At 37.2% G+C, this 922,746-nt stretch carries 799 protein-coding genes, 8 tRNA genes, 3 rRNA genes, 2 other RNA genes, 15 pseudogenes and 2 riboswitches (2 of these 829 only partly in view); of the genes and pseudogenes, 416 read left to right on the forward strand and 411 right to left on the reverse strand.

Annotated elements, in window-relative coordinates; genetic code table 11:
- The 9 genes from IPH66_04440 to IPH66_04480 all read right to left on the reverse strand — a co-directional run.
- Positions 1–1,838, reverse strand: partial view of a carbonic anhydrase gene (locus IPH66_04440; protein ID MBK7128601.1) — the 5' portion only. It extends 430 nt beyond the left edge of the window; 1,838 of the gene's 2,268 nt are visible here — the first part of the coding sequence; its start codon is at positions 1,836–1,838; its stop codon lies beyond the left edge, outside the window.
- Positions 1,839–2,008: 170 nt separating this feature from the next.
- Positions 2,009–2,344, reverse strand: coding sequence for a hypothetical protein (locus IPH66_04445; protein MBK7128602.1), 336 nt, complete (start codon positions 2,342–2,344; stop codon positions 2,009–2,011).
- A gap of 129 nt (positions 2,345–2,473) precedes the next feature.
- Positions 2,474–3,031 carry a hypothetical protein gene (locus tag IPH66_04450; GenBank protein MBK7128603.1) on the reverse strand — a complete coding sequence of 186 codons (558 nt, stop codon included), beginning with the start codon at positions 3,029–3,031 and terminating at the stop codon, positions 2,474–2,476.
- Entirely contained in the window at positions 3,031–3,834 is an 804-nt protein-coding gene (locus tag IPH66_04455) for a T9SS type A sorting domain-containing protein (protein MBK7128604.1), read from the reverse strand. Before IPH66_04455 ends, IPH66_04450 begins: the two co-directional genes overlap by 1 nt.
- A 124-nt stretch (positions 3,835–3,958) precedes the next feature.
- Positions 3,959–4,603, reverse strand: coding sequence for a hypothetical protein (locus IPH66_04460; GenBank protein ID MBK7128605.1), 645 nt, complete (start codon positions 4,601–4,603; stop codon positions 3,959–3,961).
- A gap of 207 nt (positions 4,604–4,810) precedes the next feature.
- Entirely contained in the window at positions 4,811–6,346 is a 1,536-nt protein-coding gene (locus IPH66_04465) for a flotillin family protein (protein MBK7128606.1), read from the reverse strand.
- A 15-nt stretch (positions 6,347–6,361) separates the two neighbouring features.
- Positions 6,362–6,928 carry an NfeD family protein gene (locus tag IPH66_04470; GenBank protein ID MBK7128607.1) on the reverse strand — a complete coding sequence of 189 codons (567 nt, stop codon included), beginning with the start codon at positions 6,926–6,928 and terminating at the stop codon, positions 6,362–6,364.
- 56 nt (positions 6,929–6,984) lie between these two features.
- The gene (locus IPH66_04475; GenBank protein MBK7128608.1) at positions 6,985–8,109 is read right to left on the reverse strand and encodes a porin; all 1,125 of its coding nucleotides are present in this window, start codon (positions 8,107–8,109) and stop codon (positions 6,985–6,987) included.
- Positions 8,110–8,217: 108 nt separating this feature from the next.
- On the reverse strand, positions 8,218–9,444 hold the full coding sequence (locus IPH66_04480) for a SpoIIE family protein phosphatase (GenBank protein MBK7128609.1): 1,227 nt from the start codon (positions 9,442–9,444) through the stop codon (positions 8,218–8,220).
- Positions 9,445–9,635: 191 nt separating this feature from the next.
- Between IPH66_04480 and IPH66_04485 the strand changes: the two genes are divergently transcribed.
- Positions 9,636–10,055 carry a winged helix-turn-helix domain-containing protein gene (locus tag IPH66_04485; protein MBK7128610.1) on the forward strand — a complete coding sequence of 140 codons (420 nt, stop codon included), beginning with the start codon at positions 9,636–9,638 and terminating at the stop codon, positions 10,053–10,055.
- An 8-nt stretch (positions 10,056–10,063) separates the two neighbouring features.
- Entirely contained in the window at positions 10,064–10,591 is a 528-nt protein-coding gene (locus IPH66_04490) for an IS630 family transposase (GenBank protein ID MBK7128611.1), read from the forward strand.
- Positions 10,592–10,873: 282 nt separating this feature from the next.
- Here IPH66_04490 and IPH66_04495 read toward each other — a convergent pair whose 3' ends face one another.
- The 5 genes from IPH66_04495 to IPH66_04515 form a co-directional block, all read right to left on the reverse strand.
- Complete coding sequence (locus tag IPH66_04495; GenBank protein MBK7128612.1) at positions 10,874–11,596, reverse strand: hypothetical protein; 723 nt, start codon at positions 11,594–11,596, stop codon at positions 10,874–10,876.
- Positions 11,597–11,739: 143 nt separating this feature from the next.
- Positions 11,740–13,869: a methylmalonyl-CoA mutase gene (scpA, locus tag IPH66_04500; GenBank protein MBK7128613.1), complete on the reverse strand. Its 2,130-nt coding sequence runs from the start codon at positions 13,867–13,869 to the stop codon at positions 11,740–11,742.
- A complete protein-coding gene (locus IPH66_04505) occupies positions 13,866–15,209 on the reverse strand; it encodes a hypothetical protein (GenBank protein ID MBK7128614.1) in 1,344 nt (447 codons plus the stop codon). The genes scpA and IPH66_04505 overlap by 4 nt, the downstream gene beginning before the upstream one ends.
- 178 nt (positions 15,210–15,387) lie before the next feature.
- Positions 15,388–15,879 carry a 6,7-dimethyl-8-ribityllumazine synthase gene (locus IPH66_04510; protein ID MBK7128615.1) on the reverse strand — a complete coding sequence of 164 codons (492 nt, stop codon included), beginning with the start codon at positions 15,877–15,879 and terminating at the stop codon, positions 15,388–15,390.
- A complete protein-coding gene (locus IPH66_04515) occupies positions 15,879–16,550 on the reverse strand; it encodes a tetratricopeptide repeat protein (protein MBK7128616.1) in 672 nt (223 codons plus the stop codon). The genes IPH66_04510 and IPH66_04515 overlap by 1 nt, the downstream gene beginning before the upstream one ends.
- A 56-nt stretch (positions 16,551–16,606) precedes the next feature.
- Between IPH66_04515 and IPH66_04520 the strand changes: the two genes are divergently transcribed.
- The 4 genes from IPH66_04520 to bioA are packed head-to-tail and all read left to right on the forward strand — an operon-like array spanning position 16,607 to position 20,577.
- A complete protein-coding gene (locus tag IPH66_04520; GenBank protein MBK7128617.1) occupies positions 16,607–18,007 on the forward strand; it encodes a DUF2029 domain-containing protein in 1,401 nt (466 codons plus the stop codon).
- Positions 18,000–18,527 (forward strand): hypothetical protein, encoded by a 528-nt coding sequence (locus tag IPH66_04525; protein ID MBK7128618.1) that lies wholly within the window; start codon positions 18,000–18,002, stop codon positions 18,525–18,527. The genes IPH66_04520 and IPH66_04525 overlap by 8 nt, the downstream gene beginning before the upstream one ends.
- Before the next feature lie 50 nt (positions 18,528–18,577).
- Positions 18,578–19,294, forward strand: a complete 717-nt coding sequence (bshB1, locus tag IPH66_04530) for a bacillithiol biosynthesis deacetylase BshB1 (protein MBK7128619.1) — start codon at positions 18,578–18,580, stop codon at positions 19,292–19,294.
- Entirely contained in the window at positions 19,294–20,577 is a 1,284-nt protein-coding gene (bioA, locus tag IPH66_04535) for an adenosylmethionine--8-amino-7-oxononanoate transaminase (protein ID MBK7128620.1), read from the forward strand. Before bshB1 ends, bioA begins: the two co-directional genes overlap by 1 nt.
- A 17-nt stretch (positions 20,578–20,594) precedes the next feature.
- Here the strand turns inward: bioA and IPH66_04540 are convergent, their stop codons facing one another.
- Positions 20,595–21,488 carry a sulfite exporter TauE/SafE family protein gene (locus IPH66_04540; protein ID MBK7128621.1) on the reverse strand — a complete coding sequence of 298 codons (894 nt, stop codon included), beginning with the start codon at positions 21,486–21,488 and terminating at the stop codon, positions 20,595–20,597.
- Positions 21,489–21,626: 138 nt separating this feature from the next.
- Entirely contained in the window at positions 21,627–22,388 is a 762-nt protein-coding gene (locus IPH66_04545; GenBank protein ID MBK7128622.1) for a hypothetical protein, read from the reverse strand.
- A 98-nt stretch (positions 22,389–22,486) separates the two neighbouring features.
- On the opposite strand from IPH66_04545, the gene IPH66_04550 reads away from it, so the two are divergent.
- Positions 22,487–22,915: a hypothetical protein gene (locus tag IPH66_04550; GenBank protein MBK7128623.1), complete on the forward strand. Its 429-nt coding sequence runs from the start codon at positions 22,487–22,489 to the stop codon at positions 22,913–22,915.
- A gap of 1 nt (position 22,916) precedes the next feature.
- On the opposite strand, the gene gap is transcribed toward IPH66_04550, so the two are convergent.
- The 3 genes from gap to IPH66_04565 all read right to left on the reverse strand — a co-directional run bounded on the left by gap (position 22,917) and on the right by IPH66_04565 (position 26,507).
- Complete coding sequence (gap, locus tag IPH66_04555; GenBank protein ID MBK7128624.1) at positions 22,917–23,918, reverse strand: type I glyceraldehyde-3-phosphate dehydrogenase; 1,002 nt, start codon at positions 23,916–23,918, stop codon at positions 22,917–22,919.
- 104 nt (positions 23,919–24,022) lie between these two features.
- Entirely contained in the window at positions 24,023–24,823 is an 801-nt protein-coding gene (gene fdhD / locus IPH66_04560) for a formate dehydrogenase accessory sulfurtransferase FdhD (GenBank protein ID MBK7128625.1), read from the reverse strand.
- Positions 24,824–24,827: 4 nt separating this feature from the next.
- A complete protein-coding gene (locus tag IPH66_04565; GenBank protein ID MBK7128626.1) occupies positions 24,828–26,507 on the reverse strand; it encodes a formate--tetrahydrofolate ligase in 1,680 nt (559 codons plus the stop codon).
- A gap of 260 nt (positions 26,508–26,767) precedes the next feature.
- On the opposite strand from IPH66_04565, the gene IPH66_04570 reads away from it, so the two are divergent.
- On the forward strand, positions 26,768–27,184 hold the full coding sequence (locus IPH66_04570; protein MBK7128627.1) for a hypothetical protein: 417 nt from the start codon (positions 26,768–26,770) through the stop codon (positions 27,182–27,184).
- Here the strand turns inward: IPH66_04570 and IPH66_04575 are convergent.
- From IPH66_04575 to IPH66_04600, 6 genes are all read right to left on the reverse strand, one after another.
- Positions 27,181–27,660: a hypothetical protein gene (locus IPH66_04575; GenBank protein MBK7128628.1), complete on the reverse strand. Its 480-nt coding sequence runs from the start codon at positions 27,658–27,660 to the stop codon at positions 27,181–27,183. The two genes, IPH66_04570 and IPH66_04575, sit on opposite strands and share 4 nt — an antisense overlap.
- 3 nt (positions 27,661–27,663) lie before the next feature.
- A complete protein-coding gene (locus tag IPH66_04580; GenBank protein MBK7128629.1) occupies positions 27,664–29,250 on the reverse strand; it encodes a spore maturation protein in 1,587 nt (528 codons plus the stop codon).
- A 72-nt stretch (positions 29,251–29,322) separates the two neighbouring features.
- On the reverse strand, positions 29,323–29,901 hold the full coding sequence (locus IPH66_04585; protein MBK7128630.1) for a hypothetical protein: 579 nt from the start codon (positions 29,899–29,901) through the stop codon (positions 29,323–29,325).
- Positions 29,902–29,906: 5 nt separating this feature from the next.
- Positions 29,907–30,521, reverse strand: coding sequence for a threonylcarbamoyl-AMP synthase (locus IPH66_04590; protein ID MBK7128631.1), 615 nt, complete (start codon positions 30,519–30,521; stop codon positions 29,907–29,909).
- A 360-nt stretch (positions 30,522–30,881) separates the two neighbouring features.
- Positions 30,882–31,067: a hypothetical protein gene (locus IPH66_04595; protein ID MBK7128632.1), complete on the reverse strand. Its 186-nt coding sequence runs from the start codon at positions 31,065–31,067 to the stop codon at positions 30,882–30,884.
- Positions 31,067–33,682 (reverse strand): S8 family serine peptidase, encoded by a 2,616-nt coding sequence (locus IPH66_04600; GenBank protein ID MBK7128633.1) that lies wholly within the window; start codon positions 33,680–33,682, stop codon positions 31,067–31,069. Before IPH66_04600 ends, IPH66_04595 begins: the two co-directional genes overlap by 1 nt.
- A gap of 142 nt (positions 33,683–33,824) precedes the next feature.
- On the opposite strand from IPH66_04600, the gene IPH66_04605 reads away from it, so the two are divergent.
- Positions 33,825–34,304 carry a hypothetical protein gene (locus IPH66_04605; GenBank protein MBK7128634.1) on the forward strand — a complete coding sequence of 160 codons (480 nt, stop codon included), beginning with the start codon at positions 33,825–33,827 and terminating at the stop codon, positions 34,302–34,304.
- On the opposite strand, the gene IPH66_04610 is transcribed toward IPH66_04605, so the two are convergent.
- From IPH66_04610 to IPH66_04620, 3 genes are all read right to left on the reverse strand, one after another.
- Positions 34,305–35,921: a hypothetical protein gene (locus IPH66_04610; protein ID MBK7128635.1), complete on the reverse strand. Its 1,617-nt coding sequence runs from the start codon at positions 35,919–35,921 to the stop codon at positions 34,305–34,307.
- A 115-nt stretch (positions 35,922–36,036) separates the two neighbouring features.
- Complete coding sequence (locus IPH66_04615) at positions 36,037–37,233, reverse strand: pyridoxal phosphate-dependent aminotransferase (protein ID MBK7128636.1); 1,197 nt, start codon at positions 37,231–37,233, stop codon at positions 36,037–36,039.
- 71 nt (positions 37,234–37,304) lie between these two features.
- Positions 37,305–39,254, reverse strand: coding sequence for a hypothetical protein (locus tag IPH66_04620; GenBank protein ID MBK7128637.1), 1,950 nt, complete (start codon positions 39,252–39,254; stop codon positions 37,305–37,307).
- 126 nt (positions 39,255–39,380) lie between these two features.
- On the opposite strand from IPH66_04620, the gene IPH66_04625 reads away from it, so the two are divergent.
- Both IPH66_04625 and IPH66_04630 read left to right on the forward strand, forming a co-directional pair.
- Positions 39,381–40,328 carry a hypothetical protein gene (locus IPH66_04625; protein MBK7128638.1) on the forward strand — a complete coding sequence of 316 codons (948 nt, stop codon included), beginning with the start codon at positions 39,381–39,383 and terminating at the stop codon, positions 40,326–40,328.
- Positions 40,329–40,360: 32 nt separating this feature from the next.
- Positions 40,361–42,178 (forward strand): ABC transporter ATP-binding protein, encoded by a 1,818-nt coding sequence (locus tag IPH66_04630; GenBank protein ID MBK7128639.1) that lies wholly within the window; start codon positions 40,361–40,363, stop codon positions 42,176–42,178.
- On the opposite strand, the gene IPH66_04635 is transcribed toward IPH66_04630, so the two are convergent.
- On the reverse strand, positions 42,171–43,061 hold the full coding sequence (locus IPH66_04635; protein MBK7128640.1) for a DMT family transporter: 891 nt from the start codon (positions 43,059–43,061) through the stop codon (positions 42,171–42,173). The genes IPH66_04630 and IPH66_04635 overlap by 8 nt on opposite strands.
- 131 nt (positions 43,062–43,192) lie before the next feature.
- On the opposite strand from IPH66_04635, the gene IPH66_04640 reads away from it, so the two are divergent.
- Together IPH66_04640 and IPH66_04645 are read left to right on the forward strand one after the other, a co-directional pair.
- The gene (locus tag IPH66_04640; protein ID MBK7128641.1) at positions 43,193–44,086 is read left to right on the forward strand and encodes a class I SAM-dependent methyltransferase; all 894 of its coding nucleotides are present in this window, start codon (positions 43,193–43,195) and stop codon (positions 44,084–44,086) included.
- Positions 44,087–44,097: 11 nt separating this feature from the next.
- The gene (locus IPH66_04645; GenBank protein MBK7128642.1) at positions 44,098–44,940 is read left to right on the forward strand and encodes an RluA family pseudouridine synthase; all 843 of its coding nucleotides are present in this window, start codon (positions 44,098–44,100) and stop codon (positions 44,938–44,940) included.
- Here IPH66_04645 and IPH66_04650 read toward each other — a convergent pair whose 3' ends face one another.
- On the reverse strand, positions 44,941–45,357 hold the full coding sequence (locus IPH66_04650; protein ID MBK7128643.1) for an aminoacyl-tRNA hydrolase: 417 nt from the start codon (positions 45,355–45,357) through the stop codon (positions 44,941–44,943). It abuts the gene before it with no gap.
- Positions 45,354–46,541 carry a hypothetical protein gene (locus IPH66_04655; GenBank protein MBK7128644.1) on the reverse strand — a complete coding sequence of 396 codons (1,188 nt, stop codon included), beginning with the start codon at positions 46,539–46,541 and terminating at the stop codon, positions 45,354–45,356. Before IPH66_04655 ends, IPH66_04650 begins: the two co-directional genes overlap by 4 nt.
- Before the next feature lie 75 nt (positions 46,542–46,616).
- Between IPH66_04655 and IPH66_04660 the strand changes: the two genes are divergently transcribed.
- Positions 46,617–48,911 (forward strand): patatin-like phospholipase family protein, encoded by a 2,295-nt coding sequence (locus tag IPH66_04660; GenBank protein ID MBK7128645.1) that lies wholly within the window; start codon positions 46,617–46,619, stop codon positions 48,909–48,911.
- Between the two features lie 42 nt (positions 48,912–48,953).
- The gene (locus IPH66_04665; GenBank protein ID MBK7128646.1) at positions 48,954–49,784 is read left to right on the forward strand and encodes a formate/nitrite transporter family protein; all 831 of its coding nucleotides are present in this window, start codon (positions 48,954–48,956) and stop codon (positions 49,782–49,784) included.
- Positions 49,785–49,832: 48 nt separating this feature from the next.
- Here the strand turns inward: IPH66_04665 and IPH66_04670 are convergent, their stop codons facing one another.
- The 4 genes from IPH66_04670 to IPH66_04685 are packed head-to-tail and all read right to left on the reverse strand — an operon-like array spanning position 49,833 to position 55,126.
- Positions 49,833–52,097, reverse strand: coding sequence for a M1 family metallopeptidase (locus tag IPH66_04670; GenBank protein MBK7128647.1), 2,265 nt, complete (start codon positions 52,095–52,097; stop codon positions 49,833–49,835).
- Positions 52,098–52,131: 34 nt separating this feature from the next.
- Complete coding sequence (locus IPH66_04675) at positions 52,132–52,659, reverse strand: hypothetical protein (protein ID MBK7128648.1); 528 nt, start codon at positions 52,657–52,659, stop codon at positions 52,132–52,134.
- Positions 52,656–54,605, reverse strand: coding sequence for a DUF1573 domain-containing protein (locus tag IPH66_04680; GenBank protein MBK7128649.1), 1,950 nt, complete (start codon positions 54,603–54,605; stop codon positions 52,656–52,658). Before IPH66_04680 ends, IPH66_04675 begins: the two co-directional genes overlap by 4 nt.
- 50 nt (positions 54,606–54,655) lie before the next feature.
- Entirely contained in the window at positions 54,656–55,126 is a 471-nt protein-coding gene (locus IPH66_04685; protein MBK7128650.1) for a hypothetical protein, read from the reverse strand.
- A gap of 229 nt (positions 55,127–55,355) precedes the next feature.
- Between IPH66_04685 and IPH66_04690 the strand changes: the two genes are divergently transcribed.
- The gene (locus tag IPH66_04690; GenBank protein MBK7128651.1) at positions 55,356–56,417 is read left to right on the forward strand and encodes a VOC family protein; all 1,062 of its coding nucleotides are present in this window, start codon (positions 55,356–55,358) and stop codon (positions 56,415–56,417) included.
- 27 nt (positions 56,418–56,444) lie between these two features.
- On the opposite strand, the gene IPH66_04695 is transcribed toward IPH66_04690, so the two are convergent.
- The 9 genes from IPH66_04695 to IPH66_04735 all read right to left on the reverse strand — a co-directional run bounded on the left by IPH66_04695 (position 56,445) and on the right by IPH66_04735 (position 72,186).
- Positions 56,445–58,091, reverse strand: a complete 1,647-nt coding sequence (locus IPH66_04695; protein MBK7128652.1) for a two pore domain potassium channel family protein — start codon at positions 58,089–58,091, stop codon at positions 56,445–56,447.
- 10 nt (positions 58,092–58,101) lie between these two features.
- On the reverse strand, positions 58,102–59,172 hold the full coding sequence (gene aroC, locus IPH66_04700; protein MBK7128653.1) for a chorismate synthase: 1,071 nt from the start codon (positions 59,170–59,172) through the stop codon (positions 58,102–58,104).
- Complete coding sequence (locus IPH66_04705; GenBank protein ID MBK7128654.1) at positions 59,172–60,587, reverse strand: phosphoglucomutase/phosphomannomutase family protein; 1,416 nt, start codon at positions 60,585–60,587, stop codon at positions 59,172–59,174. Before IPH66_04705 ends, aroC begins: the two co-directional genes overlap by 1 nt.
- Before the next feature lie 129 nt (positions 60,588–60,716).
- A complete protein-coding gene (locus tag IPH66_04710; GenBank protein MBK7128655.1) occupies positions 60,717–66,977 on the reverse strand; it encodes a gliding motility-associated C-terminal domain-containing protein in 6,261 nt (2,086 codons plus the stop codon).
- 259 nt (positions 66,978–67,236) lie between these two features.
- Complete coding sequence (locus IPH66_04715; GenBank protein ID MBK7128656.1) at positions 67,237–68,259, reverse strand: threonine aldolase; 1,023 nt, start codon at positions 68,257–68,259, stop codon at positions 67,237–67,239.
- A 42-nt stretch (positions 68,260–68,301) separates the two neighbouring features.
- A complete protein-coding gene (locus IPH66_04720) occupies positions 68,302–68,943 on the reverse strand; it encodes an O-methyltransferase (protein MBK7128657.1) in 642 nt (213 codons plus the stop codon).
- 63 nt (positions 68,944–69,006) lie between these two features.
- Positions 69,007–69,345 carry a heavy-metal-associated domain-containing protein gene (locus IPH66_04725; protein ID MBK7128658.1) on the reverse strand — a complete coding sequence of 113 codons (339 nt, stop codon included), beginning with the start codon at positions 69,343–69,345 and terminating at the stop codon, positions 69,007–69,009.
- A gap of 83 nt (positions 69,346–69,428) precedes the next feature.
- The gene (locus tag IPH66_04730; GenBank protein ID MBK7128659.1) at positions 69,429–71,633 is read right to left on the reverse strand and encodes a TonB-dependent receptor; all 2,205 of its coding nucleotides are present in this window, start codon (positions 71,631–71,633) and stop codon (positions 69,429–69,431) included.
- An 85-nt stretch (positions 71,634–71,718) separates the two neighbouring features.
- Positions 71,719–72,186, reverse strand: a complete 468-nt coding sequence (locus IPH66_04735; protein ID MBK7128660.1) for a hypothetical protein — start codon at positions 72,184–72,186, stop codon at positions 71,719–71,721.
- Between the two features lie 270 nt (positions 72,187–72,456).
- Between IPH66_04735 and IPH66_04740 the strand changes: the two genes are divergently transcribed.
- Positions 72,457–73,248, forward strand: coding sequence for an alpha/beta fold hydrolase (locus tag IPH66_04740; GenBank protein MBK7128661.1), 792 nt, complete (start codon positions 72,457–72,459; stop codon positions 73,246–73,248).
- A 4-nt stretch (positions 73,249–73,252) separates the two neighbouring features.
- On the opposite strand, the gene IPH66_04745 is transcribed toward IPH66_04740, so the two are convergent.
- Positions 73,253–73,567, reverse strand: a complete 315-nt coding sequence (locus IPH66_04745) for a hypothetical protein (protein ID MBK7128662.1) — start codon at positions 73,565–73,567, stop codon at positions 73,253–73,255.
- A 242-nt stretch (positions 73,568–73,809) separates the two neighbouring features.
- Between IPH66_04745 and IPH66_04750 the strand changes: the two genes are divergently transcribed.
- Positions 73,810–74,112 (forward strand): antibiotic biosynthesis monooxygenase, encoded by a 303-nt coding sequence (locus IPH66_04750; protein MBK7128663.1) that lies wholly within the window; start codon positions 73,810–73,812, stop codon positions 74,110–74,112.
- Between the two features lie 137 nt (positions 74,113–74,249).
- Positions 74,250–74,960, forward strand: coding sequence for a hypothetical protein (locus IPH66_04755; GenBank protein MBK7128664.1), 711 nt, complete (start codon positions 74,250–74,252; stop codon positions 74,958–74,960).
- Between the two features lie 96 nt (positions 74,961–75,056).
- On the opposite strand, the gene IPH66_04760 is transcribed toward IPH66_04755, so the two are convergent.
- The 3 genes from IPH66_04760 to IPH66_04770 form a co-directional block, all read right to left on the reverse strand.
- Positions 75,057–75,575, reverse strand: coding sequence for a hypothetical protein (locus IPH66_04760; protein ID MBK7128665.1), 519 nt, complete (start codon positions 75,573–75,575; stop codon positions 75,057–75,059).
- 104 nt (positions 75,576–75,679) lie between these two features.
- The gene (locus IPH66_04765; protein MBK7128666.1) at positions 75,680–77,719 is read right to left on the reverse strand and encodes a S9 family peptidase; all 2,040 of its coding nucleotides are present in this window, start codon (positions 77,717–77,719) and stop codon (positions 75,680–75,682) included.
- Positions 77,720–77,726: 7 nt separating this feature from the next.
- Positions 77,727–79,313, reverse strand: a complete 1,587-nt coding sequence (locus IPH66_04770) for a L,D-transpeptidase family protein (GenBank protein ID MBK7128667.1) — start codon at positions 79,311–79,313, stop codon at positions 77,727–77,729.
- A 72-nt stretch (positions 79,314–79,385) separates the two neighbouring features.
- Between IPH66_04770 and IPH66_04775 the strand changes: the two genes are divergently transcribed.
- From IPH66_04775 to IPH66_04785, 3 genes are read left to right on the forward strand one after another with little or no spacing between them, the layout of a single operon-like run.
- On the forward strand, positions 79,386–79,997 hold the full coding sequence (locus tag IPH66_04775) for a rhomboid family intramembrane serine protease (protein MBK7128668.1): 612 nt from the start codon (positions 79,386–79,388) through the stop codon (positions 79,995–79,997).
- Positions 79,994–80,845, forward strand: coding sequence for an aminotransferase class IV (locus tag IPH66_04780; protein MBK7128669.1), 852 nt, complete (start codon positions 79,994–79,996; stop codon positions 80,843–80,845). Before IPH66_04775 ends, IPH66_04780 begins: the two co-directional genes overlap by 4 nt.
- Positions 80,836–82,050, forward strand: a complete 1,215-nt coding sequence (locus IPH66_04785; GenBank protein MBK7128670.1) for a tetratricopeptide repeat protein — start codon at positions 80,836–80,838, stop codon at positions 82,048–82,050. The genes IPH66_04780 and IPH66_04785 overlap by 10 nt, the downstream gene beginning before the upstream one ends.
- 17 nt (positions 82,051–82,067) lie before the next feature.
- Here IPH66_04785 and yidD read toward each other — a convergent pair whose 3' ends face one another.
- Positions 82,068–82,352, reverse strand: a complete 285-nt coding sequence (gene yidD, locus IPH66_04790; protein ID MBK7128671.1) for a membrane protein insertion efficiency factor YidD — start codon at positions 82,350–82,352, stop codon at positions 82,068–82,070.
- The gene (locus tag IPH66_04795) at positions 82,349–82,726 is read right to left on the reverse strand and encodes a hypothetical protein (GenBank protein ID MBK7128672.1); all 378 of its coding nucleotides are present in this window, start codon (positions 82,724–82,726) and stop codon (positions 82,349–82,351) included. The genes yidD and IPH66_04795 overlap by 4 nt, the downstream gene beginning before the upstream one ends.
- A 380-nt stretch (positions 82,727–83,106) precedes the next feature.
- Here IPH66_04795 and IPH66_04800 point away from each other — a divergent pair, with 380 nt between their 5' ends.
- Together IPH66_04800 and IPH66_04805 are read left to right on the forward strand one after the other, a co-directional pair.
- A complete protein-coding gene (locus IPH66_04800) occupies positions 83,107–84,033 on the forward strand; it encodes a DUF58 domain-containing protein (protein ID MBK7128673.1) in 927 nt (308 codons plus the stop codon).
- Positions 84,034–84,204: 171 nt separating this feature from the next.
- A tRNA-Asp gene (locus tag IPH66_04805) sits at positions 84,205–84,278 on the forward strand.
- A gap of 130 nt (positions 84,279–84,408) precedes the next feature.
- On the opposite strand, the pseudogene IPH66_04810 reads toward IPH66_04805, so the two are convergent.
- The 9 genes and pseudogenes from IPH66_04810 to IPH66_04850 form a co-directional block, all read right to left on the reverse strand.
- A pseudogene (locus IPH66_04810) lies at positions 84,409–84,528 on the reverse strand (transposase).
- 47 nt (positions 84,529–84,575) lie between these two features.
- The gene (locus IPH66_04815) at positions 84,576–86,363 is read right to left on the reverse strand and encodes a DUF262 domain-containing protein (protein ID MBK7128674.1); all 1,788 of its coding nucleotides are present in this window, start codon (positions 86,361–86,363) and stop codon (positions 84,576–84,578) included.
- A 9-nt stretch (positions 86,364–86,372) separates the two neighbouring features.
- Positions 86,373–86,648, reverse strand: a complete 276-nt coding sequence (locus tag IPH66_04820; GenBank protein MBK7128675.1) for an SHOCT domain-containing protein — start codon at positions 86,646–86,648, stop codon at positions 86,373–86,375.
- A gap of 22 nt (positions 86,649–86,670) precedes the next feature.
- A complete protein-coding gene (locus tag IPH66_04825; protein ID MBK7128676.1) occupies positions 86,671–90,333 on the reverse strand; it encodes an HsdR family type I site-specific deoxyribonuclease in 3,663 nt (1,220 codons plus the stop codon).
- Positions 90,330–91,601 (reverse strand): restriction endonuclease subunit S, encoded by a 1,272-nt coding sequence (locus tag IPH66_04830; protein ID MBK7128677.1) that lies wholly within the window; start codon positions 91,599–91,601, stop codon positions 90,330–90,332. Before IPH66_04830 ends, IPH66_04825 begins: the two co-directional genes overlap by 4 nt.
- Positions 91,601–93,385, reverse strand: coding sequence for a hypothetical protein (locus IPH66_04835; protein ID MBK7128678.1), 1,785 nt, complete (start codon positions 93,383–93,385; stop codon positions 91,601–91,603). The genes IPH66_04830 and IPH66_04835 overlap by 1 nt, the downstream gene beginning before the upstream one ends.
- A gap of 357 nt (positions 93,386–93,742) precedes the next feature.
- Positions 93,743–95,389 (reverse strand): putative DNA binding domain-containing protein, encoded by a 1,647-nt coding sequence (locus IPH66_04840; GenBank protein ID MBK7128679.1) that lies wholly within the window; start codon positions 95,387–95,389, stop codon positions 93,743–93,745.
- Positions 95,390–95,888: 499 nt separating this feature from the next.
- Positions 95,889–97,262, reverse strand: a pseudogene (locus tag IPH66_04845) (SAM-dependent DNA methyltransferase).
- Between the two features lie 160 nt (positions 97,263–97,422).
- A complete protein-coding gene (locus IPH66_04850) occupies positions 97,423–98,841 on the reverse strand; it encodes an amidohydrolase family protein (protein MBK7128680.1) in 1,419 nt (472 codons plus the stop codon).
- A gap of 155 nt (positions 98,842–98,996) precedes the next feature.
- Between IPH66_04850 and IPH66_04855 the strand changes: the two genes are divergently transcribed.
- Positions 98,997–100,304: a DEAD/DEAH box helicase gene (locus tag IPH66_04855; GenBank protein MBK7128681.1), complete on the forward strand. Its 1,308-nt coding sequence runs from the start codon at positions 98,997–98,999 to the stop codon at positions 100,302–100,304.
- 15 nt (positions 100,305–100,319) lie between these two features.
- Here IPH66_04855 and accC read toward each other — a convergent pair whose 3' ends face one another.
- Entirely contained in the window at positions 100,320–101,786 is a 1,467-nt protein-coding gene (gene accC, locus IPH66_04860; protein MBK7128682.1) for an acetyl-CoA carboxylase biotin carboxylase subunit, read from the reverse strand.
- Positions 101,787–101,831: 45 nt separating this feature from the next.
- Positions 101,832–106,265 carry a translocation/assembly module TamB domain-containing protein gene (locus IPH66_04865; protein ID MBK7128683.1) on the reverse strand — a complete coding sequence of 1,478 codons (4,434 nt, stop codon included), beginning with the start codon at positions 106,263–106,265 and terminating at the stop codon, positions 101,832–101,834.
- 112 nt (positions 106,266–106,377) lie between these two features.
- Here IPH66_04865 and tsaD point away from each other — a divergent pair, with 112 nt between their 5' ends.
- Positions 106,378–107,385 (forward strand): tRNA (adenosine(37)-N6)-threonylcarbamoyltransferase complex transferase subunit TsaD, encoded by a 1,008-nt coding sequence (tsaD, locus tag IPH66_04870; GenBank protein ID MBK7128684.1) that lies wholly within the window; start codon positions 106,378–106,380, stop codon positions 107,383–107,385.
- 9 nt (positions 107,386–107,394) lie between these two features.
- Here the strand turns inward: tsaD and IPH66_04875 are convergent, their stop codons facing one another.
- From IPH66_04875 to IPH66_04915, 9 genes are all read right to left on the reverse strand, one after another.
- The gene (locus tag IPH66_04875) at positions 107,395–107,859 is read right to left on the reverse strand and encodes a hemerythrin domain-containing protein (protein MBK7128685.1); all 465 of its coding nucleotides are present in this window, start codon (positions 107,857–107,859) and stop codon (positions 107,395–107,397) included.
- On the reverse strand, positions 107,856–108,578 hold the full coding sequence (gene ric, locus IPH66_04880) for an iron-sulfur cluster repair di-iron protein (GenBank protein MBK7128686.1): 723 nt from the start codon (positions 108,576–108,578) through the stop codon (positions 107,856–107,858). Before ric ends, IPH66_04875 begins: the two co-directional genes overlap by 4 nt.
- Positions 108,579–108,602: 24 nt before the next feature.
- Positions 108,603–109,040, reverse strand: a complete 438-nt coding sequence (locus tag IPH66_04885; GenBank protein MBK7128687.1) for an Rrf2 family transcriptional regulator — start codon at positions 109,038–109,040, stop codon at positions 108,603–108,605.
- A 117-nt stretch (positions 109,041–109,157) separates the two neighbouring features.
- Positions 109,158–109,625: a hypothetical protein gene (locus IPH66_04890; GenBank protein ID MBK7128688.1), complete on the reverse strand. Its 468-nt coding sequence runs from the start codon at positions 109,623–109,625 to the stop codon at positions 109,158–109,160.
- Between the two features lie 2 nt (positions 109,626–109,627).
- A complete protein-coding gene (locus IPH66_04895; protein MBK7128689.1) occupies positions 109,628–110,140 on the reverse strand; it encodes a GNAT family N-acetyltransferase in 513 nt (170 codons plus the stop codon).
- A gap of 98 nt (positions 110,141–110,238) precedes the next feature.
- On the reverse strand, positions 110,239–111,468 hold the full coding sequence (locus IPH66_04900) for an aminotransferase class I/II-fold pyridoxal phosphate-dependent enzyme (GenBank protein ID MBK7128690.1): 1,230 nt from the start codon (positions 111,466–111,468) through the stop codon (positions 110,239–110,241).
- A gap of 107 nt (positions 111,469–111,575) precedes the next feature.
- Complete coding sequence (locus IPH66_04905) at positions 111,576–112,148, reverse strand: FKBP-type peptidyl-prolyl cis-trans isomerase (GenBank protein ID MBK7128691.1); 573 nt, start codon at positions 112,146–112,148, stop codon at positions 111,576–111,578.
- 56 nt (positions 112,149–112,204) lie between these two features.
- Positions 112,205–113,266, reverse strand: a complete 1,062-nt coding sequence (locus tag IPH66_04910) for a response regulator (protein MBK7128692.1) — start codon at positions 113,264–113,266, stop codon at positions 112,205–112,207.
- Positions 113,259–114,809 (reverse strand): PAS domain S-box protein, encoded by a 1,551-nt coding sequence (locus tag IPH66_04915; GenBank protein ID MBK7128693.1) that lies wholly within the window; start codon positions 114,807–114,809, stop codon positions 113,259–113,261. The genes IPH66_04910 and IPH66_04915 overlap by 8 nt, the downstream gene beginning before the upstream one ends.
- Before the next feature lie 196 nt (positions 114,810–115,005).
- Between IPH66_04915 and IPH66_04920 the strand changes: the two genes are divergently transcribed.
- Positions 115,006–115,839, forward strand: a complete 834-nt coding sequence (locus IPH66_04920) for a universal stress protein (protein MBK7128694.1) — start codon at positions 115,006–115,008, stop codon at positions 115,837–115,839.
- Positions 115,840–115,841: 2 nt separating this feature from the next.
- On the opposite strand, the gene IPH66_04925 is transcribed toward IPH66_04920, so the two are convergent.
- The 3 genes from IPH66_04925 to IPH66_04935 are packed head-to-tail and all read right to left on the reverse strand — an operon-like array spanning position 115,842 to position 118,060.
- The gene (locus IPH66_04925) at positions 115,842–116,741 is read right to left on the reverse strand and encodes a TraB/GumN family protein (GenBank protein MBK7128695.1); all 900 of its coding nucleotides are present in this window, start codon (positions 116,739–116,741) and stop codon (positions 115,842–115,844) included.
- A 29-nt stretch (positions 116,742–116,770) separates the two neighbouring features.
- Positions 116,771–117,481 (reverse strand): class I SAM-dependent methyltransferase, encoded by a 711-nt coding sequence (locus tag IPH66_04930; GenBank protein MBK7128696.1) that lies wholly within the window; start codon positions 117,479–117,481, stop codon positions 116,771–116,773.
- Positions 117,482–118,060 carry a hypothetical protein gene (locus IPH66_04935; GenBank protein ID MBK7128697.1) on the reverse strand — a complete coding sequence of 193 codons (579 nt, stop codon included), beginning with the start codon at positions 118,058–118,060 and terminating at the stop codon, positions 117,482–117,484. It abuts the gene before it with no gap.
- Between the two features lie 155 nt (positions 118,061–118,215).
- Between IPH66_04935 and IPH66_04940 the strand changes: the two genes are divergently transcribed.
- The 7 genes from IPH66_04940 to IPH66_04970 all read left to right on the forward strand — a co-directional run bounded on the left by IPH66_04940 (position 118,216) and on the right by IPH66_04970 (position 128,911).
- A complete protein-coding gene (locus IPH66_04940; protein ID MBK7128698.1) occupies positions 118,216–118,554 on the forward strand; it encodes a MerR family transcriptional regulator in 339 nt (112 codons plus the stop codon).
- Between the two features lie 41 nt (positions 118,555–118,595).
- Positions 118,596–119,402 carry a hypothetical protein gene (locus tag IPH66_04945; protein MBK7128699.1) on the forward strand — a complete coding sequence of 269 codons (807 nt, stop codon included), beginning with the start codon at positions 118,596–118,598 and terminating at the stop codon, positions 119,400–119,402.
- Between the two features lie 16 nt (positions 119,403–119,418).
- A complete protein-coding gene (locus IPH66_04950) occupies positions 119,419–120,222 on the forward strand; it encodes a hypothetical protein (GenBank protein MBK7128700.1) in 804 nt (267 codons plus the stop codon).
- Between the two features lie 97 nt (positions 120,223–120,319).
- The gene (gene guaA / locus IPH66_04955) at positions 120,320–121,852 is read left to right on the forward strand and encodes a glutamine-hydrolyzing GMP synthase (protein ID MBK7128701.1); all 1,533 of its coding nucleotides are present in this window, start codon (positions 120,320–120,322) and stop codon (positions 121,850–121,852) included.
- Positions 121,853–121,854: 2 nt separating this feature from the next.
- A complete protein-coding gene (locus tag IPH66_04960) occupies positions 121,855–123,693 on the forward strand; it encodes a LysM peptidoglycan-binding domain-containing protein (GenBank protein MBK7128702.1) in 1,839 nt (612 codons plus the stop codon).
- A gap of 575 nt (positions 123,694–124,268) precedes the next feature.
- Entirely contained in the window at positions 124,269–128,228 is a 3,960-nt protein-coding gene (locus IPH66_04965) for a PKD domain-containing protein (GenBank protein MBK7128703.1), read from the forward strand.
- An 80-nt stretch (positions 128,229–128,308) separates the two neighbouring features.
- Entirely contained in the window at positions 128,309–128,911 is a 603-nt protein-coding gene (locus tag IPH66_04970) for a hypothetical protein (GenBank protein MBK7128704.1), read from the forward strand.
- A gap of 39 nt (positions 128,912–128,950) precedes the next feature.
- On the opposite strand, the gene IPH66_04975 is transcribed toward IPH66_04970, so the two are convergent.
- A complete protein-coding gene (locus IPH66_04975; protein MBK7128705.1) occupies positions 128,951–130,027 on the reverse strand; it encodes a CoA transferase in 1,077 nt (358 codons plus the stop codon).
- A 290-nt stretch (positions 130,028–130,317) separates the two neighbouring features.
- Between IPH66_04975 and IPH66_04980 the strand changes: the two genes are divergently transcribed.
- Positions 130,318–131,772, forward strand: a complete 1,455-nt coding sequence (locus tag IPH66_04980) for a TonB-dependent receptor (protein ID MBK7128706.1) — start codon at positions 130,318–130,320, stop codon at positions 131,770–131,772.
- A 6-nt stretch (positions 131,773–131,778) separates the two neighbouring features.
- Here the strand turns inward: IPH66_04980 and IPH66_04985 are convergent, their stop codons facing one another.
- Together IPH66_04985 and IPH66_04990 are read right to left on the reverse strand one after the other, a co-directional pair.
- On the reverse strand, positions 131,779–132,381 hold the full coding sequence (locus tag IPH66_04985) for a hypothetical protein (GenBank protein MBK7128707.1): 603 nt from the start codon (positions 132,379–132,381) through the stop codon (positions 131,779–131,781).
- A 9-nt stretch (positions 132,382–132,390) separates the two neighbouring features.
- On the reverse strand, positions 132,391–132,867 hold the full coding sequence (locus tag IPH66_04990) for a C40 family peptidase (protein ID MBK7128708.1): 477 nt from the start codon (positions 132,865–132,867) through the stop codon (positions 132,391–132,393).
- 52 nt (positions 132,868–132,919) lie between these two features.
- On the opposite strand from IPH66_04990, the gene IPH66_04995 reads away from it, so the two are divergent.
- The 12 genes from IPH66_04995 to IPH66_05050 all read left to right on the forward strand — a co-directional run bounded on the left by IPH66_04995 (position 132,920) and on the right by IPH66_05050 (position 145,192).
- A complete protein-coding gene (locus IPH66_04995; GenBank protein MBK7128709.1) occupies positions 132,920–133,933 on the forward strand; it encodes a WYL domain-containing protein in 1,014 nt (337 codons plus the stop codon).
- 68 nt (positions 133,934–134,001) lie between these two features.
- Entirely contained in the window at positions 134,002–136,464 is a 2,463-nt protein-coding gene (locus IPH66_05000; GenBank protein MBK7128710.1) for a T9SS type A sorting domain-containing protein, read from the forward strand.
- A gap of 122 nt (positions 136,465–136,586) precedes the next feature.
- Positions 136,587–136,679, forward strand: an RNA gene (gene ffs, locus IPH66_05005) — signal recognition particle sRNA small type.
- Between the two features lie 54 nt (positions 136,680–136,733).
- Positions 136,734–137,390 (forward strand): fructose-6-phosphate aldolase, encoded by a 657-nt coding sequence (fsa, locus tag IPH66_05010; protein MBK7128711.1) that lies wholly within the window; start codon positions 136,734–136,736, stop codon positions 137,388–137,390.
- A gap of 374 nt (positions 137,391–137,764) precedes the next feature.
- Positions 137,765–139,201, forward strand: a complete 1,437-nt coding sequence (locus tag IPH66_05015) for a chorismate-binding protein (protein ID MBK7128712.1) — start codon at positions 137,765–137,767, stop codon at positions 139,199–139,201.
- A complete protein-coding gene (locus IPH66_05020; protein MBK7128713.1) occupies positions 139,182–139,748 on the forward strand; it encodes an aminodeoxychorismate/anthranilate synthase component II in 567 nt (188 codons plus the stop codon). The genes IPH66_05015 and IPH66_05020 overlap by 20 nt, the downstream gene beginning before the upstream one ends.
- A gap of 69 nt (positions 139,749–139,817) precedes the next feature.
- A complete protein-coding gene (gene trpD / locus IPH66_05025) occupies positions 139,818–140,816 on the forward strand; it encodes an anthranilate phosphoribosyltransferase (protein ID MBK7128714.1) in 999 nt (332 codons plus the stop codon).
- On the forward strand, positions 140,813–141,610 hold the full coding sequence (gene trpC / locus IPH66_05030; protein ID MBK7128715.1) for an indole-3-glycerol phosphate synthase TrpC: 798 nt from the start codon (positions 140,813–140,815) through the stop codon (positions 141,608–141,610). The genes trpD and trpC overlap by 4 nt, the downstream gene beginning before the upstream one ends.
- The gene (locus tag IPH66_05035) at positions 141,607–142,230 is read left to right on the forward strand and encodes a phosphoribosylanthranilate isomerase (GenBank protein MBK7128716.1); all 624 of its coding nucleotides are present in this window, start codon (positions 141,607–141,609) and stop codon (positions 142,228–142,230) included. The genes trpC and IPH66_05035 overlap by 4 nt, the downstream gene beginning before the upstream one ends.
- 4 nt (positions 142,231–142,234) lie before the next feature.
- Positions 142,235–143,431: a tryptophan synthase subunit beta gene (gene trpB / locus IPH66_05040; GenBank protein ID MBK7128717.1), complete on the forward strand. Its 1,197-nt coding sequence runs from the start codon at positions 142,235–142,237 to the stop codon at positions 143,429–143,431.
- Positions 143,415–144,188, forward strand: coding sequence for a tryptophan synthase subunit alpha (locus IPH66_05045; GenBank protein MBK7128718.1), 774 nt, complete (start codon positions 143,415–143,417; stop codon positions 144,186–144,188). Before trpB ends, IPH66_05045 begins: the two co-directional genes overlap by 17 nt.
- Positions 144,185–145,192, forward strand: a complete 1,008-nt coding sequence (locus IPH66_05050; protein MBK7128719.1) for a bifunctional 3-deoxy-7-phosphoheptulonate synthase/chorismate mutase — start codon at positions 144,185–144,187, stop codon at positions 145,190–145,192. Before IPH66_05045 ends, IPH66_05050 begins: the two co-directional genes overlap by 4 nt.
- A gap of 296 nt (positions 145,193–145,488) precedes the next feature.
- Here IPH66_05050 and IPH66_05055 read toward each other — a convergent pair whose 3' ends face one another.
- The 5 genes from IPH66_05055 to IPH66_05075 all read right to left on the reverse strand — a co-directional run bounded on the left by IPH66_05055 (position 145,489) and on the right by IPH66_05075 (position 153,112).
- Complete coding sequence (locus tag IPH66_05055) at positions 145,489–146,577, reverse strand: glycoside hydrolase family 3 protein (protein MBK7128720.1); 1,089 nt, start codon at positions 146,575–146,577, stop codon at positions 145,489–145,491.
- An 84-nt stretch (positions 146,578–146,661) separates the two neighbouring features.
- On the reverse strand, positions 146,662–148,752 hold the full coding sequence (locus tag IPH66_05060) for a PD40 domain-containing protein (GenBank protein MBK7128721.1): 2,091 nt from the start codon (positions 148,750–148,752) through the stop codon (positions 146,662–146,664).
- Positions 148,753–148,754: 2 nt separating this feature from the next.
- Positions 148,755–149,789 (reverse strand): tetratricopeptide repeat protein, encoded by a 1,035-nt coding sequence (locus tag IPH66_05065; GenBank protein ID MBK7128722.1) that lies wholly within the window; start codon positions 149,787–149,789, stop codon positions 148,755–148,757.
- A 105-nt stretch (positions 149,790–149,894) separates the two neighbouring features.
- On the reverse strand, positions 149,895–151,964 hold the full coding sequence (locus tag IPH66_05070; protein MBK7128723.1) for an OmpA family protein: 2,070 nt from the start codon (positions 151,962–151,964) through the stop codon (positions 149,895–149,897).
- Positions 151,965–152,011: 47 nt separating this feature from the next.
- Positions 152,012–153,112: a tetratricopeptide repeat protein gene (locus IPH66_05075; GenBank protein MBK7128724.1), complete on the reverse strand. Its 1,101-nt coding sequence runs from the start codon at positions 153,110–153,112 to the stop codon at positions 152,012–152,014.
- A 247-nt stretch (positions 153,113–153,359) separates the two neighbouring features.
- On the opposite strand from IPH66_05075, the gene IPH66_05080 reads away from it, so the two are divergent.
- The 3 genes from IPH66_05080 to IPH66_05090 are packed head-to-tail and all read left to right on the forward strand — an operon-like array spanning position 153,360 to position 158,345.
- On the forward strand, positions 153,360–156,608 hold the full coding sequence (locus tag IPH66_05080) for a caspase family protein (GenBank protein MBK7128725.1): 3,249 nt from the start codon (positions 153,360–153,362) through the stop codon (positions 156,606–156,608).
- The gene (locus IPH66_05085) at positions 156,608–157,027 is read left to right on the forward strand and encodes a hypothetical protein (GenBank protein MBK7128726.1); all 420 of its coding nucleotides are present in this window, start codon (positions 156,608–156,610) and stop codon (positions 157,025–157,027) included. Before IPH66_05080 ends, IPH66_05085 begins: the two co-directional genes overlap by 1 nt.
- 22 nt (positions 157,028–157,049) lie before the next feature.
- Positions 157,050–158,345, forward strand: coding sequence for a DUF2130 domain-containing protein (locus IPH66_05090; protein ID MBK7128727.1), 1,296 nt, complete (start codon positions 157,050–157,052; stop codon positions 158,343–158,345).
- Positions 158,346–158,548: 203 nt separating this feature from the next.
- Here IPH66_05090 and IPH66_05095 read toward each other — a convergent pair whose 3' ends face one another.
- From IPH66_05095 to IPH66_05105, 3 genes are all read right to left on the reverse strand, one after another.
- Positions 158,549–159,046 (reverse strand): IS630 family transposase, encoded by a 498-nt coding sequence (locus tag IPH66_05095; protein MBK7128728.1) that lies wholly within the window; start codon positions 159,044–159,046, stop codon positions 158,549–158,551.
- A complete protein-coding gene (locus IPH66_05100; protein ID MBK7128729.1) occupies positions 158,995–159,501 on the reverse strand; it encodes a helix-turn-helix domain-containing protein in 507 nt (168 codons plus the stop codon). Before IPH66_05100 ends, IPH66_05095 begins: the two co-directional genes overlap by 52 nt.
- Before the next feature lie 188 nt (positions 159,502–159,689).
- The gene (locus IPH66_05105) at positions 159,690–160,490 is read right to left on the reverse strand and encodes a hypothetical protein (protein MBK7128730.1); all 801 of its coding nucleotides are present in this window, start codon (positions 160,488–160,490) and stop codon (positions 159,690–159,692) included.
- 101 nt (positions 160,491–160,591) lie between these two features.
- Between IPH66_05105 and IPH66_05110 the strand changes: the two genes are divergently transcribed.
- Together IPH66_05110 and nadC are read left to right on the forward strand one after the other, a co-directional pair.
- Entirely contained in the window at positions 160,592–161,761 is a 1,170-nt protein-coding gene (locus IPH66_05110; protein MBK7128731.1) for a sigma-54-dependent Fis family transcriptional regulator, read from the forward strand.
- Between the two features lie 5 nt (positions 161,762–161,766).
- Positions 161,767–162,642: a carboxylating nicotinate-nucleotide diphosphorylase gene (nadC, locus tag IPH66_05115; protein ID MBK7128732.1), complete on the forward strand. Its 876-nt coding sequence runs from the start codon at positions 161,767–161,769 to the stop codon at positions 162,640–162,642.
- Positions 162,643–162,694: 52 nt separating this feature from the next.
- On the opposite strand, the gene lon is transcribed toward nadC, so the two are convergent.
- The 3 genes from lon to IPH66_05130 form a co-directional block, all read right to left on the reverse strand.
- Positions 162,695–165,142, reverse strand: coding sequence for an endopeptidase La (gene lon, locus IPH66_05120; GenBank protein ID MBK7128733.1), 2,448 nt, complete (start codon positions 165,140–165,142; stop codon positions 162,695–162,697).
- A 99-nt stretch (positions 165,143–165,241) separates the two neighbouring features.
- Positions 165,242–166,378, reverse strand: a complete 1,137-nt coding sequence (locus IPH66_05125; GenBank protein ID MBK7128734.1) for a GlmU family protein — start codon at positions 166,376–166,378, stop codon at positions 165,242–165,244.
- A 168-nt stretch (positions 166,379–166,546) separates the two neighbouring features.
- Entirely contained in the window at positions 166,547–166,807 is a 261-nt protein-coding gene (locus IPH66_05130; GenBank protein MBK7128735.1) for a type B 50S ribosomal protein L31, read from the reverse strand.
- 151 nt (positions 166,808–166,958) lie between these two features.
- Here IPH66_05130 and IPH66_05135 point away from each other — a divergent pair, with 151 nt between their 5' ends.
- Positions 166,959–168,338, forward strand: a complete 1,380-nt coding sequence (locus IPH66_05135; GenBank protein ID MBK7128736.1) for a hypothetical protein — start codon at positions 166,959–166,961, stop codon at positions 168,336–168,338.
- A 423-nt stretch (positions 168,339–168,761) separates the two neighbouring features.
- Positions 168,762–172,361 (forward strand): gliding motility-associated C-terminal domain-containing protein, encoded by a 3,600-nt coding sequence (locus IPH66_05140; GenBank protein ID MBK7128737.1) that lies wholly within the window; start codon positions 168,762–168,764, stop codon positions 172,359–172,361.
- Between the two features lie 291 nt (positions 172,362–172,652).
- Here IPH66_05140 and IPH66_05145 read toward each other — a convergent pair whose 3' ends face one another.
- Complete coding sequence (locus IPH66_05145; GenBank protein MBK7128738.1) at positions 172,653–172,949, reverse strand: PKD domain-containing protein; 297 nt, start codon at positions 172,947–172,949, stop codon at positions 172,653–172,655.
- A gap of 87 nt (positions 172,950–173,036) precedes the next feature.
- Entirely contained in the window at positions 173,037–173,663 is a 627-nt protein-coding gene (locus IPH66_05150) for a YdcF family protein (protein ID MBK7128739.1), read from the reverse strand.
- A 240-nt stretch (positions 173,664–173,903) separates the two neighbouring features.
- Here IPH66_05150 and IPH66_05155 point away from each other — a divergent pair, with 240 nt between their 5' ends.
- The 9 genes from IPH66_05155 (at position 173,904) to ruvX (ending at position 182,194) form a co-directional block, all read left to right on the forward strand.
- Positions 173,904–174,533 carry a sigma-70 family RNA polymerase sigma factor gene (locus IPH66_05155; GenBank protein MBK7128740.1) on the forward strand — a complete coding sequence of 210 codons (630 nt, stop codon included), beginning with the start codon at positions 173,904–173,906 and terminating at the stop codon, positions 174,531–174,533.
- 25 nt (positions 174,534–174,558) lie between these two features.
- Positions 174,559–175,365 carry a hypothetical protein gene (locus tag IPH66_05160; GenBank protein MBK7128741.1) on the forward strand — a complete coding sequence of 269 codons (807 nt, stop codon included), beginning with the start codon at positions 174,559–174,561 and terminating at the stop codon, positions 175,363–175,365.
- 120 nt (positions 175,366–175,485) lie between these two features.
- On the forward strand, positions 175,486–176,442 hold the full coding sequence (locus tag IPH66_05165; GenBank protein ID MBK7128742.1) for a hypothetical protein: 957 nt from the start codon (positions 175,486–175,488) through the stop codon (positions 176,440–176,442).
- A 104-nt stretch (positions 176,443–176,546) separates the two neighbouring features.
- The gene (locus IPH66_05170; protein ID MBK7128743.1) at positions 176,547–177,584 is read left to right on the forward strand and encodes a quinone-dependent dihydroorotate dehydrogenase; all 1,038 of its coding nucleotides are present in this window, start codon (positions 176,547–176,549) and stop codon (positions 177,582–177,584) included.
- A complete protein-coding gene (locus tag IPH66_05175; GenBank protein MBK7128744.1) occupies positions 177,571–178,437 on the forward strand; it encodes a hydroxymethylglutaryl-CoA lyase in 867 nt (288 codons plus the stop codon). The genes IPH66_05170 and IPH66_05175 overlap by 14 nt, the downstream gene beginning before the upstream one ends.
- Before the next feature lie 6 nt (positions 178,438–178,443).
- Positions 178,444–179,130: a DUF2807 domain-containing protein gene (locus tag IPH66_05180; protein MBK7128745.1), complete on the forward strand. Its 687-nt coding sequence runs from the start codon at positions 178,444–178,446 to the stop codon at positions 179,128–179,130.
- The gene (locus tag IPH66_05185) at positions 179,127–179,714 is read left to right on the forward strand and encodes a hypothetical protein (protein ID MBK7128746.1); all 588 of its coding nucleotides are present in this window, start codon (positions 179,127–179,129) and stop codon (positions 179,712–179,714) included. Before IPH66_05180 ends, IPH66_05185 begins: the two co-directional genes overlap by 4 nt.
- Before the next feature lie 76 nt (positions 179,715–179,790).
- Positions 179,791–181,788 (forward strand): Na+/H+ antiporter NhaC family protein, encoded by a 1,998-nt coding sequence (locus tag IPH66_05190; protein MBK7128747.1) that lies wholly within the window; start codon positions 179,791–179,793, stop codon positions 181,786–181,788.
- Positions 181,781–182,194: a Holliday junction resolvase RuvX gene (ruvX, locus tag IPH66_05195; GenBank protein MBK7128748.1), complete on the forward strand. Its 414-nt coding sequence runs from the start codon at positions 181,781–181,783 to the stop codon at positions 182,192–182,194. The genes IPH66_05190 and ruvX overlap by 8 nt, the downstream gene beginning before the upstream one ends.
- A 204-nt stretch (positions 182,195–182,398) precedes the next feature.
- Here ruvX and IPH66_05200 read toward each other — a convergent pair whose 3' ends face one another.
- The 4 genes from IPH66_05200 to IPH66_05215 all read right to left on the reverse strand — a co-directional run bounded on the left by IPH66_05200 (position 182,399) and on the right by IPH66_05215 (position 185,064).
- Positions 182,399–182,701, reverse strand: a complete 303-nt coding sequence (locus IPH66_05200) for a hypothetical protein (protein MBK7128749.1) — start codon at positions 182,699–182,701, stop codon at positions 182,399–182,401.
- On the reverse strand, positions 182,664–184,172 hold the full coding sequence (locus IPH66_05205) for an IS1634 family transposase (protein MBK7128750.1): 1,509 nt from the start codon (positions 184,170–184,172) through the stop codon (positions 182,664–182,666). Before IPH66_05205 ends, IPH66_05200 begins: the two co-directional genes overlap by 38 nt.
- Positions 184,173–184,393: 221 nt before the next feature.
- On the reverse strand, positions 184,394–184,819 hold the full coding sequence (locus IPH66_05210; GenBank protein MBK7128751.1) for a PIN domain-containing protein: 426 nt from the start codon (positions 184,817–184,819) through the stop codon (positions 184,394–184,396).
- A complete protein-coding gene (locus IPH66_05215) occupies positions 184,816–185,064 on the reverse strand; it encodes a hypothetical protein (GenBank protein MBK7128752.1) in 249 nt (82 codons plus the stop codon). Before IPH66_05215 ends, IPH66_05210 begins: the two co-directional genes overlap by 4 nt.
- A 379-nt stretch (positions 185,065–185,443) precedes the next feature.
- On the opposite strand from IPH66_05215, the gene IPH66_05220 reads away from it, so the two are divergent.
- The 7 genes from IPH66_05220 (at position 185,444) to IPH66_05250 (ending at position 191,320) form a co-directional block, all read left to right on the forward strand.
- Positions 185,444–186,688: a WG repeat-containing protein gene (locus tag IPH66_05220; protein ID MBK7128753.1), complete on the forward strand. Its 1,245-nt coding sequence runs from the start codon at positions 185,444–185,446 to the stop codon at positions 186,686–186,688.
- A 308-nt stretch (positions 186,689–186,996) separates the two neighbouring features.
- Positions 186,997–187,638: a response regulator transcription factor gene (locus IPH66_05225; protein MBK7128754.1), complete on the forward strand. Its 642-nt coding sequence runs from the start codon at positions 186,997–186,999 to the stop codon at positions 187,636–187,638.
- Between the two features lie 93 nt (positions 187,639–187,731).
- Complete coding sequence (locus IPH66_05230) at positions 187,732–188,181, forward strand: hypothetical protein (protein MBK7128755.1); 450 nt, start codon at positions 187,732–187,734, stop codon at positions 188,179–188,181.
- Between the two features lie 41 nt (positions 188,182–188,222).
- On the forward strand, positions 188,223–189,047 hold the full coding sequence (locus tag IPH66_05235; GenBank protein MBK7128756.1) for a hypothetical protein: 825 nt from the start codon (positions 188,223–188,225) through the stop codon (positions 189,045–189,047).
- A 16-nt stretch (positions 189,048–189,063) separates the two neighbouring features.
- Positions 189,064–189,843: a hypothetical protein gene (locus tag IPH66_05240; protein ID MBK7128757.1), complete on the forward strand. Its 780-nt coding sequence runs from the start codon at positions 189,064–189,066 to the stop codon at positions 189,841–189,843.
- Positions 189,844–189,867: 24 nt separating this feature from the next.
- Positions 189,868–190,107: a hypothetical protein gene (locus IPH66_05245; GenBank protein ID MBK7128758.1), complete on the forward strand. Its 240-nt coding sequence runs from the start codon at positions 189,868–189,870 to the stop codon at positions 190,105–190,107.
- Between the two features lie 43 nt (positions 190,108–190,150).
- Complete coding sequence (locus IPH66_05250; GenBank protein MBK7128759.1) at positions 190,151–191,320, forward strand: lanthionine synthetase C family protein; 1,170 nt, start codon at positions 190,151–190,153, stop codon at positions 191,318–191,320.
- On the opposite strand, the gene IPH66_05255 is transcribed toward IPH66_05250, so the two are convergent.
- A complete protein-coding gene (locus IPH66_05255) occupies positions 191,265–192,998 on the reverse strand; it encodes a hypothetical protein (GenBank protein ID MBK7128760.1) in 1,734 nt (577 codons plus the stop codon). The genes IPH66_05250 and IPH66_05255 overlap by 56 nt on opposite strands.
- Positions 192,999–193,240: 242 nt before the next feature.
- On the opposite strand from IPH66_05255, the gene IPH66_05260 reads away from it, so the two are divergent.
- From IPH66_05260 to IPH66_05330, 15 genes are all read left to right on the forward strand, one after another.
- Positions 193,241–196,381 (forward strand): lantibiotic dehydratase, encoded by a 3,141-nt coding sequence (locus tag IPH66_05260; GenBank protein MBK7128761.1) that lies wholly within the window; start codon positions 193,241–193,243, stop codon positions 196,379–196,381.
- A gap of 302 nt (positions 196,382–196,683) precedes the next feature.
- Positions 196,684–197,856 carry a hypothetical protein gene (locus IPH66_05265; protein MBK7128762.1) on the forward strand — a complete coding sequence of 391 codons (1,173 nt, stop codon included), beginning with the start codon at positions 196,684–196,686 and terminating at the stop codon, positions 197,854–197,856.
- 120 nt (positions 197,857–197,976) lie between these two features.
- On the forward strand, positions 197,977–199,182 hold the full coding sequence (locus IPH66_05270) for a serine hydrolase (protein MBK7128763.1): 1,206 nt from the start codon (positions 197,977–197,979) through the stop codon (positions 199,180–199,182).
- 522 nt (positions 199,183–199,704) lie between these two features.
- Entirely contained in the window at positions 199,705–200,208 is a 504-nt protein-coding gene (locus tag IPH66_05275) for a response regulator transcription factor (protein MBK7128764.1), read from the forward strand.
- 93 nt (positions 200,209–200,301) lie between these two features.
- Entirely contained in the window at positions 200,302–200,751 is a 450-nt protein-coding gene (locus tag IPH66_05280; GenBank protein ID MBK7128765.1) for a hypothetical protein, read from the forward strand.
- Positions 200,752–200,792: 41 nt separating this feature from the next.
- Positions 200,793–201,617, forward strand: a complete 825-nt coding sequence (locus IPH66_05285; protein MBK7128766.1) for a hypothetical protein — start codon at positions 200,793–200,795, stop codon at positions 201,615–201,617.
- A 15-nt stretch (positions 201,618–201,632) separates the two neighbouring features.
- The gene (locus IPH66_05290; GenBank protein ID MBK7128767.1) at positions 201,633–202,412 is read left to right on the forward strand and encodes a hypothetical protein; all 780 of its coding nucleotides are present in this window, start codon (positions 201,633–201,635) and stop codon (positions 202,410–202,412) included.
- Between the two features lie 24 nt (positions 202,413–202,436).
- Positions 202,437–202,700, forward strand: a complete 264-nt coding sequence (locus IPH66_05295; protein ID MBK7128768.1) for a hypothetical protein — start codon at positions 202,437–202,439, stop codon at positions 202,698–202,700.
- A 19-nt stretch (positions 202,701–202,719) separates the two neighbouring features.
- Complete coding sequence (gene gwsG / locus IPH66_05300; GenBank protein MBK7128769.1) at positions 202,720–203,715, forward strand: grasp-with-spasm system ATP-grasp peptide maturase; 996 nt, start codon at positions 202,720–202,722, stop codon at positions 203,713–203,715.
- A gap of 204 nt (positions 203,716–203,919) precedes the next feature.
- On the forward strand, positions 203,920–204,945 hold the full coding sequence (gene gwsS, locus IPH66_05305; GenBank protein ID MBK7128770.1) for a grasp-with-spasm system SPASM domain peptide maturase: 1,026 nt from the start codon (positions 203,920–203,922) through the stop codon (positions 204,943–204,945).
- 30 nt (positions 204,946–204,975) lie between these two features.
- Positions 204,976–205,827, forward strand: a complete 852-nt coding sequence (locus IPH66_05310; protein ID MBK7128771.1) for a hypothetical protein — start codon at positions 204,976–204,978, stop codon at positions 205,825–205,827.
- A gap of 750 nt (positions 205,828–206,577) precedes the next feature.
- Positions 206,578–207,960 (forward strand): aldehyde dehydrogenase family protein, encoded by a 1,383-nt coding sequence (locus IPH66_05315; GenBank protein ID MBK7128772.1) that lies wholly within the window; start codon positions 206,578–206,580, stop codon positions 207,958–207,960.
- A 152-nt stretch (positions 207,961–208,112) separates the two neighbouring features.
- Positions 208,113–208,925 carry a hypothetical protein gene (locus IPH66_05320; GenBank protein ID MBK7128773.1) on the forward strand — a complete coding sequence of 271 codons (813 nt, stop codon included), beginning with the start codon at positions 208,113–208,115 and terminating at the stop codon, positions 208,923–208,925.
- Positions 208,925–211,000: a helix-hairpin-helix domain-containing protein gene (locus IPH66_05325; protein MBK7128774.1), complete on the forward strand. Its 2,076-nt coding sequence runs from the start codon at positions 208,925–208,927 to the stop codon at positions 210,998–211,000. Before IPH66_05320 ends, IPH66_05325 begins: the two co-directional genes overlap by 1 nt.
- Entirely contained in the window at positions 211,000–212,226 is a 1,227-nt protein-coding gene (locus IPH66_05330; GenBank protein MBK7128775.1) for a hypothetical protein, read from the forward strand. The genes IPH66_05325 and IPH66_05330 overlap by 1 nt, the downstream gene beginning before the upstream one ends.
- 24 nt (positions 212,227–212,250) lie before the next feature.
- Here the strand turns inward: IPH66_05330 and IPH66_05335 are convergent, their stop codons facing one another.
- The 6 genes from IPH66_05335 to IPH66_05360 all read right to left on the reverse strand — a co-directional run bounded on the left by IPH66_05335 (position 212,251) and on the right by IPH66_05360 (position 217,049).
- Positions 212,251–212,595: a translation initiation factor gene (locus tag IPH66_05335; GenBank protein ID MBK7128776.1), complete on the reverse strand. Its 345-nt coding sequence runs from the start codon at positions 212,593–212,595 to the stop codon at positions 212,251–212,253.
- Positions 212,596–212,597: 2 nt separating this feature from the next.
- Complete coding sequence (locus IPH66_05340; protein MBK7128777.1) at positions 212,598–213,419, reverse strand: hypothetical protein; 822 nt, start codon at positions 213,417–213,419, stop codon at positions 212,598–212,600.
- Positions 213,367–213,882 carry a hypothetical protein gene (locus IPH66_05345; GenBank protein MBK7128778.1) on the reverse strand — a complete coding sequence of 172 codons (516 nt, stop codon included), beginning with the start codon at positions 213,880–213,882 and terminating at the stop codon, positions 213,367–213,369. The genes IPH66_05340 and IPH66_05345 overlap by 53 nt, the downstream gene beginning before the upstream one ends.
- Positions 213,883–216,039, reverse strand: coding sequence for a patatin-like phospholipase family protein (locus IPH66_05350; GenBank protein ID MBK7128779.1), 2,157 nt, complete (start codon positions 216,037–216,039; stop codon positions 213,883–213,885).
- 186 nt (positions 216,040–216,225) lie between these two features.
- The gene (locus IPH66_05355) at positions 216,226–216,843 is read right to left on the reverse strand and encodes a hypothetical protein (protein ID MBK7128780.1); all 618 of its coding nucleotides are present in this window, start codon (positions 216,841–216,843) and stop codon (positions 216,226–216,228) included.
- Positions 216,834–217,049, reverse strand: coding sequence for a hypothetical protein (locus IPH66_05360; protein MBK7128781.1), 216 nt, complete (start codon positions 217,047–217,049; stop codon positions 216,834–216,836). Before IPH66_05360 ends, IPH66_05355 begins: the two co-directional genes overlap by 10 nt.
- 180 nt (positions 217,050–217,229) lie before the next feature.
- Between IPH66_05360 and IPH66_05365 the strand changes: the two genes are divergently transcribed.
- The 7 genes from IPH66_05365 to IPH66_05395 all read left to right on the forward strand — a co-directional run bounded on the left by IPH66_05365 (position 217,230) and on the right by IPH66_05395 (position 223,260).
- Positions 217,230–217,610: a hypothetical protein gene (locus IPH66_05365; GenBank protein MBK7128782.1), complete on the forward strand. Its 381-nt coding sequence runs from the start codon at positions 217,230–217,232 to the stop codon at positions 217,608–217,610.
- A 135-nt stretch (positions 217,611–217,745) separates the two neighbouring features.
- Positions 217,746–219,629, forward strand: coding sequence for a Xaa-Pro dipeptidyl-peptidase (locus IPH66_05370; GenBank protein MBK7128783.1), 1,884 nt, complete (start codon positions 217,746–217,748; stop codon positions 219,627–219,629).
- A gap of 534 nt (positions 219,630–220,163) precedes the next feature.
- Positions 220,164–220,568 (forward strand): hypothetical protein, encoded by a 405-nt coding sequence (locus IPH66_05375; GenBank protein MBK7128784.1) that lies wholly within the window; start codon positions 220,164–220,166, stop codon positions 220,566–220,568.
- Between the two features lie 241 nt (positions 220,569–220,809).
- Entirely contained in the window at positions 220,810–221,340 is a 531-nt protein-coding gene (locus tag IPH66_05380; protein MBK7128785.1) for a hypothetical protein, read from the forward strand.
- Positions 221,341–221,514: 174 nt separating this feature from the next.
- Positions 221,515–221,829, forward strand: coding sequence for a hypothetical protein (locus IPH66_05385; protein MBK7128786.1), 315 nt, complete (start codon positions 221,515–221,517; stop codon positions 221,827–221,829).
- A 26-nt stretch (positions 221,830–221,855) separates the two neighbouring features.
- Complete coding sequence (locus tag IPH66_05390; GenBank protein ID MBK7128787.1) at positions 221,856–222,746, forward strand: hypothetical protein; 891 nt, start codon at positions 221,856–221,858, stop codon at positions 222,744–222,746.
- Positions 222,747–223,005: 259 nt separating this feature from the next.
- The gene (locus IPH66_05395) at positions 223,006–223,260 is read left to right on the forward strand and encodes a hypothetical protein (protein ID MBK7128788.1); all 255 of its coding nucleotides are present in this window, start codon (positions 223,006–223,008) and stop codon (positions 223,258–223,260) included.
- Between the two features lie 29 nt (positions 223,261–223,289).
- On the opposite strand, the gene IPH66_05400 is transcribed toward IPH66_05395, so the two are convergent.
- From IPH66_05400 to IPH66_05410, 3 genes are all read right to left on the reverse strand, one after another.
- Positions 223,290–223,583 (reverse strand): hypothetical protein, encoded by a 294-nt coding sequence (locus IPH66_05400; protein ID MBK7128789.1) that lies wholly within the window; start codon positions 223,581–223,583, stop codon positions 223,290–223,292.
- A gap of 2 nt (positions 223,584–223,585) precedes the next feature.
- The gene (surE, locus tag IPH66_05405) at positions 223,586–224,356 is read right to left on the reverse strand and encodes a 5'/3'-nucleotidase SurE (GenBank protein MBK7128790.1); all 771 of its coding nucleotides are present in this window, start codon (positions 224,354–224,356) and stop codon (positions 223,586–223,588) included.
- 268 nt (positions 224,357–224,624) lie between these two features.
- On the reverse strand, positions 224,625–225,128 hold the full coding sequence (locus IPH66_05410) for a hypothetical protein (GenBank protein MBK7128791.1): 504 nt from the start codon (positions 225,126–225,128) through the stop codon (positions 224,625–224,627).
- Between the two features lie 251 nt (positions 225,129–225,379).
- Here IPH66_05410 and IPH66_05415 point away from each other — a divergent pair, with 251 nt between their 5' ends.
- The 9 genes from IPH66_05415 to IPH66_05455 all read left to right on the forward strand — a co-directional run bounded on the left by IPH66_05415 (position 225,380) and on the right by IPH66_05455 (position 237,454).
- Positions 225,380–226,957 (forward strand): HAMP domain-containing histidine kinase, encoded by a 1,578-nt coding sequence (locus IPH66_05415; GenBank protein ID MBK7128792.1) that lies wholly within the window; start codon positions 225,380–225,382, stop codon positions 226,955–226,957.
- Positions 226,950–227,645, forward strand: coding sequence for a response regulator transcription factor (locus IPH66_05420; protein ID MBK7128793.1), 696 nt, complete (start codon positions 226,950–226,952; stop codon positions 227,643–227,645). Before IPH66_05415 ends, IPH66_05420 begins: the two co-directional genes overlap by 8 nt.
- Before the next feature lie 101 nt (positions 227,646–227,746).
- Positions 227,747–229,420: a 2-succinyl-5-enolpyruvyl-6-hydroxy-3-cyclohexene-1-carboxylic-acid synthase gene (menD, locus tag IPH66_05425; protein ID MBK7128794.1), complete on the forward strand. Its 1,674-nt coding sequence runs from the start codon at positions 227,747–227,749 to the stop codon at positions 229,418–229,420.
- 113 nt (positions 229,421–229,533) lie between these two features.
- Positions 229,534–231,381 (forward strand): T9SS type A sorting domain-containing protein, encoded by a 1,848-nt coding sequence (locus IPH66_05430; GenBank protein ID MBK7128795.1) that lies wholly within the window; start codon positions 229,534–229,536, stop codon positions 231,379–231,381.
- A gap of 87 nt (positions 231,382–231,468) precedes the next feature.
- Positions 231,469–233,718 (forward strand): hypothetical protein, encoded by a 2,250-nt coding sequence (locus IPH66_05435; protein MBK7128796.1) that lies wholly within the window; start codon positions 231,469–231,471, stop codon positions 233,716–233,718.
- Positions 233,719–233,907: 189 nt separating this feature from the next.
- The gene (locus IPH66_05440) at positions 233,908–235,284 is read left to right on the forward strand and encodes a HAMP domain-containing histidine kinase (protein MBK7128797.1); all 1,377 of its coding nucleotides are present in this window, start codon (positions 233,908–233,910) and stop codon (positions 235,282–235,284) included.
- A gap of 406 nt (positions 235,285–235,690) precedes the next feature.
- The gene (locus tag IPH66_05445; GenBank protein MBK7128798.1) at positions 235,691–236,386 is read left to right on the forward strand and encodes a response regulator transcription factor; all 696 of its coding nucleotides are present in this window, start codon (positions 235,691–235,693) and stop codon (positions 236,384–236,386) included.
- A complete protein-coding gene (locus IPH66_05450) occupies positions 236,383–236,721 on the forward strand; it encodes a tRNA-binding protein (GenBank protein ID MBK7128799.1) in 339 nt (112 codons plus the stop codon). Before IPH66_05445 ends, IPH66_05450 begins: the two co-directional genes overlap by 4 nt.
- A gap of 43 nt (positions 236,722–236,764) precedes the next feature.
- A complete protein-coding gene (locus IPH66_05455) occupies positions 236,765–237,454 on the forward strand; it encodes a hypothetical protein (protein MBK7128800.1) in 690 nt (229 codons plus the stop codon).
- On the opposite strand, the gene IPH66_05460 is transcribed toward IPH66_05455, so the two are convergent.
- The 6 genes from IPH66_05460 to dnaN form a co-directional block, all read right to left on the reverse strand.
- Positions 237,451–238,044 (reverse strand): TIGR00730 family Rossman fold protein, encoded by a 594-nt coding sequence (locus IPH66_05460; GenBank protein MBK7128801.1) that lies wholly within the window; start codon positions 238,042–238,044, stop codon positions 237,451–237,453. The genes IPH66_05455 and IPH66_05460 overlap by 4 nt on opposite strands.
- Before the next feature lie 99 nt (positions 238,045–238,143).
- Entirely contained in the window at positions 238,144–239,277 is a 1,134-nt protein-coding gene (locus IPH66_05465; protein ID MBK7128802.1) for a Fic family protein, read from the reverse strand.
- A 772-nt stretch (positions 239,278–240,049) separates the two neighbouring features.
- Positions 240,050–240,958 (reverse strand): ribonuclease Z, encoded by a 909-nt coding sequence (locus IPH66_05470; protein ID MBK7128803.1) that lies wholly within the window; start codon positions 240,956–240,958, stop codon positions 240,050–240,052.
- 10 nt (positions 240,959–240,968) lie between these two features.
- Positions 240,969–241,697, reverse strand: a complete 729-nt coding sequence (locus IPH66_05475; GenBank protein ID MBK7128804.1) for a hypothetical protein — start codon at positions 241,695–241,697, stop codon at positions 240,969–240,971.
- 43 nt (positions 241,698–241,740) lie between these two features.
- The gene (locus IPH66_05480) at positions 241,741–242,715 is read right to left on the reverse strand and encodes a hypothetical protein (GenBank protein MBK7128805.1); all 975 of its coding nucleotides are present in this window, start codon (positions 242,713–242,715) and stop codon (positions 241,741–241,743) included.
- Positions 242,716–242,724: 9 nt separating this feature from the next.
- Complete coding sequence (dnaN, locus tag IPH66_05485) at positions 242,725–243,843, reverse strand: DNA polymerase III subunit beta (protein MBK7128806.1); 1,119 nt, start codon at positions 243,841–243,843, stop codon at positions 242,725–242,727.
- A gap of 230 nt (positions 243,844–244,073) precedes the next feature.
- Here dnaN and IPH66_05490 point away from each other — a divergent pair, with 230 nt between their 5' ends.
- A complete protein-coding gene (locus tag IPH66_05490; protein ID MBK7128807.1) occupies positions 244,074–246,083 on the forward strand; it encodes a hypothetical protein in 2,010 nt (669 codons plus the stop codon).
- A 4-nt stretch (positions 246,084–246,087) separates the two neighbouring features.
- Positions 246,088–246,738: a response regulator transcription factor gene (locus tag IPH66_05495; GenBank protein ID MBK7128808.1), complete on the forward strand. Its 651-nt coding sequence runs from the start codon at positions 246,088–246,090 to the stop codon at positions 246,736–246,738.
- Between the two features lie 301 nt (positions 246,739–247,039).
- Here the strand turns inward: IPH66_05495 and IPH66_05500 are convergent, their stop codons facing one another.
- From IPH66_05500 to IPH66_05510, 3 genes are all read right to left on the reverse strand, one after another.
- Entirely contained in the window at positions 247,040–247,843 is an 804-nt protein-coding gene (locus IPH66_05500; protein ID MBK7128809.1) for a helix-turn-helix domain-containing protein, read from the reverse strand.
- A gap of 218 nt (positions 247,844–248,061) precedes the next feature.
- On the reverse strand, positions 248,062–248,838 hold the full coding sequence (locus IPH66_05505; protein MBK7128810.1) for an ABC transporter ATP-binding protein: 777 nt from the start codon (positions 248,836–248,838) through the stop codon (positions 248,062–248,064).
- On the reverse strand, positions 248,826–248,981 hold the full coding sequence (locus IPH66_05510) for a hypothetical protein (protein MBK7128811.1): 156 nt from the start codon (positions 248,979–248,981) through the stop codon (positions 248,826–248,828). The genes IPH66_05505 and IPH66_05510 overlap by 13 nt, the downstream gene beginning before the upstream one ends.
- A 90-nt stretch (positions 248,982–249,071) precedes the next feature.
- On the opposite strand from IPH66_05510, the gene IPH66_05515 reads away from it, so the two are divergent.
- The gene (locus IPH66_05515) at positions 249,072–250,094 is read left to right on the forward strand and encodes a paraquat-inducible protein A (GenBank protein MBK7128812.1); all 1,023 of its coding nucleotides are present in this window, start codon (positions 249,072–249,074) and stop codon (positions 250,092–250,094) included.
- On the opposite strand, the gene IPH66_05520 is transcribed toward IPH66_05515, so the two are convergent.
- The 3 genes from IPH66_05520 to IPH66_05530 form a co-directional block, all read right to left on the reverse strand.
- Positions 250,017–250,628, reverse strand: coding sequence for a hypothetical protein (locus IPH66_05520; GenBank protein ID MBK7128813.1), 612 nt, complete (start codon positions 250,626–250,628; stop codon positions 250,017–250,019). The genes IPH66_05515 and IPH66_05520 overlap by 78 nt on opposite strands.
- A complete protein-coding gene (locus tag IPH66_05525) occupies positions 250,625–251,236 on the reverse strand; it encodes a hypothetical protein (GenBank protein MBK7128814.1) in 612 nt (203 codons plus the stop codon). The genes IPH66_05520 and IPH66_05525 overlap by 4 nt, the downstream gene beginning before the upstream one ends.
- 71 nt (positions 251,237–251,307) lie before the next feature.
- Positions 251,308–252,462 carry an LPS-assembly protein LptD gene (locus IPH66_05530; protein MBK7128815.1) on the reverse strand — a complete coding sequence of 385 codons (1,155 nt, stop codon included), beginning with the start codon at positions 252,460–252,462 and terminating at the stop codon, positions 251,308–251,310.
- Between the two features lie 135 nt (positions 252,463–252,597).
- On the opposite strand from IPH66_05530, the pseudogene IPH66_05535 reads away from it, so the two are divergent.
- The 7 genes and pseudogenes from IPH66_05535 (at position 252,598) to IPH66_05565 (ending at position 257,750) form a co-directional block, all read left to right on the forward strand.
- A pseudogene (locus IPH66_05535) lies at positions 252,598–253,702 on the forward strand (N-acetylmuramoyl-L-alanine amidase).
- 105 nt (positions 253,703–253,807) lie between these two features.
- Entirely contained in the window at positions 253,808–254,632 is an 825-nt protein-coding gene (locus tag IPH66_05540) for an MCE family protein (GenBank protein MBK7128816.1), read from the forward strand.
- The gene (locus IPH66_05545; protein MBK7128817.1) at positions 254,616–254,840 is read left to right on the forward strand and encodes a hypothetical protein; all 225 of its coding nucleotides are present in this window, start codon (positions 254,616–254,618) and stop codon (positions 254,838–254,840) included. Before IPH66_05540 ends, IPH66_05545 begins: the two co-directional genes overlap by 17 nt.
- Before the next feature lie 18 nt (positions 254,841–254,858).
- Positions 254,859–256,143: pseudogene (locus tag IPH66_05550) on the forward strand (4Fe-4S dicluster domain-containing protein).
- 2 nt (positions 256,144–256,145) lie between these two features.
- A complete protein-coding gene (locus tag IPH66_05555) occupies positions 256,146–256,472 on the forward strand; it encodes a hypothetical protein (protein MBK7128818.1) in 327 nt (108 codons plus the stop codon).
- A gap of 23 nt (positions 256,473–256,495) precedes the next feature.
- Positions 256,496–256,930 (forward strand): phosphoheptose isomerase, encoded by a 435-nt coding sequence (locus IPH66_05560; protein ID MBK7128819.1) that lies wholly within the window; start codon positions 256,496–256,498, stop codon positions 256,928–256,930.
- Between the two features lie 28 nt (positions 256,931–256,958).
- The gene (locus tag IPH66_05565) at positions 256,959–257,750 is read left to right on the forward strand and encodes a (Fe-S)-binding protein (GenBank protein MBK7128820.1); all 792 of its coding nucleotides are present in this window, start codon (positions 256,959–256,961) and stop codon (positions 257,748–257,750) included.
- Positions 257,751–257,982: 232 nt separating this feature from the next.
- Here the strand turns inward: IPH66_05565 and IPH66_05570 are convergent, their stop codons facing one another.
- Positions 257,983–258,351, reverse strand: coding sequence for a helix-turn-helix transcriptional regulator (locus IPH66_05570; protein ID MBK7128821.1), 369 nt, complete (start codon positions 258,349–258,351; stop codon positions 257,983–257,985).
- A 91-nt stretch (positions 258,352–258,442) separates the two neighbouring features.
- Between IPH66_05570 and IPH66_05575 the strand changes: the two genes are divergently transcribed.
- From IPH66_05575 to IPH66_05590, 4 genes are read left to right on the forward strand one after another with little or no spacing between them, the layout of a single operon-like run.
- Entirely contained in the window at positions 258,443–259,375 is a 933-nt protein-coding gene (locus IPH66_05575) for a tail fiber domain-containing protein (protein MBK7128822.1), read from the forward strand.
- A 40-nt stretch (positions 259,376–259,415) separates the two neighbouring features.
- The gene (locus IPH66_05580) at positions 259,416–260,483 is read left to right on the forward strand and encodes a glycoside hydrolase family 16 protein (GenBank protein ID MBK7128823.1); all 1,068 of its coding nucleotides are present in this window, start codon (positions 259,416–259,418) and stop codon (positions 260,481–260,483) included.
- 46 nt (positions 260,484–260,529) lie between these two features.
- Positions 260,530–260,958, forward strand: coding sequence for a hypothetical protein (locus IPH66_05585; protein ID MBK7128824.1), 429 nt, complete (start codon positions 260,530–260,532; stop codon positions 260,956–260,958).
- Positions 260,959–260,972: 14 nt separating this feature from the next.
- On the forward strand, positions 260,973–261,383 hold the full coding sequence (locus tag IPH66_05590; GenBank protein ID MBK7128825.1) for a hypothetical protein: 411 nt from the start codon (positions 260,973–260,975) through the stop codon (positions 261,381–261,383).
- Between the two features lie 134 nt (positions 261,384–261,517).
- Here IPH66_05590 and IPH66_05595 read toward each other — a convergent pair whose 3' ends face one another.
- A complete protein-coding gene (locus IPH66_05595) occupies positions 261,518–261,730 on the reverse strand; it encodes a hypothetical protein (protein ID MBK7128826.1) in 213 nt (70 codons plus the stop codon).
- A gap of 591 nt (positions 261,731–262,321) precedes the next feature.
- A complete protein-coding gene (locus IPH66_05600; protein MBK7128827.1) occupies positions 262,322–263,947 on the reverse strand; it encodes an ATP-binding cassette domain-containing protein in 1,626 nt (541 codons plus the stop codon).
- Between the two features lie 144 nt (positions 263,948–264,091).
- On the opposite strand from IPH66_05600, the gene IPH66_05605 reads away from it, so the two are divergent.
- Together IPH66_05605 and IPH66_05610 are read left to right on the forward strand one after the other, a co-directional pair.
- Positions 264,092–264,460 (forward strand): DUF4878 domain-containing protein, encoded by a 369-nt coding sequence (locus IPH66_05605; GenBank protein ID MBK7128828.1) that lies wholly within the window; start codon positions 264,092–264,094, stop codon positions 264,458–264,460.
- Positions 264,461–264,595: 135 nt separating this feature from the next.
- Positions 264,596–265,318 carry a hypothetical protein gene (locus IPH66_05610; GenBank protein MBK7128829.1) on the forward strand — a complete coding sequence of 241 codons (723 nt, stop codon included), beginning with the start codon at positions 264,596–264,598 and terminating at the stop codon, positions 265,316–265,318.
- Here the strand turns inward: IPH66_05610 and IPH66_05615 are convergent.
- A complete protein-coding gene (locus IPH66_05615; GenBank protein ID MBK7128830.1) occupies positions 265,312–266,244 on the reverse strand; it encodes a pyridoxal-phosphate dependent enzyme in 933 nt (310 codons plus the stop codon). The two genes, IPH66_05610 and IPH66_05615, sit on opposite strands and share 7 nt — an antisense overlap.
- Before the next feature lie 65 nt (positions 266,245–266,309).
- Positions 266,310–266,407: riboswitch (TPP riboswitch) on the forward strand.
- 51 nt (positions 266,408–266,458) lie between these two features.
- Here IPH66_05615 and IPH66_05620 point away from each other — a divergent pair.
- Entirely contained in the window at positions 266,459–268,930 is a 2,472-nt protein-coding gene (locus tag IPH66_05620; GenBank protein MBK7128831.1) for a TonB-dependent receptor, read from the forward strand.
- A gap of 134 nt (positions 268,931–269,064) precedes the next feature.
- A pseudogene (locus IPH66_05625) lies at positions 269,065–270,268 on the forward strand (IS4 family transposase).
- Positions 270,269–270,562: 294 nt separating this feature from the next.
- On the opposite strand, the gene IPH66_05630 reads toward IPH66_05625, so the two are convergent.
- From IPH66_05630 to hpt, 6 genes are all read right to left on the reverse strand, one after another.
- Positions 270,563–270,940, reverse strand: coding sequence for a DUF559 domain-containing protein (locus IPH66_05630; protein ID MBK7128832.1), 378 nt, complete (start codon positions 270,938–270,940; stop codon positions 270,563–270,565).
- Between the two features lie 209 nt (positions 270,941–271,149).
- On the reverse strand, positions 271,150–272,778 hold the full coding sequence (pruA, locus tag IPH66_05635) for an L-glutamate gamma-semialdehyde dehydrogenase (protein MBK7128833.1): 1,629 nt from the start codon (positions 272,776–272,778) through the stop codon (positions 271,150–271,152).
- Between the two features lie 67 nt (positions 272,779–272,845).
- On the reverse strand, positions 272,846–273,232 hold the full coding sequence (apaG, locus tag IPH66_05640; GenBank protein MBK7128834.1) for a Co2+/Mg2+ efflux protein ApaG: 387 nt from the start codon (positions 273,230–273,232) through the stop codon (positions 272,846–272,848).
- Positions 273,233–273,458: 226 nt separating this feature from the next.
- Entirely contained in the window at positions 273,459–274,448 is a 990-nt protein-coding gene (gene obgE, locus IPH66_05645; protein ID MBK7128835.1) for a GTPase ObgE, read from the reverse strand.
- Positions 274,449–274,570: 122 nt separating this feature from the next.
- The gene (locus IPH66_05650) at positions 274,571–275,149 is read right to left on the reverse strand and encodes an adenylate kinase (GenBank protein ID MBK7128836.1); all 579 of its coding nucleotides are present in this window, start codon (positions 275,147–275,149) and stop codon (positions 274,571–274,573) included.
- Positions 275,146–275,694, reverse strand: coding sequence for a hypoxanthine phosphoribosyltransferase (gene hpt / locus IPH66_05655; protein ID MBK7128837.1), 549 nt, complete (start codon positions 275,692–275,694; stop codon positions 275,146–275,148). Before hpt ends, IPH66_05650 begins: the two co-directional genes overlap by 4 nt.
- Before the next feature lie 171 nt (positions 275,695–275,865).
- Here hpt and IPH66_05660 point away from each other — a divergent pair, with 171 nt between their 5' ends.
- The gene (locus IPH66_05660; GenBank protein MBK7128838.1) at positions 275,866–276,543 is read left to right on the forward strand and encodes a TIGR00730 family Rossman fold protein; all 678 of its coding nucleotides are present in this window, start codon (positions 275,866–275,868) and stop codon (positions 276,541–276,543) included.
- A 20-nt stretch (positions 276,544–276,563) separates the two neighbouring features.
- On the opposite strand, the pseudogene IPH66_05665 reads toward IPH66_05660, so the two are convergent.
- The 7 genes and pseudogenes from IPH66_05665 to sulP form a co-directional block, all read right to left on the reverse strand.
- A pseudogene (locus tag IPH66_05665) lies at positions 276,564–276,914 on the reverse strand (KilA-N domain-containing protein).
- A gap of 284 nt (positions 276,915–277,198) precedes the next feature.
- A complete protein-coding gene (locus IPH66_05670; GenBank protein MBK7128839.1) occupies positions 277,199–277,738 on the reverse strand; it encodes a KilA-N domain-containing protein in 540 nt (179 codons plus the stop codon).
- 105 nt (positions 277,739–277,843) lie between these two features.
- Entirely contained in the window at positions 277,844–279,910 is a 2,067-nt protein-coding gene (locus tag IPH66_05675) for a dihydrofolate reductase (GenBank protein ID MBK7128840.1), read from the reverse strand.
- A gap of 177 nt (positions 279,911–280,087) precedes the next feature.
- Positions 280,088–281,161 (reverse strand): DUF4249 family protein, encoded by a 1,074-nt coding sequence (locus IPH66_05680; protein MBK7128841.1) that lies wholly within the window; start codon positions 281,159–281,161, stop codon positions 280,088–280,090.
- A 98-nt stretch (positions 281,162–281,259) separates the two neighbouring features.
- A complete protein-coding gene (locus IPH66_05685; GenBank protein MBK7128842.1) occupies positions 281,260–282,186 on the reverse strand; it encodes a GNAT family N-acetyltransferase in 927 nt (308 codons plus the stop codon).
- Positions 282,187–282,199: 13 nt separating this feature from the next.
- Positions 282,200–283,024, reverse strand: coding sequence for a glycerol acyltransferase (locus tag IPH66_05690; protein MBK7128843.1), 825 nt, complete (start codon positions 283,022–283,024; stop codon positions 282,200–282,202).
- Between the two features lie 86 nt (positions 283,025–283,110).
- Entirely contained in the window at positions 283,111–284,844 is a 1,734-nt protein-coding gene (gene sulP / locus IPH66_05695; GenBank protein MBK7128844.1) for a sulfate permease, read from the reverse strand.
- A gap of 274 nt (positions 284,845–285,118) precedes the next feature.
- Here sulP and IPH66_05700 point away from each other — a divergent pair, with 274 nt between their 5' ends.
- Positions 285,119–287,191, forward strand: coding sequence for a T9SS type A sorting domain-containing protein (locus IPH66_05700; protein MBK7128845.1), 2,073 nt, complete (start codon positions 285,119–285,121; stop codon positions 287,189–287,191).
- A gap of 247 nt (positions 287,192–287,438) precedes the next feature.
- Here the strand turns inward: IPH66_05700 and IPH66_05705 are convergent, their stop codons facing one another.
- The 4 genes from IPH66_05705 to IPH66_05720 all read right to left on the reverse strand — a co-directional run bounded on the left by IPH66_05705 (position 287,439) and on the right by IPH66_05720 (position 289,632).
- A complete protein-coding gene (locus IPH66_05705; GenBank protein ID MBK7128846.1) occupies positions 287,439–288,056 on the reverse strand; it encodes a hypothetical protein in 618 nt (205 codons plus the stop codon).
- On the reverse strand, positions 288,032–288,205 hold the full coding sequence (locus tag IPH66_05710; protein ID MBK7128847.1) for a hypothetical protein: 174 nt from the start codon (positions 288,203–288,205) through the stop codon (positions 288,032–288,034). The genes IPH66_05705 and IPH66_05710 overlap by 25 nt, the downstream gene beginning before the upstream one ends.
- A gap of 234 nt (positions 288,206–288,439) precedes the next feature.
- On the reverse strand, positions 288,440–288,691 hold the full coding sequence (gene purS, locus IPH66_05715; GenBank protein MBK7128848.1) for a phosphoribosylformylglycinamidine synthase subunit PurS: 252 nt from the start codon (positions 288,689–288,691) through the stop codon (positions 288,440–288,442).
- Complete coding sequence (locus tag IPH66_05720; GenBank protein ID MBK7128849.1) at positions 288,688–289,632, reverse strand: CDP-alcohol phosphatidyltransferase family protein; 945 nt, start codon at positions 289,630–289,632, stop codon at positions 288,688–288,690. Before IPH66_05720 ends, purS begins: the two co-directional genes overlap by 4 nt.
- Positions 289,633–289,730: 98 nt before the next feature.
- Between IPH66_05720 and IPH66_05725 the strand changes: the two genes are divergently transcribed.
- The 6 genes from IPH66_05725 (at position 289,731) to IPH66_05750 (ending at position 298,462) form a co-directional block, all read left to right on the forward strand.
- On the forward strand, positions 289,731–290,837 hold the full coding sequence (locus IPH66_05725; protein MBK7128850.1) for a PorV/PorQ family protein: 1,107 nt from the start codon (positions 289,731–289,733) through the stop codon (positions 290,835–290,837).
- 2 nt (positions 290,838–290,839) lie between these two features.
- A complete protein-coding gene (locus IPH66_05730) occupies positions 290,840–295,966 on the forward strand; it encodes a hypothetical protein (protein MBK7128851.1) in 5,127 nt (1,708 codons plus the stop codon).
- Between the two features lie 677 nt (positions 295,967–296,643).
- Positions 296,644–296,991, forward strand: coding sequence for a type II toxin-antitoxin system RelE/ParE family toxin (locus IPH66_05735; GenBank protein ID MBK7128852.1), 348 nt, complete (start codon positions 296,644–296,646; stop codon positions 296,989–296,991).
- Positions 296,988–297,281 carry a helix-turn-helix transcriptional regulator gene (locus IPH66_05740; GenBank protein ID MBK7128853.1) on the forward strand — a complete coding sequence of 98 codons (294 nt, stop codon included), beginning with the start codon at positions 296,988–296,990 and terminating at the stop codon, positions 297,279–297,281. The genes IPH66_05735 and IPH66_05740 overlap by 4 nt, the downstream gene beginning before the upstream one ends.
- Positions 297,282–297,809: 528 nt before the next feature.
- Entirely contained in the window at positions 297,810–298,157 is a 348-nt protein-coding gene (locus IPH66_05745) for a type II toxin-antitoxin system RelE/ParE family toxin (GenBank protein MBK7128854.1), read from the forward strand.
- Entirely contained in the window at positions 298,157–298,462 is a 306-nt protein-coding gene (locus tag IPH66_05750; protein ID MBK7128855.1) for a helix-turn-helix transcriptional regulator, read from the forward strand. The genes IPH66_05745 and IPH66_05750 overlap by 1 nt, the downstream gene beginning before the upstream one ends.
- Positions 298,463–298,607: 145 nt before the next feature.
- On the opposite strand, the gene IPH66_05755 is transcribed toward IPH66_05750, so the two are convergent.
- Entirely contained in the window at positions 298,608–299,012 is a 405-nt protein-coding gene (locus tag IPH66_05755) for a nucleoside triphosphate pyrophosphohydrolase family protein (GenBank protein ID MBK7128856.1), read from the reverse strand.
- Positions 299,013–299,063: 51 nt separating this feature from the next.
- On the opposite strand from IPH66_05755, the gene IPH66_05760 reads away from it, so the two are divergent.
- Positions 299,064–302,276: a SpoIIE family protein phosphatase gene (locus IPH66_05760; GenBank protein MBK7128857.1), complete on the forward strand. Its 3,213-nt coding sequence runs from the start codon at positions 299,064–299,066 to the stop codon at positions 302,274–302,276.
- A 149-nt stretch (positions 302,277–302,425) separates the two neighbouring features.
- Positions 302,426–302,794, forward strand: a complete 369-nt coding sequence (rplS, locus tag IPH66_05765; GenBank protein MBK7128858.1) for a 50S ribosomal protein L19 — start codon at positions 302,426–302,428, stop codon at positions 302,792–302,794.
- A 62-nt stretch (positions 302,795–302,856) separates the two neighbouring features.
- Here the strand turns inward: rplS and IPH66_05770 are convergent, their stop codons facing one another.
- Entirely contained in the window at positions 302,857–303,279 is a 423-nt protein-coding gene (locus IPH66_05770; protein ID MBK7128859.1) for a hypothetical protein, read from the reverse strand.
- A gap of 91 nt (positions 303,280–303,370) precedes the next feature.
- Positions 303,371–304,864, reverse strand: a complete 1,494-nt coding sequence (locus IPH66_05775; GenBank protein MBK7128860.1) for an NAD(P)/FAD-dependent oxidoreductase — start codon at positions 304,862–304,864, stop codon at positions 303,371–303,373.
- Positions 304,865–304,965: 101 nt separating this feature from the next.
- On the opposite strand from IPH66_05775, the gene IPH66_05780 reads away from it, so the two are divergent.
- A complete protein-coding gene (locus IPH66_05780; protein ID MBK7128861.1) occupies positions 304,966–305,424 on the forward strand; it encodes a YkgJ family cysteine cluster protein in 459 nt (152 codons plus the stop codon).
- Between the two features lie 123 nt (positions 305,425–305,547).
- The gene (locus IPH66_05785; GenBank protein ID MBK7128862.1) at positions 305,548–306,138 is read left to right on the forward strand and encodes a hypothetical protein; all 591 of its coding nucleotides are present in this window, start codon (positions 305,548–305,550) and stop codon (positions 306,136–306,138) included.
- On the opposite strand, the gene bshA is transcribed toward IPH66_05785, so the two are convergent.
- From bshA to IPH66_05830, 9 genes are all read right to left on the reverse strand, one after another.
- On the reverse strand, positions 306,135–307,286 hold the full coding sequence (gene bshA / locus IPH66_05790; GenBank protein ID MBK7128863.1) for an N-acetyl-alpha-D-glucosaminyl L-malate synthase BshA: 1,152 nt from the start codon (positions 307,284–307,286) through the stop codon (positions 306,135–306,137). The genes IPH66_05785 and bshA overlap by 4 nt on opposite strands.
- Before the next feature lie 73 nt (positions 307,287–307,359).
- Positions 307,360–307,644 carry an ATP-dependent Clp protease adaptor ClpS gene (locus tag IPH66_05795; GenBank protein MBK7128864.1) on the reverse strand — a complete coding sequence of 95 codons (285 nt, stop codon included), beginning with the start codon at positions 307,642–307,644 and terminating at the stop codon, positions 307,360–307,362.
- A 5-nt stretch (positions 307,645–307,649) separates the two neighbouring features.
- Positions 307,650–311,534, reverse strand: coding sequence for a hypothetical protein (locus IPH66_05800; GenBank protein MBK7128865.1), 3,885 nt, complete (start codon positions 311,532–311,534; stop codon positions 307,650–307,652).
- Positions 311,531–317,185 carry a hypothetical protein gene (locus IPH66_05805; protein MBK7128866.1) on the reverse strand — a complete coding sequence of 1,885 codons (5,655 nt, stop codon included), beginning with the start codon at positions 317,183–317,185 and terminating at the stop codon, positions 311,531–311,533. Before IPH66_05805 ends, IPH66_05800 begins: the two co-directional genes overlap by 4 nt.
- Before the next feature lie 208 nt (positions 317,186–317,393).
- Complete coding sequence (locus tag IPH66_05810) at positions 317,394–322,025, reverse strand: hypothetical protein (protein MBK7128867.1); 4,632 nt, start codon at positions 322,023–322,025, stop codon at positions 317,394–317,396.
- 53 nt (positions 322,026–322,078) lie between these two features.
- Positions 322,079–322,906 (reverse strand): 50S ribosomal protein L11 methyltransferase, encoded by an 828-nt coding sequence (gene prmA, locus IPH66_05815; protein MBK7128868.1) that lies wholly within the window; start codon positions 322,904–322,906, stop codon positions 322,079–322,081.
- Entirely contained in the window at positions 322,903–323,664 is a 762-nt protein-coding gene (locus IPH66_05820) for a triose-phosphate isomerase (protein ID MBK7128869.1), read from the reverse strand. Before IPH66_05820 ends, prmA begins: the two co-directional genes overlap by 4 nt.
- Positions 323,661–325,469, reverse strand: a complete 1,809-nt coding sequence (locus IPH66_05825; protein MBK7128870.1) for a DoxX family protein — start codon at positions 325,467–325,469, stop codon at positions 323,661–323,663. The genes IPH66_05820 and IPH66_05825 overlap by 4 nt, the downstream gene beginning before the upstream one ends.
- 75 nt (positions 325,470–325,544) lie before the next feature.
- The gene (locus IPH66_05830; protein MBK7128871.1) at positions 325,545–326,087 is read right to left on the reverse strand and encodes a DUF1599 domain-containing protein; all 543 of its coding nucleotides are present in this window, start codon (positions 326,085–326,087) and stop codon (positions 325,545–325,547) included.
- 106 nt (positions 326,088–326,193) lie between these two features.
- Between IPH66_05830 and folP the strand changes: the two genes are divergently transcribed.
- Positions 326,194–326,973, forward strand: a complete 780-nt coding sequence (gene folP / locus IPH66_05835; protein ID MBK7128872.1) for a dihydropteroate synthase — start codon at positions 326,194–326,196, stop codon at positions 326,971–326,973.
- A gap of 12 nt (positions 326,974–326,985) precedes the next feature.
- Here folP and IPH66_05840 read toward each other — a convergent pair whose 3' ends face one another.
- The 4 genes from IPH66_05840 to IPH66_05855 form a co-directional block, all read right to left on the reverse strand.
- On the reverse strand, positions 326,986–327,360 hold the full coding sequence (locus IPH66_05840) for a DUF1573 domain-containing protein (GenBank protein ID MBK7128873.1): 375 nt from the start codon (positions 327,358–327,360) through the stop codon (positions 326,986–326,988).
- An 18-nt stretch (positions 327,361–327,378) separates the two neighbouring features.
- Positions 327,379–327,810: a DUF1573 domain-containing protein gene (locus tag IPH66_05845; protein ID MBK7128874.1), complete on the reverse strand. Its 432-nt coding sequence runs from the start codon at positions 327,808–327,810 to the stop codon at positions 327,379–327,381.
- Between the two features lie 33 nt (positions 327,811–327,843).
- Positions 327,844–328,299 carry a DUF1573 domain-containing protein gene (locus IPH66_05850; GenBank protein MBK7128875.1) on the reverse strand — a complete coding sequence of 152 codons (456 nt, stop codon included), beginning with the start codon at positions 328,297–328,299 and terminating at the stop codon, positions 327,844–327,846.
- Positions 328,300–328,378: 79 nt separating this feature from the next.
- The gene (locus IPH66_05855) at positions 328,379–328,819 is read right to left on the reverse strand and encodes a DUF1573 domain-containing protein (GenBank protein ID MBK7128876.1); all 441 of its coding nucleotides are present in this window, start codon (positions 328,817–328,819) and stop codon (positions 328,379–328,381) included.
- Between the two features lie 255 nt (positions 328,820–329,074).
- Between IPH66_05855 and recQ (IPH66_05860) the strand changes: the two genes are divergently transcribed.
- Complete coding sequence (gene recQ / locus IPH66_05860) at positions 329,075–331,261, forward strand: DNA helicase RecQ (protein ID MBK7128877.1); 2,187 nt, start codon at positions 329,075–329,077, stop codon at positions 331,259–331,261.
- Between the two features lie 29 nt (positions 331,262–331,290).
- Here the strand turns inward: recQ (IPH66_05860) and IPH66_05865 are convergent, their stop codons facing one another.
- Positions 331,291–332,514, reverse strand: coding sequence for an MFS transporter (locus IPH66_05865; protein ID MBK7128878.1), 1,224 nt, complete (start codon positions 332,512–332,514; stop codon positions 331,291–331,293).
- Between the two features lie 69 nt (positions 332,515–332,583).
- On the opposite strand from IPH66_05865, the gene IPH66_05870 reads away from it, so the two are divergent.
- The 7 genes from IPH66_05870 to IPH66_05900 all read left to right on the forward strand — a co-directional run bounded on the left by IPH66_05870 (position 332,584) and on the right by IPH66_05900 (position 339,799).
- Positions 332,584–332,892, forward strand: a complete 309-nt coding sequence (locus IPH66_05870) for a hypothetical protein (GenBank protein ID MBK7128879.1) — start codon at positions 332,584–332,586, stop codon at positions 332,890–332,892.
- 128 nt (positions 332,893–333,020) lie between these two features.
- Positions 333,021–334,373, forward strand: a complete 1,353-nt coding sequence (gene mgtE / locus IPH66_05875) for a magnesium transporter (protein ID MBK7128880.1) — start codon at positions 333,021–333,023, stop codon at positions 334,371–334,373.
- A gap of 266 nt (positions 334,374–334,639) precedes the next feature.
- The gene (locus IPH66_05880) at positions 334,640–335,092 is read left to right on the forward strand and encodes a heme-binding domain-containing protein (GenBank protein ID MBK7128881.1); all 453 of its coding nucleotides are present in this window, start codon (positions 334,640–334,642) and stop codon (positions 335,090–335,092) included.
- A 77-nt stretch (positions 335,093–335,169) separates the two neighbouring features.
- On the forward strand, positions 335,170–336,060 hold the full coding sequence (locus IPH66_05885; protein ID MBK7128882.1) for a hypothetical protein: 891 nt from the start codon (positions 335,170–335,172) through the stop codon (positions 336,058–336,060).
- A gap of 236 nt (positions 336,061–336,296) precedes the next feature.
- On the forward strand, positions 336,297–336,464 hold the full coding sequence (locus IPH66_05890) for a hypothetical protein (protein ID MBK7128883.1): 168 nt from the start codon (positions 336,297–336,299) through the stop codon (positions 336,462–336,464).
- A 95-nt stretch (positions 336,465–336,559) separates the two neighbouring features.
- Positions 336,560–338,185 carry a peptide MFS transporter gene (locus tag IPH66_05895; protein ID MBK7128884.1) on the forward strand — a complete coding sequence of 542 codons (1,626 nt, stop codon included), beginning with the start codon at positions 336,560–336,562 and terminating at the stop codon, positions 338,183–338,185.
- Between the two features lie 171 nt (positions 338,186–338,356).
- Complete coding sequence (locus IPH66_05900; GenBank protein ID MBK7128885.1) at positions 338,357–339,799, forward strand: serine/threonine-protein phosphatase; 1,443 nt, start codon at positions 338,357–338,359, stop codon at positions 339,797–339,799.
- Positions 339,800–339,924: 125 nt separating this feature from the next.
- On the opposite strand, the gene IPH66_05905 is transcribed toward IPH66_05900, so the two are convergent.
- The 6 genes from IPH66_05905 to IPH66_05930 all read right to left on the reverse strand — a co-directional run bounded on the left by IPH66_05905 (position 339,925) and on the right by IPH66_05930 (position 345,188).
- Entirely contained in the window at positions 339,925–342,360 is a 2,436-nt protein-coding gene (locus IPH66_05905; protein ID MBK7128886.1) for a T9SS type A sorting domain-containing protein, read from the reverse strand.
- Positions 342,361–342,528: 168 nt separating this feature from the next.
- Positions 342,529–343,704, reverse strand: coding sequence for a thiolase family protein (locus IPH66_05910; GenBank protein MBK7128887.1), 1,176 nt, complete (start codon positions 343,702–343,704; stop codon positions 342,529–342,531).
- Positions 343,705–343,866: 162 nt separating this feature from the next.
- Complete coding sequence (locus tag IPH66_05915; GenBank protein MBK7128888.1) at positions 343,867–344,196, reverse strand: type II toxin-antitoxin system RelE/ParE family toxin; 330 nt, start codon at positions 344,194–344,196, stop codon at positions 343,867–343,869.
- Positions 344,186–344,389 (reverse strand): hypothetical protein, encoded by a 204-nt coding sequence (locus IPH66_05920; protein ID MBK7128889.1) that lies wholly within the window; start codon positions 344,387–344,389, stop codon positions 344,186–344,188. The genes IPH66_05915 and IPH66_05920 overlap by 11 nt, the downstream gene beginning before the upstream one ends.
- A 246-nt stretch (positions 344,390–344,635) precedes the next feature.
- Entirely contained in the window at positions 344,636–344,959 is a 324-nt protein-coding gene (locus tag IPH66_05925) for a hypothetical protein (GenBank protein ID MBK7128890.1), read from the reverse strand.
- Positions 344,886–345,188, reverse strand: a complete 303-nt coding sequence (locus IPH66_05930; GenBank protein ID MBK7128891.1) for a hypothetical protein — start codon at positions 345,186–345,188, stop codon at positions 344,886–344,888. The genes IPH66_05925 and IPH66_05930 overlap by 74 nt, the downstream gene beginning before the upstream one ends.
- Positions 345,189–345,914: 726 nt before the next feature.
- Between IPH66_05930 and rpsA the strand changes: the two genes are divergently transcribed.
- Both rpsA and IPH66_05940 read left to right on the forward strand, forming a co-directional pair.
- A complete protein-coding gene (rpsA, locus tag IPH66_05935) occupies positions 345,915–347,699 on the forward strand; it encodes a 30S ribosomal protein S1 (GenBank protein MBK7128892.1) in 1,785 nt (594 codons plus the stop codon).
- A 209-nt stretch (positions 347,700–347,908) separates the two neighbouring features.
- Positions 347,909–349,342, forward strand: a complete 1,434-nt coding sequence (locus IPH66_05940; GenBank protein ID MBK7128893.1) for a dicarboxylate/amino acid:cation symporter — start codon at positions 347,909–347,911, stop codon at positions 349,340–349,342.
- 59 nt (positions 349,343–349,401) lie between these two features.
- Here the strand turns inward: IPH66_05940 and IPH66_05945 are convergent, their stop codons facing one another.
- From IPH66_05945 to IPH66_05970, 6 genes are all read right to left on the reverse strand, one after another.
- Positions 349,402–350,871, reverse strand: coding sequence for a hypothetical protein (locus IPH66_05945; GenBank protein ID MBK7128894.1), 1,470 nt, complete (start codon positions 350,869–350,871; stop codon positions 349,402–349,404).
- Positions 350,872–350,958: 87 nt separating this feature from the next.
- Positions 350,959–351,768, reverse strand: coding sequence for an SDR family oxidoreductase (locus tag IPH66_05950; protein ID MBK7128895.1), 810 nt, complete (start codon positions 351,766–351,768; stop codon positions 350,959–350,961).
- Between the two features lie 38 nt (positions 351,769–351,806).
- On the reverse strand, positions 351,807–352,634 hold the full coding sequence (locus IPH66_05955; GenBank protein MBK7128896.1) for an E3 ubiquitin ligase family protein: 828 nt from the start codon (positions 352,632–352,634) through the stop codon (positions 351,807–351,809).
- 200 nt (positions 352,635–352,834) lie between these two features.
- Positions 352,835–353,884 (reverse strand): hypothetical protein, encoded by a 1,050-nt coding sequence (locus tag IPH66_05960; GenBank protein MBK7128897.1) that lies wholly within the window; start codon positions 353,882–353,884, stop codon positions 352,835–352,837.
- An 11-nt stretch (positions 353,885–353,895) separates the two neighbouring features.
- Entirely contained in the window at positions 353,896–354,375 is a 480-nt protein-coding gene (locus IPH66_05965; protein MBK7128898.1) for a T9SS type A sorting domain-containing protein, read from the reverse strand.
- A 68-nt stretch (positions 354,376–354,443) separates the two neighbouring features.
- A complete protein-coding gene (locus IPH66_05970; protein ID MBK7128899.1) occupies positions 354,444–354,809 on the reverse strand; it encodes a hypothetical protein in 366 nt (121 codons plus the stop codon).
- Positions 354,810–354,942: 133 nt separating this feature from the next.
- Between IPH66_05970 and htpG the strand changes: the two genes are divergently transcribed.
- On the forward strand, positions 354,943–356,838 hold the full coding sequence (gene htpG, locus IPH66_05975) for a molecular chaperone HtpG (protein MBK7128900.1): 1,896 nt from the start codon (positions 354,943–354,945) through the stop codon (positions 356,836–356,838).
- Positions 356,839–356,896: 58 nt separating this feature from the next.
- On the opposite strand, the gene IPH66_05980 is transcribed toward htpG, so the two are convergent.
- Positions 356,897–357,448, reverse strand: a complete 552-nt coding sequence (locus IPH66_05980) for a CoA pyrophosphatase (GenBank protein MBK7128901.1) — start codon at positions 357,446–357,448, stop codon at positions 356,897–356,899.
- Positions 357,449–357,593: 145 nt separating this feature from the next.
- Between IPH66_05980 and IPH66_05985 the strand changes: the two genes are divergently transcribed.
- From IPH66_05985 to IPH66_06005, 5 genes are all read left to right on the forward strand, one after another.
- Positions 357,594–357,890: a hypothetical protein gene (locus IPH66_05985; GenBank protein MBK7128902.1), complete on the forward strand. Its 297-nt coding sequence runs from the start codon at positions 357,594–357,596 to the stop codon at positions 357,888–357,890.
- A 17-nt stretch (positions 357,891–357,907) separates the two neighbouring features.
- Complete coding sequence (locus IPH66_05990) at positions 357,908–358,432, forward strand: hypothetical protein (protein MBK7128903.1); 525 nt, start codon at positions 357,908–357,910, stop codon at positions 358,430–358,432.
- Positions 358,425–358,691, forward strand: coding sequence for a DUF493 family protein (locus IPH66_05995; protein ID MBK7128904.1), 267 nt, complete (start codon positions 358,425–358,427; stop codon positions 358,689–358,691). The genes IPH66_05990 and IPH66_05995 overlap by 8 nt, the downstream gene beginning before the upstream one ends.
- 2 nt (positions 358,692–358,693) lie before the next feature.
- Positions 358,694–359,092, forward strand: coding sequence for a hypothetical protein (locus IPH66_06000; GenBank protein ID MBK7128905.1), 399 nt, complete (start codon positions 358,694–358,696; stop codon positions 359,090–359,092).
- Between the two features lie 109 nt (positions 359,093–359,201).
- The gene (locus IPH66_06005) at positions 359,202–359,867 is read left to right on the forward strand and encodes a hypothetical protein (protein MBK7128906.1); all 666 of its coding nucleotides are present in this window, start codon (positions 359,202–359,204) and stop codon (positions 359,865–359,867) included.
- A gap of 29 nt (positions 359,868–359,896) precedes the next feature.
- Here the strand turns inward: IPH66_06005 and IPH66_06010 are convergent, their stop codons facing one another.
- The gene (locus IPH66_06010; GenBank protein ID MBK7128907.1) at positions 359,897–361,228 is read right to left on the reverse strand and encodes a T9SS type A sorting domain-containing protein; all 1,332 of its coding nucleotides are present in this window, start codon (positions 361,226–361,228) and stop codon (positions 359,897–359,899) included.
- A gap of 360 nt (positions 361,229–361,588) precedes the next feature.
- On the opposite strand from IPH66_06010, the gene IPH66_06015 reads away from it, so the two are divergent.
- Genes IPH66_06015 through IPH66_06025 form a run of 3 tightly spaced genes read left to right on the forward strand, consistent with a single transcriptional unit; the run spans position 361,589 to position 363,011 of the window.
- Positions 361,589–361,978, forward strand: coding sequence for a hypothetical protein (locus tag IPH66_06015; GenBank protein ID MBK7128908.1), 390 nt, complete (start codon positions 361,589–361,591; stop codon positions 361,976–361,978).
- Positions 361,941–362,216: a hypothetical protein gene (locus IPH66_06020; protein ID MBK7128909.1), complete on the forward strand. Its 276-nt coding sequence runs from the start codon at positions 361,941–361,943 to the stop codon at positions 362,214–362,216. Before IPH66_06015 ends, IPH66_06020 begins: the two co-directional genes overlap by 38 nt.
- Positions 362,217–362,237: 21 nt before the next feature.
- Complete coding sequence (locus IPH66_06025; protein ID MBK7128910.1) at positions 362,238–363,011, forward strand: MBL fold metallo-hydrolase; 774 nt, start codon at positions 362,238–362,240, stop codon at positions 363,009–363,011.
- Positions 363,012–363,083: 72 nt separating this feature from the next.
- Here IPH66_06025 and yajC read toward each other — a convergent pair whose 3' ends face one another.
- Genes yajC through IPH66_06045 form a run of 4 tightly spaced genes read right to left on the reverse strand, consistent with a single transcriptional unit; the run spans position 363,084 to position 366,005 of the window.
- Positions 363,084–363,422 (reverse strand): preprotein translocase subunit YajC, encoded by a 339-nt coding sequence (gene yajC / locus IPH66_06030; GenBank protein MBK7128911.1) that lies wholly within the window; start codon positions 363,420–363,422, stop codon positions 363,084–363,086.
- Positions 363,423–363,438: 16 nt separating this feature from the next.
- Complete coding sequence (locus IPH66_06035; GenBank protein MBK7128912.1) at positions 363,439–363,894, reverse strand: DUF1573 domain-containing protein; 456 nt, start codon at positions 363,892–363,894, stop codon at positions 363,439–363,441.
- Positions 363,895–363,950: 56 nt separating this feature from the next.
- A complete protein-coding gene (locus IPH66_06040; GenBank protein MBK7128913.1) occupies positions 363,951–364,904 on the reverse strand; it encodes a transcription antitermination protein NusB in 954 nt (317 codons plus the stop codon).
- 3 nt (positions 364,905–364,907) lie between these two features.
- Entirely contained in the window at positions 364,908–366,005 is a 1,098-nt protein-coding gene (locus tag IPH66_06045) for a Glu/Leu/Phe/Val dehydrogenase (protein MBK7128914.1), read from the reverse strand.
- Between the two features lie 95 nt (positions 366,006–366,100).
- Here IPH66_06045 and IPH66_06050 point away from each other — a divergent pair, with 95 nt between their 5' ends.
- From IPH66_06050 to IPH66_06085, 8 genes are all read left to right on the forward strand, one after another.
- Complete coding sequence (locus tag IPH66_06050; GenBank protein ID MBK7128915.1) at positions 366,101–367,894, forward strand: ABC transporter ATP-binding protein; 1,794 nt, start codon at positions 366,101–366,103, stop codon at positions 367,892–367,894.
- An 8-nt stretch (positions 367,895–367,902) separates the two neighbouring features.
- Positions 367,903–368,370 carry an RNA methyltransferase gene (locus IPH66_06055; GenBank protein MBK7128916.1) on the forward strand — a complete coding sequence of 156 codons (468 nt, stop codon included), beginning with the start codon at positions 367,903–367,905 and terminating at the stop codon, positions 368,368–368,370.
- Positions 368,367–369,233 (forward strand): tRNA 2-thiocytidine(32) synthetase TtcA, encoded by an 867-nt coding sequence (gene ttcA / locus IPH66_06060; GenBank protein MBK7128917.1) that lies wholly within the window; start codon positions 368,367–368,369, stop codon positions 369,231–369,233. Before IPH66_06055 ends, ttcA begins: the two co-directional genes overlap by 4 nt.
- A 268-nt stretch (positions 369,234–369,501) precedes the next feature.
- Positions 369,502–371,235 carry an ATPase gene (locus IPH66_06065; GenBank protein MBK7128918.1) on the forward strand — a complete coding sequence of 578 codons (1,734 nt, stop codon included), beginning with the start codon at positions 369,502–369,504 and terminating at the stop codon, positions 371,233–371,235.
- Positions 371,236–371,299: 64 nt separating this feature from the next.
- Entirely contained in the window at positions 371,300–371,986 is a 687-nt protein-coding gene (locus IPH66_06070) for a TrkA family potassium uptake protein (protein ID MBK7128919.1), read from the forward strand.
- A 44-nt stretch (positions 371,987–372,030) separates the two neighbouring features.
- Complete coding sequence (locus tag IPH66_06075; protein MBK7128920.1) at positions 372,031–372,645, forward strand: hypothetical protein; 615 nt, start codon at positions 372,031–372,033, stop codon at positions 372,643–372,645.
- Between the two features lie 144 nt (positions 372,646–372,789).
- Positions 372,790–373,737, forward strand: coding sequence for a hypothetical protein (locus IPH66_06080; protein MBK7128921.1), 948 nt, complete (start codon positions 372,790–372,792; stop codon positions 373,735–373,737).
- A gap of 126 nt (positions 373,738–373,863) precedes the next feature.
- Positions 373,864–375,345 (forward strand): peptide MFS transporter, encoded by a 1,482-nt coding sequence (locus tag IPH66_06085; GenBank protein MBK7128922.1) that lies wholly within the window; start codon positions 373,864–373,866, stop codon positions 375,343–375,345.
- 90 nt (positions 375,346–375,435) lie between these two features.
- Here the strand turns inward: IPH66_06085 and IPH66_06090 are convergent, their stop codons facing one another.
- Positions 375,436–376,266 (reverse strand): hypothetical protein, encoded by an 831-nt coding sequence (locus tag IPH66_06090; GenBank protein MBK7128923.1) that lies wholly within the window; start codon positions 376,264–376,266, stop codon positions 375,436–375,438.
- Positions 376,267–376,499: 233 nt separating this feature from the next.
- Between IPH66_06090 and IPH66_06095 the strand changes: the two genes are divergently transcribed.
- Complete coding sequence (locus IPH66_06095; protein ID MBK7128924.1) at positions 376,500–377,369, forward strand: T9SS type A sorting domain-containing protein; 870 nt, start codon at positions 376,500–376,502, stop codon at positions 377,367–377,369.
- 15 nt (positions 377,370–377,384) lie between these two features.
- Here IPH66_06095 and IPH66_06100 read toward each other — a convergent pair whose 3' ends face one another.
- Positions 377,385–378,908 (reverse strand): DEAD/DEAH box helicase family protein, encoded by a 1,524-nt coding sequence (locus IPH66_06100; protein MBK7128925.1) that lies wholly within the window; start codon positions 378,906–378,908, stop codon positions 377,385–377,387.
- Between the two features lie 267 nt (positions 378,909–379,175).
- Here IPH66_06100 and trxB point away from each other — a divergent pair, with 267 nt between their 5' ends.
- The 6 genes from trxB (at position 379,176) to IPH66_06130 (ending at position 384,191) form a co-directional block, all read left to right on the forward strand.
- Entirely contained in the window at positions 379,176–380,129 is a 954-nt protein-coding gene (trxB, locus tag IPH66_06105) for a thioredoxin-disulfide reductase (protein ID MBK7128926.1), read from the forward strand.
- Between the two features lie 51 nt (positions 380,130–380,180).
- Positions 380,181–380,789: a DUF479 domain-containing protein gene (locus tag IPH66_06110; protein ID MBK7128927.1), complete on the forward strand. Its 609-nt coding sequence runs from the start codon at positions 380,181–380,183 to the stop codon at positions 380,787–380,789.
- A 9-nt stretch (positions 380,790–380,798) separates the two neighbouring features.
- Positions 380,799–382,235, forward strand: coding sequence for a transporter substrate-binding domain-containing protein (locus tag IPH66_06115; protein MBK7128928.1), 1,437 nt, complete (start codon positions 380,799–380,801; stop codon positions 382,233–382,235).
- 139 nt (positions 382,236–382,374) lie between these two features.
- Positions 382,375–382,926, forward strand: coding sequence for a 30S ribosomal protein S16 (locus tag IPH66_06120; protein ID MBK7128929.1), 552 nt, complete (start codon positions 382,375–382,377; stop codon positions 382,924–382,926).
- Positions 382,927–382,935: 9 nt separating this feature from the next.
- A complete protein-coding gene (gene rimM / locus IPH66_06125) occupies positions 382,936–383,475 on the forward strand; it encodes a 16S rRNA processing protein RimM (GenBank protein MBK7128930.1) in 540 nt (179 codons plus the stop codon).
- Positions 383,472–384,191 (forward strand): methyltransferase, encoded by a 720-nt coding sequence (locus IPH66_06130; protein MBK7128931.1) that lies wholly within the window; start codon positions 383,472–383,474, stop codon positions 384,189–384,191. The genes rimM and IPH66_06130 overlap by 4 nt, the downstream gene beginning before the upstream one ends.
- A 480-nt stretch (positions 384,192–384,671) precedes the next feature.
- On the opposite strand, the gene rho is transcribed toward IPH66_06130, so the two are convergent.
- Entirely contained in the window at positions 384,672–386,399 is a 1,728-nt protein-coding gene (gene rho / locus IPH66_06135) for a transcription termination factor Rho (GenBank protein MBK7128932.1), read from the reverse strand.
- Positions 386,400–386,616: 217 nt separating this feature from the next.
- Between rho and rlmB the strand changes: the two genes are divergently transcribed.
- The 3 genes from rlmB (at position 386,617) to IPH66_06150 (ending at position 390,204) form a co-directional block, all read left to right on the forward strand.
- Positions 386,617–387,456 (forward strand): 23S rRNA (guanosine(2251)-2'-O)-methyltransferase RlmB, encoded by an 840-nt coding sequence (gene rlmB / locus IPH66_06140; protein MBK7128933.1) that lies wholly within the window; start codon positions 386,617–386,619, stop codon positions 387,454–387,456.
- Positions 387,449–389,407 (forward strand): glycosyltransferase family 39 protein, encoded by a 1,959-nt coding sequence (locus IPH66_06145; protein ID MBK7128934.1) that lies wholly within the window; start codon positions 387,449–387,451, stop codon positions 389,405–389,407. The genes rlmB and IPH66_06145 overlap by 8 nt, the downstream gene beginning before the upstream one ends.
- A gap of 89 nt (positions 389,408–389,496) precedes the next feature.
- Complete coding sequence (locus tag IPH66_06150) at positions 389,497–390,204, forward strand: hypothetical protein (protein MBK7128935.1); 708 nt, start codon at positions 389,497–389,499, stop codon at positions 390,202–390,204.
- 273 nt (positions 390,205–390,477) lie between these two features.
- Here IPH66_06150 and IPH66_06155 read toward each other — a convergent pair whose 3' ends face one another.
- The 9 genes and pseudogenes from IPH66_06155 to IPH66_06195 all read right to left on the reverse strand — a co-directional run bounded on the left by IPH66_06155 (position 390,478) and on the right by IPH66_06195 (position 400,546).
- On the reverse strand, positions 390,478–391,176 hold the full coding sequence (locus IPH66_06155; protein ID MBK7128936.1) for a transposase: 699 nt from the start codon (positions 391,174–391,176) through the stop codon (positions 390,478–390,480).
- A complete protein-coding gene (locus IPH66_06160; protein ID MBK7128937.1) occupies positions 391,116–391,436 on the reverse strand; it encodes a hypothetical protein in 321 nt (106 codons plus the stop codon). Before IPH66_06160 ends, IPH66_06155 begins: the two co-directional genes overlap by 61 nt.
- A gap of 530 nt (positions 391,437–391,966) precedes the next feature.
- Positions 391,967–392,362 (reverse strand): hypothetical protein, encoded by a 396-nt coding sequence (locus tag IPH66_06165; protein ID MBK7128938.1) that lies wholly within the window; start codon positions 392,360–392,362, stop codon positions 391,967–391,969.
- A gap of 193 nt (positions 392,363–392,555) precedes the next feature.
- Entirely contained in the window at positions 392,556–392,828 is a 273-nt protein-coding gene (locus IPH66_06170; protein MBK7128939.1) for a hypothetical protein, read from the reverse strand.
- A 60-nt stretch (positions 392,829–392,888) separates the two neighbouring features.
- Positions 392,889–394,083 (reverse strand): annotated as a pseudogene (locus IPH66_06175) (IS256 family transposase).
- Positions 394,084–394,171: 88 nt separating this feature from the next.
- Positions 394,172–394,549 carry a hypothetical protein gene (locus IPH66_06180; GenBank protein ID MBK7128940.1) on the reverse strand — a complete coding sequence of 126 codons (378 nt, stop codon included), beginning with the start codon at positions 394,547–394,549 and terminating at the stop codon, positions 394,172–394,174.
- A gap of 500 nt (positions 394,550–395,049) precedes the next feature.
- Entirely contained in the window at positions 395,050–396,288 is a 1,239-nt protein-coding gene (locus tag IPH66_06185; GenBank protein MBK7128941.1) for a Fic family protein, read from the reverse strand.
- A gap of 298 nt (positions 396,289–396,586) precedes the next feature.
- Positions 396,587–399,598 carry a gliding motility-associated C-terminal domain-containing protein gene (locus IPH66_06190; GenBank protein ID MBK7128942.1) on the reverse strand — a complete coding sequence of 1,004 codons (3,012 nt, stop codon included), beginning with the start codon at positions 399,596–399,598 and terminating at the stop codon, positions 396,587–396,589.
- 9 nt (positions 399,599–399,607) lie between these two features.
- Positions 399,608–400,546, reverse strand: coding sequence for a T9SS type A sorting domain-containing protein (locus tag IPH66_06195; GenBank protein ID MBK7128943.1), 939 nt, complete (start codon positions 400,544–400,546; stop codon positions 399,608–399,610).
- A 107-nt stretch (positions 400,547–400,653) separates the two neighbouring features.
- On the opposite strand from IPH66_06195, the pseudogene IPH66_06200 reads away from it, so the two are divergent.
- A pseudogene (locus tag IPH66_06200) lies at positions 400,654–401,810 on the forward strand (IS4 family transposase).
- A 178-nt stretch (positions 401,811–401,988) separates the two neighbouring features.
- Here the strand turns inward: IPH66_06200 and pseI are convergent.
- From pseI to IPH66_06260, 12 genes are all read right to left on the reverse strand, one after another.
- Positions 401,989–403,035: a pseudaminic acid synthase gene (gene pseI / locus IPH66_06205; protein MBK7128944.1), complete on the reverse strand. Its 1,047-nt coding sequence runs from the start codon at positions 403,033–403,035 to the stop codon at positions 401,989–401,991.
- The gene (gene pseG / locus IPH66_06210) at positions 403,032–404,426 is read right to left on the reverse strand and encodes a UDP-2,4-diacetamido-2,4,6-trideoxy-beta-L-altropyranose hydrolase (GenBank protein ID MBK7128945.1); all 1,395 of its coding nucleotides are present in this window, start codon (positions 404,424–404,426) and stop codon (positions 403,032–403,034) included. Before pseG ends, pseI begins: the two co-directional genes overlap by 4 nt.
- Positions 404,416–405,141, reverse strand: coding sequence for a pseudaminic acid cytidylyltransferase (pseF, locus tag IPH66_06215; protein ID MBK7128946.1), 726 nt, complete (start codon positions 405,139–405,141; stop codon positions 404,416–404,418). Before pseF ends, pseG begins: the two co-directional genes overlap by 11 nt.
- On the reverse strand, positions 405,116–405,763 hold the full coding sequence (locus IPH66_06220; GenBank protein ID MBK7128947.1) for a methyltransferase domain-containing protein: 648 nt from the start codon (positions 405,761–405,763) through the stop codon (positions 405,116–405,118). The genes pseF and IPH66_06220 overlap by 26 nt, the downstream gene beginning before the upstream one ends.
- A 1-nt stretch (position 405,764) precedes the next feature.
- A complete protein-coding gene (pseC, locus tag IPH66_06225; GenBank protein ID MBK7128948.1) occupies positions 405,765–406,922 on the reverse strand; it encodes a UDP-4-amino-4,6-dideoxy-N-acetyl-beta-L-altrosamine transaminase in 1,158 nt (385 codons plus the stop codon).
- On the reverse strand, positions 406,919–407,935 hold the full coding sequence (gene pseB / locus IPH66_06230; protein ID MBK7128949.1) for a UDP-N-acetylglucosamine 4,6-dehydratase (inverting): 1,017 nt from the start codon (positions 407,933–407,935) through the stop codon (positions 406,919–406,921). Before pseB ends, pseC begins: the two co-directional genes overlap by 4 nt.
- 7 nt (positions 407,936–407,942) lie before the next feature.
- Entirely contained in the window at positions 407,943–408,833 is an 891-nt protein-coding gene (locus tag IPH66_06235; protein ID MBK7128950.1) for a hypothetical protein, read from the reverse strand.
- Positions 408,834–409,745 carry a glycosyltransferase family 2 protein gene (locus tag IPH66_06240; GenBank protein MBK7128951.1) on the reverse strand — a complete coding sequence of 304 codons (912 nt, stop codon included), beginning with the start codon at positions 409,743–409,745 and terminating at the stop codon, positions 408,834–408,836.
- 160 nt (positions 409,746–409,905) lie between these two features.
- Positions 409,906–410,097, reverse strand: a complete 192-nt coding sequence (locus IPH66_06245; protein ID MBK7128952.1) for a cold shock domain-containing protein — start codon at positions 410,095–410,097, stop codon at positions 409,906–409,908.
- A 121-nt stretch (positions 410,098–410,218) separates the two neighbouring features.
- Positions 410,219–410,965 carry a 3-oxoacyl-[acyl-carrier-protein] reductase gene (gene fabG / locus IPH66_06250; protein ID MBK7128953.1) on the reverse strand — a complete coding sequence of 249 codons (747 nt, stop codon included), beginning with the start codon at positions 410,963–410,965 and terminating at the stop codon, positions 410,219–410,221.
- Between the two features lie 157 nt (positions 410,966–411,122).
- The gene (locus IPH66_06255) at positions 411,123–411,875 is read right to left on the reverse strand and encodes a hypothetical protein (GenBank protein ID MBK7128954.1); all 753 of its coding nucleotides are present in this window, start codon (positions 411,873–411,875) and stop codon (positions 411,123–411,125) included.
- A gap of 4 nt (positions 411,876–411,879) precedes the next feature.
- Positions 411,880–412,974: a Nif3-like dinuclear metal center hexameric protein gene (locus tag IPH66_06260; GenBank protein ID MBK7128955.1), complete on the reverse strand. Its 1,095-nt coding sequence runs from the start codon at positions 412,972–412,974 to the stop codon at positions 411,880–411,882.
- Positions 412,975–413,079: 105 nt separating this feature from the next.
- Here IPH66_06260 and hutF point away from each other — a divergent pair, with 105 nt between their 5' ends.
- Positions 413,080–414,459, forward strand: a complete 1,380-nt coding sequence (hutF, locus tag IPH66_06265) for a formimidoylglutamate deiminase (GenBank protein ID MBK7128956.1) — start codon at positions 413,080–413,082, stop codon at positions 414,457–414,459.
- Between the two features lie 40 nt (positions 414,460–414,499).
- Here hutF and IPH66_06270 read toward each other — a convergent pair whose 3' ends face one another.
- The 6 genes from IPH66_06270 to IPH66_06295 all read right to left on the reverse strand — a co-directional run bounded on the left by IPH66_06270 (position 414,500) and on the right by IPH66_06295 (position 419,839).
- Entirely contained in the window at positions 414,500–415,186 is a 687-nt protein-coding gene (locus tag IPH66_06270; GenBank protein ID MBK7128957.1) for an RNA methyltransferase, read from the reverse strand.
- Between the two features lie 191 nt (positions 415,187–415,377).
- Positions 415,378–415,650, reverse strand: coding sequence for an HU family DNA-binding protein (locus IPH66_06275; GenBank protein MBK7128958.1), 273 nt, complete (start codon positions 415,648–415,650; stop codon positions 415,378–415,380).
- Positions 415,651–415,820: 170 nt separating this feature from the next.
- Positions 415,821–416,225 carry a cupin domain-containing protein gene (locus IPH66_06280; protein ID MBK7128959.1) on the reverse strand — a complete coding sequence of 135 codons (405 nt, stop codon included), beginning with the start codon at positions 416,223–416,225 and terminating at the stop codon, positions 415,821–415,823.
- Positions 416,226–416,368: 143 nt separating this feature from the next.
- Entirely contained in the window at positions 416,369–417,313 is a 945-nt protein-coding gene (locus IPH66_06285; protein ID MBK7128960.1) for a methionyl-tRNA formyltransferase, read from the reverse strand.
- Positions 417,310–418,641: an MATE family efflux transporter gene (locus IPH66_06290; protein ID MBK7128961.1), complete on the reverse strand. Its 1,332-nt coding sequence runs from the start codon at positions 418,639–418,641 to the stop codon at positions 417,310–417,312. Before IPH66_06290 ends, IPH66_06285 begins: the two co-directional genes overlap by 4 nt.
- 10 nt (positions 418,642–418,651) lie before the next feature.
- Positions 418,652–419,839, reverse strand: a complete 1,188-nt coding sequence (locus tag IPH66_06295; protein ID MBK7128962.1) for a class I SAM-dependent rRNA methyltransferase — start codon at positions 419,837–419,839, stop codon at positions 418,652–418,654.
- Positions 419,840–420,003: 164 nt separating this feature from the next.
- Between IPH66_06295 and IPH66_06300 the strand changes: the two genes are divergently transcribed.
- Genes IPH66_06300 through IPH66_06310 form a run of 3 tightly spaced genes read left to right on the forward strand, consistent with a single transcriptional unit; the run spans position 420,004 to position 424,709 of the window.
- Complete coding sequence (locus IPH66_06300) at positions 420,004–421,956, forward strand: tetratricopeptide repeat protein (protein MBK7128963.1); 1,953 nt, start codon at positions 420,004–420,006, stop codon at positions 421,954–421,956.
- Positions 421,957–421,975: 19 nt separating this feature from the next.
- Positions 421,976–423,955, forward strand: a complete 1,980-nt coding sequence (locus IPH66_06305) for a sensor histidine kinase (GenBank protein ID MBK7128964.1) — start codon at positions 421,976–421,978, stop codon at positions 423,953–423,955.
- A gap of 10 nt (positions 423,956–423,965) precedes the next feature.
- Positions 423,966–424,709, forward strand: a complete 744-nt coding sequence (locus IPH66_06310) for a hypothetical protein (GenBank protein ID MBK7128965.1) — start codon at positions 423,966–423,968, stop codon at positions 424,707–424,709.
- Between the two features lie 119 nt (positions 424,710–424,828).
- Here the strand turns inward: IPH66_06310 and IPH66_06315 are convergent, their stop codons facing one another.
- Positions 424,829–425,491: a YggS family pyridoxal phosphate-dependent enzyme gene (locus IPH66_06315; protein ID MBK7128966.1), complete on the reverse strand. Its 663-nt coding sequence runs from the start codon at positions 425,489–425,491 to the stop codon at positions 424,829–424,831.
- Positions 425,491–426,720 (reverse strand): DUF1015 domain-containing protein, encoded by a 1,230-nt coding sequence (locus tag IPH66_06320; protein MBK7128967.1) that lies wholly within the window; start codon positions 426,718–426,720, stop codon positions 425,491–425,493. Before IPH66_06320 ends, IPH66_06315 begins: the two co-directional genes overlap by 1 nt.
- Positions 426,721–426,889: 169 nt before the next feature.
- Here IPH66_06320 and pyrR point away from each other — a divergent pair, with 169 nt between their 5' ends.
- Together pyrR and IPH66_06330 are read left to right on the forward strand one after the other, a co-directional pair.
- A complete protein-coding gene (pyrR, locus tag IPH66_06325) occupies positions 426,890–427,441 on the forward strand; it encodes a bifunctional pyr operon transcriptional regulator/uracil phosphoribosyltransferase PyrR (protein MBK7128968.1) in 552 nt (183 codons plus the stop codon).
- Positions 427,434–428,369 carry an aspartate carbamoyltransferase catalytic subunit gene (locus tag IPH66_06330; protein ID MBK7128969.1) on the forward strand — a complete coding sequence of 312 codons (936 nt, stop codon included), beginning with the start codon at positions 427,434–427,436 and terminating at the stop codon, positions 428,367–428,369. The genes pyrR and IPH66_06330 overlap by 8 nt, the downstream gene beginning before the upstream one ends.
- Positions 428,370–428,521: 152 nt before the next feature.
- Here IPH66_06330 and IPH66_06335 read toward each other — a convergent pair whose 3' ends face one another.
- The 6 genes from IPH66_06335 to IPH66_06360 form a co-directional block, all read right to left on the reverse strand.
- Positions 428,522–428,890, reverse strand: coding sequence for a transcriptional regulator (locus tag IPH66_06335; protein ID MBK7128970.1), 369 nt, complete (start codon positions 428,888–428,890; stop codon positions 428,522–428,524).
- Between the two features lie 7 nt (positions 428,891–428,897).
- A complete protein-coding gene (locus tag IPH66_06340) occupies positions 428,898–429,194 on the reverse strand; it encodes a type II toxin-antitoxin system HigB family toxin (protein MBK7128971.1) in 297 nt (98 codons plus the stop codon).
- 74 nt (positions 429,195–429,268) lie between these two features.
- Positions 429,269–430,906 (reverse strand): ABC-F family ATP-binding cassette domain-containing protein, encoded by a 1,638-nt coding sequence (locus IPH66_06345; GenBank protein ID MBK7128972.1) that lies wholly within the window; start codon positions 430,904–430,906, stop codon positions 429,269–429,271.
- 92 nt (positions 430,907–430,998) lie between these two features.
- Positions 430,999–432,099 (reverse strand): hypothetical protein, encoded by a 1,101-nt coding sequence (locus tag IPH66_06350; GenBank protein MBK7128973.1) that lies wholly within the window; start codon positions 432,097–432,099, stop codon positions 430,999–431,001.
- Positions 432,100–432,359: 260 nt separating this feature from the next.
- The gene (locus IPH66_06355; GenBank protein MBK7128974.1) at positions 432,360–433,037 is read right to left on the reverse strand and encodes a response regulator transcription factor; all 678 of its coding nucleotides are present in this window, start codon (positions 433,035–433,037) and stop codon (positions 432,360–432,362) included.
- A gap of 49 nt (positions 433,038–433,086) precedes the next feature.
- Positions 433,087–434,700 (reverse strand): hypothetical protein, encoded by a 1,614-nt coding sequence (locus tag IPH66_06360; protein MBK7128975.1) that lies wholly within the window; start codon positions 434,698–434,700, stop codon positions 433,087–433,089.
- A gap of 110 nt (positions 434,701–434,810) precedes the next feature.
- Between IPH66_06360 and IPH66_06365 the strand changes: the two genes are divergently transcribed.
- From IPH66_06365 to IPH66_06400, 8 genes are all read left to right on the forward strand, one after another.
- On the forward strand, positions 434,811–435,515 hold the full coding sequence (locus IPH66_06365) for a hypothetical protein (GenBank protein MBK7128976.1): 705 nt from the start codon (positions 434,811–434,813) through the stop codon (positions 435,513–435,515).
- 22 nt (positions 435,516–435,537) lie between these two features.
- On the forward strand, positions 435,538–436,530 hold the full coding sequence (locus IPH66_06370) for a WD40 repeat domain-containing protein (GenBank protein MBK7128977.1): 993 nt from the start codon (positions 435,538–435,540) through the stop codon (positions 436,528–436,530).
- A 9-nt stretch (positions 436,531–436,539) separates the two neighbouring features.
- Entirely contained in the window at positions 436,540–437,919 is a 1,380-nt protein-coding gene (locus IPH66_06375; protein MBK7128978.1) for a WG repeat-containing protein, read from the forward strand.
- Positions 437,920–438,041: 122 nt separating this feature from the next.
- Positions 438,042–439,334 (forward strand): HlyC/CorC family transporter, encoded by a 1,293-nt coding sequence (locus tag IPH66_06380; GenBank protein MBK7128979.1) that lies wholly within the window; start codon positions 438,042–438,044, stop codon positions 439,332–439,334.
- A gap of 138 nt (positions 439,335–439,472) precedes the next feature.
- Positions 439,473–441,641 carry a tetratricopeptide repeat protein gene (locus IPH66_06385; GenBank protein ID MBK7128980.1) on the forward strand — a complete coding sequence of 723 codons (2,169 nt, stop codon included), beginning with the start codon at positions 439,473–439,475 and terminating at the stop codon, positions 441,639–441,641.
- A gap of 163 nt (positions 441,642–441,804) precedes the next feature.
- On the forward strand, positions 441,805–443,394 hold the full coding sequence (locus IPH66_06390) for a caspase family protein (protein ID MBK7128981.1): 1,590 nt from the start codon (positions 441,805–441,807) through the stop codon (positions 443,392–443,394).
- A 169-nt stretch (positions 443,395–443,563) separates the two neighbouring features.
- Positions 443,564–443,806, forward strand: a complete 243-nt coding sequence (locus tag IPH66_06395) for a type II toxin-antitoxin system ParD family antitoxin (GenBank protein MBK7128982.1) — start codon at positions 443,564–443,566, stop codon at positions 443,804–443,806.
- Positions 443,807–444,103 (forward strand): type II toxin-antitoxin system RelE/ParE family toxin, encoded by a 297-nt coding sequence (locus IPH66_06400; GenBank protein MBK7128983.1) that lies wholly within the window; start codon positions 443,807–443,809, stop codon positions 444,101–444,103.
- Between the two features lie 266 nt (positions 444,104–444,369).
- Here the strand turns inward: IPH66_06400 and IPH66_06405 are convergent, their stop codons facing one another.
- Positions 444,370–444,549, reverse strand: a complete 180-nt coding sequence (locus IPH66_06405; protein ID MBK7128984.1) for a hypothetical protein — start codon at positions 444,547–444,549, stop codon at positions 444,370–444,372.
- 184 nt (positions 444,550–444,733) lie between these two features.
- Between IPH66_06405 and IPH66_06410 the strand changes: the two genes are divergently transcribed.
- A complete protein-coding gene (locus tag IPH66_06410) occupies positions 444,734–446,164 on the forward strand; it encodes a hypothetical protein (protein ID MBK7128985.1) in 1,431 nt (476 codons plus the stop codon).
- Here IPH66_06410 and IPH66_06415 read toward each other — a convergent pair whose 3' ends face one another.
- The 3 genes from IPH66_06415 to IPH66_06425 form a co-directional block, all read right to left on the reverse strand.
- Positions 446,165–447,643: a T9SS type A sorting domain-containing protein gene (locus tag IPH66_06415; GenBank protein ID MBK7128986.1), complete on the reverse strand. Its 1,479-nt coding sequence runs from the start codon at positions 447,641–447,643 to the stop codon at positions 446,165–446,167.
- The gene (locus IPH66_06420) at positions 447,640–448,122 is read right to left on the reverse strand and encodes a hypothetical protein (GenBank protein ID MBK7128987.1); all 483 of its coding nucleotides are present in this window, start codon (positions 448,120–448,122) and stop codon (positions 447,640–447,642) included. The genes IPH66_06415 and IPH66_06420 overlap by 4 nt, the downstream gene beginning before the upstream one ends.
- Before the next feature lie 193 nt (positions 448,123–448,315).
- Positions 448,316–449,092, reverse strand: coding sequence for a methyltransferase domain-containing protein (locus tag IPH66_06425; protein ID MBK7128988.1), 777 nt, complete (start codon positions 449,090–449,092; stop codon positions 448,316–448,318).
- Positions 449,093–449,205: 113 nt separating this feature from the next.
- Here IPH66_06425 and IPH66_06430 point away from each other — a divergent pair, with 113 nt between their 5' ends.
- Positions 449,206–450,549 (forward strand): rRNA cytosine-C5-methyltransferase, encoded by a 1,344-nt coding sequence (locus IPH66_06430; protein ID MBK7128989.1) that lies wholly within the window; start codon positions 449,206–449,208, stop codon positions 450,547–450,549.
- A gap of 123 nt (positions 450,550–450,672) precedes the next feature.
- On the opposite strand, the gene elbB is transcribed toward IPH66_06430, so the two are convergent.
- Positions 450,673–451,353: an isoprenoid biosynthesis glyoxalase ElbB gene (gene elbB / locus IPH66_06435; GenBank protein MBK7128990.1), complete on the reverse strand. Its 681-nt coding sequence runs from the start codon at positions 451,351–451,353 to the stop codon at positions 450,673–450,675.
- A gap of 82 nt (positions 451,354–451,435) precedes the next feature.
- Here elbB and IPH66_06440 point away from each other — a divergent pair, with 82 nt between their 5' ends.
- The 3 genes from IPH66_06440 (at position 451,436) to IPH66_06450 (ending at position 452,902) form a co-directional block, all read left to right on the forward strand.
- Positions 451,436–451,840: a DUF393 domain-containing protein gene (locus IPH66_06440; protein ID MBK7128991.1), complete on the forward strand. Its 405-nt coding sequence runs from the start codon at positions 451,436–451,438 to the stop codon at positions 451,838–451,840.
- A gap of 26 nt (positions 451,841–451,866) precedes the next feature.
- On the forward strand, positions 451,867–452,442 hold the full coding sequence (locus IPH66_06445; protein ID MBK7128992.1) for a methyltransferase domain-containing protein: 576 nt from the start codon (positions 451,867–451,869) through the stop codon (positions 452,440–452,442).
- Between the two features lie 115 nt (positions 452,443–452,557).
- Positions 452,558–452,902: a hypothetical protein gene (locus IPH66_06450; GenBank protein ID MBK7128993.1), complete on the forward strand. Its 345-nt coding sequence runs from the start codon at positions 452,558–452,560 to the stop codon at positions 452,900–452,902.
- 170 nt (positions 452,903–453,072) lie between these two features.
- On the opposite strand, the gene IPH66_06455 is transcribed toward IPH66_06450, so the two are convergent.
- Both IPH66_06455 and IPH66_06460 read right to left on the reverse strand, forming a co-directional pair.
- Positions 453,073–453,846: a hypothetical protein gene (locus IPH66_06455; protein ID MBK7128994.1), complete on the reverse strand. Its 774-nt coding sequence runs from the start codon at positions 453,844–453,846 to the stop codon at positions 453,073–453,075.
- Positions 453,843–454,148, reverse strand: coding sequence for a hypothetical protein (locus tag IPH66_06460; protein ID MBK7128995.1), 306 nt, complete (start codon positions 454,146–454,148; stop codon positions 453,843–453,845). The genes IPH66_06455 and IPH66_06460 overlap by 4 nt, the downstream gene beginning before the upstream one ends.
- A gap of 119 nt (positions 454,149–454,267) precedes the next feature.
- Here IPH66_06460 and sucC point away from each other — a divergent pair, with 119 nt between their 5' ends.
- From sucC to IPH66_06505, 9 genes are all read left to right on the forward strand, one after another.
- A complete protein-coding gene (gene sucC, locus IPH66_06465) occupies positions 454,268–455,479 on the forward strand; it encodes an ADP-forming succinate--CoA ligase subunit beta (GenBank protein ID MBK7128996.1) in 1,212 nt (403 codons plus the stop codon).
- Between the two features lie 71 nt (positions 455,480–455,550).
- Positions 455,551–456,327: a type I methionyl aminopeptidase gene (map, locus tag IPH66_06470; GenBank protein MBK7128997.1), complete on the forward strand. Its 777-nt coding sequence runs from the start codon at positions 455,551–455,553 to the stop codon at positions 456,325–456,327.
- Positions 456,327–456,914: a hypothetical protein gene (locus IPH66_06475; GenBank protein ID MBK7128998.1), complete on the forward strand. Its 588-nt coding sequence runs from the start codon at positions 456,327–456,329 to the stop codon at positions 456,912–456,914. Before map ends, IPH66_06475 begins: the two co-directional genes overlap by 1 nt.
- 65 nt (positions 456,915–456,979) lie before the next feature.
- Entirely contained in the window at positions 456,980–457,963 is a 984-nt protein-coding gene (locus IPH66_06480; GenBank protein MBK7128999.1) for a LacI family DNA-binding transcriptional regulator, read from the forward strand.
- Positions 457,964–458,042: 79 nt separating this feature from the next.
- Positions 458,043–458,127: transfer RNA gene (locus IPH66_06485), tRNA-Ser, on the forward strand.
- Positions 458,128–458,227: 100 nt separating this feature from the next.
- Positions 458,228–458,302 (forward strand) — tRNA-Pro (locus IPH66_06490).
- Positions 458,303–458,342: 40 nt separating this feature from the next.
- Positions 458,343–458,416: transfer RNA gene (locus tag IPH66_06495), tRNA-Arg, on the forward strand.
- 1,497 nt (positions 458,417–459,913) lie between these two features.
- On the forward strand, positions 459,914–460,978 hold the full coding sequence (locus IPH66_06500; protein ID MBK7129000.1) for a DUF1016 family protein: 1,065 nt from the start codon (positions 459,914–459,916) through the stop codon (positions 460,976–460,978).
- A 248-nt stretch (positions 460,979–461,226) separates the two neighbouring features.
- Complete coding sequence (locus IPH66_06505; GenBank protein ID MBK7129001.1) at positions 461,227–461,454, forward strand: hypothetical protein; 228 nt, start codon at positions 461,227–461,229, stop codon at positions 461,452–461,454.
- 32 nt (positions 461,455–461,486) lie between these two features.
- Here the strand turns inward: IPH66_06505 and IPH66_06510 are convergent, their stop codons facing one another.
- Positions 461,487–461,966: a transposase gene (locus tag IPH66_06510; protein ID MBK7129002.1), complete on the reverse strand. Its 480-nt coding sequence runs from the start codon at positions 461,964–461,966 to the stop codon at positions 461,487–461,489.
- 66 nt (positions 461,967–462,032) lie between these two features.
- Positions 462,033–462,536, reverse strand: coding sequence for a helix-turn-helix domain-containing protein (locus IPH66_06515; protein ID MBK7129003.1), 504 nt, complete (start codon positions 462,534–462,536; stop codon positions 462,033–462,035).
- 355 nt (positions 462,537–462,891) lie between these two features.
- On the opposite strand from IPH66_06515, the gene IPH66_06520 reads away from it, so the two are divergent.
- The gene (locus IPH66_06520; protein ID MBK7129004.1) at positions 462,892–464,019 is read left to right on the forward strand and encodes a hypothetical protein; all 1,128 of its coding nucleotides are present in this window, start codon (positions 462,892–462,894) and stop codon (positions 464,017–464,019) included.
- 155 nt (positions 464,020–464,174) lie between these two features.
- The gene (locus IPH66_06525) at positions 464,175–464,450 is read left to right on the forward strand and encodes a hypothetical protein (GenBank protein MBK7129005.1); all 276 of its coding nucleotides are present in this window, start codon (positions 464,175–464,177) and stop codon (positions 464,448–464,450) included.
- A gap of 310 nt (positions 464,451–464,760) precedes the next feature.
- Here IPH66_06525 and IPH66_06530 read toward each other — a convergent pair whose 3' ends face one another.
- The 6 genes and pseudogenes from IPH66_06530 to IPH66_06555 form a co-directional block, all read right to left on the reverse strand.
- On the reverse strand, positions 464,761–465,330 hold the full coding sequence (locus IPH66_06530) for an RDD family protein (protein MBK7129006.1): 570 nt from the start codon (positions 465,328–465,330) through the stop codon (positions 464,761–464,763).
- A gap of 214 nt (positions 465,331–465,544) precedes the next feature.
- Positions 465,545–466,129, reverse strand: coding sequence for a nitroreductase family protein (locus IPH66_06535; GenBank protein ID MBK7129007.1), 585 nt, complete (start codon positions 466,127–466,129; stop codon positions 465,545–465,547).
- Positions 466,130–466,236: 107 nt separating this feature from the next.
- Positions 466,237–466,782: a polyisoprenoid-binding protein gene (locus IPH66_06540; protein MBK7129008.1), complete on the reverse strand. Its 546-nt coding sequence runs from the start codon at positions 466,780–466,782 to the stop codon at positions 466,237–466,239.
- A gap of 26 nt (positions 466,783–466,808) precedes the next feature.
- On the reverse strand, positions 466,809–467,534 hold the full coding sequence (locus IPH66_06545) for a pirin family protein (GenBank protein MBK7129009.1): 726 nt from the start codon (positions 467,532–467,534) through the stop codon (positions 466,809–466,811).
- Positions 467,535–467,999: 465 nt separating this feature from the next.
- Positions 468,000–468,588, reverse strand: a pseudogene (locus IPH66_06550) (Crp/Fnr family transcriptional regulator).
- Complete coding sequence (locus IPH66_06555; protein MBK7129010.1) at positions 468,581–469,024, reverse strand: hypothetical protein; 444 nt, start codon at positions 469,022–469,024, stop codon at positions 468,581–468,583. Before IPH66_06555 ends, IPH66_06550 begins: the two are co-directional and overlap by 8 nt.
- Before the next feature lie 115 nt (positions 469,025–469,139).
- Between IPH66_06555 and IPH66_06560 the strand changes: the two genes are divergently transcribed.
- From IPH66_06560 to IPH66_06570, 3 genes are read left to right on the forward strand one after another with little or no spacing between them, the layout of a single operon-like run.
- On the forward strand, positions 469,140–469,901 hold the full coding sequence (locus tag IPH66_06560) for an ATP-binding cassette domain-containing protein (protein ID MBK7129011.1): 762 nt from the start codon (positions 469,140–469,142) through the stop codon (positions 469,899–469,901).
- A gap of 28 nt (positions 469,902–469,929) precedes the next feature.
- A complete protein-coding gene (locus tag IPH66_06565) occupies positions 469,930–471,111 on the forward strand; it encodes an ABC transporter permease (GenBank protein ID MBK7129012.1) in 1,182 nt (393 codons plus the stop codon).
- Entirely contained in the window at positions 471,112–472,041 is a 930-nt protein-coding gene (locus IPH66_06570) for a CPBP family intramembrane metalloprotease (protein MBK7129013.1), read from the forward strand.
- Between the two features lie 944 nt (positions 472,042–472,985).
- Here IPH66_06570 and IPH66_06575 read toward each other — a convergent pair.
- Both IPH66_06575 and IPH66_06580 read right to left on the reverse strand, forming a co-directional pair.
- Entirely contained in the window at positions 472,986–475,169 is a 2,184-nt protein-coding gene (locus IPH66_06575; protein MBK7129014.1) for an OmpA family protein, read from the reverse strand.
- A gap of 131 nt (positions 475,170–475,300) precedes the next feature.
- Positions 475,301–476,062, reverse strand: coding sequence for a L,D-transpeptidase family protein (locus IPH66_06580; GenBank protein MBK7129015.1), 762 nt, complete (start codon positions 476,060–476,062; stop codon positions 475,301–475,303).
- A gap of 58 nt (positions 476,063–476,120) precedes the next feature.
- Between IPH66_06580 and IPH66_06585 the strand changes: the two genes are divergently transcribed.
- Both IPH66_06585 and IPH66_06590 read left to right on the forward strand, forming a co-directional pair.
- Positions 476,121–477,743 (forward strand): S41 family peptidase, encoded by a 1,623-nt coding sequence (locus IPH66_06585; GenBank protein MBK7129016.1) that lies wholly within the window; start codon positions 476,121–476,123, stop codon positions 477,741–477,743.
- Positions 477,744–477,803: 60 nt separating this feature from the next.
- Entirely contained in the window at positions 477,804–478,307 is a 504-nt protein-coding gene (locus IPH66_06590; GenBank protein MBK7129017.1) for a DUF1573 domain-containing protein, read from the forward strand.
- A gap of 6 nt (positions 478,308–478,313) precedes the next feature.
- On the opposite strand, the gene IPH66_06595 is transcribed toward IPH66_06590, so the two are convergent.
- Both IPH66_06595 and IPH66_06600 read right to left on the reverse strand, forming a co-directional pair.
- Entirely contained in the window at positions 478,314–480,074 is a 1,761-nt protein-coding gene (locus tag IPH66_06595; protein MBK7129018.1) for a hypothetical protein, read from the reverse strand.
- 10 nt (positions 480,075–480,084) lie between these two features.
- Entirely contained in the window at positions 480,085–480,876 is a 792-nt protein-coding gene (locus IPH66_06600) for an SDR family oxidoreductase (protein ID MBK7129019.1), read from the reverse strand.
- Between the two features lie 236 nt (positions 480,877–481,112).
- On the opposite strand from IPH66_06600, the gene IPH66_06605 reads away from it, so the two are divergent.
- From IPH66_06605 to IPH66_06630, 6 genes are all read left to right on the forward strand, one after another.
- On the forward strand, positions 481,113–482,318 hold the full coding sequence (locus tag IPH66_06605; GenBank protein MBK7129020.1) for a sensor histidine kinase: 1,206 nt from the start codon (positions 481,113–481,115) through the stop codon (positions 482,316–482,318).
- Between the two features lie 9 nt (positions 482,319–482,327).
- A complete protein-coding gene (locus IPH66_06610) occupies positions 482,328–483,032 on the forward strand; it encodes a (d)CMP kinase (GenBank protein ID MBK7129021.1) in 705 nt (234 codons plus the stop codon).
- Positions 483,033–483,107: 75 nt separating this feature from the next.
- Positions 483,108–484,172 (forward strand): class I fructose-bisphosphate aldolase, encoded by a 1,065-nt coding sequence (locus tag IPH66_06615; protein MBK7129022.1) that lies wholly within the window; start codon positions 483,108–483,110, stop codon positions 484,170–484,172.
- An 11-nt stretch (positions 484,173–484,183) separates the two neighbouring features.
- Entirely contained in the window at positions 484,184–485,029 is an 846-nt protein-coding gene (locus IPH66_06620) for an acetyl-CoA carboxylase carboxyltransferase subunit beta (GenBank protein ID MBK7129023.1), read from the forward strand.
- Positions 485,030–485,137: 108 nt separating this feature from the next.
- Entirely contained in the window at positions 485,138–485,407 is a 270-nt protein-coding gene (gene rpsO, locus IPH66_06625) for a 30S ribosomal protein S15 (GenBank protein MBK7129024.1), read from the forward strand.
- A gap of 186 nt (positions 485,408–485,593) precedes the next feature.
- Positions 485,594–487,738, forward strand: coding sequence for a polyribonucleotide nucleotidyltransferase (locus IPH66_06630; GenBank protein MBK7129025.1), 2,145 nt, complete (start codon positions 485,594–485,596; stop codon positions 487,736–487,738).
- A 291-nt stretch (positions 487,739–488,029) separates the two neighbouring features.
- Here the strand turns inward: IPH66_06630 and IPH66_06635 are convergent, their stop codons facing one another.
- Positions 488,030–488,734 carry a hypothetical protein gene (locus IPH66_06635; GenBank protein ID MBK7129026.1) on the reverse strand — a complete coding sequence of 235 codons (705 nt, stop codon included), beginning with the start codon at positions 488,732–488,734 and terminating at the stop codon, positions 488,030–488,032.
- 125 nt (positions 488,735–488,859) lie between these two features.
- On the opposite strand from IPH66_06635, the gene IPH66_06640 reads away from it, so the two are divergent.
- On the forward strand, positions 488,860–489,702 hold the full coding sequence (locus tag IPH66_06640; protein MBK7129027.1) for a 1,4-dihydroxy-2-naphthoyl-CoA synthase: 843 nt from the start codon (positions 488,860–488,862) through the stop codon (positions 489,700–489,702).
- A 12-nt stretch (positions 489,703–489,714) separates the two neighbouring features.
- Here IPH66_06640 and IPH66_06645 read toward each other — a convergent pair whose 3' ends face one another.
- Both IPH66_06645 and IPH66_06650 read right to left on the reverse strand, forming a co-directional pair.
- On the reverse strand, positions 489,715–491,550 hold the full coding sequence (locus IPH66_06645) for a hypothetical protein (protein MBK7129028.1): 1,836 nt from the start codon (positions 491,548–491,550) through the stop codon (positions 489,715–489,717).
- Positions 491,551–491,563: 13 nt separating this feature from the next.
- Complete coding sequence (locus IPH66_06650) at positions 491,564–492,097, reverse strand: shikimate kinase (GenBank protein ID MBK7129029.1); 534 nt, start codon at positions 492,095–492,097, stop codon at positions 491,564–491,566.
- 186 nt (positions 492,098–492,283) lie between these two features.
- On the opposite strand from IPH66_06650, the gene IPH66_06655 reads away from it, so the two are divergent.
- A tRNA-Lys gene (locus IPH66_06655) sits at positions 492,284–492,356 on the forward strand.
- 285 nt (positions 492,357–492,641) lie between these two features.
- On the forward strand, positions 492,642–493,910 hold the full coding sequence (locus IPH66_06660) for a site-specific integrase (GenBank protein ID MBK7129030.1): 1,269 nt from the start codon (positions 492,642–492,644) through the stop codon (positions 493,908–493,910).
- Here IPH66_06660 and IPH66_06665 read toward each other — a convergent pair.
- Positions 493,907–494,269, reverse strand: coding sequence for a hypothetical protein (locus IPH66_06665; protein ID MBK7129031.1), 363 nt, complete (start codon positions 494,267–494,269; stop codon positions 493,907–493,909). The genes IPH66_06660 and IPH66_06665 overlap by 4 nt on opposite strands.
- 282 nt (positions 494,270–494,551) lie before the next feature.
- Here IPH66_06665 and IPH66_06670 point away from each other — a divergent pair, with 282 nt between their 5' ends.
- The 4 genes from IPH66_06670 (at position 494,552) to IPH66_06685 (ending at position 497,204) form a co-directional block, all read left to right on the forward strand.
- Positions 494,552–495,406 (forward strand): RteC domain-containing protein, encoded by an 855-nt coding sequence (locus tag IPH66_06670; protein ID MBK7129032.1) that lies wholly within the window; start codon positions 494,552–494,554, stop codon positions 495,404–495,406.
- A gap of 101 nt (positions 495,407–495,507) precedes the next feature.
- On the forward strand, positions 495,508–495,810 hold the full coding sequence (locus IPH66_06675; protein MBK7129033.1) for a helix-turn-helix domain-containing protein: 303 nt from the start codon (positions 495,508–495,510) through the stop codon (positions 495,808–495,810).
- A complete protein-coding gene (locus tag IPH66_06680) occupies positions 495,797–496,612 on the forward strand; it encodes a transcriptional regulator (protein ID MBK7129034.1) in 816 nt (271 codons plus the stop codon). The genes IPH66_06675 and IPH66_06680 overlap by 14 nt, the downstream gene beginning before the upstream one ends.
- Positions 496,539–497,204, forward strand: a complete 666-nt coding sequence (locus IPH66_06685) for an ATPase (GenBank protein ID MBK7129035.1) — start codon at positions 496,539–496,541, stop codon at positions 497,202–497,204. Before IPH66_06680 ends, IPH66_06685 begins: the two co-directional genes overlap by 74 nt.
- Positions 497,205–497,672: 468 nt before the next feature.
- On the opposite strand, the gene IPH66_06690 is transcribed toward IPH66_06685, so the two are convergent.
- The 7 genes from IPH66_06690 to IPH66_06720 form a co-directional block, all read right to left on the reverse strand.
- On the reverse strand, positions 497,673–499,256 hold the full coding sequence (locus IPH66_06690; GenBank protein MBK7129036.1) for a patatin-like phospholipase family protein: 1,584 nt from the start codon (positions 499,254–499,256) through the stop codon (positions 497,673–497,675).
- Positions 499,257–499,263: 7 nt separating this feature from the next.
- Complete coding sequence (locus tag IPH66_06695; protein ID MBK7129037.1) at positions 499,264–500,805, reverse strand: hypothetical protein; 1,542 nt, start codon at positions 500,803–500,805, stop codon at positions 499,264–499,266.
- A gap of 350 nt (positions 500,806–501,155) precedes the next feature.
- Positions 501,156–501,443: a hypothetical protein gene (locus IPH66_06700; protein ID MBK7129038.1), complete on the reverse strand. Its 288-nt coding sequence runs from the start codon at positions 501,441–501,443 to the stop codon at positions 501,156–501,158.
- A gap of 19 nt (positions 501,444–501,462) precedes the next feature.
- Positions 501,463–501,987: a hypothetical protein gene (locus IPH66_06705; protein MBK7129039.1), complete on the reverse strand. Its 525-nt coding sequence runs from the start codon at positions 501,985–501,987 to the stop codon at positions 501,463–501,465.
- A gap of 134 nt (positions 501,988–502,121) precedes the next feature.
- A complete protein-coding gene (locus IPH66_06710; protein MBK7129040.1) occupies positions 502,122–503,768 on the reverse strand; it encodes a hypothetical protein in 1,647 nt (548 codons plus the stop codon).
- A gap of 3 nt (positions 503,769–503,771) precedes the next feature.
- Positions 503,772–504,671 carry a hypothetical protein gene (locus tag IPH66_06715; GenBank protein ID MBK7129041.1) on the reverse strand — a complete coding sequence of 300 codons (900 nt, stop codon included), beginning with the start codon at positions 504,669–504,671 and terminating at the stop codon, positions 503,772–503,774.
- A 348-nt stretch (positions 504,672–505,019) separates the two neighbouring features.
- Positions 505,020–507,926: a hypothetical protein gene (locus IPH66_06720; GenBank protein MBK7129042.1), complete on the reverse strand. Its 2,907-nt coding sequence runs from the start codon at positions 507,924–507,926 to the stop codon at positions 505,020–505,022.
- Positions 507,927–508,632: 706 nt separating this feature from the next.
- Here IPH66_06720 and IPH66_06725 point away from each other — a divergent pair.
- Complete coding sequence (locus tag IPH66_06725; GenBank protein MBK7129043.1) at positions 508,633–509,256, forward strand: hypothetical protein; 624 nt, start codon at positions 508,633–508,635, stop codon at positions 509,254–509,256.
- Positions 509,243–509,524 (forward strand): hypothetical protein, encoded by a 282-nt coding sequence (locus IPH66_06730; protein MBK7129044.1) that lies wholly within the window; start codon positions 509,243–509,245, stop codon positions 509,522–509,524. Before IPH66_06725 ends, IPH66_06730 begins: the two co-directional genes overlap by 14 nt.
- A gap of 385 nt (positions 509,525–509,909) precedes the next feature.
- Here IPH66_06730 and IPH66_06735 read toward each other — a convergent pair whose 3' ends face one another.
- Both IPH66_06735 and IPH66_06740 read right to left on the reverse strand, forming a co-directional pair.
- Positions 509,910–510,254: a hypothetical protein gene (locus IPH66_06735; protein MBK7129045.1), complete on the reverse strand. Its 345-nt coding sequence runs from the start codon at positions 510,252–510,254 to the stop codon at positions 509,910–509,912.
- Between the two features lie 11 nt (positions 510,255–510,265).
- The gene (locus IPH66_06740) at positions 510,266–512,134 is read right to left on the reverse strand and encodes a hypothetical protein (protein MBK7129046.1); all 1,869 of its coding nucleotides are present in this window, start codon (positions 512,132–512,134) and stop codon (positions 510,266–510,268) included.
- A 359-nt stretch (positions 512,135–512,493) separates the two neighbouring features.
- On the opposite strand from IPH66_06740, the gene IPH66_06745 reads away from it, so the two are divergent.
- The 3 genes from IPH66_06745 to IPH66_06755 all read left to right on the forward strand — a co-directional run bounded on the left by IPH66_06745 (position 512,494) and on the right by IPH66_06755 (position 515,223).
- A complete protein-coding gene (locus tag IPH66_06745) occupies positions 512,494–513,363 on the forward strand; it encodes a gliding motility-associated C-terminal domain-containing protein (GenBank protein ID MBK7129047.1) in 870 nt (289 codons plus the stop codon).
- A 209-nt stretch (positions 513,364–513,572) separates the two neighbouring features.
- Positions 513,573–514,094 carry a DUF559 domain-containing protein gene (locus IPH66_06750; protein MBK7129048.1) on the forward strand — a complete coding sequence of 174 codons (522 nt, stop codon included), beginning with the start codon at positions 513,573–513,575 and terminating at the stop codon, positions 514,092–514,094.
- A 208-nt stretch (positions 514,095–514,302) separates the two neighbouring features.
- On the forward strand, positions 514,303–515,223 hold the full coding sequence (locus IPH66_06755) for a hypothetical protein (GenBank protein MBK7129049.1): 921 nt from the start codon (positions 514,303–514,305) through the stop codon (positions 515,221–515,223).
- A gap of 293 nt (positions 515,224–515,516) precedes the next feature.
- Here the strand turns inward: IPH66_06755 and IPH66_06760 are convergent, their stop codons facing one another.
- The 12 genes from IPH66_06760 to IPH66_06815 form a co-directional block, all read right to left on the reverse strand.
- Positions 515,517–516,407, reverse strand: a complete 891-nt coding sequence (locus IPH66_06760) for a peptidoglycan-binding protein (protein ID MBK7129050.1) — start codon at positions 516,405–516,407, stop codon at positions 515,517–515,519.
- A gap of 42 nt (positions 516,408–516,449) precedes the next feature.
- Positions 516,450–517,466 carry a hypothetical protein gene (locus IPH66_06765; GenBank protein MBK7129051.1) on the reverse strand — a complete coding sequence of 339 codons (1,017 nt, stop codon included), beginning with the start codon at positions 517,464–517,466 and terminating at the stop codon, positions 516,450–516,452.
- Between the two features lie 573 nt (positions 517,467–518,039).
- Complete coding sequence (locus IPH66_06770; GenBank protein ID MBK7129052.1) at positions 518,040–518,780, reverse strand: hypothetical protein; 741 nt, start codon at positions 518,778–518,780, stop codon at positions 518,040–518,042.
- A gap of 1 nt (position 518,781) precedes the next feature.
- Entirely contained in the window at positions 518,782–519,138 is a 357-nt protein-coding gene (locus IPH66_06775; protein MBK7129053.1) for a hypothetical protein, read from the reverse strand.
- A gap of 12 nt (positions 519,139–519,150) precedes the next feature.
- On the reverse strand, positions 519,151–519,765 hold the full coding sequence (locus IPH66_06780; protein ID MBK7129054.1) for a hypothetical protein: 615 nt from the start codon (positions 519,763–519,765) through the stop codon (positions 519,151–519,153).
- Positions 519,766–519,814: 49 nt separating this feature from the next.
- Positions 519,815–520,066, reverse strand: coding sequence for a hypothetical protein (locus tag IPH66_06785; protein MBK7129055.1), 252 nt, complete (start codon positions 520,064–520,066; stop codon positions 519,815–519,817).
- On the reverse strand, positions 520,053–521,564 hold the full coding sequence (locus IPH66_06790; GenBank protein MBK7129056.1) for a hypothetical protein: 1,512 nt from the start codon (positions 521,562–521,564) through the stop codon (positions 520,053–520,055). Before IPH66_06790 ends, IPH66_06785 begins: the two co-directional genes overlap by 14 nt.
- 66 nt (positions 521,565–521,630) lie before the next feature.
- Positions 521,631–526,721 carry a hypothetical protein gene (locus IPH66_06795; protein ID MBK7129057.1) on the reverse strand — a complete coding sequence of 1,697 codons (5,091 nt, stop codon included), beginning with the start codon at positions 526,719–526,721 and terminating at the stop codon, positions 521,631–521,633.
- Between the two features lie 12 nt (positions 526,722–526,733).
- Positions 526,734–533,072 (reverse strand): hypothetical protein, encoded by a 6,339-nt coding sequence (locus IPH66_06800; GenBank protein ID MBK7129058.1) that lies wholly within the window; start codon positions 533,070–533,072, stop codon positions 526,734–526,736.
- A 26-nt stretch (positions 533,073–533,098) separates the two neighbouring features.
- Complete coding sequence (locus tag IPH66_06805) at positions 533,099–533,488, reverse strand: hypothetical protein (protein ID MBK7129059.1); 390 nt, start codon at positions 533,486–533,488, stop codon at positions 533,099–533,101.
- A 5-nt stretch (positions 533,489–533,493) separates the two neighbouring features.
- Positions 533,494–534,114 (reverse strand): hypothetical protein, encoded by a 621-nt coding sequence (locus tag IPH66_06810; protein ID MBK7129060.1) that lies wholly within the window; start codon positions 534,112–534,114, stop codon positions 533,494–533,496.
- Between the two features lie 9 nt (positions 534,115–534,123).
- A complete protein-coding gene (locus tag IPH66_06815) occupies positions 534,124–537,852 on the reverse strand; it encodes a hypothetical protein (GenBank protein ID MBK7129061.1) in 3,729 nt (1,242 codons plus the stop codon).
- 266 nt (positions 537,853–538,118) lie between these two features.
- On the opposite strand from IPH66_06815, the pseudogene IPH66_06820 reads away from it, so the two are divergent.
- From IPH66_06820 to IPH66_06830, 3 genes and pseudogenes are all read left to right on the forward strand, one after another.
- Positions 538,119–539,326 (forward strand): annotated as a pseudogene (locus IPH66_06820) (IS4 family transposase).
- Between the two features lie 345 nt (positions 539,327–539,671).
- Positions 539,672–540,256, forward strand: coding sequence for a hypothetical protein (locus IPH66_06825; GenBank protein MBK7129062.1), 585 nt, complete (start codon positions 539,672–539,674; stop codon positions 540,254–540,256).
- An 875-nt stretch (positions 540,257–541,131) separates the two neighbouring features.
- The gene (locus tag IPH66_06830; GenBank protein ID MBK7129063.1) at positions 541,132–541,635 is read left to right on the forward strand and encodes a hypothetical protein; all 504 of its coding nucleotides are present in this window, start codon (positions 541,132–541,134) and stop codon (positions 541,633–541,635) included.
- Positions 541,636–541,707: 72 nt separating this feature from the next.
- Here IPH66_06830 and IPH66_06835 read toward each other — a convergent pair whose 3' ends face one another.
- On the reverse strand, positions 541,708–542,988 hold the full coding sequence (locus IPH66_06835) for a T9SS type A sorting domain-containing protein (protein MBK7129064.1): 1,281 nt from the start codon (positions 542,986–542,988) through the stop codon (positions 541,708–541,710).
- Positions 542,989–543,412: 424 nt separating this feature from the next.
- Between IPH66_06835 and IPH66_06840 the strand changes: the two genes are divergently transcribed.
- From IPH66_06840 to IPH66_06920, 17 genes are all read left to right on the forward strand, one after another.
- Positions 543,413–544,459 carry a DUF4935 domain-containing protein gene (locus tag IPH66_06840; protein MBK7129065.1) on the forward strand — a complete coding sequence of 349 codons (1,047 nt, stop codon included), beginning with the start codon at positions 543,413–543,415 and terminating at the stop codon, positions 544,457–544,459.
- Between the two features lie 60 nt (positions 544,460–544,519).
- Positions 544,520–544,762 carry a hypothetical protein gene (locus tag IPH66_06845; GenBank protein MBK7129066.1) on the forward strand — a complete coding sequence of 81 codons (243 nt, stop codon included), beginning with the start codon at positions 544,520–544,522 and terminating at the stop codon, positions 544,760–544,762.
- 24 nt (positions 544,763–544,786) lie between these two features.
- A complete protein-coding gene (locus IPH66_06850) occupies positions 544,787–545,605 on the forward strand; it encodes a PD-(D/E)XK nuclease domain-containing protein (GenBank protein MBK7129067.1) in 819 nt (272 codons plus the stop codon).
- Between the two features lie 208 nt (positions 545,606–545,813).
- Positions 545,814–546,434, forward strand: coding sequence for a toll/interleukin-1 receptor domain-containing protein (locus tag IPH66_06855; GenBank protein MBK7129068.1), 621 nt, complete (start codon positions 545,814–545,816; stop codon positions 546,432–546,434).
- On the forward strand, positions 546,431–547,609 hold the full coding sequence (locus IPH66_06860) for a toll/interleukin-1 receptor domain-containing protein (protein ID MBK7129069.1): 1,179 nt from the start codon (positions 546,431–546,433) through the stop codon (positions 547,607–547,609). Before IPH66_06855 ends, IPH66_06860 begins: the two co-directional genes overlap by 4 nt.
- A complete protein-coding gene (locus IPH66_06865) occupies positions 547,606–548,181 on the forward strand; it encodes a hypothetical protein (protein ID MBK7129070.1) in 576 nt (191 codons plus the stop codon). The genes IPH66_06860 and IPH66_06865 overlap by 4 nt, the downstream gene beginning before the upstream one ends.
- A 5-nt stretch (positions 548,182–548,186) precedes the next feature.
- Entirely contained in the window at positions 548,187–548,705 is a 519-nt protein-coding gene (locus IPH66_06870) for a TIR domain-containing protein (protein ID MBK7129071.1), read from the forward strand.
- Entirely contained in the window at positions 548,705–549,007 is a 303-nt protein-coding gene (locus IPH66_06875) for a hypothetical protein (protein ID MBK7129072.1), read from the forward strand. Before IPH66_06870 ends, IPH66_06875 begins: the two co-directional genes overlap by 1 nt.
- Positions 549,004–549,339: a hypothetical protein gene (locus IPH66_06880; protein ID MBK7129073.1), complete on the forward strand. Its 336-nt coding sequence runs from the start codon at positions 549,004–549,006 to the stop codon at positions 549,337–549,339. Before IPH66_06875 ends, IPH66_06880 begins: the two co-directional genes overlap by 4 nt.
- A 10-nt stretch (positions 549,340–549,349) precedes the next feature.
- Positions 549,350–550,015, forward strand: coding sequence for a TIR domain-containing protein (locus tag IPH66_06885; protein ID MBK7129074.1), 666 nt, complete (start codon positions 549,350–549,352; stop codon positions 550,013–550,015).
- A gap of 23 nt (positions 550,016–550,038) precedes the next feature.
- Positions 550,039–550,722 carry a hypothetical protein gene (locus tag IPH66_06890; GenBank protein MBK7129075.1) on the forward strand — a complete coding sequence of 228 codons (684 nt, stop codon included), beginning with the start codon at positions 550,039–550,041 and terminating at the stop codon, positions 550,720–550,722.
- Between the two features lie 710 nt (positions 550,723–551,432).
- On the forward strand, positions 551,433–553,079 hold the full coding sequence (locus IPH66_06895; protein ID MBK7129076.1) for a hypothetical protein: 1,647 nt from the start codon (positions 551,433–551,435) through the stop codon (positions 553,077–553,079).
- Positions 553,072–553,527 carry a hypothetical protein gene (locus tag IPH66_06900; protein MBK7129077.1) on the forward strand — a complete coding sequence of 152 codons (456 nt, stop codon included), beginning with the start codon at positions 553,072–553,074 and terminating at the stop codon, positions 553,525–553,527. The genes IPH66_06895 and IPH66_06900 overlap by 8 nt, the downstream gene beginning before the upstream one ends.
- A gap of 21 nt (positions 553,528–553,548) precedes the next feature.
- Positions 553,549–554,460 carry a hypothetical protein gene (locus tag IPH66_06905; GenBank protein ID MBK7129078.1) on the forward strand — a complete coding sequence of 304 codons (912 nt, stop codon included), beginning with the start codon at positions 553,549–553,551 and terminating at the stop codon, positions 554,458–554,460.
- A gap of 115 nt (positions 554,461–554,575) precedes the next feature.
- Positions 554,576–555,688 (forward strand): hypothetical protein, encoded by a 1,113-nt coding sequence (locus IPH66_06910; protein MBK7129079.1) that lies wholly within the window; start codon positions 554,576–554,578, stop codon positions 555,686–555,688.
- A gap of 315 nt (positions 555,689–556,003) precedes the next feature.
- Positions 556,004–556,414: a hypothetical protein gene (locus IPH66_06915; GenBank protein MBK7129080.1), complete on the forward strand. Its 411-nt coding sequence runs from the start codon at positions 556,004–556,006 to the stop codon at positions 556,412–556,414.
- A gap of 208 nt (positions 556,415–556,622) precedes the next feature.
- Positions 556,623–556,856, forward strand: a complete 234-nt coding sequence (locus IPH66_06920) for a hypothetical protein (GenBank protein ID MBK7129081.1) — start codon at positions 556,623–556,625, stop codon at positions 556,854–556,856.
- A gap of 72 nt (positions 556,857–556,928) precedes the next feature.
- On the opposite strand, the gene IPH66_06925 is transcribed toward IPH66_06920, so the two are convergent.
- From IPH66_06925 to IPH66_06940, 4 genes are read right to left on the reverse strand one after another with little or no spacing between them, the layout of a single operon-like run.
- The gene (locus tag IPH66_06925; GenBank protein ID MBK7129082.1) at positions 556,929–557,117 is read right to left on the reverse strand and encodes a hypothetical protein; all 189 of its coding nucleotides are present in this window, start codon (positions 557,115–557,117) and stop codon (positions 556,929–556,931) included.
- Between the two features lie 24 nt (positions 557,118–557,141).
- Positions 557,142–557,345, reverse strand: coding sequence for a hypothetical protein (locus tag IPH66_06930; protein MBK7129083.1), 204 nt, complete (start codon positions 557,343–557,345; stop codon positions 557,142–557,144).
- Positions 557,346–557,390: 45 nt separating this feature from the next.
- A complete protein-coding gene (locus tag IPH66_06935; GenBank protein MBK7129084.1) occupies positions 557,391–557,600 on the reverse strand; it encodes a hypothetical protein in 210 nt (69 codons plus the stop codon).
- A 43-nt stretch (positions 557,601–557,643) separates the two neighbouring features.
- A complete protein-coding gene (locus IPH66_06940) occupies positions 557,644–558,393 on the reverse strand; it encodes a hypothetical protein (GenBank protein ID MBK7129085.1) in 750 nt (249 codons plus the stop codon).
- 710 nt (positions 558,394–559,103) lie between these two features.
- Between IPH66_06940 and IPH66_06945 the strand changes: the two genes are divergently transcribed.
- The 6 genes from IPH66_06945 (at position 559,104) to IPH66_06970 (ending at position 562,749) form a co-directional block, all read left to right on the forward strand.
- Positions 559,104–559,186: transfer RNA gene (locus IPH66_06945), tRNA-Leu, on the forward strand.
- Between the two features lie 447 nt (positions 559,187–559,633).
- A complete protein-coding gene (locus IPH66_06950) occupies positions 559,634–560,167 on the forward strand; it encodes a hypothetical protein (GenBank protein MBK7129086.1) in 534 nt (177 codons plus the stop codon).
- 452 nt (positions 560,168–560,619) lie between these two features.
- The gene (locus IPH66_06955) at positions 560,620–560,865 is read left to right on the forward strand and encodes an AbrB/MazE/SpoVT family DNA-binding domain-containing protein (protein MBK7129087.1); all 246 of its coding nucleotides are present in this window, start codon (positions 560,620–560,622) and stop codon (positions 560,863–560,865) included.
- A complete protein-coding gene (locus IPH66_06960) occupies positions 560,856–561,179 on the forward strand; it encodes a type II toxin-antitoxin system PemK/MazF family toxin (GenBank protein ID MBK7129088.1) in 324 nt (107 codons plus the stop codon). The genes IPH66_06955 and IPH66_06960 overlap by 10 nt, the downstream gene beginning before the upstream one ends.
- Positions 561,180–561,235: 56 nt before the next feature.
- Entirely contained in the window at positions 561,236–561,832 is a 597-nt protein-coding gene (locus tag IPH66_06965; protein ID MBK7129089.1) for a hypothetical protein, read from the forward strand.
- A gap of 329 nt (positions 561,833–562,161) precedes the next feature.
- Positions 562,162–562,749 carry a hypothetical protein gene (locus IPH66_06970; GenBank protein ID MBK7129090.1) on the forward strand — a complete coding sequence of 196 codons (588 nt, stop codon included), beginning with the start codon at positions 562,162–562,164 and terminating at the stop codon, positions 562,747–562,749.
- A 273-nt stretch (positions 562,750–563,022) separates the two neighbouring features.
- On the opposite strand, the gene IPH66_06975 is transcribed toward IPH66_06970, so the two are convergent.
- The 6 genes from IPH66_06975 to IPH66_07000 form a co-directional block, all read right to left on the reverse strand.
- Positions 563,023–563,214, reverse strand: coding sequence for a hypothetical protein (locus IPH66_06975; GenBank protein ID MBK7129091.1), 192 nt, complete (start codon positions 563,212–563,214; stop codon positions 563,023–563,025).
- 13 nt (positions 563,215–563,227) lie between these two features.
- A complete protein-coding gene (locus IPH66_06980) occupies positions 563,228–563,524 on the reverse strand; it encodes a rhodanese-like domain-containing protein (protein ID MBK7129092.1) in 297 nt (98 codons plus the stop codon).
- Positions 563,525–563,594: 70 nt separating this feature from the next.
- Positions 563,595–564,299, reverse strand: a complete 705-nt coding sequence (locus IPH66_06985) for a hypothetical protein (protein MBK7129093.1) — start codon at positions 564,297–564,299, stop codon at positions 563,595–563,597.
- A gap of 113 nt (positions 564,300–564,412) precedes the next feature.
- Positions 564,413–564,982 (reverse strand): YdeI/OmpD-associated family protein, encoded by a 570-nt coding sequence (locus IPH66_06990; GenBank protein ID MBK7129094.1) that lies wholly within the window; start codon positions 564,980–564,982, stop codon positions 564,413–564,415.
- 71 nt (positions 564,983–565,053) lie between these two features.
- Complete coding sequence (locus IPH66_06995; protein MBK7129095.1) at positions 565,054–565,977, reverse strand: M20/M25/M40 family metallo-hydrolase; 924 nt, start codon at positions 565,975–565,977, stop codon at positions 565,054–565,056.
- A 12-nt stretch (positions 565,978–565,989) separates the two neighbouring features.
- Positions 565,990–566,607: a YigZ family protein gene (locus IPH66_07000; protein ID MBK7129096.1), complete on the reverse strand. Its 618-nt coding sequence runs from the start codon at positions 566,605–566,607 to the stop codon at positions 565,990–565,992.
- 280 nt (positions 566,608–566,887) lie between these two features.
- Here IPH66_07000 and rocD point away from each other — a divergent pair, with 280 nt between their 5' ends.
- From rocD to IPH66_07065, 13 genes are all read left to right on the forward strand, one after another.
- Positions 566,888–568,117, forward strand: a complete 1,230-nt coding sequence (rocD, locus tag IPH66_07005; protein ID MBK7129097.1) for an ornithine--oxo-acid transaminase — start codon at positions 566,888–566,890, stop codon at positions 568,115–568,117.
- 105 nt (positions 568,118–568,222) lie between these two features.
- Complete coding sequence (locus IPH66_07010) at positions 568,223–569,290, forward strand: Fic family protein (GenBank protein ID MBK7129098.1); 1,068 nt, start codon at positions 568,223–568,225, stop codon at positions 569,288–569,290.
- A gap of 263 nt (positions 569,291–569,553) precedes the next feature.
- On the forward strand, positions 569,554–570,345 hold the full coding sequence (gene proC / locus IPH66_07015) for a pyrroline-5-carboxylate reductase (protein ID MBK7129099.1): 792 nt from the start codon (positions 569,554–569,556) through the stop codon (positions 570,343–570,345).
- A gap of 109 nt (positions 570,346–570,454) precedes the next feature.
- The gene (locus IPH66_07020; protein MBK7129100.1) at positions 570,455–571,321 is read left to right on the forward strand and encodes a MerR family transcriptional regulator; all 867 of its coding nucleotides are present in this window, start codon (positions 570,455–570,457) and stop codon (positions 571,319–571,321) included.
- A 528-nt stretch (positions 571,322–571,849) separates the two neighbouring features.
- Complete coding sequence (locus IPH66_07025) at positions 571,850–572,341, forward strand: sigma-70 family RNA polymerase sigma factor (GenBank protein ID MBK7129101.1); 492 nt, start codon at positions 571,850–571,852, stop codon at positions 572,339–572,341.
- Complete coding sequence (crtI, locus tag IPH66_07030; GenBank protein ID MBK7129102.1) at positions 572,334–573,809, forward strand: phytoene desaturase; 1,476 nt, start codon at positions 572,334–572,336, stop codon at positions 573,807–573,809. Before IPH66_07025 ends, crtI (IPH66_07030) begins: the two co-directional genes overlap by 8 nt.
- On the forward strand, positions 573,806–574,645 hold the full coding sequence (locus tag IPH66_07035; GenBank protein MBK7129103.1) for a phytoene/squalene synthase family protein: 840 nt from the start codon (positions 573,806–573,808) through the stop codon (positions 574,643–574,645). Before crtI (IPH66_07030) ends, IPH66_07035 begins: the two co-directional genes overlap by 4 nt.
- A gap of 19 nt (positions 574,646–574,664) precedes the next feature.
- Positions 574,665–575,135 carry a hypothetical protein gene (locus tag IPH66_07040; GenBank protein MBK7129104.1) on the forward strand — a complete coding sequence of 157 codons (471 nt, stop codon included), beginning with the start codon at positions 574,665–574,667 and terminating at the stop codon, positions 575,133–575,135.
- Between the two features lie 2 nt (positions 575,136–575,137).
- On the forward strand, positions 575,138–575,647 hold the full coding sequence (idi, locus tag IPH66_07045) for an isopentenyl-diphosphate Delta-isomerase (protein MBK7129105.1): 510 nt from the start codon (positions 575,138–575,140) through the stop codon (positions 575,645–575,647).
- Positions 575,648–575,653: 6 nt separating this feature from the next.
- A complete protein-coding gene (gene crtI, locus IPH66_07050; GenBank protein ID MBK7129106.1) occupies positions 575,654–577,135 on the forward strand; it encodes a phytoene desaturase in 1,482 nt (493 codons plus the stop codon).
- A gap of 55 nt (positions 577,136–577,190) precedes the next feature.
- On the forward strand, positions 577,191–577,733 hold the full coding sequence (locus IPH66_07055; protein ID MBK7129107.1) for a carotenoid biosynthesis protein: 543 nt from the start codon (positions 577,191–577,193) through the stop codon (positions 577,731–577,733).
- A gap of 40 nt (positions 577,734–577,773) precedes the next feature.
- Complete coding sequence (locus IPH66_07060; GenBank protein MBK7129108.1) at positions 577,774–578,172, forward strand: sterol desaturase family protein; 399 nt, start codon at positions 577,774–577,776, stop codon at positions 578,170–578,172.
- Positions 578,169–578,852, forward strand: a complete 684-nt coding sequence (locus tag IPH66_07065; protein MBK7129109.1) for a lycopene cyclase domain-containing protein — start codon at positions 578,169–578,171, stop codon at positions 578,850–578,852. The genes IPH66_07060 and IPH66_07065 overlap by 4 nt, the downstream gene beginning before the upstream one ends.
- Positions 578,853–579,424: 572 nt before the next feature.
- Here IPH66_07065 and IPH66_07070 read toward each other — a convergent pair.
- A complete protein-coding gene (locus IPH66_07070; GenBank protein MBK7129110.1) occupies positions 579,425–579,952 on the reverse strand; it encodes a hypothetical protein in 528 nt (175 codons plus the stop codon).
- 35 nt (positions 579,953–579,987) lie between these two features.
- Entirely contained in the window at positions 579,988–582,765 is a 2,778-nt protein-coding gene (uvrA, locus tag IPH66_07075; GenBank protein MBK7129111.1) for an excinuclease ABC subunit UvrA, read from the reverse strand.
- 234 nt (positions 582,766–582,999) lie between these two features.
- On the opposite strand from uvrA (IPH66_07075), the gene IPH66_07080 reads away from it, so the two are divergent.
- Positions 583,000–583,596 carry a sigma-70 family RNA polymerase sigma factor gene (locus IPH66_07080; GenBank protein MBK7129112.1) on the forward strand — a complete coding sequence of 199 codons (597 nt, stop codon included), beginning with the start codon at positions 583,000–583,002 and terminating at the stop codon, positions 583,594–583,596.
- Between the two features lie 182 nt (positions 583,597–583,778).
- On the opposite strand, the gene IPH66_07085 is transcribed toward IPH66_07080, so the two are convergent.
- Complete coding sequence (locus IPH66_07085; GenBank protein ID MBK7129113.1) at positions 583,779–584,060, reverse strand: hypothetical protein; 282 nt, start codon at positions 584,058–584,060, stop codon at positions 583,779–583,781.
- 212 nt (positions 584,061–584,272) lie between these two features.
- Between IPH66_07085 and IPH66_07090 the strand changes: the two genes are divergently transcribed.
- Positions 584,273–584,614, forward strand: a complete 342-nt coding sequence (locus tag IPH66_07090; GenBank protein MBK7129114.1) for an STAS domain-containing protein — start codon at positions 584,273–584,275, stop codon at positions 584,612–584,614.
- A 12-nt stretch (positions 584,615–584,626) separates the two neighbouring features.
- A complete protein-coding gene (locus IPH66_07095; GenBank protein MBK7129115.1) occupies positions 584,627–586,042 on the forward strand; it encodes an FAD-binding protein in 1,416 nt (471 codons plus the stop codon).
- A 69-nt stretch (positions 586,043–586,111) separates the two neighbouring features.
- Here IPH66_07095 and IPH66_07100 read toward each other — a convergent pair whose 3' ends face one another.
- Both IPH66_07100 and IPH66_07105 read right to left on the reverse strand, forming a co-directional pair.
- The gene (locus IPH66_07100; protein MBK7129116.1) at positions 586,112–586,753 is read right to left on the reverse strand and encodes an outer membrane lipoprotein carrier protein LolA; all 642 of its coding nucleotides are present in this window, start codon (positions 586,751–586,753) and stop codon (positions 586,112–586,114) included.
- A 42-nt stretch (positions 586,754–586,795) separates the two neighbouring features.
- Positions 586,796–589,360 carry a DNA translocase FtsK gene (locus IPH66_07105; GenBank protein ID MBK7129117.1) on the reverse strand — a complete coding sequence of 855 codons (2,565 nt, stop codon included), beginning with the start codon at positions 589,358–589,360 and terminating at the stop codon, positions 586,796–586,798.
- A gap of 497 nt (positions 589,361–589,857) precedes the next feature.
- On the opposite strand from IPH66_07105, the gene IPH66_07110 reads away from it, so the two are divergent.
- From IPH66_07110 to rrf, 5 genes are all read left to right on the forward strand, one after another.
- A 16S ribosomal RNA gene (locus tag IPH66_07110) occupies positions 589,858–591,378 on the forward strand.
- Between the two features lie 475 nt (positions 591,379–591,853).
- Positions 591,854–591,927: transfer RNA gene (locus IPH66_07115), tRNA-Ile, on the forward strand.
- Positions 591,928–591,993: 66 nt separating this feature from the next.
- A tRNA-Ala gene (locus tag IPH66_07120) sits at positions 591,994–592,070 on the forward strand.
- A gap of 174 nt (positions 592,071–592,244) precedes the next feature.
- A 23S ribosomal RNA gene (locus IPH66_07125) occupies positions 592,245–595,119 on the forward strand.
- A 127-nt stretch (positions 595,120–595,246) separates the two neighbouring features.
- A 5S ribosomal RNA gene (rrf, locus tag IPH66_07130) occupies positions 595,247–595,360 on the forward strand.
- Together the 16S, 23S and 5S rRNA genes with 2 tRNA genes alongside form the textbook arrangement of a ribosomal RNA operon.
- Before the next feature lie 348 nt (positions 595,361–595,708).
- Here the strand turns inward: rrf and IPH66_07135 are convergent.
- Together IPH66_07135 and IPH66_07140 are read right to left on the reverse strand one after the other, a co-directional pair.
- Positions 595,709–596,188: an IS630 family transposase gene (locus IPH66_07135; GenBank protein ID MBK7129118.1), complete on the reverse strand. Its 480-nt coding sequence runs from the start codon at positions 596,186–596,188 to the stop codon at positions 595,709–595,711.
- 65 nt (positions 596,189–596,253) lie between these two features.
- Complete coding sequence (locus IPH66_07140) at positions 596,254–596,757, reverse strand: helix-turn-helix domain-containing protein (GenBank protein ID MBK7129119.1); 504 nt, start codon at positions 596,755–596,757, stop codon at positions 596,254–596,256.
- 227 nt (positions 596,758–596,984) lie between these two features.
- Between IPH66_07140 and IPH66_07145 the strand changes: the two genes are divergently transcribed.
- The 5 genes from IPH66_07145 (at position 596,985) to IPH66_07165 (ending at position 605,259) form a co-directional block, all read left to right on the forward strand.
- Positions 596,985–599,207 (forward strand): fibronectin type III domain-containing protein, encoded by a 2,223-nt coding sequence (locus IPH66_07145; GenBank protein MBK7129120.1) that lies wholly within the window; start codon positions 596,985–596,987, stop codon positions 599,205–599,207.
- The gene (locus IPH66_07150; protein ID MBK7129121.1) at positions 599,108–602,602 is read left to right on the forward strand and encodes a hypothetical protein; all 3,495 of its coding nucleotides are present in this window, start codon (positions 599,108–599,110) and stop codon (positions 602,600–602,602) included. Before IPH66_07145 ends, IPH66_07150 begins: the two co-directional genes overlap by 100 nt.
- 51 nt (positions 602,603–602,653) lie before the next feature.
- On the forward strand, positions 602,654–603,592 hold the full coding sequence (locus tag IPH66_07155) for a hypothetical protein (protein MBK7129122.1): 939 nt from the start codon (positions 602,654–602,656) through the stop codon (positions 603,590–603,592).
- Positions 603,593–603,715: 123 nt separating this feature from the next.
- Positions 603,716–604,279 carry a transposase gene (locus IPH66_07160; GenBank protein MBK7129123.1) on the forward strand — a complete coding sequence of 188 codons (564 nt, stop codon included), beginning with the start codon at positions 603,716–603,718 and terminating at the stop codon, positions 604,277–604,279.
- Between the two features lie 53 nt (positions 604,280–604,332).
- Positions 604,333–605,259 carry an AHH domain-containing protein gene (locus IPH66_07165; GenBank protein ID MBK7129124.1) on the forward strand — a complete coding sequence of 309 codons (927 nt, stop codon included), beginning with the start codon at positions 604,333–604,335 and terminating at the stop codon, positions 605,257–605,259.
- Here the strand turns inward: IPH66_07165 and IPH66_07170 are convergent.
- Positions 605,254–605,904: a hypothetical protein gene (locus IPH66_07170; GenBank protein ID MBK7129125.1), complete on the reverse strand. Its 651-nt coding sequence runs from the start codon at positions 605,902–605,904 to the stop codon at positions 605,254–605,256. The genes IPH66_07165 and IPH66_07170 overlap by 6 nt on opposite strands.
- A gap of 189 nt (positions 605,905–606,093) precedes the next feature.
- Here IPH66_07170 and IPH66_07175 point away from each other — a divergent pair, with 189 nt between their 5' ends.
- A complete protein-coding gene (locus tag IPH66_07175) occupies positions 606,094–606,519 on the forward strand; it encodes a hypothetical protein (protein MBK7129126.1) in 426 nt (141 codons plus the stop codon).
- Between the two features lie 30 nt (positions 606,520–606,549).
- On the opposite strand, the gene IPH66_07180 is transcribed toward IPH66_07175, so the two are convergent.
- Both IPH66_07180 and IPH66_07185 read right to left on the reverse strand, forming a co-directional pair.
- Complete coding sequence (locus IPH66_07180) at positions 606,550–607,392, reverse strand: IS3 family transposase (GenBank protein MBK7129127.1); 843 nt, start codon at positions 607,390–607,392, stop codon at positions 606,550–606,552.
- A 2-nt stretch (positions 607,393–607,394) separates the two neighbouring features.
- Positions 607,395–607,679: a transposase gene (locus IPH66_07185; GenBank protein ID MBK7129128.1), complete on the reverse strand. Its 285-nt coding sequence runs from the start codon at positions 607,677–607,679 to the stop codon at positions 607,395–607,397.
- A gap of 138 nt (positions 607,680–607,817) precedes the next feature.
- Between IPH66_07185 and IPH66_07190 the strand changes: the two genes are divergently transcribed.
- From IPH66_07190 to IPH66_07205, 4 genes and pseudogenes are all read left to right on the forward strand, one after another.
- Positions 607,818–608,276, forward strand: a complete 459-nt coding sequence (locus IPH66_07190; protein MBK7129129.1) for a hypothetical protein — start codon at positions 607,818–607,820, stop codon at positions 608,274–608,276.
- A gap of 64 nt (positions 608,277–608,340) precedes the next feature.
- Positions 608,341–609,545 (forward strand): annotated as a pseudogene (locus IPH66_07195) (IS4 family transposase).
- Between the two features lie 46 nt (positions 609,546–609,591).
- Complete coding sequence (locus IPH66_07200) at positions 609,592–610,230, forward strand: hypothetical protein (protein MBK7129130.1); 639 nt, start codon at positions 609,592–609,594, stop codon at positions 610,228–610,230.
- Between the two features lie 122 nt (positions 610,231–610,352).
- A complete protein-coding gene (locus tag IPH66_07205; GenBank protein ID MBK7129131.1) occupies positions 610,353–610,565 on the forward strand; it encodes a transposase in 213 nt (70 codons plus the stop codon).
- A gap of 146 nt (positions 610,566–610,711) precedes the next feature.
- Here IPH66_07205 and IPH66_07210 read toward each other — a convergent pair whose 3' ends face one another.
- Both IPH66_07210 and IPH66_07215 read right to left on the reverse strand, forming a co-directional pair.
- Positions 610,712–611,050 (reverse strand): hypothetical protein, encoded by a 339-nt coding sequence (locus IPH66_07210; protein MBK7129132.1) that lies wholly within the window; start codon positions 611,048–611,050, stop codon positions 610,712–610,714.
- An 8-nt stretch (positions 611,051–611,058) separates the two neighbouring features.
- Positions 611,059–611,922: a hypothetical protein gene (locus tag IPH66_07215; GenBank protein ID MBK7129133.1), complete on the reverse strand. Its 864-nt coding sequence runs from the start codon at positions 611,920–611,922 to the stop codon at positions 611,059–611,061.
- 77 nt (positions 611,923–611,999) lie between these two features.
- Here IPH66_07215 and IPH66_07220 point away from each other — a divergent pair, with 77 nt between their 5' ends.
- The 4 genes from IPH66_07220 to IPH66_07235 all read left to right on the forward strand — a co-directional run bounded on the left by IPH66_07220 (position 612,000) and on the right by IPH66_07235 (position 617,028).
- Positions 612,000–613,784 (forward strand): M61 family metallopeptidase, encoded by a 1,785-nt coding sequence (locus IPH66_07220; GenBank protein MBK7129134.1) that lies wholly within the window; start codon positions 612,000–612,002, stop codon positions 613,782–613,784.
- A gap of 7 nt (positions 613,785–613,791) precedes the next feature.
- Positions 613,792–615,684, forward strand: a complete 1,893-nt coding sequence (locus IPH66_07225; protein ID MBK7129135.1) for a sulfatase-like hydrolase/transferase — start codon at positions 613,792–613,794, stop codon at positions 615,682–615,684.
- Positions 615,684–616,571, forward strand: a complete 888-nt coding sequence (locus IPH66_07230; protein MBK7129136.1) for a YegS/Rv2252/BmrU family lipid kinase — start codon at positions 615,684–615,686, stop codon at positions 616,569–616,571. The genes IPH66_07225 and IPH66_07230 overlap by 1 nt, the downstream gene beginning before the upstream one ends.
- 118 nt (positions 616,572–616,689) lie before the next feature.
- Positions 616,690–617,028 (forward strand): hypothetical protein, encoded by a 339-nt coding sequence (locus IPH66_07235; protein MBK7129137.1) that lies wholly within the window; start codon positions 616,690–616,692, stop codon positions 617,026–617,028.
- Between the two features lie 366 nt (positions 617,029–617,394).
- Here IPH66_07235 and IPH66_07240 read toward each other — a convergent pair whose 3' ends face one another.
- From IPH66_07240 to lgt, 6 genes are all read right to left on the reverse strand, one after another.
- Positions 617,395–617,868: a hypothetical protein gene (locus IPH66_07240; protein MBK7129138.1), complete on the reverse strand. Its 474-nt coding sequence runs from the start codon at positions 617,866–617,868 to the stop codon at positions 617,395–617,397.
- A 297-nt stretch (positions 617,869–618,165) separates the two neighbouring features.
- Positions 618,166–618,540: a helix-turn-helix domain-containing protein gene (locus tag IPH66_07245; GenBank protein ID MBK7129139.1), complete on the reverse strand. Its 375-nt coding sequence runs from the start codon at positions 618,538–618,540 to the stop codon at positions 618,166–618,168.
- Positions 618,541–618,545: 5 nt separating this feature from the next.
- Positions 618,546–618,839 (reverse strand): type II toxin-antitoxin system HigB family toxin, encoded by a 294-nt coding sequence (locus tag IPH66_07250; GenBank protein MBK7129140.1) that lies wholly within the window; start codon positions 618,837–618,839, stop codon positions 618,546–618,548.
- Positions 618,840–619,082: 243 nt separating this feature from the next.
- Positions 619,083–620,012, reverse strand: a complete 930-nt coding sequence (locus IPH66_07255) for a restriction endonuclease (protein MBK7129141.1) — start codon at positions 620,010–620,012, stop codon at positions 619,083–619,085.
- Between the two features lie 24 nt (positions 620,013–620,036).
- The gene (locus IPH66_07260) at positions 620,037–620,351 is read right to left on the reverse strand and encodes an HNH endonuclease (protein ID MBK7129142.1); all 315 of its coding nucleotides are present in this window, start codon (positions 620,349–620,351) and stop codon (positions 620,037–620,039) included.
- A 355-nt stretch (positions 620,352–620,706) separates the two neighbouring features.
- Positions 620,707–621,612, reverse strand: a complete 906-nt coding sequence (lgt, locus tag IPH66_07265) for a prolipoprotein diacylglyceryl transferase (protein MBK7129143.1) — start codon at positions 621,610–621,612, stop codon at positions 620,707–620,709.
- A 154-nt stretch (positions 621,613–621,766) separates the two neighbouring features.
- On the opposite strand from lgt, the gene serC reads away from it, so the two are divergent.
- From serC to IPH66_07280, 3 genes are read left to right on the forward strand one after another with little or no spacing between them, the layout of a single operon-like run.
- Positions 621,767–622,840, forward strand: coding sequence for a 3-phosphoserine/phosphohydroxythreonine transaminase (gene serC / locus IPH66_07270; GenBank protein ID MBK7129144.1), 1,074 nt, complete (start codon positions 621,767–621,769; stop codon positions 622,838–622,840).
- A gap of 23 nt (positions 622,841–622,863) precedes the next feature.
- Positions 622,864–623,823 carry a D-2-hydroxyacid dehydrogenase gene (locus IPH66_07275; protein MBK7129145.1) on the forward strand — a complete coding sequence of 320 codons (960 nt, stop codon included), beginning with the start codon at positions 622,864–622,866 and terminating at the stop codon, positions 623,821–623,823.
- 4 nt (positions 623,824–623,827) lie between these two features.
- The gene (locus IPH66_07280; protein MBK7129146.1) at positions 623,828–624,478 is read left to right on the forward strand and encodes a ribulose-phosphate 3-epimerase; all 651 of its coding nucleotides are present in this window, start codon (positions 623,828–623,830) and stop codon (positions 624,476–624,478) included.
- Between the two features lie 75 nt (positions 624,479–624,553).
- Here the strand turns inward: IPH66_07280 and IPH66_07285 are convergent, their stop codons facing one another.
- Entirely contained in the window at positions 624,554–624,913 is a 360-nt protein-coding gene (locus IPH66_07285) for a twin-arginine translocase TatA/TatE family subunit (protein ID MBK7129147.1), read from the reverse strand.
- Positions 624,914–624,975: 62 nt separating this feature from the next.
- Positions 624,976–628,068: a protein translocase subunit SecDF gene (gene secDF / locus IPH66_07290; GenBank protein MBK7129148.1), complete on the reverse strand. Its 3,093-nt coding sequence runs from the start codon at positions 628,066–628,068 to the stop codon at positions 624,976–624,978.
- A 239-nt stretch (positions 628,069–628,307) separates the two neighbouring features.
- Here secDF and ccsA point away from each other — a divergent pair, with 239 nt between their 5' ends.
- From ccsA to IPH66_07305, 3 genes are read left to right on the forward strand one after another with little or no spacing between them, the layout of a single operon-like run.
- A complete protein-coding gene (gene ccsA / locus IPH66_07295) occupies positions 628,308–631,451 on the forward strand; it encodes a cytochrome c biogenesis protein CcsA (protein MBK7129149.1) in 3,144 nt (1,047 codons plus the stop codon).
- The gene (locus IPH66_07300) at positions 631,432–631,887 is read left to right on the forward strand and encodes a DUF1569 domain-containing protein (GenBank protein ID MBK7129150.1); all 456 of its coding nucleotides are present in this window, start codon (positions 631,432–631,434) and stop codon (positions 631,885–631,887) included. The genes ccsA and IPH66_07300 overlap by 20 nt, the downstream gene beginning before the upstream one ends.
- Before the next feature lie 12 nt (positions 631,888–631,899).
- Positions 631,900–632,415: a hypothetical protein gene (locus IPH66_07305; protein ID MBK7129151.1), complete on the forward strand. Its 516-nt coding sequence runs from the start codon at positions 631,900–631,902 to the stop codon at positions 632,413–632,415.
- A gap of 367 nt (positions 632,416–632,782) precedes the next feature.
- Here the strand turns inward: IPH66_07305 and IPH66_07310 are convergent, their stop codons facing one another.
- The 4 genes from IPH66_07310 to IPH66_07325 all read right to left on the reverse strand — a co-directional run bounded on the left by IPH66_07310 (position 632,783) and on the right by IPH66_07325 (position 639,981).
- On the reverse strand, positions 632,783–633,445 hold the full coding sequence (locus IPH66_07310) for an NAD(P)H-dependent oxidoreductase (GenBank protein ID MBK7129152.1): 663 nt from the start codon (positions 633,443–633,445) through the stop codon (positions 632,783–632,785).
- Between the two features lie 80 nt (positions 633,446–633,525).
- On the reverse strand, positions 633,526–635,934 hold the full coding sequence (locus IPH66_07315) for a transketolase (protein ID MBK7129153.1): 2,409 nt from the start codon (positions 635,932–635,934) through the stop codon (positions 633,526–633,528).
- Between the two features lie 157 nt (positions 635,935–636,091).
- Positions 636,092–638,473, reverse strand: coding sequence for a TonB-dependent receptor (locus IPH66_07320; protein MBK7129154.1), 2,382 nt, complete (start codon positions 638,471–638,473; stop codon positions 636,092–636,094).
- Between the two features lie 86 nt (positions 638,474–638,559).
- On the reverse strand, positions 638,560–639,981 hold the full coding sequence (locus IPH66_07325) for a hypothetical protein (protein MBK7129155.1): 1,422 nt from the start codon (positions 639,979–639,981) through the stop codon (positions 638,560–638,562).
- A gap of 317 nt (positions 639,982–640,298) precedes the next feature.
- On the opposite strand from IPH66_07325, the gene IPH66_07330 reads away from it, so the two are divergent.
- Positions 640,299–642,824, forward strand: coding sequence for a TonB-dependent receptor (locus IPH66_07330; GenBank protein ID MBK7129156.1), 2,526 nt, complete (start codon positions 640,299–640,301; stop codon positions 642,822–642,824).
- 597 nt (positions 642,825–643,421) lie between these two features.
- Here IPH66_07330 and IPH66_07335 read toward each other — a convergent pair.
- Together IPH66_07335 and IPH66_07340 are read right to left on the reverse strand one after the other, a co-directional pair.
- Positions 643,422–644,051, reverse strand: a complete 630-nt coding sequence (locus IPH66_07335) for a hypothetical protein (protein MBK7129157.1) — start codon at positions 644,049–644,051, stop codon at positions 643,422–643,424.
- A gap of 198 nt (positions 644,052–644,249) precedes the next feature.
- On the reverse strand, positions 644,250–644,738 hold the full coding sequence (locus IPH66_07340) for a hypothetical protein (GenBank protein ID MBK7129158.1): 489 nt from the start codon (positions 644,736–644,738) through the stop codon (positions 644,250–644,252).
- Positions 644,739–644,800: 62 nt separating this feature from the next.
- On the opposite strand from IPH66_07340, the gene IPH66_07345 reads away from it, so the two are divergent.
- Entirely contained in the window at positions 644,801–645,430 is a 630-nt protein-coding gene (locus IPH66_07345; protein MBK7129159.1) for a hypothetical protein, read from the forward strand.
- 22 nt (positions 645,431–645,452) lie between these two features.
- Positions 645,453–646,073, forward strand: a complete 621-nt coding sequence (locus IPH66_07350) for a hypothetical protein (GenBank protein ID MBK7129160.1) — start codon at positions 645,453–645,455, stop codon at positions 646,071–646,073.
- Between the two features lie 34 nt (positions 646,074–646,107).
- Here the strand turns inward: IPH66_07350 and IPH66_07355 are convergent, their stop codons facing one another.
- A complete protein-coding gene (locus tag IPH66_07355; GenBank protein MBK7129161.1) occupies positions 646,108–646,506 on the reverse strand; it encodes a PaaI family thioesterase in 399 nt (132 codons plus the stop codon).
- 132 nt (positions 646,507–646,638) lie between these two features.
- Between IPH66_07355 and IPH66_07360 the strand changes: the two genes are divergently transcribed.
- The 6 genes from IPH66_07360 to IPH66_07385 all read left to right on the forward strand — a co-directional run bounded on the left by IPH66_07360 (position 646,639) and on the right by IPH66_07385 (position 652,868).
- Positions 646,639–648,909, forward strand: a complete 2,271-nt coding sequence (locus tag IPH66_07360; GenBank protein MBK7129162.1) for an aconitate hydratase — start codon at positions 646,639–646,641, stop codon at positions 648,907–648,909.
- A gap of 124 nt (positions 648,910–649,033) precedes the next feature.
- Complete coding sequence (locus IPH66_07365; GenBank protein MBK7129163.1) at positions 649,034–649,864, forward strand: hypothetical protein; 831 nt, start codon at positions 649,034–649,036, stop codon at positions 649,862–649,864.
- A 132-nt stretch (positions 649,865–649,996) separates the two neighbouring features.
- Entirely contained in the window at positions 649,997–650,401 is a 405-nt protein-coding gene (locus IPH66_07370; GenBank protein MBK7129164.1) for a DUF1987 domain-containing protein, read from the forward strand.
- 243 nt (positions 650,402–650,644) lie between these two features.
- The gene (locus tag IPH66_07375) at positions 650,645–651,304 is read left to right on the forward strand and encodes an OmpH family outer membrane protein (protein ID MBK7129165.1); all 660 of its coding nucleotides are present in this window, start codon (positions 650,645–650,647) and stop codon (positions 651,302–651,304) included.
- Entirely contained in the window at positions 651,304–651,855 is a 552-nt protein-coding gene (locus tag IPH66_07380) for a DUF4924 family protein (protein MBK7129166.1), read from the forward strand. Before IPH66_07375 ends, IPH66_07380 begins: the two co-directional genes overlap by 1 nt.
- 89 nt (positions 651,856–651,944) lie before the next feature.
- The gene (locus tag IPH66_07385; protein MBK7129167.1) at positions 651,945–652,868 is read left to right on the forward strand and encodes a lysophospholipid acyltransferase family protein; all 924 of its coding nucleotides are present in this window, start codon (positions 651,945–651,947) and stop codon (positions 652,866–652,868) included.
- Here IPH66_07385 and IPH66_07390 read toward each other — a convergent pair whose 3' ends face one another.
- Positions 652,869–653,447 (reverse strand): DinB family protein, encoded by a 579-nt coding sequence (locus IPH66_07390; GenBank protein MBK7129168.1) that lies wholly within the window; start codon positions 653,445–653,447, stop codon positions 652,869–652,871. It abuts the gene before it with no gap.
- Positions 653,448–653,635: 188 nt separating this feature from the next.
- On the opposite strand from IPH66_07390, the gene IPH66_07395 reads away from it, so the two are divergent.
- From IPH66_07395 to IPH66_07410, 4 genes are all read left to right on the forward strand, one after another.
- Positions 653,636–654,334 (forward strand): glycosyltransferase family 2 protein, encoded by a 699-nt coding sequence (locus IPH66_07395; protein MBK7129169.1) that lies wholly within the window; start codon positions 653,636–653,638, stop codon positions 654,332–654,334.
- A gap of 243 nt (positions 654,335–654,577) precedes the next feature.
- Positions 654,578–655,381: a ParA family protein gene (locus IPH66_07400; GenBank protein MBK7129170.1), complete on the forward strand. Its 804-nt coding sequence runs from the start codon at positions 654,578–654,580 to the stop codon at positions 655,379–655,381.
- A gap of 16 nt (positions 655,382–655,397) precedes the next feature.
- Positions 655,398–656,348 (forward strand): ParB/RepB/Spo0J family partition protein, encoded by a 951-nt coding sequence (locus tag IPH66_07405; protein ID MBK7129171.1) that lies wholly within the window; start codon positions 655,398–655,400, stop codon positions 656,346–656,348.
- Entirely contained in the window at positions 656,341–656,991 is a 651-nt protein-coding gene (locus tag IPH66_07410) for a hypothetical protein (GenBank protein ID MBK7129172.1), read from the forward strand. The genes IPH66_07405 and IPH66_07410 overlap by 8 nt, the downstream gene beginning before the upstream one ends.
- Positions 656,992–657,063: 72 nt before the next feature.
- Here IPH66_07410 and IPH66_07415 read toward each other — a convergent pair whose 3' ends face one another.
- From IPH66_07415 to IPH66_07435, 5 genes are all read right to left on the reverse strand, one after another.
- The gene (locus tag IPH66_07415) at positions 657,064–657,528 is read right to left on the reverse strand and encodes a methyltransferase domain-containing protein (protein ID MBK7129173.1); all 465 of its coding nucleotides are present in this window, start codon (positions 657,526–657,528) and stop codon (positions 657,064–657,066) included.
- 82 nt (positions 657,529–657,610) lie between these two features.
- Complete coding sequence (locus IPH66_07420) at positions 657,611–658,894, reverse strand: dihydroorotase (GenBank protein ID MBK7129174.1); 1,284 nt, start codon at positions 658,892–658,894, stop codon at positions 657,611–657,613.
- A gap of 99 nt (positions 658,895–658,993) precedes the next feature.
- Positions 658,994–661,039, reverse strand: a complete 2,046-nt coding sequence (locus tag IPH66_07425) for a BatA domain-containing protein (GenBank protein MBK7129175.1) — start codon at positions 661,037–661,039, stop codon at positions 658,994–658,996.
- 129 nt (positions 661,040–661,168) lie between these two features.
- Positions 661,169–661,954, reverse strand: a complete 786-nt coding sequence (locus IPH66_07430; protein ID MBK7129176.1) for a TIGR02757 family protein — start codon at positions 661,952–661,954, stop codon at positions 661,169–661,171.
- On the reverse strand, positions 661,938–662,588 hold the full coding sequence (locus IPH66_07435; protein ID MBK7129177.1) for an ABC transporter ATP-binding protein: 651 nt from the start codon (positions 662,586–662,588) through the stop codon (positions 661,938–661,940). Before IPH66_07435 ends, IPH66_07430 begins: the two co-directional genes overlap by 17 nt.
- Before the next feature lie 52 nt (positions 662,589–662,640).
- Between IPH66_07435 and IPH66_07440 the strand changes: the two genes are divergently transcribed.
- From IPH66_07440 to IPH66_07465, 6 genes are all read left to right on the forward strand, one after another.
- Entirely contained in the window at positions 662,641–663,606 is a 966-nt protein-coding gene (locus tag IPH66_07440; protein ID MBK7129178.1) for a hypothetical protein, read from the forward strand.
- Complete coding sequence (locus IPH66_07445; protein ID MBK7129179.1) at positions 663,572–664,153, forward strand: Smr/MutS family protein; 582 nt, start codon at positions 663,572–663,574, stop codon at positions 664,151–664,153. The genes IPH66_07440 and IPH66_07445 overlap by 35 nt, the downstream gene beginning before the upstream one ends.
- The gene (locus IPH66_07450) at positions 664,150–665,079 is read left to right on the forward strand and encodes a M28 family peptidase (protein MBK7129180.1); all 930 of its coding nucleotides are present in this window, start codon (positions 664,150–664,152) and stop codon (positions 665,077–665,079) included. The genes IPH66_07445 and IPH66_07450 overlap by 4 nt, the downstream gene beginning before the upstream one ends.
- Before the next feature lie 162 nt (positions 665,080–665,241).
- Positions 665,242–673,575 carry a right-handed parallel beta-helix repeat-containing protein gene (locus IPH66_07455; protein MBK7129181.1) on the forward strand — a complete coding sequence of 2,778 codons (8,334 nt, stop codon included), beginning with the start codon at positions 665,242–665,244 and terminating at the stop codon, positions 673,573–673,575.
- A 32-nt stretch (positions 673,576–673,607) separates the two neighbouring features.
- Positions 673,608–674,582 carry a type IX secretion system membrane protein PorP/SprF gene (locus IPH66_07460; GenBank protein MBK7129182.1) on the forward strand — a complete coding sequence of 325 codons (975 nt, stop codon included), beginning with the start codon at positions 673,608–673,610 and terminating at the stop codon, positions 674,580–674,582.
- A gap of 20 nt (positions 674,583–674,602) precedes the next feature.
- Entirely contained in the window at positions 674,603–676,891 is a 2,289-nt protein-coding gene (locus tag IPH66_07465; protein MBK7129183.1) for an OmpA family protein, read from the forward strand.
- Between the two features lie 43 nt (positions 676,892–676,934).
- Here IPH66_07465 and IPH66_07470 read toward each other — a convergent pair whose 3' ends face one another.
- Complete coding sequence (locus IPH66_07470) at positions 676,935–677,564, reverse strand: class I SAM-dependent methyltransferase (GenBank protein ID MBK7129184.1); 630 nt, start codon at positions 677,562–677,564, stop codon at positions 676,935–676,937.
- A gap of 249 nt (positions 677,565–677,813) precedes the next feature.
- Between IPH66_07470 and IPH66_07475 the strand changes: the two are divergent.
- Positions 677,814–678,949: pseudogene (locus IPH66_07475) on the forward strand (saccharopine dehydrogenase NADP-binding domain-containing protein).
- 164 nt (positions 678,950–679,113) lie between these two features.
- On the opposite strand, the gene IPH66_07480 reads toward IPH66_07475, so the two are convergent.
- The 8 genes from IPH66_07480 to IPH66_07515 form a co-directional block, all read right to left on the reverse strand.
- On the reverse strand, positions 679,114–679,956 hold the full coding sequence (locus tag IPH66_07480; GenBank protein ID MBK7129185.1) for a hypothetical protein: 843 nt from the start codon (positions 679,954–679,956) through the stop codon (positions 679,114–679,116).
- 77 nt (positions 679,957–680,033) lie between these two features.
- The gene (locus IPH66_07485; GenBank protein ID MBK7129186.1) at positions 680,034–681,056 is read right to left on the reverse strand and encodes a toxin-antitoxin system YwqK family antitoxin; all 1,023 of its coding nucleotides are present in this window, start codon (positions 681,054–681,056) and stop codon (positions 680,034–680,036) included.
- Positions 681,053–682,363, reverse strand: a complete 1,311-nt coding sequence (mtaB, locus tag IPH66_07490) for a tRNA (N(6)-L-threonylcarbamoyladenosine(37)-C(2))-methylthiotransferase MtaB (protein ID MBK7129187.1) — start codon at positions 682,361–682,363, stop codon at positions 681,053–681,055. Before mtaB ends, IPH66_07485 begins: the two co-directional genes overlap by 4 nt.
- A 226-nt stretch (positions 682,364–682,589) precedes the next feature.
- Positions 682,590–682,898 (reverse strand): DUF3276 family protein, encoded by a 309-nt coding sequence (locus IPH66_07495; GenBank protein ID MBK7129188.1) that lies wholly within the window; start codon positions 682,896–682,898, stop codon positions 682,590–682,592.
- A 60-nt stretch (positions 682,899–682,958) separates the two neighbouring features.
- Positions 682,959–683,879, reverse strand: a complete 921-nt coding sequence (miaA, locus tag IPH66_07500; protein ID MBK7129189.1) for a tRNA (adenosine(37)-N6)-dimethylallyltransferase MiaA — start codon at positions 683,877–683,879, stop codon at positions 682,959–682,961.
- Complete coding sequence (locus IPH66_07505; protein MBK7129190.1) at positions 683,867–684,532, reverse strand: HAD-IIIA family hydrolase; 666 nt, start codon at positions 684,530–684,532, stop codon at positions 683,867–683,869. Before IPH66_07505 ends, miaA (IPH66_07500) begins: the two co-directional genes overlap by 13 nt.
- 32 nt (positions 684,533–684,564) lie before the next feature.
- Positions 684,565–685,563: a 3-deoxy-7-phosphoheptulonate synthase gene (gene aroF / locus IPH66_07510; GenBank protein ID MBK7129191.1), complete on the reverse strand. Its 999-nt coding sequence runs from the start codon at positions 685,561–685,563 to the stop codon at positions 684,565–684,567.
- Positions 685,560–686,570 carry a CBS domain-containing protein gene (locus tag IPH66_07515; protein ID MBK7129192.1) on the reverse strand — a complete coding sequence of 337 codons (1,011 nt, stop codon included), beginning with the start codon at positions 686,568–686,570 and terminating at the stop codon, positions 685,560–685,562. Before IPH66_07515 ends, aroF begins: the two co-directional genes overlap by 4 nt.
- A gap of 67 nt (positions 686,571–686,637) precedes the next feature.
- Here IPH66_07515 and IPH66_07520 point away from each other — a divergent pair, with 67 nt between their 5' ends.
- Positions 686,638–687,477 (forward strand): alpha/beta hydrolase, encoded by an 840-nt coding sequence (locus IPH66_07520; protein ID MBK7129193.1) that lies wholly within the window; start codon positions 686,638–686,640, stop codon positions 687,475–687,477.
- Here the strand turns inward: IPH66_07520 and dacB are convergent.
- Positions 687,458–688,942, reverse strand: coding sequence for a D-alanyl-D-alanine carboxypeptidase/D-alanyl-D-alanine-endopeptidase (gene dacB / locus IPH66_07525; GenBank protein MBK7129194.1), 1,485 nt, complete (start codon positions 688,940–688,942; stop codon positions 687,458–687,460). The genes IPH66_07520 and dacB overlap by 20 nt on opposite strands.
- Positions 688,943–688,985: 43 nt before the next feature.
- Between dacB and asnB the strand changes: the two genes are divergently transcribed.
- The 15 genes from asnB to IPH66_07600 all read left to right on the forward strand — a co-directional run bounded on the left by asnB (position 688,986) and on the right by IPH66_07600 (position 706,003).
- The gene (gene asnB / locus IPH66_07530) at positions 688,986–690,851 is read left to right on the forward strand and encodes an asparagine synthase (glutamine-hydrolyzing) (protein ID MBK7129195.1); all 1,866 of its coding nucleotides are present in this window, start codon (positions 688,986–688,988) and stop codon (positions 690,849–690,851) included.
- Positions 690,848–691,330: a glycosyltransferase gene (locus tag IPH66_07535; protein MBK7129196.1), complete on the forward strand. Its 483-nt coding sequence runs from the start codon at positions 690,848–690,850 to the stop codon at positions 691,328–691,330. Before asnB ends, IPH66_07535 begins: the two co-directional genes overlap by 4 nt.
- 47 nt (positions 691,331–691,377) lie before the next feature.
- Positions 691,378–692,010: a glycosyltransferase family 4 protein gene (locus IPH66_07540; GenBank protein ID MBK7129197.1), complete on the forward strand. Its 633-nt coding sequence runs from the start codon at positions 691,378–691,380 to the stop codon at positions 692,008–692,010.
- 4 nt (positions 692,011–692,014) lie between these two features.
- Entirely contained in the window at positions 692,015–692,797 is a 783-nt protein-coding gene (locus tag IPH66_07545) for a polysaccharide biosynthesis/export family protein (protein ID MBK7129198.1), read from the forward strand.
- Complete coding sequence (locus IPH66_07550; GenBank protein ID MBK7129199.1) at positions 692,798–695,179, forward strand: polysaccharide biosynthesis tyrosine autokinase; 2,382 nt, start codon at positions 692,798–692,800, stop codon at positions 695,177–695,179. It begins immediately after the preceding gene.
- The gene (rfbC, locus tag IPH66_07555; GenBank protein ID MBK7129200.1) at positions 695,179–695,724 is read left to right on the forward strand and encodes a dTDP-4-dehydrorhamnose 3,5-epimerase; all 546 of its coding nucleotides are present in this window, start codon (positions 695,179–695,181) and stop codon (positions 695,722–695,724) included. Before IPH66_07550 ends, rfbC begins: the two co-directional genes overlap by 1 nt.
- A gap of 3 nt (positions 695,725–695,727) precedes the next feature.
- Positions 695,728–696,801 (forward strand): undecaprenyl/decaprenyl-phosphate alpha-N-acetylglucosaminyl 1-phosphate transferase, encoded by a 1,074-nt coding sequence (locus tag IPH66_07560; protein ID MBK7129201.1) that lies wholly within the window; start codon positions 695,728–695,730, stop codon positions 696,799–696,801.
- A 283-nt stretch (positions 696,802–697,084) separates the two neighbouring features.
- On the forward strand, positions 697,085–697,381 hold the full coding sequence (locus IPH66_07565) for a winged helix-turn-helix transcriptional regulator (protein ID MBK7129202.1): 297 nt from the start codon (positions 697,085–697,087) through the stop codon (positions 697,379–697,381).
- A gap of 11 nt (positions 697,382–697,392) precedes the next feature.
- A complete protein-coding gene (locus IPH66_07570) occupies positions 697,393–698,154 on the forward strand; it encodes a thioredoxin fold domain-containing protein (GenBank protein MBK7129203.1) in 762 nt (253 codons plus the stop codon).
- A 102-nt stretch (positions 698,155–698,256) separates the two neighbouring features.
- A complete protein-coding gene (gene uvrA / locus IPH66_07575) occupies positions 698,257–701,073 on the forward strand; it encodes an excinuclease ABC subunit UvrA (protein ID MBK7129204.1) in 2,817 nt (938 codons plus the stop codon).
- 443 nt (positions 701,074–701,516) lie between these two features.
- Positions 701,517–703,043, forward strand: coding sequence for an arginine decarboxylase (locus tag IPH66_07580; protein MBK7129205.1), 1,527 nt, complete (start codon positions 701,517–701,519; stop codon positions 703,041–703,043).
- 20 nt (positions 703,044–703,063) lie between these two features.
- The gene (locus tag IPH66_07585; protein MBK7129206.1) at positions 703,064–704,035 is read left to right on the forward strand and encodes a deoxyhypusine synthase family protein; all 972 of its coding nucleotides are present in this window, start codon (positions 703,064–703,066) and stop codon (positions 704,033–704,035) included.
- 107 nt (positions 704,036–704,142) lie between these two features.
- Positions 704,143–704,688: an acyl-CoA thioesterase gene (locus IPH66_07590; GenBank protein ID MBK7129207.1), complete on the forward strand. Its 546-nt coding sequence runs from the start codon at positions 704,143–704,145 to the stop codon at positions 704,686–704,688.
- Positions 704,689–704,887: 199 nt separating this feature from the next.
- The gene (locus IPH66_07595; GenBank protein MBK7129208.1) at positions 704,888–705,172 is read left to right on the forward strand and encodes a hypothetical protein; all 285 of its coding nucleotides are present in this window, start codon (positions 704,888–704,890) and stop codon (positions 705,170–705,172) included.
- Positions 705,173–705,376: 204 nt separating this feature from the next.
- Complete coding sequence (locus tag IPH66_07600; GenBank protein ID MBK7129209.1) at positions 705,377–706,003, forward strand: hypothetical protein; 627 nt, start codon at positions 705,377–705,379, stop codon at positions 706,001–706,003.
- Here IPH66_07600 and IPH66_07605 read toward each other — a convergent pair.
- Complete coding sequence (locus IPH66_07605; GenBank protein ID MBK7129210.1) at positions 706,000–706,431, reverse strand: GNAT family N-acetyltransferase; 432 nt, start codon at positions 706,429–706,431, stop codon at positions 706,000–706,002. The genes IPH66_07600 and IPH66_07605 overlap by 4 nt on opposite strands.
- A 191-nt stretch (positions 706,432–706,622) precedes the next feature.
- Here IPH66_07605 and IPH66_07610 point away from each other — a divergent pair, with 191 nt between their 5' ends.
- The 4 genes from IPH66_07610 to IPH66_07625 all read left to right on the forward strand — a co-directional run bounded on the left by IPH66_07610 (position 706,623) and on the right by IPH66_07625 (position 708,972).
- A complete protein-coding gene (locus IPH66_07610; GenBank protein MBK7129211.1) occupies positions 706,623–707,519 on the forward strand; it encodes a hypothetical protein in 897 nt (298 codons plus the stop codon).
- 7 nt (positions 707,520–707,526) lie between these two features.
- Entirely contained in the window at positions 707,527–708,045 is a 519-nt protein-coding gene (locus IPH66_07615) for a hypothetical protein (GenBank protein MBK7129212.1), read from the forward strand.
- Positions 708,046–708,142: 97 nt separating this feature from the next.
- Complete coding sequence (locus IPH66_07620) at positions 708,143–708,634, forward strand: hypothetical protein (GenBank protein ID MBK7129213.1); 492 nt, start codon at positions 708,143–708,145, stop codon at positions 708,632–708,634.
- A complete protein-coding gene (locus tag IPH66_07625) occupies positions 708,631–708,972 on the forward strand; it encodes a hypothetical protein (protein MBK7129214.1) in 342 nt (113 codons plus the stop codon). The genes IPH66_07620 and IPH66_07625 overlap by 4 nt, the downstream gene beginning before the upstream one ends.
- An 11-nt stretch (positions 708,973–708,983) precedes the next feature.
- Here the strand turns inward: IPH66_07625 and IPH66_07630 are convergent, their stop codons facing one another.
- From IPH66_07630 to ssrA, 13 genes are all read right to left on the reverse strand, one after another.
- A complete protein-coding gene (locus tag IPH66_07630; GenBank protein MBK7129215.1) occupies positions 708,984–710,042 on the reverse strand; it encodes a T9SS type A sorting domain-containing protein in 1,059 nt (352 codons plus the stop codon).
- Positions 710,043–710,133: 91 nt separating this feature from the next.
- A complete protein-coding gene (locus IPH66_07635) occupies positions 710,134–710,772 on the reverse strand; it encodes an IS3 family transposase (protein MBK7129216.1) in 639 nt (212 codons plus the stop codon).
- 204 nt (positions 710,773–710,976) lie between these two features.
- The gene (locus tag IPH66_07640) at positions 710,977–711,261 is read right to left on the reverse strand and encodes a transposase (protein ID MBK7129217.1); all 285 of its coding nucleotides are present in this window, start codon (positions 711,259–711,261) and stop codon (positions 710,977–710,979) included.
- A gap of 22 nt (positions 711,262–711,283) precedes the next feature.
- Positions 711,284–711,745, reverse strand: coding sequence for a lamin tail domain-containing protein (locus tag IPH66_07645; GenBank protein MBK7129218.1), 462 nt, complete (start codon positions 711,743–711,745; stop codon positions 711,284–711,286).
- A 52-nt stretch (positions 711,746–711,797) separates the two neighbouring features.
- Positions 711,798–712,250, reverse strand: a complete 453-nt coding sequence (locus tag IPH66_07650; GenBank protein ID MBK7129219.1) for a hypothetical protein — start codon at positions 712,248–712,250, stop codon at positions 711,798–711,800.
- Between the two features lie 63 nt (positions 712,251–712,313).
- On the reverse strand, positions 712,314–713,129 hold the full coding sequence (locus IPH66_07655; protein MBK7129220.1) for a T9SS type A sorting domain-containing protein: 816 nt from the start codon (positions 713,127–713,129) through the stop codon (positions 712,314–712,316).
- A 135-nt stretch (positions 713,130–713,264) separates the two neighbouring features.
- Positions 713,265–714,716, reverse strand: coding sequence for a glyceraldehyde-3-phosphate dehydrogenase (locus IPH66_07660; protein MBK7129221.1), 1,452 nt, complete (start codon positions 714,714–714,716; stop codon positions 713,265–713,267).
- 200 nt (positions 714,717–714,916) lie between these two features.
- Positions 714,917–715,783: an RNA polymerase sigma factor RpoD/SigA gene (locus IPH66_07665; GenBank protein MBK7129222.1), complete on the reverse strand. Its 867-nt coding sequence runs from the start codon at positions 715,781–715,783 to the stop codon at positions 714,917–714,919.
- 238 nt (positions 715,784–716,021) lie between these two features.
- Positions 716,022–717,251 (reverse strand): alanine dehydrogenase, encoded by a 1,230-nt coding sequence (locus IPH66_07670; GenBank protein ID MBK7129223.1) that lies wholly within the window; start codon positions 717,249–717,251, stop codon positions 716,022–716,024.
- A 180-nt stretch (positions 717,252–717,431) separates the two neighbouring features.
- On the reverse strand, positions 717,432–717,965 hold the full coding sequence (locus tag IPH66_07675; protein ID MBK7129224.1) for a hypothetical protein: 534 nt from the start codon (positions 717,963–717,965) through the stop codon (positions 717,432–717,434).
- A gap of 72 nt (positions 717,966–718,037) precedes the next feature.
- Positions 718,038–719,315: an adenylate/guanylate cyclase domain-containing protein gene (locus IPH66_07680; protein MBK7129225.1), complete on the reverse strand. Its 1,278-nt coding sequence runs from the start codon at positions 719,313–719,315 to the stop codon at positions 718,038–718,040.
- A 283-nt stretch (positions 719,316–719,598) separates the two neighbouring features.
- Complete coding sequence (locus IPH66_07685; GenBank protein ID MBK7129226.1) at positions 719,599–722,085, reverse strand: hypothetical protein; 2,487 nt, start codon at positions 722,083–722,085, stop codon at positions 719,599–719,601.
- A 190-nt stretch (positions 722,086–722,275) separates the two neighbouring features.
- Positions 722,276–722,676: a transfer-messenger RNA gene (gene ssrA, locus IPH66_07690) on the reverse strand.
- Between the two features lie 361 nt (positions 722,677–723,037).
- Here ssrA and IPH66_07695 point away from each other — a divergent pair.
- From IPH66_07695 to recQ (IPH66_07730), 8 genes are all read left to right on the forward strand, one after another.
- Entirely contained in the window at positions 723,038–723,493 is a 456-nt protein-coding gene (locus IPH66_07695) for a hypothetical protein (protein ID MBK7129227.1), read from the forward strand.
- Positions 723,494–723,532: 39 nt separating this feature from the next.
- Positions 723,533–724,027, forward strand: a complete 495-nt coding sequence (locus IPH66_07700; protein ID MBK7129228.1) for a hypothetical protein — start codon at positions 723,533–723,535, stop codon at positions 724,025–724,027.
- Positions 724,028–724,437: 410 nt separating this feature from the next.
- Positions 724,438–725,592: a T9SS type A sorting domain-containing protein gene (locus tag IPH66_07705; protein ID MBK7129229.1), complete on the forward strand. Its 1,155-nt coding sequence runs from the start codon at positions 724,438–724,440 to the stop codon at positions 725,590–725,592.
- Entirely contained in the window at positions 725,589–726,725 is a 1,137-nt protein-coding gene (locus IPH66_07710) for a T9SS type A sorting domain-containing protein (protein ID MBK7129230.1), read from the forward strand. Before IPH66_07705 ends, IPH66_07710 begins: the two co-directional genes overlap by 4 nt.
- Before the next feature lie 7 nt (positions 726,726–726,732).
- On the forward strand, positions 726,733–727,962 hold the full coding sequence (locus tag IPH66_07715; GenBank protein ID MBK7129231.1) for a hypothetical protein: 1,230 nt from the start codon (positions 726,733–726,735) through the stop codon (positions 727,960–727,962).
- Positions 727,962–729,158, forward strand: coding sequence for a T9SS type A sorting domain-containing protein (locus tag IPH66_07720; protein MBK7129232.1), 1,197 nt, complete (start codon positions 727,962–727,964; stop codon positions 729,156–729,158). Before IPH66_07715 ends, IPH66_07720 begins: the two co-directional genes overlap by 1 nt.
- Positions 729,137–729,529: a DUF4907 domain-containing protein gene (locus IPH66_07725; protein ID MBK7129233.1), complete on the forward strand. Its 393-nt coding sequence runs from the start codon at positions 729,137–729,139 to the stop codon at positions 729,527–729,529. Before IPH66_07720 ends, IPH66_07725 begins: the two co-directional genes overlap by 22 nt.
- 122 nt (positions 729,530–729,651) lie before the next feature.
- A complete protein-coding gene (gene recQ, locus IPH66_07730; GenBank protein MBK7129234.1) occupies positions 729,652–731,775 on the forward strand; it encodes a DNA helicase RecQ in 2,124 nt (707 codons plus the stop codon).
- Here recQ (IPH66_07730) and IPH66_07735 read toward each other — a convergent pair.
- Positions 731,772–732,794 carry an AI-2E family transporter gene (locus tag IPH66_07735; protein ID MBK7129235.1) on the reverse strand — a complete coding sequence of 341 codons (1,023 nt, stop codon included), beginning with the start codon at positions 732,792–732,794 and terminating at the stop codon, positions 731,772–731,774. The two genes, recQ (IPH66_07730) and IPH66_07735, sit on opposite strands and share 4 nt — an antisense overlap.
- A gap of 202 nt (positions 732,795–732,996) precedes the next feature.
- On the opposite strand from IPH66_07735, the gene IPH66_07740 reads away from it, so the two are divergent.
- The 7 genes from IPH66_07740 to IPH66_07770 all read left to right on the forward strand — a co-directional run bounded on the left by IPH66_07740 (position 732,997) and on the right by IPH66_07770 (position 741,778).
- The gene (locus IPH66_07740) at positions 732,997–733,347 is read left to right on the forward strand and encodes a hypothetical protein (protein ID MBK7129236.1); all 351 of its coding nucleotides are present in this window, start codon (positions 732,997–732,999) and stop codon (positions 733,345–733,347) included.
- A gap of 84 nt (positions 733,348–733,431) precedes the next feature.
- Positions 733,432–734,220: an AMP nucleosidase gene (locus IPH66_07745; protein MBK7129237.1), complete on the forward strand. Its 789-nt coding sequence runs from the start codon at positions 733,432–733,434 to the stop codon at positions 734,218–734,220.
- Between the two features lie 195 nt (positions 734,221–734,415).
- Entirely contained in the window at positions 734,416–735,447 is a 1,032-nt protein-coding gene (locus tag IPH66_07750; GenBank protein ID MBK7129238.1) for a sensor histidine kinase, read from the forward strand.
- Between the two features lie 6 nt (positions 735,448–735,453).
- Positions 735,454–736,446 carry a N(4)-(beta-N-acetylglucosaminyl)-L-asparaginase gene (locus IPH66_07755; protein MBK7129239.1) on the forward strand — a complete coding sequence of 331 codons (993 nt, stop codon included), beginning with the start codon at positions 735,454–735,456 and terminating at the stop codon, positions 736,444–736,446.
- A 39-nt stretch (positions 736,447–736,485) separates the two neighbouring features.
- A complete protein-coding gene (locus IPH66_07760; protein ID MBK7129240.1) occupies positions 736,486–738,777 on the forward strand; it encodes a beta-N-acetylhexosaminidase in 2,292 nt (763 codons plus the stop codon).
- Positions 738,774–739,481 carry a copper homeostasis protein CutC gene (locus tag IPH66_07765; GenBank protein ID MBK7129241.1) on the forward strand — a complete coding sequence of 236 codons (708 nt, stop codon included), beginning with the start codon at positions 738,774–738,776 and terminating at the stop codon, positions 739,479–739,481. The genes IPH66_07760 and IPH66_07765 overlap by 4 nt, the downstream gene beginning before the upstream one ends.
- 2 nt (positions 739,482–739,483) lie before the next feature.
- The gene (locus IPH66_07770) at positions 739,484–741,778 is read left to right on the forward strand and encodes a glycoside hydrolase family 2 protein (protein MBK7129242.1); all 2,295 of its coding nucleotides are present in this window, start codon (positions 739,484–739,486) and stop codon (positions 741,776–741,778) included.
- Positions 741,779–742,044: 266 nt separating this feature from the next.
- On the opposite strand, the gene IPH66_07775 is transcribed toward IPH66_07770, so the two are convergent.
- The 5 genes from IPH66_07775 to IPH66_07795 form a co-directional block, all read right to left on the reverse strand.
- Positions 742,045–742,992, reverse strand: a complete 948-nt coding sequence (locus IPH66_07775) for an isoaspartyl peptidase/L-asparaginase (GenBank protein ID MBK7129243.1) — start codon at positions 742,990–742,992, stop codon at positions 742,045–742,047.
- Between the two features lie 179 nt (positions 742,993–743,171).
- Positions 743,172–743,774, reverse strand: a complete 603-nt coding sequence (locus IPH66_07780) for a hypothetical protein (GenBank protein ID MBK7129244.1) — start codon at positions 743,772–743,774, stop codon at positions 743,172–743,174.
- Positions 743,775–743,873: 99 nt separating this feature from the next.
- The gene (locus IPH66_07785) at positions 743,874–744,371 is read right to left on the reverse strand and encodes a hypothetical protein (GenBank protein ID MBK7129245.1); all 498 of its coding nucleotides are present in this window, start codon (positions 744,369–744,371) and stop codon (positions 743,874–743,876) included.
- Positions 744,340–746,928, reverse strand: a complete 2,589-nt coding sequence (locus IPH66_07790) for a T9SS type A sorting domain-containing protein (protein ID MBK7129246.1) — start codon at positions 746,926–746,928, stop codon at positions 744,340–744,342. The genes IPH66_07785 and IPH66_07790 overlap by 32 nt, the downstream gene beginning before the upstream one ends.
- Positions 746,929–746,930: 2 nt before the next feature.
- Positions 746,931–748,061, reverse strand: coding sequence for a DUF4200 domain-containing protein (locus tag IPH66_07795; GenBank protein ID MBK7129247.1), 1,131 nt, complete (start codon positions 748,059–748,061; stop codon positions 746,931–746,933).
- A gap of 460 nt (positions 748,062–748,521) precedes the next feature.
- Here IPH66_07795 and IPH66_07800 point away from each other — a divergent pair, with 460 nt between their 5' ends.
- The 3 genes from IPH66_07800 to IPH66_07810 are packed head-to-tail and all read left to right on the forward strand — an operon-like array spanning position 748,522 to position 753,186.
- Positions 748,522–750,174: an NAD(P)H-dependent oxidoreductase subunit E gene (locus IPH66_07800; GenBank protein ID MBK7129248.1), complete on the forward strand. Its 1,653-nt coding sequence runs from the start codon at positions 748,522–748,524 to the stop codon at positions 750,172–750,174.
- Between the two features lie 8 nt (positions 750,175–750,182).
- A complete protein-coding gene (gene fdhF, locus IPH66_07805; protein MBK7129249.1) occupies positions 750,183–752,942 on the forward strand; it encodes a formate dehydrogenase subunit alpha in 2,760 nt (919 codons plus the stop codon).
- Positions 752,943–752,958: 16 nt separating this feature from the next.
- Positions 752,959–753,186: a hypothetical protein gene (locus tag IPH66_07810; GenBank protein MBK7129250.1), complete on the forward strand. Its 228-nt coding sequence runs from the start codon at positions 752,959–752,961 to the stop codon at positions 753,184–753,186.
- Between the two features lie 71 nt (positions 753,187–753,257).
- Here the strand turns inward: IPH66_07810 and IPH66_07815 are convergent.
- From IPH66_07815 to IPH66_07835, 5 genes and pseudogenes are all read right to left on the reverse strand, one after another.
- Positions 753,258–754,426: pseudogene (locus tag IPH66_07815) on the reverse strand (IS4 family transposase).
- An 88-nt stretch (positions 754,427–754,514) separates the two neighbouring features.
- Positions 754,515–755,060 (reverse strand): ATP-binding protein, encoded by a 546-nt coding sequence (locus IPH66_07820; GenBank protein ID MBK7129251.1) that lies wholly within the window; start codon positions 755,058–755,060, stop codon positions 754,515–754,517.
- A 92-nt stretch (positions 755,061–755,152) separates the two neighbouring features.
- A pseudogene (locus tag IPH66_07825) lies at positions 755,153–756,311 on the reverse strand (IS4 family transposase).
- Positions 756,312–756,316: 5 nt separating this feature from the next.
- The gene (locus tag IPH66_07830; protein MBK7129252.1) at positions 756,317–756,664 is read right to left on the reverse strand and encodes a transposase; all 348 of its coding nucleotides are present in this window, start codon (positions 756,662–756,664) and stop codon (positions 756,317–756,319) included.
- A 197-nt stretch (positions 756,665–756,861) separates the two neighbouring features.
- Positions 756,862–757,365, reverse strand: a complete 504-nt coding sequence (locus tag IPH66_07835) for a helix-turn-helix domain-containing protein (GenBank protein MBK7129253.1) — start codon at positions 757,363–757,365, stop codon at positions 756,862–756,864.
- 530 nt (positions 757,366–757,895) lie between these two features.
- Between IPH66_07835 and IPH66_07840 the strand changes: the two genes are divergently transcribed.
- The 3 genes from IPH66_07840 to IPH66_07850 all read left to right on the forward strand — a co-directional run bounded on the left by IPH66_07840 (position 757,896) and on the right by IPH66_07850 (position 765,054).
- Positions 757,896–759,947, forward strand: coding sequence for a tetratricopeptide repeat protein (locus tag IPH66_07840; GenBank protein MBK7129254.1), 2,052 nt, complete (start codon positions 757,896–757,898; stop codon positions 759,945–759,947).
- Between the two features lie 39 nt (positions 759,948–759,986).
- Positions 759,987–761,246, forward strand: a complete 1,260-nt coding sequence (locus IPH66_07845; protein MBK7129255.1) for a DEAD/DEAH box helicase — start codon at positions 759,987–759,989, stop codon at positions 761,244–761,246.
- Between the two features lie 121 nt (positions 761,247–761,367).
- Positions 761,368–765,054 (forward strand): TraB/GumN family protein, encoded by a 3,687-nt coding sequence (locus IPH66_07850; protein MBK7129256.1) that lies wholly within the window; start codon positions 761,368–761,370, stop codon positions 765,052–765,054.
- Here the strand turns inward: IPH66_07850 and IPH66_07855 are convergent.
- Both IPH66_07855 and IPH66_07860 read right to left on the reverse strand, forming a co-directional pair.
- Positions 765,051–765,998 (reverse strand): nitronate monooxygenase, encoded by a 948-nt coding sequence (locus IPH66_07855; protein MBK7129257.1) that lies wholly within the window; start codon positions 765,996–765,998, stop codon positions 765,051–765,053. The genes IPH66_07850 and IPH66_07855 overlap by 4 nt on opposite strands.
- A gap of 39 nt (positions 765,999–766,037) precedes the next feature.
- Positions 766,038–766,499 carry a DUF4268 domain-containing protein gene (locus IPH66_07860; protein ID MBK7129258.1) on the reverse strand — a complete coding sequence of 154 codons (462 nt, stop codon included), beginning with the start codon at positions 766,497–766,499 and terminating at the stop codon, positions 766,038–766,040.
- Positions 766,500–766,662: 163 nt separating this feature from the next.
- Here IPH66_07860 and IPH66_07865 point away from each other — a divergent pair, with 163 nt between their 5' ends.
- Complete coding sequence (locus IPH66_07865; GenBank protein MBK7129259.1) at positions 766,663–767,082, forward strand: hypothetical protein; 420 nt, start codon at positions 766,663–766,665, stop codon at positions 767,080–767,082.
- Positions 767,083–767,153: 71 nt separating this feature from the next.
- On the opposite strand, the gene IPH66_07870 is transcribed toward IPH66_07865, so the two are convergent.
- A complete protein-coding gene (locus IPH66_07870) occupies positions 767,154–767,612 on the reverse strand; it encodes a DNA starvation/stationary phase protection protein (GenBank protein MBK7129260.1) in 459 nt (152 codons plus the stop codon).
- Between the two features lie 140 nt (positions 767,613–767,752).
- Between IPH66_07870 and IPH66_07875 the strand changes: the two genes are divergently transcribed.
- The gene (locus IPH66_07875; protein ID MBK7129261.1) at positions 767,753–768,691 is read left to right on the forward strand and encodes a LysR family transcriptional regulator; all 939 of its coding nucleotides are present in this window, start codon (positions 767,753–767,755) and stop codon (positions 768,689–768,691) included.
- A 91-nt stretch (positions 768,692–768,782) separates the two neighbouring features.
- On the opposite strand, the gene IPH66_07880 is transcribed toward IPH66_07875, so the two are convergent.
- Both IPH66_07880 and gyrA read right to left on the reverse strand, forming a co-directional pair.
- Entirely contained in the window at positions 768,783–769,994 is a 1,212-nt protein-coding gene (locus IPH66_07880) for a hypothetical protein (protein ID MBK7129262.1), read from the reverse strand.
- Between the two features lie 118 nt (positions 769,995–770,112).
- A complete protein-coding gene (gene gyrA, locus IPH66_07885) occupies positions 770,113–772,629 on the reverse strand; it encodes a DNA gyrase subunit A (GenBank protein MBK7129263.1) in 2,517 nt (838 codons plus the stop codon).
- A gap of 337 nt (positions 772,630–772,966) precedes the next feature.
- On the opposite strand from gyrA, the gene IPH66_07890 reads away from it, so the two are divergent.
- Positions 772,967–775,516: an ATP-dependent Clp protease ATP-binding subunit gene (locus IPH66_07890; GenBank protein MBK7129264.1), complete on the forward strand. Its 2,550-nt coding sequence runs from the start codon at positions 772,967–772,969 to the stop codon at positions 775,514–775,516.
- Between the two features lie 50 nt (positions 775,517–775,566).
- Complete coding sequence (locus IPH66_07895; protein MBK7129265.1) at positions 775,567–776,559, forward strand: cation transporter; 993 nt, start codon at positions 775,567–775,569, stop codon at positions 776,557–776,559.
- 23 nt (positions 776,560–776,582) lie between these two features.
- Here IPH66_07895 and IPH66_07900 read toward each other — a convergent pair whose 3' ends face one another.
- Both IPH66_07900 and IPH66_07905 read right to left on the reverse strand, forming a co-directional pair.
- Positions 776,583–777,617, reverse strand: a complete 1,035-nt coding sequence (locus tag IPH66_07900; GenBank protein MBK7129266.1) for a hypothetical protein — start codon at positions 777,615–777,617, stop codon at positions 776,583–776,585.
- Positions 777,592–780,384, reverse strand: a complete 2,793-nt coding sequence (locus IPH66_07905; GenBank protein MBK7129267.1) for a DNA gyrase/topoisomerase IV subunit A — start codon at positions 780,382–780,384, stop codon at positions 777,592–777,594. The genes IPH66_07900 and IPH66_07905 overlap by 26 nt, the downstream gene beginning before the upstream one ends.
- Positions 780,385–780,502: 118 nt before the next feature.
- On the opposite strand from IPH66_07905, the gene IPH66_07910 reads away from it, so the two are divergent.
- Positions 780,503–781,690, forward strand: coding sequence for a DUF2029 domain-containing protein (locus tag IPH66_07910; protein MBK7129268.1), 1,188 nt, complete (start codon positions 780,503–780,505; stop codon positions 781,688–781,690).
- On the opposite strand, the gene IPH66_07915 is transcribed toward IPH66_07910, so the two are convergent.
- Positions 781,671–782,798: a hypothetical protein gene (locus IPH66_07915; GenBank protein ID MBK7129269.1), complete on the reverse strand. Its 1,128-nt coding sequence runs from the start codon at positions 782,796–782,798 to the stop codon at positions 781,671–781,673. The genes IPH66_07910 and IPH66_07915 overlap by 20 nt on opposite strands.
- Positions 782,799–782,976: 178 nt before the next feature.
- On the opposite strand from IPH66_07915, the gene IPH66_07920 reads away from it, so the two are divergent.
- Together IPH66_07920 and IPH66_07925 are read left to right on the forward strand one after the other, a co-directional pair.
- On the forward strand, positions 782,977–783,450 hold the full coding sequence (locus IPH66_07920) for a hypothetical protein (protein ID MBK7129270.1): 474 nt from the start codon (positions 782,977–782,979) through the stop codon (positions 783,448–783,450).
- Entirely contained in the window at positions 783,451–784,149 is a 699-nt protein-coding gene (locus IPH66_07925) for a hypothetical protein (protein MBK7129271.1), read from the forward strand.
- A 1-nt stretch (position 784,150) separates the two neighbouring features.
- On the opposite strand, the gene IPH66_07930 is transcribed toward IPH66_07925, so the two are convergent.
- The gene (locus tag IPH66_07930) at positions 784,151–785,992 is read right to left on the reverse strand and encodes a type IIA DNA topoisomerase subunit B (GenBank protein ID MBK7129272.1); all 1,842 of its coding nucleotides are present in this window, start codon (positions 785,990–785,992) and stop codon (positions 784,151–784,153) included.
- Between the two features lie 162 nt (positions 785,993–786,154).
- Here IPH66_07930 and IPH66_07935 point away from each other — a divergent pair, with 162 nt between their 5' ends.
- Positions 786,155–788,809: a TonB-dependent receptor gene (locus tag IPH66_07935; GenBank protein ID MBK7129273.1), complete on the forward strand. Its 2,655-nt coding sequence runs from the start codon at positions 786,155–786,157 to the stop codon at positions 788,807–788,809.
- Here the strand turns inward: IPH66_07935 and miaA (IPH66_07940) are convergent.
- From miaA (IPH66_07940) to IPH66_07950, 3 genes are all read right to left on the reverse strand, one after another.
- Positions 788,781–789,737, reverse strand: coding sequence for a tRNA (adenosine(37)-N6)-dimethylallyltransferase MiaA (gene miaA, locus IPH66_07940; GenBank protein MBK7129274.1), 957 nt, complete (start codon positions 789,735–789,737; stop codon positions 788,781–788,783). The two genes, IPH66_07935 and miaA (IPH66_07940), sit on opposite strands and share 29 nt — an antisense overlap.
- A gap of 9 nt (positions 789,738–789,746) precedes the next feature.
- Positions 789,747–790,484, reverse strand: coding sequence for a shikimate dehydrogenase (locus IPH66_07945; GenBank protein ID MBK7129275.1), 738 nt, complete (start codon positions 790,482–790,484; stop codon positions 789,747–789,749).
- A gap of 72 nt (positions 790,485–790,556) precedes the next feature.
- Positions 790,557–791,627 (reverse strand): branched-chain amino acid aminotransferase, encoded by a 1,071-nt coding sequence (locus tag IPH66_07950; GenBank protein MBK7129276.1) that lies wholly within the window; start codon positions 791,625–791,627, stop codon positions 790,557–790,559.
- A gap of 153 nt (positions 791,628–791,780) precedes the next feature.
- On the opposite strand from IPH66_07950, the gene IPH66_07955 reads away from it, so the two are divergent.
- Both IPH66_07955 and IPH66_07960 read left to right on the forward strand, forming a co-directional pair.
- The gene (locus IPH66_07955) at positions 791,781–792,050 is read left to right on the forward strand and encodes a DEAD/DEAH box helicase (protein ID MBK7129277.1); all 270 of its coding nucleotides are present in this window, start codon (positions 791,781–791,783) and stop codon (positions 792,048–792,050) included.
- Between the two features lie 112 nt (positions 792,051–792,162).
- Positions 792,163–793,686 (forward strand): RecQ family ATP-dependent DNA helicase, encoded by a 1,524-nt coding sequence (locus IPH66_07960; protein ID MBK7129278.1) that lies wholly within the window; start codon positions 792,163–792,165, stop codon positions 793,684–793,686.
- A 2-nt stretch (positions 793,687–793,688) separates the two neighbouring features.
- Here the strand turns inward: IPH66_07960 and IPH66_07965 are convergent, their stop codons facing one another.
- From IPH66_07965 to mnmE, 6 genes are all read right to left on the reverse strand, one after another.
- The gene (locus IPH66_07965; GenBank protein MBK7129279.1) at positions 793,689–794,060 is read right to left on the reverse strand and encodes a hypothetical protein; all 372 of its coding nucleotides are present in this window, start codon (positions 794,058–794,060) and stop codon (positions 793,689–793,691) included.
- Between the two features lies 1 nt (position 794,061).
- The gene (locus IPH66_07970) at positions 794,062–795,522 is read right to left on the reverse strand and encodes an aminoacyl-histidine dipeptidase (GenBank protein ID MBK7129280.1); all 1,461 of its coding nucleotides are present in this window, start codon (positions 795,520–795,522) and stop codon (positions 794,062–794,064) included.
- Positions 795,523–795,668: 146 nt separating this feature from the next.
- The gene (locus tag IPH66_07975; GenBank protein ID MBK7129281.1) at positions 795,669–796,118 is read right to left on the reverse strand and encodes a hypothetical protein; all 450 of its coding nucleotides are present in this window, start codon (positions 796,116–796,118) and stop codon (positions 795,669–795,671) included.
- A gap of 163 nt (positions 796,119–796,281) precedes the next feature.
- Positions 796,282–796,812 (reverse strand): GNAT family N-acetyltransferase, encoded by a 531-nt coding sequence (locus IPH66_07980; protein ID MBK7129282.1) that lies wholly within the window; start codon positions 796,810–796,812, stop codon positions 796,282–796,284.
- A gap of 12 nt (positions 796,813–796,824) precedes the next feature.
- Positions 796,825–798,156, reverse strand: a complete 1,332-nt coding sequence (locus IPH66_07985; GenBank protein MBK7129283.1) for an NAD(P)/FAD-dependent oxidoreductase — start codon at positions 798,154–798,156, stop codon at positions 796,825–796,827.
- A gap of 227 nt (positions 798,157–798,383) precedes the next feature.
- Positions 798,384–799,760, reverse strand: coding sequence for a tRNA uridine-5-carboxymethylaminomethyl(34) synthesis GTPase MnmE (mnmE, locus tag IPH66_07990; protein ID MBK7129284.1), 1,377 nt, complete (start codon positions 799,758–799,760; stop codon positions 798,384–798,386).
- Between the two features lie 201 nt (positions 799,761–799,961).
- Here mnmE and sucD point away from each other — a divergent pair, with 201 nt between their 5' ends.
- The 6 genes from sucD (at position 799,962) to IPH66_08020 (ending at position 805,701) form a co-directional block, all read left to right on the forward strand.
- Positions 799,962–800,843 carry a succinate--CoA ligase subunit alpha gene (gene sucD / locus IPH66_07995; protein MBK7129285.1) on the forward strand — a complete coding sequence of 294 codons (882 nt, stop codon included), beginning with the start codon at positions 799,962–799,964 and terminating at the stop codon, positions 800,841–800,843.
- Between the two features lie 89 nt (positions 800,844–800,932).
- Positions 800,933–801,208 carry a hypothetical protein gene (locus IPH66_08000; GenBank protein MBK7129286.1) on the forward strand — a complete coding sequence of 92 codons (276 nt, stop codon included), beginning with the start codon at positions 800,933–800,935 and terminating at the stop codon, positions 801,206–801,208.
- 122 nt (positions 801,209–801,330) lie between these two features.
- Positions 801,331–802,047 carry a hypothetical protein gene (locus IPH66_08005; protein ID MBK7129287.1) on the forward strand — a complete coding sequence of 239 codons (717 nt, stop codon included), beginning with the start codon at positions 801,331–801,333 and terminating at the stop codon, positions 802,045–802,047.
- Positions 802,048–802,222: 175 nt separating this feature from the next.
- Entirely contained in the window at positions 802,223–802,969 is a 747-nt protein-coding gene (locus IPH66_08010; GenBank protein ID MBK7129288.1) for a DUF481 domain-containing protein, read from the forward strand.
- Between the two features lie 92 nt (positions 802,970–803,061).
- Positions 803,062–803,967: a hypothetical protein gene (locus IPH66_08015; protein MBK7129289.1), complete on the forward strand. Its 906-nt coding sequence runs from the start codon at positions 803,062–803,064 to the stop codon at positions 803,965–803,967.
- 45 nt (positions 803,968–804,012) lie between these two features.
- A complete protein-coding gene (locus tag IPH66_08020) occupies positions 804,013–805,701 on the forward strand; it encodes a T9SS type A sorting domain-containing protein (GenBank protein ID MBK7129290.1) in 1,689 nt (562 codons plus the stop codon).
- Positions 805,702–805,728: 27 nt separating this feature from the next.
- Here IPH66_08020 and IPH66_08025 read toward each other — a convergent pair whose 3' ends face one another.
- From IPH66_08025 to IPH66_08055, 7 genes are all read right to left on the reverse strand, one after another.
- Positions 805,729–806,700, reverse strand: coding sequence for a carboxypeptidase regulatory-like domain-containing protein (locus IPH66_08025; protein ID MBK7129291.1), 972 nt, complete (start codon positions 806,698–806,700; stop codon positions 805,729–805,731).
- 42 nt (positions 806,701–806,742) lie between these two features.
- Positions 806,743–807,729: a hypothetical protein gene (locus IPH66_08030; GenBank protein MBK7129292.1), complete on the reverse strand. Its 987-nt coding sequence runs from the start codon at positions 807,727–807,729 to the stop codon at positions 806,743–806,745.
- Between the two features lie 11 nt (positions 807,730–807,740).
- On the reverse strand, positions 807,741–808,742 hold the full coding sequence (locus tag IPH66_08035) for a hypothetical protein (protein ID MBK7129293.1): 1,002 nt from the start codon (positions 808,740–808,742) through the stop codon (positions 807,741–807,743).
- Positions 808,743–808,744: 2 nt separating this feature from the next.
- The gene (locus tag IPH66_08040; protein MBK7129294.1) at positions 808,745–809,743 is read right to left on the reverse strand and encodes a hypothetical protein; all 999 of its coding nucleotides are present in this window, start codon (positions 809,741–809,743) and stop codon (positions 808,745–808,747) included.
- Positions 809,744–809,811: 68 nt separating this feature from the next.
- Positions 809,812–810,783 (reverse strand): hypothetical protein, encoded by a 972-nt coding sequence (locus IPH66_08045; GenBank protein ID MBK7129295.1) that lies wholly within the window; start codon positions 810,781–810,783, stop codon positions 809,812–809,814.
- Between the two features lie 53 nt (positions 810,784–810,836).
- Positions 810,837–811,559 (reverse strand): hypothetical protein, encoded by a 723-nt coding sequence (locus tag IPH66_08050; GenBank protein ID MBK7129296.1) that lies wholly within the window; start codon positions 811,557–811,559, stop codon positions 810,837–810,839.
- An 85-nt stretch (positions 811,560–811,644) separates the two neighbouring features.
- Positions 811,645–812,286, reverse strand: coding sequence for a DUF4294 domain-containing protein (locus IPH66_08055; protein ID MBK7129297.1), 642 nt, complete (start codon positions 812,284–812,286; stop codon positions 811,645–811,647).
- Positions 812,287–812,401: 115 nt separating this feature from the next.
- On the opposite strand from IPH66_08055, the gene IPH66_08060 reads away from it, so the two are divergent.
- A complete protein-coding gene (locus tag IPH66_08060; protein ID MBK7129298.1) occupies positions 812,402–812,857 on the forward strand; it encodes a hypothetical protein in 456 nt (151 codons plus the stop codon).
- Between the two features lie 153 nt (positions 812,858–813,010).
- Positions 813,011–815,515, forward strand: a complete 2,505-nt coding sequence (gene hrpB, locus IPH66_08065; protein ID MBK7129299.1) for an ATP-dependent helicase HrpB — start codon at positions 813,011–813,013, stop codon at positions 815,513–815,515.
- Positions 815,516–815,838: 323 nt separating this feature from the next.
- On the opposite strand, the gene IPH66_08070 is transcribed toward hrpB, so the two are convergent.
- Together IPH66_08070 and IPH66_08075 are read right to left on the reverse strand one after the other, a co-directional pair.
- On the reverse strand, positions 815,839–816,093 hold the full coding sequence (locus tag IPH66_08070; GenBank protein MBK7129300.1) for a DUF3820 family protein: 255 nt from the start codon (positions 816,091–816,093) through the stop codon (positions 815,839–815,841).
- A complete protein-coding gene (locus IPH66_08075; GenBank protein MBK7129301.1) occupies positions 816,086–816,475 on the reverse strand; it encodes a TerB family tellurite resistance protein in 390 nt (129 codons plus the stop codon). Before IPH66_08075 ends, IPH66_08070 begins: the two co-directional genes overlap by 8 nt.
- A gap of 114 nt (positions 816,476–816,589) precedes the next feature.
- Here IPH66_08075 and IPH66_08080 point away from each other — a divergent pair, with 114 nt between their 5' ends.
- Both IPH66_08080 and IPH66_08085 read left to right on the forward strand, forming a co-directional pair.
- Positions 816,590–817,138: a DUF1905 domain-containing protein gene (locus tag IPH66_08080; GenBank protein MBK7129302.1), complete on the forward strand. Its 549-nt coding sequence runs from the start codon at positions 816,590–816,592 to the stop codon at positions 817,136–817,138.
- A gap of 76 nt (positions 817,139–817,214) precedes the next feature.
- Positions 817,215–818,030, forward strand: a complete 816-nt coding sequence (locus tag IPH66_08085; protein ID MBK7129303.1) for a hypothetical protein — start codon at positions 817,215–817,217, stop codon at positions 818,028–818,030.
- 15 nt (positions 818,031–818,045) lie between these two features.
- Here the strand turns inward: IPH66_08085 and IPH66_08090 are convergent, their stop codons facing one another.
- The 5 genes from IPH66_08090 to IPH66_08110 form a co-directional block, all read right to left on the reverse strand.
- Positions 818,046–819,302, reverse strand: a complete 1,257-nt coding sequence (locus IPH66_08090) for a caspase family protein (protein MBK7129304.1) — start codon at positions 819,300–819,302, stop codon at positions 818,046–818,048.
- Positions 819,303–819,306: 4 nt separating this feature from the next.
- Entirely contained in the window at positions 819,307–820,470 is a 1,164-nt protein-coding gene (locus IPH66_08095; GenBank protein ID MBK7129305.1) for a T9SS type A sorting domain-containing protein, read from the reverse strand.
- Positions 820,471–820,532: 62 nt separating this feature from the next.
- A complete protein-coding gene (locus IPH66_08100) occupies positions 820,533–821,696 on the reverse strand; it encodes a T9SS type A sorting domain-containing protein (protein MBK7129306.1) in 1,164 nt (387 codons plus the stop codon).
- Positions 821,697–821,846: 150 nt separating this feature from the next.
- Positions 821,847–825,248: a caspase family protein gene (locus IPH66_08105; GenBank protein ID MBK7129307.1), complete on the reverse strand. Its 3,402-nt coding sequence runs from the start codon at positions 825,246–825,248 to the stop codon at positions 821,847–821,849.
- Between the two features lie 153 nt (positions 825,249–825,401).
- Positions 825,402–825,716, reverse strand: a complete 315-nt coding sequence (locus IPH66_08110) for a hypothetical protein (GenBank protein MBK7129308.1) — start codon at positions 825,714–825,716, stop codon at positions 825,402–825,404.
- Between the two features lie 220 nt (positions 825,717–825,936).
- On the opposite strand from IPH66_08110, the gene IPH66_08115 reads away from it, so the two are divergent.
- Together IPH66_08115 and IPH66_08120 are read left to right on the forward strand one after the other, a co-directional pair.
- The gene (locus tag IPH66_08115) at positions 825,937–826,296 is read left to right on the forward strand and encodes a hypothetical protein (protein ID MBK7129309.1); all 360 of its coding nucleotides are present in this window, start codon (positions 825,937–825,939) and stop codon (positions 826,294–826,296) included.
- Between the two features lie 14 nt (positions 826,297–826,310).
- Positions 826,311–830,342, forward strand: a complete 4,032-nt coding sequence (locus IPH66_08120) for a gliding motility-associated C-terminal domain-containing protein (protein ID MBK7129310.1) — start codon at positions 826,311–826,313, stop codon at positions 830,340–830,342.
- Positions 830,343–830,539: 197 nt separating this feature from the next.
- Here the strand turns inward: IPH66_08120 and IPH66_08125 are convergent, their stop codons facing one another.
- The 4 genes from IPH66_08125 to IPH66_08140 form a co-directional block, all read right to left on the reverse strand.
- Positions 830,540–831,154, reverse strand: coding sequence for a hypothetical protein (locus IPH66_08125; GenBank protein ID MBK7129311.1), 615 nt, complete (start codon positions 831,152–831,154; stop codon positions 830,540–830,542).
- A gap of 105 nt (positions 831,155–831,259) precedes the next feature.
- The gene (locus tag IPH66_08130; GenBank protein MBK7129312.1) at positions 831,260–832,546 is read right to left on the reverse strand and encodes a citrate synthase; all 1,287 of its coding nucleotides are present in this window, start codon (positions 832,544–832,546) and stop codon (positions 831,260–831,262) included.
- Positions 832,547–832,812: 266 nt separating this feature from the next.
- Complete coding sequence (locus tag IPH66_08135) at positions 832,813–833,331, reverse strand: DUF255 domain-containing protein (protein MBK7129313.1); 519 nt, start codon at positions 833,329–833,331, stop codon at positions 832,813–832,815.
- An 8-nt stretch (positions 833,332–833,339) separates the two neighbouring features.
- Positions 833,340–835,508 (reverse strand): S9 family peptidase, encoded by a 2,169-nt coding sequence (locus tag IPH66_08140; GenBank protein MBK7129314.1) that lies wholly within the window; start codon positions 835,506–835,508, stop codon positions 833,340–833,342.
- 234 nt (positions 835,509–835,742) lie between these two features.
- Between IPH66_08140 and IPH66_08145 the strand changes: the two genes are divergently transcribed.
- Positions 835,743–836,939 (forward strand): sensor histidine kinase, encoded by a 1,197-nt coding sequence (locus tag IPH66_08145; protein ID MBK7129315.1) that lies wholly within the window; start codon positions 835,743–835,745, stop codon positions 836,937–836,939.
- Between the two features lies 1 nt (position 836,940).
- Here the strand turns inward: IPH66_08145 and IPH66_08150 are convergent, their stop codons facing one another.
- Positions 836,941–837,201, reverse strand: coding sequence for a hypothetical protein (locus tag IPH66_08150; protein ID MBK7129316.1), 261 nt, complete (start codon positions 837,199–837,201; stop codon positions 836,941–836,943).
- On the opposite strand from IPH66_08150, the gene IPH66_08155 reads away from it, so the two are divergent.
- The 5 genes from IPH66_08155 (at position 837,200) to IPH66_08175 (ending at position 841,961) form a co-directional block, all read left to right on the forward strand.
- A complete protein-coding gene (locus IPH66_08155; GenBank protein MBK7129317.1) occupies positions 837,200–837,805 on the forward strand; it encodes a tetratricopeptide repeat protein in 606 nt (201 codons plus the stop codon). The two genes, IPH66_08150 and IPH66_08155, sit on opposite strands and share 2 nt — an antisense overlap.
- Entirely contained in the window at positions 837,802–838,392 is a 591-nt protein-coding gene (locus IPH66_08160; protein ID MBK7129318.1) for an endonuclease III, read from the forward strand. The genes IPH66_08155 and IPH66_08160 overlap by 4 nt, the downstream gene beginning before the upstream one ends.
- A 132-nt stretch (positions 838,393–838,524) precedes the next feature.
- The gene (locus tag IPH66_08165; protein ID MBK7129319.1) at positions 838,525–838,809 is read left to right on the forward strand and encodes a septum formation initiator family protein; all 285 of its coding nucleotides are present in this window, start codon (positions 838,525–838,527) and stop codon (positions 838,807–838,809) included.
- A 61-nt stretch (positions 838,810–838,870) separates the two neighbouring features.
- Positions 838,871–839,656: a choice-of-anchor J domain-containing protein gene (locus IPH66_08170; GenBank protein MBK7129320.1), complete on the forward strand. Its 786-nt coding sequence runs from the start codon at positions 838,871–838,873 to the stop codon at positions 839,654–839,656.
- Between the two features lie 157 nt (positions 839,657–839,813).
- The gene (locus IPH66_08175) at positions 839,814–841,961 is read left to right on the forward strand and encodes a S46 family peptidase (protein MBK7129321.1); all 2,148 of its coding nucleotides are present in this window, start codon (positions 839,814–839,816) and stop codon (positions 841,959–841,961) included.
- A gap of 53 nt (positions 841,962–842,014) precedes the next feature.
- Here IPH66_08175 and IPH66_08180 read toward each other — a convergent pair.
- Positions 842,015–843,183: pseudogene (locus tag IPH66_08180) on the reverse strand (NAD(P)/FAD-dependent oxidoreductase).
- A gap of 147 nt (positions 843,184–843,330) precedes the next feature.
- Here IPH66_08180 and IPH66_08185 point away from each other — a divergent pair.
- Both IPH66_08185 and IPH66_08190 read left to right on the forward strand, forming a co-directional pair.
- Positions 843,331–843,750: a DUF2384 domain-containing protein gene (locus IPH66_08185; GenBank protein MBK7129322.1), complete on the forward strand. Its 420-nt coding sequence runs from the start codon at positions 843,331–843,333 to the stop codon at positions 843,748–843,750.
- The gene (locus IPH66_08190; protein MBK7129323.1) at positions 843,747–844,208 is read left to right on the forward strand and encodes an RES family NAD+ phosphorylase; all 462 of its coding nucleotides are present in this window, start codon (positions 843,747–843,749) and stop codon (positions 844,206–844,208) included. The genes IPH66_08185 and IPH66_08190 overlap by 4 nt, the downstream gene beginning before the upstream one ends.
- 70 nt (positions 844,209–844,278) lie before the next feature.
- On the opposite strand, the gene IPH66_08195 is transcribed toward IPH66_08190, so the two are convergent.
- Complete coding sequence (locus IPH66_08195; GenBank protein ID MBK7129324.1) at positions 844,279–844,731, reverse strand: hypothetical protein; 453 nt, start codon at positions 844,729–844,731, stop codon at positions 844,279–844,281.
- A gap of 75 nt (positions 844,732–844,806) precedes the next feature.
- Here IPH66_08195 and IPH66_08200 point away from each other — a divergent pair, with 75 nt between their 5' ends.
- The 4 genes from IPH66_08200 to IPH66_08215 all read left to right on the forward strand — a co-directional run bounded on the left by IPH66_08200 (position 844,807) and on the right by IPH66_08215 (position 850,478).
- Positions 844,807–846,036 carry a GAF domain-containing protein gene (locus IPH66_08200; protein ID MBK7129325.1) on the forward strand — a complete coding sequence of 410 codons (1,230 nt, stop codon included), beginning with the start codon at positions 844,807–844,809 and terminating at the stop codon, positions 846,034–846,036.
- A gap of 97 nt (positions 846,037–846,133) precedes the next feature.
- Positions 846,134–847,699, forward strand: a complete 1,566-nt coding sequence (locus IPH66_08205; GenBank protein ID MBK7129326.1) for a hypothetical protein — start codon at positions 846,134–846,136, stop codon at positions 847,697–847,699.
- A 36-nt stretch (positions 847,700–847,735) separates the two neighbouring features.
- A complete protein-coding gene (locus IPH66_08210; protein ID MBK7129327.1) occupies positions 847,736–848,998 on the forward strand; it encodes a hypothetical protein in 1,263 nt (420 codons plus the stop codon).
- A 1-nt stretch (position 848,999) separates the two neighbouring features.
- Complete coding sequence (locus IPH66_08215) at positions 849,000–850,478, forward strand: T9SS type A sorting domain-containing protein (protein ID MBK7129328.1); 1,479 nt, start codon at positions 849,000–849,002, stop codon at positions 850,476–850,478.
- A 1-nt stretch (position 850,479) separates the two neighbouring features.
- Here the strand turns inward: IPH66_08215 and IPH66_08220 are convergent, their stop codons facing one another.
- Positions 850,480–851,235 carry a DUF2520 domain-containing protein gene (locus tag IPH66_08220; GenBank protein MBK7129329.1) on the reverse strand — a complete coding sequence of 252 codons (756 nt, stop codon included), beginning with the start codon at positions 851,233–851,235 and terminating at the stop codon, positions 850,480–850,482.
- On the reverse strand, positions 851,225–852,634 hold the full coding sequence (locus tag IPH66_08225; GenBank protein MBK7129330.1) for a glycosyltransferase family 39 protein: 1,410 nt from the start codon (positions 852,632–852,634) through the stop codon (positions 851,225–851,227). The genes IPH66_08220 and IPH66_08225 overlap by 11 nt, the downstream gene beginning before the upstream one ends.
- Before the next feature lie 119 nt (positions 852,635–852,753).
- On the opposite strand from IPH66_08225, the gene IPH66_08230 reads away from it, so the two are divergent.
- Both IPH66_08230 and mnmA read left to right on the forward strand, forming a co-directional pair.
- On the forward strand, positions 852,754–853,962 hold the full coding sequence (locus IPH66_08230; protein MBK7129331.1) for an acetyl-CoA C-acyltransferase: 1,209 nt from the start codon (positions 852,754–852,756) through the stop codon (positions 853,960–853,962).
- Positions 853,963–853,994: 32 nt separating this feature from the next.
- Positions 853,995–855,170, forward strand: coding sequence for a tRNA 2-thiouridine(34) synthase MnmA (gene mnmA, locus IPH66_08235; protein MBK7129332.1), 1,176 nt, complete (start codon positions 853,995–853,997; stop codon positions 855,168–855,170).
- A 28-nt stretch (positions 855,171–855,198) separates the two neighbouring features.
- Here the strand turns inward: mnmA and IPH66_08240 are convergent, their stop codons facing one another.
- On the reverse strand, positions 855,199–855,468 hold the full coding sequence (locus IPH66_08240; GenBank protein ID MBK7129333.1) for a hypothetical protein: 270 nt from the start codon (positions 855,466–855,468) through the stop codon (positions 855,199–855,201).
- A gap of 118 nt (positions 855,469–855,586) precedes the next feature.
- Positions 855,587–857,776, reverse strand: a complete 2,190-nt coding sequence (locus IPH66_08245; protein MBK7129334.1) for a glutamine synthetase III — start codon at positions 857,774–857,776, stop codon at positions 855,587–855,589.
- A 361-nt stretch (positions 857,777–858,137) separates the two neighbouring features.
- Here IPH66_08245 and IPH66_08250 point away from each other — a divergent pair, with 361 nt between their 5' ends.
- Positions 858,138–858,482 carry an Hsp20/alpha crystallin family protein gene (locus IPH66_08250; GenBank protein ID MBK7129335.1) on the forward strand — a complete coding sequence of 115 codons (345 nt, stop codon included), beginning with the start codon at positions 858,138–858,140 and terminating at the stop codon, positions 858,480–858,482.
- A gap of 86 nt (positions 858,483–858,568) precedes the next feature.
- Here the strand turns inward: IPH66_08250 and IPH66_08255 are convergent, their stop codons facing one another.
- Positions 858,569–860,176: a hypothetical protein gene (locus IPH66_08255; protein ID MBK7129336.1), complete on the reverse strand. Its 1,608-nt coding sequence runs from the start codon at positions 860,174–860,176 to the stop codon at positions 858,569–858,571.
- A gap of 98 nt (positions 860,177–860,274) precedes the next feature.
- On the opposite strand from IPH66_08255, the gene IPH66_08260 reads away from it, so the two are divergent.
- Positions 860,275–860,847 (forward strand): hypothetical protein, encoded by a 573-nt coding sequence (locus IPH66_08260; protein ID MBK7129337.1) that lies wholly within the window; start codon positions 860,275–860,277, stop codon positions 860,845–860,847.
- On the opposite strand, the gene IPH66_08265 is transcribed toward IPH66_08260, so the two are convergent.
- Positions 860,840–861,286, reverse strand: a complete 447-nt coding sequence (locus IPH66_08265; protein MBK7129338.1) for an NUDIX domain-containing protein — start codon at positions 861,284–861,286, stop codon at positions 860,840–860,842. The two genes, IPH66_08260 and IPH66_08265, sit on opposite strands and share 8 nt — an antisense overlap.
- Before the next feature lie 104 nt (positions 861,287–861,390).
- Between IPH66_08265 and IPH66_08270 the strand changes: the two genes are divergently transcribed.
- From IPH66_08270 to IPH66_08285, 4 genes are all read left to right on the forward strand, one after another.
- Positions 861,391–863,034, forward strand: a complete 1,644-nt coding sequence (locus IPH66_08270) for an acyl-CoA carboxylase subunit beta (GenBank protein MBK7129339.1) — start codon at positions 861,391–861,393, stop codon at positions 863,032–863,034.
- A gap of 256 nt (positions 863,035–863,290) precedes the next feature.
- Positions 863,291–863,512 (forward strand): DUF433 domain-containing protein, encoded by a 222-nt coding sequence (locus tag IPH66_08275; protein ID MBK7129340.1) that lies wholly within the window; start codon positions 863,291–863,293, stop codon positions 863,510–863,512.
- Positions 863,509–863,853 carry a DUF5615 family PIN-like protein gene (locus tag IPH66_08280; GenBank protein ID MBK7129341.1) on the forward strand — a complete coding sequence of 115 codons (345 nt, stop codon included), beginning with the start codon at positions 863,509–863,511 and terminating at the stop codon, positions 863,851–863,853. The genes IPH66_08275 and IPH66_08280 overlap by 4 nt, the downstream gene beginning before the upstream one ends.
- Before the next feature lie 280 nt (positions 863,854–864,133).
- Positions 864,134–864,607 carry a hypothetical protein gene (locus tag IPH66_08285; protein MBK7129342.1) on the forward strand — a complete coding sequence of 158 codons (474 nt, stop codon included), beginning with the start codon at positions 864,134–864,136 and terminating at the stop codon, positions 864,605–864,607.
- Positions 864,608–864,823: 216 nt separating this feature from the next.
- Here IPH66_08285 and IPH66_08290 read toward each other — a convergent pair whose 3' ends face one another.
- The 15 genes from IPH66_08290 to IPH66_08360 all read right to left on the reverse strand — a co-directional run bounded on the left by IPH66_08290 (position 864,824) and on the right by IPH66_08360 (position 881,643).
- The gene (locus tag IPH66_08290) at positions 864,824–865,984 is read right to left on the reverse strand and encodes an aminotransferase class I/II-fold pyridoxal phosphate-dependent enzyme (GenBank protein MBK7129343.1); all 1,161 of its coding nucleotides are present in this window, start codon (positions 865,982–865,984) and stop codon (positions 864,824–864,826) included.
- A gap of 49 nt (positions 865,985–866,033) precedes the next feature.
- On the reverse strand, positions 866,034–866,450 hold the full coding sequence (locus IPH66_08295) for a YeeE/YedE family protein (protein ID MBK7129344.1): 417 nt from the start codon (positions 866,448–866,450) through the stop codon (positions 866,034–866,036).
- A 2-nt stretch (positions 866,451–866,452) separates the two neighbouring features.
- Positions 866,453–867,004 (reverse strand): YeeE/YedE family protein, encoded by a 552-nt coding sequence (locus tag IPH66_08300; protein ID MBK7129345.1) that lies wholly within the window; start codon positions 867,002–867,004, stop codon positions 866,453–866,455.
- Positions 867,005–867,201: 197 nt separating this feature from the next.
- Positions 867,202–868,437, reverse strand: coding sequence for a homoserine dehydrogenase (locus IPH66_08305; GenBank protein MBK7129346.1), 1,236 nt, complete (start codon positions 868,435–868,437; stop codon positions 867,202–867,204).
- 34 nt (positions 868,438–868,471) lie between these two features.
- Positions 868,472–869,512: a homoserine O-acetyltransferase gene (gene metX, locus IPH66_08310; protein MBK7129347.1), complete on the reverse strand. Its 1,041-nt coding sequence runs from the start codon at positions 869,510–869,512 to the stop codon at positions 868,472–868,474.
- A 299-nt stretch (positions 869,513–869,811) separates the two neighbouring features.
- Positions 869,812–869,918: riboswitch (SAM riboswitch) on the reverse strand.
- A gap of 204 nt (positions 869,919–870,122) precedes the next feature.
- Positions 870,123–873,083, reverse strand: coding sequence for a YfhO family protein (locus IPH66_08315; GenBank protein MBK7129348.1), 2,961 nt, complete (start codon positions 873,081–873,083; stop codon positions 870,123–870,125).
- Between the two features lie 6 nt (positions 873,084–873,089).
- Entirely contained in the window at positions 873,090–873,875 is a 786-nt protein-coding gene (locus IPH66_08320; GenBank protein ID MBK7129349.1) for an FkbM family methyltransferase, read from the reverse strand.
- Positions 873,876–873,878: 3 nt separating this feature from the next.
- Positions 873,879–874,103, reverse strand: a complete 225-nt coding sequence (locus IPH66_08325; protein MBK7129350.1) for a hypothetical protein — start codon at positions 874,101–874,103, stop codon at positions 873,879–873,881.
- Between the two features lie 32 nt (positions 874,104–874,135).
- Positions 874,136–876,952 carry a carbamoyl-phosphate synthase large subunit gene (gene carB, locus IPH66_08330; GenBank protein MBK7129351.1) on the reverse strand — a complete coding sequence of 939 codons (2,817 nt, stop codon included), beginning with the start codon at positions 876,950–876,952 and terminating at the stop codon, positions 874,136–874,138.
- 167 nt (positions 876,953–877,119) lie between these two features.
- Positions 877,120–877,980, reverse strand: a complete 861-nt coding sequence (locus tag IPH66_08335; GenBank protein MBK7129352.1) for a hypothetical protein — start codon at positions 877,978–877,980, stop codon at positions 877,120–877,122.
- Positions 877,977–878,855, reverse strand: coding sequence for a hypothetical protein (locus IPH66_08340; protein ID MBK7129353.1), 879 nt, complete (start codon positions 878,853–878,855; stop codon positions 877,977–877,979). The genes IPH66_08335 and IPH66_08340 overlap by 4 nt, the downstream gene beginning before the upstream one ends.
- Positions 878,852–879,694, reverse strand: coding sequence for a hypothetical protein (locus IPH66_08345; GenBank protein MBK7129354.1), 843 nt, complete (start codon positions 879,692–879,694; stop codon positions 878,852–878,854). The genes IPH66_08340 and IPH66_08345 overlap by 4 nt, the downstream gene beginning before the upstream one ends.
- A 21-nt stretch (positions 879,695–879,715) precedes the next feature.
- A complete protein-coding gene (locus IPH66_08350; GenBank protein ID MBK7129355.1) occupies positions 879,716–880,591 on the reverse strand; it encodes a hypothetical protein in 876 nt (291 codons plus the stop codon).
- 163 nt (positions 880,592–880,754) lie between these two features.
- On the reverse strand, positions 880,755–881,393 hold the full coding sequence (locus IPH66_08355; protein ID MBK7129356.1) for a hypothetical protein: 639 nt from the start codon (positions 881,391–881,393) through the stop codon (positions 880,755–880,757).
- A gap of 58 nt (positions 881,394–881,451) precedes the next feature.
- Positions 881,452–881,643, reverse strand: coding sequence for a hypothetical protein (locus tag IPH66_08360; protein ID MBK7129357.1), 192 nt, complete (start codon positions 881,641–881,643; stop codon positions 881,452–881,454).
- 96 nt (positions 881,644–881,739) lie between these two features.
- Here IPH66_08360 and IPH66_08365 point away from each other — a divergent pair, with 96 nt between their 5' ends.
- Both IPH66_08365 and IPH66_08370 read left to right on the forward strand, forming a co-directional pair.
- Entirely contained in the window at positions 881,740–882,243 is a 504-nt protein-coding gene (locus IPH66_08365; protein ID MBK7129358.1) for a winged helix-turn-helix domain-containing protein, read from the forward strand.
- A complete protein-coding gene (locus tag IPH66_08370; GenBank protein ID MBK7129359.1) occupies positions 882,209–882,790 on the forward strand; it encodes an IS630 family transposase in 582 nt (193 codons plus the stop codon). Before IPH66_08365 ends, IPH66_08370 begins: the two co-directional genes overlap by 35 nt.
- 15 nt (positions 882,791–882,805) lie before the next feature.
- On the opposite strand, the gene IPH66_08375 is transcribed toward IPH66_08370, so the two are convergent.
- Both IPH66_08375 and IPH66_08380 read right to left on the reverse strand, forming a co-directional pair.
- Complete coding sequence (locus tag IPH66_08375; GenBank protein ID MBK7129360.1) at positions 882,806–883,924, reverse strand: hypothetical protein; 1,119 nt, start codon at positions 883,922–883,924, stop codon at positions 882,806–882,808.
- Between the two features lie 276 nt (positions 883,925–884,200).
- Positions 884,201–884,362, reverse strand: coding sequence for a hypothetical protein (locus IPH66_08380; GenBank protein MBK7129361.1), 162 nt, complete (start codon positions 884,360–884,362; stop codon positions 884,201–884,203).
- A 275-nt stretch (positions 884,363–884,637) separates the two neighbouring features.
- Here IPH66_08380 and IPH66_08385 point away from each other — a divergent pair, with 275 nt between their 5' ends.
- From IPH66_08385 to IPH66_08395, 3 genes are all read left to right on the forward strand, one after another.
- A complete protein-coding gene (locus IPH66_08385; protein ID MBK7129362.1) occupies positions 884,638–885,138 on the forward strand; it encodes a phosphoribosyltransferase in 501 nt (166 codons plus the stop codon).
- A 1-nt stretch (position 885,139) separates the two neighbouring features.
- A complete protein-coding gene (locus IPH66_08390; GenBank protein ID MBK7129363.1) occupies positions 885,140–885,559 on the forward strand; it encodes a hypothetical protein in 420 nt (139 codons plus the stop codon).
- Positions 885,560–885,623: 64 nt separating this feature from the next.
- The gene (locus IPH66_08395) at positions 885,624–886,217 is read left to right on the forward strand and encodes a mobile mystery protein B (GenBank protein ID MBK7129364.1); all 594 of its coding nucleotides are present in this window, start codon (positions 885,624–885,626) and stop codon (positions 886,215–886,217) included.
- Positions 886,218–886,291: 74 nt separating this feature from the next.
- Here IPH66_08395 and IPH66_08400 read toward each other — a convergent pair whose 3' ends face one another.
- Genes IPH66_08400 through IPH66_08410 form a run of 3 tightly spaced genes read right to left on the reverse strand, consistent with a single transcriptional unit; the run spans position 886,292 to position 887,405 of the window.
- Complete coding sequence (locus tag IPH66_08400) at positions 886,292–886,738, reverse strand: 50S ribosomal protein L9 (protein ID MBK7129365.1); 447 nt, start codon at positions 886,736–886,738, stop codon at positions 886,292–886,294.
- A gap of 38 nt (positions 886,739–886,776) precedes the next feature.
- Positions 886,777–887,040, reverse strand: coding sequence for a 30S ribosomal protein S18 (locus IPH66_08405; GenBank protein MBK7129366.1), 264 nt, complete (start codon positions 887,038–887,040; stop codon positions 886,777–886,779).
- Between the two features lie 26 nt (positions 887,041–887,066).
- Complete coding sequence (locus IPH66_08410) at positions 887,067–887,405, reverse strand: 30S ribosomal protein S6 (GenBank protein ID MBK7129367.1); 339 nt, start codon at positions 887,403–887,405, stop codon at positions 887,067–887,069.
- A gap of 305 nt (positions 887,406–887,710) precedes the next feature.
- On the opposite strand from IPH66_08410, the gene IPH66_08415 reads away from it, so the two are divergent.
- The gene (locus IPH66_08415; GenBank protein ID MBK7129368.1) at positions 887,711–888,631 is read left to right on the forward strand and encodes a 1,4-dihydroxy-2-naphthoate polyprenyltransferase; all 921 of its coding nucleotides are present in this window, start codon (positions 887,711–887,713) and stop codon (positions 888,629–888,631) included.
- Positions 888,632–888,695: 64 nt separating this feature from the next.
- On the forward strand, positions 888,696–889,370 hold the full coding sequence (gene trmD, locus IPH66_08420) for a tRNA (guanosine(37)-N1)-methyltransferase TrmD (protein MBK7129369.1): 675 nt from the start codon (positions 888,696–888,698) through the stop codon (positions 889,368–889,370).
- Positions 889,371–889,374: 4 nt separating this feature from the next.
- On the opposite strand, the gene IPH66_08425 is transcribed toward trmD, so the two are convergent.
- Positions 889,375–889,764: an energy transducer TonB gene (locus IPH66_08425; GenBank protein ID MBK7129370.1), complete on the reverse strand. Its 390-nt coding sequence runs from the start codon at positions 889,762–889,764 to the stop codon at positions 889,375–889,377.
- A 223-nt stretch (positions 889,765–889,987) separates the two neighbouring features.
- Between IPH66_08425 and IPH66_08430 the strand changes: the two genes are divergently transcribed.
- Entirely contained in the window at positions 889,988–890,638 is a 651-nt protein-coding gene (locus IPH66_08430; protein ID MBK7129371.1) for a hypothetical protein, read from the forward strand.
- Here the strand turns inward: IPH66_08430 and IPH66_08435 are convergent.
- From IPH66_08435 to lpxK, 9 genes are all read right to left on the reverse strand, one after another.
- Positions 890,628–891,047, reverse strand: coding sequence for a hypothetical protein (locus IPH66_08435; GenBank protein MBK7129372.1), 420 nt, complete (start codon positions 891,045–891,047; stop codon positions 890,628–890,630). The genes IPH66_08430 and IPH66_08435 overlap by 11 nt on opposite strands.
- Positions 891,032–891,322 (reverse strand): hypothetical protein, encoded by a 291-nt coding sequence (locus tag IPH66_08440; GenBank protein ID MBK7129373.1) that lies wholly within the window; start codon positions 891,320–891,322, stop codon positions 891,032–891,034. Before IPH66_08440 ends, IPH66_08435 begins: the two co-directional genes overlap by 16 nt.
- A 45-nt stretch (positions 891,323–891,367) precedes the next feature.
- Positions 891,368–891,559 (reverse strand): cold shock domain-containing protein, encoded by a 192-nt coding sequence (locus IPH66_08445; GenBank protein ID MBK7129374.1) that lies wholly within the window; start codon positions 891,557–891,559, stop codon positions 891,368–891,370.
- A 241-nt stretch (positions 891,560–891,800) separates the two neighbouring features.
- Positions 891,801–892,580 carry a UDP-2,3-diacylglucosamine diphosphatase gene (locus IPH66_08450; GenBank protein MBK7129375.1) on the reverse strand — a complete coding sequence of 260 codons (780 nt, stop codon included), beginning with the start codon at positions 892,578–892,580 and terminating at the stop codon, positions 891,801–891,803.
- 49 nt (positions 892,581–892,629) lie between these two features.
- Positions 892,630–893,637, reverse strand: a complete 1,008-nt coding sequence (locus IPH66_08455; protein ID MBK7129376.1) for a TlpA family protein disulfide reductase — start codon at positions 893,635–893,637, stop codon at positions 892,630–892,632.
- A 136-nt stretch (positions 893,638–893,773) separates the two neighbouring features.
- Positions 893,774–894,961, reverse strand: coding sequence for an AhpC/TSA family protein (locus IPH66_08460; GenBank protein MBK7129377.1), 1,188 nt, complete (start codon positions 894,959–894,961; stop codon positions 893,774–893,776).
- A 32-nt stretch (positions 894,962–894,993) separates the two neighbouring features.
- On the reverse strand, positions 894,994–896,451 hold the full coding sequence (gene gatB, locus IPH66_08465; protein ID MBK7129378.1) for an Asp-tRNA(Asn)/Glu-tRNA(Gln) amidotransferase subunit GatB: 1,458 nt from the start codon (positions 896,449–896,451) through the stop codon (positions 894,994–894,996).
- Positions 896,451–897,263 (reverse strand): purine-nucleoside phosphorylase, encoded by an 813-nt coding sequence (locus IPH66_08470; protein MBK7129379.1) that lies wholly within the window; start codon positions 897,261–897,263, stop codon positions 896,451–896,453. Before IPH66_08470 ends, gatB begins: the two co-directional genes overlap by 1 nt.
- Positions 897,244–898,290: a tetraacyldisaccharide 4'-kinase gene (gene lpxK / locus IPH66_08475; GenBank protein MBK7129380.1), complete on the reverse strand. Its 1,047-nt coding sequence runs from the start codon at positions 898,288–898,290 to the stop codon at positions 897,244–897,246. The genes IPH66_08470 and lpxK overlap by 20 nt, the downstream gene beginning before the upstream one ends.
- 188 nt (positions 898,291–898,478) lie before the next feature.
- On the opposite strand from lpxK, the gene IPH66_08480 reads away from it, so the two are divergent.
- Positions 898,479–898,997 (forward strand): WG repeat-containing protein, encoded by a 519-nt coding sequence (locus IPH66_08480; protein MBK7129381.1) that lies wholly within the window; start codon positions 898,479–898,481, stop codon positions 898,995–898,997.
- Positions 898,998–899,107: 110 nt separating this feature from the next.
- Positions 899,108–899,431: a WG repeat-containing protein gene (locus IPH66_08485; GenBank protein ID MBK7129382.1), complete on the forward strand. Its 324-nt coding sequence runs from the start codon at positions 899,108–899,110 to the stop codon at positions 899,429–899,431.
- A gap of 234 nt (positions 899,432–899,665) precedes the next feature.
- Here IPH66_08485 and IPH66_08490 read toward each other — a convergent pair whose 3' ends face one another.
- Positions 899,666–900,835, reverse strand: coding sequence for an ATP-binding protein (locus IPH66_08490; protein ID MBK7129383.1), 1,170 nt, complete (start codon positions 900,833–900,835; stop codon positions 899,666–899,668).
- A gap of 808 nt (positions 900,836–901,643) precedes the next feature.
- Between IPH66_08490 and IPH66_08495 the strand changes: the two genes are divergently transcribed.
- From IPH66_08495 to IPH66_08505, 3 genes are all read left to right on the forward strand, one after another.
- Complete coding sequence (locus IPH66_08495; GenBank protein MBK7129384.1) at positions 901,644–902,198, forward strand: GNAT family N-acetyltransferase; 555 nt, start codon at positions 901,644–901,646, stop codon at positions 902,196–902,198.
- Between the two features lie 93 nt (positions 902,199–902,291).
- Entirely contained in the window at positions 902,292–903,374 is a 1,083-nt protein-coding gene (gcvT, locus tag IPH66_08500; GenBank protein MBK7129385.1) for a glycine cleavage system aminomethyltransferase GcvT, read from the forward strand.
- A gap of 136 nt (positions 903,375–903,510) precedes the next feature.
- Positions 903,511–904,278 carry a hypothetical protein gene (locus IPH66_08505; GenBank protein ID MBK7129386.1) on the forward strand — a complete coding sequence of 256 codons (768 nt, stop codon included), beginning with the start codon at positions 903,511–903,513 and terminating at the stop codon, positions 904,276–904,278.
- On the opposite strand, the gene IPH66_08510 is transcribed toward IPH66_08505, so the two are convergent.
- Together IPH66_08510 and IPH66_08515 are read right to left on the reverse strand one after the other, a co-directional pair.
- Complete coding sequence (locus tag IPH66_08510; protein ID MBK7129387.1) at positions 904,275–905,618, reverse strand: 1-acyl-sn-glycerol-3-phosphate acyltransferase; 1,344 nt, start codon at positions 905,616–905,618, stop codon at positions 904,275–904,277. The two genes, IPH66_08505 and IPH66_08510, sit on opposite strands and share 4 nt — an antisense overlap.
- Before the next feature lie 12 nt (positions 905,619–905,630).
- The gene (locus IPH66_08515) at positions 905,631–910,817 is read right to left on the reverse strand and encodes a GAF domain-containing protein (GenBank protein ID MBK7129388.1); all 5,187 of its coding nucleotides are present in this window, start codon (positions 910,815–910,817) and stop codon (positions 905,631–905,633) included.
- A 199-nt stretch (positions 910,818–911,016) separates the two neighbouring features.
- Here IPH66_08515 and IPH66_08520 point away from each other — a divergent pair, with 199 nt between their 5' ends.
- The 8 genes from IPH66_08520 to IPH66_08555 all read left to right on the forward strand — a co-directional run bounded on the left by IPH66_08520 (position 911,017) and on the right by IPH66_08555 (position 919,312).
- Positions 911,017–912,018, forward strand: a complete 1,002-nt coding sequence (locus IPH66_08520; protein ID MBK7129389.1) for a Gfo/Idh/MocA family oxidoreductase — start codon at positions 911,017–911,019, stop codon at positions 912,016–912,018.
- 37 nt (positions 912,019–912,055) lie between these two features.
- On the forward strand, positions 912,056–912,925 hold the full coding sequence (locus IPH66_08525) for a hypothetical protein (GenBank protein MBK7129390.1): 870 nt from the start codon (positions 912,056–912,058) through the stop codon (positions 912,923–912,925).
- On the forward strand, positions 912,922–914,316 hold the full coding sequence (locus tag IPH66_08530; GenBank protein ID MBK7129391.1) for a sugar transferase: 1,395 nt from the start codon (positions 912,922–912,924) through the stop codon (positions 914,314–914,316). Before IPH66_08525 ends, IPH66_08530 begins: the two co-directional genes overlap by 4 nt.
- 102 nt (positions 914,317–914,418) lie before the next feature.
- On the forward strand, positions 914,419–915,786 hold the full coding sequence (locus IPH66_08535) for a histidine--tRNA ligase (protein MBK7129392.1): 1,368 nt from the start codon (positions 914,419–914,421) through the stop codon (positions 915,784–915,786).
- Entirely contained in the window at positions 915,786–917,276 is a 1,491-nt protein-coding gene (gene hutH / locus IPH66_08540; GenBank protein MBK7129393.1) for a histidine ammonia-lyase, read from the forward strand. The genes IPH66_08535 and hutH overlap by 1 nt, the downstream gene beginning before the upstream one ends.
- Entirely contained in the window at positions 917,269–917,775 is a 507-nt protein-coding gene (locus tag IPH66_08545) for a hypothetical protein (protein ID MBK7129394.1), read from the forward strand. The genes hutH and IPH66_08545 overlap by 8 nt, the downstream gene beginning before the upstream one ends.
- A 41-nt stretch (positions 917,776–917,816) precedes the next feature.
- Positions 917,817–918,491 carry a hypothetical protein gene (locus IPH66_08550; GenBank protein ID MBK7129395.1) on the forward strand — a complete coding sequence of 225 codons (675 nt, stop codon included), beginning with the start codon at positions 917,817–917,819 and terminating at the stop codon, positions 918,489–918,491.
- Positions 918,492–918,508: 17 nt separating this feature from the next.
- Positions 918,509–919,312, forward strand: a complete 804-nt coding sequence (locus IPH66_08555; GenBank protein ID MBK7129396.1) for an N-formylglutamate amidohydrolase — start codon at positions 918,509–918,511, stop codon at positions 919,310–919,312.
- Between the two features lie 6 nt (positions 919,313–919,318).
- Here IPH66_08555 and IPH66_08560 read toward each other — a convergent pair whose 3' ends face one another.
- Positions 919,319–920,527: a hypothetical protein gene (locus IPH66_08560; protein MBK7129397.1), complete on the reverse strand. Its 1,209-nt coding sequence runs from the start codon at positions 920,525–920,527 to the stop codon at positions 919,319–919,321.
- Between the two features lie 269 nt (positions 920,528–920,796).
- On the opposite strand from IPH66_08560, the gene IPH66_08565 reads away from it, so the two are divergent.
- Positions 920,797–921,630, forward strand: a complete 834-nt coding sequence (locus IPH66_08565) for a zinc-dependent peptidase (protein MBK7129398.1) — start codon at positions 920,797–920,799, stop codon at positions 921,628–921,630.
- A 56-nt stretch (positions 921,631–921,686) separates the two neighbouring features.
- A protein-coding gene (locus tag IPH66_08570; GenBank protein MBK7129399.1) for a T9SS type A sorting domain-containing protein crosses the window boundary here: on the forward strand, positions 921,687–922,746 show its start. The gene runs 1,244 nt beyond the window's last position; only the first 1,060 of its 2,304 coding nucleotides appear in the window; the start codon lies at positions 921,687–921,689; its stop codon lies off the right edge, out of view.

Here is a 922,746-nt window from a genome sequence, read left to right on the forward strand (position 1 = left end):
CGCACGCTGAAAATATCACCCAAACCTTGATCAAAAATTAGTTCAGCTGATGTGCGTGAATCAATACAACTCAGTACGCAAGCAAATGGAAACTGACCCGAAGAAGTTTCATTGACTTGTTCAAGCAAATCACGGTGAGCGCGTAAGTTTTCCACAAAACGACGGTTCCCATCCTTGAGTTTGTTCAAGGCAATTTCAGGTGTCATCAACAATAATTTTCGTTTAGTTTGTGTACGTACGCTTTTCACTATTTTTTTGAGTTCTTTCACTACTTTGAATCCACCTACGTTTTTAAATTCAGGCACACCAATTGTTTCAAAATCTATATGCTTTTTCTTTGCGTCATAATGTTTGAATTCATCAATGCGCTCAATCACATCATAGTCCATTTCCTTTGTTCTGGAAGCATCTATGACTACCACAGAATTTTCTTCTATCTTATCTAATTGATTGGAAATACTTGCTTTATTTAAAAAAGAAACTTCTTCAGCAAATTTCAAAATCAATTTTTTTCTGCCGCGCACAGATTCTTCATATAGTTTAAATGCATTGCGATAATTTTTTCTCAGCACGTAAAAAACTGACGCCAAAATACCTAATGCAATACCGTATAATAGGTCTGTAAAAACCACACCTGCAACGGTAACTGCAAAGGGAATAAACTGTTCCCATCCCAATTTTGACATACCAACAAATAGAGAAGGTTTTGCCAATTTGTATCCTACCATAATTAAAATCATAGCCAAGGCTGAAAGCGGAATCATGTTCAACCACATTGGAATAGTGAGTACAGAAACTAATAAAAGCATTCCATGAAAAATGGTAGCAAGTTTAGTATGTCCACCAGAATTGATATTTGCTGAACTGCGCACAATGACTTGCGTAACTGGCAAACCTCCCAACATACCTGAAACAATATTACCAAAACCCTGTGCAACCAATTCGCGATTTGCCGGTGATTTTCTTTTTTGTGGATCAAGTTTATCTGTTGCTTCAATAGAAAGTAATGTTTCTAAACTGGCAACCAGCGCAAGAGTCAGCGCAATAAAATAAACTCGTGGATTAGTGAGGATACCAAAGTCAGGAAAGGTGATGAAGTTTAAATAATCTGCACCTGATTGTGCAACCGGTAAACCTACCAGATGCTTGTCTGCTAATGCAAGTTCAGGCTGTGAGTTGATGAAGTACATATTGAGAAATGTACCGGCCAGTACAACAAAAAGAGCTCCGGGCAAAAATTTAAACAAGTGTAATTTTTTCATGAATTTCAATTCAAACAAAATCAACAAAGCAAGAGAAACTACGCTGATGATTACTGCGCCGGTGCTGTGATATTTGATAGCATAGTAAATTTCAGAAAGTGTGTTGTGCCCATCTTTTTGAAAAAAATCTTCATCACCAATAAAATCTTGATCAAAGCCAAATGCGTGCGGAATTTGTTTCAATATTAAAATGATACCTATGGCAGCCAGCATCCCTTTAATCACCGAAGATGGAAAATAGTAACCTATCACTCCGGCTTTAAGAAAACCAGCAATGAGTTGAATGATACCCGCTAAAACAACTGCGGCTAAAAATGCTTCAAAACTTCCCAGTGATCCAATGGCACCGGCTACAATGGTAACCAAACCGGCAGCAGGACCAGAAACACCTAAGGCACTTCCACTAATTAATCCTACTATAATTCCTCCGGCTATACCGGCAATAATGCCTGAAAAAAGAAGTTCAGAATTTCCGGTTGAGGCAAGCGCCACTCCAAGACACAAGGGTAAAGCCACCAGATAAACTACTAAACCAGCAGGTAAATCATGTTTTAAATTTTTGATATATGTTTTCATACAATTCTTGTTTGCAATTGCTTGCTTTGTGACACTATTATTTTGAATTGATTTTAATGAATGCATGAAGTCAATGAAGAAATCATTACATGAATTAAAAGGTGCGATAAGAGATCATGATCAAATGTGAGATGTACTTTGCACAGCACACTCAGAACCGAGATGGTGATCTATGAAAACAAATTTTCCGGTGGGGGAGATGTGATGCTGAGATCAGGAATTGAATAATGAAATCTGCATGCAGCAAACATGGTTGCTTTTTTTTCTTCTATTAATTCAAAGTCTGGTATTAAAATGTGTTCAGAAAACATTTCACGTGTTTCTTCTCGCTCTTCCAACGGTGATTGCTCCTCTTCTTCTTCAGCAGGACCATTGTCAGCAAGATCAGCCGTGATGATTAACTCTGAACTGGTACTCACATTGCACCAACGTGTATCACGCATAATTTCTGAACCCACCATGGTGAGTAAAAAAAGTGATAATATGAGATACTTATGAAATTGCATTACCGGTACAAAGGTATATAAAACTCAGTATGAAAATAGAATTCAGGTCATGTTTTCATATTCTTGTTGAACAACTATCCGTTGATTTTGTTCTCAATGCTATCTGCAAAAGTCAAAATTTGCAAACATTTAATCCACTTCAGATTGCCGGGATCTAATGTTTTGCAACACGGGTTTAAATTTATACATTTCTTTCCGGTGTATTTCATGTTGCGGATCAATCATGCCAAAAGCCTTGTGGTCAAGATCTGAAAATGAAATAACCTTGTGTGAACCAATGAAGAGTTCTTTTATTTTAGATTCAAAAATCTGCAAATTAATTATTGGTACATCAACCTGAATTTCTTCATCAGAGTACACTGAAATCATAGAAAATCTAACACTGCTCAAGTTATCACTCATTTCAATTTTACGGATATAGATTTTTTTCTTATTCCGGTAAACTGCAATTATGTTCAAAATAATAGCAAAGCAGAAGCAAATTGCTAAAGTGACTTCAATATGATCCGCAAATAAATAGACAATTAGTTTAAGCGCGCTGTCATTTTTTGATCTGCCACCAATTAAAAAAAGGGTAAAAAATATCAAGCCAAACCCACCGCAAAGTCCCATCACGGTTTTGAGAATATGTTCCCAAATATAACTACCGGTGCGGGCTTTTGGAAAAATTTCAATCAAAGTTTTCATCACTCAACCAGTATTTTCTGATTGGTTCCGCTTGAGGTATTGATTAAAAAATACAAACCTGAATCAAGCAACAGAGAAACTGTTTGCTGATTTGAAATAGTTAATTCGTAGAACAATTTTCCATCTGCAGATACCAGGTTGAAAGTTGCTTTTTCACCTGTGTTATGGAAATAGACCAAACCGTTTGATGGGTTGGGGTAGATGTTAATTCCTCCGGTATTGATTTCATTTTCTGTACCAAGGTCATGCGGGAATTCAATAATAAAATAAAGTTGATTGGCGGTATCTATATCGTTCCATTCTCCGGCAACTCCAAATGGCCAATCGGTGAAGGCAAAACCAAGGCCGTCTTGTCCGCTGAAATCATCAGGTTCATTTCCCCAGTTATTGTACAAGCCACCAACCGGAGTGCCTGTTGATGTACCTTGCCAGAATTGCGTTGCAGTTGCATCATTATTACCATCCCAAACCCATGCGCCTTCTGTAGCTATGTCATTTCCTCCAATCCATAAATACGCAGCTCCGCCTCCGTCAGGTGCATCGGTATTTGATGCAGTAATACCCGCAAGATTGACATGATAAAAAATGGAATCGTTTTCTAACTGAGAATTAATTTCTGTCAACATTCCACCACGGTTTACTGCACATGTTGCAGCGTCATTCCAACTTAAATTTTCTTTGATGATTTCGTAGTCAATACCGTTGGCTGTAAACGCGTAAACGTTACCCGGTGCCGGATTGCATTGAGCAAATAGTTGATGAATTCCGGTTGTTATGAATGCGGTGGTGATCAAAAATTTCATAGTTCTGCAATTTGGAGTAAGCCAAAAGTACGAAAAGATTGGGTTGATGGAATTACCTTTAGTGTACTGTCATTTAAAGGGTGATTAAAAATCAGGTTGTTTTTTTTAAAGTGTTGTTTCATGGTTACTCCGTGCTTATTCTTTCATCAACAATTTCTCCGGTTTCCATGTCTAAATAAATATTGCCAAATATCGGATTGAAGCCAATCAACATCTCATTTTTTGAACGTAAAATCACCATGTTTTCATGAGTAGATGCCGGCTGGTATCCCTCAAGTAAAGTAAAGTCTTTTGATACGATTTTACGATTTTCAAATGCGTATTTTAAAATAAATCCCTCATCACCATCATGTGAATATTGGCATGTTGACACTACCCAAATAGTGCCATCAGGGTAAGCAAATATTTCGGGTTGTCTTTCCATGGATGAAACCGGTGAGTCAAATTTTATTTTATCGTGTGAGATATTTTTTGCGCTATCATATACTTCAATAAAATAACCATGATTGAATGTGCCGGTATTTTCCGAATGCTCTTTAGATGAGCTGACATGTGAGCTACTAGAACTTGTTTTGTTAGAAAGAGTAACGCAAACAGTGTCTCCATTTATTACAACGTGTTTATATGAGATAACAGATTCATGCGCAAAACCAAAAGTAGCAAACCATATTGCTGGAGTTGCTATGATCAAGAAGACGATAAGCGCGATGTTCATTTTTCGTCCTCGTTTTTTTGCTTCTTTTTCTTTATCTGTCAGTTGTTTTTTCATAATTATATCTTCAAACTGAGTCAAATATAATTTTTGTATTTGATTGATACAGGGTTTTGATTGATAATAAATTAGATTAGAGCAGATAAAGTAACTAATCTTGAAAAAATGAAATTTCATTAAAGCTTTCTCCATCGGGGAGAGAAGTAGTAAAAAAAAATCCCGCCGGCGGCGAGATTTTCTAGTTGATACAATGCTATTTTATTTCTACTTCGTTTCTTTTGTCTGATCATCTTCCATATCAGAATTTTTTGCTGATTCTACATCTGTTCCGTCAGCACCTTTCAAATAAGAAGGTAAATTCAGTCCGGCCATATTGAATAAATCATTCAGAGGCGGTACAGTTTTCATCATGTTAGAAACAAAGTTTGATGTTGAACTTCCTTGTCCGTCATGCGCACCGGAATCCCACACCGTGATTTTGTCAATTTTAATATTTTTAACCGCTTCAACTTGCGTTTTAACCAAGTCAGGTAATTTTTCAATCAACAATAATTGGAATGCTTTAGTAGGATCACCACCGGCAGCTTGTACCACTTGTTTATACCCTTCAGCCTGTTTAGTCAGAATTTCATAGAGACCTTTTGCTTCAGCTTCCATTTTTGCATAAATCGCATCAGCTTGTCCTTTTGCATTTTCACGGATGGTTTCAGCATCGGCTTGTGCTTCAATGATGGTTCTTTGTTTAGCAATTTCAGCAGGAACAACAATGTTTGCAATTTGAGTTGAACGTTCTCTTTCAGAACGGGCAGTCTCTGCTTTTTGTTCTGCAAGATATGCTTCTTCCAATGCTTTCGCCTGTTGTACTTTTTCTGCAGATATTGCAATGCGTAGTGCTTCCGCCTCTTTTTCACGACGTATTGCATCTGAATTAGCAATGTCAATTTTTGCAGAGTTTTCCCCTTTTACCGCAATCGCATTTGCCTCTGCCGTTTTAACACGGGTGTCTCTTTCAGCTTCTGCTTTACCAATGGCTTCATCTTTGTGCGCCGAAGCAATACTTACTTCTCTGTCTTTTTGTGTAATGGCAATTTTAACGTCACGGTCACGGTGAGTTTCTGCAATTTGTGTTTCGCGCTCTCTGTCAGCAACCGCTTTACCGGTTTCACCAATTTTCTCTTGTTCAGCTACAGAAATTTTTGCCTCGTTGATTGCTTTTGCGGCAGCTTCTTTTCCTAATGCCTCAATATAACCTGATTCATCTTTAATGTCGGTAACGTTTACGTTGATCAGTTTCAAACCAATTTTTTTCAATTCGGTGTCAACGTTTTTTGAAATGTTATCTAAAAATTTATCACGGTCTGAGTTGATCTCTTCAATGGTCATGGTAGCAATCACCAAACGCAACTGACCAAATAAAATATCTTTTGACAATTCTTGTATTTGCTCATGATGTAAGCCAAGCAAACGTTCAGCCGCATTGCCCATGCTTTCATGTTCAGTTGAAATGGCGATGGTAAAACGGCATGGTACGTCAACACGTATATTTTGTCTTGAAAGTGCATTTGTTAAATTGGCTTCAATTGAAATTGGTTTCAAATCAAGATATGCGAAATCTTGTATTACCGGCCAGATAAATGCACCACCACCGTGAATACATTTTGCTGATGCGCCTCCGGTTTTTCCGTATACAACCAATATTTTGTCAGACGGACATCGTTTGTAACGTGATATCAACGCGGCAATGACGATGAAGAATACTACAACGCCAATGAGAATGAGATAAAGTGGGTTAAGTTCCATAATTTTTAGTAGAGATTAGATTTTTTCAACAAATAAAAGATTAGTGCCTTCTGTACGCACAATTTTCACCATAGCACCGGTTTCAATTTTATCACCTTCAGTTACTGCATCAAGTTCTTGCATTGAACCGTTAACAGAAACTTGTACTTTGCCTTTGCCACTTTTTTGTGCAGGAATACTCAGGTAAACGCTGCCTGTTTTATTCAAAGCCTGTTCAATTTTAAAGGTATTATCTTCTGCCAGACGTTGAATTTGTTTGATGATGAGAAAAAACATACCAACAAACACCAACCCAATAAATAATGCTAAACCGGTAAGCGCAATTTTATTTGAGATGTACGAGTAGAAACAAATACCTGTCCAGCCAAATCCCATGAGAAAGTTGATGAGATTGCGCAGAGAGAACAATTGAAAAGGTGCTTCAGTGTGAGAGAGATCTGAATTAAAATCTGCATCAACACCGTCGTGCGCATCCATGCCGGCAAAGGTCATGATACTTTGGATCAAAAAAATCAACGTTGCCGGTAAGGCAATATACCAGAAAGTTTGAAGCCATGGCTCCATGTGTGTGAAGAATTCCATGAGATAAAGGTAAAATTATTTTTGAATCACAACAAGACTAAAATGCAAACACTGAGTTAAAACCATACAGTGAACCCGCAGAGTAACCATGTCATGTAATTTGCAGCATGCGTATCGTGCAAATAGAATTGAAAATCTCTGGTTAAAAATTGTCTTGCTTCTAACCTTACCATGGCATTTTTTACGGGGCGATAATTGATGCATAATCCTGCACTTCCTCCATTGAACCCTGTGGTGTCTAGCGCATCAAGCATCACTTGGTCAGGGTCTGAGAAATACTCAACCCGCGCGCTGATGGAAAGAGGATCCATGATGCGATACTGCGCAATTAAATTTGCTTGCCACCAATAATGAGGATCGGTAGTCCCACTGCTGTTTTTTATTTCTTGTCTGCCGGCATAGATGCATGATGTGAAGCTCCATTTTTTTCCTGCATCATAAATCCAGTAGACATCCGTAAAATAACGATTGCGGTATGTTGCGTTGAGCGTTGATCGTTCATCACCGGCGTAAGTATTCCAATTAATCAGGTTGTTTGCATTTGGTCTGAACTCTAATTGTGTCCCAACAGATTTTCCATTATTAAAATCATCAATTTGTTGCCAGCCGTTGAGAAGATATAAATAGAAATTCAGTTTTTCTGATAACGGAAAACTGAATTTTATTCCTGCAAGATAATATGGAACATATTCGGGCGCCAGTGATCGGCTATACATCAAATGATCTTTACTGATTGCACTTTCATTGGTGTAAGGTGAGCCAAGAATTCCGGCGTCCATCCATATATTTTTTTTCTCTGAAAGTCTTAAACCAGCTGAAGCCTCAAGCAAATTTCTCAAAGCCAAGGGTTCAAGCGCATAATTATCACGCATGTAAGTTCCAAAGCCCGGCACAAAGCGCGCTCTCATTTTGTTTGATTGATACCGGATGTCAACGAATGCTAAATTAATATTCAACTGATGGTGATCAGCCATGCTTACAAAGTAAGGTAGTTTTTTACCTGGTGCTTCATTGAGATTGTAACCGTAATACATGTCTAAATAAGCGCCGATTGAGGTATTACCAATTTGTTGTCCGCCGGTGGTGTCAAGAGTTGCCGTGTTAGTGACTTGGGCGTGATTAATATAAGTATGCAGGCAGAGGAAAGTTATAAAAAGTAATCTCAACAAGTGATTATTCATGCTAACAAGGTTTTCAATTTGTAAGGGATAAAATTAGTTTATTTTGAGCAATGGTTTCAAAGCAAATTGATCAACTGGGTGAAGATGGGCAATTTGAATTTAATTTATTCAAAACCTGATGCCAACCACCAGCATATCATCAATTTGTTCAAGATTTCCCTGCCAGCCGGCAATGGTTGTTGCCAACTCTTTTTTTTGCTCGGGCATTGAATATTTGTGGATGCGAAGTAGTAGTTCACGTAATTTTTTTGAAGAGAATTTTTTTGCTTTTTCACCGCCAAATTGATCCGTGTATCCATCTGTGAAAAGATAAAGTACATCATCTTCAGCATAGGTCATCTCAGTTTCGGTAAATATCTTTTCACCTGTGCGCATGCCTCCAATTGAGAATTTTGTGGGTTTAATTTCATTGAGTTCTTTATTCCTGATAAAAATAGCCGGACGCTTCGCTGATGCCAACGTGAGTTTATTGGTTTCTTTGTCAACATGAATCAAGCATAGGTCCATGCCGTCTTGAACTGAAAAATCATAATCTTGGTATTGTTGTTTTAACATGGTATTAATCTGACGATCAATTTCTGCAAGAATTTTACTCGGTTGATGAATTTTATTTTCAACTACTGTCTGGTTTAGCAAACTGGTGCCTATTACGGTCATAAATGCTCCCGGTACTCCGTGTCCGGTGCAATCTGCACAAACAAATATATATTGGTTGCGATTTATTTCATGAAACCAAAAAAAATCACCGCTTACAATATCTTTTGCATTGTAGTAAATAAATGAAAGAGGAATGTTTCGTTGAATTACTTCTTCACGGGGCAACACAGCAAATTGAATTCTGCGCGCATAGTTGATTGAATCAGTAATATCTTTGTTTTTGTTTTCAATTTCTCTGTTTTTATCTTCAATTTTATATTGCTGAAGTTGCATGTAGTAAAATGCGCGACTGAATAAAAGCACAAAAGACAATAGGGTGAGTGTAATGATCAGACAATAAATAAAATCAGCCCCCATCCACCAAAAAAATCCTCCTATCATCACCGCAAAAACACCCATGCCCACCTGACCATAAAGTGGTCTGTTAAACATAAATGAGGAGCCAACTGTAATATTAATCACCGATAACCAAGTGGGCGAGGCCGGTCCTGAAAAATACATATAGAATAAAAATAAAACCCCATTGATTGACATGATGTACACACCTGGTTGAATATTTTTTTTCTCAGAAATTTTGAGGATAGTTGTCGCAACAACGGGAAACGCAATAGCAAATGCTAAAGTTACCGGCCAATTGGCTGATAGGTAAATTGCCAGTGCATTGAATGGTAATACCATTAGCTATTATAGAATAGTCTGATATTAACAAGTAAATTGTCAATATCTTTTCTTGAACTATATTAGACTAATGTATATATGCTATATATTTGAGGTATGGCAAATGCACTCTCTATTACGGTGAAAGAATCGCTTAAGGACTTAAGAAGTCTCTTAAAAAATCTGCAGACCACCACGGTCCGAAAATAAAAATGCTTATTGAGATCAAGCGTTCTGATCGAGCATTAGGCAAGAATGAATTAGCGGAACTGATAGGTGTAAATCACAACAGTATTCAGACATGGCGGACTAAATATCAAAAGGGCGGTATATCCGAATTATTAAAGGATGGTAGAATTGGATTTAAGCCCTCCATAATAAGTAAGTCTGTGCATAAGAAAATTAAATTGAAGCTTTGTTCAGAGGATGCCGCATTTTCAAGCTACAAACAATTACATGCGTGGGTGGAAAATAATTTTATTAAAGGAGTTAATTACAACAGCTTGCGTCATTATGTTAAAAGGCACTTTGGCGCATCGTTAAAAGTACCCCGCAAGAGTCATATTAAAAAGGATAAAGAAGCGGTTGCTACTTTTAAAAAAACTTCAAACGAATCTGTAAAGACAAAGTAAAACCACTATTGGGATGCTATAAAAGCATTAATATTTATTGCCAGGATGAGAGTCGATTTGGACTACTCACAAGAACAGGGCGGGTTCTAACAGCAAAGGGGGTAAAACCCGTTTGTACTTATCAACACAAATTCGAAAACACATACCTATATGGAGCATTCTCACCAATAAATGGAGATAGCTTTTTGTTGGAACTGCCTTATTGTAATACAGATTGCTTTCAATATTTTATTCAAGAATTATCAAAGCAGAATCCAAAAGAACTTAAACTAATCGTGCTTGACAACGGAGCCTTCCATAAGGCAAAGAAACTAATCATACCCGAGAATATCATTTTAATTTTTCTGCCGCCTTATAGTCCAGAACTAAACCCCGCCGAGAAAATTTGGTGGCAACTCAAACAAGAGTTCGTTTGCAAATCCTTTAATACCATCGATCAATTGGGCAAACACTTAGCCAAGGTTGTGAGGAGAATAATTACAACAAAAACAGTAAAGAAAATTTGTTCCTTCAAATATTTATTATGCTCTTTTTAGACTAAATTATATTGGCTAATGGTATAAATCAATGAGCGGAAATATCTGAAAAATATATTTCCATTGCTCTTTTTTTGTTGTTTCATTGAGTTCCATAAACTGACAGACTATCAATCAAATGTAAGAGAATTTTTCAATCAAGTAAACTACGACCTTATTCAAGTATTGCAATTTTTATCATTGATGTGTTTATGGTCATCATCATCAGCTAAGTCAATTATGTGAGGCAAAAAAAAACACCGGACAATGCCGGTGCTTTTTCTTATGTTATTATTCCGTTGATCAGAATTCATTGTAATATGCCATAAACTCTTCATCCTCTTCAAACCATTGTTTTACTTTGTTTAGCGTGTCAATGGCTGTTTGTTTTTGGTTAATTTTTACGGCTGCCTTGGCGTATTCCATAATGCCTAATTTCAGCATACGCAAATCTACTTCTCGCCAACCTTCAATGCTTTTAACTTTTGCCAAGCGTTCGTTTGCAATTTTAATGGTTTCTTTGGCTGAGCTTTTATCTCCGTTCTGAATTTCAGCTGCGGCTTTCAAAAAGTATGAACCTACATCGTTCACATCTATTTTATGCAGTTTAGGAATTAAGCCCATCAGTTTTGGATACTGACCTGATTCAACAATATTCACAATCTCTTCAACAATGGCTTCTTTCAATTCAGTGAAATATTTAATATGCTCATGGTATACCGTGCTGTCTTTATCTTTTTTGATACACATACCACCATATTTGATTGCATCACCATAAGCTTTTGGATATTTGTCAACCCATGCCTGATCTTTTGACATTTCAAAATTTGCTTTTGAAAGAAAAAGATACGGCAATGGATCATTTTTCGTATCATCTTTCAGCGTGTATGATTCTGCTTTTTTCAAAAGTTTCTCATAATCACCATCGGCATAATAGATCAATAGATCATCATAAGTTGGCGGCTGCGCAATCACGGGACTTAACATCCCAATTGCAAACACTAAAAATAAAACTGCCTTTTTCATATTTGTCCTGTTTGATGTAAACGATGTTTTCAGGTTTAGTTACAAGTGATACCTGAATTTAGCTCACATGTTCTGGTAACCATTAAACTCAAAATTGATGCCTAAAGTTACATTTTTTTGAAATTAACCAAAAATTAACCACTTCAATCTTCATAGTACTGAAGCATAATTTCAAGAATTTCAATGGCTGCAGCCGCTATTTTTGTTCCCGGTCCAAAAATTCCCATCACACCTTGTTTGTATAAAAACTCATAGTCTTGCTGCGGAATGACACCACCGGCAATTACCATAATATCTTCACGGTCTTTCATTTTCAATTCTTGCATAACTGCCGGAATGAGCGTTTTATGCCCTGCGGCAAGAGAACTGATACCAAGAATATGCACGTCGTTCTCAATGGCTTGCTGAACGGCTTCATCAGGTGTTTGAAAAAGCGGTCCAATATCTACGTCAAAACCGAGATCAGCGAAGGCAGTTGCAATAACTTTTGCTCCACGGTCATGTCCGTCTTGCCCCATTTTGGCAATCATGATTCGCGGTCGTCTACCGTCAAGAGCGGCAAAGCGGTTTGCCATTTCTCTTGCTTTTTCAAAATCTTCATCATTCATAGATTCTGCTGAATAAACGCCACTAACAGAGCGAATAGTGGCTTGATATCGTCCAAAAACTTTTTCCATGGCAAGAGAAATTTCGCCAAGCGATGCTCTTTTTCTGGCGCAGTCAATTGCCAACTCAAGCAAGTTAGATTTGCCGGCTGCACCTTGTTCTAGATTTTTTAAAGCTAACTGCACCGCATTTTCATCACGGGATGATTTCATTTTATTGAGGCGGTCAATTTGCGCTTGTCTTACTTTTGCGTTATCAATGTCAAGAATGTCAAGCGTGATTTCTTCGTCGGGCTGATACCTGTTTACACCAACAATAATATCTTTACCTGAATCTATGCGTGCTTGTTTTCTTGCAGCCGCCGTTTCAATTCGCATTTTAGGTAGGCCTGATTCAATAGCTTTTGCCATACCACCCATTTCTTCAATTTCACAAATATGAGCCCAGGCTTTTTGACTTATTTCATGGGTGAGTTTTTCTAAGTAATATGAACCTGCCCATGGATCAATAATTTTTGTGATACCTGTTTCTTCTTGCAAATAAATTTGTGTGTTGCGTGCAATGCGTGCTGAAAAATCTGTGGGTAATGCAATGGCTTCATCCAATGCGTTGGTGTGTAATGATTGCGTGCCACCAAGTGCTGCGGCCATTGCTTCAACACACGTTCTGGTGATATTGTTGTAAGGATCTTGCTCTGTTAAACTCCAACCTGATGTTTGACAATGCGTGCGCAGTGCAAGAGATTTATTGTTTTTAGGATTGAACTGTTTGACAATTTTTGCCCAGAGTAATCGAGCCGCGCGCATTTTTGCAATTTCCATAAAGTGATTCATACCAATTCCCCAAAAGAAGGAAAGACGCGGTGCAAAGGTGTCTATATCCATTCCCGCAGCAATGCCGGCACGAATGTATTCCATTCCGTCAGCCAGGGTATATGCCAGTTCAAGATCTGCCGTTGCTCCGGCTTCTTGCATGTGGTATCCAGAAATGGAAATGGAATTAAATTTAGGCATGTTAGCAGAAGTCCATTCAAAAATATCTGCAATAATTCTCATGGATTGCGCCGGAGGATAAATGTATGTATTGCGCACCATGAACTCTTTCAAAATATCATTCTGAATGGTGCCTGCAAGTTGTTCAGGTTTTACACCTTGTTCTTCAGCAGCAATTATATAAAATGCCAATATTGGAATTACGGCTCCATTCATGGTCATAGAAACTGACATTTGATCTAATGGAATCTGATCAAAAAGTATTTTCATGTCTTCAACAGAATCAATGGCAACGCCTGCTTTACCAACGTCTCCAACAACGCGCGGGTGATCAGAATCATACCCTCGGTGCGTGGCAAGATCAAATGCAACGGATAATCCTTTTTGTCCTGCCGCCAAATTGCGACGATAAAATGCGTTTGATTCTTCAGCCGTTGAAAATCCTGCATACTGCCTGATTGTCCATGGCTGAATGGTATACATAGTAGAGTAGGGGCCACCTAAAAATGGTGCAATGCCTGATACAAATTGTTGATGTTCGCACGCATCAATATCTGCTGACTGATAATGATTTTTTAAATCAATTCCTTCAGCGGTATTAAAAATCGTAGCTGATTCAGACGCTCTTGTTTTTGTGCGTTGCACCGGTATGTTCTTAAATTTTATACGGTTCATTTTGTTGCTGCCTGTGGTTGATAATAATGCTCTGCAATGAATGGTTTTATTGGATTAAATTCTTTTCCGGTTGACTCCAATTTATGATTTGCCTGAATCCATTGCTCAGTTTTGTTTGGATATCGGTTAACACCTAAAAAAGATTTTTTTCCTGTTTGAATATCCTCTTGCATTTTACTTCTGGTTTCTTCAATTTGATTTTGAATCATGTTGTTTTCAATGCTCTTCATCCAACCGCCGTTTTCTTCAATCTGCTGAAACAGGTTCCATGCTTTTGTCAAAATCTGATCAGATAATGATTCAAGATAATATGACCCGGCAGCAGGATCTGTAACCTGATTTAAAAAAGATTCTTCAGCCAAAACCAACTGAATATTGGTAGCCATGTGATGGGCAATGTTACTTGATTTTTCATCAAGACCTGCAGGAATTGAAATGGTTAAAACATCACATCCGCCAAGCACCGCTGACATTGCTTGAGTTGTTTGCCTCAGATAATTATTATTTGCGTCATTCAACGCGAGAAAACGTGCAGAAGTAGTTGCATAAACAATTGGCATGATCATCTCATACGTTGCGTCATACGCTTTGAAAAGAAGTTGCATTAGTTGCCTGATAACTCTATACTTTGCTATGTTGACAAAATAGTTTTCAGTGACTGATAATTCTAGAATTAATTTCTTGTTAATCTCTTGCAGCGCAATCTTATTTTCAACATGCAAAAAGTGAACATATTCATTCAAGTGAGACAAAGTAAATGCAAGTTCTTCAATTGTACCAGCGCCTGCATTTCCATAAATTGAGCCATCAACCCAAATTGATTTTGAATCAGGATTTTTTTGATAAAACAATAAAAAATCATGCAGAGAGCAGGTTTGATTTCCCGCTTTTGCATTCAGAGATAACACGTCAAAATTCAAGTTGACAGTGAAAGGCACTGATGAATTCAAGGCACTCTCGGCATTTTCAAAACGAATATCGGCTGTGATGTGATCAAGATGAACATCTTTCAAATCAACTTTCACCTGATTAGAATTTATTGCCGGAATGCTGATGGCGTTTACTCCCTTATTCAAGTCATGCAACATGATGGCGTTCTGCCCCTCTTCATATACTTTTCTGATTTGCCAGTTATTGTTTTGTCGTTGAAAATAATTCAAAACAGATGGTTCAATTAATGCACCCTGATCATGTGTTGGATGATGATAAGCAATGATGTCTAAATCATATTCAGGATTTGACTCCAGCGCGCTGAGTGGTTTATCCTTCAAATCTTTTTTAATTTGATTCACCCAGGTATCATAATCCGGAGCTTGAAACTCAGAAAAGAGCTTGTTCATTGGATTTGGTTTTCTCCAAAGGTAAGGCTAATTCAAGAAATTTAATAGCTTGGCTTGAATGACTCGTGCAGCGTTGTTTAATTTGGGATTATCTCACGCAGAAAATACTACCAGTGAAATAGTAGTCTGCTATTTGTGTAATAATTGGCTAAAAGAGTAGAGGTAATGATAAAAAAAATCAGATAAGACTTTTTTGCAAAGCAATCATTTTCATGCAGGCAATTGCGCATTCAACCCCTTTATTGCCGTGTTTACCGCCAGACCGGTCAATGGCTTGTTGTTTGGTATTATCAGTGAGCACACAAAACGCAACCGGTTTATTGTATTTCAGGTTGACATCTTTAATTCCTTTAGCGGCTGCGTCACAAACAAAATCAAAATGTTTGGTTTCACCTTGAATCACTGAACCAATAGCAATCACCCCGTCAGCAAAAGTATGTTCAAGAATAAATTGCACTCCAAGAGGTAATTCAAAGGTACCGGGAACACGCTTGATGAGAATATTATTTTCTTTTACCTGATTTTTTAATAAGGTTTGAACGGCGCCATCAAGCAAATTATTTGTGATATCAGCATTCCATTCAGAAACAACAATGCCGATCTTGAAATCGGCACCATTTGGAATTTCTTCCGGATTATAATCTGATAGATTTTTTTCTGCAGTTGCCATCAGTTTTGAGCTCTGATGATGTATTTGTCAATATCTGCTGCCTCAGCAGAAGTAGACCAATCATCTTTTATTTTTTGATAAGCAATCACTGCTTTGTCGTTTTGACCAAGTTCTTGATAAACCAATCCTGCTTTTTTATAAAACATCGGGCTGGTGTATTCATTTGGCTCACGCACGGCAGCTTCTTCAAATTTGGCTACTGCTTCTTCATACTGCCCAAGCTCAACGTAACAATCACCAATCAAACCAATGGTTAAAGTACCCAACATGACATCTTCAAACTCACACTCTTCAAAATAGGCAATGGCATTTTCATACTCGCCTTTTTCCATGGCAGTTACGCCCAATGCATAGGTTGAAATTTCACCACCGGGTGTACCTGAATATTCTGAAGAAATTTCTTCAAAGCCCATGAAATTTTCATTTCCGGCAACAGCAACTCCGGCTGAATCACCTTGTTCAAATTCGTAGAATGCATTCCAATACGCATCTTGAGATTCTTCAGCGCGTGGCTCAACCACTAATTTCTTATACCCAAAATATCCAATGATAACCACTACGATACCAATACCGGCATACGCCAGCACCTTTTTGTTTTTCTCAAAAAATGACTCTGTTGAGGTAAGATCCTGAACTTCGTCGTTTGTTTTTTTGTGGTCTTTTTTTGCCATGTCTGCCTGAAATGATGGGTGCAAAATTAATTTTTTTTTATTTAAATTGGTTTAAAATGCAGAATTTTACAGCTTCAAAGCGTAAAAAACTGGAATCTCGACTGAAATATCGTTTGTTAACAGGCTTCTTGCTGCTGCTTTCAGGTGGTTTGTATTATGTTGCCGGATATCATGTCAACCGTTCAGATTTTGAATTTTTATTCGGTTTGTGGCTTGCGCTATTTGCCTTGTACCTGATTATTCAACAAAATAAGGGCGACTTTAAGTTTAATCAACTATTTGCCTTTTCAATTGCATTGCGTCTGATTCTGCTTTTTGCAATACCGGCCCTGTCCAATGATTTTTTCAGATTTATATGGGATGGAGAAATAATGGCAAATGGCATCAATCCGTTTGCGCATAAGCCGGATGAGCTAATTAGTTATGGAGGATTTTTGGATGAACCGCACATGCGTAAATTGTATCATGGCATGGGTGAACTATCTCAACAGCATTATACTTGTTATCCGCCGTTGAGTCAATTTCTATTTGTTATTCCGGCATTAATTTCCAATTCTATTACCACTCAGTTGATCATTTTAAAACTCATACTCATTGCTGCAGATGCAGGTTCAATTTTGGTTGGATCTAAAATTCTCAGAAAATTGAATTTAAATCCCAATTCCATTTGGTTGTTTGCTTTTAACCCTTTAGTTATTTTAGAATTGTCAGGTAATGTGCATTTTGAAGGGGTCATGATTTTTTTTCTTCTCAGCGCAGTATGGCTTCTACTGAATAATCAGTGGATTTTTAGTACTGTGTTCTTTGCTTTTGCAATTCATGTCAAATTGGTACCGCTTATTTTTCTTCCTTTATTGCTTAAAAAAATTGGCTTGCGTAAAACCATCGTGTTTGTCTCTTTGACCGGGTTACTGGTATTAGGGATCAGTGTCATATTGATGAATAATATCTTTTTGTCAAATATGATGCAAAGTGTGAATGAATATTTTGTTCATTTTGAATTCAACGCCAGCGTTTTTTACATTGTACGTGAAATTGGGTTTTATATAAAAGGATACGATATTGTTGCAAGCGCAGGTCCGGCGCTTTCAGTCATCACGCTGCTGACTATTGCGTCAATTGCATTTTTTAGAAAATATGAAAGACCGCATGATGTGATGACAGCTATGTTGTGGGCAATCAGTATTTATTTTGTGATGACAACAACGGTGCATCCTTGGTATATAACAACGGTACTTGCTATTTCGGTTTTTACGCAGTACCGCTTTGCCGTTGTCTGGTCATTCGTGGTGTTTTTAAGTTATCATGCCTATCAGCAAGACATGACAGAAGAGAATGGTGTGTTGGTGATCATTGAATATGTTTGTTTATTTGCTGTAATGATCTACGAATTGGTAAAACATAAACCAAAATTTGGTTTTCAGTTAAATAACCTAATAAAAGGAACAGATGAATAAGTTAACTGCCATTCATATTCCGGTTCAACGCAAAAGGTTGTATGTTGCTGTTAGCATTTATATTCTGTTTGCTGCAGTACTATTTTTCAGTTTGTTTTATTTGGCAGAATTTACTTCGGATACCTTGTCGTTGATTATAAAAATTGTTGCAGGTGTTATAGCCGCTTTTCTTGTTATTGCAGGAGCATCTGCCGGAAAATTATTGCAAGATAAAACTGCCGGTCTCACAATAGATGCCAATGGTATTATGGATAAGTCATCAGCTATTGGTTGTGGATTTATTGCATGGAAAAATATTCGTTCCATTGAGGCAGATTCATCGGTTACTCTTGTGAAAATTCATGTCAAATCAAAGGAGGAAATTTATAAATCAGCTGCAAATAAAGCCATCAGGCAAGTTCTTGAAAAAAATGCCGAACTTTATCAGACACCGGTGGTTATTGAAAAAAAATATCTTGCCTGCACTTTTGATGAACTGATGAATAAATTAAATGAAGGCGTTAAGAAGTACAAAAAATAATTGACAATGCTGAGCGTGGCAAGTTAAAACCAACTAGAAGAGCTATGGAAATAAAAGCAGATATATTGGCTATTGGGGCGCATCCTGATGATGTTGAATTGTCAGCGGCGGGAACGTTGATGCGTGAAATTTCAAAAGGAAAAATTGTCGTGCTTCTTGATTTGACTGAAGGAGAATTAGGCACTCGTGGAACCGTTGCGGATCGTTATGCAGAAGCCGCCGCCGCATCAGCAATTATGGGTATTCATGACCGGGTGAATCTCAAACTCAAAGACGGTTTTTTTCAACATAATGAAGAAACTTTGCGATCTATAATTAGTGTTATCAGACATTACCGACCTGAAGTTGTTTTAGCCAATGCAGTTTCTGATCGTCACCCTGATCACGGACGCGCTGCTGAACTTGTAAGGCAGGCATGTTTTTATTCAGGTTTACCTAAAATTCAAACTTCATACATCGGAGTGAATCAAACCACTTGGAGACCACGTACTGTATATCATTACATTCAAGAAAACTATTTGAAACCGGATATATTAATTGATATTTCTGATTTTGCAGAAAGAAAAATTGAAGCGATTAAAGCGTATGGTTCTCAATTTTATAAACCTGGTTCAACCGAACCACCGACCTTGATATCAAGTGAATTTTATTTTGATTTTCTCAAAGGTAGGTGGGGAGATTATGGCAAATACATTGGTGTGAAATATGCTGAAGGTTTTATGTTGACAAGACCGACTGGAGTTGATTCAATAACTGATTTATTTTAGTGGAAAATTTTTTTGAAGATGATCTGCGCTATGTGTGGCACCCATTCACACAAGCAAAAACGGCATTGCCACCGGTTGCTGTGGTGAAAGCGCATGGAGCATATTTGTATACGCAAGACGGGAAACAACTCATAGATGCAAATTCATCCTGGTGGACAAATATTCATGGCCACGGAAATTCACGAATAGCAAATGCCATTTATTCCCAGTTTAAAGAAATTGATCATGTTATTTTTGCGGGAGTCACTCACCCCATGGCGGTGAAATTAGCAAAGCGATTAGTGCAATTATCAAATCAACATTTTGCGCGCGCTTTTTTTTCTGACAACGGTTCAACCGCTGTAGAGGTGGCTTTAAAAATGTGCTTTCAGTTTTGGTATAATATGGGTAGCCCAAGAAAAAGAGTGCTTGCATTGGAAGGCGCTTATCATGGTGATACTTTTGGCGCCATGAGTGTTGGGCAGAGGGGACATTTTAATAAACCATTTGAGCATTTATTTTTTGAAGTAGATTTTCTCCCGTTCCCTGATGAAAATAATCAGGATGAAATTCTGGTTAAGGCTGACAAACTTTTATCATCGGGAGAATTTGCATGTTTTATTTTTGAACCGTTAATACAAGGTGCGGCCGGCATGCGCATGTATGATGCCGCTTTGTTGAATAAGTTTATAGAGATTGCAAAGGCATATCAGGTGATGACTATTGCAGATGAAGTGATGACCGGTTTTTTCCGCACCGGAACTTTGTTTGCCTGTGATCAATTGCATTATAAACCGGATATCATGTGTTTGTCAAAAGGATTAACCGGAGGCGTATTGCCCTTAGGTGTTACCATGGCAACGTCAACATTGTATGATGCTTTTTTGCATGATGAAACAGCTAAAGCATTGCTGCATGGTCATTCGTTTACGGGCAATGCAATAGCTTGTGCAGCGGCTTGCACGTCACTTGATATTTTGATGGATGCTGAGACGCAAGAGAAAATTTTTCAACTTACAACATGGCAACAACATTTTGCAGATAAACTTAAATCAAGGCAAGTTTTTCATGATGTGCGTGTTTGTGGAACCATTCTGGCTGCTGCACTGCCTTGTGAGCAAACTGATTATTTTGCTGAGATTAGAAATCGCGCCTATCTCTATTTTCTTGAGCATGGTGTTTTACTCAGGCCACTTGGAAACGTATTGTTTGTAAATCCGCCGTATTGTATCAATGAAGTGGATTTAGATAAAATTTATTCGCTTTTTATTTCTTTTGCTCAAGAGATAGCGAGAACAAAATAAACGTTGAAATCCTCAAATTATTTACCAAGAATTCCGGTAGTAATTAATATGGTTCGAGTACTTAGCAGAATAATGAGAACGCCCACTAAAATCATGGCGTAGCGTTTGTTGATTTTGTTGGCGAAAATCGCTCCAAGCGGTGCGGCAAGCATTCCACCAATGATGAGACCAACTACAATTTCTATACTTTGTATACCAACAAAAACAGAGAATACTCCACCTGCGGCAAAGGCAACAAAAAATTCTGTTGCGTTTACTGTTCCAATAGTTTTTGCGGGATGATTTCCTCCCGCCATCAAGGTAGTTGATACAATGGGTCCCCATCCGCCACCGCCTGATGCATCCATGAAACCTCCAAATCCGGCAAGAATTGCAGGGCGTTTAAATTTCCAAATTCTAATTGGTCTGAATGATTTTTGTATCAACACTATGCCCATGATAACAAGATATCCTGAAATATAAGGTTGCATTACTTTGCCATCAAAATTTGACAAAACATAGGCTCCGGCGGCAGCGCCAAGTACTCCGGGAATAGCGATGCGGCGGAATAATTTTTTATCAAAATTGCCCAATTTCCAGTGAAAAAAACCGGATGAAGATGTTGTAAAAACTTCTGCTACGTGCACACTTGCACTGGCAAGTTCAGGACTTACACCGGTGCTCATTAAAAAACTTGAGCATGAAATTCCGTAAGCCATTCCAAGTGATCCGTCAATTATTTGGGCAGAAAAACCTACTGCAATAAACGTGAGGATCGTAGTCCAACCTACTGTTTGGGTAAATTCACCGTACAATACCGGCGCAAAATAACTGAAAAGAATGGTTGCAATAAGTGTCGCAGCTACTACCAGAAGTACAATTCTGATATACCGAATCATAAATTTGCGACCTGATATTACTTCACTTGCCATGTCTTTTTCAGCTATTTTTAAATCATTTTCTTTTTATGAATTTGATTTTTTCAGGCACAAAGATATACACTAATCTATATAATCTATCAAAATAGTAGAATAAAAGTCAATTCAAAGTGTAAATTGTTGTTTTTCAGTTTAATTAAATAGTTGAATTAATCCCCAAATGATAAACCAGATGAGTGCCACAATGAGAGCAAGACCTATGATCACACAAATAACAATGACGATGGCAAGCAAGGCAATGAAATCAAAAATACCTGATAAAATGCCATCTCCGCCGCCAGAAGAATCAATGCACAGTAAAATAATGACCGCAGCACTTAATAATACACCGGCAATAACAAAAGCCCAAAAAGAAATGAGAAATGCAAAAGGCAATGCAATAATTGCAAGAAGGGCAAGAATAACAATCCACCACAATGCAACACTTCCATCAACTGATTTTGGATTGACAGATGGAATTTTTCTTTCATTTAAAATGAGTTTCGGTAATTTAATTGTTTGATTGATTTGATTTTTTTCTTCAAGATTTTGGTGAGTGGGATCCACTTCATGTGATATGGATAGGTCTTTACTTGTTGAATCTTCCAGACGTTCTTGATACTGCAGTTCTGATATTTTTTCTTCAGATAATTTCTCAGCATCAATCGGAAATTGGGCAATATTTACTGAATCATCCGAATTAAATTCATTCTGTTCCGAGTGGTTTCTCAACGCGTAGGCCGATGTTTTGTTTTCAGCTGACGTGCTTTCTTCATAGACCGGCTTCAGTTTTCCTTGCAAGTATTTTTGTTTATAAAACGACCGATAGCCTCCTGTTTGGCAAGCCGTAAGTAATATGTTGCTGACGATTCCCAAGATGAAAATGAATCGTATTAAAATTTTTTTTCTTCTCATTCGTCACTAAGTTATTGAAAAATGAATTGATTCAACAATAGTTTTTAAACAGTTGAAAAATTTGTTAGATGTTTATTAATTAAATCCGATTAATTCCAATGAAAAAGAGAAATCAGAACTACGCCAACCACCGCCGTTTTGTAGCGGGATATCATATTGTTTTGTACACATTTTTAATGTTAATTCTGATAGCCGGGGTAGTGGTATCCATCAAAGCCCCCAAGCCAATGCTAGGAGCATTTATTTTATTGAACGGAGTATCTCTTGTGCTAATTACTTTTTTTGCTCGATATTTTGCTTTGCGTGCTCAAGACAGAGCAATTAGAACAGAAGAGAATTTCAGACATTATATCATGACAGGAAAACCCTTAAGCTCAGGTCTTAGAATGAGTCAAATAATTGCGCTCCGTTTTGCAGGTGATGATGAGTATCTTGCATTAGTTGAACGCGCAGAAAAAGAAAAGCTAAGCGGTAATGAAATTAAAAAAGCAATAAAAAATTGGAAAGGTGATTACTACCGAGTATAACTTATTTTTTTGAGCCAACTTTCAAAATCAAATCAACTAATCGGTTTGAATATCCGGCTTCATTATCATACCAGCTTACCACTTTGATCATTTTTCCAATCGTTGAGGTGAGTTCTGCATCAAATGTTGCAGAGAAAGGTGAACCAATGATATCAACTGAAACAATTGGGTCTTCAGTATAATCAAGTATGCCTTTCAATTCTTGTTGTGAAGCAAGCTTAAATGCCTGATTAATTTGATCTGCAGAAATTTCTCTATCCATGTTAAACGTCATGTCCGTGATAGATCCGTCCGGCACCGGCACTCGCAAACCGCACCCGCCCATTTTTCCCTCAAGTTCAGGAAAAATTTTTGTGATGGCTTTAGCTGCGCCGGTTGTTGTTGGTACAATTGATTCAGCTGCTGCACGTGCCCGACGCAAATCTTTGTGTGGAGCATCATGTAATTTTTGATCCGTGGTATAGGAGTGTACCGTGGTGATGTAACAACTTTCAATGGTTCCTAATTTTTTCATCACTGCCACAAGCGGAGCGGCAGAGTTTGTTGTACAACTGGCGTTAGAAATAATATCTTCAGTTTCATCAAGTATCTGATCATTTACACCCATCACAATGGCTTTAATATCACTTGAATTTGGTGGTGCACTGAGAATAACTTTTTTAGCACCGGCTTGCAAATGCTGTGATGCCGCTTCACGAGTTAGAAATAGGCCTGAGCTTTCAAGTACAAGGTCAACACCAAAGTTTGCCCATGGAATCTCTGTTGGATTTTTACACGATGATACACATACTTTTTTACCCGCTATCATGAGATGATCGCTGCCTGCTGAAATTTCGCCTTTAAATCTGCCATGCACTGAATCGTATTTCAACAAATGCGCCAGTGTTGCAACCGGCGCCAAATCATTGATTGCAACAATTTCAATTTCAGGATTGGCAACTGCCAAACGTGTGAAACATCTTCCAATTCTGCCAAAACCGTTTATTCCTACTTTAATTGCCATGGTGATTTATTTTGTACAAAGTTATTTTAAACAGACGAATTAGCCAGAAGGCTTTGTTTAAAAAAACAAAACGAGTAATAAGAAATTATAAACTTGAAGAAAGGCTATTGATTTAATCTCTCAGGATTTGCATAGCATGTCATGTTTTCACCGCGAGAAAATGCAATCAATGTCATGCCATATTCTTTTGCAAAATCAACAGCCAGACTTGATGGAGCAGAAACTGCAATGATGACCGGAATTTTTGCTCTGAAACATTTTGATACAATCTCATACGAAACGCGTCCGCTGAATGAAAGTATTTTCGCTTTATCAATGGTTTGGTCTGTCAATAATTTGCCAACTACTTTGTCTAAGGCGTTGTGTCTGCCAATGTCTTCAAAAGCCGACAAACAATTTCCTTTTAAATCAAAGGCAGCTGCGCCGTGTGTGCCACCGGTTTCATGATAAATAACCTGCGTTTCAAACATTATTTTTTGCAGATTTTTTAACGTGTCATAGCTAATTCTATCATGAAATTTCACCGCGTTTTCATGTGGTAATAAATCTCCAAGTTCTTGTTTTCCACAAATTCCACATGATGATACAGAAAGCAAACTTCGCTTATTCAGATAGCCTTTGCCTAATTCATTTTTATTGCAGATTACATTTATTCGCTCAATATAACCCTGCTTTGATTTGAAATATTCAAAACTGGCTTGGGTGTTTTTATTGAAAATATCTTCACCGTAAAGTAAACCTCTCACCAATTCATTTTCAGCACCCGGTGTTTGCATCACAACGGTGAATGATTCTCCATTGATATCAATTTGCAGGGCTTGCTCAACAACTAAAGCGTCAGCAACTTTAGTTACTGACGCTTTTGAAAATTTATATCCCTGATACGTTAAATGAGATGCCGCCATGCGATTAAGACAGACCTGAAATCACGCCATTATTGTCAATGGTCATTCCTTCAGAAGCAGGTACAACAGGTAAGCCGGGCATACGCATCATGGCTCCTAAAATTGGAATGACGAAACCGGCACCGGCTGCAAATTCAAATTCACGAATGCTCACTGAAAATCCTTTTGGTCGTCCCAACAATTTTTCGTTATCTGAAAATGATTTTTGTGTTTTTGCCATGCAAATAGGTAAAGCCGACAAACCTAATTCATCAATTTTTTTCAAATCGGCAAGGGCTTGTTGACTGTATTCAACACTGTCTGCACCATAAATTTCTTTTGCAATAGTTTCAATCTTCGTTTTCACCGGAGATTTCCAATCATACAACGGTTTGAAATTATTTTTTCCTGCTTCTACTTCTGAAACAACTGCTTTTGCCAAGTCTGTCATTCCTTCACCTCCTTTTGCAAAGCCGCGCGCAACAACTGCATTTACTCCTTTTGCTTTACAGCGTTCTTGAATTAATTTTATTTCTTCTTCAGTATCACTTGGGAAAGCGTTGATTGCAACCACCGGATTTAAACCGAACTTTTGCATATTTTCTATGTGCTTTTCCAAGTTTTCAAGTCCTTTTGAAACACGCTCAACACTTGCGGTGTTGTATTCTTCTTTCACTGCTCCACCATGGTGACGCAGCGCTCTGATAGTTGCAACCAATACGGCAGCTTTTGGTTTTAATCCTCCTGATACACATTTGATATCTAGAAATTTTTCAGCGCCCAAGTCTGCTCCAAATCCTGCTTCAGTAACAACATAGTCAGATAGTGACAGGCCCATTTTTGTTGCAAGAATAGTATTGGTTCCTTGCGCAATATTTGCAAATGGTCCGCCGTGTATAATGGCAGGATTGCCTTCCAGTGTTTGCACTAAATTTGGTCTGATAGCATCTTTTAATAGAATTGCCATTGCATTTTCTGCTTTGAGATCGCGTGCGTAAATTGGTTTTTTATCAAAGGTAGTTCCAACATAAATATTACCCAATCGTCGTTTTAAATCTTCAAAATTTTCAGACATACAAAGGATTGCCATTACTTCAGATGCCGGTGTAATATTAAAACCGTCTTGACGCGGAATACCATTGCCTGTGCCGCCTAAACCAATAACGATATCACGCAGTGAACGGTCATTCATATCCATCACACGTTTCCATTTGATGGTTCTTGGATCAATGCCCAGGTTGTTGGTTTTATTCTGAATATTATTATCAATTAGGGCTGATAATAAATTATTTGCTTTTTCAACGGCAGAGAAATCTCCGGTGAAATGCAAATTAATATCTTCCATTGGTACCACCTGTGCATACCCGCCGCCAGCAGCTCCACCTTTGATTCCAAATACCGGACCCAAGGATGGTTCACGCAAAACAACGGTAGTTTTTTTACCTATTTTGTTGAGACCTTCGGTTAGTCCAATGGATGTGGTTGTTTTGCCCTCACCAGCCGGTGTGGGTGTTAATGCTGTAACTAAAACCAGATTTGCGTTTTCAATTTTTTTTGGATCTATCAAGTGAAGAGGTAATTTGGCTTTGTGCTTGCCATACATCTCAAGATCATCTTCTGTAATGTTTAGTCGTGACGCAATTTCACGAATGTGTTTAAGCTTTGCAGCCTGTGCAATTTCAATGTCTGATGGAAAATTTGCCATGGATTTGGTTTTATGTTTTAGTGTGAAAATAACTAATTTTTAGCTTAAATGATTCAGAATGCTAAAATATCTATCACCAAATTACTTAATTCAGTTCAGTTAAGGATTCAACGTTTTAATCAAACAACCGTGTTATTTTTTTTTAAAGAGAGGATTTCTCACGATGTCGTGTTGAGAAATTTTCATGAGTTTGACTTGCCTTGTTGTTCTTCTTTATTTGAATTGTGCTAATTTTGAAATGAATTTATTTGAAGTATCTTATGAACAGTAAACTGGTTTTCTGTCTGTTGATGTCGCTTGTTGTGGTTGCCATCTCAGGATGTAAAAAGCCGATTACTGAACCAAATTCTGGTATTTATCGCGGAACATTTTTTGAGATTTTTCAGAATACAGATACCGGCGCACAGGGTATCGCTTATCTTGCTTTGCATGACGAACAAATGTCTTATGAATTATCAGGTGATAGCCTTGCAGGGGCACCTTATGATGCGTATGGAACTTATTCAATTAATTCATCAACCACAATGAACTTTGTGAATTCAGGAAGTCTTTTACCCGGACAATCCAATATGTATACACTCGATACAACTTTTCAATACACCTTTGATAATCTCAAGTTTAAACTTTGGGTTACACGTGATACAGCGAAGTACGAATACTCGCTTATCAGAATTTAATCCAGACCAAATTTGTGAGGATCGTTGTGGCTGGCCTCTATTTCGTCTTTGATCAATTCAATCTTTTTTGAAATCATGGCAAATTCAGGGTGTCCATTGTCTTTCAGCCATTGGAAAGATTTTTCGTTTCCATCTCCGCTGAGTGCAACATGTTTGAGTACTTCAAAATTATTTTTTTCTAACCAGGCAATAGCAGTTTTGTTCCCTTCAACACCATTGATCATAGCCATCAGATGAGCGTATCCGTTTTTTACTAACCATTCACGCGCATCTTGTTTGAGGTGGAGTGCATAAACAAATACACCTAATTCTTTGTAATCAGGACTCTCCATAAACCAGTCTCGCAAGGCTTTATTGCCACCAATAGCTTCAGCCCAACCCAACAATATTTTTGGATGATAGCGCAACGGTTTTAATTTTACCGGTCCACTCACTAGAGTTTCATCTGTTTTTATTTTCTTCTTTCTGAATATCATATTTCATTTAGCAATGCCAAGAAAGCGGATAGATTTTATTTTACCATTGGCTACTGTAAAATCATAAGCTTCAGTAAAAGTAACACTGTCTTTTGAAAAATTATATTTTGTGAAGATGTGTTCTTGGTCATCTTCTTCTAACTCATTCAGGTGAATGGTTTGAATCAGTGTATTATTGCTGGAGTCAGGAGCGAGCATCCGTTCAATAATTTCTTGTGGTCCACTGTAAATGGTATCATACGCATTGTCAATGACAAAACAATTTTCATCAATAAACGGAGCAGCAGTAGATGGTTGATGATTTTCCCAAGCGTGATTAAAAGCTTGAACAGTTTCAATAGGAGTTGTTTGTTTATTTCCGGGATCAAACCACATGTACGCAACAATAATTGCAGTGACAACACCGGCGAGGTCAGCAAGTAATCCGGCTTTGATTGCATATCTTGTTTTTTTAATACCAACCGAGCCAAAGTACACTGCAACAATGTAAAAAGTAGTATCTGATGCACCTTGCATAACAGCGTTTAGTCTGCCAATAAAACTGTCAACACCATGTATTTGGAATGATTCCAGCATCATACCTCTTGCGCCGCTTCCGCTGAGTGGTTTCATAATTGCGGTAGGTAAGGCATGTACAAATTCAACGCTTGCAAAGAAGAGAGAAAAAAACCATTCAAAACCGCTCATGAGAAAACCCATTGCTCCTGATGTTCTGAATACACCAATTGAAACAATAATTGCAACCAGAAAAGGAATAATTTTAATTGCAATACCAAAGCCGTCTTTTGCACCATCAATAAAGGCTTCGTATACATTTACTTTTTTTATCAAAGCCATTAGTATAAAAGCACAAATGATACCGTATAAAATAATATTACTCAACAAACCACTTTGCACTTTTAGTTCTTGAGGAGACAATGAATCAAAGTAATAACCCAGTCCAATAACCGCGCCTGTCATTACTCCGAGGTAAATCAATACCGTTGGGTTCAGCAAATTAATGCGCTGATAAATAGCTACAGTAATCAAGCCAACCAAAGTAGAACAAAATGTTGCAATGAGTATTGGAATAAAAACATCCGATGGATCTTCAGCACCAAAAGTACTGCGATAGCTCATGATGGTAACCGGAATAAGCGTGAGTCCTGATGCATTCAGAACAAGAAACATAATCTGAGAATTGGATGCGGTATCTTTTTTGGGATTCAGTTCTTGAAGCTCATTCATTGCTTTCAAACCAACCGGCGTAGCAGCGTTATCAAGGCCAAGCATATTGGCTGAAAAATTCATCAGCATAGATCCTCTGGCAGGATGATTAGCCGGCACATCAGGAAAAAGTTTATTAAAAAATGGTCCAACAATTTTTGACATTACCTGAACTGATCCTCCCATTTCCCCAATTTTCATAATGCCCATCCAAAGACATAAAATTCCAGTTAGTCCAATTGAAATATCAAAAGATGTTTTAGCACTTTCAAATGTGCCGTTAACCATTTGAACAAAAACTTCAGTGTCTCCGCCAAATGTTTTGATGACAGCAACAACGAGTGCAATCAGAAAAAAAGCTATCCAAATGTAATTCAGAATCACGGTTGAAATTTTAATCTAAAGTAAGCGCAAATATTTTTAAATGAACCTGTGACTTTATTGAAGTTATTCAACTCACTTGTTAATTAATCCGAAATAAGAAATGACCTGATCAAAGAAAATGTCTCCGTTTTTTTCGCTCACTTCAGGATGAAATTGAACGCTGATCATTTTTTTAACAGGATGTGCCATGGCTTCGTTTTCACAGATCACTGACTTGCCAAGGCGAATAAAATGAGGTGGACATGTGACGTGTTCCTGATGATCCTCTTTCATTTGGAATTCTTGCTGAAAATTATTTAAAACTGGGTGGGCATACAGTTTTTGAATACTTTGCCAATCCCTGTCAGGTGTACATTTTCCAATTCTTCCTCCGTGTAATATACCAATGAGTTGGTGTCCAAAACAAATACCAAGTACCGGAATAGATAAACTTTTAACGAAGTCAAACCGCATGAGGTATTCATTATATTTTTCCCAAGGAATTTCAGAGAGCAGGACAGGAGAACCGCTTAGAATAAGAGCCTCGGCTTGATGAATTTCGTTGAGGTCTATCTGATCTTCAGATACAATTTTACATTGAATGTTTCTGGCAATGCACTTTTCGGCGATGTCTGGTGTTTTGCTGCTTCCCAGATTAATGATGATAACCATAGCGTTTACAATTCTAGTTCACCTATTCCTTGTCTTATTATTTCCGGTGCTCCGGCTGTGAGGTCAACTACGGTTGAGGGTTCGTTTTTACCCGTGCCTCCATCTATGATAGCATCTACCATGTTATTCCAGTTTTCAAAAATAGCTTCAGGGTCAGTTGAATATTCAAGAATAGAATCTTCGTCATGCAATGAACCGGTGACAAGTGGGTGACCTAATTCTTTGACCAATTCAAGTGCTATGTTGTTATCCGGAATCCTGATGCCAACAGTTTTTTTATTGGTTTCAAAAAGTTTTGGAATTTGTGATGATGCCTGAAGAATGAAAGTAAAAGGTCCCGGTAAATTTTTATTAAGGATTTTATAAGTTGGCCGATCAATGGCCTTTGTGTAATTGGCAAGTAGACTCAAATCATGAAAAATGATTGAGAAATTCGCATGTTTCATTTTTGCATCTTTCAGTTTTGCCAAACGCTCAATGGCTCTTTTATTGAGGAGGCTGCAACCAAATGCATACACGGTATCTGTTGGGTAAATAATGACACCACCTTTAGCAACAATTTCTGCTACTTGTTTGATTTTGCGTTGATCAGGATTTTCCGGATAGATTTTAAAAAGCATATCAGATGTAAATATATAAAAATCACTTCACGTAAACTCGTATTATCCATTGTCTGTATAAAGGATCAATGAATTCCATGGTCTTGCTGTTTATATCAACGACCTCTTTGTCAACCAATGCTTTTCGCACTCTGACTACGTTGGCTGAGCTTCCCAAATCATAGGTTATGATAATTTTTGTTGTGCTGAATATTTCATTTCAATGTCATCACCTTTCGTTTAATCTTTCTCTTTGTATGGTAGTTGGCTAAAAGATAAACAAAAATTTACTGTTACTGATTAGCAATAGTGTTGATATAACATCACATCGTGACGGGTCAGTTACGCTTACCGGTTAATAATTGTTCAGATTCTTGTTTACTATTTTGAAGGTTTAGGTTTGAGTAGACCTGTTTTTTTGTCGTATCCATAGGGACAATGTTTGCACCCGCTTTTGCAACAGTAACCTCGTTTGAGATGGTATTTTTCAGTATAAATAATGAAACCCTCAGGTGATCGGTAATAGTCGTCAGGTTCCAATTCAGATAAGGGAGGAATTTTATTCATTATTGTTTGACGAATTTGGTTGTATAAACTCCATCCAGCGTATAAATTTTGACCAGATAAATTCCTGAACTTAATTCGTCAATCGCAATTGAATTCGTATTGCTCATATCAGATATCAATACAAGTTTACCGGAGTAGTCTATCATTTCAACACGCACTACCGGTGTGTTTGATTGTAAATTGATTTCGTTATCTGCCGGATTAGGAAACAGTTCAATTTGTACGCTGTTCTCATCAATGCCTGCTTGCGGACCAATGTAAACGCAGTAGTCTTCATATTCGCCGTAAAAGGCTGACACCGGACATGTTTCTGGTGCAGCAGTAGCGCTCATTCCAATGCGCATTTTTTTAACTCCAATAGATGCGCCGGATGGTATGGTCAATATACCTGTGATGCTGGTATTAGAGGTGAGATTATCAATAAGTAATTCAGATGTTTCAAAGTCTCCATCTCCATCAAAATCTATCCAAACAGAAAATCCTTCTGTAAAATTAAAACCTGAGTAGCCCGGTGTAAACGTGATGTTATAAGCGTTGCCCGGAGTTAATGCAGTAATAATTTGATTTGAGACAAGCCAACCTCCGTTTGTACCGGTGTTATTTGAAAAAGTATTAATTGCAATTGCTTGTATCCATTCAGTATTTGCATTTGCACCTTGTACATCACAGTATGTTTGTTCAGTGCAAGCGCCACAGCCAAGTGTTGTAACCAAAAGTGAACTGCTGTATCCCTGAGTGCTGTCAGCACATTGAGTGTGAATTTGAAATTCATATTCTGTGCAAGGAATCAAGCTTGTTAAATCGAAAGGAGAGCTCACGTTGAGTACTTCTGTCCAAAGAGATTCTTCACTTAATTTATATCTGATGTCGTAAGAAGTTGCCGAAAGAACATCTGACCATATCAAACTAATTGAAGTATTTGTTTTAGCTGAAACGTCAAGCGTGGGATTATTGCAGCATCCGTCTGTTTGAAAAATAAGAGGGTAGGAGAGATTACTTGAATCTGTTCCGCAAATACCTTGAACGTAGATATCGTAATATGAACAAGCAAGCAAGGTGTCAACTGCAAAAGTATTTGTTCCATTAACTGAAACAGAACTTAATGTTGATCCGTTGATAGCAAACCAAACTACGTAGTCAGTTGAGAATCCTTCCCATTCAAATGCTGCTGATGTATCAGTAATTGCGGTGAGCTGAATATTATATGGGGCATCACACGTATTTGGATCACATGCAGAAAGTAAACTGTCAATGTAACCTTTTACGTTGATGCGTCCACCACTTGATACTTCTGTCAACAAGCCTGCCGTTTCATCTACACTTTCAAGCATATATTGTCTCATGTCTAGCGCAGCACCTGAGGGATCATATTTTACATAATTGATAAAATCATTGCACGGGGCTGAGTACGCAAGTGCTACACAACCGGCTACGCAAGGTGTAGCGAATGATGTTCCACTTGAAATGGTATAAACATTACCAGGTGAAGTTGTTTGAACAGCACTGCCCGGAGCACCCACATCTACATGTGTTACTCCATAGCCTGAATTTGCCCTCAAATCCTGACTATTGGTCATGGTAACAGCAACTAAAAATTCAGACGTACACGTTGTTGGCATATCACCTACCACATCAACATTAGAGTTGTTATTGGTTGTTGCCGCAATATTTAATATTCCGTAATACCCCAGTGAATCATACATAGCGCACCACAGTGGAGAATCAGAAGCATCTGCATTATCTATTCCCCATGATGAGTTGGTAGCAACCACAAAAGCACCTTCTTGCCCGTACGTTTCATTATATTTTTTGCGCATTTTCAATGGATATGTATAGGCTGCAATGACGCTGGATTCATTGGATGCCTGTTGCCCCTGAACAACCATCATTTTCAGATTCCAGTTTACACCGGAAACTCCAGTGATATTATTTCCGGTAGCGCCAATCATTCCGGCAACGCGCGTGCCATGGCTTCCTGCGCCAATATTATCATCTAGCGTAATCACATGCCATCCTAGGTAATCGTCAATGTATCCGTTGTTGTCATTGTCAATTCCATCGTTCGGAATTTCAGCGTAGTTTTTCCAGATATTATCTTTCAGATCAATGTGATTAAGGTCAACTCCATTTCCTTCAATGATGCAAACAACAATGGTGTCACCATGCGTGGTGAGTCCGCCGGTTGTGATATCCCACGCTTCTGGGCTGTCAATATCTGCGTCAATTAATCCGCCGGTTTGCCCCGTGTTTTTATGATGCCACTGATTATTGAATAGGGTATCTGATGGTATTGTTTCACGTTCATATACGTAGTGATTTTTTTGCGCAACTAGAATTCCATCAGTTCCCTTGATCTTTACTAATATTTCATTGATATCACAGTTTGTGTTTACGAATTGAACCAGCCAAATATTCATTACATCTGAAATGCATGTAAAGGATTTTATCTCTTCAGATGTTGCAGACATTATAAATCGGCTAACATCTTCAGGTTTTTCTGAAGGGTTAATCTGAATTAATATTTCACCGGGCACATAGGTTGTGTTTTGACTTATTGCGTTGTTCAAGTAGAAGAACAGACTGGTGATGGTAAAAATTCTTACAAAGTTTATCATGCCTCAAATTTAGCTATAATTCAGTGTATATAACGTCTGAGATGATTGAAAGGATAGTTTCATTGATTAAAAAAACAATGATCTTGAAACCTTCAGAGGATAGTTGCAGTAAAAGCCCATACACGACAACAACAACCAAATTATGAAAACTATTATCACCTCCATGGTTATGGCCATGCTGTTTGCAGGCAGCCATGTTATTGCTCAGGGATCAGGCAAAGTAACACTTAGTGCAGATATTGAATCAACTGAACCGGTGCATGGTATTCAGGTTACTATTCTAGACATGAATACCAAAGAAATTATCCAACGCACTGAAATCAACAGCAGACTATACTGCATCCTTGCATTGGAAAATCGGTATATGATTTACTTTAAAAAAACCGGTTTACCTTCTACAAGAATTACGGTAGATACCAGAAATGCTGATGCAGCAGATTATAATATGCATGTTAAAATTAATTTGAGTGATGAATCTATTCTGTCTCAAGGGAGCATTTCTCAATCAGCCGGTGAATTGAAATTTAACGCAGTTTCTGGTTTGTTTACATTGCAAAGTGGTGTGCCCGGTATTGGTGTATTGGATTATTACAATAAGGTTACCGGTACTCCATCCTTCTAATCAGAAAACCGAACGAATACCCAAGTGAATTTTAGTGTTGCTCAGAATTGGATTTGTTTTCAAATACCAACCATTAGCAATGAGTAGTTCCAATTTGATGTTTCCTGATATAAATCCAAAACCAAGCCCGATAGACTGAACCTGATAAAATTGTGTTGAATGAAATGAGGCATAGTCATAAAGTAATTTAAACTCAATGGCTTTAACCGGTATGAATCCTATTTCATTATTGATTAAGATCACATCGTTTCCATTTAGTTCCAATTCATAAAAGCCGCGAATGGAATTTAAACCGCCAAAAAATATTTTTTCATTTCGTGAAAGGGTATAAGCACTCGTTAATCCTTCATATTGAATTGAGTTGAAAATAAAAAAATAGTTGAGAATACTTAATTGATGCGAGTATCTCATGAGATATTTTGAATTAGATAAAAGCGGATATTCTTCCGCAGTGCTATCAGTTTTGAAAGTGAAAAATCCACCTGAAACTTCAAATGTTGGATGATAAAAGGCGGCTTTACCGGTGAACGTAGGACGGTATCTAATGCTTGTACCGTAGGTGTTTTTCTGGTAATCACGCAAATCAGCCGGAGTAGTTTTTAAAATGGTGGTAGAGTTTTCATGCTGATAAAAAACACCGAACTTATAAAAAGGATTGAGATAAGCTAATTCAAAAAACGCATCAGCGCGCACAAATGAGCTGTCTTGTTTGCGCAAATCTAATTTTGTTCCTATACCCAAAGGCGTTTTCAGTATATAGGGATATTGGAGAAATAACTTTAGTTGCTGCGTGTTTTGCGGGTTGTTTTTCCAATTCATTGAAAATTGTTCACCCCGGTGAAATGAATTTACCAGTGAAAGATTCAGGTAGCCATTCAGTTTTAATTTTCCGCTTATATTGTCTTGTTGAAAGCCGACAAAGCCATCTGCGCTGCTGGCATTTCTTCTTTCAATGTAGAGAAATATTTCTGCTTTACCGTTTTGCCTGAAAACAACTTCAGCCGGACGAATCAATTTATATAATCCGCCTGAAGAAAGTAACAAACCTGCCTTGAGTATTTTCTCCTCATCATACGGAGTGCCGGTTTCTAAATTGATCAAATTTAAAACGGTTGGCTCGTGGAATTTGGTTTTACTGCGAATGGTGATTTTGTCAATCACAAAAAACATTCCGCTGTCTATTTTATAATAAAGATTTAGCGTCTTGTTTTCTTCAGATTCATGCGTGAATTTTATTTGCGCAAACGGGTATCCATTGTTCTCAAGATCTTGCAATAATGAGTTGACGTGTTCAGGTGTTTGGGTGAGATTTTTTAATTTCTCTACATCTTCATTGTATTGATTGATTAATGCAACATGTTCAAATTTATTTCTACTTGTGCAGTAGTAATGGATGGTGTTTTTTTGCTGTGTTGAATCTGACAATTCAATGCCGGTATAACCTTCAAGGGCAAAGCGGTTCAGTGCTTTTTGTTTATACCGTGCAAAGTTGGTTGAATCTTTAACGGCTTCATACTTGATTGATGTTTTATCAAGATGAAATATAAGCACGGTTTCCTGTTGCGCTAAAAGCTGGAAAAATTGGAATAAAATGAAACCGGTGAAAATAAACCTCATGCAACATGAACGAAAGTTCTGTCTGAAAATTACCTAAAATTAAATGAAATGAAGCGTGTTATGAATTAAAAAAGATATTTGTTTAAGTACGCGAATATTTTTATTTACGCCTAGTTTAGACTTTTCCGGGATACACCTTAAGTGCTTCTTCAAGACATTTTACAGCCTTTCTCAGAGAATCTTTTTCAAGTACATAAGCAATTCGCGCTTCATTTTTCCCAGAACCTTTTGTAGCGTAAAATCCGCTTGCGGGCGCCATCATGACAGTTTGATTTTCATAACTGAATTCTTCCAACAACCATTGGCAAAATTTATCCGCATCATCAACCGGAAATTTTGCGACACAATAAAAAGCACCCTTTGGTTTGGGGCAAAATACCCCCGGAATTTTATTCAGTCCGTCTACTAAAATATTTCTGCGTTCAACGTATTCAGCAATCACTTCATCAAAATATGATTGTGGAGTTTGTAAAGCTGCTTCACCGGCAATTTGCCCAAATGTTGGGGGAGAAAGTCGTGCCTGTGCAAATTTAAGTGCCGTACTTATTACTTCTTTATTTCGTGAAATCAATGCGCCAACTCTGGCACCGCACATGCTGTAGCGTTTTGAAACTGAATCTATCAATATCACATTTTGATCAATGCCACTCAGGTTCATCACAGAAAAAGGTTGTGCGCCATCATAACAAAACTCACGATAAACTTCGTCTGCAAACAAAAACAAATCATGTTTTTTTACCACGTCACGCAGTTTTTCCAATTCTTCTTTTGAATACAGATACCCCGTTGGATTACCGGGGTTACAAATCACAATCACTTTTGTTTTTGGTGTGATCATTTTTTCAATTTCTTCAACAGGAGGTAATGCAAATCCATCTTCAATATGAGATGTGACAGGCACTACGGTAAGTCCGGCTGTCATGGCAAAGCTATTGTAGTTGGCGTAAAAAGGTTCCGGAATAATCACTTCATCTCCCGGATTACAACAGGTCATAAAGGCAAAAATCAAGGCTTCAGATCCTCCGGTGGTAATTAAAATTTCATCTGTATTAACAGGTATACCTGATTTTTTATAATACTCTGCCAACCCTTTGCGGTATGATTCATACCCGGCTGAATGGCTGTATTCTATTACTTTTTTATCCGTGTTGTGAATGGCCTGCATGGCTACTTCAGGCGTTTTAATATCAGGTTGTCCAATATTTAGAAAATAGACAGTTTTACCTTCTTTTTTTGCTTTTTCAGCATACGGAACCAATTTACGGATTGGTGATTGCGGCATGGCCGCCCCTTTACTAGAAATGCCTGGCATGTGTTTTTAATTTTTGCCAAAAATAAGCATTCTACTGATTTAAACCGGTATGAATGATTCTTCTTTGCGACTTACTTGAATAAATCAAATTTAAATCTATACTCAAATCCTTGATCTGTTTTGAGTTCAAGCTCTCCATCAAGTTGAAGGGTTAATGATTCTACCAACTCCATTCCTAAAGAGTCTTCTTTCAATTCATCAAAGGTCAGGTCGGCTCCAATTCCATCGTCTTTGATTACCATCACAGAGTACTTGTTGTCTGAATGAATAGCGATGGAAATGTTGCCTTCATTCCGTTCAAAAAATGCATGTTTAAGTGCGTTGGAGATTACCTCATTAATAATTAACCCAAGCGGAATCAAGGTGTCAATACTGTACTCACGTTCTTCTAAATCAAATTTGAGTTTAATTTTTATACGATGATTTTCGTATGACTCCATGATATTAAAACACAACTCTTCAATATAATTTCTCACGCGTAGGCTGGCAAGATTTCCGGTTTTGTACAGTTTTTCATGAATGAGAGCCATGCTGCGTATCCGGTTTTCGGTTTCCATGAGTTTCTCTTTGAAATTAGTGGCATTCATGAAACTAGATTGCAGACGAATCATGCTATTTATAATCTGCAAATTATTTTTTACCCGGTGGTGAATTTCTTTGAGTAGAATTTCTTTTTCTTCTTTTGATATCAAGGTTCTTTTCAGCTCTTCATTTTGTGCGCTTAGCACCTGCTGATGTGCTTTGGTTTGAATCAATCTTTTTCTGGCTGAGAAAAATAACAATACAATCATCAATATAATGAGTAGAAGTATAATGATAGCAAAGGTGTAATTGCGCCACTGTATTTTATTTTCAAGTTCAATATTTTGTTTTTTTGCCAATTCCAGATCATGCTCAGTCTCCATATGCTGAATCTTGATTGTGTCTGCAAACATCTGGAACCTGATTAGTTCATTCTCAATAATGCTTGATTGGTTCAAATGAATTAGCGAATCTTCATGAATAAAATATTGCATGAAATAATCTGATGATTTTTTACTGTTTCCTTTATAATAATGAGATAAACCCAATAGTCTCAGAATATCCAATTTATTCTCTGTTACCTTATCTGACTGAACGAGAGCATATGCTTTTTCTAGATTGAGAATTGCATTGTTCCAATCTTTCAATTCAATATAAATAGAACCCAACACGTTGTAATCAAACGATAGATCAAGTTGACTATTCAGGTTTTGTTTGATTTCAAGTGATTTGTTGATGTAAAAGAGTGCACTGTCAGTATTATGCAATGCAAGGTGTAGGTTGGCCAAATTATGACAAATATATGCCAGACCTGATTGTGAATTACCTTGCTCTCTCAGCGACAACGTATAATACATAAAGTAAAATGCAGAGTCATATTGTTTATCATTCTTATAAATATTACCCAGATTATTGCAACAGCCCGCTTCGTTATTTTTATCTCCATTGCGTTTGAAGTAATTTAGCGCCGTGAAATATTCTTTTTTAGCGAGATCAGTCTGGCCGGTACTTTTCAAAACATTTCCAACGTTCATGTGAACCAGCGCCAAACCAACAGAATCACTCAACGCAAAATAGTATTGTCTTGCCGTGTTGAGAGAACGCAGTGCTTGAGTGTATTCAGAATCTCGCTTATATAACCGGCCCAAATTAAAGTAGTTTTCAGCCAGCAATTGCGTGTCTTTAATTTGAAATCCCAATTCAATTGATTTGTGAAATTGGGCAGCCGCTGTGTCATACACATCCGTATTTAAAAACAGCTTGCCCAATAACTGATGGTAGCTGGCCTGCGCATGCGTGTTTGAATTATAATCCGGTAAGAACTGAATTTTATCTATGAAAATGGAAGCGCTGTCAAAATCCTCAGCGTTTAGAAACTGTTCACTTTTGTCTATCAGGATTTTTTCAGAAAAATCTTGTGACCAAGTATACGCAAATTGCATAGCCAGGCAGGTTAGTGCTGAATTTAAAAATGCTGAGAGAATACGGTCTGCTTTCATGTTGTCGCTGATGTAAAGATAATGGATTGAGCATTATATCATGCTGACCGACAATAATTCAAAGTATAGTTTCTTTTTTCTTAGACATCAATTCATTGTAATTCATATTTTTGATAAAAAGTTTTTATGGTTATTCGTTTCGGTTTACTTTGGTTTTACGTAACAACTTGTGTTGCGGTATTGGCTCAGTGTCCTGCTGATTCTGTTTTTACGTATATGATAGTAAGCGGAACAAACAAAGTTGCAAGCGCAGAGTATTATGTGTATGATGAGCAGGATTCATTGATTCAATATACATTGACTGATTTTATATCAGGTAAAGCAGTGCCGCAGAGTGAAAATAATTTTTCATACACCAAAACAAAAACCGGACGCAAAGTAGTGATGGAGACAAAAGTCTGGAATCAGGAACGGGGTTCATTCAGATCAGTGAGAAGATATACGAAAGAATTTAATAAGCAAAATAAACTCACCGCTGAAATTACTGAAAAGTATCTTAATCAAAATGGAAATGATACGTGGGTTTTTGAAACTAAGATAACCCATCTCTACGCTAAAACCGGTGAAGAAATTCAAACAGAATTTTTTTACTGGATGCATGACCAATGGGTGAGCAATCAGAAAATTCAATTTGTATACCTTGATTTTAAAATTCACGAAATCATCACTGAACAGAATGATACAACATCAAATAGCTGGCATCATGATTCAAAAATATTATGTGTCTATGATTCAACCGGAAATTTGTACAGCAAAACATTTTACACATGGAAAAATGAAGCTTGGTTGCCGGTTGAGCGAACAGTGTACGGAAAAGAAAACGGAAAACCGGTGAATTGGATTTTTGAGCAGGAATGGAATTGCGCCAAACAAAACTGGACCAATAAATTTTATCATGTGATGGAGCTTAATTCAGATGGTACCACCCGGGTAGAAGTGCATCTCACCTGGACAGGTAAAGATTGGGAAATTCAAGAAACCTATCAATTTGTCTACACAGAATATGGTGCGCTTAGACAAATAAAAAATCAAGATGGCTCAATACTAGTTGACCGGTATTGCAGAAATTTCTGATTGCTTTTCTTTGATTAACTTTGCATTCTCTCATGTCTGAAGAATCAAAGTTTAATCTGGGTTTGCTGCGGCGATTGATCCGCTTGATGTCACCGTATAAGCTGATTTTTTTTATTGCGGCTTTTACTATCATTCTTCTTGCTGTGCTTGGGCCACTTAGACCGGCTATCATCATTGATATGATTGATCGGTTTGTATTGTTTGAAGCAAAAGAAAGTGTGACAGGTAATGCAACTCAATCTATCATTTCAGTATTTCAAACATCACATCAACCCGCTGATCAACTCTTGTCTTGGACAATTTTTTTATTGGTATTATTGGTTGTTGAATCACTCATTTTATTTGTCTCTACTTATGCGTCTAATTTGCTTGGGCAGTCTATTATTCGTGATATACGCATTCAACTGTTTAAACATTTCAACGGCTTTAAAATAAGTTATTTTGATCGTACACCCAATGGTACCATAGTCACCCGAATGATCTCTGACATTGAAGCAATTGCTGAAGTATTTTCTCTTGGTCTCATTACCATGATTGGTGATTTATTGAAACTCATGTTCATCATCATTTTTATGTTTTTGGTCAACTGGCAACTTGCGCTCATTGTCTTGATTCCTATTCCACTGCTTATCATTGCTACCCGCATTTTTGCAAAAGCCATGAAAAACTCTTTTCAAAAAGAACGCGTGCAGGTTAATAAGCTCAATACGTTTGTGCAAGAACATCTTTCAGGAATGAGTATTGTGCAATTATTTAATAGACAGCAGAAGGAGTATAAAAAATTTGAATCAATCAATAAAGATCACAGGCAGGCTCATATTGATGCTGTTTGGGCTTTCTCTATTTTTTTTCCGGTTGTTGAATTATTATCATCGTTATCTATTGCAGGATTAATTTTATGGGGCATGCTCAAATTGCAATTTTCAGTTGTTGCGGTGGAAGGTACTGCCGGTGTGATGTTTGGTTTTATCATGTGGGTACACATGCTGTATCGCCCCATTCGGCAACTGGCTGACAGATTCAATATTTTGCAGAGAGGAATGGTGAGGGCTGAGCGCGTTTTTGAAATATTGGATAAAACAAAACATCTTGAAGATAACGGAACTATTTCGCATTTTGACTCAAATCAAACCATTCATTTTAACGATGTGCACTTTGCCTACAAACCGGGTGAATGGGTGCTTAACGGAATTAGTTTTGATGTAGAGCATGGAAAATCTGTTGCCCTAGTTGGTACTACCGGTGCAGGTAAATCAACCATTATCAATTTGCTTACACGATTTTACGATATTCAAAAAGGAGATATTCTCATCGGAAATGATTCTGTAAAATCTTTTGATTTATCTGTGCTGAGAACCAATATTGGAATTGTACAGCAAGATGTTTTTCTTTTTTCAGATTCAGTTTACAATAATATTACGCTGGGGAATAATAAAATTCAAGAAGCTGAAGTAATCACAGCGGCAAAAAAAGTTGGCGCACATGATTTTATTATGCAGCTCCCCGGTGGGTACCAATATCACGTTGGTGAACGTGGCGGTGCACTTTCAGTTGGGCAAAAACAACTCATAGCCTTTATTCGTGCTTTTGTTTATAATCCGGGTATACTTATTCTTGACGAAGCTACTGCCAGTATTGATTCTGAATCAGAAGCATTAATTCAAAAAGCTACTACTGAACTTCAAAAAGGCAGAACCTCAATCATTATTGCTCACCGTTTGTCAACCGTGGTTAATTGTGATTTGATACTTGTGCTTGATCAGGGAAAAATTATTGAGAAAGGAACACATGCTGAATTAATTCAACTTAATGGGCAGTATAAAAAATTATACGATCTGAATTTTAGTTGATTAAAGCAGATTTTCTTTTTTTAAACCAAGTGTTGATTATCACTCCGGTGATGATGAGTACAATTCCAAAACCAGAATAAATTCCTACGGTTTCACCAAAGAAAAAATACCCCATCAGCAGAGCATAAATTGCACCAATATACTTCAGCGGAGCAACCGTTGAGGCACTTTCAGCATTGAACGCGCGAGTCATACATACTTGGGCAATTTGCGTTAGTATTCCAATGGCCAAAATAATCAACCATTCAATTCCTTGAGGAATCACAAACCCTTCAACCAAGCACCAAATCAACGTAACCGGAGTTGCTACTAACGGAAAATACATAACCACAGTAATAGGTGCATCTGTATTTCTACATTTCATAATTGCATTGTATGCAACACCTGAAAAAAAGGCTGAAATAACTCCAACAAGTAACCAAATTGGTTCAATATTACCGGATGAGTTTTTGTCAAGCCCTAGAACAATTACTCCGGCAAATGATATAGCAAAAAATAACCACTGAATAGGTTTAACCTTTTCTTTCAACATGAAAATTGCCATCACAATGGTAAATACCGGAGATAAATATTGTACCGTGGTTGCAATTGCCAAAGGCAGTTCCTGCAGTGTCATAAAGAATAAAAACAAACCGGTTGAACCAAAAATTCCTCTGATCAATAACCATTTTTTATTATTGCCAAGCAGAGGCAAATTTCTCATTTTAACAATGGAGAGACAGATAGAAAGAGAAATTACAGACCTGAGAAAAACCAATTCGTAAACTGGGTACTGCTGTGCATGCGGAATAATCCAATTAGGGTCACTCAAAAGTTTAATGCAAAAATTAACCAATGAAAAGGTGAACGTGGCAGCAAGCAGATATAGTATTCCCTTGTACATGAAATTCAAAGGTACAACGTGATGTCATGTGTTTTATCAACCGGTAAAACGAGTTATGGATAATGCCTTGTGAAAATCAATTGAAGATACCGGATGCTGCCTTCTCTCAGTTTTTCTACCTTTGTGTTGATATGCAATTGCTCAAGCCTCTTCATTGGAAGGATTACGAATTAATTGATTCAGGTAATTTTGAAAAACTAGAACGGTTTGGAGAATATACCTTGATCAGACCGGAACCACAGGCAATTTGGAAAAAAAATCTTTCAGATGCTGAATGGTTAAAACAAGCCCATGCCAAATTTGTTAGAGACTCAAGCAAATCAAGACAACGCACCGGAGATCAGGATGGATGGAAATTTCTCAGAAAAACAAAAGATTTCTGGTGGATCAATTATCAATATGGCAACATATCATTTAAACTCAAATTGCATTTTACATCATTTGGGCATATTGGTGTTTTTCCAGAACAAGCTAACAACTGGGATTTTATTTCAGATACAATTGGAAGCTGGAAAAGCCCCGGAAACGTTCTGAATTTATTTGCTTATACAGGTGGTGCATCACTTGCCGCAAAGGCTGCAGGCGCTGAAGTAACCCATGTTGATGCAGTTAAAAATATGATTAATTGGGGACGCGACAATGAACAACAAAGTAATTTGAGTGGAATAAAATGGGTAGTAGAAGATGCGTTGAAATTTGTTACTCGAGAAGTGAGAAGAGGAAAAAAATATAACGGAATTATTCTTGACCCTCCTGCCTATGGCAGAGGCCCTGCCGGAGAAAAATGGGTACTTGAAGAAGGACTGAATGATCTAATGCAGCAGTGTAGCTCATTGCTTGAATCAAAGCAAAGTTTTGTTGTGCTTAATTTGTATTCTATGGGACTATCATCTGTTGTTTCTGCAAATCTGGCTAACAGTTTTTTCAAACCTGAGAATTTAGAACATGGTGAATTTTATCTGGATAGCAAATCTGGACAAAAGCTACCGCTTGGAACTTTTATGCGATTCAGCCAGAACGGTTAATACAAAAGTAAGTGAAGTATATTGTCAAAAATAAATCAAGCCTCATTGAATTTCTGAAAATTCATTACGCCGGGGCATCCAATACTACGCTTAAAAATTTTTTCAAGTCAGGACGCATTTATCTGAATGGAAATGTAGTGACAAATCCTACCCTTGACTTGAAGCCCGGTGACGAAGTACTGGTGCAAAAAGAAGGAGAAAAAAAACAAATCAATTTACCCTTTGAGTTGGTATATGAAGATGATGCAATGCTTGTTGTTGTAAAGCAGCCCGGAATTCTAACTTCAGGAGAAGGCATTACAAAAAAACCAACCTTGCATTGGCTGGTTAACACTTGGATTCAACAAAAAACAAGAGGAAAACAAGCAGCTTTTGTTGTACATAGATTGGATAAAGAAGTAGGTGGATTAGTTTTATTTGCCAAATCGCAAAATATTGTTGACACCTTACAAAACAATTGGAAAAAGTACACGAAAAAATATTTGGCCATTTCTCGGTTTGCACCACCTGAAACTGAAGGCACCATTGATACCTGGCTTAAGGAAAGAAATCTAAAAATGTTTGTTGAGATGAAAGAATCTCCGGGTGCTGTGCATGCAATAACTCATTATAAATGGCTGCGATTTGAGAAAAAAAATTCTGTCTTTGAAGTGACCTTAGATACCGGTAAAAAAAATCAAATCAGAGTGCATCTGGCACATATTGGATGTCCTATCATTGGTGATGAAAAGTATGGTGATGATTCAAAAGGGATGGTGCGACTTTTTTCATGGTCTATTGAAATTCTGCATCCTGTGAGTGGAAAAAAAATGCAGTGGACCAAACAGCCGGAACCAAAATTTTTTAAGTTCTAATTACCATTCAGGTTTTTTTCTCAGCCCTTTTTTTTCTGATTTCAGTTGCTTTGATTTTCGCCTTTGCTGTTTAACGCCGGCAGATACTTTAGTGGCTATCCGCTTCTTTTTTACAATCAATGATTTTGCAAGTAGTTCAATAAACTTTTCTGAAACCAGATTTTTATTTTGTAATTGTGAACGCGATTTTTCAGATGAAATTCTGATCACCTCATCTGAAACGTAAGTTTTCATTCCTTTAGCGATGCGCTCTTTTTCATTGGTGTCAAACAGTCGTGATTCTGCAAGATTAAATACCAGCGTTACCCTTGATTCTATTTTATTTACAGCCTGTCCTCCTTTGCCTCTGCTTCTGGAGGTTTCAAAATGGCATTCTGAAAGATAAGCCTCTGACGGATATCGCAGTTGTGTATTCATTTTTTATTCTTTTCAAATCGTTTGGGTTGTCTGCGCACATTGATGGTGCTATTTGGTAATTCTTTTTTTTCAGGTGAAGGAATTTGATAACAAGTAAATCTGCACCAGACAGTGCCGTTGAAAAAGCGATGACTTTTAACCGGTTTGAATACCTCAAATAGATCTTCCATTTCATCCAATTGATATACGCAGAAAGTATATGAATGAAATTTATTTTGAAGAAGATTTATAAGATTACTTTTTTGTTCTGGTTCAAGACGTGGATCTTCTTTAAGTGTGAAGGTGAATAATAATGTTCCATTGTCAATGGGTGTTAACTCATCTAGGCGAATCGCTTCAATTTTAACTGACTTACCAACTGGTAAAGGTCTCAAATTTTCACGTGCATCTTTTACATCTTCGGCCTCAAGATTCAGTCCTGTAATTTCAAACGGAGGATTTTTAACCGGAATTTTAGGCAGAGCATCCATTTTATTTTGCCATTGTGTTTCGTCAAAACCCGGCCAGTTTTTAAAGGCAAATGTCTTGCGGTTTATTAGTGCAGGAATTTCATTGGCAATTAATGCTGCCTCCGCAATCACCGTTCCTTTTTCACAACCTGCATGTATAAAATGTGATTTTTTATCCCAGCCTGAAAATAGAACCAACGCAGCCGAAATAATTTCATTCAAATTCGGATTCCCTGATTGTGATCTGTATCCTCGCTGATAAAGCGGAGCACCGCTGCTGTTGCGTGAAATGGTGCATTCTTGTTCACTGATGAAGAAATCAAATAGTACCGAAGGTTTCTCTTGATTAACTGAAATAGTTTCTCCGGTTTGATCTGCGAATTCTGTTATAATTTTTTCTTCCAGTTCCGGTAAAAAGTTTTTTTCTCCTCTAATTTGACTTGATTTCACGCTGCCTTTGAAGGCAAATGTTTTTCCGGCAGTCAGATAATGATGTAGTTTTTCTCGTTCTATTTTTCTCATGAGATCAGCATAGGAAGCGAATCTAAATGAACAGATTGGAATTAATACAGCCAGCGAAGTGCGTAATTGTAGATTGGCAAGTGAAATAAAATCAGGTTTTCCGGTAAAGTGCACAGCTTTATCATGCGCTTCAATGTCAGATGCTCCCAGCCCTCGCAACTCTTCAGCTAACAGGTCTTCTAATCCTGAATATGTTTTTGCAATAAACTTCATTCAAACGTTTTGCAGCAAAGATACGTTCAATAAGTCATACATTGAGATAGAACAAATTGAGTATTTTTGTTGTCAATGAAAAAAATTGGTCTTCTTCTGGTATTCACTTTTGTGGTAATTCAACTGTCAGCGCAGCGGGTTGGATTGGTATTAAGCGGAGGCGGTGCAACCGGCTTTGCCCATATTGGGGTAATAAAGGCTTTAGAAGAAAATGAAATTCCAATTGATTTTATTACCGGTACTTCGGCCGGGGCTCTGGTTGGTGGTTTATATGCAGCCGGCTATACTCCGGCACAAATGGAAGCCATTGTGTTGAGTGAAACTTTTCAACTCATGTCTTCAGGTCAGATTGAAGAAAAATTCAAGTACTATATTGAACAACCTGAACCTGATGCAGAGCTTATGTCGTTTAGGTTTGCAAAAGATTCTGTTTTTCAAAAATCACTGCCAACCAATTTGCTCAACCCAACTTATTTAGATTTGGAATTACTCCGTTTGTTAGGCAACATTCCGGCACCTGCGCTTGAAACTTTTGATAGTTTGTTTATTCCTTTCAGATGCAATGCTTCAGATATTGTTACAAAAAAATCTGTGCTTTTTAAAAGAGGAGATTTGAATGTTGCCGTTCGTGCATCCATGACGTATCCATTTTTTATTTCTCCAATTGATGTGGATGGTAAATTATTATTTGACGGTGGATTGTACAACAATTTTCCCGCGGCAGAAATGTACCATGAATTCAATCCTGATTTCATTATTGGAAGCAATGTCTCTTACAATGAAGCACCGCCAACTGATGATAATCTCATGTCACAAATCAAGAATATGTTTTCATCTCACTCAAGCTATACCTTGCCATGTGATGAAGGGCTCATCATCGTTCCTGAACTTGGAGATATTGGCACCTTTGATTTTGACCGCATTGATGAGGCAATTGAAATTGGTTATCAAACAACACTTCAAAAGATTGATTCTATTAAAATGTATATTGAGCGAAGAGCAAAAGTTCAGGATTTAAATCAGTCAAGAGAAAAATTTAATGCCAGAAAAAAAGAATTGGCGATTACAAACGTTGAAGTTTGTGGATTGAATAATGATCAGGGAAGTTACGTGCAGGGCAAAATGATACGCGCAAACAAAGAAGATTCAGTTGATTTTGAAACACTGAAAATCCGGTATCTCAGACTATATCAAACTGAACCTGTTTTGTCTTTATTCCCAACTGTGAAAATACATGACAACGGAGATCAGACATTAAAATTAACCATTAGAAAAGAGAAACCTTTTCGAGCTGCGTTTGGTGGTCATTATTCTTCTCGCCCTGTGAACACCGGTTTTCTAAGTCTTAGTTATTCAGATTTCCGCTTAACTCCATTAACCATTTATGCAAATACCTATTTTGGAAAATTTTATGGTTCTGTAAATACGGGTTTAAAATTTTATTTGCCATCACGAATGACATCTTATCTTGAGCCACAATTTATCATGAACCGTTGGGATTATTTCAAAAGTTTTTCTACTTTTTTTGAAGATGTGAAACCATCGTATATTGTGCAGAATGAAACGTTCTGGCGTATAAATTACAATATGGCAACTTCAGGTCGCAGTAAATTGCGTTTGGATTTTACGAATGGATTGAATGAAGATACCTATTACCAAACTGATCAATTCACCAAAGCAGACACAGCAGATTATACTTCATTACTGTATTATTCTCCGGGATTTGAGTTCACATTAAATTCTTTAAACCGAAAACAATTTGCATCAGCCGGCATGAAACTAAATATTCTATTCAGGTATGTTCATGCAATAGAACGAACAACACCTGGCTCAACAGCGCCGGCAGGCAATGATCAATACGGGGCTGCAACCATACGCAACTGGGCGTATTTGAATGTTAATTACCAAACTTATTTTATGCACCGGGGAATTTATCGTTTGGGTATTTACCTTGAAGGACATTATTCGCTTCAACCTTTTTTTCAGAATTACACTGCTAGTATTCTCTCTGCTTATCCTTTTCAACCAATACCTGATTCACGCACCGGTTATTATGATGATTTCAGATCTAATAAATTTTTAGCCGGTGGACTCATGCATGTTTTTACAATTAAGGACATGGTTGATTTGCGTGTTGAAGCATACGTTTTACAACACATTGAGCGTATTTTAGATGAAAATGGAGAAGCGGTGTATGGTAATTTATTTCAAGACAGATTTGGTATAGCCAGTGTGTCGCTAATCTATCATTCTATCATTGGTCCAATAAGAGCATCCTTGACTTATTTTGACAGTAAAACTCAGTTGAATCCACTTTCTTTTCAAGTGAGTTATGGTTATGTTTTATTCAATCGCAATGCGCTGAGATAAAAGTTGATTACGCCCTCACAGCTAGCGCATAAATTTCAAACTATGAAAGTTACTTCAAGTCAAAATGAAAATCAAACAAACGGGCATGATGCGTATGCTCCGGCAGAAATTGCGCAGCGTGTGGAAAAACTGGGAATTGCAAAAACAAATTATCCAAGTCTAACCGTTTTTATTTTGGCCGTGCTGGCAGGTGCATTTATTTCAATGGGTGCTTTGTTTTATCTTTTTGTTGTCTCAGATCCTACACTTGGTTTTGGTGTCACACGCTTACTTGGTGGTTTGGCATTTTCTTTGGGTTTGATATTAGTAATTATTGCAGGTGCAGAACTTTTTACCGGAAATAACCTGATTGCTATGGCATGGGTTAGTGGAAAAATAAGTGCAGCAGCAGTTTTGAAAAATTGGCTTTTAGTTTACGCCGGTAACGTGGTAGGTTGCCTTATATCTGTTTGGTTGGTGGTGATGACTGATCTCGGAACCATGAACGATGGAGCCATTGCTGAAACAAGTCTTGCAATCGCATCTGCAAAATGTTCCATGAGTTTTTTAGCTGCCTTTGCCCGTGCTGTTTTGTGTAATGCTCTAGTGTGCATTGCGGTTTGGCTTGCAATGGGAGGCCATAGCGTAACAGATAAAATTCTGGCAATTATTTTTCCGGTTACTGCTTTTGTAACAATTGGTTTGGAGCATTCTATTGCAAATTGGTTTTTTTTACCGCTGGGTTATCTTTATCAATCTTCAGGCAGTATTCAATTTGAATCCATGTCCATGAATTTTCTGGCAACAACTCTTGGAAATATTATTGGTGGAACATTTTTGGTTTCTTCTGTTTATTGGTTGGCGTATATCAGACCTTCCCGACAAAAAAAATAAAACAAGAAACCTGTTCTTGTTTTATTTTTCGTTAGTTCAATATTTTGTCTACCACTTCCCGTTCCAAGCCTTCTCTTTGTATGCATCAAAACGTGATGGCACAGATTTGCGTGGCCAGTTATTGTTCTCAACATCACAATCTGCTGTTTCAAGATATGGATCCAAAGCAACTGATTGCAATTCTTTTTTGAAAATAAAAACTTTTGAAATGTTGTAATTATTATATCTCCATACTTCTGCCGGTATTCGCACAATTTCTTTTGTGCCATCTGTAAACGTGAATTCTAGTATCAGCGGCATTACCAATCCGCCTTTGTTTTCAAAATCTATCTGATAAAACTGGTATCCTGCATTCAATAAAGCTTTATCATCTTCACTGAGTTCATTCACAAATTTTTCATAGTTCTCTTTATCTTCTTCTGTGACAGCAAACGGGTCAGATGAGATATATTGATCATTCAGTGATGGATTTTTTTCATTCTCAGTTTGAACGATGTCTTCTTTATTTCTGATTTCAGAAATATTTTTGTTTTCTAATTGATCAACTTCTTTTTCAAAATCTTTTTCAACTTCAGGATTATGCGTATTCAACTGAAACCACTTAACAGAATTGACAGAAATATCTACATAATCAGTTGTATAAAACCAACCACGCCAAAACCAATCCAAGTCAATTCCACTGGCATCTTCCATGGTTCTGAAAAAATCTTCCGGTGTCGGATGTTTGAACATCCAACGGGTTGCATACGTTTTAAATGCAAAATCAAAAAGTTCTCTACCAATAATAGTTTCTCGCAGAATATTCAGCGCGGTTGCAGGTTTTCCATAGGCATTATTTCCAAACTGCACCAATTGTTCTGAGTTAGTCATAATAGGTACCTGGTTTGTGTTTGTTCCATTCATATAGTCAACTATCAAGTGAGCCGGGCCGCGTCTTGAAGGATAATCTCGTTGCCATTCTTGTTCAGTGAGATATTGTAAAAAGGTATTCAGTCCTTCGTCCATCCAAGTCCATTGGCGTTCGTCTGAGTTGATAATCATTGGAAAATAATTGTGACCAACTTCATGAATGATTACTGACATCATCCCATACTTGGTACGTTCACTATAGGTACCATCTTCATTCGGCCTTCCTCCGTTAAAACAAATCATTGGATATTCCATTCCAATGGACGCAGCATGAACTGAAATAGCCACCGGATACGGGTAGTCAAACGTATGTTTTGAATAAGTTTTTAATGTTTGCGCCACGATGCGTGTTGAGTATTTTTCCCAAAGTGGATTTCCTTCTTTCGGATAATAGGACATGGCCATCACATTTTTTGAATCTTGTTTTACAACCATGGCATCCCACATAAATTTTCTGGATGATGCAAAAGCAAAATCACGTACGTTGGTTGCCTTAAAATGCCAGGTTTTAGTTCCTTTTAATTTGTCTTTTTCGTTGGCTGCTGCTTCGTCCGGCGTTACAATGAATACAGGTTCTTCTGAAGTTTGTGCTTGTTTCCATCTTTCTTGTTGTTCTTTGCTCAGTATTTTAGCTCCGTTCTGCAATTCACCGGTTGCACCAATGACGTGATCTTCAGGCACCGTTATTTGAACATCATAATCACCAAAAGGTAAAGTAAATTCACCGGCACCTAAAAATTGTTTGTTTTGCCATCCTTCAACATCATTGTACACACACATGCGCGGAAAAAATTGTGCCATCGTGTAAATATAATTCCCCTCTTCAGGAAAATATTCATAGCCTGATCTGCCTCCCAATTCCATGCGATTATTGATGTTGAACCACCATGATACATTGAAGCTAAAACTGCCTCCATTCAAAAGTGGTTTGCTCAAATCAACACGCATCATGGTGCCAACAATAGTAAAAGGCAAAACTGTTCCGTCAACATTGGTCACCTTGATATCTTTATATCCGCCGTCAAATTCCATTGATTTGATTTGTCCTTTTAATGACCATGGATTGGCGAGTGATTCAATGTCTCCGGTTTCTGTCAGGTTGCGGTCTGAATTTGGTTGCTGAATATTTTGGTCTAACTGAACCCAAAGGTAGGATAGGGGATCAGGTGAATTATTGATGTAGGTAATCGTTTCTTCACCATAAATCCGTTGTGTCTCATCATCCAACTTAATTTTCATCACATAGTTGGCCTGTTGCTGATAATATTGAGGACCCGGCGCTCCTGCTGCGTTACGATATACATTGGGCGTCGCAAACTCATCATATAACTGGGCAAATTTATCCTGTGCATATAATCCGCTTGCGCTAAACATCAGGAATAATAAACTTGATTTTGCATTCATTGATTTGGGGATTAGGAAAATATAGTCAAAAATTTTATTCAATTAGCAGATCTGATTCTGCCTTGGATGCAACCAACGTAACACTAACAGTTTTATCAAGATATTTATAGCTGATCATGTTTTGCTGCTGATTGAACTGTAGAAAAAGCACGGTATTTTTCACGTGAATAATCTTAGCATTGGTGATGTTTGAAAAAGAAAAGTAGAAAAACAATTCATCGCGCAAAGTAACTTCTTTACCAACATACATAAATTCGGCTAGAATATTTTCAGAACTCAGGGTGAAATTTTCCTTTAAATAATTTTGTATGTACTGTCCGGTTTCTGAGCTGTCAGCAATATCCTCAATGTGCATGCGTTGATTAAACTTTTCTTCAAGGATATGCTCAAAATCATGCGCAGTTAGTTTTAGAGATACATCAATTGTTTTGCTTTGTTCATTGTATTCCATTTGTGATGTAGAAACAAAATAACTATGCGCTAACGACTCTGTACTCTGACAAATTGCAAAAACAAAAAACAAGTACAAGCTTGTTAATTTTATTGATTTTATTCTTTTCATTCTTGTGTAAGATATTTTTGCGGTACAATTTTCACGTATTGAAAAATTCTGTATTCCAAAATGGGAATAGTTCCATCATATTCCGGTCCTTGGGTCAGATATCTGTGTTCAGTAAAGATAACACGGTTTTCATCAATAAGTTTGGTGTTCATGTATTTTCTGAGCCGTTGTTCACTTTCATGCGCCCGTCGGTAAACAAGGTAATTATTTGGCAGGTCATGTTCAATGGGTACGCGTGAGATGCTTGATTCAAGGCGCAACTCAACATATCCATCTTGTTCAACAGCCTCTGCAAGGTAGCGGGCAAATTTGTCAAATAACCAAGATGAAGTGTCAACTCCATTAAAATAGTAATCAAAGTTTACTTGATAAGGGTGAGGGTTAAGTTCTTTGTCATTGCCGTTTTTATGGGTGGTTGGCACCAGATTAACATATTCATATTGTGCGTAGTTGACTAATTTTTTCAAGTCAGCTGAATATTCAGGTCCATGCACTACCGGTTTGATGATGAACCGAATACTTCCACCTGTTTCACGCAAGAATTTTCCACTTAAAAAATCACTGATTTCTTTGGCTCTTTTTCTGGCTAATTGCAAATTATCATCACTTTCTTGTCGTGGTATTTTTGAGATAGACAATTCCATTAACACTTCAATTTCAAAGCCTGCCTGATAATTCATGCATAGATTTGACCAAAAACGGATAAAATCCTGACTAGTAGTATCAATTGTTGTGCGCGTGAGCAATGATTGTTTATATGTCGGCAGCAAAGGAGGGGTCAGTTGATCATCTTTTACAATAAATTGAATTTGCTGAAAATCTTTTTCATCATCTCTATCCCACAAAACAAACCGGTATTTATTTTCAGGATGCACTCCCGTTGAATCAAAATCAAAACGAATATCAGCTTTTGAAACACCGCTTGATTTTTTGAGCTTTTTATAAATAAGATTTGTCAGTTCATTTACTATTTCAACACGCTCTTCATCGTTGATGTGTGAAGGTGTCAGTATTATTCCCCTCAAATCAAGTTGTCCGTTCATGAACAATTTGCCTTCTAATTTTTCAAAATTTACTTCATTCAAAATTTCTTCATATTCGGGCATTACAAATCGCTGATAATCTAATACCAAATCAATGGCTTCAACAGATTGATCAGAGCTAACCAAAATATGACTTTCTTCAATTCCTTCATTATTGAAATTAGAAGAATATACTTTGATGCTGGCGGTAGACCATACAGGCAATTCTTCAATTTTAAAGATAGGCTCATCAAAAAAGACGGTATTTAAAAAATAGCCACGCTGCTTGAATTCTCTGAGTAATTTTTTGCGAATAAAGTTGAGCGTGATTTCAATATCTTCAATATATTTTTTGTCTGCTACACCAATTTCAAAACCAATGGTGGTGAATTGGTAATAATCTATTTCATACGTGAGATCATTGACAAATGGAATAACATAACTGAAGTCAAGATACGACGTGTCAAATGCAGTAATTGCGTAAAAATAAATGGGCGCAACTTTATATTCAAGCAAGGTGGTGTTTTGTGGATTGATTGCCTGCGTTTCTGAAATTACATTCCCTGATATTTTCAGATAAAGGGTAGATAAAGAATTTTTTCCGGTGCGGGTTTCAACTGCAATACTTTTTACAAATAAGCCGGGTCGTCCTTGCGGATCATAACTCACTTCAAGTTTGAGTGTTCGTCCGGGATATATTACCGTGTCTTGAGTAAGAATTGCCGTGCATCCGCATGATGTTTCAATATTCAAAATATGAATAGTATCTGCCCGGTAAGGGTTAACCAAATCAAAATATGCAGTAATTTTTCCCTGACTTTCAAAAATGTCTCCCAGCTCTTTAACCGGTTCGTCAATCATAATTTGTCCAAACGAAAGTGAGGATGAAAATAAAACAATCACCACAGAGAAGCATAAACGCATCTTTCTTTTGATTCGCAAAAACAATTGACTCATTTCAGAATTAACCATAATTAATAGGGGCCAACTATGCACGCAAGCACCGCAATTGAAAGACTTTCTCCCGTTTCTTTAATGGTAAACCAGATGTCAGATGGAAAGGTAGAGTCACCCATGTAAATCTTTTCATCTTCAATAGTCAAAATACAATTGTTTGAAAACGTGGAATTGCCACGGTATATTTTTGTCTCTTCTATGGTGTAAATAATATCTGATGAAAATTTTGAGTCACCGCGGTAAACATGATTGTCTGAAATGGTATATAAACAGTTGAAACTTGATGTAGACTGACCAATGTATATTTTATCATCATCAATGGTAAACATCACTTTGCGGTTGAATGTATTGTCACCATGATATACAATGCCATTTTCAATAGTGTAGGCAATGTCTGAATCAAAACTTGAATCTCCACGGTAAAGTTTTACCTGTGAAAATGCCTGAAGGTTCAATGTGATTGCTAATAGAAATATTATCTTTTTCATGTATACTTTTTTTTGTACATGGATTTTTTTACTTAATGAAATTGCTGCCCATATTTTGAAGAATTATTTCAGCAATCTGTATGAATCTCATTACATCTTCAAAATTAGCAAAAATTGAACCAGAGCTTGTACTGAATTATTCACCACGTGTTCACAAAGATGGAATACAGGCATAAACAGGTGCGAATAGGCTAAAAGCATGTATATTTGCCGTCAAAATTAAAACGCTATGCAAAAAATAATTTGTGGAATTCAGCAAATGGGCATTGGAGTTCCTGACGTTCAAAAAATATGGAAATGGTATCGTGAGATGTTTGGAGTTGACGTGCGTATTTTTGAAGAAGCAGCAGAAGCACCTTTGATGACAAGATATACCGGAGGCGTTGTGCATAGCAGAACAGCAACCCTTGCGCTAAGCATGGAAAGCGGTGGCGGTTTTGAAATTTGGCAGTTTACCAGTCGTTTAACCAATAGAGCTGAGTTTGACATCCAATTAGGTGATTTAGGTACCTATGCATGTCGCATTAAATCAAGAGATGTTAAGGCTTCATTTGAATTTCATAAGTCAAAGGGGGTAAAAATATTGGGTGAGTTGCGTACAACTCCAACGGGCGAATTCAATTATTTTATTGAGGATCCCAACGGAAATATTTTCAATATTGTTCAGGGTTCAGGCTGGTTTAAAGATACAGGACATTCTTCACGTTGTGGTGGAGTAGCAGGTGCTTTAATTGGTGTGAGTGATATGGAAAAAGCATTGAAATTATACCGTGATGTGCTGGAATATGAAGTGGTAGAGTATGATGAAATAGCTAACTTCAATTGTTTTTCCGGCTTACCTTCAGGAAGTCAGAAATTCAGACGTGTTCTCTTGAGTCATAAAGATGAGCGCATCGGTCCGTTCTCAAAATTATTGGGACCAACAAAAATTGAATTGGTTCAGGCGATTGAGCGCACTCCGCGTAAAATTTTTGAAAACCGTTTTTGGGGTGATTGGGGATTTATCCATTTATGTTTTGATGTGCAAGGCATCGATGCCTTGAAGCAAGATTGTGAAAAAGCAGGCTTCCCTTTTACGGTTGATAGCGGATCAACTTTTGATATGGGTGAGGCCGGTGGACGATTTGCTTACATTGAAGATCCTGATGGCAATTGGATTGAATTTGTTGAAACCCATAAAGTGCCTGTGATGAAAAAATGGGGTTGGTATATCAATCTGAAAAAACGTAAGCCGGGTAAACGACTCCCTAACTGGATGTTGAAAGCCATGGGAATGAATCGTGTGAAATGATGTCTTTGGCTGGAGTATAAATTTTACTCAACGCAATATTTTACGTACAAACGCCACGGTAAAATACGACATCATGAATACACCTGTCCATCCTTCAATGGCTGATACCAGACGACTAAACGAGATGGGATAATAATCTCCGTATCCAATAGTGAAAAAGGTAATGGCTGAGTGATAGAAACTTTTATCAACTATATTTAATTTATCTGATGCGTTCACTGCATTCACTATTTCTCCCGCTCCGGTATAATGTAGTACAACATAGAGCGCTGCAAAAAATGAAATCGTGATCAACATAGAAACCAAAACCCTTGCCGGACTTGTTGCATAAACGCCTGCCTTATCAAAAATGAGCAAACGGCAGAAGAATGCAAAATGCACAAAAGGTTTTTTCCAGTTGGCTGATTTATGCAAATATCTTTTTCTCATCACGCGATGCTCATATCGCTTGAAGCAAACGTATGCGCTATCCTCATCGGTATATTGCCCGTTGTCTGAAAAATTTGCTTTAAGTATATTGAACTGCTCTGCCAGTTGTTCGTCTGTTCCTCCGGCATGTTCAATTAATTTTTGTACTGAATTTTCTCTCCAATCTATGATTATTTTCCCCAGATTTCTAACTCCGCGAAGAGATAATTTTTCGAGTGATTTTCTGTCTTCAAATTTCAAATCGGTAATGCCGTATAGATAAGTTTGTGACAGATCCAAAAGGTGAACCCGCTTGATTCTTAAGTCTAGTGTACCCCTGATAAATGCATCGGAAATAGAGATTGCGTCTGCCTTGCAGCCTTCAAACGTAACTGAACGATTTGAAAAATCTGTTTGATCAAATGAAACATCGGCTGTGCCAAATTCGGCTCGTCTGAAGGTCATGTCTTCTCCTTCAATGTGCGCATTTCTGAAGGTGAATTTACCTGAGCTTACATGAATTTCTTCAAAAGTAACATAACAATCTGAGAAGAGTGAGCGACGAAAATCTACTTTTCCTGCGTTAAATATCACTCGTCTGAAATCAAATACTGATCCCATGACACGAATGCGTTCAAATATTTTGTCTCCGTCAGAAAATTCCGCGAATTGAAAACGCACCCGGCTTTTTCCAAAATTCACGCGTCTGAAATTTGTCTCCTTCGCGTGAAATGTTCCATTTACAAAAGAAACCGTTTCAGAATGAAACATGGCATGCTCAAAATTTATCCGCTCCGCTTTGAAGTCTGCGTGTTCAAAATGTGATTGATGAGAGTGAAATCTGCATTCTGAATAATCAACCGTATCACTCGTAATATCTGAATAGTTGAAGCTTAAGGTACCATGGGTGAAAATAGAGCCTTTGAAGCAAACATCTCCTTGAATTTGCGCGTATGAAAAATTTATTTCGGCATCACAGTCAAAAAAAGCATTGGTTGCCTGAATTCCTTCAATGACAATTTTTTTTCCTTTTTCTAAACCTCTTAAATTTCTGTATTGATCAAGTGAAAAATCTTTGATGTAACAATTTTCAAAACAGAGCTGTTTTCCTTCATCAATGCGTTGGTAAATATCAGATACATCAAGTACCTTCAATTTTCTTTCGCTGATTTTTTTCTTGCCTGAAAATTCACTGATGCTTACAATTTTTTTGCTTGGATCAGCATCATCCGTGTCAAAACTTGTATGATAAACGCGTTCAGTCATGACATAATTTTCAAATAGTTGTTGCTTTATTTCGTAACCAGTGATCAAGTATTACCATGGCTGCCATGGCTTCAACAATAGGTACAGCACGGGGCACAACGCAGGGGTCATGTCTGCCTTTTGCTGCTAATTTAATTGCAGAATTATCTTTAGAAATCGTGTCTTGCTCTAGTTGAATTGTAGCAACCGGTTTGAAGGCTACGTGAAAATAAATGTCAGAGCCATTTGAAATTCCACCTTGAATTCCGCCAGAAAAATTTGTTTTTGTCTTTCCTCCTTGCTCAAATGCATCGTTATGTTCACTTCCTTTCATGGATGCCGCACGAAAACCGCTTCCAATTTCAAAGCCTTTCACCGCATTGATGCTAAGCATGGCCTTGCCAATGTCTGCGTGTAATTTATCGAATACTGGTTCGCCTAATCCTGCGGGTACGCCCTGGATGAAGCAACTTATTTTTCCTCCGGTGCTATCACCTGATGCAAGGCATGACTCAATGTAGGCTATCATTTTTTTTGCAGATGTTTCATCTGGACAACGAACAGCATTTGATTCAATGGATGTTTCAGAATAGCATGAAGATGAATTCGGAATTTCCACCGGACCAATTTGAGAAACATAGGCAGTAAAGGTAATGCCATGTTGGCTGAGAATTTGTTTTGCAATTGCACCGGCAACCACACGAGCAATAGTTTCACGAGCACTTGAGCGGCCGCCTCCGCGATGGTCACGGATGCCGTATTTTTTTTCATACGTATAATCAGCATGTGATGGTCTGTAGATATCTTTAAGCGCATCATAATCGCCGCTTTGCTGATCTTGATTCCTGATTAAAAATCCAATGGGTGTTCCGGTTGTTTTTCCTTCAAATATGCCTGACAAAAATTCAACTTCATCTTCTTCTTTTCTCGGTGTGGTTATGTTTGATTGTCCCGGTTTTCGTCTTCTCAATTCATGTTGAATCAAGTCAAGATTAAGCTCAATACCTGCCGGACAGCCGTCAATCACTCCGCCAATTGCCTTCCCGTGTGATTCACCAAATGAGGTGAGTTTGTAAATATTTCCAAAACTATTTCCTGCCATCAGGCGCCAATTGTTTGTTTACATACATCAAGTATTTCTCTCACTTCTGTCAAGGTTGGAGCTTCAGCATAAGTTCGCAGTACGGGTTCTGTTCCTGAAGGCCGAATCATCAACCATCTGTTTTCATCAAAAATATATTTGAAACCATCCATGTTTTCAGTGGCACTGACTTTGTATTTTCCAAAAGAAGTGAAGATGCCTTTTTTACAAGCAGCAATGATGTCTTGTTTTTTATTTTCATTCAAATGCATATCATTGCGCTCAAAGGCAAATGCACCAACTAGTTCATATACTTCTGCAATTAATTCCTCAAGTGATTTTCCTGTTTTTGCCATGAACTCCCAAATAGTTAATCCCATCCAAATTCCGTCTCGTTCTGGTATATGGGTCTTTAATGCAATTCCTCCGGATTCTTCTCCTCCAATCAATACATCTTCATTCGGATCTGCCATCATACCTGCAATATATTTAAATCCAATTGGCACTTCGCAATGCTCTAAGCCATAATGAGCGCATAATTTTTTAATGCGAGGTGTACTTGAAAATCCGGTCACTACTTTTCCTTTTAATCCTTTGTATTTAACAAGATAATGTATGGTGAGCAGAATGATATGGTGTGAATCAACAAATTCTCCCTTGCTGTTATATAAACCAATTCGGTCTGCATCGCCATCTGTTGCTAAACCACATTTTATTTTTTCATTTCCGGAAATCAGTTTTGAAAATTCTCTGAGATTTTTGTCAATGGGTTCTGGTGCTTGTCCATGAAAAGAAGGGTTGTATTCACAATGCAAAAAAGTGATATCAGGGAGTAATCTTTTCAATGCAGTTTGTCCGGCGCCGTACATGGCGTCATAGGCAAGACTTGCATTGTGTTTTTTAATCAATTCCAAATCAAAAACCGATGCTGCTCTATTTACATACATGGTTTCAAGATCTTCATACACAAGCAAACCTTTTTGTTGAGCATCTTTCAGCGATACTTGCAAATAAGATTGATTAGCAACTTCAGGTATTATTTTTTCAATTTCATCAACTTCTGAAGGTGATAATGGCCCACCAAAATGACCCTTCAATTTGTATCCATTATATGATGGGGGATTATGACTGGCCGTGATAACTATACCCAAATTTGCTTTCAGTTCGGCAGTTGCAAGTGAAATCATTGGAGTAGACACAAAACCTTTGTCTGTGGTAATGACTTTGATTCCGTTTTGGATAAAAACTTGTGCTGCAGTTTCTACAAATAAACTTCCAGCAAAGCGGCAGTCATGTCCAATAACAATAGAGGGATTTTTGTGCTTTGAATTCAGCCAAATGGATACAGCTTCTGATACACGTGCAACATTTTCTGTTGTATATTCTTGCGCAATGATTGCTCTCCAACCATCCGTACCGAATTTAATTTTAGTCATGTTCATTTTCTATTTGATGACACGAAAATAAACATTTTTATGCGCTTTATGGATTTGTGCTTGGTGCAAGGTAGCACAAAAAAAAGAGGCGAACCTCGGTCCGCCTCTTCTCTTCATAGGGTGTTTATCTTATTTTAACACAGTTACGTGTCCTCTGTGTTTTTGTTTTTTATCAGAGAGTTTTTCTCCGAATTCAATTTGCCAGATATAAACTCCATCCTCAACTAATCCCTTATCTCCATAAGTTCCATCCCATCCAAAATCGTAGTTGTATGATTCAAATACAATTTCTCCCCAACGATTGAAAATTGTTAAGTGATAGTCATACATATCAATTCCTGATGTCATAACAGGTTTGAATACCTGGTTATGTGGATCACCATCAGGTGTAATTACGTTTGGAACATAGAAGAATATTTCTTCATAGATTGTCACGTCTGCACAAACAGTATCAGTACATCCATCAACTGAAGTTACTACTTGACAAACTTCAAATACTGTTTCCTCTTCCACATTAGGGAAGGTAAATTCAGGATTTTGCTCCAGTGAAGTTCCTACTCCGCCAAAATTATACTGGTAGAACACCGCACCGTTAGAAATGTCAACAATCGTGATGGTTGGATTCAATGTTGTCGGATCATAAGGTTGCCAGTAGAATCCAGCCACCGGATTTGGATTAACACATACCAGATCATCAAATGTTGAAGTACCAACACAACCATCTACTGAGGTGACAGTAAGTGTTACGTCATAACATCCCGGATCATTATACCAATTTGAAACGTTGTCACCTGTAGCGCTATTGCCATTACCAAAAGTCCATGTTGCCGAACCTGGCATTGACAATGGTGTAGTATTTACAAAATTGGACAATAGAGGCGCACAACCAACAGCAGGATCTACTGTCAATGTTGGAACCGGAATTCCGTTAAAGTTTACAATGATCTCTGTTGTATCTGTCCACTGGCATTGGTCAGTTCCAACCACATAGATTGAACCTGCAGTTGTAGGTGTATAGGTGAATGATGAACCGGTTGCAATAGAATCTAGGTTGCTGTCTAACCAGGCATACGTATATGCAGGTACACCGTCAAACCCATTTGCTGCAATAGTTTCATCATCTCCAGGACACAAAGTAATAGTGTCAAGTGTAGTTGTTTGATAGAATGGAGGAATAATACTTACATCAACATCCTGCACGTTTGATACACAACCATAAATGTCATACACGGTACAGGTGAAAGTTGTTGGTGTTGTCAGATTCACTGTATAGTACTGTGCTGTATCTCCGGTGTTCCACACATAATAGTATCCTGGTGTACCACCGGTAGCATTACTTGAAATTACACCTGAACCATCATAACACATGGTGATATCCGTAATTGGATCTTGAACTACAGGTGTAGGTTCATAAAGGGTGATTTGTTGTGCCTGGGTACAACCCGCTGCATTTTGAATTACAAGATCATACACTGTTCCTCCAACAGAACCACAAAGTCCGGTAAAAGTATTTCCGGCAACAAATGTTGCTCCATTATCAATGCTATATCCTGTTGCGTTCAATGCATAGATTGTGATTGTTCCATCACAAACACCGTTACAGCTTATATCTGTTCCTGCTACGCTTGTGAAACCAAGCATTGTCGGTTGATCCACCACAAAGTTTCCGGTGATCAAACATCCGTTTGCGTCTGTGACATCAACAGTATATCCTCCTGCACACAGGTTAGTAGCCGTATTAGATCCGGCACCTGCAACTCCACCAGCCCAGTTGTAGTTGTATGCTCCGGTTCCGCCTGAAATTGTAAGTGTAGCAGATCCATCACATAATCCATAACACGAAGCATCAACATCATTTTGAGCAGTGATAGCTAGCGCTGCTGGTTCTGTAATTGTTTCAGTTCCGGTTACGGTACATCCGTTGTCATCTTGCACTGCAACGTTGTATGTGCCTGCAGCTATGAATTGAGAAATGTCTTGCACAATATAAGTTGCGCCACCGTCAAAGCTATAGGTATATGGGCTTGTACCACCGGCCGCATTCAGATCTATTTCACCGGAGTTATCTCCATTACAAGTGAGATTTGTCAGTACACTGGTATAACTCAACAAAGTAGGTTCAGTGATAGTTTCTACTTGGGTGTCTACACATCCATTATCATCTGTAACGGTGATCGTATAAGTATTTGGGCAAACTGAATTGAATGTATTACCAGACTGAAGTGCACCGCCTATATCGTAATCAAGTGTTCCTGTTCCGCCGTTTGCAGTAATTACAAACGAACCGTCACAAGCGCCGTTACACGTTACGTTGCTCACAGCTATACCCGTAATCATTGGAGCTGCCTCTGCTGGTACGAATTCAAGTGAGGTTACTTGACACCCATTATCGTCTTCAACAATTACGTTGTAGTTGTTTGATGCCAATGCGGTGAAAGTACTTCCCGCTTGGAATGATACGCCACCATTATTACTGTAATTATAAACTGGAGTTCCGCCAGCTGCGTTTACCTGAATTTCTCCGTTCGGCAATCCGCAGGTTGATGGAGTAATGGTAGTTGTAAATGACAATGCCGTTGGCTCGTTGACAGTTTGCACGGCCGTAATGCTACAGTTATTATCATCTACCACGTAAATATTTTGTGTTCCTGCACACAAGCCTGTTAGATTAGAACCTGACTGAAGTGTAATCCCGCCGTCTGCTGAGTACAAGTATGGAGCTGTTCCACCGTTTGCCACAACGGATACTTCACCATCACAAACTCCGTTGCAAAGTGCATCTGTTACAGTATATGCTGCAGCAAGAGGCGCTGGTTGATTTATTGTTTGTGTAGTAGTATATGTACAACCAAGTGGGTCTGTCACAATTACGTTATAAGTATTTGCAGCAAGGGCAGGGAAAATTCCGGTACCATTAGTTGACGCACCAAACTGATAAGTATATGGTGTACCGTTTGAACCTGATGCTACAATTTGTGCAAACCCTGAGTTGTTTCCGTTACATGTCAAATCAGTTGCATTGATTATTACGTTGAATGGAGTAGGTTCATCTACATCAATTGTTACTGTTCCTAAACATCCGTTACCATCCATAACCGTAATAGTATATGTACCGGCTGCAAGACCAGAGAAATTTGTACCTGCCTGATAAGTTGCCCCACCATCAATTGAATATTGGTATGGACCACCATCACCACCTGTTACACCGGTCACGTTAATTTGACCATCTGCACCTGCGTTACAAGTTACATCTACTGAAGATAGGGTTGCAATAACTGAATCAGGATGATTGATAGTGAACTGTTGAATACCAAGACACAAACCGGCATCTTGAATAGTTACATAATATGTATCTGCAGATAAACCTGGGAATACACCGGTACCATTTACAGTTGCACCCGGGGTAATTGAATACGTGAATGGTGCGGCACCAAAAGTTTGTGATACAATACCTAATCCATCTGTTCCATTATAACATGTTGCATCTACAGTTACATCAACTTGAGTTATCATGACGTTGTCAGACAAGGCAGAATAAACTGAGTCAACACAACCGTTGGCGTCACTTACAACCAAATTATATAAACCGGAGAAAAGACCTCCAAAGAAACCATCATTTACTTGTGGTGTACCACCAATAGTGTAGATATAAGGCGCTAAACCGGCAGTTGCAATAATTTCAAAACTTCCATCTTGCGCACCGCAGTTAGATGGGTTGTTAGCAATAAAGTTAAATGTGAACGGAGGAGGATCAGTCAATGTTACGGTATTGGTTGTTTGACAACCATGACTATCTTCCACAACCACATCATAAACTCCGGCCATCAAACCAGTAACTGGTGAAGTTCCGGTAAAGGTTGCGCCATTGTCAACACTATATGTGTATCCAGGTGTTCCGCCACCAGGTGTAAATGAAATTTCACCTGTTGGAGTTTGATGACATTGTGGATCAACAAAACCATTTGTTAAAGTCAATACAGGTGGTTGAGTAATTACAACCACTGCATTGGCAAGACATCCATTTGCATCTTTTACAACCACATTGATATTACCTGCGCACAGACCTGTAAGTATGTTACTGGGTTGGAATGTTAACCCGTTGTTTGAACTGTACTCATAAGGCGGAGTAGCGTTTGATGCGTTAACTGTGATTTGACCATCACACACTCCGTTACATGATGCCGCAACCGGAGTACTTGTAAAGGTGAGTGGTGTTGGCTGTGTAATGGTGAAGTTTACTGTTCCTGTACAACCATTAAGGTCGGTAACAGTTACCGTGTGTGCACCAGCAGCAACAGAGTTGAATGAGTTGCTACCTTGTAATGCACCGCCATCTAATTGATATTGAAAAGGAGCCGTACCACCTGTAACACCAATGGTAACACCACCCGTTAATGCACCGGCACAAGCCACGTTGGTTAATACATCAACAAATGGAACCGGACCGGCAGAAGAACCAATGGTTATAGGTAATGTTTCAGTGCAACCTAATCCATCCGTAACTGTTGCAGTGTATGATCCTGAAGCCATACCGGTGAAAACACCAGTTGCGTTTGAAGAAGCGCCTATTGTATAAGTATATGCTACTGCACCGCCACCAGCTGATACGGTTACCGCCCCGTTGTTGGCACCACAGGTTGCCGGTGTCACAGAAATTTGTGAGAGTGTAAGATCAGTTGGTTGAGTAATGGTTGAGTTAATGGTATAGGTACAAAGGTTTGCATCTCTAACAGTTATTGTATAAGCACCAGGACATAGACCGGTGAATGTACTTGTTCCGCTAAATGCACCTCCGTTTAATGAATATTGATAACCCGGTGTTCCGCCTGATGGAGGATTCACTGAAATTTGACCGTTGCATAAACCAAAACAAGTAACATTCGTTGTGGTTGCAGTTGCTGTTACAGCAGATCCGGGTTGAGTTACGGTTACACTGGTTGTAGCTGTACATCCGGTATTATCTGTGATAGTTACATTGTATGTTCCTGCTGCTAGGTTAGTTGCTGTCTGAGTTGTCTGACCAATTGGTACCATTCCGGCATTGTACCAAACATACGTGTATGGTGCAACCCCATTTGCAGGGTTAGCCGTGGCAGTACCACTTGCTTGACCAAAACAAAGCGCCGGTGTAAATGATGCAGTCACGGTGCAGCAAGTAGGACCAGGATTGATGGTGAAAGTTCCACTGTATTGACATCCGTTTGCAGCAACTACTGTATAAGTATAGTTACCATCAGGTAAGTTGGTAAATGATGCAACTGCACCAGAAGTGTTTGCCTCAACCACTGAACCTGATGCAGGTCCGGCAATTGAAACTGTATAAGGACCAGAACCAATCGCATTGTTGATTGTTACTGATCCGTTATTATAACCTGCGCAAGTCTCAGCTACTGTTGAAACAGTTGGAGCAGGAAGTGAAGAATAGCTAACAACGATATCATCATAATCTGTAATCGTCAAACCATCACAACGAGTGTAAGTAACACGTGCAGTATAAGTAGTGGTAACTCCGTTTGGACATACGTTAATTGTATTCCCCGTTCCAATAACGGTTCCGCCCACACCTGCAACAGCACCAGTTACCCATTCAACCGTGTAGATTGGAGCTCCATTTGGAGTAAATCTCCACCCTTCAGGTGCACCGGTTGTAACGGTCCAGTCTGGTGTTGGAGCATTTCTTCCCGGCGCTGCCATACCTGCTGAACCGGCTTGGTTTTGGATACCAACAATGGCGTTACCACCATTCCAGGTTGTACATAAATCTTTTCTATTAATATAAACGTCAATTACGTTGGTTGTTTCATACAATACAATCATGTGGGTTGAACGCATGGATGTACAGCTAAAGTGACCAAGCAAGTTGAATGAAACAACCAAAATACGACAAGGAGCTGTACCTTGAAGATACCATTTAACTGTGCCAGCTACTGAAGGATCAATATCATGATAAACACCAAAAATATCACCGGCAGCTGTTAGTCCTGCATTGGGGCAACCAACAGAAAATGACCATGGGCAGTAACCACCGGGAGTTGATGGACCACCAAAATCAATTGATCCATTTGATCCAATCTGACAGTCGTTATAGGTTGTTCCGTAATAACAAAACGGGAATGGCAACGCAATATTTGGACTCCAGATATCATCCGTTCCAACTGAAACTGATGTTCCTCCGGCCGCGTTATATGCAATTGGCGGTGAGTGAGGAATGGAGCTCACAGTGTACGTTGAAGTGTTACCTACCGCAAACGGAGTAGCAGACAATGTTGTACAGTTTTGCGTACATGGTAACACTTGATCAGGTCCCGCAACAATGTTCGGACATCCTGGGAATTGTGCATAAGCGCCAAGGCCACTCATCACAAAAAGAAAAATAAATAAATTTTTCATGGGCATTATTGGGTGTTTATATGCTAGTTAAACGAGTGATAAGAAATGGGGTTGCCTCAGTTTTCAATAGATTTAAAGATATCTGTGAGGAATTAGTTAATTCGGTTTTTTTACAGATTTGTTCTAAAGTTAAAAGGCATGTATTCAGGAGATTACATGTTTAAAGTATTGAAAAAAAATGATGTTTAAATGGGACGAAAATAATTTAAATCTTGTCATTGTGTTTGATAACACAGGAAGTGAAAAATATCAAACAAATTTAATTTAAAATTAACGGTAGATTATTTTGAACAAAAGCCAAATCGTTGTCTGTAAAATTTAAATGAGTAACCATTCTGATTCTTCCTTTGCCAAAACCAACAACAAGAATTCCGTGTTGTTTGAGTTTTTCAACCACCATTAATTCGTCGAGATTTTTTTTCAGATTGACAACAACAATATTTGTTTCAACGGGCACGACACTATCAGCCCATTGCGCTTGTGTAACTATTTTTTCCAATTGTTTTGCGCGCGCATGATCTTCAGAGAGACGATCAATATGATTTTTGAGTGCAAATAATCCACCGGCAGCAATAATACCTGCTTGGCGCATTCCTCCTCCCAAAACTTTTCTGACTCGTCTTGCTTTTTGAATAAATTCTTGTGAACCTAAAAGCACAGAACCAACCGGTGCGCCCAAACTTTTAGAAAGACAAACTGAGATAGAATCAAATTGTTTTCCGTACTCAAGCGGATTTATTTTTGTCACAGCTAACGCATTAAAAACACGGGCACCATCCAAATGGAATTTCAGTTTTTTTTCGGTACAAATGGTGTTGATTTTTTTGATTACATCAAAGTCATAGATTACACCGCCGCCGCGGTTAGATGTGTCTTCAATGCTAACCATTTTTGTAATGGGATAATGTTGATCATCCGGGTTGATGTTGGGAATTATTTCATCGGGATTGATGCGTCCCTGATTGCCTCTCAACAATCTGACAGATGCACCTGAGTTGCGCATAATTCCGCCACCTTCATAACGGTAAATATGCGACTCTTCATGGCAGATTACTTCATCTCCCGGTTGACAGTAAACATTGATTGCTATTTGATTCGTTTGCGTTCCTGAAGTACAAAATAATCCTGCCTCCTTTCCAAACATTGCAGCGGCGAACGATTCGAGTTCTTTCACGGTTGGATCATCACCAAAAACATCATCACCTACTTCGGCCTTTAACATGAATTGACGCATGGCGTCTGTTGGTTTGGTTACGGTGTCACTTCGAAGATCTACTTGCATACTATTTGATAAAATAAACTGATTGGAAAATGAAGAGATGAATTATAATTTACGGATGAAGAAAATTCCATCCCGAATAGGTAGTAGTACTTTAGAAACACGTTTATCCTGCATTATTTTTTCATTGAACGCGGCGAGTGCAGCAGTACTTTTATCATTTGGTTTTATTGGTTCAACCACTTTACCACTCCACAGCACATTGTCAGCCAAAATTACGCCTCCGCTTCTCATTTTGTCAATAACCAAATCAAAATAGACCGCGTAATTTTCTTTGTCGGCATCAATAAAAACCAGATCAAACGGACCGGTAAGCAAAGGAATTACTGAAGTGGCTTTGTCGTAAATTATTTCAATCTGATTTGCTCTTGCTGATTGAAGCAAATATTTTTGATGAATGGGTTTAAATTCAGGATTATAATCAATGGTGATTAATTTTCCATTTTCAGCCAATCCTTCAGAAAGGCAAATTGCCGAATACCCTGTGTAGGTTCCAATTTCAAGTATTGATTGTGGTTTCAGAAGTTGTGAAATGGCACTTAAAATTCTCCCTTGCAAATGTCCTGAAATCATGCGTGGAGACATAACATGGAGATGCGTTTCTCTGCGCAGATTATTAAGTAACTCATCTTCTGGTGAAGTGTGTTGCTCACAGTAGTCAGAAATTTCGCGAGACAAAAAATCCATTGTAAACTTTGGCTAAAGATACAATGGATTTTAAAATGTATTCAACAAAATATTGCCTGCAATTTACTTTTTAGGCTCACAGCTTTCGTCACCACGGCAACATTTTGGAAGCGCCTGCCAAGCTTCATGATTTCTCTCTACTGTATCAGAGCTATATCCCAAGTTTGCCAGCACCTCTTTTATTTGTTGTTCAGTGATAACTGCAGGTTTGAATTTTACTGTAAGTATTTTAGTTTCCAAATCAAGTTCTGAATAAATAATTCCTTTAGTATAATTGAGTTTATTTTCAATTCGTTCTTTGCATTCACCACATATAGCCGTGGTTGGAAAAGAGATAACTTTCGTTTTTGAATCTTGCATTTGAAATGAACCCAGCGTAACAAATGCGATTAATAGTATCATGAAATTTTTCATATAAATTTATTTTTTTAGTGATGAACAGAATTGAAATCTAGGATAAGATTTGTTCATCTGATCATTAATTATTATTCTTTGTCTTTTTGTTTTATTGCATAGTGAAATCCAACATAAACATTGGCGCCGGTGATAGGTGCCCATACCTGTGTAGCATCAAAAAATGCGCCAAAAGGATTGTCTGCACTGATTATTGCATTGCCTTGTATGACATTCAATAAATTTTCACCGCCAATATAAAAATTGAATTTTTTATACCGATATGTGATTTGACTATTGACAATCCAGTAACGTTCAGATTCTGGACCCCGTTGATATGGCGCCGGACTTTCTGACGTATCAGGTAATCTTTTTTTGCCAATCCAGTTGCCTGTTGCATCAAAACTCCATTTTTTATTTCGGGTGGTATACCCAACATTAAAGAGCGCTCTGAACTTTGGCACAAAGGCCATTTGATGTTGCATGCCATGATATGTTGTTACTACGTCATAGTATTTGTACGCCGCCCGTAATTCAAAGTTTTTTATTGGTTTTAACAATAATTCAATTTGAAAACTATGTGACCAGGCTGATGCAATGGTGCTGTAGATATAGAGTTGTGTTGGTGCATAATCCATATCTACAACTAATTGATTTAAAAAGTGGGTATAAAAATAATCCAGCGTTATGGTAGACACCTCATCACGAATCATAAATTTTTGCGTGAAGGTAATTCCTGAGCTGATTGCATCTTCCGGCTTTATATTTGGAGCCACAATCCACTGTCTGCTGCTTGCCATAAAACTGACGTTGTCTGCGTATGGATTTGGAATTCTATATCCTCTTCCAAAGCTGAGACGCAAGGCGTTTTTTGGGCTGAAATTCCATTTAATATGTAACCTCGGAGAGAAAAGCGGCCCGTACATATTATGATAATCTCCGCGCAACCCCGCCACTAAAATAAATTTATCCAAACGGTTGTATGTGTATTCAAAAAATGCGCCTGAAATTATTTCTGTTTTCAGCATGAGCGAATCATTGTATCGCTGAACATAGTCATCTGCCGTAAAGCTCAAACCGGTTTTATAATTATGGTTTGTGTTTGAGATGATGTCATTATAAATTCCATTAAAATAGAATTTTTTCTGGGTTCCATCATACGTATTGTTCCCAAGTTGCGTGAACAAGTGATGATATTCCAGTTGACCAATTAAGCCAACATTTCCAAACTTTCTTTTCTCAATAAAAAATCCATTTTTTGAAAATAGTTCGACATGCTGATTTTTGAAAATTCCCTGATACAAGCCTGAGGATGATTCAGGATTATAATTCAGCTGACCACCTAACTGATCATTGTAATTTGCCTTGATACCGAATTTAGTTTCATAGTTAGAACCGGCGTACGACCATCTGTGCATAAATGCTCCAACCTGACCAATAGGGAAATCTCTGAAGCCATCTTTATTCACATCACTGTCAATAAAAAAGTTGGAGAAATGCAGAAAGGTCATTTGTCCCCAGCGATCACTCATTTTATATGCGCTGTGAATATTTCCTTCAAGCCGGGCAAATTTATTGCCGTAAAAATTAGCATAAAACGCTTCACCATGTTCAGGATCTTTAAACTCAATATTGATAAGTCCTGCCATAGATTCAAACCCGTTCACTACTGAGCCGGTTCCTTTGGTGATTTGAATAGACTCAACCCAAGTACCCGGTGTATAATTTAATCCAAATGATGACGAAAGACCGCGCACCATGGGAATGTTTTCATACTGAATTTGAGTGTAGATTCCGTCCAAGCCAAGCATCTGAATTTTTTTCGCACCTGAAATGGCATCTGTCATATTGATGTCAACCGAGGCATTGGTTTCAAATGATTCTGAAAGATTACAACACGCAGCTTTTCGCAATTCATCCTGACCAATTTTTTCTACGTTAAAAGGGTCAAGCAAATCAATAGACTTGGTGATACTTTCAGCGACAATTTCTACACCATGGAGTAAAATTCCGCCACTCATGTTGATGGTATAGTTTTGATCAGCTGATTTAATTTCAAAAGCAACCAGTTCATATCCGGTTGATTTCACGTAAAGTGTATCCGGTAAATGGTGTACCGCAATAGCGAATGTTCCGTCATTTGCTGACAATGCAACATGTGAGTCATTCTTCCACCGGATGCGCGCACCCGGAATACCTTCTTCAACGCCATTAGTCATCGTGACAATTTTACCCTGAATCAGAATATCCTCATCATCTTGACCATGTAATAATGTGCTACTAAAAAGCAGCAACATGAACATTATTTTATAATACATGATAATTTTTTTAGTTCAACAATTCTTTCACGCCTGAAAAAGTCAGGCACAGAAAAATTGAGGACTAAATGCGGATGCTGCGATTACGCACCCAAACAGGGACATGTTGATTATCAGGCGGACTGTTGTCTCCTGATGTGAACATGATGATTGCATTAAAACTAGTTGAGTTAGCAAGGTCATTAAATGAAGCAGGGACCAGTTTTGCGGTTAAATCAAGTGCAAGTCTGGTTGATGAATTTGCTTTAAGTTTTAATGATGAAATGGTATATTTTTCTGTTTTGCAGCATTTTTTTTGCTTCAGTTCAAGAGAAGATTTTTTTGTACTTGAAGATTTGTGGCAATGTTTCTTGCAGGATTTTTCATTCTGAACTTCTTCTTTGTTGCTTTCGATTGAGTCACATGAACAATGGGCATTTCCGAAAAATGAAATATCTGTGATTTTGCCTTTGCAATAATGTAATTCTATTGTAAATCCCGGCAAGGAGAACAGAAAAATGACTAAGAAAAATATGGCTTTTAATCTGATCATTGTGACAAATATAAATGAAAACAGGATGCAAGACAATAGATTAAGCTATTTGGTGACATAAATAAAAACGCAATTCTTAGAATCTTATTTTCTATGTTGTCTGAAAGTGAGCGTCAATTGCCTTGGAAGGATCCTAATCAATGTATTTCAATGAACCAACGAGCCTTATCAACAAACCGAAAATACAACTCCTTAACAATAATTGATGAACTTGGATGTTTATGAGACGACATCAATAATTAATTTCGTCCGTTAAGAAACTTGCTCAATATGCGCTTTACTCTTTTATTCTTGCCTTTTATTCTTGGCGCATGTGCTATGAATGCGTTTTATTATTTTCCAGATAAAAATAGTGTAGAGCCTGCTGAAGGAGCAGAAGAGCACTACGTAAGGTATAACAAAGAAAAGTCAATTCATGGTTTGTTTTTTAAAAAGGAAAACCCACTGGCCAGTATTTTTATCTTACATGGCAACGCCGGAAATTTGACGGGCTGGCAAAGTGTTGCAGAAATTCTGTGGGAAGAGGGGTATCAGGTTTTCATCATTGATTATCCCTCATTTGGCAATTCTGATGGCAAGGCTAAACACAAAGAGGTGATTCTATCAGCTCAAAAATCATTTGAATATTTTGATTCGCTGCCTGAGGTGCAGGGCTCAAAAAAAATGTTGATGGGTTTTTCATTAGGCGGTAACCTGGCTTTAAAAATTGCTACTGATTATCAAGACAAGATAGATTATCTGGTTGTTGAAGGAGCATTTAGTAATTATAGGGATATCGGAATTCAAACCACACCTAAAATTTTGCGCTTTGCGCCTTGGCTTTTTTTAGGATCTGAATTTAAGGGAGAGGAGCTGATCAAAGAATGGAAAAAACCTTTGCTTGTTGTGCACAGTACTGAAGATAAAACCTGTCCTTACGAAATGGGTAAAGAGATTTATTCCAATGCCGCATCAGACAAAAAAGAATTGTGGACAATTAAAGGCGCACACCTCCAGGGTTTTGGTCTTTACGCCGACGAATATTTCAATAGATTAAAGTGGTTGATTCAAAGCAAGGAGTAGCAGCTTAGTATTCCCGCTCTTCAATGCATTTCATTTCAACAATTTCTCCCATACCACAAATACTTGCCCCGGATACCTCTTTGTAGGAAACCCATATAAGCATATTGTGAACATAGTCTAAGTGTTGAAACTCTGCCAGGTTGGTAGGTTCTAAAAAAGTACCGTCTTCTAATTCAAACACAATGCCACAGGTGTCAGAATCTGAATAATCTCTCACCCAGGCTTTTTCACCTTTAAAACAACCACCGGTGTCTTTTCCACAAGAAGAAAGGAGAAGTACAACAGCGGCAACGGAACCAAAGAAAATATTTTTTTTCATAGGGTATATAGTTTGTAGTTAATGGTCAAATTTATTTACGAGCTGTGCAAAATATCACCTGTTCAAAAATACAATTTTACAAGATTCTTATCTAATTCTGCTTGTGAAGTGTATCGCTAAAGGTTTTGTAAATATACGAATTTTCATTCATGCTGGTTGGTTGTCATGATTGTCAGAGTTTAGTTGCGGTGAAGTTCAGGCGCTTAAAATAAATCTATCTTTGTGGTGAAAAGCATTTCATTATGGCATTACAGCGCATTGTCAGATTATCTTTTAAACCGGGACATGGTCATGAATTTGAACATTATTTTCATGAGATCAAAGAAAAGATTGCGGCTCAGCCCGGTTGTCTTGGCGTAAAATTATTGCGTGATACTGATCATCCGGGTACTTATTTTACCTATTCTGTATGGCAAAATCAAGAGGCCTTGGATGCGTATCGAACTACAGATTTATTTAGCGTTGTATGGCCAAAAGTGAAACAATGGTTTGATGAAAAACCTCAGGCTTGGAGTACGCTGGTTATTGCAGAAGCAGCTGTCTGAAGATTTCATAATACATCGCATTGGAAGAATTCTCATGGAGAAATGTATATTTACATCCAGAAAATGAAGCACTAAGAACCATTTTACGTTCTTTATTCTTCTCAAAAAAAAATCATGAACCCCAAAAAAATGTGCAAATGAAAATCAGAAAATTTAGCATGTTGGTTGCCGTGTTGATTGTCACGTCGTGTGGTCAACAAGAAACTGATCAACCAACAGAAAACAAACAAAATGAAAATGACACAACCGGTGCAGTAGGCAATACTGAAATGGTTGACACTGCTGTTGTTGATACTACCCGTGTTACAGAATTGAAAAAGCAAAATCAGGTAACAGATTATGCTGAGTATTTTCTTCAAGTTAAAGTAGTTCGCAGTTCTGACCAATTACAAACCAACAACGGAATTTATCACTACTATGAGACCCTTGACATTGCCAATGGATTTGCCAGAATTACCGGTGCTTATGAAGGCAGTGATGTCTTTGTAATCTGGCGCATGAGTGATGGATCAGACTTGGTTGGGCACACCAGTACTTCTTGCGGACCGGTGTGTAGTTATCATACCGTTTTTTATAAATGCAAAGACGGAAAAGACGAGGACGTGACCAGTACCATTTTACCATGGAAAGAGATGGAAAAACATTTGGCCGTGGTAAATGAAAAAGTGAAAGCTAAATATGAATTAGAAAGTGATGAACCGCAGTTCATGTTTCAATTACCTCAGAAAGGAACTGACATGGATGTTTGGTATTCTAATAATTTGAATGATTTTGAATTCATCATGATGACTTTGAGTTGGGATAAAAAGAAATTTTCAGTGAAGAAAAAATACGATGATGTGCCTTAAGTGTACTCTAACTTATTGAGTTGTTCTCATCCGAATATTATGCAAAAAAAAAGCTCCCTCAATGAAGGAGCTTTTTTTATTCATTCTGATTTCTGATTAATCAAGAATTTCAAATGAGTTGATGAATTTAGATTCAACATTCAGGTCATACGTTTTTTTGCTACCTAGAATGAGGAATTGCCATTCATATTTTTCTTGGATAATAGTGTAATAACGACCGATATAACCTTTCCAGTCTTTTTTACATTTCAAAGCGGATTGAACGCCGGTGTCACCGTCAACTGTCCAGTCAGAAATATATTTTGCGTCAAATTTAGAGTAGAAATTTTGGCAAATACGCAGTACTTCTGCATACTCACTGTACAAATTATCTTCTTCTGAAATGGCTTCTTCGTAAATAAATACGTTACCAATTAATATCATATCACCGTAGGTACATGAAAGAGAAAAGGTAGTCATACCAGATTCATCATCTACTTCTTTTTCAACTTCATATTCACCTGGAAAAGTGATTTTCAAACGGGCTTCCTGACTTTCGTAGGTTTCACCGGCAAAGGATACAGAACTTGCAACAACAAGGCCTGAAAGGGCAAGGGCTGAGAAAAAATGCTTCATAACAATTGTCTTTTTAAAAAATTTAATTAGCGGCAAAGTTCTGCCAAAAAGGGGTTTAATTTATACGTGATTTACCGTATCTGCTCAAATATAAGTATTTTTTTTTATTCACTTGAACGATTAAGTTCAAATAAGATAAAAGTATATTCCAGTGCAATTTCTTTGAGAGATTCAAACCTGCCTGATGCACCACCGTGTCCTGCTTTCATGTTGGTGTACAACAGAAGTAGATTTTTGTCAGTTTTCAGCGCTCTTAATTTTGCAACATATTTTGTGGGCTCCCAATATTGTACTTGTGAATCATGTAATCCACTTGTAACAAGCATAGCGGGATACTGTGTCTCTCTAATGTTATCATACGGTGAATACGATTTCATGTAACGATAATATTTTTTTTCAGCCGGATTTCCCCACTCGTCAAACTCACCGGTAGTGAGCGGAATGCTAGTATCAAGCATAGTGGTTACTACATCAACAAAAGGTACGTTAGATACAATACCTCTCCACAAATCAGGTCTCATGTTGGCAACTGCACCCATGAGTAATCCTCCGGCACTGCCGCCCATGGCAAAAACTTTATCACGGCTGGCATAGCGCAATTTGATTAATCCTTCAGCGCATGCAATAAAATCATGAAAGGTATTTTTCTTTTTCAATAGTTTTCCATCTTCATACCATCTTCTGCCTAACTCTTCACCACCACGCACATGGGCTATGGCAAACACAAAACCACGGTTCAACAAACTCAATCTGGCTGAACTGAAATATGGATCAAGCGATTCACCATACGAACCATACGCATAAAGTAAAAGCGGATTTTTTCCGCGCTTTGTAAAATGATCACGATGATAAACCAACGAAACAGGCACTTTCACTCCATCGTGTGAGGTAATCCAAATGCGCTCTGACTTGTAATCTTTTGTTTTAAATCCACCTAATACTTTGGTTTGACCTGCAATGGTTTTTTGCAAAGTTTTTAAATCAATATCATACGTGGTGAGTGGTGTTGTTAGTGAGCTATAACTTACCCTTACTTGGTTGAATTCAAATTCAGGATTGGTACCCAGACTCAATGTGTACGTATCTTCAAATGGCGGAATGAAACGATAGCGGTATGATCCGGTGTAATAAATTCTGAGCCTCGTCAATCCGGCTTTCTTTTCCTGCACTATCAGATGTTTTTTGTACACTTCAAAATCTTCAATCAAAACATCTTTGTCATGTTTTTGAATAATCTGCCAGTAACGTGGTTCTCTTTTTTTTATGTCACACTTCACTAATTTGAAGTTTTCTGCTGCCAGGTTAGATTTTATTACGCAATGATCACCTGCTGAGTCAGGATAATATTCATGTCCGCGTTTGCGTTTGAGAAATATTTCAAATCTTTTATAATCATCAGTGCGTTTGAATCTGAATTCTGACGTGGTTGTGCTGTATGATCCAATGAATATATATTGATCATCTTTTGATCGGGATAATCCACAATAAAATGTTTCGTCTTTCTCTGTAAAATGGATCTCTGTTTTTTTTGTGCTGCGCGATACGCTTTTTACGCTGAAAGGGCGCAATGTTTTTTTATCTTTTACACTAAAATATAAAGTCTCGTTATCATTGTGCCACGCCAAATCACTTCCGGTATTTTGAATAGCCATGCTGAGGTAATCACCGGTTTCTAAATTTTTTATACTGATTTGGTAAAGACGTCGCCCCATTAAATCTTCAGTGAGTGCAAGCCATTTATTGTCGGGTGAAACCGTGAATGAAACTAGTTCATAATAACTTTGCCCGCGTGCTCTTTTATTGGCATCCAGAATAATTTCTTCTTTGCTATTTAGTGTTTCTTTTTTTCTGCAGAAAACCGGATGTTCTTTTCCTTTTTCGTACCGTTCATAATACCAATATCCGTTTTTGAAAAATGGCGCCGTAGATTCTTCCTCTTTCATGCGTGATTTCATTTCATGAAATATTTTTTCACGCAGTTTGCTCACCGGTTTGAGAACATAATTGCAATAGATGTTCTCTTTTTTTAAATAAGAAATTACAGCAGGATTCTCTCTGTCATTGAGCCAGAAATAAGGATCAATGCGGGTGTCACCGTGAACAGATAATTTTTTTTCAATCCTGCGGACAAGAGGAGGACGCATACAAAAATCAACGAGATGGATTAAAACGCTTGTAGGAGTTTTTCAGATATTTTTCATCCCGCCCATAAATATCTGGATGAAATAAAATATTGGCTGAACTGTCACCGCTTGCCGTGTAGTATTCAATGTACACTTCAAACGGTTCTTTCAATTCAATTGCCCGCTGGATACCGCGACCAATGACACTGTCTAATGAATCTGCCACAAAAGCATTTTCATCTGATCTCAACAGTTCTTTAGCTAATTCATACGGTTGATGTAAACGAATGCAGCCGTGAGAATATGCCCTGACATCATTGCCAAATAATCCTTTTGAAGGAGTATCATGAATAAATACGGCGTGCTCATTTGGGAACATAAATTTGATGCGTCCTAAACTATTGCCACCACCGGCATCTTGTCTTACGCGGTAACCAAAATTTCCTTGTTTTACCTGACTCCAGTCTACACCTTTAGGATCTACTTGCTGTCCATCCTTAAACACTTTATATCCCCTTTTACTGAAATAAGCAGAGTCTTTGCGGGCACCTGATAAAATTTCTGTTGATGCAATAGAGTAGGGCACACTCCAAAACGGATTAGTGATAATGGTTTTCATTTGGGCATGAAATTCAGGAGTTGGTGTTGCTAGTGCGCCAACCACAACGCGATGTTTTCTTTTTGTTTGTCCCTCTTCAACAAAGTATAAATTGAATTCAGGTACATTCACACGAATGTATTTTGAAGGAAATGGATCACGCCATCTCCATTTTTCCAAACTCAAACAAGCTTGATAATAGCGGTCAAGATTACTTTTTTCTAAAGCTTTTCCTGTCCAACGCCCAACAATGGCATCATCTTTTAAACCACAAAATTTTTGAAAGATTTTAAGCTTTTCTAAAAAAACAGAATCATTTGTTGCCTCCGTGCTATCAACAAACGCATGCCCAATGAGTGCTTCACGTGCTGCCTTATAACATTTTACAGAATCTTCTTTAATCGGGGGAATGGTGTAATGATTTGTGTCAAGCGGATATTCATCTAAAAATTTGGCGAGCCCGGCTTGCAATTGTTTATACTCCCAGAATTTTGGTTGCACCTCATTGACAATATCTGTCACATGAGTTCCTGATCTTACTCTTTCAAGTTGCTCTTCTAAATTGAAATCCAGAGAATCTTTTTTCCATACATAAGTAAAATTGGTTTCATCAATGCAGCCTGCGCTTACATGGGAGACAAATAGATAAAACGCATTGGAAAGCAGCATTTCTGTATCTTCCAGTGAAGAATCTTTCATGTGCATCAGCTTACGGTAGTGAAACATTTCAGGTATCAAGCCATAATCCATGGCGTTTTCAACGAGGTCCAACATTTCATAACCTGAAGCGGTGAGCGAATCTTTGCGAATCCAAAGCGGCACAAAATCATGATTTTTATAATAGTCAAGCACGGCGCTTCCGGCTAAAAGCGTGTCAGCACCATAGACTAATAAGGTTTGATCCTTGAATTTATCTTTGAGTTGTTGTGAGAGCTCAATCTGCTCTTGCTCAACTTCTGTTTTACCGCCTCCGCAGGCAGTAAGTGTAACGAAAAATGCAATTATGAGTATACGCATCGAGTAGTTCATCCCAAAACTAAAGATCGAAGATATATAAAAACAACACATGCTGTATAAAGATTAAAGTAAATGTATATTACCTATACTATATTGGCCGTTACCATCTTAGTTTCACTCAAGGCATTTAGTGATCAGGCACTGCGTTACAGGTTGATGCTCAATCCGCATGCCATATTGCATGAAAAGCAGTGGGAACGTTTGATAACGCACGCGTTCATACATGGTGATTACATGCATTTACTCTTTAATATGTATGTACTTTACATGTTTGGTGAAATCACTGAGAAGTCATTTGTGGCGCTGTATGACGTAAAAGGACATTTCTATTTTGCTTTACTTTATGTTGGGGGTATCTTTTTTTCAACCATTATCACCATGGCAAAGTATAAAGACAATCCTAATTACAATGCGCTGGGCGCTTCCGGAGCGGTCTCATCTGTTGTTTTTGCCTTTATTGTGCTTTACCCTATGCAAAAAATGGGAATTTTTCCATTGCCTCCGTTTGTGCCGGCATTTATTTTTGGTCCTTTATTACTTTTATTTGAGTATTTGATGGCTAAACGTGGACGTTCACACATTGCGCATGAGGCACATTTTGCCGGTGCTTTGTTTGGTATTTTATTTATGTCCTTGATTGATTATCACTTTATTCTTAACTTCCTCTCACATTTCACTAGATGAGTACCTATGTCAACAATAACGGTGTGTTGATTCCTGCTGAAACATATAGTATCAGATCAGGGAACAGGGCTTATTTGTATGGTGATGGTTTGTTTGAATCTATCAGAGTGGTTAACGGAAAACCTACCAATCTTGAAAATCACATGGTGCGCTTGCATGAAGGAATGAAAGCGCTCAGAATTCAAATTACTCCTGAATTTAATATTGATTTTTTTAGAAAAGAGATAGAAGAACTTTGTCATCAAAACGGAATTGAACGTGGGGGGCGTGTGCGTTTATCTGTTGATCGTCGCACCGGAGGCTACTACATGCCCAGCGATAATCAGGCTGATTATTTTATTGAAGCGCAATCTCTGCCTAATAATAGATTTAATTTGAATGACCGAGGACTAAAAGTAGATCAATTTGAAGAAATGAAAAAGCAAATCAATCGCTTGTCTACCTTCAAAACAAAAAATGGTTTACTCTATATTATGGCAAAGTTGCGCGCACGTGAATTAGGCCTAGACGATTTGCTGATTCAAAATGACCGAATGGGAATAATTGAAGGCGGAAGTGCCAATCTTTTTATTGTTTCTAATGGCGTGCTTTATACACCTGGCCTTGATTCAGGCTGCTTAGGCGGCACCATGCGCATGCAAATTATCAATATTGCACTTTCATATAATATCAAAGTGTATGAGTGCAATATCTCCCCTCAAAATTTATTGGTGGCTGATGAAGTTTTTATGACGAATGCCATTGAAGGAATTATTTGGGTGGCCAGTTATCGCACAAAACAATATTCTAATTATCTTGCTAAATCTTTAATTGAACGACTAAACGAAAAATGGAACGCATGGGATTAAAATCATCTTTACTTGCAGGTATTGCTTTTATGGCAATGGTTGCTTTGACTAATTCAGGTTTTTCACAAACCGACAAACAAATGCAAAAAGCCAGCAAGGTTTTTCTCAACAAGAGTAAGATCAAAGGAATAGATATGCTGGTAAAGTATATTTATGCTGCGGCTGAAAAAGGAGGATCAAGCATTAGAGCGTATGAGTTGTGGGTGAATATGGAATATATCAGACATGAATCTGTAATGGATATTGATATTGAAGTGCAGCCTGATGAAAATGGTGAAATTGATTCTGCCGTGTATGAATATCTTGATGAGATTAAAGAGTCAAGCAAACAAAAATTTTTAAACGTCTGCAGAAAAAGTACGCTGGAATCTTTGTCGTATACCGGTGATATTTACCTGAGAAAATTTCTGGTTGATTATGATCCTGATACTGCAGTGAGTGAAAAAGCAAAAGAATATTTTAAAGAAGGAGAAGAGTTTTTTAGCAAAGAAGATTATGAGCTCGCTGAATTGAATTATCGCAAAGCCTGGGCTGAAGACTCAACTTATTATGCTGCCTTACTTTATTTGGGTGATACGTTTTGGGCAAGAGAAGATTATGACAGTGCCATTGTGTATTTTACACTGGCTAAAAACATGCACCCGTTATTGCTTGAACCACGCAAATATATTGTTGATGCCTTGATAGAATTAGAATTATTTTACCGCGCCAAAAAAGAATGTCTTGAAGCATTTACCGTGTATCCGGGATACGATATGAAATTTAAACTTCAGCGTATTTTAAGTAATGAAAATAAATGGTTGAATGAACATAGATTCTTGCGTTACTTCTATCCTAATAATATCAAAGAAGATGATCAACGTGAACTAAGCGGAATTTTTGCTACTTATCGTGAAGCAAAATCTGAGATAAAAAAATACTGTAATGATGATGGTATTATTGAGCCAAACGGTGTAACGGATGATAAATATCTTGAAGTATATTCATATCGTAAACTGCTTGAAAAGCATCAGCGTGAGTTGCCTGAATACATGGATTTTGCTTACAAGATGATGGAAGACGGGTACCTTGATTGTTTTGTTTTTATCTCCTTATTCCATGTTGATATTTATCCGCAGTTCAAAGATTTTATGTCTTATGAAGAGAATAGGACAAGATCACTTGAATTCATTGAAAAATATCTGATTGAAGTAAATGAAGATTGATTGGTGAACTGATTATTTCAGCGGGTATGATGTTTACATTGACCTGATTTTTTTGCAGGATTTTCCGGCACCGGATCGTTGCCTGAGCCACCCCAAGGGTGACAACTCAGTATGCGTTTTGTTCCTAGATATAGACCTTTGAATGGCCCCCATTCTTTTATCGCTTCAATCATGTAATGGCTGCATGTTGGGTTATATCTGCATGATTGCGGTAAAATGGGAGAGATAATCCATTGGTAAAGTTTGACAGGAATTATCAGAACGTACCCAATCAACCTGAGAAAAAATTTCAGTACAATCATTTCACGTAAGATTCTCTGACTACCAGTGCGTAATAACCATCTTCAATTTGAATGTAGCCCTGATCATAGCAGAAAAAATATTTTCCACCTTTTCTGGTTTCATACACATTGGTGAAGTAAGCAAAATTAAAACCCTCTTCCATCAGCGCTGTGCCTGCAACTTTTGCTTTTCCGTTAGGATTAAATTCTGCCAAGATGCGTCGGTTTTTTCGCAAAATATTATTCACCCGTCGCATGTAATTACTCGTATCACGATTCTCTTCATTGTGTTTTGAATTGCGACAATAATCAGAACAAAATCGTTTGTCTGAACGACCCAGAATTTTTTCCCCGCAGTGTTCACATGTGCGGTTTTTTTCGTCGCGTAGTCCCATGGGATGTATTTTGATGGGTAAAGATAGGGAATTAGGGATTAGGTCTTAGGACTTAGGGGAAAGAATGGAGGGGTTAGGGCCTTAGGGATAGGGAAGAAGGAATTAGGGAAGAGGGATTAGGGAAGAGGGATTAGGGCATTGGGCATTCTGCCCAAAAACCCAAAACCCCATTACCAAACTCCCAATTCCTAATTGCCAACTCCTAACCCCTAAGTGCTAACTCCTAACTCCTAACCCCTAAACCCTAACTCCTAACTCCTAACCCCTAAGTGCTAACTCCTAACTCCTAAACCCTAATTCCTAACTCCTAAGCCCTAACTCCTAACCCCTAACTCCTAACCCCTAAGTCCTAACTCCCCAAAAATCACTATCTTCACAACGTGTACGGAAAAATTGATATACAAGAACTGGCCAAGTTCGGCAACCTTGAGTTTGTTGCCAAGCAAGTGGTTGAAGGATTTATTACCGGATTACACCGGTCTCCTTTTCATGGATTTTCAGTAGAGTTTGCTGAGCATCGCATTTATAATACAGGTGAATCAACCCGGCATATTGATTGGAAATTGTACGCGAAAACAGATAAACTTTTCATCAAGCGATACGAAGAAGAAACCAATTTGCGTTGCCGAATTGTGTTGGATATTTCTTCGTCCATGTATTTTCCTGAAATCACCAAATCAAATCCGTTAAATAAATTAGGCTTCAGTGTTTATGCTATTGCATCACTCATTGAATTATTAAAACATCAACGTGATGGAGTAGGGTTGAGCATTTTTGAAGACGGAATAAAATTTGAAAGCGCCATCAAAACATCCAACGCACATCACCGCATGCTTTTTCATGAATTGGAAAATTGCATGACCTCGCAGCAGCAAACACTCAACCGCAAAACCACCTTGGTAAACATGTTGCATGAGGTGGCTGAAAACAATCATAAAAGATCCCTCATTATTCTGTTTTCAGATTTCTTCACGCATGAAAAAATGGATGAATTGACAGATGCTTTTCTACATTTAAAACACAATAGGCATGAGATCATTCTCTTCCACGTTGCAGATAAAAAACACGAACTTGATTTTGAATTCCCAAATAAGCCAACCACCTTCATTGATTTAGAGACCGGCGAAAAGTTGAAACTCAGACCCGGAGAAATAAAAAACGCCTATACACAACAGGTAAATCAACTGATGACAGACTTAAAACTTGCATGTACCCGATTTAAAATTGACTTTGTTGAGGTTGACATTAACAGTTCGGTAGCCATGATATTACAACAGTTTTTAGTTAAGCGCCAAAAAATAATCTGAGATTTTTTTCAGAATCTACTTGCATAGAACGAAAATATCCTTACTTTTGTGCCTCCTTTACAGGAGATCATTGGTAAACGATTAATGATTAAAAAAGCCTAAGCGGTCAATTGAAAACACACGAAATCTTTAAGGCTGGCTGTTGTCAGCGCAAAAGATTGCAAGATATTCGGTTTGGTAGTTCAGTTGGTTAGAATACGTGCCTGTCACGCACGGGGTCGCGGGTTCGAGTCCCGTCCAGACCGCTTTTAAAGCATAGTCTATATGGCTGTAGACTTAGAAACCCTCAGGTGTTAAGGCACTTGGGGGTTTTGCTTTTAATACTTAGGTAGAATTGTGCAGATGGAAAAGTGGATCATACCCAAAAGTTGGGAACTAGGCATAAATTTTGGCTAGTCTGTAAAGAAAAAAATCTACGTTTTTCACTCCTCTAAATTGATTTCTAGAGGCTTTTATCTTGGCGTTAAATGATTCGGCAGAAACATTAGTACTCCGTTTATATCAAATGGGTTGTGACCCGATAAATTCCTGTTATTTATATTTTACAACGAAAAATAATACTCCTTCATTTTTTGCGCCATTAAAAATCTGCGCTGTGTCAAAAATTCTGTATAATCAAGTTCTGTCATTTCTGCTATGCTGAGCGGAACACAGTTAGCCTTTAAATTGTTTTCGAGTTCTGCTGCGGTGCTGATACCACTGACTAATTTACCATGATCGATCTGTGTTTTGACCAAATCAAAATAATCTTTTGGAGCTTTGTTGCCAACTTTAATGTTGATCTCTGACTGCATGTACACATAGTTTGCAATTTGATTGTACTTGCCTCTTTCGTATCCATTCTTTTTCAAATAGTCTTTCGGGAACAAATGATGAATATCTCCACGTAAAGAAATTAAATCACCAACTGTTACATCGCGTGATAAAAATCCTTTGTCATTTGCTTTTACTTGCGACGCCAGAAAAACATGGAAGTACGGACTGCTGGCAACAGAAGTATCCAAATTTTGCGGTAGTGCTGCGTTCCAATATGCGTCTGATAATTCTCCCTCTTCTTTTTCTTTGATTATTTCTTCGAATGGTCTACTCGCAACTTGCTTGATGTCATAATCGAACGTAGATTCAGGTGATCCAGAATATCTACCTGTAAGTATAGACATTACAAACCAACGCCGAACATAGGTTTCTATCTTAACCGAATTGACATTTTGATCTTTTAATTTTAAATAAAGCGCGTAAGCAAAGTTCACCGCATTTTGTGATCGAATCAATTTAGGCGAAATAAAACCTGCCGATTTTATAATCATCAAAAAGCGCTTGAAATTTGTTTCGTTGATGAAATTGTTTACACCAACTTTGAGTGTATCGAAAGATTGTTCTGTAATACTTTCTTCGAACGTTCTTGTTTCAAAGTTACGACCTGATAATAGACTGACCAAATCAGATATTCTACCACGATTGAATTGTGAGGTAAATGCAACGCGAATTAAATCATTATAATCCGGATCATACAAATCTTCATTTTCACTTTTCAGCCATGCCATTTTTGCAAAAAATTCTGTTTTGGCAAACTCAGGATCGTTGTCAATGATATGCTTATAAAACTCTGGCGATATAGTCAAGTGACAGAAATAATCAATTGCCTTGCGCAAAATATTTCCATCGTAATCTGTATTGGCAGCAATTTTACTCATGGCAAAATCAGCTTGACTCAACACCACCCCTTTAGAGTTAATTCGAATAAAAATTTCAGTGACTGTTTCTATGTCCAAATCAGCTGACAGCTCGATCATCCCAATTTGTTTTTTTGGAATGTTTAATAAATTTGAAAAAGATCTTTCTATGAAATCTTCATCCGCATCCGGGTTTTGCTCTTTAAAGGTGCGTACCAATTTTAAAATACTGATGCTGCCATTAAGTGCTTCAGAAATATCAGGTATCCAATTTTTATCTTTTAAGATTGCTGGATTTTGAACTTCAAATTTCTCTTCAAGTGGATTAAACGCAATCTTAATTTTTACACGCTTATAAGTTTTATCAACCACGTATTCACCCAGTATGGCAGCAGTTAATGCAGTTACACGCTGTTGGCCATCAATCAATATTTTTTTACCAGCACTTACCGTTCCATCCTTCAATCTAACGTTCGGATTTTGCCACGCAATGACATAACCCACAGGAAAACCCTGATACAAACTATCCATCAAATCACGAACCTTCGAACTATCCCATACAAAAGGGCGTTGAATTTCTGGTATGGCTATCTCACCACTGCGAACCCATGCTAGAAGGGTTTCTATGAGTTGTTGATTGACTGAATACTTTTGCATATTTTTTTATTAACGTAATATTTTCTTCTTTTCAGATTCAAATTCATCTTGTGTCAATGCACCAGATTCACGCATTTTATTTAGTCGTTCAATTTTGTCCAAATTATCAGATGAATTTATTGAATGCGTTTTGACCACTGTATCTAGAGCCTCTGATTTTGCTTTGTGTTTTGCACGACTGTTTGACAGAACCACCACAGCAATTATCAAACCAATGAATCCAAGAACTCCGACAATTATCGTTGTTTGCCATGGCCCCATTATTCCCATAAAAACTACTTTCATATTATTTTGTTTAATTTATTTTTTACCCAACCTCCGGCCAATTCTTAAATTGCCCTTCAGCTTGTTCCATGATTTCTTGTAAAATTTTATTGAGTTGATCTAAATCAACTTTTCCGCGAAGTTCTCTTTTAATTGCGAGGCGAATTGCTGCTTTGGCATCTTCTTTTTTGGTCCAGTCAATTTCCAAATTGTCTTTGACGGCTTTGCAGACGGCGTGGACAACATTTTGAATTGGACCGGCTTCTTGTATGATTTCTTTTTTGGCGTGGATGATGTCGTAGAAGGCTAACTCTTCATCAGAGATGCCGAGTTCTTTTTGGCGCTTCTCTTCTTCCTGCATTTCTTTGGCGCGCTCTACCAATTCTAAAATGGTGGTGTAAGAATCAATTGCGTTTTTGTGGTATTGCTCAATGACTTTTTCTATTTCTTCTTTGAGTGAATTGTACTTGCGGATATTTTTATGCAAGCGTAAAGCAATTTCTCCTTTCAGAATGTTGCGCATCAATTCTATTTTTAATGCCAAGCCTGATTTGTCTTTTTTGGCGCCTAATAAAAAATCTTCGTTGAGAATAGAAACATCGGGACGCGCAATGCCCGCCATGGCAAATACATCAATGATTTGATCTGATTCAATACTCTGTGAAATTAAATCACGGACTTTTTTCTGATTGTCTTTTTTTCCGATGACGATTGATTTTGCTTTGCGAACTGCTGCCGAAATGTGTTGCACGTAAATTACATCCAATGCATATTCAGCAAGCTCTTCTCTACTTTTTACAATACTTACTAAACCAGTCAGCACTTTTTCATCTTTCATGAACTGATCTGCGAGCTGATCTGTTTTTAAAATAGCATTAGTTCCTTGATTGATCAACATCATTTTATCACCAGATGTCAATGCGCGCCATTTGCTGTAATCAATTTCAGCGGGTAAATGTGATTTACATTTTCCAACTTGATCAATGAACATTTCTAATGCTTTCTCAATATCAATTTTAGTTTCACCTCTACCACCACCTGCGGTGTATTTGTCTGTTGCAGATTTTAATTGATCACCAATTCCAATATAATCTACAATGACGCCTGATTGTTTATCTGCAAAAACTCGGTTGGCGCGTGCAATGGCTTGCATCAAATTATGACCGGTCATTACTTTATCCACGTACAGAGAATTAATAATAGGCGCATCAAAACCTGTTAACCACATGTCACGCACAATGACAATTTTCAAAGGATCATCTGGATTTTTAAATCTCTTTTTGATTGTTTCAAATTGATCTTTTGTTCTTACATGTTCTTTCCATTCTGGTGGATCTTTTGAAATATTAGAGGTGATGATGACCGCTACTTCAGGACATCCCTCTAATTTTGTAATGGCATCAAACATCTTCACACAATTTCTGCGACTCATACAAACAATCATGGCTTTACCTTCAAGCGTTTCTGTTCGATTGGTGAAGTGACGCAAAATATCTGCTGCAATTTTTTCTACTCTATCTTGTGAGCCTGCCGCATCTTCTATGGCGGCCCATTTCATGAAGCGTTCATCACTGTTGGCCTCTGTGATTTCGTCAACCTCCTCATCAATATTTTCATTTGCCAGATGCAATTTTGCCAAACGGGGTTCATAATAAATTGGAACGGTGGCACCATCTTCAACAGCTTGTTTGATGTCATAAGTGTGAATCACTTCACCAAATAATTCTTCGGTATCCGCATCTTTTTTATCAATGGGTGTTCCGGTGAAACCTATGAATGACGCATTGGGTAAAGCAGTTCTTAAATTGGCGGCGTAACCATCCAACAAACCGTATTGGGTGCGGTGCGCTTCATCTGCAATGACAATGATGTTATCTCTTGATGATAAAACGGGATGTACAATTTCACCTAATTCATTTCCGAGCGACGAAGTCAGCTCCAATTCGCTTGGGTCACAGAGCGACGAAGTCCGCTCCAATTCGCTTGCGAATTCCCCCGCGTCAACCTTCCCTCCTTGAGGAGGGCTAGGGAGGTGTCCCTTCAGCTCTGGCTTACGATTCAACACACCCCTATGCACCAAACTCAGTCTAAATTCAGTCTTATGTTCCTTGATATAGTTTTTAATATCTAGTAAAACGCTATCCATCAATTTTTCAACTGCCGAAGCAGAGAAACGAAGAAAGTTAATTCCTAAATCTTCTAAATTCTTCTGCCTTTTAGCGTCTCTCTGCTGAGCTTCCTCACTATCATGCACCGATCCATCTACTTCAATTGCCAACATAAGTTCAGGGCAGAAAAAATCTACGATGTAATGACCGATTGGTTTTTGCCGGTGAAAATCAACTCCCAATTTATCTCGTTTGAGTTGATTCCAAAGTAATACTTCAGATAAATTTTCTGCGTATCGGTTAGCTTTGACATGATCACCTAATTTATCATTGTACTTTAGGAATCCGGCTTTTGTGAAACCATTTTCATCAATGATGCTTAAATAGGGTTTGAAGAATTTTTCAAGTGCGGCTTGGTGTTCCCCCGCCCCGACCCCCTCCGTCCTGCGGACAACTCCCTTTGGGGAGGAATTTTTAAGGCGGAACTTTTCAATGGTGGTGAAGATAACGCCTCCGGCATCGGTGTCTAAAAGACGGCGCAATTCATCTGTGCTTGTTGCATGCGTAACTTCACCTACAATATCTTTACACAAAACAAAATTTTCATAGAGTTGCCAATCCAAATCATTACGGTCAACTTGCACTACAATGGTTGGATTTTTGAGCTCCGGTAACTGACGCAAAATACCGGTGTAAATGGCCATTGAAATACTTTTACCAGAGCCTTGCGTATGCCAGATGACACCAATGCGGCCATCACCAATAGGCTTAATAGAATCTTTGGTTTTTTCTACTGCAAAATTGACTCCAAAATATTGGTGATACTTGGCGCCTTTTTTAATTAAAGTTCCGTTGTGATCTTCAAAAAATATAAAATGTTTGAGGTAATTCAGTAAACGATCTTTGCCAAATAATCCATGCAATAAAGAGTGCAACTGAAAATCATTTTCATCTACAATGTCTTTTCCATTGACAGATTTCCAGGGAGCAAACCATTCCATGCTTGCCGGAAACATGCCGTGCTGCGCCGTTTTACCATCACTGATAATGGTGAGCGCATTGTACTCAAACAAAAGCGGAATATCTTGTTTGTAATGTTGTATTTGATTGAAAGCTTCGTTTTCTGTGGTGTTGTGATCAAACCAATTTTTAAATTCAAAAATGATGAGAGGCAAACCATTTATATAAATCAACAAATCAGGAATGCGACGATTGCGCCCAACAATTTCTAATTGATTGACGCAGTAAAAAGTATTGTTTTCTGGATTTTCAAAATCGATTGGGTAAATGTGCAGCGCATTTTCTTTCTCATTTTGTTTCCAGGAGATATCAATTCCTTTGGTCAATTTTAAATGAAAATCACGGTTGCGATATTCCAAATCTGCACCGACATTGTTAGTGAATTCTTTGGCTGCTTCTTTCACCATTTCAGCCGGTAGTTGCGGGTATTTTTTTGCAATAAAATTTTGTAATACATCTTCCAATACCACCGTGCGCGCCTCACGTGTAAAACTTGCACCATGCACATGCTCATAGCCCATTTGCTCTAACCACTCAATGGCAGCTTGTTCAATATGGAATTCTTTCAAATCGGTCATATCAATTCTTTTGTACTAATACTTCCTCCCCGCGGGGAGGTGTCCGCAGGACGGAGGGGGTCCTTTTTTACTCTGATTTCTCCGCTGATTAATTTTGGGAGCAGGTAATCACGAGTTTGTTTCAATAAATTATTTTCCTTGAGATTATTTGCCATTTGATCGAATAACGGTGAGATAAATTCAGTGGATTTTTTTAACGCTTCGATTTTAGTCCCGTATATTTCTATTGATTCTATTTCACTACCGCTGATATTTGGCTGTGCACTGCCGGTAGATTTGTTCAAGATAAAATTTTGAAATTCCTTAGAGTTGACAAATAGGTACGCTAGTTTATCTGCATAGTCAAATTTTGGAACTAATAAACCTACACGCTGATTTAACCATAATGTCTTTGTTGTTTGTTCTACCATGCCTATCTTACCTATTTCGGCTCCTGTCATTGCGATTAAAACATCTTTTGATTTAACTCTAAATTTAGCATCAAGTTTAAATGCTTCTTCTTCAGCGATAAAGTCCGTTGAGTAAATGTCAACAAAACCGTTGTTTATGTTTTTAATTTTTAATACTGCATGATTACCATTTGTAACAAATCTATCTCCTTTAAATGCGTATCCATTCTGCAACGAAATTAAATCACCTAATAAAATTTTTTTTGGTTCATTATTTTTAAGAGTATTTTGAAGATAAGCGTTGGCCATTTCTTCTAAGGTTTTATTTGTTTGGAGGTTTAGTTCAATTTTGTCATCGAGGGCTGAGAGGATTTCGGCGATGGCTTGTTGTTCTTTTAGGGGGGGGAGGTCAACGATAAAATCGAAAATATCCGTAAGCTTAATGCTTGCTTGATTCGCACTTCCTTGTGCCGCCGTTGTTATATATTTTAAAAACCGCTCTGCTTTAAGAGAATAGTATAGGAACCTATTATCTAGGTTATGGTTTGATATTAATTTAACAGCATTCTGATTGAGTAGAGCGCCCTCAGCTTCTTTAGGAACACGAATTACCTTGCCCACAACAGATGAATAATTTGGTGGCCAAGAACCAACTGTCGCTATTACGACTTCATCAAATTTTAGCATATAATCTCTAAGGTCATTAGCTAGATTGTTATTAATTCGATGACAAGTGCTCAGATTAATTGAATTTTCTGTAGTATCAGATATTCTCACTACCGGAACTCCGCCTGATTCAAACCATGCGGATTTGAAAGCAAATCCCTTTTTGTGCTGTACTAATTCACCTAGTTTATATTTTTTCCAGTTGTTTGGCATTAGATCTGATCTTTAATCGCAGAATAAAATTTCACATTTTCAAGCAACACTTCTTTCCAATCTAAAAATCCAAAAGTTGGACGAAATACGCCATTCTCTTGCTGACCTGTTTTTATGTGCTTAACTATTCCATTCCCTTTATATTGTGTGAGATTGAACGTGCTATCCAAATTTAATGTGTACTCATATCGAAATTCTTGCCAAATGTAGCTTACAAGATCGTTACTGTTTGGAACTTGTGTTGCGCCATGCAGAATGAAAAATTCATCATCAAAATTCACCTTATTTGTCACGTGAACTTCTTCGAGGGATTCAATTTTTTTTATGAGTAAATCTGTGTTTCCCAAATTAGTGAAAAACATTATCACTGAAGAATAGCTCCCATATTTGAAAAAAGTATGTGAGTGGAAATTACTGTTCTCCAATTTAGACTTATTTGGTTGTAGCCGGATAGTTTGCAATTTTAGAAGTTCTCGAAGGGTTAATTGACCTGCATTCATTAAAGCCGTTGCCAATAAAATAAATTTCTGATACATGGGATTACTCAGATATCCATTCGGATTCCTATGTCTATCGATGTTTTTAATTATTGAAAGCGTAACTCGATCATTGTTGTAGTCAAACTTTTTCGTGCTGTAGTACTTATTTATATATCCTTCAAAATTTGACTTTGGTCCATATCTATATGCATAAATATTATGCAAGTTCTCGTAGTCGGCTACCAAAATTATTCTATCAAAATCAAATTTATTGTGCTCATCTTCTCTTCTAAACTTGTAGGAATCATAATGTGCTGAAAAGACATTTAGAATTCTGAAGATGTGATCTGGATCCATTCTGTCAAGGTCGTCAATTAAAAGAACTACTTCCTTTTTTTCCGTTTCCTGTATTCTGTTTATGTACTTTCTGATTAAATGAGAAACAAAATTGTCCTCAAATAATCCTCCCTCACGGTTCATGAATTCGTTAAAAAATTCCTGACCAAGTACCTTTTCATTTGTATTTAGCTTCTGATGATAATCGATGAATTCATCCTTTAATGAATCAAATTTCTCAAACATCTGATACATGTTTTGGCCCAGGGTTGGAGATAAAAGTAGCAGGGGCGCTAATAATTTATGTGCATTCTTTTTGAAAAAATCACTAAAAGCTTTTCCTGTGCTGGTACTTTTTTGGTCAAATTCAATTCCGGAATTAAGCAGTTGAATAAGCAACTCACATTTTATATACGTAAAAATGTCTTCATTTTTTGCGACCGAGTAGTTTACTGGATAGAGTTTAAAAACGTGGTATTTGTTTTTTCTTTCTTCAAAAAAATAATCTAAGAAAGTGGACTTCCCTTTTCCAAATGGAGCTGAAAATAGAATTTTTATATTCCGTGGATCACGGAGGTGTTCTTCAAAACCATTAGTTGGTAATGTGCTGTCCAACAATTCAATCAGTTCATAGACTAAGCGTAAGTTCTTATATTCTTCAACATTCTTAAGATGTTCTTTATTGGAGTCATCGAACATGAATTCAAGCGCCTTAAAATCTTCAAGGTGGTCACGAAAATTAATTTTGAAAGAAGAATCCTTTTCCGCCTGTGAAAGATGTATTGGATGGGTTGATTCTCCTCCACCAAAATGTGTTATTCTGATAATTATCTTAGGTGCCTGATAGGATTTTCCCTTTTCAAGAGGATCAAACTCCATGCGGATTAGATTGATAAATGGATTTTCGGCATCAACATTTAATCGATACCATTGATTTGGTTTTTCTAATTTTAATGTGTGCCTTGACATACTATTTTATTAAACTCTTCAAATTCTTCTCAATCCTCTCCTGCAACTCATTTGACTTAGCAAACTGCTCTTTCAAAGTAGCTGTGAGTTGTTTCATTTTTTGTTCATTTTTTGCATCTGTTCATAAATTATGAACAAGCCGATATATTGTAATAATTTCTATTCTTCTAATCCTTTACAATTTTCTTGATGACATACCCAAACCCCAGACTTTATTTTTAAGAAAATAATTGCTGTTTATAATCACCTTAATTATTCAATATGGCCAAAATATTTAATTTTAATTAATAATTACATATACACAACTATCTGACATATAATATATTAGGATATTTAAATATTTAATTTATTTTTCATTTATTTATTTTTTGCCAAAGAATATTTTCTATTCTTTTTAGGTCCTTCGGCAATTAAAACACCTTCTTTTACCAATTTATATATAGTCTTTTGGACATCTTGAATGGAAATATCCCCCAAACGTACATGAATTTCAGATTTACTGCTGGACAGATGATATTTTAAATCTTCTTCAATTAAGGCACCTAACCGATGCGGCTCAATTGTTTTTAATGAAGGTTTAATGTTAATTTTGGCCGAGGAATATATTTTGGGGTTTATTAAATACTCTGTTCCCTTCTTAATTCCTCTGCTGATAAGTATAGATTGCTGAATTAAAGTACCAACCCAATTTCTTAACCTGTCTTCAGATGGCAATTGAAGTAAATGAGACAAAGTTGTTGTCATTATTTTTTTATGTTGAGCAACAATACCGGTAACAATAATCTCTTTTTGAGTCAGCGAATAATTATTTGAAATGAAATCAATAATTCCAAGCACTTCATCATCAACTGTATTTGACCTGACCGTTACTTTTAATTTATTCAAATCACTTTCAATTTCTGGAAATGTTTTTCCATCACGGCTAAGTTTTTCAAAAATGAGATCATATCCAGAACCTTCACCTTCCATCAGACCAAGGTCATGAAGAATATTAATCAGGTGTGGATTTCTTCTTTGCCGTTCATGCAAAATATTATCCTTAGAAATACCCATTGGCAAGCCGCCAGGATTTGTAATCTCCAAACGGTCAGAGTATACTTCAATAAAAACATCTCCAGAAATTGTATAGCGTTTGTGAGCAACTGCGTTCACCAACAATTCTCGAATCACCTCTTTCGCATAATGCGGAACTTGTTTTCTAAAAAGCCCATTTGGAAATTCAGTTGCGTAATTTAATTCAACTGCCGTCTTTTCTATTTCCAACAATAGATCTTTCGGATTCAAATCAAAATTACTCCAATTCAATTTTCGGATTTTTTCACCCTTATCATTATAAACAAGATACTGCACACTTATTGGGTAAGCAATTCGACCCCGTTGTGCGGGAAAACCAAACCATAATATTCCTAGATTCGTTAAGAGACCATCGCGAATAAGCATGTAATGCTCCAATAGTTCCGTGTCATTTTTAGCCTTTACAAAATCAGATACTTTTTTAGATGCTCTAATGTCTTTCAGAAAACTTGAAACCTCTTTTAAGTTTACATCATTAATACCCATTTTGAAAGGAGTAACGAGCTCCCACTGAAAGGCATTTTTTTCTGCGGCCAACCGTGTAAGTTCATCTGAACCTACAGGTACACATTCATCACCCACTCTGATAAAGACTTTTCCACTCGTAGTGGTTGCAATGGTTCGCGATGAAGGTAAAACTGAAAAAGAAAAATATTCTCCACCATTTTCGTGAGCAAATCGTTCAGCATTCGCCAAACCGACACTATCAGTTAAATCTCTTAATCTTTTTAAAACTTCATTTATAACACCATCACCTATTTTCTGAGCTTGAGGGGGAACGTCCGCTTCATCTTCGATTCCAATAAAAATCATGCCACCTTGCGCATTTGCCAAACAAACGCAAGTTTCCGCAAGAGCTTTAAAATCGGCTGATTTACCAGTTACCTTTTTTAAACTTTTATATTCCGTATTTTTATTTTCAGTATTCATTTATTCTTTCACACATGTTTATTTAGACCATCTTGGTCAAGTTTGTCTCTATTCTCTTCTGCAACTCATTTGATTTAGCAAACTGTTCTTTCAAAGTAGCGGTGAGTTGTTTCATTTTTTCTTCAAAAGGCACATCATCAATTTCTGCAGCTTCACTGCCCACATAAATGCCTGGGGTTAATTTATAATCTTGTTTGATTACTTCTTCTAATGTTGCTGATTTGGAAAAGGCGGGGATGTCTGTGTAGGTTAGGTTAGTGGTGTGCCCCGCCCCCGACCCCCTCCGTCTGCCTTTGGCATCCACCTCCCCAAGGGGAGGAATGCCCCCGCCCCCATGTAATTCCTCCCCTTGGGGAAGAACGCTTGCACCCTCAAGTAATTCCTCCCCTTGGGGTAGCACGCCTGCACCCTCAAGTAATTCCTCCCCTTGGGGTATAACGCCTGCACCTACTAGTAATTCCTCCCCTTGGGGAGGTGTCCGCAGGGCGGAGGGGGTCCTACGCCACGCATGATAAGTACCCGCAATTTTTTCAATCTCCCCATCAGTCAACACACGCAATTTACGGCTTACCATTTCACCTAACTTGTTTGCGTCAATGAATAGAATTTCATTTTTGCGGGCGCGGTGTTGTTTGTTTCCGTTTCGTGTTTTACTCAGAAAAAACAAACATGCCGGAATACCGGTTGTCAAAAAAAGTTTGTCCGGCAAACGCACAATACAATCTACCATGCCTTCATTGATCATGTGTTCACGTACATTGCGTTCACCTTTGGTATTGGAAGTCATAGCACCGTTAGCCATTACTACTCCTGCAGTACCGTCTTTGCTCAAGTGATGCCACACGGTTTGAAACCACATGTAATTTGCATTTCCATCTGTGACCACCGGATCATTGGAATCTTTTATTTTAAAAAGTCGTGGATCATTTTCAGGTAAATCTTCAGGGTGCCATTGACTCACGTTAAAAGGTGGATTCATGATAATGTAATCCGCTTTTAATTCTGGTAATTTATCTTGCAATAATGAGTCACCTAATTCCAATTGAAAATTCAAATCACGCAAAGCCAAATTCATTTTTGCTAAACGCAAAGTTCCATCATAACGCTCTTGCCCATAAATGGCAATGTCTTTTTTACTTCCACCGTGTGCATTGATGAATTTCATGGACTGCACAAACATACCGCCACTGCCACAAGCCAAATCTGCAATTTTTCCTTTAAGAGGTTCCAGCATTTCAACCATCAAACGCACAATACAACCCGGTGTAAAAAATTGCCCGGCACCAGAACCTTCTGCAATTGCAAAACGCCCAATATAATATTCATAAATACGTCCCAACACATCACTTTCAGGATTGTGTTTTTCTGAAAACTTTGGATTGGAAAATAAATTAATCAACCCGGCAACTTGTCTTGATGATAATTGACTGCGCACAAATATGCGCGGTAAAATTCCTTTTAATTCTGGCCGGTATTGTGAAATGGAATTCTCTAATAATTCAAATGCATCATCCACTTTTACTTTGATGTCATCTTGCTCTGCATGATCTTGCAAATATTGCCACGTTGCCTCTTGCGGAATGATGTAGGTGTTTTTAGTTAAGTATTCATCTGGATCATTGACAATTTGGTTGATCTCTTTTTTATTGGTTCTATAATATTCAGAACTTGGCTCATTTACCAAACTCATCAATTCATCTCTGCGCGTTTCAAAACGCTCACTCATGTGTTTTAAAAAAATCAGAGACAAGACATACTCTTTGTACTGATTTTCTGCAACCGCACCACGTAATTCGTTGGCAACATTCCACAAATCTTTTTCAAAATCAATGTCGCCTTTTGCTTTGTAAATTTCTTTCTTTTGCTTTGCCATTTTATACTTTACCCATGACTATTGTGTTTTGGGACATCTAACTTAGTCAAAAAGTCGCACAAAAAAATGAGATTTATCGGGAAAAGTTAAGCCAGGTGTACCTTGACAAAACTTCGTTTGAATAAATGTATAGCAAATCTATCCTTTACCCTCCCCCAAATCAAACCAACAAATCCCCTTCATTCAACCCTAGAAAATTGATGACGTTTTGTGCAAACAAGGCATCGTGATATCCTTCGGTTAATTTCTTGAATTTTTTCTGATCTTTTTTGAGATTGGATTGTGGAACTACTACCCAAAAGTCAGTGCCAAACATGGTTTTAGTTTTCATAATTGCAAATGATGAATCATTTGAATGAAGATATTTTGCGAAATTTTCTGATGATTTTTTGTTGTTCAAATTGAATGAAAAATCAGCGTAGACATTTTTATATTTTTGCATTAAATCAAGAATAGTTTGTATGCGAACATGCAATTCGTTCTCTGATTTTTCCCATGCCCAATCACTGCCAAAATGCCCAAGGTTGAGGCGCAGTTTGGGAAATTCTTCCAGTACCGGAATCCAGTTGATGGGATCATTTAATTTTCTCGCATTGGCTTTTCTGTTTTCTTCATGTATTACTATGGGTGTTCTGAATTCTGAGGTATGAATTTTATCTTCAAAGGTTGAAATGATTTCACCTCCGCAATGTGCAGTTACTGGTATGTTAGCTCGTTCACAAACTTCCAATATGGGGGCAAGTGCCATGTCAGCGGGCAAATAACCGAGTGATGGATATATTTTAATTCCAAAAAATGTTGGACTCCCTTTTTTGAATGCTTCTATAAAGGCATCATACAATTCATTGTGTTTGTGCGCGGCGTTTTTTTTGCGTACGCGATCAGGATGCACCGGAAAAAATGGTAAGACCGGGTGATGTTTTGAAAGCTCAAGCAATTCTTTGTTTTGATCATGGTAAGTTTTTGAAATGCTGCCTTGCCAACCTGATTCTAAATCCATACCCAGTTGAATTGAGATGAGATCTTTCCCTCTGAAGTGGTGATGAATAGCGTGCTTTTGAAAATACTGATAAACGCTTTCCATTTTTCCGCTATTCAAAATTTTAAATACTTCTTTGATTCTTTTTTTCAAACCAATCCAGTCAACAGTTGGTAGTCCTTTCTCTTCTTTATCGTCGGAATCATCCGCATCATCTTTTTCAAAAACACGCAAATCAATTTCATGAAATAAACTATGTTTAGCTGCACGTTTGGCATAAATCAAATCAAGTAATTGATTAGCGTTTTGACAAGTGTTTTCATCACCAATTTGCTCACGAATTATACGGCGAACAATGAATCTGACTAATTTTTTTGCCAATGGATTATCTTCCAGATTCAGCATACGGATAACCATATAATCTGCATCTACACATTTTCCATCAAAGACATGTGAATGGGCATCAAATACAAAATTGTTTTTATCAAGAATATTTTTAGCCGGATCATTGATTCTTTTTTTTGCACACAGTTCAATTTGCTGAAGTGCGTCATCAATAAAAGCTTGTTCTTCTGCGGTGAACTTTAAATTCTTTGCCATAAAAAAACTTTCAGGATTGTAGGGAATGAAATTAGCAGAAAATTTGGAATTACAATTCCGTAGGCGCAAGTCGCGACCTGCGCCTACGGAATAAACGTTTACCTGATATCCTCAAAAGAAAGGTATCTTTGCACAACGTAAACCAAATATCAACCATGCAATTCAACCAACTGGGCATTGCCCAAACAATTCTAAATAATTTAATTCAGGAAGGATATGAGCAACCGACACCTGTGCAATCTCAAGCGATTCCTGTTCTATTAAAAGGGCGAGATTTATTGGGTTGCGCGCAAACCGGCACCGGCAAAACAGCTGCATTTGCTATTCCTATTTTGCAATTATTGAGTGAGCGTGGATTTGGCAACGGCAAGAAAAAAATTTTGAAAGTATTGGTGCTAACACCCACGCGTGAACTTGCTTCACAAATTGGTGAGAGTTTTAAAGTGTATGGTAAAGGACTTGGTTTAACACATACAGTAATTTTTGGCGGGGTTAACCAGAATCCTCAAGTTGCTCAAATGAAACAAGGGGTTGATATTTTAATTGCAACGCCCGGTCGTTTGATTGATTTGATGAATCAAGGGGTGATTAAATTAGACACCATTGATTTTTTTGTTTTAGATGAAGCAGACAGAATGCTTGACATGGGTTTTATTCATGATATCAATCGCATTTTGCCTAAACTGCCAAAAAAAAGACAGAGTATTTTCTTTTCTGCAACCATGCCTTTGTCTATAGCAAATCTTGCAAATGCTATTTTAACTAATCCTGAAATGGTGAAGGTTAATCCGGTTTCATCCACGGCAGAAACGGTGAAGCAAGAGGTGTATCACGTGATGAAATCCATGAAAAGAAATTTACTGAAACATATCATTGCAGAAAAAAACATGCAACAGGTTTTAGTTTTTTCACGCACCAAACATGGAGCTGATCGTGTGGCAAGAGAATTGGCGAAAGCAAATATTCCGGCTTCAGCCATTCACGGCGATAAAGCGCAAGGTGCAAGAGAACGGGCGCTTTCTCAATTTAAAGAAAGAAAAATAAAAGCGCTTGTTGCAACAGACATTGCCGCCCGTGGTATTGATATTGACAGCCTGGAATGGGTAATTAATTTTGATTTACCAAACGAACCTGAATCATACGTTCACCGCATTGGTAGAACAGGTAGAGCAGGCGCAAGCGGAACTGCCATATCATTTTGTGATATTGATGAGCGGCCATATTTGAAAGACATAGAAAAACTCATCAAAATAAAAATCAAAGAAATTACTGATCACCCTTTTCAAATCAATGCACGGGATGAGGCAGAACATCAGACCAACAAAGGGAAACAAACCTCAGGGCAGCAGCAAGGCAACAAGCGTGGAAATTCAAATCACGGCAACAATAAAAAAAGATCAACACAGCCTGCTGATAAAAATGAAAGCAAGAATAAAAAAAGATTTTTCAGAAAGGGTAGATAAGGGAGAATAGAATTATTACCTATTCGTTTTCCATGCAGAATATTTTTGATCAAGATAAACAGGCTCAGCATCGTTTTTTATCTTTTTAAACAAGGCGTAAGCAGATGCTGATATATCTTCATTCACTTCTGCTTTTAGATATTCAGGTTTAAAATGATCAGCAACAAAATTGATGGTGAATTTTCCGTTCCTGAATTCAGCATGATTTAAGGCAAAGCGACAAAATCCAAGTGTGGTTGAAAAACCGCAAATTTCAAATTGATCAATAGCCTGAATCATTTTTTCAATAGCTGAGTCACGATCTTTTGCATGCACAATCAATTTTGCAATCATGGGGTCATACATGATGGGAATGTTCATGCCTTCATCATAGGCATCATCAACCCGTATTCCAAGTCCGGTTGGCCGACGATAGCGTATTATTTTTCCAAGATCAGGAAGAAAATTATTTTCAGGATCTTCAGCGCAAATTCTTACTTCAATTGCGTGTCCATCCAGTTTAACTTCATCTTGCGTGTAGGATAATTTTTCACCGCGCGCAACTTTTATTTGTTCTTCCACAAGGTCTAACCCGGTGATCATTTCAGTAACCGGATGTTCAACCTGAAGACGGGTATTCATTTCTAGAAAATAAAAATTACGGTCCTTATCCACTAAAAATTCCACTGTTCCAACTCCTTCATAATTGCATGAGCGTGCGACATTCACAGCGGCTTCACCCATTTTTTTTCTGAGAGCTGAATCAACAACCGGAGATGGCGCCTCTTCAACTAATTTTTGATGACGGCGTTGAATGGAACATTCTCTCTCGTTGAGATAAAGTACATGTCCGTGCTGATCAGCTATTACCTGAATTTCTATATGCTTAGGTTGTTGAACAAATTTCTCAATGAACACAGCACCGTTACCAAAAGAAGAAAGCGCTTCAGAACTTGCGCGTTCAAATTGTTGTGCAAAATCTTCTTCACGCTCAACGGTGCGCATTCCCTTACCACCGCCGCCGGCTGATGCTTTAATTAAAATTGGGTAACCAACTTCTCGTGCGATTTTTATTCCCGATTCAATATCCTGAATTGCAGAATCAGTGCCGGGCACCATAGGCACTTCGTATTTTTTTACCGCTTGTTTTGCTGATAATTTATCACCCATGATGCGAATTGCCTCAAGTGTTGGTCCAATAAATTTAATGCCTGCCGCAGCTACACGTGATGCAAATTCAGCATTTTCAGATAAGAATCCATATCCCGGATGAATGCCATCAGCTTTCACCGTTGTAGCAACGCCCAGAATTTTATCCATGTTCAAATAACTCTCAGATGGCTTTGCATCTCCAATGCAATATGCTTCGTCAGCATAGTTTACAAAGGGCGCATCTTTATCCGCGTCTGAATACACTGCAACACTTTGTATGTTCATGCTGCGCAGGGTTTTCATGATGCGCAATGCAATTTCTCCGCGATTAGCTATCAGCACTTTTTTCATAGGGTCTGTTTTATTTTAATTGCAACAAAGTTGAGTTAATCTTTACTATTCAGCCGGTACCGGTGTTTTTTTTCTGTTGTTTCCTTCTTTGTGTATGTTGACATCGTTAGAATCTTTTCTGAAAATATTTAAAAATCCTTGCAGCAGTCTAAATTCTTTTGGATCATCAAAAGTTTCTTGATAATGCATACTCACACCTTGAGTAAATCCACCTTCACTTGATTCAGATCCGGTATTTGTTTCATTGAAAAAATTCATGGTAAATGTTCCGTCTTCATTCAATTTATATTCTACGCGCACATCACCCACAATACCGCTGGCACCTGCATCACCACTGCTATTATCAACTACACCTCCACTCACTGAAACAGTAATTTTATCATTGATTTGTTTTTCAAATTGCAATCCCATCTGACCCTGATTAAAGCTTGCAGAAATTTTTACATCTTCACTCAAGGCGTCAAATAAAGCATTCATCTGATCTTCTAAAACTGCCAGTGCACCTGAACCACCTTCACCTGTGCCGTTCACGGGTAAGAAACGTTGAAGCACCAGAATAGCAAAAAACTGTTTGGTCAACATATCTGTTTCAGCAGTGATAGCGGCAATTGCATCTTTACCTTCTTGATCAGCTTTAGGAGCTTTGATACCAAAATTAAGCGCAGGTGACATCAATGTTTTTGTCATGTACAAATATCCAACCACTTCATCTTTGCGCGTACCGCGTTCAGCACCAACCGGCATAATATCTGCCAGTGAAAGATACCTGTTGAATGTGGCGGTGATATCAATGTCGGCATCATACGGTGAACCAGTCCAGCGTATTGTACTAGCCGGGTCAATGGTGAAGTCTTCACGCACGTAAGTTTTCATACGCATATTGTATACGCCTTCTAAAATTTGATATTTGCCAAACATGGTCATTACGCCGTAGTCATCCATGGCTATTTGAATATCACCTTCACCTGCGTTCACAACAATTTGATCACCATATACCGGCTCAAATACAATGGTCACTTTAGCATTTGGGTTTACGTGAAATTTCATATCTAAAGTCATGCCCATGCGTTCAATTTCTTTGATCACATTTGTGGCAGCAGTATCTTCAGGTTTGGTGAATTGTATAAAAGAGGATTCTTCTAATTCTGCCGTTCCATAAAGTGGCAAAGTGAGATCAGTACCTGATTGCGTTGTTGCATCAACAGTTATCTGCACCAAATCATCATATCCAAAAATATTTACCAGTCCGGTGATGTAGGCTTTTCCATAATAATAACTTCCATCTTCATATTTGGTATCCATCACCAGAAATTTTTCTGTAACTCCCGGCATTTCCATATCCAATGTTACATCGTAATTAAAATCACCCCAGTCAGTATGATAAATTTGCATGTTAGCAAGTGCTTTGTGTTTTTCCTGATCTAACAATACCATGTTGTTTACAATGATGGCACCATCACTGAATCCAACCCTACCTGCAAAATCAAAGGCAACATTGAACATAGGTACAGTTACTCCTGCGTTTGGAATATCAAGATATCCGCTCACAACCGGATTAGTGAGTTCACCTGTGACCCGTAATTCTCCATCAAGATATCCTTCAATATTGGTGTAAAGTTCAGGGTCTTCAAACGCGTTGAGAAATGAAATGTCGGTATTATCAAAATACAAATTCAAACTAATATTGTCTTCTTCTTTATCAAGCCAGTAGTTACCATCAAAACGGAATGTCTCACTGCTCTCACGTTTCAGAAAACCGTTTACACCAATACTGTTGGTTGTTTTATCCCATTTACTGCTCACCAGCACATCTCCCACCAACTCATCATTGATTACAAATTTTTTGATATCAGAGATTGATTGAAAACGAATATTGTTGTAGACATCTGCCACGCCGCCGTCAATATTCAATACACCACCCAAAGTCATAGAACCTCCAAGTAATCCGTTCAAATCACTCAGATCAAAATCTTCAACATAAAAATATAACCAGTCATTTGGATTTTCAGAAATTCTGCCGTCAAAACTTACTATATGATCTTCATGTGAGAAGGTGAATTTTGATAACTGAACATACTGAGGGTTGTATAATATTTTTGAATTTGGATTGATTTGCCATTTGTTGCCCTGCAAGAAAAAGAAGGATGGATCAAAACTTGTCATCACATTTTTTGAATCATCAACAACAGATTTGAATGCAAACAGGGCAGGGGAGGTGCCTTTGTATCCATCCCAGCCGAAGTTGGTGAGAAACGTATTGTTTTTTACATACGAATCAATGTAGATGTTCCGCACCTGCGCACTGTCATTCAATTTTCCATATTCTGCCTGATAATATAATGTAGCCTTGGTACTGTCAAACCGGTTTTCAAGTTTGATATCGGTGAGTGACATACCATGGTAAAGCAGGGTTTGAACATTTACATCTACAGCAAATCTTTTTTGATTGATATTATAATATGATTGCACACGTGAGTTTTCTGAAATGTAAATCTGGTCGTCAACAAATTGTAATAATGGATTGACATTTTTCAGGCGGATATCCAAATCAAAATATTTATTCTTGGTAGTGGCAATATCTTTTGCTTCAATCAAATTATCTACCACATAAGAAAGCTGAGTTTGCAAAACAGGGTAAATATCACCCAAATCAAACTTGCCTGATAAATCCATGTCAACATAAGGTGAGTATAAGCTGATGGTGTCAGATGTTTTTGAACGTTTTATTGATAGCTTCATGGTGTCAAGCACAAAATCAATATTCGCTTCTTTATATTTGAGATTTGAGAGAGATATTTCACCGCTTAAATTATCCATGCTTGTTCCTTTGATGTTGACATGTACGTTTGCCTGAAATCTATTTGGCACCGTATCATTGGTGATTGACAAATCAGCAAGATGGGCGCTGTCAATACGCACGTCAAAATCAAATGCCATGGCCCCGTTTAAATTCACTTCTCCCTCATACTTTAATGCAAGATTATCATCTTCAATATCAATAGTACCGTCAAAAATATTTTTATGAAAATGTCCTTTCTGCACATTGATACCGGTGTAGTTATAGCCGTTTAAACCTAATTCAGATAAACGACCGCTGAAGTTTACATCCAGTTCATCAGCAGAAAAACCTTTGCCGTGGATATCAATGAATCCGCTTATTTCACCAAGTAAAGGGTTGCCGGTTACTGCGCGCAAATCAACATCCGTTAACATCACATCTTTTCCGCTTGGATTTCCGCTTGGCCCATCATAATGATAAATTCCATCTATCAGTTTAAATTCCAATCCATACTCTGATGAAATATTTCCGATACCTGATTTCAAATCACCATCAACAAAAAAACTTTCAATACCTCCGTCAAATGATGCGTTTAATAAGGAGATGATATTCGCTCTTTCATAATTGTGGGGCACTTCAATATGCCCTTGATTCTCTGCAATGAAAGGGGATAAATTCAAGGCTTCAATATCTTGTATGCTGGTTCTGAAGGTATCAACGCGTTCATTAAAAATTGCTGAATTGATATCACTTAAATCAGGGATTTGAAAATCGCCGTGCAGCACCGTATTCTTCAATAAGGTAAGGCGGGTGTTTTTTAATTTCATGCCGTAAACCGGACCCGTTATTTCAGTGTTGACAATATTTATCATATCATCCATACCCCACAGCTGCGGAACAAAATAGGCAACATCAGCAAGAGAAATGCGTGATTTATAAATGTGAGCATCAAACCTAACCTCTGATACAAAGTTTGAAAATTCTTTACCGCCGTTTGGTGTTTTCAAATAGAAATGATCAGCTAAAATCAGCGAATTATTAAAAGCAAGACGCAGTTGATCCAGTGCAACTATCTGCGGGCAATAAAGCACTTTGGTTGTTAAATCAGCCAGAATAAAGCCTGATTGTTCTTTGGCTTGTAAACCTGAAATATTCAGTACAATGGAATCACCTGACATGCCAAACTCATTAAACGTTCCGCTGAGATACGTGAAACTGAGATCAGAGAAATTCATTCCATGTTTTGTGGGCAGAGCATTTTGATCTTGATATCGGAAATTAATATTGTTGAGTGCAATGGCATTTACATTTATCTTGAATGCAGATTTTGTTGTGTCAGCCGGTTCATCACTGGCAAAATAATCAACTATGTGCTGAAAATTAAAGGTGGAATCACCTTTGTATTTTCTGATATAGCAATAGGCATCACTCAATTCCGCTTTTTCAATAGTGACAAAAGATTCAGACAAACTCCAGTCTGCAATGTCAGCATGTATTAAGCCGGAATATAATAAGGTGTCATTTTTACAATCAGCCACATAAATGCCTTCAATGTCAACTCGGTCAAAAAAGACAATGTCAACTTTTTCAATGGAAACATCAGTGCCCCATTCACTGCTTAAATAGCTTGCAACCTGCTGTGCAGCCCACGTTTGAAACCAGGATGTGCGAATAGCAAATGCCAGAAAAAAAATGAGCAATACACAAAGTTCAATCAAGACATGAACTGAGCGACCAAAAGCTCTGACTATTTTGCCTAAATTTGCGATAGGTTAAATTTTTCTCAAAATTAATCATTTGAACGGTTCAGACATCATACTCCTTGCAATTGAATCATCTTGTGATGATACCTCAGCCGCCGTTATTAAAAACGGAGAAATATTATCAAATATTGTGGCTGGGCAAAAGGTACATGAAAAGTACGGGGGAGTTGTTCCGGAATTGGCTTCCAGAGCGCATCAGCAGAATATTGTGCCCACTGTTGAGATGGCTATTCAAACGGCAGGTATTTCAAAAAAAGATTTGAACGGTATAGCGTTTACGCGTGGTCCGGGCTTGCTTGGTTCGTTGATTGTTGGAACGAGTTTTGCCAAAAGCCTGGCGCTGGGTCTGCAAATTCCGCTCATTGAAGTGAATCACATGCAGGGGCATATCTTGGCTCACTTCATTAAAAATATGGAGAATAAATATCCGTCATTTCCATTTATTTGCATGACCGTTTCAGGCGGACACACGCAAATTGTGTTGGTGAAAGATTTTTTTGACATGGAAATTTTAGGGCAAACATTGGATGACGCTGCCGGTGAAGCCTTTGACAAGGCAGCTAAAATTTTGGGATTGCCTTATCCGGGTGGACCATTGATTGATAAATATGCACAAGAAGGTAAGCCTTTAAAATTCAAATTTCCGGTTGCTCAAATTGATGGCTATGATTTCAGTTTCAGTGGATTGAAAACAAGCATACTTTATTTTTTGCAGAAAGAATTAGCAAAAGACAACTCATTTATAGAAAATAATTTGCATGACATTTGCGCCAGTTATCAGCACACAATAATTCAAACTTTATTTGCAAAATTGAAGGCTGCAGCGCATGATTTTCAGATAAAAGATATTGCAATTGCCGGTGGTGTTTCAGCAAATTCATTGTTGCGGTCAGAGCTTGAGCGCATTGGCAATATTGAAGGATGGAACACTTTTATTCCCCCGTTTCAGTTTTGCACTGATAATGCTGGCATGATAGCCATTGCCGGACACTATAAATTTTTGCGTGGAGAATTTGTTTCGCAGTCTGTTTCAGCTACTGCAAGGATGAATTTCTAAAACATGCTCTCATGTTGATTCCATCCAGAAAGCATCTGTCAGGTTATCTTTAAATTGATGTGAAGTATCTTCAATGTGCAATTTATGCAGCAATTCAGTTGAAGTGTTTTTTTGCACGTCAACAAAAAGTACGCGCTCTTCAAAACGCACGTGTTGTTCTAACGTTTTTTCAAAAGAACTGAGCAATTCAGTGCTTGGAGTTTGGTTGATTAAAAACCGGAGTTGGGCGTGCTCACCTATTGCTTGTTCAACTAAGGCAGACCCAACTCCGGGAAGGGTAAAAATCTTTTTTTCTTCTAACTCAAAATGAGGCTCAAGGTGAAAATCATAAAACCAACGAATATATTGCATGATGCGATTTGGATCTACTTTTTTTGCAATACCCTGTCTGATTTTCCAACACAACAACAGCGCATGATGATGATCACGACTGAGCGGAATCAGTTCCGGTGCTCTTTTGAGTGGTTGGTTCATGCCATCGGAAACGTTTTCTCTAATTCAATTGCTTGCGGAAAAAGAATATTGTTTTCAAGATGAATATGCATGTGCAAATCATTTTCAAATTCTTTCAACATGGCAAATGCAACACGATATGTAGTGCAGCCGTCAGCCGGCGGAGTGTAATTGTTAGTGAGTTGGGCAATAGTTCTGAAACGTTCACCCTCCATGTCGTGCTCTGCTTCCATCATGTGAATAGGATTTTCAATAGTGCCAAAACCCGGTTGTGAAAGGGGAGTCCCATTTTTTTTGCTCTCAACCATATTGCGTACGAAAGGGAAAAGTATCAACTCTTCTTTTTTCATGTGCTGCGCCAATACGCCTGATGAAAGAGTAAATTCTTGATTGATGTCAAAGAGTTCAGGGTGATTTCCGCCATGCACTTTACAAAGTTTGTCAAGAAATTGTCTGATGGTGGGAGTTGATTCTTCAATATAACGATGGTGTTTTTTTTCAATATAATCTGCCAGTAAATCAAGTGGCCATGATCGAAAATCAACCCCGTCTCCTTGTGCTTGAACAGAAACTTGTGAGAGCTCCTGCAATAATTTTGTTGAGTCAATATTTTTTGTTGTGCAAACTTCATCAATTGTTTTTCCTCCTTTGCAGCAAAAATCAATGCCGTATTTTTGAAAGATGCTCGCGGTTCTGTAGTCTTTTGCTACGAATGATCCTACGGTTGCTGTTGTTTCCATATTCTTAGTTTTAGTTTATGTTATTTATTTACGTTTTAAAAATGCTAATCCATTGGTTACATCTGCTGATAAATCAAACAAGGTTGTTGACTCAAGCATGGTGCGTAAATCATCTCGTATTTGTTTAAAGCGATGATGTACCGGACAAGGTTTTTTTTCATTGCAATTTCTGAGGCCTAAGCCACAACCGGTGTAAATGCTGTCTCCGTCAATGGAGGAAACTATTTCTGCTAGTCTTACACGGGATGCCTGAACAGGGGTTATTTCAAATCCTCCATGCGGACCTTTTACTGATGCAATGATTTTGCTGTGAACCATTTTCTGCAAAATTTTTGCAGTGAATGATGCCGGCGAATCAATTTCATGCGCTATGTCTTGCAAACTGGTACGTTCTCCTTTGCCTGATTTCACCGCAATGAAAATGGCTGCTTTGATTCCGTATTCGCAAGTTTTTGAAAACATATTTTGATCTGATTGCTGGTACAAAGATAGCTCATTTTTAATAAAGGACAAAAATGTCCGAAATAAAAAAACATGAAATTTGTCATGCTTGTTTGTTAAAACATATAAGAGATAGAATTAGGCGGCAGTAGCGAGAATTCCCAGTGCGCCGCCAATAACACGCGTGATAGCGTCAGCTCCCAGAATAGCGAGAAAGCCAAGTTCTTCTTTATATTCAGTACTTTCTTTGCGCAGGGCAAAAATTAATACAGCAAGATGAATCAAACCGGAACTTAGGGCAACGAATTCATACCCGTGCATATTGAAAAGTACACCGGCCGAAGCAGACAAGGTCATCAGGCCTGAAGTGATGAGACAGATTTTTTTTAGAATAGAAAAACCGAGCATTGAGAAAGCATAAACCAGCACTGCAAATTGGGTAAGAATATAAAGATAATAGGCATCATATTTAACAACGGGGTGTGGCACAAACGTAAGACCAACCGCAATGACCATAGTCCAATTGATTGCTTTAGACCAAGTATTTTTTAAACGGAGTGCCTGAAACAAGCCGAAAACAGTACCTAATAACATGATGAGTTGCATGATCAGCCTTTGAAATTTGGATTGAACCAAACCATTAAAACACTATCAGAAAAAGTGCCATTGGGTCTTTTAATCCGTTTAATAGTTTGTCCTTCTTTGTGAAATCCACCTTTTAAAAAGGTATCAATCAGGCTTGGAATAACAGGGACTTCCATTTCCAAACGCATAATGTCAGGTCTTTCATTAGCAATGTGTTGGAGTAGTGCTTGTGCCAGTTGTTTTCCAACGCCTTTTGATTGTTGATCCGTTTTAACAATGACGGTGAGGTCACTCAGAATATGGCTATGAATCTCAAGCCCGTTTTTTATTCCGTGAGCCAGTGCAATAATTTGGTCAGATTCATCAAGCGCAACCAGGCAAACAATGTCAGAAGGTTTGGTGTTGAGCAAAGCATAAACATAGGTATCGGTAATTTCATGCGGACGTCGGGCAATGCCTACTACGCTGTCAGCTACAGAGCGGTAGAGCGCTGCAATTTCTTCACGGTCTGATATTTTTGCTTTTCTGATTTTCACCGGTGAAAGGTATGAAATATTTGGCAGAATTTAATGAGACATCATCTACATTTTAACACTTTCTTTATTAATAAGAATTGGTAAATGCGTTGCAGAAGTTAATAGACTTTGCTCTGATGCAAATCTATCAAAAATTCATCAATGAGATGTTTTTCTACATGGGGCATTACAACAATTTTCCACCACTTCGGGTTGTCAAAATTATCTGCAACCAGATGATATTTTTTTGCTACGTTGAGTGGAAAATTCTCAGCCCTCATGGTAACAATATTCATTAACGGATGACGAAAATATTCAATACCTATTTCATCTAGCTTTTCACAAATCTGATCAGTGCGGTCAACTAGGCGTTGCATCAAGTATTTCCAACCGTCAGATCCGTGCGTCATTAAAATCATCCAAACCGCAATGGCGTTGGCACCTGAACGGCTTCCGCACAAAGTGAAATCTGTTCCCTGAACATAAGATGCTTCTGCCGTTTTTGCATATTCTATTAATCCTTTGCGGCATAAGAATATTCCGGTTCCATAAGGAGCCTGCAACATTTTGTGACCATCAATGGTGATTGAACTGATTTCAGGATTTGCAAAAGTAAGATCTGTGTCACCGGATGTAAATGGATAAATGAATCCTCCAAATGCAGCATCAACATGCACAAAGTAACGCAGGCCTTTTTGTCTTACCAAGGCGGTAATTGCGTTTGATGAATCAACACTGCCAAACATGGTGGTGCCCATGGTAAGATGAATGATCAGGTATTTAATTCCTGCTTTTTGCGCATCTGAAATTTTTTGTTCAGCATCATCCATATTCCATTTTCTGTTTTCATCTACTTTCACCGTGATGGGTGTTATGCCAAGTAGATTACAGCCTTTATAAGCAGAGTAGTGAACATCTTCCGAAAAAATTAATCCAATTTCTGATGTTTTCGCCTGATATTCTTTTTGAAAATAATTTCTGAATATCCATTGTGCCTGAATGTTTGCTTCTGTGCCACCAGGTGCAACGTATCCGTCATATCCGTTTTTTGCTGCTCCAAAAATTTCTTCAGCACAGAGGCGAATCAGGTCAACTTCCAATTCGTGTGTTCCACTGAAATATGATTCTCCTTTTTGGTAGGTATGACATCCAATATGATTTGGGTTGTGAATGAGTACACTCAAGTAAGCAGCGTCTTTTAAAAATGGGGCGTCAAAATAAAATTGTTCCTGATCAAGATAAGATGCAGGTAATCCAAGAATTGATTCTTTTCGGTAATTCAGGTTATGATCAAGGGCTGTAAATACACGTTCTTTAATTTGTCTGGTGGGTAGCTTTGGCCAATGCATGTGAAAAATTTTGCGCAAAGTTCAGCATTAAATGTGCTGTGATGTAAATAAGACAAAAAAAAATCCCCTGATTTTCGTCAGGGGATATTAAATTCATTCAGATGCTATTACCATGGAAAGCCTCTTTGTTGGGCTTTTTGCCAATCTATCAATTCAATTTCAAACATCAATGTAGAATTCCCGGGAATAAGAACTTCTCCATTCTGATCTAAGTAATCATCAGGTCCGTAAGCTAGTCCCGCAGGGATAATGAGTTTTCCTTTGCCTCCTTTACCAAACATTGGGATACCAAGCTGCCAACCGGCAATCAAGTTAGATAAAGGAAAAGTTGCAGGTTCAGTATCTGTGCCGTCAAATTGAGTTCCATCTAATAAATATCCTTTGTAGAAAATGGTTACTTCATGGTTCAGGTTAGGACGATCTTCTCCTTCACCCGGATTATCTGTAACTACATACATACCTGATTCATGTCTTACACCTTCCCATTTTTTTTCTTTGAGATATTTTTGAATCGTTTCTTCGGCACTGCTGTCAGCAACGTATTGCACTTCAGGTATCACTTCTTCAACGGTTTCTTCAACTGTTTTCTGCGTAGTTTCTGTGGTTGTTGTTGTGTTTTCAGTTGTTGAACCGCAAGCAACCATAACTGCACCGGTCATTATGAACCATATTTTTTTCATTTGTTTTTTGTTTTAGTATCTGTTAATTTAATTTGATTTTTTTTTTCATTGCAAGATCAGAATCTGAAATTCTTCAATTTTTCAGGCGAAAGAATAGTGATGTTTGAACCTTTAATATTGATATATCCATCAGCTTTGAACTCAGACAATGTTCTAATTACTGATTCAGTTGCAGTACCCACAATGGCCGCAAGATCATCGCGTGATATACTCATGCTGAAGCCGGGTTCATGTCCGGGATTATATTTTTCATTCAGTTTTAATAGCGAATCAGCCACACGTTTGCGTACGGTATCATAAGCAAGGTTCAATAATTCCTCTTGTTTTTGAGCCATATTACCGGCAAGCATTTTAATAAACTTAGATGAAACATCTTTGGATGAGTACAATAATTTTAGAAAATCTTCACGTGGAATCAAGGTGAGTTCAGAATTTTCAAGCGCGGTTGCTGATTCAGTATAATTGCAATCTTTGATCATTTCAGTATAACCAAAAAAATCACCTTCGTTGAATAAGCCGGTAATAAAATCTTTCCCGTCTTTATTCATTTTAGATGTTTTGATTTTTCCTGAGTTCACGAAGTAAAGGAAGTTTGGAAAATCTCCTTCAAAGAATATGCTGTCTTTTTTATTGAACTTTTTTGATCTCTTTTCATGCGTAAGTTTTTCAAGACTTTCTATTCCGTTCACTGAATCTAAAAAATCATGCAAGCCTTTTTCTGATGGAATAAATTCTTTAGATAACTGTTCAATTCGGTTTAATCTTCTTTCAATGGCATCAAGCAACTCAGTATCTTCAAATGGTTTTGTCAGGTAATCATCAGCGCCCATGCTCATTCCTTTTCTGAAATCTTCACGCTCAGATTTAGCGGTTAGAAAAATGAAGGGAATACTAGCCGTTTCAGGATTTTTGCTCACCATGTAAAGTACACCATAACCATCTAATTCAGGCATCATGATATCACACAAGATCAAATCAGGCTTTTCATTTTTGATCAATTCAACTCCTTTTTTACCGTTTTCAGCAGAATGAACTTCATAGTTTGCAAGCTGCAGAATTTCCTGAATGTTCTCACGCATTTCAAGATTATCTTCAATTAATGCTATTTTTTTACTCATAATCTGGTTTGTATTTATGAATGGGTATGGTAACTACAAAGATAGTTCCTTTATTCTCTTCGCTTGTAAAGTTAATTGTTCCTCCCAGCATATCAAGATAACTCTTCACAATATTCAACCCAAGACCTGTGCCTTTGATGTTAATTGCATTCTTGGCTCTGAAAAACCGGGTAAACAACTGCTCTTGTTCAAGCAATGGAATTCCAATACCATGGTCTTCAATTTTTATCATGATGCGATCAGGTTCAAGTTTTGTGTAGTATCCGATAATTTGATCTTCACCTGAATATTTGATTGCATTGGTAAGGAGGTTGTACAAAATATTGCGCAGAATATTAATATCACACCAAAGTTCAGTGTGGGCACCTTCAACAATTCTGTCAATTACTTGTCCTTCACGGCACATTCCCTGCATGTCTTCAACCATCTCTTTTGAAAAATGATGGTAATCAAAACAACTAATTTTTATTTCTGTTTTTTCATTCTCCAATTTGTCAACGGATAAAAAGTCATTGAGAATATCTGTTAACCCTTTCACTGAATTTTTAATGCGTTTAATGTGCTTAGGAGTATTTTCAAAAGCGCCGTTTTCAATGTATTTTTCAATCAGTGAAACAGATGATAGAATGGTGCTAAGCGGTGTTCTGAATTCATGTGAGGCCATACTCACAAACCGAGATTTCATTTCATTCAGTGATCGTTCTTTCTGCAATGCTTCTTCAAGTTGCTGTGAAGCCAAATGCTGTTGGGTGATATTTTGTTCAACCACCAAAATCTTATCAATTTTATTATTCTTTTTGGACAATGGCACCGCAGTAAGACGATAAAACTGATCCTTGTATTCAATTTCAAAATCTGTGCCCTCACCACTGAAAACATCCATGAGTGCTGATTGAATTTTGGGTCTGATTTCAGGTGACAGCCGCATGAGATAGGGAGTGCCAATCAACTTTTCACTGGTTATCCCTAATTGAAAAAGTTCTTTCCCTTCAACAAAAATATAGTTGAGATTGCGGTCAAAAACATTGATGGTACCGTTGGGAAAATTTCGTGCAATGGCGCTGTAGAGTTCTTGACTTTCTCTTACCTCTTGCGTGCGCTCTAATACTTTACGTTCAAGTTCAGAGTTCAGTTCTTTGATTTGATTTTCTTGCTCAACGCGTTGTGTAATGTCTGTTATCAGGGCTGCCACAAAAATTTCATCTTCAATAGAGAAGTGATTAAGGCTGATTTCAACATAAAATTTTGAACCATCTTTTCTGACTGCCTGCAGATTCATGCCTTCTCCCATAGATCGTTTGCGAGGTGAAGCATGAAAATTTGTGCGCAATTTCACATGTTTTTCACGTGATGCTTCAGGCACTAATTGCTCAATGGTCACGTTTTCAAGGGTACCTTCATCATACCCAAATAATTCATGACTGCGCGGATTGGCCAGTAAGATGGCTCCATCCTTATTCACAATGATAACGCCTTCATTGATTGAAGCAAACAGGATTCTATATACCTGATGTCCACTAAATTTGGCTAAATCTACTTTCAAAAGGGTTAGGTTTGATGATTTTTATCAGGGTAAATTTAGTCAGAATTGCGAAAAGTCATGAATTGAAATTCAGGAATCTTTCATACCAATAAAATATTGCCGACAAATTATATAGCTGAGTTATGTCATCTGCGCTTCTATTTCAAGTCAGAATATTGTTTAGCAAACAGTTGTACATTGCGTGAAAAACTGAGTTATGGCTATGAAATCTTTTCAATCAATACTAATTCCTACAGATTATTCTGTTACCGCTAACCGCGCTGCGCGAATGGGGGTGGCTTTGGCAAAAGATATGGGTGCTGAAGTTTTTATTTTTCATTCGTTTGGTTTGCCTGTTATTGGAGTTGCAGAAAGCATTGCAATCGCTGATGATATTAAACATACTGAAGGTAAAAAACTAGACAAATATTTGGGTGAGTTGAAAATGGAATATGGTGATGTAAAAATTCATGGCATTCTTGAGTTTGGCTCAGCTGTAGATTGGATGCAGAAAATTGTGACTGCAAAAAAAATAGACTTGATTGTGATGGGTACCAAAGGACAAACCGATGCAACCGGAGTGGTATTTGGTAGTGTGGCTTCTCATGTTGTCAATAATGTAGATTGCCCAGTGATCATCATTCCGCAAGGATGTCGCAATCATACGATCAGTGAAGTGTTGTTTGCAACTGATTTTCATTTTTCAGATAACATGGCTTCATGCCTTGCTCCTTTACTTACTATCATTAATGAGTACGATCCTTTTGTGCACGTAGCTAATTTCACTCAACGTGTCTCAGCCGGACATCAGAAAAATACGGAAGAATTGAAATTAACTGAATTGCTGAGAGCTTCAAAACACAGTTTTCACTATGTTGAAGCTGAAGATACTGAACAGGCCTTGCTTGAGTTTGCTGACAAACACCATTGTGATCTCATTGCGGTGGTAACAAGACATTACAGTATGTGGGAGAAAATTTTTCACCGCAGTTTAACACGCAAACTTGCACTGCATGCTGAAAAACCTATGTTGGTTTTGCATGAAAAATAAGTTTATTTGGTTGACACGGCAGTAACTGTATAACCTGCTTTGGTAAGCAAATCAATTAATCCTCCTTCACCAAAAAGGTGTGCGGCTCCTACTGCAATGAAACATTTTTTTGTGCTGATTTCGGTTTCAATTTTTGGAACCCAGGCTTTGTTGCGGTTGTATAAAAAAACATCTGAATACGCCATGAATTCAGGTGATTGCCGATTCATCAGCGGAATCAATTTCTCCACATCTTCTTCAGCATATATTTTCATCAATTTATTTGTATTCTTCTTTTCTTTCTCATAGTTTTCTATTGATTCCATGATAAGATTTGCCATTTCATCAGGCGGGATAGATGAGAAAAATCCAAGTTGCTCTTCAATTGTTTCTAAACCAAATAATGGGATATCATGCTTTTTGGAAAGCGCCATGATATTTAGGTCATACGAAACTGAATTTTCTGAAAAATAAGATTGTGAAATGGCTTGAAGAATAAAAAATGGTTTCATTTTGCCATACAGCTGGTGAAAGGTTTCAGGATCAGTACCAAGTTTTTTATCAAAAAATTCAAGCAATATCGGCAATTGTTCTTCAGTAAAATAATCATGCACTTTGCCACTGTCCAAACTCATAAGCTGTAAGGTTTCAAAAGGATCAGGCATGCCGCCAACTTCCATGATAATTTCATCAGATGATGTTATTTTTTCTATCAGAGATTCTGACATGGAAAAGTATTGCTCTTCTATCATGTGCATGGTTCCGAATAAATAAGATGTATGACAATCTTTTCCCTCAATTTTCCATAAAAGTGAGTTGCCGTCATCAACTGCATCTGATTGAGCGCATGAGGTGAATACGCTGAGTAAAAATATCCAACTGAATAGTGTTTTAGGAGATTTTATCTTTAGTAACCTGGTCATAAATAGACAATAAAAATTAGAAAAGAGGACTAGTGAATTTTAAGTAAAGCAAGATACTGCATGTTTTCACCGATGTAAATAATTTCTGTATGAAAGCCAGCAATTTCAGCACAAGCGGTCAAATTTTCGTGATCAATGTAGAGCCACTCAAACCAACCTGTTTCATGATTTTTATAACGCATGTTGAATTTCATTTCACCATAATATCTATCATTTAAATCAAGAAGCATGGATCCGTCTTCATCCATGAATAAATAAGCCAGATCGGTTGACTCACATATCACCGTTCCTCCAGGTTTTAACAGTGATTTCAAATGAATCAAAAATGCAGGCAGTTGATCAATTTTACCGGCTAAACCAATGCCGTTCATCAATAATAAAAGAGTGTCATATTGTTTATCCTGATATGACCAGATATCGGCGTGAATGGTACGTATATTTTTCTTATTCAAATACTCAATGCAAGCGGATGAAATATCAATGGCCGAAACATCCATACTTCTTGAAGCTAATTCCAGGGCATGACATCCCGCTCCGGCTCCAATATCTAAAATAGATCCCTTGCATAAATCAAGCGCTTTTTTTTCAAGGTCAGGCATTTGATTCAGCTTGCGGGTTAGCCATTCTAGCGGAATAACATCGTCATCACAGAGATCACTTTCAACCAAAATTTCAGCTTGAAGATTTCCGCTGATATAGTCTTTCAGCGCTTCACCTATTGGATCAGCTGATGCATTCATTTAATAAAAATCAGTTTCAGTGCCTTCATCTTTGAAATCTTCCGGATCAAAGTCATCACCAAACTCATCATCATCATCATTTTCACCACTGAAGATATCATCAAAATCACTGCCCAAATCAAGCGTTTCTCCTGATTGGAAACCTGCACCCGCATCAAGGCTTTTTGAATCTTCAGCCGGTGATTTTCCTATACTGAGGAGAACTTGTGGTTTTGCAACTGCCTTTGGTTGTGTGCCAACTAATTCAATTAAAAAGCACCACATACGCATGAAATCGTACACCAGAATCAGGCGTTGGTCTGCTTCAGTTACTACATCTTTTAACTTGGTTTCACTCATCAATAACACAGGCTCACCACTTTCACTGAACCCCATGTCAAGTAATGTAATCTCTTGCCCTTTATCCCAGTCTTCATTACTTTTATAGAAAGATGCCATCTGATCTCCTTTGAAATCAAATGCTTTCATGATGGTGTCATAAAATGTTTCAAGCGTGTCTGATGTTGATATCAGAATATCTCTGAATATATCAGCTCCGTCTGTGGTGTCAATCAGTACCCTGAATTTATATGAAGGCATTCGGGAAAATTTTTGCAAATATAACCCTTTCATTGCCCTTCTGGTTCATAATGAAATAAGATTTTAACCACTGCATGAGTATAAATTTTCAACAGCATTTCAGTCAGATATTCAGAGCTATTGAGCACTGTGACTAATTTTTTTACCTTTGTTCTATGTCGCCTTATGTTGATAAACAACCTGAAAAAATTTATTACTCCATTGGTGAGGTGGCTGATTTATTTGGTGTAAACGCCTCCCTGATCAGGTTTTGGGAAAAAGAATTTGACCTTATAAAACCTCATAAAAACAAAAAAGGGAACCGACAGTTTACAAATCAAGACATTTTGGCTTTTCGTAAAATATTCGATTTAGTTAAGCGTCAGGGACATACCTTAGAAGGAGCAAAGCAAAAATTGAAAGAAACTGTTGTAAATTCAGACAAGAATTCAGAAATTTACCAAAAACTTCTGTCTATCAGACATAAATTGATCGAATTAGACAGAAAGTTGTAATTTGGTATATTGTTTGTAGTTAAATATCAAAACCCGTTGAAATGAAAGTATTTGGTTTAGTTCTCACCTTTAGCCTGGTTGCATTGCTGGGCGTTTCTGCTATTGCTATTCAGCATGATGAGATTAGGAACACCGACAGTGATAATGAGTATACCGTTATAACTGTTCAGGGCAGAATTCTGTTTGAACAATCAGGCAAAGACATGCAACGTGGTGACATGTACATAACAGGCACACCGCTTGAGTTCATGACTCCTGAATCAAGAGCTGCTATTGTCAATGAAATTCACGGACGGTTTGTACTATCAAATAATAAAGGTGCTCTTAAAGTTTTACCGGCCGCTAATAATGTGTCTTCACGCCGGGGTGGGCTTGTGAATTTTGTTGATTTGAAAAACCATTTCAGTGGCAGATATCTGGTGCTTGGGGTTTCTAAACTTGAATTGTCTGAAACATCTTTTCCAATGAATGATGAGACATTTTTTTATCTTACATATCAGCATGAAGGCGAAGAAATTGCAAAAAAATTGAGCTTTGAGGGCAATAAACTCATTTTTGATCGTGATGAAATCTATAAAATTGACGGTAACCCAATTCCGGTTGTTGAAAAAGACATGACCATTCATTACAAAGAAAAAGATTCAGTGCGCAAAATAAATACGTTTACTATGGTGTTTACTGATGATGCTGTTGTGAAAGAAGAGGTTGCTTTTATACTCAAATCATTTGAGAATGCTGAAACATGGACTAAACTAGCTGAAGTAGATTCGTATCTGACTGACTTTTATGGTAAGGCTTCCAGAGATAATCTTACAGATTGGCTTGCAACTGAATTTAATGTGAAATAATTAAACTTGAATAAATATGAAAAAAGTACTTTACGGATTTTTGTTAGCCGGAGCTACAGTTGGTTTGTTCTCATGGATGGGAACCGAGGAAACTACAAAGCTTGCGTCTTCTGACCAATACAAAGTAATTAAAGTGGATGGTCAGATTGTGTTCCAAAAAACAAATACTGATATGAAACAAGGAGATATTTTTTCTCCAGGTGTTGCACTAGATTTTAAAACACAACAAAGTCGTGCAGCGGTGATTTCAAATCTAAAAGGTCGTTTTGTTTTGTCTCCATCTGAGCAAGGGCAAACAAATATTTTACCGGCTGCTAATAACGTATCATCACGCGCCGGTGCCTTAATTAATTTGATTGATCTTCAAAATCACTTCAGCGGAAGATATCTGGTAATTGGCACCATGAAATTGCAATTGGGTAAAGAAGCTTTTCCAATGGATGACAACAATTTCTTTTATCTGACATACTATCATAATGATGAATTAATTCGTAAAAAATTATCGAATGACGGTGAGTATCTTCTCCTTGATAAAAGTGAAATTTTCAAAATTGATGGTCAAGCAATTGAAGTAACAGAAAAAGAAATGACGATTTTTTACAGACAAGGATCTGAATCAAAAAAGATTGGCACATTCACACCAGTTTTCCCTGATCTTACCGTGTTGAAAGGTGAAGTAGAGATCATTATGGCTGAATATGCTGAGAAAGATGCTCCAACCCAAATCAAAGAGGTAACCGCCTATTTGAATGAGTTTTATGGAAATCCTCAGAAAGATAACCTAGGTGAGTGGCTGAAGACTGAGTTTAATCTTCAATAATTGTTGAGAGCGGACAGTTTATCAACAACATTGTACAAATAATTAAATTACGTGAAGGGGAAAATTGAATTCCCCTTCTTGTTTTTATCTTTGTCCAATGCAGGAAACCATCTTAATTCTCGATTTCGGTTCACAATACACTCAATTGATTGCCCGCAGGCTGCGTGAACTGAATGTGTACTGTGAAATTCATCCTTGGAATAAAGTTCCTTTTATTGGTGATGATATCAGAGGCGTAATTCTCTCAGGAAGTCCATTCTCAGTGAGAGATGAAAATTCACCTAAGCCTGATCTTACTGCCATTAAAGGTAAACTTCCGCTACTTGGTGTTTGCTACGGAGCTCAATTTTTGGCTCATCATTTTGGAGGTGAAGTGTTGCCGTCTAAAATTCGTGAGTACGGCAGAGCACGCTTAAATTTTGTTGATCACGGTTCACCGCTTATGAAGCATGTTAAAGCACCTTCAACCGTTTGGATGAGTCATGGTGATACCATTAAGAAAATTCCTGATCATTACCGTTTAGTTTGTTCTACAGAAGATGTTGAATTTGCAGGTTACGAGGTAGTGAATGAAAAAACCTTCGGTATTCAGTTTCATCCTGAAGTGTATCACACTGAATTTGGAACTCAATTACTCAAAAATTTTGTGATAGATATTTGCGGATGTTCTCAGAATTGGACACCTGATTCTTTTGTTGACGTTACGGTTAACGGTCTTCGTCAAAAACTGGGGAATGATAAAGTGATCATGGCCTTATCAGGTGGAGTTGATTCATCAGTTGCAGCTACACTACTTCATAAGGCTGTTGGTCAAAACCTATATTGTGTTTTTGTTGACAACGGCTTGTTGCGTAAAAATGAATTTGAATCAGTGCTTGATTCATATCGCGGACTAGGTTTGAATGTCAAAGGTGTCAACGCTAAAGATGAATTCTATTCAGCACTCAAAGGAGTTTCAGATCCTGAAAAGAAAAGAAAAATTATTGGCGCAAAATTCATTGATATTTTTGATCGGGAGGCACAATTGGTTAGTGATGTAAAATGGCTTGGTCAAGGAACTATTTATCCTGATGTAATTGAATCTGTTTCTGCAACAGGTGGCCCTTCGGCTACAATAAAGTCACACCACAATGTAGGCGGTTTGCCTGATTTTATGAAATTGCAAGTAGTTGAGCCGCTACGATTATTATTCAAAGATGAAGTGCGACGTGTTGGTCGTGCGTTGGAAATTCCTGAAACGATCATTGGAAGACATCCTTTTCCCGGACCCGGATTAGGAATTCGTATTTTAGGTGATATCACTGAAGATAAGGTACGCATTTTGCAAGAGGTAGATTATCTATTTATTGATGGGTTGAAAAAAGCAGGTTTATATGATGATGTTTGGCAGGCAGGTGCAATTCTGTTACCTGTTCAATCAGTGGGTGTGATGGGTGACGAGCGGACTTATGAAAACGCAGTTGCCTTGCGCGCCGTTAGTTCAACAGATGGTATGACTGCTGATTGGTGTCATTTACCGTATGAGTTTCTTGCAAAAATTTCAAACGAAATTATCAATAACGTCAAAGGAATTAACCGGGTAACCTATGACATCAGTTCAAAACCACCGGCAACTATTGAATGGGAGTAATTATGCGCAAACTATTTTTTCTGACTTTCATCTTGCTTTCAGGTTTGGTTTTTTCTCAGCCTGAAAATGCACCTGTTGAAACAATCAACGGTAAAAAATACTACGTGCACATTGTTGAGCAAGGCAATACGCTATATGGTATTCAAACATTGTACAAAACCAATATGGATGCCATTCTGAATGCCAATCCGGGGTTAACTGATAATTTGGCAATAGGTCAGAAAATTTTAATTCCGGTTGCCAATCAATCTGTGAGTGAAAATTATGGGATACATATTGTTGCTCAGGGTGAGACATTGTACGGCATCTCAAAAAAGTATAAATGCACTGTTGAACAATTGCTCGCTTTAAATCCCGGTGTTGAAAATGGTTTATCTATTGGTCAGAAATTGAATATTCCCATTTCAGAAACTTTAAATAATAGTACTGAGCAAATTCAAACTGATCCTGTTCAACAATATGAAATTACGTATACTGATTCTGTGGTGAAGCATACCGTGCTTGAACATGAAACGCTTTATTCTATTGCGCGCAGGTACATGGTTACAACTGATACCATTCAAACTCTAAATCATTTGGAGGGCGTAAAAGTGAAAAAAGGTGATGTGCTGATTATTCCGGTGAAAAAAATGAATTATGAAATTTTGGAAAAAGAAATTTTACCAATAGATAATCAACATCAAACTAATCAAGGTAATTACACTATAGTGCGTGAACCTGTTTATACCGTTGCCTTGCTCTTACCGTTGATGCTATCTCAGAATGATGCTGAAATGGCCAAGCCGCTTAAAATTGATCAAGTGAGAGAGTTGTATCCGACAACTAAAATGAATTTTGAATTTTATCAAGGATTTGTAATGGCGGCTGATTCACTAAAAGCTGCAGGTTTAAGTGTAGATATTTATGTGTATGATACCAAAAAAGATTCCGCAACAATTGTTTCTATTTTTTCTAAGGATGAATTTAAAAATGTGGATTTAGTTGTTGGTCCCATGTTTCAAAATGAAGTTGATGTAACTGCTAAACTTTGTCAAGAAAAAAATATTCCAATGGTAATTCCTTTCAAAGTAGATGCAGCTGTATTAAATCAAAATCCAATGGTGTACAAAACAGTTTCATCAACCATGACATTGTTTGATGGCGCAGTTGATTATATGTTGGAGCATCACTATCATCACAACGTATTACTAGTTAAACCCGGCTCAGGTGACCTTACTATTTTTGACCGTTGTGTTGCAAGATACAATTCAGGAATTAAACTGAAATCAGGTTACATGAATGATCATATTATTGAAGTTCTTTCAGGCAGTAACAGCGGACGAGATTTGGAAACTTACATAAAAAAAGATACCATCAATGTTGTTCTGGTGCCTTCTGAAAACATCAAATTTGTTGCCGGCGTTTTTTCAAGATTGAATAGTGTCATGAACAGTAATTACCGCTCAACCAAAATGAAAATTATCATTTTTGGAATTGAAGATTGGAACAAATATGACGATGTTGACATGGCTTATCGCAATAGATTATTGCAACACTATTCGTCGTATCGTTTTGTAGATTATAATCAAGGTCAGGGTAAAGAATTTGTAAAAGCATTCAGAAAAAGATTTGGCACTGATCCTACTGTTTTTGCAACTCAAGGCTTTGATATTGGTATGTACTTTTTAGGCGCGCTTCATCTTTATGGAAAAAACTTTGACCCTTTCTTATCAGGGTGTGAAATTGAACTTGTGCAAAATCGGTTTGTGTTTAAACCGGTGGCTGAAGGTTCAGGTAAAGAAAACTTCAGAACCTGCATAGTGAAATATCAGGATTATGAATTGCATAAATTGGCTGATTAAATCGTCATCTCCTTTATTTCTGATTATCAGTCGTTTTTACAATTCAAATCTCTGTAAAAATTCAAATTAATGCATTTTTGTTTAATTTATAAATAGATTGTTAATAAATATCAATTTTTTTCATGATCTTATCAATTCCTGACAAACATGATAAATATCCTTAGAATTAAATTTTCTTGAATACAATTATTAACCGACGAATTCTTGTTTTTATAATACCCTGTTTAAATCTGTTTAGGTTCTACAAATACTTGAATTTATTACTGGTTTGGCATAGGTGGCTTCTCCAATTTCCTCGTGCCTGAAAAAACTTGAATTGAGTTTATCAACAAATAGGTTCATTCAGGAAAGCAACTTTGGCACTTATATGCCGTCTACCGCATAACGATCTTGAATTAATTTTACATGATCAAGGCGTGATGAAAACAAGAAGCGTTTGTCGTTGTTATAAATTGAACGGTGTTTCTTGTCTTCTTAAAGTGATTATTACATGAAGATGCATTGCTTGTCTTGACAAAAAATTGCTGCACGGTTTTAATCAAGAACGCTTGAGAATAATATAAAAAACTATGAAAATGAAAAAATTGTTTTTTGGCCTCGCGGCTTTTTTCGTTGGATCTGCCTTTGCGCAAACCACAGTTATCATGGATGCCTCCTCAGACGGAACAACTGTCAATGCTTGTCTTGGTGGACTTTTTGATTCGGGTGGTGCCGGGCCTATTACCCCATACTCGGACAATGAAAGTTACACCGTAACTATTTGCCCTGATGTACCGGGAGATTTTGTGACACTTTATTGGGTGGTCTTTCAGTTAGACGGCACTGATAACATTCCTGGTCCTGGTTCAGATGCTGATAACATGACAATTTATGACGGACCAAATACCAGTGCAGGTACGCTTGGAACCTATGGAACAACTGATTTGGATGGTTTGATGGTTTCAGCTTCCATTCTCAATCCATCAGGTTGTCTTACCATTGTTTTTAATTCTAATGCTAACGGTGTTGGAAATTTTAATGCATCCATTTCTTGTGAGACACCTTGTGATAATCCTATTGTGCAAGGTATCATCCAAAATGCTGACAACGTAGCCGGTGATTCAATTGCCGTTTGTGTTGGTGAAGTAATTGATTTTATGGATACCGGTTCACAAGCCGGAGCAGGCTTTAATCTGGTGCAATGGACTTGGGATTTTATGGATGGAACACTTGACTCATTGAGTGGTACCTCTGCTTCTCACTCATTCAGCACTCCGGGTGAATATTTAGTTCAGTTGTATGTTGAAGATGACAACGGTTGCAGTAATAATAACTTGTTGTCTTTGCAGGTACTTGTTGCTACTCCGCCTTCATTTATTCCTTTTCCCGGTGATACCACAATTTGTTTGGGAGAGTCCGTATCATTAGTTGCACAACCTGATCAATATGAAGTTGAATGGACAGGTTTCCCTGGCGGAGTTTGGGATTCTGATCACTGTGTGCCGGATGATGTTGGTATTCTTAATGTGTTGCCAATGACCATGACCGGATTTGCATCAGGAGAAATTATTGATCAAATCAGTGATATCGTTTCAATTTGTGTTGATATTGAACACAGTTTCATGGGAGATTTTGTTTTACAAATTGAATGTCCAACCGGTCAAATCATGACATTACACCAACAAGGTGGCGGTGGAACAAATCTTGGTGTCCCTAGTTATACAGGTCCGGTTTGTGATAATATGCCTGATAATATTGGTACACCTTGGAACTATTGTTTTACACCAAGTGCAACCACAACTTGGATTGCTGCTACCCCCGTAGCAGGTGCACTTCCGGTTGGTAATTATGCTCCTATTGATCCATTTACAGATTTGTTTGGTTGTCCATTAAATGGCGTATGGAATTTATTGTTCACTGACTTATGGGGAGGTGATGATGGATATCTGCCGGGATTCCAAATTAATTTAGATCCACCATTGTATCCTGCAATTACTCAATTCACCCCACAAATTGGTTTGGGACCTGATTCATCTTATTGGGATCTCACTTCACCTCATATTATCAGCAGTACACCGGATGCTGATCAAATCACCGTGCAACCTTCTATTGACGGAACATTCCAGTACACTTATTATTGCGTCAACAATTTTGGATGTACCTATGATTCAACTGTGAATGTGACAGTGACTCCTAATCCACCTGCAATTGCCGGATTGGATACTGCCATTTGCAACGGTACACCTGTAACACTTGGTGCACCAACAGCCATGTGCGCAAATGATGCCGGTAACTTTACCTATTGTTATGGTAACAACGTTTATCAAACATGGACTTATTGCCCAGATACTCCTGGTGATGGATTAACTTTCATGTCTATTTCATTCAACGCCGGAACAACAGAAACTTGGTTTGATTACGTAACCATTTATGATGGTATGAATACAGCTGCTCCTGTAATTGCAGGACCAATGGATGGTAACCTTGCAGGGCTTAGTTGGCAAGCAACAAATCCAACTGGTTGTATTACTATGTTATTTACTTCAGATGGTTCTGTTTCATGTACATCGGGTTCAACCGTGATGTGGAACTGGGATGTCAGCTGTGGTGGCGGCGGACCAGCTCTAGTTTATTCATGGACACCTAATAATGGTTCATTAGATGATGTGACAATTCCAAATCCATCTGTTATCAATTTAACCGGAACAACTACGTATACACTTACAGTTTATCCTGTTGGACATCCGCTTTGTTTTACTACAGATGATGTGTTAGTTTCAATAGGTGGCGGATTAGATGCAGGAACAGATAGTTCTGCTACTTTCTGTTTTGAAGGTGCACCTGAAGATTTGTTCAACTATTTAGGAGGCACACCACAAACCGGAGGCACTTGGTATGATCCGACTGGGAATGTGGTTGCAATGCCTATCACCCCGGCAACTGCGGCTGCAGGTCTCTATGAATATCGCGTGGATAGCGCCGGATGTTTTGCATCTGCATTCATTGATGTAACTATTTTTACCTTACAAGGTGCCACACTTGTTGTTGACTCAGATTGTCAGGCATGTAACGGATCAGTTGAGCTGTCATCAGCAAATGGAGTTGCACCGTTGCAATACAGTAATGATGGTGGAACAACATGGCAAGCCGGTAATATTTTTGGATCATTGTGTGGAGCTGCTGCCCCTGGTGTAAATTATTCTTTCGTGATTATGGATGATCAAGGTTGTCAGGTCACCGTGAGTGATGATGTGTTGGATATCAATATTCCTACATTAGATCCTCCGGCGTTTACAGATGCAACTTGTTATACCGTGTGCGATGGTACAATAACTCTTACAGGAACAAACCTTGTCAATTATCAGATTACAAGTAGTGGTGGCACTGTGACTAACAATGGAACAGGGCTATTCACCGGTTTATGTGATGACACCTATACGATTGATGTTGACAACGGTTTTGGTTGTTCGATTTCATCTACTGTTACCATTGATGAGCCAACTCCACTTCAAATTACTTCACTCACACCTGACTTTACAATTTGCGCAGGTGAATCAGCAACCCTTGATGCATCTGCTACCGGTGGTAATGGTGTTTATACGTATACTTGGACAACCGGTGCAACAACGCTGGGCACAGGTACACCATTTACATTTAACCCAAATTCAACTACCAATGTTTGTGTAACGGTAACTGAGAATTGTCCTTCGCCGAGTGTGCAGCAATGTATGAATGTGAATATTTCACCGGCTGTTTTCCCCATGATGACTTCTGATGTGGTGAGTGGATGTTATCCGCTAGTGGTGAATTTTACAAATCTAACCGGAGGTTCAATTGCAACAACGCTTTGGGAATTTTCTGACGGAAGCAGTTTAAGTGTTGCAGGTACATCACCTATAGTTCATAGCTTTAATTCACCCGGTATGTTTGATGTCAGCATGACTGTGACAACAACAGATGGATGCGTTTTTGATACTACGTTTACGAATTATATTGAGACGTTTGATTATCCGAATGCAATGTTTACCTATGCTCCAATTCCGGCTACTATATTTGAGACTGAAATCACATTCAATGACTATTCTTCTGATGATGTAACACAATGGTATTGGGAATTTGGAAACGGTGTTTTACCTCCGGTTTCTAATGAACAAAATCCGGTAGTGCTATATCCTGAAGGGGTGCCTGGTGATTATCCACTTATTCTTTATGTCTACAACGACAATGGTTGTGTTGATTCTGTGACCGGTGTTGTAAGCATTGTGAATGAAGTTGTCATTTTTGCTCCAAATATATTTACCCCGGATGGAGATGAATTCAATGAAACTTGGAGAGTGTATATTTCAGGTATTGACATTTATGATTTCCATCTCACCATGTACAATCGTTGGGGTGAAATTGTTTGGGAATCATATAATCCTGATGGAAGCTGGAATGGTAAATATGGCAGCCAAGGCTTAGTTCAAGACGGTACCTATGTATGGGTAATTGAAGCCAAAGACACCTATAATGATAAAAAATACGAATTCAGAGGACACGTGACAGTACTCAAATAATTCATTAGTTTTAATAACCATTTTAAAGAAGGGAGATTTATTGGTCTCCCTTCTTTATTTTTGCAGATATTTTTTTTCTCATGGGAATAAACATTGGCAACCGAATCAGTACTGAAGATCATGGTGATTATACCACCGTAATTATTGAACCACTTAAATTAAAATGGAAGTTATGGTTTCTCACAGCCTGGACGATAGCGTTCACTTTTGTTGGGTTTTATATGATCTTTCTATTAACAGGAGGAATATATTCGCTTGAAGTGGTGAGTGATCAGGTGGAAGATGTACGTGATCAACAACTAATTTATCTCATTGTCTTTTTAGGATTTTGGTTCTATTTTGAATATAAGGTGGTGAAGTCAGTATTGTGGTATTATTTTGGGAAAGAATTTATTAAACTGGATTCTGATTCGCTTTGGCATAAGCGCGCCATACTAGGTTACGGCAAGGCGCATCAATATTTTTATGCCAATATCAAAAATCTGAGACAATATGAAAATGATGCAACAGCTTTTGGTAATTTTTTTGAAAATGCCTACTGGAGTTTAGGTACGGATGAAATTTTGTTCAACTATTTTGCAAAACAAAAATCTTTAGGCAGACGATTGGATGAAAAATCAGCCAAACTATTTATTCGTTTTCTTGAAGATAAAATTAGAACCCTGCGCAAGAAAAAAAATTGAGCCAATGGCTTGTTGAATCTTGCCTGATAAATTGCAGAGTTAGTTTGAAAAATGAAATACCGTACCGCTTACTCTGCGTGTTAATTCTCCATTGATCATTTCTTCGCGAACTAAATTTTTAGCTTCAGCTGATTCAAAAACTTCCTGTACTGATTTGATGATAGCTGCCGGAATAAAATGTGCGTGCGCATAATCCATAATCGTATCGGTTGACCTCTGATTGATTTTATCCTTCAAAATAGAAAACAATTTTTGACGATGTAATACTCGCTGCTGATTATCGCAAAATTGCTTATCTGTAACTAGGTTCTTCAAATCAAGAAATTCACAAAGATTTTCAAATTGCTTATGAGTGCCAATTGCAAAGGTGATCAGTTGGTTGTCGCTGGTAGTAAATATTTCTCCATAGGGAGCGATGTTGGGATGCAAACTTCCGATAGGTTGAGGATTATGTTTTGCCATCAGCCAATTAGAAGCCTGATTAGCTAATGAGGCAATGGCACTTTCATAAAGTGATACGCTCACTTTTGTGCCTTTTCCGTTTTGTTGTCTTTGAAGCAATGCAAGCAATAACCCCTCTTTTAATTGGTGCCCTGCCAACAGATCAATTAAGGCAACCGGCATTTTAACAGGGCCCGAATCCGGTGTGCCGTTCATGGCCATGAAACCTGATTCAGCCTGAAGAATTAAGTCGTACGCAACCCGATCACTGCTTTCACCAAATCCGGTTATAGAGCCATAAATCAAGGTAGGATTTGATTTTTTTAATGTTTCATAATCTAATCCGTATCGTGTGTCATCTCCTTTTTTAAAGTTTACAATCACAATGTCAGCTGATGCAATTTCATTTTTAATCTGAGTCAATTCTTTTTGATCTGACAAATCAATCATCAGATAATTTTTTTTATAATTCACTGAAGAGAAATAGGCAGATATATTGCTGTCTTTAGATTCATTAGAAAGTTTCCATGATCGTGTCACATCACCGCCGGTTTTTTTGTTTTCAATTTTTAAAACATGTGCACCACATTCAGCAAAAAACATTCCGACAGACGGCCCGGCTAACACACCTGCCAGCTCAATCACTTTTAAATTTTTAAGAGTATCTGGTATCATGTGGCTAAGTTATGTTTCTTTTAATTACAAAAATCAGCCAATTGATTGTAAAAAAAATGTGTCGTCAGAAAAATGAATATAAAATTGTTAAACATATTTTTGAGATAGTTGCATTAGAACAATTATAAGCTAACTAAAAGCATTTCAATAAGTAAGCTGTGGTAACTTCTGAACCGTTTTATTCGTAAATTTGTAGACAATAGCATCTAGCTGATATGATATCCTGAGAATAGGAAAAAGAACCTAGTTCTATGATCAGATAGCACACGCAGAAAGCAAATATTTGAGAAATGAAAAATTCAAGAGGTCTAACCACAGAAGAAAAAGCATTGCTTGTCAATTTGACAAATGATATATACGGTGCATTTGCTGAGATAGGTGCAGGGCAAGAGGTAGCAGCAAATTTTTTCAAGGCCGGCGGATCATCAGGTACTATTGCATACACTCGCTCAGCGTATGACATGAAAGTGAGTGATAGCTTTTACGGAAAATGTAAACGTTATGTATGTGAAGATAGGTTAATGCAAATGCTTTCAACTGAGTACGACACACTCAGTGAAACACTGCCTGAAAAAAAGCAAACCAACCGTTTTTTTGTATTTGCCAATACCGTTGAATCTCTCAACTACCATAAAACAAATCAGGGACAGGGATGGATTGGTATGAAATTTCAAATGAAAGTTGGTGTTGAGCCAAGTGAAATTGTATTGCACGTTAAATTGCATGATACCAACAATAAAAGACAACAAGAAGCATTAGGAATTTTAGGTGTTAACCTGATTCATGCAGCCTACTTTGATCAGGATAACATTGATGCCTTTCTTGCTGCGTTAACATATCGTTTGCCACGTGAGCGTGTTGAAATTGATATGTTGCGCGTTTTAGGGCCAGATTTTGCACACATTGATAATCGGGTGATTGCTTTAAATCTTGTGAAAAACGGCTTAACGGACGCAACCATGTTTGATCAAAGCAGGGCAGTTTTACAACCTAGTGAGGCATTATATAAACGCAACGTATTGCTAATGCGTGGTCGTTTCAGACCAATGACAAAAGTTCATGTGGATATGATTGAAAAAGGCATGCAGCAATATTTACATGAGCCCGATGTTGAACCTGAAAATACCTGCATGCTTCTTGAATTGACTTTAAAAGATTTGACCGCCGACGGCAAAATTTCAGAAAAAGATTTTATTGATAGAGCTGAGTTGCTAGGCTCAATGGGCTATACCGTGATGATTTCAAATTATCTCAAACATTATAAAATGATTGAGTATCTATCATCTATTACCAAGGGTTGCAAAATTGGTGTATTGTTGGGTGTGTATAATCTTCAAACAATTTTTGATGAGAAATATTATAATACACTCAACGGTGGTTTGCTTGAAGCCTTTGGACGTGGATTTGGTCATAATATCAAAATGTTTGTTTACCCGGCAATGAGTATTAGCGGTGATGGTTTTTATGGAGTCAATAATTTTGACTTACCTGATCACCTCAAAGGGCTATTTGATTATATGCTCAAAACAAATAAGGTAGAAGAAGTAAAAAATTATAATCCTGATTTACTCCATATTCTTTCAGATGATGTGTTGAAAAAAATTCAAGACGGCGTTTCATCATGGGAAGATGACGTGCCCGATAGTGTTTCAAAAGCAATTAAATTTTTCACCTTGTTTGGGTATAATGAAGAGAATTTTAAGGTTGAACAAACCAATAAAAAGAGAGAGAAATCAAACGTATAGCTGAAATCAATTCAGGGTGTTAACCAATAACCCGTTTTCATATTTTTCCATCAGAATAGTGGAACCGTCTCTGTTGTAATAGACGGTATATCCATGCAAGAACCCACTTTTGTAATAACTTTCCATGTAAAGTTGTGATGAGTTTTCATAGAATTTTTCACAGCGTCCGGTAAATGGTACCTGGTTCAATTTATATACACCAATGCCTTGAACATTTTTTACATCCAAGTCAGAACAGTTACAGGTCAACGTAGTTTCTGCATTTCCGGTTAAGCGTGCAACTCCGTTTTCATAAGTCTCTTCAAGCAATACTTCTCCGCTTTTGTCATAATAAATCACTTTACCGTGTAGCTTACCTTGCAGCAGATTTTTTTCAAGATAGATGACATCTGAATTCTCATAATTTTTAGTGCAGATACCTGTGAATGCCTGGCCGCTTTTGGTATGCATGCCGGTGCTATCAATATTCAGTTCATCACATGAACAGGTTTCAATTGAAACTTCGTTTACCTCTGCCGGTTGGTTGGGTTGATTCTCAGTAGAGGTTTCACTGCCGCAGGCACCGAGTAGCAGAACAGAACAACAAATGGTAATGACTAAATTTTGCATAGTAGAAGTTTAGTTTGTGAGTATGTCAATGATTCGCAGATAACGCTTGAGGTATCCTTTATTATCATTTAATCTTGTAATTGTTACGCCAAAGTGATTTTTTGAAGACGAACTATGTATGAAGTATAATATTCCGTTATCATTTTGATATACAATGCCGGCATGGCCAACTCTTCTCACGCTCGCATCGGTTCCGGTAAATAAAATAATATCACCGGGTTGAGCGCATTCTTGTTCAATATGATTGCTCAAATTTTCATAACCTGAACTAGCTCTTGATGCTTTGATGCCAAAGTGATTAAAAACGTAGTAAACAAAACCGGTACAGTCAAAACCCTTTGGTGAAGTGCCCGCATAAAGGTAAGGTGTGCCCAAATAATCTGAAGCAAAACAAACAATTGAGTCTCTCTGTGTCATTAAAGAGTCAGCAGAGGCAAAGGCCTGAAGGGTGAGACCCGTAAAGAAAATAACGATTACCCTTTTCATTATCACAAAAATAATATGTTTTTATAACTTTAGTCCGCTTAAAAAGTAACACATGTCAATAATAAAAAATGCACAACTCAGATACAGGGTCATTGATCGTTGTCTGAGAAATACAGCCAAACCATTTCCTACCAAAGAACAATTGAGAAAAGCTTGTGAAGAAGCTTTGTATGGTTCAACAGGTGGCTCTGATATTTGTGATTCAACCATTGAGAAGGATATGTTTGCGATGCGTGAAGAGTTTGATGCACCAATCAAGTACAGTAAATTGGAAAAAGGATACTATTATGAAGATTCTGATTACAGTGTTGATAAAATTCCTTTGAATGAAGATGATATAGACGCAATACGGTTTGCGGCAAAAACGCTGATGCAATTCAAAGACATGGCATTATTTAAAAATTTTGGATTTGCCATCAATAAAATATTTGACCGCGTTCACATTTCAAATAATCCGCTTGATTCTGCCGTTGACAAATTTGTTCAGTTTGAAACATCCGCTGAACCTGTAGGCTCCTTTATGTTACCTGATTTATTGAAAGCCATTAAAGAAAAACGAATGACTGCGTTTAGCTACGGATCTTATTCAAGTGAAAAACCTAAACCCAGAAAAGTTTTACCTCTTTTACTGAAGGAGTACCGAAATCGTTGGTACCTCATTTCATTTGCGCCTGACAAAAATAAAATCATCACGTTTGGCCTTGATCGTATGCATGATCTCAAATTATCCAAAGAGCATCATTATAAACCTGTTGATTTTGACCCTGACAATTACTTCAAACATGCAATGGGTATTACTTCCAATGAAAATGAACCTGAAGAAATTCATTTTAAAGTAGATAAAATTGGCGCAAAATATCTTGAATCTCAGCCTTTGCATAATAGCCAGAAACTGGTGAAAGAAGGCGCCAACAGAAATACCTACGAACTTCGTGTTATCTTATCTGAAGAGCTGAAAAGAACCCTACTTTCTTTCGGAGATCAACTGGAGGTGGTAAAACCTAAAACGTTAAGAACCGAAATTCAACAGATGGTTTTCAACATGGCTCAGCAGTATCGTGGATAAACAGTGTTTTTTCTGCACATGAAATTCTTATCTTTACCCAAACTATAGTTCACAAAAAATTTAAAACCATGAAAAAATCTTTACTCACCTTTTTAGGAGCAGGACTGATACTTTCGCTGCAAGCTCAAATCAGTGAAGGCGGAATTCCGGCATCCTTTGGAAAAACATTGGTGAATGAAACCAATCCTTATGATGCATCATACCAGGTGCACTCACTGTTGGCGCCTGACATGAATGCAATTAATCAGGAAGATGCAGAAAACGATAGCAAGGGTAAACCATACCGCGTTGCCGTGAATATTCCCGTTTCATATTCCATGAGCAATAGTGGAACATGGACACATCTCTCTAACGGAGATAAAGTGTGGAGAATGGGTATTAGAATTCCTGGCGCAACGGGGCTTAGTTTATATTTCTCTTCTCCGGTAGAAATTCCGGTTGGAGGAAAACTCCACGCGTACAATGAAAAACATTCCCAATATGTTGGTGCCTACACATCAAATACTCCGGTTTTTCAATCCATGGAAATTATTCAGGGTGAATTTTTAACCCTTGAATATTATATGCCTGCAGGCAGCACTGAATTGCCGGTGATTGAAATCAGCAAAGTGGCATATTACTACAGAGGTTTTGAAGCGCGTCTGGCTGTTTTTGAAACAGGGGATGAAATCATGGAAGATCGTACACACGGTTCATGTGAGGTAGATGCGGTATGTTCTGAATCTACAGGACACGTTGATCAGCGTTCATCTGCGGTACATTATTCATTTGAAGTTGGCGCTTCAACTTATGTTTGTTCAGCTGCGGTTGTCAATAATACTGATCAGGATTGCACACCATATATTCTCACTGCTAACCATTGCGGTGAGCCTGATGCAAATGCTGATATCGTGGGACACGTATGGTATTTTAATTATCAACGACCAACATGTACACCCGGCAATACATCATCCTATTCAGGCGCATTATCAGAAACTATGTCTGGTGGTACTTTCAGAGCATCATCTTCATTAGGAACTCATCCTGCTTCAACCGGAAGTCAGGTTGATGGTGCTGACTTTGCACTGATTGAATTGAACTCATCTATTCCTAGTGGATATGATGCCTATTTTTCAGGTTGGAGCCGTTCAACAACAGGCGCAACATCAGGTATTTGTTATCACCACCCTGCAGGAGATGAGAAAAAGATTTCTACCTATACCTCTTCATTGTCATCATCAACTTATAACGGAGGCTGGGCTAATGCGCATTGGCAAGTAACTTGGGCGGCAACAACAAATGGACATGGAGTTACTGAAGGCGGTTCATCCGGTTCACCAATCTATGATCAAAACAACCGCATTGTTGGTCATCTTTCAGGTGGTTCATCGTATTGTTCTACCCCAACTTCACCAGACTTGTATGGAAAATTCAACAAAGCTTGGGACACAGATGGTACAACCAACGCATCACAACTTGAACCTTGGTTAGACCCGTCAGGTTCAGGGGTAATGACCTTAGACGGAACCTGGGCACCTTGTGCTCCGGTTGCTCCAACAGCACAATTTACTGCAAGCGCAACCAATGTTTCGCCGGGAACTACAGTGACATTTACTGATCAGTCTACCGGTTCTCCTACTTCATGGGCATGGGTTGTCTCTCCTGCTTCAGGTTGGGCTTATGCGGGTGGAACTAACTCCACTTCTCAAAATCCTCAAATCACTTTCAATACTATTGGTAGTTACACAATCACCCTCACAGCTACCAACACACAGGGAAGTGATTCAGAAGTTAAATCAAATTACATTGTGGTTGCAGCTACAACCGGACCATGTACTTCTACTTCAACTCAATCATGCACAGCAAGTGATGAATTTATTTCTATAGTTGAATTCAATACCATTAACAACAATACCGGTTGTGGTAACTATTCAGATTATACCGGAACATCAACTAATGTTACCAAAGGACAATCATATACATTAACTATCACGCCTGCGGTAGGAACAACAGATAATACTGCCTACACAGATGATGAAATTGCTGCATGGATTGACTGGAACGGAGATGATGATTTTAATGATGCTAATGAAGACGTAGCCTACGTGCTTGTAGCAGCAGGTTGGAGTAATACGTTTACTGTAAATGTACCAACAGGTGCTGTTACCGGTTCGGTGACCATGCGTGTGAAAATTTCATACAACCCTGATGATGGTGATATTGATCCATGTACTTCAACTACCTGGGGAGAAACTGAAGATTACACGGTAAACATTCAGGCATCCTCTTCATCTGAAATTTCTGAAAGTTCACTTAATGCAATTTCTGTTTATCCAAATCCAACTAACGGAATGTTAACAATCAATCTGACTAATGTTCAGGCTGATGTGCAATCTGTTGAGTTACGTGATGTAACCGGTCGTATCATTGCATCTACTCAAACTATCAATGGAAACGTAGTGTTTGATTTGTCAAATGAAACTGCAGGTATCTATTTTGTAACTGTGAAAACTACTTCAGGTACCGTTACACGTAAAATTGTACGCATGTAAACGTTAAATTGAAATTTACAAAAGCCCCTCTGTCATTAGATAGAGGGGCTTTTTTTATTGAGTGAATTGCATATTCGTATTTCTTTTGCAGGATATCCATAATGTTTTTCTAAATTTGTGCCGGGTAAGTCCTGTACGACCAGCTCCTGTCAAATCCCCCAGGGTGGGAACACAGCAAGGGTAGATGGTTGTAGCGGTGCGATACAGATCGCTTACCCACTTTTTTTTCTCTTTCTCTCTGCAGATTTTATAAAACAAATTATTTACACATGAAATTTTTTATTGATACCGCTAATCTGGATGAAATCCGAGAAGCAAATGATATGGGAATTCTGGACGGAGTTACTACCAATCCATCGTTAATGGCAAAAGAAGGCATCACCGGTGCTGACAAAATTCTCAAACATTATGTTGATATATGCAATATTGTTGATGGTGATGTAAGTGCTGAAGTAATTGCTACAGATTATGCCGGCATGATTAAAGAAGGTGAAAATTTGGCATCATTACATCAGAATATCGTGGTGAAAATTCCAATGATTAAAGATGGAATTAAAGCTATTCGCTATTTCTCAGACAAAGGAATTAAAACAAATTGCACCTTGGTTTTTTCTGCCGGACAAGCAATTCTTGCCGCTAAAGCCGGTGCAACTTATCTTTCTCCTTTTGTTGGACGTTTGGATGACGTATCAACTAACGGAATTGATTTGATTGCACAAATCAGATTGATTTATGATAACTACATGTTTGATACCCAAATTCTGGCCGCGTCAGTGCGTCACACCATGCATATCATTCAATGCGCTGAGGTTGGTGCAGATGTAATGACCGGACCACTGAGTTCAATAAAAGGATTATTAAATCATCCACTAACAGATATCGGCCTAGAGAAATTTTTAGCTGACTACGCCAAAGGAAATAAATAGATATTTTTTATTTTTTTGAAAAGGACAACTGATGATATTGGTTGTCTTTTTTTTTTAAATGCAGAATAATTTTTTTTTTCACCAGATCATTTTTTTAATATCTTTGTCCCGTCAATGAGAAAACAATTTGTAAATAATTCATGGTGGTGGTTCGCGACAAATGTTGTGAACGGCTAGGTTATTTACATATCTATACAGGCATTAGAAAGCCCGCTGTTCTTACGCAGCGGGCTTTTTTTTTGTCCAAAAAATTTATTAAAAAATAACTTGAAGTAATTAAAATGATTAGAGAAACCGAAAATAAAATTGGAAACAAAAATGAGAGGCAACCGAATTTCATTCAAGATAAAAACCAGTAAAAAATATTTGTAATCATGAAAATATACACGCACATTAAAAAAATTCTTTCGGACACGCTTTCGCCGGTTTCTGTTTACCTGAGCTTGCGTGATCATTATGAGAAACCGCTCTTGTTAGAGAGTGCTGATTATAATTCAAGACAAGGGCACTATTCGTATATCTGTTTTAATCCGTTTGCTGAGATTGTGGTGCAACAAGGTGTCATGTCTAAAGTAATAGGTAGGCAGGTTGAGACAATTTTATTGGGTGAAAGGCAAGCATGTCTGAAAGAAATATCTGCGTTTTCCAAGCTTTTTCATTTTGATGATCAAGCCTATGATTTTTGTTATGCGGGCTTGTTTGGCTATACCGGATACAGTGCTATCCCATATTTTGAAGATATTGAATTTCACACCCAATCAGAATTTGATTTACCTGATATTTATTATGGTTTTTATTCACTCATGCTGGTTTTTGATCATCAACATGATGCAACTTATTTGATCAGTCACGCATTCAATCAGCAAGATGGCATAGATCAAATCAAGCGGTTAGAAAAAAATATTCAAACCATGAAAATCACCAATTTCACCTTTGCTACGGTTGGTAATATGCAAGTGAATTGCACGGACGATGAATTCTGTGAAGCCGTTGAAAAAGCAAAGCAACATTGTAAAGCGGGGGATGTTTTTCAATTGGTTTTATCAAAACGATATGCTCAGAAATTTTCAGGAGATGAATTTAATGTTTACCGTGCGCTGCGCAATTTGAATCCATCACCCTACATGTTTTATTTTGATATGGGCAATTTTAAATTATTCGGTTCATCACCTGAGGCGCAGATTAAAGTGAGTGCCGGTACGGCTGAAATTCATCCGATAGCCGGAACCTACAAGCGCACCGGCAGTGATACAGATGACCTCATACAGGCAAATAAACTTTTTCATGATCCTAAAGAAAAATCTGAACATATGATGCTGGTTGATCTTGCAAGAAATGATTTGAGTAAGTATTGTCGTGAAGTCCACGTAAAAAAATTGGCTGAGATTCAATTTTATTCTCATGTCATTCACCTGGTGAGTATGGTGCAGGGTAAATTGAAAGATGCTACTGAAATAGTTGAAATATTAACCGGAACTTTTCCGGCGGGCACGCTATCAGGTGCGCCTAAGTACCGGGCAATGCAGTTGATTGATAAGATTGAAAAATCATCGCGGCAATTTTATGGAGGTTGCATTGGTTTTATCACGCATCAGGGTTATACTAATCATGCAATACTCATCAGATCTTTCTTAAGTAAAGATTTTACGCTGACATTTCAGGCAGGTGCAGGAGTAGTTATACATTCAATACCTGAGCATGAAAATGCTGAGGCAGAAAATAAATGTGGTGCATTGAAAGCTGCCATTCAGCAAGCCGCAACATTTAATCAAATACAAAAAAGCAAAGAATATGAAATTGTTGGTGCTTGATAACTACGACAGCTTCACGTACAATCTGGTGCACTTGGTTGAACAGGTTGGTGATATTGATTTTGATGTGAAACGGAATGATAAAATCACATTGAATGATGTTGAAAAATATGATAAAATTATTCTGTCTCCGGGTCCGGGTTTACCGGTTGATGCGGGTATCATGCCTGAATTAATTGCGCGGTTTGCATCTTCAAAATCTATTCTCGGCGTATGTTTAGGTTTACAGGCTATTGGAGAAGCATTTGGTGCTAAATTAAAAAATCTGGAAACCGTGCATCACGGAGTTTCCACGGCTATTTATCTAAGAGAACAAGATACCTTGTTTGCTGAATGTCCTGAAGAATTTCAGGTGGGCAGATATCATTCGTGGGTGATTGATAGTGCCTCACTCTCTGATCAATTGCTTGTTACGGCTGTTGATTCATCTAATGAAATTATGGCAGTGAGGCATAAACACTATGATGTGAAAGGGGTACAGTTTCACCCTGAATCTATTTTGTCTGAGCATGGACAAACCATGATGTACAACTGGCTTAACGCCTGATCTGATAAACATATCCCAATTTTTTAACCAGATTCTTTTTGAATGTGAAATCACAATTCTTGTATCTATATGAATAGTATAACCAAACAAAATTTTGAAAAATTGTCGCTAGGCAATTTGTTAAACCGGCATGAAACCGGACAACTTATTCACGCCATGTTAGATAATGAACTCAATGAAGTTCAGGTAGCTTCTGTTCTTGCTTTTTTTCAATCAAGAAATATCATGCAAGATGAATTAGAAGGCATGATAGATGCGGTGAATGAGCGCGGAATTAAATTGATTTTTGATACGCCAACTTTAGATGTCTGTGGCACGGGTGGTGATGGTAAAAACACATTCAATATTTCTACGCTCAGTGCATTTGTGCTTGCCGCAACTGGAGTTCCGGTGGCTAAGTACGGAAATTTTGGCTCAACATCAGTAAGTGGTTCTTCTGATATTTTGAATTATTTTGGATACGGGTTCACCGCTAATGGAGATGATTTATTAAAACAATTGGATGAACATAATCTATGTTTCTTACATGCTCCTTTGTTTCATCCGGCGCTGAAAAAATTGGGAGGCATCAGAAAAGAAATCGGGTTCAGAACTTTGTTCAATCTCGTTGGTCCGCTCACTAACCCGGTTAATATCGCCGCAAAATATGTGGGTGTTTACAACCTTCATACCGCAAGGCTTTATCATTATCATTTGCAAAGTCAGAATCTGAATTATACGGTGGTTACAACGCAAGATGGGTATGATGAAATCAGTTTGACTGACAAATTTAAAATGTATTCTAACCATGTTGAGAAATTAATTTCTCCTGCAGATTTGAATTTAGAATTTGTAAATAATACCGAATTAGCAAGCGGGCAAACTATTGCTGAATCTGCAAAAATATTTCTTGACGTACTCAGCAACAAAACCTCAAAGGCTAAAAAAATGGTAGTGCTGATGAATGCGGCAACGGCTTATTGTTGCTATCATCCCAGCACGTCATTGCCTGAGGCATTAGCGGTTTGCACTGAAGCAATTGACTCAGGTCGCGCATTAGAAATTTTTAAAAAAATCATATCAACATGACAACACTTGAACATATTATCGCGCATAAAAAACAAGAGGTGGATTTGAAAAAAACCTTGTATCCGGTGAAATTACTTGAAACATCAGTTTATTTCAATACGGATGCTGTTTCACTGAAAAAGTACTTGCTGCGTTCTGATAAATCAGGAATTATTGCAGAGTATAAAAAGCAATCACCTTCAGCCGGAGTAATCAATCAGTATGCAGATATTGAAAAAATTTCTATTGGATACATGCAGGCTGGTGCTTGTGCTTTATCTGTATTAACTGATAAAAAATATTTTGGAGGTTCAAACGAAGATTTAACGCAGGCACGCAAATTTAATTATTGCCCAATTCTCAGAAAAGATTTTGTGATTGATAAGTACCAGATTCTTGAAGCCAAATCAATAGGGGCTGATGCGGTATTGTTGATCGCGTCTGTGCTTTCACATGATGAAATTGAGAAACTTATTCAATTTGCACACGAACTAAAGTTAGAAGTTTTGCTTGAAATTCATGATGAGGCTGAAATTGAAAAGATTCATCATAACGCTGATGTGATTGGAATTAATAATCGGAATTTGAAAAACATGACAACGGATATTCAACATTCCATCTCGTTGATTAAAAAAATTCCGGATGAATTTGTGATTATTTCTGAGAGTGGAATTGCACGACCTGAGGATGCCTTGAAATTGAGAGAAGCAGGCTTTCATGGATTTTTAATTGGCACTGAATTTATGATGCACGCTCGTCCGCACGAGGCTTGCCGTGATTTTATTCATACGTATAATCAACTCTTACAGTCATGATAAAAATTAAAGTATGCGGATTGACAGATCTAAATAACATACAAGATATCGCTGATCTTGGGGTTGATTATTTTGGCTTTATTTTTTATTCGCCTTCAGCAAGATTTGCTTATCATAATTTATGTTCTGCTGATTTTCAAAAAATGATAGCATTGAATAATAAGGTAGCTGTTTTTGTTAATGAAAATGAGGCAAAGATGAATGAGATAGCCATGAATTGTAAGGCAAATAGCATTCAGTTGCACGGGAATGAATCTCCTGAACTGTGCAAAAAGTTATCTGAAAAATATACGGTTATCAAAGCAATTTCAGTCCATGACAAATTGGATATAGCCAAAATGAAAGAATATCAGAATGCCTGTGACTATTTTCTGTTTGATACAAAAACTCCATTGCATGGAGGATCAGGAAAAAAATTCAATTGGAATATTTTAGCATCATATCATGAAAACATACCGTTCTTTCTCAGTGGTGGCATAAACCCTGATGATGCAGAGGCCATTAATTCTCTTGCGCATCCTATGCTTTTTGGTATTGATCTCAATTCACTATTTGAAATCAAACCAGGAATCAAGGATACAACAAAGCTGAAAAAAATAATTAATCAATTAAAAAAATAGAAAAATGAATCAACCGATTAAAGGATATTATGGAGAATATGGTGGAGCATACATTCCAGAAATATTATACAATAACGTACATGAGCTTGAGCAAAATTATCTTCAAATTATTTCAAGTGAAGAGTTTCAAAAAGAGTTTGATGAATTATTGAAAAACTATGTTGGACGGCCAACTCCGTTATATCGTGCAAAAAAATTATCAGAGAAATATGAGACAAATATTCTGCTCAAGCGTGAAGATTTAAATCACACCGGAGCACACAAAATAAATAATGCTATTGGACAAGTATTGTTGGCAAAACGCATGGGTAAAAAAAGAATAATTGCAGAAACCGGTGCCGGTCAGCATGGCGTGGCTACAGCAACTGTTTGTGCGCTCATGAACTTAGCCTGCGTGGTTTATATGGGACAGACGGATATAGAGAGGCAATCTGCAAACGTGAGTCGGATGAAAATGTTAGGAGCAAAAATAGTTCCTGTTTTTTCAGGGAGTAAATCATTAAAAGATGCTACCAATGAAGCTATTCGCGATTGGATGAATCACACTGAAGACTCGTACTATTTGATTGGTTCGGTTGTTGGTCCGCATCCGTATCCTGATTTGGTGGCAAGATTACAATCTGTGATCAGTCATGAAATTAAACTTCAATTGAAAGCAGAGTATAACCGATCAGAACCCGATTATATCATTGCATGCATAGGTGGAGGAAGTAATGCTGCCGGCGCATTTTATCACTTTATTGAAAATGAAAAAGTAAAATTGATTGGCGTAGAGGCTGCCGGAAAAGGTGTGCATTCAGGCTTTACTGCGGCTACCATGAGTATTGGAAAAACAGGAATCATTCACGGATTTAAAACAAAACTAATTCAAAACCAAGATGGTCAAATTATGGAGGCACATAGTATTTCTGCAGGGCTTGATTATCCAGGAGTTGGACCCTTGCATGCGCATTTGTTTGATTCGGGCTGCGCACAATTTATGAATGCCACAGATGAAGAAGCCTTGCATGCTGCATTGGAATTGACTCAGGCAGAAGGCATCATTCCTGCGTTGGAAAGTGCTCATGCATTAGCCGTCTTAAAAAAAATAAAATTTAAACGAGACGACTGTGTTGTCATGAATTTATCAGGCAGAGGAGATAAAGATTTGGATACCTACATCAACGCATTTAAATTAAATCAACATGAAAAACAGAATTGATTCTCTCTTTCAAAATAAAAAGGAAAATATTCTTTCCGTATTTTTTACAGCCGGTTTTCCGCAGCTCCGTGATACATTGAAAATTGTAGAATCACTAGACAAAGCCGGTGTTGATATGATTGAAATTGGTATTCCATTTTCTGATCCGCTGGCTGATGGAAAGGTGATTCAACAAAGTAGTTCGCAAGCTCTTGCAAACGGAATGAGCTTATCTCTTTTATTCAGTCAACTTGAAAACTTGCGGAATCATACAGATAAACCGGTATTACTGATGGGATACCTGAATGCTGTTTTGCAATTCGGTGTTGAGAAATTTTATCAATCTTGTCATGCTTGTGGAGTTGATGGTGTGATTCTGCCTGATTTACCGATTGAAGAATTTGAAAAAGAACATAAATTATTTGCAGAGAAATATGCGATTCATCACGTGTTTTTATTATCCCCCTTGTCATTACAAAATCGGATTGATGAAGTGAAACGCGTGTCAGGTGGATTTATCTACTTAGTATCAGCGAATGCGACAACAGGTAATGCATCCGAAAATATAGATAGAGTAAAAGAGATTATGCCAAAAATTGGGTTTACCATTCCTGTTTTAATTGGTTTTGGCATCAACAATCACGAGGCTTTCAAAAGGGTTTGTTCCATATCGCAGGGAGCAATCATAGGATCTGAATATATCCGCAGAATTTCTTCATCTGATAAGATTGAACAAACAACATTACAATTTATAAACGAAATAAAAAATCTATCATGATCATTCAACTTAGAGAAAATATATCTGCCATACAGCAGGTAGAAATTGAAACGTATCTCACCAACAAAAATTATCTTGTAAAAGAAGTGCGTACACAATTGGGTCATTATCTGGTATGCATTGGAAAAATAATTTTTGATATACGTGCCATTGGTAATATGTCAGGTGTAAAAGATATTCACGTGGTATCAGACAGCTATCAACTTGTCAGCAAAAAATGGAAAACATCCTATTCAAGTATCGCATTGCAAGATGACCTTGTCATTGGTGGTGAAAATCCGGTCATCATGGCCGGTCCTTGCTCAGTAGAAAGTGAAGATCAAATGGAAAAAATTGCTGATCATCTCTTTAAAAATAATATTCGCATCATGCGCGGTGGAGTATTTAAACCACGTAGTTCGCCTTACGCTTTTAGAGGATTGGGAATTGAAGGATTAAAAATTATGCACGCCGTGTGCAAACCGAGAAATATTAAAATCATTTCTGAAGTAATGCAGGAATCACAACTAAAAGAAATGGAACCTTACGTAGATATTTTTCAAGTAGGTGCGCGCAATTCACAAAATTTTAATTTGCTGGATGCACTAGGTGAAATAGATAAACCTGTTCTGATCAAAAGAGGCATCAGCGGAACCATTGAAGAATTATTGCACTCAGCAGAATACGTTTTCAGCAAAGGAAATGAAAAACTAATTTTATGTGAACGTGGCATTAGAACTTTTGAAAATGCTTACCGCAATACGTTTGATATTAATGCAATTCAGGTTTTAAAAGATAAATCACATTTGCCTGTCATTGCTGATCCCTCACATGGTGTTGGGCTGCGCGATTATGTAACCAAATTAGCCCTGTCGTCACTAGTGAGCGGCGCCGACGGAATCATTTTTGAAGTACATGAAAAACCAGAAGAAGCACTTTCAGACGCACAACAAACGTTGAATTTTTTTGAATCAGAATTATTAGTGAAAAAAGTAAATCAGTTGAAAGCGTTTTTTGTAGATTAATATCTTAATCAAAGAATCAAGGTGAATGATGTACAACCAATTTTTGGTCCGCGCTACGCATACCTCATATCCATCGCGACTATAAACTAACAATAAGGTAAGCCTCGGAATTAAAAAGTAAGGAGAGTTTGGAGTATTAATCTCGGATTAAGGAATAGAATTGGAAAGATGTATCTTCGGGTTGCAAAATCAGATTCTCCACGTAGGCACAGGTCGCGACCTGTGCCTACAGAATGTTTTTTATTTTGCAACCCCAATGGGTGTACTGTTCTATTTCGTAATCTGGGTTAATAGAATCAAGAAACAATCCCCAAACAAATTTTCAAACGGATAATTTTTCTAACTGATGCGTAAATCTGAGATTTGAACGCGGAGTCTTTTTGCATTTCACCCAAAATATCAAGGACAGCCTTTTCTTCATTCACAGGCATGAGCAGTAAATCACAACCGGCTTGTGCAGCCTTCAATTCACAGTTCGGGATGGATGCGACACCGCCCATGTTCAAAGCATCTGTCACAACCAAACCTTTAAAATTCATTTCACCTTTGAGCAGGTCTGTTACAATGTTTTTTGATACGGTAGATGGCAAGTCGTTTGTGTTGTATTTGTCATTGTTTTTTATAGCAATGTGCGCAACCATGATAGATAAAACTCCGGCATCAATAAGCGGAATGTAATTACCCACTTCTTTCATTTCACCATCAATATAAACCAATTGTTTATGGGTGTCTCCAACAACATAGCCATGCCCGGGAAAATGTTTTGCGGTTGCAACAATGCCGTGTCTTTGTGTCTCTTCAATAAAAATTTTAGACCAAATTTGAGCAGTGTCTGAATTGTCTCCAAAACTTCTGTACGTGATGGCTTCATTTGGTGACATATCTACAACCGGTGCATAGTTGTAATTGATTCCAATATCTTTCAAATCATTGCATATAGATTGCGCATACATTCTCACTTCTTCTCTGCTCACCATCAGGTTGGCTTTTTTTACCGGGGCACATCCTTTAATTTTATAACCTATCAAACTTGGTTCAGCATCGGCAGAATAGAGGAGAGGCAAGCCGTTGTTTTGTCCGTTAATTTGGTTGAATTGTTTTACCATTTCAGTAAATCCTTCTTTGGTTCCGTTTAACAAAAGCACTCCACCGGCATAATTGTGTTCCAATAAATAATGAATGTGTTCTGTTGGTTTTCCATGTCCACCTGCAGCCGGTATGATCATTTGACCCACTCGTGCTGTATCAGACAACTGATCAAAAATGCTATCAGTTATTTGCTCTAAGGTGGCATCATACACAAAAAAATCTTCTAATGAAAACCGTTGCGCGTTGACCATGATACTTGAACTGCAAATAAAAATAAGGAGTAGTGCTTTTTTCATAAAACAAGATATTTCAAAAGACAAAAGGAGATTTGATAAAATTGAAATTCTGCCAGATAAAAAACAAGAAAGTTCAACGTGAAATTACTTACTGATGATGCTCACCACAGTTCGTCTGTTTCGTTGGTGTGCCGCTTCTTTGTCTTTGTTGTTTTCCATGGCATCAATTTCACTGCCTGATACTTCTGGTTTTGATTCTCCGTATCCTGTTGTTTTGATGCGTGACGGATCAATGCCTTTTGCAACAAGATATGCTTTAGCTACTTCAGCTCTTTGTTTAGAAAGTTCCATGTTGTATTCTGCAGAACCACGGCGGTCAGTATGCCCTGCCAATTCAATTACCAGGGTTGGATTTTCTTTCATGATTTTTGCCAGCTTATCCAATTCGTCTACTGATTCATGTCTCAACTCAGATTTATCAAAATCAAAATAAATATTGTGTAATGTGAAACTAGTACCTGCTGATGGCGGATACAATTCAAAATTCATTTCAATTTCTTTATTGTTATCATCTTTAGTTGATGGTAATGTTTTTGAAGCGATGGTATACGATGAGCCGGAAACTGTTATCGCATACGTTTCACCGGGCACCAAGGTAACGCTGTATGTTCCGTCAGGATTTGTGATAATGTCAGTTACCTTTTGATTTGTTTTTGAATTGGTAATAGATAGATTGGCAGATATTCCAACTTTTGTTTTACCGTCAAAAACAGTTCCCTTCAAAATAAAAAGTTTGGTATCTTCAAATTGTTTGATAAGACTCGGTTTATAATTTGTTTGATCACTATTGCTCACTACTTCAGCCTCTGCAATCAATGGTTCTTTTTCTTCACCAAGGAAAGTAATTTTATAAATATCTTTTTCACCAAATCCACCTTCACGGTAAGATGAATAGTAAGCGTAACGTGTATCACCTGTCACAACAAAATAAATATCATCATCCGGGGTATTGATTGGATATCCAATGTTTTCAGGTTTTGACCATTGCCCTGTTTCCGGATCATATACCGTTTTGAAAATGTCTAATCCGCCAATATTGTTGTGACCGTTAGATGAAAAATATAAGGTTCTGTTGTCTGGGTGAAAGAAAACACCTTTCTCTTCAAATTCAGTATTGATAACCGGGCCTAAATTTTGGGGCGGTCCCCATTCTTGTTTTTCTTCATCCCAGTATGAAACGTAAATATCATGTTGACCATATCCTCCCGGTTGATCAGATTCAAAGAACAAAGTTTTCTCATCAAAGGATAAGGAGGCACTTGATTCATGATATTTTGTATTGATGTTTGATCCGATAGATACAGGTTCTTGCCAAGTTCCATCCGGATTTTCACGGGTAATGTAAATGTCTCCGTTTTTACTGTTGATGCCCTTGTAAATTAACAATGATTTACCATCAGGTGCTAAACCAACTGTAGCATCATGCGAAATGGAATTAATGGGTTGTCCAAGATTTTCTGACCCGTTCCACTCTTCACCATAATTTCTGGATGATGCGTAGATGTCTTCATAAAAAGTTCCGGTTTCATCTTTTGCACCGCCATACGAATCAGGGCGACGACCGGTGTAAAATAAGACACGGTTATCAGCAGAAATTACAGGAGAAAACTCAGGATATTCTGTATTGATGCTGTCTCCCAAGTTGTCAATCCAAACTCTCACGGGATTAGCTTTAAGCTCTTGTCCTGTTCTGCACTCAGATATTTTTTTATTGATATAATTTCTCTGAGGTTCATCTCCTTCACGCAATAAATCTTTGTGTTCACGATACAAGGCTATGGCTTCTTCAAAATTTCCGGCAAGCTGATGAGCTTGTGCTAAATAAAAGCGAATATTAGGATCAACTTCTGGGTTTACTTTATACGCGAATTCAAGATAAGACAGGCTTCTGAATTTTTGGTTGCTGTATAAATAACATACTCCAATTTTATAGTTGAGCATGGATGAGTATGGATTGAAGGCTTGCGCTTTCAAATAATGTTCTAATGAGATAGTGAGATCACTTGCTGCACCGTCATAGAAATAAAAATCTCCTTCTTCAATTTCTTTTATCGCTGCGTCAAACTCAGCTTTTCTATCTTCAAAAAGACGTTTGTCAAAAGGCACATCCTTATCCTGTCCTTGGGTTTGAACAGCAAGAATCAATAACATGAAGGTATATAGCAGTTTTTTCATGGTTATTCAGTACAAACGGGGCTGTTAAGATATTCTTCTGCAATGGATGAACCCAAAATGAAGGCTTGTTCCCAGTCTAAACAGGCTGCCTCAACATTTCTAAGCATCTCATTGGCAATACCACGATTAAAATAAGCTTCCATCATTTCAGGTTGCAATTCAATGGCTTGATTACATTTTTCAAAAGCCCCCTCAAAGTCATTCATCTTAATTAATAATGCAGCTTGATTATTGAGAATAATAGCGTTTTGCTGGTCTAAGGCATACGCTTCATTGTAAGCAAGTGATGCATTTTCAAAATCACCAATGTTTTTATAATAATTTCCTTTCATGATCAGAAGCTGCACTTTTTGATCTCCGTCTGAATCTAAAATTGCTTTATCAATATAGGTGATTGCGGTTTCATTATCTCCAAGCGCAAGCAGAACATTTGCCATATTTGTTAACCCCAATTCTGATTGTGGATTAATGCTTAATGCTTTTTCAAAATCTGTTTTGGCCAATTCATAATCACCTACTTCAAAGTATGCAGCACCACGCTCAAGATAGTTTGACTCACTGCTTGAATTAAGTTCTATTGCTTTGGTGAAATAAACAATTGCTTCTCTGAATTCACCGATTTTCATAAAACTGCGTGCCATAAAAAGATAATCAGACTCTGCCTTTGCACCGTATGAAATTCCCTGCTTAAAGTAATCAATACAGGCCTTATAATCTTCAAGATAGAATGAGCAAACGCCGGCTTGAACAAAGATTGCTGCCTGAAATTTATTGTAGTCAAGTGCTTTCAAAACACTTGTCATTGCATCTGAATATTTTTTTTGTTCAAGCTGAATGTATGATCTGTTCAAATAAGCTTCAGTAAAAGTAGAATCTTCAGTAATAGCCGTATTGAATGAAGACAATGAAGCGTCCAGATTACCTGCTTGGTATTGCTCAATACCCTGATCAAATGCTCTGCGCGCAGCCATACTTCTGCGTGACTGGGCAATGCTTAGGAGAGGCAATAAACTGATCAGTAAAACTGTTAATTTCATCGAGTAAGTTTGTGCGAAATTAATCAATTATCTGTTTGTTTTACAACAGTTCAGCCAAAGAGGTGAGAATTTATTGAAAATTAATTGTTAAAAACCGCGTCACGCTTACATACTGATGATTTTGAATTCAGTCCGTCTGTTCTGCTGGTGAGCCTCTTCACGCTCATTTTGAGATTTCATTGCCGTAATTTCTGCATCTGAAATAATAGTGCGTGTTTCACCATACCCTGCATACGTTAATCTGCCGGCATCAATTCCATGAGCAACTAAGTAATCAACAACCGCCTTTGCCCGGTTGTATGATAGTTCTTGGTTATGTTCTGCACTTCCTCGGGTATCGGTATGTCCTGAAATTTCAATTTTCATGGTTGGATTATCTTGCAGCAGTTTTAACAATCGTTCCAATTCATTGACTGATTCAGGGCGCAAGGTATATTTATCAAGATCAAAAAAGATATTTCTCAATACAATGGTTTGTCCTACTTCTACTTTTTTCAGATCAACATCTTTATTGTATTGTCTGAATCCGCTTTCATCAGGAATAACAAAGTTTTCAGAGTGGAAAAGATATCCGTCTTTTCTCACGGCAATTCCATAATTTTTTCCACCGGGTAATGACACCAAATATTTTCCGGTCTCACCGTCTGATGTGAACTCAGCAATTACTTTGTTGGCCTCGTTGTCAATCAAAACAACTTCTGCTTTTAATGGTTGCTTTGTTTTTTCATCGCGAATAATACCGGTAAGAATAGCCATATTACTTCCTTCACTCACCAATTGTGGCTCTTCAGTTTTTTCTTTGATAGGTTTAGTTATTGATGCAATTAGATTGTCTTCATTTGATAAGACAGGCATTTTTTCCGGTCCTAAAAATGTAATGAGATAAATGTCTTTTTCTCCGTATCCACCTGAACGATATGAAGAACAATAACCAAAACGACCATTACCTGCAACCACTAATTGTACATCGTCATCTGGTGTATTTAACGGCGGCCCCAAATTTACAGGTGTTGTCCATACGCCATTTACTAATTTGGTATAGAATAAATCATATCCTCCCATGGTATTGTGTCCTTTGGATGCAAAATACATGGTTTCACCATCAGGGTGAATGAATACACTGCGTTCATCATAGGGTGTATTTAATACGGTACCCAAATTTACTGCTTCACCCCAGCGTTGTTTTTCTTCATCCCAATCAGAATAGTAAATGTCATGCCCGCCTTGTCCGCCTGGCTTATCACTGGTAAAATAAAGACGTTTTCCATCAAATGTCAAGGACGCATCAGGTTCATGAGCATCAGTATTGATAGTTTTCTCCATGAGTTTCGGTTGTGACCAAGTTCCTTCTTCGTCGGTTGATTCGTAGATGTCACCATTTCCACGGTCATCATTGTACACATACAGCGTATGTCCGTCAGGTGATAATCCAATGGTTGCATCATGCTGTCCTTTTACGTTAACAGGCTTGCCAATAGGGTATGATTTGCCCCAAACTCCATCCACTCGTTCGCTGACATATAAGTCTTCAAAATAGCCACCGTAAGTCATCTCCTCATTATCTGGTCTGCGTGTTGTAAAAATCATCAAGGCCTCGTCAGTTGAAATTACAGGAGCGTATTCAGGATACTGCGTATTAATTTCAGGACCAATATTGTCAATCCATACACGTGCTCTTTTACTCTCTAATTGTTGACCGTTTTTACATTCTTGAATTTTTTTGAAAGCATCTGTTTTTAATTCTGCCACATTTGGATCCGTTGCCTTTCCGACAAAATTATTGTAGTACTCAATGGCCTTAGTCCAGTTGCCTTCAAGGTGATAACACCAACCCAGATAATAAAGAATATCCTGACTCACGGTTGGTTTTAAATTGTATGCTTTCTCAAAATAAGGTTTCATCTGATATTTGTCAAAGTGACGATAACAAATACCAATCTTATAATTCAAATCACCACTACTTGGATTAAACGCATTAGCTTTAAGGTAATGAACTACTGCTGCTTCATAGTCGGCCGGATATTGATAATAAAGGGCATCACCAGTTTCTAATTCATCCATGGCTGCCTTGAATTCCTCTTTGCGTTCTTTAAAACGATCTTTTTCAAACGGAACATCTTGAGCATACATGACAACTGAAATCAGTGTGAGTAGTGTGAGTAAAAACTTTTTCATGATATCATTTTTTTCAGATTCTTTTTTAGTTTTCCTTTTTCTAATAGCTAGTTATTACCGGCGCAAGTAGGGCTGTTCAAATATTGTTCTGCATTCTCACTTCCCAAAATAAATGCATCTTGCCAGTCAGCACATGCACCTGATAAATCTTTGAGCATTTCTTTAGCTATTCCTCGGTTGAAATAGGCTTCGGTATACTCAGGATTTAGTTCAATGGCTTTATCACAGGCTTTCACCGCTTCTTCCCATTTTTCCATGCGGATGTACACACTGGCCTGATTGTTATAGGCAACAGCATAATCAGGATTTATTTGTACAGCTTTGCCAAAATCAGCCAAGGCGTCGGCATATTTGCCTTGTTCATATCTGCACGTACCCCGATTGTTGTATGCGATATAGTAATCAGGTTTTACGCGTAATGCTTCACTGTAATACTTTTCAGCATTGGCAAAATCTCCTTTTTTTCGGTAGGCTGATCCAAGGTTGTTGTAGGCAAAGTGCATATACAGATCATACTTCACGGCGCTGGTATAATCTGCAATGGCTCCGTCATAATTCTCAAGCATCACTTTGCATGAGCCTCTGTCATTGTATGCATAGGCATAATCTGATTTGCGACGTATTGCTTCATCAAATGCTTTAATGGCCTCTTCATATTTTTCTGATTGAAACAATGCAACGCCTTGCAGGTAAGGATACGTTTCATCTGCACGATTCATTTCTGATGCTTGTTGGTACGCAAGTGCAGCATTTTCATAATCTCCGGTTTCATTATAAATCTGCCCTTTTTGATAGGCTGCAAGATGATATGTAGGATCCAATTCTATTGTTTTGTTGAAGTCAACAATGGCCTCTGATCCTTTTCCCATACCACGCAATGCCACCCCGCGATTATAATATGCAAGCGTATAACGTGGCTCCATCAATACCACTTCAGTGAAGCGTTGTACAGCTTCTAAATAATTGTTGGCAGTGAGTGCGCGTACCCCTTCATTATATTTTTTTTGTAGTTCCGGATTTATTAAACCTAGTGAGTCTAATAGGTGTTGATCAACGCCTCCTCCCTGAAGGGTTTTGGATGTATCGGTCTGCGCTATTATTGCTGTAGTGCAAAAAATAGTACAGAAAATGAAAATGATTTTTTTCATGAAACCTTGTTTTATGCTGCTAATTTATAATTTTATACGGGATCAGACAATGAGGGGTGTCCCTCCAGTTCTTGATGTAAAAAGGTCTGATATTTGTTGACATCTGTTCAAGATCCTGATTAGACGCTGAGTCAGAAGAAAAACATATACTCCGAGACAGCCAAGAAGTTGAATAAGATTTACTGATTTGTTCATGTTTTTGCAAATCAGGTACCTTTACTCCAATGACGAATTAGAAATTGAAACCATGAAAAAAAGATTTGTTCTCTCGCTTGCTTTTGCTCTCTATTGTTTGAAATCTCTTTCTGCTATCCAGCCTGAGGTTGTCATGACTACCGGTCACAATGATCAAATCAACGCCATGGTAATTAGTGATGACGGCAGATTTTTGGCCAGCGCAGGAAATAATAAAATTGTAAAAATATGGGAGGTGTCAACTACCATGGAATTCAGAACGCTTTCAGGCACGAATGGACGCGTTGATCAATTGACTTTTTCGCCTGATAATATTCATTTGGCTGCAACTACTTCAGACGGTGAATTACTTGTGTGGAATGTAGTTACCGGTGAAAAAACCTACTCAGGCAGATGCAGCAGCACAAGCAAAGGTTTGTATTTTATTGAGAATGGAAATGCGTTGGTTCATGTAGATGAAAACAGCAACCTGGCAGTAACCAATTTGTCAACAAGTTCAATTCAATCGCTCCCTGAGGTGTACTCCATGTCTTTTGTGGCTGATCCAAAGCGTATGATGGCTTATTCTCTTGATCATTTGGGTAATATGCTATACGTTGATTTAAAAGCCATGAGTTTAGTGAAAACCATCAAGCTTTTTTCTGAATTTAATTTCCCCTTCACGCGCGGAAGTATTACGCCTGACGGTGACTTGATTGCATTTGGTTTCAATGATGATAAACTCAGATTTTTTGATGTCAGTGAAGAAAAATTTGTCTACACTTCTCCTAAATATTCCTCTAAACTTATTGATCTGGAATTTGATAAATCAGACCCTCATCTTTACTTGGCAACGCATGAAGGTGCTGTACAAATAATCAATTACAAAACGCAGAAACTTGAATTGGAATTTACAGAACTATACATGGCTTCACGCTCAATCACCAGTCACCCCAAAGGCAATATTCTGGTGATGGGCAATTTTAACGTGATGCGCTTCTACAATAAAAAGACCGGACAAATATTTAAAGATATCGGTGGAAAAGTGAATAAAATTGTGAACATGGCATACAGTCAGGACGGTAATTATGTTGCCGTTGCTACTGATCAGTTGCGCATTCAGGTTTGGGACTTAAAACTCAACAAAATTTCACATGATATTCAAGGTTTTTTTCCATGCGAATTCAGCAAAGACGGACAATTTTTGGTTGGCATGAATTATAATCTCAATCTGGCTGTATGGGATATAACAACGGGTCAACTTGTTCGTGAAATTTCTACTGATTCTGAATTGCTTCAATCATTGGCAATATCACCCGATGGTAAATATCTTGCAGGTGCAGGCTTTATGAATATTGTCAAAGTATGGGAATTTGAAACCGGAAAACGAATTGCAGATTTAAAAGGTCATACAGCCGGAATTCTTTCTCTTGATTTTCATCCTACGCAACCATGGATTGCTTCATCAGGTCATGATCAAACTGCCAGAATATGGAACTACGAAACTAAAAAAGAACTGCAACAATTCACTGATCAAACTATTGTTGTGAGCAGTGTAAAATTTAGTCCGGACGGAAATTTGTTTGCAAGTGCGTCTTGGGATAAAACGGTTTTTCTCAGAAATACATCTGATTGGTCAATTCACAAAAAATTAGAAGGACACGTAAATATGATCAGCTCCATTGATTTTAATGGTGACGGCAGTGTTCTGGCTTCAGGCGCCGGTAATAACTCTGTTTGGGAGGCAGACAATTCAGTTATTTTCTGGAATACATCAACCGGAGAAAAATTATGTCAGTTGCGTGATCACGCCGGTGCAATCACAAAAATTGTTTTTGATAAAGCAACTAATCGGTTATTCTCAGCCAGTGATGATGGTACATTGAAAATTTCTGCTCATAGTCCCTGTGAAGTAATAGCAACCTATATTTCAGTTGAAGGAAAAGATTTCATGATTTATACACCGGATAATTATTACATGGCATCGCGCAATTGCTTGAAAGGCATTGCATTTAGATTGAATGGTCAACTGGTGCCATTTGAGCAGTTTGATATCTATTTGAATCGTCCTGATATTGTGGCTGAGCGTATTGGTAAATCTCCTGAGCAACTTATCAGAGCGTATAACTATTTGTACAAAAAACGTCTTAGAAAATTCCAGATGGATGAAGGAAACCTGAAACTTGATTTTCAGATACCAAAAATTTTGAATGAAACCGAATTGCCATTGGTAACATCAGCATCTTCAGTTAAACTATCACTCAAGGTATGGGACGACGTGTACGACATTTTGCAAATAAATATTTACGTGAACGGGGTACCTATTTTTGGAGAAGAAGGGTATCGTCCTGAACAAAAGGTGAAATCTATCCGCCGCGAATTTGAGATACCGCTCATTGCCGGTGTAAATAAGATACAAATGTCATGTATGAATAGCAATGGAGCCGAATCGCTATATGAAACTGCTGAAATCATTCGTGAAGAAGGAACAGCAAAACACAATTTGTACATTGCGGCTATTGGCGTAAGCAAGTATCAGGACACCCGTTTTAACTTGACATATCCGACAAAAGATGCAACTGATGTAGTGAATAAGCTAAGTGTTTCAGGCGGATATAATCAGGTGTTTTCAAAACTATTATTAGATGAAGCGGTTACGGTTGAAAATTTTTTAGCTCTGGAGTCTTTCTTCGCCAATGCTACTTATGAAGATATAGCCATCGTTTTTATTGCCGGACATGGGGTACTTAATCTTGATTTTGACTACTTTTTTGCAACATGGAATATGGATTTTGACAAGCCTGAATCTGCCGGTTTATCTTACGACAAAATTCATTGGTTGATGAATCGTCTCAAGCCTTATCGCAAATTACTCATCATGGATACGTGCCATAGCGGTGAGTTGGATAAAGACGAAATTGAAACCACACCTGAACCTGAAGTTGAATCAGGTGGAGTAGAGTTCCGGTCAGCCGGGGTTGGAGTGAGAACCAAGGAGGGATTTGGTTTTGAAAACAGTTTGGAATTATTGCAGGATATTTTTTCTGATACCCGCAAAGGATCAGGCGCTACCGTAATTTCAAGCGCAGGTGGTGCTGAATATGCCATGGAGAGTGATCAATGGAAAAATGGATTATTCACCTATGCGCTGTTGTCTGGGTTAACTAATAATAAGGCAGATTTGAACGGAGACAAACAAATTTCTGTCTCTGAAATCAGAGCTTATGTTAACAGCTCGGTGAAAACTTTATCAAATGGTAAACAAATTCCTTCATCTCGTGAAGAGAATATTAGTTTGGATTACATTATATTTGGCAATTGATGGGTCCCATTTATGATATCATAAAACCAAACATTCCTACCGGACAAGTATATCACTTTGTTACTGATTACGGCGTGGAATATGAGGTAAGGTTTGCTCGCAAAAAGGAAAATATCCTCCATGCGGTAATTGCCTTTGGTGTCTTAAATGAAGAATATGAAGGAGAAGAATATGCCCTCACAAATAAAGGAGATGTTTGGAAGGTGATGCGCACCATCATCACCATTATTGGAATGTATGGTGAAAAACATCCCAATACGCAGGTGTATGAATTTACAGGTGTTTTCAAAGAAGGCGAAGACAATGAAATGTCTCAGCGCACTAAATTATACCTTCGTTATCTGCCCATGATTTTTGATAAAACCTGGCTCATTACCATTGAGGGCAATAAAATTGTGGTTTCCAAGAAACGCAAGTAATTTTTTTTAGCTGTATTTTTTTATGGGAGAATCTAAAATAACCTGCCCAAGTTGCGGAACAACTTTCAATGCAGAAGAAGCAATTGCCAAAGGCCTGGAAGAAAAACTAACCAAAGAGTTTCAAGAAAAAAATAAGAAAATTGCTGAGCAATATGAGCAGCGCAATCAAGATATAGCTAAGAAACAAGCTGAATTGGAAAGTCTCAAAAAAGATTTTGAAAGCAAACAAGAAAAAGCAAGAGAAGAGTATCAGCAAAAATTGAAAGAAGACCGTGAAAAAATTCTTTCTGAAGCAAAACTGAAAGCTGAAAAGGATGTTGCTGATAGTGTTGGGTTAAAGTTGAAAGAATTAGAAGAATCTCTTGATAAAAAACAAAAAGAAAATCTTGCACTACAAAAAAAAGAAATTGAATTTCTGAAAAAAGAGCAGGAATTAAAAGACATCAAAGAACAGATGAATATTGAGCTTCAGAAAAAAATTCTGGAAGTTAAAAAACAAAGTGAAGAAGAAGTTTCAAGGCGTGAGGCTGAAAAATTTGCCATGCGTGAGCAAGAGTGGAAAAAGCAGATGGAAGATCAGAAAAAGCTCAATGAAGAAATGAAACGAAAAATGGAGCAAGGATCCATGCAATTACAAGGTGAAGTACAGGAATTATTCATTGAAGAGGAATTGAAATCAACTTTCCCTTTTGATCAAATTGAAGAAGTTTCAAAGGGAGCAAGAGGAGCTGACTGTGTTCAAACTGTGCGCAACAACTTGATGCAGGATTGTGGAAAAATTATTTACGAATCAAAACGCACCAAAGCTTTTTCACAGGAATGGATTGGAAAACTAAAAGATGACATGCGTGCAAGCGGTGCTGAAATTGCTGTGCTAATTACTGAAACATTGCCCAAAGATCAAAAAAATTTCTCCTTGATACATGGTGTTTGGGTATGCTCATTTTCTGAATTTAAAGCATTAGCTGCAGTGTTGAGAGATGCATTGATCAGATTAAAACTTGCAACTGATTCAAATGAGAACAAAGGAGAAAAAATGCAGATGCTTTATACTTATTTAACCGGAACAGAATTCAGACAGCAACTTGAAGCAATAGTTGAAGGTTTTTCATCTCTGCAGTCAGAATTGGCAAAAGAGAAAAAAGCCATGCAGGCAATTTGGAAACGCAGAGAAAAACAAATTGAAAAAGTAATTGAAAACACCCTGGCGCTTTACGGTTCTGTGAAAGGTATTGCCGGAGCCTCAGTGCAAGATATCAAGGCGTTGGAACTTGATGATACCGCTATGCTTGATGAGCCGGATGACACCGATAGTTAACTCGGAAGACTTCCAAAATAAAGTCCAAAAAGCACTACAGAAAAAATAAAAGCCACCAAATAAAAGATAGCCATTACGCAACCTTTCGTAGCCTGACTGTTTTGAATGTTATCAGTCATTTTTGAAACGGATGGACGGTCTTTTAAATACATGATATCAACGGTTTCTTTCTCATCTAATACCATTAGCCAATATAATTTAGTCTAAAAAGAGCATAATAAATATTTGAAGGAACAAATTTTCTTTACTGTTTTTGTTGTAATTATTCTCCTCACAACCTTGGCTAAGTGTTTGCCCAATTGATCGATGGTATTAAAGGATTTGCAAACGAACTCTTGTTTGAGTTGCCACCAAATTTTCTCGGCGGGGTTTAGTTCTGGACTATAAGGCGGCAGAAAAATTAAAATGATATTCTCGGGTATGATTAGTTTCTTTGCCTTATGGAAGGCTCCGTTGTCAAGCACGATTAGTTTAAGTTCTTTTGGATTCTGCTTTGATAATTCTTGAATAAAATATTGAAAGCAATCTGTATTACAATAAGGCAGTTCCAACAAAAAGCTATCTCCATTTATTGGTGAGAATGCTCCATATAGGTATGTGTTTTCGAATTTGTGTTGATAAGTACAAACGGGTTTTACCCCCTTTGCTGTTAGAACCCGCCCTGTTCTTGTGAGTAGTCCAAATCGACTCTCATCCAGCAATAAATATTAATGCTTTTATAGCATCCCAATAGTGGTTTTACTTTGTCTTTACAGATTCGTTTGAAGTTTTTTAAAAGTAGCAACCGCTTCTTTATCCTTTTAATATGACTCTTGCGGGGTACTTTTAACGATGCGCCAAAGTGCCTTTTAACATAATGACGCAAGCTGTTGTAATTAACTCCTTTAATAAAATTATTTTCCACCCACGCATGTAATTGTTTGTAGCTTGAAAATGCGGCATCCTCTGAACAAAGCTTCAATTTAATTTTCTTATGCACAGACTTACTTATTATGGAGGGCTTAAATCCAATTCTACCATCCTTTAATAATTCGGATATACCGCCCTTTTGATATTTAGTCCGCCATGTCTGAATACTGTTGTGATTTACACCTATCAGTTCCGCTAATTCATTCTTGCCTAATGCTCGATCAGAACGCTTGATCTCAATAAGCATTTTTATTTTCGGACCGTGGTGGTCTGCAGATTTTTTAAGAGACTTCTTAAGTCCTTAAGCGATTCTTTCACCGTAATAGAGAGTGCATTTGCCATACCTCAAATATATAGCATATATACATTAGTCTAATATAGTTCAAGAAAAGATATTGACAATTTACTTGTTAATATCAGACTATTCTATAATAGCTAATGGTATAATTTTCCAATGTCAAGTCGGTTTACAATTACTTTATCAGCACCTTGATGCGCACTGCCATGCTGATCTTGATATGAGTAATTGAATTTCACCATGGGGTTATTGTTAATTGTTACGTTGGTGTCTGAATAAGACAAAAGTTTAGCTGGGGTGCAAATTCCTTTGAATAGTAATTCGGTATCTTGTTTACTCTGACCACCTGAAATTGATTTGCTCACCACCCTGAATATTACGTAAATCATACCCAGCGTACCGGCCAGTATGATACCCATCATAGGCATGGCGCTGTTATAAATAAATAGATGATCAATCTTTGACCAATCTTGATGCATCGCTTCAAAAGTGGAGGTATACAAATACCAAATAAAAAAAGCAAATCCTCCAATAAGAATCAGTGATGTGAGATAAAAAATTTTTCCCGGCTTGGTTTGCATGCCTGCTAGAACTGCTCTGTAAGCACCATCCGGAGTTGTTTGTAAAAGGATGTCAACCGAGTTGCCTTCTTCAAACCGAAATGAATCAGCTTGAGAATCTTTAAACATAAATTCCTGGGTAATGGTTGATTTGGATAAATTTTCAAATTCAACTTTAATTTTTTTCATCTGCATGTTACCCGGACCGTATAGCTCTGATTTTAAAATACGCCCTCGTACCGGTTGACCCTCGTCTTTTCTCAGCAATTCTTTAGAACGCCTGATATATTTAAGTACGGTGACTCTGAAAATTTGAATAAACCAAAACAATAAAAAACCCGTGAGTACGGCAATTGAAGCTAAAGTTGAGGTTGTCATAAGAAATGCAATTTTGTCAAATGTAACATTCCCAATTGAGATGAACCGGCTGATGCCTAAAAATGCTTACCTTTATAGCTTGTTTCACTATTAAAAACGATATGCCACGAATTCTGATTATTGATGACGAAAGAAGTATTCGCAAAACATTGCAAGAAATTCTTGAATTTGAAAAATATGAAGTTGATGCGGTTGAAGATGGAATTGCCGGTGTCAACGAAGCAAAATCCGGAAATTACGATGTCATTTTTTGCGATATAAAAATGCCTCAGATGGATGGAATGGAAGTGCTGACCAAATTAAAAAATGACGGACTTGAAACTCCTATTGTCATGATTTCAGGGCATGGTAATATTGAGACCGCTGTTGAAGCTATTAAAAACGGAGCCTATGATTTCATTGAAAAGCCACTTGATCTGAATCGTATTTTGGTAACTATCAAAAATGCATTAGATCGTCGTGAATTGATTGAAGAGACAAAAGTGCTGCGCACCCAAATTAAAAAACAAGCAGCTAATTCCAATATCATTGGTGAATCAACCCCCATTTTGGCTATTCGTGAAATGATTACCAAGGTTGCTCCATCTGATGCCAGAGTGATGATTACCGGACCAAATGGCTCAGGAAAAGAATTGGTGGCGCGTCAACTGCATGAACAAAGTAATCGCAAAAAAGCACCGTTTATTGAAGTGAATTGCGCTGCTATCCCTTCTGAACTTATTGAATCTGAATTGTTCGGTCATGAAAAGGGTGCATTTACATCTGCCGTAAAAACTAAACAAGGTAAATTTGAATTGGCTGATGGCGGAACTTTGTTCTTGGATGAAATAGGTGATATGAGTGCATCTGCGCAGGCAAAAGTTTTGCGCGCCCTGCAAGAAAACAGAATTACGCGCGTTGGCGGTGAAAAAGATATCAAGGTGAATCCTCGGGTAGTTGCTGCAACCAATAAAGATCTCAGACAAATGATTGCTGAAGGTAAATTTCGTGAAGATTTATATCACCGTCTCAGTGTTATTGTCATTGAAGTTCCGTCTTTGAATGAGAGACGCGATGACATTCCGCTTTTAGCAAATCATTTTATTGATGCCCTCTGCAAAGAGCATGGCATGCCTGCAAAAAAATTCACTGATTCAGCGTTGAAAGAATTGCAAAAAGTTGATTGGACTGGTAATATCCGTGAGCTAAGAAATATTGTTGAACGTTTGATTATTCTTTGTGGAAACTCAATTAGCGACAAAGATGTAAAAACATTTGTACCTTCCAAATAAATCAGATGCTGGAATTTTCAGGGAATAAATTAAGTGATCAATCTCTCCATGAATTATTCAAGGTGATTGATTTTGCTATTCGTGAAGATATTGGTGAAGGCGATCACACTTCACTTGCAACAATACCTGCTGATGTAAAAAATTCTGCACGCTTATTAGTGAAAGATTTTGGTGTACTTGCCGGTGTTGAGTTGGCTGAACTTATTTTTAAAAGAATTGATCCTGATATGCAATTTGCGCAGCACATTCGTGACGGTGAAAAAGTTGAACCCGGACAAGTTGCTTTTGAAATTTCAGGATCGTCTCGGTCAATTTTATCTGCTGAAAGATTAGTCCTTAATTTTATGCAACGCATGAGTGGTATTGCAACTAAAACCAGTCATCTTGCCGAATTAATTCAGCACACCAAAACTAAACTTTTAGATACCCGAAAAACAACGCCCTGTGTCAGAATGATGGAGAAATGGGCTGTACTTATTGGTGGTGGAAATAATCATCGGTTTGCTCTGTATGATATGATTATGATAAAAGATAATCACGTGGATTATGCCGGTGGAATAAAAAATGCCATTTTGAGAACCACTGAATATCTCCAACAAAACAACAAAAATCTGAAAATAGAAATTGAAGTGCGTAACATGCGAGAGTTGCATGAAGTGCTTCAAACAGGTAAAGTAAACCGCATCATGTTGGATAATTTTTCTCCACATCATTTAAAAGATGCATTGGCAATAATTGACCGCAAAATGTATGAAACCGAAGCCTCAGGAAAAATCAACGAAAATAATATCGTAGCCTACGCTGAAACAGGCGTTGATTTTATTTCTTCAGGCGCCATTACTCATTCTTACCAGAGTTTGGATTTGAGTTTGAAGGCGTGATTATTCATTGTCGCAGATCCGTCTGAAATTGTCTCGGAAAATTTTTATTAGATCAAGCAATTTTTTTTGCCTTTGTCACTTTCTGATTAAGTAATGCAATATTCAACACTTCTTGCATAGTACTCACGTAGTGAAACGAAAGGCCTTTCAGGTAACCGGCTTCAATGTCAGCCACATCTTTTTTGTTTTTGTCGCAGAGAATAATTTCTTTGATGTTAGCTCGTTTGGCGGCAAGAATTTTTTCTTTGATGCCACCCACCGGAAGTACCGAACCACGCAGCGTAATTTCACCTGTCATGGCAAGATATTTTTTTACTTTGCGTTGTGTGAAAGCGGATGCTATTGAGGTAAGCATAGTTATTCCTGCTGAGGGGCCATCTTTAGGTGTTGCTCCTTCAGGCACGTGGATGTGCACATCATATTTGTCAAATACCTCAGGATCCAAATCAAAATCTTCAGCATTTGCTTTCAGATATTGATGCGCAAGCACGGCAGATTCTTTCATCACATCACCCAAATTTCCGGTAAGGGTTAATTTTCCTTTTCCTTTGGACAAACTGGTTTCAATGTATAGAATATCACCACCAACTTGTGTCCATGCCAAACCGGTTACTACGCCCGCAAATTCATTACCTATGTATTTGTCTTTACTGTGGGCAGGTCCCAAAATTTTTTGCAAATCAGCAACAGCAATTCGTGCGGTGAATTTTTCATCCATGGCAATTTGTTTTGCACGATGACGCACCAATTTTGCTATGCGCTTCTCTAAGCCTCTAACACCTGATTCTGCAGTGTAATCTTCAATGATTTTTTCAATCAATTGATCACTTAAATTAATGTCTTTTGTTTTAATTCCATGTGCTTCTATTTGCTTTGGAAGCAAGTGTCTTTTTGCAATTTCAATTTTTTCTTCCACTGTGTATCCGTTAACTTCAATTATTTCCATGCGGTCGCGCAGTGGTCCTTGAATGCCTGATAAATTGTTTGCCGTTGCAATGAAGAGTACTTTAGAGAGATCATAATCTAATTCAACAAAATTGTCATTGAAGGCAAAATTTTGTTCCGGGTCAAGTACCTCAAGTAAAGCTGAAGAAGGATCTCCATGTGAGTCACGTCCTATTTTGTCAATTTCATCCAACACAAAAACCGGATTAGAAGTTCCTGATTTGCGAATGTTCTGTAATATTCTGCCCGGCATGGCACCAATATAAGTTCTGCGGTGACCTCTGATTTCAGCTTCATCATGCAAACCGCCTAAAGACATACGCACATATTTTCTACCCAATGCTTCAGCTACTGATTTTCCAAGAGATGTTTTACCAACTCCCGGAGGTCCGTAAAGACAAAGAATCGGTGATTTCATGTCTCCTTTTAATTTGAGCACGGCCAGGTACTCCAAAATTCTTTCTTTTACTTTTTCCAATCCGAAATGATCTCTGTTAAGCACAAACTCTGCATGTTTCAAATCAAAATTATCGGTTGAATAATCTTGCCAAGGCAATTCAAGGAGCATGTCAATATAATTCAACTGCACAGAAAATTCAGCACCCTGTGGATTCATCCGACTGAGTTTGGTAATTTCTTTTTTGAAAGCAGCCGCTACTTTTTCATTCCACTTTTTATTTGCCGCCCGTTTTTCAAATTCTTTTATTTCTGCTTCAACCGGATTTCCTCCCAATTCATCTTGAATGGTGCGCATTTGCTGATTCAAAAAATATTCTCGTTGCTGCCGGTCAATATCCATTTTTACTTTAGACTGAATTTCATTTTTCATGCTCAGCATTTTCAGCTCGTATGATAACAATTCAAGTACTGCTTCAATCCGTTTTGAAATATTATTGATCTCTAGTAAATTTTGTTTTTTATCTAATTCACTACCCAAATTGGATGCTATAAAATTTACAAGAAAGGTAGGACTTTCAATGTTTTTAATTGCAAATGTTGCTTCTGATGGAATATTAGGTGAATCTTTAATGATGCGAATAGCCATGTCTTTCATGGATGAAACCAACGCAACATTTTTGTCTGATTTCAAATCTAATTTCTCATCTTGTATTGCACTAACTTGAGCTTTGAAGTAAGGAACTTCTTGCACAAAATTCTGTACATTGAATCTGCGTTTACCCTGAATAATAATGGTTGTGCTGCCATCAGGCATTTTTAATTTTCTGATGATGCGCGCAACTGTACCCACTCGGTTTAAATCTTGAATGCCCGGATCTTCAATGGTACTTTTAACCTGAGCAATCACCCCAATGACACGTGTTGTTGAGAACGCATCTTCAATTAATTTAATGGACTTGTCTCTTCCAATGGTAATCGGAATCACCACACCGGGAAAAAGTACATTGTTGCGCAATGGCAGAATGGGCAGAATTTCAGGCACATCTTCTGCATTCATTTTGTTCTCTTCTTCTTCTGAGATCAAAGGAATGAATTCAGGTTCGTGATCTATCATGGTATGTAAGTCAATAAAGTCAGGTTCAAATAATTCAGACATAAATTCAGTTTTGCGGTCAGTTTGTCATTTTGCGTATGCGGTCAGTCAGCCTTTTTGCATAAAAATGATATCTTTTCAAGCGGGCTTCTTAATAGACAATCACTGTGCCATTTTATGCACGTGTTCCAGTATTTTTTTATCTGCATCAGAGAGATTGATACTTCTGCGCGCCATCATATTTTGTGCAATTTCAAAAGCTTTGTCTAATCTGAATTTCTCAGATTTTTCAGTGGCACCCCAGGTAAAAGAAGGAATGTATTTTGCCGGAAAACCTGCTCCAAAAATATTTGCACTAACGCCACACACGGTGCCGGTGTTCAGCATGGTGTTGATTCCGGTTTTACAATGGTCGCCCATAATCAATCCACAAAACGTAATTTCTGTTTGTTCTGATTTTTTCGTTTCGTATGAATAGATTTTCAGTTTCCCATAAGTATTCATCAGGTTGGATGAGTTGGTATCTGCACCAAAATTGCACCATTCTCCAATGTACGAATTACCAATAAATCCATCATGCCCTTTGTTAGAGTAGGCTTGAAAAATGCAGTTTGATATTTCACCTCCCACTTTGCATTCCTGACCAATGGTGGTGGGGCCATAAATTTTTGCGCCCATTTTAACGGTTGCATGCTCACCTAATGCAAATGGGCCGCGTATAATTGCACCTTCCATAATTTCTGCGTCTTTACCAATATAAACAGGACCGGTTTCAGCGTTGATGGTTGCAAATTTTAGTTTTGCCCCTTTTTCAATGAAGATATTTTTTCCAATTATTCGGTTAGTATTATCCGTTTTTGCTGATTTTCTGCCTTTGGTGAGTAAATGATAATCTAGCGCAATGGCTTGTTCATTTTTTTGAAACAAATCCCATGGGTGTTGAATGGCTAATAGATCTTTTTTTATTTTATGAATTTGCTTTGATGTCTTTGCGCTGTGGCTTGCAATCCATAGTTTATTTACAAATAATGATTCTCCTTTTTTAAGTGATTTAACCCAGCGCACCAGTTCTGTATCAGGTTTGATATTGCCGGCAATCAACAAATCGTATTTTATTATTGAAGGAAATTTTTCTTGCAGGTAAGGTTCAGTTTCATAACCCGGTTCATTTGATTTCAGATGTTTTAACCAAGATTGAGCCAAGGTTAAAATTCCAAATCGCAATTCGGCCACCGGTCTTGTCAGCGTTAAAGGCGCCAACCTGAGATGAAGTTGATTATCTGAAAAAACTATGCGCATACAAGTAGATGTGATGAATTCAAATGTAACCCAAAATAATCAGTCTTTGACCTGATTGGAATTGAAGCCTGAAAAATTTGATTTTTTGATGACTATGACAGATGATATGTAGGCGAAGGGTAAAAAAAAAGCCCCAACTAGTGAGGCTTTTAGTGAGCATTTGCATGCTTATTTCTTTTTCATGTTAGCACCGTAACGATTTTTGAACTTATCAATACGTCCTGCAGTGTCTACATATTGCATTTTTCCTGTAAAGAATGGGTGAGAAAGAGAACTGATATCCAATTTTACTACCGGATACTCATTGCCATCTTCCCATGCAATGGTTTCTTTAGTTGGTGCACAAGAACGTCCAAGCCAAGCTCCTTCATTGGTCATGTCTTTAAAGATAACCGTTCTGTATTCTTCTGGGTGAATTCCTTTTTTCATCGCTAATCCTATTAATATTCTACAACTAAACCCGTTTTGATTTTTTAGCAAACGGAGTGCAAAGATAAGGGATTTTTTTTATTTTCAACAAAAACTTTAGCCTCTGCAATAAAAAAAGCCAAATTACGTAGTACTTTTGATGCATTCAGCTATGTTTAAAAAGTTAATTTTCTTTGGTTTTATTCTGCTTGTTGCCTTGTTTTCAGGGTGCAAAAAAGATAAAATATTCAGTAAAGATCATCTTGATTTTTCTAAAGATACCGTTTTGTTTGATACTGTTTTCACTACGGTTGGCTCAACTACCAAGTCGTTTAGGATTTATAACAACAACAATGCAAAAATTCTGGTAGAAGAAATTGAATTGATGGGTGGGGAAAATTCTCCATTCAGAATAAATATTGACGGCGTATCCGGGTTGAGTTTTGAAGATGTCATTATTCCCCGTAATGATTCACTTTTTGTATTCGTTGAAGTGACGCTTGAAGTGAATAATACAACCAATCCGCTGGTCATTTCTGATTCAATTCGTTTCAGAACCAATGGGCTTGATCAATATGTTTTTTTAGATGTTTGGGGACAAGATGCCTATTTTCATGTGAACGAAATTGTGAGCGGCACATGGGCTAATGATAAACCTCACGTAATTTATGGCATTGCGGCTGTTGGTTACCCGGGGCTTGATTCTAACCTCACCCTTACTATTCCGCAGGGTACTGAGGTTTATTGTCATAAAGATGCCATGTTGCTTGTTTACAAAAGTAAACTTGAAATTCAGGGTCAATATCAGAATGAAGTAATTTTTCAGGGTGATCGGTTGGAAAGTTTTTATGATGACAAACCGGGACAATGGTGGGGTATAAGATTAATTGAAGCGCAACAGTCAACGATTGATTATGCCATTATTAAAAATGGTTCAATCGGAGTGCAGGTTGATACTACACAAGATCCATTGACGCTATCTCTTGAAAATACCATTATCACTAATTCTGATTTCTTCAATTTATACCTCGTGGCAGGTGCACATGTAATGGCAGAGAACTGCATTTTTGGTGATGCCGGATTATATTCAGCTTTTTTCTTCGCCGGTGGAGAGTATCAGTTTAAAAATTGTCATTTTGCAAATTATTGGAATGGCAGCAGAGGAGGTCCTGCATTCGCATTAAAAAATTGGTATGAAACAGATGATGCAACCTATGTTCGTGATGTGCTCAATTCACGTTTTGACAATTGTATAATTTATGGCACAGCAGAAAACGAACTAGAGATTGATACCATTCCCGGTGCGGTATACGACTGCATATTCAATCATAATTTAATCAGAAGAAAAGATACCTATACATACAGTAATTATTTATCAGTTCAATGGAATCTTGATCCACAATTTCTTGATCCTTCAAATGGTGATTTACACATTTCATCGTCCTCACCTGCCAATAACGCAGGAGACCCGGCTTTTGCCACCTTGTTGGATATTGAAGGGGTGGCACGTAATCTATCAACACCGGATTTAGGTGTTTATGAATTGCCTTAATATTTTCTGAAATTTTGCGTGTTTTATTTTTTGTTAGCGGGTAGGTATTGTTTTTTATCAACCAAGCCATTCTTTCCAAAATCTTTTAAAATCAACGTCGCTTCACCAATCAACATAATTATTGCTGAAAATGGTGATGAAAATTAATATTTACTTAAAATGCACTCCATCTCTAAGTCGTATTTTTGGAACAAGTTCAGGTGTGATATCCTACAGAGCAAGCATGTGATTAAGATTTAATTTTCAATCATCAGAAAAAATCTTACACAAATAATAAGTTGATTAAATAACTCGTGCTTGTATCGAAACCGCGCCTGTGCATTCAAATAATTTGCTGACAGTTCTCTCTCTGTACAAAACAACTTTCAGTTTAAATTTTTCGTCGTGTTTATGTCTGGTATGTATCAAAATGTAAACTTTTTCATGCGTTTATTTTTATTTATATCGCTCTTTTGTGGAATGCAAACGGCGCACACGCAAACTATTTTTAGTGAGCCTTTTGATGAGGCCAATGGATCAATGACAGGTAATGATAACACTGGCGGTGTAGCCTGGTCATCTACTTGTTCTGCTTGTCTTTCCGGTGACCATTATGAAGTACAGTCAGGTCAGTTAGAAGGACAAGACACCAACGGTCCTGCGGTATGGCAAACCGGTGCAATAGATATTTCTACTTGCAGTTATATTGAAATTGCATTTGATATTACCAGTGTTGGAACAATGGAAGCATGCGGTACAGGTTGCAATGCAGTTGATTGGGTAATGCTTGAATACAATATTGATGGATCAGGTTGGCAAACTCCTGATAATTCTTTCTTATGCAGCGGTGCCTGCGCAGATGTGAATGTAGTGCAGGCAGATGATGTTACCGGTGGCACAATAACTTATTCAACAGGATGCATGAATGGCGGAAATTCAGTTCAAATCAGAATTACAGTGCAAACCTGGGCAGCTGATGAATACTGGAGAATTGATAATGTTACCCTATCTTGTTCTTCCGGTCCTGATGCTGATGCTGGTGATGATATTTCTATTTGCAATGGATCATCTGTCACGTTAAATGGCAGCGGAACAGGTACTCCTGATTGGTCACCTTCTTCAGGTTTAAATTTTACCGATATTTTTAATCCTGTGGCAAGTCCTTCCTCAACCACTACATATACATTAACCGTAACATCAGGCGCATGTTCTGCAACAGATGATGTGCTGGTAAATATTATACCTGTTAATCCAATTTCCATCACACCAGATGAAACAATTTGTGCCGGTGATTGCTCTAACCTTACAGTGTCTGGTGCTGATTATTACGCATGGGATGCTAACGCAGACATGACTGATTTGACTCAAGCCAATCAAACTGTTTGTCCTGCATCAACAACAACCTATCAGGTGACTGCATTTACAGCAGGAACTAATATCATTGTGAACGGTGATTTTGAAGCAGGTAATACCGGTTTTAATTCCTCTTACACATTTACTAATCCAGCTAATTTTGGTGAAGCAGAATATAATGTGATACCTAATCCACAAACCTATAACGGAGGTTTTTCACCTTGTACTGATCATACAACCGGCGCCGGAAATATGCTAGTCGTAAATGGATCTGCTGTTGTTGGTTCAACTGTTTGGTGTCAGGATGTTGCCGTTCAACCCAACACAGATTATTTGTTTAGCGCATGGCTCACATCTGTGCATCCGGTGAATCCGGCTGAGTTGCAATTTACTATTAATGGAATTCCAATTGGAGCTGGTCTTACTGCCAATTCAACAACATGTGATTGGCAACAATTTTTCAGCACATGGAATTCAGGTGCCAACACCACAGTAACTATTTGTATCACCAATTTGAATACAAATGTGATGGGAAATGATTTTGCGCTGGATGATATTAGTTTTACCCCGGTGTGTGAGCAAACCGAATCTGTTACCATCACGGTAACAAGTTCTCCGGTGGTGAATGCGGAGTCAGATGTTGAAGCATGTGATGGAGAAATTGTTTCTGTGAATTCACTCAGTTCTACACCCGGTGGAGCAACAATGACGTGGACAAATTCACAAACAAGTATTGGTCTGGCAGCTTCAGGAAGTGGTAATATTCCTTCGTTTACGGCAACAAATTCCGGTAGCTCACCTGTCACCGCTACTATCACGGTTACTGCAACTGCAGGATCATGCACTAGTCCAGATGAAGTTTTTACAATTACGGTGAATCCAACTCCATCAGTGAATGCAGGAACTGACCAAACTGTATGTGAAGGAGATTTGGTTACGCTCACTGCTTCAAATCCAGATGGTGCAACATTGACTTGGGATAATGGCATTACTGATAACGTTGCATTTATTCCCGCAGTGGGAACCACAACATACAACGTGACAGCGACATTTACTTCAACCGGATGTGATGCAACTGATGCGGTGAACGTTACCGTGTCAGCAATGCCAAATGTAGTGATCAATCCTGCCGGGCCATTCAATACAATGTCTGGTGTACAAAACATCACGGCATCACCGGCTGGTGGTACGTGGAGTGCTGATTGTGGTGCATGTATCAATGCAACTACCGGTGCATTTAATCCAGCAGTTGCAGGCACCGGAACATGGGAAATTTGTTACACTGCCGGTACTGCACCTTGTATTGATTCTGATTGTATCAATATCGTGGTTACAAATGATTGTGCTTTGAGTGCAACCATCTTGTCAAACAATCCAACTTGTTTTCAATTTAATGATGGTTCAGTATCTATTAATGTGAGTGGAGCATCAGGTACTGCAGATTATATAATTACCAATTCTTCAGGCACAGTTGTAAATACCGGTAATTCCAATGCAGCAAATAATCTTGTTGAAGGTTGGTATTACTTTGAAGTGACAGATGATTTGGGTTGTGTTTTAATTGATTCTGTTGAAATAATTCATCCTGAACAAATGGTTATTCAAATGAATATTGTTCAACCTGCGTGTTATGGTATTGCAAGTGGGGCGGTATATATTGATACAATATTAAATTATACAGGCGCTTATAATCAGGTTGGATATTTCTGGAATCCAAACCCGTCAGGTACCAATGGAATTGGAGCAGACACGCTTGAAAATTTGGGCGAAGGACAATACAATTTAGTGATCAATGATCAAAATGGTTGTTCTGTTTCTCTTGATTTTGATATTGTATTTCCTGATTCACTTTACCTTGTTGAATTTGGATATGAGCCTGCATATTGTAGGATTTTTTGGTATCAATCAGGCAATGGAGTTGTTTATGCTTCAGCATCAGGCGGAACTCCTGACTATGAATATTTGTGGACCAATCTTGAAACCGGGGTTAACGCTTCTAGTTCAACCTGGGGCGGATTAAATCCGGGCACATATCAGATTACAGTTACTGATGAGAACGGATGTGTTTTGCAACAAAATATTGAAGTTGATTCTTTGAGTCCTGTGGCTGATTTTGATCTTACTTCGCCTCAATTATCGGGACTTTTTGAAGGCAATGCCATTGTGACTGTTCATCTTGAAAATCAATCTTACAATTATTCAAATCCCATTGATCCATTCACAGATACAACATTTTTCTGGCATTTTGGTTTCGAAGGTGATCCTTGGGTTTTGAGTACCAATGTCAACGAAACTTTTGACATCAGTTATACTCAGGCCGGTGTGTATGAAATATGTCTTGCAGCATACAATAATAATGGATGTGCAGACACCTCGTGCATGACCATCACAGTATATGATGCTTTTACATTCACGCCGGTAAATATTTTTACTCCGGATGGTGACGGTGCAAATGATGTATTCACGTTTAATGATTTGGCAAAATCAGTTGAGTTATTTACTTGCGTTATTGTTGATCGCTGGGGTGTAGTTATGTATGAGATGAGTTCAATTGCTGATGAATGGGATGGCACAGATAAGCAAGGAAACAAATGCAGTGATGGAGTTTATTTTTATACCTATGAATTAGTTTCCTTCAATGGCATTGAACAAAGTGGTCAGGGCACAATTCAATTGATTGGGGAAAAATAAATTCCGACGAGTAGGCGCAGGTCGTGACCTGCGCCAATGTTTGAACGTGACCTGCGCCAATGTTTGAACGTGACCTGCGCCAATGTTTGAACGTGTCCTGCGCCAATGTTTGAACGTGACCTGCACCAATGTTTGAAAGTGACCTGCGCAAAGTTTGAACGTAACCTGCACCAATGCACGGATACGATCTGCGTCTACTAATAATTTCAACAGAATTTTTCTTCTACAACCTAAATTTCACTAGAAATTAATCTTCGGTTGTTTGAATGATGAACAAGAAATTTTTTTTGATTACTGAACAGTGACAGTTTGTGAGGCAGTTCCAACGTCGCCCATCCAGCTGAATTTGCTGTATGCTTCCAATGTGACCGTATAAGTGCCGGGAATGGTAAAGATTACTTTTATTTGCTGATCAGACCACGCCTGCGTATTTTCAGGTGCGCCGGTTGGACCCACCATAGTCCAAAGATAACTTAAAGCTCGTTTTGAGCAGGATGTGAATACTACCTCCTGACCGGTGCTGACACTCGTTTGACCATTGTCAATACAAGCTTCAGGCGGTTTTGAGCAGGCTGTAAATATCAGCACGACAAAAATGAAAAAGCAGTTTTTCTTGAACACCCGGTTTAAATTTGGTACGAATTTACGAAAGCAAATTTCACACCAATTAACGATTTACAAAAATTTTGGTTGGCGGTTGAGAATAAAAACGTCAATGATGGCAGTTAGTTTTGCGGCAAGTTCCCGCCAGTGGGTCAAATTATTTTTTTTCTGAACATCCCTTGCATTGTAGCCTATGGCATCTATACCGTGACATCTTGCGATAAAAACAGCGCGCTGATTGTGAAATTCTTGACTCACAATTATTAACGAAGTACAATGGAAAACTTTTTTGGCTCTGACAACTGAATCTAACGTTCTGAATCCTGCATAATCTCTGATAATATTTGAATCAGGTACACCTAAAGAAATCAGATATTCGGCCATGTCTGTTGTCTCATCATAAGATTGAATATGATTATCACCGCTGACAATGATCTTTTTTACTTTTCTTGAAAAATAAAGTTCAGCTGCGGCTTCCATTCTGTACTTAAAATAAGGGTTCAATCCAACCTTACCGTTCTTGGCAGCACCCAGTACAAGTGCATATTCACGTGTTGGAATTTCTTCAATATCATGGTAGAGATAGGATGAGGTTGTATAGATGATGAGCATGGAACTGCATAGTCCCCAGAAAATAAATCCAAGAAATAATGCAGAAAAATTCATAATAATTCTGTAAATTACATTTTGTGCAAGCATAAATCAATTTGTTTTCCAGGCTGAAAAGTGCAATGAATAGGTGAGTTAACCAAATAATATCCACCGTTCTTGTATGGTTAATTATTGTTCGCAGTAAGTGAATAATTATTCGCAGTGTATGGCTTCAAAGCCTATGTATTGTAAGTTTTAGTGATTGTGGCAAACATTTTGTAAAAGGATACGTAACCAACTGTAACGCGTGCGTTATATAGAAGCAAAGAAAGTAAAACCAACCAAAGAATTATGCCAGTAAACCCCATTTATCATCACACGCCCGACCGCCTGATGCAGGAGTTGGAGTGGATAAAGCGAGCCAAGGAGGACCCGAGGAGTTTTGAGCCGCTTTATAACAAATACTATGAGCAAATTTTCAGGTACATCTATCAACGTATGGACGACAAAGAACTTGCTCACGATATCACAAGTCAGGTTTTTTTGAAGGCATTGAATAATTTACCCCGGTATGAATATCGCGGTGTGCCTTTTGCCAGCTGGTTGTATCGTATTGCCAAAAGTGAGTTGTATCAATCGTTTCGAGATGAGAAGGCAACTCGCACCATTCACGTAGATTCTTCCAATCTTTCTGAAATTATTGAAGAATTGGAAGAAGATTTTTCTGATGAAAAACGTACCGTGCTGCTCAAAGCAATTGCAGAACTTGGAGAAGAGGATGTGCAGATGATTGAAATGCGTTATTTTGAGAAAAGATCTTTCAAAGAAATTGGTGAGATACTTGAAATCACAGAGAACAACGCTAAGGTAAAAGCACATCGCATTGTGCAAAAAATGAAAACCTTATTTAGTAAAATAGGATATGAACTAAGCCTTGATGAGGTGCCGTTAAAACAAACAAAAAAACGCAACGCATAAAGGAAAATATTATTCAGGATTACGTATGAAAAATTCAAAAATCATAGTTGACAGACCTCCACTGGACGCCAAAGAAATACAAGCCGGAATGAATTTCGGACAACTCATGGCATCCTATCAGGTTATGTCTAAACCATTCTATAAAACCAAATGGTTTTTTGGTACTGCAGGTATGGCTTCCATCGGCTTATTAGTCGGTGGAAGCATTGTTTTAAATCAAGACGATCAGCCCGATTCCGTGCTTTCCCAAAATCCGGTTTCAGCTCAGGTAGTCGATGATGAACCTGATATCACGCCACCCAATACTCAATCATTGATTGCCCTCAACATTCCGGGATCTGATCAAAAAGAGTCAAAGGAAACTTATTACATCGATCAACAAAAAAATAAAGAGGATGATAAAAAAAATACATTGTTAGTTAACCAGACAAATGGTAATTCAGAATTAGAAGAGATGGAAGTTGAGAAGGCTAAGGTTGTTGAAGATACTCCGGATGAAAGCAAAGAAAAAAAATCAAGCTTTGACCCGATGGATCTCACGCCACGAATTGCCGGTAAAATGAACGGTGAAATTACCCGTGATGATCTTTTTGATAATAAAGGACTCACCACCAATGCAGATGTAAGTATCATTCACTTTGAACTTCACCTCATTGATGGGTTAGGTGGTAAAGTTTTTGAAGAAGAGAGCAATCAACTGAATCAGCAAATGAAAGCAGCACTTCAAAATGTAGAGAAGGGTGAGACCATTTATTTCGAAAATATCCGGGGTAAAACTTCAGATGGTCATGTTGTGAGATTGAATCCTCTAAGATATGTGTTGCTCAACTAAATAGATTTAGTATGTAATCTATGGTTTTAGAATGAGTTGACTTATCAACAAATAATCATTAAGTTTTCACGAAATCTTGTAAAACAACCCATCCATCTCGTACATTTGACGTCATGATGGATGAATATGTGGTTGGATAAAAAAATTGCAATTTTGGTTGTGGGTATGCTGTCGTTGGGAAATTTCTCCCTTGCACAACCAACAAATTTTACTACTTCAGATTATTGGAAACATCAACGCAAAGAAATTTTCTTTGGAGTTGGTGCCAGTAATTTTTTGAGTGATCTGGGCGGTTTGAACCGGATTGGTACTGACTATTCTCCTGTTGATATGGAATGGTCGGTGACACGTCCTTCAGGTCACTTTGGATTCAGATACCGTTTTCGCCCTTGGCTTGCTACTTCTTCTATTCTTCAATATGGCATTTTAAAGGCTGATGATGCTTTAACTAATGAGCCTTACAGGCATTACCGTAATCTCAAAGTTCGAACCCATCTTTTTGAATTTTCTCAGCATCTTGAATGCATTATTTTTAATAGTGAACATTTTGGAAAACGATATAAAATTGCCGGATTGAAAGGAATGCGGAATAAAAACACGCTGATTTATCTGATTTCCGGTTTTTCTGTCATTGGCTATATTCCTCAAGGCCCCGGTGATGGTGGATGGACAAATTTAAGACCTTTGAATACTGAGGGTCAGGGATTGCCAAACGGACCTACTCCTTACAAATTTATCACTTATGGAATTCCTTTTGGTATTGGTTGCAAATTAGGCATTGACGCACTTTGGCGTATTTCTTTTGAACTAACTTATACAAAAACATTTACTGATTATCTGGACGATGTAAGTTCAGTGTATTACAATAATTCTCTTATTGACAGTGCTTACGGTTCAACGGCATCGTATTTTGCTGATCCTTCATCAGGAGAATTTTCAAATTGGACTAATCCCGGTGAAATGAGGGGTGATTCAAAACAAAAGGATGCGTATATGTTTTTCAATATTTCTTTCATTCGCAACGTCACCTACAAACGTTCTAAAAAACTGAAGTTTCAGTATCGCCCAAGGTTTTAAATCAGGTTGACTGCGTTAATAACTTTAGACCTATTTTTATATCTTATCTGAAAAGTCAAATTGCTTGTATTAATTTTGTACAACCTTAGCTCAGTGCTTAAGTCATGTACAAAATTTTTATCAGACCCATCTTATTTCTTTTCTCAGCAGAAAAAGCGCATCATTTTACTTTTCGTATGCTGAGGTGGTCTGCAAAAATTCCGGGTATCAAAGCATTACGCCGAGCTCAATTTGATTTCCACAATCCCCAACTAGAGAAAGAAGTTTTTGGATTGAAATTTAAAAATCCTGTTGGTCTTGCTGCAGGGTTTGATAAGAATGCGATTTTGTTGAATGAATTGGAAGATTTTGGTTTTGGTTTTATTGAAATTGGAACCGTTACGCCAAAGCCGCAGCCCGGTAATCCTAAACCTCGCTTGTTCAGGTTAGTAAAAGATGAGGCTATCATTAACCGCATGGGTTTTAATAATGACGGTGCTGATGTAATTGCAGATCGCCTATCAAAAAGAAGATCAAAAATTCTCATCGGTGGCAATATTGGCAAAAATACAGCTACCGGAGACGACGGCGCAAAACAAGATTATATGTATGACTTCTCAGCACTGCATCCGTATGTTGATTATTTTGTGGTGAATGTGAGTTGTCCCAATGTCGGAAGTTTGGCAAAATTGCAGAACAAAGATTTTTTAGTTGATCTCTTGAATTCGCTCAAAAAGAAAAATGAAGAACTCGGAAAACAAAAACCTATTCTGCTTAAAATAGCACCAGACTTGAATAGCATTCAACTGGATGAAGTAATTGAAATTATACGTGAAACAAAAATTGCCGGTGTTGTTGCAACTAATACCAGCACATCACGTGAAGGGCTGAATACTTCTCAAGAAAAAGTGAGTGAAATTGGCAATGGAGGATTATCAGGCAAACCGGTGAAGCAGCGCAGCACTGAAGTAATTCGGTATCTTTCAGAAAAATCAAACAAAGCATTTCCAATTATTGGTGTTGGCGGTATTCATTCGCCGACTGATGCTATTGAGAAAATGCGCGCCGGGGCTGATCTAGTGCAGATTTATACAGGATTTATTTACGAGGGACCATCTATCATTAAAAAAATAAACAAAGCCTTGCTGCATGAAAAACACTGAAGTAAAATTGGTTGAGTGTCCGCGTGATGCCATGCAGGGTTTACATGATTATATTCCTGCAGAGATAAAAATTGAGTACATCACGCAGTTACTTAAAGTAGGATTTGATACCTTGGATTTTGGAAGTTTTGTTTCACCAAAAGCTATTCCGCAAATGCGCGATACCGCTGAGGTAACTGAGGCTATTGATTTGAGTAATACCAAAACAAAATTGTTAGCCATTGTGGCAAATCAGCGCGGGGCAGAATCTGCAGTGGAATACAGTAAAATTTCTTATCTCGGTTTTCCGTTTTCAATTTCTGAAACTTTTCAGCAGCGCAATACAAATTCGTCCATTGAAACTTCTTTACAAACTGTAAAAGACATTCAGAAAATTTGTGCTGATGCCAATAAAAAATTAGTGGTATATATTTCAATGGCATTTGGTAATCCATATGGTGATGCATGGAATACAGGTATTGCTAAAGATTGGTGCAGAAAATTATTTGAACAAACCGGTGCAGATATATTGGCTTTGTCTGACACTATTGGTGTTTCAAATCCGCAAAATATTCGTGAATTATTTTCTGATTTGATTCCGGCTTTACCGCAAGTTGAATTTGGAGCACATCTTCACTCAACACCTGAAACAGTAATTGAAAAGGTAGAAGCTGCATATCAATCAGGTTGCCGCAGGTTTGATGGTGCAATAAAAGGATTTGGCGGCTGCCCAATGGCAAAAGATGATCTCACGGGCAATATGCCTACTGAATTAATGGTTCAATGGTTTAACCAAAATAATATTGGTATAAATATTGATGAACAAGAGTTTCAAAAATCAATAACAAAAGCAATTGAAGTTTTTCCTAAATAATATCTTATGATGAAAAAGTATGTACTCGCCCTGTGTATGGGTTCTTTATTGACAAATGTTCAAGCCGGTGAAATTGATAAAGCGGTTGATCCGTTTTCAACAGTTGTAATCACCGGAAATTTTGTGATCACCATGATTGAATCAACTGAAGAAAAAGTTCATGTTGTCAATAATGATGAAAATGTCACAGATGATAAAATCCTAATTACTACAGAAGGCAGTACACTTGATATTAAAATCAAAGGAGATACCTACAAGCAACGGGATATTGAAATGACCATTTATTACAAAAAAGTGAATCAAATTGATGCTAAAAGAGGTGCACGAGTGACTGTGAGTAATCCTTTGAAAGGAGATGTAATTACCTTTACTTGTTCTATGGGTGGCCAGGTGCGCGCTGAAATTGAAGCAGGCACAGCCAAATTAAAAATATCCAATGATGGTTTAATTGATGTAAAAGGAACAGCAACCATGGCTGAAATGGAAGTAAGCACCGGAGGTACACTCAACGCAGGATCACTGGTAACAGAATCAGCCAGTGCAAAAGTTACCGCAGGTGGTTCAATCAAAGTAAATGCATCTAAAAAACTTTCGGTATCTGTAACTTCAGGTGGTAACATCACTTATAAAGGCAACCCTGAAACGTACGAAGAAACCACTAAACTGGGCGGTACCATCACACGCGAACAATGAAGTTTTTTGCTATTGGTTTGATTTATTTTTCATGCTTTGCACTGGTTTCATGTGGTGCAAATAATGAAAATTCGTCAGAAAATTTTGTTAGTGATACCACTGTTATTACTGACGCTTATCCTGTTTTAGAAGATGAGGTAATTCCCATCATGGAGCATTTGCAAATGTGTACCACATCTGATACCATTTTGCATTTACCACCGTGTAGCAATAAATATTTTAGAGTATTTAAAAATCGTCCGGACAGAAACTGGTCAGAGGGCTTTATTGTTGAAATGATTCCCGGTCTGTTCAATGCCCCGGTGCATCAAGTGGTGATTGTTGAAGGGTATTTTGGAAAATATCAAATCATCAACCAGTACTTTGGTCATCTGATTGAAATGCGCACTTCACCTTCAGGTTGTAATGATTTGCTGATTGGTTATGATGATCCTGATCTTGGAATTGTTGCTATCCGTCATGAATGGTTGGGGCAGAAATATGATATTGTAGATGTAGAGGACATCAATGGACACAGGGTATTGCCTCAGTTTAAAGATTCAGTGAATGCTATTTTTCTTCCAGCATTTGCGGCAGGTCACTGAGCATGTTCTGAAATAAGCACAACAAAATACTCCAACTCTCACCAGACTTTTTATTTTTGTTCTCAGAATAAATATCATGAGAACTTTTTTTATTGCCTGCTTCATTAACGTTTCAGCATTCGGTCAGACTCAAATGGAATTGATTTTTCCGGAAGCAATTTTATCTGACATTGAAACTGAAATTGAAATTAATTCCATGGGAGATTCTATTCCTGCATCACTTTCAGTGAACGGAATTGAAACACCGGTGATCATTGATGCTGAGCGAATGTACTTTATTCACCAATTTGAATTTGGTGAAAAATTAAGTATTGCTAATTATGAAATCGTGGGCGAACAGCCTTCGGTAATTCCTTTGTGGACATCTGTTTTGCCTCCGCTCATTGCTATTTTATTTGCCTTGATTTTTAAAGAAGTTATTTTTTCCATGATCTCCGGAATTTTTCTGGGTGGAGCAATCATGGGATTTTTTGCGGAAGGATTCACCGGAATTTTCACCGGATTTTTAAAAGTAATTGATACATATATTTTAAATTCCATGAATGATGCCAGTCACTTGAGTGTGGTACTTTTTTCAATTGTGATTGGAGGTGTTGTAGCAATTATTTCACGTAACGGAGGCATGCATGGTATTGTGAATATCATTGTGAAATTTGCAAGCAATGCCCGTAACGGACAATTGGCTGCATATTTTTTAGGTATTGCCATTTTCTTTGATGATTATGCAAATACGTTGGTTGTTGGAAATACCATGCGCCCAATTACCGATCGTCTGAAAATTTCACGAGAAAAATTATCATACATTGTGGATGCAACGGCTGCGCCGGTTTCAGCTATTGCATTTGTAACAACGTGGATTGGAGCAGAGCTTGGTTATATTTCAAAAGGTGTTGAAGGAATTAATGCCACCGGTGGTGAACAAATTAATGAAGGTGTCTATTCTATTTTTTTAAATAGTTTACCTTATGCATTTTATCCCATTCTTACAATTTTTTTCATGGGATATCTGATTTGGCGTCAGCGTGATTTTGGTTCCATGTTGAAAGCTGAACGCAGAGCAAGACAAGGTGAAGTAGTGAATCCTGAAGTGAATGACGCTGACTTGTCTGAAATGAAAGATATGGAGCCTGTGAAAGGTATTCGCTATCGCGCATTCAACGCGGTAATTCCGGTTGCAGTGATTGTACTTGGCACCATGGTAGGCTTGGTTTACACAGGATTTAATTCTCTGCAATCACAATTACTTGAACTTAGTCCTGCTGCTGAAATTCATGGTTGGGGAGATGTATGGAACAATATGCATTTATTGGATAATACCGTGAACGGTTTCACCAGAAGATTGGGAACACTTATTGGTGCATCAGATTCTTATTCGGCTTTGTTGTGGGCATCCTTGTGTGCTCTTTTTGTTGCTATGGCGCTCACCATTTCACAACGCATCATGTCATTACAAAAAACTATGGAAACTGCTATTTCAGGTTTCAAAACCATGTTACCTGCCTTGTTGATTTTGATTCTGGCATGGTCACTTGCTTTAGTAACTGATGACATGCACACGGCCGATTATCTGACCGGTTTGATGAGTGGAAATATTGCACCATGGCTGATACCTGCGTTCACTTTTGTTCTGTCTGCTGTGGTTGCTTTTTCAACCGGATCATCTTGGTCAACCATGGCGTTGGTTTATCCTTTGATTATTCCTGCAACATGGGCAATTTGTCTTGCGCCTGATTCAGGTATAGATGCTGCTGCGGCCATGCCAATTTTTTATAGTACCGTGAGTACCGTTTTAGCCGGAGCTGTTTTGGGTGATCATTGTTCACCAATTTCTGATACTACTATTCTTTCATCACTCGCAAGCGGATGCAACCACATTGACCATGTTCGTACGCAAATGCCGTATGCTTTGACTGTTGGCGGAATTTCATTAGTGTGTGGTTCATTGTTGACTGCACTGGGCATTAATCCATGGATAGGTATGTTACTCGGGGCTATTGTTTGTGTACTGATTGTTGAGTTCATCGGGAAGAAAAACGACGTGCCGGATGTAAAATCTGATTCAACAAATGCCTAAATTACTAGCCATAGATTACGGCCTCAAGCGCTGTGGAATTGCAGTCACGGACGATTCTCAAATCATTGCATCACCCCTTACAACGGTTGAAACCAAAGTGCTTGAAAAATTTTTGGAGACTTATTTTTTAGCCAATAAAGTTGAGGCAATCATCCTTGGAGAGCCTCGGCGTTTAGACGGAACTGATACTCACAGTTCGGCCGCAGTGCGTGTGTTTAAGGAGAAACTGGAAAAGAAATATCCGAACATGCCAATTCATTTTATAGATGAGCGTTTCACTTCTAAAATGGCATTTCAAAGCATGATAGACAGTGGCATGTCAAAAAAGAAAAGACAAGATAAAAGCATGGTAGATCAAATCAGTGCTGCTATTATTTTGCAATCTTTTATGAGTAGGAATGGGTAGGTGGTGGAGCGTGCTATTTCAATGAGCATTTCGCTGAATGAAACACTAGATCAACTTATTTTGAGCAATAGAATAATATTTTGGTATGCGGGTTGCAAAAAAAATGGTCGTTCCCGTAGTCTCAGGTCGCGACCTGAGACTACGTTCAGAAATCTACTCTGCAACCCGTATAGTATTGTTATAATTCTATTGTTCAATACCTGATTATCCGACACTCTCAATAATACCTAACGCTTCTTCGGGTGTCAAAACAGCAAGATCACTTTTCTTGAAGTCTTTAACATTTCTGGTTACAATGGCTGTAATTTTTTTATTTGACAGGGCAGTGTAATATTGGATAGAATCTTCGTAGTCTTTAAAGTCAGAGTTTAGCGATTTTGCAATTATTTGTTTCGTTACGTCAACTGTTTCAATTAATGATTCAAGGTCTATAAGGGTTCTCCTGACTTCCGCACTGGGACACCCAAACTTAAAAGGAAAATAATTCAGCGAGGTATTTTTGTTCATTGGTTAACAAAAGTAGTCTTTTGATTTTGTCGTTATAACCATCTAAAACGACGGATATTTCTGTAATATTTTCAGCGATCTCAATCGCTTTGTTTGCGCTTATTTCCGCGCCTTTCTCGTTGAGTTGCCTTTCAAGTTCTTTGTAAATTTTATAAGCGACAAAAGAAATACAAATATGAGCTTCAATTCGGCGCTGCAAGCGGTGATAGATTGGTCTTATTTTCAAATCTGATTTTGATATTCTAAATGCTTTTTCAATCTGCCACAGATGATGGTAGTTTTCAATGATTTGTTTTTTATTGAGTTTAGCATTCGTGAGATACCCTTTAAGTCCATCCCATTTGCAGTCTTGTGCAATTTTTTCTTGATTAAGAGCAACGAGTATTTCACCATCCATCTTTAGAAATTTATTATATCCGCGGTTGTTTATGTTTGATTTGGTCAGGCGTCCGGTTCGTATTTGTTTGGCTATTTTTCTCAAGCCTTTTTCACGATTATAGCTGTCTTTCTTGGCTCGATCATCAGAATAAGTAATAATGAGTTTTAAATTCCCTTTTCTTATAACCGTACTTTGTCCGTTTTTAAGTTTTAGAGAAAGAATTTTTTCTTTGACAGATGCAGTTTCATTTTTTATTCGCGCTCCTAAAATAAACTCGTGATTTTTGCTTTGAAGTTCATCTATATTTGATTTTGAAAGTAGTCCGCTATCTGCTATTATTACTAATTGCTTGAGGTTGTATTTTTCTTTAAAAGCATTAACCACGGGGAGCATTGTATGTCCTTCAAACTTGTTTCCTTCAAAAATTTCATACGCCAGCGGATAGCCATTTTTACTCACTAACAAGCCAAGCACTATTTGAGGATTTTGATGTTTACCTTCTTTAGAAAAACCCGTTTTCCGAAGTTCATCTTCCTGATCAATTTCAAAGTAAAGTGTTGTTACATCATAAAAGACAACACTGATTTGATTGTTCAAAATCTTAAGCGTATGATCATAGCTGATTTGTTGTACAAATTTTTTGTGTCTATTGTAAAGCTTATCAAGATAACGATAAAGCTGATCTTCACTCCAATCAATTTGTTTGTAACGCAGAAGATATTCTGTGGTCTTTAATTTGCTTTTGGGATATGCGATACGACCTAAAACAAGTTCCCTGAAAAATTCATCTTTGATTTTATCAAATCCTATCTCGTCAAAAATTCGACCTAACAATAAATCATAACCAACACGTTTAAGGGTTTCTATTCCGTCTAAAAACTTAACGGCTTGTTCTAGTACATTTGAAAAATCGAGTTCCTGAGCACCTGAAAAGTTTCTTATCCAGGCATGACCTCTTTTAACCAAATCAGATATTTCCTCCTGATCTGAACCAACTCCAACGGTATGTAATACCTTATAACTACCAGAACTTTTATCTATAATCTGAACTGAAATTTTCCCGCTTTTATTTTTCTTTTTGCGAATAAACATGAAGTAAAAGTAATAAACGAGACTCTGGGACACCCAAAAGCTGTTGTTTTTAGCGTCTATATACTTGATTTACTTATAGATAATATTTGAGCTTAGAAAAAGTGCGGAAGTCAGGAAAAAATGGTCGTTCCCGTAGTCTCAGGTCGCGACCTGAGACTACGTTCAGAAATCTACTCTGCAACCCGTATAGTATTGTTATAATTCTATTGTTCAATACCTGATTATCCGACACTCTCAATAATACCTAACGCTTCTTCGGGTGTCAAAACAGCAAGATCACTTTTCTTGAAGTCTTTAACATTTCTGGTTACAATGGCTGTAATTTTTTTATTTGACAGGGCAGTGTAATATTGGATAGAATCTTCGTAGTCTTTAAAGTCAGAGTTTAGCGATTTTGCAATTATTTGTTTCGTTACGTCAACTGTTTCAATTAATGATTCAAGGTCTATAAGGGTTCTTAGCATCTCCTTATGTGTACAGGTTTTACGGATGATGTAATAAATATTGGAATATGATAATGCAGAAATGAATAAATTAATTTTATCCTTTTCTGCATATTGAAATAGTTTTGCTCCGGCTCTTGAAAAGGGTTTGCGGTCTGCGAGTGTGTCAATAATTACATTGGTGTCCAAGAATAAATTTTTCATTTACCATGTTTTTTTATGATTTCTTCAGCAAGAGTATTTTTGTAATCAAAGTTTTTGGGAAGTTTAACAGAACCAACTAATCTTTTCACTTTTGGAGAAAGTTCTTCGGAGTCCTGTTGTTTATTTACTAAAGTTTTCAAATAATTCTCAATTAATTCTGAAAGACTTCTGCCTTTCATGTGAGCATATGTTTTGGCTGTTTTAATAACGTCCTGCTCGATTGTGAGTGTTAATTTAGTTGTCATGACACGTATGAATTGTTTTACAAATATACGTGTCTTTTTTCGATAATTCAAATTTATATCGTCACTTGAGTATGCTTCTGACATTTTGCCACAGTTGCATATTTGGGGTCAATACACTGTTAACTCGCACAAAGAATGAAAGACAGTGGCATGTCAAAAAAGAAAAGACAAGATAAAAGCATGGTAGATCAAATCAGTGCTGCTATTATTTTGCAATCTTTTATGAGTAGGAGGAGGTAGGTACAATCTTATCAATACCCCCCTGTGCATTCTCTATTCTCTCATCAGGCACAAATCTTGCAATTGCTTTGTACATTAGCAAAATGAAATGAGTCATCGTGTATTCACCTGACTGCAAAGTGACACTATTTGGTTTATCATGAACATGAAAGAAATTATTCTATTAGCAGCTTTTTTTTATACCGGCATTTCGTTCGGGCAATATTTTAAAAAAACAGAGTCGGGTTTTGAGATGTATAAAGATTCGGCATTATCCGAACGAGCCGGACTTGTTGCGTTTGAACAATGCTGGTGCAAACCCGTGTATGCTGAAGACAGCACAATATTGTATTATCATGCCCGCAAAAGTCAACGTGGTTTTTATTCAGCTTCAAAGAATGGAAAATGGGCAATCATTCAAGCTGACGGAACAGCAAGTTCTGATTTTATTTTTAACGGTCCGGTGGAGCAACGTAAATCAGGTCATTTTCTTGTGTTTGAAAATTTGAAAGATACGCTTGACATCTTGCGTTATAAAATTGGTTCTACTGTTTCGCGCTATGATTCACTGATGAATCTTGACACTTCATTTTTTATCATGGATGATTACAAAGGAAGTTTGTTAGTATCTGCTGACAAAATAAAGTTTGGCATTATCAATTCTGATTTTAAAGTTTTATTACCCATGAAGTATGAGAGTGTCACTTATAAAATGCTGAACTTCCGGTTTAATCCATCGGGATTATTGCCCCTTGAAAATGAACTAGACAAATGCGGTGTGGTGAATTATTTGGGTAAAACAGTTGTTCCATTCAACTATGAATGGATGAATGATTATGTATGGAATGATAATTTCATCTTTATTCAAAATGGAAAAAAGAAAGGATTTATCAATAGTCAAAACCAGATTACCGTTACCATGAAATATGAAACCCTACCGATGATTCTTGGTCCAAAAAATTTAGTGGCTGATGAAAATTATACCTGGTTTGTGAATGAAAAATTTGAAGCTATTTCAGAAAAATATCAGGCATTGTCACGTGAAGGAGATGTTTATTTTTTCAAACAAAATTATAAATGGGGCGTGATGGATCTGGATATGAAAATCATTATTCCAAATAGTTATACATCTATTGAATATGGACCACGATTAAAATCAGATCCTTCATTCAAGTGTTATTATGCGGTGAAAAATGGAAAATACGGTCTCATTTCACTCACCAATGAAATTATTATTCCTTTTGAATACGAATGCGTTTGCGCCTTGTCCTATTACGCACCGGATAATTGGTACATTGAATTTAAAAAAGCAGGCACACTCTATCGTTTTGATCATACCGGAAAATTAATTGAAAAAGTGAGCGGCGAAGGCAAAAGTTGTCTTTGTGAAATGACCGCACCGTAAAAAAATCTCCCCGGAGTGAAAGCTCAAACCGGAGAGACCGAACAATTCACAGATAGGTGAAAATCTGTGTCATCACGAAAATACAATCAAAAGTTCGGCGTGGAAATAGCGGTTTTTTCAGGTTAAATCATTTGTTATTCTACCAATTTCGCATCGGTACTTCATGTAGAATCCGGTATTATATAAAAGCCAAATATCACATGGTATATTTGTGTTAAATCTTTGAAAATCATAGGGGGGGGGGTGATTTAGATCATAGAATCTAAGTATATATTTCACAAAACTTTCTCCATCATTTGACCCAACCTATGATAAAATTTATTCTCTGTGAATCCAACAGGTTGTATGTTGATGTATGTAAGTCAATATGCAAAAGTGACCAACTTGGTTTTGAGTTGGTGTTTGAAAGCATTTGTAAAGATGAAATAATAAATCAAATTTCAAGTCTGAAAACACATTTGGTCATATCTGATTTTTACTGGTCAGTTTCTGAGCAAATTACTTTTTTTAAAACCCTGAAAGCAATCTCGCCATACACCAAAATTCTCGGTTGGAGTCAAATTGATGATAAACTTTTTCTACGAAAATTATTTAGTGCAGGTATGAATGGTTATGTGAATAAGAATGACGGAATACAAGTGCTCACTGACGCCATGCATGGACTAACACAAGCGGATTTTTATTATCCATACGATACAAAAGAAATGATCGGTTATAAATCTGATCAAAATACAATACTTATTGATGAATTAACCGAAAGAGAAATTAAAATCACAGAACTTAGCTACCTGCAATATCAAAATAAAGAAATTGCTGATAGGTTGAATGTTTCAGTGAAGACAGTTGAATCAATAAAAAATAAACTAATCCATAAATTGGATGCCAAAAAATTTCGTGACGTAATTTGCTTGTTGATCAAGCATCAAATTATCAAACCGGATTTCAAATAATAAAAATAGGGAATACCCCATTCAAATTTATGGTGCGCCCTAATGATGTTTTCCTTTTTGTGTTCAAATTTTACACACATAAAAATAGGCATCATGGTATTCAACAACAATCAATACTTAAGCAACTCCTTAGAGTATGTTTATCAACCTGAAATAGGACAAAGAACCAAATACACAGCCAACACAGGGGTTGTTGTAATGACAGCGGCTAACACAAAATTAGACGGCGGATTAGGTACATATTACACCGTCCTCCAATCTGGTTCAGCCAACGGAACGCTGATCAAAACAATTACTGTAAAAACACGCGTGAGCGTTGTCAGAAGCATGGTTAGACTCTTTGTTGAAGATAAAAGCGGAAACAAAGATTTGATTGCGGAAATTGAAATTCCGGCAGTTGAACAGGGTTCAATACAACAAACTTTTGCAGTGAGTATGGAGGTTGATTATATGCTCAAATACGAATACTATTTAAAAGCAACCACGGATGTTGCCAATGCAACCGTGGTCATTGCAGAAGGACTTGATATTACTTTTCCTTAATCCAATCAATACACTATTCAATTTATTAATCTATAATCAGTATGGCAGCAGAAACGCAGTACACAGCTAACACCGGTTTGGTAAAAATATCAACCGCAAATTCTAACTTAGATGGTACCGGTACTTTAGGCACCGTAATCACCGGAGCGTCTAACGGAACACTCATCAAAAATGTAATAATTAAAGCTACCGACACGGGCAGCGGTAGTACCTCACAGGGTATGGTGAGATTATTCATCTATGATGGTTCATCTACACTTTTACTTAAAGAAGTTGACATTCCGGCAATGGGACAATCTTCAACGGATGCCACGTTTGAAACAGTAATTCCACTCAACTTCAAATTGGAATCAGGTCATGTATTAAAGGCGTCCACACAAAACGCAACCGGCTTTAATGTAATTGCTGAAGGACTTGATTTTGCTTACTACGCAAGTTCTGTACGACCAGAGAGTACAAATTATACCGCCAACACAGGTGCTGCAACAATTACAACACAGAACACAGCGCTGGATGGTTCAGGAACACTGGCAACTTTGGTTACTGCCGGTGCATCAGGGTCTGGCTGGAAAGGGCTAGCTATTAATTCCATCAGCCTGAAAGCATATACTGATGTAACACGTGGTATGCTGAGATTATTTATTCAAAACACCGGCACGGGCGCATCCAATACATTTTTGTTTACTGAAATTCCACTCTTCCCGGTTGATGCATCAGCTACTTTCCAAAGTTATCATTGGGTAATACCTTTTCTGAGTACGCTTCAGATTCAGGCCGGTTATAAAATTTGTGCAACCATAGAATCAACAGCAGGGCAAAATGTATCAGGCGTGGTGGATGCCATGGACTGGAAATATCCAGCTTAAAAAAAAACAATACCTTATGGCAGAAGAAACACAATATACAGCAAACACGGGTATTGTCACCATATCAGCCGCCAATTCAAATTTGGATGGTGGTGGCACAACCTATACCTTGATTACCGGTGCATCAAATGGTACACTTGTAAAATCAATCAGCATAAAAGCAGTTGGAAATACAGATATGGGTATGATACGTTTTTATGTTGGTGAAAAAATATTTTTAGAAGTACCTGTTCCGGCAACACGATATTCAGCTAACACACCCACGTTTGAAACGCAGGTGACGCTGGATATGACCTTGAAGTCAGGCAGCGCTATTGTAGTATCAACAGAAAAAGCCAACACCTTCAATATTTTTGCTGAAGGCATGGACTGGGCTTACTACGCATCATCAGTGAGACCTGACACAACCCAGACAACTGCAAACAACGGAAGAGCCTTGGTAAATACCGCCAATTCAAATTTAGATGGCACAGGTACTTTAGGTACTATTTACACTTGCGGAACACCAGCAACGTATAAAGGTAGTAGCATTCGGTCTATCACCATCAAATCTATTGTATCAGTTACCTCAGGCATGATCAGAATTTTTTTGCAAAAAGCCTCAACCAAATATTTGTTTACTGAGGTAATGGTTGACACAGAAACACTATCATCTATTGACGAAGCCTTTGAAAGAACCATTCTCTTTGATGATGACCTTGATTTGCAGGCAGGCATGTCAGTACTGGCATCTACCCAGGTGGCCAATAGTTTTAAAATACAGGCTGAAGGGACTGACTGGAATTATGTGGCTTGATTATTTAATTTAAAATTTTAACTTATGAAAACAAATAAAATTAATGTGGTGTTGTCGTTGAATAAGACGGTGGTGACAACATTTGAAAACGAGTGGAATCACATTATCAAGGCAAGTGGTACAGAATGTGCAGTGGGTGCTACTACCGGGAAAACTTTAAAAACTGTGGGATTTACACGAAGATCCAAACCGGCGGCTGAACATTGTATTTGGATAGATTCACCTAACTATACACATTCAGACTATACCGCACCCTGTTGCTAGATTTCCCGTTAAAATACAAATTCTCGAACAACAAGCATGGCTTGTGAATGAAACGGTAGATAGAATAGTATCTGATCTGATAGATCAGAAAATAAGTAACATCGAACTCATGGGAGATAATGGGTTAGGTCCTTTACTTTTATTATCATACGATCAACTAATGCAAAATCACGATCATGGAAACGTACTTAATACCCACTTTCACCAAATATCTGATTTAGTAAATAGGCCATTGGTACACTCTTCTTTTTGCTCAGGATTGGTTGGGTTAGGTTGGCTTATTAATCATTTGATTGAAATAAAAATAATCGACAAGAAATTTTCTCAATTCCTTGTCGATGTTGATAAAATTGCTATATACAATTGTATTAATCTTTTAAAGAGTAATAAACATGATTTCTTGCACGGGGCAACTGGAAATTGTATTTACTTATTGAGTCGATTAAAAAAATTAAGTAATCCAAATATCATTTCGGATTTAATTTTACAGTTGATTAAAACTTCATGTATAGACTTAAATGGAATGTACTGGATTGATGATCCCGCAGAAGATGGTGAAAATCTTAGAATAATTAATCTCGGTTTGGCTCATGGGTTAGCATCTAAGATTGTTTTATTGTCCAATGCCGTTCGATTAGGTCTAAGTGAAGAAAAAATTAGAGACTCTCTGAAGAGATGTTGCGATTTTTTACTTAGTGCAAAAAAAAAGAAATTAGGGAGATCATTTTATCCTGATGTCTTACTTGACAATGATTCTGACAGGGATTCACGCATGGCTTGGTGTTACGGTGATCTTGGTATTGGAATCGCCCTTTGGAGAGCTGGTGATGCGCTTAACAATACTGATATTCAAAATCAAGCCGTGAATTTGTTTAAAATGTCAATCGGAAGAAGAAAACCAGAACAGACCTCGATCGTAGATGCTGGAATTTGCCATGGTACTGTAGGAATAGCATTAATGTACAATAGGATGTACATGTCCACTGGCATAAAATCATTAAAAGATGAAAGTAATTTCTGGTTATGGAATTCTTGCGAGTATGCAAATTTTAATGATGGGATTGGTGGATTCAAGACTAAGTACAGTCTCAAATACGGCGGGTGGCAGAACGACTCTGGCCTTCTCGAAGGGGCTTCAGGTATTGCATTAGGTATACTTAGTTGCCTCGAAAATAGGCACTACAATTGGGATCAATGTCTGTTATTGTCATAGACACTCTCACAGGCTTCATAATATTTACTTTTTCTCGGAGAAATTTTAATGCGTAAAGGAGAAGCTCATCTCGTCCATATTTAACTCCTAAAATTGTTGGTTCGACGACGATATCAGGTATAATTCCGCATCTCTGGGTCTCTCGGCCATCAGGATAGTAAACACCGATACCAGACATATATGTTTCAAATGTGTATAAGAATTTAATTTTGGAGATATTGCCGTCAGCACCTGCTGTTTGGCTTCCAATTACTGTGCAATTTGGAAAAGTTTGAAAGCACATTGCGTTAAATTCCGCATGACTCTGAGTTAGTTCATTAATAAGTAATATTACGTCACCATGGAATATTTTGGTGGTGTCATCTTGTCGTTTTCCACAGTAATATGGTTGGGTTCGAACGAATCTGCCAGGGTAGGTAAAATCGGGTTCTGTGAAGTAAGCAAACGGGACAGGTTTATTAAGAAACCAAGACGCAAATTCATACATTGTGCCATTCGGATAATTCCGAAGATCGAAAATAATTGATTGAGAATGTAATAAATTATTCATGATTTTACTTACTTCATTCAATTTAACGTTGCCCATATTAACATAGCCAATGTTTTTCTCGATTATCCTCCATGAATTCGGATATGATTTTTCTTTTTCATTTTTAAAATATCCAAACTCATATCGTTTTATTTTTCTCATTAACTTATTGTTGTCACGCAAGATTTCCAACACTGTGGATTCTGTGCTCCCATTTAGCAAGTATTTACAAATATCTCTCTTTTTGACAGCTTGATTGGAGGCAGCAACATACTTCATATTTTGATCAACCAAGTCTTGAATCTTGACATTATCAACTTTCAGTATAATATCACCAATTCGCAAGTCATTTTCAATAGCAAGACTTTGATCATAATACGACGTGATGACAACTTTATCTTCGATGATCTTTGTTGCAACTGGAGCCCACTTTTCACCGTAATATTCAAACGTATACTTGGAAGCGAAAAAAGCATGACTATCATTGAGTTTAGCTATAAGTTCAAGCCATGCCATATGATAATCAACGGTGTCATTAACACTCAAAAAATGTGGAATCGTATAGAATAATGTCGTATCCCAGTTTATATCCATTTGATATTTATAAGGGAAAAAGTACTCAACAATATTCCAATATCGGAATAGGTTCAAAATTCTTAATCGTTTACTTGGAAAGACGCAGCCATCGTAGCTTTTCTCATTGCTAACATCAACATTTCCGGTTTGCGTCCTCAGAGCATAAAAATTTTTACCGTGAGTTCTATTTTTTTCTATGTAGTCAAGTAAAAAAATATTTTTCAAAGTAAATATTTGATTATTATCTGTCCAGCTAAGATCAAAATTTTTATTAAACCAGTTAGGATTTACCGAATCACAGTCTTCGCATCTTGGAATTGGACCCAGCGACACAATTCCCGCAAAGGCATAATTGTTTAATTCGTTCCATGTTTTAGATATATAAACGTAATTTAAAAAATTTAGTAGTGCAGCATCCCAGTCGTATTTACCTGTCGCAACTTGAGGATGATAATATTTTAAAAATCCCCATACTTTGCATGTAATTGCTAACTTTTCAGTTTCCGTTGGATTTGCTTGGGCTATCGAAAATTTGGAGAGGATAATAAACGAAATACAAAAAACATATCGCATTGCATCATAGATTTAAATTAAGTATCGAAAGGTAGGACATTTGAATGACATTTTGTAAGGGAATTTCCTAAACCAAGTAAGTTATTCAATTATTAATATTTCTCACACGATAGATGATAATAATTTCACCTAATTTAGAGATATAGTTATTCCTCTTTGTGCCAACCGAATTAGGGTTTTCCCTAATAATTTATTGCCGTGCAAGCATTACATTACGCCGCTACATGGAATAAGCAGTGTATATGCTCAAATTTACTGATCGTATTTTTCTCAGGTTGCCGGTTCTACCTGCTGAGAAAAAATTTTTGCTGAATGAAATAATGCATGACACATTTTTTATGGAAGGCATTCAAATAGCCAGTCCTGTTTTGTTTGACGAGGCTTGTCGATTTAAGGATGAAAATATAAATTCAGAACCTAATAAAAAACTCGTCAGATCATTATTAAAATATTTTCAAAGGGCAAGTTACCGTTGCACACCATTCGGACTTTTTTCAGCATGCACAGTAGCCAATTGGGTTGAACAAGGTAATGGCATCATTGGCACCAATCATTCACGATCAACCAGACTGGACATGCACTTTTCAGTGGCTTTGCAGCAGCATCTTGCATCATTACCTCAAATCAAAAGTGAATTGTATTTTTTCAGGAATAATAGTGTTTCAATTCTACTGGACAAATTGCGTTTTACAGAATACTTTTATAAAAATAACCAGCGTAAACATGTCTTGAGTGAAGTTGACTATTCAGTGTATCTTGAAAAAATTCTTCAACGTGCTAATGATGGAGCAACTATTCATGAACTAGTGCAACAATTAGTGTCAGTCGATATTGACCTTGAAAGCGCAAAAAAGTTCATTGAAGAATTAGTTCTGAATCAGATTTTGGTCAGTGAATTGGAGGTTTCTGTCAGCGGTGATGAATTATTGGCTGACCTCATTGTAAAACTGCAAAGGGTTTACTCCAGAAAGCCTGAAAATAATGCGCTGCTTTCTGAAATCAAACAACTCGAACTCATATTAGATGCAATAAACTGTTTAGATACAAATCTCGTCAATGAAAAATCAGCTTATGACAAGGTGATTTTACTCCTGAAATATTATCCAATTGAACTAGATAATTCCAAGTTGTTTCAGGTTGACACATTTATCCATAATACTGGGCAACACAATGTTGTTGGGCTTCCCGTATCAACTCAAAAGAGTCTTATTGAGGCAATTCACTTTCTATGTAAAATTAATGGGAGATCGACAAATCTGAATTTGCAAAATTTTATTTCTGAATTCACAAAAAAATATGATACCAGAGCAGTACCACTTTTAGAAGTGATGGACAATGAATTTGGATTGGGTTATGGAAGTACCTTAAAAAGAACGAATGATGTAAATGAACTTACCGAAGGCATAATCACCACGATAATAAGCGATGAAACTACGATCAGGCATCATGAAATTCAACAGTTTCTTGAATCAAAACTCCTTGAAGCTGTAACGAATAATTCCTATACTGTTTCTTTTGATAAAAATTCTCTAAAATCATTTGATGACAAGAAGGCTGCCTTTCCTGATTCTATGGCTGTTCATTTCAGTGTACTGAATAAAGACTTTTCATCGTTCAATATATTACTGAAGGGCATCTGGGGTCCTAGCTCAACGTCTATTTTAGGAAGATTCGCTTCGGGCTCAGATGAGATTAATCAGCTGGTAAGGCAAATAGTTTCACACGAAGAGAAGTTAAATGAGAACAGAATTCTGGCAGAGATTGTACACCTACCTGAAAACAGAACGGGGAATGTCTTATTGCGTCCCTCTTTCAGGAAGTTTGAAATTCCATATCTTGCATCAAGTTCTTTAGCCAAAGAGTATGTGATTGAATTATCTGATCTTTACTTGCAGATGCAAAACTCACGTCTTGTGCTTTGGTCAAAAAAACATGGCAGGGAAGTTTTGCCCAGGCTGTCCAACGCGCATAATTATAGCTATAATGCACTGCCTATCTATCATTTTCTTTGTGATTTTCAGGCACAGGATGTTCAGCCAGGGACTTCATTCAGCTGGGGAAATATACAACATCAACTAAAATTTCTTCCAGCCGCAGTATTTGAGAAGGTGATACTATTTCCTGCAACCTGGCAGTTTAACAGAGATGATATTCAGGCAATAATTTCATGGAAAGCACCTGATCAACTAGAGAAATTATTCGAGTGGAAAAAAAAGTGGCGCATTCCTGACAGATTTTATCTCAGTGAAGGTGATAATGATCTATTAATTCATTTGGCGCCTGATCAAAGCCTGATGATTGATTTATTTCTGTCTGAAATTTCGACACGTAAAAATATTATTCTGAAAGAATTTTTATTTGATCTTAAGAACCCATTTGTTGTTAGTTCAGATGAATCAGGATACACGAATGAATTTATTGCACCTGTACTGAGACAGAATCCTACTTCAATACCAGTCAGTAACCCTTTATTTAATGAGCTGAAAAGAACTTTCATTCCGGGATCAGAATGGATTTATTATAAGATATATTGTGGTGAAAAAACGGCAGAGCGTATTTTATTGGAACTAGTTTATCCATTGAGTACAGAAATTTGTGATACGTTAAAACTGGCTGAAAAGTGGTTTTTTATCCGCTACGCTGATCCCGATCATCATATTCGAATACGATTTTACGCGCATTCGGTTGATTCTCGTTTAAAAATTGATGAACTGATTTTTGAAGCATTTCAGAATTCTGTATTCAACCATGAATCCATTAAAATTCAAAAGGATACTTATGTGCGAGAAATTGAGCGGTATGGAGAATCAACCATGGAGTTATCCGAAAGTTTGTTTCATGCAGATAGTGAAACCAGCCTGAATATTTTACAATGGATGAATCAAACAGGTCGTAATGGTGAGAGGTGGCTAACTTTATTAGTACTGATGGAAGAGATGGTGTGTATTGCGTTTCCTGACCAATTAGCACAGAAATATTTTCTTGAGCAAATTTCGGACAGATACAACGTGGAATTTGGTTTTACAAACAAAGGGATGGTTCAGTTAGATCAAAAATTCAGATCAACCAGAAAAAAAACCGACGACTATTTTTCTAATCACCATACTGAATTTCCAGAATTACATCAGCTAATTGTAAAAAGAAGCAAGAAATTACTTGAGATGATAATTTCGGTTAAAACAAGGCTTGACAACAGCGCTTCTCAAATTCTTTTTACTGAACTAGTGTCAAGTTACATTCACATGTTTGTAAACCGGTTTATGTCAGGTGATCAACGCAGAACGGAAGCAATTGCCTATAATATGTTGTTGAAACGTAAGATTTCGTTACTAGCCCGAGAAAGCACACCTATACGTAGGGAAAAAGAAAAATCTACTAATTAGGGAAATCCCTAACAGTTAGGTAAAAAATATTTTTTACACTTACATCAAATGTAGCGGTATGAAAACAAATAAAATTAATGTGGTGTTGTCGTTGAATAAGACGGTGGTAACAAGATATCATTATGGAAATAATAATGACGAGATCACTCAAGTCAGCGGAGCAAAATGTGCTGGAGGACCACTTGTAAAAGTAACTAAACATATCTGTGAACCCACAACCGCATGTCAAATAAGTGATCCGTGTCCTATGTCTTGTGCAGCTAGTACACATATTTAGTATCCTTCGTTGCATCTAGTAAACAATGAGGCATCTTATTAATGATATCATTTGTGATTTATACGAATCAGATGACTTCAGTATCTCGCTCATGGATGACGGCGGAATTGGAAAAGTGTTGTGTTTAGCCTACGATCAATATTATAGCAATAATGATCATTCCTCAAAACTGAATAACCTATTCTCAAATATAGACCATTTGCTAATTTCAAGCGAGATCAATTATGATTTTGGATCTGGACTTACAGGCTTAGGGTGGTTGGTAAATCACCTCTGCGTAAATAGGTTAATTGATGCAGACTTCAAAAATTTTTTAGAAGATGTTGACGAATTCAGTTTTCGAATGGCGTCGAAAGATCTTGATATAAATAATCACGATTTTTTATATGGCTCATCTGGAACAATTTTGTACCTACTTGAAAGAATCAGGCAAAGCAAAACTGCTGTTCCGCATCTTGAAGAACTCCTTTATGGCTTGCTCAGTCTATCAAAGAAATCAAGTGAAGGAAATTATTGGATAAATGAGCATTGGCGTGGCTATAGCAGAAAGCCCAGACAAATAAATTATGGTTTAGCGCATGGACAAGCGAGTAAAATTCATTTATTGTCCCTAATAATATTAAATGGGTTGGGTAAACCAGAAACTAAAGACTTGCTCTCAGGGTGCGTTGAGTTTCTGCAAAATATAAATAATTTGTCGACTGAATCTGCACATACAAAGTTGGGTGACAATTCAGTGATATTCGGGCATAGTAAATATGCATGGTGTAACGGAGACCTCGGTGTGGCAAGCGCTCTTTGGCACGCAGGTGACGCTTTGAATGATAATGTGCTGAAAGAGGAAGCCATAGGCATATTTAATCAATGCTCTATAACCGATGAAGACATCACGAGACTAGTTCCAGACGCAGGTCTTTGCCATGGATCTATGGGAACAGCATTAATGTACAAGCGCATGTATCTTAATACTAAAATTTTAAAATTTCAAGACCAATGCGAAAAATGGACTCAAAACACAGAGGATTTCAAGATTTTTACCGACGGAATTGGAGGGTTTAAAAAAAGAATTACGAACAGTCAGCGTGAAGGGTGGCAGTCAGACTCTGGTCTTTTAAATGGTGCTTCTGGCATAGCTCTTGGAATCTTATCATGTACATCAGACAAAGACTATAGTTGGGATAAATTACTGCTTCTATAGCACATAGTTAATTGCTCGCAGTTCTTTCAATAGTCATATCTTTATTGTGAGGATTGAATGAACTTAGTTGAATTTATAATTATCAAAACATTTCGATTGCAAAAAATCTCCTTATTAATATTGTTAGTAGCACTTTTGAGCAAACCTGCCTGGTCACAAAAAGTTGATTCAGTAAAATTGGAATTTTTAGTGAATGAAGCTGAACGATTGTATACAGAAGCTTTGATTATTTACCAAGCAGACAGCCTTGTTATTGAAGAATATTTTGGAGTTGGACATCCGGATTCTCTCACAGAATTGATGTCCTGTACTAAGGGCATTGTAGCATTGGCTGTTATCTGTTTGTTGGAAGATGAGTTGATAGACAGTATCCAAACACCAGTGTATGTTTTTTATCCAGAATGGAATTGTGGTCTAAAAAAAAATGTCACCCTTGAACATTTGCTGACAATGACTTCTGGCCTGCAGGATTATCGTAACACAAACATAGAAATATACCCCAGCAACAATTTTATTGATTTAGCACTTTCATCAGATCTGGTTGAAATTCCAGGCGAAAAATTCAGATACAATAATAAATCTACGAATTTACTTTCTGGGATAATTGAAATTGCCACTGGAAGGCGCATGGATTACTACATTGCAGATAGAATCTTTAAGCCACTTGGAATTGAAGAATTTAAATGGGCACTTGATTCATCGGGGAATCCCATGGGTATGGCTGGATGTCAACTTAAAGCAAGTGATTTTGTAAAAATTGGCATTCTTATCGCCAATGATGGTTTGTTCAACGGTCAGCAAATTTTATCTAAAGAAAATATTAAGAAGATCACAACACCTGGTAAAAACAAATCAGACTATGGATATTTATGGTGGCTGACTTATGATCAAACAGAATTGTGTTATAAGACTGAAATTCTAGAGGAATTATGTCGCCTCGGCGCGTCATTTTCGTTGATTTCTCACCTTGAGTTATTATTGAAAGAGTACAATTCAAAACCACTAATTTATTACAGATATCATGAGGAAATATTAAACTACTGGTGGAAGTTGGTTACAATCCTAGGACCAAATAATTTAGCGTATATATATAAACATGTTTCTCCCGAAAATAAAATTACAAGACAGGTGTTTAAGGGGGAAATAAGGTCGATCTCTGCCAGAGGTTGGCTTGGAAATTATCTGGTTATTGATCTAACATCAAAGATAGTCGGAGTAAGAACAATCAGTTATCGCAGTTTTAGTAATAAAAACAATTTCGCAGTGGGTGAGGAAAATTTTCTGAATTTTGAGCGCTTAGTTACAAATATTCTAAAAGAGGACTAGTGTCGGCTCAATTGGTTTTAGACATGTTGTGGAATGAAACACACATACATTACTTTTTGTTTTCAAAGAGGTTTAAAAAATCTCCCCGGAGTGAAAACTCAAACCGGAGAGACCGAACAATTCACAGATAGGTGAAAATCTGTGTCATCACGAAAGTACAATCAAAAGTTCGGCGTGGAAATAGTAGTTTGGTTAAGTTAAATCATTTGCTGTTCTCTTGATATCGTATTAGTTGTTCATATAGAATTCGGTATTATATAAAGGCAAAAAATTACGTTGTTTATTTGTGTTAAATCTTTGAAAATCATGGGGGGGGGGGGTGATTTAGATCATAGAATCTAATCACATATTTCGCAAAACTTTCTCCATCATTTGACCCAAGCTATGATAAAATTTATTCTCTGTGAATCCAGCAGAACGTATGTTGATGTATGTAAATCAATATGCAAAAATGACCAACTTGGTTTTGAGTTGGTCTTTGAAAGCACTTGTAAAGATGCAATCATAAATCAAATTTCCAGTTTGAAAACTCATTTGGTGATATCTGATTTTTACTGGTCTGTTTCTGATCAAATTACTTTTTTTAAATCCCTGAAGGCGCTTGCTCCAAATACTAAAATACTTGGTTGGAGTTTACTTGACGATAAACTGTTGCTACAAAAATTATTTAGTGCAGGCATGAATGGTTATGTGAATAAGAACGACGGAATGCAGGCACTCTCTGACGCCATGTATGCACTAATAGACGTGGACTTTTATTATCCATACAATACAAAAGAAATGATACAGGTTCACCCTGATCAAAATTCAACGCTTATCAATGCGCTAACTGAACGGGAAATTAAAGTAACAGCACTTAGTTACCTGCAATATCAAAATAAAGAAATTGCTGATAGGTTGAATGTTTCAGTAAAGACAGTTGAAGCAATAAAAAATAAACTAATCCATAAAACGGATGTGAAAAAATTTCGTGACGTAATTTGCTTGTTGATCAAGCATCATATCATATCACCTGATTTCAAATAAAAAAAATAGGGAACACCCTATTGAAATTTATAGTAAACCCTAAAGATGATTCTCAATATGTGTATCAACTTTACACATATCAAAAAGAGCATCATGGTATTCAACAACAATCAATACTTAAGCAACTCCTTAGAGTATGTTTATCAACCTGAAATAGGACAACGAACCAAGTACACCGCCAACACTGGAGTTGTTGTAATGACATCTGCCAACACAAAATTAGACGGCAGCGGATTAGCTTATTACACAGTCCTCCAATCTGGTTCAGCAAACGGAACGCTGATCAAAACAATTACTGTAAAAACACGCGTCAGTGTTGTCAGAAGCATGGTGAGACTCTTTGTTGAAGATAAAAGCGGAAATAAAGACTTGATTGCTGAAATTGAAATTCCGGCAGTTGAACAGGGTTCAGTACAGCAAACTTTTGCGGTGAGCATGGAGGTTGATTATATGCTCAAATACGAATACTATTTAAAAGCAACCACGGATGTTGCCAATGCAACGGTGGTCATTGCAGAAGGACTTGATATTACTTTTCCTTAATCCAATCAATACACTATTCAATTTATTAATCTATAATCAGTATGGCAGCAGAAACGCAGTACACCGCTAACACCGGTTTGGTAAAAATATCAACCGCAAATTCTAATTTAGATGGTACCGGCACTTTGGGCACCGTAATCACCGGAGCATCTAACGGAACACTCATTAAAAATGTAATAATCAAAGCTACTGACACGGGCAGTGGTAGTACATCTCAGGGTATGGTGAGATTATTCATCTATGATGGTTCATCAACACTTTTACTTAAAGAAGTTGACATTCCGGCAATGGGACAATCTTCAACGGATGCCACGTTTGAAACAGTAATTCCACTCAACTTCAAATTGGAGTCAGGTCATGTATTAAAAGCGTCCACACAAAATGCAACAGGCTTTAATGTAATTGCTGAAGGACTTGATTTTGCTTACTACGCAAGTTCTGTACGACCAGAGAGTACAAATTATACTGCCAACACCGGTGCGGCAACAATCACTACACAAAACACAGCGTTAGATGGTTCAGGAACTCTGGCTACTTTGGTTACTGCCGGTGCATCAGGGTCTGGCTGGAAAGGGCTAGCTATTAATTCCATCAGCCTGAAAGCATATACTGATGTAACACGTGGTATGCTGAGATTATTTATTCAAAACACCGGCACGGGCGCATCCAATACATTTTTGTTTACTGAAATTCCACTCTTCCCGGTTGATGCATCAGCTACTTTCCAAAGTTATCATTGGGTAATACCTTTTCTGAGTACGCTTCAAATTCAGGCCGGTTATAAAATTTGTGCAACCATAGAATCAACAGCAGGGCAAAATGTATCAGGCGTGGTGGATGCCATGGACTGGAAATATCCAGCTTAAAAAAAACAATACCTTATGGCAGAAGAAACACAATATACAGCAAACACGGGTATTGTCACCATATCAGCCGCCAATTCAAATTTGGATGGTGGTGGCACAACCTATACCTTGATTACCGGTGCATCAAATGGTACACTTGTAAAATCAATCAGCATAAAAGCAGTTGGAAATACAGATATGGGTATGATACGTTTTTATGTTGGTGAAAAAATATTTTTAGAAGTACCTGTTCCGGCAACACGATATTCAGCAAATACGCCCACGTTTGAAACACAGGTGACGCTGGATATGACCTTGAAGTCAGGCAGCGCTATTGTAGTATCAACAGAAAAAGCCAACACCTTCAATATTTTTGCTGAAGGCATGGACTGGGCTTACTACGCATCATCAGTGAGACCTGACACAACCCAGACAACTGCAAACAACGGAAGAGCCTTGGTAAATACCGCCAATTCAAATTTAGATGGCACAGGTACTTTAGGAACTATTTACACATGCGGAACACCAGCAACGTATAAAGGCAGTAGCATAAGGTCAATCACCATCAAATCTATTGTATCAGTTACCTCAGGCATGATCAGAATTTTTTTGCAAAAAGCATCAACCAAATATTTGTTTACTGAGGTAATGGTTGACACGGAAACACTATCATCTATTGACGAAGCTTTTGAAAGAACCATTCTCTTTGATGATGACCTTGATTTGCAGGCAGGCATGTCAATACTGGCATCTACCCAGGTGGCCAATAGTTTTAAAATACAGGCTGAAGGGACTGACTGGAATTATGTGGCTTGATTATTTAATTTAAAATTTTAACTTATGAAAACAAATAAAATTAATGTGGTGTTGTCGTTGAATAAGACTGTTAGATACTCGAGTTCAGTTAATAGGTATGCTAATGAAGAGGCAAGGATTAATGGATCGAACAATATTATTAGGGCTAACGGAACGGCTACAGCAACTCAAATGTGGGGTTGGATTCAAGATCCTGCAGGCAATGGATCTATTCCTTGGGTCGATCCAGATACTGATATATCTTATGGGTCGTCCTTTGGTTCAGGTGCAAGTAAAGTTACTGGCTGATCAAAAGCGTTAAAATTTTATGCCTCAAGTGATATTAATAATCAGTGAGAATATTGACATTTCGACTGATATTGTGATGGACTGGATTGACCATTTTGGTGGAATCGCTATTAGAGTTAATCCTGATACTAGGTTCGCATTTAAAAAACTTGTGATAGACTATAAGGGAGTTAACTCCTTAAGTTTTGAGGTTAACCACCTTGAATACCGTGGGGACGACATAGCAGCATTTTGGTATCGCCGGGGTTTTATACCCATGAATATACCGGACATCCCATTGGAAACATTAAGCGAATCCATTTGTACTACTGTCAAGGATCATTTGAGTCGAGAACTTGAATCACTGCACCAGACAATATCTTCAATTTTAAAAAATAAAAGATCAATTGGTAGAAGTGATAATCAATTGAACAAACTATGTGTACTTCTTTTGGCTAAATCTGTTGGAATTGATATTCCGCGTACTTGGATTGTTACAGACAAAAAAGACGTACGTCAAATACTAGATGAAGGAAATTCTGTTATAACAAAGTCTATCGTTGACAACTTATCAATTGTGAAAAATATGGGAATAAATTCTTCATTGTGGGTAACCTATACAGAGGATTTGATAGGCCATGATTTACAGGGCAATGATTCTTGTTTCCCTTCTCTTGTTCAGGAAAAATTGCACAAAAGCTTCGAAATTAGGATATTCTTCCTGAATTCTGTTTGTTACTCTATGGCAATTTTTTCTCAACTGGATAACCAGACCAGTACGGATTTTAGAAAGTATAATTCCGTAAAACCGAACCGAACAGTGCCATTTACGTTACCTGTTGATGTTTCAGACAAATTGATTAAGTTGATGTCATCACTCAATCTGAATACAGGATCTATTGACATGGTATATACAACTGACGGAAGCTATGTCTTTCTAGAAGTTAATCCAGTAGGTCAATTTGGTATGGTTTCCGAACCATGCAACTATAAACTTGAAAAAATAATAGCTAAATATCTTGTATGTAATGAGTAAGAACCCACAGAATGATATCGAATCTATTTGGAAACTAGCAAATTCACCTGTAAATTATACGAAAATTGTGGTAAGGGATATTGGAACGAATGGGCAATTCCGAAAAACGGTAAAAAGTCATTTCCACCAAACAGATCGCCATTTTTTGAATTCATTGTTCAAGCCGATTTCGAAAATACTAAATCCTAGATATTATAGTAAATAATGGAAAAATTCAGACTATTTGCCTCCTGTTTACCGGTTAAGGGATTTAGAAGAAGCGTTATTTGCGACATACAACGATCAAAAATAAAGTTTATCCCAAATATTATTTTTGATCTTTTGATTAAGAATGATGGATATTCTAAAGATCAAATTCTTGCATTAAACGACGTTGACAATCATCAGGAAATTGAAGAGTGGCTAAATTACTTAGTCGAAAATGAATACGCCTACTGGTGTACAAATCCTGAACTTTTTCCAAAGCTAAACCTAGATTGGGAAAGTCCTGAGCTAATAAATAACTCCATTATAGATGCTGACGGTTCATCAAATCATAATTATGAAGATATATTTAAACAACTTGATACTCTTGGATGCAAACATTTGCAATTACGTTTTTTTTACTCTATTAATTACCAGGATCTGATAGACAAATTGAGATTTTTGGACAATAGTCGTATAAATACAATAGAAATAATAATAAAGTATTCCGATAATTTTTCCATTGACTACCTTGAAAATATAGCTAGATCGATTACCAGAATAAATAACATTATTGTTCATTCTTCACCAAAATTTGAAAGGATTACAGAATTTTCAGGTAATAATTCGTGTTCAATTAAATTTATAACTGACCTCATCGATTCTCATATTCACTGCGGAAACATCAGCAAGGAATATTTTGTTCTTGATCAAAATCTATTTCTCGAATCTCAAAATTTTAACTCATGCTTAAATAAAAAAATATCTATCGATGTTAACGGTGATATTAAAAATTGTCCATCCATGATATCAGTGTACGGCAACGTAAAGTCAACAAGATTGTATGATAGCATAATGACACCGGGGTTTCAACAGATATGGAAAATAAATAAAGATCAAATTACTATTTGCAAAGACTGCGAATTTAGGTACATTTGCACAGATTGCAGAGCATTTTTAAGTAGCGATAATTCCCTTGATAAACCTAAAAAATGCTCTTATAATCCTTATTTGGCTATTTGGGAAGATGGCATCCAAAGTCTCTAAATATCTAGCTGATGTAAAACCGCGCTTGTTATGCCGTTAAGCCAACTGTTGAACCCAAATCTTGCTATTATAACAGCATTTATAATACTGTCATGTAATAACACATCCGATTACGAACTGGTGTCTAACGATGGTGTTTATATAGAAGAATTCGAAAGTTTTGGTGATCACAATCGTTATAATGAAAATAACACCATTTTTCGAGTTGGCTGTACCTTTTCATATCGTTACGAATACATTTCGTCAGATGGCCAATCTTATCAATTCAAGGTTACTTGCGACGATAATGATGGGCGCTTAAATGACTGGAAGTTTAATGATAGTTTGACTGCTGATTCCTTGACCATACAAACAGTTACACTTGAAGTGTGGGATGGAAATCCAATGAAAGAACCTGATTACGATCAGACTGTAATTTGTTATATTTTATGGCCGGATACTTTGCTCGGAAGTCCGGTTGAGGCATCATTCACAGGAGTAATCGAAAATGAGAAAAATATATGGATGCATCCACCTCGCAGCTTTTTATTTGGCATCCTTGAGATAAATCCATTTCCCTTTATTCAAAAACCCTACGAAATTGGAAACAAGTGGACATGGGAGTTAAGTATCGGTGACCAATGGGCAGATGAGCGGTGGAAGGAGTGGAAGGGGGCTATAACTAATGAAATGAAATATGAGATCACTGCGAAAAAAATCGTAGAATCGCCGCTGGGCGATCTGGAATGTTTTGTCATTCAAAGCTCGGCAAAAAGTAAAATCGGAGAGACCTTTCTGACTTCATATTTCCACCCAGTGTACGGCTTTGTGCAAATGAATTATATAAATATTGATAGTAGTAGACTAAATTTTTATTTGGTTGATTATAGTTGCATTAAATAGCCAGCCCTTCTAATCATGATCGTCTGCAAAACGAGTGTGTCCCTTATTGGGGCTGTCTCTAAATGATGGCGTCTTTGTTTTTTGTGAAAAGAGTTGTTAAAAAAAGTAAGGGAGTCAAAGTTCCCTGTATTCCGTGGGTACATAAACTTGCTGTGTGTTAATAAAAGTAAAACTAGTATTCAAAGATTATATTCTCAAACAGACAGGTATCATGCACTAGTACACAATATTTCGGATCTTAATCCGCCTCATAAGCATCTGCAAATACCTTTGTAATTATATTTTAGTTCAATTGTAAGGCGGTAAAATGCTGATGCAATAGCTGTTTAGTCCAATTTTATTGGACTATTACAGATATGCTTTCGGTATAAATCATTTTTCATAATAATAAAATTGTCTGAGTTTAGATAGAGAAAGTAACGCGTATGAATTTTTAGAACTGATTCCAGATCATGATTTGCTGCTGACGAATAGATTCGGTCTTCAGGTTTTGAAACAAATTTACCTCTCACCGGGTATTTATAAATCTAGTGAATTTTTTTCCACACAAATTTTTCACTGTAAATTTCGATCGCATTACTTTTTGTTTTCAAAGCAGGTTTAAAAAATCCCCCCGGAATGAAAGCTCAAACCGGAGAGACCGAACAATTCACAGATAGGTGAAAATCTGTGTCAAGCCAAAAGTACAATCAATAATTCCGCTCGGAAATAGTAATTTAGTCAGGTTAAAACAATATAATACCTGTCTGAATGATACAAATTAAATCACCATATAATCACGAATTACTTGCTGAATTTGAACCTGAATGCTATGCCGATGCAGAAAAATCACTGGAAATAGCGCATCAGTTCCGGCTGAAAAATCCACAAGGTTTGCCTATTGCAGAACGGATTACTATTCTCAAAAAATTAGCGTCTCTGGTTGAATCAAAACACGAAGAATTAGCGACACTTGCTTGTCATGAAGGAGGCAAACCAATTTCTGATTCTCGCGTTGAAATTAGTCGTGCCATCAATGGAATTAATCTCTGCATTGATTGGTTGAGTCAATTGCATGATGAAGAAATTGTAATGAACATCAATGCTGCTTCAAAAAACAGAAAAGCAATTACCAGACGAGAACCTATCGGTTTGGTATTTGCTATCAGTGCATTCAATCATCCGGTTAACTTAATTGTTCATCAAGCGGTCACGGCATTTGCTGCCGGATGTCCGGTATTGGTGAAACCTGATTTGCGCACACCTATTTCATGTATTCAATTAATTGAACTCATGCATGCCAGCGGAGTTCCAAAAGAAAGTTGTCAGGTTGTACTCTGTGATAATTCTGTTGCAGAAAAATTAGCCTGTGATAACAGGGTTCATTTTCTGAATTTTATTGGATCAGCAAAAGTGGGTTGGTATTTAAAATCAAAACTACCGGCCGGTACCCGTTGCGCATTAGAGCATGGTGGATTGGCACCCGCCATATTATTACATGATGCTCCCATTGAGCACGCTGTTACTGCCTTGGCAAAAGGTGCGTTTTATCACGCCGGGCAAGTCTGCGTTTCAACTCAGCGCATTTATGTGCATGAAAATAGTAGTAAAGAATTTCTGCAAAAATTTGTTGCGCGTGCAAAAAGTTTCAAAACCGGTGACCCCATGTTGAATGAAACAGAGGCCGGTCCAATCATCTCAGTGACGGAACTTGAACGCATTGATGCCTGGGTAAAAGAAGCAGTGAATGAAGGTGCAGAACTTTTGTGCGGTGGAAACAAAATAGGTGATACTTGTTATGAGCCAACTATTTTGGTAAATCCAACTATCAAATCAAAAGTTTCAACTACCGAAATTTTTGGTCCCGTGGTTTGTGTTTACACCTACAACGATATTGATGATGCCATTGCTCAATCTAATGAAACAAGATATCATTTTCAGGCAGCAGTGTTTGGTAAAGACAACGAACTGATTCAACATGTAGTAAATAAATTGCAGGCATCAGCAGTTATGGTAAATGATCATACCGCTTTCAGAGTTGATTGGATGCCATTTGGTGGTCGTGATGAATCAGGCTTAGGCATTGGTGGTATTAAATATACGTTGGAAGATTATTCAGCTCAGAAGTTAGTTGTTTATCAGGAGCTAAATTGACAATGAATCCCCCCGCGCAGCGTAGGCGCAGGTCGCGACCTGCGCCTACGCTGCGCGCGCGGGAAGGGGAGAGGGGGAAGGGAATTATTTTCTCCCCGGTTTTCATTAACCCTCCTTCAAAAATTCTGAATAATTGACTACCTTTCCATCCGATGAAATCAATTCTGCTAACCGGATTATTTTTTATAGTACTTAGTGCTCGATCTCAGATCCATTATCAACTGGGCTCCCAGTCTTATGGCATGGCTAATACAGGGCTTTGTGCAACTAACGTGTGGGCCACATTCAATAACCCGGGTGCATTGGGCATGGTTGAAAAAACTTCATTAGGCTTGTCAGCTGAAAACAGATTCTTGATTAAAGAATTGTCAAGCCAGGCTTTAGGTTTTGTTATGCACACGAAAAAAACCGGAAATTTTGGATTTCATTTTCAGCAATACGGTTTTGAATTGTATCGTGAAATGAATGGGGGATTTTCGTATGGCATGAAATTATCAGAACAATTTTCTGCCGGTGTTTCAATGCAATATCATGGAATTTTTCTGGCAGATAATTATGGGTCTAAAACTTCTTTCTCTGCCGCACTTGGCATGGTGTATTCTCCTACTAAAAATCTTTCTTTGGGTATGCGTGTGCTGAATCTCAATCGCGCGCGCTTGGCTGAATTTGATAACGAACGATTACCCACTGTTTTTGGTTTAGGTTTTGAATATCGCCCAACAAAAAAAGTAACTTGTGCGGTAGAGGCTGAAAAAGACATGATCAATCCGATCAACGTGAAAGCTGCTCTGGCTATTCAGGCGCATGAAATTTTTTCTGTACGTATGGGTATGAATACGTATCCGTTTATTTCAAGTTTTGGTTTTGGTATTCAACTAAAAAAATTCATGTTGGATGGCGCTGCACAATGGCATACTAAACTGGGGCTTTGTCCATCCTTTTCTTTGGTCTATTCTTTTGAATAATGTGGAGGATACTACTTGTTATCGTTTTGTTTTGCCCGCTATTTGCAGTAGCTCAGCCGGGAGAAGATCCTCAAAAAATAATTGAACGACGAATTGAATTTATCGGTGAAAATCTTGAAAATTCTGATCTTGATCTCACCGTTTTCATGGATGATTTTTATTTTTTTCTTGAGAATCCCATCAATCTGAATGAAACTAATTTTGAAGAACTGAGTCGTTTGCATTTGCTCTCTGATGTGCAAATTTCTGCAATCATTGCGTACAAAAAAAAATACGGGAATTTTATCACTCTTTATGAACTTTCATCAATTGCTGAATTAGATCGTGAAGTCATTGACATGATTCTTCCTTTTGTCAAAGTTGAACCTCCGGCGGCTAAATCATTGCGCATTAAAAATGTATTCAAATACGGAAATCATGAAGTGTTAACGCGCTATGAGCGTGTATTTGAAACCAAAGCCGGATATTTGGATTACCCTGATAGCGTGTTGGCAGAAAATCCGAACAAACAATATTTGGGCAGCCCTGATAAATTTTATTTTAGATATCGCAATCAATATAAAGATCGCGTGAGTTGGGGAATAACGGCTGAAAAAGATGCGGGTGAAGAATTTTTTACAGGCACACAAAAACAAGGATTTGATTATTATTCAGGACATCTTTTTTTGAGAGGAGTATGGAAATTTTCAGCCATTGCTTTAGGTGATTATCAGATTAATGTAGGACAAGGACTTACCATGTGGTCTGGTTTTGCACTGGGTAAAACACCCAACGTATTTGGTGCAAGACGCAACGCTCAGGTGCTAAGACCATACACTTCAGTGAATGAAAGTTTATATCTGCGTGGCGGAGCTTTCTCGTTTTCAGCAAATCATTGGCAATTAACCGGCTTTGCTTCATACAAAGGAGTTGATGCCAATATCAATGCCGCTGATACCTTGGATGGAATTTTTGATGATAGTTTTTCATCTTTTCAAATTTCAGGTTATCACCGAACTGTTGGTGAAATTGAAGATAAAAATAAAGTACATGAATTTATTACAGGGGGAGAACTTGCCTGGGCAGGAGATCATTTCAGAATTGGATTAGCCGGTGTTTTCACGCATTATGACGTGCCGCTCAATGCAAGTTTTAAGCCATACACACAGTATAAATTCAACAGTGATCAATTATTTACCGGAGGTTTAAACTATCGTTTGTTCTGGAGAAAAATGAGCTTTTTCGGCGAGTTTTCCATGAGTGATAATTTGAAACCGGCAACGCTGAACGGTCTTATTTGGCATGCTGATTCACGCCTTGATCTCATGCTTATTCATCGGTATTATGATCGTGAATTTCAATCTATTTATGCATCTGGTTTTGGAGAATCATCAGACAATACAGCTGAACAAGGAATATACATGGGTGCGCAATTGCGCGTGAATAAAAAATTAACCGTAAGTGCGTATTATGATCAGTTTGAATTTCTTTGGCTCAAGTGGTTGACTGATGATTATTCTTCAGGCAGAGATATCTTTTTGCAAATGGATTTCACCTTGAGTAGAAGTGCTAAATTTTATATCCGTTTTAAAAATAAATTGACTGAACGCAACAGCAAAACAACCAATGAAGGATTGCATGATCAGGTTGATCTGCAACGAACTTCTTTACGCTTTAATTACGAGCAAAAAATAACTCCGCAATTGGCTGTACAGTCTCGTATTGAATGGGTGAATTTCAGGTATGATGGCGATATAAGTAACGGCATTCTTTTGTTTCAGGATGTTGAATATTCATTTCTAAAAGTTCCGTTGAAATTATATCTGCGCTATGCAATTTTTGATTCTGATAATTATGATTCTCGAATTTATGCGTACGAAAATGATTTGTTGTATCTCTTCAGCATTCCCTCATACTATTACAAAGGAGCGCGTACCTATATTATGGCGCGTTATGAAATTTCCAAACGAATAGATTTGTGGATTCGTTATGGTTTGTGGATGTACCAGAATGTGGATGATATTTCATCAGGTTTAGAACAAATAGAAGGTCAGAGAAAATCTGATATAAAAATTCAGCTTAAAATCAGGTTGTGATGTCATTGCTGCGATTTATTCTTCCTCCAAAAACAAAATATACTGACATGTATGATGTTGGTAAATTTGATTTGACCTGGAAGATGGTTGTTTTCAATTCAATTTTTCTGCTGGTAATTGCTTTTGTCTATTTTCTTTTTGAACCCAATGCCTTTGGAGCAGCGCTATACGCTTGGTTTACCGGTTTCATTCTGCACATCGCAATTTACCAAACACGTAAATATCGACTGATCGGTTTTATCTACGGAATTCACGGCTGTCTCTTTCTGGTTTATACGCTGAATTTCATGCCGTTTGCAATTCATGCCATTGAATTTTTTTGGATGACGGTATTAACGCTTTACGTGTTTTTTGCCATTGGAAAAAAGGCCGGATATCTTGCGCTTGCCATTAATTTTATTGGGATAGCTTTTTATTTCTACAACTATTTTTTAGATAATATCATTTACTTGAGTACGCATATAGAAAGATATCAGGTTACTGCCACGGTGTTTAATATTTTTGTTGCTTGTGCGCTGATTGCCTACTTGCTCAGGCAATTTAAAAACACTACGCTTTTCGCTGAGAGAAAATTCAAAGCCGCTAATGCTGAACTTGAAAACAGAAATCGTTTGGTACAGGCACAACATGAAGAGAAAACGATCATGCTCAAAGAAATTCATCATCGTGTTAAAAATAATTTGCAGGTAATTACAAGTTTACTCAGGTTGCAAAGTCGTGAAATGGAAGATGAAAAAACCAAAGCCCAATTTCAGGACGCAGTGCAACGCATTATAGCCATGTCACTGATTCACGAAAAAATGTATCAGAATGAAAATTTATCTAAAATTGATTTGAAAGATTATTTGGACACTCTGGCAATTGATTTGATCAAAACCTATGCGGCCGATATTAATATTACGCTTGATATAAATTCTAATTTGAGCAGATTGGGAAATAATACCTTGGTTCCGGTGGCTCTTTTGTTTAATGAATTAATTTCTAATTCACTCAAACACGCATTCACAAATAAAGACTCCGGTGAAATACATGTTGAATTAATACCGCGTGATAAAAATATGTTTGAATTGATGTATCGTGATGATGGCATCTGGTGTGAGCCTTTGAAAGAAGGAAGCTTTGGACTTGAACTCATTGAAACGCTTACTGAGCAATTGGACGGAAAAGTGGTGCGCACCTTTGAAAACGGAACGGTGTATCGCTTTTTATTGAGAAACTTGGAATGATTTATTGATCATATCTTCTCTGAATTAACCGCCAATTTTTTTACAACGATATTTCATAGATATCAGAATATCCATGATTTTTTGTACCTGATTTCCTTGTACTAAAATTTCTCCATCTTTTACTGCGCCACCAACTCCACATTTTTGTTTGAGTGTTTTGCCAAGTTGTTCCAGGTCTTCGGTTTTACCAATGAAGCCTGTAACAAGAGTGACTTCTTTGCCGCCACGCTGTTTTTTATCTAATTGTACACGAAGGTCTTGTTGCTGTGGTGGCAAGGTGTCCGCTTCTTCATCTGAACCATATTGAAATTGAAAATCAGGATTGGTTGAATAAACTACGTCAACTCTTTTTTTATCTTTTTTTGCCATACTTAACGCGTGATTTTTTTTGCAAATGATATGTTATCACTTATGATAAAGGTAGGATTAAATTGTATTGCCTGCTTATGATCAGCAGGTGTTTTTACGTTGAATAGCATAAACGGAATACTATCTTTTTTCATTTGTTCAGCGTAGGCAGCATCCATATATTCAAGTGGCAAACAAAGCATATCTGCCCTGCCGTCTTTTACAAATTGTATGCCTTCAGCCGGTGACTGAGTTTCAAAACATTTCACTAATGCCAAATCACTCAGTGAGTCTAACAAAACCTCATACTGTGTGTTGACAATCACTTGTTTTTTTTCTGTTTCGTTGAGTGCCGTCAAAGATTCTGCAAGTGCCGTGTTGAGTTCATTTGGGGTGAGTAAAGATGAGTTACAAAAATTATAATGTTTGATATCAAGCATCAGATATTTTTGTCTGGACGAACATAAGTTGACAATGCGTTCAAGGGTTACAAATTTGTACGCCGTATGATATACTTTTTCTGATTCAAGTTTGGATAAAGTAAAATTGCCTATGCATCCGGTGAGATCACTGTTCTCATTTAGATAATAATCATGAAAAAGAATCAGTTTTTTATCAGCCGTGAGTTGCACATCTACTTCAATGCCTTGTGCGCATAAAATATCCAAGGCATACCGGCAAGACTCAAATGTATTGGGTGGATACGGACATCTCTCAGGATAAATTGAAGTACCCGCATGACCAAGTATCATGCTTGTTTCATCCTCGGTTTCTTGCTTTGTACAAGATATTTCAATGAGTACCGGAACGAACAAAACAAAACGCCAAACCCAGCGATAATTCATAATTAATATAAGTAGAATTAAACGATTCTTGCATGAATTTATAAGGAACATGAATTATTCCAATACCTGCTTTCACAAAGGGTCTCACCAATTTATCTTTCCTGAATTGTAGTTGATGGTAGAGATGAATATTATGTAAAAAAAATCTTCCGTCTGTTTTTTGTTCTGTAAAAAAACAATAACCCATGCCGTAATTAAAATTCAATTTTTGACCTGTCAAACCAAATGCATAACCAAGGTGTACACCGACAGCATTGGTTTCAAAAAAATAATTTAATGGATAATATCGCAATCCGGCAATGGCTTGGTGATTATTGAATTTAATGGTGCCGTTCATTTCTGTGAGTATACCAATTCGGTCAAATCCTGATTGAAGTGAAAAATTAATTTCTTTTTGCCCGTGCACTAGTTGATACCAACAGCAAAAAAACAAAAACCAAATAACGCACAATCTATTTTTCATTTAATACAGATTGAGTAATTCAAACAAGCGTGTAACTTGTGACTGGTTGTACTTGTTTTTGAAAATTTGTCTGATATCGTTTTTTTCTCGCTGCGTCAAATGCCAACTAAGTGAAATGAGTTCAGACAAATCTTTTCTGAGAATAAACGTAATGGTTTCAACGGGTACTTTGCCACCAAAATTTCCTTCAATTAATTCTGTTGCATTGTATTCTTGTGAGTGGTGAAAGTTTCCATAAAAATTGCCAAGCGGTTTGGTGATGCGCTGAAATAAGTTGAGTGGTTCAGTGCTTTCAAGATCATAGTCTTTATTAATATCTCTGATTTCAACAATAATAACCCCGCTGGTATGTTCAGCCAGCCATTCTTCAATTCCTGCAATAAATCTCACCGTGGTTTTTGTACCGTAGTTATCGCGTATACCGGCATCCATCACCTGAACTTCAGGCGCCGTTGGCATAGAAACCATGGGCAATACATAAGGGAAGGTTGAGTTCATTCTCAAAATAGAAGTGAACCGCGTTCTGAATGCTTGATTGTCTTCAAACAATTTTATGTATTCTATATTTTCAGGTCCGGTTGATTTAGTGTTGAACGCTGTGCCGTTCAAAAAAGCCATTGGTTGTGTTGCAATCACCATTCGGCGCCCGTCATTGATGATGGTTGGTGTAAAAATCATTTGTGGAATTTCAGCCAAAAATTCGGGCATTACGTAGGCATCAAAGGGTTTATCTAATACACTGTCGGTATTAAAATTCAATTGTTGTTCAAATGCGTATCCGCGATCCATCAGATAAGTTTTACCATCAATTTTCTTTTTCTTGAATCGCAAAAAGATGTCATGACTGGCTAAATTAAATGCAACACTATTTAATAAATCTCTTGAAATTTTATCCAAATAAACTGAGTCAGTAAGTTGCAAAGTAGTATCAGTTTTTGACTGATAATAAAGTTCACGATAATAAGATGCGCCAATCATACCGCCTGATGCACCGGTAATCATGTGAACATTATGAAAAAATTCTCCGTTTGATTTTTTATCCAACTGTTGCAAAACATAAGTTGTCCACATGGCTGAACGCAAGCCACCACCTGAACAGTTCACGATGACTAATTTGGGTTTTACTTTGTTTTGACTTGCACTCGCTTTGCTGTACCATCTTTCTAAAATTGCCTCTTGATGTCGGGTATCAGACTCTAACTGAACCGTATCAAATTGAAGTTTGGTGAGAGATTCCAGGGTGTATTCAGCCTTGTTTGCGTAGCTCAAACCGTAGGCAAAATTTTTAGGTTGCAAAAATCCGGTTGTTGAAGAAATGAAATTCAATAATAAAGCAAAAAGAACTATCACGGTGAGTGCCCAGCCTCTGAACCAAGAATAGAAAATGGTAATCACCATCAGAAACACGGTGAACAATAATACAGCACTTGCCCCTGAAGGAATTTGAACGGGACCAAAATCCTGAAATATACCCAGCATTAAAAATGAAATGATCATGGCCACTTCAAAGAAAGAAGCATTGAGGTGATTTTGTTTGAAAACTTCGCGTAGAATATGTCTGTCATAATGTTTCGCTTCTCTGGCAAAATGAACCTTTATCAGAGATGAAAAATAATAAGAAGGCTGATAAGTGTGAATATCATGTGACTCAAACCAATAATTTCTTTTTGTGAATAGCGTTCCGGCTGTGGCGTGTAGATTTTTCTTTTTGTTAAATCGCATTTTTTGAAAATCTACATTGGTTTTAAAAAAGTAATAAACTGAAATGGCTATAAACAAGATGATGCCGCCCGTATAAGAGATTAAGTTGACAATAATTTCAGACGTAGAACGCAGCTCTTCATTGGCCTGTATATCATAAATATTCCAAATGGCCGTGATGTAAAATATGGTAGGAATGACTGAATTATTTACACAGAACTTATAGAAAGGTCTTGACAGCGTTGCAATAAATGGAAAATAAGGCCCCAGCATAATATAGCTGTAGAGATGATACGCCATAAAAAATCCGCCAACTGAAAATCCCAAAATCATAAACGAAAGCCAGTTCACTTTTCCGAGATACTCAGGCGAAAGAAACAAATAGGGAAGACCCAATTTCATTCCCAGATTTTGTGTGATAAAACCAAACATGATTAACCACAACAAAATGAGCATGTGGTTTTTTTTGAATTGCAGAAAGATCAGCAGCACCGGAAAAAACCGGATTACGATTTGACTGATCTTTTTTAGTCGCTTCATGCGTGCTGTCGGATTACCGGAATATGATTAGGTTGAATTATCTGGATGTGAAAATAAGGAATCATCTCTATAATTTACAAAAAATAATGGTGAGATGCAAGTTTATTTCCAGTTGATTGACCCTTTACAATTGGTATTGAAACGGTAACGGTATTTTTTACCAAAGTTTGCAATCACTGAATCTTCAAATGTTTTCCATCCATTTTGACCACAAACATATTCAATGGCAATCACCGTGGTGTCATACACAAATGCTGAAGAAGGGAGCGCATCCAACTCATCACTGGATTGACCCGGTTTTATTTCAGCACAATTTTTTCCAAAGCAATCAAGCCAATTGTAAAATGCGTTTTGTGTTTTGAGTGTATCAGAAAATGTGTAATAGTAAACTGAGGCTGAAAAGCCGGACGTTTCTGCCGGTTGATTAGATGGAATTTTTTCTTTGAAATCAAGTTTATAACTATGGCTGAATCCAAACCGATCCATTGGGTGAATTTTTTTATGACCAATGGTATCATAAGCAGGCAGTTCATGGGTAACAAAAGTTGCAAACTCTGGGGTATACCCTGCCGGCATGGTATAAGTTACTGCGGGGGCTGTGCTGTCACTTCCGGTTGAACCGGCAAGTTCTTCAAATGAAATAACCTCCTGATTTTTTTCTGTTTTATTGCATGAAAGAAACAGAACAATTGGTATGATGTGTAATATCTTTACTCGCATTGGTTTGACAATTCTACTGCGGTTTCAAAATCAAGGTTTTTGCTGTCTGCATAGTTGGGATAGAGTTTCATCACCTTTTCCATATAACATTGGCAATAGGAACTTTTTCCTCCTTCATCATCACAGCCTTCTAAAAAAGCATCTTGCTCTGCTTTTGTCCAGCTTGATTCAGAACAGCCTGCGCAAATAACAGACCAAAGAATCATCAAAACAAATTTTAAGCGTATACTTTGCATAATATAGTATTACGTTAAAAAAACATTTTTAGTTTATAAAACCCTGATTTTATTTAGGATTTCACGCAATTAAACTGAATTTCTTAACTTTACAGGCAACCCGGCAGACTGTCCACTCGTTTAACAAGTATAAAATAAACTCAAAGCATCATGATGAAAGGTATTTTTTTTACTGCATTATTCTCGCTAATGACATTAGTAGCTACTGCTGCTCCACGTATCATTCTTGAAGATAATCAAACCCATTATCAACAAACTGCTAAAGGGTATATTCTGCAGTTTAAATTGGTTGCAACCCAGCCTGAATATAATGCCATGATGGATCAGGTTGCCGGTTTAGCTGATCGCTTGACTATGCAAACTACTGAAGATTCAGACGGAACATTCAATTGTGTTTTCACCGTGAATCATCAAAATCAGCCTGAATATGTGCACAAAATGCTGGTGAGCATTGGGGTGGCAGAACTTGAGTATAAAGGAAACATCCAGTCAGTAGATACTATTATAGACATTTTGAAATCTTATCTCTGATTTTTTAAGATTGACAATTAAATTATGCAAAGCCGGGTTTATGAAGATCCGGCTTTTTTTATTCCGGCTAGTGGACAAATTTTTTCAATCTACAATGAATAAATTTGTTATGTTCTACTAAAATAGCTTTTAGCCATGAGACGACAATTTGCCTTTCCACTATTTATTTTCCTTTTAATAGGTGGGCTATCTAAAGTAAGAGCACAGCAAACTGACTCGATCGGCACACATGTACCAAAACCAATATTTAAAAACGGACAGGCTCAAATAGTTCCTGAATTCAGCTCAGAAGAAGATTGGATCAAAGAAGAACTTTGGGTTGAAACATCGTTTGATTCAGACAACGATGGCAAACTTGATCGCATGCATGTCTTTGTCACTAGACCCAAACAAACAGAATCGCGTGAACTTAAACTTCCGGTCATCTATACGTCCAGTCCTTATTATGGATTGAAAATATCTACAATAATAAGACAAGCTGTATTTTCAAAAAGTAAAATTTTTTGGAAAGTGAAACATGAGATCGGAGAACTTCCTAAATCTCGTAAACATTCAAAGCTTGGGACCAGAATTAAAAGACCATTAATGTCTTCTTATATGGATAATCTGTGGGTTCCAAGAGGCTATATCATGGTCTATTCATCCTCACCAGGAACTGGATTATCTGATGGAGCAATTACTATGGGGGGAGAAAATGAATCGCTAGCTCCTAAGGCCGTTATTGATTGGCTCTGCGGCCGTGCCAAAGGATTTAATACCCGTAATGGGAATGAAGAAGTTGCTGCTTTTTGGAGTACTGGTAAGGTTGGTATGACTGGGACTTCATACGATGGAACAATTTGCATAGCAGCAGCTACAACTGGCGTTGAGGGTTTGGAAGCAATAATTCCGGTTGCCCCATTAACGTCGCACTATCATTATTACCGATCAAATGGTTTAGTAAAATCACCTGGAGGATACATAGGAGAAGATATGGACGTTTATTACGATTATATAAACACGGGTGATAAATCAAACCGCAAGCATAATGATGCCACTATCAGAGATAGCTTACTGGCTCTAAACATAGATAGAATTACCGGTGATTACAATGACTTTTGGGACAGCAGGGATTACTTAAACAAAATTGATTATATGCATGCAGCGATGTTAATGGCACATGGTTTTAACGATTGGAACGTAATGCCAGAACAAAGTTACCGATTTTATAAAGCGGCAAAGGAAAAAGGATTACCAGTGCAACTCTATTATCATCAAGGCGGACATGGCGGTGATCCTCCTTTCAAAATGATGAACAGATGGTTTACACGATACCTACACGGCATTGAGAATGGTGTTGAGAATGATCCTCCTGTATGGATTGTAAGGGAAAATAGTAATTCGCCTAAGTCATATAGTAGCTTTCCTGATTCAAATTCATCCAATGTAATCTTGCATCTCAAATCAGGAAATAATGGAACCGGTCATTTATATACTGAAAAACCAGATCAACAAAATACTGAAACGTTGTCAGATGATTATTCGATTAATTATAGTGAGTTACATAAAAGCAAAAATGCAAGTCATCGACTGCTCTACCTTTCACCAGTTTTACAAAAAAGTATTCGAATATCTGGTGTTGCAACCGTTACTATAAGACTTGCCTGTAATAAACCAGCGGCAAATCTTTCAGTATATCTGATTACACTTCCCTGGATAGAGGGAAAGCATGTTAAAATTTATGAGAACCTCATCACACGAAGTTGGGCTGATCCTCAAAATCATAAGTCAATCAGAAAAGGAGAACCACTGATTCCCGGAGAGTATGTCCAAGTTTCATTTGACTTAATGCCAGATGATCAAATTATTCCAGAAGGAAAACAAATTGGTCTTATGATATTTTCAAGCGATCAGGAATTTACACTTTGTCCCAAGTCAGGTACCCAACTGACAATTGACTTAAATTCTACAAGTATTACTTTGCCTGTTGTTGGAGGAATAACTGCGTATGAAAATGCGGTAAAAAACAGTCAATATTAATGATGAATAAAGAATTATAAATTGGTCAGGTTGACCGGAATATCCAATTGAGGATCTTCCTATGAATAAATTATTCCAGATAAAAAACAAATAATTTAATGTGGTATTGTCTTTAAAAAGTTTAGGCCTGGACTCCATTTCAAACTTTAAATCACTAACCGTAAATGGTTCAAATTGAGATACTTGTATAAGCGAACGAATGACAACAGGATATTCTTATACAACAGCCAGTTTTACAGATCTTTCCGTAAAACAATGGAGATGAAATAGTCAGGTTTGTTACAAATAAGTTTGATGGAAATCCTATTTATAACGAATAGAGTAAAATTTAATTTGTAATTTGTTGGCAAAATTTTTACGCATTGAGAAGCTCCCAAGATAATAGTGAATAATGATATATTATAAAACGTGCAAGATTTGAAATCGTATATTCTCTTCATAATGTTGTTAGCTCATTTCAGTTGTTTTGGCCGGATTCAAACACCAGTTTGTGATTCCCTCTCAGATATAGAGTTGATTGAATTATTTACCTACATGAAAAAAGAAGAAAACTCTTATATGAAAATGCCTGTAGTGAGATTGCAAGTTTTTTTGAACAACTTTAACACTATTGTTTCAATTACTAAAATGCAAGGTTTTCCTTCACTCAAAAATGAATATAGATTAAGGCGTAAACGTGATTGTATTTCTTTCTTTTCGAGTGTCAATTTTCTTCATGTTTTGCAAACAAAACCTGAAGTTTTGTTGAATTTTGAAATAATTAATCTTTTTGATGATGAAATTGAATCCGGACGATTGGACAAGGAGATTGTAAGTTTTTCTTTTCGAGCCATTCAAAAATTAATTAGTTTGGGACATGCCTCGTTAAGTCAGAATAACATGGAGATGCTTAAAGTCGCTTCAAGCGAATGGGATATTGGTCTTATTGAGATTAATTGAGTGTTATGTTCTGAACGACCCAATGTATTAAATAGAAAAAAACTCATATTGTCAAGTTTTTAGAATGTCAGTAATAATATAAGTATAATGATGAAATAATAAAATGACTTAATCTCTAGAATTTTTTATGGCATCCGGCTTTTGAAATTGGTAAATTATTTATGTGCTTAGAAAAAATCAATTTGACAACAAGTATTAATTTACATTCAACAAATTAAACTAAAATACAATGCGTTTTTTTATGTCATTTTTTTTCTCTCTAATAACCGTTGCAGAGTGCAATGCGGAACCTTTACGAAGTGATATTAATTTGCCAGGATACGATACGCTTAATGATACAGAATTGATTCAACTTTTTTCTTATATGTATAAAGAAGAAGTTTCTACACGGAGAAATCCAATTGCTAGAAAATACGTTATAATAAATAACTTTAAAACGATAGTATCTATAACCAGGAAGCAAGGCTTTCCCAAATTAATGGTCCAGCCGAAAAATTACAAAAAATCAACGATTATCAATCGCTGTTGTTCTCTTACTTTTCATCATATACTACTTGACGAACCTGAATATATGCTCAATGATGAAGTTATTGTTCTTTTTAAGAAAGAGTTGGAAGCTTTGCGATTACCTCTGCTGCTTCTGCAAAATGTAATGAGCATTGTTCAAGAGCAGAATGCAAAGGATAATTTTTTTTCAAGAGAAATAAAAAATAAATTCGACTTGGCAATTCGCGAATGGGGTATTTCATTGAATGAAACATCGAATGAATGAAAATAGTCTCTGGATACCCAAATCGCCAAAGCCTGATGTCTTCGAAAGCGAATCAATTCTTCTGATCGCTGTGGAAATATTTATATCATTGTGGAAAATGGTAAGTGAATTGTTAGGGTAAACCCTAACAATGTGTTGAAAATAATTTAATATACTTACACCAAATATTACGGTATGAAAACAAACAAGATTAGAGTGGTTTTGTCGTTAAATAATATCGGGGCAATGAAGAGAATTGATTCCCTTTTGCTTCAAAAATCACATAACGGATTGTCTAGTAATTATCCAAAAATTTGGAGATTGTCAGGAGGACCTAATGATGAAACAATAAGAACAGGAGATACTGAATGCACTCAAGGGGGAACTGATTGTACTGATGACCAATTAGTAACGGATACTTTCTCTGACAGTGTAGAGACTGACCTTGGAAAAGATAACTGTGTTGTCTCTACTGAGACTATATCTGGAGTACAAAAAAGACATTTTTGAGAAAGACTAAATACTTTCACTATTCAATGTTAAATACAATAAAGATTTTCATCGTTTGTGTTGCTTTTTTTTCTGTGATGTTATTTGAAGTAAATATATTTTCACAAAATAAAAGTTATGCAGTTATCTATGATACTATAAATGTCTATCTATCTGACTCAAATTATAATGATGCTAAAAGAAGATTTGAATTGCTTTTAAAAGAAGATATTGTTGATCCTGCAGAACGCCTGTTATTTTCTCGGCGAGCATTAGAGTTTGACGATGTAAATTATTTTAAGGCAGAATCGATTATTCTGATGCGTGATTTTGGTTGGCATTATTCGTATCAGGACACACTAATTGAAGGCACTAATACCGAACAGATAAAAAAACATGGATTGGTCAAATGGCTAGTTAAAAAATCTGAGATATATTATCCAGAATGGATAAAGAAAAATCCCACTGGATATTTGGTACAGGAAGAGGTAGAAAAAATTCTCGCAATGGATCATACTAGAATCTTCTTTTATCACATTTTATATGGCACTGCAGTTTACGACTCAACGACAACTAAATGCGTTCAAACCGAATTAGACAACTTAGATTATTCAAATATTCTTGCAATAGTTTCAATATGCCAGAAGTATGGCCTTCCAAATAATTTTGAACATGGATACAATACATACTACCAAATTACATTATTAATGCTTCATTCTATGTCACATGAAGTGAATATTAAGAGAGTTTGGTCAGTGCTTTTTCCGTTTCTTGAACGTGCATATTTTGATGGTAAAATTTCCTACACATTTTTTTATCTTTATGATACATGCCTTTTTAAAGCTACTGGATATCAATATTATGGAACAATGAATATTGAGATTCCAATCATTGATTCAGATAATGTTTATGAACGCAAAAAAAAGTACTCTCTATGATTCTTATAATATCAAATCCAGATGACCATTCGACTAATGAAGTTGTCATTGACCCGGAAATTGTTGATGTTAGCTATTTTCTGCCCCATCCATAGTATCCCTAATCTCACTTCCACAAATTTCAACAAGCCCAATGTTACCACCAACTGCCCCCCCAAATTCCCACATACTCAAAAAAATTTCTATCTTTCCGATGAAGTTGATTGAATAGATCATTGAAATATTCTTTCATTAGACACCCAAACTAAAACCTAAACCTATGAAAAAGATTTTTTACGTAACGAGTCTGCTTGCGTTGACAGCATGCGGCGGATACACCGATGAGCAAGCCAAAGCGGCTGATGAATTTTGCACTTGCATGGATAAAGAAGGTGATTTTGATATACTGTTTTATGAATGTGATTTGGAAATTATGACCAAATACAAACCTGAAACATTTGCTGATGAAGGTTGGAGTTTGGCATTAGAAGAGAAATGTCCTTCAGTTGCCGGTAAATTGGCTGAGCAGGAATAGTCAGGTCAACATACTTGCCTGAAAATTTCTTACATAGTAATTAAAAACAAGGCAAGTCCTAAAATCAAGGTAACACCCACCAAACCTTTGGTCATGTTATAGGCATTCCACCTGAAATTGGTGAAATAAAAGAAAAACATATTAGGTATCAGACAAAAAATGAGAATGTCTTGTTGCTGTTCACCGCGAAGTGTATATTCCCAGTATCCGGTAAAATCTATGTCAGTGCCTCTGGTTTTAACAAAAAAGGAAACGATATAACCCAGTATAGGTAAAATCAATCCTGCAAGTATTCCGTTGATGGTTTTGTCGTACTTTTCCATAATTAGAAGTTCCATTCGTTGAGTTGAGAAATGAGGTGATGCGCAGTCATGTCAAATTGAGTAGGCACAATGGATACAAATTTATGTTCTAATGCCCACATATCAGTGTCTTCTCCTTTATCACTGGTTTCAAATTTTCCGGTAAGCCAATAATACTCGTTGCCTGAAGGGTCTTTGCGTTTATCAAAAGAATCTTCCCAAAACGCGCGGCCTTGCCGGCATATTTTCATTCCGTTGATTTGCTCAGGTTTTCCTTTTGGAATATTCACATTGAGGCAAACACCGGTTTGTAATTTGTTTTTAATAACGCCTTGTGCAATGCGGGTAGCGAAATCTTGCGCCGCAGTGAAATCTGCATCAGCAGCATGATCCAAGATTGAAAAACCAATAGAAGGAATACCTTCAATAGCCCCTTCAACAGCGGCAGACATGGTGCCTGAATACAATACATTGGTTGATGCATTAGCTCCATGATTAATGCCAGAAACCAAGAGGTCAGGTCTTCTTTTTAAAATTTCATAGATAGCCAGCTTCACGCAATCAACCGGTGTGCCTGAGCAAGTGTATGATGAAATACCTTCAAACTGATTTGATTTTGCCAACCTCAAAGGTGAATGAATAGTGATTGCATGTCCCATTCCGCTTTGCGGACTATCCGGTGCAACCACCAGAATATCACCCAAAGGACGCATGGCTTCTACCAAACTTGCAATTCCTTTGGCGCTGATGCTGTCATCATTGGTGATGAGTATAAGTGGTTTTTCTGACTTCATATCTTGCACAAATTTGCCAATAATACTGATTGTTCAGTCATTTTATTGGCATCATTTTTTAGCATGGGGTGGTTGACAATTTTCTGCAAGCCTGTTAACAGCTCAGCTTACAAAAAATATCTGCTACAAAACGTAAATACTGCAACATGAAAAAGTAACAAAGAATTAATCTCGGACACGTAGGGACGCGTAGGGACAGGTCGCGACCTGTCCCTACGCGTCCCTACGCGTCCATACGTGCTACACTTTGATTCAGAAATAAATGATATTATTTTTTGACAAGATAAAGCAGCACACCATGGTATGGTATCGCCAATTCTCCTTCTCCTGTTTCTGCTATTCCGTAAAGATTTTCGTTGTCGGTTTTATGCACGTAAAACTGGCTTGGCATATCAGGTTCAGGTGCTTTAATTTCACGACCAAACACACGGAAAATATAATCATCACGAAAGATTTTTTCTATTTGATAAATTTCAAATGTGAAGGGATCAATGGATGAACCTGTAATGCTGGTGTTTGAGATAATAACATCTGTACCAATCAACGCATTTAATTCTTCTTTTGGAAGTGTATTCAAACTTAAAACAGCATATCCACTAATGGTGTACGTGCCTGATATGTCTGAAATGAAATCAATTTTTTGCGGTGCCTGATCTACTTTTACATCCACTTTTTTTACCGGACTGGTCTTTCTAACTACTACCGTGTCTGCCTGTTGTGCTATTACACTGCTGAATAAAAACAATGTGGCAAGCATGAAATACGTTTTCATAATAGGTGTTTTTTCGTTTAAGATTTTGCCTGAGTAATATGAATTGACTCAGAACTATCAGCTAACATTATCCCATTTTCATGCCAGATATCAAATAACCCTGAATTCGATTGAATAAGAAATCTAGTTGACCCGTATTTGGTTAAATAAAGTTAAGTTTGAAATAATCTAAAAGGTGTTAAGTTATTTTTGGTTAATAAAAGTAAAAGTCAGTGTTGAGCAGAAACCGGATTAAAATAGTAATTGTACTGATGTCACTAGCCGTTCTGGGGCTTTTCTTTCTGCAATACGGATGGATCAATAACGTGCATGAATTAACTGAGCAAAAATTTGGTGAAGATGTGAAAGTTGCTCTCAACAAAACTGCGCTTGACCTTGAAACGTATGAAATGATTCAATTGGCAAATCCTGAAGCAATTGATGAAGGTCTTGAAGGTTCGCTGGATGATTTTGTGCGAAGTGAATTTGGGGCTGTCATTCAATCACAGGAATCTATTGCCGTGCGTGATACAATCATTTTTAAAGATGGTGCCAAAACCCGCTTCTTACTTGTTCAAGGAAATTTGATTGACACAGCTACCGGTTTAAAAGCAGAACACAGAGTTATCACCAAAGATTTGCGAGGTATTACGCCGGCTGAAATTGATAACTCTACTTTAGGTTTAGATAGTGATACCAATTCTTTTGCCATACAATGGAATGAATCTTTTGCAAAACAAATCAATAAAAAAACCTACTACTTAAATTATTTGATTGAACGCATGTTTACTACTAATCCGGTAGATGATATTGCACTCAGATTAAATTTAGTTTTGCTTGATTCGCTGCTCGCTTATCATTTAAATGAAAATAAAATTGATACCAGTTTCAGGTTTAATATCATAAGTACTCAAGGTCGTGAAGTACGTTTTAAAACCGGCAGCAAACATTTTGACAATTCGCTTAAACAAAGTGAACATACTACCTTGCTATATCCTAATGACGTGATTCCGGGTGAATATTTATTGCTAGTAAAATTTCCCGGACAACAGTTTTTAGTGTGGAAAGAAATGACAGGTACCTTGCTTGCCTCCTTGGCATTGGTAATTATTGTGATGTTAGCATTTTATTTTGCGGTGAACACTATCTTCAGACAAAAACAATTATCTGAAATTAAAAATGATTTCATCAGTAATATGACCCATGAACTGAAAACGCCAATTGCTACAATTTCTCTGGCATGTGAGGCAGTGCGTGATCCTGATTTGCAAAATGACCGTGATACCTTGAATAGTTTTATTGGCATGATTGATCAGGAAAATAAACGACTGGGCAAATTGGTTGAAAATGTATTGCAAACTGCTTTGATTGATAAAGGCAGATTAAAATTGAATTTAGAAGAATGTTCAGTAGATGATTTGCTCAAACAAGTGGTAGAGTCCTTCCGCATTCGTTATCATGATAAAGGGGGAGAGATTTCAATTGACAAAGCAGATATTATTGTATGGAGAATAGACAAAATGCATTTTGCCAATGTGATTTATAATTTGCTTGACAATTCATTGAAGTATTGTGAAGAACAACCACATGTTCACATTTCTCTTGAAAAAAAATCAGGCGGATTTTCATTGGTAGTTGAAGACAATGGAATTGGAATAAAAAAAGAAGATCAGAAAAGAATTTTTGAAAAACTCTATCGGGTACCAACGGGCGATATTCACAACGTCAAGGGATTTGGACTTGGATTGAGTTATGTTTTTTCAATAGTAAAACTGCACAACGGAACAATAGATCTCAAAAGTGCTTTAGGAAAAGGTTCAACTTTTAAAATAACGGTAAGTCATGAGTGAAAAAGTAAAAATATTATTGGCAGAAGATGATACCAGTTTGGGAACTGTATTGTCAAGTTATCTCAAAGCAAAATCATTTGATGTAACCCTGTGTGTTGATGGTGAAATAGCCCTGAAACGCTTTAAGGAGCAGTTGTATGATTTTATTATTCTGGATGTCATGATGCCGGCAAAAGACGGTTTTACCGTGGCTAAAGAAATACGAAAAGTAGACCAGGAAATTCCTATTCTTTTTCTCACTGCCCGATCAATGAAAGAAGATAAACTCACAGGTTTTGAAGCGGGAGGTGATGATTATTTGACCAAACCTTTCGCAATGGAAGAGTTGCTTGCTCGCATAAACGCCATTTTAAAAAGGGCATATAAAGAAGGAAAAAAAGAAACCAGTTTTCAAGTAGCTGATGTTACCTATGACTACCTGCAACAAACCATTGACGTTGGCGGACAGAAAACTAAATTGACTACCAAAGAGAATGAACTGTTTTACCTGCTGGTTAAAAATCAGGAAGAAGTGCTTGATAGAAATGAAGCACTGAAACATGTTTGGGGTGATGACAACTATTTCAACGGAAGAAGTATGGATGTATACATTACCAAACTGCGAAAATATCTCAGCGCCTCTACCCAGGTTGAAATCATGAATGTTCACGGCAAGGGTTTTCGCCTATTAGTGAAAAAGCAGGGATGATTTTTTTTCTGCAATAATTAAATTTTTTATTTCACGCTGACACTTGGTTGTTCAATCAGCATTAGCTTTGCATCATCATGATCACAACCAACCATACACACGTGGCTCATCTAGCTGAAATCTGTTATCAGCATGGTTTGCGTCATGTTGTTGTTTCACCCGGTTCACGCAACGCACCACTCATCATTGCTTTTGATGAACATCCCGGAATAAAAATATGGCTGATACATGACGAACGCAGCGCAGCTTTTTTTGCATTGGGAATGATTGATGCCACCGGCCAACCTGTTGCTGTTACATGTACTTCAGGCAGTGCGCCTTTAAATTATGCTCCGGCAATTGCTGAGGCATATTATAGACGCAAGCCCTTGCTTGTACTTACTGCTGATAGACCGGTAGCATTGGTTGATCAAGGTGACGGACAAACCATCAGACAAAAAAATGTCTTTGCCAATTATATTAAAGCCGGTTTTGAATTGCCTGATTTTAGTATTCAATCTAACCTCTGTTTGTCTGATAAAATAGTGAATGATGCCTTTCATGTATTGATTGAAAATCCATCAGGTCCGGTGCATATAAACATTCCATTGAATGAACCACTTTATGGTAGGGCTGAGTTGACAACAAAACCTGAAGTAGAATTATTATCATCTTCAGAAAAACAATTGAGTCAGCAAGAAAAAAATATCATTGAAAAAATTTGGATGACATCAGAGAGAAAACTCATTCTGATTGGTCAGTTAGATGCTGATGCTGCATTGCTGCGTGAACTTCTGCCTTTGATCAATGATGCCTCTGTTGCCATACTTGTTGAAAATACATCTAATCTATATCATTTTTCAAAAATTGTACATTGCATTGACCGCACGCTGGCATTGATTTCAGAAGATGAGGCAATCAAATTTTCACCTGATTTGCTAATCACTTGTGGCGGTGCTGTGATCTCAAAAAAAATAAAAGCCTTTCTCAGAAAAAATAAACCGGCAGCTACCTGGCGTGTGGGTGAATATCTTTTTGAAGAAGATACCTTTCAATCGCTCACGCAATCATTTGATGTGAATGAAAAGTCTTTTTTCAATTATGTTGCGTCAATTGACTATCTCCCGCAATCAAATTATGGTGATCATTGGAAACAAAAAGATTTTTTAGCACGTGAACAACATGATGTTTTTCTTGCGCAAGCTGCTTATTCTGACTTTACGGTTTTCAAACAAATAGTTGATCGCTTGCCTGAAAATGTTACCCTGCACATGGCTAATTCTTCTGTGGTGAGATATTGTCAACTCTTTGATCCGGCTCAGGATATCAGGTATTATGCTAATCGCGGGGTGAGTGGTATTGATGGTTCAACAAGCACTGCCCTTGGTTTTGCAGTTACTGATTCTACTCGGTTGAATGTTTTAATTACCGGAGACATTTCTTTTTTATATGATTCTAATGCCCTCTGGAATAAATATCTGCCGAGCAATTTGAAAATCATTGTCATTAATAATGGTGGTGGTGGAATATTTAAAATTCTGGATGGTCCTACTGAAACTCCTCAAGCTGACTATTTTTTCTCACCGTACGAAGCTGATTTGAAATCTCTTTGTCAAGCATTTATAATAAAATTTCACACAGCATCTGATATTACCGGTTTTGACAAAGCATTACAAACCGCATTTCTAGATGAGTATAACACCCTGTGTTTAATTGAGGTTAAAACGTTTAGTCAGAAAAATGAGGATGTCTTGAAAAACTATTTTAGTTTCTTGCGTCAGGTATCCCGTACATGATGTAAACCAACTTTTTCTTACCTTTATCCGTAACTATAGTATCCAAGAATCAATCAGGCTATCATTTTGGTGCAAAACAAAATCGTATCCTGACAACTAATGAAAAGAGAGACATGAAAAAATCTTTACTTCTTTTATCATGCGGCTTGAGCTTTATTGCGCAAAGCCAAATGACCATGAATTCTTCAACAACCTTTGGTGCTGGCTGTGATTGCTACTCCTTGACAAATGGCACGACAAATGACAAAGGAGCTATTTGGAGTCCTGCCCCAATTGATTTGACACAACCATTTGACATGACCTTTTTTGTTTATGCAGGGAATGCAGATGGTGAGGCAGACGGTATGGCATTCGTGCTTCAGCAAAATGCAACCGGTATTGGAGATGTTGGTTACACGCTAGGTTATCGTGATGTTTCACCTTTTTCAAGTCCTCCAATCTCTGCAAAATCATTGGCTATTGAAGTAGACGTATGGCATAGTAACCCAACGGTTGCAACAGATGTTTTGTCTGATCACATTGGAATGTCAATGAACAACAGTGTTGAACATAATATTGTTGCACCTATTGCCTTGCCAAATATTGAAGATGGTGGATACCATTCGTTCAGAGTTTTGTGGGATCCAACTTTGCAGGTGATTTCTGTTTTCTTTGACGGTTCATTTATTTTTGCGCAAAACTATGATATCATCAATACCGTTTTCACCGGAAACCCATCTGTATATTGGGGATGGACTGGTGCAACCGGTGGTGTTCTAGGTACTCACCGTGTGTGTATGTATCGTGATGCAGATTTTAGTTCTGATATCACTTCTGTTTGTCCTGATTTTCCGGTGACATTTACTGATGCTTCAACCAGTGATTTAAATGATATTTCTGACTATATGTGGGATTTTGGTGACGGTTCTCCGGTTGATTTTTCACAGAATCCTTCTCACGTGTATACCACACCCGGAACATACACAGCAAAACTTTATATGACTGATATTTCAGGATGTAATGATAGTGCTGAAGTGGTGATAACTGTTTTACCTGATTTAATTATAGATGTGGTTGGAACCGATGTCAATTGTTTTGGAGACAGCAATGGCGTAGCAACGGCAACTCCACAAAACGGAACCGGTCCATACACGTATGCATGGGATGATCCTGATTTGCAAACCACGGCAACAGCAATTGATCTGCCACCAAATACTTACAACGTAAACGTTACTGATAATTTAGGTTGTGAAGGTACCGGAAACATCACCATTGGAGAACCACTTGAACTGATGGTTGTAATGCATTCGTCTAATGTATTGTGTCATGATTCTGCCAACGCTGAAATTACAGCAGTTGTTATCAATGGGGTTGCTCCGTTTACTTATTTGTGGGATGATCCACTGGCGCAGACAACAGTTGAAGCTGACAGCCTTGCACCTGGTACTTACATTGTAACCGTTACGGATGCTTCAGGATGTTCTGACACAGCCTCTGCTTCTGTTACTGAGCCGGCAGCCATTGTAATCACCGGTGTCACGACGTATGATAATGGTACTTCAAACGGTTCTATTGATGCTTCAATTAATGGCGGAACTATGCCTTACGTAAGCACCATTTGGAGCAATGCCGCCACTACTGAAGACATCAGTGGTCTTGCCTCAGGCAACTATACAATCACGGTTACTGATGATAATGGATGTACTAAAGACACAACCTTCAGCATTAAATCAAGTGTTGGAATTCCTGAATTGATTGATGGAGGTTTTGAAATATATCCAAATCCTTCAAGTGGACTTGTACAAGTGAAAGGCAACGGTAATTATTTGATTCAAGTAACTGATGTTTCAGGAAAAATTATTCTGGTTCAATCAGCAAATACAACTGCTACACTAGATTTGAATGAGATGTCAAAAGGGGTATACTTCGTAAATATTGAACAAAACGGACAACGGTATACTTCACGACTTGTCTTGCAATAGAAAAAAGATTTCAAAAAAAAAATGCCGGCTGATGTCGGCATTTTTTTTTTATTTTGTTCTCGAGTATGCCGCATAATTAAAAAACCAATGAGTACAATCGTAGCTAAACCATCCGCAATTCTTCAAGTTGAAAGATTTGAAAAACATCATTGGGTAAAATTAATTGTCTTGCTGATTTTACTTCTGGATATCCACCTTCCATTCGCACAATCGTTTAATTTTTCTAACCGGTGGGAATGTTTAGGGCCAATGGATAAACCTGAATCACCTAACAATATCAACGCTTGTGGCATTGGGCCTGTTGAGTTTATAAGAGTGTTTCAGTCTGACTCAAAATATTTATTGGCGGGTTCTATTTCAGGTGGATTATTTTTTAGTGAAGATAGGGGAGAGAACTGGATAAATTCCGGTTCAGATGATTGGAATTATTCCGGTTGCGGCTGGGCAGATTTTCATCCAACAGATCATCAAACTTGGTTTGCCTGGTCAAATTTTTCAGATAATAATGGTAAGCCGGGTAAGATAGGAAAACAAGGCGGCATTCTGCGCACTCGCAATTCAGGTACAAGTTGGGAATTTATCACATCTGCCTCATTAGCAAATACCGGATCTGAAAATATGGATGTTTATGGTTTCAGGTTTTTACCCGCTGACCCTTCGGTCATGTTTGTGCTTTCAGATGAAGGATTATTTGTGACCCCAAATTGTCTTGCAGAAAATATTGTTTGGAAAAAAATAAATACCGCGCAAGGTTATATATATGATATGGATTTTGTCAATTCTCAAATTTGGATCAGCTTAGAAAAAGACAAGAAATGGAAATTAATTCAATATGATTATCAGACTGAAAAAATTATTGCGGTTGATGCAATCAACATTCAGACTGATGAAAAACGAAGCATCACCATTGAGCCTATTGAAAATGATTTACTTGTTTTGATTGATTATGCCAAACTTAGTAATGATCAGCTTTATCGTTATTTTATTGATGAAGATAGTTTAGCACTTATATCAACATCGCAACAAGTGAATTTTGGTCACGGTCATACTTTTGCTGCAAATCCACACAACAAAAATGAAGTGATGGTTGGACATTCTGTACATATTAAAAAGTATAATCTGAAAACAGGAAAAGAAATAAAAACTGGTTCAGGTTATCATGTAGATATTGAGTTTGTGAGTTACGACCCCTTAGATTCTAATCGTATATACATTGCGTGTCATGGGGGTGTGTATGTTTCAGATGATAAAGGAATAACATGGAATAGTAGAAGCAATGGTTTGGCAGTTGCAGAGGTGATGGGACTTGATGTTTCAGAATCAGATCCTCAGCAAATTGTGATTGGAACTTTTCATGACGGTTCATCTGTGCGGGCTGATTTTGACAAAAATGAAAATTATGTGTGGAGAAATGTCAATGGTGGAGACGCACTCACTCCATTGATTCATCCTGATAATGCAGGCATCGTGTATACATCAACCCAATACTCAGGAGGTGGTTTGTATTATTCTGCTGACACTGCTTCCAATCTATTAAACATGCACACAGCAAACGGAATGGGTACACCGGGTTGGGAGCTTTCTGCTGTGATGTATCCTGCTGATTTCAACACGCTTTTTTTTAACTATACCAGAAAAGATATCGACTCAAAAGGAAATATTGATGTTGCCAGAACTTCACAGCCATCTGAGAAAAAATCAGCAGAACAGATTTCTGATTTTAAGAAATCACATAATCTAAATTCGTACAAAGTGTATGGCTTATTTAATAATGCGTTTTTTCCTGATCATTTGTACGCTTATGTTTTGCATTATGACCAGGATGAAAATGGAAATAAAATCACGCGGCATAGGCTTTATCGTACAACGCAGGTTATGGATAGCGCTGCAGTTGTTATTCAATCATGGTATGAGTTAAATTTACCTGTGAATGCCTGGTTGGGTGATGTTGAATGTCATCCGCAAGACGCAGATTGTTTGTACATCTCATACGTGAATTCTGAATCAGATGGAAAACTGGTTTACTGTGTCAAGTACAATAAAAAACAGCATTGGATAAAAAGAATCACGGATGTGTCTCAAAACATTCCGCCTACTCTTGCTGGACGATTCAATATGATTACACGAATCAATGAAGAAGGGAATCCTGAATTATTTATAGCAACCCGTTCAGGAGTTTTTTATGCTAACGAAAAATGCATGAAAGGCAAAGCGAATTGGCAAAAAATTGGCGAAGGTCTGCCGCATTGCAAAATCTATGGATTACATTTTCATGAAAAAACAAAGCAATTAACGGTCGGACTTTTTGGTCGTGGTGTATGGCGATATCAACTCTGAACCATTGGTTGGTAGATGCATTATTGCCATGAAATGACTAATTTAACTGAGTTTGAAGGATGAGCGTGTAAAACATAAACACCGGTCGGCTTCAGTTAAAGCTTCATGTTTGGCCGGTTGATATTCATAAATAAGGGTTTAACAAGCTTTTAACAACTAACTGAATAAAATAGAATTAATTTTATCTGCATGAGTAATCGCAGCATCAGAATGGTTATAGTTCTTGGAGTAATTTCATTACTCTCCATTCTGGTTATTCAGTTATTCTGGATTAAAAAAAACATTGAGTTTCAGGAAAAAAATATTGAGTTGCAGCAGCGGCAAGATAGTATCAGCATAAAACAATTCAATGATAATGTAACTGTGGCTTTAAAAAATGTTGCCACCGAAATTCAGCGCATCAACCAACAGCCAGGTGATTTGTACGGTAATGTTAGGCAACTAACACCAAATTATTTTACCGTTGAATTGCAGGACACGGTGATGCCCTACCTGCTTGAAACATTGCTGAAAAAAGAATTTTACCATCAGAATGTGGAGCAGGATTTTCAGTATGGTATTTATGATTGTTATTTGGACAGTATCATTTATGGTAATTATATCCGCTTTGTGGATGATTCAACTTTTATTACAGATTTTTCTAAAGATGCAGAGAAACTGAGACCTGCGCTGCAAATTAAACTCAATTCTGATGCCCATTATTTTACGGTATTCTTCCCTAAAATTGGTTTGGAATTGTTGGCTGAAACACCTGATGCAGTTACTCCGTGGTATTATTTATTTGCAGTAATTCTTGTTGTACTTGTTTTCTTTTCATTTTCTGTCTCCGTGATTCTAAAGCAGAAAAAATTATCAGAAATTAAAAATGATTTCATTAATAACATGACTCATGAGCTGAAAACACCAATAGCTACTATTCGCATCAGTAGTGAAACATTATTAAATCTTGATCAACAGAAAGATGAATCAGATAAATTGCAGCGATATGCAGGCATTATTTATAAAGAAAACAAACGATTGGAACAGCAGGTGGAACGCGTTCTCAATATTGCAAAATTAGACAAGCATGAAATAAAATTAAAGATTGAAGTTTTTTGTATTCATGAAATAATAGAAGAGGCAAAAGAGAATTTTGAGTTCAATCAATTAGAAGAAACCGGTGGAAAAATATCCATTGATTTAGCTGCGACAGAACATTTGGTTGAGGCTGATGTGGTGCATGTTACCAATGTCATTTACAATTTGCTGGACAACGCAGTGAAATATTGTGAAATTACACCGGCAATCAGAATCAGCACCCGCAATGCAAAAAATAAAATTTATATAACAGTAACAGACAACGGAAAAGGAATTTCTCGCGAGAATCAAAAATATGTTTTCGATAAATTTTATCGTGTTTCAACCGGAAATTTGCATGACGTGAAAGGATTTGGATTAGGATTATATTATGTGAAAACGATCACAGAACAATTAGGTGGATCGGTGGATGTGAAAAGCAGCCTAGGTAAAGGGTCAGAATTTACCGTATCATTCCCCGTAAAAACCATAACAACCACCACCATTTAACCCGCACCCACCGTAGAGACGCGATACCATCGCGTCTCCCGGGGGGGGATTTTTTTTTTGGGGGGGGTTGAATAAACAGAATTTATTTGGGGAGGTTGAATAAACAGAATTTATTTGGGGGGTTGAATAAACAGAATTTATTTGGGGGGGTTGAATAAACAGAATTTATTGGGGGGTTGAATAAACAGAATTTATTGGGGGGTTGAATAAACAGAATTTATTTGGGGAGGTTGAATAAACAGAATTTATTTGGGGGTTTGAATAAACAGATTTTTTTTGGGGGGTTGAATTAACAGAATTTGTTTGAGGTGAATTAACAGAATTTATTTGGGGGTGCCAATATCCAAATAGAATAATTTTGGTTTGGGGGGGGGAAATATCCCAAGTGGATTAAATAAAAAAAAATATGAAAGAAAAAATAAAAATATTGTTGGTTGAAGATGATTACAACCTGGGTTTTGTTGTTCAAGATAAGTTGAAGGAGAATGGATATGATGTACAATTGTGTACTGATGGAGTAGAGGGTTTAAAAAAATTTGGTGAACATCCATATCAGATGTGCATATTGGATGTGATGATGCCAAGGAAAGATGGATTCACGCTTGCCAGAGATATTCGTAAGGTGAATAAAAATGTTCCCATTCTTTTTTTGACGGCTAAAAATCAAGCTGAAGACAGAATTGAAGGATTCAAAGCCGGCGCAGACGATTATCTGACGAAACCTTTTTCAACAGAAGAATTTTTGTTGCGTGTACAGGCTATTTTGAAGCGAGTTAATTTGGTGAAAGAAGAGGAGGAACCAAAAAGTTTGGTAGTAGGAAAAATTATTTTCGACACAGAGAATTTCGTTCTTCGTTATTCAAATGGTGAAACGCAGAGTCTTACCAAAAAGGAAGCGCGCATATTACAGTTGCTGGTTCAGCATGTAAATAAAGTTTTGCCTCGTGATATTGTTTTGAATTCCGTTTGGGGTCAAGATGATTATTTTGTGGGACGTAGTTTGGATGTTTTCATCACCAAACTGAGAAAGTATTTAAAGCCTGATGAAAAGGTGTCTATTCAAAATGTGCATGGTGTTGGATTTAAATTAACCGTAGAATGAATCATGCATTGACCTGGACTGATTTTGAAAAGGTAGATATAAGAACCGGCACCATTCTGCAAGCTGAGATATTTGTTGAAGCTAAAAAACCTGCGTATAAATTGCAGATTGATTTTGGCGAATTAGGAATTAAAAAATCAAGCGCTCAAATAACGGTTCATTATGTGCCTGAAGAATTAATTGGTAAACAAATTGTGGCGGTGGTTAATTTTCCACCCAAGCAAATTGGACCTTTCATGAGTGAGTGTTTGGTGTTGGGTGTAGTTGACGGCAATGGCGGAGTTGTTTTGCTGCAACCGGACAAGGAGTGCAAAAATGGGTTGCGGGTTGGTTAATATTTGTTACTGTTACTTTCTTCAAGGTTTGAATTATCCTTTTATGCGCCCCGTATATTTTAATCTGATCCCCGTAATCTTGTTTATTTCTTGCGACCATACGGAGGAATTAAATGACAAGACAGTAAACAAAGAAATAGATCCAACAATTGAAGAGCAAAGAATTGACACGCTGCCTAACTCAAGTGAGCTTATAAACTACGTTGACAGCGATGGATTAAAACAGGGTAAGCATGTTCTGACAAATTCGAAAGGAACGGTTATAAAAATTGAAAATTTTCAAAATGATACACTAAATGGATTTTATTTCAATTGGTCAGGTATAAAGGAAGAAGGGAATATGAAAAATGGTAAGAGAGATGGTATCTTTTTTCAATATTATAACAAGAAACAAATTTTGTATATACAAAACTTTAAAGACGATAGCTTAATTTATTTTGTTCCGTACGAAGCAAATCAATCTGTTGTTGTTCCTCACAAGCACCTTCTAGTTTATGTTGACTCCTTGTATCTGGAAGTTAATCATCCTCAAGGAGGAATTTGGTACGAAGGGTTCTTCCGAAATAGCCAACCGGTAGGATTTCATAAGGTGTATTATGAATCTGGAAATATTCGTGGAACAATTAATTATGACCTTGGAACTTTTGATGAATTTGATTCCGAAGGAACAAAAATTATTGAGGATAAAAACATTCCTTTTCCAATCAAGAAACATAAAACATCCAACGACTAAGTTCTCTCCCCCGTAATAATTTTCCCAATCTTTGGTGGTTCGTATTTCGCCATGGCTGCCAGCAATGATTTTGCATTATCAGCGTGTACCATGAGCAGCAGGTGTTCAGGTTTCAAAAATCCATGGCTTGTCATTTGTTGCATGAAATGAATCAAATCATCATAGTATCCGGCCACATTTAAAATTCCAATAGGTTTTTGATGCAATCCCAGTTGTGCCCAGGTTAGTATTTCAAAAAATTCTTCCATGGTACCTATGCCGCCGGGCAGAATGATAAATCCTTCAGCCAGCTCATTCATCTTCATTTTGCGCTCATGCATGGTTTCAACGCGAATCAGTTCTGTGAGCCGGTGATGTGCAATTTCTTTTGTGCCTAAAAATTCCGGAATAACACCGGTAACTTCACCGCCATTTTCAAGCACTGCATCAGCCACAGTTCCCATAAGGCCAATGGATCCGCCCCCATAAATTAATCGGATATTTTTTTGCGCAAATAATTTTCCAAGTTCCTTGGCAGCACAGGTATAATCATCAGCATCTCCTGACGATGATCCGCAAAAAACAGTTATTTGATTGAATTTATTTATCATGTAGCTTAGTATAAAAATAGTAGGCGATTACGTTGTTCAAGCTTATCAAACCATTACATGTTGAAGTGGTCACAATCCTTGAATTTACTGTTATTCCGCCTATTTTGTATACATATTGTGTGCGCCCGGCATTTCTCTTAGTTCATAATTTGTACTTCGTCCACCACTTGCTTCTTTTTGTAAGATATCCTTCTTTATCAAATCTTGAATGTCTCGAAGAGCAGTATCTTGTGAGCACTTATTAATTTTTCCCCATTTTGAGGTTGTCAACTTTCCATCAAATCCATCAAGAAGTCTATTTATTATTTTTTGTTGCCTATCATTGAGAATTGTGGTGGAATGTCTTTTCCAAAATTCTGCTTTATGAAGTATTTTCGATAAAGTCCCTTCTGTGGAGTCAATAGCATTTATTAGACATTGCAAAAACCATAAAATCCATTCTGTTATATCTGAATTTCCTTTTTGTGTTTTTTCAAGTTTTTCATAATACTGTTTCCTTTCGACTCTAATCTGCGCTGACATACTGTAGAATCGCCTAATACTTTTGTCAGAACGTGCCAATGTCATATCTGTAATTGCTCTTGTAATTCGCCCGTTTCCATCGTCAAATGGATGGATTGTTACGAACCATAAATGGGCAATAGCAGCTTTTAGAACCAAATCTATTTCTTTCTCGTTTTCAAACCAGTCTAAGAATCTTTTCATTTCTGGTTCTATCCTGTCTGAGTCTGGAGCTTGATAGTGAACTTTTTCTTTTCCCATAGGTCCAGATACAACTTGCATTGGACTAGTCGTGTCTTTTCTCCAATCTGCAACTGTGATTTTATATAGATTACTCCAGCCAGACGGAAACAACGAAGCATGCCAACCAAATAATCTGTCTTTAGTCAACGGCAAATCATATCTTTGTGTAGCGTCAAGCATCATTTCAACTATTCCGTCAACATGGCGTTCCGATTCCACTGCTCCGGCAATATCAATGCCTAGTCGACGAGCAATTGAAGAACGTACTTGTTCAATTTCTAAAAACTCACCTTCAATCTCAGAAGATTTTATAACATCTAAAGTAAGAGTATCCAAAACCGCTTCATTCTGCAAATCAAAACCTAGTGATTCCATTTTACCAAGAAGTCTGCCCTGTTGATTTCTGGTTTCACCAAGTTTTATCATCACTTTCTTATTATCCCAAGTGAAGTCTGTCCAGTTTCCTTTTTCGTGTATATAAATTTTCATTCTCCGCAATTTGTGCGACAAATATACCTCTTATTCTCCGCAAATAAAATTTTCTCCGCAGAATATGCTCAGATTAAAGTTATTTATCTCCGCACTTTCGTTTTTTTTTTTTTTGCTTCGTAGTAAAGCTTGGCTAAATATTGTTGCGACTGTCGTTTGATTAAAGGTACTAAATTGATGCTAACCGAGAAGCTAGGCAAACAAATTTTTAAAACCGATAGAAATCGGTTTTTGATTGAGAAATTTTTGCTTCACTCGCGGGTATATGAAACTTAAACAGGGAGAAATAACACGACAGCGCAATTACATTTTAACCTTTGTTGTAAGTAGTTTTTTTACTATTGGTTCGGTTCCTATATCGACCAATACATTTACACAATCATTTTCTCCGCATACAAAATATTCGTCGCAGCCGCGAAGTGCGTTTTGTCAAAAAACCGCCAGTCAATTCTTCCAAATCGGTCCAACCTCCTTCAATAATTTTGTAAATATTTTTTCCGGAGAACACTTCTTGCGACCAATAAGAACATAAATCACCTTCGTCCAAACAACGAAAACCAATGGGTCGAGGGAATATTATTTCGTATTGATCAATCGGTGAACACTTGTAAATAATTCGCAGTTCGTCAAGGTTGTAATATAATTCAAGCACTTCGCAGTTTTTGAATTCATTCAAATCGCAATGGAACACTTCAAGAACAATTGGTCGAATTGCCTTGTTTTTTTTTCTCCGTTATTATTTTTAAAAATATTCATGGAATTACTTATATCATCAGAGGTTGTATTCATTTCCGTCTTGCACGCATTCTACGTTTTCAAATGCTTGCGCTGCCTCATCTTTTAATTCATCTGTACCATCAAAACGCGCTGAAAAATGACCGAGCAGTAATTTTTTTACTCTTGCTTCTTTGGCAATTTTACCGGCATCTAAGGCAGTTGAATGTTTAGTTGCCAAGGCTCGGTCACGCTGCTTTTCAGTAAATGTTGCCTCATGGTAAAGTAAGTCTACCTCTTTCACCCATTCGGCTATTTTTGCGTAGTATTTTGTGTCTGTACAAAATGCGTATTGCATTAATTTTTTAGGAGCAAGGGTGAGTGCATCATTTTTTATAATCTTTCCGTCTCTTTCTATATCTGCCCCGTTTTTTATTGCCCATATTTCTGATCGGCTAATTTGATATTGAGTTATTTTGTCCTTATCAATATTCCGCTCTTTTTCTTTTTCTGCAAATAAAAATCCATAACAAGGTATCCGGTGCTTCACCGGAAAAGCATAAATCTCCAATAGATTATCTTCAAAAATGAGTGTTTTTGTTTTGCATGAAATGATGCGGAACTCAATCTCATAGTCTAATGAAACTCCCGTGAGTTCAAATTGAAATTGAATAAGTTTTTCAAGATCTTGCGGACAAAAAATAATCAACTTTTGTGTTCTTCCTAAAAGATGCATGGAAGCAAGCAAACCGAAAATACCCAGAAAGTGATCACCATGCAAATGAGAAATTAATATGTATTGAAGACGCTGAAACGGAACCTTGAATTTTCTGAGTTGAAGTTGTGTGCCTTCTCCGCAATCAATTAAAATTCTGCGTTCATTGAAGTTGATGTATTGTGATGTGACGGCACGCTGCAGAGTGGGTACTGCAGATCCTGAGCCAACGATGACGAGTTTGAAAGACAAGTGATAGAGATTATTTTTTCTTTTTCTTTTTTTCTTTTTTGGTACTCGTTTCAGTGGTTGTGGTACTGGTGTCAGTAGTATTGGTTGTTATGCCAACGCTGCCGTTTCCGGTATTTGAACCGGTGTTGGTTCCTGAACTATTGTCAACAGGTTTTATTTCTTGTGGAGTGCTGCTATCTTTTTTTTTCTCTCCTCCGTTCACTTCATTTTTATATAAAATTTTTGTGTTCTCATCTTTCTTACCAATTGCGCTGTTGATAGTAGCTTCTGTCACTTGATAATTGTTGTTCAGTTTTACAATGTGTTCATAATAAACCGTGATACCATCTGTTGTTTGAATATTTGACCAGAAATGAATCACGTAATAATCAGCACGCTCAACATAGGTATCTGCAGCAGTTTGTGCTTGTTGATAAGCGTCAGTCAAGCTTTGATGTTCTTTCGTGTAGGCATCCTCAGTGCCTTTGTATCTGCCGCTTGCTTTGTCATTTTCCAAATCAGTTACGCGCTCTTTGTAAGCTTTAGCGCGCATCACGGCAATGTAATATCCATCTGAATATTCGGCATGAAAATTTTCAAATTTATATTCGGAGTGTTTGTAAAAAACAGAATCTGCCCATCTAACAACTGCGGCTTCAACTTTAATTTTATCTGGGGCTGAATCTATTTCATCATCTTGTGCATGGCTTAAACTAAGTGTTGCCAAGAGGGTGGTAAGAAGGAATATTTTTTTGATCATGTTGAGTTTTTTTTGGTTTTAGTGTTGATCCAATTTTGATGTCTTATTCAAAATAATTTTCAAAAGGTGGTGTCAGATAGGTGCGCGAAATAATTTCAAAATAAGGTGAAAAATCAACCTGCATTGCTAATGTATCAGCAACCCCTTCTGTATTGACCTTTCTAAATTTATGAAAAATATAGTAACCACGCAGAAAGCCGTTCTCGCTTTTTTCATAAACAGGCGAAAATGCTACGTCTTCATAATGATACAAAGGATCTTTTCCGTTTAATCTGCTGCTTGTTGCCATAGATTGCGCAATTGACCCCGGATTAAATGTGCCACTCAGTCTCACTAATTCTGTGATGTATAAACAGTGAGCATAAAAACGTGATTTAGTTGTTATATCAGTACAGGTATCCAGTTTTGTTTTGTAAAATGAATAAAATTGATTGCTCATTTTTCTTGCTTCATTGATATCAATAGCATCAAACAAGGTAAATTCTTTGAAAAAATAATTGAAAGCCGTTTCAAGACTGGCGTCAACATCAGTTGACATAAGCGGATCAAAAGATTTTACACCCAAAGTATCATTCAGATAAAACGTGGCCTCAATGATATGAAATGCACTGTTGGTGTCACGAATGGTAAAGAAATGATCTATGGTAATGCTGCGTTCAATGCCTTGTTCTTCAATATATTTTTTGCGCTGATATATCATTGAATCTACTTCGGGTCCGGTGAGATTACCTGCATCTCTGTCCGCTTCAATTTCTTCCAGTGCGGCAATTTCTTGTGGCACGTGAATGACAATTTTTTTGAATCCAACTGAGGTGTATTGTGAAGTTCCTATTCCTGAGCGAATATAATTTTGAACTGATTTCTGCGCTTCACGTTGTAATGAAATTTCTTTTTCTTCTGGTTCAGGCGTAATAAAAAGATTATCTGCCCAAAAGCATCCGGATAGAGAAAAAGAAAGAAGTATAAAAATCAGGTAATTCTTTTTTGCAGACATATCAACTGCCGCATCAAAAATCATACCTATTGATTAACGAATCATGACCGGCATAACGAGCATGAGGATTTGCTCATGTTCATTCTCGTTGTAGCTTGGTAATAGAATACCTGCTTTATTAGGTTCGCTCATTTCAATTACTACTTCAGGCGTGTCAATATGATTCAGCATTTCCATCAGGAATTTAGAGTTGAATCCAATTTCCATATCGTCACCGCTATAGTTGCAGGTAAGTCTCTCTTTTGCCTCGTTTGAAAAATCAATATCCTCAGCTGAAATAGTAAGCTCACTGCCGGCAATTTTAATTTTTACCTGATGCGTAGTTTTATTTGAGAAGATAGAAACCCGTTTGATTGAATTCAAAAATGAAGGACGATCAACCGTCAAAACATTTGGGTTATGCGTTGGAATAACCGCTTCATAATTCGGATATTTTCCATCAATTAATCTGCATGTAAGTTCTGTAGCGCCCATTTTAAAATGCGCAGTAGTGTCATTGTAAAGCACTTCTACTTCTTCAGCCCCGGCAACATTTGACTTCAAGATGTTAAGGGGTTTTTTAGGTAAAATAAAATCAGCATGTGCAGATGCGCTACCATCAGTGCGTGAATATTTTACCAGTTTGTGTGCATCTGTTGCAACAAAAACTAATTTTTCAGGTGAGAATTGGCAAAGCACCCCACTCATTACCGGGCGCAATTCATCATTTCCGGTTGCAAACACCGTTTTTTCAATTGCTTTTGCAATCAATTCACCTTTTACTTTAATGCTGGCCGCATTTTTCAATTCGGGTGATTTTGGAAAGTCATCTCCGTTTTGCCCAACTAGTTTATATTTTCCGTAGTCTGATGAAATTTCAATTCCAAACGTAGCCGGGTCAATTAAAAACGCCAGGGGCTGATCAGAGAAATTTTTCAATGTATCAATCAATAGTTTTGCGGGAATAGCAATTTTACCATCTTGTTTAGCTTCATCAGGGGTCACGGTTGTTTTCATCGTGTTCTCCATATCTGATGCAGATATCGTAAGCTCTCCCTTGCTCAGTTCAAATAAGAAATTGTCAAGAATAGGCAATGAATTAGTGCTGTTTAGTACGCCGCCAATAGCCTGTAAATTTTTAAGTAATGCAGAACTTGAGATAATGAAATTCATAGTAGATATCTTTTTCTTTTTTTTGAAAGACAAATATACTTTGATAAGACGGCTGCCTGTCACCTGCACATCGGTATTTATCAACATGAAAAATAATCTGTTCAAAACTCTATTAAAGCCTGTGTTTATAAAGTTTTAGAAGAAAAGGATCTCTTGAAGAAAGTTTAAGTGTTAAAAAACTTTTTTTCAGGCTGACAAAAAAGAAGTAATTTTCACAAAACCCACTAACCTTGAAACGGAGTAAAACCGGCTTAGTATTAATTTTATTGCTGCTCTTGCTGAGTAACTTTGGTCGCGCTCAGATTTATAGCGGAATAGATGAGCTCAAGCCTTATTTTGCTGAACTTGAACAGCTGAATGAACAATTGCGCAGTGATCCACGGCATTTCACTGAAGGATATAATCAGTTACTGAAAATTTCAACGGCAAAAAAGGATAGTGCTTTACTGAGTTTTCTTTACGTTCTACAAGGGTCATATCATTTTTATCTGAGCAGCAAAGACAGTGCAGTGTATTATTTTGATCAGGCTGCTTTGATTGCGAATCAGATTGGCAACAGCCGCATTGAAATCACTGCAAAAGTGAGACGTGTCTTTTGTGATGAATATGAAAAATCAGCTCCTGAACTGGCAAGACAAATGGAAGAAATTTTTAAGTTGTCGCTGATTAGAAATGATACCATCAACATGATATATAGTTTGAATGGTCTTGGACTTTTCTATAGCCGCATGGATAGCACGGAGAAAAGTCTGCTTTGTCACAATTGGGCTTTATCGCTTTCTCAATCCGGCAATCATAAATTTGAAGAGGCATTTGTGCTCAATAATCTCGGTCTGCTTAAGCTGGAGTCTGGCTTGAAAGATTCGGCCTACACTGACTTTATGAGAGGGTTGAGTATTTCTAAAGACTTGAAAAATGATAGATTGGAATGTCACCTGCGTGAAAATCTTGGATATTATTACATGGAGCATGACTCATTCCCCGCGGCGGAGGCAGAGTTTTATTACGTATTAAAAATTGGAGAAGATCGCGGATTCAAAGATTTGGAGTTGTCTTCTCTTACTAATCTAGCTGGGCTTGCTCGAAGGCAAGAAAATTATTTCAGAGCAGATTCTTTATACCAACAAGCACTCATCATTGCTAAAGCTGAACGGATGTTTCATGCTGTTTCTCCTATCTATTTAGGCAAAGTTCAGGTCTACACTGAGCAACAACGTTTGAGTGAGGCTCTTTCTCTGCTTGATTCAAGCTTGGTGTATGCTGAGTTTTCTTCCTTACTCAATATCAGACTTGCTTATTTACAACTGAAATCTTCATTGTATGAGGCAATGGGTAATACGCAGTTGGCATTTGATTTTTATAAAGATTTTAAATCTCTCCAAGATTCAGTTGAAGAAAACGCGTCATTGGAAAGAGTAGCTGAAATGCAACTTCAATTTAATTCTGAAAAAAAGGAGAAACAGCAATTGAGAGAACGCAACAAATTAGTATTGCAACTCAAACAACAAGAACTGGATATGGCGCAGTTCAGGCAACGTTTATTTTTTATAATTGCTGTGTTTGTTTTGATTTTGTCTGCTATTCTCATTTACTATTATCGGCAGAAACAAAAAAGTGAACGAGAATTTTCTCATACCATCGTCAATAAATTGGAAGAGGAGAGAGGACGCATTGCTCGTGATTTGCATGATGGTATTGGACAAAGTTTGATCATACTTAAAAATAAAGTCAACAAAGGAACTGACAAAGTAATGAATGACCACTCACAAATTGATCAAAACTTTAGTGATTTGATTGAAGAAATTCGCGCTATATCTAGATCATTGATTCCGCCTGAACTCAAACGGCTGGGTTTAAAAAAAGCCATTGAAAACAGATTGACTGAAGTTGGAAATACCTCTGGATTATTTATCACCACTGAGTTGGAAGATTTGGATAAATTGCAAACTGAACCGCATCAAAGTTTGCGTATTTATAGAATAATTCAGGAATTAACCACTAATACAATCAAACATTCAGAGGCAACTGCGCTAAAAATTGAAGCCATTCTGGATGATAATGAGCTTACCATAATTTATCAAGATAATGGTAAAGGATTTGATAAAGAAAAATGGAAATCAAGTGATTCTTCTGTTGGATTAAGAAGTATACAGCAACGCTTGAATTACCTCAATGGAACAATTAAATTTGAAAAGCCTAAAAAAGGTTTTAAAGCAGTAATGAAAATAGAATTAAAATAGCATTATGGTTAGACTGTTGCTTGTAGATGATCACCCGATTTTTCGTAAAGGTCTTGCTGCTTTGATCAGCGATTCCATTCGTGACTGTGAAATTTTTGAAGCGGTAGATGGAAATGAAGCCATAAATACGCTGTCTGAAAATGTGTTGGATATTGCTGTTTTGGATATTGATATGCCTGAAAAATCAGGAATTGATGTGCTTGATTTTATTCAAGAACAACAGCTTCAGGTAAAGCCTGTTATTCTCACCATGCACAATGATGAACTTTTTTTTAATGAAGCTTTTGATCGTGGTGCCAAAGGTTTTATTCTCAAAGAAGATTCGTCTCTTGAAATCATGGACTGCATTGAAAATGTATTAAAAAATCAGATTTTTGTCAGTAAAAAACTTCTACATTTTTTAGACAATCGCCGAAATTTTACTCAAAAAATGGGAGCCATTCGTGAGGCTCTTTCTTCATTGACAAAAGCTGAATTGAATACGCTCAGATTGGTTTCTGAAAATAAAAGTTCAAAAGAAATTGCCGAATTACTTTTTGTGACTGAAAAATCAGTTGAAAATTACCGAAGTCGTATCTGTAAAAAATTAAATCTCACAGGAGGAAGTAATACACTTTATAAATGGACAGTTTCAAACCGTGACCTGATTAAGTGAGTTTGAAACGGTGTGCAATAAATAACAACAATTTGGTCAGGTTGTTATGAATAAAACTCACAAGCTTGGCTTGCTGAGGGGGATACCCCTCAATTCATTTAAAACGGTTGAACCGATTAAAAACAGTCGTAAATTGGGCTAAGATTTTAGAATAAAACGGTTGTTTAGTAGTTTTTTCAGCCGAAGTTTAGTTTGAAAAATTCTTTGGGTGGTTTTGCAGTACCCACCTGAGGAAAGAACAAGTTGGATAGCAAACCCAAACTTGGAGAAAGGGCATTCTTTGAATGCTCTTTTTTTTGTTTTATCTTTTCGGAATATAAATATTCTTGAGATGCTTTACTTCAGCTTGCAAATCCAGAATGGCGCGTGTGAGTTCACTTTCTTTGAATGCAGAAACCGGCATGTCAGACGAGATGTAGTTGACAAATTTCCAAATTTCCAGAATTTTAGTTGCGTGCACTTCATAGGGTGAATAAAGTGGATTGGTACTACACAATTGAAAACTCTGATTGTCTTCAAGTCTTTTATACAAAACCTTAAAAACAATTCCATCATCTTCGGTTATTACGATATATGGATAGCCGTCTTTTATATTGTTCCAATTCTCAACATATTCAGCAATGACAAAACTTCCGTCTGATACCGGGGGCATTGAATCTCCTTTGATTGGAAAGGTTCTGTACTTTCTGTCTTTTTTAAGAAATGGCAGCTGAAATGTAGGCAATACACTGATGTATTCAGGATCAGCATAACCGGCAGTGTAACCTGCGCGTGCTTTTTCTGAAATCAATTCAATGTTGTCATTATTGTCACGATCAACGGATGTTGCAATAATGCGTAAATGTTTTCCTTCAATGTCAACATCAATTCCGCGTTCTATTTTATCCCAGTCTTTTTCTGATATTCTGCTTAAATCTCGCTTAACAAACTTGTCTAAAGACATGTCATAATATGCTGATATTTTAATCAGTGTTTCAATGCTGGGCTCTGCTATTCCATTTTCATATCCACTGTATGTGGAACGCGTTAGTCCTAGTTCTGTGGCTATTTCTTCTTGCGATACGCCTCTGCGTTTACGCAATAATTTCAGATTATCTCCAATCATATCAAGATGAATTACTCGTCAAAGATATAAAAATATTCTGAAATATTAATCAACAAATTGAATTGGCTGAATGTAGAGGTGTTTAACGCCGGATACATCATGCTGAGAAAATATTTTAACTCGCCTGTTTGACGAGATAAATGTATATTCTTTATACCAACCTAAATCAAGAGTAGATTTCAGGCTGACCTGAATTTTTTTTGTACAAATTTTATTTTTTACCTCGCTGAAAATTCCCGGCCTGAAATAAAATTCTTCTTTCTCATTTTTATGTGATTGAGTTCACCAAAAAATTCAGCCTCAGTTTTATTTGTTGGGTGATTAAAAAAATCAGAAGGTTTGTCAATGCGTCTTATTTTTCCTTTGCGAATAAAGATTATTCTATCTGCCCATTCCATAGCCTCAATACCGTTGTGGGTTACTAGAATTGCGCTCATGTTATTTTTTCTCAAATAGCTGCGGACGTGCTGTTCAATTTTTTGTTTGTTTTGAAAATCAAGTTGATTAAATGGTTCATCGAGCAAAAGTAATTCGGGTTCATCGGCAAGCGCACGGGCAATGGCTAGTCGCTGTTGTTGACCACCTGAAAGGTCATCTGCTTTTAAATTGTGATACGTGTTGAGTCCGGTTAGTTTGAGTAAAGTATCTATACGAAGTATGCGATATGATTCATCAAATCGGCTTAGTTTTAGTCGCACATTTTCTTCTACTGTATGGTATTTATCTAAGGCAAAATCTTGATTGACGAGTTTGATTTCATGGTGCCCCGGAACTAATTTGTGCAAGGCGTCTTTCAGGTGTTGATCTTTGTAACGTATTTCACCTGATTGAACAGGCAGTAAACCTGCGAGTGCTTTCATCAAGGTGGTTTTGCCGTCTCCGCTTGCTCCAAGTATTACTATGATTTCACCCGCAGTTAATGAAAAGCTGACCTTGTTGATTATTTTTTTTGTTCCGTACGACAAGGTTAGATTTTTTACATTCAGAATTTCCATGTGATAAATTTACGTTTTACGATCATCAATAAATGTCCTTTTGATTTGAATTGATAAACAGGATGTGTTTGATAACCATCATCTTTTATTGGTGCAGTGTATACATAACTTAACTTGCTTTGATGCATGATTGTTTGCACCATGGTCTTTTTTTATACCTTAGTGGGTGTGATGGTTGTTTGTCAATGCCGCTATTGCTAACTCATATTGACATAATCAATAATAAGTCAGACATGAAAAAATTTACATTTCTCTTTGTTTCATTCATCATTTTGTTTAGCACGGTGGTTTATTTCACCTTTAGTATCTCTGAAAATTTATCTAAATATCATGATAAGAAAAGTGAAATATCCAAGGAGTTGAATTTTGAGAATCGCCTAATGAATGCCTGGGAGTGGGTGCCTTTTAATACTATTGGGCAAGAAAAGGTAGAGACGTGGAGAGCTCTTGAAATATCAGCGTCATATTATTACAAGAAAGCGTGTATTTACGGTTATATTTTAGGTGGCGTAGTTTTATTGTTTACTTGTGCTAATTTGCTTTATTACCGCAAGCGTGATCACAAACTTCAGATATATGGTTTAGTGATGGTTTTCTCAGCGCTCTCATTTTTATATCTTGGTTTACAATCTCCTTTTCTTGAAATTGAAGCGTACAATGCTGATTTAGCTTTTGACATTCCGCTTGATGTAAACACTAATGAAATTCCTTTTTTGGGTGAGTTAGACTTGGGTGGATATCATTATGAACTCAATCAGGTTTTTGAAGGTCGCATCTATTATTTGTATCAAAATAAATCTGTTTTACAACTGATCAAATTACTTTACACCGGAGGTAATTTTCTAGTAGCAATTTGTGTCATATTATTCTCCATTGTTTTTCCATTAGTTAAGTTATTTTCATCTATGATTATTTTCATGAATCCTCATTCTAAATCATCTCATAAGTTAACGCCGGCAATTGTTTATTTAGGAAAATGGAGTATGGCAGATGTATTTATTTCAGCCATGTTTTTAGCCGTATTTTCTTTCACAAACATGAATGAAGGTATTGATACCGGAGCCAGCACACTGATTGGAATGTACTTTTTTTTAAGTTTTGTTATCCTTTCAATTCTCTCAGGCTTTGTATTGAAAAAACTAGTACAAAAAAAAAAAAGAAGCTACTCTAGATTATGTTTAGAAAAAGAATGGCGGCTTGTTGTACTCCAACTTAATATCCTGAAACATGGAAGCTTTGATGTTGACTCTGAATAAAAAATTCACCTGATGATCTTCCCAAGCACCATATTGAAACCAGGTAAGACTGGCTTCCCAGCAATGTAGGTCACGCCAAATACCAAAATCATAGGTTGGAATTAACGGGTCGTCTCCTTTTGCTTGCAAATCAAAACTGATTCCAAAATCAAACTTCCATTTTTTATTGATGCTGAAATCGCCGTCTGCGCGAATGGTTTGAATGAGTTCAAGAGTATCCGTTAAAATACCGCCTGACAGCATGGATAAACGGGAATATTTAAAATTATAAGACAAATTCAACTGCCAAGGCAATTCAAAATCTGGTTTGCTCTCTTTGGGGTTTGTGTCATTTGAACTTGTTTCACCTGATTGTTTTTGTTTTTTACTACCGGTTGCACTGGTGAAATTTGCATTCACTGTTGCAGTGGCCGTTTTAAATCGGCCTAAGCCTTGTCCATTTTGCCATGCGTATGCAGTTAAATCTTTTCCGCTGAATGTGTTAAACGCATATGGACTTAAAGCAGCAGCGCTCTGAAAACTGAATACATTCAAAAATTTTGCAGTTCTGAATGCAAAAGCAAAATTAGATAAATTAAAAGAGTCTCTGAAAATATCATAAGACCCGTTGATTGAAAATGCATCAACCAGTTTGAATGATTTGAATGTTTCATTGATAGAATCTTTTTGTCAAGCATTTTCATTTCTAATGTGTTAGCAAGGCCGAATGAAATAATTCCTGATTGACCAAATCCTTGCTCTCTGTATAAACTGGTTTGAAAAGGCGAATAATATTTTGTGTTACCTAAAGTGTCATATTGAATCTCTTCATACAAACCAATATCAGGCCTGAAACTAAAACTAAGATTTGGTGAAGCCACATGCCTGAATTTCATTTCTCTTTTTCCAAGCATTTTATAATAACCGTAAAAGTTAGTATTTAAGCCTGCATTGAATGAGAGGGTTCTTGATGATTTAAATCCCTCAAATGAAACGGTATCAATTTTTTCAGATCCCGGATTCCACGTATTTTTCTCGTATTGAAAATTCCATATTTCAGCGTAGTTCACACTAGGTGTTAACATCATTCTTCCGCCAAAAAGACGCATGTTTGACTGCACTGTGGTGGCGTGTTGTACCCCATTTAATACATAATCATTCACCAAATAGAATTGTCCTGCGTTGAAAATACTATCAGGGGCAGCAATGTAATTTTTTGCGTTGAGAGCATAAGTTACTTTGATGTTTTCATACCATTTTTTCCAATCGGATTTTGCAGCACTCCTAAATCAAACATGTTGACAGAAAAATTGTAGGTAGGTAGTTCAATGATATAGTTTTTTGATTGTGAATTCTGTTGCAATGATGTTTTTAATCCCATGGTTCCGCTGAACTGATTTGTTTTCCATCTTTTGGTTATATTGATTGCTGAGTTAAACTGGTTATCAAAATATTCTGGATTGATTGCTTCTAACGTGGTTTTACCGTTGTTGTCTGATTTGAAATTGATGTCTGCGCTAAATTTTAAGCTGGGGTGCGCTTTGGCATCTTGGGTGTGTCGCCAATTGAATGTCCATTTTTCAGCAACCAGGGTATCATAAAATTTGCCTCTGAATTGTTCAAATTTCAATCCTATCGTTCCATTGTATTTGTACTTTTTGTAGTAGTTTGAAATATTTTGAATACCAAATCTTCCGGTAGTGAAAAGTGTTGCATAAAAATACGTTTCCCAATAATCACCTAACGGAATGTAGTATCCGAAATCTTGTAAACCAAAACCGTATGCATCAGTATTGGCAATACGCGGAATAATAATTCCATGTTTTTTAGATTCAGAATTAGGGAAAAATCCAAAAGGTGCGGCAAGCGGCATTGGTACTTTGAATAATTTCATGTACACCGGTCCGGTGACAATTCGTTCATCAGGCACTATCATGGCGCGCGTTAATTGAAAGTGGTAGTGAGGAGTGTCTGCATCACAGGTAGTGAATTTTCCATCTTTCAGGTGTACCGTTTCGTCAGGATGAATTTTTGATTCAGCCATGTGGATATAGCCTTCTCCCTGCTGACCTCTAATTTCTTTTACGTAACCCTTTTTTGTGTTGAAATTATACTTGATATAATCACAATGGCTTTCTTCTGCACCCATGGTAAATGTAGGTTTACCGACAGGTACACCGGCGGAATCCAAGGTAAAAGTGGCCAATACTTCACCATGTACAAGATCTATTTCAATGAAATCAGCGCGCAATACAATATCTTCATACGTTACATTGGCATCTCCATATAATCGTATGATTTGTGCAGGTATGTCAGCAACAATGGAATCTCGGGCGCTGTATTCAACACCTGATGATGGTGCTTGTGAAAACAGCAGGGTAGTGCTCAAAGTCCCGATTATCAACAGAACAGAATGGATAACTAAGGATGTGGCACGTTGTATCACCTGCGTTTTGGTCTTAACTTTGTTAGGGTGAAGTATAATTTATACGCAAATCTATCAATTTTATAAAAGATGATTTCAATACTGCATAACTTGAAAGGTCAGATAATATTGTGTTTTCTGATGATAATTGCTGCAGCCTCGTCTGCACAAACCACGGATGCTCTTGCGGGGTTAAACACTGTGGTTATTGATGCCGGACATGGAGGTAAAGATCCGGGATGCCATGGAGCAAGTACCAATGAAAATCAGTAACACTGGCCATTGCGCTTAAACTAGGGGCGTATATCAAAGAGGCATTCCCAAAGTAAAAGTTATTTTTACCAGAGAGACTGACGTATTTGTAGAATTAGAAGAGCGTGCTCAAATTGCTAATCGCAACAATGCCGATCTTTTTATTTGCATTCATGCTAACGCAGGCGGCCCCACTGCCTTTGGTGTTGAAACCTACGTACTTGGTTTGCACAAAACTGAAGCACAACGACAAGTGGCAGAACGTGAAAACGCAACCATTGAATTGGAAGAAGATGGCGGACAGAAGTATAAAGATTTTGATATGACACCGGATGCCATCATTGCAAGACAATTACAACTCAGTGTTTTTCTTGATCATAGTATTGTTTTTGCGACCAAATTACAAGAACAGTTTGTGAAAATTGGTCGCAGTGACCGTGGTGTGAGACAAGCAGGATTTTTGGTATTGTACCGCACTACCATGCCGAGTGTATTAATTGAAACCGGTTTTTTAACCAATGCTGACGAAGAAAAATTTCTGGCTGATCCTGCTAGTCAAGAGAAAATGGCAAAATCAATTTTTGAAGCCTTCAAAGAATATAAAGTTTATTATGAGGCAGGAATGACCGAAACGGAAAAAGATTCTACAACCACGAATACAACAATTACCTTGGACAAAGAAAAATTTGGAATACCGGAGTCAGATGTAAAAGCAGATGAAATTATTTACCGAGTACAAATTGAAACGTCACAAACAAAACTAGAACTCACGGATGCCCGCTTCAAAGGTATGATCGTTTTTATGTATGAAGATAAGGGTTTGTACAAATATACAGTGGGTGCTTTTCGAGATGCTGATTCAGCCAACGCGCTCAAAAAAGAAATGCGTACAGCTGGTTTTGAATATGCATTTGTTGTCACACTAAAAGGTAATCAGCGTGTTAATCTTTAGTTGGTAATAATTCGCCCTGTTGGCAAGGAATACGTTTTTTTACACTAATTTAGCAGACAGAAACAACGCCGGTTCCCGCAAAGAAAACCGGTTAACCTAAAAAACATGAGGGTTTCAAAAGAATTTAAGGTAGGGCTCCTAGTGGTACTCGGACTTCTGCTTCTTTTTGTTGGCGTTAACTTTTTGAAAGGTGGCGTTATTTTTGGAAAAAGCCGTGAATTTTACGCTGTGTTCAATAACTCAGCCGGATTAAAACCGTCTAATGAAGTTAAGCTCAGCGGTTTTAAAATTGGTCAAGTTGAAGAAGTGGGTCTGCATCCTGATAATCCAACGCTCATTCTTGTTAAATTTTCTATTGAAGATGATGAGCTGCAAATTCCTAAATCATCTGAAGCTTGGTTGGCAACTGATCTGTTAGGAACCGCATCTATTGATTTAAGACTCGATACCAATTTCATGGCTGTGCATGATTATTACCAAGATGGTGATACCATAATTTCTAACATTACCATGTCTATTGAAGATCAAATTCAAGAACAACTTTTACCCCTGAAACAAAAAACAGAAGAGTTGATTGGCTCAGTTGAAGGAATCATCGTATCTGTCAATGCCTTCTGGGATACTAGTGCTGCTTATACTATTGATGAAAGTTTATACGAAGTGCGTGATGCTATTGGAACATTTAGTGAACTAGCAAATAATCTGAGTTTGCTCATTTCAAAAGAAACTGAAGTGGTTGGTAAAATTTTGGATGATGTACATAATATTACAGGCAACCTAGCTGATAAATCTGATCAGATTTCTAATACTATTGATAATATCTCTGCAATATCTGACACGCTTGCTGATTCTGATATTAAATCCGTAATTCTTGAAACCAAAACTACATTGACTGAACTGAATGGGGTTCTCTATGGTGAACTCCGGTGAAGGAACTGTTGGTGCTTTATTACACAGTGATAGTTTGTATAATGCATTGATTTCAACCAATGAATCAGTTCAACATTTGCTGGATGATATGGTGGCCAATCCAAATAAATATGTTCATTTCAGCTTATTCGGCAGAAAAGTAAAAGGTGTTCAACTCACCGCAGAAGAAGAGAAAAAACTACGTGATTGGTTGAGCCAACCTCATTAAGAATTAAATCATTTCATCATGGGTATTGCAAATATTATATTCGCTCTGTTGTTCATCGGAGCGGCAATTCTTTTTACTATCAATGTTCGCAAAATTTTGTTCAATATACGTTTGGGAAAAGACGTAAACCGAACTGATAATAAAAGTGAACGCATGCGAACCATGATTCGGGTGGCGCTGGGTCAATCAAAAATGACATCGCGACCATTTGCTGCTTTTTTACATATTATCGTTTACGCAGGATTTATATTGGTCAATCTTGAGATGCTTGAAATTTTTATTGATGGATTTGTAGGTACGCATCGTGTGTTACAACCTTTGTTGGGGAATTTTTATTTCGTGATGGTAAACTTTTTTGAAATTCTTGCCGCAGCAGTTGCACTTGCATGTATCGTGTTTTTAGTGCGCCGAAATTTCAAAGCCGTCAAAAGATTTCAGGGACCTGATTTAAGAGGATGGGCGTTTAAAGACGGTAACATTATTCTCATCACTGAAGTATTGATGATGAGTGCTCTTTTGATCATGAATGCCGCCGATGTACAAGGTGGGTTTTTAATTTCAAGTTATCTGAAACCCCTCTTACCTGAGAATCATAATGCACTGCATATAATTGAACAAACAGCTTGGTGGTTCCATGTGGTTGGTGTATTTGCTTTCTTGAACTATTTGCCTTTTTCAAAACACCTTCATATCATCTGGGCATTTCCGAACACGTATTTTTCAAATTTGTTGCCAAAGGGTAAATTAACCAACATGGAAAGTGTAACCCGTGAAGTGAAATTGATGCTTGATCCGTCTGCAGATCCTTATGCGGCGCAACCGGCTACTGAAGCGGCTCCTCAACGTTTTGGCGCAAAAGATGTTACTGATCTTCTGCCAGGTAAATATCATGAACGCCTATACCTGCACTGAATGTGGAAGATGCACTTCATCTTGTCCGGCAAATATCACGGGTAAAAAATTATCACCACGCAAAATCATGATGGATGTGCGTGACCGTGTTGAAGAATTAGGTAAGGCAAAACAAAAAAACGGCATTGAATTCCATGATGGAAAATTTTTACTTGGAGATTATATCACAGACGAAGAAGTGTGGGCTTGCACTAGTTGTAACGCATGTGTGCAAGAGTGTCCGGTGAATATTGATCCGCTGTCTATTATCATTGATTTGAGAAGATATCTGGTGATGGAAGAATCAAAATTGCCAGCTGAATTGGCAGGGATGGCAACCAATATTGAAAATAATCAGGCGCCTTGGCAGTTCTCTCCGGCTGACAGATTTAACTGGGCAAACGAAGCGTAAATATGAAAGTAATTTTTTTCTCGATAACAGTTTTTATTTTTCAATTCTCTTTCGCGCAGTCATGCAATGATTTTATTTTGTTGACCAATAAAAAAGATACTTTGTTGACGAATACAACAAATACACTTGAAATTCAAACAAGCTATAAACTTTCAAAGGTATCTCTCATAGGAAAAGGGGTGCAGATAGTTTATGATAAAAAACAAAAAAAATATCAGGTCACTGTTATTGCAGAAAATTCAAAAACGGTTGACATTGTGCTGCAATATCGAAAGTCAAAAAATGAAACAATCACGTTTGTTTATCCTTTTATTGTTTGGAAAGAGTAATTAGACAGGAATGAAAATCAGCTATGAAAAAAAAACTTGACGATAATAAACTGATTGAAAAAACAGTTGATGGCGCAAAGGTTTCGCCCCGCTTGCCTGAGCATGTAAAAAACTACTTGATTGATATTGACGGAACAATTGGAGATGATATTCCGAATGAAGAACCGGAGCGTATGGTGACTGCAAAGGCATATCCTGATGCTTTGCGAATTTGCAATAAATGGTTTGATGAGGGGCATATCATAACGTTTTTCACATCACGAACTGAAGAGCATAGAAAAGTAACTGAAGAATGGTTAGCGAAACATGGGTTTAAATATCATGGAATGCTAATGGGTAAACCACGCGGAGGAAATTATCATTGGATTGATAACCATATTGTGAGAGCCACCAGATTTGAAGGAAAATTTACAGATCTCATTGAAATAGATTCTAAAATTCAGGTATTTAAAAAATAGTATTGATCAACAAAACAAGAATTAAGCTATGAGTAAAGTTGAAGTAAAAACAATGGCACAAATGATGGCTGAAGGTCAGACACCCGATATTTTATTTTGGGTTGGTTGTGCCGGAAGTTTTGATGACAGAGCTAAAAAAATTACCAAAGCCATTGTGAAAATTCTGAACCATTGCAATATTAAATTTGCGGTGTTGGGCACTGAAGAATCTTGCACCGGAGATCCTGCCAAACGTGCGGGAAATGAGTTTTTATTTCAGATGCAGGCCATGATGAATATTCAAGTTTTGAATGGTTATGAAATTAAAAAAATTGTGACGGCATGTCCGCATTGTTTTAATACCTTGAAAAATGAATATCCTGAGTTGGGTGGGCATTATGAGGTAGTTCATCACACACAATTGCTTGAAGATTTATTCAAACAAGGTAAAATTACCATTCAAGGAGGAGGTACCTTCAAAGGGAAAAAAATAACTTTTCATGATCCTTGTTATTTGGGTCGCGCTAATGAGGTGTATGAAGCCCCTCGTGAAGTACTTAAAAAGTTAGACGCAGAATTGATTGAGATGAAACGTTGTCGTGAGCGAGGATTGTGTTGTGGAGCCGGCGGAGCTCAAATGTTCAAAGAATCTGAAAAAGGCAATAAAGAAATCAACGTGGAACGTACAGAAGATGCCTTGGAAACTAAATCAGAATTTATTGCAACAGGATGCCCATTTTGCAATACCATGATGACGGATGGTGTGAAAAATTTTAATAAAGAAAATGAGATCAAAGTGTTGGACATTGCTGAAATGATTGCCCAGGCTGCTGATTTGTAAATCTATTTTTTAGGACAACCTCCGCAAAATTTCCCTTTGCGCTTGTATTTTTTACAGCAATCTTTTTTTACCATGGTCAGCTGGTTCAACACATGAACACGATGGCTTGTCACAGTATGAAAGATTTGGTGAAGTATGTATTACAGAATTCATGCATCTCAAAGATACTTGTTTAAACACACGATAAACAATACCTTTAACTTGGCGTTTAATGAGTCTATTGAATAATACACTAAGAATGGGGGGTGGTATGAAAAACAAGCTGAGCTCTGAGATGCTCGATTTCAGATTCTAGGTGTTGTATCCTTTTTTCGTACTGCTCAATAAGTTTCTCGGGTAGAAAATTATTCATGATATATGCTTTGCCTGAATTTTGGCAGTTGTTAAAAATAAAAGTATCATCAAAATTTACTAAATCAACAGGATCCATTTCGAATATTTGAGCAATTTCATTTATTCGGTCCCAATCAATCTTTGTTTCATTTCTTTCAAGCTTGCTATATGACTTTTGCGAGATGTCCCGTTTGTGTGCCATATACTCCTGTGAAAACCCCTTTAATTCACGCAGCTGGCGAATTTTAATTCCCAAAGTTTTAGTCATAATATACTTGTTTAGAACCAAAGGTACTTTTTTAGAGCTAAATCTACAGTTTCAATGCTTCATTTTATTTATACCTATGTGAAAAAAAAATATGAAATACGGGATCACGATTACACTGCTCGTAATGGGTAGTATTACTGCTTCGGGGCAGCTAAAAGTTCATTCTGATGGCACCGCAAGTGTTGGAACTACGGCTTCATGGTCTGGATATGCTTTGCGCGTTAATGGAGGTGCCGGTATTATGGTTACAAATGGAAGTTCAACCTTGCGGCTAAGTTCGTCATCAACAGATGCGATTATTGGCAGCAGTTCAAATCGCGTATCACTGTGGACGAATGGAACCATAGCGTACAACGATCTTTACATTGAGGATTTGACTGAATATTCTGATAGTACCTATAAAACGGATATTGCGCCATTACAAGATGGCTTAAGTTTCGTCATGGAGCTCGAACCTAAAAGTTATTATCGTATCAATGGTCTGGCAGAGGTTGAGGCTCAAAAAAGTTTTGGATTTCTTGCGCAGGATGTTGCTTTGGTCAAACCAGAACTTGTAAGTTATGGAGTTGACAGCACAATGGGTATAAATACCACGCAAATAATACCGTACCTCGTCCTCGCTTTGCAAGAACAACAAGTAATTATTGATTCCTTGTTTTCGAGAGTCAATGAATTGGAAAAATGCTGTGAATATGACACAGGAACAAAAAGCGCGGAATCCAACGGTGATAGTAGCAGTCATCCAACAAGTGTTATAGTTAATTCTGCTGAATTAGGTCAAAACAGGCCAAACCCCTTCAAAGAATCCACAGTGATTCCTTATAAAATTCCAGAAACGACTCAAAGCGCGCAAATTATTATCTACGACATGCGCGGTCAACAACTTGAGAAATTTGAACTTATAGATTTTGGAAGCAGTTCACTTATCATCGAAGGAGGTACTTTTAAGGCCGGCATGTACATATATGCTTTGATTGTAGATGGAGTTTTTATTGAATCAAAACAGATGATTTTATCAAAGTGACCAACTAACTCAGTTCAATAACCGTTAATAAGATGGAGTTATGATGATAAGAAAAAAAATTCTTTTTTGGTTGTGTTTCAATGCGCTTGTTTCAACTGCTCAAACGCCACCTGATTTATCTGACCCAACTTGGGAGATATGGCTTGAAGATGATTTTAACGATAACTCACTGGATTTATCTAAATGGTACGTGTATAATCAATTTGATCATTTTGGAGCCAACGATGTTGTGTTTCTTGATGACAATGTTTCAGAAACAGGAGGTAATCTGGTGTTGACATTCAAGAAGGAAAATTATACTTGTACTGCACCACACAATTGTGTAAGACAAACACAGACGGGTAACAGTTACACCAGAACGTCAGGGTATATTGCGACCAAGCCAGATTATGACTTTAAATATGGATATATTGAGGCAAGAATAAAAATGTCTTATGATTATGGTCTGCACCCGGCGTTTTGGACTTGGCGCGGTTGGACTGTAGTTGATGGGCAAAATGCCGCAGAAATAGATATTTTTGAAATGAATCTTGGTAGCCAATTAGGCGAGCATATTACAACCACAAATATTCATTATGAATATAACGACCCAGCTACCCCTGAAGATGAACATTTGCCAATGCCCTATGTCTATGAGGAAGTGAATATTGGAAATTATAATGGCGTCTATAGAACGTTTGGTTTAGAGTGGAATCCCAATCAGATCATTTGGTATGTGGACGGGCTTGCTATTAGAACTTATGCCCCACACGAGGTTCATGACAAGGTAAAGTTGATTCTTGATTTGGCGATCGAATACGGATCCGAACCGAATGGCACAACACCAACTACCTCCGAGATGTATATTGATTATGTTAAAATTTATCAGCAAAACGGACAATGCAACTTGGCTTATAACGCATGTGATTTTGATTATTATACCTATGAATCAACGGTTAAAAAGGGGATTGTGATTGGTGGACCCGGATGTTCAAGTAGTCTACCAGTCAACGCAAATCTTTACCTGAATGTGGTAGAAACGGTGTTGATTAATGGCGAATTCACCGTACCTTTAGGTGCAGTCATGACCGTGCAGATTGAGCCTGATTGTTACATTATTTCAAATTAATTATATGGTTGAAAATGTTTTTAATAAGTCATTCAATACAAAGCTCATGAGTTGTTTGATAATTGTGACTCTAATGTGTCTTTCATGTGAAAAAGAAAAGAAAAAAGAAGATTTGACGCGGAATTTTGTTGGCGCATACGTGAATCAGAATTACCAGAAAATTAAAATTTATCCTCAGGATTCGTTGCAAACCATGGGCATATCGGGCTTAACCATTAGTCCGGTTTCTGCTATTGTAACAGACGAGAATAATTTTCAGATAGCCCCCTCTATCGTGGCGAAGTTGCCTGTTTATAGCGGTGGAGGTTGCGGTTGGTGTTTGAATGATGATGCTCACCTGCTAAAAATGACTGGTTGGGGTTTGTTAAATTATAGGGAGTTAACTATAACTACAAATCTGTACAAAAAATACGAGAACGATCAGGATTTTTCGTTCTACACTAGCATGGAGTATAAGCTAACAAGAGTTAATTAATCAACAATTTTATCATGCATCAACATAGGTGTATTATTGTAATGGTTACTGTCATTTCTCTGGTCTTTGTTTCATGCAGAAAAGAGGAACCAACCGAGATAGAACTTAATACAGCGTATCACGCAAATTTCAGAGGCATGGAAACCAATTATCCCCATGACAGTATTAATCATCTGAACATTGAATATATACTTACCAACCTTGAATGTGACAGCTTGGTTTTTGACGGATCATCTGTTCTCGAAATAAGCAATGACACCGTATATGGTGAATTAAAAATTCCAAGTATGGACTATTTGATTGATCCTTATTTGATCGCAACATTTGAGCAGCAATCAAAAGGCATTATTATTAGAGGAAAATACTCTGCTCTTAAAGATAGTTCATCTGCAATAGCGGGTGAAATTATAATACAGCCTAAATAATACCAAAGGCATATCCGTAATACCGATTGGCATCGGTATAGGCATCGGTACAATTCATTTTGATATAATACGCCGCCCGCACTTAGAATTTGCAAGAAGGATTGCGTGTCTTTTTTTATTGATAATAGTATTGATTAGTTCAGTGTGCAATTCCATCCAGTAATCCCGGCTTCAAAAGAAGATTGTTTTACATCACACCATGACTGAGCCTCTTTTTTCTTCATTTCTTCGTAGTATGTGATATCGTAAAAAGGATCTGTGGCAGTGCAGGTACATGAGTACTCTTTTTTACAAGATGTAAAGATGATAACACCACCCACTAATAAAACTATGAATGCCTTTTTCATAAGAAAATTGTTTTGAGTCTAGTAATGATGCAAACTTAACTATTTGTTTCGTTTATTCATGTTAGCTCCTCCATTTTCTGTGAACTGAACAATAATTTGAGAGAGCGGATTTTCATCGCTTTCATCTATTCTTAACTCCCATTTTTTAAATTCAGCGTAGAAGAATAGAGCCTGCCTGGTAAAGTTCGGTGATAGAACTAGTATCGATCAACCTCCTTTTCAGGAATTAGTGACCTGCTGTTACAGGACTTTAAAATAGTTGATTAATTGTCAGTGTTACTTTTTAGGACAACCCCCGCAAAATTTCCCTTTGCGCTTGTATTTTTTACAGCAATCTTTTTTACCGTTTTCCTGCGTTATGCCACACGAACACATCCCTGTGGTATAAATTGCTTGTGGTAATGGAACAACTTGCGCTTTCATCTTGACAAAGATATTTATTTAAACTAATTCTAAGCAATACCTTAAAAATGGTATAAATACCCAGTTTATTATTGTCAAAGGAACGGTTAACGCAGCAAATTATCCATGACAAACGTCAAAATTTGCCTTCAGAAAATTATAAAATAGTCTCACAAAAGATGATTTATATCATGATGCATACATCTCATCAGCCTGCATTTGAATTTTTTCATCAGCCAGGTAATCGTCATAGGTCATGAGTTTGTCAAGGAAACCTGTTGGAGTTAATTCAACGATGCGGTTAGCCACTGTTTGAACAAATTCATGGTCATGTGAAGTAAATAGAATAGTGCCCGGGAATTTAATGAGCGCATTATTGAATGCCGTTATTGATTCCAGATCCAGGTGATTGGTAGGTTCATCTAAAATAAGCAGGTTCCCTTTTCCAAACATCATACGAGAAATCATGCATCGAACTTTTTCACCACCTGATAATACACGCACTTTTTTGAGGGCTTCTTCACCTGAGAAGAGCATTCTCCCTAAAAATCCACGGAGATACACTTCTTCTTTTTCCTCGTCAGTTACAGCGTATTGGCGCAGCCATTCAACCATGGTTAAATCACTGCTGAAGTAAGCAGCGTTATCATTGGGTAAATAAGTTGGTTTTATAGTAGTACCATAATGAAAAGTACCACTGTCAGCTTGCTTCTCATTCATTAAAACCTGAAACAAATTTGTAATAGACAAGCTATTTTTAGAAATGAAAGCTATTTTATCTCCTTTGGAAACATTGAGATAAAAATCTTTGAAGAGCGTTTCACCGTCTAATGATTTTGAAAGTTTTTCAATGTGTAAAATCTGGTCACCCGCTTCACGTTCTTGTTCATAAATGATTCCGGGATATTTTCTGCTGGAAGGTTTCAGCTCTTCTACCTGCATTTTTTCAAGCAACTTTCGTCTGCTGGTTGCCTGTTTTGATTTAGAAGCGTTGGCACTGAAGCGAGCGATAAACTCTTGCAACTCTTTTCTTTTCTCTTCTAATTTTTTATTTTTATCACCTTGTTGTTTTAATACCAATTGAGATGACTGATACCAAAAAGAATAATTGCCGGTGAAAAAATTAATTTTACCAAAATCAATATCGCAAATATGAGTACACACGGTGTCAAGGAAGTGTCTGTCGTGCGATACAACGATTACTGTATTTTTAAAATCAAGTAGAAAATCTTCAAGCCAAGAAATTGTTTTAATGTCAAGGTCATTGGTAGGTTCATCTAAAACAAGAATATCGGGATTTCCGAACAATGCCTGCGCCAAAAGCACACGCACTTTTTGATCTGAGGGAATATCCTTCATCAGGGTATAATGGGTGTCTTCTTTAATACCCAGGTTACTCAGCAGTGTTGCAGCGTCAGTTTCGGCGTTCCATCCATCCATTTCAGCAAATTCCGCTTCTAGCTCAGAAGCACGTAACCCATCTGCCTCACTGAAATCCGGTTTAGCGTAGATTGCATCTTTTTCACTGATAATTTTCCACAAGGCGTTGTGCCCCATGAGTACGGCATTAAGCACTGAATATTCATCAAACTCATGGTGATTCTGTTTGAGCACCGCCATTCGCTTGCCGGGTTCAAGAATGATTTGCCCGGTGTTACCTTCAATTTCACCGGTTAATATTTTCAGAAAAGTTGATTTACCGGCACCATTGGCACCAATAACGCCGTAGCAATTGCCGGGTGCAAATTTGAGATTGACATCCTCAAATAAAACTTTTTTACCGTACGCGAGAGAAAGATTACTAACCTGAATCATTGATTTTACCGTGTTTCGGCGGCAAAGGTAGGTGCTTCATCTGCAAAAAATGATCTTTTGTTGTAAAAAAATTTTGTTTTATTGAAATCTGATATATATTTGCACCATTAATTAATTAATTATTTAAGTAAGTAAAACCAAGTTATGAAATTGAGAACTTTATTAGTAGGAGCAGTTGCAGGATTGTTGCTGACTGCTTGCGGTGGAGGAGCCACTCCAAAAGACGTTACAGAATCATTCATTAAAGCTTTGAACGGCGGTAAATGCGACGAAGCTAAAGGAATGGCTGTTGAAACTGCTGCTGAAAATGTACAAGCTGCTATTGATGCAGGATGTGCAAGTTCACCAACTGAAATCATTTCTACAGATTGTACAGAGTCAGGTGAAACTGCAAATTGTACTTGTACTGAAAAAAGAGATGGTATGGAAATGAAATTCAAATACGATCTTAAAAAAGTTGATGGCGCTTGGAAAGTTGCTAACTACGCAAAAGATCTAGGAATGGAAATGTAAGATCATTTCAAATCCAAAAGATTTCAAAAATCCCGTCCGGTTTCCGAGACGGGATTTTTGTTTTATCAGGCAATGCATCTGAATATTGTTGCCTACATTTGTTGAAATTCATTTACACTAAATTCAATTATTGGCATGATGCCCGTGAATACCCGTTATTTTTTTTGTGCTGTTACGTTGTTCATCCTTTGCAGTTGCTCAGGCTCAGGTGAGTCTGGCCTTGACACGGACACAAGTACTGCGGTGGAGTACAAACATATTCCGCCCAGTTTACCTGATTCAATTTATCAGCAAATAAAACCAGGCGATATAATAGTGCGTCGTGGTAACGGACCGCTCTCAGCACATATCATGCAAAATACCGAAGAAGAATATTCACACTGCGGTATTATTGTGAAAGAAGGTGATACCTGGAGAGTCATTCACTCTCTTGGAGGTGCAGTAAGTGAACAAGAAGAAGATGGAGTACAAATTATGGACTTAACTGAATTTGTAAAACATGGTGCTGACTCTATGCTATTTATTTGCCGACCAATTTTTGCTGATTCGCTTGAAACAAAAATTCCTGAAAGAGCTTACCATTACTTAAATCTCAGAGTGCCTTTTGACCATTCATTCAGCATGTATTCAACCGACGAATATTACTGCAGTGAATTGTTGTACTACATTTTCAAAGATGTGAATGATGGCAAAAATGTATTCATTGTGAGGAAAAAACATCGCACATACATGCTGTTGTTTGCTACCTTTTTTGATAGTGAAAAATTCATGCCTATTTTTCATTTGAAAGATGATAACAGAAGAGTACGCATGTTGCCACCTGATTCATTGAGTACTGATACAACTGCTGTTCAATAGGGAATAGCCCCTTGTAATCCGCCGGTGTGTAATAATACAATGCGGCTATTCTTTTTGAAAAATCCGTCATGTAAATCACGTAAAAATGCGCTGACCATTTTGCCGGTATAAACCTGATCAAGTGGAATACCGTGAGCATCAGTAAATGATTTCATATTGGCAAGCAACGTGGCATTGTGCTTTCCGTATCCTCCAAAATGCATATCTGTGATCAACCTCAAATCCTTCAATCTTAAGTTTGCTTCAGGAAATTCAATAGACATAGATTGAATTCTTCGCTGAATATCATGAGATAGAAATTCACCCCCCTTCAGTGCAGACACAGTATTGATGATGCAACCGTTCAGTGAACCCACAAGTAAACCCGCGGCAGTTGTGCCTGTACCCGCTGCGGTGTATACATAATCCGGTGTGAAAGGTATTTCATGCATTATTTCAGAACAGCCCTCAGCACCGGCGTTGTTTGCACCACCTTCAGGAACAATATACACGTTGCCAAAAATAGCTTTGAGCTGTGCATGAAAATTTGCATCGTATCTTTTTTGATATGCTTGTCGGGTAACAAAGTGAAATTGCATCTTATTTTCTGAAGCAGCACGAAGTGTATCGTTGCTTTGTGCGTGTAATTCATCACCTCGGATAACCCCAATTGTTGGTACACCTGCCATGTTACCAAAGGCTGCTGTTGCGGCAATGTGATTGGAATAAGCGCCCCCGAAAGTAAGTAATGCATGATAATTACCTGCCTTGAATTTTTCAATATTGTATTTTAATTTTCTCCATTTATTGCCGGATACTTCAGCGTGAATCATGTCATCTCGTTTTACAAAAACTGAAATATCTTGCTCAACAAAAACAGGTGAATCTATTTTTTGCAGTGGAGAAGGAATTTTTAATTCCTGCCATCTTGTTGTTTCTGCGTTCACTAAATCAAATGAAAAAATTTCTGCTTAAAGATAGCGCTGATTCCAATACAAACTATTTACCTTTGTCATGTCTCTAAGGGGTGCTGTCATAATTGGCGGCTGAGATTATACCCATTGACCTGATCAGGATAATGCCTGCGAAGGAAAGTGACAAGTTGGTTTTATTATTAATTTCCCAGGAACCAGCCCCTTGTTCTTGTTAAAATGTTTAAACATGAAAACAAGAATCATGCTGTTGATCTGGGCGTCTATCATTGGCGTTCCGGTTTCAAGCACAGCACAAACCACCTTGAGTGGTAAAATCAAAAATGAAATAGGTGAAGGTGTGCCGGGCGCCAGAATTATGATTGATCAAACGTATCAGTATGTTGTTTCAACACCTGACGGCACTTATGAAATTACAGATGTAGCTTTAGGCATTGCCATTATTGAAGTGCGTGCGTTTGGATACCAGTTGCTGCGCGATACATTGCAAATCAGCGGTGCAAGTATGGTGCATGATTTTGACTTGATACCTGTTGAGTATTTTTCTGAAGAAGTTGTTGTTTCCACAACACGCGCAGGTGAAAAAACACCAACAACGTATACTAATCTTGGAGTACAAAAAATTGAACAACAAAATTTTGGTCAGGATATGCCTTATTTATTCAATCTCACGCCATCAACTGTTGTTACTTCAGATGCCGGTGCCGGGGTGGGTTATACCGGAATCAGAATACGTGGTGTTGATCCAACACGAACCAATGTGACCATTAATGGAATACCCGTGAACGATTCAGAATCACACGGTACGTGGTGGGTGAACATGCCTGACTTTGCATCATCTGCTGAGAGTGTTCAAATTCAACGTGGTGTTGGCACATCATCAAATGGTGCGGCGGCATTTGGTGCAAGTATCAATATTAAAACTAACGAGGTGAGAAAGGATCCGTATGCGCAAATATCAAATTCATTTGGATCATTCAATACACTTAAAAACACAGTACAAGTAGGTTCAGGTTTATTGAATAATCAGTTCACAGTAGATGCCCGATTGTCTAGAATTTCATCTGATGGATATATTGATAGAGCAAGTTCAAACCTGCAGTCTTTTTATCTTTCATCTGCGTGGTTAGGAAAAAAATCTATTCTACGTGCAACAGTTTTTGGCGGAAAAGAAATTACGTATCAGGCATGGAACGGAACACCTGAAGCAGTATTAGAAGAAAATACCGATTCTCTAACCGCTCATTATTACAATAATTTAGGATACTTATATCTTGATCAGAATGATAGTATAAATCTTTTCAATGCCGGCCGCACATACAATTATTATACTTACGAAAATGAAGTAGATCATTATCAGCAAACGCATTATCAATTACATTTTCTGCAAAGCATTAACCAAAAAATTAATTTCAATTTAGCAGGTCATTATACAAGAGGGTTTGGTTACTATGAGCAATTTAAGCGTGGTGAAACCTTGACTGATTATGGTTTGAATCCTGTTATCATTTCAACTGATACAATTTCAACTACTGATTTAATCAGACGACGCTGGTTGGATAATCATTTTTATGGCGCTGTTTTTTCTTTGAATTATACTAACCTGAAAGGTATCCAAATTACCTGGGGAGGAGCAGCAAATCAATATCTTGGAAAACATTTTGGAGAAATTATTTGGGCTGAATATGCCAGCAATGGTGAAATTCGTGAGCGCTATTATGAAAGTGAGTCAAACAAAACAGATCTCAGTTCTTATTTAAAATTCAACTATGCATTAAAGCGGTTTTCATTTTATGCAGATGTCCAATTTCGTTATATTGATTATGCATTTGTTGGTCCGGCGCAAGTGAATGGTGAATTGTTAGATACAGATCAGCAGGTGAATTATCAATTTCTGAATCCAAAACTGGGTTTGATGTATGATTTCAATGATCGTCATTCAGCTTATCTTTCATTTGCAGTAGCTAATCGTGAACCCGTGCGGGATGATTTTGTGAATAGCACACCTGATTCTAGACCAAAGCATGAAACCTTGCAGGATATTGAACTGGGCTATCGTTTCAAAGCAAGAAAAACCATGATGAATTTGACCGGGTTTTACATGAATTATCAAAACCAATTGATATTAACAGGAGCCATCAATGACGTAGGCGCTTATGCCCGTACCAATGTAGATAAAAGTTATAGAACCGGCCTAGAATTAGAAGCAGGATACATGATTTTAAATAATCTCAGCGTGTCAGGAAATTGTACTTACAGTTTAAATAAAATTCCATCATTCACTGAGTATTTTGATGACTATGACAACGGTGGTCAGGCAAGCGTTACACATACAAAAACAGATATTGCATTTTCACCCAACTTAATTGCTGCTGTTGCGCTGGAATATCTTCCAATAAAAAGCTTGCGATTTACCTTCACCACCAAATACGTTGATAAACAATATTTAGATAATACCATGAATTCTGATCGGTCATTAGATGCTTATCTGGTGTCAAATGTTGAACTTGCTTATACCTGGCGTTTAAAATTATTTGAAGAAATTCAGTTAGGTGTTCAACTGAATAATATTTTTAATGAATTATATGAAAACAATGGATATACGTACAGCTATTTATACGGTGCCAAGGTGTATACTGAGAACTTTTATTACCCGCAAGCCGGTTTTAACTGGATGTCAAGACTTGTTATAAAATTTTAGTTCTGTGAATACGAAACAAAAACAAACAATAAATTGAATCACTACTGTCCGATAAAAAAAATTTAAAAGCGGGATTTCCATAACAGATTTCCCGCTTTAGTGTAATTTGGTTTTGACGAACTAAATACACATGAATAAAAGTAACTACTTTTTTTGGACAGTCGGTTTTCGGACAGCTGATTTCTTTAATTGACCCAACTCTTGTAAGCAGAGTGGTTAAGAACCGTAACTCTGATTATTATACCAAACGATTTGACACATCTGATCACTTAATCAGCATGTTGTTTTCAACTTTCGCCAATTGTTCATCGTTGCGAGAGGTTGCCGGTGCTATGCTTGGGCTCAAAGGAAAGACAAATCATTTTCAGTTAAAAACATTCCGCACAAAAGCACGTTGAGTGATGCAAATGCTCGAAGGAGTCATGAGGTTTTTCAAGAGATTTATTATTTATTGTACAAAGAGTACTCAGGGGTTATCTCGGACAGCCGAAAACAATATGTATGGGAACAAAGAGTGGAAATTATTGATTCAACAACTATTTCATTGTTTCGTGATTTATTGAGCTGTGTTGGCAGAAAATCCTCCAATGGCAAAAGAAAAGGAGGCATAAAAGTACACACTCAAATTAATCTTCAGGAACAGGTTCCAAAACTGATTTGGTTTTCATCAGCGACAACACACGATAAAAAATTCCTTAAAAAACTTAAGCTGGAAAAAGGCAAAATAGCTGTGTTTGATAAAGGATATAATGATTATAAAACCTTTGATGAATTCACACAAAACAACATCTATTTTGTCACCAGACTAAAATCAAATGCAACCTATGAATTGGTTGTAGAAAATGATATTCCCAGCTATATTGACGCAGGTGTATTGAAAGATGAAATTATAAAAGTTGAAGTCAAAGACAACGGAAAATATCTCAAAACTACTGAACTCAGAAGAATTGCTTACTGGGATGACGAACACAAAAGATGCTTTGAATTTATAACCAACATACAAGGGATGAACGCAGGACACATCGCACTCATTTACAAAAAACGATGGCAAATTGAATTACTTTTCAAACAGCTCAAACAAAACTTTCCGCTAAAATATTTTTTAGGCGACAATGAGAATGCAATCAAAATTCAGATTTGGTGTACGCTAATAGTGAATCTGCTGTTGACCGTTATCCACAAAAAATTAAACGAAAATGGGCTTTCTCTAATCTGGCCAACTTTTGCAGACTGCATCTCTTCAATTACATTCATCTGATCAAATTTCTAGAAAATCCAGAAAAAGATTGGCTAGTTGAAATAGATCCACAACTTCAATTCGAATTTAGTTCAGCCTGAAAAGAGGGGGCTTACTTTTGAAATACAAGGCTTTTCATACGCAACCATGAGGGTTTTGAAAGGGTTTTTACGTACTTTTAGTTTTTATCGGACAGTAGTGAAATTGAATACAAGGCAGAAGAATTTCATATTCAATAGTACGAAAAAATAAGGAGAGGGGGCAAGTTGCTCCTTTGTCGTTTTGGATTTTCCTCCCCCATAATCCCCCTATGGGAGGGGGAATGCTTTTGTTGTCTCGCAGAGGGAACACACATGGTTTCCCCCTTTGGAGGGGGAATAAGGGGGAGGAAAAAACTACCGGTTCTTCAAAACAGATACAGCATGAATTATCCTGTCATGTACATGATCAAACTGATTCAGTACCTCTCCTTCATGAAAACGCAAAATAGCATAACCAAGTGATTCTATTTTTTGCTGACGGTAATTGTCATATTCGGACTTAGCGACATGAGAAGTTCCATCAATTTCTATAATTAGTTGCAATTCTGCTGAAAAAAAATCTACGATGAATTTATCTATAGGTCTTTGTCTCTTAAACTTTACTCCTGATCTCCCTCGCGAGAGCAAGGCTTTCCATAAGAACTTTTCCGCTAAAGAGACGGACTCATTTCTATGTTCTCTTGCATATTCACGAAGACGTGGGTTGTAATAATTGAAGTTGTTTGATGACATAAAATAAATAACTACGAATTAGATATTTCCTCCCCCTCAATCCCCCTCCAAAGGGGGAATAGTTGTCGGGTTTCGTGGTTTTTTTCTTTGTCGTTTTGGATTTTCCTCCCCCTTAATCCCCCTCGGGGGGGGAATGCTTTTGTTGTCTCGCAGAGGGAACGCACGTGGTTTCCCCCTTTGGAGAGGGGGATAAAGGGGGAGGTAATTTCCTACCCCAAAAACGGATACCGATAGTCAGTTGGTGAAACAAACGTCTCTTTTATTGTTCGGGCAGAAACCCAGCGAATCAAATTCAAATATGAACCTGCTTTATCGTTAGTACCTGATGCACGGGCTCCACCAAATGGTTGCTGACCAACAACTGCACCGGTGGGTTTGTCGTTGATATAGAAATTTCCGGCTGAATTCTCTAATTTTTTACTTGCCAGATTTATTGCATATCGGTCTTGAGAATAAACTGCCCCGGTCAATGCATACTCTGAAGTTTTATCCAAGAGTTCTAGTGCTTGTTCAAATTCGTTTTCAGGATATACGTAGATGGTCATTACAGGTCCGAAAATTTCTTCGCACATGGTTCTGAATGCCGGATTAGTGGTGACAATAACAGTGGGTTCAATGAAATATCCTTTTGATTTATCGTAATTTCCTCCAACAACTATTTTAGCATCTTCTCTGGTTTTAGCATAGTCAATGAACGAGGCAATTTTGTCAAACGCTCTTTCAGAAATAACTGCGTTGATGAAGTTTCCAAAATCTTCAGGCGCGCCCATTTTAAATGATTTTACATCAGCCACTACACGGTCTATCACTTCTTGTGCAATATTAGATGGCAAGTAAGCACGTGATGCCGCTGAACATTTTTGTCCCTGGAATTCAAATGCGCCACGTGATATGGCAGTAGCAACTTGTGCAGGGATAGATGATTTATGTGCAATGATAAAATCTTTTCCTCCTGTCTCACCTACTACCCGTGGATATGATTTATAGATGTCAATATTTTTTCCAATTTCTTTCCAGATGTTTTTGAATACTCCGGTTGATCCGGTGAAATGGATTCCTGCAAAATCAGGATGTTTCAAGATTACGTCTCCTGCAATTTGTCCGCTAACGGTTACCATGTTTACAACGCCATCAGGCAAACCAGCTTCTTTAAAAATTTCCATGATTACCTGAGCAGAATAAATTTGTGTTTCAGCAGGTTTCCAAACAATCACGTTACCCATTAAAGCCGGTGCAGCGCTGAGGTTAGCTGCAATAGAAGTGAAATTGAACGGGGTAAGTGCAAAAATAAAACCTTCAAGCGGACGATATTCTAATCGATTCCACATGCCTGCATTTGATCCCGGTTGGTCAGCGTAAATTTGTTGTGCGTACGCCACGTTGAATTTAAAAAAATCAATCAACTCACAGGCGGCATCTATTTCAGCCTGAAAGGCATTTTTAGATTGACACAACATGGTAGCAGCATTCATTTTATCGCGGTACGGACCGGCGAGTAAATCAGCGGCTTTCAAAAATATGGCAGCGCGATGTTCCCATGGCAAATCAGCCCAAGCTTGTCTGGCCGCCAATGCAGCGTTGATAGCATCTGTAACATGTTGAGCTGTGCCCTGATTGTAATGTCCTAAAACATGCTGATGATCATGTGGCGGTGCCAGTTTGCGTTTATCACTGGTGCGTATTTCTTTTCCTCCAATATACATAGGTACATCAATTGGTGCTTGATTGTACATCTCTTTGTATTTGTTCAGCAATGAATTTTTTTCAGCTGAATTGGGCGCATACGATTTTACCGGTTCATTGGCCGGTACCGGAACTTTATAGATAGCGTTTGGCATAGCATGATTTTTTAACTTGCCAAAATTAATTAAAAATAGGGAAGGGGAGTGTGAGAATGGTTACGGATTAATTCATCTTCAACCTTGCATACAATTCAAACCGCGGAACATCCACTTTAAATTCTTCACCGGTGTCCATGCGTTTGAAAATATAATAGCCACGCATATAACCCATTTCTGAATGCATATCACAGCCTGAAACGTACACGTGTTTTTTGCCTGGAGATAGAACCGGTTGCTCTCCTACTACGCCTTCACCTTGTACTTCACGGGTAGGGTTGAGTGAATCAAAAATGTACCAGTATCTTGATTTCAGCTGTACGTTAAATGGGTTGGTGTTTTCAATTACAATGCGGTAATTGAAAAAATATAAATCATTATGAATATCTGATAGATCTTTTCTGTAAAGACTTTCAACGCTGATTTTTACTCCCGATGTCAATGCTGTTGTCATACATGCAAATTTAGTGAAAGATGGATAAAACAAATTCTTCATCTTTCTGCTTTCATTGATTATAACGCACAGACCTTTGATTTAGTTGGGATAACGAACGTTAAATTTTATTAACACTCAAATACTGAAATGCTCATTAGGCCTAGGATATACGGATTACAAACGGAATAAATTGATTTTATACAGCTATCAATTTTATTATCAGCAAAAAGTGTCTTTTAATAAACTACGATTCTTTCTGAAGTTCTTTCCAGATAATATCTTTAAGTCCTGTTAAACCTTGTTGCGTTGCAGAAGATATGAAAACATAAGGAATGCCGGGTAATTTTTTTTCAATATCTACTTTGATTTCATCATCAATTAAGTCTGATTTTGAAATTGCAAGCACACGGGGTTTGTCAAGCAATTCCGGATTATATTCTTTTAATTCACGCAGTAGAATATGATATTGATCAAAGACAGAATCAGCATCAGCCGGAATTAGAAACAAGAGTAAACTATTTCGTTCAATATGTTTGAGAAAACGAATACCAAGTCCTTTTCCAAGATGAGCCCCTTCAATGATTCCCGGAATGTCAGCCATGATAAACGACTTAAAATCACGATAAGCTACAATACCAAGATTTGGAGTAAGCGTAGTAAAGGGATAATCTGCAATTTCAGGTTTTGCGGCGGATACAACTGAAAGTAGGGTAGATTTTCCGGCGTTTGGAAATCCTACCAACCCAACATCAGCAAGTACTTTAAGTTCAAGAATAATCCAGGCTTCTTCTTCAGGAATGCCGGGTTGTGCATAGCGTGGAGCCTGATTAGTGGATGATTTAAAAAATGCATTTCCTTTTCCACCTTTTCCGCCTTTGAGCAGAATGAGTTCTTGTCCGTCTTCAGAAACTTCACCCATGTATTCATTGGTTTCAGCATTGCGCGCAACAGTTCCCAGAGGTACTTCCAAAATCATGTCTTTGCCGTCGGCTCCGGTGCAATTCATGTGCCCCCCGTTTTCACCGTTTTCTGCAAATACGTGCTTGCGATATTTTAGTGGAAGCAATGTCCACATTTGTTTATTCCCTTTTAGAATAATATGACCACCGCGGCCACCATCACCTCCCATTGGGCCTCCTTTGGGAAGACCTTTTGCGCGATACATATACGTGGATCCCGGACCGCCTTTACCTGAACGGCAGAGTATTTTTACGTAGTCAATGAAATTAGACATGAGTTGAATTTTTAACCCAGTGAAATGAGATATACTCACCGCAAACAGGCGTGCAAAGTTACCACTTTTTAGATGAAGAAAACAAGGATAGCACAGTTTGTGCCAGCTTCTGTAATCGTAAATTACCCAATCACTGCATCAATTTCAGCAAACAAACGGTCTGTGATCTTATCAATTTCACCAATTCCATCAATCAAAACTGCCTTGCCTTGGTCTGTGTAAAATTTTAAAACCGGTGCTGTTTCGTTATTGTACACGTTGATTCTATTTTGAATAACAACAGGGTCAGCGTCATCAACCCGATTATCTTTTAAAGCGCGTAAACGCAATCTTTCTTTCAATTCGTTTTCATTTACATCTAAGGCAAGCATTACAGCAATAGATGTTCCTCGTTCTGCCAATATTTTATCAAGCGCTTCTGCCTGCACTGAGGTGCGAGGGAATCCATCAAAAATAAATCCTTCTACTTCAGGATGTTTTTCAATTTCAGAAACCAACATTTGAATTGTCACTTGATCAGGAACCAGTTGTCCTTTTTCTATATAGCTGGATGCCAATTCTCCCAATTCAGATTTGTTTTTCATATTGAATCTGAAAACATCACCTGTTGATAAATGGAAAAGATTGTATTTTTTTACAAGCCTCTCAGCTTGAGTTCCTTTTCCTGCACCCGGAGGGCCAAATAATACGAGATTGATCATAATGCGTTGTCAGCTAATTCGTAAATTTCTCCAAGGTTGCGTCCTTGTTGGTTGTAGTCAAGTCCGTACCCTACCACAAATTTATTCGGAATATTAATACCTACATACTCAACCGGGTACTTTTTCCTGAAAACATCCGGCTTTAGTAAAAGAGTGGCAATGCTTAGGCTATCTAATTCATGGGTTTTTAAAATTTCTTTCAGGTGAGCCAAGGTGTTGCCGGTGTCAACAATATCTTCCAAAATAATTACATGTCTTTTGTTGAGATCATCTGTTAGTCCAATGAGTTCATTTATTTCACCGCTTGATGTTGTGCCGTGGTAGGATGCCAATTTTACAAAACTCAGTTCACTTTGAATTCTGATTTTTTTCATCAGATCAGCGGCAAACATGAATGAGCCATTCAGCACGGCAATGAAGAGTGGATTTTTTCCTTCAAAATCTTTATTGATTGCATCAGCAATAGATTGCACAGCATCTTCAATTTTTTTTGCTGAAAGATACGGTACAAATTTTTTGTCGTGCAGAGTCAGGTATGTTTGCATGAAGTAAAATTATAGAATTAACCAATATGCAATGGTGAATTGCTGAAGAAATTTGATCTGTCAGCCCGTTGAAGCTAATTTTTCAAATGGTAAACAATGATTAAGATAAGAAAACAAGAGATGTTGAACTGAATTATTAACTTTCGCAAGTTTTAATACGTATTTACACTTATGACACACACACATAAAGATTGGAATGAGATACGCTCAAATGATAGTTGGGCGATATTTAAAATAATGGCCGAATTTGTTGAAGGTTATGAAAAGATGGCGCGCATTGGTCCTTGCATTTCTGTTTTTGGATCTGCCCGTACAGATAAAAATAGTCCGTATTACAAAGGAGCAGTTGAAACCTCAAAACTTTTGGTTGAATCAGGCTATGGCGTGATTACAGGTGGCGGCCCCGGAATTATGGAAGCCGGAAATTTGGGGGCTCAACAAGGTGAAGGAAAATCAGTGGGGTTAAATATTCGTTTACCTTTTGAACAATCATGCAATGAGTTTGTAAATCATCCGGTAAATTTTGATTACTTCTTCGTGCGCAAAGTTATGTTTGTAAAATACTCTCAGGGATTCATCGTTTTTCCCGGCGGATATGGAACCATGGATGAACTTTTTGAAGCGCTTACTTTGATGCAAACTAAAAAAATTGATATGCGTCCTGTGATTCTTTTTGGAACCAAATACTGGAACGGCATGGTAAAATGGATTGAAGAAATTATGCTTGGCGTTGAAGGAAACATCAATCTCAAAGACATGAACTTTCTCAAAACAACTGATAGCCCACAAGAAGCAGTGAAACACATGAATGACTTCTATCAGACACATCCGTTGAGACCGAATTTTTAAATTTTTTATCACTGGAGTGTTTATTTGAGTAAATCTCGGTATCCAACTTTTTGTAGAATATTCATTTGTTGTATAGCAATTTTATTTAGTTTTATTAATCGGTCTTTTTGAGAAATCCCTTCATTTATAAATACTGCGTTAAGGTTTTCCATATTTGACAAGCAAATCAATTCATTTGCCGTTGCGTAATCCCTGATATTACCACTTTTTTTTGGGTTTTGTTCTCTCCATTGTCTCGCCGTTATTCCGAATAGAGCAACATTTAATACGTCGGCTTCATTGGCGTATATAATTGAGGTTTGTGACGATGATAATTCAGTTGGAATCAGATTCTGTTTAATTGCGTCAGTATGAATTTGATAATTAATTTTCACTACTGTCCGGGGAAAAATTAAAATTTTCAGATAAAGCTTCCCCGGCCATCAAAAAAGATAGGTGATAATTCGCGGCGAATTCTTAGTAAGGACGGGAAGCTCCGTGCAGCGAACGTTCCTTCAACTACAAATGTTCCGGAGATCACCCGTCCGCACTTAGAATTTGCAAGAAGGATTGCCTGTCTTTTTGCGGGCCTTGACTTTTGCTTCTTTTGGGTCAAGCCAAAAGAAGAAAGAAACTAAAATAAAAACCGATAACCAAAAGTAAGCCCCACGGTTGATTATTTATTGAAATCAATTGGTGCCATTGGTTTCAAAGTCGTTCTAAAATATTTTATCGGACAGTAATGATTAATTTTAGTTAATTCGCGTTTTGCTGTCCACCCCAAGTGTTTATTTTCTGATTCTTTTAATCTTTGGAATTCAGTAATTAAATAGAGTTTGAAAGAAACGCTGATCGCTGAACCAAATTCGAATGCAATATCTTTGTGAGCAAATGTGCCTCCATATTTTCCTTTTTTAACAAATATTCCAAGGGCGTTTGTTTTTTCTATCCACTCAGAAGCACTCAAAACAAAGCTATGTAAACCGGCTTGTGATTTAAAGTGGTCAGATTCCACCACTTTAAAATTCTTATTGTGGATTTGTTCCCAAGTACTAAGAAATTCTAGGGCATAGCGCGTCCGCAACCAGTTTTTTATGATATCAGCGGCACGACTCTCACTTTCTTTTGCATTAGCCATGTCTGTCAATGAAATGTAGTCACCATGATCAATTGAAATGATTTCAATCTCAGTATCTTTTATTCTTATTTTCTTCATCCTAGTGTTATAGATATATACATGATAAAGCGTTTTAACAAGCGAAGCAGCTAAATTAACTCTAAAACAAAAAAAACGGCGCCAATTCTTTAGCGCCGTTTTTTCTTATTTCAATTCTTTAGCCAAAAATCCATACTTATCTGAATAATATAACATCTGTTCTTCAAAGCTGGTAGGGTAAGATAATTTTACATCGGTGATATTGCCTTCAGCATCCATGATAGGTGTAAGCACCGGATTGACAAAACCGTTATAAGGCGGAATGTTTAGTTTTTCACTTCTGCTAATGACTTGTTCATGTAATTTGGTATCTACTTTTACGCCGTAGGTCTCAACCAGATCTTTTCCTGCCTTGTAATCTCCTTCTGAAGTGATGCGTTGAATTTCACGAAGTAGTTCTCCAAAAAGTGTTCTAAGTTTTTGATAATCGTTGATGTTGTAATAAGTTTTTCCATCTCGCTCAATGCGCTCAATCACTTTGTCTTTTGCACCATGTTCAATAGCCCATGATGCTACTAGTTGGCGGTTGCGCATGTGTGCTTCTTCAACGTTATTTCCCATTTCAATACGACGCAATTGTACTAACATGGCATTTCTGATATAGCCGTCATACTCTGCAATTCCAACATCCAGTGATTCCATCAAACCTAATTCAACCAATTTTGGATCCATGATATAATACAGTGCAACTAAATCTGCTCTGGCTTCTTCTAGTGTTGACGAATAACTTTTTAACGTTTCTTTCGGTGTTCCCACTCCCGGGTTAATTTGTCCTGAGGCATGACCAATCACCTCATGCATGGCTGTGTGCAATTTAGCAGCTAGTTTACCATGTTTTTTTGACAGTTCAATTTCAGTTGAATCATTCGCAAATTCATCAAGCAAACCTGTTCCACCGGCATTGTCATAGGCTTCAACCAAATTTCCAAGACTCACTGATTTTGATCCGTGATTTACGCGTATCCAGTTTGCATTTGGTAAATTAACGCCAATGGGTGTTGATGGTGAAGCATCACCTGATTCTCCTAAAACATTCACCACTTTATAGGTAACACCAACAACATTTTTCTTTTTATGCTCATCCATGATGGTAGAATTATCTTCAAACCACTGCACATTTTCTTCAAGTGTTTGCATGCGAGCTGATGCTTCAAAATCTTTTATCTGAACAATGGATTCGTATGTGCCGCGCATGCCTTTTGGATCTCCGTACACTTCAACAAACCCTTGAATATAATCAATGTCACCTTCTGTTGCACTTGCCCAAGCAATGTTGTATTCTGACCATTTTTTTAAATCACCTGTTTCATAATACTCAATCAACAAACCTAAGGCCTTAGCTTGAGCATCATTTTCTGCAACTCCTTGCGCTTTTTTAAGCCAGTAAACTACTTCTGTTAATGCGGCTGAATAAGTGCCACCTATTTTCCATACTTGTTCAGACAAAGTGCCGTCAGCATTCTTTACCAATTTAGAATTCAAACCAAATTCTACCGGCTTATCTCCGCCGTTTGCCATCATATCTTTATAAAAATTTTCTACATCTTTTTCTGTTACTCCCTCACCGTAAAAATTGCAGGCAGACGAAGTGATGAGATCTTTTTTAGTATCAAGACTAACTCTTTTTTTATCCATTTCAGGATCAAACATGACGGTAATTATGGTGCTGTCTAGTGAAGTATTAGTTTCCTGAATCAAGCTTTCAAAATATTCACGACTGAATTCAGGCATAAATTTATCCATGGAGTAGTGGTGATGAATTCCATTTGAAAACCACACGCGTTTTGTGAAAACCATAAACTTGTTCCAATCATCAGAATTTTTATCACCTTGATAACTGCGCACGATATTTTCAAGTGCGTTTCTGATAGCAAGATTATATCGGTAGTTTTGATCCCAAATAATATCTCTGCCTGATAAGCCTGCCTCATATAAATAATAAGCGTAGGTTTTTTGTTTTAGGGTCAGGCTGTCAAAACCGGGTACATCATAACTTAATACTTGAACATCAGCAAACGCTTCAGTTTTAAAGTTATTTACTGTAGGTTCTGATACGGTTGTGTCTTTAATTTCACCACCGGTATTCTCTTTAGAGCCACCGCATGAAGTGAAAGTAAAAAGACATCCAAGTGTTATTGCACTCATCGTTTTAAAGGGGAACAGATGTTTCATAAAATCAATTTAAAGGATATTCAAATTAGAAAAAAATCTCAGCTGATCAGAGTTTGTAAGTATATTTCTCTTTTCAGATGAAGGGCGAAAATAAGAATCTTTTTTGAAGAATGCAGTCTAAACTTAGGCAGGTGACAATCAAAAAAAAATCCCGCAAGTGAAGCGGGATCAATATTTTTATGGACAATAGTAGTTTTCTGAAACATCTTCAGGGTCATCACTGCAAAACAATTTATCACCCGTGTGTTGACCGCGGCATAATTCTTTACGTGAAGCTTTATTCAGTGTATATCCTGTTAAATCCAAAATAACTCTGCTTGAAAATAATCCAAGACCACCATTGATATTTGTGTATTCAGGCTGAACTTGCGCAATGCTGGTGACAGGTTGAGTGACATCCATGTATTGATCTAAATCCTGATGCGCAACTGTGATGCGTAAATCAAGTCCGTCAAAATGACGTTTAGTAACAGTTGGATCATCTGCAGCACCGGGAACAATATCTTTTACCCATTTATAAAAATCTAGACCGCTGAATGAAACTGTTTGCACACTTGGATTGTCAGGGTCTACCTGAAATTTATCTCCGTTATTGCGTGTTGCTGAGAATGATTTAGTGCTGTTGTCAAGATACGTTTCTGTCCAATGAATAGTGTATTTATAATTATATCTGAGAGCGTGTTCACCTTCAGTTACCGGAAAGGTCCATGATTTATAATCCTGATCATCAACAACCGTGTTACCAGCAAAGTTAATTTCAGTGTATATGATAATACTGGTTGAAACACCAAACCCATCAATCATTGCGGTACGTGCAGTGATAGGTTCTGAACTTTCATTGAGATAGGCGACCAATTCGTATTCAAACTCTTCATTCAAGTCGTCAGCGTAGAAAACATAAACTTTTTGATCAGGTGCATAAAATACTCCGCTTGTGTCTTTGTTTGAGATAGTAGAGTCATGTAACTGCCATTCACGACCTGTTGCAACTCCATTGGTATTGTATTCAATTACTTTAGCATCAACTGAAGTGAAATAGCTGGAATCAGGTTCTTGAGCGTAAACTAAATTATCACCATCACCCATAAATGCTTTGGTGATTTTGATAATGTGCACATCTGACGTATGATCTAATAAACCAAAAACAATGGGTGTAACGGTATAGTCGCCGTTAAGACTGAATTCTGTTTCACATGATGTCCAGGTAATAGCCAGAGCAAGCAACCCAATCAGTCCGGAATTTTTTAGCATAGCTTTTTTATTGATCAGCACAAAAGTAAAGAATTATCCTGAAAGGGCTTCATCCGATTAATCAGTAAATCACACCGTTCACATGATCTATAGAAAGATCAGCCTTGGTTTTGTCTTAGGTGTCGTTCACTTTTTTCAGGATAAATATCTGAAAGAGAAATTAAAATTCCGGTTTCTTCAACGCCACCAAAATCAGGATTGCGTGTTGTACCAAAAGATTTCATGCTGGGTGAAAGTTGCATGTAATTGCTAATAAGAGGCGGCACATTTTCATCATGATCACGGCAATAACGCTGAAGTACTTTAAATCCTTCTTTAAAATCCATACCCTTTACCATGTTTACAATTTCATGTGATTTAACTGACGTGTAAATGGGTAATTTGGGAGTTACTAATTGATCTTTATCGGGGAAATAAGTCTTCATGAAACCAAGTACGGCTCTTTTAGCTTGCTCATTGTATGATTCATACATGGTTACTTTTCCAAAAAAATATTTCATGTTTGGGTGCATGAGTACAATACCACCTAAACCATCCCATAAATTATCTAAGGCAAATAATCCTTTGCGCGGATTAGTTAATGGTTGAAACATTGGATTCACCCATGATCTTCCAAGCTCAATAGTATAAGGCAAATATTCTTTGATAAATTTTTCTGCAAAATTAAAATAGTGCGATGTTGAAAGTGAATCCAGTGTGTCTGATCCAATTTTAGCACAATTAATAAACCGATATCCACCCATGATTTCTTTATCCTCAGGAGAGTAGACAATGAGTTGTTCATAGCAAAGAGGCGCCGTGTCATGTTCGTCTATATCCAATGCTTGTCCTGTTCCGCCACCGGCTAAAGCAAATGTGATTTCACGCAAGCGCCCAATTTCACGCATTATATTTGGCGAGTTGTGATGATTGACAATGTAGATAAGGTTATTTATTTTATTCGTCTTTTTGACAAATTTATCGGGCGTAAGTTCAGCTTCAATTAACTTTCTGTCAACGGGAGGTATGATATAATCTAAATTCATAGTCTGTAGCTCATCAGTTAGTTTGTTTATCACGCATGTCGTAAACTTTGGATTTTACCCATTGTGCCCAAGCTGAATCAGTTTTTGTTTTATCAAAAGTTGATGCCGGTATGGGTTTACCAAAGTGTATTGTAATAGTTTTATTTTTTTGTCTGAAAAGCTCATCAACAAGATAGAGCATTTCAATATTTGCTTTAATGCCTATGAATTTACGAAAATTTGCGAGACGATAAAAACGATTGCTCAGTTTTCCGTCAATGTAGACAGGAATAACGTCGCGGTTGAATTTTTTTGATCGGGTGATGAAGGTTTTTTTCCATTCAAGATCTTCAACTATTCCGCGTTTTTTTCGGCTTACTAAACCGGCCGGAAACACAAATACCGCCTGATCAGTCATGAACTGTTTGTTCAACTCGTCAAGTGAATCCTTTGTGTTGGTGCCGTGTTTGTTCACACCAACAAACATATCTTTCAACGAGTGAAGGTGAAGCAGAATATCATTGACAACAAATTTAATATCAGGCCTCACAGGGGTCACATCTTGCACAACGGCTAAAGCATCAAAACCTCCCAATGGATGATTACAGGCAAATATGGCTCCACCTGTGGGCGATATATTTTCTATCCCTCTGGCACTGATTTGTAAATCAAATTTTTTAATGATGTTCACGCAAAACTGATAACCATAAACATCTTTATTTTCCTCAATAGCTTCATTGACTTCATCTTCATGTAAAATGCGCTTCAAATATCTGAGGATAAAACCGGGCAAAAATTTCAATAGGCGCGGATTTTTGTCGCGGATGATTTTTTCAATATCAATAAATTTTTCAGCCATCATGACAAAGATAGTCGCTTATCTCCTTGTGATGTCATCATTTTTTTGAAAAGCCTCGTGTTTTTGAAATAGGTGATAGCCTTGTGTTACTTTGAAATGCGCGGTTTAAAATTTGACTGTCTTGAAACATCACCACTTGCCAATCGCGGCTGCCCGTTGAGGTATCGTTGAGCATCTTCAATATTCACAAAGAAAAACTCTTCACCCAATTCAGTATAAATACGATTTTGATTAAACTTATCTCTCACCGGACCAATTAAACCAGTAAAAAGCACCTGAATTTTTTTCTTTTTGTAGTGAATTAATAGTTTTCTGATCATGTAAATTGATGTTGAGTCAACCGAATTAATGCCTGATGCATCAACAATAATGGCTTTTAGTTTTACTTTTTTCTGCGCTTCCAGTTCTTTGATCTTGTCTCTGAAAAAATCTGCATTACCATAAAAAAGTCCGGCATCAAAACGCACCATGAGAATATCGTCATCGGTTTCAACCTGCGAAAATCTTTCAGCATTCCGATACAAATTTGTGCCCGGTATGCGACCAACTACCGCAATATGTGGATTTGATACCCGATAAATTAAAATAATCAGTGAAATGACAACTCCAATTAAAATACCCTGTTGAATACCAATAAAACAAGTGGCTAACAAGGTGGCAGCGTACATGATAAATTCAGTTGAGTCTGTCCTCCACCAATTACGCGGTGATTTGAAATCAATCAAACCAACTACGGCAACAAGAATGATGACAGCCAGTAAAACTTTCGGTAAATAAAAAAATAAATCAGTGAGAAAGAGTAGTGAAAATAAAATGAGCAAACCGGAAATTATGCCTGCAATTTGAGTTTGTGCCCCGGTATTATTATTTACGGCTGATCTTGAAAAGCCTCCCGTAACCGGGTATGATGAGAAAAAAGAACCTCCCAAATTGGCCAAACCTAAAGCAATGAGTTCTCTATTTGGTTTTATTTCTTGAACTCCTTTTTTCTCCTCAATGGCTTTTGCTACGGTGATGGCTTCCATGAATGCAATCATTGCAAGCGCAAGCGCAGAAGGCATGAGACCTTTTAGTTCATCCCAATTTATATCAGGTAAATTGAATGAGGGTAAGCCTGAAGGAACTTTCCCTACAATTTGAATATCTTGTAGATTCCATTGAAAGAGCCATACCATTAGAGTTCCGATAAAAACTAAAACCAATCCGGATGGAAATTTTGGCAATATTTTTTTCAATACTATCATGAACACAACGCCCGCCAAAGCAAAAACTAATGTTGGAATATGAATTGAACCGACGTTTTTTACAAAATCTGAAATCAGAATATGCAACTCATTGCTTTGAGTGAGTTTGATACCGGTTAAATTTCCAAGCTGGTTGAGCGCAATAATGATCGCTGCAGCAGAGGTGAAACCAACAATAACAGGTTGAGATAAAAAATTGACCAAGAAGCCCAGCCTGATTAAACCAAATAATAATTGAGCCAAACCAATCATAGCGGCGAGCAAGATGGCTAGCGTTATGTAATGTTCACTTCCCGCAGCAGCAATGCCTGAAACGGTAGCAGCAACAAAGAGAGAATCCATGGCTACCGGTCCAACAGATAATTGTTTTGATGTACCAAACAAGGCATAAATAAAAACCGGAACAAGTGCGGCATACAGACCATACACAGGGGGTAATCCGGCAATAAGAGCATAAGCCATACCTTGCGGAATGAGCATCACCCCTACCGTTAACCCGGCAAATAAATCTCCGCGGAATTTATCAGCAGTATAGTTTTTTAACGCTGCAGTAAAGGGAAAGATTTTTTCTATCATGCTCACCGGGTAAAAGTACACAAATGTGCAAATAGGTTGGTACATGCCGCAGATTTATGTCACAAAGCAAGAGCAAAAAATTGTCAGTCAGTTTGTAAGACCTGATTCAGCTTTATTGCCTAACTAATTAATTCAATTAAACGTTTGAAAGGTTGCAAACACATCATTTTTACCTTTTTTTGTGTTTAAATTATCAAGTTGATAAAATGAGGGTATTGAATCCAACCAAATTTTGAATAAGCCCGTTACCTTTGCATAAACTAACCTTAATATTATGAGAAAAAAACTGATACGTTTTGCTTCATTAATGTTGGGTCTGACAGCTATGAATGCCCAGGCCCAATACTGTACACCTTCATATCCGAATGACTGTATGTATGGTGATGATATAAATGATTTTGTACTTACTGGTTCTGGAATTAATCACACAGGTTCTGGTTGCAGTGCAGCAGGATATGGTGACTTTACTGCCACCCCGGGATTAACCGGTAACCTTGAGGCAACTGTTACTTACAATTTTTCTACAACTCACAATTTTCCAAGTCAGCATTTGAAAATCTGGATTGATTTTAACAATGACTTTACGTTTGATAATGGTTCTGAGCTTTTATTTAGTTCAACAACTTCATCAGGAGCTCATACTGGTACAATTACTATTCCTTCTGTTACGCCAATCAATAATGTGCGGATGCGTGTAATGTGCACATATTCTAGTATGGCAACTGATGCGTGTACACCAAATGCATATTATGGTGAAACGCATGATTATAAGGTAAACATTTTACCTATGCCCGCATGCCCTCAGGTTTCAGGTGTAACGCTAGTAGATGTTACCGCTACAACAGCAGAAATTGATTGGACAGAACCGGGAACTGCAACTGATTATATCATTGAATGGGGTGCTCCGGGATTTTTACCGGGTGTTGGTGCTGAACTTGGCACAGCAAACGTAACCGGTGCTACTGATTATATTATTACCGGTCTAAGTCCAAATACTGACTATGATTATTATATCCGTACTGATTGTGGTATTGATGGTTTCAGCTACTGGTCTGGTCCTTATTCATTCACTACGCCTTGTGTGGCTATTACTACTTTACCTTGGAATGATAATTTTGAAACTGCTCCGGTTGGAATGCAAATATTCCCTTCTTGCTGGGTACATGAAAATATGAATACAGGTACTGGATGGAACATACATGATAATAGCTATGGATGGGGAGATGCAGATGCCTTAAATGGTAATAATTTCCTTGCAGTTCAATATAATGCTGATGCTACAATTTGGACACCTGAATTTGAAATGACAGGTGGTGAAACATATGAATTTATTTTCTGGTGGGCTGGTGATACCTACACTAACTGGGATGGTGAAGTATTAGTGTCAACCAATCAAGCTATGTCAGGCGGAACAGTAATTGGAGACAAATTTGTTGAAAATGGTGACCCGACCAGTTATGAATATACCGAGGAGGTTTATTGTTATACCCCTGCAACTGACGGAACATACTCGTTTGGTATTCATGTGATCGAAACCGGATGGTGGTATTATCTTTCAGTGGATAGTGTAACTGTACGACTTGCTAATCCAAGTGCAGGAACATCAGTTGTCGAAGATATTTGTCAAACTACCGGACTCATTGACATGAATGATCTTGCTACCATTACCGATCCATTTGGAACATGGTCTTATTCTGTGAATCCATCAGCGATTATTGATGATACGTTGTTAAATACTACAGTATTACCTGCTGGTACATCAGTTGCTACTTTTGATCCAAAAGGTTGTCTTGCACCTGATGTGACTATTACAATGAATATTCAAAGTGCATCATCTGCCGGAACTGATGGCGCGTTATCTGCTTGTATGAATCAGCAGGTTGATTTGCTTGGCGCATTGAGTGGTAATGTAAACTTAGGTGGAACATGGTATGATGACTCATTCAACCCATTAACTTCATCTTATTTCTTAACCGGTACAACGCCGGGTGATTATGATTATACTTATGTTGCAACCAACGGAGTTTGTCCTTCTGATTCTGCGGTGGTGACTTTAACAATTGATAATTGTGATTACCTCACAACAGAAATACAATCAGTTGATATGGTTCAGGTTTATCCAAATCCTGCAAATGATGTAGTGTATATTTCTGTTCCGCAATCTGCTGAGAATTTCAGTTTTATCATTACAGATATCAATGGTAGAGTAGTTGTATCTTCTTCAACCAACACAGTTTCAGAACAAGGAAAAATCAGTACTGACATCTCTCAACTTGGAGATGGAGTGTACATGATTCGTGTGATGGTGAATGGAGACGCGAAAGTTTTCAGATTGGTGAAAAATTAATTTGATCAACAATAAGAATTTGAAAGAGGAGGCATTGCTTCCTCTTTTTTTTATGCGTTCAGATAGTGTATTAAAACCTGATTAATCAATATGATTTCTTTCAGAATAACTTCTCACCCTTGAGGGGGACTTATGTAGATGTTGCAAGTAAGTGTCACATTAAACCCTTTACCTATTTTAAATCGAGAATAGAAAAATAATAGTATTTGTGAGCCCACTCCGATACTGTAATATTTTTTAGATGTCTTTAATAAATAAATTTAGTTGAGCTCCGTCTCTTCCTAGGTAAAAAGTATCCTTTGATACAATTCGTATTGCGTATACAAATCTGTACGTGATCCTTTTCACGAAATCCAGCGTTCAAATAAAGCTCCCCACCTTCAGTAAATATTCCTTTAACTGAGTCAAAGGGTCTTACTTGATCTTGCGTGGCGTGAAGAGAATTTATGACCAAACAGTCAAGATTTCTGAACAAAAGATCATTTTTATGTAGGTAATCTTTTGGACTTTTGTTTTCTGGGAGTTCTTTTCCCAGTAATTTGAATGAATCTTTAATGGCTTCGTATGTTTTTTTCACCACGACAATATTTGCCATGTCCATTAAATCGAGGCAATATCCAAGATCGATTACTGCACCAATTACTGCTGGATTCTTTATTTTAGAATCTTGTCTTTTGGATTGTTCCTCAGCAAAATGAAGTGCTCTTTCAGGACTATTTTCCCAAAAATAGATTCCATGCCCAAGCCAATCCCATGGGTTATTACTTGATAATAAATCTTTAGGGGGATTTTTTAGAACTGACTGTTGAACACTTTTGTCACACCCATGAAACCCTATAATTAGGCCGCTTCTTCGGGTATACATACCTCTTTGTAAGGTGATTTTAAATTACCTTTTTTAGTCAAAATCCCTAGTTGCTTCAAAAATTTAAGCGCTGCCGCCTTATTCTTTAGTGCTTCCTTTCTCTTCTTGGCTAATTCTTTAAGATATTTTTGACGTTCTTCTTCGGTCATAATTCAAACTACTGCTTTCAATTAGAGGAGATAATTAAATATAAATGTACAAAATTAATGCCATTCTCTTACTAAAATAGTACAAAAAAAAATGAAATTCGTTTCCATGAACTTTTAGAACGAAAGTACTTGCAACATCTAACTATCTCCCCTTGAGGGAGCAAACACAAACTTCTCCTCTTGAGTGAGGAAATTTATTTTAACAGGAAAATAGCATGCGACAAACTGAAAATTTTATTCTTGTACAACTGTGAAAGAATAACCTTCCATGATTTGATTGGCGAGTAATTTTTTACAGGCTTCGTCTGTTTTTTGTTCGGCTACAGCTTTTGAATCAGCCTCAATATAAAGGCGAATATGTTTGCCAATGCGCACATTTTTCACTTCATTCAAGCCTAGGTTTCCCATAGCTTGAGATACTGCTTTTCCTTGTGGATCTAATAATGCATCAAGTGGCATCACATCAATTTCAGCTCTGAATTTCATTTTTTAGCCAGGTTTTGAATCAGGGACAAAAGTATGTATAAAATTATAATGAGCGGAATGGCGAGCCACCACAAAGTTGCCAACAGAATAACGCATGCTGTTAAGAAAATGAAGCGTATTTCATTTCCCTTCCATCCGAATGATTTGAATTTAAGCGCAAAAAGTGGAAGTTCAGCAACCAATAAAAAGGAGAAAACCACCGTTGTAACAACTAAAAAAACGGGATTTAAAATGAGATCACTTACATTGCCTGCCCAGCTTGCCTGATTGTTTGAAAGCTGAATGAGAATCAATGGAAAGGATGCAAAAAACAAGGTGTTGGCAGGTGTAGGCACCCCAATGAATGAATCTGACTGACGCGTATCCAAATTGAATTTTGCCAACCGAAACATAGACATTACCGGAATCAGTAATGCAATAAAAGGAAGAAAGGGCATGAAACTATGCGTGGTAATCTCGACGTTCTCAGTAAGTCCGTTGGACTGTTGTAAAATTTCTGTCCCGGTAATCTGACTAATATTTACGATACCATTACTTAGATTTTTTTCAGTAAAAAAAGTAGCCAGATGATTGAGTAAAATAGAATCGTGGGATAAAATATTTGGCATATCAAGCAATACAAATACCATTACCCCGGGTGCCACGCCAAAGGTTACCATGTCAGCCAATGAGTCAAGTTGTTTACCTAATTCACTTTGTACTTTTAAAAGTCGGGCAGCAAATCCATCAAAAAAATCTAAGAAGGCTGAAATGAAAATGCAAAAAGGGGCTAATTCCAAATATCCTGTAAGTGAGAAAACAATTGCAAGTACACCACCTACAAGATTGCCTGCGGTGAATAAATTTGGAATTTGCTGTTTGATTTTGGACACCTTGCAAATTTGCAGATTAATTCGGCTTAAAAAATGCGTGAATAAAAAAAACCACAATTTGCCATCCATTTGTGCCGCTCAAACGTTATATGAACAGTGCGGTTACAATTTTTTAAAGATTACTGAGTTATTGCAGTGTACCTAATTTGTAACTTTACTGACTTGTCATGAGAATTAAAATTATTTCAACTGCTGCCACGTTTGCGTTTGGTTATCTTGCATTTTCACAAGGTGATCTGGCTCCAAAATATTCTAATGAATTTTTACAAATTGGCGTTGGTGCTAATGCCTTGGGTATGTCCAATGCATCTGTAGCCGGGGTTGATGATGTCACTTCAGGTTACTGGAATCCGGCTGGGTTGACTGGCGTTCATGACTTTTTACAAATTGGTGCCATGCATGCTGAATACTTTGCCGGCATTGCAAAATATGATTATATAGGCATTGCTAAACCTATTGATGCAAACAGTACAGCCGGTTTTACCTTTATTCGTTTTGGTGTTGATGATATTCCAAATACTACGCAACTCATAGATGCATCAGGGAATATTGATTATGATAAAATCACCACGTTTTCAGCAGGGGATTATGGTTTTTTATTTTCATACGCCAGAAAAATGCCTGTTGAAGGCCTCAGCGTGGGTGGAAACTTCAAAGTAATTTATCGTCATGTGGGTGATTTTGCGCGCTCATGGGGTTTTGGTCTTGATGCTGCTGCCACATATCAGCTTGGAGAGAAATGGAGATTTGGTGCAGTGGTGCGTGATGTAACTTCTACATTCAACGCTTGGTCATATAATTTAGATGATCAAATGATAGAAACTTTTGAACTCACCGGAAATGAAATACCTGAAAACGGTCTTGAACTCACACTTCCAAAAATTATTCTGGGCGCTAGCTTCAAACAAAATATTGTCAAAGAATTTTATGTGCGTTCTGAAATCAATTTTGACTTAAATACTGACGGTCGTAGAAATGTACTCATTCGTACCTCTCCGGTGAGCATTGATCCTCATATTGGAATAGAACTGGGCTACGGCAAATGGGTTGCCTTGCGCGCCGGTATAGGCAATTTTCAATGGATAAAAAATCCTGATCTAACTGAATCTCTTACACTGCAACCTAATATTGGCATTGGAGTTGGTTTCAAAGATGTGAGAATTGATTATGCCTTTACTGATATTGGTGATGCATCTGTTGCTTTATATTCTCATATTTTTTCATTGAGATTTAGTATTCCTGATCCCAAAAAAGAAAGTGAAAGTACCATGTAAGCATGAATAAATTTGTAGTCTATACGCTCTTGCTTTTTTCCTCTGCCTCTTTTGCGCAATATGGGAATGAGTGGATTGATTATAGCCAGAAATATTATTCTTTCAAAATATGGCAAGATGGCGTATATAAATTAGATTATCCTCTGCTTGTGTCTGCCGGCGTTCCGGTTTCTACAATTGATCCTGATAATTTTCAGATTTTTGGTTTTGAGCAAGAGCAATACATTTGGATTGAAGGCGGAAATGACGGGTCTTTTGATCCGGGTGATTACATTCTTTTCTATGGCAAGAAAAATGATTCGTGGCTTGATTCACTTATGTATGATAATTCAGATGATGTGTCAAATAAATATTACCCGCATTACAATGATACCATCAACTATTTTCTGACATGGAATACCAGTGCTTCCAACTTGAGAATTCAAGAAGAGACAGATGTCAATTATGCGGCCTTCACACCGGTGCCGTATTTTTTGCGCACGGTACATCAATTTGGAACAAGTACCTACCTTGAAGGATACAAATTATCAGGCATGTCGTATGCCACCTATGTTGAAGGTGAAGGCTGGTATGGTCCATTAGTTTATATGGCTAATCCAATAAATTATGATGAAGCCAATTTGTCAACAACCAATGTATATACCGGTGTTGGTGCACCCAATGCTACAGGGCTATCAGTTTCAGCAGGTGCGTCCAACGCCTATGATTCTCTTGCTGAAAATCACCATCTCATTTTTGAATATTCAACATCTGATATTGAATTGTATGATACCATTTTTAGCGGATATCAAAAGAATAATCTTTCATTCAGTGTTTCTCCAAACACCTTAGAAAGTCCGGTTACGCGCTTTAGACATCGGGTGCCTGATGACTTAGGATTGGCTTCAGATTATCAGGCAGTGTCATTTGTTGACTTGACTTATCCGCATACCATGAATCTGGAAAATTCATCGTACTACAAAATGAAAATTCCGTTCAATGCTACTGAATCAAAATCACGCTATGATTTTACCAATTTTAATTCTCCAAATCCTTGGGCTTTCACACTCAGCGGGCAGATGAAAAAAATTCCGGTGATTGAAACTGCCGGAACCTTTCAGGTATTAGTGCCTAATGAATCGGGTTTTTCTGAACAAGAATTTGTTTTGTTTGATGAATCTCAAATCATCTCAATTTCTCAATTGAATGCGGTGAATGGCTCAGGAAATTTTACTGATTTTTCAACCGTAGATTTTGAATTGGCTTATCTCATTATTACGCATGCATCCCTTTGGTCATCTGCAACAAATTATAAAGCATATAGAAAAAGTATTGCCGGAGGAAGTTATAATGTAGTGATGGCAGACGTGCAGGAATTGTATTTTCAGTTTGGCGGTGGCGTTGAAAAACATGTAATGGGGGTACGTCGGTTTTGTGATTATGCATGGAATCTTGCAACAAATAAACCAACCCATCTTTTTATTATTGGAAAAGGTGTGCGTGAAGCCAATGAAAGTATTTCAACGGGTCCGGGTACAAAACAACATGGAGGTGCATACGCCATGTGCATGGTACCTTCATTTGGATATCCGTCAAGTGATAATCTTATTACTGCTCGTCTAGAAGGTAATTTATGGGATCCACTTTTGGCAACCGGGCGTCTTGCTGCGCTCACCAATGATGAAGTAAATCAATACTTGGCAAAAGTGCAGGAATATGAAGCTGCACAAGATCCGGCATCGTATTATTCTGTTGATGAAAAACTCTGGCAAAAAGAAGTCTTGCATTTTGGCGGTGGTGCAAATGCAAGTGAACAAAATACTTTCAAATATTATCTTGATATTTATGAAGAGACACTTGAAGACCCTGAAATGGGAGCCAATGTAACAGGCTTCTACAAAACAGTTTCTGATCCCATTGATCCGGTTACACTTTTTGAAGTAACAGATATTATTAATGAAGGCGTTTCAATCATGACATTTTTTGGGCACGCTTCTGCTGATGGCTTTGATCAGAATGTAGATGATCCGGCAAACTGGAATAATCAAGGAAAATATCCGCTGGTTGTTGGTAACGCTTGTCTTACCGGGAATATTCATGAGCCTAATACCTATAGCGCGTCTGAAAATTATGTTTTGTTAGAAGATAAGGGAGCTATTGCTTTTTTAGCCAATGTGAAACAGGCTTTCTCCACTTCACTGCACAGTTATTCAAATGAATTTTTCACCCAGGTATCTGAAACAAATTATGGCGGAACCATTGGAGAACATATTCAAAATACAATCATTTCAATTCAATCTACTAGCATGTCTTTCGGCTTGAAAAATGTATGTCTTGAAATGACGCTGCACGGTGATCCTGCATTGCGCGTCAATTATCATCAGGCGCCTGAACTTGAAGTAAATTACGGCAGCATTTTTGTCACACCAAATGAAGTTGATTTAACTACTGATTCAATTGATGTGAATGTCATCGTGTACAATATTGGTAAAGCTACTACTGATACATTTGTTGTTGAACTTATTCGTTCATTCCCTAATGCAGGCGGAGATTCAATTTATACACAACCTGTCTATGGGTTAGGTTATATTGATACCATTGTTTTTACTATTCCGCTTTATGTGAATGAAGGCTTGGGTTTAAATACTTTTTCAGTGACGGTTGATATTCCTGATTTTGTTGATGAGCATTTTGATGAGATTGGCAATAACCAAATTTCAAAACAAGTTTTTTTTGATGTGGATGGTATCTATCCGGTTTGGCCTTATGATTATGCTGTTGTTCCTGATGATACACTTGTTCTCAAAGGTTCAACCGTAAATCCTTTTGCTGAAATGGGACAATATCGTTTTGAAATTGATACCACAGATTTATTTAACAGCCCTTTCAAAAAATTTTCTGCAGTGACTTCATTAGGCGGAGTAGTGGAGGTTAATTATAATCAGTGGTTGAATGCAAATACCGGTGTACCACAGCAACTCATATTGGAAGATAGTATGGTATATTTCTGGCGCGTGGCAGTTGAAGACACCGGCTCATATTATTGGATTGAATCTTCATTCCAACACATTGATGGAAAATCAGGCTGGGGACAAGATCATTTTTTTCAATTTAAAAACGGAGAATTTAATTTTATTGAATACGATCGTGCTGCGCGAAGACGCTTTTTTGGATCAGCTTTTAAAACCATAGATGCAGATGTGTATGGCAATGCTGATACCTGGCTTGAGTTTGCATTTACCTTATATCATATTGATGGTGAAATTGCAGAATATAATTTCTGTGGTATCAATCCACAAATATTTGTTTGCGTGATTGATCCATGCACGTTGGAACCATGGGGAACTCCATGCGGTGGTGAAAATGAAGATCATCATTTTGGTGCGGCAAATGAAAACTGCGCTTGCCGCCCAAGAGTGGAATATCACTTTGGATTTCCGCAAGATAATCCGGTGTATATGGATTCATTAGAATACATGATTCTCAATGAAATTCCAGATAGTTTTTATTACCTGATTTATACTTCACGCTATGCAAATTATGCTGCGTGGGATACGGTACACCCCAATATCTATAATGTTTTCCAAGGGCTAGGGTCAGATAGCATTTATCCCGGCAGGCCGCATGTGCCTTTTATTTTGTTTGGTCAAATGGGTGATCCGGCAGAATTTGTTGAAGTGTATGGACAAGACATTGAAGACATTATTCACTTTGAAGATACCTTGTGGGGCTGTGACAATAAAGGGAGTGAAACGTCTACTCTCATTGGTCCGGCGCAAGAATGGTCAGCGCTTTATTGGAAACAATTTGCCATGGAAGATCCTTCAGAAGATTCTACCCGATTGCAGGTGTACGGAATTGATTGGGCAGGTTTGTCAACTGTTTTAATTGATACCATGTTTACTACTAATGATAGTATTATTACATTGAATACATTCATTGATGCAAATGATTATCCTTACCTCAGGTTGCATGCTGAATATTGGGATAGCACCGGGTTAACGCCCGCACAAGTTGACCGATGGCATGTGCTTTTCACCGGTGTACCTGAAGCCGCTTTGGATGGTACAGATGGATTTGTATGGTTGCCGGGTGATTCTTTGCAAGAAGGGCAACAACTTATTTTTGCAGCTGACATCAAAAATATTTCTGATTTGCCAATGGACTCACTCATGGTTAGGTATTATATTGAGAATGATCAGCACCAATTAATTCCTCTTTCCTATCCAAGACAAGATTCATTGCGGGTTGGTCAAACATTTCGTGATACACTTTTTATTGATTCTGAAAATTTGGTTGGCTACAATAGTTTGTGGGTTGAGGTTAATCCATACGTGAGCGCAGGACAAACAGATCAGCCTGAAAAATATCATTTCAATAATATTGGTCAACTGCCTTTTGAAGTAGTTGCTGATGATGAAAATCCTATTCTTGACGTTACGTTTAATGGTTATCATATTCTCAACGGTGACATTGTTGATCCGCAATCTGAAATAATTATCTCGCTAAAAGATGAGAATGATTTTTTCATCATGAATGAAGAATCAGACACAGCTTTTTTTGGTTTATATCTCACTTGGCCAGATGGAAATCAGCGGCGCTTAAATTTCAGAAATGCTTTGGGTGAACCCATGATGGAATGGATACCTGCAGACGGTTCAACAAAAAAATTTAAAATCATCTACAGAGCTGATCTTTCAATGGACGGAACGTATCGTTTGCTTGTGCAAGGTGCTGATAAATCAGGTAATATTTCAGGTGATTTTGAATACGATATTGAATTTGAAATTGATCATCATTCTTCTATTACCAACTTGATGAACTATCCAAATCCGTTTTCAACTCAAACCCATTTCGTTTTTACGTTAACAGGTTCTGTTATTCCTGAAGAATTCACTATTCAAATTATGACCGTTACCGGTAAAGTGGTGCGTGAAATTACGGTAGATGAATTAGGTCCAATTCACATTGGGCGCAACATTACAGAATACACTTGGGATGGCACTGATGAGTATGGAGATGTGCTTGCAAACGGTGTCTATTTGTACAGGGTAATCGTAAAAATTGACGGTCAAACTGTTGATCATCGTGAGTCAGGTGCTGATAAATATTTTACTGAGAATTTTGGTAAGATGTATATTTTGAGGTGAGAATTTTTTAATAATTGAGTTGTTTCATCTTTGATTTTTTTATTGCTGTTACCTTCGCTTCAACCAATTGATGCCATGTCTGAATTATCAAACATTCTTTATAATACCTTTAATTCCAGTAAACATACCTTCGGAAAACCCTACGCAAGTACTTTAGGTTTATCAGGTAAAGAACAAACCATCTTTTTTATAATAGCCCTGATAATTGGAGTTTATGTTGGATTAAGATTGTGGTGGAGTTTGAGAAATGACAAGAAGAAAAATTTAATTAAGTTAGCGGAGTGTTACTAAGAATGGGGTAGCCGACAATCGAAAAATATTTTTACTCGACACGTTTAAGGTTGAGCCAAACGGGTTGCAAGTTTTGACCGTCGTGTAGGCGCAGGTCGCGACCTGCGCCTACGTCACGGATTTTAATTTGCAACCCTCATACGTACCAGCAATATTCTTTTGCATAATTTTAAAAAGATTTTCAACACAATTTTTTTTGTCAAACACCAATTCACTTCTATAAAATCTCAAATAATCATCGCTTAAAACTCATTTAATTGATTAATTTTAGATTGGTGGTTATCTCAAAAGAGGTTTTTGGACGGACTGCCGTTATAAACCATTCCAAAAATATTTCGAATTTCACTTGACTTTATGTAACTTATAAGTTACCTTTGTGTTTTATGATTAAAAAGGTTCGTCACGTTATAGCATATAAGAATTACTTCGAAGACTTCTTAAAGTCGCATCCGAAGAAAATTCAAGACAAAATCTATAAGGTCATTGAAATTATTGAAACCTTTGAGCGTGTTCCGAACACATACTTAAAAGCATTAAAAGGAACGGACGGACTGTATGAAGCAAGAATTAAATTAGGTTCAAATATTTGGCGAGTATTTTGCTTTTTTGACGAAGGAAAACTTGTGATTCTTTTAAACGGCTTTGCAAAAAAGACGGAAAAAACACCTTCGAAGGAAATTGCAAAAGCTGAAAAATTAATGAGTGAATATTACCAAGAAAAAAAACGAAAATGAAAAACACAAAAAGTTGGAGCGACATAAAAGACAACGTATACGGAAAAAAGGGTACTGAGAGAAGGGATCAACTTGATCGTGATACGGAAACATTTAAAATCGGACTTCTCTTGCGCGAATCTCGTGAAAAGAGAAATTTAACTCAACAAGATTTGGCCGAACTCGTTGACAAAAAACGAACTTATATTTCACGCGTTGAAAACGACGGAAGCAATATTACTTTGAGAACTTTATTTGATATTGTTGAAAAAGGACTTGGTGGTAAAGTCAAAATCGTAATTGACTTGTAAAAAACGGTTTATAACACCACAGGCCGCTATGTAAAGCCTCAAGCCCTGATCTCAGCGCTCACCTTATATTCAATATGTCAAAAATCTTATTTTTTAGCTGTTAATTGTTGGAAAATTGTGTTGGCATTTTGCGCCGGAATTTTTCACAACCGAACATTATAAATCGAAAAATATTTTGACTTGACAGATTTAAGGTTGTGCCAAACGGGTTGCAAGTTTTGACCATCGTGTAGGCGCAGGTCGCGACCTGCGCCTACGTCACGGATTTTCATTTGCAACCCTCATGCGTACCATCAATATTCTTTTGCATAATTTGAAGAATATTTTCAGCACGATTTTTTTTGCCAAAAGCCAAATCACTTTTATAAAATCTCAAATAACCCTTGCTTAAAACTCATTTAATTGATTAATTTTAATGAGGCGGTTGGGGTTGAAAGGGGTTTTTGGACGGACTGCCGTTAGGTGGTAATTCAAAAATAAATTCTGAAAAGACTTGCGTCGTGTTAACTTTATAGTTAACTTTGTGTTGTGAAGGCTGAGAGACAAATCATTTTCCATAAACACCACTTTCTGGAATTTTATCTAAATCAGAAAGTAAAAGTTCAGGAAAAAATCGAATACGCGTTTAAAATTATTCGGACAGTTGATAAAGTTCCCAAGAAGTTTCTTGATCACATGACCGGAGCAGATGGAATATATGAGATCCGGGTGGAAGTTGGGAGTGACATTTTTCGAATTTTCTGCTGCTTTGATAAAGGTAACTTGGTTGTTCTATTCAATGGTTTTCAAAAGAAAACACAAAAAACACCGAAACAGGAATTGGAGTTAGCTGAAAAATTAAAAAAAGAATATTTTGAATCAAAAAATATAAAGTAATGGCAAAGAAAAGTATCAAATCAGCTAGAACATTTGACGAACTTCTTGATATTAAATACGGGAAAATCGGATCAAAAAAACGCGACCAATTCGAAGAGAAGGCGCAGTATTTTGTAATTAGCGAAATGCTCAAAGAAGCAAGAAAAAAGGCGAATATGACTCAAGACGAATTAGCCGCAAAGGTCGGGACTAAAAAGAGTTATATATCGAGACTTGAAAATGGAAAATGTGATATCCAACTCTCGACTCTTTACCGAATCTTTGAACACGGACTAGGAAGACCCATTAACTTGCTCATTGGGTGAAAGCACAACCGGTAACATCAAATAGACGCAATCAGAAAACGCCCTTTATCTTAGCTTGCCTGCCTTTAATTGAGATTCATTGAGCAGTGGGATTTCAAAACCGCCCCTTCCTTCTTTTCTTCACCCCCTCTCCAAATCACTCCATTCACCCCACCAAAATACTCGCAATATCCGGTTTGCTGTAAAGTTCTGATTTCATCACTTTCCCGTCTTCACGGTAAATTGGTTTTCCGTCTTTATCTAATTTGCTCATGTTGCTTCGCTGAATTTCTTCAAACACTTCGGCAATTTTATACTGCAAGCCATGACTTAAAATAGTGCCACACAAAATGTACAGTTGATCTCCCAGCGCATCAGCAATTTCAACCAAATCACCTTTCTGGGCAGCTTCAAGGTATTCTTCATTTTCTTCACGCATGAGTTTATATCTCAGCATGACATCTGCCGCAGTGAGTTCAGCGGTTGGCGCGTACTGATTCTTAATTCCAAATGCCTTGTGAAAGGTTTCTACATGGGCTATTACTTGGGCAAGCGTTATCTCTTTGCTCATTTTTACTATTTTTGATAAAGATATAGGATGATTCAAATAAATAATAAATCAATGCAAAGGGTTTTACTAACAAGCTTATTGCTGTGTGGATATCTTGCTTTTGGCCAGGATTATTATCCACCCATTGTGAATTATTCAAGTCAACAATACGGTAAAGAAAGAAATCCTGAAACGTATTGTGCCGTGCAAGATTTGCGCGGGGTCATGTATTTTGGAACCGGTAACGGCGTGCTTGAATTTGATGGTCAGCAATGGGATTTTGTGATTGTTCAATCAGGCTCTGTTGTAAGGTCACTTGGTTTAGATAGCAATGGCGTTGTATATGTTGGTGCAACGGGTGATTTTGGATACCTCAAACCAAATCAAATGGGTGAATTGGTTTATGAGTCTATCGCTAAAAAACTTCCTGAAGAAGATCAATTTTTTTCTGATATCTGGAAAATTCACGCGAACCAAAACACGGTCTACTTTCAAAGTCAGGAAACTATTTTTGAATATGATATCGCATCGGGCACTATAAAATCTCATTACCCTATTGCAAGTTTTCACCTTAGTTATATGCTCAACGGTGAACTCTTTGTGCGCGCCCGTGAAGTGGGTATTCAAAAAATGGTGAATGGTGAATTGCAAACTTTACCGGGTACTGAAATGTTCAGTGGTTTCGGGCTGTTTGGAGTATATCAAACCCAAGATGATTCGCTCTTATTCATCTCTCAGGAAATTGGTTTGTGGAAATGGAAAAACGGAGCCGCTAGATTATTGAATGAATTAAATTCTTTTTCTCTCAACTCATTTGGCACCCTGGGTTCTTATAAATTAAGTGAAGGTAGTATTGCTTTGAGCAGTGTAACAAATGGCATTCTCATCATTGATGAATGGGGTAGAGTGAAGAAAAAAATTGACCGCTCAAAAGGTTTGCGCAGCAATGATGTAAAGGGAATTTTTGAAGATCGTGATCAGAATCTCTGGCTGCCATTAGGGAACGGAATTGCGAAAGTAAATTATCATTCTCCTCTTTCTTACTTCAATGAAAAGTCAGGCATAGAAGGCAATGTTGAAGCCATTATCCGGTTTAAAAATGTATTGTATGTTGCTACTTCTTTCGGGCTTTTTTCGCAAGATATGACTGAGCCGCGTGAAACTGAATTTGTGAACACGCATGTGGTGCATGATCAGGTTTGGGATTTTTGTGTGGTAGGGAATGAAATGTACATTGCAAGTTCTCAGGGAATTTTTGTGACTGATGGCAACGGCAATTACAGACGATTGACAGAGACCAACGCTAACGTCATTTTCTATCATGATGCAAGCAAACATTTTGTTTCAGCAGGTTCGGGTGGTATTTCAATTTATAATCAGCAATTCAGTCCGGTTTGGTTTACTACTGATATTGCCGCACAACGTTTTTTAAGTGCAGAGGCTGATCCTAACGACAGCACGGCTGTTTGGATTGGTAGTGTTGGTCAAGGTCTTTTCAGAATTACGTTTAAAGATGAAATTAAATTAGATCAGTATGGTTTTGCTGATGGGTTAATTGATGATCAGGTGAGTGAGCCCATTTTATTTCAAAAGGGAATTGTATTTGGTTCAAGTCAAGGGCTTCTCCGATTTATTCATGAAGATGATATGGTGAAAGATTTGCCTGACAGTTTGAAAAATGATCCATTATATTACCGTGGAATGTTTGAAGGATATTCACTCTATGATTCCATTTTTGCGGCTAAAATTATGTTGGTGCAAGAAGATAAAGACCGTACCTGGTATTGCGCTGATGACAAAATTGGATTTTATGATTTGAATGAAAAATCGTTCATCAATAAACCTTTTTGGGGTATCAACTACGGACGCATTAACGAATTTTATCTTGAAAGCAATGGGGTGTTTTGGATTGGTTGTGCTGATGGGTTAATACGGTATGAAAAAAATGATCAAAAAAGATATAAATCTAATTTCTTTGCGCTGATACGTGAATTTTCAATTGACCGTGACAGTGTGATTTTTAGTGGCGCATTTGCTGATGACAAGGGCAACGTGATGAAATCACAAAATGAAAATGGAAAAATTGAATTTGCATATCTATACAATGATGTATACTTCCGTTTTTCTGCACCCTATTTTGAAGATGAGCATACTCCTGAATTCTCTTTTATACTTGAAGGGCATGATGATGAATGGTCAGAGTGGAGTACAAAAAGTGAAGCCAATTTTACCAACTTGCATGAAGGGGATTATACCTTTAAAGTAAAGGCAAGAAATATTTATGGTCATTTTTCAGAAGAGGCTTCTTTCAAATTTACGGTGCTACCACCGTGGTATCGCACGGCTTGGGCATATTTTCTTTATGTGTTAGCTTTTATTATTATACTTTTTGTTGGGGTAAAAATAAGTTCAGTCAGATTGAAAAAACAAAATCAATGGCTTGAAGGAGTAGTTGCTGAACGCACACGTGAGATTCAAGACAAGAATGAAGTACTTGAACATCAGAAAAAAGAAATTCAGGATAGTATTAATTACGCCAAAAGAATTCAAGTGGCCATTTTGCCTCTGGAAGCTGAAATGAAAAAATGGATGCCTGAATCATTCATCTTGTTCCGCCCGAAAGATGTGGTATCCGGAGATTTTTACTGGTTTCAGGAAAAAGATAATAAACTGATTGTAGTTTGCGCTGACTGTACAGGACACGGTGTTCCGGGTGCGTTCATGAGTATGATTGGCTCTGATAGACTAAATAATATTGTCAATGAAATGCGTATTCTCAATCCCGGTCAAATATTGTCTGAGCTAAGCAGGGCCATTAAAAAATCACTGAAGCAAGATGGTGAAAAAGGCGCCACCCGTGATGGTATGGATGCCGCAATATGTACCATTGACTTGAAAACAAATACACTTTTATATGCAGGGGCTAATCGTCCGCTTTGGCTGGTTGAAAATAATGAGGTATCTGAGATTAAGGCAAACAAAGTGGCTGTTGCAGGTTTCACACCGGATGATCAGGTTTTTGATGAACATACAATTCAACTCAAACCGGGACTTAAATTCTATATGACCAGTGACGGTTATGCTGATCAGTTTGGTGGTGACAAAGGCAAAAAATACATGGTGAAAAATATGAAAGAATTTATTCTCAACCATTGTTTTGAAGCATATCAAGAACAGAGAAATCATCTTGAAAATGAATTGTTACGATGGATGGGTGATCATGAACAAGTTGATGACGTATGTGTGATTGGCTTTGATTGCTCTTCAATTATCAACAAAGCATAAGTAATTATTCTTGTTCAACGATTTGAAATCCAATAAATTGAAAGCGAATAAATCGTCTGTTTTAATTAAAAATTGAAATAGATGCGCTTTTTCTGATTATTTCTTTGTAATATTGCACCCCCATTTGAGGGTAATAAACCATAAGAATCATGAACAATATTGTAAAAGAGGTACAAAAAGAATTGCTGGGAGCAAGCAAAGTACCTGCGTTTAAATCTGGTGCAACTGTTACAGTTCATTATAAAATTAAAGAAGGAAATAAAGAGCGTATTCAGCAATTCCAAGGAGTTGTTATTCAACGTCGCGGTAGTGGAGAAACAGAAACTTTCACTGTTCGCAAAATGTCTGGTAACGTTGGTGTTGAGCGTATTATCCCGGTAACTTCTCCATTCATTGATAAAGTTGAAGTAAACAAAGAAGGAGATGTTCGCAGAGCACGTATTTTCTATTTCAGAGAGCGTACAGGGAAATCTGCCCGTATTCGTGAAAAAAGAAATTACTCAAAAGAAGAAAAATAATTTTCAAATTATATTTTGTGAAAAGCTCGTCCTTGGTGACGAGCTTTTTTTTTACCCTCAGCTCAGTCGGTTATAATTCGGTTGAAGTAGAAGATACGATCTTCACTCACCAATACTAGCAGGTTTTCGTTTTTAAGATAGTACGTGGTACATTCATCATACGTGAGATAGGATGAAAAATCGCGGTCACAACATATTTTTGTGCAAGAAGAAAAATAAAGAAACTCAATTTGATTTTTTGCCGGTAGCACATATTCAGAATTGCATTTGTTCAATTCAAGATTGTATTTCACAACTGAATCTTCAGAAAAGCTCAAGGTGTATTTAAAATCATCGTGTGGTTTTTCAATAGCAACTTCATTGCCGCTCAAATTATCCATGATTTTAAAAAGTTCCCATTTACCGGGTAGAAGAGAGTCTTGATATTGGGCATCTGCCACATTGCAACAAAGCATCATAGCGAATAGGAGGATTGCAGTTTTCATAAAAAGTAGTTTGAATGGATACTAAATCAGAATGTATTGAAATATACTGCAAATCAAGTTGAATTGCAAGCCAGCCGGTGTGTTTTTGAAATCACAAACGTTGCAAATGTGTTTTAACACCGTTTACAAGGCTGTAACAGGCTAGTTTATCTTTGAATACAGATGATTTAAAAATGGATTTGTTTAACAACATTCTCACACATTCTTGCACACCTTCAGCAATGGAAGGGTGAGGGTGAATGAGTTCTGATAATTCAGCAATTCCACGTTTGGTTTGAATTAACAAGGCTACCGCTTGAATGGCAGTTGAAGCATGTTCACCCACTGCGCGCATGCCCAAAATTTTCATTTCATCATCATTGGTGACAATGATTTTAAAAAATCCCTCTGTCTTTCTCATGGCAATTGCTCTAGACATTACTGAATAATCAAGCTTTACAATTTTAACCGGAATATTATCTCTCAACACTTGTTTTTCATTCATTCCAACTGCCGCAACCTCCGGTTCAAGAAACATGATAGTGCAGATATTGTCATAAGAAAGTCGTTTTTCTTTGTTGTCAAATATTTTTTCAATGGCGTGACGGGCTTCCAATTCACCCATATTAACCAACATAATGCGACCTGAGCAATCTCCCACTGCATAAACATTAGGAATATTGGTTTGGGTATCATCGTCTCCAATATGTTTGCCCTGCTTACCCATTTTTATGCCCAATTCCTCCATACCAATGTTTTCAATATTGGGTACCCGCCCAACTGCTAACAAAGCCTTTTCAACTCTGATCACTTCACGCTTTCCATTGGATTCAATTTCATATTCTACTTCGCCATCAACAATATTCATTCTCACTAATTGTGCGCTGTGATGAATTGTTACACCATGTTTTTCAAGATTATTAGAAACAATTTTTGTGATATCATCATCTTCAAAAGGTAGAATAGTTTCAGCGCGGTCAATGAGATATACTTTTGTTTTTCCAAAATTTGAAAAGATAGTAGCATACTCACAACCAATAACACCGGCACCCACAACAACCAAACTTTTTGGGTAATCACGCATGTTTTCAATTGCGTCACTAGTCATAATGATGTGTTCATCTACGGGAATGTTAGCGAGTTTATTTGGGCGGCTGCCGGTTGCCAGAATAATGTAATCCGTGTCAACAAGAATGTCTTCTTCATTCTCCCGAGAAATCAATACTTGATTTGGGCTGATCATTTTGCCGTGTCCACGGTGATAGCTGAACAAATCTTGTCTTTCAGTAGTGAGTAATTTGAGATGACATGAGTATTGAAATTTTCTTTCAAATACTGCTTCATCTAAAGTTTTTTTAACTTCTTCCCAAGATATTTCAAAACGACTTCTGCCAACTGAAACAATAGTTTCATTGACGTTTTTTACCCTTTGTGATAATTCCCACAAAGTTTTTGAACTAAGCGCACCGTGATAAACACCTGCACCACCAATTTTACCGCGCTCAATGAGGCAAACACGTTTTCCAAAATCAATAGCTCTCATGGCTGCGGCATATCCCGCCGGACCACCGCCGATTACAACAACATCATAATGCTCGTTACTCATGTCTGTTATGTTTAACCGAGTTGAAAGTAATCATTTATCTTTAGCCTCAATTCAATTGGCAACATGAAAAATCTCAGTTCTCAAACAATATACCTGCAAACATGGCTGACAGACTGAAACTTGAAGAAAAGGAAATGATGAAACAACTTCAAAAAATTCCTTCAAATCAGTTGGATAAGTTATTTCATGAAGCGCACACCAAAGTGTTTCGTAAATTTGATTGTCTCACGTGTGCAAATTGTTGCAAAACAACAGGTCCTCGTTTTACTTCAACTGATATTCAGCGACTGGCCAAATTATTTAAACTGAAAACAGCGCAATTTATTGATGCGTATTTACGGTTGGATGAAGATGGTGATTACGTGCTGCAAAAACTGCCTTGCGCTTTTCTTTTAGATGACAATAAGTGTTTTATTTATGATCAGCGACCCCTTGCCTGCAAAGAGTATCCACACACAAACCGGGTGAATATGAAACAAATTCTCAAATTAACCGTTAAAAACACCGAGATATGTCCGGCAGTGGAAGAAATTGTGAGTCAAATTATTGTTAAGAAATGAAGAAATATTAATTTAAATTGTTAAAATTGTGGTAACAATTGTATTTTTTTGTCGTATAAATCTCAGCATTAGTCAATTATTTTTTAACTTTCGGCGGATATAGCCACAGAACTAAAACGATAGATGATTCAGAGGAACACCGTTGTTGATAAGTGTAATGCTCGTTTCCAGCAGATTTTTGGCGATTATAACATAAACGCCAACGGGAAAATTATCGTATCGCACTTTGGTGAATTTTCACAAGACCTTGTCAACTCCCTGACGACCGGTATTGAAGATACCATGCTTGAATCAGGTGACAAAAAAGGTGTGGTGAAGCGCATGTTCTCTATTCTGGTGGAAGGGCTTCAAAATATCCGAATTCACGGTGAACGTGATGACGACAATAATCAGATTTCTTTTTTAATTGTCTTGCAAACCGAAGAAGAATATAGGGTGATGTTTGGAAATTTGATTAAATCTCAGAATTCATATAAAATTATTGAGCGCATTGATACGCTTAACCAAATGGATTCTGATCAAATTAAAGAACTTTACATGGAGGTTCTTTCTAATGGTATCATGTCAAATAAAGGTGGAGCCGGTTTAGGATTTATCACCATGGCAATGAAAGCTAAAAGTAAAATCAATTATGAAGCTCAAGAAGTTTCTGATTTACTTACTTTTTTCTCTGTAAGTATAGTTCTTGAGCGATCTAAAAAAGGGGAGGATTAAACAAGCACTTCTTTTTTGTGTTTCAGCACCTCTTCGTACAAAGTCTCGTATTTTGGTAAAACTGATTCAAGCGTAAATTTTTTGGAATTTTCATACGCCTGTTCTCTGAATTTTTTATGTGTTTCAGCATCAGAAAGTATAGCCAGAGCATTTTTTGCCATGTCTTTTACATCACCCACTTTGCTAAGATAGCCTGAATAGCCGTGCTCATTCACTTCAGGTAATCCACCTGAATTAGATGAAATCACCGGAACTCCGGATGCCTGTGCTTCAAGCGCGGCTAAACCAAAACTTTCAGTTTCAGAAGGAAGGAGAAATAAATCTGAAATACACAATATCTCTTCTGCTGTCTGCACATTGCCTACAAACTGAACATCTTTACAAATCCCTAATTCTTTACACTGTTGTTCTGCCGCAAACCGCTCAGGGCCATCGCCGGCGAGAATTAATTTAGCCGGAATTTTTTTACTGATCAAATGAAAAACATTCACCACATCTTGCAGACGTTTTACTTTTCTGAAATTAGAGATGTGAGAAATTATTTTTTCTCCGTTTGGAGCCAATTCTTTTTTTCTGGCCTTGTCAGACTCTTTTGGATCATGACAATAATTGGTGTGCGAAACAAAATTTGGAATCACCTCTATTTTACGGTCAACAGCAAAATGTTTTAAGGTATCGTCTTTCAAATTCTGAGAAACAACGGTTACTGCATCTGAATTGTTGATGCTAAAAGTAATCACCGGTTCAAAAGCCGGATGCCGCCCAACCAATGTGATGTCTGTTCCGTGCAAGGTTGTGATGAACGGAATATATAAGCCGTGTGTTTTTAAAATTTGTTGGGCGAAATAAGCCGAAGAAGCATGTGGAATTGCGTAATGCACATGCAATAAATCAAGCCCTTCATAGCGCGAGACATCTACCAGCTTACTGGTTAGTGCAAGCTCGTATGGTTGATAATCAAATAAAGGATAATTAAAAGGGCGCACTTCATGATACCGGATATTTGGATGAAAGTGATCAAGCCTCACCGGGTGGTTGTATGAAATAAAATGGATTTCATGTCCTTTGCCTGCGAGGGCTTTTCCAAGTTCTGTTGCTACAACTCCGCTTCCGCCAAACGTGGGGTATAATACAATGCCGATTTTCATTTTTCTACTTTGGGGTCAGTTAATTTAATTCATTTGACGAATGCGGAAACGAAATATTGTAAATCAAAAATCATCAAACAATTTTTGCATCAATTCCCCTTTCATTTAATGCTTGTCTCATGGGGTTCAGAATTTCGTAGGTTCCTTTTTTGACTGAACATTTTCCGTTATAATGAATGATCATGGTGCACTGTTCAGCTTGAATAGGGTCATGTCTGCATACTTTAATCAGTGATTCAATCACATGATCAAACGTGTTGAAATCATCATTATAAATCATCAGATCCCTGGTTTCAGTGAGTTGCGTGATGGTCTCTTCTTCAGTGAGAACCAGAGTTTCAGCTTGTTCTTGAGTCATAGATATTATTGCCCTTGTAATAATTGTTTTGCTTTTCTTACACTGATTTCATCGTATTTATGGAATGCAACCAGTTTGGCGTCTTTAAATCCTTTTTCAATCAGACGTTTCAATGTGGCTTCCGCTTCTTGGTATGATTTAATATTTTCTGTATAGAAATAGGTTTCTCCTTCAAAGGTTTCTTCTCTTAAAATATTCTCATCCGGATTTTCAAATAACAAGTTAGCAAATTCTTGCGGAACATCATCAGAAAATTTTCCTAAATCAATTCTGAAGTACACAGCATCTTTGTTATACAAGTATGGGTCTGCACTCATTCCTTGTGGTGTATCGTAGTAATCAAGTTTTTCAATAGGTTTCTCTTGCAGAATTGCTTCTCCTTGCTCAAAAGGAATTGGATCATATTTGTAATAGGTAACAATTTCCATGTCTTCAATACCTAATTCATTCAATTCAACCAAAGTCTCTTTTACAGTTGCGAAATCTTCTATTTTAGTTGAAATAATATACGTGTTACCATCTGCATCTACTTCTGTTTCTAACAAATTATCAGTTTGTAACAAGATAGTGGCATATTCACCCGGAATTTCATTTGAGAATTTCCCTATTACAATGCGATAGTGAATTCCTTCTTTGTAGAAAATTTCTTTTGGCTCTACTTCAATGGCATTTCCGAGTTCATCAACATTTGGTGGCATCTTTTCAATTTGTGATTGAGTAAAGCCTTTTTTGTAAAGATCAACCGCTCTGTTTTCTGCTTCAGCTCTATTTGTGTACGGAATAGTGTAGAAGGTCATATTCTCATCATAATTACTTTGGGTGACAATGCCCTCGTTTTGATTATCCAACAACAATTCTATAAAATCTTCAGGCACTTCATTTTTAAAGAAACCAACTTGTACACGCCATAATCCTGCTGTGTCATCCGGAGCGTAATTTGAGGTGACTTGTTTTATAATCACATCATTATTCGGGTTGCTGTTCTGATTTGTGTTCTGGTTGGTATTTTGGTTGGTATTTTGGTTTGTATTTTGGTTGGTGTTTTGATTTGTATTCTGATTCGTGTTCTGGTTTGTATTTTGATTCGTGTTCTGGTTTGTATTTTGGTTGGTATTTTGATTTGTATTCTGATTCGTGTTCTGGTTTGTATTTTGATTTGTATTCTGATTTGTATTTTGGTTTGTATTTTGGTTTGTGTTCTGGTTGGTATTTTGGTTTGTGCTTTGGTTTTGTCCTTGTCCATTGCAATCAAAAAGAATAGAAGGGCCTTTTTCAGCAATCAATGCATTTGCTTCAGCAATGGTAATGCGTTTACCGTTATAATAAGCGGTGACAAAGGCATCAGTAATACCAATAGTTACAATTTCATTTTTGCGTTTGGTTGCATCGTCTACATTACAATAAATACCGGTAGTGTATCTTATTTTATTTGTTTCTGTTAATTCACTGTTGAGAGGTTGAATGTTGTAGAGCAAACTAGCTTTCACCGGTTTTGAATAAACTCCAATTTGAACTGTGAAGAAAAGTCCTTTGATAATTTCAATTTGGTTAGCCGGAGCAGCATCAGGTACATTGGTGTAATACGAGGTGAGTTGTTTTTCCTCATTGGTTGTAGGTGTGACTACAACGTCTGTTGTCGTTCCGTTTGTATTAGTTTGTGTATTTGTTGACGTGCCCTGAGTATTTGTTTGTACCGTTGAACCTGATTGATTAACTGTCATATTATTTACAGCAATCATATTAGTACCGGGACATTCTTTTCTACCTGCTTCAATCTCTTTTGCCTCTGCAATTGAAATTCTGACACCATTGCAATAGGCAACTACAAAGGCATCATTATAACCTAACCCGTTAATTTGGCCTTTGGCATTGTCAGCTACATTGAAATTAGTGAAGTAACCAACCATGTAACGGGTAATACCATCGTCAATTTTTTGTCCTGAAATTGGGGCGAACTGGTTGAAATATTCTTGCGGAAGTGGTTTTCTAAATGCACCCACCTGTACTTTGTAAACTAAACCTGATGGCTGTTGTTGATCCACCGGAATAGGTTTGTCAGTTGAATAAACCGGTGCTCCGTTTGTGGTTCTGAAAATAGAGCTATTCAACTGGTCAGGCGCTTTGTAGTCTGCATCCAATGGATTAATTTGTACAACAATTTTTTCAATAGGAGCAAGGTCAAGCGGATTCATAGCCAAAATATTCTCACGCGTTGCCGGATCTGTATTCTCCAATACATTTTCTGCTTGTTCATAGCTGGCAATTGCTCTGTCACGATATTGCTCTTGTAAATTTTTAAGCGAATCAATGTCTTGTTGAATTGAGTTGAGTTCTGCATCGTTTGTCAAAGCTTTTTCAAGTTCCGGTCCTGTGCCATATATCACAACAGCCTCTCTTATGCGTCGTTCTTTTTTCTCTTCTAATTCTTCAATCTCATTCCCTAATTCTTCTGCTCTGAATAAGTTAGAATCACCAATAGTTTTGGCTTCATAATAATCATCGTAGGCATCACTGGTTCTTATTTCTGTTATGGTTGCATCATCTACCTGGCGGTTTACATTTTCAGGAAGAACTTCAACTATTGCATCTTCTTGTTTTTTGATTTCATTGGCTTCATTCTTAATATCCTCTGCGTTGCTTCTATAAATATTTGCTAAGCTGTCTAATCTGTTTGCTTCAATGACTAGTGCTTCACGATATTTCTTTTTCACAGTCAAGCTGCTGTCACGAAGATTGTTTGCCTGATCATTCAAATCATTTGCCTTTAATTCAAGTTCAGTTGCCTGATCAAAAAGTTGCGTTGATTGTCTTTCAGAAGTGTTTTCAGGCACAGTGGTTATTATTTCTGTTTCATTTCCACCAAGATTATTAATTACGTCAGCGGTTTTATAGGTAATTGCGGCTTCATCTAATAATGCCTGGGCTTGTTGTTCTAGTGCATAAGCTTGCTCAAGTTTTTGATTGGCAGATACCGGATCTTTGTCATTGGCTGCAGACTCTCGCAACTCGGCTGCCGTATTCATAAGTTCATCTGCTTGTTCTATGTTGTCGTTGGCATTCGTGATGTTTTCATCGTTTGGATTATTCGCACTGGCAATGTCTCCATTTACTACAACAGCGGTTCTGGTATTATTGTATTCGGCTTGAGTAATGTCTCCTAAATCTTCAATGATTTCATTTTCTAATTTGGCTTGGGTTGTTTCTTTTTTATCTAATTGTTTGTTCAGTTTATCTTGTTCTTTTGGATCTGTTGTATTGGCAATTTGATTTTCCAAATCTGTAATCTCATTATCTAATTCTTTGATTTCAGTAATGTCATCTGAATGACTTTCAATCATCTCTTGTCCTTGTTTTGTGCTGAAGTCTTCAGGGTTGGTATCTGTGATTGTTTTTACGGTCACATCCCCTGAACTCATGGAAGTGATGAGGTTGTTGTTTTTAGCAATTTCTGCTTTTTTAGATTCTTTCAGTTCGTTCAATTTGTCAATTTCTTGTTGGATTGCCTGAGCTTGTTCTGGATTTGATTTCATCTCCTGATTCAATTGGGCAATTTTTGAATCTATGGCAGATATCAATTCTTCATTCAATTTATTCTGCTCTTGTAATTTCTGTTTTTCTGAATTGTTGCTGTTTGCAATTTCATTCATGCGTGGTTCATACTCAGGCATCAAACTGCTGATGGTAATAGCAGGACGCAATGAAGTATCACCCGATTCAAGTTGAGAAATTCGCTCATTATTCAATCTGATTTCATTCTCTTTTTGTGATTTGATTGATTGCAGCGTTTGTATGTCTTTGTCAATGGCGGCAGCGTTTGACGGGTTAGCATTTTTCTCTTTTTCAAGATCAGCAATTTTAGCATCAATAGCAGAGATGAGTTGATTGTTCACTCCATTTTCTCACTGAGTTCTGATTTTTCATCTAGATTTTTCTTCTCAATGTCTGCCATTTTTTTGTCGTAATCAGGCATTACAGAGTTGATTGTAATAACAGGACGCAATGAAGTATCACCCGAATCAAGTTGAGAAATTCGTTCATTATTCAATCTGATTTCATTCTCTTTTTGTGATTTGATTGATTGCAGCGTTTGTATGTCTTTGTCAATGGCAGCAGCGTTTGACGGGTTAGCAGTTTTCTCTTTTTCAAGATCAGCAATTTTAGCATCAATAGCAGAGATGAGTTGATTGTTTACACCATTTTTCTCACTGAGTTCTGATTTTTCATCTAGATTTTTCTTCTCAATGTCTGCCATTTTTTTATCGTAATCAGGCATTACTGAATTGATTGTAATAGCAGGACGCGAAGAAGTATCACCCGATTCAAGTTGAGAAATTCGCTCATTATTCAATCTGATTTCATTCTCTTTTTGTGATTTGATTGATTGCAGCGTTTGTATGTCTTTGTCAATGGCGGCAGCGTTTGACGGGTTAGCATTTTTCTCTTTTTCAAGATCAGCAATTTTAGAATCAATAGCAGAGATGAGTTGATTGTTCACTCCATTTTTCTCACTGAGTTCTGATTTTTCATCTAGATTTTTCTTCTCAATGTCTGCCATTTTTTTGTCGTAATCAGGCATTACAGAGTTGATTGTAATAGCAGGACGCAATGAAGTATCACCCGAATCAAGTTGAGAAATTCGCTCATTATTCAATCTGATTTCATTCTCTTTTTGTGATTTGATTGATTGCAGCGTTTGTATGTCTTTGTCAATGGCAGCAGCGCTTGACGGGTTAGCAGTTTTCTCTTTTTCAAGATCAGCAATTTTAGAATCAATAGCAGAGATGAGTTGATTGTTCACTCCATTTTTCTCACTGAGTTCTGATTTTTCATCTAGATTTTTCTTCTCAATGTCTGCCATTTTTTTGTCGTAATCAGGCATTACAGAGTTGATTGTAATAGCAGGACGCAATGAAGTATCACCCGAATCAAGTTGAGAAATTCGCTCATTATTCAATCTGATTTCATTCTCTTTTTGTGATTTGATTGATTGCAGCGTTTGTATGTCTTTGTCAATGGCAGCAGCGCTTGACGGGTTAGCAGTTTTCTCTTTTTCAAGATCAGCAATTTTAGAATCAATAGCAGAGATGAGTTGATTGTTCACTCCATTTTTCTCACTGAGTTCTGATTTTTCATCTAGATTTTTCTTCTCAATGTCTGCCATTTTTTTGTCATAATCAGGCATTACAGAATTGATGGTAATAGCAGGACGCAATGAAGTATCACCCGATTCAAGTTGAGAAATTCGTTCATTATTCAATCTGATTTCATTCTCTTTTTGTGATTTGATTGATTGCAGCGTTTGTATGTCTTTGTCAATGGCAGCAGCGTTTGACGGGTTAGCAGTTTTCTCTTTTTCAAGATCAGCAATTTTAGCATCAATAGCAGAGATGAGTTGATTGTTCACTCCATTTTTCTCACTGAGTTCTGATTTTTCATCTAGATTTTTCTTCTCAATGTCTGCCATTTTTTTGTCGTAATCAGGCATTACAGAATTGATTGTAATAGCAGGACGCGAATCAACACCGGTGCCTTGATTTATTTTATTCTCGCTGGTTTCAATCTCTGCTAATTTTTCAGTTTTGATCGTGTTCAAACCTTGAATGCGTTTATCAATATCTTTGGCTGACGATGGATTAGATGTTTTGGCATCTGTAAGAGTTTTAATTTCATTATCAATCAGACTTACCAAATCAGTATTCAACTCAATTTTGTCTTTTTCTTTTTCTATTGATGGTTGTGATGAGCCATTGATATTATCCATTTTATTTTGGTAATCAGGCATGATTTCACCAATGGTTGGGCGGGTATTGATGCTGTTGAAATTCTCAGGTTCAGTAAGCAGTTGATCAGGATTTTCCTGAATCTGATTTTTCATTTGCGTCAACTCTTCTTTTTCAGTTTGAGCATTTACATCATTTGGATTTTCTGCCAAAATTTGATTTACTTCATTGAGTTGTTCATCAATTTTTTCTAATGTTTGATTATTCAAATCTTCAATAGAATTACTTTTAATAGTTGGGTCCTGAATTTTGTCAATGCGATTCACTTCTGCCTGATAATCGGGATTCACAAGATTTACATCACTGTCATCAACAGCTACCGTGTTATTTTGAGGATTGTCCTGCATCCATTTTTCATTGGTCACTATGGTACTATTCAGTTCATCATCTAATTTTTTGAGATTATTGAGGCGTTCGGTGATCACTTTGTTTCCCGGATTTTCTTCAAGTAATTGGTTTAGTTGAACAATTTCTTCACGGATCTCATTGCTCAATTCTTTGTTGAGTGTATTTTCAGCAGATTTACGTTGATAAGGAGCTACAATGCCATTGATTTCATTTTTACGTTCAGTATAATTTTCAAGTATCTGATCAGGATTTACTTTGGGTTGTATATCAGCAATATCTAGCACAACCGGTTTAATCAAAGGGTCATTTGGATTTGTCTCTGCCTGTGAATTCAACCGGTTCAATTCATCCAATTCAGCCTTTGCCTGCATATTATTTGGATCACTTGAAAGGGTTGCGTTTAGCTCTTGAATACGTTCGTTTGACTTTTCAATGAATGATTCGTTAAGCGCTTTCATTTCTTCATTGCGCTTGTTTTCATCAGAACCGGAATAAATAGCGTTAATTTTCTCTTGATAACCTGGGTCAACTGATGCAACCACTTCCTCGGTATCAACGACAACTGTGCCTGAATTTTCAGCCAGCCATTTTTTATCGTTGGCAATAATCGTATCTGTCTCAGCAATTTTTTTATCAATGTTTTCAATGCGTTCACCAATATTTTTATTTCCCGGATTTTCATCCAAGAGTCTTTCAAGTTCTGCCTTTTCTTTTAATAGTTCTCCTTTATATTCTTCTTGAAGTTTCAGATTTTCTGATCTGCGTTGTTCTTCATCGGCAATTTTATTTATTTCATTTTGTTTTGCTGTATAACCGGTTACAATATCGTCCGGGTTAATTTCAGGTTGTATTTTGGTTGGATCTTCAACAACATTGAACTGTTGAATTTTTTCTTCACGCAAATCTTCATATTTCTGAATCTCTTGATCTATTTTAATTTTCTCTTCAGGTGAGGCATTCAATTTTAGCACATTTAACCGATCTATTTCTTTGTCAATAGCCTCGTTCCATTGTTGTAAGCTGTAGTTGTTGGTGGTTTCATCACTTGCAAATAAATTCAGCGCAGGTCCGCCAATATTGTTTTCATCCAGAATGCGGTTTACTTCAGCCAGATTTGCATCCAAGTTGTTAGCATCTACTTTGTTGGTGATTTGATTTTTTTCAGTATCACTTAATTTTTCAGTATTCTCAGGTGTGGCATTGCGCGGATTGTCAACGATGTTGGCAGCTGTCCCTAAACTACTGTTGCTGCCGTTTTCAGTAATTTCAGCGTACTCTTTTTCCTTTTGGTCAACTTGAATTTTTAGCTCTTCAATACTTTGTTCATTTGCCAATATTTTTTGCTCAAGTGCCTCTTTGTCTTTTTTGTTTTTCGTATTGTCTGCCTGCTCTTGTAAATTCTGGTTTTGTTTTTCAAGGGTATTGATTTGACTGTTGAGTGATATGATTTCGTTATTTATTTGTGATGATGTATTGTTTTGTTCAACATTGCTGCTGATGATATTTTCAACGACATTTTCTTGATCATGATTGTTTTTTACATTTTCATCAAAGAAGGTTTTATTTTCAGTAACCACTTCTCCAAGTGCATTTTTATTCCCATCAGGTGTATTGTTCAGGTCTTGCTGAACTTGATTTGCGGACTCAAGTTGGTTTTCTTTTTTCTCTATTGATTCGTCAATTTCATTTCCAAGTGCAATCAGATTTTTTGATTCTTCATTCAAACGCTCAACGACTTTGGTATCTTCAGCAACATCCGTGAGAATTTGATTTTTTACTACCGGGTCAGTTTCATTTTCGGCTTGGTCAATTTTTTTATTGATTTCAACCATCATGGCGTTTGCAGAATCATTTTTCTCCTCAGCCAGATGATAAGCAATTGCTGCATTTTTTTCGTCTTCAGCAATTCCGTTTTGTAAATCTTTAATTTCATCTTCAACTACTTTCTCAACATCTTCTTTGGTGACAAAAGGATCAAGCCCGGCTTCCGTGAATACTTCATTTCCTTTGTTGAGCTCATCCAAACTATCTAAGTCGTACTTGTCTGCATTGGGCATCAATTCTGACATTTCTTTATAAATTTCAGCTAACACGGCAATTGGATCATCAAACTCTTCACCGAATAAATTTTCAACCATCACGTATTCTTGTCCTGACTCATCTTTTTTAACTGTGATGCGTTGCTTGAGTGGTTTAAAATCTTTTTGATAGGGTACTTCTACTGTGGCAATATGAATGTCTTCACTGCCTTTTACACTGATTTCATATTTATATTTTCCAGGTTTTGGAAAGGTGATCAAATAATCTCCGTTCGCCTCTTTTGAATTGAATGTACCAACTGTTGCCCCGGTGCTGAAATCTTTAATAACAATTGAAACTACTTTATTTGCCGGATTGATATTGTTGACAAAACTTCCCTTAATCACTGCAATTTGCAGAGGAATGCGATCAACTCTCACCTCATAGACAAATAATTTTCCATCTTGACTTTCACGCGCTGATGCAAAATATGCATTGCGATCAAGGCTGTCAACCACAAAGAATAAATCATCGTCAGGTGAACTGATTGCAAAATCTAAATTTTCAGCTTGTCCAAATGTGTTGGTATTGGGATCATACGCACATCTAAAAACATCATAACCTCCCATTGAGTTATGCCCTTTTGAACAGAAGTACAGATATTTTCCATCAGGATGCATGTAAGCATAGTCTTCATCATTACCCGTGTTAACGCCTCCTTGCACTTTTTGTGGGCTGCCGTATTTTCCGTCAGGTAATTTTTTTCTTACATAAATATCAAGACCTGTATTTCCATCTTCTCCGTAACTTGAATAATAGATACCGGTGGCATTAGATGGAAAGTGTATAATGGCACGGTGTCCTTTTTGCTTATCAATTTTTGATTGGAATTCATCTGTAACCAAAATGGTTCCCCCAATATTGTTCAACTTATAGAGCTCGTAAAAATCTCCGGCTTTGATTTCTGTTTTTTGAATGACAATGATATCTGTGATATTGCCTAAAAGTTTTTTTCCGTTTTTGCAGGCAAGTATTTGCTGATCAACTGCAAGATCTTTCAATTGATTTGGCGTTGCAACTGATTTGAATTTTTCATACTGTATGATGGCCTCGTTGAATTGATAATTGAGATGGTATGCCCGACCCAAGTAATAGTAAACTCGTTTGTCAACATCAGTTCCTTTAACGGCGTAGGTCAGATACTTCAATGCTTCTTCTTTGTTGTGTGAATTATACAACAAGCAGGTTCCGTATCTGAAATTGATTTCGTAATCACGGGGTTGCTGAGCAAGAATTTTAGAATAGAGTGGAGTAGCCTCAATAAATTTGCCCTCTTCAAACAATGCATCAGCCTGCTTACGTAGTTCATCCAACGTTTGGGAATACGCAGTCAAACCGCCGGATATCAGCAGTTGCAGTATAAGTATGTAGCGGAATACCTTACTCACTCATTCATTCACATCGTGTCTATCACGCATGATTACTGAATCTAAATACGTTTTATTTGTAAAAAGGTTCAGTTTTTTAAATCACTTTGTCATAAGACAGAAAAAGCTATACTTAAACGGATTAAGTATAGCTTTTCAAAGATAAGGATAAATCTTATTGTCCGCCCCAGTAGCTTTTGAACTTTCCTAACTCTTCACTAGAACCTTTCACAACCCCTGAAAACGTGATGTCTTTTCCTTTGGTTTTATCTTCTTTCAGCGTTGATAAGTAGCCGCTTAAGGCTTTATCTGAGGTGTAAACTTTCAAAAAGGTTTCTTTTTTAATTCGCTCAAAGCGGTAATAATAATAATCTCCGGGTAATCCGTCTTTTCCTGGTAATTCCACCAATAATCCCATTTGTGTACCACGGTCTCCTGATCTGGTATAGCGAATTGCCATGCGCACTGTAAAATCTTTAAATATGGGTGCACCAAACAAAGTTACAATTGCTGTGATGGGCTGTGAAACAAAACCTCCCGCACGCTCATCCCATTTAAAACGCATATTGGTGAGATAGATATTATAAGGGTCAAGTTGTTTTGGCACTTTCACTTCAGAAGGACCTTTAATGGTAAAATCAGATTTCATATTCTCTGCTTCTTCTTCTGAAATATCTTCTTTCAATCCCTGGCTCAAGGTTGTGCGATCCCAATCAATTGCACTGAGTCCTTCAGATGCGTTGATTCCTGAAGTCATATACTCCATGGCTTTTTTATCATAGAAAAAGCTTAGCCCACCGGTCAAGTTCAAACTGGTTTCTTTAGTAGCCATGTTGTAGTTTACGGTACCATACGTTTTAAATTCAACACCCGGCAAGTCCATACTTAAATCTACCAAACCATCACCCTCCATTGAGCAGCTTTGTGTGTGGAGAGAAATGTAATTTCCTTTTTCGTTTCGGTTGATCAGTTTTTCAGGACTAGCAATGCGGAATTCATTGGCGGCATCATTGAAGTTGAGCACACCAAATGAGGTAAACATCACATTATCTTGAGGTCGTTCAAGCGTAGATAAAAAAGTTGGGTAAATTCCGGTTGAATCAGGGCTGTCAGAATTTCGTTTGACAATACCTACTGCCACAGGGTTTCCGTCAAGGTCAGTCATGTTTTGACTCACCGGAATCTGAATATTATTAGGGTCAATTTCAGTGCGGAATTTCAACCAGTTTCTTGCAAACTGATCACAGTCATGATTAATTCGTGTTGCTCCGTCAAAAGTTAAAAACTGATTAGCTGCGCGCAGTTCAACCGTGCCATAAAAATCAAATCGGTCACTAAGATGAAAATTTAAGGCCTCATCAATTGTTCCGGTTGCAACTGTTTGCATAGAGTCAATGCGGATATTGGCAAAGAAAATTTCTTGCTTTTCACCTTTGCTGTCAATGTATTGATATTTTCCATCTGCTTGATATACGGTTCGTGCTGAAATGGTGACGTTAGCCTCTGTGATGGTATGATATTTTGTAACAAGATTGGCAATAATTTTTGCATCCTTGAATGGTTCCATCACCGCTTTTTGGTGTAAGATTACTTTTTCATCGGCGGGGTAAATGCGTGCATCACCGACATCAATGAAAACAACTTTTTCACAGTAAAGCGTTTTTTCTTTACTCACGTAACGGGCTTTAGGCGCTGCAAAATTTAGTGAGTCCTGATCAGGGTGCACAGAGAAGAAATTGGAACCCACTAAATCTAGATCGGCATCAATGGTGATATCCGCATTACTTTTTGATAATTCCATATCACCGGCATCCATCCACCATGAGAACATGTCCATGTAACATATGTATTGTATAACCGGCATCTCATGCTTTTGTGTACCGTCATTTGCTTTAAAGTCTCCTTTTCGGGTTTCAAAATCAATGTGCGCATTTACGTTAGATGAGTTAAACGCCAGCGGGTCATCTTTGGAAACAACTTCATCCATGGCGGCCAGATTAAAATCTGCGGTGTCTGCATCAATGGTCCATCTGCCGTATTCAAAATTTTTAGATCCTATTTCAGCTTCTTTGATGTACATGAGTCCGCGCCCGGTCATGCCTTTTGGCGTGAGGTAGGTGATACCATGCATAGTGGCTTCTTTATTGAAAAATAAAAGTGGCGCTTTCACGGGGCGTGCTTTGAGAACTTCTTGTTTAGGAACAAAGGTGACCATCACTCCATCACCAATCACATCAGGAACTGAAATGCCTTCGTCTTTTGTTTGACCACGATTTACGTATTGAGAAATTCCCATGGTAGAATCAGGGAAGAAGATAAAATTTTCGGACTTGGATGTTGATGTGACAAAGTTGATTTCACCTGCCCCTCTCAACCCTTCATTACTCAATTTTATTTCATTGTCAAATTTAGCATAGTCACCATAAAAATTAAAGCCTTCAGTTGGTGCTTTTGTTTTAAAACCGAACGAATAATCTTCTTGTATTCTGAGCGTCTCTTTAAACACCGGGAAAATACCTGCAGACCTGAATTCACCGGGAAATGCAATATGATATTCACTGAAATTATCCAAACTATCTAAATCAAACGGATTAACCTTGAAATAGAATGTTGCGCTGTCATACACCCCGTTGTAAATTGACTCATGATCATAGAAAACGTATGAGTAATCTTTTGATTTCAGAATGGGGTAATTGTGAAATTTTTTCTGGTCTTTTCCTGATCGGTTGGTTGGGTCATCAATGGCAATATGTCCTTTCAATAATTCAAAGTGAGAGTACATAGGCACTAATTTATCACTACCACCGTAGATTGGTTTTACTCTGAGTAAGGCAGCACTTACTTCAATTAAATTAATTCTGAAATTTTCATAATCAAATGAAGCTTGATCAAGATAAACTTCCAGCTTACCCGCCATAACTGCGCCTGAGAACAAAAAGTCAAGATTTTTTTTGATGAGTACCTTACCTTTTTCAGGGAACACCACAACATTTTGCACCGGTGAAATTTCTATTGGTTCTACTTCATTCAGATACATATCTAATGATGTGAGATTGATGGTTCCAAAATTTGGCGTTTCTTTTTTTCTGTCATTGAGTGATTTATTGCGGTGATATTGTTTGATAGCTGTTTTGTTAGGCTTTTTGGGATCTCCATTAATCAAGGTGTCCTGAGGTAATTCCAGCGGTTCTAAATTTGAAACAAACATGATATGATCATAATCTGCTTTGCCGGCTCGGGCATCAATGTACTTTTTAGTTTTAGGCTGTAGTACAATATATTTTTTGGTTTTATTGTAGGTGATAAATCCCTGATTAGATAGATCAAGAATAACAGGTAAAACTTGGTCAATAGTATAACCCATGGCAGTTGCCGCATCACCAAGAGGAATAATTTCAATATCATAACGATAGGCGTGTTGATATAAAGCAACCAATGGGTGTTTGCTCATCATACCTTGAATTTGGTTGTATACTTTTTCACTGAAATAATTTTCTGATTCGAAGCGACCAATTTTTTTACCGCTCATGTGCCATTCCATGCTCAGGTTTGAATCATCTTTGTTCCATACTAATTTGTCAATATACATTTCAAGATTGTGGTATGAATTTTTAAACGGGGCTTGGGCCAAACCTTCATTTGTGCGCATGAGTTCTAGTTTGGTATTTCCATTTTCATCTATTTTATAATAAATATCCAAGCCGGGATGATAGATAGAATCTTCATCATTAAGATACATGGTGATGCTGCACTCACTTGCCTTGGCACTGTTTTCATTTATATTCATGCTAAGCGCACTGGCTTTTACAAATGCTTTTCCGTCTTTATAAAATACTAAACTGGCCGGCTCACTGTCATACCCAATGCCATGAAAGTATGCACCTTCAATTGCAAAACCACCCACATAATCAACTTCAGGCAAAATAGTTTTGCGGACAATTTTTTTGCTGAATGATATAAACTGGGGATTATTTCTATCCACTTCACGATTGATTTTTTTTGCTTGATCTTTAAAGGTTCCATTCAATGGTGTTTCATAATAATCAGTGTAAACTACGCATGAATCTGATTCAATTTCTGTAGTTTTCAATGAGAGCATATAGTCAGTGATTAATGCGTAGTTGGTTGCGGGATCTAGCCCAACTTTTTGCCAGTCTACTTTTCCGCCTCTGCCTGTCCATTTTGTGATTAATGGCTCGTATGTTCCTGATGTACCTCTGACAATGGTGCTGTCATGATAGGGATTTTCTTTTTTATCTGCATCACGATTAATTATATAACATGCAAATGTGACATTTTCAAATTTGATTATCGGATTGGTGTTATTGAATTCAAAGGTATAGGTTCCGCCTGTTACCTGCCACTTATGGGCAGTCATTTCAAAAATAGTTCCATCGGTAAAAAAACCTGAGCACACTTCAATAAACTCTTGAAATTTGGTTACCTTTTTACTGTTAAGCAATTGGTCAATGGTAGAGTGCCATGATTCAAAACTTTCTTTTGGCTGATTGGTTTGAACAAACGAGTGAACAGACAAAAGATATCCATACATGTCAGGAAATGCGTAAAGATTTTTTGAGCTGATCAAGTTGCACGTTGCAATTACTCTGCGTTGATACTCTGATGAAAAATTAGTGAGCCAGTTGGGTTCAAATACTTCCATGAACTCACGTGTTTTGGGACCGTTAGATGCTCCAAGGTACTTATTGATTTCTTTGAGAAATTGTTCAGGATCACTTGAAAATGGTGGTTGTGCATAATTTGATCCTGCTAGTAATAAAAGAGAAAATAATAGTGCAATTCTCATGGTAAGTTAAATTAAGGGTTAAAATTTTTAGTTCTTTGTATTCGTGTATTTGATCATCCGATTTTATTAAAAACTAACATGGCCCATTCATCTTTCACTTCTTTCTTTGCAAATGAAAAGTGATGTTTGGATGCTTGTTGTATCAGTTCATCACAATCTGTTTCAAAAAATCCACTGATTAATAGTTGTCCGTTTTTTTCAATCACTGCTGAATATACTGAAAAATGGCTTAACAATACATTTTTGTTGATATTAGCCAGGATAAAGTGAAAAAATTTTCCTTCAATCAGGTGATGATCACCCAGGGCAACTTCTACATGTTTACAGCCGTTTTCAGCGCAATTTTCAAGTGCATTCTCATACGACCAAGTATCAATATCAGGAGCATACACTTGTGCGGCTCCAAGTTTTTCAGCTAGTATCGCCAATACTCCGGTGCCGGTACCCATATCTAACACCTGTTTTTCGTTCAAATTCAGATTGAATAATTCACGTGACATAAGCCAGGTTGTCTGGTGATGTCCGGTGCCAAATGACATTTTTGGTGTAATGATAATGGTTTGCTCAAAGCCTTTGGGTACTTCATGAAAAGGAGCAATAATGGCTAACTTATTTTCTACAAATACCGGATCAAAATTTTTTTCCCATTCAGCATTCCAGTTTTGTTCAGGAATCTCTTTAATGTGAATTTGAATAATGGCTTCGTGATTTTTGAATGAGTCAAGCATATCAGGTTTATAATCGGGTTTGGGTATATAACCTGAAAAACCTGTTTTCGTTTCAACAAAACTTTCAAATCCCAATTCGGCAAGTTCAGCAATGAAAATATCATTCCAGTGTGCCGGATCCTTGAGTTCAAATTCTGTTTCTAGGTAGATCACTGGAAAGAGTTATCTATTTGCAAAAATTCATCCGCTTCTAATGATGCTCCACCAACAAGGCCGCCGTCAATATCTGTTTGTGAAAATAATTCGCGGGCATTATCCGCTTTGCAGCTTCCTCCATAGATAATTGAAATAGCGGCTGCAACCTGTTCACCAAATTGTTTTGCAATGCGTGCTCTAATTAATCCATGTATTTCTTGCGCTTGTTGTGCAGTGGCAGTTTTACCTGTACCAATTGCCCAAATGGGTTCATACGCAATGATTACTTGTGAAATTTCTTCAGGTTTTAATTGAAACAAACTGTCCTCAATTTGTTTCATGATAAATTCTTTATGCACGTTGCTGTTGCGCACTTCAAGTTGTTCACCACAACAAAAAATAGGGGTCACTTCATGTTTCAGAAGTGCTCTTACTTTTTTTAGCAATAAATCATAATTCTCATTGAAGTGATCTCTTCTTTCTGAATGTCCTACAATGCAGTAATTGATATTCATGCTGCGCAACTGAGCTGCTGAAACTTCTCCGGTAAATGCACCTGAATCTTGATGAAAACAGTTTTGTGCACCCAATTTAATTTCAGGATGATTTTTCAAATGTTCTGAAAACACTGCCAGATATGCCATTGGCGGACAAATGATAAACTCAGTTTGTGAGTTGATTTGTGATTTCTTATCAATCAATGTTGCCAATAATTGTTTAGCAGAGGGGTAACTCAGATTCATTTTCCAGTTACCGGCACATATTTTTTTTCTCATTCAAGTTGTTGAGTTGTGATGTGAAAATACTCTTCCAGCATGTCATCGAATTCAGGTATGCTGCGCCATGGCCATTTATTAATCACCGTAGCATTTTGCAGTAATACCAATCCTGGATTTGAGCGTATAATGATTTTAATTTCTGTTCCGTCAATGCTTAAAAACATTGGGTTAAAATCATGGGTTGTTTTGAATGCATCAATTTCTTCACGAGTGGCCGGAGTAAGCACTACGAAAGGTATTCCATGTTGCAGACATCCTTCATAAACTTTCTTAATATCTACCAACTGATCTTTAGTCACTTCATCCATTTTGCGAATAGTCATGATGAAAATATTTTCACTGCTCAAAATAAATTCTTTCAGGTCTAATTCCCACGGTTGATCTGGATTTACCAAACCGGTATAGCTGGTTGTTTTTGTATAAATTGAGTCAGGATAATACAAGGTGTCATATTCTGCAAGCGGAATAGTATCAACACCCCAAGCATGTTTCAATACAAGTTTCTCTTCGTAATAAAATCCATAATCTGATTGTATTAATGAATCAATATAAGGGATTTTTTTATCAGATTCTGTGAGATAATCATATTTAATCATGGCAGAAAAATCTGTTATTGTAGCCGGTATTCCTTCAGATATAACAGTTTCAACTCGATCCTTGAATTTATATTTTGATGTATCTGTGTAGATCTCCCATTCGTCTACTTTAAAGTCAATGATTTTCCCGGTTGCAAGTTCTTCATACTTTAAAACATATTCAACCACTCTTGGCTCTTTCACGGTCATTTGTTCACGGAGATTATTGCCAATTTTATATGGGCGGTAATCTTTAATTTCCATATACATCGAGGTGTACAAGGTGAAAATAAATGAAATCAGTGAAACGAAGATGGCCATTTTCCATGGCTTGCCCATTTTACCTATGTTCAAATTGCCTATGACAAATGAACCAAGTAGTACAAATAATGCAAAGAAAATAGGGAATAACCAGCCAAAAACCCATGAGAAGAAAATAACTACAATCATAGATGCCGGCACCATAATCCAGTTTTCTTTCACTTCATTCAGTTTTATTTTCCACTGATTTAGAAAAATGATGAGTACAAAATAAAATAATACTAAATCTTTCCAGAATGATTCCATGGGAGTAAGAGATCTTCCTACTGACCCACGCAAGGCATCACCAAAACAACCGCAATCAGTTACGCATTGTCTGTGAAATTCTTCAACTGTTTCACCTTTCCTTAATGCTTCCATGTAGGCTTCTTGCGTTGCGTTGCATGAGGCAGTGTACCACGTAAGCCAAGTGAAAAAAGCCATCATAAATACTAATAACCACGAGGTGAGTTTTATTTTTCCACCAAGAATAACGGCAACACCTAATACAATTTCAGCAATTGAAATAAGTATAGCTAGTTCAAGCGTAATGCCGGTAAAGCTTTCAAAAAATGGGAAATCAAACGTGAGACCTTCGGGTGCAAAGTATTCATCAAGTTTGAAGGCAAACCCCCATGGGTCATTTGCTTTGATTAAGCCGGATACTATAAATAATCCGCCAACAAGGGCACGTGCTACATAGGAGTACAGGAAAAGTCCTTTGAGTACAAATAAGCCTCCCAAACTCAGAAGCAACAATAGATAACCAATTATTTTAAACATGCCGGCATTTTCTCCGGCTGAAAGATGATAGCCTTTTACTAAACAAAAAACTCCTGCCAGGTTTAGTACAATTAATGCAGCATTCAACACCATTGATCTGCCACCTAAATCTATCTTGTTGAGTTTTGGATTCAAATCTGCCATGTCTGAAATTTATTTTTTGGGTTTAAATTAATCTATTCTTTCGTAAACTGCTCTCTGTTTAACATGCTTATAACATCAATGATCTTCATTTAATCTTATCAATGCAAATACCGCATAATTCAGCATGTCCAAGTAATTTGCGTCAATGCCTTCTGAAATAATTGTCTTGCCTTGATTGTCTTCTATTTGCTTAGTGCGTAAAATTTTCATCATAATCAAATCAGTGAGTGAACTTATTCTCATATCACGCCACGCTTCACCGTAATCATGATTTTTTGCTGACATGAGTTCAAATGCCTGTTTGGTTTTAGTGTCATATCTCTTCAGGCATTCATCCAACGGAAGTTCAAGATTGGTTTCATGCCCTAGGTCTAACTGAATCAATCCCATCACGCAATAGTTGACAATGGCAATAAATTCTCCATAAATATCATCGCCAACTAAACTAACGCCTTTTTCCTGAATAGTTCTGATTCGTTGTGCTTTGATCAAAATCTGATCAGTCACTGAACTGATGCGTAAAATGCGCCATGCTGTGCCGTAATCATGCGCCTTTTTTTCAAATATTGTTCGGCATTTTTCAATTACTTCCCTATATTGCTGCGCTGTATCAGCCATTATTTTTTATTGAATTAAGATTTTAGCCGTGAAAGATACTTCATTTTGGGTAAAAAGAACATGGAATTTCAAAGGTATTTTGAGAGAGTATGACCATCCGCTGGTTATGGGAATTCTCAATATCACGCCTGATAGTTTTTATTCGGCAAGTAGAATTGCTAGTGACAAGGACTTGTTAGCAGCGGCAGAAAAAATGATACATGACGGAGCATCAATCCTTGATTTGGGGGCTTATTCATCTCGCCCGGGTGCAGACCATATCAGTGAAGATGAGGAGCTGAGGCGCCTGATACCAGCTATTGAAAAACTAGTTTTGCATTTTCCGGAAATGATTTTTTCGCTTGATACGTTCAGGGCACGGGTTGCTCATGAAGGAATGTGTTCCGGTGCGCATCTTGTTAATGATATATCCGGTGGTCAAGCTGATGAAAATATGTTTAAAACAGTGGCTGCACACAGGGCCACATATATCATGATGCACTTGAAAGGAACACCTCAAACCATGCATAATCAGTTTCATTATGATGATTTAATGGCAGAAATTAGTTCATTCTTTAATGCACAAATAAAAATTGCAAACCTCGCAGGTGTAAGTGAGATTATCATTGATCCGGGATTTGGATTTAGTAAAACCCGTGAACAAAATTTTGAACTCTTGAATAAACTAGACGCACTGATTGATCTTGGATATCCTTTACTGGCTGGCGTTTCAAGAAAGTCAATGATTTACAAAACCCTTAACTTAACACCTGAAGAAAGTATCAACGGAACCACCGTGCTAAATTCCGTAGCTTTGCTAAAAGGCTCATCAATACTGCGCGTTCATGATGTAAAAGAAGCGCGTGAAACTATCAGATTAATAGGAGAATTGAAGAATTATGATTAGTAGTTAGTCTACCTATTCTTCAAGCACATACACTTTAAAACTCAAGAAATAAGAACCTTTACCTGCGTTTGACAAAATTTCAACTTTGCGCATTTGCAAACCATATTTTCCTTTTGTATCAAAGCTGAGTTGAATGGTGCCAGACTCACCGGGAGCAATGGGCTGTTCAGGGTAAATGATTTTTGTACAAGTACACGCTACATTATAGCCTGAAATAATTAAGGCATCGGTACCTGAATTAGAAAAATGCCAAGTATGCGTAATGACCTCGCCTGCTTTGGTGTCAGCAAATTTAACACGAGGCTCTTTAAAATAGAATTCCGCACCACTGGTGACAGTGAATGCGGAACTCAGCGCTATTATGATCGCAAAATCGAATAGCTTCATCAATTGTTAAAGAAAATTTTAGTTAGTAGGTGTTGTTGTGCCGCCTTCAGCCGGTTTTGCAACAATGTTTCCTCTGATGTAAATCATTTTTGAAGGTGAATTCACAGCATTAGAAGTAATAGTAACCGTTTTGTTGATTGGGCCTACGCGGTTAGTATCATATTTAACCGTGATTTTAGCAGAAGCACCGGGTGCAATTGGCTCTTGCGGACAAGAAGGCACTGTGCAACCGCATGATCCTTTACACATCTGAATTAAAAGGGGCTCATTACCGGTGTTGGTTACAACAAAAACACACTCACCGTTACCACCTTGTTCAAGGGTACCATAGTCATGTGTTTCTTTGTCAATGGTCAAAACCGGACCATTAGAACCTACTTCTTGTGCGTAAGAATTTAATCCGAGCATTGCAACTACTAGCAGGCTCAATGTAAAAATTGCTTTTTTCATGTTGATAGATTTTATAGTTTAAACGTTAAAAATTTATTGATTAGTTGGACCACCTGTGTTAACCGGTGCGCCACCTGTTGGTTTTGCTGTTACATTTCCGGTAATGCGAACAACTTTACTTGGTTCATTGCCAGCATTGGAGGTAATGGTAACTGATTTATTAATTGGTCCAGGGTTGTTGGTATTATACTTCACTGTAATTTTTGCAGATGCACCGGGTGCAATGGGTTCTTGAGGGCAAACAGGTACGGTACATCCGCATGATCCTTTACAAAGTGAAATAATCAAGGGTTCTGTTCCGGTGTTGGTAACTGTAAAAGTACATTCACCGTTAGCACCTTGTTCAATGGTACCGTAGTCATGAACATCTTTGTCAATGGTAATTACTGCTTTGCTTGATGAGTTTACCTCTGTTTGAGCATGAACTCCTGATGAAAATGTGAACACACCTGCAAGCGCAACAGATATTGAAAGTAATGTGTTTTTCATAATGCGTTTAATAATTAACTGTACCAAATTTAAGGAGCGTTTTTAATCTGTTAAAATGTTTAACACATCATTAACAAAATTATTCTTCTGCGTTTTTTTCAGGTGAGACGACTGATGGCGCTATTACGTTGCCTTTAATAAATACCTCAAGCATGGCATAGTTGGATGCATTGGAAAAAATGCGCACGCTTTTGTTGAATGGCCCTGTTCTGGCTGTATTATATTTAACGAGTATCACGGCTGATTCACCCGGCGCAATAGGTTCTTTTGGATATTGCGGAACAGTGCATGAGCATGATCCCTGACATGATGATATGAGTAAGGGTTCAGTGCCTCGGTTAAATACCTTGAATTCACAGGTACCGTTTCCGTTTTGCTCAATGGTGCCAAAATCATGTGTGGTTTTATCTGTTTCAATTACTGCTCCCTGAGATAATGGATCAGGTGCTGCAGATTGACTTAGATAAGAAATTGTGCCAAGCGTTGCGATCATAAAAGCGAAGGATAATACTGTTTTCATAATTTATTTTTTAGTTATACTTCGTTTATTCGTCTCAAATTTATTTCTCTTTTTCGCTGGTTTTGAAAGTTTAACAACACCTTAACAAGTTGCTTTGTGTGCAGAATGTGAAATAAATTTTAGAAATACATTAGGAATCTACCAATCTTTTACTTTAATTTTATAGGTGCAAGAAATTTGCATGAATAAAATGATTTTTTATTTCGCGGGTTGAATGTTTAACTTAGCGTTCCTATTAAAAAAGATAAACAAAAGATGAGTGTTGTAACAGAGACAACGTTGAAAGATGCGCTGCGGAAGTATTTTGGTTTCGGTAGCTTTAAAGGTGAACAAGAACGTATTGTTCAAAATGTACTGGATGGTAAAAACACGTTTGTCATCATGCCAACCGGTGGCGGCAAATCATTGTGTTACCAATTACCGGCGTTGATTTCAGAAGGCACTGCGATTATCGTTTCTCCGCTAATTGCCTTGATGAAAAATCAGGTAGATGCTATCAGGCACGTGAGTGAATCTGATGAAATTGCACATTTTTTAAATTCTTCTCTTACAAAAGCTGAGATAAAAAAAGTGAGAGATGATATTGTTCAAGGTAAAACCAAGTTACTTTATGTTGCGCCCGAGTCACTCACTAAACAAGAGAATATTGATTTTCTTACCGGCGTTCCAATCTCATTTTTTGCCATTGATGAAGCGCATTGTATTTCAGAATGGGGACATGATTTCAGACCTGAGTATCGCCGCCTGAGAGAAATTTTTGAAAAAATCAGCAATGTTCCAATCATCGCGTTAACGGCTACTGCAACACCTAAAGTTCAGCATGACATTCAAAAAAATCTGAACATGCTGGATGCAACAATTTTTAAAATGTCTTTCAACCGCGAGAATTTATTCTATGAAGTCCGCCCTAAAAGAGATGTTGAGAAAAGTATTATTCGTTTCATTAAAGAGCGTCCCGGAAAGTCAGGTATTATTTATTGCCTGAGTCGTAAAAAAGTGGAAGAGATGGCTGAGCTCCTCCAAGTGAACGGAATCAATGCACTTGCCTACCATGCAGGTTTGGAATCTGCCGTGCGTGGCAAACATCAAGATATGTTTTTGATGGAAGAAGCTGAAGTCATTGTAGCAACCATTGCTTTTGGAATGGGTATTGACAAACCGGATGTGCGTTACGTCATTCACCACGATATCCCAAAAAGTCTTGAAAGTTATTATCAAGAAACAGGGCGCGCCGGACGTGATGGAGGTGAAGGGGTTTGTTTGACTTTCTACAGTTATAAAGACATTGAAAAACTTGAAAAATTTCTTCAGGGCAAGGCTGTATCTGAACAGGAAATAGGCAAACAATTATTGCATGAAACGGTTTCGTATGCTGAAACTTCTGTTTGTCGTCGCAAGTATATTCTGCATTATTTTGGTGAACATTTTAATGAAGAGCGATGCAATGCAATGTGCGATAACTGCAAAAATCCGCGTGAAAAAACTGAAGGAAAAGATGAAGTACTCCTGTTCCTGAAATCAGTGGAGGCTTTACATGAACAACAAAAAGCAAAATATGTATGTGAGTTTATTGTTGGACGTGAAACAAGTGAAATCAAATCGTACAAACATGACAAAGAACCACTATATGGAAATGGAAAAGCAAGAGATTTAATTTTCTGGAATGCGGTTGCAAGACAATGTTTGGTTTCTGATTTACTCATGAAAGAAATTGAAAGTTACGGTACCTTAAAACTCACTGAAAAGGGAAGAGCTTTTATTGCTAAACCAACATCATTTCTTCTGCTTAAAGAACATGACTATACCGGAGATCATGATGATGACGGTGATAGTCCAAAAGGCAGCACAACATCAGATGAAGTGCTATATAAAATGTTGCTTGATCTCAGAAAAAAAGTTTCAAGAGACAAAAATATTCCTCCCTTTGTGATTTTTCAAGAGCCGTCTCTGCAAGACATGGCAGTTCATTATCCAATCACCTTTGAAGAGCTTACCAATATTCAGGGAGTAGGGCAGGGTAAGGCCATGCGTTACGGTAAACCATTTATTGAACTTATTGCACGTTACGTTGAAGAAAATGACATTGATCGTCCGCAAGATTTTGTAGTAAAATCTATTGTCAATAAATCAGGATTAAAGGTGCAGATTATTCAAAACGTTGATCGCAAAATGCCTCTTGAAGCTATCGCAAAATCTCAAGGAAAAGGTATTGCCGATGTGATTTCTGAAATTGAAGCAATCGTTAGTTCAGGTACAAAAATTAATCTTGATTACTACATTGATGATTTAATTGATGAAGAAGATCAAGAAAGTATTTACGATTATTTCAGAGAAGCAGAATCTGATGATATTGATTCAGCGCTAAAAGAATTTGGCGGAGATTTTGAAGAAGAACAATTGCGGTTAATGCGCATTAAATTTATGAGTGAAATGGCGAATTAATTTTGTCCAAAATGACATCAAAAAGCTACCTACACCAAGGTAGCTTTTTCTTTTTCAAATCTTCTCATTAATAAATAGAAGCCCAGTGCAGTGAATGCACTTAAGGCAATGAGTACCATAAAAAGCGCTTCAAAACTATATTTGTTTGCAATGCCTAATCCAAGTAAGGGAGCCAAACTCAATGCAATTCCAAAAGCCGCTGAATAAAGTGCTGCATATTGTCCCTGCTTTTCTTTTGCCGGGCGCGATAAGGTAAAATTCATCATAAAAGGCATGGCAAATATTTCTCCAAATGTGATGATGACCGTGTACAAAAGCACGAAAATCAAATTGGCCTGGCTGAAATAAAGAATGATAAATGCAATTGGAATGCTGATTGCTCCATAAGTAATTAAGCGAAATATTTTTTTCTGCGACTCAAGAACGAGCATGAGAGGCAATTCAATCAAAGCTACCAAGCCTCCGTTTACCGCAAGTACCCAACCTATCACATCTTCATCAAAATGACCAACCCGATCAAGGTATTGCGGCACACTTGAGAAAAACTGAAAAAAACAAATACCATACGTAGTTACCAAAAAAATAAAAATCAGATAATCAAAATCACGATACGCTGATAGAGGACTAGTTTTTTCCGCAGCATCAGTTGACACTTGTTTAGTTGGTTTCAAAGTAGGTAAATAAAGCAATACAATCAGCGCGGCAAGAATACTGGTTGCGGCATCAATCAATAATAGCGGATGAAATCCCATTTTAAATGCAATAAATCCGCCAATGGCCGGCCCTACTGAAACTCCCAAATTGATAGCAAGCCTTACTAATGAAACTGACCTGGTGCGGTTTTCAGGAGTACTGTAGAGCGCCATCCCTTTTGAAATAGCCGGTCTGAATGAGTCAGCTGCAAAGGCATAAATAAACATGATCACTGCAATAGCATTGAGGTTGGTGAACAGAATCATAACCGGTAAAAAAAATCCACTGAACAAGAGACTCATAATCATCACCGTTCTGAAATTATATTTATCAGATAGCCATCCGCCTACAAACGCTCCTAAAATTCCGCCAATACCATAAACAAATAATACCATGCCGGCCTGAGTCAATGAATAGTGAAGTTCGTTCGTGAGGTAAAGTGAGGTAAACATCATGACCATGGAACCACTGCGGTTAATGAACATGGCAAAGGCCAATATCCAAATGTTGCGGTTCAGGTTTGACAAAGCGCGTTGGTAAATATTGAGTGGAAAAAGCATGCCGTGCAAAGATAAAGAATCGAATCTTTTCTTATCTTGTATGTACACCTTCATGAAAGTAATCAATTGATGAGAAAAAAAATTGCAATGACTGATTTAACTGAGCTGGCGTCATTTAATAGTGGCTATATCAGCGGAGGTATGGATTATTGGACTCTTTATCTTCACAAAGAATTTCCACAGTATCTTTTTATTTTTTCTGATGGTGTAAATTTTGGTTGGGAATATACGCGGTGGGAATATGCGCCCATGATTTCAAAAGATGAGATTCATTTTTTTAAGTCAGATACTGTTGCCAATATTGAGAAGTGCAAGAAAATAATTGATCTGAAAAAAAACTCTGTTCATGATTTGGGATTGTCGTATCCTGACATGTGAGAGAATGACGGCTCCATGTCAAATCGGTTTGAATTGTACATGAAGATAAAGTGAAGAAAACACATTTTATGCCGCATTGCAACCATCCTTAAAAACTCTGCCTATCTTTGCGTCAAATTTGCGTGGCAATGAAATTTGAACTTACACAAGAATTTCTTGACCAGCTGGTTCTGAACCTTGAACAAGGTCAGAATGAATCAGTAGCTGAGCAAATCAGACCGCTTCACCCGGCTGATATTGCTGATGTCATGCAAAATGTATCCATTGAACAGGCACGTAAAATTTACGAGTTACTTGATGAAGAAGTTGCCGCTGAATCAATCATTGAACTAGAAGAAGAGTTTAGAGAAAACCTGCTGAAATTATTTTCACCAGAAGAAATTGCTGAGCAAGTAGATAATTTGGATTCTGATGACGCAGCTGATTTGTTGGGTGAATTACCAGAGCAACAAATTGATGAGGTAATTGCGCAAATGGAAGACCGTGAACACGCGTCTGAAGTAACTGAACTTTTAAATTACGATGAAGATACCGCCGGCGGTTTAATGCAAAGTGAATTCATGCGTGCAAACTGGAACTGGCCTGTGGATAAAACCGTGGTTGAATTACGCAAGCAGGCTGAGCAGGTTGAAAAAGTATATTCGATTTACATTGTTGATGATGATGAGCATTTAAAAGGAATTTTATCACTGAAGCAATTACTTTTTGCACAGCCTAAAACACCAATTCGGGATATTTATAAAGAGCGTGATTTGCACGTGGCTAAAACGCATGACTCAAGTGAGGATGTTGCTTCATTAATGGAGAAATATGATTTGGTGTCATTGCCCGTGGTTGACAGACAAAATAAATTGGTGGGTCGTATTACCATTGATGATGTGGTGGATGTAATTCGTGAAGAAGCTGAGAAAGATTTTCAGATGGCAAGTGGTATCACTCAAAACGTAGAATCAACTGCCAGCGTATTTAGACATACGCGGTCTCGCTTACCTTGGATTATTATTGGTTTAGTTGGAGGGGTAGCAAGTTCACAAATTATAAAAGGTTACGAAGGGCAAATTGATATCAATCCTAGTCTTGCATTTTTTATTCCTCTCATTGTTGCAACTGCCGGTAATGTAGGAGTTCAATCATCGGCAATCATTGTGCAGGGCTTGGCTACTAAAGAATTTCAATTCAACGGTATTTTCAAACAAGTAATGAAAGAATCAGCCATTGGCTTACTGGTTGGTTTAATTTGTTCTCTCATCATTTTTGGTGTCAGCTATGCTTTAGATGGCGATCTGAATCTTGGTTTAACTATTGGAATTTCTCTCTTCATTGTGGTAATTATTGCTGCTATTTTAGGTGCATTTATTCCCTTATTTCTTGACAGAATTAAAATTGATCCGGCACTTGCTACAGGTCCATTTATCACAACTGCCAATGATATTATTGGCTTAAGTATTTATTTTCTTGTCGCCTATTTTGTGTACTTGTAAATCTTTTCAATTTTATAAAATCAGTTGTCAGAATGGTGTAACCAAGTGAAAAAATAATTGACACTGTAAAATTTTGGCAATTGACATCTATCATAGCGTCATAAAAAAACACTAGGATAGAAATTGTCATACAATGACTTGGATGTGCAAGATACTATGTTTGAAATCATGAATATTGTCAGTGCATTCTCGTAAATTTGTATCATCTAAAAAAGATAACTATGAAAAAATTTCTGAAATGGACTGTGATCATTTTGCTGATAGGTATGGTGATTATTCAATTTATACGCATTGATAAATCAGTGCCTGAGTATGATAAGAGTGGAGATTTTACCGCAGTGAATTCACAAGATGCTGAAGGAATTAAACTTCTTAAGAATGCTTGTTATGATTGTCATTCTTATGAATCAAAGTATCCTTGGTATTCAAATATAGCCCCGGTTTCATGGATGGTTGGTCATCATATTGAAGAAGGGCGTGAGCATTTGAATTTCTCTTTATGGACTTCCTATTCTGTTGAAGATAAAGCAGAGATTATTGAAGAGAGCTGTGAAGAAATTCAGGAAGGTGAAATGCCAATGAGTGGATACGTTCGCATGCATGCAGAAGCTGATTTATCTGAACAAGACAAACAGGTTTTAATTACTTACTTGAAATCCGCTGCGGTGGGTAATCCATCCATGCAATCAGGCGGTGAAGATGAACAGGATGAAGATTAACAACTGAAAAAATTGTGATAAAAAAAATTGCATTCATTGATACCGTACACGATGTACTTCAAAAAGGGCTCACATCTATGGGGTGGCAATGTGATGATTTGTCTGAAAAATCTAAAACAGAAATTGATGCGGTGATTGGTGAATATCATGGAATTGTTATTCGCAGCCGCTTTCCAATGAATGAAGATTTTCTGAGAAATGCACAAAAAGTAGAATTCATTGCCCGTTCAGGCGCAGGTATGGAAAATATTGATGTGCCGTATTGCGCAAGCCGAGGCATTGAATTATTTAATGCCCCTGAAGGAAATAGAAATGCAGTAGCAGAGCATGCCTTGGGTATGCTCTTGTCTCTTTTCAATCATCTCAATCGGTGTGATCGTGAAGTGCGATCAGGCATTTGGTTGAGAGAAGAAAACAGAGGTACTGAGCTGGACGGAAAAACTGTTGGCATCATTGGCTACGGTAATAATGGTTCTGCTTTTGCAAACAAATTGAGAGGCTTTGATGTGCAAGTGCTGGCTTATGATAAATACAAAGATGAATACGGAACCAAATGGGTTAAAGAAACTACCTGGGAAGACATTCAACAACATGTTGACGTTTTGAGTTTACACATTCCGCAAAATGAAGAAACTAAATATCTCATCAATGATCAACTCATTGAAAGTTTTTCAAAACCATTTTACCTGATTAATTTATCACGAGGAAAAATAGTTGAAACAGCCGCACTGGTTAGAGGTATTGAATCAGGGAAAATTCTTGGCGCATGCCTTGATGTGAACGAATATGAAAAGGCATCTTTTGAAAATTTATTTGAAGATATAAATACCCTACCCAAACCAATGCAGTATATTTTGAAATCAGAAAAGGTATTGCTGTCACCTCATGTTGGAGGATGGACCCACGAATCATACTTCAAATTGAGCGAGGTATTATTGCAGAAAATTAAGCAGCATTACAAAGTATGATACCAATTTAGCGTGTTGGAACATTTATTTTATTAACAATGACCATCAACTCGGTGGTTGCCCTGTTTTAAGGCATTCCGGCATATTAAACAGGAATTATTAAACAAAATTTGGCTCAATAATTGCCTACAACTACTTGCCAGACAATATTTTTTCCTTATATTCGTTACCAGCTATAAGGATTGACAGAGACGATCCGGCCAAAACAAAGTAAAAACCAATAGAACCTTAACACAATGAAAAAAGTAATTTTAGCAGGAATCGCGGGAGTATTTGTACTTGGAATGACAAGCTGTGGTGGTGGCCATACTTGTGATGCTTACAGAAAAGCTGACTATACCAAATACAAAGCTGAACAAACTAAAAAAATTGAGTTGAATATCAACCTGAAAAAAAAGAAATAAGCTTTTGTTTATTTTATCGGCCTCCGGTTTTTCCCGGGGGCTTTTTTTTTATATACCTCTCTAATCTTTATATTTGAACATTATCTCAATTAACTATGGCAAAAGCTAAACATCCTAAAGGACTTCCGTATCTGTTCTTCTCTGAAATGTGGGAGCGATTCGGTTATTACCTCATGATCGGAATTTTTACCCTGTATCTCAAAGATGCTGTGGATGGTTTTGGAATGACTGAAGCAGAAGCGTCAGATTTGTATGGAACCTTCATTGCTTTTGTTTTTCTTACTCCTTTTATTGGGGGACTGCTCGCTGACAGGGTACTGGGGTATCGCAGATCCATCACTTTTGGCGGAATTTTGATGGGTATTGGTTATTGCCTCATGTCTGTGCATGATATTACTATGTTGTATATCTCCATGACATTAGTGATTTTAGGTAACGGTTTTTTCAAACCAAATATCTCTACGCTGCTTGGTAATTTGTATAATGATGCGCAATACAAACCGTTAAAAGATGAAGGGTACAACATCTTCTACATGGGAATTAATATTGGAGCTTTTGTCTGCAATTTTTTTGGTGCGGCTCTCTATAATATTATGGGTTGGGGCGCTGCGTTTTTTGCAGCCGGTATAGGTATGTTTATTGGCATTATTATTTTTTGGATAGGTACAAGACATTATGCACACGCAGATGTAATTAAGCCCAAATCAGAAAAAGATTTACCATTGATTAAAATTTTCGGATTCATTTTGTTGCCTTCTGTTGCTTTTGGAATGTTAGCGCTATTGTTGCCAACGCCATTGGTGGGTTCTAAAACTACGGATGCGTTTTTATTTGGATGTATACCGGTCATATTTTTCTACGCGCGTTTGCTCATCAAATCACCCGACAACGAGAAAAGACCTATTGCAGCAATGCTCGCAATTTTTGCCGTGGTGATTGCTTTCTGGGCTGTGTTCAAACAGAATGGATCTACATTGAATACCTGGGCTGACCGCTACACTGACCGTGAGATACCAACAGAAATGCTGCCCACCATGAAAACATTAAGTCTGGTAGACACCATTCCGTATGTAAAAGATTCAGTCGTTGTGATGGATGCACAATTCAGAGTGAAAGATAAAAAGTTGAAAGAATGGAATTATCCGTCATACTATAAAAATTTACCTGAAGAGCATAAACCGCAAGATGGGGGTGCTGTGTATGCATTTAATACCAATTTGTTTCAATCAGTTAATCCATTTTGGGTAGTTGCTTTTACACCTTTAGTGCTTGCATTTTTTGGATTTTTGAAACGAAGGGGTAAAGAACCTACAACGCCGGCAAAAATTGCATTTGGTCTAATTATTTCTGCTTTGTCCTGTCTTGTGATGGTGGGCGGAGTTTATGCCGCCCAGAATGGTGCAGTGAAAACTTCTGCCTGGTGGTTCATCTCGTCATACGCCGTTATCACTATTGGTGAATTATTCTTGAGTCCAATGGGATTATCGCTGGTAAGTAAATTGAGTCCGCCTAGATTAACTGCCTTAATGATGGGTGGCTGGTTTTTAGCCACTTCAATTGGGAATAAACTGTCCGGTGTATTGTCATCTTTGTGGGATGGATATGAAAACAAAGCCAATTTCTTTGTAGTGAACTTTCTCCTTCTTTTGGCAGCCGGATTACTGATGTTTGGTATGATGAAATGGCTTAATAAAATTTTTAGAGAACATGGAGCTTCCTAATTTCTTTTAATCTCTGAAAGATTTAGCAAAGAAATTCTGTCTTATTATTGTTGGTAGGGGATCTACCTTAATCCCGTGAAGAAAAAAAATAGTACTTTCAAGTCGTTGATTGCGGTATAAACTTGATGTAATTGTAATCAATAGAATAGCTTTCACTAGTTTGAAAAGTAAATGAGCTTATGGCGTAACATATCAAATCTTGGAATAAAATCTGAATCAGATCCAAGTACCATACGCCGGTCACAAATGACCAATCGGATGATTTTTATTGCAATCTGCATGGGGTTTTCTTATATCCCGATGTATATTTCTATTGGATCTTTTGAACCCTTGTTTCAAAATATTTTACTTACTTCTCTTACCGCAACCTTATTTTTTTTCTCAGCCCGCGGTAAGCATGAAGTTGCGGCTTTCTTACTTTGTTTACTTATTCTTACGCATATACTTACCGTATCTATTTTAATTCAAGGCGGCACAGGGCGCTACTACCTGATTGAGGTTTCGGTATTAGGTTTTACAATGATCAGAAGTGTGCGCACCAGTTTTATTTTATTCATGCTTTGTCTTATTGCGTTTTTTATTGCTGAATCTGCGCATTATTTTATTGAACCTCTGTTTGTGAGAAATAATGATGAAAACGTGATTGTGTATGCATTCAATATTGTGCTTATTTTTTTTGGTGGTCTCTATTTGATTTATCATCTCAAACGCACAAACGATTATTTTGCAAAAAATTTAATTGAACAAAAAGATCGCATTGAATTGCAGCATGCCCAGCTTGAGGAAACGCATCGTGAAATCAAAGATTCTATTGTGTATGCCAAAAGAATTCAGTCAGCTATTTTACCTCCCGTTGAAAAACTTTCTGTTTTTTTCAAGGATCATTTTGTTCTCTACATCCCAAAAGATATTGTTGCCGGAGATTTTTACTGGATTCAAGAGTCACAAGATTACCACAGACTAGCCACGGCAGAAAGTGAAAGTGGATCATATAAAATATTTATTGCAGTTGCTGATTGCACCGGACACGGTGTTCCGGGTGCTATGATGAGTGTCATGTGCAGCAATAGTTTGAATAGAGCAGTGAAAGAATTTCAAATTCATGCGCCTGGTCAAATTTTGGATAAAACGCGTGATCTTTTAGTAGACATGCTGCATGAGTCTGGTCAAACAATTCATGACGGAATGGACGCTGCATTAGTCTCCGTTGAATTTGACAAGCATCATAAATTAAAGGCAATTGAATTTGCCGGTGCGCAAAATCCATTATGGTTGGTAAGACATGGAGAACTGATAGAAATGCCCGGAGATAAACAACCTGTCGGTCATTTTGAAAAGGCTGTTTCCTATCAAACGCATCGTATTGATGTGCAAAAAGGAGACATGATTTATTTGTTTACAGATGGACTGGCTGATCAGTTTGGTTCTGAAAATCATACTGAAAAAGATGCCAAGATTAAAAAATTTGGTATAAAAAAATTGCGCAGATTACTTAGTATGATCAGTGAATTGAGTCCTCATGAACAAAAGAAAGCCATTCAAAATTCTTTTCAGGCTTGGAAAGGAAATATTGATCAGTTAGATGATGTTTGTATTCTTGGATTCAGAGTTTAATCGCATACAGTAGGCGCAGGTCGCGACCTGTGCCTACTGTATGCGGGTTTATTATCCAATCAATATTAAAAAAAAAATCCCCGATTGTTCACCGGGGATTTTTTTTGATTGCTTAGCAAAACTTGTTATTGTTTCATGATTTTTTCAACCACTACTTTTTGTTCAGAGAAAAGTTGAACGGTGTACATTCCACCGGCCAAATATTCAAGATCAAGTATGGTGTTATTATAAAGTATTGTTCCTTCAGCTACAATTTGTCCGTTGATATCTCTGATGACATAATTTGTAAACAATTCCGGATTGTCAACGTGAATAGTAAGCTGGCTATTAGTTGGATTTGGATACAATGAAATCAGACCCAATTCTTCATCTTGTACCTGTACAGTAGATCCGCCCGGATCAAATGCAGATGCTGTTTTATTAGAACGAGATGAGTTGTGATCTTGAACTTTTGATGAGGTACAAGGATCTGCCAGATTGAATGTTACCATATAATCTAAACCTGTTACTACCGGCGGTGTATCAGGAAAAGTGTTTCCAACAGTGATATCATCTCCGATAACTACCCAGCCATTAGTAGGGTCATAACGGAGAACATCTATTGAGGTATAATTGATTCCCTCGTAATCATCCCAGCTTAGATCGTAATCAATTCCGTTAGATGTATTGGCCACTACGTGAATAGTTTTATGTACAAAACTTGGATAGCTTTCACCTCCGCATGCATCGTAGGATGTCATATAATATCTCCATGACCGATCCATAGGGGATGCATCATTATCTTGAAAAAATGATTCAAGGGAAGAATCACGAGAAACAACTTTTTCAAAAATTCCATAATCTGAAGTCTCACGGTAAATATTAAAACCTGAAATATTTTGGGTGATATCTTTTTCCCAAACCACGGTATTGTATGTTAAGGATGTGTCTACCGTGAGTAAGCAAATAGATGGTTGATATGGTTTTTCATTCTGAAGTTTTACGGTAAGATATCCGGTACATCCTGCCTGATCAGTATAGGTAAGCGTATAATTGCCTGCGGATATTCCTGATAAATCTTCAGTAGTTGCTCCGGTATTCCATTCATAGAATGCAGGTGTATCCCAAAAAGGATCAACAAAAATATCTACTGCTCCATCTGTGTTACCACAGGTTGGTTTGGTTGTTTCATTTACATAAAGATATACGTTGGTTGGATTAGAAATTGTTTTACCCCAAGTTACTGTGCAGCCTGCACCATCTTGCACGGTGCACGAATAAACTCCGCCGGTGAGTGTCCAAATATCTTCAGTACTTGCAAAGCCGGGTACTCCGTTTTTTGTCCAGTTCCAGTTGTAAGTGCCAACTCCTGTTCCTCCGGTGGTTGTTATATCAATTCCACCACTTGGAGCTGAAATACAATCACTATTATCATAAGCTCCTTCAACTTTTACTTTCAAAGCAGAATCAAGAATTTCATACGTTCCAAAGAAATTACAATTGGCTGTTGTATGGACAGCAACTGAATATTCACCGGGACCAGAACTCAATGTTGCACTTGTCTGACCATTAGACCAGATTATTTCACTCACGCTGCCTGTGGTTGGTGTGATTGTTAAAGTAACCATACCATTTTGACCAATGCATTTTCTCTCAACGCTATTATATGATACAGCAATATCTGAATCGCTGATGTGGGCTTTTTTAACAGCCTTGCAACCATTTTGATCTTCTACGTTCAGATAGTAAACACCTGATGATAAATTGTCTATCATGGTTGTTGTTACGCCAAGTTCAGTTTTTCCGGTTGACCAGTATACATCATAGGGGGCAGCACCACCGGTAATAAAAGCATCAACTGAACCATCTGCGTTGGTGCAAGTACTTTGATATTCATTCATCGTGACACTTGGATTCTCTACAAAATAGATTGATAGTGTATTATTGCCGACACAACCTGTTCCATCTTCAAGCAAGTAGTCAACGTACATTGAATAATCATTTTCATAATAATATGCAGAAGCATCCGGAATGATGAGCGCACCACTTGTTGATTGGTAATAAGGATTACCTGTCAGGTATGAAAAAGTACCCCCGGGTTGATCAACATAATCATAAAGATTTACCGGATTTCCAAAATTACATAAGGTTAGTGATGGAACATTAAACGTGACTTCAATTTGTCCGTTTACAGGCACTGCAGTGAGTGAACCTGTGGCTGTTTGTGATGGGTCAGCCCCATTGTACGAGTCAACAAAAATATTGATGTCATCAGTTGTTAACGTACCTGCCGGTGGAGGTGTACTCCAGCTTACAAAAACATTGAAATAATGAGTGGTTGTATTGCCACTTACATCAGGTGTGCCTGCAAAGTAATCAAGGTAACCGTTTGCAAAGGATAATGATACACCACATGCATCACCATCGTTATCAGTTACAACAACCGCAAGCTGTTTTGTGTCACCACCAAAACAAATAGGATCGGTATCAGAGAGATAAATATTATCGATTACCGGACTGTTTTGTGAAAGTGCAGAAACACCGATAAAACAACAGACAAGAGAAGTCAGTTTTTTAAGCATATTATATTCAAGTTTTTGGTTAGGCGCAACAAAACTAATGAAAGTATCGGAATTACAAACAATTACTAAATCGTTATGAAATTACCAATGCAATCAAAAGTGCAATCAAGCACTAAGGCTATTGCATTGATTGAGACGCAATAAAGAAAAAAAGCGTTGGTTGTTTTTTTACAAGTTTTCAACAATGATGGCTGATGCACCACCTCCGCCGTTACAAATAGCAGCGGCTCCACGTTTGCCCCCGTTTTGTTTTAATACGTTGATCAGGGTGACAACAATGCGTGAACCGGAATTTCCGAGTGGGTGTCCTAAAGAAACTGCACCACCATTCACATCCGTTTTTGCTGCGTCAATGCCAAGCCCTTTTATATTGGCAAGTCCAACTACAGAAAAAGCCTGATTTAATTCCCAGAAATCAACATCACCGGTTTTCAAACCAGCTTTTTCAAGCGCTTTATTCACCGCAAGGGTAGGTGAAGTTGTAAACCATTCCGGTGCTTGTGCAGCATCTGCGTAAGACACAATTTTTGCAATAGGTTTCAGGTTATGTTTCTTTACTGCTTCTTCACTTGCAAGAATCAAGGCTGAAGCACCATCATTCAAGGTTGATGCGTTTGCTGCAGTTACTGTTCCTGCTTTGTCAAATACAGGTGAAAGAGAAGGAATTTTATCCAGATTTACATTTTTATACTCCTCATCTTCTGACACAATGATTGCATCTCCTTTGCGTTGAGGCACAGCCACCGGTACAATTTCATTATTAAATTTTCCTTCAGACCAGGCTTTGGCTGATCTTTTATATGATTCAATGGCAAACTGATCTTGTTCTTCACGTGAGATGTTTTTTTCTTTCGCACATTTCTCTGCACAAACACCCATGTGTACTTGATTATAAACATCCGTCAAACCATCTTTCACCATGCCGTCAACCATTTTTACATCGCCTAATTTTGTTGCACTGCGCGCGTGAAAATAATGCGGAACCAAACTCATGTTTTCCATACCTCCAGCAACCACAAGTTCATTATCTCCGGCAGCAATGGATTGAGCCCCCAACATAATGGCTTTCATTCCTGAAGCACAAACTTTATTTACGGTGGTGCAAGCAACGCCTTGGTCAAGTCCGGCAAATAATGCTGCCTGACGTGCCGGAGCCTGTCCAATATTTGCCTGTAAAACGCAACCCATAAATACTTCGTTAATCATGCCGGCTTGTATGCCTGCTTTTTCAATGGCACCTTTAATTGCGGTTGCTCCAAGCTGAGATGCTGATACAGTTGATAAAGCTCCTCCGAAACTTCCTATCGGTGTTCTAACTGCGGCAATGATATAGATGTCTTTCATAATTTTTTGAATCTTCGTTTAGTTTGACAAAATTAGTAAAAAAGCGATGAGGAATTGGTTGAAAAGTTTAAAAGTTGATGGGTTTCTAAAACTTTTTCGGCTACTGGCCTTCTCCCTTTGAGGGGAGACAGAGAGGGGTGACAACCCCGAACGGTAAAAAAATTAACTTTTAATTTTCTTCAACCACTCCATCAACTCCATGTCATCGATATTTTCTTTTTCAGATTTATCGTAGATCGAAAGTAGATAAACAGTGGTTTCTTGAACAAATAAATGAGTGATTACTCTCGCACCACCAGATTTACCTTTTCCTTTTGAGGCAATTGCCATCCGAATTTTATAGCAAGATTTACCGATTGATTTTCCTTGAATAGGATTTTTTTCGAGTGATGAAATTAATTTTCCTAAATCTTCTTTTATAGAACGATATTTTTTAGCCAACTGTTTTAGTTCACGCGCAAAATTATCAGTGTAAAGAACCTCAAAGCTCATTCAGTAATTGACGAGCAGACTTAAGTTTTATTTTTCCCCGCTTAGCAAGATTTACTTGATCGACAGCTTCTTTAAGTCCTTCAAGAACTTTAGCTTTGGATGTAGTTGCTTTAGACTTTTGCATTTTTTTTACATCAGCAAAGGCTTCAATTAAGTCAGATTTGATTTTTAAAAGCTGCTCGTATTTCTTCATTTTATCGACAATTTTTTCCCACTCAGTCACAGGTAATTGTACTGCACTAATATTGCCTTTATTGTCGTTTAAGTATTGAAGTGATAATTTCATGAAAACAAAGGTAAGAAATTTTGAAGGGATTTGCAATGGTAGGTAAGCAGAGTTACTAAATAACCGTTTGCTTCGTCTTTATCACAAATCAAACAAAATTAGTTAGCTTTAGAATGATGATAAAAAAATGGAGATAGTATTGAACAAAAAATTTCAATTTAAGATGTCGGCTTCACCAACAATTATCCCGTTTATCCTTTGACATTTATATTCAACCGTACCTAAGGAATCAGTTGCAGTCGGGTTACAATTATCGAAGTAGATAATACTCCAACCTTCTTCTTTACCGTTTTGGTTGTAAAATTTTTCTGAGTTCAAACAACCTGATGGATAAAAAATTTTCTTTGTGCCAATTTGTTTCCCATTTTCAAAATGACCTGATTCTAAAATATTACCTTTTTCGTTATACTTTGCATAGATTCCATTTGGACGACCATTTACAAAAAGTTCCAATTGTCCTTGGAGTGACGCCATCATTGTGATATAAAATCCACGTTCCGTTTTTTTTATCATTCAAATAATTCCCCTCTTCAATTTTTCCATCAGCAAGATAATTTTTCTCAGGCATGTCTTTGCCATAAATAATCCAATAGCCTTGTTTTAAACCATTGGCATCAATTTGATTTATTGTATCGGTTTGTGCAGAACTATTTTTACTCAGAAAACTGAATGAAATAATGAGAGAGATGAAAATAAATTTTTGCATTAAAATCTAATTCAATGTGATTGTGAATGGGCAATTACTGAAATGTACAAAAAATATTATTGTTTAACGAATTTTTTATTGATTCAACCTTACGCCCCGGATAGCAGTGACAGCCTTTAATTACATTTGATTAAGTGAAGCTTTGTTTTAGACTGCGACCAACGGAAGCGGGAAGAAAACTTAGCTGAACAAGCAAATGGAATTGAAGCTATAGCGGATAGCCGGAAAAGGCGCAAAATAAATACTATGATTCTCGATGTCACCCCTCTCGGTCTCCCCTCGAAGGGAGAAGGCCAGTGGCAGAATTGGATTGTTTTTAAACTCTTCAACTCTCATTTTTTCAACTCTCAGCTAACAAAACTCTAAGAACATTTGGAAGAACGACAAAGAAATCCTACCTTTGCACCCCGTTTACGAGGGTAAGCGGCCGGATACCGTACCGGAAAATTGTTTAACGCGTCTGTTGAAATCGGGAAGACAGGCTACAAATCTAAATGCCTCATGGCTGAAGATAAACCGAAAAAAGCAGCTTCTGATGAAGGAGCAGCAAAGAAAAAAGCGTCAAAAATCACTGCTAAAAATGCAGATGTCAAAGCAGACGCAAAATCTACCACCAAAGTAAAAGCGGCAATTCGCAAAGTTGTTGATGAAGAAGCAGATTTAATTGCTACTGACATTCGCAAAGATGATGAACCGTTGTTTGAAGAAACAGCCGACATCAGAAAAGTGATCAGCGCCGTTATTCCTAAAGAAGAATTTGATTGGAATGCTTACGAAAATGATGGTAAAACAGCAGCAGAACTTGCTGAGCTTGACAAAAAGTATGATAATACCCTAAACTCAATAGCTGAGAAAGAAGTTATTGACGGTGTCGTTATTGCACTTACGCAAAAAGAAGTTGTGATAAACGTGAATTACAAATCTGAAGGTGTTATTCCTATCAACGAATTCCGTTACAATCCTGATCTGAAAGTTGGTGATTCTGTTGAAGTGTATGTTGAATCTCTTGAAGACAAATCAGGACAATTGGTGCTTTCACATAAAACTGCGCGCACACACCGCGCATGGCAGCGTGTTAATGACGTGTTGCGTTCTGGTGAGGTTATTACCGGTTTTGTAAAATGTCGTACAAAAGGTGGTTTAATTGTTGATGTATTTGGTATTGAAGCTTTCTTACCGGGTTCACAAATTGATGTTAAACCTATTCGTGATTACGATCAGTATGTAGGTAAAAATATGGAGTTCAAAGTGGTTAAAATTAACCCTGAATTCCGCAACGTGGTTGTTTCTCACAAAGCGCTTATTGAAGCAGAACTTGAAGAGCAGAAGAAACAAATCATCGGTGGTCTTGAAAAAGGACAAGTACTTGAAGGTACTGTTAAAAACATTACTTCATACGGAGTATTTGTTGACCTTGGTGGCGTAGATGGATTGATTCACATCACTGACCTTTCATGGGGTCGTGTTAATCATCCTGAAGAAATTGTTCAGCTTGACTCTAAAATCAATGTGGTTATTCTTGATTTTGATGACAGCAAAAAACGTATTGCATTGGGTCTTAAACAACTTCAGGCACATCCTTGGGATGCTCTTGATCAAAACATGCAAGTAGGTGATAAGGTAAAAGGTAAAGTAGTGGTTATTGCAGATTACGGTGCGTTTATTGAAATTGCTGCAGGTGTTGAAGGGTTGATTCACGTATCTGAAATGTCTTGGTCACAACATTTACGTTCTGCTCAAGACTTCCTGAAAGTTGGTGATGAAGTTGAAGCAGTTGTGCTGACACTTGATCGAGATGAGCGCAAAATGTCTTTAGGTATTAAACAATTGATGCCTGATCCTTGGGCTGATATTGAAACTAAATATCCGGTTGACTCTAAACACAGTGCTACTGTACGTAACTTCACAAACTTTGGTGTATTCGTAGAATTAGAAGAAGGTGTTGATGGCTTGATTCATATCTCAGATCTTTCATGGTCTAAGAAAATTAAACATCCATCTGAATTCTGCAAAGTAGGTGATAAAATGGAAGTGATTGTACTTGAACTTGACCGCGACAACCGTCGTATTGCGTTAGGGCACAAACAACTTGAAACAAATCCATGGGATGTATTTGAGTCTACTTTCACTGAAGGATCAATTCATAAAGGAACAATCATTGAAGAGAAAAAAGATAAAGCGGCCATCGTTTCTTTACCTTATGGTGTTGAAGGAATTTGTCCTAAAAAACACTTACGTAAAGCTGACGGAAGCAACGCCAATGTTGATGAGTCACTTGATTTCAAAGTGATTGAGTTTAATAAAGATGCTAAAAAAATTGTAGTATCACATACTCGCACGTTTGAAGAAGGAACAGATGATGAAGCACCACGTGGTAAAAAGAAAACTACAACTGCAGGTGGTCAGAATAAAGCGGTGAAAGAAATCAACGATTCAAATGAGAAATCAACACTCGGAGATTTAGATGCTTTGTCTGCACTGAAATCTGAAATGGAAGGAAAAGGGAAATAGTTTTTCTCTTCTTGAAGAATACGAAACGCCTCTGTGAAAACAGGGGCGTTTTTTTTGTGTGTGTAATGGTTAATAAACATCTCCGATACAACGACACCGTAATATCCTTTCTGGAAAAATATCATTCGTAAATTAAATTTTCCTTTCAAAAAAGATGAATCTACCTTCTTCTCTATCTATTTTCCTACTTTTATAAAAACATTGATTGTATGACAAGATCAACCAAACGCAAAAAAATTGCTCTTCACTGGAGAATCATGATTGGATTAGCATTGGGAATTCTCTGGGCATTTTTATCTATTGGATTTGGCTGGAATGAATTTACAAAAAACTGGATTAGTCCTTGGGGTGAAATTTTTATACGTTCACTCAAGTTTATTGCTGTTCCATTGGTTTTGTTTTCTATTATTACAGGAGTAGCCAGCCTGAAAGATATTTCCAAACTTGGTAGGGTTGGAATAAAAACCTTGTCTATTTATTTGCTTACTACATTTCTTGCCATCACTGTTGGGTTAATTGTTGTCAATCTTTCAAAACCCGGTCATACTATAACAGATGAGGTTAGAATCAAAAATAGAATCAATTATGAATTATGGGTAGAGTCAGACCCAACAGTTGATTACAAAGATACTTTGAGATATCTTTCAAACCCGGCATATCAAAATCTGGTTGCAGAAATTACCGGCGCTCAGCCTGAAGTAAATCAAAAAGTAGAAGATGCTAAAGCGAATCTTGAAAAACAGAAACAGAATGGTCCGTTGACATCTGTTGTAGAAATGATTCCCGACAATATGGTTATTGCCATGTCTGATCCTCGTTTGATGTTGCAGGTAATTACGTTTGCAATATTTTTTGGAATTTGTCTCTTGTTAATTCCGGTTGACAAATCAAAACCTGTTCTTCTATTTTTTGATGGCGTGAATGAAGTATTTTTAAAAATGGTAGACTTAATAATGAAAGCCGCACCGTATTTTGTTTTTGCACTAATGGCGGGTATGCTTTCTAAAGTGGCGTCTACAATTTCTGAATTGCGTGAAATGTTATTTTCTCTTGGTTCATATTCAATTGTGGTTGTTGTTGGATTGATTTTAATGCTCTTGTTTTATCCTTTCTTCGTCACTGTCTTCGTGAAAAAAATAAAATTCATGGAGTTCTGGCGAAAAATTTCACCGGCGCAACTCATGGCTTTTTCAACCAGCTCAAGTGCTGCAACCTTACCCGTTACAATGGAATGTGTAGAAAAAAATATTGGAGTTAAACCTGAAATTGCAAGTTTTGTTTTGCCTATTGGCGCAACGGTCAATATGGATGGCACCAGTTTGTATCAGGCAGTTGCAGTTGTTTATCTTGCCCAAATTCACATGATTGATTTAACAATGTCTGATCAGCTTGTGATTGTTATGACAGCCACATTGGCGTCAATTGGTTCTGCTGCTGTTCCGGGCGCAGGTTTGATTATGCTCATGATTGTCTTATCATCTGTTGGTTTGAATCCCGCTTGGATAGCTGTCATCATGCCTGTTGACAGAATTCTGGACATGTGCCGCACAGTGGTGAATGTTTCTGGTGATACAGCTGTTTGCACTGTCATTGCCGCATCAGAAAATGAACTTCACGTGCATAAAAAGGATGGACTAGATTGACCATACTAAACAAAAAAAGGGTTCTGAAGTGGAACCCTTTTTTTTACTTTTATTATTTTCTAAAACCTCACCCGCGCAAATCCAAACGCTGCAGAAATGGTTGGTTTGTTATCTGAGAAAAATGTAACGGCATCGCGTGATGCAATTCCAAACTCATAAGCACCCCCGCCAAAGCAGAAATTAATTCCAAGCGGAATTTGAGTATCATACCCACCGCCACCGGTTAAACCGGCCATTAAAATTATTTTGCCTTGTGCAAGTTTTACGTCTCCGCCAATGCCGTATGCAAATCCATTGATGCTACCGGGAACGTTATTGAAAGGAGCAACAATTTCAGCACCCACGTGAGCAAATTTTCCAAGTTCTAGTGATGCACCAAAACGCAATGTACCGGGCATTGAAACTTTTTTCTCTTTCATTCCTTCTAGTTTGAAAAGCCCTGTGCCTTCTAACATTTCAGGCACTGAGTTAGCAATATTAATATCTTCCATTCCATCACGTGAATAACTTACGACTAAGGTATCTACTGCTCTAAAAACGTTGCCGGTATAAGTCATTGAACCAATATTAGTCACTGATGCGGCCAAATGTAATTTATTGAATAAGGTCACATTTGCTCCAAAATCAAATCCCCATCCTTGACCAACAGAACTGCGCCAGAAATTTTGTGCTTGTGATGGCAAAGCGCCAATGCCTGCAGCGTAATCAATTTCAAAGCCGGGACTAAAAGCTGAATACATGATCAGTGAATCTCCGGTTCCGTCCAAATCCATCATGGCAATACCTTGAATGTACTTAACTCCAACTCCCAAATACAATGTGAAAACGCTGTCAATATTCAGAAATTTACGACCATATCCCAAATGATATTCGCGGTTAACACTTAAACGCATATAGCTGTCACCCACAATTTCAGATAAGGGTAGCGGAACAGATGCCGTGCCACCAAGTACAGCAGCAGCTGAATCAGAAGACATGTTAGAATAGTTGGCAATGTTTACCGTGTCTATTCCATCGAAGTATTGCAATGAGTCAAAGTAATTAGAGTATTGTCCATTAAAAAGCAATTCAGAAAAATCTTGACTGAAACTTGAACTCCAGGTAGCGCGTGAGCGAATAGAGAATGCGATACCTCCAAATTTTTCACTCTGATAAGATGCACCAAACATGTTATAATCCCAGTTGAATGAAAAGTCATTGGCAAAACCGTTGATGGCATCCATTTTTTGAGCAGGTGTTAAGGTATCCAATGATCCACTTTTAATTACACCCCAGATATTGTTTCGCAAATCTTGTTTAGCAAGAGATTCAGAGTAAATTGAAAAACCAAATTCTGAAGTACCCATGGCAAAGTTTTTTTCATCATAAGCTTGCCAGCCGAGGTTTGCAGGGTTAATTCCCAAACAGTGATAATCAGTTACAAAAGTTGATGATACACCTTTACCGGTTGCCGGATAAGCAATGTATTCATTTTGTGCAGTTGCGCCAATACCAATGGAAAGGGCAAGTGAGAGTAAGATTTTTTGCATGAGACTTGAAGTTTTACAGTTTAAAAAAATAGCCTTTGGAATGATGCAAAGGCTATTATCTGTGTGAATTTATAAATTTTGTCAGTACTAAGCAAACTTTTCAATTACTTGCTGGGTAACTCCGGTATTTGAGAAGCCTCCGTCATGGAAAAGATTTTGCATGGTTACATATTTGGTTAAATCACTGAACATGGCAATGCAATAGTTAGCGCAATCAAGTGCTGATGCATTTCCAAGCGGTGACATTTTTTCTGAAAAGTTGATGAATTCGCTGAAACCTTTTACTCCGCTTCCTGCCGTTGTCATGGTTGGAGATTGAGAGACGGTGTTTACTCTCACTTTTTTTGCAACTCCGTAATGATATCCAAAACTGCGCGCGATGGATTCAAGATACGCTTTGTTTTCAGCCATGTCATTATAATCAGGGAAAACACGCTGTGCCGCAATGTATGTTAAGGCAAGTATAGAACCCCAATCATTCACGGCATCATTTTTCATAGCTGTTTGTAATAATTTATGAAATGAAAGTGCAGATACATCTAACCCTTTCATCGTGAAATCATAATTCTGATCTGTATAATGTTTGCCTTTGCGCACATTCACAGACATACCAATAGAGTGGAGAACAAAATCAACTTTTCCTCCAAAGTGTTCCATTGATTTTTTGATCAGATTGTCTAATTCTTCAACGCTTGTAGCATCAGCCGGAATGATAGGGGCATTTGTTTTTGAACCAAGTTCATTGATTTCTCCCATACGCATTGCAATAGGCGCGTTAGTGAGAATAATTTGCGCACCTTCTTCATGTGCACGTTCTGCCACTTTCCACGCAATGGATTGGTTGTTCAACGCGCCGAAAATAATTCCTTTCTTTCCTTTTAATAGTCCGTTTGACATAAGAGTTTAAATAAATTTAGTGCAAAATTAGGTGTTTATTATTTACCGCCAAGCATTGTTATTAATCCATAAGCAGCAATGGCTACACCAAGCCCCCAACAAATGAATGCACCAATTTTCAACCCCTTGATGGATGAACCTAAGTTGTCTGAAATTTCACTTTCTGATTTTGTTGAAACAATGAATGGATATCTCGTCTCTTTTGGTTTTGACATGTGTAGTCTGCCCTCACGGTCATTGGCATCACCAATAACATATAAATTGTGGTTTACAGGTATGGCCATTTCAGTATAACGATATCCAATGGTTCTGCGGTTAGGGTCTTTATCACCTAATCCAAATGATACATTGCCAATTTTAAATTTCAGAATGGCATCTGAATTCATGTCACGCTCAAAATTCTGGTGAACCTGAACAGCATGTAATTCTGCTTTTGCCGGATCAATGAGTATGAACCCGGTATCATCTTTAATTCCAAATCCAGCTGCCCAGTTGGTATTGTCTGAAACAACGTCTGATTTTTTTACCCAATTTCTGGTGAGTTTTCCGTTAGAATCTCTGCGCTCTTCTAAACGTTCATATTCATGTACTACTTTAGCAGAATAGTAAACACATTCTTTTTTTGCAAGCTCTGAAGTGATTGGAGAATCAGAATAAGCAACTCCTTTTACTTCACAAAAATGGGTGAAATTTCCATTGCCCATTGAAGATATCATGCTTTGGTAATTTTCATTGATCTCACTGATTTTTGACGTTTCAGTTACAGAAAGAATAGCTGATTTACCTTCTTTTTTGCTCTTTGCCATCCAAAGAAATAATCCGATGAGGGCAACAACGGCACCTCCAATTAGTAATCCAATTCCCATAGTAGTTACATTTTTAGATCATGAAAAGCATCTAACCTTTTGTTGCTAATTAATCAGCGTGATGAAAGACGAATTTCATGTGACATTAAAAAACAATTTATTTGCGCATGAAATTAAAAACTTTTTTGTGAATAGTGTGTGCTGATTTTTAATCTCATTCAGAGTTTATGATTAAATAAAATCAAGGTTAATTTATCAAATTACAGATTGATGATGGTAACCGTGAGTGTTCCTTGAATGAGAGGGTTTGTGCCGCTCACATTTCCATCAGCAGTGCCTGCACCTGAGTCACGATACCGCACCTCAATAGTGTGAGCTCCGGCTGAAAGCGTATAAGTTTTTGTCATGCTCCAGTAAGAAATCATTTGCCCAACGGCATCTGTATTTGAAGCAATAATTTGTTGCTGTCCGCCCTGCGGAGAAGCAGTTCCATCAACATGAATTCCAATATCAACAGCTGCAAAAGCAACGCCACCGGCTGAACACTGCACACCTCCATCTGTAGAAATAATAACCCTGCAATTTGAAGGCACGGTAATGGTTTGAGTTAATCCGGGAATGAGTGTATAGCTTGTAGTACTGATTAATGCAACGGCTTGTGCTGTTCCAAAAACGGACGCAGAAAATTGACCGGTTGTAGGGTAATAAGTCTGACATACCCAGCTTGATCCGTTGTATAGTGCAATTTGATTGATAGAGCAGGTGAGACCTGAAAGAACATCATTATCTGTATTATCTGCAAAACCAGCCGGTATGCCTGTTAACGTTGACCACGCCGGGGTACCACCTGAATTATCATCACCATCTGCAATGTCAGACGGAACATTTGAAATATCTGACCAGTCAACCGCTTCAGCAACTTGTGCATCTAAGGCGTATGGAACGCTGAGCAATTGAGATGTGCCCATCATGACATACGCTGAGCCACCGGCAGGATCCATTTTAACTTGAATAAAATACAAAGCTGCACCCCAATCAATGGTTGAAAAATCTCCTAAGGTTACTGCACCTCCGCCAATATTCAAACTTGCCAAACCATGCTGATTGGTTGTTGCTACATGCGTTTCTTTATAAACAGGTGTGCCACCTGAGCTGTTTTGTAAAATACTGATTTCAAAACTTACGGTTTGATCAGCTAATACAGCACCGCTATTGTCACGCGCTACTGCCTGGTATTTAAACATGTTGGGCGCCTGTGCAAATAATCCAACACCGGCAATGAATGATAAAATGGTAATTAGTTTTTTCATTGGAAGAGAATTTATAGTTTTTGAATTTTAAAAATTTCAACAGGTACTCCGTTGGTGTCAATTATCTGCAGCAAATACATGCCAGCTGCCAGTTGATCTAGAGATAAAGTATGAATCAAATTCGCATTGTATGATTCGGTTAAAATAATTTGCCCGGTAAAATCTGTCAAGGTTAAATAGTATTGGCCTGTAGTGTTTAGGGCAGATATTTGAATCACGTTTCTGCTTGGATTTGGGAAAACTGTGAATGCCCCTTGAACTTCTGTTGTCTCAATGCCGGCGTAAGATTCCATGGGTTGTTGAAAACCTTGTGTCAGTTGATTATTGGTGCCAAAGTATGAATCAGTGACCACTTCCCCTAATGTCCAACTGAGTGAGGTAGATGAGTTAGAAAAATAATCTCCCGCAGATGCAACTACGGTTGGTGTGAGTGATTGTCCGTAGAGAATAGAACCTGTAAGACAAACTGATAACAAAACAATTTTTCTCATGATTGCGGAATTTGCAGTGGAATAATTTTTTCTGAGCTTATCAAATGTAGAAAAAAAAGCGGACGTGATCAGTCCTCTTGCGCATTGTTGTTTTTCTTTCTCTCAAAATATTCTTCTTGTCTGCTCAGTAAACGCCACCATTCATCTTGCTCATTTCCATCCCTGAAAACTCTGATAGCACCTGACCTTACCAATATGCGCCTTAGTTCGTTGTCTTCAAATCCTCCCATGTGTTGCTTTAGCGTAATAAATGATCTTTCAATATGCGTTTTATGATTCAGGAAATAACGTGCGGTATTTTCAGCCATGAACTCGGTTTTGTTGGCCTCAAAGAGTTTTTGCATTTCTTGTTTATGTTTGATGTTTTGCAGAAAATACGAAATAAACCCTCCGATAATTGCTGAAATGCCGGAGATGATGATGGTGTCAAGCATAAGAATTATTTTTTTGGAAAGATAATTTTTTTCTCCCTGATTCAATTGGGATATACCAGTTAAAAGACAAATTGTCATAAACTCAGCATTGGCACAACCCTTGCGCTGAAGCCCACATCTAAATAATAATACTATGGCTAGTAAAGGTACCGTGAATGTTCAGACAGAGAATATTTTTCCTCTCATTAAAAAATTTCTTTACAGTGATCATGAAATCTTTCTGCGTGAATTGGTTTCCAATGCAGTTGATGCAACGAGTAAGCTAAAAGTAATGAGTGCCGCAGGAGAAGTGAAAGGTGAACTGGGTGATCTGAAAATTGAAGTTATACTTGACAAAGAGTCAGGAACCCTGACAGTGCGTGACCGCGGAATAGGCATGACAGAAGATGAAATTCAGAAATACATCAATCAAATTGCTTTTTCAGGTGCTGAAGAATTTGTAAACAAATACAAAGGCAAAGAGGGAGCAGAGCAAATCATTGGTCACTTTGGTTTAGGATTTTATTCTGCATTCATGGTGGCTCATAAGGTTGAAATCATTACAAAATCACACGCGCCCGGCAGTGTTGCGGTGAAGTGGGTGAGTGATGGTACACCGGCTTATGAAATTACAGAGGTTGACAAAACAGAAAGAGGTACAGACATTGTACTTCATATTGCTGAAGATTCAAAAGAATTCTTGGAGAATAGTCGTATTGAAGGGATACTTACGAAATACTGCAAATTTCTTCCGGTTGAAATTAAATTTGGCACTAGACCTGAATGGATTGATGATCCAACCGGAGAAAAAGATGAAAATGACAAAGTAAAAAGAGTTGAAATTCAGGTTGAGAATATCATCAATAATCCAACACCGGCATGGGTTAAAGCACCTGCTGATTTAAGCAATGAAGATTATGCAAAATTCTATCGTGAACTCTACCCGATGAGTTTTGAGCAGCCGCTTTTTCATATTCATTTGAATGTTGATTATCCTTTTAATCTCACCGGTATTCTTTATTTTCCAAAATTGAAAGAAAATATTGAAGTACAAAAAAACAAAATTCAATTATACTCAAATCAGGTGTTCATTACAGATTCAGTAGGTGAAATTGTGCCTGAATTTTTAACATTGCTGCATGGTGTAATTGATTCTCCGGATATCCCGTTAAATGTTTCACGTTCATATTTGCAGGCTGATGGTAACGTTAAAAAAATATCTGCCCATATCACAAAAAAAGTAGCTGATAAATTGGCCCAGATGTTCAAAGATGACCGTGCTGATTTTGAGAAAAAATTTGATGACCTGAAAGTGTTTATTGAATACGGAATGCTGACAGAAGAAAAATTTTATGAGAAGGCTGAGAAATTTGTCCTCTTTAAAAATGAAGACGGAAAATATTTTACAACGGATGAATTGGTAGAAAAAATCAAACCACTTCAAACTGATAAAAACAATAAAACCATTTTGCTTTACGCAAGTGATTTTATCGCACAACACCAATTTGTGCAAGCAGCCAAAGACCGTGGTTATGAAGTGGTATTGCTTGATTCACCTTTGTCACCCCATTTCATATCAAAACTTGAAAGCAAGTTAACTGATGTACAGTTTGCGCGTGTTGATTCTGATACTTTAGATAATCTGATAAAAAAAGATGAAGAGATTCCGTGCAAATTATCTGACAAAGAAAAAGAGAGTTTGAAACCAATTTTTGAAGAAGTAATTAATCAAGACAAGTTCACCGTGCAATTTGAAAGCATGAGTGAATCTGAAGCCCCCATTGTAATTACTCAACCTGAATTCATGAGGCGCATGCAAGAGCAACAACGCATGGGCGGTGGTATGGGGATGTTTGGCGCTTTCCCTGAAATGTACACGCTGGCGGTGAATGCAAACCACCCGGTAGTGGGCTCCATTTTGAAAAAACAGAAAGACAATAAACAAAAATTGGCTAAACAATTATGTGATCTTGCTATGCTTTCTCAAGGCATGCTGAAAGGCGAAGAGCTCACAAAATTTATTAACCGTAGTATTGATTTAATGAAATAAGCGGTCCCCCCCCTTGTAGGCGCAGGTCGCGACCTGCGCCTACAAGGGGGGGGATTCATTAACGATTCAATCTCTCCAACATCACTCTGATTTCATTCAGCATGAGTGCCGTGGCGCCCCAGATAATTTTTTGATCAATTAGAAAGGCCGGAACATCTTTGATCAATATGCCTTTGCCAGATTTTACGTTGGTGTGAATGCGGTTTTCGGGTTTAAACAATTCTGTAAGACTAAAGGAATGTATTGCTTTCACCTCATGCGGGTCGGGATGAAAAACAGGAGGTTCATTGAGGTAACCAATAAATGGATAAACCAAATAATTACTCACAGGAATATAAACAGGAGTAAGCGCTCCCAGTATTTCAATTTTGTCCGGAGTGATACCGGTTTCTTCATAAGTCTCACGCAAGGCTGCTTCTAATGGAGTATAGTCGGTTTCTTCTTTTCTACCGCCCGGAAAACAAATTTGACCGCTGTGGTTGCCATCATATTCAGGGCGTTCCATGATAATTATTCGTTCATCAATGCCTTGCTCATACACTAATGCAAGCACTGCAGAAAGTTTATAATTCTCAGCTTTTTTTAAAGCATCACTGGTCTTTGCTCTCATCGGAAACATTTCAACATGCGCTGATTCACCCGGAAGATCATGGAGTTGTTGGATTAGTATTTTTTTTAGGCTCATTAGTGGCTACAGCAAAAATTAGTTGAAGTCTAAAATTAAGAATTCAGTTTGGATTATTATAGAATAAATAATGCCATCCCAAAAGAAGAAGCATTCTTCCCCTCCCCCTGTGGAGACGTCGCATTGCGACGTCTTACCCCAAGAAAATAACCAAGCCCAAGAAAATAACCAAGCCCAAGAAAATAACCAAGCCCAAGAAAATAAACAACCCCAAGAAAATAACCAAGCCCAAGAAAATAACCAAGCCCAAGAAAATAACCAAGCCCAAGAAAATAACCAAGCCCAAGAAAATAAACAACCCCAAGAAAATAAACAACCCCAAGAAAATAACCAAGCCCAAGAAAATAACCAACCCAAGCCTAAATAGTTTTTTAATTTTGTAAGATGACTCCTGAAGATAAAGAGCTTAAATTATTTACCATTAAATCAAAATTTTTCAGGGAAATTCCGCATCCTAAATTAATTCTCAAAGCCATTGCTGAAGTTGAATCACTGTGTGCAATGCCGCCAATGTATGCTGAGCATGTGATTGATTTTGGCAACACAGATTTGGCCTTTGTTTTAAAATCGCACAGCGAAGAAACCATAGTTGTGAAAACGAAACTTGCACACACTGTGTCGCCTGAAGAATTATGTCTGGCTTTGCATGATTTGTATTGCTGGCATTGGTCTTTGATCTTGCGGTTGATTCATTATTTACCTCAAAAAGAATTAGCTGTTGGTGATTCAATTAAACAATCAACGGCAATAGACAGCTATATGCTCTATAAATTTATCCGTGATAACAAATTGTCTGAAGCCGTTTTAAAGACCTATATTTGCAAAGAGATTGAAGAGAATGATGAAGCCCGGTTTTCAATATTAACCCGGGTTTGTTTGCAGGCATTAAAAATTGTGCGGCATGGATGAACGTGAAAAAAGATTACGCGCATTATTGGATCAACAGAATTATCCATCAGTTTACCTGTTTAAATTTATCATTAAAAATGAGCAGGATAAAATGCTAGAAATTAAAAAGTGTTTTGATGAAGTGGCTGAGTTTGAAATTCACCCGTCAAAAAATGGAAATTATATTTCGCTCAGCATAAAACAAATGATGATGAATACTGAAGATATCATGGTGCGCTATGAGCGAGTGGGTAAAATTGAAAATGTAATTATGCTTTAGTTATGGGAATGCAGGATACGATCAGTGTATTACTTGTTGTTTTATATCTCACCGCCGGTCTAATGCTCATGGTGGCTGCTTATGTTATTTATCTCAGGGTATACAGCAAGCGCGGTAGATTGGAGAGGCTCAACAATATCACATTTACCACGTCACGATACGAAGTTTACCATGAAAAAACAGATTTTTTATTGGATTTGCCTAATGCAAGCAATATAAAAATTGTTTTGCTTGACAGTAATCATCAAGAACTATGTTCATTGTTGGATGCGCAGCTTGATGCCGGAAGACACTTGATTGAATTTGATCCGCATGATTTTGATAACGGCACTTATTTTATATCTTTGAATAGCGACAGCACCAATTTATTGCGCAAAATAACAATAGATAAAGCCAGCTGACGTTTAATGCTTATGAAATGAAGCATAAAATTTACTCTGGTACCCAACGATTCTTAATAAAATTTTATGCGCAATTCTGCGTGACAAATAAAAAACAAATTATCTACACATGAAACTACCCAAAATTTTCATTACAGGTCTTGCCATTTTTTTTTGCATTTCAAGTGCATCAGGTCAAAATTATTACGAACCCAAATTGAGTTTTAGTGTTGATTTAGGTATACCTACCAAGGGTAAAAATTTTTCGTTCAGCAAGATAATGGAAGGCTTGTTTAACGGAGGCGTTACGATGCAGTATAATATTTTTGGCGGTTTAACGGCCGGCTTAGGTCTCAAGTATTCTTATTTTTCAATCAATTCTTATACTTTGAACAATGCGCAATGGGGTGGGGGTATGCATTTTCCTGCCGGATATTTTAAATTGGGATATGAAAAATTTACAACTGATCGTATTTCATTTAACATCAGTGCGCGGGCAGGTTACTCAGTACTTTTTGCTAAACATGGTAATGATAGTTGTGCCATTGATCATGATAAAACCATATATGAAACTGCATTTTTTATTGAGCCGCAATTTGAAATTCTTATGCTAACAGATAAAGTTTCTTCTGATGGTTTTTCGTTAGTATTGGGCTATCCTATTTATTTCAATGAATTTGGTCCGCGGTACCTCTGTATGGAAAAATTCTCAAGTTATACACCTGAGGATAGTCAAGGAATCACACGCTTTTTCTCTTTTGGTTTTGGGTATCGTTATTATTTTGGTAGAAAATAGTTGGTTCAGCTTTGTCAATAACAAATAAGTTATTTGATTACCAATTTTCCTTCTGCAATAATTTGGTTGGTTTCTGAAATAACTACATAGTATACTCCTGCATTCATGTCTTCACGATTAAGAATGTAATACTGACCGGGAATAATGCATTCAATTTTCTTTACAAGCTTTCCGTCTGCGCCGTGAATTGTGATTGTTTTCATTTCACTCGGTGAGTCATTATTAAATTCCATTACTGAATATTCTCCCATTGGATTTGGATAGAAACGAATATTGTTATCATATTGAAATGTATAGGTGAATGCAGTGCATGATAAGAATGATTTTAGTAGATAATACGCCATTTTCTCTGTTAGTGTAGTATCATCAATGAGACCTGATACAACATGCGCGGCATTTGCAGTGCCTTCAACTAATTTGAAATAATACGCTTCTGAAATATTTAGACTGTCTAGTTTATGAATATACAAATACAATCTGTCTGTTTGATATGCCTCAGAGTAAGGTTCAATATTCACATTGGGTCCTCCAAATTCAGATACTATTACCGGTTTGGTAATGGTGTCAGTAAAATTCAAATAGTATTCATCCCATTGCTCAACGTCGTCGTATAAATGGATATCCAGCATATCATAATAGGCGTATGTTAATATTGAATCTATGCGATTTTTTGCTGCTACAATTTCTGGTGAGCTACAATTGGCGGTGAGATATACGTCATCATACAAGTTTCCATCGTCATCATAAAATGAAGATACATATCCATTGCAACCAGCCAAAAATCTTAACGCAATGGTACTAAAACCTCCAAGTACAACTTCAGTTTGTGGTGAATAAATTTGGACAGAGTTATACACTATATTATTCGCTTCAATGAAATCATTCGCGTTGCCAGCGTACCAATAATCAGACTGCCATTCATTTCCAAATTGAATTTTATCAATTTGATTTGGATATCGCTTGAGTAAGCTGTCAACATAAATCTGAAAAAAACTGTTGTCATTAAATACACATGATTGCCCGTTTTGCACAGCAGAACATGCCCAAGCTGGGCCGTTGGATTGGATTGTCAGAAGTATTTCATATCCATTTTCGTTTGCCCAATTAATTCTATCATCTAGCGGTTGCCAGTTGAATATTCCTTGTGTTGGTTCTCTCAATTCCCAACTTTCATCAAATCGTATTTTGGTAATGTTCAAAAAGTCAAGATGCGCTTTTGTGAAGTTTCGCTGAGTATCATCTGAAACTGGAGGAAATGAAATTCCAATACTCAGGTTGGTTAGGCAAGTGTCTTGCGCATTACCTGTTTGGTTTATGTTTAAGACTAAAAACAGTAAATATATTACTTGAAGATATCTCATAGATCAAATTTTTAGGTTGAAATCACTCGGGCAGGAACTTCGTCTGAATCATTTTATCAACTTAATCAAATGTATGAAATATATTGAATATGAGTGAGTCACCACAAATTGGCTGCTTGGTTTAACATCATGTATTGCTCATCCAAAACATTAAAATTGCGATGTCAAAGTATCCTATTTGTTGATGTAAACCAACTTGGTAAAGCGGATAAGAGATATCGCACCTTGACTGATTCAGTGGTAAAAACTAAAAAAATTATTGGTTATTAGTTTGTTATTTAGTGCGTTTTGATTGGTGATGTTGCTGTTGATCCAACATTTTATCCTATTTTTACGTAGTACTTTCATAACCGGATATGTATGAATCTGAAAAATTGGATTTTCTTTTTTGGGATGACTACTCTTGTTCTTTCATGTAATAAAGAAGAACCGGATGATACAACCAATCTCCCTGATGGAGCTACTCCCTATACTGAAACTGATATTCAGTTTGTGCCGTATTCTTCATCTTCATTAGTTTTTAAAAAATTACCATTGCTTGATTCTACTTTAGTTTTAAATTTTGTTGAGAGAAAAAGAACAGAGGAATATTTTGCCTGGGATCAGACATTTTTTACATACAGCACAGATGCTGAACTCACAGCAGAATTCAGATTGCGATATCTGCAGACTGATAATTCTCAAAAAACCTTAGCTATGTATTTGCCTTACCGTGATGCAGCTAATCAGATACAATCCAATATTTTTTGAGATACCCATTTCACCCATTGGAGTAGAAAATGGATTTTTTCAAAATTTAGTTGAATATCATGACACCATTTTATTGAATGCAATTGAGTGGTATAACGTGTATGAGGTTACACCGCTCATCAGTACTGATGCAGATGAAGATGGTCCTGAAAATTATAACAAAGTATATTACAACACAACGTATGGTTTGATTCAGATGAATCAGAAAAACGGTACTGAGTGGATTTTGCAACAGTAATTTTTGTGCGCAACAACTTGCATGAGTTCTTCCAATAAGCTCACTTTTCTAGGTACCGGCACCTCACAAGGCATTCCTGTAATAGCTTGCCCGTGTTATGTTTGCAAATCAGAAAATCAAAAAGACAAACGCACGCGCACCTCAGTGATGTTAACCATTCAGAGACATAATTTAGTGATTGATTCAGGCCCTGATTTTAGACAACAAATGTTGAGAGAGGATGTGACATCCTTATCAGGTATTCTTTTCACACATGAACATAAAGATCACATTGCCGGTTTAGATGATATACGAGCATATAATTACGTGAGTAAAGAGGCCATGAAAATCTGGTGCACCAATCAGGTTTTTATTGCTTTGCAGAGGGAGTATCATTATGTTTTTGATGGAACAGATTATCCCGGCATTCCGCAAGTTGATGTTGAATTTATTGATCAGGCTCCTTTTCATTTTTACGGGGTGGATATTTTGCCTGTTGATGTTTTACACTATCAATTGCCAGTGAAAGCTTTTCGTATTGGAAAACTTTCCTATATCACAGATGCAAATTATATGAGTGATGAAGCATTTAAAAAATTTGCCGGTACTGAAATACTAATCATCAATGCGCTGAGAAAAGAAAAACATATTTCTCATTTCACCTTAGAAGAAGCGCTTGAAGTAATAAAAAAAATAAATCCAAAGCAGGCATATCTCACGCATCTGAGTCATCAAATGGGTTTGCATGATGAGGTGAGTAAAGAATTACCAAGCAACGTGCATATTGCTTATGACGGTTTGCAGATTGAGTTTTAGGATTTGCTTTAAGAAAAACAAAAAAAAAAACCGAACGTTGAAGTGTCCGGTTTTTTTTAGTTTCTGTGTTAATTATTTTTTCTGGTTGCCCAGTGTTTCTCCGGGACTCATTACGAGAGAACTTTTCTCAACGCGTAATTTGGTGCCTTCAGAACTAATCAGTACAGAAGTATCTCCCATTTCAAGAATTTTTCCGTGGATACCGCCTGCGGTGATAATTTGGTCACCAACTGCCAATGATTCACGGAATTTACGGGTTTCTTTGTTCCGTTTCATTTGCGGGCGAATCATGAAAAAATAAAATACGGCAACAATCAAACCAATCATAATAAAGCTTTGGTAAGGATTTTGGCCTTGTGTTTCAGCTGCTGCAGGTGCGGCGTCTTGTAATAAAATGAATGTCTTGCTCATGTGTTTATATATTTACTTATTTATTTACTATTCCGGTAATAACCAAAGTTGATTTGGTTGGTTCGGTGTTTGCTTCAACGGTTACTGTTTTGCGTACATTACCAACGCGTTCAGTTGAATTGAATACTACTTTTATTTCTCCGGTTTCTCCCGGTTCAATTGGATATTGTGGCCAGTCTTCAGGTACCGTGCATCCGCATGAACCTACTACGTTAATTAATATGAGAGGCTGTTCCCCTGTGTTTTTAAATTTGAATATATGCTCAACTTGCTCACCTTCTTTAACTGTGCCAAAATTGTAATTCATTTCATCAAATGAAATTTCAGTTGGGTTATCAATGAAAGCAGCGTATTCAATTTTTCTTTCTTCTGCATTCGCATTTTCACTTGATACGCATGATGTGAATGAAGCCATAACAACAAGTGATGCGGCATACAGAATGTGAATTTTTTTATTTTTTATTTTCATCATCTGCAAATTTTTAAGTTGTACTTTTTCAAATAAAATTTGTGTTCTACAGCAGGATATTAGTTGATTAATCCCCGTCCGGTTTTTTTCAATTTTCCTTCTTTATCCAAAAGTTCTACTGCTTTGTCTAGTATTCCGTTAATGAATATCTGGCTTTTAGGAGTGCTATAAAATTTTGAAATTTCAATATACTCATTCAAGGTCACTTTTTTAGGGATTGAAGACATGGCAGTGAATTCAGTCAAGGCCATTTTTATTAGAATGATATCCATGCGTGCAATGCGTTCAAGTTCCCAGTTATCTGTTAACTCATCAATGAGTTTATCATTTTTTTCATTGTCGCGAATGGTGTTGCGAAAAAGAATTTCAGTGAATTCTCTCTCATCCTCTTCATCTTTATATAGCGTGAGAATGGGTTGATCAGGTTGATCTTGTTCAGGAATGAGCTTGATAGTTTTCAAAACCATGGAACAAATCAAATCTATATCATCAAGCCAATAAATGCTTTTGTTTTCAAAATAGTCATGTAACAACTCAAAGTTGGCAATTTCAGTTTTGAAAATATCTAAGGCAAACTGGCGGTCTTCATCAAATCCGGTGATGCCGTTTTCCATGTGCTTTTTGTAGACATCTGATTCAACGAGATGCAGAAAAAGTTTTTTCATCAAATCGTTTTCAACTGCGCCAACCCAATTTATTTTATGGAATTCAGAATTTCTTTTTAAATCTTTATTGAGTCTGAGGTGTTGAAATATTTTGTTGTCAACAAATTTTCTGTTGGGGTTCAAATCATCTTGTGACGGACGCACTTTGTTTTTTCTTTCATCAATACGGCGTTCAGCAAACGTAACCACTTCATCAAACACCAGCAGGTAGTAGAGATACATCTCATACATTTTTTCAATAGAGCGCACCAGCTCTTTTTCAGACTTGTATGAATCACGGTCGTCTGATTGAAAGTAAGCGTACAAAATCTGAAGAACTTTTATTCTGAGATGTCGTCTGTTCAGCATCTTTTACATGGGGAGTTTAATATTGCCAATGGCGCTGATACGCTCTTCTGCCATTGTGTTAGCAATTTTATAGGTTGGTATATTACTGTCTTTAGAGCGTTGAATAATGCTGATAGTGCGGTTGTAAATCTCTTCTGCTTTGCCCATTGCCCATTCTGGCGTAAAGCCTTTCACTTCAGCATAGCAATTAATAACACCGCCTGCGTTAATCATAAAATCAGGTACGTAAAGAATTCCTTTTTCACGCACTACTTGACCATGTACCGCTTCATTTTTCAATTGGTTGTTAGCTGCACCTGCAATGATAGAGCATTTTAATTTTGCCAAGGTATCGTCATTTACGGTAGCACCTAATGCGCATGGAGCATAGATATCCATGTCAATACCATAAATTTCATCAGTTCCAACAATAGTTGCTTTATACGTTGAGGCAACACGTTTCAGTGTTTCTTCATGAATATCTGTAATGAATACCTGAGCCCCTTCTTTGCTGAGATGATTAACAAGATATTCGCCCACGTGACCAACACCTTGTACTGCAATTTTTTTACCGCTAAGTGAATCAGAACCAAACTGCATTTTGGCAGCGGCTTTCATTCCCATGTATACACCATAAGCTGTAACAGGAGAAGGGTCACCGCTTTTGCCCGGTAAACCAACCACGTGATCAGTTTCCATTTTTACCCAGCTCATGTCTGCGGTGCTGATTCCAACATCTTCAGCAGTAATATATTTTCCACCCAGGCTATTTACAAATTTCCCGAAACGACGCATCAAGGCTTCGTTTTTGTTTTTGCGAGCATCTCCAATAATTACGGCTTTGCCACCTCCTAAGTTCAATCCTGAGATAGAATTTTTATAAGTCATTCCTCTTGACAAACGCAAAACATCATGCAGTGCTTCTAACTCATTGTTATATGCCCACATTCTGGTTCCGCCCAAAGCAGGCCCTAATACCGTATTGTGAACAGCAATGATGGCTTTCAAACCGGTTGCATTGTCATTACAGAATAATAATTGTTCATGATTGTACTGAGACATTCTTTCAACCACCGGATTTTCACCAAGTGATGTCTCACGGATATCTTTTACTTCAAACATACAAGCGTTGTATTTTTTTCGGCTTAATCAATCTTATACTAACTTTGCACTCCCTGAACATTTCAGAAAAGGCGCAACAAAAGTACTAATTTTAAATGTCTGCATTATTTTATTTAAATAAATATTTACTGCGTTACAAGTGGCGCCTGCTTTTAGGAAGTATTTTTATTGTCGTAAAAAATATCTTTTTAATTCAAATGCCACTGGTGGTTGAAGATACCATCAACAAAGTGAAAGAAGCTACTGATACAGGCGGAAATAAAGAGATGTCTGAAGTGCTTGAAATTGGTCTGCTGGCGGCGGGTTTATTTATTTTACTTGCGCTTTTGTCTGGTCTTTTTTCTTTTATGACAAGACAAACCATTATCATTATGTCAAGGCTGGTGGAGTATGATTTGAAAAATGAAATCTACCATCACTACCAGCAACTTAGTTTCACTTTCTACAAAAAAAATGCTACCGGAGATCTCATGAATCGCATCAGTGAAGATGTTTCGCATGTGCGCATGTATCTGGGCCCGGGTATCATGTATACCATTGATCTCTTGTTTTTATTTACACTCACCTTATATCAGATGGTGAATGCAAATGCTGAGTTAACCTTGTACGTTTTATTGCCTTTACCGCTCATGTCTTTATTAATATATCTGGTAAGCAGTACGCTCAATAAAAAAAGTACAAAAGTGCAGGCAAGTCAGTCAAGGCTATCTACTCAGGTGCAAGAATCATTCTCAGGAATCAGAATCATCAAATCATTTGCATCAGATAAAAATGCGCGCTTGAAATTTGATCATGAGGCAGAACAGTATAAGAAAGAGTCAATGAAACTTTCTACTACGAACGCTTTTTTTATGCCAACCATCATTTTGCTCATTGGCGTAGCAACTATTCTTACCGTGTATGTAGGCGGTTTACAAACTCAACAAGGATTTATTGAAGCAGGTGAAATTGCAGAATTTGTTATTTATGTAAATATGCTCACGTGGCCATTTGCTTCTGTTGGATGGGTTACCTCAATTATTCAACGTGCAGCTGCTTCACAAGCGCGGATCAATGAATTTTTGAAAGAGCAACCTGAAATTGTTTCCACCTCTGAAAAAAATGTGCTGTTTGAAAAAGAAATTTCTTTTAATCAGGTTTCATTGAAATATGCCAATACCGGAATTACAGCAGTTGATCAATTGAATTTTACCTTGCCAAAAGGAAAGACATTTGGAATTTTAGGTAAAACAGGATCAGGTAAATCTTCTGTTGCCTATTTAATGATGCGTCTCATTGACCCAACAGGTGGCAAAATTGAAGTAGAAGGACAAGATTTAAAAAAATTAAACCTCACTGATTGGAGAAATAAAATAGGCTATGTGCCTCAAGAACATTTTTTGTTTTCAGACAGCATTCGCAATAATATTTTGTTTGGAGTGAGTGAACAAGCCGAGACTGATTCAGATCAATTGGAAGAGCGAATGATTCATGCTGCCCGTGCTGCAGGCATTCATGATACGGTACTCACTTTTCCTGATGGTTACAATACTTTATTGGGTGAACGTGGAATCAATTTATCAGGAGGACAAAAGCAACGGGTATCAATTGCACGTGCTTTGATGAAAAATCCTGAAATACTTGTGTTGGATGATTGTCTATCTGCCGTAGATAATGAAACTGAAGAGCAAATTCTCAAAGCTATCAGGGCAGATATCATAAACAAAACCGCCATCATTATTTCTCACCGTATTTCATCTATCAAATATGCAGACACGATATTGGTGATGGAAAATGGAAAAATAGCAGAGCAGGGCAGTCATGAAGAACTATTGGCTATGAACGGTATTTATACTGAGATTTATAAAAAACAACAAGTTCAAGAGAATCAACAAAAAGATAAAGAGTAGAGATTGCGATGAGACAGAAGTGGGAAAGGACCGAAGAGCGATATTTTGGAATTGGAGTTTACCAGCCCACAACGGCGCATAACATTGGTACACTTTGGAGATCAGCACTCATACTTGGCGCAAAATTTATTTTTATTGTTGACGGAAAATACAGCGGACAATCATCTGACACCTTAAAAACCTGGTCAAAAATACCGTTCTACCGGTATGATGATTTTGATCATTTATATAGTTCGTTACCCTACTCAGCACAATTGGTTGGCGTAGAGATGGCTGAAAATTCAAGCGCACTTACTACCTTTGTGCATCCGCACCGGGCTGTATATTTGCTAGGTGCTGAGAATAATGGCATACCGGCGCATATCACATCACGTTGTCATCACCTTATTCAATTACCCGGTGAAATATCACTCAACGTGGCTGTTTGTGGTAGTATCGTGATGTATGACCGATTGGCAAAAACTGAATTGAAATGAGTACATCTCAACTAAAAGACATACCATTGAAAACACCTGCTGAGCTGGCTGAAGCTGAGGATAAACTGAATCGTAAAATAAAAAAAACGGTTTGGAATGCCATCAATGAATACAACATGATTGAAGATGGGGATAAAATCATGGTGTGCCTTTCAGGCGGCAAAGACAGTTATACCATGCTTGATATACTCATGCAAATTCAAAAGGCATCTGTTTTTAATTTCGAGATTGTTGCCGTTAATCTTGATCAAAAACAACCTGGTTTTCCTGAGCATGTTTTGCCTGAATACCTTAGTCGTGTTGGTGTACCTTTTCACATAGTTGAACGTGATACGTACAGCATTGTAAAAGAAAAAACACCTGAAGGAAAAACGACCTGCAGTATGTGTTCTCGCCTTAGACGCGGAACCCTGTATGAAACTGCTGAAAAACTTGGCTGCAATAAATTAGCCCTTGGTCATCATCGTGAAGATGTGCTGGCGACATTTTTTCTGAATTTATTTTTTGCCGGAAAAATTGAAACCATGCCTGCAAAATATATCACCAATGATAATCGTTTTGTTGTGCTAAGACCCTTGGCACTGGTGAAAGAAGCTGATATTATTGAGTTGGCAGGATACCGTAAATACCCCATCATTCCTTGTAATCTCTGCGGATCACAACCAAATCTGCAACGTGTGGTGGTAAAAAATATGCTTGAAAAATGGAATGAAACCTATCCCGGTCGCAGTGAAATAATGTTTTCTGCACTGAGTAACATTTCTCCCACCCACATGTTTGATACTGATTTATACAATTTCAAAGAATTGAAGTCAATGCTTCAGGGAGACATGAAATCAGGGCAAGAATTTGATATGCCATAAACACGTCTTTGTCTCTTTAAATCAATCATCTGTATTTATTCTTACCTGATTTGCCTAAATCATTAGCCCAAGAGGAGGTTTTCCAATTATTCAATCTAACTTTGAGTCGGTTAATTGCAAAAACTTCTCACAATCATGATTCAATATTGCGTTTACCCGGCTGTTTTATTTCAAGGTAAAGATGATTACCAATACAAATGAAAACCGGCATGAAGATATTTTCTGAAAAAAAGCAAACGCAACTCATTTTGACTCGTATAAAGCCATGATGCAGATTATTCTTAAAAAGGTTCCATTCTGGGTTAGCTTTCTCGCACTCTCATGTGTGATATATGATTTAGGCTTTAATCAGACGGAGCAAATGACCTTTGTATTGCGCGTTGTTTACGGGGTGAACTTTGGTTTGGCTATTTTTGGTTTGGCTATTCTTTATTTTCCCAAAGAAACTCGTCCTCCCTTCAAAGCATGGGTGTTTGATGGGATCTATCTTTTTTTCGTGATTTTTGGATTACGCTTAGCTTTTGGGTATCAAATTCCTTTTTTTCAACACCCTAATACGTGGACTTACCTCACGGCAATTTTTGTTTTTGTGCGCGAATTTTCTGCTTTGAAAATTAATTTCAGCAGACAAGTATTAAATCCTGCTCAACTTTTTGTAGCCAGCTTTGCTCTTATCATTATTGCAGGCATGCTCATGCTTATGTTGCCTAATGCAACGTATACCGGTATTCAACCCATTGATGCATTATTTACCAGCACCAGTGCAGTATGTGTAACCGGACTTGCAGTAGTTGATACCGGAACATACTTTACTACGTTTGGGCAAATAGTAATTATTTGTTTAATTCAAATTGGTGGTATTGGCATCATGACTTTTACCAGTTATTTCAGCTATTTTTTCAGAGGCGGCGCATCGTATGAAAATCAATTGATGTTGCGTGAAATGACAAACTCTGAGAAAATTGCCGAAGTATTTGGTACTTTGAAAAAAATTATTTTGCTAACCCTGATAATTGAACTTATTGGTGCTGCATTTATTTATTCATCGCTTGATCCCTTGATGTTTCCAAATTTTCTGGATCGTGCTTATTTCTCAGGTTTTCACGCGGTATCAGCTTTTTGTAATGCCGGATTCTCAACCTTATCCTACGGATTTTATGATGTTGGTTTCAGATTTAATTATCTGATTCAACTCTACGTTGCCTTTTTGATTATCATGGGGGGTATTGGATTTCCAATTCTTTTCAACTTCTTATCTTATTTTAATCACTTGGTCATTAATACTATTAAATCGTTGGGTAAACACAGCCATTATATTTACAAACCTTGGATCATTAATATCAATACACGCATTGTGGTTGTTACAACCGGTGTTTTGTTAGTTTTTGGAACAGGGATGTTTTATTGGCTTGAATACTATAATACCTTGTCTGAGCACAGCGAATTTGGAAAAATAGTGGTTGCCTTTTTTAATTCGGTTACCCCACGTACCGCAGGTTTCAATAATGTTGACATGACAGCCTTGCTGGTGCCAACCTCACTGGTTGTTATTTTTTTAATGTGGGTTGGTGCATCTCCGGGTGGTACCGGTGGTGGTGTGAAGACAAGTACATTGGCTGTTGCTACGCTAAATTTTTTCAGCTTAGCCAGAGGTAAAGACAGAGTTGAAATATACAAACGTGAAATATCTAATGGAACTCTAAAACGTGCTTCTGCAACCATAGCACTTTCATTGGTGGTAATTGGCATGGCAGTTTTTTTTATTATGTTTTTAGAACCGGGAAGAGAAATTAGAGCGGTTGCATTTGAATGCTTTTCTGCTTATACCACAACGGGTCTCAGTTTGGGAATTACGGCTGATTTAAGTTCTGGCAGCAAATCAATTCTTATTGCCTGTATGTTTGTGGGTAGGGTGAGCATGCTTTCTTTGATGATTGCGTTTTTACGACAAGTGAAAAATTTAAAATACAGGTATCCTTCAGAAGAAATTTCAATTAACTAAAGAGGTATTAACGAGTTTAACCGCAGTAAGTCACTAACTGCAAATTGATTTAAAAAAAGAGAATATGAAATACATTATCATCGGTCTTGGAAACTTCGGTTCATCACTGGCAGAGCGTCTGACCAAAAAGGGGCACGAGGTGATTGGTGTAGACAACAAAATGGACAAAGTTGAATTGCTGAAAGAGCGCATCACCCATACCATTTGTCTTGATTGTACTGACGGACAAGCGGTGTCCCATTTGCCACTCGGAGACACGGATATAGTTTTTGTTGCCATTGGTGAAAATGAAGGGGCTAATATCATGGCTACCGCATTGATGAAACAACTCAAGGTGAAAAGGCTTATCAGTCGTGCAATTAATAATCTTCATCAAACTGTACTTGAAGCCATGGGTGTTGATGAGATTGTTCACCCTGAAGAAGAAACTGCTGAACGCTGGGCAAAAAAATTAAACATGCGCGGCGTAGTGGATTCATTTGAGCTGACTACTAATTACAATATCATTGAAGCTACTTCGCCCAAAGCTTTTGTTGGTAAAACAATTCAAGAGATATCTTTCAGAAAAAATTATAATATCGTATTGCTTACTATCATTAAAATGGTTGAGCAGAAAAGTATTTTTGGTATCAGCAAAAAAGAACAACAAGTGCAAGGTGTTGTTAGTACAAGAACGGTAGTGGAAGATGGAGACATCTTAGTAATGTACGGAAATATCAAAGATATTCAAACCGTACTCAAAGAGGAATAATGCATGAAGGCACAGTTTTTGTGTTAGGTAATAAAACAAATTGTATGAAATCAGGTCTACTTATTTTGGTTGTTTTATTTTCAGCTTTTTCATTTGCTCAAGATAAAGTTATTCTTCGCGATGATTTCAATAATAATTCTAATCACTGGCAAGAGTTTTCAGATGGTAAGGCTGACATCAAAGTTGATACCAAACGGCGCATGTATCAAATAGATCATAAGCTGAAACATACCGGTGATGCTTGTACTGCGTGGACAGAGGTTAACCTGGATGAAAAGCGGAATTTCAGAATCACAGCTCAGTTATATAAAGAAAAAGGCGTAAAAAATTATGGTTATGGATTGTTGTGGGGCGGCACTCAGGATAATTATTATTCGTTTTTAATTTCACCGGCCGGATTTTATTGCGTTGGAAAAGTTGTCAACGGAAAATGGAATGACATTACACCTGATTGGCAAGAAACGGAAACTGTTTCATGTGGTAACCATGCGTATAACAAATTAACAGTGTCAAAAATTGGTGACACCTATCATTTTGAAATCAATGATCTCAAAGTAGCCACAATGAAAATTGGCGCTTTTTTTGGGAATAAACTTGGATTCAATGTGAACGATAAACAAAAGATTATGGTGGATTGGATTGTAGTAGAATACATTTGATCATCTTTCTTTTTTATAAAAATATTCATCATGAAGAAGCCTGTTTACGGGCTTTTTTATTTTTTTCTGGAAAATTTTCAATTCTCGGACAACCCTTTGTTTTTTACATTGTAATTAGAGCAGAAAACGTTAAAAAAATATGTTATGAAAAATCTGCTTTTAAATTCAATGCTCGCATTCAGTATTCTGATGGTATCATGTAAAAAAGATGAAGTACCAGAGCCAGATCCTCAACCAACCAGTAATTTGAGTTCGTTGTTTAATGATAATTTTAGTGATGCAAAACAATCGTTCACAATCAATGCCGGAGTATATAATGAGATAACCGGTGTTAACGGGGTGAAAATTGGTGTGCCTGCAAACTCATTTGTCACCGCTTCAGGAAGTCCGGTAACAGGTAGCATCACCATTTCATTAGTTGAAATTTTAGATCAATCTAATATGATTCTAATGGATATGCCTACCACATCAGGCACTAATGTGCTGGTATCAGGCGGACAGTTAAATGTGAATGCATCACAAAGCGGCAGTACAATTTATTTAGCTGACAATGCTTCTATTTCAGTAATGGTACCAACAGATGCATATGATTCAAATATGCAATTGTTTGATGGCGTTGTAGATTCAAATGGAGATGTTGACTGGATTTTGAGTACAGATGATTCATCAGGTATGGCTGATTCAGTAATTTTTGTTCCGGACTCATCAGGTGGAATTTATGGCGCCTTTTATTATTTTGAATGGAGTGATTCAAGTTTGGGTTGGATCAACTGTGATTACTTCTACAACAATCCCGATGGAACAACCAGTATAACTATTGACCTTGCAGCAGATTATAATCAAACTAACACCGCAGTATATTTACACTTCTCATCTATTAATTCAATAAGCGGAGTTTATTATAATGGCGCAGATTTTATTGCATTAGGTTCACCAATCAATGAAGCAGTAACCATTGTATGTATCTCTGAAATCAGCGGACAATATTACTCAGCTTTTGTGCCGGTTACCATCACAAGTGGTTTGGTTGTGCCGGTAACCATGAACGCAACTACGCTCGCTGACATTGAAACAGCAATCAATAATTTGTAGAAAATAATTCGGGTTAATACACTGAGGTCGGGTACGTGAATGCGTATCCGACCTTTTGTTTTTTTTGTACCTGTGGTTGAAGTATAATACGAATTAATAGTATCTTTCAAAAAATTTTTAGAAGACATGGAAGAATATACATTAGAACGAATTCAGGGTTTTCAAGGGAAATATCCAAAACAAATATGGTATCTGTTCTTAACAGAAATGTGGGAACGATTCTCTTTTTACGGTATGCGAGGTATGCTGGTGGTCTTCATGGTGACACAAATGATGACACCCGAAGCCGAAGCAAACTTGAAGTATGGCGCCATTCAGGCCTTTGTTTATGCGTTCACATTTATTGGTGGTGTATTTGCTGATAAAATTTTAGGCTTTAAGAAATCTCTTTTCTGGGGAGGACTCTTAATGATTGTTGGTTCTTTCATTCTTGCTTTTTCTCCAAAAGATTTATTTTTTGTAGGTATCAGTTTCACCATTATTGGTACCGGGTTTTTTAAACCAAATATTTCAACCATGGTTGGTGCGCTTTATAAAGAAGGTGATGTGAGACGTGATGCAGGGTTTGGTCTATTTTACATGGGTATTAACTTAGGTGCCTTGCTTGGTGGAATTTTGTGCGTTTATATTGGTAAATATCATTCATGGAATATCGCTTTTTCTTTAGCCGGTATAGTGATGGCAATAGGTCTGATTACTTTTGTATTTACTAAAAAATCAATGGGCCCTATCGGAGACTCTCCCTTACTTGCACTTCCTGAATCTACTCGTAAAGTAAGAGAAATCATCGTGTATATAGGCTCTTTGCTTTGCATTCCGGCTATTATTATCATGGTTAAGAACACTGCATATACAGATATATTCATGTATACCATTGGACCACTGACGTTGATTTATCTGTTTTATGAAATGAGAAAATTCACTATTGTTGAGAATAAGAGACTTATAGCTGCTTTGGTGTTTATCTTTTTCTCTATTGTTTTCTGGGCATTTTTTGAGCAGAGTGGTGGATCATTAAGTTTGTTTGCCCTGTATAATTTGAATGATACCTTGCTTGGTATTAATGGCGTTGATCCAAACGTGGTAAACAATTCTGTCAACTCCATTTTTGTTATTGCATTTGCCGCCCCGGTTGGTTTGTTATGGATTGCCATGGCAAATAAAAAAATGGAACCTAATACCTTGATTAAGTTCGGACTTGGATTTATTTTTCTCGCAATTTCGTTTTACATTTTCTATGCGAATAAAAATTTTGCTGATGCCAATGGAAAATCTTCATTAGATATTTTTACGCTGGCTTATCTCGTAATTACTATTGGTGAATTGTGTTTGTCTCCAATTGGTTTGTCAATCATGACCAAACTTGCGCCGCGTCCGCTGTGGGGTATGATGATGGGGATGTGGTTTTTAGGTAGCGCGTATGGTCAGTATGTTGCCGGCTTATTAGGTGCAGGCATGGCTTCGCCAGATGAGAATGCAACCGCAATGGACAAGCTTACAGGCTATACTGATGGTTACCTGCAATTAGCAATTTATGCATTGATTGCCGGGGTAGCTTTAATTGTTATTTCACCTTTGATTAAAAAATTGATGGGTGGCGTAAAATAAATAACGTCAGAAAAAAAATAAAAAAGAGGGAAGATTTTGTCTTCCCTCTTTTTTACAATAATATCAAACACAATTTCAACGCTGATTATTTTATTGCGCAAGTCCTTCAGGCTGCGCCGGCGCATGTTTAATTTTTTCTAGAAAATCTTCCAGTGCATTCCAGTATTCTTCTCCTCCTTCTTGGGTTGGCCACAATACTCTTGCGCCATGCATTCCTTCTCCTTCAGGTGAAAATACAACTTGTGTTTCACTTCGCGGACGACCTAGAACCAGTTCGCGTACAAAAGGCATTTCTTCTCTGGCAGCGGTGAAGAAAAATGGTTTTTCAAAGTCAACCAATTGTTTGGTTAGGTCTCCGCGTACATCCATAAAATAATTACCGGGTGAGAATGCAATCACTGCGCTTACTTTTTCATTTTCTAAAGCTTGATAAACACAAAGAGTAGATGAGTAAGATGAACCAAGAATGATAACCGGTTTCTGATATTTAGCATAAGCCCATTCAATAGCAGCAACAATATCTTTTTCTGCATCTAAAAAATCAGTTGGTTTGTTTTGTTCAAGTGCGCGTAGCCAAGTTTCGTTTTTGTTTTCAGCTATCGGTCCTCCACAACGTTGATCTATAGCCAGGCAATTAAAACCTAATTCATTAAACCGCTCAGCAACTCCGGCATATTCATACTTGCAAAAGCCTCGCTGGTGACAAAGTATCATCAATGGAAATTCAGGATCAACTTCATATAAGTTACCACTAATCAGTAGGCTGTCTGATGCTTCAAATTCAACTGGTACAAAAACGGCTTTGGTTATTGTGGTGCTGTCCGTTTGTTCAGGTTTGTCTTGTTGTATTTGGTTTTGGCTACATGCAGTAATCAGGGCTATACTTGATATGCTGACAAAGATTTTTTGAATTGGTTTCATAGCGTTCAATTTCTGCAAAGTTAAGCGCTTGTCGTTTTGGTCTGATTTTTTTATGATTTCGTGTCGGATATTTTTAGTCAACAAATAGTGCCTCTTAATCGGTTATTACGGGTGAAGTTTGAAAATTGTGAATAACCGTGTTGATATTTCTGGTCGAATTTTACGTAATTCGCTTGCCAGAATGAGAGATTTTTAGTAATATTATGCATACATAACAATTAAACCTGCTGGCTATGAAAACTACTCTTACCATCTTACTTACAGCTGCAACCGGTCTTTTAATACAAGCTCAAACTGCAAGCATTTACGATATTCAATTCAGCCATCTTTCTTCTGGAGACTCACACTTAACAGGCAATATTGTCACCACACGAGGAATAGTAACAGGGGTTTTCACCTCCGGAGCAGAAGGTACATTTTTCATTCAAGACGGCACTGGTCCATGGCGCGGTATCTACATTCTTGACAACACCTTTGATGTTACCGTTGGTGATAGTGTAGAAGTAACCGGAAAGTTGAAAGAATATTACAGCAATACTTCAATAGATAGTTTAACCACCATGAATATTATTAGCAGTGGTAATCCATTGCCTTCACCGGTGGTTGTGAGCACTGACAGCGCTTCAATGGAGTGTTATGAAAGTGTGCTGGTGCGTGTTGATCATGCTACTTGCACTAATCCTGATCAAGGGTTTGGTCAGTTTTTAGTTAATGACGGTTCAGGTAATTGCGTAATTGATGATGGTATTTATTTGTATACTCCAAGTGCAAATTATATTTATACCATCACGGGCGTTCGTTATTTCTTGTTTGGAGAATCAAAAATTTGTCCGAGATCATCTTTTGATTTCATTACTGAAGGTGCATTAGAAATTGATGAAGAAGAAGTTACCATTGAAATATTTCCAAATCCTGCAAGTGAAATGCTCAATGTTCAAATAGCTGAAGATGCCAGTTTTAAATTGATCAACTTGGCTGGTGAAGTAATTTTGAACGGTAAAGGGAATACACAATTGAATGTAGCTGATTATGCTCCGGGTATCTATTTCATTACCATTCAAAATCAGGGTGTGATCACTACCGAAAAAATTGTGATCAGATAAATTTATCTCTGCACTTTATTCTTCAACCTCTTCATTCAACTCAGCTCTGATGCGTTGACTCAATTGTCTGTTATAGGTTTCTTTTAACCAGTCAAGATATGCATCTGTAGTTTTGGTGATGCAACGGGTATAATGTTTAAGTCTGCGTTCAACATCCTCTTGTAAATCTTGCTGTAGCATCAAGGCATCGTACATGTCTCCTGAATTTTCAGCTATTACTTCAAAGTGATTTTCCATTGAAACATCTACCGCATCTTTTCCTTTTTTTCCTTGGGCAATTAAGTCAAGATAAACATCTCGCATGGAAAATAATTCAAGTTTTGTGGGGTCTTTGAGCTTGTCTTTCAGGTTGCGTGGCAATTCATATTCTGCTTCAAACATCACATCATCCTCTTCACTGAGTTTTGATTCCAGAAAACGATCAGGGAAATTGAAGGCATCATACCAGTCAATATAATCTTGCCAATAACCAAAACGTCTTACATTATTCCCTAAATCTATAACGGTGAAATTATTTTTATTGACAAGTTTGCGTGAACCGCGTCCAATCATTTGATGGTAAAGAGTCAGTGATCGAGTAGCGCGGTTAAGAATGATGGTTTCAACAGTAGGCTCATCAAAACCGGTTGTCAAAATTCCAACAGATGTTAGCACTGACCCGGGTGTGTGCTTAAACCACTCCAAAATATCTTTCCGATCAGTTTCACTGAAAGTAGAATCCAGATGACGAATGGGGTATTTATGTTTTTTAAACAACTCGTAAACTGAACGTGATGATTCAATTCCGCTATTAAAAATCAGTGTTTTTGTACCCACAGAAATTTCTTCATACGCAAAAAGAAGTTTCTCTTGCATAAAATAATTGCTGTATAATTTATCAGATGAGCTAACGGTGAAATCGCCATTTACACCAATTTTTAAACCGTGAAGATTTACATCATAGGTATAGGTGTCAGCGTTAGAAAGATATCCACCTTCAATAAGTGATTTGATGCTTTCACCCACAATCAGTTTGTCATAATTATCTTTTAGTGGTAGTGCCCGGTTTGAACTTAATGGTGTAGCCGTAACCCCTAGAATATTTACATCTTTAAAATACTGAAAAATTTTTCTGAAAGAGTTGTTGTGCGCTTCGTCAACAATCACCAAACCAATTTGTTTTACAAAATCTTTCTTCTCTTGCAAACGGTTATTCAAGGTTTCAACCATAGCGGTGAATGATTGATATTCATTCTGATCTTCCAATAATTTAACTACGCTGTTCACAACTTTGTTAGCAATGCCCAATGCGTTAAGTTGTTTGGACGTTTGCACGCACAGCTCAATACGGTGAGTAAGGATGAGAACTTTCTTTCCGGTTTTTTCAAGATATTTTTTCGCTATGTTAGAGAAAATAACTGTTTTTCCGCCACCGGTTGGTAACTGAAAAAGTAAATTGAAATTCTGACCGTTGGTGGTAATTTCATCAATTATTTGATTGACTACTTTTTCCTGAAATGGATAGAGTTCTTTTCTACTAAAAAGACTTTCGTCAATCATGGATGGTACCGCTAAATTTTTGCAAAAATACCACCTTTAAATTGATTTACATCATAAACTTGCCTAAACTTTTTAAATTCTGCAAAATGATTTGATTATTGTGATCATCCAACTCAGTATCTGCTGCGTTAAATACGGCGAAAATTTACGGTGACTAAAGTCTCATAAAGAAATCCAATTGAGCAATAAAATTTAATCATGCCTGAAATAGGATAAGAAGTATTCAATCAGATTATCTTTACAGCAGAATTTAAAAAATCAAGAAAAATGTCAGAAGCAATTGAACACGTTCGTTGTCTGATCATAGGATCAGGCCCTGCAGGATATACAGCAGCCATTTACACCGCGCGCGCAAGCATGAATCCGGTATTATATCAGGGATTACAACCCGGTGGTCAACTTACCACAACCAACGAAGTGGAAAATTTTCCCGGATATCCTGATGGTGTTACCGGACCTGAAATGATGATTCAATTAGAGCAACAGGCTCGCCGTTTTAATACAGATATTAGAAGTGGTTGGGTAACAAAAGTTGATTTTACCGGACCCGTTCACAAAGTATGGGTAGATAATACTAAAGAAATTCATGCGGACACCGTAATAATTGCTACCGGCGCTTCAGCTAAATACCTGGGCTTACCATCAGAACAACATTATTTGAAAAATGGTGGTGGGGTTTCAGCCTGTGCTGTTTGTGACGGATTTTTCTATCGTGGACAAGATGTTGTAATTGTTGGTGCCGGAGATTCAGCTTGTGAAGAAGCTACCTACCTTGCAAATATTTGTACCAAAGTAACCATGTTGGTACGCACTGATAAATTCCGCGCCTCGGTGATTATGGAAAATCGTGTGAGATCTAACAGCAAAATTGATTTGCTCATGAACTCAGAAATAGATGAGGTACTTGGTGATGGCAATGTTGTAACCGGAGTGCGTATCAAAAACAATAAATCAGGTGACAAACATGAAGTGGCTGCAACAGGCGTGTTTATTGCAATTGGACACAAACCTAACACCGATGTATTTAAAGATTTTATTTCTTTAGATGAAACAGGTTATATCAAAAATGTTCCGGGTTCATCTCGCACGAATGTTGAAGGCGTTTTTGTATGTGGTGATGCCGCTGACAGAACCTACCGTCAAGCAATTACAGCCGCCGGTACAGGTTGTATGGCAGCGCTGGATGCTGAAAGATATCTTGCCGCTAAAGGAATTCATTAATTACGTAGAATTACGGATTATATTTCTATACTTTTCGTCTAATTTCGCTTCATGAATTTTCTAGGACATTGTTTGCTTTGTAAGAATCATCTTGAATTAATCACCGGAAATTTCGGAGGTGATTTTTATAAGGGCAATTTGGATAATTTTGTTGATGTGCCAAAACACATCATGGACGGTGTCAGGTTGCATAGATTCATTGATGACACTACCGACAATTCAAAGCACATTAGAGAAATTGCACACTTTCTACAAAACAATGAAGTGCAGCGCGTCTCTTATATAGGAATTGATTTATTGCTTGATCACTATATCGCAGCTAATTGGATACAGTATCATGACACGCCTTACCTGCAATTTATTAATCAGATATATGAACGGGTTGAGGCAGATTTTGATCAATTAGATATTGAATTCAGATATTTTTACGCTGTCATGAAAGATTATAGCTGGTTTTTAGATTATCCAATTGAGGCAGGCATGAAAAGAGTTATGGTACAATATTCAAAGAGAATAGGTTTCGAGAATAATCTGCCTCATTCCTTAGACTTATATTACCAGCACCAAAAACACTTTGATACTTGTTTCAAATCGTTTATGGAAGAGATTACCGTGAAAACAGAAAATTTTATTCTTTCCATGAAAGGGATAAATCCGTAACTTACCTCAGTGAGGTTATTTCTTTTCATATTCATATCCTGTTTTTTAATCACGTGTTCTGATCAGAAAAAAGCTGAACCAATTCCGCATTGTCAGCGTGACTGGAAAGAGATAGAGGAGGACAGTGTTTTAACCATACTTGCTGAAAACAGCCCGGCTTCCTATTTTGTTTATCGCGGACGAAACATGGGGTACGAGTATGAATTACTCTATGAATTTGCCAAAGACAGAAATATTCGTTTACAAGTAAAAATGGTGCATGACCTTGATACCATGATTCATTTGCTGAATCAATGTGAGGGTGATATCATTGCTGCAAATCTTGCCATCAGGCCGCATCGCAATGAATTGGTAAGCTTCAGTGTTCCGCATTTGATCACTAGAATGGTATTGATTCAACGCAAACCGCAGAATTATAAAAACATGAAAGACGATGAAATTCAAGATTCGTTGATCACGGATATTGAACAACTCAAGGGAAAAACAATTCATGTCTGGAAAAATTCATCGTACTACAGACAAGTACATATGTTAAATCAAGCTTATCAACTACAATTGAATATAGTTGGTACGGATGGAGATTTGATCACCGAAGAATTAATTCGCCAGGTGAGCACCGGTGAAATTGATTACACCATTGCAGATGAAAATATTGCACAAATAGATTTACATTTTTATCCAAACCTTGATATCAGTTTACCGCTTAGCTATGAAGAAGAGATTGCGTTTGTTCTCAGAAAATCATCACACAATTTATTGGATACCCTCAATGCTTGGTTAGTGGCAGATGAAAACCGCTCAACCAGAGGTGAAATAAACCGAAAATATTACGAGCGAAAAAATTTATCGGCAAAAGCCAATCAAGAATTTTCATCGCTCAATGACGGGCAATTATCTCCCTATGATGAAATTTTAAAACGTGAATGTGCAATTTATGGCTGGGATTGGCGCTTGCTGGCAGCCATCATGTATCAAGAATCAAAATTTGAGACCTGGAAAGAGAGTTGGGCAGGTGCTTTTGGTTTGTTCGGCTTTATGCCCGGAACTGCGGAACAATATGGTATCAGCAAATCATCTCCGCCTGAAGCGCAAATCAAAGCCGCCTTGCAAAAATTAGATAAAAATTATCATGAATGGGCCACTGAAATTGCTGACAGTTTGGAATGTTTGAATTTCACCCTGGCAACTTTCAATTCAGGTCGGGCGCATATTGATGATGCAAGGGCATTGTGTGAAAAATACGGGAAAGATAAAAATGTATGGACAGGTCATGTCAACGAGATGATGCTGAATTTATCAAAGCCACATTATTATCGTGATGAAGTGGTTAAAAACGGCTACTGTCGGGGAGTTGAGACGTATGAATACATCATTGAGGTACGGCAGCGATATGAAGAGTATAAGGCGGCATTCCCTGATGCAGCAAGCCTTCCATTGGCCAGGTAGGATAAAAAAAACTAGTTCAGGCTTGTTCATTCAAATTCTATCACTACCTTTGCCGTCCCTGAACCGGAAATAGGTTTCGGCTTGCAAGGGAAAAAATAAATTATTAACCGGAGTTTCGGACTCCAATTTATAATCACAAATGGCAACAAAAATCAGATTACAAAGACACGGAAAAAAAGCATCTGCATTCTATCACATTGTTATTGCAGATTCTCGCTCACCACGCGACGGTAAGTTTATTGAAAAAATTGGTACTTACAATCCAAACACAAATCCTGCAACAATTGATTTGCAGTTTGAACGTGCTCTTCATTGGTTAACAACCGGTGCTGAAATGACAAACACCATGCGTGCTATCCTTTCTTACAAAGGGGTATTGTATCGCAATCACCTGAACAAAGGCGTTACTAAAGGAGCGTTGACTCAAGAAGCTGCTGACAAAAAATTTGAAGCATGGGTGAACGATAAAACTTCTAAAATCACCGGCAAATCAGAAAATCTTGCGGCTGCAAAAAAATCAGCGTATGAAAAAATGATTGCTGACGAACAAGAAAAAAATGCTGCTAAAGCTGCTAAAATTGCTGCAAAAGTAGTTCCTGTAACTGAAGCACCAGCTGCTGAAGAGGCACCAGCTACTGAAGCACCTGCAGCTGAAACTCCTGCTGCTGAAGAAAACAGCGCTGAAGCATAGAAATCAGGCATGTTTGAAAAAGAAAGCTGCTATCGCCTTGGGCATATTGCCAAACTTCATGGTTTCAAAGGTGAGCTGAGCATTTTTCTAGATACAGACAATCCACACGAATACGATACATTGGAATCAGTTTTTGTTGAATACAACCAAAAGCTGATTCCTTTTTTTTTGGAGAAAATTGAAATTCGCCGTGATGGTACTGCCGTCATCCGTTTTGAAGATTATTCAACCGAAGATAAAGTGAAAAAATTTATTGGCTGTAGTCTCTACATGCCGCTTGAAGTGATGCCATCTGTTGATGTAAAACGCTTGCATGCTGACGAAGTAGTTGGCTTTGAAGTGGTGGATTCACAACATGGAAATATTGGATTTATTAAATCTGTTTTGCTCGTGTCCGGCAATCCTATTCTCGAAATTGATTTTAACGGACAAGAAATTCTCATACCGAATCAACCTGATTTTATACATAAAGTTGATCGCAAAGAAAAAATTCTTTTTCTCGATACACCGCCCGGATTGGTTGATTTGTATTTAGGAGAAGAAGAATGAAAACCAAACCTCCCTTTAGATTTAAGCAATTTACGGTTGAACAACATGTCAATCAACACAAAGTTGGTACCGACTCGGTATTGCTAGGGGCATGGGTTAGCGGAGTTTTTCATTGTGTGCTTGATATTGGAACCGGCACCGGGATTCTTGCACTCATGATGGCGCAAAAAAATCAACAGGCTGAAATCATAGCCATTGAACCTGATGCAGATCAATGTCATGAAGCGCGAATTAATTTTTCTAACTCACCTTTTCAAAATCGCTTAACCGCAATTGAACTATCCTTGCAGACATTTCAATCAGAAAAAAAATTTGATTTGATTATTTGCAATCCTCCTTATTTTGAAAATTCAACGCCTAATGCGAACGAGAAAAAAACAAAAGTGCGACACACTACGGAATTATCCGTAGAAACCTTATACCGCTGTGCTGCATCGCACTTGAGTGAAGTGGGATGTATGTATGTGATTATTCCTTCTGACACGGAAAAAAATCATCTTCAACAAGCTGCCCTTCAACATCTCTTTCCAAAAAAAATTATGCGCACTAAAAAAGATGATGGAACTATTGTCAGAACTTTGATTCAATTTTCGCACACTGATGACTCTTGCTTGTTTTCTGAAATGATTGTTAAGCATAGCAACAACAAATATTCGGCGCCGTATATTGCACTTACGCGTGATTTTTATTGGAAGGATTTGGAGAAGGAGAAATGAAAGCAGCGTTTTTCTGATTAGCTCAAATTGGATTTGTCACAGCGGAAGAGGTGCCAATAACAAAACTTAAAATTTGAATCACTGAGAGGAGAAGCACAATAAAACATTTTACCCTGCCCTTCAGAGTTCTGGGAAATTTTATCCAAAATGGAATAAAATTAAAAATCAGAAAATAGAGATTACCCTGTTGAATTTTTGCTTGATGCTCGTAACTTTTAAAGTTGTCGGCAAAAGTAGATGGCCTAATTCTAATGTCTTCTTTTGGATGAATTTCTTTGTAAATACTCCTATTCAATAGAAACTTAATAATTTGAGAACTAATTATTAAAGCGCCGAGTAAATATCTAATAGCCATTGGAAATAATCTAAAATGGGCAGAAGGCTGGAAAAATAAACCAACTATTAAATCGATAAACACAAAATTCTCAATTTCCGAGCAATTCGAATTTTTTTATTCTCACTCAAAAATGAATTTCAGATTTAATCATTCATAGAAATCAAAAACTCTTCATTGCTGAGAGTACGTTCCATGCGTTCTTTAATGAATTCCATGGCTTCAACAGGGTTCATATCAGCAAGATATTTGCGGAGGATCCAAATTCTTTGCAAGGCATCTTTAGACATCAACAAATCTTCACGGCGAGTACCTGAAGCCAGGATATCAATGGCGGGATAAATGCGTCGGTTAGAAATTTTACGATCTAACTGCAATTCCATATTACCTGTTCCTTTGAACTCTTCAAAAATAACCTCATCCATTTTTGAACCAGTTTCTGTGAGTGCTGTTGCGAGAATAGTAAGCGAACCACCGTTTTCAATTTTACGTGCGGCACCAAAAAATCTTTTTGGTTTGTGTAATGCATTGGCATCAACACCACCTGAAAGTACTTTACCTGATGCAGGTTGAACCGTGTTGTAAGCACGAGCCAAACGGGTGATTGAATCTAACAGAATCACTACGTCATGCCCACATTCAACTAAACGTTTTGCTTTTTCAAGCACAATATTGGCAAGTTTTACGTGTTTTTCAGCAGGCTCATCAAAAGTTGATGCTACCACTTCAGCATTTACTGAGCGGGCCATATCAGTTACCTCTTCAGGTCGTTCATCAATGAGTAGTACAATGAGGTACACTTCAGGGTGATTAGCGGCAATGGCGTTTGCAACATCTTTTAATAAAACGGTTTTACCTGTTTTTGGTTGTGCCACAATCATTCCGCGTTGACCTTTTCCAATTGGGGCAAATAAATCCATCACGCGGGTTGAAAGAGATTCATTTTTATGTCCGGTGATTTTAAATTTTTCGTCAGGGAATAACGGGGTGAGGTATTCAAACGGAACGCGATCACGTACATAAGAAGGTTCACGTCCGTTGATAATGTCAACCCGAATGAGTGGAAAATATTTTTCTCCTTCTTTTGGCGGACGAATTGCACCACGCACTGTATCTCCACGTTTCAGACCGAATAATTTAATCTGACTTTGTGATACGTAAATATCATCAGGTGAAGGTAAATAGTTATAATCAGATGAACGTAAAAATCCGTAACCATCTTGCATTAGGTCTAATACACCTTCACTAATAACAAGACCATCAAAATTATATCCGTAAAAATCTTCTTGAGTTTGTTTTGGTTTGTGCTGGTGTTGATGTTGATGCTGGTGATGCGGTTTCTGGTATCCTTGTTTTTGTTGTTCACCACCACCGGTTTGAGGTTCACTCGCTTCAGGTTGACTCACGCTAGGCAAATCATCATCAATAGTTGCAACGCTTACTGAAGGTAAATCATCAGGTTCAACCGGAATAACCGGATCAGTCATGTCATCACTATCATCTGCTGCAAATTCTGCCGGTAAATCAACAGGCGGTTTTGGCTTATCTTTTTGAAATTGTTTTTTTGGACGATCATCCTGTGGTCTTTTAGGACGATTTTCAAAATTTTTCTGCTCAGTTTTTTTCTCAGCTTCAGAAGAATTTTCTGTGAATAAATCCTCTTGTTTCTTTTCTGCTTTGTCTTGATTTGTAAGACGTTTACGTTTTGGTTTGTCGTCAGAAGATGATTCTGAATCAGGTTGAATGGGCTCACCGGTAATAGCCGAAATGAGTTCATTTTTTTTCATGTTTTCTGTGCCTGAAATTCCTAATGTATCAGCAATAGCCCGTAACTCGGGTAGTTTTTTCGAGTTCAGCTCGGAAAAATCTGTCATAAAAAATGGTAAGATAAATTGTGATGATCGATAACTAAAAGTGTTTGTGATTACGAGGCGCAAGAACTGTAGCACCAAAACGAATACAGTGCAATATTACTAATAATATTTTAATCTCAAAAATTACATGCTTAATTTGTGAACAATTTCATGTGGGCTCAGTATGAGTTTATAAGGTATAGCAATGATATTCATTGAACTTCACTACCTTTGAACTATGGATCATAAACAAGAATCATCACGCAATGAACGTCGTGGAGGACGACCATTCAAACAACACGGCAAACCATTTAATCAAAGAAAAAAGTTTGATAGAGAAGAATATGACGATATTATTTATGGCGTACGTGCGGTGATTGAAGCTGTTCGTGCTGAACGACCTATCAATCGTATCTTCATTCAGAAAGGGATGAATAAAGAACTCTTTTATGAATTGAAAGAAGAGTTAGCAAATAAAAAATATGCGCTGCAATTTGTGCCGGTTGAAAAGTTGGATCGCATGACACAACAAAATCACCAGGGGGTTATCGCACAAGTCTCTCCGGTGTCTTATTATAATATTGAAGAAATTGTAACACGTCTGCTTGAAAAAGGGGAGATGGCAAATATTCTCATTTTAGACCGCTTAACGGATGTCAGAAATTTTGGAGCCATTGCGCGTACAGCTGAATGCACCGGTGTACATGCCATTGTAATACCTACAAAAGATAGCGTATCAGTGACTGCTGATGCCATTAAAACTTCTGCCGGGGCATTAAATAAAATTCCGGTGTGTAAGGTGGCTGATTTATCTTCTGTTGTTCATTTTTTGAAAGAGAGTGGAGTACAAGTTGTAGCCGCAACTGAAAAAACTGATCGTTTAGTTTTTGATTTGGACATGACTTTGCCAACCGCTGTAATTTTAGGTTCTGAAGAAGATGGAGTTTCAATGCGTTTGCTCAGTGATGCGGATATCAAGGCTAAAATTCCCATGACCGGTTCCATCTCTTCATTCAACGTTTCAGTTTCAGCCGGAATTTTTCTCTATGAAATTGCACGGCAGCGAATGAATGCATGAACTGAAAAGAAATATTGACATCGGGTTGATTCTGATCATCAGTTTTGCTCTGCGCTTCACTGTTTCAATTACCCATTCGTACACCAATGATGAACTAAGCGCAATCAACCGGTTGCGTTATGATACATTCAGTGAATTGATTGATCAGGGCGTGAAAACGGGTGATATGCATCCTGCCGGTGTTCAGGTTTTTGAAAAAATATGGTCATCGCTTTTTGGAACTTCTGAATTGGCACTTCGATTCCCTTTTGTGCTTTTTGGAACGCTGTCAGTTTGGATGATTTTTTTAATTGGTAAAAACTGGTTCAATCGTACTACCGGAATTTTTGCAGCAATTTTTTTAGGATTTCTCTACTTTCCCATCATCCAATCTGAATTGGCTCGGCCTTATTCACCTGGACTCCTGATTACTTTGCTAGTTGTTTGGTTTTACAATAAAATTTTATTCACTAGTCTTACTAAAAAAGAGAAAATCAAATTCACGTTTGCTCTAGGTTTTTGTTTTGCAGCCGGTTTGTATACGCACTACTTTCTCTTCTATACGTTGATTGTGATTGGTGTTAGCGGCTTTGTTTTTTTTAATAGAACTAATTGGAAAAATTATTTGCTTGCAACCCTGCTTGCTATTGTATTATACATTCCGCATGTACCTATTACATTGCATCATCTTTCGGTTGGCGGATTAGGGTGGTTAGGTGAACCTGATCCTTTATTTATTTTTGATTTTATATTCTACGCATTTAATCAATCACTGTTGATTTTATTGGGGGTATTGATACTTATTCTCATTTCTTTTTTCTTTAGTGAACAGACAGAAAAGATTTCGGCAAAATATTATTGGTTATCTGCCTATTTCTTTTTTGGTGTGGTTTTGGGAGGCTATCTCATTTCATATTTAGTAACGCCGGTACTTAAAATTCCGGTTCTCATTTTTGTTTTTCCTTTTCTACTGCTCATGATTTCTGCCTTGTTGTCAAGATTAAAAGGGACAATCTATTTTGCTTCAGCCATGGGTTTGCTGATACTTTTTTCATCGCTCGCTGAGCAGAAATTATTTGATACTCGGCACATGGGATATCGTGAAACGGCAAAGCATTTAGTTGAATGGAATAAAAAATATGGTGATGAAAATATTTATGCGGTGTACAATTTGAGTAATCCTGATTACATGAATTTTTATGCTACTCAATTTGGTGACAGCGTTTATTTTGAACGTAACCTAATTGAGTTTTCAGATGCTCCGCAAGTGAGACGTGATTTGGCATTACGTGATGAGCCGTACTGCGTTGTGGGTTACTCAGAACGACTCACGCTACCGCAGATTTTTGAAATTGTACAAGAATTTTACCCGCTGATTATTGAATCATTTCACTATGAAAATTCAGCCGTTTTTCTCATGAAAAGAAATGACCAATTGGAAAGATCAAATGAACTAACTCAACCTGGGAAAAAGCTGATTTCAGAATTTTTATTCGAGTCCGGTGGACAAGACAAATGGACCTATAAAATGAACTTCTTGAAAACTGATTCTATCACAAAAAGCCTAATATATAAGCTTAATGCTGATAATATGTACGGACCGGATTTTGTCATCAGAAAAAATGAAATGAATCAAAATATGGTGTCATATATCAAAGTAGAAATTGAAGCTGCAATTCCGGATGATGCCCAATTAACCATTGGAATATCTGCCATGCGTAACGGGCAATTTGTGCAACATCAGAATGAAAACTGGTGGTTAGGATATGATTTGGAAGAAATGATTTTATCTACTCAAGATTCAGTTACAGGCATTGGAAAATCATACTTTGCGTTCAACTTACCTATTTTTATTGAGCCAGATGATGAATTGAAATTTTCTCTTTGGAACAGAAATGGAAAGGAGATCAAGATATTTAAATTCAAAATTGTTTTGGTTGAAGATGTGTGGTCAGATCATTTACATCAATGACGAATCAAAAATCTGATCTTTAAAAAATCTGATTTGTCAATTTTCTGCTTTGTTGATTGAAAAATAATAAATTAGCAAGAAAAAACAAGATGGCTAAAACACAAAATAATTATCGCAGAGTACGCTTGTTAATTGGAACGCTTGGCATGTTACTGCCGGTTATTTTACCAATTTTTCACGGGTATGTAAATTCGCTTACCGGAAGTGATTATGAGGTTTGGTTGCGTTCAATCAGTCATTACAACTATAGTTATGCAAGTGTAATTTTCACCGGTGTTCTTACCTCATTTGGCTTATTGCTGATGAGTTACAAAGGGTATCCTGATGGAAGTTTTTGGGTGCGTGATGATACGGTTACTTCACTTGCCGGTGTTTTGGCAATAGTGGTTGCATTAATTCCAACGCTGCATGATTGCAGTTTGATGTGTACTCCAAATTCGCACCATAAAAATTATCTGTCAGTGATCCATTTAATTTCAGCGGGAGGATTTCTAATTTTACTCGGTATCATGTCAGCACATAAATTTACAATGGGCCGTAGCCAAGATGTTTATCACATTCGCCGCCGCAGAGCATATCGAACATTTGGTTATACAACTATTCTTTCAATTCTGACACTTGCAATTTTGTTCGCACTAGAAATGACCGGTGGAAATACCGTATTTATTTTTGAAGCAATTGCGCTCTTTGCTTTCGGATTTGCTTGGCTTTTGAAAGGTAAGGCAGCATTTTTTGTTGCACTGGGTTTAATTACCCGTGATGAACTTATCAAAGCACGCAGCGGTGATGAAGAATAATTTCTTATTCATCAAGTAATTTCAATACCCAATTCTGCAAAAGAATAGTTTACTAATCTTCACATTCAACTTGTCCGGTTCCACTGCATCGAGGGCAAGCATTGCGCCATACTTTTTCACCTGCACCACCACACATATTGCAAATAAATCTTCCTTCACCATTACAACTCCTGACTTGTCCCTTTTAGTGCGGTAGATTTAATTTTGCAATAAGCTCCGTCATTTTCTGAGATGGGTTTGCCTTTATAGTTACAGTTTTTTGCGTGATCAGATTCAATATTTCTCCATCAACGATTTTTTTGACTCGTCTATAAATTTTCTTATTGAGATACCTGTTTTTAGTTCTATGTGTTTTGATATCACTAATGCAATAAAACAAATGAGCATATGAAGTTTGATGGGATCTTCCTTAAAATGAAAAATTGGTCTTGTTTGTAGGTCGTTTTTTGATATTCTGAAGGCTTGTTCAATTTTATAAAGTTCATGGTAGCGCTCTATTATTGTTTTGTCGTCAGCCGTTGATTCTTCAATGTTCGTATAATATCCTTTTATCCCTAGAAGTTTGCGAGTTTTCTCAATTAGAATTTCATTGAGTTCAATTTGCTGATTTTTTGTTTGGGTGAATTTTAATTTTTTAGTTTTTGACGGCTTTGCAATAACTTGTTTTGCTTTGTCTATTTGTTTTTCCATTTCATGCTTATCCTTACGGTATCTGACATCTGAATAACTGCAAATCAAATATCCATTATCGGTTTTAATGCGTATGCTTTTTCCGTTTTCTCTGTTGATATTTTTGTCAATGGTGTCGAGCATAGTTGCGGAGACGTTTGCGAGTCTTGCCCCCACGATGTAGTTGATGTTGTTCTGGATTAATTGTTGTACATTTTCTGAACTGATCATTGCAGCATCTGCTACAACGGTGAAGTTTTGTACACCATTTCTTTTAATAAAATCATTAATAACCGGGATGATTGTGTGACCTTCAAAGTATTACCCGAAAACACTTCATACGACACGGGAAAACCCTCTTTACTCACCATCAGCGCAATGAGTATCTGAGGCTGTTGAGATTTGTTGTCTTTTGAAAAGCCATTCATTCGCAACTCATCTTCTTTAAATGTCTCAAAATAAAGTGTGGTTACATCATAAAACAGAATGTCATAGTTGAATGAGTAATACCTTCTAGCGAAGTCAACAACTTTTTTTTCTACTTTTTCTTCAAGTTGATGCACTCTGGGGCAATCTTGTAATATGTCTTGCGACTATGGCTGATACCAAAGAACAGTTTGATCAACTCTAAGGAACGAAGTTTGGATGCCGGTTCAAATATTCTAATGGTAACCAAATCATTTAACAACGAGGGAAAATCATTTAGTTTAAGAGTGTCTTGTATCGCTCTAATTTGTTTGTAAAAAAAATGGTATTTGATGCCAACAAAAGTGCTGTGATTAAGATGCAACAATTTGTTGGGATTTTCATCCGGAAAATTGAAGTTTGCATCGTGGAATTTTTTATCCACTCCTCTGCCATTTTCATTAACTCAACAAATTCATCCGCTGTATGTGCAGAACCCATGTGTTGTATTACTTTCCTCTTGTTATTCTCGTAACGAACTACTTGAACAGCCCTTGCCATAGAGGCCGTTTTTACAACCCTTATTTTCATTCAAAAATCAGCATTAGTGCGGTAAATTTAGCCTTTTTTAAAACACCTCGTTTGATTATGAGGGAGTTAGCTCCGCACTAAATTTGGTGGGGACAAGTCAGGACATATTGCAAATAAATCTTCCTTCACCATTACAACTGTGACAATGGTTCCATCCTTTGCCTGAACAGTTGATGCATGAAATACCTTCAAGACCATCACCTCCGCATGTTGCACAAGTGTCTTCATTTATTTTGCCTGCACCATTACATGCCCTGCAGGTTATGTCTGCTGTTCCGGTTTCATTGCAACGATAGCAAGCTTCTTGCCCATCACCGTGACACGTATTGCATGTGTTATACCCTCCGGTACAAAAATTACACGGACGTGCAAAAGGTTCATCAACCATGCCCTCACCATTACAATCCGGACATACACATTTCTCTTGACTCAATGCAAGACCTGAATAGCTAAGTGAGCTAAGCAGAATAATTATCGAAAAAATAGTTTTCATACACTTGATTTTTTATCAAATGTAAACCAGAAAAAAGGTCAAAAAAAGAGGTAAGTGAAATGTCATATCCGTTTAGTGAAAAGTCAGTTGCGGAGATGATTTGTTGACGTTGTTGTGGTGATTATTATTTAGAATTTATAGTGTAATCGCCTACAAGAAAAATGTTAAATTGATCTGAGAAAAGATCCAAGGATTATTTTTTTTTTACTGAGTTGACGATGTATTCAAGTTTGGTTTTTGCTTCAAACTTTGGTCGTGACATAACCTTATAATAAATTACCACTTGTCCAACTGACATGGTGATCAAATCTTCACAGTAAGTTTCGCTCTCAAGAGAATAGGTATAGCTTGAATGATGGCCGTGTACGCCATGCTCATTCATGAATTCAGCCTTGGTAATATCATTAGCACCTAACAATTCATATTCAGATGTATGGCAGATGTTGTAAAGGAAAAAATCATCCACTTGATCATCCGTATTTGTATAGTCAGGACAGTATCCCTAAAAGTGTGTAAGTAGTTCCGGCTACGGTTTAATTCTTTCTCCAAAAATAATCATAAATTGATTTAATATTTCACCCCAACTTCTGATGGGCATGGTCCATCGTTTTGTTGCTTCTCTTATTGCTAAAAAACGGATTTGATTACGGCATCGTCTGTCGGGTATGATAGTTTATTTTTAGTGTACTTTCTGATTTTTCCGTTCAGATTTTCAATAACATTGGTTGTATAAATAATTTTTCTGATTTCAACCGGGAAGTCAAGAAACGCAGTTAGTTCCCTCCCAGTTGGCGCGCCAACTTTTAATAGCATAACCGTATTTACCGCCCCATTTTTTCAAGGTCATCTAGAGCGATAGCGGCAGCATCACGGTTTGGAGCATTGTAAATATGTTTCATATCAGCTGAGAACTCTTTCCTGTCTTTGTAGGAAACGTACTTGCAAGAGTTTCGTATTTGGTGTACCACGCAGATTTGTTTTGTTGATTCGGGAAAATAGCATGGATAGTTTCTGTAAATCCCTTGAGATTATCGGTAGCTGTGATGAGTATATCTCTTACGCCTCTGGCTTTCAAGTCAGTCAGTACGGACATCCAAAAGGCAGCAGATTCATTTTTTCCAAGCCACATTCCAAGCACCTCCTTTTTACCATCAATACTAAGTCCAATAGCAATGTAAACTGTTTTTTCAACCACTCTTGAGTTTTCTCGAACCTTGAAAACAATACCATCCATCCAAACTACGAGATAGACCGGATCAAGAGCACGATTTTGCTAAGGCACTCACATCGCTCAATACACGCTCGGTAATGCGAGATATTGTAGATGTTGACACATCAAAATTGTAGAGCTCTCGAATCTGTTCTTCAATATCGCTCACGGACATTCCTTTGGCATACATTGAGACAATAATATTCTCTACACCCTCAACCATGCTCTTGCGTTTTGGAACCAGAATAGGGTTAAATTCTGACTGGCGATCGCGTGGCACTTTTACCTCCATTTCGCCTTCTTTGGTTTTGAGTCGCTTGGTTATGTGACCGTTTCTGGCATTTTTACCATCGGATCTTTCATGTTTTTCATAACCAAGGTGAGCATCCATTTCACCTTCTAATAACTGTTCTATGCCTCGTTTCTGAAGCTCTTCAATAAAACTATTCAAGGCATCTCCTGTCTTGAACTGCTTTAAAAATTCTTTAGTTAATAATTCCTCTTTTTTCATACATTATGTGTTAAAGCCACCCAAAAAGTTATTTCCGAAATTTTTTTTGACTGTTAAAGGTCAAAAAATTTCAGAATAACTTTTGGCCTTACACACTTTTTGAGATGCTACCATAGTCAGAAATTTTTAAGGTATAGATAGTGCCCTCGTACAATTCAGATGCATAGAAATTTTTTGGTCCTGAGCTCTCTGATATTTCAAATTCAGGTTTTACCGGAAAAGAATAGGCAAACAAATTTTCATAATCATAAGATTCAAATTCAGGAACTTTTGAATTATTATATCTGGCAACATCTTCGTTTGCTTCAAACAGAGGATAAGTGCTTGTTTCTTCCTTTTCTGGCTCACGTGAATTTTCAGGGATAACAGAATCTGTAGCGCCAGAATTATTATTGCAAGAAGTGAATAAAGTCAAAGTGAGCATCATTGACGCAACCACCAAATAATTTAAAATTGGAATCCTCATGTTTTAAATGTATTAAAATTTTTCATCTTGAATTCGTGCAATTATAAAAAATGTCTTCATGAATGGCGCCAATTGGTCCGGCGTTTATTAAAGATTCTTAATCTTGCGCCAAAGAAAAGTAATGAGAGAAATATTCAAGACTTTATTCCCGAAGTGAATTTTCTATTTTCTCCATTTTAATTATTGATGATCTTTTCATGAGGCTGAACTCCAAGAGTCTTTTCAGTACATCCGGCATCATGGTAGAACTAATCATTCTTTATAAATGTAGTAAGTTGTGAAATTTTCGTTTAGTTCCTATTTCAACACTGTAACATGTCCACGCAGCGTGATGTAGGGATTCTCAAAACAATCAGATTCAAGTTTGATGTAATAGACATAAACGCCATCTTGCACCAAGGTGCCGTTGTAGATACCGTCCCACTTTTCATAAGGATCATGGGAAAGGAATGAATAGATCTAAGCTGTCAACTCCGTGCCGGTGTCATCAGGAGCTATAATTACATCATATCTATTTCTTTATCTTTTGGGTATAATCCCGGAAATAGTATTGGGGAATACGAGATTGGATAACGGACAAAGTATATGACTTCTTTACCTTCCTTTACATACTTTAAAAGCCCCATTTCAAATAAAGGATCTACTATTAATTTAAGTGTTTTGTCTGATGATCCTGTAATTCTCAAGGCTTCAGATTTCGTTATCTTTCCCTTTAAAAATACATCTGTCAAAATATACTTGGCTTGAGGTCTTATCTTATTTCTGAGAATCATGATGTCTGAATATTTTTCAATTCGTTTGAGCATATTAGAAACATCAATCACTTCATACATATAGTCAATCTGATCAATGGCAGTGCGAAGAAAATATTCGCAAAATCTGACCAGCATTTTATTGGAAAGATTACCTCTTCCGTCATAATCGTTGTATCGTGTTAAATCTGCATTTGAAAGATGTGCTTTGTAGTCTGAATTGGATCTGGCTAGTCCTCTTGAAATTGACCATAAGCCGGACGCATCCAAATTCTCATACATGAAGCTAGCATCTGAAAATAACCTCACCACGCGACCATTGCCATCAAGAAAAGGGTGTATCCAAGCAAGTCTGTGGTGGGACGCCGCTATTGAAATAATTCTTCTCACTTTGGATTGATTTGAATTATTTATTGGTGAATAGACTTCTTCAAATCTATTCATGAAAAAAGGTAGTTGCGTTGAATCGGGTCCGATATGACGACCTACTTTCACTTCAAGTTTTCTAAATTCACCCGGTATGACTTCTGAAAATGTTCCGGTTTCTGATTTGGCTTTTTTCATATCCTCAGGCAGTTGCTCGTAAAACATCCTATGTATATCTTTTAGGTATATTGAAGAATATGGAGATTTTGCAGATGGAAATTTTTCGATCCCTTTGGTTATTAATGTGTGTACGTGTATATGAGCTTTCGCCTCGATTTGTCGGTTACGTTTTTCTTTATCGTCTGAAAACTCTTTATTAAGTGCTTTTTCTATATCAATGGGATGGGTGTCATGACCTTCTATCAGATTAGAGTAATAACTATTCATCGGTCTTAAAAAATCTCCAATTGCTGATTGGGTTATTGGGTTTAATGTTCCTGATAACTTAGATGCTTTTTCTATTAACTCAATTGCCAGATTCTCTAAAACTTTTGAATCGTCTGAAGGAATTAATGGTTCCATAGCGTTAGGAGTTTTGTATAATTCGTATTCTGGTGCCATAAAGAAAAAATATGTTAAATATTCCGGTTGTTATTCCGGTTGTTATTCCGGTGGTTATTCCGGTGGTTTAATTCTTGATAACTAGTTTTATAAAGACATTTTACGGAAAAAATTTCCAAATGTTATAAGTGATGTAAAAATATGAAATATTCCGGATATATTTTCATGCCTTACTGCATGGGCGTCAGTAGTATTAGAATCATTAAAAGAAATCTGCAAGAAAGACTCAACGATGCAATCAGAATTAAGCAATGGAATACCGATACGATATCGGCCTTGAAGTGTCAAACAGCAACACCTATTTCAACACCGTAACATGTCCACGCAGCGTGATGTAGGGATTCTCAAAACAATCAGATTCAAGTTTGATGAAATAAACATAAACGCCATCTTGCACCAAGGTGCCGTTGTAGATACCGTCCCACTTTTCATAAGGATCATGGGAATGGAAAAGCACTTGTCCCCACCGGTTGAAAATAAAAATTTCATAGTTGACTAAATGCGTGTAATCACCAAATACTACTTCAAATTCATTGTTCAATAAATTGCCATCGGGTGTGAACGCATTCGGAATATAAATAACCTGATCAAGACCAGAAAATGTCACTTGAATTGAATCAGTATAAGTTGTTCCACACAATGTTTGTTGCACAGAATACAAACCTGTTTCAGTAACATTAATTGCCGGTGAATATTGGTTTGTTGACCAATGGAATTGGCCGGCCTGTACACCGGTGTGTAGGAGGACTTGATTGTCCATACATGTTTCAATATCTGGTCCTAGAGAAATTTGCATTGGATTTAAAAAGCTAATTTGAATTTGATCAAACGCCTGACATCCATAATTATTTGTGACTTCAACGCTGTATGTTCCTGCATCCAACACAACCAGCGTATCAGCATTTGATCCATTGCTCCACAAAACATTTGAAAATCCATTAGCGGTGAGAACAAATTCTCCTGGGCAGGCAGCAGTATCATCACCAAGATCAATAACTGGAATAGGAGCGAGAAAAACATCGATGGTATCAGCATCAAAGCAACCGTTCAAATCAATTCCATTAGCAATGTACTGACCAGAATTAGTAACATTAATTGCGGATCCGATTTCTCCGGTGTTCCAGTTAACTGTTCCTGAATATCCGGACGAACTGAGAACAGCTTCGTTAGCACAAATATTTATATCAGGTCCTAAATTTAATTGCAAAGGAATATTGAAGAAAACATCTACATTGTCGTTTTGCTGACAGCCGGAAGAGTTTGTCACCGTTACAGAATAATTCCCTGATGAGGTAACATCTATACTGCTTGTCGTTGCCCCGGTGTTCCATAGTATAGACGGAAAAAAACCTGCACTCAAAACAATGGTATCTCCCTCGCAAGCCTGTTGGTCTGCACCCAAATCAATATTTGGAAGAGGCATTAAAGAAATGTTTACGGTATCATAACTTAAACATCCTGCGGCATTTTCACCTATGGCTGAATATTGTCCTGACGCAGTAATCCAATTTGTCAGACCAATTGAACCGTCAGACCACGTGAGCGTTCCTACAAATGCACCCGGATTAAGTAACAAACTATCAGCACAAAGAGTTTGATCAGCACCAAGAGAAAATGGAGTAGGGGAACCGAAAACGACGTAAGTAGAATCTGCAAGAATACACCCTCCCGTATTTATTGATACACTATACCAGCCAGTGGTGTTGACTGTGATTGTTTGCGTGCTTTCACCTGTTGACCAGGAATAATTCGGATATCCGCTACCCGCATCCAAAACAATTGGATTACCTGCGCATTCAGATAAAGAATCAGGCATACTGAGAGTTCCTGATCCACCTGAAGAGGTCATGGTGATCAACAAAGTATCAGATAACGGATAACAAAAATCATCTTCATAAATAATTTCAATTTGTGGATTACCGCTGTACAAAGGATCAGGAGTGATAGTCAAAATCCCAGCACTGATACTACACGTTGCACCGGTCATTCCGGTAATTGAATACGATAAGTTATCACCCTCAGCATCCGAAAATCCTGCCAATGGATCAATGGTGAAACTTGAAGGGTAACCACAAAAGAAGTTGATAAGCGTATCAGGTATTTGGGGGAGGGTGTTGGAGAAGTGGTATGTGTAAGGAAATAGATTCCAGCCGGACCCAACATTGACACCAATTGGTAAGGCATTTAAAACAAAGTTGCAACTTGCCCCCGGTAAATTCGCATCATTAATAACGCTGACATTCGATAATGAACTTGAACCTGCCATGGCAATCCAATATATTTTTCCATCTGGCCCGCGTTGAATTCCTTTTGCATTAATAGATGAACTTGTGCTGACATTATGAATCAAAGTAACCGGCACAAGCGGCGTATTTAGATCATATTGGTGTAAGGAACCACCGTTGCTTGGCGTTATTCCTCTGAATTTAGAAATATACAATTTAGATCCGTCAGCTGAAAACTCAACATCTAATACCCCGCCAAAGTGGCTAGTTGAAGAGCCTATTGGTGTACCTGGAACATTGGTAAATGCTGAACAAACCCCTGTTGCCGGGTCGAAATCTGCAACTACCACAGGTTCATTTTCTGCAAGTGAACAAATTCCTATTTTGTTATTTGCAGTTGAAAATCGAATGCGACAGAATTCAGTGTAGGGAATTCCAAGTGGATAATTAGCCTGAAAGGTAATACCTGATGAAGTAATTTCGTAAACATCAAGAGAGGCTGAATTGTTTTTACCGACTAACAAATAATAATCGTGAGAATTTGCTTTTGGAATAATTTCTATTCCTTCACTCACATCAGTTGCAAGTAGAATATTTTTTTGACCTGGAGCCACATCTCCCAATGGCGAACCAACCATTCCATTACCAACCAGGTTCATATCAACAACAGAGTAGTATAAGTTACCAAGAACTGGTGTAGGCCAATATTCTGTTTGAGTTGTGATTGTAAAAACATACCAAGAATTACAATCACCGGGTATTTTGCAAGCAGCTCCACTTGAAAAGGTTGCTGGTGCTCCATTAAGACCATTGCCGTTTGGCATCACTGCATGCGTGGCATCAATCACATTTTGCCCATCTGAATAAAATAATAAATCTCCATTTGATGGATCAACAATGCTAGAGCCACAGCCATAAACATAAGGTGTGTATGAAGTATTGGTTATAAAAGGTGTGTTAGTGGTTAAATTAAATTGAATACCACGCGTGTGATTTCCAAAATGCCAAACGTGATTTTCTAGTTGACTCCAAGTAGACCCAATAAAAAAACAAAGTACCGATAATAGAAAGTACCGTTTGTTCACAGCCTTAGCTTATTGGATAATGAGTTTTTTAGTCTCGATACCTTCGGTGGTAATAAACTGGATAAAGTAAACACCTCTTTCCCATGATGAGATATCAAGAGTAATTAAACTTTTTAATTCAATGGAACAATTAAAAACAACTTTACCAGCTTCATCAATGATACTCATAGAGCAGTCATCAAGTTCAATATTGACAAACTGTGTAGCAGGATTTGGGTAGATAGTGAACTCGTCTTTTGAATCTTCAGCAAGAGTGTTATACTGATCGTAATTGCAAAGTAACTCCATTTCCTGAATGGTTAATACCCTATTATATATTCTAACTTCATCCAGCTCTCCGGTATAAAAGTTTGAATTTTCTAATCCCCATTTGCCTAAAATTAAATCTTGAGAATTATCTATTGCTGGATTAGACGTTCCGGTGGTGATAGTTTTTTCAAGTTGACAGTCTACCCATATTTCCCATGTGTTTTCATAAACAACTGATATTATGTGATGCCACTGGTTATCGGCTATATAAGTGTCGCTGTAGTCTGTAAAAACAAACGAGCCGGATCCATCTCTTCCTGCAGTTCCTGCGTAACCATTATTGAATACTGTAAAATAACCGGCATCTTCAGTATAGGTATATTTTGAAATTGGATACTGATCTGCAAGACTGGATGTTTTTGCCCAGAAACTAATAGTAATAACATCGGTGATTCCTCTGTTTGAAGTTCCGAGTGAAATGTAATCATTCACTCCGTCAAATGAGTATGCACCGTTAGTTTCACCACCTAAACCCGTTGCCAGTGAAGCTCCGTTGACAACTCCATTCAACGCCGTTGTACTATTGTCATTAGCATTCCCATCAAAAGGATAGTACCCAACCAAACCAAGATTCAAATCCTGACTAAAAGTCAAAGAAAAATAAACAGAAAGGGAACTAAGTAAAATAATTTTTTTCATATGTTTTGGAATCACTACTGTCCGATAAAAAAAATTTAAAAGCGGGATTTCCATAACAGATTTCCCGCTTTAGTGTAATTTGGTTTTGACGAACTAAATACACATGAATAAAAGTAACTACTTTTTTTGGACAGTCGGTTTTCGGACAGCTGATTTCTTTAATTGACCCAACTCTTGTAAGCAGAGTGGTTAAGAACCGTAACTCTGATTATTATACCAAACGATTTGACACATCTGATCACTTAATCAGCATGTTGTTTTCAACTTTCGCCAATTGTTCATCGTTGCGAGAGGTTGCCGGTGCTATGCTTGGGCTCAAAGGAAAGACAAATCATTTTCAGTTAAAAAACATTCCGCACAAAAGCACGTTGAGTGATGCAAATGCTCGAAGGAGTCATGAGGTTTTTCAAGAGATTTATTATTTATTGTACAAAGAGTACTCAGGGGTTATCTCGGACAGCCGAAAACAATATGTATGGGAACAAAGGGTGGAAATTATTGATTCAACAACTATTTCATTGTTTCGTGATTTATTGAGCTGTGTTGGCAGAAAATCCTCCAATGGCAAAAGAAAAGGAGGCATAAAAGTACACACTCAAATTAATCTTCAGGAACAGGTTCCAAAACTGATTTGGTTTTCATCAGCGACAACACACGATAAAAATTCCTTAAAAAACTTAAGCTGGAAAAAGGCAAAATAGCTGTGTTTGATAAAGGATATAATGATTATAAAACCTTTGATGAATTCACAAAACAACATCTATTTTGTCACCAGACTAAAATCAAATGCAACCTATGAATTGGTTGTAGAAAATGATATTCCCAGCTATATTGACGCAGGTGTATTGAAAGATGAAATTATAAAAGTTGAAGTCAAAGACAACGGAAAATATCTCAAAACTACTGAACTCAGAAGAATTGCTTACTGGGATGACGAACACAAAAGATGCTTTGAATTTATAACCAACATACAAGGGATGAACGCAGGACACATCGCACTCATTTACAAAAAACGATGGCAAATTGAATTACTTTTCAAACAGCTCAAACAAAACTTTCCGCTAAAATATTTTTTAGGCGACAATGAGAATGCAATCAAAATTCAGATTTGGTGTACGCTAATAGTGAATCTGCTGTTGACCGTTATCCACAAAAAATTAAACGAAAATGGGCTTTCTCTAATCTGGCCAACTTTTGCAGACTGCATCTCTTCAATTACATTCATCTGATCAAATTTCTAGAAAATCCAGAAAAGATTGGCTAGTTGAAATAGATCCACAACTTCAATTCGAATTTAGTTCAGCCTGAAAAGAGGGGGCTTACTTTTGAAATACAAGGCTTTTCATACGCAACCATGCGGGTTTTGAAAGGGTTTTTACGTACTTTTAGTTTTTATCGGACAGTAGTGTTTTGGAATTTATAAAACCAAGGTACAAAAAATATCAAATTATGTCATCATTTTTTAGAGGATTTCCGCTCTGTAGGTCATGTGCAGCGGTTTTTCCGAGAATATTTTTCAAATGTTTCGGGTGCATGCCAAATCCCGGTCTAACTGACCTAACATTGTTTTCGGTAAATTTTTCACCGGCTTTTATGTCCTCAGCAATAAAAAGTGAACGAGAAAATTCACGGCTTCTTTTTTTCTTTTCTGTCATTTCAAAATTGGGTGAACCAATCATTTTTTCTGCCAGACGTACGCCTTCAACCATCTTTTGAAAATCTTCAGAATCAAGTGAGAAATGTGAATCAACTCCACCAATTTTTTTATCAAGTATGAAGTGTTTTTCAATCACAGCACTGCCAAGTGCAACACTTAAGATGGCTGCTTCAATGCCTAACGTGTGATCTGATAATCCGGAAAGTACGCCAAACTTTTTTATAATTTCAGAAATATTTGAAAGTATTGCAGATTCCGGCGTTGCAGGATATTCTGACGTACATTGTAATAAAATTATCTGATCGTTTCCAGCTTTTTTACATGTCTCAATAGCCAGCGCGATATCTTCTTCATCTGCAATGCCGGTAGATATAATCACAGGTTTATTTTTAGACGCTACGTATTCTATCAGTGGCACATCAGTTATTTCAAACGACGCAATTTTATATGCCGGTGCATCTAATGATTCAAGCAAATCAACAGCGGCTTTGTCAAAGGGAGATGAAAAACAGATTAAACCTTCTTCTTTTGCTACACGAAATAATTCTTTATGCCAATCCCAGGGCGTATAAGCTTCTTGATATAAATCGTATAGATATCTGCCATCCCAGACTGTTCCTTGTTTGATTCTGAAGTAATCATTTTTAATATTCAGCGTGATTGAGTCGGCTGTATAAGTTTGCAATTTGATGCAATCTGCTCCTGCTTTTTTTGCGGCTTTTATAGTCTGAATTGCCGTTTCCAAACTTCCATTATGATTTGCTGATAGTTCAGCAATTATGAAAGTTTTACCTTTGCCAAGTTCAAAATTCCCGATTTTAATAGCTTTCATAGTTTTAATCTGTAAAGAAACGAATCCGGATAATCAGTTGTTTTTTCTTCATTAAAATTGCATGCTTTGAATGATTTGCATGATGCAGAATTAGTAGTTTTTACATAACCCAATATTTCTTTGATTCCATTTTTTTCTTTGAGCAGTTTTTTTATACCCAATTTGAGCAATGGTTGTGCAAATCCTTTCCCCCTGCTTGATGGAGACAATAGATAACTGATTGTTGCTTTGGAATCCTCAATATCAAATCTGATCTGACCAATACGAATTTCTTCAAACAGCGCAATAAAGTAAACGGAGTTATCATCCGAGATTTTTTTCATGTACCATTTGCTATGTGTATCAAATGGAATTGGATCAGATAAATATGATTGTTTTCTAACTTCAGCATCATTTACCCAATTGTACACTTCGTGAATGTCTGATTGATCTGCGTATCTAAGAGTCATTCCAAGTTCATACTCTAGTGTAACAAACTCCTTTAATAATCGCTCCGGTGAATTACCATCAATCAATTCTTTTTGGCGATTAAAAAAATCCAATTGTCCTTCAAATTTTCTAGCAACACCGTATGAAATTAAATAATTGAATATGAATTTTTGGTTATCTGCTGTCTGAATAAGGTATAAACAGCCGTCAGAACATGCGAGAAATTCAAGTGATACTGTACTGGCGCTGGTAATTGCAAATGCTGTCTGTTGCATCAATTCTGCCATTTGATATGCAGTTGCCCCCTTAATTATCTTACAGTTTTGATTCTGTAGTTTTTCAAGTTGTTCAGCATATTTGAAAGCGGAACCTAAGACTACTATTTTATTGAGTGATGAATCAAGTTGTGCAATTGTTTTACATGTGTAATTGTCAGGATCAGCACCTCCGAAACATATCAAGACGTCAAATTTCTTTGTAGAAAATTTGTTTTTTCGTAAGAAATCTTTTCTCAACATGACGTAATCTGTACCGAGACATTTTCTGCTAAGGAAATCTGAATAAATGTCAAGAGGATCAAGACCACCAGCGTGATTTATAATTAGATCAGCAGGATTTTTGAAGGTATGCACGTCATCAAGGTAAACAACTTTAAATTTTGTACAAAGGCTTTCAATATATGCTTGGGTAAACTGATATCCATCTATGACAAAAATGGAAGATTTCGTCTGGTACTCTGTAAAAATAAAGTCAATTTCTTGTTCAATAGAAAAGTCTTGAGGTATAAAATTAGTCTTGTACTTGTCAGGTATTATCTGATGAGTTGTTTCAACCTTGGTCAGAAATGTAATGGAAAAATGATTCTCAATAAATTCAGCAAGTGCTAATGAACGGTACAAATGACCCAGTCCAATGGTTGAATTTCCATCGCAGCGAAAAACTATCTGCGTTTTATTTATCACCTGAATTATTTCTGAGTTCAAATAATTTTTCTGCAATCACCCAATCCTCTGGTGTATCAATATCTACCGCATCTAAGGCATTAATTTCAAATCCAAACGACTTTTCTGGGTAGAGTTTTTTCTGTTCCATAAAAGCGGATTTTCGGATAAAATAAACTTGACCGGCATCGTGAAAAGCGGGGTTAAAATCTTGTGAACGCTTCTTCATGTTTTCAGGCCAAATCATGGACATTAAGCCTTCATTATTTTTTTGCAACGCACGGTAAATCGGAAATCCAAATTGCTGTACAGTGAATACTGCTTCAACCCCAGGCTTCAGTTGTTGACTCATTTCGATTAGCTGATCTGAGTTAATAAATGGTGCCGTTGCAAGCATGCAACATATTATGTCAAAATCAAGATTTTCTGCTGATAAATTATGCAATACTTCTGCAATGACATCAGCAAGCACTGCATGATCATTTGAATTTTCTGAACTTCGAGTGAACGGAACTTCTGCTCCATATTGAAGAGCAATTTTTTCAATTGAACTATCATCCGTTGAAACGATAATACGCTGAAATAAATTTGATTTTTTTAACGTATCTATTGAATAAGCAATAATCGGTTTTCCCGCAAACAATTTAATGTTCTTTCCCGGAATTCGCTTGCTTCCGCCGCGTGCTGGTATGATGGCAATAGCTTTCAATTTATTTTGACAGTAGGTACATGGCATCTGTATTACCTGATTCAACCTGATTAATGTATGGATACAATTTTGTTTTAACCATTTTTAAATCAGAAAATCGGTTTTGAAATTCTTTAGCGAAATCAGCTTTCCATAAAAATCCTGTATTCCCTCTGTAATTTATTTCTGTGATCTGATCTGCAAAATATTCAAATCCCCAGATATACTTTTTTGAACAACGGTAAATCTCAGACATGATCTTCGTGTAGTCATTTGGTGAAATGTGTATCAGAACGCCATTGGTGACTACCACATCAAAATAATTATCTCTAAACGGAATATCAAACCCGCTTCCCTGAATAATGTTGATGCCTTTTAGCAGTTCTTTTGATCTTTCTACACCATACCATTGTAATTCGATTCCATAAAGATTCGTGAATCCTTGGCTTTGAAGACCTCTGAGTTGCATACCAATATTACAACCAACCTCCAAGATTTTAGCATCCTTTGGAAGGTTACCAATAAACTCATCATTCATTTCTAATTTGGTTAAGCCGTATTGTTTCAAATAGTAACTATCCCATTCAGACTCGGTGAAGAGATTGCGCTCAGTATAGTCTTTTCCAAAGTTGCCTGACCAAAAATCGGTTTGTTCTGTTTTAAATTCCATTTCAATTTTTATTAAAGAATGACAATATCATCTCAACAACATACCCTTGCTCCCCCTCACTCAATCCCGGATACATAGGCAAACTCAAACAACGCTCGTAGTATTTTTCTGCATGTGGGAAATCGCCTTGCTTCCAACCTAATGATTGATAGTAGGGGTGGAGGTGAACCGGTATGTAATGTACTTGGGTGAAAATATTTTTTGTTTTAAGGTAATCGTATAGTGCTTTGCGCTGATCGGTTTCTATTACAAATAAATGCCATGCGTTGAAGAATGGGTGGGGCTGTGCTTGCATTTTAATTTCTCTGACATTGCGGAATGCATCTCGGTACTTTTGTGCAATGGCAATTCGTTTAATTAATCCTTTATCAGCTTTGGCAAGTTGTGTTATGCCAAGTGCACAATTCATATCAGGCAATCTGTAATTGTAACCTAGTTGTTGCATTTCATGATACCATCCGCCTTTTTCCAGCGGCATGTTTTCACGACTGATACCATGTGTGCGCAACGTGATTAGTTGTTTGTACAAATGTTCGTCACTGGTTGTTACCATGCCGCCTTCACCGCAGGCAATATGCTTAACGGGGTGAAATGAAAAACAAGTTAAGTGACTGTATTTACCTGAACCGGCTTTTGTTTTTTCATTGCGTGAATCCAAAAAATATGCGCCGGGTGCATGGCAGGCATCTTCAACTATCCACAAACTAAATTCATCTGCAAGTTTTCTCAGTCTTTCAGTGTTCACAGGTAATCCTGTAAAATCAACCGGTACAATACCTGCGTAGGTTCCGGGTTTTGATGAACGAAGTTTTTTTTCAAGCAAATCAAGATCCATTAAAAAGGTTGCTGGATCTATATCAACAAAATCAATTTCAGCACCGGCGTACAAAAATGCATTAGCTGATGCGGCGAATGTAATAGGAGTGGTGATTATTTTTTGCCCCGGTTTTACATTCAAGGCAAGTGCACATAAATGCAACGCAGCTGTTCCGTTTGAACAAGCTACTGCATATTTTGCGTCAACGTACCGGGCAAATTTTTCTTCAAATTCTTTGACTAAGGGGCCTTGCGTCAAAAAATCAGATTTCAATGCAGCTACTACGGCTGCAATATCTGTTTCATCAATGGTTTGTTTTCCGTATGGAATGGGTTGCGTCATACTGTAAAAGCAGGATCAACATGTTTTTTTATCAAGGTGCGTAAAGTTTCAGCATCAACCCATTCAGTGTTTTCACCTGAGTTATATTGAAAACCTTCTTTCACTTTTTTTGCGTTAAATGAAGTTACAAATTCATCTACTTTCCAATTGGGTACGCTTGGAATAATTGCGTAATATCGTCCCAAATCATAGGTGTAAAATGAGTCAGATGAAGTGATCATTTCTTCGTGAATTTTTTCTCCGGGTCTGATTCCAACCACGCGATGTTCAAGACTGGGTGCAATTGCTTTTGCCACTTCTGTCAGTTTGTATGACGGAATTTTTGGTACAAATATTTCTCCTCCCCAGGCTTGATCTAAGGCGTGCAAAACCATGTCAACCCCTTCATCCAGTGAAATATTAAAGCGTGTCATGTTTGGGTCAGTAATAGGAATAAAACCATCTTTTCTTTTCTTGATAAAAAACGGAATGACAGACCCATTTGAGCCCATTACATTTCCATATCTCACAACAGAAAATTTAATTTGATTTGCACCTTTGATATTATTTGCAGCAACAAATAATTTGTCAGAAGCCAGCTTAGTTGCACCATATAAATTGATAGGGGCTGCTGCTTTGTCTGTTGATAGTGCAACAACTCGTTTCACTTGTGTTTCCAGCGCTGCGTTGATTACGTTTTCAGCGCCAAGCACATTGGTTTTAACGCATTCCATTGGATTGTATTCAGCAATGTGAACGTGTTTCATAGCCGCTGCATGAATGACAAAATCAACTTCTTTAAACGCTCTTTTCAGACGATCAAAATCACGTACATCACCAATGAAATAGCGAATTGCTTTATAGTCTGACTGCGGAAATTCTTGCGCCATTTCAAATTGCTTCTGCTCATCACGTGAAAAAATAACCAGCCGTTTTACATTCGGGTACTGTTTCAAAATACGGCGCGTAAGCGCTTTGCCAAGTGATCCGGTTCCGCCGGTGATTAGTATTGATTTTTCATTCAGGTCAAGCATACTTTTATCAGTCGTTTGAATTTTTTATAAAGATATCCATTTTTTCACGGGGGAAAGCGTCAATGTATGAGCCTTCAGTCAGGTTGATTATTTTTACGCCTTTGCTTTGTGCGTATTGCTGTACTTCAAAATATCCCTTGAAAGCAAGATAAAATTTATGAATGATTTCATGCAAGGCACGATATCCAACTCCTCCAACACCATTCATGCGCTCAGGTTTAGCGTCTTTATCATAAAAATGAGGCTGACCCACGTAAGCAATATTATTTTCATCAACATGTATTTGCTGAAGCCAACTGTGTTCAACACCTACCAAGTAAATTTTTTGATAGTTCAGCCAAATCATATTCATTACTGATGGCCCAATGACATTATGTAATCGCGGCAATCCTAAACGCTTGTTGAAACAGAAATTTTTAAATCCGTTGCTGCCTTCAAATGGTATGATGTTAAAATAGATGATGTGAATGTTTTTATTTTCAGCCAGAATATCTTGCCAGAATTTTTTCTTTTTTGCCGGCCAGGGAATGAACAAATACATTTCCCAATTTACTTTTTTTGCAAGATTTTGAAAGATATTATTTCTAAACGTGATGTACATTTCTTTTACATCATCTTCCCAAAAATCAGGCGCTGCAAGCATGTAATATTTTGGCTGCATTTTTTCAAACACCGGATGCTCACAAAAAGCATTTACTGCAACGGCATCCATATTTTCTATGCGTTTGATGAATTCAGAATTTTCAATTAATCCGGCAAGAGATGGTCCGTTTCCTAAAATAATTGCGGATGTTTTTTTTTGTGTGATTTGCCGATGCAGATTTTTAAAACGAGATACAAAAAGTATCTTGATTAATCCAATGAAGAACAAACGGGTATTGGATAAAAATTTTATCATTTAATTGGTTGCTTTCAAAAATAATCCCTTACTCACCCATGCTCTGAATCTCACAATCATATTGCCTTTTGCCGCTTGCCCTTTGATAATATAGATGGACCAAAGCACCAAACTGGCTGCCCATTTTACTATTTCAATTCCATATCTTTTTAAGGCTGACATGCCGCCTTCTCTGCTCACGCGCAATCGTTCACTGTAACCTGTACCTAATGCCTGCTTGCGAATAAACTCAGCCGTTGTGCGTTCTACCGGCACACAATGATATACAATTGCATTGGGAATGTATACGACTTTTAGCTCAGGAAAGTTGTATATCCGCTGAAAAATATCTTTCTCTTCACCTCCTCCTAATCCTTTGCCAATTCTACCAAGTTCAGTATTGAACATACCTGCTTTTTGAAAAACATCCAAACGGAATGACATATTTGAACCTCTCGGATAATCTGACTTTGGAAAAATTCTGGTTTCATCTCCTAAATTAAAATAGCCCAGCAGTGAATTCAGGTATTTATTTTCCCAAGTAGGGATGATGGATTCATAGTGCAATAAAATTTTACTTCCTATTGCTGCAACGTCAGCGTGAGCTTCAAAATACGTATATATTTTTTCAAGATAATCATCAGCAAGAAAGGCATCATCATCAATAAAAGTAATGTACTTTCCTTTTGCCTCTGTGATTCCTCGGTTGCGTCCAAAACTTAGACCTTGATTGGTTTCCAGATAATATCTGCATGAAAGATTTGGATTTTCTTCACAAAATTTTGAAAAAATTTCTTGCGTATTACCGGGTGAATTATTGTTGATCAAAACAATCTCATACAATTTTGACGACAATGTCTGGCGGGCAAGACTTTCCAAAACACCGGGCAAATAGCGTTCTCTGTTATACGTACTGATTGTGGCAGTGATCATGAATTTTGATAGTGTTTACAAAGATACAGAATTGCTTTCAGTAGGCGCCGGTCGCGACCGGCGCCTACTGAAAAAAGACCGGCGCCTATTGAAAAAAAAGAATCCCGCCTATGGTGGGGCGGGATTCAAGATCTCATTGAGTATGCGTTAATGCGCTATATTAGGCTTTCTTAACTTTTACTGCATTCAATCCTTTTTTTCCTTCTTCAAGCTCGAAAGTAACGACATCGTTTTCTTTTACTTTGTCAATTAATCCTGTTGCGTGTACGAAGTACTCCTTGTTGGTGTCTTCTTCCTTGATAAACCCAAATCCTTTAGTTACGTTAAAGAATTTGACAATTCCTTTGTTCATTCTTTTTTAATTTAATAATTTAACCAAATGTACGTAAAAAAATGCTCGCTGGTTCATTTTCAGGTATTTTTACAAAAAATTCCTTTTTTCATTCTGCCCAATTAAGCATTTAAAGCCTTGATTACATTAGCATTCCGCCGCAAACGTGCAGGGTTTGACCGGTAACGTAGCCTGACATGTCTGAAGCCAAAAAAACAGTTGCATTAGCCACATCAAGAGGTGAGCCTCCACGCTTCAACGGAATTCCATCACGCCATCCTTGTACCACATTTTGATCTAAAACCGCGGTCATTTCAGTTTCAATAAAGCCCGGTGCTATAGCGTTACATCTAATATTTCTTGATCCCAGTTCTTGAGCAACTGACTTTGTAAATCCAATCATTCCTGCTTTAGAAGCAGCATAGTTTGCTTGACCCGCGTTGCCTGATACACCTACCACTGAACTCATGTTGATGATGGATCCTTTTTTTGCTTTCAACATGGGTTTAATAACTGCTTTGGTAAGGTTAAAAGCAGATTTTAAATTGGTGTTAATTACTTCATCCCATTGCTCTTCAGTCATTCTCATCAATAAGTTGTCTTTGGTAATTCCTGCATTATTTACCAGAATATCTACTGTGCCGAATTCAGCTACCACAGCGTCACAAAGTTGTTGAGCCGAATTAAAGTCAGATGCATCAGATTTGAAACCTTTGGCAGTGCCTCCATTTGCGGAGAGTTCCGCTGCAAGTGCATTTGCTTTTTCTTCTGATGACAAATAGGTGAAAGCAACTTTTGCACCTTGTTTGATAAATTCTTCAGCAATTGATTTTCCAATGCCGCGTGATGCGCCTGTGATAATGGCAACTTTTCCGTCAAGTAATCCCATGTTGGTTAATTTGTGTGAGGGTCAAAGATAATTTTTTATGTTGAGAAATTGAATAGTTCTTGATCAAGCCAAAAGACGAAATGACTATCGAGGATCATGGTAATGAAGGCTTCTCGGACAAATAAAAAACCCTGTCGTTAGGGACAGGGTTTGAATATTATGCTTTTGCTGCAACTACTTCCGGTTCTACCAGAATTCTGCCGCAATGTTCGCACACAATAATTTTTTTGCGTGCCTGAATATCTAATTGTCTTTGAGGTGGAATTTTATTGAAGCATCCACCGCAAGCATCACGTTGTATTGTAACTACTGCTAATCCATTGCGTGAGTTATTTCTCAGACGATCGTAAGCAGTCAATAATCTTGGTTCAATTGATGCCCTTGCAGCATCAGATGATTTCACTAAGCGTTGTTCGTCTTTATCAGTTTCCGATGCAATTTCATCAAGTTCTTTTTTCTTGATTTGCAAATCTTTTTTGCGCTCAGCCAAACGATCTTTTGAAGATTGTAATACTTCCGCTTTATGATCTATTTTAGCTTTGGCCTCAGTTATTTTTTTTTCTGATAATTCAATTTCCAAAGTTTGGAATTCAATTTCTTTTGAGATAGAATCGTACTCACGATTGTTACGCACGTTTTTTTGCTGCTCAGCGTATTTTTTCATGGCTGCTTTTGCATCTTTGATCTGGTTTTTGCGATCATTGATGAATTTTTCAAGCTCGTCATTCTCTTCCTGTAATTTGGCAAGGCGTGTGTCTAAGCCTTCTATTTCGTCTTCCAAGTCTTGAACTTCAAGAGGCAGTTCACCTCGTACGGTTTTAATTTTGTCAATTTCTGAGTCAATTTGCTGAAGATCATATAATGCGTTCAGCTTTTCTTCAATGCCTGTTTCTACTACTTTTTTTGCCATTGGTTTAAAAATAATTTACCGGATTGGTATTATGTTCTGTTAAGCAGGGCGCAAAGGTAGGAAATTTTTTCTGGATAATTTCAGCTAAAAGTTCAATTGTGAATTGTTCACTCTCAAAATGCCCAATATCTGCAATAACAATTTGATTTTCAGCATCAAAAAAATCATGGTATTTATAATCTCCCGTAATAAAAATATCTGCTTTAACACTTTTTGCCGCTCCAAGCAGAAAACTTCCACTGCCCCCACACCAGGCAACCTTTTTTATTTTTCTACCCAACAAGGGGGTATGACGAATGATTCCACAACCAAATGTTGATTTAAGTTTTTGCAGAAAATCTTTTTCATCCAGTTCATGTTCCAATTCTCCAAACATGCCTGCGCCTGAATACGCATTCTCATTCATGAGTGGCAGAATATCATAGGCGGGTTCTTCATAAGGGTGTGCGGTGATCATGGCCGGAATGAGTTTTTTTGTCAGATGAGATGGAAAAATTACTTCAATACGTTCTTCGGGTTCATGATGTCGTTCATCTATTTTTCCAACAAATGGATTCGCATCAGCACCTGCCCTGAAAGTCCCTGTTCCGCTAAGAGAAAAACTACATTCTGAATAATTTCCAATGTGTCCTGCGCCCTGTTGAAATAAAGTATCTAACACATGTTTGGCATGTTGTTGCGGAACATACACAACCAACTTATACATGCTTTCTTGAGTGCCTTGCAGAATTTGGCAATGGCTGATCTTTAATTTCTCACCAATTTTTTTGTTCACGCCGTATTGGTAATTGTCAAGATTGGTGTGAATAGCATAAATTGCAATATCATTTTTAATTGCTTTCACCAGCGTACGGTTCACATAATTGTTGGCTGATAATTTTTTAATGCCTTTGAAAATAAGCGGATGATGGGCTATCACCAAATTACATTTTTTCTTCACGGCTTCGTCAATGATATCCTCCGTGCAGTCAAGACAAATGAGTGCATTTTTTAATTCGTCACTTGCATTTCCGGTTAACAATCCGCAATTGTCATAGCTTTCTTGAGTGCTGAGCGGAGCAAGTTCTTCAAGATAACGGGTGAGATCTGAAATTTTCATTCAGTAAAGATAAGAGAGTCTCATGAAATTAGGATAGACATTTTTTCATATTTCAAGTCATCTACTTCAAACAATCCGTTTACTTTTACAGCTCATTTCAGTAAGATGGTTACATATAAATTCAGCGGATTACTTCAAAATGATGGATGGTTAATTCCCGCTTATGTATCAGTTGATGATCAGGGAAAAATAATTTCAATTTCAAATCAGCCAATAACCACGCCGGTTGATTTTGATTTGAATGTTTATGCTTTGCCGGGATTTCAGAATGCACACTCGCATGCTTTTCAATATGCCATGGCGGGTTTAGCTGAAATACATTCAACTACCCAAACTCCTGATGATTTTTGGTCATGGAGAGAGGCTATGTATCAAGTGGCTTTAAAGGTGAATCCTGATCATGTTGAGAGCATTGCAACCATGTTATATTCTGAGATGATCAGGCATGGATATACGCATGTTGCCGAGTTTCATTATTTACATCATGATCAGAACGGAAAGCCTTACGATCATCTTGCAGAAATGGGTGAAAGGTTAGTCTCGGCTGCAAAAAACGCCGGTATTGGAATCACACTCTTGCCAGTATTTTATCAACGCGGAGGATTTGGAAAACCTGCTACTGAAAATCAACGAAGATTTATTTCAACGGATGCGCAAAAATATTTCACGCTCCTTGAAAAAAGTACTGCCGTTTGTAAGCATTATCAACATGCGCAAACAGGAATTGCCATGCATTCACTTCGCGGAGTTGAACCGGAAATTGTGAAAGAAATCGCGCTCCAATCATCATCTGAAATTCCTTTTCATATTCACATTTCTGAGCAGTTGTCTGAAGTAGAATCAAGTCTTTCATATCTTGGAAAAAGACCCGTAGAATGGATGCTTGAAAACTGTAACCTGAAATCACATTTTCATTTGGTGCATGCTACACATCTTACACAAAATGAAGTTGAAGGAATTGCCAATTCTGGTGCGCATGTTGTGCTTTGTCCAAGCACTGAAGGTAACCTTGGTGATGGTATTTTTCCCTTCATTGATTTCAGAAATGCTAATGGAAAATGGAGTATTGGTACAGATAGTCACATTGGCTTAAATCCTTTTGAAGAATTACGTTTGCTGGATTATGGACAACGCTTAATATCTCACAAACGAAACACGTTTTATTCGCGTGAGCAAGGAGATGCAGGCATGTTTGCTCTTCATGCAGTAACAGCAGGAGGAAGAAAAGCAATGAATCAAAATGATGCTGTTTTTTTTAAAGAAGGAAATTTTTTAGATACCGTTTTAATCTCTGCAGATAGTCCATTAGTTTGCAGTTCATCCGTAAAAAATCTACTCTCAACTATTGTCTATTCAAGTGATATTTCACAACAATACGGCACAATTTCTAAGGGAAAATTATTCATGAATTCAGTTGAGAATGAATCTTATGTAAAGGTGAAAGAAAACTTTCAGAAGTGCTTGAATGATTTGGGTTTGAGATGAAGTGCTTTCGGTTTCTCAGTGTGAATATGCAGAAAAAAAATTAGAGTAAACCTTGTTCTTTTCTCGCAAGAATTTCAGCTTCAACTTTTGCTGAATTACGCAAAACTTTTCGTACCCATTCTAATTTCAAATCAGTTTTTTCATCTGTAGAAAGTTGCCAAGCAAAAGATGATTTTCTCATTCTTTCAGTAAGTTCAAAAAGCGATAATGCTACTGAAACTGAAATATTAAAACTTTCTGTAAAGCCATACATTGGGAGCCGCACAAAGGCATCAGCATGTTGTAAGGCAAGTTCAGATAAACCAGACATTTCTGTTCCGTACATTAATGCTAGTGGTTGATCAATGGGTAGTTCATGAATTAAACAATCATTGGTGTGTGGTGTGGTAGCGACAATACGATAGCCTTTTTTTTTCAGTGATTCAATGCATGAAACGGTGTTGTTGGCCTCTTGATTATAGCGATTTAATGTCAACCATTTTGAAGAACCCATATCAACACCTGAGGATGTTTCATATTTGTTCCCGTTTTCAATAATGTGCACATCCTGAATTCCGAAACAATCACAAGATCTTAAAACTGCACTTGCGTTGTGAGGTTGAAAAATATTTTCTAAAACCACGGTGATATGTCTGGTTCTATAAGACAAAACTTGTTCAAAAAGTTGAAACTTGTGTTCAGAGATGTGTTTAGCCAATTGTTCAATTAACCAATTTTTATCTTGCATGATTGAGTTTTAAAAAAAAAGTTGTGTTTCCAAATTTAAGAATGAAAGGTATAGTAGGTAAAATGAAATGACACAATTTCACTTTTACCACTTTGTATGCGCAGGTCATGACATGCGCGTACCAGTGAATGAAAAAAAAAGCCCCGCAGACACATGGTCGGCGGGGCAATTTTTTTAGTAACCAGGTTTAACTAGTTAACTTTTCCAGAAAGTTCAGCACCTGCTTTGAATTTTACAACTTTCTTAGCAGCGATTTTGATTTCTTTTCCAGTTTGTGGGTTACGTCCAGTTCTAGCAGCTCTTTTAGAAACTGAGAAAGATCCGAAACCTACTAAAGAGATTTTATCTCCTTTTTTCAAAGCTTGCTCAGTAGCAGCGATGAAACCTTCAAGAGCTCTTTTTGAGTCAGCTTTTGATAAACCTGATTTTGATGCAATAGCATCTACTAATTCTGATTTGTTCATAATCAATTTTTGATTTTTGGTTAAACAATTTTTATATCGAAACAAATATATTGCAATAACCCTATTTTACAAGGGGTACAGCTTCATATACCCTCATTTTGTTAATAAAATAGGCAAAATGTTAATAAGTACCCCTGAAAACCCCTGTCAAATGTAGGGTTTGGGGCATTTTATGGTTGTGAAATTAATATTCTGTCTGTTCCATCAAAAAATGGAGATTGTATAGACAAAACTTTCACAGGGGTAGATGAAAGTACTTTTAAAGCATGTGGAGTGCCTTCGGGAATGTTGAAATAATCCCCCTTTTGAACGATGAATTTTTCGTCATTCATCGTGAATTCGCCCTTTCCATCAAGGATATAGACATTTTCAGTATGCCATTCATGTTTGTGTAAGGCCACCTCATTTTTCACCCATATAATAAAAGCGGTTTGGTTAGAGTCTCCAGAAATCTTCTCAACGTGGATATTGTCATAATCATCCGGTGGCCGGTGATTCTTGAGGTTTGGATCAATCTGCGCCACCGCGGCAATTAGTGCAATGAAACAAATACTAAAACAAAGTCTTTTAATCATAATCAATAAATAACTAAGTAAATAATGGCTTAATCACAGTATTCATCAACGTTTTTAAACTCTACCAGACAATCTTACGATGCAAAAATATACACCTATATATATAAGCGTAGTTTTTAATTGACTCAAACGGCGTTATGCTATCAGCAAATCTGCCAGCCGGAGATATTGAAGCCATTTAAAAATTCAGCGGTTTTCATTCGCTTGCGCCCTTCCAATTGAAGGTCGGTTATTTCTAACCATCCTCGTTGGGCACCAATGCGCACTGAGGTACCGGTTTGTTCAATACGTTTAATGTCTGCCTTGTTATCTTCATGAAGGACTGAACTGAAAATTTTAAGTGTCTTTGTTTCTTCCCCATTTGATATCGTGGTAAATGCACCCGGGTAGGGTGAGAGACCACGAATTTTATTATAACATTGTTGCGCTGGTTGAGTCCAGTCAATTTGACAATCTTCTTTGAAAATTTTAGGAGCGGGCTTTAAATCACCATGTATCAAAATTTGCTGTTCAACGGGTCGAATGTTGTTGGCAAAAATATCTTCAACAGTTTTTACCAAAAGTATAGCACCTTCTTCCATCAGTTTATCATGCACCGTGCCGGCAGTATCAGTTGGGTTAATTGGAATTTTTACACGATCAATAATTTTTCCGGTATCTATTTCTCGTTCAATAAAAAAAGTGGTTGCACCGGTTTCGGTATCGCCATTGATTACCGCCCAGTTGATAGGAGCCGCACCACGATACTGAGGTAATAATGAAGCATGCAAATTAATAGTGCCTTTTGGTGGCATATTCCATACTGCTTCAGGCAACATTCTGAACGCAACGACAACAAATAAATCTGCTTGAAGATTTTGCAATGAATTCAGAAAATTTTCATCTTTTAATTTTTCAGGTTGTAAAACCGTGAACCCTTTTTCAAGCGCAAATTTTTTCACTGCTGACATGGAAATTTGTTGTCCTCGTCCTGCAGGTTTATCCGGAACTGTTACAACGGCTGCAATTTCAAATCCGGCACCTGAAAGTAATTCAAGTGAGCGCACCGCAAACTCTGGCGTACCCATGAATACAATTCGTTTACTCATAATTGATAATTCTTTTTTCTGAATGAACGTAAATATACATAACTCAAAATACCTATTGAACCAAAATATACATATTCAACCAACCAGATTCCTCTAACTGAAAAATCCAACATCACAATAAATACATAACAGGCAATAAGATAAATTCCAATACTGATCATTTCAATCATAAAAGAGAGATTGGATTTACCGACAGCTGCCACTGAGTTAAACCATACTGTCACTACTGAAAAAAGTAAAATAGATCCGGTGACAATTCGCATCACATCAGCGCTGTCAGCCAGAATATCGGGATTATCATTGATCACAGGAATGAATGCAGCAGGGTAGAGTAGAGCTCCATGACAAAAAAGAACTACTGAAATAAAACAAAGTAAAATCATTTTGCGCTGAACAACCGGAATCAGCTCAGGAGATTTTCTGCCGATTAAATTGCTTACGTACGTCCGTGTAGTTGCCCCAAAACCAAACAGCGGAATGAAAGCAACGAAATAAATGCTGCGAATTACGGCAGAAACTTCTAAGTCATGCGGACTCATATATTGTTCAATCATCATGAAAAAAATCAGCCAGCCAAACAAAGCCAAAAATCCTTGAAACATGAGCGGGGTACCAAGTTTCAATAAAGCAGTTGAGATGATTTTGGAAGGTTTATTCCAGAATTTGATTTGAAAGATTTTATTTTCGTTTGTGCGTAAAACCGTAATGGCTAAAAAAGCAAATGCAAGCAATTCTGAAATGGATGAAGCCAACGGAGCACCTTTCATTCCAAGTTCAGGAAAACCAAAATGTCCAAATATCATGGCGTAGTCTAGAAAAATATTTGAGAAAGCCAGAATAATAGTTGAAATCAAAACCAGTTTTGTACGTCCAATGCCAATATAAAATGCGGTGAGACTGGCATGCATACCGGCAAAGAAAATACCCCAACTTCTGTACTTAAGAAACTCCACCATACATTCACCCGTTTCTGATGATTTCACAAACGAGTGAATAAAAATATCACTCAGAAAAAAAAATCCGGTGAATAAAATTCCGCCTAAAATAATTTGAAGAAGTTGAGTATTAAAAATGTACTGACCGATGGATGTATAGTCTTGCTCACCATATTTTCTGGCAATGATAATTTGTGATCCGTCTGCAAGGCCTTTACTGAACATGAAAAGAGAGATATAAATTAATCCCGCATTATTCACGGCATTGAAAGGTATGGTACCCAATTCACTCACAAACGCAGTATCAGTAAGCATCACCACAGATTGAACAAAAGTTCCAAACATGAGAGGCACCGCTATGGCTAATATTTTTCGGTAAGAAATTTCAAGCATGGGTTGCTACTTACGAAACCTGAATGACTAATCCTTTTAAGTATTCTCCTTCGGGATGGGCTGCGTTGATAGGGTGATCAGCAGGTTGATGTAATTGTTCAAGAATGCGTACTTGTCTTCCGGCTTCAAAGGCAGCTGCAATAATGGTATTAGAGAATAGTGCTTTGTCAACAACTTGAGAGCAAGAAAAAGTAAAAATTATTCCGCCCGGTTTAATTTGTCTGATGGCATGAGCATTCAGGCGCTTGTATCCCTGAACTGCCTTATGGCGTGCATCACGATGCTTTGCAAATGCAGGCGGATCAAGGATGATGATGTCGTAATCTTCATGTAATTCCCTGATATAATCCATCGTATCTGCAACAAATGATGCGTGCTTATTTTTATCACATTGGTTGAGTTCAATATTGGCATCCGTAAGTTGAATGGCTTTTTGAGATGAATCTACGGAATGCACCAAGGCTGCACCGGCATTGAGCGCGTAAACTGAAAATCCACCGGAGTAGCAGAAGGTGTTCAGAATTTTTTTTCCTGCAGCATAGTGAGCGAGTAACTTTCTGTTTTCACGCTGATCAATAAAAAAACCGGTTTTTTGTCCCGTTATCCAATCTATGTAAAACGCATTTCCATTCTCTTTTGCTATCAGCGGAGTATCGGCATTCTGATAGGTGTATCCATCCTGCTGTTGGGCTGAAAATCCTGCCGGCAGTGTTGAGGCGCTCTTCTGATAAATACTTTGTAGATTTTGACCAAGTACATGAATAAGTGCCTGAGAAATTTTGTCAAGATTTTTAAACATACCAATACTGTGACATTGCAGTACAACATTTCCATTGTAATAATCTGCAATTAATCCGGGTAAAAAATCACCTTCTCCATGAATTAATCTGAAAATCTGATTTTCTGCACTATTAGTAAAACCAAGTGATTTACGCAAATTCCATGCTGAAAGTATTGCTTGATTGTAAAAATTTTGATCAGGATATTGCTTGGTGAAATTCAACATTCGCACCGTGATGCTGCCTTGTTGATAATGACCAAATCCAAGTGTTTTTCCTGCATGATTCAATACTTCTATGGTATCACCTTCTTCACAACTACCTTCAATTTTATGAATTGCGCCTGAAAAAATCCAGGGATGTTGCCGCTCTGCTGAACGCTCTTTACCATTTTTTATATAACATTTTGGTGTGGTCATGTTTTGTATTGAAGAGACGAAGTTAGCTCATTATGCAGAAGTATCAACGTTTTTACTGTTTTTGAACAGAATTTATTTTTCATGGTTCCCCCTCAGTTTTCTGCGTATTTATTGAAAATTTGCCTGATAATGAGGGTGGTTTGATCTTTAATTATCTTTGCGCAGTGAAAATTCTGTTTTATAGCTCATTTTTTTGCCTGGTGTATTTTGTTACCGGTACCGCTGAACTGCGTGCTACTGAAACAGAACAAGATAAGGTGGCAAAGTTTTATCAATTTGTCAATATTGTTCTGGAAAACCAAACAGTAAACCCTGAACTAGCTTGGGCTTTTGTTGATTCTTCCATTCATCAGGCGTACGACCTTAAATCATCTTTTTATTTGGGTGAGGCGTTTAGTTTAAAGAGTAAATCTTTTTTTGATCAATCTCAACTTGATTCTGCTCTGTATTATTCAAAAAGTGCTTGTCAGATCTTTCAGTATTATCCTGATTCAACTGATTATTATGAGTCAGAGTACAATCGCGGTAATATTTTGTTGGCTATGGGTGATCATATTCAGGCTCTGGTTCAGTTTAACAAGGCGCTGCGTATCGTAGATGAAAATTTTGATGCCTACGTTGTGCGAGATAAGGATAAAATCTACTTGAATAAAGCGTTTTGTTATGTGAGTATTGGTTTGGTTTATCTCAGCTTGCGTGATTATGAAATGGCTATAGTAAATTTTCAGAAAGGAATAAAATTATCTGAACGTAAAATAAATCGGCAGAGCCTGATATTAAAAAGTGTGGCCTACAATAATTTGGGAATGTGTTATAATGAACTGGGCAATTATGATAAGGCAGAATCATATGCCATTTCAGGACTTGAGATTAAAAATCAACTTGGAATAAATACATCAACCGGATATAATTATCAGGTATTGGCAAAATCAGCTTACGGACGAGGTAAATATGTTCTATGTATCAAGTATTTGAAAAAGGCAGATGAGATGTTTAATTCCTCAGCTAATAAAGAAGAATTGCGCGTGAATGATTTATTGCGAGCCAAATGTTTTTACATGGAGGGTGAGATAGATAATGCCTTGCAATTGCTTCATTCACTTGAGCGCGCTTTTGATTCCCCCGGTAGAATTAATGAGCGCATTGAAACACATACTATGCTCAGTGAGATCTATGCAAACACCGGCAATTCAGTGCGGGCTCTTGATTATTTGCGTCTGGCTGATGCCTTGAAAGATGATTTATTACTCAAATCAAATAGAAGTGCTGTTGAAGAAATTCTCAACTATTTTCATGATGAAGAGGCACGCATTGATGATAAATTAGAAAATTACAAACACGTTCAAGAAAAAGAAAAACTTCAAACTGATATTTCACTTGAAAAAGAAAAAAGACAATGGCTATATGCTTTATTTTTTATTTCTACCATCTGTCTTATTCTAATCATTATTGTCATTGCCAGAGGAAACAGAAGAAATAAAAAAATAAATCAGGAATTGAATTATTCTATTGATGAAAAGCAAGTGCTGTTCAGAGAGGTGCATCACCGAGTAAAGAATAATTTTCAGATTATTTCAAGTCTGCTGAATCTGCAACAAGGAATTGAAGAAGATGAAAGAAGTAAGCAGGTATTGACCGATGCACAAGGACGCATACAATCTATGTCACTGGTGCATGAAATGTTGTATCGCAAAAATGAGGCAAAGAAAATTGACTTTTGTGCATATACTCATGAATTGGTTTCGTCTATTCTCAATTCTTTCAAAGATGAAAAAACCATGATTGAATGTAAAATTGATTGTGGTAATGAATATTTTGATCTGGAATTAGCGGTGCCTCTGGGGTTAATTCTTAATGAAGCCTTGACAAATGCAGTTAAATATGCTTTCAAAAACAAAACATCCGGTATAATTCAGGTGAGTATTACGCCGCTTGATGCAAAAAATTATCTCATCGTAGTAAAAGACAATGGCTGGGGTATACCTGATGAATTCCTCAATGGAGGCAAAGAAACTCTTGGAATAGAATTAATAAAGATATTGAGTAATCAACTTGGCGGCGATGCAAATTTTATTATTGACAAAGGCACTGAATTAAGAGTGAAGTTTGAAGTATAGCATGATAAATTTCTAACCCATGAAAAAAGCTGTACCTAATTTATGCATGATTGTTACTTGCAAATATTTGTTTGCAATCAGTTCAATTTTGTTTTTTGCTGAATACGGTTCTGCACAAACTGATGCTTCGTTCGAAAATAAATTCAGCGCATTGAAAGATTCTTGTTACAGTACTGAATTGGTTGACCACAATTTAAGTTTTCTCTATGCTGATTCAGCATTAAATATGGCTGAAGAAGCAAATAGTGACTATCATAAGGCGGATGCACTCTTACTGAAAGGTGGTTTGTTTTTTATTGAAAATAATGCCGATTCAGCACTTTACTACACAAAAAGAGCGGTTGATATTTTTGAGATTTATCAAGATTCAGTGGCTTACCAAATTGCATGCTACAACCTGGGAAATATTTATTTAGATAAAGGTGAATACGTATCTGCATTGATTAATTTTCAAAAGATTTTAAAGAACATTGAAAATTATTTTTCAGATGAATTAGCCTTGAATGATATGGATGTTCTGGGTTCACTTATGTATACTTATTCTAGTATTGCTGATATATACCGAGGAGTGGGTGATCATGTTTCATCAAAATATTATGTTTCTAAAATGCAAACGGTAATTGAAAATACTGAGATTGAATTGCCATATGACTTTCAGTTTCTCATGTATTTTGAACGCTTTCAAATTGCCATGGAGGAGAATAAATTTCAAGATGCAGTAGTGTTAATTGACAAAGCACTTGAAAATAATCATGCCAATGATGATCACTTTCAAGATGGTTCAATCTACAGAGAGAAAGCCCGATTGATGAATGCTCTCAATAAAACAGACGAAGCCCTTTTTTACCTGGATGTATCTGACTCAATTTACAGCGCAGTTGGTAATCGTCCGGACTTGATTCTGAATTCTATTGTACGTTCAGAAATCTTCAACAAAACAAAAAAATTTACCCAAAGTTTGGATGTGCTTTATCAAAATATAAATTCAATTGATTCAGTTCCTTCAAAAATTATTGTTTTGGATTACTATCAACAGTTGGCTTTAACATGTAATTTTTCTGGCAAAACTGATTCTATGGTATATTATTTTCAGGTAATGAACAATGTGAATGCTGACCTGAGAGTACAATTAATGCAACAAGTGGTTGATGAATTAGTGAACTATATTGAAGATGAAGAAGAGCGCATTCAGGCACGAACAGAAGATTTACGCCTTCGTTATGACAACGACAAATTGAAAATTCAAATGGAAGGTAACAAAAGACTTCAGAAGAGAAATTATTTCATTTTCTTTATCACGATTCTCTTTTTAGCTACCGTAGTTTTTGTTTTTTGGAATTTGAATCGCAAAAATAAAAAAGTGAATCATGCATTGAATCGTACCATTGAGGATAAGCAAATTCTATTTAAAGAAATGCATCACCGGGTTAAAAATAATTTTCAAATTATGTCCAGCTTGTTTAGTTTACAGCACATGTCAACTGATGACAAAGGAGTCACCAAAGTGTTAGGTGATGCGCAATCAAGAATACAAACCATGGCGCTGGTACATGAAATGCTTTACAAAAAAAATGAGGTACAAAATATTTTATTCTCTGCCTATGTTACTGAATTGATCACATCAATCATTCATTCGCTAAACGATGAGAATAAAGAAATCAACTTTACAGTTAAGGCGGGCAATGAATCATTTGATTTGCAAATAGCTACTTCACTTGGCTTGATATTGAATGAGGCATTTACAAATGCAGTAAAATACGCATTCAAATCTCGTGAATCAGGGCAAATTGATATTTCACTTGAGTCATTAGGGCATCAAAAATACCGGTTGACTATACAAGATAACGGGATTGGAATTCCTGAAGAAATAATTAACGGAAAGCGCGAAACCCTCGGTGTTGAGCTCATTCATATACTTAGTGAACAACTTGGTGGACATGCAGAAATAAAAAAAATGAACGGAACGATTATTGTAGTTGTATTCAATGCTGATAATTAAAATGTCTTTTATGAAAACGCTGCTTATTACACTTTCATTATTTATTTCAGGAATCAGTTTTGCTGATTGCGCCGGTTCAGGTTTATATTGTTGGCCAGATCAGACTGAGGTTGCTAAAAATCCTTTATTTCTAATTACCGGCTACGCAATGTCTCAAGAAGTTATTCATGAATTAACCATATCTAAAAATGTGTATCTCGTTTCACCAAAAGACAAAGTTGAATTGAAATTATTGCAATTAGAGGAGGGCGGATATTACCTCACGCAAGTTGGAGTTTACCCAGAGCGAAATCTAATTCCGGGTGAAACGTATCACTTGAAAATTGATGATATGGAAGGCAATTTACCTACACGATATAACGAAAAAAAGCGTGAATATGAATCTGTATTTTGGAAAGTACTAGATAAAAAAGATACCATTGCCCCGGTTTGGATTCAGCGGCCTGCTTTTGATACAACCTCAACAACATATTTCGGATGCGGTCCTGCGCGTTATGCGTTTTTTACAGCTCAGGTAAAAGACGAATCTCCTTTTCTAATTCGCGCAACTTTAAAAAATTTAGATAAAAACAATGAGACCACTTTTTCATTCTCCATGCGTGAAGGGAAAATTGTTGTTGGCCATGGCATGTGTTCAGGAGAATTTTCGTTTGGTGACAGCAAAAATTTTGAAGTTTCTTTTGATTTAATTGATGCCTCAGGCAACATGACTGCATGGACTGGTGACCCAATCACATTTGAATCACCGGAATAATTTTTTCTTTCATCATTTATTTTACCTCCCTCCGCTGCCGCAAGTATCTCTATCAAATCCTATAGAGATAAAAAGAACAATAAATAATAAACGCCAAATATAAAACGGGAAGGTGAAGATTATCTCCCTCCAAAAATTGAGCTACCAACGCGCACCATTGTGCTGCCTTCTTGAATGGCTATTTGATAATCTCCGCTCATGCCCATGGATATTTCTTTGAAGTGTGGTTGATCTTTGAAAAAAGTCTGCTTTAATTGGTCAAAATGATTTTTGAGAGATTTGAATTCACGATGAACTTGTTCTCTGTTATCTGTAAAACTAGCCATACCCATTACGCCGCAAACACGGACGTTTTTTAGAGAAAGATAAGTATCACTGCACAATAGCGCATTGGCTTCGTTGGCATCAAGACCAAATTTAGTTTCTTCTGTGGCAATGTGAAATTGCAGCAAAACATTTTGTACACGATGATTCTTCTGTGCTTGTTTATTGATTTCTTTCAGCAAGCTGATAGAATCAACTCCATGAATCAAAGAGACAAAATGCGCCATGTATTTTACTTTGTTGCTTTGCAAATGACCTATCATGTGCCACTCAATATCTTTTGGAAGGGTATCGTATTTTGAAACTAATTCTTGCACTTTGTTTTCACCAAAAACACGGTGTCCCGCATGATATGCAGCAAGAATATCTTCAACCGGTTTTGTTTTTGAAACAGCAATGAGTTTTACCTCTGCAGGCAGAGACGATTTGATGATATTTAACTGTTCAGCAATAGCCATTAATCAAGAGGATAAATTGTAAGACCGCTGCGCAATTTGGGTTCAATCCACGTTGATTTAGGAGGCATAATTTTGCCTTCATCGGCAACTTGTTTTAATTGAGAAACGGTGACCGGAAATAATCCAAACGCCACTTGAAATTGTCCACTGTCAACGGCTTCTTGCAGGGCAGACATACCTTTATTCCCGCTTATAAAATCAATTCGTTTATCTGTTTTTAAATCTGAAATACCCAGCACCGGTTCAAGTAAAAGGTTGGTAAGTATTGCGGTGTCTAATGAGTTAACTGAATCAGTGTAATCAAATGTGTCAGACTTTGGTGTGAGTTTATACCACGCGCTACTGAAGTACATAGCAATTTCATGAAGCTTGTGTGGTTTACAAGTAGCTTCATCAGTTTTCTGAACCACGAAATTTTGTTCTATTTTATGAATAAAGGATGCCTGAGTATTATCACCCAAATCACGCACTATTCGATTATAATCTTGGATAAACATCAAATCTTCAGATATGAAATAGGCCAAAAAATGTTGCTGCGTTTCTTTGGCGTGGTTCCCCAACTGGTGTGTGTATGTAGCAGAGGAAGCGCAGCGGTGATGTCCGTCAGCAATGTACACATCCGGAATTTCACGATAGTATTTTTGAATTAATGCAATGGCTTCCTGATTTTCAATTATCCAAACTTCATGTTTGATTCGCTCAGCTGATGTGTACTCATATTCGGGGCGGTGTTTGGTAATAGCATTCAGCAGGGCAGACAGGTTTTCATGTCGCTCATGAAATAGTAGTACAGGTTCAGCATGAAATTTTACCGTGTCAAGATAGAGGGCAAATATTTCTTCACGACTGGTGATGGTTGCTTCATGCTTTTTAATGTGACCGGTATTGTATTGATCAACACTTGCCCCGGCAATCAGGCCCAGGTATTCATGCCCGTCTTTGGTTTGTTTATAAAGATAGAGGCAGGGTTTACTGTCATGAACAAAAACACCGTCTTGAACAAATTCATCAAACTTTTGGCGAATTTTATTGAAACGCTCAACGCTGTTTGGCGGAGTTTTTTGTGCCTGATTGAATTCAGGATTCAATACATGCAAAAAGGTATATGGATTGTGTTCAAGTTTTGCTACCAGTACATTTTTTTTATAGGTGTAATAAGGCATGGTTGCTACCAGATGCGCTTTATCACGCACCGGTCGTATAGCTGAGAAGGGAAGAATTTTTGTCAAGGTATGATATTTTTCAAGTGCAAAAATAGAACAAGTATGCCGGATGTATAAGTGATTTGTCTTTAAATCTTTGTTTAAACGTTGTTATCAATATCAACATTCGTTTGAATTTATAAACATCAGCTGGTATTTTGTTCATTTCAATTACCTTTGGATAATCTTTCTAAAAATGGAGAAACGCACCATACTTAACAGCACCCATTTTGATATCACGCTTCGGCGTTTGGCAAGTCAACTCAAAGAGAATCATCAATTATTTGAAAACACCGTATTAATTGGTCTGCAGCCGCGTGGCATTCATGTGCTTGAACGGTTGAAAAAAATTCTTGAAACTGATCTTGGAAAAAAACTGACCTGTGGCCAATTGGATATTACCTTTTACCGGGATGATTTTCGCAGACGAGAGCAACCAATCATTCCGAGCGTCACCAATATTGATTTCATTATTGAGAATAAAAACGTGGTATTGATTGATGATGTATTATTTTCAGGTCGTACCATTCGCTCAGGCTTAGATGCTTTATTGGCATTTGGTAGACCCAAAAAAGTGGAATTGCTCGCTTTTATTGATCGGCGGTTTGAGAGACATTTACCTATTCAACCTGATTATACCGGTAAAATAGTTGATACGCTTTCTACTCAACGTGTTTCAGTTGAATGGAAAGAAATTGAAGGAGAAGACAAAGTAGTTTTATTTACACAAGAACCAAAAAATGAATAACCTCAGTGTAGATCATCTCATTGGTATTAAAGACCTGACAAAGCAGGATATTGAACTTATTCTCAAAACAGCGGACAGCTTTAAACAGGTCATTAACCGACCTATCAAAAAAGTTCCTTCATTGAGAGATGTCACCATTGCCAATTTATTTTTTGAAAATTCTACTCGCACCAAATTGTCTTTTGAATTGGCTGAAAAAAGATTGTCAGCTGATGTAATTAATTTCTCAGCCAGCGCTTCATCCGTGAAGAAAGGTGAAACGCTCATTGACACGGTGAACAATATTTTGGCTATGAAGGTAGATTTAGTGGTGATGCGTCATCCAAATCCCGGTGCAGCTAAATTTCTTTCTGAACGTATTAATGCCAAAGTAGTAAACGCGGGTGATGGCACACACGAACATCCTACACAGGCTTTACTAGATGCCTATTCTATTCGGGAAAAATATGGTGATGACTGGCAGGGAAGAAAAGTAGTAATTGTTGGAGATATCACGCATTCACGTGTTGCATTGTCCAATATTTTTTGTCTTCAAAAATTAGGAGCTGAAGTAATGGTTTGTGGTCCAACAACACTTATTCCAAAACACATTGGCTTACTGGGTGTAAAAGTTGAACATAATTTACGTAAAGCGCTTGAATGGTGTGATGTTGCAAATATGTTGCGCATTCAGTTGGAAAGACAGGATATTCAGTACTTTCCTTCTCTCAGAGAATATTCTATGCTCTTTGGTTTAGATAAAAAACTTCTCAATAGTCTTGATAAAAAAATCACTATCATGCACCCGGGACCAATAAACCGAGGGGTAGAAATTACATCAGATGTTGCAGATTCAGATCAATCTATCATTTTGCAGCAGGTTGAAAATGGAGTGGCAGTGCGCATGGCTGTTATCTATTTGCTGGCAGCTAAAATTGGGCGGAATTGATCTTTCGATATAAATCTGATTCGGCAGACAAGTTGGATGGTTCTACTTTTGACGGAAATTTTTTATTTACCCTTCAGGACGGAAATTGATCATAGGTAAACACTAGGATAAGGGCTTGTGATCATCAATACATTGGTATTAATCACTGTTTTTTACGAATGAAGTTTGTAGTTTCCGACAAGGATTGAGGCAGATAATTGCAAATGTTGTTCGAGTATTCGGATCATGTCAACCGTGAGTTTCTTTTTTCTGTTTAAAATTTCTGATACCCGGCTTTTTCCACCAAGTATTCCTACTAGATCTTTTTGTTTTAAGTTCATTTCTTCCATACGGATTTTAATTGCAACTATTGGATCAGGTGCATCAATTTTGTAATGCTCATTTTCGTAGTTCTCAATCAACAAAGAAAGAATTTCGGCTTCATCACCCAACTTTGAATTAGCAGGTGCATCAAAAATTACTTCAAGCCGGGTAAGTGCATTTTGGTAATCTTTTTTTGTTTTAATAGGTTTAATTTTCATGGTAGTTTTAAATAGTTTCTGCGTCAATGCGGTCATATGATGCATGTGTTCCTATGAAGCGAATAAATGCCCATTGTCTTTCGTAATTGAACTTCACGATTAGACGATAATGATTCCCTTTAATATTAAACACAACTCGATTATCGTTTAAAAAAATTGCGCTTGCGTAAGTCTTTTTGATGTCTTTTGGGGATTTCCAATTAGCTATTTTGGCCGTCTGGTACCAGGTTTTTAGATAGTTCTCAGCGTCGGCATGTTTTTCCCAAAAATCTCGTAAAGCACTTTTGGCAATAATTCGCTTCATTATGCAAAGGTAAAAAAGTTCTCTAATTACGAACTTAATTATTGAAAATTATCGCTGAACACTTATAGTTCATCTCACGCCTTGCGCTCAATCTCACGCAAATTCTCCATTTTTTTAATGCGCAGAAATCCGTTGATATCTTCAAGATGTTCTTTTACTCTTTTGTTGCCGAATTCAAAAACTTTTGAAACCAATCCATTTAAAAAATCACGGTCGTGAGAAACAACAACCAGGGTTCCGTCAAATTGCAAAAGTGCTTCTTTGAGAATGTCTTTGGTTTTCATGTCCAGGTGATTGGTAGGCTCATCCAATATGAGCAAATTGTATGGTTCAAGTAGTAATTTAATCATGGCAAGGCGAGTGCGTTCACCGCCTGAAAGAACTTTTACTTTTTTGGTCCAGCTTTCCCCGCCGAACATAAATGCACCAAGTAAGTCTTTTATTTTCGTGCGTATTTCACCAACTGCAACATCATCTATTGTTTGCCAAACCGTAAGATTTTCGTCAAGTAATGATGCTTGGTTTTGCGCAAAATAGCCAACCATGGTATTGTGACCGAGTGAACATGTACCATCAAAATCAATTTCATTCATGATGGCTTTAATCATGGTAGATTTACCTTCACCGTTTTTTCCAACAAAAGCAACTTTTTGTCCGCGTTCAATGACCATACTGGCTTTTTCAAACACCGTATAATCACCGTATTTTTTTGTCAGTTCTTCAACTATGACCGGGTAATTTCCTGAACGTGGTGCGGGCGGAAATTTCAATCGCAATGCAGAGGTGTCAACTTCATCAACCTGAATAATATCAAGTTTTTCTAACATTTTTACACGTGATTGTACTTGTAATGTTTTTGAATAGGTGCCTTTGAATCGTTCAATAAATTCAGTGGTTTCAGCAATCATTCTTTGTTGTTCATCATACTGCTTTTGCTGCTGTTCACGTCTCTCTTTTCTCAATTCAAGATAGTGTGAATATTTTGCTTTGTAATCGTATATGCGTCCCATCGTTATTTCAATGGTGCGCGTGGTAATGTTGTCAACAAAGGCACGGTCGTGTGAGATTACGATTACTCCTTTAGCGTGGTCAACTAAAAATTCTTCAAGCCATTGAATTGATTCAATATCCAAGTGGTTGGTGGGCTCATCAAGCAAAATGAGATCAGGTTTTTGCAGCAGAATTTTTGCCAGTTCAATGCGCATTCTCCATCCACCTGAAAATTCTTTGGTTGATCGGGTGAAATCTTCACGCAAAAATCCCAGCCCTTTCAAAGTCATTTCAATTTCTGCATCGTAGTTTACATCTTCAATTGCATAATATTTTTCACTCAAGTCAGTGACTTGTTGAATAAGTTCCATATAGCTGTCTGACTCATAATCTGTGCGGGTTTCCAATTCTTTATTCAAGGATTCCATCTGCACTTTCATGTTGTTGATTTTTGCAAATGCCTTGGCTGTTTCTTCAAATACCGTGCAGTTATCATCATGCAGTAAATGCTGAGGCAGATAAGCAATTACGGCATCTTTTGGTGCAGAAACTTTTCCGCGGGTTGGTTGACTGGCTCCGGCTAGAATTTTTAGCAGGGTAGATTTACCGGCACCGTTTTTTCCCATCAGCGCTATGCGGTCAGTATCATTGATTACAAATGAAATGTCTTTGAATAAATCTGAACCATTAAAGGTCACTGAAACTGAGTCTACCGTGATCATATCTAAAAATTGGAGTGCAAATATACACAGTCAATAGCGGATTTGAGCAGTATAACTTATTCTTTATTTTAAGAGAATGATCGCGGCATCTTTTATAGTGCGAATTTTGTCACAGATTCTTGCACCTTGCCTTTTTCTTGATTTATCTGACAAGAAAATATTTTGTGCGAGTGATTATTTTTTTCAAAGTTGATCGAGTAAGTGACATTGGCTATATGTTCAAAAAATAGGCAGCTATTAGAATTTGCATTCACACCGGGTAGCAGATCATTGATTGGATGTGTCCAAATGGCTTTACTTTGTGGAGATACCAGTGATATCAGTATATTTTTTATGTCATTTTGCTGAATTGAAAAATGAAGGATCAGAAAATTTTCACCCCAGCAGGTTTTATTATTTTCAATGCCTGAACTTATTACTTGAGGAGATAAAAAATTGTGCAAGGAATCATTGATCACAGGCTCATTTGTGGGTTTACCGTAGAAAACAAAATGTCTTTGAGTACCTTGTTTAGCGTGAAAATAAATGGTGTTTTCAGCATTCGGAAAGTGATTGTAAGGGTAGCTTGTGATCGGGTGCTGGTCAGGTATTGCCAATTTAGCCATGAAATATGAATTTAATTCTTGGTAATGCGGCTTAGTAGATTTTGTAATTACTTGTCGGTTTAAATTTTTCAATGAAATGTCAGCGGCATGCAATGCAAAGGCATATCCTGCGAGATTGAAAATGATCACGGTTTCTTCTTCTGCATCAAATTGGATGGTATCTGTTTTAAAGCCTTTCAAGTGGGGAAATTTTTTAATCAAATCTTTTTGTGTGGCCACAATTTTTCCGGTTTGGTTCTCTATAATGATGAGTTTATCACCTGAGACAACAATGAAAGTATGCGTATCATTAATGCCGGCAATACGTGAAAATCCGGATAGCATTTTAGATGAAAAAGATTTGATTTTGTTTGTGAAAATGATCTTTCCGGTATCCAAGTTTACTTTGTTCAGAAAAATTCTATTGTTTTCAATCATACCGGTTTTAGTGGGCGTGAATGAGCGGGCGTTGGTTTGAATGAATACGTCTGCTGAGCCCGGTTTCATAAAAATGGATTCAACCTTTCTCTTGTAGAATTTTGGAATAACCCAAAATATCAAAACAAGAAAAACCACCAAACCAAGAATAAAATAAATACCAGGAAACATGAAGTAAATGTACTAAAATCAGGATGATAATCTCAGAATGTGAAAAGGAATGTTGCACTGTATTTACAGTTCTATAATGATGTCTCAACTTTATAGGCTCAGGTGGCGATCTTTACAAACGGAAGGATTTATTTGTGCTGTGTTTGAAAGATAATTTTTATTCAGGTTTATGCCTTGCCCTATTTTGCTCAGATAGAGGTGCATTGCAAAATACATGAATGTTTCTAGTTGATCTGTTATGAAAAAAGTTGAATACTTGATTAATTCTTTTGTTTTGAACTTTTATTAACCAATTTTGCTGCTTGCATTCTTGAGGTAACGTGCAATTTGCTGTATATTTTAGTAATGTTATTACGCACCGTGTTAGGACTTAAACCAAGGATTGAGGCTATTTCTTTATATTCTAATCCGTCTACAAGTAAGGTTAGAATTTCTTTTTCGCGGTCAGTTAGATTATACTCTGATGAGTACTCGGTTTTATTTTTTAATTCAGATGTAGGTTGTGCGTTTGAAAGCAAGTTCAATACTTTTCTTGCAATTGCAGGAGACATTGGTGCACCTTCACCTTTGAGAAGATCAAAAATAGCGTCTTTAATTTTTTCGACCGGTTCATCTTTTAGCAAATAACCATCAGCACCGGCTTTAATGGCGTTGAATATTTTTTCATCTTCGTCAAATATTGTCAGAACAATGTACTTAGTTTTTTTATATCTCAACTTTGCTTCTTCAATTGCTTGTATTCCGTTCATGATAGGCATGTCAATATCCATCAAAACAATATCAGGTTCTATTGTCTTACGCGCGTTGATCATTGCTTCTAAAAAATCTCTTCCATTTTCAGCTGTAAATAAGATTTCAAAATCTTTAAAACGACTCAGCCTGTCCTTTAGTGCTGACCGGACGCATCTTTCATTATCAACTATTGCAATATAAATCATGGTTTGGGTACAAATTTAGGTTGCCTGGCACTAGTTTACAATGGTACGTTTATACTATTAATACATATTTAGTGCCTGAGTCAATTTGGGATTCTAACTGTAATGTGATGCCAAATTCATGTGCTCTTTTTTTGATGTTTTGTAATCCGTAACTCTCTTGTTTATTTAGGGTTGTATCAAATCCTTTACCGTTATCTGAAATAAAAATAGATAAAGATTCTGCACTACAATCAATTTGAATTTTCACCTCGGTTGCCTCAGCGTATTTGAATGCATTGTTTAATATTTCCTGGCTAATGCGGTAGAGATTAAGACCCAGCAAGGCATTTAATTCTCTCTTAACTACGATGTTTTCAGAAAAAATCACCTGAGTTTGACTGTGTCTGAAAATATTTTTTGCAAAAATTTTGAGTTTGTCTGAGAAATCCCAAGTGGTAATGTTTGCATCACTGATAGCCCAAATTGTTTCTCTAAGACTGCCTATTACGCTACGCACAGTTTGATTTACGCTTTCTGTGAGTTGAGCTCTTTTGGTTTTGTCATTTTCTTCAAAACCATCAAGAGAATAAACAATGAATGAGAGTTTTCCGCCAATATTGTCATGTAAGTCACGAGCAATGCGTTCTCTATCTTGTTGCAGGTTTTGAAGCAGTTTTAATTCTTGTTTTTTTCTTTTTAAATTAATTCTTACAATCACAAGCAATGATACTAAGGTAAGGAGTATAGCGATAAATGCAATCAGGATAATTGCCCGATTTTTAGATTCAATTTTCAGCAGATTAACTTGATTTTGCGAGCTGAGTATTTTGTTTTGTTGTTCTTTTTTTTCCGTTTGGTAAAGTGTCTCAAATTTGGCAATGTGTTCTGATTTTTCTGCTTGCAAAACAGAGTCTTTGAATTCAAACCAGCGCAACATATACCTCCGTGCAGTAGTATCGCCGAGCATAATCAGGCATTCTGCTTTTCCTCTGTAAGTATTTAAAATAGCTTCTCTATTATTGCTTTCAAGATATAGTTTTTCAGCTCTATTAATATGATTCAGTGCTTCAGGGTAATTCTTTTTTATGAAGAAATTGTAATTATAACTTTTACTGGCTGCAAATGCCATCACATTTTTATCTTTTGACAAGTTGCCATAGTGTTCGGCGCTAGCAATCATCTGTTCAATTTGATTATAATTATTGGTGGTATTCATGTAAAGCTCTGCCAAAGTTGAATATGTTTTAGATAGCCCAACATAATTATTTTCGATGGTCATTAGTTGAATGGCACTGAAGCTATACTTCTCAGCCGAATCTATATTTTCATCTTCAATATAAAGTGCACCTAAAAAATAGTAGGTGCCAGCACGCAAAGAATCTAAATTATTTTTGTTGATCAATTCCAGCGCATGATAAGTCCATTTGAAAGCAGATTCATGATCATATAAATAGTAATGGCATTTTGCCAAAGACATGGATGCTTGAACCATCATGGCAGGCTTGTTTTCAACTTCAGCTAATTGTAACACATTCAAATATTTCTCATGTGCTTTGGCGTAATCATTATTTGTGTAGTATTCAACTGCCTGATGTAAAACTAAATCTAAGGATTGGGCATGAGTAAACCACGTGCCTAATGAGCAAAGTAATAAAGTCAGACGATTTGAAAATTGTACCAACATAATGAGCATCCCAAAGATATTCAGATATTGAAAGCCATCTACAGGTACATCTGTACTATTTTCAATCTACAACTGATTGAAGAATTTTGGCTCGTGTTAAACCGAATTGTATGGTCAAAAATATTTCATGCGCTATTATGCTTCTTTTTTTCTTCAATCTTGTCAACGCACAAATTGATGATGATTTTTATCAATCAAGATATAATGTGTCACTTGTCTACAGTAAAATAAAGGCTGATAACATTAGTCAATCAAGCAAGGTGCATTTTATTTCTGTCAATCTTTTTGATTTTACTTTGGGTGGTTCTGAGAAATTCAAGTCGTATTTTAACGGCAACATGAGAGTGATTGGTGATATTTGGTGGATGCTGGCTAAAGAGATTGGCGGAACAACAGATTATTTGAACGGAGGCTACACCAGCAGTGTGTTTGAGTTAAAATGGGGGTTAAATATTGTGTCTAATGATAAAATTTTAATAACTCCCGGTTTGGCAAGTGATGGTTATTGGTATGTGTTTAATGGTCAACGAGCCTTTACGTGGTGTTTGGGTCCACTTCTTAAAGTTGATTATTTACTAACTGATAATTTATTGATCAGAAATTTATCCGGTTTTGATTTTCCTTTTGCTCGGACAAATGGATCACTGGGTGATAAATCAAGTTACTTGTATAACAGAACTGAACTTATAACAAAAGTCGGTTTTTTTGTGGGATTTGACTACATGCACATGAAATTCATCGCTGAGAATGAAGCCATTCCTGAAAGCAAGTTGAATAGGTTTGATTTTAAACTTGGTTATATGATTAGAATGTAATAGCCCCAAAAAAAAGTAAGATATGAGAATTGTTATATTGCTGTTTGTTTGTTTGTATTATAGTGGTGTATTTGCCCAAACCGCACATAACGGAAAAGTTGTGAGTTTAGCGTTCAATGATTCAGGTACAAAACTGATTTCTGCGTCAGGTACTGAAACCATCGTTTGGGATATGACTACAAGTAAAAGGAGTACTACCATCAATATGAATGCGAGTTTGGTTTATTGGTTGACTGAAAAAAATAAAATCTTGATAGCCGGAGCAGATGGTGTTTATTTGATGGATGATGAAACTTTTGTTGTAACAGACACGATTGACAGCGAAAAAAAACTTGATGGGCCTTATGTGGTTACACCTGATGGAAAATATTTGTTCTGTCGTTTGCGCACATCTCAAAGCGAAGCATGGTTGCATGCAATTAACCTCCATGATTTTTCGGCTATTGAAAATTTGAGTAATAAAAAACACAAATTTTTCAATAACGCCTTGGTTTTTTCTGCATCATCTGACAGTAGATATCTTTATGTGCTGAGTAACGGCGTTGATATAATTCAGTTTTCGTGCGAAAATTTTAGTGAGATTACCCGCTTCAATATTACAAAGGTACACAGCGATATTTCTTCAGCGGTTTGCATAGCAGCCGGTGACGAATATTTGTATGTAGGAGGAAAGAGCAATTCAGGTACAGGTGGAAAAGAAATAAGTCGTTATCTAGTAAATAATCAATTAATCGGATTTGGTGCCTCACCAATTTCAGGAGGGGTTAGGGCTATTGCTTATTCTCCTGTGCTCAAAACGCTTTTCATTGCAGCTTTGGACATGAAAATTTATACTCTCAAAGATGATGTGGGTGTGATTGAAAAATTTGCTTCGTTAGATAGATATCCTGAAAGCCTATCCGTTTCTATTGACGGAAAATTTCTGGCTGTAGGAACAGGATTTGCAAAAAAGAGTACAGATAATTTTCCTGTTCTGGTTTTTGATATTGAAAGTGGTAAGGTTGTTTTAGATTGATTGAAAAGTATGAAAAATATGAAAAATAGTTTGCTCATTTACCTGTTGTGTCTCTTGTCAGGTGTAGTTTCAGCGCAAGATTTTCTAATCCCGTGTCAAACGGATAATAAATGGGGATTTTGTGATCCTACCGGACAAGTGGTAATTAATCATTTGTATGGTGCAGCGTTTCCATTTTATAATCATCATGCCCTGGTGTATAAATCAACGGATGAACGCAGTGGTTATTGGTGTATCATAGATGAACAAGGTAATGAAGTGCGTGAGTTTACAAAAATTCAAAATTATTCAGGTGTACATCATGCTACTATTCACGACGCCAGCGGTTGGGTGAAGCTTGCTTGTTTTGATGAAGATCAAAAGTTAAACTATTTGTACATTCATTTGTTGACCATTGAAGTTCAAAAAACAAAACCTGAAGTTGATATACTTAATCCATCAACAGCTGTCGTCAATCAGCAGAATGGAAGAAATATTTTTACTTCAACCCAGTCTGATGTTGTTTTGATAAATGAAAAAGGGAAAATTGAAAATGAAGGAATGAACGTAAAGGGTGGAACATTTTTCATTGAGGGGAAAAATGGTAACATAATTCTTGATAAAACTGTTGTACCGGTATCTGGATTTAATTATAATTATGCTTTGGTATATATAGATCCGGTCTGGGAAAAAGTGGCTCAATATTCCATCCCGCAATCTGATGAAAAAAATTTTATTGATCAGACGGGTAACTTCGTTTTTAAGGAGCATTTTCGCTACGCTCGTGGATTTGAACAAGGTTATGCTTTTGCAGGAGATATGCTTGACTCGTTGTATATGTTTGATCATGACTTCAGATTGATCCAAACAATTCATGCCAGCAAGATGGAGGATTTTGACAGCTCAGGAATACTTTTAGCTTATCACCGTGGTCAAAATAATTTATGTGTCTATGATTTTGCGCAATCAAGAGAAATTATTCGTTTTTCATCTTCTGCATATTATTACCAAATAGCTCATGTTGATGATCATTATATTTATATTGCAAGCAGTAATGGAATTCATGTTGTCAAGCGCGCTACGAATGAAGTAATTTCGTTTGAAAATAATAGTTTTGTGAATGCATTTCAGGAAATATTAGTTTATGAAAACGGAAACGGGAGGACCATTGTAAATATACTCAAGAATGAGGTAATTATGTCTGATTTGAATCAATGTGAAATAATACCAGAATTTGAAGTTTTTTCATGGAAAAGTTCTAATGCATCAGGTATTCATGATTTTGATGGTAAACCAGTTTTTGCTAATTCATGCACATGCATTCAAGTGTTACCAGGTGGTTTTGTTTACTTGAAAAATGAGCAAGGAAATTTTGCTTGGGGTCACCTAGGTAACTCTAAAATTTATTGATGAGTAGTTTATTACAAATTCAAGTTTTTTGTTACCGAAGCACATCACTGTGATGTCTCTACAATCAGCTATTTAAGCACTTTTTTCAAGATATCCTCTACAAATTGTAACTTTGTGCCGCTATGGCACTTGATATTTTCATTACCCTTCTGTTGGTTTTCATGAATGGCTTTTTTGTTGCGGCTGAATTCGCTATTGTAAAAGTGAGGGCATCTCAGCTTGAAGTTCACATTAAAAACGGAAATCGTTTCGCTGTTTTATCCAAGCATATCGTTACTCATCTTGACGGGTATCTGGCAGCAACGCAATTAGGTATTACGCTTGCAAGTCTTGCTTTAGGTTGGATTGGAGAACCAGTTGTCTCTAAAATGATTATTAGTGTGATGCATTGGTTTGATGTGGAACTGAGCCATGATACCGCTCACGCCATTGCTTTGCCTATTGCTTTTGCTATTATCACGGTATTGCATATTGTGTTTGGTGAGCTGGCACCTAAGTCAATTGCAATTCAGCGTTCTGAAGGAACAACCCTTGCTTTATCTTATCCTTTACAATTTTTCTATATCATCTTCAGACCCTTTATCTGGATATTGAATGGCATTGCAAATCTCATTCTTAAAATGCTTGGCATCACATCAAGTCACGGAAATGACGTACACAGCAGTGACGAATTAAAATATCTGGTTAAGCTGGGTAAAGAGAGTGGTGAGATTGGTGAAACGGATTACGACATTATAAAAAATGCCTTTGAATTTTCAGAACGCACGGCTGAAGAAGTGATGGTGCCGCGTACAAAAGTAGTGGCTGTTGATTTGAATGATTATAATGAAGAGATACTGGAGAAAATTATTGATGAACGTTTTTCACGCATTCCTTGTTTTGAAGATAATTTGGATCACGTAACGGGTATTGTGCATTTGAAAGATATTCTGCTTGCCATGCGAAAAGGAGGAAAGGTGAATTTGCGAAGCATGATTACACCCATCATCATCATTCCACAAAACAAACGTATAGGAACCTTGTTGAAAGAGTTTCAGCAAAAGCATCAGCAAATGGCCGTGGTGGTTGATGAATATGGTGGTACATTAGGTATTGTCACCATGGAAGATATTTTGGAAGAGCTTGTTGGTGAAATACAAGATGAAACCGACAATGAAATTCCTTTTGTTGAGCAAACTGCTGACAAAACATTTCAGGTGCTTGCCTCTGCAAGTATTGATGATATCAATGATTTAATACCGCGAAATATTGAAAAGAAAGACGAGTATAACACGCTTGCCGGTTACATCATTGACAAATGCGGACGTATACCCGCTGTGAATGAAAAATTCACCGCAGATGGATATGAAATAACCATTCTCAAAAAAAACCGAACCACTATTTTATTAGTCAAACTGGTTGACATGCAGCCTTAAACAGCGTTTAGTCATAGTCATCTTGTATCAATCAACAAGGAATCTCAACTGATATTCGTTTAATTCGGTTATTTTAGCGTAATCAGCGAATAATACGTGAATGCAGTGAACCCTTTTTTAACGAGGATTAAAAGTTTTTTGATCAGCAGTATTCTGGTGATTAGCCTGTCTGCGCTGAATCAAAAATTATGGGCTCAATCTTTTGGTGATCAATCATTTTACCTTGTTGATTCATTAGATCTGACAGCAATTTCAGAAGAAACCAGAACTCTTTTAGATACTTCATTCACGCTTTATCACAACGCCCAAGATGATACAACAAGGCTGAGTTTATTGGAGCATATTGTTGATCAATGCTGGGAAGAGTTTTTATGGCCGCAGTACAACCAAATGGTTTATGATCAGGCGTCATATCATTTGAAGTTGGAAAGAAATCCACTGACTTCAAAAAAGTACGCTTCACTGCTAGCCGGGTCAATCAGTAATTTGGGATACATAGCAGATAATATCAGCAACGTACCTGTTGCCTTGAATTATTACCATCAAGCCTTGCGCATTTATGAGCAAATTGGCGATAGAGAAGGAGCTGCCAGCAGTTTCAATAATCTGGGTGTTTTGTACAGTGCACAAGGTGATACATCAAAAGCCATGTATTATCACAATGAAAGTTTGCGACTAAAAAAAATTATTGGTGATCAAGAAGGGATTGCAGTATCACTAAATAATATTGGAACTATTTATAAAGATAAAGGACGAATTTTTGAAGCGCTTGATTGCTTTGAAAAAAGTTTGCGCATTGCCCGTGAACTTGATGATAGGCGCAGCATGGCTATTGCGTATGACAATATTGCCGGTGTTTATTTTACTGAAGGATATGAAGCAAAAGCAATTGATTTTTATACCCGCGCCTATGATATTAGAATAATCAATGGTGAATATACCGGGGCTTCATTTTCTCTGAATAATATTTCACGCGTTTATTTTGCACTAAATAATATTGACAAAGCGTTTGACTATGCCAAGCGCAGTTTTGAACTTGCGTCTGAACTCGGTTTTCCTATAGATATTCAAAATGCCGCAGCATCTCTAACCAATATTTATAAAAGAAAAAATGATTATAAAAATGCACTCTTTTATTTTGAGATTCAAGTTCAAATGAGTGACAGTATTTATAATGACAACAATGAAAGAGCTATGTTGTCTCAAAGTCTGCGCTACGAATTTGAAAAAGAAACCTTGAAAAAAACCTTGCAGCATCAAAAAGAGCAAGCCGTAAAAGATTTGCAGATTAGCCAGCGAGATGCAGAGATTAGTAAAGAGCGCATGCTTAGTTACTCGTTAATTATTGGTCTTGTACTCATGGTATATCTGGTATATATTTCAGTGCGGAATTACCGGAGAAAACAACGAGATAATGAATTGATACAACAGCAGAAAAATGAAGTAGAAAATCAAAAACAAAAAATTGAAAAGCAACACCATATTTTAGAAGAAACTTACAAAGAAATATCAGACAGTATTACCTATGCTAAGCGAATTCAGCAAGCCATTTTGCCACCGGCTGATTTGATTTCAAATTCTTTTTCAGATGCTTTTGTATGGTATCAACCCAAAAATGTGGTGAGCGGAGATTTTTTCTGGTATCATCAAACAGGGGATGATATTTTACTTGCAGTGGCTGATTGCACCGGACATGGCGTGCCGGGCGCCATGGTGAGCGTGGTTTGTCACAATGCAATGAATAGGGCTGTGCTAGAATTTGGTTTGCAGCAACCTGATTTGGTGCTCAACAAAACCCGTGATCTTGTCATTGAAACTTTTGATAAAAGTGGAAGTGAAGTAAAGGATGGTATGGATATTTCTCTCATTCATGTGAATACCAAAACCAATTTGCTGCAGTACGCCGGAGCCAATAATAATTTGTATTTGATAAGACATGGATTGCGAAATGATAACGTAGCTGAGCGCATTGAAACCGCTTTGATTGATGAAAAAGGTCTTACTTTTTACGAACTCAAAGCAGATAAACAACCCATTGGCAGGTTCTCTAAAGCAAAACCTTTTAACCTGATTCGCTTCGCTCTTGAAAAAAATGATCAACTCTATCTTTTTAGTGATGGTTTGGCTGACCAATTTGGGGGGCCGAAAGGAAAAAAATTCAAATACGCTCAAATCAAAGAAATTCTTTTTACACATGCATCACACGCTATGCTAATTCAAAACAAAGCATTGCTCAATGGCTATGAATCTTGGAAAGGTGAATTAGAACAAGTGGATGATATTTGTTTCATCGGAATTCGCATTTGATGCGTGTTGTCAGGACTTAAACCAAGCATTCAGAATTTGGCTTAAAAATTGTTTACCAACTTGATACACACAAATTTTGAACACTCTTTAGGCTGAGACCTGGATTTTTTCTAATTTAGTGTCTGAAAAGAGTTTCAGCTTGCTGAGCAATACATTAATCCCTATGAAAAAATTAATACTTTACGCGTTAATTCTTGTTGGCCTTACCGGGCGTTCACAAAATCTTTACGATATCCGCTGGACAAATGGAGGAACAGAATATTTCGGTTTCATGGTTTTCTTTTCTGAAGATGACGTGTACATGCGTACCGGTTATTACAGTGCAAATAACGAGTATAATGTTGTTCATTCAGAATATCAATACTCAGTTGATGAGTCAGGTGATGTGATTACCATGGTTGCCACATCATCAGAGTTTGTTCAAAACCAAACGGATGATGAATGGGATCCTGATCACTTATTCTGGTACAAAGATGAAACTACCAAAGAGTGGGTTGGCCCTTTTATCATTTCTGACAGTGATTTGGAAGCTGAGCGATATGAAAATATTATTGAGCCTGAATTTGTTGAGGTTGACATGAACTGGCTGAATGCTGAGTACCTGCAATTTTTCTATTATACGGATGAAGCAGATTATAAAGTGCTCTTAAGTGCCGGTCAAGATCAGGCGAATGATTCAAACAATAATTCCAACTCAAATAACAGCGGATCAAATTCAAGTTTCAATAACGGATCAGGAAATAGTTCAGGCAATGGTAACGGCTACAACTCAAGTTTCAGCAATGGTTCTACTAATAATTCAAACAACAGCAGTGGAAATTCTTCTTTTAGCAATGGTAGCAATAGCAACAACAGTAACAACAACAGCAGCAATAACCACGGAGGTACATTAGTTTCTAACGGATCAAACACGGGTAGCAATACTTCTACCACAACAAACGATAATACCAACACAAATACCAACACAAATACTAATTCGGGTGGAGCTTACGGCAACCAACCCGCAAAACTGCATTTGATTATTGTTGCCAACACCCTCATTTCTGATATTGGAACATCTACCCTGGTTGATTTGAATAATATGGTAGGTGAAGTAACAGGCATTTCTGAGGTATTAGGTATAGAGATGAATAAGATGGTGATTCAAGATAAAAATTTCACTAAAAAAAATGTTGAAACTTACATGTATAGCTTTGCTCCGGGGCCAAATGATATTGTCATCTTCATGTATTCAGGTCATGGTTACCGTTTCTCAAACCAAACTGAAAAATATCCGCAGTTAGACATGCGCTATAGTGAATATCAATCTATAGATGACAATGCAACCATGAATTTGAAACAGGTATTTGATGAAATTGTAAAAAAAGGTGCACGCTTAAATATTGTATTAGGTGACTGCTGTAATAGTGATATCGGATTTTCAAGATCAGTGGGTAGTAGCTTTATGAATTCTCGTTCTAGCGTTGATCCTGATTATGAAAAATTAAAACAACTGTTCCTGGTTTCTGACGGAGATATCATTGCAGCCGGTGCAAGCAAAGGAGAATACTCATGGTGCACCATGAACAACGGCGGCTTTTTCACCTGCAGTTTCGTTGGTGCTTTACGTGAAGAAATAAGCAAATTCAAACAGGATGATTTCCCTGATTGGGGAGATGTAATGACTGGCACCGCAAATGGTACTTTGAAAAAATCTGAACTCTGTACTGAATGTGATGAGCAACACGTGGTGTACGATAAGTTTATGAAATGACCTATAAGATTTAACCTTTTAACCCACCGGTTATTTATAAATTTTATACGGAATTCCATACGACCATTGAAAATAAAAGATTCGTGGGATTGATTCAAATGCAAGAAATTTTCTCAGAATAGAACTTGAAATAATACCAATATTTGGTATTTTTACAAAAATCTTTATTATGAGTAAGAATACATCAATAACTTTAGGAGACTACTTTGATGACTTTATACAGAGTATCTTAAGAGAAGGCAGATATAAAAACGCCAGCGAAATAGTTCGAGCAGGACTTAGATTGTTGGAAGAAGAGGAAAGAAAAGTTATTGCTCTTCGAAATGCAATTGAACAAGGAATCAATAGTGGACTTGCCAAAGACTTCGATCCGGACCAACACTTAAAAATGTTGAAAAAGAAAAAAAAGTAAATGGCAAAATATAGATTCACGAACAGTGCTGTAAAAGACCTTACCGAAATTTGGGACTACACAAAGAAGATTTGGTCTGAAAAACAAGCCGAAAAATATTACCAATTAATTATTCAAGCTTGTTCAGAAATTGCAAAAGACCCATTTAAAGGAAAAGAATATTATGAAGTCTATCCGGAATTAAAAGGATTGAAAACAAACAAGCACATAATTTTTTACCGGGAAATGACTGACAAATCAATTGAGATATCTAGAATTCTGCATGAGCGAATGGACCTGAAAAGTAGATTGAAGTAATAACCACCCATAACACCTCGCGCTGAAAAGTAATAGCGCTTTTAGTCCTCTCACTTTCTGTTTTTTTTAATCGCTTGCGTTCAACAAAAATTTTAAACACAGCCCTGATAATTATCGGGATATCAAAAAAGTTTTTGTCCCGCTTAGTGGGCACTTTTAAGTTCAGTACTTTTAATCAAGGTTGCGCCACTACTTTTATGCGTAGTCCTTTATAAGATTTGAGCAATAATAAAAATCTCCCGTTCAGTTTGAGCGGGGGATTTTTTTTAGTTTAACACAATCTCAACATTTGGTGTTCCGGTTGCTCCCGAAACAGATGCTTTTAAAACTTCAAGAGACCGTGAAAAGTTCAGAATGTTGTTGAGTACTTCTGCTTTTAATCCGGTTTCTTTTTTTTGTTTGTTTTTAGGTGAAGTTGTAAAATCAAAGGTGTAAGTTTTTTGCATAGGCAAATTTTGGTTTTTATAGTAAAACGCCGCAGTTGTGTAAATATTGTATTGTGAAATTAAAAATTCTATAAACCTCATTAAATAGAGAGAAGGATATGTAGATTCCTCACTATCAGGTTTCAATTATTTGATTAACTTTCCCGTCAATCATGTTATTGTCTTAAAATCCAAATTAATATCTATGCGCCTACTACTTGCTTTTCTATTAGTTACTTTTTCAATATCAAATAGTGTTTTATTCTGTCAATCAAAAGTTGAAGTTATTTTACAACTATTAGATGAAGATATCATTGCAGATGGCTGCATGAAGCGAGATAATTTGTTGGCAGCGGTGAAGCAAATCAATAGCAAATTTACTGAGACCTTAGAAAAGACGCAAGGTGATTATCAGTTGAATTGTCAATTCACGATAAGTCATAATAAAGATCTGGGGATTGAATTTTCCAGTCGCCCAAAACAGTCTGATTCTTTATTGGCATTTGTTGAAACAGAACTGTCTGAATTGAAGAATTTGAGAACAGACCGCTATAGATATTCATTTATTTGTATGGCAACGATTAATGGTGGTTGTCAAAATTCAAAAATTGACTTTGAGCCTGAATTGCTTTCTCCCAACAAAGCAGATTTGAAAGAGTTTAAAAAGTTAAGTTTGGTTGAACAGCGAGATGAATTGATTCGTTGGGTAAGTGAAGATGTCCTTCCTCTATTTGCCTTTTTTACGCATGATGTAGACAAAAAATTTGCCGGTGTTAAATCAGTAGGAGAATTTTTAACTGAGAAAGAATATTTATCAAAAAGTGTTTTTGATCTGACTGATGCAAATTTCAACTATTGGAGGGCATCTTTGGAGATGGAAAGATTTAATATGGTTATTCCTTTTGTCAAAGTTTGTCTGTTGATACGTGAAGGCCGGTTTGACTATGCCGGCAAGTTTTTATTCGTGACCAATTTATTTTCAGGTAAAGGTTCAGTTGCAAAAATTTTGTACTCCCCACTAAATGATTATTTGAATGTGTTAGACAATTCCATTGCTGCAGAAGTGAAAAAGGGCATTGCATTTCATGATGAAAAAAAATATTCCGAAGCTGTGGAACATTATAAAAAATTGAAAGTGGATTTCCCTTATAACGCATGGCTGAACTATGAGTACTATTATTCTGAATCTTCACTTCACTCAATGGATTCTGTAGGATATTTCTGGAATCTCCATAAATCAGAAATCTATGGAGCAGATCCTCTATACCCATATTGTGCACACGCAGGCAACAGCAATGATGGATATGAGATGTATCTGCGCATGTCATTATCATCCCTGTTTTCTGAATCTGATAAACTGATTTCAGATTTAGTAGCGTATGCTGATGCCGCATTTGATCTTGAACAATATGCCTTTGCCGGACAATTGTATTGGTTGTTATATAGCCATGTAGATGAAAAAGCTTTAGGCAGAAAAAATATTCTGTTTTACTTTTTATATTGCATGGAAGAACTTGGACACGCTCAATTAAAGTCCAATTTTGAAGGAAATTTTGAGAAAGAGTTTGCCAAAATCAGGTCAACCCGAAAAAAAATAAAAGAAAGCAATTCGTTTTACAAGTCGTTTGGCGGATAATCACATCTTCGTAAAATAGACAGCTTTCAATGCTGCTTCTGACAAGGTAAACACATAAACTCCTGCAGGTAGAGTACGCACATCAATGCTTTGATTATTCAATTTTCCGTTTAGTACAATTTTACCTGTTTGATCTGTTATAGTATAATTCAGCCCGATTAAATTTTCTTGATTTTCAATTCTCAGATAGGCTGAGGTTGGGTTAGGGTAGAGTAAAAGTTCAACCGTATGTTCTTCAACAATTGAAACCGTACTGATGGCACTGTCTTTAGCACCAATAGATTCGTTTTCGTATGAGCCTGATGCCGTTATTTTCATTTCAACAGCCTTTACATAATAATACACTGTGCCTGCCTGATTAAGTGAATTGTCAGTATAATTGGTTGCGGTAATCAGACTTGAATTTAATTTTTCATACTGGGTTGAGTCAGCATATCTGCGATAAATATTGTACCCAATTTCTGAGCCACCTGCTGTCCAATTTAGCGCAACTGAATTGCCTGTTGAATTTACAGTCAGGTTGACTGGAGGTTGTATATAGAACATTCTCAATGATGGGTCACCCATTAAATTAATGCTGATCATGCGGGCAAGTCCACCAATGGTACTTGAAAAATAAAGTGACGAATTGTTTTGAGACAAACGGGTTGAGTATCCAATATTTTCACCCATGGACATGTGATTAAAATACCAACACGGCCGACCGGCCCAACAATTTGTTAGCGTATAACCTTGTGCAAGGGGTGCGCGCAAAAATGCGTTGGAATAATCCCAATCACCGAAATAAGATCCGAATAGCATAGTAAAAACTGCACTGAGAGAATCTGCTGCAAAATTTGTTGCAGAACCAATTCCGCCGGCGCTGTTGTATGTTCCTCCTCCGCAACCATAAGACCATAGATAGGTGCCGGTTGTTGAGGTATTAAAACTGGTTTGTGTAAAATAATCATTCATCACAACGTTTGCATTACCAAACATCGTTGTAAAATTATTGTATCCACTTTGTGAAAATCCTTCTGCATACGAGGTGAAATTATCATCAATCAAGGCTTGCTCGCCCACAATGAGTTGTCCTGTTTTGTATAAATGGTCTTTCTGAAAATAACGTATCAATAAATCTTTTTCACTGATTGAAAATGCCGGTAAATCAGATAAGTCAATTCGCCCGGTTTGCAATTCAACATCTGACGGCAGATAGGATTGATCTGTATTTCCATCTCCGGGAATATTGTGATTTAACGTATTGGATGAAGTGGTATTATTTACGCTGGCATCAGTCCAATTTCCATTCATGTCTGCATAAAATAAATCAGTTGGCCAAGCGCCTTGATGATCTGAATGCCCGTCAGGATTTAAATTGCCTGAGTGCGGAACAGCAACATTACCAACCAGTATGAGCATTTTTGTATTTGAAGGATCTTCATTATAGACCGTTTGAATTTCTGATTTTACTGTTGACGCATTGTCAGCATTATTCACGAAAATCTTTTTACAAACCAACCATCACGATCTAAATCATCAGTAAATTGAAATAAGGCACTTTCAAATTCGCTGTCTCCCAAATACGCATCATCCACAACTACAATGGCAATGCCGCGGTTGCTATTGGCTACAACTTCAATGCCTGAAGAGAGGTAACCATACTTATCCGGTGTTGCACCTGAGGTCATTTGAATTTTATAATCATACAATGTATTTATGCTCACGCTTAAGTCAGTATACGTTGAAGTACTCCCGGGTAAAGTTGCCAGCGCGGTTCCCCAGCTGGTAGCTCCTTTCGCTTTGCGATAAATTACAAAATTGGTTGCATCGGCATCAGCAGGCCAGTTGATGGTAATAGATGGTGTTGCGGCGTCTACCACAGCACTGGGTTTAATGCTGAGTGAATCTCCGTAAGATTGTCCAAAACACCAATTTAAAAATCCAATCAAAAATAATAGAGTACTAAGTTTTTTCATACGCATGAGGTTCATTTACCGAGTAAGTTTTTCCAAATATAGAAGCAATGAGCATAGGTGATAGTGAATCGTTCTATTTTGAACAAGTGCATCTCGGATAATTAAAATTAGATTGACATGAGATAGCTGTTGTGCTTGAAAAACGAAAGGCATCTTGTGCCTCTAGTCCTTATTCTGTATTCAAGAAAGAATCCTAAGCACTCTTTCTAACCACGTACAAAAGTTCCTCTTTAGGAATACGAAACTTTTCAAATTGCGCCGATGGAATTTCTTTGCTGAAGTCAACCACTTCAACTTGAAAACCAGCCTCTGCAAGACGTTTTGGATAGTTCAAGCCATAAAGTCTTACGTGATCTTTTTGCCAGAAATGTTTTTCACGTTCTTCAGGTGATGTGATGCTCCAGTCTTCGTAAGTTTCATTTCGGGTAGCGTCAATAGGAACTTGCATAATGCCCCATCCGCCCGGTTTGAGTATACGATACAATTCTTTCATGCATTGAAGATCATCCTTCACATGTTCCATCACGTGGTTACAGAAAATGACATCGTATTGATTGTCTTGAAGCGGAATGTTGTGCAAATCAAAATGCAAGTCTGCAATGGGTGAAACTAAATCTCCGGTTGTATAGTTGAGATTTTTTTGCTTTTTAAATTTTTTATGAAAGCATTGCTCAGGCGCAATGTGCATGACAGCTAATCCGGGTTGGGTAAAAAAATCTGTTTTTTGTTTCAGGTAAAGCCACATTACCCGGTGACGCTCTAATGTTAAATCATAGGGACAAAGTACATTTTCACGATGTGCCACGTCAGAACCATAGGATAAAAATTTTCTAAATTTGCGCTCACACACCGGACACTCCACTTTGTCGCCTTTGTAAAGTAGCGGAGCAAACAGGCGAAATACGTAGCTCAGTCGTATCAATAACGGACGAGGTAATTTATTGAGTAAAAACTTGTACAGCTTTTTCATGCGTTGGCAAAGATACAAAATATCTTATCTCAGTTTATTGAGCAGATGCTGACCATTTGCATCATCTTCAAAATCATCTGTTGAATCAATTCTGATAATAACTAATTTTGTTTATGCAATTGCCTGAGTCTTTTCTTAAATCCTTGTCATCTGTTTTATCTGAGGCTGAGGTGAATCTATTTACAGACGCTATTCAGCAAGAAATTCCGGTGAGTGTGCGGCTTAATTCAAATAAAATTTCTGATTTACAAATTGACCAACAGGTGCCTTGGTGTGTGAATGGATTTTATTTAACTCAGCGCCCCAAATTTATTTTTGATCCTGATTTTCACGCAGGTGCTTATTATGTGCAAGAGGCGGGCAGCATGTTGATTGAACAGGCGCTGAAACAACATGTGAACTTATCTGAACCTATCAAGGTACTTGACTTGTGCGCATCGCCCGGAGGGAAATCAACGCATGTGCTATCGTTAATCTCTGATGATAGTTTGTTGGTGAGTAATGAAGTAATTCACTCAAGAATTCAGGCTTTGGAACAAAATTTAGTGCGGTGGGGATCATCAAATTTTTTGATTACGCAAAATGATCCTTCTGCTTTTTCATCTTTCAAAGGTCAGTTTGATATCATTTTGGTTGATGCGCCCTGCTCAGGGGAAGGTATGTTTAGAAAACATGCGCATGCCGTTTCAGAATGGAGTGAACAAAACGTGAACCATTGCGCTGCAAGGCAGAATAGAATTCTTGAAGATGTTTGGCCGTCATTGAAGGAAGATGGCTTGCTCATTTATTCAACTTGCACCTATAATGTGCAGGAGAATGAATATAATATTCAGAATTTTTTGGCAAATGTTGATGGAGTTTCTTTGAAAGTGAATCTACCTGAACAATGGAATGTTCTTGAGTCAAAACATGATGAGGTTTTTGGTTACCGAATGATGCCCCATCGCACGCGCAGTGAAGGTTTTTTTATGTCTGTGATACAGAAAAAAAGTGAAGAATCATCAAGACAAAAAGTTCAATTGATGAAAGCAGCAAGTGCAAAATTTGACTGGCAGCATTATTTGAAAGATGCTGACAATTTTTTGCTGATTGAATTTAAAAATCAATTTTTTGCTATTCATAAAAGTCATCATGCCTTTATTTCTGATTGTGTACAAAGGCTCCATGTAATTAATCCCGGGCTGTGTATGGGTGAAATCAAGGGACATGATTTTGTTCCGGATACCGCACTGGCATTATCAACATCGTTATCAAAAGAATCTTTCAGAATCACTGATTTAACTAAAGAAGATGCTTTGCGTTATCTTCAAAAAGAAGCAGTAATATCATCCCATTCAGAAAAGGGATTTGAATTGGTTTCATATAAAAATCAACCGCTTGGTTTTATTAAAAATTTGGGTAACCGAAGTAATAATCTCTACCCTAAAAACTGGCGAATTTTAAGTAGAGTCGAATAAGAAAACGCGGTCCGATTTTTTTTGTAGGCGCAGGTCGCGACCTGCGCCTACAAAAAAACCGCGATCTGCGCCTACAAAAAAACCGCGATCTGCGCCTAGAAAAAAATATTCACAGAGCGCCAATTAAACCAGCATGATCATTTCTGCTATGGCTGCTTTGATATTATTTCTGATTTCTATAATGCTTGCATCCATCATGTAGCAAGGAGCAGTGACAATTTTGTTTTTGCTATCCACCAAAACTTCACGCACAGTTTTCATGGCTGTTGTTGCACCGGTTTTTTCAAGGCCTGCACTGAAGCCGGGTATGTCATAAGGTGAAGGTTCTTTATCTGATCCTAAGGTCATATTAGCGTGTACTGATGAGCCTTGTAGTGCTTTAGCAACAACAACCGGACTAACACACAACGCGCAAATAGGTTTACCTACATTATTCAGGTTGACCAAGAGGAGTTTTACTTCGGGAAGAATGTCACCATCAGGACCGGCGAATGCCCATTTGGTGAAATTTTTTGCTGAACCAAATCCTCCGGGAATGACGAGTGCATCAATATCAGCAGGGTCAACTTGGGTAATGTTTTTTATGTCTCCGCGCGCAATGCGTGCAGCTTCTGTAAGCATATTACGGCTTTCAGGCATCTCGCTTCCGTCTAAATGATTCACAACATGATGCTGAGGTTTATCAAGGCTAATGCATACGTAGTCATGTCCTGACTCTTTGATCGCTAGCATGGCCAATACGGTCTCTTGTATTTCTGCTCCGTCATAAACGCCGCAACCTGAAAGTAAAATTCCTATCTTCATTTTTTACCAATTTTTAAAGTGACACATTCCAAAATCATGGTGGTAATGTGTAATTTTGAGAAGCTAAATTTAGACAATTCAATTGACAGAACGTTATTCATATAAACAACTTGTCTTTTATGATGGAGACTGTGGCTTCTGCAATTCATCTGTTCAACTTATTCTTAAAAATAGGAAAACGGAATTCTATTTTATTCCCTTACAAAGCCCAAAAGCCGTTGAACTACTCAGCCAAAAAAAAGTATCTGTGACAATGGATACCATTTATTTTCTGAAAGATGAACATCTTTATCAAAAATCAGCAGCTGCCTTGCAAATTTGCAGAGGATTAAACTGGAAATTTAAATGGATGTTTCTGTTTTATTTTCTGCCGGTTTTTTTGCGTGACCCTTTTTATAACTGGGTTGCAAAGAGAAGGCATCGCTTGCGCAAAGGATATTGTGTTGTGCCTGATGCCGACGAAAAAAAGTATTTTATAAACGAATGATCTGTCTTAACAAAAAAAAATTAACCATGCAAAAAGAATATTGGGACAAACGATGGACTGAAAATCAAACCGGTTGGGATGTTGGTGATATCTCAACTCCTTTGAAAGAATACATTGATCAATTGCAAAATAAAAATCTGAAAATTTTAATTCCGGGTTGCGGAAATGCATACGAGGCAGAATATCTCTGGAAGCAAGGATTTACCAATACCTATATTGCAGAAATTTCAGAACATGCAGTTGAATCATTCAGAAAAAGATACCCTGGTTTTCCGGCTGATCATATTTTTCATGTTGATTTTTTTACCTTGAGTAATCGTTTTGATTTGATTCTTGAACAAACTTTTTTCTGCGCAATTGAACCTACAAGGCGTGCTGAATACGTGATGAAGTGTCATGAATTATTGTTGCCCGGTGGAAAATTAGTTGGGGTATTATTTAACCGTCCATTTGAAGGCGGACCACCTTTTGGCGGAAGTACTGATGAGTATCTCAAATTATTTCAACCTTTCTTTAAAATTAACGTGATTGAAACTGCATATAATTCTATCAAACCACGAGAGGAAAGTGAAGTGTTCATTAATTTTTCACGCATTCCATAAGCAAATAAACCGTTTGAAGACAAGGCGTTAATTTGTTGCTGCCATTTTGGTCTGATTCATGCAGCCAACTATTGGAAAACAAATTACGTTATAAGTATAAAGAAAGGAGGTTAGTATGACTTTTGGAGAAAAAGTAGCGGCTGTCCACCTGATGCAGCGGTTTGTGCGCATGAGCAGGGTTCTTCTTCCTTTGTATTCATCATTGACTAAGAAAGCAAGTCCTTCACGCACTGAAAAAGTAAAAATGGATAGCATCAGATCTGTGTATGATAATTTTCATGCGCATCCTGAAACATCTAAGTATTTGATTAATTCTGATATACTCAGATTAATTCAAAGTGTATACGCCGCATTAGTTTCAAAAAAAGGTGAGTCACCTGAAAGTTTTTATGAATACAATGAGTTTATCCGTGAAAGTGACAGGCTAATTGCTGCCTGGGACAAACAAATCATGAACTGATTAGATTTATAAATTCAAAATTATGATCTGCTTCTTTCAAGGAGCAGATTTTTTTTCTGATTCTATACGAGTTGTTTTTGTTTATTTTTTGAGATGCTCTGAATTATCGCTCTCGCACTGTTCCTCACGCTGAATTATCGCTCTCACACTGTTCCTCACGCTGAATTTATTTATCTTACTTGAATTTGATGTTTAGGTCCAAGCATAAAACATAGTCCAACATGGCCAGCCGGTAAGGGAAACGGCAAGAGTTCACCATTGGCGAATCCCGGTCCGCAACCAATACGCCCATCAATGGCAAAGCGAGGTTTGAAGTATCTTACAAAACCAATGGTAAACGGAACAGAGAAGGCGGATTGAGCTGTACTGTCAAGCGGAAATCCGTAAATTGATGGTGTTACATCAAAGGTCATTGAATACTTTTCATTGTTGACAATAAATGCAGTAAAACCAATACCGGTATAGAATGCAAGATTTCCTTGTGAAATTAGTGGAGACACCAAACGCAACGGTATGTGAATGCCTAATAATTTGTTTTTTCCAAATCGGTAGGTATAACTCACATTCAATCCAAGCATCACAGCTGAAATAGGATTGAAGGATAGTAAATGAGATGAAACAAACATAGAATCAGGGCGCACATAAGCTTCTTCAGGTTGCACTGTTATTGCCTTTGAAGAATCTGATTCTAAAGCAGAATCAAACACTAAAACTCCGGTTGGATCATATACAACATAGCGTTTGAGTTGTTTTGTTGTAACCGCGTTTTCTGATGTTGCACCCTTGCTTGTGGTGTAAACGTAGGTCACGTTTTTGTCATCAAAGTATTTAATATCGCACACCCTTTGCATGCCTGATTTATAAAACATGGTGTCATTATAAACCTGAGTATATCCTGCAAGTTGAGAAAAAAGGGAAACTAATAATACAAGGGTTTTATTCATTCTTGATGTGGAGCTGATTCGGGTTCTGAATTTTCTTCTTTCTTTTTTGGGTTAGCTGAATTATAAACCAGTTTACCATACTCATCATAAATGACAAAATATTTTAAACTTGAGAGAGAAATTTTGTTATCAACCAGTTTACCATTTTTTCCTCGGTATTCGTAATGCAAGAACTTTTCATCATGCTGTCTCACGGTAACTGCTTTAACATTTCCTGATTTGTAATATAGCGTGTCATTGTATTGTGAATAGCCCATGGTATACATGGTTAATAAAATGAGTATTAAAAATAGATTCTTCATTACTAAAGATTTATGAGGTAAAATTATGGAAAATTATCAACTCAATGGGTAAATAAAATTTAGCCCGGGTTGTTTTATTAGTGAATAAGATTAATTTTACCAGTCAAAATTCAATAAACATGAACTTACACGAATATCAGGGAAAATCTATTCTGCAAAGCTACGGAGTGGCTGTGCAACGCGGCATTGTTGTAGAATCTGTTGAAGAGTCAGTAGCCAAGGCAAAAGAACTCAATAAACAAACCGGTACTGAGTGGTTTGTAGTAAAAGCACAGATTCACGCCGGTGGTCGTGGTAAAGGTGTAATCACTGAAACAGGTTCTAACGGGGTGGTTCTGGCAAAAGGTCTTGATAAAGTTGAAGAAAAAGTAAAAGGAATTTTAGGCGGACATCTTGTTACAAAACAAACCAGCAAAGACGGTAAAAAAGTGAACAAAATTTTATTGGCTGAAGATGTGTATGGTCCTGGTGCCAGTGAGCCGAAAGAATTTTATATGTCAGTTTTGTTAGATCGTGAAAGAGAGCGCAATATTATCGTTTACTCAACTGAAGGTGGTATGGATATTGAAGCGGTTGCTGAAGAAACTCCACATTTGATACATAAAGAAGAAGTTGATCCACGTGTTGGATTGCAAGGATTTCAATCTCGTAAAATTGCTTTTAATTTGGGTCTCAGCGGCGATGCGTTTAAACAAATGGTAAAATTTGTGACTGCACTGTATAATGCGTATGTTGGCTGTGATGCTTCTATGTTTGAAATTAATCCGGTATTAAAAACTTCAGACAATAGAATTATTGCGGTAGATGCAAAAGTGTCATTGGATAATAATTCACTTGATCGTCATCCTGACTACGCTGCTATGCGTGATACAACTGAAGAAGATCCAACCGAAGTTGAAGCAGGTGAAGCCGGTTTGAACTATGTAAAACTAGATGGAAATGTTGGTTGCATGGTGAATGGTGCCGGTCTTGCAATGGCAACTATGGATATCATTAAACTATCAGGTGGTAACCCGGCTAACTTTTTAGATGTTGGTGGAACAGCCAATGCTGAAAGGGTTGAAAAAGCTTTTCGTATTATTTTGAAAGATCCGAATGTGAAAGCCATTCTGGTAAATATTTTTGGAGGTATTGTGCGTTGTGACCGTGTAGCGCAAGGTATTGTTGATGCGTATAAAAACATGGGCAGTATTCCTGTTCCAATTATTGTCAGATTGCAAGGTACTAATGCGGCTGAAGCAAAGGCATTGATTGATGCATCAGGCTTAAATGTACACTCTGCAGTACTTCTGCAAGAAGCATCTGATTTGGTAAAAACAGTTTTGAAATAAAGAACAAGTCTTACTGAGAAAACCTGCCCGAATGAATTTTCAGGCAGGTTTTCTTTTTATAACTTTGCCCGATGATCATTTATAAATCAGCAGAAGAAATTGAATTGATGCGCTTATCTGCGCAGCTAGTGTCCCGTACGCTTGGAGAAATTGCCAAAATATTGAAACCCGGCATAACCGGTAAACAATTAGATAAACTGGCTGAACAGTATATTCGTGACCACGGCGGAGTACCTGGTTTTCTTGGTTTGTACGATTTTCCAAATACCTTGTGTATCTCTCCAAATGCTCAGGTTGTGCATGGCATTCCTTCTAACAAAGCCTTTGAGTCAGGTGATATTGTTTCAGTTGACTGTGGGGTGTTAATGAATGGTTACTACGGTGACCACGCTTTTACATTTGAAGTAGGGGAGGTGAAACCTGAAGTAAAACAATTACTCAAAGTTACGCGTGAGTGTTTGGATATTGGAATTGAAGCAACACATACCGGCAATCGCATTTCTGATATTGGCTGGGCAATACAAAATCATGCTGAGAAACATGGCTACGGTGTAGTTCGTGAATTGGTAGGACACGGTTTAGGCAAACAAATGCATGAAGATCCGCAGGTGCCTAATTATGGTAAAAGAGGGTGGGGTAAAAAAATTCAAAACGGTCTTACCATTGCCATTGAGCCCATGATTAATATGGGAACTGAAAAAATTAAACAGCTTAAAGATGGCTGGACCATTCTGACAGCAGATGGTTTGCCATCAGCACATTTTGAGCATGATGTGGCTGTTGTAGATGGTAAACCTGTTGTGCTTTCTACTTTTGAATTCATAGATGCAGTGCTGGCTGAAAAATAATGGAGCGCGAACTTAGAATTGTTGTCATCGTTTTTCTTACGTATTTAATTTTTGGACTCACTACCTATTTTCAGTCCGGCTCTCTCATTGCACCGCTCATTCTTACTAAACCCATATTGCTCATTTTGGCAATGATTTTTCTTGTCTTAAATTTTTCTCAGCGCAATAAGTGGTTGCTGATCTTTTATTTATTCGCTCTCACTGCCTATGCTATAACAGACGAGTTTATCTTGTCTTGGATTGAGCGAGATGTTTCAAGTGCGTTCGCTGAAATTTCACGTTCAACTTTTTTTTCATGGCTTACTTTTTTGGTGTTTTTTGTTTTTCTCATCATTTCTGTCTTTTATCAATACAAGATTTTACAAAAGCCTTTCATTTTTTTTCTAGAGTTAATTTTGATTCTTGCTTGCTTTTGTTTTCTTTTTACCAGTTTGAGCCTTGTGCAAGAAATTTTTATTAAGGGATTTTTTATTCTCTATATCATTGCTTCAAACCTTGATGCCGGGCTGAATGACAAGATTTTACGGGTCATGTCATACCAATATCTTTGTCTTGTTTTACTTGAATCGTTTGAATATTTCATTTAGAAAGTGGTTATTTCTAAAAGATTTAGTTATATTAGTGTCACCCAAGGTAGAATTAAACAGTCCCTATGAAGAAGGCTTCTTTGAAAGATATTGCCGAAAGTTTGGGTGTATCCAAGGCATTGGTTTCCCTTGTACTCAATGGCAAAGGTGATGAACGTGGTATTAATCGTAATACCCAGGAAAAGGTTAAACTCAAAGCAAAAGAGTTAAACTACATTCCCAATCAATATGCACGTGGTTTGCGTATTGGACGCACTAATACCTTAGGTGTAATTGTGCCGGATATTTCCAATTTGTTTTACGCAAAATTGTGTAAAGCAATGGAGCAAGAGGCTTACACGCGCGGTTACAATCTCATCATTTCTAACACCTATGAAGATGCTCAAAAAGAAAAGAAATTAATCAGTGACTTAATTAACCGGAATATTGACGGGCTGATTCTTGCATCTTCTTTTGATGACAAAAATGAAATTGAAAGTCTAAGAATGAATGATTTTCCACTCATATTGATTGACCGTGTTTTTGATGATTTTAATGTAGACAGCATCAGTGTTGCAAATAAAAAAGGTGCCGCAAAAGCCGTTGAGTTTTTGTATAGTAAAGGTTGTACCAAACCTGTTTGCTTTACTATTTCTCCAGTTTATGTCAGTTCAATTGCTGAGCGTATTCAGGGTTATTTAGGTGCGCTTAAAAATGCTACAGATGCTAAATTATTTCAAATTCCTCACGACAATATTCAAGATGGAGTTGCAACTGCACTGGCAGAATTGAAAAACATGGATTATGATAGCGTGTTTTGTGTGAATAATAATGTTGCCAAAGCATTACTCAGAGAACTATCTTCACAACACGATTCTTTCAAATTACGTATTATCAGCTTTGATGATATTGAGGTTTTTGATATCGTTTCTCCAAAAATTTCTTCCATTGCACAACCCCTAGAAGAGATGGGGAAAAAAGCTGTTTCTATGCTCATACACAGGTTAGATCATGCAGAAGAGCATCAACCACAGCAATTGGTTCTTGATACTGTATTGATTGAGCGTTGAGTAAAAAATTACTATTCTTTTCGGGCAATTAAGGTTAAATTTATATATTTGCGCCCGTATTTTTCGGAATACAAATATTGGAGAGGTGCCTGAGTGGTTAAAGGAGCAGTTTGCTAAACTGTCACCGGGAAACCGGTGCCAGGGTTCGAATCCCTGTCTCTCCGCAGATGTTTTATCAGATTAAATCAGAAAAAGATTTGATAAAATTAATTGAAATATTGCAGAGAATAAATTCTGATTATCTTTGCACCGCCTTTAAGGCTTCGGGGTGTAGCGTAGCCCGGTTATCGCGCCTGGTTTGGGACCAGGAGGTCGCAAGTTCGAATCTTGCCACCCCGACAAGGAGATGAGTTTCATCTCCTTTATTTTTTTAATACTAGGTCCCGTAGCTCAGCTGGATAGAGCAACTGCCTTCTAAGCAGTAGGTCTTTGGTTCGAATCCAAACGGGATCACAAAGTAGAGTGAGAGCAATCTCGCTCTTTTTTTTGTCGAAGCGGATAGAGCATCCCGACTTTTCGTCGGGAAGGTCTTTGGTTCGAATCCAAACGGGATCACACAAAAAAGAGTGAGAGCAATCTTGCTCTTTTTTTTTGTCGAAGCGGATAGAGCATCCCGACTTTTCGTCGGGAAGGTCTTTGGTTCGAATCCAAACGGGATCACAAAGTAGAGTGAGAGCAATCTCGCTCTTTTTTTTGTCGAAGCGGATAGAGCATCCCGACTTTTCGTCGGGAAGGTCTTTGGTTCGAATCCAAACGGGATCACACGAAAGAGTGAGAGCAATCTTGCTCTTTTTTTTGTCGAAGCGGATAGAGCATCCCGACTTTTCGTCGGGAAGGTCTTTGGTTCGAATCCAAACGGGATCACACGAAAGAGTGAGAGCAATCTTGCTCTTTTTTTTTGTCGAAGCGGATAGAGCATCCCGACTTTTCGTCGGGAAGGTCTTTGGTTCGAATCCAAACGGGATCACCAAAAGTGAGAGCAATCTTGCTCTTTTTTTGTCGAAGCGGATAGAGCATCCCGACTTTTCGTCAGGAAGGTCTTTCTGGTTCGAATCAAACGGGATCACACAAAAGAGTGAGAGCAATCTTGCTCTTTTTTTGTCGAAGCGGATAGAGCATCCCCGACTTTTCGTCGGGAAGGTCTTTGGTTCGAATCCAAACGGGATCACACAAAAAAGAGTGAGAGCAATCTCGCTCTTTTTTTTGTCGAAGCGGATAGAGCATCCCGACTTTTCGTCGGGAAGGTCTTTGGTTCGAATCCAAACGGGATCACAAAGTAGAGTGAGAGCAATCTCGCTCTTTTTTTTGTCGAAGCGGATAGAGCATCCCGACTTTTCGTCGGGAAGGTCTTTGGTTCGAATCCAAACGGGATCACAAAGTAGAGTGAGAGCAATCTCGCTCTTTTTTTTGTCGAAGCGGATAGAGCATCCCGACTTTTCGTCGGGAAGGTCTTTGGTTCGAATCCAAACGGGATCACCAGTAAAATCAAGCCTTTCGAAAGAAGGGCTTTTTTGTTTTTTGGGATTTTCACTTTTTTGCGCCCTAGGTCTTTGGTTCCCTGCCTGTCTGCATGGCTGAAATAAATAAATTCTAATAACAGACAGGCAGGCATCCTTCTCCAACCCCAAATCCATCAAATATTCATCCAAACGCATCAATAATTTTTGAAGTTAATTGCCTTTTCAAAGTACCCAAAATTTCCCTACCTTGCACTATCTGAAAAAACCAAAACATGCCGCAAGCTTTTATAAATACTGGTGAAATTTTGAGTGGTGGTTTTTTCGATACTTACTAAACTGCCCCACAACATCCGGCATCGTCTCCAGAAATTTATTTCATAACGGGTTCATCTGTATTCACTTGGGTTTATCTTTGATTGCTAAAAAGGTGCATTCAGTTATTTTAACATGACCAATGTTCATCTCGTTAAATGTCAAAAAAAATAAATTCATGACTAATAAAAAATCACCGACAACACCAGTGGACAAGTTGTATAAATCAGTTAAACAAATAATTGATCAGGCAAGAGGCAATGTCTATCGGGCTGCAAACTTTGCAATGGTTCAAGCCTATTGGCAAATTGGAAAACTCATAGTTGTTGAAGAGCAGAAGGGAAAAAAGCGAGCGGATTACGGTGATGAACTAATAAAAAAACTTGCTTTAAGGTTGAGTGTTGAATTCGGTAAAGGTTTTAACGACCGAAATTTGTGGTACATGAAACAGTTTTATTTGTGCTGGCCAAAAGTGAACGCACTGCGTTCAGAATTATCCTGGACCCATTACCGGCTTCTTTTAAAGGTAGAAACTGAAGATGCAAGAACCTTCTACATGAATGAATGCATTGATGCAAATTGGAGTACACGAACTCTTGAAAGACAGGTGAACAGCCTGTATTTTGATCGCATGATAATGACTCCAGCTAAAAAAGCAAAAGCCCTGGTGAAAAAGGAGGCGGACAGTAAAACTCAAGTGATGCGTCCATCAGACATCATTAAAGACCCGTACGTACTGGATTTTCTGAATTTGAAACCAAATGCTGCTTTTTACGAACAGGAGCTGGAACAATCTATCATTGATAAGTTACAAGAATTTTTACTGGAACTTGGTAAAGGATTTTGTTTTGTTGCACGACAATATCGGCTGACCGCCGGACCGGGAAAACATTTCTATGCTGATTTGGTTTTCTACAATTATATACTGAAATGTTTTTTAGTAATTGATTTAAAAACAGGCGAACTTACACATCAGGACATCGGTCAAATGGATATGTACGTTCGCTATTTTGAAGACAAGGTAAAACAAAACGACGACAACCCAACCATTGGTCTGATCTTATGTACAGAAAAAAATAAAACCGTGGTAAAATATAGTCTTCTCAATGAGAGTAAACAAATTTTTGCATCTCGTTACAAAACTTATTTACCATCAGAAAAACAACTTCAACAAGAAATTAAACGTGAACGTGAACTGGCAGAAACAGAAAAATATCTCAGACTAAAATCCGCAAGAAAATAAAATATCAAGACAGGTTCTTTCACCTTGAACGGCGGATAAGGAGAGAACGAATTTTTCTCTCCATACCCGAATGAAATGAAAATATTTCTGCAGAAAATAATTGCATGAAATTTTGATGATTGCTCACACATACGATGAATAGATGCTGAAATTAATTTGAATGTAATCGGTTTTTCAAGGTCACATCAAATCATGCGAAAAGAAAATATAGAACGAAAAATAGGCATTCTTTATCAGTTTTTGATTCTATGCTTCCAGGGAAACGAGTAAATGCACAAACCATACGCAGCAGTGTGATTGCAAACTGGCTAAATTATTACCGCATTCCCTTGTCAGACGTGCAATTGATGGCAGGTCACCGGTGGCCAACTACCACACAAAAGTACGTGCAGACAGACAAGCTGAAAAAAAGAGACGCCATTAACCTTGTACACCCGATGGAATCTATGTTTACAAAAGACGGCGCAATACATTGAGCTAATTATACCATTAGCCAATATAATTTAGTCTAAAAAGAGCATAATAAATATTTGAAGGAACAAATTTTCTTTACTGTTTTTGTTGTAATTATTCTCCTCACAACCTTGGCTAAGTGTTTGCCCAATTGATCGATGGTATTAAAGGATTTGCAAACGAACTCTTGTTTGAGTTGCCACCAAATTTTCTCGGCGGGGTTTAGTTCTGGACTATAAGGCGGCAGAAAAATTAAAATGATATTCTCGGGTATGATTAGTTTCTTTGCCTTATGGAAGGCTCCATTGTCAAGCACGATTAGTTTAAGTTCTTTTGGATTCTGCTTTGATAATTTCTTGAATAAAATATTGAAAGCAATCTGTATTACAATAAGGCAGTTCCAACAAAAGCTATCTCCATTTATTGGTGAGAATGCTCCATATAGGTATGTGTTTTCGAATTTGTGTTGATAAGTACAAACGGGTTTTACCCCTTTGCTGTTAGAACCCGCCCTGTTCTTGTGAGTAGTCCAAATCGACTCTCATCCTGCAATAAATATTAATGCTTTTATAGCATCCCAATAGTGGTTTTTACTTTGTCTTTACAGATTCGTTTGAAGTTTTTTTAAAAGTAGCAACCGCTTCTTTATCCTTTTAATATGACTCTTGCGGGGTACTTTTAACGATGCGCCAAAGTGCCTTTTAACATAATGACGCAAGCTGTTGTAATTAACTCCTTTAATAAAATTATTTTCCACCCACGCATGTAATTGTTTGTAGCTTGAAAATGCGGCATCCTCTGAACAAAGCTTCAATTTAATTTTCTTATGCACAGACTTACTTATTATGGAGGGCTTAAATCCAATTCTACCATCCTTTAATAATTCGGATATACCGCCCTTTTGATATTTAGTCCGCCATGTCTGAATACTGTTGTGATTTACACCTATCAGTTCCGCTAATTCATTCTTGCCTAATGCTCGATCAGAACGCTTGATCTCAATAAGCATTTTTATTTTCGGACCGTGGTGGTCTGCAGATTTTTTTAAGAGACTTCTTAAGTCCTTAAGCGATTCTTTCACCGTAATAGAGAGTGCATTTGCCATACCTCAAATATATAGCATATATACATTAGTCTAATATAGTTCAAGAAAAGATATTGACAATTTACTTGTTAATATCAGACTATTCTATAATAGCTAATGGTATTATTAACAATACTGTCAAAAAACACTGCAACACTTCCGCCTTAGTCCTGCGTGGCTTGGAGCTAAGTGTTGCAGTTTTTCAGTGTTGCACGGCACCTTTTTAAGTGTTGCAGTGTTGCAGGTATGTGCCCTGGTTTATTTTTTTCTGGCACTCAATTATCAAAAAATGCATACCCACCAAGCGATGCAAAACTTTTCCGAAACATATAAATGATGCGATTAAAAATTCGGTGATTGATTAAATTTTCATAAATTGCCTATCGAAAGAAAAAACAAAATGTCGGCAGGCCTTGGAAATATTGAAAAATCGTTACTCAGTGGTTATCGCTACTCCTTCCAAGGCCAAGAAAGCGATGACGAGATAAAAGGCGAGGGAAATTCAATCAATTACACATACCGCATGCATGACCCAAGAGTGGGGAGGTTTTTTGCGGTTGATCCGTTGGCGGGGTCGTTTCCTTGGAACAGTGTTTATGCATTTTCAGAAAATAGAGTGATTGATGGAATAGAATTGGAAGGGCTAGAGGTACAAACGTGTAATTTAAGCGGCAACATAAATGCACCATTCTATTTAACTGTAATAGGAATGCATTCAGCCAACAGAGGCTACGTAACCCCAGGAGTGGCTATTGATGACGCAACCAATAATGATATCCACTCTAAAGTATCAAACCCTAATGGCTACCTGGACGGTATACATGCAGCAATTGGTGCAACCAATGCAAGTGAATTACAAAAACAAAATGAGTATCCCGTTTTCGTCCTTTACAGTTGTTTAGCAGGAAAAGAATACCTTGATGCCAACGGTCAAGTTTGGTCATCAATTGCGCAAGATTTTTCAGTTGATGTTGATGGAAGCGGACCACTGGGTGGTGGAATTGTAATTGCATCGGATTCACCAATCGTCGGCGTTAGTACAAGCAATCGGGGTGCACCGAGTAAAATGGTCGACTGTAATGATCCAAATGGTTGCAGCTATGAAGAAGGGGCAGAAACAGTGCCCGGAAGCTGGTTGGTATATAAAGATGGAGTATTAGTAGGTGCTTATGCTTCAACATGGACTCCAACATCAAGCTGGAGACTTGAAACCATGAGCGCGGAGAATCGTGTAACCTACACCGTAACTAATTCCGAAGGTTTAAATTGGAGTGGTGGGATTGGTAATGGGCCGTATCAAAAAGGTCAATTATTAGAAGGAGAAACTTTCCAACTTACAGGCAACGTCCAAGGGGGATATATGGAGTTTTTTACTCCTGATGGAACTACTGGATGGATTTCAACTGAAAACACAAATAACACAAATTTTGTTACTCCTTACAGCGTGACATCTACTTCTGGACCTGATAATACAACCACATCACCATCTCCTCCGACACCATGAAACAAGTAAGACATTTTTCATCAATTTTTTTTTTAATAAACTGTTTTTTACATAGTTGCTCCGATTGTGATTGTACGGAAAACAATACTACCCAATTTAAATCGTGTCAAAAATTAGGATATCATGAAAAAAGAGAAATAACTGTAGATGGAAATGTGAAAGCCTACGAAAAGTTCAAGATTCCACTTTTTTTCAAAGAGCCAGAATCAGTTATTTTCTATTCTTTGGTGATGGCATTGAAACATCAAAATGCCGAAGCATACTACGATGTGTATTTGTTCACGAGTGAAGCCATGGAAAAAGCAGGTGTTCCTTGGCATGATTCTTCAATGCAATCGTTCACTTTACCTTTTTTGTATAAATCAGCAGAACTTGGATATGATCAAGCGATAAACTCAAATGATTATAAGAACAGAGATACGATACATTGATTAACAAAAAAGGATTCCCTACCTTGCACTATCTGAAAAAACCAAAAAATGCCGTAAGCTTTAATAAATACTGGTGAAATGTTGCGTGAGGGGTTAATCTAGTTTCATTCGACCTTTATAAGTGTGCTGTCCCCGCTAGTGCGAGCGTCAAGCTTGTGCCTTACGTAGACCGTCAATGAATTACTGGACCTATTTTTACAACCTGTACCAAATTCACTTCAATGGAAAAAATCTGATACTTTATTAAGCAAATGCTTCAATAAGTTTTAAGGTCGGTTACACTTTTTCACTGTTCAGAATATTTTGCATATCAATCCAAAATATCATCACTGATTGAAAACTGGTCTTTTTCAAGTTCTCTTCTGAGTGAGTCCCATTCTGTTTTTGATACTACGTAAGTTTTTGACCATTGGTCGTGCCAGCCGCGTTCTCCTAAACATGAAAATGCTTCAAAGGGAACAATGCGTGAAATGGAGCGCAACAGGATGGTTCCTACTTCAGGTTTTTTTGCGTACTCATCAATTACGTATGAATTTGTTACCATTTTTCCAATGGTGCGTCCCATGGTGGCTTCTGAAATGGCGTAGTACACAAACGTGATTATGTAACCACTGAAATCAAAGGCGTATCTGAAATTCATTCCTCCACGTGAACCAAAATAGTTACGGGCAGGATTGAGCAGACCAATATAAGTTAAGAGTAATGAAATGCCAATGAGAATGACAAAATCAACAAGATAATGACCAAAACGAGGCCAGCCTGAAATGGTTTTTATTTTTCTCGGTACCTCAACTTCTACCTGTGTTCTTATGCGTTGACCTGAAGCATCCTTTATTTCACGCGTGCTCATTTTTTTCTCTTTTAATTCAGAAATTTTCATGTATTAGTGGTTTTAAATCTTTAAAAATCAAAACCTAATGCAAAAAAAAACGGGTTGATTATTCAACGTGATTGTATCATCACACGTTCAACCGGCTGTGAATTGCACAAGCTTTGGGTTGCCACTAAATTATAAAAAAATCCAAACACAGGTGGACAATGAAATTTTATTTCAGACAAAGCAAATGAAAGTACTGTGTATTGAAATCAAGAAATTATTTTTTTACAGCACTCACAATTATCTCATCAATAGATTTGCGAATGCGTGGTGTGATTTCACGCGTGCGGTATGGCTCTTCTAATTTTTCAAATTCATCAAGATAACCCAATGCAATCATATACACCGGCACATGATCATCACCAAAATTAAAAGTTTCAACACATTTTGCTGCATCAAATCCACCTAAAACATGGGTGTAAATTCCCATAGCATTTGCTTGTAGTGTTAACAGCATATTAGCAGAACCTACATCATGCAACATGGCTGTGTTGGGTTGAGAATTTGAAGTGTATGATTTTTTTCCAAGAGATAAGACCAGTGCACCGGCATTTTTACACCAGGGTTTGTTTCCTCCTGAAAGCAATTCAAAAAATTGATCAAACAAGGGTGTACCGCGATAAGCAACTGAATATCTCCACGGTTGTTCATTATTGGCACTGAACGACCAGCTTGCTGCTTCAATTAAGGTGCGCATCGTGTCTTCACTGATTTCCTTTTCTGAAAAACTTCTGGCGCTCCATCTGTTGCGTATGATGTCTAATACAGGATACCGGGTTGATGCTTTTTTTATTTCACTCATGCTTGAATTTTTTAAATTGAACACAGCCTGACTTTATACCGTGTCTTGCAAAATTAAATTACTTCACAATATTAAATCAGGCTGTGCACAAAGTTAACAGATCTGAATCAGGATTGTTTTACCAATTGAATTTCACAATTAATTTTCACCTCATCACTCACTAAAACACCTCCTGTTTCTAGTGCTGCATTCCAGGTAAGTCCAAAATCTTTTCTGTTTATTTTTCCGCTGATGCTGAAACCGGTTTTGATATTTCCCCATGGATCTTTTGCAATGCCTCCGGGTTCAACACTTAGGCTAATTGATTTGGTAACTCCTGCAATGGTGAGGTCACCGGTAAGTGTATCTGTGTTTCCACCTTTGGTGTATTGAGTTGCTTTGAATTCAATGTTTGGGTGTTGACCTGCATTAAAAAAATCTCCACTTTTGAGGTGATTATCTCTGTCAGTATTTCCTGTTGAAATTGAATCAACCTCTGCCGTGAAATGTACGGTAGAATTAGTAAAATCATCTCCGTTTGTTTCAGCTTTGATATCAAATTTTCCAAATGAACCGCTCACGTTGGTAAACATCATGTGTTTTACTTTGAAGCCAATTTCGCTGTGTGTAGGATCTAATGCCCATACTGTTTTTGTTGCTGTTTGTGTACTCATAAATTTAGTTTTTGATTTTTATTTTATTATTTATTTATAGTTAGCGGCACATCCATCAGAAGAATTTCTGACTCAGGCTGCAATGATTGAATGACGATTTCTTCAGTGTTCCAAATACCCAGTCCATCGCGTGTTTTAAGCACATGTCCGTTTACTTCAAATGATCCTGAAATAATAAATACATAAACGCCATGATCATTTTTTTTTGGTGGATACAAAATTTTTTTTGATGCATCAAAATTTCCAAGATAAAACCATGCTTGTTGGTGAATCCATACTGCATTGTCTTGAGGCACGGGAGATAAGATCTCTTTCAATTTATTTTTACGATCTGCTTGTTCAAGTTTTATCTGTTGATATCTGGGCTGCACATCTTGTTTGTCAGGGAAAACCCAAATTTGTAAAAGATTGACAGGGTTTTCATGATCAGGGTTCATCTCACTGTGGAGAATTCCCAGCCCGGCACTCATCACTTGAATTTCACCCGCGGAAATAATAGTTCCGTTGCCCATGCTGTCTTTATGCTGCAGTGACCCTTTGAGCGGAATAGTGATTATCTCCATATTATCATGTGGATGCATTCCAAATCCCATACCCGGGTCAATGGTATCATCATTCAAAACCCTGAGCACACCAAAATGCATTCGTTCAGGATTATAATAACCTGAAAAACTAAATGAGTGCCAGGCATTCAACCAGCCATGGTTAGCGTGTCCTCGTGAATCAGCGCGATGCAAAATATAATTTGACATAGTGAATCCCTCTTAATAATTTGACATCACAAAGTTGAGACAGTTCAAAACAGAAAACATTGAACTAGATTAAGAAATGGGGGTACTACCTTTTCCTCCCCCTTAATCCCCCTCAGTGAGGGGGAAAGCCGGGACTCAAGGGTTTTGCAAAAGTGCGAAGTAACGCCACTTCCTCTCTCTTTCGGAGAGAGGAAAGAGGAGAGAGGAAAAAAACACAATTGTTTCCGAAAAGTTTGGACTCATGTTACTTCCTTTCCTCCCCCTTCATCCCCCTCAGCGAGGGGGAAAGCCAGAACGCAATTGTTTCCGAAAAGTTTGGACTCATGTTACTTCCTTTCCTCCCCCTTAATCCCCCTCAACGAGGGGGAAAGCCAGAACGCAATTGTTTAGAAAGAGTTCGAAGTAACGTCACTTCCTCTTTCCTTTGGAGAGAGGAAAGAGGAGTGAGGAAAAAAACGCAATTACCTATTTCCCCATCATCCGCCTTCTGATTTTGCTTAGAAACTCCGGTGAAATTCCAAGATATGAGGCAATTTGATGCTGCGGTACCCGTTGCGGAATAGATGGATATTTTTCTATGAATTCAAGATATCTTTCTTCTGCCGGTTTTGAGATAGATTTAAAAAGTCTTTTTTGCGTTGCAGATAAATTTCGCTGTATCAATAAACGAAAGAGCGCGTTCAAATTTTGGAACTTTAAATAGCAGATTTTCTTTTGTCTCCGGTGTGAAATAGTAGAGTTCTGTTTCTTCAATAGTTTCAATAAAAAGTTGGCTTGGCTGCTGATCATGAAAACTTGTTGGATCACCCAGCCACCAATCTTCAATTCCAAATTGCAGAATAACTTCTCCACCATGTTCGTCAATAAAATAAGTTCGTGTGCAGCCTTTAATGATGTATGCTTCAAAATTACACACCTCATTGGGCTGAAGTAGAAACTGTTTTTTCCCTACTTTTTTATATTGTAGAAGTTGATGAAAAATTTCCAATTCGGCACGTGTAAATTGTACACTGCGGTTTACATTTTTATCTATGCCGGTATATTGATCAGTCATTTAATATATGCATATCCATTACAAGATCTGCTGCTATTCGTTCTTTTGTAGGGTGGAAGAAGAGTTGAATAATAATCATCAATCCGGCGCAAAGTATGTAAAGTAAATTATCACTCATAAAAAATAGAACACAGGACAATAGGGTAGGTGCCTCCATCAATGCAAATCGCACAATAGATGCTGCCCGATACTTTGCAAATTTAGAATTGTTATCTTGTTCAAGCCTTGCCATTTCAAGCAATTTTCTGAAGATTAAGTTGGCAATAACAATAAAAATCAGCATAAATACAGGGATGATAATGACCAGTATATCTTCTTCAAAATTAAATTTCAATTCAAAGACATCTGATAAACCAACAACAACTCCAACAAAAATAATTTGACTCGCCACAATAGCAAGATGAAGTATTCTCAGCATTCTGACTTGACTTTGCATGGATATTTTTTTGTATAAAGATAAAAAACTCCGCTCACTTCTGTCTTGCGCCGGATAATACTTTTGTGAATACAAATTGTTTTTCGCTAGCTTTGAAATCGCAAAATGCTACTTTATGATTCAGGTTGAAGGCTTGTGCAAGGAATTTACCTTGACAAAAAAACAAATGCGTGAAAACGGAACATCAGACACCGTTTATCGGGCAGTAAATGATGTTTCATTTGCTTGCTCTCCGGGCAGAATTTATTCATTACTCGGTCCTAATGGCGCAGGAAAAACTACCACGCTACGTATGATCTCTACCATGATATTACCTACTCGTGGTTCAATTATCATATGTGGAGTTGATGCCTTGAGAAATCCAAATGAGGCAAGAAAAAAAATAGGTTTTCTCACCGGTTCTACCGGACTATATGAGAGATTGACTCCGGATGAATTGTTGAAATATTTTGCTGATCTCAATGATGTTTCAAAATCTGATTTTGAGAAAAGAAGACAGCACTATTATGATTTGTTGAATATGCATGATTTCAAATCAAAACGCATTGGTCAGCTTTCTACCGGTATGAAACAAAAAGTATCAATCACCAGAACTATGATTCATGATCCTGAAGTGGTGGTATTTGATGAGCCCACCTCCGGTCTTGATGTAATCACGGCAGAGAATATTATCACCTTGATCAGAAATTGTAAAGAGCAAAATAAAACGGTCATATTTTCATCACACATTATGTCAGAGGTTGATTTGCTTTGTGATGATTTAGCTATTATCACCAAAGGAAAACTTGTGTACAATAGTACCATGGCTGAGTTCAGAGCGCAAATGAAATCAGAATCTCTGACTGCTGAGTTTATAAGTAAGGTGCATGAAGCGTAGTTGTTTTCAGGGTTGAAAAAAAAAGTTTATGAAAAAAATAATTCTCATAGCAAAGAAAGAATTTCTTGACATTCTTCGTGATCGCAGAACATTGATCAGAATGATTCTTATTCCTTTATTGGTGTTCCCGCTCATCATGAATATTGTCACGCGTGTACAAAGTTCGCAATCACAAAAACAGGCTGAGAAAGAATTGACCATTGGGTATATTTTGAATGGTCAATCAGTTGAAGGCATTGATAGAATGCGGCAGACACCCAATTATACTTTTGTTGAGTTTGCAGATACAAATACTTTAATGGCGTCAATAATTTCAGATTCTACCGACATGGGTATTTACTACACGCCAACATTTAACGCAGATTATGATTCTGGCTTGCAGGCGAAATATGTTTTGTTTTATCGAGCTGCAGATGGTGAAGATTATGATAGATTTAAAGAGGTATTGAATCGTGAAGATTCTGTGCTCACTGCGCAACGCATGCAGCAAATTGGTAAGCCTTATGAATATGTTGAACCTACCTCACGAAGAATGTCAAATTTGTCAACATTAGAAGAGATTTTAGGTAAATACGCCGGCGGAATTTTACCGTATATTTTTATGGCATTTCTTTTCATGGGCTGCATGTTGCCGGCAATTGATTTATTTGCAGGTGAGAAGGAGAGAGGAACTATTGAAACGCTGCTCACTTCACCGGTAAATCGTTCTCAAATTCTATTGGGAAAATTTATTGTAGTAGTGTGTTTTGGGTTAATGTCTGCCAGTGTTGCACTTGCCGGTTTGTTCATCAGTCTCAATATGCTTGAAGCTGATGGTGAACTAATGGCTGCAATCAATCAAATACTCAGTCCCACCCTCATAGGAACACTTTATGTTTTGCTGGTTCCTCTCGCGTTTTTCTTTGCCGGTGTGATGATTCCAATTTCTGTTTATGCGCGCTCATTCAAAGAAGCGCAAAGCATTTTAACTCCATTAAATATTGTGATGGTTTTACCTGCCATGGCCGGCTTTTTTCCTGGTGTTGAATTGGATTATACAACAGCTTTTATACCAATTGTCAACGTGGTGCTTGCTTGCAAAGCAATCATTGCAGGTAATGCAGATGGCGTTCTCTTGGCAATTACATTTGTAACGTTGATTGTGCTTGCTGCTATTTCATTGTTGATTGCACTCAGACAGTTTGGTAAAGAAACTTCCATTCTCAGGTAAATGCTCACGTTTGTTAATTATCTCAGAACTTATTTCAAGGCAGGCTTTCATTGGGCTCCGCATCTTTGGGCTGCACTATTTTTGGCTTTGTCTATTTCAGCGAATTATTATTGGGATTTTTACGACCGGGTGACTGAACATTACTACAAAAAACCAATTAGTGTAGTTTTTTTATTCTGCTTTTATGCATTTGCTTTTCTGGCAGCAACGGCAATTGTATCTTATTTCAAAAAAGAAAAGCGCCCGTTGTTTAATCGCAAATATTTGCTTTTTGGTTTAATTGGAATTGCGTTTCTCAGCTTGGACAGTAGTTATTATTTGATGAAATTTGCTGACACATTTTTGCCCGTAAACCCTTACGTGCAAGATTGGATGAAATCGCTGTTGAGTAATTTATCCAGTTTCATTACCGTGATTATTCCATTATACATTTTATATTTTGGGGTAAAACATTTTAAACCTGAATTATACGGAATGCGTCTCAACGGAGCAAAAGTACTGCCTTATTTCTGGTTGATTCTGTTCATGATTCCTCTGATGTATCTTGCATCGTTCAGACCTGATTTTTTAGAAACATATCCTACCTATAATGATCATTTTGAATATAGATTTCTGAATACTGAGCAATGGATAACAGCGGGTTTATATGAGTTCACGTATGGGTTTGATTTTATTTCGGTAGAACTTTTTTTCAGAGGATTTTTAGTTGTTGCATTGTCGAGATTTGTTGGAAAAGATGCCTTAATACCCATGGTGGTTGTGTACGCATTTTTACACTTTGGCAAACCCGCGGGCGAAGCAATCAGTTCTATTTTTGGCGGATATATTCTTGGAATTCTCGCTTATCAATCACGCAATATTTTTGGTGGATTGGTAGCGCATCTCGGTGTCGCATGGGGAATGGAGTATTTTGCCTATTTGCAAGGTTGATGCGTGAGCTTTTAGGCCTTAGGGCTTAGGGTATAGGACAAAGGGCATAGTGCGTGGGGTATTGAAAAGTGTGCATTAGCGTCAGTTCTTTTCCTCTCCTCGGTCCTCTCCAAAGGAGAGGATGCCACATCGCAATTGTTTCCGCAAAGTGTGAAGTAACGTCACTTCCTCTTTCCTTTGGAGAGAGGAAAGCGGAGAGAGGAAAAAAACACAATTGTTTAGAAAGAGTGCGAAGTCACGTCACTTCCTTTCCTCCCCCTTAATCCCCCTCCAGAGGGGGAAAGCCAGGGCGCAATTGTTTCCGCAAAGTGTGAAGTAACGTCACTTCCTTTCCTCCCCCTTAATCCCCCTCCAGAGGGGGAAAGCTAGGGCGCAATTGTTTCCGAAAAGTTTGAAGTCACGTCACTTCCTCTTTCCTTTGGAGAGAGGAAAGTGGAGAGAGGAAAAAAACACAATTGTTTAGAAAGAGTGCGAAGTCACGTCACTTCCTTTCCTCCCCCTTAATCCCCCTCCAGAGGGGGAAAGCCAGGGCGCAATTGTTTCCGCAAAGTGCGAAGTAACGTTACTTCCTCTCTCTTGTGGAGAGAGGAAAGAGGAGAGAGGAAAAAAACACAATTGTTTAGAAAGAGCGTGCATTAACGTCACTTCCTTTCCTCCCCCTTGATCCCCCTCCAGAGGGGGAAAGCCAGGGCGCAATTGTTTAGAAAGAGTTCGAAGTTGCGTCACTTCCTCTTTCCTTTGGAGAGAGGAAAGAGGAGAGAGGAAAAAAACACAATTGTTTAGAAAGAGCGCGAAGTCACGTCACTTCCTTTCCTCCCCCTTAATCCCCCTCCAGAGGGGGAAAGCCAGGGCGCAATTGTTTCCGAAAAGTTTGAAGTCACGTCACTTCCTCTTTCCTTTGGAGAGAGGAAAGCGGAGAGAGGAAAGCGGAGAGAGGAAATCCCTCAAAACGAAATAATAATAAACTCCGTACGACGATTTTCCTGGTGCTTGGTGTCATCACACGTTACGCCATCGCCGCATTCATTGACAAGTTTTGTTTCACCATAGCCAACGCCTTTGATTCGTTCAGGGTTGGTGATGCGTGCTTTGATGTAATCTGCTGAAGATTTTGCGCGTTTGTCTGACAAGGTCTGGTTTGATTTTGCATTGCCGCGTGAATCAGTATGTGAACCTAATTCAACAATCATAGTTGGATTATCATTCATCACTTTGACAATTTTATCTAATTCAAGTGCGGCATCTGGTCTGATATTCCATTTTCCTGAATCAAAATAAATAGGTTTCAATTCTATAATTTTTGAAAGATCTTGTCCAACTTGAGCTTGCTCCAAATCAATGTCCATGAATTCATGCACATTGTACTTTCCTTCTTTATCAAAAAGTACATTGTAGGTTATTGTTTTTGACAGATATCCTTTTTTGGTAATCGTGAAATTGTAGGTGCCGCGTTCATTCAGTTTTTTATCAGGCAGTGGACGTAGATAATCTCCGGTAAGTGATGTCATGGTTGAATCTGTCAGACCGGTCATATTATCTGTTATCGTAATTTTTACACTGTCAATAGGTGCTCCGGTTGTTTTATCTTTCACAAGCAGATAAAGTGAAATTCCGGGATCTTTTTCTAAAATCACGTTAACATTAAAAATGCCTTCTTCACCAACTGTCTCAACTGATGTTTTGCCATCAAAATATTTTTCTTTAGTGCCGGTAATTTCAAACTGCTGATCAGGTTCAACAAGCAAAGTAAATTGCCCCAAATCGTCGGTTGTTACATAAACTTTTTCTCCGTTTACTGAATTCTTAATTTCAACATTTACGCCGGCCAGCAGGTTTCCTTCTTTATCGTGCGCAAAGCCGTTGATTGTTTTTCTAACAAGTCCAAAGGCATAAATATCTAATCCACCAAAACCACCCACGCGGTTTGATGAAAAATAGCCGGTGCGCATGTCTTCATTCCACGCAATATAAATATCATCTCCCGCTGAATTCATAGGGTATCCCATGTTAACGGGAATAGTCCATTCACCATCTACCAGGTAAGAAACAAACAAATCATAACCGCCTGATGAGTTATGACCTTTGGATGAGAACCAGATTGTTTTTCCATCTCTGCTTAAAAATGCCCCATCTTCATCAAAGCCTGTATTGATGCGGTAACTTAGCGGTTCAGGCACTGACCATGATGAGCCATTGAAATAACTCACATACAAATCAAGATTATCATTTTCAGCTTTGGCACTAAAAACAAAGGTGCGATTATCACCGGAAAAAGATCCGTGTGGTTGAAAAAAGTAACCATTCAGTGGCACAGGTAAACTGATCAAGCTGCGCAAACGATCAGCACCAAATGAGGCAATCCAAAGTGTGTTTTTATAACATACTAAAACAGTATCGCCACCGTAAGTTCTGCTCACCACAGCAACGTGATGCTTTTGATCAATTTCAGGATTGAAGGTTGAAGCAACACTTTCATTCAAGTCAAAATAATAAATGTTCTCAAAATACTGGTTGTCTTCTGACATCAACTCGCCATCAAAATCTTTGTAACGCGCATTGTAAAGCAATAAATTATCATCTTCAAAATAAACCGGTGTATATTCTCTTTCAATAGAGTTGATGAAATAATCCATGTTAGTTACATAAAATGGCTCATAGATATTTTCATTGTTGTTTAGTGCATTTTGACACCAAGCTATTTGAACACTCATATATTGCAAAATCTGATCATTTACCTTTGTTTTTTTTGTGATGTGCTGTTTGTAAAAGGTGTAATATTTCAAGGCCTCTTTATGTCTTTCATGCATGCGCAAACATTCAGCATATTTATAGTAAACCAGGTAATTTGTATCAGGCGTATTTACTGCTATTCTGCGCTCCAGATATATGAGTGCTGAATCATACAGTTGGTAATCGTACAAATAGATATCTGACACGGCATCCAAAGCGCGAATGTTTTTTGGGTCAACTGCAAGCACTTCTTTATACAGTTTCAATGATTTTGAAAATTCACTGACCTGTCTCTGTTTATCTGCGTTGACAAGATGCGCATTGATATTGATTTGCGCATTTAACGTTAACTGAGCACAGAAAGCAAAAAGCACGGCAATAAGAATTCTGGGTTTCATGTCCGGGTTCTTTTGGATTTAATTGCCGAATATAGAATTTTTTCAAGGACTAAAGCATAATAATCATCAGCCCTGTTAAAGAGATAACAAGTTTTTGTTATTTGAATAGAATTGAAAACGCAGATTAGCAGTTACTTCAAATAGTAATCACCTGATTCAGAAATGCCAATTTTTTTCTGCACCAGCATAGCGTTGAAGTGTTTTTCAGTTTGGAACAGATTGGTCCAAAAATCAGTAAATTCGGGATAAGCATCTGTACCTGTTTTTAAATTATTTTCAGTGAGCATAAAAGGAAAAATGTGAATACCAATTTCTGTTTGTCCGTTGTCTTTGGCCAACACCGCCAATAGGTATAGTTCTTTAATCCAATCATCTGTGATAGGAATACAGCCAATGGTTACACAATTTCCATGAATGTAGATAGCCCCTCCTTTGTCTGCTGCTGGGCGTTTTCTTTTATCAGCCAGATTAGGGTAAGACACCCCAAGTGAAAGAAAAAAATTACTGTATGGATTAAAATGATTCAAGTGATAATACCCTTCCGGAATTTGCATATCTCCCTGTTGAACTTTGGGTCCCAAATCACCGCTGAAGGAACAAAAGCCATATTTTTTCATGAATGTCCAAATACTATCTTGCTTATTTTTGACATACACAACCAACTCTTGCTCATATTTGTAAGCTTTGATCATGAGTTGAAAATCTGTTCGTGAAAGTCCCGTTGAATCAAGCTCAGCACAAATACCGGTATACTTTTCGTCATAGGCGGTTTTTACACGTGAATAGGCTAGTTGGTCATCTAAAAATCCGGCATAGTTATTGACGCCTGTTAACAAAAAATAAGATAACAACGCGTATTTTATTAGTAAATTCGTCCCTGCTGAATTTGGCATATACAAAAGAGTTTAACAATAATAATACCAACTAATAAATAAAGTAACAATGATGGATATGAAGCGGATTGTTTTTATTCTAACCTGGATCATTGCTGTTCCGGTATTTTCACAATACACAGAAAAAGAAACTACTCAAAAATTTGAAGAAGTTTTCAATTATCTTAAAATGTATTACGTTGATGATTTTGATGGAGCAGCCATCACAGATGCCGGTATCATTGCCATGCTGAAAGAGTTAGACCCGCATAGTTATTTGATTTCAAAAGAAGAAGTACAAAGTGCAAATGAAAAAATAGACGGAAGTTTTGTTGGAGTAGGTATCCGTTTTGATATCATAGATGATACGCTTACCGTGGTAAACATCATTGAAGGTGGTCCATGTGAAAAAGTAGGTGTAAAAGCCGGTGATAAAATTGTGGTAATTGATGGTGAAAATATTGCCGGAGTTGGTTTAGAAAATGCTGGTGTACGTGAACGTCTAATGGGTGAAAAAGGATCGCTTGTTGTGCTTGGTATTAAACGCAGAGGTGAAAATGATCTCATCAGTTTTGACGTGCGCCGAGATAAAATTCCGCTTTTCAGCGTGGCAAGCTACTATATGGTGACTGATAAAACGGGCTATATCAAGGTAACCAATTTTGCTCGCACTACCATGGAAGAGTTTAGAGATGCTTTAGTATTTCTTAAAGAAAGGGGAATGAAAAATCTCATTCTGGATTTACAAGAAAATCCCGGTGGTTTATTGCATGTAGCAAAATACATGGTAGATATGTTTTTGAAAGATGATAAATTGATTGTCTATTCTGAAGGTCGCGCTCAACCAAGACAAGATATGTATGCGGATAACAAAGACAATAATGGTCAATATTATTTTGATCAAAAAGACGGCTTGTTTGAAAAAGGTAAGCTTGTAGTTTTAGTGAATGAAAATTCTGCTTCAGCATCAGAAATTGTTGCAGGCGCTATTCAAGACTGGGACCGCGGGCTTATTGTTGGTCGCAGAACTTTTGGCAAAGGTCTGGTGCAACGACCTTATAAATTAAGTGATGGATCTGAAGTAAGAATTACCATTGCACGTTATTATACTCCATCAGGCAGATTTATTCAGTCTCCGTATGACGATGGTGTAGATGCTTATTTTCAGGCTGATTTAAATCGCTACCTGAGTGGTGAATTAATGCATGAAGACAGTATTAAATTCCCTGATTCATTAGAATATTATACCCTCAAACTAAAACGCAAAGTGTTTGGCGGTGGTGGTGTAATGCCTGATATTTTTGTTCCGATTGACACGATGGAAATGTCTACCATGTATCGTGAAATTAGTAGAAAAGGAACGATCAATACGTTTGCATTTGATTTTGTAGACAAAAACAGAGAAAAGCTTCAGAAAAATTATCCAAGTTTTGAAATCTATAAAACAAATTTTAACGTTGAAAAAGAAGCGATGCCTGCTTTTTGGGAAATGGTAAAAGCTGAAGGAATTACCTATTCTGAAAAAGATTATCAGACATCTAAAAAACTTATTCATACGCTAATTTCTGCCCGCATTGCATCTAATTTGTGGGACTTTGCAAAATTCTATGAAATATATAATATCCAAGAAAATGAAGCTTTCATCAAAGGGCTTGAATTAATTGAAGGAAAGAAAATTGAAGAACTTGGGCTTGATTTTTAATTTTGCGAAATAAACCGGTATAAGAAAAATAGAGAAAAACAGAAATACTCACGATTAGATATGAAAAAAACAGTTTTTTATTTGCCCCTTATAGTGCTTGCGGCTTGCGCAGGACAAACAGATGAACCCACAACAAATGTTGAAGTGAACAGCGGAGATCAAAGTTCAGTTGTTGAAACCACTAACCCACAAAATAATGAACAAAACAATAATCAAAATTCAGCTGAAACTGATGGTGAAATTACCACGATAGAATTTCTGGAAACCAAATTTGATTTTGGAAAAGTTTTTTATCCAAGTGAAAACATGCACACGTTTAAATTTAAAAATACCGGCAATGTTCCCTTAGTGATAAAAGAGGCAACTGCCTCATGTGGATGCACCGTGCCTAATAAACCTGATGAGCCCATTGCACCTGGACAAATTGGAGAGTTAGATGTGATTTTCAGACCTAAAGAAGGTCAGGTTGGACAACCGGTTTCTAAAACAATCACCGTAGTTGCCAATACTGTTCCGGCTGAATCATATTTAGAAATATCTGCCAATGTCATGAAGGGAATGTAATGTCAATTACTCTTCTGTGATGCCCATTTTTTTAAGTAAGAATGTGGCGTTTTTTCCTTCTGCAATTCCTTTTTTCAAAAGATAATCAAAGCGCAAATTGTCTTGTTCAATGTACGCATTGAAACAGTAGTTGTGAATGTTTTGGTATTCATTTTCAAGTGTGCACACCGTGAGATCATGAGTTGCTAGTAAGCCCGACGCACCTGATTTTGCGAGGCGTGCAAGTATTCGGGCTGAACCTTCTTCTTTATCTTTACTGTTAGTGCCTTTCAAAATTTCATCCAATATAATGAAACAAGATTCTTTTTCTAATTGGTCAATAATAAATTTCAGGCGCTTGAGTTCAGCAAAAAAATAAGATTCATCATTCACTAAAGAATCAGCTGTTCGCATACTTGAAAAAACTTTCACCGGGCTGTAATTAAATTCAGCTGCATTTACGGGTAGCCCACAATTGGCAAGCACAATAGACGTTCCGGCGGTTCGCAAAAAAGTACTCTTGCCCGCCATATTGGCCCCGGTAACAATAAAAAATGACGACTTATTTATTTCAAAATCATTCCGAACTAAATTTTGTTTATTCATTAAGGGGTGTGCTATTTGTTTAGCACACACCAATGTTTCTTGTTTATCTGATTTGGTGGGATAGGTATAGCCAGCATGTGTGAAAGCAAAATTGCTGTATGAAACTAAACAGTCTGTTTCACTAATAATATCAATGGCTAATAAAATTTTTGATGCGTGGGCAGATAACCAATTTTGCGCAGCCAGACTAAAGTGTAAATCACGCAGAAAAAATCCATTGGTAAAAATGGCTACTAATATGTTGTTACGTTGATCAAATCCCTGCAATATGCGAGATAGCTTTTTAATTTCACTCCATGTTTCATCTGCTGATTTTTTGTTTTTTTGTAGCTCTGGTTGCGATCTGTCTGTCTCTGAAATCAATTGAATTAATTGACTGATTGGTCCAATGGCATTTGAAATGGCGGTGGTATTTTTATTGATAATATTGCCGCGTTTTAAAAATTGAGCACTAATTGCAAGTCCGGTTAGAAAGGTAATCCAGATACTGTTCCATGGCAATATTTCAAAAGCACAGAGTGCAATGTGAACAACTGAAATAATTGAAAAAATGGTGGGCAAATAACTAAATGCTGAACGAATGAGTGGTTTAAAATGCTGCACTTTGTGTTTGATTTCTTCGCTGTCTGCATTTTCAGATTGAGCCAATAGGGTTCTGAATTGTATCATCCATTCAGGGTCTGCCGCCAATTCTTGAATTATTTTTTGTTTTTCATTCAAGTTTTTGACATCATTACTCAAAAGTTTATCAGCCAGAATTTTTTCACCAAATGATGCATGGGTGCGGTTGATTGCCTGAAAAATACATTGTGCACCAAACACGTCAAGATCTAATGCAAAAGCATGGTGTGAATCAAGATATTTTTTACCGTCATAAAACATGCTGAAGTCGCCGTCTAGCGCTTTGAGTTCATGCAAGGCAATTTGTAACCTGATTTGATAGCTTTTTCTGTTCACTCTGATTGAATTGTAGCGCACAATCATCCAGAAAAAAATAAATGTGCTAACACTAGAAATTCCAAGTTGTATAAACACGCTTAATTGAGTGAACCATATCAATACGGCAAATAAAAAAGACAATAATCTGAGCGCCCCAAAAATTTGCAATTGTCTGCTCAATTGCTGTATTTGTCTGCTAGCCTCTTGCTGAGTTGAGGAAAAAAAAAATCTGGAATCTGGCATGAAGAATAAATTATGTTGCCTTTTGTTTGCGAATAATTTTCCAGAATAACCAAGGCCAGAATCTTTTGATATGGACTGCAAGAATTTCTTTATTACCAATGAGAACGGCTTTTTTATTTTTTGAAACAGCACCCAACATCTTACGCACACATACATCAGCACTCATTCCGGTTTCTTGATTATGATCCATTACGCCGTGAGCATTACCTTCAGCATTGAGTGCTGATTTAGAAATATTGGTGTTGATTTTTCCGGGGTAAACCAAGGTTACACGAATATTATTTTTCTCCTCTTCAAGCAAGAGACTTTCATAAAAACCTTGCAGTGCGTGTTTACTGGCCGAATAGGCTGAACGCAAAAAGAAACCAAACTTACCCGCAATACTTGATATTACTACTATGTGTCCGTCTTGCTGATTGCGCATGTAAGGCAAAACCGCTTTGGTAATGGCTATGTTTCCAAAATAATTTATTTCCATGATTCGCCGGTCAATGTTCATGGCAGTTTCACCTGCAATGCCACGTTGACTAAGGCCTCCGTTGTTGATCAACATATCAATGCGTTTATGCTTTTCAATCACATTTTTTGCAAGCTGATCAAAATTTTCTGAATGTTCAAGATCAAGTAAAAAAATGTCTGATTTTTCAGGATAGGTGAGCGATGATTTTACTTCTTCAAGATTTTTCTGATTGCGTGATGACAAAATCACAAAGGCTCCATCAGCATTCAGTTGCTTAGCCGTTTGTTCTCCAATGCCTGATGAGGCTCCGGTTATCCAGACAATTTTATCTTTAAAAGACATATACATTAAAGCACGAAAGTAAAGATTTTTATTTGTTGTGGAGAATGCTAACTGTGAAGTGCCACTTTTTAATGCTTGATTTTCACTTTCATTTTAATTAATGTGGATGATTCAGTTTTATTGAAATCTCAAACAAATTCATTTCCAATAGGTTTAAATTTTATTTGTCAACGTAACAAAATATTAAACAAGGTTGTCAGTGCTTGTCAGCCTGATATTATTATATTCGTGAATACATGAAGTGGATACCTGATGCCCATTTTGACAATTATTATGATTCTGCCCGGTATAAATTGGTGTGGCGAATTACCTTGCTTCTGTTTATCATGTTGCCATTTTTATGGACTACTTTGTTGATTACCGGAGACACAGTGGCTATTCCTGCCATCATTGCTTGGGCGCTCAACGGCATTATCCTCTTTGTACTTTATAAAAGCAGAAATTATAGATTGAGCGCCTTTATATTTTCATTGATTGGAACAACTTTTTGTTCAGGAATTTTGTTGGGATATCCGCAAATTTTTCATTACGTGGACTCTTTTTGGATGATGGTGCTTATACTGTTTACGTATTTTACCCTTGGCAAATTTTGGGGCAATATCATTTTGATTGTTAATCTTACGGCTGTAATTGTTTTTATTCTTTTTTTTCTGAATTATAGCTTATCAATGATTAATCACTTGCAGGATACTGAATTAATTTCAAAATCAATTGACGTACTCATTTGCGGTTCTTGCATGGCTTTCATGATTTTTCAATTTTTATCTACCACGCAATACGCTGAGAATAATTTCAAAAAGGCTAATGCAGATTTGCAGCGCAGGAATGAAGAAGTAGCTAACCAGAATCAGGAAAAAACAGTCATGCTGAGAGAGATTCACCACCGCGTAAAAAATAATTTGCAAGTAATTACCAGTTTGCTCAGGTTGCAATCTCGTGACGCCAAAGATTTTCAAACTATTGAAATGTTCAAAGATTCAACTAACCGAGTTGTAGCCATGGCATTGATTCATGAAAAAATGTATCAGTCTAAAGATCTTGCAAAAATTAATTTGGAAGAATACTTGAAATCACTGCTTGCTGATTTGGTAGATTCTTATGCAGTTGATATTCCGCTACAAACTAAAATTTATTCTAATCTTGAACATGTAACCAATAAATCATTAGTACCGCTGGCATTGCTTTTTAATGAAATGGTGTCTAATTCATTGAAGCACGCTTTTACAGGCAGATCATATGGGTCAATTCACATTCATATTGAGAAGCAGAATGGCCAAGTAGTCATTATGTATGAAGATGACGGAACCTGGAAAGAAAAACAGAAACAAAATTCATTTGGACTTGAGTTGATTGAAACTCTCACTGAGCAACTTGATGGTAAATACACTCGGCTAAGTGGAAACGGAACAAAATATGAATTCACTTTGCCTGATAATTTATAATTTTATCATGTGAATCATTTAACCATTGCCATAGACGGTTACTCATCATGCGGAAAAAGTACGCTGGCTAAAGAAATTGCCAATGCCCTCAACTTTATATATGTAGACAGCGGAGCCATGTATCGCGCATTCACGCTTCACTTAATCAATAAAGGTCTGCTCAAAGACGGCGCTTATATTAAAAATCAGATTCTTGCCGAATTGGAAAAAACTGAAATAGATTTTAAATACAATAAGACGTTAAGTAAATCTGAAACCTATTTGAATGGTGAGAATGTTGAAAAAGATATCCGTTCTTCACTCATTTCAAGACAGGTAAGTCCAATAAGCGCCATTGCAGAGGTACGTACAAAAATGGTGCAGTTACAACAATACCTTGGGCGCAAGGGCAATGTGGTAATGGATGGCAGAGATATTGGAACCGTTGTTTTTCCAAATGCTGATGTAAAATTATTTATGACGGCATCCAATGAAGTGCGTGCGCAACGCAGGCTCATTGAATTGCAAGACAAAGGTGAACACATAAGTTTTGATGAGGTGAAAAAGAGTCTTTCACAACGTGATTATCTTGATATGAACAGGGAAATCAGTCCTTTAAAAAAAGCAGGTGATGCCATTGAAATTGATAACTCTGAACTTACGCGTGAAGAACAACTTGCGCTGGCCTTGTCAATTATCAGAGAGAAAGCTGAAAAATCAAAACTCACTCAGTGAATGGTGTGGCAATGCCTGCCGTTTGAAATCGAAAGTTTTATTAATTTTGTCCCCTGATTTAATTTTAAAGATTCCATGGCTACAAGCAAAGTAATTGAAATTCTGGGCAAAGATGGAGAAGCATTGCTCAATCATGAATGTAAAACCATTTCAAAAAATCTCATTCACCTGCCGGGGGCTGATTTTGTTGATCGCTGTTTTGCCCAAACCAATCGTAGTCCTCAGGTTTTGAGAAATCTTGAAGCCATTTATAATCATGGGCGTCTTGCAGGTACAGGTTATGTTTCTATTTTACCGGTTGATCAGGGAATTGAGCATTCTGCCGGCGCATCGTTTGCACCCAATCCGGTTTATTTTGATCCTGAAAATATTGTAAAGCTTGCCATTGAAGGTGGATGTAATGGTGTAGCCTCAACGTTTGGAGTGTTGGCATCATGCTCACGTAAGTATGCGCACAAAATTCCGTTCATCGTAAAAATTAATCACAACGAGTTTTTGTCTTATCCAAATAAATTTGACCAGATTGAATTTGGCAGTGTTGATGAAGCCTGGAACTTAGGTGCAGCAGCAGTTGGAGCCACCATTTATTTTGGCTCACCTGAATCAACAAGACAAATTGTAGAAGTTGCGCGTGCATTTGAACGTGCACATGAATTAGGCATGGCAACTATCTTGTGGTGCTATTTGCGCAACAACGCATTCAAAAAAGATGGGGTAGATTATCATGTTGCAACAGATATTACTGCGCAGGCAAATCACTTGGGAGTTACTATTCAAGCTGATATCATCAAACAAAAATTACCGGAGAACAATGGAGGATATACCGCTGTAAACTTTGGTAAAACACATGCAAAAGTTTATTCTGAACTCACTACCGATAATCCAATTGATTTGTGCAGATATCAGGTAGCAAATTGCTATATGGGACGCAATGGCCTCATAAATTCAGGTGGTGCATCAACCGGCAGTGGAGTATCAGATTTACAAGAGGCGGTGAAAACAGCTGTAATTAATAAACGCGCAGGTGGTCATGGTTTGATTTCGGGAAGAAAAGCTTTCCAAAAAGACATGAAAGAAGGGGTAATATTATTAAACGCAATTCAGGATGTGTATCTTGATGCATCCGTGACTATAGCTTAAAACATTATTTTATGGGTTGGTTTACAAGAAAGAAAGAAGGGATCGTTACATCAACAGCTGAAAAGAAAGAAACTCCTGAAGGTTTATGGTATAAATGTCCTAAATGTAAATCAGTGGTTTCTACTGATGAACATGAGAAAGAATTGTTTGTTTGCAAAACCTGCGGACATCATGATCGCATTGGATCACTGGAATACTTCAATATTCTTTTCGATAACGGAAAGTTCACTGAATTTGCAAAGGGAATTTTCGCCGGTGACCCCTTGGAATTTGAAGATACAAAAAAGTATACTGATCGCATTAAAGGAGAACGTTCTAAAACTGGTTTGGATGACGCCATTCGTTGCGGACATGGAAAGATGAATAAAAACGAAGTGGTGATTGCAGGCATGGATTTCAAATTCATTGGTGGTTCTATGGGGAGCGTTGTTGGTGAAAAAATTGCGCGCGCCGTTGATAAAGCAATTGAATTAAAATGTCCTTTGATTATCATTTCCAAATCTGGTGGTGCTCGTATGATGGAGGCAGGATTGTCATTAATGCAAATGGCTAAAACATCTGCAAAATTGACTCAACTCGCTGATGCAGGCTTGCCTTATTTTTCTCTCATGACTGATCCAACTACCGGTGGTGTTACGGCTTCGTTCGCCATGTTGGGTGATATCCATATTTCTGAACCTAATGCTCTCATAGGGTTTGCCGGACCACGAGTAGTGAAAGAAACTATCGGTCGTGATTTGCCTGAAGGTTTTCAAACGGCTGAGTTTCTACTTGAACACGGGTTTTTAGATTTGATTGTTGAACGTAAGGACTTGAAAAACAAGATTTCTGCATTGGTTGAACAGTTCAAAAACTAATTATTTTCATGTATTAATTATCAGTACCTGATTTTATTACTATCTTTGCGCCCTGTCTTAAGGTAAGGCAGCATAAATTACATAAGAATCATTTAAATAAATATTGGCATGTATTTATCAAAAGAAAAAAAAGCTGAGATTTTTAAAAAACACGGTAACAGCGAAAAAAATACCGGAAGTGCAGAAGGACAAATTGCATTGTTTTCATTTCGTATTAGTCACTTGACTGAACATTTGAAATCAAATAAAAAAGATTTTGGAACTCAGCGCTCATTGCAACTTCTTGTAGGAAAACGCAGAAGTTTGCTGGATTATTTGAAAGCAAAAGACATTGAGCGTTATCGCGCTATTGTAAAGGAGCTGGATTTAAGAAGATAATTCAACAATTTTATGACATAAAGAGGGGGCAATTGGAATTCGTTTTCAATTGCCTTTTTTATTGATTAAGGTCATGATGAATTGAAAAAATGCTTTAAGGAATTAGTAGAACAAGTACAATAAGTAAACAATAAATAACCATAGGGCCGGGACAAAAGAAGCCCCCGGTTCACAAACACAAGAAGTATGAAAATAGTAACAAAAACAATGGATGCCGGTAACGGTAGACAAATTTCGGTAGAAACAGGAAAACTAGCCAAATTATGTGACGGATCTGTAGTAGTAAAATCAGGTGGGACAATGATTTTGTCAACCGTGGTTTCTGCTAAAGAAGCAAAAGAAGGGGTTGATTTTTTACCTCTCACAGTAGACTACAAAGAAAAATTTGCATCAGCCGGAAAATTCCCCGGTGGATATTTAAAACGTGAAGGCAGACCATCAGATGACGAAGTATTGGTCATGCGTTTAGTTGACCGCGCTTTGCGTCCTTTATTTCCGGATGATTATCATGCAGACACGCAAGTGATGATGCAATTGATTTCGTTTGACGGAATTCACATGCCTGATTCGTTGGTTGGTCTTGCTGCCTCTGCCGCTATCGCAGTTTCTGATATTCCTTTTGGCGGACCAATGTCAGAAGTGCGCGTTGGACGTGTGGATGGCAAATGGATCATCAATCCAACATTTGAAGAATTTGATAAATCTGATGTGGATGTCATGATTGCCGGCACCAAAGAAAATATTGTGATGCTTGAAGGTGAAATGAGAGAAATTTCTGAAGCTGAAATGATTGAAATTATCCGCATTGCACATGAGGCAATTATTAAACAATGTGATTTCCAATTAGAGTTGGCATCAGAAGTTGAGAAATCAAAAGTAAAACGTACTTATAGTCACGAAACGCATAATGAAGATGTAAAGAAAAAAGTGCACGAATTCTGTTTTGAAAAATGTAAAGCAGTTGCCCGCATGGGACTTACATCAAAAGAAAAACGCGGAGAACTTTTCAGTGCAATTAAAGATGAATATGTTGCCTCTCTTACACCTGAACAATTAGAAATTGAAACACCATTCATTGGAGTTTATTTTTCAAAAACAAAAAAAGAAGCTGTACGCCGGGTAATGTTAGATGAGCAAGTACGTCTTGACGGAAGAAAGATGACAGAAATTCGCCCAATATGGTCAGAGGTTGATTACATTCCAACTGCACACGGTTCAGCAATTTTTACACGTGGTGAAACACAATCACTCACAACATTAACCTTAGGCGGAAAATTGGATGAGCAAATGGTAGATAATGCAACTGAAAAACGATATGATAAATTTATTTTGCATTATAACTTTCCTCCATTCTCAACCGGAGAAGCAAAACCAAGCCGCGGTGTTTCACGTCGTGAAATTGGACATGGTAACCTTGCTTTGCGTGCATTGAAAAACATGATTCCTGGTCCGCTTGAAAGTCCTTACACTATTCGTTTGGTATCAGATATTCTTGAGTCAAACGGTTCATCATCTATGGCCACAGTTTGTGCAGGTACACTTGCTATGATGGACGGTGGTGTACAAATGAAAAAACCGGTTTCAGGTATTGCAATGGGTTTGATCACTGATAATACTGGAAAATTTGCTATCCTTTCAGACATCCTTGGTGATGAAGATCATTTAGGTGATATGGATTTTAAAGTATGTGGTACAAAAGACGGAATCACGGCTTGCCAAATGGATATTAAAATTGACGGATTGCCTTATGATATGCTTACACAAGCATTGAATCAGGCTCGTGAAGGACGTTTGCATATCTTGAATGAAATATTGAAAACATTAGATAAGCCGCGTGCAGAATTTAAATCACACGCACCGCGTATTGAAGGATTTCTTGTACCGAATGATTGCATTGGTGCGATCATTGGACCCGGTGGAAAAATTATTCAGCAATTACAAAAAGATACCAATACAACCATCACCATTGAAGAATTGCCGGGCACAGGAGAAGGAAGTGTTCAAATACTTGCAACCAACGGAGATGATATGAAAGAAGCTGTTAGACGCATTAGACTGATCGCTTTCCCACCAACAGTTGAAATTGGACAAGAGTATGAAGGAAAAGTAAAATCAATTCAATCATACGGATGTTTCGTTGAAATTTTACCGGGAACAGATGGTTTGATTCACATATCAGAATTAGAACACCGTCGTCTTGAAAAAGTAGAAGAGGTAGTGAAAGAGGGAGACATACTGAAATTCAAAGTTATTGGTCAGGATGAAAAGACCAAAAAATTCAAATTGTCTCGTAAAGTGCTTTTACCAAAACCTGAAAAGGCAGAAAATTAATAGTCAATCATTTTTTAATAAGTCGCGATTTCCAGTGATGGGAATCGCGATTTTTTTTTTCCTCACTCCTCTTTCCTCTCTCCACAAGAGAGAGGAGGTGACGCAATCTCGCACTTTTCGGAAACAATTGTGTTGTAGCCTTCCTGTCCTTTGGAGAGTGCTGAGGAGAGTAGAGTAAGTGACGTTACCGCGCACTTTTCGGAAACAATTACACTCTGCCCTAAGCCCTAAGTCCTAAGCCCTAAGCCCTAAGCCCTAAGCCCTAAGCCCTAAGCCCTAAGCCCTAAGCCCTCAACACCCCATCGCAACCGGCACACGTAAATAAGTTGTCTCATTTTTTTTGCTGTCTTGATGTTGATAGCGTATTTTAAAAATGTAGTTGCTTATGCCAATTGAGCAAGGATATTCTCCAACTTTTTTAACGTGACGGATGTGATCTGACCAAACTGATCCGTATAATTTTTTTACCTCTGATCGTACTTCTGACATAGGTGTATCAGGAAAAGGTAATTCGAGATTTGCATCGTCATCAGGATGCACGTTAAACGCAAAGGAAGTACAATTACTAATGGTATCAGCCGGTAGATCACAAGTGCCTTCATAGATGAGGCGTTGCCATTCAGTGGCGCCATGTTTCCAATTGATCATGTCATAATGTGAACCTTCAGCCTGAATGGTGATGCTTGTTTCAAGACAATACGAAATTGTTTTGATGTCAACTAAATTACTTTGAATACATACTTTTTTATTATCCAACGTAAGATTAAATAGATGAGATTCTGTTGGCACCCACGAAAAATCTATGGTGGTGTCATTTTTTTCTGCTTTTAAAACATCGGCAGAATCTGATGAGAAATATTGAACCTCTTTTACTGCCTGTTCATAGATTGTATCTTCTGCATGGATGACATCTTTATCTTGATTATTTTTTGGATCATTTGAAGGACTGCAAGAAATAAACCAGCAGAGTGATATGACAATATAAATCTGTTTCATAGACCGAATCTACGCCAATCGGATAGAAGCAATCCAACAAAATGAAGCAGAATCATGCCCGAATTATTATGCGGAATTAAGCGGCTATTATTTGATCCTTTTGTAGCTTTGAGAAAAAAATCGTCATGGCAAAAATCAACTGGAAGACAGCTATTGAATTTGAAGATATCACATACAAAAAATGTGACGGCGTTGCACGCATTGCATTTAATCGTCCGGCGGTGCGTAATGCATTCAGACCAAAAACAACGGCAGAATTATACAAGGCACTTTATGATGCGCAAGAAGATACTTCTATCGGGGTGATCTTGTTAAGTGGAGAAGGACCATCACCCAAAGATGGAAAATGGGCGTTTTGCAGTGGAGGTGATCAAAGTACACGTGGGCACATGGGGTATGTTGGTGATGATGGTATGCACAGACTGAATATTCTTGAAGTACAACGCTTAATTCGCTTTATGCCAAAAGTGGTGATAGCGGTTGTTCCCGGATGGGCAGTTGGCGGCGGTCACAGTTTGCATGTGGTTTGTGATTTGACTCTGGCAAGTGAAGAACATGCAATTTTCAAACAAACTGATGCGGATGTAACTTCATTTGATGGTGGCTATGGTTCAGCGTATCTTGCAAAAATGGTTGGTCAGAAAAAAGCAAGAGAAATATTTTTTCTGGGTAGAAATTATTCAGCCCGTGAAGCTTATGAAATGGGTATGGTTAATGCTGTTATTCCCCATGCTGAATTGGAAGATACTGCTTACGCATGGGCGCAGGAAATTCTTGCCAAATCACCAACTTCAATTAAGATGCTGAAGTTTGCCATGAATTTAACGGATGATGGTATGGTTGGTCAGCAAGTATTTGCCGGTGAAGCAACACGCTTGGCATACATGACAGAGGAAGCAAAAGAAGGTCGTAATGCATTTCTTGAAAAGAGAAAACCAAATTTCAAAAACATCAAGTGGATTCCGTAGTTGATTAAAAGATCAAGGAGCAAACGAAATCACTTCAACCTCGCGCGCATTTTTTAGCAAGCGAACCCAAATCAGTTTTCCATCAGAGAGAGTGATGAGATTACTTCCGTCACGGTTAATTGGGCTGTCAGGCATTTTGTAATCTGACCGTGGCTCTTCATGATAAATGGAGTTGAATATTTCCAAGGTACTTTCTCTTCCGCCGCGTTCATCAAGCAGTAAATATTTGTCTTGGAAAGAATATCGCCCGCTTTGCTTATCAAATTTTGCTTCAGAATAAATCAAGAGAAGATTGTCACCAAGCGGCGCTAATTTTGGATTTACTTCTTCTATCTTGTCTGTTTTTGTGAGTTGTTTTACAACCATCTCTTTACTGTCAAGTGAACATTTTACCAGAAACAAATCATTGTGACCTTTGTTTGAAAGATAATCACCTGTTGCAATATCTGTGCGCGCACCTTGTTCTGTTTCAATAATCACGTACAAAAAACCATTGTACAAAAGCGGTTCACTGAAATGCGTGTCGCCAACATAATTATCACCGGGTGTGCCATCTACTTTATATAAAAGATGATGATAAAATGAGGTGGTATCAACACTATCTGCAGCAATAGTTAAATCAACTTTTGAAAGACAAACTCCTCTAGGCCATGCGTCACCAAGACTTACCAAGTAAGCAAACTGATCATCATGAGTGCTTGCTTGTGCAAAACAATGACTCACGTGAAATAAATCTTCATTATCTTTTTTCAAGATACCATTCTCTAAAGAAAATGTTTTGTACACACCTGATTGAAGTACCTTAAAATCTGGCCAGCGCTTTTCAGAATTCATATAAATAATTCCAAATGTATCTGCAATTTCAAGACATACATTATCACGAGAATAATAATCAAAAACCTGATTTTTTGGAAGCTTTACATTATTTTTTTTAAATACAACTTGAGACAATTCAACTGTTCCATCTGCTTTGTGTTTATTGAGATAAAGACTTGGGTAAATTCCGTAAATCAACATATTATAATCAGTTGAAGAAAGAGAGTAGAAGCCTTTGTCAGAAATGGCTATGTCATGAATAATTTTATCATGAGATACATGTGATGTGAGTTCAAAAGTGCTGTTGACAAAAAATATTTCAGTGCCTTCACTGTGTGCAAATGCCATTACAAATCCTCCATCAGGAGTAGGTTCAACAATTGGATTATTAAAATCAGTACCCACCAAAAACGGAAGTTTAATCACATCATGAGCAGTTTTTGAACTGAGTTCTCCTTTTTGATTTATTTCAGGATGTTCAGATATAAGAGGTTCAGTATAGTACGCGGTTAGCAACATGGAATCAAGATCAGCTTGCGCCTGTAAAAAAGTTTCAGCACTGTAACTTGATTTAATACTGGCGGTGAAGAGTGTTGTTTTATTGATGGTATAAATCAGCGTGAGTTTGCGCATACCTTTATTGTACTCAACTACCGCATGCGTAAAGGCTTTGTTCAAAAATTCATTTGGAGTGTCTCTGAAGCGTTCAATTTCAAAGTTGCTTAATTCTTTTGCCTTGATATAACCCGGTTTGAAAATTGTTTCAAAACTTTCATAAATATCTGCCTTATGACATTCACGAAATTCATACAAGGCATTATTCAATTTAAACGAGTATGAATAATAGTAACAAGCACTGTCAAGTTTCAACCTGTTCCATGCATACGTTGCAATACCGTCTGTGGTGACTATTACTTTATTTCCGGCGGCGGCAGTTGCCGGTACATCAAATGAAACCGTAGACAACACCACGCGATTTGCAGATGCTGCATGCGCAAGTAGAATCAGAATAGTAAAAACAAAAATTCTCACAGGCTAAAGATAATTAATTCATACTTGTTTTATACTGCTTAATAAGGGTTGCCAATTCATTCAAGCGAGTTGTATTGAAATCATCAGCCTTGAAAATGAGATCACATTTTTTGTAAAACGCTTCACGTTCAGCAAGTTTAGCCGCAACATAGTTTCTAAGATTTTCTAAAGAATTGACATAATTTTCAATCAGTGGTCGGGCTTGATGTGCGTGATAAAGTCGGTGTGCCAATACAGGTACTGATACTTCAAGATAGATGGTTATACCTTTTGCTTTCATCAGCTGCAAATTATTTTCAAAGCAGGGAGTGCCGCCACCCGTTGAAATTACTTTTTGGTTATCAGCATAATTGCTGAGCCAAGCTGATTCCAGATTTCTGAAATAGGTTTCACCTTGCGTTTTAAATATTTGCGGAATGGGCATGTTTTCTTCTTTTTCAATTGCACGGTCCATGTCAACAAACTGGTAGTTTAAATGTGCGGCAAGTTTTTTACCAATGGTTGATTTTCCACTTCCCATAAAGCCAGTAAGAAAAATATTCATCATGAAAATTTGAGATTAAGTATGTGTGTTTGAATGTGTGAAAGTTTGGTCACGGGTATGAATTGAATTCACGTCAAAAATAGGTGTTGGCAACTGAAACCAAACGACTTGATGAAATTTTGCCTTTTTTTTTGAAAAAAATTGCAGAATAAAATAAACCAAGTATATTTGCACCCGCAATCGAATAATGATTCTGTAGCTCAGCTGGTAGAGCATATCCCTTTTAAGGATAGGGTCCTGGGTTCGAATCCCAGCAGGATCACAATATTTCCCAGCGGGATCACAAAATGAGAGAATTACACCTCTCAAAATTATTCAAAACCCCGTAAATATTATGTTTACGGGGTTTTTGATTTTATTCAATTCCCATCAAAAAGCAACAAACAACAAATCTCAGGTAACCTATTAGGTAACCTCATTTAACTTCGGTTTCAGGTTACCGAATTTCATAAAAAGCATTGATTTTATTGGATTCAACGAGGGTCAAAATAAACCAAAATTTATTAACCCGTAACCCGGTTCGGTTACCTAAGAAAGTTGAAAAAGCATGAAATTAAATTACACCTTCAATATTTTGTTTTGGCTGTACAAAGCAAAAATGAAAAATAACCTATGTCCAATCTATTTGCGAATTACCATTGACGGCAAACGCACTGAGATTTCCACTAAAAAGTGGGTTGCCATTGATAAATGGAATAATAGTAGTCAATGCGCAAAAGGTAATGGTGACGAAGCGCGAGAAATAAATCAGTATTTAAACCTAATGAAAGGTGATATAGAAAAAATTTATCTCCGGATTACAACTGATGATAGAATTCCAAATCCGGATGAAATAAAAAAGCTCCTTTTGGGTGAAGATCCAAAACCTGTTGTAACATATAAAACGATCATTGAAGCTTTCGATTATCATTACCTCAAAATGTCCGAACTCGTAAAAATTGGCAAAGTGGTTGATAAAACACTTTTGAGATACAAAATAACCAAAAATAAACTCAAAGAATTTATTCAATTCAAATTCGGTGTGGACGACAAACCGCTTCCGGAACTCCGTTTAAGTTTTGTGAGTGAATTCGAACATTTTTTACTTACCAAACATAAGCTTCAAAACAACACCGCACATAAATACATTAAGAATCTCAAAAAAATAATGAACATGGCTGTGGGTCTCGATTGGATTCCCTCCAATCCGTTTAATCAATTCAGGTGCTCATATCACAACCCAACAAGAGAAATTCTCACTCAGGAAGAACTCAATGTAATAATGTCTAAAGAAATTACTACACCGCGCCTGGCAGAAGTCAGAGATGTATTTGTTTTTTGCTGTTATACCGGGTTCGCATACATTGATGTTTACAAATTTGAAAAAGACTCGGTATTGAAGGGAATTGATGGAGAATATTGGTTAAGCATCAATAGACAAAAAACGGGAACCAAAGAAAGCGTTCCACTTTTGCCAATTCCATTGTTGATTATAGAAAAGTATAAAGAGCATGAATATTGCAATTCACACAACAAACTCCTTCCTGTAAACAGTAATCAACGTTACAACGCTTACCTTAAAGAACTTGCGGATATCTGCGGAATCAAAAAGCACCTTACAACTCACACAGCACGACATACATTTGCTACGACCGTTACACTGGCCAATGGTGTTCCTATTGAAACAGTCAGTTCAATGCTCGGCCACAAAGAAATCCGCACAACACAGATTTACGCAAAAGTCATTGAGAAAAAAGTGAGCGAAGACATGAAATCACTTCGCGCAAAAATCTCTCCGCAACTTTCGGAAATACAAGAAATGAAAACAGGGAGTTAAACCGCCTTTGAATGCATAACTTTTAGAAGAGTACAGTAATCTCCACCTCGATTCCATACTGTAGTTTCTCTTCCCCAATAGAAAAAGTGCGCCAAATTACTGCCGTTTTCGATGTATTTTTCATCAACCCAACCAGCCGGTTTTGCACGTGTATACAATGAAACCGTATCACCGGATTTAATCAGTTTCGTTGGGAATCTAAATGCATGTCTGCCGAGATTTACAACATCACCATCATTGTCATAGGATGAATCCATTACAACATAACCTGATACATTGACATCGGATGTTGCAGTTAAAAATAACCTCTCCTTTTCAAGATTACCTTTGTCAATTACTCTTTGAATTTCTAAACTCATTTTTTCCTTTTTAAATTGTTATATGCAAATAATAAACAACTGTTCTTCAAAAATCAAGTTTTAATTTCCATTTTGTCAAAAATTAGGTATAAATACTTAAGAAAATAACGATTGAAATCGATTCAGTAAAAACTCCTAAACTAAGTTTCTGGTATTTTACCGCGTAATACTATAATAATGTTAATTCACTTTCATTTATTCGCTTATATTTGTTTCATTTTGAACGGTTTTAGATAATATTGTAAATTATTTTTAGAAACACAAAAGCCATGTTAATCATCTATGACATCATATTCGGAAAAACTTTTGACGGAACTCGAAGATCAGCTACATTTTATTGCGGTTGAAACCGATGACTTGCTCAAACGAGCTGAATTATCCGTCAGCGTGTGTAACGAAGCACTATTAAAACTTAAAAAGTTCACATTAAAATACAAGTTCAAAGGACAACTGGATGAAATTCTTTTTTTCAAAGAAATCAAACCGAGCTTTTATAGCAAACTCATTTATCACGTAAATGTTTATAATATTGAAACACATAAACCCAATGGAAGTGATGAAACCAAAAGAAAGTACTTGCTGAAAGAACTAAAGGTCATTGAAACTTTCTTCAATAAAAATCTTGATTTCATCAAATATTATCGCACACGTAAATGTTATCTTGATCACAAATATTTCATTCGTGGCAAACATGATTTATCACTTACGCTTGACTCCTTTTTTTTCGAGACTGATCCAAAGTTCAGTACGAGCCACGATTATAAAGTATCACAGATACAAGCCAACGAATTACTCGAGATATTTCTAATCGCAGAATTGACGATCCTGGATTCAAAACAAGATTCATCTCTTTTACAACTTCCAAAAGTCAAATTAACATGGACAGGATCTAAAGCTTCATTGGTTGAGCTCATTTATTCTCTACAATCCGTAGGTATATTTAATAATTCAGCTGCATCAGTTAAAGAAATTGCAAATTATTTCGAAACCGTTTTCAATATCGACTTGAGTCATTTCTATACCACCTTTCAGGAAATTAAAGAAAGGAAAAACAACCAAACTATTTTTCTTACCTCACTACAAAGCGCATTGCAAAAGCGTATTATTGAAAAAGAAGAAAAATTTTCAAGTAATTGAGTTTGTTTGTTTTTAGAAAAAAAACGTTCCCTATGAGGGGTAAATAGGGAAAGTAAAACAACTAGATTGCGCAGTTTTGTTGCCAATTAAATCTATATGATATGGCAGCAACAATTTTGACAACTGAAGATTTGGATATCTTCAAACATGAGTTATTTGATGAGCTCAAAAAAATGTTTAATCATCCCTTAGAGAAAAAGCAGGAGCAAGAAACACCAAAACTCCTAAAATCACATCAGGTACAACGAATGTTGGGTATTTCACCCGGCACACTTCAAAATCTTCGAATCAATGGAACAATTCCATTTACAAAAATTGGAGGAGTGATTCTTTACTCTTTAGAAGATATCAACGCTATAATGCAGCGAAATAAGCGTAACGATTTTTCAAATGGCAAAAAATGATGGCGGAGTAAATTTCATCCGACATCTTTTAAGTATTTCTGAAAAATTTATTGACGACCAACGTTTAAGTCCCTTGCACATCAGTTTGTATTACGCCTTATTTCAATCGTGGAATCTTTCAAAGTTCCGTAATCCGATTTCAGTAAGTAGAGACGAATTAATGCGAGCGTCAAAAATAGGTTCAGCTAATACCTATACCAAATGTTTAAAGGAGTTGGATGCCTGGAAGTATATAAAATATCTTCCATCACATAATCCCTATAAGGGTAGTCAAATTTACTTGTACAATTTTAATAAAACCACTGATAATGGCATTGATATATCTTCTGATAAAAGCTCTAATAAAACTGGCGGTAAAACTCCTGAAAAAGTAGTGATACCTTCTTTAAACAGTATAAACAATACAAATGAATCAAACAGTTTAAACGAACATGAGTCCACACGAAAAAAAAATAGTAGAAAATTTATTGCTGCTGATGGCAATAGATCAAAAACAAAAAAAGTTGTGCAAAAAAAAGAAAATGCCATCCCATGCAAAAGTGAGGGAACTCCAACCTTGCACCAAGTCAAAAAATACTTTGCCGGCAGAACATGGCCGGCCATTGAAGCTGAAAAGTTCTACAATTACTTTCAGAGTAACGGTTGGTTGGTAGGAGGTAAGACCGCAATGAAAGACTGGAAAGCTGCCGCAAATAATTGGATGTTAAACGCTGAATCATTTAATAAAAATGGACCCATCAGAAAACCGTCTGCAGGAAAACTTCACACCTCAACAACTAAAGACTATACAGAGCCTTTATAGCTCACCTTTGAAATGGTTGGAAGAAAAGGGGCGGGAAGTTTACGGAAATCATTTTCGTTTTTTTGAACGAGATAAATTTTTGCTTTTTCAACTTATCTGCTATTTCCTCAAAGATGAAAAACACGCATCACTATTTAAAATCCATTTGCATAAAGGCATTTTGCTTAATGGTCCGGTTGGCTGCGGAAAAACCTCGTTGATGTTTTTAATGCGATTTCTGGAGTCTCAACAAAATCGTTTTGTTTTGAGATGTTGTCGTGAAATCAGTTTTGATTTCATTAAAGATGGATATAATGTCATTCAAAAATACAGTCGAAATAATTTTCAAAAAAATCAACAAATCGTCTACTGCTTCGATGATTTAGGCACAGAAAATAATCTCAAGTATTTCGGAAACGAGTGCAACGTAATGGGCGAAATTCTATTAAGCCGATATGACCTTTTTATTTCTCATAAAACCGTGACACACCTCACCACCAATCTTTCTGCCTCAGAAATTGAAAACGCTTATGGTAATCGGGTTCGTTCACGTTTGCGTGAAATGCTAAATCTCATCTCATTCGAAAAAAATGCTACCGATAAAAGAAGATGAGATTTTGCATTCATGTGCACCTAAAAAATTATGTCTGTGTATAAATGATGAACCTAATTTCCTTCGACAGAAATGCAAAAGACAAACGGAAAATAAGGTTCATTATCTACGTGTACATGTTAAAACAAAAAATTCGCTACTAGCTGCTAAATTTCATCTCATTCAAAAAAAAATCTCTTCATAAAAGTAGATGTGATTGAGCAAACACGATCATAACATCAAAAAAAAATTACAACGCCATACCTACGGCAACAACAATCAACCCTACCTTTGGTGCGGGTGGACCCAATACCGATTTTATGGGCAGCGGTAACGGTATTCACGATGCCAACGGAAATAAAATACTCTCAGTTTACAACTATACCATTTACTCTAACACTGGTGTTTGGGGGTAGCTTAGATCATTTTGAATTTGCGGTTGGCAGCCCGCAAATAATTCCGAAACCTGCAGTATCAATTTGAGTTAGTTTATTCCACTATTGTCAACCTTTCTTTAGTCCTCTTTTTGGCTTGGTCAACCACAAATTTCAACAAGGATTTATTTGGTGTAAAATCCAAAGTTCCGATATGAAAAGAGTAAATTGTTATAACATTCTTTTCATGGGCGTCTTCAGGCAATTGACTCTCTGAGGCATCATCCAGCCATGTGTTTAATAGATAGCCAAGAATTGAAAACAAGGTTGTGCCCATTAAAGCGCTCGGCTTAACTGGGTTAATTAGGCCTTTTTTTGTAGGTACTTTGCGAGTTGGTAAACTTTTTGTCTTTTTTATATGTTCAATTACAAATTGTTTGTAAGTTGGATTTGCCAAAAACCAAGGATCATTGTTGTATTCTTGAAAAATTATTGGGTCTGGACCTTCGGTAATATTAAATCCAAGAATCTGTTCCCGACTAAAACCCTCTTTGTTTTCAAATGCCTGAAAAGGTAAATTATTGAGAAGTCCTCCATCAACCCAAAGTCCGGTTAATGGTCTCTCTGAAATTTCATTATGAATATGAATAGGCTTGAATAGTCCGGGAATATTCATTGAAATTGCAACAGCTTCAGCAACTGGAAAGTGTGGTGTAGTTTCAATTGAAAAAATGAGATTTTCTCCGGCGGTCATATTGGTTCCTGAGATTCTTAAATCGACACCAGTTATATTAAAAAATAGTTGAAACGTTACCGCATGACCTTTAATTTTACCAAATAATTCATAGTTTGTTAAATGATACTTTTCAAAATAACGCTCAATTAAGTTGTAGAAATATTCTCTGTTCATTGTTCCTGTAAACAAACCACGGTCGTACAAAATATTATAAATGTAATCATCGAATTTTTCATAAATTTTCCGTACCATAGTATTAGTTGGATCATCTTTTAAAGTGTTTCGTAGCTTTCTCTTTATTAAGGCTCCCGCTGTCTTTATGAAAAGCTGATATTCATATTTGTATAATGCCTTGACAAAGGCATCTGGCTTTTCGATTTCTCTCAAATTAAAACCAGCACCAACATCAATTTTTTTGCTTTTTAATTGTTTGAAACTCTTCCGATCTAAATCATCTAAATCTTCAGGTTTTAAGTTGTAATTTTGTAAAAGTGTATTTTCGATTTCCCTCGCACTTTTGTCATAAATATCATCCTTGTGGATTTTATCGTAAGCATAACCAAGTTCAATAACTTGTTGATCAGATTCTATTCCTTTTCTTATTTTTATTCCACGATATAGTCCCGTTAATGGTTTATCTTCTTTGAAGAAATCAAAGAATTCAAATCCTTTTTTGTTGAACAAATAATTGCCATTTAGTGTGCGGTCCGACTCAAACTCAATATCCTCTGAAGTCAAGCCAAGAGCAACGGTCAACGCGGTAATAGCGCCCGCTGAGGCACCAGCAACCCCCTTAATTTGCTTTACCTCGTCTATTTCGTGCTTATGTAAGGGTAGTATTTTTGCTTCTTCTAATGCTTGTAAAACTCCTAAATATGCATTTCCCTTACCTCCTCCTCCTTCAAACACCAAATATTTTTTATTACCCAAACTGATAGGGCTTAATTTTTTTTTATCTTCCATTGTCAATCTATTTATTTGGAAAAAAAATTATTTTTGTCTTTTTACCCGTAGATAAAATATGGTATAATCTCTCATCTTCTCTTCGATCCCTATCCTTCAAAGGCCATTTTATTCCTGGTTCATGCTCTGGGCCGTGAATTAATAAAATGATAGATAAGTTTTCAATCGTTTCATGTGTATTGACTATAATGGTATCACTTTTTTCATGAAGTGAAAAACGTATGAACTCCAACCAAACAACTGAGTCTTTTACAAAAGAACTGTTTAATGTGTAATAAAGGCTGTCAGAAGAGCGTTGTATAAGCTCTATGGTTCCAAGCGAATAACAAATTAATTCACTCTCAAAACCATTCAAATAGATTCCATAACTAGTGGGCGCAACTTTGTTACTTGAGTCCAATATTATACCTGATAATTCGGGTTTCCCATATTCACTCTGCTCAACAAAATAAGGAGTGGTATAAAATTTTCTGGAGTACAGACGACCGTCTGGGTACCATACTCTCTCCCAACCCGTAGGCACCAATTCAATGCCTGAAACAGAGAGATTTTCTCCACGATACGGATTATAAAGTAATTCAAATTCCTGTTCAATATTTTGTATTTTATTAACCTCAATAAAATTCGGAAAACCACTACCAACTTGGAAGAGTGCATTATTTGATACAGGATAGGTATTATACTTTACAAGTAAATAGGTAATTGGGCAAAAGTCTTCACCATCGCAAAAACACTTTTTGTATGGATATTGCATGGCACTCTTTTCTGGATTTTTTTTCACCCTCTTACTTGTTTTCTTATCACAGAAGGCGGCAACATAATGTGTTTCAAATATACGCTGACCAGTTTCTAAACTGATATCAATATCAAGTTCAAGTTGCTGTGTTTCGTTATAATAGAAATGCAGTGAAGTTAACTGTAAATGGTTTTCAAATCCTTCTTTTGAGTCACTATTTATCGAGGTGGTAATGCTACAGTTAAAAGTAATGCTTGAAAAATCAATTACTGACTCACACCACTTTTCAGATCCAATTGAAATTAATATAAATTCATTTAGGCCATTATGTCGTGTTAAGGTTATTGTTTGAACAGGCACATATTTAGCACTTAAACTACGCATTTGTGTAACAACAGAATCATAAAACTCTACATACCCTTTTTGAGCATTTGCATAAGGGTAACGTATAATATCGCGCTTTGAAATTCTATCATATATATCAATATAGATTTGATTTAGTAAAGTACTCACCGAGTCATTTTGCCCTTGAGTAAAACCGGCATTTCTCCATAAGTAGTCGTATGGAGCCAAACTCAAACCTATCTCTTCATTTGACTTAATTGAATTGTAACGGTTTTTGGTATCTAAGATGTGCTGTACAGTTCTTACTCCTATATGATCCTTTAATTGATGAAAATATATTGAATCATTTGATTCGATAAACTGCCTGTTATTTTCGACGGTTTTCATTGTTATTTGACCGTGCAAAACACCTATAGTAAGAAAAAGATTGATCAAAACAAATCTCATTATGGTCATGATATTTTTCATTACACCGCAGTTAACTGTTAACGCCAAAAATACATGAACTATTCTCAAGAAGTAGTGTGTGAATTTTCCTTTTTTTATCACCTTCCAAATCCTGTAAAACATTCAAACCTCCGAAATATGTATTGTCTTTTCTTCCTATGCATTTAAAAACCAGATAGTTTTTATTTTTATAATTTGTCAGAATTGTGATACTTAATAATTTGCCTCGATTCATACTTATATTATGTCAAAATTTAGGGTCATTTGATTTATTTTAATTGGGTATTATCCATTATTGTATAATAGGTCTGTTCTATCACTTTTTATTCTTGACTCTTGAATCAAGAATAATTAAATGTTTTGGGTCGACATCAACATTTACAGTTCCAAAAAACAGTACCTCCGGTTGTTAATTGTAGTGTATAAATTTTTTGTTCAGAAAATGAACTGTTCAAAAAAAGTGAATCTGTTACAAGATAACTTCCCAAATAAGGGGCTCTTGGATCTGGTTCCGGTTCTGGATAAATACAAGAACCATCATCCTTCTTAGCATCCGAATTATAATTTGTGGCGGTTGAGTCTGTGCAACCTTCCTTTTTACAACTTATAATTGTTAACTGTAAAAAAAGAGCGCTTAAAACTAATATTGATGTTTTCATAATTGTTCATTTTAATGAATTAATCCTTCTTGATATTTGGCACTGTCATTTCTGAAAGATAGCTCCAAAAATCTTTTTTTCCAATTTTACACCGATAAAAACTGGCAAATTCGTAACCTGAATCACTTGCCTTTTTTTGCAAATCAAGTTCCATCTGTTGCGGCAAAAATTGTACAGTGGTGTCAGTAACAAAAGGTTTACTAGCATAAAAAATCGTTACCCAGCTCGTTGAATGATATGGAGACCAAAATTGGTAATTGGTTTCATCTTCAAATGATGCAAAAAGAGAAATTTCTCCCGTACTGTCAAAAACTGTCAAAACATTTTCGCCAATTGCCGGCCAAAAGCCCTCTTTTAAATTTACGGTAGCGGTATCCTTTTTAATGTCTAAGTAAACGGTTCCGTATTTTTTTGAGGGATAATATTTTATTATTGAATCTAGTTTATCTAAATAGACATAACGGATTTCTGTAATGATTTTTCTTGCTTCGGAATCATTCGATGATTTTGTACCCAACGTATCTATCACAGAATAATATCCCACAATTTTAATTTCCTTAATCAAAGAAGCTGTCTTTATCTCTTGATTTAAATAGACTATACGGTACCGCGCATTGGCAATATTCAAAGTCAGACATTGAATCAATAGGATCAAAAATATTTTTATTCTAATCTTCATTAATCGTAAGTATCTATTGGTAAATTTTCATTAATCGCTCTCAAATGAAACGGAGAAGGCGTAACAAGTCTCTTTAATCCTGTCCCCTTACTTATTCCTGAAGGTTCAATTGTAAAACCCCAGGTGAAGGTTATTAGTATATCAGGGTCACCGATATTATTAATTTTTATTAATGATGTTTGAGCCTGCCAGTTTACAGTAAAATCAGGATGTGCTTTTCTTCCTGGAACATCATCAATTTTCATCGCACCATTTTCATACCTGATATGAGATATAATTGCGTCCCTGTCTACAATATCTACAAATTCCACCTGTGTTCCTGCAGGTGTTAATTCATTGTAACCTGCATCTACATCATAGTTATTGGTCACAGTCTGTATCCATCTATATGGACTATTTTGCTGTGTAAGTTCCACTGTTTTATCAAACGGAGTAAAACTCAAATCAATTACAACTCCATAACGCCCAGTATCTGGATCAGGGTATTCTGAGTACTCAATAATTTCTATTTCGCCAAATGGAGTTTGAATTTTATCTCCTAACTTAAAAATTTCTTCTAGAAATTTTTTACAATCAAAGTCGGGCTTATAGATACCATAATTCAATCTTTCATCATCAGTTTCTATCTCAAAATAATTTTGATAAAAAATTACGTTTTCGAATGTTAGTGATGATATTCTAAAAGTTGGAGATATATCCGCATAAGTTGCTGGTAATGCAGCCTGTATTTTTCGCTCAATAAATTTGCTAAATACATGCGGATATGTAAAAGTATATAGTCGGCAAAAAACTCTTCTTATATCTAAAAATTTTAAAGTGATTTTATCTTCCTTTACATAAGAGGTTTTTAAAACAGGATTTATAATGTTCTTGAGCATGTCGTCAGTAAAACTAAGACTGCTGAAATTAAATATTACATCATTTGTCAATCCAGCTCTTTTGTATGCCACATTGCTTCTAATTTTTGCTAAAAGTTTATTCGTGAGCTTCCAAAAGTTACATCCCCAAATTTTTACTATTCCTTCTGGATGAAAAGCAGCTTTGAACGCAACTATCCTATCTGCGTTATCTGGCCAGGCCGTCAAATTATAAAATGTAGTAAAATCCCACATGCGCATATCATAATCATTTGGATCGTACCCTAGCGAAACAACATCAATTTCGTTGCCTAAGAAATCGGTGTAATTAGAAGATTCTTGAGCGCTGTTTAGCAAAATTGGCCCATCAAGATATGCATGTGAAAAAACACTCAACTCCTTCAAAGTTTCTGGATTGGAGGTACCAATCATTTCAATGAGTTCGTAAATAGTTCTTTTTGAAATAATATTCTTTTGATTTGGATGAAATCTGATTTTTTTTCCATCACCATTCACATCAAAATAATTTGAGAATACAACTGGATCAAATGTTTTAAAAATAGTAGTGTTTTTACTATGAGTGCTCGTAGCTGAATTAAACAAATAGGAAATCAAATGTATTTTCCCTCTTCTTATATCAACGACATAAAAATTCAAATCTTCATTACTCTTCTCTTTAGAATAAAGCTTTTCAAGTTGTTTATTACAATAGTGCAGAAAATCAGTTGGAGTTTTCTTTAGAAAAATCGGGACATAATCAACACCAGCAACCAGCACAAAATTTTTCATGGCTTACAAATTGAGGTTAATTAAATAATCAACATTAATTAAAGTCAATTCTTCTGTTGTAACACTATTATCACCAATCAAGTAGGATGATGAAATAGCATCGAGATGTTTTTGGTCAATCGCAATTTTGATATTATAGACCTGTAGACCTAGAACATTCCAATAATAAGGATGTAAACCGCAGTGTTTTTTTCGAAACATCCGATAAGGATATAATGAAGCTGACTGGATTATTCTTTCGTTTTTAGAACAAGAGGATATGATTTTTTCATTTTTTGATAAATAATAATAGCTAACTCCATACTTCATTCCATTCTTGCACACTACGATGGAATCAATAACCCTTTCAAAATAAACAAAGTTGACTGGCTCACTCGTATCTGTAGAATTTTCGTTTGAATAATATTCTATCGTATCCAATTTGTAGTGCAATTCTGTAATTGGTGCATCTGAATATGGAGTTTCAATTTTTTTTTCATTAACAAAATATAATATTTCGATTCCAAGGTCAAAAACGTTTTTTGAAACTACTGTTAGTTTATTCTGATAGTAACGAAACGTAAGAACAAACGAGTTGAATTTTTTTAAATAATTAGAAAAATAATCATCGTTCGATATTGCTTTCTCCGGTTCGTTACGTTCATTATGATTGTTGAAAAGATAATAGTGGCGATCAACTCGTTCTGAGAGCATTTCTGATTTCGTTCTAACTATAACGAAACTATCATCCCCACCAGATTTGCCTTTTATGAAAATGCACCTCTTTCTTTCAAGATTTATTGTGGCAGAATAAACAATAGAATCAATCTCTATTTTAGGGTCAATAGAACTTAAGATCAAATCAAATGCAGAAATAGTTAAACTATCCAACGCAGATTTATTTGAAGCGAATAAATCTGTCAAATTTTTGGCATTGAAAGTCTCATCAGGTGATTTGTTCGTTGAGTAAAAAAAAATTAATGTATCACTTTCTGTAGAAATAACAGTATTCTGACCCCGTGCTATCGCATAGCATGAAATCAACAAAAAAAGTATAAGATTAATTTTTCTCAAAATCGTTACTAACTTAAATTCATAACAAGGACGATATTATAAATACCATACTTCATTTTTCTGTGTTAATTATATTGAGTTCATCAATTACTAAATATAATGTACGCCAATCATGCCGCAATTACCAAAACTCGAAAGACGAGATTAAGCATTTTGATATGAAATTGGGCAGATTATTCTCGATTTAGTGAGAACAAACTATGAGCCTGGTAAATCCTCAGGAATAACACCCGTCAGCATAACCATATTAGTTGGTATACGAGTTTCCCAAGCTGCTCCAATTGGCTCACCGTCCACATTATTCTCTTGTGCTTGAATTTCCTCAACAATTGATAAATAAAGTTCATCATCAATTGCAGGTAACTCTTCGCCCATCCATATTTCTCCAGTATTCAGATAATGTAACATTGCTTCGGTAAACTTAGGGTGCACCGGTACAACAACTCTTGCATATCCAGCCTTTAGAAATTCTGAAAAAACTTGATCGGTATCGCCTAATTGTTTGATGGTCGTCCAGCGCTCTTTTCGTCCCCAGAAATAAGGGTAGAATAAATAAGTCATATTATACCATTCTATGGACTGTTCAAAGAATTTTACAAAAATTCCTTCATTCAAAGCCTCGTTAAAATCCATTTCAGGATTTCCGTTTGAAGCTCGTTGCATCGAGTTAAATCCATCAAATCTTTGAAGAGTCAAAAGTTCAAGCGCCCATTTTTTCAATTCAGTCTGTTCAGTTTTTCTATTCTCAATCGGATTCTGCCCTGAAATGGTAATTCCTGCCTCCGCTCCAGCAACTTGATTATCATATTCGGCCTTCTGCTGATTGTAAGCATTAATAATTGAATTGTATGCGGCTAATTGCCATTTTTCATAACCACTGGTTGATAGTTTACAAAGCACTTCAACATTAATGGCATACTCTTCAAAATGCCCTCTAAATGAAAATGGAACAAATCCGGTTTCTCCATCTAACGCAATGGATATGTTTGATGGTGCACCAACTGAAAATGGTTTTCGTCCTATATTTCCTCCAATATACCTCCCGCTTCCATATGAGAATGCGATTCCCAAAAAAGCAGTATCTGCTTGATAGCCATCAGGCACTGTAAGATCATTAAAGTCCTTGTCATACCATTCTTTACCACCAGGAGTATAATCTAATGAGTAAGCTTTCGAGGTAGTCGTAAACTCTTGCGGTGGAGCAGGTATATCTTGAGCTTTATAAAGTGCTGCCCATAAATGATAATTCGTTCTATTTATGTCTTTGTGTGATTTTAAAGAGGCTGTTATTACACCGTCAGTATATTCTCTTGGATCAATAGGTTTTTCAATTGTAACACCTTCTTTTTTCGAAAATGCGTTGCTGTAAATGTGATAAGCTGCTGGTTCTGGTATTAAAAACTCAAGCATCAATCGCTTACCAAGATTGTAAACTTGGTTGGTATAAACCTTATCTACCCAATAGTAAAAGCCGTTGATGTGTTCCGTGCTCTGTGAGTTGTCAATTTTGTGAAGATTTGTAACCTCAACTTCATTGATTGTTGTTATTGAACGTCTTTCAAGTATTCTTTCCTGTATTCTACTTGTCGCTTCTTGAGTAATTTCTTTAGCATTATTAACCGCAGTAGAGGTCGCCTCTGATGCGGAGGAGGCTGTGGCATAACCCACATTGGCAGTAAGACTCACTGGACCATAGGAAGCACTCAACGAAACTCCTGCATCAAATTGTGTTGATTGAGAAACTAACGTATTTATTTCTTTGGAAAGTTCAAAACGATCACTTGTTTTTGTATTTGTTTCGGTTTCTTCGTTTCGTTCACTTTCGGTAAATAAAGTTTCTTCTCTTGTTTTTAAATTTCGATGAGTTTTTTCTTTGGTTTCTTTTGCAAGCACATTTTCAATATGAGCAATTTCATCCGCTTCATAGCGAACAAGTTCTTGTCTGATAATGTTAGCATAACCAGTACCTAAAACTTGTACATAAGTTTTCTTTGGATTTTCGGCTATGAGTTGATGCAATAATTCACAATGGGTAACAGCTCCAGTTGGACTACAAATTACATCTTCATATACAGCATTATTTACAGCAATAAGTGTATTTCCAATAATAACCACATGCTGAGGTTTTGAAAACTGCATTAGAGCTGCGGCTACTTTTCCAATTCTACCATCAATCTTTTTTGTTGCAAAAAGAACGTTGATTTCTTCTCCTGGTATTCTCAAATCAACTTTCAATACATTTTTTGTAGCTGTTGAGAGAGCAGTAAAATATTCTTCAGTCAATTCTTCAGCAAAACCCACATCTAAATAACTTTGATATGACTCTTCTGGATCAATTTCAATATTATTTCGAACATTATTACCCTTTTGCTTATCTTCATCGAGGGGGTATTTCAAACTATTTTTGAATTGCTCTTCAGTTAATCTGACCTTTTTTAACTTTTGAATTTGAAATTCATAAGCATCCATTATTTCTTCTCTGGCACTTTGAAACTTATTAAGCTCTGCTAAAAGCGCCTCGTAAGTGCTGTCGGGAGTATCAATGGGTGGAGCTGGTTCTTCAACAATCTTTTTTGGTAATGGAAATATTGGTTTCGGAAATACTAAATGCGATTTTTTCCAAAAATTGAGAATTTTAAGTTTTGTATTTAATGTGGTGTCTTGGATTTTTTTTAAAAGACCTATTAATCTGGTGGCAAGTATCAAATCATTAGTTAATGGATTTATTTTATTCTGAATGAAATGAGCAATGGCATTGTCCCAAAATTTTGATTCGTGTGCAACACTTCCAAAAGTAAAGTCACCAGGTGCCTGTATCGTTGTGTGATCGCTTGTACTAAGCATTTCTACCAACGTATCAAATTCCGGAAATAAGGCAAGTAAATCTGCCTTTTCACTTATGGCATCTGCATTTGTATCCAAATATTCCTGGGCGATTGTCTCAAATTCAGTCAAGGGTTCCTCATTTGTTACGGCATCATTCAAGTCGGTTACCAAATCGCTGGGGGTAACATCGTAAGTAACCAAATAATTTTCAACAATATCAGTAGGTACTTTTACAATATTACCGACTACCATGTGAGGATAAAATGATTTTTGTGCCATAGCTATCTAGTTTATAATTTTTATTTGTCAATAATTTAAATTCCTTCCAAAATATTACCCTTATAAATTCCACCAAAATCTGCTAAAATTTATGAACATTAAAAGTAACTCATAAATTAGAAGATAATTATATGATGTTAATAAATTTATTTAAAATCGATTCAGATAACTAAAAATAGATTTTGTCATACAATTTGTTTATTCGTTGTTTTCAAATTACCTTTCTTATTGTGTATGTTTATTCTTTATAATGTGATAGTAATCAACGGATTACTATAGCATGTGTTTTTTGACATTATCATGTATTATAGAATTAACTTTTTATACGAGATCCAGCTATGATTTCTTGGAAATCGATTCTGCCTGTATGCGTTCCGATTTGCGTAAATTAAAGATATTTCTACTCCCTTTGCCTTCGGCACAGGTCGCAATTTGCTCCGCTTCCCCACTACGTTGAGGCTCGTTCCTCACCACGCTGTTTCTTGCTTTTACCCCTTCCCCGTTTCACTGAGAGTCGTTCCTCCTCTCGCTGATGTTGAGCTTTGCTCCCTTAGCCTGCGGCACAGGTCGCAAAATGCTCCGCTTCCCCACTACGTTGAGGCTCGTTCCTTACCTCGCTGTTTCTTGGTTTCACCGCTTCCCCGCTTCGCTGAGAGTCGTTCCTCCTCTCGCTGATTTACCAAATCGACTAACTAAAATTGTATATTTGAGTAAACAACTTAAAATGACATCAACAAATTGGCATGAGGCAGGCCATGTCGTTTTTGCAAATATCTTCAAGGACTATATTGTAATCCAAGAAGTAACTATTATTCCTGGTGACTATGGAAAAGGTGGAGTTCGAATTGGGACAATTAAATCTAGTGCTGATGAAACAATATTAGACCATTTTCATTGGGTTGTTGCAAATCTGGCAGGACTAGTAGTAGAGTTTGCAACAGAGAATAGAGAAGACGACAAAATTTTTGTCAAGATTCTTTCATATCTCGCAAAACGGTTGGATCCAAATGACAATACCACGGATTCATTTGACGGAGATTTCGAACATATGCAAGATGCACTAAATATAATATCAACCACATTAGGAAAATCAAAACAAGACATTCTAAGCGCAGCTATGATATTTATTGGAAGGCTATTATTGAGAGATGGAGAACTTTGGAAGGTTATTGATTCGCTGGCTTTAGAATTAGAAAAGTCTAAATCAATAAACAACTCTGAACTTAATCATTTATTTAGCTCGCTTGGCTTCAATCAATTTATTGTAGAACATAAATTGGCTTTCATAGAGGAAAGCAAAGATTTGATTTTAACAAATGAAAACGATTAAAATGGTAATGAGAAAATTTTGGGAAATAATTTATGACGACAGCAAAAGAACAATTGAGGTAATTGGTTCCTCAACAGACGACACTCTTTTGACGAGCAATATTTCAGAAATGCAACAAGCAGGTATGCAAGTCCGTTGTTCAACGGGTGATATTTCATTTCCGAAAGAAGATATGAAAGTCGCTGGCTACACAAACGAAGACGATTTATACTCACGTTTGTTGAAGGAATATGAACAGTTGACAAAAAAACAATTGAAACGTTGGTAACATTTTTCACTGTTACACCGCTTCCCCACTACGTTGAGGCTCGTTCCTCACCACGCTGTTTCTTGGTTTCACCGCTTCCCCGTTTCACTGAGAGTCGTTCCTCCTCTCGCTGATTTTGAGCTATGCTCCCTTCGCCTGCGGCACAGGTCGCCCAATGCTCCGCTTCCCCACTACGTTGAGGCTCGTTCCTTACCTCGCTGTTCTTGGTTTTACCGCTTCGCTGAGAGTCGTTCCACATCTGGCTGATAGTATAGAGATTTCTAATTTCAATTGTAAGCACATTCTTTCCAATATGTAAAAACTATCTAACCTCAACTTCTTTGCCAGTGGTTCAAAAAGGACAAAAGAAGATGAGTTTGAATAATTTTTAAAAATGTCACCCAAATTAAGAAATTTTCGTTCGTTCAAAAAAATAGGAGTTGGAATCTGAGTTGTAAAAGATTAGTCTCCAACCTTGCTCATACAATTCATTTAAAACCTTAATCTGCGTTTGTTTTGTTAGAACGAACAAAGGAGTTTCTTTTATTTGCTCATTCGTCCACTGGACAATTGGTTGAAAAACTAAAGAGTCATTAGGATAATAAAAATAAACACCTCTTAAATCATCGACATTATCACTATTAGACAAATAAAAATCAACCAGTAATAATTCCTTTCGTAAAGTATCACTGGTTTGTGCACCTAAATGTGAATAGCAAATAAATGCAAGCAGAAAAAAAATCGTTTTCATACAAAATGAATTTAAGGGTTCTTAACTTCTGCCATCATTAACCTTCGGTCCTTTTTAGAAATTTTTCCGTCCACTCGAGTCTTCATCATGAACTTTGCCAAATCCAACGTGAGAGCATCCTTAATTGTTCCTGCAGGACCAAAAGCAGCTACTACTAAAGGGTCAAGACCAGGTACTGCGGTCAAAAGTCTATTTTTTACACTTTGCGGAAATCTTGGCAAAATCTTGGATACAAAATAATCGCTATCCAAAAACGTAATTTCAATATCCTCATCAGTATAATTGAACTTACCGCTTCTAGACGTAATCATGATATTTTTAATCTCCTTCAACAATGCCTTAACTGCAGGTGCCATACTTTTATTCACAGTCATATCTTCCAATAAATTGGTTGGGATTTTTAAATTCCTTTGCGACAAAATTCTTGAATATGTAGTATCTGGATCAGTTGGGAAGGGTGCAATCAGTTTACCTAGTGTCAAACATGGATTAGCTGCTAATTTATGAAAGCAGCAACATAAATTACGTGAGGTTGTAAAAAGTTGGCCTATGTCAACCATATCTCCAATGTCGGATGGTCTTGGGTTTTCTGATCTAAGAAATACAGTGTACTTATGATTAAAAATAGCACCTGGACCAAAAAGCCCTGCCCCTTCAATATATCCACTAACTAATACCTGTGTGGGTGAAATCGCTTGATAATTATAATTGATAGGAGCTCCTTGAGAATTGGATCCAATATCGGTATCATGTATACCAATATGCCCTGAATCGCCTAAAGGCCAAGGAACTGGTGTTACACGAGTGTCTACTACCCAGCCAGATGGAACAGTATACACCGTATCCAATTGTGTGACCTGTGGGTTAATTCCACTATCCGCATGTTTTTGCACCACAAAATCTGCAGTACTTGTATCATATTGAACGGCCGGTTGTTGTACTTGAACATTTTCAGGATAATGTCCGGTATCAAGTCTTGCCTCTATACATATTCCCTCCATTGCCGGATCACGAACAACAATAAAAAAGAATTCCTGAATACCTTCAATAATTCGCAAACCTTGGGCAAATGTTCTCCTGTTCGTTGGCTGTAATAAATGTGGACGTGGCAACATGAATAATACTGCGCGATTGGTACCAGTATGATAACCACTAAGCAAATTATACATTTGATCAATATTCGTGGTTGTCGTTTGAGTTTCGCTTCTTTCGGTGGAAGCATCAGCATCAACATTATTAGAGTCTACTGTTGTTTGACCCCATTCATGTGTGAATCCAATATCAGCCCCCCAGAGGCTTGAGTCTCCGCCAGTAGCACTTGCAGGCGTAGTCCCTCCTCCTACATTTGCGTTAGCCGAAATTCCCGTTTCAGTTGTATTTGTATTGCTAAAAGAATGTCCAGTACTAACATTATTATTTGATGCAGTAAGCACCTCTCCTTGTTCAACAGAGCTCTGTATTAAATCCCTGTTTTTTGGTTCCATTTCAAAAATTTTGGGATAGGCATGTAGTTTCCATGCAGCAGCAGAGTTTGGAAAAACAGCAACATTTAATAATGCTCCATAGCAACCAAAATAAGTATCAAATATTTCATCCAAAAGAACTTCTACAGGTGTATTACCAAATTCCACATAACCATCTGTCAATTCCTGATCGGTTGGCTGATATCCAGTAATAGAACAAGTTATTTTTACATAGGTTAATTTACCCGCACAAAAAGGTACCGGCAAAGTAGCAGGATCAGGCTCATAAGCAGCAATTGCCAGCGAAGAACGCCATGCAAGCGGAAATTTATGATTGCAAAAAACAGGATCCATCATATCCTGACTCACGCATAATGGTTGCCAAGGAATGTCTTGTGGTTGTGGTAAATCTGCCATAGTTTTGGGATTTAAATAGGTTAAATAAAAAAATTAACGACCATTAAATATATAGCTATTTATTTCAATTTACCTAATTTTAATTAGAAAATAAATCAATTATATTCCCGCTACCTATCTTTTTTTAATTAATTGACAAATGGTTTGTTTTTAAACATTACGAGTCTTATGGACTAGGTAAATCTTTGAATAGGATAGTAAATTACGACCATATTTATCAGTATTTATACGCAGGTATAAATACTGATAACATAAAAAACGAATGAAAGAAATCACTTTTTCCTTTTTTTGAAAACAAGGCGGTAAAAGACGTACTTTTATATATGTAATCGAACCAAAAGTTGAAAATGCGGTAATTAATGATAAAAAAGTTGCTCATATTATTTGTTGTAATACTACTCTTTTTCTGCAAAAACGGAATTTCACAAAGTTTTTTGAATGGTGATTTTGAATTAAACAGCGCTACAAACGGTGTTGATCAAATCGCTTTAACAAATAGTCAATTTAACCCAATGATTTCCAATGTCTATAGTTTTGGCACTTCTCCGACCGGTTTAGATCTTGTCACGACTAGTGTTTGGGATGGAGGACCCTATACTGGAAATTGGTATTTAGGAATAGAAGGTGGAGGCATAGAACAATTTTCTTTGGAATTAAGCAGTCCGTTAATTTCCGGAACAACTTACAGAATTTCCTTTTTTGATAGAGGTCGTGCCGTGCATCCATCAGCACCCATCGAAATTGGAGTTTCATTGGTTAATAATAATTTTGGAACATTAATATATACCGCACCTGAACCGGAATTTGGGGTGTGGAATCTCAGATGTTTTACTTTTACAGCTCCTTCTAATGTAACATTTATTACGGTTAAAGGAGGTAATTCTCCGGGCAGTTGGACGAAACTGGACAATTTCATTATTGATTTTGATACATTGAAGTCATGTGCTGAAATGGCGGAAATTACAATGCCTAATATTTTCACACCAAACGGAGACGGTATCAATGATTTCTTTGCTCCCGTTGAGCTGACAAACATCACAGAGGCATCGATGTCAATCATTAATCGATGGGGGCAAACTCTTTATGTAACTGAAGATTTAATAAGCGGTTGGGACGGTTCTGACAACGGTTCACCTTACTCAGATGGAACTTATTTTTGGCTGATTCATTACACCGATGCAAATAATGAAAGAAAATCAGCTTATGGTATTTTTAGTTTGCTAAAATGATTCCATCAAAGAACTTTCATTTTATTCCCTTCGCCTGCGGCACAGGTCGCACAATTGTTCCGCTTCCCCGCTTCGCTGAGAGTCGTTCCTCCTCTCGCTGATAATTCAGTTATCCACTTAAAAAATGATATATTTGAATAACTCAAAAATCAGATATTCCGATTTGGATTTCCAGATATTATAAAGCCCGCAATTAATAAAAGTAAATAATGACGAAATATTTAACAGAAACAATTTTAGGACAAGAGCTTGAAATTATATTTCCGAAGGTCACTTTCATTCGAGATAAAGTAGTTCCAGATTCAGGACTTCAAACTCGCCCCGACTATAGAAGTGAAGAATTAAAACTAATCGTTGAATTTGACGGAGACCAACATTATAAAGCGACACAGAAAATAAAACGTGAAATTCAGAAAAGTGAAACCTATACACAAATGGGTTATAAAGTAGTTCGCATACCGTACTTTGTTCAACTCTCAGAATCCACCATAAAAAATTTGTTTGGAATAGATATAAAATACCAACAGACTTTCCCTCACGGTTTCATTTCTAAAACGGTAATCATGCCAGCAGATTTTTGTGAAATGGGAGTGCTTAAATTTCAAGCTGATCTGGATAGCTTTGAATATATACGACATGATATTATTAAATCTCTAAAAGACAAAGTGATCGAGCTGGGTGATCAAGAATTTGTGTTACCAAATTCTATGAATTATCTATTTGAAGAATGAAACCACCAACGAAACTGGTAAGATAGAATATGTAATTATTTATGCTGACTTTTTTGGTTTCACCGCTTCCCCGCTTCGCTGAGAGTCGTTCCTCCTCTCGCTGATTATTCTGTCTTTTGACACAATATAAAAAATGTATATTTGATTAGTGCAGAAAAGTTTTGGAGACAAATTGTGTAGCTGCAATCTTTCAAATTGAATATAAGCAATGACAACAGACGAACAAAATATTTTTAATGACTTGCAGAATAACTCCTTGATTTTTTTCAAGGATTTTATTGACAGAATTACTGATAAGGACACCGCTTCTGACGACCACATTTCAAACGAACTCGTTATGCTTTCAGTTTCTTCTTTGCAAATTTCGCTCGAGCTTGCGTTGAAAGCGGTAGTTCTAAAAAAATCAGGTCTTCTACAAATAATTAAGGAAGAGAGCTCAACAAAATCAATTGCGGTACTCTTTCAAGATTTCCAAAACAATTCTTTGAAGACAAAACAGTTTGAACAAATAAAAAATTACGCAAAAAGCAACAATCTTGTTTCAACACTTTCCGATTTTGATTACGAAAATATAACGTCTTTTCAGAAATATAGAAACGGAATAGTGCATTTCTCATACAAGTTTCAGGAAGGCGATTTTTTTGATTTAAAATATGACATAACTTATTTTGTAGTAAGTATCTTGATTAAAGTTTTGTGCACAGGTGATGATGACATTAAACCCAGTGAGTTTCTCGAATACTCTTTGGGGAGTAAATATCATAATAAACTAATTCATTATAGACCTTATGTTGTGGCAATGAAAAGTATGGCAGATGCACATTCTGAGAAAGTATTTAATTGTATAATTTGTAATAGCAGAACATATGCCAAAGAAGAAGACTACTGTTACTGTTGCAATTTTTATGGCGACCTTCACTCGTTTAGGGATTGTGAGTATTGCAATGAAAAAAAATCTATGATTTATGATGGGCTTAACATCGGAATTAACCAATTTACTGCAAAAGCACAATGTTTAAACTGCCTTAGAGATACAATTATTTTTCTTTGTCCAAAATGTGAATCCAGTTACAACTTGGAAATTACTTCTGAGCAAAGATGCAGTTTTGATGATTGTAAATTCTCATGAAATCTTCAAAATGAAGACACTTGGTTTCACCGCTTCACTGAGAGTCGTTCCTCGTCTCGCTGATGTTGAGCTTTGCTCCGATTCCCCACTACGTTGAGACTCGTTCCTCATCTCACTGTTTCTTGGTTTCATCCGCTTCCCCGTTTCACTGAGAGTCGTTCCTCCTCTCGCTGATTGAGAGCTTTGCTCCGCTTCCCCACTGCGTTGAGGCTCGTTCCCTACTTCGCTGCTTCTTGTTTCACCGCTTCCCCGCTTCGCTGAGAGTCGTTCCTCCTCTCGCTGATGGTATTACGTCATACTATCGAAACAATGTCTTGTATCTTACTCTCCGGAGTAATATCAATTCCGTTCTTTTTGAAATAAGAAACAATCATGTTTATGTAGTTGTTTCCTGCTCGCGCTCCGGTCGAATAGATTTTGACGTACTGGTCAAGTTGTCCAGTAAATACAAAATTATAGCCTGGTAGATAAGGTGAAATCCCATATGTTTTTTGATTCCTCGCAATCTCCTCAGAATAATAAGGTTTAATCTTCACCAATTTATTCATCGGATAAGCCTTGTGCTTACCTGCAATCACACTTTCCACATAATCCTTTTGAAGCAAAATTCCCGCTTCAAGTGTTGATACTTTCTTATTCACGCCGGAGTCTGTATTGCCAATATTACCCGGATTATTATTGTTATAAGATCGCGTTCCCTTATAAAATCCTTCCTTTTGAGCCATGATTGTTATAAGCATTTTTAATCCTCGCGGTGTATTTGGCAAAGCCCTTTCCAAAGCAGGCATATACTCATTCGTCATTTCTTTGGTAAAAGTAATCTTCACATTATAATCGTACGGCTTACCCGGAAAAGTACTTCCTTCAATAATCACATCTTTGTAAGGTGCTTTCGGATCACCGCTAGGAGCAGTATTTGAGACAGCTGGTACACTAACATTCGGAGCCGCAGCTTTAAGCAAACTTTGAAGCAAATTCCATGTTTTATCACCAACTATACCATCCACTTTCAGACCATTCTCTTCTTGAAATTTCAAAACGGCTTTTTCAGTGTTATCTCCAAAGTCGCCATCTTCTTTTAACTTCTTGAACTTTCCTGCTCCATACTTGTTCAGATTGTATTGGTTCAAGTTCTCTTGAAGTACAACATTGTTTTTATCTTTTACTCCTTTTTCAAGTTTCATATTGATATTTTTTGCATGGTTAAACTAATTTTTCTACTCTAATTAATCTAAAAATTCATTATAAATCCGCTCGTACATCGGCTTGTGTTCCCAGTACCATGTATGAGTTACTTGCCACCAGTGTGCTTTAAACTCGCAATCAATATTTCCTTCCTTGGCAACGTCATAGAAATCCAGATGGTTACTTACAGGGTCATGTCTGTCATAAAAATTGATCCAAGGCAAGTGATCCAAATCATGCAAAACAGGATTAAATACAGGAATTGGTTCTCTTGGAAATAAGTTGTGCTTTATTTTAAAAGAGTGCAAATGTTTAAGTATTTGTCTTCGTACAAATTCATTTTTACCTGTGGTCTGCTTGAAAAAAAAGTAGATTTTATCAAGTGGGGATCCAAAAGTAACCAACCCTTTTAACTTCGCACAGCTATTCCTTAAATCGTCTTCTCCATCAAGACTTATTCGAATACTAAGTTTATTCAATGCATCGTATGCGATAGCGCTTCCCAGCGAATGTCCCGCAATAATTATTTCATCATATTTATCACTTTTAATCAACGCTTCAATTTGCTGCCGCGCTCCAGCCAATATTTTTTCCCGTAATTCGTAATGTTTCTTCTTCACATCCATCGTTGTATAAATCGCAACATCACCAACATACCCTTTCAACATTGCACTTGCTGAATTCTCAAATTTTTTCCAAATACCTTTCACGATTTTGGTTGCCGGACTAAATAAATTGGTGAGCACTTGTAGCGCTGCACCGATAATGACACCGATAATAGCGGTAGCTTTTACAATATTATACCAAAATATTATTCTCCTCAGCATATTAGCCAACTGAGAAAGACTCGCCTTTCGGTTATCTATGTGCTCATCCTTTGAGCTTTCCTCATTTCGTTCTAGCTTCTTATTATAGGTTTGTTTCGCTCCTTTCAACGTTTCCCTTAGCCAGTCAGTAATTTCACCAACGCTTATTTTCTCCTCTGTCAAATTCGCCCAGTAATATTCATGCACATCAACGTAACGCTGCGGCTTCTTCACATCTTCCTCGGCAGGCATGATTCTCAAAAAACTGTCAATCCATTTATCTCCTTTATTATTGTTTTGCTTCAATAATTTATGCTCCAGGTTTGGAATAGCCGAACTACTCATCCTATCGCAATACATGGCGTATAATCCACGGCCAAACTGATCAAGAGTTTCAAATGGATTCTGCGCTCCAATTCCATGTATAACCACAATAGCGGTTTTGCGTTTAATCAGTAATGGTGTTTTGTCATTTATTAAATTAAACTTATCAATTGTTTTTCCAATTGACTTCTGGTTTTCCTTTAATTTATTCGAGAACTCGAGCAGAGTCGCTTTGAACCGTCTTAAATTTTGCCTTTTGAAAGTAAGTTCAAGAGCGTTATATTTTGCCTCCAATCCAGAAAGTCCTTTCCGTATCTCTGGCAAAGAAGTCAAACCAACAGAAGGAGGAAGTTTGAACGGATTGATAAGTAAAAATCGCACAATAGATTCATCAATCTCGTTTTTTTCAACTCCCGCTTCAATAAGCGCTTGATAAGGGATATTCAAATCTTCAGTCATAAGAAAAAGAGGGATTTCATTATTATTCCAATACTTCAATTCCTATTCATTAAAACGTAAACTAATTTCTTCAGTAGTCAGCGCTGGTTGGTTAAGTACCTTTGAGTTGCGATAAACAACAATTGTATTTGCATTTTCATCGGTACTCTTTGCAAAAACATCCAGTAATCGTATTTCAAACCCTTCTTTTATTAACTGAAACACCAACAGTTGGCACGTGGTGGGATCAACATTTCTACCATATTTAACACTATTAATCGGTCCTAAATTGTGTTGTATTTTTGAAGGAAAAATATTATAATCCGTCTTACTGTGCAATCCTAATTCGGTTAGCGCGTTAATTACTTTATCACCATCCGAAGATTGTCTGTAATAATTAACTCGGTATTTTTTATTGTAAGACTTGATTTCCTTAAGACTTTCAATTGTAGAATCTGCATAATTTCGCTGCTCAATTTTTTGATAGATCAGTGTGTTAGGCTCTGGCTCTTTAATCTGTATTCCACTCAATTCTTCATTAAATTGTACAATTTCAGCATCCTTATTTGCAACGGCAGAATCCAAATAATTGATTTTGTTCTCCCGATCAATAAGCTCCTTTTCTTTCTGTTCAAGTGCAGTTGTTTTTTCATCAAGCAGTCTATCGCGGTCCTCAAGTCTTATCCAAAAAACAAATAAACAAATCGAAATAACTGTGACCGGTACAAACGCATACAGTATGCCTGAATTTCGTTGTTTTTTTTGAAGTTGTTTTAAAATTTCCTGGTAATCATTTTTTTCCATTTCAAATAGATTTATTGATGATGGTATCTACCGTATCCTTTATCTTTTTCTTTTCGTCATCAGAAGGTGGTGGAGGTCCGTCATAACGCTGACGAAATATATTCAATGCCTCCATTCGATTTTTGATATTGTAAATCTCACGCAGTGGCCAGGCCAACCCAATTGCAGAAAGTGCCAATCCACCAATAGTCGCCGTTGTTTTAATGGCCTCTGTGTTCTTTGCATTAATCATTGTATAGGCTATCACAATTACAGAAATACCCGTAATTGTAGATATCACTGCCCACATCCTTGCTCTTCTCACCATCCGTTGATGAAAATGTATAGCTTGCTCAAAATTGCGGATTACTTCATCCATTTCTCTTTGCGATTATCTAATTTTAAACCCTAAAACTCCAAATGGCACCAATTCATTTCCAGAAATTCTTATTTCTCCCTCACTTAACCATTCAGCTTTCACCTCTGCATTTACGTTGATATCCTTTTCCACCTCAACCTGAGCTGATACTTTACCTGAGCGTTTAAACATCAGTGTAAACGATTTCGCAAAATAGGATGTGGTAATAATCGTTCTTCCTTTCAGCGCTTGCCAAGAGGTTCGGTCACTTTTTTTTAGTTTATCGAGTTCAATCTCAAGCAAAATTTGATTGGCAGTTTTAAATTCTGAACTTACTACTTGATCTATTTCGTAATCGAGTTCGTACTCAGCTTTTATGTTTGATTTAAAATTAAAAATTCCCAAAAAGTTTCCGCCTGCTCCAATTTTATGAGAACCGGAAATATTCTCCTCCAATAAAATACTTCCCGGTTGTGGATGTACTTCCCAAAAATCTGTTGGTGTATTTTTAATCAGGTCCTTGGCGTGTCCAACACGCCGGTCAAATTCTTTGGTGTCTATGATAGATCCGGGTAGATATAGCGGGTTGCTATAGCGTAAAACATTCAGTCCTTTAATTTTTCGTTCAATGTACTTTTCAATATTCATGGGTTTCAATTATTTTAATGGTTATTGTTTGTCAGATAGATTAGTGGACTTATTCCAACACGTCAATGCTTTCAATAAAAAACTGGTTGTTATTGAGAAAGCCCTCGATTTCCACTGTTTTGTCCAGGTAGTCATTAAAGTAGGTAGTCATGAATGGATTTTCCCCGACCTTGCGGAGTTTGAAAAGCCCCTTTTTGGAGTCAATGACAATCGTTACCTGATCACTTTTCGATCCTTTGTTTAAGGGCGCTCTTTTAATCACGCCCTTAATCCTTATTTTATTGGATTCACTTACTTTCATAGAGTGAAATTATAGGCTCCGAATTAGTGTCCTTTACAACCAATAGCCTTGTTTTGGAAAAACCGTATTTATTGCTGGTTTTTTCGAGATAGACATGGTGTACCGGTTTTTTACTCCGCAAATGTTTCCCCTCAAGCAAGCTGGCATTTTTAAAAGTAAAAGAGGATACACTCGGCTGTTTGAATTCAAATTTCTTCAAAGCCTCATTTACCATTTTCATCGCTCCCTGAAGTACAGATTCTTTTAAAAGAACCGGTGCATCAATAATCTTAGCTAATGTTTTTCCAATTTCTTCTAATTCCTTTCTCCGGTGTTTTCGGTCAGCTCCTTTGTTTGCAGACACGCCAATACTTTTTGAATAGATGGCCGTTTTTGGCTCGGCGGCTTTTACTGGATGAACTGATGGATCACCTAAAAGAATAAACTGCGCGATGGTTTTTAATTCAGTCGCATCAATATAAGGTCGCGCTCGGTGAATAAAATCTTGTCTGGCTTGTAAAAAAGCCCTTCCGATTGAACTGCCTCCGCGAACATTAATTATAAAATCTTGTGTTATTATATCGGCAAGTCCTTGTCCGTCTGCAGGGCCATAAGCAATTGTTGTGCTCCCTAAATAAGCAATCGAATTGTTTTCAAGGTACGTGTTGCAAACACTTACCTTACCGTTAGCCAAATTGGGATTATACAATTCGGCTCCGTAACAACACTCAGCGGCTACCACTGTTCCAAAAGGTACGGAGTTGCTAATGTGTCCAGAGTTAAATGCCGCTGGTTGATTTCCTAGAAAATCCTCCCCATAAAACTCGTTAGAAAGTGTGTCTCCATGGCAATTGAAAAAATGGATCCGGTTCTTCATTTGAGCCGATGTGGGTCCGACAAATGGAGGGGCAAGCAAAACATTATTGCTTGTTCCAAAAATATTCATGATACTTTCACGAGTTGATCCTTGCCATTTTTTTGTTGACAGACCAAAATAAGTCGAGTAATCTGATAAAGGCTTAGGTTTTGAATTAATCACATTTGAAATAAGACCTACAAGATATTTATGATCATTTCCTCCCGTAATATCAGGTAACCTTCCAACAACTCGTGTAGGTGAAATATAATCCTTGATATTCCGGCTAAATGCCTTCTCACAAGCATATGGCAAATCACTATCTATTTCGGTATCTTGATCACCTTGTATGATGTTTTTCAACCAAATATGTGGTATAACATCTTTCGATCCCAAAATCATTAAGTAATCCGGCTTGAAGTAATTAAACAACTTATCAATTGTTCGCTTATTCTGTCGTTCATCCTCGTAATTTGAAACAATCGGTGTTGCATTATACGTGTTAACTTGTGTACTGTCCAAATACACAACCTTGGTTATGATTCCGCGATTCTTGTCGCTTTCGATAAGCTGTTTCAGGATACTTTCAATATGGGGCAAATTACCGCCATATTTGGCCTTCAGTCGTGACTTGTTTGATACAATGAGTTTGTCAACATTCATGGGTATTTAGTTTACATTAACAATTCAATTATGCCTCTATAATAATTTCATTTCTATTCTTCATTCTTATATCGTCAATTCATTTTGAGTCAAATTCAACAAGCCAGATGAATTTTCCACTTGCACTCTGAAACGAGCGTAAATCGTATTTAAATCATCGTCTTGTTTCAAAATACTTCCATCTGCCAAATCCGTATCAACCAAATTCACTGAAATAATCGGGTCATTTGATTTTATCTGATAGATTTTCGTCCAGTTTCCAGAACTTGTCATTTTGTATAAATAATATGTTCCGTTATAGCAAGTAGTCGGCCAGCTTAGCGCAACATTATTAAGCGTAATAGGAGCTGCCGTTGGCGGGTCAGAGGTAAAACTGATAACCGGAGCCTCTGGGTTCACAACATCAACTATACTTGCCATCACTAAATTAGACGGAAGAGATGGCACCAATTCAACTTGATTAAACTCATTTTTTATCTCACGTAAAGCAACCAAACGGTAAAAGAGTGGGTCACCATACAACGGAAAACTAACATCGCTGAAATCATCCAAAACAGTATCACCTACATTTACATCTTTCACCATTTTCATATTCCGCATAGAAAGTGCATCATCTGCATCGCTCGTTCTATACACTTGCAACTTCTTAATGTTTTCACTCGGAATGTAATTATTCAATTCAAACTTGACCGCAGTTGGAATAGAAGCTACCGTATTTTGAAGTTGTGTAAGTACACGTTTAATTTCCGGAGCCTGCGCAGCATTCACATTCACTAATTGGATTGGTCCTGCAATACCATTCGCAGCAAGTGGTCCAAATTGCAAACGGTTTGATAATTCAATTCCAAAATAGAAGTAAACATTTTTCGCAGCACCGTCCAATGAATAATCCGTAAAGCGGATAAACGTATCAGCACCGTTAACATATTTAACCGCCATTGGAGCAAAATCAAAACCAGTATCAGTTGGCAACATCAACAATCCGTTTGGCTTTTTAAATACAGGTTTCTTGTTGGATGTTGTAGTTCCTGTTTTGATAAAGTTGTACGGTATTGGCTGTTCAGTCAAAGACACAAATGCTATTTGAATAGCCTCTCTGATGATTTCAACAAATGGTCTCGTGATACTTGAATTAGTCGTGTAAGTATAATTCGTATTCAGTAAATGCGGAAACTCAAATGGTCTTTCTATCACCGTCCGATTTCTGTTTGGAATAATATAGCGGTCATTATCCGGCAACGGAAATTTAAACGGATCTGGACCATGAGTATTATATTCTCCGGTTGAAGTATTGTAATTAGAATTAATCAAATCATTCCAACGATCTGTAAAATATAAATCTTCACCAAGAGCTGCAAGATCTTCTTTAATTTGGACAACCGTTTCAGGCTTATAAAGCACATCTAAAATTCGATCTTCATTTGCCCGATAGAACACCACTGCAAATGGAACTCTTCCTCCGGTGGTATCAACTTTCACATCAAAAGTGTAAGTCGCTTTTCCGTAAAAGTCGGGTCGCGTTGCAAACAGCGGTCCCGTGGGTGGTCCAATCGGTAATGGATTAATAATTTCTTGTGCAAGCAACACAACAGGTACGTGCATATACGATTCCAAAACTTCTGATGGGTCGGAGCGATCAATAGAACGCACAGCAACAAATGTTTTTCTGCTTCCTTCGCCTGCCGTTGGCAAGATAGTCGGTGAATCAAAATTATTTGTTCCTCCTGTAGTCGGGTTCGTATTCGTATCTGCCTTCAGGTAAATTTTATAAGATGGATGAAAATTAACATCCACATTTGCTCCTCCTAAAATCGGAACATACCCACCATTTGGTACATCAATTCCTCCTGTGGTAACATAATCCAACGTATTATCAATCGCCAATACTTTCAGTGTTGCGCCTGTTGTATCAACATTCCAAATTTGCAACGTCTTTATTTGAGGTTGCACACCAAGAGGTAAAAAAGCAGGGTCTTCTTGAATTCGAATCGTTCCCTTGTACCAACTAACCTCTGGATCAATATGTGCTTCTAACTGATACGTGTCAAATGTAATTTCATAAACTCCACTTCGTGAGTTTGGAATGGGATCACCTGCATTCGGTGGTGGTGTGGAAACTGCTGGGTCATCACCTGCATATACTCGTGGTTTCTCAACAATCGTAGCTTTCTGAAATATTCCGCCAGGAACAATTCGCGACAAAGTTCCATCAGATTCATTCACAAATTCAATATGTGGAACATCCAATTCAGATATCACATTCCCTGCAAGAACAAAACTCTTATTGCTAACATTGACTCCAATAATTGGATAACTTTTCGAATACGTCAAGTAACCATTAAAATTAACTACATCTGGTATTACAGGCGAAGCATCAAGTGTAATCCATGTATCACCGGAGACCAGAGATACATTATCAACCGAGTAAGTTCCATCATTGGCTAATGATGCAGAAACTGTAATCATCGGCAAGGTTGAAAAATCGGCAGTAACATCTCCTTGTACAATAAAAGAATTCGACCCTGAATCAATGCCAATAATTCGATGTGTTTTTTTGAAAACAACATCACCTGTGATAGCAGGATTAGGTATTAGCTGAACCACTTTTATTTCGGTATCACTTCCTACAAGTGCTATATCGTAAATGGTATAATTTTTATCATTTCCAATTGTACCAACCACATCAATTTTAGCATTGGTACTAAATTTCTCCAGATAAACCTTTTTGATAAGATTCGCATCCCAATTATTTTCATTGGCAAGATTTTCGCTGATAAAATAACGGTCACCAATTGCAGGGCTGAGGTAAGTTTCAGTAATTAAAAAATTATTATTCAGCAACGGGTCATTTACATTTGTTTGCTTGATCTGCTGTAAAATAAAAGTTGGATTATTTCCTGTACTAAGCACATTTTGCACCACGTAATTATTTTCATCGGCAGAAAAAGAACTGCCAACAAATTTTCCCACATCGCCTGGCGCAATAAAAGGCTGTACAATTTGTGAAGGACTTGTACTTGTTACTGTATAAGGTCCTGTCGTAACTTGAACTAAGTGATTCGGTAGCTGTATTACTGCGGTAATTTCTCCCTTAACTTCAAGAGCCAAGGTATCTCTAAAGAAAAACTCTGCTTCCGTTGCAAACTGATGCGCGTTGAAATGAATGTGATTCCAGTCAAAAGTTGCACGCACCAAAGTTTTATCCGGTGCAGTATAACTTTGCAGCATGGTTTGCTCCGCAGAAGTAGTTAGAATTAACGGAAGTTCTTCCTGAATTAATTGTATTCCCAGATTAAAAGGCGGTAATAACGTATTCCGTTTTGGAAAATCCGTTTCATCCGTCAATTGAATATTACTCCGAGGTGAAATCCGCGAAAACCAGTTGATGCTATACATTGCATATTCATGAAATCCTTCTTCTGTTTCTCTGTGAATATAGGTTGGGTTTCCATCCGTATCAGGAATTGGTACAACCTCAGGATACCCCACAAAATCAGAATAAGATGGATCATTGCTTATTTCAGGTTTTCTGTAATCCGCCTCGCCTTGTTTTCGGTAATCCAAACCAAACAATACAGGCAATGATTCTCCACAAAGACAAAATTCTGTTAAATCATAAAAGAAGGGACCAAACGGCAATTCATAAAAAAACTGCGAACGGTTTACATTGACAAAACGCATATCCGAATAAGGTGAATAACCGTCCGGATCAGTCAACGGTGTAGGTGTACCCGTTCCGTTTTCTGCAAAAATTCCGTAGGTCACAGGTATCAAAGTAGGAGGCGGAGGCAGTCTGTAATCCTTTCGTGACGTTGGCAAGGTTAGGTAGGTATGTGTTACGGTAGTTGAACCAGGTGTACCGGTGGCTAAGTCGGCAGTGGTAACATACTGTAAACTGTAAATGTATTGCTGATTTGCTCCTCCTCCGGCTTGCTTCAATGCATCAATATGACCAATTCCAAGCATGCGTGCAACGTGAAAATCCAAACCAACCAATTTCAACATATCCAAATAGCTCACTGTTATTGCAGCATTGTCATCAGGTGTTTCGCTTGCTAATGCAGCATTCGCCAACAAATCTGTTTGTGTGAGCTGTACATATTTATTCACTGCCGCTTTTAATCCATCATTTGGTGCTGCAGGTGATAACCATTTGTCTTCGTAATTATCTACTTTAACGGTAAATGCTCCACTTGTTTGATCATACTCATTGTATTTTGGCCAACGCTTATCAATAAGGTAATTCGCAGGAAACTCTAAGCGTTGAAAAGCAACTGAGTCAACATTTGTTAAGGCAAAATCTCCAATAAAATCCCATTTACCATCGGGTCCTTGTTTATTGACAAGAACAATATAATCAACATAAGTTTCTAAACGGATTTCTTTCACATAAGCATTGGCTGTATCAAACCGCACATGCTCCATGTTTTCACAAACCAGTCGCAAATCTTTTTTATCATGACCTGCAGGAGCAGGTTCACCAGGTACCAATTTTTTTAGTTTTCCGGCATTATTACCAACCGCATTAAAAGCAGTTCTGCAAGAAACATATTTACTGCTCACATCATCCGTATCATTTAATGCAACAGATTCCACGCGTATGTACGTATTCGTTCCAGCGGGCGGTGTATTGTCTATAATCACACCGTCAAACTCAATTGCAAACATTAATTTACTTGCATAAACCTCAATAACCCCTCTGTATTGCTCCATGAAATCTTTCGGTTTCAAAGTGGTCATTGTTGCACGTATAGTATCATATTCTGCCACATCGGTGAACTTAACAATCACATCCGTAGTATTGGCAGGTACAGTTGGTACAGCTATGTTTCCAAGATATTTCCATTCTCTCGTTGCACCTGAACTTACTTCAACAGTCGGCAAATTGGCAGCCACATTATTAAACTTGATTTTTACATCCGCTTTTTTATCATAAGGCGTCCGGTAAATTTTGACAAAATCATTGGGTCGGTTAAACCCTAAAGTGGATGCAGGTGTCAAATTTCCTTTTGCCAAATGCAAATCTCCAAGCGTTTTTTGGAACGCCCATCTCAAATGAATTCCTCTTGCCGTTCCGTCTGATTCATCAGATCCTGCTGCTTGCAAATATGTCTCTGCAGATTGGAATTTTGGATTATTTATTAAATCGAGTTTCATATAGTTTTTTTCTTAAAGTTCAATCAATACGTCTATCGGGCTGCCAACAGTGGCATAAACACTTCCATTGAATTGTTTATAGCTAAAAGTGATTTTATACGTTCCCGTATCTGGCATATCAAGTGAACCATTTTGTTTAGTTATAAAGACACGTGCATTATCTTTTGAAAAGAACAGCTTATAATCAGTAGTCACAACCGAAGTAGTAGAGGTATGCTCAACCAAAATAGTGGTGTCTAAAACCGCACCCGGAATTTTTGGGTCATTAAACGGCTCTGGGCTTCTTACCAAAATACCAACCAGTTTATTAAAAGATGGATCTGAATTTTTTATCAGGTTGAACTCTGTCGTTACAGCTGGTGGTAAAGGTTGAGTTTGTAAATCATTTGGTGGTGGCGCATCAATCGTCAATGTTTGCTTCACCTTTAAAATTCCATCAATAATCCGGTCGTATGGATGAGCATATTCTTGAATTAAAGCATCACTCACACTGTTTGGATTAATAACAAATTGCTGTGCAACGGTAATATCAGCACCTGAAATCAATTGCTCATGAAAATAAATCGCGGCTTTATCAATAATCAGATCGCTTGTCAAATCATCAATATGTGATTTCAAGATATAACTGTTCACATGCTCTGTGAAATTCCCATAACGTGATGTTTCAAAAGAATAACGATGTACTTCTCTCACAAACTTCGTTGTGTCTGTTACCATTCGCTGATACTTCCCATTAAACAAAGCAGTATATAGCTTCAACGGTAGTAAATCATCACACGTAATTTCATTGGCAATACCAATTGGAATGAGTGGTGTTGGATAAGAGAAACAACCGTTGCCGTTATCAATCATATTACTCAAAATACCCATATCCTGTGGTATATTCTGTGCATCGTGTGATAAAAAATTCTGTGTCGTAATCCAACTCGTAATTCCTGCTAACGGAGTAGTGGGAGTGGTTCCAACATAAGGCTTTTCTGCCGGATCTTTAATCAACATTTCAAGTTCCGATTCAATTGCCTCTGCATTGCCGTATTGATCCCAATTATTATAGAATTGGTAAACGTATGGTTTGGTATAAAAAATCAAAAACTTAGGGTTCTTATAATACAAAGGTTTTGCATTGATTAAATCGCTATCAGCATTAGGGAAACATTTTGGATAATCAATATACAAACCAAGTGTATGTATTTTGAATTCTGCTTCCCTGTCCATATTTTTCAGAGCAGTAAACTCAGGTTTCGGTACAGATGTGTTGCTAGTAGTTGGATATTGATGATAATGCCCAACAGGTCCAGCCGTTTTAAAACCATATACAAACGTATTGGTATAATTGGCAAGTAAACTACTTCCACCTTCCTGATACAAGGAATCCGTTACTGAAAGTCGCACAGCATAAATCGTATTTGGTCTCCAAACAGGTTGTAGCGTTTTCGTTAAAGCATCCACCATCGCTCCATTGTTTGCATCCACTGTACTTGCGTCTGGAATTGTCAAATTATACAAAGCATCTTCAACCGGCAAATAGCAAAACTGATAAAGGAAAGTGCTGCATTCTCTGCTACATTCTCCCATGCGGTAACACGATACTCCTTCAAGTGTAAATGTGAAATCACCAGTTGCAGTTTTTACAGTTACATCAACCAAGAACATATAATTATCACCCTCAACCATGCCTGCCGGATTTGGTCGGATGTTTTTGAATTCAACAATATTGGAAAAACTGAAATTCACATCACTTCCCGGGTAGTGTAAAGTGGTATTGCAGTTATACCCCATTTCATCGGTAATGTGTAGATTAATGGTGGTATTGTTCACAAACGTAGGAGTAAGCAATACCGTATCGTTTTTTTGCAGTGGCTTACTGTATAAAAGGGTGTTGAAGAAAATCCGATCGTATTCACGCTGATAAGTCGGGAAAAGTAAAACGGCACTCGGTCCGGGTAAAAAATGCCTGTTTTTGAGTAGCGTGTTCAAAAAATTCTGAAGTAATTTTCCTTCGGTGGTAACGTCAGCAGTGCAATACAGGGTCGCTCCTTCCGGAATCGGATCACACATGCCTGCTTTGATTATAATCTTTTCTATCGGCTTATTTGCGTAATCAACATAATCAAACTCAAGAGCTGAACTCAATACACCTTGTGGATATACAGAAGAATCAATCAAATTGTATGAAAGTGAAGGCAAATCATTAATAGTTGCAGGTGCTGTTGAAACACGCTCATACAATTCTACTGTAACATTCACCGCCATCGTTTGCAAAAGAATACTTACACATGCAACTGGTTCTTTGAAATAAATTTCAAGTGTATCGCCTGCTTTAATTGATAAGGCATTTGGAAAAGTAGAATACGGATTTGCAACAATCGTTCCGTCCTGCCCTACAATTTGAAATAAAATATCTTGAAAAAATAGATACTGATCAGAAGGTATAATAGCCGGTACTTGTCTTTGCTGATTAAAATTAATACAGGTTTTTCCAATGGGTTCTTCCGGACAGAAAATCGTATCATCCGTTACGCCAAAATCTTCCGGCAAAATATCTCCCGGTGTTAAAGGTGTTCCCGGGCTCAAATAAGAAAACGGCGTTTGAGCAAGTATTTTAAGTTTGTTAAAGTTTCCCGGTTTATCAATTTGCCAAAAACCATATTTCATATTAGCCAATGCCGTTTGATCAACAAATGCAGCATCTTGTTGAGGAGTCAACGCATCATAAAAATTAAACGGCTGCCAGTTTCCCCCCGAAGTTCCGTTGGCATCATAATAAACAATTTCAATACTGTTCAATTTGTACTCATGGCGTACACGGTCTGATTTTCCACGCTGAGGTGCAACAAATTCCTTATTGTCTGCTCCCCCTGTGGCTCCTCCAAATTTATCCAAACCAAATCCCGTACCGTTAACGTCCATGCCCTTTTTAAATTCCAAATCAACCATGCTGTCCATCGGAATAATATATTTATCTACACCACCTGTCCATGTATTTGGATGTGGAATATCCGCATAACCTCCCGACACACCTCCGCTATGAAACGTTGCAAATAAATTCAGCGTATCATCCGTTATCATGTGTTTCGATTTTCCGCTGTCCTTGATAGTTGCAGAATCAATAAGTGGCACTGTAGAAGTATCTAACGTATTATCATAATTCCAGGTCAGCTCAAAATGGGCACAATATTTCTTCTTGAGTACCTTGATACAAACTTCAAATTCACCCGTCACAATTCTAGGTTTCGCAGATTCTGCTGCAAGCGCAGCCGCAACACTAAAACTGAAACCGAATTTAAAGATATATAAGCCCACATTTCCGCCCAACTGAATAGAACCTCCAATTTGTTTCGGTCTACGACTTATACGGCCAGCAATGTCCAAATAAGCCCCTAATTCAGCACGCAATGGTCCAAACTTTTTATTCAGTTCCCAAGATGCACCTGCACCCGCTCGCATTCCGTTTGATGACAACATCAAATAGAAATACATATTGAACAAGTCAACAACCCGTGCCTGTATTCTTCGGTTTTCAGGCGTTTCTCTTCCAATATTTACATACCAAGCAGTTGAATTACCAAAGAAAAATCCTAATTCGGTAACTCCGTCAACCGTAACAATTTTGCCCGGGTTATTTCCGTCATCAGGCAATTTATAGTTTACACCAAAAGCAGCTTCTACTGATTGGCTGGTAATTGCTACAAAAGCAAAAAACGGTGGATCTGGAATCGTGTCCAAACCAATACGTTCTTTAAGTATTTGTGCTTGTCCTTGAAAAATTAAAACATCAGGTAAGGATAGAAGCAAAAACAATTTGCTGGAAAATGCTTTTCCTGAATCAGGAACAGTGGCCAATGAAACACCAGCTCCAAATGCGGTTCCATTTTCAGGTCCAAATTTCGATACCTGTACACCCTCTTTAAAATCAGGGTCAACTTTTGCTTTATAATATTGCCACCATTCGGCATCCTCCGAAAGTCCTGCGTATGTTTTAGAAGTCACATACCTTCTTCCAACCAATGCTCTGAAACCATAAATACCCAATCCCGTTGCACCCAATACAATCGGTTGAGCTATCTCAACACCAATGTCAACAATAAACGAAGGCACGTCTGGGTTAAAACGCATAGCGGCAGAACCTGCCATCCCTCTCAATTTCGGTAACTCGAACGAAACCGTTCCCGCATATTCCGTTGAGTTCTGTAAAATTGCTTTTTGCTCCGGGGTTGCAGTGTCTGGAATGGTCGGCTCCTGCATGGCAAGATAGCCTTTGAGGATAAGCGTGGCGTCTTTTGGATCGGCATTACCCGGTATAATAATATCAATCGCTATACTTTGTATTCTGAAAAAGAAATGCGCTTCAGTTATCCCTCCATACAAATCATTATCCACTGTAAAATAAAACTTGATACCTTTACCACGCGCATCCACACCGCCAGGGTTTAAACTCACGCCACCGTCAAAACCAAAATATTTATACTTACGTAAATTTCCATTGTGCTCTTGCTCATGTGTTCCTAAATGGATTGCTGTCACAGATAACTCAACCGGTCCCATTTTGAAAGTATAAGCCTTCGGAAAAACCAATGCTCCACCTTCAAATTCAAATGTACCGTCATCATAAATAATCAGTTTTTTGATTTCAATATCATCCGGCAAAAATTTTCCAATCTCACCTTGTGGTTTAAAATCAAGTAATCCTGAAATCGCTACAAAAAATTTATCATCGTTTCTACCTACGGAAAGTGAACTTATTTGAAGCTCAAAGATGTTTTCAATTCCAATACCAGCAATCGTTTGATTAACAGAGGCCGTAACTGAAAAGTCGCCACCGGTACCAATATGAACATCAATATTGATAATTGCCTGCGCTCCAGATGTATCTTTAAATCCAGGAATTTTCATGGTTCCTTTTATATTGGAACCAATAATTGCATTTTGCTGAAAAGTGATATCGAATGCGTTAAGTGAAATCACAAAGTCTTCACCGAATTTGGCGCTGATTAACGGGGTGGTTGTAACACCAGTTTTCGCTTCAAGACCGAGTGTTCCAGATAAACCTCCGGTACCAACCAAAAGGTTTCTTGCTTTAATTATTCCAGTTGAAGCTCCGTCATTATGATTCCAAAAAGTTGGAAAATAAATATTACCCTCGGTTATGTATGCTCCAATAAAATCCTCAGGTCGTCCATCGGCTATGGCTTCAGGAATATTTTTCTTTCGGCTTAAATCCAATTTAACTTTAAGGAACTCTACGTCTAAATTGGTGTTTCCAATTCTACAGCGAGGTAAATCTATAGTCAGGTTTTCATCTATTTCAATTTCAAAACCAGTTTGTGTATCATAACGCAATGGTCCTGTTGTAAAATTAACGGCTGCTTTAATTAATTCTGGTGGAGAACCTACTATTGTTTCATCAACTTCCCATACTCCTGGAGAGGTTTCAATAAGGGGCTGTAAAATGGAGCGAGGTAATTCTAAAGCCATTGCAATGCCAGTCAGTTCAACTTTGAATTGTGGCACCAATAAATCCTTTATTTGTTCTTCAGTAATATCACTCAACCAGTTTCCAAAAAGCGATAAAAGCTTCTCAATTTTTTCGTCCGCATTGGAGAAAAGCACCAATGCTGCCAATACAGCATCTACTTTGATATTTATAGAAATATCAAAGTCTGTTTTTAACAATTCGATGGATGAGTCAATAGAACTAACCGCCCCTGAAATAATACTATTGTTTTCAAAATCATCAAAAATAGCACGTGTGGTAAATTGATTCGATGAAGTAATTAACAAATCTACTTCTGCCTTTATCAAATCGATTTGGCTATTGATGTTAATTAATTCCGCATCAACAGAAGGTGAACTGTCGGAATAATCGGAAATGTTACTTTTTAGATTATCAAAAAAAGTCAAATAGGTATCGTTTCCGTCATCTATGAATGTACTTACGACTTCCGCAAAAAAAGATCTTTCATCAGTATTAGTAAATTCATGAAAAATTTCAACTAAAGCTTCAGGTGTATATGAAAATCCTTGAACATTAAAATTCGCTAAATATTTTCTAATCGGCCAACGAACTTCAAACATCAATGGAAATTCTGATGCAGTAGATTCAGATCCCTTAAAAAACACAATAGCAAGTCCAGTTCCAAAAACAGGCAGACGGAGAGTATTAGCAACAATGACTAAATAATATTGTTTGGCATCCCTAGATGAAAGTTCAGTGTAGAAATTTTTATAGGATATTTTTCCAAGCAGTATATCAACGCCATCCTGTGCTAATGATTCAAGTCCTTGAAATTCTCCCGGAATGGATGTTACGTCAATTAACTCCGAGACCGATCCGTAATATTTTTCTGGCATATATTTTAATTTTTTTCAAGTAAATCTTAAGAAAGTGAATTTAACCAAGCATTATCGGCCTGAGGTGCGCCTAAGCTTGCATCAGCTGGGCTCAATGGAGTAATTACGCTGTTGATGTCAATATTTTCGAACTTGTCTATGGTTAAAGGGTGTAAACCAAATTCTATTGTAACGTTGCTATTTATTGTGTCAAAAGCATCAGTGGTAAAATAAGCTACTATTTCTTTATGATTACCCGAAAATTGATTTATAAATCCCGTAACATTATTGTTAATATTAAAGACCCTTACAAATAAATCTTTAGACGTAAGCAGAAATTTTCCATTAACTTTTTTAACGTTAACTTGAACTACTTCGTACATTGTATCATCAATCAATTGTACTTTGCGTGCAGCTGTAAAAATAAATCCGCTCATAATAGTTATTTTTTTTGTGTAAGATAATCACCAAGCCCTACAGATACAAGCCATGCACTATCAGCCACAGGAATAGTTTCATCAAAAGAATTTGATGTAAATGATTCCACTAAATTATTAACATCGTTATCATTAAAAATCATATAAGGCTCCGGGCCATAAGTAAAACTAAATCCTATCGTTGGTTGAAGTTTATCAAACGCATCTACTGGAAAAAAACAAAGGAAATCTCTACTTGGGGTATCTGCTTGCTGATAGCAAATGGCACTTGCTATGAAGTGAACATCTTGAAAAACAATTGAATTGTGTCTTGCACCTTCCTTTACCCTAAATACCTCGCCATCTAATCTCGAAATTTCAACGCAAATAAATTGGTGTTCTTCTGACTCTCTGTCTCTCCATTGTTCACAGATATCTATTGTCTCATAAATTCTCATCCTATATTTACCGTCAGATGAAATGATAGAATTCGTATCATTTGGCAAATTTTTAATCGCTATAGAAAGACTATCAACTCTAATATCGTTAGCGACTATTGCGTATTCGGATTCGTTTTCGTTCGGACTACAACTATAAAGAATCGAAGCTAATAATGGGAATAAGAATATATCTTTAAATACTAACATAACGGAAGATTAATTTGTAATTGTAACATCATCTATATTTACTTTTCCAACACTGGTTTCAGGAAATTGAAAAACTATGCCTATAATATTCGTCAAATCAACTCCTTGTAATGAGAATTCAATTAGCGGTATTCTTAATGTTTGCATTGCGTTTTTCGTAGGACTAAGAATAAAATCACCACTTACACCAGCGTAAGGGCCTTTTGAAATGCTTCCAGCGCCTACGTTGTCAGGATTAAACCGTACATGGGGTCTAAGTATTGTAGGTAGGTCATAATACTTTTCACTATTTGAATTATCGATTAGTCCTGCCTTCATACCTTTTAAATCAGCAAATCTAACTCCACTGGAAATCCTAAAACTCAAATATCCAAAAGCGGTGAGATCTATATTTGATGTTTCGAAGATAAGTTTGTCTTTACCTTTCCAATATACGCGTATTCCTCTTGTCTGATGTGGGGATGTTCCTTCGCTACTAATAGCAGCAATTAAATCACTATCAAATCTTCGTAATTGCCCTTGTGTTATTATCTCCAACCCTTGATTTTGCAAATTATTGAGTGTGACATTATTTCCAGAACTGCTTGTGAACCAATCTGCTTGACTTTCCATGTTATCAATAATTATTTTTTGAGTACTATCATAAACATCAAATTGATGCAAGCTATTAACATTTCCAACAGAATAAGGCTTGTAATATCCTGTAAAATATTGTGCCCAAAAAGGTTCGTTCATCAAATGCATTCTAAAAAATGCATTCATATAAGTATAACTGAAATTCTTCTGAGCAGAAATTAATGCCAGATTTCTTGTTGGAACACCTTTATCAGTAGCGTCATGGTTATCCGTAACAAATCCATTATGACTTGCTTTAATTACAAAAGCCATAGATTTTGACTTTGTAGTTCCAATCGCTCTGTCATAAAGTGCAAATCCAGTAGGCATGAAAAGAATATCTTCATGAAGTAAATACAAGTCATCGCCTGAAACAGTTTCATTTTTTAGCAAAAAAAACCCATCGATGTCATAATCCATGGATCCGTATATTACAAAAAAAGGAACGTCTTTGTTTAAGGTTTCTCGGATTATACTTGTAACTAAAGTTCCGCTTCTTGTAACCTTAGGATATTGATCAGTTGGGGCAAGGGATATAACAGCCTTAAGATTTTCCATGCCGATAGCACTTAAATCCGAATATATACTACTACCAGGGTCTAAGATTGCATTTGCTGCGACAACCACAGCTTCCCCACCTCTGCTATGCCCCATAATACCGATGTTATTTTCAACAGAGGAATTGAAATGAGTTTTTATCTGTTTAATATGTTCATAAGCCAATTGAGCTCTGCCTTTAGCTTCCATACCAAGGTCGCAGTGTATACTAGTAGTGATGAATCCATTTTTGGCTAGATGATTACAAATTTTTTCATAACTTCTATAGTCATGTCCGTTACCATGAACAATAACAATAAGTGGATAAGCAGTCAAAACCGTACTAATGCTATCAGATTCATCGTCCGCGGGAAAACGACATATGCCTTTTATAGTGACACTTCTTTTAACATTACCCTCATAATAAACACTTTTTGTTCCTGCAGAATAATTATATTTTCCTATATGGAACCATTTTTGTAATGATCCCGCATCGGGTAAACCAGCTTCCACCTGAACTAAGGTTCCAGAATTCTTCGAAGAAAATACTCTTTCACTTAAAGAATGAACAAATATACCTGACCCAGAAGTTGTATATTGCAAACCAGAAGCCTGAAGTAATCCTTGCACTTTAAGTTCATATTTTATGTATGGAATTTGCACGTCATCAGTTTCAGATGTTCTATTGCTCAATACTATAGTCCTTTTATGTAATTTTGACAAACCTTCGGTGTTTGCTAAATTTATTAGGTTATCAAGCTCTAGTTTTGTTATGAATAATATAAATAACTCTTCTTTTTTGGTAGTTTTTTTATCCTTATTATATAATGGCAGATCCAAAACTGGAATGTTATCTGTACCTACAGCTAAGTCAACTTTAATAAAAACTGCATTCTTTGGAAATATTTGGGCTTGATTAACATCGGTAGAATTCGTGCTAATATCGCCACTAATTAGCGGATAATCATTAGCAGATTCTTTATGAGTAAAGGTTCTAGTAGTTAAAAAGGTGACAAGATTATTTCCTGTCTCAAAAACAGAAGCCTTTGAAATAAATTTAAAATCTGGAAGTATTACAGGATTAAATTTATTGGCTGTATTTTTTTCAAAAACCGCAATCGCTCCGTCTTCATATGCCAAATCAATACTAGCAAAAACGGTGTCTAAATAATTTTCAAATTTTGGCACGTTCGCAGATGTTGGATTTTTTTGTCGTAAATATTGTAGTTTGATGTAATAAGAAATATTCTGAAAAGAACTAACAGGCGTAACCGGATACTTTAAAGAAACCTTTTTAGTAAATATGTCCGTTAAAGTTGTTGGGATGAGTTTCTTCTCTTCAAATTGAGCAAGGCCAATATTTTTTGCGTTCTCTCCAAACAATATTCCGTTGTCGTTGTTATCGGTTCGTTTAATTTGTACATTGAACCTTTTGAAAAAAACATTGCCTGTTTCAGATGTGTCATAAGAAAAAATGGGCCATTCGTTTGTGTAATAAGTATTATCAACGATACTGCCTGAATCTAAAGCATACTTTAGAATAATACCATCATTCAATTCATCATAATTCTGATAAAAATTATACGAATAACCATTTTCACTTCTGAGATCAAGATATACCCTGTTTTTATTCGAAAATCTACTCAGAACAGAGTTATAAAGCGATGTAATTGAAGTCTTCTTTTCTGAAGTATCTTTAATTGAAATGTTTGGATCTGATGTATCAGGATGAAATTTAGCAATTTTTAATCCGGGTGATGAATGGTGCATTCCCAAAAAAGCAACAGGATCTATGAATGATAATATTTCTTCTCTTTTAAGGCGTACATTAAATAAATCTTCACTTGTTGGTGTTCCTGGAAAATAAATGCTACCTAATTCCACTTGATAAAAAGGAAAACTCAAATAAGTTAAATTGACTTTTTTTGAAACCAAATTATTAAATGTGTCGAAACTTGTATTTAGATTATCAGTATCAGTTATTATTTCAAATACGATATTTTGGGTTCCAAAATCACCAATCCATTCTCCTTCAAGTACAGTAAAAACACTAATTCCTGACACAGAACCACTAAAAATATTTTCAACATTTGCTTCAACATCGTAAGACGAGCCATAACCAATAACGGAAGCGGCATCATCTGGTGCAATATATGCGGTATCAGTTGATGGTAGACTTTCTTGGCTTCTATCCTTATCCCACTTCCCCCAAAAGCGCAATAGTGCATGACTAATACCAACCGTTTCTTTTGGTACAATATTCCCAGCTGAAATAAAGCTACTTTTCAATAGGCCTCTGTACACGTAGTACTTTACTTGTTGATTAACCTCTGGTAAGACGGTTGGTTTAAGAATCACGTTCACCAAGTTTGGATCTAGAGATTGCTGAACTAACATAGTAGCATTTTGACAAGCAATAGCCTTTATGACTGCTGGTGCTCCTGTTCCGGATAGTTCGAACTTGGTTCCCACATTATATATGGTGGTGCTATTTCCACCAACGGGTCCATAACTTTCTACTTCGTTTAAAAAGTCTAGATTATAGTTATTAGAAGTGTCTTTAGTCAATTCAGTGAAAAAGTGCATATATTTTATTTTTTATCAGTCTATTCGGAGCATTAGTTTAATCAAAACTTATTTCAGTTCAAAAAGCATCCTTTGATTGTGACTAAACCCAAACGCACCAAAAACTATTGCACTTTCAAAGTTGATATTTTCACTTATTACAACTCCAAAGTAATCAAAATAGTATAAATAAAATCACTACTGTCCGATAAAAAAAATTTAAAAGCGGGATTTCCATAACAGATTTCCCGCTTTAGTGTAATTTGGTTTTGACGAACTAAATACACATGAATAAAAGTAACTACTTTTTTGGACAGTCGGTTTTCGGACAGCTGATTTCTTTAATTGACCCAACTCTTGTAAGCAGAGTGGTTAAGAACCGTAACTCTGATTATTATACCAAACGATTTGACACATCTGATCACTTAATCAGCATGTTGTTTTCAACTTTCGCCAATTGTTCATCGTTGCGAGAGGTTGCCGGTGCTATGCTTGGGCTCAAAGGAAAGACAAATCATTTTCAGTTAAAAACATTCCGCACAAAAGCACGTTGAGTGATGCAAATGCTCGAAGGAGTCATGAGGTTTTTCAAGAGATTTATTATTTATTGTACAACGAGTACTCAGGGGTTATCTCGGACAGCCGAAAACAATATGTATGGGAACAAAGGGTGGAAATTATTGATTCAACAACTATTTCATTGTTTCGTGATTTATTGAGCTGTGTTGGCAGAAAATCCTCCAATGGCAAAAGAAAAGGAGGCATAAAAGTACACACTCAAATTAATCTTCAGGAACAGGTTCCAAAACTGATTTGGTTTTCATCTGCGACAACACACGATAAAAAATTTCTTAAAAAACTTAAGCTGGAAAAAGGCAAAATAGCTGTGTTTGATAAAGGATATAATGATTATAAAACCTTTGATGAATTCACACAAAACAACATCTATTTTGTCACCAGACTAAAATCAAATGCAACCTATGAATTGGTTGTAGAAAATGATATTCCCAGCTATATTGACGAAGGTGTATTGAAAGATGAAATTATAAAAGTTGAAGTCAAAGACAACGGAAAATATCTCAAAACTACTGAACTCAGAAGAATTGCTTACTGGGATGACGAACACAAAAGATGCTTTGAATTTATAACCAACATACAAGGGATGAACGCAGGGCACATAGCACTCATTTACAAAAAACGATGGCAAATTGAATTACTTTTCAAACGGCTCAAACAAAACTTTCCGCTAAAATATTTTTTAGGCGACAATGAGAATGCAATCAAAATTCAGATTTGGTGTACGCTAATAGTAAATCTGCTGTTGACCGTTATCCACAAAAAAATTAAACGAAAATGGGCTTTCTCTAATCTGGCCAACTTTTGCAGACTGCATCTCTTCAATTACATTCATCTGATCAAATTTCTAGAAAATCCAGAAAAAGATTGGCTAGTTGAAATAGATCCACAACTTCAATTTGAATTTAGTTCCGCCTGAAAAGAGGGGGCTTACTTTTGAAATACAAGGCTTTTCATACGCAACCATGAGGGTTTTGAAAGGATTTTTACGTACTTTTAGTTTTTATCGGACAGTAGTGAAATAAAATTATGATTGTTAATAACTTATTCGATTTAACCTTGTTTAATTCGAAATGACTTTTGTTAAATACAGTTTCCCAACGTTAATTTTCACTTTCCCAACGCAAAAATTAGGTATTTATACCTACGTATTTAAACCTACTTGATTCGTTTGTTGTGACCGTTTTGGTATTCAATCAACCAAAAAAATAATATTGCCAAATTTGCGTTTGCTAATAAAGTAACGAGGTGACAAGCCAAAATCATGAAACTAATATTCGTTTATTTATTCGTTTTTTTTCTGACCTCCACTGGCTTTTGTCAGTCAAATGAAAAAGAAGAATTTGAAGCTTCAATTGGTACCTCAGAAATACAACCGGGTTACTACTCACGAACATTCAAATGGGTACCAGATGATCCATTATTAGTTTTCTTCAATAAATCAAAACCACCTGAAACCGTCACAGACCCACAGGCACCACTTTACGCATTAAAAATGCCATCAGATTCATCTAAAAAAATTCTTGTCGGGTTTTATGCATTGCAGCCCAATAACAGACATCAAACGGCAGTTATCGGGATTTTGTTTACAGAAATCTCTGACAATATCTTCAAGCCTGTTTGTGTAGATACATTTCCAATGATTGAAAACAAATATGGCGCTTCAAAAATACGCATCGAGAGTGCATCAATAATTCAAAAAGATACAACTAGTCTTTCCGTACAGATTTCATATAATGGGGGTATTATTGATTCACAAAATGGTGGTGCAACTCATGTTACTTATACCTACGTCTTGCCGGAGAATTTTGATGAATTGAAACAACTTAAATTATACAGCAAAGAATAAATAATTGCAATACCAACAGCAGCTTTCCATTACGATAAAATCGGTTCCCGAACGAGCCATTTTTTTTGGTTTCACCGCTTCCCCGCTTCGCTGAGAGTCGTTCCTCCTCTCGCTGATAATAGGCCCTAGTAAAGATTTTTATCGTAGTAGATTCAAGGCAACTTTTTTTACATTTCTCCGTCAGTTATTTGTTGAGGAGTCAACAATATTTGCATTATGAAAATAATTCAGAACAGTCTAATAATTTTATTTACCATTTTTACGAGAATTGGATTTTCTCAATCTGGCACAGATAGTCTGCGAGTGCAACCTCAATTCGAGATAATGGGGTATGACAGCGTCCAAATTTTCAATCTTGAACAAATCTTCGCAGACACAAGCTTCCTTTATCATCAGACCAACAGTCAGGCATTTTTTGACCCAATTAAGTTAATGTTGTTTGTTCCAAATTGCTCCGAATTAGTAAACCGAAACGGATTATTTTATTATGGGAAAGATTCACTACCGTATTGTGGCTACTGTACTGTTTTACAAAATGGCGAAAGGCATCCCATAACCTACGTGCAACCGACTCCGTTTGAAATCATTTCAATTATTGACACAACGAAATCAATTTGGATACTTGGAAATTTTATAACAACAGGCAACGAAAAAATAAAAATAATTTCAAGTTATAGCGCAGGGTTACGTAATGGCCCAAGAGAGTATTATGACGTCAACGGAAAACTATATAAAATTGAAATATATAAAAATGGCAAATTGGAATCGACACATAACATAAACTGAAAAACTTGATATATTAAAATTGTACATTTGAACTGTATGCAGTAAACCTGATTAGTGCACCATTAAGTAATAAATTTAAACCAAAAACTTTGCAATATTCTATTCTCTGCTTATTGTCTCTTTTTCTTCTTTTCGGTTATCAATCGTCCCATGATTCCAATGAATCGATCACAACTGATACAGCTGGTTTTGCAAATTTGCTAAACCAAGTTGATACGATGCAATCGCCAAAAAATGAGATTTTCTTTGACACAACAGTAACATTTGGACAGTTCAGAGCTGAATTAGGAGAATTTTCTATGGTATTCGCTCAAGATACTCCAACAAAATCTTGTGAAGAATATATGTTAAGATTCATTAGCGAGTTTAGAAGTGGTCATTTACGACATGATTCACTTCTTTATAAATATTCCTTATGCGAAGACTTAAGCAAATTTCAAAATATCAATGAAGAAACTGCAAAGACATACGAATCATATGGCCTTTGGCATTACGAATTTAAAGCCATAGGAGAAAAATATTTTGTTATCAAAGGCACTCAAATTGTTGGTTCAATTAGAGAGATATGGTATTATTATCAAAGTAAAGAATAGCAATCTTTTCCTTGTTCCACCGCTTCCGCGCTTCACTGAGAGTCGTTCCTCCTCTCGCTGAGTTGACTTGAGCTATTCCTTAATCAACTTCAAAGAATAGTTCAACCCATTTTCCGGAAAAATATTTACAAAATAAATACCGGCTTCTAACGAGCTCGCATCTATTTCTTTTTTATAAGTTCCGTGGCTGTTAGTCACATTTTCGGTATAAACCATTTCACCCAAAATATTTGTAATGGACAAAGTAAAATTTATTTCTTGTAGAATTTCCATGGAGACTGAAAACGAATTATTAAATGGATTTGGATAAGCTACCAGTGAATTAAAATTTCCTTCCATGTCATCAATTCCAACTGGAGCAGTCCAGGTTGCAATTCCATATAAATTTCCGGTATTAAAATTTCCTCCGGCATACAACACGCCATTAATTGAAGCTAAATCAAAAACAGTTGCCGTAGGAAAAGGTGGTGTTGCATTTACGGGAACAAAATTTGATCCGCCAAAAACTTCAACGCAATTTCCCCCAACATAATTTCCTCCAATATAAATACTACCACCATAAGAAACAGTTGTATGACAAATCCCTTCTCCAAATGATAGACCTCCAACAGAAACGAAAGCCGAACCATTCCACTTTGTAATAAAGTTGTAAGGAGTTGCGAAGTCACCAGCTATTAATAATTCCGTTCCATGCACTTCCATATCATATACATAGTAGGAGGTACCCGCACCAACTGCCGACCAAGCCGTTCCGTTCCATTTTGCAATATAACTTGCCGGTGAAACAAATCTACCACCTGCATAAAGATTCGTTCCTAAAACAGCCAATGTATTTATTCGGTCAGTCGTTCCTGTACCAACTGCTGACCAGGTTGTTCCGTTCCACATAGCAATATTATTTGCCGAAACTCCACCTGCAGTTGTAAATTCTCCTGCTGCATAAAGATTTCCGTTATATACTTCCATTGCGTAAACAATACCATTCATTCCCGTTCCAAGTGCTGACCAACTTGTTCCATTATACTTAGCAATACGATTTGCACTAACACCATCGGCAGTTGTAAAAGCACCGCAGGCATAGAGGTCACCATTAAAAACAATCATTTCTTCAATATAACTATCCATTCCGGTACCAACCAATGTCCACGCAGTACCGTTCCATTTCGAAATATTATTGAGTGTCAATACAAAAGCTCCATCGTATAAGAAGGAACCACCTGCATAAATAGAACCGTTGTAACTAACAATTGCATTAACTTGCCCGGCAATACCGGTACTCATTGGTTGCCAAGTTTGCGTAAAACCGCAAAAAGTAAAAGCAGAAAGTACTGCGCTAAGTAAAAGTTTTTTCATAATTATAGGCTTTAATATTTATAACACAATGATTTAGTAGACGGCAAGTTAAGAAAAGAAATTTAGAATACCCAATAAGATTCGGAAGTTTTGCAAAAACGTTACGTAAACATCGCTTAAAGAACAAATTGCATTTTGATTCTTTTCAAACTTTTTCTAGGTTCCACCGCTTCCCCACTACGTTGAGTATCCTTCGTCATCTCGCTGTTTCTAATTCGGTGCCTGAGTTTCTCGCAGGCCACCGCTTCCCCGCTTCGCTGAGAGTCGTTCCTCCTCTCGCTGATCTGTGTTTTGATTGATGTTTTAAATTGTATATTTGAAATTAAGAAACGATCTTAATTTAGCTTTCTGAAAAATTCGGATAAATAAAATAAAGTTTGGATTATATTTTAATTAAATACAATAGCAGGAAAACAATAGAATTATGAACATATTCATTGACTCAAACATATTGTATCAAGACTACTTCTTTGAAAATAAATCAAACAAAAAGTTATTAGAATATTGCAAAGTAGGTTTACTCAATTTATACATGTCTGAAATTGTAAGACTTGAACTTAGACGACAATTTCAAAAAGAACTTGAAAGCAAAAACAAGGAACTTCAGAAGTTAATTAAAGAACTAAAACGACTAAAAATTGAACAAGAAATAAATGTTATTTCCATTAGCGAGAATTTGAACAAATTCGATACTTTTTATAAACGCTTAAATTCATCTGACCACTTTTTTATAGTTCATTACAAAAATGAATTTCTACCTGATATTGTAGATAGAGCTATTAATCGTAAAAAGCCATTTACTGAAGAAAAATCAGAGTTAAAAGATGCAATAATTTGGAAAACTTATTCTGATTTTGTTGAAACAGATCAAACGTCAAATTGTATTTTATTGACAAATAACACTTCTGACTTTTGCGATAAAAAGGATAAATCAAAAATTCATTCAGACTTAACAATTGACACTAATAAATTTTCAGTTATTAATAGTTCGTATGATTTCATAAAAACATATGCAACTGAACTTGAAAGCCCGGATAATCAGTTTTTAGCTTATATGAATCAAATGTACGTTGACGACAACTTTGCTTTTGAAATCATAACTAGCAAGTTCGAAAAAAACATTGAAGAAGCAATTCATAAAAAGGTTGACAGTATGCACCCTTCGGATATTATGGACACTGACTACTTATTAGACGGTCAATTGATAAGTTACGGTTGTGAAATACTAGAATGTGGAGATGTAGAATATGAAATTCTCAATGAAACAGCTCTTATTTCAGGTATAGTATATGCGTGTTGTGAAGTTGAAATATTGGAATACAATGCTTGTCGAGACCCAGGTGAAGATCCGTATACAAGTATCAATGAAGTGAGTGTTACGTTTGAAATTCATTTTAATTTTGATATGCGAAAGGATCAAATCTATTCAGACTTTGAAATAACTGATATTAACTTGTCTGATACAAATTAAAGGCAACCGTTAACCAATAAGTCCGTCTAAATTCAGTTTAAAAGAAATCAAAACTGTAAAATGAAAACCACCCACATCGTATTAAAAGAATCAAGAAAACAAAAAATAATTCAAGTCGATCTTTCAGCTGAAACCGCACTCGATGAACAAATATTAAATCGTCCGTTTACTCCTGCATTGCAGGATCACGTTCTGCTTTATGCCAACGATTTGTTCCCGAATTTTTCTGTTCTTCAAACAATAGATTCATCGCAATCTCCAAAACGAACAATTTTGTTGCTGGAATCTAGTAAAGGGATTTGATTAAAGAATTTAGAACTCAAAAGAATGGATAAAATAAGGCGATTGGAAAAGTATCTTTTTGACTTCTTCTCAACTAGAGTTGAAGACTTGAACATCTTTTACCATACAACTCATAGAGATCGACAGTATGGAATATACAAGCTAAAGGATGGCAATGTTTTAATGGATTTTTTAATCGGAATCCATAGCCAAGTTGAAGAAAAATTTTACTCCCAAAATTTAATACCACAAAAATTTGCTACCCCTGAATCATTATTGACTTCATTGGATTGGTTCAAGAAGTACCTAAATGAAAATCAAAAATACTTAGATGCAAATTTTGGTGGAGAAGAAACGGATTATATAATTCATGAAATCCAAAAAATTAAGAACGAACTTATTGAGGCCATAGACTATACAAAGATTATTTATGACTACGAAGACACTGTAATCCCGTACCAAGAACTTCGCTACAAACTTATCACAAATAATATTCCCGATTTTATTAATATACTTAAAGCAATTTTGGCTTCCGTTTCTTATGCGATAACACATTTTTCCGAAGGTTTTTTTCATTCAAACATTCATTTGATTTTGAAACTTCTTGGCTTTGAAATACTGTCAGAAGAGATGACGAACAACGGCAGAATTGATGCCGTAATTCGTTTTTCCGATAAAATCTATATTGTGGAATTTAAGTTTAATGATGATAAGGATTTAAGTGAACAAGCCCTTCAACAAATAAAGGACAAAGAATACAGGCTAAAATTTACGATGGAGAAGAAAGACATTTTTGGAATTGGGATTAGTTTTAGCAAAACCACGAAAAATATTAATGGTTTTAAGACGGAGAAATTAAATTAGAGTTTCTTCTTTCCTCGCATCGCTGAGAGTTGTTCCTCGTCTCACTGATCAGATTAAATACTGTCAGATTTACACTGTTACAGAGAATTATTACATGTTTTACAGACAACTTGTCTGTAAAATACATTGCTTATCAGTAAATTACCTTTAAATGAATCCAATTTCTAACATGGAGCAGTATTTGACCTATAGCATCAAAAAAAAATAAATGGCACTATTTACAGAAGCACTTTTAAGAGAAAGAGTAAAGAAGCAATTGCAAAAAGGGAACTCAACCTTTATCAATGAGTCATTGTTGCAAAGCGGTGCAAAAGTCCTCTTAGAAAAATCGATAAATGAACAGCGATTATTTTCTAAGGTACCAAAACAATATGATATATTTCTTTCACATAGTTCCGAAGATGAGGTTTTAGTTGAGGGCCTTCGATTAGAAATTCAAGACATGGGTTATAGTGTTTATGTAGATTGGATTGAAGACCCTGAACTTGACAGGTCAAACGTTACTATAGAAACAGCGCAGTTATTAAAAGATAGAATGCAAAATTGCAAATCGCTCATTTATGCAATTTCGGAAAACTCTTACGAGTCTATATGGATACCATGGGAACTGGGCTACTTTGATGGTATTAATGGTAAAATAGCAATACTTCCTATTTCAAAACAAACAGAATATGATTATGAAGGTGCAGAATATCTCGGATTATATAATTATGTTCAAAGAAGTAAGATCAAAGGAACTGATACCGATCAAATTTGGGTCTACGAGAAATCCGATTCATATGTGTCTTATAAAAACTGGTTAACCGGAATAAAACCATATAAAAGATGAAGACACAGTATCAACTTGTAATAATAGGTCACCTAAATTCTCTCAAATCGGACATCATTGATACAATAAAGACCCGCGTTTCTGATTTGGGTATTTCAAGTGACTCAATGGTAATTTTAGATGAGAGTAATTTCAATAACACCTATATTGGAAATTCTCCGACAGTCGGTCTTTATTTTGGCGGAGATGATTCAAACTTTCCAAATTTAGATATTCTCGAAACACTTATTTCCGGTTCGAATTTAATTTTGCCGATTGTTAGGGACATAGATATTTTTAAAAAACTCACTCCAGAAAAACTTCATCCGATTAATGGATTTGAGTTAAAAGATGCAACTAATATTGAAGCGCTGGTCAGCCGCATTCTTGAGGGATTATCCTTGTTGAGGTTATCAAGACGCTTATTTATCAGTTACAAAAGAACAGAATCAACGGGAGTTGCAATACAATTATTTGAAAAACTTGAGCAAGCAGGTTTTGATGTTTTTTTAGACACGCATAGTATACGGCAAGGTGAAGTATTTCAAGATGAATTATGGCATCGGCTTGTGGACACTGATGTTGTAGTTTTATTAAATACAAAAGGATTTCTCGAAAGTGATTGGACAAAAGAAGAGCTTGCTAAAGCGTCCGCAATGTCAATCGGAATTCTCCAGGTAATATGGCCTCATCATAATCCTGAAAGAAGTTCTGAGTTATGTATTCCTTTACAATTAAGTGAAAGCGATTTTGAAAATAAAAACTATGCTGATTCAAAAGGTCATTTGATTGAATCTACAATTGCAGATATTATTAGCAAAACAGAATCGTTAAGAGCCAGATCACTTGGTGCAAGACAGGACAATATTATTTCCGAGTTCATGAATTCGGCAAAAAATGAAGGTGTTTCGGCACATCTTCAACCTGAAAGATTTATTAATGTTGTTCATTCAGATGGTTCAGAAGTGGTTATTATTCCCTCGATCGGAGTACCCCATGCATACACATACAATCAATCGGAAGAATTAATTGAGTCAATCAAGTTTCATAAACCAAAAAACATCTATTTGCTTTATGATCACATTAATATTCGAGAGAAATGGCTGAAACATTTAAAGTGGCTAGACGGTCACTTGCCTGTGAAAACTATTAAAATTTTAGAAAGAGATAAATGGTTAAAAAAATTTAAGTCATGATATTTTTATCTGCTAGTATTCCCGTCCAGGAAAGACACCGAAAATACATCGATACCGCTGACGTTATCGCGATAAGGGATGCAGTGAGAGCGCTAGCCACAGTTGTCATTCCAAAGTCACATTTAGTTTGGGGTGGCCATCCGGCAATTACACCACTCATTCATTATGTAATGCGTAAAATGAATGCCGATTTAAAAGAGCACATTACATTATATCAATCCGAATGGTTCAAAGACACCTTCCCAAAAGATAATTTATTTTTTGAAAATGTTGTTATAACAGATAAGAAAGAAACTCTTGGCTCAAGCTTAGAATTGATGAGAAATAGTATGATTAAAAACCACCCATACAAAGCGGGAATTTTTATCGGAGGTATGGACGGTATTGAAGAAGAATTTAATTTATTTCGACAAACTCACCCAAGCGCATTGTTGCTTCCAGTAGCCAGTACAGGAGCTGCAGCAAAAATTATTCACGATAAATATTTGGTCAATCCAGACCCAAGACTATTGAACGATTACGCTTACATGACCCTTTTTAAATCATTACTAAAAGACCAAATAAACTTCTAATAAAAATGGCAACAAAAAGAAAAATATTCTACAGTTTTCACTATCAAAATGACGTTTTTCGCGTTCAGCAAATAAGAAATATTGGCGCGCTAGAAGAAAACGAACCTGTATCAGCCAATAATTGGGAGGAAGTAAAAAAAGGCGGAGACAAAGCAATTGAAAAATGGATCAATGACAATATGCAAAACAGAACCTGCGTAGTCGTTTTGGTCGGAGAAGAAACAGCAGCACGTCCTTGGGTTAGATATGAAATTAAAAAGGCTTGGAACGAAGGCAAAGGGGTTCTAGGTATATACATTCATAATCTTAAATGCGCAAAAAAAATAAAAGAGAATCCGTTTTCAAGTGGAAAATGTAACAAAGGAACTAACCCCTTCGACTCTTTTACAGTAGATGGCAAGAATATGTCTGACTATGTTAGCTGCCATAATCCAAATTCAAGTGACCCTTATAATGACATAAAAAGCAACTTGGAAAAATGGATTGAAAATGCAATTGAAATTCGAAACAATTACAAGTCATAATGAAAAAGGTATTTAAAAACTCTTACAATATTGTTTATGTCAATTGCCACAAAACAGCAATACAACTTGGATTTAAAATAAACAAAGAGGATATCGGAACAGGAATAATAAAATTTAAAATTGGAGCTTCATTGTGGTCATTTGGCGAAAATTTCGTGGTTCAAATAAGTGAAATGAAAAACGAAACAGTAGTAGAGGTAAGTTCTGAAGGTAAGGTTGGACTACAGATTTATGACTGGGGTAAAAACAAGGAAAACATTGAACAATTTTTTGAAACCATAACCGAACAATTATCCAAATGAAAATATTTTGTAATTGCAATTCTTGCTCGCGTAAAGTTTATTTGGCTTCCGAAGCTAAAACAAGATATCAATTGTCAAGAGCTTGGGGCATTACTTTTTCAATAATTTGTGTCCATTGTCGTTCAAAAAATCAAGTTCATGTAAATTTGGTAAGAGCCGAATCAACAAAAAATAACATGCCAATTGCGACTACTATTGGAGGTGGATTGCTTGGCATTTTAGCGGGTCCTCTAGGCATTATTATTGGTTTGGCAGCAGGTGGCATCTCAGGTGGTGCCGTTACTTACAATGATAATAATGATGTAAAAACCTTTAATAATAATTACCTCTAAATAAAAACATATGGCAAACAAAATTTTCGTTTCCTATAAACACTCCGATCGTCAAGTACTACAGATATCTGGTTGTTATCCTACAACTGCAAGAGATTACGTTGACAAAATTGAAAAAATGATTGAAGCGGGCGATCATATTTATAAGGGAGAAAATGATAATGAGGACATAGGTTCATTGGCTGATGCTACAATCGGCTCAAAACTGGGAGATAAAATTTTTGACAGTTCAGTGACCATCGTTCTAATTTCAAAAGGAATGAAGGAATATTACATTTCAGAAAAAGAACAATGGATTCCTTGGGAGATTTCTTATTCTTTGAAAGAACAATCAAGATTTGGCGGTAAGAGTAAGACAAATGCCATACTTGCGGTTGTACTTCCTGATGAAAATGGCAGCTATGATTACTTCTTGGAATACAACTCAGCATGTAATAGCACCACCTATAAAACGGATACATTGTTTCAAATTCTTAGGGATAATATGTTCAATTTAATTGATAGAGAAGCGAACAGTAGTATTTGTAACGGGTCAAAAATATACAGCGGTTATTTTTCTTATATACATTCAGTAAAATGGGAAAATTTTGTAGGAAAATTGAATTTTTATGTTGAGATAGCTTTGGATATTCGAAAGAACATTAGCAAATACGAAATTGTAAAGACAGTTAAATAATAAATTTGTTGTAAAGCAGGTCAATGCAAAATAAAGAGTTGGAACAACTTTCCAAGGGCTTTCTAAAAATTGTAAGTACTTCAGGTAAAGAAAAGTTGATTTTGGGATCTGATAAAGCTTTCCATTATACATTACATTTTGGACTTAAATCTAAGATTCTTGATTTACATTTAACAAGGAATAATGGAGAACAAAAAACTTTAATTAAAATCCCACATTATAGCCTTTTTCGTGCTATGGTATATATTAGTAAAGCTACTGTGTTCGGTCTTCAAAAATATTGGTTTCAGCATAAAATAAACGTAGGGAAACTTAAACGATACAATTGTATTCTTTTTCCGATTTCTGGAAATGATGAGCAAATTCCTGATTTTTTTAAAATCAAAAAAGGCGGAAAACACTTTAGAATAAGAAATGACATAGCCTTCGAAAAATTTGACCAAAATTTCGTTCTTCCTGCCAACATCAATAAAAGCAAAGATGGTGCTTTCATGGTCTATCGTTATAGAAAGGGAATTTTTGTTTATCAGGGTATGGTAATTAAACGCAAAGATTTGAAAAATTTCGATCGGCTATATTTCTGCAGCTCTAAAAACTTTAATTCATTCATGAAATTCTATGGTCACTTTCTTTTCAGAACAATACAAAGGATGAATTTTAAAGGACAGGATACCATTTTAAAATTTCTTTGGAATAATGGTTTGTAAAAATACTATTCGAACAAATCCCCTCGACAGGTTATTCGGCATTCGTCATCAGTCGTCAGCAAAAAATCACGCCAAGCCGGCACGGCCCATTTTTAGAATTTCTTTTTTCAAAGGCTAAAAAATAAGCTGTGCCGCCCTTCGGGTTCGTTCCTCAGCTTGTCATGCTTTTTTCGTTCCTCCATCTTCCTCATAGCAGCCTGCTTTGTCCTGCCAAGCCACTTCATAAATTCCGTTGCGGTTGCCCCGTTCATTCGCAAAATAAATTGAAAACAGCGGTGCTCATTCTCCGGGCAATCCTCACTCCATTTCTTTCAGTAGCTTGTCAGTCCATCGGCTGCTCATAATTTTAGCTCGCCTGCGTGTCGCTTCGGGCTGCGTCTGGTCTTGCGCATTTCATCCCACATTCTATCGCTAATGCTCCAAACCAGCCTTGTGTTGTCTATCGTGTGGCATCAACTAAGGTCGCTTCGCGGACTTTTTCTATTTTGCCACACTGGCAACATAGGTCGCCCCCGCAATTCGTTCCTCATTGCTCTCGGGCTTCCACCCTCAGCTCCGCTCGCAGGCGGCTCGCTAAAGCTGCACAAGTGCCGGTAATCCGTTCCGTTTCACTTCACTCATTGCCGTCACTTCTCCCACCCTTGCCGCAGGCGCTATAACCGTCCTACACGCATTATAATTCGTAAATTCGTAATTCCAAACCCAATCAAATGCCAAGAGTATATATTGATGGACATCCAGTAATTAATTTTGATACATCACCTCGTGAAAAGCATTGGGGGAAATTATCGGAATATATTAAAGAGAAATATGGGGAACGAGAATTCAAAAACCATTCAGAAGTAGAACCAATCTTATTGGATTCCTTTCAGTTTTTATGTGACGAGTTCAAAAAACTTATTTACGAAGAGAAAAATCTTGGTTTTTTCTTATACACTTTTCTGCTACATGAAGAATCAATAAAACTGTATTTAAAAATTTTAAACGGCTTTAAATTGCATACGATTAACTCAAAGGATTTTGCAATGTACAGACGTATTTTAAAACTTGTACTGGAACAAGGATGTGATATTGATTTGGCTTGGGGTAGTCGCACAAATCCTGCTGAAGTTTATCGCATGGATTGTAAAATGCAAGAGTTAATTTATATCGGAACTTGGATGTATGGTTTCGGAGATCATATAGCTTTCCAAAAAATGGTCGAGGAATGTCATAAAATTGGATTCAATGAAGAAGGTTTTCTATCTATTCAATGGCAACACCATTATGGTGTTGCATACGATCAGCTATTTCCACAACTCATAGATGCGTATAAGCAGGCTGTTTTCGATGAACAAGCAATGCGTGATTTGAAAGATGCAATTGAAAATTGTTTTGGTCTTGATTATAATTTTGCAGGGGGAGTGATATTCGAAATAAAAAAACTCCATAGTCCCGAAAGTCCAACTCTTCAGACAATTCAACCTCATGTTTTGCCTCTAAACTTAATCCAAGTAACTGGTGTTAAAGAAGAGGAAGCAAAGTTGTTTTATGATGGATTGACGATTTCGAGATCCAATAAGCTGTCTTTGGAGAATGCAATTTATAAGCCCTATTCTATGGACAGATACATGTACCGCCCAATTTTGGTCTACAATGTTGGTGGCGAGGAAAGAGCATTAGTTGGGCAAGAGAAATTTGCCGAAAGTATGATGGTTATTGCAACAAATGCACTTCACTGGAATGCATTGCCAAAAGAATGGTTGGCAAACGCATGTATGCTGAAGTTTATGAATCAGAAAGGAAACGACCATGACAAAATTCTTGAAGATAAAATTGAAGCTATAGTCAAAACAAAAGGACTTCTTTACTGCAGAAATATTGAGTCATTTAAGCAACTGAACGGAATAAATGTCAATATAATTATCAATGGAGTCGGTGAAATAGACTTTATTATCGTGCACAAAACTTCTAAAACCATTTTCGTGGCCGATACCAAATACAATAGGGCGAGATATGAAGCAATTGGCTATAGAGCGGACCATACTAACTTTACTAGGGATCACGAACCACAATTATCAAGAAAAGTAACATGGGTAAAAAATAATGGAAGGATTATCCAAGAACATTTAAGTATCGTGTATAATCAAACAGACTTGGATTTAACTGACTTCTCAGTTCAAGGTGTTTTTTTGATAAACACGCCAACGTTTTATATGTTTAACGGTCGATACCATGCTATAACACTAAACCAACTTCCGGATTTTTTAGACGGTAATCACGAATTTCCAACAATTATTTACGAAACCGATGATAGCGTTATGATGGTTCAGCATCCCTATTTTACAAAACCAATTTTACTAGAAGGTAATGACTAAAAAAAATTACAAGAAGTTGCCAATTGAAGAGATCAGGAAAATTAGACCCCTATGGCACCAAAGAATTGCGGATATCGATTTATCCTCACAACCCGATTCATTAACGGATAAATACATCAATAATGGTTTTCACATTTATAAATCTTCCTTGACAGATTTGCACAAAGCCCTTGATGATGGTTATGAAAAACTTTACAATAACGACAAGTTGTTTTCCAATCAACAAGACCCAGACAAATTGCAAAAAGTACTAGAGTATTGGGAGAACGGAGTTTATTTAATTCCACCTATGCTGATAGATAATGGGTATAATCATCTTGTTCCTGCAGATGGGAAGCATAGAATGAAAGTATCTTCAATTATTGATAAAGATGAGGTCTACTTTATACTTTTTGACGTTGATTTACCAAAAATCAATAAGTATTTCAACCCAACACTTATTGATTAATCACAACTGCAAAATAAATTTATGTCAATACCCAACGTAACATCATTAAGTAAAAGAATCAAAGCAGGAAGTGAAGGAGGAAATGAGTTTGCTCGTTTCCTGAATTTATTGTTAATTGAAGAATCTAAAAAAGAAGGCAACAAAATCACAACATTTTCGGATGCGGCAGGTGACTACAAAGGGGTTGATTGCATAATTTCCGAAGAGCATGATTACACAATAGGATATCAATTCAAATTTTATCCCAGCCCATTAAGTTCAAACCATAAAACCAAAATAGTAGAAGCTATTCGTTCCGGCATCAATAAATTTGGTGAACTGCGTGAATTAAAAATTGTCACACCGGATGACTTAAACAAACACGACCTTGCTTGGTTCAAGGAAGTAGAAATTCAGGAAGCGAAAAAAGTAAAAATGCCCGATGCCGATATTTTCGAAATCAAAACGGTAATTAATCACATGGGGCATTCACATATAGTTTCACTGGCCTTAAAATATCCTTTCTTAGGTAAAAAATATTTTCCGGAACTCTTCAATTATGATGTTGATTTATTCAGGCTGATTAAATTCACTCATGATGATGACTTACTATTTGATTTTACATTTTTGAATGATTCTTCATTTACGTATTTATTAAACAGTATCGATGTGATTTTTCTTGAATCTTGGTCTTCACTTTCTGGACTTCCAGAAGAGCGTCATTTAAAATCATCAGGTAAGATAGTTTTTGAAGTCAATATGAGAAATGAGATAAATACAAAAAAATTCGATGATCCCGTCATACTGCTTCCATCAACACCATTCCGTTTCTATATTCAGCTGTTGAACTTTTACGAAACAATGCCAGGTTCCTCGGTTAAATTTAAATTCCGTTTTCATTTCAATAATGGTGAGTTCTTTATGGATTCTGAGCCAACAACAATTAGCGGTTAAATGATTGTTGGTAATCCATTTCGTTGCGCTATACTCTTTGTCGCAACTTTCCTCATACTTGCTACAGACGCTACAACCTCTAAACACTTTTCATATCTTTACTAAAACACTAAAGATGGGTAAAACACTTGACAACTTTTTTGAAGACAATGACGTCAGAATTGGAAAAGACTTCGAGGTCATTCCACCAATATATTATCAATCTCTTAATGAAGGTATGCGCAGTTATTATGAAACCATCGCTGATAAGAAACAGTCAATCGCCCTTCTTATTTTACATGATGATTGGAGTCGTGAAGCTATTGCTTTCAGTTTCGGCAATCCTGACGCAACTGTCTCTACAATTCTCGGACTACATAGGTTTTTTGAATTATTGTTGAAGGATATTCTTTCACGGATAGATCCTTTTTTAGCAGTCAAGTTTTTAGAAAATGAAAAACAAGTTATTGACTATTTGAATGGTTCTTTGTCAGCTGAAAATGTTCAAACAATAGAATTTTCAGAAGCTAACAAGAGAATAAAAGCCGCGATTAAATACGCTAAAGAAAATCCTACAAATGATAAAAATCAAATTGCATTAAAATTTGAATTCCTGATTGCTGATGATACAATGATTCGTTTAGCAACTTGGCGCAACAGGATAATTCATAATGGCAAAACCCTGCCAAATATCTTTGCATTAGATTTTTTAGTCACTCAAAGGATAATGCCTTTGATAAAAAGCATTCTTGACGCAGAAAAAGACATTTTAAAGAATTACACTCCGCATTACTTTAATACTCCATCAGGTATTGATTTACTCGATGAATTTTTGAAAATTGAATTTAGCCATAACGATTTTTATCTGAATCCCAAAACAGACAAATTGAAAACTAACTTATTCCGTATTGCGCACTTAAAAGAATTGGGCAGAGGTCGTTTTTATTTTGACCCATTATTACCAAATAATAGATCATATACCGAACCATATTATGAAAAGGCACTTGACAGATGTTTTCGTTTTGCTGAATCCGAAAAACAAAATGAACATTTCCATGACATAAAAAAGTGCCCTTGTTGTGGTATCAAAACACTTGTCGTTTACAAAAAAATGACACGCGATTTACCAAATTTTTCCAAATCAACAGATTATTACTTTTCCAAATGCACATCATGTGAATATTTACTTCCTGAAAATATGGGAGAACCATCATTCTTTGGATTGCACACTGAGCATTTATTTCGTTAGACTTTATAAATAAAAAAACTCCGCAAATTTAGGCGGGCACACGCACATGCCTGCGCGTTTCGGTTTTCAAGGTCAAGCCCTCCGGGTTTTGCAAAAAAAATCTCCACACCTCATTTTACTTTTTTTAAGATACAATGGTTTCTTCCATTCGGGTAGTATTTTTTTTACAAAAACCTTGACAACCTATCCTGCCCGTCTGTCAGTAGGCTTTCTTTTTTATTTTTTTCGGTTTTTGTTTTTGTCTTTTGTTTTAATATATCTGCGAAGCGTAGCGGAGCAAGACGGGTAGAGCATAATTTTTAATGCTCGTAAACCATGCAAATCAAAACACACAAAATCAAAAACACTTATGCTGATGCACATTTTTTTATTCTTTCCAAAGGAAGCAATAGCGGTAAACCAATGGATGTACCATGTCCGAATTGTTTCGTATGCATTTGTAAGAATGATGAAGAAAAACAAAAAATGTACTGGTTGTTTTACGGTCTGTGGCAAGGATTATTTTTTCATCCCTTTTTAACCGGTTCTGTAATTCCATTTATCAGATTGGATGATTTGAAAAATGTTGTAAAAATCGCCTTGACAAAAATTGAATTACAGCCACAGCAATTCGAAAAAAATATTTCAATGATAAAACTGCTTAATGAAAAATCAAAAATTATTCAAGAACAAATTATATTGATAAAACAGGCTAAAAAATCATTGATGTATCAGATACTCAAATAACCTTTTTATTCAGCCTCTGCCTTTACATAATTAAATTTTATCTGCAAAGATAGCAGGCGGGCTGACGCACTTTCCTAAAAATTAAAAAGCCAAAAGACTACGGCATAAACCGCCCTGAATAATTTAAAAAAATGTAGGGCTATTTATTCCGTTTCCTTTTGGCCTTTTAAATCCGCCTGCTGTGAAAAGCAAATAAAATTTAATCATTATGCAAAAACATCCGCAAATCAAAAAAGGTAATCAAGCCGGTTTGTGTTCATTCACACCTCAAATCATGTCTGGTAATTTGCCGGTTTCTCGTTATGCTTTTAATCGTTACATAGGCAAGGCGTCCTTCTCCCATGTTCAAGCTCCTGGGGTCAGGGTATATCAGCTTCCTTGCGGTTGTTATGTGTGGGTATATCAATCCGGGCTTCGTGAGCTTTCGGCATTGCCATTTTAGGGGCTTTGCCTAAAAAAAAGCCGCCCGGTAAAGGCGGCTTTACAAATCCCTATACATACCCTATAGGGAAGGTTATTTTTTCGAACGATGAAAGAGCCATTTCAGAAACAAAGACACTCCGAAACTAACCACAGCACCCAACGCTGCAAGGATAACAGTTTTGATAATGTCTGACGAACCAATGTTTGCCAATACAGTTAAGCCTGTTCCTGAAACTGTACCCAAGATAGTTCCGTTCTCTATGCTTGTGTGTCCTGACATGATACCTTATTTTTTCGTTTCGATTTATTCCGTTTTCACTCCCGATTGAAAGTGTATGCTCAACTCTAAAGTTTCCGTTGATTCAGTAAACTCTTCGCTTACCTCAACCTCAACCAAAGTCATTTTATCCGTTTGATCAGAAGATGACTTTAAGCGTGGTGTTCTTTTCGCTTTCACACGGATCATCAAATCACTCTTCATTTTTTCTTTATCGCAGTTATTGTCCATAACCATTTTGATTTTAATAGTGAATAATCTGTTTGTTTTTGTCCTTCACACTTCTGTATCAACCGCTGCCTGACTGATGGCTGCCGCCACACTTCCGGCAACAACCATATAGCCTCCTGCCGTAACTAGTGCCACAGGAATGGTGAATGGTGCCGCCACCAATACACCACCAGCGGCAACCAATACCAAACCAATCGTGCGCAGTCGTTTGAAGAATTTAGGAGTGGGAGCAGAATACCTTTCCATGATATTCATATCTCCCGGTTTTTTGTGATAACGTCTCATGAGTTCATTTTTACTACGCAACTTCCACAATGCTCAGCGCATTGTAAGCTCCGTTTTTAAGTGAATACTGAACTCCGTTAACCTCTTGAAAAAACTCAATTTGCAACAGGTACAAATCTGTACCCGCACCAGATGGAGCTGCCGCAGGATTTAACACCACGTTGGAGGCTGTTCCGTCAATCGGTAAATTCACAACGTTGCTCAACTGAACATCGTAAAGACCCGTTGCGAAATCAATCTTTCCCCAGGAACCTTTGATAGTGATGTGCGTTGCTCCTGCCGGAAAAGCGATGTCGTTAATCGGCTCCAAACCATTGATGGTAATTTCTCCCGTACCGGTGTTAACCGCAAAAGGTTGAAATAGGATACTACCTAAAATTGCCTTTTTGTTGAAGTTGAAATTTTTCAACAATGCCTTTGCTGCTGGCAACGCAATCGCTACGCCCACATTCCGTTTTCCTCGCTCACTTGTCGGGTCGAGATTTTTAATGTCAGTCATTACTTTCGTCAATCTTGAAACCACTCGGTTATCAGAAGCAGTCATCATCATTGTACGAATTGAATCTCTCAGCGTCTTTCCGGAATTTGCAGATGAACCGAACTCAGCGCCATTCTCCCTCGTTCTCACAAACGCAGGATCATTGGCAATTCGTTCACCATCAACACCGCCCTTTTCACGTGCCAGGTGGCCATCCTGCGTTTTGTAAAAGGAAATATCTCCGATTTTTCCTTTCAGCTTAATTATACCTTTTTGTCTTGCCATTTTTGAATGGTTTTAATAATTAATAATTGATTAAATTTTGCGCTGCAGCCCAACAAGTTAATCTCAAGTCGCGATTAGATTTAACTTGTTAATTCAAAAATACACCTCACAATAACACGAATAAAATCAAACCTTCCGATTCATCAAGTTTGTAGCATTTTATGCCGTTTTAGACATTTATTTCCTCAATTATAAAGTGTATTTTTGCAAATAGCCAAACATAGTTTGCGTATAGATCACCGATGGATAAAGCATAGATAAAGTATGAAAGCAATCATTTACCCCAAGGATGTAATGCGAATTACCGGAAAAAGTGAGCGACATTCCAGAGAGTTATTAAAAAAAATCAAAACACACCTCGGTAAAGAAAACCACCAATACATTTCTATTCAGGATTTTTGCACATACATGGGCTTAAGAATGGAAGAAGTATCTCTCCTAATTAAATAATATAATTTGTCTTGTTTTATTATTATTTGTCATTACTTCTTATTACCTTTATCGGCACAAGGCGTTCATTGAATACAATTAAATTAATGCAAACTTCAAGTAACTTAATCGGTAACCTGTTCGGTAACCTTAGGTAATTTGCTTTTTGAAACATAATGTTTATGCTGGTTTTCAGCTGTTTGATAATTCCCAGCAGGATCACCAAAATATGTCCGGACTACCGGACATTTTTTTTCGGCAGAATTTTAATTTTGCCTTAAGCCCAAGTGCTGAAATTGGTAGACAGGCCATCTTGAGGGGGTGGTGCACTACGTGCGTGCTGGTTCGAGTCCAGTCTTGGGCACTTAATCAAATCCTGACTTTTTCAGTCAGGATTTTTTACAAACATAAATACTGGACGAGAAGTTTATCCCGATCGCAACGAAGTGGAGTATCGGGAAGTCCAGTCTTGGGCACTTAATCAAATCCTGACTTTTTCAGTCAGGATTTTTTACAAACATAAATACTGGACGAGAAGTTTATCCCGATCGCAACGAAGTGGAGTATCGGGAAGTCCAGTCTTGGGCACTTAATCAAATCCTGACTTTTTCAGTCAGGATTTTTTACAAACATAAATACTGGACGAGAAATACAGAGCGAGCGTGAGTGGGAGAGCGGTAACGAGTTGATGCTTTCAATTCTATTTCTCTTGCTTTATTGTTTGATTTAGATTTCTTTTTTTACATTGGGGATGGTTTTATTATATTGTTCTAAGAAGTTGAATCGACCCATATTCATATCAATAATCATCTTGGTTTCTTTCTCCTGTACTACGAATCATGAGGTAGAAAACGGAAGTGTATGGACTCCACTTTCAGAAAAAGAAAAATATCAAATCATTTCAGAGGGTTACAGTTCCTATCTTAGTTCGAATAGTCAAAAAAAGGAAATATATTATCGTTTTGCAATTTTAGAAGATTCTGCATCTATGGATTATTATATCGAATCCTTTGAGAAAGAAATCTCCCCGATTATCACTGTTCCCCAACATGATCCTTTTTCATCACATTGGTTTGAAGATGAAATTGACACTGCATATCTTCCGGAATTCGAATTCACATCGAAGGAAACTATTGATAGCATATCCAGCGAAGGAATAAAATGGTTTGAAGGTGATGCGAACTTTTATGCCATTACACGTCCTTATCAACCAGATTCTTCGAGTTATGCTCTGATTCAACAATTTGAACTTCCTCATCCAAAAACCGATTATTGTCCGTCTCGATACATCATAATCCTATTCAAAAAAAACAACGGAAAATGGTGTTTTGTGGATTGGATTTAACTTCGGATAATATTTCATCTTTATAAATAATAAGAGAGTGCTATAATGGATTAAATGACGCGTCAAATAATTTATCCCAGCTATAATTTTCAATGATTTGCCGGATAATACAGAGCGAGCGTGAGTGGGAGAGCGGTAACGAGTTGATGCTTTCAATTCTATTTCTCATGCTTTATTGTTTGATTTAGATTTCTTTTTTTACATTGGGGATGGTTTTATTATACGGATAACTGTAATTATGCACAAACCATCACGGCTATTTTTTCTACATCCCGGCAGCGGATATCCCTGTCTGCCTGTGCATCTATAAACATGAAAACTAATTTTAGCAGGCAGGCATCCTTCGCTAAACCTCCGGTGCGGTTATTTGATGCGCCCTATTCTATTTACAATGAAAATTTGGGGCTTCAGAAAAAATGTAATAACTTTGTAATTACAAAACGCACTAACTTATGGATGTTTCATTAATTTCAATCGGTAATTCAAAAGGAATTCGACTTTCGAAAACTATAATTGAAAAATATAATCTTCAAGACACAATAGAATTGATTCTTGAAAAAGGTTATATCATTTTAAAACCTAAGACTAAAGCACGAAAAGGCTGGGAAAAATCATTCAAGAAAATGCATGAGAATGGTGATGATAAATTGCTTGTAACGGATGTTTTTAAGGATGAGGACTTCGAAGAATGGAATTAAAACAATACCAAATTGTTCTTGTTAATCTGGACCCGACATTAGGCAGTGAAATGAAAAAAACACGCCCTTGCGTAATCATTTCTCCTGACGAGATGAATAGATATTTACAGACTATTGTGATTGCCCCAATGACAAGCAGTTCTAAAAACTACCCAACACGTGTTCCGTTGAAACATAATAAAACTAAAGGCTGGATTGTTTTAGATCAAATTAGAACGATTGATAGACAGCGTATCGTCAAAGTGCTTGACTCATTGACTGAAAAAGAAATTAACAATGTTAAAAGCATAATTCACGAAACATATGTTGCGTAACAAACGTTTGCTAGCACAAGCCTGTTATACTTAATTTGATACATCGAATCTCCAATATGAAAAACATTCTGCTAGTTCTTCTTATTGTGTTCATAGGAAGTTGTAACAGCAATCCGTACAACTGTGCTATAGACCAAAAAGTGCTTACCAAGAATGACAGCATAATGGGACTTCCCGACTATAGAGATGGTTACAGTCCAATGCTAATTGAATACGACGAGCCCGAACTTGAAAGTTTAAATATTAAATCTTACCGACTGCTAATAACTCATAGTTGGGACAGAGATACCTGGATATATCGCTTTGAAAGGACCGAAGAAGGTGGATTGTTGACCCTCAAGAAAAATTATACCGAAGGTTATGAAGAGTATCTTGGAATTTCAGACACAACAATTTATCTAACATTATCTGAGGAAGAATGGAAAGAAATAGAATTGACTTTCGATTCAAATTGCTTTTGGACACTGCCACTCTCAATTGACAGGCGTGGACTTGACGGCAGAAATTGTGTCTTAGAGGCATTTGATCCCGATCGGAATAATCCAGTTAAAAAAAGTTACTTTATCGCAGCAAGATGGTCACCAGAAAAAGATACTGAATTTCGAAAAATTTGCGACTATATCGAATCGTTCGAACAGGACACCATAAAGTAAACAAACTAAGCATAACACCACATGCTTAAAAGTAATTAAGCCGCTTGTGGTTTTTCCAATTTCAGTATTTCATGGCAGCAGCACTGCACAAAAATTTTTTAAACACTCCCGATATCTATGGATTATTAAAAAAGTTTTTGTTCCGCTTGGTGGGTACTTTTAAGTTCAGTACATTTAATCGAGGTTGCGCTACTACTTTTATGCGTGAGCCGTCAGACTGTCTAAAAACCTCCTGCTGAGAATTAAATATTCGGGTAGTGATCCATGAAAAATTTCATATATTCGATTCTCAAGAGGCAGATTTTGGTTTTTAGACAGACTGCCGTTATATGCAATTTAAAGGAACCTTTATAATCATATATGCTTTAATGGGACTGTTGTCATGCGCACCGCGTGAGAATAGAAAAATTAATATTGAACAGACTTCCGAAAAAATCGACACGACAGTTTCCGATACAACCATATCAATAAGTATTGAAGAACCAGTTTTTTCAAATCCTGACTACGACCCAAGCAAGGACCCAGAAAATATAGAAATGTATAATATCTTCAGACCTTATGTCAAAGAGGAATTGTTAAACGTTGAGCAGGTCAGCGGAACCGAAGACAATATTCAATGTTTCGTAAATTATATTGGATTCATCAGCGACATAGAACTTCAAACAGAATTCCATGTTGTTACTGAATTTTGCAAAATTAAAACAGCAGACTCATATCGTGGAAATAGTAAAGTAGCTTTTGTAAATGAAAAATTAAAATATGCTCGTGTGTATTACTTGAAGGACCCGAAAGAACTTCCTATTAGTATAGAAAAAAACTCACTTTTATTTAATTTCAAAGGAACTAAAAAAGGACTTCAATTCAAGGGCGGACTTCCAGACATGTTATGTATTCCAGACGGCGGTTGTTATGAATAAAAAGCATATAACACCACATCCCATGTAAAGCCTTAAGCCCTGATCTCAGCGCTTACCTTGGATTTGATATGTCAAAAATATTATTATTATTTTTCACGTGTGCTCGCTAGGTGACTCCATACTTGTATTTCATACTAAGTACGCCAAGCAAAAAAATTAGCCTGCATCTGCCAAATCTTCATTACGCCAGTAATCACATTTCTTTTGTGTTAAAATAAAAAACTCCCGAATCACTTAAGACTCGGGAGTTGCTAATCTAACTAAACGATGAAATTATTTTTTTGTATTAGGTGTAGCGCAGCCTTCAACGCCGCAGCCTACGTTGAAAAACATCATGATTAAAAAATACGCTGCAATCAACAACAGAACCCAATCCCACTGAATAAAAAATGCTACTAAAAAACCCGTGCCAATGAACAAGCGCATCCAGCGCATCATGGTCCAGTTTGTGAAAAGTGATTCCATTACAAATTACTATTTAAAGTGAATGCCAGCTACCGGCGTTTTCCACTTCAATGCCATGGCGCTGAAGTATTGATTTAGCCTGTCCACTGCGCATACCGCTGGCGCAACAAACTACTACCGGTTTATTCATTGCTTTGATTTTTTTTACTTCGTTTTCAATGCGGTCTAAAGGAATGTTTTTTGATCCTTTCACATTGCCGCCCTGAAATTCTTGTGGCGTTCTAACGTCAATAATTACTGCTCCGTTAGCAAGCATTTCTTTTACGTTTTTCTGGCTTTGTCCGCCAAATAAATTTCCAAAAAGTCCCATAGTGTTTTTTATTTATGAGACAAAGTTAAGATGAGTAAAATTGAGAGATCGTGACCAAGGTTACACAATGCTATTCACACGCGCAAGTATCAGGTTCAATATTGGTAATACGTGACCGGTTTTCACTAATCACGTAGGTGATTTGATAGGTTTTGTTTTTCATATTTCCTTCCATCACGTAAAACGGATCAGGATATAATCTTGGTCGTGATTTTTCAGAAACGAAATGGGCATTTTTATAAAATGCTAATACGTCAGCTTCTGACAATCCAAGACATTCCAATTCACATGCCGCACGGTTTACAATGCGTTGTTCATGTGATTCAATGATGGCGCGCACATCTGCATCAGGCAACGGAACAATGTGTTTTGTTTTGTTACTGGTATTCACAACACAAGTAGCATTGTCAAAATGCACACCAATTACTTCAGCCAAGGTATCATACAATGCAAAGGTGATTCCTAAGGTGGCTTCATTTTTTAATCCTTCTATCAAATATATTTTAGGATAAACATCTGTCACACTTTCTGAAAAATTTACATCACCGTTATCATTGAGTACTGAGTAAATATCTGTATTGGTGAGTCCTTTGCAAATCATTACTTCTAACACACTATCACCTGCAAGTATGTCTTTTTCTGCAATCATATTTTTTACACGGTTACCGGGTAACCATGAACAGCCTCTGTTACCAAAGGTTAGAAATAGAATGACCAACCCCAGTCCAAAACCAAAAAGATAAAAGGTAATGCGTTGTTTAAATTTTTCAATCATGTTGTGTTACCTTGGAATGCAATAAATAAATAGGTGATGCGAAATTACAACTAATTTAAACACGGGCTTACGAAGATAATGCACTTGTATTTCTTGACTAAACTTGAATGGCGTTACCTGTATTTGTCATTTAAACCTTTTCCCTGACCAATCAGAATTATTGATTTCTCTGCCCGGGTTTGTCGTGTTTTCTCTTGTTTGGCTTCTGAAATATAATTAATGTATTCGCGTTGTTTGAAGGGAGTCAATGTTTCAAAAGCTGCGTTAAGTTTTTTATTTTTTTTCAACGCATTGGCTAGTTCGTCAGGAATAATACCGGTTGATTTTTTTTCAGGTTTCAACTCTTTGCCTGCTTTAGCATTTTCAATTGCCTCAAGAATATACGCTTTAACAAGTTTTTGATCTATTTCAGCTTTTGAATTGAATCTCCATTGTCTGAGGGCTTTTGTCTTTCCTTCACCGGCGTTCACCAACACTTTTTTTGCATCTTTCAAAAATACGCCTTGATAAAACCAGATACCGAGGTATGATTTGAAACCGCCAACACCCAAAACATTTTTCCCATGGATGGTAAAACATGGCCCTCCCCATTTTGTGGTTTCTACCAAGTCAGTTGAGCGAATAATTGAATAGAGGATTTCAAGTTCCTCAGCCCATTTCTCTGACTGATGAATCATGCTCATTCCTTTACTTCCATTTTTTTCTGATATTTTTTTTGCCATAGGTAGTGTATGCATAATCAAAAAAACTGTGATTACAATTTATCCATGAGTAACTCATAAAGTGCCAGCATGGATGCAATATCATTTTTGTGTACTCTTTCATCAGGACTGTGAACATTATTTTCAGGTGCTCCAATGAAACACCAATCTATAGGCATTTCGCTGGCTTGCAAAATGGTGCCATCACTGCCGCCTGCACTTTCTACTTCTATCTGAAAACTAATGCGTGATTTTTTGGCTACATCAATAATGCGGTTCACGTAACTTCTGCGCGGAATGCCGTGATCACGCATTGAAATAGCAACCCCTTTGCCGTGTGAAACACCTTCAGTCACCCACGTAATATCACAAATTAAAGCTTGTTTTGCTTTATATTTTTCATACAAAAATCGGGCAAGATAATTGGCTGAGCCTCCATGATGTTCTTCATACGTTGAAAAAACAATGGCACCGTTTTTTAGTGTGCGTGCAAGTTGTAATGCAATCCAAACACCTAATCGGTTGTCAAGATAGGGTGATTGAATGAAGTTTTTGGTTTCTCTGAAATTTGGTTTGAATGTGAGATTTGTACCTCGTACAATTTTACGTTTGTGTACTGCCTGCAAATACCTGTCTCCATCTTGATGCTCTATCACCAGCAATTCAGTTTTAATATCTCCAACCTGATCTTTACCAACTAATTGAATTCCCTCTGTTGCACGCGGACTACCAATGCGGATTAAGTGATTATTATAGCCAACAGTAAAACCGATAGAATCAATATGTGCATAAACGGCTGTGCGTGGTTTTCCAAATACCAATACAATGGCATCTTGAAATCCATCACCTGAATAAATTTTTGGTTTTACTTTCCATGTTTTTTGTTCTTGCTTGATGTAATTAAGCAAAAAATCAGTCATAGCAGATTCATCACCGCTGGTAGCTCTGATAGCACAAAGTTTTTTTAATAAATCCATGATGTATTGTTTTTAATCTGATCCGGTTATTGTGAATGTGATTGATGGCAAAGATTGAATATCTTTTTCAAATAATTCTGCATGTTGCACGGGACAAGCTATATCAATGATTGCACCTGTATCTGTGAAATTTTGTCTTACAATTTTTGTGTTTCTTTTTTGAATGATGTGCATGATTTCACCGGTTTGAGCGAACTGAAAATTTACAGAATAATATGTACAGATTTCAAGGGTTTGTATTTCTGATTTTTCAAGTGCAGATTTGGCAACAGATTTATAGGCTTGCATTAATCCGCCAACGCCTAAATTGGTTCCGCCATAATATCTTACCACTGCAATGAGTATATTGGTAAGATCAAAAGAAATAATTTGTCCAAATATGGGTTTGCCGGCTGAGCCTGCGGGTTCTCCGTCATCAGAGAAACGATCTTCAAAATTTCGTTTTCCAAATCTCCATGCAAAACATACATGCACAGCACCGGGATTTTTTTTCCAGAGATGTTCAATGATTTCTTTTGCATCCTGCGCCTGTTCACATGGAAAAACGTATGCCGTGAATTTGGATCCTTTCTCACGGTATTCAGCCTCTGTCGGTTTTTTAACGATGCGATATGTGTTTTTGTCTGTCACAAGCTGTAAAGATAGCCTAAGAACCAGTTGAATGAATGCTGCAATCAGCAAGCTTTCAAAAAAGCGAATGTTAATTTTTAACGGTTAATTGCAAAAATCTGAATAATTTTAACATCTCAAACCAATTATGTATGCATAGAATACAGCAATAAGCCTGTAGCTTTGCAGCAGAAATAACGGATGATTTCTCTCCGTGAGCAATACGGCCAGTGCCGGCTGAGGAAAGGATATGAGGTTCTCCGCGATGAGCCTGAACAGAAATAAAAAGAAAATGGAAACAATGGAAAAATTATCGTCAGCGCAATTGATGGAGCTTGAAAACAAGTATGGGGCACACAATTATCATCCTTTACCGGTTGTACTTGAAAAGGGTGAAGGGGTTTATTTATGGGATGTTGAAGGTAAACGGTATTATGATTTTTTGTCTGCTTATTCGGCCGTTAATCAAGGGCATTGCCATCCAAGAATAATTGATGCTTTAATAGAACAGTCAAAAAAATTGACGCTTACCTCACGTGCATTTTTTAATGATTCGTTGGGCGTGTATGAAGAATATTTGACTAAATATTTTGGTTACGATAGTGTACTGCCAATGAATACAGGGGCAGAAGGAGTAGAGACTGCGATAAAAATTTGTCGCAAATGGGCTTATGAGAAAAAAGGTATTGCTGAAGATCAGGCCTTAATTGTTGTATGTCAAGGTAATTTTCATGGGCGCACTACAACGATTGTTTCATTTTCAAGTGACGAAGGATCTCGCAAAAATTTTGGTCCGTTTCCTGCAGGTTTTGTTGCTGTTCCGTATAATGATTTAACGGCATTGGAACAAGCCTTGTCACAAAAAAATATTGCCGGCTTTTTGGTTGAACCTATTCAAGGAGAAGCCGGTGTTTATGTGCCTTCTGAAGGATATTTATCAAAAGCAAAAGCATTATGTGAAAAGTACAAGGCTTTGTTTATTGCAGATGAAATTCAAACCGGCATTGCCCGCACCGGCAAACTGTTGGCGGTTGATCATGAAAATGTAAAACCAGATATGCTGATACTTGGAAAAGCCTTATCAGGCGGAACCTATCCGGTATCTGCCGTGTTAGCAAACCATGATATTATGGATGTGATCAAACCCGGACAGCATGGTTCAACCTTTGGTGGTAACCCCGTTGCCGCGCGTGTTGCCATTGCATCATTAGAAGTTGTGAAAGATGAAAAACTTGCAGAAAATGCAGAGCGACTTGGAAAAATTTTCAGAGCTGAAATGCAAAAATTGGTTGCTGAATTTCCAATTGTAAAATTAGTGCGCGGCAAAGGGCTATTGAATGCCATTGTCATTAATGACACTGAGGAGAGCAGCACCGCGTGGAATATTTGCATCAAACTACGTGATAACGGACTACTGGCCAAGCCCACACATGGTAACATCATTCGCTTTGCTCCACCTTTAGTTATGACTGAAGAGCAACTGATCGAATGTGTTGAGATTATTCGTAAAACTATTGGGGAGTTTAGGTAGAGAAAGATTTCAATACTTGAAAAGAGGCGCGTTGGCGCCTTTTTTTTTGGGGGTGATGTGAAAATAGACAAAAATTGTCTATATTTGTGGATAAATAATGTCAATATGAACAATTTTGCAAAATACATCAAAGATACCCGGTTAAGTAAAAACATCAAATTAGTTGATGCGGCTGATGCATTGCAAATTGATAAGGCGCTGCTCAGCAAAATTGAATCAGGTATAAGGCAAGCTACAAAAAAGCAAGTGGGTGCTTTGATTAAGTATTATAAACTAGATGATCATGAAGCATATATTCTTTGGTTGGGTGCTAAACTAGTTTATGAGTTGGCTAATGAAAACTTTGCTTTAGAAGCCTTAAAAGTTGCTGAAGAGCAAATTAAATATGGTGGTTCTGAGTTAGCAATTTTTGAGCCTGACAATGAGTTAAAAAAATTACTCAAAGAGGTTGATAAATTAAAAAAAATATGGTCTAAGAAAAAACCACTTAATCAAATTCAGCTTCAAAAATTGAATGAACATTTCAGGCTGAAATACACCTATGAAAGCAATAAAATAGAAGGTAACACCTTAACATTTCAAGAAACCTTTTTAGTTGTTAACCAAGGTTTAACTATTGGTGGCAAATCAGTTAATGAGCATTTAGAGGCAATTAATCATGCTGAGGCAATTGAGTTTTTGATTCAGTTGGTTCAAAATAAAGAGACACTCACAGAAAGAGTCCTCCAAGAAATTCATTACTTGATTTTAAAAGGTATTGATAAAGCCAATGCAGGTAAATACCGTCGTGTGCCGGTGTATATCAGTGGCAGTTCATTTGTGCCTCCACAGCCGTTTATGGTTGCAAAGCTCATTGAAGATATTTTTATTTACTATAAAAAAAATAAAAACAAACTTCATCCAATAATTCTGGCTGCTGATATGCATGAAAAAATTGTCACGGTGCATCCGTTTGTTGATGGTAATGGGCGCACATGTAGGCTAATTATGAATTTGCTTTTACTTGCAAATGGTTATACGCTGGCTGTTTTAAAGGGTGATAATAAATCACGCTTGCATTATTACAGTATGCTTGAGGCTGCACAACAAAAAAATGATTCATCAGGTTTTTATAAACTGGTGGCTCAAACTTGCATTGATTCTCTTAATGAGCATATCAAAATGGCCGGTTAAAAATCTTCCACTCCAAAAAAAAAACGGAGTGGAAGATTCTCTATTCATCTTTTCATTCTTTTTTATTAAAGTGTTTTTTACTCAAGCGGATGAACGTAAAATTTTTGTTCAGAAATATTCATTCATCCATGCGGTATTAAATTGTATAACTTTGCGCTTTAAATTGTTCAGATTAAAGGAGTCAAGTTTTTTAGCGGTGAATCATAAATTGCATCAATGAGACGAGGTAAATTTTATCTGAATGCTGAAATAAATTAAAACACATGAAATCAATTGCAATACTTGGTTGTGGCAATATTGGTCTTTCAATTGCTGAAGGACTGCTGTCTGCAAATACTTCTCTATCAAATAAGCTTACCCTTACACGACGCAATATTCAATCTTTGAAATTTTTTGAAGAAAGAGGTGTTGAGGTGACAAAAGATAATTTGATTGCGGTGAGAAAATCGCAAATCATTATTCTGGCCGTGAAGCCTTACATGGTTGAAAATTTACTGAAAGAGATTGCACCCGAGTTAAAAAAGGATCACATACTTGTATCAGTGGCATCAGAGGTTAGTCTTGATCAAATTTCAAGTTTAATAAATAAAACCAATCCGGTTTTCAGGGTGATGCCTAATACGGCTAGCGCCATCAGAGAATCTATCACGTGCATTTGTACAAAAAACGGAACGGTGAGTGAAACAGAAGAAATAGCCAACCTGTTTAAAGGCATTGGAGAAACAGCGGTAATTGATGAAAACCTGATGGAAGCAGCAACTATATTGGGCGCATGTGGAATTGCTTACGTGCTTCGCTTTATCCGAGCAATGATTCAAGGCGGAATACAGATTGGATTTGATGCAAAAACTGCAACGCTCATAACTACACAAACTGTGAAAGGTGCCGCTGAATTACTGCTAAAAAATAATTCTCATCCTGAACAAGAAATTGATAAAGTGACTACGCCTAAAGGGTGCACCATTACCGGCTTGAATGAAATGGAGCATCAAGGTTTTAGTTCTGCATTAATTCACGGTATCGTAAAATCTTTTCAAAAAATTGAGAAGAATTAGAGAGGATTTTCTTTTTTCTGCACGCCAACATATTCTAGATGTACATCACTTTGTTTAATTAATTTTATCTTTGCATGAACAAAGATGTGGTTGTGTTGTTAAAGCGGATATGGCAGAGTATTCAATCAAAGATTTAGAAAATTTTACCGGCATTAAAGCGCACACCTTGCGCATTTGGGAACAGCGTTATAACTTGCTTGAACCTAATCGTACACCCACTAATATCAGATATTATACAGATAGAGATTTGAAAAAAATTCTCAATGTGAATCTCTTGTATAATAATGGATATAAAATTTCAAAAATTGCCTGCATGTCTGGTGATCAAATAATAGAGAAAGCGACAGAACTTCTCTATTCCCAACCGGAATCATCAGATGATCATATTGAATATTTTATCAGAATGATCATTGAATTGGATGAGCCGGCAATCATGGAGCGGATGAATGCTATTAATGAACAAGTAGGCGTTATTGAGTTTTATACCGGTACTATGATTCCATTGCTTCAACGCATTGGTGAATTGTGGCAGTTGGACACAATAACAGTTTCTCATGAGCATTTCTTCTCCAATATTTTGCGTGATTTTTTTATTCGCGAAACCAGTAAAATTGCTTCACCAATTGCAGCAAAAGGACGGGTTGTACTTTTTTTACATGAGCGTGAAATGCATGAATTGAGTTTACTTTTTTACTATTATGTACTTAAGTCTCGCAATTATGAATGCTATTATTTGGGGCAAGCAGTTCCGGTTGCTGATTTAATTTCTTTCATTAAACAAATGCGTCCTGATTTTCTTTTCACCAGTTTTATTGCCGAGACTGATCCTGAATTTATACAAGATTTCATGGCAAAAATATTAGCCATTCATCCGGCTAAAAAAATCTATGTTGGCGGTTACCAGGCAATGCATCATAAACAGGCCATGCCGGCTGACATTCATTTTATTCATAGCACAGACGATATCAAACTCTGAGCTAATTAACTACACGTAACATTTTATTGCAACCGATGGGAGAAATTCCTGGGGATGCATTGTTTTGTTTATTCAAAACTCAATGTGTGGCAAATTTTAATTCTGAGTTCTTCTCAAGTAATACTGGCGCTTCATTTAATATAAACTAAAGTCTATTTGAAATATCGCATTGGTTACTATTGATGTGCTGGTTGTGTGACTATATAGCCATGAATAGAAATTGAGCCAATAATGAACCCGAATCAGTTAAATCTCTTGTTTTCTTTTGTTGATACTTGAATTTATTGAATTGTAGGAGTTTTTTGCCATGGAAAAAATTGTTTAACAGCTATAGGTTTTGTTTATAGGTGAAACCCAAAATGAGGCAAAATGAGGCCTTTTTCAATAAAAAAATCATTTATATACTATTGAATATCAGAACAATAAATAAAGTGTTTAACGTATAGATAAATACGATAAACAAAAATTTGGTCAGGTCAGATATCCGCCTTAGATTTGTTCAACAATAAATATAAAACATTAAACAAAATGACAGCATTTGAATTTCAAAGTCAGGTAATCAGCCTGCAAGGTTTTGTTGAGAAGTTCGCAAAAACCTATTTAAGAAATGAGGAAGATGCGCGTGATCTTGCCCAGGAAACACTGCTGAAAGCCATCAGCAATTACGATAAATTCAGAACCAATACGAATTTGAAAGGATGGCTGCGTGTAATTATGAGAAATATTTTCATTAATGGATACAGACGCAATTCAAGCAGAGTAGTGCAATATGATTCAGAATCATATATGGTGCAGCGCGGTGAAACAGATTTCTATGGTCCTGACGCGCGTTTGGGAAGAAAAGAAATTGATCAGGCAATTGAAGATTTGAGTGATGATCTTCGTGTTCCATTTACCATGCATGTTGCGGGTTACAAGTATCATGAGATTGCAGAGCAAATGAATCTTCCGATTGGGACAGTAAAAAGCAGAATTTTTCAAGCAAGAAAAGTGCTTTCGCAAAAACTGAACTATGCGTAAGGTTGATATTATAGGTGCCGGTCTTTCGGGCTTATACGCGGCTTGCTATCTTTCAAAAAAGGGAGTTAAGGTTCGGGTATTTGAAAAAAATTCAGAGATAGGAGGCAGGTCTCGTTCGTTTACTTCCAATGGATTCACTTTTGATATGGGCCCATCTTGGTATTGGATGCCGGAATTGGTTGATCAGTTATTTCATGATTTGGGTGAAAAGAGAGAGGATTATTTTAAACTCACTCATCTGCAACCTTCCTATAGAGTATTCTGGAAAGACAGCAAACCTACAGATGTGCCGCATGATATGTCATCACTGAGAAAAATGTTTGATGAATTTGAACCCGGCGCTGCACAAAAATTAGATGAATTTCTGAAAGATGCCAAACTAAAATATCAGATTGCCACCCGTGATTTTATGGAGCAACCCGGTTTGAGTTGGGCAGAAATTGTGAATATTAAAACGCTGAAAAATGCTATCAAACTTGATGTTTTCAAGTCGGTAGAAAGAGATGTTGCACGACGGTTTAAGTCGGATAAATTACGTGCAATATTAAATTTTCCGGTACTTTTTCTGGGTGAAATGCCCTCGCGCATTCCTTCTCTTTATACGTTGATGAATTATGTTGATCTTGAACTAGGCACATGGTATCCTGAAGGCGGAATGAGTGCATTAGCCAAGGCTCTAGAAAAAATTGCACTCAAACAAGGTGTTGAAATTCATACTGCAGCTGAAATCACAAAGTTTGAAACGCAATCCAATGAAATTACCGGTATTGAAATCAACCAAAAACTCTATGAAACTGAACAGATTATTGCAAGTGCAGATTACCATCACATAGAGCAAAATCTTGTGCCGGAAAAATTCAGACGCTATTCAGAAAAGTATTGGAACACCAGAAAATTGGCGCCCAGCTGTCTGATTTTTTATGTTGGTGTTAATAAAAAAATTGACGGCCTGTTGCATCATAATCTTTTTTTTGATGAAGATCTGAATGCACATGGAAAGCAGATATATGAAAATCCGGCATGGCCTGATAAACCATTATACTATATCTGTGCTCCGTCAAAAACTGATCAAACAGTAGCTCCTGAAGGTCATGAAAATTTATTTTTTCTGATGCCAATTGCCACTGAAATTGAAGATAATGAAACCGTACGCAAAAAGTATTTTGACTTGCTCATTTCACGAACAGAAAAACATCTTGGTGTGAATTTTCGTGATCAGATTGTTTATCAAAAATCATACGCAATTCATGACTTTGCAAAAGATTATAATGCATATAAAGGCAATGCTTATGGACTTGCCAATACGTTGCGACAAACAGCAAACTTAAAACCAAAAATAACCTCAAAACTCAATAATCTCATGTTCTGTGGTCAGCTTACTGTTCCGGGTCCAGGTATTCCACCTGCTCTGATTTCAGGTAAAATTGCAGCTCGTGAATTCCTTAAAACGCAAAACCAAAACCTATGAAAAAACTATTTGATGAACATAGCACCCTAAGTGCGCAGTTAGTGACAAAAAAATACAGTACTTCATTTTATGCCGGGGTCCGTTGTCTTGATAAAAAAATCAGGAATGATGTTCACGCAATTTATGGATTTGTGAGATTTGCTGATGAAATTGTTGATACTTTTCATGATTATGATAAAGAAGTTTTGTTGTCTGAATTTATTAGAGATACCTGGCTTGCAATTGACCGAGGAATTTCATTGAATCCTATTTTGAATGCATTTCAGGCAACGGTGCGTAAATATGAAATTGATCATCAGTTGATCACTCAGTTTCTACATAGCATGCAAATGGATCTAGAAAAAATATCATATACAGATGAGCGATATAAAGAATACATTCTTGGTTCTGCTGAGGTAGTTGGTTTGATGTGTCTTAAAGTTTTTGTTTATGGAAATCAGCAAGAGTATGATCGCTTGAAACCTTACGCAATGACTTTAGGGTCTGCTTTTCAGAAAATAAATTTTTTACGTGATTTGAAAGATGACGTTAATGGGTTAGGACGTTTGTATTTTCCACATATTGCATCAACTGAACAGCTGACACCGGAAGAAAAATTGGCGATTGAACTTGAAATAGAAGAAGAGTTCAAAGAAGCCTACAAGGGTATTATTCAACTACCAAAATCTTCACGTTTTGGTGTGTATCTGAGTTATGTTTATTATACCAGATTGCTGAAAGAAATTAAGCGTTGCACTATAAATGAACTGATGCAATCAAGAATAAGTGTACCTAATAATACCAAGTGGTACTTGTTTTTGAAATCACTCGTGAGAAATACTGCAAATTTGATTTAATGATTAAAAACTTATGAATATGAGTAAGAAACTTATCTTGATATGGTCCTTTGTTTTTGTTGGATTGGTGGTTCGTGCAGGGCATCCTGATATGTCCAAAATTCGCGATTTGTTTGCCGTTGCCGCAACTGATGAAGAGGCTTGCAATGAATTGTATAAATTAACCAGTAGTTATAGTTTGCAAAACTTCCCGGTTTATTACGCATACAATGCAGCAGCTGAAATGACACAAGCTAATCATACGTATTGGCCAAATGAAAAATTAAGCCTCTTCAACGCCGGTAAAGAAAGGTTGGAAGAAGCAGTTACCAAACAACCCAATACGGTAGAAATCAGGTTTATCAGATATTGTGTGCAGCAGGGATGTCCTTTCTTTTTAGATTACGACGATAATTTAGATGAAGATAAAAAATTTATTTTGGGTAATCTTTCAAAATCAGGTTGGTCTGAAACATATCAAAAAGAAGTAAAGGAATTTTTAAATTCGTAGCAATGAATGTCATCCTTGTTGATAAGCACGATAAAGTAACCGGTGAAATGGAGAAAATGGAAGCCCATGAAAAAGGTCTATTGCACCGGGCCTTTTCTATTTTTATTTTCAATAAGCAAAATGATTTGTTGCTGCACCAACGCGCAATGGGTAAATATCATTCTGAAGGATTATGGACAAATACCTGTTGCAGTCATCCATTACCTGATGAAACAGTTGAAGAGGCTTGTCACAGAAGGCTTAAAGAAGAAATGGGTTTTGACACACCACTAAAATTTCTTACCAAATTTATTTATAGAGCTGAGTTGGATAAAGGTTTAACAGAGCATGAACTAGATCATGTGTATGTTGGCTATTATGACGGAAATATTTTTCCCGATAAACTTGAAGTGGCCGATTGGAAACATGTTTCTTTAGAACAAATAAATCAGGAGCTTAATTCCATTCCCGAACAATATACTGCCTGGTTTAAAATTATTTTTCCAACTGTCTACTCGCATATTCGCCAGTAATATTTAATGACCAATTCAAAACAAAAAATAGCGGTAATAGGAGCCGGTTTAGCAGGGTTGGCAGTGGCTATTCGTCTGCGACATCAAGGTTTTCATGTTATTGTGTTTGAAAAACAAGCAACTCACGGCGGCAAACTTGCTGAATTTACGCAACATGGTTATCGCTTTGATAAAGGGCCATCTCTATTTACTGAACCTTGGGAATTGGAAGAACTTTTTAGCGCAGTGAAGGAAGAATCATCAAAGTTTTTTTCATTTAAAAAAATTGAAACGGCGTGTCATTATTTTTTTCCAGATCGTACCATCTTACGTTTTTCAGGTAATCAGAAGGAATTAAAAGATGAGATAGAGACCAAAATCTCTTCTGAAGCAGCTTTGAATGTCTTGTCTTACTTGGCTGACAGCAAAAAAACGTATGAGCGCATTGGTACTTTTTTCATCAGTCAAAAAGCATTTACGTTGCGTGATATTTTTAAGAAAGAACTGCTTGTTCGATATCCTTGGTTTTTAAGCAGCCGGATGACAAAAAGTTTACACGCATTCAACCACGGGAGATTGAAAAATGACAAACTGGTAAAAATATTTGATCGGTTTGGCACTTATAACGGATCAAATCCTTTTCAAATGAGTGGAATCTACAGTACCATTCCTCATCTTGAACACAATACCGGTACCTGGTTTCCGGATAGAGGTATGCGTGATATTGTTGATTCAGTTTACAAACTCGCCGTTAAAAATGGGGTTGAGTTTCGCTTCAATCAGAAAATACAAGATATTAATTTTAAAGATAATTCTTACACTATTGTTTCTGATCAATCGGAAAAATATAATGCGGTAGTTTGCGCCATTGATCATTTGGCTTTTTATCGTGATTTGCTAAAAGATAAAGCACTATTCAAGAAATATGAAGAACAAGAGCGTTCATCATCGGGTCTTGTCTTTTACTGGGGAATAAAGAAGCAATTTAAACAACTTCATCTTCATAATATCATGTTTAGTGAAGATTATAAAAAAGAATTTGAGCAGATTTTTTGCGATAAAAAAATTCCGGATGATCCAACAGTTTATGTTCACATATCTTCAGTAGTTAATGAATCAGATGCTCCAAGAGGTTGTCAGAACTGGTTTGTGATGATTAATACACCTGCGGGAATTTTTCCAAACGAATCAGAAATTTTGGCAATTAAAAATAGAATTTTTCATAAACTAACTATTCATTTAGGAGAGGATATTGCACCGTATGTTGAAACGGAATCTTATTGGACAGCCAAGAATCTTGAAATAGAAACTGGGGCATTTCAAGGTGCCCTATATGGTGCATCATCTAACCACAAACTGGCCGCAATAAAGCGCCATAAGAATACAATAAAAAAGTATCCACGCTTATATTTTTGTGGAGGCACTGTGCATCCCGGAGGCGGCATTCCTCTTGTGCTTAGATCTGCACGTATTGTTTCAGAAATAATACAGCAGGATGCATCAATTTAAAAAATATTTTCCTTGGATACTCATTATATTTCACATGATAGGTTTAATCCTATTCATGAAAAATAGTGAGAACGCAAGCCTCACTTACCTCAATATTTTACTATGTTCAGTACTTGTTTTATTAGATGAAAACAATGCGAAAAAAAAATGGTTTGTGTACTTAACGATAGTAGTTTTTGGTTTTGCGCTTGAATGGGTTGGGGTGCATACCGGATGGCTTTTTGGCAATTATTGGTATGGTAGTGCTTTGGGCTTTAAGCTAGATGATATTCCTCTTGCCATTGGGTTGAATTGGCTGGTAATTATTATATCATCTACAACGATTGTACAAAATTTTCATCTACCGTTTTGGTTCAAGATATTATTATCCGGAGCTATTGCAACCGCTGTTGATGTGTTGATTGAACCGGTAGCAATTCACTATGGTTTTTGGAGCTGGGAAAACAATGTGATTCCTTTCTATAATTATGTGTGCTGGTTTGTGTTCAGTGTTTTATTCTCGTGGTTATATCTTGCAAATTCAACTGTGGTGAACAATACAGCAAGATATCTGTTATACATCTGGATTGTGTTTTTTAGTCTCCTAAATTTATTCTGATATGTGGTTTTCAATTGCATGTATATTTTCTTTTTGCCTAATGGAAGGAGGCGCTTGGCTTGCTCACAAATATCTTATGCATGGTCCACTTTGGAGTTGGCATGAAGATCATCACAAGCCCAATGGAAATTTGTTTCAAAAAAATGATCGCTTCTTTTTAATCTTTGCCGTTCCTTCATGGTTGTCCATCATGTTTGGTATGATTTATCAATTTCAATTTTTAACCGGATTTGGTGCCGGCATAGCGGTTTATGGATTGGTATATTTTCTTGTACATGATGTATTGATTCATCGCCGATTTAATTGGTTTGATAAAACTGAAAATAAATATTTCAGAGCTATTCGGAAAGCGCATAAAGCACACCATAAAAATCAGTTCAAACAGGGCGGAATTTGTTTTGGAATGTTACTAGTTCCTAGAAAATATTTTCATATATGAAAGCCCTCTATTTATGGCTTGATCTGGCAACTATTTTCTTTCCACTTGTCTTAAGTTTTGATAAAAAAGTAGCTTATTTCAGACAATGGAAATTTGTTTTTGCTGCAGGATTAATTGTCGGTATACCTTTTCTCGTTTGGGATTATTATTTTACCCATGCTAGGGTGTGGGGCTTCAATCCAAATTATCTTACGGGAATTTATATAACAAATTTACCTATTGAAGAAGTCTTGTTTTTTGTTGTGGTTCCTTTCTCATGCGTATTTATTTATGCATGTGTAAAAGCTTATTTTGAAAAAATTAAATTTAGAAAACTGAACAAAATCTTCTATGTTTTTATCTTTTCTTACCTCTTCTTTATTTTAATTTTCGGATATCATGGTGCATACTCGCAATTTGTGATTGCAACATCACTGTTAACGCTTTTGGTGATTTGGCGATTACGCAATCAATTACATTTTCTTCCAATTTCATTTTTAATTTCAATCATTCCCTTCATGCTGGTGAACAGTGTTTTAACCGGAGGACTCACAACTGAACCAATTGTTTGGTATGATGATCAAGAGCGCACCCCATTTAGAATTTTCACCATTCCAGCTGAAGATATTTTGTACAGTTTCACTCTTTTAGGTTTGAATATTTCCATTTTTGAATTGACCAAAAAAATATTTAAAAAATAATCTTTCTGCATCCAAGTCGGGAATTCTATTTGTGTTTGTTGATGCTAATTTTAACAACAAAGTGCCTATTCACCTTTTGAGCCTCATCTAACCTGTGGAGATCCTCATCACCCTTGGAGCCTCATCTAACCTGTGGAGATCCTCATCACCATTGGAGCCTCATCTAACCTGTGGAGATCCTCATCACCATTTGAACCTCATCTAACTTGTGGAGACCCTCATCACCATTGGAGCCTCATCTAACCTGTGGAGACCCTCATCACCATTGGAGCCTCATCTAACCTGTGGAGATCCTCATCACCATTGGAGCCTCATCTAACCTGTGAAGACCCTCATCACCATTGGAGCCTCATCTAACCTGTGGAGATCCTCATCACCATTGGAGCCTCATCTAACCTGTGGAGACGTCGCAGTGCGACGTCTTTACCGGATAAGCCCGGGGTTACTTTTTATAATTGGCAGGATTTTTCCTGATATAAAGTGCTATCCGGATAAATTCTTGCTGATTTCTGATTATCCTATCATGGAACCGATCTTGCCAGCCAAAGTCTTTATTGATTTTATGAGAGTACTTAGATACCACAGATTTGTATGATCTTATGATGACAGATATTGATCCCGGTTTGGGCAGTATGGCTGTCATTTTTGTGTTTTTCATTTGTTTTTCTTCCAAGTAGACAGGGTGATCTCCTGTGGAGACAGCCTCTCCACCTGTGGAGACGTCGCATTGCGACGTCTTTACTAATAGAATCCATCAATGTTTGCATACAGAGCAAACCTGTGGAGACGTCGCATTGCGACGTCTTTACTAATGGGAGGATATTATCTTGAGGGGAAAGGCAAATAATCCCATGCATGTGATCAGGCATGATGATAAACTCATTGAGTTGTGCATTTGGAAAATGTTGTGGAATTTCTTGCCAGAATGTTTTAGCTAGTTCTCCTATTTCACTGAGCACCATTTTTCCTTCTACAATCTGTCCAAAAAAAGGAATTCTATTTTTTGTGCAAATGGTAATGAAATATGAGCCTGCTGAAGTGTAATCAAATCCGCAAAGGCGCGTAGATTCAATTTTGTATTTGAATAAATATTTTGCCATCTCCTCTAATCTTTTGCATGTCAAATGTATGCAAATTATAATTTCTCTTTCAAATATTTTGCGGTGTATGATTTTTTGGATTTGACCAGTTCTTCAGGTGTACCTTCAAATACAATATTACCTCCTTCATTTCCACCTTCAGGACCAATATCTATAATCCAGTCAGCACACTTGAGCACATCAGTATTGTGCTCAATAACAAGTATTGAGTGCCCGAGTTTTATCAATGCCTGAAAGCCTAGAAGCAATTTTGAAATATCATGAAAATGAAGTCCTGTTGTAGGTTCGTCAAAAATGAACAGTGTTGGATGAGGATTTTTCTGTCCGATTGTTAAGAAAGATGCCAGCTTAATTCGCTGTGCTTCACCACCGCTCAATGTACTAGATGATTGACCTAGTGTAAGATATCCAAGTCCTAAGTCTGCGAGTGGTTTTACACGTTCAATAATTTTTTCTTCTAATGAATTTTTGTGATCAAAAAACGTGAGAGCTTCGTCAATTGAGAGCTGAAGAATGTCTGAAATATTTTTACCTCGGTATTCAATTTCTAGCGTTTCGGGAGTGTATCTTTTTCCTTTACAGGCTTCACATTGCAATTGCACGTCAGCCATAAATTGCATTGAAATTGTGATCTCTCCGTCTCCTTTGCAGGTTTCACATCTACCTCCCGGCACGTTGTAAGAAAAGTATCCTGCTTTATGACCTCTTATTTTTGCTTGTTGTGTTTTGGTAAAAAGTTCTCTGATAAAATCAAATGCTTTCACATAGGTTGCAGGGTTGCTTCGCGATGATCTTCCAATAGGGTTTTGGTCAATTAATTCAACATCTGCAATGCGTTTCAAATCTCCTGATAACTCATCAAAATCACCTATTTTATTACTTGATTTCCCCAACTCTTTCAACAAAGCAGGATAGAGAATTTGTTTTACAAGTGTTGACTTTCCGGATCCGCTGACACCACTGATGCAAACTAATCCGTTGAGCGGAATTTGGACGGTAATATTTTTCAGGTTGTTCTCTCTTGCACCTTTTATGATGAGTTTATTGTTGAGTTTACGTCTTGCCTCAGGTAATGAAATTGAGGCTCTACCGGTTAAGTATTGTGCGGTCAAACTTTCTGATTTTATTAACGCTGAGTGTGAACCTTGAAAGACAATTTCTCCGCCAAAAATTCCAGCATGTGGTCCCATGTCAATGATCTCATCTGCGGCGCGCATAACTTCTTCTTCATGTTCAACAACAATTACGGTATTGCCAACTTTTTTTAGTCTTTGTAAAATTCCAATTAATCGTTGTGTATCTCGCGGATGCAATCCAATACTTGGTTCATCTAAAATATACATTGATCCAACTAAACTGCTGCCCAATGAAGTAGCCAGATTTATGCGTTGTGATTCGCCGCCTGAAAGTGTTCCTGACTGTCTGTTCAATGTTAAATATCCAAGCCCCACTTCGTTAAGATAAGTAAGACGATTTGATATTTCCAGTATTAATCTGCTTGCTGCTTCTCGTTGATATTTATCTAAATGTAAATTACCGAAAACCTGATGAAGTTCTGATACCGGCATAAGAATAAAATCACTCATACAGTATCCATCAATTTTTACTTGATTGGTTTCCTTGCGTAAGCGTGTACCGCGACAATCTGTGCAGAGTGTCTTGCCTCGGTATCTAGACATCATGATGCGGTACTGAATTTTGTAGGAATTGGATTGAAGAAATTCAAAAAAGTGATCAATACCCCAAATATCTTTATTCCCTTTCCAAAGTAAATTGTTCTGTTCTTTGGTTAATTCAGAAAGGGGTTTGTGTATAGGAAATTTATATTTTTCAGCAAAACGAATAAGGTTGTCTTTCCATTCACTCATTTTTTCACCTTTCCATGGTGCAATGCCTTCGTTATATACGCTTTTTGATTTGTCAGGTATCACCAGGTTGGGGTCAACACCAATAATAGAACCATATCCTTCACAAGTTTGACAGGCACCAAAGGGATTATTAAAACTAAAAAAATGAAGAGTTGGTTCAATAAAAGTCACTCCGTTTTTTTCAAAACGGTTATTAAAAAATAAATATTCGTTGCGATCAGCTAAGTAAAGAACGCAGTCTCCAAATCCCTCGTAGAAAGCTGTTTGAGCAGAATCAGCAAGTCTTGAAAAATAATCTTCATCATCAGGATCATGCTTCAAGCGATCAATGACAACATAACTTTTATCTTTCTTGTAATTAACTTTTGTTTTACTTTCAATCTCAATAATTTCTCCATCAGAAAAAATGCGTGTATATCCTTGAGAAAGTAAAATTTCAATTGATTTTTTTGCTGACTGATCATCTTTTATTCTCCACGGCGCTAGTACCAAAAATTTTTCTCCGGCGGTGAATTTCGTTGTTGAGTTCACAACATCGGTCACTGAATGTTTTTTTATCTCACTGCCGTCTTCTGCGTATGTTTTTCCAATCCGTGCAAAAAGTACTTTGAGATAGTCATAGATTTCAGTCACTGTTCCAACGGTTGAACGCGGATTATTAGAAATTACTTTTTGTTCAATTGCAATAGCAGGTGAAATGCCTTTAATATAATCAACGTCAGGTTTGTCAAATCTCCCTAAAAATTGTCTTGCATAGGATGAAAGGCTTTCTACATACCTTCTTTGTCCTTCTGCAAACAAGGTGTCAAATGCCAATGAGCTTTTACCTGAGCCTGACAGCCCAGTAATCACGACAAATTGATTGTGTTTTATCGTTGTTGAAACGTTTTTAAGGTTATGTACCCGTGCGCCGTGAATTTCTATTTTTCTTTGGTTTGCAGACATTTAGTCAAATGTTTGTTGTTGAATGGACAAATTTTACTGTTAAATCAATCATCTTAATACTTCACGCGCTAAAGTTAGCAAGAAGAAAAGATTTTTTTGTTTTAACCAACCCTTCCATTATCTTTGGCGTATTACATAACAAACACACGCCTATTGCATAGTTATACTCTTTTAAAACAGAAATGAAAAATCAGCGCCGCTCAAGTTCTTTGGCGCATAAAGGAGTAAACTATGATGAAGTACGATGTTCTATCTGAAAAAGAACTGGTGAGATTATACCAGACGGGTGATGAAAAATCTTTTGAAATCTTATTAAATCTCAACAAAGACAGGGTATACGGTTATATCTTTTCTAAGGTGCGTAACCATGAGTTGGCCAATGATTTGTTTCAAGAGGTTTTTATTAAAGTCGTTCGCACACTAAAAAACGGAATGTATAACGATGAAGGTAAATTTTTACCATGGGTGTTAACAATTGCACATAACATGATTGTTGACCACTTCAGAAAAGCAAAAAAAATGCAAATGATTTCAGAATCTAGTTCTAAAAACGAAGAATTCAATATTTTTGCAGTGCTCAAACTCACTGACCGGAATATTGAGGATTCTATCATCAAAGAACAGATTGAAAGTGATGTAGTTAAGTTGATAGAATATCTGCCGGATGAGCAACGCGATGTTTTAGTTAATCGCTTGTTCAGGGGAATGAGTTTTAAAGATATTGCAGAACAAGAAGATATTAGTATCAACACCGCGTTAGGGCGTATGCGTTATGCGTTGATTAACTTGAGGAAACTCGTAGATAAACATAAGGTGAGTATAACTGCTTAGTCATTGCGACTGATACTGATAGTCCCCCGGAGGTAGGTGCCCGGGGGATTTTTTTTACTCCTCCAAATTTTGCAAATACCGGTGAACGAAATTTAATTTGCGCACTTTTATATAGGTTGGAATATTTTACAAAATCAAAAGCAACCAAGCCACCATTGTACAAATAAAAAAAAACGCAAAATTCAGATATATCTCAGAAACAACCACCCAAAGCAAAGCAACCCAATTCCCAATGCAATCAACGTAATCAGCAATTCTCTTTTTTTCTCAGATCTCGCTTTTGTTTGTATGTCTTGCCTTAAGGTTGCGTATTCTTCAGGACTTAACTGAACCGGATCTACCCATTTTTCATGTTTCGTTTTGCCTTTTTCTTGCTCAAAGGGTTTGCGTTTCCCGGCTTTCAGATCATTTCGGTTTCGCTGCATGGTATTGATCATGTTGCTAACAAATCCCGCAAAACTCATATCTCTCCTGTTTTAACCTAAAAATATAAATAAAATTGTTCTCAAGACACTGTTTTCTGTTTTTCACATTTCACACAATTTTTCCACGCCTTAACTGATTTATAAAATAAAATTCTAAATTTGGTCAGATTACGGTGATTTATTGTTTGAAATCTGTACTTCAGGTTGATCTTAAATCTTGTAACTAACAAACAGCCAAAGTGATCCGAGATATGAATTTTTCAAAGGAAGCAAGAGACAAGTACACCATGGTAATTTCACAAGTTGAAAAACTTGATTCTACCAATGCGCCTGAACTGAAATCAGAGCTTTTACTCATAAATAAAAATTCAATCAATAATATTATCCTTGATTTGTCTAAATCCAGATATTGTGATTCGTCTGGTTTGAGTGCCATTTTAATTGGGAACAGACTTTGTAAAGATTCCGGTGGCAAATTCATTTTAACAGGTTTACAACCTAATGTGCAAAAGCTGATTGAAATCTCACAACTGCACAATGTGTTGAATATTACTTCCACAGCAAAACAAGCTGAAGAACTTATCATTTCCTGAATATTTCTTCACATGTCTGATCTAACTTTATTTAAAAAGATTGATCAAGATGATATCCGTTTTTTTATCAGCATTCTCGGAGCTGATAATGTCATATCTGATGTTGAATCACTGAAAGCTTTTGCAAGTGATCATACAGAAGATTTTGTTTTTATTCCTGAAATTTGTGTACTGCCGTCAAGTGCTTTGCAGGTTTCTGAAATAATGACTTATTGTTATGCAGAAAACATTCCGGTTACTCCACAGGGGGCTCTAACTGGACTCAGCGGCGGAGCCTTACCGCTTTTGGGTGGTGTTGTTTTGTCAACAAGAAAACTGAATCGCATACTCCATATTGATACTAAAAATTGTCAAGTGACTGTTGAACCAGGTGTAATCACGCAGGTTTTGCAGAATGCAGTGGCAGAATATAAATTGTCTTATCCTCCTGATCCTGCTAGCAAGGGTTCATGTTCAATTGGTGGAAATCTTGCAGAAAATTCAGGCGGCCCCAAGGCTGTAAAATATGGAGTTACCAATGAGTATGTCTTGAATTTAGAAGTAGTTTTATCCACTGGTGAAATTATTTGGACAGGTGCAAATGTGCTCAAAAATGCAACCGGATATAATCTTACTCAACTCATCGTGGGTTCTGAAGGTACATTAGGTATTATTACTAAAGCAGTTCTGAAATTAATTCCGCTGCCATCGCTCAATAAATTGATGTTGGTTCCTTTTCACTTTGCTGAGCAGGCATGTGAAGCTGTCGCTGAAATTTTTATGGCTGGCATCACCCCAAGCGGACTTGAATTTATGGAGCGAGACGCACTTGTATGGACAGCAAATTTCATTCAAGAAGAAGATTTGAAAATTCCTGATCACATTCAGGCTCACTTGCTAATTGAAGTTGACGGACATGATGAAGATGTCCTAATGAAAGATTGTGAAAAAATTCTATCGGTAATTGAAAAATTTAAAGTTGATGATGTGCTTTTTGCAGAATCTGAAGCGCAGAAGAATAAGCTTTGGAATTTGAGGCGTAAAGTAGGAGAGGCGGTAAAAAGTCAATCTGTATATAAAGAAGAAGATACAGTTGTACCCCGGTTTGAATTGCCAAAATTATTGAAAGGGGTTAAAGAAATTGGTCTGCGCTATGGTTTCAAATCTGTCTGCTATGGTCACGCAGGTGATGGTAATTTGCATGTAAATATTATTAAGGGTGATCTCTCTGAAGCAATGTGGAATAATGAATTACCTAAGGCAATTGAAGAAATATTTAACTTGACCGTTTCTCTCAGTGGAACAATTTCAGGTGAGCACGGAATTGGTTACGTTCAGCAACGCTATATGTCTATAGCATTTACAGAGGTTGAATTGAATATTATGAAGGGCATTAAAAAAGTATTTGACCCTAAAGGCATTCTGAATCCCGGTAAAATATTTCCTTGAATTTTACTACGTAGCAAAAAAAAGTCACCCATTGAGTGAGTGACTTTCTTGTAGATTTTATTTTTCAATTTATTCTTCTTGACAAACAACACCCGGATGTTTGGCTTTGTCAAATACAAATTTGCTGTCTGAAATAGTTGTGTTTTTTTCAAATTTTGAAATTTTGTATTTCGTATTGGTTCCGTCTTTGCCTTTTACCATGAAAAAAACTACTTCCATTTTTTCAATATCAATTTTTAAAATGATGGTGTGAAATTTACTATCAGCTGGATCTTTTGGATATAAATGAATCTCATGCGCTGGTCTATCTGCGTATGTTGTTTCTTGAATGTATTTGTATTTATAGCCTTCTTCCCACACGGTGAGTAACTGGCTTGGTGAAACAATTTCTCCTTCTTCAACATCTTCAACTGAGCGCGTGTAGCATTCATTATCATTGATCAAATAGGTTGTAATAGTTTCTCCATCGCAATAAATTTCTTGTTCAGGCAAGCTTAGAAAATATTTTTCACCTTTGATATAAACTTTTCCGTTTTGAGTAATGGCATCCTGACCGGGCGCTGCTACCACAACGGTAAATTCAAAAATCATGGTTTCGTAAGCTTTGGTTTTAACGCTGATTTCATCAAGAATTTTTTTGGCTTTTTCATCTTGTCCAAAACTGAATCCTGCAGTTAATATGAGCAGTAAAAATGCAACGGTAGATTTCATAAAATTTATTTTCATTGCAAATATCCAAAATTATGCCAAACCTCACTTAAGATTTTGTAAAAATAACTCCAGTGAAGGTAAGTCACTGATTAATACTTCTCGGGCTTTACTTCCTTTAAATGGGCCAATAACTCCTGCTGCTTCAAGTTGATCTATAATTCTACCTGCGCGATTATACCCAATACTCAGTTTTCTCTGCAAAAGAGATGCTGAACCTTGCTGATGCATCACAACCATTCTTGCTGACTCATCAAACAATGTATCTTTTTGACTCAAGTCTACATCTAATTCTGAATCACCTTCTTCACCAACATATTCTGGTAATAAAAAGGCACTTTGGTACCCTCGTTGATCACCAATGAAATCGCAAATTCTGTCTACCTCGGCAGTATCAACAAATCCACATTGTAAACGGGTGAGATCATTCCCAAATGAAATCAACATATCTCCACGTCCAATTAATTGATCAGCACCTGTTTGATCAAGTATGGTGCGTGAGTCAATTTTAGAAGATACTTTAAAAGCAATGCGCGCCGGAAAATTTGCTTTTATCATTCCGGTTATTACATTTACTGAAGGCCGTTGCGTGGCAACAATCAGGTGAATACCTATTGCACGGGCAAGCTGAGCCAATCTGGCAATTGGGTGTTCAATTTCTTTGCCTGCGGTCATTATTAAATCTGCAAACTCATCAATTACAACAACTATATATGGCAGATACCGATGTCCTTTTTCAGGATTTAACTTGCGAGATATAAATTTTTTATTGTACTCCTTGATATCTCTTACTCCTGCATTCTTCAACAATTCGTAACGTTCATCCATTTCAATACATAGTGATTTCATTGTGTTCACTACTTTGCTGGTATCCGTAATGATTGCTTCTTCTGAATCCGGCAATTTGGCAAGAAAATGTTTTTCTATTTTTTGGTACAGCGTGAGCTCTACTTTTTTTGGATCCACCATCACAAATTTTATTTGCGCCGGATGTTTTTTATAAAGCAATGACACTAAAATAGCATTCAGTCCAACTGATTTCCCCTGACCTGTAGCCCCGGCACACAGCAAGTGAGGCGCCTTAGCAAGGTCAAACATAAACGTTTCGTTTGAGATAGTTTTACCCATTACTACAGGTAATTCCATGTCAGTATTTTGAAATTTTTCTGATGCAATCAACGCACGCATTGATACCATGTCTGGTTTGGAATTTGGAACTTCAATTCCAATGGTTCCTTTGCCAGGTATTGGTGCAATAATGCGTATTCCGTTTGCCGCCAAACTAAGGGCAATATCATCTGATAAATTTTTAATTTTTGAGATACGCACGCCGGGGGCCGGAACTATTTCATACAAGGTTACTGTCGGGCCAACTGTAGCTTTTATCTTGGCTATTTCAATATTGTAATAACCTAAGGCTTCAACTATTCTGTTCTTATTCGCTTCTAATTCTTCCTTATTAATCTGGAGTTGATTACCGCCGTAATTCTCCATTAAATCTACTGAAGGTAAAACGTAACTTGACAAATCAAGTTTTGGGTCATAGTCTCCAAAATCTTTATTCAGCCCTTCTAAAGAGTCTTCTGGCAATACTTCATCAGGTGTCGCAACCTCTACTTGAAATTCTTCCGTTGATTCTATTATTGGTTCTTCTGTATTTTCTTGAGTGATTTCAAGTATGCTATCACTTTCATCCTGGTCTTCTATCTCATCTGATTCTTCCGGCGTTAGTTCAATAGGTGAAGATGTTTCTTCAGGAATTAATTCATTTTCTGTGATTGAATTTTTTACATCAATATCTGGTATACTGTCTGTCTTTTCTTCGGTTAATTCAGTTGATCTTTTTTCTTGTTTTTCTTTTATCAGACCAAGCCGTTGTGCTATACTTTTAAAGTCTGGGTTAAACATTTGAACGGTGGTAATAAATAATAAAACAAGATGAAAAAGAAATGCTCCAAAATTTCCAAATCCTGATTTTAGCCATACGTTGAAATAATACCCAACTGCTCCTCCGTAAGGGTAAGATTGTTGTGTTGTGAAGAATCCAAAAAATAATGAACTAACAAAAATTGCAACTATTGATCTTTTAATTAATTTTCTAAGATCAGTAAGTTGAATCCTGAATAATAAGAAAACGCCCCCACAAAAAAACAACAGTGGAAAGAAAAACGATCCCAAGCCAAACCATTCATAAATAAAGAGGTGTGATATCCAGGCGCCAAATTTTCCAAGGTGATTTGCTACCTCTGTCTCTGAAGCACTAAACATGAAACTAAGTAAACCATCCTTTAATACCAAACTCTGGTCATCTTTCCATGTGAAAAAATAAGAAATAAATGATAAAAATTGGTAGACTGAAAACAGAACGAATAATGCACCTGTTGTTAAGTTGGTTCGCCTGTTTTCCTTGTCAAACAATTTTCTAAGGGGTGAGAATAAATCAAAATTTCTAACCTTTCTAATTTTTGCAGCATCTTCCTGCAAACCCTCTTTGTCGTCAGCTTTTTTGCGTCTTGACTTTTTCTCCTTTTTATCATTACCTGCTGAAGATATTGGAATATCCGGGCTCGTTTCACTCGGCTCTAAATATTCATTACCTTTTTTCTTCATTTGGCTGAAAGTTCTTTGTACGTATGTAAATGAACTTCCGAAATTACTCAACCCATGCCTGTACTTTCATTGACTTGAATGATTCATTTCAACATGCCTATGTTAGTTTAGCTTAATTGTTGTCACTTTTGATTGTTTTATCAGGCAACCATTTGTGTAACGGAATTATAGCGTCATAGAAATTAAGATCAGCTATATCTTGTACAGTTCTTCTGAAGAATTCAAAAAAAAATCAATTTTTTTTAGATTTGATATATAAGGAGTTAAGTAGATAAGCGAAAAAATATTTAAAAAAAAGTTTGAATAAATTTGGAGGGAATAAAAAAGTGGTTACCTTTGCGCTCCCGTTGAACGAAATGGGAGAATAAATAAGGGGTTAAGAATAGTTTTACCTTACCGAAATAAGTTCTTTGAAAGATTGAAGCAAGATAGAAACAGCAAAAGTCTGAGAGGTAGAGATCGCATAAATAAGATCTAAACAAAAATCAAATCTTTATACTATGGAGAGTTTGATCCTGGCTCAGGATGAACGCTAGCGGCAGGCCTAACACATGCAAGTCGAGGGGCAGCGCGGTGTAGCAATACATTGGCGGCGACCGGCGCACGGGTGCGTAACGCGTATACAATTTACCTTATACAGGGAGATAGCCCGGAGAAATTCGGATTAATATCCCATAACACTGTGATATGGCATCATATTATAGTTAAAGCTACGGCGGTATAAGATGAGTATGCGTCTGATTAGCTAGTTGGTGAGGTAATGGCTCACCAAGGCGACGATCAGTAGGGGGCCTGAGAGGGTTATCCCCCACACTGGAACTGAGACACGGTCCAGACTCCTACGGGAGGCAGCAGTGAGGAATATTGGTCAATGGAGGCAACTCTGAACCAGCCATGCCGCGTGCAGGAAGAATGCCCTATGGGTTGTAAACTGCTTTTATTTGGGAAGAAACCCCTCTACGTGTAGGGGGCTGACGGTACCAAAGGAATAAGGACCGGCTAACTCCGTGCCAGCAGCCGCGGTAATACGGAGGGTCCAAGCGTTATCCGGAATCATTGGGTTTAAAGGGTGCGCAGGCGGTAAAGTAAGTCAGTGGTGAAATCCCTTCGCTCAACGAAGGAACTGCCATTGATACTGCTATACTTGAATATAGTTGAAGTAGGCGGAATGTGTAGTGTAGCGGTGAAATGCTTAGATATTACACAGAACACCGATAGCGAAGGCAGCTTACTAAACTAATATTGACGCTCATGCACGAAAGCGTGGGGAGCGAACAGGATTAGATACCCTGGTAGTCCACGCTGTAAACTATGATTACTCGTTCTCGGCGATATACGGTCGGGGACTAAGCGAAAGTGATAAGTAATCCACCTGGGGAGTACGATCGCAAGATTGAAACTCAAAGGAATTGACGGGGGCCCGCACAAGCGGTGGAGCATGTGGTTTAATTCGATGATACGCGAGGAACCTTACCAGGACTTGAACGCATTTTGACAGATTGAGAAATCAGTCGTTCTTCGGACAATTTGCGAGGTGCTGCATGGCTGTCGTCAGCTCGTGCCGTGAGGTGTTGGGTTAAGTCCCGCAACGAGCGCAACCCCTATTCTTAGTTACCAGCGAGTAAAGTCGGGGACTCTAAGAAAACTGCCGGCGCAAGCCGCGAGGAAGGTGGGGACGACGTCAAGTCATCATGGCCCTTACGTCTGGGCCACACACGTGCTACAATGGCGAGTACAGAGGGCAGCTACCCCGCGAGGATGCAAATCTCAAAAACTCGTCTCAGTTCGGATCGAAGTCTGAAACTCGACTTCGTGAAGCTGGAATCGCTAGTAATCGCGCATCAGCCATGGCGCGGTGAATACGTTCCCGGGCCTTGTACACACCGCCCGTCAAACAATGGAAGTTGGGAGTACCTAAAGTCGGTAACCGTAAGGAGCTGCCTAGGGTAAAACCAGTAACTGGTGTTAAGTCGTAACAAGGTAGCCGTACCGGAAGGTGCGGCTGGAACACCTCCTTTCTAGAGATCAGATCGACACTGATCAGACACTGCTGTTTCTGCTTCAATTTTTGTGATATTACCCCTCCCGCATAAAGAGAATGAGGGAGAGCGACAAAGCATACGGGAGAGAATATAATAGTCCCGTAGCTCACCCCGATATTGATCGGGAGGTTAGAGCGCTACACTGTTCCGATAGTTATTCCGATTGCTATCGGAATTAGAGGTCAGCGAGCTAATTAATGTGAGCTATGAAGATTAGAAAATAGTCCCGTAGCTCACCCCGATATTGATCGGGAGGTTAGAGCGCTACACTGTTCCGATTGCTATCGGAATTAGAGGTCAGCGAGCTAATTAATGTGAGCTATGAAGATTAGAAAATAGTCCCGTAGCTCACCCCGATATTGATCGGGAGGTTAGAGCGCTACACTGTTCCGATAGTTATCGGAAGTAGAGGTCAGCGAGCTAATTGAGTGAGCTATGAAGATTAGAAAATAGTCCCGTAGCTCAGTTGGTTAGAGCGCTACACTGATAATGTAGAGGTCAGCGGTTCAACTCCGCTCGGGACTACAACTCAGCGTGAGAGCGAGGAGTGAGATATCTCACTCTGTTCACTCACACTCACTCTGAACTATCGGGGGATTAGCTCAGCTGGCTAGAGCGCCTGCCTTGCACGCAGGAGGTCGTCGGTTCGACTCCGACATTCTCCACCAGACAAATCACCAACGGGTGTTTTGTAAAAGAAGGAAAAAAGAAAAGATTTTTAGACGGTGAGAACCGGTTTAAGGATTGCAATTCTGGTGAAATCCAGAGAAAGTTCTTTGAAATATTGAATATTGATTGAAGTAGTGAGTCACTTTTGGATAAAACCAAAGGAAAAATGACATTAATAAGTTACTAAGGGCATACGGTGGATGCCTTGGCTCTCAGAGGCGATGAAGGACGTGATAAGCTGCGATAAGCTACGGTTAGGTGCAAACAACTTTTGACCCGTAGATTTCCGAATGGGGAAACCTGATATGTTGAAGACATATCGCAATAGCGCAAACCCGGAGAACTGAAACATCTAAGTACCCGGAGGAAGAGAAAACAAGAGTGATTTCCTGAGTAGCGGCGAGCGAAAGGGAAACAGCCCAAACCAGTGTTGTTTCGGCAATACTGGGGTTGTAGGACTGCGTTGTGGACATATAAATTATAGAAGAACAAATTGGAAAATTTGGCCAAAGAAGGTGATAGCCCTGTAATTGAAATAGTTTGTATACCTAGCAGTATCCTGAGTAAGGCGGGACATGTGAAATCCTGTCTGAAACTGCCAGAACCATCTGGTAAGGCTAAATACTCCTGAGAGACCGATAGAGAACAAGTACCGTGAGGGGAAAGGTGAAAAGCACCGTGAATAACGGAGTGAAATAGAACCTGAAACCGTATGCTTACAAGCGGTCGGAGTCTGTAAGGATGACGGCGTGCCTTTTGCATAATGAGCCTACGAGTTACTTCTCGTTAGCAAGGTTAAGAGTTTAAGGCTCGGAGCCGAAGCGAAAGCAAGTCTGAATAGGGCGAAAAAGTTAACGGGAGTAGACGCGAAACCTTGTGATCTACCCTTGAGCAGGTTGAAGCCTCGGTAAAACGGGGTGGAGGACCGAACTGGTAAACGTTGAAAAGTTTTCGGATGACTTGAGGGTAGGGGTGAAAGGCCAATCAAACTGGGAAATAGCTCGTACTCCCCGAAATGCATTTAGGTGCAGCCTCGAGGTTGAGTATTGCAGAGGTAGAGCTACTGATAGGGCTAGGGGGCTTCACCGCCTACCAAACCCTGACAAACTCCGAATGCTGCAATATATACTCGGGAGTGAGGGCGCGGGTGCTAAGGTCAGCGTCCGAGAGGGAAAGAACCCAGACCATCGGCTAAGGTCCCAAAATGTACGCTAAGTTGATCTAACGTTGTTCGATTGCATTGACAGCTAGGATGTTGGCTTGGAAGCAGCCATTCATTTAAAGAGTGCGTAACAGCTCACTAGTCGAGCGATCGTGCGTGGATAATAATCGGGCATAAGTGTACTACCGAAGCTGTGGATTTATAGCAATATATCTGGTAGGGGAGCATTCCATTCTGCGTAGAAGCCGTATCGTGAGGTATGGTGGAGTGTATGGAAAAGCAAATGTAGGCATAAGTAACGATAAAGCAGGCGAGAAACCTGCTCACCGTAAGACTAAGGTTTCCTCAGCCACGTTAATCGTCTGAGGGTTAGTCGGGTCCTAAGGTTCATCCGAAGGGAGAAACCGATGGCAAACTGGTTAATATTCCAGTACCACTTGATGTTGCGAAGGAGGGACGGAGGAGTGAAAGGTCTGCGCACTGACGGAATAGTGCGTTAAAGGGTGTAGGCGTTGATTGGGCAGGAAAATCCACCCAAGAGCTGAACCTGATAGTACTCTGAGCCTTTTAGGCAAGGAGATAATGACCCTAAACATACTTCCAGGAAAATCTTCTAAGCTTCAGGCATTGAGTGCCCGTACCATAAACCGACACAGGTAGTCGAGGAGAGAATCCTAAGGTGCTCGAGTGAATCATGGCTAAGGAACTAGGCAAAATGGTCTCGTAACTTCGGGAGAAGAGACGCTGGTAGCGATATCAGCCGCAGTGAATAGGCCCAGCAACTGTTTATCAAAAACACAGGACTCTGCGAAATCGAAAGATGAAGTATAGGGTCTGACACCTGCCCGGTGCTGGAAGGTTAAGAGGAGATGTTATCTTCGGAGAAGCATTGAATTGAAGCCCCAGTAAACGGCGGCCGTAACTATAACGGTCCTAAGGTAGCGAAATTCCTTGTCGGGTAAGTTCCGACCTGCACGAATGGTGTAATGATCTGGGTACTGTCTCAGCCATGAGCTCGGTGAAATTGTAGTATCGGTGAAGATGCCGATTACCCGCAGTGGGACGGAAAGACCCCGTGCACCTTTACTATAGCTTCACATTGCTATTGGGTAATTCATGTGTAGGATAGGTGGGAGACTTTGAACCGGCTTCGCTAGGAGTCGGGGAGTCATCGTTGAAATACCACCCTTGGATTACTTGATATCTAATCCCGTGTATACGGGAGACATTGTGTGGTGGGTAGTTTGACTGGGGTGGTCGCCTCCAAAAGAGTAACGGAGGCTTCTAAAGGTACCCTCAGCACGCTTGGTAACCGTGCGTAGAGTGTAATGGCATAAGGGTGCTTGACTGAGAGACCGACAAGTCGATCAGGTACGAAAGTAGAGCATAGTGATCCGGTGGTTCCGCATGGAAGGGCCATCGCTCAAAGGATAAAAGGTACGCCGGGGATAACAGGCTGATCACTCCCAAGAGCTCATATCGACGGAGTGGTTTGGCACCTCGATGTCGGCTCGTCACATCCTGGGGCTGGAGAAGGTCCCAGGGTTGGGCTGTTCGCCCATTAAAGTGGCACGCGAGCTGGGTTCAGAACGTCGTGAGACAGTTCGGTCCCTATCTACTGTGGGCGTTAGATATTTGAGAGGACCTACCTCTAGTACGAGAGGACCGGGGGTGGACATACCTCTGGTGTACCTGTTGTGGCGCCAGCTGCATCGCAGGGTAGCTATGTATGGATGAGATAAGTGCTGAAAGCATCTAAGTACGAAACTCGCCTCAAGATGAGATATCTTTTAAGGGTCGTTGAAGACGACAACGTTGATAGGCTGCAGGTGTAAATCCCGTGAGGGAAAAGCCAAGCAGTACTAATTACCCGTAGACTTATAATGTTACGGGCTCACTACTTCGATTGTATTCGATATAATTATCAATACACATTCAAAAACATTGTATCCCTTTTGGTGTTTGCCAAAAAGGATAAGTTCACCCAAGCCATGGCTGCGGTGAATCAAGGTTTTCGGTGTCTATGGCGGTTGGGTCCACCTCTTACCATTTCGAACAGAGAAGTTAAGCCAACTTGCGCAGATGGTACTTCCCTTTTAAGGGCGGGAGAGTATGTTGATGCCGGTTTTTTAAATCCCCACTAGTTTTACTGGTGGGGATTTTTTTTTGTCCGTAAAATATTTTTTTTTTTAGCACTAAGTCCCAACGTTCCGCTATTGCTTGAGTCGGAATGCAAATATCTCCTTTATCAGCAAATCAAAGTTTTAGAAAACTTTTTATCACCATGCTGCATGCATGGAGTTTTTTCTAAATTCGCACTTTTTTTAATCTGTTGATAATCAATTTGCGCATTGAAGAATAAAGATCAAATAGTAAATATTGCCCCCATTGCGATGGGGAGTCAAAGGAGAGTTTCTTTGATATTTAATATTCATCTTCTACTATTTATTATACCATTAGCCAATATAATTTAGTCTAAAAAGAGCATAATAAATATTTGAAGGAACAAATTTTCTTTACTGTTTTTGTTGTAATTATTCTCCTCACAACCTTGGCTAAGTGTTTGCCCAATTGATCGATGGTATTAAAGGATTTGCAAACGAACTCTTGTTTGAGTTGCCACCAAATTTTCTCGGCGGGGTTTAGTTCTGGACTATAAGGCGGCAGAAAAATTAAAATGATATTCTCGGGTATGATTAGTTTCTTTGCCTTATGGAAGGCTCCGTTGTCAAGCACGATTAGTTTAAGTTCTTTTGGATTCTGCTTTGATAATTCTTGAATAAAATATTGAAAGCAATCTGTATTACAATAAGGCAGTTCCAACAAAAAGCTATCTCCATTTATTGGTGAGAATGCTCCATATAGGTATGTGTTTTCGAATTTGTGTTGATAAGTACAAACGGGTTTTACCCCTTTGCTGTTAGAACCCGCCCTGTTCTTGTGAGTAGTCCAAATCGACTCTCATCCCATAATAAATATTAATGCTTTTATAGCATCCCAATAGTGGTTTTACTTTGTCTTTACAGATTCGTTTGAAGTTTTTTTAAAAGTAGCAACCGCTTCTTTATCCTTTTAATATGACTCTTGCGGGGTACTTTTAACGATGCGCCAAAGTGCCTTTTAACATAATGACGCAAGCTGTTGTAATTAACTCCTTTAATAAAATTATTTTCCACCCACGCATGTAATTGTTTGTAGCTTGAAAATGCGGCATCCTCTGAACAAAGCTTCAATTTAATTTTCTTATGCACAGACTTACTTATTATGGAGGGCTTAAATCCAATTCTACCATCCTTTAATAATTTGGATATACCGCCCTTTTGATATTTAGTCCGCCATGTCTGAATACTGTTGTGATTTACACCTATCAGTTCCGCTAATTCATTCTTGCCTAATGCTCGATCAGAACGCTTGATCTCAATAAGCATTTTTATTTTCGGACCGTGGTGGTCTGCAGATTTTTTTAAGAGACTTCTTAAGTCCTTAAGCGATTCTTTCACCGTAATAGAGAGTGCATTTGCCATACCTCAAATATATAGCATATATACATTAGTCTAATATAGTTCAAGAAAAGATATTGACAATTTACTTGTTAATATCAGACTATTCTATAATAGCTAATGGTATTATTTCCTTTTTTATCTTTTCACAAAAAGGATTTTCCCAAACCTACCCCGTTCAAACTTTTGTTCAGGTTAGTGCCCCGCATACAAGTTATCTGCCTGATTATGCTGATCCGATGAGTAATCAGATGAGAATTTTTTTGACGCTCACTGATTTTTCTGTTCCATCTTATCAGGTGAAATTGCGATTTAAGTTTGAAGGAAATGGATACAGTATCACCACTTCATCTCTTCTAAATTTACCATCTACCACTTTGTCTCCGGGTGTGCCGGTTGAAATATCGGGCAGTGATCTGGCACCTTATCTTTCAACTGAGAATTTAATTTTTTCAGGTATTGATCAAACGCAGTATCAATTGCACAAGACACTGCCCGAGGGGCCATGCATGATTTGTGTTGAAGTAATTGATTTCACTAATCCCAATCAACCAGTTTTGTCAGGACCCAATGCATGTACCCAGGTTTGGTTTTCGCTCAATGATCCTCCGCTTTTGAATACTCCTTTTTGTGGTAATGAAATTTCACCCACTGATCCGCAGCAAATAGTTTTTTCGTGGTCGCCGCTTCACATGAATTCTATCAACAGCAGCGGAACGCAATACGTGTTTGAGCTTTTTGAAATTCGCCCCGATGGTGCTGACCCCAATCAGGTAGTGAATTCTTCTCTGCCCATTTTCATGCAAATTACCAATCAAACTTTTATCAATTACAGCATCACCGAACCGCAGTTGCAAATTGGTATGTCTTACGCCTGGAGAGTTCGCGCGCAGGATATGGATGGACATGATTTTTTTAGAAACAATGGTTATTCATCTGTCTGCACATTTACCTACGGGAATATTGCATCATCTGTAGCCGATGGTATCACACTCACATTAAACTCAAACGGCATTGGAACCCGCGTGGGGTATGCGTGGTGGAATGTCTCATCAACTTTTACACACTATAAATTAGAGCTGCGCAAAACCGGAAATCCAAATTACGTGTGGTTTCCGTATGAATCAACAACGGGTGAATTAAAAATTTATCAGCTTGAACCAGCTACACAATATGAGTGCAGAGTGAAAGGTTGCATTGATGATGATTTTGAAAGTGAGTGGAGCAATGTTTCAGTTTTCACTACACAACCTGTACCTGATTATGCTTGCGGAAGCACCACCACACCACCCCTTGATGCAACCATCACACCACTTACCAACGCCATAGCCGGCATGACTTTTACCATTGGTCAATTTGAAATGTTGGTCACCGATATTCAACCACTTGATCCTGTTTTACAACCCGGACATTATAGCGGAACGGGAAAAATTCAAGTTGGATTTGCGCTCATTAATCTGCGCGTAAAATTTGATGATATTCTGGTGGATGAATATCTGATGGTACGAAGCGGAAAAGTGGAAGCCATTACCCAAGGCATGGATCAGTGGATTTATGAAAACGTGATTCCGCAGCCCGATTATTTTGTTGATGGAACCATCACTGATTTTTCATGGAATGATTCTACTTCAATTACCGTTTGGGTTGATGGAGTTGCCCAGAGTTTTAATTTTCAAAACGGTGAACCCATCATTATTCAAGATGACGAAGGCATGATCTACACCTTTAATGCTGACGGCACTTATAGCGTGGTGAGTACTTTGGTTTACAGTTCAGATTATCTTGCCGCCACCAAAGATTATCGCATAGATTTTGAAGTGTACGATGAACAAGAATTTGGTTTTGATAAAAAAGAATACGCAGCATGGATCAGTAATTATGAAGTGATTCGCTTGCTTGATTCTACTAATTATTTTGTTGCCTATAAATCTCTGGCTCCTGATCAAAGTGATTATGTCATTGCAAGCATCAAAAGTGAAAATCAACTTAGCGGTTTAAGTTTTGTTGCACTTGAAAACGGATCAGAGAGACAACTCACCGCAGAAGAAATCAATGACACTACCTACAAAATTCTGCTTGATGGCATGAGCAGTTCATGCTACGTTTACGCAAAAGATAATGAACTGCGCATTGGAAAATTATGGGTGAAAGTATTGGAAGAAATTTCATTTGATGTGGTGCTTGTTCCGGTTAACGGAGCGACACTTTCACAGATAGAAAACATAGAAAATCAACTCAACGAAATTTACGCACAGGCAAACGTAACATTCAACGTAACCATAGCAGAAAATTACAACTCAACTACCAGGATCTCAACGCTGACGGTAAACTTCAGAACGGTGATATCAGTTTGGTGTCACACTATTCAGATGAAATGCGCTTGCTGCGTGAGCAATATTTTGAGAGTGATTCAGCCGATCATCAAAACAAATATTACCTATTCATTATACCAGAATTTTACGAGGCCGAACTAGAAGGCTACATGGTGCGCGGCAAAGCACTTGGATTTTTAAAAACCGGAGAAAACGCCATCACCGCCGCCCATGAATTAGCTCACGGAATTTTTTCATTGGAACACACCTTCCCTCAAATTGCGCAAGGCACTACCACCAACCTGCTAGACTACTCGGGGGGGACACACCTCACACAAAAACAGTGGCAACACATTCACTCACCGCTTCCGGCGTTTTCGTTTTTGGATGATGAGGAGGGGGGGGAGTCTGCTGCCCTTGTAAATCTTGAAAAGTTAAATCCCTTTAGAAATAGTTTAGGTCAACTTTCCTTTTTATCTGTTTCCGGAAATCCTATCACGTTTGACGATAAACTGCAACAGATATTTTTTATTACTGCAGAAGACGAGTGGAAAAAAACAAACGAGCATCTACCCATTGGAACGGTTGGTGGATTCAAGTATAACGACACCCTATATGTTGCGATAAGAAGTCTGAATAGTCCTGATTTCTTAGGGTATTGGGCTGATATCGATCATTCGAAATACTATCATGATAATTTCAGTCAGAATCTAGATTTTCAAAACACTTCTGCTCCGCTTTTTACCAGCGTACTTTGCGGAATTCCTTGTATTCAAAATGGTGACATCGTTTTCAAAGTGTTTCCCACATCATACTTCGAAAGCCAAATAAACTTGCCTGATTTTACTCCTCCATATTATGCTGGAGGAAGTTTAAAAGATATCACCTATTTTGCTCCATTTTTAATAAATGAATCTCAGGCAATTGAAGTTGGCGTTCAATTTTCTTCTGAATTAACTCCAGAAGAGCTTGCCTTCTTTAAATCAATTTCAAATTTTGAATCCGTGTGCGGACTTGATGCAATTTACGCCTTTAGCGCAGCTTATAGTCTTCATGAAAACCCTCAGAATTTACTTTGTTTGAATGATATAATCGGTAATGCGGAGAATCAAATTCAGTCAGACATTTTAAATCAACTAACAGAGACCTATTTAAGTGATTTACATCAACTAGATGCACTTTATATAGAGCCGGTAATTATTGCCGATAATCCCCATGACGAATATCAGCAGCACTATTCACAATCTATTGAATCCAATTTCTTTAAGTACTTCTATGGTTCTCTGGATTATTTAGTTCGTCTGATAACTCCAGTTCAGGATAATTCAGAAGATTTGGCATCGCTGCCCATTTCTTATATACCAATCTTTCTGTCGTTGTTTGATCCATACATGAAGGAGTGTATTCTTAAAACATTGCCCTACGATGTTCGCATGAATATTTTGCGCCGACACGGTGAATGGACAGTTTCAACTTCAAAAGAATCATTGCTTGTTGATTTAATTCGGACAACACCGCTGAGTTCATCTGATAGATTGTTGGAGGATTTGTCTCAAAACAACTATCAACTATTCTGGGAACTATATGATGAGATTAACGGGGCAAACAGCGAATTTTTTATGATGAACGTATGTTTATTCATCCTAAACCAACGCAGTGCACCTGCAGAACTCAGCGAATGGCCAGGACCACAAATCTATAATCCGGGTGGCATCAAACCAACAAAATTTTTACTCATCTATAAGCCAGATGCTGATCAAAATAAAATCATTGACGCAGCAAGAATTGGAACTGATGTGCGCATTAGTTATGTAAGCAGTGATAACGGTGGCTCAACCATATTCAGATATGAAGGAGACCCGTTTGAATTTGTCCGTATAAAGTTTACTGAGAATTATCAATTTACAAATCTTCAAACTAGTGAACAAATTGAGGTAGGGGAAGAGTTGGTTGTTCCTGCTGTATGGGCGTACTGGTTAATCAATAGACAAGAAACTATTCAATCATGGACAGCTGTCAGGGTTGTTGTTGATGCAGCAGCAATACTATTCTCAGTCGTAACAATGAATCCCGGACCTCTTCTGTATGTAGAGTTGTTAGCCAATGGTGCTGATTTGACTTTAGCCCTTTTTGAAGACCAGGTACTTTCATCAGGTTCTGATTATGCTCAAAACGTCTACAGTTTCATTGAGAATATTGTCGGCTTGCTTGATGCTGCCATGATTACAGTCAGTGTTACTGAGGCTGGTTGTAAAATATACACAATACAAAAATCCAAACTCAGTCAAGAACTGAAACTCAAATCACCTACATCAGAGGTCTATACAGATTTTAAAGTTGGTATTCAGAATTTGGTAGAAACACTCCGAAATTCCCCAAGTACAATTTTTAGTCAAGGAGATGCCATTTTCAATGCTTTTTGGGAATCAGCTTTGTTGCAAGTTAAGGTTCATGGACATAGCAAATATTTGAGCGATTGGTCAAATGTGAGTCTGAATGTAAGTCAAGGAAACAAGTTGTTTGTCAAGTCCGGTGCGTCTGTTCAATATCAAATTGCAGATGTAATTGAAGATGGAACTGATGCCATTAGATTAGAAGAAATTCGTTGGCTTGACTCACCAGAAAATGTTGATGTTATTCACGAATTTGAAAACATCTACTATACAAAACAAGGAACGGGAGAACTTCTTTCAGGAGATCTGGAGGTTGTGCGACTCACGGGGGATGGTGGGGTGTTTGTTAGGGAGGTGGAGGTTTTCGATAATGGAGCACTCGATCTTCTAAATACTCTATTTACTAAGTCAATTGCTCAGAACTTTCTCAGTGACTTGATTCTTTTTGCTGGATCAAACCAGAAAAGACTGGGAAGATATGGGTCTGAAAGTATCCTCAAGAATAAACTGGTATACTTTCTGAACCACCAGAGTGTAATCAACGTTAAGTCATATAATCAGTTAATACAAGACATTGAAACTTTTTTTACGGTAACAAGAGGTTCAAATGGAAACCTAATTCCTGGGACACTTGAGTATTTCGATGAATTTTTACAGGCGCCTCAAAAATTCAAAGGAGGAGCATTTGGTTTAGAAATTTTGGCAAATCCGCCTCCAAGTCTTATCGGAAAAACCTTAACAAGGCTAGAAGCCGGCATTGATGATTCAGAGAAATTCAGATTCGATATGTACTTTGAAGGTACTGGCAACGTAAAAGTTTTTGTAGAAACAAAGAATTACGCATCAACCACAAGTTTCACAACTTCATTCTATAACCAATTCAAAGCGTATATTAGCAATCCAAATCTTACAAGTTTTGATGAACTTCGATATTATTTTAGGGCGAATGATGGAATTTCAAAAGCTGAACGGGTGCAGAAGTTTAAGAATATGATTAAAAATAATGCCCAAGAGATATTTGGTGCTAATCCTAGTTTGTTTAAAAGTATCAAACAAGAAAATGGTGTTGATTTCATTGATGATTGGGAAGACTTAAAAACGATGATGGAAAGTACAACCATTTCAGAAAATCACGCAATATTTAGTTTCATAGAAGTTTTTTAAATGTTACAAATAAACTCAATAAAAAATCACGTTAGTTTTTTTTCGATAATAATGGAAACATATGTTGAAAGTCGGATAAAGATTAAAGATTTTAATTCGGATAAAACTATTTTAAAGATTTCGGATGCAGATAGACTATTGAAATTTAATGATGAAATAGTAATTACCGATAGTCTAAATAACGCATTTTTAAAATCAGGTAATAGTTTAATTAATGAAAGTATTCTAGATATTATAGATAACTATGTACTGACATATAAAAAAAATCCAAGGAGTTATGCGATTTATGATAAATTGTTGAATTGTCTCATTTGTGATTCACATAGTTTTGGTAAACATATATTTGATAATAAGGTCATCTTGGGTTTGGGTGATTCTAATTTTGTGGTAACAAGAGAAATTTGTAATAATAAAATCCTTAGCACGTATCAGTTGTCCATCCTCGGCACTTGGCACGATGGTCCAATCGAAAAGCCCTATCAAGTTGCAGATTTTTGTGGTCTTTGTCAAAATGTTTTAGTTATTACGATGACAAACGGGGATGTACTTTTTTTGGATATTGAAAAAGGAGAAGTAAGAGCTTTTTTAAAAGATGCCCACGTGGCTCGTAACCTACAACAAATAAATGGTTCAAATATTTTTCAAGGAATATATGGTTATACGTTTCTTGAGGTGGATGCTGAGAGCGGCACGGTGCTTCGAAAAATGGATCTTAAAGAGGAGTGGAAAAGAGTTGGTCGTGAATCAGATATAAACTACATTGGTGTTGATGTAGTATCTGAGGGACTGCATTATTTTATAGCCAATACAAACATTGTTGGTGTATTCAATCCAAAAACATTACATATAGAAGATTACTACGAATTTGATTTTGACAAAAAACAGCATCAACAACTTAAGGGAGGAAAAGAAAATTTACAAATAAAAGAGGGTAAAATTTATTGTTTGGACACTTTAGGGAACTTGTATGAATTAGAGCGCAATTCTTAAGTGGAGTTTATGCCATTTCTTCTTCTATAATTCCGCAACCCCCCCGCTGGCACGAGCGTCACGCTCGTGCCTTACGTAAGCCTTATTAGAATTTCAACTATAGAATTTATATTTGCCCCTTCAATGAGTACTAAATATCGTTTTCATAAACCTGAGGCTGCCTATTTTATAAGTTTTGCAACTGTCAACTGGGTGGATATTTTTACGAGAGAAATCTATTTTGAAATTCTGATTGACAGTATTAAATATTGTCGCAAAAACAAAGGACTTGAATTATTTTGTTACTGCATAATGCCAAATCATGTACACATGATATTTCGTTCTAAAAATGAAGATCCAAGTGGTTTGATACGGGATTTTAAAGGTAACACATCTAGGATGTTAATCAAATCAATAAAAGAAAACCCACGTGAGAGCAGAAAAGAATATCTGCTAAAAATGTTTGAGGAAGCTGGATCTACAAAATCAAATGTTGAAAAATTTCAAGTTTGGCAACATGATAATATACCAATTGAATTATACAGTAACAAAGTCATCAAACAAAAATTTGATTACATTCATAATAACCCGGTTGAAGAGGGATTAGTGTTCAATGCGATTGATTGGAGATACAGCAGTGCAAGAAATTATTTTGGAGATGACACTGTTGTTGAAATAGACATTATAGGTTCAAAAATTGAAAAATGATTTAATGAAATTGGAGCTTTCGTTTTGGTCGGGCATTTGCGTGAGGCACGAGCGTGACGCTCGCGCCAGCGGGGGAAGATGGAACTGATGCCATTAGATTAGAAGAAATTCGTTGGCTTGACTCACCAGAAAATGTTGATGTTATTCACGAATTTGAAAACATCTACTATACAAAACAAGGAACGGGAGAACTTGTTTCAGGAGATCTGGAGGTTGTGCGACTCACGGGGGATGGTGGGGTGTTTGTTAGGGAGGTGGAGTATGTGGATCAAATAGCCAAGAACTTTCCGCTTATCAAATCTATATCCAACGATTGGAATCATTTGAATCTGACTTATGAGTATGTAGATGACTATGTTCGTGTTCTTTCACCATCAGGAGTTGAAATCGGGAAATTTGTAAAAGAGGGTGGAGACGAAATATTCGAGATTGGTGATGATTTCTTCACAGCAACGGGTTCCGGTGGTACTACACCAATTTCAGGCATAACGGTTAAAACATCTTCAGGTGAAATTATTACCGGCGCCGGATTTGTTCAGAACGGAAATACAATAAATTTTGTTGAGAATGCAACTTCATATGGAAATGAACTTGTCCAAAATGCGATTAAAAATCGTGGTATCCTTCGCCAAAATATTCCTGGCATTCTTCCCGGTCAAGAAGCGCATCATATCATACCTGTTCAGTTATTAAAAGAGAATGATGTTGTCAAAAAAGCAGTTGAAGGTGGATTTAATTTTAACAGCATTGACAACGGAATGGCATTGGATAAATATTCAAGTAAAACAGGGCTGGGGCGACATGGACCACATCCGAATTATACTAATCAAATAAGGCAAGCTTTGGATGATTGGTCAGAGGTGACTCCGAATTTCACAACTCAACAAGCGAAAGAATTTTTAGATATTATTACGAGTGAGATTCGGAACACGATTAATTCTACTTCTGGCAGGATTAATATGTTAGACTTAGGTTTATAAGAATTTTATTTTCGAAGCCTTTTCCGTCTGAATACCTGAAATATTTTCGTTCGATAGTCTTTGATAAAAAGAATCACTAATATAAATTGTAGTGAAATAATTAATCACAAATAAGTCCAGATTAATATTAACCAATGTAATTTCATTAAAATCAATTATTGTGGCAACGTCAAATTCATTTCTGCGCAACATTATATCTTCTTCGCAAGTGACATTCACTTTTCCTAAATTTTTCGAAAGTCTTTTGGCGAAAAAATCCGATCTTTCATAATCGACAAAATGTTTGCCTTCTTCCCAAACAAAATGAACCCAATAATAATTGTGTAAATCTCCTTTTGCCTCAATAGTAGCATTGTAGAACCTACAAGGAACCGTATTTGCATGTTCAATAATTGATTTGAGCTTTTCAGAAACTAAAAAACCTTTCGCATTAATCGTAGCTTGCCCCATCATATCACAAAGATTTGCTCCCATTGCAAGTTTGAATCTTATATCAGGCACAAAATTTGGAAATTCTCTGCTATTCAATTTATGCACAGAATTCAACCCCTTAAAATTATAATCATCATAACTTTCCACAGCGGGAAAAGCATGACCGGTTTCTTGGGTGTCAATTGCAGGTTTGAGAATGTAATATTGAGGCATGTTTAATATCTTTAATATTGTTACGAATATATCCAACCATTTCTAATTTGCGATTATCCATACGAAATATCGTAATCAGAAGGCAGTTTTTTTCTACTTTTCAGGTGATTATTGTCCTCCATTGAGTAGTCTCGAATTTGGTCAAATATATCTAGAGGATATCCTCTGAAAATCAAGTGCGAGTGGTCGATGCCTCAAAAATTCAAAGGAGGAGCATTTGGTTTAGAAATTTTGGCAAATCCGCCTCCAAGTCTTATCGGAAAAACCTTAACAAGGCTAGAAGCCGGCATTGATGATTCAGAGAAATTCAGATTCGATATGTACTTTGAAGGTACTGGCAACGTAAAAGTTTTTGTAGAAACAAAGAATTACGCATCAACCACAAGTTTCACAACTTCATTCTATAACCAATTCAAAGCGTATATTAGCAATCCAAATCTTACAAGTTTTGATGAACTTCGATATTATTTTAGGGCGAATGATGGAATTTCAAAAGCTGAACGGGTGCAGAAGTTTAAGAATATGATTAATAATGGTGAAAATAAGGAGCAGTTTTACCAATCATTAAATCAAACATTGAAAGATGAGTATGATTATAGTTTACCCACTTCTTAGAACAGAGGTCGTTCAAAATTAATTGTTTTTTTAAGCTGCATCATTTTTGGAATAAATATTTGCTGGCCTTTTGTAATCAAGTGAGCTATGCATCCTATCAAAATTGTAATCGTTCATAAATTCCTCGATCACCTTGTAAAGTTCAATACCGTTGTGGTAATCTTTGAACTTTAAGTGCTCGTATTTGAGCGTTCTCCAAAAGCGTTCGATAAAAATATTGTCAATGGCTCTTCCCGTTCCATCCATTGAAATTTTGATGTCATTTTGTTTTAAAAGTTCAGTGTGTTCTGAAGAAGTGTATTGCGATCCCTGATCAGTATTTACAATTTGAGGTTTACCATGACGCGCGATCGCATCTTTCATCACTGCCGTGCACCATGACGCTTCCATTGTGTTTGACAAGCTCCAGCCAACTATAAAACGACTGTGCAAATCCATAATTGCCGACAGATATAGGTAGCCGGTTTTCATTGGAATACAGGTAATGTCAGTGGCCCAAACCTGATTCGATTTTTCGATTTTTAAATTTCTGAGCAGATAAGGATATTTAAAATGATGTGGATGGGATTTTGATGTGTGTGGCCCAGGAACAATGGCTTTCAAATCCAATAATTTATAAAGTCTGCCGATTCTTTTTTTGTCCACTCGGTAGCCGTGCTCTCTCAACCAACGTGTCATTCGTGGAACTCCCCAAAAAGGTTTATTCAGGTATTGTTCATCAATTTTTTTCATTAAAAACAAGTTTAATTGTGATTCGCCTTTTGGTTTGTAATACAAACTCGATGGCGATATTTCTAAAAGTTGGCACTGCCTTCTGATTGAAAGTTTTGGATGTGACTTTTCAACTATCATCCTGCGTTGATCAATACTCATTTCTAGGAGAGACTTTTTTTTAAAAAGTCATTTTCCACCAGAAGTTGTCCAATGCGCGCTAACAGATTTTCGCGATCTTTATCACTCATCGCTGTATCTTTTTGGTCAGATGAAAAAATACACGCCGCATTTTTTACAAATTCTTGTTTCCAGGCAGTAATCTGATTTGGATGAATTTCATACTTCTGAGCGAGTTGCTGAATTGATTCTCGTTCTTTCAGAGCTTCCAGAACTACTTTTACTTTGAACTCCGGGTTGAAGTTCCTTCTCTTTCTTCTTGAGGTCATAGATTTGAATTTAGTTATTTTTTCAAATTAGACCAGTGTTCTTAAATTTGGGGTGAACTATAGATATCTTTTCATCTGCCGACATAACAGATAGTTTTTTGAATACTTTTCTTAATTCAATAATTGAAGTTTATTAAAATGAATTTAAACGTTATAGAAACAAGCATTTCGAGATATAGACAAACGCCAATAGGTATTGTAAAATTATTTGAGTATAAAAATTTAGTAGTAAATGATAACAGTCTGTTTATTTCTAAAATCGGATTACAGGAATTATTTTATCATAACAACTTTCTTTATACAAATAATGATAACGGAGATGGGCTATTAATCGATTTGATGGAGAATAGAAAAATTGAATTTAGTAATGAATATCTCAAGCAGTTAACCAATAATTACATGGTTAGCTTTTTTGATGGTAAGACTAAAATTCTAAACAGAGTTTCTCAGGAGTCAATTTTTTATCCGTATAAAATTTTGAAGACATATTTTTATGAGGAACTTAAACTTTTAGTCATAGATTGTAAATCGGAAAAATCAATAATGTTTTCAAAAATTGATATTCCAAATCACTACTGTCCGATAAAAAAAATTTAAAAGCGGGATTTCCATAACAGATTTCCCGCTTTAGTGTAATTTGGTTTTGACGAACTAAATACACATGAATAAAAGTAACTACTTTTTTGGACAGTCGGTTTTCGGACAGCTGATTTCTTTAATTGACCCAACTCTTGTAAGCAGAGTGGTTAAGAACCGTAACTCTGATTATTATACCAAACGATTTGACACATCTGATCACTTAATCAGCATGTTGTTTTCAACTTTCGCCAATTGTTCATCGTTGCGAGAGGTTGCCGGTGCTATGCTTGGGCTCAAAGGAAAGACAAATCATTTTCAGTTAAAAAACATTCCGCACAAAAGCACGTTGAGTGATGCAAATGCTCGAAGGAGTCATGAGGTTTTTCAAGAGATTTATTATTTATTGTACAAAGAGTACTCAGGGTTATCTCGGACAGCCGAAAACAATATGTATGGGAACAAAGAGTGGAAATTATTGATTCAACAACTATTTCATTGTTTCGTGATTTATTGAGCTGTGTTGGCAGAAAATCCTCCAATGGCAAAAGAAAAGGAGGCATAAAAGTACACACTCAAATTAATCTTCAGGAACAGGTTCCAAAACTGATTTGGTTTTCATCAGCGACAACACACGATAAAAAATTCCTTAAAAACTTAAGCTGGAAAAGGCAAAATAGCTGTGTTTGATAAAGGATATAATGATTATAAAACCTTTGATGAATTCACACAAAACAACATCTATTTTGTCACCAGACTAAAATCAAATGCAACCTATGAATTGGTTGTAGAAAATGATATTCCCAGCTATATTGACGCAGGTGTATTGAAAGATGAAATTATAAAAGTTGAAGTCAAAGACAACGGAAAATATCTCAAAACTACTGAACTCAGAAGAATTGCTTACTGGGATGACGAACACAAAAGATGCTTTGAATTTATAACCAACATACAAGGGATGAACGCAGGACACATCGCACTCATTTACAAAAACGATGGCAAATTGAATTACTTTTCAAACAGCTCAAACAAAACTTTCCGCTAAAATATTTTTTTAGGCGACAATGAGAATGCAATCAAAATTCAGATTTGGTGTACGCTAATAGTGAATCTGCTGTTGACCGTTATCCACAAAAAATTAAACGAAAATGGGCTTTCTCTAATCTGGCCAACTTTTGCAGACTGCATCTCTTCAATTACATTCATCTGATCAAATTTCTAGAAAATCCAGAAAAAGATTGGCTAGTTGAAATAGATCCACAACTTCAATTCGAATTTAGTTCAGCCTGAAAAGAGGGGGCTTACTTTTGAAATACAAGGCTTTTCATACGCAACCATGAGGGTTTTGAAAGGGTTTTTACGTACTTTTAGTTTTTATCGGACAGTAGTGATTCCAAATGCAATATTTTCCTTTTATCTCTCCACCCTCGGCACTTGGCACGATGGTCCAATCGAAAAGTCCTATCAAGTTGCGGATTTTTGTGGTCTTTGTCAAAATGTTTTAGTTATTACGATGACAAACGGGGATGTACTTTTTTTGGATATTGAAAAAGGAGAAGTAAGAGCTTTTTTAAAAGATGCCCACGTGGCTCGTAACCTACAACAAATAAATGGTTCAAATATTTTTCAAGGAATATATGGTTATACGTTTCTTGAGGTGGATGCTGAGAGCGGCACGGTGCTTCGAAAAATGGATCTTAAAGAGGAGTGGAAAAGAGTTGGTCGTGAATCAGATATAAACTACATTGGTGTTGATGTGGTATCTGAGGGACTGCATTATTTTATAGCCAATACAAACATTGTTGGTGTATTCAATCCAAAAACATTACATATAGAAGATTACTACGAATTTGATTTTGACAAAAAACAGCATCAACAACTTAAGGGAGGAAAAGAAAATTTACAAATAAAAGAGGGTAAAATTTATTGTTTGGACACTTTAGGGAACTTGTATGAATTAGAGCGCAATTCTTAAGTGGAGTTTATGCCATTTCTTCTTCTATAATTCCGCAACCCCCCGCTGGCGCGAGCGTCACGCTCGTGCCTTACGTAAGCCTTATTAGAATTTCAACTATAGAATTTATATTTGCCCCTTCAATGAGTACTAAATATCGTTTTCATAAACCTGAGGCTGCCTATTTTATAAGTTTTGCAACTGTCAACTGGGTGGATATTTTTACGAGAGAAATCTATTTTGAAATTCTGATTGACAGTATTAAATATTGTCGCAAAAACAAAGGACTTGAATTATTTTGTTACTGCATAATGCCAAATCATGTACACATGATATGTCAGCTCCCCATCAATTAGCACCAATTGTAAATTAGTAAATTTAACAACAATTGGATATGAAAAAGAAACGATTCACCGAGTCGCTACCTTGGTGAGTTGATACTGAAGGTACACACTCGACATCCGTTGGAAGTCGAGCGCGAGGGGGGGGAAATTCTTCAACCTCAATCCAATATCTCAATGTCAGCCGCAATTTCACGTGTCGGAGATTTTTTTAGTCGTCTGACGTGAATGGTCAACATGAGTATAGGGGTGATAAAAAATAGCAAAATACTTAAGCCAAGGAAAATTAAAATTTCACCGATGCCACAGAGAAAACCATGGCAGTTTAATGAAGGAAGTACAATAACTAACCAAAGTAGCCCGCAGGTTAAGATAAGTCCACCCAAGTAAATGAAGAAAATTCCGGTACCTTTTGAGCCGCCTAATTGAATGAGCTGCACTAGTGCAACTATCCACATGGCGAGACCGGAAACGACTAAAACGAATATAATTAATCCCAAAAAATCCATTATTCAACAAGCACCACTAAATACTTGGATACTTTCCAGAATGATTTTTCATCTTGAATAATGATCTTGTGATTGTTGCCGTTAGATTGAAGTGAATAAGCGGTAGAAGGGTGGTCAGTGATAAACCGAATTTCTTTGCCGGTAACTTGAATAGTTTTGTCTTTACTCAAATCAATCTGCGTAAAATAATCATCATTAAAATCGTCTTTCAAATGCACTTTTTTATTGATGCCAATGAAACCACCATCTTTCACTAATACGCCGTTTGCAATCAATTCTTCTTCGGTGCCGTAAGCGTAATACGCTTTGTTAAGTTCTTGTAAAGTGGCAAATGTAATTTCAGTTTGCTCTTCATACGCCTCAAGTAATTCAACATACTCACGATCAAGATCAGATAATTCAAGACGGAGCATTTCAATTTCCTCTTCTTGCACCTGAATTTGATTCATCAAATTAGTAATCATGTTTTGAAATTGCTCAATTTGTAGCTGATCACTTTTAAGCATCTCATTTAATTCTTCAACTTTTTTTCCATTTGCTTCACGCAGGTAGTTGATGTTTTGAATTTCCTGAAGTATCCACTGTTTTCCATCTTCTGCCAATTCAACATTGGTTGAACGCAATCTGATTTCATCATCTTTCAAATTAATCATGGCAAGATTTTGCTCAATCTCGTTAAAAAGCATAATGGCCTCATTCAACACAGAATCTTTTTCATTGAGTTGTGTTTGTAAAAGACGATTCTCAGATTTTAGTCTGGCAATTTCTTCGTTCTCATTTGAATCAGTTGTGCCGGGATCAGTATTGCCCTGACAAGCTGTTAATGAAATGACAATAAAACTTAAAATGCTTAGATACTTCATGTAGAGTTGGTTTACGTACTGAGCAAAATTACAGAATATTTCGCGCAAATGCTTAATTTTGATTCAAATTCAAGTACATGAAGAAAATCATTTTTTTATTGTTGGTATTCGCCTATTATCCGTTATCATCATTTTGTATATCCATTGATTACCAATTAGGCATGTCCAAACCAAGCACTCATTATTTTGAGGTGAGTATGCAGATTTCTGATTTGAATGCTGAAAAAATCACCATCAAAATGCCGGTCTGGGCCCCGGGTTCATACTTGGTTCGCGAGTTTTCTCAGAACATTGACAATGTATATGCTTACGATGAAAAAGGGACAAAACGTGAGGTGAAAAAAATCACGAAAAATGCCTGGGAAATTAATACCAAAGGTTTGAAAAATGTAAAAATTGAATACAAGGTCTACGCATTTGAATTGTCTGTGCGCACCAGTTTTCTGGATGATACGCATGGATATTTAAACGGCACCAGCATTTTTATGTATGTTGACGGTTATAAAGAAACCAAAGGAAAATTAACCATTAATCCGCATGCATCATTCAAAAAAATTAGCACAGCACTAAAATCTGAAGGGAATAATGTGTACTCATTTAGCAACTATGATGAATTGGTTGACTGTCCGGTTGAAATTGGTAACCATGAAACTTTTCAGTTTGAAGCAGGTGATGTAGTGCACACGGTAGCCATGTATGGTGAAGGAAATTATGATGTTTCAGTTTTGCAAAAAGATATGGCGCGCATTGTTGAAGCAGAAACCAAAGCCATGGGAGATAATCCAAATAAAGAATATGTATTCATTATTCACAACGTAACAGATCCATCCGGTGGGCTTGAACATAAAAATTCTACCACGCTTGAAGTAAACAGGTGGACTTATCAGGGGGATGATTATTATGGTTTCCTCAGTTTGGTTGCACATGAATATTTTCACTTGTGGAATGTGAAAAGAATAAGGCCAAAAGCATTAGGACCTTTCAATTATGATGAAGAAAATTATACTGATTTACTCTGGGTAATGGAAGGCTTCACGTCATACTATGATGAATTATTTTTACGCCGTGCCGGTTTTTATTCGCAAGATGATTACCTGAATAAAATTATCAGCTCTATCAATTATGTAGAAAATCAAGCAGGCAACAAGGTGCAATGTGTTGCGCACTCAAGCTTTGATGCGTGGATTAAAGCGTATCGTCCAAATGAAAACAGTGCAAATACTACCATTTCTTATTATTCAAAAGGGCAGATACTTGCCACTATTTTAGATCTTTATATCATCGCAAAATTTGATGCTAAAAAATGTTTAGATGATTTCTTGCAAAAACTTTATAAAGATTTTTATTTGAAAAATGATGTAGGTTTTACTGAAGATGAATTTCAAGCAAGCCTTGAAGAATTTTTAGGTGAAGATATGGATTGGTTTTTTACCAAATACGTGTATGGCACTGAAACACCCGATTATGAAAAATATTTTAAACCGGTTGGTTTGTCTTTCTTCAATAGTGATGATTCTGTTAAACCTTTTCTTGGTGTCAGAGCTTCAGGTTCAGGCGGACGTTTGATGATAACAGGCATTACAGCAGGTTCAGCAGCAGAAGAAAGTGGTTTGAGTGTGAATGATGAAATTATAGCTATTAATGGATATCGTGTTGACCAAGGTGAATTTGATGCGTTTGTAAAAACATTGAGTAAGGGTGATACTTTTGATGTATTGATTTCAAGAGATAATGTACTCAAAACCTATTCAGTTACCATGGGTGGAAAGAGTTATAAAAAGTATACCGTTCAGCCAAACTTTGATGATGATACTCGTCGTAGATTTGATTACTGGCTGCGTGTAGATATTGCTAATCACTGATTTTTTTGTGGTTAAAAAAATTATTCCGCAATACCTTGCTCGCTTTTTTTTAAAGGCGGGTGTTTTTGTTCTGCTCTTTTCAATTTGCCGATTACTTTTTTTGGTGTTTAATCTCAAAAGTTTTCCGGTAGTTTATTTCACTGATTTTTTATCAGGTATGTGGTTTGATATCATGACCACCGCCATTGTTTTTCTTCCGCTGGGTGCGCTTGAAACTTTTCCAAATAAGTGGAGAGGAAAGAAATGGTACCAGTTTATTCTTGCGCTTTCATTTCATGTCACTTTATTTCTTTGTTTGCTGATTAATCTGGCAGATATTGAATATTTCAAATTTACGGCATCTCGTTCTACTTCTTCATTGTTCACCATGTTGGGTTTTGGTAATGACTTTGCTCAACAACTGCCTTCATTTTTTAAAGATTATTGGTATTTATTTTTATTCCTTTTTTGTTTGCAAACCATGGGTTGGTGGTTTTATAAACGCATTGGTAAAATTGAAGATGACAGTGCAATAACTCCTTGGTGGAAACAAATTATTATTTTCCCAATCATTGCTATAATACTTGTGATTGTTGGCCGGGGCGGAATAGGGTTGCGTCCTGTTTCACCGGCAAAGGCATCTGCATATACCATTGAACAAAATATTGCATTGGTTCAAAATTCTGCTTTCACGGTGATTAAAACTTGGGGCGCAATAGCCTTGGAAGAAAAAGATTATTTCAAACCTGATGAACTGGTTCAACTATTTAATCCGGTGAAAAAGTTTGAGCATGCTGAATTACCTGCGGGTACCAACGTGATGATTATTATTTTGGAAAGTTTTTCAGTTGAATATATAGCTTCAATTAATGGTTCCAATGCGGCGTACACTCCATTCCTTGATTCGCTGTCTCAACATGGTATGTTGTTTACGAATTGCTACGCAAATGGAAAAAAATCTATTGATGCTATGCCATCCATCATTTCATCTTTGCCAAAACTCATGCAGCCTGAATACATGACATCTCAATATGCTTCTAACAGAATTGAATCATTGCCTGCCAGATTGAGTGAACTTGGTTATTCAAGTGCGTTTTTTCATGGTGCCACTAACGGAACCATGAGTTTTGATGTCTATTGTAATCTCGCTGAATTTGATCAGTATTTTGGAAGAAATGAATACAATAATGAAGATCATTTTGATGGAACCTGGGGTATTTATGATGAAGAATTTTTAAACTGGTCTGCTGAAAAAATCAGCCAAATGTCATCTCCATTTTTTACTGCGCTCTTCACCATTTCATCTCATCCACCATACGCTATACCAGAAAAGCATAAATCACGTTTTAATCAAGGACCTGAAGACGTGCATAATTCTGTGAGGTATTCAGATTACGCCTTAGGTGAATTTTTTAAAACTATTCAAAAGCAGCCATGGTATCAGAATACTTTGTTTGTAATAACAGCTGACCACACACCGGCTTCAGGTACTGATTTGTATTATAAAGACATGGGAAATATGCATATTCCGTTATTACTTTTTCATCCGTCTGATACTTTGTTGAAAGGAAAAAATAACCGTATTGTGAGTCAAGCTGATATTATGCCAACTGTGTTGGATTTGTTGGGATATGATAAACCGGTTTTTGTTTTTGGCCAGTCAGCTTTTAGTGATGCACCCGGGTATAGTGCAAGTTTTGTTGGCGATAAATTTATTTTTTTCTACGAGTGTGGATCTGAAAAATATATGCTCACCTGGCAAGATGAAAAAATTAATGGCATTTATAATTTGAATGATCCTCTTCAAACTAAAAATCTTGCAGGTGACAAAGCGCTGGAACAAGCCTTGCTTACTCCGTTAAAAGCCATGATTCAAACATATAACCACGCGTTAATTTCAAATAAAATGAAAGTTGACTGATGCAAGAGTTAAAGAAAAATAAATTGCTTTTCATCATCAATCCAATTTCAGGCGTTGGAAAAAAAAATATTATTCCCCCATTGATTGAGAAATATCTTGATCATCAAAAATTCAGTTATGAAATTGCTTATACAAACCACCGTGGACATGCACGTGAAATTGCGCATGAGGCAAAACTGAAACATGACGCTGTCATTGCCATTGGCGGTGATGGATCAGTGAATGAAACCGGCAGTGCATTGGTTGATTCTGCCTGTGCATTGGGCATCATTCCGTGCGGTTCAGGTAATGGTTTGGCAAGATATGCTAACATTCCTCTCAACCATATCAAAGCCATTCAACGCATCAATCGTTTTGAAAAGACAGCCATTGATACCGGTTTGGTGAATGATACTGTTTTTCTGGGCACATGTGGTTTTGGTTTTGATGCTCACGTGGCTAAAAAATTTGATGAATACCATAAGCGTGGCTTCATCAGTTATATCAAACTGGTATTGCGTGAATTTGGAAAATATGAGCCGGAGGTTTTCATTTTTACAGACCAAAAAACTAGCATCAGACATCGCGCATTTATGTGTTCTGTTGCAAATTCAGGTGAGTTTGGAAACGGGTTTAAAATTTCCCCCTTAAGTGAATTGACTGATGGAAAATTTGAATTGATTTTACTAGATAAAATAAAAAAGAGTCAATTGCCTGCCGTTGCATGGAAATTTTTTAAAGGTAAAATTCATCAATCAAATCACTGCACGGTGCACAGTTTTGAGAATAGCGCATCAATACTTACTGAAAGTGGAACTGAGATTGATTTTCATGTGGATGGTGAACCTGCTGGATGTGCAGAAAAATTCACTATTCAAATCAAGCCATCTTCTTTGATTCTGATTTAAGATATTCGTTTTTCTTTAGATATTGTCTTGAATTAATTATCCAATACTAATCAACAAATAATTTGTTTAAGAAAACAGTCACATGCACGTGTGGCTGTTTTTTTTGTATTTTCGGGATATGCAATTTTTTTACTTTTTTCCGCTGTGCATGTTATTGAGCATTCCTGCAATTATTGTTAGCGCCATCAATGCCAGAAAACCATCTCGCGTAATGTTTAATATTGGTGCAGTCTTGGTTGCGTTTATACTCCTCTTGTATTTGGTGAATGCCTCTTACGTTTGGAATATTTTCTTGAGCGGCAGTAATGTGTTTTCAATCATAATGCTGCTTGCCTTTCCCGGTGTACCCATTTATTTTTTGATTTCATCCAAGACAAAACGCAGCAATCCCGAATCAGAAGTTACAGATGAATATCTTGATTCAATTATTAATGAAGAGGATGATGAGATTAAGTGAGGGCATGGTGGTTTGAGAATAAAAATTGTGTTGAAAATCTTCTTAAAATCATATCAAATTATACAAAAGAATATTGATGGTACGTATGAGGGTTGCAAATGAAAATTCATAACGTAGGCGCAGGTCGCGACCTGCGCCTACACGACGATCAAAACTTGCAACCCGTTTGCCTCAACCTTAAATGTGTCAAGTAAAATATTTTTCGATTTATAATGTTCGGTTGTGAAAAATTCCGGCACAAAATGCCAACACAATTTTCCAACAATTAACCGCTGATAAAATAAAAATTATAACATATTGAATCCAAGGTGAGCGCTGAGATCAGGGCTTAAGGCTTTACATAGCATGCGATGTTAGCAGTAGTTTTCACCCAATATTAATAATTATACTCATGTTTTGGTTGTCGATAGAAATTGCATTTGTAAATTCATTTATAGTTTGACTGATTTCCGATTTTGAATAGTCAAAAAATTCGCCATTTAATTCTTTCGCGTACGATTCGAATGATTCCATAAATTTCGGTTCCGAAATAATTGAAGTGATCATTACAATTTCGGTCGGGTGGATTAGCAAAACTCCCGTTCCTCTGTTAACTGAGATTGTGTTACTTTCATTTTCGAACCCCAGTTTAAGTTTTTTTTCTTGATATAAATAGGCGAGCAAATCTGCAATTATGTGACTATTCAATTCTGTTTCGATTTTCGTCGTATTTGCATCTAAATAATTCCAATAATTGTCGGTCGATTTTCCGAACCACTTCTTTTTGATAACAGATGATTCTATTAAGTGAGACAGAATATTATCTAAGGAGTATTTCCTAATATCTACAGTCATGCTCATAAGTGGTTTGTTTAATTACTGCTAACGGCAGTCTGTCTAAAAACCAAAATCTGCCTCTTGAGAATCGAATATATGAAATTTTTCATGGATCACTACCCGAATATTTAATTCTCAGCAGGAGGTTTTTAGACAGTCTGACGGCTCACGCATAAAAGTAGTAGCGCAACCTTGATTAAAAGTACTGAACTTAAAAGTACCCACCAAGCCGCACAAAAACTTTTTTAATAATCCATAGAAATCGGGAGTGGTGTGAGAGCCTAACACTATTTCCATTTGGGAGTAGGGCGGGCTACTCGATTAGTTGCTGGGTTTTAGCTTGTATGTTTGAATGAGTACTTCGGTTGGAATTTTTAAATTATCATGAATCAGTCGAATCATATCAAGCGTTAATTTTCTTTTTTTACTTAAAATTTCACTAGCTCGACTTTTAAGCCCAACGACTTTAGCTAGGTCAGTTTGATTATAACCTAGTTGCTCCATGCGAAATTTGATTGCTTCGATAGGATCTGGAAAACCAATCGGAAAGTGTTCATCTTCGTACTTCTCAATGAGAATAGATAAAACCTCAAGTTCATCACCTTCGGTTGAACCCTTTTTTGCGTCAAATATTTTTTCAAGTCTTTCCAATGCGCTTTGGTAGTCTTTTTTCGTTTTAATAGGTTTAATAGTCATAACATCTAGATTTTGTTAGCATCAATTTTATCATAATCAGCATGTGTTCCCACAAATCGAATCCAAACCATATGATAATCATAGTTTATTTTTACGACCAGTCGGTATTTGTTTCCTTTGATGTTAAATACCACCCGATTATTTTCCAGAAAGCTGGCGCTTGGATATTCCTTTTTAATGTCTTTCGGAGACTTCCATCCTTTACTACTTGATTCTTGAAACCAAGACTTCAACTGTTGTTGACTGTCGGAATGTTTTTCCCAAAATTCTCGAAGTGTTTTTTTTGAAATGATCCTCAACTTGCGTTTCTTTTTTCGAAGATAGTAAAAAGTTCCCGAATTGGGAAAAGATTTTTAGAAAAAATTACTTTTTTTAACCTTGCAAGTAACGAACTACGCATAAAGTAGTAGTGCAACCTTGATTAAAAGTACCCACCAAGCGGAACAAAAACTTTTTTAATAATCCATAGAAATCGGGAGTGGTGTGAGAGCCTAACCCTATTCCCATTTGGGAGTAGGGCGGGCTACTCGATTAGGGGCTGGCTATTTTTCATCGTCATCCATTAGGTCCCAATAGTCGTTGTCTAGTTTTTTAATTTCAATTATTTTCTCAGTTTGTAAACCAAGGTTATAGTCATAAATATATTCAGCAAGTTTGTCGCCATTTATCAAGACAATTTTAGCTGTCGAGTTTAAGCTAGAAACATATTCGTAAGCACCTTTTGTGAAGTCAGAGGTTGTTATAAAAACTCCTTTGTCTGATTGAGCAACAGCAAGTGCTCCAACAAATTTTTGAATTTCGTCTCTCTGAATGTTGGTGTCTATTTTATAACGCTTAGCTTGGATGTAAATTCTTCCGAAGCCCAATATATCCTCTTTTATTACGCCATCAATGCCCTTGTCATTTGTGTATTGAGTTACTAAACCAGAGTCTTTTATTTCCCCTCCATATCCCATTTTTTGCAAAAGTTGTACAACCAACTTTTCAAATTCTCTGGGAGTTTTTGATAGAATTGTGTCAATTAGTTCACGATATACAGATTTTTTAATGCCTTGAAACGATGTATAAAGTGATTCTGCAGGAGTATTTTCATTTTGACTCGATATTATTTCGGGTGCTGTGTCATTTGTTTTTTTGATTTTGGCGTGGTCTCTAGACAACAACTTTGTATCAATATATTCTCTAAACTTGTTCGGATTGTTAACTAGCTTTAATCCATCTTCATTAATTTGATAGGTGCCTCTTTTCGGTTTTGTCACAACACCAGCCATACTCAGATAGCTAAGCGCCCACTTTACTCTGTCATTGAATACAGGCCCATTACCAGATTCGTACATTTGATTGACATCATCTTCTGTCAGGTTAAATTCTTTGGCAAGAGGGGCTTCGAATTCATTTGCTTTTCTTTGTTGTCCATCACTTAATAACTTCAAAGCAGGAAATTGTATTTCATCATAACGAGGTATTGCCATTTTATGTAATTTTTAATTCTGTTATTATTTTTTATTCTTTAAAGAGTCTTGCACTACTTGAGCAACTGTATTATTCGTAATTCCTTTTGTTGAGCAATAATTACTATTCAGCCAGTCTTCCAGTTTTTTTACTCCCTTACTTGCATTGCATGAACCACAGCATAGAGCAATATTTTCTGGACCATTAATTCTAATGTCGTTAATTATGTGTTCCCATGTTGGCCTTGTTTTGTGGTCATATGAAATGTTGTTAAATGTAATTCTGCAATAAACACAACTTAAATCTCTTTTTCGAACTTGCTCTTCAACTTCTTTCGGTATGCCCCAGCGATTTGTCATAGTGTCATTTTACCTGTCTCGGTTAGCTTGCCTCTAACGCAAAAATAAATATATCACTCTTTTCCATTAAACGGGCTAACACTATTGATTTTATTTCTTTTAATGATAAAGCGCATTAACCAATTTCACCCCTCAGGGTGGGCTTTATGTGTGATAGTAAAATATGGTTTTGATTTAATTTGAAATGCATAATTGAGTATAGCCCAGTTCGCACTCATCATGCAGCTCTTTTCGTTTTTGAATTGCAAGTTGGCGAATAAATTCGCTATGAATTCATTTCACGTTCTACTTTAAGGCGAATGCAATTCGCCCCGACAATTTTTATCACTAATCCCTAACACCTAATCCCTAACACCTAACGCCTCCTCTTCACCGCCTTCAACTTAACGGCAACCAAATAAAATCCGATCAGTATTAACGGAATACTCAGTATCTGCCCCATGTTCAAGGTCATGCCTGCTTCAAAATCTACTTGGTCTTCTTTAATGTATTCAATTAAAAACCTTGACCCAAAAACGGTGATGAAAAATATGCCGGTGAGAAAACCCTTAATGGTGCCTGCATTTGTTTTCCAGAATAAGTACATCAACAATCCAAAAACAAGCAGGCAAATAATGGCTTCATATAACTGGGCAGGGTGTCTGGCAGGTATCATATCCCACACGTATGAGAAACTATCATTGCTTGCAATTTCGGCATAGGCTTCATCTGCACTGCCTTTGTTTGTGATTTGCATAGCTTGCCCGCTATCCAAATCATGTCTTAAAAATTTAAAACCAAAAGCAGAAGTGGTAGGGCTGCCCACAATTTCATGATTGAACAAATTTCCCATTCTGATTAAAAAGCCGGCTAGTGCGGTGGGTACTACCAGATGATCTAAAATCCAGAGCATACCGGTTTTCATAACTTTTCTGTTGAGCAGAAAAACGGCCAATATAATTCCAAATGCTCCGCCATGACTGGCTAAACCACCTTCCCAAATTTTTAAAATTTCAATGGGATGTGCCAGGTAATAATCAGGCTGATAAAAAAGGCAGTGACCAAGGCGGGCGCCTAAAATTCCGGCAATCAAAACATACATAAATGATTTATCAACCCAATTGGCCGGCAAATTTTCTGATTTGTACATCCGTTTTAACACTTCATACCCCAAATAAAAACCAAGAGCCCACATGATACCATACCAGCGAGGCATATTGAGTGAGGGAATTACACTGGGATTCATGTCCCAGTTGATTGAAAGAAAATCAGCTACTAGCATAGGTTGGCAAAATTAATGAATATGCTTCTGAATCATTCAAAAAAACTGAAAACATTAGCATTGTTTAAAATCAGCTGAAATAAACTTGAAGGATGGCAACCAATAAATGCAAAAATCTGCCACCTTTGTATAACAATTCAATAAGAAGAATCACATGGCAAAAAAACATAATTTCGGAGCAGGTCCTTGCATTCTGCCGCAAGAAGTATTTGAACAAAGTGCAAAAGCAGTAGTAGATTTTAACGGGCTATCTATTTTAGAAATTTCACACCGCAGTCAAGATTTCATTGACGTGATGGAAGAAGCACGTGAAAATATTAAAAAGGCGTTGAATGTACCGGCAGGGTACACTGTTCTTTACTTGCAAGGTGGAGCAAGTTTGGGTTTTATTATTACAGCCATGAACATGATGCGCGCAAATAAAAATGCTGCGTATCTCAATACCGGAGCCTGGTCAAAAGCAGCAATCAAAGAAGCAAAAAATGTTGGTCTTGCTGTTACTGAAGTAGCAAGTTCTGCTGATAAAAATTTCAATTATATTCCTAAAGGATTTACGGTGGCAAATGATTTTGATTTTTTCCACTCCACATCAAACAATACTATTTTTGGTACACAATTGCATGAGTTTCCAAAAGTTTCTGTTCCGCATGTATGTGATATGTCATCAGATTTTCTTTCACGTCCGGTGAATGTGGCAGATTTTGATTTGATTTATGCCGGAGCACAAAAAAATTTAGGTCCTGCCGGTGCCTGTGTATACATTGTCAAAGAAGAAATTTTAGGTAAATCAACCTACGGAAATATTCCTTCATATCTCAACCTGAAAATACATCAGGACAAAGAATCAATGTTCAATACACCGCCGGTATTTTCTGTTTATGTTGCCATGTTAAACTTGCGCCATTTGATGAAAAACGGTGGAGTAGAGGCAATGCAAAAACGCAATCAGGCTAAAGCAGATTTATTGTATGATGAAATTGATTCAAATCCTTTATTCACCGGAACCACAGCAAAAGAAGATCGTTCAGTTATGAATGCAACTTTTGTACTCACCAACAATGAGCTTGAAAAAGAATTCAATGACATGTGGAAAGCAGCCGGCATTGATGGTTTGAAAGGACACCGTGATGTAGGTGGATATCGCGCATCAATGTACAATGCACTTGAAATTTCATCCGTTCAGGTATTGGTTGATGTAATGAAAGAACTAGCTAAAAAACGCGGATAATAAGATTTTATTAAACTGACATTATGAAGATATTAGCAAACGACGGCATTTCTAAAGACGCTGTTGACGTATTGGCAAAAGCAGGATTCAATGTAAGCACAACCAAAGTTGCGCAAGATCAGTTGATCAACCACATCAATAATGAAGGCATCACCGCTTTGTTGGTAAGAAGTGCAACCACAGCGAGAAAAGATATGATTGATGCATGTCCCGGTTTGAAACTCATTGGACGTGGTGGAGTTGGAATGGATAATATAGACGTTGATTATGCACGTGGCAAAGGCTTGCACGTTATCAACACGCCAGGCGCATCATCTCAGTCAGTTGCTGAATTAGTGATTGGAACTATGTTTTCACTTTCACGTGATTTGTTTCACTCACATCGTCAAATGCCGGTAAGTGGTGATAAAGATTTTGAAGCGCTGAAAAAGAGATATGGTAAAGGACAAGAACTGCGTGGAAAAACTTTAGGCATTGTTGGATTTGGCCGCATTGGTCAATCTGTTGCAAGTTATGCATTGGGTTGTGGTATGAAAGTAATTGCCATTGATCTTTATACCAATCCGGTTGAAATTAAAGTTCCGATAGCAGGACATGGTGATGTGAAAGTTACCATCACACCAATGAAAGATTTGTCAGAAGTAATTGCAGATTTAGATTACATTTCATTGCACGTGCCAAAGCAAGCTAATGGTGCTGCCGTGATTGGCGAAGCAGAATTTTCTAAAATGAAAAAAGGCGTGATACTAGTCAACGCTGCGCGCGGTGGTGTGATTGATGAAAATGCACTAATCAAAGCGCTTGACTCAGGCCAGGTGCGCGCAACCGGATTAGATGTGTTTGAAAAAGAACCTACGCCAAAACACGAATTGCTGGTACATGAAAAAATTGCATCTACTCCACATATCGGCGCTGCAACTGATGAAGCGCAAGACCGAATTGGGATTGAACTTGCTGAACAAATTATCAAATTATTGAAATAAGATTATGCCCATCATTTCTCCTTCCATGTTGTCCTGTGATTTTGCAAACATTCAGCGTGATGTTGAAATGCTGAATCAAAGTGAGGCTGATTGGTTGCATATTGATGTGATGGACGGAGTTTTTGTTCCCAATATTTCTTTTGGTTTTCCCGTAATGTCTGCCATAAAAAAGCATGCGAAAAAACCCTTGGATGTTCATTTAATGATTGCGCACGCTGACCAGTATGTAGCTGAATTTAAAAAAGCAGGTGCTGATTGGCTCACCGTTCATTACGAGGCTTGCACTCATTTGCATCGCACTATCCAATTGATAAAAAGTGAAGGAATGAAAGCGGGTGTTGCACTGAATCCGCATACGCCTGTTTCAGTTTTGGATGAAATTTTACCTGAACTTGATTTGGTATTAATCATGTCAGTGAATCCAGGTTTTGGAGGTCAAAAATTCATTGAATCAACTGTCAATAAAGTTGCTCAATTGAGAAAAAAAATTGATGCTTTATCACTTCAAACATGGATTGAGGTAGATGGAGGTGTTAATACTGAAACCGGTAAACGCTTACTCGCTGCCGGTGCTCACGCCTTGGTTGCAGGAAGTTTTGTTTTCAATTCTGCCGATCCAAAAAAAACGATCAGTGATTTGAAGAGGTTGGGGTAATTTAGTTAGAAGATAATTTGATTCAAGTTCAATCACCAAATTTCGTAGTAGCTTCTTGCACGAATTATACAATAGCTATACTCCTGCCTTGGTTTGATCTTCTTCTTTTGTCTCGGTGGTTTTCTTTGGATTCTCTGTTGGCACTGAGAGATCAGGAGCTTTGATTGCGGTGTTGATGTCTTTTTCCAATGATTTTATTTCATCCATTTTAGCCAGTTCATCTACTGATGGCAAATTCATGTCTCTGCGCATTTCTAATGCTGAGTTTTGAATGTCACGTTTAATCTCATCACTGGCTGATTTAATTTCACGTATGCCTTTGCCAAGATTTTTTACAATATCTGGAACGCCTTTTGAACCAAACAACATGAGCACAACAGCGACAATTAGCAAAAACTCGCCGGTACCCACATCATTTAAAAAAAGCAAATACATACTAAATAAAAAAGCCTCCCCAAAGGTAGGAAGGCTTTTGTGATTATTGTCTTTGTTAAAGATTATTTCACTTCATGTACATTTTTCTTTTTTCCAAAATCAAGTACTGTTGGTGTTGCAATGCAGATAGATGAGTAGGTACCAACCACTACACCAATCATAATGGCAAAGATGAATCCTTTAATGGCTTCACCACCCATAATAAACATGGCAAGCAATACAATGAATGTGGTCATTGAGGTATTAATGGTTCGCCCAAGAGTTGAGTTAACCGCCATATTGATTGTTTCTTTCTCATCTTTTTTCGGATACATACCAAGATATTCTCTTACGCGGTCAAACACAACCACCGTATCGTTGATTGAATAACCTACTACCGTTAAGATAGCCGCAATAAATGCCTGATCTATTTCAAGTGAGAATGGCAAGACACCCCAGAAGATAGAGAACAAGCCAAGTACAATTAACACGTCATGCGCCAATGAGAGTGTTGCACCTAAACCATATTGCCATTTTCTGAATCGCAATAAAATGTATAGGAAGATGATGAGTAGTGAAAATACAACGGCATAAACTGAATTGCTTCTCAAATCTTTAGAAATAGTTGGTGCAATCATTTTGGATTCTACAATGTTGGAAGGTCCAAATTCTGCAAGGCCGGTTTTAACCAGTTCTTCAACTTCAGAGTTCACGGTATCAGATGACTCTGTAATGCGGTAAGTTGTGGTAATTAACACGGTGCGTTTGTTGTCAACCCTTTTAACAATTGGGGCTCCCTCAAATTCATCTGTCAAACTGGTGGCAACAGCTTCAGGGTTTGCTTCACCTTCAAATTCCACTTTGTACTGACGACCACCTTGGAAATCTACACCCAAATCCAATCCTCTGGTGAACATGGAGATTAAACCAATTGTGATAACAGCACCTGATATCAAATAGAATAATTTTCTTTTAGCAACAAAAGGGAAGTTGATTTTAGTAAACCATTTCTCTGTAATTTTTGTAGAGAAATTGATGTTTTTATCACGATCCATAAAGAAAACCATGATGAGTCTGGTCACTACCAATGCAGCAAACATGGAAGTGAAAATACCAATGATCAAGGTAGTAGCAAATCCTTTGATGGGTCCGGTTCCAAAAGAGGCAAGTACAATACCGGTTAATAAAGTTGTGATGTTACCGTCAAGAATAGAAGACAAGGCGCGTTTGAAACCTTCGCTCACGGCATTTTTCAAACCTTTACCTAATCTCATCTCTTCACGCACACGTTCAAAAATAAGTACGTTGGCATCAACCGCCATACCAATGGTGAGCACGATACCCGCGATACCAGGTAGTGTAAGAATTGCTTTTAATGATGCCAATGCACCAATCAAAAAGAAGATGTTTACAATCAAAGCAACATTGGCAATTAAGCCCGCACGGCCATAATAAAACACCATGTAAACCAGAACCAATAAGAACGCAACAACAAACGAGGTGAAACCTGCTGTGATATTTGCTTCACCTAAAGATGCTTCAACAACACTTTCATCAATGATACGCGCAGGTGCCGGTAAAGCTCCTGCATTCAGTAAGCCGGATAATTCTTTCGCTTCTTTCAAATCAATGGTCGGTCCGGTAATTTCTGAAATACCTTCTGTCATTTTTTCTTGCACTACAGGCGCTGAGTAAACCATTCGGTCCATGGTGATAGCTACAGATTTACCCACGTTGTTGCCTGTCATCTCAGCCCATTTGTCTGCACCAAGTTGAGTCATACGCATAGTTACGCGCACCTCACTTGGGTTTTGCGGATTGGTAGAATAGGATGATTCATCAATATCTTCACCATCTACTTGCGCACCACCTTCAGGCACTTTAATAGCGTACAAACGAATCAAGCCAATTTCAATTTTGTTTTCATCCATCATCTCTTTAGCTTCCCACATGAAAACTAAATCTTCAGGCATGTATTTACTGAATTCAGGGTGCGCAATGCGTGAATTGATTAGCGCCGTATCACCAACAGATGCAAAACCTACAACAGGTCCTTCACTGAAACCTACCGGTTGGTTTTGATTATCATAACTGAATGAAGGAGTAAGTTTTGATGTGATAGGATATTTTTGATCACGCTCAGCATCTGTCATATCTGCTGATGCAGCGGTATCTGTTGATTCAGCTTCTGACAAGAGGTCTGTTTCAGTGCTGTCACCGTCTGTTGCAACTTGTAATGAATCATTGGAAACTGCACTTGAATCATTAGCTAATGCTGCGCTGTCAAGTATTACAGGAGTATCTGTTTTTTCAGTTGAAAGAAAATCAGCGAATTTTTTTTCTGCTTCCAGAATTTTGTTTCCAATTCCGTCATACGCATTATCATACACTTCAAAAAATTCAAGATTTGCAGTTGCTTGTAGACGTTTACGCACAGTTTCACGGTCAACTACGCCTGGTAATTCAACATAGATTCGGTTTGATCCGGTCTGTTTTTGAATAGTTGGTTGAGAAACCCCAAATGCGTTAACCCGTTTTTCAATGATTACTTCAACACCATCCAAGGCACCATCAGCTTGCTTTTTCAAAAAGTCAATTACTTCATCGTTGGTATTGTTGGGTTGAATGTTTTCTTGATTGTGCGGGTGGAAAATTTTTGCCATGGCACCTTGCGGGAACATTTTCTCATATTCTTCTTGAAACATATCAATGAAATCACCTTCACCATTTGCAGTGCGGGTAAGGGCAGATTCAAATGGTTTTCTAAACTCAGGGTTACGTGTGTTTCCGGCAAGTTTATCTACCAGTTCAGGCACAGAAATTTCAAGGGTAACACTCATACCTCCTTGCAAGTCAAGACCAAAGTTCAACTCATTTTCTTTACACTCTGAATAAGTATAACCCAAGTGAACTGATTCATTTGAAATGTCAGCCAAATATTTTTGACGGAAAAAATCAGCAATCTGATCTTGATCAATTGGATCAGCAACTGTTAGTGTGTCTTTACCGGCAATAAAGGACGGTACGTTGTTAGCAACTAATGAATCAACTTTTTCAAGACCGTATTCAATAGCTTTATTTTCAACTCTGTTTGTTGCCCATTTGAATGAAAGCTGGTAAATACAAGCAAGTGCGAGGGCAATTGTAATTGACCAGAAAAATCCTTTATTTCTCATTTTATCAGGTAGTTTATTCTTTCTAGAATTTTTTGAACGGGTGCAAATATAGAACTTCAATTCAAATTAACCAATTAAGCCGCTGAAATAAGGCATATATTTATTCATTGGTTTCAACTTAAGAGCAATTATTCAATCTTTTCGTAATGAGAACAGTCATTCTCAAGTGCTGTCCTAATGAGTTTGTATTATTCTTTACTGTAACTTTGTACCACATTTACTAATTACACGGTTTCAGGATGGACAAACTACTCCGACGTATATTCTCAATGTCACTGATGGCGGTGGCTTTGTTCGCTTTTTTTGCGGTAATCGGGTATGCTACAATTTATGAAAATGACTTTGGCAGACTAGCGGCTCAAAAACATATTTATCGCACTCTTTGGTTTGAATTGATTCTGTTCTATCTCTCATTGAGTCTGATTTTCAATATCTACCGGTATAATTTGTTCAAACTAAGTAAAATTGGCTCCTTGACTTTTCACCTGTCTTTGTTGGTGATTGTTGCCGGTGCTTATACAACGCGTAAAATTGGTTATGAGGGCAACATGCGCATTCGTGAAGGGCAAGCCTCTAATGAATTATTGAGCTCTGATACCTATTTTCAAGCGCTGGTGCATGATTTCAATAAACAATACAGAGTAGATGTACCAGTAATGCTTGATACCAATGTCTACAATAGAAAAGATGATGGTTCACCTGATTATGGTCATAATTACTTTGATCATGAAGTTGATTTTCCCGGACAAGATCAATCAATAAAATTTGAATTCGTTGATTTTATTCCCAACATCAAAGATACCCTCATTGAAACCCAGACAGGTGATGCATGGCTTGAATTGGTAACGGTTGGTGAACAGGGCAGAGATTATAATTATATCAAATCAAGTGAGGTATTATCCACCGGTGGAATCTTTATTGGGTTTAATGATACATCTGCCTTTTCTCTTGTAAATATTCAGTCCTCTGACTCTGGTTTGGTTATCATTGCAGATGCTGATATTCAATATTACCAAATGAGTGATTCTACTGAAGGAGTTTTGTCTGCAGATACTGTGCACTCGCTTACTTTTGGTCGTTTATACAATGTTGAAGGTACGCGCTTTGTATTGCGTAATTATTTTAAGCACGGTGAATTGCAATATGTTTCTGCACAGTCCGGTGAGCGTGGTCCTGATGGTTTATTGATGAAAGTTTCTCAGGGTGAACTAACGAAAGAGATTCTTTTGCCGGGTGGTTTAGGTATTTATCCAAAGCTGATCAAATTTACGCTTGGAGATTTAAATTATGAACTGGCATGGGGTTCACGCATTATTGAATTACCATTTTCACTTTTTCTGAATGATTTTCAGATGGAGCGTTATCCCGGCACCAATAATCCTTCATCATTTGCCAGTGAAGTCACGGTGCTTGATCACGCAACAGGACAACAATTTGATCATCGTATTTTTATGAACCACGTACTTGATTATGGTGGATACCGTTTTTTTCAATCGTCTTATGATCCTGATGAACGCGGCACCATTCTTTCAGTGAACTATGACAAACCGGGAACTTTGATTACATACATCGGATATTTTTTACTTGGTTTAGGTTTCATTCTCAATCTCTTTGCTCGCAACGGCCGATTCAGATATCTTGTAAGAAAAACAAAAGAATTGGATATGAAAAAAGTTTCGCTTGCACTTTTGTTCATGCTTGGAGTTTTTTCATCAGGCAGTTTGATGGCGCAACCTGAAAATATTATAGATAAAGAACATGCTGATCAGTTTTCACGTTTGATAGTACAAGATTTTAAAGGCAGACAAAAACCGGTACATACGGTAGCGCTTGAAATTTTGAGAAAAGTTTATCGGGCAGACAAATACAAAGGTTTATCAGCAACGCAAGTTTTTTTGGGTATCCATTCCAACAAAGAAGAGTGGGCAACAGAACCACTCATAGCCATTCCAAATGATCAAATTGGAAAAAAACTCAATCTGCCTGAAGGAAATAACCGTGCATGTGTATCAGATTTTTTGGATATGGATGGCAATTATTTATTGTATGATGATGTAATAGCAGCGCAACTCAAGCGTCCGGCTGATCAGAATAAATATGATAAAGACATATTAAAAACAGACGAACGTTTCAATGTATTGATTGGTGTTTTCAGTGGTTATTATTTAAAAATTTTTCCAATGCCGGCTGATTCAAACAATACCTGGTATTCGCCTTTTGATCCGGCAGCACCTTTCACCGGTGAAGATGCAGAAGTATTAGGCCTAATTACCATGCGTTATTTTGAAGGAATACAAATGGGATATGAAACCGGAGACTGGTCACAGGCCAATCTGGGAATTCAAGTCATTCGTGAGTTTCAACGCGCTGCCGCTCCGCCTGAAATTATGCCATCTGACCAGTTGGTGAATCTTGAAATCATGTACAATGAAATGAATTTATTCAAGCGGCTGAATTACGGACATTTGATCATCGGTTTCCTGATGCTGATTGTTGGGTTTGTTAGCGTGTTCCTTAAAAAGGATAGCATGAAATGGCCACTGCGTATTGGATTTATTATTGTGTTATTGATGACTATTCTGCACGGTTCAGGTTTAGGTATGCGCTGGTATATTTCAGGTCATGCACCGTGGAGTAATGGGTATGAAGCCATGGTTTTTATTGGATTTATTACGGCAGTTGTTACCTTAATTTTTTATAGATTAAATACCATTGTGCTTGGTGCGGGAAGTATTTTAACCTGGTTGATGTTGTTTGTGGCACACATGAATAATATGGATCCTGATATTAGTCCTCTTGTGCCTGTATTGCAATCATACTGGCTCATGATTCACGTGGCGGTGATCACTGCCAGTTATGCATTTCTGGGAATTGCTGCCATACTTGCGCTGGTAAACTTCTTACTCTTTTGTTTTGTGAACGATCATAATAAAGCGAGCATCCGTGTAAATGCACAACAGATTACTTACATTATTGAAATAGCTATTATTGTTGGATTATTCTTGCTAACCGTTGGTACATTCTTAGGCGGTGTATGGGCAAATGAAAGTTGGGGCAGATACTGGGGCTGGGATGCCAAAGAAACTTGGGCGCTTGCATCTGTGGTAATCTACGCCATGATTTTACACTTCAGATTTATACCTCGCATGCAGGGGGTGTTCACTATGAATATTGCAGCGCTCTGGGGTTACTCAAGTATCATCATGACATTTTTTGGCGTGAATTATTACCTCAGTGGTTTGCACTCGTATGCACAAGGTGATCGCATACCTATTGAAATGTGGGTGCCAATAACTGTTTTCCTTCTTATCTGTCTATGCATTTTATCTTATCTTCGCTATCGTTTATTTTTAAAATCGGCTGATGGGAAACATTCTGATTAAAAAAGATTATGACTTAATAAAAGTCCGCATTGCTGATCTCAAACGCGATGACTTGCCTATTTGGGGTAAAATGAATGTGGGTGAAATGCTTTGTCATTGTGCTGATCAGGTAAAATTGGCAACCGGTGAAATTCATGCTGAGAACAAATCAAAATTTTTAACTCGCACCTTGGTAAAAAAACTAATACTTGCAGGAATGAAGGCACCAAAAGGAAAAGTAAAAACCCTGGCAGAACTTGATCCGCACAGGTTAGGGTCAAAGCCCGTAAATTTTGATGCTGACCGCGATTATTTGCTGAGAAAACTTGAAGACTTTATTGCTATTGCTGACAACGCAGTTCACGCACATGCCGTGTTTGGAAAATTGACAAAAAAACAATGGGGCAGATTAATTTATGTGCACCTTGACCACCATTTGAATCAGTTTGGATCTTAAGTAATCATTGAAATGAAAACAGCAGTTTATTATTTTCTTTTTTGCTTTGCAGGATTTTATTCTTGCGCATCTGACACAAATCAAATTTCATCAGAAAATGAAAATTTAAAAGATAGTTCAACAACTGTAAATGTTGATACCTTGTCTGATTTGGACTTCACGCCTCCCGCAGGATGGATATTAGCAGAAAGATTTGCAAGTGATGACAACGAATACACTTTTTGCCCCAATGGTTCGCTAATTTTTAATAATCATGTTGGAATGCAAATGAAAGGAACCTGGAATCTACAAAATGACAGCCTGAAACTTCATTATACCAGCCGCATTTCACAAATTGGTCAAGGCAAGCCACTGCCTCCACCGGCTATGATGCCCGGTAATTATGTAGAACAATATGAATCATACGAAGAAAACATTGAGACAACCGATGAAGTAGAATATCTCATTTGGTCTGAAATTTTAGATTTTCTTTCACAGGATTCTCTTTATCCATACGAAATTGTTTCAAGGAATTTTAAGTGTGATTGATTTTTCCTCTCCTCAATCCTCTCCAAAGGAGAGGAAGGCCACTTCGCAAGGGTTTCTGAAGATTTCTATTTAACGTCACTTCCTTTCCTCCCCCTTAATCCCCCTCAGCGAGGGGGAAAGCCAGGGCGTAATTGTTTAGAAAGAGTGCGAAGTAACGTCACTTCCTATCTTGTGGAGAGAGGAAAGAGGAGAGAGGAAAAAAACACAAGGGTTTCTGAAGATTTCTATTTAACGTCACTTCCTTTCCTCCCCCTTAATCCCCCTCAGCGAGGGGGAAAGCCAGGGCGTAATTGTTTAGAAAGAGTGCGAAGTTGCGTCACTTCCTCTCTCTTGTGGATAGAGGAAAGAGGAGAGAGGAAAAAAACCATCAATACAACCTCTTCGCCGAGTTAATTTCTGCTAGAAAATTTTCAAATCGCAGGATTTCTTTTTGTCGTTCATCATCAGATAGGCGAACAGGCGAGAAACTGATGAAGGGATTAATCACTTGCATACCGGCAAAATAAAACATGCCGTGATGAATTGGAAAAAGAATGGTGTCCAGGTCTCCATTTTTTCCTGTGTTACCGTATGCTTGCTCTGGCCCACCTGTGGTAATTACAGCAAAAGCTATTTTATTTTTATACACACCGTTGTCGTAAACTCCTTTGCCGGCTCCATAGACAAATCCCATGGCAAAAACTCGGTCAACCCAGCCTTTTAATATTGCGGGCAAACCAAACCACCAAAGCGGAAAATTGAAAATAAGTGTATCACACCATTCCAGTTTTTCCATTTCTGCTTTGACTTCAGCACAAAACAAATTATGTTGTGAAGCATTTGTCTGCTCAGCCTGATATTTGAAATAGGATGGATTACTCAACGATAAAAAATCGTCTTTACCGCCAACAGGGTTGAAACCTATTTGGTATAAATCAGTCACTTTTACTTCAGCCCCATGTGCATTGAAGTATGATTCAGCTTTAGATTTTAATGCACTGCAAAAACTTTGCGGTTCAGGATGCGCATGTACAATGAGAATTTTTTTCATCTCGTAAAAATTAATGATTGATAAAATTCATGAAGAAAAAAAGCTGCTCTATCTCCATGTTGAAAATTTGATTGATCAGTTTAATAGATTGCAGGATATTTTCCCGGATCTGCCTCACGCATCATGCCATAAATTTCATCAAAAATAGTTTCATGATTGGGTTTTGAAAAATAATCTCCATCTGTTCCATAAGCCGGACGATGATCTTTCGCCGTGATAGTGAGTGGTTGCGAATCAAGGTGAAAATATCCTTTTTGTTTTACCAGTATCTGATCCAAAAGATAAGCTGTTGCACCGGATTCAACATCTTCATCTACGATGACAAGTCTGCCGGTTTTTTTAAGCGATTTTGCTACTTCACCTTCAAGATCAAATGGAATGAGTGTTTGCGCATCAATCAATTCAACTGAAATATCTGCTTCAGCCAGTTGTTTGATCACATCACTACAAATATTAAATGTAGATCCGTATGATAAAAGGGTGAGGTCAGTTCCTTCATTCACCACGTCAACCTGACCGAGTGGCTCATAAAAATCACCATAATTAATAGGCGCTTTTTCTTTGATGCGATAACCGTTAAGTGGTTCAATCACCAAAGCTGCATCATCAGAAGCAAGCAAGGTATTGTAAAAACCTGCCGCTTTAGTCATGTTACGAGGCACGCAAACATACATGCCGCGGACGGCGTTGATGATCATTCCCATTGGTGAACCTGAATGCCAAACACCTTCAAGTCGGTGTCCACGTGTTGAAATGATCAGTGGTGCTTTTTGTCCTCCTTTGGTGCGATATTGAACAGTAGCTAAATCATCACTCATTACCTGAATAGCGTAGAGTAGGTAATCAAGATACTGAATTTCTGCAATAGGTCTCAGCCCGCGCATAGCTAATCCAATACCTTGTCCAACAATAGTGCACTCACGTATACCTGTATCTGAAACGCGTATTTCACCATACTTTTCTTGCATGCCTTCCATACTTTGATTCACGCCGCCAATTTTTCCAACATCTTCTCCAAAGCTTAATATTTCAGGATATTTTGCAAACAGGGCATCAAAATTATTTCGTAAAACTAATCTGCCGTCAATCATTTCATCTGAATTGAATTGAACCGGTTTTGCATTAATTTTTAATGCTGAATGAGCTGATTGCGAATAGAGGAATGAAGAATATTTATCAAAATTTGATTGTTCACGTTCACGCAAAAATTGTATGAGATTTTGTTTTTCCGGCAAATTTTCACCTCGCAGATACCGAAGTGATTTTTTTATTGCGGTGAACACATCTTTTTTAATTGGGTCCATTGCCTTTTTTAATTCATCGCTTATTTTTTTGATGAATGCGCCATTGACGCTTTGGGCAGCAAGATTATCTAGTAATGAGCAAACTGTGTTTACATCGTGTTTTTGCTCTTCAGTAAATTCTTTCCAAGCAAGATTTTTTTGATCACGCACAAATTTTTTAGCTTCTTCATCCATTGCATCCAAATCTTGTTTGGTTGCAATTTCAGCTGAGATGATGAACGATTTGAATTTTTCAACGCAATCCATATCGCTTTCCCACTGCAAGCGTTCAGGAGATTTATAACGTTCATGTGAGCCTGAAGTTGAGTGACCTTGAGGTTGATTTACTTCTTCAACATGAATTAAAACCGGCACATGTTCTTCACGACAAACTTTAATTGCTTTTTCATACGTTTCACACAAGTGAGGATAATCCCATCCTTTGGTTTTGAAAATTTCATAACCCGGATTATCTTTTGTACGCTGCATGCCTGATAAGGCGGTTGATATAGAGCTTTTTGTTGTCTGATATTTTTTAGGTACTGAAATTCCGTAGCCATCATCCCAGACAGAAATTGCGAGTGGAATTTGCAGAACACCTGCGGCATTGATAGATTCCCAAAAAGGTCCTTCAGATGTGCTGGCATCACCAATGGTGCCAAACGCCACCTCATTTCCTTTATTGGTAAAATTGGTCATGCCATGTAAGGCTGTGTTATTGCGATAAATTTTTGAAGCCAGTGCCAAACCAACCAAACGAGGCATTTGACCTCCGGTTGGTGAAATATCTGCGCTTGAATTTTTTTGCGCCATCAAATTTTTCCAAGTACCATCTTCATTCAATGAACGGGTTGCATAGTGCCCGCCCATTTGTCTTCCGGCTGATGCAGGTTCTTTTTCAAGATCTGTATGTGCGTACAATGCGGCAAAATATTCTTTTACACTCAGGGCACCAATAGCCATCATGAATGTTTGATCCCGATAGTAGCCTGATCTGAAATCTCCATTCTGAAATTGTTTTGCCATGGCTAATTGCGCCACTTCTTTTCCGTCTCCAAAAATTCCGAATTTTGCTTTACCACCTAACACTTCACGTCTGCCTAATAATGAACATTCACGTGAAATACGTGCAATTCTATAATCATTCAAAACCTCAGTGAGATATTTTTGGTCAGGTGCGTTCATCACCTTTGTATCTTGTGCCATGCGTAAAAATTGTTTTGGACACTAATTTACGCAATTTGATAAGATTCATCTAACCTCCGGTCTAAAATGTTGAGAAGTTGAAATAATGTTGAAAATTATTGCAGATTAATGATCTGATAATGAATCAAACCTAAGTGTGCAAGGAGACAAGACAAAATTAGATTCTACCTGATTGCCCTGAGTTGGATTCCTGTATTTGTGTTGCTTGTTTCAAACGGCCAAATTTATAATACAATCCTAATTTGAACGAGGTGAACGCGTATTGTGCTTCACTGCGGTATATATAATTTCCCCCGAAAGATGAGGATATGTTTTTAGGCGGTAGAATATTTGAAACATCTAAATAAACTTGCAAATCATTATTCAGGAATTTTTTAGTAAATCTCAATCCCCAGTTTACTTGCGTATTTGATAAATATTCTGCTGATGCCCACCGATAAATATTTAATTGATTCATGATGGAAAAATTTTTAGGTAAAATAAAGGTTAGGTATGAGTAAATTCCAAACGACACATTGGTAAAATCACTTCGTTGAAATTCTGGTCTGAAACTATAATAGCTATAGTTGAACCACATGGAGTTCCATCCTTGCAGCCAATCTAACTGAATGGGTATGCTTAAATCTGTGCCAATGGAGCGATCATACAATGCATTCCACGGTGTTGTTTCAGTTAAAAAACTTGAATCATTAAAAAAAGAAATTTCACTGATAGGGTCAGCGTTATGATCATACCAGAATGAAATGGAATACGCGTAAAATAAATCTAAATCAAAACCAAATGAGTGAGAAACAGATGGTCTTAGATAGGGATTTCCGTAAGATATATTCAAGCTGTCTTCAAACCGAATGAATGGATCATAATCTGAAAACTGCGGACGATCAATTCCGCTGGAATAGGAGAGGGTAAGTCCAATATTTTCTGTAGGTTGATATAAAATACTGGCTGATGGAAATGGAAGTATGTACAATGAATCAATGAATTGTTTATTGAGAGAATTGCTGTAACCTTCAAGACCCGTATATTCAGCTGTTAGTCCAACCCGAAAACCAACTTTTTTCCAGTCTTTTGAAATTTCAACGTAAGCGGTTCCAAGGTGTTCTTTATAATCATATGAATTAGTGAAAAACTGATCTTCAATCCACTCATCACCTGCCTTATTAAATCTGATGTACGCTTTTTTGTTGAGCAATTCGCTATACGTAAATCCGGTTCTGAGTTGCCATCCGCTGGTATCAAAATTATGTTCATAATTGAGGCGTAGCTCACCAATCAACGGTTGATCACGCGACTCAGTGCGCAAGCTGAATTCACTTGAATCCAGAGATATAAAATTATAGTATTCATTGATGGATGTACCGTTTGAGTTGCCTTTTTTTTGCACCAAGTTTAAATTGACTTCAAGATAACTTTTGTTGGTGTCAGTTTCAATTTGATAATTAATAAATCCGCTATTACTCATCCAAATGTAGCGTGTGTCTCCACTTGATGTGGTGTTAGTTATAGTGGCTCCATTTTGAAAGTAGGATGTCAGAGAATTTGCATCACTCGTACTGAAGCTGGCATTCCCTCTGAAACCTGCGGTGATTTTTTGTGTTTCACTGATTCTATAGGCAGTTTTAAGCTGATAGTACGACCAAGTGTTTTGATTTTTAGTGTCAAAAGGGGTGCTATAAAGTATTTCTGAATCACTCACTGAACTTGCCTCACTATACCCCTCACTGTATGATGTATTCAAGCTTGCCCCCAAATAACCGTTCATTGAAAATTTACTGCGTTTTATGTTGAGTCCTAAATTGAGTCCTGCTGTTGGCATAAGTTGCGTATTTACACCTCCTGATGTGCTTACGTTCATGTTGTATCCTTCCAGTGCAAAGTTTTTTGTAAATACTTCAATCACTCCATTGGCACTTCCTTGCGCCTTATATTTAGCTGATGGATTGGTGATGATTTGAATACTCTCAACCATACTTGCCGGCACAGCGCGAAGTTCATCAATGGTAATGATGGGTTGCCTGTCAATGAGAATAAGTGGTGCTCCACGACCAATGATCTCTATTTTTTCTCCATCCGGTGAACTTAGTTTTGGTGATGCAATGAGGATATCAAAAAGGGTGTTTAATGTTTGAAGTGTTGTGCCTTGCACGTTGACTGTAATACCGTCTAAGGTGCGCTGAAATTCAGGTTTTCTATAAACTACTTCAACAGTTTGCAATTCTCTGGCTGAGCTCAAATCAATTTCACCTAAGTGTATGGTCTCACTTGTTTTCTCAAACCAAATGAGGGTGTCTTGATAACCGACCAGACTAATTTTAATGAGGTATTCACGTCCTTTTGATCCATCAAAAACGGTTTCAAAATAAAGAGAATCAATGTAACCACCTTTAATCAATGCAGAGTCAGGCAATGAGTAGATGATAAATTGCCCCATTGGAATTTCTGAACTGTCTTGTTTGATTGATCCTGATAATTGAACGTCTTGTGCAAAGCTTTGGCTATGAAACCAAGCAAGCAGAATAAGAAAAAATAATTTGCGCATGCAGTAATTTATGTTTTGGGTAATGATTTGCTAAGGTACATGAAGATATGTTTCTTCTGTTCAGTTAAAGAACTATTTATTCAAAATCAATAATGAATATCTCCCTTATGATCAATCTCAAACTGATTGTTTTTATAGTGATATTTTACTTTTTGAATTAAGACAATGTCTCCATTTTTCACATTTGATAGATCAGTGATTTCTCCGTTGACTATAAACAATCCTCCGGTATCTTTTGCAATTTTCAGATATTCTGGTCGCACAAATTTTGGTGCAGCACAAAGTATAACATGAACAGGTTTGGTAACGTGATTCAGCAATTCCATATCTCTCACCTCTGAAAAATTATCTGCAATTAAAACCAGTTCTTCGGCTTGTTCATCGTGCTGAATGGCGTAAAGCAAAGCTTCAATATCATTTTCAGGTGCTTCACCACCATTGCCTTTGAGCATGGCTTCATCAATTTTTTCATTCAATTCACCGGCAGATTTTGTAAAATAAATTCCGCCTGCGCCACCTATTCTTTTTTGCTTGGTGGTTTTTTTATCTCCGTCATTAAAAAAAGTAAAACTAGTGAATGGGTGATTGATTGAATAGGTTTGCATCCATGATATCATGCCTGCAATATGGGTATACATGCTGCCGGTTACATCCATGATCATAGCAAGATTTTTTTTATTCTTTAGTAAGTCTAACCCTTTGTAAGGTGCCGTGTTTTTTACGCTGAAAGGTTCACCGGTTTGGAGCAGGTTGATATCGGTGCCCGTGATTCCTTCAGGCATGTCTATCTGATCATCTTTAAATTCAGGTCGTTTTCCATCTCTGGTATACATGCCGTTCACTTCAATTGAATAGGATACGCGAATTTCCAGATTCACCACTGAACTTACTTTTTTCCCATTCTCAAGTGCCGGTTGCCACAAGGGCATTTCTTTAAAGGCGTTTTCAACCTTGTTTTTAGCTGATGTAGAATATTCGCCAATAAAAGTCAAATTTTCTATCTGACCATTTTCATTCACGGTGATTTGAATTGTTACCCACACATCATCTCGTGCCGGACTAATTTCAGGAGAGTTTTTAAGTGATTGTCTGAAGTGTGAAAATAATTCATTGTCACCACCAACGAAGGATGCCGGCTGCGTTTTTAGTTCAGTTTTTAGTTCAATGGTATCTGAACCAAGCTGACTTGCCACAGGGTCTTGATACATATCATAATAAGTTTCTTTTTTTGTGTCTGCTAAAAAATTATGCATCCAATTTAATTCTGCAGCGCGTGATTCTTCTGATTCTACCGGACGATGATATAAAACAAAACCATGAAAATACGAATCTCCGTCTTCCGTTATTTTACAACCGGTTTGCTCAATAATCTCCCATTCAATTAAAACATCATCTATTAAAAATGGATAAACCCGATACAACTGATTCATGCGTGATCTGTCAAGCACAGGTTGACTGAACGTTTCACTTTCACGATACTGCGTGTACACATAATATACCTTGATCACGGTTAATGATGAAAGATCACGAAAGTCAAAATTGGCTTCAGCAAAATCACAAGGAATAATGGTGCAGACATTGCTTTCTTTGAGTTTCTAGTTTGGTGATTTGCGTTCTGGTTTGTGCCAGTATATTATCAATACGCTGACTGTGCGCCTTACAAGAGAAGAGTAAAAATAAAAGAATCAACTGTCTGTTCATGCGGTGCAACTATAATGTTTTAACGGCTGAAAGTTACAACGATCTTTTATCAGATAATTAAACCATTTGTCTAAAAAGATTGTCAAAGCGAGGATATTGGGTAATTTTGTACAAACTACAACGGATGGCACTACGCGCACTTATATTTTTATCAGGTTTTTTCTCTCTCACGTTTCTTTTCGCTCAGCCCGGCACCGGTGAGCGACCTAAAATTGGCACCTTGACCGGACGAGTGGTTTCTGGTGTCAATCAAACATCTGTTCCGTATGCTAAAATTTTTCTAATCAGTGTGCGTGATAGTAGTGTGCTGACAGGTGGTTTAGCTGATAGCTTGGGGAATTTTGTAATCTCTGAAATTCCGGCCGGACCATCTATTGCAAAAATTACCTCGTTTGGATTTGAACCTCTGTTCATTGATTCGCTCTTTTTTAACGAGAAACAAACACGTATTGATTTAGGGAATTTAAATATGCTCACTTCAGCAAATCAACTGGGAGAAGTTGATGTAGTCTATGAGAAACAAGAAGTGATTGCACAAATTGATCGCAAAGTTTTTAGCGTTGATAAACAATTGACTTCACAAGGCGGAACAGCACTTGATGTTTTGCAAAATGTACCTTCAGTTACCATTGATATGGATGGCAATGTAAGTTTACGAGGCAGTGCAAATGTTACCATTCTGATTGATGGGCGGCCATCTTCAATTACCGGAAGCGGAAGACAAGGTGCGCTTACTTCAATTCCGGCAAGCTCAATTGAATCTATAGAAATTATTACAAATCCATCTGCCAAATATGACCCTGATGGCATGTCAGGTATCATCAATATCGTACTCAAAAAAAATAAATTAAAAGGCTTCAATGCCAGTATTGACCTGAGTCTTGAAAATGGTATACATCCTGATTCACTTGATACGTTTAACCAATTTTTAGGATTTAATCACAACATTGCCCTGAACCTTGCTTATCGTAATCAATTCTTCAATATTTATGGCGGTTATAGTTCAAATTGGTATGAGGGGTATCGCAACTTTGATCAAACCAATGAAACATGGTATAACAACAGTTATGATAAACAAGTTCAATCACGTACCGGAACCCATTTACGTCAGGGACAAATGCTCAAGTTTGGAACTGATTTTTATATCAACCCTAAAAACACAACAGGCTTTTCAGTAAACGGAAATATAGGCAGAGAAGAGCGCACGGGAGATATGTATTATTATTCATATGACTCCGTATCTCGTTACGATGTGTGGCAAAGATTAAGTAACGATCCTGGTGATAAATACGGCTTAGACGCTAGTTTGTACTGGAATAAAAAATTTGAACAGCCGGAACATAAACTAGATTTTAACGCACAATTTTCAACCGGCGAAAGTTCTGAATTGGGATATTATACTGAGAACACCTATAATCCTGATGATTTGGTTTTGCTAATTCCTAACTCATTGGATCAATATGTTTCAACCATTGATGGCAACAATATCACCACCATTCAGTTGGATTATTATAAACCCATGAGTAAAACTTATATACGGAATGATTCAAGCACTGTTACCCGTTTATCAAAACTTGAAACAGGCGCAAAATCTACAATCAGAAACGTAAGCCAAGATTATTATCAAGAAACATTTGACATAGCAGATGATAGCTTAAATAATAAATTTAATTTCACTGAACAGGTGCATGCAGCATATGCTATTTACGGAATGGATTTTGAAAAAATAAAGTTCCAGTTTGGTTTGCGCGCTGAGGCCGTTTTCATTAGTTCCGAAGTTGATAAGGATACAAATAGGTATACTAACAATTATTATTCACTTTATCCGTCCATGCATATTGTTAAACCACTCAGCAAATCAAGTGAGTTAACGTTGAGTTATAGCCGCAGGGTGAATCGTCCGCATTTGCATGCGTTGAATCCGTTTCCAAAATATACTGATCCATATAACTTGATGGTGGGTAATCCGGAATTGAATCCTGAATACATCAATTCTGTTGAGGTAGGATACGGAATGTACTCAAAAAAAATCACGATTACCACATCTGTTTATTATAGGTATTTGACCGACATGATACAACGTGTGCGCAGCATTGACTCTTTAGGCGTGTCGCGAGTTACTTGGTCAAATGTAGATGAGAGTTATTCTTATGGAACAGATCTGATGGTCATGTATAAACCATTCAAGTGGTGGAAAATTACGGCATCATTTAATCTTTCACAAACTTTCATCAACTCAACCAGTGGAGAAAGTGATTTGAATAATAGTGGAGTTTCATGGTCATCAAATTTGAATCAATCATTCACATTCAACAAAGGTTGGAGTGGGCAATTAACCGGTTTTTATAGGTCGCCAATGGTATTAACTCAGGGTAGATCACAACCGATGTATAGTTTAGATATTGCATTGAAAAAAACATTTTTAAAAGATAAAATGTACTTGAGCGGCAAAGTGACTGACATATTTAACACCAGGCAATTTGGCTATTCTGTTGAGCAACCGGGAATTTTTGAAAGTGAAGGAATTTGGAAACATCAATCACGCAGGTTTATGATTACGTTTGGATATACACTGGGAACACAGGATCCGGACAAAAAACGTCAAAAACGCGAGGGCTCAGGTGGTGATGGTGGAGATATGGGAATGTAAATTCTTGGCGTATTATAGATAATTCCCTGGCGGCAAAGTTTGCGTCGCTTTTAAAAACAGAAATTATTTTATATCCGGTGAATATAACTTCATCGTGTCAAGCATCGGCAAGTAATCAATTCAACTTAAGAGCCAATAAACCGGCAAGGCCAGATTTGCCGCCCATTTTTACAATTGCCAAGTCAATGCCGCATTTGCGTTTTCTTTTTTTGGTGGGTACATTCAGCGTTATCATAATGAGTGGTTTTGTTTGTTGTAAAAGGTAATACAAACTCTGTACCGAAATGTTCAAACTGTCTGAAAGGGGCGCTTTATTGAGTGTGATGGGTAGAATTTTAATTCTTAGGGTAAAAGATATTGATATCTCATAGTGACCATGAGCATGAAAAGTTTGAAGACGGGTTACAATGAATGATCATGTGTTGGCGCAGGTCGTGTCCTGCCCTTTCGTAAAGAAATTTAATGTGCGCCTACATAAGGAAATTTAATTTTCACTCACGTAAGAAATTTAATTTGCACTCTACACTTCTTCAAGATTCTTTTACTTGAACTGGGTTTACTCACCAAGTAGCTTCAATTGCGTTGGCAAAGGAAAGACTAGTCCTTTTCGAAAAAAGAGGGCATCAGAAAAAAGACTGTATCGATGAACTGCAATGACCCCTCTTCGGACAATACGTTTTCATCATGTAAATCCTCTATAATTATTCCAAGACCTGGATGAAAATAATCGTTTGCTTTTTTGTTTATAAAACCATTCGCAGACAAAAAATCTTTGACATTATTGAGGTCTGTGCTTTCGGTGGACCTTACAAACGGTTGTTTCACGACAGCATACAATTTTTCTGACCTGTAAAAACCAAGTAATTCGTACGCCAAATGCGGAAAAAAATAATTGTGCAGTAAAAGACTGTTTAAGTAGTCCTCCCACAATTCGTAAAAAATGGAATCGTTTAATTTTAGAATAAAATTTGAATCTGAGAATTCGTAGACCTTTTGTTCGGCACCTTCTCCAATATACTTTGATTCATCAACATCATTATACCATAAACTTTGACTTTCGACAAATTCAATTAAGATCTGCGTTTCTTGCTCTTTGACGAGCTTAGCTTTTGTAGTTGCTTGAATTGCTTTCTTTTTTCCTCTAAGGTGGTCGGTAATTGCTTGGATAATTTTTCCATTCCTAACTGACCCATTTCCTGAAATGATACTTTGTAATTCATGCTTTATAGTCATTTATACAAATTTAAGAAAAAAAAGACTGTAAGACAAGCGGGGCTTAGCAACAGAAGCTAATAGCGCTTCAGCGCAAGCGGGTTTGAAGTAATTCTAAATCAAGTTTATTTTATATTTAAACTGTTAGGCGTCACATGCAGGTTATTGGAAATTCCCGCCTGCGCCAAGCGGCAAAACGTTACCATGATGATCTCAAGCAATATCATCTACCGTATAATTGCTCACTTGGTGTTTAGATCCGTTTCTCACTGCTTGAACCAAATTTACAATGCTAAACGCAAGCATAATCAACATGTAGAGAAATAGAAAAGGACCAAATTCTTCATCAAATGATATACCTCCTGGATCAGCAACCGGAACAAGAGAAGCTAAAAAGACAATACCGGTAAAACAAACACCAATAATGCTCATCACCTTGGATGTTGTGCGGTTAATCTTTGCAATGGTGAAAGAGTAGGTCAACGCGAAAAAAGCCGTAAACAATAGTGAAACAACACCTCCGATCATGGTTATCTGGCTGAGTTCACTTCTGCGATAATCGTAGTAATCATAATATCCATCCCCATACAATGAATCCATAAATATACTCCATGACACTCGGTCATATTCGCTGGCTAGATAAAGTACCACTATTCCAAAAACCACGCATAATATCAATGCAATAACGTATAGTGCTTTCATAATAATATTTTATTTAGTGGTTTCATCAGGCAAATAATCAACAAAATTGAATCTTGATATTCATGCACGAATATAATACCATTATTTCAATTGGTTTTAGCGCTTATCTTTGCACGACAAACAACCCAGATCAATTTTTTATGAATTACAAGTTTGGCATTTACCTACTTCTTTTGATTGTTTCATTGGGCTGCACCAATCAGTCTGATTGTGAAAATCGTGATGTTGAAAATTTCAAATCTTTTATAAACCTTGAACCCGATACGCATGAGAAAGATCTGCCTGTTTTACTTGGCCCCTTTACCAGCGGAACATATACAGGTGATCAATCAGGATTTATCTATGGTTTTTATGCCATTGAAGACGCACCGCTGAATGTTGTGGTAAATTCAGCCACCTCTCAGGTAATTTTAATTTCGCTTGAAATTTTATCAACCGGTGATGAAATGAATCAAGACATGCAAGCCGTGGCAGCGCAGTTTCATATCTCTGATTGTGATATGCGATTTTTTGGCATGACCCAAGATGAATTAACAGAAGATTTTGGCAAACCTTCATCCAATGAAAAACTCAAAGGTGATATTCAATCACTCACGTATCACTCTAAAGATTATAAAACAAGTGTCAATTTTAAGTTTTATCCTGAGCAAGATAACCTTTGCACTTCAGTGATGGTTGAATGGAAATATTAACGTAATTACTATGAACAGATTCATGAAGTGGAACGCAGTTATAATTCCCACCCTCTTATTTCTAACCTTGTATTCAGGTTGCGCGGGTAATTCTCCTCAGTCTGAGACACAAACTGACTCTCTCAACATGGATACTCTTTTGAATGTAGATTCATTAGCAAAAAAATCCGCCAATGATTTTGATGATTTTTTAGGAGTAAAATATGGCACGCACGAACTTTATTTAGAGAGCATATTGGGTAAATTTACCTATGGTGAATACACAGCAGATTCATCTCAATTTATTTATCATTTCAATGTGCTTGAAAAAGTGCCTGTTTACGTGTGGGTGTCGGCTAAAACGCAAACTGTGCAAACCATCTTTATGGAGGTTTTATCATATCCCCCGTACTTTGAAACTGATTTAGATTCAGCGGCAAACTATTATCACATGATTGAAGAAGATAGGAAATTTTTTGGTAAAAAACCAGCTGAAATAATTGCCATAATGGGTGAGCCTTATAGTGATCAAATGCATGAATCAAATTTTCGAGAGTTAACCTATCAGTCTGATGATTACATGATATCTGTTGGTTTCAGATTCTATCCTGAACAAAATGAGATGTGTTCATCTATTTCAGTGAATTGGTTTTACAAACAATAAAAGCATTAGTCAAAATCAGGGGGGGGGTGATTTGTTAATACCCGGGCACTTGATCTAAGCCGGTTTTTCCTTTGACAAATTCGCCTCTTCCGGTTGCTAAAATTTTTTCCTGAAGATTTAAAATTTCAGATTGGGCAAAATAGGTGTGACCGTCAAATGATACAAGCTTTCCGGTAGCTATCATACAACCTTCTGTAACGGGTCTTTTTAGTTCAACCGTGAAATTTTTTGTGAGTAGAAAAAAGTCTTGAACATTTGATTGACAAGCAAAATAGGCCGAATCATCAAGCAGTTTAAAATAGACAGAACCGTGCACAGCCATGGCAGCATGAAAATATCTAACATCAACCGGTAATTTAATTTCAGCCAAACCTGTTGAAATATTCAGTTCAATACCTTTGTAATAATCATGAATCGGGGAAGATAGGTACATCTTTCTTAGTCTTTCAAAATGATTCATTGGTCTGTGTATTTTAAAACTTGATATATAAAAGTAAAGATTACAGATGAAGAACACGGTAATATAATTAAATTCGCATACCGAAATAATAGAAACAATACACCTATGGCTTTTGACATTGAAATGATCAGACAGGTATATGCAAAATATCCTGAACGCATTGCGGCAGCTCGCAAAGTAGTTGGTAAACCTCTTACCTTGAGTGAAAAAATTCTTTACGCACACTTGTGGGATAATCCGGTGACGCAGGCTTTTGAGCGTGGTAATTCCTACGTTGATTTTGCGCCTGATCGCGTTGCCATGCAAGACGCAACAGCTCAAATGGCCTTGTTGCAGTTTATGCAAGCCGGTCGTAAAAAAGTTGCTGTGCCTTCAACTGCACATGCTGATCACTTAATTCAGGCAAAAATTGGTGCAGAAAAAGATTTGCAAGATTCTCTCAATAAAAATGATGAGGTTTTCAATTTCCTTTCATCTGTTTGCAACAAATACGGTATCGGATTTTGGAAACCGGGTGCAGGTATTATTCACCAAGTGGTATTAGAAAATTATGCTTTTCCCGGCGGAATGATGATTGGTACTGACTCACACACTGTAAATGCGGGTGGATTAGGAATGGTAGCCATTGGTGTTGGTGGTGCTGACGCAGTAGATGTAATGGCCGGTATGGCGTGGGAATTAAAATTTCCTAAACTGATTGGTGTAAAATTAACCGGCAAATTAAATGGCTGGACTGCACCAAAAGATGTGATATTAAAAGTTGCCGGAATACTCACCGTTGAAGGTGGTACCGGATGCATTGTAGAATATTTTGGTTCAGGCGCTGAATCACTTTCATGCACAGGAAAAGGAACCATTTGTAACATGGGTGCTGAAATTGGGGCAACTACTTCAACATTTGGTTATGATGATTCTATGCGTCGTTACCTAAATGCAACAGGACGTGCTGATGTTGTGGAATTGGCTGATAAAGTAGCTGAACATTTAACAGGTGATGCTGAGGTTTATGCAAATCCTGAAAAATATTTTGATCAAGTTATTGAAATTGATTTATCAACCTTGATGCCTCATGTTAACGGACCATTTACCCCTGACTTGGCTACACCAATCAATGAGTTGAAACAAAAGGCAACTACAAATGGCTGGCCTCTGAAAGTTGAGTGGGGATTGATTGGTTCATGCACCAATTCATCGTATGAAGATTTAGCGCGTGCATCATCCATAGTGAAACAAGCTGTTGAAAAAGGTTTGGTTGCAAAAGCAGAATTTGGAATCAACCCGGGTTCTGAGCAAGTGAGATACACCGCTCAGCGAGATGGTTTGCTGGATATCTTCAAAAAATTTGATACAAAAATTTTTACCAACGCATGCGGACCATGTATTGGACAGTGGGATAGAGCAGGTGCAGATAAAGGTGAAAAAAATACCATCATTCACTCATTCAACCGCAATTTCTCAAAACGAGCTGATGGAAATCCAAACACGCATGCGTTTGTAGCTTCACCTGAAATTGTTGCTGCATTGGCAATTGCCGGCGATCTTGGCTTTAATCCAATCACTGATACCTTGACCAATAATAAAGGTGAACAAGTAAAATTAGATCCACCTGCCGGAGATGAATTACCTCAAAAAGGTTTTGCAGTAGAAGACAATGGATATCAGGCTCCGGCTGAAGACGGAAGTAAGGTAGACGTGAATATCAGCCCATCTTCTGATCGTTTACAAGTATTGGAAGAATTTAAAGCCTGGGATGGTCAAAATATTCATGGTGCTAAATTGCTTATTAAAGTAAAAGGAAAATGTACTACTGACCATATTTCTATGGCTGGTCCTTGGTTGAAATATCGTGGTCACTTAGATAATATTTCTAATAACATGCTCATTGGTGCTGTCAATGCTTTTGGTGGCGCAGTGAACAATGTGAAAAATCAACTTACCGGTGAAACAGGTGAAGTACCTGCTACTGCAAGAGCATATAAAAAAGCAGGTGTACCATCAATTGTGGTTGGTGACCAGAATTATGGTGAAGGATCATCACGTGAACACGCAGCTATGGAGCCACGTCACCTTGGCGTTGTTGCCGTGATTGTGAAATCATTTGCGCGTATTCATGAAACAAATCTGAAAAAACAAGGGATGTTGGCTTTGACTTTTGCTAACCAGGCTGACTGGGATAAAATTCAAGAAGATGATACGCTTGATTTTACTGATCTTGCTCAATTTGCAGCAGGAAAACAGTTGACACTTAAACTCAATCATGCGAATGGAACAGCTGAAGAAATTAAACTGAACCATACGTATAATGATCAACAAATTGAATGGTTCAAAGCCGGTTCAGCGCTGAATCTGATTAAAATGCAACAACAACCTGCTTAAATTTAGGCAGTATGATTATTCTAGGTCGCACCTAATGAGTGCGACCTTTTTTTTTCTACTTTAGTTTGATGAATGATTGGTATGCGATGTTCATTCAATACATTTTCATTCCGCTTTGTTGTATATGAAAAAAACACTTTGTTTATTTGAAGCCGGAGGCACCAAAACCACACTCTTAATTCAAGAAGATGGTCAACCGGTTACAGAACATCATTTGCCTGGATTTAATCCTAACCGATACTCTGCTCATCTTGAACAATCTTTATTAAAACTGCATTTGCCTCAAAATGCGCAGGTATTTTTTTATGGAAGCGGATTGGTGTCTGAACAAAATAAACTGAAGGTGAGAGAAATGCTCAAACCTGTTTTCAGCGGACAGATTTCTGTATTTGATGATCAGTTAGGTGCTGGGCGTGCTGCTTATGGGACAATGAGCGGACTTGTTGGTATAATGGGAACCGGTGCATTTGCGGCCTGGTATGACGGAACTATAATTGTTGATCGCAAAGGTGGGCATGGATACTTGATTGATGATATTGGTGGAGGACTTGAATTAGGAAAATTAATTTTATCTGCTTGGCTCAATCATGATCTTCCTCCTGAAATAGATCAGGCAGTTTCAATTGCTGTTGGTGTAGAGCGGAATGATTTTACAACCCATTTCTACAGTCGTCCTGATTTGCATTTGCCCGCGCGTTTACCAATGGTAGTTAGCCAGTTTAGTCAAAACAAGCATTTAGATGAATTATTGGTGAATTATTTTCATCTCTATTTTTCAAGACATGTGAAATCTTTAATCACCAAATACAAGGCTGAGCAGATGACCTTGGTTGGAGGTTTGGCTAATGCATTTCATGCGCAGATAAGCAGTGCAGCATTGTCGTTTGGAATAAATAAAATAGTTTGTTTAAGTAACCCCGCTGAAAAACTACTTCATTATCACCAAGATGCGTAATAAAGGAATTTTGGCTGAAACTATCTGACTGCCTAAACGTAAAATTTGTCTACCGGATAAGCCGATTAGTAGAAATTTTGAAACCTGATTCAACATTTATTCGGATATTTACCTTGAAACTCCAATTTGCCTATGGAAGCATTACGTATACCATCTACCATTAAAACTCCTGAGGTATTATTTGATCCAACTAATCAGGTGTTTGAAATTAAAGGAAAATCTATTCCTGACGATGCTGAAGAATTTTACAGTAATATTTTGACTTGGTTTGAAGATTATGTCGCAAATCCGGTTGATAATACGGTGTTAAAAATTGATCTTGAATATTTTAATATCTCATCTTCAAAACGCCTGTTATTTTTGTTGTATAAGTTAAATGAGCTCAAAGCTAAAAATAAGTTTGTGCGCGTTCAGTGGTTGTACAATGAAGAAGATGAAGACATGTTTGAAGTTGGGCAAGACTACGCTTTTATGGTCAAAGTTCCGTTTGATTTCATTAGTTATTCAATGGAAGAACGAAGAACAGCATTGGCATAAACAATTTTTTATCAAGTAATCAGCCTCGGAATAAAAACCGGGGCTTTTTATTTTTACACCACACATTGTAGCCTAAAGCCACTGGTTTTTGGCAAAGAATATTGAGCCAATATGATCAAATAGTTAGGTCCAATTCCTGTTAAATATCTTTAATATTGATCTCTTTGACGCCATGGTAAGATTTCAATATGCACATTATCGGGATATTGTTCTATTTTTGCAATGAAATTTTCAAAATCAATCATGCAAAATAATTCCAATAAACTTGCCGTTATTTCTCTGGTTATCAATTTTATTCTGATAATAGCCGTTGTTATTCTTTTTGTTAAAATGCCTGCCTCAGGTAATGAAACTGTTGATGCCACTGAGGTTGACAGTACAGATTTGAGTAAAATGCATGAAAAAGGTGATGGTGCTGTGATTGCTTACTATTATTCTGATTCACTTAATACACGTAGTGAATTTGTAAAAGATTTAGAAAGAGAGATAATGGATGCTCAAATTTCTGCAGAAAATAAACTCAAAGCAAAACAAGATGAGATGATTCGCTGGGATAAAAAATGGCAAGCTAAAGGACCTTTGATTTCATCAGAACAAATGCAATATCAGCAAGAAGGTGAAAAACTTCAGTTAGAATTAATGGAATTGCAGCAAACCCTTGAACAAGATTTAATGGAAACTCAAACCAGATTGACTATGACGGGTTTGACTCGTATACAAAAATACTGTCGTGATTTAGCACTTGCAAATGGCTATGATTACGTTATCAGTTATCAGGTTGGAGGACAATTTTTATTCTGTAATCCAAAAATGGATATTACAGATGAGTTGATTGAATTGATGAACAGTGATTACGATACCACTTCAACCGTTACAACTCAAGAAGCTGAAAAAACCGAATAATGCTCATTGCAAGGCGCACGCTTGAAAATAATATTGCTGAGCATGTCATCTACATGTTTCAGATTGAAGACCTGATACGTGCAAATAATTTTGACACTGACAACATTGTCTACACTATTATAGCCCCACAAATTAAAGATGAACGTTTGTTGCAGGAATACCGCGCGTGGTATGAGAAATTGATTACGCAAATGCAAGATGAAAACATCAAACAAAGCGGTCATCTTTCTGAAATCAATGAAATTTTAATGGAGTTGTTGTTGTTGCACAATACATTAATCAATATCATTCAAAATAAAAAATACCTTGAACTGTTTGAGAAGGCTTTACCTGCCTTGCAAGATTTTCAACATAAAAGTAATGCTGCAAATGTAAACTTGGTTGAGGTTGGTTTCAACGCTTTGTACAGTAAACTCATTCTGAAATTAAAGGGGCAGGCATTCTCTCAAGCCACTGAAGATGCGTTTGCTCAGATATCGACCATGTTGGGTTATCTTGCCTTATACTATAAAAAAATGAAACAAGGTGAACTCAATTTTGCCAATAATTAGCAAAAGATAATTCATCCGCTCAAATAAAATAAGCCCTCGGTCTTTACGTTTATCTAACCGTTTTATTTAGTTTCGCTAAAGATTTTGTTTTGAAAGATCGCCTCTTATATTACCTCGTTGTTGTTCCCATTGGACACCTGCCTTTGCGAATCATTTATATATTCTTTGATTTTTTTTACTTCTTGCTCATAAGCCTTATTCCTTACCGCCGTAAAGTGGTCATGCAGAATTTGCAGCGCTCGTTTCCCCATAGTGAAATCAAAGAAATCAAGTATTTCAAAAAAAGATTCTATAAATATTTCACTGACTTATTTGCTGAATCAGTGCGCAATTTATTCATGAAAGAAGATGAGTTAAAAGATCGTGTGAAAGTTGTCAATCCTGAGGTGATTCATCAATTATATAAAAAGAAAAAAAGCATCATTCTGTTGTCATCACACTACAATAATTGGGAATTATTAATTACTGCGCAAAGTTTGTTGTTTCATCACAAAGCTGTTGGAATTGGGGCTCCGCTTTCTAATAAATACTGGGACAAAAAAATTACTGAAAAGCGTGAAAGGTTTGGAATGAAAGTAGTGCACGGTACAAATTATAAAGATGAATTGAAAAAATTGGGAAATGAAGTGACCGCCACTTTGGTATTAGGTGATCAATCACCGGGTAAAGATGAGAATTGCTACTGGACTCAATTTCTGAATCAAACAACAGCCTTTTATTTTGGAGCTGAATTTATGGCAAATGAATTTGACATGCCCGTGGTATCAGCCACCATTCATCAGGTACGCAGAGGTTATTATGAAGTTGAATTGAAACTCATTACAGAAAAGCCACGACTAGAGCCGTATGGATTTGTCACTGAAACCTATGTGCGTGATTTAGAATCAACCATTCACATTCAACCTGAATTTTGGTTATGGTCACACAAACGATGGAAAAAGGATGTACCTGAAAATCTTGATGAAATTAGAGCAATTCACCGAAATAAATTTGTGAAAAGATTCAGGTCTTAATCACACCTTGCCTTTTGGAAAACTTGGCATTTTGAGTAAATTTTTTGCTTGCTCCACGTGGCGTTCATTGTGATAAACCACAACTTGAAAAGCATCACCCAATCTTAATTTAATTAGTGAGGTAACTGCCAACGTGCATTTTGCTTTGCGCACATTGATAAAGCGAGAATCAGCAATTAACTTTTGCATTTCATCTTGGTAGGCCAAAAATTCAAGAACCGCATTTTCAGTTGGCAAGGTGGCATTGATCAGTGGATTATAATCTTTTGCCGCCTTCAATCTACGCTTCACATTTTTTACTTTACCAAGTTTAACTGCAAGTATAGATGCGGTGCCCAAGGGGCTGCTTACAAAATACTGACCCGGAGTTCTGAATCGGGTATTTTTAATGCGCTCTCTGAAAACAGGGATGTAAAAACTGTAATAAGCATTCAAATGTGCCAAACACTGAGCAACACTCCAAGTTCTATCATTAGGACGCCAAAAAAGTTGTTCTGGTGTGAGCTCTAGAAAGTTTTTACGCACCTCATCACTCAATATTCCTGTAAGGTCTGCAAGTTTTTTTAGCAGCTCACTCACGCGTGTTTTTTTAATATTGATATTGGAGAGTACGTTTGTCATTGTCCTTTCAAATATAGATTATTTATACTGATGTTTCAAATGATCTCTGCTGTAAAAATATAAACGGTACTTTGTCAGATATCTTTTTTTTATCGTCAAGGCATTTAGTATACCAACAAAGTGATGTGTAATTTTGTTCTCAATAAATGAAAACTAATACTGTAATTGTTGTAATTATTCCTGCAGTGAATGAAGAAAATTCAATTGCCCGGGTGGTTAATGAAATTCCCGCCGGCCTAGTTGATGAGATCATTGTTTGTGATAATGGCTCACATGATAACACTGCTGATAATGCCCGATTATGTGGTGCAACCGTTGTGTATGAATCAAGAAAAGGATACGGTTGGGCTTGTTTGAAAGGAATGGAACACCTCGAAAAGCGAGTTGTAAAACCGGATATTGTGGTATTTATTGATGGTGATTATTCTGATTATCCTGATCAAATGCCGGCTTTGGTTGCACCCATTCTGAATGGCAGTGCTGATTTTGTTATTGGCTCACGAGCACTTGGTAACCGTGAAAAAGGATCTATGACTTTTCCGCAGGTTTTTGGTAATTGGCTGGCTACGCGTCTCATGAGAATTTTTTACCAGGTAAGATATTCTGATTTGGGACCATTCCGCGCTATACGTTATGATGCATTACTCAAGCTTGGAATGAAAGATAAAACCTACGGCTGGACCATTGAAATGCAAATCAAAGCGGCAAAAAACAAATTGCCATACACTGAAGTACCGGTGAACTATAAAAAACGCATTGGCGTATCCAAAGTATCAGGCACTATTAAAGGAACCATCTTGGCAGGGTATAAAATTATTTTCAGCATTTTCAAATATCTTCGGTAGAGAAAGCTCTCGACCATGCCCGATCAATGAAATATGATTGAACATGATAATTAAACGTCTCAGGCAAAATAAAGCTGATGACAGGTTCAAGCGCAGCAAGCGTAATTTTTTGTTTTCTCAGTTTTTCAAGCGTTTTAATTCTTTCAATCCCTGCAATGACAAGGAATTAAGAAGTTTTCAACAATTCCTGATTTTTTGGCTGATTTCGGTATCTTTGAGGTTCTGTAAAATCGGGGATATATCATGGGAAAAGTCATTGCGGTTACCAATCAAAAAGGAGGAGTAGGGAAAACCACTACAGCTATTAATTTAGGCGCAGCTTTTGGCGTGCTTGAATACAAAACACTAGTTGTGGATGCTGATCCGCAAGCCAATGCAACGTCAGGTCTTGGACTTGACCCCAAAGGAATTACCCAAAATATTTACGATTGCCTGATCAATGACCTGGATCCTGCACAGGTAATTTTACCTACAGAAAATCCAAATCTTGATCTCATTCCCGCTCATATTGATTTAGTTGGAGCAGAACTTGAGATGATCAACATGCCTGACCGTGAGCAACGCTTAAAAATGGCATTAGACAAAATCAAAGACAATTATGATTTCATTATCATTGATTGTTCTCCTTCTTTAGGATTAATAACTGTAAATGCGCTTACCGCAGCTGATTCGGTTATAATTCCGGTTCAATGTGAGTATTTTGCTCTTGAGGGGCTTGGTAAATTACTTAACACCATTAAAATAGTTCAGGGTCGTCTCAACGAGGCTTTGGATATTGAAGGTATTGTGCTCACTATGTATGATACCCGTTTGCGTTTGGCTAACCAAGTGGTTGATGAGGTGAAAACACATTTTCAGGAATTGGTTTTTGATACCATCATTCATCGCAATACTCGGTTGAGTGAAGCGCCGAGTTTTGGTGAAACTATCATCATGCATGACGCAACATGCAAAGGGGCTATTAATTACCTGAACTTTGCGCGTGAAGTTTTGCAGAAAAATGATCTGACAAAAATGAAAAATAAAGATAAACAATTGTCCAACTAATTAAACGAAACCAGGAATGACAACGAATAAGAAAAGGGCTTTGGGTAGAGGTTTAAGTGCCTTACTGGAAAATTCAAGCACTGATATTACCACAAAAAATATTGGAGTTGCCGGCGGTCAAACTGTTGGATCTATTTCATCTTTGCAGATTTCTCAAATTGAAGCAAATCCTTTCAATCCACGCTCAAATTTTGAAGAAGAGGCCTTGAAAGAATTGAGTAACTCAATAAGCGAGCATGGCATTATTCAGCCACTCACGGTTAGAAAACTTGGTAGAGATAAATATCAACTCATATCAGGTGAACGCCGTTTCAGAGCATCTCAATTAGCCGGGCTTACTGAAGTGCCTTGTTATATTCGTATTGCCAATGATCAGAATATGCTTGAGATGGCCTTGGTTGAAAATATTCAGCGTGAAGATCTCAATGCCATTGAAGTTTCTTTGTCTTATCAACGTTTGATTGATGAGTGTAATTTAACTCAAGAACAACTTAGTCAAAAACTAGGTAAAAGCCGTTCTAACATCACCAACTTTTTACGTTTATTGAAATTACCTGCAGCGGTTCAAGTGGGTATTCGTGAAGGATTAATTACCATGGGGCATGCGCGTGCTCTGGTAAATGCGGGAGATGAAGCAACACAAATTGATCTTTTTCATCAGATTGTGGAAGAAGAATTGTCTGTGCGTGATGTTGAAAATCTAATTAAAAGTAAACGTGAACCTAAATCCGATGATGATAAATCTACCTTAGATTCTCTCATTGATCATTCTGAAAAAACTACATCAGCTGAGCTTAGCGTATCTGTTTTGGAATTCAAAAATCGTTTAGCTGAAAATCTTGCTACAAAGGTTCAGATATCTTCAGACAATAAAGGCAAAGGAAAAATCGTTATCTCTTTTGATTCTCAAGATGATTTGGACAGAATCATTTCAGCTATTGGGAACGCAAATGCAGTGAATGTATAAACTCGGCTTCTTATTTTCAATTTTATCATTTTTTCTCTTTGCTGGAAATTTATCAGCTCGTTTTTCCTTTGAATCAGATGATTCATTGAAAGTTCACGTTAATAAAGAGAAAGATTCGTTGAGCAAAGACACTGCATATCATCATCTTTGGAAACATGCTACTATTTGGTCAGCTTGTCTACCGGGTGCCGGACAGATTTATAATGAAATTGGATATCGCCGCGTGCAAAACAAAAAAAATAGAGCATGGTGGAAAGTGCCAATTATTTATAGTGCACTTGGGGTAACGGGTTATTACTTCTACAATAACCTAATCACGGCTCAAGGTTTAAAAAGAGAATGGCTATATCGCTATGATAATGGAAATGCCATGTCAAATACAAATTATTTTACCTGGTCAAATGATGAATTGTTGGACGGTAAAACTATTGACAACTTGTATTATCCCGGATATGATCAGGCAGCAAAATATCGTGATTTATTTGCTGTAGGATTCATTGCTGTTTGGGGATTGAACGTTGTTGAAGCTTTAGTTGACGGACATTTTGTACACTTTGATGTTTCTGAAGATCTAAGCTTTCATTATTATCCTGTTTTATTTGACAGAAATGTTGCCGGAATAGGCGTAGGCCTAGTTTTTTAGCAAGAATCAACGTAGTGAACATCGGTTGCAAGTGCAGCTCACAACTTTGGCAACACAAAGGAATTTATATATTTACTTTACGCAAGAATAAACGAAGGCAGGCGGAAAATTAACCGTGGTGAACGATATTTTCATTTTTGGAAAGCACATTTTAATCAGCCGTTTTGATGCAAGAGAATATTGATATTGTACAAAAACACCTCCGCATTTTAGTGCTTCATAGGCTTTCACCAATATTTTCTTTTTGGTGGTTTCAGGTATTACAGCCAAGGGCAGAGAAGAAAGAATTGCATCAACTTGTTTGATTCCATATTCTTTTGAAATAATGTCTAATTGGTCAGCACTTTTATTAAAAATCACAACACGAGGATCAGTGATTTTTTCTTTAAGCAATTGGTAAAAATTCTCATTTAATTCAAAAATAAAAATCTTGGCGTCACTTGCTGAACGCTTAATCAATTCATAAGTAAATACTCCGGTGCCCGGACCAAGTTCAACAATTACTTTTGATTTTGAGAAATCTATACGATCACACATTTTTCGTACTAAAAATCTTGAACTTGGAGCTAAGGCCCCAACTTGTTTTCTCTCTTTAAAAAAAGTACGTAGAAATTTTCTGCTATGCGCCCTGGATTTGTTCACGTTCTTGTTGAGTTGATAAAATACCGTTGTTGATTATACCTAACACTTTACCGGTCAGTTTTTTTCCGAGTAAAGGGCTGTTGTTTGATTTTGAAAGATTATTGCTTGCATTGAATTCCCATTCACCTGATGGATCAAATAAGGTAATATTTGCGTTTTGATTTACTGCAATAGGTGACTGATGTATGCCAAGCACTTTTCTGGGATTAATCGCTATATACTGTATGATTTGATCAATGCTTAGATTTTTTATTGATCGCAATGCTGAGAATAAAGTTTGCGTTCCAATGGTTCCAAAAGCTGCCTGATCAAATTCTACTTCTTTGTTTTCAATATCTTCAGGGTTGTGGTCAGAGCAAACAAAATCAACGGTTCCATCGTTCAATCCTTCAAGTAGAGAAAGTTGATCGTCAGCTGAACGAAGAGGAGGTAAAGTTTTAAAATTTGCATTGAAGCCAAGTACATCTTCTTCAGTGAAACAAAGATTATTGATATAACAATCAGCGCTTACATTTAATCCTTTCTTTTTGGCGTCACGAATAAGATTCACAGATTCACGGCATGATATTCCGGTGAAATGTAAACGAGATCCTGTATACTCTAACAAACTCAAATCACGTTGCACAACCATATATTCTGCCAGTGAAGGAATGGCTTTTAATCCCGTGTATATGCTGGCTTTTCCTTCATGCACAAATCCTTTACCCACAATAGATGAATCAAACGGAAAAGAAATAATTACCCCATTGAAATTTTTTGCATACAGCAGTGCACGATACATGATGCCTGACGAAACAGGTTTTTCGGCATCACTAAAAGCAATAGCACCGGCTTGTTGCATATCATACATTTCTGCCAGCACGGTTCCGCCCAATTGATCAGTCAAGGCACCAAACGGATATACCTGTACCGGAGACATAGATGACTTATTGATCAAATATTCAATTTGTGCTTTGTTAGAAATTTTAGGATGAGTATCAGGGCTTGTTGCAACCGCTGTCATTCCGCCTGCCTCTGCCAGTTGAAGTCCTGAATTTAAATCTTCTTTGTGTTCAAGACCCGGATCACAAAAATTAACTTTCGCATCAAACCATCCCGGTGAAGCATGAAGGTTAGGGGAGGTGAATGTTTTATCAGCATCAACTTTTAATCCCTGACCAATTTCTTTGATTATACCTTCATCAATAAAAATATCGCAAACCTTGTTGTGAAACTCATTTCCGGGAGAGATAATCCGGGCTGATTGTATGAGAATTTTCATCAGATATTTTTTTTTGTAATCAGTATTCTGAGTTGATCAGACGATACATTTTTGTAATGGCCTATCTTAATCCGTTCAGGTTAACTGAGTACAAAAATACTAAGACTTCCAGAATTTGAGCAATAAGATTTCAACAGCTATGAACAAAAGAGAGAGGATAAGTGACCATCGCCAGAATTCATTTGCTTTCAGTTGATTGACTTCAAGGTTGCCTGAATCATTTGCAGTCAGTGGGGTTGATTGGGTCCATCCGGCATTGAGAAAGGCTGTTTTCACATCATCTGAACTCAAGGCTTCAGTGTATGATTCATTGCGGTTATAGTTTAATGCCAGAATGTCTTGAGTTTTATCATACGCTTTAAGTTGATAAAATCCTGATTGTCGCAGTTGATCTTCCATTTGAGAAAATGATAACATTCTTGAATTTCCGGTATTGATTAGCTGCGGAATAAAGTCAACACCTTCGTCTGTATTTACTAAATGAACAGGCTCTTTTTCGTCTATTTCATTTCGTTGAGGTAGGTTTTCCATGCTTCCAATTGTCATGTACAATGGACGTTGAAAGCTTGATGTTTCCGCTATTCTCAAATAAGTTGCTGCAAACAATGCGTGATTTTGAAAATTATTGTATTCCATGTCAACCGGGCCAGCGGTTAAGATAATTCTGCCATTTGCATGCTGACTCATAATCATGTAAGGCATGGTAGGATTGAAGCCGAATAAGGTGATGAAATTTTGTGAACCACTCACTTGAAGAGGGTAGTAGCTGCTTACTTGCGGAAATTTGTAGTTCTCAGGTTTACTTTCAAAAACGCCTTTGTAAAGCGGGTCTTCGTAATTGAAGTAAGATAATTCTCCTGCTTTGCTGGTTAAATTTCCTAAGCCGGGTAAGTGGAGTTCATTGAGAAAAATATTCCAGTTAGTCGTATTGGTATTTTTACTCGGAATCATGGCAACAGTTGCACCGTCTTTGAGGGCTTGTTTTATCAAGTCATGAAATCCGCCGGGAATTTCAGCAGCATTTTGAATAATGATGAGTTCTTTTCCTTTGAAATCATCTTGTGTTGCTGATTTTATCTCAGTCACAGTACAATTGTAATAAGGATCTAATTGATACAATTGCTGAAGATTTCTGTTGTCATTTGAAGAATTTGTGACTAATAAAATTTTTACTTCATCTTTTATTTCATAGGAGAAGAAAAATGAGTCGTCAAAATAAAGTTGACCTGTTGCTACTGATAATTTTCCTGATTTTATTCCGGGCTCACGATCAGTAAAATTAATGCTGGATATTTCTGAAGATCTGGCTTCAACAGACACACGCTTTGGTGCAGGCTGACTGCCTGTAATATCAAGCGTAACAGACAAATCAGTTTGTGCAACATCACTTTGATTTTGAATTCTGAACCAAATATCAATGGGTGCATTTAATCTATGAACAGGTGTTTCAAACCATACGCTATCAATAAAAATGTTTTCTTTGATTTGAGCAGCAGACTGATAATAATAAGTTGGAATTTCATCACGTCTGAATTCGTCAAGTTTGGTTGTGCTTTTTTGAAAATCTGTAAAGAGAAAAACTCTGTAATTAGCATGTGAATACTCACCGGTCGACATATCACACATGGCATTTAAAACGGTAGATAGTGCAGTTGCTTTTGGCGTAAAATCTATTTTTTTTATCTTGTCAATAATATCATTAGATGTATAGTACCTGAATTCAGATGAAAGCAAATCACTTGAAAAGAGAGCTATTTTCTCATCAGCATCAAATGATTTAACTAATTCAATAGCTCTGTTTTTACACTCGTTGAGTAAATTTCCATCTTTGCCATCCGCTTGCATACTGTATGAGTTGTCAAGATAAATCAGGCTAATATTTTCTGTAGATTCTTGCTGATCAGATCCCGGAATAAAAGGCTGAGCAAAAGCAATGATCAAGAATATCATCGCAAGCAATCTACTGATCAGAACAAGAATATGTTTGAGTTTAACACCGGTGCGTGAATCTTCAGTGACTTCACGCAATAAATCAACACGTGAGAAATAAACCGTGCGATACCTTCTGAAACTAAACAAGTGAATAATAACCGGTACAGCCAGCAGAAAAAGCGCCCATAAAAATTCCGGATGTACAAATTTCATTTTATACCGATGTTTGTCTTGATTTTACTTAGTTCAAGATTTTTTGTAATGCAAAGATGTTAATTCACCATCAAAGAGAACGGGATGCCGGTGTGAAATATTTCAAAAAAGGAATAATCTTTTGCACAATTATTTTGTTTTACTTGATTCAATGCCCATACCAAAGAGCGCGTAATCATACCATGCAGGGTCATGCGGGCGCCATTTTCTCAACGTGACCATGAGTTCTTCCAATGCTTGCCAATCATTTTGTTTGCGATTAAGCAAACCCAATTTGCGAGCTGAATTAGCAGTATGAACATCTAAAGGCACCATAAGTTCACGCATGGAAATAGTATTCCAAATTCCAAAATCAACTCCTTTGTCATCCTTTCTTACCATCCAACGCAAAAACATGTTCAGTCTTTTACAGGCTGAATTTTTCAAGGGTGATGATATATGTTTTTCAGTGCGCGCCGGATGCTCCTCCTGAAAGAAAAAATTTCTGAAATGAATCAGTCTGTCTCGCAGGTGGCCTTGAAATGCTGCACCACCAAACATGGTTTCAAGTGTGTTGTTTTTTTGATAGTGTCGGGCTAATCTTTGAATGAAATAATTAAAATCTTCAGCATTAAAAGTTCTGTGCACAAAACCTGAAGAGAGCAAGTTTCTTTCAGATGTATTCATCACAAATTCAAGCGGACGATACTCCATCAGATTCAATAATTTTTCACCCGTATTAAGTATGGCTTGTCTATTACCCCAGGCAATGGTTGACATAATAAAGCCTGTTATTTCAATATCGGCCTTTGCGCTAAATTGGTGTGGAATTAAAATTGGATCATGCTCAATAAACGATGTTGAGTTAAACAACTTTGCTTTTTGATCGAGAATTTTTTTAAGCTCTTGAAGTTTTTTATCAGATAATGCGGCCATCTTTCATTTCAAAAACGTGATCAGCCATTTTAGCAAGCTCGCGGTTATGTGTAACAATAACAAAGGTTTGGTTCAGCTCTTTCTTTAGATTGAAAAAGAGCTCATGCAGTTCTTTTGCATTTACTGAGTCAAGATTTCCTGATGGCTCGTCAGCAAATATTACATCCGGTTGATTCATTAAAGCCCTGGCCACGGCAACGCGTTGTTGTTCACCACCTGAAAGTTGTGAGGGCTTGTGATCATATCGGCTTGTTAAACCTAAATAGTCAAGCAATTCTTTGGCTCTTTTCTGGGCAGCGGTTTGATTCACTCCTCCAATCATGGCCGGAATAAGTACATTCTCAAGTGCTGTAAATTCAGGTAATAATTGATGAAACTGAAAAATAAATCCCAGATGTTTATTTCTGAATCGGGCAAGTTCTTCACCGGAAAAAGATCCAATGGTTTGACCATTAATTTGAATACTTCCCTGATCAGCTTTGTCAAGGGTTCCAAGAATTTGCAATAATGTTGTTTTGCCTGCGCCTGATGCGCCCACAATACAAACTACTTCACCTTTTGCAACGCTCAAATCAATCCCTTTCAGAATGGATAGTTCACCATAATTTTTGTAAATTCCCGACGCAGTTAACATGACATGCCAAAAATAGGTAGTTTTGTGTAGTCACCATTCAAATAAGAGATAAATGTTTCAAGAGAATGATAATTTGTATCCTGCCAAACCTGAAATGGCAGCCCCGCGTCAAAGTTCGCGCTTAACGGGTTTTATCATTTCTCTTGTGCTGGCTTTTATTCTTTTCATTGTTTTAGTTCCGGGGAATTATTTATTGGGCACTGAAATAATACTCATTCTGTTGTTTCATGAAGCGGGTCACTTGATCATGATGAAATATTATGGATACAAACCAAAAAACGTCTATTTTATTCCTCTCTTAGGAGCCATGATAAGCGGTACAAAATCTGCAGTATCACAGCGTGAACGCATCATGGTTAATTTGATGGGTCCTTTGCCCGGTATCATTATTGGATGTGTTCTATATCTTGCGGCAATGAATCGTCCAGATCAATTTATTCTCGTTGAATTATCTTTACTCTTGTTGTCAATTAATATTGTTAATCTTCTGCCTCTTGACCCGCTCGATGGTGGCAATATTTTTGAGTTACTTTTCTTCCCTGCTAATGAGAAATTGAAAATGGTTTACACGCTCATTTCCTCTTTACTTGTGATTGGTTTGGGTGTGTGGTTTTCATTTTATCCCTTGATAATTTTTGGCTTTTTAATGGCGTTTAAAGTACGGGCATACCAACGCAGCAAGGCTATTCATGAAGGTCTTGAAGAGATGGATATTAATTACCGTAAATCATATCAAGAATTATCAGACCGAGAGTATTGGACTATGCGAAGAGTTTTTTTAGAAAATAATCCGCGCATCAAAGAAATTATTCCTGAAGAAAATGTGATATGGGAGAATGAACGATTACTGGTTGATCAAATTAACCAGTTGTTGCGCAATCGGGTTGTCAAAGACATGAGTTTAATCCAAATTATTTTAGCCGTGCTAATTGTATTGTCTGCACTTATCTTACCGGTATATTTGGTTTTGAAAAACTATCATCTTGTTGAATCGTATCTTGGTTATGCAGCGGTTTAAAATTGGCGATAGGGTAACAGTACTCAATGAATCAATTTATGGTGTGGTTATTGAAACCGGCATAAAAAAAAGCAAGGTTGAAGATGATGATGGATTTGTAAGAGAATATCGCAATGAGCAACTGGTACTCAGTAAAAAAGAAGACCATTATAAACTGCACGCCATTCAGACAAAATCAGAAATTAAGCAACCTGCAAAAGTATCTAAACCGGCAGTCAGTTTGCCAAAAAAAAGCAGCGCAAATAATCCGGCTGAAATAGACTTACACATCGAAGCGCTTGATCAGGATTTTATAAGTACAGATATTAATCAGGCATTACAAAAGCAAATGGTAGCTTGTAGGTCGTTCGTTAAAAAGCATATTGAAAAAAGATCTAAAAAAATTATTTTAATTCACGGTAAAGGTGAGGGTGTACTCAAGGCAGAAATCTATCATTATCTTACAAGATTATCAGCTGAAACAGGTTTGGATATTGAATTTCATGATGCGTCATCTCATGAATATGGAAAAGGCGGAGCTACGGAATTAATATTTAAATGGTCATGAGAGAAGCAAAAATCTTAGCAATATTATATTCAGTGCTCTTTGCACAAATATCTATCTCGCAAAATGCTGATTCTACTAGAATTCTTAGGCATCTTGAAAATATTATTGATACAGAAAATTATAGAAATTATCAACAAGTAGAAGTGCTCAATCAGGTGGCTGCATACATCTACACAGAATTTAATGAGTATGCTGACACAACATGTTATCAGGCATATTTAGTAAATGGTGCTGAATACAAAAATGTAATTGCTCGGTTTGGACCACAAGAAAAACCAAAATTGATAGTAGGTGCTCATTATGACGTTTGTGGTGATCAAGATGGTGCAGATGATAATGCAAGTGCAGTTGCCGCTATGCTTGAGTTGGCAAGGCTGCTACATGAGATAAAGCCTCAGTATTGCATAGAACTGGTGGCATTTACTTTAGAAGAACCACCTTTTTTTGCAACGGATAAAATGGGTTCTTACGTTCACGCCAAATCTTTACATGACTCAGAAACGGAAGTATTAGGTATGATTTGTATGGACATGATTGGCTATTATAATGATGAAAAAAAATCACAGAAATATCCCATTCCTTTTCTCAAACTTTTTTACGGTAGCAAGGGAGATTATATTACGGTAGTTCAAAAGTTTCATCCGGGAAAATTTTCACGACAGGCAAAGCGTGCATTCAAAAAGTCTAAAGACTTAAAAGTGAAAAGTATCAAGGCTCCGGAAAAAATGCGAGGCATTGATTTTTCAGATCACCTCAACTATTGGAATTTTGGATACAGCGCCATCTTTATCACCAATACAGGTTTTTATAGAAACACGCAATATCACAGAGAAGGTGATACGCTTGAAACGCTTGATATAAGCCGAATTACACTGGTTTGTGATCAACTTTACAAGGTAGTTTCCGAGATTTCGACGAATAACTAATAACAAGGGAATAATCCATCTTTTTAGTCGATCAAAATGAATATATAGTGCCTATTTTGGGTTAAATTCCATGTTTTTTCAATTTCGCAACTAAGAAATTTGACCGTTTGAGCAAACTTATAAGTGGGAATTTCGTTAAATAGAAGTAACCCAACATAAACTATGAGAAAATTATTATTCCTGCTGCTGATTTTTTTTACAGCCAGCGCGAATGCCAAATTGATCAAAGTAACCAGTACCGCTGATTCCGGATCTGGTACCCTGCGCGAAGCCGTTGATGTGCATTTAACCAATGGTGACTCTATTTTGATTGATGTAAAAGGAGATATCAAACTTCAATCACGCATTTTAATTAATGGATTTTCCAATATTACCTTATTGGGGCCATCACCCAAGCATTCTACCATTATGCCATTGGATGGAGGATACACCGATGCTTCACTGATAACAATAACCAACTGCAGTGATGTGTTCATTCGCAATTGCGGCTTTGCAGGGGAGACAGGACTCAGCATGACCATGCTAGAAATTACTGCAAATGCAGGCGAAACTTATATTGATCGCTGTTTATTTCAATCCAATGAAAGTGTAAGTTATGGTGGTGCTATTTATGCTGTTGGGGCTAACGTACAAATCAGATCATGTTCGTTTATCAGCAATCAAGGTACAAATGGAGGAGCCGTTTACTTGAGTAATACCATTAGCTTGATTGAAAACTGTACATTTTTTGATAATAATGCCAGTATTGGCGGAGCAATTTATGCATATCAAAATACTGCGCTTAATTTGAGTTACAATACAATTTATCAAAATAATGCAACCACAGCTGATGCAATTTATAGCAATGCAGCAACTAATACCATTCACTTTGTCAATAACGCAATAAGTGAAAATGGTGGTGCCGGTGATTACCAAGTTACAGGTTCAGGTGGCTTCACTTCAGGTGGTGGCAATTGCCATCGTCAAAATTCGGGTGGAGAAGTAGTACCCTATGCAAGTGGTGGTGATCAATTTAGTCCGACCTTGTTTTTTGGTCTACGCACCAGTGAAGTGATAGATGGGTATGGCATGATTTATTTTACAATCGTAAATTCTGGCAGTGTCTTGATTGATGTGGGGGGGCCTGCTTTACCGGGTGTTGACATGCGCGGTGCACCGCGAAGTTTAGATGGTGATAACGATTTTACTCCCCAAGCTGATGCAGGTGCATGCGAATACACTCCATTGCGTGTAACAACAACAGCTAGTACATCAGGTACGCCTAACTCATTGCCTTGGGCGCTTGATCCGGCACAAAATTTAAACGCGGTGAATTATGTTGAATTTGATTTGCCCTCAATTCCTATTTCTATTTCACCCACCAGTGATATGTTTCTTAGTGGTAACTACATCATTGACGGATATTCACAAGATAGCACTGCTGTTCCTGGGCCGGCAACTGAAGGAGCAAGTGGGGTTACTCCGGCATATATTGCGGTTGAAATTACCAACTCAGGTGCAAATGCAACCGGAATAACCGTGAACCCTGTAAGTTCAGAATGTCTGATTTCTGGTTTGCGTATTACCGGTTTCAACAGTTATGGTTTGGATCTTGGTGGACAAAATACCAAGGTAGAAGGATGTGAAATTGGAATCACAGATGCAGATGTTGGCGCACAAAATAAATCAGCAGGTATCCGTGTCACTAATAATAGCAATATTATTGGCGGAGGCATGCACTGGAGTAGAAATGTGATTTCAGGCAATGGTGTTACAGGTACCCTTAAAACGAATATTTATTTAAGTGGTGGATGCGGTGGCAATATTATTCTAGGAAATATTATTGGTGCAAGAGCAGATGGCAATGCCGGATTTACCGGTACAACGTGTCTTTATGGTATTTATAATGCTTCAAGTTCTGCAATTATTGGTGATATTGGCAGAGGAAATCTTATTTCAAAACATACTGAGGGTATAAGATGTCATGGCAGTAGCAATACGTATATATATTCAAATAAAATTGGTACTGATTATGATGGGATGATTGCCCTGTCAAACAATTCAGGCATTATAGTTGCCAATGGTGCCAGCAACACAGTAATTGGTAAGCCTGAAACAGGTGGAGGCAATTTGATTTCAGGTAATTTATCAACGCAAATTTCAATTAATCAATCAAATTCAACTTTTATTGAACACAATATTCTTGGTTTAGACACGACAGGAAATGCAGCCATTCTGACAACGTCACAGGGAATTTATATTGGACATGCTTTAGCTGATAATGTTACAATAGGTGGCTCAACACCACAACATGGAAATGTCATTTCAGGAAATCAATATGGAATTAATATTGCTTCAGCAGGATTCAATTGTAATATTCAAAATAACATCATTGGTCTTAATAGAGATGGAGATGCTCCATTAGGGAATAGTTTGAAGGGAATATTTGTACAGGGTGGTGCAACAGATCCTGTTCATATTGGAAGTGCCGGGGCGGGTAATGTTATATCCGGACATTCAAACGCAAGTGCCAAGGGCATTGATATCCAAAATAGTTCAAACCATATTATTCAAGGTAATATTATTGGACTTGATAAAACCGGAACATTTGCCATTCCAAATCAAGATGGTATTTATTTGACCGGCTCTAATTCTGTAACAATAGGTGGTAGTTATTTAGCTAATGAGGGAAACGTAATTTCAGGTAATACGCTGTCAGGAATAACCATGGTTAGTGGTTCTGATGGAAATTTTGTGAGAGGTAATTTGATTGGCACTACTGCAGATGGTTTATCTGCAATGGGCAATGGGCTCTATGGTATTTATGTTGGTCAAACAACGAATACATCTATTGGTGATGGTCCAAATTTCCGCAATGTTATTTCAGGTCAATCTAATTCAAATGCTTATGGAATTTATCTTGGCAATACCGGTTCAAACACGATAATTAATTCAAACTTTATTGGATCTGATATAAATGGTACTGCACCCATTGGAAATTATACCGGAATACAAATCACTGATTCGCACACCGCATACATTGGTGGAGTACCTGCTCAACGAAATTATATCGTAGCATCAACTAATGTGGGGGTTGTTTTTGATTCACCTTCAGCCAGTATTTTGAGTGGAAATTATATTGGTATTGGTGTTGGTTCAGCATCTGCATCAATGGGTAATACAACAGGTGTTTTAGTAATTGAACCCAATGCAGATATTGGTGGTGTTGATGTAAATGTAATTGCCAACAACACGGGTCAAGGTATTCTAATTAGTGGTGACGCTACTGATTTTGTTGTGGTGACCAATTGCATTGTCGGTACTGATGAATCATACACTTCAGGTATTGGAAATGTGCTTGAAGGTATTGTGATTTCTCAGGCTGATTATTGTGAAGTAAGCTCATGCACAGTTATTGGAAATGGTGGAGCGGGCATTAAATTGTACAACAGCGCAAACTACAATTTAATTCAAGGCAACAATATGTATGACCTGGGAGGAACAGGATTAACTAACCTCAATGGTATCCACCTGCAAACAGGTTGCAGTCAAAATCAAATTGGAGGTTTGTTTTCTTCTCCTGAATCTAATACTATTGGAAATTCTCAAAATTATGGTGTCTATGTTGAAAATTCAGATGACAATGAAATTTACGGAAACCTCATTGGTTGTGATATAGCAGATGCACCGTTTCCAAATTCGTACGGCGTGTATATTCAAGATTCTGATCTCACTTTGATTGGTGATCAGGCCGGAAAAATGAATGTCATAAGTGGTAACACCAATTCAGGTATCAGATTAGTGAATGCATCCAGCACAACCATTCGTTCAAACATGATTGGTGTAAATGAAACCGGAAATGGTCCCGTTCAAAATCAAATTGGTATTGAAGTGACAAGCGGAAGTTTGAATACCGTTATTGGTGGTTCAAACAATACTGCATGGGCAAATACTATTTCAACAAATAGTTATTGCGGAATTTATATTGCAGAAGAAGGAACAACGGTTCAAGGTAATTATATTGGTTCAACTGCCGGAGTGCTTGGTCCAATGTTTAATCAACAGTATGGAATTGTATTGGCCGCCGGTGCTGAAAATTCTTTGATTGGTGGTGATCGTCCCATTGAAGGGAATTATATCACATGCAATTCTGTAGCTGGAATTTTAATCGAAGACGGAAACAATGACATTCTAGGAAATATTTTTGGAGTGAATACAAGTTTTTCACCGTTGGGATCACAATTGGTTGCTATTGAAATATCAGGTGCTGATGCCGCAAATAATCAGATTGGAGACAATTCAATTGGTGTACCTCAATATGGTAATATCATCATGAACCAAACCCAGTCAGGTATCAAAATTCACAACGGAGCAAATAATACCATTATTTCTGCAAATCACATCGGTCTTGACCCTTCTAACAATACATCTTTTACTCAACCAATCGGCATTGAAATATTGGGCACCGCCGGTATTGACAATCAAATTGGAGAAGCAGTTATTGGTGGTGAAAACAGAATCAGCGGAAATGTGGTAGGTATAAAATTAGATGGTGCAGTGCATACATTCATTTATAATAATCGTATTGGAACTGCTGATGATGGAGTAGGTGTGTTAAGCAATGCCCAACACGGAATTTATTTATCTGACGCCTCATTTAATACAATTGGTGGTACAGGGCTTGAGTCAAATGTAATCTCAGGCAATGCAGTGAACGGTATTTTTATTGAAGGTGTGCTTTCAACTGACAATATCATTTCAGGTAATATCATTGGAGCAGGATTGGGCCTGGTAACGGCAAACGCAAATGGCGTAGGTATTAAAATTGCGGGTGGTGCAAGCAATAATTATATTGGTGAAGTTGGCTTTGGTTTAGGTAATAAAATTTTGGGTAATGATCAGGCTGGAATTGTTGTTGATGCATCCGTATCAAATTATTTTTACAACAACCGTATTGGATTACAATTCAGTAATACGCATGGTATAGTTTTACAAAACGGAGCTGAAAATAACATTATCGGTGGTGTTGTTGCACAGCGAAATATCATCAGCGGAAATGATAGTATAGGAATTGCAATAATCAACTCTGAGAATAATCAGATATTGGGTAACTTCATAGGTCTGTCTGAACCCGGCAATACTGCTGTGCCGAATCTTATTGGTGTTTATTTTTCAGGCGCAACGTTCAATACAATTGGTAATAATTTAAACCGGAATATCATTTCTTGCAATTTGGCTGCCGGAATTATTTTTGATCAAGCATCTGACAACAATACAGTCAAAAATAATTACATCGGAACAGATTCAACTGGTAACAACTATTTTGCCGGAGCATCAAACGGAATTGGAATAATTGTAAAATATTCTTCATCAAACATGATTGGAGGAAACCGCACTATTGATGAACATAATGTGATTAGCAATAATGCAAATCAAGGCATCTATCTAGAAGGTGCAAGTTCAAATGAAATTTATGGTAACCACATTGGAATTGGTTCTGTAGGTGATATTTTTATTCCAAACGGACAAGAAGGAATCCTACTCAGATTAGGTTCTAATTTAAATCTGATTGGTAGTTCTGGTTCAGGTTTGATGAATTCAATTTCAGGTAATGCAAAAGGAATCTTTATAAAAAATTCTGATGATAACATCATTCAATCAAACTATATAGGTACTGATTTGGATGGAGGAAGTACCTTGGTAGGATCACAAAATCAAGCAATCGGAATTCATCTTGACTCAGCATCAACTGGCAATGAAATTAGTGAGTTGAATGTCATTTCAGGTAATCTTGATAAAGGAATTTTTATCAATAGTGCAGGTACAAATTCTAATGCAGTGTTAGGAAATTATATTGGAGTTGATATAACAGGAAATGCGGTGCTGACAAACCAAATTGGTATTTCAATTTCAAACGGTGCCTCACTGAATAATATTGGAGGTGGTCTGGTATCTGACAGAAATATTATTTCAGGGAATGTGGGTTCTCAAATCGTGTGTTCAGGTGCGGGAACAAATGACAATTCAATTCTTGGAAATTATATTGGTATTGGTACTGATGGTGGTACAAGCATTGGAGGTAATGTTGGAATAACACTTGACAATAATGCAGGCACAACCTATATTGGAAATTCCGGTGCAGGTGAAGGAAATATCATTGCCAACATGACTTTGCATGGCATTGTCGTAGATAACAATGCAAACAACTCAATCATTAAATCAAACCGCATTGGTATTGATGCAAGTAATTTTTCAGCAGCTTGTCTTGGAAGTGGAGTTTATATCAACAATTCACAAAACACTATTATTGGAGGCGTTGGATTAGATGAAGGAAATGAAATTGCAAACTGCAATACCGGTGTAATGATAGGGCAGGTTATAAATTCAAGTGGCAACCAGATTTTAGGTAATCTCATTCATGACAACACGTTTCAGGGTATTGATTTGGATGGTGATAATGCAGTATTGGCTAATGACGGAAGCATGGTAACAGGCAACAATGATGAAATTGATTTTCCTGAAATTTTTAGTGCGTTTGATTGTGGAGGAACAACGCATGTAGGGTTTAGAACAGAAGTTCCGCCAGGCACCTATATCGTAGAAATTTTTTCAAATACAAGTCCTGATGCAACCAATGGAGAAGGGGAAATATTTCTTGGCAGAACAACAATTTCTCCTGTTTTTGTTGGAGATTCTGCTGATATTGATTTGGGAAGTTTTGTTGCACCCGGAACATCAATCACAGCAACCATAACCGGCCTTACCGGAACATCTGAATTTGGCACAAATTTCATCGTAAATTCAGCTCCTTCATTTCCGGTGTATGCCATTTCTGATGAAACTTGTTTAGGTGCTGCCGATGGTATTATTACCGTGAGTGCACCTGTTGCATATATGTTTAGCCTTGATGGAAATCCATCAGTATTTGGAAATGCTGCATACACGTTTAATGCCAACTCAGGAATTCACGAGGTGAAAATATATTACCCAAATGGTTGCATTGATTCAACTGATATTACAATTAATGCAGGTACTCCATTATCTTTTGCTTATACTGCGGCTGCAGATACTTGTTTGAGTTCATTAGGCAGCATTGATATTACTTCAGTACTTGGTTCGCCGGGTCCATTCAACTATTCTTTTGATGGAGGATTTACATATTCTGCTACGCCTGGCATTATAAATATTGCTGCCGGAAATTATACGGTAATTGTGCAAGATCAATTGCTGGGTTGTACATCATTACTCACTACGGTAAGTGTTGTAGCTCTCACAGATATTGAAGATGAAAGTTTTGTCTTTGATGATTTTTGTGCATTAACTGATATTGCTTTACCTACTTCAGTTGCCACTGCAGGAGGTGTATTTTCTTTTGAAACTGTTCCAAGTGATGGTGCAGTAATTAATGCCGCAACCGGTGAAATTACCGGATTTGTGCTCGGAAATTCATACAGTGTAATTTATACCATTGGTCAATGTAGTGAAAAAGATACAATCAATGTGAATGCATTAGATAATGATGATCCTACTTTTTCAATGGATGATTTTTGTGATGGTTCTCCACAGAATATTGTCATCAGTGGTCTATCAGGTGGTACCTTCTCTTTCAATCCTGATCCGGCTGATGGTGCTGTTATAAACTCAGCAACAGGTGAAATTTCAGGTATTGGAGGCACAACATATACTGTTCAATATCTAACTAATGGCGCTTGTCCTGATTCAAGTACCGTGATGGTCACCGTACTCTACAAACCTGCAGCTCCTCAAATTATAGTTACAGATTCTGTGTATTGTCCGGGAGATATTTTTAGTGCGCTATCTGTTGCAACAGGTACTTCAATTGCTAATTGGATGTTAGGCTCATCATCATCAACGGTATTGAGCACGGATGCCAGTTTCACACCAACAATTTTAAGCAGTGGAGATAATTATATTTATGTTGTTTTGCTTGATGGATCAACTTGTGCAAGTGATGCTGACAGCGTGAATTATTACTTGTCTGATATTTCTTCTATGACCGCAGGATATGATGTTCAAACCTGTTTAGGTTCTTTGATTCAACTTAACGCAAGCGGTGCAAATACGTACCAATGGTCAGATAATCCAAATCTTTCTGAAACTGATATAGCCGACCCAACCGCTGAAATTGATGATGCAGATTTTTATGTTGTTACATTGACAGATGTCTATGGATGTGTAAAATCAGATACCGTAAGTGTTACCCTTTTGCCTTTAGAGGATTGTCATGTTGAAACGTACAATTCATTTTCACCGAATGATGATGGAAAAAATGATTTTTGGGAGATTGACGGAATAGAAGGGTATCCTGAAAATACGGTAATTATTTTTAATCGTTGGGGAGATAAAATGATTGAATTTGAAAATTACAATAATCAAACGGTGATTTGGGATGGATCAAATAAATCAGGTAATCCCGTTCCGGCAGGAACATATTATTACGTTGTCAACGTGAATGGTGATCAGAACCAGAGTGGTTGGGTACAGGTAACCAGGTAGTGATCAACGCTAATTAAAAAATTATGGTAAATTTGAATAAGCTAACGACCTTACACGTGAAAATAAAATCATCCGCATACCGACTTTTATTTGCTGTGATCGTTCTTGCAACCGTAGGACAATCAGTTGAAAACTCTGTCTATGCTCAGCAAGATGCGTTGTATAGCCAGTACATGTTTAATCCGTTTGTGATTAATCCTGCTTATGCAGGTACGCGCAATTCAATGAGTGCTGTTGTTTTACACCGCAGTCAATGGGTTGGTATTGCAGGTGCACCTACCACGCAAACTGCTTCTATTCATTCTCCGCTTAACAAATACAATATTGCCTGGGGTGTAAATCTTGCGCATGATAAATTAGGACCTACCAGAAATATTATTGCCGCAGTTACCGGTGCATATCATCTTAAATTCAGAGAAAGTAAATTGTCTTTTGGTTTAAGAGCAGGTATATACAACACCGTTTTCAACAGAAATATTCTCAATTTTAAAGAAGATGGTGACATCATGGATGTGGGTGGTGTGACTAGTTCTCTGGTTCCTAGTTTTGATTTTGGTGTATATTATTACAAAACAAAATTCTTTGCCGGTTTATCATGGACACACTTGTGGGCGTCTCCGTTTAAGTTTGAAGGTTTTCCTGAAGAAACTAACTTGTATCTCAGAACGCACATGATGCTCAACATGGGATACGTTTTTGAATTCAATCGCAAATTTGTTTTGAAACCATCTGTTTTAATTAAAAGTACTTTTCAGTCTCCTGTAAATATTGATATATGCCTAAGCGCCATGTTCTATAAAAGATTTTGGATTGGGCTTGCGCTCAGACACACCTCAAGTATCAACTTGTTGCTTGATGTGAATGTGACAGACTTTATGCGTATTGGATATTCGTATGATTTTTTGGTGAATCAACTTGCTAATTTTTCAAGTGGCTCACATGAAATTTTTGTTGGTTTTGATTTTGACTTGAAAAAATCTCAAACCATTTCACCAAGATATTTATAGGACAGAAAAAATACCAACGCATGAGATTACTGCAATTATTCTTTATCCTTCTGTTCAGCACTCAGCTGGCTTTTAGCCAAACATATCAGGTAATGGAAACCGTGATGACAGGCTCAATGTCTGACATTAAGGAAATCAATTCTGAGGGTATTGACTTTGCTCCTTTTGTCAGTGGTAATAAATTGTATTTTACGTCAAGCAGAGAATATGATGTGATTAACCTTGGCGAAAACAATTGGAAAAATGGTGGGTATCTCAATATTTATTCTGCTGAATTTAAAGGTGAAATTTCTGCTGAAAGCAAATTCAAAGATGTTGAACTGGTATCAGAAAAACTGAAAGGAGAAAGCCATACCGGACCTGTTTCATTCTCTGTTACCGGTGATACCATGTTTTTTACTCAAGTGATAGTTAATCAGAAAAAAAACAAAAAAAATAAATTCAGACCTCAGCTTTTCATGGCGGTGCGTGATGGCAACCAATGGACCAATATTCAGGCTTTGCCATTCAATGATAACACCTTCTCCTTTGGACACCCTTGTTATGATTCAAAAAATCAACGTTTGTATTTTGCCTCAGACATGACCGGTGGTGCCGGACAAAAAGATATCTATTATGCTGATTTAAAAAGCGGAACCTGGTCTGCTCCGGTTAACATGAAAGAGATTAATTCATCTGCAAATGAAATTTATCCCTTTGTGATTGAAGGCCATTTGTTCTTTGCTTCTGATCGTGAAAGTGGAGTTGGCGGCCTAGATATTTATTGGAAAAATCTTTCGCAACCCAATGATGCCGTTGAAACCGTGAATGATTTGAATACGCCTTCTGATGACTTTGGAATTTTTATTTTCCCCGGTATGAAAACCGGTTATATCTCTTCTAATAAATCAGGTAATGATGATATCTATTTTTTGAATATTGAAAAGAAGGTAACTATTAGAAATGATTTGGCAGGTATGTTTACCTACCGCAATCTGAATGGTGAAGCAAGTGGTTTAAAAGTTCAAGTTGTTGGTGAAGATGATTTGGTTTTAGATGAAACTACCACTGATGAAAAAGGTGAGTTCATTTTTAAAAATTTGAATATTGACGGTTCGTATACCTTGCGTGTGATTACTGAAGAAGAATTGAATCTGGTAATTTATGATGAGAATGGAAACCCGGTTGTTGATTTGGTTACAGATGAAAATGGAGAATTTACCTATAAAAAACTTGAGTTCACAAGTTCGGGTATTCCTGGTTTGATTCCTGAAAATATGATTGAACCGGGTGATGATTTTGGTCATTTGAGTGGACAGTTAATTTATGAAGATGTACCGGGTGAATATCCTGCAAACGTTGCAGTAATGTTATATGATGAAGACGGAAATTTGAAATTCAAACAAGTGACGGATAACACCGGAAATTTTGATTTCAAACAGCTTTCAATGGAAGAGAGTTACATTTTAAAAGTTGAGGAAACTGATGAAGAGTTTGTTCTCCTTATTTTTGATCAATATGGTAATGTAGTAGCTCAGTTAAAAGCAAATGAAGAAGGAGAATTTGTATATCGTAAGCTGAATGGTGATCATGTAAAAGGTCTGCCTCTTTTAGAAGAAACAGAAGATTTGTTTGAGCTGGAAACCCAAACTATTGCCGGTTATTTTGAGTATGATCATCTCAATGGAATTTCACCTGAAGGCTTGACTATTTATGCTTACAGTGATGACGGAATTTTATTGGCTGAAACGCAAACTGATCAAAAAGGTGAATTTCGTTTCCGCAGCTTACCGGTTGAAACCAATATTTTATTCAAAATTGATGAGAGTGATCCGGATTTGAAATTGGATGATTTCACTCTGTACATCTATGATCGTTACGGAAAAAAAGTAGCAGGTTTGTCACGCGGACAAAATGGATATTTCATTTATAAACCATTAGGTTTTCAGCAGTCAAATCTCTCACAAATTGATGAAGATTCATTGGATATAGATCTGGCATTAACCACCAATTATGATATTATCAACGTGTACTTTGATTCAAATAAAGCCAATGTAAAATCTGATGATTTGGATGAACTGAATAAATTGTACAACCTGCTAAAAGCAAATCCAAACCTGCGTATGGAAATTAATGCCTACGCTGATGCGCGCGCTTCAGATGATTACAATCTAATCCTCTCACAAAAACGAGGTGATTGGATTGTTGACTACATGGTTAAAAAAGGAATTCCGGCATCACGCTTCATTGTAAATGCCTACGGTGAAACCAAGTTGGTTGATGAATCAAATGATGCCGTAAATCGTCGGGCTGAAATTAGGTTGTATTAGTCAGTTAGGTTAAAGGAAAGTTGCCTCAGCTCATTCCGAAAAACTAATTCCTTTTTCCAATTAATATCAATTCATCCTTTATGTTTTGAGATGCGAGCGGATTATTAGTTTTCAAACTATGAATCACATCCAAATTCTCACGGGTAAAAAACTCTCGTAGATATTTTTCTTCATGAAAATAAATCATCACTTCATCACCGTGTGAATTCACTTGTTTTTTTGAATTAGCATATTCACCTTGTATGGCACTCAAATAGAGTAGTCCTCCCGGTTGTAAAAGTTTAGACGCGTCGTGGATTAGTTTGAGGGTGTCTTCAAAATTGAGATATGGCACGCAAAAACCTGCAATAATGCCTTGAAATTTATCTTTGATTTTATGCAAATCTCTAAAGTCCATCATTTGCACACTGGCACTTGGACAATTGGTTTTAGCCAATTCAAGCATGTTGACTGATAAATCTGTTGCGTGAATTGCCAAATCAGGCCGCTTAGTGTTGACATACCGCGTGATATTGCCGGGACCACAACCTAATTCAAGCAAGCCCGAATTTTGTGGTAGATGTTTACAAAATTCATCCATGCTCTCAATATATCTGCTCACATCCATGAATTTTTCAGCATAATCTTTTGCATATTTATCAAATACTGCAACGGTTGAACTGGTTGTTTCCATAGCCATCTTTTTAAGCAATGTAGTGATTTACCAGAAATAAATGGGCTGGTTTCTATTTATAATTATTCACTACTTTAGCGCCATGTTTAATTCATTTCATCCTGAACTTGAGCAAATGCCTTGGGTATTTTTACCCGGTATGTAAGGATGCTTGCCTCTTTGTGAATTAATTTTCCTTAATTATCTTTTGTTAAATAATTTCTTGTCTTCTAATAGCTATCGAAGACTTGAAACTTAAAAAAAATACACATGAAAAAAAATATTATTGTTCTTGGAGCCGGCATGGTAGGTGCAGCAATGGCTATTGATCTTTCCAAAAAATTCAATGTAACGGTTACTGATTTGAATTCAGAAAGATTAGCGTTCGTAAAAAATAAATGTGTAGAATTATCTACTCAGATTCTTGATGTAACCCAGCATGACAAATTAAAAAAAATGATTGAGCCTTTTGATATGGTTGTATGTGCGGTGCCGGGCTTTATTGGCTTTGAAACTTTGAGACAAATTATACTTGCCGGAAAAAATGTGGTAGACATTTCATTTTTTCCGGAAAATTCTCTGGAACTTGATCAACTTGCAAAGAAAAAAATGTGACAGCTATTGTTGATTGTGGTGTAGCACCCGGTATGGATAATATCATACTGGGTTATTATAATGAAAAATTAAAACTCACCGATTTTGAATGTCTTGTTGGTGGATTACCCAAAGTTAAAAAATGGCCTTTCTGTTATAAAGCACCTTTTTCACCGGTTGATGTGATTGAAGAATACACACGCCCGGCTCGCTATGTTGAAAACGGAAACATCATTGTGCGTGAGCCTCTCACTGATTGTGAATATGTAGAATTTGATATGGTAGGTACCTTGGAATCGTTCAATTCAGACGGATTACGGTCTATCATTTTCACCATGCCGCATATAAAAAACATGAAAGAAAAAACATTGCGCTATCCCGGACATGTAGAATACGTGCGCGTGCTGAAAGAAACAGGATTTTTCAGCACAGAAAAAATTTCAGTGAAAGGGCAGGAGGTAAGGCCTCTTGATTTTACTAGCAAACTTTTATTCAACGAATGGAAACTAGGAGAAACAGAACCTGAATTAACCGTGATGCGTGTTACGGTAAAAGGCATTGACGATAAAGGCAAAAGTCAAACCGTTGTGTACAATCTTTATGATGAATATCACGCTGAAACGCAAACGTCGTCCATGGCACGCACAACAGGCTATACCGCTACTGCAGCAGTGAATATGTTTTTAGATGGATTGTTTGCTGAAAAAGGAGTTTTTCCTCCTGAGCTGATTGGGAAACATGAAGTATGTTTTCATTACTTTCTGAATTATCTGGGTGAGCGCGGAGTGATTTATGTGCGATCAAGCAATTGAATAGTGTCTGAACTAAACGAGTTGCATTGAATGATCCCCGTGTAGGCGCAGATCGAGTCCTGCGTCTACACAGAGGAGGAGTTTAATTTGTAACTATAGATTTATCTTCTGGATTTTGTTGCTTAAGCTAATTTAATCAAGAAAAATTCACTTGATTTTTTCAATTAATTTTCGGTGAGTTCCATGTACCACTCTTCACCATCCTCTCCAAGCAGTCCATTTTCATACACATTGATTTTTCTGAACCCGTAATTACCGTCAGAGTTGTTTACGGGGGCATAGTAATCTGTTCCTTCCCAAATGATATATTCATTCTTTGAATCTACACACCATGCATAATAGTAAAAATCATCTTCATGCGTCATTCCAACATGGGTGCTTGTACCGGGTTCAATGGTGGCCCATTGCTCACTTAGTATCCATTCTCCATCAGTATTCATATAATACGTAGCAACATAGATGGTATAATCAGTTGCATTGCTAAGGTTTAGATAGTATGTTTTATCACCGGATGTACCGTTGTAATCACCCTCGGTTACTTCGATATCTTCAATAAGGTATTCCTCTTCAACACCGAAAAGAAAAATAATGGTTTTAGGAGCAACAAAAGAATAGTACATCTCTCCACTTTCTTCATCCTGAAAAATATTCAGAACACACACACCCATGTCATTTTTTTTTGGGTCGAAAATAAACTTACCTAATTGTCCTTGGGGTAATTCATCCGGATGCACTTCTTCAGTCCAAGTTGCAGAAAACCATACCTCACCGTCAAACATATTTGTGATAACGAGTTTTTCTTCTTCATAGTCCCAAATAATTTCTGCAATAAACTCATATCTCCCACTTGATTGTAACCATTCAGTATTTTTATCATCTTCATATTTGTTATATTCAATTTCACTGGAGACTAATTGAGCAAAGGCTTGATTGCAAATTAGAATAAAAGCAAAGAGAAGCCACATTCTATTCACACCTGAAACTAGCGTTGAATTTATTTTTTTCATACTGATGTTCGTTGGTTTCAACTAATGTATGAAATTATTTGAGAAAAGTCATTCTTGAGATAATTTAATTAGCTCATTTACTTCACCCTAATCACATAAGTAGCCTCAACATATCTGCCATATCTGATAGCAGGAGTCCATGCGGGCATTTTATTTACTAATTCGGTGAGTTCTTCGTATTGGCAGTGTGTGACATCACCTGAAATAATTTGTTCAAATTCAGGTACACCGTTTTCATCTACGCGTATCATGATGATGATTTCATTTTGAAAAGCTTCTTTGCATTTGCCGGTGTTGCGTTGCAGGTATGCATCCAGTTCTTTCACACCTCCGGGGAAACGAGGCTCACGGTATAGACTGGCAAAAATATCTTTCTTCTTTTTTGGATACATTATACCACTGATGAATTTACCATTTTTAAATGTCATTTTTGAAATTACTTTTTTCTTTTCATCGTACTGTACCCATTCACCATGCGGAAAACCATCTTGGTATTGAATAGTTGATTTTTTTAAGCCGTTGCTGTAGTATTCTACTTTTACTCCTGTTCCTTTGACTACTTGATGTGTGCCATCTGAATGATAATAATCAATGAGAATAAATTCAGTTTCGGTCATGGCAGCATCTTCAGAATTATAGGCTGAATTAACCACTTTTATTTCACGGGTATTTCCGCTTTCGTAATAGCTATACACCGTGTCTTTAAGTCTTCCGTTTTCAAATGTGCGAGAGGTTTCAGGTTTTCCATTTTCATAATAGAGAATTGATTTACCGTGCACAAACCCATCTTTATAGAAATAGAGCGCACGCAAATTCCCGTTTTTGTAATAATATTTGAACTCACCTATTTGATTTTGTGGGCGTATTTTCTTTTTGTAATGCCCAACCATTTGAATGGAATTATTTTCAATGTAATAATCAAGCACCAGCCAGGTTGAATCATCAGGATTATACCATGCGCCGCGATAATAAGTTGCGTCAGACCGATATGTGGTTTCAAGCCAGTCGTTGTCGAGAAAAATGGTGTCCTTTATCACCGGGGTTTGCCCTTGTGCTGAGAGTGCAATCAATACAGTGAATATGGAAAATAATCTTCTCAAACCAATTCTTTTATCAGATCAATTTTTACCACACCATCATGATCAATGGTATTGAGTTGTGCGGTATGTATTGTATTTACCAAGTTAGGCATGAAAGATGTTTTCACTTTTACATAATTTTCTGTGAAACCAAACATACTGCCATCTTCTTCATCTGCTTCAAAAAGTACTTTTCTTGTTTGTCCGCATTGCGATTCATAAAAAGCCCTGCGTTTTTTATCAGACAAAATTTGTAGTTGCCTGCTGCGTTCACGTCTCACTTCAAGCGGAACAACCTGATCCATTTTTTTTGCGGTAGTATTTGCCCTTTCACTGTAAGTAAACACATGCAAATAAGATATATTCAAGTCTTTTAAAAACTGCATCGTGTTATTAAATTCTTCATCCGTTTCACCCGGAAAACCAACAATTACATCAACGCCAATGCATGCGTCAGGCATCACGTTTTTTATTTTTTGAACACGTTCAGTGTATAATGATGTCAAATATTTTCGTCGCATGGATTGCAACATGGCATCAGAACCGGACTGTAATGGAATGTGAAAATGAGGAACAAATTTATTGGATGTTGCCACAAAATCAATGATTTCATTGGTGAGCAAGTTAGGTTCAATTGATGAAATTCTGAACCGGTCAATGCCACTAACGTGATCAAGTTTTTGGACAAGTTGAAAAAAGTTTTCGTTACCGCCTTGTCCAAAGTCACCTATGTTTACTCCGGTAAGCACAACTTCTTTAAACCCGGCCTGTGCAACTTTTTCAGCTTGCACTAATGTCTCTGAAATACTGGCGTTACGGCTTTTTCCACGCGCCAGCGGAATGGTACAGAACGAACAAAAGTAATCACATCCATCCTGAATTTTTAAGAATGAACGAGTGCGGTCTCCTTGTGAAAAGGACGGAACAAAAACATTTGTTTCTTTAATATTGTTTGCCTTAACGTGAGTTGTTTCAGTTTTTTCAAGTGATTCAATGTGCTCAAGAATATTAAATTTCTCGTTGGCGCCAAGTACTAAGTCAACACCGGGTATTTGAGAAATTTCAGTTGGCTTGAGTTGAGCATAGCAACCAATTACCGTGATGAATGCTTTGGGATTAATGTTGAGTGCTTTTCTAACAACTTGCCGACATTTTTTATCTGCCTGCTCAGTAACTGAACACGTGTTGATGACAACAATGTCAGGATGCTCTTCTAATTCAACACGTGCAAAACCCTGATTTTCAAAATTACGTGCAATGGTTGACGTTTCTGAAAAATTCAGTTTACATCCAAGGGTATAAAATGCTACTTTTTTATACTGATTCATAAGCGCTTGCAAAGGTAGTGAAATCTATGCTTATAGATATACACCTGTGCAGAAACCTGTGATGTGGTTTTTTTAATAATGATGAGTTAAGGTTTGATCCACGGGTTCGTGGATATCAACGTTTCGCTTGTCGCACGGTTTCAAAAGCATGGATAGGCATGAATTGGATTGAAAAATGAAAAGTGATTCAAAAAAAAAAATCCCCCACCGGGGTGAGGGATTATGTTTAAAGTTCTTCAAAGGTTACTGACTTTTCTTCAGCAGGTTCAGGTTTTTTATATTCACCTGAGTCCCAAAGATTCTTAATGGTTTCAAGCGCTTCAGAAAACCCTTCGTTGAATTTTTCAAAATCTTCTTTATAAAGGAAAATTTTGTGTTTTTCATACTCAGGTCTTCCATCAAAATCACCTGTTCGTTTGCTCTCTGTGATTGTGAGGTAAAGATCTTTACCTTTTGTGGTTTTTACATCAAAAAAATAAGTTCTTTTTCCTGCTTTTACGCGTTTAGAAAATACTTCATCGTTTCTCTCGTTCATCTGTCCCGTTTTTTAATATTGCCTGACACAAATTTATCATTATTCATCAGAATCAAAAATTTATTTTACTAATTTCTGTTCAAGTGCTTGAAAAATGGGTTCTTGATTCAAGGTATCAAACCAGCAAATTTCAGGATTTCGCTTAAACCAAGAAATTTGTTTGCGGGCATAAATTCGTGTATTTCTTTTTATGAGTTCAACGGCGCGTTCAAGTGAATCGTTTCCTGAGAGGTGATTAAATAATTCCGTATACCCAACTGTTCTCAGTGATTTCAAATGATTGAATTGGTAAAGCAATTTTACTTCATCAAGTAATCCTTCGTGCATCATGGTATCCACTCTGGTATTGATTCTATCATAGAGTTGATCTTTGTCCATATTCAGACCAATCCAGAAGGTATCAAATGATCTGGGTTTGGCTTCATTCAAACGAAAAGCAGAGTAGGGTGAACCTGTAATGGTAAAAACTTCAAGTGCCCTGATTACACGTCTGGGATTTTGCATATCTGCATTTTCGTAAAATTCAGGATCGCACGTTTTCACTTCGCTTTGTAACTTTTCCAAGCCTTCATCTTGCCAGCGTTGTATTAATTGATTTCTCACCGTCTCATCAGCGGGTATATTGTCAATACCATAACAGAGTGCGTTGATGTACAATCCGCTTCCTCCAACGGCAACGCAGTAATCATGGGTTTTGAAAATTTGGTTTAGTTTTTCCAAGGCATCGGTTTCAAATAAGCCACTGGTATAATGATCATGAATAGAAAGATGTCCGATAAAATGATGCTTTGCTTCAGTCAATTCTTCATCAGTAGGGCGTGCGGTACCAATTTTCATTTCACGATAAAATTGTCGTGAATCAAAGGAAATAATTTCAGTATTGAATTTTTGCGCAAGCCTAATTGCAAGTGCAGTTTTACCGACTGCCGTTGGCCCCGTAACAATGATGAGTTTTTTTTTTGGTGGGTTCAGCTCAGCCATTCGTCAATGAATTCTCGCACGCAAGCCTGTCCACCATTGCGCTGAAGAATGATATGTGCTATTCGTTTAATGTCTTTCACTGCATCAGCAGGACAAACAGAAAGACCTACCACCTCCATAATATCGATGTCATTGATATCATCTCCAACATAGGCTACTTGTTCAGGTTTTATGTTCAGCTCACTGCACCAGGTGTTCAGAATGTCTGATTTTTTTTCCTGTCCTACATGTACTTTTTGAATGTTCAGCAAATTGGCGCGGGTATGTATTGCTTCAGATTTAAAGGCATGTGAAATGATACCGAAAATAATTCCTTCTTTCGCTTTTCTACGAATTGCCAAGCCATCTTTTGCATTGAATTTTTTTATCTGATCTCCGTTTTCAGTATAGTACATGCCACCATCTGTCATGGTACCATCTACATCTAAAATAACCAGTTTGATGTTCATGGCATCTGCTTGTTTTTTTAGTTTCAGATCTTTTCGCACGATGGCGTCCAGATCATATCCAAAAAAATCAGCCACCTTCACCAATTCAACCGGTGATGGGTCCATGATACGTACTTTGGGAATGGCAATCTGATCTTCAAACTCAGCAAGCGTTATATTGCGCTGATCACAAAGCCATGAGATATTGTCTTTATAATAAACCATGCATGAATTTTCTGAAAAGATAAAAATAAAAATTAAACAATTTGATGTCCAACTGCAGCTGCAACCGGATTAAGTGTTTTGCAAAGCGCTCTGAATTCATCATGATTCAATTGTTGTGATGCATCAGATTTTGCCACTTTAGGATTTGGATGTACTTCAATCAATAATCCATCAATACCCATTGCGGTGCATGCCCTGGTGAGGTCAGGTACACCGTAAGCATATCCCATGGCATGACTTGGATCTAGAACTACCGGACAATTAGTAAATTCTTTTAAAAAAGATACTCCGCACAAATCTAAGGTGAACCTGGTTTTGGTTTCAAACGTGCGAATGCCGCGTTCACATAAAATGACATTTTCATTTCCGCCTGAAAGAACAAATTCAGCGCACTGCACAAATTCTTGCAGGGTTGTGCCAAATCCTCTTTTAATTAATACCGGTTTAGTAGTCTTTGCGCAAGCTTTTAAAATGCCATGATCATACATTGCTTTGGCTCCAATCTGAATGACATCTGAATATTCAATAACCTCGGCAACGTGTGATGCATCACGCACTTCAGTAATCACATTTAAGCCGTATTTTTCTTTCATTTTTACCAGTAGTTTCAGTCCTTCAAGACCTAGTCCCTGAAAACTATAAGGGGATGTTCTGGGTTTATAACAGCCACCGCGCAGTGTGGTCAATTTTAATTCTTTCAGCAATTCTGATGATTGAGTAATTTGCTCTTCTGATTCAACTGAACAAGGTCCGGCTATAAGAATGGTGTTGTTTGAATTTCCGCCAATAGTGACATTTCCAATTTTAATTTCTCGTGTTTGTTTTTTGTAATTTCTTGATGCAAGTTGAATATCATCTGAAAAAACAAAATGTTCAAGCACCAGATTATCAAAGCGGGAATCCAGTTCTTTATGTCCGGATCCGCTGATCAGAATATAGTACTCATTTTTTTCAATTACAAATGCATTGATCGCCTTTGATAATTCTTGAACTTTTGATGGGGATGTTTCTTTTTTTAAATGGATAATCATAATTCGCCTTTGATTAAATTCATGAAGTTTACTGAGCCTGTAGCTTGTCCTTTTTCATTAACAACGGGGAGATAAATAACAGGTCGGTTTTGTTTTTTTATAAATCGCAACAATTGAAAAACGGTAAATGTTTCAAGCACGGTGAGTGGTTTTGTATTGATAATTTCTTCTGTTCTGATATCATTCAAATCGTGAATATTTTTTAGTAAACCATTCCGCAAATCACCATTACCTATGATGCCTTCCAATGCGTTGTCATCACCTAACACCATGACAAAACCTAATTTTCCGTCAGCCATTTTTTCTAAAGCCGTACGCAATGAAAGTTCATGCCTGTAAACAACGGGTGATTCATTTAAATCACGCATAAAATCTCTCACCAGAAAATGTGATTCAATTTCATTCAATTTCAAATTCAGCAAGGCAGTATTAATATTTGAAGAATTAAAAAGATAAGAACCTGAAACTGAAGCATCAACACCCATGTTTCTAAGAATAAATGATACTTCAGCATTGACCCCACCGTCAACGTGAATTTTTTTTCCCGGGTACAAACGTCTGAACTCTCTGATCTTTCTGAAATTTATTGGATCAAAAGTGCCGCCGCTTTTTCCGGGTACAGTTGCCATTAGTAAAATGAAATCAAAGTCATCTTGGTAATCTTCAAAAACTTTTACTGAGGTATTAGTGGTAATTGCAAGACCTAATTGACCGGTGAATTCTTTAGGTATTTTCAGTTTTTTATCCTTCAAATCTTCATATTGAAAGGTGACAAAATCAAGATCAAATTTTTGAAGAGCGCCATAAAATCGGTTTGCATCTGTTGTAATAATGTGCAAATCAATTGGAATATGGCTGTGTTGTTCAATGATTTCAATATCTGCAAACACATTTAAATCATCATTGCAATCAACATGAATATAATCAACGTGCGACTCGTTCAAATTCTGAATAGTATTGAGCAAATCATTTTGCTTGTCTGAATAAATTGAAGCGGATATTTTCATTGGTAAATGGCAATACGTGTTTTCAGTGAAAGCTAATTTCAGATATTTGCAGGCAAAGATACCACTTATGATTGATTTTAAAGACAAGATATATGAAGGCGCTGAGAGAAGACCTTCGCTTTGGGATTGCCGCATACCTGTTGATGCAAAAGGGGTGATCATTTTTATACATGGTTACAAAGGCTATAAAGATTGGGGATGTTGGCAATTAGTAGAAGATAAATTTGTACAAAACGGGTACGGCTTCGTTAAATACAATATCAGTCATAATGGCGGAACGGTAAAGCAGAAAATAGATTTTCCTGACCCGGATGCATTTGGAAAAAATTGCTACTCGTATGAGGTATTTGATCTTGAAAAAATAATCACTGAGACAAAAAGAATTTTACATGACGAGTTGAATAGTTCAATTCCAATTTATTTGATAGGGCATAGTCGGGGCGGGGGAGTAGCCATACTTGAAGCAGCCGTTAACCAACAGGTTGCAGCCCTTGTGTCATGGGCAGGCATCAGTGATATTGCTTGTCGTTTTCCTGAAGGAGAAGAATTGGAATTTTGGCAACAAGACGGAGTGAGATATGTTGAAAATGCGCGCACGAAACAAAACCTGCCTCATTATTTTAGTTTCTATGAAGATTTTATAAATAATCAAGATCGGTTTGATATTGAAAAAGCGGCTCGGTCACTCACTATTCCGTTTTTGCAAATTCACGGTGATATGGACAGTGCCGTAAGTGTGCATGAAGGACAAGAACTTTCAACATGGACAAATACTACCTTAGAAATAATAAAAGGAGCTGACCACACTTTTGGCAGCGCACACCCATGGTCTGATTCTGACTTGCCTGAAGATTTAGAAGAAGTTTGTCAGCGAACGATCTCCTTCTTTAATAAACTGACATTTTGATCATCAGATTTTCAAAATATTTTTTCAATTGAGCTGATGTGCAATAATGGTTATTGATGATCATGGCGTAGGATAGTTTTTTTCCTGATGAGCTATCTACGTATCCGGCATAAGACTTTACACGCGTCATGGTTCCGCTTTTTCCATAAACTCTACCATCAGCTGTGGTGCCGTCAGCCACATTAGCCATGGTTCCTTTTTTACCCGCAATTGCAAGTGTTTCTTTAAATGATTGCGCATTTTTTGTTCCGTTCATATACGTTAACAAGTCAACTAAAAATTTTGCTGATACGGCGTTTGATCTTGATAATCCGCTTCCATCAGTCATAAATAATCCGGTGGCATCAATTTTAGATTTCCAGAAATTTGTGCAGACAATAGCGCCGTTGCTAGTGCTGCCATAACCTGAACTGTTCACTGAAAGTTGACACAAAATATGCTCAGCAAACAAATTGATGCTTTGTTGATTTACAACACCAACAATGGATCCCAGGCTTGGAGATTCATGCAAAATGAGTTCTGTCAATTCTGGTTTAACATACGTAAGATTTTTATCTAATTCACGATGCGTAGTGGGAGCATAACTTACATCAATACCTCGTTGTTCAAGTGCGTAATCTAGTTCAAGTGCAGCAATAAATTCAGGATCCGGAATGCTGGCTTTCACTATAAAATCATCTTGTCCTTTTGGTAAGGTTCCGCGCACAAACCAATCGTATGAGTAGGGTGCGCCATATACGTATGCATCATCATCTTTTGAGTCAGCTGCTTTTACATAATTTTGAATTATGATGCCCGGTACGTATGGGCTGGTACAGTGCATTTCAGTAGAATCACCGGCAGCGGGTCCGGTTTTAAAATGTAATTCAAGCATGTTGTCGAATATGGTAAGACCGGCTGGTCCGGCGCCATAATAATTTCCCATATCTCCCCAAACCCATCCTGACGGAACACCATCATAGCGATAAATTGAACCATCAGCCACCACTTTTCCTGTAACTTTTCTAATGCCAAGATTATACAAGCTATCAGCCCATTGAGTTAAAAAATTTCTTTCATGTCCGGGTTTATTATAATGTCTTGAGCCAAGGGTAGGGTCACCGCCGCCAACTAAGTATAAATCTCCGTTGATAGTGCCGGTTAAACTATCCAATGTGCCGCTATACATAATTTTTGTTTTGAAGTGATATCCTCTTCCCAATACCTGAAAACCCGTTGCGGTAGTAATTAGTTTCATGGTAGATGCAGGCGGAATACTCATTTCTGCGTTGTAGTCAGCAATCACTTCACCGGTGGTCATGTCTTTCACATAGAAGCTGAATACTGCATGTTTGAGTTGAGTATCTGCCATCATGGTTTCAGCATAAGACTGAATGCCGTTTACAGGTTTTGTTGTTGCCGTTGTCTGGCTAATTGTGTTAAGAGCAGGTAAAACTGCAATCAATAATAGATATCGTAGAAACATATTCAGGTTATTCAGCTTAAATTTACATCCAAAACTAAACACTTTGTGCGGGATAACAGGGATATGGATCAGAAATAACAAGGCAGCATTGCAATTGCAGCAATTGCCCGTCGCACTAGATAAAATCAAGCATCGCGGCCCTGATGCTAACGCTGTCTTGTTGAAAAATCACGTGGGCTTGGGGCATGCACGCCTAGCCGTCATTGATTTAAATGTATCGGCTAATCAACCTTTTTCTTCAGCTGACGGAAAACATCATCTGGTATTTAACGGTGAAATATATAATTACAAAGAATTAAAAACAGAGCTTGAAAGTAGCGGACTTGTATTTAAAACACAATCTGATACGGAGGTTCTGTTGCAATTGCTCATCAAATATGGTATCACTTGTATTGAGAGGTTGAATGGTTTTTTTTCGTTCATCTATTATAATGAATCAGCGAATGAATTATTTGCGGCAAGAGATCGTTTTGGCATTAAACCATTATTGTATTATCAAGATGAGGATAAATTCATACTGAGTTCTGAATTATCTGCTATCATGGCTTTTGATGTGACCTGTGATATCAATCCAAAAGCCCTTCATGATTATTTTACCTATACTTATATACCGGCGCCTGAAACTATCTTGAAACACGTGTTCAAACTTGAGCCGGGTTATTTTATCAAATGCCATTCAGATGGTACTGTTGTGAAACAAGTTTATTATCAAAATGAACTAAAAACTAAAACAGATCTCAATTTTGAAACAGCAAAAGAAAAGCTGGTTGATCTATTATCTTCTTCAGTGAAGAGAAGATTAATTGCAGATGTGCCATTGGGTTGTTTTCTCAGCGGAGGCATTGACTCATCTGTAATTGCCGCTTTAGCCAAGGAGCACAAATCTGATTTGAATACGTTTTCTGTTGGTTTTGATCATCCGTATTTTGATGAATCAAATAATGCCTTGGAGACGGCAAAATATTTGAATACGCATCATCATGCTATTAAAATTTCAAAGCAAGAATTTCTATCAGCTTTTGATCCATTTTTACAATCATTAGACGAACCGTTTGCTGACTCATCTGCCTTTGCTTATTATCATCTTTCTGAATTTGCAAAAAAACATGTAACAGTAGCTTTGAGTGGTGATGGTGCTGATGAATTGTTTGGTGGATATCGTAAGCACAGAGCTGAATTGCAAATTAGAAATGGATCATGGATAAAAAAATCAGGTATTCATACAGCGGCTTCACTGCTTAAAATAATTCCCACTTCGCGGTCAGGTAAACTTGGTGACTTGAGTAGAAAGATTCAAAAATATTCTGCCGGTTTGAATATGTCAGCCAACGAACGATATGATACTTGGTGCAGTTGGATTTCATCTGATGTGAGACAAAAACTTTTCAAGTCATCATCAAATTCTTATCAAAATAAAAATTTCAATATTGAGTCTCTGAATGATTTTTTATTGACTGATCAGCAATTTGTTTTACCGAATGATATGCTGAAAAAAGTAGATCAAATGAGCATGGCACATGCGCTTGAAGTGCGGGTTCCGTTTCTTGATCATACTGTTTTAGAGTTTGCTAATTCATTGCCTGAGACCTATAAGATAAATGAAAAAACCGGAAAAATTATTTTGCGTGAATCATTCAGAAACCGCTTACCTGAAAGCTTGTTTCATCGTCAGAAAAAAGGATTTGAAATTCCGCTTCAACTATGGTTAAAAGATGAAATGGAAAAGCGTTTTGGAGAAATATTTTTTACTGAATCGTATATTGAAAAACAATGCATCTTCAACACAAATTTTATCATGTCACTTAAAAAGGATGTCCTCAAATCATTAGAAGGAGAGGGCATTTACCTCATTTGGTCTTTGTTGATTTTTCAGCATTGGTATCATCAACATATTCATCATCGTTTATGATCAAAGTGCTGCGTATTATTAACCGTTTCAATTTAGGTGGCCCAACCTATAATGTGACCTATTTATCAGCCTTTATGCCTGATGAATTTGAAACAACGCTTTGTGGTGGTAGGCATGAAAAGCATGAAGGTGACTCACTTTTTATACCTGAAAGATATGGTGTAAAACCAATCATTATTGAAAGTATGCAGCGCAGCATTAACCCGTTGAATGATCGCAAAGCACTTGCAGAAATTAGGGCAATTATTCGTGAAGTAAAACCGGATATTATACACACCCATGCTTCAAAAGCCGGTGCACTTGGACGCACGGCAGCAATCAAAGAGAAAGTTCCGGTGATAGTGCACACGTTTCATGGGCATGTTTTTCATTCATACTTCGGTCGGTTTAAAACCTGGTTGTATTTGATGGCAGAACGACGGCTTGCGAAAAAACATCGGCAATTATTGCCATCTCAGAGAAACAGAAAGATGAACTGACCAATCGTTTCAAAATTGCTCCTCAAGAAAAATTCAAGGTAATTCCGTTGGGGTTTGATTTAGATAGATTTCAAGAAAACAAAACTGAAAAGCGAAATAAGTTCAGAGCGCAGCATGGTTTAACAGACGAAATTGCAATTGGTATTATTGGTCGGTTGACGGCAATTAAAAACCATGAATTATTTATTGAGAGCATTGCGATGCTGGCTGAGCACAAAATAAAACTCAGAGCTTTTGTAATGGGCGGTGGTGAGCGTTTTGATGAATTACAAGAATTAGCGAAAGCCACAGAAGCGGTGTGTGGGCAAAAATTATTTACGTTCACCAATTGGGTAACCAATGTTGAAGATGTGTTGCCGGGGCTTGATATCATTGCGTTGACATCGTTAAATGAAGGCACACCGGTAAGTTTAATTGAAGCTCAGGCGGCCGGAGTTCCGGTAATCACTACAAACGTTGGTGGTGTTTCAGACGTAGTGAATAATGAAAATACCGGTTTCATCATAGATGGATTTACAGTAGAAAAATTTGCTAAAAAACTGCGCCTGCTGGCTGAAAATGAAGAATTGCGTAAAAAAATGTCACAAAATGGCTGGCCATACGTAGAACATAAGTTCCATTACAGAAGATTGTGTAAGGATATGGCAGATTTATATCATCATCTGCTGGCTAAAAAATAATGAAATGATGAAAAAAAGATTTCAGAAAATATTCTACAGCGCTTTGCTGATCACTGTTTTTACCTCATGCGGAATTAATAGTAACCTGATGCTGAAAACAGACAGAGATTATGAGTTTGCACCCATTGACAGCTTAAATTCTACTAAAAATGATTACATGATTGATGTCAATGATATCATTCAGGTTCGTTTTTTCACGAACAACGGTTTAAAGGTGCTTGACATATCTTCAGCAACTGAGGGAGGAACGCAAGCGCAAATCTTTAATCCTAACAATACCTTGTCTTATGTTATTCAAAGCGATTCCTTAGTTCGACTTCCGGTATTGGGTCTTGTCAATATTGTTGGACTCACTATCCGAGAAGCCGAAATTAGACTGCAATCCATGTACAGTGAGTATTATGTTGATCCGTTCATTCAAATTGCGGTTACCAATAAACGGGTGGTTGTTTTTCCGGGTGATGGTGGAGAGGCACAAGTTATTTATCTGCAAAACAACAATACCACACTCATGGAAGTGATTGCGCTTTCAGGTGGTATTGCAGAGCGCGGAAGAGCAAGTAGAATAAAACTGATTCGTAAAGATGAAAATGGCGAACGAAAAGTGTATAAAATTGATCTCTCTACCATTGAAGGATTGCAATACGTTGACTTAATAGTACAAGCCAATGATTATATTTATGTTGAACCGGTACCTGAATTAGGTAAAGAAATTTTACAAGAGGTTGCTCCCATTGTTTCACTGGTTACCAGTACTGCATTACTCATTTCAATTCTAACCCCGTAATTGGAAAATAATTCTGAACATAAAAACAAACGCATTTCAAGTCTTAATAAAGATTTTGATTTAGATATTGTACTTGCGGTACTCAAAAGAAATTGGTTGGTAGTGCCTGTTATATTAGTGTTGGCACTTACATTTAGTTTCTTATATCTGCGCTATACCAAGCCGCTTTATCAATCGTCAGCGGTTATTCAACGAAGCAGTCAGGATGAAGGAAAACGCATTCTTGAAATTGAAGGTTTTGAGGAAGAAAATAAATTGTCTGAAGATGTGGAATTATTGCGTTCAACTTTTTTGCTTGAGAAAGCATTGCGCAATTTGAATCTCAATATCTCATATTTCTCTGAAGGAGATATTCTCACGGAAGAAAAATACCGATTCTCACCATACCATGTCACCCTGCTTGAACTCAGGGATTCATCGCTCATTGGCAAACATATTCAGGTAAACAAAAACAATGATCAAATTGAATTGAGTTTTGATCATCTTGGAAAAACTGAGAAAGTGAGTTTTCTTCCCGGAGAAAAAATTGAGAACGAATATTTTGCCCTGATTTTTAAAATTAATGACCAAGCGCTTTTTGAAAGAAATTTGAGTGAGAACAATCTCTATTTTGTTTTTAATGATTATCGTTCGCTCACGCGATCATTGCATCCAAGCCTCAATGTGTATGCCTTGAATGAAGAGGCGCGTACCATTGAAATTAAATTTTCCAGCAATAATCCAAAACTGGCGTCTGACATTGTTCAATCATTGATCAATACTTTTTTTGAGTATGACTTGGAAAAAAAGAGTGAAAGTTCGGCCAGTATCTTAACGTTTATTGACTCACAACTTGATACGGTTTATTCTGCTTTGAAAGATTCTGAAAATCGTATTCAAAATTTCAAGGATAGTAGTAAAATCAATAACCCTGAACTGTTCACCAACAACATGATGAATAGAATTAATGAACTGCAGAGTCAGTTATTAGAGGTTGATTTTGACTATGAATTAATGCAGGAGATTGAAAAAAGTGTCAACGCAAGTGACCGCATTGAAATCTACAATGTTATTCCCGCAGTGATTGGTACACCTTATGAGGGCATGCTGGTAGGTGAGTTGGAAAAATTACATGAATTGTTGGTTGATAAAGAAGATGCAACTTACGTAATGACTGAAGCATCTGACTCGTATAAAAAAATCATCCGTTCTATTGAATCCCAAAATAAAAATATCTATCGCATATTAGGATCAATAACTGATCAACTTGCATACAGACGCAGAAATTTACATGACAAAATCATGGGATTTGAATCACAATTGTATGATGTTCCGGCAAAAGAAATGGAGTTGTCAAGGCTTAACCGAATGTTTGATCTGAATGAAAAGTACTATTCTTTATTAATTGAAAAGAAAACACAATATGCCATATCTAAAGCCGGCTACACGATGGATAACATGGTATTGCAAGCACCCACTGATGCAGTGCTGATTAGCCCCAACCGAACGCTAACAGTTGCCGGTGCCCTGATTCTTGCTTTCATGTTGAGTTTTCTTATTTTGTTGGTTAGATATATCACGTTTAATGACATTCATAATCCGGATGAGCTGAAAAAATTATTGCCGTCTTATGTTGGGTTTTTAGGCATGTTACCTCGTGTGACCATGCCCAATAAAAATTCTTCGTTGATTGTGCATCTTCAACCAAAGTCTGCACTTGCTGAGAGTTATCGGCATATTCGTTCTAATCTTCAGTTTATATTGGATGATAAAAAGAAAAATGTTATTGCTGTTTCATCTTCAATTTCAGGAGAAGGAAAAACTTTTGTGACGCTCAATCTGGCGGGTATTTTTGCTTTGATGGGTAAAAAAGTATTGGTGATTGATCTTGACTTGAGAAAACCAAAAGTTCATCATGGATTTGGAGTAGAAAATGCTTCAGGTATGAGTACTGTTCTTGCGGGTAAAGAAGAATGGAAAAACTGTGTAAACAAAAGTGAATTAGAGGGACTTGATTTTATCACTGCAGGTCCAATTCCGCCAAATCCTTCAGAATTAATACTGGGTGGAAAAATTCAAGAAATCATTGAGGAGTTTAAAGAAGTATACGATTTGATTTTGATTGATAATCCTCCGGTGGGAATTGTCTCAGATGGTGTAGGTATTTTAAACAGGTCAGATTGCCCAATTTATGTATTGCGCGCAAATTATTCCAAACGTATGTTTGTTCACCGAATCACTGACTTGCTTGAAACAAAAAAAGTACCTAAATTATTTGTTCTCCTTAACGGCGTAGATTCAACTAAATCAGGTTATGGATACGCATACGGCTACAGTTACGGAGATTATTATTCTGATTCACAATTCAGCGGAAAACGCTGGTACCAATTCTGGAAAAAATAATGGAGATTACCCGATATCATATTGAAAACATTTTTTCGTATGTGCCTCGAACTTTTAAAGATGACCGGGGTTCTTTTTTTGAATCATTTAATCATAAACTATTTTGTGATGCAGCCGGACGAAAGGTAGATTTTGTTCAGGATAATCAGTCGTCTTCCATACAAGGTGTTGTGCGTGGTTTGCATTTTCAAAATCCTCCACATGCCCAGGGAAAATTGGTTCGTGTTTTGAAAGGGAAAGTGTTAGATGTGGCAGTTGATTTGAGAAAAAATTCTGCCACGTATGGTCAGCATATTGCAGTTGAACTTTCAGCAGACAATAACCGAGTTTTGTGGATACCTGAAGGATTTGCACATGGATTTTCAGTATTGGAAAATGAGACCGTTTTTTTCTATAAATGCACGTCTTTTTATCATAAGGAATCTGAACAAACTATTGCATGGAATGATTCACAACTAAACATTGATTGGCAAATAGAAAATCCTGTTTTGTCTGAAAAAGATCAGGTTGGATTAGCATTTGAAAATTTTATCAGTCCGTTCTGATTTATGAGAGAGACTATTGATTGTGTGCTGAGATTATTCGCTTTTTTTTCCGGAGCATTTGTTCTCTCAGTGGTGATCAATTCTTTTATTTTACGATTTGTTCAAACTTTGGGAATTCGTCAAAAATCTGAGATGACTATTCGATGGAGCTCTCAGGCAAAGCCCGCTTTAGGTGGTATCAGTTTTTATATTTGCTATCTGATGGGCTTTATGTTTTACGCCATTGTTTTTGGTCAAACGGATGTGTTTCAAAATACTCATCTTTTGGGTTTGTTCATCACAATTACCTTGGCATTTTTTCTAGGATTATCTGATGATGCGTATGATACTAAACCGGTTCTCAAATTAGGTATTCAAATTCTTTGTGGTGTCATTTTAATCTACACAGACAGCGGCATTAACCTTTTTCAAATGTCTTGGCTGAATAATATGGTTACCGTAATATGGGTTGTTGGTATCATGAACTCCGTGAATATGCTTGACAATATGGATGGTATAACAACCGTGTCTTCTATTTTTATTATTCTCACCTTGATTGGTATTTCAATTCCGGCTGAAATTTTTAATAACGTTGATATATTTTTATTAATTACCGTGCTTGGTGCTTTGTGCGGATTTTTACTTTACAATTGGAACCCTTCTAAAATGTTTATGGGTGATACGGGTTCACAATTTCTAGGCATGTTTCTGGCCTTTTTTTCTATTCGCTTTTTATGGAATGCCGGCATTAATGAAGGTAATTATTCTGTGTTTTCAAACTTCACACTGGTGCTCATAGCATTCAGTGTTCCTCTGGTGGACACAACCTATGTTACACTAAAAAGATTGTGGAAAAAGCAAAAACCCTGGGTAGGCGGTAAAGATCACTCTACGCACATGCTTTCCTATAAAGGACTTTCTGATAGGCAAGTGGGACTTGTTTTTGTAGGGCTTTCAACCATGGCTACGCTACTTGCATTAAACATTGCCAAATATATTCCTAAAAATTCTCTCTTGTTGGTTGCCATGTGGTTTTATGTGGCTCTATTGATTTATGTCTTTTATAGTTTTTCAAGAAAACGAAAGAACACTGAATAAGTCTTGTGTGCTTTGAATCACCGTGCAAATTTAAGTATTAATAGTTTGATAAAACCATGATTGATAAGGGTTCTGGTGGTTTTACAAGCAACAACAAAATTCTTGATTACTTTCTTGCTATTTTAAAGTTCAATTAATTGTTTATACATTTGTGAACAAATAAACAAGTGAAGGGTTAGATAAATTGTTCAACGAATAGAACCAGTTTCTCTCCACTGGTTCCAAGATTAAAAAATTGATTAACCGACTGAGTATGAAAAAATCATCTAAAGAAATATTTGCCATGCAGGCTGATGTTTGTCGTGCACTGGGAAATCCTTTGCGCATTGAGATTATTGACATATTGCAAGATGGTGAGATGGGCTTTTCAGATCTTTTAGAAAAAACAGGAGGATTGAAGTCAAATCTATCACAACATCTTTCAGTACTAGCAAAAAAAGGTATCGTAAAATCTCGCCGTGAAGGGCAAGCTGTTTTTTTTAGTTTGACTTCAAAAAAGGTTGCAAAAGCATGCGGACTCATGCGCGAAGTATTGATTGATAATCTGAACAAAAAACTTGCACTTGTAAAAAACAAATAACCAATTAAACTATGCGAAACTCATTTTCATTTATTTTAGCAGCTTCACTATTGATGAGCTGTTCTGATACCACGGTAAACCATGTCAACGCCCAAAGTCAGGACACGGTTCAAACTGAAAAATTCATCAAAACTATCTCTGCGGATGAATTCAAAACACTAACAGAATCAGGCAACGGAATCATACTTGATGTGCGCACACCTGAAGAAATTAGCGCAGGATATATTCCAAATTCCAGTGCAATTAATTTTTACGATCCGCAGTTTGAAGAGAAAATTAATTTGATGGATAAAAACAAAGAAATATATGTTTATTGCAAGGCAGGCAGCAGAAGTATAAAGGCTGCTGAGATGTTATCAGAAAACGGGTTCAACAAAGTGTACAATTTGGATGGTGGCATTATGGCATGGGAGCGCAAAGGATACCAAGTTGAAACCAGTGGCGCAACAACTGATTCAAATATCCATAGTTTATCCGTTGATGAATTTGACGCCATATTGAAAACAGATCAGCCGGTATTGGTAGACTTTCACACGCAATGGTGCATGCCGTGTAGAAAAATGGCTCCGGTCATTGACTCCCTTGAAACTGAATTTAACGGAAAAGCCGGAGTGATCAGAGTGGATGTTGATGCAAGCAAAGAATTAGGAGAAAAATATAATGTAGCCGGTGTACCCGTTTTTGTAATTTTTAAAGATGGTGTTGAAGTTTGGCGTCACAGCGGAATAATCAGCAGTGAAGAACTGAGAAAAAAACTGAACACTTATATGTAACATCCCTTGTTGCAAATTTTATCCGTGTTGAAAAAAACAGTGTTCGGGAATACATTTGTTCTGCTGAATAATTGATAACTTCATGCTCCCAATTCAGCAGACATGAAGGAAGCATTATCTCAAGAAGAATATATTGAAGTGTACGGCGCGCGTGAGCACAATCTGAAAAATATCAGTTTGCGCATTCCTCGCAACCAATTGGTAGTGTTTACCGGCTTAAGTGGTTCAGGAAAATCATCGCTTGCGTTTGATACCATTTTTGCTGAAGGTCAACGCCGATACTTAGAAACTTTTTCAGCTTATGCCCGTCAATTTTTAGGTGGGCTTGAACGCCCGGATGTAGATGAAATTTTAGGTCTTAGTCCGGTGATTTCTATTGAACAGAAAACCGTAAACCGCAGCCCGCGTTCTACTGTTGGTACAGTAACTGAAGTGTATGATTTTATGCGACTGCTATTTGCCAGAGTTGCTGATGCATATTCATACAACACAGGTGAAAAAATGGTGAAGTATACTGATCAACAAATCATTGATCTCATTCTTCAAAAATTTTCTAACAAAAAAATTATCGTGTTATCACCTCGTGTGAAAGGACGCAAAGGTCATTACCGTGAACTGTTTGAGCAAGTACAAAAAATGGGCTACTCAAAAGTGCGTGTGGATGGTGAAATCACCGATATCAAAAGCGGAATGAAACTTGACCGCTATAAAATTCACGATATTGAAATGGTCATTGATCGCATTCAGGTTTCTGATGAGCACCGGTCTCGTGTTGGGCAGGCTGTACAAACTGCGCTCAAGCTTGGTCAGGATGTAATGATGGTCATGGATCATGACACACATGAGGTAAGCCACTACAGTCGTTTTTTAATGTGCCCTACAACGGGAATTTCATATCCTGAACCTGAACCAAATTTATTCTCATTCAATTCACCTTATGGTGCTTGCCCAAAGTGTAACGGTTTGGGTGTTGTTGCTGAAGTTGATCTTGACAAGGTAGTTCCTGATAGAAAAAAGAGCATTAAAGCGGGCGGAATTGAACCTTTGGGTAAGGTATCTGATAACTGGATTTCAAATAAGCTCACAGAAATTTTGTCGGTTTATCATTTTACTTTGACTGATCCAATTGAAAAGATGCCGGATGAATTGATCAACAAAATTTTATTCGGTTGTGAAGAAGTGATAGATACTGAAGATGGGAGAAGAGACTTGTCATTTGAAGGAGTCACCAATTTTTTAGCCCGTCACTTTGAAGAAACTGATTCTCCCGGCGTGAGGCGCTGGGCTGAAAGTTTTATGAATAAAAAAAATTGTGATGCGTGTAATGGAACACGATTAAAAAAAGATGCTGATTATTTTAAAATAGATGGAAAAAATATTGGTGACTTAGCTAAGTCTGATATTGGAAATCTGCAGCAGTGGTTTGAACAATTGCCTGGTAAATTAACTGATCGACAACAGCTAATCGGCTCTGAAATTTTGAAAGAAATTAAAGGACGACTCAAATTTTTATTAGATGTTGGTTTGCATTATCTCAATCTAAACCGCGAATCAAAATCACTTTCTGGAGGAGAGGCGCAACGCATCAGGTTGGCAACTCAGATTGGATCAGAACTGGTAAACGTATTATATATTTTGGATGAACCAAGCATTGGTTTGCATCAACGCGATAATGAACGACTCATCAATTCATTAAAGAAATTGCGTGATGGAGGTAATTCAGTGATTGTGGTTGAGCATGACAAAGAGATGATGGAATCCAGTGATTTTATCGTGGATATTGGTCCGCGTGCCGGTATTCATGGAGGCGCAATAGTGCAGGCTTGTCCAACGCGTGAAGTACTTGCCGGAGATAGCGTAACCGCACGATATCTCAACGGAAAATTAAAAATTGAAATTCCTGCTAAACGAAGAAAAGGAAATGGAAAATATTTAGAATTAAAAGGGGCAAGCGGGAATAATTTGAAGAATGTTGATTTGAAAATTCCACTAGGAGTATTTACATGCATTACCGGTGTGTCAGGCAGTGGTAAATCATCATTAATTAATCACACTTTGTATCCAATTCTTAATGCCCATTTTTATGACGGGGTGAAAAAACCATTACCCTATAAGTCAATCAAAGGATTAGAACATTTGGATAAAGTAATTGAAATAGATCAGTCACCGATTGGGCGCACGCCTAGATCAAATCCTGCAACGTACACCGGTTTATTTGGTGATATCAGAGAATTGTATGCAAACACCAATGCAGCAAAAATTAGGGGATACAAAGCAGGTAGGTTTAGTTTTAATGTGAGCGGAGGGCGCTGCGAAACGTGCAAAGGTGGTGGAGTAAAATTAATAGAAATGAATTTTTTACCTGACGTGTACGTTGAGTGTGAAACCTGTCAGGGCAAAAGATATAACAGAGAAACATTAGAGGTACGTTTCAAAGGAAAAAACATCAATGACTTATTGGAAACTACCATTGAAGATGCCGTTGCATTTTTTGAATCTGTACCAAAAATTCGTCGCAAGCTGGAAACGTTAAATTCAGTTGGCTTGGGGTATATTAAGCTGGGGCAACCTTCAACAACAATTTCAGGTGGTGAAGCCCAAAGGGTAAAATTGGCAACTGAATTAGCCAAAAAAAGCACCGGCAATACCATTTACATTTTGGATGAACCTTCAACCGGATTGCATTTTGATGATATCCGTTTACTGCTTGATGTGCTTCAACGATTAGTAGATGAAGGAAATACGGTAGTGGTTATTGAACATAATTTGGATATAGTCAAGGTGGCTGATCATGTCATTGATGTTGGACCTGATGGTGGTGAAAATGGGGGTACAATAGTTGGCACAGGTACACCGGAAGAATTTGTGAAAAAATTTAAAACTGAAACGTCACGCTACCTGGCTAAGGAATTGAAGTGATCAGCCTATAAATCCTATAAAAAATATGATTCATGTAGTCTCTGCAAGGACTATAAAATCACTGTTATCATAAGGTTAATTCTTGCAAGCACAAAATTTTGCCTGATGCCAAAACAGAAATGAAATTTGATGCCCAACCATGGTTTCAAATGGCCAAAGCTTAATTTGGAATAAAAAAAATAGCGCAACCATCAGATTTTATCTAAATTTGCCGCTGAAATTTTTACAATCAAAATAAGTGATTTGATTGTTTGTAAAAATAACGTGATGTAGTGCTGGTGCTTGGAGACTTGTTTTTAACTAATTAAAAAAGCTGATTGCAATAAACTATAATAAATGAAACACTACAGTCTGGTATTACGATTTCTGCGCATCAGAATCTGAGATTTGTTTTTTATCATCTTGCAGAATTAAACCATAAAAAACAAAATCAAAGTCAGTAAATGCAAACAAAATATAAAGACCTTATTGAACAAACGTTTGATTTTCCTCAGGCGGAGTTTACATTAGAAAAAGACAATTTACAGTTTCACGGAATTGATCTGATGAAATTAATCAAGCAGCACGGTACCCCCTTGCGCTTTACGTATCTGCCACAAATAGGCAATAATATCAGAAGAGCTAAAAGATGGTTTGCACGTGCGTTTGAAAACAGCAAGTATCGCGGTAAGTATTATTATTGTTATTGTACTAAAAGTTCGCACTTTGCGCATGTGATCAATGAAGTGATGGAGCATGATGTACATATTGAAACTTCATCAGCATTTGATATCAACATTGTGCGCCGTTTGGTTGATTTTGGCAAAATTGATAAAGAAAGTTTCATTATTTGCAATGGGTTTAAACGTGGATCATACATTCAGAATATTGCAGATTTGATCAATGATGGATATAAAAACACCATTCCTATCATTGATAATTATGAAGAGCTTGGTTTGTTGAATAAATTAACTGATCGGCCTTTCAAAGTAGGAATCAGAATTGCCTCTGAGGAAGAACCAAAATTTCCATTTTATACCAGCCGCTTAGGAATTGGATATAAAGACATCGTAAGCTTTTACGAAGAAGAAATTCAACCCAATGAAAAATTTGAGTTGAAAATGTTGCACTTCTTCATCAATACAGGCATCAATGATTCAGCGTATTATTGGAATGAGCTTTCAAAGTGTCTTCGTGTATATTGCAATTTGAAAAAGGTTTGCCCAACCGTTGATTGTCTAAATATTGGCGGAGGATTTCCAATCAAAAATTCGCTGGCTTTTGATTTTGATTATCGGTACATGGTCACTGAAATTGTGGCACAAATTAAAGCAGCTTGTAAAGAAAATGGTGTACGTGAACCAAATATTTTTACTGAGTTCGGTTCATTCACCGTGGGTGAAAGTGGCGGAATTATTTATGAAGTCCTGTATCAGAAAAAACAGAATGACAGAGAGCGTTGGAACATGATCAACTCTTCTTTTATTACCACCTTACCTGATTCATGGGCAATCAATCGCAGATTTATTATGTTGCCGGTTAATCGCTGGAATGAAAGGTATGAGCGCGTGATGTTAGGCGGGCTCACATGTGATAGTGATGACTATTATAACTCAGAACAGCATGTGAATGCTATTTATTTGCCTGTTTTTAATTCTAAAAAACCGTTGTACCTGGGCTTTTTTAATATCGGCGCTTACCAGGAAAGTATTGGCGGTTTTGGTGGTATACACCACTGTTTAATTCCGCAGCCAAAACATATTATCATAGATGATGAAGAAAATGTAGCTGTTTTTTCTGAAGAACAAACGGCCAATGATATGCTAAATATTTTGGGCTATTTTGAGAAAGAAAAAAATGCATTGCAATACGGTAAAAAGGCGCCTAAGCCAGTTCGCGAAATTCCGGAGGAGCCTGAGTTACCTAAAAAGAAAGTAAAACGCCCGATAAGAAAAAAAACAGAAGAAGATCACGAAGGGCTCGATCAATAACAATGACTAATTGAAACAACATGAAAGGACCAATTTCACAATTTATTGAAAAACATTATCTGCACTTCAATGCTGCGGCTTTAGTAGATGCTGCTAAAGGTTATGAAGCGCATTTACTGGATAACGGTAAAATGATGATCACGCTGGCAGGCGCCATGAGTACAGCTGAATTAGGGAAATCTTTGGCTGAAATGATCAGACAAGACAAAGTACATATTATCTCATGTACCGGTGCAAATCTTGAAGAAGATATCATGAATTTGGTTGCACACAATTCATATAAACGCGTACCTAATTACCGTGATCTCAGTCCGCAAGAGGAGTGGGATTTACTTGAGAATCATTACAACCGTGTAACCGACACATGTATTCCTGAAGAAGAAGCTTTTCGCAGATTACAAAAACATTTATTTGATATTTGGAATAAAGCAGATAAAGCAGGTGAGCGTTATTTTCCGCATGAATTCATGTACCAGATGATTAATTCAGGTGCGTTGAAACAATATTATGAAATTGATCCTAAAGACAGTTGGATGGTTGCTGCCGCTGAAAAAAATCTGCCAATTGTTGTGCCGGGTTGGGAAGATTCAACCATGGGAAACATTTTTGCTTCATACTGTATCAAAGGTGAATTTAAACCTACCACAATGAAGTCAGGCATTGAATACATGATGTGGCTTGCTGATTATTATACTAAAAATTCAGGAGGAAAAGGCATTGGGTTTTTTCAGATTGGCGGTGGAATTGCCGGTGATTTTCCAATTTGTGTAGTACCAATGTTATATCAGGATATGGAAATGCATGACATTCCTTTTTGGGCTTATTTCTGCCAGATTTCGGATTCTACAACCAGCTACGGATCCTATTCAGGTGCTGTGCCAAATGAAAAAATAACCTGGGGAAAATTAGATATCAATACCCCTAAATTTATTGTTGAATCAGACGCTACCATTGTGGCTCCACTCATATTTTCTTACATCCTTGGGCATTAAAATTGCCTCAATCAATGTGAAAAACCGATGCCTTGACATCGGTTTTTTTTTGCCTGTTTGTTATTGCGTATCACTACTTCTTTATCTTAGTCAATAATTTAAAAATTATGGAAGCCAGAACAGTTGAATACTCTAAGACAACCATTACAGAACTCATGATTCCATCCTATGCAAATTTTTCAGGCAAAGTGCATGGAGGTATTTTATTAGGTATGATGGACAAAGTGGCGTATGTATGCGCAGCAAAACATTCAGGTGCATATTGCGTAACCGTTTCAGTTGATGGGGTTGAATTCAAAGAACCGGTTGAAGTAGGGGAGCTGGTTTCACTATCAGCATCAATCAATTTTGTTGGCAATAGTTCTATGATTATTGGAATCAGAGTTGAATCACTCAAACCAAAAACAGGCGAGCGCAAACATACGAATTCATGTTACTTTACCATGGTAGCAAAAAATGATGACGGTTCATTACGCCAGGTACCAAAATTAATTCTGCAAAACAATGATGATATACGCCGCTTTTGGGATGCAAAAAATCTCAGAAAAATGCGGAATGAAATTACCACCATGCTGAATACTGAAGTAAAAACCATGTCATTTGAAACCATGCTTCAGCAATTAGATGGGGATCGTTTTGAAAAAGGATTTTAGGTTAGATGCGGGTAAGTTTTATCTCTCAATTTAGTTCGGTAGAGATATTGTTACTTATTGTGCACGCTAATTTCATTCAGCCCCAAAAGCTTAACATAGGCTACTAAGTTCACTGATCTTGTTAGCAATTAACCATTGCATAACTTGACATCACATATAATTGGTCGTATCTTTGCTATAACAAACCAAAACTTAATTTATGAAATTCCGTTTGGCAGTTCTGTTTACAGGTTTTTTATTTTTTTGCAGTAACGCCTTTTCCAATGTTTACATTCGTTATAGCAATCAAGATAGTAAGACCTATACATGGGACGTAAAAATTGCCGGAGTAATGACCAAAGTAGAATTTGGCGGCAATCGAACATCAACAGTTACCGTTCAAGGTAGCGCTAGTGAGTGTACTGTCTTTTCTGCTTGTGGTGATGTGCGCTTAACCAATGATGTTAAAATCACCATCAAAAATGGATGCATAGTCATTGGATAACCTAATTATTGAAACTTATTTGTAACCTTTTGCGTACAAGCCGTTAATATTACAGGCACCGCGAAAAAACTGGTTTTCCTCCTGCAATTTCAAGGTGCACATTTATTTATGCGGTTTAAAGGGAGTTTACTGGCGACATACAGTGAACTCCTTTTATTTTATTCTTGACTGTCTTCCTTTATTTTCGTAATTTAGAGCGTGTTTTTGAAACGATTAAAATTATTTATTCTCTGCTTCTCTACTATCACGGCTTTTAGCGCTGGTATTGGTATTGAAACAAGATATTCTTCTTTCTCATTAGATGGTAAAGATGAATATCTCATTGAATATCTTGCCGTGGGTCCAAAAAATGATCAGGTAGTATTTGAAAAAACTGATTCTTTGTTCAGGAATTGGAAAGTCACTGGTATCGGTTATGATGGTATGGTAAAACTTTTTATTTCAAAAGAGCGCGGTATTGGTTGGAGTTTTTATTTGGGTGAAGATTCTTTGAAGGCAATGATTGCAAGAGACTACAGAAATACATCGTCACCCGGCATGATATCTATGACAGCGAGTTTTATTGCCGGTCTTTTTATTGTAGAAAATTTTGCGCCTGAATGCAATAGTTATTTCAAAGTGTACTCTTTAAAAAATTCTTGGGATGCAGATGTGGAATATACCGGAAAATACGCATTAGAAATATCTACAACTGAACCATGCGGTGAAGGAAGCTGGCAGGCAAAAACCGGGAAGTTGAAAATGCCGCAAAAAGTTCTTTATGCTTCAATTTTTTGTGCGGCAATGAGTCAGAACATCCGTCATTTGTTCAAGAATTTTGTTTTGCCTTAATTCCCGCTCCAGGGTTTGAATACTTTTTCCATGTACACTTCCGGCTTTTCAGGTGCGGTGAATCCGAATTTTTCATACAGTGAATGTGCATCTAATGTTCTGAGTATCCATCGCTGCACATGTTGATATGGTTTGTCTTTAAAAATGTAATCCAGTAATTGCTGACCAATTCCTTGGCCTTGAAAACGGTCATCAATCAACATATCACTTAAGTAAGCCATTGCAACTTCATCCGTTAATACTCGGGCAAAACCAATTTGTTCACCATTCAGGTAAACACCATAACACCGAGAATTGGAAATGGTTTTCTGTATTTCTTCTACAGTGCGCCCTTTGCCCCAATACGTTTTATTGAGCATTCGCTGAATCACGTCAGCTTGCAGTAGTGCTTTGTCTTCTGAAATCAGGAAAATTGGTTTTGAACTCATGGTGTCAATAGGTTACGTTGAACTTGTGATACAGGTACATACCCTGATTTTGCAAGGCATTGAGTAGGCATGCTTGCACTAAGTATTGAGTTGTATTACAATTATCACTATTTTTAAACACGAAATTAGTTTAAAATATCCTGAAAAAAATAATTGCATATTGCCGTAGGCTTGTACTTTCAAGTATTGCTTTGTTCATTGCGTGGTCACCTATTTTTGCAGGCGATGAAGGTAAACAAAGTGTGACTTGGTTGAAAGAGTTTTTTGCTGCAGGTATCAATTCGGCTTATGCTGAATATTCTTTTGGTTTTCCGCCAGCAAGTTCTGCTTCGCAGGCTTACGTGAAACGTCGTACGGTATCAGTGAGCTATGATGCGGTTGAAAAAAATTATAATTACAACTTTCAATATGAGTATCGTGATGATTGGAATGTACTAACTCAAGGTGGAAAAATTCAACCCCCCGCCCAATTAAAATACCACACTGCTTCACGGGTACAACCTTGGACTAATATGGATGGCATTGGTAGATATACTGAAACGTACGAAAGGTTGATTCCAAACTGGTTAAATTTAAATGGGCTTGATAGTTTGATGATTCTGCAATGTAAGTTGAATAATCCTTCACCGGCTATCACGGGTATTTTTAATGAAGACGAATTGAAACTGTTGAAAAAGCTTCAAAAAAGTAACGATAGTAATTCATCAGTTTGGCAATGTTTTGAATATGATAAAGCAGGCAATGTCACTGAGATTTCAAAAAAGTGGATGAACGAATTCAGTGATAATTTGATTGAACAGAAAAAAAATATTGCTGAATATATTCTTTCCATTCGCAATCAGCATGACCAGGTTGTATTTCTAGAAGTTCTCATGCATGAAAATGATGATGCATTTATTGAAGGTATTTCATTTCAGTCGGGTGATAAAAAATGCAAGATTTTTAATTTTGAACTCAACCGCATGCTCAACAAATTTGTACCTGATTTGGTGGCTGATCCTGATGGGTTAATTGTTGCATTCTGCGCACAGTTGAATACCTTGTCGCCGCACGGTTTATCACGATTTGAAACGGTAGTCAATAATTGAATTCAGCGTGAGCAAACGAGATCTTTCACGTTATCTTGAATCTCTTTCAAAAAAAGAGTTGGAAGATCAAGTACATGAATTGTATAAGCGATTGAAAGAAGTTAGAGAATTCTACAATTTTGTATTCAATCCAAAAGAAGATAAATTGATTGATGAAATAAAATTCAAAATCAACAAAGAGTATTTTCCTCCAGTAGGACGCAAGCCTAAAAAAAGAAGATCAACTGCTCAAAAAGCCATTCGTAACTTTATTAAACTGGGCGTTGACTCTGAAAAAATTGCTGATGTGATGTTATACAATATTGAAACAGCTCAGCGATTTTGTGAAGTAAAACCGGTTAATCAAATCTCATTTTACAAAAGTATTCTCAATTCATTTGATGAAGCTGCCTTGTTTATAAAAGAGCATCACTTACCTGATAAATTTAAAACCAGGTTAGAACAAATAGTCACTGATGCTGAAAACCAGCATTGGGAAAATGCGTCTGCATTTGATTATAGTTTTGACAGCTCATTCAAACATTGAATGGTTTCATTAACTTTTCTTAAGATAGTCATCTGATATTGAATACTATATTTGCCCAAATTTACTGGGTATTATTCTGTATTGTATGGTAAAAAATATGTTGTTATTCATTGCATTGAATTTGGTTGCGGTTTCATTTGCATCCTTTCCTGAACGGTGTGAAGGAGTGTGGAGTGGCCAAATGAAAATACATGCGTATGGTAATTTAATTGACAGCGTGAACATTGAATTTACGGTTGAAAAAATAGTTGATGAATCATGGCCAACGGGGTGGATTTGGAAAACAAATTATCTTTCAGAAAAAATGCCCATGACAAAAGATTATAAATTGTTTGCGCATACCACGCGTGCAGATATTTTTTTATTAGATGAAGGTAACGGCGTTATTCTCACAAATTATGTAACGGCTGATAAAATGTACAGTGTTTTCAAGGTTGGTAAAACCTGGCTGACGTCATCTTATGAATTCATTGGTGACAAGCTTGTTTTTGAAGTGACATCCGGAACAGTCTCAAAGGAAAAATCAAAAGGAGTCACCAATTATACTACTGATTTTGTGCAGCGGGTTGAATTAATAAAAGTGAAATGATGAAAAAAATTCTCTCTTGTACGGCCTTGATTTTAAGTCTGTTTTTATTGAGTTGTGAATCGCAACGAATCATCTCAGTTACATGCGTAAATGCGCTGACAGGTGAACCGCTTGATAGTGTATTGGTGAATGTAAATGCAGGCCTGGATGGTGATTACACTAAAAGCACCGCATCAGGTTATACTGATTCAGCCGGACATTTTGAAACTACCATCATGATTGGTTGCCCGGGAAAATGTTATGACATATACGTGTCATATACAAAAACCGGTTTTGAGTTTGCAAAAAATCTAAACGAATTGGAAGGTGAAATTAAACTTTCTCCGCTAGCTGAATAATCATGCAAAAGTTATTTCACAATAAGCAACTGAGATTCGTGTCTGTTTTCAGAAATGAAATGTACCTGATAAATTCCGCGATTTAAGTCAGACAAGTCAAGTTGGCTGCGCTCTGAGGTGATAAGGTGAGTTGCAACCAATTTTCCACTTATATCATAGAGGTACAAAACACCGTCAACTGATTCAATTTTATCAATAGTTAAAACATCATCAACCGGGTTAGGGTAGAGGTTGATCAGATTTGTTTGTTTATATTCAGATAAATTTTCAACCTCAACCAACAAGCAATCAGCCGTATCTACACAGCCATTCAAGCTCACTTCAACGGTATAATACCCATTGGCTATTACTTGATATTCCTGATCAGTTGCTCCGGCTATGACTGTGTATGCCGGACATTCTAACCATTGATAATTTGCACCGGACATATTTGCCAATAATGTGTCGAATAAATTAGAAAGAATAAAACTTGCATCAATACTTGTTATTGCAAGCGTAGTTTGGACAGTGCTGTCACAACCGGTGATTGCGCTGCTGAAAATATCTGTATAGACGCCATCTAATTTTTGCCACCCTCCTTCAAGATACATGCTGTCACCTTCGCACATGTTGGCATTTACCGCAATAAAATCAGTGGGTAGATGGGTATAGTTCCAGGTTATTACACTGTCACATCCGGTGATGATTGATGGGATGGTATCATAATACGTTCCGGTGATGGTTTGAAATGCGCCGCCAATAAAAATGGGTGTGCCCGGGCAATTGCTTGTGTCTTTAGCAACCAATGAAGTTGGATTTGTAAATACATCTGTCATCACAATACTATCACAACCACTCACCGCGGTTAAGGTATCATAGTAGGTTCCGGACAATTTTAAATAAGTGCCGTTTACCAATACGCTGTCATTTTCACAAATAGTAAAATTTTGCAGAACATATTCATTAGTAGGCGCGCTGAAATTGTGAATTTGAAGATTGGTGAAATCATCTTGCATTGCAACCAACCATTGGGTGCCGCTGCTTAAAGCCCAATCAGTTGTTCCAATAGAAATAGTACTATTTCTAATCAAGGTATAATTTGCGGTTGTTCCACCTCCGGTTACTATCCATTATAGTTTACCCACTTCTTAGAACAGAGGTCGTTCAAAATTAATTGTTTTTTTAAGCTGCATCATTTTTGGAATAAATATTTGCTGGCCTTTTGTAATCAAGTGAGCTATGCATCCTATCAAAATTGTAATCGTTCATAAATTCCTCGATCACCTTGTAAAGTTCAATACCGTTGTGGTAATCTTTGAACTTTAAGTGCTCGTATTTGAGCGTTCTCCAAAAGCGTTCGATAAAAATATTGTCAATGGCTCTTCCCGTTCCATCCATTGAAATTTTGATGTCATTTTGTTTTAAAAGTTCAGTGTGTTCTGAAGAAGTGTATTGCGATCCCTGATCAGTATTTACAATTTGAGGTTTACCATGACGCGCGATCGCATCTTTCATCACTGCCGTGCACCATGACGCTTCCATTGTGTTTGACAAGCTCCAGCCAACTATAAAACGACTGTGCAAATCCATAATTGCCGACAGATATAGGTAGCCGGTTTTCATTGGAATACAGGTAATGTCAGTGGCCCAAACCTGATTCGATTTTTCGATTTTTAAATTTCTGAGCAGATAAGGATATTTAAAATGATGTGGATGGGATTTTGATGTGTGTGGCCTAGGAACAATGGCTTTCAAATCCAATAATTTATAAAGTCTGCCGATTCTTTTTTGTCCACTCGGTAGCCGTGCTCTCTCAACCAACGTGTCATTCGTGGAACTCCCCAAAAGGTTTATTCAGGTATTGTTCATCAATTTTTTTCATTAAAAACAAGTTTAATTGTGATTCGCCTTTTGGTTTGTAATACAAACTCGATGGCGATATTTCTAAAAGTTGGCACTGCCTTCTGATTGAAAGTTTTGGATGTGACTTTTCAACTATCATCCTGCGTTGATCAATACTCATTTCTAGGAGAGACTTTTTTTTAAAAAGTCATTTTCCACCAGAAGTTGTCCAATGCGCGCTAACAGATTTTCATGATCTTTATCACTCATCGCTGTATCTTTTTGGTCAGATGAAAAAATACACGCCGCATTTTTTACAAATTCTTGTTTCCAGGCAGTAATCTGATTTGGATGAATTTCATACTTCTGAGCGAGTTGCTGAATTGATTCTCGTTCTTTCAGAGCTTCCAGAACTACTTTTACTTTGAACTCCGGGTTGAAGTTCCTTCTCTTTCTTCTTGAGGTCATAGATTTGAATTTAGTTATTTTTTCAAATTAGACCAGTGTTCTTAAATTTGGGGTGAACTATACATGACGTTCCGGGGTCAACACCAACTACGCCAATAATGTCCAGTGTATCAAAGGTGAATTCATGTTTTAAAATAAAGGCATCATCACCATTAAAATTAAGTACCCCACTCGTAGTATCTGCAATTGACAGCACAGGTGCATCTGCAGTTGGATGACAGATAATATATTTTTGATTGGGCGCAATGGTGTCACCCATAAAAAACTGTGCTGATGGAGTGCTTGATCCGTTGGTGTATAATTCCAGCACGTAGTCATTCAAATCAACAGTGTATGGCAATGGATTATAAATTTCAATCACTTTGTTGAATGATGAGCCTTCAATATATTCTGAGAAAAAAAGATTGGCAGGGCATCCTTGGGCCTTAACCTGTTGGCTGAGGAACATTATGCCACAACAGAAGATGAGTAATTTTGTTTTCATAAGACAAATATCTGCAATTCTACCTATTGTACAATAGTTTATGGCAAGATATTCATTCGTCAACCAATTCAAAACGCATATTCAATATCCAAAATCTATTGGCTTGTGCCTTGAGTTCTTCTTCTGTTTCAACCGGTATACCTTGAGAAACAATATCACCGGTATCTAAAAAAACCGGATTATCATTTCGGATAACAAGGTCTCCCCACACTTTAATTTGTTTGCTAACTACCTTATCATCCCATGAATATAAATTTTCAATCCAATAAGTAGTTTGATCAGCAATAAGCACTGCGCCTCCTTTTCTGTTTTCTGCAATTCCTGAAATAGGGAATTCTACCTGTGGCAGTGAATCATTCAGTAACATAACTTTTTTTTGGTTTGATATTGTATCCCGTTGTACTTGCTGATCTCCGGAAACATTTAGTTCTTTTCCTGAATTGCATGAGGTAAAAAAAATGACTACGAGAAGTGTATAAACACAATGAATAATTGAATGTTGCATGAATCCAAGGTATAAAAAAAAGCCACGCTGTTCAGCATGGCTTCCTATAAATCTCAAATAATATTAATGAACAATGCTGAATCTGAATGTTTGCAATGCATTAGCGGCAGTAACCTGAATCATGTATTGTCCGGCTGAAAGATTGGCAACATCCAATTGAATTTTATTGGTTCCGCTGATCAATTCAGTAGATGTACTCACTAATACTTCACCTTGCATATTGATGATTTCAATAGTTGCTGATGAAGCCTCTGCTGATGTAAAAATAAGGTTCGCAGTTTGGTTAGCAGGATTGGGATATACGATAAGATCTGTTACAAGTATTTCTTCTGTTCCTGCAAAACTGCACGCCATTGGAGTAGGAGGCACAGGAAAAGTGGCTTCAAAAGTGGTGATATCAGTCAATGGCCAGATATCATTTACAATCATTTTATTGTCAGGCCCGATCAAACAAAAAGTAGGGTAAGCACTTACACCAAACGTTGTTTTTACCGCACCTCCGCCACCATCTGCACTTACCGCCGGTGAATGATGGAATGATCCGCCGTATGCAGCTTCGTAGGCAATTACCTCTGCATCGGTATCGGTTCCGTTATTGATTGAAACACAAAAAATATCACCGGCATTGCAACCATATTTATCATAAAGTTCATTGAATGTAGGTTGCCAAGTTTGACATGGACCGCAGGTATCAAAGAAAAAATCAAGCACCACGTATTTACCTGATGCGGTAATAGTGTAGAGGTTGATGGTGTTTCCATCGGTATCTGTTACCGTAAAATCTGCTACGGTAGATCCGTTTGGATAATTGACTGCCTGAGCTGAAGCACTCAGTGATGCACCTAATACAAGGGCTGAAAAGAATAGTTTTATTGTCATAGTTTTTTGTTTAGTTGTAACGAATGTAATTAATGGATATAGCGCATTAAAATCTTGATTATCTCATTCTTGGCTTCCTACAAAAAAAAACAGGGAAGTCAATTTGACCTCCCTGTTTAATAAAAAAATCTATGATTAGTAATAAATCAATCTGCGAACTTTTGCAATGTGCTTTGCCAAACGAATTACTTGCTTGGTGTATCCAAATTCGTTGTCATACCATGAATAAAGTACTACGCTTTTATTGTCAGGTGATATCAAGGTAGCCTGCGCGTCAAATACTGAGCAGCAAGTATTACCAATGATGTCGGTTGAAACCAATTCCGGATCTACGGAATAATAAATTTGATTCACCAGATTTCCATTGAGTGCGGCATCTTTAACCAAAGCATTTACTTCATCAACAGATGTGGTTTTGTTCAAGGTGAGTTGCAGAATTGCCAAAGAGCCATTTGGTGTTGGTACGCGCACGGCATTAGCAGTAAGTTTATCAGCCAATTCAGGAATCACTTTGGTAACAGCACTGCCTGCACCGGTAGAAGTGATCACCATATTCACAGCAGCTGAACGTCCGCGGCGTGGTTTTTTATGGAAATTGTCCAATAAGTTTTGATCATTGGTATACGCATGCACAGTTTCAATATGGCCTTTTTCAATTCCATATTTATCATTAATCACTTTGAGAATTGGTGTGATTGCATTGGTTGTACATGAGGCGGCACTGAAAATATTTTCATTTTCAATATCCAGATTGAAATGGTTGATTCCATACACAATATTAGGAACGCCTTTGCCAGGTGCGGTGAGTAACACTTGGCTAATACCTTTAGATTTCAAATGTCTGCTCAATGCATCACGATCAGTAAAAGCACCGGTATTGTCAATTACCAAGGCATCTTTAATTCCGTATTTTGTATAATCAATATCTTCAGGATTTGCTGCTGCAATCATGTGCACGGTTTGCCCGTTAAGAATAAGCGTATTATTGTCATAATCTACTTTCACGGTTCCTTTGAATGCACCATGCACTGAGTCTTTAGTTAAAAGTGCAGCACGTTTGGTTACTTCATCTTTAGAAGAACTGCGGGTAACAATGGCTTTTAATCTCAATTGTTGTCCTTTGCCGGCTTGTTTTATTAATTCACGCGCAGCAAGTCTTCCAATACGTCCAAAACCATATAAAACCACATCTCTGGGTTCAATTGTAAAATCACGGTTATCAACTAATCCGCCTAATTTATTTTTAAGGAAATCAGTTTTTGATGAGTATTTATCTCCTTCCTGAATCCATTCGTAGGCTAATCTTCCAATATCTATTTTTGCCGGTGACAATTCCATGCCGCACAACACTTCAGCCAGATGAGCTGTTGTGCTAATGAAGATTTTTTTGCCAACTACTTTTTCAGCATAGTCATGCAGGTTGATGATTTCAGAATTGGTGATATCAAGTAGATGATTTCTGAATAATACCAGTTCAACTCCTTTGGTATAAAGCAATTCACCAACATAGTTTGCAAGTTTTACAGCAGCCTTTTCATTTTCAATATAGCTCTGTAGTTCTTTTTCATATCCGACAGCAGATTCCATGATGTTGTTTTTTTTGAGTGAGGTTAAAATCAAATTTGATGGCGCAAAATTACATGCAATATTAAAATCTGAATTATGAGATTACTCACATTTTATCAGCTATTTTTTTTATTCAGGATTTCAATGATGCACTAATTTCATTTTTTAACCAAACAAAAAACCCCGGATCACTCCAGGGTTTCTCTATCATTTTGTATTATTTAACCAAGATATGCTTTCAGTAATTTGTTGCGCGATGTATGACGCAAACGGCGAATAGCTTTTTCTTTAATCTGACGCACACGTTCACGCGTGAGGTTGAATTTTGCTCCAATTTCTTCCAGTGTTAAGCCGTGATTCATTCCAATTCCAAAGAATAAACGAATGATTTCACGTTCTTTATCTGTAAGTGTTGAAAGTGATCGTTCAATTTCTTTTTGCAAAGATTCAGCCATGAGCAGACGGTCAGCTTTAGGGGAATCTGAATTGGCCATTACATCCATTAAAGTACCACCATCTTCAGAAGTTGAAAGAGGAGCATCCATCGAAACGTGACGACCGGCAACTTTCAAACTTTCTTTAATTTTATCTTCAGGTACTTCAAGTACTTCTGCAAGTTCTTCTGCACTTGGGGCACGTTCATATTCTTGCTCAAGTTTAGAGAATGCTTTATTGATTTTGTTCAGTGATCCTACCTGGTTTAACGGCAAACGTACAATACGAGCCTGCTCAGCCAAAGCTTGCAGAATTGATTGACGAATCCACCATACCGCGTAGGAGATGAATTTAAAACCACGTGTTTCATCAAATTTTTGTGCTGCTTTAATCAACCCAAGATTTCCTTCATTGATCAAATCGGGTAGGGTTAATCCTTGATTTTGGTATTGTTTTGCTACTGACACCACAAAACGAAGGTTAGCACGGGTAAGTTTTTCAAGCGCCTTTTGATCTCCTTGTTTGATTCGTTTTGCCAGTTCTACTTCAATCTCTGCTGTAATCAGTTCTTCTTTTCCAATGTCCTGAAGGTATTTATCTAATGATTGACTTTCACGATTGGTAATGGATTTGGTGATTTTTAACTGCCTCATGCTGGTGGTTCCCTTTCTTTTTTATTAAACAATATGTCCGCAAACTTACGCCAATTTCATGCTCATGTCAAGAGCATTTTATCATTTCACCGTAAATAAATCTGCACAACCCGTTATAACTGCATTTTAACATAAAAGGTTACGCCTTGATGTGAAATATTTTTTTGCTTATTCTTGAAAACGATCAGTGAAAAAAGAAATTTGAATCACCACGTTAAACTATGTTAACAACTGAATGCTAGTTTTGTTTTGAAGAAATGCCAGCGTAATCTGCTAAATAACTGAAGTCAGGCATTAAGTTACCATGGAGATCGGTTTCACTTGCGCGTTCAATGATGCGATCAGGATCTGGTCCAAACACATGTGGCAGCACCCGGTTTATTAAATCATTCCCGTAATCTACTGATGCATCTTTTGGTAATTCACAAGGCAAATTATCAATGGCAACCACACCAATTGCTTTGGGGTTCATGAAATCAGTTTCTAACCCGGTTTGTGGGTCGTACCCATAGTGCGGATCAGCAATTGTTGATGGTCTTAATGTACTGGCAATAGGCTCAGCAATATCACATGAAATGTCAGAAATTACCGTTGTTTTGCAAGTTGGATCAGCCAAATCTTGTTGCGAGATAATTACCGGAGATGATGAACTCCAATAATGACAAGGTATATACATATTGGCTACTTTCAAGTATCGGCTGAATGTTGATACGTGTCCGGCTCCACTTTTATGAAATGCAGCAGAATCAAATGGGCTACCATCTTCCTTGGCGTAATAATCTTTTGCGTCAAGTTGGGTATATACTGGTTCTTGAAATGTTTTTGTAAGAAAATCTTCGGCGCTTACCTCTTTAATATTGGCGAGCTTGATAATTTCAATGGCTCCTCCACCAACACGACCTGATCCGGTAATCACAATTTTCATGTCCGCAGGTAGTGCTATTTTTTTCATCTCCAGCTCCATCTCTTTTCGGTCAACACATTGATGAGCAGGTTTTATATTATATAGTTCGTGTTTTTTTCCGTAAGCTAAAAACGCATTATAACATCCTACAATGCCGGCGTATCTTCCAAAACCAATGATGCGCTGCTTGTTTTTATCTGTCAACGTTTCATAATCAATAAGCTGAATTTTATTAGCCAGAACGGCCTGCATCAATTTACGATTATGCGTCTGCTTTTTAAATGTGTGAGAAAAGAAGAAATACTTTTTGTTGGGAATCAAGTATTCAATTTTCACTTCTTTCACTCCCATTAAAATATCAGCCTCGGTGGCTCTGTCAACAAGCCTAATTCCATGCGCTGCGTATTCTTCATCTTTGTATGAGCGGATATCACTCTTTTCAACAATCACTTCAACTTCAGGCCAACGTTTCATTACCTCAGCACATTGCGCCGGAATTAATGGCACCCTTTTGTCAGGAGGTGTTTTGGTTTCTTTTAATATGCCCAGAACAATTTTTGCCATGCGTTTTATTGAAGTGGTGCAAAAATAGAAAATTTATCGGGTTTCTCTTCATTCTTATTGAACTTTAGACTAATTAGAGACGCAAGGATTGCAAAAAAAAAAAAGATCGTCCCGTAGGCGCAGGTCGCGACCTGCGCCTACGTTGAGGACATGATTTGCAACCCAAAGATTCCAGTTTTATTATAATCCTAAATTGCGAGGTTGGCAAATCAGTACGTAACCTTTTAAAACGTAGCCGTTCCAGTCAAATCCCGGTCCTTCAGGGTATTGTTTACCACGTACTGTGCTCTCAGGATGCATTAACACTGAGCCGCCGCCCAATGCAATATGATACCATCGAAACGCTTTATTATAACTGAATACAAGCATATTGTATCCATGTGAAATACCAAAACGTTGCACATCATCAGGTTTATTTTTGAGATATATTTTGTGATGAATGGCTTCAAACGAAATTCCAAACTGATCAAACCATTTGGTAAATCTCCAGTCCCAATAATGTGGACTCACGAACGGTTCACTCTCAAATACTGCTTGTTGAATTTTGATGTCTTCAAAGCCTGCTTGAGTAAAAGTGAGCGGAGTTTTAAAATTGTAGACAGCGCCCAAGTGATATTCAAAACTCCATCTCGGCCTTTGCTCATGAGGAAGATATGAATAACTAAAAGCCAATAGTGGAGATGTGAAAACAAAAAAAATAATCCACTTTTTCATGATGATTGACTTGAAAAATAGTGTCGCAAATTTATATGGAATCTTGCAATCTGATTATACATGCAGAGTATATCACGAAGGCATGCTCACGAAATACATTTTCATTTTGCCTTTATTTTTAGCTTCAAGTTCTCCACGGTATTCAAACGAGAATTCATGTTGTACTTGTTGATATACTGTTTCAGACACATTTATTTTACCCGGCTCTGAAGCGTGTTCCATGCGTGCTGCAACATTCACCGCATCACCCCACACATCATACGAAAATTTGTGATGCCCTACAACGCCGGCTACTAATGGTCCGCTGTGAATTCCTATCCGCATTTCTAAGTAAGGTAGATTTTCTTTCTGTTTTTCATGAGCTGTTTGATCAACAAAATCTCTAAACTCAAATGCGGCGCGAATCATATTGGCAGCATGTTGATCATTTTTTTCAGGGATACCACACACGCACATGTATGCATCTCCAATGGTTTTGATTTTTTCAATGTGATATTTTTCTACTATTTTGTCAAATCCTTTGAAATAATAATCTATGAGTTTTACTAATTCCTCAGGCGAATGTTTTTCTGAAAATTTTGTGAACCCTTTGAAATCAGTAAACATGATAGTTGCACTTTCATGGTGATGAGGCGTTGTTTTATTAAATTCTTTCAACTCGTATGCAATTTTTTCAGGTAAAATATTCATCAACAAACGGTCAGATTTTTGTTGTTCCATGATGATTTCATAATTCTTTTGCTTGAGAACACGAACACCACGGCGCTTTAAAATAAATCCTCTCATGATAAAAACTGAGGCAAGTATGACAATACCCAGAACAAATAACAGAAGATTTCTTCGGTTTTTTGACGCTTGAAGTTCCAGCGCTTTTTGATTATTGGCAAGTTCCAAATCTTTAATAGACAACTGGGATTGCAACTGTTCTGTTGTTAGAGAATCAATGGCACTTTCTTTTTGTTTTATCTCTGTGTTTTTTTGATTGATGCTGTCATAGCTGGCATTGACTTCTGTCTGCAATCCTGAAACAGAATCTTCTAACATTTTAGTTTTTTGAGCTGTCTGCTTTTTATATAAAATTGAAAATTCTTTGTAATGGTCCAGTGCCTCTTTGTAATTGACTACATTGTCTTTTAATTCAGCCAGCTCAAGATGCACGCTCATTTGCACGGCTATATTATTTTCAGCTTTTGCCACATTCAATGCTTCTTCATACTTTTTTATTGCCTTGGTGTCTTTGCCTGAATTTCTCAATTCCTGCGCTTCATTGAATAATTGTTGGCTTGATTGTGAAAAAGAAAAGCTCACACCGGTGAGCAAAATAAAAATGAACAAACCAATACGGATCATACAAACAGGGTTAGGGTAGGCATGAATATAGATAGAAATGTCTTTCTCTGCAAGGTTTTGTAAAAATTAAAAGTTAAGTGGTTGATTGAAAAAGTGTTTATGAGAACAACTTGCATTAAATCAATTGTGAATTCACTAAGGTAGGCGCAGGTCACGACCTGCGCCTACGTCAGAATGTTACTCGCAACCTGTGTGGTGTAATAGTATTCTATTAATTATGCAACGATTAATACTAGAATAAGCAATTCTAAAATCACCTTGCTAAAGAAAATAAGTCTCCCCTTTACAACTTTACAAACTGAACCCCTGAGCAAATTGAATTATTACTTATGGCATGGGCCACGTAGATACCGGGATTTAAACTTTGGAGATCAATATGTACGATGCCATCACTTGCAAGATAAACGGATTGCTCAGAAACTATTCTGCCGGCAAGGTCAGAAATTTGAATTGTAATGCTATCACACGCCAGACAATCAATATGTAAATAATCAATGGCTGGAACCGGAAACAATTTGAAAGAACAATCCTCAGGCTCCGGTGTCTCAAATTCAACCGGAACATAAGAAACCCATGGTCGTGCTTGCTTGATGACCAAGTTATTTTCTGCATCAATTTTATATTCAATATCCATTGCAAAGCTAGGGTTGCCCTCTGCCCTATATAATACTGCAAATTGATTGTGAATCACAGTGAGGTAGGAGTGAAGCTGAAATAATTGCGCCGATGTCATCAATAACGAATCAACTGAAAGTAAACCGGAGTATTGAATCACCAAATAATTGTTCGCTGATGCGGTGTCATGTTTCATCAATAGTTCTTCAGGGTATGCACCTTCTGGATTTGTGATGAGCACATCACTCAATTGAGAATTAATATAGAAGGTTGATGTGGTGTTGTAAATTGGATCAGCGCTCACACCAACTCCGTTCACGCGCTCGTCTTCAAAATTCAAATGACATAAAATTCCCATGGCTGTATAAAAATGATTCACACGGTAAAATTCTCGTGCTTCAAACGCCCTTAAATTCCAGAGACTGGCATACACTTCAAGTATGGTTTTTGAAATATGCCCTTCATCAGGCTGATGCGTTTTAGAATCATACAAACCTGCACCACTAAAACCCGGCAAATCTTCATTGTTGGTGCTTGACCGGCACCTGATTGCGTAACCCGGTGGAAATTGATTTTGCAGCGCCGTGAATTGATCATACATCCAACTAGGCATATCAGCTGATCTGATGGCGTCTTGAAATTCCGCCAGTCGTGCAGCACGATAATCTCTGTTTGTCAGAAAATCTTCATCACTCAATAAGATTTGAATTTGTTCAAAAAATCCATTGTATTTCATGAATTCAAAATAGAAATAAAACGGAATTCCAAATCCATCCGGAACGGTGCCATCAACAAATCCAAAAGTGTGCATGGTAGCAAGATTTGCAGTTTTTGCGCCATACCCATCATGCATGTGAAAATGAATTTCATCCAGAGAAAGAATGGCCTGATGCGTTAAGTTAAGTGGAGGAATTTGTTCTGTTGAAGGTCGCATATTTTCATACCAGGCATTGACTTCTTCTATACTTGCCTCCCTGATTTCATAGGTGCTTTGTCCGGCCTTGAAGTAGATATAGTGATTCAGTAAATTAGCTATGGTATCAATCAACAAGGGATCACGAATAAATGCATTTGGCACATGATCATGTATGGCTCTTAAATTAACATGTGACAAGGGAGTTTGTATAAATGAAGATATAATGCCACCAACACGGGGTAAAGAATTTGGTATTGATTCACACAGCACGATGTCCTTGGAATCAGGAATTTCTCCGGGCATTAATAACCTGAAATATCCATATCCTTCAGTTTGGTTCAATCCCCAGTAATCAATACCCGCGTAAACGTCGGTCTCAAATAATACGGGCACTCTCGAATTTTGAAACAATGAAATATTATTCTGATAATCTGTTTCATTATTTGCCGTAATAAAATACGATAAGTTATTCTCAAGAAATGGCATGTTGGCAGCAAGCAATTCATGCGTGCGTTGAATAACTTCAAAATCTTTGGTTTCATTGTTGCTAAAATTAAATGCAAAGCAGCCCAGTGTTCCGTTATTTGATAATACTGAAGGATTGTATAAGATTTGCCCTTTTTCAACTGATGGGGCCATGTTATCAATGCCCAAATAATTAGCAAAATCTTCATGCAAGTTATAGGTATTGCTATTGATGAAAAACAATTTAGGTTCATTTGTATAAAAATCAAGAATAATGAATTTAGTGTATTCTACATGATCAAGATAAGAAACCCATGGAGTGCCATTTTCTTCAACAGAAACTGAATGATAAGCATCAAACGTATTCAATATAACAGCGCCATGTTCAAGTGGTATTTCAACTGCTGCGTTCAATGGTGCGCCTGAACTTTGCATTTCAATGACATCATTGATGCCGTCTGTGTCTATGTCAACAGGAGCATTCATGTTGTACTCAAGAATTCGGTAATATTCCGCGGGATATGCACCCAACGATTCAGAAATCAAGGTGGTTCCATTTTGCCCAAAACAAATTGCCGAATTGACTGAAAAACCGGAGTCAGGATGATGCTTCACCTGAAGTAAATAATACTTGTCAATGCTTGAATTTATAAGCAGGTTAACCTTTCCATTCTCGTCAACCGAATAATTTTCAATAGTAACCTCCTGCGCAAACCCAGCCATTGCAGCCAACATGCAATGAATTGAGAAAAATAAAACACGCGCAGAAATCATGAACAACAGAATACAATTGCTTTAAATTACGAAAAATATTGATTTTGCGTTGGTTGGGGAATTTGGGATGAAAGTCTTGAGGTGAAGTGGGGGGTACAAAAATAAAAGCGGACAAAACTAAAAGTGAGAATCAGAGCGAGATTGAAGTACAAAAAAAAAAGCGAATCGCTGGGGCAATTACGCTTTTTTTTTGTGGAGCCGGAGGGGATCGAACCCTCGTCCTAACAATGAGTCTTTGAAGTTTCTACATGCTTATTTCGTGATTCAATTTCAGCTTTGGATCGGGCACAAACACCCTACTCAAAACCTGAGTCGCTTAAATCTTATTTTACTGTCGCAACGCAGCAAAACCAGCCCGAAATTTTGATGTCCCGGTTCCTCGCTCAACAGGCGGGAGCAGAGGGGAACAGCTTGTTTGACCTACTATTATTCAGCCAAATAAAGGTAATTAGTCTGAGACTGATTACGCAGCAAGCGCGTAAGAATTATTGTTGTCAATTATTCTTGTACACGAACTATTTACGAGGTTTCATGCGTTTCTCGACATGCTTCTTCAACTACCGCAATTGCAGTCAAATCCAGGTCGGCCCCAAAGAACGTTACTCTTAAGTATTCAAGAGTGTGCAAATGTACTGTATTTATTCGCTTTTGTCAATGAAAGTTGTCGCCAATAGTTTGTGTGGTTATTATTTACTTTCCCTGTTTTTGTAATCCTTCGGTATCTCAGTTGTTATGGCAAGGTTTGGTTCAGTTTTAATCTACCAGCATGGGGAAAACTACACCAGGTTTTCTCTACAAAAGAATATCCCTTGCTTGTCTTTCTATTGACAATTTCTAATAAATCTTAGAAATTCAACTATTTACATGTTAAAAACTACTTTTATAGTTGGAAAGAATATCAATTAATTTACTTGACAAAGAAGTATTTTTGTTTTGCAAAAACTAACCCCACATGAATGTGAAACTTCTTATAACAGGGCTGCTATTGGCATCTGTTACGACGTCTTGTAAAAAAGAAATATACGGATGCATGGATGTATCTGCCACCAATTATTCAACCTTAGCGAATACAGATGATGGAAGTTGTTTTTACGACCAACCAAATGCCAAATCAACCATTGTCACTATAAGTACTTGGACAGAGCAGTCATCGGCCTGGGCTACCACAATTCCGTATGGAGATATTTCAAGTAATGTCATTGATAATGGTGGGGTATTAACCTATATCAATACCGGGACAAATATATGGAATCAACTTCCTTTAACTATTTATAATTCTGTTGATTACTCAACAACAATTGAAGTATCAATTACTGTTGGGCAAGTGATTGTTACATATAAAAACTCTGATGGTAGCTTGCCTGCAAATCCGGGAGAAAAGATATTTAAAATTACGGTAATTGATTAATACTGAATCTTTTTTATATTCACAAAAAAAAAAAGTACTATGAAAAAATTGAGTTTTATGATTATCCCTGGGATAATTCTATTAGGTTGTGGTTCTAAGCCAGCTGAAACAACAGGTACATCAACGAGTAACAATGATTCTGCAAAAACCGAAAATAACACCACGGAAGTTGTTCAGGAAACCAGCTTCGGATCTCTGTTAATTGAGCTTGAAAGTAATGTTGGTTGGGGAGCTGTAAATGAAAATTGGAAAACGCGCCGCGATTCGTGGTTATCAGATTGTGAAACTGCAAGCGATGCTGCAAGTAAAGGCAATTTGTTGCTTGAATTTGAAACTATTGTGAACTGGGATGCGGTTAATCCGGAATGGGCAAAACGTAGAAATGCATGGATAAGCGATGTGACCAAGGCAACAACCGATACTGATTTAGGTAAATACTTAGCCGAGTTTGAATCATATATCTTGTGGGATGTCGTTAGTCCGGCTTGGGTAGATTTAAGAGATGGATGGCTTAAGTCGTGCCAAAGCTTATGATGCTTAAAGCCGCGTAGTTGCGGCTTTTTTATTGCTCCAATACGGGATATAATATATATTATGTTAAATAGAATATTCAAAATATTGATTATCCTATTAAATCATTGCCCTCCCAATGAAGCCATGTTTCAGCTTTTAAGTTGGTAACCTATTCTATCAAGAACTCTCGTTGTAGATGAAGCGCCAGCTCATAAATTCTTGCGGTTCATTTTGTCTTTCTATTCGTGATAGATTTCCACTTTTCCATTTTGATAAAAAAAATCATCCCCTTATGTCTTGACAATGTGGCGAATGAATTGGAGAATGCATTTTCTTACAGCGTTTAAGGCAGCCTTTCCAAAACTCTTGCGTTATTTTAATGTTAACCAAAGAATAATTATTTATAAATTCGACACTACCAAGTCAAGCCTATGAAGTTATTTTTACCTGTTGCTTTCGTGTTTTTAAATTCAACAACCATTCTAGCCCAATATTGCACATCAGTTGGTCCTGTCTCAACTGCAGATTCCAATCTGCAATCCTTCAGTCTTTCAGGTGAGTTAGGTTCTTCTATTTCATTTACGGGGTGCCCGGGAGTTCTTGGATTGGATGATCAGACATCAACAGAAATTGTAAATCTTACTGCCGGTAATTCTTACAGTGCCCTGGCACATTTTGGAACTTGTGGTGGCAACTACTACGGGGTTGGCTCTGCATGGATTGATTACAACTTGAACCAGATTTTTGAGGCATCTGAATTAATTGGGTCTTGGAGCGGAACTCCGCCAGTTGCAGCAACAGCATGGAACTTCACTGTCCCTCTAGGAGCTGTTTCAGGTACAACTCGTTTGCGCGTTGTGCATTTTGAAGGTGGAAGTTTACCAATTGATCCATGTGCAACATTTAACTGGGGTTCTACAACTGATTTTACAGTAAATATTGTAGGTGGTGCTGATTGCACTGGTACCATTGGTGAAAGCACTGATGATCCTCGGCTGGTAAGCAGTCTCCCCTTTTCTGAAAGTCACAATAATGCTGTTTGCTATTTTAATTTACTGCCGGTTTACTCTTCGGCAGACGTATTTTATCAGGTTTTACCTCAGCAATTATCACTTGATTTTATGACGGTTTCACTTTGCGGTTCGACAATAGATACCTATCTCACTATTATTGATGAAACAGGAAATGTGATTGCGTACAATGACGATAACGCTTCATGTGGCACTGGTTCAAAAATCCATCTTAATGTGGAGAATCACGACACAATTTATGTGGTTGTTCAGGGTTACGGAGCTGAAACAGGATATTATAATATATTGATTGAACAAGAGTTAGTTTCAATTAGTGAAAGTGATAATGAAAGTAACCTAAAGGTGTATCCCAATCCTGCGAGTAAACAAGTCACCATTTTTTCAGATGGGAATAATATCAAGCTGAACTTATATTCTGTTTCAGGTAAATTGATTCAGAGCGCCGCATTTGATACATATTATTCTCTTTCATTGGAAAATTTGGTACCGGGCGTGTATCTCGTTCAGGTACAAAATGATAATGGACTTTATATTACTAAACTTATTGTAGAATGAGTATTCTAAAGAAATGCTTTTTCAGTTTTGCTCTGTTGGTACTAACAATAATAGAAACCAAGGCTTCTTCGGCCTGGAATCAGAAGGCACATTTTGGCGGTGTTGGTCGCCATCGAGGGACTGGTTTGTGTATAGGAAACCGGGGCTATATGGGGCTTGGTCATTACAACGGGGCTGGTCCAAATGTCCTTTTCCAAGATTGGTGGGAATTTGATCCTTCAAGTAATACATGGACACAAAAGGCAAATTACCCATTCCCTAGCTATGCCGCAGCCTCCTTTGCAATTGGAACTAAGGGGTACGTTGGTACTGGCGTAAGCGCAGGAAATAATTTTTATGCCTTTGATCCCATTGCAAATACTTGGACTGCTATTCAGCCCGTGCCGCTTGGAACTACTGATCAGGTTGGTTTTTCAGTTAATGGTAAAGGGTATTATTTGTATGGAACCCAATTATATGAATATAACGCAGATTTAAATACCTGGACGACCAAAGCTCCAGTTCCTTTTTCGCCATCAAGTTGGTGTTCAAGTTTTACTATAGGTGAAAAGGCTTATATTAAATCAGGTCTGTCACTTTATGAATATAAATCAACAACCGATGAATGGACAGTGAGAGCGATTTTCCCTGGTCTTGCTACAGGGGGGTCGGCTGCATTCGCGGTGAAGGGTAAGGGATATATAGTTACAGGTTATATAGGTTGGTTGTCTGAACTTTCAGGAGAAGTGTGGGAATTTGATCCCGCCACAAACACTTGGAATCAACTCGATGATTTCCCGGGCGCTAATCGAAGATTTTCGTCTGGCTTCGCCATTGGAGACAAAGGTTATGTTGGAATAGGCACAACAGGAACCAACATGCGTGATTTTTGGGAATTTGATGAATTACTTGAACTTGACTCTGAACAAGAACTTCATGTTAAAGTATACCCTAACCCCGCAAGCGAATACTGTATAGTTGACGGAATGAAAAGCGGAGATTACGCCATTATTAATTCTTCAGGATGCAAATTAATTTCAGGCAAAATTGATGGGGTTACCACTGTTGATATCAGTAATTTAAGCGCCGGAATCTATTTTATTGAACTTAGTGAGGGAAACATGCGTAGAGTACAAACGATTGTAATAGAATAATTTTGACATGCGAATAAGATTACTTTTTTACCTGACACTCCTTGTATGCGCTTCTGGATCGGTGTTGGCACAAAGTCAAAACATCTGGACAAAAAAGGCAAATTTTGGAGGTTTGAAGCGAGAACGCGCTGTTAGTTTTTCAATTGATAACTACGGTTACGTTGCAACCGGAGAAGATACTGTGAACATGACACATAATGATTTGTGGCGTTATGACCCTGAATTAGATGTGTGGACACAAATGGCTGATTTACCCGGTTCAACACGAAGAAACGCAGTGGGCTTTGCACTAGAAGGGAGAGGATACGTAGGGACAGGAATGGATAGTTCAGAATCCTCTATGGGTAATCCTTTAAATGATTTTTGGCAATATGATCCTTTGGCAAATTCATGGATACAGAAAGCAAATTATCCCGGTGCCGGAGGTTGGGGTGTTTATTACGCAGGGTCTTTCACTGCTGATGGTAAAGGATATGTAACCTGTGGTAAATATGGTCCATCAGCATATGCTTTTGATTTGTGGGAGTATAAACCAACCACAGATACTTGGACACAAAGAGCAAATTTTCCCGGTGGTGTGAGATATGCTGTCACAGCGCTATCTATTGAAAACAAAGGCTATGTAGGGATGGGCATTGATCAAGATTTGTACCGAAAAGATTGGTGGGAATATGATCCAGCTTCAAATATCTGGACTGAAAAAACTGATATACCAGGCACTGAGCGCGGGGCAGCAAGTACATTTACCCTTGGTAGCAAGGGCTTTATTGTGTTTGGTGGTGATGGTGGATTTAAAGATGAATTGTGGGAGTATAATCCTTTTTCTGATTCATGGAATATTCGGTCTAATTTTCCGGGAGGTGAACGCCGTAATGGTATTGCCATGGCAATTGGTAACAAGGGGTACGCAGGTATTGGCAAAGGACCATCCGGCATAAGACAAAACTTTTATGAGTACTCACCTATTCTTCCGCTGGAAACATCAGATTTTGAAATGATTCATGTAGATGTTTACCCAAATCCGGCAAGTGAATATGTTCAGGTTTTTATTCAAAATGAAATGTACAAAGGCCGCTTAGTTATTATAAGTCAAAAAGGTGAATTAGTGAAGTCAATCCTAGTAGATTCTCAGACATATACTTTCTCTTCTGCTGATTTTGACTCAGCTACTTATTATATCATCCTGATTGATTGTGAAAATAATCTTGTTGCTAAATCCTCATTTACCTTTATCTGATGCATAAAATTATTCTTCCATATCTCATATTTTCATTGCAAGCATCTGCTCAAAATACTTGGATTCAAATGGATTCATTGAATGGTCCGGGTCGCTCTACTGCTTCTGCTTTTGTATTAAATGATGATGCTTATGTGCTTACCGGATTAGATGAGTTCGGCTTTAAAAGAAGCATGGTGTCTTATGATATTTCTCAAAATGATTGGGATGATGAATTGAGCTTGGGAGGTGATGCGGGGGACGGTTTAAACCGGGGATCAGCAGTTGCTTTTAATGTGGGTGGATTTGGCTTTTGTGGCTTAGGAACAGGAAGCGCAGATTATTTTAAAGATTTCTGGAAATTTGATCCGGTTTCAAATTCATGGACACAAGTGGCAGACTTTGAAGGAAGTGCACGCAGAGAAGCCGCAGCTTTTGTTGTTGGTCAAATAGCTTATGTTGGTTCGGGTCAAGATGCTGATGGACTCACGAGTGATTTTTACGCTTACGATCATCTTACTAATACATGGTCTGCTATTTCTGATTTTCCTGGTACAGCAAGACGAGACGCAGTTGGATTTGCAATGGGAGGCCAAGGTTATTTTGGAACAGGTGTTGACGCCTCAACATATAAGAATGATTTCTGGGCATATTATCCGTTAACAGATACTTGGTTGCAAAAAGCTGACTTTCCCGGCACGCCAAGGCATGGCTCAATAGGTTTTGGCATGTTCCCGACGGCTTTTGTTGGTATGGGCGAAGACAACACTTTTACCTATAAAAAAGATATTTGGGAGTATAATTATTTTGGCGATGTATGGACTCAACGGGCCAATTTTCCTGGCCCCGGAAGAGCGCAGGCAATTGCAGTGGTTATTGAAGGACGGGCATTTGTTGGTACCGGATACAATGGCACTTTTTTAGATGATTTTTACGAGTATGTTCCCTTGTTATCGCTTGATCAAAATAATTCAGTTGAAATCCAACTCTTCCCAAACCCCGTGGTTGACATATTGACTTTGTCTGGTTATTTGAATACGATCAGTGCTATTCAAGTGCTCAACGAAAAAGGCCAAATCATTGAACGTATTGATATTGTAGAAAACTCATCAGATCTTGTGAATATTGGGGTGAATCATTTGCCCGCAGGTATTTATTTTGTACAAATTATATCTGATAATCAAACTAGCTCAGTATGCAAATTTGTAAAAGCCTAGTTCCTGCACTCGCAGTATTAGGTCTCGTCGTTAATTCTTGTCAGCAAGCAGAAACAGATCATACCATACCTGTTTCAACACAAAGCCACGAATTAGAAAATACCAACATACCCGATTCTGCTGACACTCTATTATCTTATACTTACTCAGTATTTGAAACAGATGGATTAGGCTGGGGATATAAAATATTTGAAAATGGAACATTAATTATCAACCAGCCACACATTCCTGCTGTTGCAGGTAGTCAAGGGTTTTCAACATCTGAGAAGGCCGAGCTAACAGCCAAGTTTGCAATTCACAAAATGGAGCTGGGCTTCATTCCTCCTACTATTTCAGTTGCAGAATTGGATAGTCTTGAAGTATTGAATTAACATTTTTTTTGAGCTGTTAATAACTTCAAAGTATTCTTTTCAACAGCATTTCACAGGCAAAATCAACCACTGTGAATATCTATTATTTGTTACCACACGTTGGTTGTGCATAGTTTTGTGGCATGCAAACACCAGACAAAATATTAAAAGAACAATTCGGATACCACAGCTTCAGACCACTTCAACGAGAAATTATTGAACATGTCATCAGCGGACAAGATGCCTTAGTAATTATGCCGACAGGCGGCGGTAAATCAATTTGTTTTCAAATACCCGCACTCATGAAGGAGCATGTTACTTTGGTGATTTCGCCTCTTATTTCCTTAATGAAAGATCAAGTTGACACTTTAACAGCAAATGGTGTTAACGCAGCTTATTACAATAGTTCTATCAGTGAATATGAGAAGGCAAATATCATAGAATCTGCGTTTAACGGTCAATTAAAACTTTTGTATATATCGCCTGAATCTCTTGTGGTTGCTTTTCAGTCTTGGTTAAGAAAATTGACGATATCACTTTTGGTAATTGATGAAGCTCACTGCGTTTCCATGTGGGGCCATGATTTCAGACCTGAGTATGCACAAATAGATCAGATTCGGAATTATTATGCGCATGTGCCTGCTATGGCAGTGACCGCAACAGCAGACAAAGTCACACGAAAGGACATCAGCGCAAGACTTGGATTGAAAAATCCACAAACATTTTTAGCATCTTTTGCCCGTCCAAATCTCAGTCTTGCAGTTAGAGCACAGGTGACAAAAAGTAAAAAAGAATCTGAAATAATTCGGTTTATTCAGTCTCGGCCGGGAGCCTCAGGTATATATTATTGTTTATCGCGCAAAGAGACTGAAAGTTGGTCGGCGTTGTTTAATGCAGCCGGTATTAATTCTAAGTTTTATCACGCGGGTATGTCTTCTAGTGACCGAGATACGGTTCAGGACGCTTTTATCAAAGATGATGTGCAAGTAATTTGTGCAACCATAGCTTTTGGTATGGGTATAGATAAATCTAACGTTCGGTGGATAATACATAATAATCTTCCAAAAAATATTGAAGGTTACTACCAGGAGATCGGTCGTGCCGGGCGCGATGGTCTTCCTGCTGATACAGTCCTCTATTACAATTACCGCGATGTCGTTCTATTAAAAGATTTTGTTGAGGACTCAGATTTTAAAGAAGTATATCATGAGAAAATAAAACGAATGTTGCATTACGCTGAAGCAAGTTCGTGCAGAAGAAATATCATACTGTCTTATTTTGGAGAAGCATCACATGAGCCATGCGGAAACTGTGATAATTGCCTCTCTCCTGCTCCTTCTATTGATGCAACAGTCATTGCACAGAAAGCACTTTCGGCTGTTAGTCGTTGTGCAGAATCAGTTGGTATAAATTTACTGATTGGTGTTCTTCGCGGAGCTAAAACTGCTGATGTTTTTGAGAGAAAACTTGATAAAATAAAAACCTATGGCGCCGGCAAAGAATTCAGCTTTAATGCATGGCAATATTATTTGAATCAATTAGTCAATCTGGGATATTTAGAAATTGCGTATGATGATCACATGAATTTAAAGCTTACCCCTGTCAGCGAATTAGTACTCAAGCATGGTGGTAAAGTAGAAATGGCAGAATTCACCGAGAAAGAATTGAAAACAGCCTCGAGTAAACCTGAGCATCATAAGCAAGAGGTTGATCTGGGATTATTAGAAGAATTGAAAAACTGGCGACGTGAAAAAGCCAAAGCTTCAGGTGTGCCAGCCTATGTCATTCTGCATGATGCCACCCTGCAGGAATTGGCTGCCAGGCGCCCGCATTCTCTAAGTGTGCTTTCTGAGATTTCAGGAATGGGTAAAGTCAAAGTAGATCGTCTTGGTGATGAAATTATTGGAATAACTTCTAAATATCCTGAGGGTGATGCCCCGTCAACACCACAACAAAGAATTGAAAAAAAATCAACCTATGAAATGACACTTGAGCTATACAAACAAGGCTTAAATGCAGAGCAAATAGCAAAAGTCAGAAATGTTTCTACAGAAACCATTCTCGGTCATTTTGCTAAACTTTATGAAAATGGTGAATCTATTGATTTGAACAAATATGTGACAGAATTTGAAGTGAACCGCGTAAAAGAAGTTCGCAGAAAACTCAATCAAACCATGCATTTGAAACCAATTTATGACGAATTAGGTGGTGAAGTTGATTACCGAAAAATAGGACTTGCATTATCTATACTTTCAAAACAAAACTAAGCTTTGTTTCCGCCAGACAAAAGAATACCAATGGGGCGTGTTTGCTCAAACTGATTGCAAACAATCATAATTATTACTGTAATTGGTACACATAGAAACATGCCGGCCATGCCCCAGAGTGCGCCCCAAAAAGTAAGAGATAAAACAACAACAAGCGGACTCAAGTTGAGACGAGTACCGAGAATTTTTGGCTCAAGAAAATTACCAATGACGAGTTGAATTGCTGTTAATAACGAAAGTACCAGAATTGGCTCAATCCATGTGCCGTGTTGAAGTAAGGCCAATAAGGCTGGAAAACCTACACCAATCAAAGAACCAATAATGGGAATAAAATTGAGTAAAAAAATGAGTACAGCCCAAAGAACGGCAAAATCAACGTCAAGAATTAAAAGCACAATATAACTTGAAATGCCTGCCAGTAAGCACATGGCAATTTTTACTGAAACATAAAGATGGATGGATGCATCAATTTTTTTTGATATCTCCAGAAACTTCATGTAATCTGAACGCGTTTTAAATAGTAATTTGATTTTTGAAGGAAAAAGCCGCTGTTCTGCAAGTAAGAAAACGACATACAAAAGAACAAGAAAAAATGTAGTTAAAAATCCGAGTGATGAATTTACCGCTTCCTTCAAAATGTTTGGTATATCAATGTTTTGAGCCATTTCTGCTTCAATTAATTTGATGTCAAAATCAGAGGATAATTCGTTCAGCATGGTATTAAAATTCTGTTGATAAATTGGGTAAGCATCTGAGAATACCAAATAATTTGAAATCACGAGCCGAGACAAGAAAAACGAAACAACAACAAGTAAAACTAAAGCAAAACTGAGCTGCAAAGTACGTGAAACAGGCTTTTTTCGTAGCCTGATTTTGGAGAATAAATCAGCTAACGAATTGAGCAAGTACCAAACAACAACTGCAATAACAAAGGGCACTAACAAATCTTTGCCAATATATAAAGCAACCAAAATTGCAGCAACAATAAAAATTTGATATGCCAGCCTCTGAGTTCTCATGTTGATTCAGGGTTAAAATTAATCAATTAAACCATGTCGGGCGAAATTAAAGATTAAAGATACATTCCAATTGCACACCTACAACCGTTAATTATCTTCATAGAATCAAGTTGTGTGAGCTATTGAGATTATCAAAACCACAGGGCGTATACAAATTCACAAATAAATTATACCTTTACACCTATCTAACTTTACAGAAAATATGAAAAAATTAAGTATTGCTTTTGTCTTCGTTACCGGATTGATCATGATGTCGTGCGGAGGCCAGTCAGCTGAAGGAAATGGTACAGACTCAACTGCAACCACACCAGAAACAGCAACACACACTTGCACTGATCAGTGTTCACCAGAATGTGCTGAAAAATGCAAAGCTGAGTGTGAAAAAAATTGTGGCGGAAAATGTGATAAATCTAAATGCACAAAAACTTGCTGCAGCAAAGAATGTACACATGAAGGATGTGATAAATCGAAATGCACGCATGAAGCGGACACTTCAGCACATGGATGTGAGCCAGGTGCTTGTGAAGAAGGCGCTTGCGGTGGAGGCGAATAGTCTTTAACTAATATTAATAAGCCCGGATTCAATTGCAATTCGGGCTTTTTTTTTCTTATAACACTTATACCCAATACAACTCGTATGAACTCTAAAGAAGAGATTGTCAATAATTGGTTACCTAGATATACCGGTTCTAAACTTGAAGATTTTGGACACTATATTCTGCTAACCAATTTCAATAATTATCTTGAGATTTTTGCGGCAAAATTTCAGGCTGAGATCAAAGGAAAAGATAAAGCCATGCCTAACGCAACTGCAAACGGAATTACCATGATTAATTTCACCATGGGCAGCGCAAATGCAGCAACCATAATGGACTTGCTTAGTGCCGTTAAACCAAAAGCATGTTTGTTTTTAGGCAAATGTGGCGGCTTGAAAAAGAAAACCGGAATTGGTGATTTGGTATTACCTATAGCCGCCATTAGAGGTGAAGGTACATCTAATGATTATTTCCCGTCTGAAGTCCCCGCTTTACCGGCTTTTAACCTGCAACGCGCAGTTTCTACTACCATTCGTGAGACTGGACGTGATTACTGGACAGGTACTGTGTACACCACCAATCGCAGGGTGTGGGAACATGATGATAAGTTTAAAGAATATCTCAGAAAGACTCGTGCTATGGCTATTGATATGGAAACGGCAACGCTCTTTATCACAGGATTTGCCAATAAAATTCCTACCGGTGCTTTACTTTTAGTGTCTGATCAACCTATGGTGCCTGATGGAGTGAAAACAGAAAAAAGCGATAAATTAGTGACTGAAAACTTTGTCAAAGAACACGTTGAAATTGGAATTAATTCCTTGTTAGAAATTAAAAATAACGGTACTTCAGTTAGACATCTCAAGTTCCCGTATTCAGAAGAATATTAAAGCAGCATGGGCAGTTTCTTTACGCCAGATTATAAATTATTTGACTCCTTCTCTGAGCGGGGCAAGTTTCTTATGGCGTATCGATTGACCCTGTTTTTCTCGGTTCTCTTTCTGCTGTTGACTGTACTTTTTATTGGTCAAGATCCCTACGCCCTCACTGCCTACTTTTGCGCCTTTATTTTATGCACAACTTGTTTGATTTACCTATTAGTTCGTAAAGAATATAAATTTGTTTTCCTCCTTTATGGTCTGGTTGGTTCGGTTCTTACGCATTATGCCATCAATTTTTCCATGGCAACGCCTCACTATAATGATTTTCTTTGGTTATTTGTTGTATCGTTTTTAGTATTTGTTGGGTTAGGCCGAATTTGGGGATTAATAACGCTTGCCGTAAATGCACTTGCTACTTTTTATTTCATCTTTTTTGTACACAATGAACATATACGGGTTGTACAACCTATGGACACCAAGTTTGCCTGGCTTGCTTTTCTGGAGTTGATCGTCGTGTTTTTTGTCATTGGTTTTATTATGCATCAATTTCTTATGATGCAGAAATATTCAGATACAAAACTTAAAAAAGTAAATTTTGAATTGCAGACGCAGAATGAATTAATTCTTGCTAAAAACAATGAAAATACTGCCTTGGTGAAAGAGGTTCATCACCGGGTAAAAAATAATTTGCAAATCATTATTTCATTGCTCCGTTTGCAGCAAAGTGAGATGAAAAATCAGGAAATGCAAGATCAGTTCACTGAGGCTATCAACCGCATCATGATTATGAGTTCAATTCACCAACGGTTATATGCAGAGAAAGAACTTTCACGTGTTGATGTAAAAAGTTATGTTGAAGAGCTTGCACGCGACCTGAATTCTATCTACAACAACACGCATGACGTAAACATGAATATTGAAATTACCTATGCATTTGCAGATTTAAAAACTATCGTTCCACTGGGCTTGCTACTGAATGAACTTATTTCAAATTCTCTGAAATACGCATTTGAAAATACAGACAAAAGTACAATCACAATTCGCTTGCTTGAAAACGGTGAAAAACTTTTTCTTGAATATAGTGACAATGGCCGTTGGAAACAAAAAGGCAGTGATAATGCCGGATTTGGACTTGATCTGATTCAAATTCTCACTGAACAGTTGAATGGTACACATAGTTTTCATACAGATGAAAGTGGAACACAGTACACATTTGAATTGAATAAATTAGGTTAATATCGCATGAAATCACGAAGACAATTTATTAGAGTAGCGGCACTAGGCACTGCTGCTTTGGCGGCATCCGGTGCATCTGCACATATTCTCAAAACGCAAAAAAAAGATAAAAATAAAACAATGAATAAGCCTATTGTGCTGTCAACGTGGAATCATGGTTTAGATGCCAACAAAGCTGCATGGACAATTCTTTCAGCAGATGGTTCAGCGCTTGATGCGGTTGAAGCCGGAGTAAAAGTCACAGAATCAGATTTCACTAATTTAAGTGTTGGTTTAGGTGGCCTTCCTGACCGTGATGGCAATACAACGTTAGATGCTTGCATTATGGATCATCAGAATCGCTGTGGGGCTGTAGGTTTTTTGCAGCATATAGAAAATCCTATTGCTGTTGCACGCAAAATAATGGAAGATACGCCACACGTAATGTTGGTTGGTGATGGTGCTTATGAATTTGCTATCTCAAAAGGATTTCAGCACAACGAATTCAAATCTGAAAAAGCTCAAGAAGCATGGAGAGAATGGTTGAAAACATCAGAGTATTCACCGGTAATCAATCGTGAAAATCATGATACTATTGGCATGATAGCCCTAGATTCCAATGGCAATTTATCAGGTGCATGTACTACATCTGGTCTTGCATATAAAATGAGAGGTAGATTGGGTGATTCTCCAATAATTGGTGCCGGACTTTTTGTAGATAATGAAGTTGGTGCCGCTTGTGCAACAGGTTTAGGAGAGGCTGTCATCCGCATTGCGGGGTCATCTGCAATAGTTGAAATGATGCGACACGGCATGTCACCTTTTGATGCTTGTAAAGAAGCCGTTGACCGTCTTATACGAAAACATGGTAATCAGGTTGAAAATCTTCAAGTAGGTTTTATTGCGCTTAATAAAAATGGAGAATGGGGATCATACTCAGTTTATTCTGGCTTCAACGTAGCCTTGAGAGATAATCAAAATGAAAAATTAGTAGATAGCGCTTATGACCGCTCGTGGTGAGCGTTTCAGGTGCTTTCAAATTCCGTAATCTACTCCACAATGAATTATAAATTGCTATTTCATTTTTTACTCATTAGCACCTTATTTTTTTTATCATGTAATCATGACAATGATGAGCACGCAGAATTTGATTGTATTTCTGCAGATTCTGTGGCAATCATTCCGGCTCCGCTTCATCTTGAAACAAGAGATGGCAATTTTAAATTAGATCAGAATACGTTTATCAGTTACGCGTCAGATTTAGAAATGGAAGCCAATTACTTCAAAGGGTTGATTGACTCAGCAAGTACGTTTTCTATTCAACGCAATGTGGATGCTCAAACTAAATCAAGTGAAATTGAGTTGAAAATAGTGTTTGATTTTCCTGAAGAATTACAAGATGAGGAAGCATACCGTATCATTATTGCACCGCAAAGATTGCAAATCACAGCGCTTCAACCACAAGGAATTATGCACGGTATTCAAACGGTGAGACAATTATTTGTGAACTCATTTCATTCGGGTGAAAAAAGAAATGCCTGGTATCTACCCTGTCTTAAAATAGAAGACAAACCTGCATTTCATCATCGGGGATTATTGTTAGATGTTTGCCGACATTTTTTTGAAAAAAAAGTAATCTTTAAATATCTTGATGTGATGTCATATTACAAAATGAATGTGCTACATTTTCATCTTACAGAAGATCAGGGATGGCGTATCCCTATTGAAAAATATCCTCTTCTTAATCAAATATCGTCGTTTAGAAAAGAGAAAGACGGAACCATGTACGGTGGATTTTATACCAAAGATGACCTAAAAGAAATTGTTGCTTATGCCAACGAAAGACATATTGAAGTTATTCCGGAAATTGAACTGCCGGGGCATTCGCAAGCCGCAATTGCTGCCTACCCTCACCTTTCATGCACGGGACAACAAATTGAAGTGGCAAATGAGTGGGGTGTGTTTAAAGATATTTACTGCGCAGGCAATGATAGCGTTTTCATTTTTTTGGAAGATGTGTTAACTGAAGTAATGGAAATTTTTCCATCAAAATATATTCATATTGGTGGTGATGAAGCACCCAAATACCAGTGGGAACATTGCAAAAAATGTCAGCAGCGCATGAAAGATGAAGGTCTGCTTGATGAACATGAATTGCAGAGTTATTTTATTCAACGCATTGAAAATTTTTTAAATGAAAATGGCAGAATGATCATTGGCTGGGATGAAATTTTAGAAGGTGGTTTATCACCGAATGCAACAGTGCAAAGCTGGCGAGGTTTTGATGGAGGAATTAATGCTGCACAGCAAAATCATCCGGTGATCATGTCTCCTACAAGTCATTGTTATTTAGATTATGGTTTAGATGCAATTGACCTAAAAAAAATATATTCATTCAATCCCATTCCGCTTGAACTGAAAAAGGAATTCCAATCATTCATTTTGGGGGCAGAATGCAATATGTGGACTGAACAGGTACCCGATGAAAATAATCTGGACAGCAAAGTTTTTCCGCGGATGATTGCACTTGCTGAAGTGCTTTGGTCAGGCCCTGACACTAACCGGTATGATGATTTTTACAAACGACTTCAATTGCACTATCCCATATTAGATTACTTCAAAATTCATTACGGTATGGAATCTGTCCCATTTGAAATACGGACGAAAGATTCTGCCGGTACAGCTTATGTTGAGTTGTACAATTTACAAAGTGAACTCACTGTTCAATGGCGTTTCTTTGAATTAGAAGATACCAATTGGATTGAATATCATGAACCTGTTGAATTGACAATGACCGGTTCCTTTGGCTTTCAGGCATATAAACGTGGAAAAAAATATGGCGATATTATTCATGCCCATGTAGCAATGCATGATGCCGTTTTTCAAACTGCTGTTTACCAAACCAAATGGAATAACTGGTATTCAGCCAATGAAAACGTAGCTTTAGTGGATGGTAAATTAGGATCACATCAATTCAGAGATGGCAATTGGCAAGGCTTTTGGGGTGATGATGCAGTGCTTACCATTTATTTCAATGCACAAAAAACTGTTTCATCTGTAACAATGAATTTTCTAGAATATTCCAATGCGTGGATTATGCGACCGAAAAAAATAACCATCTTGTTATCTGAGGATGGCAAGTCATTTCACGCGCCTAACGGGTTGACTGAAATTCCGGTGAACGCTGCAGTAGTTAATGATGTATCCATTAATCCGTTCAGGTTGCAATTTGATGAAATAAAAATAATGGCCATGAAAATTCATGTTGAGAATTACGGTATTCTTCCGGCATCTCATCCGGCAGCCGGACAAGAAGCATGGTTATTCCTAGATGAAATAATTGTAGAATGATAGAACTTGAATTGTGTTGTGACTCGTATGATGCTGCCTTGATTGGTGCTGAATATGGATTTAAAAGAATTGAACTTTGTGCCGCGTTAGATGGAGGAGGATTAACACCCAGCATGGGAATGATTCAACGTTGTGTTGAAGTTAAGAATATTGAAACACATGTGATGATTCGTCCTCGTGGTGGCTCATTTGTATATTCTCAAATTGAAATGGAAATCATGGCACGTGATATTATTGCATCTGCTGTTTCAGGGGCACGTGGTGTTGTATTCGGATGTCTTAAATCAACAGGTGAATTAGATTTACCCACCACCATGACCTTGGCTGAAATTGCCCGCAGACAAAATCTTCAATACACTTTTCACAGGGCAATTGACTACACGCCTGATCGTTTGCAAACTTTGTATTCTCTTGCTCAAGCGGGTTTTGCACGCATACTCACCTCAGGCGGAAAATCATCAGCAGAAGAAGGTATGTCGGAACTAAAACAACTGGCTGAAGCCGGGCATAAATTTGGAATACAGGTGATGGCAGGTGGTGGTGTCAATGCTACCAACGCTCGTTCACTGTTGAATACCGGCATTCATGCCTTGCATTTCACGGCACGAAAATCTCTCACCGCTACAGCTCAATCAGGTATGGGAAGTGATTTTATTATTGATCAAGATAAAATAAAGAACATCATAAAAGCCATCATGGATTAAGCATGAACATTAGAAGAGGCATATCGCTATCACTTTTGTTGTTCATGGCATCAGCTAGTTGGAGTCAGGAAGATATTTTTATACTTGATGATTGGTATCTCTATTATCAGAACGATCAGCCACCTGTTCCTGTAACCGTTCCGGGTTCAGGTTTTGGTGATCTTCTTGCCAATGAAAATAAAGAACTAAACTATACTGAAATCAACGAACATAAGGGGGATTTTAAGTATCCTAACCGATATATCTGCACCTATTTTTATGATCAGACCGTAATGATTTACGATCATCTTGACTTAGTTTTTGAAGGACTTGATACGTATGCAAAAATCTATTTGAATGATTCTCTGCTTTTACAATCTGACAATATGTTCAGACAATGGGAAGTAGATTTGAAAGATCTATTAAATGAAGGAACGAACTATATTGAAGTGGTGTTTGAATCTCCGATTGATTATCACGCAAAAACATTACAGAATCAAACATATCAATTGCCAAGCGGAAATGAAAACGTAGAGCAAAAAGTGGCAGTTTATTCTCGCAAAGCGGCTTATCAATTCGGCTGGGATTGGTGTCCCCGATTAGTAACGCACGGCATTTGGAAACCTTGTTATATCAGAGCATGGAATGATTTCAGAATAACAAATTTTATCGCTCACACGCAGTCAATCGTTGATAGCAGAGCCATGATGCAGTTTAAGTTTCATTTGTTTTCAGACAGCACATACCAAGATCCTTTTTATATAGAAATGATGGGGAAAGAATTCCAAATTTATATTCAGAAAGGTACAAAGGAGATTGCATTCTATCATGAAATATCAGATGCAAAACTATGGTGGCCTAATGGATACGGTGATCACCCTTTATACTCATCAACCCTAAATGTATTCAATCATCATCAGGAAAAAATTTATACTAAAAATGTATCGTTTGCTATACGAACGGTAGAATTAGTGAATGAAAAAGATTCTATTGGAACTTCATTTTACTTCAAGGTAAATGGCAAACCAATTTTTATGAAAGGCGCAAATTATGTGCCTCAGCATTTGATACCACAAAGTGTAAGCAACGAGCAAACCGAATGGCTGTTGGAAACAGTGCAACAAGCCAATATGAATATGCTGCGCGTTTGGGGTGGCGGAATTTATGAGTCAGATTTTTTTTATAATCAGTGTGATCTGAGGGGAATTATGGTTTGGCAAGATTTTATGTTTGCCAATTCTATGGTTCCGTCTGATAGTAATTTCAGAAAAACGGTGTCTGCTGAAATTCATGATCAAATGTACCGTTTGAGAAATCATGCCTGTATTGCTTTGTGGTGCGGTAATAATGAAGTTGAAGTGGCATGGCAAAACTGGGGTTGGCATAAGCAATTCGGATATTCTTCTCAAGATTCAACAAAAATTATTGCAGATTACCAATTCTTTTTTCACCAACTGATACCGAATATTGTGAAAGAACTTGATCCATCCCGTTCTTATATCTCATCATCACCACAAAGTAATTGGGGTAAACCAGAAAATTTTAATCATGGTGCTATGCATTATTGGGGTGTGTGGCATGGACGTGAACCAATTGAAAATTATCAAACGAATGTTGGCAGATTCATGGTAGAGTATGGATTTCAGTCGTATCCTTTAGGTGAATCACTGAGTAAATTTTACCCAATTGATAGTTTTAAATTTGATTCAGAATCTTTCAAGAAATTACAGTTGAGTTATATTGGAAATGGGGTAATTCAAGCCGAAATTGAAAAACATTTTGGAGTATTAAGTTTGAATGATTGGCTTCTAGCGTCTCAATACATACAGGCACAAGCATATAAAACAGCAATCATTGCACACCGGTTAAAGGCACCACATTGTATGGGCACTTTGTTATGGCAATTGAATGATTGTTGGCCGGGCGCAAGCTGGAGTTTGATTGATTTTAGTAGACAAAAAAAAATGGCTTTTTATATGATTGAAAAATGGTATGCGCCAACTATTGCGGTGATTGAAAAAACAAAATCAGAAATTATTTTAACCGTGCACAGTGATCATGACATTACTGCAACAGTCAATCTTACCATTCTAAGTGAGCCGTTTGGAGATGTTTTTCATAGGTTCAGGATTCCGTTTACCTTAAATGCCTTAGAAACTAAAGAAGTATTCTCACTTCCCCTCAAAAAAATAAGCAGAAAAATTGATCAGCAGAAAATGGTCATTGAGATTTCAATTGCAGATATGGATGATCAGGTTTTTTGGTCTGACGAAGTGGAGTTTGGAAAAATTCATATTTCAGAATTATATCAAAATTGATTAAGTAACAATTATCATGTGTCTGGCTATAGTGCAAGGGTTTTTTTTCCTCTCCTAAATCCTCTCCAAAGGAGAGGAAGGCCATGACGCAAGGGATTCCGAAAATTGCGAAGTTACGTCACTTCCTCTCGCCTGTGGAGCGAGGAAAGAGTCGTGAGTAAAAAGCGCAAGGGATTCCGAAAAGTGCGAAGTTACGTCACTTCCTCTCTCTTGCGGAGTGAGGAAAGAGGAGTGAGGAAAAAAACGCCAAGCTTATCTCAGAAGAATTATTCAGTATAAATTCCGGTGTAGATATTTTCTCCTTCTTTGACAAATGCGCGATACATGCCTTCAGAATTAAATGACAACTCTATATTCCCTTTAGCATCAATAGCTACCAGACCACCTTCACCTCCAATTTTTACGAGTTTATTTATTACTACTTCATCACAGGCTTGTTTTAACGAATATCCTTTGTATTCCATCAAACAAGAGATGTCATAAGCAACCACTGATCTGATAAAAAACTCACCATGCCCGGTGCAACTCACGGCACAGGTTTTATTGTTGGCATAAGTCCCTGCTCCAATGATGGGGCTATCCCCTGCCCTGCCGAATTTTTTATTCGTCATGCCACCCGTTGAAGTTGCAGCGGCAATATTGCCAAAACGATCTAAGGCAACCGCACCAACAGTGCCGAATTTCTTTTTATTATCTTCAGTCTTTGATTCTCCGCTGTGATCTAAAAATATACCATCAGTTTTCAAAGCTTCCTGCAATTGATCAAACCTGGCCTGAACAAAAAAGTATTCATCTGTTTCAAATACTGCGTTGACAGATTTTGCAAATTGTTCCGCGCCTTCTCCGCACATCAATACATGTTCTGATTTTTCCATAACATCACGTGCAAGAGAAATTGGATTTTTAATGCGCTGAACACCTGCAACAGCACCTGCTTCCAATGTGTCTCCGCACATAATAGAAGCATCTAATTCATGTTTGGCATCATGGGTAAAAACAGCTCCTTTGCCAGCATTAAAAAGAGGATTATTTTCAAGACAACGCACCGCCGCCTCTACAGCATCCAATGCTGATCCGTTTGATTTCAAAATAGCTTCCCCTGCCTGGATGGCTTCTTGCAATGACAGCCTATACTGCTGCTCTTTTTCAGGCGTCATCAAAGATTTTAAAATGGTTCCGGCTCCGCCGTGAATGGCTAATGCGTAGTTGGACATGTGTTTTTTTTTTTGTGGTGAATTTAAGGAAAGATTTTATTGTTAGCCAACCGGCTTAAAATAAGTTACGAATGTGAATAATCTTGATGTTTCATTGCTGCAAATAATCACCAACATAGCTGTCCTTCAGAATTAGGCTACTTATTTAATCATTCATAAAAATGAAAAGTTGTGCGCTCTTACTGCACTGTCAAAATTAATCTGTCAATTTCGGTGTAAATATTTTGTGTTGATTCAGATAGGTTGCTACCACAAAGCGTAATTTGTACAAAATTTAAGTATTCCTGATCACTTTCAATTTTAGCTGTTGTTTGATCAAAAACGACGCCTCTGAGATTGGTCCACAGGTTTTCATTTTTAAGTCGGATCCAAAGTGTGAACGGTCTGTGTTCACTCCTCTCAATCACAGCCCTAAATTCGTGACTGCCAATACTACAATAAATATGAAGAGCTGTGCTGCTTGGCAAAATCAATTTCTTGAAATAGATCGCCAACCTTATTTCAGAAAATATTGAATAATCACCCGAAATAAAATGAGTTGCACGCTGGCAAGCATCTATTGTTGTATAGGTGTTTAACATCAACAAACCTCCGTCAATTTTTGTATATACCGAGTCTTCTGCAGAGTATTCAGAATAAAGTTCCCACTGTTTGGTATCTGAAAATTCTGAATCAAGAACCACCTCCCCTTTGGGTACAGCTTTCTTACAACTGATAATACTCAAAAGTGATGCAGCTACAAAATAACCCTTTAACCCTTGATTGCTGAAATAATTTTGCATTGATTTAGTTAATGAATTTTCACTCCAAAGTCTTGATAGTCATGGTCAATTCGCAGGAATATCGCGATTGTCCTTGTTTTGTTTAAATATAGTGAAGTCTTAATGTACTTTTACTCCATAATGTAAGCAGTCTTCACAAGCTTCCCAAGGTACACTATCTTCAACGTAATAAAGTAAGTTGTCGATGCTAAAAAAAATATAAAGAGAGTCGCCTACGAGAATGTTTCTTGGCGGTGTGTTGGAGAAACCACCACTTGCAAATACAGTGCGATTTCCCGAGTGATCTTTCAATCCATAAATAATTACGCCCGCCAATCCTGAAATATGCTCATCTCCATTTATGCCTGGTTGAAATTCAAAATTGTACCTGTTTGCATAGTTGATAAAAATAATGGTGTCATCTAATTCATTCTCGTTAATAGAACAGCTACAGATCATATCATAAAAAGAGTCATTGACAGGGTCATACATATTGTATTTCCCTGCAAACTTTTCGCAATAGTGTTCTTTTGGATAGTCTTCTTTCGGAAGATATTTTTTACAACTGATAATCAAGAAACATAAACTAATCCAAAATAATTTTTTCTGTAAATTCATATTCACCGTTTATTGCGTGCAAAATATAAGCCCCAGCCTCTAAATTAGACAAACTCAGCATTTGACGATTTCCAATAAAAAGCTCCCTAAGTACACAATTACCCAGCATATCAAATATTTCAACGATAGTCACCTCTGACTCTATCTCGCTGGGAATGGTTAAAAACAAATCACCATTCGATGGGTTAGGGTAAACGCTAAATACAATACTTTCATCTGTAAACGATACCACTTCAGCCAATTGGTTATTTATCCATGTGTTATAATCAGACAACAAGAATAATGAATCTTCTGATGCCTTATTTGACATGACCACAATATATCCATTGAAAGTGAGATTATGACCTATTATACCTGCTCCCACTTCTGTATCACAACCCAACAAAATGGCTTCGTACCAGTACAGTGACGGTGGGACAATATCCCCTTCATTATAAATGTACAAGTCATTTTCAATGAATACACTCCCGTCTGAATGAAATTTTCCGTCCCACCAGAAAGTTTTATAGGGTGATTCAGTCGTTGGTGTTTCAAAAATGTAGCACGAATGCGAATAATTATTTGGAAAATCGTTAATACTATTGTGACTATGAATTACCTGAGAATTGGGATACCAACCAAATCCACTCGCAGGCCACACAGTAAACTGCCAAGCCGTTGAACGATAGGCATCGTATGGGTTAGAGAAATCGGTTACGAAGAAGACATCATTAATTTCATCACCATTTGGCGTAAGCATAAAGAAAGGATCTGGTACATCGTAGGTTAATTGATTAACAGGGCTACAACATTCCGTACATATATCGCTGCAAGTAAAATCTGGAAGCCAGGAATAGTTCGTTGCATTGCCTTGCCAGCCTGCGCCAACGACAATATTTTTAGCCGTAAAATGTACTCCCGAACCAGCAGGATCAACGGTATGACCGGGAGTTAAATCTTGTGTCCCAAGATAAATAGTGTTCGCAGCTCGGATATCACCATCGAAGAATGGATCGTGATTTGGGTTTCGGTTATCAATGTACAAGTTCTCTTGACAACCAGGACAAAGCACGTCAATTGTGATAGGAATAGTAATCGACCCAGCACCACATGCGTTATTATCGGTAAGCAATACATTGAATATATACTCACCAGGTAACCAAAAATTGGTTACCTCGAGGCATAATTGGATGGCTTCGTGATTAGAAGGACTATTGCTTATTGCGTTGATCTGATAATTAAATATTGAAGAAGGAGGAGTACCTGTTGAAACGTCGACTTGGACAAATTCGTTCGGACTATCAGTCGAATAAAAATCAATGCAAATCTCCTCCCACAACTGAACATAGTAATTGGACGAATAATTTACCAGAGTAGGTTGAATATTTGGATTTTGATGAACGGTGATTGCAGAAAATAAATCTTCTGAGTTGCAACCAGAAGTAGTTGTCGCCGCCACGGAGTATGATGTAACCCCAGAATTTGCAATCGTATTTATATTTGTCAATCCAACACCACTTTGTCCGTCGCTCCATGTGTATAACCAATCTGCAGGTGCACCTGTCACGGTAAGTTCAAATGGAATACCTTCACAGTGTGGAAGTCCATTATCACTTATTGTAACTACAGGATCAATCATGCAAAATTCTTTTGTCAGTTCACTATAGCATCCTGCGTTATTGTATAGTTTTAACGACACGTTGTAGCATTTCCCGGTGGATGGAAATTCTGCAACTGCAACAAGTTCATTATATACATCTATAGACGTAATCAAATCACTTTGAAGACCGGATGTGCAGTATGTTATTCCGTCATCCTGGCTTGAAATTTGCCACATATATGAATCATAACCGCTCGAGGCTGACCAGTCTGCAATAATATCTCCAGCGGGACAATATGTCGGGTTTAAGGATAAGCTAATCATAGGTTGAATAGCACTACCAATTGCTTGTATTGTGACATCATCAAGGTGCAGATAATTTGTGACCTTTCCTTCTATATCAGGTGAATATTCTTTAAATACACCAATCGTGATGTAACCGTTTCCGGTAAATCCAGCAGTAAAACATCCTGTGATTTCATGATAATCTCCGTCGGGTGGCAAAGTACCTTCAATCTGAGGATAGTATGTCTGCGAATATGGAGTTGGTACAAAATCATCATCTTCAGGCTGGAGTTGTGAAATAAATGCACCAACCTCCAAAACAGTTGGCCCACCATCATTTCTAACAAAAAATGAAACCTCATAGGTTTGACCTGCTATAAGCCCAGTGATCTCTCCGGTAACCATTTCTTTGTAGCAATTATCATCTGAATTATCTGCTGTACCAGCAAACCCCGCATGCCCCGCACCAGAGTGCGGTTGATAACCAAAATCGCTAATGTCCTCTGAACCAACTAACGGAGATAGCCAATCTGACGAATTATAACTGCTGTGCCAAAACTTACAATTATTTAATGACCAATAATTTATATCTGGATGAGGTATATTCTCCATCTCAAAAGAAGAATTTAGAATAGACTGACCATAAGTAATAGTGCCGCATAAGAAAACCACATAAGATGTCCACTTTTTCATAGTCAGTTGTTTATTGTTTTTGATTTTTCCGTTTTTAAAGTACTAATTTCGTTTTTTAATCGTTCAATTTCAGTATTCATTTTAATCAATTGCAAATATAATTCTTCAATTTTTTCCATCTGAATGCGTTGCATCTCTCCCAAATCAAGCCCTTCTTCAGTGAGCTCCTCTTGGGAAGGCACTCCTGGTAAATGCCCATTGGATTGAATATAAACTTGTGTTTCAGGCAACGACATTAACTCGTAACCAGCGTTAAAAACGTAATCTGCCCAAGTATCGACATTAACAATCACCCCTCTACTTCTTAATTTTCCGTCATCCTCCAACTGCAAAATTTTATTCCCTGCATATGAATACACCACAATAGCATGTCCTTTACCATTATTGATCACAAAAGAGGGGGATGTACCAATATTCGTCATTTTAATATTTCCGTCGTTGCTAATGGAAAATCTAGCCTGTTCAGCATCACCTCCAATTTTAACTCCGATGTTCACTAAAGTCTGAGTGTCGTTCGGTGAAAAGCCGTTGAATAACGCTTCACTTGTCGCACCGGGGTTTCCGGCAAGAAAACGAAAAGCATAGTTTACCCCAGCTACATGCAATGCAAATTGCGGATCATCTGTTCTGATACCAACATTTACATCAGGACATGCGGTAAATAATTTCTGTGCAACCGCCCACCATTGAGCAACTCCACCATTGGCTGTGCAATAATCAGTAGTTAGCCCCTGCGGATTAGCAAAGGCGTTGATTATTCCGGCAACTGATCCTTTGATTAAATTTCCGTTAGGCATTATTAAAACAATTTCAGTTTCAGCGGTCAAAGTTGTTGCATTGCCAAGCCCTTCCATTTTTACATTGCCCAATAGACGTGTATTGCCATCAACCTTTAACAGGCTATCAATGCGTACATCGCTTTTTGCTTTGATGTCACCTTTTATAATAACATCTTGTTTGAATTTTGCTTCCTGATCAACAATTAACTTTTCTTTAGCGTACAATCTCTGTTGCACTACCAATGAATCAGTTATTACTGTTGGATTCTGGGCAATACTGATTGAACCAAAAGCCAAAATAAAAGAAAACAGAATGAGTCCTTTTATGTTACCAATTGTTTTGATAACGCACATTTTTTTCAAGTACATAATAATAGATAGTTGAGTTAAACTTTTGCGAACATAGTTATTTTATTCAGTTCAAATATATAATATCCAATATGTTGTATTATTTTCAAAGCAATATTAATCAATTGATCCCTAACCTTAAACAATTCAGATCGAAATATGTTACACTTTGTTTTATATACACACATTCTTTTACCTTCCGATTAAGAAATATTACTCAACTTTTTTTTAATCCATTGACCAATGGGATTTCTTTTTGCGTGATTCAGGATAATTCAATAAATTTACCCCTTGTCGTTGGTCAGTTTAAAGCGTTATACCAATTGTATTATGATTTTGGTACAAAGCAAGACGGTATAATACCGATGCAATAGCTGTTTAGGACAACATTGTTGGACTTTTACAGATATGCTTTCGGTATTATGCATTGAAATAAACAACGGTACTATTTGAATAACAACACACTATGTCAAAAAACTTAAGTGAATTATCAGGCCGCAAAGGGGTAGATGAAAATCTTTTTGAAGAATTAGGAATAGCTGCACGCCGCAATGGCACAGTATCTAAGGCCAAAATGGAAGAACTGGCAGATAAATTTCTGTTTGGAAAAGGAAATATCTACGGAACTGTTAGTTTTTATGATTTTCTGAAAGAAGAAAATAAAGGAAAACAAGTCTATGTTTGCAATGGCAGTGCTTGTTTGACTGCCGGCACGCAACACGATGTGAAAGAAAAATTAGGTTCGGTTTTCAAGGCTGAAGAGATTGGTGAAATGTGCTGCATGGGTCGTTGTCATGAAAATGCAGCCTTCTCTTATAAAGGCAAAAATTATTCTGGTGCTGACATTGATGCCATTCATACCATCAAAGAAGGAACCGGAAAGACGAAAGAAAAATTCACGGTTGATAATATCGGAACACAGATATTGACTTCCATGTTCCCCGGAGTTGATTATTACTATACTACGCTGGCAGTAGCATTGCGCAGATCAAAAGAAGATTTGTTGCAGGAATTAAAAACGTCAAATCTACGCGGCCGTGGCGGCGCCGGATTCCCCATAGCATTTAAAATGCAAACAGCAAAAGACATGGATAGCGCCATCAAATTTGTTGTTTGTAATGCAGATGAAGGTGATCCGGGTGCTTATTCTGATCGTTATTTATTAGAGGAGCAACCTCATTCGGTTCTGCTTGGTATGATGATAGCCGGTTACGTGATTGGTGCTGAAACGGGCGTACTTTATATTCGTGCTGAATATCCTGAAGCAATTGATATTGTTCAGAAAGCAATTGATGCCTTGCGTTCTAAAAAATTATTGGGAAAAAACATTTTGGGCACGGGTTTCAATTACGATTTTAAAATCATTAAAGCGCAGGGAGCGTATATCTGCGGTGAAGAAACTGCCTTACTCAATTCAATTGAAGGTAAACGACCTGAAGTGCGCGTACGCCCTCCCTACCCTGCTCAGCAAGGTTTGTTTAATAAGCCAACCATTGTAAATAATGTTGAAACGCTTGCCTGCATTCCGTATATCATTCAAAATGGAGGAGCAAAATTTGCAAGCATTGGCAATGGAAAATCAACCGGAACAAAATTAGTTTGTCTTGACAGTCACTTCAACAAGCCCGGCATGTACGAAGTTGACATGGGTACACCGTTAGACATAGTGATAAAAAAATTAGGCGGTGGCTATAAGAAAAAAGTGAAAGCACTTCACATTGGTGGTCCGTTGGGTGGCCTAGTTCCTTCCAATAAAACAAAAGATCTTACCGTTGATTTTGAATCGTTCAGTTCAAATGGTTTCTTGCTTGGACATGCTTCCGTTGTTGGTATTCCTGAAGAATTTCCGATGATTAAATACATTGAACACCTTTTTGAATTTACTGCGCATGAGAGTTGTGGAAAATGTTTCCCTTGCAGATTGGGTTCAACACGCGGTAAAGAACTTGTAAAAAAATCATTGGACGGAACATTTAAAATTGATCGTGTTTTGTTCCGTGATCTACTTGAAACCATGGAAACCGGATCACTCTGTGCATTAGGCGGAGGCTTGCCTTTACCGGTAAAAAATGCGCTGCAATATTTTGACAAAGAATTAAAACCATATTTTACCAAATAGAGACTATTATGAACAAACAAGTCGCCTATATTGATAATAAACCTTACGAAATTGTTGAAGGTGAAACTATACTCACCTTTTTGAAAAGACATTTTGGTAATGATTATGTACCCACTTTGTGTGATGCGCCAAACCTTGAACCTTTTGGTGCATGCCGCGTGTGCAGTGTGGATGTTGCTCTGGCTGAAAACGGAAAAACAAAAGCAATTGCATCATGTCATACACCGGTTTCGGCAAACACATTTATTTATCCGCACAGTGAATCTATTGAGCGATTGAGAAAAAATATTGTTGAATTGGTTTTAACTGATCACCCGTTGGATTGTCTTACATGTGAAGTCAATAATAATTGTGAATTGCAGACAGTGGCAGCACGTGTTGGTATTCGTGATGTGAGATATCCTGATGGCGCCAATCACTTAGATCGTAAAAAAGATTTGAGCCATGCCTACATGACCTCTGATTTTTCAAAGTGTATTAATTGTTCACGTTGTGTGCGGGCATGTGATGAAGTACAGGGAGAATTTGTATTGAGCATGGCAGGCAGAGGTTTTGATGCGCACATCATAAAAAGTTTGAATACTACATTTGAAAATTCTGATTGCGTAAGTTGCGGGGCATGTGCACAGGCTTGTCCTACTTCTGCAATCTCTGATATTTTTGAATCTAAATCAGTAGCTCGCGTTGAGAAAACACGCACCGTTTGTACGTATTGCGGTGTAGGTTGTAATCTTGAAGTCGCCACCGTTGGCGGACGTGTAAAATCAATTCAGGCTCCTTATGTTGCAGAAACAAATCAGGGGCATACTTGTTTAAAAGGTCGTTATGCATTTTCGTTTTATAATCACGCAGACAGACTGCGCACGCCATTAATCAAACGCGGTGATGAATTTGTTGAAGCAACCTGGGATGAAGCATATAGTTATATTGCTGAAAAATTAACTGAAATAAAAGCCAAACATGGTGCTGATGCCATTGGCGGGGTTTCATCATCACGTTGCACAAATGAAGAAAATTATCTGATGCAGAAATTTATTCGTGCTGTGATTGGTACCAATAATATTGATTGTTGTGCAAGGGTGTGCCACTCTCCAACAGCAATTGGAATGCAACGCACGTTTGGTACAGGTGCGGCCACAAACTCCGTTAAAGATTTGAAATATACCGAATGTATTTTAGTAATTGGAGCAAACCCAACAGATGCGCACCCTGTAACCGGAGCAAAAATAAAACAGCAAGCCATGAAAGGCAAAACGCTGATTGTTGTTGATCCGCGGCGCACTACTTTGGCAAAATATGCTAATTATCATTTGCAGTTAAAACCGGGTACCAATGTGGCTTTATTGAATATGATGGTGTATTATATCATTGAAGCCGGATTAGTAAATCAAGATTTTATAGACGCACGCACTGAAGGGTATGAAGATTTCAAAAATGGTGTTATGTCTCAAAACATGGACGAATTGGAATCAATTACCGGCGTGAAAAAAGAATTGGTAAAGGCTGCTGCTTTGGCATACGCCAGCGCAAAAGCCGCCATGTCTTTCCATGGTTTGGGGGTGACAGAACATTCTCAAGGAACATTTACCGTGATGCTGATTGCAGATTTAGCTATGCTTACCGGAAATATTGGAAGACGCGGAGTTGGAGTGAATCCTTTGCGAGGACAAAATAATGTGCAAGGCTCTGCTGACATGGGTTGCCAACCATATCAGGGAGCCGGATATCTGGATGTGACAAATCCTGAATATCATGCGCAATATGAAAAATTCTATGGAGTAAAATTACCGCAACATGTTGGTTACAAAACTCCTGAAATGTATGAAGCTGCTATTTCCGGGAAATTCAAAGCACTTTGGTCTATGGGTGAAGACATGGTACAAACTGACCCTAATACAAACCACGTGAAAGAAGCCATTTCAAATCTTGAATTATTTGTGGTGCAAGAACTCTTTATGACAGAAACTGCAAAACTTGCGCACGTGATTCTGCCCGGAGCATCATTCCTTGAAAAAAGCGGAACCTTCACCAATGGTGAGAGAAGAATTCAGCGCGTAAATAAAGTGGTTGAACCATTGCCGGGCACTAAATCAGATGGACAGATTATGGTGGACATCATGAATAAAATGGGATACTCACAACCAGATTATAATCCTGAAACATTATTGGATGAAATTGCTCAGATTGTTCCATTCTTTGCCGGGGTTAAATGGAATGAACTTGGTGAAAACGGAAAACAATGGCCGGTTGCAAAAGACGGCAAAGATTCTGACATGTTACATGTTGAATCATTCAAACGCGGAAAAGGAAAATTTGTGCATAGTACCTACAAGGAACCGGCAGAAATAAGTGAGAATAAAAACGATTTCCCTTATATAGTTACAACCAATCGTGAACTGGAACACTACAATTGCGGTACGATGACCAGACGCACCAACAATGCGAAAATTCTGAAAGAAGATTACCTGATGATTCACCCTGACGATGCGAAAAAGCATGATATCAAAGATGGTGATTTAGTTTGCGTAACCTCTGCAAGAGGTAAAATTGATGTGCGTGCAAGGGTTACAGATGAAGTGAAACCAGGCGTATTGAGTTCAACATTCCATTTTCCAGAAGTTGAGATGAACCTGATTACATCAAGTTATGCTGACTCAGAAGCGCTTTGTCCTGAATATAAAGTGGTAGCCGTGAACATCAGAAAATCAAAAGGAATGGCCAAAGCAAAAGCAGAGGCAATAGTAAAAGAGACTGAGGCTGCGGAGTAAGAATTCACTTTTTAATATGCGTATCAAACAAAAATACCTGGTTGGATTTCTTTTTCTGTTTCAGGTTATACGGTTAGATGCACAAGATAAAGAACCAGAACAACCGGTCTCTTTCACCGTTGTATCTGAAGCTATCCTCCGGGTGTTCCCTGAAGCGTATGTTGATTTTCTCACTATATCTTTTATGCAGTTGAGTGATGTGATTTACCCGCATCAGGCTGATTTTATGATTCCGGATCAATAGCGTCCTAAACGAATTTTATTTAGTTTAAAGTTATTGAATTTGCCGGGTTTCGATATAGAAAATGGTTAAATTCAAAACAGAACCCCCTGATAAATTTCTTTGTCCGGAGGTTTGCTTTCTTCAAATGGTTTATTGATCCACTGCTGAAGATCAATTTTCACGAATAAATTGAGTCGCAGAAAAGCGACAAGGTTTGAGAGATGCCATTTAAATTTGGCCATTGCTTTCATTGCTTTTAAAATCAGAATTGTTATTAATGCCGTCCATATTTGAATCATTACGGCATTATGACTTGTTCCAATGAACGATTTAATGTGAAGGAGTTGTTTTATTTCTCTGAAAAATTTCGATTTGCCACCGGCTTTTATAGAGTTCCCCGATGGTATTGGCAGTCCGGGTTAATTGATTGGTGATGATTTCAATTACCTGCTCATTTACCTCATCCCAAACAGATACTCTCCGTAACGGTTTGGGATATTTCTTTTTCGAAAGGACACCCGTTAGTTCAATGAGTTCATCTTTGAGTATATGCTGATGTCGATTATCTGGTAGAGGATTTTCTTTTTTTGGTTTTGTATTGGATGTTTTCTTTGTGCCTGATGACAAAATATACTCCGCTGCTGTCCCAAATGTTTAACAATGAAAAATCGTTGTAATATCGGTCTGCTACAATCACACTTCCTTTGAGTAAAGGAATATCATATGCGCCTTTATTGTCGGCTGTTTTTCCATCGGTGATATTTACATAAGCCGGCAAATTGCCATCATAATCAAGCATTGTATGCATTTTCACAGCTCCCTTTGCCGTCTTGTATCTTGCCCAATCAAATAATGAGAGGCACAAACTTATGGTACTTGAGTCTACTAAAAATATTTTGGATTTGATTTTAAATTTAACCTGTTTAAATCCCACCTGCTGTCCTAAACTTCCCAGCAAATGATAATAGTATGTTCTAAATAGCTCCCAATCCCTGTGTTTATTTTGGTAGCTTATGGTTGATTTAGAAGGAGCTCTTTCTATGCCCATATGATTTAAGTTACCGGTTGCTGATCGTAAACCGTTGCTAATATCCCGTATTGATTGACTTTTTGCAAATTGACAAAAGAGCATTGAAATCAGATGTGTCCAGCTATTGTAACCCTTTTGATGCTTGTCTGTTTGTTTTTCCTTTACAATCTTATTGAATTTTAATCTATCCAGTTTGGAGATTATTTGAGAAAACAAGGTTAATTTTACCATAGGAGAAGGTGTTGGTTTTTTGTTGTGGCCCTCAAAGATAATTTGAGTTACAGAAACTATCCTTCTCTTACTTTTTTTAATTGATCGTTTAGGACGCTATTGATTCCAAAAGGGTAATTACTTCTACATCATTTAATAATTTTGAGGCGTGTAATTCTTCCCAGGTTGGTGATTTACTATTCAGCATGAGCGCGCCAACATCTTGTCTTGATGCTTTTCTAGTTGTTCCTCCACTTCGAATAAAGCTGTCTTCAATTGTCTTGCCTTTTAAATGAACCGGTTTGACAGCACTTTCCTTAATGTGAATTAGGAGAATAGATTTTGCTCGAAACTCTTCTATACTGTGATCAATACTAACCAGCGGTTCTACGCCATCTCGACAAAGCGAAGCCAATTTGGCTACAATGTCGTTTGCTGTGTTTCTAGTAATTCCAATTACACGTCCAGTATTATCATCAATACCAAATGCTAAAAATCCTCCTCCCGGCAAATTAGCAAATGCCGAAATGTGTTTACATAGTTTATCATTATTTGGAGACAATGTTAGCTTCCAATCAATTTCGTTTAATTCACTTGGAATATTACCCAATGATTTCTCTAACCAGGCTAAACCTGTCTCTATCCATTTTTTCATTTTATTGCCCTCCGCCAATAGCGTCCTAAACGAATTTTATTTAGTTTAAAGTTATTGAATTTGCCGGGTTTCGATATAGAAAATGGTTAAATTCAAAACAGAACCCCCTGATAAATTTCTTTGTCCGGAGGTTTGCTTTCTTCAAATGGTTTATTGATCCACTGCTGAAGATCAATTTTCACGAATAAATTGAGTCGCAGAAAAGCGACAAGGTTTGAGAGATGCCATTTAAATTTGGCCATTGCTTTCATTGCTTTTAAAATCAGAATTGTTATTAATGCCGTCCATATTTGAATCATTACGGCATTATGACTTGTTCCAATGAACGATTTAATGTGAAGGAGTTGTTTTATTTCTCTGAAAAAAATTTCGATTTGCCACCGGCTTTTATAGAGTTCCCCGATGGTATTGGCAGTGGGTTAATTGATTGGTGATGATTTCAATTACCTGCTCATTTACCTCATCCCAAACAGATACTCTCCGTAACGGTTTGGGATATTTCTTTTTCGAAAGGACACCCGTTAGTTCAATGAGTTCATCTTTGAGTATATGCTGATGTCGATTATCTGGTAGAGGATTTTCTTTTTTGGTTTTGTATTGGATGTTTTCTTTGTGCCTGATGACAAAATATACTCCGCTGCTGTCCCAAATGTTTAACAATGAAAAATCGTTGTAATATCGGTCTGCTACAATCACACTTCCTTTGAGTAAAGGAATATCATATGCGCCTTTATTGTCGGCTGTTTTTCCATCGGTGATATTTACATAAGCCGGCAAATTGCCATCATAATCAAGCATTGTATGCATTTTCACAGCTCCCTTTGCCGTCTTGTATCTTGCCCAATCAAATAATGAGAGGCACAAACTTATGGTACTTGAGTCTACTAAAAATATTTTGGATTTGATTTTAAATTTAACCTGTTTAAATCCCACCTGCTGTCCTAAACTTCCCAGCAAATGATAATAGTATGTTCTAAATAGCTCCCAATCCCTGTGTTTATTTTGGTAGCTTATGGTTGATTTAGAAGGAGCTCTTTCTATGCCCATATGATTTAAGTTACCGGTTGCTGATCGTAAACCGTTGCTAATATCCCGTATTGATTGACTTTTTGCAAATTGACAAAAGAGCATTGAAATCAGATGTGTCCAGCTATTGTAACCCTTTTGATGCTTGTCTGTTTGTTTTTCCTTTACAATCTTATTGAATTTTAATCTATCCAGTTTGGAGATTATACCATTAGCCAATATAATTTAGTCTAAAAAGAGCATAATAAATATTTGAAGGAACAAATTTTCTTTACTGTTTTTGTTGTAATTATTCTCCTCACAACCTTGGCTAAGTGTTTGCCCAATTGATCGATGGTATTAAAGGATTTGCAAACGAACTCTTGTTTGAGTTGCCACCAAATTTTCTCGGCGGGGTTTAGTTCTGGACTATAAGGCGGCAGAAAAATTAAAATGATATTCTCGGGTATGATTAGTTTCTTTGCCTTATGGAAGGCTCCGTTGTCAAGCACGATTAGTTTAAGTTCTTTTGGATTCTGCTTTGATAATTCTTGAATAAAATATTGAAAGCAATCTGTATTACAATAAGGCAGTTCCAACAAAAGCTATCTCCATTTATTGGTGAGAATGCTCCATATAGGTATGTGTTTTCGAATTTGTGTTGATAAGTACAAACGGGTTTTACCCCTTTGCTGTTAGAACCCGCCCTGTTCTTGTGAGTAGTCCAAATCGACTCTCATCCTAGCAATAAATATTAATGCTTTTATAGCATCCCAATAGTGGTTTTACTTTGTCTTTACAGATTCGTTTGAAGTTTTTTTAAAAGTAGCAACCGCTTCTTTATCCTTTTAATATGACTCTTGCGGGGTACTTTTAACGATGCGCCAAAGTGCCTTTTAACATAATGACGCAAGCTGTTGTAATTAACTCCTTTAATAAAATTATTTTCCACCCACGCATGTAATTGTTTGTAGCTTGAAAATGCGGCATCCTCTGAACAAAGCTTCAATTTAATTTTCTTATGCACAGACTTACTTATTATGGAGGGCTTAAATCCAATTCTACCATCCTTTAATAATTCGGATATACCGCCCTTTTGATATTTAGTCCGCCATGTCTGAATACTGTTGTGATTTACACCTATCAGTTCCGCTAATTCATTCTTGCCTAATGCTCGATCAGAACGCTTGATCTCAATAAGCATTTTTATTTTCGGACCGTGGTGGTCTGCAGATTTTTTTAAGAGACTTCTTAAGTCCTTAAGCGATTCTTTCACCGTAATAGAGAGTGCATTTGCCATACCTCAAATATATAGCATATATACATTAGTCTAATATAGTTCAAGAAAAGATATTGACAATTTACTTGTTAATATCAGACTATTCTATAATAGCTAATGGTATTATTTGAGAAAACAAGGTTAATTTTACCATAGGAGAAGGTGTTGGTTTTTTGTTGTGGCCCTCAAAGATAATTTGAGTTACAGAAACTATCCTTCTCTTACTTTTTTTAATTGATCGTTTAGGACGCTATTGATTCCGGATAAATATTTCAAAAAGAAAATCAATCAAAAAATATTAGATGAGCGTGCAGCGATTTTGCTTGAACAACTTGAGCTGGCGCCTGCTTGTCAAAGCATATCTGCCGGTGAGCCACAAGAGTATAGCTGGTCAGCTTGGGAAGATAAGAAAGTGCGAAAGGTCAGCCTGATTTTTGGAATTGGTTGCTAACCTTATTTCTTGGGGAATTTATCGCATCAAAAGAGGCATCTTTCAGTCAATAAAATTATTGCGTTCTAAATACTTACATTTGCTCAGTTAATCTTTTAGTGTGAGATTTTTTTATTCAATATTCTTTTTTGTTTTGTGCGGATCACTTTCTGCAAAGGCACAGTTCACCGCTGACGAAGAAAAATATCTTGATTCACTTGCCTTTGTTGCAGAGCATGAGAAAGAAGACTCCATTGTTCTCAATGCCTTGTTAACCTGGGATGATTTCATTTATGCTTATGATCGTGACCTAGATTTTGAGTTGAACAGAAGAATTGTTGCCATTGTGCAACAGGGCTTGAATAAACCCGGTATTAATGATCGGTATCGGCAAATTTATTTGAGATCATACAGTGTGGCCCAAAATAATCTTGGCTTACTCTTGATGGATGATGAAGAATTTTTATCTGCATTGAAGTGTTTTCAAGTGAGCTTACAAATTGCAGAACATTATCAGGACAGCATGAAAATTGGCAATGCGCTGAATAATATTGGAATGATATACGAGCATCTCAGGCTGAATGAAAAAGCCATTGAATACTATACTGAAAGCCATAGTTACGACAAAGCTGATCTCATTTCAACGGGTTCATATTACAACAATGTTGCCTTATGTTATATGGCAATGGGAGACACCGTGAAAGCATTTGAATTGCTTACACTGAGTCTAGCCTACTCTGATTCTGCAGATGATTTTAGGGGCATGGGCAATACACATTCTAATTTGGGGATAATTTATTTGGGGTGGAATCAACCAGAAGAAGCGTTGAGACAATATGAGCTTTCTATTGCAGCATATGATCGGGGTGAATCAGGAGGCAGGTCAGCAATGTCATATAAGGGAATGGGGCTAGCCTATCTTGATTTAGGGAATTACTCAAAAGCAATAGAATATTGTCAGAAGGCTTATGAAATTGCTACACAATCTGAAAGTATTCTAGCTCAAAAAGAATCATGCTATTGTTTGTATGAAGCTAACAAGAAAATTGGTAATACAGCAAGTGCACTGCAATATCATGAGGATTACGTAACACATAGAAACGCCTTGGAAGATGCTGAAAAGAGAGTTGAATTGCTCAAAACCGATTTCCAGTTCAACTTAGACAGACAGCATCTGCAAGATAGTCTCACCTACAGCAGTGCACAGCAATTAGAGCGAGAACGATTTGAAACTAAACTTGAAAAAAAACAAATTACACAATACGTACTTTTTGGCGGTATTTTATTCTGCCTAGTGCTGGGGGCTTTCATTCTTAGAAGCTACTTCCGCAAAAAGAAAGATGCAGAAATTATTTCTAATCAAAAACGTGAAGTTGAATTGCAAAAGCATATTGTTGAAGAAAAAAACAAAGAGATCACAGATAGTATCAATTACGCCAAGCGGATTCAGGATGCAATACTCCCTTCAACTATTTTATTGGAAAACACCTTTAAAGATTGTTTTGTTTATTACAAACCAAAAGATATCATTGCCGGAGATTTTTACTGGCTGGAGAAAAAAAATAATCTCGTATTTTTTGCAGTTGCAGACTGTACCGGACATGGTGTGCCTGGTGCCATGGTGAGCGTGGTTTGCCACAATGCACTCAATAGAGCGGTAAATGAATTCAATCTCATCAATCCGGGAAATATTCTTGACAAAACACGCGAACTGGTAATTGAAACATTTGAACAAAAAGAAGACACTACTCAGGTTGAAACCATTAGAGACGGAATGGATATTACACTTTGTGTTTGGCACACTGATCAGCAAAAACTATTTTTCTCAGGTGCAAATAACAGTTTGTATCTTGTCAGAAAAAACAATTTAACAGAATATCATGCCGACAGTCAGCCAATTGGAAACTACGCTGAAGAAAAACCATTCAACACCATTGAAATTCAATTAGAGCCGGACGATTTACTGTATCTTTACACAGACGGATACGCAGATCAGTTTGGTGGTCCTGACGGGAAAAAATTTAAATATAAAAAACTGAAAGATCTTCTGCTATCAATTGCCACGCTTTCTGTGAATCAACAAAAAAATCAATTGGATACAACATTTGAAACCTGGAAAGGGCATCTGGAACAAGTAGATGATGTCTGTGTTATGGCAGTTAGCATTGTATAAACCAACAGAAAAATTTAGAGATAAACTCAATTATAATACATGAAATTTTCAGAATTCGGCCTTAGTGAAACTATCCTTGAAGCTATATCATACATGGGATTTGAACATGCAACGCCGGTACAAGAACTTGCAATTCCACTCATTCTCCAAAACAAAGACCTGATTGCTTGTGCGCAGACTGGTACGGGTAAAACTGCTGCTTTTGTTTTACCAATTTTAAATAAACTGAGAGATAAGCAAGATACCTCCATCAATACTTTAGTCATTGTACCAACCCGTGAACTTGCAGTGCAGATAGAACAGCAAATACAAGGCCTCTCATACTTTGTGTCAGTTGGTTCCATTGCAATTTACGGCGGTGGTGATGGCAAAGGATGGGATGTACAAAAAGATGCTTTGGTGTCAGGAACAGATATCATTGTTGCCACCCCCGGAAAACTTATTTCTCACCTAAAAATGGGATATGTAGATTTTTCAAAAGTAAAACACTTGGTATTAGATGAAGCAGACCGAATGCTGGATATGGGCTTCAGTGATGATTTGAATAAAATAATTTCATTTCTGCCAAAGGAAAGACAAACCCTGATGTTTAGTGCAACTATGCCAAACCAAATCAGACAACTGGCTAAAAAAATTCTCAATGAACCTGCTGAAATTTCTTTGTCAATTTCTAAACCGGCTGAAGGTGTTTCACAGTTTGTTTGTTTTGCAAATGAAGATCAGAAAGACAATGTCTTACATTATATCTTAAAACAACATGTTGATTTTGATAGCATCATTGTTTTTACTTCAGCCAAAGCTAAGGTATCTTCCATCATTCGTGGGTTAAGAAAAAATGGATATGCTGCCAAAGGTATTTCCTCAGATCTTGAGCAAGATCAACGTGAAGAAGTGCTGCAGGAATTCAGATCAAAACGGCTGCGCATTCTGGTAGCTACTGATGTGATGAGTCGTGGAATTGACATCAAGGAAATTAACATGGTGGTAAATTACGACGTACCCCATGATGCTGAAGATTATGTTCACCGAGTTGGACGAACAGCCAGAGCGAATACCACTGGTATTGCTTACACGCTGGTAAATGGTCATGATCAAATCAAATTAAAACGAATAGAAAAACTCATTGACGGCGAAGTGCCTCGTATGCCTTGGCCTGAAGAACTTGGACAAGCCCCTGATCTAAAAAATCATCAGTCTGATAAAGGGCACAACAAGAAAAAAAAGTTTTTTAAAAAGAAAAAATCAGGAGAGAAACAATCAAGTCCACAGCCAAAAAGTGCAGAGGGCACTTCCAAATGATACTTGATTGCATACATTTAATAAATTTTCACAAGTATTGCGCTGGTTCTATACGTTTTTACTCAAACTAATCGTTACTTTAGTCAGCTGTTGACATTATATATTAAAAGAATTCACACCCATGAAGAAAATTACTATCACCACGTTATTGATCTTGTTTGTTTCAATTCCTGCCGCCTTTTCTCAAAAAAAATACCAGGGATTGTTGTGGGAGATTACCGGAAACGGACTCAAAGAACCTAGTTATTTATATGGTACCATGCACGTGAGTGATAAAATAGCATTCAACGTGAGTGATTCTTTTTATATGTGTCTTGCAGGAGTTGATCAGGTGGCACTTGAATCATCACCTGCAGGTTGGATGGATGAATATGGTCAAATGTCATCAATGTACGGACGCGATATGTTTAGTGGATACAATTATGGTTACGCCGGATTTTATGAAAACGCATTTGAACTAATTCCCATTTCAAAAGGTGATTTTTATGAATTGCTTGGTTCTAATAATAATTTAATGAATCAGATTTTGTATCGCTTTAGTCCCGGAGCTGAAGATTATCAGGAAGACACCTATCTTGATATGTTTATTTTTCAGGCCGGTTCAAAATATAATAAACCCATTCATAGCTTGGAAGAATTGAAAGAAGTATTTGAATTAACCATTAAAGCTTATGAACCTGATGAAGAAGAAGAGGAGCTTGAAAATGATTATAATCAATATCTTGAGAATGATGATTACTACCGCTATTATGAATTGATTCAGGATGCTTATAGGACAGGAGATTTAGACATGCTGGATTCTTTGAACCGCAAAGGAAGCATGAGTAAAAATTACCATAAGTATTTTATAGTTGAAAGAAATAAAAACATGATGCGCCGGTTGGATTCTATCATGCAATACGGTTCAGTTTTTACCGGTATTGGTGCTGCCCATTTACCGGGTGAAGAAGGCGCCATTGAATTATTGCGCGGCATGGGCTATACCGTGCGTGCAGTTGATCCTAACTCAAGCGCAAAAGGGCATAAACTCAGAAAAAAAATGCTGGAATATTATCGTCCGGTGGAATTCACGCAAGCAACTACAACTGACCAGGCCATTTCTGTTTTTGTGCCGGGAAAATTGTATGAAATGCCAACAAACTCACGTGGTTATCTTGAATATCTTTCTCCTGAACCTATCAATGGCGGATATTTTAGTATGATCAGAATTTTTACGTATGGACCAATCTTCAATAAATCACCTGAATATTACAAAGCAAGTTTTGATAGCTTAATTTATATTACAACACCGGGTGAAATTAAAAACGTGACTCCTATTGAGCTCAATGGATACAAGGGATACGACATTAGCAGTAAAACTTCAAAAAGTAGTATCATCCGCTATAAAATATTTTTCACCCCAACAGAAATTGTGCTGTTTAAAGGAACCGGTACCGGTGAATACATTGAACATGCAGAACCACAAATGTTTTTCAGCAAACTTAGTCTAGTTCCACAACATGATAATTGGACAGAAGTAAAACCAAGAGCCGGCGGTGCTCACTGGAAAATGAAAGGCCCCGTAACCGGTCAAGATTTTGTTGATAATCTTGATTCTCAAGTTGACCCACTATATCAGTCTTTTGACAAAACAAATCAAAACTACTTTTTAGTCATGCGCTACACGCTGAATGACTTATCTTATATTGAAGAGGACTCTTTTGACCTTGCTTATCTAGGCAAATCTTTTGGAACTAATATTGGATATGAAGTATCAACGAGTGATTTGGTATATCAGAACAATCTTACGTCAATGATTCAAAAACTGGTGCCTGATGAAAAACATCCTGAATTGAAGAGTGAATTGTACGTTAAAATCACGGCGTATGGCGGCAATTATTTTATGATGATTACTACGGCAAATAATGAAGATAAAGAAACTTTCTTTAATTCGTTTGGTGTTGAATCATACTCAGTGAAACAAACTTATGCTGAAATTATTGACTCTAGCATGTTCTTCAAAGTGAATACCGTTGAATTAGAAAATTCTTTTGATGCATCAGAGCTCACTAATATGATGTACAGAAATTATTACGGTAACGACGATATGCAATCTGAAAAAGCATGGATGCATGATACCAAAGAGAGAACATTTACCAATCACCGCACCGGTGAACAGGTAGCAGTAACCTACACTAAATTCAGCCATTATCACAAAGTGGATAGCATGGAATTGTTCTGGAAAAACCAAATTGAACAAGCCAAAAGCGGACAAACTTTGCGTATCACCAGATTAACTTACGGTACAACCGGTAGTGACCCTACAGTAGATTTTCTATTGTCTGATACAGCCAGTTCACGTGGAATTATTACCCACATGCGTTTACATCACGGAGTACTTTATACATTAAAAACACTCACTGATACGGCAGCACCGGTATCTGAATTTGTTCATACCATTTACACCACTTTTTCTCCACTTGATACCTTGGTTGGGCGCAGCTTGTATGAAGACAAAGTAGCATTGTTTTTTGAAAACGTGAATGGAACTGATACTACAGAGAGAGAAATGGCAATAAAAAACATTTCATGGATTCATTTTGAACCTGAACATATTGATCGTCTGATTTTATTGTATCGCAATTTCCCATACGATAAAACCAATGAAAATGAGTACAAGCAAGCTATCATGAATACCCTGGGTGGTATTGAAGATAAAAAAGCATATGATTTTCTTGAAACCATTTACAATGAAAACGGATTGAATTCTAATATTCAGTTTGAAGTACTCAATACTCTTTCATGGACTGAAACGGCTGAAGCGTGTTTATTGATTAAAAAATTATTGACTCAAAATACGCCATTTACTGATGATAGATCCAAATTGAATTTCTTCCACAACTTGGGTGATTCACTTGAGTTGGTGAAACCCATGTTCCCTGATTTGCTTACGCTGATATCTTTTCCGGAATATAAAGAAAGAGTTTTTGGTTTGTTGTCTGATGCCTATTTGGATAGCATTGTAACAAAAGATCAGTTTGCAAAAGACAAACAAATGATCATACGTGAAGCCAACGTTGAAATTAAACGCGTTTTATCTGATCAAGAACAAGATGAACCGGATGAAAATGACTACGATTATTACGATTACAACTCATATTATCTGAATCATTATGGTTATTCGTCAGAGTACAATCAACGTTTGCTTGATTTTTATGTGATCATGTCTGCTTTCAAGAATGATGCTGATCCGCAAGTAAAACTCTTCTATGAAGGATTAGCAAAAATTAAAGACAAACAACTAAAACTAGAAATTCAAATTGTCAATCACAAACTAGGCTTGCCAATTGACACTGCTGTTGTTGGAGAAGTGACCAGAGACATAGAAACAACCGTGTGGGCCTACAATCGTTTACATGCTGAAGAACTTGAAGAATATTTTACCGGTTTCACACAAGAGAAATTTGCGTTCCACTATCTCTACAAAGCAGGATACAAAGCAGAAGAAGATTCAGTTGTCTTTCTTCATGCTGAGTTGGTTACTGATGGCGTAGATACTGGGTATGTCTATTTCTTTAAACGCAAAGCAAAAGATAAAAAGTATTGGATGCTTGATTATGTTGGATTATTACCTACTGATACTAATGATTTCTTCATTACACAAGCTGAGTATAAAAAAGATCTTTCATTCAAAACTGAAGATGAACTGGAAGAAACCCTTGAAATTATTTTGGAACGCTTTGCATTGGCTCGCAGACAAAGAGTTTCTTTTGCACAAAATGATTATTGGGGAATGTATGGCGGAATGTTTGGTGAATACGAACGTTAGGCTTTTCCCACCAGATCAGCCACAATTTCACGCACCGGCCGAATTGATTTAACATGCTCAATGCTTGGGCCAGCGCACCACACTGTTTTGTATGTTGCTTTAAATGCTGATTTTTCAAGTGCTTTCATTCCTTTGATGAAGGTGAGCATTTTAATCCACTTTTTTAATCGCTTGCTGCGTGACATCACTCGCTCAAACCAATTTTGTTGAGTACCAATTTTCTGAACATAGGGTGTGTTAATTACAGTACACGGTGTGCCTGATATTTTTGTGCTCAATACAATATCTTTTGATCCATATTGAATACATGCTTGTTTATACTCATCAGACACCGGAGATTCTTGACTGGCAATAAATAAACTTCCAACAGATACCCCACATGCTCCCAGGTCAAGCATTTTCTGTAATTGTTCAGCGGTTCCAACTCCGCCTGCTGAAATCACCGGTATATTACAGTTTTTTACCAGAAGAGGAATCAATTCTTCGGGCGACATATTTCCGGCATGCCCACCTGCCCTGCTGCTCACTGCAATTACTGCATCTGCCCCTAATTGTTCAATTTTTTTAGCAAATTTCAAATCAACTACATCACAAAACACTTTAATTCCGGCAGGCTTGCATTGACGTATTATTTCTTCAGGTGAGCCTAGAGACGTGATGATATAATCTACTTTCAATTCAACACAGGTTTTTAAATGCTGAACCTGTTTTGGGTTTGATTTATTGGCAATGATATTCACACCAATGGGGCCTTTGGTGTTTGATCTAATCTCTTGAATTGCTTTTCTGAATTCTTCATCTGTTCTGAAATTTAACGCCGGTATGGCCCCGGTTATTCCGGCGTTACCAGCCGCAATAAGCATTTGCGTATTAGAAACCAAAAACATGGGTGCCATGATAATGGGGTATTCAATGCCAAGCATTTCAGTGAGTGTTGTTTTCATGTTTTGCAGATATTTTATCTCGTTGTTGTCAAGTCGGTGCTACTTCAGTTGCAGAAAAACTTCAGCGTATTCATCCCAAAATTTGTCAAGCTTTGCAAAGTTTAATTTCAGAAACAGGTGCATCTTGTCCCAATCACTATTCTTATACATATTCACCTCATTTTTTGAGATAACAATGCGTGATATTATTTTGCCGTTTGTGTGCTGATACTCTTTATGAAATTGAATACTTGATTTAAAAATTTGCTCAAGAAGCGTTTGAAATTCCATGAACTGATCCCAATACACTTCACGAATAGATGCATCAGGGAATTGTAAATCAATACACAGCCTGCATGACAGTTCATCCGCTTCCATCCTGAAATAAAGATGATTGATTCCGGTGTTGTATCTCATCCAATTCACCTTGCTACCATGTGGATTTTTCATAGAACTCATCTGATTTTTTAACTTGTTCCAGAATGCCGAATTAATTTCACTTTGTTCTTCCTTGGTAAACATGAGGTGCTATTGTTGTGCAAAACTAATGAATTCAAATGGCTTACAAGGCTCCACGCTGCATTTGTAAATTGTTTGACATGATAAATGTTTCGATATTCTGTGACTCAGATCATACTTCGTCAATCTGATCTTTCTGAAATTTGTATCAACTAATGAATAAAAAATGGGACAACTAATTGAAGTAAATCAAGGAGAAGTAATCGTAAAGTTTACAACCCCTGTTTCGGGTAAGGTATCATTTGCCACACTCGGAATTAAAAAAGAAGACCTTGTTTTAAAAGGAGGTTTTTTAAGAATAGTTTTTGATTTTGAAGGTATTGGTGAACATCACTATTTTCAAGTACCAACTGTCAATGTATCATACTCAGCTCAGCTGGCTGACACGCATTGGCAATGTGATTTTAACGGAGTTACTATTCTGGACAAAACTGATCACTATGGAAATTCTACAGTGATTTTGCTAAACAGAGATAAATTAGCTCAATTAGAACATCATCATCAAAACAAATTGGTATTGCACGCAGAATTTCCGGAGTCAATTAACATCATTCCGGAAGAATCATACGTAAACTTCTTCAAGTAGTCTACTTGAGTTTTGGGTTAGGAAAACCGGGAATAGGAAACGTCTTATTCCCGGTTCCTTTTTTTTATTACTTATTGTTTTCGTGCGGCATTCAACATCCAAAGCAGCTTTTCATGCTGGCTGATATACTCACTCATCAAACTATTGGTTGCTTCATCGTCAAAGTCAGCAGATAGTTTTAATAAATTTCTTTCTGTGTTCAGTAAATGCGTGTATCCATCAATGAGTTGTTCCAGAATTTTTTCAGCATCCGTTGTGTTTTTGGCTTCTTTAATACCTGCATGTTCAAGGTAAAATCTCAGACTGTGAGCCGGCGTTCCGCCAAGAGATTGAATGCGTTCTGCTATTTCATCAATTTTTAAATTTACATCATTGTACCATTGCTCAAGCAAGGTGTGTAATTCAAAAAATCTTGCCCCTCGAATATTCCAATGAAACCCACGCAAATTTGAATACATAAGTTGAAGGTCAGACAAGTAATTATTCAATTGCTCGTTTACGTTGTTTTTATTTTTATCTTTTTTTGACATAATAAGATGTGTGTGGTTTTTGCCTCGTTTCAATGGCATGTTGCATGATCTGAGACAGAACAAAATTACCGTTACTAAAGTTATAAAACAAATCAATAGTTTTTATATTTGTATCAAGTTCAGTTATAATCTTATAATTTATGATCAGCTTAATACAATTAGAATATATCGTTGCACTAGATACGTACAAATCGTTTTCACTGGCAGCCGATAAATGTTTTGTGACTCAGCCAACTTTGAGTATGCAAATCAAAAAAATGGAAACTGATTTAGGCATTATCATTTTTGATCGCACCAAACAACCCATTGTGGTTACAGATATTGGCCGCATGATTGTTGAACAGGCCAGGCAAGTTATTTCTGAATCAAAAAAAATTGAAGAATTAATTCAGTGGAGTAAAAACAGTTTAACCGGTGATTTAAAAATTGGTGTGATACCATCAATTGCTCCGTATCTTTTGCCCATGTTTCTGGGCGACTTTGCTCGGAAATATCCTGGTATAAAAATTTCAGTGCGTGAAATGCTTACCAGTGAAATTTGTGACGAATTAAAATCAGAAACCATAGATGTTGGAATATTGGCTACCCCATTAGAAATTCCTGGTTTCAATGAGACTCCGCTATACTATGAAGAACTAAAAATGTATTGCAACAAGCAGCATGAGTTAGCAAAATTTTCAGAAATAAAATTGAGCCAAATTAAACCTGAAAATCTGTGGTTATTAAGTCAGGGACATTGCTTTAGAAATCAGGTGATCAATTTATGCAAGTTAAAAGATGATAAAATTACCCTGCCCTTTAGATACGAAAGCGCCACCATTGAAACACTGATAAAATTTGTTGACCGTGAAGGCGGAATCACCCTAATACCTGAGTTGGCTTGCAATGATTTGTCTGAGTCAAGAAAGAAAAATGCAAAAACAATCAAAGACATCAATCCGGTGCGTGAAGTAAGTTTGGTGACAAATCGTGTTTTTGTAAAACAGCGTATTCTCAAAGCATTAGAAGATGGAATTCTAGAAATTATTCCTGCCGAAATGAAAGACAGAAAACGAGGTGAAATTGTTGAGTGGAAATAAATGGTGTTTTAAATTGACTACAAGAATTTTAAAGAAAAAAAAAATAGCGGAGCATTCATCTCCGCTATTTTTTATAAAACCGTTTCAAGCCTTATTGTCCGGCTTTAATTTCTTCAATTTTCTTTTTGATCTCCAAGAATTTTTCTTGATTCCCTAGTTTGCCATAAACTTGTTTCAAAGCCTCTAATACAACCAAGTCAGTTGGATTTTCAACAGCAGCTTGCTCAAGGTAAGGCAATGCTTTGTTGAAATAAACTTTTGATTCTTCAACCATTGGATCATATTTTTGCTCGTATTCCGGAGTTCCAAAAGCAAGATTATTTGCCGCAGTATAAATATCTGCTCCTTTGTTAAAGTAGAGTGAACCAAGTGCAAATCCTGCATTTTTATCACCTAATTCTTTTGCTTTCAAATATGATTTTTCTGCATTTTCAAAGTCGCCCATATTTTCATAAATGGTGCCTGCCGTGTAAATCAATACAGCATTATTTGGATCCAAAGCTATGGCATCATTTAAAATTTGAACGGCTTCAGGCTTACGGTCATTATCAATGTAGAAATTGATCAGTTCAATCATGATATCTTTATTCTTTGGATTTTTTGCAACCTGATCTTTTAACATGGCCTCTACCTCTGCCGTTTTACCTAATTTTTGCATGGTTTGAGAGAGATAGTAAACGCTAGAACCAACTTGATAGCCGAGTTCAACAGTTTTCTTGAACGCCTCTTCAGCTTCAGTCCATTTTTCAATTTTAAAAGCTGCTATTCCACCATAGAACCAGTAAACAGAATCCTGCAGCCCCATTGCTTCACCAAATACAGCTGCACCTAATAGACCAGCCATTGCTTCTTCATATTTACCTTCTTCATAAAGGGTTATTCCTTGATTTGCAAACATGCCACGATACATTCCGCAGTAATCATCAATTTGAGAACCGTACATTTGCTTAGGATCATTCTTTTTACAATCTTCAAAAGCTTTAAATCCTTTTTCCATAGCCGTTTCTGGATCAACTGCCTTCAAGGTTGCATCTCCAGAAAAGCCTGCGCAAATTGGAATTTCAACATAGATAAACCCAAGATACATCAATGTTTTAGGGTCATTTTTAGTATCAACATGCTCAGCTGACAAATCAATGTATCCTTTGGCTTCCAAAAGGTCTTTGGCTGCTTGCTCCCAATCGCCACCCATTTTTGCTTGCTCGTATGACTTATAAGCCATGGCTGCATTGGTAGTATTTGTTTTTTGTGATATTGCAAATACACTGCTCGCAATTGCAATAATGGTAAAAAGTTTTTTCATTTTGTTAGCTGTTCGTTCTTACTTCTATATATAATGGATGCACTATTCAGTACAATTCCATAAACCTTGTTTCAATAATTATGCCAGACAAAATTAATGATAAGTATGGCAAATAATCCTATTCCTCTTCGTTCTTTGTTGGATCTGGTTCAACCGGTGCTACGGCATCATCACCAATAACTGCTTCTTCTTCACGGTCACGGAACACTTTTGCAACTGCAGCAATTTGATCATCTCCTCTGAGGCTGATTAATTTAACGCCTTGAGTTGCACGGCCCATCACACGTAATGAGTCAACATGCATACGTATAGTAATTCCATTTCTGGTAATGATCATCAAATCATCATCATCAGTCACATCTTTGATTGAGATGAGTTTACCTGTTTTATCCGTTATTTTTACTGTTTTTACTCCTTTTCCGCCGCGGTTTGTAACACGATAATCTGCAACTGCCGAACGTTTTCCGTTTCCTTTTTCAGTTACAATCATCACTTGTGCTCCTTCCGTTTCAACCGCAATCATACCTATTACTTCATCGTGCTCATCAGCAAGTCGTATACCGCGCACACCTGAGGCGGTGCGGCCCATACAACGTACTTTTTGTTCATTGAATCGGATAGCTTTACCAGAACGGAGAGCCATCATGATTTCATTGTTTCCGTTGGTGAGCTTTGCCTCTAGCAAGGTGTCTCCGTCTTTTACATTGATGGCGTTGATACCATTTGCCCGTGGACGAGAATAAGCCTCAAGCTTTGTCTTTTTAATGGTACCTTTTTTAGTACACATGATGATATATTTGCCCGCAACATAGTCCGGATTTTTTATATCCTCTACGTTGATGAATGCTTTTATTGAATCATCCGGTTCTATGTTGATTAGATTTTGTAATGCACGGCCTTTCGTGTTTTTTGCTCCTTCAGGTACTTCAAATACACGCATCCAGAAACATTTTCCTTTCTCTGTGAAAATGAGTAACCAATTGTGGTTGGTTGCAACAAATAGGTGCTCAAGAAAATCTTTATCTCGCGTTGCAGATCCTTTTGATCCAACTCCGCCGCGTGATTGAACTCTGTATTCACTCAACGAAGTACGCTTGATATAACCTGCGTGAGAAATTGTGACAACTACCTGTTCATCAGGAATGAGGTCTTCAATTTTCATTTCGTTTGCCGAGTATTCAATTACCGATTTACGGGTATCACCATATTTTTCACGAACGTAAACAAGTTCATCTTTAATAATTTGCATACGGCGCGACTCGTTTGCTAAAATATCTTTCAAATCCGCAATGCGTGCAAGTAGTTCTTGATACTCTGCTCTTAATTTATCTTGTTCAAGCCCTGTGAGTTGACGCAGACGCATTTCAACAATAGCGCGAGATTGCAGATCACTTAACTTAAAGCGCTCCATTAATTTTTCACGCGCCTCGTCAGGTGATTTTGACGCTCTGATGATGGCAATTACTTCGTCAATATTATCTGAAGCAATGATCAATCCTTCTAAAATATGTGCACGCTCTTCAGCTTTTCTTAATTCAAATTTTGTGCGTCGCGTAACAACATCATGTCTATGCTCAACAAAATAGTGAATCATTTCTTTCAAGTTCAGCAGCATTGGACGCCCAGCAACCAGTGCAATGTTATTTACTGAAAATGAAGTTTGAAGCGCTGTGTATTTAAATAATTTATTCAATACTACATTTGGAATTGCGTCACGTCTTAATTCATACACAATACGCATTCCGTCCCGGTCTGATTCATCACGAATATCCGTGATGCCATCTATTTTTTTATCATTCACCAACTCAGCTGTCTTTTTAATCATTTCAGCTTTGTTGATCTGATAAGGAATTTCAGTCACGATAATTGCTTCTTTTCCATCCCGAATTTCTTCAGTTGTAGTTTTAGCGCGCAATACCACTTTACCACGTCCGGTTTCAAAAGCCTCTTTCACTCCCTCATACCCGTATATTATTCCTCCTGTTGGGAAATCAGGAGCTTTGATATATTGCATTAATTCTGCAATCTCGATATCACGTTTATCTATATAAGCGATGATACCGTCAACAACTTCAGTTAAATTATGTGGTGGCATATTGGTAGCCATCCCCACAGCAATACCGCTTGCACCATTCACCAACAGGTTAGGAATTTTAGTAGGCAGTACGGTAGGTTCTTGTAAAGAGTCGTCAAAATTTGGTGCAAAATCAACAGTTTCTTTGTCAAGATCCTCCAACATATCTTCTGCTATTTTTTGCAGACGAGACTCAGTATAACGCATGGCAGCAGGACTATCACCGTCAACAGACCCGAAATTTCCTTGTCCATCAACCAATGGATAACGCAATGACCAGGGCTGAGCCATACGCACCATGGTATCATATACTGAAGAATCTCCGTGAGGGTGATATTTACCAAGCACATCACCGACAATACGAGCAGATTTTTTATAAGGTCGGTTTGAAAAAACGCCAAGATCCTGCATACCGAAAAGAACTCGGCGGTGTACCGGTTTGAATCCATCTCTGACGTCTGGTAATGCACGAGAAACAATCACTGACATAGAGTAGTCAATGTATGCTGATCTCATTTCTTCATCCAGATTGATTTTTATAATTTTTTCTCCGTCTGCCATAATAGGTTTACCATTAAATTTTACAAGCGCCGAAAGTACTCATATTCTATCGAAGACTGCGTATGACAAAGTGGCTACTTATTAACAAAAACGGGTCAGAAAAAAGGCGTTATTAACAATGGGAATACATTTTGATAAGCCTACCTTTGATTACTGCCTTTGGAGATTTGTATTTAATCGAAAAAGTAACTTGGTTTGATCTTTTTTTTCTTACCTTTCGGCAAACGCCGGGTGTGAATAAAGTTCAATTCGGTTACAAATGACAGACAGTAAAAAAGAATTAAATAACAATTTGGCATATACCTTTGTTATATGTCATGAAACAGAACCAAAAACTATGGATGCAAATTTTTCAGCCCGGGCAAAAGACGTACTTTCATTCAGTCGTGAAGAAGCATTGCGCCTAGGCAACGATTATTTAGGCGTTGAACACCTTCTGCTCGGAATTCTTCGTGAAGGTGAGGGATTAGCAATTAAATTATTAAATGAATTTCAGGTTGATTTAAACCAAATCAGATTAGAATTGGAAAAAGCACTGAAAGAAACACGTGTAAAAACCATGACAGGGAATAATATTCCTCTGGTTAGACAAGCAGAAAAAGTGCTTAAAATCACGTATCTTGAAGCAAAGCTTTTCAAAAGTAACAAAGTAGGTACAGAGCATATTCTCTTGGCTATTTTGCGTGAAGAGAATAATGTAGCCACTCGCCTCTTAAATAAATATGGGGTGATTTATGAAAATGTAAAAGAAGAATTAGAAGCAATGATTGAAGAACAAAATTATCCCAAATCTGAATTTCCCGGAGGTTCATCAGAAGGAGGAGATGAAGGTGAAAGCGGCGGAGCAAATTATGGTAGTGGTGCACGCAAAGCAGGTGATACCAAATCAAAAACACCGGTACTTGACAATTTTGGCCGTGACTTAACAGCAATGGCTGAACAAAATAAACTGGACCCTATCGTTGGTCGTCAGAATGAAATTGAACGGGTGTCTCAGATTTTGTCACGAAGAAAAAAGAATAACCCAATTCTGATTGGTGAGCCGGGTGTTGGTAAATCAGCTATTGCAGAGGGACTTGCGTTGAGAATTGTACAAAAGAAAGTGTCACGCGTACTTTTTGGAAAACGAATAATTTCACTTGATCTGGCATCTTTAGTTGCCGGGACAAAATACCGAGGACAGTTTGAAGAGCGCATGAAAGCCGTGATGAACGAACTTGAAAAATCACGCGATATTATTTTATTCATTGATGAGATTCATACCATCATTGGAGCAGGTGGTGCTTCAGGCTCTCTGGACGCGTCAAACATGTTTAAGCCTGCACTGGCTCGTGGTGAAATTCAAGTAATTGGGGCAACTACACTGGATGAATTCAGACAATATGTTGAAAAAGACGGCGCCTTGGAAAGACGTTTTCAGAAAGTATTGGTTGAGCCAACAACAATTCCTGAAACCATCCAAATCCTCAATAATATCAAAGAAAGATATGAAGAGCACCACAGTGTAAACTATACACCTGAAGCCATTGATGCTTGTGTAAAACTGACCGAACGTTATATGTCAGACCGCAATTTACCGGACAAAGCTATTGATGCCATGGATGAGGTAGGTTCACGGGTACATATTACCAATATTACTGTTCCTAAAGAGGTGGTTGATCTGGAGAAAAAGATTGAAGACGTGAAGCAGGAAAAAGGAGATGTAATAAAATCTCAACAATACGAAAAGGCTGCAGAATTACGTGATCGTGAGAAACATTTGCAAGAAGAACTAGAGCTGGCACAGAAGCGTTGGGAAGAAAATACTAAAGCACATCGCATTACGGTAACTGAAGATCACGTAGCCGAGGTTGTTTCCATGATGACCGGTATTCCATTGCAAAAGGTTTCAGAAAGTGAATCAGGTCGTATCATGCACTTGGGTGATTCTATTAAAGGAAAAGTGATTGGACAAGATGAGGCAGTGGCAAAAGTTGTCAAAGCCATTCAGAGAAATCGTGCGGGATTAAAAGATCCAAACAAACCAATTGGTTCGTTTTTCTTCCTCGGACCAACAGGGGTTGGTAAAACACAGTTAGCAAAAGTTCTTGCAAAAACCATGTTTGATTCTGAAGAAGCTCTCATACGAATTGACATGAGTGAATACATGGAGAAATTCTCTGTATCACGTTTGGTTGGAGCGCCTCCGGGGTATGTTGGATATGAAGAAGGTGGACAACTTACTGAAAAAGTAAGACGCAAACCTTACTCTATTATCTTGTTGGATGAAATTGAAAAAGCTCACCCTGATGTGTTCAATATGCTTTTGCAAGCACTTGATGATGGACACATGACTGATGGGTTAGGTCGTAAAATTGATTTTAAAAATACGATCATCATCATGACATCAAACATTGGTGCACGTCAGCTTGCTGATTTTGGAACCGGCGTTGGATTTGGTACATCTGCTAAAAAAGAACAAGTGGTAGATGATTCTCAGAAAGTGATTCACAATGCTTTGAAAAAAGCTTTTTCACCTGAGTTTTTGAATCGTATTGATGATATGATTGTTTTCAATTCATTATCAAGAGAAAATATTCATCAGATCATTGATATTGAGTTGAACAAATTACAAGTTCGAATCAAAGACCTTGGTTATGAATTTAAAATTTCTGATGAGGCAAAAGATTATATTGCAGAAAAAGGCTACGATGAAAAATTTGGTGCAAGACCATTGAATCGCGCAATTCAGAAGTATATAGAAGATCCGCTGGCTGAAGAAATCATTAACGCCAGTCTTGAAGCCGGTGACACCATTGCTATCAATTTTGATAAAGAGAAGCAAGAAGTGAAAATTGGCATTGAGAAAGGAAAGTCTCCCAAGAAAAAAGAGAAAAAATCTGAATAATCAGAAAAGCTGTCCTGAGGGGCAGCTTTTTTTTACTGTACAATCACAGTATGAATAATCAGGCAGAATATAAGAGTCATAAAAGAATGCTTGCAATCATTCTTGCTGTTGGCGTGGTATTATTTGGTGTGAAATTATGGCTGTATTTTGTCACCAATTCCAACGCTGTTCTTTCAGATGCATTGGAAAGTACAGTCAATATTGTTGCCGGTGCACTTGCCTTATACAGTTTTATTCTTGCACACAAACCATCAGACAAAAAACACCCATACGGTCATGGAAAGATTGAGTTTTTGTCAGCTAGTTTAGAAGGTGCATTAATCCTTACTGCAGGCATTATCATCATTGTGAAATCTATCATCAGTTTTTATACTCCTGAAAAAATTGAAGCGCTGGATTTAGGAATTTCTGTCACCTTAATCACGGGTGGAATCAATGCCTTAATGGGCTTTTTACTCATCAGCAGAGGAAAAAGAAAAAAATCTTTATTAATGAAAGCCAGCGGAAAACATCTGCTTTCAGACGCCTATACCTCTGCCGGGTTGATTTTAGGATTGGTTATAATTTGGCTAACCGGAATTCAATGGTTGGATGGTGTAGTGGCAATTGTTTTTGGTTTGATCATCATCTATTCAGCGTATAAAATTTTACATGAAGCAATTGATGGAATCATGGATGGTGCCGATTTTCAAACACTGGAACATTTGGTTACTCACCTTCAATCAGTCAGACGGGATGATTGGATTGATATACATAAAATGCGTATGATTAAGTACGGAACATCAGTTCATGTGGATTGTCACATGACAGTCCCCCGATTTTACTCAGTTGAACAAGCACATGTTTTAGTGGATGATGTTGAAATGGAAATTGCCAGAGCATGTGAAGGTCAGTCAGAGGTTTTCATTCATGTGGATGCTTGTATTGCTGCTTCATGCACTCATTGTCGGATGACCAATTGCCAGATCAGGTCACAACAAAAATCAGTTGATTTATTCTGGCGACTAGATGATGTGCTTGAAAACAAAAAACTCGGATTGTAGCCTACTCACATTTGTCGCTATTTTCAAAATTGATATCTCAGAATTTCAATGGTTCCGTTGCGACCAATCAGGGCTAGAAATTCTTCATTCATTGCAATAGAATAATAGTTTCGTTCAAAGAGCAAATTCCAGTGTAGTCCGCGATCAAGCGTGTAATAAGTTCCACGATCACCGGTTGAAAAAATACATGATCCATCTTTGTTTCCTAAAATACATGAAGAATAGCCGCCGAGCCCTTTACTTCTATTGATCCAGGTTTTTCCTCCGTCTTGAGTCAAGAAGCAGATTTTTTTGTGGTATTTAATTTCTTCCCAACTTCCTCCAATGATCATTCCTTCAAGTGAATTCCAGAAATACATTGAATAGATACCGTATCCATCACCTGATTTCATTGGTGTTGGCAAGGCAGTCCAGTTCATACCTCTGTCATGACTTATAAAAAGTCTGGCCGTGTCAGCCATGCCTGAAACAAAATACACAGTGGAATCATCAATACATTGAATACCTGTGCCGCTTGCTGCAAAAGCTGATTCGTGCTGAAGGGCTTCCGGTATGTTTTGTGGACTGAAGGCACTCCAACTTCGACCACCATCATTAGTTCTTGCCAGAAAAAAAGTATTGCCAACAGGATCTCCAAATGCGATTCCGTTTTTTTCATCCCAAAAATCTAATCCGTCTAAAAAGACACCGGGTGTATCCAAAACGGTAGCTTGTTCACCATTGAAGCCAACCACATAAATTTTTCCGGTATCACCTGAATTCATCAACACCATGGTGCCATTATTGAACAAATGCATATCGCGAATATCTTCAGCACCCGTAAGCGCAGGTTGTTCAATCAAATCACCACTAAAATATTTACCACAAAACTGACCATTTGGCCCGGCAACAATTACTGCTTCAGAATTTACCAGGCAAAGTGCACGGGCATGAAAACCGGCCAGGGTTTCTCCATGATAGATAGTCGCATACGTGAAATGATCTTGATATGTTTGACAAGAAAGGATGAACAAGGAGATTACACTCAAAAGCTTAAAATAACTTCTGTTGGCGATCATCTTTTTTTCCCTTTTTTAACTCGCCCAACCTTTTTTTCAATGGTACGGCGCTAAGTGATTTTCCAACCGGTGTTTTTGATTTTGAGGTAGCAGGCGCAGCTTTTTCCGGTTTTGATGCTTTGCCTTTTTTTGGTGCAGGTTTCAGTGTTTCTTCTTCCACTTCCTCTTCTTCAACGTCAAACAAAATACCTTCAGCAGAATCTGTTTCATCTTCAATTTCAGGCCAAGGCTCATTCCCAGCAATTGGATGATTCAGTTTTACTTCCTTAACTTTTAATTTTGTGAGATGATTGCCCACGGTTTTCATTCCTTTCACATCAATGAATTCATCGAGCTTAATTTTTTTATCAGGCAGATCTTTGGTTTCTTTCAGTCGTTTGTTGAAAGAAATCGTGATTTCGGGTTTGTACGCCGTAGTTACAACATCCAAGCGCGTGCCTTCAGTTTCAGGAATGAATAATGTTTTTTTATCTGATTTGATTTCAACCAGAAATCTTTTTACAAAATGCGTATCCTTTTCATGATCAAAATAAACACAAGTAATTGGATGCTCAGGATGCCATTTTTCGATATGAATCAAGTGATCACCAAAACGTGTTTCAATATCAAAATTTGAAAGTTGTAATTCACCTGTTGAGTATATTGTCAGAATTTTATCATCACCTTTAAATGAGCCAAGGAATGCACCACGACCATCAACATTAAGGCGCTGCACAACTTCATCCCACCAAATTTTCCGTGCTGCAAGGGTTGATTCCCCTACTTCTTTCAAGGTAACTTTTGCAATGATTTCTTTGGTAACTCTGTTTCCTGCAGAGGATCTGTTTTTAATAATCAGCGAACCAAAATCCACATCAAATTTCACACGTTTCAAATGTGGTCTTGGTTTCAAATGCACCGTTACAATTTCTCTTTCACCATTTGGATGATAAGAGAAATAGTATACTTCAGAATTTTTAGTTCCTCTAGTTATGAAATATTCTTTATCCCTAGTGATTGCATTAACAAAGAAACGCTTCATGAGTGTTGGTCCATCTTTGCCGTCACGGTACATGAGATGATAAATGGTTCTTTTATCACCACTTTTCCAAATAGCTGCGTGCATGATGTCTTTGCCGATAAATTTTTTCTCAGCAATTTTGGTAACGATCATCGTACCATTTTTAAAAAACACAATGACGTCATCAATGTCACTGCACTCAGCAATAGGGTCTTGTCCTTTTAATCCCCACCCAATAAACCCCTCTTCAGTATCAACATACAATTTACGATTGGCTACTATAACTTTCTTAGCCGAAATGGTATCGAATATTTTTATTTCTGTTTTACGTTCTTTCCCTTCACCAAATTTCTTTTTCAAATCTTTGAAATAATCAATGGCAAATTCAGTCAGATTAGCCAAATGATGTTTTATTTGTTTGAGCTCAGCCTCTAATTGTTTAATGAACTCATCTGCCTTATCAGCATCATGTTTAGTAATGCGACGCATACGCAATTCCATCAAACGCTTCACATCATCATCCGTTACCGGTCTTTTTATTTTTTTCAGATGTGGCTTGAGTAATTTGTGCGTTATTTCAATTGCCTGCTCATAAGTTTTTCCATCAAACTTGACGTAAATTTTATTTTCAATGAATATTTTTTCAAGAGATGCAAAATGCCATTCTTCTTCTAATTCTGCTTTCCTGATTTCAAGTTCTCGTTTCAACAAATGAAGTGTGTGTTGCGTGTTGATACGCAGAATTTCATTCACACTTAAAAAAGCAGGTTTGTTGTCTATGATTACCGAAGTATTAGGAGAAATAGACATTTCACAATCTGTAAATGCAAAAAGAGCATCAATGGTTTTGTCAGGTGAAACGCCCGGTGCCAGGCTAATAATAATCTCTACTTCTGCTGCGGTATTGTCTTCAATTTTTTTAATTTTTATTTTGCCTTTATCATTGGCTTTTATCACTGAATCAATGAGTGAAGATGTTGTTGCTCCAAAAGGAATTTCAGTAATCTTGAGTGTTTTGTTATCTTCTTTGATGATGCGCGCGCGAACCCTAACCTTTCCTCCTCGCTGACCTTCATTATACCCAGAGAAATCAGCCAAACCACCATTAGGGAAATCAGGCAAAATATTCGTTTTCTTTCCACGCAGAACGTCAATAGAGGCATCAATTAACTCATTGAAATTATGCGGCAGTACCTTGCATGCCATTCCCACCGCAATTCCTTCAGCGCCTTGAGCAAGCAGTAATGGAAATTTAATGGGTAATAAAACCGGTTCACGATTTCTGCCGTCATACGAAGGAATCCAATCAGTAGTTTTTGGATTGAACACAACGTGATTCGCGAATTTTGAAGGACGCGCTTCAATATAACGTGGAGCAGCAGCTGAATCACCGGTTAAAATATTTCCCCAGTTTCCTTGTGTATCAATCAATAAATCTTTTTGTCCTAACTGCACCAATGCATCACCAATAGAAGCGTCACCATGCGGATGATACTTCATGGTATTTCCAATGATGTTGGCTACTTTATTGTATCTGCCATCATCCATCTCTTTCATAGAATGCAGGATACGGCGTTGCACAGGTTTAAGCCCATCCATTAATGCAGGTACAGCTCTTTCAAGAATCACATACGATGCATAATCAAGAAACCAATCACGATATAAACCAGACAACGGGACAATGGCGTCTTTATCCCCATTTTGCGCTAAACCGGCATTGGGGTCAAATGAAGGATTGTCATTTATTTCGTCTGATTCGTCCTGCATATTTTTTGAATGACCTGCAAATTTAGCATCTGAAGCTTAATAAATCCGCGGATAATCAGTCTTTTTATTAACAGAACGGTATTATTATTTAGCTATTTTTGCCAAGTTAATACGATTCATGGTCTCCCGACAATTCATCTGGTCAATTATCATTGCTTTGATTTTCTTCACAGCCATGGTGGCAGTTGAAATACATAACGAACGTTTTTACATGAATGATTTTAAGGTGTATTACGAAGCCAGTTCTGATTTTTTATCTGGAAAAAACCCTTATCATGAGGCTTATGGGTTAAGTTCAGGGTACTACAAATATGCACCGGCTACACTCCCGTTTTTTGCTCTTTATCATGTAGCTCATTTTGAGGCCGCCAAAATGATTCATTACCTGATTTGTTCAGCGATGTTTGTTTTGTCTTTAATTATGATTGTCAATTATTTAAAGCCAACTAATAAAAGTAATAATTCACGCTACCTCTTGCTATTTGCAATAGGACTTGTTGTTGCCGCTGTTCACCTGACCAGAGAAATGCATTTAGGTAATATTAATCTTGTGCTGATTTTTTTAGTCGTGGCTTTTGCGTTTATGTATGGGAAGAATCACAAGCTTGTTGCGACAGCATGCTTTGCAGCGGTTCTTCTGCTGAAGCCATACATGATTCTTCTTGGTCTGCCACTGATTTTTAAGAGAGAATGGAAAATGATTTTTCAAACAGCAGCCATAATTATTCTTCTTTCAATTGTCCCCATACTTTTTACTGGACTTGATATGTTTATTTCCATGTACAAAGCATGGTTTAATAATATGCTAACGCATAATGAAGGTATGTTTAGTGAGCATACTATTACTTCAATAATCAATGCTTACACGGGCCTAAGCCTGACTCCGACATGGAATTTCATTTTCTATTTGATTGCCGGTTTGCTTTTTATTATGTTGAGATTTTCTTATTTCACTCGTTACAAACAATACACACAGCCATTGTTTTTGCTTGATATTTTTGCACAGCTAGCTATTTTACCAAACTTAATGATTACAGACAGTCAACATTTCCTCTTCACCATTCCATTGGTTTGTCTTTTGATTTTTTATTTAATAAAAGAAAACCGTTTGTTGAACTGGGTTGTTTTTACGCTGCTTATTTTCTTTTATGGTGCAAACTCAAATGATCTATTGGGAAATCCTTTATCTGACACGTTTGATCGTTATTCTACCATTGGATTGGCAAATCTATTGCTGATTGGTTGGACTTGGGTGATCTGGAATAAGAAAATAAAACGACAGGAAATTACTTTTTCTTCTTTGTAATAAAGAATACAACTGCTGCAACCGGAATGACAATTAGGATGATGATCATAACCCATGATTTCATTGGATTAGGTTCAGCATGATTTTCTACAGGGAATTCATCCGTAGAAGTTAACACAGTGCCTTCATCAGAAAAAGTTGGAACCATCAACGCCGACAGAGAATCATACGATGCTTTATATTCCTGAGCCTTAGTAATACTATCCATTTGAATATACACGTTGAAAAGCGCAAGATAATTATCTGTCAATTCTTTTTGCAAGTGATGTATTTCAGCAATTTCTGCACCTCTTAGCCCATGCTCTTCTGCTTGCGTTTCATTTTTGCGCAATAAGTACAGGTAAGCCATTTGAGCATGTGTGTATGATAACCATCTATAATCATCATTGCGCTCAGCGTTTTTAAGCACAATCTTATAATACTTCAGTGCTTGCCCATAATCATCAATCAATAAATAATACCTGGCAATAGAGCTCATGGAGGCATTGCTGGTATTTTTAAAATTATTCTCACGCTCAATTGCTAGTACTTCAGCATAAGCATCAATGGCGGAAAGTGTGTCTCCTGAATCTTCGTATATTCCTCCCAGATATGCGTTTAATTCAGATTGGGCGGTAATATCTTCCAATTGTTCAGCCACAGAGATTGCACGGCTGTTGTAGTCAAGAGCTAGTCTAAAGTTGTCAGATGCAGAATAGATATAACTTAGCCCTTTGTAAATACTCATTTCTGATATTTTATCTTCAAGACGCAGAGCAATAGGTAGTGCTGCATCATAATGCGTTTGTGACTTTTTGTAGTTGAGCAGATATGCCATTTGAATATGAGCTACTGCTACATGAGCATTCAAAAGACCTTGATCATAATTCAACTCACTTGCTAAATCAAGAGCTAATGTTGCGTATTCAAGCGATTTTGTGTAATCAATTGCAAGATATTCATCAGATAAATGATTGTACACATCAACTCTGGATGTGTCTTCACTGTCATTCATTAATAGCACAATCAATGAATCAATGGTAGTATTTGTAGAGTCTTGCGCCTTCACATCAAGTGAAGAAGCCAGCATACCAAAGGTAACCAATACGACAAATAAAAATCTTTTCATGCTTAACGAATGGGCAAATTTAGAGGATTATCTCAACTGACAGCCATGAAAATAGAAAAAAGACGACTGAATTTTGGAATTAACAGATCAGTTCCCCCATTGTCAGGATGAATTTTCAGGCAAAATTCTTATACATGGAATAAAATTTGTAGCTTAGTTTCACAAAACCATTTTTACTATGAAATTATTACTTTCTGTTTTGTTCATTGCATTTGCCTGTCAAATGAATGCACAGATTTCTTTTAATACCGGCGATGCTGATCTGGATGCTGACTTAAATGTCATCAATACCAGTGCTAAAAATGATCTTTCAGCATTCAAAACTGATTTGATGAATACGTTTGGCGTTACGTCAAAAAATTTAGATTACATGGTATCTATCAATATGGAGCCGGGAGAAATGTTTTTAGCCTTAGAAATTTCAAGTGCAGTAAACAAACCTATTGAGGAAGTCATTGATGTGTATGAGCAAAACCGTGATAAAGGTTGGGGCTACATTGCTCAGCAAATGGGAATTAAGCCGGGATCACCTGAGTTTCATGCGCTAAAAGAAAAATCAAAAACTAAAAAAGATAATTCGTCTAAATCCAATAATGGTGGTAATTCAGAGAATAACAACGGAAAAGGAAATACCTCAAAAAAGAAAAAATAAATGTTAATCAAATCATTTCAAAATGCCGGTATTTTTCTGCTGGCATTTTTTTTTGTTTCCCAGGCACATAGCCAAAGATTTATTGAAAGAGAAAGGAACACGTGTGAAAGTGAGTCCCTTTATCTTGAATTGAATAAGCAAAATACTTTTTATTTGAGCAATGCTATGATGCCAAGTTTGGAAAACGTATCACAAATAAAATCATTCAAGGTAATTGCACCTGATTTCAATATTGTCAGAACGGACAAGGAACATCAAGAAGTTGATTTGATTCCTCTTAAAACGGGTTCGTGTACAATCCGTTTCGTGATTAAGACAGCATCTAATGAAAAAATAACCTATGAGAAAACATATCAAGTTGTCACCTTACCTGAATTGACAATAACCATTGCCAGTTCAGCACCCGGACACGATTTCATTTGGCTTAAATTAACGGATGAAACCGGTTTTGATTGCACTGACGAGTACGGTCTCTGCTTGATTAAATATTCACTTACTGATTCAACCGGAGAATTGAAAACAAATGGCACAATCTGTCATGACCCTGATTTCTTTCCAAGCGTTTCACTCAAAGGAATTCAGCAATATTTTACTGTTCATGATTTACTCTCATTGGAATTTTCAACCATACATAAAAAGTATGGACTGGTGAATCCGGTGAAGCGATGTACGATTGAAATAAAAACTTTGTGGGAGTGAATTACAACACTTCTTCCACGCGCAAGTTGTCAATAATAAATTCTTGCCTTGAAGGTGTGTTTTTCCCCATGTAATATTCAAGTACATCTTCAATACGCGCATCTTTTCCAATCATTACAGGGTCAAGACGCATGTCTGGTCCAATAAAATTCTTAAACTCGTCTGGTGATATTTCTCCAAGCCCTTTGAAGCGGGTTATTTCAGGATTTTTACCTAGCTTTTCAATGGCAGCAAGACGCTCTTCATCAGAATAACAATAGATGGTTTCTTTTTTATTTCGTACCCTGAATAAAGGAGTTTGTAAAATATAAACATGTCCTTTTCTTACCAAATCAGGAAAAAACTGAAGAAAAAAAGTAAGCAAAAGCAAGCGGATGTGCATACCGTCAACATCGGCATCAGTAGCAATTACAACGTTGTTATATCTCAAATCTTCAATGCTGTCTTCAATGTTTAACGCAGCCTGCAGCAAATTAAATTCTTCATTTTCATAAACTACTTTTTTGGTAAGACCATACGAATTCAAGGGCTTACCGCGCAAACTAAAAACCGCTTGTGTTCCTACATCTCGTGATTTAGTTATTGAACCAGAAGCTGAATCACCCTCCGTAATAAAGATAGTGGTCTCTTCTCCCCTTTCTACTTTTGGATCATTTAAATGTAAACGACAATCACGTAATTTTTTATTGTGAAGATTTGCTTTTTTTGCACGCTCTCTGGCTAATTTTTGAATGCCTGACAATTCTTTGCGTTCACGCTCTGATTCACGTATTTTTTTCTCAAGTGTATCAGCAATTTCAGGATTTTTATGGAGGAAATTATCCAATTTCTCCTTTAAAAAATCCATCACAAAAGTGCGTATAGATTTACCATTTGGCTCAATTTCTTGAGATCCCAGTTTAGTCTTAGTTTGCGATTCAAATACCGGCTCAATAACTTTGATAGATATTGCCGCAACAATAGATTGGCGAATATCAACGGCCTCATAATTTTTTCCGTAAAAATCTTTAATCACCTTTGCAACAGCTTCTCTAAAGGCGGATAAATGAGTACCTCCTTGTGTGGTATGTTGTCCGTTTACAAATGAATAATAGTTTTCACCGTATGAGCGTATGTGAGTAAAGGCAATTTCAATGTCTTCTCCTTCAAGATGTATGATTGGATAAAGTGGTTCACTCTCCATGTTATCTTGCAGCAAATCTTGTAAACCATTTTCTGAAATAAATTTTTCACCATTGAAATGAATGGTCAAACCACGATTTAAGTAACAATAATTCCAAAATAATTTATGCAGATACGGGGCGCGAAAACTAAAATTTTTAAAAATAGATCCGTCCGGTATGAACTCAATATAGGTCCCGTCTTTCTCAGTTGTTTTTGCAACCTTTTCATCTTTAAGTAATTCACCTTTAGTAAAGGATGCTCGTTTTCTTTGCCCCTCACGATATGATTCTACCACAAAATGATCACTCAACGCATTCACCGCTTTGGTACCAACCCCATTCAACCCCACTGATTTTTTAAATGCTTTTGAATCGTACTTCCCTCCGGTGTTGATTTTAGAAACGCAATCAATTACTTTTCCTAGAGGAATACCTCTGCCAAAGTCGCGTACTGATGTAAGACCGTCTTTTATTTTGACTTCAATTTTTTTTCCATTGCCCATCACAAATTCATCAATAGAATTGTCCATCACCTCTTTTACAAGAACATAGATACCGTCATCTGCAGCCCCGCCATCACCAAGCTTACCTATATACATACCGGGTCTCATGCGGATATGTTCTTTCCAATCAAGTGAACGGATATTCTCTTCAGTATAGGAGACTTTTTGTTGTGCCATTTCCTGTTTCTTAAATGAACCTCAAATTTAGCCCTAATTGAGCATAAATGCCCATTTTTACTTAAATAGAATTATTAACAACCAGTAGTTTAACCTCCTTTGCAATAATGAAAGCTGCTTTGCGTTAAGCATTCACGGTCTATTCCTTACTTTTGTCAAACTTTGAAAAACCTGGTCCTAATACTATTTTTATCTGTAGCTCATTGGCTTGCGGCTCAAACCGTGCAAGTGAGCGGAAGAGTAGTAAATGAAAAAGGTCAAGCTCTTGCCTTGGCAACGGTTAAAATTGATGGCATCAGACAGAGTTGGCAAACAGATGAATCAGGAAACTTTATCATAGACTTGCCCGTTAATTCAGTTTATACCATTCACATCAGTTTTAGCGGTCACCATAATTACGTACAAGATTTTGCATTGATGAGTGAGAATTTGAATTTGGGAGATATTCAGTTAGGCACCAGAATTCTAAATCAGGTTGATGTTCAATACACCAAACCACCAGGAGGCTTTGAGGGCTTTCCTCCTGTGGATATTAAAAGACTGCCAACCACCACCGGAAACTTTGAAGATTTGATCAAAGTTGCAGGTATTGGTGTTTCATCCAATAATGAATTGTCTTCAAATTATAATGTGCGTGGAGGGAATTATGATGAAAATGATATTTACGTAAACGGCATTCAGATTTATCGCCCGTTCATTGTGCGCGCAGGACAGCAGGAAGGACTTAGTTTTATACATGGAGAATTTGTAGAAAACATTTATTTTTCAGCCGGTGGTTTTGATGCACAGTATGGTGATGTTTTATCATCTGTGCTTGATGTGAGATATCGTGAACCGCAGTCATTTTCAGGCTCAGTGCAAGTTAGTTTGATGGGGGCTCAATTTCATTTAGAAGATGTTTACAGCGGACGTCGCGGGAATTATATCATTGGTGCCCGTTACCGGGCCAATTCATATCTGTTGAATAGTTTACCTACCAAGGGTGATTATAATCCAACTTTTTATGACATGCAGGGAATCACCAATTATTATACGCATTTTAATGATGAAAATTCGTATGGAAAGTTATATCTGCTAGGTCATTTCTCTTCCAATAATTTTTTATTTGTTCCCAGTTCACGAACTACTTCCTGGGGCACGGTGAATGAAGCTTATCAATTGCGCGTATTTTTTGAAGGACAAGAGCAAACCAGTTTTAGAACTTTCACCGTTGCTGCCGGATATGAGCAACGATTTAATCAAAATCTGAAAATGAATTTTGGTACTTCGCTTTTTCATTCTGTTGAACAAGAACATTTTGATGTACTGGGTGAATATTGGATTAATGAATTGGAAACTGACCCCTCAAAAGAAGAATTTGGAGATTCAACCAGCAATGTAGGTGTTGGCGGATTTTTAGATCATGGCAGAAATGACCTCACAGTTTGGATTGCAAATATTTACTATGACGGCACATTTGATTTAGCTCAAAAAATAATTGAAGAAAAAAAAGCCATTCGTCAAGGTGACATGAATTGGGGAGTGCGCGCGCAATATGAATATTTCTACGACGTTTTGAGTGAGTGGCATCTGATTGATTCTGCGGGTTATGTTATCCCTGCCGGAGATCCTGAAACCATTGAATTAAGTGATGTGATAAAACAAAATAATCTGGTTGAATCGTATCGGTTTTCAGGTCACTATCAATTCACCCAAAATTTTATTCGCAAAAAAGATGTTGCCCTTAATTTGAAACGCAAACAAGGGAGTGGCAAAGAAAAAACTTTTATCATCTATCAAGATACTTTGCAAGACAGTCCTTCAAAACTTTCTGTTACCTGGGGTGTGCGAGGTGGTTATCGAACATTTAATGAAGAGTATTGGATTACTCCGCGTTTTACCATTAGTTATTCTCCACGCATGTATTTTATAACTGATGACACTACATTGACAAGACGAAATGTGAAATATAGATTGTCTTCAGGCTTATATTATCAACCTCCTCTTTATCGCACCATGCGATATCTTGATGGGACCATTCATCCGGATGTGGTTTCACAAAAATCATGGCACAATGTGATAGCGGCAGATATTTATTTTCAAATGTGGAATCGCCCATTCAAATTTACTGCTGAGGCTTATTACAAATACATGTGGGACGTAGTGCCTTATGAAATTGATAATGTTAGAATACGGTATTATGCTGAAAATAATGCAGTGGCTTATGCTACCGGTTTTGATGCAAAAGTGAATGGCGAATTTGTAAAAGGTATTGAATCATTTTTCAGAATTGGAATTTTAAAAACTATGGAAGAAATTGAAAATGATGATTATTACATTTATCTCAATTCTGATGGTGATACCATTTTACCAGGCTACACATTTAATCAAACCGTTGTTGATTCTATTCATCAAGAACCGGGATGGATTCCTCGCCCAACTGATCAGTTGGTAACCTTTGGAATATTTTTTCAGGACAAAATGCCAAAATATGAGAATATCAAAGTATCGGCCAATCTTAATTTTGGAACACCTCTACCCTATGGTCCTCCATCGTATGAACGATATAAAGATGTGTTGCGCACCAAACCTTATATACGTCTTGATTTAGGATTTATGTACGATTTGGTGAACGCTGATACTAAATTAAAAAAACCAAATAGCAAATTTCAAAATGCGTTTGAACAATTCACCATTAGTTTAGATGCTTTCAATTTACTTGGTGTAAACAATGTTGTGTCTTATCAATGGCTGCAAGATATTGCGGGACGGTATTATTCAATACCAAATTACCTCACCGGACGAAGAATCAATTTGCGCGTGATTCTTGCTTTCTGAAAATTTCTTTTACTTGAGCAACTTTAGTTTCTAATGGAAGATTGGTATCAATCCAATGAATCACATAACCATCTGCCTCCATTTTTCTGAACCACGTCATTTGTCTTTTGGCAAATTGATGAATGGCAATATTTAATCCTTCAAACAATTCATTTTTTGTAATGGCGCCTTGCAAGTACATTCCAAGCCATTTGTACTCCAAACCATAATACTCCAAGTCATCAAAGCTGATGTGATTTTTGAGAAGATATTCTGCCTCTTCATATAAACCATGATTGAGACGATAAGTTAGTCGGTTAGTAATTTTTTCTCGCCGCTCTTCACGGGAGATATGTGTGCCAATTATTATCTCATTGAATCCGGGATTTTCAACCGGCTTCCAATCCGGATTCATCTTCAAAAAATTTCCAATTTCAATAGCCCGAATTTTTCTGTGCCAAGTCTGCACTCCCAACTTAGTCAATATTTCTGCCGGAACTTTTTTCAATTCTTCTTCTATTTTTTCTGGAGCAAGTTCTTTCATTGATTCATAAAACACAGCATCAGACGGTATGCCTAAAAAAGAATTGCCACGCAAGGCTGTTTCAAGATACAGTCCACTGCCTCCGCAAAGAATAGGTTGATTTCCGCGTGCCCTGATATCCGCATCAGACTTTAAAAAATCAAGTTGAAATTCTGCTATGTTATAACGGTATCCGGGTTCTTTTATATCAATGAGGTGATAAGGAATTTTTTTTTCATTCACCGTGTATTCATTCAAATCTTTGCCGGTACCAATATCCATGTATTTATATATTTGGCGAGAATCTGCACTGATTATTTCACCGTGCAATTCTGCCGCCACAGCGCAGGCAAGTTGTGTTTTACCTGAAGCAGTTGGTCCAAGCACTACCAGAAGGTCTTTTTTTATTTCTGCGTTTTTAGTCATGATACCTTATCAAAACATATCATCATTCCATATCTGCCATGATTTTTCAGCCTGCTGGTGCAGCATTGTCATGCCATTGATGGTAGTTGCACCAAAAGATTTTGCATTGTGCATGAACGCAGTTTCTTCAGGATTATAAATTAGATCAACTGCTAAATGTTCTGATGTAAAATATTTGTAGGGTATTTCAGGCGCATTGTCAATATTGGGATACATACCAACCGGGGTAGTTTGAATCATGAGCTTGCAATTTTTCATCATCATTTCATTGATGTCTTCATAACTGAATTCATTCTCATATTGGGGTGATCTTGAAATTAAAATAAACTCAATACCTAATTCGTTTAACACGATTTGCACCGCCTTTGAAACACCACCCGTACCAAGTATAATAGCTCTTTGATGCTGTGATTCAAGAAAAGGTTTTAATAATTGCTCAAAGCCAAAACAATCAGTATTGTATCCTTTGGTTTTACCATTTTTAATTTTGATACAATTTACAGCACCGGTATTTTTTGCTTTCTCATCTACCTCATTAAGAAATGGAATTACGGCAGATTTGTAAGGAATAGTAACATTGAGGCCTGTTAGATTATTTTGAGTAAAAACATTTTTTATTTCAGCTATTTCATCTAATTCAAAATTTAGATAACTGGCATCAACACCAAGATTTTTGAATTTTTCTTCAAAGTATTTTTTTGAGAAGGAATGCCCCAATTTTTTTCCGATGAGACCAAATATTTTCATCTTAACGCATGTATAAAAAAAAAAAGGGGATCTGCGGTGTACAAATCCCCTCATGATAATTCAGTTTCTCAATTAGATTTTCATCAGCCAGCCAAATTTATCTTCTACTTTTCCGGCTTTGTAATCAGCTATATACTGTGATATTTTATTAGAAAACGTTCTTGATTCAATAGAAGGCAAAGCATATTCTTTATCTTGATAACCAATGGCAGATATTGGTGCAATAGTAGCCGCAGTACCAATTCCAAAGGCATCTTGCAATTTGCCTTTTTCAATAGCCTCTATAATTTCTGCAACACTCACTTTGCGTTCTTCAACTTTAACCCCCCAATCTTTTGCCACTTCAATCACACTGCGTTTGGTAATTCCTTTTAAAATAGTATCACTTTCTTCAGAAGGAGTTACAAGTACATCATTCAACATAAAAGCAACATTCATGGTGCCTGACTCTTCAATGAAAGAATGTGTTTTAGCATCAGTCCATAACAATTGACGGTAACCTTTATCTTGTCCTAATTTTGCGGGATATAATGAAGCGCCATAATTACCTGCAGCTTTCACACGACCTACTCCGCCTTCAGCAGCACGGGTGTAGTATGTTTCAATACGCACTTTCACCGGCTCAGAGTAATATGCTCCTACCGGACAATTGATGATCATGAATTTATATTTTTCAGATGGTCTGATACCAACATAGTCATCCGTTGCAAATAAAAAAGGGCGAATGTATAATGAAGTGCCAGGTTTATCAGGCACCCATGCGCGATCAAGATCAATCAAGGTTTTAATACCTTCAAGAAAAATTTCTTCAGAAACCGGAGCCATACACATGCGTTCAGCAGATTCTTTGAATCGCTTAGCATTCATGTCCGGTCTGAATACCAGCACTTCTCCTTTTTCATTTTTCTGCGCTTTCAGTCCTTCAAAAATAGACTGTCCATAATGTAAGGCAGAAGTTGCGGGGTGAATTTCAATATTACCGAAAGGTACAATTTGAGGTTCTCCCCATTTGCCATCAGAATAATCCATCACAAACATGTGATCAGCAAAATATTTTCCAAATGGCAGGTTATTAAAATCTATAGTCTGAATACGAGACGCCGGAGTTTTTGTAACCTTGATGTTTACAGTGCTTGTAGCCATAGTATTGTTTGTTCTTTGCGAATATAAGGAATATAATTCCGAAAAAAACTGTGAAAACTTATTTCTCTCAAAAAAAAATGAATCCCCATTCTTAATTAATTTAGCAAATCTGGCTCAATTAAATTACAGTCACCAAATTAAGTTTCAAACAAATTGAAAAATCCTGTTGATATATTATCTGCCTATTGGGGGTACACCGCTTTCAGAGAGAAACAGGAAGAGATTATTCAGGCCGTTTTGAATGGGCAAGATACCTTAGCGCTTTTGCCCACCGGTGGTGGGAAATCAGTTTGTTATCAAATACCTGCATTAATAAAACCGGGTGTATGCATTGTCATTTCACCACTCATTGCATTAATGCATGATCAGGTTGACAATCTAAAAAAAGAGGCATCAAGGCCATGGCAATCACTTCGGGCTTGACAAAAAACAGTTAGATACTGCTTTTGATAATGTAATATATGGTGACTATAAATTACTGTATGTTTCGCCTGAACGCCTAAAAACAGAATTGTTCATTGCCCGATTTAAGAAAATGAATGTAAACCTCATTGCTGTTGATGAAGCTCATTGCATTTCTCAATGGGGATATGATTTCAGACCTCCTTATCTTGAAATATCAGCCATACGAAAAATAAAACCGCAGGTACCTGTTCTTGCTCTTACTGCAACAGCCACACCTCAAGTGGTTGATGACATTCAGGATAAACTAGAGTTCAAAGCAAAGCATGTCATTCAGAAATCATTCTACAGATCAAATTTGATTTATTCAACCATTTTAACGGTCAATAAAAAAAACAGAATTGAAGAGTTTTTACATCAGCATACAGGGTGCGGAATAATTTATTGCAGCACGCGTAAAGCGGTTAAAGAACTTGCCGTGCATTTGATGCATAAAAACTTTAGTGTAGATTTTTATCATGCAGGCTTAGACCATGCTACACGAAGACAAAAACAAGATGATTGGGTGACAGAAAAAACACGAATAATTATTTCAACCAACGCGTTTGGAATGGGCATTGACAAATCAAACGTGCGCTTTGTTTTACATTATGACATTCCTGAAACAATTGAAGCATATTTTCAAGAAGCAGGCAGAGCGGGCAGAGATGAAAAACCGGCTGAAGCAGTTCTGTTTTTTGAGGAAGTAGATATTCATCAACTTATTGAAAAAGTAAACACAAAATTTCCTCCGCTTGAACGCATCAAACAAATTTATAATGCACTGGGGAATCATCTTCAAATTGCCTTCGGTGCAGGAAAAAACACAAAATATCCTATTGAAATTAATGATTTTTGTAATAAGTATGATCTGCAATTAATGGAGACTTATAATGCGTTTAAATTTCTTGAACTTGCAGGATATCTTGAATTTTCAGAAGGTATTTATGTTCCTCCAAAATTAAAACTCACCGCACCACAGTTAGATGTTTACAAAGAGCAAATTAAAGATGAAAAAATTAATCGCGTTGTTCAGTTTTTATTGCGCTCACACATTGGCATCTTTGATGATTATTTAAATATCAACGAATATATCATTGCTCAAAAAACCGGTTTAACAAAAGCAGAAGTGATTGAAAAACTTAATTATTTGACCAAACTTGAACTGGCTGATTATGCCCCGCAGAGTTCAGAACCTCATGTTACTTTCATCACAGAAAGAGTGCCGGATACTCACCTTGCTATTTCACCTACTTTTTATCATCACCGAAAAGAACTTGCTTTTGAAAAAATGAAAGCTGTAGTGCATTATCTGCAGACAAGCACTTGTCGTTCTGTTGAATTATTGAATTATTTTGGTGATGTGAATTCGCTGCCTTGCGGGCAATGTTCAGCTTGTCTTGCAGAAAATCAAGATGTAAAAACAGAAAATCTTTCAAACCAAATTCTGCTATATCTTGAACAAGCGCCGCATAAGATGGAATATCAAACAACAGAAATACTCAATAATTTTTCACGTGTTTCAAGAGAAGATGTATTGCAGTCACTGCGTTGGCTTGCTGATCATAAAAAAATCAGAATGGCAGACACCGGAAAAGAATTTATCCGATTAAAATAAGATTAAAAATTATCAGGATAAATTGTAAAAGTGCAAACCTGAATTCGCGGATCATCACCAGAAATATCAGAACTCCAATTGTACTCATGACTGGTACTTTTTTCACAGACTGAATCTTTACTGTTCTCAATATACAGTGTGTCCCCCATCCAAGCGCACATTTCATTGGTGTTTTTTTTGTCAAGAATTTCGTACGTGTAGATGAGCGTTTTTTGAGAAGGGGCAACAATAAAAATGGTGTCCTCAAAATCAGGATTGAAAACAAATACCGTGTCAGACGTGGCGTTGGCGATCCAGCGTTCATGTTTTAAATATTTTCTGCATGAAACGGTTATAACCAAAATCACACCTATTAAAACAGAGCGCAATGCCATATTAATTCGCTGACGGAATATTGTTCAGTACTTCAAGTAAAAAGTTCCAGAATTTTTGTACTGATTGAATATGGACTTTTTCATCCGGAGAGTGTGGGTTACGAATAGTAGGACCAAAAGAAATCATATCACAACCAGGCAAATGTTCACCTAAAATTCCACACTCCAAACCGGCATGACAAGCTTTTACTTTTGGCTGATCTTTGAATAAACTCACATACTGTTTCTCCATTACTTTTAAAATGCGAGAATCAGGATCAGGAGCCCAACCGGGGTATGATCCATCTTGCACTACCCGCGCGCCTATAAGTTCATACGTGAGGCGTATTGCGTTTGCTATATCTTCTTTACCAGATTCAACCATACTGCGCTGAAGTGATTGGGTCGTAAATTCTCCATCTTTAAATGTCACTTTTGCAAGCGATGACGAAGTTTCAACCAAGCCCGGAATAGTTTCACTCATTTTCCAAACCGCATTCGGTGTTGTGTAGATTGCACGCAAAGCTTTATCCTGATCTGCTTTTGAAATCATTTTTGAAACATTCATTTTTGTTTCAGCCGCTTCAAATTTAAAATCAGGTTCAGTAAAGCGATATTCTCCTTTTATAATCTCAGCGTATTTATTTAATTGCTTTAAAACGATATCTGCTTTTGCACTATCAACAACCAGTACGCCATGGCTTTCACGCGGAATTGCATTGCGCAAGCTGCCGCCGGTAAGTTCTGCAATTCTTAAATCCGCAATTTGAGAAGCAGCATAAATTAAGCGATTCATCAGTAAATTAGCATTTCCTCTACCAAGATTAATATCCATACCTGAGTGACCACCTTTTAGTCCTGTTAATGCTAAGGCAATAGCTTTGAAATTAGCCGGAACATTTTCTTGCTGATAGGTATAAAAAGTATTCGTATCAATTCCACCGGCACAACCAACTGAAAATTCATCATCATCTTCGGTATCCAAATTCAATAAAATTTTACCGCTTAGCAGAGAGCCGTCCAATTCTTTTGCTCCGGTCATACCTGTCTCTTCATCAATGGTAAACAAAGCTTCAATAGCGGGATGTGAAATATCTTTACTTGCTAAAACAGCCATGGTAGCGGCTACTCCCATTCCGTTGTCTGCACCAAGGGTTGTACCTTTTGCTTTTACCCATTCACCATCAATGTATGATTGAATTCCCTGCGTTGAAAAATCAAACTCAGTAGCTGAATTTTTTTGATGAACCATGTCAATATGCGATTGGAGAATCACAGTTGGCTTAGCTTCAAAACCTTTTGACGCTGCTTTTTTTATAATGACATTTCCAATCTTATCAACCTGTGTATCTAAGCCAAGAGACTTACCAAAATTCACCATAAATTCACGCACGCGTTCTTCCTTCTTTGACGGACGAGGCACTGCATTTAAATCTTCAAAATAATTCCACACTGCTTTGGGTTCAAGATTTCTTACACTCATGATAATTGATTTTTGTGCTAAATTAATTGTTTTGAATTTCTTGTGATATATTTTTTTTTGAACTTCTGGTTATTGCTGATCAATAGGTGCTTAAAAAAAAAGCCACCCTAAGGCAGCTTTTTACATCTTGTTTATTCAACAAACTATTAATGAGCTTTAAGTCTGAATTGGTGTGAAACACCGTCAGCTAGAAATGTGTACCACAAATCAGTTTCAGTAAGTTGATTGATTGTGTATTCAGCAATTGTAACCGTCAGGTGATCATCAGATAACTCAAATACACCGGCATTTGTAAGGATTACTTTTGAGTTTTCTTCAGCTAATGCCCAAGTACCTTCAACCTCAAGCGTATTTCCATCTGAGTCTTTACTGGTTCGTGTATAAATTCCGTTGGTTTGATATACTTCAATGTAATCAGAAGCAATCATAGAACCGGTTAGGTTATTTCCGTTTACGTAATATGCATCTAAATGCCATGTACGGGTGAGATTGTCTTCGGCTTTATTCACTTTACCTCCGTCAACATATTTTTCGCATCCTGCGAATAAAAGGCTGGCGCCAATAACTAATCCTGCAAATAATTTTACTGTTTTCATTTTGTTGTTGTTTTAGTGGTTTTTTACCGGATAAAAATCTTCAGTTTGTTACTGAACGAATATTATCAGCTAAAATTGTTTTGCTTTATAATACGGCAAAATTGCACAAAGAGTTTGAATAATCCAATTAAGCGTGTTTTATCCAACGAATTTCAACCGTCTGTCAAAGATTTTTGACATAAAAGTCAAACAAACAAGGTGTCAATAACCGAGCAGCTTTGTCAGGATACAATTTTTCAAAACCAATGGTATGAGTGATTTTATACCCCAGAGAAGTATACCAATGATGTAATTTAGTTTTGATTGGAATTTCAAATGACGCCGGCCTGAGAATTTCAATTTTCATGCTGAGTGCCCCGGCTTGTATTGCTTTGCGCTCGGCTTCAGCAATCAGTACCCGGCCAATGCCATGCCCTGACAAATCAAACCTTACGCCAAAGGTTCCAAAAGAAAAAATATCCTTATCAATTCTGTAAACTCTTAATCCACCCGCTGTATGCCCATTGTATGTTGCTACCATGAATTGATCATGCTGAATGAATTTTTCAAAATCATCACGTGATATTCTGATATAATCAGCGCCCCACATTAAATCTTCAGTTTCAGCATAAGCTTTTATCAAGATAGAATACAGTTCATCTTTTTCAATTGAATCAGATGACAGTAATTTTGCAGAAAAAACTTGAATGCTCACGAAGAAAAATTATTATTTGGTCATTTGAGTAGCTTCAAATTCTTTGCGTCTTTTTCTCTTTTCTTCTTGTAAGTCAAATTGTGTAATGATTAAGCGCAAACCTCTATCAGAGTTGAAATAATTGCGCACCCAGTTAAAGGTGGTGATAATTTTATTTCTGAATCCAACTAGTGACATTAGGTGAACTACCATCCAGATAAACCAAGCAAATGCACCACCTAGTTTGAGTTTACCCATTTCAACCAAAGCTTTATTTTTACCTACCGTTGCCATAGCGCCTTTGTCTTTGTATTTAAAGGATTGCATCGGTTTGTTATAGACAATTTTATTGAGCAAATTTTTTCCGCACAACTTACCTTGTTGCATGGCCACCGGCGCTACTTGCGGATGTCCGTTAGGATAATCAGTTTGAATCATGCAGGCACAGTCACCTATTGCAAATACATTTTCCATACCTTTTACTTGATTGAATTCATCAACCAAAATTCGTTCACCTTTGTTGATAGATTCTTTAGGAAGGCCTTCAACGGGATTTCCTGTAACACCGGCTGTCCATATCAGTGTGCGTGCAATGATATCTTGACCGGTATTTGTTTGAACGTAGTCACCAAAAAAATCAAGTACGCGTGTTTTCAATACCACTGTCACTCCAAGTTTTTCAAGATATCGCTTTGCCTTTTCAGATGATTTTTGCGAGAGCATAGGCAAAACGCGATCACCGCTTTGAACCAGATAGATATTCATTTTTGATAGATCAAGTTCAGGATAATCCTTTGGAAAAACAGAGCGTTTGAGTTCACCTAAAGCACCTGCTAATTCAACACCGGTTGGTCCTGCACCTGCAATCACAACATTGAGCATGCCTTGTTTCTTTCTCTCGTTGTTTATGAGTAGTGCATGTTCAAAATTTTGCAATAACATAGTGCGCAAATCAAGTGACTCAAGAATACTTTTCATTGGCATTGCAGATATAGTCAAGCCTTCATTGCCAAAATAGTTTGTCTTAGCTCCGGAAGCAATCACCAGATAATCATACTCCAGTGTATCATTACCAAATTCAATAATTTTTTTTTGATGATCAATATTTGTCACCTCTCCTAATCTGAAATAGATGTTTTTAGATTTATTGAAAATTTTTCTGATAGGATATGCAATGGATTCCGCTTCTAAGGCAGACGTTGCAACTTGATACATCAATGGTTGAAAAGTGTGGTAATTATTCTTGTCAACAATAACAACCTGAACATCCCTTTTTTTGAACATTTTGGCGAGTTGTATTCCGCCAAAACCGCCACCAATAATGACAATACGGGCTTTCTTTTTATCAGGAATTTCTATGAGCATGGGGTAGGAAATTTGAAGTGAAGTTAACGAAAATCATTCACACAAAATATCTTACCGCATAAAAGCAATACGTACAACCAAATAACCAAAGAGGAATATTTTTACTTTGAGGATATTCAAGATCATCATTAACTACGAATGCATTTTTCACAATGCAGATAATTTTCAAAAATGCACATTCGGATGTGCAATTTAGATGATAGCTGTATTAAATGATTGTATATTAGTTATTTCCCGATACAAAATGAACTGAAAATTGCACCAAGAATTTCGTCACCGGTAATTTCACCTGTGATTTCGCCTAAATAATGGATCGTTTCTCTAATATCTTGCGACAGCAAATCACCTGGAAGATTATCTTGTAAACCCAATTGAATTCTCTCCAATGATATCAAGCATTTACATAATAATTCATAATGGCGGGCATTGGTCACAATCAATGAGTTTTGGGTATCTGAAAAATCTCCTGCTGCTTTTAAAATTTGTTGCTTTAAATCGTTCAAGTTTTCTTTTGTTTTAGCAGATATGAAAACACCTGAATCTTTAAGCTTTTTAAAATTCTCTTCTGAAGACTCATCTTGTTTATTGAAAACCGGAATCAGCGCTTGATCTGCTGACACAGATTGATTTCTGAATTGTTGAATACGTTCAAGAATTTTATCTTCTTTTTCAGTGGTTATATCAAACAGTAAAAGTATGATAGATGATTTGCGAATTTGTTCAAATGATCTTTCAATTCCCAAAATTTCAATTCGGTCAGATGTCTCTCTAATACCTGCTGTATCAATAAACCTAAACTCTACCCCATCAATCAGCATGACATCTTCAATTACATCACGTGTAGTGCCGGGAATTTCAGAAACAATTGCTTTATCTTCATTCAACAAGGCATTGAGTAGTGTTGATTTACCTGCATTAGGCGCACCGATGATGGCAACAGGTACTCCATTTTTTATCACGTTTCCAATACGAAAGGAATCAGACAATTTCGAAATTCGTTCAATCATGTTTGCCACTAATTGTCTCAATTGCGTTCTGTCTGCAAATTCAACATCTTCCTGACTGAAATCTAATTCAAGTTCAATGAGCGCGGCAAACTCTAGTAAATTTGCTCTGACATTTTGCAATTCATTGGCAAAGCCACCCCGCATCTGATTCATGGCAAGTTTATGTGCAGCCCTAGAATTGGCAGCAATCAAATCAGCGATTGCTTCTGTTTGACTGAGATCCATTTTTTTATGCAGAAATGCTCTCAGCGAAAATTCTCCCGGACCGGCAGCACGAGCTCCATTACTAATGATTAAGTTCACTAATTCTGTCTGAATATAGCGTGAACCATGGCATGATATTTCAACCAAGTCTTCACCCGTAAATGAATGTGGACCTTTGAATACGGTCACAACAACTTCATCCAATATTTCAATCTGGTTTTTAATACGACCAAAATGAGCGGTATGTGAAGCAACCTGAAGTAAATTCTTGCTGAATAGTGACGAGACAATTGAAAGAGCTTTATCACCGGATACCCGAATAAGCGCAATGGCTCCAGCGCCTGCGGGAGTTGAAATAGCACAAATAGTATCTTCAGTGTTTTGAAAAAACATAAAAACGTTATCCTTATTAAATCAGGGTAAAGATAGGGAATCAGAGCATGTCAACCTTGATTCAGCTCATGCAATTCGTTAATAACTTTACAGGTAGAGAAGCGAAAACACATAAATTCAGCGTATTAATAATGATTTCATTCACAATGAGCACGAATTAGTTTAAAATACATATTTTTGAAACGCTAAATAACAAATGATATGTCAGTACTTGTAAATAAAAATTCAAAAGTAATTGTTCAGGGATTCACTGGTGGAGAGGGAACTTTTCACGCCACGCAAATGATTGAATACGGAACCAACGTTGTAGGAGGTGTAACTCCGGGCAAAGGTGGTACGCAACATTTGGATCGTCCGGTGTTTGATACGGTTGCAGATGCAGTGGCCAAAACAGGTGCTGATGTTTCTATCATATTTGTTCCGCCGGCTTTTGCTGCAGATGCAATTATGGAAGCAGCCAATGCAGGCATTAAAGTAATTATTGCAATTACTGAAGGAATTCCGGTTGCTGACATGGTGCGTGCTAAAGAATATATTTCACGTTTCAATTGTAGACTTGTTGGGCCAAACTGCCCGGGAGTAATAACTGCGGGTGAAGCGAAAGTTGGAATTATGCCCGGTTTCATTTTCAAAAAAGGAAATATTGGTATTGTATCCAAGTCAGGTACATTAACTTATGAAGCGGCAGATCAGGTTGTGAAAGCAGGTATGGGAATCACTACTGCTATTGGTATTGGAGGTGACCCAATTATTGGAACTACCACTAAGCAAGCTGTTGAGCTTTTGATGAATGATCCTGAAACACATGGTATCATTATGATTGGTGAAATTGGCGGAAATTTAGAAGCCAATGCCGCTGCTTGGATTAAAGAAAATGGAACAAAACCCGTTGTTGGATTTATTGCAGGGGTTACTGCTCCAAAAGGAAGAACTATGGGACATGCAGGCGCTATTGTTGGAGGTGAAAATGATACCGCAGAAGCTAAAAAGCGTATTTTGCGTGAGTGCGGAATTCACGTAGTTGATTCACCTGCTGAAATTGGTAAAAAAATGGCTGAAGTAATGGGAGTAAAAGTTGCTTAATATAAATTTTAGGTTCAAAAAAAAAGTCCTGTCGCTTCTTTGGCAGGATTTTTTTTTGACTATACTTGAATGAATTTAATTCAAATCTGATGCGAAAAATTTTGGTTTTATCCCTGATAAGTCTTTCCCTTTTAAGTTGCAAAGCCGTAATGAAAGGCGCAGCAAAATACTGGACCAAAAAGCAAATCAAAGAATTTGTTGCCAGTTGTGAAGAGCACGCCGGAAAATTAATGAGTGCAGATAAGGCAACTCACTATTGTGATTGTGCAGTTGATAAAGTAGCCGAAAAATATCAAAATTTTGATGATTTTAAAAAAGCCGGAATAGTTGAAGTATTGAAAATTGCTAAAGATTGTAAGGAATAATTATGCTATTACTGTAACTTTTAAATCTATCCGGTTGTTTTGCTATAAACGGTTTATCTCCCATTATCATCATGCGATTAGCTTCAAGATAATGTCAGGTGGTGGATTAAAAAACTGAACCTATGACAAAACTTTGGATACTTTTTTTCACTTTGGCAACATGGTCTGGCTTCTGTCAAGATAAGGTGCATTTAATGAACGGGGAAGTGCTTCAAGTAAAAGTGATTGAAGTTTCAGACAAGTATATCACCTATCAATATTACATACATGGTGAAGGCAACGGTGCACTGATTAAAATACGAACTGAAACAGTTACGTTGATTGAATTTGAAAATGGTAACAGAGAGGATCTTTCAAAGTATAAAATAGAAATTGCAGACAAGAAAAAATACTTCCTCTTTGAATTGAACCCCTTGGATCTCATGTTGCGGGCATACAGTGCAAATTTTGAATTCTATCCAACAAAAAAAAGAAATTTTTCTTTACTTTTTCCTGTTCGAATAGGATTTCCAACAGATGATAAAAATTACTACGATAGGTTGAAGTTAGAATTTGGAGCTGGATTAATGCACTATTATTACCGTGGACATATTCTGAACTGTTTTACCGGATTTGAAGGAAATTATCGTATTGAAGAAAAAGCTCAGACCACATATCAAGGGCCTACTATCTATACTCAAAGATATTATGGAGTTTGGTACTACACGAATGGAATGCGTGTAAATCTCACTCGTCTCTTGGGAATGTCTTACGCACTGTCAATTGGGGCTGAATTCAATAAAAACGGAATGAATGAACTTGCAGCAAAAGCCACGATTTCATTCTTTTTGCGCTTCTAATTCCGAAGCGATACATGGATCATTGTACCTGGCATAAAATTGCAATTCACTTATTTGATCTGTACTGCACTTTATAAAATCCAATTCTGTGGTGCAGCCAATAAGTTGACATATTACACGCTTGAAAAAGTACTTTTTGAATTCGGGTAAGTATCTCTTCAACTATATTTGTTTCATGAGAGTACTAATAATTTTCTGCATAATGCTTCCATTCATGAGTGCAGGTCAAATTGTCAATATTGAAAACATGCGTCTGTCAACAAAACAAGAAGGATGGACAGGTAGCGTTGATCTGAGTTTGAATTTTACCATGAATACGGTGCAACTTTTTCAACTGGGTGATAGATGCAGAATTGCTTATCGCAAAGGAAAAAATCAAGTGCTTTTATTGACTGATCATTCATTGGTACAAACAAAAGATGTGAGTATTGTCAATCTGGGGTTTGAGCATATTCGCTACAACTATTCATTTAAAGATTCAGGTAATGTGATTTTGGAATTTTTTGAGCAGGCTCAGTTCAATAAAATTCAAAAAATTAATTTGCGTTTGCTGGGCGGAACAGGCATCCGTTTTCATTTGTTAGATAAACAGAATTATCAATTAAATACAGGAACCGGATTTATGGCTGAATATGAAGACATGACAGATTATGGAATTTCTGAAGATATTCTTTTTAATTCATACTTTTCTTTTGATGGTCAATTTACAGATCATATTGGATTGAACGTGATCACCTATTTTCAGCCTAAACTGATAGACTTTGGTAATTATCGAATTTCATCAGAAACTCAATTGCGCATAATTATCAATAAACATCTTACATTTCGTATGATTTATAATTTAACGCACGATTCCAGAGATATCTTGGATATCAGAAAAACGAATTACTATTTTCGCAATTCTCTGAGTTTTACGTTTTAGATCAATAAATCATTATTTTAATTTGAAATTCAGTCATTTATACTGATTCTCATTTTATCTTTGCGCCGATTTCGCTGACTTGCAAGGAAAGCATGAAAAAACTAAAAAAATATGATGTAGTTTTGCTGACAGAGGCAAAATACATTGATCCAAAAACAGTTGATTGGTATACTGATCAGGTTTTGACAGAAGACAGTTTGGTGCTTGACGCGCTTCATCAAAAAGGTATTCATGCAATAAAAAAAGATTGGGCAGATCCTGATTTTGACTGGACATCTACACGCTTTGCATTATTCAGAACAACCTGGGATTATTTTCACCGGTTTTCAGAATTTGATGTTTGGTTGAATCAGGTTCATCATTCTACAAAACTCATCAACTCTTATGATCTGGTGAGATGGAATATGGACAAACACTATCTACATGATCTTGAAAAAAAAGGGATTCCAATCGTACATTCTTATTTTGTTGAAAAAGGATCAGAGATGACCTTACAGCAATTAATTGATCATACTGGATGGGACCAAAGTGTTATTAAACCGGCTATTTCTGGTGCAGGCCGACATACCTATCGTCTTGAACCCGGCAATATTTTTACGCATGAAGAAATCTTCAAAAAACTTATTGAAAATGAATCAATGTTGATTCAACCATTTCAAAAAAACATTTCTGAAAAAGGAGAAGTATCACATATTGTTATTGATGGTATTTATACCCATAGCGTATTAAAAAAAGCAGCAGAGGGTGATTACCGAGTACAAGATGATTGGGGAGGAACCGTTCACCCGTATAAAGCATCAAAAAAAGAAATTGAATTTGCTGAAAATGCAGTGCGTGCCTGCTCACCTGTTCCGCTTTATGCCCGTGTTGACGTGATGTGGGATAATGATGATCAACTTGCTTTATGCGAATTGGAATTGGTAGAACCTGAACTTTGGTTCAGAAAAAATCCAAAGGCAGCTGAATTATTGGCAGATGCAATTGAAAAAAAGATGTAGCTTGCGAACATCACAGAGCCTATTTTTTATTTTGATTAGTTCAATATGAATTTACTGACTAGCATTTTAGTAAGCATAATACTCACCTTGAGTTCCGTCATTTCATTTTCTCAGCCATGTGGAAATGACTATGGTAATTCAAGCGATGAGGCTGACATTATATACCAAATGCGTTATGGTACAATCAGTGATGTTATTGCAGCAATCAACAATGCTAAAAACACCCGAGGTAACAGTCTTGGCTGTCCACAGGAAATAATCAATTATGTTTCTGCAGATTTCACTGAACCCACACTTACTGAAATAGAAAATATTTGGAACACGATACACAAACCAGCTATTGAAGCTATCCTGATTGATTGTCCGAGAATTGCCCGGTATGAAAGCAATGCAGTATTAGGCGCTTATTACGCAAACCTTGCCGGTTATAGCATTTCGCTTAATTTGCTTGCACAAGTTGGAGAAATGATGACAGCACAACAATACACTTCATCTACCGTTTCAAGTGTCATCGCGGAGCATGAAGGTATATTTGCTTATATCCATGTAGGCAGCGGTCATCCTTGTTATCCGGGTGGAGTAGTTGGAAGTTCAGTAGAAGATGTATGTTCAAATGCTCCTTCACTTTGCATCACATATGATTTTGGACTATTCAATGCTGAAGAATTTTTAATTGCTGATCAATATCCGGCACTTGATTTTTATGATGGTGGCGCCGCATATGATCATGGCTGGGCAGGCGTACACATGATTGAAGCGGCAATACAGCAAGATGATTCTGTGCTAAAAAGTAAATTCAAAAACGCGTCAGTCCTTGCCGGAAAATGGGCAATTAATGAATATCCGGTAAAAAATCACAATTACACGGCAAAATTAATTTGGCTTCTGGCAGAACTTTATTTGTGGTCAGGTGAGACGATATACAAAGATGCTTTGAATGAAAAATTGGATAGAAATCTTTTGCCCGGAATACTTTACGACCAAACCAATGATGGTTTTGTAGATGGCACCTCACCGGCAATCTCCTTTTCATCTTTAGTTTCAATTGCACAAACCCCTGGCAGAATGTGGGATGGGCACAATTCACTTCCATGGTACAATGCTATGAATGCTTGGGCACTTACCGAAGCCTATGTTGCCTTTAGAGATCGGGGAGATAATACCAGAGCGGCAGAACTTAAACCATATTTGGTTGCCATGTTAGATAATCTAGCATTGGAAATTTCTTCTTTGGGTGTAATTGATCCAGCCTATCTTGGTGTTCGTGATCTCGCTTATGCTTTTTTAATTGGTGTTTGGAAAGTTGCCATGTATGAAAACGAGGATCATCCGCAATGGAAAAATGCTTTGTGGGCAATTTGGAATTCCGGTGCTTTTGACACCTATAACACCAATTCTGTTTGTGTTGGATTGTATTTACTTATCAAAACTAACACTCCTTATGTTCCACTTCACGTGCGGGAGGATTTTAATTCAATCCCCAATTTGAGTTTTAACGGAGCAATGGAAATTTATCCCAATCCAGCATCTTCCATTATTGATATAAAATTAAGTAACCCTTTCAACAACGAAATAGCCATCAAAATTTACGACAGCCAAGGTAAACTGGTGAAAGAACAAAAGTCTTATTCATATATCACCAGTTTGGATATTTCACATCTAACGGCGGGAACGTATACAGTAAAGGCATTTTTTGAAGACGAAACCAGAACAACCAAATTTGTCAAACTATAGAAAGTACTGATATCAAAGCACATCAATTTATTGAACTATCGTTTCAATAGCCGCACCACCCCACTCAATCAAAGTAAAACCTGTGCGAACCAAAGGAGTAAATTCTTCTTGCTGCTGCCAGTTCCCAAATTCTTCAGGTGAATTCAACGGAGTATAATACATGAATAATCTCAATTGACTATCTGGTTCAGGAGATACATTAATTGGTGCAATTTTTTCTGCATAAATATCTTGGGTGACAAACTGCATGAAAACATACGATGATTCTATCAATTGCGGTGCCCAAAATGTAATGAAGTCAGTTGATTCACGTTCATTTAATCCTGCTGCTGTAAGCACATGTTCAAGTGTATTGACAACATCTTCAGATGATGCCATATAACCGTAAATAATTCCATCTTTTTTCTCGTATTCAAGACCAGATGTTTTTGCTTCCCAGAATAAATACGGATACTTTTTTCCGGTAACAACATCTGTCAATTCATTGCCATTTGTGATAAGCAATTCCCAACTTTTCTCTTTTTTTGGATACGTGAAAGTCATTCCCGGATGATCTAAACTCACAGAAACTCTCATGGCTGTTTCATTGTAGAGATAGATAACCGGCTTTTTGACATTTTGATTTCCTTCAGCTTTTTTCTCAAAGTAGAAATTAATCACTACTCTATGTTGAGATTTGAAATCATAGTCAGGAATTACAATTTCACCATATTTCACATGATATACAAATACAGACGTATCTTCAGAAGTCAATTTAAGATAGTAATGACCGGTGGCATTAGTTTTTGTTTTTCTTGTTCCGTCAACATTAGAAACAGTAGCAACGGGTAGAATGGTTCCTGATCCTTCACGCACATAACCTTCAATGATACAAACTCCTTTTTTAATTGAGCTATCCAAGGTGTCTGACACAATTTCATATGCAGGCATGGATGGATATTCGTACGCCATGGAAAATTTACATGAGAAGAAAATCAAAATCAGGAAAATATTTTTCATAGTCTAATATTACTTGGCATAAATCAATTCCGCAAAACACTATTAAAGCAGCTTGTTTTGAGGCATGCAACTGCCTCCCCACTCTATTACGGTAAAACCTTTTCGGGTAAATGGCAAAAAGGTTTGCGGAATAAAATTAGTGAAATTATTCATGTTATCCAATGGAGTGTAAAGCATATAAATTCGCCTCAAGGTATGGGGTTGTGGTTCAACCTTCAATACACCTATATGCTCATCCACTTCCTCATCTGTCAGAAATTGAATAAAAGCATATTCTCTTGTCACAATTTTTGGCCCCCAGTACGTGATGAAATCTGTTTGTTCTCTTGCATTTAAACCTAAACAGGTCAAGGTATTTTCAAAAAAAGAAACCAAAGTATCAGTTGAAATTAAATTACCTACAGTTTGATTTTGTGAATTGATATAATAGTTCAACTCGTATGAAAGACCTTCCCAAAAAAGATATGGATATGATTTATTGTCTTTCGTATTCATGAATGTTCCGTCAGCCTGAGTTAAAATTATCCACTCATTGTTTTCGTCAGCAGCAGGATACGTAAAACTCATTTCTTGTGGATGAACAGATAATGTAACTTCTCTTTGCTCATGAGAATAAATATAAATAACAGGCTTTTCATCAACAACAGGCACGTCACTTTTTTCACGTGTATAAAAATTAATTACCACATGATGTTGCGATTTAAATGGGTAATTCCAAAGAACTATTTCACCAAAATCAGGGTGATAGAAAAAAATGGCGGTATCTTTTGCCGTTAAAACAAGGTCGTATGTTCCGTCTGTTTTTGTAGTTGTTGAGCGGCTGCGTCCAAGATTTGCAATTGTTCCTCCACTTATTAAAACTTCATCCACGCTTTTAACCAAACCGGTTACTTTGCATGTTCCTGGCTTAACACTTTCTGAAAATTCATCCGAAATAATTTCATAATAATCTCGGCGAATTGTTTCAGCATGCAAATTTTCAGTGATGCAAACCATCAGAAAAGCAAATGCAAGAAAAATATTTTTCATAATTACATGTATTATGGATTGTGTTTTACGGTGTGAATTTCACTTCCTCCCCACTCTACCACGGTAAATCCTGTGCGGTGAGCAGGAACAATTGTTTGTTCAGTAGTAAAAAATTCAGGCTGACTATTTTCAAGCGGAACATACAACATGAATAGCCGAATCAATGTTTCAGGCTGAGGATTAATCTGCATATTACTGATGTGCTTATCATAATCATCATTCTGTAAAAATTGAATAAAAACCAATTCATGCTGTAACATCTTAGGTGCCCAAAAACTTATAAAATCTGTTTGTTCTGTTTGATTCAAACCTGCTGTGGTTAATGTATTCTCAAGGAATGACACAAGCGTATCAGTGTTGACAATAAAACCGTGAAAAACATTTTGATGAGAAATAAAATTCAGATTTTTAGTTTCACCTTCCCAAAATAAATAGGGATATTCTTTATTGTCTCGGTCATTTGTAATGGATGATTGATTCACCGTGAAACTCCATTGCCCATTGTACGCAGGATAGGTAAAAACAAGTTCTGATTTTGGATTAAAGCTAAGATCAGCATGAATAGTTGTATCATTGTATAAATAGATTACCGGTTTATCAACCGTCATATTTCCCCAATTATAATCTGCATAAAAATCAATTTGCACCTTATGCTGACTTTTGAAAAGATATTTCCAGATTACAATTTCTTCAAATTCTTCGGCAAAAAAATATAATGAGGTATCCGCACTGCTGAGCAGAATTTTATAGAAACCATCTTCATTGCTAAATGCTTGTTTGGTTGCGTCAAGGGTGCTGACTAATCCATTTTGAATAATGAGGTAGATTCCTGCAGAATCTTGTTCTTGTTGATAAATATATCCCTGAACTAGACACTTGCCCACCGGAACATTTTGATCAAATTCATCTGACACAACAACAAAACCGCTTGATGTCCTCAAGGATTTTCGCATATCTGCTTTTGCGTTAAACGCACTTAAAAAGGCTATGCCGGCGAATATATATTTAAACATGTTTATGGTTTTAGATGGTGAAGGTCAATTTCTCCACCTCCCCATTCTACAACCGTAAAACCATTTCGTTCAAAATTTTTATAGGTAGGATGTATAATTTCCATTCCCGTTGCTGAGTCATCTAACAATGAACAAAGCATAAAGATTCTTCTCATGGCATCAGGTTCTGGTGATATTTTCATTTCAGCAATCAGATGTTGACATTCATCATCTACTAAAAACTGAATTAGCGCAAATGGTTTTTGCTGTAATACCGGTCCCCAATACGTAATAAAATCAGTTTGCTCAACTGCATTCAAGCCAAGTACACTTAATTGACTTTCTAGAAACTGAACGCAAGTATCGGTGCTAATAACAAATCCTTCTACTTGTTGATTTGTCACGTTGTAAAAAACAGGATTTGATTTTGCTTCCCAGAAAAGGTAGGGATACGATTTATTCGTGTTGTTATCCTTTAAAATGCCTGTTGGCCCTACTGTTACTGACCACCCATTGTTGTATGTTGGATACGTAAAGCTAAAATCTCCCTTGGGATCCAAAGTGATGTGTGCATTTAATTCTTTTGGTGAGTACAAATAAATTACCGGTTTTCGTTTAATAAAATCTTCACCTTCAGATGGAAAATTAACTCGAATTGTGATGCGATGTCCTTCCTCAATCAGTAAATCAGAAATCATAAATTCTGCCCAAGCAATTTTATAAAAATAAATTTCTTTATCCTTGTCAACATTGCCGGTAAGACTGAATCGTCCTAACGAATCAGATGTTACTGTAGTTTCATTTCCATTGAACCCAACCAAAACATCAGACACCGGAATAGTGCCATCACCGGTTTGTACATCAGAACGCACCACGGTTCCTTGAATAATGAATTGGCCTTCAGGTATAGTTTTATCTATCAAATCAGACAATACAATGTAGTTTCTGATATCAGAAGGACCATCTTCAGCTAGTGTAATAATTGGAATTAAGAGGAGCAATAAACTGGTAATTTTTTTCATCGCACAGTGTTATTTGGTACTAAAATTATTGTAAACAGAAAAAGAATTATATACCAAGTTAATAAAAATCAATTGATTAATTGTTCAGGCTTCAATTCTGACCCGCCCCATTCAATTACGGTAAAACCTTCTCTGCTGATTTTTTGAAAATGAGGTCTTATTAGTTCAATGTTCAGTTTGTCATGTTCTAGAGGCAGAAAATACATATGTAAGCGCAAAATATTTTGTGGTTGCGGATTTATTTTCAATTCAGCAATTTCCTTGCCATATTGTTGAGTAGTTAAAAATTGAATTAACACGTAGGGTGAAGCTTGTACACGAGGTCCCCAAAATGTAATAAAATCAGTTGCTTCCTTCGTATTCAAACCTATTTCAGCAAGTATGTTTTCAAAAAAAATCACTGAAGTATCTGTATCAATTAAAAAAGCTTCAAGCGAATTTTCATTTTGAATAAAGTGCAGGTTTGGGTGATTTCCTTCCCAAAATAAATAAGGATATTTTTTACCGGTTGACAAATCCGTGCATATTCCATCAGCGCTTGAATTAATATTCCATTTATTATTGTTCAATGGCGGATACACAAATTTGAACTCACCGGTTGGCACAATTTCCAATTCCGCTGTAACATCATCTCCATATAAATAGATCACCGGTTTGAAAGTGACAGTTACCGCCATACTTAAATTTATTTCTATGAGATAAGCATAATGTTCTTTAAACTGATGACGAATGATTTCTTCAAAATGATTTTCAGAATAGCAATACAAAATACTATCAGCTAGAGGAAACATAAATGTGAATGCGCCGTCTGTAGTTGTATTACCTCCTTTTGTTTGTGTTGAGTCAGTTAGCACAGCTCCGCCAATGGCATTGCCTGAATTTTTATCTTTTACAAATCCTTTGAGTACAAAATAGCCATCAGGGATATCTTTATTAAATTCTGATTTTACAATTTGGTATGATTTTGTATCGCTGCTAAAATTGGCACCAAAAGCTATTGTCAACGAAAAAAGAAAAGGAAGAAGGAGGATATTTTTCATGATTTTATTTTTCAATACAATTTACCTGACTTAAAGTTCAGCGCAGCGTATTTTCAATATCCTTCTTTTATCAGTTGGTAATGTTCAAATTTATCTTTAATGTATACTATCAGTTCGTAATCGCTTGCTGTCTTTAAGAATTCGGTATTCAAATTGAGGAAATTGATAAACTCTTCAAATTCTGCTTCATCTAATTCAATGATATCATTGTGAACATAAACTCGTAGAATTTCACGCACGATATCATCTTGTTGATCTTGATATTCCATGTCTGCCACCATACGTTTAGTTTTTTCACGTTCACTAAAAGCCACGTATAATGCCGTGATTGGGCTTTGAATAACATTCACCGCGGTAACGGTTGGCACTTCTCTTTTTGCAATATTTGCGCGCTCTTCCTGCAATTCTTCCAGTGTTTTAAGTGGTGTTACTTCAACCACATCACTGGTATATACCAACATTTTAAGATAAATCACAACTTCATATTCTGATTTATATGTTGAGTCTTTAAAACACAAGGATACTGATTGATAACCTACAGTTGAGATAGAAACAACATCACCCTTTTTTACCGTGATTTCAAAATTGCCTTTGTAGTCACCAAAAATTCCCTTTCCAACTGTTTTGTTGATTGCCATCAAATTGTAAAATCCAACGGTTGCATTCGTGTCTTTTACTGATCCTTTGATTGTGATGAGAGAATCATTTTCACTTAGGGTTTGTGCCCCGGCAGTGAAAGAAAATAAAAAGATGATTATGAATAAAGAAAAACGCATCAGTACAAAGTAAAGCACAAAAAGCAGACTGAGAATACCATCATGCAATTTTTAAAATATATTAACCATTTAGCAAATAAAAAAACTATTCTTGTCCTTTATCCTTTTTCTTCGCCCGTTCTTTCTTCTTTTGCTCTTTATTGTTCTTGCGTTTTTGAACTTTTCTTTCATGATCCTTTTGCTGCTCAACTTTATAATCATCTTTGGTTAGAATGACTACCTCATTATTGAAAGGAACTAACCCACTTTGAATATCGCGAATTACATGTTCAGCAATTTTATCAACTCCAATTGGATCAAATTGTACCCGTATATCCTGATCCCAAATTTTACCCATGAGTTCAAACATTTCGGCATTAGATTTCCCTCTGTATTGATTTGCAATTTCATACACCGTTAACCCTGTTTCACGATGAATCAGTTTCATCAACATCACCCCTTCTGACGTGTACATTTCATAAAATGCATACTTGAATTCATCTTTGAGATTTTGATATGATTCTTTCAGAAATTTATTTTGTTTGCGTCTCTTCTCAATTGATCCCAGATTATTATTGATTTCATCAAGCACATCAGCAGCATACAACGCATAAGGATACACTTTTACAATGATGCGTTTTGCCTGATTATACTGACGCATATAATCTTTGGTATACACGGTTACCGGTTCAGATTCATATAATTTAAGTGAATCCGGATTCTGTTGAGCAACAGCCTGAAAACCCATACAAAAAAATAAGAAGCTATAAATTGTCCACCTCATATGAAACGAATAATGACAAATTCTATACCATAAGTTACGAATTTTTTTTAAAATTGTTGTTTAAATCAATAAATCACTTATGCACAAACCAAAACTCTATCAGGTTGTTTATACTCTTTGCGGCTCGATGGCACTTGCACTCGGGGCATGTTGTTATTGTGGAAATAATGACCAGGCAGAGCATGGTGATCACGCTATTCAGGACACCTTATTGCCTGACGAGATATATGTTGATACTAATAAGTTTATTGATACGGGCGGTTATGTCAATGACAGCCTCGCTATTCAAAATGAAATTGAAGAAAAATATGGCGTGCAATGGGATTTCTGTGATTGTGTTGTAAAAAATGATTCTATTGAAAAAGCGATCATGGAGACTGAAGATGAGGCACAAATTGATTTGATTTTATTGCGTATGGAAGAAGTAGACAAACATTGTAAAACTTTGTTGACCCAACCAAATACAACACCTGAGCAAAGAGATCGCCACGCGAGAAAAGTTCGCAAGTGTAAAAAAGAAGCAGGCATTCTTTAATCTCTATTCCATATTGCATAAATATCCTTTATTGAAAATTCAGCTAACCAATCAATCTTGCTAATTTTGTTACCGGACTCATAAGGGTATTTGAGTATCAATGCCGTTTGTGATAAGCTTTTCATGACGTAATTTACTTTCTGCTGATCATACATGCACACTGCGCTTCAACATATTCATCTTCCGGTTATTGAAGTATTAAATCAAATTCAAGAAACGCTTGAGCAGCAAAATACCGCCATTCTAAGTGCTCCACCGGGTGCCGGAAAAAGTACACTGGTTCCAATTGAACTTTTGAATGCAGCTTGGTTACGTGATCAAAAAATAATTGTACTTGAACCCAGACGATTAGCTGCAAAAACAGTAGCTATGCGCATGGCAGATTTATTGAACGAATCAGTTGGTGAAACTATTGGGTATAGAATACGTTTTGAAACAAAAACATCATCCAAGACAAAAATTGAAGTAGTAACTGAAGGTATTCTCACGCGGATGCTCCAAACAGATAATACACTCAACGGAGTTGGTTTGGTGATTTTTGATGAATTTCATGAACGGAGTATACATGCTGATTTAGCACTTGCGTTTAGCCGTGAATGTCAACAAGTGTTGAGACCTGAACTGAGAATATTAATCATGTCTGCCACCTTAAATTTACCTGAGTTAAAGACCTTGCTTAATGCGCCGGTAGTTGAGAGTTCAGGAAAACAATTTCCGGTTGAAATTAATTATCTTGATCAGCAGGATATTTTTTTATTGCCTGAAGTTTGTGCGCAAACAGCCGCACGATTAATTCAAAACAAAAAAGAAACCGGTGATATTTTAATTTTTTTGCCCGGTGAAGGAGAAATAAAAAAATGTGCAGCACTTCTTGAAAACTCATTGTCTGCAACAGAAGTACATCCTTTGTATGGTAATTTGCCACCCGCAGCGCAAATGGCCGCAATTATGCCATCAAAGAATGGAAAACAAAAAATAGTTATTGCCACGTCTATTGCTGAAACATCAATAACAATAGAAGGTGTGACCAATGTGATTGATTGTGGATATGGCAGAACTCAGAAGTTTGATGCACGTACCGGGCTATCAAAACTTGAAACAATATTGATTTCAAAAGACAGTGCTGATCAGCGAGCAGGGCGTGCAGGACGACTGGCAGCAGGCACTTGTTACAGGTTGTGGTCTCGTCCTGCGCATGCTAAGTTGGCTAATCATCGTGTGCCAGAAATACTGGTTGCTGATCTTTCATCTTTAGTACTTGATCTTGCCATTTGGGGAGTGCCAGATGTTAAACAACTTGCTTGGCTTGATTTACCACCTGAACATAATTTAAAAATGGCCAATGAGCTGCTTGAAGAATTAGGCGCATTCGCAAATGGAAAAATTACGGAGCATGGTAAACGCATGCATAACTTGCCTTGTCATCCACGAATTGCTCACATGATGTTGATGGCAGTTGAACATGAACCTCGGGCTTTGTCTCTTGCTGCTGACATTGCAGCACTGCTTGATGAAAAAGATCCTTTGTCAAAAGAAGATGGAATTGACATCAATAAAAGAATCACCGCACTTCGCAGACAACGAGAAGCAAAATCACCGTCAAAAAAATTCTTTCGATTGATCAAAACTGCTGAGCAATACAGAAAATTATTTAACACATCTGAAGACAATAGTATAGTTGATCCCTATCTCACCGGTATGCTATTGGTTTATGCCTATCCTGAACGTATTGCATCAGCGCGTCCGGGTAATAATGCCTTGTTTCAATTGTCAGGTGGCAATATAGCAATGGCTGATTACAAAGATGATTTAGCACATGAACCTTGGTTAGCTATTGCTCATTTGGATGCAAGAGAAGGAACAGGTAAAATTTTTATGGCATCTCCGTTGAATCCGGTTGATCTTAAACCCCTGCTCAAACAGCGCGAAGTAATACAATGGAATGGTAAAAAAGGAGAATTACAAGCCATGGTTGAAACCAGACTTGGGAGTATTGTTCTAAAATCAGATCCGCTGAGAAATCCTGATCAAAACACTATTCAAAAAGCCATACTGTCAACGCTGAAAAAAAATGGAACGCACCTACTTGACTGGAATAAGGAAGTTACTCAATTTCAAAATCGTATTCTTTGCCTCAGAAAATGGAATCATGATCTATCATGGCCTGATGTTGGCATTGAAACACTACTTCACACATGCGAAAATTGGTTAATGCCCTATTTGGTAAACATAAAAACCGAAGATGATTTAAAGAAACTCCCACTAGCTGAAATTTTATTCAACTCAATTCCATACGACAAACAACATGAATTAAATCAACTGGCTCCGTCAAAAATAGAGGTACCAAGTGGATCACAAATTTCATTGGAATATTTTGCTAACGGATCTGTTCCGGTATTAGCTGTGAGAATTCAAGAAATTTTTGGATTGGAAAATACTCCGCAAATCAATCAAGGGAAAGTGAATGTACTCATGCATCTCTTATCTCCCGGATACAAACCGGTGCAAGTGACAAGCGACTTGAAAAGTTTTTGGCAAACAGGCTATTTTGAGGTTCGAAAAGAATTGAAACAACGCTATCCAAAACATGCCTGGCCAGATGACCCATGGAATCATCCAGCCATTAGAGGAACAAAAAAACAGAATGGATTGAAATGATGCGACAATTTTGTTGTCACTGATTTTTTTTTAAAGTTTCACCGCCGTATCAATAAAATTTCAAATTTTCCTTGTTAATTATTTGTTGGTACTTCAAAAATTTTGATCAAAACATTTTTTCTACATTCACGTAAAGAATGTGAAACCAAAAAGCAAATTTTTATGGCAAAAGGAATCAATCATCAAAAAAATGAAAAAAAGGCAGGTAAATCCCTGAAAGAAAAACGTGCTGACAAAAAAGCAAAAAAAGACGCTAAGAAAGGGTCTTAGTTAATTTTCTTCCTTGATCATGAATACAGGTCGTTACGCACAGTGACGACCTTTTATTTTTTATGGTACACTTCTTTTTTTATTCCCTCAATAAGCGTTTCAAGTCCATTGAGTTTTATTTCATACATGGTTGCAAGCAGCACGCCTATTGTTCCGGCCGGATACCCTTTGCTTTGAAACCAAGTGAGATAATATTCCGGTAAATCACAAATCAATTTGCCTTCATATTTGCCAAAAGGCATTTTGGTAGTCACCAGTTGTTTGAGAATTTTTCTTTGCTGATCAGCAAATTCAACAGGTTCACTCATGCGCAGTTTTTGCTGAGAGGTTTTCAATATCTTGTGCAAATTGATCTATGAGCTTTTTCTCCATTGGGCTTTCAGGTGGAAATGCATTTGCAACTTCTTTAATCACTTGACAGAATTCTGATCGCAAAGACGGTGTAAGATGATATTTACCGGTCTCAAATGATTTCATAGCCCACTGATAAACATCAGCAAAACCCATCTTGTCCTTTTGTAATATTTGAAAAATGATATCAGTATAATGAAAGTCCATTTTATGTTTGGTACCTTCTTCAACAATCTGCTTTACCTTTTCACGTTCTTCATTTTGTACACTGCCATCAGCTTTAGCAACCGCGTATGCCAGTGCGCCTAATGCATAATAAAGATGTTGCTTTGCGTCCATATTTTTTTTTATTAAAGATACCTCATTATTTGAAATGCTTATAACTTCATCATTTGATTTTGGTCATATTTGGTGATAAGAGTGAATTTATCAAGTAACTCATATAAAATATAAATGGTTAAAAAAGACAGTAACACCCAGCATAGTTTTAGCACAAAACTGTATGAAGAAAAAGACAGTTCATTGATGTGGTACTTCAGAATTGATGTTCCGCCCCATATTGTCAATGCTGTATGTAAAGCAAAAAACAAAAGAGTACTCTGCTTATTCAATGGCGAACTAAAAAGTCAAGTTCCGGTGCTGAGTAGTGGTGAAAAAAAATATTATATCACTATTAATAAAGAAATAAGACAAAAACTTAAATTAAAAACCGGTGATATGCTTACTGTGACAATAAGCATGGATGAGAGTGAATACGGAATTGAAACGCCTGATTTTTTCAATGAGTTCTGTGAGCAAGACAGTGAAGGCAGCGCTCACTTTCACGCACTAAGTCCGGGGAAACAACGCACCCTACTCTATCTGATGAATAAACCTAAATCAGAAAATAAAAAAATTGAAAAAGCCATTATTGTATTTGATTATCTCAAAAGTTCAAGCGGGAAACTTGATTTTAGAGAGTTAAATGAATACATGAAAAACAACCGTTTTAACAAAACGTAAAGCTTTAGGATTTCAGAATCTAAAGATTAAACCAAAAACGAAATCAGTATATTTGCATCAGAAATTGAACAACTCTATGAGATTAGGACAATTGGCCAGAAAACTGGATACCAAACCAAGTGCAATTATTGAATATGTAAAAACCAATTATGGACTTACGCTGGAAAATGATTTAAATACCCGCGTTGAAGATGAGCATGCACAGGCATTTGCAAAATCGGTTCATGTTAATATTTCTGCACTCACCGAAGAAACGGAATCAACAACCACTGAACCAAAATTGGAATCAACAACAGCAAAGGAATTGACAGAAAAAGAATCTGAGGTTATTGAATCTACCCCTGAATCCATTCATGTGCCAATTGAGGTACCCCATTATCACAGCGCAACACATGAAAAAAATGAATCAGTTGTTGACCCCTTCATTCCCTTGCCGGTTGATCCTGAAGCAGAACTTATCAAAGCCCCAAAAATTAAATTAGAAGGATTAAAAGTACTTGGAAAAATAGAACTACCGGAAGCTAAAAAAGAAATTCAACCTGAAGACGAAAGCGGTGAAGCCTCAGTAAAAAAGAGAGGTAGCAAATTTGCGGAAATAAATGTTGCGGAAGATGATGAAGAAAATTCTATTTATAAAGACAAAAACGGAATCTATCATTTCAGCCAAACACAGCGTGAAAACCGCAAGAACAGTTTAGAGCGAATTAAAAAAGAAAAGCAAGAACAATTGCGTAAGCAAAAACAAGTCAAGCATTATAAACAAGCGACACAATCAGATAAAAAAACAGTTTCTAAAAAGAAGGAAACTAATAAAAATCAAAAATCAACCAACGCTACCAAGCCCATAAGAAAAGGATTGTGGGGGAAATTCCTGAACTGGTTGAACGACTAAAAAAATAAGAAAAAATTATTTCACACGCTCAGGGCTTACCCATTCATCCCAGGTATGTGAATACCCTTCATAGCTAATAAAGTAAGCAGTATCTCGTTTTTCTAAGATATACCCCGGATACCAAGCACCTTCCCATTTGATTGATTTTGCAATTTCTTTTCCGGTTCTAATGCGGTCATACATTACCCATTCATCATAAGAATTATCATATCCGGTGTAGTGAACATACATGAATGCATCATCAGTTGATACAATTTCAGCGGGGTAATATTTACCTTCCCATTTTACTTCTACTTTTTGTCCGGAAGTGTATACCGGAAAATACACGGTTCTAACCGCATTATTCTCAGCTGTCAAGTCAAGTTTTTCAGAGTAGTTATAAAACTGAACGGTATATGATCCCGCAACTGATTTGATAATGCGCGCAGGTTTCCATTCGTTATTTTCATTCAATGCATATACATACGTACCAAGTTTTATACCCTGACCATACGTTGATGGTTTTCGCACATCCTCATCACACACACCAACAATAATTTCATCCGGTTGAATTTTGTATGATGCATAACCACACAACTGATATTCGCGATGTTTCATGGCTTGTTTCACTTCACTTGCAGTTTCAGTGAGACTAATTTTATTATCAAGATTTTGATCAGCCAATAAATCTCCGCGCATACAATCCAATATAGTTTGAGTGAATGTCCAGTTACCGGTTGAGATATTTGACGATGTTGCAGAAGTCAGAACAATGACTTCAATTCCCAACTTTGAAATATCTTCTCCTACTTTCAATAATGAACCTGAATAACAACAATCAGCCATGAGGATAATTCTTTTTCCCTTAAAATAAAGCTTGGCATATTCACTCAAGGTTGAGACATGAAACATAGAGGCCTCTGATTTACCCATGTCGTAATTGCAGAAATAATGATTATTTCCAATTTTGCTACCATGTCCGGCGTAATAAAAAATAAAGGTAGATTCACTGGTGCACGCCTTCATTTGTTTTTTAATATTGCGATTCATTTTCTCCAATGTTGCGTCCTGATCTAACAATAAAATATTGGTTGAATCTGGCACGGCGCCATGCTTAAATAAATCATGTAATTCCTGATCTTTTCGGTTCTCATCACTGAAGGATGCAACATTCGGATCTTGCCATGATAAGACACCTGCAATCACAATTCGTGTATCAACTGGATCACAAATAAGCTGTGAAATTGCCGGCAAAGAAAATAAGGTAATGAATACTAAAAATGAAAATCGCATCGTATTAGTTTTTAATGAAAGATGATACTGTAATAGAATTTTCCATATCAATCACCAGGTAATAGATTCCTGAAGCCAAGTCAACGGTTGACATACGACCTTCAGTATTTATGAATCGTTCAATGACTACACCTGACGAGTTGTAGAGAGAGATTTTCCATAATGGGTTGAAATTTTTTACGTAAATAAATTCATCAGACGGATTAGGAAATAATTCAATCTGAAATTCAGATAAGTCAGATACACCCAATTGCCAATTGATAACAGTAATGTTTACTGCGCTTGTATTATTGGCCCAGTGGTAAGCATCATGCGCACGTATGTTGAAACTGTCTGCTCCATAATATCCGAGATTTGGAGTGTACGTTATTTGTGCCAATTCATCACTGTTAACTGTATCGCCCACATTTAAAGGAACACTGTTTAGGGCAAGCGAACCTGATAAAGGGAGAGATTCAATGCGGATCATTCCGGTAGTGTCTGAATCAAAATCATTCATTGAATTGTCAAAATCATATTTGGTAAATGAGAGCACTTCATCTTTAAAGACTGACATTGCCATATCATTCATAAAAGGTTTGTGATTCACCCAAAGATTGAGAACAAGCTTCACTTGTGTATACCCTATACTGGCGTAGGTTGTTGGTTCAGCCATTCCACAACCGCTAGCAGCTAAGTATGATGGACCAGATTCAACGTACGGATTAGAACCCGGAAAAAAAGTAATTGCACCATTCAAGGGAGCAAATACTTCACAAACCAATGTATCACCCGGCAAGGCATAACCATCTTGCATTGGAATAATCATTTTATATATGGTTGAATCAGGATAAACAGCAGCAGTATCTGCGGCCATCACACTCATATTAGAAAATTGCAGAACCCCGTTTAATTGATGCACCCTGCCTATCAGATCATAATTTCCGCCAGAAGTAGATTCAACCCCCAATTCAATGTAAACAAAGAAAACGGTATCCATTACATTGTGATCATCTGTATCAAATACTCTTAAAAAACTATTATTATGTATAGTACCCGGACCACTAGTTGTGCAGGCGGCTGAATTACCAACCCAAATATTATGTTGAGAATTTTGAGTGAGGCGAGTTTGTGCAGATAGTTGCGCTGACAAAGCACAAGCAAAAAAGGTATACAGAGTTTTTTTCATAATGATGAATTCCAAATAAAAAAGGGCCTAAACAAAGTTAAGCCCTTTTTAAAATTTGAAAACTATTGCTTGGTGAAAACAGCGTTTTTGTTTACACCGTTTATTGTTGTTACCAGATAATACATTCCGCTTTCTAACTGGCTGATATCAATAGAAGATTGAAATTGATTTATGATCATCACCTGTTTTCCTGTAGCATCAAAAACACGAATTATTTCAAACTGAATATCTGAAGGTAAATTCACAACATTGTTAGCCGGATTTGGATAGACCGTAAAATTATCAGTTGTTAGTTCAGTGATGCCCAATTGCCAGTTAATTACATCCACTGTTACAACTGTTGGGGTATTTGCCCAATGGCTGGTATCTCTTGCGCGAAAACTAAAATTATCAGTGCCAGAATATCCAGTATTTGGAATATAATACAGCGTATTCATTTCACTTGTCCAAACAGTGTCACCTACTGCTAAAGTGGTTCCATTAAGATCAAGAATACCATTTGTTGGCAATGCGGTAACTTTCATCATCGTGATTCCGTCATTGTCATTATCAGTGAAGTTTGAAGTGAAATCAGCATCAGCAAAATAAACTGAATCATTTTTGAAAATACTGGTAGAAAAATCAGTCATTGAAGGTTTTTGATTTAAATACAAATTCATTATTAAGTGCATATCCGGAAAACTAATTCCTGCCATCGTTGTCAAATCAAAAATGCTGCAACCGGCGGCAACAATATAAGTTGGGCTTGATTCAGGTGAAGTGTTAGAACCCGGGTAGAATGACGCAGTAGCATTCGTAGGTAATTTTAATTCACTTGCCAAAGAATCTCCGGGAAACACATATCCCTGATCAAAAGGAATATCCATTTTGTACATAGTTGAATCAGGAAAAATTGCAGTGGTATCATCACTCACAAGAGTAAAATTTGCAAGAGATGCAGAACCAACAACGGTATAAACTGCTCCAACTATATTGTAAGCACCGCCTGTAGTTTCTTCACAGGCAACTTTCATGCGTACGATAAATGCAGTATCTACAATATTTGGATAATCATCTAAATCATAAATATGAAAAAATGAATTATCAGTAGTAATAATACCGCCTGCGTTGCAAGTAGGTGAACCCGGATTGATAACGAGCACCGGATTATTGGTGACACGCGTTTGGGCAATTAAAAGTGAAGTTGCACTAACAAAAAGTGCTGAGAGTAAAGTTTTTTTCATCATGTTTCAATTTGCGGCGAAGATAGGGTATTTCTCAATGCGTGTCAATTGTTTACACAATTTCAAGTTTGAAATTAAAAATTCTCTCAAATTTCTTAGAATGTGTTATTCTTTGATTTGAATCACAATGATTAAAACATTTTTAGAAATGGATTATTTCAGAATAACAATTGGGAAGTCTTGCCCAAAGCTATAGCTAGTTGGAAATTGAGGTGATCCTCTGTACTGCTCTGATAATTCAGGCACCCGTTCTTCAACATATAGTTTCAATTCACTGATAGTTATTTTATCATCACCGTTATTTCCTTTTTGACCATTCAATATTTCAAGCAAAGCATAGGTGAACAAACCATGTTCAAGATTTCCAACTTCATTTGCAAACTGAGCATCTTGTGAAGCTGTGATAAAAAAGGTACCCGTGCTGCGCGCAAGTTGAGCAAGAGATTTTTCACGTCCATCCCCTCTGCTTGCAAAAGCATCCAGTGCGCCACCTGAGTGACATGCATCCAGAATAAACAATTGTTTTCCACAGCGAATCATTTTTGAAAATTCCATGAGTTCAACAGCAGATATGGCTTTTTGTTTCAGCACGGTTGTCTCGCTGTAAAGATTAGTGAGATCATGTGTCACAATATAAAAATCTGAATTTGCCGGATCTTTTTCATAACTCATAATGCCATGCCCGGCATAATAAAAAACGAAAACATCTTCAGGTCCTGCTGTATTGATAATGGTAGTGAAGGTTTCAGAAATATTTGGCTTAACGGCCTGTTCATTCAAAATACTGAAAGTGGTCACTGAATTAAAAAGAGAATCAGCACCGTTCTTAAGCGCAGTAAGAAACGCCGTTGCATCATTCACCGCATAACTCAAATTATATTGAGGATTTTTATACTCATTGATACCAATTGAAAGAATAAACAAATCAGTTTGAGCACCTGTTCCATCATGAAACACTGTAATTTCAGCCGGACTGGATTCAACCCGTTCTGCATTAATTACTCTTGCAGAAATATTATTTTCACCAACCAATAGAGGAATTTCAAATTGACGAACATCTTTATCACCACCTCTGAACTCAAGCTCAGTTTCCATTGATTCTCTGATGACTAATTTTCCATTGTTGTATATTCGAATCTCCTCAATTTTTTCACCTTGACTATTTATTCTAATACCAAGCGGCAGGCTGGATGCGCTCCACTCTATCATGCTATCAACATTTTCTATTGATCTGATGCCAGCATCTGCAAATTCAAATGAAATCAATGGTACATCAGGCAAATTTTGATTGAGATTTTCTCCGCTATCATTTTTCAATTCACCGCTAAAAATTTTACTGATTAAATCAGGCGTATAATATTTATCAAATAATGAACTAATGGGTACTACTTTCATACCTGAAACATAATTTACATGATCAAGTGAACCTGATGATCCATCAAATTTTCCTGAAGGACTTGTTGCCAGCCAATCAGATTTAGTAATTTGAATTCTTGAATATAGTTCACGCATTGATTTTAAATCCCACACTTTCACCATGCCATCGGCGTCACAACTGATCAGTTTATCACCTGCGGAATTGAAACAAATACTTGTTACCGGTGCTGTATGTCCTGTGAGAAATTGTTTAGTATTCAATTCTGTATTCCAATAAATAATGACATTGTCAGCGCCACCAGAAGCTATAAATGTATTGTCAGGTGAATAAGCTAGAGCGTACACAGCTCCTTCATGTCCGTCCATTTTTGAAACCAGCATTCCGTTTAACACATCCCACACTTTTACTTTGCCATCCCAACTTGAAGTAGCAACGTATTTATTATCTGAAGAGAATTCAACTCCGGAAATTGGCCCCGTATGTCCCACCAGCGTTCTGAAAATAGCGCCTGCGTCCGGCTCCCAGAAATCAATATTTTTATTTAAATCTCCGGTTACTATATACAAATCATTTTGAGTAAAAGCCACCGTGTAAGGAGATACACCACCCAAATCAAAATAAGTGTATTCACCCGGATCAGACATATCCCAAATTCGCATGGATCCATCCCAACTTCCGCTTGCCAACTCTGTTCCTTCAGCATTAAATGCAAGGTCAAAAATTAATTCTTGATGCCCTGTTAAGGTGTGTAATTTTTGTCCGGTTTCAGTTGACCAAATGATAATTTTACGATCACCTCCGGCTGTGGCAATTAATTTTCCATCAGGACTATATTCAATGGCAATTACAGTTTGTCTATGCCCCGTTAGATAATGTTTTACTCTGCCTGTTTCAACTTCAATGATCATGGCACTTGAATCAATTCCACCTATTGCGTAATATTTTTGATCAGGACTTAGCTCAAGAGGCTTTCTCATGCTAATGTATTTCAGAATGTGTTTGTCTGACCATGAATTGTAATTGAATTTCAAACCATCGTCTCTCTTTTTATTCATGAAACCTTTAAGAATTTGCGTACGCTTGCCTGAGTGCATATTATAAATTATGGCCTCATTTGAAAATCCTGATAGAAGAAAAGAATTTTCAGGTCCGGCGGTGAACTCATAATAGCTTAAGCCTTTCTGATTGATATGGAGTTTTTCTTTTCCAGATTTTACTTCATATACATACACATCATCATCAAAAGATAACAACACATGTGAATCATCTTTGCTGAATACAAGACTTTGTGGGCGTTCTCTAAACGTGCTAATTGATTTTATTTTTTTACCGGTTGCCATATCCCAAACGATGCCATCAATTTTGTCAGACATAGTCACCAAAAATTTACCTGAATTGGAAAACACATGCTTAGTATTGCATCCATCACATTCTTCAGCTCCGTCTTTCAAGGTGTAAATTAATTTGCCATTTGTGGCGTCAAAAATTTGTGTGAATAATTTTGCAGAGCTTGCTGCAATATACTTTCCATCAGGACTAAAAGAGAGTTGATATGCTTTGTCAAATTCAACTTGCTTTAGCGTATCTCCGGTTATTATATTGCATAGAAAAAAGCTGGCATAATCATTCGCTGATAAGATATTGTTTTCATCTGCATTGATGATGTCTTGCGTGTTCATGATGCTGTAACTTCTGTAAAAAGAATTGACAAGTTTGCCTTTTAATGTATCATAGATAAAAATTCCGTCGCGGTCATCAGCCACAACAATATACTTGCCTTTTGGTGACCATCGTGCATGATCAAGATAAGTTCTTTCAGGATGAATGTGAATGCGTAGTTCTCCGGTTAATACATCAAACACTTTTGCGGAATTATCAGCAGAACAAGAAAGTATTTTTTTACCATCAGGACTAAATGAAAGTGAATAGATTTTTTCACTGTGTCTATTAAATACTCTCACTTGACGTCCTGTTAAGATATCCCAGAGGATGATTGAATTATCTGCACTTCCGGTTACTACAAAACTACTATCCGGACTAAAGGAATAACAGGTGATAGGTTTTGAATGACCTTTTTGTAAAACAGCTTCTAATCTTTGATCAGACTGAGCATTACATTCAAGCCCAACAAAAAAAATCAAACAAGTAAAAGCAAAATTGAATAGTCTGTAGCTCATGATAGTTAATTAAAATCTTCTCAAAACTAATTACTTAACTCGTATCAAGCCATCAGAACTGTATATTAATTATTCTCAGAGATTGAACAAAATAAAAAGTCCTGCCGCAAAGCAGGACTTTCAGAGAATATAACCAAGTAAACCTATATAGACTTAAAGTATAATTAAATTGTATGCAATTACAAAAATATCTACCAAAATTGCAGCAAAAGAAGAATAGACTATTGCTCTCATTGGAGATACAGCCAAAATCATTGCCAACGCGCACATGGTAGGTAATACAACTAAAATTAATTGCATGATACTATCTAAAGCCCCAACGCCAACCGCAACACCGCCAAGCGTACCAAAAACAAGAATTAACATTGATATGATCCCAAAACGGTTCAACTCATAATCATAGAACAATTTGTCAATGGGTTTAAAACCGGTAAGATTAATGTCACGTGTAGTTTGTTGATGAGCCATAAAGTTAGATTTTTGCCAAAGTTATGATTTGAATAATAATGGAATTATGATGTTGCCTATTATTAAACATGATTTATATCATGGAAACAAACATACATGCGAAACGGTAAATAAAATCAACAGTTAGCAAAAGAAAAGCAAAGAATTATACAGTTTAGGCAACCTGATTAAATCACTCAACGTCTACTGATTAAATTTACCAAAACAAACACCGGAAATTATGATAAATTGTTTAAAATCAACTTTCGTAGCTACAGCGCTTTTCATTGGAGCAAGTATTTACGGTCAGTTCAGTGCACCAACTTCGTATGGAACAGCATCAATCACGGCTGATTACTGCGTGAGCATTGATACAACACAACCTTTGCAAGAATACTATCAGATGGATATTACGCATTTGAACTTTGCAACTGAAACTGATGCAAAAAAGGTGTTTGGTTTTATCAGCAATAATCGTCTGACTTACATGGTTGATTTCAATAATCACGTGGCTTACCTCAGAATACATGCTGATCGTACTCCACAACCTGAAGATGTAATCTGGTGGAACAACTACATTGATAGTCTTTGTAAAAATTAAATAAACCCAAATTCATGTTTCATATGAGAACATTGAAAAAACTGGCAGGTTTACTTGCTTTGATAATTATATCTGGCAGTGCAATTGCGCAGCTTACTCCAACCGGTGCCTACCTGCTTGGTAACATTGCTGAAATTGCCATTAACAATAATGGCCATGAAGGAACTTCAGATCCCGGTGGGACACATGCTCGTTCTGATCAATGGGATCCTGCTGTTTATTTTGGTTTCGTAGCTAACCCTCAGAATGATGGTTGGATGAATTACGACGGAGATTTCTTTACACCTGGCTCTCCTGAAAATGGTTTTGGTATTGAAGTGAATGGGGTTAACTACTCTAACAACTCATCCTACTATAATGAAATTCCCGGTGGTCTTTCAAACTATGTCGTTGATGGTAATTGCTTGTCAGTTGATTGGAACGGAACCATTGCCGGTGTTGGGGTGAAAATCACTTATCACTTCATTACAACAGAACTCTATTATACCACAGAAGTTACCCTGACAAATAACACCGGAGGTGCATTGAACGACTTATACTTCTACCGCAATTTTGACCCAGATAACAATGTGTTCTTGACTTGGGATTACACCACGCAAAACACTATTGTATCACAACCTACGCCAAGTTGCCCTAAAGCATTAGTATCTGCAACACAGGCTAACCCTTGGTTGTCTTATGTTGGTATTGCCGCTATTGGTCAACAATTCAGAGTTTCTTATGGTGGTTTTGCTAACCGTGATGCTTCAGATATTTGGAATGGAGTTGCAGGTTTAACCGGAACAGTTGGTGCGACATCTTTCAATGATGAGGCGATCTCACTTGCATATAAAATTAATTCATTGCCAGCCGGGGCATCTGAAACTTTTGAATTTGTAATCATATTAGATGATACACAGGTAGACGAAGCTTTTGCCCAACTTTACGATTTTAGTTTTTCCGGTTCTGGAGGATCAGGTTCCGTATGTAACCCTGTTACAGATACTGCTTATTTAGCTTGTCCCGGACAGTCAATTCAATTAGATATTACCGGACCTGGTGTTACAGATTATAACTGGGTTTGGACGCCAGGCACTGGTTTGACACCTGCAACGGGTCCTACAGTAATGGCTTCACCAGCTACTTCTACTTTATATACTGTTACTGGTACACCTATCAATCCATGCTTATCAATGAGTATTGTGAAAGAAATTTATGTTCAAGTTGGTACTGGTCCTCTTGTTTCCATAACACCACCTGCAGCAACTTGTGGGGCATTTGATTTAACAACCTTAGTGGTTACAGATTTGAATGGTGTGCCTGGCACTACCACAACTTTCCACACAGCTATTCCTGCAAGTGCTACTGACATGTCTAATCAATTAGTAGGTACAACCATGAACCCTGGAGATGTGATTTATGTTATGATTGCTGATCCTGTTGGTGGATGTTTTGATTACGAACAAGTGATTGTAAACTTCAGTGGAGGCACAACTGCCGGACCTGATAACACATCAACATTATGTAATACAGCAGGATCAACAATAGATGTAAATACCTTGTTAGGAGCCGGTATTGATCCGGGAACATGGACAGAAACAACATCAAGTGGACAGTTCAATGCAACAACCGGCGTTTTTGATGCATCAGGTTTAGCAGCAGGAAACTATACATTTGAATATCAAACAACCGTTGTTGCACCTTGTACACCAGATGTTGCAGTGATGACAATTACCGTGAATCAAAACGCCCAAGCAGGTGCAGATAACACATCTGATATTTGCAACACCACAGGTTCAACCATTGATTTGAATAGTTTACTTTCAGGTAACAACGGAATAGGAACATGGGCTGAAACTAGTGCCAGCGGTCAATTTAATTCAACTACCGGAGTACTAGATGCAGCCGGTTTATCAGCGGGAGCATATACATTTACATATACCGTAAATGGCATTGCACCGTGCACACCGGATGTTGCTGACTTTACAATCAATGTTCAACAAGAAGCACTTGCTGGAGCGGACAATGCTTCTACCATATGCAACACAGCCGGTTCAACAATTGATTTAAATACATTGTTGGCAGGTAATAATGGAATTGGAACTTGGACAGAAACTACTTCTAGTGGACAGTTCAATGCCACTACAGGAGTGTTTGACGCTTCATCACTGACAGTTGGTGTATACAATTTCACCTATACGGTAACTGGAGTTGCACCATGCCCATCTGATATTGCCAATTTTGCAATTACAGTGACTAATTTACCAAATGCCGGTGCTGATAACAACGCCACCTTATGTAATTTGCCGGGATCAACATTGACATTATCAACCTTGTTAAGTGGTTCTGACCCTGGTGGAACTTGGGCTGAAACTTCAGCTATCCCTTCAGGTCAATTTAACTCTGGTACAACAGTTTTAGATGTTGCCAACACATCTGCCGGCACATATACATTCACTTATACATTAGCTGCTGTTGGCCCATGCGCAGGTGACCAAGCAGTATTCACTGTAACTATTGAACAATATGCCGATGCAGGAAGTGACAACAGTACCGCTGTTTGTAACGCACCAGGCTCTACACTCAACATGAACACCTTGCTTGTTGGTAATAACGGTGCCGGAGTATGGGCTGAAACAACTTCTTCTGGTCAGTTTAATACGGTTACCGGAGTATTCACATCTGCAGGATTAACTGCAGGAACTTATACATTTACATATACCGTAAATGCAGTTGCACCATGCGTACCAGATGTTTCTAACTTCACTGTCATTGTTATTGACTTACCACAAGCAGGTTTAGACAATAACGCTACGTTGTGTAATTCATCAGGCACTACAATCAATTTGAACACCTTATTGAATGGCAATAATATGGGGGGTATCTGGGCTGAAACAACCTCGTCTGGTCAATTCAATACAGGTTCTGGTATATTGGATGCATCTGGATTAGCAACCGGAACTTACACTTTTACTTACACTGTACCTTCAGTGGGTGCATGTCCTGGTGATCAAGCATTGTTCACAATACAAGTGATTTCAGAACCTTCAATAACTGATTTGGCTGATCAATCGCATTGTGATTCTTATACTTTACCTGTAATTGGTGGAACAAGTCTTACAGGAAACCAAGGCTACTTCACCGGTCCAAACGGAACAGGCACTCAAGTGAACGCAGGAACCTTAATCACGGCTTCAACCACACTTTACCTTTATGATGAAACCGGAACAATGCCTAATTGTTACGATGAAGAAATGGTGATCATTACCATCAACCCTACTCCTGTTGTCTCTTTTACAGCAGATACATTAAGTGGTTGTGCTCCGTTAGTTGTTAATTTTACAAACACCACACCGGGCACAAATACAAATTGTGTTTGGAACTTTGGTGATGGATTTGGACAATTGTGTGGTGGAATTCAGCATACATACCTCAATCCGGGAACTTACACGGTATCACTCACCCTTCAAGGCACGGGAGCTTGCCCTGGTTCAACAACCTACACTAACTATATTACAGTTGTTGCACCGCCTGAAGCAGAATTCACATTTTCACCTCAGATACCTGACATTTACAATTCAGAAGTTACTTTCACCAATTCATCTGATGATGCTGATTATTACGAGTGGCATTTTGGCGATGGAACAACATCGTTTGATACGAATACTGTTCACTTGTATCCTGCAATTGGTAACATGGATTATTTAGTTACTTTATATGCATACAACAGTTATGGCTGTATGGACAGTGTTTCACAAATTGTCACTGTTCAAGATGTTATTACTTTCTACATTCCAAATTCATTTACACCTGATGGAGATGAGTTCAACCAGTATTTCCAACCCGTGTTTAGTTCTGGAGTTGATCCTTATGATTTCCACATGGTTATTTTTGATCGCTGGGGTGAAGTGATGTTTGAAACTTACAACTTTGATTACGGATGGAATGGTACTTACGGAGATCAAGGACTTGTTGAAAATGGTGTCTATGTATGGCAGATTGAATTTAAAGAAACCATGTCAGACAAACGACATACTCACCGTGGACATGTAACGGTATTGAAATAATAGAATATTCAAATCATAAAAAAAATCTCACTATACGGTGGGATTTTTTTTTGTCTTCTTCTTCATTCTTTGATTCAGGAAACTAAATTTTTTCCAATAAAAAAAATCTTGATTCAAGATCCCACTGTAAGATATTAGCATGTCTCTATATGGAGATTTTTTTTGCTGACTAATCAACCCGAATTTCTGATTTATATCTAGCATCCACAATACCATTCAAGTTGAATGAAACTTGAATCATGTTGATTTATTTCATAATAACAACCTGGAATAATTTCTGTGGGCTCATACTTAGTATAATCATCTTTCCATATATATGTTGGATTATCGCAATTATCACAATGGGAGCGATATTCTATAACCGGATAAATAACTTGCATGAATTCTTTTTTATCATAACAAGATGTCTGAAGTACACCGGCAGCACCAACCTCAGGATACTTGATATACCGATAAGATATTCCGTTTTCAAATTCTTGCTCCCATTCAACTGGTCCGTAAAAATCTTCACGACGAATTATTTTCTTGGCTCCTACCGAATCAAGATGCGTGATTAAATAGAAGTAAATTTCATCTTGAATAAATTTATTTTCATCGTCAGTTTTAAGAATAGCGAGTGAATCACTTTCTTTCCAGATCAAGAATCTTTGTGAAACTTGGGGAAGACAAGTTTGATTGTTATGAGTTGCAGCGAAAGTATCAGATGAAGTTTTACTGATATATGATTTTATTTCTTCATCATGAGTCACCTCTGATTTGTTGCAACACGAATAAATACACGTGAGTAAAATAAGATGGAATGCGGTCTTCACGCAAATAAATAGTATTTCTTTATGCAGAGTTTAGCGTAACGAAACAAATAAAGATTGATAAATCACACATAAAAAAAATCCTCCAAGTTATGGAGGATTCCTTTGTTATTTTCTTTTATCAACCGGAACAAATGGTCTTAAGGTATGACCTGTATAAATTTGTCTTGGACGACCGATAGGCTCATTGCCTTGACGCATTTCTTTCCATTGTGCAATCCAACCCGGAAGACGACCAAGCGCGAACATTACGGTAAACATATCCGTTGGGATACCTAAAGCCCGATAAATAATACCAGAGTAGAAGTCAACATTTGGATATAAATTTCTTGATTTGAAATAATCATCTTCCAAAGCAACTTTTTCTAATTTTTTAGCGATGTCTAAAATTGGATCATTCACGCCAAGTGCAGCTAATACTTCATCTGCCGCTTTTTTAATGATTTTTGCGCGCGGGTCAAAGTTTTTATAGACACGATGCCCGAATCCCATCAAACGGAAGCCATCATTTTTATCTTTAGCTTTCAATACATATTTATCTACATCACCACCATCAGCTTTAATTGCTTCAAGCATCTCAATTACTTCTTGATTTGCACCACCGTGAAGTGGTCCCCACAATGCAGAAACCCCGGCTGAAATTGAAGCAAATAATCCGGCATGAGAAGAACCAACGATACGAACGGTTGAAGTAGAGCAGTTTTGCTCATGATCAGCGTGCAGAATAAGTAATTTATCCAAAGCATCAACCACCACTTTATTTGCTTTGTATTCTGTGGTAGGGATTGCGAACATCAACCGCATGAAATTTTCAACGTATCCTTTTGAGTTGTCATAATAATTCAAAGGGTAACCAACTTTGGTGCGATATACCCAAGAACAAAGAACTACAAATTTACCCAGTGTTTTACACACAGCATGATACATGTCATGTTCAGATTTAACATCTACCGGTTTAGGATTGAACGCAGTAAGCGCACTGGTAAGCGCAGTAAGAATGCCCATTGGGTGAGCTGAAGCAGGAAAACCATCAATGATGTCTTTCATCTCTTCATGCACCAAGGTGTATTTGCGAATATCATTTTCAAATTGTTCTAACTGCGCTTTTGTGGGTAATTCACCAAAAATCAACAAATAGGAAACTTCAAGAAAATCAGCTTTCTCAGCTAAATCTTCAATAGAATATCCACGATATCTTAGAATCCCCTCTTCACCATCTAAAAAGGTGATGCCACTTTCACATGCTCCGGTATTTTTATAACCGCGATCCATGGTAATGTACCCGGTCAAATCACGGAGTTTAGAAATATCAATTGCTTTTTCATTTTCAGAACCAGTAATTACCGGCAGTTCAATGGTTTTGTCTCCCAAAATTATTTTTGCTACTTCACTCATGGTGTATGTGTTTTAAAGTGTTGTGAAATTCCCCATGATCGGGTTAAATTATTTTGTCACTAATATACAGGGTTTGTCTAACCAAAATACAAAATGATTTATTTTTTTTTCGTTGACATGACAATGCAAGTGTACAATCATTCGCATAATCAGACAATTCAAGTGCCTGAATTAGTTTTAAGATATTAATCAATTCTAAAACTGAGAAAAATCAAATTGGCTCTAGGATTTAGAATAAATCATTGGATAGCTAAAAAAAAATGCGGCTAATTTGTATAATTTTTGAGTTCATCAAGCAATTCTGCCGGTTTCTGAAACCCAACGATAGTCCCCAGCCTCACCTCTTTTTTAGAAAGAATAACAAAAGATGGGAAACTCATTTTTCCACTGAGCAGATTTACAGCTAATTCATTATACCCTTTACCGTTATACATTTTATACTCGTATAGCACCTCTTTGTATGCAACAGGTTCTTTTGACTCTGCATTCATTTTTACAGCATAAAAGTGTTCATTCATATATTCAATCACAGAGGAATCAAGAAAAGTTGACTGATCCATTTTTTTACACCATCCACACCAATCAGTATAAATATCAATAAAGAAGAATTTTTTATCATCCTTATTTCTGTCTGAAGCAGTTTCAATATCAAGCCATTCAATGCTATTTGAATTTTCAGTTTCTGATGCAAAAGAACACCCCAAATGCAAGGCAAACAAATCTGCGCCTGCCAGCAATGGAAGCGTTAATATACTAATGAAACCGGTCAATACAGCCTTTACCATAAATTGAATTAGAGATTTTCTAGCGTAAACTCAAGCATTTTATTGTAAAGATGTAAACGAGTATACCCACCATAAATTCCATGATTTTTGTTGGTGTAAATAAACATATCAAAATCTTTATTCTTTTTAACCAGTGCGTCAACCATTTCCATCGTATTTTGCACATGCACATTATCATCACCTGAACCATGAATTAACAAATATTTTCCGGTAAGTTTTTCAACGTGGTTGATTGGAGAATTATCATCATATCCTGAAGCGTTTTCAGCAGGTGTGCGCATGAATCTTTCAGTATAAATATTATCATACCACCTCCAATTTGTAACAGGGGCAACAGCTATTGCCATTTTAAACACGTCAGCTCCTTTAGTAATGCATAATGAAGACATGTAGCCGCCGTAGCTCCAACCCATTACTCCAATACGTGATGCATCAACATATGACCACTGCCCTACTTCACGTGCAACAGCAATCATATCTTCTGTTTCAAGTTTCCCTAGTTGTAGGTAAGTACATTTTTTAAATTCAGCTCCGCGATACATGGTTCCCCTGGTGTCTACTGAAATTACGATATACCCTTTTTGCGCCAATTGTTGGTGATAGTAATAATTGCTTCCACCCCATTGGTCAATCACCGTGTTGTGCCCGGGACCGTTGTATATATTGAAATAAACCGGATATTTTTTTGTTGAATCAAAGTCAGTTGGCAAAATGATGAATGCATTCAAAAGCTCATCTGCTCCTTTAATTGAGATAAATTTTGCCGGAGAAATTTTAAATTCTTTCAGCTTACTTTTCAAGGATGCATTATCTTTCAGTGTGGTGACCAGTTTTCCGTTTGCTGTGTGTACACTGAATTTATATGGCGTATTGATGTTTGACCACGTGTTGATATAATATTTCATACCATTGCTGAATTCAGATTCATTGTGACCTAGTTCAGCAGATAGCTTTACTTTTCCGGTTCCGTCTAATTTAATTGAATACAGAGATTGATACATTGCACCTTCTTCAGCTGAAGTATAGTAGATTAATCCTGCTTTTTCATTGATACCTTTTAACTCAATTACATCCCAACTCCCTTTAGTTATCTGAAATTCTTTTGCAGGCTCTGACATTTCAATAAGGTAAATATGTTTATATCCATCTTTTTCACTTGTTCTGATAAAAGCATTTTTATTTTCAAGAAAAACGAGATTATTATCTACTTCAACATAGGTTTCACTTTTGTCAGTATAGATTGTATGACCGGTAATATCACCTGAACCGGCGCAATCAGCAATCATGTAGTTAAGTTCATTCTGATGTCTGTTCATGGTAAGATAAACCAACTGATTGGCATCATTGCTCCATTTCATACGCGGTATATATTCATACCCTCCATAATTTACGCTACGCGTTGTGCCGTCTGTCAATGAATATATTTTTAACTCAAGTTTTGAATTATCTTCTCCTGCTTTTGGATATTTAAATGTGTAAGGTTCAGGATAAGTACCTCCTTGATAGTAATCCATTGTAAATTCTTTCACTGCTGATTCATCAAAACGGAGATAGGCTATTCTTGCTCCATCAGGCGACCAGTAAAATGCTTTGGTAATTTCAAATTCCTCTTCATATACCCAATCCGTTGATCCGTTGATAATGCTGTTTTGTTTGCCATCTGTTGTGAGCTGAGTTATCTTTTCTGAGTTGAGATCTCGGATATACAAATTGTTTTCAAACACAAATGCTACCTTAGAGCCATCAGGTGAAAAATCAGCCAACATTTGAGCACCATTTTCATATAACTTGGTAACTTTTGATGATTTGATATCAACCACGAAATACTCTGCAGTAAAACTTCTTCTATAAATATAGTTAACCTTGGTTGCTATCAACACTTTACTTTCATCAGCATTAAATGAGTAATCTTCAATTGTAATTCCTGAAAGTTTGTCTCCATCAAGTATCACTGCAACCGCTTTGCTAAAGTCAGTGTAGCTGTATTTGACAATTTTATTGCCTTCAAGTACTGAGAAGTGTTCACCGTCATTCATTGAAGCAACCGATGAGACATATTCAGGTGAAAAATCTCTACTAGCCCAAATTTGCTGATTAGTAAACAATTTATCCTGAGCAAAAACCAGAGAACAGCAATACAGTGTTGCCAGAATAATACTTGATTTTATAAGATGCATGACTAAAATATTTTGTTCACGAAAATATCAATAATTCTGCCAGACTCGTAAGTTACAATTCAAAATGATGAAGATATGCCCGACTTCAGGGAGAGCAAGATAAAAAATAAAAAAAATCTGGGTGGTATAAATAGTTATTAATCAATCATATTGAAATGAAAATAGAAAATCATCCCAAGTCACTGCAATTGTCATCAAGTAATTAGAATAGAATATGGTAAATTAGCCTGAACAATGAACCTTATCAATCAAATAATAAATTTAGGTGTGAAGCCAACTTACGAGGGTTGGGAAACGCAAATTACCAGAACTTTAAACCTGATTGGACTCATTGCAGGATTCAATGTATTTATCTCAGCACTTATTTTCCCGATACTGGGGATTTACGGATTCCAAACAATTTTTATTGTATACAGTTTTTTGTCACCGCTGATTATTGTTATTAACCGATTTGCCGGTTATCGTGCAGCCACCCATATATTTTACATGGTGAGTGCTGTACTGATGTTTTTTCTGACGGCCAAAATGGGGATTGACTCTTATATTTTGGTTTTTTTCTTCCCCTTGATTTTAAGTACAATTTTACTTCTTGGTCGCAAAGAAACTTTTGTGCATCTGGTTATTTCTCTCCTCTATTTTGTTTTTTGCCTGATTGGAATAGTATATGCCTTTGCGTATGATTTACTGAAAATACAATTCACGCCTGAATTATTTGAAACACTCAGGTTATATGTGATTAGTCTTGGTATTTTCTCAAGTATTATAATGGTTGTGATTATTACACACGGTAATTTGAAACGTGAAAATCAGATAAAAAAAATGCTGAAAGAAAAAGAAATTTTATTGGCAGAGGTATACCACCGGGTAAAAAACAACATGAATATTGTAACCAGTTTGTTGAATCTACGCAAGAATATGTCAGAGTCAGAAGAAGTAAAAACTGCGCTAGAATCGTGCCGGCAAAGAGTTTATGCAATGTCACTGGTACATGAAAAATTTTTTAAGCAAGATAATCTTACCGGAATACAGTTTGATATTTATGCGAAAGAACTTGTAAGGGCTATCAGCGCAACTTTTGACAATAAAAATGAAACTGTTTGCACTTTGCAGGCTGACTCAGTGCAGTTGAGCGTTGATCAGGCAATACCGTGTGGGTTAATACTGAATGAAATCATTACAAACTCATTTAAACACGGCCAACCTTTAACCGGAAGACAAGAAATAAATATTGAGATCACCTTGAATAAAAAAGTTGTCCGGCTAAGTGTAAAAGACAATGGTCAGGGATTTGATCCATCAACTAAAAAGTTTTCTGAAAGTTCAATGGGCATTGAGTTGATACATTCACTTTGTGACCAGCTTGACGCAACCTGTGAGTATAAAGCTGACAAAGGATCTCATTTTGTCATTAGCTTTAAAAAGAATAAGTGACCTACCTTGAAAGTAAATCTTCAACCATTTCTTTATCTGCCACCTGCCACCTATTTTCATGAAGTTCCAACATATCAAGAATCAGTCTTTTTTCTGGAAACTGTTCAGCTTTGATTTCTGAAATCATAAAACGGTCACCCAATTTTTTAATTTCAGTGAAGCTATCAAATCCATGAATTTTAAAATAGGTTTCAATTCCTTGATATTTTCTGTAAACGGGGAAAGAATATGGATGATCTGAATTAGCTAACTTTGTTATCATGAAAACTGAATTTCAAAAAGGATTGGATAAAGTTAATCAGAAGGATTTTAATTCAGCCATTGAACATTTTACGCTGGCAATTCAGTCTGATCAAAGCAAAGTTGAGTTTTATGCAGAGCGAGCGGTAGCCTACCTGAATATAGAACAGTTTGATTTGAGTATGTTTGATATGAACAGATGCATTGAATTAGAACCTATCAACAGCTATCGTTATGCTTGTCGGGCATTTTTGAAAAGCCGAATGGGTGATCACCACGGAGCAATTGCTGATTATGAACATGCCGTAAAACTTGACCCTGATGATGCCATTTCATACAATAATTTGGGCTTGGTACAAGAGGCTTTGGGATACATGCAACAAGCTCAAAAAAGCTATGAAAAATCAAACAAACTTGTAGGTTATAATCCCAAAAGATTTGATGAAGGCAACAAAGACAATAGCAATAACAAAGAAGATAACTCGTCTGAAAAATCACCTAACCAGACTGAACAACCCACAGCACCATTAAAATCATCACATGTGGCTAAGTCAGTATTCACTACCCGTGCAGGGTTTAAAGACTTTTTTGCATTCATCAAAAACGGATTCAAAATAAAATCATGACAAAAAAGGAGAAGGCGGATTTTATCATGACTTCATTGGAAAAATGTTATCCAGAAGTAAGCGTACCGCTTGATCATACAGACCCATACACGTTATTAATCGCCGTGTTATTGTCAGCCCAATGCACTGATGAACGGGTAAATATAATTACTCCCTTGTTATTTAAACGAGCGAATAATCCATACGACATGATAAAAATGTCAGTAGCAGAAATAGCTGAAATCATCAGGCCATGTGGTTTGGCACCGGCAAAATCAAAAGGCATTTTTGGTTTGTCACAAATACTTATTGATAAACACAACGGTGAAGTGCCGGCAGATTTTGATGCTTTGGAAGCCTTACCCGCAGTGGGGCATAAAACAGCATCTGTAGTAATGTCACAGGCGTTTGGCGTTCCGGCTTTTCCGGTTGATACGCATATACATCGGTTATTAACTCGTTGGGGAATAACCAATGGAACATCCGTAACGCATACTGAGCGCGATGCAAAAAATGTTTTCCCTATTGAATCATGGAACAAACTTCATATTCAAATTATTCTTTACGGCAGAGAATTTTCACCGGCGCGAAATCCCAAAAGAGGATAAAGATTTTATCACATCAACCATTGGTACTAAAAAAGCAAAAGCTGAATTGCGTTGAAGTTATTAAATAGCTCTTGTTTAAAATGAATACTAGTCTATCCTCAAATCATTGATCGCTTATTCTATCTTTATCGTGTGAAAAAGGTGCTGATAAAGCTAAAAAACAGGTATATCCTCTCTACACTGATAGCCTTAGTGTATGTAACCCTTTTGCATAATACAGATATTTACACGCTCATTCAACGCAACAAAAAAGTATCTGCACTCTCTTCAGAAATTGAACACCGCAAAACTGAAATAGAGCAAATGAGAAAAAATTTAAATGAACTCCAAGATTTAAGGTCATTAGAGAAATATGCTCGTGAAACTCACCTCTTCAAAAAAGACAATGAAGATGTTTTTATTTTCTCTTTTGAATAATAATCATTCCTAAAAATAGTTAACCACTCTGTCAGTTCAATCAAAGCATTAACTTTGTCTCATGCGAAATCTTGCTGCTTTATTCTTGTTGGGTTCTGTTTTTCTCAACAATTCATTTGGTCAGAACACTATTTTTAGTGAATCATTCACAACCGGTGTTCCTACCACGTGGTATATGGAAAATCAGGACAATTTAACTCCCGTAGTTGATACATTTGATCAAGCTTGGATAAGTTTTGTTACTTCAGATGACACTTGTGTTGCAAGCACATCGTATTATAATCCGGCGGGACAATCCTCAGATTATTTGATGACCCCACGCATTACCTTAAATGCTTATTCTAAACTAGTGTGGTCAGCGCGCTCGTATGACGCTTCTTTTCCTGATGATTATATTGTTCTTGTGTCAACAACTGATAGTCTCTCAAGTAGTTTTACAGATACCATTTTTGTGCAGGAATCAGAATCATATCTTTGGCAAAAAAGAAGTGTACAATTAGATATAGAAGGTTATGCATCAGAAGATGTTTTTATAGCATTTAAAAATATAACTACGGATGGATATTTTCTTTTATTGGATGATGTCATTGTGCTGAGTTCAAATTTTGCCTCACTTGAAGACTACGAGGCTTCATCTATAAGTTTGTATCCCAATCCAACAGCAGAATTTATTCAAATACAAAATTTGCCTGAAAATGCAGAAGTGACTTGTTTTTCAGCACAGGGTGAGATAATGTTCAGCGGAAACTCATCCTCTTGGAACGTTAGCCAACTTGCTTCAGGTGTATATTATATCAAGATTACATCCGACAAGGGAACTGAAGTTTTGCCATTCATCCGTGAATAAGGCATTTTGAAGCTGCCACGCCTCCATTAGTCGAATAGCTGATTTGCATCACTTATCAAATCTATTGATTTCTTATTTTTGTGCCGCGAAATTGAGTAGTTGATTATTTCTATTCTTTTTGCACGTGCAGGAAACACTAATAAAAAAACAACCACAAATGAAAAAATTGATTCTGATTGCCTTTGTATTTGTTGCCATGGCTGGTCGTGCAGACGAAGGAATGTTTCTCCCTTTTACGGTAAAAGAGAATTACACCGATATGCAATCACTTGGATTGCAGCTTTCTCATAAGCAAATCTATAACGCAAAAAAACCAAGTTTAAAAGATGCCGTTGTTTCATTAGGCGGATTTTGTACTGCAGAAATTATTTCACCTAAAGGATTATTGCTCACCAATCATCACTGCGGATATGATGCCATTGCTGAAGCCTCAACACCTGAACATGATTATCTGACTGACGGTTTTTGGGCAATGAATTATAGTGAAGAAATTCCGGTACCCGGATTAACGGCCTCCATTGTGGTGCGCATTGAAGATGTCACAGATAAAGTGTTGTCTCAAGTTCATGATGATATGGATGAAGATTCCAGAGCACTTGCAGTAAGAAAAATTTCTCAACAATTATCACAAGAAGCAGTTAAAGGCACCCATTATCAAGCTTACGTGCGTGATTTTTTTGGTGGTAACGAATATTATCTTTTTATAGTTGAAGTTTTTGAAGACATTCGTTTAGTAGGTGCACCTCCTTCAGCAATTGGAAAATTTGGTGGAGACACAGACAACTGGATGTGGGAGCGTCAAACAGGAGATTTTTCTATGTTCAGAATTTATGCCGGTCCGGATAATAAACCGGCAGAATTTGCCATGGACAACCAGCCTTATGTTCCAAAACACCACTTCCCTATTTCAATTAAAGGAATTAATGAAGGAGATTTTTCAATGGTAATGGGGTATCCAGGTTCAACTAACAGATACCTGACTTCACACGGGGTGAAAATGGCTATTGAAAAAGATCAGCCAAGTCGTGTTGAAGTGCGCGGTATGAAATTAGACATCATGAAAGAGCACATGGATAAAAGTGATGAAGTGAGATTGCAATATGCATCAACATACGCGCAAGTGAGCAATTATTGGAAATATTTTATTGGGCAAACTGAGCAATTGAAAAAGAACAATGTCTACGATAAAAAATTGGCAATTGAAAAAGAGTTCACTAATTGGGTAAATCAAGATGAAGGTAGAAAAGAAAAATACGGTAATGTGATTTCTGATATGGAATCTTCATTTGCTGTTTTAGAAAAATATGTCAACCTTAAAGTATATTTTACAGAGGCTATTTATTCACTTGGAATAGGCCGTTTCATGCTGAGACATGCAAAATTGTATACCTTGGTTACGGATGCAAATCCTGATTCAAAAATGATTTCTGATGAAGTAGAAAAAATAAAGCCTTATTATGATGGTTTTTTTGCCGGATTTGATTTTGCCACTGAAGTACATTTAATGCAACGCATGTTTGAATTGTACGCCAATAAAGTAAGTGCAGATCAGCAACCGGCAGACTTGAATGAAATAACAGGCAGAACCAACGAAGGATTTTCATGGGATACTTTTGTGGAAACAGCCTCAGCCGGTTCAGTATTTACAAACAGAGAACGCTACGAAGCCTTTATTGAAAAACCAACGGATGAAGCCTTTACCGGTGATAAATTATTTAAATTAACACACGCCTTATTGATAAACTTCCGTGATCTTGTGTATGGCAATGATGCGTCTATTGCACAAGCAAAACTTGACAAGGCAAATCGTTTGTTTATTGCTGCATTGCGTGAAATGTATCCTGATCGTAAATTTTATCCAAACGCTAATTCTACTTTGCGTTTGACTTACGGAACCATTCAAAAATATTCTGCGCATGGCAAACAGTATGACTATTATACCACCATTGAAAGTATGATGGCTAAAGAAGATCCGAATAATGAAGAATTTATTATTCCTGCCAAATTGAAAGAACTCTATGAGAAAAAGGATTATGGACGTTATGGACAAGATGGATCTTTGTGGATCAACTTTATTTCGAATAATGACATTACCGGAGGAAATTCAGGATCACCCGTTATAAACGGAAACGGTGAATTAATTGGCTGTGCTTTTGACGGAAACTGGGAGGCCATGAGTGGTGACATTGCATTTGAAAAAGATTTTCAACGCACCATTTCATGTGACATTCGTTATATACTTTTCATTATTGAGAAATATGCCGGAGCTACACATTTGATAGATGAGATGACTATTATTGAATAAGCGTTTTATCTCGAGACAAAAAAAAAATCCTGCTATCAACGGCAGGATTTTTTTTATTCATCTTGTAAGCTCCCAGCCAGATATCCGGTTGTCCAGGCAGCCTGAAAATTGAAACCGCCGGTGATACCATCTATATCCAGTACTTCGCCGGCAAAATATAAACCGGTAAGTTTTTTACTCTGCATAGTTCTGAATGATACTTCTGATAAATCAACTCCACCACAAGTTACAAACTCTTCTTTAAATGTTGTTTTACCTGAAACTTGATAAGCATCCGCTGTGATTATTGCAAGCAATTTATTTAGTTCTTTAGCACCAAGAGCAGCACAATTTTTATCACGTGGTATGTTTATTTTATCTAAAAGAAATTCCCAAAGCCTTTGCGGAATTGCCGAGTATCTCCAATTGCGGATCAACTTATTTTGGCCTTGTGTAAAATGCTTATGCAAAGCTACACGCAATTCATCTTCCTTCAAATTTCCCGCCCAATTAATCAACACGATAAACTGATAATTTTTTTCAGCCAATATGCGCGCACCAAAAGCTGACAATTTTAAAATTGCGGGTCCGCTCATTCCCCAATGGGTGATTAATAATGGTCCCGTTGACTTTAATTTTGTTCCCGGCAAAGTGGCTTGAGCATTTTCAACAACTAAGCCCATTAGTTGCCGAATTGCCTCATTAGGCATATTAAACGTAAATAATGACGGAACAGGATCTATGATTTTGTGTCCGGTTGCAGCAAGCCAGTTGAATTTTTCTTTTTTATTGTAGCCTCCTGTTGTTACAATCACTTTATCTGCACAAATATTTTTTTCATGATTAAACGTCAGCTGAAAGGTGCCATCATCATTTTTATTCAGTGAAGTTAATTCATGCTTGGTGTGAATGATAATTTCTTTATCAAGACATACTTTGAGAAAACAATCAATAATAGTTTGTGAATTCTGACTTTTTGGAAATACGCAATTATCTTCCTGAACCACCAGTTCAACGCCACGTTGCTTAAACCAAGCGATGGTATCATTGCATGAAAAAAACCGAATGCTTTTCTCAGTTGTTTTTCACCTCGCGGATAATTTTTGCACAGTTCATCAGGTTGTGAAACGGCATTGCATACATTGCATCTTCCACCTCCTGAAACTTTAACCTTGGAAAGAATTTTATCCGACTTTTCATAAATGGTTACTTGACTATTGGGATAAACTTCTTTAACCCGCATAGCAGCAAAGAAACCCGCCGCACCACCGCCAATAATGGCAATATTTGAAATTATATTTGACAAATGTCTTTTTTTTATGGACAAATTACTATATTTGTGTTGTTAGGCTATACTTTGAGCCATTGATTGCAAATAAACAAAATAGTTATGAAAGTATTTGAACCGGCTGTTCCTTACGGTGCTTTACAAATCAGTGGGGGCTTTGATATCATACAAACCATCAAAGACGGTGTGCTCTATCAGCAATTTTCCAAATTCGCAGACAGCAGCCCATTTACGTTTGCTGAGTGGTCTAAATATCTTCACTTATCTGAGCGCACTTTACAGCGCTATGAAACTGAAAAAAAGAAATTTGACATTTCGCAATCTGAAAAAATTGTTGAAATTGTGCTTTTATATAAACGGGGTCTTGAAATTTTTGGCTCAAAAGATAAATTCAATTCCTGGTTGGCAACTCCAAATCTTTATTTAAAAAAAATGGCACCCAAAGATCTACTTGACACATCATTTGGTATTACCATTCTAAAAGATGAGCTCACCCGCATTGAGTATGGTATCTTATCATGATTGTTTTTAGAATATCATCTTGCAAATATATTGATGACCTGAGTGGTAAAGGCGCTGAAAAATGTGGCGGACGCTGGAATACCATTGGTGTGCCCGTTGTATACACCAGCGCTTCACGGGCGCTGTGCACTGCTGAAATTGCTGTTCATTTGCCTTTGGGAATTTTACCTGAGAACTATTGTATTGCTGAAATTAAAATTCCGAATACAATAAAAGTGCTAGAGATTTTACCTGAAGATTTGCCCGTGGGCTGGCAAGAGAGTCCGCCGGTTTATGAAACACAAATTTTAGGCAATAAACTTTTGCTACAAAATAAATATGCCATTTTGAAAATGCCTTCAGCCGTTGTGCCTGGTGATTTTAACTACTTGATCAATCCACTTCATAAAGATTTCAAAAAAATCAAATTCCTGAAATCAGCTACTTTTCAGTTTGATGCTAGGTTGTTTTATAGGTAGTAACAAAGGAATTACATGTTAAGCTTATGAAAGCACGTGATTTGTCAAAAACGAAAAAGATCAGCTATTGTCAATGCCCCGCCTGATCGAGCTTTCTGAAAAGATCTCCATTGCTGATCACATAACCTTTTTGAAGCATGTCAAATATTTCAAGCTCTCTTGTAAGGGCATAGTTTTTTTCAGAACGATAAAGTGATAATGAATTTTCTCTTTCTTCTTCAGAGCTTGATTTTTGATTTTCATCTCCCTTGTCTTCCAGTGCAACCGCAATCATTTTATCAGGCAGACATTGAATAGCCTGCACGTAACGTTTAGATTTTATCTCAATAAATTTGACATTGCGCAAAACACTTTCAAGAATTACGTCGCTGAATAGCTCAATAATTTTATCTACGCTGGGCTGATCTTCGGCTTTGATTTGCTCCCATCTTTCCGGTTCAATACCGTTTACAACCAGAAATGAAACGAACTCTTTTTCGAATTCCTTCTGTTCATTATTTGTCAATAAGCGATATTTCGGCATGATTTATCGGTTCAGAATAGTGCAAATATCGAAAGTTTTCATGAATTGCCTGAATATTGGGTAAATTTGAACGACATGAGATCAAAACCTGCCGTTAGTTATCGCAAATACGCTGAGCTTATCCAGAAAGAAAAATACCTGGAAGTGATCAATGAATTTGCAACCAAATTAATTCAGGCAGAATCTATTGATGAAATTTTATGGGCGGTTACCAGTGAAGCCATTTCAAAGTTAAACTGGTATGATTGCGTCATCTATCTTTACGATGAAAAGAAAAAAGTATTGGTTCAGCGATCAGCATTTGGTCCTAAAAATCCTAAAGATCTCCAAATTCTGAATCCAATTTCAATTAAACCGGGGCAAGGCATTGTAGGTACCGTATTTACAACCGGTATTGGAGAAATTGTGAATGATACCAGCCGTGACAAGCGCTATATTGCTGATGATGATTTTCGATTTTCTGAAATCACTATACCAATCATTCATCAAGATAAAATTTTAGGCGTAATTGATTCAGAACATCCAAAGAAAAACTTTTTTACTGAGCAGGATTATAAACTGCTCACCACGGTATCAGCCATGGTATCAACAAAACTGGCTCAAGCCAAATCAGCAGAACAAGTAAAAAAATACCAAATCAATCTTGAAAAATTAGTTCATCGAAAAACACGTCAGCTTGAAGAGTCAAATCGTGATTTGCGTTCAAAAAACAAAGAGAAAGAAGTATTGTTTCGCGAAGTGCATCACCGGGTGAAAAACAATATGCAAATCATCATTTCATTGCTCAACATTCAAGCTAATCTTACTGAGAATGAACATGAGCGCATCGTATTTGATGAAAGTAAAAATCGTATTCGTTCTATGGCATTGATTCATGAACGGCTTTATCTTGAAAAAGACATTAGCAACATCTCATTGCCTGAATACACCAAAGAATTAACACAAGAACTTTCATCATCATACAGTGGAAAAAATCAAGTAGAGGTAAAATTAAATCAAGAACCTCTTCAAATTAATATTGATCATGCCATACCCGTAGGGCTTATATTGAATGAACTTGTCACTAATTCACTCAAGCACGCGTTTATAGAAAGTGGAGGTAATATCACCATTGAAACCCATGTGGATGAAAAAAATATTTTACATCTGCGCTTTCATGACACAGGACCGGGATTTGAATATGAACATCATCAGGGAAAATCTTTTGGCCTTGAATTGATTGAAATTTTGGTTGCACAACTCAATGGAACTCTCACATACAATAATGACAAGGGTTCTGAATATCTTATGCATTTTCCTTTATAGGCTTATTGATGCATCTACAGCAACAAACGCTTTTATGCTTAAATTCGTTTCCGATTGTAGCTGATTAATATTGCACATTAGAAAACCAAAACTCATCATGAGAAAAAAAAATCTGCTTTATCTGCTTTTTATTCTGAGTCTGATTGCTTGTAAAAAAGAACCAACTTCGTGGCAGACTGACTGGTCAGCCCCCGTTGCTCATGGTCATTTAACGCTTGAAGATATTATTCCGGCAGAATACATGACTACCAATTCAGACAATTACATTTCTATTGTATACAATAAACCGGTATATACATTTACGATTGATACACTGGTAAAATTACCTGATACAACAATTATTAAAAAATCTGCTGTTGGTGTTGCATCACTTAATGTTACGCCGGGCTTTACATACAATGATTCATATAATCAAGAATATGAATTAGATCAAATTGAACTGAAAAAAGTACGCATTCAATCCGGCTCTCTTCAGGTTCAAATAAAATGTCCGTGGCAAGGTGCATCGTTGATTACTTTTACTTTTCCAAAAGTTACTAAAGCCGGAGTTCCGTTTGAACGGGTGTATACGTTGCCTGCAGCTAGTTTATCAAATCCTGCTATTGCTTCAGAACTGATAGATTTATCAGGTTATCTAATGGATTTAACCGGAACCAGTGGTACACTCATCAATATGTTTTCAGCTGAATTTGTGATGGGTTCTAATGAAGCCACCAATACGTTTACAGTAAGTGATACTGATAGCATTGAATATGAAATTTCCTTTATTGGTTTGAAACCTGATTATGCAAAAGGTTATTTTGGTCAGTATCATATCACAGATACAACCGGAGTTAAATTGGATTTCATGAAAAATATCACAGCCGGAACCATTGATATTGATTCAGTAGACATGACCCTGATCGTGCGCAACGGTTTCAATCTTGTTGCCCAAACAAAAATTACTAAAGTGAAAGGCATAAATACCCGCACCGGCGCTATGATTGACTTGTCTTTTCCAATGATTAATACCAGCATGAATATCAATCCGGCAAGCGGCGGAATGTATGATTTTGTTCCGTCTGAATTTCCAATCAGCATAAATAATAACAATAGTAACATTGCAACATTTGCTGAAAATTTGAATGACTCTATTGCACTCTCTTATGAAATTGATATTAATCCTTATGGCAATGTAACCGCAGGTTCTGATGAAATTTTTCCGGGATCAGCGCTGGAATTATTTTTAAGTGCAGAATTTCCACTTCAGTTTGGTGCCAACAATCTAACTCTTACTGATACTTTTCAAGTAGATTATGATCAGCCTGAAGATATATATCCTGAAGATGCAGTATTAACCCTACTCTACTCCAACGGATTTCCTATTGGTGCTAGTGCAGTGCTTACACTAAAAGATGCTGCATTAAATACCATCGGAACTATTTCAGGTTCATCAGATATTCAACAAGGGCAGTACAATTCAACTACTTGGTTAACCAGTCCATCATCCGGTGAAATAATTTTTAACCTGACAGCTACTGATCTTGACTTGCTTGATCAAGCAGAATATCTAATGCTTGAAATAATTTTTAATACCGATGATGCGCAGCCGGTTAAAATTAATTCTTCAGCTTACTTTGATTTTAAATTACATACCAATCTTGGACTTCATCTTTCATTTTAAGCATTGTCAGATACCATGAAAATTATTTTGAAACGCATGAACAGCTTGAAATTAAAACTATCTGGTTTGATTTTGTTTTCTATTCACTTATTTCCATGGAAAGCAATTCAAGCGCAAGACATTCTACCTGTGTTTACTGATACCGTGCATGAAAAACCCATGCTGCATATATCAAGCATGAATCATTACGGCAGTAACCGATTCAACAATGCCCTGATGGATAAATTTATTTTTGGCGGTTTCATTGATCAGTCATTGAAAGATGAAAATTATAACCGAATGAAAAGCATCAATGTATTTGGTGGTGAAGCGGAACAAAAAATTGATAGCTATACCCCATCTGTTCACCCATTTAAAAAAGATAAGTATGGCATGATGATTTCTTTTTCAGACAATCATTTGTTTTCTGCCGGAATTTCAAAAGATATTTTTGCATTGGGAATGTATGGCAATGCAGGCTACGTTGGAGATACGCTTGATTTTAGTTTCACCCAAGTAATGTATCAACACTATCAAAAATTTTCAATCGGTATGTATGATACAAAAACCCTTTCACATGTTCAAATATCTTATGTTGCCGGCTCACGTGCTTTCAATTTTCATACTGACAAAACTTTTTTATACACTCATGCTGATTTAGATTCAGTTGAATTTCAGTTGCGCGGTGAAGGAAATAGTTCCGCATCATTTTTTCCATACTTGGCTTTTCAAGGCAATGGATTTTGTGCGGATTTACAATACAATTTTATATTCACCACAAAGAAGGGCAATGAGCAGATCATCATGTTCCGCGTGAGTAATATTGGAGCAATTTTCTGGAACTCAGATGCAGACCATTTCACCGTTGATTCCACTACCTACTACACCGGTTTTGACGCCAATGATCTCATTCAACGCGACAGCCTGAATGATGTATGGAATTTTGAAGACACACTTGGCATCATAAAAACAAAACAACGTTATGCTGAAGCATTGCCACTTGAATTAAGCATCCACAAGTCACCCGACATTAGAGGAGCAACCTGGCAAAGCATAGCGGGATTCAAAGCCATACTAACTCAAAATTACAGACCATATATTTACGCCGGAGTTTACTATCAACCCACAAATTATTTTGCCGTATCAAGTCACCTGGCTTACGGTGGATTTAGTGGATTACGATTTGGAATGCAATTCACATTTCACAAATCAGACCAGTTTTTAATTCACCTAGGAACAGCAGATTTATTAGGGAATATTTTAAAAAATTACGGCTTTGGTCGCAGCATTAATTTATCAGCACAATTTAATTTGAAGTGATATGATGAATAAAATTTATTTCATCCTTGTTATTGGATTTTGTATTCAGGCACATGGTCAGAATATCCATTTTTTTAAATCTTATGGAAACACTGGGTATGATTATGGTAGAGACATTCTTCAAACGCCTGATACCGGCTATATCGTTACCGGCAGTTCCAGCAGTTTTACATCAGCCAATGCCGATGCATTTCTTTTAAAAGTAGATTCGCTTGGAAATTTTGAATGGTCATATAATTACGGTGGCGCTGATTCTGATTGGGGCATGTCTGTTGTCATCACGCATGATTCGTCATACGCAGTTGGAGGTTATACAAATAGTTTTGGAGCCGGTGGATTTGATTTTTATTTGGTGCGTACTGATGCGTCAGGAATTCCACTTTGGGAAAAAACTTACGGTGGTTCAGATTGGGAGAAAGCAGACGCATTAACGCAAGTGCCAACTGACAGTGGATTTGTTTTGGTTGGTGACACCTATAGTTTTGGAGCAGGCAACCGTGATATGTATATGGTAAGAACCGATAAAAACGGAGATACCATTTGGACTAAAACCTATGGTGGAGCATTTGATGATTACGCAACAGGCGTATTGATAGATGGTGATTCAATTGTTGTTTGTGGCGGAACAGAAAGTTATGGATCAGGAATGAGTGACGGTATTATTTTGAAAATGGATTTAGATGGAAATATTGGGTGGGTTAAGGTAGTTGGAAAACCTCAAGAAGATTACTTTACGAATATCGTTAAAAGCAGTTTTTACTATTGTCTATCAGGATCAAAAAGCTACACCTATTCTACTGACTACAATGATTTCTGGGTTTATAAAATATTTTCAACCGGAACGGTTGTAATGGCAGATACAACTTGGGATGGAGATCAATTTGGGAATGATATTGCGAATGATGTGGTTGTTGAACCTCTCACCAATATTGTTTATTATGGTGGCAGCACAACCAGCTGGGGCTCGGCTGATGTATCAGCAGGAATAACAGATTGTTTTATCAGCAAATTAGATGCAGGGTATGGGTGGATGCCATACGTTCAGAATTTTGGCGATTTGGGTTCAGATGCACTCTATGCTATGGACTATTGCAAAGATAAAGGCCTAGTTGCAGTTGGTGATTTAGATAAATATTCTACCGGCGGAAACAATGTGTTAATTGTGAAAATTGACAAAAACAATTCTTTTGGTTTTATAACGGTATTTCAAGATGTAGTTTTTGAAAACATTACTCTGACACTTGAAGACAATGAACATACACCAACATTGGTTTACCCTAATCCTTCAACGCAATTCGTACATATTAATTCAGAAAATGATATTCAAAAAATATTAGTCTGGGATGCTCAGGGAAATTGTGTACTGATTCAAGAAGAAAATCAAAGTGTAGTTGATATTGGTAATTTGATGAGCGGAATTTATTTTCTTGAAATTATATACGAAGAATCTATTTCAACATTCACGATTATCAAACCGTGATTCATTTTTTCATAATTTGATCAGAAATTAGTGTGTACAGTTTTTTCAAATCTTCATCACCTAACATAACCAGGTGAGATTTAATTGTATCATAATCCTTTCTCCTTGCAGGTCCGGTTTGAGATTTCTCGGCTCCTAAATCAAATACTTTATTAATCGTTTCAACCATTAAGGGCTTTAAAATATCAAAAGATATTTGCTCTTCTCTCAATAAATCTCCAGCCACTAAAAGCATGTAGTTTGAGAAATTGTTTGCAAATACAGCAGCCAAATGCAACACTCTACGTTGATGATCATCTAATTTGTGAATATTGGGCGACAGATATTCTGATGCAAACTGAACTAATTCAGCATTGAAACTTTCTGAATTTGCATCAATAATGAATGGGATGTTTTTCATTTCAACTAATCGTCCTTCACTAAAAGTTTGCAACGGATATAGCACACCGTAATGCAGTATACCTGATAATTTATCTATAGGAGTGGTTCCTGAAATATGAACAACTCTTTTTGAATTTGTTAAATGCTTTGCCACCGCTTCAACTTCACCATCATTAACACAAATGATGCACAAATCCGCTTCCGGTAGTGCTTGAATGTCTTCATAAACTAGAAGTTTCAGCTCTGCCGCTATCTTCAACCTTCTATTGCTTTTTAGCAAAACAGCATTTATTGCGCAACCATTAGCAATCAATTGTTTTGCTATTGCTTGTCCAGCATTTCCAAAACCTATAATGTTTACTGATTTAATTTGCATTCTCAGAATAAAATTTAGTTACGGACACCCCGCCTTTAAATTCATAGCGTTCAAACTTATCAAATACATTCTCAAGTCCTGATCTTATTGTATTATCAGGATAAAGAAATTCAGAATTTGCATCTAAGAAAATAACACTCGTTTCACCTTTCCACATTTCAATATCGTTGAAATTATATGCTTTTGAAATTCGTTCATTTACAAGAAATTCATCAATATTTTTATAGTCCTGAAAACCTGATAAACTATAATGATAGAGAAAAGTTAGATCATAGAACGGTGGGCAAATTACAATCCTTGAATTTGGTTCCCTTAGCATATTCAATGTCTCAACTTCATTATGAGGTTCACGATTATTATCAGGAGTAAATTTCATTGAAAAAACCAATGGTAAAATCAGGATTAAAGAATATCTCTGTAAATTTTCTGTGATCAATTTACGCATCAGAATTCCAGCTGCAATATACAATGGTATTGTAGTAAACAGGAGGTATCTGTCAAGAAAAATTGGCTGCACCAGATATGAAAAAATAAACATACCCAGATAAAAACCAAAAAAGATCAATAAAATAAATGCATCCTTGTTTTCAATATTGAATATTGATTTTATATTCCTTTTAAACCGAATGTATGAAATAAGGATAAGAATCAACAATCCTGAACTGAATGCAACAAAGGAAAAAGTATTATTAAAAAAACGGATAATGTTCCCGTACAACTCTGTCGGATGAGGGTCAGGAACCCAGGTTCCATGTTCAGAAAAATTTCCGATTCTTGAGACGAACCAATTTATCCCAGGCATGTATAATATGAGTGACAGTAAAACAGAACCGAGAAAGTATAGAAGGATGCGGTAATTCAATTTTACCGCAAACACAAGAATAACGAGAAATTCACCTACCATTATTAACATCCCTAAATAGTGGGCATACAAAAGCAAGGAATTCCAAATGGCTAACCTTAAAACTATCCTCCAATCATTACTTTTTTCAAAAATCAGCTTATACAATTCCAACAAAATAAGTGTAAAAAGAAGAGTAAAAAGTGAATATACTCTAGCCTCCATTGCATGATAATGATGAAACCTACTGAAAATAAAAAGTAAGATGATAAGAATAGAAATTTGCTGAGAGACAAATTTTCTGGAGAGTTTAAATAAGAATGGAATGGTTAAAACACTGAACAGTAAAGAAAGTGAACGCACAGAAATTGGATCTATTCCAAAGATGTCTATCCAAAAATGTAAGGCAAAAAAATGCAAAGGCGGATTATTTTCAGATGCAAATAATTTTAATTGATCTCCCAAATCCTGCTGAGCCCAAAAAATAGAAAAAGGCTCATCCAAAGCAATGGGGAAAGAATTGATAAACGGAAGACATACCGCTATTTGCAGTAGCATTAGTATTATGATGATATTTCTATCAGACAGCTTCATGCAAATCTTCACCAAACTTATTAATTTTGCTTCAATAGCCGTTGCTTTCAACTTACCAAAAATGCAGATGGTTAATTATTTTTATGGAAGATGTATTTATTATTTCAGCCGCACGTACGGCAATTGGGAATTTGGGCGGAACCCTTTCAGCGGTGCGCACTGATGATTTAGCGGCCATTGTAATCAAAGAATTGTTGAAACAAAATCCAACAATTGATCCGGCTGACATTGAAGATGTAATTTTAGGTTGCGCTAATCAAGCCGGTGAAGATAATCGGAATGTAGCACGCATGAGTAGTTTGCTGTCCGGGCTTCCGGTTACCGTGGGAGGTGAAACAGTGAACCGTCTCTGCGCATCAGGTATGGCGGCGGTTATCAATGCTGCTAGGGCATTGAATGATCAAGCCGGTGAAATTTATATTGCCGGTGGTGTTGAAAGCATGACGCGCGCTCCGTATGTAATGTCTAAATCTTCAGCTCCTTTTGGTCGTGATGTTCAATTGTTTGATTCTGCTTTTGGTTGGCGATTCATCAACCCACGCATGAAAGAATTGTATGGCGTGGATGGCATGGGTGAAACTGCTGAAAACTTGGTTGATATGTACAAGATATCACGTGAAGACCAGGATAAATTCGCCTTTTGGAGTCAGCAAAAAGCAAAGTCTGCGCTTGAAAGTGGAAGATTTGCAAAAGAAATTGTAGCTATTGAAATTCCTCAAAAGAAAAAAGATCCAATCATTTTTGCTGCTGATGAATTCATGAAACCAACTACTACATTAGAAACGTTGGCTGGTCTGCGTCCTGCGTTCAGGGCTCAGGGCGGAACAGTTACTGCGGGTAATGCATCAGGTTTAAATGATGGGGCCGCCGCACTTTTACTTGCGAATGGTGCAGCAACAAAACGAAATAATTTAAAACCTATCGCGCGTATAGTTTCTGCAGCAGTTGCAGGTGTTGAACCACGTATCATGGGTATTGGACCGGTTCCGGCAAGTGAAAAAGCTTTACAGCGTGCAGGTCTTTCACTCCGTGATATGGATATTATTGAGATAAACGAAGCCTTTGCTGCTCAAGTATTAGCTTGCACTCGTAAAATGGGATTAGCAGATGATGATCCCCGTATCAATCCAAATGGCGGAGGTATTTCGCTTGGGCATCCTCTTGGAATGACCGGTGCGCGAATTATTCAAACTGCAGCCCTTCAGTTGCAGGAAACAAAAAAGAAATATGCATTGGTAACATTATGTATTGGTGTTGGACAAGGTTATGCAACCGTGATTGAGCGGGTATAATTCTTGTTATTTATTCTTCAGAAAAATTCAAATTGAAAACAGTAGTTGTTGGTTTATCGGGTGGTGTTGATTCCAGTATAGCTGCATGGCTCTTGAAAGAACAAGGGTATCATGTGATCGGTATCTTCATGAAAAACTGGCATGATGAAAGTGTAACAATTTCTGATGAATGTCCGTGGATTGATGATAGCAATGATGCTTTGTTGGTTGCACAAAAATTAAATATTCCTTTTCAAACGTTAGACCTGAGTGAAGAATATAAAAAGCGAATAGTTGACTATATGTTTGCAGAATATGAAGCCGGTCGTACTCCTAATCCGGACGTTTTATGCAATCGTGAAATTAAATTTGATGTCTTTCTGAAAGCTGCTAAAAGTCTCGGGGCTGATTATGTTGCAACCGGTCATTATTGTAGAAAAGAAATGGCAGAAAATGGAATGTTTCGCTTGTTGGTCGGCAAGGATAAAAATAAAGATCAGAGTTATTTTTTATGTCAGCTTACTCAAGATCAACTTGCCATGGCTTTGTTTCCAATTGGTGATTTAGAAAAAAGTGAGGTTCGTAAAATTGCTGCTGAACAAGATTTAGTAACGGCTGATAAAAAAGATTCGCAAGGTTTATGTTTTGTAGGCAAAGTGAAGCTACCTGTTTTTTTGCAACAACAACTAATGCCTAAGAAAGGTGAAATTGTTGAAATTTCTGCAGATCTTGAAATATTGAAAGCATATCACCAAAAAGTAAATGAACACGATTACCGGTTTTTATCACAACCTTTTTTATTCCATAAATCAGATGGAAAAGTGAAAGGTGAACATCAAGGTGCGCACTATTTTACCATTGGGCAACGCAAGGGATTACAAGTTGGTGGTTCACCGCTTCCATTATTTGTAATAGCAACTGACACCAAAGAAAATATTATTTATACCGGACAAGGGGAGCATCATCCCGGATTGAACAAAAATGCACTCTTCATCAAAACCCAAGATGTACATTGGTTGCGTACAGATAAAAAAATGAAAACGGGTGAAAGCCAAAACTATCTTGTGCGTATTAGATACAGACAAAAATTAGAAAATGCCACCTTGTTTTGTGAAGATGAAGGCGTATATATTTTGTTTGAAAATTTAATGAAAGGTATAAGCCCCGGTCAATTCGCTGCCTGGTATGAAGGGGAAGAACTAATAGGTTCTGGTGTAATTTTCAGCTGACCTTTTTTTGAGAATCAGATTCACCTGATTAATTCAAACTGTGTAGTCCAAAAAATTTACCCAAATCATTGAACTGCAGATCAACGTTTCCCGCAATAATATCTCTCAGCTGCGCTACTTCAACAAGTGATAGATTTGAGTTCATTCCAAGTGATTCATGTGCTTTTAATTTTGCCTGCGCACGACGTATCATTTCATGTTTCAATTGATCTGTATTCATAGTCTGTGGTTTTGTTGTCATGACCACGTGTACGACTAAATGAAATTCAGGTTGCAGATGAACTTGATTTTTTTTCACGATAAATATTTTTTTTTATCCATTTGTAGGCGCAGGTCGCGACCTGCGCCTACAAATGGATAACCTGCGCCTTCAAAGCGGGCGAATAAATAATCAGCGTGATTTTTATCTGAAATAATTATCTCGTGAACAACAACTCACGTAATTTTGGCAAAGGCCATGATTCATCTTCCACCATGATCTCAAGCTTATCAGCGTGGTAACGTATCTCATCAAAATATGATTTCACATGATCACAATAGGCAATTGCACGTTCTCTTGCATCTTTAATCACGTTTGCTTTTTTACGTTCATCAATCATCAGGTTTACTTTATCATTCATGGCGTTAACATGTTTTGATATAGACTTGATGAAATTAATTTGAGTACGTGCTGCCAATTTCCCTTCTTCTTCGCCCAGAATATCAATAATGCCTTTCACGTTTTTAATCAACACATTCTGATACGCCAATGCCGCCGGTATGATGTGATTTTTTGCAAGATCGCCCATTACCCTTGACTCAATCTGAATTTTAAGCATATAACTTTCCAGCTCAATATCATGTCTTGCATGCAATTCTACTTCTGACAGAATACCATGTTTGATGAAAAGTTTTTTTGTTTCTTTTTTACCCCATATATCCAGCGCTCTCGGAGTATCTTTGATATTAGATAAGCCTCTTTTTTCAGCTTCTATCACCCACTCGTCTCCATAACCATTGCCTTCAAAACGAATTTTTTTTGATGCTTTAATTAATTTCTGCAGCTCTTTCAAAATTGCTTCATCTTTCTTCTCTCCTTTTTCAATTTCTGCATCAATTACTTTTTTAAATTCTATCAATTGATTTGCTACAATGGTATTCAACACTGTCATTGCATGTGCGCAGTTTGCAGATGAACCAACGGCGCGGAATTCAAATTTATTTCCTGTAAATGCAAATGGAGAAGTTCTGTTTCTATCGGTATTATCTAATAGTAATTGCGGAATTTTTCCGATGTTCAATTTCAATTCAGTCTTTGCTTCAGGAGTCATTTTTCCGGCAGAAATACTTTCTTCCAGATCATCCAACATTTTGGTGAGTTGCGTTCCAATGAAAACAGAAATAATTGCCGGTGGTGCCTCATTAGCGCCTAACCGATGATCATTACTAGCGGTTGCAATTGATGCGCGCAACACATCTGCCTGATCATGTATTGCCTTGATGGTATTAACAAAAAAAGTAAGGAACTGCAAATTTGATTTTGGATTTTTTCCGGGTTGCAATAAATTAACTCCGGTGTTTGTTCCCATTGACCAATTGTTGTGCTTACCTGATCCGTTCACACCTGCAAATGGTTTTTCATGCAACAAAACTCTGAAATTATGTTTGCGTGCAATTTTATCCATTAAATCCATCAGCAATAAATTGTGATCATTGGCAATGTTCACTTCTTCAAACATAGGTGCACACTCATACTGATTTGGGGCAACTTCATTATGTCTTGTTGTAACAGGTATTCCGAGCAAATGAGATTCATATTCAAACTCACGCATAAATTCAGTTACTCTATCCGGAATAGAGCCAAAATAATGATCTTCCAACTGCTGTCCCTTCGCGGGCTCATGTCCAAATAATGCTCTGCCGGTCATCATCAAATCAGGCCGCGCTGAGTACAAGGCAGAGTCAACTAGAAAATATTCTTGTTCCCACCCCAATGTTGCTTTAACACTAGTTACATCTTTATCAAAATATTCACACACATCTTTTGCTGCGCTTTCAACTGCGTGTAGTGCTTTTAATAAAGGCATTTTATAATCAAGCGCTTCGCCTGTATAGGCAATAAACACAGTGGGAATACATAAAGTTTTTCCAATCACAAAAGCAGGAGATGAAGGATCCCAAGCCGTATAGCCACGCGCTTCAAAAGTATTTCTGATACCGCCGTTTGGAAATGATGATGCATCAGGTTCTTGTTGCACCAACATATCTCCTTCAAATCTTTCAATGGCTTTTCCTGCACCAACAGGCTTAAAAAAACTATCGTGTTTTTCGGCAGTAGTTCCGGTTAATGGTTGAAACCAGTGTGTATAATGTGTTGCCCCTTTTGAAATTGCCCAATCTTTCATGGCTGTTGCAATTTGATCTGCAACCGAACGATCAACCGGTGTTCCAAATTGTATGGCTGATTTCACAATTTTATAAGCCGACTCTGTGAGACACTCACGCATTTTATCTATATGAAAAGTGTTCTCTCCAAAATATTGTGATACCCGATTGGTTAGTTCAGGCATTGGATTCGATTTTCTGTGAAGAACTTCGTGTAAGGATGCTTTTCTAATGGTTGCCATAATAAATTTATATTTTTTGGCAAATGTACTCTATTTTTTATGGGGGGTAATCCGTATTTAATATAATTATTTACCAACACCCCCTTGTTTTTTTAGGTTATTCTCTGCAAAATCAAATTTATTTGGCTTTTGAAGACACTTTTTCAGACAGAATTATTAATATGCTGCCATATTGGCATTTTCTGAAACTATAAAAAGTCATTTTGGCTGTTTTATGTATTTGGCAAGTAAATTGCCTTGCTTAAATCGTATTTAAAACGAATAGTCTATGTTATTACAAAAGAAAAAAGCAGAATTCCCGGTTTGGGGAGATGTATTTGGAAATTTTTTATCCAATGATTGGTTAAATTTTCCACAGAATATGAAAGAAATAACAGGCACTTTTCCGGCCGTGAATGTAAAAGAAACCGAAACAGATTATCAAATTGAAATGGCTGTTCCGGGAAAAAGTAAAGAAGATTTTAAAATTGATGTGCACGATAAATTACTGACTATTTCATCAGAGAATCGTCAATCAAAAGAAGAAAAAGAAGACAATTATACGCGAAGAGAATTCAGTTATAGTTCATTCAGACGATCATTCAGACTACCCGAACTGGCAAATGAAGATGGTTGCGTTGCGAATTATACTGATGGAATTTTAAAAGTTTCTGTTCCAAAAAAAGACTCTAAAAAACCCGGAGTGAAGTCGATCGAAGTTTCATAAATCAGCTCCGTTTTCATAGTTTGGGTTAGGTAAAAAAAAGCCCGCGATCAGATCGACTGCGGGCTTTTACATTTTTTAAAAATAGATTAGAGGTCTAACTCAACTGTGTCTGTTTCACTTTCTAAAACAGCCTCATCCAATTCTGCTTCAATTGCTTCACCACCTTCTTTTTCCAAACGTTCTAATTCTGCCGCTACGGCTTCAGTTAGAATGCGCAAAGAATTTTTACTATCATCAGCCATCACAAATTTAAATTTACCGCCATCAATAGTTGCTCCACCTGAAAATTCAGTGAATACTTTTAGGAGGGCTGCAGCTTCATCCATACCTTTTGCTTCAGCCATTGCTGTAAAATTCACGAACATAGAAATTGGATTTGCAGACAATACATCAGCGCCTGAAGTTATTTTTACAGTTTGTCCGTTATGAGCTTTATTTGTCCATGCACTATCATTTGAAACAAAGAACACGCCGTTATTCAGAGAAATCCACGCATCTTCAATTGCATACGTTCCGTTTGGTAATTTGAGGCTGTCTGCAAGTAAAGCCATGAGAGGTTGAGGATTATTTACCGTGAACGCAAAACCAAAAACCGGCATGGGTTCAGTATACGTATAAGGATCTCCATAACCAAAATCTTCCACAACTTCAAACACCTCTACCCGATCAATAAAATAAACAAACTCACCTGTTACTGATTCTTTCAAATCATCCATACTCAAGCCCATCAAAGCAAGTTCTTCTTCAAAATCACCGTAAAAATCATCTGACATTTGTGATTTCATGAAATCAGCCATACCGGCAAAATCCATGTTGAATGCTCCGCTGAAAAAAGGTGTTGCAGAGTTTGCGTAAGAAAGTAATTTACCTTCAACTCCTTTATCTTTCATGAATTTAAAATTCTCACGCACTTTATCCGTCAGGTGATTGATGATTTCAAAATCAATTGCGCCGTTAGTGAAATTGATATAAATTTCTGATGTAATTCCTTCATACGTTTCACGCGCCTTCTCAAGTTCTTCAGCATTTTCAGCCATTAATTCATGCATGTACGCATACATTCCTTTTCCGTCATAGTATAAAGAAATATCAGCTGCTTTATTCAGGAAATCCGTATACACCTGAATAGGTTCAGCCTCTTTACCCGCTTTAATCATTTCAATCATTTTATTCACGGCTTTATCACCGCCGCCGCCGCTGTTTCCGCTGAGCATGGCCATAATATCAATTGGAATGGTTGACATCACAGCAAAATCTTCATTCCATACCACCGCATAACTATCACTTTCCTTAATGGCAGTTTTCATTCCTTCTTTTTCTACTACGGTGGCATTGGCTTCTGTCTCTAATAGCTCAATAAATTTCTTTTCATCTTTCAATTTGAAAATAGCATATACACTTGGCTGGAATGATTCACCCTTGCCTACAACAATTTGTGATTTCACTGAATAATCAATCCCTGTTACGGTTTCATCAATAAAAAATGTCAACAACATATCATAGGTAAAAGGCAATACACCGTCACGTATGCCTGATTTATCCATGATGTTCTGAGGTGTCATAGACATAATTAATATAGGTGATTCAACCTTGGTTATCATGGCAGATACTTGTTCTTCACGAGTTCTGTCTTTTCCGCAAGACACGATCAAAAGGGCGAGTGCAATTACACTCAGCAGGGTTGCTTTTTTCATTTTCAGCATTGTTATTAGTGGATTGAAAGGCAAATTTAATCAAATCTTGCTTGATTTCTACTCTTTATCAAAATGGCATTCACACTATCTTTGTATTCATGCACACCATAGAACCATATTATAACTGGCGAGGATTTTATGTCGCATCTGAAGACATCCAGTCTCCCTTTTATGAACGTGAGTATAGTGAGTTTGAATTTACTGATTCCATTTACAATTACCTCATTCACCCGCAATGGGATAATATTGGATCTCCAACCCTATTCATAAAAATTTTATATGCGGATTATGATGAAGGATTTTGCGTAATTGAATTATTTGGTGAATGGAATGATGCTGTTGAAAATGATATCATGACCTTCAAGCGTGAAATTGTTGAACACCTCATGCAATGCGGCATTAACAAATTTGCATTAATTGCTGAAAACGTACTGAACTTTCATGCTTCAGATGATTGTTATTATGAAGAATGGTTTGATGAAGTTGAAGATGAAGGTGGTTGGATAGCTTTGCTAAACGTTCGTAAACATGTGCTTGAAGAGATGCAATCTGAAGATTTGGATCAGTATTTTATTCAAGGTGGAGATTTAGAAAACATGGAGTGGCGCACCATGACTCCAAGACAATTCTACTCATCAATCAGCACCTACGTGCAGAAGCGTCTTACCTAAAATTTGACCTTAATTTTTCTGTCACCAACTGATCAATCGGAAAAGTAAATAAACCGGAATCAAGATCAGCTATGTTTTTCCATTCAAAAATTTGTTCACCGGGTTTTAATAAATTCACTTTATCATGGGTTAAAATTTCATGACATTGAAAATCTTTAGCGTGAACACGATAGTAGATTGCTATCAACTGTTCCTTTGGATTAAATGCAGAAACTTGCAAAAAATCATTGACATAAAATAATTCACCCGGTTCAATTTCAAGTTCAAGTTCTTCATCAAATTCTCGCACAAGACAATCATGAATTCCTTCTCCTTTCTCTAAACCACCACCGGGGAACTTTGTCATCAGCATGCCTGCCCTGTGCTCATGCGTGATCAACACCTGATTTTGCCAGATGAGCAAACCGTAAATGCGAACGTTGAATGAATTGATTTTCACAGTTCAAATATAGCTAGAGATTCGGTTTGAAAAAATACCGGCGCCGGCATCCAAATAAATGGCGGCTGAAGTCGTATATTTGAACACCTTATTCAAAAAAAATCATGGCCGTATCACAAAAAGAACTTGAATTCAATAAAAATGAAGATGCCATCAAAATGATGATATCTGACATGGAACAAAAGCTTGCGAAGATTTATCAAGGCGGAGGCAAAGCACGTATTGAAAAGCAACATGAACAAGGAAAGTTGACTGCCCGTGAGCGAATTGAAAAATTAATTGATCCAAAATCACGCACGGTTGAAATTGGTGCTTTTGCGGGGTATGATATGTTTCATGAACATGGCGGCTGCCCTTCAGGGGGCGTTGTTGTGGTGATTGGTTACGTGAGCGGAAGGCAATGTATTATTGTTGCCAATGACGCCACGGTAAAAGCCGGAGCCTGGTTTCCGATCACAGGCAAAAAAAGTTTGCGCGCGCAAGAGATTGCCATGGAAAATCATTTGCCAATTATTTATTTGGTTGACAGTGCCGGCGTATATTTACCTATGCAGGATGAAATTTTTCCGGACAAAGAACATTTCGGCAGAATTTTCAGAAACAACGCAATCATGTCATCCAAAGGCATTACCCAAATTGCAGCCGTGATGGGGTCATGTGTTGCAGGTGGAGCTTATCTTCCAATCATGTCTGATGAATCATTAATTGTAGATAAAACCGGAACCATTTTTCTTGCCGGATCATACCTTGTGAAAGCAGCTATTGGTGAAAGTATTGATAACGAAACGTTGGGAGGAGCTACCACTCACACATCAATTAGCGGGGTATGTGATTATAAATGTCCTAATGATGAAGAATGTCTCAAAACCATTCGCTCATTGATGGATAAAATTGGTGAAAAAGAAAAAGCGGGATTTGATCGGAAAGAAGCTTTTCCTCCAAAAAAAGATGAACAAGAAATTTACGGATTATTCCCACGTGACCGCGCTAAGCCTTACAATACTTATCAAATCATAGAACGTTTGGTTGACAATTCAGAATACACCGAATATAAATCAGACTATGGTAAATCAATCATTTGCGTTTATGCACGCATTGAAGGTTGGAGTGTAGGCATTATTGCCAATCAACGTGAAGTAGTAAAAAATGCCAAAGGTGAAATGCAATTTGGCGGTGTGATTTATACAGATTCTGCAGATAAAGCTGCGCGATTCATCATGGTATGTAATCAAAAAAATATTCCGCTTGTTTTTCTGCAAGATGTGAGCGGATTTATGGTTGGTTCAAAATCAGAACACGCAGGTATCATTAAAGATGGTGCAAAAATGGTGAATGCACAAGCTAATTCAGTGGTTCCAAAATTCACGGTAATCATGGGCAATTCATACGGCGCAGGAAATTACGCTATGTGTGGTAAAGCCTATGATCCACGCATCATTGTGAGTTGGCCAACAGCTGAACTTGCTGTCATGAGTGGTGCATCAGCCGCAAAAACACTAACGCAAATTGAAGTAGCCGCGCTCAAATCAAAAGGTGAAGCCGTTGATGAAACCAAACAAAAAGACTTGTATGATAAAATAAAATCACGGTATGATAACCAGATATCACCATACTACTCGGCAGCTCGCTTGTGGGTTGACGGCATCATTGATCCGCTTGACACACGCAAAGTAATTTCCATGGGCATTGAAATGGCAAATCATAAAAAATCAGATGAGCGTTTTAATGTGGGGGCATTGCAGACTTGAGGGTGAGGGGTGTGTATTACAACCCAATTAAACTAGCCATTTAAAGTAGTGTAATTTAAAGTACCTTGGTGAGTAATTGGAATTGTATAAACTGGATCATCTATTGCATCGGCATTATTAGAACTTACAATTGGAGAAAACAATACTTACATTTGATTTAATTTTAATCAGGCAGTTGGAGTTCAAAGATGTTTTTGAATGGGCCGCTGTTAGGGGGCATTAAAAAATAAGTCCCGAATTTTTTATATATTTGAGTATGAATTATCAAGAACATATCGAAATAAGACCTGACAAAAGGTTTGGAAAACCCTGCATCAAAGGAACTCGGATTTCAGTTTATGACGTCTTGAATTGGCTTGCTAACGGAATGACCAAACAAGAAATCATGGAAGACTTCGAAGAATTGACAGAAGATATGATTAATGCCTGCTTAGGATTCGCAGCGGACAAAGAGCATAAATTAAAGATTGCCTCTTGAAACTTTTGTTCGACCAAAATATCTCACCAAAAATCATTAAACAACTGGAAATAGATTTTCCTGACTCAAAACAGGTACGTCATGTTGGTTTGGAAGACGCATCGGATTCCATAATTTTCGTTTACGCAAAAAATAATAATTTCTCTATTGTAACTTTCGACTCTGATTATGTTGACTTGAATATTGTTCGTGGAATTCCTCCGAAAATTATTTGGCTCAAAACTGGAAATTTGACTACACGATCAATCTCTGAAATACTCAAAAAGAACATTGTTGTTATCCAAGAATTTTTGCAATCCGACGATGGAGAAATACTTGAGATAATAAAAAACGACCCATAGCAATGGCACCGGTGTAAAGCCCTAAGCCCTAAGCCCTGATCTCAGCGCTCACCTTGGGTTCGATAATTCAAATTTATTATTTTTTTATGCTGTTAATTCTTTGAAAATTGTGTTGGCATTTTGAGAAGATTTTCAGCACATTTTTTTTTGTCAAACACCAATTCACTTTAATAAAATCTCAAAAAATCATTGCTTAAAACACAGTTAATTGATTAATTTTAATCAGGCAGTTGGGGTTCAAGGAGGATTTTGGACGGACTGCCGTTCATAAATAGTGATAATGAAAATAAATCAGCAATATAATGGGACAATAATCGGTGGAATATTCACAGTTGGAAGCCTACTATTGACGTTGACTTTTATTGTACCAATTCTTTCAGTATTACCAGGAGCAATAACTGAATCAATTTTGTCATCAACAGTTGATAATGAACCCTACTCCAACGTGGGAAAGGCAACAATTGCAACTTTAGAAATTCTTCTAATTTCATCAATTGTTGTAATTCTTATTAAGGCAAGAAAAACAGAATTCAAAAATGGGCATATAATTGGGATTATGGCTATTGAATACTTCATAATTCACGCACTAGGTTTTTATATTTATTGGGCCACTTCGCTTGATTTCAGAAGTGACGGACAGCTGATCTTTGGTGCTGTGTCAAGTTTTCCAGCCAGTAGTTTTGGATTTGTAACCCCAGGGATCTTAATAGATTCAGTAAAAATAAAACCTATTCAAAAGGAGAAAACTGAATAGAAAAAGAAAAAAAACGAGTTGCCATAAGTTGATAAAAATGACTTGAGATTAGTGATGAATTGAAGTAGGTTTACATCATGAAATTGATCCAAGAAAGATAGAAATCAAACATAGTTTTTCTGTTCGAAGCAACTGTCGACTCCGGAAAAAAAACACCAACAACAAATAAGTAATTTCAGCAAGCAGCAAGCAACAACCACTATCCAGCCAGCCTGTCTACCTCTCCAACGCCTGCTCAATATCACTCCAAATATCTTCTACATGTTCAAGACCGGCAGAGATGCGAATTAAGCCCGGGGTAATACCAACTTTGAGACGATCTTCTTCAGTCAATTTTGAATGGGTAGTTGAAGCAGGGTGAATAATGATGCTTCTGGTATCACCAAGATTTGCAGTGAGACTGATCATGTTTAAACTATCAAGAAATTTTTTACCCGCTGATAATCCTCCTTTGATTTCAAAACTGACAAGTCCGCCGCCGCCCGTCATTTGTGCTTTTGCTAATTGATGTTGCGGATGACTTTCAAGAAAAGGATAACGCACAAATTTAACCGCCGAATGTTTTTCAAGTCGCTTTGCAATTTCAAAAGCATTGGCATTGTGTTTTTCCATGCGCAACGGAAGTGTCTCAAGTGCTTTTGAAAAATTCCATGCATTGAAGGGTGATAAAGCAGGTCCGCTATGTCTGGCAAATGCTTTTAGTTGTTCAACATGTTGATTTGATCCAAGAATAATTCCGCCCATGCCTCTACCCTGCCCGTCAATATATTTTGTGGCAGAATGAATAGAAAGATGCGCTCCGAAATCAAGCGGTTTTTGGTTGATGGGCGTAGCAAAACAATTGTCAACAACCAAGAGGGTATTTGTTTTTTTTGCAAGATCACCGGCAGCTTTCAGATCAACCAAATCAAGCCCTGGATTCGTTGGTGTCTCAAGATAAATCATTTTTGTATTGGGTGTAATTGCTTGCTCCCAAGATGCCACATCATCAAACGGAACATAGGTTGTGGTAATGCCCCATTTTGGAAATATCTCTGTAAATAATTTATGTGTTGATCCAAAAATTGAACGGCATGAAACAATGTGATCTCCTTGTTTTAAAAAAGCTGCAAAGCTTGTAAATACAGCAGCCATGCCTGATGCAGTAGCCCAACCATTCTCAGCATGTTCAAGATCAGCCATCTTGCGCACAAACTCATCTACATTAGGATTAGAATAACGACTGTATATAAATCCATCCTCCTCTTCATTAAATAGCGCAGCCATTTGATCAGAATTTTCAAATGTAAAACTTGATGTGAAGTATAAAGGCACACTGTGTTCTCTGTTTTCAGTTCTCTTTACCTGGGTGCGAATTAATTTAGTTTCTTGCTTCATGATGAATTTTATTTGTACAATTTTAGTCAATGTTTTTTTAGTGGGGGAATTAATGAGAAAGCAATTTTCGTTTAAAAATCAGAAAGAAATACGTACCAACCAGCGCTCCAAGCAGAACCACTACTGCGGGCAGAATATCAAGTCCGATTAAGGCATAAATAGGACCAGGACAAGCGCCGGTTATTCCCCAGCCTAAACCAAAAATGATACCACCAAGAATATTTGCTTTGAGGTTGAGCTCTTTTTTCTTCAGTTCAATTTTATTTTTCTCATCTCTTTTTTGATTATAAAATTTAATCAGTTGAACACCCAGCAGCGCCACACCAATTGCACTGAACAGCACACCGTACATGTGAAATGAATGAAATAAAAACATTTCCTGTATGCGGTACCAACTAATTGCTTCTACTTTGATGAGAATGATGGCAAACACAATTCCGTAAAAAATATATCGCGCGTATTTCATAATTAAAAGATGAATGGAATAATGAGATAAGTTGAAATTAATCCTCCAACAAAAAATCCTATTGTTGAAATGATGGATGATGGAGCCAATTGTGCAATGCCCATGATAGAATGACCGGCGGTGCAACCACCCGCATATCGTGAACCAAAGCCAATCGCAAGTCCACCTGCAAAAAGAATAAATACTTGCGGCAATGCAAAGGTGTAAAGTGCTTCCGGCGCATAACCTGCATGATCAGTTAATCCATACGATGAAAAAACCTGTACCGTTTTCTCTGACAACGCAATGATTTCTGTGGTGAATCCACCAAGATGTAAAACCAAACCACCCAGAACCATTCCGCTCACAAACCAAATTTGCCATGATTCTCTAAACAAGAGATTCCGCTTAATTTCAGCCGGTATTGCAACAGAACAAAAATGTTCAAAGCTGGTTGATACACCCAATGATTTGCGTTCAATCAACAAAACAGCAATAGCAAAAATACCAATCAATGGTCCACCAACATACCATGGCCATGATTCATATAAAATTGTGTTCAAGAGTTCATTCATAAATTCTGATTTTTTATTACTAGTATTTCACCACCAACCATTTCCCCCTTTGGAGGGGGATCAAGGGGGAGGCCATCATCCACTACCTTCCAACCAACCATTTCCCCCTTTGGAGGGGGATCAAGGGGGAGGCCATCATCCACTACCTTTCAACCAACCATTTCCCCCTTTGGAGGGGGATCAAGGGGGAGGCCAATTCACCCCACTGATACTTCCACTTCTTTCTCTACCTCTGACAATTTAAAATCGTGTTCATTCTCCGGGAAAAATCCTATAAACAATTCCGGATTTTCTCTGTAAAGCGCATGATTAAACTTCCCATAATCAACCTTACCTATTTTGTACGCATAATCTTTTGAGCTGAAACTTTCTTCTACTTCAACAAAAGGGATATCATTCAATTTAGTTGGACTGGTAGAAGAAATAAAAATGCGTGTAAAGAAATTTTTATCATACCCCAACGAGGTGGTTTCTTTTTTTCGGTATTCATATCCGTAATCATACTGAAGGGCTGAAATATCAGATAAAACGGCACTAGCTGTTGGAAAACTACCGGCACCTTTGCCTTTGAATACTTGCTTATCAGAAAACGCTGCTTCAATAGACACAGCATTGAATTCGTAATTAACATCAAAAGCAAAACTATCTTCTTTTACAAATTGTGGAGCAACATATCCAATGACTTTGTTTCCGATTTTTTCTGCGCCCGCAATGAGTTTTATTTTCAATCCTTTTTCTCGTGCGTATTGAATGTCTTGCACTTTCACGTGACGAATTCCAATATTTAAGACCTGATCAGGTTGGGTAATCACACCAAAGGCGTGAGCAATCAAAATTTGTAATTTGAATTTTGCATCAAAGCCATCTATGTCCAACGTTGGATCAGTTTCAGCAAATCCTGAATCTTGAGCATCTTTCAAAATTTCATCAAAACTTTTCCCTTCTTTATCTAATCTGGTTAAGATATAGTTGGTGGTTCCATTGCAAATTCCTTGCACTGATGCCAGCGTATCATTGTTATAATATTCTTCCAAATTTCTAATAACCGGAATACTTCCGCACACGGATGCTTCATACAAAAATGAAACCTTGTACTGATTTTTAAGCGCAATCAATTCATCTAAATGCTGTGCAATCATCTTTTTGTTTGCTGTTACCACATGTTTTCCTGAGCGAATTGCACGCGTGACAATCTCATACGCTGCTTCAGCATCATCAATCAATTCAACTACTAAATTAATTTCAGTATCAGCAAGTATTGCCTCTTTGTCAAATTTGAAATGCTCTTCAGGTATCGGGCGTTGTTTCGCTTTATTTTTTACTACTATAGTTTTTATTTCTGCATTGAATAATCCTGATCTGTTCAGTACTTCATACAAGCCTGATCCAACACATCCAAAGCCAAACAGACCAATCGTTAATTTCTTTCTCATCACTTCTATTTTTTAAATTGTTTTTTTATTTTTTTTAGGAATACGAATAATTCACTTTTCTTTTCAGCACGGTTGGCTCATATACTTTTTTCTTTTGTTCTACAAAATCTTTTATGAGTTGGTTGAGTTTTTCGTAGTCAATTAAAAAAGAATCATGCCCATGCGGAGATTCAATCAATCCAAACGTGGCATCCGGAATATTTTCTGCAAGAAATTTTTGTTCACTCACCGGAAAAAGGCCATCAGAATCAATACCTATCACCAGTGTGCTTGCTTTCACAAGTTTTAAAATATCTTGATATGAACTTGAACGTCCGCGCAAAATATCATGACTATCCATGGCTTTTGAAAGATACCAATATGCATATGCATTAAATCTTGCAATAAATTTTTCACCTTGATATCTAACATAAGATGCTGACTTAAACCCATCTGATTTCAATTCAGTTTCTGATTGCTTGAGTTCAAAATCAGTATATGATCTATAAGACAACATAGCAATTGCCCGCGCCGCAACTAGTCCTGCCTTACCACCATCTTTCTTCCCAAATGATTGATCAGCAAGCAAAGCCAAACGTTGCGCTTCATTGAATGCCCTTCCAAAAGATGAATGCACTGCATTAGTTGCAATAAGAATAAGTTGCTTGATTAGTGTAGGATTAATAATAGCCCATTCAAGTGCTTGCTGTCCACCAAGAGAAGCTCCAATCAGCACATCTATTTTTTTCAATTGCAAATGTTCAGCAAGTAATTCATGCGCATGCACCATATCTTTTACAGTGATTGACGGAAAATCCAATGGTCTTTCCAAATCCTGTGCACCTGTTGTACCATAACATGAGCCCAGTACATTGGCACAAATAATTCTGTCAACACGTGGATCAAATGGTTTTCCATCTCCAACCAAGCCTGCCCACCAGGTAAGTACTTCAGAACTTCCTGATAGCGCATGACAAACCCATATTACACGCTCTGAATTTTTTGAACCATAGTCAGAATAAGTAATCTGAATTCCGTTGAGACTTTGTCCTGATTCCAGTTTAAATTCTTCTTTAGATTGATATAGTGTGGTCATATTTTTTTATTCTTTAGGTGATTTGTATTGATTTTTTTTTTGTCATCCTGCATTGATAAAAATGAATACAAGATGAAATAGGCTGACAATGCCAGATAAAAGTTGTTGCCGGAAAAAATTTCTGATCTCTTAGCAACAACAGCAGCAACAACAGCACATAGCAGTTGATTTTGCCGAGGCATAAGAAGAGTAAGAGAATTCATTGCTCAGCACAGGCTGATGAAATGAACCCAATACAAATGCACTGAAAGTATTCAGGCCATTTGATGTGATGTTAGATTTTGTCTCCATTGTTCATCAATTTATATCTCTCCGTTTCGCGGAGCAGGATTTGGCACCATGCGGGATTTTCCCCAGGTTGTCAGAGGGTCTACGAGCCTGTTCTCTCGCCTCTTCTGTATAAATCAACTACAATTATTCATTACAAGAACTGCAATTGACGGCACAAAGATATGAAAGAAGAAATGGATTTTCCAAGAATTTTTTTTTTTTCTTGGATATTGCAAGGGGGACTTTGCTTTCTGCGCGTAGGCTCAGGTCGCGACCTGAGCCTACCGGAGCGATCTTTTTTGACTCAAAAAAATCACAACATTCTTACCAAAGAAACAGATCAATTCAATTCATTTTGCTTTTGGGCAGGCATTTTTGGATCAAGATAAATACCCGCACCAATCAACAATAAAACCAGAATTGAACCAATCCATGCCATAGTGCCTGATGATTTGTATGAATCTACTTCGTACACAAATTCAATGCGGTGTTCACCTGCAGGCACTTCAATGGCGCGCAAAACATAGTTTACTCTGCTTATTTCCACTTCTTCATTATCAACAAATGCTTTCCAACCAACCGGATAATAAATTTCTGAGAAAACTACTAATTGTTTTTCAGTTGAATTAAAGGAATATGAAATCATATCAGGATGGTAAGATGTCATGGTTATCGAACCTTCTCCTGAATATTTTTCTTGCGTGATATTGGTTTTGAAACGTTGATCAACCACGGTTACCTGTGCCGGATCCCAACCAGCGCGACCAGATAAATCAACCACCAACAATGGAATTTTTGTTGAGTCAACATTCATCGCGTAATCCCAGGTTACACCTTGTTCAGTGAGCACCCAGGCGAGTGGTGTTTCTGCTGATACCGCTTGAAAAGGAACTTCAACAGGTATAGTATCTGTTTGAACCATGCCGGTTGAATCAACACCACGTACAAATAAAAGATCAACCATATCTGATGATACAACAATACCAACACTGTCCATTACGCCATTCACTAAAATTTCATGTTCACCAAATGCTTTTATCCGATATGTTTTGTCTGAATTCAATGCAAGTATTTCTTCATCAGCATTGGCAACTGTTTTAATTTCTTTTGCAAACCACGCATTTCCCATTGCCGTAGAGTTACGACCTGTAAGCAATGAATTCACAATTTTTCTTGAAGCCGGATCTACTTGTGGACGAATGGTGTATTTCATATTCAGCATATCCAATACCGCCGGATTGTTTCTGTTCAAATGGAATTCAATTAACTCTTGATATCTGCCCAATTTAGCTCCGTGATAACCACCAATAGATTTATTAAAGTATGAAACATACGAACTATTGAATGGGTTTCCTTCTTCAAGTACTCTGAAATTTGTATAACGATTCAAGGTTCTAAACATATACCAATCTGTGATGCGTTGCTTTTCAGATCCCTGCATTTTTTTATTGCCAATCATTTCATCCATTACTTTCATGGCAGAGTCTAATTTCATCCCTAGTTCAGGATTTTCACCAACTTCCATTGCCAGAATTTGCTGCTCTCCACTGCCTGCTACGTATGGATATTTTTGCTCATAAGCCTGCACCCATTGCTTGTAATTTTTTCCGCTCTTTTCTGTGGCAAGATATCGGGTATCAACCATAATTAAATCTGCAAGAATTAATACTGCAACAATTCCTACTGCAATATTTTTACTCACCACATTGCGAACGAAAATAAAAATTGCCCCAATGCCTAAAATCAAAAATAGAATTGATCGTCCAACATCTTTTCTAAAAATTGAAATGCGCACATTCTCTACTTCTGCAAAAAAGCTTTCATACATTTCACTCTGCGCCGGATCTTCAATCTTAGAAATCATGGCAACTTCCTGATCACTTAAAAATGAATTGGTCATAGAAGGCAACATCATAAATAAAAGCAAGAGCGCAAGCATACCGCCACTTACATAATAAAATGGTTTTATGTTTGAGGAAATTTCTTCTCGCTTCTCATAAAGTTTATGTAGAAAAAATACGGCAAGCAGCGGAACACATAATTCTGCAATAACCAAAATAATGGTTACCGCTCTGAACTTATCATAACCAGGAAGAATATTCAGAAAAATATCTGTAAAGCCCATTAAATTTTTGCCCCAGCTCAACATAACCACCAACAAGGTAACAATGAATAAAGGCCAACGTGATTTTTCTTTGCTGTACACTAAGCCAAGCAATGCAAGTAAAACAACAATAATTCCAATATACACCGGACCTGATGTAAAAGGTTGATCACCCCAATACTGATTCATTCCTTTAATATCATTGCGATACATGTTGTCTGCATTTTTCAATGCTCCATCATTTGACTTATTATCACCAATAGCCATGGTTTCACCACCTTTGAAATTAGGCACAAGAAAAGTAAAAGTTTCTGCCTTTCCATAACTCCATGCCGTGATGTATTCTTTATCTAAACCATCTGTTTTGATATCGGTATTTTCAGATCCATCTGCCTTGATGGTTAGCTCAGTGCCCCCGCGAGTTGTTGCATCAGCATATTCTGCAGTGCCTTTAATATTTCCGTAATTAATCATCATGGCAATACCATACGCCACCAACATTCCAACAGATATTTTTGCAAATTTTCCAATTCCTTCTCCTGATTTCAGGTAACGATAAAGTTCAGTTGCCCCTAAAGCAACCAGAACAAAAATGAGGTAGTACGTGATTTGTAAGTGATTAGCTGAAAGTTGAAAAGTCATAAATAACGCAGACAATCCAACACCAATCAACCAGTTTTTCCAACGATAAGCAAAAATAAAACCGGCAATCAATAATGGTGCATAACCAACCGCTATTGCTTTTGTAACGTGTCCCGCTTCAATGATGATGATGAAATAAGAAGACAAGCCGTATGCCAATGCACCTGCAATAGCAACCATTGGTTTGGCGCGGAATGAAATGGCCAGAATATAAAATGAAAGAAAATAAACAAATATCAGTGATATAGGACTTGGCAACCACAAAGAATAAGCACTTCTGAGCGCGTCAGGAATTTGTTTTCCACTATAAGCCATACTGATTTGTGTGGCCGGCATACCTGAAAACATAGATTGGGTCCACCCTATTTGCTCTCCGTTTTCTCTATAATCAATAATCTCTTGCGCTGCCCCGGCGTAGTTTTTTACGTCACCCTGTTCCACTACATAACCTGACAAAGCAGGCATAAAATAGATACAAGATATTAATAGAAATACCGCAACAGCAGCCAAATGCCAAAGATTTGATTTTTGTAAAATTCGTTCTTTCAGTGTCATGAAAATTTATGGTTTTAACAAATGTTTATACTCTTCAAGGCGCGACTCATGAATAAAGTAAAAGTCTTGATTCACGCTAAAAATATCATTTTTTTCAATGATGGCAAGATGATCAAATTTCAGAATAAAAATCTGATAAGATAAATTAACAAGAAACTCAGTAACCTGACGGCGGTTTTCATCACCTGATAATTCTATCTGAAGTATTGGAAAATCACGCTGAAGAGTGTTTGTTAATGAAGGAATAACGTATTGTTCAAATCCTTCAACATCACATTTTATAAATTGAACAGATGCAATCCCCAATTCATTAACAAGCGCATCACCGTTTTTCATGGGTACCTCAAAACTGAGAGCTGTGTTTCCGGTTTCTGCTTCATCAGTTACTTTGGTTAATCCGTGGCGCACAACGCCATCAACAACCGGAATGCTCATCTTCACTTTTTCTTTAGGTTCAGTCCCCAAAGCACAAACTGAAAGATGAAACGAATACCCTTTAAGCCTACGCATATTTTTTGCCCATACTTCTGCGAATAATGGAATGGGTTCAACACCAAAAACTTTTCCCGTTTTACCGGTACAAACTGTCATAAAAAAAGAATAGTATGAAAGATTTGCTCCAATGTCCAGTACCGAATTTCCGGGTTTAATTATTCGCTTGAGAAAAAAAAGTTCAGGATATTTTTTCCGCATCCATCCCATTGAAATAGATATGATGTAGATGCGGCTTACCAATCTAAGATATCCTTTGATACCTAATACTCTGACTAATATTTTACGAACGAATTTCATTTATTATTTGATCTCTTCATAGTCAGTATACTCCGCATTTTCAGCAGAATTTTTATCTATTTTATTCACTGTAGTTTTTCCAAAATTTTTGCGATCGTTGGCTGCTTTCATTTCACGTTCACGTTGTTGTCTGAGCATTTCTTTCTCTTCATCCAAATTGCGTTTGGCAATCATAAACTGACCAACAAATCTGAGCACAACAAAGACACCAAGAATGATGAGAATCATCTTGAAAACGCCTGTTATACTCAATAATACCATTATTTACTTAGGTATAGATTTCTTTCACTGTAAATTTTCTGAAAATAAGAGTCACGCAACGTGTCAATGAAGTGAATGGATTCTCCGGTTGATTTCATTTCTGGCCCTAACTCTTTATTTACATCCGGGAATTTTTCATACGAGAATACCGGAACTTTAATTGCGTATCCTTTTTTAACCGGATTGAATTTGAAATCTTTCACCTTTTTTTCACCCAACATTACTTTTGTCGCATAGTTGACGTATGGTTCTTGGTAGGCTTTTGCAATGAATGGCACCGTGCGTGATGCACGAGGATTAGCTTCAATTACATACACTTTATCGTCTTGAATTGCAAACTGAATATTTATCAATCCAACGGTGCGCAAAGCAACCGCAATTTTCATGGTGATTTCTTCAATTTGATGCATGACTAAATCACCCAAATTATACGGAGGCAGCACTGCGTATGAATCTCCAGAATGGATACCTGCCGGCTCAATGTGCTGCATGATACCAATGATGTAAACATCTTTTCCATCACAAATGGCATCTGCCTCTGCTTCAATAGCGCCTTTTAAAAAGTGATCCAACAAAATTTGATTCTCCGGCATTTCATTCAGAATATCTACCACATGATGTTCCAGATCTTCATTATTGATTACGATTTTCATTTTTTGTCCACCTAAAACATACGACGGACGCACGAGAAGCGGATAACCCAAATCTTTTGCCAATTCAAGCGCCTGTTCAGCACTTTCAACTACGCCAAATTTAGGATACGGAATATTTAATTCTTTCAACAGATTTGAAAAACGCCCGCGGTCTTCAGCTAAATCCAAGGCATCAAATGAAGTACCCAAAATTTTAATACCGTAACGTTCTAATTTTTGTGCAAGCTTTAAAGCTGTTTGTCCTCCCAACTGAACAATTACGCCTTCAGGTTTTTCATGTTGAATGATATCATAAATATGCTCCCAGAAAACCGGTTCAAAATATAATTTGTCAGCCGTATCAAAATCTGTTGAAACAGTTTCAGGATTACAATTAATCATGATAGTTTCATACCCACATTCACGAGCTGCCAATACACCGTGTACACATGAATAATCAAATTCAATTCCCTGTCCTATACGATTTGGACCTGAACCAAGTACCACCACTTTTTTGCGTGGAGTGACTACGGATTCATTTTCAAATTCAAAGGTTGAATAATAATATGGAGTTTGCGCGGCGAACTCTGCAGCGCATGTATCTACTAATTTATACACGCGACGAATGCCCATTTCATTCCGCTTTTTATAGACTTCTGATTCAAGGCAACGCAACAAGTGTGCAACTTGTCTGTCAGCATATCCTTTTTGTTTTGCTTCAAACAAAAGTTCTTTTGGAATATCTTCTACCCGATATTTTTCAATACGTCTCTCCAGTTTAATTAAATCTTCAATTTGACGTAAAAACCAATCATCAATTTTTGTTTTCTCTTTGATTGTTTTGAACGGAATTCCTAATTTAATTGCATCGTACACATGAAAAAGCCTATCCCAACTTGGGTTACCGAGGCTGTGTAAGATTTTATTTTGGTCTGTCAATTCTCGTCCATCGGCACCTAAGCCGTTGCGTCCAATTTCAAGTGACTGACATGCTTTTTGCAATGCTTCTTGAAAACTGCGACCAATACCCATCACCTCTCCTACTGATTTCATTTGCAAACCAACGCGCGTGTCTGTACCCGGGAATTTTCCAAAGTTCCAGCGCGGAATTTTTACAATCACATAATCTAGAGTTGGTTCAAAAAGTGCTGATGTTGTTTTGGTAATTTGATTATTGAGTTCATCTAGATTATATCCTATTGCCAGTTTGGACGCAATTTTTGCAATCGGATATCCTGTAGCTTTTGATGCAAGGGCTGAAGACCTGGATACACGCGGATTAATTTCAATGGCAATAATATCTTCCTTTTCATCAGGACTTACCGCAAACTGTACATTGCAACCACCTGCAAAAGTTCCAATAGATCGCATCATTTTGATAGCCATGTCACGCATTTTCTGAAAAGTAGTATCAGACAAAGTCATTGCCGGGGCAACCGTGATAGAATCTCCGGTGTGAATACCCATTGGATCAAAATTCTCAATAGAACAAATAATAACCACGTTATCATTATTGTCACGCAGCAATTCCAGTTCATATTCTTTCCAACCTAGAAGAGCTTTATCAATCATCACTTCATGTATTGGAGAAAGGTGCAGACCTCGTGTAAGCAAACGATCAAAATCAGCCTCTTCATAAACAATTGCAGCACCTGATCCACCTAAAGTAAAAGACGGTCTGATACAAAGCGGATAACCAAAATCCTGTGCTACCCCTTTACCTTCAAGGAATGATTTTGCAGTAGCTTGCGGAGCCATTGCGACTCCAATTTGATCCATTAATTTGCGGAATGATTCACGATTCTCGGTAATCTCAATAGCAGAAATATCCACACCGATAATTCGCACGCCGTATTCTTTCCAAATACCCAATTCATCACATTTGATTGCCAAGTTCAAGGCTGTTTGTCCGCCCATGGTAGGCAACACGGCATCAATTTTATGATTTTTGAGAATTTTTTCAATAGACTCCACTTCAAGCGGCAAAAGGTAAACATGGTGCGCCATGGCCGGATCAGTCATGATGGTTGCCGGGTTACTGTTGATGAGAGTTACTTCAATTCCTTCTTCACGAAGAGAGCGCGCCGCCTGTGATCCTGAATAATCAAATTCACAAGCTTGTCCAATCACAATAGGCCCGCTTCCGATAATCAGTACTGATTTGATGCTGTTATCTTTTGGCATGTCAGGTAGGTTTGTACAAATTCGGGCAAAGTTAGTTGCTTTTAACCCTCACTAATTAACAAAAACTGAATGTTATAAACAGAATTGGGTTATTGGATGGCAAATAAATGATTTTTTTGGATGAAGCTTGTTGCGCTGTTTTGCTTCAAAAAAATTCATAAATAGATTCACTTTTTACCGAATGAGAAATGGATTTTTCGAGATATCTGAAAATTCAGACCGCTCCCATATCCGTAGGAATTGAAGTTGTATGTTCCCATCTGATTTTGATTCTCAACTACGTGAATTGTAACCGGTTTAACAGAAAAAGGGCGCTCACCATGAATATAGTAAATTGAGAAAGTGAAAAGTTCAAATTTTTCTTCGCCCTCTTTGATCAAATTGACCCTACCCGCCAATCCCAATTGCCAAAGAAACACTTTCTGATTGAGCAAATAAAGACCACTATTCAAATCCAGAGAAGTACTTGGTTCAATTTGAAATGTGGTTTGTTCAGGAATGAGGTTCTTTAATGGGTCGCCCTTTTTGGTGATACCGTAGGATAGACCACCGATCAAATGAATTGAGAGAACGGATTTTTCTGTTTCAAATAATTTCGTTGTCACCTGTAAACTGAATCTTGTAAAAGAAATTCCGGCATGTGATTCTAATACGCCCGAACTATATCCAAAAGTAGAATCATATCCGTTAAAGAATAATTGATATCCTGATTTTGATCCATCTTGACTGACGTTAAATTCAACCGACATTTTTTCATTTGGAAATTCATATCCAAATCCTATCCCCAGATGAATAGGACTCAAATTGTGCTGCCACATGACATCTTTGTTCTGCAATACAAACGGTGCATCTCCCTGATATGGATTGTCCTTGAAACTGTTTTTCTGCCAATTTGTTGATCCAAAAGAAGTTTTTGATTCAAACCATGGGCGAATGTAAAAAGACTTTTGGGCAAATGCATCCTCAACCTGAAAACAGCAGATCAGACTGAAAAAAATACTCACTAAAAATTTCTCTGCCTGTTTCACTTCACTTTCTCTTTTTCAAAAACCTGAATTGGAAAAGCCAATTTAAATTGTATTGCGCTGCCTCGTGAATAAATGATGTTTGAACCTTGGTAAATGTTGTTGTAGTAAATTTGGTTTACCATGGCAGACATATTTCTGGTGCCTTGCTCATAATAGAAAGAAGTAGTTATGCGCCTTTTGTTTTTTAAATACCAATCAAACTCCAAACCGGCCTTAAAACTAATACTCCAAAATTTTTGTAAGTTACATTCCCAAGTTATAAAACCAGCTTGATTTCCATCCAATGTATAGTATGCTCTGCTTTTGGGTTGGATCATGTATGCGTTTTCACCATTTTCAGTAAATGCAACCATGTCACCACCAAAACTCTTTTTATCCCATCTTCTCATGAACAATAAGTTTAACCCGACACGAACTCGCATATCAAAAAATGATTTAACATTTCCAATGTGATGAGCAGAGATTAGTTTAAATGAATAATCAACCGGAATTTTAGTTGCCGTTCGAGCAAGCCAAGTTCCTCCAGCTGCATAGCTAAATTCATCAAAAATGGGATTAACTGCCAGAGTTGAAATTCCAAATTTCATGTAACTGCCTAAAGCATCACTAAAGATGATTCCCGTGCTGATTCGATGCTTGTCCTTCTGATAATCTGCTAAAAAACCAAAGGTGAATGGCTGTAACTTGCTGTAATGGACTTTAGGATAAACAAACTGAAAATCATTCGTGGGTGTATTTATTTTTTGTGCACTATGATCATTACTATTAATAGTAAAATTGGTACCAACAAAAGGGCTGATAAAAATTTTTGTCTGACAAAAAATAGTGAGTTGTGCTGTTAATACAATTCCAATTAATAAGCTTGCTGTTTTCATTTTTGTACAGTATTAAAATTTTTCATCAGAATTGGGATTGCTACTTTGAAGTGTAAAGCTGTTCCTGAGCTTCCACTAGAAATAGTATGAACTCTGTTTCCTCCCATAGTGAAGGAAGTTTCTACTGCATTTACACCGTAATGACGAAATCCTTTTTCAAAATAAAACATGGTATTGATGTGATAACTTTCACTGATATTAAAAGATAAATTGAATCCTAAATCAACTGTTGTTTTTAGTTTGGATTGACCAAAAGATGGTGGCCCCATAATGAATGAACTAATTTCAATTTCCTGTCCGGCTGAATAACCTTCAGCCAAGGTGTAGGTTTCTGTGTCCAGCAATCTGTATGGCTCAACAACATGATAAATCATTAAAAAGTTAAAACCCAAATGAAAATTGAAAGCAAATTTTTTATTCGCTGTTTCAAACCACTGATATTGATATGTGAGAGGAATTTTAATTACCGGAAGACCAGCATTAATTTCCTTTCTCACCTGGATATTTTGACCATTCTGTATAGCCATAAAACTAAACTCATACCGGCTATTCACGTGATCATTGAATAAAATGCCTGTTGATATTGTGCTGCGCTTAAACATATAGTCCACTCTGACACCCAGAACCGGTTTAGGATTCAACGTAAACCAATATTCATGCTCATCAATCACAGTATAATCAGGTATCACTAGATGTCTTTCATAGAAAGGGATGCGTGTTAAATCTGCTTTTAATCCAACTATTGGAGTGAGGAATATATCTTGGGTATAACATAAATGATTTATAAAAAATGATGCAATAACAAATATTGTTTTTATTCTCCAATTATTATTTTTCATTTTGTCATCATGCCTCATTAACTATTCACGTTTTTTCTTTGGGTAAAATTGTATTCTTCTTGATATCTGAAGCTGGAATCCGCTACCCCTGCTATATGTCTTATAAATGTATGTGCTAGTCAATACATCTTGTACATAAACACTCATGTAATGATCTGTCGCTTCCATCAGTTCTAAACCTTGTGTATAAGTGAATTGAATGCTAAATAAATTAATCTCTTGATAATGTAGATCACAGCCAAAACCAAAAGTAAAGAATGGAGTAAACCTATTCACTGCATAAACCGTATGTGTCCATGAATATTTTTCATCCCCAATCTCTCCTCCACCGGCAAGAAAGTATGGATAATTAGCTGGCACGGGCTCCTTTTTTTTAAATGCATTTGGGCTGAATTTGAATCCAAGCCCGAAAGTTAAGAAAGGACATGACCAATGTAATTTGTTTCGTGCTGCTTTTTGCTTAAATACTTGGTAGTAATTGAATTCAAATCTGTGTCCCAATACTAGTGAATGAAAAGTACTTCTTTGCGCAAAATAGTTAGTATTTGCGACCGAATCACCCTGGTCAGATAAACCTGCCATTATGAATTGATTACCTGTGGCATCTTGGTTCCATCCAAATTCAACTCGGTTATCTGATGGAAAAATGTAGCCCATATTCAAACCCATGGTATATACATTTTGGAAACTCTGCCTTTTTACTTTAACATCCATATAAGGATTATCTGGCATGAAAGTCGTATAGTCAAAATTGAATATTGAAATTTTATCTTTATTAGCCATATACGTTGATCCCATAAAGGTTCGTGCTTCAAATTTGGGACGAAAATAAAACCTTCCTTGGGCAAAAACTTGCCCAAGGAAGGTAAATGAAAGCATTAATACAAGTGTCTTCATTTAATCTAAGTTATTTACAGTTTCAGAGCCAGTACTAAAGGATGTGCTCCGGTAAAGATTAATATGATTAATACATATGCTATTTTGTTGTTATGAAGCATGAATTAACTTATAATGTTGCTCGCATAAATGCTTGGGGTCTCTGGAACTGTTATGTGAGTGGTCACTTGGCCTTAGTTTTCTGAGTGAATTTCCAACCCAGCCCAATGCTTAACATTTCTGAAAATACCCAGCCTCTGTTGCCAATAATAGCAATCGGATCAAATTCTTTGTAGAATAATATTCCAATACCAGCTTTTTGATTAAGAAAAATGTTTTTAGTGAGAAAATACTGAAATTGTAACCCGATGTTATTTTCAAAACCGTAAACCGGTTGAAAGTATGCCGTGTACTTAATGTATGAATAGTCATATATAGATTGAGGTTCATCGACAAGCTCGTCAAGGGCATAATAAGTTTCAAATCTATTACTTGACTTAGTGAATTGAAAGTCATAAAAAAGAGAAAACCTACTTTTTTCCATTTTCCATATATCGACATTAAAAAAGATGTTTGCGCCAAAATGTTCGGATAGATTCAATGCCCAAAACGTTCTCTTAAAAGCAACATGATATGGAAAATTATCCTTCTTATTATATAAATATTTTAGCCCTATACCAAAGGAAATTTTATCATGTTGATACCCCATACAGATGACCTGATTGTTTGCTGTTGCATTTCTATTAAAATTAGACTCAAAGAGAAATTGAGATTGAGAAATACTAGAAATAAAAACAAGGATAATAATTAGGATTCTTTTCATAGATTTTTTTTTAACAGCGAGTCCATTATTCATGGACCCGCTGTTCTGTTAATTTTTTTTATTCTACACTTTCTACCACTAATTGTGATTTCCAATTATCAAAATCAATTTCACTTAGCCATGAGTACCAGTCTATTGGCAGAGGGTGAGTTGGCAGCGTTGAAGGAATCCACCCATACCAATCTTCAAAGTATCTCATATTGCCAAATAAGATGATGTCATCATTGTTGCCAGATTCATTTAATACCATTAGCTATTATAGAATAGTCTGATATTAACAAGTAAATTGTCAATATCTTTTCTTGAACTATATTAGACTAATGTATATATGCTATATATTTGAGGTATGGCAAATGCACTCTCTATTACGGTGAAAGAATCGCTTAAGGACTTAAGAAGTCTCTTAAAAAAATCTGCAGACCACCACGGTCCGAAAATAAAAATGCTTATTGAGATCAAGCGTTCTGATCGAGCATTAGGCAAGAATGAATTAGCGGAACTGATAGGTGTAAATCACAACAGTATTCAGACATGGCGGACTAAATATCAAAAGGGCGGTATATCCGAATTATTAAAGGATGGTAGAATTGGATTTAAGCCCTCCATAATAAGTAAGTCTGTGCATAAGAAAATTAAATTGAAGCTTTGTTCAGAGGATGCCGCATTTTCAAGCTACAAACAATTACATGCGTGGGTGGAAAATAATTTTATTAAAGGAGTTAATTACAACAGCTTGCGTCATTATGTTAAAAGGCACTTTGGCGCATCGTTAAAAGTACCCCGCAAGAGTCATATTAAAAAGGATAAAGAAGCGGTTGCTACTTTTAAAAAACTTCAAACGAATCTGTAAAGACAAAGTAAAACCACTATTGGGATGCTATAAAAGCATTAATATTTATTCTAAGGATGAGAGTCGATTTGGACTACTCACAAGAACAGGGCGGGTTCTAACAGCAAAGGGGGTAAAACCCGTTTGTACTTATCAACACAAATTCGAAAACACATACCTATATGGAGCATTCTCACCAATAAATGGAGATAGCTTTTTGTTGGAACTGCCTTATTGTAATACAGATTGCTTTCAATATTTTATTCAAGAATTATCAAAGCAGAATCCAAAAGAACTTAAACTAATCGTGCTTGACAACGGAGCCTTCCATAAGGCAAAGAAACTAATCATACCCGAGAATATCATTTTAATTTTTCTGCCGCCTTATAGTCCAGAACTAAACCCCGCCGAGAAAATTTGGTGGCAACTCAAACAAGAGTTCGTTTGCAAATCCTTTAATACCATCGATCAATTGGGCAAACACTTAGCCAAGGTTGTGAGGAGAATAATTACAACAAAAACAGTAAAGAAAATTTGTTCCTTCAAATATTTATTATGCTCTTTTTAGACTAAATTATATTGGCTAATGGTATAACACATTGATAGCTGTTCCTAAAGTTTTTATACTTCGATTCCAATCTCTTTCAAATGTGTTCCAAAACAACTTGAAACCTGACATACCATAAGTTGGCACATAATTAGGCCCAAAATACGAGGTGATATAAATGTCAGTGCCAATGTTGTTTGGATGAACCTCAGTTATTTTTTTTGAATGGTCACTATTTTCATTAAATACTGGAGCTGCCGGGTAACCAGACGAGCTATAAGCACCAACAATACAAAACTCAGACTTAACATTTATGCCTTCTTCATGACGATAACCCGATTTGATGTCAAGTTGATTAGAATTAAAATGAGTGATATCCAGCCATCCTCTGTTTTCACTGTCCTCTGCTTGATGGGGTTGAGAGATATTCTCCAAAATTGAAATTGTATTTGTACCACTGCGAGGAGAAGCATGATCTAAAAGAAAAAGTGGATTTGAAGTAACACGAGCAGTTTGCTCACCTAAAATTATTTCAGATAATTCACCTTCATTACTATAATACCATGTTACAATGAAATCTTCAATTTCCAGATTTTCGGTACAATCTGTTTCAACATTTGGAGAAATAAGAGGTTGTTTTGATTTATCTACATTTTTTAGATTAGGAATAAAAATTGCAGGCTCATATTTCTCAGTAACCATTGTTTCAGGAAAGTCCGGATTTCCAGTTAGCGGAACATGTGTCATATCATCAGAAATTTGTTTAAGTGAAAGTCCCTTTTCTGCCAAATTATTGTTGATTTGATTGAAAAATTCAGGAGATTCTTTTTCAAGGTCTAACAAATAGGCAGTTTGTGTTCCTGATTCCTCGGCTAATTGGATAATAACAGCGTTGAACTCAGGGTTTTTGATTAATTCTCTTGTCGCAAGTCCAATTTCATATAGATATTTATTGAGTTTCTCACCGTCCTTATCATGCGAACTTTTCATGAGATCATCAACATCTTGCGTATTTGCCATCAATGGAATATTATCCAATGTATAATCAATCTGATGATCACTCATTTGATTTGGAGTTGTCAATTCTTCTTTATTACAACTCACAATTGCGAAAGCTATTGCAAAAGCACTTGAAATTTTTGATAACTTTTTCATTTTTATAAATTTTAGTTTTGTCGTACTTTGTTTTTAGGAATTTTCCGACTTAGTGTGGCATTATGTGCGATTTCAAAGCAACATTTAAGCTAATATTTCGATAAGTCCTTAAGAAGGAAGGTCTTTAACTCATTTTATTGCCTTGTAGTAGCACAAAACCTACGTTTTAATACTTAATTACTTCGCTCCCCTTTACATTTGAGCACTCGGTTGCTTCATGATAAAAGTATACCGAAAAGCATAGCTGTAATAGACCAATAAAATTGTTCTTAACAGCTATTGCATCGGCATTATACCTTCCAATGACTGGACTAAAAGATATCTGCCAACGGTATTATCTGCGGTGCAACTTTCACATATACCCGCAATGAGGGGTGTCAACCCGGCTGATACATTTCCATAAGTTTTGGTAATGGCAAAGCTAAAATTCTTTTTCATTCATTTGCAAATTAATAATTTCTCAATCTTTTAGACAAAGCGTTTAGAAAACATGGGCAAATCATCAATCTCTACACCGGGCGCAGAAAAAATATTTTTTCAACACTAAAAAAAATAACCCAGACAACTAAATGAAGTAGTTGATATTTTAATTTATTGACTACTCACAATTGCTTTTACCTGATTATCTTTGGTCAGCTGATTTGTTCTATGAAACTTGAATGAAATCTAACAGCAACATATCTTCTTCATCTGAAAAAAAAAAATATCTATTCATGAAAACAAAATCAACGGTACTGAATCGTGAGCAAATTGCAGATAAAACTGAGCGCATTGCTTATGAAATAATGGAAACCACGTTTGAAACTCCGGTGATTTACATTGGTGGCATAGCCGGTAATGGGTATTTATTTGCTGAAAGATTAGTAAAAAAACTAAGTGAAATTTCTACACAAGATATTCGCCTTTTTCAAATTTCAGTGAACAAAGACAATCCGTTGAATGAAAAAATTACGCTATCTGTTCCTGAAAATGAATTACAAGATGCAACGGTGATTCTGGTAGATGATGTCATCAATTCTGGTCGCACATTAATTCACGCAGTGAAAAGAATTTTGGATCATCCGGTGCGTGTATTAAAAGTTGCTGCCTTGGTAAACCGCACCCACCGCCGTTTTCCTGTTCATGCAGATTTTGTAGGATTAAATATAGCAACCACCCTAAAAGATACTATCATGGTTTCTTTTGGTGATGATGAAATGGCATATTTGCAATAGTATGAAATCAACTTGGAAAGGGAGCTACTGCTTTGACCCTGAAATTGCAGGTGCACTAAAAGATAAAAAAGTAGAAATCACGTTGAATCTTGACACAGATGCTGAAGGTGGAATAACCGGCATGATGCGTGATGCAGATTATTTTTCAGCAACAGAATGTGAAGCAGAAATTAGTGGATTCATTGATGAAGGCTTTGTTAGTTTAGTAGCAAAATTTCCGTCCAGAGGAGTTTACGATCAGGCATTAGTTTACCAAATTGACCCCAATCTTCAACCTTTTGAAATGACCTTTTATGGAGATTTGAGTGAAGATGGTAATCTCATTACCGGCACTTGGGAAGTGGTTGAAAAAACCGTGCTTGACATGAGTGAAGTACAAGTATTTTATAGCGGCGGAACTTTTGATTTGCAAAAGAATTAGTCAGACTACCCTCACAGTTTAAGGAATTTTAATACATTTAGGTTGATCTTTATGATTTTATTTCATGGATTCAGCACTAAAATATATTGAAGGACAAAGCATATTGCATACTGAAGAACTGGCAGGTTTGAAAAGGCCTGAGTTATTGTCCTATGCTGAAATCAATGAAGCAGAGGCGCCTGCCATTGCCAAAACCATTGCCTGGGTTGAAAAAAATTACTTCAAATCAGAACGCATTTTTACTGAAACATTTTTGAAAGAAATACACAAACGTATGTTCAGTGACGTATGGGCATGGGCAGGTAAATTCAGATCTATCAATAAAAATTTAGGGGTAGATAAAATCAAAATCAGTTCAGAATTGAAACAGCTCATGAGTAATACCAAATTCTGGATTGAAGATGAAAGTTATACCATGGATGAAATTGCCTTGCGCTATGCTCACCGGCTGATACAAATTCAACCCTTTTCTGATGGCAATGCTCGCCATGCAAAAATAATGTCCAACGTAATTCTGGAACATTTGCTCAATAGTGAAATTTTTACCTGGGGTGAATCTATTGCTGATCCTGCAAAAAACAGAGCTGCATTCTTAGATGCCCTGCGCAAAGCAGATAAAGGGAAAATGGATGACTTGTTGAAGTTCGCCAGATCTTGATTTCTACTATTTTGATTTTTAAACAAAAAAAGCTGCCCTTTTGAGACAGCTTTTTTCTATTATTTTCAATTTGATTAATCGGCAACCACCTCAAATTTGAAATTCTGTTTTACATCTTTATGCAAGATAGCCACAGCTTCAAACGTACCAACTTCACGAATAGGTTCATTAACAATTTTCAATGATTTGCGCTCAACGTCAACTCCGGCAGCTTTTAAAGCCTCTGACAATTGTACAGTTGTAACCGAACCAAATATTTTTCCACTGTCACCTGCTTTAGCGGCAACTTTCACGGTCATTTCAGCAAGTTTAGCAGCAAGACCTGAAGCTTCTTCTTTAATTTTCGCATCCTTGTGTGAGCGCTGTTTCATTACTTCAGCATGTGCCTTTTTTGCTGACTCAGTAGCAAGCACAGCATATCCTTGCGGAATGAGGAAGTTTCTTCCATATCCCGGTCTTACTTTCACAACTTCATCTTTGAAGCCGAGTTTATCTACGTTTTTCTTTAAGATCAATTCCATAATTCTGACATTTTTTTTCGTTCAACAATGAGATCTGATTATTTCATCAAATCCGCAACATAAGGCAGAATAGCAAGATGTCTTGCGCGTTTCACTGCCTGGTTGACACGTTTTTGATATTTTGCTGATGTACCTGTGATACGACGAGGAAGAATTTTTCCTTGTTCGTTGATGAACTTCAACAAAAAGTCAGGGTTTTTATAATCTATATATTTAATTCCGCTCTTTTTAAAACGGCAGTATTTCTCTTTTTTAACTTCGATGTTAATCGGGGTTAAATATCTGATATCATTACTTTCCATAGTGTTAATGTCTTTAGTGTTTGAGATTATGCAGTTGCTTTTGCTTTGTTGCGTGTTTTCTCAGCAAACGCAACATGATCTTTCTCCATTTTAACAGTTAAAAAACGGATGATGCGCTCATCACGTTTATACTCGGTTTCAAGCTTTGCAACCAAAGTACCGTCATTTTCAAATTCAACCAGATTATAAAAGCCGGTTGATTTTTTTTGGATTTGATAAGCCATTTTTTTCAGGCCCCAAAATTCGCGATGAGTAATTTTACCACCATTTTTAGCAATAAAATCCTCAAACACTTTCACTGCTTCCTTTGCCTGCTCTTCAGACAAAACGGGAGTTAAAATGAAAACAGTCTCGTATCTATTCATGTTTTAAGAATTTAAATTAGGGCGCAAAGGTACCTATAAATTTGGAATTGCAAAGGCTTTAGCGCATTTTTTAGTGAAAATGAACCGTCAATCCTAAAAACAGTTCAAACTTTGAGTTAAAACAAAACATTTAACCTACTGCTATCCTGTCAGTTAACAAATGCAATCAAAAGTTTTAACTTAAGTAATTCATGCTTTCTATTAATACAGGTGCGAACAAAGGATACGATGTGAACTAACCATATCACGGGAAATATGAAATTCTTAGTATAGAAACTGCTTTAAAGAAAATTGAATTCAGATATTTGCATTCAATGAAAAAATGGATTCAGGCATTTCGCCTACGCACACTACCTCTTTCATTCAGCACTATTCTTGCCGGCAATGCGTTGGCATATTTGTTTTGGTTTGATCATTTTAAGTCAATTGTTCTTTGGCTAACTTTACTCACCACGCTGTTTCTCCAAATTTTGTCGAATCTTGCAAATGATTACGGAGATGCAACTAAAGGCGCTGATAATGAAAACCGCATTGGGCCACAACGCGCTATTCAAAGTGGCGCTATCTCTGCCAAAGAAATGAAGTACGCCATTGTAATTTTTGTTTTTTTGTCACTTGTCTCAGGTCTTGCCTTATTGTTTTTGGCATTTGAAAACTTTAACCTCACCTATTTGATTTTCACTTTTATTGGTATTTTGGCTATTGCGGCGGCAATTAAATACACCATGGGTAAAGGAGCTTATGGATATTCAGGTCTGGGAGATGTTTTTGTTTTTATTTTTTTTGGACTTGTCGGCGTTTGCGGATCATATTACTTGCAAACCGGTGAAATCAATTTATGGCCTGTTGCGCTTGCTATTTCAATTGGGTGTTTCAGTGCCGCCGTGTTAAACCTGAATAATATGCGTGATATTGAAAACGATAAAGAGGTGGGTAAAAACACCCTTGCTGTTCGTCTTGGAGCCAAGTCAGCGAAAAGATATCACATGCTGCTTTTTATTTTAGCTTGGTTTGCATTTCCGGTTCATGCGCTGATCTTTTTTAAATCTTACTATTTTCTGATTTTATTTTTGCCACTGATCTTGCACATGGCGCATTTACTCAAAGTTTCACGGGTACAAAAGCCTGCTGAATTTGATCCGGAACTAAAAAAAATAGCGATTAGCTCTTTCTTATTCTCAGTATTACTTTGGTTGGTGGTGTATTTTATTTCAGTAGCTCATTAATATCCCCATTCATTCAAGGCAGATATAGTAACTTTATCATCCACTGATTCTATTAATCACTGATATGCGTATTGATATTCTCACCATACTACCTCAATTACTTGATGGTCCGTTTCAGGCTTCAATTCTTAAACGCGCACAAGAAAAAGGCGTTGCTGAAATACACATTCACAACATCCGAGACTACTCTACTCACAAACAAAAAAGCGTAGATGATTATCAATATGGTGGAGGAGCCGGCATGGTAATGACCATACAACCCATTGCTGACTGCATCAGAAAACTACAAGCTGAAAGAAATTATGATGAAGTTATTTACATGACGCCCGATGGAGAATTATTAAACCAGACTGTGTGTAATAAGCTTTCGTTGAAAACCAATCTCATTATTTTGTGTGGACATTATAAAGGAGTTGATCAACGCGTGAGAGACTTGTTTATCACCAAAGAAATTTCTATTGGATCGTATGTGTTGTCAGGTGGTGAATTAGGCGCAGCAGTTTTAACAGATGCCATTATCAGATTATTGCCCGGTGTATTAAATGATGAAACCTCTGCACTAACTGATTCTTTTCAGGACAACTTGCTTGCCTCGCCTGTTTATACTAGACCTGAAGAGTATGAAGGACACAAAGTGCCTGACATTCTTTTATCAGGTCACACTGAAAAAATAGAACAATGGAGGGCAGAACAAAGTCTGCAAAGGACAAAAGAAAGAAGACCAGATTTATTGGATTAAATCACTAGGAAAGACTAAAGGTAATTGGCAAGGTATATCTCACCCTTACTTTTTTGCCACGCATGGTGCCGGGTTTCCAAGCCGGCATAAGTTTAACTACCCTCACGGCTTCATTATCCAACAAGGTATGCGCACCTCTGCGCACGGTAACATTGGTAACTGTCCCATCTTTTTCTACAACAAATTGCACGTATACTTTTCCTTGAATTCCTTGTTCCTTAGCTTCAGCCGGGTATTTAATATTTTTTTTGATGAAATCATCCAGAGCGTCAGCACCTCCAATAAATTCAGGCATGATTTCAGGCATATCATAAATCATTCCGCTGGTATCTGTTTGAGAAAATCCGATAAACGAAAACACGGTAAACAATAAGGTTAAACTGAATCTGGTCATATTACTTCTGTATTTTTACCAAGTTACAAAATATTACAAAATCAAACGGACATTTTTTCCGATTGTTTTAACAAAAGAATTTGAACAACACCTATGCCAAACTAATTCAATTCAATACACATGAAGGAAACAGATCATTATTTGTTTGGTATGAACCACATATACTATCACATTGACAATATTAGCTGAGTTCAGTATCTTTGTAATCTATATACTCTGCTTTATGCGCAAGCGAAACCGATTATTCACTCTTCTCTTCAGTTTGCTAATTCTTTCAGCAACTAGTTGTAAAAAAGATCCTATACAGTATACTTTCTCAGGCACGGTCACTGAATCAGCTAACGGAAATGCCTTATCAAACGTCGCTGTGGAGGTATTGCAAAGAACCTACAACGGCAGCGTAGCTAGTGCATATTTTAATTCAGCCGCAAGCACAACAACAGCATCTGATGGCACGTGGGAAGTGAGTTTTGATCGTGAAAAAGTTTTTGAATTCAAAATTGAAATTGTTGAAGATGGTTATTTTGAGCTGTCTGAAATCATTTCATCAAGTGATGTTTCAACAGATGAAACCGAAGTGGTAAATTATGCTCTTGAACCAAAATCTTGGTTAAGTTTTCACTTGAAAAATTTTGGTGGATTACCCACAGATGAATTCACTATGATATACTATAACTTTAGAGAAGGATGCGATGGCTGCTCAACCAACGATTATCATTATTTTATTGGTGAGGTTGATACCACATTTCAAATTCTTACTACCGGCGGAGTATATGCGAAATATGCTTATAAAAATCCCGGAGGTGTAGTTTACATCACTGATTCAGTTTACATGCCGCCGCTTGATACGGTTGGTGTAACCATCAATTATTGATTTTTTTATTGCACACTTTTTCACCCACTGAATTAATTTGTTTGATCAAAATAGGTTGATATAAAAAGAAAATCAAGCTACCAATTGCATACATTCCTACATCCCAAATGTCAGCGGTGTAAATGCTGTTTCTTGCCGGTAATATCCATTCAAACAACAAGGCGTATTCAGCAAAAACCAATAAAATTACCCACCACGGAATGGTAAGATTTGTATTCCTTTTAATGATGTGCACGCAGCCAAGACATATCAATAAAACAAAGGGCATGCATACTAAATCAGTCAAATATCCATTTATAAAATCAGGAATTGTAAGGTGAGATTTTCTCCATATAAAAACCACCAGGTAGGTAGCAACGCAACCTAAAAAACCGGGATGCAGCCATATTTTAATCAGGCGGGTGTCCATGCGACCATCCAAGCAACGAAAGATGAAATGGCAAATACCACAAACGCAATAGAAAAAATGAACCAAAAAAGCACTCTTACGAAAGGTGATTTGGCGTAACGAGCCTTGTCGTACAAAATATCCAATTTAGATTTTTGCTGAGAAGCTTGCCACTCTTCTCGTTTAGCATCTTCAATTTTATTTATTTCGGCAGCAGACAAGGCGTTGCCACAGTTTTTACAAAACGGTTCTTCACCGTTCCACGTATTGCATTTAGTACATCTGCGCTCAATCATACGAACGAAATTAAATCAGTTATCAATGAGTTAGCGAGGCAGGTATTAGGCAAGTTTCACATTTACTGCGTTCAAGCCTTTTTTGCCATCTTGTAAATCAAAAGTTACATTTTCTCCATCGTGCACTTCATCAATTAAACCGGATATGTGTACAAAATATTCTTTTTTTGTTTCATCATCAATAACAAACCCGTACCCTTTGGATTCATGAAAAAATTTAACTTTTCCTTTTGCCATAATATAAATTGTTTGGGATCAAAGGTAAAGAGAAGAATGACATAGCACCCTCATTTGGTTGATTGGATGCGGCGATTGGTTGAAAAACCCAGTTAATATCATGATTCTTTCAAGACAGATTCTTTGGTTGACAACAAAAAAAAAATAGAGGCCGCCTCCTCAGACGACCTCTAACCCTTAACCTGTAATCGTATAATTGATCCGTTTACATCTGCTTTAACGCAAGATGATTTAAAAGGTTTCAAGTAGATTTAATTTTTTCAGAAAAATTAGCGGAAAGGTATTTCAATAAGGTTAGGTTTTGTCCATCAAAAACCGCATAGCTGTTGTATTTGATCCAATCTCCGGTATTAATATAGACTGATGATTCATTGATTTGAAATTCAATAGGCAAATGTCTATGGCCAAAAACGAAGTAGTCAAACTTTTCAGTTTCTGACATTTTTTTGCAGAACTGGATAAGCATTTCTTTTTCTTCACCATAAAAAACAGCATCAGCCTCACCGGTATATCTTCGACTTCGTCTGGAAAAAAAATTAGCCAAACCAATTCCAAAATTGGGGTGAAACCGCGCAAAAAACCATTGACAAATTTTATTGCGGAACACTTTCTTAATAAATTTGTATCCATGGTCTCCGGGTCCTAAACCATCACCATGACCGATGAAAAATTTTTTACCCGAAAATTCACGTACAACTTCTTTTCGATGTATTGTTACCCCCAGCTCTGCCGGTATGTAATCAAAAATCCACATGTCATGGTTTCCAATAAACCAATGAACCTGAATACCGCTATCAGTTAGTTCAGCTATTTTACCTTGCAAACGCACAAATCCTTTTGGCACTGCATGACGGTATTCAAACCAAAAATCAAATACATCACCAAGCAAGAAAATTTCTTGGGCATCATGCTTTATTTCGTCCAGCCATGCAACAATTCTTTTTTCACGTATTGCGCTAGGTTCTCCGGGAGGTGCCCCTAAATGAAAATCAGATGCGAAATAAATTTTTTTGGACGACATGGATAAAAAATTACAGAAATACACTGCAAAAAATTACAGATAATATTTCTTAATGTCCGAATATACGAGACAACTGGTTCTGAAGTTCTGCCCCACGCACATTGGTTGCAATTATTTTTCCCTCACGGTCAATCAATACGGTGAAAGGAATACTTTGCACTTTGTAATCAATTGCAGCAGAACATTGCCATCCTTTGAGATCAGAAACATGGTTTGGCCAAATTAATCCATCCGTTTGAATAGCTGCTTTCCATTTTTCAGCATCAGCAGGTTTATCAAGTGAAACGCTGAAAACCTCAAATCCGTCAACATTATATTTTTTATACATTGCAACTACATTTGGATTTTCTCTGCGACAAGGCCCACACCAAGATGCCCAGAAATCAATCAGAACTACTTTTCCTTTCAAATCAGAAAGACGCATGGTATCTCCATTTACACCGGGCAAGGCAATGTCTTTGGCAAAATTTCCGGGTTCAAGAAAAAGTTTGGCACTTCTTTCCTCTTGAATTTTATTTACCTGGATTACGGTATTTTGCACAGTGGGTGAATTTGGAAAAGCGTTATACAGCAACTCCACTACCCCTTTGTACAAATCCCATTCTTTGTTTTGATCAATTGCACTAAGGGCAACAATAAGTGCCGGAGATTTTGTATAAGTATTTATGAATGCATTCCGATATCCGTAGAATCTCTCAGCTTTTGGTTTGTATAACGAATCAACTTCTTTCTGTTTTGCCGGATACACCATGATAACCGATCTCAGCGAGTCTTCAAAATTTTTAAACTCATAGTACTGCTTCAAAAATTCATTTAAAACGACTGTATGCTGTGAATTGATAACGCTAGTGAAATTTAGCACATTGCGAGTATCCGTATAAATTTTAATACTGTCTGCCCCAAATAAAATGATGTTATAGGTTTGGCCGTTATCAAATCGTAGAAAATAATAATCTTGAAATGGTATTGGGGTATCCATTGAAAACTTTCCAACAGAGTCGGTCAGTACGGTAATTAATGGATTTGAAACACCTCCTAAATTTTGATTAGCCAGCATAATGCGCTGATTTTTTCCGTTGACAATTTGCCCTTCAATATGAACATCACCCAAAGCAGGAAATGGAGCTTGAGTGTAACCTGAAACCAGGAATAAAAAGAATAATGTGCCAAGTAAAAATCTCATGATATCAAGTTTAATCAAACAGTTCTTGCAATTTTTGTTCCAGTTGCGCTCCTCTCAAATTATTAGCGATAATGTTGCCATCACGATCTAGTAGGTAAGTAGTAGGAATTGCAGTAACACCGTATGTTGCCACCACTTCAGAAGTCCATCCTTTAAGATCAGAGACGTGATTAGGCCATGAAAGGTTGTCAGCCTCAATTGCCTTCATCCAGGCATCTTTACTCTCATCCAAGGATACACTATATACTGTAAATCCTTTGTCTTTATACTTTTCATACATACGCACCACATTAGGATTTTCACCACGACAAGGCATACACCATGATGCCCAGAAATCAAGTAAAACTACTTTTCCACGCAATGAAGATAAGGCAATGGGCTTTCCGTTGTAATCATTCAATACTATTTCAGGTGCAGCACCACTCATTCCGTCTGTTGTTGAAATGGCTGATTGGTTATATTGTGCAGTGATAGTTTGAATGTCTGTATCAATATATGCAGGATATTCAGAGTAAGGGTATTTTGCACGCATACCATTGGCTACCTGATGAAAATATTTAATGTCTGTAGAATCAAAATTTGCCAGTCCGCTTGTTGGTATCAGTTCACGCAAAAGCAACCAACTTACAGGCGATGCTGAGTCTTTTTCAATATACTCAATGGCATATTCTCTTTGTATAGTACTCATGCTGTCTAGCCTTGCCATTACGGGGTTAATTCTTGCTGTGTCACCCGGTGTCATAGCATTGATTTGTCCGATTAAATCCATTTCAATATCATAAAACTGCAAGAGAAATAGCATGTAATCTCTCAAATCAGATGAGTATTTTGAACCAGAAACAGAATAATTTTCACCAATACCGGGTAAACTTCCCTCAACTTTTACGTCATGATCAGATTCATCTAAAAAAAGTAAAACCGGAACATCTTCACCAATAAAAAGAATGTATTCACGCAGTTCTTTCGTCTTTGTTTTCAGTTCAAAAGTTCCATCTTGAATATTACATGAGTCAATGAATTTTTCTTTTCCTCCTTCAAAAACCATCAGCCGCACTTTTTGACCTTCACCTCCTTTTACTGTTCCTGAAATGGTATGAAATGCAGCTTCTTCTGACTCATTACTTTTATTGTTTCCACAAGCTGAAAACATAAAAATTGAAGTGACCAGAATAATTAATTGCTTGGATAAGTTCTTCATCAGTGTATGTAATTATTTTTTGTTTTTATTTTTCAAGACAACATCTCATTCAACAATCTGCCTGCTGATTTAGGATCTGCTGTGCCCTTGCTTTTTTTCATTAGCTGCCCCATTAAAAAGCCCATCAATTTGGTTTCACCATTTTTGTATCGTTCAATCTCTACAGGATTTTCATTGATTACTTCAGCAATTAACACTCTTATTGCTCCTTCATCTGAATTTTGAATCCAATTATTTTTTTCAGCTATTGAGGCTGGAGTTTCACCAGTTGCTGTCATTTCAGGGAATACTTTCTGCGAAGCAAGAGTATGAGACAGTTTACCTGATTCAATCAATGAAATTAATTCAGCAATGTGCGAGGGTAGTATTTTAATTTCGCTAATGTGAAGTGCATTGGCATTTAAGTATGATTTAACCTCACCCATTACCCAATTGGCTGCCATTTTATAGTTGGATGTATGTCGAATAATTTCTTCAAAAAACAGTGCAATTTCTTTTTGATCAGTTAGTACTCTGGCATCATAATCTGAGAGACCAAATTCAGTTGTATATTTTTTATAAAGTTCATTTGGCAAAGCCGGCATTTCAGAATGAATGCGTTGAATATGGTCTTTAGTGACCCTCACAGGTTGTAAATCAGGTTCAGGAAAATACCGGTAGTCATTTGCAGCTTCTTTAGCACGCATAGATGCTGTAGTGCCTGTTGCTGCATTAAAATTTCTCGTTTCCTGAACAATTATTTCACCATTTTCTATAGCGGTAATTTGTCTTTCAATTTCGTAATCAATTGCGCGCTGAACATTTCTAATAGAGTTCATATTTTTAACCTCAACCTTTACGCCATATGAAGTTGCATCTTTCAACATCACAGAAATATTGGCATCGCACCGCAAACTTCCTTCTTCCATATTTCCATCACAAATATCCAGGTATCTAACCAGTTTTCTTACTTCAGTGACATAATTATAGGCTTCAGCAGATGATGTAATATCCGGATCAGAAACTATCTCAATTAGTGGTGTACCCGCACGGTTCAAATCTATCAGGGTATTGAATGGATCTATGTCATGCAAACTTTTGCCTGCATCTTCTTCCATATGTATGCGGGTAAGACCAATTTTTTTTTCGTTACCTGATTCATCTTTTATTAATACATAACCGCCGGTGCAAATTGGGGTAGTATCTTGGGTGATTTGGTATCCTTTAGGAAGATCAGGATAAAAATAATTTTTACGTGCAAAATGTTGCCATTCGGTAATTGAACATTCACATGCAATTCCCATTCTGATGGCAAAATCAATTGTTTTTTTATTCATGCGTGGCAAGGTGCCCGGATGCCCAAGCGTGATTGCACTTACATTGGTATTGGGTTGCGCACCGTATTCATTTCTATCATTGGAATACGCTTTTGATTTGGTGAGCAGCTGCGCGTGAATTTCAAGACCAATTACTGGTCGGTATTTATTTTTTATTTCTTCAGATAGTGCCATTAGATTCTTGAAATTAATTCTTTCATAATCAAGGTCATTTTGGGCTCTTGGGTGCTTGCAACTTCAATTACATCTTGTACGCTTACTTTTTTAATTTTTCCTTTAACCCCTAAATCAGTAACAATAGAGACTGCAAAAACCGGAATATCCATGTGTCTTGCAACAATGACTTCAGGAACAGTTGACATGCCTACTGCATCTGCCCCAAGCACTCGCACGTAGTTGTATTCAGCCGGTGTTTCAAGCGTTGGCCCTGTCAAACCAAGGTACACACCTTCAGAAACTTCAATTTTGTTTTCATACGCAATTTTCTTTGCCATATCAATCATTTCACGATCATAGGCATCACTCATATCTGGGAAACGCGGACCAAGTTCATCAAGATTTTTTCCAATTAACGGGTTTCCGGGGAATAAATTGATGTGATCATTTAGAATCATGATTTCACCAATTTTATAATCAGGATTCACCCCACCTGATGCATTACTCAAGAAGAGGCGTTTTATTCCCAGCATTTTCATAACTCTGATTGGAAAAGTCACATCCTGAAGTGAGTAACCTTCGTAATAATGAAAACGACCTTGCATGGCAATCACTTTTTTGTTGCCCAGCAAACCAAAAATTAATTTACCTGAATGACTTTCAACTGTAGAAACCGGAAAGTTTGGAATATTTTTGTAGTCAATAGAATATTTCACATCAATTTCTTTGACAAGACCACCTAATCCTGTTCCCAAAACAATACCTACTTCTGGCGCAAAAGGCGCCATTTCATGAATATATTCAACTGTTTCAACTATTTTTTTCAGCATAATCAAGTATTAACTTTTTAAATTCTTCAGGTTTGTCCAACTCAACTTCAATATTCTGGTAATACCATGGGTAATCACTCAGCGTTTCTGTAAGTATTGGTGTTTTCAGCCTCATTGCATCCTTTTCAGTGGTCACAATCAAAGTTTGTGGCCCGGCAAATTTATCAAATAAATCGTGAATTTCGTTGATGTCACGTGTGTTAAACGAATGATGATCACGATATCTGCAATGATACAGAATTTCATTGTTTTCGCGCAGATGTTCAACCAAAGGCGCACCATCCGCAATTCCGGTAACTACGATCAATTGATATCCTGATAATCCAAACAACATTGAATCGTCTGTCAGAGAACTCATGGAACCATATGTAACCGTTGAGAAAAAAACATGTTGGTGTGAACAGGGTTTCAATTTTGAAATGATGTTCTCTTTATTGGACAGATCAAGCGATTTACATTTTGTAAATACAATGATATCTGCCCTTTTAAAGCCTGAACGACTTTCTCTCAAATTACCAACCGGCACAATCCAGTCTTGATAAAATGGTTTCTCAAGAGTTGTCAATAGAATCGATAATCCGGGCTGAATTGCACGATGTTGAAAGGCATCATCCAATAGAATCAGATTTGTGCTTGGTTTTTCACGACAAATGTCCATTACTCCATGTACACGATTGGCTTCAACAGCGACAGTAATAGATGATCCGAATTTCATGTGATATTGCAAAGGCTCATCACCCAAGTTGTTTACCGTTGCTTTGTCATCTGCAATTCTGAATTGATATTCTTTTCTGCCAAAACCACGACTAAGGGTTGCAAGTTGATATTTGTCTTTTAATAAACGAATAAGATATTCTGTATGCGGTGTTTTACCGGTGCCGCCTAAACTTAAATTTCCAACCGAAATAATTGGCAAATTGAATTTAGATGATTTAAAAATGCCGTATTTATAAAACAGGTTTCTCAATCCTGTAATTGCCCAATACAAAAAAGCAAATGGAAAAAGTAATAACTTCAAAAATTGCATGCCTTGCAAAGTTAGCGTGCAGAAATGATTATTTCATGTGAAAATCAAATAATATTCGGTAGGTATCAATTGATAAAGCAAATATCGAATTTATGACATCCACCAGATGATAGATGATTTTATTTGTAAGTTCACACCATGTTTGCTTTAAATTGAACCTGATGTAATGAGTAATTAAACTGTTATGTATGTATGCGACACACTTTATACTAATTACACTGTTAATAACAGTATTGCCTTGCTGTACTGAATCTTCAGACCATCGTGCTACAATTACGGATCAGGTCACTATAGTTGATAGTACAGGTCAAGATTCTATACAAACTAATAGTGCAAAAACAGAGACATTGGCTTATACAGATTCAATTTACCCATATGGTGCATCCATTAATTCAACTTTTAAATACGGCTATAAGAATCACCTTGGTAAGCTGATAACTGAACCAATTTTTGATTTGGCTGGACCATTTTGTAACGGTTTTGCCCCGGTAGTGCAAGGTGATGTTCATGGCATCATTGATACAACCGGTGAACTGATCTATATATTCCAAAAATACAAACACGCATTGTGGTATGATGAACTTGCGGGAGTGTATGAATTTTCTGGAGTTTCAGAGTGCATGTATAAAATTCAAATCAATGATACTTCATTTGGTTACATCAATCAAAAACACCAATTAGTCACTCAAAATATTATTCAGAATTAGGAGAATTTTCAGACGGAAGGGCGAGTTATTATGATAATAAATCTCAGCTTTATGGATATATTAATAAGCAAGGAGATGAGGTTATAAAAGCGCAATATGAAAGAGGCAGATTGTTTTGTGAAAACCGAGCATCTGTTACGGTAGACGGAAAAATTGGATTCATTGATACATCAGGAGTTCTTGTGATTCCTGCCATTTATACTGCTACCGGATTTTTTTCTCAAGGACTTTGTCACGTCACTCAATCTGAAAATAACGATCAATATTATTATATTGACATCAATGGGCAAATTTCAATTCCGGGGTTTTACGAAGATGCAGATGCATTCAGAGGCGATACTGCGGTAGTATTTAAACGAGGTATATGTAGAGTAATTAATAAAAGTGGTAAAGAGATAAGAAAATTAAATTGGGACTATTTTGGTGGATGTTAAAATAGAGATGAATACTTTCAAATTGATTTTTGAATTTTATCAGGCATGAGTTTTTCAAAACCCAATCATCAAAATCACATTTTTTATATCATTGATTTACTGATATATAGTATTATTAAATTCCATATTTACAATTTTTTGCAATTTTGGAATTGAGAAATAAAGCAATTTTTGGAACCGAGATTACAATTATTCAATTCATGAACTATTTCTAAAATTAATAGTGTTGCTTCATTACAAATTCATGACCTCATAAAAAGGCAAAGCAACTAGATCATCATCAAAGGATTTTTCATCTTTGCCGCCGTAAAGCAGCATACCACCAGACTGTCTTAAGAATCGGTTAAACCAACGAACTCCACGCAAGTCTCCGCTGTTAATTCGTCTAGCCGATTTTATTTCAATTGGTACGAGTGAATCACCTCTATCTATTACAACATCAACTTCATTTCCAACACTGTCTCTGAAGAAAAAAACATCACCTGATTGCTCATGGTTCTTGCGGTTTTTCACAATTTCAGTTACAATAAAATTCTCAAATATTTCACCATAATGCCGAGACGAGGCCAAAGCAGAAGCAGATCTTATTCCAAGCAAATGACAAAGCACACCGGTATCATAAAAATACAGTTTAGGAGATTTAATAACGCGCTTGTTGAAATTGACATGATATGGGGGGAGTCGGTACACGATATAACTCATCTCTAATACACTAATCCAGGCATCAATTGTTTTTACATCCACTCCAATTTCATTCGCAATAGAAGACAGATTCAATAATTGAGAAGCTCTGCCTGCACATACTCTTAAAAAACGGTTAAAAGTAGACAAGCTTCCGATATTCCTAAGGAGCCTAAGATCTTTTTCAATATAGGTCTTAATGTAGTTGTCATTCCATCTAGCAGCGCTAGTTTTACCAGTTACAACAACAGGGTATCCACCTCTGAAAATAGCAGAAGTAACATCGTCATCGGCGGCGTCATTGATAGATAATTCAGACTGACTGAATGGCAATAATTCAATATACCCTACTCTACCTGCGAGAGATTGAGAAATACCTTCCTGCAGCAGAAAATTACTACTACCCGTTAATATAAACTGTCCATTCTGACCCTGCTTATCCACCCATCCCTGCAAGTAATTAAAAAGTTCAGGTACGCGCTGAACTTCATCTAAAATAGTTCTGCCTTTACACGCTGATAAAAATTTGCGAGGTTGATCTCGTGCAAAACCAGCCATATCAGGATCTTCAAGATTGATATATTTTGTTTTTTTAAATAAATTCTTGCAAAAAGTAGTTTTACCAGACTGACGCGGTCCGGTGACACATAAAATTTTAAACTCGTTTGCAGTTTCAATTGCCTCAGCCTTGAGCGCACGAGTATAGTTAAATTGCCTATTCATATTCAGCTGTTATCCTGATAACTAACCCCGTCAAATTCCATATTTACAATTTTTTGCATTTTCGGAATTCAAGCATGATCTTCAAACATGAACGATTCAAAAAGTGAATTCATAAATTCATATTTATAGACTCCTGTATATCTGTTATTTATCATCTTAAAATTCCATATTTACAATTTTTTGTGATTTTGGAATTCAAGATATAAGCTCAAATATACGATATATTAATTGCAAAAAAAATAGACTCTTAAATTATAACATTTTTTATTTATCTGTTTTTCTGAAACATAACCTACTTCAATTCCATATTTGCAATTTTTTACATTTTTGGAATTTGACTAAAATCGTCTCAGTTTGGAGTTTGTTAAATTGTAAAAATTATGAATTGCTAACTTCAAATATTTATACAGTTTGAATGATTGATAATTGAACTTATTTAATTCCACATTTGCAATTTTTTGCATTTTTGGTATTCATATTTTACGATCAACTTTCCAATAATTTATTCCAATAAAATTTTAACTAATCATTTTTATAATTTTATTTATCTGTATTTCTGATGTTTAACATATATAAATTCCATATTTACAAATTTTTACATTTTTGGAATTTGCTAACATTAGATCAACTTTCTACAACAATTTATATCGCATAAATTTCATTAATCGAAAAAAGAAAAATATTATTATATTGTTTTACAATTACTTAAAACCTGTCAATTCCAAATTTACAATTATTTGCATTTTTGGAATTGTGCTAAACTCAAGGACAATGAACCAACATAAAATAATCATCCTAACTTTATTGAATGAAATATCAACTTCGTCCATGGAAAATATCGGATATTGAGCATCTTATAAAATACGCTGACAATCCAAAAATTGCGGTAAACATGACAGACGGTTTCCCAACGCCCTACACGCGTGAGAATGGTCAGAACTTTCTGGACATGGCTACCCAAAACCCAGATAGACTGTTTGCTATTATAGTGAATCACGAGGCGGTTGGAGGAATAGGCATTCACCCTCTTTCAGACATCCAGCGCAAAAATGCTGAATTAGGTTATTGGTTAGCAGAACCCTATTGGAACAACGGAATTGTTTCATCAGCTATCAGAAAAGTAACTACAATAGCATTTCAAAATTTTGACATTACCCGATTTTTTGCAAGACCCTTTGGAACTAATTTGGCATCACAGAAAGTACTTGAAAAGGTCGGTTACAAACTTGAGGCACGATTAAAAGACACGTTCTTCAAAAATGGAAAATTCATTGATGAACTAATCTATTCTGTCCGAAAGAACGATTGGAATTGTGATTCTGACAATATTCATCTTCATGCACTGACCAGCGACTGGAAATAGAACGAATTCATTTTTTAACCCATTCAACACATTTTGTTTCAAGGTTGCTTGGATAAATTTCTACATTTGTCAATCAAAATAAATACTCATAACATGAAAAACACAGCACTCACAGACAAGCACATTTCACTTGGAGCTAAAATGGTACCATTCGCCGGATACAACATGCCGGTACAATATGAAGGAGTAAAAGCAGAACACGATTGTGTGCGCAATAGTGTTGGTGTTTTTGACGTTTCTCACATGGGTGAGTTTATGATACGCGGTGATAAAGCACTTGATCTCATTCAGAAGGTAACTTCAAATGATGCGTCCAAAATGGTAAACGGACAAGCGCAGTATTCATGCCTACCAAATAATGAAGGGGGAATAGTTGATGATTTAATTGTTTACAAGTTCAACGATAAAGAATACATGTTAGTAGTGAATGCTTCTAACATTGAAAAAGACTGGAATTGGATCAGCAAACACAACACGATGGGAGCTGAAATGCAAAACATGTCTGATGATACCTCTCTACTTGCCATTCAAGGTCCAAAAGCCGTTGAAGCACTTCAGAAACTCACCTCTACTAATTTGGCTCAGATGAAATACTACACCTTTGAAAAAGGAACATTTGCAGGGATTCCGGATGTAATTATTTCTGCAACTGGATACACCGGAGCAGGTGGATTTGAAGTATACTTTCCTAATAAATTTGCAAATCAAATGTGGGATGAAGTATTCAAAGCCGGAGCCGCTTATGGTATTAAACCAATAGGTCTTGCGGCACGTGACACATTAAGACTTGAGATGGGTTATTGCCTTTATGGTAATGATATCAATGACACCACTTCGCCTCTTGAAGCCGGTTTGGGATGGATTACAAAATTTACCAAAGACTTCACGAATAGCGCTAATTTAAAAGCTCAAAAAGAGTCTGGTGTTACAAGAAAATTAGTTGGCTTTGAAATGGTTGACAAAGGAATTCCAAGACATGATTATGAAATTGTAGATGCCAATGGAAAGAAAATTGGTATTGTTACATCAGGTACCATGTCACCTTCAATGAACATTGCGATAGGTTTGGGTTATGTCCCTACTGGGCTATCAAGTCCCGGCAGTGAAATCTATATTTCAATTCGTGACAAAGCGTTGAAAGCAAAAGTAGTTGCCTTACCTTTCTACAAAAAATAAGTTGAAAAAATATATTCAAAAAAAGCCGGAAACGCTTCCGGCTTTTTTTATGTGCAATCGTTTCGCATTTACGATCTAAAATTCTTGACAACAACTTTATTATCAAAATTCTATCTTTGCTTTAAAATCGAAATATATGCTTTTAACCACTTTTATCTTTGCAGGAATTACTGCCAAAGTGCTGGCGCCACTTGACAGCCCTGAAAATAAAGTTATTGGACATTGGAAAGGCATTGAGATGTATCAGGACGAAAACTCCTACGATGGCAAAACATTTTATTTGCCCAACTCTGAAGAAATCATCATTGAGCCTGCTAAATTGAAAGTGTATTTCTATCCCTACTTTAAAACAGATGAATTTGTAAGTGAAATAAGTTCCAAATATATTCTTTGTGATATAGGTAAAAAGAAAGTAAAAAGCGAGTATCATTTTATTGGAGACACCTTGGTTTTGAGCATGCATTTTATTAATAAAAACTTCATAAAAATGTATGAACGTGTTGAGCTGGACAATCAAATCATCACTGAGTTAGATGCCTTTGGATTCAACCCTTCAAGTTTACCTCATGAATACGAGCTGGACACTCTACATCCAAAATTGAAACTTGGTTTTAAACATTATGATTCTCTACAATTCAACCCATGGAACTACATTCAGTTTGTTGATGATCAACATTTAAAAATTAACCGCCAAGACGAAGTACAATTTGATAGAGAATATCAGGTAATTTCATTTACGTATAAAGGAATTCTAAACAGGTGGAGAATTTCAAGGGTTGAGGGAACCCAGCAATTATCAATGATTCCCCAATCATATTGTGAATGTGATAGTATTCATATCCCATATATGACTGTTACTTGGGCAGACAGAATGCGTAAAAAAATAGAAGAAGAACAATACTAATTGTGTTGAGATCTTTCGTAAACAGCCCTGAATTCTTCGCACTGTAAAATTAAAAGTTCTCTTTGCTCAGCTAATTTTTCAGCTGCAGGTTGATCAGCTTTAAGCAGTTTTCTCAGACGTTTTCTATGTACACTATAATTAATTGCTGCGCGATAAATTTGCGCGTAAACACCAAATAAATAAGATACAACAGGAAAAATTAACGCCCACCAACTTAATGGTGTAGCAAAGAACAACACAATGGAACTTATTAGATAGTATAGAGTAAACACAATCAATCCCGCGCCCATAGCAACTGAACCCTGAAATGAATCTTTGAAGCGTAATCTCTTGAGAATAAATTGCGTCAAAAACCAGGGAAACGCATTGAGTATAGCACCAACAAAAAAAATCGGAAATCCAAAAATGAAAATTCCAATTCGTCTAAAAGACTGGCTGAATTGTATATCATGAATATCTTCATCACTTAAACCATGAGCCTTGAGAGAATTCAGATATTCATCTACCTTTTTCGCAAGATTATTCAAGCCAACAGGATTATGCTCTCTGAAATATCTGATTGCGTTCACCATCTCTTTCTGCACATTAAATTCTCTGACCTGCTCTGTGAACTGAATTCCCAATTCATCTTTAAGATCTCGTGTATAAATAGCATCAAGCTGAGTCAATAATTTATCGTCATCCTCATTTTCAACATGAAGCGTTGTTTCATATAGAGCTTGTTCAGCTTTAGTTGTTAGTTGATCAATATCATGTGCTTCATTTTTTTCATCTTGTGAAATAAAATCAATCACGCGTATTGGTTTGCCTATATTAATGAACACATCACTTCTGAATTGATGTGGATCTGAATAATTAAGACCAACCGGAACGAAATGAATATTCAATTTGAAATTATTTTTTATTTCAGCTCCTCTTGCTATTCGTGCAACACCGGTTTTAAACGGGAGAATTTTTCTTTGCGTAACTGAAACGCCTTCAGGAAAAACCATTAAATGACCTCCGGCAGATAAATGCTTGTAGCAGTGTTCAAACATTTGTTTGTTTTTATGCACATCATCTGGTCGGGTTGATGGTCTATATACCGGAATCATGTGCAGCATTTTTCTAAAAATCCAGCCTCTAATTCCTGTTCCCACATATTCACCGGCAGCCAGAAAATAGATAGATTGCTGTACATAAGTTGCAATCAACATGGGATCCATGAATGCACTTGGATGATTGGCAATAAAAATAACCGGCACATTTTGCGGAATATTTTCTTTACCAATCACACTTTTACGTCTGAAGTAAATTCCGATTGTCAGCCTGGATAAATATTTCAGGATAAAATACAACACCGTCTGAAATTATTATGGTTTGATACCAATTACACAGACATCATCAATTTGTTCAAGATCTCCCTGCCATTCTTCAATCAATGCATGGAGAATATCATGTTGTTCAGCCATTTCTTTCTGATGAATTTCAACCAGAATTTCTTTAAAGCGTGAGTACTTGAATTTTTTTCCTTTTGGTCCACCAAATTGATCTGCATAACCATCTGAGAATAAATAAATGCAATCACCTTCTTGAAGCTGAATAAGATTATTTGTGAATTCAGGATTTTGCGAGAAGCCGGCACCAATTGGAAATTTGTCTCCCTTAATTTCTTCCATTTCTCCATTTCTGACGAGATATAATGGATTAAATGCACCGGCAAATTGAAGTTCGTTTGTATCTAAGTTCAATGAACAAATTGCCATGTCCATTCCGTCTTTGATATTGGTGCCTTTTTCAGTTGAATTATGTAATGTCTTTGAAACAATCCGGTTAAGTTCCTCCAATATTTTATTTGGTTGGTAAATTTTTAGTTCATTGACAATTTGGTTTAGGCTGTTATGACCAATTAAGCTGAGAAAAGCGCCTGGTACACCGTGTCCGGTACAATCAACAACGGCAAATAATATGAGATTTTGAACACGTTCAATCCAATAAAAATCACCACTTACAATGTCTTTTGGTTTAAAGAGTACGAATGAATTTTCAAGATATGATTTTACCAAATCTTTGGCTGGCAAGGTTGCATCCTGAATTCGTTTGGCGTAAATAATACTATCGGTAATGTTTTTATTTTTTTCTTCAATAATCTCTTTCTGTTTCACTACCTCTGCGGTTCTTTCACGCACTTTATCTTCTAAGCTCTCATACAACTTGGCGTTTTCAATAGCCGCAGCAATCGTGTTTGCCAAACCTCTCAGAATATCTAGTTCATATTCAGTGTACGCATTTATTTTAAAGCTCTGCACGGTAATCAGTCCCACCATTTCATCTTTAAGACAAAGCGGAAGATAGATGATAGATAATGAATCTTTACCTGAAACTGGTTTTTGAATGCCCTTGATATAGTGATGGTACTCTTCAAAATAGTTGCTGATGAAAATTTCTTTCTTGTTATTGAAACACCAGGTTGCAAGCCGATCATCGGTAATGTGATATCCGAAAAGTTCCATCCGCTCACCGTTTTCAATAAAGCCCGGCATATTGATCATTTGCGTTTGTTGATCATAAATTCCAATTCCAAAACAGGTTGCATCCATCACGGCATTGATATTACTGTATACCTTGTCAATGATTTTTTCAACAGAAAGAGACTCCGTAATGTCACGACTGATCTGACCAATGAGTTTTGTATTTTGATAAGCACGATCAATTTCTGCCGTACGTAAAAGCACACGCTCTTCCAAATTTTGATAGAGTCCTGCGTTGTCAAGCGCAATTGCAGTATAAACAGCCAGAGAACGCAAGATGTTCACATGATATTCATTGTAGGCATTCTCAGTAAAACTTTGAACTGTGATCACGCCTATTTTTCTACCCTTCACTTTCAAAGGCAGATAGATTAGCGAACTCACTGCTTTGCCATGAACGGGTGCACTATATTTTTTTATATATTTTGAATATTCTGTATTCAGATTTCCAACAACAATTTCATTATCATGATGAAAACAATAGCCTGCAATCATGTTTTCATCTTCCAAATCGTCATAACACTCTTCTAAAATTTCATCCAACTCAATATATCCCGGATAGAAAAGTTTGTTTACACGATCATCATAAATTCCAATTCCAAAGCCGTCTGCAGGCATTAATTGGTTAATGCGTGAGTACACCAAAGCATTGATTTTTTCAACACTCAATTCTGAGGTTATATCACGACCAATTTCACTGATCAATTTAGTATTTTCATACGAGCGCGAAACTTCTTCTTTTTGAGAAACTAACTCAGCTGTGCGCTCACGCACTGCCTCTTCCATTACCTCATAGTTTCTGGCATTCTCAAGTGCAATTACTGTATAATGTGCAAGTGTTTTTACAATATTGAGATGATACTCTGAATATGCATTTTTTTCAAAAGACTGCACACTGATTGCCCCCAAAACTTTATCCCCCTTGCGCAAGGGATAAAAAATTAATGAATAAGGAAAATCGCCACCAACCAACATCACTTTACTAACATATTTTTTGTAGTCAGTTTCATTATTGTGTATAAGAATTTCTTTATCATTTTCAATACACCAAACAGAATAATTGTCCTTGTTATTCATGCTGACAGAGAGCGGTTCAAGTCGCTGCCCTTTTTCATATTCATACAAATATTCTACCGTGTTTTTTTCTGAATCAAACAACCGCACACCAAATATGGTAGCATCCATCAATTTATTCACGTTTTGATACAAACGTTCAAAAACAGTTTCAAAGTCAAGTGTTGAAATTAATTCCTGACCAATATGATTTAAAATTCTAGAATCTTCATGAGACTTGATCAATTCTTTCGTTCTCTCTTCCACCCTATCTTCCATGTCTTTATACAGACTTGCATTTTCAAGGGCAGAGGCGATGTATACCGATAAAGTTCTGAGAATATTCAGATGATATTCATGGTAAATATTTCGTTCAAAACTTTGAACTGTTATTACTCCAATCTTTTTTTCTTTTGAAACCAAAGGCAGATAAATCATAGATTCAGGCATCTCACCTTGGGCAGCTTCATAATCAGAATTTACATATTGTCTGAATTCAAGTTGCCAATCGTTGATAATAATTTCCTCAAGTTTATTGAAACAGCGCGTGGCAATTTTATCAGCACTAACCGGATACGAAAAATCACCTAACCTTTCATTTTTTTCCATTGCACCAGGAAAAAATAAATCTTCATTACCCGGACGGTAAATACCAATGCCAAAAATGGTAGCATCCATGAGGTTGTTCACGTTGCTATATACTTTTGAAATTATCTCAGGTATTGATAATTCTGCCGCAATTTCTTTACCAACTTCACTAAGCAACTTGGTATTTTCGTATGATTTCTGAACTTCTTCTTTTTGCCTCACTAATTCAGCAGTACGAGCGCGAACAGCCTCTTCCATTATTTCATAGTTACGGGCGTTTTCAAGCGCAATAACCGTATAGTGGGCAAGCGTTTTTACAATGTTAACATGATAATCAGTGTAGACATTTTTATCAAAAGACTGTACACTGATTGCACCCAATACTTTGTCTCCTTTTCTGAGCGGATAAAAAATGAGTGAGTACGGAAAATCTCCGCCAACAACCATCACTTTACTCACATAATGAACGTAATCTACTTCATTATTATGGATCAAAATTTCTTTGTTATTACGAATACACCAAACAGAATAATTATCAAGATTATCCATGCTTACAGAAACATGATTTAATCTTTCACCGCGTTCATATTCGTATAAATATTCAACTGTATTTTTTTCGGCATCGAAAAGTCTGACACCAAAAATGGTAGCATCCATGAGCTTATTCACATTGCTATACAATCTTTCAAAAACATCTTCAAAATTAAGAGTTGAGATTAGTTCTTGACCAATTTGATTTAATGTCTCTGTGTTAAGATAAGATTGCTGCAATTCTTTGGTTCTGTCTTTGACCACGCCTTCCATATTTTGGTAGAGACGGGCATTTTCAATTGCAATCGAGATGTATCCGGCAAGTGTTTTTATCAGGTTAAAATGATGATCAGAGAATGCGTTTATTTTTTCACTCTCTACTAATAAAACACCACTAATTTTTTCTTTAGATGTTAACGGCAGTATGACTACCGAGGGAAGTTTCTCAGATTTAATATGCTCATCACCTTGAAAATATTTACGAATTTCATGTTGATAATTTCCAATGTGCACTTCACATCCTGTAGTAGCAACCAAAACAGGTAGACTATTTTTCACTGCAAGATCATACTCAAAAAAGTCATCGCGTTTGCCTTTTTGTATTGCAAGTTTTACTTCTAGTGTATTTCTCTCGGTATTGCATAAACCAATAAACACACCAGAGGTATGCATGATACTGTTGATGCGCTGATAAATAATATTGAAAATACCTTCAATATCAAGGGTAGATGTCAGTTCATTTCCAATTTCACTCAACGTTTTTACATCTTCAAAATACGTTTGGAGCTGTGCGTTTTTTTCTTCAAGTATTTCTTTTTCTTTCTGAATTTGCTCCAGTTTTCCGCTCAATTCAAACGCCTTGAGTTTTTTTGATTCAACCTCAGAATTATGAACTTGCTTTTGGGTATGATATGCTTTAAAATGTTCAACAAAGAGTTGCAGATTTCCCATTTTCTCATAGAGATCTGAAAGCCCTTTATGCGCTTTGAAGGAAAGTTCTGATGACTTTAGTTCTTCGCCAATTTTCAGGGCATCTTTAAAGTATTTTAATGAAGAGATATTATCGCCGGCGGTGCTGTACATTTCAGCAATATGCAAAGACGTATCTCCAACTCCCTTTCTGAAACCCATTTCAGTTCTAAGCTGAATAGATTTTTGAAAATGTTCCAAAGCTTTTGGATAATCTTCAAGACGAGAATAAATTTCACCCAAGCCATCATAAGCAAATGACTGAACCTGCTTAACCCCTGTCTGATTAACTATTTCAAGACATTTGTTTTTATACTCAAGTGCCTTGGGATAATTTTCAAGATGAAAATAAGCCTGACCAATTCCGTCGTAGACTTTACCAAGTACGTTTTTATCACCAATTTCAATGGCAATTTCAGCGCCTTGCATGAGGTATTCAATGGCTTGCTCATCTTTACCAAATACGTAATGAGCTGTGCCCAATCCGTTAAAGCCATTAGCAACACCAGATTTATCACCAACAGTGCGAGCGAGATTAAGTGATTCCTGAGCGTAATGAATTTGTTTTTCAGCATCTCCAAGCAAGTGAAAAATGATGAAAATATTGTAGAGTACCTGAACTTCATTTCGCTGATCACCAATGGAGCGCAAAATTTCAAGTGATTTGAATGAGAACTCCAGTGCCTTTTCATAATTACCTAACCAAGTATGGGCTGCGCCAATGATTCCAAATGCCCAGCCGGCGCCAGAAGCATAACCTTCCTGTTCGGCTTTGGCGGCATTTTCAATTGCAATTTCAAGCGCACGTGCAGGATCTGTTCGCACAACTTGCCATGCTTCTGCATTTGCTGTATCAATGGTACTTGTATACGCTATGGTATTTGACATTCAAGATTGGGTTAGGCTTTTGCAAGTCTCAAATATACTAAATAATAGGAATTCAAGAACAAGAAGATATTGATTAAATAAAAGAGGAATACTAAGAAATTTATCAAATCAATTACAGATAATGAGCGTGTTAGCGGTTATGATCATTTTCCGAAAACAAGCTGAAAGAAACCGATTAACTTTGGAAAAAATTCGAATCATGCTAAGAATTGGATTATTTGGTGTTGGTCATTTGGGAAAAATTCACGCAAAACTCATTCGTGAATTAAACACGGTTTACAATTTTATCGGCTTCTTTGATCCCAATAATGAAAATGCTTCATTTATTGAAAGTGAATATCAGATCAAGCGATATACCAATATCAGTGAGCTCATTGACGCAGTAGACTGCATAGACATAGTGACCCCTACACCATCTCATTTTTCCATTGCATCTTTAGCTATTCAAAAAGGCAAACACGTTTTTATTGAGAAACCTGTAACAGAAAATATTGAAGAAGCAGCAGACTTACTTTCACTTCAAAAACAGCATCCGGTAAAGATTCAAATTGGTCATGTTGAAAGGTTTAATCCTGCATTTAAAAAAGCGATTCCATATCTTGAAAATCCCATGTTTATTGAAGTGCATCGCTTAGCGCAATATAATCCGCGCGGTACTGATGTTCCGGTGGTGCTTGATTTGATGATACACGATTTAGACATTGTACTGAGTACGGTTAAATCAAAAGTATCCAATGTTTCAGCAAGCGGTGTGGCCATTGTGAGTGATACGCCTGACATTACTAATGCGCGCATTGAATTTGAAAATGGCTGTGTGGCAAATCTCACGGCCTCACGCATATCACTCAAGAACATGCGTAAAACTAGATTCTTTCAAAGTAATGCGTATATATCTGTTGATTTTCTTACCAAAGAAACTGAAATTGTAAAAATGTCTGAAGTTGTTGGAGAGCCTGATCCTTTTGATATTGTGCTTGATTTAGGCAACGGAAAATCCAAAAAGAAAATTGAAATTTTTAAACCTGAAATTGAAACATCAAACGCCATTCGTGAAGAACTTCAAACTTTTGCTGATGCCATTCTCTTTGATAAAATTCCTGCGGTTAGCCTTGAGGCCGGAACACAGGCGCTTGAAGTAGCCATGCTCATTATGCAAAAAGTGAAAGAAGGAAATGATTTGGTTAGAAATAATAATTCTTGATTTTATTCGTTTTGAAAACATACACAAACCGCCTGGCATGAAGTTTTTTTACGCACTCTTGATTTTCTCACCCTTATTATTTACCGGCTGTCATGAAGATACAACGCCCTGTTGGGTAAATATTCCAACCATTGATCTAGAGACAGACGAAGTACTTGAAGGAGAAAACTCTCACGGTATTTCAGATGCATGGGTTTACATGGACGGAACAGCTTTAGGTGTTTTTGAATTACCTGCTCGCATTCCGGTTCTTGCTGAAGGCACTCATAAATTCCAGATTTTTGCAGGCATAAAAAATAACGGAATTTCTGCCACACGAGTTAAATACCCTTTCTACGATGATTATGAAACAGAACTCACGTTGACCAAAGGAACAGAGATAACGGTAAATCCGGTTGTGCATTACAAAACTAATCTTGTCTTTGAATTAAAAGAAGATTTTGAAGACACCGGCATTGAGTTTGACGCAGAAGCATATTCAGACACTCCAATGGTTTTTATTGACAAAACTGATTTCCCTGAAATTGTTGAATATGGTCAGCGTTGCGGAGGAATTTTTCTAACGCAGACAGATAGTTTATTTAAAGCAATTACCAGTACCTATCTTGATTTGCCAAGAAATGAAGATGTATATATTGAATTTGATTATCTCAACAACAATGCAATCAGTATGGGAGTTATTGCCCAAAACTCAGTTGATTATAATGAGCATACTCCCTTGGTACAAATGAATGCACAAGATGAGACCGAGTGGAAATGGAAAAAAATTTATATTGATTTGACTGAAGATGTAAGCTATGAAATTTATGCAACCAGTTATGAAATTTATCTGTTAGCCGTCATTCATTCTGATCTGACAGAGGCCAAAATTTACCTTGACAATATCAAAGTGATCCGATATCAATGAAGCGTTCACCATTACTTGCTTTTTACCTGGTCTTTGATTACCTCACGGCTGTTTCAGTATGGTTACTGTTCTATATTTATCGTGTAACTGAGGTAGAAAAATCTGATCTAATTTTTAAAGGAAGTTTTTTTGAGGGCATTATCATAATTCCACTTTGCTGGATGTTTTTATATACCCTTCAAGGAACCTACAACGCGGTTGAACGCAGTTATCGGCTCAAAACTATCAAGCAAACTTTTTTTGGAACCTTGCTTGGCACCATGCTGGTATTTTTTGCTTTGATTTTGAATGATTATGTCTATTCATACAAACAATTTTATACCTTATTAGGTGTACTATTTGCCTTGCAATTTTTTCTAACTCTGACACCAAGAATCATTATTACTACCATACATGTTAAACGCATACACAGTGGTAAATTTGGATTTAAAACGCTCATTATTGGAGGAAGCCAGAAAGCAGCTGATATCTATGATGAGATCAAAAAACAAAATCAGCAATCAGGTTATATTTTTACGGGTTATGTAAACATTAATGGCAGTGATTTCGCATTAGATAAGCACATGCCATTACTAGGCAATATTAGTCAGATCAATGACGTATTACAAAAAAATAAGATAGAGGAAGTTATCATCGCCGTTGAAAGCACAGACCATGAAAAACTGAATTGGATTATTGCAAATCTTGCAGGGTATAATGTGAGAATAAATTTGATACCTGACACGTATGATATTTTATCAGGACATGTTCAAATGAATAGTATTTTCGGCGCTTTACTTATTAGAGTCAATGATGCCGTGATGCCTGAGTGGCAAATTTCAACCAAACGTATTCTTGATGTTTTTATCTCACTTATTGCACTGATCAGTTTAATTCCTCTTTATTTGGTATTGGCATTGCTTGTGAAGTTCAGTTCAAAAGGGCCAATTTTTTTCAAACAAGAGCGCATAGGAATTCATCAAAAACCTTTTCATATCATCAAGTATAGAACCATGTATACAGATGCCGAAAAGGAAGGGCCTCAATTGTCAAGCTCTCATGATAAAAGGATAACACCTATTGGCAAATTTCTGCGCAAAACTCGGCTCGATGAATTTCCTCAATTCTTTAATGTATTGGTTGGTGAGATGTCATTAGTTGGCCCCAGACCAGAGCGCAGGCATTTTATAGATCAAATAACAAAACATGATCCGCAGTATTTGTTCTTACATCAAGTAAAACCAGGTATTACATCATGGGGGCAGGTAAAATTTGGATATGCTGAAAACGTACAACAGATGGTACAACGCATGAAATATGACCTGCTATATATCCGCAACATGTCTCTAGCGCTTGATTTTAAAATCATGTTCTATACCATTGCCATTATCTTCAAAGGAAGCGGTAAGTAATTTTCAAATTACACAATCAAATTCATTTTCCGGGATTGAGGTAATAGATTGCTGACTACTCTATCAGCAGAAAAATGTACATTTGCATTATATCAGACAACCATGAGTTCAAAACCTTCAATACCTAAAGGCACCCGCGATTTTTTACCATCTGTAATGGCTAAGCGGAATTATATTTTTTCAGTGATTAAATCAGTTTTTGAAAAGTATGGTTTCTTGCCAATTGAAACCCCTGCCATGGAAAACACCGATACCTTATTAGGTAAGTATGGAGATGAAGGTGATAAATTAATTTTCAGAATTCTTGAATCAGGTGAAGGAGTAAAAAATGCAGACACAGCTGCTTTGCAAGAAGGAAATTACGCACGTTTTGCCAATTCTGTTGCGGGCAAAGCGTTGCGATATGATTTGACAGTTCCGTTTGCACGATTTGTGGTGATGAATCAAAATGAAATTTCGTTCCCTTTCAAACGCTATCAGATACAACCTGTCTGGCGCGCTGACAAACCACAAAGAGGAAGATATCGTGAATTTTATCAATGTGACGCTGATGTGGTTGGCAGTGATTCATTGCTCTATGAAATTGAACTCACAAAACTTTTTGATGATGTTTTTACTAAACTCGGTTTGACAGATGTTACCATTAAAATTAATAACAGAAAAATATTAAGTGGTATTGCTGAAGTATGCGGCGAAGCAGACAAACTGGTGAACATCACTGTTGCCATTGATAAATTAGATAAAATTGGAATTGACGGTGTAATTAAAGAATTGCGTGAACGAAATGTCAGCGAAAAAGCCATTGAAAAAATTCATCCGCTGTTTTCACTCAATGGATCTAACGAAGAAAAACTAGACATTCTCAGAAAATATCTTGAGCTGTCAGAAAGCGGATTAAAAGGAATTGAAGAGCTAAGTTTTGTACTTGAAAATGTTACTGCTCTGGGATTAAAAAATGCTACTATTGAATTTGATGTCACTCTTGCGCGCGGGCTCAATTATTACACCGGTGCTATTTTTGAAGTAAAAGCAAACAACGTTAAAATGGGAAGCATTTGCGGTGGAGGAAGATATGATGACCTCACCGGACTTTTTGGTTTAAAAGGTGTCCCAGGTGTTGGTATATCGTTTGGGGCTGACCGAATTTATGATGTGATGGAAGAATTGAATTTGTTTCCGCATGCAATAAGTTCATTAACCAAAATTCTATTTGTGAACTTTGGTGCTGAAGAACAAAAGCATTGTTTAAAATACGCAAGCTTATTAAGAGAACAAAATATTTCTTGTGAGGTTTATCCTTCTTCTGCAAAAATGCAAAAACAAATGAAGTATGCCAATGATAGAAAAATTCCGTTTGTTGTTTTATTGGGTTCAAAAGAAATAGAAGACCACACGCTGACATGGAAAAATATGGATAACGGAAATCAAAGCACCGGAAAAATTGAAGAATTTATCAAAGCCATTCACTAATGAATCATCTCATATCATCTGAATACCTGAGTTTGTCAAGATTAAAAGAAATCATTGAAAAAAATCTCAAACTTGAATTGTCAGCCGATGCAAAAATCCGCATTCAGCAGTGTCGTGATTATCTTGACAACAAAATGAGTGTACCCGGAGAAGTTCATTACGGAATCAATACCGGATTTGGTTCACTGTGCAATACGGTAATCTCCTCAGAAGATTTAGGAAAACTGCAGCGCAACTTAGTACTTTCTCATGCTTGCGGAACCGGTGATGAAGTTCAAAAATCAATTGTGAGACTGATTTTATTATTGAAAATTCAAGGTCTTTCTTATGGAAATTCAGGTGTACAAATTCAAACCGTACAACGGCTTATTGATTTTTATAATCAGGATATCACACCGGTAATTTATCAACAAGGATCATTAGGCGCATCAGGAGATTTGGCACCATTAGCACATCTTTCATTACCATTAATTGGTGAAGGAGAAGTATATTTTGGTGGAGATAAAATGAAATCATCAGAGATGTTATCCTTGATGAATTGGAATAAAATTGAATTGAAATCAAAAGAAGGATTGGCTTTGTTGAATGGCACCCAGTTTATGAGCGCACATGCCGCTTGGTGTCTTATACAAGCTCAGCATTTGTGCATTTCAGCTGATATCACCGGTGCTGTTTCACTTGAAGCATTTGATGGAAGAATCAATCCTTTTTCAGAAAATGTGAATCAAATCAGAAATCAAGAGGGACAAATACAAACTGCCGAATTTTTCAGAAAAATATTAGAAGGATCAGAACTCATTCAGCAGAAAAAAATTCACGTGCAGGATCCTTATTCATTCCGCTGCATACCACAAGTGCATGGTGCAAGTAAAGATGCAATCAACTACGCAGTAAAAATTATTGAACGAGAAATCAATGCAGTTACTGATAACCCAACCATTTTTCCTGAAACGGATGAGATAATATCAGCCGGAAATTTTCATGGTCAGCCACTTGCTATGGCAATGGATTTTGTGGCAATTGCACTTGCTGAATTGGGCAGTATTTCAGAAAGAAGAATCTATCAACTCATAAGCGGATCACGGAACCTACCGGCATTTCTTGTTGCTAAACCCGGATTAAATTCTGGCTTTATGATTCCGCAATATACCGCAGCATCTATTGCCAGTCAGAACAAACAACTTGCGGTGCCTGCAGTTACTGACTCCATTGAATCATCAAATGGACAAGAAGATCATGTGAGCATGGGGGCAAATTCTGCCACCAAATTATTTCGCGTGGTTGAAAATGTCTGGCGTATTTTAGGTATTGAACTCATGAATGCAGCACAGGCAATTGAATTCAGACGCCCTTTAAAATCAAGTGATACCATTGAAAAAATCTTGCTTGATTATCGCAAGTCAATTAAGTTTATCAGTGAAGATACTTATATGCGTCCTGAACTTGAAAAATCAATTACATTTATTAAAAAAATACACCATTATGTCTGAATCACTTGATGAGAATCTGAGCTTAAAAGAAAAAAGAGGAGGTGCCTTAAAGGTATATGCAATATTATCTTGGATATACATTGGTTTAACTGCACTGGGATTATTGATGAGCATGGCAACCGGTCCAATGAGTGTTGAAGAATTAGAACAGAGCAAAGTTATTCTCATGGAAAGCTGGGATGAAGAAACCATTCAATTAATTGGAACAGATTTATTGAATGAAATGGTTTTGCGTCTTGATATAGCAAATGAAAAACACTATTTGATACTAGGTTTTAATTTTGCTATTGTGGTGCTTGGTTTTTATGGTGTACTTCAAATGTTCCAACTTAAAAAAACCGGGTATTATTTTTATTTGGCATATAGCGCCCTGCCCGCAATTGTTGAAATAATGCATTTTGGTACCGGAACCTTAGCAATTTTCAATATCATCTTTGGTTTATTAGTCTCAGGTATTTTCTGCTTGCTTTATGGCTTGCAACTTAAACGCATGCAATAAGCCATTACAAACGCTGGCTGGTTTTTATTCGTATTCCTTTCATGAAAAATTTGTTCTGGTATATTGTCTGTCTGCTGATCATCACTGCATGTAAAAAAGACAACGGACCTATTTTTTATGGTTATCATTTTTTCCCGGTGAATGAGGGCAATTATATTATCTATGATGTGGTTGACATATTTCATGATGTTGCTTTGCTGCCTGCTCACGACACCAATTTTTATCAAATCAAAGAGCGTATTGGTGAAACAGAGATAGATGGTGAAGGAGAAACTTATCAGAAATTATATCGGTATTATCGTTTGAATGACACCAGTGCATGGAGTTTACAAGATGTTTGGACAATCAAGCGCACATCACAAACGGCAGAAACGTTAGAAGAAAATAAGCGAAGAATTAGTATGGCTTTTTCCATTTCGTATGACCGGTTTTGGAATTACAATGCACTCAATGAAGATGCCGAATTAACTGCACGCTATGAAAATATTTATGAGCCGCTATCTATTGGTGCAAATTCATTTGACAGCACAGTGCGCGTTGAAATTGAAAATACAATTAGCTTCATTGAATACCGAAGACAGTATACTATTTACGCTTCAGAGGTTGGTAAAATATACAGCGTGAAAAAAGATCTTGAAATTTTAAATTCTGACACGACCGATATTAAAAAAGGCACAGAACTTTTTTACACTGCCGTTTCTTTTGGAGTAGAATAAATTCAAAAAATTCAGCCATGACAAATTCTCCTTTTCAAATTCTACCGGCTACGGGAAAAGCCGCACCAATAATCATAAGCATTCCACATTGTGGTATTGATTTTCCGGATGAATTGAAAGATAAATTCTTGCCTGAACAAGTTCAATATTTAGATGACACCGATTGGTATTTACAACTTCTAAATGACTTTGCACCTGAACTTGGCATTACAGTGATATACGCCAGATACAGCCGCTGGGTAATTGATTTGAACCGAGACCCGCATAGCGTTCCACTTTATAACGACGGAAGATTAATTACCGGTTTGACAACAAGTACTGACTTTCTTGGCAATCCATTATATCATTCAGGACATGAGCCTGATCAAGCTGAAACTGAAAGAAGATTAGCTCAGTATTACTGGCCTTATTACCAAAAAATAGAATCGCTGCTTAACGAACGTAAAGCCACATTTGGCAAAGCCTTACTTTGGGATGCACATTCAATCAGACGGGTCGTTAAATCAATCAGACAAGACCCTTTTCCTGAAATGATTTTAGGTAATAATGATGAAAAATCTGCTGCAAAAAAATTCATTGAAATCACGCTAAAAAATCTTTCTACTACATATCAGGTCAGCCACAATACGCCTTTCAAAGGAGGACACATAACCCGCTATTTTGGCAAACCACAAGATGAGATTCATGCCTTGCAATTAGAACGTTGCAAAAATTTATACATGGATGATCAAGAGCGTCATTATGATCAATCAAGAGCAAACAAAATGCGTGAAGTATTAAAGAAAAATTTTTCTGAATTGATTGAGGGGTTGGTGAGGTGAGAACCATCAAAACCCCAACCCCGTCAACTGCTCTGCAATTTTTTTTCTGCGAGTGGCAAATTTTTCAAGGATATCTTTTTTAACTGAAGTAATGCGCACAGTATCCATAAATTTTAGCGCATAGTTGTAAGCAATTACACCTGTAATAGCAGGGACAGTTAGAAAGTAGGCCAAGCCCAACCAATAACTTGGATAAACAAATTCATAGAACAACCAAATAACCGGAAGGTTGAGAATAAAATCAATCGTTGTTCCAAGCAACAATTTAACACCACTCCAGAAAACTTTGCGGCGAAACATTTTTTCAACTAATTTTTTCACCAGAATATAGGCAAGAAAATTATGTGCAAATCCAACTATAAAAACTGGAAACAAAAAAATCAAAAACAGCAAGCGGAGCAATAGATTTTTATTCTGTGATTTTGAATAATGATACACCCAGTTCTCATTCACCTTTTGTTTTTTCTGATCGGTAAAATAATTTTCTAATTCAGATTTTATTCCTGTCCATTGAGCATCTTCAGCCTTGTAATTTTCATTCACGCGCTGGGCAGTTGCTTTGGAATTCTCCCATCGTTTAACCAAGGGAATACGGGTGTCACGATACCAATGATTCATACCCTTGCGGGTTATTGCCATGATGTGATCAACAAATGGTGCCAGAGATTTATCTTTCACATACGTGATTTGATCTTTCAGATTTTTATCCAATTCACGGGTGAGTTGTGTTGCCGCTTTATTTGGATTTTCTTCGTATGTTTTTTGAAAATCTTTCAGGTGAATGACAGGCCCGGCTGAAATCAACAAATCACAATTAAACGATGTTGGGTCAGAATAATTTACTCCGACGGTCTGCACTTTAATATCTTCACTCCAGTTAGTTGCTTCCATGGCACCAAAAGCAATTCGTGCCGGCCCCTTTTTCATAGTTTTTAAACTGCGAATAAATACGTCATCCGTATATCCTTCACCAAACATAATGAGGGATCTTTTTTTCTGAAGAATACCAATGGCATCTTTAAATGAAGCTAGATTTTTTTCTGCACTGTCACTTCCATCTTCTGCCGTTCTGTAAATAGGCACCATGTGACAAGCCCATGTAACAGGTTTCAGCCAAGGTTTAAAAACATCACTCCGCGTCATAAAGTGAATGATGGGATTATGAAAATTCGCAATGATCAAAGGATCAATAAATGCACTGGGGTGATTACACACAAAAATAGTTTGTGCCTTAAAATTTTTCTGAGTATTCAAAACCTTCGTTCTCCGGTAAAAAACACGAAGCATATAAGGTAATGTTAACCAAAGATATAAATACAGTGGACGCATAACTGGGTACAAAGCTACAAATAATCTGTGATTAGCTAATGAAATGGCACTTATCCAACTTGACATTTTATTGAAAAATGAACGAATAAGACTATTCAATCTATAATTTCAAGTTTTAATTAGTTTTGTACAAACATATCCCCAAAACAAATTTTATGGTGGCTTTTTTGGTTTCTGTCGCTGTGGTTGCAATGGTTATTTACCTGTTTACTTCAAGATCAAAAAAAGGTAGCTCCGGTATGCGAATTGGCATCATGAGGTCTCCTTTGTGGGTGGGTATTGAAAATGCAGGTAGCTACAAAGACTTGGACAATAAACTCATTATATTTTATCATCAGTTGCTTACCAAACACATTGACTATTACCGAAAACTTGACAAAACAGACAGAAAAAAATTCATTGACCGTTTACATGAATTAATTGAACATATGGAATTTCAAGGCCGCAACGGACAGGCAATTAACCTCAAAGTAAGTGCACTATGCTGCGCCCCGGTTATTCAAATCACAATGGGACTTGACACGTGGTTGTTCAATCAGTATCACACCATTGTTGTTTATCCGCGTCAATTTTTCTCTGAGACACAACGAACTTATGTAAAAGGCGGCGTGTCACGCGGTGATGCAATCTTTTTGTCTTTTGAAGATTTATTGAAAGGATACGCACATCCCACTGACGCACTTAACTTAGGTTTACATGAAATGGCTCATGCTATCCATATTGAATATTTTGATGATGATTTTGAAAAACGATTTCCGCATTGGGAACAAGCAGCAGAACAGGAAGTAATAAAAATGCGTGGCCAGCAAGATAAAGTACTGAGAAATTATGCCGGACAAAATAAGCATGAATTATTTGCTGTTTGTATTGAAACTTTTTTTGAACAACCGGATGAAATGAATAGCAAAGCACCTGGTTTGTACCAGGCCATGTGTGCGCTGCTCAATCAAAACCCATTAAAGATGACGGCATCAAGAGTTAACCATTGAGCACGTTTTTACGTCTACTAAGTTGTTCACGTCATGATTTATATACAACAAATCGTATGATTAAAAAATTTTCTGCATTCCTCTTCCTACTATATTTTTCGTTTTCAGTCAAAGCACAATTTGGTTTTGAACGTATTGACACCATTGATGTATACCGCAGTTCAATTCTACAAAAATACGCTTGGGTAGGCGGTTTAGATTACGCTCAATTTTCAAATATTGATTTAGATTTTGATGGTACTGAAGATGTATTTGTATTTGATCGTACCAACAACAAAGTACTTACATTTATTCAACAAGGCATACCCGGAACAATTGATTTGGTATACGCCCCGGAATATGAATCAAAATTTCCGGAATATAAAAACATCTTTGATCCCTATGAAGACGAAGATTATTTATTTAACTGGGTATTGCTTGTAGATTATAATTGTGATGGCAAGAAAGATATTTTTGCTGCAAGATCAGGTGGAATAAAAGTATACAAAAATACCGGCAACAGTACTGACGGCCTTTCGTTTGAGATTGTATCACTCAGGTTAAAATCTTTTCAATATACCATGCAACAATACTTATATGTTAGCAATGCTGATTTGCCAGGTATCAAAGATATTGACGGAGATGGCGACGTAGATATTCTCACGTTTGGAGGCACAGGTCAGGCAATTGAATATCACAAAAATCTTAGCATGGAAACGTATGGGCATTGTGACTCACTCTACTTTGAAATGAAAAATATTTGCTGGGGATTATTTCAAGAATCTGCCACTACCAATTCAGTAACATTATGGGATACACTCTCCTACCCTTGTGATGATCAAATTGCTAATCCTGAATCATGGCATCCTTCAGGTGGCGGTGACCGACATTCAGGATCTACGGTTACGCCGTTGGACATGAACAATAATGGTGTGATGGATCTACTGGTAGGTGACATTTCTTATGGTAATCTGGTGATGTTAATGAACAGCGGTATCGCACCAAATACTGATTCAGGCATGAACTCAGCTGATCCAAATTTTCCGTCATCATCACTGGCTGCTGATGTGAGTATTTATCCCGGCGCATATCATGTTGACATCAACAATGATGGTAAACGAGATTTAGTTGTCACGC

This window comes from Crocinitomicaceae bacterium (assembly GCA_016708105.1).
Lineage (GTDB): Bacteria > Bacteroidota > Bacteroidia > Flavobacteriales_D > Crocinitomicaceae > JADJGJ01.

Excerpts from the sequence above, each read along its gene's own strand:
- IPH66_04445 (MBK7128602.1), bottom strand. The coding sequence starts at position 2,344 with ATGCAATTTCATAAGTATCTCATATTATCACTTTTTTTACTCACCATG.
- IPH66_04450 (MBK7128603.1), bottom strand. The coding sequence starts at position 3,031 with ATGAAAACTTTGATTGAAATTTTTCCAAAAGCCCGCACCGGTAGTTAT.
- IPH66_04455 (MBK7128604.1), bottom strand. The coding sequence starts at position 3,834 with ATGAAATTTTTGATCACCACCGCATTCATAACAACCGGAATTCATCAA.
- IPH66_04460 (MBK7128605.1), bottom strand. The coding sequence starts at position 4,603 with ATGAAAAAACAACTGACAGATAAAGAAAAAGAAGCAAAAAAACGAGGA.
- IPH66_04465 (MBK7128606.1), bottom strand. The coding sequence starts at position 6,346 with ATGGAACTTAACCCACTTTATCTCATTCTCATTGGCGTTGTAGTATTC.
- IPH66_04470 (MBK7128607.1), bottom strand. The coding sequence starts at position 6,928 with ATGGAATTCTTCACACACATGGAGCCATGGCTTCAAACTTTCTGGTAT.
- IPH66_04475 (MBK7128608.1), bottom strand. The coding sequence starts at position 8,109 with ATGAATAATCACTTGTTGAGATTACTTTTTATAACTTTCCTCTGCCTG.
- IPH66_04480 (MBK7128609.1), bottom strand. The coding sequence starts at position 9,444 with ATGGTATTACCATTCAATGCACTGGCAATTTACCTATCAGCCAATTGG.
- IPH66_04485 (MBK7128610.1), top strand. The coding sequence starts at position 9,636 with ATGCTTATTGAGATCAAGCGTTCTGATCGAGCATTAGGCAAGAATGAA.
- IPH66_04495 (MBK7128612.1), bottom strand. The coding sequence starts at position 11,596 with ATGAAAAAGGCAGTTTTATTTTTAGTGTTTGCAATTGGGATGTTAAGT.
- scpA (MBK7128613.1), bottom strand. The coding sequence starts at position 13,869 with ATGAACCGTATAAAATTTAAGAACATACCGGTGCAACGCACAAAAACA.
- IPH66_04505 (MBK7128614.1), bottom strand. The coding sequence starts at position 15,209 with ATGAACAAGCTCTTTTCTGAGTTTCAAGCTCCGGATTATGATACCTGG.
- IPH66_04510 (MBK7128615.1), bottom strand. The coding sequence starts at position 15,879 with ATGGCAACTGCAGAAAAAAATCTATCAGATTATAATCCGGAAGAAATT.
- IPH66_04515 (MBK7128616.1), bottom strand. The coding sequence starts at position 16,550 with ATGGCAAAAAAAGACCACAAAAAAACAAACGACGAAGTTCAGGATCTT.
- IPH66_04520 (MBK7128617.1), top strand. The coding sequence starts at position 16,607 with ATGCAGAATTTTACAGCTTCAAAGCGTAAAAAACTGGAATCTCGACTG.
- IPH66_04525 (MBK7128618.1), top strand. The coding sequence starts at position 18,000 with ATGAATAAGTTAACTGCCATTCATATTCCGGTTCAACGCAAAAGGTTG.
- IPH66_04540 (MBK7128621.1), bottom strand. The coding sequence starts at position 21,488 with ATGGCAAGTGAAGTAATATCAGGTCGCAAATTTATGATTCGGTATATC.
- IPH66_04545 (MBK7128622.1), bottom strand. The coding sequence starts at position 22,388 with ATGAGAAGAAAAAAAATTTTAATACGATTCATTTTCATCTTGGGAATC.
- IPH66_04550 (MBK7128623.1), top strand. The coding sequence starts at position 22,487 with ATGAAAAAGAGAAATCAGAACTACGCCAACCACCGCCGTTTTGTAGCG.
- gap (MBK7128624.1), bottom strand. The coding sequence starts at position 23,918 with ATGGCAATTAAAGTAGGAATAAACGGTTTTGGCAGAATTGGAAGATGT.
- fdhD (MBK7128625.1), bottom strand. The coding sequence starts at position 24,823 with ATGGCGGCATCTCATTTAACGTATCAGGGATATAAATTTTCAAAAGCG.
- IPH66_04565 (MBK7128626.1), bottom strand. The coding sequence starts at position 26,507 with ATGGCAAATTTTCCATCAGACATTGAAATTGCACAGGCTGCAAAGCTT.
- IPH66_04570 (MBK7128627.1), top strand. The coding sequence starts at position 26,768 with ATGAACAGTAAACTGGTTTTCTGTCTGTTGATGTCGCTTGTTGTGGTT.
- IPH66_04575 (MBK7128628.1), bottom strand. The coding sequence starts at position 27,660 with ATGATATTCAGAAAGAAGAAAATAAAAACAGATGAAACTCTAGTGAGT.
- IPH66_04585 (MBK7128630.1), bottom strand. The coding sequence starts at position 29,901 with ATGGTTATCATCATTAATCTGGGAAGCAGCAAAACACCAGACATCGCC.
- IPH66_04590 (MBK7128631.1), bottom strand. The coding sequence starts at position 30,521 with ATGCTTTTTAAAATCTATCCGGAAAATCCTGATCAACGCAAAATCAAA.
- IPH66_04595 (MBK7128632.1), bottom strand. The coding sequence starts at position 31,067 with ATGAATAAAATTCCTCCCTTATCTGAATTGGAACCTGACGACTATTAC.
- IPH66_04600 (MBK7128633.1), bottom strand. The coding sequence starts at position 33,682 with ATGATAAACTTTGTAAGAATTTTTACCATCACCAGTCTGTTCTTCTAC.
- IPH66_04605 (MBK7128634.1), top strand. The coding sequence starts at position 33,825 with ATGAAAACTATTATCACCTCCATGGTTATGGCCATGCTGTTTGCAGGC.
- IPH66_04610 (MBK7128635.1), bottom strand. The coding sequence starts at position 35,921 with ATGAGGTTTATTTTCACCGGTTTCATTTTATTCCAATTTTTCCAGCTT.
- IPH66_04615 (MBK7128636.1), bottom strand. The coding sequence starts at position 37,233 with ATGCCAGGCATTTCTAGTAAAGGGGCGGCCATGCCGCAATCACCAATC.
- IPH66_04620 (MBK7128637.1), bottom strand. The coding sequence starts at position 39,254 with ATGAAAGCAGACCGTATTCTCTCAGCATTTTTAAATTCAGCACTAACC.
- IPH66_04625 (MBK7128638.1), top strand. The coding sequence starts at position 39,381 with ATGGTTATTCGTTTCGGTTTACTTTGGTTTTACGTAACAACTTGTGTT.
- IPH66_04630 (MBK7128639.1), top strand. The coding sequence starts at position 40,361 with ATGTCTGAAGAATCAAAGTTTAATCTGGGTTTGCTGCGGCGATTGATC.
- IPH66_04635 (MBK7128640.1), bottom strand. The coding sequence starts at position 43,061 with ATGTACAAGGGAATACTATATCTGCTTGCTGCCACGTTCACCTTTTCA.
- IPH66_04640 (MBK7128641.1), top strand. The coding sequence starts at position 43,193 with ATGCAATTGCTCAAGCCTCTTCATTGGAAGGATTACGAATTAATTGAT.
- IPH66_04650 (MBK7128643.1), bottom strand. The coding sequence starts at position 45,357 with ATGAATACACAACTGCGATATCCGTCAGAGGCTTATCTTTCAGAATGC.
- IPH66_04655 (MBK7128644.1), bottom strand. The coding sequence starts at position 46,541 with ATGAAGTTTATTGCAAAAACATATTCAGGATTAGAAGACCTGTTAGCT.
- IPH66_04660 (MBK7128645.1), top strand. The coding sequence starts at position 46,617 with ATGAAAAAAATTGGTCTTCTTCTGGTATTCACTTTTGTGGTAATTCAA.
- IPH66_04665 (MBK7128646.1), top strand. The coding sequence starts at position 48,954 with ATGAAAGTTACTTCAAGTCAAAATGAAAATCAAACAAACGGGCATGAT.
- IPH66_04670 (MBK7128647.1), bottom strand. The coding sequence starts at position 52,097 with ATGAATGCAAAATCAAGTTTATTATTCCTGATGTTTAGCGCAAGCGGA.
- IPH66_04675 (MBK7128648.1), bottom strand. The coding sequence starts at position 52,659 with ATGAAAAGAATAAAATCAATAAAATTAACAAGCTTGTACTTGTTTTTT.
- IPH66_04680 (MBK7128649.1), bottom strand. The coding sequence starts at position 54,605 with ATGCGTTTATGCTTCTCTGTGGTGATTGTTTTATTTTCATCCTCACTT.
- IPH66_04685 (MBK7128650.1), bottom strand. The coding sequence starts at position 55,126 with ATGAAAAAGATAATATTTCTATTAGCAATCACATTGAACCTTCAGGCA.
- IPH66_04690 (MBK7128651.1), top strand. The coding sequence starts at position 55,356 with ATGCAAAAAATAATTTGTGGAATTCAGCAAATGGGCATTGGAGTTCCT.
- IPH66_04695 (MBK7128652.1), bottom strand. The coding sequence starts at position 58,091 with ATGACTGAACGCGTTTATCATACAAGTTTTGACACGGATGATGCTGAT.
- aroC (MBK7128653.1), bottom strand. The coding sequence starts at position 59,172 with ATGGCAGGAAATAGTTTTGGAAATATTTACAAACTCACCTCATTTGGT.
- IPH66_04705 (MBK7128654.1), bottom strand. The coding sequence starts at position 60,587 with ATGACTAAAATTAAATTCGGTACGGATGGTTGGAGAGCAATCATTGCG.
- IPH66_04710 (MBK7128655.1), bottom strand. The coding sequence starts at position 66,977 with ATGAAAAATTTATTTATTTTTCTTTTTGTGATGAGTGGCCTTGGCGCT.
- IPH66_04715 (MBK7128656.1), bottom strand. The coding sequence starts at position 68,259 with ATGCAAGTAGATCTTCGAAGTGACACCGTAACCAAACCAACAGACGCC.
- IPH66_04720 (MBK7128657.1), bottom strand. The coding sequence starts at position 68,943 with ATGGATTTTTTGTCTCGCGAAATTTCTGACTACTGTGAGCAACACACT.
- IPH66_04725 (MBK7128658.1), bottom strand. The coding sequence starts at position 69,345 with ATGATACTATTAATCGCATTTGTTACGCTGGGTTCATTTCAAATGCAA.
- IPH66_04730 (MBK7128659.1), bottom strand. The coding sequence starts at position 71,633 with ATGTTGCTGCTTTTTAGTAGCACATTATTACATGGTCAAGATGATGAG.
- IPH66_04735 (MBK7128660.1), bottom strand. The coding sequence starts at position 72,186 with ATGATCAGATTAAAAGCCATATTTTTCTTAGTCATTTTTCTGTTCTCC.
- IPH66_04740 (MBK7128661.1), top strand. The coding sequence starts at position 72,457 with ATGCGCTTTACTCTTTTATTCTTGCCTTTTATTCTTGGCGCATGTGCT.
- IPH66_04745 (MBK7128662.1), bottom strand. The coding sequence starts at position 73,567 with ATGAAAAAAAATATTTTCTTTGGTTCCGTTGCCGCTGTTGTACTTCTC.
- IPH66_04750 (MBK7128663.1), top strand. The coding sequence starts at position 73,810 with ATGGCATTACAGCGCATTGTCAGATTATCTTTTAAACCGGGACATGGT.
- IPH66_04755 (MBK7128664.1), top strand. The coding sequence starts at position 74,250 with ATGAAAATCAGAAAATTTAGCATGTTGGTTGCCGTGTTGATTGTCACG.
- IPH66_04760 (MBK7128665.1), bottom strand. The coding sequence starts at position 75,575 with ATGAAGCATTTTTTCTCAGCCCTTGCCCTTTCAGGCCTTGTTGTTGCA.
- IPH66_04765 (MBK7128666.1), bottom strand. The coding sequence starts at position 77,719 with ATGCGTCCTCCTCTTGTCCGCAGGATTGAAAAAAAATTATCTGTTCAC.
- IPH66_04770 (MBK7128667.1), bottom strand. The coding sequence starts at position 79,313 with ATGCGTATACTCATAATTGCATTTTTCGTTACACTTACTGCCTGCGGA.
- IPH66_04775 (MBK7128668.1), top strand. The coding sequence starts at position 79,386 with ATGTATATTACCTATACTATATTGGCCGTTACCATCTTAGTTTCACTC.
- IPH66_04780 (MBK7128669.1), top strand. The coding sequence starts at position 79,994 with ATGAGTACCTATGTCAACAATAACGGTGTGTTGATTCCTGCTGAAACA.
- IPH66_04785 (MBK7128670.1), top strand. The coding sequence starts at position 80,836 with ATGGGATTAAAATCATCTTTACTTGCAGGTATTGCTTTTATGGCAATG.
- yidD (MBK7128671.1), bottom strand. The coding sequence starts at position 82,352 with ATGATTGTACTGAAATTTTTTCTCAGGTTGATTGGGTACGTTCTGATA.
- IPH66_04795 (MBK7128672.1), bottom strand. The coding sequence starts at position 82,726 with ATGGGACTACGCGACGAAAAAAACCGCACATGTGAACACTGCGGGGAA.
- IPH66_04815 (MBK7128674.1), bottom strand. The coding sequence starts at position 86,363 with ATGCAAAAGTATTCAGTCAATCAACAACTCATAGAAACCCTTCTAGCA.
- IPH66_04820 (MBK7128675.1), bottom strand. The coding sequence starts at position 86,648 with ATGAAAGTAGTTTTTATGGGAATAATGGGGCCATGGCAAACAACGATA.
- IPH66_04825 (MBK7128676.1), bottom strand. The coding sequence starts at position 90,333 with ATGACCGATTTGAAAGAATTCCATATTGAACAAGCTGCCATTGAGTGG.
- IPH66_04830 (MBK7128677.1), bottom strand. The coding sequence starts at position 91,601 with ATGCCAAACAACTGGAAAAAATATAAACTAGGTGAATTAGTACAGCAC.
- IPH66_04835 (MBK7128678.1), bottom strand. The coding sequence starts at position 93,385 with ATGTCAAGGCACACATTAAAATTAGAAAAACCAAATCAATGGTATCGA.
- IPH66_04840 (MBK7128679.1), bottom strand. The coding sequence starts at position 95,389 with ATGAATACTGAAAATAAAAATACGGAATATAAAAGTTTAAAAAAGGTA.
- IPH66_04850 (MBK7128680.1), bottom strand. The coding sequence starts at position 98,841 with ATGGCAAAGAATTTAAAGTTCACCGCAGAAGAACAAGCTTTTATTGAT.
- IPH66_04855 (MBK7128681.1), top strand. The coding sequence starts at position 98,997 with ATGCAATTCAACCAACTGGGCATTGCCCAAACAATTCTAAATAATTTA.
- accC (MBK7128682.1), bottom strand. The coding sequence starts at position 101,786 with ATGAAAAAAGTGCTGATAGCTAATCGCGGAGAAATTGCATTGCGCATC.
- IPH66_04875 (MBK7128685.1), bottom strand. The coding sequence starts at position 107,859 with ATGAACCAACCACTCAAAAGAGCACCGGAACTGATTCCGCTCAGTCGT.
- ric (MBK7128686.1), bottom strand. The coding sequence starts at position 108,578 with ATGGAAACAACAGCAACCGTAGGATCATTCGTAGCAAAAGACTACAGA.
- IPH66_04885 (MBK7128687.1), bottom strand. The coding sequence starts at position 109,040 with ATGTTTTCAAAAACTTGCGAATACGGAATCAAAGCAGCCATTTTCATT.
- IPH66_04890 (MBK7128688.1), bottom strand. The coding sequence starts at position 109,625 with ATGCAACTCATCATGTTATTAGGTACTGTTTTCGGCTTGTTTCAGGCA.
- IPH66_04900 (MBK7128690.1), bottom strand. The coding sequence starts at position 111,468 with ATGCATTGGCCAAAGCTACCCACCAGACAAATTAAAGAACGTGTATTT.
- IPH66_04905 (MBK7128691.1), bottom strand. The coding sequence starts at position 112,148 with ATGAAAAAAATATGGTTCATAATGACCGGTGCAGTTATGGTTGCTTGC.
- IPH66_04910 (MBK7128692.1), bottom strand. The coding sequence starts at position 113,266 with ATGAGTAAAAAAATAGCATTAATTGAAGATAATCTTGAAATGCGTGAG.
- IPH66_04920 (MBK7128694.1), top strand. The coding sequence starts at position 115,006 with ATGGCTATGAAATCTTTTCAATCAATACTAATTCCTACAGATTATTCT.
- IPH66_04925 (MBK7128695.1), bottom strand. The coding sequence starts at position 116,741 with ATGACCAGGTTACTAAAGATAAAATCTCCTAAAACACTATTCAGTTGG.
- IPH66_04930 (MBK7128696.1), bottom strand. The coding sequence starts at position 117,481 with ATGAATGCATCAGCTGATCCAATAGGTGAAGCGCTGAAAGACTATATC.
- IPH66_04935 (MBK7128697.1), bottom strand. The coding sequence starts at position 118,060 with ATGCCTTCATATAAATTCAGGGTACTGATTGACACCACAGACGGAGCT.
- IPH66_04940 (MBK7128698.1), top strand. The coding sequence starts at position 118,216 with ATGTCGCCTTATGTTGATAAACAACCTGAAAAAATTTATTACTCCATT.
- IPH66_04945 (MBK7128699.1), top strand. The coding sequence starts at position 118,596 with ATGAAAGTATTTGGTTTAGTTCTCACCTTTAGCCTGGTTGCATTGCTG.
- IPH66_04950 (MBK7128700.1), top strand. The coding sequence starts at position 119,419 with ATGAAAAAAGTACTTTACGGATTTTTGTTAGCCGGAGCTACAGTTGGT.
- guaA (MBK7128701.1), top strand. The coding sequence starts at position 120,320 with ATGCAGGAAACCATCTTAATTCTCGATTTCGGTTCACAATACACTCAA.
- IPH66_04960 (MBK7128702.1), top strand. The coding sequence starts at position 121,855 with ATGCGCAAACTATTTTTTCTGACTTTCATCTTGCTTTCAGGTTTGGTT.
- IPH66_04965 (MBK7128703.1), top strand. The coding sequence starts at position 124,269 with ATGAAAAAATTGTTTTTTGGCCTCGCGGCTTTTTTCGTTGGATCTGCC.
- IPH66_04970 (MBK7128704.1), top strand. The coding sequence starts at position 128,309 with ATGGGAATAAACATTGGCAACCGAATCAGTACTGAAGATCATGGTGAT.
- IPH66_04975 (MBK7128705.1), bottom strand. The coding sequence starts at position 130,027 with ATGATACCAGATACTCTTAAAAATTTAAAAGTGATTGAGCTGGCAGGT.
- IPH66_04980 (MBK7128706.1), top strand. The coding sequence starts at position 130,318 with ATGAAAAATTCAAGAGGTCTAACCACAGAAGAAAAAGCATTGCTTGTC.
- IPH66_04985 (MBK7128707.1), bottom strand. The coding sequence starts at position 132,381 with ATGCAAAATTTAGTCATTACCATTTGTTGTTCTGTTCTGCTACTCGGT.
- IPH66_04990 (MBK7128708.1), bottom strand. The coding sequence starts at position 132,867 with ATGAAAAGGGTAATCGTTATTTTCTTTACGGGTCTCACCCTTCAGGCC.
- IPH66_04995 (MBK7128709.1), top strand. The coding sequence starts at position 132,920 with ATGTCAATAATAAAAAATGCACAACTCAGATACAGGGTCATTGATCGT.
- IPH66_05000 (MBK7128710.1), top strand. The coding sequence starts at position 134,002 with ATGAAAAAATCTTTACTCACCTTTTTAGGAGCAGGACTGATACTTTCG.
- fsa (MBK7128711.1), top strand. The coding sequence starts at position 136,734 with ATGAAATTTTTTATTGATACCGCTAATCTGGATGAAATCCGAGAAGCA.
- IPH66_05015 (MBK7128712.1), top strand. The coding sequence starts at position 137,765 with ATGAAAATATACACGCACATTAAAAAAATTCTTTCGGACACGCTTTCG.
- IPH66_05020 (MBK7128713.1), top strand. The coding sequence starts at position 139,182 with ATGAAATTGTTGGTGCTTGATAACTACGACAGCTTCACGTACAATCTG.
- trpD (MBK7128714.1), top strand. The coding sequence starts at position 139,818 with ATGAATAGTATAACCAAACAAAATTTTGAAAAATTGTCGCTAGGCAAT.
- trpC (MBK7128715.1), top strand. The coding sequence starts at position 140,813 with ATGACAACACTTGAACATATTATCGCGCATAAAAAACAAGAGGTGGAT.
- IPH66_05035 (MBK7128716.1), top strand. The coding sequence starts at position 141,607 with ATGATAAAAATTAAAGTATGCGGATTGACAGATCTAAATAACATACAA.
- trpB (MBK7128717.1), top strand. The coding sequence starts at position 142,235 with ATGAATCAACCGATTAAAGGATATTATGGAGAATATGGTGGAGCATAC.
- IPH66_05045 (MBK7128718.1), top strand. The coding sequence starts at position 143,415 with ATGAAAAACAGAATTGATTCTCTCTTTCAAAATAAAAAGGAAAATATT.
- IPH66_05050 (MBK7128719.1), top strand. The coding sequence starts at position 144,185 with ATGATCATTCAACTTAGAGAAAATATATCTGCCATACAGCAGGTAGAA.
- IPH66_05055 (MBK7128720.1), bottom strand. The coding sequence starts at position 146,577 with ATGAAAAAAGCACTACTCCTTATTTTTATTTGCAGTTCAAGTATCATG.
- IPH66_05060 (MBK7128721.1), bottom strand. The coding sequence starts at position 148,752 with ATGAAAAAACTGCTATATACCTTCATGTTATTGATTCTTGCTGTTCAA.
- IPH66_05065 (MBK7128722.1), bottom strand. The coding sequence starts at position 149,789 with ATGAAATTAACAGTTTTACTGATCAGTTTATTGCCTCTCCTAAGCATT.
- IPH66_05070 (MBK7128723.1), bottom strand. The coding sequence starts at position 151,964 with ATGAAAAAGTTTTTACTCACACTACTCACACTGATTTCAGTTGTCATG.
- IPH66_05075 (MBK7128724.1), bottom strand. The coding sequence starts at position 153,112 with ATGAAAAAAATCATTTTCATTTTCTGTACTATTTTTTGCACTACAGCA.
- IPH66_05080 (MBK7128725.1), top strand. The coding sequence starts at position 153,360 with ATGAAAAAAAGATTTGTTCTCTCGCTTGCTTTTGCTCTCTATTGTTTG.
- IPH66_05085 (MBK7128726.1), top strand. The coding sequence starts at position 156,608 with ATGGGTCCCATTTATGATATCATAAAACCAAACATTCCTACCGGACAA.
- IPH66_05090 (MBK7128727.1), top strand. The coding sequence starts at position 157,050 with ATGGGAGAATCTAAAATAACCTGCCCAAGTTGCGGAACAACTTTCAAT.
- IPH66_05100 (MBK7128729.1), bottom strand. The coding sequence starts at position 159,501 with ATGCTTATTGAGATCAAGCGTTCTGATCGAGCATTAGGCAAGAATGAA.
- IPH66_05105 (MBK7128730.1), bottom strand. The coding sequence starts at position 160,490 with ATGACAACCTCAACTTTAGCTTCAATTGCCGTACTCACGGGTTTTTTA.
- IPH66_05110 (MBK7128731.1), top strand. The coding sequence starts at position 160,592 with ATGCCACGAATTCTGATTATTGATGACGAAAGAAGTATTCGCAAAACA.
- nadC (MBK7128732.1), top strand. The coding sequence starts at position 161,767 with ATGCTGGAATTTTCAGGGAATAAATTAAGTGATCAATCTCTCCATGAA.
- lon (MBK7128733.1), bottom strand. The coding sequence starts at position 165,142 with ATGTCTGAATTATTTGAACCTGACTTTATTGACTTACATACCATGATA.
- IPH66_05125 (MBK7128734.1), bottom strand. The coding sequence starts at position 166,378 with ATGCGCATAGTTTTTTCAGATAATCAACTTCATCTCAGGTTGGCGCCT.
- IPH66_05130 (MBK7128735.1), bottom strand. The coding sequence starts at position 166,807 with ATGAAAAAAGGAATTCACCCAGAAGAATACAGAACGGTTATCTTTAAA.
- IPH66_05135 (MBK7128736.1), top strand. The coding sequence starts at position 166,959 with ATGTTTAAAAAGTTAATTTTCTTTGGTTTTATTCTGCTTGTTGCCTTG.
- IPH66_05140 (MBK7128737.1), top strand. The coding sequence starts at position 168,762 with ATGCGTTTATTTTTATTTATATCGCTCTTTTGTGGAATGCAAACGGCG.
- IPH66_05150 (MBK7128739.1), bottom strand. The coding sequence starts at position 173,663 with ATGCTTGCACAAAATGTAATTTACAGAATTATTATGAATTTTTCTGCA.
- IPH66_05160 (MBK7128741.1), top strand. The coding sequence starts at position 174,559 with ATGAAAAATTCAAAAATCATAGTTGACAGACCTCCACTGGACGCCAAA.
- IPH66_05165 (MBK7128742.1), top strand. The coding sequence starts at position 175,486 with ATGAATATGTGGTTGGATAAAAAAATTGCAATTTTGGTTGTGGGTATG.
- IPH66_05170 (MBK7128743.1), top strand. The coding sequence starts at position 176,547 with ATGTACAAAATTTTTATCAGACCCATCTTATTTCTTTTCTCAGCAGAA.
- IPH66_05175 (MBK7128744.1), top strand. The coding sequence starts at position 177,571 with ATGAAAAACACTGAAGTAAAATTGGTTGAGTGTCCGCGTGATGCCATG.
- IPH66_05180 (MBK7128745.1), top strand. The coding sequence starts at position 178,444 with ATGATGAAAAAGTATGTACTCGCCCTGTGTATGGGTTCTTTATTGACA.
- IPH66_05185 (MBK7128746.1), top strand. The coding sequence starts at position 179,127 with ATGAAGTTTTTTGCTATTGGTTTGATTTATTTTTCATGCTTTGCACTG.
- IPH66_05190 (MBK7128747.1), top strand. The coding sequence starts at position 179,791 with ATGAGAACTTTTTTTATTGCCTGCTTCATTAACGTTTCAGCATTCGGT.
- ruvX (MBK7128748.1), top strand. The coding sequence starts at position 181,781 with ATGCCTAAATTACTAGCCATAGATTACGGCCTCAAGCGCTGTGGAATT.
- IPH66_05200 (MBK7128749.1), bottom strand. The coding sequence starts at position 182,701 with ATGAACAAAAATACCTCGCTGAATTATTTTCCTTTTAAGTTTGGGTGT.
- IPH66_05205 (MBK7128750.1), bottom strand. The coding sequence starts at position 184,172 with ATGTTTATTCGCAAAAAGAAAAATAAAAGCGGGAAAATTTCAGTTCAG.
- IPH66_05210 (MBK7128751.1), bottom strand. The coding sequence starts at position 184,819 with ATGAAAAATTTATTCTTGGACACCAATGTAATTATTGACACACTCGCA.
- IPH66_05215 (MBK7128752.1), bottom strand. The coding sequence starts at position 185,064 with ATGACAACTAAATTAACACTCACAATCGAGCAGGACGTTATTAAAACA.
- IPH66_05220 (MBK7128753.1), top strand. The coding sequence starts at position 185,444 with ATGAACATGAAAGAAATTATTCTATTAGCAGCTTTTTTTTATACCGGC.
- IPH66_05225 (MBK7128754.1), top strand. The coding sequence starts at position 186,997 with ATGATAAAATTTATTCTCTGTGAATCCAACAGGTTGTATGTTGATGTA.
- IPH66_05230 (MBK7128755.1), top strand. The coding sequence starts at position 187,732 with ATGGTATTCAACAACAATCAATACTTAAGCAACTCCTTAGAGTATGTT.
- IPH66_05235 (MBK7128756.1), top strand. The coding sequence starts at position 188,223 with ATGGCAGCAGAAACGCAGTACACAGCTAACACCGGTTTGGTAAAAATA.
- IPH66_05240 (MBK7128757.1), top strand. The coding sequence starts at position 189,064 with ATGGCAGAAGAAACACAATATACAGCAAACACGGGTATTGTCACCATA.
- IPH66_05245 (MBK7128758.1), top strand. The coding sequence starts at position 189,868 with ATGAAAACAAATAAAATTAATGTGGTGTTGTCGTTGAATAAGACGGTG.
- IPH66_05255 (MBK7128760.1), bottom strand. The coding sequence starts at position 192,998 with ATGCGATATGTTTTTTGTATTTCGTTTATTATCCTCTCCAAATTTTCG.
- IPH66_05260 (MBK7128761.1), top strand. The coding sequence starts at position 193,241 with ATGCTCAAATTTACTGATCGTATTTTTCTCAGGTTGCCGGTTCTACCT.
- IPH66_05265 (MBK7128762.1), top strand. The coding sequence starts at position 196,684 with ATGAGGCATCTTATTAATGATATCATTTGTGATTTATACGAATCAGAT.
- IPH66_05280 (MBK7128765.1), top strand. The coding sequence starts at position 200,302 with ATGGTATTCAACAACAATCAATACTTAAGCAACTCCTTAGAGTATGTT.
- IPH66_05285 (MBK7128766.1), top strand. The coding sequence starts at position 200,793 with ATGGCAGCAGAAACGCAGTACACCGCTAACACCGGTTTGGTAAAAATA.
- IPH66_05290 (MBK7128767.1), top strand. The coding sequence starts at position 201,633 with ATGGCAGAAGAAACACAATATACAGCAAACACGGGTATTGTCACCATA.
- IPH66_05295 (MBK7128768.1), top strand. The coding sequence starts at position 202,437 with ATGAAAACAAATAAAATTAATGTGGTGTTGTCGTTGAATAAGACTGTT.
- gwsG (MBK7128769.1), top strand. The coding sequence starts at position 202,720 with ATGCCTCAAGTGATATTAATAATCAGTGAGAATATTGACATTTCGACT.
- gwsS (MBK7128770.1), top strand. The coding sequence starts at position 203,920 with ATGGAAAAATTCAGACTATTTGCCTCCTGTTTACCGGTTAAGGGATTT.
- IPH66_05310 (MBK7128771.1), top strand. The coding sequence starts at position 204,976 with ATGCCGTTAAGCCAACTGTTGAACCCAAATCTTGCTATTATAACAGCA.
- IPH66_05315 (MBK7128772.1), top strand. The coding sequence starts at position 206,578 with ATGATACAAATTAAATCACCATATAATCACGAATTACTTGCTGAATTT.
- IPH66_05320 (MBK7128773.1), top strand. The coding sequence starts at position 208,113 with ATGAAATCAATTCTGCTAACCGGATTATTTTTTATAGTACTTAGTGCT.
- IPH66_05325 (MBK7128774.1), top strand. The coding sequence starts at position 208,925 with ATGTGGAGGATACTACTTGTTATCGTTTTGTTTTGCCCGCTATTTGCA.
- IPH66_05330 (MBK7128775.1), top strand. The coding sequence starts at position 211,000 with ATGTCATTGCTGCGATTTATTCTTCCTCCAAAAACAAAATATACTGAC.
- IPH66_05335 (MBK7128776.1), bottom strand. The coding sequence starts at position 212,595 with ATGGCAAAAAAAGATAAAAAAAGAGTTGACGTAGTTTATTCAACCAAT.
- IPH66_05340 (MBK7128777.1), bottom strand. The coding sequence starts at position 213,419 with ATGAATTATCGCTGGGTTTGGCGTTTTGTTTTGTTCGTTCCGGTACTC.
- IPH66_05345 (MBK7128778.1), bottom strand. The coding sequence starts at position 213,882 with ATGAAAAATAGATTGTGCGTTATTTGGTTTTTGTTTTTTTGCTGTTGG.
- IPH66_05350 (MBK7128779.1), bottom strand. The coding sequence starts at position 216,039 with ATGCTCATTTTGTTGTGGTTAATCATGTTTGGTTTTATCACACAAAAT.
- IPH66_05355 (MBK7128780.1), bottom strand. The coding sequence starts at position 216,843 with ATGCGAGTAAAGATATTACACATCATACCAATTGTTCTGTTTCTTTCA.
- IPH66_05360 (MBK7128781.1), bottom strand. The coding sequence starts at position 217,049 with ATGATTCTTTGGTCTGTTATTTGCGCAGGCTGTTCTGAATCAAGCTGG.
- IPH66_05365 (MBK7128782.1), top strand. The coding sequence starts at position 217,230 with ATGATGAAAGGTATTTTTTTTACTGCATTATTCTCGCTAATGACATTA.
- IPH66_05370 (MBK7128783.1), top strand. The coding sequence starts at position 217,746 with ATGAGACGACAATTTGCCTTTCCACTATTTATTTTCCTTTTAATAGGT.
- IPH66_05375 (MBK7128784.1), top strand. The coding sequence starts at position 220,164 with ATGAAAAAAGAAGAAAACTCTTATATGAAAATGCCTGTAGTGAGATTG.
- IPH66_05380 (MBK7128785.1), top strand. The coding sequence starts at position 220,810 with ATGTCATTTTTTTTCTCTCTAATAACCGTTGCAGAGTGCAATGCGGAA.
- IPH66_05385 (MBK7128786.1), top strand. The coding sequence starts at position 221,515 with ATGAAAACAAACAAGATTAGAGTGGTTTTGTCGTTAAATAATATCGGG.
- IPH66_05390 (MBK7128787.1), top strand. The coding sequence starts at position 221,856 with ATGTTAAATACAATAAAGATTTTCATCGTTTGTGTTGCTTTTTTTTCT.
- IPH66_05395 (MBK7128788.1), top strand. The coding sequence starts at position 223,006 with ATGAAAAAGATTTTTTACGTAACGAGTCTGCTTGCGTTGACAGCATGC.
- IPH66_05400 (MBK7128789.1), bottom strand. The coding sequence starts at position 223,583 with ATGGAAAAGTACGACAAAACCATCAACGGAATACTTGCAGGATTGATT.
- surE (MBK7128790.1), bottom strand. The coding sequence starts at position 224,356 with ATGAAGTCAGAAAAACCACTTATACTCATCACCAATGATGACAGCATC.
- IPH66_05410 (MBK7128791.1), bottom strand. The coding sequence starts at position 225,128 with ATGAAAACGTATTTCATGCTTGCCACATTGTTTTTATTCAGCAGTGTA.
- IPH66_05415 (MBK7128792.1), top strand. The coding sequence starts at position 225,380 with ATGTCACTAGCCGTTCTGGGGCTTTTCTTTCTGCAATACGGATGGATC.
- IPH66_05420 (MBK7128793.1), top strand. The coding sequence starts at position 226,950 with ATGAGTGAAAAAGTAAAAATATTATTGGCAGAAGATGATACCAGTTTG.
- IPH66_05430 (MBK7128795.1), top strand. The coding sequence starts at position 229,534 with ATGAAAAAATCTTTACTTCTTTTATCATGCGGCTTGAGCTTTATTGCG.
- IPH66_05435 (MBK7128796.1), top strand. The coding sequence starts at position 231,469 with ATGAGTACAATCGTAGCTAAACCATCCGCAATTCTTCAAGTTGAAAGA.
- IPH66_05440 (MBK7128797.1), top strand. The coding sequence starts at position 233,908 with ATGAGTAATCGCAGCATCAGAATGGTTATAGTTCTTGGAGTAATTTCA.
- IPH66_05445 (MBK7128798.1), top strand. The coding sequence starts at position 235,691 with ATGAAAGAAAAAATAAAAATATTGTTGGTTGAAGATGATTACAACCTG.
- IPH66_05450 (MBK7128799.1), top strand. The coding sequence starts at position 236,383 with ATGAATCATGCATTGACCTGGACTGATTTTGAAAAGGTAGATATAAGA.
- IPH66_05455 (MBK7128800.1), top strand. The coding sequence starts at position 236,765 with ATGCGCCCCGTATATTTTAATCTGATCCCCGTAATCTTGTTTATTTCT.
- IPH66_05460 (MBK7128801.1), bottom strand. The coding sequence starts at position 238,044 with ATGATAAATAAATTCAATCAAATAACTGTTTTTTGCGGATCATCGTCA.
- IPH66_05465 (MBK7128802.1), bottom strand. The coding sequence starts at position 239,277 with ATGAAAATTTATATACACGAAAAAGGAAACTGGACAGACTTCACTTGG.
- IPH66_05475 (MBK7128804.1), bottom strand. The coding sequence starts at position 241,697 with ATGATCAAAAAAATATTCCTTCTTACCACCCTCTTGGCAACACTTAGT.
- IPH66_05480 (MBK7128805.1), bottom strand. The coding sequence starts at position 242,715 with ATGATTTTTGATGCGGCAGTTGATATGTCTGCAAAAAAGAATTACCTG.
- dnaN (MBK7128806.1), bottom strand. The coding sequence starts at position 243,843 with ATGAATTTCATTATCTCAAGTTCTGCATTACTTAAAAATTTACAGGCT.
- IPH66_05495 (MBK7128808.1), top strand. The coding sequence starts at position 246,088 with ATGGTTAGACTGTTGCTTGTAGATGATCACCCGATTTTTCGTAAAGGT.
- IPH66_05500 (MBK7128809.1), bottom strand. The coding sequence starts at position 247,843 with ATGATTGGAGATAATCTGAAATTATTGCGTAAACGCAGAGGCGTATCG.
- IPH66_05505 (MBK7128810.1), bottom strand. The coding sequence starts at position 248,838 with ATGGAAATTCTGAATGTAAAAAATCTAACCTTGTCGTACGGAACAAAA.
- IPH66_05510 (MBK7128811.1), bottom strand. The coding sequence starts at position 248,981 with ATGGTGCAAACAATCATGCATCAAAGCAAGTTAAGTTATGTATACACT.
- IPH66_05515 (MBK7128812.1), top strand. The coding sequence starts at position 249,072 with ATGAAAAAATTTACATTTCTCTTTGTTTCATTCATCATTTTGTTTAGC.
- IPH66_05540 (MBK7128816.1), top strand. The coding sequence starts at position 253,808 with ATGAGGGTTTCAAAAGAATTTAAGGTAGGGCTCCTAGTGGTACTCGGA.
- IPH66_05545 (MBK7128817.1), top strand. The coding sequence starts at position 254,616 with ATGGTGAACTCCGGTGAAGGAACTGTTGGTGCTTTATTACACAGTGAT.
- IPH66_05555 (MBK7128818.1), top strand. The coding sequence starts at position 256,146 with ATGAAAGTAATTTTTTTCTCGATAACAGTTTTTATTTTTCAATTCTCT.
- IPH66_05560 (MBK7128819.1), top strand. The coding sequence starts at position 256,496 with ATGAAAAAAAAACTTGACGATAATAAACTGATTGAAAAAACAGTTGAT.
- IPH66_05565 (MBK7128820.1), top strand. The coding sequence starts at position 256,959 with ATGAGTAAAGTTGAAGTAAAAACAATGGCACAAATGATGGCTGAAGGT.
- IPH66_05570 (MBK7128821.1), bottom strand. The coding sequence starts at position 258,351 with ATGACTAAAACTTTGGGAATTAAAATTCGCCAGCTGCGTGAATTAAAG.
- IPH66_05575 (MBK7128822.1), top strand. The coding sequence starts at position 258,443 with ATGAAATACGGGATCACGATTACACTGCTCGTAATGGGTAGTATTACT.
- IPH66_05580 (MBK7128823.1), top strand. The coding sequence starts at position 259,416 with ATGATGATAAGAAAAAAAATTCTTTTTTGGTTGTGTTTCAATGCGCTT.
- IPH66_05585 (MBK7128824.1), top strand. The coding sequence starts at position 260,530 with ATGAGTTGTTTGATAATTGTGACTCTAATGTGTCTTTCATGTGAAAAA.
- IPH66_05590 (MBK7128825.1), top strand. The coding sequence starts at position 260,973 with ATGCATCAACATAGGTGTATTATTGTAATGGTTACTGTCATTTCTCTG.
- IPH66_05595 (MBK7128826.1), bottom strand. The coding sequence starts at position 261,730 with ATGAAAAAGGCATTCATAGTTTTATTAGTGGGTGGTGTTATCATCTTT.
- IPH66_05600 (MBK7128827.1), bottom strand. The coding sequence starts at position 263,947 with ATGATTCAGGTTAGTAATCTTTCTCTCGCGTACGGTAAAAAAGTTTTA.
- IPH66_05605 (MBK7128828.1), top strand. The coding sequence starts at position 264,092 with ATGAAATTGAGAACTTTATTAGTAGGAGCAGTTGCAGGATTGTTGCTG.
- IPH66_05610 (MBK7128829.1), top strand. The coding sequence starts at position 264,596 with ATGATGCCCGTGAATACCCGTTATTTTTTTTGTGCTGTTACGTTGTTC.
- IPH66_05620 (MBK7128831.1), top strand. The coding sequence starts at position 266,459 with ATGAAAACAAGAATCATGCTGTTGATCTGGGCGTCTATCATTGGCGTT.
- IPH66_05630 (MBK7128832.1), bottom strand. The coding sequence starts at position 270,940 with ATGTCATCAAACAACTTCAATTATTACAACCCACGTCTTCGTGAATAT.
- pruA (MBK7128833.1), bottom strand. The coding sequence starts at position 272,778 with ATGCCAAACGCTATCTATAAAGTTCCGGTACCGGCCAATGAACCGGTA.
- apaG (MBK7128834.1), bottom strand. The coding sequence starts at position 273,232 with ATGACAACAGCATTGACATCGGGAGTAAAAATCAGCGTTGAAAGTCTT.
- obgE (MBK7128835.1), bottom strand. The coding sequence starts at position 274,448 with ATGTCTAATTTCATTGACTACGTAAAAATACTCTGCCGTTCAGGTAAA.
- IPH66_05650 (MBK7128836.1), bottom strand. The coding sequence starts at position 275,149 with ATGATCAATCTCGTATTATTTGGCCCTCCGGGTGCAGGAAAAGGAACT.
- hpt (MBK7128837.1), bottom strand. The coding sequence starts at position 275,694 with ATGCAAACATACCTGACTCTGCACGACAAAAAATTTGTACCGTATCTT.
- IPH66_05660 (MBK7128838.1), top strand. The coding sequence starts at position 275,866 with ATGACACACACACATAAAGATTGGAATGAGATACGCTCAAATGATAGT.
- IPH66_05670 (MBK7128839.1), bottom strand. The coding sequence starts at position 277,738 with ATGAAGAAAATAAGAATAAAAGATACTGAGATTGAAATCATTTCAATT.
- IPH66_05675 (MBK7128840.1), bottom strand. The coding sequence starts at position 279,910 with ATGAAACATCTGTTCCCCTTTAAAACGATGAGTGCAATAACACTTGGA.
- IPH66_05680 (MBK7128841.1), bottom strand. The coding sequence starts at position 281,161 with ATGCTAAAAAATTCCGGACTGATTGGGTTGCTTGCTCTGGCTATTACC.
- IPH66_05685 (MBK7128842.1), bottom strand. The coding sequence starts at position 282,186 with ATGAATTTAGATTATATCATACCTCCCGTTGACAGAAAGTTAATTGAA.
- IPH66_05690 (MBK7128843.1), bottom strand. The coding sequence starts at position 283,024 with ATGGCTGAAAAATTTATTGATATTGAAAAAATCATCCGCGACAAAAAT.
- sulP (MBK7128844.1), bottom strand. The coding sequence starts at position 284,844 with ATGATAGAAAAAATCTTTCCCTTTACTGCAGCGTTAAAAAACTATACT.
- IPH66_05700 (MBK7128845.1), top strand. The coding sequence starts at position 285,119 with ATGAGAAAAAAACTGATACGTTTTGCTTCATTAATGTTGGGTCTGACA.
- IPH66_05705 (MBK7128846.1), bottom strand. The coding sequence starts at position 288,056 with ATGTATACCCGAAGAAGCGGCCTAATTATAGGGTTTCATGGGTGTGAC.
- IPH66_05710 (MBK7128847.1), bottom strand. The coding sequence starts at position 288,205 with ATGACCGAAGAAGAACGTCAAAAATATCTTAAAGAATTAGCCAAGAAG.
- purS (MBK7128848.1), bottom strand. The coding sequence starts at position 288,691 with ATGAAATTCAGAGCTGAAATTGATGTGATGCCACTTGATGCATTATTA.
- IPH66_05720 (MBK7128849.1), bottom strand. The coding sequence starts at position 289,632 with ATGGATGGCAAATTGTGGTTTTTTTTATTCACGCATTTTTTAAGCCGA.
- IPH66_05725 (MBK7128850.1), top strand. The coding sequence starts at position 289,731 with ATGAGAATTAAAATTATTTCAACTGCTGCCACGTTTGCGTTTGGTTAT.
- IPH66_05730 (MBK7128851.1), top strand. The coding sequence starts at position 290,840 with ATGAATAAATTTGTAGTCTATACGCTCTTGCTTTTTTCCTCTGCCTCT.
- IPH66_05740 (MBK7128853.1), top strand. The coding sequence starts at position 296,988 with ATGAAAAACACAAAAAGTTGGAGCGACATAAAAGACAACGTATACGGA.
- IPH66_05750 (MBK7128855.1), top strand. The coding sequence starts at position 298,157 with ATGGCAAAGAAAAGTATCAAATCAGCTAGAACATTTGACGAACTTCTT.
- IPH66_05755 (MBK7128856.1), bottom strand. The coding sequence starts at position 299,012 with ATGAGCAAAGAGATAACGCTTGCCCAAGTAATAGCCCATGTAGAAACC.
- IPH66_05760 (MBK7128857.1), top strand. The coding sequence starts at position 299,064 with ATGCAAAGGGTTTTACTAACAAGCTTATTGCTGTGTGGATATCTTGCT.
- rplS (MBK7128858.1), top strand. The coding sequence starts at position 302,426 with ATGAACAATATTGTAAAAGAGGTACAAAAAGAATTGCTGGGAGCAAGC.
- IPH66_05770 (MBK7128859.1), bottom strand. The coding sequence starts at position 303,279 with ATGAAAACTGCAATCCTCCTATTCGCTATGATGCTTTGTTGCAATGTG.
- IPH66_05775 (MBK7128860.1), bottom strand. The coding sequence starts at position 304,864 with ATGAGTAACGAGCATTATGATGTTGTTGTAATCGGCGGTGGTCCGGCG.
- IPH66_05780 (MBK7128861.1), top strand. The coding sequence starts at position 304,966 with ATGGCTGACAGACTGAAACTTGAAGAAAAGGAAATGATGAAACAACTT.
- IPH66_05785 (MBK7128862.1), top strand. The coding sequence starts at position 305,548 with ATGATTCAGAGGAACACCGTTGTTGATAAGTGTAATGCTCGTTTCCAG.
- bshA (MBK7128863.1), bottom strand. The coding sequence starts at position 307,286 with ATGAAAATCGGCATTGTATTATACCCCACGTTTGGCGGAAGCGGAGTT.
- IPH66_05795 (MBK7128864.1), bottom strand. The coding sequence starts at position 307,644 with ATGACTCAAGAACAAGCTGAAACTCTGGTTCTCACTGAAGAAGAGACC.
- IPH66_05810 (MBK7128867.1), bottom strand. The coding sequence starts at position 322,025 with ATGAGAATTGCACTATTATTTTCTCTTTTATTACTAGCAGGATCAAAT.
- IPH66_05820 (MBK7128869.1), bottom strand. The coding sequence starts at position 323,664 with ATGAGAAAAAAAATATGTGCCGGTAACTGGAAAATGAATCTGAGTTAC.
- IPH66_05825 (MBK7128870.1), bottom strand. The coding sequence starts at position 325,469 with ATGGCAGATTTGAATCCAAAACTCAACAAGATAGATTTAGGTGGCAGA.
- IPH66_05830 (MBK7128871.1), bottom strand. The coding sequence starts at position 326,087 with ATGGCTGATACAGCGCAGCAATATAGGGAAGTAATTGAAAAATGCCGA.
- folP (MBK7128872.1), top strand. The coding sequence starts at position 326,194 with ATGGGAATTCTCAATATCACGCCTGATAGTTTTTATTCGGCAAGTAGA.
- IPH66_05840 (MBK7128873.1), bottom strand. The coding sequence starts at position 327,360 with ATGAAGCTATTCGATTTTGCGATCATAATAGCGCTGAGTTCCGCATTC.
- IPH66_05845 (MBK7128874.1), bottom strand. The coding sequence starts at position 327,810 with ATGAAAAAAGCAATTTTTACATTGAGCCTGCTAGTAGTTGCAATGCTC.
- IPH66_05850 (MBK7128875.1), bottom strand. The coding sequence starts at position 328,299 with ATGAAAAACACATTACTTTCAATATCTGTTGCGCTTGCAGGTGTGTTC.
- IPH66_05855 (MBK7128876.1), bottom strand. The coding sequence starts at position 328,819 with ATGAAAACAGTATTATCCTTCGCTTTTATGATCGCAACGCTTGGCACA.
- recQ (MBK7128877.1), top strand. The coding sequence starts at position 329,075 with ATGAGTGTTGTAACAGAGACAACGTTGAAAGATGCGCTGCGGAAGTAT.
- IPH66_05865 (MBK7128878.1), bottom strand. The coding sequence starts at position 332,514 with ATGCTTTTTCCACTCAATATTTACCAACGCGCTTTGTCAAACCTGAAC.
- IPH66_05870 (MBK7128879.1), top strand. The coding sequence starts at position 332,584 with ATGAGAAAAAAAATTGCAATGACTGATTTAACTGAGCTGGCGTCATTT.
- mgtE (MBK7128880.1), top strand. The coding sequence starts at position 333,021 with ATGAAATTTGAACTTACACAAGAATTTCTTGACCAGCTGGTTCTGAAC.
- IPH66_05880 (MBK7128881.1), top strand. The coding sequence starts at position 334,640 with ATGGTGATTATTCAATTTATACGCATTGATAAATCAGTGCCTGAGTAT.
- IPH66_05885 (MBK7128882.1), top strand. The coding sequence starts at position 335,170 with ATGGGGTGGCAATGTGATGATTTGTCTGAAAAATCTAAAACAGAAATT.
- IPH66_05890 (MBK7128883.1), top strand. The coding sequence starts at position 336,297 with ATGAAAAAAGTAATTTTAGCAGGAATCGCGGGAGTATTTGTACTTGGA.
- IPH66_05895 (MBK7128884.1), top strand. The coding sequence starts at position 336,560 with ATGGCAAAAGCTAAACATCCTAAAGGACTTCCGTATCTGTTCTTCTCT.
- IPH66_05900 (MBK7128885.1), top strand. The coding sequence starts at position 338,357 with ATGAGCTTATGGCGTAACATATCAAATCTTGGAATAAAATCTGAATCA.
- IPH66_05905 (MBK7128886.1), bottom strand. The coding sequence starts at position 342,360 with ATGCTTAAAAAACTGACTTCTCTTGTCTGTTGTTTTATCGGTGTTTCT.
- IPH66_05910 (MBK7128887.1), bottom strand. The coding sequence starts at position 343,704 with ATGAAAGACATCTATATCATTGCCGCAGTTAGAACACCGATAGGAAGT.
- IPH66_05915 (MBK7128888.1), bottom strand. The coding sequence starts at position 344,196 with ATGAGCTTTGAGGTTCTTTACACTGATAATTTTGCGCGTGAACTAAAA.
- IPH66_05920 (MBK7128889.1), bottom strand. The coding sequence starts at position 344,389 with ATGAAGAAATACGAGCAGCTTTTAAAAATCAAATCTGACTTAATTGAA.
- IPH66_05925 (MBK7128890.1), bottom strand. The coding sequence starts at position 344,959 with ATGATGGCGTCACTCCAAGGACAATTGGAACTTTTTGTAAATGGTCGT.
- IPH66_05930 (MBK7128891.1), bottom strand. The coding sequence starts at position 345,188 with ATGCAAAAATTTATTTTCATCTCTCTCATTATTTCATTCAGTTTTCTG.
- IPH66_05940 (MBK7128893.1), top strand. The coding sequence starts at position 347,909 with ATGACAAGATCAACCAAACGCAAAAAAATTGCTCTTCACTGGAGAATC.
- IPH66_05945 (MBK7128894.1), bottom strand. The coding sequence starts at position 350,871 with ATGCAAAAAATCTTACTCTCACTTGCCCTTTCCATTGGTATTGGCGCA.
- IPH66_05950 (MBK7128895.1), bottom strand. The coding sequence starts at position 351,768 with ATGTCAAACGGACTATTAAAAGGAAAGAAAGGAATTATTTTCGGCGCG.
- IPH66_05955 (MBK7128896.1), bottom strand. The coding sequence starts at position 352,634 with ATGGGAATTGGATTACTAATTGGAGGTGCCGTTGTTGCCCTCATCGGA.
- IPH66_05960 (MBK7128897.1), bottom strand. The coding sequence starts at position 353,884 with ATGAAAAAACTAATTACCATTTTATCATTCATTGCCGGTGTTGGATTA.
- IPH66_05965 (MBK7128898.1), bottom strand. The coding sequence starts at position 354,375 with ATGAGAAAAATTGTTTTGTTATCAGTTTGTCTTACAGGTTCTATTCTC.
- IPH66_05970 (MBK7128899.1), bottom strand. The coding sequence starts at position 354,809 with ATGCTTGACACCATCATCATCTCCGGCATTTCAGCAATTATCGGAGGG.
- htpG (MBK7128900.1), top strand. The coding sequence starts at position 354,943 with ATGGCTAGTAAAGGTACCGTGAATGTTCAGACAGAGAATATTTTTCCT.
- IPH66_05980 (MBK7128901.1), bottom strand. The coding sequence starts at position 357,448 with ATGAGAGCAAAGACCAGTGATGCTTTAAAAAAAGCTGAGAATTATAAA.
- IPH66_05985 (MBK7128902.1), top strand. The coding sequence starts at position 357,594 with ATGCCATCCCAAAAGAAGAAGCATTCTTCCCCTCCCCCTGTGGAGACG.
- IPH66_05990 (MBK7128903.1), top strand. The coding sequence starts at position 357,908 with ATGACTCCTGAAGATAAAGAGCTTAAATTATTTACCATTAAATCAAAA.
- IPH66_05995 (MBK7128904.1), top strand. The coding sequence starts at position 358,425 with ATGGATGAACGTGAAAAAAGATTACGCGCATTATTGGATCAACAGAAT.
- IPH66_06000 (MBK7128905.1), top strand. The coding sequence starts at position 358,694 with ATGGGAATGCAGGATACGATCAGTGTATTACTTGTTGTTTTATATCTC.
- IPH66_06005 (MBK7128906.1), top strand. The coding sequence starts at position 359,202 with ATGAAACTACCCAAAATTTTCATTACAGGTCTTGCCATTTTTTTTTGC.
- IPH66_06010 (MBK7128907.1), bottom strand. The coding sequence starts at position 361,228 with ATGAGATATCTTCAAGTAATATATTTACTGTTTTTAGTCTTAAACATA.
- IPH66_06015 (MBK7128908.1), top strand. The coding sequence starts at position 361,589 with ATGAATCTGAAAAATTGGATTTTCTTTTTTGGGATGACTACTCTTGTT.
- IPH66_06025 (MBK7128910.1), top strand. The coding sequence starts at position 362,238 with ATGAGTTCTTCCAATAAGCTCACTTTTCTAGGTACCGGCACCTCACAA.
- yajC (MBK7128911.1), bottom strand. The coding sequence starts at position 363,422 with ATGAGCAAGACATTCATTTTATTACAAGACGCCGCACCTGCAGCAGCT.
- IPH66_06035 (MBK7128912.1), bottom strand. The coding sequence starts at position 363,894 with ATGATGAAAATAAAAAATAAAAAAATTCACATTCTGTATGCCGCATCA.
- IPH66_06040 (MBK7128913.1), bottom strand. The coding sequence starts at position 364,904 with ATGCTGAACAGACGACATCTCAGAATAAAAGTTCTTCAGATTTTGTAC.
- IPH66_06045 (MBK7128914.1), bottom strand. The coding sequence starts at position 366,005 with ATGTTTGAAGTAAAAGATATCCGTGAGACATCACTTGGTGAAAATCCG.
- IPH66_06050 (MBK7128915.1), top strand. The coding sequence starts at position 366,101 with ATGTCTGCATTATTTTATTTAAATAAATATTTACTGCGTTACAAGTGG.
- IPH66_06055 (MBK7128916.1), top strand. The coding sequence starts at position 367,903 with ATGAGACAGAAGTGGGAAAGGACCGAAGAGCGATATTTTGGAATTGGA.
- ttcA (MBK7128917.1), top strand. The coding sequence starts at position 368,367 with ATGAGTACATCTCAACTAAAAGACATACCATTGAAAACACCTGCTGAG.
- IPH66_06065 (MBK7128918.1), top strand. The coding sequence starts at position 369,502 with ATGCAGATTATTCTTAAAAAGGTTCCATTCTGGGTTAGCTTTCTCGCA.
- IPH66_06070 (MBK7128919.1), top strand. The coding sequence starts at position 371,300 with ATGAAATACATTATCATCGGTCTTGGAAACTTCGGTTCATCACTGGCA.
- IPH66_06075 (MBK7128920.1), top strand. The coding sequence starts at position 372,031 with ATGAAATCAGGTCTACTTATTTTGGTTGTTTTATTTTCAGCTTTTTCA.
- IPH66_06080 (MBK7128921.1), top strand. The coding sequence starts at position 372,790 with ATGAAAAATCTGCTTTTAAATTCAATGCTCGCATTCAGTATTCTGATG.
- IPH66_06085 (MBK7128922.1), top strand. The coding sequence starts at position 373,864 with ATGGAAGAATATACATTAGAACGAATTCAGGGTTTTCAAGGGAAATAT.
- IPH66_06090 (MBK7128923.1), bottom strand. The coding sequence starts at position 376,266 with ATGAAACCAATTCAAAAAATCTTTGTCAGCATATCAAGTATAGCCCTG.
- IPH66_06095 (MBK7128924.1), top strand. The coding sequence starts at position 376,500 with ATGAAAACTACTCTTACCATCTTACTTACAGCTGCAACCGGTCTTTTA.
- IPH66_06100 (MBK7128925.1), bottom strand. The coding sequence starts at position 378,908 with ATGATTGACGAAAGTCTTTTTAGTAGAAAAGAACTCTATCCATTTCAG.
- trxB (MBK7128926.1), top strand. The coding sequence starts at position 379,176 with ATGTCAGAAGCAATTGAACACGTTCGTTGTCTGATCATAGGATCAGGC.
- IPH66_06110 (MBK7128927.1), top strand. The coding sequence starts at position 380,181 with ATGAATTTTCTAGGACATTGTTTGCTTTGTAAGAATCATCTTGAATTA.
- IPH66_06120 (MBK7128929.1), top strand. The coding sequence starts at position 382,375 with ATGGCAACAAAAATCAGATTACAAAGACACGGAAAAAAAGCATCTGCA.
- rimM (MBK7128930.1), top strand. The coding sequence starts at position 382,936 with ATGTTTGAAAAAGAAAGCTGCTATCGCCTTGGGCATATTGCCAAACTT.
- IPH66_06130 (MBK7128931.1), top strand. The coding sequence starts at position 383,472 with ATGAAAACCAAACCTCCCTTTAGATTTAAGCAATTTACGGTTGAACAA.
- rho (MBK7128932.1), bottom strand. The coding sequence starts at position 386,399 with ATGACAGATTTTTCCGAGCTGAACTCGAAAAAACTACCCGAGTTACGG.
- rlmB (MBK7128933.1), top strand. The coding sequence starts at position 386,617 with ATGGATCATAAACAAGAATCATCACGCAATGAACGTCGTGGAGGACGA.
- IPH66_06145 (MBK7128934.1), top strand. The coding sequence starts at position 387,449 with ATGCATGAACTGAAAAGAAATATTGACATCGGGTTGATTCTGATCATC.
- IPH66_06150 (MBK7128935.1), top strand. The coding sequence starts at position 389,497 with ATGGCTAAAACACAAAATAATTATCGCAGAGTACGCTTGTTAATTGGA.
- IPH66_06165 (MBK7128938.1), bottom strand. The coding sequence starts at position 392,362 with ATGAAAACTATTTTTTCGATAATTATTCTGCTTAGCTCACTTAGCTAT.
- IPH66_06180 (MBK7128940.1), bottom strand. The coding sequence starts at position 394,549 with ATGAGGATTCCAATTTTAAATTATTTGGTGGTTGCGTCAATGATGCTC.
- IPH66_06185 (MBK7128941.1), bottom strand. The coding sequence starts at position 396,288 with ATGGCACCAGAATACGAATTATACAAAACTCCTAACGCTATGGAACCA.
- IPH66_06195 (MBK7128943.1), bottom strand. The coding sequence starts at position 400,546 with ATGAAAAAAATTATTTTACTTAGTTCCCTTTCTGTTTATTTTTCTTTG.
- pseI (MBK7128944.1), bottom strand. The coding sequence starts at position 403,035 with ATGAAAGCTATTAAAATCGGGAATTTTGAACTTGGCAAAGGTAAAACT.
- pseF (MBK7128946.1), bottom strand. The coding sequence starts at position 405,141 with ATGCCATGTACCTACTGTCAAAATAAATTGAAAGCTATTGCCATCATA.
- IPH66_06220 (MBK7128947.1), bottom strand. The coding sequence starts at position 405,763 with ATGGAATTTAAAACAGAACAAACCGATTTTTGGTCAGGCAACTTTGGA.
- pseC (MBK7128948.1), bottom strand. The coding sequence starts at position 406,922 with ATGACGCAACCCATTCCATACGGAAAACAAACCATTGATGAAACAGAT.
- pseB (MBK7128949.1), bottom strand. The coding sequence starts at position 407,935 with ATGCTTGACCTGAATGAAAAATCAATACTAATCACCGGCGGAACCGGA.
- IPH66_06235 (MBK7128950.1), bottom strand. The coding sequence starts at position 408,833 with ATGATAAAATTTTTATCCAATACCCGTTTGTTCTTCATTGGATTAATC.
- IPH66_06240 (MBK7128951.1), bottom strand. The coding sequence starts at position 409,745 with ATGATCACTGCCACAATCAGTACGTATAACAGAGAACGCTATTTGCCC.
- IPH66_06245 (MBK7128952.1), bottom strand. The coding sequence starts at position 410,097 with ATGAACAAAGGAATTGTCAAATTCTTTAACGTAACTAAAGGATTTGGG.
- fabG (MBK7128953.1), bottom strand. The coding sequence starts at position 410,965 with ATGGGATTACTTGACGGAAAAGTTGCCATTATCACAGGCGCATCACGC.
- IPH66_06255 (MBK7128954.1), bottom strand. The coding sequence starts at position 411,875 with ATGGCAAAAAAAGTAGTAGAAACAGGCATTGAAGAAAAGCTGAACGCA.
- IPH66_06260 (MBK7128955.1), bottom strand. The coding sequence starts at position 412,974 with ATGAAAATTTCAGATCTCACCCGTTATCTTGAAGAACTTGCTCCGCTC.
- hutF (MBK7128956.1), top strand. The coding sequence starts at position 413,080 with ATGGTTACATATAAATTCAGCGGATTACTTCAAAATGATGGATGGTTA.
- IPH66_06270 (MBK7128957.1), bottom strand. The coding sequence starts at position 415,186 with ATGCAAGATAAAAATTGGTTAATTGAACAATTGGCTAAACACATCTCT.
- IPH66_06275 (MBK7128958.1), bottom strand. The coding sequence starts at position 415,650 with ATGAACAAATCAGAATTAGTAGATGCTATTGCATCAAAATCAGGTTTA.
- IPH66_06280 (MBK7128959.1), bottom strand. The coding sequence starts at position 416,225 with ATGATTAAAAGACTTTGTTTTAGTATTTGTTTCATTGCACTAATTGCC.
- IPH66_06285 (MBK7128960.1), bottom strand. The coding sequence starts at position 417,313 with ATGAGTAAACGAATTGTATTCATGGGTACGCCAGAGTTTGCGGTGCGC.
- IPH66_06290 (MBK7128961.1), bottom strand. The coding sequence starts at position 418,641 with ATGCTTGAAATTTCTTACCGAAAAATATTAGCCATAGCGGTGCCTCTC.
- IPH66_06295 (MBK7128962.1), bottom strand. The coding sequence starts at position 419,839 with ATGACCACACCAAAATGTTATATAAAAAATGGTAAAGAGCGTTCAGCA.
- IPH66_06305 (MBK7128964.1), top strand. The coding sequence starts at position 421,976 with ATGAAAAAAGCTGTACCTAATTTATGCATGATTGTTACTTGCAAATAT.
- IPH66_06310 (MBK7128965.1), top strand. The coding sequence starts at position 423,966 with ATGAAAACGCTGCTTATTACACTTTCATTATTTATTTCAGGAATCAGT.
- IPH66_06315 (MBK7128966.1), bottom strand. The coding sequence starts at position 425,491 with ATGGCTATTGCTGAACAGTTAAATATCATCAAATCGTCTCTGCCTGCA.
- pyrR (MBK7128968.1), top strand. The coding sequence starts at position 426,890 with ATGGAGAAACGCACCATACTTAACAGCACCCATTTTGATATCACGCTT.
- IPH66_06330 (MBK7128969.1), top strand. The coding sequence starts at position 427,434 with ATGAATAACCTCAGTGTAGATCATCTCATTGGTATTAAAGACCTGACA.
- IPH66_06335 (MBK7128970.1), bottom strand. The coding sequence starts at position 428,890 with ATGAAAATTAAACCTATTAAAACAAAAAAAGATTACCAAAATGCACTT.
- IPH66_06340 (MBK7128971.1), bottom strand. The coding sequence starts at position 429,194 with ATGAAGCGAATTATTGCCAAAAGTGCTTTACGAGATTTTTGGGAAAAA.
- IPH66_06345 (MBK7128972.1), bottom strand. The coding sequence starts at position 430,906 with ATGATCACGGTAGACTCAGTTTCAGTGACCTTTAATGGTTCAGATTTA.
- IPH66_06350 (MBK7128973.1), bottom strand. The coding sequence starts at position 432,099 with ATGTTTCCTGGTATTTATTTTATTCTTGGTTTGGTGGTTTTTCTTGTT.
- IPH66_06355 (MBK7128974.1), bottom strand. The coding sequence starts at position 433,037 with ATGATTTATATTGCAATAGTTGATAATGAAAGATGCGTCCGGTCAGCA.
- IPH66_06360 (MBK7128975.1), bottom strand. The coding sequence starts at position 434,700 with ATGTTGGTACAATTTTCAAATCGTCTGACTTTATTACTTTGCTCATTA.
- IPH66_06365 (MBK7128976.1), top strand. The coding sequence starts at position 434,811 with ATGGTCAAAAATATTTCATGCGCTATTATGCTTCTTTTTTTCTTCAAT.
- IPH66_06370 (MBK7128977.1), top strand. The coding sequence starts at position 435,538 with ATGAGAATTGTTATATTGCTGTTTGTTTGTTTGTATTATAGTGGTGTA.
- IPH66_06375 (MBK7128978.1), top strand. The coding sequence starts at position 436,540 with ATGAAAAATATGAAAAATAGTTTGCTCATTTACCTGTTGTGTCTCTTG.
- IPH66_06380 (MBK7128979.1), top strand. The coding sequence starts at position 438,042 with ATGGCACTTGATATTTTCATTACCCTTCTGTTGGTTTTCATGAATGGC.
- IPH66_06390 (MBK7128981.1), top strand. The coding sequence starts at position 441,805 with ATGAAAAAATTAATACTTTACGCGTTAATTCTTGTTGGCCTTACCGGG.
- IPH66_06395 (MBK7128982.1), top strand. The coding sequence starts at position 443,564 with ATGAGTAAGAATACATCAATAACTTTAGGAGACTACTTTGATGACTTT.
- IPH66_06400 (MBK7128983.1), top strand. The coding sequence starts at position 443,807 with ATGGCAAAATATAGATTCACGAACAGTGCTGTAAAAGACCTTACCGAA.
- IPH66_06405 (MBK7128984.1), bottom strand. The coding sequence starts at position 444,549 with ATGCAAAAAACTTACACCTTTGATTTTACAACTTCACCTAAAAACAAA.
- IPH66_06410 (MBK7128985.1), top strand. The coding sequence starts at position 444,734 with ATGCGCCTACTACTTGCTTTTCTATTAGTTACTTTTTCAATATCAAAT.
- IPH66_06420 (MBK7128987.1), bottom strand. The coding sequence starts at position 448,122 with ATGAAAAAACTTAGTACTCTATTATTTTTGATTGGATTTTTAAATTGG.
- IPH66_06425 (MBK7128988.1), bottom strand. The coding sequence starts at position 449,092 with ATGAAAAAGCTGTACAAGTTTTTACTCAATAAATTACCTCGTCCGTTA.
- IPH66_06430 (MBK7128989.1), top strand. The coding sequence starts at position 449,206 with ATGCAATTGCCTGAGTCTTTTCTTAAATCCTTGTCATCTGTTTTATCT.
- elbB (MBK7128990.1), bottom strand. The coding sequence starts at position 451,353 with ATGAAGATAGGAATTTTACTTTCAGGTTGCGGCGTTTATGACGGAGCA.
- IPH66_06445 (MBK7128992.1), top strand. The coding sequence starts at position 451,867 with ATGCAAAAAGAATATTGGGACAAACGATGGACTGAAAATCAAACCGGT.
- IPH66_06450 (MBK7128993.1), top strand. The coding sequence starts at position 452,558 with ATGACTTTTGGAGAAAAAGTAGCGGCTGTCCACCTGATGCAGCGGTTT.
- IPH66_06455 (MBK7128994.1), bottom strand. The coding sequence starts at position 453,846 with ATGAATAAAACCCTTGTATTATTAGTTTCCCTTTTTTCTCAACTTGCA.
- IPH66_06460 (MBK7128995.1), bottom strand. The coding sequence starts at position 454,148 with ATGAAGAATCTATTTTTAATACTCATTTTATTAACCATGTATACCATG.
- sucC (MBK7128996.1), top strand. The coding sequence starts at position 454,268 with ATGAACTTACACGAATATCAGGGAAAATCTATTCTGCAAAGCTACGGA.
- map (MBK7128997.1), top strand. The coding sequence starts at position 455,551 with ATGATCATTTATAAATCAGCAGAAGAAATTGAATTGATGCGCTTATCT.
- IPH66_06475 (MBK7128998.1), top strand. The coding sequence starts at position 456,327 with ATGGAGCGCGAACTTAGAATTGTTGTCATCGTTTTTCTTACGTATTTA.
- IPH66_06480 (MBK7128999.1), top strand. The coding sequence starts at position 456,980 with ATGAAGAAGGCTTCTTTGAAAGATATTGCCGAAAGTTTGGGTGTATCC.
- IPH66_06500 (MBK7129000.1), top strand. The coding sequence starts at position 459,914 with ATGACTAATAAAAAATCACCGACAACACCAGTGGACAAGTTGTATAAA.
- IPH66_06505 (MBK7129001.1), top strand. The coding sequence starts at position 461,227 with ATGCTTCCAGGGAAACGAGTAAATGCACAAACCATACGCAGCAGTGTG.
- IPH66_06515 (MBK7129003.1), bottom strand. The coding sequence starts at position 462,536 with ATGGCAAATGCACTCTCTATTACGGTGAAAGAATCGCTTAAGGACTTA.
- IPH66_06530 (MBK7129006.1), bottom strand. The coding sequence starts at position 465,330 with ATGAAAATTTCTGAATTAAAAGAGAAAAAAATGAGCACGCGTGAAATA.
- IPH66_06535 (MBK7129007.1), bottom strand. The coding sequence starts at position 466,129 with ATGAGTGAAATAAAAAAAGCATCAACCCGGTATCCTGTATTAGACATC.
- IPH66_06540 (MBK7129008.1), bottom strand. The coding sequence starts at position 466,782 with ATGAGTACACAAACAGCAACAAAAACAGTATGGGCATTAGATCCTACA.
- IPH66_06545 (MBK7129009.1), bottom strand. The coding sequence starts at position 467,534 with ATGTCAAATTATATTTTGCATCGCGCTGATTCACGAGGACACGCTAAC.
- IPH66_06555 (MBK7129010.1), bottom strand. The coding sequence starts at position 469,024 with ATGCAAAGTCAAGTCAGAATGCTGAGAATACTTCATCTTGCTATTGTG.
- IPH66_06560 (MBK7129011.1), top strand. The coding sequence starts at position 469,140 with ATGATTCAGGTTGAAGGCTTGTGCAAGGAATTTACCTTGACAAAAAAA.
- IPH66_06565 (MBK7129012.1), top strand. The coding sequence starts at position 469,930 with ATGAAAAAAATAATTCTCATAGCAAAGAAAGAATTTCTTGACATTCTT.
- IPH66_06570 (MBK7129013.1), top strand. The coding sequence starts at position 471,112 with ATGCTCACGTTTGTTAATTATCTCAGAACTTATTTCAAGGCAGGCTTT.
- IPH66_06575 (MBK7129014.1), bottom strand. The coding sequence starts at position 475,169 with ATGAAACCCAGAATTCTTATTGCCGTGCTTTTTGCTTTCTGTGCTCAG.
- IPH66_06580 (MBK7129015.1), bottom strand. The coding sequence starts at position 476,062 with ATGCCAAATTCAGCAGGGACGAATTTACTAATAAAATACGCGTTGTTA.
- IPH66_06585 (MBK7129016.1), top strand. The coding sequence starts at position 476,121 with ATGAAGCGGATTGTTTTTATTCTAACCTGGATCATTGCTGTTCCGGTA.
- IPH66_06590 (MBK7129017.1), top strand. The coding sequence starts at position 477,804 with ATGAAAAAAACAGTTTTTTATTTGCCCCTTATAGTGCTTGCGGCTTGC.
- IPH66_06595 (MBK7129018.1), bottom strand. The coding sequence starts at position 480,074 with ATGCCAGATTCCAGATTTTTTTTTTCCTCAACTCAGCAAGAGGCTAGC.
- IPH66_06600 (MBK7129019.1), bottom strand. The coding sequence starts at position 480,876 with ATGTCTTTTAAAGATAAAATTGTCTGGATAACCGGAGCCTCATCAGGC.
- IPH66_06605 (MBK7129020.1), top strand. The coding sequence starts at position 481,113 with ATGAAGTGGATACCTGATGCCCATTTTGACAATTATTATGATTCTGCC.
- IPH66_06615 (MBK7129022.1), top strand. The coding sequence starts at position 483,108 with ATGGCTACAAGCAAAGTAATTGAAATTCTGGGCAAAGATGGAGAAGCA.
- IPH66_06620 (MBK7129023.1), top strand. The coding sequence starts at position 484,184 with ATGGGTTGGTTTACAAGAAAGAAAGAAGGGATCGTTACATCAACAGCT.
- rpsO (MBK7129024.1), top strand. The coding sequence starts at position 485,138 with ATGTATTTATCAAAAGAAAAAAAAGCTGAGATTTTTAAAAAACACGGT.
- IPH66_06630 (MBK7129025.1), top strand. The coding sequence starts at position 485,594 with ATGAAAATAGTAACAAAAACAATGGATGCCGGTAACGGTAGACAAATT.
- IPH66_06635 (MBK7129026.1), bottom strand. The coding sequence starts at position 488,734 with ATGAAACAGATTTATATTGTCATATCACTCTGCTGGTTTATTTCTTGC.
- IPH66_06640 (MBK7129027.1), top strand. The coding sequence starts at position 488,860 with ATGGCAAAAATCAACTGGAAGACAGCTATTGAATTTGAAGATATCACA.
- IPH66_06650 (MBK7129029.1), bottom strand. The coding sequence starts at position 492,097 with ATGATGAATATTTTTCTTACTGGCTTTATGGGAAGTGGAAAATCAACC.
- IPH66_06660 (MBK7129030.1), top strand. The coding sequence starts at position 492,642 with ATGAAATTAAATTACACCTTCAATATTTTGTTTTGGCTGTACAAAGCA.
- IPH66_06665 (MBK7129031.1), bottom strand. The coding sequence starts at position 494,269 with ATGAGTTTAGAAATTCAAAGAGTAATTGACAAAGGTAATCTTGAAAAG.
- IPH66_06670 (MBK7129032.1), top strand. The coding sequence starts at position 494,552 with ATGACATCATATTCGGAAAAACTTTTGACGGAACTCGAAGATCAGCTA.
- IPH66_06675 (MBK7129033.1), top strand. The coding sequence starts at position 495,508 with ATGGCAGCAACAATTTTGACAACTGAAGATTTGGATATCTTCAAACAT.
- IPH66_06680 (MBK7129034.1), top strand. The coding sequence starts at position 495,797 with ATGGCAAAAAATGATGGCGGAGTAAATTTCATCCGACATCTTTTAAGT.
- IPH66_06685 (MBK7129035.1), top strand. The coding sequence starts at position 496,539 with ATGGACCCATCAGAAAACCGTCTGCAGGAAAACTTCACACCTCAACAA.
- IPH66_06690 (MBK7129036.1), bottom strand. The coding sequence starts at position 499,256 with ATGGAAGATAAAAAAAAATTAAGCCCTATCAGTTTGGGTAATAAAAAA.
- IPH66_06695 (MBK7129037.1), bottom strand. The coding sequence starts at position 500,805 with ATGAAAAATATCATGACCATAATGAGATTTGTTTTGATCAATCTTTTT.
- IPH66_06700 (MBK7129038.1), bottom strand. The coding sequence starts at position 501,443 with ATGAAAACATCAATATTAGTTTTAAGCGCTCTTTTTTTACAGTTAACA.
- IPH66_06710 (MBK7129040.1), bottom strand. The coding sequence starts at position 503,768 with ATGAAAAATTTTGTGCTGGTTGCTGGTGTTGATTATGTCCCGATTTTT.
- IPH66_06720 (MBK7129042.1), bottom strand. The coding sequence starts at position 507,926 with ATGGCACAAAAATCATTTTATCCTCACATGGTAGTCGGTAATATTGTA.
- IPH66_06730 (MBK7129044.1), top strand. The coding sequence starts at position 509,243 with ATGAAAACGATTAAAATGGTAATGAGAAAATTTTGGGAAATAATTTAT.
- IPH66_06735 (MBK7129045.1), bottom strand. The coding sequence starts at position 510,254 with ATGAAAACGATTTTTTTTCTGCTTGCATTTATTTGCTATTCACATTTA.
- IPH66_06740 (MBK7129046.1), bottom strand. The coding sequence starts at position 512,134 with ATGGCAGATTTACCACAACCACAAGACATTCCTTGGCAACCATTATGC.
- IPH66_06745 (MBK7129047.1), top strand. The coding sequence starts at position 512,494 with ATGATAAAAAAGTTGCTCATATTATTTGTTGTAATACTACTCTTTTTC.
- IPH66_06750 (MBK7129048.1), top strand. The coding sequence starts at position 513,573 with ATGACGAAATATTTAACAGAAACAATTTTAGGACAAGAGCTTGAAATT.
- IPH66_06755 (MBK7129049.1), top strand. The coding sequence starts at position 514,303 with ATGACAACAGACGAACAAAATATTTTTAATGACTTGCAGAATAACTCC.
- IPH66_06760 (MBK7129050.1), bottom strand. The coding sequence starts at position 516,407 with ATGAAACTTGAAAAAGGAGTAAAAGATAAAAACAATGTTGTACTTCAA.
- IPH66_06765 (MBK7129051.1), bottom strand. The coding sequence starts at position 517,466 with ATGCCTGCCGAGGAAGATGTGAAGAAGCCGCAGCGTTACGTTGATGTG.
- IPH66_06770 (MBK7129052.1), bottom strand. The coding sequence starts at position 518,780 with ATGGAAAAAAATGATTACCAGGAAATTTTAAAACAACTTCAAAAAAAA.
- IPH66_06775 (MBK7129053.1), bottom strand. The coding sequence starts at position 519,138 with ATGGATGAAGTAATCCGCAATTTTGAGCAAGCTATACATTTTCATCAA.
- IPH66_06780 (MBK7129054.1), bottom strand. The coding sequence starts at position 519,765 with ATGAATATTGAAAAGTACATTGAACGAAAAATTAAAGGACTGAATGTT.
- IPH66_06785 (MBK7129055.1), bottom strand. The coding sequence starts at position 520,066 with ATGAAAGTAAGTGAATCCAATAAAATAAGGATTAAGGGCGTGATTAAA.
- IPH66_06790 (MBK7129056.1), bottom strand. The coding sequence starts at position 521,564 with ATGAATGTTGACAAACTCATTGTATCAAACAAGTCACGACTGAAGGCC.
- IPH66_06795 (MBK7129057.1), bottom strand. The coding sequence starts at position 526,721 with ATGAAACTCGATTTAATAAATAATCCAAAATTCCAATCTGCAGAGACA.
- IPH66_06800 (MBK7129058.1), bottom strand. The coding sequence starts at position 533,072 with ATGCCAGAAAAATATTACGGATCGGTCTCGGAGTTAATTGACGTAACA.
- IPH66_06805 (MBK7129059.1), bottom strand. The coding sequence starts at position 533,488 with ATGAGCGGATTTATTTTTACAGCTGCACGCAAAGTACAATTGATTGAT.
- IPH66_06810 (MBK7129060.1), bottom strand. The coding sequence starts at position 534,114 with ATGTTAGTATTTAAAGATATATTCTTATTCCCATTATTAGCTTCGATT.
- IPH66_06815 (MBK7129061.1), bottom strand. The coding sequence starts at position 537,852 with ATGCACTTTTTCACTGAATTGACTAAAGACACTTCTAATAACTATAAT.
- IPH66_06825 (MBK7129062.1), top strand. The coding sequence starts at position 539,672 with ATGAAACTAATATTCGTTTATTTATTCGTTTTTTTTCTGACCTCCACT.
- IPH66_06835 (MBK7129064.1), bottom strand. The coding sequence starts at position 542,988 with ATGAAAAAACTTTTACTTAGCGCAGTACTTTCTGCTTTTACTTTTTGC.
- IPH66_06840 (MBK7129065.1), top strand. The coding sequence starts at position 543,413 with ATGAACATATTCATTGACTCAAACATATTGTATCAAGACTACTTCTTT.
- IPH66_06845 (MBK7129066.1), top strand. The coding sequence starts at position 544,520 with ATGAAAACCACCCACATCGTATTAAAAGAATCAAGAAAACAAAAAATA.
- IPH66_06850 (MBK7129067.1), top strand. The coding sequence starts at position 544,787 with ATGGATAAAATAAGGCGATTGGAAAAGTATCTTTTTGACTTCTTCTCA.
- IPH66_06855 (MBK7129068.1), top strand. The coding sequence starts at position 545,814 with ATGGCACTATTTACAGAAGCACTTTTAAGAGAAAGAGTAAAGAAGCAA.
- IPH66_06860 (MBK7129069.1), top strand. The coding sequence starts at position 546,431 with ATGAAGACACAGTATCAACTTGTAATAATAGGTCACCTAAATTCTCTC.
- IPH66_06865 (MBK7129070.1), top strand. The coding sequence starts at position 547,606 with ATGATATTTTTATCTGCTAGTATTCCCGTCCAGGAAAGACACCGAAAA.
- IPH66_06870 (MBK7129071.1), top strand. The coding sequence starts at position 548,187 with ATGGCAACAAAAAGAAAAATATTCTACAGTTTTCACTATCAAAATGAC.
- IPH66_06875 (MBK7129072.1), top strand. The coding sequence starts at position 548,705 with ATGAAAAAGGTATTTAAAAACTCTTACAATATTGTTTATGTCAATTGC.
- IPH66_06880 (MBK7129073.1), top strand. The coding sequence starts at position 549,004 with ATGAAAATATTTTGTAATTGCAATTCTTGCTCGCGTAAAGTTTATTTG.
- IPH66_06885 (MBK7129074.1), top strand. The coding sequence starts at position 549,350 with ATGGCAAACAAAATTTTCGTTTCCTATAAACACTCCGATCGTCAAGTA.
- IPH66_06890 (MBK7129075.1), top strand. The coding sequence starts at position 550,039 with ATGCAAAATAAAGAGTTGGAACAACTTTCCAAGGGCTTTCTAAAAATT.
- IPH66_06895 (MBK7129076.1), top strand. The coding sequence starts at position 551,433 with ATGCCAAGAGTATATATTGATGGACATCCAGTAATTAATTTTGATACA.
- IPH66_06900 (MBK7129077.1), top strand. The coding sequence starts at position 553,072 with ATGACTAAAAAAAATTACAAGAAGTTGCCAATTGAAGAGATCAGGAAA.
- IPH66_06905 (MBK7129078.1), top strand. The coding sequence starts at position 553,549 with ATGTCAATACCCAACGTAACATCATTAAGTAAAAGAATCAAAGCAGGA.
- IPH66_06910 (MBK7129079.1), top strand. The coding sequence starts at position 554,576 with ATGGGTAAAACACTTGACAACTTTTTTGAAGACAATGACGTCAGAATT.
- IPH66_06915 (MBK7129080.1), top strand. The coding sequence starts at position 556,004 with ATGCAAATCAAAACACACAAAATCAAAAACACTTATGCTGATGCACAT.
- IPH66_06920 (MBK7129081.1), top strand. The coding sequence starts at position 556,623 with ATGCAAAAACATCCGCAAATCAAAAAAGGTAATCAAGCCGGTTTGTGT.
- IPH66_06925 (MBK7129082.1), bottom strand. The coding sequence starts at position 557,117 with ATGTCAGGACACACAAGCATAGAGAACGGAACTATCTTGGGTACAGTT.
- IPH66_06930 (MBK7129083.1), bottom strand. The coding sequence starts at position 557,345 with ATGGACAATAACTGCGATAAAGAAAAAATGAAGAGTGATTTGATGATC.
- IPH66_06935 (MBK7129084.1), bottom strand. The coding sequence starts at position 557,600 with ATGAATATCATGGAAAGGTATTCTGCTCCCACTCCTAAATTCTTCAAA.
- IPH66_06940 (MBK7129085.1), bottom strand. The coding sequence starts at position 558,393 with ATGGCAAGACAAAAAGGTATAATTAAGCTGAAAGGAAAAATCGGAGAT.
- IPH66_06955 (MBK7129087.1), top strand. The coding sequence starts at position 560,620 with ATGGATGTTTCATTAATTTCAATCGGTAATTCAAAAGGAATTCGACTT.
- IPH66_06960 (MBK7129088.1), top strand. The coding sequence starts at position 560,856 with ATGGAATTAAAACAATACCAAATTGTTCTTGTTAATCTGGACCCGACA.
- IPH66_06965 (MBK7129089.1), top strand. The coding sequence starts at position 561,236 with ATGAAAAACATTCTGCTAGTTCTTCTTATTGTGTTCATAGGAAGTTGT.
- IPH66_06970 (MBK7129090.1), top strand. The coding sequence starts at position 562,162 with ATGCAATTTAAAGGAACCTTTATAATCATATATGCTTTAATGGGACTG.
- IPH66_06975 (MBK7129091.1), bottom strand. The coding sequence starts at position 563,214 with ATGGAATCACTTTTCACAAACTGGACCATGATGCGCTGGATGCGCTTG.
- IPH66_06980 (MBK7129092.1), bottom strand. The coding sequence starts at position 563,524 with ATGGGACTTTTTGGAAATTTATTTGGCGGACAAAGCCAGAAAAACGTA.
- IPH66_06985 (MBK7129093.1), bottom strand. The coding sequence starts at position 564,299 with ATGATTGAAAAATTTAAACAACGCATTACCTTTTATCTTTTTGGTTTT.
- IPH66_06990 (MBK7129094.1), bottom strand. The coding sequence starts at position 564,982 with ATGAGCATGATTCATCAGTCAGAGAAATGGGCTGAGGAACTTGAAATC.
- IPH66_06995 (MBK7129095.1), bottom strand. The coding sequence starts at position 565,977 with ATGGATTTATTAAAAAAACTTTGTGCTATCAGAGCTACCAGCGGTGAT.
- rocD (MBK7129097.1), top strand. The coding sequence starts at position 566,888 with ATGGAAAAATTATCGTCAGCGCAATTGATGGAGCTTGAAAACAAGTAT.
- IPH66_07010 (MBK7129098.1), top strand. The coding sequence starts at position 568,223 with ATGAACAATTTTGCAAAATACATCAAAGATACCCGGTTAAGTAAAAAC.
- proC (MBK7129099.1), top strand. The coding sequence starts at position 569,554 with ATGAAATCAATTGCAATACTTGGTTGTGGCAATATTGGTCTTTCAATT.
- IPH66_07020 (MBK7129100.1), top strand. The coding sequence starts at position 570,455 with ATGGCAGAGTATTCAATCAAAGATTTAGAAAATTTTACCGGCATTAAA.
- IPH66_07025 (MBK7129101.1), top strand. The coding sequence starts at position 571,850 with ATGACAGCATTTGAATTTCAAAGTCAGGTAATCAGCCTGCAAGGTTTT.
- crtI (MBK7129102.1), top strand. The coding sequence starts at position 572,334 with ATGCGTAAGGTTGATATTATAGGTGCCGGTCTTTCGGGCTTATACGCG.
- IPH66_07035 (MBK7129103.1), top strand. The coding sequence starts at position 573,806 with ATGAAAAAACTATTTGATGAACATAGCACCCTAAGTGCGCAGTTAGTG.
- IPH66_07040 (MBK7129104.1), top strand. The coding sequence starts at position 574,665 with ATGAGTAAGAAACTTATCTTGATATGGTCCTTTGTTTTTGTTGGATTG.
- idi (MBK7129105.1), top strand. The coding sequence starts at position 575,138 with ATGAATGTCATCCTTGTTGATAAGCACGATAAAGTAACCGGTGAAATG.
- crtI (MBK7129106.1), top strand. The coding sequence starts at position 575,654 with ATGACCAATTCAAAACAAAAAATAGCGGTAATAGGAGCCGGTTTAGCA.
- IPH66_07055 (MBK7129107.1), top strand. The coding sequence starts at position 577,191 with ATGAAAAATAGTGAGAACGCAAGCCTCACTTACCTCAATATTTTACTA.
- IPH66_07060 (MBK7129108.1), top strand. The coding sequence starts at position 577,774 with ATGGAAGGAGGCGCTTGGCTTGCTCACAAATATCTTATGCATGGTCCA.
- IPH66_07065 (MBK7129109.1), top strand. The coding sequence starts at position 578,169 with ATGAAAGCCCTCTATTTATGGCTTGATCTGGCAACTATTTTCTTTCCA.
- IPH66_07070 (MBK7129110.1), bottom strand. The coding sequence starts at position 579,952 with ATGGCAAAATATTTATTCAAATACAAAATTGAATCTACGCGCCTTTGC.
- uvrA (MBK7129111.1), bottom strand. The coding sequence starts at position 582,765 with ATGTCTGCAAACCAAAGAAAAATAGAAATTCACGGCGCACGGGTACAT.
- IPH66_07080 (MBK7129112.1), top strand. The coding sequence starts at position 583,000 with ATGAAGTACGATGTTCTATCTGAAAAAGAACTGGTGAGATTATACCAG.
- IPH66_07085 (MBK7129113.1), bottom strand. The coding sequence starts at position 584,060 with ATGAGTTTTGCGGGATTTGTTAGCAACATGATCAATACCATGCAGCGA.
- IPH66_07090 (MBK7129114.1), top strand. The coding sequence starts at position 584,273 with ATGAATTTTTCAAAGGAAGCAAGAGACAAGTACACCATGGTAATTTCA.
- IPH66_07095 (MBK7129115.1), top strand. The coding sequence starts at position 584,627 with ATGTCTGATCTAACTTTATTTAAAAAGATTGATCAAGATGATATCCGT.
- IPH66_07100 (MBK7129116.1), bottom strand. The coding sequence starts at position 586,753 with ATGAAATCTACCGTTGCATTTTTACTGCTCATATTAACTGCAGGATTC.
- IPH66_07105 (MBK7129117.1), bottom strand. The coding sequence starts at position 589,360 with ATGAAGAAAAAAGGTAATGAATATTTAGAGCCGAGTGAAACGAGCCCG.
- IPH66_07140 (MBK7129119.1), bottom strand. The coding sequence starts at position 596,757 with ATGGCAAATGCACTCTCTATTACGGTGAAAGAATCGCTTAAGGACTTA.
- IPH66_07145 (MBK7129120.1), top strand. The coding sequence starts at position 596,985 with ATGAGAATTTTTTTGACGCTCACTGATTTTTCTGTTCCATCTTATCAG.
- IPH66_07150 (MBK7129121.1), top strand. The coding sequence starts at position 599,108 with ATGCGCTTGCTGCGTGAGCAATATTTTGAGAGTGATTCAGCCGATCAT.
- IPH66_07155 (MBK7129122.1), top strand. The coding sequence starts at position 602,654 with ATGGAAACATATGTTGAAAGTCGGATAAAGATTAAAGATTTTAATTCG.
- IPH66_07160 (MBK7129123.1), top strand. The coding sequence starts at position 603,716 with ATGAGTACTAAATATCGTTTTCATAAACCTGAGGCTGCCTATTTTATA.
- IPH66_07170 (MBK7129125.1), bottom strand. The coding sequence starts at position 605,904 with ATGCCTCAATATTACATTCTCAAACCTGCAATTGACACCCAAGAAACC.
- IPH66_07175 (MBK7129126.1), top strand. The coding sequence starts at position 606,094 with ATGCCTCAAAAATTCAAAGGAGGAGCATTTGGTTTAGAAATTTTGGCA.
- IPH66_07180 (MBK7129127.1), bottom strand. The coding sequence starts at position 607,392 with ATGAGTATTGATCAACGCAGGATGATAGTTGAAAAGTCACATCCAAAA.
- IPH66_07185 (MBK7129128.1), bottom strand. The coding sequence starts at position 607,679 with ATGACCTCAAGAAGAAAGAGAAGGAACTTCAACCCGGAGTTCAAAGTA.
- IPH66_07190 (MBK7129129.1), top strand. The coding sequence starts at position 607,818 with ATGAATTTAAACGTTATAGAAACAAGCATTTCGAGATATAGACAAACG.
- IPH66_07200 (MBK7129130.1), top strand. The coding sequence starts at position 609,592 with ATGAGGGTTTTGAAAGGGTTTTTACGTACTTTTAGTTTTTATCGGACA.
- IPH66_07205 (MBK7129131.1), top strand. The coding sequence starts at position 610,353 with ATGAGTACTAAATATCGTTTTCATAAACCTGAGGCTGCCTATTTTATA.
- IPH66_07215 (MBK7129133.1), bottom strand. The coding sequence starts at position 611,922 with ATGAAGTATCTAAGCATTTTAAGTTTTATTGTCATTTCATTAACAGCT.
- IPH66_07220 (MBK7129134.1), top strand. The coding sequence starts at position 612,000 with ATGAAGAAAATCATTTTTTTATTGTTGGTATTCGCCTATTATCCGTTA.
- IPH66_07230 (MBK7129136.1), top strand. The coding sequence starts at position 615,684 with ATGCAAGAGTTAAAGAAAAATAAATTGCTTTTCATCATCAATCCAATT.
- IPH66_07235 (MBK7129137.1), top strand. The coding sequence starts at position 616,690 with ATGCAATTTTTTTACTTTTTTCCGCTGTGCATGTTATTGAGCATTCCT.
- IPH66_07240 (MBK7129138.1), bottom strand. The coding sequence starts at position 617,868 with ATGAGCATGACTGTAGATATTAGGAAATACTCCTTAGATAATATTCTG.
- IPH66_07245 (MBK7129139.1), bottom strand. The coding sequence starts at position 618,540 with ATGACTATTAAACCTATTAAAACGAAAAAAGACTACCAAAGCGCATTG.
- IPH66_07255 (MBK7129141.1), bottom strand. The coding sequence starts at position 620,012 with ATGGCAATACCTCGTTATGATGAAATACAATTTCCTGCTTTGAAGTTA.
- IPH66_07260 (MBK7129142.1), bottom strand. The coding sequence starts at position 620,351 with ATGACAAATCGCTGGGGCATACCGAAAGAAGTTGAAGAGCAAGTTCGA.
- lgt (MBK7129143.1), bottom strand. The coding sequence starts at position 621,612 with ATGCTAGTAGCTGATTTTCTTTCAATCAACTGGGACATGAATCCCAGT.
- serC (MBK7129144.1), top strand. The coding sequence starts at position 621,767 with ATGGCAAAAAAACATAATTTCGGAGCAGGTCCTTGCATTCTGCCGCAA.
- IPH66_07275 (MBK7129145.1), top strand. The coding sequence starts at position 622,864 with ATGAAGATATTAGCAAACGACGGCATTTCTAAAGACGCTGTTGACGTA.
- IPH66_07280 (MBK7129146.1), top strand. The coding sequence starts at position 623,828 with ATGCCCATCATTTCTCCTTCCATGTTGTCCTGTGATTTTGCAAACATT.
- IPH66_07285 (MBK7129147.1), bottom strand. The coding sequence starts at position 624,913 with ATGTATTTGCTTTTTTTAAATGATGTGGGTACCGGCGAGTTTTTGCTA.
- secDF (MBK7129148.1), bottom strand. The coding sequence starts at position 628,068 with ATGAGAAATAAAGGATTTTTCTGGTCAATTACAATTGCCCTCGCACTT.
- ccsA (MBK7129149.1), top strand. The coding sequence starts at position 628,308 with ATGGACAAACTACTCCGACGTATATTCTCAATGTCACTGATGGCGGTG.
- IPH66_07300 (MBK7129150.1), top strand. The coding sequence starts at position 631,432 with ATGGGAAACATTCTGATTAAAAAAGATTATGACTTAATAAAAGTCCGC.
- IPH66_07305 (MBK7129151.1), top strand. The coding sequence starts at position 631,900 with ATGAAAACAGCAGTTTATTATTTTCTTTTTTGCTTTGCAGGATTTTAT.
- IPH66_07310 (MBK7129152.1), bottom strand. The coding sequence starts at position 633,445 with ATGAAAAAAATTCTCATTGTACATGCGCATCCTGAACCGCAAAGTTTT.
- IPH66_07315 (MBK7129153.1), bottom strand. The coding sequence starts at position 635,934 with ATGGCACAAGATACAAAGGTGATGAACGCACCTGACCAAAAATATCTC.
- IPH66_07320 (MBK7129154.1), bottom strand. The coding sequence starts at position 638,473 with ATGCGCAAATTATTTTTTCTTATTCTGCTTGCTTGGTTTCATAGCCAA.
- IPH66_07330 (MBK7129156.1), top strand. The coding sequence starts at position 640,299 with ATGGCACTACGCGCACTTATATTTTTATCAGGTTTTTTCTCTCTCACG.
- IPH66_07340 (MBK7129158.1), bottom strand. The coding sequence starts at position 644,738 with ATGAAAGCACTATACGTTATTGCATTGATATTATGCGTGGTTTTTGGA.
- IPH66_07345 (MBK7129159.1), top strand. The coding sequence starts at position 644,801 with ATGCACGAATATAATACCATTATTTCAATTGGTTTTAGCGCTTATCTT.
- IPH66_07350 (MBK7129160.1), top strand. The coding sequence starts at position 645,453 with ATGAAGTGGAACGCAGTTATAATTCCCACCCTCTTATTTCTAACCTTG.
- IPH66_07355 (MBK7129161.1), bottom strand. The coding sequence starts at position 646,506 with ATGTACCTATCTTCCCCGATTCATGATTATTACAAAGGTATTGAACTG.
- IPH66_07360 (MBK7129162.1), top strand. The coding sequence starts at position 646,639 with ATGGCTTTTGACATTGAAATGATCAGACAGGTATATGCAAAATATCCT.
- IPH66_07365 (MBK7129163.1), top strand. The coding sequence starts at position 649,034 with ATGAAAAAAACACTTTGTTTATTTGAAGCCGGAGGCACCAAAACCACA.
- IPH66_07370 (MBK7129164.1), top strand. The coding sequence starts at position 649,997 with ATGGAAGCATTACGTATACCATCTACCATTAAAACTCCTGAGGTATTA.
- IPH66_07375 (MBK7129165.1), top strand. The coding sequence starts at position 650,645 with ATGCAAAATAATTCCAATAAACTTGCCGTTATTTCTCTGGTTATCAAT.
- IPH66_07380 (MBK7129166.1), top strand. The coding sequence starts at position 651,304 with ATGCTCATTGCAAGGCGCACGCTTGAAAATAATATTGCTGAGCATGTC.
- IPH66_07395 (MBK7129169.1), top strand. The coding sequence starts at position 653,636 with ATGAAAACTAATACTGTAATTGTTGTAATTATTCCTGCAGTGAATGAA.
- IPH66_07400 (MBK7129170.1), top strand. The coding sequence starts at position 654,578 with ATGGGAAAAGTCATTGCGGTTACCAATCAAAAAGGAGGAGTAGGGAAA.
- IPH66_07405 (MBK7129171.1), top strand. The coding sequence starts at position 655,398 with ATGACAACGAATAAGAAAAGGGCTTTGGGTAGAGGTTTAAGTGCCTTA.
- IPH66_07410 (MBK7129172.1), top strand. The coding sequence starts at position 656,341 with ATGTATAAACTCGGCTTCTTATTTTCAATTTTATCATTTTTTCTCTTT.
- IPH66_07415 (MBK7129173.1), bottom strand. The coding sequence starts at position 657,528 with ATGTGTGATCGTATAGATTTCTCAAAATCAAAAGTAATTGTTGAACTT.
- IPH66_07420 (MBK7129174.1), bottom strand. The coding sequence starts at position 658,894 with ATGAAAATTCTCATACAATCAGCCCGGATTATCTCTCCCGGAAATGAG.
- IPH66_07425 (MBK7129175.1), bottom strand. The coding sequence starts at position 661,039 with ATGAAATTTGTACATCCGGAATTTTTATGGGCGCTTTTTCTGCTGGCT.
- IPH66_07430 (MBK7129176.1), bottom strand. The coding sequence starts at position 661,954 with ATGGCCGCATTATCTGATAAAAAACTTCAAGAGCTTAAAAAAATTCTC.
- IPH66_07435 (MBK7129177.1), bottom strand. The coding sequence starts at position 662,588 with ATGTTAACTGCGTCGGGAATTTACAAAAATTATGGTGAACTATCCATT.
- IPH66_07440 (MBK7129178.1), top strand. The coding sequence starts at position 662,641 with ATGTTTCAAGAGAATGATAATTTGTATCCTGCCAAACCTGAAATGGCA.
- IPH66_07450 (MBK7129180.1), top strand. The coding sequence starts at position 664,150 with ATGAGAGAAGCAAAAATCTTAGCAATATTATATTCAGTGCTCTTTGCA.
- IPH66_07455 (MBK7129181.1), top strand. The coding sequence starts at position 665,242 with ATGAGAAAATTATTATTCCTGCTGCTGATTTTTTTTACAGCCAGCGCG.
- IPH66_07465 (MBK7129183.1), top strand. The coding sequence starts at position 674,603 with ATGAGATTACTGCAATTATTCTTTATCCTTCTGTTCAGCACTCAGCTG.
- IPH66_07470 (MBK7129184.1), bottom strand. The coding sequence starts at position 677,564 with ATGGAAACAACCAGTTCAACCGTTGCAGTATTTGATAAATATGCAAAA.
- IPH66_07480 (MBK7129185.1), bottom strand. The coding sequence starts at position 679,956 with ATGAAAAAAATAAATTCAACGCTAGTTTCAGGTGTGAATAGAATGTGG.
- mtaB (MBK7129187.1), bottom strand. The coding sequence starts at position 682,363 with ATGAATCAGTATAAAAAAGTAGCATTTTATACCCTTGGATGTAAACTG.
- IPH66_07495 (MBK7129188.1), bottom strand. The coding sequence starts at position 682,898 with ATGAACGAGAGAAACGATGAAGTATTTTCTAAACGCGTAAAAGCAGGA.
- miaA (MBK7129189.1), bottom strand. The coding sequence starts at position 683,879 with ATGGCTGAGCTGAACCCACCAAAAAAAAAACTCATCATTGTTACGGGG.
- IPH66_07505 (MBK7129190.1), bottom strand. The coding sequence starts at position 684,532 with ATGGTTTATTATAAAGACAATATCTCATGGCTTTGTGATCAGCGCAAT.
- aroF (MBK7129191.1), bottom strand. The coding sequence starts at position 685,563 with ATGATTATCCATTTAAAAAAAGAAACATCCCCATCAAAAGTTCAAGAA.
- IPH66_07515 (MBK7129192.1), bottom strand. The coding sequence starts at position 686,570 with ATGAAAATATCCGCTTCAATTTATTCAGACAAGCAAAATGATTTGCTC.
- IPH66_07520 (MBK7129193.1), top strand. The coding sequence starts at position 686,638 with ATGATTGATTTTAAAGACAAGATATATGAAGGCGCTGAGAGAAGACCT.
- dacB (MBK7129194.1), bottom strand. The coding sequence starts at position 688,942 with ATGTTTCTACGATATCTATTATTGATTGCAGTTTTACCTGCTCTTAAC.
- IPH66_07535 (MBK7129196.1), top strand. The coding sequence starts at position 690,848 with ATGATCAAAGTGCTGCGTATTATTAACCGTTTCAATTTAGGTGGCCCA.
- IPH66_07545 (MBK7129198.1), top strand. The coding sequence starts at position 692,015 with ATGATGAAAAAAAGATTTCAGAAAATATTCTACAGCGCTTTGCTGATC.
- rfbC (MBK7129200.1), top strand. The coding sequence starts at position 695,179 with ATGGAGATTACCCGATATCATATTGAAAACATTTTTTCGTATGTGCCT.
- IPH66_07560 (MBK7129201.1), top strand. The coding sequence starts at position 695,728 with ATGAGAGAGACTATTGATTGTGTGCTGAGATTATTCGCTTTTTTTTCC.
- IPH66_07565 (MBK7129202.1), top strand. The coding sequence starts at position 697,085 with ATGCAGGCTGATGTTTGTCGTGCACTGGGAAATCCTTTGCGCATTGAG.
- IPH66_07570 (MBK7129203.1), top strand. The coding sequence starts at position 697,393 with ATGCGAAACTCATTTTCATTTATTTTAGCAGCTTCACTATTGATGAGC.
- uvrA (MBK7129204.1), top strand. The coding sequence starts at position 698,257 with ATGAAGGAAGCATTATCTCAAGAAGAATATATTGAAGTGTACGGCGCG.
- IPH66_07580 (MBK7129205.1), top strand. The coding sequence starts at position 701,517 with ATGCAAACAAAATATAAAGACCTTATTGAACAAACGTTTGATTTTCCT.
- IPH66_07585 (MBK7129206.1), top strand. The coding sequence starts at position 703,064 with ATGAAAGGACCAATTTCACAATTTATTGAAAAACATTATCTGCACTTC.
- IPH66_07590 (MBK7129207.1), top strand. The coding sequence starts at position 704,143 with ATGGAAGCCAGAACAGTTGAATACTCTAAGACAACCATTACAGAACTC.
- IPH66_07595 (MBK7129208.1), top strand. The coding sequence starts at position 704,888 with ATGAAATTCCGTTTGGCAGTTCTGTTTACAGGTTTTTTATTTTTTTGC.
- IPH66_07605 (MBK7129210.1), bottom strand. The coding sequence starts at position 706,431 with ATGAGTTCAAAACCAATTTTCCTGATTTCAGAAGACAAAGCACTACTG.
- IPH66_07620 (MBK7129213.1), top strand. The coding sequence starts at position 708,143 with ATGTTGTTATTCATTGCATTGAATTTGGTTGCGGTTTCATTTGCATCC.
- IPH66_07625 (MBK7129214.1), top strand. The coding sequence starts at position 708,631 with ATGATGAAAAAAATTCTCTCTTGTACGGCCTTGATTTTAAGTCTGTTT.
- IPH66_07640 (MBK7129217.1), bottom strand. The coding sequence starts at position 711,261 with ATGACCTCAAGAAGAAAGAGAAGGAACTTCAACCCGGAGTTCAAAGTA.
- IPH66_07645 (MBK7129218.1), bottom strand. The coding sequence starts at position 711,745 with ATGAAAACAAAATTACTCATCTTCTGTTGTGGCATAATGTTCCTCAGC.
- IPH66_07650 (MBK7129219.1), bottom strand. The coding sequence starts at position 712,250 with ATGCAACATTCAATTATTCATTGTGTTTATACACTTCTCGTAGTCATT.
- IPH66_07655 (MBK7129220.1), bottom strand. The coding sequence starts at position 713,129 with ATGACAATAAAACTATTCTTTTCAGCCCTTGTATTAGGTGCATCACTG.
- IPH66_07660 (MBK7129221.1), bottom strand. The coding sequence starts at position 714,716 with ATGGAATCTGCTGTCGGATATGAAAAAGAACTACAGAGCTATATTGAA.
- IPH66_07665 (MBK7129222.1), bottom strand. The coding sequence starts at position 715,783 with ATGAGGCAGTTAAAAATCACCAAATCCATTACCAATCGTGAAAGTCAA.
- IPH66_07670 (MBK7129223.1), bottom strand. The coding sequence starts at position 717,251 with ATGGCAAAAATTGTTCTGGGCATATTAAAAGAAACCAAAACACCTCCT.
- IPH66_07675 (MBK7129224.1), bottom strand. The coding sequence starts at position 717,965 with ATGAAAAAGTGGATTATTTTTTTTGTTTTCACATCTCCACTATTGGCT.
- IPH66_07680 (MBK7129225.1), bottom strand. The coding sequence starts at position 719,315 with ATGATCCGTATTGGTTTGTTCATTTTTATTTTGCTCACCGGTGTGAGC.
- IPH66_07685 (MBK7129226.1), bottom strand. The coding sequence starts at position 722,085 with ATGATTTCTGCGCGTGTTTTATTTTTCTCAATTCATTGCATGTTGGCT.
- IPH66_07695 (MBK7129227.1), top strand. The coding sequence starts at position 723,038 with ATGAATGTGAAACTTCTTATAACAGGGCTGCTATTGGCATCTGTTACG.
- IPH66_07700 (MBK7129228.1), top strand. The coding sequence starts at position 723,533 with ATGAAAAAATTGAGTTTTATGATTATCCCTGGGATAATTCTATTAGGT.
- IPH66_07705 (MBK7129229.1), top strand. The coding sequence starts at position 724,438 with ATGAAGTTATTTTTACCTGTTGCTTTCGTGTTTTTAAATTCAACAACC.
- IPH66_07710 (MBK7129230.1), top strand. The coding sequence starts at position 725,589 with ATGAGTATTCTAAAGAAATGCTTTTTCAGTTTTGCTCTGTTGGTACTA.
- IPH66_07715 (MBK7129231.1), top strand. The coding sequence starts at position 726,733 with ATGCGAATAAGATTACTTTTTTACCTGACACTCCTTGTATGCGCTTCT.
- IPH66_07720 (MBK7129232.1), top strand. The coding sequence starts at position 727,962 with ATGCATAAAATTATTCTTCCATATCTCATATTTTCATTGCAAGCATCT.
- IPH66_07725 (MBK7129233.1), top strand. The coding sequence starts at position 729,137 with ATGCAAATTTGTAAAAGCCTAGTTCCTGCACTCGCAGTATTAGGTCTC.
- recQ (MBK7129234.1), top strand. The coding sequence starts at position 729,652 with ATGCAAACACCAGACAAAATATTAAAAGAACAATTCGGATACCACAGC.
- IPH66_07735 (MBK7129235.1), bottom strand. The coding sequence starts at position 732,794 with ATGAGAACTCAGAGGCTGGCATATCAAATTTTTATTGTTGCTGCAATT.
- IPH66_07740 (MBK7129236.1), top strand. The coding sequence starts at position 732,997 with ATGAAAAAATTAAGTATTGCTTTTGTCTTCGTTACCGGATTGATCATG.
- IPH66_07745 (MBK7129237.1), top strand. The coding sequence starts at position 733,432 with ATGAACTCTAAAGAAGAGATTGTCAATAATTGGTTACCTAGATATACC.
- IPH66_07755 (MBK7129239.1), top strand. The coding sequence starts at position 735,454 with ATGAAATCACGAAGACAATTTATTAGAGTAGCGGCACTAGGCACTGCT.
- IPH66_07760 (MBK7129240.1), top strand. The coding sequence starts at position 736,486 with ATGAATTATAAATTGCTATTTCATTTTTTACTCATTAGCACCTTATTT.
- IPH66_07765 (MBK7129241.1), top strand. The coding sequence starts at position 738,774 with ATGATAGAACTTGAATTGTGTTGTGACTCGTATGATGCTGCCTTGATT.
- IPH66_07770 (MBK7129242.1), top strand. The coding sequence starts at position 739,484 with ATGAACATTAGAAGAGGCATATCGCTATCACTTTTGTTGTTCATGGCA.
- IPH66_07775 (MBK7129243.1), bottom strand. The coding sequence starts at position 742,992 with ATGTCCAACTACGCATTAGCCATTCACGGCGGAGCCGGAACCATTTTA.
- IPH66_07780 (MBK7129244.1), bottom strand. The coding sequence starts at position 743,774 with ATGCAAAATTATTTCAGCAATCAAGGGTTAAAGGGTTATTTTGTAGCT.
- IPH66_07785 (MBK7129245.1), bottom strand. The coding sequence starts at position 744,371 with ATGAATTTACAGAAAAAATTATTTTGGATTAGTTTATGTTTCTTGATT.
- IPH66_07790 (MBK7129246.1), bottom strand. The coding sequence starts at position 746,928 with ATGAAAAAGTGGACATCTTATGTGGTTTTCTTATGCGGCACTATTACT.
- IPH66_07795 (MBK7129247.1), bottom strand. The coding sequence starts at position 748,061 with ATGTGCGTTATCAAAACAATTGGTAACATAAAAGGACTCATTCTGTTT.
- IPH66_07800 (MBK7129248.1), top strand. The coding sequence starts at position 748,522 with ATGTCAAAAAACTTAAGTGAATTATCAGGCCGCAAAGGGGTAGATGAA.
- fdhF (MBK7129249.1), top strand. The coding sequence starts at position 750,183 with ATGAACAAACAAGTCGCCTATATTGATAATAAACCTTACGAAATTGTT.
- IPH66_07810 (MBK7129250.1), top strand. The coding sequence starts at position 752,959 with ATGCGTATCAAACAAAAATACCTGGTTGGATTTCTTTTTCTGTTTCAG.
- IPH66_07820 (MBK7129251.1), bottom strand. The coding sequence starts at position 755,060 with ATGAAAAAATGGATAGAGACAGGTTTAGCCTGGTTAGAGAAATCATTG.
- IPH66_07835 (MBK7129253.1), bottom strand. The coding sequence starts at position 757,365 with ATGGCAAATGCACTCTCTATTACGGTGAAAGAATCGCTTAAGGACTTA.
- IPH66_07845 (MBK7129255.1), top strand. The coding sequence starts at position 759,987 with ATGAAATTTTCAGAATTCGGCCTTAGTGAAACTATCCTTGAAGCTATA.
- IPH66_07850 (MBK7129256.1), top strand. The coding sequence starts at position 761,368 with ATGAAGAAAATTACTATCACCACGTTATTGATCTTGTTTGTTTCAATT.
- IPH66_07855 (MBK7129257.1), bottom strand. The coding sequence starts at position 765,998 with ATGAAAACAACACTCACTGAAATGCTTGGCATTGAATACCCCATTATC.
- IPH66_07860 (MBK7129258.1), bottom strand. The coding sequence starts at position 766,499 with ATGTTTACCAAGGAAGAACAAAGTGAAATTAATTCGGCATTCTGGAAC.
- IPH66_07865 (MBK7129259.1), top strand. The coding sequence starts at position 766,663 with ATGGGACAACTAATTGAAGTAAATCAAGGAGAAGTAATCGTAAAGTTT.
- IPH66_07870 (MBK7129260.1), bottom strand. The coding sequence starts at position 767,612 with ATGTCAAAAAAAGATAAAAATAAAAACAACGTAAACGAGCAATTGAAT.
- IPH66_07875 (MBK7129261.1), top strand. The coding sequence starts at position 767,753 with ATGATCAGCTTAATACAATTAGAATATATCGTTGCACTAGATACGTAC.
- IPH66_07880 (MBK7129262.1), bottom strand. The coding sequence starts at position 769,994 with ATGAAAAAACTTTTTACCATTATTGCAATTGCGAGCAGTGTATTTGCA.
- gyrA (MBK7129263.1), bottom strand. The coding sequence starts at position 772,629 with ATGGCAGACGGAGAAAAAATTATAAAAATCAATCTGGATGAAGAAATG.
- IPH66_07890 (MBK7129264.1), top strand. The coding sequence starts at position 772,967 with ATGGATGCAAATTTTTCAGCCCGGGCAAAAGACGTACTTTCATTCAGT.
- IPH66_07895 (MBK7129265.1), top strand. The coding sequence starts at position 775,567 with ATGAATAATCAGGCAGAATATAAGAGTCATAAAAGAATGCTTGCAATC.
- IPH66_07900 (MBK7129266.1), bottom strand. The coding sequence starts at position 777,617 with ATGATCGCCAACAGAAGTTATTTTAAGCTTTTGAGTGTAATCTCCTTG.
- IPH66_07905 (MBK7129267.1), bottom strand. The coding sequence starts at position 780,384 with ATGCAGGACGAATCAGACGAAATAAATGACAATCCTTCATTTGACCCC.
- IPH66_07910 (MBK7129268.1), top strand. The coding sequence starts at position 780,503 with ATGGTCTCCCGACAATTCATCTGGTCAATTATCATTGCTTTGATTTTC.
- IPH66_07915 (MBK7129269.1), bottom strand. The coding sequence starts at position 782,798 with ATGAAAAGATTTTTATTTGTCGTATTGGTTACCTTTGGTATGCTGGCT.
- IPH66_07920 (MBK7129270.1), top strand. The coding sequence starts at position 782,977 with ATGAAATTATTACTTTCTGTTTTGTTCATTGCATTTGCCTGTCAAATG.
- IPH66_07925 (MBK7129271.1), top strand. The coding sequence starts at position 783,451 with ATGTTAATCAAATCATTTCAAAATGCCGGTATTTTTCTGCTGGCATTT.
- IPH66_07930 (MBK7129272.1), bottom strand. The coding sequence starts at position 785,992 with ATGGCACAACAAAAAGTCTCCTATACTGAAGAGAATATCCGTTCACTT.
- miaA (MBK7129274.1), bottom strand. The coding sequence starts at position 789,737 with ATGACTAAAAACGCAGAAATAAAAAAAGACCTTCTGGTAGTGCTTGGA.
- IPH66_07945 (MBK7129275.1), bottom strand. The coding sequence starts at position 790,484 with ATGAAAATATTTGGTCTCATCGGAAAAAAATTGGGGCATTCCTTCTCA.
- IPH66_07950 (MBK7129276.1), bottom strand. The coding sequence starts at position 791,627 with ATGGCTACAAGCACTGTAAACATCAAGGTTACAAAAACTCCGGCGTCT.
- IPH66_07960 (MBK7129278.1), top strand. The coding sequence starts at position 792,163 with ATGAATGTAAACCTCATTGCTGTTGATGAAGCTCATTGCATTTCTCAA.
- IPH66_07965 (MBK7129279.1), bottom strand. The coding sequence starts at position 794,060 with ATGGCATTGCGCTCTGTTTTAATAGGTGTGATTTTGGTTATAACCGTT.
- IPH66_07970 (MBK7129280.1), bottom strand. The coding sequence starts at position 795,522 with ATGAGTGTAAGAAATCTTGAACCCAAAGCAGTGTGGAATTATTTTGAA.
- IPH66_07975 (MBK7129281.1), bottom strand. The coding sequence starts at position 796,118 with ATGAAAACAGTAAAATTATTTGCAGGATTAGTTATTGGCGCCAGCCTT.
- IPH66_07985 (MBK7129283.1), bottom strand. The coding sequence starts at position 798,156 with ATGCTCATAGAAATTCCTGATAAAAAGAAAGCCCGTATTGTCATTATT.
- mnmE (MBK7129284.1), bottom strand. The coding sequence starts at position 799,760 with ATGTTTTTTCAAAACACTGAAGATACTATTTGTGCTATTTCAACTCCC.
- sucD (MBK7129285.1), top strand. The coding sequence starts at position 799,962 with ATGTCAGTACTTGTAAATAAAAATTCAAAAGTAATTGTTCAGGGATTC.
- IPH66_08000 (MBK7129286.1), top strand. The coding sequence starts at position 800,933 with ATGCGAAAAATTTTGGTTTTATCCCTGATAAGTCTTTCCCTTTTAAGT.
- IPH66_08005 (MBK7129287.1), top strand. The coding sequence starts at position 801,331 with ATGACAAAACTTTGGATACTTTTTTTCACTTTGGCAACATGGTCTGGC.
- IPH66_08010 (MBK7129288.1), top strand. The coding sequence starts at position 802,223 with ATGAGAGTACTAATAATTTTCTGCATAATGCTTCCATTCATGAGTGCA.
- IPH66_08015 (MBK7129289.1), top strand. The coding sequence starts at position 803,062 with ATGAAAAAACTAAAAAAATATGATGTAGTTTTGCTGACAGAGGCAAAA.
- IPH66_08020 (MBK7129290.1), top strand. The coding sequence starts at position 804,013 with ATGAATTTACTGACTAGCATTTTAGTAAGCATAATACTCACCTTGAGT.
- IPH66_08025 (MBK7129291.1), bottom strand. The coding sequence starts at position 806,700 with ATGAAAAATATTTTCCTGATTTTGATTTTCTTCTCATGTAAATTTTCC.
- IPH66_08030 (MBK7129292.1), bottom strand. The coding sequence starts at position 807,729 with ATGAAAAATATTTTTCTTGCATTTGCTTTTCTGATGGTTTGCATCACT.
- IPH66_08035 (MBK7129293.1), bottom strand. The coding sequence starts at position 808,742 with ATGTTTAAATATATATTCGCCGGCATAGCCTTTTTAAGTGCGTTTAAC.
- IPH66_08040 (MBK7129294.1), bottom strand. The coding sequence starts at position 809,743 with ATGAAAAAAATTACCAGTTTATTGCTCCTCTTAATTCCAATTATTACA.
- IPH66_08045 (MBK7129295.1), bottom strand. The coding sequence starts at position 810,783 with ATGAAAAATATCCTCCTTCTTCCTTTTCTTTTTTCGTTGACAATAGCT.
- IPH66_08050 (MBK7129296.1), bottom strand. The coding sequence starts at position 811,559 with ATGCGTTTTTCTTTATTCATAATCATCTTTTTATTTTCTTTCACTGCC.
- IPH66_08055 (MBK7129297.1), bottom strand. The coding sequence starts at position 812,286 with ATGGGTTTTCAGGCTGTTGCTCAACAGAATCCGGATTCACTTAAATTA.
- IPH66_08060 (MBK7129298.1), top strand. The coding sequence starts at position 812,402 with ATGCACAAACCAAAACTCTATCAGGTTGTTTATACTCTTTGCGGCTCG.
- hrpB (MBK7129299.1), top strand. The coding sequence starts at position 813,011 with ATGCACACTGCGCTTCAACATATTCATCTTCCGGTTATTGAAGTATTA.
- IPH66_08070 (MBK7129300.1), bottom strand. The coding sequence starts at position 816,093 with ATGAGTGAACCTGTTGAATTTGCTGATCAGCAAAGAAAAATTCTCAAA.
- IPH66_08075 (MBK7129301.1), bottom strand. The coding sequence starts at position 816,475 with ATGGACGCAAAGCAACATCTTTATTATGCATTAGGCGCACTGGCATAC.
- IPH66_08080 (MBK7129302.1), top strand. The coding sequence starts at position 816,590 with ATGGTTAAAAAAGACAGTAACACCCAGCATAGTTTTAGCACAAAACTG.
- IPH66_08085 (MBK7129303.1), top strand. The coding sequence starts at position 817,215 with ATGAGATTAGGACAATTGGCCAGAAAACTGGATACCAAACCAAGTGCA.
- IPH66_08090 (MBK7129304.1), bottom strand. The coding sequence starts at position 819,302 with ATGCGATTTTCATTTTTAGTATTCATTACCTTATTTTCTTTGCCGGCA.
- IPH66_08095 (MBK7129305.1), bottom strand. The coding sequence starts at position 820,470 with ATGAAAAAAACTCTGTATACCTTTTTTGCTTGTGCTTTGTCAGCGCAA.
- IPH66_08100 (MBK7129306.1), bottom strand. The coding sequence starts at position 821,696 with ATGATGAAAAAAACTTTACTCTCAGCACTTTTTGTTAGTGCAACTTCA.
- IPH66_08105 (MBK7129307.1), bottom strand. The coding sequence starts at position 825,248 with ATGAGCTACAGACTATTCAATTTTGCTTTTACTTGTTTGATTTTTTTT.
- IPH66_08110 (MBK7129308.1), bottom strand. The coding sequence starts at position 825,716 with ATGGCTCATCAACAAACTACACGTGACATTAATCTTACCGGTTTTAAA.
- IPH66_08115 (MBK7129309.1), top strand. The coding sequence starts at position 825,937 with ATGATAAATTGTTTAAAATCAACTTTCGTAGCTACAGCGCTTTTCATT.
- IPH66_08120 (MBK7129310.1), top strand. The coding sequence starts at position 826,311 with ATGTTTCATATGAGAACATTGAAAAAACTGGCAGGTTTACTTGCTTTG.
- IPH66_08130 (MBK7129312.1), bottom strand. The coding sequence starts at position 832,546 with ATGAGTGAAGTAGCAAAAATAATTTTGGGAGACAAAACCATTGAACTG.
- IPH66_08135 (MBK7129313.1), bottom strand. The coding sequence starts at position 833,331 with ATGGTAAAGGCTGTATTGACCGGTTTCATTAGTATATTAACGCTTCCA.
- IPH66_08140 (MBK7129314.1), bottom strand. The coding sequence starts at position 835,508 with ATGCATCTTATAAAATCAAGTATTATTCTGGCAACACTGTATTGCTGT.
- IPH66_08145 (MBK7129315.1), top strand. The coding sequence starts at position 835,743 with ATGAACCTTATCAATCAAATAATAAATTTAGGTGTGAAGCCAACTTAC.
- IPH66_08155 (MBK7129317.1), top strand. The coding sequence starts at position 837,200 with ATGAAAACTGAATTTCAAAAAGGATTGGATAAAGTTAATCAGAAGGAT.
- IPH66_08150 (MBK7129316.1), bottom strand. The coding sequence starts at position 837,201 with ATGATAACAAAGTTAGCTAATTCAGATCATCCATATTCTTTCCCCGTT.
- IPH66_08160 (MBK7129318.1), top strand. The coding sequence starts at position 837,802 with ATGACAAAAAAGGAGAAGGCGGATTTTATCATGACTTCATTGGAAAAA.
- IPH66_08170 (MBK7129320.1), top strand. The coding sequence starts at position 838,871 with ATGCGAAATCTTGCTGCTTTATTCTTGTTGGGTTCTGTTTTTCTCAAC.
- IPH66_08175 (MBK7129321.1), top strand. The coding sequence starts at position 839,814 with ATGAAAAAATTGATTCTGATTGCCTTTGTATTTGTTGCCATGGCTGGT.
- IPH66_08185 (MBK7129322.1), top strand. The coding sequence starts at position 843,331 with ATGAAAGTATTTGAACCGGCTGTTCCTTACGGTGCTTTACAAATCAGT.
- IPH66_08190 (MBK7129323.1), top strand. The coding sequence starts at position 843,747 with ATGATTGTTTTTAGAATATCATCTTGCAAATATATTGATGACCTGAGT.
- IPH66_08195 (MBK7129324.1), bottom strand. The coding sequence starts at position 844,731 with ATGCCGAAATATCGCTTATTGACAAATAATGAACAGAAGGAATTCGAA.
- IPH66_08200 (MBK7129325.1), top strand. The coding sequence starts at position 844,807 with ATGAGATCAAAACCTGCCGTTAGTTATCGCAAATACGCTGAGCTTATC.
- IPH66_08205 (MBK7129326.1), top strand. The coding sequence starts at position 846,134 with ATGAGAAAAAAAAATCTGCTTTATCTGCTTTTTATTCTGAGTCTGATT.
- IPH66_08210 (MBK7129327.1), top strand. The coding sequence starts at position 847,736 with ATGAACAGCTTGAAATTAAAACTATCTGGTTTGATTTTGTTTTCTATT.
- IPH66_08215 (MBK7129328.1), top strand. The coding sequence starts at position 849,000 with ATGATGAATAAAATTTATTTCATCCTTGTTATTGGATTTTGTATTCAG.
- IPH66_08220 (MBK7129329.1), bottom strand. The coding sequence starts at position 851,235 with ATGCAAATTAAATCAGTAAACATTATAGGTTTTGGAAATGCTGGACAA.
- IPH66_08225 (MBK7129330.1), bottom strand. The coding sequence starts at position 852,634 with ATGCTACTGCAAATAGCGGTATGTCTTCCGTTTATCAATTCTTTCCCC.
- IPH66_08230 (MBK7129331.1), top strand. The coding sequence starts at position 852,754 with ATGGAAGATGTATTTATTATTTCAGCCGCACGTACGGCAATTGGGAAT.
- IPH66_08245 (MBK7129334.1), bottom strand. The coding sequence starts at position 857,776 with ATGGCAACCATTAGAAAAGCATCCTTACACGAAGTTCTTCACAGAAAA.
- IPH66_08250 (MBK7129335.1), top strand. The coding sequence starts at position 858,138 with ATGAAAGAAATAACAGGCACTTTTCCGGCCGTGAATGTAAAAGAAACC.
- IPH66_08255 (MBK7129336.1), bottom strand. The coding sequence starts at position 860,176 with ATGAAAAAAGCAACCCTGCTGAGTGTAATTGCACTCGCCCTTTTGATC.
- IPH66_08260 (MBK7129337.1), top strand. The coding sequence starts at position 860,275 with ATGCACACCATAGAACCATATTATAACTGGCGAGGATTTTATGTCGCA.
- IPH66_08270 (MBK7129339.1), top strand. The coding sequence starts at position 861,391 with ATGGCCGTATCACAAAAAGAACTTGAATTCAATAAAAATGAAGATGCC.
- IPH66_08275 (MBK7129340.1), top strand. The coding sequence starts at position 863,291 with ATGAATTATCAAGAACATATCGAAATAAGACCTGACAAAAGGTTTGGA.
- IPH66_08285 (MBK7129342.1), top strand. The coding sequence starts at position 864,134 with ATGAAAATAAATCAGCAATATAATGGGACAATAATCGGTGGAATATTC.
- IPH66_08290 (MBK7129343.1), bottom strand. The coding sequence starts at position 865,984 with ATGAAGCAAGAAACTAAATTAATTCGCACCCAGGTAAAGAGAACTGAA.
- IPH66_08295 (MBK7129344.1), bottom strand. The coding sequence starts at position 866,450 with ATGAAATACGCGCGATATATTTTTTACGGAATTGTGTTTGCCATCATT.
- IPH66_08300 (MBK7129345.1), bottom strand. The coding sequence starts at position 867,004 with ATGAATGAACTCTTGAACACAATTTTATATGAATCATGGCCATGGTAT.
- IPH66_08305 (MBK7129346.1), bottom strand. The coding sequence starts at position 868,437 with ATGAGAAAGAAATTAACGATTGGTCTGTTTGGCTTTGGATGTGTTGGA.
- metX (MBK7129347.1), bottom strand. The coding sequence starts at position 869,512 with ATGACCACACTATATCAATCTAAAGAAGAATTTAAACTGGAATCAGGA.
- IPH66_08315 (MBK7129348.1), bottom strand. The coding sequence starts at position 873,083 with ATGACACTGAAAGAACGAATTTTACAAAAATCAAATCTTTGGCATTTG.
- IPH66_08320 (MBK7129349.1), bottom strand. The coding sequence starts at position 873,875 with ATGAAATTCGTTCGTAAAATATTAGTCAGAGTATTAGGTATCAAAGGA.
- IPH66_08325 (MBK7129350.1), bottom strand. The coding sequence starts at position 874,103 with ATGATTCTCATCATTCTTGGTGTCTTTGTTGTGCTCAGATTTGTTGGT.
- carB (MBK7129351.1), bottom strand. The coding sequence starts at position 876,952 with ATGCCAAAAGATAACAGCATCAAATCAGTACTGATTATCGGAAGCGGG.
- IPH66_08340 (MBK7129353.1), bottom strand. The coding sequence starts at position 878,855 with ATGAAAACAGCAAGCTTATTAATTGGAATTGTATTAACAGCACAACTC.
- IPH66_08345 (MBK7129354.1), bottom strand. The coding sequence starts at position 879,694 with ATGAAAAATAATAATTGGAGAATAAAAACAATATTTGTTATTGCATCA.
- IPH66_08350 (MBK7129355.1), bottom strand. The coding sequence starts at position 880,591 with ATGAAGACACTTGTATTAATGCTTTCATTTACCTTCCTTGGGCAAGTT.
- IPH66_08355 (MBK7129356.1), bottom strand. The coding sequence starts at position 881,393 with ATGAAAAGAATCCTAATTATTATCCTTGTTTTTATTTCTAGTATTTCT.
- IPH66_08360 (MBK7129357.1), bottom strand. The coding sequence starts at position 881,643 with ATGGTATTAAATGAATCTGGCAACAATGATGACATCATCTTATTTGGC.
- IPH66_08365 (MBK7129358.1), top strand. The coding sequence starts at position 881,740 with ATGGCAAATGCACTCTCTATTACGGTGAAAGAATCGCTTAAGGACTTA.
- IPH66_08375 (MBK7129360.1), bottom strand. The coding sequence starts at position 883,924 with ATGAAAAAGTTATCAAAAATTTCAAGTGCTTTTGCAATAGCTTTCGCA.
- IPH66_08380 (MBK7129361.1), bottom strand. The coding sequence starts at position 884,362 with ATGAAAAAGAATTTTAGCTTTGCCATTACCAAAACTTATGGAAATGTA.
- IPH66_08385 (MBK7129362.1), top strand. The coding sequence starts at position 884,638 with ATGAAAACAAAATCAACGGTACTGAATCGTGAGCAAATTGCAGATAAA.
- IPH66_08390 (MBK7129363.1), top strand. The coding sequence starts at position 885,140 with ATGAAATCAACTTGGAAAGGGAGCTACTGCTTTGACCCTGAAATTGCA.
- IPH66_08395 (MBK7129364.1), top strand. The coding sequence starts at position 885,624 with ATGGATTCAGCACTAAAATATATTGAAGGACAAAGCATATTGCATACT.
- IPH66_08400 (MBK7129365.1), bottom strand. The coding sequence starts at position 886,738 with ATGGAATTGATCTTAAAGAAAAACGTAGATAAACTCGGCTTCAAAGAT.
- IPH66_08405 (MBK7129366.1), bottom strand. The coding sequence starts at position 887,040 with ATGGAAAGTAATGATATCAGATATTTAACCCCGATTAACATCGAAGTT.
- IPH66_08410 (MBK7129367.1), bottom strand. The coding sequence starts at position 887,405 with ATGAATAGATACGAGACTGTTTTCATTTTAACTCCCGTTTTGTCTGAA.
- trmD (MBK7129369.1), top strand. The coding sequence starts at position 888,696 with ATGCGTATTGATATTCTCACCATACTACCTCAATTACTTGATGGTCCG.
- IPH66_08425 (MBK7129370.1), bottom strand. The coding sequence starts at position 889,764 with ATGACCAGATTCAGTTTAACCTTATTGTTTACCGTGTTTTCGTTTATC.
- IPH66_08430 (MBK7129371.1), top strand. The coding sequence starts at position 889,988 with ATGCGCAAGCGAAACCGATTATTCACTCTTCTCTTCAGTTTGCTAATT.
- IPH66_08435 (MBK7129372.1), bottom strand. The coding sequence starts at position 891,047 with ATGGACACCCGCCTGATTAAAATATGGCTGCATCCCGGTTTTTTAGGT.
- IPH66_08440 (MBK7129373.1), bottom strand. The coding sequence starts at position 891,322 with ATGATTGAGCGCAGATGTACTAAATGCAATACGTGGAACGGTGAAGAA.
- IPH66_08445 (MBK7129374.1), bottom strand. The coding sequence starts at position 891,559 with ATGGCAAAAGGAAAAGTTAAATTTTTTCATGAATCCAAAGGGTACGGG.
- IPH66_08450 (MBK7129375.1), bottom strand. The coding sequence starts at position 892,580 with ATGTCGTCCAAAAAAATTTATTTCGCATCTGATTTTCATTTAGGGGCA.
- IPH66_08455 (MBK7129376.1), bottom strand. The coding sequence starts at position 893,637 with ATGCTGGCTAATCAAAATTTAGGAGGTGTTTCAAATCCATTAATTACC.
- IPH66_08460 (MBK7129377.1), bottom strand. The coding sequence starts at position 894,961 with ATGAAGAACTTATCCAAGCAATTAATTATTCTGGTCACTTCAATTTTT.
- gatB (MBK7129378.1), bottom strand. The coding sequence starts at position 896,451 with ATGGCACTATCTGAAGAAATAAAAAATAAATACCGACCAGTAATTGGT.
- IPH66_08470 (MBK7129379.1), bottom strand. The coding sequence starts at position 897,263 with ATGCTGAAAAAAATAGTTGAAACAGTTGAATATATTCATGAAATGGCG.
- lpxK (MBK7129380.1), bottom strand. The coding sequence starts at position 898,290 with ATGCAATTTTTGAAGTTATTACTTTTTCCATTTGCTTTTTTGTATTGG.
- IPH66_08480 (MBK7129381.1), top strand. The coding sequence starts at position 898,479 with ATGTATGCGACACACTTTATACTAATTACACTGTTAATAACAGTATTG.
- IPH66_08490 (MBK7129383.1), bottom strand. The coding sequence starts at position 900,835 with ATGAATAGGCAATTTAACTATACTCGTGCGCTCAAGGCTGAGGCAATT.
- IPH66_08495 (MBK7129384.1), top strand. The coding sequence starts at position 901,644 with ATGAAATATCAACTTCGTCCATGGAAAATATCGGATATTGAGCATCTT.
- gcvT (MBK7129385.1), top strand. The coding sequence starts at position 902,292 with ATGAAAAACACAGCACTCACAGACAAGCACATTTCACTTGGAGCTAAA.
- IPH66_08505 (MBK7129386.1), top strand. The coding sequence starts at position 903,511 with ATGCTTTTAACCACTTTTATCTTTGCAGGAATTACTGCCAAAGTGCTG.
- IPH66_08515 (MBK7129388.1), bottom strand. The coding sequence starts at position 910,817 with ATGTCAAATACCATAGCGTATACAAGTACCATTGATACAGCAAATGCA.
- IPH66_08520 (MBK7129389.1), top strand. The coding sequence starts at position 911,017 with ATGCTAAGAATTGGATTATTTGGTGTTGGTCATTTGGGAAAAATTCAC.
- IPH66_08525 (MBK7129390.1), top strand. The coding sequence starts at position 912,056 with ATGAAGTTTTTTTACGCACTCTTGATTTTCTCACCCTTATTATTTACC.
- IPH66_08530 (MBK7129391.1), top strand. The coding sequence starts at position 912,922 with ATGAAGCGTTCACCATTACTTGCTTTTTACCTGGTCTTTGATTACCTC.
- IPH66_08535 (MBK7129392.1), top strand. The coding sequence starts at position 914,419 with ATGAGTTCAAAACCTTCAATACCTAAAGGCACCCGCGATTTTTTACCA.
- hutH (MBK7129393.1), top strand. The coding sequence starts at position 915,786 with ATGAATCATCTCATATCATCTGAATACCTGAGTTTGTCAAGATTAAAA.
- IPH66_08545 (MBK7129394.1), top strand. The coding sequence starts at position 917,269 with ATGTCTGAATCACTTGATGAGAATCTGAGCTTAAAAGAAAAAAGAGGA.
- IPH66_08550 (MBK7129395.1), top strand. The coding sequence starts at position 917,817 with ATGAAAAATTTGTTCTGGTATATTGTCTGTCTGCTGATCATCACTGCA.
- IPH66_08555 (MBK7129396.1), top strand. The coding sequence starts at position 918,509 with ATGACAAATTCTCCTTTTCAAATTCTACCGGCTACGGGAAAAGCCGCA.
- IPH66_08565 (MBK7129398.1), top strand. The coding sequence starts at position 920,797 with ATGGTGGCTTTTTTGGTTTCTGTCGCTGTGGTTGCAATGGTTATTTAC.